Consider the following 922,746-nt stretch of genomic DNA (forward strand, 5'->3'; position numbering starts at 1 on the left):
TTGAGAGTCGTGGAGGTAGAGCACTGATTGGGTGCGGGGCCCGCAAGGGTTACCAAGCTCAGTCAAACTCCGAATGCCATAGACTTATATCCGGGAGTCAGACAGTGAGTGCTAAGATCCATTGTCAAAAGGGAAACAGCCCAGACCATCAGCTAAGGTCCCCAAGTGTGTGTTAAGTGGGAAAGGATGTGGAGTTGCACAGACAACCAGGATGTTGGCTTAGAAGCAGCCACCATTTAAAGAGTGCGTAATAGCTCACTGGTCGAGTGACTCTGCGCCGAAAATGTAACGGGGCTAAACACACCACCGAAGCTATGGCTTGATACATTTGTATCAGGGGTAGGGGAGCGTTGTATGTAGGTTGAAGGTGTACCGTAAGGAGCGCTGGACAGCATACAAGTGAGAATGCCGGTATGAGTAACGAAAAGATCAGTGAGAATCTGATCCGCCGAAAGCCCAAGGTTTCCTGAGGAAGGCTCGTCCGCTCAGGGTAAGTCGGGACCTAAGGTGAGGCCGAAAGGCGTAATCGAAGGACAACAGGTTGAAATTCCTGTACCACCGTAAACCGTTATGAACGATGGGGTGACGCAGGAGGGTAGTGACGCGGACTGATGGATGTCCGTCCAAGCAGTGAGGCTGATGTGTAGGCAAATCCGCACATCGATAAGGCTGGGCTGTGATGGGGAGTGAAAATTATAGTAGCGAAGGTCATGATCTCACACTGCCAAGAAAAGCCTCTAGTCAGGTGAAGGTGCCCGTACCGCAAACCGACACAGGTAGGCGAGAAGAGAATTCTAAGGCGCGCGGAAGAACTCTCGTTAAGGAACTCGGCAAAATGACCCCGTAACTTCGGGAGAAGGGGTGCCTCGGTAGGGTGAATAGCCCGAGGGGGCCGCAGTGAAAAGGCCCAAGCGACTGTTTAGCAAAAACACAGGTCTGTGCGAAGCCGTAAGGCGAAGTATACGGGCTGACGCCTGCCCGGTGCTGGAAGGTTAAGGGGAGCGGTTAGGAGCAATCCGAAGCTGTGAACCGAAGCCCCAGTAAACGGCGGCCGTAACTATAACGGTCCTAAGGTAGCGAAATTCCTTGTCAGGTAAATTCTGACCCGCACGAATGGCGTAACGACTTGGGCGCTGTCTCAACGAGAGATCCGGTGAAATTTTAATACCTGTGAAGATGCAGGTTACCCGCGACAAGACGGAAAGACCCCATGGAGCTTTACTGCAGCTTGATATTGGATTTGGGTACGATCTGTACAGGATAGGTGGGAGCCTTCGAAGCATGAGCGCCAGCTTGTGTGGAGGCGACGTTGGGATACCACCCTGATCGTATCTAGGTTCTAACTTGGTACCGTGATCCGGTGCGAGGACAGTGTCAGGCGGGCAGTTTGACTGGGGCGGTCGCCTCCTAAAGAGTAACGGAGGCGCCCCAAGGTTCCCTCAGAATGGTTGGAAATCATTCGAAGAGTGCAAAGGCATAAGGGAGCTTGACTGCGAGACCTACAAGTCGAGCAGGGACGAAAGTCGGGCTTAGTGATCCGGTGGTACCGCATGGAAGGGCCATCGCTCAACGGATAAAAGCTACCCTGGGGATAACAGGCTTATCTCCCCCAAGAGTCCACATCGACGGGGAGGTTTGGCACCTCGATGTCGGCTCATCGCATCCTGGGGCTGAAGTAGGTCCCAAGGGTTGGGCTGTTCGCCCATTAAAGCGGTACGCGAGCTGGGTTCAGAACGTCGTGAGACAGTTCGGTCCCTATCTGTCGTGGGCGTAGGAAATTTGAGAGGAGCTGTCCTTAGTACGAGAGGACCGGGATGGACGTACCGCTGGTGCACCAGTTGTTCCGCCAGGAGCATGGCTGGGTAGCTACGTACGGAAGGGATAAGCGCTGAAAGCATCTAAGCGTGAAGCCCCCCTCAAGATGAGATTTCCCAACTAGTAAGACCCCTTGAAGACGACGAGGTAGATAGGTTGGAGGTGGAAGTGCAGCAATGCATGGAGCTGACCAATACTAATCGGTCGAGGGCTTATCCAAACATATTTCAATGTGCTGCAACTTCGTTTCGTATCTAGTTTTCAGGTGATTAAGCATCTGAATTGAATATTGTTCCCTGATAGCTCAGTTGGTAGAGCACTCGACTGTTAATCGAGTTGTCACAGGTTCGAGTCCTGTTCGGGGAGCCATACGGAGAGGTGTCCGAGTTGGCCGAAGGAGCACGATTGGAAATCGTGTAGGCGCCAAAAGCGTCTCGAGGGTTCGAATCCCTCTCTCTCCGCCACTATTATTTCAAGCAAGGCCCGTTGGTCAAGGGGTTAAGACACCTCCCTTTCACGGAGGTAACAGGGGTTCGAATCCCCTACGGGTCACCATTATATTCAAAAAAATACTTGCTTCTTGTGCCGAAATTTGGTACGATAAAGGTCGCTTTTGTTACGGAGGCTTAGCTCAGCTGGGAGAGCATCTGCCTTACAAGCAGAGGGTCGGGGGTTCGAACCCCTCAGCCTCCACCATATATACACCTTTTAATGACGCGGGGTGGAGCAGTTCGGTAGCTCGTCGGGCTCATAACCCGAAGGTCACAGGTTCAAATCCTGTCCCCGCAACCAATTTATATCACTTATAGTGATCATACCTTATGGAACTGTGGTGTAGAGGCCTAACATGCCTGCCTGTCACGCAGGAGATCGCGGGTTCGAATCCCGTCAGTTCCGCCATTATTTACAAGCTTCAGGGATAAGATGAGTATCCGATATGGGTTTCGTCGAAGTTCGCGAAGAACTAAGGCTCGGTAGCTCAGTCGGTAGAGCAGAGGACTGAAAATCCTCGTGTCGGCGGTTCGATTCCGTCCCGAGCCACCATGTAATTTTATAATTGTGTATGCCGGTGTAGCTCAATTGGTAGAGCAACTGACTTGTAATCAGTAGGTTGGGGGTTCAAGTCCTCTCGCCGGCACCATTATGGAGGATTAGTGAAGTGGCTAAACACGGCAGACTGTAAATCTGCTCTCTTCGAGTTCGGTGGTTCGAATCCATCATCCTCCACCAGTTTTTAGGGGCATAGTTTAAAGGTAGAACAACGGTCTCCAAAACCGTTGGTGTGGGTTCAATTCCTGCTGCCCCTGCCATTGAATACTTATAATGAACTTGGCGATCGTGGCGAAGGGGTTAACGCACCGGATTGTGGTTCCGGCATTCGTGGGTTCGAGACCCATCGGTCGCCCATTACTTCATTATGATTATTCTCTAGAAAAAACTATTACATTATGGCGATCGTGGCGAAGGGGTTAACGCACCGGATTGTGGTTCCGGCATTCGTGGGTTCGAGACCCATCGGTCGCCCCATAGTTTTTTAAAAAATGTTGGGGATTAGCCAAGCGGTAAGGCAACGGACTTTGACTCCGTCATGCATAGGTTCGAATCCTATATCCCCAGCCATTGATTTTTTAATAAGCGGACGTGGCTCAGCGGTAGAGCATCGCCTTGCCAAGGCGAGGGTCGCGGGTTCGATTCCCGTCGTCCGCTCCATTTTTGTTTCTGGCGCCATAGCCAAGTGGTAAGGCACAGCTCTGCAAAAGCTTTATCCCCAGTTCGAATCTGGGTGGCGCCTCCATTACAAACTTATGTGCCCTTAGCTCAGCTGGATAGAGCGTTTGACTACGAATCAAAAGGTCAGGAGTTCGAATCTCTTAGGGCACGCCATCAGTAAGCCGGTGTGGCGGAATTGGCAGACGCGCGCGACTCAAAATCGTGAGGGAAACCGTGGGGGTTCGAGTCCCTTCACCGGCATCATCAAAAGGAATGCAGACTATAAACGTCTGCATTCCTTTTTTCGTATTGATCTTTTGTTAGGTTAGTTACTCCACGCTAAGCCTCCGTTGCTTTTTATGATAGGGACTGATGTAATGCTCCTCAGTATGTAGGCAGCTCCTGAATTGCACCTAACTGCATGCCTTTAACTGCAAACCTTTAACTGCAAACCTTTAACTGCATACCTTTAACTCCCCCTTTTTAATACACTATCGTATTTCTTTACGTGGTATTAATCCCCTCACTAATCCGGGACACGTTTAATTCCAGTGCTTTCAATCAAATGAATATCTTTGATTTTCTTACAAGGCCTTTGTAAATCAGGACATATTACGCGACCCGCGGTATAGATCCTTTCTAAACCGACACTTTTAGCACTGCTCTAAGGTAATCAGACAGCAGTAGAGCTATGCTCTCGATGGTAATGATACATCCCATGGAATGAGCTTAGAGCAGATCTAGTGTAAGGGTTGGACGCAGGTCTGTAGGTGGCCCCGACTTAGGTCTAGGTTCAAAAACCGTCCGCAGGCCGTTTTAGTTCATCTTGAAATTACCTAGAATAGAGTCATAAGGTTGAACAAAAGAAACAACAATCAAATAACAGAAAGGCGGTGCATAAATGAGGAATTCAAAAGGAAATGGAATAAGTATCCTGTTGATTGGTTTAGGGATATTGGTTCTCCTGGGAATATTCGGTCCTCTGCTCGGATGGTTGTTCAGTCTTCTAATTCCAGTGCTGATGGTCGCTTTGGGATATTACGGGATCCGTAGAGGAAATACCTTAATCGGATGGATTATTCTCGGTATCGGTGTGATCTGGTTGATGGGTAAACTCTCCTGGTTGATCGGTCCGATCTTTGGAATCATCTTAATCATCTACGGGGTGTCCAGATTGAAGAATGGCAGACCACGTTACTGATATAACACAATAATGAATGGCAGGCATAAACAGCCAGATAATGATCGCGATAGAAGAGGAGGACTAAGCCAATATGAGTGTTTTCCGGCGGATAAGAGACATAACCGTTGCAACATTGAATGAAAAGCTTGAACAGAGCCAGGATCCGGTTCGTTTGATCGACCAGTTCCTTCATTCAACCAGACAGGACATTGCAGAAGCAGAGAAACTGCAGCAGCAATGCCAAGTACATTCCAGACAGCTGAAACAGCAGGTGGATCAAGCAGAAACCATGCGCTATAAACGTGAAGAGCAGGCATTGCTCGCACTGAAGGCCGGTGAAGATCATCTTGCCAAACTTGCATTGCAGGAAAAGTTGATCTATGAGGAAAAAATTGAGCAGTACCAAGGCCTGTTATCCTCAAGCCTGGAGTCGCTGAAAGAAATCGATGAACAGCTCGGCGAGCTGCGCATGGAATATCAGACGGTGTACAGCAAACGTCAATATTACGTTGCCCGGGTCGAGACCCTTCGTCTTCAACAAAAAATGAATGAACGTACGGGATCCTACGGCGGCGGTCAAGATGTACCCAAGATGTTCAATCGCCTAGAAGATCGCATCAGTGATTGGGAATTGGAAGCCAGAAGCCTTCGCGATTTACGGCGCATGGGGCAAGAATACATGAATCAGGCTGGTGAATCGGTCTCCACTGTATTGGAAAAGGAACTTGCCCGCTTGAAGCAAAAGCTGAATAACAGCGGAAAGGAGTAAACATGACTAGATTGTACCGTTCCACCCGCGACAAAATGTTCACAGGGTTGATCGGCGGTATATCCGATTATTTCGGAGTCGAATCGACCCTACTCAGAATCATATTTGTAATCAGTATCTTTTTTACAGGCGGTACAACGCTCTTAATATATCTGATTGCATCCCTCGTAGTTCCCAAAGAACCGTATTATCACGATCCGTACGGACCACCACGGGGAAGACAGGGCGGCGGATATCGTTACAACGATAATCCAGGACCAGGTCCAGGCTACAATGGTTACAACGACGGTTATGGACGCCAAGGCTATCCTAATGAACATGGGATCTTTGGTCCGAAATATGACCGCTCTGGGCGTCCGGATGGAGGACATGGCGCAAGAAACAACGCGTCCCCGGATTCCGATCTGGATGCAATGATGAAGGATATCGAGAAGAAGGCAATGCAGAAAGAAATTGAAGAACTTAAGAAAAAACTTTCGGACTATGAGAAGGGAGATAAATAACATGGGAGTATTTAAAAGACTTAAAGATATGACAAAGGCATCGGTGAATGAACTGCTGGATAAAGTAGAGGATCCGATCGTAATGTTGAATCAGTACCTGCGCGATATGGAGGCAGAAATTCATGAAGCAGAGGTAACGGTTGCGAAGCAAATGGCTAACGAGCGCCGCATGAAGCAGCGTGTGGATGAGGCAGTAAAAATGGCTGCACAACGCGAAGCACAAGCTGAATTGGCTCTGAAAAACGGTCAAGAAGAAGTGGCTCGCAAGCTGCTTGAAGAAAAAATTTATTTCGATCAAAAAGAAACCGAGTATGTGGAGCTGCACCTGCAATCCGAGGCTCAAGCGAAAGAGCTTGTCGCTCAGCTGCATGAAATGAAAGACGAGTTCTACAAAATGCGTAACAAGCGCAATGAGCTCGTAGCCCGCGCTCAAATGGCTAAAGCGAAGAAACAGATGTCTCAAGTGAGCAGCCTGCACACGATTGAAAGCGGCAGTGCTTCGATGGGCTTCCACCGTATGGAGGAAAAAATTATGCAGTTGGAAGCAGAAGCTGATGTGCTCCGTGCACCATACCGTCCTAACAATGCTGTATACACCAGCCCGGTGGATGCTGAGAAGCAGTTGAAGGTGGATGAGCAGCTGCAAGCTTTGAAAAACAAAATGGGTAATTCCTCAAAGTCAGAGTAATTGCTTAACAAGTTAGCAAAATAAGTACAAACCATATTCGAAATCCATGTTCATATGATATGCTATACGGTATGATAGTTGTCCGAATAGTACAGGTAAAGCCATACAGTGTGGAGTGTCACACTGATATGGCTTTTCCGAGCTTATATCTTGGTCATCAAGGAGGTGCGACATGGACAGAAACCGCTGGATTGCAGTTGGTTTAATGAGCTTGGGATTCATTATGCTTTTCGGCCGATGGTTTGGTTTCTTCACCATTGTCGCCCTGCTGCTCATGTTTGCAGGTGTCCTTCAGATCAGGGAAAGTCACGTGAAGAAGGGATACATTCTGCTCGGAGTAGGTGCCGTGATGCTGCTGCTGGAGCATCTCATGCTGATTATCGGCATCAGCTTGATTTCGCTAGGTATTTTTTATGGTAAGTCCAAACGGGCTCATACAACAACAGGATACATTCAGAAGCAGAACTTTATGTCCAACTTTGATTGGGACCGTGCACCGTGGGTGATGCGAAGTCTGAGTGTGTGGCATGTGCTTGGAGAGGCGGATGTGGACCTATCGCTTGCGCTTCCTGAGGAACGCCAAACCGTCCTGATGTTCCACGGAATGCTGGGCGATATTGATCTGATGATTCCTGACTATTATGGGGTGGAGATCGAAGCATCGATACTGTTTGGCTCCATTCATATGGACGATCGGAAGGAAACCGGCATCCTCAATCGAGTTCGATATAAATCGCCTAATTATGAGGCCAGTGAGTATAAGGTGAAATTCATTGTTTCTTATTTAGGCGGGGATTTGAATATAAGAATGACCTAATAAATGCAGAAGCATTGTTTTGTTTAAACCATTCAGGAGGGTTGCCCCGTGGAAACAGAAAAGAAAGCAAATATGATTACCCGACATATGCGCGAGGGGACCCTTCTTGGATTGGTTGTCATGCTCGTTGTTCTTTATTTATTATATACATATGGTTATCTTAAGCCGTTTGATTCGTGGAAGAACCGGATCGAAGCCGGCATTACTCTGGTACTGCTGCCGATTGGACTTGGAGCCATTTATGGATTCTTTCAAGGATATCGGGTAAAGCGCCGGGTCGATCTTGTAAGGGAAACACTGGTAAACTGGGAAAAAGGCAGCCTAACGGACGTAATGCCCGATATCGGTGAAGATGAAGTGGGCAGGCTCGGCGAGCAGCTGGTTAAGATCAGCAAACGCTGGGAGGATCAAGTATCTTCCCTGCAGCGACTGTCTACGAACAATGCGCAGCTTGCAGAGCAAGCCAGAGTCACGGCGATTGTAGAAGAGCGGCAGCGTCTGGCACGCGAGCTTCATGATGCGGTTTCTCAGCAGCTGTTTGCGATCTCGATGACCGCAACAGCCGTAGGAAGAACGCTGGATAAGGATTTTGACAAAGCACAGCGTCAGGTCGCGCTGATTGAGGAAATGTCGGCCGTTGCACAGTCGGAGATGAGAGCACTGCTTCTTCATTTGCGGCCGGTCTATCTCGAAGGAAAAGCGCTTGAGCAAGGACTGAAGGATCTGATCAAGGAACTGCGGATCAAAGTACCCATGGAAATTACGTTTGAGATGGACGATGACATACATTTGCTAAAAGGGATTGAGAATCATCTGTTCCGTATCGTTCAGGAGGCGATGTCGAATACACTTCGGCACTCCAAGGCGGAGAAGATGGATATCCGCATTCATCGTAAGCAGAATACCGTTCGGGTGATGCTGCGGGACGACGGGATCGGATTCGAGTTGGATGACAAGAAACAAACTTCCTACGGTCTGTCCACGATGCAGGAACGGGTAACGGAGATCGGGGGCTCGGTACAATTCATAACAGCACCAGGTAAAGGGACGCGAATTGAGATTGTTGTGCCGCTCATAAATGACGAACGTAAACGGGGGGATGGAGATGGAAACACCGATTAAGGTGCTGCTGGTGGATGATCATGAGATGGTTCGGATCGGTTTGGCGGCCGTTCTGGGTACAGAGGATGGCATCGAGGTGGTTGGTGAAGCCGGCAGCGGCGAGGAAGGGATACGCTTAGCCCAGGAATATCATCCAGATGTGGTGCTCATGGACTTGGTGATGGACGGAATGGACGGGATCGAGACGACGCGTCAATTGATGAATCAGTTCCCGAATCTTAAGGTTATTGTACTGACCAGCTATCTGGACGATGAGAAGATGTATCCGGTTATCGAAGCAGGCGCCTTCAGTTACTTGTTAAAGACTTCCCGCGCTTCAGAAGTAGCCGATGCGATACGTGCAGCCGCACGGGGGCAGTCGGTACTCGAGTCGCAGGTGGCCTCCAAGATGATGAATCGCTTCCGGCATCCGCAAAATGAAGCACCGGCCCATAACGACCTCACGGATCGTGAGATGGAAGTGCTGCGATTGGTGGCCCAGGGCAAGTCGAATCAGGATATTGCTGATGATTTGATTATAGGCATCAAAACTGTGAAGTTTCATGTGACTAATATTTTGGGCAAGCTGGGTGTAGAAGATCGTACCCAGGCGGCCATATATGCATATAAGAACGGGTTGGCTGAGTAAGAACGGCCGGCTCTTTTTTTATAGAAATAGAATTTATTAGTTATCAACAGGCTGATGAATTTAATGGCGAGAGGCGGCGAGAGGCGCATTTTTCAAGTTGGGTGTATAAATCCGCTGTGACGAGGCTATCCTTTTAGTAGATTGATAGATTCGTACGGGGAGGCGTGGCTGACGATGCGGAAGATGCAATTACAGATTATTGTGATGATGTTGTTGCTGTGTGGAGCGGCAGGTGTCATGGCGGGTTTTGCAGGAACAACGAAGGACAATATGGGCGTAACGGTTCCGCAAGCAAAAGCAGTCTCAACCTCGGCAGGATGGGAAGCAGCAGGTGTGGCAGCAAAAAGTGATCTGGAGCTCCTTGTCGATCTGGGGGAGGAACACATGGACCCTTCGGCTCTCTTAACGGTAAAAATTCAAGGAGAAATCATAAATACCGTATCTGCGGATCAAGCTAAGATGCTTGCGGATCAGTTAGCGGGAGCTATTGGGCTGTCAGAGGTCACTACGGCTCGACTTCATGGAAACGAAGTATTCCATGCTGAAGCGAAGGTTTCCGGTGTATCTGCGCAGCTGGATTGGGCGCTCAGCGAGGAGGGTAGCAGTTACATCAGAGTGATGCTTATTGGAGAGGCAGCAGAGCAGACCACGGAGATGATGACGATGCAGCAGAACATCCAGGATGAGATGAATCAGGCAGGCATTGCCAACACATGGAATGCGGCCATTCAGGGGTATGCATTGAAAACAAGGGGTGTCGAGGAGACGATGAATCAGGTAGAAGAATCCATATCCGCTGAACTTCCTATTCGCTCGGTTGAAGATTATGCGGATGACACAACTTTGAGTCGTTCATATGAGGCTCCTTCCTTGGATGCTTTCGTGATGAGTGGCAGCACACCCATTCATATGCAGATGGCGGTGCATGAAGATTCGGTGAAGAAAAGTAATAGAATAACGATCGGATTTCCCGTCATTACAATAGAGTACTGAAAATGATTTCTGAAACTCCGATGAAAAAATGTGGAATGAGATAGCATACTTTATATGAATATGCTAAAATGTCATCACATCGTGTTAAGTTCCGATGCATAAAAATACACTATAATTCATAGAAAGAATGAGGAGCCATGGCTGAAAATCAAAATCTAGATACATTGAAGACACCGGGAGCGGTATTTTTCATCTTTGGAGCGACCGGTGATTTGGCAAGACGTAAGTTGTTTCCGGCGATCTACAGTCTTTATCGTGAAGGGAAACTGGATGAGGATTTTGCGGTAATCGGCGTGGCGCGGCGTCCGCGCACCCAGGAAGAGTTCCGCGAGGACGTTTATCGTTCGATTCAGGAATTCTGCCGATACAGTTCGGAACAGGATAGTGAATGGCATGCATTTGCACAGCATTTTGAATATAAATCTTTAGATATTAACAATATTGACGGTTTCCGTGAGCTTCGTGAACAAACAGAGCAGTTGGAGACGAAATTTAATATACCGGGTAATCGCTTGTTCTATCTGGCGCTTGCACCGGAATTGTTCGGCAGCGTATCGTTTAACCTGATGAAGGGCGGTATGCTGGACGGAGAAGGCTGGAACCGTCTGGTGATCGAGAAGCCTTTTGGCTACGATCTGGAGTCGGCTGCCAAGCTGAACGAAGAGATCCGCAAGGTGTTCAAGGAAGAGGAGATTTATCGAATCGACCACTATCTGGGCAAGGAAATGGTACAGAACATCGAAGTTATGCGTTTTGCGAATGCTTTCTTTGAGCCGCTCTGGAACAACAAGCATATTGCGAACATCCAAATTACGCTTGGCGAAACGGTTGGCGTAGAGGAGCGGGGAGGATATTACGACCATGCCGGCGCACTGAGGGATATGGGACAAAACCATATGCTGCAGTTGCTGACCATGATTGCAATGGAGCCGCCTAGCCGTCTGCTCGCAGAGGATATCCGCGACGAGAAGGTGAAGGTACTTCGTTCCCTGCGTCCATATGCCTCACATGAAGAGGTGAAGAACAACGTTGTCCGTGGCCAATATACCCACGGCTCCGCAGGCGGCAAAGATCTGCCGGCTTACCGTGAAGAGGACAAGGTTAATCCGGAATCCAATACAGAAACCTATTTTGCGGCCAGAGTATTCGTGGATAACTTCCGTTGGGCGGGCGTACCGTTCTATATCCGTACAGGCAAACGCCTGCCAGTCAAAACAACCGAGGTTGTTGTCGAGTTCAAACGGATGCCAACAAATGTATATTTGGGACAGAAGCATTCTCTGGAACCTAACTTACTCGTTATCCGCGTCAACCCGATGGAAGGCATTTACGTGAAGATTAACGCCAAGAAGCCAGGTTCGGAGTCGGAGATCGCTCCTGTAGCGATGGACTTCTGTCAAAGCTGCATCGTGGGAATCAATTCGCCTGAAGCTTATGAGCGTCTGCTGCATGATGCAGCCCGCGGTGATTCCACCTACTTTACGCGCTGGGATGAAGTGGCTTCAGCCTGGTCCTTCGTGGATCGAATCGCAAACGCCTGGAGAGAGAACCAAGGGGAGCTGGAATCATATCCTGCAGGTTCTTGGGGACCAAAGAGGGCGGATGAGCTTCTGGAAGAAGACGGATTCCACTGGTGGCCCGTTAATGGTCAACTCGAGGATAACGTTGTGTGGTTGAAAAACTAACCAATTTCTAAAATTTACGTGATAAAAATCATCCTCATGCGCACCGCGTATGGGGATGATTTGCGTATTAATTGTGGTACAATGATATACATGACTTTAGTTACGAAGGGATAAGTGAAATGGCAAAGCTAATAGATGAACTGCAGCAGGAAGTGGATAAGCGACGTACGTTTGCGATTATTTCCCACCCTGACGCCGGTAAAACAACACTGACCGAGAAGCTGCTCTTGTTCGGGGGCGCCATTCGTCTGGCTGGATCGGTTAAGGCTCGTAAAGCGAGCAAGCATGCAACGAGTGACTGGATGGAGATCGAGAAGCAGCGCGGGATCTCGGTTACCTCGTCTGTTATGCAATTTGATTATTTAGGGCATCGAATTAACATATTGGATACGCCAGGTCACCAAGACTTTAGTGAAGACACCTATCGTACGTTGACGGCCGCAGACAGCGCAGTCATGTTGATTGACGTTGCCAAAGGGGTCGAGGCTCAGACCATTAAGCTGTTTCAGGTCTGTGCCAAGCGGGGCATTCCTATCTTTACGTTTATTAACAAGCTCGACCGAGAAGGACGCAGTCCGTTCGATCTCATGGAAGAGCTGGAGCAGGTGCTCGGAATCCGTTCTGTACCCATGAACTGGCCGATCGGATCTGGACGCGATCTGTGCGGTGTATACGACAGGGTTAAGAATCAGGTTGAATTGTTTCAGGGAGACGACCATTCCAAGATTAAAGTACAGAAGGTCGAAGGCTATGAGGACCCGCTGATTCGTGAGATGGCCGGTGATTACCTGCATGATCAATTGTGCCAGGACCTGGAGCTTCTGGATGTCGCTGGCGACCAATTTGATCTGGAGAAAGTTATGCAAGGTCAGCTGACGCCCGTATTTTTTGGAAGCGCGATTAACAATTTCGGTGTTCAGACTTTCCTGGAGAACTTTCTTCAGCTTGCGCCGAAGCCGGAGCCGCGCCGCAGCACGGAGGGTGTGGTGGAACCGACCGACGAGAAGTTCTCCGGGTACGTATTCAAGATCCAAGCCAATATGAATCCGGCTCACCGGGATCGTATCGCTTTTCTGCGAATTGTGTCGGGTAAGTTCGAGCGCGGCATGAGTGTGAAACACGTTCGCGTAGGCAAGGAAATCAAGCTGTCGCAGCCGCAGCAGTTCCTGGCGCAGGATCGAGATATTGTGCAGGAGGCTTATCCTGGCGATATCATCGGTCTGTTTGACCCGGGCATTTTCCGTATCGGAGATTCCCTCAGTCAAGGACGAGAAGTGATATTCGATGAGCTGCCAACGTTCTCCCCAGAGATTTTTGCGAAAGTAACGGTGAAGAACGCGCTCAAGCATAAGCAGTATCAAAAGGGGATTGACCAGCTGACGGAGGAGGGAACCATTCAGGTATTCCGTACCGTTAGCTTCGACGAAACAATCCTCGGGGTTGTAGGTCAGCTCCAGTTCGAGGTATTCGAATACCGGATGAAGGGTGAATATGGTGTCGATGTCCAGCTTCAGCGGATGCCGTATCAGTTCGCACGCTGGATTGTGGATGAGACCATTGATCCGTCCAAGTTCCGGATAAATTCAACGCTCGTGAAAGACAAGAAGGATAATTATGTTGTCCTGTTCGAGAATGAGTACGCAATGAGAACGGCAATCGATAAAAATCCAACCGCGAAGTTTCTAGAAACGGCTCCGTAAGTTGTAGATCGTAATGCGGTACATGAAAACAATCCCCCAGCTATGACGGCTTAGGGGATTGTTTTTTTTGTTGACCTTGGGTTTATCCTTGCAGGTTGCCGGGGGTAACGGTTTTCAAATGGTCGTGAAGGGAAGTGACAAGGCTGTTCTGCTGCGAAGCATCCATGTCTTTCCACATCATTTCAAACATCACACCGAGTCCCGGTAGCGCGGCTTCAGGCCCGTCAACGGAACCCTCGATCATGGAGCGCAGCTCTTCTTCGTCCTGGTTGTGGACTTTATGAATGACGGCCTGCCTTAGATCTAACAATATGGACATGGAAATGTTCCTCCTTGTTATGAAAGGGTCATTGTGTAATGTACCCGTTAAGCGGCCGTTACATTCAAGTATTCGGGACAGTATGATATACTGATATCATTCATATTAGGAAATGGACCTAGGCTCGTGGAGGGGTATATATATGGCTAAGAAGCAGTACGCAGTAATCGGTATGGGGCGTTTTGGCACAAGTGTTGCCAAGGAATTAAGCAGCATGGGATTTGACGTATTAGCCGTCGATGCGAGCGAACAGCGCATACAGGAAATCGCGAATTTGGTCACTCATGCCGTATCGGCAGATTCGACGGATGAAGACGCGCTTCGGGCGCTGGGCATTCGGAATTTTGACGTGGTGGTTGTGGCAATTGGCGAGGATATTCAATCCAGCATTTTGACTACGCTGATTCTGAAGGATCTTGGTGTACCGGCCATTATCGTCAAAGCGAAAAACGAGCTGCATGGTAAAGTCCTTAACAAAATCGGTGCGGACAAGGTGATATTCCCGGAACGGGACATGGGGCTTCGGGTTGCCCATCATTTGGTGTCACCGAACATTTTGGACTATATTGATTTATCGGACGACTACAGTATTATGGAGATGCTCGCTACCGGAGATCTGATCGGTCATAATCTGAGGGAGCTTGATATTCGGGCACGTTTTGGCTGCAATGTCATGGCGATCCGAAGTGACGCGGATATGAACATCTCGCCGAGTCCCGATGACCGGATAGAGGACGGCGATATTCTTGTTATCGTTGGGCATAAGAACGATTTGACAAAGCTGGAGCTTGCTTATCCGAAATGACGTCGGTAATGTGAATTTTTGTGAATGTAGTATCAGGTTGAGTGGAACTCAGCAATGTATATAAGCAAAGAACGGATGGATTAAGAATGGAGATACTATCGCCGCAGAATGCCAGGGTAAAGGGCTGGGCACAGCTGCAGGAGAAGAAACATCGAGATAAGCAAAACAAGTACGTGGTTGAAGGTATCCATCTTGTTCAGGAGGCCTTGTCATCCGGTGCGGATATCGAGTGCATAGCTTATGATATGGATAAGGGTATCCCATTTGAACTCCGTCAAATTCCAGATAGGGGTCAAGGTGCCGAATGGATTGGCGTATCCCATGCGGTGATATCAAAAGTCAGTGATACTCCGTCCCCGCAGCCGGTGTTTGCCGTTGTTCGGAAGGAAGCGCGTCAATGGCAGGACTTGATCATGCGCGAGAACGGATTGGTCATTGTTCTGGACGGTCTTCAGGACCCAGGCAACGTGGGAACTATTATACGGGGGGCGGACGCCGTAGGTGCTGCTGGCGTTATACTAGGACGCGGCTGCGCGGATTTGTATAACCCCAAGACGCTGCGCTCTACCATGGGCTCCCTGTTTCATCTGCCGGTGCTGGAGGGCGAGCTGCTGAGCATTTTGCCGGAGGCTCGAGAGCGAGGAGCCCGATTGGTGACAACCATGTTGGAAGGGAAGCGTTCCTGCTTCGAGTATGATTTCAGAGGGACAAGCTGGATTGTAATTGGAAGCGAAGGCCGTGGTGTCTCGCCTGAGGTTGCGGCTATCGTGGATGACGCGATCCGTATCCCGATGCCGGGTCAAGCGGAATCGCTGAATGCAGCCATGGCGGCGTCTGTGCTCATGTACGAGGCACTGCGGCAAAGACATTACGCAGACACAGGTCAATAGCAGATAGGGTCTTCTTCTGGGCGGGAAAGTGATTAGGTATCGTTGCTGATCATTTTCCGGCCTTTTTAAGTTATTTTTGAGAAAATGGAAAATCTAACGGGAGAGGTAGAAAGGAGTTTATTCCAATGTATGAGCAAAAAACGAAAGAGACAGATAACAGCGTGGTGGAGTTTATCGAGCAGGTGGATTCCCCTAAAAAGCGTGAGGATGCTTATCGCTTACTTGATATTTTCGAGGAAACAAGCGGCTTTCCAGCCAAGATGTGGGGACCCAGCATCATCGGTTATGGCTCATACCATTATCGTTATGCATCCGGTCACGAGGGAGATGCGCCGCTGGTTGGGTTTTCTCCCCGAAAAGCGAAAATCAGCCTGTATTTTGCCCCTGGTGATGATAAACGGGAGGAACTGCTGAAGAATTTCGGCAAGCATACAGCTGGCAAAGGGTGTGTGTACATTAACAAAATCGCGGATATTGACGTTGAGGTGCTGAAGCAGCTCATTCGAGAATCCATTGTCTTTCTGAACGAAACCTACCCGGATCAACATCAGGAGGATAATATTGGTATTTGACGCGAAACCTATTGGTATCATATTATGTTAAAAGGGAAACCAAATGGTTTCATAATTCAAACATAAGTGAGGTATCATTTTGCCATGGACAACCCATCAAACGGCAAGCTGCCGGATATTCGCCATACCCTTGTACTTCAAGCGCCGATCGAAAAGGTGTGGAAGGCTGTATCCACCTCGGAAGGCATTGCGGCTTGGTTTATGCCAAACAACTTTGAACCGGTGGAGGGCTTTGAGTTTGAGCTGAATGCAGGTCCATTCGGGAATTCACCCTGCAAGGTTACAATCATTGATGAGCCCAACCGTCTGTCTTTCAACTGGGGGAAGGATTGGAGCGTTACATTTGAACTGGTACAGCAAGGAGATCATACGGAATTCACGCTCATCCACGGCGGCTGGACAGCGGATCAAGTCACCGAGTTCGGAGAAGCTCACGATATTGTACGTGGCCGTATGGACGGCGGATGGGCAGGAATTGTTCAGAAGCTTGCCAGATACGTGGTTTAATCCATGTCTCAAGCTGCTGCAAAGCATGATGTTTATCAAGCCATTGCAGATCCCACGCGCCGCAAACTGCTTGGTTTGTTAAGCGATAAGGAAATGCCGGTTAAGGAAATCTCGGGGCATTTTCCAATGACGCGTACCGCCGTGTCCAAACATCTACGAATTCTGGGGGAAGCGGGGCTCGTGCAGGAACGCAAGGTTGGACGCGAGACCCGCTATCGCCTGGATGCCGAACCGCTGAAGGAATTAAAGGATTGGCTCGCTTACTTCGATCGTTTCTGGGAAAATAAACTGTCGATGCTGAAGCATTACGTAGAAGAAGAGGAAGTTCGATCCCATAAGGAAGAGTAAGGATAACCTATCCTTGCTCTTCTTTTTTGCCGTTTGTCCGCATACCCTCTATACAGGAGAGCTTGCCATGGTAAACATGCTCCTCGGGGCGTAAATAGGGGGGACCAAGCATGAGACGAAAGAGATGGGGAAGCAGACGTATATCCTTTCCGTCCCTGTCATGGCCCAGACCAAGGAGGGCTTATAAACCACCACGCAGAGGCTTTAGGCCCGTACCTCAGAGCCGGGGCCGTCCTCAGGCTGCCAAACGGCGCAGCATGAAAAAATGGTGGCTGATCGGTGCTCTGCTCCTTGTGTTTGGGATCGTTGAGTTTTTTATGTATATTGAACAGAATCTGCGTCCGCCAATCATGCATCTTGCGCAAATCAGGGTGAAGCAGATTGCCACCGAAGCGATTAACAAAGCGATCACATCACAGGTGACCCAAGGCAAGGATTTTGATAACCTGGTTAACTGGAAAACGGATAGCAACGGCAAAGTGACGGGATTCATGCTGAATTACGCCGAGCATCTGAAGATTACGTCCCATACAACCGAGGTTGTTCAGAAGACACTGGACGACATCCATAAGCGTAAGGAACAGATTCCACTGGGCCAGGTGATGAAGAGTCCAATCATCGCTTCATTCGGTCCGCAAATCCCATTAAAGATCGAACCGCAGGGAGCGGTAAAGGTTCAGTTGGATACTAGGCAGCAGGGAGCCGGTATTAATATGATACTGGTGGAGGTATTTGTTCATATTGTAACCGAAGTGGCGGTAGTTGTTCCTTTTGACATGGAGCCACAGATTGTGGAGGCCGATATTCCCATCTCCTATCTGCTCGTGGTCGGCGATGTGCCGATGTATTATTATGATGGTCAGGGAAAGGCTGTTGGTGAGAATAAAGCTAGCGCGCCAAGCATAGCGATTCCGCCACCAGTGACGAATGAGAACAACCATAACTCGCAGCAGGAAACCCCACCGGCAACAATTCCCGGAAATCCGGTTGAGGGAAGCGATGTGCCCATTATTCCTCCTCCTTCGTCCGGTGGCGTAAGCTCAGGACAACAAGAGGGGACAGGGATCGGGGATTAAGCATTAGGGGTTAGCCTATTATTCGGAATACCTACCTGGGTTTGTACTCGGACCGTGTGATTGAATCAGTTGAGCAGTTGATGTCATTGAACGAAAAAAACGCGCCCTGAGCTAAGCTCAGGAGCGCGTCTTTTTCTTGGTTCGTCTTTCTTCTGCTTCCCAATGCTTCAGCAGCGGGTAAGGATCGAATGCCCACTCGGTGAGTCCGGTATCCCGGTAAATGCCGTAATGGAGATGAGGAGGAAATTTGCCTTGGGTTCCGGGCTTTCCGTACCCTGAGCTGCCGACCCAGCCCAGGGTTTGCCCCGGCGTCACAACATCCCCAAGCGAAATGCCTTTGTCGAAGCCTTGCAGATGGGCGTAATAGTGGTAATGGTTGTTCAGGTCACGGATGCCGATACGCCAGCCGCCGTATTTATTCCAGCCCTTGATTTCAACAACACCGTAACAGGTACTGCGAACGGGGACTCCATAATGGGCGAACAAGTCGGTTCCTTCATGGACTCTTCTGCCGCCCCAGTTGCGTCCCATTCCGAATGTGCTTCGGTAGGAATAGTCGCTTTGGACAGGCAGAGGAAAGGCATGATCGAACAAATCCAGCTTCCCAAAGGTCTCATACAGCTTGGCATACTGCATCACGCGCTGCACGGCCCGAGTGTTCTGATAGTACGACCACAATCCGATGCTGAAATCATCAGCGGCATGCCCATACGGAGATAGTCTTGTCGCAACCGTATAGAGAAGATCGATATTATTATTGGGGTCTGCCTTGCCATCTCCGTCACCATCCAGACCGATCCCTGAAAACACGCTGATCGACATCGGATCAACATCTTCCTGATTGGGATTTAAGGGACCGGTCCATCTTGTGGGAGGGATGAAGATGCCGATTGTCCGCTCTGGATGCTTGCGATCCTTGGGATGGACCCGGGTAAGTGTTCTTTCATACTGGTCGATGGCCGCAAGGCGATACCATGGAATCTGGGTCACGGTAGCAACCTGGTCGTACAACGATTTCCGATCAGCAAAAATGGCTGCGGCATCGATGCTTTCTACGGATTCATCGGCTTTGTTTATCGCGATAGAAGCGGATGCAAACACAGGTCCGCACATGCAGCAGGCAGCGGTCACTGCAGCCACTGCTGCAGTGGTCCAGCGATAATAGATGCCGCTGCGGCTCAATGGTTGTAATATCCTCAATGTGTCCTTCTCCTCCTTCTAGATTGTCATAATTAAGGACGGACAGTCATGCCTACACTGTAGGGTGAATCGAAATAAGGATTTTTATCCATGCCGCAAGTAGATTAATCTCATATCGATGCGAAACAAGTAATATGATGGTTTTCATGATATAATATGGGACAGTAAACGATGGGTTATGTCTTGCGTTATATCATTACAATTCGAAAGAAGGTTTTTTCTTTGTCTAAAACCAAACAGCCAAAACCTGACTGGATTCGAATCAAGCTGACTACTGGCGATAATTATAAAGAAATCAAAAGCATGATGCGATCCAAGACGCTGCATACGGTGTGTGAAGAGGCTCGCTGTCCAAATATTTACGAATGTTGGGCAAACCGCACGGCAACCTTCATGATTTTGGGCGATATCTGCACCCGTGCATGCCGATTCTGTGCCGTGAATACAGGGCTCCCAACAGAGCTGGATCTGCAGGAGCCGGAACGCGTAGCGGAAGCAGCAGAACAGATGAACCTGCGCCACTGCGTAGTAACAAGCGTGGCCCGCGATGATCTGAAGGATGGCGGAGCATACATATTTGCAGAAACCGTGAAAGCCATTCGCAGACGTTTGCCGTTGTGCTCCGTGGAAGTGCTGATTCCCGACTTCATGGGAAGTGAGGAAGCACTGAAGATCGTCATGGATGTGAAGCCGGACATTCTGAACCATAACATTGAAACAGTAGAAAGAATGTCGGATCGGGTTCGTGCAAAAGCCAAGTATGAACGTTCTCTGCAATTGCTGAAGAATGCCAAAGCGATGCAGCCTGATATTCCAACCAAGTCCAGCATCATGCTGGGTGTTGGGGAGCAATGGCATGAGATCCTGGAGGCTATGGACGATCTGCGGTCCGTTGGCTGCGATATTATGACGATTGGACAATACTTGCAGCCTTCACCGAAACATCTGAATGTGGATAAGTACTATACGCCTGAAGAGTTTGCTATCTTGAAGGAAGAAGGAATGAAACGTGGATTCAGTCACGTGGAGTCCGGTCCGCTTGTGCGCAGCTCTTATCACGCCCATGAGCAAGTGAAATCTGCGGAACGCAACAAGGAAGAGACTGTACAGTCTTAACCTTTGGAAAGGCAGGGGAAGCTTTCAATGATCGTTATCGGAAACAAAAGTTATGAAGTGTTAAAGGACCATCGAAACGGCTGGAATCCGGAAGCTTTCCGTGAGCGGTACAGCGAGGTGCTGGAACGCTATGACTATATCGTGGGAGACTGGGGTTACAATCAGCTTCGACTTAAGGGTTTCTACCGGGACAACCATCCCAAGGCTGCCAAGGATTCCACCTTCTCCAGCATGTCCGATTACATTAACGAATACTGCAACTTCGGCTGCGCCCACTTTGTGCTGCAGAAATCCAAGGAGCAGAAGGAAGCGAAAGAACGGGATTCCAAAGAGCCTGCAGAGGGTCCCGCATCACCCAAAGAAATTCGGGTAGATGGGGATCCTAAGGGAAACATGGATAACAAAGAAACCAAGGAAATGAAAGAAACACCGCAGGATGCCAATAAGGCAAGCAAGGATAACAAGAACCAGCGCGAGCGACGTGAAGCGAAGGAAGCGAGACGCGAGCACCGCGATCTTAAGGAATCCAAAGAGAAGGAAGCCAAGCCTTCGAAGGAGCTTAACCCTCCTGCAGAGCAGCACCAATAAAAAAGATCGGTCATCTGCTTAACAGATGACCGATCTTTTTTTAGTTCAATCAGCCAAGAAATGCATCCCTTACACGATTCCAGAACGGGAACGGCCGATAACGGGCAAAGCTGACCTGCTGCTCCGCCACTTGACAGCGCACGGAAACGAGATCATCAATCGAGATGTTGACATGATCGATGGTCAGCAGCAGACGCTGCTCTTTACGCGAGAATATATCACAATGATGATGCTTGGGCAGGAGGAGCGGTGAGCCCAGCGTACGGAATATCCGATTGTTAATCGAGGCGATCTCCGCGATCTGAAGGGCATCGATGGAGGGGTGTACCATGGCGCCGCCGACACTCTTGTTATAGGCCGTGCTGCCGGACGGCGTGGACACGCAAATGCCATCTCCCCTGAACATCTCAAAGGTTACGTCGTTGATGTCAATCTGAGCGACGACAGTGCCGTCAACGCCCTTAAGCGTAAATTCGTTTAAGGCAATGTAAGAGGACGTCCCTGATTTCTTATGGATTTCCAGCTGAACCAGGGGATACTTGACGAGACGCGGCTTCATGCCGCTGTGTTCGCCTTCTCCGCTCATATGATCAATTAGCTCCGTCAGTTCATCCGCCTTCCAGTCTGCATAGAATCCCAAGTGTCCCGTGTGGACACCAACAAAAGCGAGGTCAGGAATCCGGTCAATAAAAGTATGAAAGGCGTGCAGCATCGTACCGTCTCCACCGATGGAGACCACAATCTCCGGAGATTCTGCATCCAGCACAAACCCCCGCTGTTCCGCCAGCTTGTGAAACTGCTGGGTCAGCTCTACAGACAATGGGTCACCGCGGTCCAGAACATAATATCTCAAGTTGATAAGCTCCTTTGTAAAGGTTATATAAAGATGATAATCAATCTTGAAGAAGAACACAATGTTCACCTTGGGAATTTGCGGAATTTCTGCTGCAGTCCTTTTATGAACTGGATCAACAACGTAAATGTTATGAGGAAACCAAGCAGCATGCAAAAAGCCGCCATAATATGGGTATACCCGTTTAGAACGGAATTCGAAACAGCCGGCAGGGCCATGGTCGGAATGGAAGATCCCATCACGCTCTTCCACAACAGCATGACTGCTGTCGCGGCAATCAGGCCATGAACGAGTCTTGCGATGACAAACGGGAAATACCTGAGGTTCGTAGAGTTCAGGATGCTGATAATCTGTGCATGAACGGACAAGCCGCCCCATGACAAGATGAAGGCCGCTGCAGCCGCTTTATACGCCAACGGAATGGCGGCACCCGCTTCCCCGGCGTAACGCGCTCCGAGTGTTACTTCAAAAATCCCTCCTACGATGGCAGTGGAGAGGGACTCGGGCATGCCAACCAGGGACAGCATCAAACCGATAGCCTCGGTAAGCGCCGGGATAACGCCGGCACGGGTCCAAAGCTCGAGAAAGACGGAGAAGAATACAACGAGCCCGCCAACCACGATATTAAGCTGGAGCGATGATTGTATCGCTTGTCTAAGCAAGGTCCCCAAGTCCCGGCCATCCTGCTTCCTCGCAGCATGCATCGCACGAATCGCGGCTTTAACCCGGCTTGTCTTAACCTGAGACAGGTGAAGCGGCGATTCAGATGAGCTTTTAGCGTCATGTTTGCCATGAAACCTCATTAGCAGTCCGACAAGGAATCCACCGCCATAATGGGCTATTGCAAGAATGATACCGATTTTGGGATCGTGAAAGAAGCCGATGGAGACTGCTCCGATTAAAAATATAGGATCAGAGGAAGTGGTAAAGGCCACGAGCCGTTCGCCTTCCTCTCGACTTACCATTTTTTGTTCCCAAAGTTTGGCGGTTAATTTGGCACCGATCGGGTAACCTGATACATATCCCATTGCGGCAACGAATCCCCCTGCTCCCGGAATACGAAACAGGGGCCTCATCATAGGGTCCAGAAGGGTGCCAATCAGGTGCACCACACCAAACCCAAGCAGCACCTCTGAAATGACAAAGAACGGGAACAGGGACGGAAAGAGAACGTCCCACCATATCGCCAGGCCCCGAAGAGCGGATTGAAGAGCGGCATCGGGAAATACAGCCATCAGGATAATTACGCTGAGGAGTGCCGTTACAAGCATGAACCAGCCCATTTTTTTCATGGTCATATAATGAATACGCCCCCTGGCATCGATGTGAACTACTGAAATATAGGTCCATTAATTTAAAATCTATGCAGGATATAGGACAAACAGTATAAAAAAACATGAGAAAGCGGTTACAAATGTGCTTTATTTTCGAGGATATTGTGCTATAATAAAAAACATCAAAGCACATCTTTCGTATTATGTTTGGATGGAGTGATGATCATGAGCATAGTCGCAGGTATCCTAGTATGCGCCTTCGTTTATGTAATACGTGCTTCTCTCGTCCAGAGTGAAGAAGACTGGCGCAGTTATTAATAAGTTTCTAAAAGGTGCTAACCATTGCTTAGCGCCTTTTTTTGTTGTTTTTGCTATAATAAAAAGGTATATCCAATCGAAAGCGAATCATAAACAGATGGGAGAATTAGCGGATATGAATCCGAACTTAAGCATCTATGATAACCTCGGGGGTGCCGAGGGTGTACGTTCGCTCGTCGAAGCTTTTTATCCGAGAGTTCAGCAAAATGAATTGCTCTCGCCCTTGTTTCCGGAGGACATCATGCCGGTGATGGACAAACAATATATGTTCCTGAGTCAGTTCTTTGGAGGGCCTGCCCTATTCTCCGAAGCCTTCGGTCATCCCATGATGCGGGCCAGACATATGAAATTTCCGATTACGGACCGCCACGCTGAAGAATGGCTTGGCTGTATGGCAGGAGCCTTGATCGAAATCGGCGTGGAGGATGATCTGCGTGATTTTGTGCTACAGCGTCTTTCCGGTCCCGCCCACCATTTCGTCAATACACCTTAGTGCCTTGGAACTAGAAGTGGACTGGAATTAGACGCGAATGAAGGGATGGCGAATGGCGTGAAGTTAGAACCCTTGTATTCCATCAAGGTGGTTTGTGCGCACTGTGAGCAAGAATATTTAACATCTAGAGTAAGACCAAGCTTCAAAAAGGCATTCCGAACAGATACGGACTTCTGCGCTTATTATAAATCGGAGAATCCTGATTTCTACGTGGTGCGTGTCTGTCCTGAATGCGGATTTGCCTCAACGGAGAATTCGACTGTGAAATTGAATGAGCGGCAGAAGACGCTGTTCTACGAGCAGGTTGGATGCCGATGGGACAAGAGGGATATGGGGGGTCCACGCAGTCTGGAGGATGCCCTGGAGGCGTATAAGCTGGCTCTCCTCTGTGCGCAAGTGATCGGGGAGCGGGATCGGATTGTGGCCAGCCTGCTGCATCATATTGCTTGGCTGTATCGGTATCAAGGCAATCAGGACCAGGAGAACCGCTTCTTGAAATATAGTCTTGAATCCTATATCCGGGTGTTTGAACACGAAGGAGTAGGAGCAAACGATGCCCGTCTTCTATTCCTGATTGGAGAGATCCACCGCAGGCTGGGACAATTCCAGGAGGCGGTTCAATGGTTCTCCCGAGTGGTCCAGGACGAGAAGATTATGGATGCTGCCATGATCCGGGCTTCCAGAGAGCAGTGGAAGCTTATCTCGGAGCAGATACGGGAACAGAAGAACGCTGCAAAGGCGGAATCTCAATGAATGCAAAATGCAAACAGCCCGCCGAATGAAATGCCAGCAGGCTGATAAGAATGCTCATTCTTACTCGTACTAGGCGAAGTCAGCGAAGTCGCTGATCCGTGAGCAAGTAGTCGATGTCGCTGTCCAGTACGGTTACTTTATTATGGCAGCAGGGGAAGATCAGCAGCTTCTTTTTCCCCTCTCTAACACTCACTAATTCTTTGGGCTTCATTGGCAGTAATACATTGTCAGTTCCACAGAAAGGGCAGCTGTGTACATAAACGTCGTTTCCAACGACATCGTAAGGCCACGTATTAGAAAAAGGGATCATGAGTTCTCCGATGAGTGAGGCTCATCGTCCTTTTTCGAGGATGGCCCTTCATCATTTTTGGCAAGCTCGGCAATTTTCTGCATCAATATATGCTGTGGCATATGCATCAGCTGTTCCAGCGGAACGCCCAGCTGCTTGGACAGTGTAACCGCCGTCTCCGGTGATATTTGTAAAGGTCTCATGGCTTCCAGCTCCTTTTAGTTATAGCAGTAATTTGATTTATATATAGTTATACACTTTTCCCTATGCTCGCACAAATGGTATTACTGCATGGATTCATATTATGATTCGAAAGGTGATGAATGTTCGATGGCACTTCAACAAACTTGGGATTTAGATTCGATATTTCCTGGAGGGTCTTCCTCTCCACAGCTCGTGAGCTTTCTTGAGACCCTTGAGCAGGATGTACAACAGCTCCAACAGGATGTACAGGCACTGTCCGTTCCGGAAACCGTCGAGCGTGCGGCGAGCCTTGAGCGTTTCCTAGAGCAGTTTCAAAGCGCCTATGCCCGTATCCGTGAAGTCTCCGCATTTGTGAGCTGTTTGACCGCACAGAATGTGAATGACAAAAAAGCGGTTCAATTGACCGGCCGGGTAACTTCCTTGTCCGCAACCCTGCAATCGGTTAAGAACCAATTCGATAATGTGCTCCGCGGCATGAACGATGAGCTTTGGACCGCTTGGACAGGTACAGATAAAGTGTCTCAGCTGGACTTTGTATTGAACGAAGCCCGCAACCTTGCCAAGGATAAAATGAGCCCTGAGCTTGAAAGCCTGGCTCTGTCCCTCGGCGTTGACGGTTATCACGGTTGGGGAGAATTCTATGATACCATCGTGAAGAAAATCCAGATTCCATATGAGGAAGATGGCAAGACCGTCATGCTGTCTGCAGGACAGGCATTCAATAGAATGCATGATCCTCGCAGAGAAGTACGCCAATCCATGTTTGAAAAATGGGAGCAGGCTTGGGGAGATTCTGCCGATTACTGCGCGGATACCCTTAACCATCTATCGGGCTACCGCCTGAAGCTGTATGAGAACCGCGGCTGGGACGATGTACTGAAAGAGCCGCTCGCCATTGGCCGAATGAGCCGTGAGACTCTGGATGCCATGTGGGCCGTCATTCAGGACACCAAGTCGGTACTGGTGGAGTATTTAAACCGTAAAGCGAAGCTGCTGGGCTTGGAAGGCTTGTCGTGGACGGATGTGGATGCACCGCTTCGTACTTCGGCTGCCAAAATCTCCTACGATGATGCTGCCGTCAACATTGTCGAGCAGTTCCGTAAATTTAGTCCAAGGCTGGCAGACTTCTCGCAAATGGCCTTCGACAAGAGCTGGATTGAGGTCGAGGATCGTCCAGGGAAAAGACCCGGCGGTTTCTGTACATCCTTTCCGGCAAGCAGCCAGACGCGCATATTCATGACATTTGGCGGAACCGCCTCGAATGTTTCGACGCTGGCTCATGAACTCGGTCATGCTTACCACCAGCATCTGATGGGCGGAATTCCGGTTCTCAACCAGAAGTATGCAATGAACGTTGCTGAGACGGCCTCTACTTTTGCCGAGATGATTGTTTTTGATGCAATGGTGAAGGGTGCCGGCAGCGAAGAAGAGAAGCTGGCTCTGCTGGAAGAGAAAATTCAGAACAGCGTAGCTTTCTTTATGAATATTCATGCACGGTTCCTGTTTGAAACCCGCTTCTATGACAAACGGAAGAGCGGACTGCTCAGCAGCGAGGAGATTTCAGAATTGATGGTTGAGGCACAGAAGGAAGCCTACTGCGATGCTCTGACATCCTACCATCCTCATTTCTGGGCATCCAAGCTTCATTTCTATATCACGGGTACACCATTCTATAATTTCCCATACACCTTCGGTTATATGTTCAGCACAGGCTTATATGTACGGGCATTGGAAGAAGGTCCGACCTTTGCAGATAAATATGACGCGCTTCTTCAGGATACAGGTGTCATGTCCGTTGAGGATTTGGCTAAAAAGCATCTGGATGTGGATTTGACTCAGCGTGATTTCTGGCAAAGTGCAGCGGATTCTTGCGTATCCGATATCAGACAATTCTTGAAAATGACTGAAACTTTGGCATAATTTGTTGATTATCATCGGAAAAACAGATAAAAAGGCCGTTCCTGAAATGGATATTTCCATCCATATTCATGTTTATCCCGTCAAAATAGAGAAGCTCCCAGCGAGCTTCTTTTTTTGTCGTAAAAGAAAGAAAGTTGACGCAAAAAAGGAGTGAAAATCTAAAATATTTGTGCAATTTTAGTAATAAATACCCAATTGTGTTGAATATTGTTGATACATTGATTTCTTTATCCTATAATGAGTCACAAGCCCTAATAATAGGGAAGATTTACTAATAAAGGAGGGGAGAAGAGATGGTAAAACTAGATCAATTATCACTGGCTAGACAATTGGACATTGTTTTTAAAGAGCTGGAAGAAGAGTTGGGAGGTCTAAGTTCAGGGACAGTATTTGTACAAATACGAAACAATGTAATTGGTAAATTTGGCATACGGCATAATCCATTGGCTGGGCGAAACGGGGTCATTGCTCCTTGTGAAGAGGGGCTTAGTGAAGCTCAACAATTCTCTTTTCGTACGATGGCGCTTGAGAGTTTGAAGCATAAACGCCATTGGACACATGGCGAAATTAGTTATGAATTTATGGTACGGCAAGGAATTGTCGTGGTAGATGCTATTCTTGAATCGAACTATAACATGGCCAATCTAATGATTCGGTACCCTCGTAATACATATGCCGAAGCTGCTTCGGAATCCTGAAATCATTTATCATATAAAACATATAACGAAAGAGGCGATCTTTGGGGAGAAGATCGCCTCTTTCTATTTGTGGCTGGAGGGAAGAGATGCGAATTACAGGTTCGAACGACCCGATAATTGCTGCTCAGCCAATTGAACCAGACGTTTTGTAATGTAACCTCCCAATGAACCGGTTTCACGGGAAGTATAGTTTCCATAGTAACCGTCTTGTGGAATCGTTACACCCAGTTCTTGTGCAGCTTCCATCTTCAATTGTTGAAGAGCTGCAGTTGCTTGAGGTACGACAAGATTGTTAGAAGAACGACCTTGAGCCATGTCATGTCACCTCCTTTGATGTTGTATGAGGATATTATGACCTGAATGCTAGGGGTCTCATTCGTTCTGGAGGAAGATTGATCACTGGTAAAATTAGCCGATTCATAAAAATCGTCGTTTATATAGAACAAACCAGAGCAGCACCCTGGTTTCAAAGGTCAACTCTGGTTTGGATAAGTTAAGTATAGATGCTGGTCATCCAGCAGGGATAGAGTGAACTAATCTTGATGCGTTTCCGGTGAAGTTCTCTGGATGCTGATCTTGGTATTCAGATTGACGGTCTGTCCCGGTTCCAAATGAATCAGTCCGGTTTCGTCGTCCGGGAGATTCAGATTGGGAGCGTTAGGAAGCCAGGTATAGGGTTCGATACAGAGGAATTCCTCTGCGACGCCCTTGGTATAGAGCACCCAGTGCTTGAAAAAATCACGATCAGCCGAATAATGGATTTGATAGCCGTCATCCCGTTTAAGCAATGCCTCTGCCGGCTTGCCTTCAGGAATTCTCAGGATCGTATCCAGATCGGCATCCTTCATATTGAGTCCTGTATTCAGTAGTTCCAGATGGCCAAGCGGCGAGAGATCACCGGTTGGGATCAGTTCGTTGTCCAAGGTATAAATACCTTCTACAGGCAGATCAAGCGTCCAGCGATGCGGTTCGCCATCCAACAGGAACCACGTATGATAGCCCATGCCGAATGGTACAGGGCTAGAACCGAGATTGGTTACACGAAGACTCTGCGACAGGCGGGTACCTTGAAGGCGGAAGGTCATCTCCAGCTTCAGCGGTACAGGAAATTGAGCAATCCACTTTGGATCATCCGATGAGATGAACTCTGTCGAAACGGCACAACCGTCATCTTCTTCCTCAATGTCGCTGACACACCAAGCCTGTGAACGGTGGAGTCCGTGGATATGATTGTCGTTCGCGGTATTTTGATCAAATTGATACGTTGTTCCGCCATATTCGAAATGGCCCTTGGAAATTCGACCTGGCGGAATGAGCATCGGGATGCCGAAGTGGTAAGGCTTCTGCAGATAGAATGCAAGCTCGCTTTCATCTGGTCTTCGGAGAATTTCGCGTGTGTTCTCGATGTCTTTGATCCCAATGACGTTGTTACCTAGACGAGGAAGGAGAGTCACTTCAAGACGGCCGCTGTTTAAAATATAGGTGTCGTAACCATTCCACTGGCCTTTGGTCACTTGATTCATATCGATGCTCCTTTACTAACAGAAATCATGGTCTGGACGATTAAACACATCATAACAGATTTTTGTGGAAAGGGTAAAAGAAAAGCTTCAAAACCCAAGACAACCTGATTCCAAATTGGAATTGACAAGGCAGAGCAAGAGTTTTATCATTGCATGTAATAGTGAACCATAATGATGGAAACACGATGACAAGGACAAGTAAGCAGTGCGGTCTATCCTTCAGAAAGCCGGTGGTTGATGTGAACCGGTGGATCCGCTTTGCTGAATGGACCTTCGAGTGCCGAGCTGAACGGGAGAATGCTGTTATTCCTTAATATGCCGGCCGGGTATTCTCCGTTACAAGAATCTAAGGCTGCATCGATTTTTTGATATGCTGTTGCAGCGAATAAGGGTGGCACCACGGTCACACGTCCCTTGCGGATGTGTGGCCTTTTTTGCGTTCATATAGGCACGTAGGCATGCTTCGTATATCGGAGCAGACTCGGGATTGAAAGAATTTTTCGAGATAAATTGGAGGGCTAATCATGAAAACTGTATTATCGGGCATTCAGCCAAGCGGTAACCTGACACTGGGTAACTATATTGGCGCCATCAAAAATTTTGTTAAGCTGCAGGAAGCACATGATTGTTATTTTATGGTGGTCGATCTGCATGCCATTACCGTTCCTCAGGAGCCGAGCTCGCTTAGAGACCGTTCCGAATCGGTTGCCGCACTGTACGTTGCTGCCGGAATTGATCCAAATCGTGCGAATATCTTTTTGCAATCCCATGTGCCGCAGCACGCTGAGCTGGGATGGATCATGACAACCCTCGTCAACATGGGTGAATTGGAACGGATGACGCAGTTCAAGGACAAATCAGAAGGCAAGGATTCCGTAGGAGCCGGGCTATTCGTCTATCCAGCGCTTATGGCTGCAGATATTTTGCTCTACAATGCCAATCTAGTACCGGTGGGGGATGACCAGAAACAGCATCTTGAGATTACGCGTGATTTGGCTGCGCGGTTTAATCACCGGTTCGGTGAGTATTTCAATGTACCGGAGCCTTTCATCCCTGAAGTAGGCGCTCGGATCATGTCGCTTGATGATGCATCTAAGAAAATGAGCAAGAGCAATCCGGTAGAGGGAAGTTATATCGCGATGCTGGATACGCCGGACCAAATTCGCAAAAAAATAAGCCGTGCCACAACCGATTCCGGAACAGAAGTGGTGTATGATCCATCAGCCAAACCGGAAGTCAGCAATCTCATGAGCATTTACTCCGAATGTGCCGGAGTGTCTTTGCAGGAAGTGCAAGCACGCTTTGAAGGAAAGATGTACGGGGCGTTTAAGAAGGAGCTTGGCGAAGTGGTGGTGTCTGCTCTGGAGCCACTACAAAACAGATACTACGAAATTCGCCAAACCGGTGAAATTCATGACATTCTAGCCAAGGGAGCGGAGCAGGCACAAAGAACTGCGACTCAGGTGCTGGATGGCGTGAAAGACAAAATGGGCTTCCTGGCTCCGAGATAACGCTGTCCAACCTGTTTAAGAAGGTCTGCGTTTCGCTTTGATAATGAAGCCCCAGCCGATGTTGAAAATGGATAGGATCCCTAGACCGACAGCAAGAAATCCGTTATAGCTGATGGAGATGGCTGCAGCCGCCAGCAGAACGATGGAAGATACCGCAAACCAAAGAGATAAGCCTTTACTCATATGAAAAAACCTCCAAAGATAAAAAATTTAAAAAATACGTATAACGCTGCAAGAAGGAGCCATAATAAGTTTGCAAGCTTGCACTGGAATTACAGACATTCAGTGAAGGGAGATATTTAATATGGCACGCAGCAGCAACAATTTGGTGGTACCTCAAGCAACAGCAGCATTACAACGTTTGAAACTCGAGGCTGCTCAAGAACTAGGCGTAACGATTCCTCAGGACGGTTACTATGGTAACTATACTTCCCGTGAAACAGGATCCCTGGGCGGATACATTACAAAACGTTTGGTACAGCAAGCTGAACAGGCTCTTTCTGGATCTGGCCGCACACTGTAATATCTTTCTCATAACGTGAGTGGGAAGCCCGGAGCGCAATATTTGCGCTCCGGGCTTTGTATTCATTTCAGAGGCTCAACACGCATTCTAATACATAGACAAATTGTGCCTTAAACAACGGTATAACGTCAAGATTATATCGCTTCCAAATGTCACTGAATTGTCATATAGATGGAACGAATTCCGAAGGATTGCTAAACACTTTTTACTAATGATATGATAAACTTTATAGCGGAGGCAGTACTTCCTCCATAACGACAGATACAAGGAGGAACGTTTACACGTGGATAATCACTTGAGATACCAGGCTCCTTCAGAATCCGCGGCACTGGCCTCGGCAGCGCCTGCACCTCCCGATAAGGCGGGGACTTGGAAAGATTTTATCACGGTGACGAAACCCGGAATCATCCGGTCAAATTTGATAGCGGCTTTTGCCGGATTTTGGCTAGCATCGCGTTGGGATATCCAATTTGGATTGATGATTATGACACTTCTCGGAACCGTGCTTGTCATGGCTTCGTCCTGTGTATTCAATAACTATTTTGACCGTGAACTCGACATGAAGATGGAACGGACCCGGAACCGCTCTCTTCCAACCGGACGGCTGACGCCAAAGGTTGTTCTTTGGTATGCCGTCATTCTTGGGGTGGTCGGACTAGCTATACTATTCTCGTTCTCCGGTGTACTGGCAGGTATATTCGGAGCTATCGGCATGTTTGTTTATGTGGTTGTCTATACACTATGGCTAAAGCGCTCTTCGACATGGAGCACCTCGGTAGGCGCGATTTCTGGAGCAATGCCTCCGGTGATCGGTTATGTGGCAGTGACAGGAAGCGTAGATATGGCAGCATTTCTGCTGTTCGCGCTGTTGTTCCTATGGCAACCGCCCCATTTCTGGGCGCTGGGCATTCGTCGGGTCGAGGAATATCGGGCAGCGGGCTTCCCTCTACTGCCAGTTGTAAAAGGAATCCCGCGCACGAAGATACAGATGATTCCTTATTTGGTGCTTCTCATTCCGATACCGATTCTGATGTACGCGTATGGGTATGCAGGTATATTTTTTCTGGTTATCGGACTCTTTCTGGCTATTTGGTGGCTTTACGCCGCACTGCAGGGTTTCCGTGCCAAGGACGACGAAGCCTGGTCCAAAAAAGTATTTATTATCTCCATTAACTATTTGACCTTGAGCCTGATCGTTCTCATACTTAACACCACTTTTTAATAAGGTGGAGTTGCTATAGGCAGTATATTCCCTGATTAGGAACTGGGTTTGTTTGAGACGAAGGGAGAACGAGGAAGGTCATGAGTGCATTCAAACGGTATAAATGGACTTGGGTATTGCTTGCTGTCTGTGTAGTTGCAGCTGTTTATCTGGTTTACAATTCGCTCGGCTTCGGAAAAGAAAAATTTCCGATTGTTCGTGAGGTTGCCGCCTATTCCATGGAAAATGTGGATGGGAAGACCATCACTTCAGAAGATACCAAAGGCAAGGTGAAACTGATGTACTTCTATTTCACCAGCTGTCCGGATGTATGTCCGATTACAACATTGGTCCTTTCACAGATACAAGAAGACTTGAAAAAAGAAGGTTTGTTTGGAAAAGAAGTTAACTTTGTGTCCATCTCCTTTGACCCGGAAACCGATACGAAAGAGAAGATTAAGGCATTCGGGGACCGATTCTATGCCGATTATAGCGGCTGGTACTTCCTTCGAGGTGATCAGGAGGAAACGCGGAAGCTGATGCAGGAATCCTTCAAGATTCCGCTGCTTGGCAATAACTCGACCAATTTCACTCATGGCAACTCCATTGCGCTGGTTGACCGGAATAACAATATTCGGAAGACCTATAACGCAGCGGATCCGGCGCAAGTGAAGACCGAGGATATTGTGCAGGACATTAAGACCTTAGTTAAGGAATAACATAGTGGTAAAACCAAAAGACGCGCTTCATCGTTAAAGATGGAGGGCGTCTTTTTTATATTCTTCAACTGGCTCATAAAAGGCTTTGGACCAAATCAGGCGTTATTTACCCAGGGTAAATCAGAATTCATCAGGTGGCGGATAAATAATGAATTCTTCCAGCCCGGCTTTCTCCAACTGGGCAATCAAGTATTCATCCGGGGTTCCTTCAACACCGGCATACCCCCGGCGTGTATAGATTTGCCCGGCATCTGGGAAGACATCTCGCAGGGCCCCGCGAATTTTCTTGCCGGAGCTGTCATTATCCATAAACAGATAAACCTCATGGTCTTTCACCTGTTTATGCAGGCTCTCAAGCTTGGCGGTGTTTAATGTTCCGAATGTACACAGGATGGTTATATCTGATGTCAGCAATCTGCGGATTCGGCTGCGATCGTTCTTGCCCTCTACAATGAGGAATATCGGCATCTTTTTTCACCTCTGTCATGATACGGAGATCCTTGGCAGCATTCCCCGGGAAATGTTGATTCGACGTCGAATGATGTATGTATAGTGTAACTTGTTTTTTGTTGATCATGCAAAGCAAACGAAATAAACGGCCATCCGAGTGGAAGGCCGTTTAAGCTAATCCATGTATTCTAGTAGAAGCAGCTCAAAATGATGACAAGCAGAATATACAATACAAGTACCATGCCTACAGAATTTCCATGGCCTCCATGACAGTGCTTATGATGATGAACATGACTCATGTTACTTCACCCCTTGGTTAGATGTCCGTGGTCATTTGCCACACTGTATCTTATGTGGTTTTACCCATACGGATTGTGTGTTGGCCTATCCGCCACTTTTTGGGCGCTTCATCATAACAGGGTACAGGTTCATTAGTCATTTCAGACTATAACGGTGAGATGACCGTTGATGGTGCTTCACGATTGCGTTTCGGAAGCAGGAGCAGGACTGTCATCAGCATGAGGAATGCGATAAAATAAGGAGACACTATCGTCCGGAACTGTCCAGCTGCAATCGGTCCGACAAAGGACCCCAGCGACATCGCAATGGATTGCAAAGAGAATACTTTGCCGAGTCTGCCTCCTCCGCTAAGTTCAATAAACAGGGAGGATAACGCCGGGAACAGCAGGCCCTTGGCAAGACCCAGGGAAAACAGGATAACCATAATCGGCACATGGTCTGCTGCAGCCAGAGCGTAAAAGCAGATCGCCAGTCCCAGCACGCCCAAAGCGACCCTGATATGAGGCGCATAACGGTTCAGGAACAGCATGCTTAACGTGACCAGAGCCCCAAGGCTAATGACGGAGAATAAAATCCCCGTAGACATTATGCTTGCCTTCCCGCTTTCGCGAAGCGGAATTTCGAAGAACAGTATGCCTTGAGAGCAGGCGATAGCAAACGGAATTAAATAAAGGCGCAAGCTAAACGGAAGCCGTGCCGGCTTCTCTTCCTTGGAAGCCAAAGCATTTTCTTTATTGGCGGCCGTGGCTGATAACCGCTTGGGTAGACTGAAGAATGCCATAAACCCGGTAAAGATCAAGAGCCAGCCCAAACTCTGAAATGTACCGGAAAAACCGGCGTTAGCGACAATAAAAGCTCCTGCTGCCGGTGACAAAACAGAGGCAAGGGTGTGTACGACGCCATGACCGGACATGTATTTGCCTTGCGTAACCGGATCACGGGAGAGAGACGCTAACAGCGCCAGGCAGGCTGGTGATAAAAAAGCCAGTACAAAGCCGCTGATCGAGCGAAGCGCGAGCAACTGCCAAGGCAATTGGACATGAGCTTGGAGTAGCAGGATAACTCCAGCCGCAGTTAAACTGAAAATAATGTAGCGTCTGCTGCCGTGTCGGTCGATCAGATTACCTGCAATCAAATTGCCAGGCAGATGCGTCAAAGCATAAATTCCCATCATCCACCCGATAAACGTGGGAGCTGCACCAAGGGAAATCGCAAAAGGTGTCAGCACGGGATACTGAGCATGCAAATCAAAAAACGCCAGAAACAAAAACATATAGAGCCATAAAGCGGTTTTCAATATGGCACCCTCCTATCCGGCAAGAGTTCGGTATTACTACTTGTACGTTCGAAGGGGCAAGCTTATACCTTTTTGTGAAAAGACCCGGTTGGCTGACAGCTTTGCGGGGTATCATGTATAATTAATAAGACGGCAAAAAATACGCCGCCTGAAAGTATGGACGGGAGTGAAATAAATTGGATACACAGGTCTGGATTGAATTTCTTAAACAAAACTGGCTGGTCATTGCGATTGCCTTAATTATCTTGTTTATTGTACTGAATGTGTTAAGAACCGTAATCAAGTGGGTACTTGCGGTCCTTATCATTGGGGGATTGCTGGTGTACAGCGGAATTTCCTTGGATAAGATTGGGGAAGTGGTGTCCACGGTGAAGGAAGAGACGGTGGATACGATAAAAGCGGAAGCGATGAATATGATGATGAAGGAAGCGAAGGAAGCCAAATATACATCGAATGGGGACGGCACCTACTCGATTAAAGCTCCCAACCTGGAGCTAAAGGGCAGTGCTGGTTCAGAAAAGGTTGAGGTCACTTTCCGCGGGGTTTCGGTAGGAAAGTGGGATATCAATGATACGATCCGGAGTTTTATCAACGATGCCAAGTCCAATACAGCCACTAAATAAAGAATACTACCATAATCGGATGCGGATGTAAGGCAGCGTGGGCAAGTTTATCTTATTGCCAGCAAGCCTGCCCTCTTACATCGGTAGACAAGACATCTTAGGGAGAGGAGGGGATACCGTATGATGTCGGCATGGAAGGATAGCGTGCTCGATGGAAACGGAATTACCATCTTGTTGCTGCTGATTGTGGCTTTTTCATTATGGCAGGGGTGGAATCGTGGAGCCTCCCGCTCAGCCGGGAAGCTTGTTTTTTTTCTGGGGGATGCGGTGCTGCGTTTGGTTGGTCTTGCAATTTCCGTTCCGTTTACATTGTGGTTATCACCCAAGGCAGGGGACTGGTTGGGTGCTGCCTCAACGCTGCCGAATCGTGAACTGCAATTCTGGGAGCAGATTTATTATACGGCTCTAAAATCGCTGGCGGATTTTCCGCTGCTGAGGTTTGCCGTGCTGTTTATGCTCAGTTATGCGCTGATTGTATTTATGCTTCGGCTGCTTGTTTCCCTGATCATGGGAAGCAGGATGGGAGTCTTCGGATCGAGAAAAGAAACCCGGGCATCGCTGCCCAGCCGGCTTGCAGGTGCGGGTATCGGAGCCATCATGGGGGCTGCGCGGAGCATTATCGTGATCGCGATTTTGTTCATCTATGTCAGTCTGAATCCGGACCACGGCTTTAGCCGGTATGTTGAAGCTTCACCCGTATATCAGCAGGGTGCACAAGCTGTTATTGAGCCGCTATCCGGTTCGCTTGTCAAGGAAAAGCTGCCCGTATTCACCCAATCCGTTCAGGATGAACTGAATGGAATCATACAGCGCAAGTATGAGGTGATCGACCATAAGATTCCCGAGGGAATCGAACAGACAGCCGCCCATGTCGTGAAGGAGGCAGCCACCGACGAAGAAAAGGCTCGAAAGCTTTATGATTGGGTTGGCAGCCGCATCTCGTATGATCATGACAAGGTAACATTGTACGAAGAGCAGCGGATATGGAAAGAGCAGACGCCCCAGGATACGTATGATACAAGGTTAGGCGTATGTATCGACTATGCCCGGCTGTATGCCATGATGGCACGGTCACAGGACCTCGAAGTCAGGGTGGTGACCGGCAGGGGCTACAATGGACAAGGCGGTTATGGCCCCCATGCCTGGAATGAGGTTTATTTGAGTGAAGAAAAGCGGTGGATTCCGCTGGACCCAACCTGGGCACAGAGCGGCAACTGGTTTAACCCGCCGCGCTTCAATGAGACTCATATTAAAGAGCAAGTGTTTTGATGATGGACAGGGGCGGACTTTCACAAGGGAAGTCTGCCCTTCTCTTGAGGTCGGCCCTCCGCGTGAAGTGGGGGGGCGTTTATGTTAAGATGGGTTTATGTGATTGTGGGTAAAGGGGAGAAGCATACGTGAAAGGGTTTAGGCCGGATAAACGCAAACAAGAAGAAGGGGATGCCGGCAGTCAGTTTAATTTGCGGGTCAATCTGTTCTTTTTCAGCACATTTATCATATTCTGTGTCATTATTATACGTCTTGCGATACTGCAGTTTGTCGAAGGGCCTGAGCTGAAAGAGCTCGAAACCGGCGGGCAGGTTAAGAATTTCCCGCTGCAACCCATCCGGGGGAGCATCATCGACGCTTCCGGAACGCCGCTCGCTTACTCGACACCCTCCCAAGCACTGTATTTAACGCTGTTAAAGGATTACAGTTCCTCTGAGAGAGGGAAGAAGAACCGTCCGGAAATTGAGAAGTTGGCTGAGGAAATGGTTAAGATATTCGATCAGCATGGGGACCCGAAGGCAGAGAAGCTGACGGTGGACGACGTGACCAAAGCGATGGACCTGGAGTTCAATAAGCAGCCGGGTTATGAGCCGAGACGCATCAAGTCCGAGCTTTCAACCAAAGAAGTGGCTTATTTCATGGAGCACAAGAACGAGTATCCTGGGTTGGAGGTCGTTGAAGAAAGTCAGCGACAATACAATCAGGACAGAATCGCCGTTCAGACCATCGGTTATTTGAAAGAGTTCCGCGGAATTAAGACACTGGAGAAATATAAAGAGATTGATGAGCAGAACAAGAAGCAAAAAGATCCGGGACTCATCTACACCGAGCAGGAAAAGGTTGGTGTTGATGGCCTGGAAATGATGTTCCAGGATGAGCTGCGCGGCAAGAACGGATATATCGGCATTCCGATTAATCCGCAGAACATGGCGGACGGGGTCCCAACAATGATCGCTCCGGAGAAGGGGTATAACATTCATACCACCATTCATAAGGATATCCAGAAGGTTACCCAGCAGGCGATCATGGATCAGCTGAAATGGCTTCATGCCAACCCGGTTTCTGGCAAAACGCACCCGAATGCACAAACGGGTTATGCAGTGGCCATGGAAGTGGATACCGGCAACATCGTGGCCATGGCCAGCATGCCTGATTATGATCCGAATGTGTGGGAGTTCGGGACCGAAGATTGGGAGACGGTCATGAAGTATTACGGGAACGGAACCATCTCTCCGTACAGCTCTGGGCGCTCCGGCAACAATCTGGAATCGACTGTGCTGCTCGGCTCTACGATAAAACCACTGAGTGTGTTGATTGGTTTGAACGAGAAATTATTCGGGCCCAACGACTACTACTATGATTCTGGTGCTGCATTCTTTGGTAAGGATAACTCAAGAGTTCAGAACTCCGGTGGTAAATCCTACGGGTCCCTCAACGCAAGAAAAGCGATTGAGCATTCCTCCAACGCCTTTATGGTTGATTGGATTGGGGAAAAGCTATATAACAAATATGGCTCCGAATCCGTTGGAATATGGGATAAATACATGAAGAAGTTCGGTCTGGGTGTATCCACCGAATCCGGTCTGCCGAAGGAGCATAAAGGAATTATCGAGTATACCAACATTGAGCAGGCGGGAAGTTATTTGGCGGCCATGGCATACGCTTCATTTGGCCAGTCGGGTAAATATACGACCCTTCAACTGGCGCAATATGCCAGCACACTTGCCAATCAAGGTGAGCGTATTCGGCCGCAGCTTGCGAGCAAGATCGAGGATCAAGACGGCAATGTGGTCAAGGAATTCAAACGCGAGGTGCTGAATAAAGAGGAATTCCCTCAGCAGTACTGGAATGAAGTTATTGCTGGGATGAATACCCAAGGGCTTCGGGCTTTTGAAGACTTCAAATATGATTTTGCCCGGAAAACAGGAACATCGGAGCAGGATATATATAAAAACGGAAGCCGGATTAGGGTAGAGAACGGGGTATTCATCGCATTTGCACCGCGGCAGAACCCTAAGCTGGCCGTTGCCGTCGTAATTCCGGAGGCCGGCTTTGGTTCCCAAAGTGCGGCGCCGGTGGCCCGTAAAATATTTGATGCATATGATGAAATATACGGTCTGGACGGTACGCCTCATCCTAAAACCAATAATGATGAGAACCAGGACGGCGAAACGGAGTAATAAAAGGTAACGGCAAAACGGCAGCCAACAGCCCGAATGGGTTGGCTGCCGTTTCTTTTATGCCGTCGATACGGGGGAATGTTTTGGCGCACCCTCTTTTGTGGTAAAATGTCGTTATGTTTGCTTGTGATGGATAAGGGGGTTAATTAATACCATGAATTATAAATATCGTTTGTTAGCATTGGATATGGATGGAACACTGCTTCAGGATGATCATGAGGTGTCGGAGGAAACGGTGAAGTGGATCAAGGAAGCCGTCCGTCAAGGCATCCATGTCTGTCTCTCAACAGGTCGGCCGTTTGCGGAGGCTTATCCTTATGCCAAACAGCTTGAATTGACGACACCGATGGTGACAGTGAATGGCGGTGAAGTGTGGCGTGCGCCATATGAACTGTATCGCCGCGCGCTGCTGGACAGCAAGCTGGTGGAACAAATGCATGCGCTGGCTATTGAAACCGGATCCTGGTTCTGGGCGTATTCAGTAGATAGATTATATAACTCTGAGAACTGGACAGATGATGTTGCGAATCAGGAATGGCTGAAATTCGGTTATACTACGAAGGATCATGAGGTGCGTCACCGAATCCTGATGCGGCTGCAGGACATGGGCGGATTGGAGATCACGAACTCCTCTCCCATAAACCTGGAGATCAATCCGCAGGGCGTCAATAAAGCGACGGGAATCGGGCAGGTATGCGAATTGCTCGGCATCAGCATGTCCCAGGTTGTAGCGGTAGGGGACAGCCTGAACGATCTGGCCGTGATTCAGGAGGCGGGCCTTGGCGTGGCTATGGGCAATGCCCAGCAGACCGTTAAGGATGAGGCAGACCTTGTGGTTTCAAGCAACAATGAGGACGGCATCGTGGAGGTCATCAGGGATCATATTTTGATCGAAGGGTGAGATGTAGATGGACGTATTGGGCTGGATTATCGTAATTGCTCTGTTTATCATTGGTATGGCCGGAGCAATTTACCCTATTTTGCCGGGGGTTGTCGCCATTTACCTGGCGCTGTTCGTTTACGGCTGGTTTTTTACATTCGAGCATTACAATACATGGTTCTGGATCATCCAGACGATCATTCTGGTTGTGCTGTTTGTCGCCGATTATGCGGTTAACGCATGGGGAGTCAAGAAGCTGGGCGGATCCAAAGCCTCTATATGGGGCAGTACGATTGGACTCATTGTCGGCCCCTTTGTAATCCCTGCTTTCGGATTGATCATCGGTCCGTTCCTCGGTGCATTTCTGGGTGAAATGTTCGCGGGGTCAGGACCAAGCAAATCCGCGAAGGTGGGGTTCGGCTCGGTCATCGGATTGTTCAGCAGCATTGTGGTCAAGATCGTTTTACAGCTGGCGATGATTATTATTTTCTTCATCTGGATTTTCTAATAGACGTTTGGATCGCTGTGAGAGGCGTTTTGGAGGAGAAAGAAGGGTACGGTTTTGTCAAAGAAAGAATCATTTATTAAAGGCACCATCATCCTGGCCGTTGCTGCGCTGGTGGCCCGTGTACTTGGGCTTGCGCAGCGGGTGCCGCTTGAGCATATGTTGAATGATATAGGGGATGCCTCATTTACGATTGCTAATAACGTATATTTAATGCTGTTAACCGTAGCTACGGCAGGAATTCCCAGCACGCTGAGCAAAATGGTCTCGGAGCGGCATGCACTGAATAAGCCTGCCGAGGCACAGCGCGTCTATCATGCAGCGCTTATCTTTGCCGGAGCGGCCGGCGTCATCATGACGCTCCTGCTGTATTTTGGAGCACCCTTCTATGCAACCAATATAGCTAAGGTGCCGGAATCCGCAGCTGCGATACAAGCATTGGCTCCTGCCCTGCTGCTGTTCCCGGCCATCGCGATGATGCGGGGGTATTTCCAGGGGCGCAACAATATGACGGCAGGCGGCATCTCTCAGATCATCGAACAGATTGCAAGGGTTTTAACTGCTATTGGTCTGGCATATGTGCTTCTGCGTCTGGGTTATGACGATACCTGGATTGCGGCCGGCGCTTCCTTTGGTGGCGTACTCGGCAGCATCGGGGCATTTGCGGTGATGCTGTACTTCACGGTAAAACTTCGCCGAAGTGACCGGGAACTCGAGCTACCGGCAGCCGACCGTTCCATTCCGCTCGGGGGAATATACAGGGATATCTTTACCCTGTCCATTCCGATTGTCTTATCATCGCTGGCAGTTCCAGCCGTCAATTTCATTGATGGTTCCATTGTTAAGCCGCTGCTTATGGGACAGATTGGTCCCGAGCAAGCAACAGCAGTACTTGCGGTGTTAGGAAACCGGGCACAGAGCGTGGCAGGAATTCCGCCGATCTTAGCGATTGCGCTGAGCACCTCACTCATTCCGATCATCTCTGCAGCCTTTGCCCGAAAGGATCAGGAGCATTTGGAACGACAAGTGACGCTTGCTATGCGTGTTGCTATATTGACGGGAATGCCGGTTGTTATCGCACTTTGCGTTGCATCTTATTCTATTAACGGCTTGCTGTTCAGTTCCCTCGGGGGAAGCGGGATTATTGGCTTTCTGACGTTTGGCACCATTTTTCAGATTACGATGATGACCACGAACTCGATTCTGCTCGGTATCGGCAAGGCCAAGCTATCGATGGTTCACGTTATGATCGGCATTGTGGTCAAACTGGCCGCGAGCTTCCTGCTTGCACCGTTGTTTGGCATTTATGGCATCATTGCAAGCACGGCTCTCTGTTTCCTGGTGATCACGATGCTCAATCTGCGATCCATTAAAGCGATTGTTTCTTTCTCCATCCTGGGCAAACGCTGGACAGGCTTTGGATTGACCGTCATTGCAGCCGGCGGAATCGGCTACGGCCTGAATCAGGCCGGTATTCAATTGGTTGACGTCATGCCGGCACGACTGGCATTCCTGCTGACTTGCCTTATGGTGGGCGTAGTTGTTGTTATGGTATATCTGGTGCTGCTGGTGGTGTTTGGCGTACTGCGTCAATCCGAGCTCAGCAGTTACCCGCGCCCGTTGCAGAAGGTGTTCCGTCCGCTGATGAGACTGCAGCCTTCGCGAATGCGGGATCGGGGATAACCCAGAGTTTAAGAGCAGCAGCACAGAATAGAATGGAGACCTTCCCAACCTCATCGGGATGGTCTCTTCCTGTTTTCATGGGAATGGATTCGCTCCGATACGTCATGCACGATGGAGGTCTTCTCAAGCGCGGCGCGATGGGCGTGGGTCATATCCGGCAGCAGTGGGCGTATTGGCTTGCGAATGTGACGGAGCATCACGCGGCCTTGATACCAATCGTACCGGGGAATGGGTTCCTGGGATTCATCCTGCCAGATCTCCTCAATATGGGGGCTGTATAGACGCCCTCCCTCCGGCAGCCACTCAGACTGGATCAGGTTGCGACTCTCGTGAGTATTATTCATAGCGGACTCAAGGGTCGGGGTAAACAATGCAGGCCAATATTCGGCCCGCGATCCCCGATGCTTGGTCGACTGCGCGAATGCCAGCACGGAGTGGAATATTTCCTCATAACCAAACAACAAAGCGTATAACGTTCTGCCCGCCTTGATCCGAATGCTCAGATCAGCAAACTTGGGGATCGTCATTCCGGCTAAAGGCCTAGTTGAGTCAGGAGGCTCTTGGGAAGCCATCATGTCCGCCTCGGGTCCGCTGACTTGTCCAAGTGGAAATACAATCTGATTCAGCCTGGCCAGCTCATGGATCCGAAAGAAAGGTTGCTCCAGAACATGCTCCAGGTAAAAAGGGTGCCTTGCCACACGTCCTTCAATATAGTTCTGCTCGTTAATGATCAGGGCAACCGTCAGCAGCGAACTCCCACGGTCCAGCCAGAACTGCTCCCAAAACGGAGTCATGAAGGCCGAAATATGGAAGTGAGGGAGCAAATGGAATAAAGGAGCTCCTTTTTTCCGACTGTGGATATAGAGAAGCAGCTGTGGATAGGCATCCTGAAAGATCAGAGCATTGCAGCGCTCGAGGAACCGGTACAGATGGTTCTTGAACTGTGAATCCGTGAGATCGGACATTAATCCACCCTTCAGATCACTCATATTCCACCCGGCATTTCGTGATACCATATGGGCCAGCAAAGCCCAGTGCAGCTCAGGATATGACTTATAGCAGTCATAATACGCTTGTGTACGGGTCACATTGCTCCGATTCGCATTCGCTGCAGCCTCCTGAATGAGAAGAATCAGCTCTTGCTCTTCCTGGGTTAGGTTATGAAGTTGATTATGACTTCGAATGCTGCTGTATCCTTCTGTAGAGGACATCAGTGAACCGGGCGGTTGAAGATAGGGATGGGAGGAGAGGATATCCTTAAGTTTCCTACGGATGGTTCTTACTGCTGCGTAATCCCATCGTAATTCATGCTTGTTGGTTGTGAGTTTTAAGGAAATTTGCCATGAGGCGAGCGTACCGGACCAAGATTCTGCAAGGGCATGCGGAATGGCGGCTGTCCACGCCCATACATCCTTTCCCCCCTTTTTATTATCTCTGGTTCCGTGCGAGTGCATTGCAGTTGTCACCTGCACTTTCTGATGAAATTCCAGGGTTTCAACATGGTAATGTCAGTATGCCTCTAAAATTTGACTTCCACTCAACATTTTGATTCACTAAGGGTGAAGGAATTCGACGTAAAGGGGAGATAATCAATGGAAAAAATCACTTCAGAAGCAGAATTTCAGGTTGCAATCCAGTCTCCGCGACTGACCGTTGCCGTATTTAAAGCAGACTGGTGCGGTGATTGCAAGTTTATCGATCCGTTCATGCCGGAGGTAGAGACTAAATTCTCGAATCAACTGACTCTGGTAGAAGTTGACGTCGATGCTGTCGGTGACGTGAGTCAGCAGCAAAATATTTTGGGAATCCCAAGTTTTGTTGCTTATTCAGACGGACGCGAGCTGGTTCGCTATGTTAACAAACTTCGCAAATCGCGAGAAGAGATTGAAGACTTCCTGCAGCGCGCTGTGGATGTATACGATACGATTCACAAGTAAAGCATGGATAATAGCACCGCCGCCTCATAGCTATATCGGGCGGCGGTGCTATTTTACATAACAAAGGGTTTGGTTGAAGAGCCAAGCGTGTCCAAGAATGATTTTCTCATTTTTGAACATTTTGTCACAATCGCTCAAGTGACCGTAGCTCCAGAATCAGGTATAATGAAATGTGGACTGTGTTCGATGCGATCCTGTAAAGGTTCCAGATAGTTAATGATTACGAGCAGCAGGTGAGATGAGTGAATGATAAACAATTAAAATGGTTGAGTTACATAACATGCATCGTTATGTTCTGTGCGACTTTTGGAGGCATGGTTGTAACGAAGACGGGCTCGGGACTCGGTTGTGGCCAAGAGTGGCCGCTGTGCAACGGGAAATTTGTTCCCGCTTACACGGTTTCCTCCATGATCGAATACTCGCACCGGGCAGTTAGCGGAATGGCGGGTTTGGCAGCTCTGGCCTCGCTTATCGCGTTCTGGAGATATAAGCGGGACCGGCGGGATCTGATGGCTTACGTCATTGGCACCTCGGTGTTTGTTGTGGTACAGGCTATTATGGGAGCCTTTGCCGTGGTCAAGCCCCAGTCGGCAGCAATCATGGCGCTGCATTTTGGATTCTCGCTGATTGCGTTTGCCAGCTCGGTTATGCTGGCTCTTGGCATGCGGCGGGTAGAACAGGCCAAGGAATCCGTTGATCGGGAGCGGCTGCCGCGGGTAACCAAAGGGTTCCGTAATTTGGTGTGGGGAACCACGTTGTACAGCTACGTCGTTGTTTATATCGGTGCATTCGTCAGCCATACCGATTCGCGGGAAGGCTGTTCGGGATGGCCGCTGTGTAACGGAGAAGTAATACCCGAGCTGACCGGTGGCGTGGGGATTGCCTTTATGCACCGCGTCGCAGCCCTTCTGCTGCTGATTGTGGTGGCTGTTATGGGGCACTTTGCTTATTGGCGTAACCGGAACAATAGGGAGATACAGATGCTAGGGATTTCGGCAGCAGTGCTCTGTCTGCTGCAGGTGTTCAGCGGTGCCCTCATCATGGCAACGATCCATAATGAGGAGGTTTATGTATTCTCCGCATTGGGGCATACACTGCTGATCTCGGCGCTGTTCGGCGTACTTTGTTATTTAAGCGTGAGAGCATGGCAGCTAGGCAAGCCGCTTGAAGCGAAATTGCAGCGGGACCAAGGTATTCCCCGCGAGAAGATTGTGTAAGTAGTAAAGGCTCATGCCTGAGCCTGATCAGATCGAAATTTTTAATAACATAGATGTACGCAAAGTCCCCGGGCCAGCAATGCAGTTCGAGGGCTTTGTTGTATAGGAAGGAGGGGAGTCGTTGATCGTTCATAATCTTCGCCAGTGGCTCGAAACGCTACGCAAGGAGAATGATCTTGCTGTCATTGATACCCCGGTAGATCCGTATTTGGAGCTGGCCGAGATTCATCGGCGCGTGATTGATGAGGGAGGGCCGGCCTTGCTCTTCACTAATGTGAAAGGCACGCCCTTCCCTGTGGCTACGAATTTGTTCGGCACGCCGCGCAGAGTCGATATGGCCTTTGGGCCCAGGCCCGAGCAAATGATGAAATCGCTGATCGGTGCTGCGGAGACATTGCTTCCACCAACCTTTTCAGCGCTGTGGAATGAACGGGGGCTGCTTAAGGACATTTTAAAGGTAGGCATGAAATCAGTTCCGCAGCATGAAGCGCCTGTGATGGCAATAAAAGTGACGGAGAATCCGCTGAAGGATCTGCCGCGGCTGACCAGCTGGCAGGATGACGGCGGACCTTTTGTTACACTGCCGCTTGTATACACGGAGAGCCCATCCAAACCGAAGGATCATAATCTGGGCATGTACCGGCTTCAGATTTACGATGACAACAAGGCAGGTATACACTGGCAAATCCATAAAGGTGGCGGTTTCCATTATGCTGAAGCAGAGCAGCAGAATCAGGCGCTTCCGGTCTCAGTATTTGTAGGTGGACCCCCAGCTCTGATTGCCTCTGCGATTGCACCGGTTCCGGAGCATTTGCCGGAATTGCTCCTGGCCTCCCTCATTCTTGGCGGGAAATTGCCAATGACCGACAACCCGCTGGGAGGACATCGCATTCCGGCAGAGGCGGAATTTGCGATTAGCGGTGTGGTGCCACCGCATGAACGCCGTCTGGAAGGCCCTTTTGGGGACCACTACGGTTATTATTCCCTTGCCCATGATTTCCCGGTCCTGCATGTGAAGCATATGTGGCATCGCAAGGAGGCGATATATCCGGCTACTATCGTCGGTAAACCGCGGCAGGAGGACTATTACCTGGTTGAATTCCTCCAACGGCTGCTCTCCCCGGCATTCCCGATGGTTATGCCATCGGTACGCTCCTTGTGGACTTATGCGGAAACCGGCTTCCATGCCTTAACCGCAGCTGTCGTACGGGAGAGCTATTCCCGTGAGGCGTTTGTGTCCGCATTCCGAATTTTGGGCGAAGGGCAGTTGTCACTAACCAAAATGCTGCTCCTGACCAACCGTCCGCTCGATCTGTCCGATTTTCGTGAAACATTGGAAGCGGTATTGGAACGGTTTAATCCGGCATCAGATTTGTTTATATTTAATAAAACGTCCCATGATACCCTGGACTATACGGGGAATAAGCTCAATCATGGCAGTAAGGCCGTGCTCATGGGTATCGGTCGGCCAATTCGTGAGCTGCCGCGCAGTTATACCGAAGGTGAAATTCCGGGCATATCTCAAATGGCTCCATACTGTGGGGGTTGTCTGGTCGTTTCGGGGGCATCCTATGAGGACGATCCCGGACTGACCCAGCAAGTGATGGGGTATTTAAAAGCACGGGATACCGCATGGCCGTTGGTGATTGTGGTTGATGATGCCGAAGCGGCAGCGGCCACACAAACCTCATTCCTGTGGACGGTTTTCACCCGCTTCAATCCGGCAACGGATATTCATGCGGCAGCTGATATCCATCATCATCATCTATCCTATAAACTTCCGCTGGTTATTGATGCACGAATGAAACCGGGATATCCGGAGGAGCTGTCCCCGCGAGAAGATATCGTGCAGACGGTGGATGCTCGCTGGAGCGATTATTTTGGCAAATAGCAATTCATGAAAGAAGGTTAATCTGACGACGCGAGGGGGTACCGCCATGCTGCGAATGTTACTCGGGGAACAGCCCCGACACAACAATGGCTTGCTTGAGGAGGCCATCGAATCGATGGTCAAGACAACCCGGCTGCTGCAAAAGGAAATGGAGAAACATCAGGATCCAACGCATGATTTTCGCAAGCTTGAGATTTGGACCCGCGGATTGATTGTATCCCTTGATGAGCTGGAGCAGAGCTGGAATGCGGCCAAGCATTTCAGTCAATCGGTTAAATCGGGTTATATCGATGATATGTCAATTCAGGAGCAGGGCGAGTATCAAAGGTATGTGTATTTTTACAAAAACGGATTTATACGCGTATTCTCCATCCTTGACAAGCTGGGTACGGTGCTTAATGAGCTGTATGATCTCCACACCTCGAAGGTTAAGGCTCATTTCTCCTATTTTACGGCACTGCGGCAGTTCAAGTTTCTAAAGGCACACTGTGAGCTGGCGTCAGAGCTTGAGGCGATCAAGGAACGCTATAAAATACCGCTGAACACACTTCGGAAACGCCGCAACGCTGAGATCCACTATATGAATTCAGAGATGCAAGATGATCTGTGGCAGCGCCATCAGGGACTGTCGGATAAAATCGAGCTGGAGGATATCGACCAGCACCTCGAGGATCTTAAGCAGGGTGTGGATATGGTATGCCGAAGCTTGGCTGCCTCGTATCGATATACTAATCGGATCTGGGCGGAAAAAGGAGTGAAGGTTTAGGCACAAAATCGCCATGAAATTCCTTTTGACAAAAACCTGAAAAGAATCTATACTAACTATTGCATTCATTAAATGTTATTAAATCAGATCAAATTAATTGGAAAAATTTCATATCGATGTTTTCTTATCGAGAGAGGCGGAGGGACAGGCCCGATGAAGCCCGGCAACCGGCTCCAGCGTATATCGCGTAACGCGATGACGGATGGAGTGACATGGTGCTAATTCCTTCAAAGCTGCAGGATCATCCTATGGCTTTGACAGATGAGAAAAGGCGTTGACTTTTACGTAAAGAGAGCCCTTTTTGATTCTACAAAAAGAGGCTCTTTTATTTTGGGTAATAGATATGAGGCTATGGAAAAAGGAGGATTATCGGATTGATTGAGCTCAAGCAATTGACGAAGCAGTACGGAAAAGCCCGAACGCTAACCACAGCCTTGTCCGAATTGGATTTGTCGATTGAAAAAGGAGAAATCTTCGGTGTGATCGGACACTCCGGCGCAGGTAAAAGTACATTGATCCGTTGTATCAATTTGTTGGAACGTCCCACCTCCGGCGAGGTGTGGGTTAACGGTAAGAATTTGACACTGCTCGGCAAGAAGCAGCTTCAAGCAGAGCGTCGCAAAATCGGGATGATCTTTCAGCACTTTAACCTGCTGTCATCCGCAACGGTTTACGATAATATTGCCTTTCCGCTGCGGCTGATCAAGACGCCGAAGGCTGAGATGGAACGCAAAGTATCCGAGCTGTTGGCCTTGGTTGGCTTGGAGGCTCACCGGGACAAGTATCCGTCCCAGCTGTCAGGAGGACAAAAGCAGAGGGTCGGCATAGCCAGAGCGTTGGCAAGCGATCCGGAGGTTCTGCTGTGTGATGAGGCCACTTCAGCGCTGGATCCGCAGACCACGGATTCGATCCTGCGCCTGCTGCTGGATATTAATAAGAAATTTCATCTCACGATTGTGTTGATCACCCATGAGATGCATGTCATCCAGAGCATATGTGATCGGGTGGCCGTTATTCATCAGGGCGGCATTGTGGAGCAGGGGCCGGTGACGGAAGTGTTCCTGAAACCTAAACATGAGGTGACGCAGGAATTCATCCGTCAAGAATTGGACAGCGGAGAAGCGCTCCGGCTGGCCATGCAGGGTCAGGCGAACAGCTCTTCCCAAGCGGTGCAAATTACGTTCCTGGGATCGAAAACGTACGATTCCATTCTATCCCATACCGTTCATGAGACGGGCGTGAATTTTGCGATTCTGCAGGGCACGATCTCCACGATCAAGGAAACGCCGTATGGCCAGCTCATCGTACGCTTCGAAGGGGAAGAAAGAGCCATCGAAGAGACGATTCGGAAGCTGCTTCAACAAGGATTAGACGTGGAGGTGATTCATTAATGTTCGAGCTCGATTTTACCCAGATCGACTGGAAAGAAATCGGTACGGCAACATTGGATACCCTGCGAATGCTGGGGGCTTCGGCTTTGTTCAGCTTCATTATCGGGCTGCCGGTTGGCGTGCTGCTGTATATGGCTGCAAGATCCACATCGGGCTTGGTGCGCTTCGGATATTCGATCCTGTCGTTCATTGTGAACATCCTGCGTTCGGTTCCGTTCATCATCCTGATCGTTGCGATGATCCCGATTACGAAGTCGCTTGTGGGTGTATCGTACGGCGTCCTGGGAACCATTCCGCCGCTCGTTGTGGGGGCAGCACCGTTCTTCGCCAGACTGGTGGAGACGGCCCTGAATGAAGTGGACAAAGGCGTCATTGAAGCCGCTCATGCCATGGGCTCCTCGACAAGCCAAATCGTGTGGAGGGTGCTTCTTCCAGAGGCTCGTCCGGGTTTGCTGGCGGGCATGACCATCACGATTGTGACCCTGGTATCCTATACGGCGATGTCGGGTCAGGTCGGCGGCGGCGGTTTAGGGGATTTGGCCATCAAGTACGGCTATTACCGTTATGAGACGGAGATCATGATTCTGGCCGTTGTGTTAATGATTGTGCTGGTGCAGCTGCTGCAAATGGCAGGGGACCGCCTGGTACGGCATTTTACAAGAAAATAACGGGATTGGTAAAGCATCAAGGCAGACATTATATAGATAATACATTTTCGGAGGGAGAGTTTAAGAATGAAAAAATGGACATTGGCACTCATCAGTTTGACTTTGGTTACGGTGCTGGCTGCATGCGGCAGCAAGCCTGCGGATAACGCTTCGGAGCCAGGGGGAACAACGGGAGGCAGCGGTCAAGAGACCGTAACCTTGAAAGTAGGAGCTTCGCCTGCACCACATGCGAAAATTCTGGAGCATATCAAACCTGCGCTTGAAAAAGAGGGCGTGAACCTGGAAATCGTGGAGTTCACGGATTATGTTCTGCCGAATACGCAAGTAGATTCCAAAGAAATCGATGCAAATTTCTTTCAACACAAGCCTTACCTGGATAATGAAATCAAGGAACGCGGCTTGAGCTTGGAATCGGTGATTGCGGTACACGTTGAACCGCTGGGTGCTTACTCCAGAACGATTAAGTCTGCGGATGAGTTGAAGGATGGAGCCGTTGTAGCAATCCCTAGCGACCCATCGAACGCTGGTCGTGCATTGTCCCTGTTGTCCAAGAACGGCGTAATTAAGCTGCAGGATGAGACGAAGCTTGAAGCTACCGCCAAGGATATCGTGGAAAATCCGAAGAACCTGCAATTCAAGGAAGTTGAAGCCGCCATGCTGCCGCGTATGCTGGATGAGCTGGATCTGGCTGTCATCAACACGAACTATGCGCTTGAAGCGGGACTCGACCCAACGAAGGATGCTCTCTTTATCGAGGACAAAGAGAACCCTTATGCAAACTTGCTGGTAGCCCGTCCGGATAACAAGGATTCCGATGCCATTCAAAAATTGGCGAAGGCACTGACTTCCGAGGACGTGAAGACTTTTATTGAAGAAGAGTACAAAGGTGCCGTCATTCCGGCATTCTAATGGATCATAGCAGGTATCTGCTGTATCCATGAATAGAGGGGCATTATTCGAAAAGACCTGCGGGTCTATCGAGTAGGCCCCTTTTTTTGTTTACCTTAGTCGCTGCCCCCTACAAGTTGTGAGGCTGGATCAAATCTTTTATACTGAAGGAAGGATATCCATCTGAGGAGGGAAAGCCTTGAAGGGAAAAGTGGCGCTGGTTACAGGCAGTGCGACAGGTTTAGGAAAAATGACTGCTCTGTCGTTAGCGCGGCAGGGATGTAATATGGCTATAAATTATGTAAACAGCAAGGATGAGGCAGAAGCCCTTTCTCGTGAAATTGAAGGACTTGGCGTCAAGTCGATAGCGATTAAAGCTGATATCGCCAGCGAGTTGGAGCTGTATTCTCTGGTGGACCAAACGGAAGACCGTCTTGGCAGCGTCGATATCCTGGTGAATAACGCAGGCCCTTTCATTCGGGAGCGCCGCCTGTTCTCGGAGTACACCCGCGACGAAATTGTACATATGGTCAATGGCAACCTAACCGGTGTCATGCTGCTGGACCATCGCGTTCTACCTGCCATGCGTGCGAAAAAATGGGGCCGGATCATCCATTTCGGCTTCGGGCATGCCGGCGAAGCACGAGCGTGGCCTCAACGCGCAGCCTATGCGGCTGCCAAAGTGGGCCTTGTTTCGTTTACCAAGACGCTTGCGGTGGAGGAAGCGCCATATGGAATCACGGTCAATATGATCTGCCCTGGAGATATACGCGGTGCAAACAAGGAGAAGTCCATTGATGAGGTGTCAGGTATTCAGGATGGTCTGACACCGCGCGGACGATCGGGAAGCGGGGAGGACATCGCCAGAGTAATCGAATATTTATGTCTGGATCAATCGGATTTCATTACTGGTAATATCATGGACATTTCCGGCGGACTGGACCCGATCCGGCCGTTAATCAAACCGGAATAGGATCTCATTATATTCTCTCAAAAAAAGAGTCTTGGTTCCGTAAGGAAACCAAGACTCTTTATAGTTAAAGAAGATTTAGAATACTTGAACTACTTCTTGAATGCCTTCTACTTCTTCAACCAGGGCGCGTTCAATCCCTGCCTTCAAAGTAATGGTGGAGCTTGGGCAGCTGCCGCATGCACCCATCAATTTCAGCTTAACGATGCCGTCTTCAACGTCGACCAATTCCACGTCACCGCCGTCGCGCTGCAGGAACGGACGAAGTTTATCAAGCACTTCAGCCACTTCATCATATACAGTGGTTTGCGTGTTTTCACTCATCTTGTTCAACTCCTTTCCTCCCTATATTATAGTACATAAACCGGCAAATTAAAATGCCAATCTTAAGGCGGGTTGAATAACAATGTCCATCATGATTGAGTTTTGTACAAGTAATTCCTATTTCGGAACGGATAAAGTTTTACAACTTGAAGCCAGGTTTGATTGTCAAGTCATTGAATATGGCTGCCTGACAAGCTGCGGCCAGTGTTATTTGACGCCCTTCGTCTATGTTGATGGCGACTGGATGGAAGCCCCCACGGCTGAAGCGCTGCTTGAGGCCGTAGTGCGCAAGCTGGAGAGCCTAGAGCCCAATCAGGAGCAAGGCTGAGCTGCAGTTTTTCCATGAGCGACTCGTCATATTTCAGACTAGTAGTGGCGCTTGGATTTCCAGAGTACACCGCTCTTCAATATTCTTGGCACTCGGCCCATAACCGAAGTGCTGCCCATCAGGCCAAAGCCTGCATGCTTGCCAAGGGAACCCAGCGTTCCCTTCAGCTTCAGCGGAGATACCTTAGGCGTATCCTCACGCCAAACCGCTTTCAAGACATGTCCCACTTGCTCGGCTTGAGCTCCGGCCGCTTGGGCACTCGGGACGAACGGAAGGCTGGCGCAGTCGCCGATGACATACACTTCCGGATGGGAAGGAACCTGGTACCACTCGTTTAGCAGAATGCGCCCGCTGCGGTCTTTTGGCAGATCGAGATCCTGCACGACTTTTACAGGCTGGATGCCAGCCGTCCAAACAGCCAGATCGGTTGCGATGGGCACATCGAGATTGTACACGGCGTCCTTCTCAACCCTGGATACGGAAACGCCGCTGTGGATATCCACGTGATGCTCCTCAAACCAGCGTTGAATATAAGCAGACAAACGGTTAGGAAAAGAAGAAAGAACGCGTTGTCCCCGGTCCAGTATGGCGATATTAAGGTCAGGTCGGCTTTCACGAAGATCGGCAGCGAGTTCGATGCCGCTTAAGCCTCCGCCAATGATATGAACTTGACCGTAAGGTCGCAGGTTGTTCAGGTTCAAATAGGTTTCCCGGGATGCAGAGAAAGATTGCAGGCTGAACGTAAATTCCTCAGCGCCCGGTACTCCATGATAACGGTCCGTACATCCCAGGGCAATGGCGAGCTGATCGTACTCCACAGGATCGTTGTTTGTCAGGTTAACAAGCTTCTTCTCAAGGTCAACGGATGTAACTTCACCGTATAGAATATGGAGCCGATTATACACTGGAAATTTCACACGAACGGCGGTATCGGCCACGGTGCCTGCTGCCAGCGCGTAATATTCGGTTTTGAGTCCTTGATATGGCATGCGGTCGATGAGCACGACCTCCACGTCTGGAGGAAGATAGCCGCTGAATAATTCCTGAATTAAGGCAAGACCACCATAGCCTCCACCGAGAATGACGAGCTTTTTCATAAATTTCTTCCTTTCTCAAGAGATAAGAAGGTGAGTGGATGTTCGCAAGAAAAACGCCGCTAAAAGCGGCTTAGGGTACCCACGCTATATTATCTCTTTAACCTGTTTTCCGTTTTTTGGAACGTCTGCTTGTATTCATCGCTGCTGATAAGGGTTATTCGTAAACCTTGATCTCGTTGTAGAATGTGTCTCTTTCAACCGGAATGCGGCCAGCGCCTTTGATAAGCCACACAAGCTCTTTGCGTGTCAATCCCTCCGGTGTTAAAGCTCCTGCAGCATGGCTGATGCGTTCCTTCAGGATGGTACCATGCACATCGGAAGCGCCAAAGCTGAGCGCCACTTGAGTCAACTGTGCTCCGATATTAATGAAATAGGCCTTGATGTGGTCGATATTATCGAGCATCAAGCGGCTGATGGCAATGGTTTTGAGATCCTCGTAAGCCGAGTTCCGGCGCATAATGCCCGCATTTTTATTCTTAGGCTGCATGGACAGTGGAATAAATACCATGAATCCATTGGTTTCATCCTGCAGATCCCGGATTTGCAGCATATGGCGGATACGGTCCTCATGGCTCTCGATAGATCCGTACAACATGGTTGTATGGGTCTTCATACCAAGCTTGTGTGCAGTACGGTGAACATCGAGATACTGATCCACATTGGCTTTATCCACCTTCATCTTCTGACGGTATTGGTCCGATAAAATCTCGGCACCGCCGCCTGTCAAGGATTGCAGACCGGCCTTCTGCAGTTCCTGCAGCACTTCCTTCGTGCTAAGCCCGCTGATTCGGGTGAAGAACTCGATCTCTGCCGCGGTGTAGGCTTTCAGGGTCACTTCCGGGAAACGTTCGCTCAATGCCTTCAGGGAATCTACGTAGTACTGGAAAGGCACATGATTATTATGTCCGCCAACGATGTGGAATTCTCGAACTCCTGGATGAATATGCTGTTCCACATATTCAATCATCTCAGCACCGGATAGGGTATAGGAGCCTTCCTCGCCTTGATCCTTTCGGAAATTACAAAACGCACAGTGGGATTCGCATACATTCGTGAAATAGAGACTCATGTTCTCGATGAAGTATACTTTTTTCCCGTTCTTGCGCAGGTTTGCCTCATTAGCCAGCTGCCCGAGGGTCAGCAGGTCATCGGTTTGGTACAAATACACACCGTCTTCGAGATTCAGGCGTTCGCCGCTTCGGACTTTGGCAACGATTTCGGCCATTCTCTGATCGGTAAAGGGTGTTACAATCGTGGACATGTTCAATCCTCCTGTTCACACTTGATCTGTCTGAACATTCAGCAGCCAAGTGATCATAAAGTGGATCACTCCCCGTAGGGAACGGTCCGTCTATAATGGTATAACTGCTGCATCCATAATGGGCTGAATAATTAATGGAGTTTGTGAAAAAATATACAACTGTGGACCAGCCATAACCTTTGCCGCATTTAAGCCGGGGGATGTGACAATTATCCAACAGTTGCCGCCCATGTTCCTTCCCTATTATAAACCTGACCCCTCGGGGTAGCAATACAAATAGAGGAATTGAAAACAGGTAATTGTTCATATGGCAAAATGACCATCATAAGAACCTTGAGCGAATCCGCGAAGAGGAGTATACTTAAAGGGTGAACGAAAAGGAGGGTGACCTATGATAACAATCAGCGAAACGGCTGCAGAACGGTTGAAAGAAATGCTTGCTGAACAGGAAACGCCCAATATGTTCCTTCGATTGGGTGTCACTGCCGGCGGTTGCAGTGGTTTTTCATATGCAATGGGCTTTGATGACAGTGAAACGGAAGCAGACGTATATATGGACTTGCAGGATATGAAGGTGGTCGTTGAGAAGGACGACCTGAAATACCTGAACGGTCTTGAGATTGATTTTGAAGAATCCGGCATGACCGGAGGCTTCACCATTCACAACCCGAATGCTACGGTTACTTGCGGCTGCGGTTCGTCGTTCCGCACGCGAGAAGACGCAGGCAAACCGAGCGAGGAGCCTTGTTAAGAAGCGGGTTTTCAGCGTTGACGGTTCCGGATGTGCCTTGCGGAAGCATAGGCGCCATGATTGTGGATCACGGCCTTTATGACGGTAAATAACCGTTATGGAGGTCGTTTTTTATGTCTTTAAAAAAGCGCACGAAACGAATCAATATTGATAAGAGTTATTCGCAATTAACGTTTAAGCAAGCGCTCGACATGGCAATCAGCGAGAAGAAGGCGGAGGGTTTGCGTGATCGTACGATAAAGGATTATGAGAAGCATTACGGATACTTCGTTAAATGGCTACACGATTATATGAATATTCTATCAATAAAGAAAAATAATTTATTAGTATTTATAGACACATTTTATATACATATATTACTATATAAAGGTAATTAAATCTTGAAATGGGAAGGGGTAACAATGAAGAAAAGAAGGGTATTAAGTATTTTGTTTTCTCTGACACTAGTAGCTGGTTTATTTTCTGGAGTAGCGTCTGCAGAAGAAGAAAAAGAAAGTCCAAAGGCTGTTGTTAAGGAGACTATTCTGTCATCGGTAGAAAAGAATGAGAGTTTGAAGGTGACCATTCAACAACTTTCTGATGGAACACAGAGAAGGATTTTTAGTGGCTCAGGTAATGCTGCTGATAACCCAGTTCGATTAGACATTAAAGTGAACTCCGAGAATAATACATATAACGTTATCAGAACTGACCTGTCTAATGACCCCAAATACCAAAAAACGATTGAGCCTTTCGCTCCCTTGTGGAACAAGCAAATTAAGTTGTTAACAAAAGATCCCGCGAATTGGGATATTGTCTATACAAAAGCTCTGCTATACTGGTATTCACAGAATGGGTATCCTGCTTATAGTACTGGCGGATCTGCAACTTGGGCTGTTAAAAATTCTCCACTCAAAACTAATTGGTACGTTGATCTTGAACAATCATGGAGAAATGATAGGCAAGATGGCACTGCAGTAGGACAAGCAGCATATGGGAGTTTTCATAATTATGATTTTGGTGACCATAATAAAGGAACATGGGTTACTCACAATGTCTATGTTTGGGGAGAAAACAATGCTGGGTTTGACTATGATGCGATTCAGGACATAACTGGTGAAGGCGAACTATTGTTATGGAGTACAATCGAAATATATTAAGTGAAAATGACCGACTACCTACTATGGGTAGTCGGTTTCTTAAAGTTCATTAAGATAAAGCTAACAGATAACAACACGATTATAATCCACGTATATCTATATACTCCATTTCCCCCAGAGAAATAAAGAGCCACAGGTATCAACCAAACTATAGAAATTAGCATGAGTCCTCTTCTACGTGCTATGGCTGAAAAAACTGCCAAACAACCAGGGATAAATAACATAAAGAGTAAGATCGTAATAGTACCCCAATTCAACATTTCGGTAGGGTTGAAAAAACAAACGATAATATAAATCACAACGCTACACAATCCTCCGCAAACTCCTAGCAACTTATCAATAAACATTATCTTCCTCCCCTCTTGAGGTATAAGGACCTTCTTCCATTCTAATTGATATTATTTCACAGATCAGTATAAATTTATAATTTTTAATTTTCACTATTGTTCACTATACCTTTGCTTCGGCAAAGAATTACGTGTCCTGTATCTCTCATCCGATCCTTAGTTCGTGTAGTTTTAACGACTTATGATTATTAGGTTTCCCCTCGTTGTATGACTGAATCAACACTCCAATGCACATTTTTCTCCTAGATCGAAACATCGTTCCGTAAGCCGCCGGGATCAAGCAAATTATACTGCCTAACGAAGTATCTTGCTTGTTCTGATCGTTTCTCTTCCGGTTCTTGGATTGAGCACGTTTACGCAGCGTTACAAATAGTCGGAATATTGCGGTCCTAACGACACGGACGACATTAGCAGATTACGGTCGAAAATGAGCGGATCTACGGAAGGGCGATTTATACGTTGTGATTTATTGTGAGTTTGCGCAATTTTCCTGCCGCATGCCTCTGACGCGTGACCCCTCCGAAATCTCATAGTTTGTTTTTTCATGGATTCTCCCCCATTCTTATTGTTTAGGGTAAACATAAGCGTTTACACCATTAATATCATCTGGTTGAGGTTTAACTATTTTATTTCAATCTCTAAGCTGATTCATTAGTACATCGCCTGATCTGAGGTCACCTATATGCAATGCATGGCCCAATTCATGAGCGAATATACTCTGAGCAACATTCCAAAAATCCTTCCCTAGAGTTGTTTGATTAACTACTGCAGTTTGATTGATCCAAATCTGAAATTGAGAAGCTTGACCATGTCTATCTAAAAACTGTGGCGTGTAGCTTCCAAAAATTTGAGTATCGGATAAATTACCCATTATAACAGTATTATCAGCGTTAGCATCTCGGCTAATATACACTTTAGTAGAAGCCGCATTTCAAGAAGCCGCAGCGCTGATGAGGGCCGATTCATACTGTGAAGGTAAACCCTGGGGGGCAAACCTTATACTTGGTGACAAATACCCAGTTTTTAAAGATACGTAAGCGTATACACTTGAGGAGAACAATAATACTAACGAAATAATAGCTGTTAAGATTAATGACGTTTTCTTTTTTAACATTTTATACCTCCTGTGTTTTCAGTGGACTCTTTTTGAGGCAATTGTAATTGAGAAGGGTGATGAAACCATTACGGTAACATCCTATGAGAATAGGACCGCTGCAACGTTTCTCGTCGCAGCGGTCTTTTTTTGTGTAACACCTGCCGCTTCCTACATAATATATAGATGAAGAAGAAACTCAGGCCATAATTCAGAGGCACATAACAAAAAAATGCAGCCCGCCCGACATAGAGGTGGTAAGCTGCATTTTTTTATGTTCTCCTTAACCGATCATACGGGGAAGAAGAAGGTGTCGTTCAGCATCAGCACAATCATACCGGCTGCCACAAGCGAAAAGACGATACAGCCCGCTCCGAGTACCCGGCGCTTGTCTTTGATGAACTTGAAGCCCATGACAAAGATAAGAACGGTGATGGCTGCAAGGGCAACGGACATGCCGACAATGGCAATCCAGTACAATACTTCAAACAACTCTGCCAAGGTGACAAAGCCTCCTTTATCGTTATCCAAGCGTGATGGATTTATTACGGACAAAGCTCTTTTCTTACTATACGATAGATCACATCATTTGGAAAGGGAAGCCATCGCGACAACACCGGGTAGACAAATTATTAGGCATACTCTCACGGACAATCATCCAAGAAAAAGCGCGGATACGGGAATAGAATAACGTATGTCATGAATAAAAGGAGGCGAAAGCAGCATGGCGGGAAGACAGCTGGCCAGCAAGTGGCTAAAGACGGAGGCACTGCTGACCGATCCGCAGGTTGCTCCCTACATTCCGGCTACCGAGTCGTATGGAGGGGATACCCTGGTCTCAATGCTGGCGGAACACGAAATGGTCGTGATCAAGCCGATTGTAGGTACCGGTGGTAACGGAGTCATCCGAATACAGAAAGACGGGACGGGGTACCTGGTAACCCATAAGAGACGTACGGTTCATGCAGATACATTGAATTCCCTGTTGCAGGTACTGGGCAGAATGAAACTTAAACGGCGTTACATGATTCAGCAGGGCATTCATTTGGCTAAAATCCATGGGCGTCCACTGGATTACCGGGTGAAGGTGGTTAAGGAGAGAGGGAGATGGGAGTTCAGAGCAATGCTTGGGCGGCTCGCCAGCCCGGGGCTGTTTGTTACGAATATTTGCAAAGGGGGAACGCTGCTTCGGTGTCGCCACGCGCTTCGGTTGTCGCTGCCCCATATCAATGCAAGGGAAAAGCGAAATGAAATGCGTCGTGTAACCAGGCAGTGTATTTCAATAATGGAATCACGCTTTCCGGGAATCGGGGAACTGGGGTTTGATTATGGTCTGGACAACGAAGGGAAGATTTGGATTTTGGAAGTTAATACAAGACCAAGCTGATTTTTTGTTCGTTATTCCCCCTGATATTCGTTTATATGATTTTTTAATAGGGTAATTAAAAAATAACCACAAGTTTCCGATATAATAATTGATTATTTTTTTTTATAGTAGAGTTGTTCCAAATCCTGTGTATAACATTTATCCCCATAATCCACTTTGATATGACCCTGTTTTTTACACTTACCAACAAATTATACACAGGATTTCCACAGAAGGCTGTGGATAAGCGAACAGTTGTTCCGCTTTAGTATGTCTGATATGATAGATTCAGGAAATTTGAGGAAGGGGTGTGAGAGGGATGGCTATGTTGACGGATGAGATGCTTCTCGATTCCTATCATATGGCTGTTGAATTGAAGTTGGAGCGAGAGTTCATCACTCTACTATTAGCTGAAATTCATAAACGGAACTTGGACACCGATTCCGGCAGCATCCTGCATTAATCAGATTTTTCGTATATAGAGCAGATAACTTACGACATGATACGTATATAATGTGGGAGCTTTCAACCAAGTTCTACATAGGCTTTGACGAAATAGAAAAGGTATCTTCGATTCTGGGCCGGGCTTAAGCCCTTCGGAACGAAGATACCTTTTTTTCTATAATAACGTTCTATATGAAGTCGAAGTCATGTACCTTATAATTTCATGTTACTGCTGTGGCCCGGAGCGAGTCTGGCCTCAGGATCAAAGTATACCTTGGCGTTATTCACAGCGGTAGGCGCTTCACCAAATCCGACGGCGATCAGTTTAACCTTGCCCGGATAGGTGGTGATATCACCGGCCGCAAAAATTCCGGGAATACTGGTTTCCATGCGGGAATCCACAACGATGGAGTTGCTTTCAATCGCAATGCCCCATTCGGAGATTGGACCGAGGGAAGAGACAAATCCGAAGTTGACAATCACATCGTCCACTTCAATCTCCTGCGTTTCCTTGGTCTTGATATGGGAAAGGGTAACCTTGGTGATGGCTTCCTCACCAAACAATTCGGTGATTTCTGTTGGTGTAATGATGTTCACCTTGGATGCCAGCAGCTGCTCGACACTATGCTCGTGAGCACGGAACTTGTCGCGTCTGTGAACCAGGGTGACTTGCTCTGCAATGGGTTCGATCATGAGTGCCCAGTCCACAGCGGAATCGCCACCGCCGCTAATGAGAACCTTCTTGCCCTTGAAGCGGCTGAGATCGTTTACGAAATAATGAAGGTTGCTCTTCTCGTATTTCTCGGCACCTTCAACTTCCAGACGACGGGGTTGGAACGCACCTACACCTGCTGTGATAATCACGGCTTTGGCATGGTGTTCCCCCAGATCGGTTTTCACGACAAAATGACGTTCCTCGAGCTTTTCCACAGCCTGGACCTTTTCTTCAAGACGAATATCCGTTTGAAAGAGCTCCATTTGTGTGGACAGATTGTTCACAAGCTCCTGAGCGGTCACTTTCGGAAAGCCTGCTACGTCATAAATATATTTTTCCGGATACAGCGCAGCCAGTTGACCTCCGAGTTGAGGCATGCTCTCGATAAGTTTTACCGAAGCTTGGCGCATTCCGCCGTAAAAAGCGGCAAACATGCCGGCAGGTCCGCCACCGATAATCAAAAGATCCGTCATGTTGTTGTCTTGTGGCATCGTTGTCATGCGGTAAGCACCTCCATAAAATGAGATTATATTCGAATCAGACAGACGTTCTTGCCTGGATTAAGCTGATTCATGAATTCCTTACCTATTATAATCGCCCCGAACCAGCATGAAAAGACGAGAATTGAGCTAAAATACCTAACATTGGAATGTTTGCGCTTACTTAGTATGTCAGGGTATAAAAGGTGGATAAATTTGCATATTAAATGGCAAAAAAAATCTTGATATTTGCATGGTTTATGCATATGATTAACGTGATAACTTGTGTTCATTACAGGGTTGCAATATATTTTGATAATAGTAGCAACTGTACGGAAACCGCAGAATGACAGCTGTTTTTGAACAAAAATGGATAATCAGGTCAAATGATGAAACGGGCTCTGATAAGGGCTCTTCTCTTTTTTTGGGTGTAATTCACAGAATGTTAACATGTGTACCATACTGTATATATAAAGAGTAAGCTGGAAGGAGCAGTAGAATGAGCAGCATACCGAAGATCGTAATCCTTGGCGCGGGTTACGGGGGCATATTGACAGCGCAGCGGCTGCAAAAAGAGCTGAATTATAATGAGGCCGATGTTACATTGGTGAATCGCCATGATTATCATTATATTACAACGCATTTGCATATGCCGGCAGCAGGAACAGACAGCATTGAGAACACCCGGGTATCCATTTCGAAGCTGATTGACGAGTTTAAAATCGATCTGGTCAAATCCTCGGTGCAGGAGATCCGTCTTCACGACAAGAAGGTGATTCTTGAAGATGGCACTTTATCTTACGACTACCTAGTCATCGGGCTTGGAGGGGAACCGGAAACCTTTGGTATTCCAGGGCTCGCCGAGCATGCGATGACCATCCGAAGCATCAACTCGGTCCGATTGATTCGTGAGCATATTGAGTATCAATTTGCTTTATATAAGAATGAGCGCAGACCGCAAGAGCGCATTAACTTTGTTGTGGGCGGGGCAGGTTTCAGCGGCATCGAGTTTGTAGCCGAGCTGGCGGACCGCATTCCGAGATTGTGCAAGGAATATGATGTCGATCCGACACTGGTGAATATCTATAACGTAGAAGCCGCGCCAGCTGCCCTTCCGGGATTTGCACCGGAGCTGGTGGAGTACGCCATGAACGTTCTTGAGAAGAAGGGCGTAACCTTCAAAATGGGCATTGCCATCAAGGAATGCCTGCCGGGCGGCGTCGTGCTGAACAACGGCGAAGAGATCAGAGCGGCAACGGTGGTATGGACCGGCGGTATCCGCGGCAATCGCTTGGTTGAAGCAGCAGGCTTCGAAACGATGAGAGGCCGCGTGAAGGTCGATGAATATCTGCGTGCTCCCGGGTATGAGAATATTTATATTATCGGCGATAACTCCCTGATTTTTAATGAGGAAGGCCGTCCTTATCCGCCGACCGCCCAGATGGCGATGCAGCAGGGTGTATGCTGCGCCCAGAATATCGTTGCGGCAATTCGGGACAAGTCGATGCGCAAGTTCGAGTTCAGTAATAAAGGCACGGTAGCCTCCCTCGGCCGAGGTGAAGGCATTGCTGTTGTCGGGGATAAGAAATATCAGGGCTGGAAAGCGGCTCAGCTGAAAAAATTGGTTGATCTCCGCTACCTCTTTATTATCGGGGGGATTCCGCTCGTCCTGAAAAAAGGTAGGTTTCTGTAAATGAGACACTGCAGCGTTCAAGTACGGGGGCTGCTCACAAGAGATGAGCTGGATCGTTACAACGCCTTAATGGAGGTTGGCTCCTATCTGGAGTCGCAAGATCAATACGATCTTGCGTATACGATTCAGCAGGAAGTCGACATTCTTATTCTTCCTGCCATCGAGCGGCTAAAGGATAAAGGACGTGCCCGCGACCGGGCGACAGCGGAATATCTTGAAACCTTGCGCAAGCAAGAACAAGATGAGGAAAACGATAATGAATGAAGAAGGGATGCTCTCCTGAATTAGAGAGCATCCCTTTTTTTGTACATGTTATCTATGTGTTAGAAGGAGTTATACCTTCATCAAATCGGTAAATGAAGCCTGGTCAAGCAGGTTGCCGACATAGAAAGGACCGAACTCGCCAAAACGTGCACTCACTTCGTCAAATCTCATTTCATACACGAGTTTTTTGAACTGAAGGGCTTCATCGCTGAACAGCGTTACGCCCCATTCCCAATCGTCGAGTCCAACAGAACCGGTAATGATTTGTTTTACTTTGCCTGCGTAGCCGCGGCCAATCATCCCATGGCTCTTCATCATGGATTTACGGTCATCCATGCTCAGCATGTACCAGTTGTCCGACAAGTCTCGTTTTTTGTTCATCGGATAGAAGCAAATATGCTTCGATTTAGGCAGGGCTGGCTTCAGACGAGCGATAACATGCGGATTCTGCATCGGATCCTCATCGGAAGAGCCGGCCAGATAGTTGCTCAGCTCAACAATGCTTACATAGGAATAAGCCTTGGTGGTGAACTGCGCAAACGTCGTTTTGTTAAAGGCATTCTCTATCGCGTTTAGATCTTCTAGCGTCTCGCGCAAATGCATGAATACAAAATCGGCTTTCTGGCCGACGATCGTATATACAGCGGTGCTGCCTTGCTTAGCGGCTTCGATGGCATCCCATTCCTGAAGGAACGCATTCAGCTCGTCCAGCGCAAAAGCGCGTACTTCTTCATCTGCAGCTTTCCAGGCCGGCCAATTGATGGTACGGAAATCATGCAGCGCATACCAGCCCTCCAGCGTCATTGCAGCTTCGTTCATGTAATCACTCCTAAACGTTATGTTCGTTATCATTGAAGCGGATAACCGCTTGCATTAACTCCCTTCATTGTACTGTAAGCGTGGTCGGAAGGGCAAACGATGACACAATGTATTCACGATTGTTCGTTGATCTGTGACATGATTTTTAGTAAACTAGCTATTAGCTAAAGCTTGGTGTGCTGTTTCTTGCTGCAATATTGTAGAATAGCTGCTATGCGTAGGTGATAAAGAAGAGGTGAAAACAGCGATCATGCTTCAATTTATTCCTGTGCTCGTGCTGATGATTTTGTTTTTTGTCATGATGTTCGGTATCGGTTTTATCCTGAATATGTTGATGAAAACGACTTGGTTTCCATGCTTTTTGTTTGTGATTGTTATCTTGCCAGTCGTTGTATACAGCTTGTGGGATCGGGGCCAAATGTCGTTCTGGACTCACGTCGGATCATTCCAACTGGTTGATTACTTAACGGGGGTTGCAGGTCTGATCGGTGCTTATTTGAGCGGATGGACCATTAAGACATTGCGTATTAAAGGCTTTAGAATGTTTTAGTGCGCTTGGCGCAAATTGAATGTAGTGTTAATGGCGGCTCTTCAATACCCGGGGGCCGTCATTTATTATTTGTGGAACCATGCAAAGCTTGGATACGCGAATTCCATAATTTTTGATGCGAAAGAACCGACTTCTGATCTTCGGATTTATGATAGAATAGAGGAAGTCTATTTTTGGGCGACAGGGGGAGCATAAACGATGCGCATGACTAATTTTTTACATTTTACCGAGAACCACCGTTACTGCGTATACCGTGACTTCTGTTTAAGCGGCCTGGATGACAAAATGCTTGGTTCGATTTATCAACCGATGGTTGGTGCGTTTGCGGTCAGTCTGTACCGTCTTCTCGTTTCCCATGTACCGGTGGAGAAGGTGGGTTATTCGGCCATTGAACAGCAGCGACGATTATTCCTGACTCTGGGACTTGATCCTAGTGAAAAAGGACGCCGTTATCTCATTGAACAAACCTCCAAGCTTGAAGCGGTAGGGTTACTGCAGACAAGCCGGATGTTCGTCCCGGAAACGGATGACCATGTATATGAATATGAGCTGCAGGCGCCGCTCAGTCCGGCGGAGTTCTTCAACACACAGCATCTGACACTGCTGCTTCGGGACAAGGTGGGGAAATTTGCCGTCCTGTCGCTAAGGGAAGAGCTGTGGAGCAAGGAGCCTCTTGAATGGTCCGGTATTTCCTTAAACAAGGAGAACATTTCGGTTCCCTTTTATGATATTTTTGAGTTGAACACGCACGTTATTGATTATGAGCTGGAGCAAGCGCTGGAGGAGGTCGCGGTGTCGCGTAAGTCCATCCTGCCGCCGAATCCGCAAGGGGATGGCCTGAATTATGCCGACATCATTCTTCGCTTCCCGCGTGAATCCCGCAATCGGGTCTTTGTGGAGCGGCTCCGCTATGATCACGAGCAAATGGGCATTGTGAATTACGTTGTGCGCAAATACGATCTGAGCACGCAGGACTTGTGCCGGCTGCTGGATGAGGACGGCATATTTACCGAGCATGGCGAGGTCGTGCTGGATGATCTGCAGCACAAGGCCAGCCTTCACTTCCGTCAAGGAATGAAGATGCAGGAGAAGCGGCAGATTACGGCAGGCAAAGTGATCGCTCTCCATCAGGAGATGACAGCCGATCCGGACGAGCCCGTACAGGAGCATGCGGTACAGACGGAATTTTATGTGGAGGTTCCAGCCCAGTTCCAATCGAAATGTGATATACACCAATATAATATGATGCTTCGCAACGAACCCTATACCCGGCTGCTGCAGACGTTCTTTCCAGGCTCCGTTCCTGCACAGTTCCTGGATATCTTTGAAAAGATTGATCTGAGCTACAAACTGCCGGGTGAAGTCATCAACGTGCTCATTCATTATTTAATGTCGCTTATTGCCGCAGGCGGCGAGCAGCGGATCAACCGCAATTTTGTGGAAGCGATCGCTTCCAACATGCTGCTGAAGCAGGTTAACAGCTACGAGAAAGCTGTTCAATATATACGTGATCAAGCCAAGATGAAAGGCAAACAGAAGGCAACCACGCAACGTACGCGTACATACGCTAAGGGCGGGAAGGTGAAGCCGGAAATCCCGGTGGCGCTGGAGTCCGATCAGGGCGAGGCCGTATCGGATGAGGAGTTCGAAGAAATGATGCGATTTGCAGCAGAAATGCAAGCTGGCAATAAGAAGGGCGGGTAATGAGATACCGCTCATGAGAGGAGGAAAAAGAGATGGAGTCCCTTGGTGAACTGCTAGAGAGTATGAAAAGTCCTGCGCTTCGGCGCAGAACCGAGCAGATTACGGAGGATTTACTCAAGAATCCTCTGATACAAGCATTGCGGAGCGAATTCCCGGAAATCGATGATCGGGTCATACGCTTAAATTTAAGTAAACTGTATCAATATGCGGGGGACCAGGCCCATTGCCAGTCGTGTCCGGGGCTGGACCGCTGTCCAAATGATTTCCAGGGGCATATCAGCAAGCTGGATATTCAGCGGGTGAATGGAACGGTAGAAATTTATGAGCGGAAGGCTCCTTGTTCCTTGCAGATTGCAAAGACCAGCGAGGACCAGATCAAGAAACGGATTCGCAGCTTTTATGTGGATGAGCATGCCTTGAACGAAGGTTATAACAATATGGAGATTATGGCAAAGGACCGTTTGCGGGCACCTGCGGTTCATCAGGTCTTTAAATATATCCGGGATACCAAGGAGAACGGCTTGTCTCCGCGAGGACTGTATCTTACCGGTTCGTTTGGCACCGGGAAGACCTATCTGATGGGGTATTTGATGCATGAGCTCGCGAAGGTGGGCCACTCGGGCGTCATTGTGTACATGCCTGATTTCGTGGAGGATCTGAAAACCATGATGCAGGATGGACAGAAGCTGAAGGAAATGGTGGAGACCATGAAGCATTGCGATCTGCTAATCTTTGACGACATTGGTGCGGAGAACTTGAATCCGTGGGTTCGGGATCATGTCCTTGGTTCCATCCTGAATTTCCGGATGAACCGGCTGCCGACCTTCTATACGTCAAACTATCCGCTCGACGGACTTGAGCAGCATCTCAGCTTCACAAGCAAGGACGGCGAAGAAGCCCATAAGGGGCAGCGGTTGATGAACCGGATTGCGCCTTTTGTGGATGTGGTCCACTTATTCGGCGAGAACCAGCGAGGTAAATTTTAGATCGATTGCGGCGGTCACATCTTTATCATGAACAAACTTCCCGGAAATCGTAAAAAGTCTGATCCCGTTAGCGTACAGAACGCGGCGGGATCAGACTTTTTAATGCTGCACAAGGAATCATCAATTAGCCGACCAGGAACTTGATAATAACGAATCCGAAAAAGATGATGGTCATGAAACCGAACATCCCCACGAAGCCCATCATCAAATCGCCAAAGTCATTGCGTGGTTCTTCATTGATGTGCTCCCGTGGATCGTTAACGCGTACGTTTACATCCATGGTGCTTGCCTCCTCAAAAGGTGAACATGTCGTGTGAACACGAAAACTTGACAGTCACCCGACTTGTTACTAGTAGTATACCCAATGCGCAAATCATTTGTAAAGATTGCATAAAAATCCCGTGAAATCCTCTTTCTTTAGGTGAGTATATTTCACTTTTTCGGGCCGATTGTGGTATACTAAATTCGTCGACCCATTCGACAATTATGATTTGCACTATACCCGATCTTATCCTGTGAGGAGGAGAATACAATGGCTATCGTCAATGTTACCGACCAAACCTTCGTGAATGAAGTTGAAGGCGAAGGAACGGTTGTAGTTGATTTTTGGGCGCCGTGGTGCGGCCCTTGTAAAATGCTTGCTCCGATTCTGGACGAATTGTCTTCAGAACTCGGTGATGATGTGAAAATCGCAAAGGTGAACGTGGATGAGAATCCGGAATCCGCAGCACGCTTTGGCGTGATGAGCATTCCGACCATGATCTTCTTTAAAGACGGCCAGCCTGTCGATAAAGTGGTTGGTTTGAATTCCAAGGAAGCCTTGAAAGGCATTATTGCAAAACATCAATAAGCGTGGTTTGGCATCAGCTGAAATCCGCTTTCATACAGCGCCTTCGGTATAAACCCGAAGGCGCTTTGTGTGGTTATTCATAATGGTTTATATTTATGGTTAATAATATATAATCTCCTTGGAGAGGAGGAAAAGCATGGACGATTTTGCTAAACAGCTGCAGGAGCAGGAGAAGGCGCTTGAGAGTATTCGCCATAAGCTGGCATTACTGCCGGATCTGCCCGGCTGTTACCTGATGAAAAATCAGGATGGAACGATTATCTACGTGGGCAAGGCCAAGGTGCTGAAGAATCGGGTGCGCTCTTATTTTACCGGTAGCCATAACGGAAAAACCCAAATGCTCGTTTCGGAAATTCGCGATTTCGAATACATTGTGACAGGCAGCAACATGGAAGCACTCATTCTGGAGTGCAACCTGATCAAAACACATCAGCCCAGATTCAACGTGCTGCTGAAGGATGATAAAACCTATCCATACCTTAAAATTACGAATGAAGAGCATCCTCGTCTGGAAGTGACCCGAAGGGTGCTTAAAGATAAAGCGAAATATTTTGGCCCCTACCCGAATGCGTATGCGGCACAGCAGACCAAAAAGCTGCTGGACCGGATGTACCCTTTGCGCAAATGCGGTGTCATGCCTAAAGAAGTGTGCTTGTATTATCATATGGGGCAATGCTTGGCTCCATGCGTGAAGGAAGTGCCGAATTCCGCGTATGAGCAGATTACCGGCGAGATTAACTCTTTTCTGAACGGCGGACATGAAGAGATCAAGAAGGAATTGCAGCGCAAAATGCAGGAGGCCGCGGAGGATTTATATTTTGAGCGTGCCAAAGAGCTGCGGGATCAGATCATCCATATCGATACCTTAATGGAGAAGCAGAAGATTACGACCACGGATACACGGGACCGCGACGTATTCGGTTATGCTGTGGATAAAGGCTGGATGTGTGTGCAGATTCTGTACATGCGGCAGGGGAAAATGGTGCAGCGCAACAAATCCGTCTTTCCGTTCTACGGGGATGCGCACAGTGACTTTATGTCTTTTATTGCCCAATATTACAGCGACAATCCTGCACTGCCGCAAGAAATTTTGCTCCCTGGCCCTCTGTTGATAGAGGAAGCTGCTGGTTCAGTAACCGCAACGGGAACCGTTATCGAAGCTGAAAGCGTACAGGGCAAGGAGAATGCCGCGGATTCGGCGAGCCAGCCAACTGCAGGTTCTGCGGAAGAGCTGCAGGAAGCCTTAGTCCAGGCTCAAGAGGAGAAGGCGGAGGCAGAGGGTATCGTGGATGCCGCCGGCGGGGCTGCCGCCTTGCAGGAATGGCTTGGAGTGAAGGTACACGTGCCGCAGCGGGGCTTGAAGAAACAGATGGTGGGCATGGCATCGGATAATGCGAGGGTTTCCCTGGACGAGAAGTTCCGGTTGATCGAGCGCGATGAAGAACGCACCTCGGTTGCGGCGGCTAATCTGGGTGAAGTGATTGGACTCCAGTCGCTCAACCGGATTGAAGCATTTGACAACTCGAACATACAGGGGAGCAATCCGGTATCGGCCATGGTGGTATTCACCAATGGGAAGCCGGATAAAAAGGAATACCGCAAATACAAAATCCGCACCGTCCTGGGACCGGATGATTATGATACGATGCGTGAAGTGATTCGGCGGCGGTACGAGCGCGTCTTGAAGGAGAACTTGCCGCTTCCCGACCTTATCGTGGTTGATGGAGGCAAGGGACAAATCTCTGCGGCCATCGATGTATTGGAGAATGAGCTGGGACTGTTTGTCCCGGTATGCGGGCTTGTGAAGGACGCCAAGCACAAAACGGCGCAGTTAATGATCGGAGATCCACCGGAGCCGGTAACACTGCCACGGGACAGCCAGGAGTTCTATTTACTGCAGCGCATCCAGGATGAGGTTCACCGCTTTGCGATTTCCTTCCACCGCGATCAACGCGGCAAATCGATGGTATCCTCGAAGCTCGATTCCATTCCCGGCATAGGGGAGAAGCGCCGCAAGCTGCTGCTGAAGCATTTTGGCTCGGTCAAAAAAATAAAAGAGGCTTCAGTCGAAGACTTCAAGCCCCTTTCCATAGGTGAAAAATTAGCAACGCAAATTCTTAATGCACTTCGTGAGGAGGAGTCGTAACATACGGCTTCTCTTTTTTTGTCGGATTGAAACGGTATATCAAATAAGCAACAATTCCCGGCAGCACCATGTAGAACACCCCGATCAGCAAGTTAGCGGTATCCTTGAGCATAATGAGGCTGAGGCCCATCAGAATGCTGTTGAAGATGACGTGGGAGAACATGGCCGCGAGATACCCGTATCTCAAGAAGATGTAACTGAACAGCAATCCGATGATGACCAGCTCGATAGGCCTCGAGATCACGGGGTATATCGGATAAAGCGTATGCCCCAGCGCCCAGATGAGCGAGGTGATCAAACTTGCCACAAAGGTATTGCGAACGATTTTCTTCAGCATTTTGATACCAAACAGCCGGTATACGGCTTCCTCCGATATGCCTGCAAACCAGGCCATCAAAGGGAACAGCCATGGATACAGCATATTGTATGGCGATTGCGTGGCATCGGTTGTGGACCATGTATTCAAGGTAAGGCCAAGAACAATAAAGATCACAGATTGAACCCCGAGCAGAATGAACGCCCACATATACCCCAGCTTCATGCTATCCAGCACATAACGTCCATACCCGGCTTCCTTGGCCCGCGGCCATGGGTTGAGGCCGTCTTCTTTTTGCCACAGCCCGTTGCCTCCGACCAAGGAGAAGTAGAGCAGCGCGGAGAAGATAAGCGAATAAACCGCATAGAATATCATCATGCCGAGAATGCCGGTGGAAGACATGCCCTCGGATTTGAACACGGGTACCAGATTGTACGTATTCAGCATTTGAATAACGAATAGCAGCGCCGATAGGAACAAGCCGCGTTTAAACGAGGTGTAGGCTCTGGTCTTCACGCTGTACACAATGGCAAGTATGCCAAGAATCAGGGTAAACAAACCGTAACCCGCCAGCGTTAGCAGTGTTGCATCTTGAGTCTGCTTGTTTACATAAGCGGAATGCGCAGCCGGAATCGAGAAGGATGGCTCATAGGAGCGTAATTTCCCGTGCTCGAAGGTGAAGCGCAGCTCCAGCACGGAATCGCCGATCTTGGTTTCCGGATCCACGTATTTCAGCCGGGGTTCTCCTTCCCGCGTAACCAGCTTCAGATGCGAAATATCGTAGCCTGCACGCTTGAGCCAAGGCTCGGCAAGCTGCTGCTTATCGGCCAAAGTCATGCCGTCCTCTACGACAAGGAGCATTTGTTTCTGCACTTTACCCTTGTTCAGTTCAATCCGGTCATAACTGGAGCGGGCAAAATCATACGAGAACCCGACGATGCCGGAATTCTGCATATGCACGTCCACATTGAGGGCATCGCCTCCCGGCTCGCTGAAGCGAACGCGGTATACGTCATAGGGATATTTGGCCTCAAAGGTTTTGTTGTACTCCGAGAGTTTCTTTTCCCTCGCTAAATATCCGTAAAGCTCCGATTTGGATTGATATGTAATCAATGTCTCCTCAGCTTCCGCAGCGGAGAACTGCAAGTGCTCCTGTGCGAACCTGGAAGCGGCTTGCTGGGCTTGTGCTTTGGATATAATATCCGGAGTGGCCATCTCGGTAGAATCCGTATTGGCTGATGGAAATACCTGAAATAACAGGAACAAAATCAGGCCAACTGCGGCAGGCGCGATGAGCTGCTTCAAGTTGGGCTTCAGCCTCAAAGGCTCTCTTGCACGATTCATGAATTTCCTCCTCTGGAAAGTTGATACTCCACTGGGTATTAGAGCTGCCTGATGAAGAACGCATAGAGCCAATATAACATAGATATGAAAGGGATAAGCAGCTTATCCCAATTTGGTAATAATGAAATAAAACGATGAAAATGAATGAAAGGTTTCGAAAATGTTAGAGAACCATACGCTTGTATTCTTGAATATGCCCAATTCGAGCTCTTTTAAAGACTTTTTGGGTGAAAAACGGCGTTGGGTTACGTACCGGATTGGGTTATAATCACATCATGCTTCAAGGAACCGAATATTCCAGCCGAATTTCGTACTGAAAATGGGGGAACCATGTAATTGGGGTGAATTTCATTATTCTATAGAATAATGAATAGGGCGACCTGTGGAAATGCCCGAATCCGTCAGCTAACCTCGTAGGCTGCAGCACAGGAACCAGACCGTAAGGGGCACTGCGTTTTCCAGTGTCTTTTTTCTTTGACTTTTTTTAAGAAGGTGACGGATTGAACTCCAAATTAAAATGGCTCAGGTTGTCCCCGCCGCAGATTCTGGTGCTTGGTTTTGCGGCCATTATCTTCATCGGGGCTGCATTGTTAATGCTGCCGATTTCCAGTAGAACCGGCGAGCCGCTTGGATTTATTGATGCATTGTTCACTTCGACATCAGCAACGTGCGTAACGGGTCTGGTTGTGGTGGATACAGGGACAACATTCAGTTCTTTCGGTCAGATCGTGATCATGCTGCTGATTCAGATTGGCGGGCTCGGCTTCATGACGATGGCTACTTTGTTTGCCCTGGTCCTCAAACGGCGAATTTCCCTCAAGGATCGTCTTGTCCTGCAGGAGGCGATGAATCAATCCTCGATGGAAGGCATCGTAAGGCTGATTCGCAGAGTATTGTTATACTCACTCGTGATTGAGGCTTGTGGCGCTGTACTGCTGTCTATCCGGTGGGCGTTTGATATGCCGATCGGAAAAGCGATATATTACGGTGTTTTTCATGCGGTGACCATGTTCAACAATGCCGGTTTCGATTTGTTTGGCGATTTTCGAAGCTTGACCGGGTATGTATACGATCCGGTGGTAAACGTGGTCGTGATGTTTTTGATTGTTTCAGGCGGTATTGGCTTCATTGTATTGTCTGATCTGATTGACTTTCGGAAACAGCGGAGACTGTCATTGCATTCCAAGGTGGTGCTCTCTATGACAGGAGCGCTGCTGCTGCTCGGATTTATCGTTATTCTCATATTTGAATTCACCAATCCGCGAACGCTCGGCTCCCTCAATTGGGGCGGGAAGTTCTTAGGAGCGTTGTTCCAATCTGTAACGCCGCGCACAGCGGGTGCGAATACTATAGATATTACGGGCCTAAGGCAGGCCACACAGTTTTTCATCGTGATTCTCATGTTTATCGGCGCATCTCCCGGATCAACCGGGGGCGGTATCAAAACAACGACGTTTACCATAATGGTTGGTGCGGTCATCGCCATGATGCGGGGACGCGACGACATCGTCATGTTCCGTTATCGGCTTGCACAGGAGCGGGTACTGAAGGCGTTAACCATCGCACTTCTCGCCTTGCTGCTCGTTCTTGCGGTCTCCATGATTCTGTCCACGACAGAGGAAGGGGAGTTCCTGGAAATCCTGTTCGAAACAACGTCCGCGTTCGGTACGGTGGGGCTCTCGATGGGCTTAACGCCTGATCTGACCGTGTTCGGCAAAATATTGATCAGTATTACGATGTTTGCAGGACGATTGGGTCCGCTGACACTTGCTTATGCACTAGGGCCGAAAAAGGGTAAAGAATTATATCGTCATCCGGAAGGCAAAATGATTATTGGATAAGGAGTATAGGAGAGACATGAAACCAAAGCAATTTGCAATTATCGGTTTAGGACGATTTGGCTCCAGCCTGGCGCTTGAACTGATGGAACAGGGATATGAGGTGCTCGGCATCGACCGGAACGAAGAGGTTGTCGAGGATATGAGCGAGCTGCTAACACATACGGTGGTCGCGGATGCTACAGATGAAGAGGTGCTTAAATCACTCGGGATCCGCAACTTCGATTGTGGGATTGTTGCAATCGGGAATGATATCCAGATGAGTATTTTATCCGCCATCTTGTTGAAAGAGCTTGGTGTTACCACGGTAGTGGCCAAGGCGATTTCGGTCCTGCATGGCCGGGCTCTGGAGAAGCTGGGCGTGGACCGGGTCATCTTTCCGGAGCGGGATATGGGCATTCGGGTAGCTCACCAGCTCGTTACGCCGAACCTGCTTGATTATATCGAATTATCCAAGGACTATTTGATTGTGGAGATGACGGTTACGGACTGCATGGACGGAAAAACACTGAGCGAGCTGAATACGAGGGTTCGTTATGGCGTAAGCGTGGTAGCCCTGAATAAGCAAACCGGCATTATTGTGGCTCCGACCGCCATGGACGTGGTGAACTCGGGCGATATTATGGTCGTTATCGGATCCAATGATAACGTAGACCGCTTTGAATCTGAAGTCGTGAACATGCTTGAGAAATAAATATAGAAGAAAAACCTGACGGCTATGATCGCTGTCAGGTTTTTTTTGATTTTTCCTCTTCCAGTCTCCGGAACAGAATCTCTGTCTCGTCAATCCACCTGCTGGCCGCTTTGCTGAGCTCCGAGGCCTGGCCGTAAATCAGCGACGTCGTTCGACGGGTTTCGATGAGTGCGGGAATATGAATGTCGACCAGTCCGTTATCGGATAATAACTGTGGACGGAGGTACGACTTGGGCAGAAGTGCTGCCGCCTTGCAGGTAGGAATCAAACGGACGATCGCCTCGAAGGAGTCAATTTCCATTCGAATATCCGGCATAATGCCCCAGCGGTGGAACAGGTCATCCGTCAGCTTGCGGTACCACGTTCCGGTCGAGAAGATAATCATTGGCAGTCCTTGGAGCTGCTCAATTCCGACGTCCTCGATGTCAGCCAGCGGGTGCGATGAGGGAATGACAAGCTCCAAGTGGTCATCAAACAGCGGAATGCAGTTTAGGCCGGGCTGGTTGATTGAGGAGGCAACGATGCCGACATCCACCCGCTTATCTCTTACATACGAAACGATTTCATGGGTTTTGCCGGTAATCAGCTTGATTTCGGCTGCAGGATGGCGCTCCATGAATGCATTGACCAGCGGGGGCAGCGTCGTCTGAAGGGTGGTCAGGCTGGCACCCAGATTGATCGATATTTGGTCGCCCTCCCGGTAATGGGCCAAAGTCTGCATGAATTTGAGCTGCTGCTGCCGCTGCTCCAGGGCAAAGGTGTACACAATCTGACCGATGGAGGTGAGCTCCAGGCGTTTGCCGCGGCGGTTAAAAAGCTGCAGTCCGAGCTGATCCTCAAGCTTCGCTATTTTTCTGGACAGGGCTGGCTGTGACAAATTAAGCAGTTTGGACGCCTGATTAATGCTGGATTGCTCTACAACGACGGCAAACATGTCCAGTTCCTCGAACATGAAATTCCTCCTATATAAAATAGACATACGTGCAAATAATTGCTTATGCGTATAGATTATAACGATTAATAATTATATTGCAATTCCATTATAAGAAAAAAAGGAGTAACATGAGACATGACACAAGTTGTTCACACTATTGCAGAAATAGGCAGCTTTTTGTCGTTGAAACGGTTTGAGTCCGCGTTCAAAGAGGTCGGTTTTCAATACTGAGGCTTGTGCTGCCGGTGTGCGTTTCTTCAAAACGCTTAGATTGGATGAAGCCAGGGACGTCAGGTGCGCAGCTGGAAGTTTGGGTACGCTGCACCGGAAGGTGCGGCTGAATTCAAGATTCGATGCCGAGTGGCTTCTTGATTCACTTCGCGATCCCAAGCGGGCTTTTTGAACAACCTCTTTAGGACAGGGAAAGTGTAATTGTTCTGAAAATAGGAAAGATTGAAAATGAAAACGCTGCACATTGGAAAGGGGAACGTCAACTAATGAAAGGGTATTATTCCAGAAAGCTACATTCCTTACTTGGTGTCATACCGCTGGGAGCATTCTTGATCAGCCATATGATCTCCAACTTTAAGGCTTTCGAGGGCGGAAAGAAGGGCTTTGAGGGGGCCGTGCATTTCCTGAACAGCATGCCGCTCGTTTTTTTCCTCGAGCTGTTCCTGATCTGGCTGCCATTGTTTTATCATGGCATCTACGGTCTGTACATTGCTTATCAGGCCAAAAATAACGTAGGGAACTACAGTTATGAGCGCAATATTCGCTTTACTATCCAGCGTGTCACCGGGGTTATTACGTTTGTATTCGTTATCTGGCATATGTACGATACGCGTTTCCAAATCATCATCGGCAAAATCACGCATGATGATCTGGGCGCCACGATGCACAACATTATGAACAACCCCGTGCTGTTTATTCTGTATGTTATCGGTGTAGTCTCAGCAACCTTCCACTTCGCAAACGGCCTGTGGGCGTTCCTCGTCAGCTGGGGCATCACCGTCGGTCCGCGCGCGCAGAAGGTATCTACTTACATCTGCATGGGCTTGTTCGTGCTGATGAGCGTGCTGTTTATTCTTGCTATGACTGCATTCCGCAGTTCTGAGTTCCAAGCGGCGGCAACAGCAGCGATCGATGTAGTTAAGACAGTCTTAAGTTAAGGGGAGTGAACGAAAAATGGCATCTAATATTATTGTAGTGGGCGGCGGCCTTGCCGGGTTGATGGCAACCATCAAAGCGGCAGAAGCCGGGGCTCACGTTCATCTATTCTCACTTGTACCTGTTAAACGCTCTCACTCCGTGTGTGCGCAAGGCGGAATCAATGGAGCTGTTAATACCAAGGGCGAGGGTGACTCTCCTTGGGAGCACTTTGACGATACGGTATACGGCGGCGACTTCCTGGCGAATCAGCCACCTGTAAAAGCGATGTGTGAAGCGGCTCCTGGCATTATCCACCTCATGGACCGCATGGGCGTTATGTTTAACCGTACCCCGGAAGGGCTGCTCGATTTCCGCCGTTTCGGTGGAACGAAGCGCCACCGTACTGCGTTCGCTGGCGCCACGACAGGTCAGCAGCTGCTGTATGCGCTTGATGAGCAGGTTCGCCGTTGGGAAACCGCCGGTCTCGTTACGAAATACGAGAACTGGGAGTTCCTGAACGCAATCATCGACGACGAAGGCATCTGCCGCGGTATTGCTGCCCAGGATCTGCGCACGATGGAGATCAAGGCGTTTAAAGCGGAAGCCGTCATTCTGGCAAGCGGTGGTCCCGGCATTATTTTCGGTAAAACCACGAACTCCGTCATCAACACCGGTACAGCAGCAAGCGCTGTCTATCAGCAAGGCGTTCATTATGCAAACGGGGAATTCATCCAGATTCACCCGACGGCGATTCCAGGTGATGACAAGCTTCGCTTGATGTCGGAATCGGCACGCGGTGAAGGCGGACGGATCTGGACCTATAAAGACGGTAAGCCTTGGTACTTCCTCGAAGAGAAATACCCGGCTTACGGAAACCTGGTGCCGCGTGACATCGCAACCCGTGAGATTTTCTCTGTGTGCGTAGACATGGGACTCGGCATCAATGGCGAGAACATGGTTTACCTCGATCTCTCCCATAAGGATCCGAAAGAACTCGACGTGAAACTCGGAGGCATTATCGAGATTTATGAGAAGTTCATGGGCGATGATCCGCGTAAAATCCCGATGAAAATCTTCCCGGCAGTCCATTATTCCATGGGCGGCATGTGGGTCGATTACAACCAAATGACAAACATTCCGGGGCTGTTTGCAGCCGGGGAATGCGAGTATCAATATCACGGTGCAAACCGTCTGGGTGCGAACTCCCTTGTCTCCGCGATTTATGGCGGCATGGTGGCCGGACCGAAGGCCATTGAATATATCAAAGGCATGAAGAAGTCGACAGAGGACATTTCCTCGACCGTATTTGATCGCGTAGCGAAAGAGCAAACCAACAAATACGAAGGCCTGCTCAAGATGGAAGGTACCGAGAATGCTTACGTGATCCATAAAGAGCTGGGCGAATGGATGACCAACAATATGACGGTGGTTCGTTATAATGACAAGCTTGAGGCAACCATCGGCAAAATCAAGGAATTGAAGCAGCGCTACCGCAATATCAATATGACGGATACGTCCCGCTGGAACAACCAGGGCGTGGCATTCACCCGTCAGCTGTGGAACATGCTGGAGCTGTCCGAGGCGATGACGCTGGGCGCACTTCTTCGGAACGAAAGCCGCGGCGCTCACTACAAGCCTGATTTCCCTGAACGTAACGATGAAGAGTTCCTGAAAACAACGAAAGCTGCTTGGACGCCTGACGGACCGCAGATTTCATACGAAGAAGTGGATGTTTCCTTAATCCCGCCGCGTATTCGCGACTATTCGAAAGACAAGTAAGAAGGAAGGGGGATTTAATATGTCTCAAACGGCAGCCGCCTCAAAGAGTGTCAAGTTTATCATTACACGCCAGGACAACCCGGAGACGAAATCCTACACTGAGGAATTCGAGCTTCCATACCGTCCAGGTATGAACGTCATTAGTGCGCTGATGGAAATTCAGCGTAATCCCAAAAATGCGCAAGGTCAGACAACCGCGCCGGTATGCTGGGACTCCAACTGCCTTGAGGAAGTTTGCGGAGCTTGCTCCATGGTCATCAACGGCAAGCCGCGCCAAGCATGTGCCGCGCTGATCGACAAGCTGGAGCAGCCGATCCGGATTCAGCCGATGAAGACGTTCCCGGTCGTAAGAGACCTGGTTATCGACCGCAGTCGTATGTTCACGGCGCTCAAGCGTGTTAAGGCGTGGATTCCAATCGACGGCACCTATGACCTGGGACCTGGACCGAAAATGGCTGAGAAGAAGCGCCAGTGGGCTTACGAGCTGTCCAAATGCATGACATGCGGTGTATGTCTTGAAGCTTGCCCGAATGTTAACGAAAAAACGGACTTTATTGGTCCCGCGGCCATTTCCCAAGTCCGCTTGTTCAACGCTCACCCGACAGGAGAGATGAACAAGGAAGAGCGTCTGGAAGCTCTGATGCAGGATGGAGGCATTGAGGGCTGCGGCAACTCGCAGAACTGCGTCCGTTCTTGCCCGAAAGGCATTCCGCTTACAACGTCCATTGCGGAAATGAACAAGGATACAACCAAACATCTGTTTAAGCGCTGGCTTGGCGTTTAATCGGATTTCAGGTTTCACAACCAAGGCGTCTGACCGGGGCATCACTTCGGTACAGGCGCTTTTTTAATGTGTGATATAATTCATGTGTTTTACGGATATTTAAACAGAGGTGAGTTAGGTTGATTATAGAAAGACCGATTACGATACAAGACATAAGCGATGACTTGATGATTCTGGGCGTACAGAAGGGAATGACCTTGCTTGTCCATTCCTCGCTCAAAAGCATTGGGGGGTGGGTTGTTGGCGGTCCAGAGGCAGTCATACTGGCGCTGGAGGAGGTGTTGGGCGAAGAAGGGACACTGGTCATGCCGACACAATCTGCGAACTTGACCAATCCTGAGACGTGGGGAAATCCTCCGGCGGACCCGAAATGGTGGGAGCTGATCCGCGAGGGCATGCCGCCCTATCATCCCGATATGACGGTCACTACGGGCATGGGGATTATACCGGAGGTGTTCCGGAAGCAGGAAGGCGTTATCCGCAGCGCTCATCCTCATGTCTCGTTTGCTGCCCGCGGCAGGAACGCAGAGTCACTCATGCATCCTCATGCGCTTGATTATAGCCTGGGAGAGACCTCGCCTTTAGCGCGTTTATATGAGACAGGAGCCTACGTGCTGATGCTGGGGAGCGGTTATGGCAATAACACATCATTCCACCTTAGCGAATATCGCGCCGATTGGGAAGGAAAGAGGATAGTTACCGCCCATGCCCCGGTACGCAGAGTGCAGGGGAGAACGGAATGGGAAGCATTCCAGGACATCACCTACCATTCCGATGATTTCGAAGCCTTGGGAACAGCATTTGAAGTTGAATGCAGGGAAGCATACAAGCATGGCCGTGTAGGCAAGGCGAAATGCATCTTGGCTGAACAACGGGCCATGGTGGATTATGCGGTGCGCTGGATGGAGGAGAATCGTTAGACTCGTAAAGTGTCTTGAGAACCAGCTGCCATGAACACATCACGCCAATTACGCCGATTACCAACCACCTCCAGGTGTTTCAGTACCGTTTCGAGGGTAATAGGATGATAGTAAGGCCTGCTGGTCAGGCCCCAAGCCGAAGGAGGGGACTGAACATGTCCTGGTGGATGTGGCTGCTCAATTTAACTGGATTGCTGCTGTTGATCTATTTTTTCTACAGCATGGATAAGAAATGGTCCAGCAGGCCTTTGCTGCTAGCCCCGCTGCTCATTTATGCCCTGGTGTCGGTTGAAGATCTGCTCGGGTGGATCGATCTCATGAAGATTGTGCCCGGAGAAGGCGGCATGCGCGCTTTGATCCTGCTGTTTGCGCTATGCTCCGTTATATTTTATGTGCTGTACATATTTGATAAGATCGCTGACTCGGTTCATCAGCACGTCGATATGAAAACAACTCTGGTTCGAATCAGCATGGCGGCGGGCATGTGTATTTTGTTCTTCACGTTGGTGTATATGTCCATCTATAAGCTCTTTGGAGGTGTATCCTTCGAAGGTGTTAATATCGGTCAGGATTTGCTGAGCCAGTTCATTACCTTCCTGTATTTCAGCATGGCGACGTTTGTGACGGTGGGGTATGGTGATGTAGCCGCTGTGGACAACACGTCCCGGCTGGTGGTCGTGCTGGAGATTGCATTCAGCTTCATTACCGTAGCCTACGCGCTGTCGATGCTGGGAACGCTTCGCCGGATCTTTAAACCGGGTGGAGACGGCTCGGAGATGCTGGATGGCGGCGAAGAGAGTAAGAAGGCCAACATGCCGCACCGGAGAAAGCATTCTTCCATGTAATAAAAAAGAGGCGCACCAAGTTGGTGCGTCTCTTTCAGTTCTGCCGGCGTAGAAGGAAACGGACGCCTTGCTTACAGCCGGGCCTACGGCTTCATTAATTTTTTCAGGATGCCCAGACCGTTTTTTGAAGGGTAACGGAATTTAAAATCAAACCGGTTGGTTTGTTTGAGCACACTCTTCATATGGGAAAAGGTATGAAAGCTGTATTCTCCATGGTAAGAGCCCATGCCGCTCTCCCCGACACCCCCGAATGGGAGGAACGGCGTTGCCAAGTGCATCAGCGTATCGTTCACACATCCTCCGCCAAAAGAAACGGAAGAAAGAACGTAATCCTGCACGTCTTCATTCTCGGTGAACAGGTACAACGCCAGCGGTTTAGGGCGGGCATTAATTGCCTGGACAGCTTCATGCAGATGGTCATAGGTCAGGATCGGGCACAGCGGCCCGAAGATCTCTTCCTCCATCACGGGCATATCCCACGTGATATCATCCAGCACGGTGGGTTCAATGAGCAAGCGATCTCTAAGGGTATTTCCACCGTGACGAAGGGTCCCATTGTTCAGAAATCCGGATAATCGGTCAAAATGCTTCTCCGACACAATACGGCCGTAGTCGGGGTTGGCCAGTGGTTCCTTGCCATAGAACGAAGTTATGGCATCCTTCAGATGCGAGATGAACTTTTCCTTCACCTGGCTGTGGACCAGAAGATAATCCGGGGCAACACAGGTTTGGCCGGCATTCGTATATTTGCCAAAAGCGATACGTGAAGCCGCTAAGGCAAGGGGGGCATCCTCATGGACGATGCAGGGACTTTTTCCACCAAGCTCAAGTGTGACCGGGGTCAACTGCTTGGCTGCGGCTTCCATGACAATTTTGCCGACATGGGTGCTGCCGGTAAAGAAGATATAATCCAAAGGCTGCTCCAGCAGGCTTGTGCTGACCTCGGGTCCTCCCTCGACAGATGCTACGTATTCGGGATCGAACGTCTCTTCGATCATTGCAGTAATCAGCCTCGATACGTTAGGTGTTAGCTCGGAAGGCTTCACAATAGCAGTATTCCCGGCCGCCAGTGCTCCGATGAGCGGAGAGATGGCCAGCTGCCAGGGATAGTTCCATGGGGCGATAATCAGCGCGGTGCCGTATGGCTCGGGATAGACCATCCCTTTGCTGCCGACGTGCGTCAGCGCGGTTTTGACACGCTTGGGCTTGGCCCAGCGCTTCAGATTCTTTATGATGAAGGAAAGCTCTTTGTAGACAATTCCAATCTCGGTGGAGAAGGCCTCCTGCTCGCTCTTGTTTAAATCCTTGCGAAGGGCTTCCATGATGTCGTTTTCTCTGGCTATCACAGCTTGTCGCAGTTTCCCCAGCTGCTGGAGACGGAAATCGATTTCCTTGGTGATATCTTTATGAAAAAAATGCTGCTGTGCCGAAACTATTGCTGCTATAGAATCGTTAACAGTCATAATTAAGACCCCTTTCTCTTCGGATCGTTTATGTATATGAGTCATGGGTAAGGCTGCAAAACGGGTATTCTTTCATTTTATTATATAGGAGGATGTCCATATATGAGAAATCCATCCTCAGAACCGCTGCATGGTACCGCTCGCCAAGGAGCAGAACGAGTTAGTCAACGTAAGACGTTGTCGCGCCGCCAGTTTCTTAAGGCAGGTCTATCGACGGTGGTCGGAGCAGGCGCTGCAGCCGGGGCCTACGCCTATCTATGGGAGCCTCATCGGCTGGAGGTTACCCGACTGGAGGTGCGGCTTCCTTCACTGCCCAAGGCTTTTGACGGGATGAAAGTGGCACACTTTAGCGATTTGCACCTGGGTTTTCATACTGGAGCGAAAGATGTGGAACGTGTGGTGCAAGCGATTCATGCAGAGAAGCCGGACATGATCTGTTTTACAGGGGATATGGTGGATGGTCATGCAGAGGATATGACAGAAGCGATTAAGCCGTTTGCCACGCTCAAGGCCCCTCTTGGTTTATTTTCCATACTGGGTAATCATGATTACGGAGACGTGGAGAAGCTGACCCACATGGAGGAGGAGGCCGGGTTTAGAGTGCTTCGGAACTCTTCGGTGAAGCTGCGGCGGGACGGTGCTGTGATCGCGGTGGTGGGATTGGACGATGGAATCTGGGGAAATCCGGATCCGATAGCGGCCACTCGCGACTTGCCTGAGGGCATGTTCAAGCTGCTGCTGATGCATGAGCCGGATTATGGAGACATTGCGGCTGGGTATTCATTCCATGTCCAGCTCTCCGGACACAGCCATGGGGGCCAGGTCCGCCTGCCCTTGGTGGGTGAGGTAATAACGCCTCCCGGAGCAAAACTTTATGTGCAGGGGCTGTACCATATTGGCTCTCAAGGGATGCAGCTCTATGTAAACAGAGGAATCGGCACGACAGGGCTGCCTTTTCGTTTCTTGTGCAAGCCGGAGCTTACCATGCTCACATTACGCTCAATGACATGACAGGATCTTTAGTTATCTATCTAAAAATTTCAATATGAAAGGTTTAACTGGAATTTGTTACACAAATGAAATATACCTGTTATCAAACTCTAACAGCCGCAGGTTAAACTTATCACATGACCCCCTTTTGAGAATATATATTATGTTTTGGACCCGGAAACGGGTCCACTTTTTTTGCCTATTTTGCTTAACTTCATAGGTATATACGAAAAAACAGAAGGGGTACCCCATTAGAGAGGTACAGTCACCTTCTGTTTTTGTTCGAAGTATACCCATTCCTTATATCCGATTTCTTTGAGCACTTTGGCAACTTCATCGAACTCATCCCCGACACGGGAAGGTTTGTGTGCGTCAGAACCGAACGTAATATCGACACCATGGTGGTGGGCAACTTCCAGTATGGCATGGGAAGGGTACCAGCCGCCGGATAACTTGGTTTTACCCGAAGTGTTGACCTCGATAGCCAAGCCGCATTCTGCGATAACGCGTAAGGTTTCATCGATAGCAGCATCGGTCATGATATCGGAAAAAGGCGGGTAATTGCCTTTCATGGCATCCATGTGGGCGATAATCTGGAACATCCCGCTGCGCGCGGATTGACGGATCAGATTGAAGTATTCCTCTTTATCGGCAATCTGCTGCTCCGGGGTCAGGTTGTTCCAGCGCTTCTTGTTAAAGATGCTTACATCTCTGACGTGATGAATAGAACCGATGATGTAGTCAAAAGGGTGAGCAGCTAACGCTTGCTGATAAACCGGGGCATGGTCAGGAAAATAATCGGATTCAATGCCCAGCAGCACCTTGATTTTTCCATCGTATTCCCGCTTTAATTCCAAAACCTCTTGGACATAACCTTCAAAATCCGTTTTCCTCATGGAGATGGCCGGGAAGGGTTGATCTTCGGGGCTTCCAAAATACGGAGTATGGTCAGAGATCCCAATCACCTTAAAATCCGCGGCGATCGCAGCGTCGATATAATCCCGAATGCTGCCTTCTGCGTGACCGCAGCGGAAGTGATGGGTGTGCAGATCAAATTTCATATGGACCTCCTTCATGTTGATAGAATGGTTGTTAAGATCCTCTAGGGATTGTATTTGCGTTATTCACTGCTGATGAATTGCGTTTCCGGCATGCCTTTCAGATCGCTGAGGAATTGACGCATCGCTGAGCTGACGTATCGCCCGCTCTTATAGATTACGCCGACAGGATGGCTGACTTCAAGCTCGCTGAGTGGAACGATCTGCAGGGTGCCGTTGCGGAGCTCGGTAGAGACCGACTGCTTCGAGATGATCGCTGCGCCCAGATTGATCTCGACCATCCGTTTAATTTCCTCGCTGCTGGACAATTCCATGACAACCTGCGGATTGATGCCGTGCTTTTTCATCACGTCATCGGCGAAACGTCGGCCGACGGTGTCACGCGTAAGCAGAATGAGCGGCGTTCCGCCCAGTACGTCCATACTTGCAGTAGACAGTTTAGCCAGCGGATGCTGTGGAGATACAACCAGCTCAAAGGTATCGTAATACAGAATGGATGTGCTTAAGTTGGGATTGCGCTCGATCAGATAGCCGATCCCGATGTCGATGAGACCATTCTCCACGCTGTGATAGATCTGTGAGGAAGCCATGGATTGAATGGTAGTTTTGATATGAGGGAATTGATCCTGAAAGTAGGAAAGCACCCGTGGCAGGATTTGAATCGCAATGGAAGTAGTTGTACCTAACTGGATATGTCCCTGGGGAGTTTGGTCAAGGTCGGATAACCGCTGTTTCAGCTCATCCACAATGCTGAGGATTTGTTCGGCGTGATCCACAAAGACCTGCCCCCGGTCGGTTAACGTCACTGGCTGGCTCCGGTCGACCAGTACCGTCTTGAATTCTTCCTCCAGGCTTTTGATCTGAGCGGATACCGCTGGCTGTGTCAGATTAAGAAGCTCTCCCGCTTTGCGAAAGCTCATCGTTTTGGAGATGGTAATTAGCGTTTCCAATTGGCTGATGTTCATAGCCTTCCTCCTTACTTGATATGTTCTTCCGCTCCTACGATCGCGTGCAACCTGTATTATTTAAATTATAGGTTATTCTCCCCGGTGGAGCAATGAAGAGAGCAAACCTGCCGGTTATCGACTAAAAAAGCTTAAAAACATTTTAATTTCCGCATAATTATTATTAAAAGATGGGGCAACCATCCGATAATAGTAAAGTAGACATAGAAAAAAGGTGAGACCAAAGGCCCGTTTAAGCGAAAGGATTATCTTCGTATTAAAGCGTTTCAGGCGATATCTGACATAGCAAGACAGTTGTTGTCATGGGGGCTGTCGCTATTTTGTGATGATTTATTACAAGGTATCCATTATAATGTTTAAATAAATAGGTGGGACTTTGGGACCCTGACCAACAACCCAGTGAAAGGGGCGTAATGAGGAATGAAAGCTGAAGTCATCAATCCTTTTTTAGAGTCCGCACGACACGTAATCGAACAAGTCATACAGGTTTCACCTTCCACGGGGAATCTTGGGGTCAAAGAGATCGCGTATATCGAGAATCATATCTGGATCCAAATCGGCATGACAGGTCAGATGAATGGTGATATTGTATTTGGAATTCAGGAGCATGTAGCGCTGCAGATGGTATCCGTGATGATGGGCGGTTATGTCATTACCGAGATGGACGAGATGGGCCGGAGTGCGATTTCAGAGCTCGGTAATATGATCAGCGGCAATGCCAGCACCATTTTATCGAATCAGGGTGTGAGTGTAGATATTACGCCGCCAAGAGTGATGAAGTCGGATAGTACGTCAAATCTTATTCAGAAAAAGGCGCTTTGCATTCCGCTCTTCATGGAAGGAATCGGAGAGCTGGATATTCAAGTCATGATTTCATAAAATAAGAGTAGTAAACCCAAACCGTGCACGTAACGGCCCTTCATCTAAATCGGTGAACGGGGAGCTGCTGCCGGTGAAGAAAGGGATAAATGAAATCATGCTGAAAAACAAAGTTGTTGTCGTTACAGGAGCATCGAGCGGAATCGGGGCCTTGATCGCGGAGAAACTTTCTGCGGAGGGCGCCCATGTAGTGCTGTGCGCACGTTCAGCAGACCGACTGCAGGAAGTCGGCGAACGGATATCCGGATCTCATGAATTATCCATAATGGATGTCCGGAATTCCGAGCAGGTTGAGTCCGTCATGAAGGGGATTCAACGTCAGCATGGCAGAATCGATGTGCTGGTCAACAATGCCGGTTATGGCAAGTTTGAAGCCATTATGGACATGCCGGTGGAAGAGTTCCAGGACATGATGGACGTGAATTATATGGGCATTGTGCGGTGCACCCAAGCCGTGCTCCCAGGCATGCTGGAGCGGGGAGACGGCCAAATCGTCAATATCGCGTCCATGGCTGGGAAGATCGGAACGGCCAAATCGACTTCCTATACGGCTACCAAACATGCTGTGCTGGGATTAAGCAATGCCTTGCGACAGGAGCTGCGTCATACCGGAATTACGGTATCTACCGTCAATCCGGGGCCCATCGATACCCCGTTCTTCTCGTTGGCGGATCCAACAGGCGGGTATGTCAAGAATGTGAGCTGGTTTATGATGAAGGCAGACTATGTTGCGGATCAGGTTGTGAAGCTGGTTAGAAAGCGCAAGGAAGAACTCAATCTTCCAAGGCTTGCTTCATTCGGTATAAGGCTGTATCAGCTATTCCCACGGTTTGCGGACCGTGTGTCGTATAAATGGATGAACAAGAAGTAGCGTGCCTGCTGATTCACAATGCTTCTGTTTCGAAGATGATGTCCTGAAGCAGCGACAAGGCCAGTTTTGTTTTTTCTATATCGGATGAGAGCAGTGTAATCACTTGGTCCAATCGATCCTTGTAGTTCGCAGGCTTGAGGAGAAAGGTCTCGATCATGGATACTGCACGCTTCTCGTTGATACAGTATAGCCCGTTTTTGGCGAAGATCACCTGATTCAGGCACGAAATACTGCGGAAGCAGTGACCGGTTACATAAGTGATATCATCGATTAATACTGCTTTTTCCGCAAGCATCAAGGAGAAGGATGCCTCGAAGGTAAAAGAGCCGATCATCGCATCCTTTAATGCTGGTGGATATGGAATCGTTTTGGCTTTCCATGTCTTGATCCGATCATCGGGGTCAGACAGTATCTGGCAGATTGCAACTTCCCCCATATACATAACATTCAGATAAGCGTGTGGATGTCCGGTCTGGTAATGGGCTGATACCATGCCAGCAGAACATTCCTCAATTATGCGTGACACGCGGTGAACATCGCGGAATAAGAAATCCACATGGTAGCCTTCTGACCTTAACCAGCCGCCCCCGTTAACCCAGGCTCCCCATTCTCCCAGGGAAGTGATGATGTTATCACGATGCTCGTCGTCTAATTTCCTGGCTGCCCTGGCTACATCCTCCACCTTGAATCCCTGTGATTCATCATAATAAATGCCAATATCGATGTCGGAGTCCGCTGCGGCGGTGCCTTTGGCCCTTGATCCTCCAAGGACTACACCTGTAATGCCAGGCAGACCCTGCAATTCTGTCGTTATGCGCTGGATTAAATGCTCCAATTCTGAATTCATTACGAGACCATCCCCTTTATCGCCATTCTAAAAAGTCTGCTATCTCTATTGTCCGATGTCTTTTATGTATATCTTCGCTTCATGGCCTCTATTCTCTCTAACGTCCATTGGACCGCTTCAGTCGGTGAGATGATGGTTGCTTCCTCTCCCAGCCGCCAAACATAGTCCGAGTAGAACGCAATGTCTGCGGCCGGAATTTCAATTGCAACCGATCCACTGCCGTCCTTGTTCTTGTGGATAAAGGGACCGAGCCGTGTATCCGTTTCGAGCTGCCAAACCCCTTTGGAAGTTAATTGTACCTTGAACTCTTTCATTTCCCAACCACTGGTTACCGGTTTGTTCTTCAGCGTCTTGACGGCGATATCCTCGCGGATGGCGATGGACTTATTCAGGCTGGCAGCCGTCATCCGATCAACTCTGAATTGCCTGATGTCATCTTGTGTGAAGCAGTATGCCGGACAATACCAGTAGCCCGAGCTTGCATACAGGCCGATCGGTTGTATATCCCGCTGGCTGCTTCCGGTTGATGAGCGGTAGTGGACGGTAACGACTTGCCGAACCATTACAGCTTGCATAAGCGTCTGGAGAATGTTGGCTGACATCGGCCGGAACGAATTGTGAATCATGACGCGGTCTTTAAGGCGATTGATCTGTTCCTTGATGTCTGCGGGCAAGTAATGATAGAACTTGTGGATTGCCGCGGCTGCCCCGTCACCGAACGGTAACGAACTGAAGTCGTTCAGGGATTGGCAGGCAAAAAAGATCGCGATCGCTTCGCTTTCCGTGAAACTGATCGGCGGCAGCATCCGCTCCTGCAGCAATCGGTAACCGCCGCCCCGCCCTTGCACGGAATAGATCGGCACGCCGAGAACGCTCAGCTCATCCAGATCTCTGGACAAGGTTCTGACGGAGAGACCAAATTCGTCGGCCAACTCTTTAACGGTAAACGTTTTTTTTGCGTTGATCATCATCATTAATTGAATCAGACGCTGGGATTTCTGCATGGCACGCCTCGTCTCATCATTTTTTATTTATTTTATCTTATTCCTTAAATAAGACAATATCTGTCTTATTTAGTTGATACGATATCACCAGAAGATGGATTTCATGATAAACCGGGAACATGACAAGTCATTGGAAGGGAGTCATAAAGGATGAAACAAGAAATGTCTCAAGAGCTTGGATTTGTGTTTGTGCATGGTGCAGGGTTGAACGGAGGGGTTTGGAATTCGGTTGTAGATGAGCTGGGCCATCCGTATTTGGAGGTCGATTACCCTATGCGAAGCGGGTCAGCAGCACCGGGACATCATCTAAAGCTTGAGGATTACGTAACTCATATGACGGAACAGGTGAGAGGGTGGAAGACGGACAAGTTTGTAATCGTGGCTCATTCTCTGGGTGGAGTGTTTGCTCTGGAGATGGCTGCTCAATTATCCGATCGTGCTGTAGGATTCGTGGCAATCGGTGCCGCCATTCCTAGGCGCGGCAGGTCGTTTGTTTCGATTCTTCCGTTTCCCCAGAGAGTGATCATGCCATGGGTTCTAAGAATGGCCGGGACGAAGCCGCCGGAATTCGCAATCCGTAAAGGGCTATGCAGTGACCTGCCGGTGGAGCATGCCTCCCGCATAGCAGCAGCGTTTGTTCCAGAGTCACGCCGAGTCTATACGGATCGGATTCAAGTGGCTGTTCCCGATATACCCAAGCTTTATGTGAAGCTTACCCGAGATAAGGAGTTTGGAGGATCCACACAGGATACCATGATAGCCAATCTGTCCCCGGATGGGGTAGAGAGCCTGGACACCGGGCATTTGCCGATGTTGAGTAATCCCGGTGGAGTCCGGCGGATTCTGAAAAGCTTCGCCGCTCAAGTGAATGCACGCCACTCGTCTATGATCTCATCATAATTTGATCCCGTCTTGGACCGACGGATATCGTCTTGATAGGAACTCCAATCGACGATTCAACAAACTGCACATATTGCTGCGCGGCTTCAGGGAGCTCTTCAAAAGATCGGATGTCCGACAGGTCACACTTCCAGCCTTTGAGCGTCCTCAGGACGGGTCTCGCGGATTGCAGATCGGCCGTGACCGGAAAATGATCCAGAATGCTTCCGTCCTCTAATTCGTAACCAACGCATACTGGAATGTCATCCAGGTATCCCAGAACGTCCAGATTGGTCAGTACGGCCTCCGTAGCGCCCTGTACCATACACCCATAGCGTGTGGCTACCGTATCAAACCACCCCATTCGTCTGGGCCGGCCGGTCGTTGCGCCGTATTCCCCGGCATCTCCACCGCGGCGCCGGAGCTCGTCGGCTTCATCTCCGTGGAGTTCGGTCACGAAAGGACCCGCTCCGACACAGCTTGAATAAGCCTTCACCACAGCGATGACATTGCTGATGGCGTACGGCGGGAGCCCGGCACCTACTGGTGCATAACCTGCCAGAGTAGATGAGGAGGTAGAGAACGGATATATCCCGTGATCCGGGTCGCGCAGTGCTCCTAATTGGCCTTCAACCAGGATGGGATCGCCTTTGATATAAGCCTGCTGCAGCATCGTGGTGGTGTCTTTTATATAAGAAGTTAAGTATTGGAAAGGCTCGAGAAGCTGATCGACCATTTCATCCACGCTTAGCGGATCTCTGCCGTAAAGGTGCTGAAGCTGTACATTCTTGATATCCAGCAGCTGCTGGAGTCGCACACGAAGTCGATGGGGATGGAACAGATCAGCGACCTGTATCCCGAGCTTAGCATATTTATCCGCATAGAATGGAGCAATTCCTCGTTTGGTAGAACCGAATCCCCGGGCACCGAGTCGTTCTTCCTCCAGCTCATCCAGCAGCCGATGAATGGGCAGCACGACTTGGGCACGTTCGGATATAAACAGATTGGGCTTTGGAACATTCCTAGCTTCCAACTCTTGCAGCTCCTTCAGTAATACATCCATATCCAGAGCCGTCCCTGGACCGATAATATTCGTTATATTCGGATAGAACACACCGGATGGCAGCATGTGCAGTGAAAACTTCCCGTAATCGTTAATAATGGTGTGGCCGGCATTGCTGCCCCCTTGAAATCGAACGACATACGACGATTGTGCCGCAAGAACATCCGTCATTTTACCCTTGCCTTCGTCTCCCCAATTAGCACCTACAATGGCTGTGACTGTCAAACTGTTCGCCTCCTGCGATCTTTTTCTTTTACTGGCTCATTATAATTGGTTGTTACAATATAAATAAAATTGATATTAATAATGGTAGACATTAGTTTAAATTATGTTATACGATTCTGTGGTGAAGGATACTTCGATGCCGGATGAATTCCGGTCCGGCTGTCATGGATCCGGTTCACGTTATCATTTGACAAAATCGAGGTTATCATTATGGAAATCAATATGGAGTGGTACCGCGTCTTTTACTGGACATCCCGGCTCGGCAGTTTATCCAAGGCAGCGGAGCATCTGCATATCACCCAGCCGGCTGTCAGCCATACGATTAAGCATTTGGAAGGAACGCTCGGAGGACCGTTATTCTTTCGAACGACCAAGGGAGTGAAGCTTACATCGGAGGGGGCTGTGTTGTTCCGCTACATCGAGCAGGCATTCAGTTTCATTGAAATCGGCGAGAAGGCAATTGGGGACATGCATAATTTGCACAGCGGCGAAATCAATATCGGTGCCAGTGATACCTTGTGCAAGTATTACTTGCTGCCGCATTTGGAACATTTCCATGCTGCTTATCCGGATATCCGCATCCGCATTACCAATCGCACAACACCGGAAACCTTAGTCCTTCTAAAAGAAGGGAAGATTGATTTCGGCATCGTTCATTTACCGGCCTCCGACAAACAAATCGACTTTCGGGCCAGCTCACCGATTCAGGATTGTCTGGTTGCCGGCAAGCCGTTTGCGGAGCGGGCTAATATCCATAACCCTTTACCCCTTCCCGGTATTCAGGACTTCCCGCTGCTCATGCTGGAGGGGGGAGGGAGCACGAGAAGATATATCGACCAGTATGCGGCGCAGCAAGGTGTGACATTGAAGCCCGAGTTTGAGCTTGGCAGCATTGAGCTGCTTGTGCAGTTTGCACGGAGCGGCTTCGGACTTGCCTTTATTATTCGTGACTATGCTTCTGAAGAATTTCGAACGGGTCAGTTAGTGGAGGTTCCCCTTCATCCGCCGATTCCTGAGCGGAGCATCGGCATTGCAACGCTTCGCGGAATTCCGCTGTCCGCTGCAGCAAAATCATTTCTCTCCTTACTGCCTTAGCTGTCTATAAGAATAAGACAAATCTTGAGTTATCCATAAATAATGGGATATTCGCACGTATTCCTCATGTTCTATTTGGTGAGGACTCCTGTTTTGGCATATAATGATAAAGAGCGAACAAGGCTTGTGAAGAAATACGCCTGCTGCACCACTTGTAAAGCAACAAAACGGAAATTAACGGAAGTTTTTCTAGCGATATCAGGCAGACGCGCTTTGGAATATATAGACTTCTGATATCTAAAAAAAGGATGGACTAACATATGACTTCGACTACATTTCATACATTAGGAATAACAGAGGATTTGTCCTCCAGACTTGCGGAGTTCGGCATCGTTACGCCTTCTCCCGTTCAGGCTGAAGCTATCCCGCCCATACTGGAAGGCAAGGATGTGCTTGCGACTTCCCAGACAGGCACAGGAAAGACACTGGCATATCTGCTGCCCGTGCTTCAGAGCATCGATCCGGAGATCAAGGGAGCACAGAAGCTGATCCTTGCTCCGACACAGGAACTTGCTGTTCAGATTGTCAGAGAGAGTGAGCGTTACGGGGAGACCCGAGGAATCGGTGTGCTCGGATTAATCGGCGGGGCCGCGGCCAAGCGCCAAATCGAGAAGTTGAAGTCGCATCCGCAGCTGATTGTCGGGACACCGGGGCGAGTACGTGAGCTGATCGAAATCCGGAAACTCAAGATGCACCAAGTGACCACTATTGTGGTTGACGAGGTGGATCAGGTGTTCAATCTCGGCGGTGCCGGCGATGTTGATCGCATTCTGCGCAGTGCGCTTCGCGACCGCCAATTGGTATTCTTATCCGCCACGGTGAGTCCGGAGACAGCGGAGCTTGTCAAGAAGGAGATGGACCAGCCAGTTGAGATCGGGATCGATCCGGAGCAGCGGACACCGTCTGCGCTGGAGCATTATTATTTTGTGACGGAAGAGCGTGACAAGTTGGACATGCTGCGCAGAGTGGTGCGGCATTACAACCCCGATCGGGCTATTGTTTTCGTGAATGCCACCGAGGATTTGGCAGAAGTCGAGGCGAAGCTGAACTATCTGGGATTAAATGCAGCTGCTATATACGGAGATGCGGACAAGATGACAAGAAGCCGCGTGCTGAATGCGTTTAGAGAAGGGCGAACCAAACTTCTTGTAGCTAGTGACGTTGCGGCCAGGGGGCTTGATATTGAAGGGCTCGGGATGGTGATCAACTACGATCCGCCCATTGATGCGGAGCATTATACCCACCGTGCCGGTCGTACAGGGCGTATGGGGCGAAGCGGCATGGCGATTACGCTTGTCACGGACCGTCAGACGTTCATTATGCGCAAGTTCAATCGTGAGCTTGGCATTTCGATTGAAGAGCGCGCACTCTATGGCGGCAAGGTAAGAACACCGCGTTCAGCGCCTCCGGACCGGAGAAGCGGCGCCCGTGGGCCAGCAGGGGGAACCGCCCGTAAAGATAAGCCAGCGGGCAAGCCGGCTTCCATAAGTGTGCAAGGAAAAGCGGGAAGCGGAAAGGCATCCGGTGAACGGCAAAGCGAGCGGGAGCGCGACCGCAAGAACAAGGGTGCTCCGAAATGGCTGAAGAATAAGCCTCCACGGGGCTAACGGTTCGCATTTTCCATCAGCTTAAAGTGTGTATCCTATTCGAATTTGTTGTTTACGGGGTCCGGACGGTTTTCAACCGAGGAAGAAGTAAGCCAGTAGGGACCGGACTCTTTAGAATAAGAGGTGATTGATAATGAGTGAACAGCCGGTATTGTCTGTTCAAGGATTAAGTGGTGGGTATAGCATCAACCGCCCGGTTCTGCATGACGTAACCTTTCAGGTTGAACCAGGCGAGATGGTAGGGTTGATTGGTCTGAACGGTGCGGGCAAGAGTACCACGATGAAGCATATTCTGGGACTGATGAATCCCCAAAAGGGAAATATAGAGGTTCAGGGCAAACGCCGGGCGGAGCATTCAGAGGCCTATCACAGCGCATTGGCGTTTGTTCCCGAATCCCCGCTTCTGTATGAGGAAATGACCGTGCGCGAGCATTTGGAATTTACCGCGCGTTCTTACGGCGTATCCCGCGAAGATTATGAGGCGCGATCGGAGCAGCTGTCGAAGATGTTCCGCATGGAAGAGAAAATGGACAGCTTGTCCACCCATTTATCCAAAGGCATGCGTCAAAAAGTGATGATTATGTGCGCGTTCGTGGCCAGACCGTCCTTGTATATCATTGACGAGCCCTTTCTGGGGCTTGATCCGCTGGGGATACGCTCCCTGCTTGATTTTATGCTGGAGTTGAAGGCATCCGGCGCTTCCGTATTGCTCAGCTCGCACATTCTCTCTACGATCGAGAATTATTGCGACCGGTTCATCGTGCTGCACCGCGGCAGCATTATTGCTCAGGGGACGCTGAAGGAAATCCAGGATCAAACCGGAAGACCGGGAATGTCCCTGGAAGAGCTGTTTAACGTGTTGATTCAGGATGGTAATAACGAATGAATCTGCGTGAGCTGTATGTCAAACGACGCGGACAGTTCTGGGGCGAGATTCTTCCCTATCTGGGTTATGTCATACAGAGCGGCGTGGCAGTGGTATTTCTCTTCCTGCTTATCGCATTCGCAGCCTGGTATACCGCCCTTCTGCAGCAAGTTCCGCCAGAGCTTCCGATACGCTGGATCATGCTGGTCATACTTGTGCCCATCATGATAAACAGCAGCATCCGCACGTATCTTCGTACTGCGGATACGGTGTTCCTCATTCCACAGGAATCTCGGATGAAGGAATACTTCCGGAAGGGCTGGTTCAGCGGAGTCATTTATAAAATCATCGGCTTAGGCTTAGTCATGCTAATCCTGTGGCCATTGTACATACGCAGCGATATTTCGCCTAAACCGCTTTTGGTTACATTTGCGGTCCTGATTGCCTTTAAATTGCTGTCCAGTTATGGAAGCTGGAAAGAGCAGCTTATGGTTTCTAGGAATGCTGCTGCCGCCTATCGGGTGCTTCGCTGGATCGTTCCCGCGCTAGCCGCAGCCGCCTGGCTATGGCATCCAGCAGGCCGGGCGTTCATATTTATGGGGCTGCTCGCTCTAACCTATGCTGCCGCCTTGTCCGTACCTGCGAGGCATCTGGTAGCCTGGGAGCGATTAATTGCGGTGGAGCAGAGGCAGGCAAGCCGGGTGATGATGGTCCTGAGCTGGTTTGTGAATGTGCCTCAGCGTGGACAGCGCGTGCATACGCGAAAATGGCTGTCCGGGTGGGGGAAGGGGCTTGCTTGGAAGAAGGAGAGCGCATATCGCTTTCTTCTTATCAAGAGCCTCTCACGCAGCGATATTCTGGGCATATTGATTCGGGTCGGATTGCTTGCGGCTTTTCTTGTATGGATAACCCGCGATAGTCTGTCATCTGTGCTGGTGTATCTGATTAGCCTTATGATTATCGGACTCCAGCTGTCCGCACTGCGAAAACTTCATCCTGAATCGTTCTGGCTGCATGTATACCCGCTTCCGGAGGGAACGCGCCGCGACAATGAAGGGAAGCTGATCTTCCAGGTGCAAATGTTCTGGGCTGTGCTCCTGTGGCTTCCGCTCATTCCGAGTATCTTCAGCGCTCCAGGCCGGATCCTCGGTACGGCAGCTGCAGGCATCGTGTTGGTATTCCTGTTCCGAAGCGCAGCTGCACGAAAAAATCGCCGCGAGGACGAAGATGACGAATAGAGACGAATAGACATAGAAGAGGCCGAGACGTTGACGTCTCGGCCTTCTATGGGTGAGGATATAGTATAAGTTATTGCTGCAGAAATCGCAGTGCTTTCTCGCGTGAAGACTTGCGATTTCTGTACGCTGTTATCTAGATGTCATTACACCCAGAAAGAGCGAGTGATGATAACGAGCAGGATAAAGAGAACCAGAATTGCTCCGACTCCGTATCCACCGCCGTATCCGCCACATCTTGCTTCTTCTACTACTCCACTCATGTTCATTCCCCTTTCGGTTCGTTGATTTGTAGTACACGGTATTGTATGTAGCAAAGGAGCTATGTGTATGGGCGAGCGCTTATTTACGAATATAGAAATTATAAGTTCTCTGCGAAGCTGAATAAATGCGATAATTCCATGAAAAACATTTCCTTCAGCCGAGGGATGTCTTCTTGGTCATAGTATGTTGATGCATTCTTCTTATGGCTGAAGAACAAATAAAGACCGGGAGGAATCCCGGTCTTATTAGGTATGATGGATTGGCCTTGTGATCTCCAAACGTTTAATTTAAGCCTGCTGCAGGTCCTGAATCCCTCTGTAAACCAGATCAAACAGATCCTCCAAGTACTCTTCATCGATACAGGAGAACGCAATTCGGAGATCATGCTCTCCGAGGGCGATCGTTCCCACGCCGTACTCATGGATCAGATGGGAGCGCAGCGCTTCCGCGGATACCGTGTTCAGCTTGAGGCACATGAAATAGCCGGAATTGAACGGATAATACTCCCATACGTCACCATACTTACCGCTGTCGAGAATGGATTTCACTTTGTTGGCGCGGCCCTTCATAATGACAAATTTCTCTTCCTTCTGCTCGTAGAATTCAGGTGCCTTCAGCGCTTCCAGAACAAAGGTTTGCGAAGGATGCGAGGCGCTGGAAATCGTCGCGCGAATAATGCCGAGGGTCTTCTGTTCCAGTGCGTCCAGCACGTCTTTATCGTCAGCCGCGAACGTTATGAAGCCCACGCGGAATCCCCACACAAATTCTTCCTTGGTTGCACCGTCCACTTTAACGGGGAGCACCCGAGGATGAAGGCCAGCCAGACGGCCGAAGAGTGATTCCTTCAACGAATCCTCAAAGAACAATCCGAAATACGCGTCATCCGTAACAACAACAACGTTAATGCCGGCTTCGGCAGCTTCCTGGATCGCGGAAACAATGGCAGCCCCTTCTTGGGCGCCAGGCGTATACCCTGTCGGGTTGTTCGGGAAGTTGAGCAGAACGACAGCTTTGCCTTTATCCTTCTGGCTCAGCAGAGCCTGCCGAAGTCCTTCGGCGTTGAATTTCATATCTTCAGTGAAGAGAGGATAGGTTACATGAACGCCATGGCGGCGAATGCCAAATGTGAGCTCGTAGTTCTCCCAATTCTTGTCCGGATAAATAACGGCATCCCCTTCATCCACAAACAGATCCGCTACAATGCTAAGTCCGTGCGTCAGGGCATTGGTCACAATCGGATTGCTGAAGTTCTTGCCTTCCAGGGAGGGATTCTCCTGAATCATTTTGCTTCGCCATACGGAGCGCAGCTCCGGCTTGCCTGCCGGCGGGGCATACGGGTACAGATCCTTCGGCTGGTAAGCCGAAAGTTTGTCTTGGATGACGCCAAGATGCATCGGGATTCCACCTTCGGTGGCAATACCGATCGTCGCGTTATATTTTTTCGCATGACTCGTTGCTTCCGCAGATTGGCTCAGGATGCCTTCCTTCGGGAAGTAAATTTCTTTGCCGAGTGTGGAGAGCATGTCGTATACATGCGGATTGCCAGCTTGCATTTTTTCATTCAATTGACCAACCAATGGGTTCATGAACTGATTCCTTCCTTCCGATTGCTTTTGGTTAACGTGAGAGCAGATGACGTGTTACCTTTACGTTTTCATTGCCTAACATTATACCACCTACCCCTGGAACCGTCACGGATAAATGTAATGCTTTAACGCGGTCCAGGATGATACTTGCACATAAGTTCCGCGGTCTCCTCATCCCGGTGTTTTCCTCGGCACTCAAGCTCCTCTACGACCGAGTTCAGCCGTTCCGGCTTCAGGTTCTGACCGAACTTGAATTTGGCACTCATTCGCTGCGGAGCAAGTTTAATGACGGCTACCCCTTTTAGTCTGGGAATATAAGCCCGGTCGCTTGCATCGATGGTGCGGTACCCGCCCTCAGGCTGCAGCTTTTTCATTAAAGCTTCCATCGCAAGTGCTTTCTCCTCCAGATCATCGACGAGGATCACCTCTCCGACAGCCGTTACACTTTTGAAAAAAGCCGTGGCCGGGCATGCCATCTCCGGATCGGAGAAATAAGAAGGGATGAGGGCATATTCGTCGGCAACGGTAAAACAGACCGCTGGCGTTCGGCGCAGATGCTCCATTTTCTCACCCATTCGGCTGCCGTGGAAATAAAACGCACCGTTGACATAGGCGAAGTTCAAGGGGGTGACGCGAGGGATTCCCGCCTCATCCGTCGTTCCAAGGAAACCAAAACTCATGCCATTCAGGAAATCCTCGACCTCATGTGGGTCTTCCATCGCAAATTCGTCTCTTCTCATGATTAAACTCTCCCTCTATCATTTTGAATAACAGCATACGATGAACATTGACAAGGAAAAAGCGCCAATTTAGAGTAATTTATATAGTCCAATCTTACGAAGGTTAGAGGAGTAGGTAACATGGAGCTGGGATTGCCTTTCGAAACGTATGTGGAACAATATCGATATAAATATTTGGCTTTATATCACGCCATTCGTACTGCGATACACAGCGGCAAGCTGCCGGAAGGAACCCGTCTTCCTGCAACCCGGGAGCTGGCGAAGCTGTACGGGGTGTCCAGAGGATCAGCCGCACAAAGTTATGACATGCTCATGGCAGAAGGGTATGTTGTATCCAGACCGGGCAGTGGAACCTATGTGGCTAAGGGGATTGCTATGATAGACCAGCCGCCGGCGGCAGATCGCGCACCCGTTCTCTCGGCTTGGGGTCAGCGATTAATGGAGAAGAGCGGGGAATATGCCTCTGCTCTCATGTCGATTCAAGAGCCTCCCCTAGGTACGATCTCATTCGCGAATGCAAGGATGCCCATTCAAGATTTTCCGTATTCGGAATGGAGGAGTGCCCTGTCCTACGCGGGCGGAAGCGGAGGAACGCAACTCCAGAGCGGAGCGCCGCCCGAGGGAGATACGGAATTGCGTCAGGCGATTGCCGGGCACTTGCGCTTTACAAGAGGGATCCAGGTCGATCCCGAGCATATTGTCATCTTCAGCGGATCGATGCAGGGGCTTGTTCTGTTATTTCAACTGCTTGTGGATCCTGGTGATCATGTGGTCATGGAAGATCCGGGATATCAGGGAATCCACCGGGGTGTAAGCCTTAGCGGCGGAATCCCGCTGCCCTCCCCGGTTGACGAGGCCGGACTGATTCCGTGTGATTGGGATGCCGGGCTGCTGGTCGTAAGCCCCAGTCGTCAGTACCCGACAGGTGCTGTGCTGCCGCTGGAGCGGAGAAGGGCTTTGCTCAATTGGGCGAGAAGCCGTCAAGCCTTTATCATTGAGGATGATTATGACAGTGAATTCCGCTGGGGCGGCAAGCCAATCGAGCCCTTGAAAATGCTGGATCACGAGGGGCGTGTCATCTTTGTCGGTTCCTTCTCCAAAACGATGTTTACCGGGCTTCGCATCGGTTATGCTGTACTGCCCCCAAGCCTGGTAGAGGCGGTCGTGCAGGCCAAGGCTCTGTACGAGCCGATCTCGCCTGCCGTACTGGAGCAGCGTGCGCTTGCGCGTTTTATTGTAAGAGGTGGCTATGGACGGCATCTAAGAAGGATGACGAGGCTGTACGGTGCGCGGTACGAGGCGCTTCACCAAGCGATGGATGCTTATGCCTCTGATCTGTTCTGCCTGCACTCCGGTGATGCAGGTCTGCACGTGTACGCGAACTGGCTGCGATCGGCGGAAGAGTATGCGGCGCTGCGGAATGCAGCCCGTAATCGAGGGGTTATGTTTCGGGATGCTGCGGTCTATCACCTCACGCCTGGACCGCCTGCCGCCTGCTTTGGCTTCTCGCATTTAGATGCTTCTATGATTGAGGAAGGGGTTAGACGAATAGCCTTGGCATGGCTGGACATGCAAAAAACTTAAAAACCGGGTATGATGGAAAAGAGATAATTTTCAAGAAATGAGATGAGGGGGTAATGACGTGATGCTGAATGCATCGCCGTCTTCTTTTATAATCATGCCTGCGCTTGCCAAAATCGTCTGTGAGCCGGGCTGGAAATGGCAGAAACGCGAAAGACCCATGCAGAACTATGATTTGTTCTATGTATGGAGCGGGGAAGGCACAGTCGAGGTGAATGACGAGCCTTTTACCGTGGGAAAAGGAAGCTGCTTCCTGTTCCGACCTGGAGATCATACGAGTGCAACGCATAATCCGCAGAAGCCGCTCGTATTGACATATATCCATTTTGACGTGACCGATCCGGTCCAAGACATCCCTGCGCCGTATCGCCAGCTGACGGAAACGATGGATTTTGAATACTTGCTGGCACGATACGTGCGATTGTATCTGGACAAGCCTTACGGGGCATTGGAGGAGGGTCAGCTGATTCTCAAGCAGCTGATGATTCATCTACTGCGTGTGGACCTGGATGAGCCCGTTGTCAAAAAAGCGAGCAATCAGCTGTCAGAGGCGATCCATGAAATCGCGAATTACGTCCGTCAGCATCCGGGGGTTCCCCATCGGGTAGAGGATTTGGCGGCGAGAGCGGGTTTGTCCCCCCGCTACTTCTCGATCAAGTTCAAGGAACTGATCGGTACGCCGGTGCAATCCTACATCATTCAGATGCGGATCGAGCGGGCACAGCATCTGCTGCTGCATCAAGGGATGAATGTCACGGAAGTAGCCGACGCGCTGGGCTATCGGGACATTTTCTTCTTCAGCCGTCAATTTAAACAGTATACGGGCAAGAGCCCATCCGAAATTCGGTGATTCCCCCACCCTTCCATAACTTACCTGCTTGATGGAAGGGGCTTATGGGTTTCATAGTAAGCGCTTTAGGGTAAATGTGACGTACAGTTTAATTTTATGAAGGGGGGAGAGGGGAATGAGCCCAAGAAGACGGGTGCGCGGTCGTTTCTTCAGCCGCGGTGGCTGCGGTATATTCAGAAATCGCTTGCGCCGCATGAAGACAACGAATCAGGATCATCAGGATGTGTGGTTTTAATGAGCCTTGGCCTTCATACGGGTGATGTTGAATCCCGATTTCATATATGCTTTTCTCAGGATGAACCGCAAAGGGAGCTAACCGGCTCCCTTTTTCTCGTATATTTAGAGTACGCGATAGGTATTTTTTTCTTATGTGTACCTTCGGGTGCCAGACCTATTCATACAACGGAAATTTGGTATATTAAGCATATACATAAAGTTTGTTCGGCTGAGGCCAAAGGGAGTCAGTTTGTTGGTAAGGTACTCTGAAGGAATAGAAAGGTGATGGGAGTGACGTTGTTGGTGGCAAGTACGGAATATGTGGTGAACCGTTGGTGATTGCAGGGACAGGAAAAGTGGCATTGGTGACGGGGGCCTCCAGCGGCTTTGGGCTGCTTATCAGCCTGGAGCTGGCGCAAGCGGGATATGATGTGGCTGCAGGGCATCGCAGACCGGAGGCGGCTCAAGAGCTGATGACCCGCGCGGAACAGGCGGGTGTTGCAGAGCGAATTCATCGGGTTCGATTGGATATATGCGATGAAGAGCAGATACGGGCGGTTGCCCTGCATTTGGAGCAGCGGTTTGGTCGATTGGATGTGCTGGTGAACAATGCCGGTGAAGCGGTAGGCGGAATGGTGGAGGAAGTGCCGCTGAGTGGGTGGAGAAGACAGATGGAGACGAATTTCTTCGGAACGGTATCTGTGACACAGCACATGCTGCCGCTGATGCGCCGGACCGAGAATTCCAAGATTATTCTCATGAGCAGCATCAGCGGCGTGGTCGGCTTCCCGGGTTATGGACCTTATGCTTCCTCCAAATTTGCGATTGAAGGATTCGGGGAGAGCCTGTCGCTGGAGCTTATGCCCTTCGGCATGCACGTTGTGCTGGTTCAGCCAGGTGCTTATGGCACACCGATCTGGAATAAGAGCTTTGGTGAGTTAGAGGTGAAGGAAGGGTCACCCTACAGCGACATGCTGAAGGGTGTACTGGACTATTCCGAGCGGACAGCCAGGGGAAGCGGAAATCCGCTGGAGGTGGCGAAGCTCGTGGCAAGGATTGCCTCCATGTCCAAACCGAGATTCCGATATAAGCTGCCCCAAGGCACGCGTATAACCGCATGGATTAAGGGATTGCTGCCGGACCGGTGGTTTCAGCAGATGATTTATCGGATGCTGGGCAGACGTTAATCATTCATGCTGCTAATGATTGATGGCCTTAACTTGTCATGTGCGCTGGGGCGGCAGGAATTACCCTTTTTTGGCCGTGGAGGGGTGCAGCAAACCGAGTAATTCTCCCATTTTTACTTTGGAGCCGGGCTCCAGGTCGCCACGAGGGCTAAACGTGCCGTTCTCCGTCAAAAGCACAACGGTAGAGCCGAATTCAAAATACGCGAGTTCATCGCCGATCTGCCATTTCTTAACGCTCTCATCGGCGTAACGGATGCTGCTCACGTTCATTGCGCCCACCTTCACGACGGCAACTTCTCCGAATTCATGGGCAATGTAGGTAATGAGACGCTCATTGCGGCTCAGCACAGTTCGGATATGGGTCATCGCAAAGTCATTCACGGGGTAAACCTTCCCCTTCAGATGCTCGCTTTCCGCCTGAACACCGGTTACGGGTGAATGGATGCGGTGATAATCTGTTGGGCTTAAATACAATACGAATGCATAACCGTTTATATAGTTTTCCATTCTCGGGGATTTCGCGAGCAGCTCGCTCAGGGTGTAATCCTGTCCCTTGACACTCAGAATGGTGCCGGCATGAATGGCGCACATTGCTGAAATAGTGGCATCGACAGGGCTTACCATGGCATCGACGGTGTCATCGATGGCACGCAGGCCTATTTTTAACCGGCGGGAAAAGAACTCGTTCAATGAGCGGTATTCGTGGATCTCTTTCTCCGCTTCATGAGCCGGAATTTGATAGATTCGTATAAATGCAGGTATTAGATGACGGCTCAGCCGGCTGTGGGAACAATGCCCCATCATTCGGGACAACCATTTTCGGGAGGAGAGCTCAGTCATCAGACGCAGCAATTGTTTAGCCATGTCATTCTCCTTTGTGCATAGGTGTAAGCAATATAACGATGGTGGAAAAGCCAATCACTCTGATATTGACATAGAATGAGATGGAAATCAATAAATAGCCATATTTGAAAAAAGGTTCTTGCAAATTCTGGAGCGGACCTGTATTTTAAAATTAACATAAAACCGAATAGGGAATACGGGGGCTTGAGTGAATCAGGCTGAGATTGCAGCTATTATCCGCTGTTGACCGTTAATCTGAACTGGGTAATGCCAGCGTAGAGAATATCCGACCCTGCCTACATAGGGCCTATTTTTCCGTCTGCGCGTTTTTCCAGACGGTTTTTTGTTGTGTTTACACAAAAATAGCGGTGGAGAGGGGTACAGGTTGTTATGGGAACATCAATGCAAGAGAAGTTGGGGGTTCAGCCCAGAAGAGGGCTGCGGTTAAGCGATATTTTGGTGACGGTGCTGGTATCGCTTGTGTTTGGCGTGATTTATCACTTCTGGGGGTCGGTCTATAATCTTTTTAAACCGTTGTTTTTTGAAGCGGATGAGCTGCTCTACGGCATGTGGTTTGCGGCAGCTACGCTGGCTTATTTGTTAATTCGCAAGCCGGGCGTGGCCATCATCGCGGAAGTGGCTGCGGCCCACGTGGAGGTGCTGTTTGGCAGCGGCTGGGGATTGACTCTATTGTTATATGGCTTGATTCAAGGACTGGGGGCAGAGTTGGTATTCGCGGCGTTCCGCTATCGGAGTACCTCAGCGTGGACCTTGGTGATTGCCGGGGCCGGAGCGGCCATCGGTTCGATGATGATGGACTTTTATTACAGCTATACGGATGATCTGCAGACATGGATGTTCCTGGCCAAATACGGTATGCGGGTAATCAGCGGTGCAGTTATTGCAGGTCTGTTAATGCTGCTCTTGGCCAAGGCGCTGGATCGCACAGGCGTAACGTCTCTGCTGCGTCCCGCGTCGAAGAAGGATTACGAAGCGCTGGATGATGCGCGCCATGTCTAATGCCACGGTAAGCCTATTTCCGGCTCAGTCCGCTGAGGTTCAACAGGAGCAGGCTGTGCAGGTGGAGGGACTGCGCTTGAAGTATCCCGGGGAAGAGAGGCTGATGTTCAAAGATCTCTCGTTCTCGGCAGCCCGCGGGGAAAAGGTGCTGCTGCTTGGTCCGAGCGGATGCGGCAAATCCACGCTGCTCCAGGTGCTTAGCGGAATGATTCCCCGCGCTACGGAAGTGCCGATGAAGTGTGAGGCACAGATTGTCCCGCGCTCCTGGGGATACGTATTTCAAGACCCGGATACGCAGTTTTGTATGCCGTATGTGGATGAGGAGCTGGCCTTTGTACTGGAGAATCTGAGTATTCCCCGAGACGAGATGAAGGAACGGATGCAAGCGGCGCTGCATGAGGTAGGGCTGAATTTGGAGGAGCTTCATCTGCCGATCGGCCATCTGTCGCAAGGGATGAAGCAGAGGCTGGCGCTGGCTTCCGCCCTGCTGCTGGAGCCGGAGGTGCTGTTCCTTGACGAGCCGTCCGCACTGCTTGACCCGGAAGGACGGGAGCAGATCTGGGATGCGGTGAAATCCGTATCGGAAGGACGTACACTGATCATCGTCGAGCACCGGATCGAAGAGATGGCGAAATACGTGGATCGTGTCGTTCTGTTCAGTCCGGATGGCGTTATTCTGGGCGATGGACCGCCGGCGGCAGTATTTGCTAAGTATGAGTGCGAGCTTAAATCCTATGGAATCTGGTATCCCGGCGTGTGGGAAGATTATGCTCAGACCCGGGCCGGCCGGGAATTGTTTGCTCCGGTTGATGCCTATGGCGAAGATCTGGGGAATCTCCTGCACGAGGCTGCCCTGCCTTACCCTTTAGATGGAGAGCCTGTGATCCGTTTAGAGGATTTCAAGGGACTGAGATGGGATAAACCTGTGATTTCTCTCCCTTCGGCAGAAGTTTATCGGGCAGAATTTATTGCGGTGGTAGGGCCGAACGGAGCGGGGAAAAGCTCGTTTCTTCTCAGTCTGATGGGACTGCTGCGCGCGCAAGGGACCTACGTGCTCTGCGGGGAAGAGGTTGTGCAAGGCAAGGCGAGAAAGGTGCGGAAGAAGAGAGAACAGCAGCTCCGTCAAATCGGATTCGTGTTTCAGAATCCGGAGCTTCAGTTTCTGACGGAGCGTATTGGCGACGAGGTTGTTTACTCCTTACTGGTGGATAACATGCCTGCGGAGGAAGCGAAGGCCCAAGCCGATCGCTGTCTCGAACGCTTCGGACTAAGCGGAATGGAGAACAGGCATCCCTATCAGCTGTCAACCGGTCAGAAGCGGCGCTTAAGCGTTGCCACTGCGATGGCCAGACAGCCGGAAGTTCTGCTCCTGGATGAGCCGACCTTCGGTCAGGACGCGCGGAATACGTTTGCGATTCTGGAGATGTGCGAGCGGCTGCGCCGCACGGGAACCGCCATTCTCATGGTGACCCATGAGATGGAGATTGCGCAGCGGGTCGCCACGCATATATGGGAAATTCGGGAAGGTCAGCTGACCTCGAGCATGGCTTCACCCCGATTGTGTACCGGTGCGGAATCCCGGCAGGAGGATGATGGATTGAACCGGGCCGGAGAATCCTACGATCCCTCCTCCGCAAGCGCAGCTCACCTCACGGGGGTGAATTCATGAATATATGGAACCCTGTACGGATCACTTGGCTGCACCGGGCCAATCCGGTGGTGAAGCTCGGCCTTATTTTTGCCCTCTTTTTCATGACGGTGCTGACCCATGATCTTGATTTCATGATGTATCAGGCACTGGTATTTATGGTCTGTCTGGTGGTGCTGAGTGGGGTTAAACCGTGGAAGATGCTGCTCTTCTTCATTCCGTTTCTGCTTGCCTTTATATCTTCGTCCTCTTCCATGATGCTGTTCGGCAAAGGGGAGACTCTCTGGTGGGAGTGGGGGTTGTTCCGGGTATCGGAAGAAAGCTTCTACCGGGGACTGCATCTGGGGTTTAAGGGGATTGCTTTTGCCTCGGAGGGACTGCTCCTTGTAACGACAACGTCCTCCGTGGATTTATTCTACAGCCTGATGCAGAGGCTGCGGCTTGCGCCCAAGTATGCGTACAGCTTCATGGCTTCGATACGGCTTCTGCCCATGGTGTGGGAGGAGTTTGTGATTCGCCGTCAAGCCTTGAAAGTAAGGGGAGTTCGCCCGATTCGGGGCGTGCGTGACATGGTCAACCGTGCGGGGATGTACGTGGTGCCGCTGCTGGCGCAGAGCATCCGCCGGGCACACCGGGTGGCTGCGGCAATGGAGGCGAAGCAGTTTAACGGGGACCAGGTGAAGGCCCGGACGTATTATTATCCGTCACGTTATTCGCGGTATGATCTGCTGGTGATCGGCTTGCTGGCGGCCGCAGCCTGCTGCGCTTATGTGGCAGCCGGGTATTTTCCGTGGTTCGAGATTGGCGATGTGCGCTTTGATTAAGAAGAATTCATTTTGCAGCAACTAAGCCGGGGATATCCTGAAGGGTCTTTATGGACCTTTTGGGATATCTTTTTTTGGTGGGATTTCAAGGCTATACCTGAGTGTGGAACAGGCCATTCTTCATATTTTTGTAAGGATGTCTGGATTTAATGCCGAGTTTGGCGTTATAATACTATTGGTACTGATATAGTATTTATAGTACCAGAAGCGGGGGAGTATTCACTTGCGTGAGCGAATATTGAATGAAACGATGCGATTGATTCAGCGGCAGGGCTTCACCTTCACCGTTAGTGACCTGGCCCGAGAACTTGCCATCAGCAAACGGACGATTTATGAGCATTTCTCTTCCAAGGAAGAGATTGTTGAACATATCATTGATGGAATGATCCGGCATATCCAGGAACAGGAACGTGACATTGCAGCGGATGAGGAGCTTACCATTCCGGAGAAGCTTCGCCAAATTCTGATCTGTCTGCCTCAGGAGATGGAGAAGATGGATTTGGGGATGCTGCCGGATTTGAAACGGTCGCATTATCCGCAATGGGAGAAGCTGGACACCTTTTTCAGAGAAGAATGGGGTATTGTCAGCGAGCTGATGGAGCAGGGGATGGCGGAAGGAAGTCTAAAGAGAATCCATCTGCCGGTGTTCATTGATCTGTACCTCGGGTCGCTTCATCAGATTTATGACTCGAGAGCGACGGTTAAGCATCAATTGCCGCTGGGAGAACTGCTGGAGTCCATCATGGATATATTACTGTTTGGCATCGCCGCGGATAAACGGGAGGGGTCGTAAGATTATGCATTGGTTGTATTTAGGTTTGGCGATTGTGTTTGAGGTGGCGGGTACCCTGAATATGAAACTGTCGGAAGGGTTCAGCAAACCGCTGCCCAGCGTGCTGCTGGTTGTATTCTACATCTGCAGCCTGAGCTTTCTGACGCTGAGTCTGAAGCAGATTGAAATCTCGGTGGCATATGCGATTTGGTCAGGTCTTGGCATTCTTATTATTACGCTTATCGGATATATGTTTTTTGCGGAGCAGATCAATGGATTGAAGGTCTTCTCCATCCTGCTTATAATTGCGGGTGTAGTGCTGCTGAATTTGTCAGGCAGCGCGCATGCGCAGGAACAGCCAAGGATTCATCAGTCCGGCAACTAAGTGCGTCAACCATATAGGATTCTTAGAGAAGAGCTGTGCCAAGTGCTTGGTGCGGCTCTTGTTCTGCTGCAATAATGTACTATGCCCCGCAGCGCAACCGGCTCTATAATGGCAAAGGAAATTCCTTTGTAAGGAGCTATCATCATGAACCTTTCGTCGTTTTTTATTTACTGTGTCATTGTGGCGTTCTCGCCGGGGCCAGCGAATATCGTCATATTGGCCTCTGTTCAAAATTCTGGCATGAAAAAGACGCTGCGCTACATTGCCGGAGCATCGATTGCCTTTTTCCTATTAATTGTCGCTTCGGTTGTATTAGGTCAATTGCTGACGTCCAGCATGCCTTTCATTCTGCCGGTGCTGCGAATTGCGGGCTGCCTGTTTATGCTGTATCTTGCATATCAAGTGTATACCATGGATGTATCCAAGTCGTCCGGTAACCAAACGACATCCTTCACATCCGGTTTTCTTATGCAGTTTCTCAATCCGAAGGTGGTGCTGTTCACCCTCACGGTTATTCCGAGTTATGTCATGCCATATTATACGGCAGGCCCTGTCATCTCTGCGTTTGTTGTTGCGGTATCACTAATCGGGCTGTCTGCGTACATGACCTGGGCGGTGTGCGGTAGCCTTTTTCAAGGAATTATGCAAAAATATCGGAGAACGACCAACACGATTCTGGCTTTGTTTCTGCTGTATTCGGCAATCGTCGTATCTGGCATACCTGAGCTCATAAAGGGGTGATGGAAAGATGGAGCAGTTTATCTATAAAAAAGCGGTAGGCATTACGGCGCTGTCCGCGAGCCTGACTGATTTTAAATACAAAAAACATTACCACGAGGAGTATGCCCTTGGCGTAACCCTGCGCGGCATTCAGAAATACTCGCTGGATGGCAGTCAGCAGGCTTCCTACCAAAGCGGGGTGATGCTGTTCCATCCAGAGCAGAATCATGATGGCTGGTCGCAGGAACGGACGGGTATCGACTATGTCATGATCTACATTCATCCTGAGCTGTTCCTGGAATTGATCGAGAAGAAGGATATTGTCCGTTTTCAGTCCCCGGTTGTGTATCATGCCGGACTTCGGCAAAGCATCCTGGACGTGACAAAGTCGATTTTCACCGGTCGACCGGAGGCAATGAGCAGCGAGCTGCTGCTGGGTTTGGCGGGACATTTTAACGAGCATATTCTGAACCCGGACGGCAGGAGGGACACCATCTTTACCCGGAAGGCAAAAGAATTGATGCAGGGTCACCTGGACCATGTTCTAAGGCTGGACGAATTAAGCGGGGAGTTCGGGATGTCGAAGTATCAGTTCATCCGTTCCTTTAAAGCGAATACGGGGCTCTCGCCTTATCAGTACTATCTGAACTGCAAAGTGGAGCGCGCCAAACATCTGATTGAGGACAGCAGGGATGTCTATCAGGCTGTTACCCAGTGTGGCTTCACAGACCTTGCCCATCTGAACCGACATTTCAAGAATGTGTACGGCACAACGGCGTTTGACTACATGTCCCACCTGGATAAGTAAGGGACAGCCGCGTATTTCAGGCGATGCGTGGCATTCGTGCATCATCTCCGTTCTAATGTGTATAGAATGTAAGAGGGACCGTGCGCTAACACGATCCCGGGATACAAGGTACCGCTATAAGGGCGGCCTTGCTATGGGAAATCCGATCAGAAATAGACCGCTATCCTGACCAAAGGACGGTCTATTTCTTTTTATGTAAGGAAAGTATGAACACAACCAGCGGTGCAAATGAAATCATTCGCGTCACTTTTTAGGTCTGATTTCAAGTTTGTTTAGAGCTTTGGCATATGGATATACATATTCAGAACGTATGTTCGATTAAAGTCTAAAAAAATATAGCATTTCCTGTGGGATGCCAGCCCGTAGATAGAATTCGTGCAAGGATTCTCCCGGTCCCGGGGCCAGATTGGCCGTCAACAGGGCGATGGCAAAACGGTTGGCCTGCCGCTCCAGTTTGCCGGGGCTGAAATAGGAATGCTCCTCCAGAAAAAAACGGCTGATTCCCTTATGGAGACGATCATGTCCCAGCTCATGGGCGCACACAAAGCGCTGCCAAGGTGGTGGCAGCTGATTATGAATGACGATGAATCTCCGTCTTAATTTACGGAAATACAGCCCTTTGGTCGTCTGGCCTAAATCTGCAAATCGAATATGTATGCCCAGCGAAGCCGCAATTTCAAAAGGGCAGTTGGTATGATGTTTTTTGATCAGCTGGCGGATTACGGGTTGTAATTGATCATCCATGCCGGTTCACCTGCAATATTGGTATTGGTTGAATCGTAGTAATCGGTATATAGCTCCTTATTATGTAGATTTAGTAGATTATTTCTTGCGTTTGTTCATCTGTTTGGCTTCCCAGAACAGTCCGGTCAGCACGTCCTTGATGCGCTGCTTGTCCTCTTCATTCAGAGGGACGCCATCAAACATCAGCTCACCGTCATCCTCAAGCATTTTCTTAAAATCCCGTTTGTCCCTGGAGGTTGCCCAAGCGGGAGCCGATATTTCATCTTGATGTGCGGCATCCGTCGGCAGATAGCCTGCTTTATTCATTAGCTCTTCGTAGGGGATTTCAAGCGCATCGGCAATCTTGCGCAAGGTTTGCGGCTTGGGTATGCCCCGCAGCCCGTTCTCGATACGGGAGATCTGTGATCCGCTGATGTCAGCGGCGTGTGCCAGCTGATTGATGCTCCAGCCTTTGTCCTCCCTGATCTCTTTCAAGTATGTTCCAAATATGTGATCCACGTTCCGGCCACTCCTCACCATAGTCCATCTGAGACATCTACCCCTAGTATAAACACATTCACAATCTTTGCCAACAGGTAAAATAAAAGAGAGGATTATTGCCAAAAGGCAAGAAAACGAGAGTTATGATCCCTATTTTCGTGAAAAGTTCACCCTTTTGATGGTTTACGTCTCTCTCCAAATAGTGGTATATTAATGAAAAAATACGAACAATATACGAACGTAAGAATGAGACCACCTTCTGCCAAATGGCAAATTAAACTTTGAAAATGACATTCAAAAGGGAGTGTTTTAAAATGAATCCATTTTTACCGGAATTAGATCGCAGAAAAACCCAGCATGCCGTTGAGGCGATATTCGAGAAATATCGTATCTATAAAACCATTACATTCGAAGTAAGAGAGGTAAGCGTCACCGCTTCCTACATGGAACGGTTCCATGGGCCAACCAACGTAACCTCGGATCAAACGGCGAAGGTCGCTATATATAATGTAGATGTTCCAGCGGCGAGGAAGCAGTATTGCGAGACCATCGAATCGATTGTGGAACGGCTTGGCGAGCGGGAACAGCTCCTGATCCGGGAACGGTATATGAAGCATGACGACGTATTTGATTACAAGGTGTACAACCATATCCTCGAACCGCCGGTCAGCAAGGATACGTATACGAAGATCCGCACCCGGGCATTCTATAAACTGGCCTTGGCCTTGGCGGACAGGGGATTGCTGAAACTGAACGAGTTGGAAAAAGCCATGAAAAGCACACGGAGCTGAGCTGATACATGTCCAGCTAGAACAGCATATGGAAGTTTGAGCTGATACACGCTCAGCTAATGGATCCAGGCAAACGATAACCGGAGCACCTCTAAGAGGCGCTTCGGTTTTTTTGTTTCAAGATGTGTGCAGTTTACCATGATGTTAGAACTCAAAGGAGGTTGTGGATTATACAATAAATAAGAACAAGTGTTCTTACTTTTTTCCGCCGACAATCCACTTTAAGTTCCGCTTTAACCGTCCAACGATACGTCAGCGTATCCGATTTAGGGGTGTAAGATTGTATTATCGGGAATGAAGCAAAAGAGCATACCGAACACGCATCGTGTAGATGTAGGCCGGCCTTGTAGAGGACCGGTTTTTTGCTTTCGGATGAGTTTCGATTGCTTCATTTTCGATCCCTATATGAACAGAAAGGAGGGGCCGTGTTGCACAATGTGATCGTAGTGACAAGCTGCCTGTCCGATGAACGAGCGGAAGCCGTCCGGCAATCTGCGGAATGAGAGGGGCGGTCAGGCAGGCCGTTGTAGGCATCATTCCGGAGCTTGAAGGCCGCGTGTATGATGTATACCCGCCGGATGGGGCCGTTGAGCCTCTTTTTGCGGCCATCACGCTCGGTGAGGACGTATGGAAATCCTCATGGGCGGGGTACCGGCAGGTGGTTCGCTTGAAGCTGTATGCGAATCCTTCCGAATTGCTGCAGCTGGATCGCTGGGCGAATCAATTAATTCCGGGACTTCACCGCAAGCGGGTTACCGGAGCAGACGGGAACAGCTTCAAGCTGCATTATTTGGGTGTGCCGGAAGCCGACAAGTTCGATCCATCCACAGGCAAAATGATCCGAATCATGCGATTCGGTGTCTATGTGCCGGAGCTTTCAGGAGCTGGTTTCACCGGACAGCCTGACGAATGGCTGAGTGCGCTGGCAGCCTGGACGGGAGATGTGCTGGGCAATTCCTGGAGCATCTACCACACGGCATGGCCGGCAGGGCGGGACGATTGCGCCATGTTATGGCGGATGACGGGTTGTGAGACCCGAATGGCGGGTGCTTCGATGGTTGAGGTCCGCAAAACCTTCACCGGGCACATCGCCGCTCTGGATTCCGGAAGCGAGCAGCTCACCGCTGTAAGGCTTGTGGAGGAGCTGGGCACCCAGGTTCAGCTGCTGCTGGATTCACAGAATCGCCGCTATGCATCGGTGGTTGAGATTGCGAGCGATATGCAAGCCGATCCCATTCTCGACGGACAGCTGAAGCTGACCCTGGCGCAGCGGAAGCTGCGTTCACCGGAAGAAGCAGCCTTGATCAGGCGCGTTAACATTCAACCTATTTTAAAGTGAGGTGGCCACAATGGCTGTGAAAAAAACAAACAAGGCGGAAGCCCAGAGCAGCAGCGCTCCGCGATATGCACTTGCAGAGCTTAAAGCACACGCCAAGGAATTGTTCGAGGTTCGGACGGAAGTGCTCGCAGGCGCCATGTATGGAATTGACGGAGCGTTGTTCACGGTAGCCGAGGTCAAAGAAAAAATCCAACAATTTATGAAAGCGAAGGTGGTCTAATCATGGCGGGTGGAACATGGGAAAGTACAAATAAACCGGTATTGCCGGGGTTGTATATGAATTTCAAGGCGGCGGCCGCTTCGGCGATCTTGGGCGGAGCCCGAGGTACGGTCGTTGTGCCGGTCAAGGCCAATTGGGGACCGGTGCGCGAATTCGTAGAAATCGGAAGCGAGTCTGCGATTGCCGACCTGTATTCTGTGGATAACCAGGACGGGGCAACGGCCTACGAGACGCTTTACCTGGCCTTGCTCGGCGGTCCGAAGAAGCTGCTGGCTTATCGCCTGGCAGATAACACAGCAGCCGCGGCAACTGTTACGCTTCAAAATGCGGAGGCCACGCCATCCGATGTGCTGAAGCTCACGGCTAAATACCCGGGCAGCCGGGGCAACGGCTTCTCGGTCAGCGTTCAGCCGTCGCTGATTGATCCGGCAGCCCGGGAGCTTCGCATCTATGAAGGCGCCAAGCTGCTGGGTTCTTACACAAGTGAAGACGGTTCAGCCGCTTCGATTGCGGCTCAGATCAATGCGGATGACGCGAATCTCTGGGTAACGGCTGCAGCGCTGGATGCTGCCGGTATTCCCGCCGATGTGAGCGGTGCCATGCTGTCCGGAGGCAAGAGCGGCAACGGCAGCCTGACCAACGCGGATTACATCGAGATGCAGGATGCGGTCGAAGGTCAGGAGTTCAACGTGCTGGCACTGGATTATGCGGCCGATATGGCTCTGCTGCAAAGCTTTGCCGCTTGGGTGAAGCGCCTCCGCCAAGAGGGACGCGGCGTGCTGGCGGTGTTCGGAGGGAGCGCTGCGGACGATACCTCCAAGGATGCAGCAAAACTGGCGGCAGATCGTTCGCTTGCATTGAACCACGAAGGGATTATCAATGTCGGTACGGGCGTGCGGCTGTCCGGCGTGAACTACAGTTCCGCCCAAACCGCTGCTTATGTTGCCGGGCTCATTGCCGGCCAACGCTTGAATCAATCTGCTACATACGCGGTAACGCCTTTTGAGGATGTGACCCGGCGCTGGACACGCTCCGAGCAGGAGCTGGCCGTACGCAGCGGTGTGTTCGTGCTCTTCTATGACGGACGCCAGGTAAAAGCGCTGCGCGGAATCAACACACTGGTGAGTCCGGCAGAAGGTCAAAACAATGCCTGGAAAAAAATCCGTTCGATCCGCGTCATGGATGCGATCCATGCGGATTTGCAGCTGGCTGCCGAACAAACCTACATCGGCAAGGTAAACAACACGGAGGAAGGCCGACTCGCATTGATTGGCGCCGTGAAGGAATATCTCGCTTCGTTGTCGCTCAGCAATGTCATTGAGCCTGATGGCTATGACGTCATTCTCGATCCGTCCTATTATGGCGATTCCGCCGTGAACACGCCGGAACCCGATCAGGTCTTCCTGCAGTGGAACGTGAAGCTGACCGACGTGATGGAGCAGCTGTTTGGAACATTCTACGTGCAGTAAATGGGACGTTATTGAACTTGTTTTTCAAGAGGGTATGAACGACCACAGGGTCGTCATCTATCCATTAAAACCTAACCATTCGAGGAGGAACTTAACATGTTGGATGCTTCAAGAGTCATTATGGGGACATATGGCCAGGCGTATATTGACGGGGTATGGCAGACGCATATTAACAAGCTGGAAGCCAGCGTGGAATTGGAGAAGCGCGAGCTGAAGCTGGTCGGGAACGACTGGACGGTGCACAAGAACGGCAGCAAAAAAGGAACGGGCACGATGACCGGCTACAAGGTCACCTCCGATATGATCTCCCGCGGCTTCACCAAATTCGATATCATCTCCAAGCTGGATGATCCCGAATCCTACGGTCATGAGCGCGTTCGCCTGATCCGCTGCATGCCGGACAAAATCCAGCTGGCCAACTGGACAGCGGGTGAGGAAGTGCAGGAAGAAACTTCCTTCACCTTCGAGGGGTATGAGCTGCTGGATCCGATTCAGGGGGATTAAGAGGGATAGACTAAATGTGTGCAAGTTGTAGAGTCGGGGTCTGTTCGTTTTAGGACGCCAATGGCTCCTCAGAGTGCAGCGTGTCCCCTTTACGGGTGTACTTCTATTTGTGTCTTTTGAGTAGCGGACTCTGGTTCCGTTATGTCTTGGGATATTGCCATAATTTTAGATTTAGCGGACATGAGATGCGCTATTGGGTCTATTATTGGCACTTTTATTGTGTTTTCGCGGAAATAGCGGATCGTGGGTCCGTTCAGTTCCTAAAAACAACCCATTTATTCGAAATAGCGTCTGCTGGGTCCGCTTTAAGAGTAGGGTCCAAACGATGGGAGCCGGTGGCTAGCCGCTGGATGATTTTGATGAATGCTATGTTGGTTATGACAACTGAAGTTAAGCATAGAGGGAGTGGGTGCATGTACGGATTCGTTCTGCCCATTTCCTCATGCGTTTGAAGGTAGGGGATTATTAGCAGTTGTACACTACTGTACCCTTCAATCCTTCATCGGAACAGACATTGGCTCGCGCAGCAGCCCCATTGAGGGCACCGATTTGATTTGATTACTTGATTCATAAAGGAGATAGACGCATGAGTTTAAACGAGAACATGAGCGAAGAGCAAATTTTGGATGGTCTGTTTGAGGCGGCGGAGAAGCTGCCGGAGGAAACCGTACGCATTAAGCGGCTGGATATGCAGATGGTACTGCAAGGCTTGACCTCTAGTAAAGTGGACAGCATCCGCGAGCGCTGCACAGTCCGCCGGACGATCAAAGGCGCGGTGGACGAGAAGGTGGATACGGAGACTTTTAATGCATTGCTGATCTCCGAGGCCACCAGCAGCTTGTCCGTAAAGGGTCTGACGCTTAGCGGCTGGGGTGATTCCCGGATTACCAGCCGCTTGAAGCTGTCGGGCGGAGAGCAGGCGGTCCGCCGCATGCTGCTGGCGGGTGAACTGGATGCCGTAGGCGATAAGGTGCTGGAGCTTTCCGGCTTCGGGGTCGAGATTGCTGACCTAAAAAACTGATCGGCTCCGGGGGAATGACAACGATGCTGTACCATCTGTGGGTCCGGCATCACCTTCGTCCCGGAGATTTTTGGCTGCTGCCGCGAGGCGAGCGGCTGCTGCTGCTTGCCTTCTCCCAGGAGGAGATGGAGGGCATGGCCGGTCAGAGCTTGAAGTGAACAGGAGGTGAAATGAAATGGCTGAAGCCATGAACTACCGCATGAATCTGGTCATCGATCCGAAAAACGTGATCAAGGCCAACCGTGAGTTGCGGGCGATGGAGCGTTATTTTGAGCGGATCCAGGGACGCGTCATGCGTATCGGGCGCACCCGCATGGCGCCTGAAATCGTGCTGAAGGACAGCGCCTCGAAAGGGCTGGACAACCTGCTTGCCAAGATGCAGCGGGTGAAGTCGCAGGTGATCCAGGCCTCGGCCAATGTGAAGCTGAACGTGCAGAAGCAGATCGATACCAATCTGAACTTAAGTGTGCAGAAGCAAATCCAGGCGAGTGTTATGGTGGATTTGCGGGCATCGGGGCTTGATTTTACTCCCATGATCGATGCCTTGAAGGCGAATACGGAGGCTGTGATTCAGCTTACGAGTTCGCTTGGGGCGATAAAGCCTGCAGGCGGGAGCGGGAAAAAATCTGGTTGGGATACGGCGATAGGTATATTGGGGAACGTAGCGTTGGTTGGTTCCACTATGCGTGGCACGGGCCAAATGAAAGATAAACACCAGAAGATGCGCGAGGCCTGGAGTAAAGATAAACCTGCTGATAACAAGCCCGCTGAGGTCAACAAAGAACGAAGGGTAGGCTCCAGAAATAGGGGGCGTCAGGCGAATCAAAACACGGCTGCTGTTCCCAAAACTGAACAAGCGGAGAAACCTTTAACGAAGTGGGGCAAGGCTTTTAACAGAGCTGAAAAAACAGGGGACTTTATAGAAAACGTTGGATCAACGGGAAAGGGGGCAGTGGAATTACTTAAGAAGGCCTCAGATTTTGCCAAGGATATGTTCGGCGGCGGTGGTGCCAGCGGCATCGTTTCCGGAGGTTTGGCAGGTGCTAGCAAGACGGGTGCAGGATCAGACGCCGTAAAACAGGCGGCCGATGGCAGCACAGCAAACGCAGTGAAAAATGCCGGCAAAAACGGCCTAGGCTCCGGTTTAATGAAGGGTCTTGGTAAACGGGCCCTTGGTCCGTTAGGATATATAGCCGATGCGGCCGCAATCGCTACCGCTAAACCAGGGAAAGAGCGCAATCAAGCCATGGGCTCTGCCGTTGGCGGCGGCATTGGAAGCACAATTGGCGGAATTGTCGGCTCCGTGATCCCGGTTGCAGGGACCTTGATTGGATCGACGCTCGGCGGCACCGTTGGAAGTTTTGTTGGCGAGAAGGTAGGCGGTGCCATAACGGGCATCAGCGAAAAGTTTAATGAGAGCAAGGAGAAGGTATCGGCATGGTTCTCCAAGACGTTTTCCTTTGGAAAAAAAGACGAGGAAGCAGTCAAGCCGAAGGAGGCTCCAAAGTCGCCGCCTCCTAATTCCAACGTGGCTGCTCTTCCTGCTCCCATCATTCCGAAACCAGCGCCGGCTGATTTCAACAAGCCGCTGCTGCCGAACCCAGCTCTGAATCCGATGTATGGTTCCTATGTGCCGCCTAGTCATGCTGCAAGCATGAGTACTTTTGGGCCGCCTGCAAGTGCTGCCCAGAACCAGGCTTTTGCCGGGAAGCCAACGTCCCCGCAGTCCGTTCAGATTAGTCCGGACCAGATGAGCACCATATCCGGCTTGCTGATGGACTTCAAAACGGAGACAACCGTCAACTACAATCTTCCTCCAGGTGCGGTGCAGGTTACGGTTCATGAGGAACACCCTGTCGATGTCGAAGGCTTGATCCTTCTGATTGGGCAGAGGCTGAGAGCCGAATTCAGCAAGGCGGCGCAGAACCGGAAGCCGACCCCGATGGCCTATTGAGGATAATCGATAATGACAGGCATGAAAGGGGCGGAACGCATCCATACAGAAAGGAGGGGGCCCAAGGTGGAGTTTCTTTTGAAGAATGGAAAGGGCATGACGTTCATATTCCCGGTTAATCCCGAAGAGGTGACCATTTCACGGCAAAAGGGCCTGGAAACGGCCACGATTCTTAACTATGGAGAGTTTGATTTTCCCCAGGGCAATCGGATCAAGGAGATTTCGTTTTCTTCATTTTTCCCGCAAGAGTATGATGCAGCATTCTGCAAGGGGGATAAGAAGGATCATATTAAACCCCAAACCGCGATGAATAAACTTAACGAGTTTCTGGCGTATAAAACGCCGCTGCAGTTCGTCATTACCGAGACGGCGGTGAATGTGCCGGTGTATGTTGCTTCCCATCAGTCCACGTTCCGTGGCGGCGAGGTCGGGGATGTGTATTTTGATATCACGCTTCGGACCTGGAGCGATATGAAGGTAGCCAAAACAGCGGGCAGCAGCGGGGCAGCGGGAGCGAATAAAAAGCCTCGGGCAGACATGAAGGAAAAGAACAAAACCTACATTGTGAAGTCAGGGGACTCACTCTCCAAAATCGCCAAGCTGGAGCTCGGGGACAGCTCAAAATGGAACCAGATCTACAAGCTGAACCAGAAGATGATCGGTAAAGATCCGAACGCCATCAAGCCTGGACAGAAGCTGGTGTTGTCATGAGTTACAAGGTGATTTTGCAGGATCAGTACGATTTATCTCCCTTAGTAGAAGCTATCCATCTGCGGGATTCGCTTGAACAAGTTGCCTATCAGGGGACCGTCAATCTGGTCGTAACGCCGGATATGCCGCCGATCTCGCCGGGAATGGCAATCCGTATCAGCGGAATTCCTTACGGCAAGAAGGATTATGTCCCCCTGCTGCACCCGGCTGTCGTGTGGGAAGTGGAAACTTCGAATAACGGGGTGAAGCGAATGACCCTCACACTGTACGACCGTACGGTCTATCTGGACAAATCAGAGGATGAGTACCTGTTCCCGGCGAAGCAGACGGCCACCCAGCGGTTCAAAAAGTACGCAGCCGACTGGAACCTAAAAATTGCGGTTTTGCCGGATACCGAGAAGCAGCTGGGACGTTCCGTTTACCGCACGCAGTCGATCTACGCAAGTATGTTCGCTGATCTGCGGGAAACGGCCAAAGCCGGCGGCAAGCTGTACCACCCGAGAATGATCTCTTCCGGGCTGGAGCTGTATGAGCTTGGAACGAATCGAGATGTGTATATCCTGGAGGCTTTAGCCGATACCACGCAATCGCGGACGCTGGAGGGTGCGGCGACCAAGGTCAAGGTGCTGGCAACGGCCGCAAGTGAGACGGGACAAGAGGTTCCGTCCAAGGTGATGGCGATTGAGGAAAAAGATATCGCTAAATATGGCCAGCTCCAGGCCATTATTCAAGATGATGAAGTGAAGTCGCCTGCGGCTGCCCGCCAGCTGGCTCGAAATAAATTGAGAGGAATTCGGGAGACCATTTCCCTCAATGCACCCGACATCAATACGATTCGCGCCGGTGATGCGGTGATTCTCGGTTCGATGAGGCTGCTCGTCATTTCCGTCAGTCGAGAGCTGGGCAGCCCCGGTAACATGATGTTGGAGCTGGGGAGTTACGACGATGTAAAAAGGAGGTTTTACCTTGAATAAAGACCCCTATGGACAACTGGCGTCCTCCCTGTATGCCTCATTAAACAAGCAAACTCGTCAAGCTGTGGGCGGCGTGGGGGCCGTGCTTGGCACGATAACCTCGACAGGACTCAAGCTGGATGATTTTAAGCATGAGCTGCAGGACTATATGGTGGCGGAGCTGCCGGGGTTGTTGTCCTTACCCCCTTATACGGCTGCTGGCAGCGCCAATCTGGGGGGCCAGCAGCAGGATATGACGTTCGATGTGGAAGAGCATGAAATGGAAGACACCCTTTTTCAATTGGGAAAAGGCTTGAAGCCGGGGGATCGTGTGCTCGCCGTTCGGGTCAACAGCGGCAATGACGTGGTGGTTGTGTGCAAGGTGGTGAGCAGCGGTGGCTAATTTATTTCCGGAAAGTGATGACATGATCTGGAGTGATGCCACGGATCCGGAGGTGCTGGAGGGAGACGGGGCTGTTTTTGGACGGAGCTGGCGGTATGATTTTGAAGCTGGCGAGTTTATTATGACACCCACCCGGAAGATTCCGGTTGCGGACGAGAAGGAAGCCTGGGTCATCTGGTGTGAAAAAGCGATTCGTACGCCGCGTTACCGTCATCTGATCTATACGCGGGATTACGGCAGCGAGCTGGAGGAGCTGGTCGGCAAAGGCTACGACCGTGCCTTGCTGGAAAGTGAAATTCAGCGCATGGTGACTGAGACGCTGCTGGCAGATGCGCGGACGGAGAGCGTGGACCAGTTTCTTTTTGCCTGGGAAGGAGAAGCTTGCCGTTTCAGCTGCCGTATTACGAGTGTCCGGGATGAAACGGAAATTATAGAAAGCGTGGTGATCTGATGGCAGACTTGCCGTTATATTTGCAGGATCAGACGGAAGAAAATATTATGAACCGCATGCTGAATCAAGTGCCTTCGGACATCGACAAGTCGGAGGGCTCTTTTATCTGGGATGCGCAGGCACCGGTGGCATTTATGCTGTCCGAGGCGGCCTTGTGGGCGCAGGAGCTGCTGCGGCGCGGCTTTGCAAGCACCGTGGCAAGTGATCGTCCGGAGATCAGGTCAGCCGAACTCGATCTGAGGACAGCAGAACATGGGATCACGAGACGAGAAGCGGTCGCTTCGTCTGGTAGTGCTGTGTTTACGGGAAAACCGGGGACAACAGTGCCTGCCGGAACTTATGTAGCCACACCGGCCGATGAAGGTTCCGGGGAGTCCTCGGTGGAATATATGACGATATCCGGCGTTACGCTGGGTGACTTGGGTACCGGCACGGCGGCAATTCGAGCCGTTACACCGGGCAGCAGCGGGAATGTTCCGGCAGGCGTTATTCAGCTTATGATGACGTCGGTCAGCGGCGTAGCATCGGTTACCAACCCGGAACCCACACGGAGCGGGACGGATACCGAAAGCGACCAGTCGCTGCTGGAGCGTTTTTACGCCAAGGTTCGCAGTCAGGGGACCAGCGGCAACAAAGCGCAGTATATGCTGTGGGCCAATGAGATTGCCGGTGTTGGCGGTGTGGAAGTGGCGCCGCTGTGGAAAGGGCCTGGTACGGTCGGGCTGTATCTTCTGGATACGGATAAGCGTGCGGCAAGCCAGGATATCGTAGATGCCGTTCAGCAGCACATTGACCCGTCCCAGGATGGGCAGGGGGAAGGCGTAGCCCCGGCTGGGCCGGTTATCACGGTGATGCCCGCAGCGGAAGTAGCGATAAATATTTCCGTCAAAGTGCAGCGCACGCAGGAGCAGCCCTCGACGATGGATGAAATCCGTAAGCTGATTGAGGACGGTGTTCGTTCATATTTACAGCAGATTGCTTTTAACAGGAAAGATCCGTTGGTTCGTTACACGCGAATTGCCGCTGTACTGCTGGATATTCCGATTATTGTGGACTACTCGGATTTGACAATTAACGGCCATACCGAGCAGCAAAATATTGAAATTGGCTCCGGTCAGGTAGCGGTGCTGGGGACGGTGAGCGTAAGTGAATAATGTCCGAATGAACAGCTTGCGCGGTCGCGAGCTGTTTTCTTATCTCCCGGCCTATTACGAGACCTCGCGCGTCATGTTATCCGATATGGATGCCAAGGGCAGCGAGTTGGACGCGCTATATCAAGCGCTGAATTCAGCGGCGGACCAGTTCTTTGTCCGTACAGCCACCTGGGGACTGGTACGCTGGGAAATGGAGCTCGGCATACCCACCGACCGGAACAAGCCGGTCGAGCAGCGGCGGGCGGTGCTGGAGTCCAAGCTGCGCGGAGCAGGAACCTTCTCCGGTGCGCTTGTGAAAAATGTGGCGGAGGCTTACGACGGCGGCACGGTCGAGGTATCCTTCCAGCCCGAGGAATGGGGCTTCACGGTTAAATTCGTGGATACGCTCGGAATCCCGCCGAATCTGGAGGATTTGAAGTCCGCGATCGAGGAGATCAAGCCGGCGCATCTGGCGGTGGCGTATGCGTTCAACTATTTGCTCATACGCGATATTCATGACGTGATGACTTTGGGCGAGCTGGGGCAGACGCCGTTAAACAAATTTGCAGGAGGTGTTTGAGTTGTCCAGTAACACACCGAATTTAGGACTGTTAAAGAAAGACCCGATGGTGGATGGCAATGAGACCTTTAACATCGAAACGATGCTGAATGAGAACTGGGATAAGGTTGATGAGGCGGTGGGGAATATTAAAGTTCCAGACGCTTCGTTGACGGAGAAGGGTATAGTGCAGCTCTCCAGTGCCACAAATGGTACGAGGGAGAATGTGGCGGCTACGGAGAAAGCGGTGAAGGATGCTGCTCTTCAGGCGAAATCATACACCGACCAACAGATTAGCCTGGTCACGGAAACAGGCATCCCGAAGCTGGTCAGCTACCCGCTATTGGTGACGGCCACAGCCGATAATCAGAAGGTATTCGAGATCCCGCTTGACCTTTTCGACGCTGACACTGACACCTTGCTAGTAGCAATTAATCGGGCTGCTCTGGACCCGACACAATACACCGTGACCAACACAGTCCGAAACGCTGCTGGGGAAGTCAGTCAGAGGGCGAAGATCACTCTTCTTTCCGGCGTGGCCTCAACGTCTGAGGTGACGATGGTAGTCCTGAAAAACGTTCCAATCGGCCCGGAGGGCGCGATCAATGGTGCAGTGCTGGCGATGGATTCTGTCCCGATCAATCGAGTAAATGGGCTGCAAGATCAACTAGACGGGGCTTTTCAAGCTGGCAATGAGCGAAAAGCGGAAGTGGTTGCCGCGCTTGTTGCCATCGGAGTACCGGCATCCACTAGTGAGACATGGGCGCTGCTGATCCCTAAGATATCGGCGGTGATCAGAGCAACGGGGAATGCAACGGCAGCGGATGTATTGGTCGGGAAAAGTGCTTCGAATGCTAGCGGCCCTTTCAATGGCGGTATGCCGAATCGCTCCGCCGAAAACAATTACATGCCTGGACTTGAATCAACGGTATGGGCGGGGGATCGCTTTTTTATCAAACCACCGCACGGTTATTATAACGGGACGACATGGGTAACGGCTGCAGTGCTGGGGTTGACTGCAAATAACCTGCGGGCCGGGGTTAATGTGGCGGGCTTGGTGGGGACGTTGTCGCCAGGCGACAGAAGTTTAGTAACCAATAATCCCATGCCAAAGAATATACCAAACCCTAACGCTTGGGTGTATCACGACTTGTTTACAATCCCACCGAGTGAGAGCTATATAGATGTGTACACAGCCGAAGACAATAATGTCCCTAAATTGCAGGCTCTGACGATGACAAACGAATTCAGCACTACAAAGACGGCTGCGCTAGTTCTTATTGACGATGCTGGAGTAGTATATACACTAAAAACATCGACATCAACTGGAGCACAGGTGATGGCCCAACTTACAGGGTTTGCTCTTGATCGAAAGCAACGCACCGGAACCATGTACGGTAGCGGCGCTGGAGGACCTGTGGGTGTGGCAATGCCTGCGATCCCAGCCAACTTTAAGCTGACGGGGACGTTGCGGTTCTGCAGCGCATCTATGTATCAGGGGAACGATAGCAGATCGACAGCTGAAGGATGGGCTAGATCTTTAGTGGTTCTAACAGCTTAAAATTAGGGAGAGAAATGGAAAATGTACGTCATATACCAAAAGACATCTGAGAAGACGGACAGGTTCAGGAAGAATTTTTTCCTATGCCGTCAGAAAAGAACCGGGAAGGTGTAGAAATTGATGTGCCTATGCTTTATCTCAAGATCATTTCAGATTTGACATCAAGACTGATGGTTGACTTGGAGAAAAATGAACTGTATTACGATTATTACACCCCGGAAACAATTGAAACCAAGGTGTCCGACTTACAACAAGTAAATGTAGAGCTGAACACAACCATGGGAACACTGCTAGTGGAAAGTGCTAACGGCAACGCAACAATTACATCTCTGGAGGATACGATAGGGACGTTATTCTTCGAAGTGGCCGCATTGGAAGGAGTTACAGAGTAGATTTGGTATTCGATAGTCAAGGGTTATTATGATAACTAACATCTGTTATAAAATACTGACAGCCTAATTTTCGTCGTGGCCAAGATGATCACTCCAGAAGAATACGAGCAAATCACAAATGTTGATTATGCAGCATAGTGCGCCGCAAGGTTTTAACGATATTTTATAGAGGGGAGACGAACACATATGGCAAAGGGAATAACAGCGCAGGAGATGGATTCGGTGACGGCATCGGGCCTTGTCCCACATCTTGGCACAACGACCAATAGCGGCAATTCATATAGCGTTACATCCAACACGCCTATCAGCACGAATCAAAAGTTTACGATAAAGTTCAATGTCGCAAGCTCTACAGCTCCGACACTCAAAATCAATAACGATACAGCATTACCTATTAAAAAAGCGAATGGCAATAACGCAAAGTTATACGCTAGTGTCTATACACTGTTCCGGGATGGATCGGCTTTTATTTTACAGGGTGAAGGGGGGAGTGGAAACGTACAACCTGATCAGGTTGAGGCGGGGTTTACATTTACTAATGACAACGGTGAATTTACAGGGACACTTAGTAAGCAGGCTTTTGTTGATGCTATTACATCAAAAGGCGTTACAGCATCTATGGCCGATCCATTTAATACTTTGGCTGCTAAAATTGATCAGATCAGCACCGGGTTAAAACGAGCATCCGGAAATGGCGCTCCAACCGGCGTGGAAATAGTCAATTTAGACTTTGAGCCATTAATAATCATCATTAGGTGTAACGGTAGTTTTTATTATAATGATGGCCATCAGGGGAACGATAACAGATCAGCTCAAATAGGCGGGGCAATGTATTTTGTTAAAGGGGAACATAACTATAATATCTCGGCATCAGTCACTACGGGACGTGACGGATCAACCAATATAGAAATAAACCCAACAGTATCCTGGTATCTGAACGGATTTAAAATAAATGTACAAACACGGACATCATCATCTTCTAATAATATATCCGCATCAATAGGAAATTGGGTTGCAATCGGAATATAACATGATTATTTCAGGGGCAGCGATAGAATGAATGAGCTCGGAAGAAAATTCAACTGCCCAACGCCTTGACTCAGTAAAGGAGAAACACTCACCGATTAAGGGAACTAAACGGGCATTCGTTTGAATAGGGTTAAGGACAAGGAAGACAAAATGGTAAAAATTTGGTTGTCTGAGAATCTGGAGATACAATAACATACGATAAAAAATGCTAAACAACAAAAAAACATGAGTTACACTACTGAAAAGGAGCCCAGCCATGCCTACCCAACAAACACGCGCCGCCCTGGCAACCAAACTTACAAATGGCTTCCCCGACATCCCCCTCATCTCCAAAGAGGATGCCGCCGTACTACCTCCAGTCCCATACTTCCAAACCGAGCTAACCCTAGCCGAGTTCGAGCCGATATCGACCCATCGATATGCGGCTCGTTTTCGTTTCAGGATCCATTACGTTCCGGTTACTGGAAGGCCAGTGTCTACCATCATCGACGAGATGCTGGAGAGCCTGACATCCTTGGATGTCAGCGGCCGTCCATGCCGCGCCTCATCAGTGGCCTGGGAGCGTCCAACGGGGAATGACGGGGCAGGGGGAGAAGGTTGTTTTCGCGCAGAGTATGTCATTCAGATGACGACCGATCAGTTCGAAACGGAAACGAAGATGCAAACATTGAAACAGGGAGGCGAATTGAAATGAGTAAAAAAGAAACGGTACCAACATTCAACAAGTTTCAGCTGGCACAGTCCAATCAATTCAACAATCGCGAGAAGGATGTGCTGAGCGCCATTCTTGAAGAGGGCAAGGCGTACACCGTTCAGCAAGCGAAAGACCAGATGACTACATTTTTGAAAAAGGAGGTCATTTAAATGGCCGGAGGAACATGGACAACACCCAACAAAGTAAGACCAGGCGTATACACCCAAATCTCATCGCAGGAGCAGCCGATCGGGCGCGTTGGTGAGAGGGGGATTGCGGCACTGGGTCTCTCCCTTCCATGGGGGGAGTCGAACAAAATTCTAACCATTCAACCAGGTACCAATCTGGTCGAGGTGCTGGGTTATGATATCACAGCGCCGCAGCTGCTTGCGGTAAAAGAAGTGCTCAAGCGTGCAGGTACTCTTCTGCTATACCGCTTGAACAGCGGTGTCCAGGCAGCGGGTTCCGTTGCCGGACTCAAGGTAACCGCACGTTATGGCGGCGAACGCGGAAATGACATCCAGATTGTCGTTGAGAACGCCGTGGATGATCCCGGCAAGTTTGTGGTCAGTACGCTGCTGAGCGGCAAAGCTGTGGACAAGCAGCTTGTAGCTAGTGCGGCCGAACTGGAACCGAACTTGTACGTAGCCTTCGCACCGGATACCGGTGATCTAACTGCAACGGCTGGGTTTGCTCTCACAGGCGGCGCGAACGGCACCGTAACCAACCAAGACCATGTGGATTTTCTTGCCGCGCTTGAGGTCCAAGACTTCCAGACCGTAGGTCTGTTGTCTGAAGATCCAACGCTCAAGTCCCTGTATACCGCCTTTGTCAAGCGTCTTCGCGAGTCAGAAGGCAAGAAGGTGCAAGCTGTATTGTCTGATTACCCTGCTGCGGATTATGAAGGCATCATTAGCGTGAAAAATGGTGTTGTTCTCACCGACGGGACCGTTGTAGATAAAGTAAAAGCCGTTGCTTGGGTTACTGGTGCTACGGCTGCGGCAGCTGTTAACGAATCGCTCACGTATGCAGCGTACGACGAAGCGGTGGATACCGATGTTCGCCTGAGCCATACGGAGATTGAAGCGGCTCTCACGAAGGGCGAGTTCCTGTTCAGCTACAGCGGCGGCAAAGCCGTGGTCGAGCAGGATATTAACAGCTTTACTTCGATTGAACCGGCGAAACAGCGCCATTTTTCCAAAAACCGAGTGGTCCGCGTGCTGGATGGCATTGCAAATGACCTGAAGCTGATTTTTGAGAAGTCTTATATCGGGAAGGTAGACAACAATGTGGATGGCCGAACGCTGTTCTGGGCGGAATGTGCTGCGTATTTTGCTTCCTTGCAGAACATAGGGGCGATTCAGAATTTCAATGCGAACGAGGATATTGTGGTGACACCGGGTACAGAGGGCGACGTGCTGTTTGTAGATATCAAGGTACAGCCAGTGGATGCAATTGAAAAAGTATACATGAAAGTGAAGGTGGTCTAAGATGGCATTTTTGCGGGCAAACGACACGATTTCCGGGCAAGAGGGCAAGGCATTCGTCAAAATTGGCGAGCGTATGGAGGAAATGTTCTACATTAAAACGCTGGAAGCTACGGTGGAGAAGGAAAAAGCCGAGCTGAAAACGATGGGCCAACGCGCCGTGCAGCACAAAGCCATTGGCTGGAAGGGGAGCGGCACGATGACCATCTATTACGTGACCTCGCTCTTCCGCGAGCTGATGATGGAATACATCCAGACCGGCAAGGACGCCTACTTCATGATTGAAGTGCGCAATGAGGATCCGGGTTCGTCGACCGGGCGTCAGACGGTGATTTTGGAAGGGGTCAACCTGGACAGCGTGATCATGGCTTCCCTAGACACCGAAGCGGAGGCGCTGGAGGAAGAAGTGGCCTTCACGTTTGAGAATGTGCGGATTGAGACCCCGTTTAACCCATTGGCCTAATAGTATTTAACATGAATGAGGAGGAAGGAATATGAGCGATTTTAGTATGTTTTTTGCTGGACAATCGGCTGCGGAGATCACGGAGGAATTCGTGGTCTCTGTTCGTTTTAAGGATGCTGAGGGGAGCCCCGTGCCTTGGAAGCTGCGCAGTATCACCGAGGAAGAGAACCAGGAGTGCCGCAAAGCAGCTACCCGTAAAGTCAAGGGCAAGAATGGCGTATTCACGCCGGAGATCGACCCGAATGACTATATGGCGAAGCTCATGGTATCCAGTGTGATCTACCCGGATTTAAAAAACAGCGAGCTGCAAAAATCCTACAGCGTGCTCGGTGCAGAATCCCTGCTCCGCAAAATGCTGCTGCCAGGCGAATTTGCCGCGCTTGGCGAGCGGGTGCAGGCCCTTAACGGTTTTGACCGGGATATGAACGATCTGGTGGACGACGTAAAAAACTAATCCAAGAGGGCGATGGTGACGCGAACTATGCGTACTACGCCCTCCATGAACTGCACATCCTTCCTCACCAGTTCATGGCGATGACGGTCCGGGAACGGGCCGCCATCTATGCCATGATCTCGATGCGGGTGGAGAAGGAGAAGCGCGAGCGAGTCCGGAAGCGGAGATAGGTTGTAGAAGAAGGGGGTGAAGGAATGGCGAATTCTCAAATACTTGTTCCACCAAAAATCATGAAGGCATTAAGCAACTGGGATAAACTCGTTTTTGAACAGTCGTTTATATTCGGTCTGAGCTTTGAGCACGCTACCAAAAAAATAAAAGAAGCTGAGGCTAAAGTTAATGAAGCGGCAACAGCTCAACAAAATCTGAATACTGAAGTGAAAAAGGGAGAGAAGTTATCGAGTAAATTTAGCGGTGCGCTAGGTGCAATTAAAGCTGCGTATAATGGAATGAAATTCATAGCGGATGTTTCCATTATACCGGCGGCAAAACAACAAAATTTAGAGAATGTTATTCAGAGTAAGATAGGAGATCCAGAAGTTGGCTCGGCTATGTTTGAAAAATTCAAGCAGGATGCATTGAAATCGGGAGCCGATGTCAATAAAACGCTCGGTAATTCAATATCTTTCATGAACATGACGACAAACTCAGATGAGATTTCCACGTTAAATGGTTATGCTGAGCGATTGAGTAAGCTTTCATCTACGGGAAAGAGTTCGGGAGATGCCGCTTCTGCCATAATGAGTGCCATGCAAGGCGACACGAGCTCGCTTGCGAAAGAGTTTAAGTTACCTGAAACCAACATCAAACAATTCTCCAAGGAAGTGACATCATCAAAGGGCAATTTTGGGGCATTTTTAGCATCTATGGATCAACTCTTACAAAAATCGGGGATGACGGAGGAAGCTCTTCAAAAGATGATGGACTCTCCTATGAGTAAGTGGCAAAAGATGTTGGGATATGTGAATAATTCCTTTATTCAAATAGGGAGCGGGGCACTTGAATCTATAATGCCTATTCTAGATATAATTAGCTCTGCATTTGAATCAGGGGCATTTGAACCGTTTTTTAACATATTGAATTCTGGACTAGCCTTATTAGCTCAAGGGTTCTTATGGATTGCTGAAATGATACCTTCAGCCTGGGAATTCATTAAAGCAACCATTGCGGGTGTTGGTAACACTATCTGGAATTTGATCACGATCTTTATGGGATTAATTCCTGTTATTGCTTTAGTAGGTGTTTTTTTTGCAGCGTTAAATGCAGGGTTAATCATGGGGAAAGTATATGCTTACGCGTTTGCAGCAGCTCAAACGACTATGGCTATGATCACGAACGTAGTGACAGGAGCGATGAGAATATTTAACATGGTTATCAAAGCTAATCCTCTTATGCTGTTAATTTCTTTGGTCATCGCTGCTATGGCCGCTTTCGGTGCTTGGAAAGTAGTAACCCTCGGACTTAAGCAAATATTCAGCAACGTATTCGGCTTCATCGTCGATCTTGCACAAAACACCGTCAATACAGTAATTAATCTTATTAACGGCATCATCAAAGGTGTGAACGCGGTAGCGGGCTTTTTTGGCAAGGTTCTTGGCGTGGATACGAAGCAAATTGCAGAGATTGAATATAAGGCGGACTTTACGAATTTTAAGGAAAATGGGAAGGGTTTTATAGAAGATTTTTCGATGGATACGTTTAAGGACAGTTTCATGCCGGATAAGAGTGCGGGCAAGAACAACGAGGATCTTTTGGAGCAGTACAATATAGGCAAAACCGGTTACGATGTTACGATGCCGAAAACAACTCCAACCCCGGCCATGCCCGGGATGTCTTCCATGCCGGCCATGTCAAGCGCCCCAATTCCTGTAGCCCCTGCGGGCGGCAGCATCGATTCCATCGGTCAAGTGGACAATTCGGTCGACGTGGCGAGCGAGGATCTGAAGGTCATGCGCGACCTGGCGGAAGTGAACGCGATCAGCAATATGATCACCCTGACGCCGACTGTACAGATGACAACGGGGGATATTAACTCCGGCGCCGATCTGGATACCATCATGTCAAGAATAAATCGTACGCTGGAAGAACAGTTTGTGTCCAGTGCCGAGGGGGTGTATTTGTAGCATGAGCGACTACGGATTTTTCCTGAGCTTTAATAACCAGGAGGAGGTTTTTCGATTTCCGGTGAACCCTGAGCGGATTGAAGTCAAGGATAGTGGTGAGGGCAAATCCTATACGGTAGCGGGACTTGGCGAAGTGAATGCGATTCTGCATCCGAAGCTGACGGAGATTTCGTTTGAGAGCTTTTTCCCGGGCAGGGTATATCCCTTTGTCCATCTAGGGTCTGATGAGAAGCTGAAACTTCCAATGGAATACGTAAATACCATCAAAGGCTGGATGGAGAGCCGCAGACCGGTACGTTTTGTGATGACGGGGCTTGTTCCCGATCCGCTGAGCGGTACAGACGGCAAGAATGTGGTGCGGGCGATGAAGTCATTTGGCATCAACATGGCGGCATCCATCGAAAGCTTCAACTGGAACACGATGTCCGGATCGCCGGAGGATATTGAATTCTCCATTACCTTAAAGCGCTATGTGTTCTATGGGGCAAGGAAGGTGGTACCGCTCAAGGATAAGAAGGCGGCAGCCGTGAAGAAGGAAGACCGGCCGGATGACCGGAAGAAGCCCGTCTCCTATACGGTTGCCAAAGGCGACACCCTGTGGAGCATTGCCCAAAAGCTGCTCGGGAGCGGCTCGCGCCATACGGACATCCAAAAACTGAACGGAATCAAGGACCATGAGGTTCGGAAGCTGGCGATTGGCCGGGTTCTCAAGATTCCTTAAGGAGGTGGCTGCATGATCGAGCTGATGATTGACCGAAAGAATGGAAGCGTGTGGGATCTGGGGCAGATCGTAACGGATATTACATGGAAAACAAGCCGTCAGGCAAAGCCGGCGAGTCTTGATATCAACTACGTCAACAATGGTCTGGCGCAGAGCAAGGAATTTGACGTGGAGAACGGTGACATTGTGCGTTTCCGCAAGGATAACAAGGACCTATTTTATGGCTATGTTTTTTCAAAAGAATGGGGGTTGGACGCCCAGGTGAAACTGATGGCCTACGACCAGCTGCGCTATTTGTCCAGCAACGACACCTATCGGTTCACCAATGCCAAGGTAGAGGAAATCATTCGCAAGATTGCCAAGGATTTTAATCTGAAAACAGGCACGCTGGCCCAAACCGGCCATACGATTCCCGCGATGCTGGAAGCAGACAAAAAGCTGATTGATATAATCTGCAAGACGCTGGAGTCCACGCTGATTGCGACCAAGCAGTATTATATGTTTTATGACCAGTATGGTGAACTGACACTTCGCAACATCAATGATATGCTGCTCATGCTCGCTGTTGGAGAAGACAGCCTGATGACGGATTTTTCATATAAAAAAAGCATCGACAACGAAACGTACAACCGCGTTAAAGTCGTGCGGGACAACAAGGAGAGCGGGAAGCGGGACGTGTATATGTACCAGCATGGGCAGAACATCGCCCAGTGGGGCTTGCTGCAGCTGTACGAGGTGGCAGACGAGAACATGAACCCGGCCCAATTGAAGCAGCTGGCACAGAATTTGCTCGAACTGAAGAACAGGGAGCAGCAGACGCTGTCGATTGAGGCTATGGGAGACTTGCGGGTCCGTGCGGGAAACACGATTTATGTCAATCTTCCCGAAGAAGGGCTGAAGCCGTACCTCATCGATGAATGTACGCATAAATTCTCGGACGGTACGCACACGATGTCGCTCAATATGAAGGTGGTGTAAGCAGGAATGCTGGATATTATCAAAAAAGCCAGTCTCAGCGCCGTAGGAAGCACGAATCCGATGGCGGTGCTGTACGGCACAGTCACATCTGTACATCCTCTGGAGGTGAACGTGGATCAGCGTTTCAGCCTGACGGAGGATTTTTTGGTTATCGGCGAGTCGATGACCGAGTATAAGCTGAACATCGGCGGTGCAGAGTATTACATTCGCAGAGGGCTGGAGACTGGGGATACGGTGCTGCTCATTCGTTATCAGGGCGGGCAGACATACCTCGTGCTGGATCGGCTGGTGAAGCCGTCATGATCCCGCAGGGAGGAACGATTCTACCGGGTAGTGAGATCGTGGAAACGCTGGAGCAGCCCAGTTTGACGTACCAATTGAACCTGGAGGAAGGCTCGATATCCGGTCACATAGACGGTCTTGAGGCCGTTAAGCAGGCTGTCGTAAAAATCCTTCAGACCCGCCGGTTTGAGCATTTGATCTATAGCAGTAACTACGGGCAGGAGCTGGATTCCGTCATCGGGCGTGACCCGCTGTGGGCTTATGCCGAAATCGAGAGGCACATCAAGGAAGCGCTGCTGCAGGATGACCGGATTGTGTCCGTGGATGATATGAATATCACTTTTGCGGGCGAGCAGGCGATGGCGAAATTTACGGTTCGGAGTCTGTATGGGACTTTCAATATGACGAAGGAGGTGAGGGATGATGGTAGAGGAACAGACGTATGAAGCCATTCTGGAGCGGATGCTGGATCGGATTCCGGACGGCATGGACAAAAGAGAGGGCAGCATCATCTACGATGCGTTGGCACCTTCTGCTGCTGAGCTTGCTCAGATGTACGCGGAATTGGGATATTCCATGAATCTGAAATTTGCCGCTACGGCATCGGGTGAATATTTGGATCGGAGCATTGCGTGGTCGGGATTGACCCGGAAGCAGGCTACTAAAGCGCAGCTTTTGGGACACTTTCCTGGCAGTAATGGTGTCCCGGTGGATGTACCGCTGGGAAGCCGGTTTTCGTTGGATCCGCTGAACTATAAGGTCATTACCCGGCTGGAAGCGGGTCAATATATTGTGGAATGCGAGACGATCGGGAAGGATGGCAACCGCCGCTTCGGTTCGCTGCTGCCACTGGAATACATTGAAGGCTTGGTGAAGGCAGAGCTGATGGAACTGTGGGTACCAGGCGAAGATACCGAGTCGGACGAAGCGTTGTATGACCGTTACCGGGAAAAAATCGCCCGTCCCGTGACCAGCGCGAACCGGAATCAATATGAGCTGTGGGCCAGAGAAAAGGCCGGAGTTGGCAAAGCCAGGGCTTTTCCGTTGTGGAATGGTCCGGGTACCGTGAAGGTCGTGCTGCTCGACAATGAGATGCGATCGCCGACGCCTTCTGTTGTGGAATCGGTGCAGGAGTACATCGATCCGACCATGGATGGGATGGGCGAAGGAGCGGCTCCCGTCGGCTCGGTGGTTACCGTTGTTGGCGCGAATGAAGTGCCCGTTCATATCGAAGTGCAGGTTACGCTTCTGGAAGGAGCCGGCATGGATGGCGTGCAGGAAGCGATTGAGCAGGGGGTTCGCCAGTATCTTAAAGATCTCGCCATGTCCGATCCATTGGTCCGGTTTAACCGGATTGCCAACGTGATTTTGGACATACCCGCGGTAATCGACTATGAGGTACTGACCATTAATGGAGGAACGGACAGCATTCCCATTCACCCGGAAGCGGTAGCCGTCTTGGGGACGGTGACGGTCCAATGAGCAAAGCGGAGGTTTGGCTGAGTTACCTGCCGTCCTTTTATCACGATGTTCGGGAGATGAAAGCCATCGCCGGAGCCGAAGGGACCGAGCTGGACAAGCTGACGCAGGAACTGGAGGATCTGCTGGATCAGTATTATCCAGAGACTGCTACCTGGGCGCTGTCCCGATATGAGCAGGACTTGAACATTCCGGTGAATCTGTCCAAGCCGATAGAGCAGCGGCGCTCGGTTATTATCTCGAAGATGCGGGGGAGCGGGAAAGTGTCGGCCAGCATGCTCAAAAACGTGGCGCAGGCCTACGAGCGGGGCAGCATCGAAGTAACCGTACAGCCGGATGCGTATAAAGTGACAATTCATTTTCGGGATACGCTGGGCATTCCCCCGAATTTAAGCGATCTGAAATCGGCCATTGAGGAGATTAAACCTGCGCATATGACTGTCGATTACGCGCTGCGTTATCTCACGATAACCGAGGTGGAGGGCATGACCTTTGATGAAATATCAGGAACAACACAAGACAGATTGTTGGGAGGAGGAGCTTAAATGACAAATCCGGTTACACCGAATATCGGATTGAACAAAATCGATCGAACCTCACCGTCCACGACGTATTTCGATCTGGATAAGTATATCGATCAGAACGCGGATGCCGTAGATCAGTTCGCAGGTGAAGCCAGTGAAGCGATCGGCGCTTTGGAAAAGCGCCTGGACACGGAAGAACGCAGGGAAGTCGTGCTGCAGCCAGGGCTTCAGATCGTGAACGCAGAGCGGAGCGCGCCTTTTAAGTTGAGCGGGATTAAAGGGCGGACGCTGGTGAATTTGCTTGGGCGGGATGGGGGTTGTGAATCTGTAAACAGATGGTCCGCAGCGTATCAAACATCGGTAATGCTCGATACCGGCATGAAGGAAGGGGGTTCGAGTTCTCTAAAAGTTTCAGCTACGGGAACCGCATCATTCGAGCATTATATTGACCATGAGGGAATACCTGTAAAGGTGGATGCTCATTACATCCTGGTAGGAATGGCTAAACCATCAAATAATAAAAGTAAAGCCTACATGAGGATATACGGGTTAGACTCAAACAATGAACCTAACAATATTTATGCAGCATCAAATACAGTGGAGGATACAGCAAGCTTCAAACCTGTCGTTCTAAAATTTAAGCCAACAGCCGTAATAAAAGTTGTTGCTAGATTGCAGCTAAAAGATTCATTAGGCAATGAAATATATATTCAGGATGGGCAGTCGGGAAACTTTGATTCCATTCGAATATACGAGATATCTGCCACTGAATACACTGCACTTGACAGTATGACACCAGAACAAATCGCCGCCAAGTACCCATACGTCGATAGTGTTCAGCCTGTACGAAACCCGTATGTAATCCGGTATGGGGAGAATTTGTTGCCGCCGTTTTATGAGTGGTTTAGTCGTCTTCCTTACCGTACTGAGGAACCATACACAGTTTTCGGTCCTGCAATTCCAGCACAAGTAATCTATATTGATATACCTGTCCTTCCTGGCATAGTGTACACACTATCGTTTGGATCTTTAAAATGTGATTACGTTGCCATTCATGATATTAGTGGGGTAAACGCCGGAAGTATGGGTTACCTTGTAAAGGTAGATAGGAACCCGGCTGAATATAGTCCTTATAGCGTCCAATTTACTGGACCTAATAGTGGGGTAGTTCGCATACATCTATACGCTTACGATTTGCAATCTGAAATAGATGGGGAAGATAGAAATTCATTACCGGCATACGATATACGTGCTACTAGCCCTATGCTTACGTTCGGTTCCACTCCTAAACCGTTCAAACCACGAGAAGACGCCATGCTCGCGCTGCAAACGGATCTATACGCCGATCCGCTGACGGGTGCGAATGCTGACGAAGTGTCCGAAAAGGACGGGCAGTATTTCAAGCTGGCGAAGTGGCGGAAGGTAGTGCTGGATGGTTCGGTATATTGGGGGATATACAAACGAAATACAGGATTTAAAGATATTCTATCCCCAATAGCAAACATTGGGGGAACTATACCAATCAGCCATACAGGGGTTGTCACTAAGTACGACGGCTCACTCGTACTGAGAACGACGGCGATCTCGACAATAGGTAACGGGAATCATTACTTGGACACGGCTAATGTTGTCATATCTATCGCAAACTCAGACAGCGGATGGGGCGACGACTACCCACCGGATGCCAACGAGATTAAGGCGTATTTTATGGGCTGGACAATGCGTAACATGAGCGCCAGCCCCTACAACGATCCAACAGGAGCGGCCCAAAAAACATGGACGCCGATAGGCTACACGCCTCCTGCTAACTGGAACAGTACTTGGGAACATCTACGAACGTCAGTACCAGTAAACGAGGTTTCTCCTTCTCTTAAAGATAAAACAATAGCGCCGTACCAACTCGTATATCAGCTAGCAACACCAACGATCGAGCCTATCGTTTCCGAAGGTATGCTGACTTTTAATGAGGGCAGTAATCAGATCGAGGTTGGAACAGGACTTGTGGTTCAAGAGAGTGTTAAACCTAAACAACACGCCAATACAAACTGGATAATCAACAATACAGGCGTGGGTACGTCACTCTCTAATAAGGTGTCCGCGATAAAAGTGATATACAGAGATTCCTTCCGTGACTACGGGTGGACCAAAGAGACAGTGGCTGGCGCGTGGGGAACGGAGCAAGCCTACACCCCCAACGCGAAATACGATCCATCCGCTGCCTATTCCGCCACATACCTGACTCTGGACAAATCGCCTATCGTTCCATTCAGCGGATCTTATGCATCCAACGAAAAGGCTATGCTCCAAGAGCTGACCGATGCCGTGCAGCAGCACGCAATCGCTGTATCTGTGCTGATGAATAAGAAGGTGGATAAGGACGCGCCGGGGTGGATTACGCCAACGTTATTAAATGGATGGAGATCGCCGTGGGAATTACGCCCGCCGATGTATAAAAAAATAAACAAGATTGTTTATTTAGCTGGAAGAATAACGGGTGGAGTTGTTGGGATAACAGAAAGAGAATCTGTCTTTATACTTCCTGTAGGATATAGACCTGAACATACGGTTTATACTACAGTTAATGATGCCACATTTAACTCAAGGTATATCTGTATAACTCCTAGTGGTCATGTAAATATTGAAACAGGAAGTAACGAATTTATAAATATAGATGGAGTGTATTTTATAACTGGGTAAAGGAGGTTCCACATGAAAGCCGTACCTAAAGTAAATACAGACGGCCTCTATTTAGAGGACACACTTGTGGACGATGCCTTTTCCGGTGTCGTCCCTTTTTATTCCCACATTGAACCTGACGTTTCTACAACAGTAGACGCTACAGAACCAGAAGATGAGCCGTCAAACGACTCTGACTCCAGTCTCTCGGGTTACATTGTTGGCATCCCGACAACTCCTGGCTTGTACCGCCCGTGTTTTGATCTCGCAGCCTGGAGTGCATACCAGTCTGCCACAAGCGCAGCTCAAGACTCATACCAACGAGTCCTTTCGGAGTGGCAAGCACTGCCGAAGGAAGAACGCGGCGAAATGCCGGTTCTGGAGTCCCCACCTCAGCCGACTCTATGGATTGAAGGCTTAACCTCGGAAGAAATCGAGGAACTAACAAAACCTCAACCGCAGGAAGCCAATGAAGTGGATCGCCTAGGCAGCGAGATGGTGACACGAGAACTGGAGGCCTTGGAACTGCGTCAGCAGAATGAGACGCAGGGCGCTCAAATCGTAGGGCTTGAATTGCGGCTGCTGTCACTTGAAAATAGCTGAACGAAAGGAGCGGGAGACGATGTTTGAGAACGATTTTGAACGATTGAAATACTACTATGAAAAAAAATGGGCGCAGAAGCCTCAATTAAGACAGTATGTTGCGTTTGGCGTAATCACCTCGCATGAATATGAAGTCATCACTGGCGAGGCATACTAGACGCTGCTTTGAATGAGCTTACATTAAAAAAACTTCAACGGAGAAGGCGGAATCAGGCTGGAGAAGCGGAGCGGTCGCCTTTGTCCACGGATTTTAACCCTATCGATAAAGTTACAAGAAAATCTGGGGACAACAGCGATCGGAAGCATGATCCGCATACGAAGTGATGCACATGCTAAAAAGGTGATCTCTATTATGATCAGCTATGAATAACTTCAATTCTAACTTCAATCCAGCCCTCGGCTCACCGAGGGCTTTTTCACACCCTCAAAACCATATAAAGGAGGAGCAATTATGTATGAGCACATCGGTCAGATTTTTAAGATGCTGGTGGCGGGGACGGGGGCCGTGACAGGGTACGTCTGGGGCGGGTGGTCGCTGCCGCTGCATCTGTTGTTATGGTTCGTGGTGATCGATTGGCTGACAGGATGGGGCGCGGCCTGGATGAACGGTGAGCTGCGCAGCCGCATTGGTTATACTGGTATTGCACGAAAAATGACCATTTTTCTCATCATCGCCCTGATGCATCTGGTGGACCGTGTGCTGGGAGAGATGAATTATTTTCAGAATACCGTGATTTTCTTCTATCTTGCGAATGAGCTGCTGTCTATTATTGAGAACGTTGGGCGAATGGGAGTACCGATCCCTCAGTCCCTGCGTAATGTGGTACAGGTGTTCCAGATCAAATCCGAAGAAGGGGACAAGCAAACCGAAGGAAAGGAGGAGAAAAAGAATGAAGCCTCTTGAATTTATTGCCCGACTTGCCCCTGTTGCTGTTCAGGACATGCGTAAATACGGGGTACCGGCTTCACTTACGCTGGCCCAGGCTATTTTGGAGTCGAATTGGGGAACGAGTGGTCTCACGCAAAAAGCAAATAATCTGTTTGGTATCAAGGGAACCGGTCCGGCGGGAAGTGTCACCATGCAGACAACGGAATACCGGGGGCAGACACCTTATACAACCAACGCCCAGTTCCGCAAGTATAACAGCTGGAGCGAATCGGTTGCTGATCATACGCGGCTCATCCTGAATGGAACGAGAGACAAGCCAATGCGTTACCATGGCGTGTTATGGGCTGACTATAAAACGGCAGCAACGGAGATATGGAAGGGAGGCTACGCTACAGATCCCAATTATCCGAAAAAGCTGATCTCCCTTATGGAGCAAAACGCACTTCATCAGTATGATGTACCCAGTCCGGAGGAGGAGGAACGCATGAAAATCGAACAATTAACAGCGGAGCTGCAAAAGACACAAGAGCAGGTACGTCAGCTTAACGAGCAGTATGCTTCCGCAATGAAAATGTTAACAGAACAGAGCAATACCATGAAGCAAATGAACTCCAGGCTCAAGGACGTAGAGAGTGGAAAGTCTGCAAAAGTTCCAAGCTGGGCAGAACCCGCGATACAGGCTGCTCAGCAGGCAGAGGTTTTGAATGACCCGGAAGGCAGCTTCGATTTTTACCGAATCATGACTGTCCTGCACCGGGTAGGGGTCTTTAATAGCGAGAGTAAGTGACAAGCGCTGTTTTACGACATACGAAACGTCGCTAATTTTGCAGCATCTAACAGCCGTATTGGCAGAAAAAAACTTATTGTGAAACACTGGGGTCGCCAATAGGCGGCCTTTTCATTCGGTACGGGTTTTGTGTGATCCTAGAAGCGTCTGGTGCTTTACATAATGTAAGCTTTATTACGCTCCAATCCATCCTTTTTACATAACATGAAATGCTTGGCAGAGGGAGAGTCTGCTCACCGTGTCGGTGTTTGAAGCTTGGTATATGAAGGAAAATCCTCCACAGCGGATAACAGGCGTTACGATAGGGGTATACAATGAGGGAACGGGTACAGAAGGAATAACCTTTTTCTTTCAGAAGCGAGATGGCATATAATCTAAGGAACGAACAATTCAGAATCGACCATAAACAGATAAACAGGAGTGGGGAAAATGAGACTGAGGGAGCTTAGAGAGCATCGCCAATACCCGGAGCAGACGAAGTCCGATGCTTCGCGCGCAGTATACGAGCGGGATTATTCCCGCCTGATCCATTCGCCGACGTTCCGCAGGCTGCAGGGGAAGTCACAGGTATTCGGTGCAGGCACCGGCGATTACTACCGAACGCGCTTAACGCATTCACTGGAGGTTGCGCAGATTGCACGGGAAGCGGCGCGAAGCCTGACCCGTCATTATCCTGAAGTGCTGCCGGAACAAGCCGAGAATGCGGGCCTGATGATTGATCCCGAGGTGGTGGAATGTGCGGCAATCGCCCATGATTTTGGACATCCTCCATTTGGTCATAAAGGCGAAGAGGTGCTCCAGGGCATTCTGGAGAAACTCATCGACCGCAGAACCGAGAAGGAGCTGACGCGTCAGCCGGGTACGCCCACACCGGAGCAGGCTGCTGAAGTACAGCGGGCGATGCGTCGAAAATATGAGCATTTTGAAGGGAACGCGCACAATTTTCGGCTGATCATGTTTTTGGAGAAAAGAGAGAACGTGAACGGGCTCAACCTGTCCGATGCGGTTCTGCTTGGAATTAATAAATATCCGTTCTCCGGTTTGGTGAATCCGAAAGGGATGTACCGGCATGAATGGGAATATATCTCCCACATCCGGGAGGCTTGGCAAATTCCTGCCACGTATCGGACGCTCGAAGCGCAGCTGATGGACCTCTGTGATGACATCGCGTATTCCGCGCATGATCTGGAGGATGGCATTAAAGCCGGAAAGATTGAGGTGCATGAGCATTTTCTGCGGGACAGTCATCTGAACAAGCTGATCGTGGAGAAGATCATGACGCTGGAGGACGAGGTGTGGAAGGGCTGGACCCCAGAGAAGATTCATCCGAAGGTGGATTCGGTGCTGGATGAGTTCCTCAAGATTTGGAATGAGAAGATGCCGACTTGCGAGAATGACTATTCCCGTACCCGGCGCGAGGTAAAGGCCTATTGGGTGAGTCTGTTTGTAGGCAGCCTGGGCGTGATCACGAACGGGGACTGGAAAAAGGTGACGTTTGTCAGAGACGGCGCGGAGGACGAGGATATGCTGCGCACGGTCAGCGTCCTGAAAAGTTTCGCCTGGGTGACCATGATTCGCGACCTGCGGGTCCAGCGTCTGCAAAAACGCAGTGAGTGGATCATTAAGCGCCTGTGGGACGCTTTTCTTGATCCTGTTGCCTCAACGGCCATCATTCCATCGGATTGGCTTCAGCGTTATGAAGCGGATCAGAAGCGGGCGCACCCGATCTGGACATGGGAGCATATGGTGATTGATTATATCGCGGGCATGACGGATGCCTTTGCCGAGAAAATATACAACGAGTTATATGGCCTGAAGGTTGGCTCGATCTACGATCTGGATTAGGGGTCAGGAGAAGGAGGGAGCTTATGAACAACCCATTGAAGTTTAGCGTGCTTGATCTTGTTCCGCGTTTTGGGGAGAGCACCTTCGAGGAGGCCCTTTTGCATGCGGTGGATCTGGCACAGCATGCGGAAGCGTGGGGCTACCGCCGTTACTGGGCGGCGGAGCATCATGATCTGGAGCACTTGTCCTGCGCTTCGCCCGAGATTCTGCTCTCCCATATCGGCGCCCGGACAGAACGTATTCGCCTCGGCTCCGGGGCCGTGCTGCTGCCGCATTACAGTCCACTGAAGGTAGCGGAGAATTTCCGTATGTTGGCGGCGCTGTATCCCGGACGCATCGATCTCGGGATCGGGCGGGCGCCGGGAGGTTCCGCGCATACAAGCATGGCGCTTAGCGGAAATTTCCTGGGCCACGTGGCAGATTTACCTCATCGGATTCGGGCCCTGACCGAACTGCTCGAAGACCGATATCGCTACGAGGATGTGCCGGTGGCAGCGAAACCGGTTCCTGTAACGGAGCCGGTTATGTGGATGCTCGGCACGAATACGAAGAGTGCCGGTTATGCGGCGGAATTCGGCACGGGGTATGTATTCGGCCAGTTCATGAGCGATACGAACGGTGCCGAGGTTCTGCGCTCTTATCGTGAAGGTTTTCAGCCCAGCGCACGTCTGCGAGAACCGCACACGATGGTGGCAGTAAGCATTGTGTGTGCAGAGACGGAGGAACGAGCAGGCGAGCTTGCTGCTCAAGCTTCCGGGTTCGGACAGCGCACGCTGCCCTCGGACCGCTTGGACACGGGGGCAGCTGCTCCCGAACAGAGCTCTGCTTCAACCAGGATTGGACAAGCTGAGTTTTATGGATCGGCCGATCGCGATAAAGGGGGGAGCCGCAGCCGAGATCCGATCTACAACGGAGATCCGGCAGGCAAATCCAAACAAGGAAGTCCGGATACGGCTGCTTCCAGAACGCCAGGCCCTAGTCAACTTATTGTCGGTACGCCTGCAAGTGTGCACCTCAGGCTTCGGAATATGGCAGAGCAGTATGAATGTGACGAGTTCTTGATTGTCACACCGGTGAGTGATTATGCTGCGCGGCTGGCATCTTATCGTCTATTAGTAGAATCCATATAGTTCTCTATATAGAAGAAACTATTCTAAACTGCGCAGCATTTTATTTCCATACAACATTTATCCTGCCATATATGTATTAATGCGTATGTTTAAGCTGATGCAGGATATTCACTTATATAATAGAAGGAAGTAGAAATAAATGACGAATTTCGTTCAAGATGACATTGTATGGGGTCCTTCTTCCATAAGGGATAAGTCATCATATCTGTATACTTACGCCTGTCATGAAACAGAGCGTGAGCTGTGCTTCATGGAGCTGGCCGAGCTGTTCGGACATATGCCGGATGGAGAGGACTGGCTGGAAAGGGAGCAATGGGTGGATCCGGATCGAAGCCCATTCCTGTCCGCTTGCCTGGATGTCAGGGTGACTGGCGATTCGATAGAACAAATGGCAGAGCAAGCAGACGAAATTCAACTTAGGAACGCCACCTTCAAAGTTGTTTCCCTAAAGGCGGGAGATCCTTATACTTATGATCAATTACGCGAGTTTGAGCGGAGGGTAGGCCGCCGAATCGCAGGAACAGCACAGATGAAATCACCCGATATCACGTTTGGGATGATATCCATAGACGGCATCTGGCGCTTGGGCATACTGCAAGAGCCAGCGCGTGCCTGGCTGAAGCATAAGCAGAAGCCGCAAAATTACTCCACAGGTCTTAGCTCTCGGTTAGCAAGGGCATTGGTTAACATCGCTGCACCTGAACCCGATGGGGTCATGCTGCTGGATCCCTGCTGCGGAATGGGAAATGTTCTGATCGAGGCGTTGTCGATGGGAATTTCGGTCGAGGGCTGTGACATTAACCCGCTTGCGGTGCGGGGAGCAAGGGTGAACCTGAAGCATTACGGTTATGATGACAACATAGTTGCCATTCATGATATGAATACATGGCAAGGACATTATGATGCGGCTATTCTGGATCTTCCTTATAATGTGTGTTCCGTTTTCCCAGAGGAAGAGAAGTTGAAGATGCTGCATAGCTTACACAGGTTGGCAGATCGGGCGGTTCTCATTAGCACGGAACCATTAAGGGGACATCTGCAGGAGACGGGGTGGAAGGTGCTTCGTCATAGCACGACCCGCAAGGGGAGTTTTGTAAGAGAAATCTGGCTGTGTGTATCTATTCCGCAGGATCGTAACCAAATTTCTTCAAGTCGATCATGCCCAGGTGGTTAACCGTAACGCCTTCGTCCTGCAGGTATAGCTCCTGCATTAATCTGGACTCATCGTCCTTGATGGCAATTTCGCCTTTGGCATTAACAACCCGATGCCATGGAAGCTTATGAATATGACTTTGGGTGTGAAGTATTCTAACGACTTGGCGTGCGGCCCGCGGACTCCCAGCCAATCGGGCTACTTGTCCATAAGTCGCCACATATCCTTCGGGGATGCTCTGGATCACTTCGATCACGCGTTTCGTAAATGGCTGCATACATGTTCACTCCTGCCGGCATTGGGATTATTATATAAACGAATAGGGTGTCCCGAGGATAAAGATCACGGGACACCTTTCTATTTGCTTCAAGATCGCTTCAAACGAATGTTCAGACTTCTTGCACTCTGATCCTAGTACGACTTGCTGTAATCGATCACATTGCGGGATAGCGGCTCGCCGTTTACATAGTTCTTTAAATTTTCCAGGAAAATAGCCACGGCTCGCTCGCTGTAGCGATCCGTATCGCCCGCCGTATGCGGCGTGATGATAACGTTGTCCATCACCCACAGCGGATGATCCGACGGAAGCGGCTCTTCCTCGAAGACGTCAAGGCCTGCACCCGCCAATGACCCGTCCTGAAGCGCCCGAATCATATCATCGGTTACCACGGTCTGGCCTCGACCCACGTTGATGAAAATAGCGGTGTCCTTCATAGCGGAGAATCGTGCTTGATTGAATAAGCCCTGGGTCTCATCCGTCAGCGGGAGGATGTTCACGACATAGTCGCCCTCCGCCAGCGCTTTATCAAGCTGATCGACCTTATACATCACTTCTATATGGGGATCTGATTTACCGGAATGACGAACCCCGACCGTCCGCATACCGAACGCCTGCGCGACACGTGCGGTGTGGCTGCCAATCTGGCCGACGCCGACAATGACAATCGTTTTGCCTGCCAATTCCGTGAAAGTACCCGAAGTATCCCATTTCTTGTTCGACTGCTGCCGGATGGCAAGATGCAGGTTGCGGGTAAAGCCCAGGATCATGGAAAAAATATGCTCCGTAATCGGAACGCTATGTACACCACTGGCATTGGTGAGGCGGATGTCCTTTTCCTGAAGCTCTGGAAGCGGCATTTTATCCACGCCAGCGGACCATGCTTGTATCCACTTGAGTTTACTGTTCGCAGACAAGACATCCTCCTGGATGGAGCGCGACCAGCCGATCAGTATTTCGGCATCCTGAACTATGCTTGTCGTAAGCTCTTTGGCTTTTGTAACGATCAGCTCATAGCCGGGGGCGATATCCTTGATTTTTTGCTGCTGCTCGGTGGTTAAGTCGTGAATGGCAACGATTTTCGGCATGGTACTACCTCCTGGGGAATGTGATGATAATACAGAATAAAAGCGATACTCTCTTTGGAACATATTATCAGAAATCATGGCTTTGCGCATGGCGGAACCCGTCCGCTTAACAAATTTATACATGTATTATTGTCCGATTTATGGTAAATTGAAGCTTCATCATATTTTTAGGCGAAATGATGTACCCCTCATATTTATTTTCAGGCTCTATTGCTCACACTATAAACGAACTGCGAAAACATGGTGCTTATAGCAGCCGATGGCTGCTTGATGATGATTAGGAAGGAAGTGTCTTAGTTGAGCCATTCGGCTGAGGGAGCTATGGATCGTTTATTTGTTGCCGTTCATCTGCCATCCGAGGTATCTTCCCGGATTCAGGAGTGGGCGGACAAGCTGGCAGAGCATGTGAATTTCAAAAAATGGGTTCATCCGCAGGATTACCACATTACTTTACAGTTTCTAGGTGATACACCGACTCATCGCATTGAGGAATTGACGGAGGGGCTTCAGCAGGTAGCCGGGGAGCACAAGCCTTTCAAACTTGGCATACAGGATGCCGGCGTGTTTGGGACAAGCAGCTCACCCCGGATTTTATGGACAGGGGTCGGCGGAGATTTGAATGCGTTGGCCCATCTTCAGCAATCGGTGGTGTCCAAAATGCAATCCTTCGGATTTGCGCCGGAGGATCGTCCCTATCGTCCACATATTACCATCGCCCGGAAATTTCAAGGAAATCAAAAATTTTCATTGGATGAAATTGGAATAGGACCCGATCCTATCCAGTTGAGCGTGCAGGAGCTTGTTCTTTTCCGTACAAATTTGCAGTCGATTCCGATGTACGAAACTGTAGGTGTGGCGCGGCTTTAAACCTTTTTCTGAAATTGAAAATAAAATGTTCATAAAATTACCATGTTTTCAACGCCTAAAAATGTGGTTACATAGTGTAGGAAATGTGCCGACATCATAGGAGGAAAAATATGGTTATAAAAATTCTTCGGCAAAATCGCTGGGTTGCGCTGCTCATCGGAGCGCTCTTTGTGAGTTTGTCTCTTATAAGTTTGCTTGGAATGCAGGCAGAAACAACTGAAGGGGAAGAACAGCAGCAGGACATGCCGAAGTTTGTGATGGCTGCCCTGGCTCCTGAAGGCGACCCTGATACATTAGCGGTAAAAGCGAGTACAAAGCAGGATAGGGAACCTGTCAACATTTTGTCTTCAATTGTTTTCCATGAGTGGAATAAGCCGGGTGGCAAGAATGACGCTTTTTCAAGTTCAAAGGGCATTGGTTTGGCTGATCCCGGGAACTTATACTCACAAAAAACATTGAAGACTGCAGATGAGAAGAAGGAAGAATCCAAATCTCAGGATGCAGACGGGAAACCGGCAAAACAAAAGGGGACACATGTCGTCAAATCACAGGCTAAAAGCCTAACACCCCCCACAACTTTATTCTTCACAAGAACAAATACGTTAACCCAGGCTCAGAAAGATAAAGCAACCTGGACCTATGATTTGTCAGCTGAAGAGCTGCTTCTGCTCCAGAAGATTGTCATGGCAGAGGCGGAAGGCGAACCGTACGAAGGCAAAGTAGCAGTTGCTAATGTTGTCTTAAACCGGCTGCGGTCAGCCAATTTTCCCGATACTATTACCGATGTAATCTATCAAAAGCACCAATTTAGTCCTGTAGCGAACGGGCGTCTTAAGCGTGTCCAGCCAAACGAGGAGACGATCAAATCTGTGAATGCGGCACTTCACGGCCAAAAGGAAGTAAAGGACGACACGTATTTTTTCCTGTCTCTAAAGCTTGCTCAGGACCTGACGGTTCATCATTCAAGAACGTTCGTGAAAAAAATAGGGAACCACTCTTTTTACAAGTAGTGCCCATATGGGTAAACTAGTATGTAGGAGGTGTGTTTAACCATGAATATTACGTATTACGGCCATTCTAGCATGTTGGTGGAAGAAGGCGGAGTTCGTGTTATCATCGATCCGCTGCTATCAGGCAATCCAGGCTCCGGTATTAAACCAAGCGATGTGAAAGTTGATGCGGTTGTGCTGACGCATGGGCACTCCGACCATTTTGGCGATTGCATCGAGATTGCCAAGCAGAACGATTGTCCGATTATCGCGGTTTATGAACTCGCGGTGTACTGCGGTACCCAGGGCGTCAAATCCCATGGCATGAATATCGGCGGAAGCGCACAGTTTGACGGCTTTAAGGTGAAGTTTACCCCGGCCTTTCACTCTTCATCCATTTCGGTAGGGGACACCTGGATCTATGCAGGGCAGCCTGGTGGCGTCATTCTGACGATGGGCGGCAAAACATTCTACCACGCGGGCGATACGAGTCTGTTTGGGGATATGCGCCTGATCGGGGAGATGAATCACATCGATGCAGCTGCGCTGCCGATCGGTGACATGCTGACCATGGGTCCGGAGGACGCTCTGCTGGCCGCACAGTGGATTCGTGCGAGGCATGTGATTCCAGTGCACTATGACACCTTCCCGGGCATTAAACAGGATGCAGGGGCCTTCTGCGCCGAATTGGCCAAAACCGGTATTCAGGGTCATCCGTTGAAAGCGGGAGAAAGCCTCGAAATATAGATGGGTTAATGCAAAAAAGCTTCCCTGTCCTCCGTGACAGGGAAGCTTTTTGTTTGAATAGGCAATGTAAGAATTAGAATGGATATTAGGGCTGGTCCGCCAATATCTTGATCGTTTCTTCCTGATAGCCGGGTATGCGTCCTTCGTTCAGCAGCCCCATCACCTGGCCTGCGCAGTGATCCGGCTCCAAATGCCGAATGCGCCGCCTGCCTGCATCATTACGGTGTTTCGTTACTTGATCATAGCGATCCGACAGCAGATTCAACCATTTATCGATAACGGAAGCAGAATCCAGAATCTCCGCATAGCCCTCGCTAACAAAGAAGTGGGAATTCACTTCCTCCTGTCCCGGGATCGGCTCGTAGAACAGCATGGGAATCCCTTTGGCGGCTCCTTCCGTACAAGTCATTCCGCCGGGCTTCGTAATGAGCAGGTCCGACACGTCCATGAGTTTATGTATATCCTCACGATAACCAAGGACGTGGATGTTGGGGTGCTGAAAGATCGGATCCTCGCGCATGCTGGCCACCAGCTTCTCGTTCTGTCCCATACAGAAGACAAGCTGGATATCACCGGCCCGGCTTGCCAGCTTACTGAGCAGTTCCTTATTGAATACGAGACCCCATCCGCCGCCCATAATCAGTACTGTAGGCATGTTTTTTAATTGAAGCTCGGCTTGAAGCGCCTTGCGATCGCCCCTTTCCCAGAATTTCGGATGCACGGGAATGCCGGTCACATGTATGTATTCCGGCAGAATGTCCCGGAGCATGAGCATCTTTTTCACATGGGGAGTGGATACGAGATATTCATCCACTTCCGGATTGACCCAGGTGCCATGTGCATCATAGTCGGTGATGAGTGTATAGAGCGGGACTTCAAGTCCTTGACGCTTCAGGCGTGAGACCACGGCGTTAGGAAACGGGTGCGTACATATAATAAGATCCGGCTGCAGCTCCTCAATCACCCGCTGGGCCTGTGCATAGAAAATCCGGTGAAGCGCGAGCCGCGTCAGACGGTTTAACGATTTCTTATATTGCGAACGGTACAGCATGCCGACAAGGCGCGGCCTGGTGCTGACGGTTTTTCGATAAGCGGACAAGATTAACGGCCCTACGGTCGGATTTAAAAAATTGCCAAGCTCAATGACACGGCATTGGATGCCGGGACTCATCCGTTGTATACCTTCAGCCAGCGCATACGCTGCTTGCGTATGTCCTGTGCCGAATCCCTCGGAAAAGAGGAGCACTCTTGTATATCGCATGGTTTCACCTACTTCTTTCTCCCTCTATCTTACAAAACAGGAATCGTTTTTTGAAGAGCGGCGCGAAAAAAAAGAGTATGCACCCTAAGTATACGCGCAAAAGGGAAAAGCATTTCAATTATTTTGCGGCCCCATATTCGTTGATCGACGTTTTTCTTTCATTAGACGTTATAATAAGATTTGAACACTTCACTTGGAATTATTTAAAAATTTAACGAAAGATATTGCAATGGAATCGATAATCTGATAAAGTGATTTTTGACCGAATGACCAGAATTGTATTATGGTCAGTTTCGAGGGTAAGACCAATCTTAAGAAGATCATAGAAGGAGGGGTAAGCATGCCAGCTGTGGACCGTCGGAAGCAGGTGCTAGATGCTGCCTCCAAGTCGTTTGCTTTGTTCGGATATAAAGCGACGACGATGGAACAGGTGGCGAAGATTGCGAATGTTGGGAAAGGTACGATCTACACGTTTTTCACGAATAAGGATGAACTGTTTGACGAAATTCTGCTCTCGGCGATTATGGAGATGAAGCGTCTTGCGGAGCGGGAGATCAAGAAGGACAGGGATTTCTTTGACAATCTGTATCGCGTGCTGGATGCGCTGCTTGAATTCCGGAGCGAGCATGAGCTGTTCATCAAGCTGTCTCAGGAAGTGCGGGATATCGGCACACCGAAGGCTCATGAAGGATTGACGAAAGTGGAGAACGGGATCGTCGGCTATCTCCAGGGGATTGTGGAGCATGCCATATCGATCGGTGAGATCAAACCGCTGGATGCTCAAGTGGTATCCTTCGTGATGCTGAAGCTGTACGTTGCGCTCACGACCGACTTTAATCAGCTTCATGAGCCATTAAGCAAGGAACAGATCAAGGAATATATGATGGTGTTCCTGGCTGACGGGTTGAAGGCCTCTTCATAAGAGGTAAGAATGCAGCCTCCTTCGTGATGAGGAAGGCGGACTCTCTTGGCTTGAGGGATCGTCTTCCTTGCCAGCGATCGCTTTTTTTTTGGTTTAAACTGACCGAATGAGAGAATTGGTCATTAAGTACTGGTTTGGAAATGTTATCTGCCTGTGATGCAGATTCATGTCGGCAAAATAGCTGCTGTATCTAGAGAAAAAAAGGAGAGAGACTGGATGAAGTCATTATCTGTATTTGCAAAGGATCTTGGCGCTGCCGTTCGGAACAAAAAAATCTTGATTCCGATTATCGCAGTGCTGTTCATACCGGTCATGTACAGCGGTATGTTCTTGGGGGCCTTCTGGGACCCCTATGGAAAGATGGAGGATTTGCCTGTAGCGGTCGTCAATAACGACCAGGGCGCTGTTTTTGAAGGGAAGACGCTTCAGGCTGGCGAGGATTTGGTCGCCGAACTGAAGAAGGGAAAAGACTTTAATTGGCAGTTCGTTGACCGGAATGAAGCTGAGCAGGGCATGCAGGATAATAAGTATTACATGACCATCAGCATTCCGGAGAATTTCTCGCAGCAGGCGACAACTTTAATGGATGAACATCCGCAGCCTGCGCAGATCGTATTTGAGCCGAATGAAGGCTACAACTTCCTGGCAGCCCAAATTGGCGGATCTGCCGTGAAGCAGATTCAGTCCAAGGTGTCCGCGAAGGTAACGGAAGCCTACACGGAGACGCTGTTTGATCAAGTAGCCAAAGTATCCGATGGTTTAAGCGAAGCCGGAGACGGCGCGACCAAGCTGTCCAAAGGTGCCGTTAAATTGGACGATGGCGCCGTGAAGCTGAAGGAAAATCTGGCTAAGCTGGTCAGCGGCACGCAAGAGCTGCAGGACGGAATTGCGCCTTTAACCCAAGGGGTGCAGGAACTAAATAACGGTGCTGGCAAGCTGAACACGGGAGCAGGCACCCTCGCCTCCGGCTTGGATCAGCTTAAAGCGGGTCACAGCCAGCTGCAGGTAGGCGCTGAGGAAGCAAGCAAGGGCAGCGCGAAGCTGCAAGCAGGGATTGAATCTGCTGCAGCGGGCAGCACCGGTCTCCATGAAGGGCTGCAAGCCAACCAGGCCGGAGCTTCCCAGCTTGCGGCAGGAGCGAAGAGCGCTCATGAAGGCAGCAGCAGCCTTAAAGCGGGGCTGAATCAATCGCTGGAAGCTACGGCTGCCCTGGAGCAAGGGGCTCAGGCTGTTGCGGATGGATTGAAGAAGCTGGCAGAAGGGAATCCGGAGCTTGCGCAGAGTCCCGAGGTTCAGCAGCTGCTGGCAGCGAGCCAATCCGTGTCATCCGGCACGAGCGAGCTGAATGCGGGCCAGAAGCAGCTGGCACAAGGTGCAGCGGAGCTGAACCAGGGCACGCAGCAGCTGCAGGAAGGCGCAGGCAAGCTGAGCGCAGGAGCGGCTCAGCTGACTGAAGGCGGCAAGCAGCTAGCAGCCGGCGGCCAAGAGCTGCTGGCGGGTGCAAAGCAGCTGAACGCCGGCCAAAGCCAATTGGCTGACGGCATGAAGCTGTTCGGCACGAAGCTGAGCGAAGCGGCAGCCGGTGGCAAGGAGCTTGCCAGCGGTGCGGCCACGCTCTCGCAAGGGACGCAGCAGCTGGCCGGCGGAGCAGGCAAGCTTGGAAGCGGCGTAACTACGCTGGCCGACGGCTCGAAGCAGCTGGATTCCGGCGCCGGAGAACTGGTGAGCGGAATGAATGAATTGAAGGATGGCAGCGGGGAGCTTGCAGGCAAGCTGAACGAGGCTGCCGGCAAGACGGGCGACATTAAGACAACCGACGAAACGGTGACTATGTTTGCCGGACCGGTACAGGTTGAAGAGCACAAAGTGAATGAAGTACCGAACTATGGTACGGGCTTCGCACCTTACTTCCTGTCGCTCGGCTTGTTTGTCGGGGCATTGATTTCTACGATTATCTTGCCGATTCGCGATGCTTCTGTTCCGAATGCATCCGGATGGAACCGGTTTGTCAGCCGTACGTTATCCTTCGCCGGCATGGGATTGATCCAGGCATTACTGGCTGTGGTTGTCATGCTGTACGGATTGAAGCTTGAGGTGCAGAGCGTTCCGCTCTTCTATCTCTTCTCCTTCATTACAAGCTTGTCGTTTATGTTCTTAGTGCAAACGTTCGTAACCTGGCTGGATCAGCCTGGACGCTTTGTTGTCATTGTGATTCTGATCTTCCAGTTGACCACGAGCGCAGGCACGTTCCCGGTGGAGCTCATTCCAGGCTGGATGAAGGCATTAAATCCGCTGCTGCCGATGACATACAGTGTCAAAGGCTACAAGGACGTCATTTCCACAGGAAGCTTCGACGGCATGTGGGCCAGCGCAGGCGTACTGGCCGGATTCGGTTTGGTATTCCTGGTTTTGACCGCCGTATACTTCCTGGCTGCCCGAAATAACAAGAAGGCGGCAGAGAGCGACGCAGCGGTGACTGCTTAAGCAAGATCACATTTATATGTAAGCAAAAAACAAAGGGACTTCCCCAAAGGTCGATCGGATCTGGGGGAAGTCCTTTTTTTAATGACCAGATGAGCTTGGCAATGTATACTTGAGCACGCTCTAAAGACGGATCCATTTGGATGAGGTTTTTGGTCCGAACAGATCCCTGAAGTCTGATTTCGGTAGAATGGGGAATGGCAAAGCTGAACCGAATATATTCATTTTGCAAAAAAAGTCAATACATCGACCTGTTCGGAATGTTTTATTTGCATGTTTTTTTGCACTATTCTACATAAAAATAAGCGATCTATTGTGATTACTCTCACAAAAACAATTCTTATCAAATTCATAAAAACTTTGAATTGCCTGCATTGTATGAGGGTGATAAAATATATAGAACTAATTAATCTACGTGTTAGGTAAATGTCAACCTTTGGCGCTTTTGCACAATACTGCATCACCTCAAGACAGTGTGTCCACTGCAGGTGAGGATTGATGTCCAACCTTTATGTTTTTTCTGTTATTGATCAGCAGTTTTTATTCTATAAAAAGAAAGGTTGCATCTTATGAAACATACTGATTTTCCCCAGAAACAGGGCCTCTATGATCCGCAGTTTGAAAAAGATGCTTGCGGTATGGGTTTCGTTGCCCATATCAAGGGTAAGCCATCCCACGAAATCGTCAGCAGCGCGCTGACTATGCTTGCCAATATGGAGCATCGCGGCGGTCAGGGCAGCGAGCCGAACTCCGGTGACGGCGCTGGGATTATGTTGCAGATTCCTCATTCTTTTTTCTCCGCAGAAGCGGCCAAACTGGGCTTTGAGCTCCCCGAGGCCGGGCACTATGGTGCGGGCATGCTGTTCCTTTCCCACGATCCTGCCGTTCGCACGGCACATGAGGACCAGTTGGCTTCCATTATTGCTGAGGAAGGTCAGACCCTGATCGGGTTTCGCGATGTGCCAACCAGCGATGAAATGCTCGGCAAGTCCGCAAAAGCGGCAAAGCCGTATGTTCGCCAAGTGTTCATTGGACGCAGCGCCGACATTCAGGATGATCTTGCGTTCGAGCGCAAGCTGTATGTCATCCGTCGTCGTGCCGAGCTGGCTATCCGTTACAGCGGCAAGCCCGAGGGCGACAGCTTCTATGTATCCAGTCTTTCCTGCCGCAAAATCGTATACAAAGGCATGCTGACGACGGAACAGGTCGGGGAGTTCTACCTTGACCTCCAGGAAGAAGGACTGGAATCCGCAATCGCGCTGATTCACTCCCGTTTCAGCACGAACACCTTCCCGAGCTGGGAACGGGCGCATCCGTACCGATTCATGATTCACAACGGCGAGATTAACACGCTGCGCGGTAATGTGAACTGGATGCACGCACGCCAGTCGCTGTTCGAGCATGAGCTGTTCGGAAGCGACCTCGAGAAGGTGAAACCTGTAATCAATCCGGACGGTTCCGATACCGGTATGTTTGATAATACATTTGAATTCCTGTATCTCAGTGGTCGTTCCCTGCCGCATGTGGCTATGATGATGGTTCCCGAGCCATGGAGCAATCATGAGAGCATGGATAAAACCAAAAAAGCATTCTACGAATATCACAGTACGCTGATGGAACCATGGGACGGTCCAGCAGCCATGGCGTTCACTGACGGAGTCCAGATCGGGGCTACCCTGGACCGGAACGGACTGCGTCCATCCCGGTATTATGTGACCAAGGATGATCTGATCATCCTGTCCTCCGAAGCGGGCGTGCTCGATGTTCCGCCGGAAAATGTGTTGTACAAGGACCGCTTGCGTCCAGGACGGATGCTGCTTGTTGATACGAAGGAAGGCCGCATCATCTCCGACGAAGAGGTCAAGGCCAGCATTGCAGCCGAGCTTCCTTACTCGGATTGGCTGGATGAGCATCTGGTAGAGCTTCATGATCTTCCTGAAGCGCCGGAACTGCCGGATCCGAAGCACGAGAATGTGCGCCAGCTCCAGCAAGCGTTCGGCTACACTTATGAGGAGCTGCGCAAAGTGCTGGAGCCGATGGCGATCACCGGCGCGGAAGCCATAGCGTCCATGGGTTACGATGCACCGCTTGCGGTGTTGTCCGACCGGCCGCAGCGGCTGTTCAACTACTTCAAGCAGATGTTTGCCCAGGTTACCAACCCGCCGATCGATGCGATTCGCGAAGAACTGGTGACTTCAACCGCAACGACCATCGGTCCGGAGCGCAACCTGCTGAAGCCGGAACCGGAAAGCTGCCGCCACATCCGCCTGGATTCACCGGTGCTGTCCAATGAAGAATTTGCGAAGCTGCGCCATGTTCGCCGTCCCGGCTTCAAGTCCATGACGATTCCGATCTTCTTCCCGCCAGCGGAAGGGGCTGAAGGTCTGCGCAAAGCAATCAATACGCTGTGCGAGGCAGCGGATCGAGTGATTGCCAAGGGCCATAACATTCTGATCCTATCGGACCGGGGTGTGGACAAAGACAATGCTGCGATTCCTTCGCTGCTCGCCGTCTCGTCGCTCCATCACCACCTGATTCGTCAAGGAACTCGGACGAAGGTGGCTATCCTGCTCGAATCCGGTGAGCCACGCGAAGTGCATCATTACGCGCTGCTGCTCGGTTACGGTGTGAGTGCAGTCAATCCGTACCTCGCGTTCGAAACGCTGGACGATATGATTCAGGAAGGCATGCTGCGCGGCATTTCACATGAGAAGGCTGTGAAGAACTACATTAAAGCAGCAAGCAAGAGCGTTGTTAAAGTCCTGTCGAAGATGGGGATTTCTACAATCCAGTCCTACCGTGGCGCTCAGATCTTCGAGGCTGTCGGCCTGAAGGAAGATTTCGTGGAAAGTTATTTCACACGTACACCATCCCGTATTGGCGGCATCGGCCTGGAGGAAGTGGCCAAGGAAGCGCTGGCCCACCACGACCGTGCCTTTACCGATAAAGATGGCAATGATAAAGCGCTGGATTCAGCCGGCGAGTATCAATGGAGAGCAGACGGGGAAGAGCATTTGTTCAACCCGAGAACGATCCATCTGCTGCAGCAGGCTGTTCGGACGAATGATTATGCAACATACAAGAAGTATGCCGAGCTTGTACAGGGTGAGAATGAGCAGCATCTGACACTGCGTTCCCTCTTGAAAATCAAGCCGGTCGGCGAACCGGTTCCGCTGGATGAGGTTGAATCTGCAGCCTCCATTATGCGGCGTTTTAAGACCGGTGCGATGTCCTTCGGCTCCATCAGTAAGGAAGCGCATGAGAGTCTAGCAATCGGGATGAACCGCATCGGCGGCAAGAGTAATACGGGCGAAGGCGGAGAAGATCCGGGACGTTATGTGCCGGATGCTAACGGCGATTCCCGCCGCAGTGCCATCAAGCAGGTTGCTTCGGGAAGATTCGGCGTAACCTCCAACTATCTGGTTAACGCAGACGAAATCCAGATCAAGATGGCGCAGGGGGCGAAGCCGGGTGAAGGCGGACAGCTGCCGGGACGTAAAGTGTATCCTTGGGTAGCTGAGGTTCGGGGATCAACGCCGGGTGTAGGCTTGATCTCGCCACCACCGCATCACGATATCTACTCCATTGAGGATTTGGCAGAGCTCATCTATGATCTGAAGAACTCGAATCCGCGTGCGGATATCAACGTGAAGCTTGTATCCGAGGTCGGTGTAGGTACCATTGCAGCAGGTGTTGCGAAGGGCCGTGCAGATATTATTTTGATTAGCGGTTACGATGGCGGTACAGGCGCTTCACCGCAAGGCTCCATTCGCCATGCCGGTATGCCGTGGGAGCTTGGACTTGCCGAAACGCATCAGACCCTCATCATGAACAATCTGCGTGACCGCGTTGTGCTTGAAACCGATGGCAAAATGCTGAACGGACGCGATTTGGTTGTGGCGGCGCTGCTTGGAGCCGAAGAGTATGGATTCTCGACTGCACCACTGGTTGCCATCGGCTGTATCATGATGCGTGTATGCCAAATGGATACTTGTCCGGTTGGCGTAGCCACGCAAAATCCGGAGCTGCGTAAGAACTTTACGGGCGATCCGGAGCATGTGGTCAACTTTATGCGTTTTGTTGCTGAAGACATGCGGGAACTTATGGCGGAGCTTGGCTTCCGTACCATTGATGATATGATCGGACGCACCGATTGCCTGGACGCCGTTCAAGCCGATTATCACTGGAAGAAGAAAGGCGTGGATATTTCCGCCCTTCTGTATACGCCGGAGCTTCCGGAAGGCAGCACACGCTTCCGCACGCAAAGGCAGAATCATGGCCTGGAAGAAACGCTGGATATGCGCTCTCTGCTGAGCAGCGCTGCACCTGCATTGGAATCGGGAGCAGCTGTTGAAGGCACGTTCCCGATCACGAATGTGGATCGTGCGGTTGGTACTATTCTGGGCAGTGAAGTGACACGTAAATACGGTGCTGCCGGACTGCCGGAAGATACGATTCAATTCAGCTTCACTGGTTCCGCTGGTCAGAGCTTTGGTGCATTTGTGCCGAAAGGGATGACCCTGACGGTAGAAGGGGACGCCAATGACTATATTGGTAAAGGACTTTCCGGTGGCAAGCTGGTCGTGAAGCCTTCACCGAAAGCGACCTTCAAAGCAGAAGAGAACATCATTGCGGGTAATACCGCATTCTACGGTGCTACAGGAGGCGAAGCCTACGTAAGAGGCATCGCGGGCGAGCGCTTTGCCGTTCGTAACTCGGGTGCGAACATCGTGGTTGAAGGTGTCGGTGATCATGGCTGCGAATATATGACGGGCGGCCGGGTGGTTGTTCTCGGGGAAACCGGGCGCAACTTTGCAGCGGGCATGTCCGGCGGCGTTGCATACGTCTATGATCCGGAAGGTACTTTTGTAGATCGCTGCAACCTGGAAATGGTGCTCCTCGAGCGTGTAGAGGAAACATCAGAAGCGGAAGCACTCCTTCGTCTGGTTCAGCAGCATGAGCGGTATACCGGCAGTGCGCCGGCACAGCAAATTCTTGCGGATTGGGATCAGGCGCTAAGCCGCTTTGTTCGTATCATTCCGAAGGATTATAAACGGATGCTGCTGCATATCGAGAAGGTTCAAGACCAAGGCCTGACAGGCGAAGCGGCGCTCCTCGCTGCATTTGAGGCAAATATGAAAGAACTGGCTCGTACAGGGAACTAGAACCGGGCTCAAGTTGCGTCAAACCACATTGTATTCTTAAATGAATCCAATGTGGTTTTTTTATATATAAATAAGATACAATCGAAATCATCAATAATCTAAAATATGTGACATCATCTCCCCATATAAAATTCGACAAAATTAGAACCCGAAGCATAGGACAATGGTTCCACAAGACGACAGTATCGTGTGAATACATTCGCTATAATATTGGTAAGTAAGTTTGGTGAGTAAATTGGTTTAGCGAGTAAGTTTTTGTACGGATGAGAAATAATGACAACGAGTTTGCGGAGTTGGGGATGGAGAGGAAATTATAGATAAGCGAGGTAGTTGTGGAAATGAGTGTGGACAAGGAGAGAGGCTCTGGAAGCACCGAGCAGCAGCTTGACCAGCAGAAGACGAATATAGACATCTATAAGCTCATGACTCAAATGGGAATCCATCCTGATAAATGGCTGCAAATGGAGGAACTTCATAAAGATTAAATCATTTGTCATCACTTATACATGACAATTAGTGAAAATCCCCGATATCACTGAGAACTTCTCATCAGTGATTATCGGGGATTTCCATTATTCGTTGCCATGATTACTTCATAGACCGTTCCATGCGAACAAATGCAATAAACCGTCTGGCTTCCTCTTCCGTTAGCTTGCGACCATCCACCGTGAGATTGAATCGCTCCAGCAGGTCTTGATCCGAGAGTTCAAGTCCGTCCACAAATGATCGAACCTCCGGATCAAGCACCGCTTTCTCCTGTGCCGTTCTCCCGATTAGATAATCTATCGATACGTCAAAGAGGTCTGCCAGGCGGGTCAATGTTTCGAAATCCGGTTTGCGCCGGTTTTTCTCATAATGGGATAGTGCAGCACGAGTAATGCCGACAGAGGTAGCGAGTTCTTCCTGAGTCCACCCGCGCTGTTCACGTAGTTCTGAAATTCGTACTCCGTAGTTCATGCTAGATCCCCCTTTCAATTGCTGGCAATACCTGTTGTGTAAAAAAATAAATTTGTCCAAAATTTATATCAATCAGCCTAAGGTACTTTAACTCAGTCTTATCCTGAGAGGTTGTACCTTTACGAAACATGCTAATTTCACACACAGGAGGTAGAAACTGACGATTTTCCTGTTGACTTGATACAATATGTATCGTAAAATTGGAAAATAAAATGATACATAATGTATCTGGATAATTCAAAAGAAGTAACACTTAGTATCATTTTATCCATGGATAAAATGTCCCATACCAGAATTTATAGAAATAAAGGAGCGAATTAAATTCCTGATGTCAAGTGAAACGAAGCATCTTATAACGCTTGGGATTAGAGTCATGGAAATTGGCGCACTGAGTGTGCACGGCAGAAGCCACAATGTAACTCCGGTTGAGCTTAGCCCGGAGAAGCTTGTTTTCCTGTGTCCCTGGGACATCCCGATAAGTCCTAAGATAAAACTAAGCTACGAAATTGATGACACTTATGATCATATTCAAGTTTTTGGCAGGATCCAGATTCAAGAGCATTTACATGATTATCAGTTATATCAGGTTGAAATATGTACAGACCGCGATCAAAAAGCACGGATAACAGGAATGCTTAACCGAATGATCAGTAGTCATATGGCGCTAAATCACTCCGTTTATAGAAATTACATACATAGTTCGCAAGGCCAATATAATAAAAAGCTAATCATACAGTGATACAGACATTTTACTATATTTGAGTTGCTTGGTCATTAGTTCTTTTACCTTAAATCCGTGCACTCATGCATAGAGAACGGACTATTTTAATAGGCAGGTGAGGTAATATGGCAAGAAAATACAAAAACCCCTTGGTTACCGTCATTAATCCAAAATCTCCGGCAGCAGAATCTTATCGAGGACTGCGGACTAATATTCAATTTTCTGTTCATGACAAGCAAGTAAGGGTCATCATGGTTGCTTCGGCCCAAATGAATGAAGGCAAAACCACAACGGTAAGTAATCTGGCTGTTGCCTATGCTCATGAAGGTAAAAATGTATTATTAATCGAAGCAGATTTACGCAAACCCTCGTTACACCATGTATTCGGCGTTTCCAATGAAACTGGATTAACAAATGTTTTGGCCCAGCAGATGGATGTTGAAGATGTGATACGACAGACTGCTGTTCCTAATCTCTCCGTTATTCCTTCAGGCTCTATTCCATACAACCCCTCCGAAATGTTAGGTTCTCAAAATATGCAAGTGTTAATCCACGATCTCAAGCAGAAGTATGACATGATCTTGTTTGATACGCCTCCGGTATTGGCAGTCAGTGACGCGCTTATTGTCAGCGCTTTGTGTGATGGTGTTGTTTTAGTTGTGCTAGGAGGGAAAGTAAAGAAATCCCAGGTCAAAAAGGCAAAGGCTCAACTCGAGCATGTTAAGGCACGTCTTCTTGGGGTAGTGCTTAACAATATCACCATTCGCGAAAATGAAGCTGAACAGCTTTATTATGGCAGTACATGGCTGAAATGAAGAACCAAGATGTCCTGGTTACGTTTCTTGATGAGTTATATCAGGGACGATTGCCCTCTCTTGATGAGATGCAATATGTCAACCTTATGATGGATATCGATTTATTTGATATCGCCCCACAGGTGTTCGCTGAGCTTCGACAAAAAGGATTGTCTCATCAAGTACCTGAACAGGTCCGGCTCAAGTTAAGCTCTGAAGCAGATATTGTCCTGATACAGAACTTCCTCATTAAAACCGAACTGAAAATGATACTTCAGACCTTCGAAGCGTCCTGTATAGAGGTAATCCCTTTAAAAGGGACACAGCTTGCTGAACGCTATTTCGGCGGTCTTGCAGCTCGTGGAACGACGGATATTGATTTGCTTGTTGGTAAGAAGGACTTACATCAGGCAAGCGATTTGTTGATCAGCCTTGGATTTGATAAAGTGACAGGCGATCCGACCCATTTCCATGAAGAATACGTCAAACCATTGAATAATGCCAGTTTCCCCTCATTAACCGTAGAACTGCATTGGAATATTATCAGGGAAGATTTTACGAATACTGATGTCTCGCGCTTGTGGAGAGATGCTTCCTTAATGAGTGGCTACCATTATGTCTATGAGCTGAGTCCCTTGCACACTTTCTATCATATATGCTTGCATGGTATGAATCATCATATGATGTCGATGAAATATTTTGTAGATATAGCAACCCTTATTCACGTGATGGATAGCAGGCTCGAGTATGCTGAATTACTAGATGTTGCCGCCGCAGATCGAAATCTTTCTAAGGTATGGATTGCTTTGTCTTTAGCTTATGATATGCTTCCACATCTTCAAAGGTTGAAGCCGATGCCCATGCTTCCTTATAAGTTTAAGTATCCTGGATGGAATCTTGAAAAAGCACGCAAGGTAATGCTGGGTCGTAAAGGTTTCAGTTACTCCTGGTTTCGAATTGTGACTGCATTTACGGTTCACGATACATGGGGGCAGCGTTGGTCCCAGCTAGGGTTCCTGATTTGGAATCTTCCATTATTGTGGATCCGAAAACGTGAAATCTTCAGATAGCTTCTTTTTACTATTTACAAGTTACGATGTGTAACAATAATCAGTTGACATGATACATATTGTATCATAAACTAATCCTCAAGAAGGAGGTGTTAAGTATGAAAAAAACGTATGAGGCTCCCAAGATTTTGGCACAAGGCAAAGTGGAGTTCGGCACAACTCGTCCCAGCAACCCGGGTGGAGGCGGGAATCCTATCTGGTAACAGGTATACATTTATTTATTAATGACTCCATGCACAGTTTTCGCTCGAATTGAATTATTATAAGTGGAAGTTGAGGTTGATCATATGTTTGTAGCTACTGCAATAGTCGGAAAGTCCCGGATATCCTTCAAAACACAATCAGAACGAATGGCTGAATTTGTCAAGCGGCGGTTCAGGATATCCAATATTCAACATCAGGAGCCGCAGGCTGACCTGTATGTTCGTATTCAGGATGGGTACGGAAAGCCCTTTGATGAAGGACCTGTCCATATTTCCGCATCCGACCATTCGGTTACTTTCCAGCGCTGCGACTATCATATGGTTTCATCCCGGGATTACAGCTCGGCGGAAATTCATATCTATGATGAGTTTGCCTTGAAGCATGCACTTATTAACTTGTATAGCTCATGGCTAATCCATGGAGCGCGCGGGCTGCTGATCCATTCCTCTTGTGTGATTCATGAAGGCAAAGCATGGATGTTTGCAGGCCAATCCGGTGCAGGGAAGTCTACTGTAGCTGAGTTGTCGCGTCCGCGTCCGATTTTATCTGATGAAGCTACGTTTCTGTACATAGAAGAAAACGGACGTGTGACCGTATACGATTCTCCATTTCGTAGCGAGATGGAGAATCCCTGTGAACTTGAAGAGGCGAAATTATACGGTATTCATTATATTATTCAATCACCTGACGTTGAGCGTATTTCAATCACACCGTTAGATGGATTCGCTCTTATGTTGGATAAGGTATTTTATTGGCGCCACGATGCAGAGGAAACAAGAAACATGATCGCTTTATGCAAGAAAGTGGTACAGCAGGTTCCATCGTACCAGCTCTATTTTCAGAAAAATGATACGTTTTGGGAGAGGATTTCATGAGTCAAACACAAACGAAGCTGCTGAGAAGGAATGAACATGTTGAGAGCGAAATGATTGGCAGTGAATGGATTCTGCTAAATATGAAGGAGCATGTGGCGACCAAGTTGAATGAGCTTGGAGGTTATATATGGAGCATCATCCCTGAATATGGACTCATTGATGAGATCATTGAGAAAATTGCCGAAGAGTATGAGATTGATCGTCATACTGCTGAACAAGATGTGAACTCCTTTATAGAGCAGCTGTTAGGCAGCGGTCTGCTGAAATATGATGGATGAGACCAAAATCGTGACCGAATGGTTGACTAGACGCGGAGGGATCGAGCTTCCCTCCTGGGGACGCAGTATGTTTCCCTTCATGATGGAAGGGGAGCGCAGCTCCTTTGAGGCGTTCAACCATGACGGACTCCGGATCGGTGAAGTATATCTCTTCATTACCACAGAGGGAAAGCTCGTCTGTCATCGTCTTTATGATATTCAAGGGGAAGGCGATTCGAAACAGTACATATTTAAAGGGGATACGAATATTGTCCCTGATGAACCGGTAAATGCCGCTCGGATTCTGGGGTGTTTCACGGGCACGTATAAGAAAAAAGGCTGGATTCCGGCCCATCATTGGAAGTTGTCATTGCTAACCTGGATAACACTTAACATACCGCTGTGGCCAAAGATGGTGAGGCGGTATTTGTCGTTCAGAAGGCTATAAATAGAAAGTTGTGTTGATTATGAGGGGAATAAGAAGACGAGAATCGAGCGCATCTGGTAATTCGGGATTATTTGGCATGGAAGAAGCATGGCTGACATTACAGGGAGACTTGAACCGCAATATGCAGTTTGAACAATTACAGGTTTTGTTTACTGCTTCCAAGCTTCTCGTACTGGATCGTGAAGGGAGACAAATCCTGCACATTCCCAAGCAGAATGTTGAAAACATTAGATTGATTGAGGCTCTGGGCGGTGGCTATCTTGTGGCTTCGACAGCTAAAGGTCCGGTTGAAATTCTTCGGTTCACGGAAATGCATCTCGATTCCTGTCGTAAGGCTCTATCACGGGTTGAACAGTGGGTATCGAAAGATTCATTCACCACGGATAAACGCAACGATTTGAAGGATAGAAATAAAACCTGTGCCCATTGTGGGCGCGTTATGAGATCTGCTAAGGATTCCTGTATGCGTTGTAACCGTAAATGGAGTACCGTGTCTCATCTTCTTCAGCGGAGTAGAGCCTATAGTGCTTCTATGATTGTGATGGGAATTATCGTTATCCTTACGGTTCTTGTATCACTTGCCCCTCCGTATATAATCAAATGGATTATTGACGGGATATCAGCACCTGTCGGTATGGGTGGCGTTTCCTCTCATTTATTATGGATGTCTGGTTTGCTCGCGGGGATTTACATTTTACAAGCCCTGCTGCAAATGATTGAAGGCTATACTGCGATTTCGATCGGTGGGCGTTTTCTGGGTGAACTTCGGAGAGATATGTTTCATGCCCTGATGAAGCAATCCATGCGTTTTTTTGATAACCGTCAGGTTTCTCAATATATTGGACGCATTAACCAGGATACCGATACCATCAAGGATTTTATGTCCCAAGGCATAGTTCATCTGACATCGCAATTGTTATCAGCCCTCTTTATTCTGGGGATGCTGTTCTATTTGGATTGGCGTATGACCTTGATGATTCTAATACCGCTTCCACCGCTTGGACTATTCGTGATGCGTCTGTGGCCCAAGGTGAGAGAAATGTGGTATTCCCAGTGGCAGTCGTCTATTCATGTTCAAAATATGGTTGGAGAAGCCCTTCAGGGAATACGGATCATTAAAGCTTTCTCTAAGGAAAATGATGAGAAAGAGCGTTTTGATAAGGCAAATTCTCGATTTGTAAACCGCATGATATCCATACAGAATTTATGGATGTTCATGACACCCGTACTGACGTTGTTTATTTCATTATTTGTTGCGCTTATCTGGTTTGCCGGAGGACGAAAAGTTCTGGAAGGTGGCATGACTGTCGGAACCTTGAGTGCATATGCAACTTATCTGATCATGTTTTTCGGACCTGTTAAATGGTTGGCGCAGTCCGCAAGCTGGATAAATGAGGTGCTTGGATCCGCAGAACGAATTTTTGAGGTGATCCATACTCCAGCCGAAGTGACGGACGACGAGGAAGCGCAGCCACTTAGCAAAGTCCGGGGAGAGATTAGATACAACCATGTGGGGTTTGGTTATGCGCAAGATAGACGGATTTTGCATGGAATCGATCTCCATATTGCACCTGGTGAAATGATAGGCTTAATCGGTCCCTCCGGGGCGGGCAAGTCGACTTTGATTCATCTGTTATGCCGCTTCTATGATCCGGATGAGGGGGAGATATTACTGGATGGCCGTCGCCTTAGCAGCATCAGACAAGAGGAACTGCGCAAAAATATCGGTGTTGTCTTTCAGGAAACCTTCCTCTTTGATGGTACGATTGCACAGAATATCGCTTACGGAAATCCTGAAGCTGAAGCACAGGATATTATACAGGCAGCAATGACCGCAAATGCACATGATTTTATATGCCGACTCCCTCATGGCTATGAGACAAAGGTAGGAGAGCGTGGACACCGTCTGTCTGGGGGAGAGCGGCAGCGAATAGCGATTGCAAGAGCTGTATTACTCGATCCACCGATCCTCATTCTGGATGAAGCAACATCTTCCGTAGATGTTGAGACCGAAGCGGTCATTCAGGAAGCAATGGATAAGGTGATTCAAGGGAGGACGACCATTGTGATTGCCCATCGCCTGTCAACCCTACAGCGCGCAGACCGGCTTTTGGTTCTTGAAGGAGGAAGACTTGTCGAAAGCGGAAGTCATGAGGAGCTGCTCAATCGCGGAGGGGTATACCATCGTTTGCTTCATGCTGCACAGGGGGCGTCAGGCAGAGAGGTATGGATACCGATGCAGGAGGTTGCGAGATAGTGAGAATAAGCAGGGGAATACGACATAAGGGTTCAGGGCTTCGGTTTTATCGGAATGAGGAAGGGGTACTGGAGGCTGTTATGAATGGAGAGCCGGTCAGTGATATATACCTCGTTCTCACATTTCCAGTTACAGAGCCGGAGAGGTATATTTCTGTGCGAACCGCATCGCATCAAGAGATTCACCTAATTCATTCGTTAAGTGAGTTAGATATATCAAGCCAAGCTGCGGTACGGGAGGATCTTGAGCGCCGCTATATGATTCCTAAAGTTGTTGCAATCAAGATGATCAAACGTCAGGGTAACCATTGGTTATGGGATGTGGAGACCAGTTATGGCAAGGTTGTGTTTCGTACGAACCAACCCCAAGAGAATATAGACATACTATCAAACGAAACATACATCATTCGAGATACCGATGGAAGGCGATTTGCTCTACATGTGTCGCGCCTCGACAAACGCAGCAAGCTATTTTGGAATAAAATCATTTAGTTATATGGACTCACAATTTAAATGAAAAGAGTACCAAATTATGTAAACGCTTGCCGAAAGGAGGCGTTTTTCTTTTTTTATTATCCTGTATTTATATTTGTGTACGCTTTCATGCCTAGAAAATATGCTGAAATATTGTGAGATATCTTCTGATTGTGTAACAAAATGTATCGTTAATAGGTAAATAAGACCAATTCAGTATTGACATGATACGAATTGTATCGTAAATTGAAGATGCTATATGATACGAATTGTATCGGAAAAGAACATTTGCTTATGGACGGAGGAAATTTAGTGGAACTTGAACTTAAGGAGTATGCTACCGTTTTGAAAAAAAGACTATGGCTAATTCTCCTTGTTGTTGCTGTGGTCTGCGTACTCGTTGGATTTTACAGCTATCGAATGGTTGAACCTCAATATGAAGCAAGCAACAAGATGATTGTGACAAACAAAACAGAGGAGAAAAAGTCTGTCCTTAGTTCAGATGACATGGATATGGGGATGCGCTTGGTTTATACATACAAGGAAATTATCGGAACGAGCGTGATTTTGGAGAAGGTCGTTGAGCAGCATCCGGAATTGAAACTCACTGTGAAAGATTTGATGGATATGATGGTGGTTGATTCGGTGCAGGATACACCGGTTATGACGATATCTGTCAGAGATTATAGCTATGAAGGTGCCCTTAAAGTATCAAAGGCCGTTGCTGATGTATTTAAATCCGAAATCTCCTCTATCATTCCGGGTGGAAACATAACGATTCTGTATGAAAATAATGCAGATCCCAAACCAGTCACTCCAAGCCCATTGCTGTATGTGGTGATTGCTTTCGTAGTGTCACTTATGCTGTCGATTGGCTTCTGCTTCTTGCTCGAATATTTGGATGATTCTATCCGTACTGACAAAGAGGTCGAGATGGTTCTTGGACTTCCAACTCTTGCTGTCATACAGCATTTCAAATCAAGTGATTTCAAAGCGAGAGGCGGATCCGTTTCCAGACGCAGCCCGGTAGAACCTCCAGGGTCCGGTAAAGCTATCGTTAACGCGTCTGATTGATAGGATTTTAAGATAGCATACATCAGGTGATGCCTACTGAACCTCTACCACCGTAGGCACTCGATTATGCTGTGGGCATCCGTAATGAAGGATGCCTTAGACGTTCATCGTCAAGGGCATAAAGTGAGGCAGGGTTAGATGCCCTCGCTTAAGCACTCGGCATACACGACAACCAATCTTCCGGTACACACGAAATGATAAGGATAGAGGAGGGAAGTACAATGGCAACCATTAAAAAAGCTATCATACCTGCTGCCGGACTGGGTACTCGATTTTTGCCAGCAACCAAGGCAATGCCCAAAGAGATGCTTCCGATCGTGGATAAACCAACTATCCAGTACATTGTGGAAGAGGCAATAGAGTCAGGTATTGAGGACATTATTATCGTCACAGGTAAAGGCAAGCGGGCAATTGAGGATCATTTTGATCATGCATTTGAGCTAGAGCATAAGTTGAGGCAAACCAAGAAACTTGATTTGCTTCATGAGGTACAGCGTCCTTCACGAATGGCGGACATTCATTATATTCGTCAGAAGGAACCCAAAGGGCTGGGTCATGCTGTATGGTGCGCACGAAAGTTTATAGGCAACGAACCGTTTGCCGTTCTGCTGGGGGACGATATTGTTCGTGCCGATAAGCCGTGCATCAAACAATTGATTGAGCAGTACGAACAGACACAGAGTTCAGTCATCGGCGTGAAATACGTATCTCCCGAAGAGGTGCATCGATACGGAATCATTGATCCGTACCCTGTACCCACCATTGGGGGATTATCCCGAGTACAAGGAATGGTGGAAAAGCCGCAAGCCGATGAAGCTCCATCGAATTTGGCTATCATGGGACGCTATATCCTAACTCCAGCCATATTTTCATACCTTGAACAAATGAAAGAAGGAATCGGTGGGGAAATCCAACTGACGGATGCCATACAGAAGTTGACTGACATTGAAGAAGTGTACGCCTACCAGTATGAAGGCACCCGCTATGACGTTGGAGAGAAGCTCGGGTTTATTCTTACATCGGTTGAGTTCGCATTGATGAAAGATGAGCTGCGTCTTCCATTACTGCATGGACTTGAGCAAATGATACATAAGAATCGAACGTTGGCTAGATAGGAGACCAGGTCAAGCCATGAATGTAGAGACGACGATAGAAACGAGAACGCTGGAGAGTGTTGTAGCAGAAGAATATCCGATGATGACAGGGGTACACCTTGTTCCAGCGAAGCCCCATATCGGGTATTCCCGACTGAAAAGGGTAGGGGACGCCATTCTGTCTGCAGTTGGTCTTATTCTGCTCTTGCCTCTATTTATGATCATATTCCTGTGTATGAAGTTCGAAAATCCCCATGGCCCCATGTTTTTCTCTCAGACCCGCGTAGGAAAAAACGGGAGAATCTTTAAAATGTACAAAATCCGTTCCATGGTTGTAAACGCGGAGGAGCTGCAACAAAAACTGATTCATCTAAATGAGATTGAGGGTGCTATGTTCAAGATGAAGAACGACCCTCGGATCACGAAGGTCGGACGTATTCTTCGGAGAACGAGTCTTGATGAGCTTCCACAGCTGTGGAATGTACTCCGGGGCGAAATGAGCCTTGTTGGCCCGAGACCGCCGCTGCCTACAGAGGTAGAGTCCTATACACCATATGATATGCAGCGGTTAAGTGTAGTACCTGGCTGTACCGGCTTGTGGCAGGTAAGCGGGAGAAACGCGCTTGGATTCCATGAAATGGTGGAGTTGGATTTGCAGTACATCCGCGAACAATCTACGACCCAGGATATCCGGATTATGCTAAAGACAGTCCGAGTGTTTCTAGGGTCCAAAGATGCTTTTTAATGAAGGAGATGGCAGATATGAATTTGGATTCCCGGATATATGTGGCCGGTCATCGCGGTCTTGTGGGATCTGCTATTGTAAGAGCTCTTGAACAACAGGGATACCATAATCTGGTTACCCGTACCAGTCAAGAGCTGGATCTGCGAGAACATGATCGCGTAGAGCAATTCTTTTGCAGTGAAGGAATCGAATACGTGTTTCTCGCTGCAGCGAAAGTCGGTGGCATCGTTGCTAATCGCGATTATCCTGCCGATTTCATACGCGATAATCTTCAAATCCAGAATAATGTTATTGATCTTTCTTACCGCTACGGAGTGAAGAAGCTGCTATTTCTTGGCTCTACGTGTATTTACCCCAAATTGGCGCCACAGCCGATGAAAGAAGAATATTTCATGACAGGCACTTTAGAACCTACCAATGAGGCATATGCCATTGCCAAAATAGCCGGGATCACGATGTGTCAATCATATAACAGGCAATATGGAACTCGCTTTATATCGGCCATGCCTACGAATTTATACGGTCCGAATGATAATTATGATTTGGAAACCTCTCATGTTCTTCCGGCTTTACTGCGGAAAATACATGAAGCTAAAGAGAATGGCCGACAAGAAGTAGAAATATGGGGAAGTGGTCAGCCAAAACGGGAATTTCTCCATGCTGACGATCTTGCCGATGCTTGTGTATTCCTGATGAATCAATATGAGGGGAATGACATTGTCAATATCGGATGCGGTAAGGATGTGTCGATCCGTGAGCTTGCCGAAAGTATTGCCTCCATTATTGGTTACGAAGGACAGTTTGTTTATAACACTTCGAAGCCTGACGGAACACCAAGGAAGCTGGTTGATGTTAGCAGACTGACTGAGCTTGGCTGGAGGGCTTCGATTACTTTGGAGCATGGCTTAGCCCGAACGTACGATCATTTTTTGGAATCTCATCAGATCTTCAGTAAACCTGTTGGAGGATAAATATGAAAAGAGCATTGATTACCGGTGTTACCGGCCAGGATGGTTCATATCTTGCTGAATTTCTTCTCAGCAAAGGCTACACGGTCTATGGACTGAGACGTCGGACCAGCACGCCCAATTATGAGAATGTGCAGCATATCAAGGAGCAAATTCACTGGATATCTGGCGATCTTACCGATCTTGCATCACTAATCGAGGCTGTCCGTATTGCGGATCCTCATGAAGTATATAACCTGGCAGCCCAGTCTTATGTAGCGGCTTCCTGGCCTCAGCCTCTGGCGACAGGTCAAATGACAGCCATCAGCGTTACCAATATGCTGGAGGCGGTCCGACTCGTTAAACCGGATACGCGTTTCTATCAAGCATCGAGTAGCGAGATGTTTGGCAAGGTGATTGAAACTCCGCAGAAGGAGACCACTCCATTTTATCCGCGAAGTCCTTATGGTGTAGCTAAGGTATATGGTCATTGGATCACGGTGAATTATCGAGAAAGCTTTGGGATGTTTGCTTGCTCCGGCATTTTATTCAATCATGAATCCCCTCGGCGGGGGTTGGAGTTTGTTACCAGGAAAGTGACAGATGCTGTGGCCAGGATCAAACATGGTTTGCAGCAAGAGCTGCGTATGGGGAATCTTGATGCGTTGAGGGATTGGGGATATGCAGGGGATTATATTAAGGCCATGTGGTTAATGCTCCAGCAGGAGCAACCGGACGATTTCGTCATATCGACGGGTGAAATGCATACAGTCAGAGAGCTGCTTGAAGTAGCCTTCTCGTATGTGGACTTAAATTATGAGGATTATGTAGTCATGGACCCAGAATTCGTACGACCTGCGGAGGTTGATTTGCTTCTCGGGGATTGTACGAAAGCTAAACAGCAGCTGGGGTGGGAACTTGAAGTCAGTTTTCAGCAGTTAATTAAAATGATGGTGGATGAGGACATGAAGCGGGTGCGAGCAGAGATTAAATACCAAGAAGCGCTGTCTGCGGCATTGGTGTGAGAAGCAAACGCTCATCAAGAAAACAGAGCGGAAAGCATGGACTCCATCATCTTCGTGAATTAACTCGTAATCAAACTGTGAATGGTGGTTTGTGGATATTTGTAGGGCGGGCATTCTTTGCGGGGTCCGCCTTACTTATTAACATTTTACTATCAAGGGTCCTGGATACGGCAGCTTTCGGTGCATATTTGATGGCTTTTAACATCGCTTTTTTCGGTGGTGTGTTCGGTACGCTCGGATTGAATCAGAGTATTATTCGTTTTATGGCTGAGCACAGGGAAAATGGAACGTGGAGGAGGGCCAAGAATACCGCGCTGCTGTCTTTAAAGTTAGCGTCTATTGGAGCGGCGGGTACGGGACTGTTGTATATATTTTTGCAGCTCACGCTCCTTAAAGGCGTATTAGGCTCGGAACTTATGGCTTCCGCTGCACTATGGACAGGGCTATGGATTATGCTGACGGTGCTGCAGAATTTAATAGCTGAAACCTTTCGGGGTCATGGTGATGTCAAACAGGCAACATTATTTAGCGGCGTATTGTCCAATTTCTGCATGCTTGTGGGTTTGGGTTTGATGATGTGGCTGGGCCGTTCGTCTTGGTCGCTTCAGGAAGCGCTCCTGCTCGTGACAGTCTGTATGGGGGCAAGCTGCTTCATAGCCGGTTGGCGATTGTTAAAGCTCCTCCAGGTAAGAAACCGGCAGCAAACGAATGAAGCGGCAATGAGCAATGAGCCAAGGGCACGGCAACTGCTGGCTGTCTCATTGCCAATGATGGCATCCAATGTAGCTCTGTTTATGCTGACCTCAAGCGACATCTGGATTTTAGGTGTATTTTACAGCGAGAGTGAAGTGGCGATTTACGGGGCAGCAGTTCGCTTATTGGCGGTGCTTAATTTTTTTGTGGTGTTGATGAATACATTGATGACGAGTATCATCTCCAAATATTTCGGCAGTGCTCAGTTCCCCAAAATACAGAATTATGGACGAGTTATAGTGGGGATCTCCACATTGCCTGCAATTGTTATTGGAGCTGTTTTTATTGTAATGGGCGAGCAAGTACTCAATCTGGCTTTTGGAACTACATATGGTTCGGGTCAAACGATACTGGCGGTATTGTCGGTGGGGCAGTTAATTAATTTGTTTGCAGGTCCATCAGGCCTGCTTCTGACCTTAACCGGTAATGAGCGTACCATGTTGAAGATTACACTGATTACGAGTGTTGTCACGGTAATAGCAGCTGTAACAGTTGTTTATCTATGGGGACCTTTTGCGCTTGCGATAGTGATGGTATGCGGTTTGTTTGCACAGAACGGGTGGATGTGGGTAGAAGTGAGAAGAAAACTTGGTATTTCGGTTCACTTCAATCCCGTTGATCTGGTTCGTCAGTTGATACGTCTTGCAGGCAGAAACAAAAACTTAGAACAGCAAGTTCGAATCCAAGGGAGCCAGTTACAAATGATACGGACTCAGTGGGTAGAAGACAGATCTGAAGTATTTCTGTCCGTAGTCACGGTTTGCAGGAATAATTTGCAGGGTCTGATCAAAACTTGGCAGAGCGTAAGGTCCCAATCTATCTCGTTGGAGTGGATCGTAGTGGATGGACAATCAGACGACGGTACGCTGGTTTTTCTTCAGAGTATTGAAGATGAACGGTTGTCTTTTATCAGTGAACCAGATCAAGGCATCTACGATGCCATGAATAAAGGGCTGGAACATTGTAAAGGTCGTTACGTTGTCTTCATGAATTCCGGGGATCAGTTTCATGATCATTTGACTGGAGACTTGCTTCAAGTGCAGGCCTTACGAAATCACCTACCCGATTTGCTGTATGGCGATGCACTTGAGGAAACAACTTTCGGTGAACTGTTATACAAAGCAGCCCGCAGTCATAAGCGAATGTGGTACGGCATGTTTACGCATCATCAGTCCATGGCTTTCAGGCTGGGAAGCCTGCACAGCATCAGGTATCGCCTTGAATATCCCATTGGAGCCGATTACGCTTTGACGGCAGAACTGTTGGTAAGAGGTGGAACTGCAGCATACATTCCGGAGCCCTTATGTATTTTTGAACAGGGTGGAGTCTCACAAATACAGCATAGGCAAGGTCAGAGGGATCAATGGTTTATCCGCAAGACTATTCTTAGGATGCCGATCATCCTTCGTGTTGCCGTTGCATTGCTGCATTGGGGTGTTCGTTTGGTTAAACATAGCTTTCCTAAATTCTATAAGAAGGTGCGCTTTTCTTATGAAAAATAAAATTCCGGTGTCCGTCATTATCATGACAAAGAACGAAGAAAAAAATATCGCGAAATGTCTGGCTTCGGTATCTGCTTTTGATGAAATATTCGTCGTTGATTCCAACAGCACGGATCGAACCTGTACTATAGCAAGGGAAATGGGTGCTCATGTAATCAATTTCACTTGGAATGGTCAGTACCCCAAGAAGAAGCAATGGTGCCTTGAGGAATTGCCATTCCGAAACGACTATGTGTTTTATGTTGATGCTGATGAAGAAGCTACTCCAAAGCTGGTTGCCGAAGTGATGGATATGTTTCAGAGTAATCAGATATTGGCCGCAGGTTACTTCGTAGCATACGACTATGTTTTCATGAACAAAGTGCTCAAGCATGGGCACAGGATGTATAAGCTTGTACTGTTTCACCGTAGCCAAGGCAGGTTTTTGGATCATAACGATCTGTCTGCGTCGAATATGTGGGAAGTGGAAGGGCATTATCAGCCTCAAATCGATGGAGGTACCGGGGTGCTGGGCAACTGCATGGTGCACTATGATCATGATTCCCTGTTTGACTATTTTGCGAAGCATAATCGCTACTCGGATTGGGAGGCTGTTGTCCGCTCTAATGGTGGTTTCCGTAATCTGAACGAATCCCAAATCTTTATCCGCAGTCTTCAGAAAAAGCTTTTTGATCGAATGCCGCTGAAATGGGTCGTTGCATTTATACACTCATACATTGTTAAACTCGGCTTTCTTGATGGATCCGCCGGTTTCCACTATGCCTTTGCTCGTTCCGTTTATTATTGGCAGATTGGAATCAAGATGTCGGAACTTCGGAAAGTAAGTCAGGGCACATGAACAGCCGTAGTGCTATCGGTAATCCGTTGTCCTCAGTCCCAACTCCGAACGGAGGAGGGATTTTGGGAGGGCTGGCATTTATCCTGGCTCTCTTGATTTACGCTATATTCAGCGCTCCATTTCCAGCCAATCCAGGCATGACAGAAGTTCTGATTGCTGTATTGCTCATATTGTTTGTATCACTTCCTACAGGAATTTTTGTCATAAGCGGCGGTTTCACGCTATATCGCAGATATGACACAGTTCCCATGCCGCTGCATTTGGGTTTTTTTGTGCTGCTGTGGCTGGGCCTACTAAATGGAGGCGTAATATACCGATGGGATTCTACGGATATATTGCGTGATCTCATCCCATGTGTGTATTTATTCGTCCCCTTGCTCCTTCTTCCAGCGATGAACCGTTCCAAATTAAAGTGGTTGTCTATTCTTCCTTGGTTAGTCGCAGTAATGGGTGTTATTTTATCCATCAGATTTTATATGGAAGTTCGTATTTCACCGCTGGATATAGGGAAAATGTATTATTTTGATAATTTTCTATACCTTCCGTATGATCCGAGTGTCTCTTTTGCAGGGGTTTTCCTTCCAATCATGGCTGTACACACGTGGAAAAGCTCAAACCCACTCCGTTGGCTAAGCAGTCTTGCTATGTTAATCGGAGGGTTTTTGGCGTTAGGGTCCCTAATGGCAGTGGCACAGCGGGCGCCTCTTGGGCTGGCTGTCCTATGCTTTGCGGTATATTTTGGTTTAAGTTCTGGAAGGTCCGTACGCAAGTTGCTCGTTATCCTTGTGATCATGATTGGAGCTGGAATGCTGGCACAGGAACAGATATCGAGTTCGTTTGATTTGCTGTTATCCAAGCAAGTGAACTATGGAGCGAACGGTAAGACAGATGAACTGGCAGCTGTTCTTCAGGAAACATCCAAATCGGTGTACACCTTGCTGCTCGGCATCGGGTGGGGGGGATTATTCTTTGATCCTACTTATATGTCGGAAGTCTCGTTTACGCACTCGGCATTTACCTTTCTGCTTTTAAAAGGGGGGGTTATCGGCCTGACTGTCTTCTTGGCTTATCTTAGCTGGATCTCACTGAAGTGCCTAAGACGGGTAAACATGAACAATCTGCCTTATATGCTTGCAGCTGGAGTTCCGATTATGATCGGATTGTTTTTTCAGCCCAGTTTTAAGACTCTTTCCTATGGAATGCTCCTCACTGTTCTGATCTTAAAAGATAAGGAGTCAATCTCATGAATCACAATCTGAGTTTACCTGCTGATACATTGCATAATCGAGGCAGAAGCTCAGTGGCCAACTGGGGAGGATTCGGTTTTATAGCGGCGCTGCTGTTATATGCGCTGTTTAGTTCCCCTTTTCCAGCGGACCCAGGTATTCCAGAAGCTTTGATTGCCGTTCTTTTGATTTTATTTGTATCCGTTCCAACGGGAATCATCGTCTTGGGTGGAGGTTTCTCGTTGTATCGGCATTACGGAACCGTCCCTGTCATTATTCACGCGGGTTTTTTCTTCTTATTGTGGATTGGACTCCTGAATGGCGGGGTTGTTTATGGCTGGGATATGACGGATATTATCCGCGATCTGATCCCATGTGTGTATCTGTTCGTTCCGTTATTGCTTCTGCCTGCGATGAAACGCTCAACGCTTAACTGGCTTGCCATATTGCCCTGGATCATATCCGTAATGGGCGTCATTCTATCTATTCGATTTTACCTCGTTGTACAGATTTCCCCGCTTGAAGTGGGCAGAATGTACTATTTTGACAACTTTTTATATCTACCTTATGATCCGAGCGTTTCTTTTGCGGGAGTCTTTCTTCCTATCATGGCGGTCCATACGTGGAAAAGTGCAAGCCCATTTCGATGGTTGGGCAGCATTGCGATGCTGACTGGAGGCTTTCTGGCGCTTGGCTCGCTCATGGCCGTTGCCCAGCGTGCACCTCTTGCACTTGCCGTGCTGTGCTTTGCTGTGTATTTCCTGGTAAGTTCACGCAAATCAATGAATAAGCTGATCATCGGGCTGATCGTTCTTGTTGCAGCAGGAATTTTTGCCCAAGAACAAATCTCCAATTCATTTGAACTGTTGGTATCTAAGCAGGAGGATTTTGGCGCCAACGGAAAAACGGATGAGCTCGCTGCCGTATTGGCTGAAACCTCAGCGTCTCCCTACTCCATGTTGTTTGGAGTGGGCTGGGGAGGGTTGTTTCATGATCCGGCGGTGAACAACATTCTTGTCTCCTATACCCATTCAGCTGTCAGCTTTTTCTTGCTGAAGGGTGGATTGATTGGCATCGCTGTGTTGATGTCTTATCTTGGCTGGATCATGTACAGGGCTTTACAGCGGTTTACGATGGTCATGCTTCCTTATATGCTGGCAGCGTTTGTACCTGTAGTCATCGGCCTGTTGTTTCAGGTCAGTTACAAAACCTTGTCGTACGGAATGATCCTTACCCTGATTTGCCTGATACATAAGGATGTCGGTAAGGTTCATACAAATGACCAGAAGAACATTCCAAGACAGTAAGGGGTCATGAAATGAAAAAAGAAATTGTGTTTGTAGCTAATTATTTTCATCCGGATTATGCTTCCTCAGGGCAATTATTGACTGAGCTTTGTCTTGAACTTCAGCATGATTTTGATGTGACAGTTATCGCTGTTCAGCCGGAAAATGTAGATCTAGGCAAGAGAAATAAGCTGTTCGAATACGATCAGCTCGAACAAATACGCGTTATCCGTCTGCGTACACCCAAAGTGGATAAACGAAGCAAATTCAGCCGTGTCATGTTTATCCTGTCATATTTTATATTGGCTGTTATTGCTCTGCTGCGTATTAAGAAGGTGGATGTGATTTATACAATATCTTCGCCTCCAATTATCGGGGGATTGGTCGGAGCAATCGGTAAGGTTCTGAAACGGGGCAAACTCGTGTATAACATTATGGATTTTAATCCAGAGCAGGCTGAAGCTATCAGTTATACGAATCGTAAATGGCTGTTTAGTCTGGCGAAGAAAATTGATAACTTGAGCTGTAGCGTATCCGATCATATCATCACAGTTGGACAGGACATGCAAGAAACGCTGAACCACCGTTTTCGCGGGCGCAGGGTGCCCAGCAACAGTGTCATCAACAATTGGACTGACGAGCAGGATATCATCCCCTTGCCTCGCAGTCATGCTCAAGTATCGAAGTTTGTGAGAGAGCATGATTTACAAGGGAAATTTATCGTGATGTATTCGGGCAATCTGGGTTTGTATTACGATTTGGAGAATATTATTCGAGTGGCTTCGGATTTTAAGGATCATCCGGAAATCCTGTTTGTTTTTATCGGGGATGGCGCAGTGAAGCCCGAAATGCAGCGGTATGTGAAGGATAAGGGATTACAGAATGTGCGTTTCCTTCCTTTTCAGCCTAAGGAACATATCAAATACTCCCTGTGCGCAGCAGATGTTCATCTGGTAGTCAATCAAAAGGGAATCAAGGGTGTCTCTGTTCCGAGCAAAATATACGGCGTTATGGCAGCTGGAAAGCCAATTCTCGGTGTCCTGGAACAAGGCAGCGAGGCTGCTGTTCTAATTAAGGAGAGCGGATGCGGAGTTGTGATAGAGCCGCAACAATACCATGAAATCTCCGAGCATATAGCGAATATGTACGCCTGCGGTCAGGAGACGTTGGAATTGACAGGGCGAGGCGGCAGGTTATATTTGGAACGTTATCTTGCCAAATCTCAGTCCATCGATAAATACCGAACGCTTCTGCAATCCATATAATTTCTGTGTGAAGGATGGAGGGAAGTAGTAAGATGAAAATTATTTTATTGTCCGGTGGTTCAGGTAAGCGTCTATGGCCTCTCTCCAACGAACTTCGTTCCAAACAGTTCCTCAAAGTGCTCCCAGGAGATAAGGGACAGTCTGAATCTATGGTCCAACGGGTTTGGAAACAGCTGCAGAAGACCAATTTGGCTGATTCATCCTTTATTGCCGCAGGCATATCGCAGATTGAAATTATTCGAAATCAGCTCCCTGGCAGAGTGCCCATTATCGTGGAACCCCAGCGGCGGGATACCTTCCCGGCTATTGCGCTCGCTGCCGTATACTTGTATTCGATTGCCAATGTGGATTTGAAGGAAACAATAACAGTATTGCCTGTAGACCCTTTTGTGGAAGAACCTTTTTTTCAGACCTTGTCTTCCTTAGATCGAGTTTTAGCCGATTCAGGAGCAGATATCGCTCTGATGGGAGTCAAACCAACCTATCCTTCGGAGAAATACGGTTATATTCTGCCAGAGCGAGCCAAAGCCGGACCGGTCGCCTTCCATAAAGTAAAAAGCTTTAAAGAAAAACCAAGCGAAGAGCAGGCCCTGGAATACATGGAACAGTCTGCTTATTGGAACTGCGGTGTGTTTTCTTTCAAGCTCGATTATCTAATTCAGCTGTTGATTGATAAGGGACTGCCGATTCAATATGAGGAGATGTCGAAACAATATTCGCGATTGTCCAAGATCAGCTTTGATTATGAGGTAATAGAGCAGGCTCAGCGCGTAGTGGTTGTTCCGTATGAAGGCAGCTGGAAGGACCTTGGGACATGGAACACGCTAACAGAAGAGATTCCCTCGCCCATAAACGGAAAGGGAATGATCAGCGATGATTGCCAGAACACGCATTTAATTAATGAATTGGATATTCCGGTAGCCGTGTTGGGGCTCTCTAATGTAGTAGTTGCTACAGGTGCTGATGGTATTTTGGTTACGGAGAAATCATCCAGTCCGCGATTGAAAGAATTCATTTCACATATCGAACAGCGGCCAATGTACGAGGAACGGCGATGGGGGTGGTATCGGGTGCTGGACCTGCAAAAGCACAAGAATGGGCAGGAGGTTCTGACAAAGCGAATTCGGATAGATGCAGGGAAGAACTCCAGTTATCATTATCATCTTCACCGTGAAGAATATTGGACCATTACGAGCGGTACTGGAGAAGTGTGCATTCAAGATAAGGTGCAACCCGTTAAAGCCGGAGATGTGCTCAAAATTCCAGCGGGAACCCTGCATGGTATTCGTGCCCTGGAGGATCTTGAATTTATAGAGGTTCAATCCGGTACTGAGGTATCAGAGGAAGATACGATAAGGCTAACGTTTCAATGGGAAGAAATGACTCAGTTCGTCTAAGGGTATAGGCGATAATGTAACGGGGAGGATATCGTGAGCAGAAAGAGAAGCAGCTACAGGAGCAAGAAGCGCCTGTTGATCATCATCATCGTAATCATGTGGATGAGCATCATTTTTTTCTTCTCCTCCCAGTCGTATCAGCAGCAGGATCTAAGACCGTGGCTGCAGAGGCACTTGCCTGAAACAACGATTGAACATTGGTTTTCCTGGGTTTCATTCACTTATGCCGGGGAGATTGTCAGTATCGATGCAAAGGGTATGCCTGGATTTGTTGAATTCTTCATTCGAAAGGCTGCTCACATCGGAGAATATCTAGTTCTTGGCGGCCTGTTGTTTCTACTGCTGGCGACCTTGTTGCGAATCAGGGCCAGGGTCGCCATGCCAATTGCGTGGTGCTTATGCGTGCTGTATGCCATCAGCGACGAGCTGCATCAAAGTACATCAGGTTACCGCGTCTTTAAAGCACAGGATGTTGTTTTGGATTCAATCGCCGCTTTGTTCGGTATTACGCTGGTTAGTGCATATACATATTGGAGGTCTGCAAGAACGAGACCGAGGGAAGTGTTAGATCGGAGAGGATGACAAGGTATGAGAAAGTGGCTTAAGATTACGGGGACTGCACTTGTAAGTCTTACAGTGTTGGCAGGCGGTTACGGTATATATGTGTATCAGTCTGTTAAAGCGACAGCTGAACAAATTTACGAGCAGCGAGAACCGTCATCGCTTCCCGCTTTTATATCAGCCGATCCGGTCCTGGAGGAAATACATTCCGCAGATATTGATCAGCGCGAGCCCTTCACAGTTCTGGTGCTGGGCATCGATGAGCGCCCCAATGATCGAGGGCGTTCGGATGCGATGATTATGCTATCGGTCAATCCGTCTAAACAATCCATACTCATGTTCAACATACCAAGGGATACCCGAACATTAATTGTAGGCCATGGTACCGAGGACAAAATCAATCATGCCTATGCCTTTGGAGGAATTCAGATGTCCGTCCGGACGGTGGAAGAACTGCTGCATTTTCCTGTTAATTATTATATTAAAGTTAATATGGAAGGATTTGCGAACATTATTGATGCTCTTGGCGGAGTAGATGTAGATAATACAATAACGTTTAATTATGAGGGACATCATTTTAAAGAAGGCAGTTTACATTTGAACGGACAAGAAGCATTGGCTTATTCTCGTATGCGTTATGAGGATCCGCGCGGCGATTTGGGCCGAAACTCACGTCAGCGTCAAATTGTGAAAGAGGTATTGAAGAATGCGCTTGATGTTTCAACCGCTTTTAAGCTTGAAACCTTACTTAAGGAGGTAGGCACAAGCGTAAAGACAGATATACGATTTGATGAGATGAAGACTTTTGTAACGGAATATCGGCAGGATATGAAGAAGATCGAGCAGGTCGAGATTCAGGGCAGCGGCCAGAATATCGGCGGTATCTGGTATTATAATGTGGCTGATAAGGAGCGTGAGCGAATCCATGAGCTGCTCAAAGAGCATATGGATCGAGAGGGTTCTTGATCTGAAACGAAGCGGGTGAAGACGTGCGTCTTCGCCCGCTTCTTTATTAAAATGTTCAAAGCTCAGGTCGTTTGAACTATCCCAGCTTGATCCAGGTATGAACACCTTTTGAACGCTGCTTGCAGATATATAGGGAATCCACGCCGCTGCTGTCCTCAACCATGATGATTCGGCCCCGGTGGGCGGCAGATGCTGCAGGGATTGCGGGCAGCGGACTGATGACCATACTGCTGGAACGGATCAGTTCAGTAAAGACTGCTGAGCTTGATATCGTCTCCTCACCATAAGGGATTTGATTAACGATATTCGGTATAACGTAAATAGAATGGATTTGAAGGTTCAGCGGTTCATATACAACGAGGTCGACGATATCGGAATAGAATTTCTTAAACGTTTTGGTGATGGTGAAGCGTTCAGAGCCAGAAGGAAGTATGAGTGTCAGATCGTTGGTGTCCCCCCCGATGTCAACAAATAATGGAGTGGATATACCGGAAAGATTAGTGCCTGAGATAACAAAAGTGTAGTATTCATGCTTATGCAATCGCTCTATGGTTCTCATTCGGAGCTTGATCTTGGTGCTGCTCGTACTCTGCGAGACAATACAACCTGATGGAGCAGCCTGTTTGAAGGTAAAGCCAGGGTCGGGTTCTACCGAGTAAGGGACATCATTTGCAAACATGGCATATAATGACGGATTTCGAAGCAGGTTATGCCCTGCAGAGCCTATATAGGGTACAGTGCGTCGTTCCGTTAAATAGAAGGAATCCCGAAATGATGTTCGATCCGCAATGTTCTCGACGATTACACAGCCGACCGGATCTTTGACCAGTGTCCCGTGTGTTGTATTGGGATGATTAGCCTGAATTCGGTAATTGCGAGGGCCGAGAATGATATCTTGTGATGCTGTAGAACCTGGATCAACGGTAACGATGTAACCTTTATTGGGATTATAATCCGTGATAGCATAGTGATCCAGACGGCATCCGTCAATCCATACGCCGGAAGTATGCCCGTAGATACCGACAAAGCTTTCATAGGTGGCTTCTGCATGACATTCTTCAATAGATATGGCTCGGGAGTTATTCAATTTGATTAGAGGGGCTGTCATTACTTTATTTGCAGCAATTGCATCTCGCATGACATCTTCCTCGGTGCGTCCTTCAGAGGGAGAAGCAGGGGGAACGGCCTGTTCGCTCCTTTCAAAAGCGGTTGACGTAATATGAATACTGTCTGAGTTCACAATTTCAAGGTGGGGGTAATTCCGTACTGATCTTGAAAAAAAGCAATTATCAATGGTTGTACACAATACGATATCCTCCAATTTCAAACCTGTTCCCAGATACCCCGTCTCCTGCCAGAATCGGCAATTGCGAAACGAGATCATGTAGCCCCCATAACCTGAAGTGGAGTTCGTACCGCTTCGCATCCCCTGAATATATACCCCGATTTTGCCTTCGCCGCATGCACTTGAAAAGAAACGCTCGAACATTTGGTGTGCACCTTGGGGCAAATAAATCCCCCCGCCTTGGGCGTGGTTTATATAAAAGTCTCTAAATAAGATGGTTTCAGCCATGTCTTTATCACTGTAAAGGGCGTAGTCGGTACCCGTATAGATAATACCGCTGTCATACATTCCATCCCCATAGATCGTAAGCCCGATCCCCTGTGTGGCGTTGGTATTAGGCCTTTCCTGTTTCGGTAATACCAAGGTTTGCGTAATACGGTATCGGCCTTTAGGCATATAGATGACCGAGTATGAACCTGATGCACACGCATTTATTGCGCTTTGGAAGGCTAACGTATCGTCTGCAACACCATCGCCTTTTGCTCCGAAATTTTTAACATTGGCTAGATTATTCAGGACAGGCATGTTTGTTTCCTCCCAGCTGATTTGTTTATTCTTATTTACAAAATATGATCAAGGATCGTATGAAGTGATGCCTGTTCACCTAATTGTCCTTAAGTATTGAAGATATTTGTTTGACAAAAGGGTACAAATTTATTAGGATACATTCTGTATCGAAAACCATTATATCAAGCCATTTCTCATTGGGAGTGGATCATGTGTGAAGAATGAAATGAAAATGTATTGTATCAGCTGCCGTCGGATCGTGCTGATGATAGAGGGTGTTAGTGTGTTTAAAACCGGTTTCTACAGATATGATATGCCGATGGGAATATGTAGAGAGTGTAACACTGTCACATCCAATACATCATTTCTTATAGTGCAAGATAGTTGAATGATTAGTCGTATAAGACACATCAAGTGAGGGTACGAATAGACTCATATTATGTAATGTGTATAATTAGGGATAATTGAACGTGCGTCATTTGGCAAAGGAGAATCGATTTCATGAAGCAGGAACCGCTGGTAAGATTGCTCGGGGTTACGAAGAAAATATCGTCCAAGGTTCTGGTTGATGATGTGACCTTAGATATCCTGCCTGGACAGATCTTCGGATTTCTTGGGCCGAATGGAGCAGGCAAGACAACGACCATTCGGATGATGGTGGGGCTGATGTCCATTACCAAAGGGGATATTACCGTCGGGGGTTACAGCATTCGGAACCATTATGAGCAGGCAGCCGCCCAGATTGGAGCGATTGTCGAGAATCCCGAGATGTATAAATTTCTGTCCGGTTATAACAATTTGAAGCATTTTGCGCGTATGATGCAGGGCATCACCAAAGAACGCATCGACGAAGTGGTGGAGCTCGTTGGGCTGGGCAACCGAATTCATGAGAAGGTGCAGACCTATTCGCTGGGGATGCGCCAGCGTCTGGGCGTGGCGCAAGCACTGCTGCATAGGCCGAAGCTCTTGATTCTGGACGAGCCGACAAACGGCTTGGACCCGCAGGGGATCCGTGAGCTGCGCGATTACTTGCGCAGATTGACGCAGGAGGAAGGGACGACGGTATTCGTATCCAGTCACCTGCTGTCTGAGATGGAGCTTATGTGTGATACCGTTGGTATTATTCGCCATGGCAAGCTGATTGACATCCGGAAACTTCGGACGGCTGAAGGGGAGCGGATGTTCGAGGAAACGGCATTTACTGTGAGTGATGCGGACGCTGCCGAAGGACTGCTCCAGGATTTTCAAGCGAGAGCCCAGGAACATCGAATTATCGTCCGTGGGGACCGGAACATGATTGCCGATATCAATGCGGTTTTGGTCGGAGCCGGCATTCAGGTGTATGCCATACAGCCGGTAACGCGGTCGCTGGAGGATCAATTTTTGGAAATGACGGGAGGGGGATCCGCCGTTGAGTAACTTTACCCGTCTTGTCGCCAATGAGAATATGAAGATTTACTACCGTGTACGGACATGGGTTATGATGTCAATCCTGGTGTTGTTTAATGTGGCGATGCCTGCCATGCTGTACTTTACCAACGCACCGATGGATGTCTGGACCGTGTTTACCTGGACCGAAAGCTTCACCATTTATTTGAGTGCCATATTCTCGGTAATCATCGCTGCGGATCTTGTTGCCGGCGAATTTGCAGGAGGCACAATCAAATTGCTGCTGATTCGCCCGTGGAGCCGAGGCAAAATCCTGATGTCCAAATTCACGTCCCTGGTTCTATTTAATCTGCTCTGTGCGGGAATTACGGCTGTGGTGGGTATCGCTATCTCCATGCTGTTGTTCTCGGGCAACACGGGATTCTCTAGCGGATTTGAGGGATCGTCCATGAACAACTCCCTGCTGCTCCTGCTGACGGATACGATCCAGGTGTTTGTGATCTCGCTGATAGCCTTTATGCTATCTACCGTATTCCGTTCAGGCGGACTGGCGATTGGATTATCGCTGCTGGTTCTGTTCACCAAAGATATATTTGGTTTTATTTTCAATCCGGAACGGTTTCAATGGGCCAAATACTTGCTCTTTCTCCATACCGATCTGAGCGGGTATATCCAGTCTCCTATCGGACCGGGAGGAGTGGGTATCGGCTTCTCCGTTTCCGTTCTGGCTGCCTATTGCCTAGTGTTTATGCTCATCTCTTGGTTAGTCTTTACCAAGAGAGATGTAGCCGCATAGCGGGAACGACAGGATAAGAAAAGAGCTCCTTCTGCCGTGTGATCACATGGTTTTAGAAGGGGCTCTTTGATTGTGCCGGCTGAATGCAGCAGCCGGTCTATATAAAACTGCCGGGTTCGGGCATTCGTCCATATGCGGGGTTAACCTGCTTCCGGACGCTGAAGCGGCAGTGGGGTTTCGGTTGATTCTGAAGGAGCGGTGTTTGCGGCTTGATGTTCCATTACACTCGCGCCATGAAGGAGTCCGCCTTCCATAATGACGAGGGAATTGGCACACACATCTCCATACATTTGTCCGGTAGGCGTAATGGTCAGCTTATTCTCCGCTGTTACATCCCCGTAGATCTTGCCAGCCACAATGACCTCCCGGGCTGAGATGCTGGAGCGCGCAACAGCGTTCTCCCCGATGGTAACGCAGCCCTGACTCTCGATGGAGCCGTTAAAGCGTCCGTCGATCCGTAAATTATCCTCGCATTGCAGAACACCCTCAACTTCGCTCCCTGGTCCAATCAGCGTATCAGTCCGGTGGGATGGTCGCTTGTTCTTCTTCTTCATATTACATTCCTCCTATTAATGAATAATAAATGGATGGGACTTATTGCAGGTAAGGTATCGGGTCAACCGTCTGATTGTTTTTGACAACCTGAAAATGAAGATGAGGCCCTGTGCTTCTTCCCGAGGAACCCAGCTTGCCAATGGTTTCTCCTTGATTAACATGATCGCCTACCGATACATCCAGACTGTCCAGGTGCATGTACCAGGTTTCCAGGCCATTGGGATGTTTCACAATGATATAAAGGCCACGGGCTCCGCTGCGTTCGGCAGTAGTTACTTCACCGGCGCCTGCGGCATAAACCGGATCACCGATTTTGCCGGCAATATCGATGCCTGCGTGATAGGCCGAGCGCCCGGTGAAAGGATCGCTACGATAACCGAAGTTTGATGTCAGACGCTTGGACGTTGTCGGCCACAGTGAAGGCGTCCCTTCCCGTTTTTCCTGGGTTTCTTGCGCCTGGTCCAGCGTGCGTGGAATATGACGTTCCATACTGGATATCAATTGCTGAATTTCCACAAAATCATCTTGGGTCTCTTGGGCGAGGCTCAGCATTTCATTCTCATGAACGGCAATGAATTCCCCGCCGACATGTTGGTCGTTTTCATCCGGAATGGAGGAGGTCTGTCCGGACAAGCTGCCGTGCTTCTGAATGAACTGCTGAAGCTCCTGTTCCAGCTGCTGCACGCGTTCCATCTGGACCTTCGTTTGCTCTGCTTCGCCCGATAGCTGAATGATGGCTTTATTGAGGCGTTCGATGGCTTCATCCTTGTCTGTGACCGTTACTTCCATCTTGATGGCTTCCAGGCTTTTCAGGGTTAACTGCTTCTCCAGCCCCATGATCGTTTGGGCTGATTGGATCTGCAAGGAAACAATCAATCCGGCGATTGACAAAATAGCGGCCGCAGGCACCGCTATCATCAGAGGTCTGGACAGCTGGATCTGTCTGACTGAATGCTGGGCATCCCGAAGCACCAGCAGGGTTAAGCGTTGTTTACGGTGTGCGGTTTTCATGGCATCTCCCTTCCCTACATAATGAATGGATCTTAATGGCTATCCGCTAGACTTGGCCAGCCCCTTATCTAGTATGTATTCTATTCTTTCGAAAACTATGTCAAAAATGATGAGATAAGAGAACTTATTCACTATGGTGCCAGATTGGGTAATTGAATAAATACATAAGGAATTGGTCAATGATGTAGTGTAGTTATTTTGCAGGTCTCGCATTCCAGTGCATTGTCATTTCTATTCAATAACCACTATTATTCATCGTGAGGAGGCTGCCGATATGGTGTGGCTTCTGCTTGCACTAATCACCTTTATTTTGCAGATGGCCGCGGTGCTGCTGCTTGAGTTCCGAAACCCGTCCAAGGCTGTGGCATGGCTGTTTATTTTATTTTGCCTCCCCTTGATCGGCTTCGTACTCTATTTCTTTGTGGCGCAGGATTATCAGAAGCGGTTGAAGATTCGTAAGCGGGGCTCCAGGCTATTCCAGGAAATCAGAGGGCATCTGTGGGATCGAGCCGCCGTTGTTAAGCGTAAAGAGGATATGAATAATCCCGGATTTCATCACAATGACCGTTTGTTTAATCTGCTCAATCATCTGTCGGAGAGTCCCATCACAGGCTGTAATCAGAGCCGGGTGCTGACGGATGGGGAAGAGACATACGATGCGATGCTGAATGCCATGGAACAGGCCAAGGAACACATTCATGTGGAGTTCTATATCTTTCGCCACGACCGGATCGGTACCCGGTTTCAGGATGTAATGATTCGCAAGGCAAAAGAAGGCGTTAAGGTACGTCTGGTTTGCGACGGATTGGGAAGTTATAAGCTTAAGAGAACGTTCATTCAACGGTTCAAAGAATCGGGGGTGGAGTTCTATTTCTTTCTGCCTGCCATGGTTTCGATGTTCAGCCGCAGAATCAATTACCGGAATCACCGCAAAATCGTTGTTGTGGATGGAACGGTCGGGTTTCTTGGCGGGATCAACGTCGGGGATGACTATCTGGGCGAGTACCCGAAAATGGGTTTTTGGCGGGATACGCATCTGGAGGTCAAAGGGGACGCGGTCTATTTTCTGCAAAATGTATTTCTGCACGATTGGAAGCTTGCCTCCGGCGAGCGCATTTCTGATTTTGGCCTGTATCCGGAGCATGAATGCACCGGAAATGAGCAAGTCCAGATCCTGAGCAGTGGACCGGATATGAACTGGAATGCCATCCAGGAGATGTGTTTTGGGGCGATTTCTGTAGCCAAAGAACGGATATGGATCACAACCCCGTATTTCATTCCCGATGAGGGGATATATGAAGCGCTTAAGACGGCTGCGGTGAGCGGCGTTGATGTACGGATCATTATTCCGGATCGTGCCGATTCCCGTCTGGTCAAGATGGCAAGCTTGTCTTACGTGGAAGAGCTGCTGGCAGCGGGAGTTACCTTCTATGAGTATGAAAAAGGCTTTATTCATGCCAAGGTATTGATCGTAGACGAGCTTCTGGGCTCGGTAGGTACGGCAAATATGGATATGCGGAGTTTCTTCTGTAATTTTGAGCTGACTGCCGTGCTGTTTGATCAGCAGCCCATAGAGCGCTTGGTATCGGACTTCAGGGAGGACCTGAGACAGAGCCGCCCTATTGATGCGGAGGCATTTCGGCAGCGGGGAAGATGGCAGAAAGCAGCGGAAATATTATGCCGCATGCTGTCGCCACTTCTATAACTGTAATATATTACATCGAATGTCATATTTAATAGAAAGCAAGTAAAAAGGAGGAAGAACTTTGAAATTTGGATGTCCAGCTTTTATTTATATGATAGAATATTTATATAAGTTCCACTTATAAATATATATTAACTTAGTTTCCATAAGTTGAACGGGGGAGATTTATGTCAAGTGATGTGAAGATTCTTGCACAAGTGAAAGCGGAGCAGCAGAAGCCGGAGAATCCCAAAGCAGGCTCAGCAACTTTGAAGATTCTCCGCCGTCTGGTGTTCTTAACTTTCGGTGCGGTATTGATGGCAATAGGGCTCGAAATATTTCTGGTGCCGAACAAGATTATTGACGGAGGAATTACCGGGGTATCCATTATGGTTTCTCATATCACAGAAATTCCGCTGGGGATATTCTTGACCTTGTTCAACCTTCCGTTTTTGTTTATAGGATATAAACAGATCGGAAAAACGTTTGCTCTATCCACGCTATACGCCGTATTGGTCATGTCCATTGGCACTTATTTCCTTCATCCAGTCGACCCGCTTACGATCGATCCGCTGCTTGCGGCCGTGTTCGGCGGCGTTCTCCTCGGTATTGGGGTTGGCTTAGTTATCCGATCCGGAGGCTCCCTGGATGGAACGGAAATCGTGGCTATCCTGATCAACAAGAAGTCACCGTTCTCTGTCGGTGAAATCGTGATGTTCATCAACGTGTTTATTCTGGGCAGTGCAGGTTTTGTTTTCGGATGGGATCATGCCATGTATTCACTCATTGCTTATTACCTGGCGTTTAAACTGATTGATATTACGATTGAAGGTATTGATCAATCCAAATCGGTTTGGATTATCAGTGACAAGCATAAGGAGATTGGTGATGCATTGACCCAGCGATTGGGACGTGGCGTTACCTATCTGGATGGAGAGGGTGCTTACTCGGGCGATAGCAAGAAGGTCATTTTTGTTGTCATTACCCGCCTGGAGGAAGCGAAGCTGAAATCCATTGTGGAAGACTGGGACTCCCAAGCCTTTGTTGCTATCGGCAACATCCATGATGTGAAGGGCGGTCGCTTTAAGAAGAAGGCAATCCATTAATATGGTACCGATATATAGGTTTCACCCGTGTTGTTTAACAGCGGGTGGAACTTTTTTTATTTAGCGAGTATGAGAATTCAGTTAACGTTTTTTTATTGACGATGTGAACTGGAGTTTTATTTGTAAATCCAGTAAGTTTCACTTATAATAGGAACATATGTTTGATAAAATTAAGGATATACCCAACCTTTATCATGGCAGTATCCGAGGGGAGGAAGAGGAATGGCTCATACGCAATACGAACGCATAACCACTAAACAAACATTAAACAGGGTGAAAGAAGAGAGGATGCCCTTCGATTGGTCCATTAATCCGTATCGTGGTTGCGGACATGGGTGCAGTTTTTGTTATGCCCGTGCTTTTCAATCGTTTATCGGCATGGGGGCAGAGGACGAATTCCAGCATCATATCTTTATGAAGGCAAATGCGGCCGAAGCACTGGAGAAGCAGCTATTGAGCGCGGCGAGGAAGTTTGATCATGATATTGAAGCGATGCGCATATCCATTGGACAGGTTACGATCGGTACGGCAACGGACCCGTATCAGCCGATCGAGGGCAAAGAGGGAATCACGCGGGAATGCTTGAAGCTGCTCGCCAAATACCGTATCTCTACCAGCATTACAACGCGCTCTCCACTCGTGCTGAGGGACATGGACATTTTGACCCGGATGGAGAATGTGTCAGTCAACATCAGTTTGAATACGCTGAACGGGGACATCATCCGGAAGCTGGAGCCTGCATCACCGCACCCAGGGGGCAGGCTTGAAGCGATGCGCGCTTTATCGGCAGCCGGCATAACGACAGGACTGTTTGTTGCACCCGTGCTGCCTTTTCTGACGGATGATGAATCAGAGTTGAAGGAGCTTTTGTCCCAGTCGAAGGAGAGGGGCATTTCTTTTGCCATGATCTCATTGCTGAGGCTGTCTCGCGATGTGAAGAAATGGTATATCGAGACGCTTAAAAACCAGTTCCCCGATGTGGTTCAGTCTTATCGCGAATTATATAGGCAAGGCGCCTATGCAGAAGAACACTACGTTCATGCTTTTAAGTCGATGGCGGCCCGACTGCTCAGCGAATATGATCTGAGCGGTCAGAGCAAGCGGGAGCCTGCTGCCATCACGGGTGCGAATGGGACGAATTCCGGCTTTTCTCAACCATTCGAAATATCGGACGAAGGGGGTCATAATCTTCATCTGCCACAGCCAGACATGGCTAGATCTCCAAAGCCGAAAAAGCTGCCCCAACCGGCTGTGCCAGTTTCCCGGGAGGAACTGATGCCGGATATTGAGCAGCTAGCCTTTCCTTTTTGACGCGTTCTTTCCTTGGGATGTCAGGTGACGGATGACATTTTCGATCGGTTGCGGAGGCAATGCTTGCAGCAGATCCCCCTTTTCTTGCAGACGCTCTACAATGTTCAGCAGGTGGAATTCTGTAGGCGAAACATCCCGATGGACCTCTTCCCAGGTCAGCGGGGTAGAGACGGTCGCAAGCTTGCGCGCCCGAGGTGTATAAGGGGCAGCAAGGGTTCTTCCGCTATAGTGCTGTAGATAATCGAAATAGATTTTATCCCCGCGATTTTTCTTAAGCCGCTCGATGGTGAACAGCTTAGGGAATTTCTCCGTCACATATTGGCCTACGAATTGACCGACTGCGCGAAGCTCATCAAAAGTTACGCCTGCCGGAATCGGGACGATGATCTGAACCCCGGTTGCGCCGGAGGTTTTTGGCACAGAGTTCAGCCCCAAGGAGTTCAGCACATTGCCAACGATTGCAGTTGCCTCCATGATCCGGGGTTCCTCTGGCAGGGTCGGATCCAGATCAATCATCCATTCGCAGGGCTGATCGCTGCCTGCCAAATGCAGCGACGGATGAAACTCAAGTGCAGCCAGATTCCCGAGCCAGAGCAGCTCGGGCAATCCATTCAGCAGCACATAATTAATGTTCTCATGCACATAGGTGTGCACAAAAGGAGGCAGCGGCTCCGGCGCATTTTTCTGATAGAACGATTCGCCTTGCACCCCATGCGGGTATCGGATGGTAGTCAGCAGCCTTCCCTGGCAATATCGAAGCAGGAAAGGCGATATCGCTGCGAGTTTTTGCAGATACATGGCCTTGGTAATGCCGACCTCCGGCCACAGCGGTTTGTCCGGATTGGTAATTTGAATCTCCTGACCTTCAATGTTCAAGGTTCCTTTGACGGTACGGGCCATGCTGCTTACACCCCCTCAATCGAGACAAGTTTGGGATGGCGCATCATGCCGTCCTGACTCCACTCGAGAAATGTAACCTGCACCGTCAGCGGCTGACTGAGCCAGGCAAGCAGTTCTTTTTTTAGGTCATTATGGAGTGCGTGCCAAGCGGCCCCAGCCTGGTGGCTTTCCGCATACTGCAGCAGCTTTTTTTTGGTCTGTTCATTAAGCCCGAGGGATGCTCTGCCGATATAGCTGCCCTCGTCATCGGCAATAACCAGGCTGGCTACGCGGCCCTCCCTCATGATGAGTCCAACAGCCGTGGCTGTCATGTTAACGGCAATTTTCTTTTTGTACCAATCCCGATGCTTCTTGCCTTCGCGATATGGAGAGCTGAGGCGCTTCATTACAATGCCTTCCCAGCCTCGTTCCTCGGCCCAATTCCATAAATGCTCGCCCTCAAGAAACAAATCTGCGATCAGCAGACCCGGCGTGGCGGAAACGGCTTCCTTCAGCCGATGATGGCGTTCAAGATAAGGAAGCTTGCGCAGGTCCTGATCGCCGTCCACCAGAATGTCGAACAAGACATACGTGAACAGAGGAGCGTGCGTGCTGATGGCACGCGATCGCTCCCGCTGGAGAACCTTCTGGAACACGGGTCGACCTAATTCCGGATGAAAGTAGACAACCTCACCATCCAGGAGAAGACGCCGTTCATTCAGCCCGGATAATGCCTGAACGACTTCGGGATACAGGGAGGTTTTATCCAACAGCTTACGGGAGTACAGGGATACGCCGCTAGGGTCTACTCCGGCCAGAATTCGCACGCCGTCCCATTTCAATTGGTATCCCCACTCCTCACCCGTGGTGATCTGTTCCGTCGAGATTGGGGCCATTGGCTCCTTAGGCAGCATATTCTGCAGCTGTCCCATGCCGATCAGGAATCAGAATCGGATTTCTTGGATTTAGTGCTCCGGCGCTTCGGCTTCGGTGCATCCGTATCCGCTTCACCGCCGCTGACCTTGGCGGCAGGCTCCTTGGCCGCGGTTTTCCGGGTGGACTTACGCGGTTTCGGTTTCGTGCCGGGGTCCGTTCCGATCGGCTTCACAGCTTCGATGCTGGCCTGAAGGGCAGCCATCAGATCGACGACATTGGTCTCCTGACGGGCAGGAGCTATCTTGATCTCTTCGCCGGATACTTTGCTGTTGATAAGATCCAGCAGACGCTCTCGATAATCATCGGTATATTTCTCAGGATCGAAGGGAGTCGATAGCTGATCAATCAGCAGTTTGGCCATATCCAGCTCCTTGGAATTGACCTCGGTTTTCTCAGGCAAGTTCGGTACTTGGGATATCGGGCGGATTTCATCGGGATAGAATATGGTCTCAATCGAAAGACATTCGTCCAGCACCCGAATCGCGGCAAGGCTGCTCTTCGAGCGGATGGCGATTTTGGCGATGCCGATCTTGCCAGACTGCTTCATCGCTTCCAGCAGCAGCCGATAGGCATTGGCGCCGGCTTGGTCCGGCGAGAGGTAGTAGGTTTTTTGAAAGTAAATCGGGTCGATTTCGGTCAAATCCACAAAGTCCAGAATGGTAATGTTTTTACTGTTCTGTTCCGCGAGCTGATCCAGCTCCTCTTTTTCAAAGAGCACGAACTTGCCCTTCTCATACTCGTACCCCTTCGTAATCTCCTCCCAGGCCACTTCCTCTTCACATACAGGGCATTTACGAATGTAAGAGAGCGGGCTGCCGCATTCCTTGTGAATGTAACGCATAGAAATATCCTTGTCTTCTGTAGCCGAGAACATCTTGACAGGCACATGCACCAGACCAAAGCTGATAGCGCCCTTCCATACCGTATGCATTCTATGAAACCTCCTATCAAATTCTAATATGTTTGAGTATGACGGTGTAGTAAACGCTATTTACGCCGACTATAAATGGTGTGTTTCAAAAAGTCAGGTTTTCAGCACCGAGAAGGTTGGATGAAGGTAGGGACTGAGGAGCGGAGCGTAGGCAAAACCTACGTGAGCACCAGAAGGCCCGCCTGAATTCAATATTCGATGTCGATTAAGCTTCATGTGCTGCTTCGTGATCAAAAGATGACTTTTTGAATTACCTCTATTGGTGTGTTTCAAAAAGTCAGGTTTTCAGCACCGAGAAGGTTGGATGAAGGTAGGCCCGTCTGAATTCAATATTCGATGTCGATTAAGCTTCATGTGCTGCTTCGTGATCAAAAGATGACTTTTTGAATTACCTCTATTAGTGTGCCCAAAAAAAGACTCTAGTATGAGTTATAGCCCCGGATTGCATAATTAGAACTGTTTTGAGGCATATTGACGATGAACTCTGCCCGCATAAGGAGGTAATCTTCATCATGATGGAGCCTAATGAAACCAATACGTCAGAAGAGATACAGAAGGACCGGGCTTCTGATCATTCCGCTGCGCAGCCGGTCAACGGTGAAATGGTGGATTGGAACAGCCTGACCTCGGAGGAGAGCGAGCTATCTCGGGAATCTACAATGTTCGATATTGACCGGATGATCAATGAAGGTCTTGGCGGAGGCAATGTCACGCTGGACAACGGGCTGATTGGTCCTTCGACGACCGATACGATGGAGGTCGTGGACGAGTCGCCAAGAGAGACGGAGAAGGGGGATTAACGAATGGATGTACAACGCGCAGTGGAAATTTTTAACTCGAAGGATACGCATAAGGTCAACCTGGAAGGGGAGTCGGTGTGGATCGAGCATGTGGATCAGCAGAACGGGATGGCTACGGTTCAGGTGGGTTCCCGACCAACCAATACGATGACGGTCAACGTTGACCGGTTGAAAGAAGGGGAATAGTTTCCCGCAGGGTATCTGCTTCCGAGAAGCAGTATGAATACAACATGAGCATGAACACCAACCAAAACAACACACCTTGGTCGAGATTCCATGACGCCGGAACCCGGATAAGGTGTGTTTGTGCTGGATTCGTCCGTTAAGTAATCCCCCCTGAGAAATAATCGGATATCGCCAGTCAGCAGATCAGGGGGTTACGGTGTCATTATTCATAGTGTATCTTTGTTCCGGTATAACTATAATGTTTGATCTGTGACTACATAGTATTAGTCTTCCAAACCTAGTTAACGCTTACCTTTTTTCACCTCTGTGAATCGGGAATACTCATTTTCTTGCAGCGGATTGGGAGGACCGATATAATGAAGATCAAGTATTTTTAGATATGGGCAAAATAAATAAAGGGTGGGTTATCTGTGAACAATGGCCGTACGGAAGGCCAGTTTCGAATGACTTCAAGCAGTCTGGAGGAGACGGAGCAGCTGGCTGCATGGCTGGCCATGCGGGCCGAAGCAGGGACGGTCATCGGTCTGGATGGAGATCTTGGAGCAGGAAAAACGGCATTTTCCAAACAATTTGCACAGCATCTTGGTGTGAACGGGGTTGTGAATAGCCCGACATTTACAATTATCAAAGAATATGAGGGGCGTCTGCCGCTCTACCATATGGATGTGTACCGGTTATCGGTGGATGAAGCGGATGAGCTTGGACTGGACGAATACTTTTTTGGCGAAGGGGTTTGCCTCGTGGAGTGGAGCAGCCTGATCACCGAGCTGATGCCTGAGCGGTATCTGCATATCCATCTAGAAACGACAGGGGAAGCTCACCGGAACATCACACTCACAAGCCAGGGCGAGCCCTATGGTGAGTGGTGCCGGGATTTGAATGAAAAATGGGGTAGCATGAATGAACAACAATGACACGAAGCCGCAGCAGCGGTTTTTGGCGCTGGATACGTCTACGGCATCGCTTGCGGTATCCGTGATGGAGAAGGACAAGCTGCTGTCAGAAGTGAATACGAATGCGGACCGCAACCACTCGGTGCATCTGCACCCGGTGATGGCACAAGCGCTTGCAGAAGCTGGAGTTGGTATGGACCATATCGAGGGCATTGCTGTCGGGATTGGCCCGGGTTCATACACGGGTATCCGAATTGCGGTAACTGCGGCAAAAACGTTGGCATGGGCCAACCACATTCCGGTCGTTGGAATATCCAGTCTGCATGCCTTGGCATGGGGAGGCCTGGAATCCGGGTGGGATTCAGCTTCGGCTGAGAAGGGAACCCACTGGGTTATTCCGCTGCTGGATGCCAGGCGGGGACAAGTGTACACGGCATTATTCGCCGCAAGTGCAGAGCGCCAGGAAGAAGCCCCGGTACGTATAGAAGCAGACGGCATTCGTCTGATGCAGACCTGGGTGAATACCATTGCGGAACGAATATCCCGCCTTCCCGAAGAAGAGCGACCCGTCTGCATATGGTTTGTGGGAGAAGTCGATCTCCATGCCGAGACAGCCCGTCAGCTCGAACCGGGGTTTGAAAACAGGGTGCACATCCACCCGTATTCTCTTGAAGGGCGCTGGATGGGGTACCTGGGAGCAGCCCGGCTGTTATTCGGGGAAGCGGACGATTTGCATACACTGATACCCAATTATACACAGCTTTCCGAAGCGGAAGCGAACCTGCTGCGTAAGCGGTGAAGGGAGCGTAGGATTCGTCATGGATCAGCAGAATATGCCGGCAGAAGGTGAAGACGGTTTGTCCTTTCGGTTGATGACCCTAGAGGATATACCGGAGGTTCTCGTGGTGGAGCGCGAAGCATTCACTGTACCCTGGACCGAGGAAGCCTTTCACAATGAGCTGAAACTGAATCATTTTGCACGTTATATGATTATGGAATATGAAGGCCACACCGTTGGATATGCGGGCATGTGGACGATTGTGGATGAAGCACACGTTACGAATATTGCGCTGCTGGAGCAGTACCGCGGCCGCAAGTGGGGCGATCGTCTGCTTACGGAACTGATGAAGACCGCTGCGTATATGGGAATGGAAAAAATGACGCTGGAAGTTCGGGTATCCAACCATGTTGCCCAGCGCTTATATATTAAAAAAGGATTTAAACCAGCCGGTGTCCGGAAGGGCTATTATTCCGACAACCAGGAAGATGCACTTATCATGTGGGCAGATCTGCCCCCTTACCGGGAGGACGATGGCGAGGAAGGAAGTCATGGGCTACTATGAAGGATGAAATGACAGATCGGCAGCATAGCTGCATATTAGCGATAGAAACGAGCTGTGACGAGACTTCGGTTGCCGTTGTGAAGGACGGACACGAGGTATTGTCCAGCGTCATTGCGAGTCAGATTGAAACGCATAAAGCATTTGGCGGGGTGGTGCCTGAGGTGGCTTCCCGCAAGCACGTGGAGAGCATCACGTTAATTATAGAGGAAGCCGTGGCAAAAGCCGGAATTGACATGAAGGACTTGTCGGCGATAGCCGTCACACAGGGCCCTGGTCTGGTTGGGGCGCTTCTGGTCGGTGTTATGGCTGCAAAAAGCCTGGCGTTTGCGCTTAACAAACCCCTGATCGGCACGCATCATATTGCCGGCCATATTTATGCCAACCGATTTGTGGGAGATATCGAGTATCCTTGTATGGCGCTGGTTGTTTCCGGAGGCCATACCGAGCTGGTCTACATGAAAGACGAGGGCAGTTTCGAACTGATTGGCAGAACGCGGGATGATGCGGTTGGCGAAGCGTATGATAAGGTGGCGAGGGCGCTTGGGTTTCCCTATCCTGGAGGTCCGCATGTGGATCGTATGGCACTCGAAGCCGAGGGGGTTGTGGACCTGCCGCGCGTGTGGCTGGAGCCGGATTCGTATGATTTTAGCTTCAGCGGCCTGAAATCGGCTGTATTAAATGTTGTGAATCAGAGCAAAATGCGTGGAGAGGAAGTCCGGACAGAGGCCATAGCCCGCGGCTTTCAGGAATCTGTTGTAGAAGTGCTGGTGGAGAAGGCCGTACGCGCGGTCAGAGCTTACGATGCCAAGCAGCTGCTGCTGTGCGGTGGCGTAGCGGCCAACCGCGGGCTTCGCAAAGAACTATCTGAGCGATGCGAACGGGAAGGAATTTCACTGACCATTCCACCATTTCAGTATTGCACCGATAACGGGGCGATGATTGCTGCCGCAGCGCATTTGAAATGGAAGCAGGGCAGCTTTACGCCGCTGGATATGAAGGCCGATCCGCAAATGCCGCTCGAAATTTGGGCAGCGCTATGAAGCTAAAAGCTTCTTGACACCTCACTGCATAGCACGTATAATCATGATCAAATTCCAGATTGTTGAAACGCGATGAACAGGATTAGTATGGTTACCCTTGGATGAAGAGAACTGCGGGACGGTGCAACGCAGTCGATAGGGACCTGAACTCACCTGGGAGCGGAGCAGGGGAACCTTACGCAATGAAATGGCCTATGGTTAAGGCTTGAATGAGATTGCGGAGTTTGACTTTGCTACGGAATGGCCTCCGTGAGAATGGCTGCGCACAAATAACTTGTTATTTGGCGGCTGAGGGGGCTTCAAGGACCGGGCATGTATAGCCTGGGAGCTTAAAGTCAACAAGAGTGGTACCGCGATAGGATAGCCTGTCGTCTCTTGCATAAAGAGACGGCAGGCTTTTTTGCATGCCGGGATATCTCTAAGCAGGCTGTGGGGAACCATTGACAGATTAATGAAATCGCGCAGCGGGGGCAGGTGTCCGGAGAAGCGGTCCGCAGATAGTAAGGATTCGGCATAACAGCATATCGAATAAACGTGATGAACGGGAGCAGTAGAAGGAAGCTGTCTTACAGAGAGCTGCGGGTAGGTGTAACGCAGCGGCAGCAGCCTTTGAATCTCGCCCGGGAGCGGAAGAGGGGAACAACGCATTCGCTGATGGTTCGACAGGAACCAATGGCTCACCATGCTAAAGTACTCTCTTACGGAGAATCCTCCGTAATCAGGAGGTTCATCTTAACTCATAACCGGCCGGTATGAGGAGCAGATGGACAGTGAGTGGACGCTAACATGTCACAGCGATAGCTGTTTGTGAACAGGCGTCAATTAGAGTGGTACCACGGAGGGTCTAAGCCCGTCGTCTCTTATGTTTAAGAGATGACGGGCTTTTTTTGCTGCCGGCAGTAGCTGGGTGGGATGCGAACGCAAGTCGACGTGCGGACGTAAAGCGAACATAACTAGAATGGGATGACTGAGATTGACCCGGAATATCTATCCGGGATATACCATAACTAGGGAGGAACAAGGAAGATGACGGAGTCCATGAGAACGATCCAAATTTTTGATACCACTTTACGGGACGGGGAACAGGCACCGGGGGCAAGCCTTCAGCCTGAGCAAAAGATTGTGCTGGCCGGCAAACTGGCTGAGCTGGGGGTTGATGTAATGGAGCCTGGCTTCCCAGTGTCCAGTCCAGGTGAGTTTGCCGCCGTTCAGGCCATCTCAAGACAGCTGCAGCAGGTGGAGATTTGCGGATTTGCACGCGCAGTGAAAGGGGATATTGATGCTGCTGTTCAGGCAACCCGGGACGCAGCCAGAAGACGGATCCATCTGTTCATTTCCTCTTCCGATATCCATCTTCGCCATCAACTGCGCATGAGCCGTCCCGATGTTGTAGCAAGGGCACGAGAGATGACAGCTTATGCGAAGCAGTTCAGCGATGTGGTGGAGTTCACAGCGATGGATGCCTCGCGCACAGGAATCGATGACCTGATTGAAATGGTGGAAGCCGTCATTGAAGAGGGAGCCACGATTATCAACCTGCCGGACACGGTCGGTTATGCGCTTCCGAATGAGTATGGCGAGATGTTCCGCCGTGTACGGGAAGGTGCGCGAGGCGGAAAGACGGTAGCGTACAGCGCCCATTGCCATAATGATCTGGGATTGGCTGTTGCAAACAGTTTGGCCGCCATTCAGAATGGTGCCAGCCAGATTGAGGTTACCGTAAACGGGGTAGGCGAACGCACAGGCAACTGCGCATTGGAGGAGCTAGTGATGGCTCTTTCTACACGGGGTGACATGCTGCGTGCGGAGACGGGGATTACAGCGGAAAAGCTATACGAAGTCTCCCGCCTCGTTAGCGGAGCCATGCATTTTCCCATTGCCTTCAACAAGCCGGTGGTCGGTCGAAATGCCTTCCAGCATGAGTCTGGCATTCATCAGGATGGTCTTCTGAAGGATCGAAGCACCTACGAGATTATGGACCCGGACAAATTGGGCATTCCGCGCAGCATGATCGTGCTGGGCAAGCATTCCGGCCGTCATGCCTTGAAGGATCGTCTGGCCCGTTACGGGGTTCAGCTTGATGGGGCCGAGATGGAAACCTTGTATGGCACATTCAAGGAGACGGCTGACCTCCAGAAGGTGGTCAGTGATGATCAGCTGCTGCAGATGGTCAGCAGCACGCTGGGTAAACCGGCGCAGGTATATGAGCTGACAGAGGCGCAGGTGATCTCGGGTACGGGAAGAAGCCGTGTTGCAGCCGTAACGCTTCGTCATCTGAGCGAGGAAACGGAAGCCACCTATTCCAGTGTCGCAGAGGGACCCGTGCAAGCCGTCATATCGGCGATTAGCCAAGGCATTAGCAGCGACATCACCTTTGGCGATCTGGAGCTCCATTCTTTGAGCAGCGGGGAAGATGCGCATGCGGAGGCCGCAGTTACCGTCGAGAAGGCCGGCAAGATTTTCCGCGGAACGGCTGTACACCAGGATATCGTCATGGCAGCGGGTATGGCCTATGTCGCTGCATGCAACTCGGCATTGATGTCGGTGTAGGTGGAACAGCAGAGTTCCGGATACAACCTCAATCGAAAGTTTGATTACGCAGAGTTCTCGTCGCGTTGTTGATTCACATGAGAGCGGTCGTTGTCATATACACCTGCCTTGATTCAGAAATGGAAGCTAAGCTCATGACATTATAGATGGGGACGGAATCGGTGGAGTCCATTACGGTGTGGATGCTGGCAAGCGTGCAGATGGAGGATTACAGCAGATGTTGCTGCTGACGAGAATTACTTTGTAAGAAGCGGGATGTGAATCCCCGTGTAATGAGCTGTTCCCACAGCTAGTGACCTTCCGACTCTCAGAATGAGGAAGGTCGCTTTTTTTATAAAAACTCAATATAACTTGGATTGAAATAGAAGTAATTCTATATAGCAGCTCATTATATAGGAAATATAAATCTGTCAAGTTGTGAACAACGTTATCCACATATTCGCCCGGAAATGTGCATAAGCAAAAAAAATGTCGATAAATCAGTGTTTTGCAAAGCTTTGAAAAAAGGGGACAGGATTTTCAGATTTTATGGTCAAAACTGTGGATAGTGTGCATAACTTGGTGGATAAAGTTGGATATAGGACCGGAAATGCGTGTTTAACAATAAAAAAATGGCCATTTCGGCCATTTTCAAGTTGAACTTATGCACCATTGTTGGGGATAAGTTTGTGTATAAATGCAAAACCTCATTTGAAACACTTTTGTGAAATTTTTTTACGATTCCAGCAATGACTCCCATTCGGCAAAAATCTGCTCAAGCTGACGTTTTTTCTCCTCTAACGATTGCTGCCGTTCCTGGAGGGCCATATAATCCTGATAGATCTCAGGCAGTGTCATTTCGGTCTCCAGTTCGGAAATTTCCGATTCCAAAGTATGAATCTGCTCCTCAAGACTTACGAGCTTGCGCTGACGGTTGCGTTCCTCCCGTTTCGCTTGCTTCTCAGCTTCAAAGGAGACGGCCCCTTGTTTCTCGGCTGAAACCTCTGCTTTCCCCTCCTGTTTCAGGGTGTGGCGGGCAAACGGCTCGGAAGGCTCATCGTTCATATCCAGAATTTCCTGCTTTTTCTCCGTATAGTCGTCATAATTACCCAGGAAATGTTGAATGCCGTCCGGATGAAGTTCGAGAATGCGCTCCGCCATTTTATTAAGGAAATAACGGTCATGGGATATGAATAATAAAGTGCCTTCGTAATCCATCAGCGCCGATTCCAGAACCTCTTTTGCAAATAAGTCAAGATGGTTCGTGGGCTCGTCCAGTATAAGCATGTTGGCTTCCAGCAGCATGAGTTTGGCAAGTGAGACACGTGCTTTTTCACCGCCGCTTAAGGAGCTGACCTTCTTGAGCACATCCTCGCCGCTGAAGAGAAAGTTGCCGAGAACGGTACGAATACGAGCTTCTTCCATATGAGGATAGGTCCCCCACAGCTCTTCCAGAACCGTGTTGCTCGGGTTAAGCTCTGACTGCTCTTGATCATAGTAGCCGATTTTCACTTTTGTGCCCCATTGCAGCGATCCGGCTGAGGGCTTCATCGTACCGATCAGACATTTAAGCAGCGTTGATTTTCCGACCCCGTTAGGACCGATCAAAGCTACGGTTTCTCCACGACTGAGGTCAAAGGAAGCTTGTCTGAACAAGGGCTTGCCTTCCTCAAACGAGAGCGACAGGTCACGTACATGAAGCACATCTTTACCCGACATATACTCGGCTTCAAAAGAGAAGTGTGCCTTCTTAAGATCACCCAGCGGTTTGTCCAGCCTATCCATCTTGTCGAGCGCTTTGCGCCGACTCTGCGCGCGCTTGGTTGTTGAAGCTCGAACCAGATTGCGCTGAATAAAGGTCTCCATACGGGATATTTCATCCTGCTGCTTCTCATATTGTTTAAGCTGGGATTCGTATTCGGCGGCTTTCAGCTCAATGTAACGGCTGTAGTTGCCCGTATATTTTTTGGAATGACGGCGTTCAATTTCAACGATGGTTGTAACAAGCCGATCCAGGAAATAACGGTCATGGGAAACGACGAGTAATGAGCCGGAATATCCGCGCAGATAATCCTCCAGCCAGGTGAGAGTCGCTATATCCAGATGATTCGTCGGCTCATCGAGCATGAGCAGATCGGGTGCCTGAAGCAATATTTTTGCAAGAGCAAGCCTGGTCTTCTGCCCGCCGCTTAATGTAGCAATGGAGGTGTCCGGCGAAAAGCTGCCAAAGCCCATGCCGTGCAGCACGCTGCGAATCCGTGTTTCGATCTCATACCCGCCTTGATCCTTGAACCAGTCGGAGCGGATTGCGTAACGATCCAGGAGCTCCTGATATTTTTTGGGGTCCTCGCTCGATTTGGGGTCGGCAATTTGCTCCTCCATCTGACGAAGCTCACGCTCCATCTCCAGCAGAGGGGTGAAGACATCCAGCATCTCATTCCATATCGACGAATCAGACTGAAGTCCGCTGTTCTGGGCAAGATAACCGACGGTGGTTTCCTTAGCCTTGAATATCTGTCCGCCATCGTAAGACATTTCGCCAGCCAAAATTTTAAGGAGCGTCGATTTGCCGGCTCCATTCACACCAACGAGTCCAATTCTTTCGCGTTCAAGCACTTGTAAATTGATCCCGTCCAGTACGGGCGTAACACCATATAATTTGGTAATGCCATTGGCTTGCAGCAGCATGTTATGTGAAACCTCCATCATTCTATATGATTCATTCTTCATTATAAGAAAAACGTCTACCGACGTACATTCTAAGAAGATAGACCGCGTTTAGAAATTGTTTCTGTTGCGATATCAGGATGGTCATGCTGTTGAGGTTCATGCGCTTCTGATATCTTAAAATAAGTGTACATGAAAATGGCCGAACAATCGACCATGATTGGCGACTTCCGGCATTCTTGGCTAAAGGAAGGAACAGTGGTAAACTAAACTTAATTATGAGCGTGAGAGGAACGATCACGTTGTTGAACCCTGAAGAAGAAATTAAGCGGGTATCCGCAAAGCATGCCCTGCGCAGGAGCATGACCTTACGCAGGGATGAGTTATCCGATGAAGAACGGACCAAGCGGTCGAAGCAGGCTTGCGAGATGGCTTCGGAGGTTATGAAAGAGTGCCATGTTCAGAGCATGATGATTTATGTTCCATTCCGTTCCGAGCTGGATTCGCGGCCGCTTGTCGAGTGGGCATGGGAGCATGGGTTGCAAGTTATCGTTCCCCGCAGCCTACCCCAAGATCGATCGATGGAACTGTATGAGCTTCAGAAATGGGATGAGCTGATCCCGGGAGCATACGGTATCCAGGAGCCCGATCCGCAGAGGTCTAAGATGTTTATGAATGACGTACCTGATATCATCTGGGTACCAGGGCTTGCGTTTGACAGGAACGGCGGAAGACTAGGGTACGGCGGCGGTTATTATGACCGGCTGGCGGACAGGCTTTGTCATGAAGTGCATGATGCGGCTCGCCTGAAGGAGCCCTTGTGGGTGGGAATAGGCTACGAGGTTCAGGTGCTGGAGCATGTTCCAATGGAAGAACACGACAGAGTCTTGGACGGTTTGGTTACCGACCTGGGATATTCAGGGAAGGCCGGACCTGGTTTACGGAGGGATAACGAATGGAATTGAGTCACTTTAATAATCAAGGAAGAGCACGAATGGTAGACGTCAGTGAGAAGGATGTGACGGCACGGACAGCGGTAGCGAAGACCACGGTCCGAATGCAGCCGGACACGCTGATCCGCATTCAAGAAGGAAAGATAGGCAAGGGAGATGTACTCGCGGTAGCACAGGTTGCAGCCATAATGGCAGCCAAGAACACGTCGAACTGGATTCCGATGTGTCATCCTCTTCCGCTGACCGGTGTTAACGTGGAATTCAGTGATAATGCAAGAGATGAATTATATATAGAAACAACTGTGAAAACGACAGGCAAAACCGGTGTTGAAATGGAAGCTTTAACGGCTGCTTCGGCAGCTGCCCTCACGGTCTATGACATGTGCAAGGCATTGCAGAAAGACATGATCATCGGTCCGACCCAACTGGTGAGCAAAACCGGCGGCAAGAGTGGGGATTACATACAAGAAACAACTTAGGCATGCATAGATACAGGAGATATTCGGACGAGTGGGAAGGAGAGAGAGCAGATGGTGTGGAAAACGGCGATCCTGACGGCGAGCGACAAAGGTTCGCGGGGGGAACGCGAGGATACGAGCGCTCAGGTTATTCGGGAATTGGTGGAGGAAGAGCTGAGCGGTGAAATTATCGAATACCGGATCGTACCGGATGAGCAGGACGAGATTATTGCTGCACTGATTGAGCTTACGGACTATTACCAAGTGGATCTCGTGCTGACGACAGGGGGAACGGAACTGGCGGTTCGTGATGTTACCCCCGAAGCAACAAGACGGGTCATTGAGCGTGAGGTGCCTGGCATTGCGGAAGCCATGCGAGCTACGGTTATGCAGAAGAATCGAAGTGCAATGCTGTTTCGAGGCGTATGCGGCGTTCGCGGCCGTACCCTGATTGTCAATCTGCCGGGCTCCCCAAAAGGCGTGCATGAGAATCTGGCTGCCGTCATGGACCAGCTTCCGGAAGCATTGTTAATGGTAACGGGGCAGTATCGGGAGCAGCTCTGAGGGGAACCCTATTAGATAATTATGTAAATAAACTGTCACGATTCTAGACTGTTTATGTGATTTACATTATGGTATGATGGCGATATATGAGCTTGTCAATTGCTGTCGTGCGATAATTTCTTTGAAGTTAAAACCTGTTGTAGTGCAAGGCATGATGGATTTAGGTCATCCTGAAGTCCTTTTGAAGGCATAGAGCAGGACGAGGAGGAGAATAGATATGAGTCAAATCGGAGTGCCGGGTATTATTTTGCTCGTCATTTTGGCGCTGCTCTTGTTCGGACCGAACAAGCTTCCTGAGCTTGGACGTGCGGTCGGAAGAACTTTCCGTGAGTTTAAGGATGGTGCGCGCGAGATTATTGCTGACGATGCACCAGCGAAGAAGAAGGAAGAGGCTCCCCAGCAAGCCGTTGCCGCTGAACCGGCCAAGGTTGAAGACAAGCGTCTTCCGGAATAATACTAGAATGCAAGGCGTGAAGTCCCTTCCTTCGGGAGGGATTTTGTTTTGCCAGCGTCACATACAGGGTGGTGTCTAACATGTCAGAGCAAGTGAAAGATATGGCGCTTGTCGAGCATTTGGGCGAGCTTCGCAAACGAATCATTATCGTTCTCGTGGTATTCATAGCAGGACTGATTGCAGGGCTTTTTGTTGCGGAGCCGATCTATCATTATTTGACGGCAGCGGAAGAAGCGAAGAACTTTGAACTGCATGCTTTTTCCTTCTGGGATGGCATCGGGATTTATATGAAAATCGCTGCGATTTTCTCATTGGTTATCTCGGTTCCGCTGATCTTCTATCAGTTATGGGCGTTCGTAAAGCCTGGACTTCGCAAAGAAGAGCAGAAAGCGGCCATTCGCTACGTACCCTACGCGTTCCTTCTGTTCATCGTGGGCATTTCGTTCGGATATTACATCGTGTTTCCAATGACGCTGTCATTTACTACAGCGATTACACAGAGTATGGGGCTGCAGGAAACCTACGGGATTGCCAATTATTTAAATTTTATGTTCAATCTCGTTTTACCCTTGGCCCTGCTGTTTGAGCTGCCGCTTGTGGTAATGTTCTTAACGAAAATCCGCATTTTGAACCCGCTGCGGCTTCGGAAAATGCGCAAAGTGTCTTATTTTGCACTCGTATTCATAGCGGTTGTTATTACGCCGCCGGACTTCATATCGGATTTCCTGGTCACGATTCCACTGCTGCTACTGTATGAATTCAGTGTGTTCCTGTCCTCTGTGATCTATCGCAAGCAATTAGAGGCGGACATGGAACGAGACAGCCGGTATATACGGGCGGATGAAGAGGATGAAGATTAATATTTACTCAAGCATGAAGAGCACCTTCGAGATCGGCAGAAGGCGCTCTTTCTTTGTATAGATGTTTGTATAGGCATCCTTAGGACTCAGGCATATTTTGGCTGGTCATGGATACAATGGAGAAGGGGGTTGAGAGACAACCCCAACCGGAGTCCAATTTACAAAAAAATGATCAAAAAATCATGCAAAGGACTTGAAATTTTGAGACAACTTGAGTATCATAAAATTGGTTGTTAGCACTGAGGCTTGTCGAGTGCTAATACATAAAGCTTTGAAAAAAGCATCACAACATATTTAAAGGAGGCTATTTTTTCATGATCAGACCTTTAGGTGAACGCGTATTGGTAGAACCGATCGAACAAGAAGAAACTACGGCATTCGGGATTGTACTTCCTGACTCCGCTAAAGAAAAGCCGCAAGAAGGTAAAGTTATTGCTGTAGGCAGTGGCTCCCTGAAAGACGGCGCTCGTGTACCTTTGGAAGTTAAAGAAGGCGACCGCGTTATTTTCTCCAAATACGCTGGAACAGAAATCAAATACGAAGGTAAAGAATATTTGATTATGAAAGAAAGCGACATCCACGCGATCTTAGGCTAATGAACGCCTGAATATATCATGTTCCAATATTCATTAATCCACTAGGGAGGTATGTAATACCATGGCAAAAGACATTAAGTTCAGTGAAGACGCCCGTCGCGCAATGCTTCGAGGTGTAGACGCTTTGGCAAATGCAGTTAAAGTAACACTCGGACCGAAAGGCCGTAACGTGGTGCTTGAGAAGAAATTCGGAAGCCCGCTCATCACGAATGACGGTGTAACCATCGCTAAAGAAATCGAGCTGGAAGATGCATTCGAGAACATGGGTGCTCAGCTCGTTAAAGAAGTAGCTACCAAAACAAACGATGTTGCTGGTGACGGTACAACGACTGCAACGGTTCTGGCGCAAGCCATGATCCGCGAAGGTCTGAAGAACGTAACAGCTGGTGCAAACCCAATGATTATCCGCAAGGGTATCGATAAAGCGGTTAAAGCAGCGGTTATTGAGCTTCAAAACATCGCAAAAGAAGTGAAAAACCATCAGGAGATCGCTCAAGTCGCTTCCGTATCCGCAGCTGACGATGAAGTAGGTCAACTGATTGCAGAAGCTATGGACAAAGTGGGTAAAGACGGTGTTATCACTGTTGAAGAATCCCGCGGCTTCTTGACGGAGCTTGAGGTTGTAGAAGGTATGCAATTCGACCGCGGCTACATCTCTCCATACATGATTACGGATACGGATAAAATGGAAGCTGTTCTTGAAAATCCATACATCCTGATCACGGATAAAAAAGTAACCAACACGCAAGAGATCCTGCCGATCCTTGAAAAAATCGTACAACAAGGCAAACCGCTTGTTCTGATTGCAGAAGACATCGAAGGCGAAGCGCAAGCGATGCTGATCGTGAACAAACTGCGTGGAACATTCAACGCGGTTGCTGTTAAAGCTCCTGGCTTTGGCGATCGTCGCAAAGCCATGCTGCAGGATATCGCTGCATTGACTGGCGGCCAAGTGATTACCGAAGAGCTCGGTCTTGACTTGAAAACAGCTTCCATCGATCAATTGGGTACAGCTCGTCAAGTGCGCGTAACCAAAGAGAACACAATCATCGTGGATGGCGCTGGCAACAAAGAAGACATCGATGCTCGCGTGAAGCAAATCCGCAACCAATTGGAAGAAACCACTTCCGATTTCGACAAAGAGAAACTGCAAGAGCGTCTGGCTAAATTGGCTGGCGGCGTAGCAGTTATCAAAGTTGGTGCGGCTACTGAAACGGAATTGAAAGAACGCAAACTGCGCATCGAAGATGCCCTGAACGCAACTCGCGCTGCGGTTGAAGAAGGTATGGTGTCCGGTGGTGGTACAGCGCTCGTGAACGTATACAACGCTGTTTCTGCTGTGGAAGTACAAGGCGATGAGAAAACAGGCGTAAACATCGTTCTGCGCGCTCTGGAAGAGCCAATCCGTACGATTGCAGCCAATGCTGGTAAAGAAGGCTCTGTCATCGTAGAGCGTCTGAAAAAAGAAGAGATCGGTATCGGCTACAACGCTGCTACAGACGAGTGGGTGAACATGTTCGAAGCAGGTATCGTTGACCCTGCGAAAGTAACGCGTTCCGCTCTTCAAAACGCAGCTTCCGTTGCGGCTATGTTCCTGACAACCGAAGCGGTTATCGCTGACAAGCCAGAACCAGAAAAACCAGCTATGCCTGATATGGGCGGCATGGGCGGTATGGGCGGCATGATGTAATAAGGGCCTCAAAAGCCTGCCATATCAATGAAAAAGAGACCTCTCGGGGTCTCTTTTCTTGTATAAGGTCACAACAAGGTCACATTCCTTGCGAGGAGAGGCCAGCTAGGATGTCTGAAAATTGAATGTTCATCTTGCTCATCGTGACCGACGCGTTCTTCGGCTTGTTTTTTCGTATCTCCTCAACGTTTGATTTGATATTGCGTTTTCCGGTGACAATCCTTTATACATCCCCACTTAAATCCTTGTTTATTTTTTGCTGGTACCTTGAAAAAAGCTAGCCACTATTCCATCGACCTCCTAAAATAATATTAATTGCTCAAGTATCGTCTCTTAATAATGGGAAAATAACAATTTACGGGATCCCAAAGCCGTCTGTCTTATTGGAAAACTGCAATCATATCCCATCGGTAGACGAGTCCATGGAAATGCGTAGAGGATATCTGGACCAGCTCAACAGGGATGCTATGGAAAGGATACCTCAGCTTTACTGGATATCTTAAGGATGAGATCCCTGGGAAGTATTTCATGATGAACGATGGATCGGGAACAGTCGTGTTCCTCAGTGTTCAGTGGAACTAAAACAGAAGCTGGCACGTGAGTGGGTAGAATCAAGGTACGGCCCTGATGAAGCCTTGATATATGTCGGCAATTGATTGGATGGAAATACATCGTATGGAGGCCATACAGCGCGGTTGGCCTTATGAAGTAAAAGCAATGATGACGGAAGTCCCATATTGGGACAAACACGAAATGCTTAAGGCTCTAAAACAGGATGGGATACGCAAGCCACGACTTTATGATATGGGATTCGCTCATAACAACTGCGGTGGATTCTGTGTACGAGCTGGACAGGGACATTTTATAAATCTGCTGCAAAAAAAACGGGATTTATATCTATTCCACGAACAGAAAGAGCTTGACATGCAAGAATATCTCGGGCGTACTGATGTTTCCAGGTAAAGGGCGATGAGGAAAAATTAACCCTTCGTCAGTTACGCGAGGAATGGGAGTCTGGACTAGGAAACCAAATTGACTTGAACGACTTAGGTGGATGCGGTTGTTTCGCATCCGATGCTTAACCCTTGGGGAGAGTAATCCTCCCAAACTATATACGAAATAGGTTTACCAATTAAACGCAATCCAAAGAAAACCATAGATAAATGCAAAGCAACCCAATATACCAAGTGCTGAGGCAAGTAAAATTATTAGAACCACCTTTTTACCGCTCAAAAAAACACCTCCAGAAAAGTGAAAAGCCCCCCTAATCCTTGGCTGGGGCGGGGGTCAATCGATAATATATTCCTCTCAACGATTATATCACAAAGGGGATTGAGGGGACTGGCGATGTCATGGGGGCAAGGGGAACTCTTTCCAACAGCGAATGAAGCGGAGATCCAGCGCACAAAATTCCTGCTCGGAAAATATAAAGAGATGATAATGCTCATGCAAGATTTTGAAAAATTCGAAAAAGAATTAAGGCAAGTGGCTATTGATGGTGAAGCAGCTCGCCGCATCGACCAGGAGGATCTGCATGCTGATTAGACGGCCAATGCTACGATTCTGATCGAAAAGTAGCGTTGGGTGTATCAGCGGTACCAGTTTTATACTCATCAGCTTCGCAGGGCTTTCAGTTTGATCCAGGACGATGAGGCAAAGAGAGCTGTCGATTACATGTTCATGCAAGGTTACTCTCCTACAAGGAGACGCTGCTGTTTTTCCGGCATGGTCTAAGTGACAGCACCATTCGGCGGAAGATATCTGAAGGCACTGAAAGCATGGCAAACAGTATGAAACTCATGGGGTTCTTTGAGCAGGATGACGCGGAGTTTTAGTGAGCATGAAAAAAATGAGTAATTTCCATTGATTTCTTAGTCCAATTCAATTTTAGCCACCTTCATATAATGTATTAACTCTTTTATGGGAGGAGGAATATCTCATGAGACATCATCATAAAAAAGTTATTGTTGTTATCCTTAAACCTGGGCAAATAGCAGTAGTTAAGTGCGAAAAGCACAGAAAACATCGTCGCTTATAATTTTTTTTGTCGGTGGACCTTATCTTAAGATAAGGTCCACTACCACTTTTCAAAGGGTTCATATTTCTTAATTAATGGTTTGGTTTGTTCCCTTTTTTGACTCTAAAATGAACACAACCTGAACGTAATTTTGACCGTATGTTGAGCACCACATGACGGTTTTTCCGTGATAGTATGTAAGCATAGAAAAAGGCGAGAATGACACACACCGCTGCATGAATGCGGCATATGACCGGGGCGTAACTCTTCTCGCTTTTTCTATTCAGTATTTTATTACTGGAACTAATTGCTGGATGAGATCGGGCCGCTGTATGAAGACATAAAAGTAACGAAGCCCATTTTCTTAGATATCAAACTCAATGACCACTTTCATTTCTTTGTTCAGAATAAATCATTAAATGTGTAATAGCAAAATAACAAGAAACTGGAAGGTTATCTAATACATCTGAGGTAATGGAGTTCCTGGAGGTCTCCACCAAGATTCAACAGTTCTCCAAGCAGTATCATAATCGTAGCCTTTTCCCATTAAATATCCAATGGCAACTGCTTCTGTTAATGCATGTTGATACCCAAGGTAGTGGGCTTCTCGTAATCCATGTCTAACAGCCGGGCTTATGGTTGCAAGAGTTTGATGTTGAAGATGTTGTTGATTAGTCATATTCATTTTGTTACTCCTCACTTTTAATAAATGATTTGTAATAATTTATGAGGGTATAGGTAGAGGCGGAACATGTCCTTTAAATATTTCAAGTGAGATTGTGAGGCTGCTCGTTCAACTAATGGAACACGATAACTCAATAAATCAGATTAGCAATTACAAATTCAAATTTGGCTACCGAGGACTAATTGGATAGTAAAGATATTTGAACTGACTCGGAAACCTTTATTGTTTAGAGGTAAACGTCTAATTTGGGCGGTTTTTCTTATGTTAAGGCAAATTAAAAGGAGGACGCTGTAACGTCCTCCCCATAGACCAGGGTATCCCCCGGCTGAGATAGCGGCCCGCCGCGCGCGGCATTTATCGACTCCGCCGCTATCTCGCATTCCATCATAACGGAAAGCCGAGGGAACGACAATGGGAACACCTGAGAATAAGGATTTGCTTATGCAGCATGAGCTCGCAGTCATGGAAGGTATCCTCGAGAGCAAGGGCAATACCGGAAGATCGTCAAGGCAGGCATAGCCAAGTGGGTAAAGGACTTTCAAGATGGCCGGATTGAGATCAAGACGGTGGATGACCTGAAGAAGCTGATTGAAATAGATATTGAGATACAGAAAGACACATTCTAAGCTGTCAGAAAAGAGGCCCTGAAAAGCCATTTAGTCGGGCAATTACTCCGATTTGTCCCACATGATAAGTCTAGTGATCGAACACATGATGAAATATCCAGCGTAGAGTTGGAGGAGAGGGCGGTTGCCAACCATCGGAATATGTAGGTAGCGGGATAGCCGGATCATTCTCAAGATAATGGATTGAATTGAGTTTGAGATCAGTCTGTTTCCGAATGTCTATGTAGGCTTGTAAAAGCTGCTGGGGGCTTTCAATTTTTCGAGGTAATTGTAGCTCTGTCTTCGAAGCAACAACATTGATCCATTCATCTTCGCTACGAGCGATATGTTCAACGATCCAAGCTATTGAGTTAGGGTGATCGGGGTGTGCTCCATACCACTGTTCTACGGTCAGTTCTTTTAAGTACGGAATTAATGTCTTTCTTACATCATTTCGATAGGGGAAAAAAGTTGCAAGGTTCATATGATTCCTCCTGATAGATTTGTTCATTCTGGTTAAGTCTATCAAAACCTATAGTGGCGTCAAGGAGCATTGAGCAATTGATATATCGGGGGTGGTGATGGTGTAGCATGGCTGGAGAGAGAAGTCCCGAACGGGACAAGGCAAAACTGATGTGGCTGGGGAACGGCGGGACGATGAAGCTAAAGGACATCGCTGCTGCTCTTTCTATTGGGGAGACTCAAGTTCGTAAATGGAAGTTCCAGGACAAGTGGACTGCCCGATTTGAATAGTAACGTTACCAATGAATCGAAAGGTAACGTTACTAAACGTGGCGCTCCCAAAGGGAACAAGAACGCTGTCGGTAATCGCAGCGGAGCACCCCCGTGCAATAAAAGAGCAGTTGGTAAAATAAGGGCGGGTCTGGAGGACCGCCAAGAAACAAGAAGGCCGTTACAACGGGGGAGTATGAAACGATTTGGCTTGATGCTTTGGGCGAAGATGAGCGGGATCTGGTGATCAAGTAGATACTGATCCAATTCAACAGGCGGATGAAGCGATAAAACTGCTGTCTATCCGTGAGCGCCGGATGCTTCAAGCCCTGAAGGAGATTACAGAGCGGCATAGAGCGAAGCAAACGGAGCGTTAGCCGATGAGTAAGCCGTATAACGTTGTTACTGATTTGCTTGATCTATATTGGGATGACCCGGTTGCTTTTGCTGAAGATATGATGGGCTTTGATCCAGACGATTGGCAGTGTGACGTCATGATGGATGTCACTCAGTTCCCGAGGACCAGTGTCCGCTCTGGTCAGGGTGTAGGGAAGACGGGCCTTGAGGCTGCATTGGTCATTTGGTTTCTGTGTTGCCGTCCGAATCCCAAAGTGGTATGTACGGCGCCAACCAAACAGCAGCTGCATGAAGTTCTTTGGGCCGAGGTGTCCAAGTGGCTGGAGAACTCCATGGTGAAGAATCTCCTGAAGTGGACCAAGACCAAGGTCTATATGATAGGCCATGAACAGCGGTGGTTTGCAACGGCCAGGACGGCCAACAAACCCGAGAACATGCAGGGTTTCCACGAGGATTACATGCTTTTCATTGTTGATGAAGCATCGGGTGTGTCCGATCCCATCATGGAAGCCATCCTTGGTACGTTGTCCGGTGCTGAAAATAAACTGTTGATGTGTGGAAACCCGACTCGAACGAGTGGGTTTTTTTTTATGATTCGCACAACCGGGACCGTAGTCGTTTCCGTTCTCATAAAGTGGATATTGGTGGCGGCGGTGCTGCTTATTGTATCGGCAGCTGGAAATGTGTTCGGGTTTGAAATTTCCGAGGAATTAAGCACAAATATTACCGGGTTAGCGATGCAATCCTCGGCCTCCTGGTGATCCTCGGGATCATCTCCAATCCCAAAGAGGGAACAGGATACACCGATAAGGAAGACAAACCGAAAACGAACAAGTTTCTGTAAAAAGCGGGACCCTACCGGCTACGTGCTGGTAGGATCATTTTGCGTTCATTTGTTTTATTTACCGCTTCGCCTTTACCAAGCCGCGATTAATTCATAAGCTATGATGTACTCTAAATTAAAGGAGGAAATACTCGTGAGTGAATTTGTAGGCGGAGTTGGCGCAGGTCCCTGTGCAGGTGGTTACGGTTTTGGTGGTGGAGGTATAGGAGCAATTTTGGTTCTTTTTATCTTGTTAGTGATAATTTCTAGTGCCTTCTGTGGTTGGATATAATAATAATCTATCACGGCTTTTATGCTCGGTTATACTCGCCTTAACATTAACGGTAGAACAGTGGTGTAATCCGATGGCATCGGTAAAAGAAGCCTGCTGGCATAGGCTGGCGGGGTTCTTTTATTTTCTTCTCATCCTAGTTCCGTTAATACTGGCGTCCGCAACAGCCCCGATTTGAACCAGTTTCTAAATTTAACCCGCCAAAGGCTATTCTTCCGCTTACCGACCATCCCTTCAAGTTTTCGTTTCACTATCTGATCAAACAATCCTTCTCCCGCACCTTCCACGAAGGGTATGACGCAGAAGTGCTGATTCGGCATACGTATGCCGGCAAGGATCTCTTTACGCTGCAGCAGCGGCATCTTCCGTAGGTCCTGATTTTTATACTGCAGGATATCGAACACCACATATGTTACTGGGGACGTCGCTACCAGATGCTTGATGCGTTGATCCTTACTAGCCTTAAACCGGGTCATGACTTCTTCAAAGTCCACGCCCTCTGGCCCTGTGCATGCTACCTCACCATCCAGGAGAATGTCATCATCAAACGGAACCAATAATTCGGGGTATTGTTGGGTACATTCCGTCTCATGACGTGTATAAAGCCGGATCCGGCCGGACTGTTGGGAGAACAGGAGCCTATGCTCGTCAATCTTTGGTTCGAATATATAGTGCGAATCTGAAAAAGGAGCTGGTGCGGTTGCGAGTAACATCGGATCAATAAACATAAACAACACCTCTTTACCGAATTATAGTGCTTGGCAATGTGATAGAGAGGTGGTAAGTAATGGTGGTAGCCTTGATGTCATCTAGCTTAGTTGCTCGAACAAATGGAAGATTCGACAAAACATTTAACATGATTATACCAAATTAAGGTTCTTTAAAACTATATACTCCAATAATATCCAAATATTACAATTGAAAACAAAGTTAATGTGAATTAACTTTATAAATATCGGGAGGTGTTAGTATGGTTAAGATGGGAAAAAAATTAGTAATATTCTCTTCGATCATTGCAGCTTTTATGACTGTAGCAGCACCAGTATCTGCAAGTTCTATCTCACAGACAGAATCTGAGATAACGCCTCAATATTGTAACCCATGTAAAGTAAAAGCAGGTTATATGTACCCGAAAAGCCAGTATAGCAGAGACTATTTTACGCCATTACATTACATTACTGTTGATGGAGTGGAGTACTTTTTTTGGTACATAGATGATGATAAATCTACAGCCACACATTGGTATACTGTTTGGAAAGAAGAATAACAAAAAAAACGTTGGGGTTTTGAATGCATAACCTTAAGGATTTTTTTGGAGTACACAATAAGGAAGAAAGCGTAAGTGTTTAGAATTACGAGAAGTCTCAAGAGTTCAAACCCTATCGGTTATACTGGTAGGGTTTTTTATTGATATTAGCCAACTTACACGCTGTATATCTGTGAGAGCTATGTATTTCTTTATTCAGAATTTTACAAATTAAAACGAACGGTGTGGTTCGATAGAATACCCTCCCAGTCCCCACCCCAAAGCCTAACATTAACCAACTTCAGTTTTTGATCGCCAAATCTAATTCTTTACCACACATATTTACTATTCGCCTTCTGTCCAAGAATTAATTTGCCAGTTACGTGCCTTTTCCTCCATTTTACATTGATAAAGGAACTAATGTTCGCATATAGTACAAACAAATGTTCTCGTAACAAGAGGTGGAATTAATAAGCATTGGTCTGAAGCCAGATGAATCAAAATTAGTGAAGGATTTTATCTTGTTACCTCTCTTGCTCGATGTGATGGAAAAAGATCAAGGTATCCTGTCCGCTGCAGCCTTAAAGATGCCTGTAATAACAAACACCATAATTAAACGACTGCAGAAAGCGGCACTAGCTGACTTGTCACAGGTACGTCAAGACATGCGTCGGCGAGGAATGAAGGTGTACGAGGAGCGAAAGACCCGTCTTGGGCGTGGAAGTTGAATTTTTATGTAGAGGATATCACCAAAAATTGTCCGTGCTTTGGGGGCTGGTTGAAGCAGAGATTGAGGAGAGGTCGTACACGTATTTGAGGTTCGATATCTCAGACAAGAGGGGAATATCAATTGACAACGCGCAAAAAGCTGGAGGGTAACAGGCTATGGGAATCAAGTCGGATGATGCTGCCAAAGCATAAGGAAACAATAATCCGCCGGCAGCTGGAGGAGGGCAGGAAAGATCGAACGACATTGGATCCACAGGAAATGGAATTAATCGAACAAGCGCTGGCTGAATCTTTTCATGAACACCGTGCCCTTACTGTAAGGCTGTTTGATGAGTATGAAGATACAGAGTTAACAGGTATTGTCGTACTGATCCACACGTTCAGACGGGAATCAAATTGTCCATAGCTGAAGGAGGTTGGCAATGGATCAAGATCGATGAGAATTGTTTCTGCTCACTGAACCTATTTTCAAAGAGGACGATGTGGCCTTATTAAAGGTCACAAAAAAAGTCACAAAAATTCCGGTCGAATATGAATACTGGCGATTGATTAATTTCGAGTGAGTCAAATTCGACTTTGATTTATACCTAAAATTTCAAAGGTGAACCGAAGCGAATTATAGTCAAATATGGGCGGCATGATGTAAGTAAGGCCTTAAAAACCTTATAATACCGCTATTTAAAAGGCTCCCGAAAGGGAGCCTTTTATTATAAATCACAAAAAAATCACATTCTCTGCAAAAATCAGAAATCAAGAATATCAGCGAAATGGCTTTTGATCTTCTCATCAGCATTTTTTCATCTTTTCAGTCGGAACCTCTGAATGAAAAAGGCATGGATTGATGCAGGACATGGTGGTAAAGATCCGAGGGCAGTCGGTAACTGGGCTGAAGGACAAGGATATTGTTTAGGTATCCTTGGGTAAACAGCGTCTTGCTGCCGAGTATGACGGTGTGCAGGTGTTGTTATCCAGATCAAGACCAAAGCGGTAAATAAAGCCGGAGCTGAGTAGTGCAATTTCATCCAAAGGATATATTGTTTTCAACCAGATTCCTTCTTTGACTTGGTCCCTCATCCCATGTTTATTGGTTATCGCCAAACCAGATGTTTTCAGTCCCTGTACGGGTGTCAGTCCAAGCTGTTACGAGCCGACCTGTTTGAGGAACTATCGCATTTCCGATGTAGTCCCCTATTACTTGTAACCCCGCGACACTAAACGAAGTTGTCGTAATACGGGTGTTGATGAACGTAGTTCCACCGTCCCTGGACGTGGCAAGAAATACGTCAAGATTCAGCGGACTTACCCGATTGGTGTAATAGGATACGAATACCGCTCCATCTGTTGGCGAGACGGTGATGGCCGGGAAAAAATTTTGGGATCCCACCGGACTGTTTGCGATGGGTTTAGGCGCTCCCCAGGTCTGGCCAAAGTCTGTGGAAATTGAGAGAAAGATATCGGAATAACCTTCACGATAATCTTGCCACACGGCATAGACGTTCCCTCGTGATGCTGGTGCATTAGAGATGTCCGCTGCAAGTGAAGGATACGTCAGGCAACGGAATTGATAACCAGGAAGCGGCGAGGGTACTACAACGACAGATGTTATTATAGTCTGAGCCGCAAATGTTGATCCCCCATCTTGTGAGATGCGAACGATAAATTCAGATGTTCCTGGAGGTTGCGTAATCCATCCTACAATGAGTATTCCATTTAACGTGATTGCGATACCAGGAAATTCTTCAAATACATTTACTGAAGATAGGAGCAATGGCCTTTCATACGAGTTTCCGCCATCTTGCGATCGATTGAAGAATATCGTATTCCCCGGGATGAATTGCGTGTTGTAATCATGCGTATAACCAGTATAAATGTTTCCAAAGAATGGGCTGGACCCAGCTTTATCGCTGATAACCACCACCTGATCGTCATTAACGAACTGTCCGAATCCTTGGTTCACGATGACAGGTGCTCCAAAAGATGAAGCGTTATCGTTAGAAATATAACTTACGATCGAACCGCTAAGTCCATCAGCATCAAAGGCGTGTGCTGCCACGACAAACGTATTAGGGAAAATATAATCAATATGAGGCGCTTCTATTCCAGCGAACCCAACTGGTAAGGGTAGCAACACCGTGCTCCACGTTGCGCCGGCATCGATAGACTTGTATAATCCAATATTTGGCGGACCTGCTCGAAAATCTACAGCCACCACCACCATAACAGAGGGGTTAAGCCAATTTACGGCGATGGTTGGCTCAAACTGGCTACTCGCACTTGGCGAGATTTGGATATTTACCATGGTCACCACCCTTGTTAACATGAAACTGATCATTCTTATTTTTTCAGATTACGGGTTGAGCTGCCCAATTTGAGTGAGTTCTTGCTGTAACACCTTTTGGTAATGAATAACATTGCCGGATGAATCAGTTCCGAATACGTTGATAACAGTGTCTGTCGGAACCGTCCCTGTCACAAGAAATTGGACCTCATATGAAGAGTTGCCAGCGATATTGAAATTAAGAATTTGGCTGGTATTTGCATTGATATTTAGCATATTGGAATAAATCAGCGCCTTACTCACCAAAGTATTCCACACGTAAATGTGATAAACCACATTAGATGAGAAACTGAGATTATCATTAGCAATGTTAATTACAATGTTCGAAGCATTAGGAGAACCAGTATTCGTAATCATGCCTGTTGTTAACGCCATATAACCACTGCCCTTCAATTAGTTTTTACTAGTATACGTATTTAGATCTCCGGGTTGTGTGGACAAAGCTATATAGCTATTAGCCTTTTTGTTATCTCAGTCTGTTTCTGTTAACTCGACGACCTTGGTCAAGATGATTCAACATGGTGCTAAACCGATTAGCATATACGCTACTGGAAAAATGCCTTTTGATATGAGCTTCTGCGTTAACGATCAGTTGCTCTCTCTCATTCTTGTTAGTCAACAGTGATATTGCCTCCAGAGTGGCTTCCTCTATTCTACCTTGAGTATAAAACTTACCCGTCTTGTTATGAGTGATAAATCGCCTAACCCCTCCTGAATCAGTAGACAGAACCGGGCAGCGGCACAACATAGCTTCAGCAACAGCATATCCAAATCCTTCAGAAATCGAGGTCGAAAGAAGGAATCCCCCTGAATCGCCAATGATGCTTAGATAGTCCGCCATAAGATCATGAGGTACGTTTGAGTAACGGATAAGACGAGCCTTGAGAGTTGGGTTATTCGCAAGTATCTCGTTAAAATCCTCAAGTTCTGCAGGATCGGCCATCGTTTCGTCTTCAAAGAGCCACAAATATAGATCTGGATACAAACCGATGAGCGTCTGTCCTAACAATAAAAAATCACGCCAATTTTTATTAGACTGTAAACGCCCCACCCAGCCTAAAATCGGGAAGGATTTTCTGGGATAGGCTGTATATCCGAAGTATTCCCAATCCAGAGGATCATCAAAACTGTATTGAGGGATTTCGGGATAGTTCGAACTCATGAGTTCTCTCAGTTGTTGATTATAAGGATAAAGTATTGCATCCGCGTGCTCATAAATTTGATCTTTGAAGGACTGCGTTAGAAGGAGCCGCTCTTCATGTCTTCCCAAACCCTGCAATTCAAAAATGAGTCGGCCGCTGTACCCAAAGCTTCTTAACTGTGCGAGCATGTTAATGTCAGAGCATACCGTTATTGCATCATAACCTTCGCGCTTAATGATTTCCCGGATGGTTTCCTTTTCACAAGTAACAAATGTCGTGATGTTCTTGATGTTGTTTCTGCCCTCCCCATCGAATTTATAGAGAAGATGGGATTCAACTCCGTGCGCTATCAACGCTTTGCTTCGAATCCGGTTTAGGGTCTCCATCCCTCCGCTCGGGTTGTAAAACATAAACAACACTTTCATGATGGATCACCAACGTGTTTAACCCTTTCTTCAAGTAAATGAACTAGATTATTGGTTCGGAACAATTCATTGGAAAGCACGGGCTTAATCAAATCCACGGTACGGTAACCAATGACCGCGTGATTATCCGTATAATACGTGGACCATATGTTATGGCCTGATTTATGAAGCTGGTTGATCAGAATTTGTAAATCCATTACATTCTGAAAACCTTTTAAATCGAGCAACATGGTAAAAGGAGTATGAAGACTTCGAACAGTAGCCAGAACAGCCACATCCTTCTCCCAATTCGGGTACGTTGCATAGACTGAACATGGATGCGGGATCTGTTTCAGGGCAGCACTCACATGTTGATCTGAAGAGAGGTCCAACACATAACATATATAGTTACTGAAAACTTGCTCATAGAGATTTTCAATTCGATCTATCGTTTCTTCCGAAACTTCACGCAGTGGAAGCAGAATACTAATTTCCGGGGCAATTCCCCTCCGCCTTCTTGCATCATGTCTGGCCAGATGATAAGCATATCGCCATTTCCGATGAGCATCCGTGGTCTTAAGTTGTGCTGAAACGCTGAAGGTCGAGTCCACCCGATATTCCATTAGCTCAACTGGAATATATTTGATGTCACAGTAGTCCGTGAGCTTTAGCCAATAATCATAATCCTCAACCGGAGCCAAACTGTAACCTCCTGGTACTTTCTTAGCGTAGCATGATTTATACATAAATGAGACACCAACGATGGAGGAGTCAAGCAGCGCCTCTTTGGGTTTCCCTTGATACTTACGCAATGCACTGAGTGCAACCTCATCGTTCAAAGGTTTATTGTCGTTATCAATTGATTGGAAAGAACTATACACCAGTCCCAGCTCCTCAGGGCCTTTCAGTAAGGCAGCACGGAGCACCTCCAAAAAATGCGGACCATAGATATTATCGCTCGATACCCAAGTCAAGAATTGGATTCTTCTATCCTTAAACAACTCTGCAAACCCCGTATTAAGTGCATGTGGAACTCCTTGGTTGATGGCGTAAGAGACCGTGTTCACTCGGGAATCGTTACCTACGAGAGACTGGACCAACGGTTCCATTTCGGGAGCCCCATCGATGACAATGACCATTTTAAACTGCTGGATTGTTTGGTTCAGCACGGAATGAAGTGCCGCTTTCAGGAATTCAGGCTTTTGCTTATAAAGAGGCATGACAATCCCCAAATCCACCAAGGCTTTCACCACTTCCCTTAAGGATTTATTAACAGTGTATTGAGGCCTTTAGTCCTTGCTTGTGCGAATAACCATCTATGTATCACTAAAATGCTCTTAGTTTAGAAAACGATAGGTTTCATTGTTCTTGAATCGATGAATAAGTGGCCGAGCAGCTTATTTTTACATTGATAAAAGAATGAGTGTTCGTATATAATACAAACAAACGTTCTCATAACAAGAGGGGGAATATCAATTGACAACGCGCAAAAAGCTGAAGGGTAACGGGCTATGGGAACCAAGTTGGATGATGTATAAGGAAACAATAATCCGCCGGCAGCTGAGAAGAGGGGAGGAAAAGATCGACCAACGTTGGATCCTCAAGAAATGGAGTTGATCTAACAAGCACTGGCATGAGAACTCCTTGAGTGCTAGTAGGGGTCAGATTATCAAGCAACTATAGGCGTGGCGACATCACCACGACAAGCAAACAAAATCTTCGAACTTCTCTCGCTGCCTGAATTATGGGATAGGGCTTTTGCTAAAAACATTAGCGATGAAATCAAAAAAGAGATCCATTATCATCAATATAAGTGGCACATATTTAGCTACAAAAAGAAAGAGTGTTTAGAAGGAGAAGCAGCGAGGGATGCATTTGATATTCTTACTAAAAATGAATTATATGTTATGTATCAAAACTCCCCCGATATCTTATTTGAGTATAAAAAAGCTAAGGATGTAGTATCGGCCAATTTTGATTCTGAGCAAGATATCTATATATTCGACAAGAGTTTCAAATGGACTTACGTACATACCCATGAATCAATGTGTGGACCATATTTTTATAACAATGAACTTATATAGAAGTAATGGCAGTTAAGTTCGGTTGTGGTTATATGCAAAAAAAGTGATAGACCAAGTTTTAGTTATCCACTTTTTTATGAACGTTCTATTTCGCGTAACAAGGGCCCTTGCATTAATCAACTATGATGGAGGGTCTCTTTTAAAGCAAAGTCAACAGCACTTTTAGCATGGAGTGTTGCTGTATCATATACGGGTATATTGCAATCATCCTGTGAGATGAGCAGTGTTATTTCTGTACATCCCAGAATAATACCTTCTGCGCCTTGTTGTATAAGATGATTTATGATCTTTAAGTAGGTTTGCTTAGACTCTTCACTAATGATGCCAAGACAAAGCTCTTGATAGATTATGTCATGTATAACCAATCGATCGTCTTCATTTGGCACAATAACCTCGAGCTCAAACTTTTCTGTAAGTCTGCCCTTGTAAAAATCTTGTTCCATGGTAAATGCAGTACCCAATAACGCGACCTTCTTAATTCCATCTGTAACGATTCTCGCTGCTGTCGAATCCGCAATATGGATTAACGGAATCGATACCGATTCTTCAACTTCTTTTGCCATCTTATGCATGGTATTCGTACAGATGACAAGTAAATCCGCTCCAGCCGTTTCAAGTTTTTGTGCTATATCAATCATAATTCTCGCAGCCTCATCCCAGTTCCCTTGATGCTGCAAATTCTTAATTTCTTGGAAATCCACCGAATACATGAGGCTTCTTGCAGAATGATGCTCGCCTAGACTTTCCTTTACATATTGATTAATGATTTGGTAGTAGAGCTGTGATGACTCCCAACTCATGCCGCCAATAAGACCTATAGTTTTCATCCTAAACACCCCGTTTTATGTAAAAATTATCGATAAAATAACTCTTCCGCATAATTGCAAGCATGGTTTATTTTTTTTGCACTGTTGAATGATTGCTTTTTTCCTCTTTCGTTTTCAAATTCATATAGAGCAGTATGCTTCCAAAGAATGATATTTCAATTGCCCCCGTAATGATCCGCATGGGGCGTGTTTCTTTAAAATCAAATAAAATATGTCCCAGACAGTACAATGCCGAGAGAGCAATGATCCACCGAAGTATTACTTTTTTCACTAGCAGTCACTCCCTTACCTAGAAACAATAATACTACAAGTGAGGGGGAAAACCACCTTTTTCGGATGTTTGCAGATTTAGTTCAATATTATATATTCATTCGTTTGGCTGTTGAAGTGAAGCCTGTAATGAATGGAATGGGAACAGCTTGCTGCTTTTCGCAGGAGCTGTTTTTGGTTTGGAGTAAATTTACATTGATAAAAGAACGAATGTTCGCATATAATACAAACGAATGTTCCCATTGCGAGGTGGATATAAATATGTTGAGCATTGGACTTAAGCCAGATGAAAGCAAGTTAGTAAAGGACTACACATTATTGCCTTTATTGCTTGATGTACTGGAAAATGATCGCAGTGTTCTTTGCCAATCTGATTTAAAGACATCCGAAGTGACCCGTGTTATGATCGACCGTTTACAGACTGCAGCCTTAGCCGATTTAACGGCAGCGCGAAGGAGCATGCGTGAGAATGACTTAAAAGTGTACCAGCATCGAAAGACCAATCTAGGCATTGAAGTTGAATTTGTGTGCAGAGGATACCACCATAAACTGTCCATGCTTTGGGGACTGATTGAAGCGGAAATTGAGCAGAGGTCCTATACCTATTTAGGGCTGAACATTGCAGACAAGGGGGGGCCGCATTGAAATCAAACAACCGGGTAGTCATGCTGGCGGATTGCCAGTCCTTTTATGCTTCTGTTGAAAAAGCCGATCATCCAGAGTATAAAAATCGCCCCCTGGTAGTTGCTGGTGATCCGGAAAGGCGTTCAGGAATCGTGTTGGCTGCATGCCCACTTGCAAAGGAAAAAGGAATAACGACAGCCGAGAGGCTGGGCGAGGCGCTTGCCAAATGTCCAGACCTCGTTGTCATCAAACCACGTATGCAAAAGTATATAGACGTCTCGATGCAGATTACTGAGATATATAAAAGCTACACGGATTTGGTCGAGCCCTACAGCATTGATGAACAGTTTCTCGATGTCACGGGTTCCTTACACCTCTATGGAACGCCAGTGGAGCTGGCCCAGATCATTCAGCGGCACGTCATGGAGGCGACAGGTGTTCGTGCTCGGTTTGGAATTGCCGAAACCAAAATACTTGCCAAGACGGCATGTGATAACTTTGCGAAAAAGAATCCGTCGGGACTCTACATTTTGTCAAAGGATACGCTTGCAGATACCTTATGGAAACTGCCGGTGAGCAGCATGTTTATGGCCGGCAGCAAGATGACGCGCCATTTTAACGTAATGGGTTTGCCTACGATCGGCAGCGTTGCTCAGACTCCCCTCTCTAAGCTAAAACAAATGATGCGTCGTAAGTTTGGCAAAAACTCCGATATCTCCGCTGAAATGTATTGGCGCATCGCTAATGGAATCGACGATAGCCCCGTGCGTCCGGGAACGCACCAGGTAGACCCCAAGTCAGTCGGTCATATGATGACCTTGCCTCGTGATTATGCAAAGCTGGAGGAGATCAAGGTCGTGCTGCTTGAGCTCACGGAGCTGGTTTGCCAGCGATGCCGTGGTCTTGGTTTTATGGGGCATGTAGTATCAGTCGGTTGTATGGGGGCTGACTTTGACCGTCCCACAGGATTTAGCCGACAAATGAAGATGGATGATCCCTCGAATATAACGAACCAGGTTTATCGCTGGGCATGTCGGCTGCTTGAGTCCTATTGGGACGGCTTGCCGATCCGGAGGGTGGGTATTAGTTTGTCGCAGTTTTCCCCGGATACGGAATATCAAATGTCTTTGTTTGATACAGGACGGGAGCGGTCGATGGCTCTTGAGCGCGTGACGGATGCCCTTAAGAATAAATATGGGAATTCGATTGTTATTAGAGCGGTATCCAAGACAGATGCAGGCCAAGCGCTGGACCGATCAGCTAAGATAGGAGGACACTATAAATGAAAACACGAAAAAAGCTGGAGGGTAACGGGTTATGGGAATCAAGTCGGATGATGCTTCCAGAGCATAAAGAAACCATTATTCGAAGACAACTGGAAGAGGGAAGAAAAGAACGACCGACATTGGATCCACAGGAAATGGAATTGATCGAAAGCGCGTTGGCCGAGTCTTTTCACGAGCATACTGCAATTAAAGTTCGATTATTCGATGAGTACGAGGATAAGGAGCTGACAGGCATTGTCGTTCTTATTCATACGGTTAGACGAGAGATCAAGCTGTCCATGGCTGACCGTGAATGGCATTGGATTAAGATCGATGAGATTATTTCCGTTCGATAAAAAACAAGTCGCATGAACAACAGGATAGCCATTTGCTCCATTCCAGGCAGGGAAAACCCGACTGATGTCGAAGTTTGTAGTGGGGGGGTGCTTACATGCTAAAAACATTGAAAGTTGAACTCTTTAGCGATTCTGATTTGGATCAGCTGCAGGATCAGGTTAATGAGTTCCTCTATAAACTTCATCCTGATGATGTCAAGGATGTTAAGCTTTCATCTGCCGATGGAACATATGATATTTTAATCATTTATAAACAATAAAGAAAAAAAGCACCTGCGCGGTGCTTTTTCTTCTGAATCCATATCATTATTCTGGAACAGGGCATGTCCAGGAACACTAATCGTTTATTCAACCTTATCAATAGTCGAAACGCCCAGAAGAATTGAAATGGTGGTTCCACCACTAATATTATCAAATGAATAATATGTTGCCGGCACTCCTCGCAAAGTTACATAGTCGTCTTCCAGAATATCGCCCGTAGAGTTGGCATAAAAACCAACGATGGAGTTATCGTTATCATCGATGATGTGTATTTCTGCAATGGTAATGCCCCCGTCGAGTTCTTCTTCTGTGATATCAATAACGTAGCCACTTACCTCCATCATTTTATCAAGATAAGGATTTAAATTTTTGAGGAGGTGACGTGAAGTAATTGTTGGATCGACTTCAGCCTTTGCACTCTTTTGATCCTCAGGTGTTACCGCTGGGAATAACTGATGATGTTGAATAATATAGTTATACGTTTTTTCATCAAGAGCTCCGTCTTCAATTTCCGTAGGGATAATGTAAGCCATCATTTCGGCAAATATATTTTCTTCCGTAAAGCCCTCAAGACTACTGTCGGCGTTTGCACTGGTATCAATGCTATTCATAGCACTTTCTGTAATCTTGAATGAGTCCAATATGTTTTGGATCGTCGCTTTTCCACCGTTATCGTAGGACGTTTTGGAGTAGGAAATCGAAAGAGTATAAAGCGCATTGCCATTGGAAACAAAATATTGAGTCAATACTACCTGTTGGTTTAACTCTCCGTGAGTGTATTCAGCCTCTAAAATTCCCGCTGCTTTCTCTGGAACGTCGACGTAATTCAACTTCTTGTAATTTTGAATTAATTCCCCGCCATCTCCATTCGATAAACCTTGCGCCGATAAATTAGCCGCTTCCTCAGGGGTGGCAGATGATTCCTCGATAATCAAATTTAAATTATCAACAAAACCTCCCTTGGGATTAGGATTTACAAATGCAGCAACAACTTGAGGTATGTTAAGGTCTGCGTCTTTCCAGGATGATGGGTAAGAAAACGAGAAACTCTCACCCGTAAAGAGTTGGGTTTCTTCTTTTGCTTCTGTACTTGCAGAAACTGTATTGTTCACCACTTCGTTTTCTGCTGGTGCAGGAACGGATGAAGTTCCGGTTGTATCTTCCTCAGCACCGCACGCAGTAAGAAGGGCCAATAGGAATAGAATGAATATCGTTGATTTTACTGTGCTTTTCATTTGTTCTTCTCATTTCTTAAGTCCCCATCGGTTAGGGTATTTGCTCCACCGGAAATGATTCCGCTTGTTGTCAATCTGGTGCATCTTTGTTTCCGTTATACTTATAAGAGAAAAATAAGGATATTACAAAGTAGTCTATCAGAACCAGGTATATTTTTCTATAATTAATCTGAAAAAAGAAGAAAATGTAGAAAAATAGAATTCGGTAGGATTAAAGAACTATTTCTGATGAATACCGGACGTTCTCGATGCTTGGCACAGTGTCGATGACCCACCCACACTTTTTATGTCCCCCTAATGAAGCTTTAAGGTTCCATTAAGCTACATCTCTTATGATGGAATCACCTCTTAACATATAGATCAGGAGCCCCTCTAATTCCGTGGTTAGAGGGGCTTCTCTTGTCTGCATATGGTTGTACAGACCATAAACGCATGCAAAAACCCGCCTCCGGTAGATCGCTGAACCGGAGGCGGGTTTATTTTTATTTTACGAGGTCGTTCAACTGTTCTTTAAAGGCTTCCACGATCTCGCCATTCCGCTCTTTGCGGGCGGATTGGTGGGAGACGGACGCCTCCTGGATGTCACCAAAAGCCCAGAAGCTCTTAGGTACATCCGGCCAGGTAGGATCGATGTCCACCAGCGGTCCGCGGTACAGCATGCGGTTAATTAAGGCTACTGCTTCGGAACGGACGATGGCTTGGTTCGGTCGGAAGGTTCCGTCCGAATAGCCTTGAAGCATACCGTGACGAGCCAGTGTTTCAATGGCGGAGGTAGACCAGCTGCCTGCCGTTACGTCGTTGAAGTGAAGCTCCAGCGACGTCGCTTGGTCCAGCTTCAAATAACGTGCCATGACAGAGGCGAGCTCGCCCCGGCTGACAGGCTGGTCCGGATGGAAGGAGCCATCCTGGTAGCCTTCAAATATTTGATGCTTGGTGACGGTACGGATGTATGAATAGGCCCAGTGGCCTTCCGGTACATCCTTATAGCTGTCGGCTGCACTCTCGTAATCCCCAAGCAATCTTGCGATAATAGCGGCAAGCTCGGCGCGGGTCAATGATTTATGCGGCTTGAAGTCGCCGTCCGGGAAGCCAAGAATGTAACGCTCATGCTTCAAAACTCCCGCATTTGCACCATACACGAGCAGCTGAAGCCGATCGTTATTGGCTTTGCCCGATACATGGTCTCCAGATGCTGTATATTGAGCGGACAGCGTAAATGCTTGTTCATCTACGCCTTGAGCCAGTTGTGGCCATTTAAGTTTAATATGATAACTCTTCAATTGGCCGGCATCCAGCTTGTCTACGTCCCATACGATCTTGCCGTCGATCACTTTACCGCCGGCGGCATCGATGACTTCAACGCCTTTTGGCAGGATAAGTTCAATTTGTCCACCATGAACGGTGGAGCCGGAAAGATTCTTGTAGCTTAATTTTACAGAGGCCTGGCCTCCATCCGGATGGATAGAGCGGCTGATCTCCAGGTTCACATTTACGGCTGATAGATCAATGGGCACCGGTTTTGGTGCCTCAGGGTCAGGCTTTGGCTGAGGTTGGATAGGTATTCCAATGCCGCCGGAAGAGCCTGAATCGTCGGAACCTCCGGAGTTGGCCGACCGGATGGTGAACGTACGGATCGACACCGTACTCAGATTGCCAGCCATGTCCATGGCAAGAGCCTCTACACGGTACGTACCGACAGAGGAGATCGGACGATCCGGCGTGAATGTCCATTGATCCCCGGGACCCGGAATAGCCAGGCCTTGTGCAACAACGCGATTGTTCCGGTCGTAGACCGAAACGGTTACGCTGGTGGCGGGTTCATTAGGACTCACAACGATTTTATCCACCGGGGCGTTTGGACTTCCAATGTAGCCGTCTGCCGGTGAATCAATGGTAACTACAGGTGCAACCGTATCGATGGTAAAAGGATAGGCTTCGCTGGAAAACTCATCACCATTCGTGTCTCTTCCTTTGGAGATAACGGTATAGGTTCCGTCAGCAGCTATCGGCTCATCCGGTATGAAGGTCCAGCGCTCCGGATCGTTTGACAGCTTAAGGGCTTGCCCCGGAATCAATTGGCCCAGTCCATCTCTGACTTCAACTTCAATCAGATCGGCAGAAGACTCGATCATACCGGTAATTACGGTTACGGGACCTTGAATGTGTTGACCATACTGCATAGGGCCAGTAACCGAGATGCGAGGTCCGACAACGGTGAAGGTCATGGTGTCATCCACGATTTTGCCGAGTACGTCCTTCGCGGTGGCTGTCACCGTATAGATATCGTCTCTCCAGTACGAGTCTGGCGTAAATGTCCATTCTCCATTAGGAAGAACGGTTACGGTTCCATTTACAGGACCATAGGTTGCGCCAGTCACAGTCACCACAACATGATCATGAACCGGAGTGCCAGCATCCCTGTAAGTCCCCTGAACAGGCAGTGTAATGTGCTGAATCGTGGAGCCGTTTGCCGGAGCGGTTATGGCAATCCCCACATTGCTTACCGGAAAGTCTCCGTTCACCCCGGAAACCGGTCCAAGCGGCCGCAGAACACGAGACGGGTCAAGATGATCGATAATGCGATCCCCTGCCTTGGGAGTATACGTTAGTTGTACATTGGCGTTCTCCGGTATTTCGATACCGTTCGGGAGAGCCAGAACCAGGGTATCTTGATCCGTTGTCCCATTTCCGATCATATCAACCGGATATACCGTGGCACCGTTATCCCATGTGAGAGATAGTTCGGGCTGACCGATCACATCCACGGTCCGTTCAAATTTGACGGTCACGGTATTGCGGTCTGTACCCACAGCAGCAGCGGCCGGTTCAAAAGCCGAGGTCTGGTTCTTGACATCAAAATGTTCGAGCCATCCCAGACTGCGCTGAAGGGGGAGGAGTTCCTTGATATCTGCACCGGCAATGCCTGTGCTGTAATTCATGGTGATATTGGTTGGCGCGCTGTCATCTGCTTTGAAAGGAATGCCTGTTGCAGGCAGATTGGCAGCATCCAACGTGAAGATCAGCGTTTGGCCTGTCGGATCGGCCGGATCCATCTCCACATTTATTGCACTCACCGGAGCAGCGATCCCATCAAGCTTGAAGCTAAATGCCGGGGCGCTTCCAGGGAGACTCGCCGCGTTCAGCGGCTCCGCAAATTCCACCTTGACCTTGTTGCGTGACTCATCATTGATCACTTCAGCCGCTGTCGGCTGCATCTGGTTGCGCACCGGGTCGTTCAGGAACAGATCCAGCTGCTCGTTCGAACCGTCGGCCTTCTTAATGAGGTCAGCAGCATTCAGCTTACCGGGCTCATACGAAATGCTCACTTCAGCAGCCAGTGGGATCTTCCCGTTCCAAGCTGGCGGTACGCCAGGAGCGCTGTTCAGATCCAGCTTAAGCGTTAAATGCTTGTCCGTATCCTGCGTGAATGAAGTTCCCGCTGGCGTCAACGCCAGTTTCACCGGCGGCAGAACACCGTCGTTAATCGTCACTGTGAACGCGGTCATAGCATTAGCTGCCACAGGTTCGATAGAATCAGGGAACGTGATGCGGATCGAGTCGCGATCCTGAGTATTCACGACCTCATGATTTACGGGAGCAAAGCGGTTCTCAACAGGCACGGTAACGCCTCCATTGACCGGGAAGCTCTCTAATGGGAGGCCGCCTGTACCGGTTCCGGTGACAGAGCCCTTATCCTTGTCATAGTTCAAGGGCGTTTGCACATTGGGAGGTATCACATAATCCACCGGCAGGCTTGGAGGATAGTCGGGAGAATCGGCATCGATCTCCAGTACAAGCCGGAAAGGATCGTCTTCATCCTGAGAGTCCTTGGCATGCCCCTTTACAACAAGCGGAATCTTCACCGTTGCTGAGGGATCCGCCGGGTCAGGAACTTCAATGTAAAAGCCGCCGGTATCATGAGGATCGTAAGTTACCGGCATATCAAGTGTGGTGACAATCGTTTTACGGTCGTCACCGACCTTGGCATTTGTGACGACAGGAGCGCTTCCTGACTCGAAGTAGACAGGCGTCGTATCGAAGTTGCCGCCGCCATACACTTTGCCGTTCAGCTCGCCGCCGATCCGTGCCTTGGCATAGCTCAGGTGCGGGTAGTCGCCAAGGTTCCAGAGGTTGACGCTGGCAACACCGTTGGCATCACTCGGAACGGTGATTTCCCGGACCAGAACCTCTTGTCCATTCCGATCATAACGTTGTGTTCGAACCTCGTACCCGTCTGCGGTCAGATACATATCGGAATCGTCGGCAAGCGTTTCGGACCATACCTTGCGTCCGCTGCCGATGTCGACCTGAGTATTTGCCAATACATAATACATGGAGAAGGTAACCGGATAACCGGCGATAAGGTCTCCATCGATAGTTCGGACCTCCGCTTGGATCTCTGCAGTAGATCCCCCGGCTTTTATGCCGTCCATTGGAGTATCTCCGGCTGCACCGGTCACAGGCTTAACGCCCAGTACGCCGTTACTGCCATTAGTATCCTTCTGGAAGAAAACAGGTAGGCCGCTTGCATTTCTTAAAGGCACCGTATTTACAATTTGGATATGGGTCGGGGCCTGCTCTACTTCCTGTTGTCCTTGATTCGTGCCAGGCACAATCAGTCCGCTGTAGTTGTTAAACTGCCAGGAATAGATGTCATGGTCCTGATAGGAACCGCCCGTGGCTGCCGTAAATCCGATGTAGGCATCATCCTGAAGCAGCATGGACGAAAGGTCCTGCGTGTCAGACATGATGGGTTTCACGGGAATGACAGATCCGCCCGAAGTACGGGATACGAGCTGTCCATTTTCCAAATACGGGAATTGGGTAACCTCCTGGGTTGCAACTTCGTTCCCGGCGATAACCAGTTTGCCGTCGGTTCCGACTTGAGGCACAAGATAGGTGCCGTTATTGTTCTCGCGGATCAGATAGACATTAAACTTCTTTGTCAGTCCGTCATAGTCGATCCAGGTATGGAACAGCTTGTACGGATCCGATGCCGCCTCGCTGGGAGTTTGGGCAAGGGACAGCTTTTTGATATCCATATTGGCGATGTTCTTGCCGTCGACCGCACCTTTCGGTTGAGCATCATGATCCACGTTGCCGTCCAGGACGAGGGCTACGTGGGAGGCGCGGTTGCCGCTTGAAGTTCCAATAGCTCGGGGATCATTCCGCGGTGTGCCGTTGTCCAGACCCTTGTTGTACCAGGTATCGTATTCCACACCGATGCTCTTGGCTACGCCGGAATAACCGAGCCCGCCGCCGCTGGCACCTGCTTCGTTGGACGCAGTTTGTACCACGAACACGATGCCGTCCGCTTGGGTTCCCCCATGCATTTTAAAACTGAAATACGTACTGAATGAGCGGTTGTTGGATAAGGTTACGCGCTCTTTGTTAAACATGCTTCCAAACGATTCCGGCTTGTTGGTAGCCAGACGCATCGGAAACAGGCCGTTTCCGGCATCCTTGAAGCCCACAATATTGTTTGGGCTCTTGATTTGAGAATCGCTGTATGGAGCGGTGCTGGTTCTCACACCGTAGTTATACTGCAGGTCTTTAGCGATGACTTTACCCAATTGGGTTAGGCCGGTTGGAGGTGTTTCGGTTTGGTACGCAAAATTCGCATAATTTCCGACCCTCGGATTGTTTGACGAAAAATCCGTATTCTTGAGTGATATGTAGTTTTTCGTCTCATCCACTGCTACATTCGCGGCCGCTGAAGCTGTACCGGTCGACCATAGCGGAAAAACAGCAGTGAAACAAAACACAAATGCCAGGCAGGAGCTGATCCAGCTCTTGGCGCTGCGCCTTGGTCCTGATTCAAATCTTTTCAAAACTTTACCCCTTTCTACTCTCATATTGTTGTATCCCCTGCGGAAATGAAACAGGGACGCCTCCTCCAAAAACCGCAAGAAATCACTAAAGCAGTATATAAAATCGATCTCTACAAAAACTCGACAAAATCTGTCGTTTCTCTACAATATATCAACATACACATAGGCGAGGTTTGATTGTTGCTATTTTTTTGGGCTATGATAGACTAGTGTTTTTTATAAGAAACACAAATGTTTCAAAGAGAGTAGGAGAGTTATGGAAGATTTGATCTTGTGGTTGAAGTACTTGCTGCTGGGCATCGTGCAGGGGGTTACGGAGCCGATTCCGGTATCCTCCAGCGGTCATCTGATTGTAGCCCAACGATTAATGGGCATGGAGCAGAACGGGCTGTCATTTGAAATTTTGACCAATACGGCGTCGCTGATTGCGATTGTGTTTATTTTTCGCAAGGATCTGCAGAGATTGATTGTGAATGGCCTGAATTATTTGCGCACACGAAAACCGGAGTATAAATCCGATTTCATGTTCATTTTGTATATTGTTGTGGGTACGATCCCCGCTGTGCTTATTGGCTTGCTGTTTAAGGATCAGATCGAGTCGATATTCTCCTCCGTACGTACGGTAGGAATCGCGCTGCTGTTCACGGGAGTTGCCCTCTGGCTGATTCGGAATCTTCGCGGCCGCAAGCAGGATAATGACCTGTCCTTCAAGGACGCGCTTATCGTAGGGCTGGCCCAAGCTGTTGCGCTGATACCAGGCATTAGCAGATCTGGCTCAACCGTAATCACTTCGATTGCTGTGGGCATGAAGCAGGAGACAGCGCTGCGGTTTTCTTTTATGCTCTATATTCCAATCAGCCTTGGAGGCATGGTGCTGGGCATTTCGGATATTGCGTCCGATCCTGACATTTCCAAGCTGATGATGCCTTATCTGCTCGCGTTTATAGCTACACTGATCTGTACTTATTTTGCAATGAAATGGTTCATGAACATTATGGCGCGTGGGAATTTGAAGTATTTTGCATATTATTGCTTTGTTGTCGGTATTCTGCTGCTGGTGTTCTTATAAGAATGAAGAAGGGCTTCGCATAGGTTCCGTGAACTTGTGGGGAGCTTCTTTTATACCGTATCTACCGTACCAGCAGCCGAGGATGAGAAACAGATAAGGTACTTTTTGAAGTTAGGTATCTAATGGGAGAGTGATTCTGATGATAAAAGGACCTTTTCAATCCGTGATGACATCGGAGGAGGAGCTTCGCGGTTTGTTCGGGGAATCCAGTCATGTGGTCAAGCATAAAACGTTGGATCGAATGGATCATCACTGTAAAGACTTCATAGCAAAGAGTCCGCTGCTGTTTATGGCAACCTCCGATGCATCGGGTTATTGTGATGTCTCACCGAGGGGAGATGCGGCGGGGTTTGTTCACATCATGGATGAATCCTGGTTGGTCATTCCGGAAAGGCCGGGTAATCGACGGTTTGATTCGCTGCGAAATATACTGTCCAACCCGAGGGTCGGCCTCGTGTTTGTCATTCCCGGTTTGAAGGAGACTTTGCGGATCAATGGCAGCGCCGTCTTAATCAGAGATGAGGACCTGCTTGACCTGCTGAGCGTACAGGGAAAAAGGCCATGGCTTGGGATTGGGGTACGAGTGGAGGAATGTTTCATTCACTGCGCAAAAGCTTTTATGCGTTCACAGGTTTGGGATTCTGGTTCCTGGTTATCCAGAGAACAGCTGCCGAATCCGTCCAGGATTATAGCGGATCATGTGAATCAAGACCATGTGACGGAAGAGTCCGTTGCCCAGGCGCTTCAGGACAGTTATAAGAAACGTCTCTATTAAAGTTGGTTTATAATAGGTTTGCGGCATTAGGAAACGATACATATAAGCCCGGTCACATTGAAGATAAGGGGACCAGTAGCTTTGATAACGACCAGAGAACAGATTTTAGATACATTACATAAAGGAATCCAGACCCAGGAACGAATCATCGGCGTTGCAGTCGGAGCCGGGATCTCGGCCAAATATGCGGTAAAGGGCGGTGCGGATCTTATACTGGCCCTGAATTCAGGGCGTTTCCGGCAGATGGGGCTCGGCTCCCTTGCGGGGCTGATGCCTTACGCGAACTGCAATGATATGGTGATGGAGTTCGGTTCACGGGAGATCCTGTCGGTGGTCCGGGATGCGCCGGTTATATTCGGTTTGTGCGGAACGGATCCGACCATTCATCTGCCGGGTTACCTGGATTTAATTCGGAGCAGCGGTTTTTCCGGCATTATCAACTACCCTACGCTGGGATTGATCGACGGGCAATTCCGCGAAGCCCTGGAGGAAGAGGGAATCACTTACCGGCAAGAGGTAGAAGCCATCCGGCTCGCCCATGAGCATGGAATGTTTACGATGGCTTTTGTGTTTAACCCGGAGCATGCCTTGTGGATGCTGGACGCGGGAGCTGATATCATCTGCGCACACCTGGGCGTCACGGCGGGCGGTTTGATGGGAACCAAAAAAGCATGGTCGCTGGAGAAGGGAGCCGAGATCGCCAGAGAAATTTTTGACGTATGTGACGCTTCGGGCAAGAAGCCGATCAAGCTGGTGTATGGCGGTCCGGTCCACACGCCGGTGGATGTCCAGTATATGTATGACAACACATCGGCTATGGGCTACGTGGGCGGCTCCAGCTTTGAACGGACACCGACGGAGGAAGCCATCGTGGATGCAACACATCGCTTCAAGGCGACCGGCCATCTGGAGCAGGACCAGCAGCTGATGGATAAGCTTGCACACCTCGCGGAGCCGATGGATTATGTAACTTACGTAAAAGAGTATATTGCTGACCATTATGCGGACAATATTTCATTGACGGAGCTGGCAGAACAGATTCATGTTTCCAGAACGCATCTGAGCGCGCTGTTCAACAGAGAAGTGGGGTGCAGCTTTCCTGAATATATAGCCAAATACCGCATCCACAAAGCCCAGGAGATCATGAAGCAGAGCAAGCTGGCGCTCGCTCGAATTGCGGAGCTGGTCGGCTATCCCGACTATGTCCATTTCAGCAAAACCTTCAAAAAGTACGCGGGAACCTCTCCCCAAACCTATCGTCAGCACATCGAAGACAAATATACATAAAGATCGTACACGGATACGATCTTTTTTATTTGAAAGCGCTGTATTATTTATGTATAGGGATCACATGCCGGGCCTCTTTAGGACTGGTGCAAACGATCTTGATAAGCGACATTGAGGAGGTCTGTACGGTGAAGACAATAGCCATAGCGGGAACATTGGATTCCAAGGGTGCCGAGTTTTTATACGTGAAATCCGTTATCGAGAGCCTGGGGCTAAAAACGTTTACGATCCACAGCGGTGTGTTCGAGCCGATGTTTGCGCCGGATGTATCCAACATCGAAGTTGCAGAGGCGGCTGGGGCGGATATACGCGAGATCGCTGCCCGGAAGGACCGGTCGGCCGGGACCGAGGTTTTGGCTCAAGGGATGGAAAAAATCGTGCCGAAGCTGTATGCCGAGGGGAAATTCGACGCCATTATGTCTTTCGGCGGTACAGGGGGAACGTCGATTGTAACGGCAGGCATGAGAGCCTTGCCGATCGGAGTTCCGAAACTGATGGTATCTACCGTTGCATCCGGGAATACGGCACCTTACGTAGGGACGAGTGACATTATCATGTTTCCCTCCATTGTGGATGTATCCGGTCTGAACTCGTTCTCCACGAAGATTTTTACCAATGCAGCTCATGCGGTAGCAGGTATGGTGTCGTTCGAATCGGCACCACCGATGGATAAAAAGCCGTTGATTGCAGCAACGATGTTTGGTGTAACGACACCCTGCATTGATTATGCCAGGGAGCATTTGGAGCGGCATGGGTACGAGGTGCTTGTGTTTCACGCAACAGGTACAGGCGGGCAAACGATGGAAAGTCTGATTGATGCCGGGTTTATAGACGGTGTACTGGATTTGACAACAACGGAATGGTGCGATGAGCTGTTCGGCGGCGTTTTGGCAGCAGGACCTCATCGGCTCGAAGCCGCTGGACGCTGCCAGGTACCGCAGGTCGTATCAACTGGAGCATTGGATATGGTCAACTTCGGTCCTTATGATACTGTGCCTGAGGCATACCGGGGTCGGAACCTGTACAAGCATAACCCCTCGGTTACACTGATGCGGACGACGGTGGAGGAGAACCGGCAGCTTGGCGAGATCATTGCGGACAAACTGAATCTTTCGGAGGGTCCTACGGTGTTGATGCTTCCCCTGCAAGGCGTATCCATGCTGGATGTGGAGGGCGAGGCATTCCGGGGGGCACAAGAGGATGAGATGCTGTTCAATACGCTGAGACAACGCATCAATCGTGAGAAGGTGGAACTGGTGGAGATGGAGACCGACATTAACGATCAAGCTTTTGCAGTGGCAGCCGCCGATAAATTGATGGAACTGATGAAGCGTAAGTAAGATTGGAGCAATAGCTCACCAATACACCAAGTATTCATATCTGAAGGAGGAACATATCATGGCAATGAGCACGAGAGCGGACGTATTAGCCAAGTTAAAGGCAGAGGTAGCAGAGGGCAAGGTATTACTGGGAGCGGGAGCAGGTACGGGCATATCGGCCAAGAGTGCCGAAGCCGGTGGCGTGGACCTCATCATCATTTATAATTCTGGCCGTTACCGGATGGCTGGACGCGGCTCCCTGGCCGGACTTATGGCATACGGAGATGCGAACCAGATCGTGGTGGACATGGGAAACGAGGTGCTGCCGGTTGTGAAGAATACGCCTGTATTGGCAGGTGTTTGCGGCACGGATCCGTTCCGGATCATGGATATTTTTCTAAAGCAGCTTAAGGAGCAGGGCTTTGCGGGAGTTCAGAACTTCCCGACGGTAGGCCTGATCGATGGTGTATTCCGTGCCAATCTGGAGGAGACCGGCATGGGGTATGATCTTGAAGTTGAGATGATCCGGAAGGCGCATGAGCTGGATATGCTGACTACCCCCTATGTGTTTGACGTTGATCAAGCGAAGAAGATGGCGGAAGCCGGAGCCGATGTACTGGTTGCCCATATGGGCCTGACTACCAAGGGAACGATTGGTGCCAAGACGGCCTTGACGCTGGATGATTGCGTGGACAAGATTCAAGCGATCTGCGATGTCGGAAAAGCGGTTAACCCGGACATTATGATTCTGTGCCATGGCGGACCCATCGCGGAGCCAGAGGATGCAGCGTATGTATTATCCCGAACCAAGGGTGTCGAAGGATTCTTCGGAGCATCCAGCATTGAGCGTTTTGCCACAGAGGTTGGTATCAAGCAGCAAACAGAGGCATTTAAGAATATCTCGAAGTAAGATATGACCAGAATACAGCAGCGTGTCTTGGTTAGGTCATTAATTAAAAAAGACTCCCTGGCAGGAGTCTTTTTTGTCTTTATATAGATTTAAATATAGAATCTTACAGCAAATTACTCGTCTTTCATGGAATATATTTATTTTCTAGTGATAGATACCCGGCCCGTCTATACCAATCCTTGTAATCCAACATACTCTATAATATCTCAAAGGTTGGGAGGTTTTGATAAAATGGCGAATTTTCTAGTGGATAGCCAAGTTTCCCTGAATGCTGCTACAAGCGGATCGATTGCAATCCCGGTATCGACCACGCCTGAGTTGTTCGGTACACTCGGTTTGAATACGTCAGGAGCAGGAGCAGATTTAAGAGTTGTATTTGATTTTACCGTGGCAGTGAGCAGTTTGTTATCGGTGTTGACTCCTCTTACAGTGACGGTTAATCGTATTGTAAGCGGGGTAACAACAACTGTCTATACTGCCACCGAGACACTGCCTTTACTGGCAGGAGTCACGGAGATTACTCTCCTGTCGGGAAGCGGAGTCGACTACCATCCGCCAAATCCCGGATTTATTATTTATCAGGCTCTGATCAGCGTGCCTGGTGGTATTACTTTATTTCCTACCCGCGTCGGTCCGGAAAGCTTTACGGCCGAAGCCTATTCAGATTTTGCATAAAGAAAAAGGGACTCCGGCGGGGTCCCTCTTCTTTTTACATAGGATATGAGTCTGTATTCAAAATACTACCTGTGTCAAGGGTTCTTTAGGCGAACCTCCAAGCCAGAGTCTAATCATCATCCCTCCGCTTGCTCTTGGATGCAGCCACAGCAAAGGCAATAATGACAAGCGGAATGAAGATGAACCAAGGGATTGTAATAGTGCTCCCGATCAGTATGGCCAGCAGCAGCACCACAACCATACCAATAATAATGTACAAACAGCCTCTGCCGAATGTCTCCATCATCCATCAACTCCTTTTGACAAGGATAACGTGACGGACAAGATGTAAGTTTCAGTCTTTCGATAAAAAGGCAGAAGCCTTGCTCTTGCCATCACGCCCTTTGGGTCACGCTGACAATGAATGAAGGTTTCCACCCAGATTCAGTGTAAAGTATGAAAAGCATACCAGAGCAAGCACTCTTTTATGGTGTCTTAATCTTTTGCGTTCATCTTATAATCCTTCAACGCGCTAAGATTGGCTCTGGAATTTCCAAGGGGAGGCTTCTTATCGCCAGGCTGCTGTGGAAGACGGTGAAGCACCTCCCGGAGCAGGGCATTATTCTCCCATACGATTTCATGGATTTCGCCCACCGTATAGAACAATGCGCCCATGATCGCACCGCTGATAAGCCAAGTAATCCCTGTTAACCAATTGCCCTCCATGATGATGAATACGATGACCCCTCCAATAAAACCGCCGATAAGCCATATGGCACCAAGGGTCTTGAACAGGTTAGACATACCGATCCCTCCATAGAGCTGAAGTCATTCGTCACTCATTCATAGTACCAAAAAAAGTAATTAGTGGATATGATCTTTATGCTGGTTCAGTGGCTTTAACCCGCTCGTTGCCTCCCTTTGAATAGGAGAGGCAATCATGATAGTATCAGGAAGGAACCAGTGGATAAAAGGAGGCATGACGGAATATGGCAAATATCAAAGAGATCGCTAAGCTGGCAGGCGTATCAGTATCAACGGTATCCAGGGTCCTGAATAATCATCCCTATGTCAGTGAAGATAAGCGGACACGTGTGCTGGAGACGATGAAACAGCTGAAATACGCCCGAAATATGAATGCGGTTCATCTGATTACAGGTAAAACGATGAATATTGCCATTATGCTGCCGTTTATTAATCATGCCTACTTCTCCTTACTGATGGAGGGAGCCGGCCAAGAAGCGCTTGCCGCCAGTTATCGCCTAATCCTGTGCCAGACCGGATATGCGCCGGATAAGGAGCTGGAAGTGCTGGAGATGCTGCGCAACCGCGAGATTGACGGCATCATTATTTTATCGTCGTCGGTTACTCCTAAACAGATCGAAGCCTACTGCACGTATGGACCGATTGTATGCTGCCGGGATGCAGGGGAACGATTATTTTCTTCTATATATATTAACCATGCGGAGGCATTTCGCAGCGCTATGCATTATTTAATGGAGCGGGGACATCGGCGCATCGGATTCACGGTAGGCAGACTGGACAGCCCGAGCACGAGAGCACGTCAAAAGGCATACGGAGCAGTGCTTCAGGAGATCGGGGAGCCTTACCGCGAGGAGTGGATCCTGGATGGCTGTATAGATCTTGAGGACGGCGCTGCCATTATGGATCGGCTGTCGGACATGAAGGAACGCCCCAGTGCCTTGTTGGTCACGGGCGACCATGTGGCAGCCGGGTTGATCTATGAAGCGGAGAAGAGAGGACTGAACGTACCGCAAGAGCTTGCTGTTATCGGGTTCGACAATCAGCCGATCGGCAAAATGCTGGGGCTGACCACGATTGATAACCGATTGTTCGATATGGGGTCGGAGGCCTTCAGGATTGTTTATGCACATATTCAAGGAGAGCTGAAGGAACCGGTTCGCAAGGATCTTGCCTTCGAGCTCATCGAACGGTCATCGGTATAATGGCTGGGCAGCCAAGTTCTAACAAACGGATTACAAAGTTCGACAATTATGATATTCTTATTTATGCAAGTTCTATGTTTCACAACGCTAAACGTCTGCAAGCTACTTGCAGGCGTTCTATTCTGTATTAATAGAAGAGAAAGGAGCATATCAACGTGGATGCCCTTACACAGTTTAAAAAAGCTTCCCGAATCAAAGTCATTCCCGTCATGCTGATTCCGGTTGCTTTGGGAGCACTCGGGGCTTATGTATGGACAGGCCAATTTCATATAGGCCTCTTTTTGTTGACTTTGATCGGAAGCGGGGCTGCGCATCTGTTCTCCAACATGGTGAACGATCTGTGGGACTATAAGAACGGAACCGATACGGAAGCGCAGGAGCATGTCGATGCCATCTCCACGAATTCGGGCTTCCTTACGAAAGGCGTCTGGTCGCTTCGCAAATTCGAGCTCATCACCTGGTCTCTGTTCGGATTAGCTGCACTGAGCGGCATTATTCTAAGTTTAATCAGTGGCTGGTGGGCATTCGTCTTCGGTGCACTTGGCGGATTGATTGCGTATTTCTATGTCGCACCGCCCATCCAATTCGGATATCGGGGCAAGGGCTTCAGTGAAATTGCTATTTTGCTGTCCTTCGGTATTTTGCCTGTGATGGGTGCATACTACGTTCAAACCTCACATCTGGATATACGGGCGCTGCTGCTGTCACTGCCTATCGGGCTGCTGACAACGCTTATTTTGTTCAATCATCACTTCTTGCATTGGCAGGCGGACCGTCAGGCCGGGAAGAAGACCCTGGTCGTGGTATGGGGTGAAAAAAGAGCGCTGAACTTCTCGCGTGTTCTGCTGCTGCTGGCCTGCCTGTCTTTGATAGTCTGCGTATTAGCCGGAGCGCTTCCGCCTTACGCACTGATAGCACTGCTTACGATTATTCCGTTGTATCTTGTATATGGAAGACTGAAGGACAGTAACCGTTCCGAAGCGTATTTACCGCTAATGGGCGCGTCAACCATGACCACCATGCGCTGCGGCGGCGTGCTGATCCTGTCGTTGATCATCCAGGGAATTATTCAGACTTTGTAAGAAAGAAGGGGAATTAGATGGAACAACAACGCGTTTTTGGTGATTTTCACTCCATCCTGTCCGAGAGCGAGGTATGGAAGATCGGCGGTTTCCCGCTGCCGGACGGTTCGTTCTGGGAGTATCGGGAGCCGAATGCTGTCGTTATCGTACGCAACGGAATCCTGTACGTTCGCGCGCCGCTGAGCCGCCAGAATAACCAGATCCAAATTCTCGATAATGCCAAGCATATGTATTATTCCAACGAGGAAGTGGAAGTGCCGGAATCCGGTGAGGTCACCTTCGAGCTGCAGATCCGGGCGCGCACCCAGGGCACGGTGCCTGGCGACCTGTATGACGGCTATGTATCCCTGAACCTGCTTGATTTTAGCACCGGCGGAGCCTTGGATTTCTTTGCTTCGAACGACAAGTATGCCAGCGTATATGCTGTTCTGCCGTTCCCGGGCGTTCAGGTGCCGGAATCGGACAAGACCCGCTACTTCTGTATTTTTAAAGAGGAAGACACACACTTTACACCACTGGAGTTCAATACTTACAAAATTACGTATAACCGTGCCGAGGACGAAGCGGTGTTCTACGTAAATGGAGAAGAAATTCGCCGGGAGAACAACATCCCGATCAAATTCAATAAATTCACCATTGCCCTTGGCATCATGACTGAAAAAGACCTCACGCCGCAAGGCAGCGTATCGGTGCACGGTCAAACCGTGATCGCCGAATACTCGCCAGTAACGGTAACGATAAAAGATTAGCCGCGTGCGCGCCAGCAAAAGCTGCAAGTCTCTTAAAGGGACTTACAGCCCGCAAGAAGCGCCAGCAAAAGCTGCAAGTCCCCCAAAGGGACTTACAGCCCGCAAGAAGCGGCCGGCAAGCCTGTGAGTCCCAATGGGTACCTCACAGCTTGCCTGGCAATAACTCAGGCTAGCTGACCGTGTAGAATACGGGTCAGCCAAGTCCCGCCACCGCAAAGAGCCATCCCAAGATGAATGGGATGGCTCTTTTTACGTGGAAAGATTGGAGGCCGAAGTCAAGAAAAGAGGATGTATCCGTGGAGGAGACCTGGCGTTCGCCTTTGAAACCGGGAAAATGCCGCAAGAGTATCATCCTGTTTTCCTGGTTTCAACAGCGACCGGAACGGATACATCCTCTCTCCAACACAGGCCGACAATCTTGACTCATTCTTTAGAAGAAAAGCCACCCCATATTCCATGGGATGGCTTCACAAGTATTTATTTTAAATCCTCAATCGAATTAGCTTCCACGTAGGATGGAACCACCAGGCCGGTTTTTACACCTTCCATGTTAGCGCCAAGGTCTTCGACCTTGTCCTTGAATTTATCCCAGTAGTCGGCATGTGTCAATGGCAGCCAAGCTGCTACGGTTGCATCAACGTCGCCGTTGGCAACGCCGGTCCACATCGGGCCTGCTTCGACCTGAAGCGCCTCTACTTTATAGCCCAGTTTGTCTTCCATGATGACCTTCAGCAGGTTGGTGCTGGCAATCTCGGAATCCCATGCGACATAACTGAATTTGAAAGTTTTGCCTTCAACCGGCTGCACGCCTTCAAGCCAGGCATCCACTTTCTCTGTGTTGCTGTCAGCCCATTCCTTAGCAGCAGCTTCCGGATCTTGCCCTTCTTGAATAGCAGTCATAATTTGACCCATATCGTCAGAGGTCCATTTGAAATTGCTTAGGAATTTGTAAGCTTCCGGATGATCTTCCTTCAGTCCGAGACGGGCAATCGTGTGAATTTCTTCAGCTTCGCCGAATACTTTTTTCGGATCTTCCAGATACTTCAGATCATATTTGGCGAACATCCAGTGAGGCGTCCAACCGGTAATGATGATAGGATCCTCGTTCTTGATAGCTTTATTCAGTGTTGCCGTCATGGCTGCACCGGAACCCTCGATCAGTTTCCAGTCTGTCAATCCATATTCCTCGATAGCAGCAGCCGTTGCTTTCATAATACCTGCACCTGGATCAATACCGATGATTTCATGCTTTACTTGTTCGCCGAGGGAAGCGGTGGAGCCGCTGTTTGCTCCATTATCCGTAGTTCCATCCGTACCGCCGTTTCCGCCGCATGCGGACAGGATTAAAATAGCGACCAAGCTTAGCGACAACCAAAACTTTTGATTTTTCAAAATTAAGCACCCCTTTTTTTCGATTTAAATATATTTTGTGTAAAGCGGTCGAGGACAATCGCCAAAATAACGACGGCCAAGCCAGCTTCAAACCCTTTCCCGATTTGCAGCTGAGTCACTGCACGATAAACTTCGGCACCAATGCCTTGAGCACCGATCATCGAAGCGATAACGACCATCGACAAGGACAGCATGATGGTCTGATTAATACCGGCCATCAGGGTTGGCATGGCCAGCGGAAGCTGAACCTTGAACAATTTCTGTCCGGAAGTCGAACCGAATGCATCCGCAGCCTCCGTTAATTCACCGGATACCTGCATAATCCCGAGACGAGTCAGACGAATCGTTGGCGGAATCGCGAAGATAACCGAAGCAATAACCCCTGGAACAACACCCAGACTGAAGAATGTGACGGCAGGGAGTAAGTATACAAACGCCGGCATCGTCTGCATAAAATCGAGAACCGGTATAATAATCCGGGATGCGGACCTGCTGTAAGCCGCCCATATCCCAAGCGGAACACCCAGTAGAACCGATATTAAAGCTGCCGTGATGACCAGACTCAGCGTGCTCATCGTTTGCGACCAGTAGCCGAGGTTATCAATGAGCAGAAAACCGATCGCCGTGAATAAAGTCAGTGGCAGGCGGCCCAAGAAATAGGCGATGACAGCCAGAATGACAATGAACAGATACGGATGAGGAAGCATGAACAGATCCGTAAACAGCTGCACGATTTTCTCGATGATCAAAGAGATCGCGTCAAAGAAGCCGGAGAACACGTCTCCCATCCATTCGACCAGTGAATCAACCCAGCTTGCGAGAGGAATCTTAGGCATCTTGCGTCACCTCCCCACTCTTGCTTTCTCCAGCCAGAGCACCGAGCACAGCACCGCGGACGATGACGCCCATCAACCTGCCGTTATCATCCACAACGGCTAATGGCACTTTGGACATACTTGTAATTTCAAACAATTCATTCAGCAGTGTATCGGGTCCGACGCTCGGGCCGTCCGTGATAAGAATGTCCTCAAGCTTGCGGTTATTCTTCATCGCATCGGATGCATCTTCGGCCGTTATGACGCCAAGCAGCTTCTTGGAACGGTCAATGACAAACAGGTTCGAGATTCCACGTTCGCGCATAAGCTCAAGTGCAACGCGTGGTCCGCGATCCATCGTAATGGTCTCGGGACGGCGCATAACCCGGGAAGCCGTGAGCACCTTGGACAGATCCACATCTTCCACGAAACGCTCCACGTAGTCGTTGGCAGGCTGAGTCAGGATCTCTTCCGGTGTTCCGATTTGAACGATGGAGCCGTCCTTCATCAGGGCAATGCGATCGCCGATTCGCAGGGCTTCGTCCAGGTCATGTGTGATGAACACAATCGTTTTCTTCATTTTGTCCTGAAGCTCAATCAATTCGTCCTGCATATCTCGGCGGATGAGGGGATCGAGTGCGCTGAATGCTTCATCCATAAGCAGAATCTCTGGATCATTGGCCAGTGCGCGGGCAAGCCCGACGCGCTGCTGCATCCCGCCACTAAGCTGGTCGGGCATTTTTTCTTCCCAGCCCTTCAAACCTACGAGCTCAAGTGACTTCATGGCGGCTTCGCGCCTCTTGCTCTTGTCTACCTTTTGAATCTCTAATCCGTACTCCACATTTTCTACAACCGAGCGATGGGGAAACAAAGCGAACTTTTGGAACACCATGCTGATTTTCTTGCGTCGAACCTCCCGCAGCTGTTCCTTGTTCATTTTTCGAAGATCTTTGCCATGAATCAATATTTCACCCGATGTTGGTTCAATCAACCGATTTAGCAAACGGACCAATGTAGACTTGCCGCTGCCGGACAGCCCCATGATGACAAAGATTTCGCCTTCATGAATGTCGAAGCTGACACGGTTAACGCCAACCGTTATATTTTTCTCTTTCGCAATTCGCGTTTTACCCCAGCCCTGCTCAAGCAGTTGAATCCCTTGTTCCGGATTCGTGCCGAACAATTTGCTGACCTTGTTAACTTGCAGAATAGCCAAAAGTACTCCTCCTTTTAGAATGTATAGAGACGCGTCCAATTGACCGAGTCTGTACCGATGTCGTCTCGTAAACCCATGTCACCCATTGTAACAACCGATACGTAAAGTATCAAACGTTATATCCGTACATAAAGTACGTACAGTAAAAACTGTACAAAGTTATCCTTTCATATGCTCCCATATGCTCCTATATCCTCTGGAGCGATCTTCTTTACTTTTAAAATAGCTTTCCCTACAATAGATCAGAGAATGTGTATTGAATTGGGATTGATTAGATTTCTTTGAGATCGTTCACACTACAATTCGAGTCCACCTGGTTTGGTTAGGTTGATATGACTTCTTGGATGGCTACAGATAGAGGAGGCTGCAAGCATGGGCTTGTACCATTTAGATGATGAACGGCAGGCAGCCGTGCATAAGATTCGTAAGCGTGTCATTGAGAATATTGGACGAAATATGGATTTGTACGGCATTCCACTCTCAACGGGGCATTTATACGGACTGCTTTATTTTGCGGATAAACCGATGAACCTGGATGAAATGGGACAGGAAATGAAGATGAGCAAGACCAGCATGAGTACAGGCGTGCGGACACTGCTCGATTATAAAATGGTAAACAAAGTGTGGGAGAAGGGTTCCCGCAAGGATCTGTATGAAGTCGAGTACGATTGGTATCAGAGCTTCGTGGACTTCTTTGATATTAAGTGGCGAAAATCGGTGGAGAGCAACATTATGGTTCTGCGCAAAGCGCTGGATGAAACCGAGAAGCTCCATAAGGAGCATGAGCATGATGAAGTATTGGCAGCGGTGCTGCAAGAGGATCAGGCTAAAATGCGTGAGGCCGTCGCCTATTATAAATGGCTGGAGCGTTTGATCGATACTTTTGTGGATGGCGATATCTTTAATTATGTGCCCAAAGAGCCGCCCGAGGGTAAATCCTGATATTGAAATTGGGGAAATTCCCCAGTATAATGACGGGTAAGGCAATGCTTACCTCAGAGGTACAACCTGATTTACCGGGTTGTGCCTTTTTTGTTGTTCAGGTAACGTTTTTTTCCAGTGTAAGCAGCATTTAGTGGTCCTTGTGGTGCAAAAATAGGCAGGAGGGGTTAGAATGGTCAGTATGTCCTCAAGAATGGTGGAAATCGCGGATTTTCCATCGGTTAACCTTGGTAATACCCGAAGTTTGTATGTATATCTTCCGCCCAGCTATCATGTGAATACGGAGAAGCGTTATGCTGTACTCTATATGCATGATGGGCAGCATGTTTTTTCTGCAGACGTGACCGGGGAGTCCTGGGAGATGCATGAGACAGCAGATCGACTTGTTTCCGAAGGACGGATGGAGGAGATTATTATCGTTGGTATCGCAACGGTTCCCCATCAAAGACTGAACGAATACTTCCATGACAATCCAAGGATGCATGAGGTGACCGACCCCCCGTTTGCGGGTGAACAATATGAAGCCTTTATCATTGAAGAAGTGATGCCCTACATGAATGCAACCTTTCGAACGCTGCAAGGGCCGGAATACACGGCTATGATGGGTTCCTCGGCAGGCGGCATTGTCACCTATAACATAGGATTTCGCCGTCCGGAGATTTTTGGAAGCATCGCCGTGATGTCACCCTTTTTCGTGAAGACTGAGTTTGACACTGAGGGCCAACTGCAGGAATATCCATTTTACCAAAGATACGGTACGCATCCGAACCTGCGAATATGGCTGGATATGGGCGGAGCAGAAGGGATCTTCATGGAAAAATACGCCCGAGTGGAAGCAGAGCGACTCATTCATGACGGCTTTGTACCGGGAGAGGATCTTATGCTGTTCCTCGATCCGGGCGCAGGCCACAGTCAGAGAGACTGGGCAGGCAGAGCTCAAGCGCCGTTGTTATATTTTTTTGGCCATATCGGAGAACCAGCTTCTATTCAACTCCATGGGGATAGCGTTGTGGGCATAAACGGACCTCTCAAACAGCTGAATCCGGTTATTACATATACCAGTGGATTTGTTCAAACGCTCATGAACGGGACATTCCATGTCGAGGATCCGGATGTGCTTCGTGTATGGCCTGACGGAAGCATCATACCCAGAGCTCTTGGCAGCACCCGTATGTTTCTTCAATATGGGGGTTTGACCGCGGATAAAGAAATGAGGGTCGTGGATGAGATGCCCGAGTTTGTGAAGGTCACCGTCCAGGTGAAAGTGCCATTATCCACACCGCCCTATCCATCCATTTATGCCGGATTTGAGCTTCCATACTGCGGAGAGGGTTTGTATAGAGGAAGTGCAATGATACCTCATGGTTTAACTTTTGCTTTCAAGGTATCCAGAGGTTTTGGACTGCATGAGAAGATCGGAACCAGCGGATTAAACCGTCGATCCTTTACAGCTTCATCCGAGATGGATTTATTTTATGAGGTTGAGGACTGGGATGTTTGAATTATTGAATGTAATCGGAGGCTTAACTGACATGACAATCAGATCAGCAAGACAACAAGATGCTCCTGCAGCGGTAAGGCTATTGTATGATGCGCTGCACGATGTAGCGCACCAATTGACAGGGGAAGAAAGCGAAGAGAAGGCGATTGAAGTGCTGGAGCAATATTTTCGTGCGGATGAAGGCAGGCTCAGTCACCGGCAGGCTGCCGTAAAAGAGGTAGACGGCGAAGTAGCGGGCATTATCGTGGCATACGGGGGCGATAAGGTGGCGGAACTGGATCGTCCGATCCTGGAGCGTTTGCGGAAGCTGAAGAATGACAAGGCCATCGCCCTGGATAAAGAATCCGATGAGGATGAGTATTATATCGATACCTTATCCGTTTCCCCGCAGTTTGGCGGAAAGGGAATAGGTTCGGCACTTATCAGCCATGCGGAGAAAAAGGCGAAGGAACTTCAGTATGATAAAATCGCGCTCGCTGTTGTGACGGACAATCATCGCGCTCATTCTTTATATGAAAGAAGAGGGTACAGCACGGATAAGGAAATTATGATTAACGGGCACGTTTATTACCACATGGTCAAACCTCTTTAGAAAAAAACATAAAAAAATAAACCGCCTATTTACAAATGGTAATAGGTGGTTTATTATTGTGACATACCGATCTAGAAAATTAGAATGATAAATTAAAGTGGAATGAACGGAAATAACAAATCAAATTATAGAATTGGAATGAACAATTCAGTTAGAATGGAGTGCTGGCAAACATGGATCAAGATCATAATCAGAGCATTGAGATATCGGTGGAACAAGCCAAGCTGCTCGGCAGTGCACAACGCGTGAAGATTCTCGGAACCATGCTGGATACGGCCAAAACCGCCAAGCAAGTAGCGGACGAATTGGGAGAATCGCCAGGGAGCATTCACTATCATATTCAGAAGTTATACGACGGCGGATTAATAGATTTGGTGGAGACCCGGACTGTCGGCGGCATTGTAGAGAAATATTATAAATCCAAAGCCAAGTGGTTTAACACCAAGGGAACGCAAATGATGGACCCCGTCCTTGCCGACGATTATGCGGCGGCGACCCGAACCAGGATAAGCCTGAGGCTGCAGCTGAACGGCGATCAATATCAAGAGATGACTACGGAATTCAAGGAACTGCTCGAGAAATGGGTGAACAAAACCATCGCGACGAAATCAAGCGACAGTCAGGAATTTGCAATCGGAATCAATGTGATTTCAACGGAGCTCGAAGATAAATAGAGGCCAACACGGCCTCTACCAGGCTTAACTATTAAACTTCGAAATGGAGAGAAGCTGAATGGAAATTTTCAAGAACCGAAATTTTGTGCTGCTGTTTATCGGCCGGATTTTAACGAATATTGGTGACAGTTTATATGCGGTTGCAGCGATGTGGCTGGTCTATGACCTCGGCGGTTCAACCTTGTATACCGGAATTGCCGGCTTCCTGTCCATCCTGCCGCGAATCATTCAGATTCTGTCCGGTCCGATGATTGATCGTGTTCCCTTACGTGGACTGCTGGTAAACACCCAGCTGGTTCAGGCCGTAATGTTATTGATCATACCGCTTGCGTTCTATTTTGACTTCTTGACGGTTGGTCTGGTCCTGACCATCACCCCGATTTTATCGACACTGAATATGTGGGTCTATCCGGCGCAAATGACGGCGCTGCCCCGTATTCTTGAGAAAAGACAGCTGACACAGGGCAATTCGTTGTTCTCGATTGCAAATCAGGGCATCGATGTTGCATGTAACGCCATCTCCGGCGTACTGATTGTGGTTTTAGGTGCAGTTTCACTCTACTTATGGAATTCGGCCGGATTTTTCATCGGTGCGCTGTTGTTCGCGCAATTGAAGATCAAGAAATCCACAAAAACTTCTGATAACAACGATAATAATATATCAGAGGCGAGTTCATCAAAATCTAAAAGTATTCGGAACACGATGGGAAGTTATTGGAGTGACATGAAGGAAGGGCTTCGCTACATGCTGGCAACGCCTCTTGCACGGATCCAAATCGGGATTATCGTCATTAATGCAGCAGGCGGGGCAACATTTACGGTCATGCCAGCATTTGCTGACAGTCTTGGTGGGGCCAGCATCTATGGAATGCTGCTTATGGCTTCGGCTTGCGGAAGCCTCCTGGGTGCCATATTGACGCCTTATATGAAGCTTGAGCGCTTACCGCTCGGCTATCTGTTTGCCGGTGCATTCTGTTTGTCCGGAGCTGCCTGGGGATTAAGCGTATTTACCCCATGGACCTGGCTTGTCGTTTTGGTGTACGGCTTGGCCTGGTTTCCTGGAGGCGTTACGAACGTCATCATTATTTCGGTCATCCAGAAGGCAATTCCCGAGAAGAGACTGGGAACCGTATTGGCGGCAGCCAGCGGAATCAGCGGGATTGCGATGCCGCTGGGAAGTTTGATCGGAGGAACCCTGGGTGTTGTGTTTGCTGGTTCAACTGTGATCGCCGGGTGTGGGGCTGCTGTCCTCGCTGTAGGTATATTCTGGATTTTTGATCCGATGACACGAGGCCTTCCATCTCCAGACCATGTGGATGAGGAATGGTTCGCGCCCTATACGAATGCTGTCCCTGATAAGTCTGTTGCTCTTCACTCAGCTCCTTAAGAGGGGATGCTCTGGATGACTTATGAGAGCAATCAAGATGTTTTAAGAAAATATGCCCTTATGGAATCAACGATCCGCTGAATCCGCCAGGGCTTTTTTTCTTGTCCCAGCCAATGAACCCCTTGCGAGGCCTGCCGTAACGGTGCTTGTCAGGCTAGTCTGCATAATGTGACCAAGTCCCTCATAGACATGTATCAATCAAGTCAAAACAAGTGTTGAAGGGGATGATGACATGCGCCGGATTTCATGGGTGCTGCTCGCGGTAGTATTATGCTTAACAACAATACTGGCGGGATGCGGGAAGAAAAATGCGGACAGCGTTGTGAAGGATCTGGGCAAGGTGGCTGATAAGCTGGAAAGTGCCAAGGGTGCTTACCAGGGAGCGGGCGTTATGACCATACATACCGGTTCGGCGCCGCAGGAGTACCAGGTGGAGGTATGGTATCAGTCACCATCTTACTACCGGATCAGCTTAACGAATGGGCAAAAGGATATTACGCAAATCGTGCTTCGTAATGATGATGGTGTGTTCGTCCTGACGCCAAGCCTGAACAAGAGCTTCCGCTTCAAGAGCGACTGGCCGGATAATCAGGGACAGGTATATCTGTATCAGACGCTGCTGGGCAGCATTCTGAGCGACAATACCCGTCAGTTTGCCGAGGATAAGGATAGCTACGTGTTCGATGTGGCGGCGAACTACCACAGCCATTCCCTGATTCGTCAGAAGATATGGCTCGCCAAGGACAATTACACTCCGAAACAGGTACAAGTATCGGATTCGGAAGCTAATGTCGTGGTTGAGGTTAAATTCAATACCTTTACATTTGACACCAATCTGACGAAGGAATCGTTTGATACCAACAAGAATCTGAGCGCAATGAGTGATGCGAAGGGAACGCTTGCGGAAGTGGACGAGAATGGAGTGCCGGTGGCTTCCGGAGCAGATGGCGATGGGGCCCAGGGAACAGATGGTTTGACGCCAACGGCCTCCGGCGGCGACATGGGATCGTTCGGCATTATTTATCCGGAGTATCTTCCTGCCGGGGTTACCAATAAGGACACCATGGAGGTTGCAGAGAGCAAGGATCATGCGGTCATCCTGAAGTATGACGGCGTGTACCAATACACGATTATGGAATCCAGACCGGTGGATCGTGCGGTTTCCCTCGTACCGGGCGAAGCGATTTACATCGACTTCACAACGGTAGGGCTGCTCACTGGCGATCAGCAAAGAACGCTGACCTGGAATACAGAAGGAGTCGAATACCGAATCACCAGCGCAAATCTTCCTGTGAGTGAAATGGTGAAAGTCGCTGCTTCCATGCAGGGAGAATCGGGTAAATAATACAAAGTAGGCGGATACCAAGCATTGAAGGAGGGCAAAATTCCGACAATGGGGCCATTCGCCTATTTTCCAAATAAAGGCAATCCGTCAGGGGTTCTGCCTGCATTTCTTGCAGATATTCCGATGTTTCACCAAGTTTCGTCACTACAAGGGTACCGCGAGCTTCAGAAATAAGCAGTTTGGCTCAATTGACAGTTGCTCGCGGGAACATTACCATTAATCTAATGTAAACCTAATGCTTTTTTCAAAATGGTAAGAAGGTGACTGGAATTGCAAGCGATATATCGACCTACCCTGGCGGAAATCAACCTGGACCATCTGCGCGCTAACTATAACGCTTTTCGTGAGGCGCTGCCCAAGCACATGGAGTTGCTTGCGTGTGTGAAGGCTAACGCGTATGGTCACGGAGCTGTAGAAGTGGGACGCGAACTTCAGCAACTGGGAGCGGCTTACTTAAGCGTAGCTTTCCTTGATGAGGCGCTCGAGCTTCGGCAAGGAGGCATTTCTATTCCGATCCTGGTGCTCGGTTATACACCACCGGAGGCGGTAGAGACCGCTTATGAGTATGATGTAACCATAACCCTGTTCAGTTCGGAAGTGCTCAAAGCGATAAAGGCACTGCCGGTCAAGCCGGAGAAGCCACTTAAGGTACACATCAAGATTGACAGCGGAATGGGTCGTTTGGGCCTGCTTCCTGGTGAAGATGCTCTTACTTTTATAGAAGAAGCATGTTCACTGCCGCAGGTTGTTGTCGAAGGAATGTTTACCCATTTTGCAAGAGCGGATGAACACAACAAAGACTATACATTGGAACAGTACCGCCGTTTTCAGGGCGTAGCGGACGCTCTTCGGGATAAGGGCTACCATATCCCGATCATACATACGGGTAACAGCGCTGCTGCCATCGATACACCCGAATTATCTTATAATATGGTTCGTATTGGCATTAGCCTGTATGGATTGTATCCTTCGGATGAGGTGAATCGGAAGGCAGTGAGCCTCCGCCCTGTCATGACGTTAAAGACCAAGCTTGTCTACGTCAAAAATCTGCCTCCGCATTCCGGCATCAGTTACGGGTCGAAATATGTAACAGAGCAGGAAGAGAGAATTGGAACCCTTCCTATCGGTTACGCCGACGGTTTCTCACGTATGCTGAGCGGTAAAGCGGAAGTGCTGATACGCGGCCGCCGCGCCCCTGTAATCGGAAATATCTGTATGGACCAATGTATGGTATCGCTCAAACCTTTCGCCGAGGAGGCGGAACAAATTAAAGCTGGTGAAGAGGTTGTACTCATCGGCCAGCAATCTGGCGAATGCATCACGGCAGATGAGCTGGCAGCCAAGCTGGGAACGATCCACTACGAGGTCGTCTGCATGATTGCCCACCGGGTACCACGTCAGTATATACGCGACGATATACCCGTTAAGACGGTAAATGCACTCTGGAATCACCTTTAAAGGCCTTTCGTGTCCCAAGTAATTTATTCAGGAAAGAAGGAATACGTACAGACACCCTCGAAATAGGAATATGTCGCTAAAGTCTGTACGAAAGTGTCGATTGTAGTTTATAATGATATGCAGCATACTTGATATACCTTCGGCATATATATTCTTTTGTATAAATTTCCTTGAATAATGTAATACTGGTGCACAGGGCGAGAAGGTTGTGGGGGTGTGATAGAAGGTGGCCAATATGCAGAACACCAAACGAATCATGATCAGTTTGCCGGATCATCTTTTGCAGGAAGTGGACGGGATCGCTCAGCTGGAAAATTCCAACCGCAGTGAGCTTATTAGGCAGGCCATGAAGTTGTACCTGAATGAACGGAAGAAACGTTACATTCGTGAATCCATGCAGCGAGGTTATATGGAAATGGCCAAAATTAACCTGACCATGGCTTCTGAGGCGTTTCACGCGGAGGAAGATGCAGACAACACTCTAGACCGCTTAGTAAGCGGGGTGTAGACAGTGATCGTTAAACGGGGCGACGTATTTTTTGCGGATTTATCACCCGTTGTCGGTTCGGAGCAGGGCGGCGTAAGGCCGGTTCTTGTGATCCAGAACGATATCGGCAACCGGTTTAGTCCGACTGTGATTGTTGCAGCCATTACGGCACAGATTCAAAAAGCCAAGCTGCCGACTCACGTCGAAATCGACGCGGCGTCGCATGGATTTGATCGGGATTCCGTCATTTTGCTAGAGCAGATCCGGACGATTGATAAGCAGCGGCTAACTGACAAAATCACCCATCTTGATGATGAAATGATGAGCAAGGTGGATGATTCCCTGCAAATAAGTCTGGGCTTGATTGATTTTTAATTCAATCCAAGCGTTGCATGTTCCACATAGAACGATGGCCATAAAAACCCTCAAGGACGAACTCCTTGAGGGTTTTTACGTAGATGGCCGCACTGCCATCTGCCTGCGATGCGCATGAGAAGCTGGGAGCACGCTTCTTATTGAAGATTCGTATTTAGGTGTTAGTTGGGATGAGAATGTAGGCCGTGGTGACCGCGACTGCAATAAACAGGAGGCAGGCAACGGACCAGGCAATGGCTTGTTTGTCATTCATCTAAGGTGACCCCCTGATCATCATGAAGGTGTGGATATCCGGCAGCAGCATTTTCTTACTATTAAGAATATAAAGCGAATCTTAAAATGAGATGAAATCGACATTAAAAACAGCTTAAACCCTTATGATGTAAGCTATGAGGTGGAAATGAGCGCTTAAGTTTGGGATAATAGGTAATATAGTTTCATTGAAGAAAGAGGGATATCATTGTCTGAATTAGAAGCTGTTGTGGAAGTAAATGAAGAACAGATTCGCAAGGAAGAATTAAAACGGATCGTCAAGCAAATGGCGAAAGAGCTTCAATTGTCCGAGAAACAGGTGCGTACGACCGTTGAGCTTCTGGATGAGGGCAATACCATACCGTTTATTGCACGTTATCGTAAGGAAATGACAGGCGAGCTGGATGAGAATCAATTACGTGACATTGAAGAGCGGACAAACTATTTGCGCAATTTGGAAGTCCGTAAGCGGGAAGTCATCCGCATCATAGAGGAGCAGGGCAAGCTGACGGAAGAGCTGAGGAAGTCGATCACGGCTGCTGTCAAGCTTCAGGAAGTAGAAGATTTATACCGTCCGTATAAGCAGAAGCGCAAGACACGGGCAAGCGTCGCGAAGGAAAAGGGGCTCGAGCCGCTGTCCGAGTGGATTTGGTCGCAGCCGAAGCAAGCCGATGTGATGCTTGAGGCCGTCAAGTATGTTGATGAAGAGAAGGGTGTGGCTTCGGCCGAAGAGGCAGTGCAAGGCGCGATGGATATTTTGGCTGAAAATATAGCCGACGATGCAACCGTTCGTTCCTGGGTGCGCAGATTCAGTATGGACCATGGCATATTGACTTCAGAGGCGAAGGATACCGAGGCAGAATCCGTGTATGAGAACTATTACAACTACCGGGAACTGGCGAAGAAAATGCCACCACACCGGATTTTGGCCATTAACCGCGGGGAGCGCGAGAACATTCTGAAGGTGGGGCTTGAGGTTCCTTCCGAATCCATTCATGGGTACATCGGCAAACAGGTGCTTAAGGGCCCGTCATCCGTATCGGATATTCTTACCGCGGTGATCGAGGATTCGTACAAGCGACTCATCGCACCATCCATTGAACGGGAGGTTCGGGGCGAGCTTACGGAAAAAGGGGAGAATCAGGCGATCTCTATTTTTGCAGGGAACCTGCGCAGCTTGCTGCTGCAGCCACCGGTGAAGGGACGCTGTGTATTGGGTGTCGATCCGGCCTATCGCACCGGCTGCAAGCTTGCTGTGGTTGATGACACGGGCAAGCTGCTTGAAGTAGCGGTAACGTACCCGACGCCGCCAGCGAACAAGAGGCAGGAGGCTGCTGCGAAATTCAAACAGCTGATTGCGAAATACGGGATCAAGCTCATTGTCATTGGCAACGGGACGGCGTCCCGTGAGACGGAGCAATTTGTAGCAGAAGAGATTATTGCGGAAATCGCTGACCCTGAGCTTGCTTACCTCATCGTTAATGAAGCCGGAGCAAGTGTGTACTCTGCCTCCAAGCTGGCACAGGAAGAATTCCCGGATCTGGATGTAGCCGAGCGCAGCGCGGCTTCAATTGCGCGCAGGGTACAAGATCCGCTTGCCGAGCTGGTGAAGATCGATCCGAAATCGATCGGCGTGGGTCAATATCAGCATGATGTAACCCAGAAGCATCTGGAGGAAAGCCTGAAAGCTGTCGTGGAGTCTGCGGTTAACCATGTCGGAGTTGACGTGAATACCGCATCGCCATCCCTGCTTTCGTACGTGGCAGGGATCAACGCAACCATTGCCAAGAATATCGTGAAATATCGGGAGGAGAACGGGAAGTTTGTAAGCCGCAAGCAGCTGCAAAAGGTTCCGCGGCTAGGCGCCAAGACGTTTGAGCAGTGCGTGGGCTTTATGCGGATTTCGGAAGGGGAGAACGTTCTGGACCGTACGCCGATTCACCCGGAATCATATGCGGTCGTTGACCGTTTGTTCCAGGAGCTTCAGGTAGGGCTGGACAAGCTCGGAAGCAAGGAGCTGGCTGAGCTGCTGGATGCGCAGCAGCCGGAGAACCTCGCGGTGAAGCTGGAGGTTGGCGTGCCAACGCTGCGTGATATTCTGGACAGCTTGCAGCGTCCGGGACGCGATCCGCGTGAGGAACTGCCGCTGCCAATCTTCCGTCAGGACGTACTGAAGATCGAAGATCTTCTGCCGGGAATGGAGCTTCAGGGAACGGTGCGCAATGTTATCGACTTTGGTGCTTTTGTTGATATCGGCATCAAGAGCGACGGTCTAGTGCATATTTCCCAGCTGAGTGATGGATTTGTGAAACATCCGATGGATGTTGTCTCCGTCGGAGATAACGTTACAGTATGGGTGCTGAACGTGGATTTGAAGAAAGGCCGCGTCGGTTTGACGATGCGTAAGCCAAAGGACCAGTAACAGGATCCCATATTAGTTCAACACCTGGCCGACAGCAATCCAAGCAATCCCCGGATCGAACGAACCTTACGCAATGGCGTATAAAATGATGAAAGAGCCGTATCTCCCATTGGGAGTTACGGCTCTTATTCGTTCTACTGCTTGTGAAGCTCAGACAGCGGCATACCGCTGCTTTTTATTACCCAGAGCTTACCCGTCATGGGTCAGCTTTAGAAGCAGGACGTTTTTATCGTATGTTTTGAGGCACCAGTGATATTTTTCTAAAATCCGGGGATTGGCATTGGAGGCAGGGGCATCGAATGCATGAAAGCCGAATTTCTCATAGAAATGCTGCAACTCTTCAAACGGAATGCAATACACCGTCTTGAGGTTCTGTCTTTTCGATTCTTCTACCAGGTATGAAACGAGCTCTTGTGCAAGGAATTGTCCTCGAAATGCATCCAGTATATAAATGCCGCCCATCTCAGCCTCATGCGCATTCAACATAACCAGTCTGCCAACACCGGCATAGTGGCCTTGAGACATAACGATGGCAATGATTTCATTCTGTAGCTTGCTTGGCATAAATCCGATTTGTTCATACTGCCGGTTAACCCAAGCTAATTCTGCTTCAGTAACCCTCTTTATAATCATGATTTTTACCTCCAACCCATTTAAATATAAGAAACGATCTACTGAGCGCCCTAACCCTAGCTTAGTTCTCGATATCGGCTTGCTGCTTTTTCTTCGCCCGAAACCGTCTCACTTTCATGAGGTTGCCACAGGCCTTGTCATCACAGTATCGCTTGGAGCGGTTGCGCGTATCGTCGTAATACACCCACAGACAATCCGGGTTGGTGCAGATGCGGAATCGAGCCAGCTCGCCTTGTTCCAAGGTTTGCGCAAAAGAACCCGCTATCTCCGCGGAAAACGTCTGAAGATCCGGAGTTACAGGGGTGTAGGTCAGCACGAATTTCTGGTCCCCCTGCATCCCAAGCTGGCGCACGACTGGCCCTGCGGCCATCCAGCGGTTCAATTCCTCCAATTGCTGGCGGGAAGGGGGTTCTCCCGCAACGATGTGCTGCACGCATTTTCGGAGGAAGGAGCGAAGCTGTTTTAACAGATCCAGTTCATCCGTTTTTAATGGCAGGGTCATTTGAAGATGATATTCGTCTATAAAATCGGTGAGCCAATCCTCACGATAAAGTCTGTCCTCTGACCGGCCGCTACCTCTCCAGTCATGCCATTCACTGTTCAGAAAATCATCCCACAACATGAAACTCATCCTTTCTCATTCCATTATTGTAACAAGTAAAAATTTATGTTGCTAGTTACTTGTAATGGAGGTGGCAGTATGTTAGTTTATGTGTAACGATCTATTTTATTTAAGGTGGTTACATATTAAAATGGAGGCGATCGAATATGAACATGCGAGAATTGTTGTTACTTTACTGGGATAACGTTATGGAGCAGGAGGACTGGTATCCGCCGATTCTTCCTGCGCTGAAGGATGTGACGGCTGAGCAGGCTCTTTGGAAACCGGAGGGGGAGGCCGCGAATTCCATTTGGGAGAACGTGCAGCATTTGCTGTATTATAAGCAGCGGCTGCTCGCAAGATTGGAAGGGACACCCCTTAGTAACGAAGGAATCGGCAATGACGAGACCTTTCTCATACACGATCCAAGCCAGCAGGCGTGGGAAACAGCTCAGGAGCAGCTGAAGGAAGTTCATACTGTGCTAAGACAAAAAATAGAGCAGATGCCGGAAGAAGAGATCACCGAATCTCCACAGCGGATAGCCAGCTTAATTACGCATGATGCATACCATACGGGACAAATTATTTTTCTGCGGAAGCTGCAAGGCTCCTGGCCGGCTAAGCGCAGCTTTCTGTAAGTTGCAGTAGATCGTGCTCCCCTTCAGCTATCATGATAAAATACACACAAAAATAAGCCGGACAGCAGTCCGGCTTATTGTCATACTTATGGATCGGTTGCAGCGCCCTATCGGGCATTCGAATTCTCTTCGCCCGGTGAATTCCGGTAAAAGTACCAGCACTCGTTCAGCAGCTTGATCTGACGTCTGTCCTTTTTACGGAAAGCACGTATTAATTGATTGCAGAGCCATTGCGGCAAGGGTATCTCCTCCTCTTGCTAATTCCATCTGTATGGATAGCATATGGGGAAAAAGCCCAAAGCGTGCAGGTCTACCTCGATTATTACGCCTCTTCCTCGTACCACTGCTCAAGCTGGGCTTGAAGAGCCCGAATCTCGGTTAGCAGCGAGATGAGTGGATACTCTGTTTCGTTAAGGGAAGCAAAAGCCTGCTCAAGCTCATTTATGTAGTCCAGACCACCTTGAATGCTCAGCGATTCCTGCAGCAGATCAAGATTGTCGCATTCAGCTACAGCAAGAGGCAGCTGAGGTTTGCCTGGAGCGGTGAGTTTATCGATTTCCTTGTTAAGGCGTAAATTCAGAGCACTGAGCTGGTAAGCGTGGTCACCAGGCATTTCGACGAACTGCAGCCCCTCGTGTCCCTTTAATATAACGTAACGCATGTTCGGCATGATTGCAGGTTCTCCCTCCATACTTTCTACTTGACAGTGTAGCCCAGAGAGAAGTTAAAATTCAAGTAGCATTTATAAGGTAAAGGAAGGATCAGATATTGTTATGATGAACGAGATGAGCAATGAAGAACTGCAGGCTTGGGTTGAGAAAATTTCGCTGGAGAGCTTCCGGGTTCCGTTCAGGCATCAGGCGACCTTTAACCCGCGTTTGTCCTCAACGGGCGGCCGGTATTTTATGAAGAGCCATCATATCGAGATCAATCCGCATCAGCTTGCTACGCACGGCAGGGAAGAGGTCGAGAAGATTATTAAGCATGAGCTGTGCCATTACCATTTGCATATTGCAGGGAGGGGGTATCAGCATCGGGATGCCGATTTCAAAAAATTGCTGCAAGCCGTTGGAGGAAGCCGATTCTGCAAATCTTTGCCGAAGGGCAGGGCAACGGGCCGCCAGCCGGAACCTTACCGCTATATGCTGCGCTGCAGCGCCTGCGGGACCGAGTATTTGCGGAAACGGAAGATGAACCCGGCCCGGTACAGGTGCGGAAAGTGCAGCGGACGTCTTACGCTTCTATCGCTTGACTCCCCTAAGAAGTCATGATAAATTATTAGTATTCTATTTAATGTTCCCTGATAGCTCAGTTGGTAGAGCACTCGACTGTTAATCGAGTTGTCACAGGTTCGAGTCCTGTTCGGGGAGCCATATGGAGAGATACCCAAGTGGCTATAAGGGGACCCTCTGCTAAGGGGTTAGACTGCGTAAGTGGTGCGAGGGTTCGAATCCCTCTCTCTCCGTTTAGCGTTACACCGAAGAAAGCTCCCATCACAAAGTGATTGGGGGCTTTTTTTTGCAAAGGGATGAGAACCCTGGATAGGGTTCGTCGGAGCATAAGCAGCGTTAGGCATACTTCGCAGTCTCGGTGTTTTATTAACGGGGTTAAGCGCTGGCTCCATATGCTGGTTTGAAGAAGGGATTACAGATCCGCTGAACGCACCCTTGTACAAGCTTGAGGGGTTGGGTATGCTGAGGGGAAGCCATTGCCCTCACTATGATGGCGAGAGTAAGAGAAGGCCGTCGTACCATAATCTTGTACTTAATGGTGAGGCGCAATCCGGATATGCTGCCGATGATGGGGCTGCTTTGCATTTTATAGATGAACAGCTGCATAAGATCGTAAGCTCGAGAGTGGACGCTCATGCATACCATGTGCAGGGTGTGGGAAATATCGTCACAGAAACGCAGCTAGCGGCTGGTTTCTTGGGCTGATTATGGGCCGAAAAAACACTGAAAATAAATATTAAAATTTACGAAAAAAAAAGCTTGCCAGCATTTTTAAATTTATGCTATACTCAATCTTGTCGTCACGGCGACGTGGTTAAAGTGGCCCGTTGGTCAAGGGGTTAAGACACCTCCCTTTCACGGAGGTAACAGGGGTTCGAATCCCCTACGGGTCACCACTTTCTTATATAACCTCAGGGATGAGAACCCCGTCGATTCGTCGGAGCAAGATCTTCGTTAGGATAAGCATCGCAGTCTCGAACGAAGAGAGGTTATTCCCTACAGGTCACCATTTTTCTTATATGGCAGCTGCAAGATTGTCATCGAGAGCCATTAGCTCAGTTGGTAGAGCACCTGACTTTTAATCAGGGTGTCGAAGGTTCGAGTCCTTCATGGCTCACCATTTTTTATTTAGTAACGAATGGATGTACCCTTATATTATGCGGTAGTGGTGGAATGGCAGACACGCTATCTTGAGGGGGTAGTGGGTGTATACCCGTGGAGGTTCGAGTCCTCTCTACCGCATACAGATTTTGATAAAAAGTCCCGCACTTTGTGCGGGGCTTTTTTTTCGTGTATATCAATACTTTGTGCAGGATGACCTTGATGCAAACTTGCGCATTTATGCAAAATTTATGTTTCATCGCCGTTCACAAGGTTAATATGATACCGTGGACGAGCAACAACTTCCAATAACCTATAAGGAGTGATTCAGAATGGCTAAGAACAACAACAATGGAAAGATGAGCCGTGAAGAAGCAGGACGTTTAGGTGGAGAAGCTACTGCGAACAACCATAACAAAGAATTTTATCAAGAGATTGGACGAAAGGGCGGGGAGGCAACCTCTCGTGCTCATGATAGAGATTTCTACCAGGAAATCGGCAGGAAAGGCGGAGAATCTACGTCTAATTCGCATAATCAGGAGTTTTATCAGGAGATCGGTCAGAAGGGCGGAGAAGCTACTTCGGATACCCATGGCAAGGACTTCTATAAGGATATCGGACGCAAAGGCGGAGAGTCAACCTCAAGCTCACATGGACGCGAGTTCTATCAAGAAATCGGCCAGATGGGTGGAGAATCGAGAAATCAGAACCATACCGAAGATGCCAAGATGAGCCGCGAAGAGGCAGGCCGCAAGGGCGGCGAGGCCCGGGCTCGCAACCGGCAGCGCCTTCGGCGGAATTAACCCTGAATATGCGGGCCTAGGAAGAGGCTCCTCGTGGAGGGGAAGGAAAATATCGCATTCTAAAGACCCACCTGTATGTACCTTCATTAGATATATCCCATTTGAAGAAGCAGTCATGACTCCCTGTGGAGGCAAGGCTGCTTTTTTATGTTGGGTCTATACTTGTGACAATTCTGAAAAGAGGATGGTCCCACTGGACATTTGACACGGTGTGTGATAATTATATGATAATGATAACCATTCTCATTAATTAAGGTTGGGATCTAGTATATATGTTAAATCTGATGAGCAATAGCAGTGATAAGAATGATCCGAAAGAATACGGCGGGCTGATGGCCCGTTTATGGAATATCGATATCGTTCATGGACACAGCTTGTCCCTTGACCAACAGCTGACCGTACAGTCGGCCCTGATCGTCCCCCTTAGCGGGGAGGCCTCTTTGCAGCAGGCAGAACAAATCACCCGCATGAATAAGGGGTGTGTTTATTTTTGTGCGGCGGGATCCACGTTTGGTATTATGAGCGACGATCATCGAAGTGTGGAGGAACAAGAGTTGACGGCGGTTGCGATCCTTCATTTTGGTTTTTATGAAGGCGAGTTGGGCTGTGGTCGATTCCATGAGGTGGACGACGCAGCTTTCATGCCCTATGACGGCATATTCGTTGTCAGCTCCCCTGACCGCTTGAATCTTGTCTGCCGCACGATGCACAAGGAATTTCACAGCAAGGACCCCCTAAAACAGTGGAGGGTACAGATTGATTTTCAAGAGCTGTTATATACAATGGTCGCTGGATGCGGTCCATACGCCAAGAACGACAAGAGACAAGCGCTGGAGCGGGTGAAGGAGTATATTGAAGAACATTATAATGAAGATTTAACGATCGAAGAACTAGCCGGCCTGTCCGAGCTGAGTCCTAAATATTTTGTAGAGGTGTATAAGAAGACGTATGGTCATAGCGCGATGGACTATTTGGCGAATGTGCGCTTAAACAAGGCGAAGCAGCTGATGCTGGGTTCGGATTCTTTGCTGCGGGAAGTTGCGCATATGGTGGGATACAAGGATGAGTTTTATTTTAGCCGCAAGTTTAAGAAGGCATTTGGAATCTCTCCCTCGGTGTATATGAAGACAAGGAAAAACAAAATGGCCCTGTATGGTTCAACTACCCTATTGGGCTATGTCATGCCGCTGGATTTCACGCCATATGCAGCTCCGCTTCATCCCAAGTGGTCGCAACACTATTATAATGTTCTCGGTCCGGATATTCCGGTGCATCTCGATGCGTACCGTCAGAATCATAATAAATATGCGAATCTGGAGAAGCTTGCTTCGGCGCGTCCGGAGCTTATTGTTTGTGCATACGGAATAGAAGAATGGGAGAAGGACCAGCTTCGGCTGATCGCCCCTCTCTACGAGATGCCGGGAGAGCATGAGGGATGGCAGAGCAATCTGCTTGGGTTGGCGGAAGTGCTGGACAAGCTGCCGGAGGCGGAGCAGTGGATTGAAGGGTTTCATCGGAAAATATCGTCCTACCGCGAGAAGCTCCCCCCTGGCAGGATGGGACAGCGGACCCTTTTGACCGCACGCCTGCATCAGGATGAGCTGATGAGTTACAGTCATCCGGGCATGAAGGAATTATTATATGATGATTTTAATTTCCAGCCCGCGCTGTCTTTGGATTTCGAGAACGGCAGGGGGCTGACGATGGAGCAGATCAAAGAGAGCTGCGCAGGGCATATTCTGCTTCTGATTCGTCAGGATTCCGAGACACTGGCCCATTGGAGAAGATTGCAGGCTACGCCGGAATGGATGACGCTCCCAGCAGTGAGAGAGGGATCATTCCATCAATTATCCTCTTATCCTTGGCGCGAGTACTCGCCCATCGCGATGGAGCATATGGCTGAGGAGGCCTTCCGGTTGTTTTCCGGAAAATGTCCATGATGAATCCGGTTATTTGTCCATGGTGAAAAAAGGGCAAATCCTATACCATAATCAATAATGATAATCATTATCAATTATTGAGTGATCATTGATCATGGAAGGGGTAAATGGAGAGAGATGAAGAGAATGAAATGGGTCTTAGGGCTGTTGGTGGTATTCACTTTGGTGTTATCCGCTTGTGGAGAGGGCAACGAAGTTAAGGATACGGACGCAGCAAGCACGAACGGTGCGGCAGAAACGAGCAAACCCGCGGAGGAGAGCACTTCGAATGAAGAAGCGAAAACCGCTGAGTCAGATACAAAGGTTGTGAAATACCTCGATCAGGAATACACACTTCCGGCAAAAACGGATCGTATTGTCATCACCGGTGCGGTTGAAGCGATGGAGGACGCCATTGTACTGGATGTAAATCCGGTTGGAGCCATCACCTTCTCAGGCAAATTCCCGCCGATGTTTGAGTCGATTACGAAGGAAGCCACGTCGGTCGGTGAGAAAATGGAGCCGAATTTTGAATCGATTCTGTCTCTGAAGCCTGATGTCATTTTGGGATCGTCCAAAGCCAAACCTGAAGTTATTGAACAGTTGAACAAAATTGCGCCTACGATTCCATACTCCCATGTGTCAACCAACTGGGAAAGCAACTTGAAACTGCTTGGCGAGTTAAGCGGTAAGCAGGAGCAGGCTGAGCAGGAAATAGCCAAATATAAAGAAGATTTGGAAGAAGTCAAAACTACCCTTGGAGATAGCCTGAAGGACAAGAAGGTTCTGGCGATTCGTATTCGTGCAGGCGAGATGTACATATACCCAGCCGGCGTATTCTTTAACCCGGTGTTGTATGAGGATTTGGGGATTGCAGTACCAGCAGAAGTAGCGGCAGCCAAGGCACAGGAATTGATCTCAAAAGAGAAAATTGCGGAGATGAATCCGGATTATGTATTCGTACAGTTCTCACCAGATGAGAACAAGGATACACCCAATGCACTGGAAGAGCTGCAGAATGATCCAATCATGAAGAACCTGAACGCATTCAAGAACGGCACCGCATTTGTCAATGTGGTCGATCCGCTTGCTCAAGGCGGAACAGCATACAGCAAAATTATGTTCCTGAAAGCTGCAGTCGAGAATCTGACTAAGTAAATAAAAGTTCCAGTATAAACGTATAAGGCGTGTTGTTCATGGGGTTCAAAAAATCACTGCCGGCTGTCATCCTTGTGATGGCCCCGGCAGTCTGTTTATTACTCATAGCGGCCTCCATCCTGTATGGGGCCAAGAATATTACGATGGATACCGTCTGGGATTCCATCTTTGCTTTTGACTCGGAGAGTGTTGATCATCAGATTATTATGAGCTCCCGAATGCCAAGGGTAGTAGGCGCGATGCTCATCGGTGCCTTCCTCGCGGTTTCAGGAGCTTTAATGCAGGGCATGACGCGGAACTATCTGGCTTCACCATCCATTATGGGGGTGTCTGACGGTTCTGTGTTTGCCGTCACGCTGTTTATGGTATTTATCCCGAATGCCAGCTCCAATATGTACATCGTCAGTTCATTGATCGGTTCGGCCATCGGGGCTGCCGTTGTGTTCGGATTGGCGTGGCTCATACCGAATGGGCTCAGTCCGGTTCGGCTGGCTATACTCGGTACCGTGATCGGTACGTTTCTTAGCGGGACTGCAGAGGCGATAGCCGCCTATTTTCAAATCTCGCAAAATATCAGCTTCTGGTACAATGCCCGGCTGCATGCAATGGACCCTGAGCTGATCAAGCTGAGCATTCCTTTTGCTATCGTTGGTCTATGCCTTGCCATCGTATTGTCCAAATCGATCACACTCCTGTCGCTTGGAGATGAGACGGCCAAGGGGCTTGGTGTGAATACATGGCTGATCAAAGCCCTCGCGATGCTGGCGGTTGTTATTCTGACAGGCGTGTCGGTGGCGCTGGCGGGCAAGGTTGCCTTTGTGGGCTTGATTATCCCTCATATAGCCCGGTTCCTGTCAGGTTCCGATTATCGATGGATTGTACCCGTCTCGGGAGTATTAGGCGGCATGTTTCTTGCGTTATGTGATATTCTTGCGCGCTTTGTGAATTTCCCGTTTGAAACGCCGGTCGGTGTCATTACATCATTAATCGGGGTTCCTTTCTTCCTGTATCTGATCAAGACGAGGGGAGGGGCGCAGCGTGCGTAACACATATTATCGATTCCCACTTGTGGTTGCTGGAGGAATTGCTATTGTCTTGACGGCGATATACTTCAGTTTGACGAACGGAACCTTTGACATGTCGATTAAGGAAGTATTCCAGACGCTGCTCCGGTTGAATCCCAATTCGGACTTCGATCTCGTTGTGTTTGAATTCCGTCTTCCGCGCATTGTACTTGGTGCACTCGTAGGATTTGCGCTGGGCATGGCCGGGGCCGTTATTCAGGGCGTAACGCGTAATGGACTTGCAGACCCGGGCATTCTCGGCATCAATGCCGGCGCAGGCATGGCGGTTGTTCTGTTCATGTTCTTACTGCAGGGGCAGATCACGATGTCAGGCTGGCTTGGGGTTATGATGATGCCCATGTTTGGCGTTGCAGGCGGGTTAGCAGCGACAACGGCCATATTCATGTTTGCCAGAGAAGGCGGGAAGCTGGACCCGCAGCGGCTTATCCTGGTGGGTATTGCGATTGCTTCCGGTTTTGGGGCCATAACGATGTTCTTCTCTCTCAAAATGAACCCGTCGGATTACGAGATGGCCGTAGCTTGGCTGGCCGGCAGCCTTCACAGTGCCAATTGGAAGTTCGTGGTCACTATGCTGCCTTGGCTCATTATTTTGCCGCCTGTTATATGGTTCCGCTCACAGGTACTCGACTTGTTCCAGCTTAGTGAAGAAAGCGTGAAGAGTGTAGGGGTATCTGTCGAACGTGAGAAAAATATTTTGCTGCTGTGCAGCATCGGCTTGATCAGCGCGAGTGTTGCCGTGTCCGGCAGCATTGGATTTGTCGGTCTGATCGCTCCGCATCTGGCCAGACAGCTGGTGGGACTGCGGCACAGGCATATCATACCTGTCAGCGGCATAGCCGGGATGGCGATTGTTGTCATCGGCGATTTCATCGGCCGAACGATATTTGCTCCGGCCGAATTGGCTGCAGGGATTGTGGTGTCTGTGATCGGAGTGCCTTATTTCATCTATCTATTGATTCGCATGAGAAAATAAAAGAAGCTTTCGGGAGGATTACATGAATCGTTATCAGCAGCTGGTGGTTGAGAACAGGGAACTCAAACTGTATTTGCCTCCTTCTTATCAGGATGATTCGAAACGCTTTTATCCTGTTGCCTATGTGCAGGATCATGGAGATTTGTTCATGGACTGCCTGAATTATGTGGAGCATTTGTTTTCAACCGGGCAATTGGATGAAGTTATTCTGGTCGGAATATCACCTGTAAACCGCAATGATGAGTATACGCCATGGCCGGCAGATTCTCTGCTGGATGGGAATCCCCCCTTCGGAGGGCAGGGCAGAGCCTACGTAGACGAAGTGGCTGACGTCATTAAAGTCCACATTGACGGACAATACCGGACACTACCTGAGCCTGGACATACGGCGATTATCGGCGGCTCCTTTGGCGGGCTGATCTCGATGTTTGCGGGATATTGGCGTCCCGAGAGTTTTGGAAGAATCGGGATGCTGTCGGCTTCGCTGTGGTATGAGGGGGTTATGGATTTCATCAGGCAGCAGGGGAGCCTGCCAGCCAGCCTGAGGGTATTTATGTCTGTGGGGCGTCAAGAGGGTGTATATAAGAAAAATGCACAGAAGAATATGTTCCCTAATAACCTTGAGGCCCATCGGTTTTGGGGTGAAAATGGGATGAGCAAGCAGCGACTGCAGCTGAAGGTAGATCCGGATGGAACCCATGACGCCATCTTTATGGCCAGAAGATTTCCCGATGCACTGCAATGGTTGTTCATGAAGGAGGCCCAAGGGGAGGAGCTGAAGGCGAAGCAAGCTCAGGGTGAGGGGCCAAGCGCCCAGCCTAACGACAGCTTGTTTCACATACCCGGGACGGTGACCTGGTCTATGCAGTCCGACCTTACGGGCCGTGAATACCGTATCTTCATCGCCGAGCCGATGGGACCTCCGCCCGAGGGCGGGTATCCTGTGTTGTATTCACTGGATGCCAATGCTACCTTCGGATCGCTTGCAGAGGCGATTCGCATTCAGTCTCGTACGCCCCGCGGCATCCCTGCGGCTCTTATTGTGGGCATCGGCTTTGACAGCGACAGTCCTATCGTGAGTAATGAGCGTTTCTATAACTTTACGGAATATGCCGATACCGATGAGCTGCCGGTCCGTCCCAATGGATTTCAATGGCCGGAGACAGGCGGTGTCGAGGCATTCCATGCGTTCATCGAGGATCAGCTGAAGCCAGCAGTAGAACGGCAGTATCCGGTAAACCTTGCGAAGCAGGCGTTATTTGGGCACTCGCTGGGGGGTTATTTTACCTTGCATACACTGTTTACCAGGCCGCAGGCCTTTCAGCGGTACATAGCGGCATGTCCCTCCGTATGGTGGAAGAACTACATGCTGTACAAGCAATGGGAAGAAGGGAAAGCGCGTATACTGCAAACTGGACAGCGCAAAGAGCTGCACATATATGTCGGAGCTCAGGAGAAACCGTCCATGGTTCAAGACGCCAGAGAGCTGTATGCGTTTCTCAAGGGGCAAGAAGACGTGCTGGAGACCGCTTTTACCGAAATTGAGGGGGAAGGGCATGTATCGGTGCTGCCGGCTCTCATAAGCCCTCTGCTTCGTTTTGTGAACGCGTAATATACGAAAGATCCCGAATGATGAATAAGCAGATTCGCCTTCCGTATTATTCGGATGACGAAGCTGCTTATTTGTGCTGTACTATGTATTCATCTAATCAGGTATCTGGGGATCATCCAGGATGGAGGAATATTTGGGGTATAATCTGCGGATGCAATCAGGACAAATATCATGTGTGAATTCAATCGGGAGACGACTCTCCAAATAGCTCTCGACCGGCTCCCATTCTTCGGCATGGCGCACGTATTTGCATACGGCACAGATCGGAATGTGTCCCGGCAAGGGATAGCTGTGGGCCAGTGCTTGCTCCAGCAGCAGCTCCTTGTGCTTAAACTTCGTAATGTCAGTGAAGGAGAGCATGGCTCCATGGATAAGGTTGTCATCACTCATAAGCAGCGGCATGACCTCGCATAGCACCCAGATATCTTGACCGTTCCCATTCACTGCATATTCAAAGGAATATTCAGGCAGCTTTCCTGCTATAACATCCTTGATGGCAGGGAAGTCCACCACATCAAAAAAATGATCGAATGAGGCCTGTCCCAACTGCTGGGAAGTGATATCAAAAAAGGATGTCCCCTGCCACTTGAACTCAGGGGAAACACCGTATTGTTCGGCCATGGCAATGAGCGGATCGTTCATTTTGTCGATGATGCCGTCGGGGGTAATGATCATCAGTCCCTTGTTCAAGGAGTGAACCGCATTGTTCCAAGATGTGATTATGGTATCGTAGGGCAAAATTACTCGCTCCTCGTACTAAATAGACTCATGAGTAAAAGATACAACGATCTATGAGTACTATGGTATAATTTAGGCAATATATATTGATTATACACTTAATTAAGTCATTGTGCAAGAAAAAATTACGTACATAAGATATTTTCTTTTTAGAGAGAATAGGAAGGCGGTTGTTTAATGCAGTCTATTTACCAACGAATCGAACATCTCATAGAAAGCCGGGGTATGACCAAGAAGGCGTTTTGCGAAACCCTCGGGATCAGCACAGGAAATTTTGGTGACTGGAAGAGGGGGAAAACAACGCCGAGCACAAATAAATTGATTGAGATCGCTGCATTCTTCTCCGTGAGTTTGGATTGGCTGATCATTGGCAAGGGCAGTCCCAATACTCGGGTCAGGGAATCCCGCGGAGAATATGAAGTGGACCCGGAAGCGGCTGATCTTGCCATGTCGGGACTTGCAGAGAATGAGAAGGAGTTCATCCGCGAATATATCGAATTTTCTGCTTACCGCAAGGATAAGAGAAATGACAAGACATAGCTATGCAGGTGCCGAATTTGGAGCTCAATAATTAACTCTTTACTTTTGTATTGCAGAACAGTATAATAGGGAATGTTCGCTACAGAACTTCCCTTATACTATGCGGTAGTGGTGGAATGGCAGACACGCTATCTTGAGGGGGTAGTGGGTGTATACCCGTGGAGGTTCGAGTCCTCTCTACCGCATACTTTAGAAAAAGCTGTGATTGAAGTGGAATCATCCATTTGAATCACAGCTTTTTTTGCTGTTTTTTATGATTGGTAAATAAGGTGTTTCCTGAGAACTGCCCTATTTGTCGTTTCAATCTGTGCCATAAGTTTAAAGAGTACATGTAGAGATCATAATAGGGTATGAAGGAGATGAACGAGCATGAAACCATTATACACAGCAGATGTAAAAGTCATTGGAGGACGTGAAGGTTCCGTTGAATCTACGGATGGAGTTCTTCATCACAAATTAAGCATGCCGAAGGAACTGGGAGGACCCGGCGGGGATGGAACCAACCCGGAGCAGCTGTTTGCGGCTGGATACGGGGCTTGTTACGAAAGCGCCTTGGCTAATATAGCCCGTAAAGAAGGCGTGCAGCTTAAGGATGTTGTGATCCACTCCCAGGTGATGATCGGAAAAGACGAAGGTGCTGACGGCTTCAAGCTTGCGGTGAAGCTGAAGATTGAAATGCCGGGTATCGAACGAAGCCAGGCCGAGGACCTCGCCAAAAAAGCGCATGCGTTCTGCCCCTATTCCAAGGCAACCCGAGGCAACATCGACGTGGAGTTAAGCGTAAGCTAACCATAAGAACAAGAATAAGAAATGGGGATGACTCTCTTATATGAGGGTCATCTTTTTTTGTCAGCTCAGCTTGCATATATGAAACTTTTTACATGAAACTCCGTATTTCTCCTTATGATTAAGTATTGAGAAAGGGGCACCTGGGATGCGTATTGAACAAATGATCGAGGAACGGTTTGTGTGCAGTAAATGCGGAGGCAATCACTGCCAGACGAAGGAGGTCTCCATGTCGGGAGCAGGACTAAGCAAGATGTTTGATATTCAGCACAACCATTTCCTGTTTGTTTCCTGCACAAACTGCGGATATGTGGAAGTGTTCAACCCGGATATATTGGAAGGGAAAAAGCGAGGCCAGCTTGGCTCGATCCTGGATGTGTTCTTCGGTTGACATCACCTCTAAAATTCTTTAATATGACTAAGTACCAGAAAGTACAAACCAGTCATAAGGAATTTAAATAAAATAAACGGGTGATGACATGCCATACAGACCGCATATTGCAAGTGTGACCACAGCTGGAAGCAATGACAAAGAAGGGCTATACGAATTCATTATCCACACGGCTGACGGAACGGATATTCGCGTATTCTACAACCGCTTCCCGGAATGGAAACTGACTGCGCTCAGCCGACTTGGGAAAGTACCTTGCCCGGTTTGTCGTAAAGATTTCATATGCAAATGCATGGAGAAATTCTCGAACGAATTCGACCAGCAGATGAAAGACGGCGAGTGGCTGAGTAAAGCTGCTGAGTAGTAAAACCAAAAATAGCGTACTTGATCAAGCGTAGGAGAGGGCTCCTGCGTTTTTTCTTTAAGGAAGAAAGTGTAAACTATTCGATTAGCGGCTTGCTAATCTTAACTTGCAAGAATGAGTTTTGCTGTATGCAATCTGTTGTCTGAGAAAGTACGTCGAGAGACGTGTTTTTTTATATAATACGAGGGGGCTGCGAACTATGGAGGATCAACGCATCGTAAATAATGAGGACTATGCCGTTGTGCTGATCGATGGCGTGTGCCATTTGTGCCAGGGGTTGACCCAATTCATTATTCGGAGAGATCCTGCGGGGGCGTTCCGCTTTGCTTCGCTGCAATCGGAGATAGGACAGGAGCTGCTGCGCCAAGGGGGATTTGATGGAGAGTCAACCGAAACGATGATATTGATTGAAAATGGGAAGTATTATACAAGGTCGACAGGTGCTCTTCGCATTGCACGGCGTCTTCGCTTTCCATGGTCGCTGTCGTATGCGCTCATCCTGATTCCGCCTGTCTTACGGAACCTGGTGTACCGCTGGGTAGCAAAGAACCGTTACCGCTGGTTTGGACGCTCCAACGAATGCATGGTTCCGACGCCGGAGATTCGGCGCCGGTTTTTATCCTAGATGAAGTCTTATTTTTAATGCTGATGTTCAGCTGTGCCTTCTTGAAATGTCGGGGTTTCCGCTTGGAGATAGGCAAGCTCTGCCTCGGACAATGCTCCGACCGCGAACGGTTTTTGGGGAATGATGATGGAGCCGTTATTGCCGCAATGAAGTTTAAAGAAATAAAGCCCCTCTTTATCGAAGGTTTTGGTTACTGTATACACACCTTCTCCTACCTCTACCGCATCCGTCATAGGCTCACGCAGGGAGCCGTCATGGCTCCACAGCTCGTAATGGACAAAGTCCGCATCCGGCACTCTTTGGCCGCCCTGGGTAAGGATGATCTCGATGGTCTCCGGTTGACTCACGGATAGTGTGTCGGGGATATTAACCTCGGCGATCAGCGGAATTTCCTTTTCATACCGATTGGCTGCGTCAGGTTTGGCCGAACAAGCACTCAGCAATAGGACCGACAGCAGAATGGACATTATAAAACGGCTTTTTACGATCATGAAACCGCCACCCCTTGTTATGGTTTGAATATGTTGTTCAGGCATTCAGAAATGTCTTGACAGCCGATATTCTCCGAACGATAAACCGATCGATGAGCCAGACGATGATGAGCGATAATCCCACCAGCGGGAACAGAATCCCCAGAGCGATGAAGAGCAGAAGGAATACTCTCCTATGCTTGGCATCCACCTCGGGTGCCTTCGGTGCTCCCAGCCCATGTTCCGGTTTTCTCTTCCACCACAAGTACAGACCGCTTACCGCGATTAGAACGATTCCCACGCATATAAGCAAACTGAAGATCTGGTTTACGATGCCGAATTGGGTTCCTTTATGCAGCGTAATCCCAAGGGCGACGGCTTTGCCGACCGATCCGTAATGATCATAGCGATAATCTGCCAAAACCGCTCCGCTGTACTGGTCGATATGCATCGTGGCCTCATCCTGGGCTTTAGGCGGATAGGCGGACAGCGTATAGACACCATCCGCTTGCTGCGGGATGCTGATCGTATAGCTCGGATGAATGCCCTCGCTTCTCGCGACATACATTACATCTTCGATCGGAAGCGGAGTGAAGTCGGAGATGCTGGAGTTCGGCACCTCCAGATTCTCTGCAGCCCAGGGTACTTCTGCCACGTCCTTGGTCTGCACCACATGGGAGGATGGCGCGCTGCCAGACCAGATGGACGGAGGGTAGCCGGCACCGGTATTGGTTGCCACGGTCTGAAAGTTGCTGCCCCACAGGCCTGACCATGGCAATCCGGTCATGATGAGAAATAACATGCCTGCTGCAACCCAGAAGGCGGGAACGGCATGCAGATCCCTGCGGAGAATTTGCTTGCCCTTGCCGAGCCTTGGATACAGGACGCCGGCAAGGCTTCTCTTCTTCTTGGTTTTGCTTTTGTTTTTATTTTTCGGAAGCCATAAATACAGGCCGGTCAGGATGAGCACAATCGCCCAGCAGGCGGCTAGTTCGACGATTCGGTCTCCGATCGTCCCGACCATCAGCTCACCGTGGAATTCCTCGATCTTGTCCATTATGCGGTCTTTGTCTTTCAGCTCGCCAATTTTCTCTCCCGTATAAGGATTCATGAAGACGGTCATGGATTCATTGCCAGAGGTCATGCTGATTTCCGTGGAGCGGGAGTCCGACTCGCCGGGGCGATACTTGGTAATGGTAGCATCAGGGTAGAGCTCTTTAACTTGTCCGACCAGCTTGCTTGGAGTTACCCGTTCAACCTGAGGGGTTACCGTGTAGTAGTCCCGATATAGCGCTTGTTCAATCTGGGGCTTAAATAAGTAAACGGAGCCGGTTATAGCCAGGATGATCAGAAAAGGAGCAAATAGGATGCCGGCATAGAAGTGCCATCTCCAGACGGTTTTGTACAGTGCGGCAGAGCTTGGATTAAGCGGCTGGCTTTCATTGGGCTGGGCTGCTGGTGTTTTCTTTTTCCCCATGACTCGTGGCTCCTTTTCACATACGGCTAAAATGTATATAAGATGAACATGAATGTTCATTTCATATCCTGAAATTCAATTCTAATTGCGAGGCGCCCGGAAGCCGGCCTGGACGGCTTCTTCCTCCGTGCAGAACCACTGCTCCTGCTTCGTGCGATCATAATAGGGAGATTGGGGAGTATGGTAGATTTTTTCGCCTTTGGAATTGATATTCCCTTTAATGTCGCAGCCTTGCTTGGGCTTCTCGCGGTTCTCAATCGGCGTTTTGGTTGTTGGGGCGCTATTGTTATTATTGTTGTTTTTATTCGCGTCCTGTTCTTCCGGATGGAATCCGTCTTCCTGGGCGTAGTTCTCTACGCTCCATATGCCGAGAGCCTGCTCCCGGCTGATTCGCTGCAAATCGTCGAATTTGTCAACGTACCGGGTGTTGGGCGGATAGATGTAGGCGACACGTGCGAGTCCTTCCTGAAGCAGCGCTTCCTGAACCATGGTTCCATCGGCATAAACGTAGGCGAGCAGCCTGGAGTATTTATCGCGGTTCGGACCGATGTCAAATTCCAGTTCCAGCCGATCGGCTTGTTCCACCAGTTCCTTTGTAAAGGCTTTGGCCTCGGGCCCGAATGGCTGTACGCCCAATTTCGGATGACTGGTTTCGGGCGTATCGATCAGCAGCAGCCGAACATTTTCCTTTTTTCCTTCAAACATAACGCTGATGGTGTCTCCGTCTATGGCTTTGACCAGCTCTACCGCAACCCTCGGGAGATTGAGGTCATCGGTTGGGTAGGCCGCTGTATTGGAGCTGGCCGTGTCCGTGCCGGACTTGGCTTGGGTTGAAGTCTGCTCGCTGGATGTTGCTGGAGACATTATTGGCTGGCTGCAGCCTGATAATAGAAGCAAGGCAGCTAGTATAGCGGTTAACATTCGTTGTTTCACTTGTTGTCACTCTCCTGGCTTGTATGTATTCGTCCAGATAGTATAGGAGTTTATATAGGTTTTTCTATATAAGTAGTTACTATTTAGAGAACATTAGTTCTAATCCTATATAGTAGTGCATATATCCACGTTTTGACAATAGTGATTAAGGGCTATCTATGTAATAAAAATAAATCTTGCCGTTCTGCAGCAACTGTGATATTCTAATGTCAAATTATAGCAGACAACGGAAGCACCGTTCATTGACCGCGATTACGCGGCATGAACGGTGCTTTTTTGCGTTGTTGCAGAAGAGAGGGATTGGCTTTATGATACCGGCCCGAATTGTGCTGGCAGTGCAGGATTCCCGGTATGTCGAACCGCTGCTGAACTATGCGTATGGCAGTTCCTACGGATCAGCTCTGCAAGTGACGGCATTTACCCGCATGGATTCATTTCTTCATTATATGAGCTCGGGGGAAGTACCGAATCTGGTCGTGGGGGATGCTGAAATGTTGGAGAGCTGGCTCAGCCGGGGGGATGCCCCCGTGCCTTGGCTGCTTCTTAGCGAAGGTGATTCACCACTCTCACGGATGGAAGACGGCAGCAGTACGCCCAAGTATCAGCCCCTGCCTCAGCTGCTGGAGGTCATGATAGCCTGCTGTAAGAGAAACGGCGGCTCTTTAGAGAAACAGAATGCCGAAACGACACCGGTTATCGGCATTGTATCTCCTCTTGGAGGGAGCGGCAAGTCGACGATCGCAATGAATATGGCGAAGCAGCTGGGCGTGTTGGGGCTGAGAGTGTTCTATCTTAACTTGGAGACGGTGAACAGCAGCGCATTGTTTCCTTCCGGCTCGGTAGGCATGGAGGGAAGCTTCTCCAGATTGCTGTACGACATGAAGGCCTCGCAAGAGTTGGCTCCAAGGACAGAGGTGTCGATAACCCCTTACATTGTCAGGCATCATAGCCTGAAGTGTGATTCCTTTGAGCCGAGTTTCAATGTGAAGGAAATGACGGAGATGACCCTGGAGGATACGTCTTTGCTGTTGACCTCTCTAGTTTCTTGTCATCACTACGATGCCATTGTGGTGGATACGGAAGGGTACATGGGGGAACGAATTCAGGCCGTTCTCGAACAAGCCGAGCTGCTGATCTGGGTTCTATTGGATGATCTTATTAGTATGCATAAGTGCTGTGTATGGATGGATCAGTTGGAATTAAAGAACACTGCACTCTTCGGAAGTATGAAGAAGCGCAGTCGATTCATTGTCAATCGGTTTACTGGCCAACTGGTGAACAGTCTCCCCCGCAAGGATATTGGTATTGACGATGTACTGCCTTATATTCCTTCATGGAAGCAGCTCCATCAAGAGGAGCTGCTGTTGTCCTCACCCATATACCAGAGGGAAGTATTGAAGCTCTGTCAGCAGCTGTTGGATAACTCGGGTATTAGGCCAGCTCTTGCAGGCGGAGGGTAGCGAATATGATGGAAGATCAATTCAAGTCCGTCCGTGATCAGGTTCGGTCTGAGCTGGACATGAGCTCCAGCGTGAACAACTCGGAGTTAATGGCACGCATCGAGGAGATGGCGTGGAGAAGGCGCGAGCTTTTGGAGCTGACGGCCGCAGAGAAGCGCAGGCTGGTGCGGAGAGTGTATGATTCCTTTCGCGGGTTGGATGTGCTTCAGCCCTTAGTGGATAACCCCAGAATAACGGAGATTATGATCAACAGCCATCAGGATATTTTCATTGAGCAGGATGGTGAGGTGAAGAAGCTGCCGCTCCAATTCGAGTCGCAGAGCCGCCTCGAAGATATCATTCAGAGCATTGTCGGTACGGTAAACCGTGTAGTAAACGAGTCAACACCTATTGTAGACGCGAGATTGAAGGATGGCTCGCGGGTTAACATTGTGCTTCCCCCCATAGCACTGAAAGGCCCGACCATGACGATTCGCAAATTTCCGGAATCGCCGATGACGATGCATGATCTGGTCGAAAGGGGGGCGTTATCGGAGGAAGCGGCAGAACTGCTCCGGGTATTGGTCAAGGGCAAGTACAACATTTTTATAGGCGGTGGAACGGGCTCGGGAAAGACAACCTTCCTGAATGCCCTATCGCAGTATATTCCGCCTGATGAAAGGGTCATAACGATTGAGGATTCGGCAGAATTGAAGATCGTAACCGTTCCAAACCTGGTGTCACTTGAGACACGGAATGCCAACACAGAAGGCCGGGGGGAAATCGCCATGCGCGATCTGATCCGTTCATCGCTGCGGATGCGTCCCAATCGGATCGTGGTGGGTGAGGTTCGTGGAAGCGAGGCGCTGGATATGCTGCAGGCGATGAATACTGGGCATGACGGAAGTCTGTCGACAGGTCATGCCAACAGCACGCAGGATATGATCAGCCGCCTGGAGACAATGGTGCTGAGCAGTGCGGATCTCCCAATCAGTGTGGTCCGTCAGCAAATCAGCTCGGCTATTGATGTATTCGTTCATTTATCGCGGCTAAGAGATCGTTCGCGGCGCGTAACGGAGATTAGCGAAGTGATCGGGATGAACGGCGGGGAAGTGCTCTTGAACCCGCTGTATCGATTCCGTGAGAGCGGGGAAGCGTCCGGCCGGGTTATTGGGGGCCTTGAACCTTGCGGTAACCCACTTCGATGCTCGGACAAGCTTCAAATGGCCGGGATTACGGATTGGCCGCTGAGGAAGATCGTGGGGGTGGCGGAATGAACCGACCTCACAGCTCAGTCCCGATTTCCGAGAAGGAACAAGGCGAGCAGGCGATGAAACGGCGTAAGGCTGGCGGGAAGGCCGAGCGAATTACCGCTCAACGAACGAACACCCTTCCGGATTACAGTGTATATCACCTCTCGATAAGACAAAGAGCGGCATGTGTCATCCTTGGCGGAGTTCTGTTTTCTTTCATCGGTTATCTGTTTTATCACCATTTGATTTTGTCATTGTTGCTTGGCGCCGGCGGCTTGATGATTCCTAAGTTTTGGCGCCGGTTTATGTTGGATCGCAGACGCAAGACGTTGAATCTCCACTTTAAGCAGGCTCTGTACTCTTTGTCCTCATCGCTGTCGGCTGGCCGTTCCGTAGAGAACGGGTTCAGGGATGCGGTACAGGATTTACTGCTGCTCGATCCCGGAGCTAGCAGTGATCTGATCTTTGAGCTTAAAGTCATTGTGTCCCGATTAGAATACGGTGAACCGATTGAAGTGGCGCTGCAGGATTTTGCCCGGAGAGCAGGGATGGAGGATATTACGAATTTCGCAGATGTTTTCTCAACGTGCAAACGAACAGGCGGCGATCTGGTTGAAGTCGTTCGCAGAACCTCTTCCGTCATCGGAGAAAAGCTGGACATACAGCAGGAGATATCCGTGATGATTGCCCAGAAGCGGTTTGAATCCAAGGCGCTGCTGGCTGCGCCGTTCCTGCTGCTGCTGTTCATGAATATGACGTCTCCCGATTACATGGAGCCTATGTACAGCGGAGCCGGGATTTTGATTTCAACCTTTGCATTGGCTGCTTTAGGAGGCTGTTTCCTGTGGATCAGCAAAATGATGAACATCAAGGTGTAAGGAGGTGAAGCGGGCATGTTGACATGGATATCCGGTGCGCTGATGGTTCTGCTTGTGGGTGGTTGGGTGGTGCTGAATCAAATGTGCGGCGAACGATACCATCGTCTTAGCAAGTTGTCCATGGCGGGACTGAGACTGCAAAGGCTGGCTCCGCCTCTGCTGTTCATGCTGGAGCGGGGGAAGGTTCCGATGCGCATTCCGATTGTCTTCTATCGGATGCAGGGCTCCGTCCAGAAAATATACGGCTTGCGCCACAGTGCAGAATTGACGCTGCTGTTTATGGCCGAGGCACTTGCGTATACATGGTTAATTTGGATCGGTGGATGTATATGGGCATTGTTATCGGGAGAGGTTATGGGGCTTATAGCGGGATTGGGGTTAGGCGCATTGCTGCCCGTTGCTTTGGTTAAGGATCTGCATAAAAAAGTGATGCTGCGCGAGCAAGAAATCATTATGGAGCTGCCGGAGCTTCTAAACAAGATTGTGCTGCTTGTTGGGGCAGGAGAAACGGTGCAGCGGGCAGTGATTCACTGTGTAGAACGGAACAAGGATATGAATCATCCCCTGTATGCCGAGCTTAAGAGAATGGTGCTGGAATGGGAGGGAGGCCATCCGTTCCAGCAAGCCTTCGAGCAGTTTAACAAACGATGCGGCGTTCAGGAAGTGTCGATATTTACAACTACGGTTCTGCTTAATTTTCGTCGAGGCGGAAATGACTTTGTACTGGCGCTTCGGGATCTGTCGCGTGTGCTGTGGGAGAAGCGCAAGGCCATCGGAAGAACAAGGGGGGAGCAGGCCTCCTCGAAGCTGGTGCTGCCGATGGTCGTAATTTTTATGATTGTAATTGTTTTGCTTGGAGCACCTGCATTTATGATGATGAACATGTAGAAGGGATCGGTGTATGAATATGATGCTAACCGTGATGAAGAATGGAATGAAGGCTTTTTGGAAGGATGAGAAAGGGATTGGAACGCTCGAGATGATCCTAATCCTCGTTGTTATTTTAATTATTGCGCTCATATTCAAGGATCAGATTACGTCGCTGGTTAATAATCTGTTTGATTCTGTGAATAACAAGAGCGAGGAGTTCCTTGAATAAGATGCTTGCGAGGAAATGGAAGGACGAAAGAGGAAGCTTCACGGTTGAAGCTTCCCTGGTTCTTCCCATTGTGTTGATGGTGACGGCTTTGCTTCTGTTTCTATGCTTATATATCTATCAACAGTCTATGCTGGTCCAAGCTTCAGCTGCAGCTTCCGAACGGACTGCGTATGCCTGGGACAACAGCCATAAGGTTTCAGCCTCGGGATCGGTGGAGCTGGGGCAGCATGATTCACTATATTGGCGGTTGACGGATGATCATGTGTTAGGAACTCTATTTGGTTTGGCCGGGGGAGACGAGACGAGGTCAATCTCATTGCCGCAAGGCGAGTCTGCTGGCGGAAAGCTGCCTGAGCTTAAGATGTACAAGGGAGGTATGGCTGTGCCGTCAAGTATGGCGGGAGAGATGCGGTATACCAATCAACTGCTCATTCGAAAAGTAACAACGTCATTAAACGAGCAAGTATCGCTTACGCCGCTCAGCCGGATGTTAGATGATGGCGGTCAGATCAAGGTAAGCGGACAATCAATTGTGGTTGATCCTGTCGAGTTTATTCGGACGGTAGCTTTGATGCGCTATTACGGATCGAAGTTTCAAGGCGGAGGCAATGGAACGGATAAGGCTGCTGCAGGAGAAGTTCTACAAAAGTTCGGAGGTCCGCGATAGTCATGGGGAAACAAGGGGAAACAAAGTCGAGCCGGAGAAGAAAACAGGGAGTCCGATCGTCTGATGGATCTGTATCTGTTTTTTTGATTATCGCATTGGCTGCTGTATTCATGTTTGTTGCCATATTTATTGATTATTCGCGTATAGCCGCCATGAAGGTGCAGAGCGAACGCCTGACAAGAGCAGCCGTACGTTCTGTGATGTCATCTTATGATCCGCAGCTGCAGAAGGAATATGGATTATATGCCTTTGGCGACAGCAGCGGGGATTTGATCATGGGCAATGTGTTGAATGATAGCCTCAATCCAGGAGATCGAAGCGATGCATTTCGGTTAATGGCAATGGAGCTCGACAGTTCAGGACTTGAACTGCAGCGTCCGCTGGGTACCTATGACATATTCAACCGGCAGATTATCGAGGATATGAAGTATAAAGCGCCGATTGATTTCACGCTGGAGCTTGTCAACAAGTTTAAACCGTTGTCGCAGTCCATGAAGGAAGCTTCTAATACGGTAGATGTGCTTAAGCAGCTTCGCAAATTGTATGACAGGCGGGAAGAGGCCCTCGATGAAATGCTGGTCAAGCAGCGCAGGGCAGGCGAATATGCAATCAAACTTTCGAAGCTGGTTATGGATCCGCCCGGACGATCCATCTACGATGCTTCGCTTGGAGGAAGTATTTCTACTGCTGCCGATGGGGCATCACAGTACCCCGATTATAAGGCTAAACAGCAGGAGGATGCGGACAGGCCTCCTAAGGAGAAGCTGTACACGCTGCAGCTTATGGCTTATCAGAACGGAATTTCTTCCATTGGTTCAGAAATTTCGAGTGAGGCCAGCAGGTTTCAGAAGGAGAAAGACAAACTTCTCGAAGATGCATATAAGCTGTGGGAGGAAGCAAGGAATCTGAACGATGAGATGAAGCAGGTTATCAAGGATTCGGAGAATCGTTCATCCAATAAAGGGTATGATCAGGTCACGAATGATGTAACACCGGGATCAACCGATTCATCCGGGTCAGAAGCGGAGATGATTCAATCTATCCGGAAACAGGCGGACAAATTAGTTCACAGCGATGAATTGATGAACAGTTTCCGGCAAGAGATTGAGGGGCAGGAGAGCCTATACCAGCAGGTTGTTCATGCGGTCTCTTCACTTCAATCTTCACTGGGCGGAGAGGGTATGAAAGGGGCTGTGCTTGAAGCTAGCCATGCCCTGCAGATTTATATCTCCAATTACGGAACTTCAGGCGGCAGCAACATAATAGACCGGCAGCAGGCAGCATTGGAGCAATTCCGGACATCAGATAAGGAACGCAAGGCGATGGAGAGACAAGCTAATCAGAAGCTGAAGCAGGCCACGAAAGTCATTGAGGTGATCAACGGACTGAACGGGCAGCATCAGGCTATGTTGGATGAGTTCCGGGAACTGCAGCAGTACTATGACGAAAGTCTTCAATTTAATGCCGAAGCAGACAGTATGAGCAAGGGAAAACCACTTCATGATGATCCTTATGAAGCAGGCAAAGATGCAATGGATAATATGGACGGTATGTTCGGATTCATGGGGAATGTGCTTGGTGGTGTTAGGGACGAATTGTTTCAAAACGAGTACGCTGTTCATTATTATCAGCATTTTGATATAGGGAATTTATCCGGTATTGTGGATGGTTCTAATGCAAGCGGAGATATTGCTCAAGAATTTGCCATCGGGAATCAGGAAGTGGAGTATATTCTGTATGGATTCCATAACCCTGCCGGGAATATATCGGCTGCTTATGCAGAGATATTTGCCTCCAGGATTGCTGTTCGGACAATGGAAGGATTTATCGTCAATAGCAAATTAGGAAATCCATTGGCTATTTTGGCTGCTGCCATACTGTATGGCATTGAAAAGGCTATAGAGGATATGATCCAGTTGTGTCAGACGGGGAGTATTCAGTTATCCAAGTATGTCCCCGTTGTGCTGACATACCGGGATCATTTACGGATATTTCTGTTTATTCACAGCGATAACGAGAGGAAGCTGTCGCGAATGCTGGCATTGATTCGCCTGAACACCGGAATCAATCCTGCGGAACGATCGACCTACGCATCAGGTGAGGTCAGGACGGCCATGCGGCTATGGTTTCTTCCCGGGGTGACGAAGTCGCTTGGCGTTGTATTTGGAAGCGGCGGTGATGAGGTTCAGGGAAATCGTTACATTGTAAATCGCAGGGCGGATTTTTCTTATTAGGATTAGGGGTATTCGAATGAAACGATTAGCGGTGTTACAGAAGCCTCCCCGTAAGGATCAAGCGTCATCGGATCAAGGAAGTATGGTTGTTGAAGCAGCGCTTGTGCTGCCAATGTTCATGTTTTTTATTATTTTCCTCATATATATCGTGCAAATGACGCTGATATCGACAGCGCTGCAGAGCACGGTTTCGGACACCGTCAAAACCGTAGCAGCTCATATGTACCCTGTTTCCCTATCCGTCCAAGGCAACTCGGTTGGTGGTGGGGCAGGAGAAAGCGGATCCCCCAGTACATCCCATTGGGAAATCCCAAAGTTGTCGCTTGCTGATTGGGTTTCTAATTACAGCGACTCCCTTCCGTCACCTGTTAATGAGTGGATTGTCCAAGCTGTAGCTTCAGGCGAGGAGCCGCTGCAGCAGCTCAAGAATCAGACCGTGGAAGCCGTACTGGATCCTGTGGTCAAACCGATGTTGAAGCCGTTTATGCCAGATCGTCTTTTGGACTATGACCGAATTCATGTATCCAATGTTCATATTCCGAATTTAAGAAGTGGAGAGAGTCCTTATTTCGGTATTGAGGTCAACTACGCCCTGCCCATTCGGGTCCCCTTCTTGAACAAACGCATTGTGCTGCAGGCGAAGGCTCAGGAGAGGCTGTGGATCGGGGATACCGGCGAAGGAGGGGGAGATTCGGGTAACGGCGACGGCTCGGAGACAAGCGGGGGGATCGAACTGCTTGAGAAGCCCAATCCGGCTGTGGCGAGCAAGCAGGCAAAAGTGAAAGTAAAAGTGGAACCGGGAACCAGCGCGCAATTGTCCGTTTATTATAAGAGCGGTCAGAGTACGGCTAAATATTTGGGATGGGAGACCGCGGACGAGAATGGCTATATCGAATGGGAATGGAATGTGGGATTTAATACAACGCCGGGTACGTGGCTGTTTGTTGTTGAGACAGCAGACGGGCAGCGGATGGAGGTGCCGTTTACGGTGGTTGCAAGGTCGGGTTAGACAAGATTTCGATAAGTTGGGTTCCAAAGAATGAGTGCATGTAGAAATGGCTTAAAGAAGCGTACTAGAGATGTGGCCTTAGAAGTGAAGAGAGATGTGATCAGAGATGTGACCCAAAAGGATCATTCTGAAGAAGCGTTCGTGCATCAGAAGTGAAATTCTATTAAGGCTATTCCAGCGAATAGTGACGACAGAGGAGGTTGATACTTATGGCCGTTGCCTATGGACTTTGTGCCGTTTATCTGATTGCGGCTTTCCTGACAGACCTTCGTTCCATGAAAATCCCCAATGCATTGACTGTTCCAGCTATGCTGCTGGGTCCTGTCTATCATGGCATTCTGGACGGATGGGAAGGCATGTTCTTTTCACTGAAGGGTCTCGGAGCAGGGTTCCTAATCTTGTTGATCATGTATTTTATAGGGGCCGTTGGAGCAGGTGACGTCAAGCTGTTTGGAGGCATAGGTGCCTGGACCGGTCTATGGTTTACGCTTCATGCAATTATGTATTCTGTCCTTTGTGCCGGTGTAGTCGGCCTGATCATACTTCTCTGGCGGAGGGAAACGATGAAACGAATTCGTAAAGTTGTTGGCAGTATTGCCGGAGTCTTTATTTTAAAGAGTGGGTTGCCGTGGCGTAATAATCAGGAGGAGCACTTGCGGTTTCCTTTCATGATCGCGGTCCTTCCTGGTGTAATCAGCACGTATATAGTACTGCACATGTAGGAGGCGGTCCTTATGTTCGGATTAAAGAGGGATTTTGTGCAAAACGGCGGAACGAGCATGGTTCTGGACCGGGCCGAGGGAATCCAATCATCAGAACTTAATCATGTGCAGCTGGGCATGATTCGATCTTCAAGAATTCCGCATTTTCTGAAGCTGCATGTGAAAGAAGTCGATTACAAGGTGACGCTGGAATATGATATTACCGGCAAAAAGATGCTCTCTCAATCATTAAAAAGTGAGCGAATGACACTCACCGAATATTATGGGTTGCTGCTTCAAATCGCGACCGCTCTGGATGATAGCAAGCTATATATGCTTCAACCGGAGAACTACATCCTTCATGAGGATTATCTATTTATTGAGGGTTCCATTCATCTAGGCACGCTATATTTAACTTATGTTCCACTTGCAGCTAATGAGACCGGGAGCAAGCAACTCCCTGTATCGCTCAAGGAGCTAATGACAAGGCTGCTCGCATCCGTGTCAGAGCTGAAAGGGGGAGGAATACAGGCACTGATGTCCTACTGCGGTGAACAAAGCTTTAATTTGCCGGGACTTAAGAGGCTTATTGTTGAATTGCTTGCAGGGGAAGACGGTGAAGACCATCGACCAGTAGCGCAGATGAAAGGGGGAGTGCCTGCAAGAGTGGAGGGAGTATCCTCATACTATAACGATATCCAACCAAACGGTATCTCCAAGTCTGACTCCGCCTTTACGGAATCGACACGTTTCCGGACAGCAGCGCCACATACGGAGAGTGACGTCAAGACGGATAAACAGAGTTTAATTCGAAGTCTGACTGAGCGTACAAATTTGAAGTTTGGGAGAATGGGCAGAGGCGAAGAGAAGAACACCCCTCATTCGGATTATTTCGACTCGGGTTCCAACGCTGCTTGGGCATCTGATACGGATTATGGAACGGACCCTGGGGCTTCGGGGCAAGACAAGTCCTCCCCGGTTCGTACCTATATTCTGTTAGGATGTTTACTGGCTGCAGCGGGAGTTTGGAGATTGTTGTATATGAGTCAACCGGGTGTGCTGATGCTGGCGTTGTCAGTCGTGATTACGCTTCTCCTTGCTGTTGTTGCCTGGCTTGGCTGGAGTGGAAAACTCCAGCTGCTCTCCCGGAGATCAGATGATTGGTCCGAATCGTTACCGATGTTTGAATCAACTGAGCTTAGCCCCCCGGGCCACTCCAAGTGGAAGTCCGTTCCTCGTTTCGAGGCAGATCCCTTATCAGGTCTTCTGACGGGAAATTCCAGCTCCACAACAGGAACAGGAACAGCAGATATGGAGCTTAGGGAGAGCAAGGAGAACTGGAGATGGAAGGTTCCCAAATCTCCAACCCATCCAGAGGACCATCAGAAACAAGCAGGCTATCCTCCGCAGGGGCAGGACTATCCCTATTCGCATTCACAAGAGGCTGAACCTGCAGTCTCTTATGGCGAGGAAGGTGATTATTATGCTCAGTTGTCCCAGCGCACGGAGGTGCTTACATCACATGGAGGCGGAGGGGCTACTGTACTGCTAAGTCCGGAAACGAAGCCTCCCGCTCATCCACATTCAGCAAGAACCTATCTGGAGCTGAACGAACCGAATGCAGCCGCCACGCAGCGGATTGAATTGACGCAACCCCATTTTATCATCGGCAGATCCCCTGATGTCGCGCAATTTGTTGCTCAGGGTGTGGGAACTTCGCGGGCACATGTCGAGCTCTCGCGTGAAGGTGGAGAATACGTATTAAAGGACCTGGGTTCAAGAAACGGTACGATTTTAAAGGGAGAGTCCATGGTGCCGTATAAAGAATACCCCCTGAAGGAGGGGGATGCTTTTGTTATTGCAGGCTGGTCGTTTACCTTGCGTAGCGGGTTATATTGATAGGGGATAAAATAGTAGACAGAGATTTAAATACTTCCGAAGCCCATATTTAATGATGCATGCTTATGTTAACTTCATTAGTTTTATGAGAAGTGTTTTTAATTTAAATCACTTACACATAAAAGGTCTCCAGATGGTGGAGACCTTTAAGTGAAATTTCATTGAGTATTTAAAGGAATCAGGGCTTAGAATCGATGATTGCTTATGTATTAGTAATATTCCGATATTTCTCGGAAAAGTCTTTCTCAACCAGCATCAAAAAAGCTACCCCTCTAATTTTTTTTCGGTCTACTCCTTCAAAATATGACGACATCGTCGCATTTGCCAACCGGAAAAACATTCCACTACCTGGGGGTCACTTCATAAACATCAGGCTTGTTTTTGTTTTTACTAGTCTTCAAATAATTCATTCATTAGATCATCAAATCTCTTCTTTACGTTTCAAGGTTTCTGTTTTATCAACTGTAATTTTATTATCGCTAATGGTAAGCACATCACCCACACTGCAATCATTAGGAAGCAGTTCTTTTGGAATGTCCTCTGAACTACCTTCAATTTCTACAACAGCAAAGCTTCCTTCAAATCGATCTATTATTCCCTTTCTCATTTCGCACCCTTTGTTGTAGTAAAAGTTATTGTAGATCCGTTACTGATAGCCGTAATTGTTCCTTTTTGGTCAGTTCGCATTACAGCAGCGCCAGCATCTTTGAGGCGAGACAGGATACCTGCATTCGGATGACCGTAACTATTCTTTCCTACACTGATGATTGCATACCTCGGCTTTACTGCGTCTATAAATTTCTTACTTGAAGATGAGATAGATCCATGACTCCCCACTTTAAGAACGTCTGCTTTTAATATGGACTTGTTTATAAGCATGTCTGTTTCGGATTTGATATCGGCGTCGCCAGTAAAGAGGAAGGAGTTATTCTTATACCCTAATCTTAGGACAGCACTCCACTTATTTAAATCGCTGCCATATTCATTAACGGGAGCTAAGAAGGTAGCGGTAACACCCATGAGCGGGATTGTAACATCTTTTTTAGCCTGTTTTATGGTAAGTCCTTTGTTCTTTACAGCCAGCAAGAAATCTTTATAGGTGTCTGTTGTGTGTGAAACCTTTGGAGCATAAACAGATTTAACATTAATCGATTTAATAACATCATCTAAACCGCCGATATGATCAGCGTCTGGATGTGTAGCAACTACAGCATCTAGTGTATTCACACCAAGGTGATTCAGATACTTAACAACATTATTGCCTTGATTATTATTCCCAGCATCAATAAGTATGTACTGATTTTCAGGCGTTCTAATTAACGTTGAATCGCCTTGCCCTACATCGAAGTAATAGACCTGAAGTGTTCCACTAGCTTGATTCTTAGGTAAATCTATTCGTCCCGGATGAGCGAATGCTCCAGAGGAAGATAAAACTGTTATAATCAAGAAAAAAATTAAAGATAAAATAGATTTGTTTTTCATAAGACTCCTTCGATTAACCTATTGTTTTGCTAACTCATAATTTTATTGAGCCAATATTTCTGTTTCTCTAATAGGGCGTTTTCTTTTTCTAAGCTTGCTAACATCGCTTTGGAGCCTGGTTTTAACTTTGACTCTGTAATTTTTCTACCTCGGATTTTAACTTATCAATTTGTTTTTGATAGTACTTGAGCTTATCTGCTTTACTTTGACTTTTTTTGCAACTGCTGATGGTGCGGTTTTCTGTGCGTCAATTTGTTGGTGCTACTAGGACTGATGTGAGTCCTAACACAAAAGTGACTGCAACAATAAGTTTTTTCATTATTTATGCCTCCTAATTATAGAATTTACTCTCTTATAGTAACAAATAAACTGGAAAAAATATATATATTCAGGTGAATGGAAGTGCGACTATAGTCTCGGTAGTTAATTGCAGAAAGCTTCCAAATTAAGACCATATTCATGGCTCGATTGGAACGAACTCAAAATGTTTCTTGGGATTAAATCGGATGGAGTGCAACTTCGGATACAGGAATCACAAAAAAGAAAAAGCGTTAATACCTTGGCAGAGGTAATAACGCAAAGTCCAATAATACACATATTATACCTTAACCTTTTTTGGAAGACCAACATTAGCTTTCATTTAGGAGTTGGGATTGATTGAAAAGATCCCTGAAGACAAACAGATAAAAATAGATGATGAGTCCCTGCGAATAATAACAGATGAAACTTTTAAATCTGCGCAAATAGAAAGAGAAGCCAGGCCAAAAGTTAAGAATATGGTGAAGGGTGTGGATTCAAGATTCTCCACAGCTCACCATTTTAGCAATCTATTGAAGTGTCAATGTGGAGGTAGATTAAGAAAAAAAGTACAAAAGACAAGTCGCCAGACACATCATTATTATTACTGTCGCAATCATGAGTTATACGGTAACGAAGTTTGTAAGTATCGAAATCTTCAGAGAGAAGAAGAATTATTAGATTGGGTGAGTGAAGAATTAAGAGAATTTGTAGATTATATAAGTAATTATTAGGGAGAGGACAAAACCTCTCTTTTTCTTTTGCTCGCAAAATAGCCTCTTAATATATTTCTTACAGGCGATGTTTATAAAATAGGACTAACTGTTCTATTTCTTCGTTCAAATGAGCACCATAGGGTGTGGTCCTTTTTCTTTCACTTAGTTTTTGAAACTCCTGTTGTAAAATAGACTCTTCAGTCGTATCCATGAACTTCCAATATATTCTATGAGAATGCTAACTTTCTAAATGAAAAAAAAGAGATTTATAAAAAAGACTAAAAGGTAATACAAGCGACCAGTACCGCCAATCATTGGTACGGATTATTTACCGTATACGGGACAGTCAGTGGTGAGATTTGTTTGTGACACGATTTTATGATAGCTCAATTTCATAACAGTTATTCTGATTCAATTACAATTTTAGTTGCTTTACCTTGAGCCGGATAAGAAGTATCGATCTTCCCAGTAGTCCATACATCAACTTGATTACCGACCGAGTAGTCGTCTAACTTTTGACCTTCAGGTATAATTAACCAAGTCGCGTCTGGTGAAGCTTTTGTCAATATTTCATTAATGCTTAGTTTATTCAGATCCTCTTCAACTATTTCTCCACCTACTACTAGGATTCTATTATCTGAAATATCAACGATATATCCACTAATGTCAGAAGTAACCTTCACTTCATCCCCCTCTATAACTTTAGAGTTATTTTCAGGGTTGCTTGTTTGCTCAATATTTCCACAACCTGCACTACAAATTATAATAAGAAAGGTGATTATAATTTTTTTAAAATTCATAACAATTGTTCCTCCCCACTTAGTTAAATATTATGTTCTTAATACTTTAGACGGCTGGGTGTGGGGATATGTTGCGAGAAAAATCATATTTTACCAAGTAATGGGAGTTAGTCCTAATCGATTTGTTACATTTCCTACATGGCTGTAAACAGAATATACAAAGCCATTGGCGGGAAGGGTACCTTTGTTAATGCCTTTTAAAGTGTTCCCTCGAAAAATTGTACAACCACTGTCCCCTCCAGTAGTAGAATATGTTGCAGCCCTTAAGTTATCAAACCATAGTTTTGTTAAGACTCCGCTATAGTCTTCAAATAAATCATGCATTCATTCATTAGATCATTAATTTCTTTTTTGCGTTTCAAGGTCTCTTCCTTATCAATTGTAAATTGGTTGGTTATCGCTAAAGGAAAGCATGAAATTAAAAAACGAATCCCCCAGATCCTCTGGATGAGGACTAGGGGGAATTATCTTCTGGACTATACGGTGCTTGTCCCACAGTGAGGACAAGCACCGTTGTTCCATTTAAGGCTGTATCATTACTTATTAATCAAATGCTGATAAGGCTTGTAGTCAATTTCCTTCTTCTGGAGGAAATTCATCAAGAATTTGTAATCCCGCTTTGGCGTAGCCACGATATAACCTTTGATGCAGTGGTCTTTTGTCACTGCTTTGGCATGGTCCTCAATAGCAATCTTGCCAATCTCCGCTGCAATGGAGTGTTTGGCAATATCCCGGAATGGTCCCGGAACGGGCTGCACCAGCTCGTCCAGAAAGGCTTTGGCTTCATCAGTCCACAGCGGGCGGCTTCGCTCGACCCAGTAGTTCTGCCAATCCAGCTTGGATTTGCCGTCTGCTTTGGGAAGCACTTTCAGAAACTTGCGGAACATGAAAAATCCGCCGATGCCCATCAGTCCAAGCATAACCCATCCCCAGAAGGCAATGGAGTTCATGAACCATGACGGTGGCGCACTGGAGGACAAATATCCCAAGACGGCTCCTGTGCTCTTCATCTGTATATCACCTCAATGATTATTATCACATGTCACTTTCATGAGAATTATAACGCATTTCTAGATTTATTTCGATAGCCCAGACATAATTAAATCATGCACGGTACTATAGGGATTTCGGAAGTTATGGTGAGGATATGCCCACGTGTTACCCAAACAGCTATGAATTCATCACCTGTTCGAAACGGTCAGGAACAAGTTTTCGTTGTTGCTCGGTAATGTGTAGATATATTGTTTTTGTGATTTCGTCGTTCTTATGACCGAGCCTTTCTTGGATTACCGCTAATTCTTCTTTGGCTTCAGCAAGGAGTGAAACATGGGTATGTCTAAGACTATGGGGAGTAAGGTTGTCAGGAAGTCCACAGTCTTTCAGGATCTTTTCAAATCGTTTCTGATAGCGACTATAACAAGCTGGATATCCGGGAAACTTCAAGCTCCAAAATATAAAATCTGCATCATGTTGTAGTTCACCGTTATTGATTTTGTTTTCTCTCCAAGCCGGCTGTCCCTTGATGGCTTTAATTACAATTTCACCAATGGTGACCGCCCGGACTGAGCTTTTATTTTTCGGGGGACCGAGTACATAGTTTTTACAGACCCATCGACATAGAGATTTTTTTACAGAAATAGTTTTTTCCTCTTCATCGAAGTCAGATACTTTAAGCGCGAGTAGTTCGCCGATCCTCAAGCCAGTAAGCGAGAGATAAAAAGACGGCATACTCTTGCGGTTTAGCGCGGAATCTGATGTATTGAAGTAAGTGCTGCAACTGCTTCTTTTCGAGAAACCTCGGAAGATTGACAACTCCTGATTCTATTCTTCAAGGGTTGATTTAAAAACAGGGAGTGACCAAAGATAAAAGAGGCGTTCAGGATTCATTCTGAACGCCACAATGCTAACCAGTCATTTTTTTAGAATATCTAACGCTGATCTTAATTTTCTAGCAAACACAATAGGATTTTCAATGGATTCAATATGAAGATACATCAATCTTGGTTTATCGAATAACCAATGGTTGTGTATTGCAGATACTTTAAAATTGCGTTTTCGAGCCGCATCAATAAAACGTTGTACTTCGGATTGTAAAAGAGTTATTTCGCCCGTATTTAACGTTGTTCCGTTTTGCGGGGATTGAATCGTGATTTCATGTTCGGTTTCATATTTTCTACCAAGGACTCTAGCATTTAATTTTCTTTCAACCATGATAGAGCAGCTTTTCCCGTCAGACATACCTGTACCACCTAAGATGGTGGCTAGACGTTTACAAAGTGCCTCGGATATTTTCATATTATCTACTCCTTTCGTGATGTTACAAAATATGAAAATTAAAAAAAAATGTAACGAGCAAATGACTATTTTAAAGAAATGTGCTAGAAAGCGATTGATTATTACGGAAATGCCTCTATTGTGATGAGAACGGGAACATTTATGACAATCGAAACGTGCTAGGGAAGCCCTTTAAGGAGGGATAAGACGGAATGAGTTTAGAGGGGTACATCAAAAACGAAATCAAGAAGTATGAGTTATGGGCATTCTTCCTTGAAAACCATGGCGGCAGTATAGGTTACCCCAGTGGCTATCTCCAATCTCTTAGGGAAATGGGACTTGGTAACGCCCATTTGATTTGCGTATTCTGTCTGCGATAGAAGATCAGCCAGGGTCATACCCTTGAATTATCTCCAATTTCTTATCCTTAGTAAATTTAGTCATAAAAAAAACTGCACCTCGAACTGTTAGAGTGTGTCTAACAATTGGGGTGCAGTCCATAACTCGGCGGCTTTTTTCTTTTTGGTTTTGCAGAAGGCCCCCGAAGCGACCGAATAACCCAGCGGAGCGGAGGCCGTATAACAAGGTTTTAAAGTCTCCTTATAGAGGAGTACATCTTCATTTCATATGAAGGGTGATAGTGATGTATGAGGAAGTGGTATTTAACCGCGATGCCTTAAACAGTGCAATGGGTGCATTGGATAGGTTAGGCAAGCAGCATTACATCGAGAAGTTCAATAAAAATGTAGAATCGAAAAGAGGATAGCGGACCGAATGGAAGTTAAGGGCATGAAGTATTCTCCGGTGTGTGGGCCCAATAAAGGCTGCTTTCATGTTTTCTCCACAATCCACCAACAAATGGGTATTCCAACCTATTACTTTGCATCACCTCGTATTTCAACACCAAACTAAGAAAACCCGCACCATTACTGATTTCATTCCAGCAACGTCCCTTACATTCCATCCCTTCTAGATTTATTTCGATATACAAGCTAAAATAGGTGTAATTGTGTGTTAAAAAAGGGGGATGCAGCATGTTGAAAATTGGTTCCCACGTGTCGTTTTCGGACAAGGGATTGCTGACTGCAACGGCTGAGGCCACATCATATGGCTCAAGCTCGTTCATGATATATACCGGCGCACCGCAAAATACGCGCCGCAAGCCGATCGATTCCATGTTTATTGAAGAAGGCAAGGCCGCTATGCAAGCAAGCGGGATTGATGAGATTGTGGTCCATGCGCCATACATTATCAACCTCGGATCGTACAAGCCCAATACGTTTGAGCTTGCCGTGAGTTTCCTGCAGGAGGAGATTCGCCGGACACATGCGGTTGGCGTGAAGAATATCGTTCTCCATCCTGGTGCATATACAGATAAGGATGCCGAATACGGCATTGACCGTATTGCGGAAGGACTCAATGAAGTTCTGGGCGGTACGGATGAGACCGAAGTGAAGATCGCTCTGGAGACGATGGCCGGCAAAGGCACCGAAATGGGACGCAGCTTTGAAGAAATTGCTTCCATTATTGATAAGGTGAAGTACAATGACCGATTGGCGATTTGCCTCGACACTTGCCATATTCATGATGCGGGTTATGACATCGTGAATGATCTGGACAACGTACTAGAGCAGTTCGATAAGCTGATCGGACTCGACCGGTTAACGGTCGTTCACGTAAACGACAGCAAGAACCCGCGTGGAGCGGGTAAAGACCGCCATACGCCGATCGGAACCGGTTGGATCGGGTATGAAGCCATTCAGAGCGTGGTTCATCACGAGAAGCTTCAAGGCAGACCGTTCATTCTGGAGACGCCGTGGATCGGTAAAGATCCGAAGACGCAGCGTCCGATGTACGAAATTGAAATCGCGCTTTTGCGTGGAGATGTGGAAGGACGTTTCGGGCAATCCTTTGTTCAGCAAGTGGAAGAGCTGCGAGCCTTCTTTGCTAAGGAAGGAATCGACTCCCGTTCGTTCGTGCTGGATACGTGGTCACTTCTGAAGAATGATGCCAAAGCCAAAAAAGCAGATCCACGCGAACCGATGGAGCGTCTGTATGATATGGTCATGGCAGCTGGATTATTGCCTGAACTTGCGGAAGAGCAGATCAATCAGCGCATCATCGCCTGGTTATCCGGGACTTCTCTGACTTCATAAGCTTCAATAGAAGAGGCATTCATTAAAGTAAAGATGACTAAGGCATTCTCAAGAAAACTTCCGCTTGCTGCGGTTGGTTTTCTTGGGAGGCCAATTCACGCTAATTGTAGATGTAGAGGAGGATCACCGAGTCTTATGGAAATTCACATCAAGAAGGATCTGCCGTCTGTGGCAGGCCAGTACCCTAATCGTGCCCGCATGCTCATCTCCTGTCCGGATGGACCAGGAATCGTGGCAGCGGTCTCCCAGTTTCTGTATCAGCATGGTGCGAACATCGTTCAGTCTGACCAGTATACGATGGATCCTGCAGGCGGTATGTTTTTTATGCGGGTTGAATTTGATCTGGAGGATCTGAACACCAAGCTTCCTCAACTGGAGGAATCGTTCCTGGAAGTTGCGGACCAATTCCGTATGGAATGGAATATCTACCATGCAGCCCGTAAGAAACGGCTGGCGATTTTTGTATCCAAAGAGGATCACTGCCTTGTAGAGTTGTTGTGGCAATGGCAGGCAGGCGACCTGGATGCAGATATTGCGCTGGTGGTAAGCAATCACCTGGATATGAAAGAATATGTGGAATCATTCGGTATCCCGTATCACCATATTCCGGTTACGGCAGATACAAAGCCCGAAGCGGAGAAACGTCAACTGGATGTAATCGGCGATGATATCGACGTTATCATTCTGGCGCGGTACATGCAGATTATTTCGCCAACCTTTATCGAACATTACCGGAACCGGATTATCAATATTCACCATTCCTTCCTGCCGGCTTTTGTCGGTGGCAAGCCTTATGCACAGGCCTATAATCGCGGCGTGAAAATCATCGGAGCAACCGCCCACTATGTAACCGAGGAGCTTGATGGCGGACCGATTATTGAGCAGGACGTGCAGCGTGTAAGTCACCGGGATGATGTCAACGAGCTGAAGCGCATTGGCCGTACCATTGAACGCGTGGTGCTTGCAAGAGCCGTCAAATGGCATGTCGAGGATCGGATTCTGGTGCATAACAATAAAACGGTTGTATTCAATTAAAGTGTATCAACCTGGCGTGTAAGTATCGATAGGTGAATAAGAGAGTTTACACCCTAAATTGCATCAGCAGCAACTACAATCCCGACGATTCATCATAGAAAGTACAATGGAGCAGCCTGACACTTTAACGCTGCAATGGATTAGCTCTTGATCCCGCTCCTTCTTCTTGGAGCGGGATTTTTATTTAATTTTTATTTTGGAAAATAAGCCCAAGCTCCAGCCGAAGCCCGCAAAAATCGGCCCTGAGTATCCTTTTATGGAGAGAAACGTCAAACTTTTTATAATTTCGACTCGTCAATATAGTTGAACTGCCAAGAGAACCATTACATAAGTCTTCTGATTTATAGGTGTAATTTATCATGAGAAAGCAATTTATATGTGGAGAGGGGAATCATCAGTTGTCGTTTTATACAAAAAAAACGTGGATTCTGCTGCCGATAGTGGCACTGCTGATTATGGCAACGTTATCCTTGTCAATTCCGGCAGGAAAGGTCTACGCCGACGGAGCGAAGATTGGAATTCAATCCGAAATGGGTTACCAAGGCAAGATCAAAAATCAAAAATGGAGTCCTGTCAAGCTGACCTTAACAAGTGACCGGGATATTTCCGGTGACTTGGTTGTGCAAATTCAGGACAATAATGGCAATAGGTATCAAACTTCCTATGTGCAGCAGGTGGATCTGCCAAAGGATACGCCGAAGGAAGTAGTCATTGGCATTCCGGGGACGATGCTTAATAAAGATAATAATCAGATCCTGTTCTATGAAGGATCTTATTCCAAGGGAAAGCCGACGACATTTGCAACAGGGAAAAGTTATCTCCAGGCCTCCCCGTATCAAGGTGCACTCATTGCTGTATTATCCGATGATCCGGATACAATGAATTTCATGAACGTTCTTAATGGTAAAGGCAACAGCTTGAACGTATTTCCGCTTAAGGCGGCCAGCATACCAACGGATCCGATGCTGCTTAGCGGGCTGGACGTGATCGTTATTAACAATTTTGCATCCGATACGTTATCAGAACCTCAGCGCAAAGCGATAACGGGTTGGGTTAACGGCGGCGGCACGCTGGTCCTGGCAGGAGGAGCGGGTTACGCCAAAACAGCAGCACCGTTTGCCGATATCGCACCGGTTGTTGCGAATGGAACGGCCTCTGTTCAGTCACTATCCGAACTCGAGAAGCTTGGAGGGAAGCCGCTGAAGCTGGATGGGGACTTTACCATCTCCACAGCGAAGGTGGTGGAAGGCGCCAAAATCGGGATTGAAGCAGACGGCCAGCCTTTGTTTGCCTCGCATGCCTACGGCCAAGGAAGTGTTCAATACGCTGCCTATGATCTGGCTATGGAGCCGGTAAGTTCTTGGGCAGGCCATCCGGATGCCTGGGCATCGGTATTGCGGAGCAATCTTCCGATGACAGGTTCGCAAAATGGTATGATCTACAACTCGCTTATGGATAATCTGAATTATGTGCTGGAATATTTCCCTTCCCTGAAGATGCCGTCCTTCACGCTGTTGTTGTGGATGCTCATTATTTATGCGGTTGTGGTGGCACCGATTCTCTACTTTATTTTGAAGAAGGCGGATAAACGGGAATGGGCGTGGTTCCTGATTCCGATCATCGCCGTCATTGCAAGCGTTTCGGTTTATGTCGCTGGCTCATCCGACAAGACGAGGGAACTCGCACATACCATAAACTTGATTGAGCTGAACGGTCAGGGAGATGCGGTTAAATCCACAGCCTCGGCTTTTTTCACACCTCGAAGCGGGAATTATGCGTTGGAGTTTCCAGCGAATACGTATTTGAAGACGGGAGGTGCCCGGAATACATTCGGGGGAATGGGCGAGAGCAAGAGCTTTGTCCGGGTGGAACAGGAATCCACAACGCTTGAGCTTCGCGATATGTCTCAGTGGTCGCTAGCCAAGGTATGGGCCGACCGCCAGGGAACGGAGGAGATGGGGCGTCTGGCCATGGATCTAAAGCTCGATGCCAAAGGAGCATTAAACGGGAAGGTCACCAATGAAACCATCAACGATTTGACCGAGGTGGTGCTTGTTGTTGGAGGCAATGCCTATAAGCTTGGAGATATCAAGAAGGGTGAAGCGGTGGCAATTCCTCAGGACCCACAACAAATCATCAAGTTTGTGAGTGGAGATTTATCCGGCATGCTGTTCCCTTATTCTCCGAATGATCCGAAACAGCGGGAGCGCGATATTTTATCCAACTACGGGTATTCGATGGGAATGGTCAACAAGGATGCTTACATTCTGGGATGGAGCAAGGACCATCTGACGAATTATACGCTGAAAGGGGCAGAGGTGGACAGTGATCAGCTTAATTTCTGGATTCAGCCCGTGACTATGGAATGGGGCCTGAGCGGAGAGATTAACATTCCTTACGGTTTCCTGTCTCCTGAAGTATCCCAGGTGAACACGCCGATGTTCGGGACGTTCCCTCATGGCGTTGAGATGGGACAAGGCACGGTAATCGCTGAATTTCCGTTAATATCGGAAGGCAACATCCAATATTCGGAGCTGTCCATCAAAGGCACCAAATTAAACAACAACGTAACGATGGAGATCTGGAACGCGAAGAAGAATGAATGGGAGCCCGTAAGCGATACGAACAATGTGCATACCATTACGGGAAATCCGGAGGACTACATCGTGGCTAACCGGATCAGGTTCATGCTAACCGCTAAGGATCAGACCAACTTTATGATGCCGGAGCTGTCTGTGAAGGGGGAAGCCATTCAATGATCGAAATTACAAACCTGAGCAAAAAATACGGGACATTCCATGCTTTAAAAGACATCAGCCTCCATATCGAGAAGGGGACTGTGTTCGGGTTCGTCGGTCCTAACGGAGCAGGAAAATCAACAACGATGTCGATATTAGCCACTCTGATGCTGCCAACCTCGGGCGTTGCCAAAGTCGGTGGATACGACGTTACGCAGCACCCGAAAGAGGTTCGCAAGCGGATCGGTTATATGCCGGATTTCTTTGGCGTATATGACCAGTTGAAGTCAACCGAATACCTTCATTTTTACGGGGCAAGTTACGGCATCCCGCGTGTTGAGCGGGAGCAGCTGATTCCGCAGCTGCTGGAGCTTGTGAATTTAAGCGACAAGACGGATACGTACGTAGACAGTCTCTCGCGCGGCATGAAGCAGCGGTTATGCCTTGCCCGGTGTCTGGTGCATGATCCCGATGTATTGATTCTGGATGAACCGGCTTCGGGGCTTGATCCGCGGGCTCGGATCGAGATGCGTGAAATATTGAAGGAACTGAAACTCATGGGCAAGACCATTATCATTTCATCACATATTTTGCCCGAGCTTGCCGAGATGGTAGACGAGATCGGTGTTATCGAGCACGGGGAGATGGTGGCCCAAGGCAAGGTTGCCGATATTCAGAGCCGGCTTCGCGTGAAAAAAGTCATCCATATCCGCACCCTTGAGCGTGAAGAGGAGCTTGCCGAGAAGCTGAGGGATGAGCCGTTTGTCACGTCTGTATTAACAGACAACACCGGGGTTCATGTTCATTATAGCGGGGATGATGCACAGCAAAGCGCACTGCTTCGGCAGGTGGTCTCCTGGGAAATTCCGATTGTCTCGTTTCAGGAAGCGCAGAGCAACCTGGAGGATGTATTCCTCGAAATTACCAAAGGAGGACCCCGCGAATGAATTGGAGCAGAAAATTAATTAACCCGGTCATTGATAAGGAATTTCGGCTGCGGATGCGTTCCACGCGTTCCATGCTGTCGGTGTTGTTGTACGTTTTGGCGCTTGGGGCTATTGCAATGGGTTTCATTTATCTCTTTTTATACTTGGGCCAGCGGGGACCGCAGCGGTTCGATCCGCAAACGAGCCAGATGATGTTCTATGTGCTGAGTTTTGCCCAGCTTGTCCTCATTGCGTTCATGGCGCCGGCACTAACCGCCGGAGTTATCAGCAGCGAACGTGAAAAGCAAACGCTGAGCATGCTGCTAACGACGCAGCAAAGCTCGGCGACGATTGTCCTGAGCAAGCTGGTGTCGGCACTTAGTTTCATGACACTGATTGTGCTTGCAACACTGCCGGTATATAGCATCGTGTTCCTGTATGGGGGAATTTCACCGAAACAGCTCATTTCGGTATTTGTATTCTACTTATTCGTGATGCTGCTGCTCGGTTCGCTTGGCGTGATGTTCTCCACCTTATTCAAGAGAACCATCGTAGCGATTATTGTCACCTATGGCACAGGACTTATTATATTTCTCGTGACGGGCCTGTTGTATCTGTTCTTTATGGGAATTGAACAGCGGAATATGTATGTTAACGGACAGTCGCCAGTTCCAGGATCGTATTCCTGGGTAGGATATCTGCTTGGATTGAATCCGGGGGGAGCGATGATGAGTTTGTTTAATCCATCGTTCTCAAAAGACGTGTTCCTGCTGTACGGCGGAAGCCTGAATAGTAAGGCTCCTGTTGAATTATGGCTGGAGTTTCTGCTTGTGTATTCGGTCGTGATCGTGTTTGCCCTGTGGATTGCGATACGGAATATACGCCCCATCGCAAGACGCAAGCGAAAGGATAAAGCCAAAGACGCACTTCCGCCTGAACAAGAGCCGACCGTAAGCGGAGCTTAAGTACCAAGGATTGTACAGAGTAAGGAGGAATTACCATGGACAACATCATGCGTTTTGTTGAAGCAGCGAGACGGCGGCTTCAGCGCTTTCGTGTAGTCGCATATGCATTATACGGGCTCATTGCGGGTTTCGCCGCTCTGCTGCTGCTGCTCGTGATTGGGAGATTCGTGCCTATAGCCTGGCTTCCCTTCGCATCCGTTGTCATTCCGATTGCGGCGGGTCTTGGTGGCCTGCTGTGGGGGTGGCTGCACCGGGTTCCGATCGAGGAGGCCGCATCGGTCATGGATCAGGTTCCAGACGGAGCGGAGCGAAGCGACATGATGGTGACAGCCCTGTCATTTAAGGAAGAGGAGTCGCAGGCCGCAAAGTGGCAGCGTGAGCAGGCGGAGCGTTACGGCGCGCGGTTTGCGGAGCAGTTGCCGGAGCGTCTGCCTTCCCCAAGTCGAAAAAGACAGCTTTGGATATGTAGCGCGTCGCTTGCTGCTGTGATCGTCCTTGTGTTTGTTCCGAATCCGATGGACAAGAAAGTGGAGGCAGCCAAAGAGCAGCAGAGCTGGATGAAAGAGCAGGTAGCAAAAACCGAAAAGCTTGCAGAGCAGCTCCAGAAGGAAACGCTTGACCCTGCTGACAGGAAGAAGCTGCAGGAGAAGCTGGATGCCTTGAAGAAAGCGCTGGACCATGAGAAGCAGCCCGAGCAAGCGCTGGATAAGCTGGAGGAAGCGATGAAGGAGCTGGAGAAGCTGGCGAAGCAGCAGGAGGAAAAAGTGAAGGCGTTGTCTGAACTGGCGAAGAAAATGCAGCAGGAGAAGGCATTGTCTCAAGTAGGTAAACGGCTTGCTGAGGGTATGGCCGAAGAGCTGAAGCAGGAAATGAAAAAACTCACCGAGCAGGTGAAGAAGATGTCCCAGGAAGAGAAGAACGAGCTGTCCGACGCATTAAAAAAACTGGCGGAGGAAGCTTCCAAGCAGATGGAAAACGGTGACCTTGAGAAAGAGCTCAAGAAGGCAGCGGATGCTCTGAAGGACGGCAAGCTACCGAAGGAGCTGGAAGAAGCGCTGCAGCAATTGGCTGAGGAGTTGGCGAAAGCGGCGCAAGCGAAAGCCGCATCGGACAGTCAGTCGCAGTCGGCCGCCTCTCTTGCGTCTTCACTTGCTTCACAAGGATTGAGTTTAGCCGATCAGATGGCGGCTGCAGGGATGTCAGTATCCGACGCCTGGAGTAATGGAGGCAGCGCGGAGGCATTGGCACAGGCAGGTCTTGGGGAAGGTTCGGGAGAGCAAGGCGAAGCCTCGGAGGGATCAGGGGGAGCCGGTTCGGGTCAAGGCGCTGGTAGCGGGCAAGGAAGCGGATCTGGATCTGGATCTGGATCTGGATCTGGATCTGGTTCTGGTTCTGGTTCAGGTGGCAGCGGAGGAGCAGGAACTGGCAGCGGAGCGGGGCTTGGCACTGGCGGCCGCGAGCTTGTGACGATCCCTAGGGATTACAAGGGCAGCGGTAATGTACAGAGTGACTCCGGTGCGATCAAGGGCGGCGGAGGCGACATTCAGAAGGGCGGCGTTTCGCCGACCGTTCCGGGGATGTCGAGACCGTATGAGGAAGTGTACCGTGACTATGAGACCGAGGCTCGCAAGACCTTAGACCGCAATCAGCTGCCTGACCAGATGCAGGGGCTGGTCGAGGAATATTTCATACAAATCAATCCGAACCCGTAAGGCACAAGGTAGCCCATAACGGACAGCAATAATGAGAACTTGAACTTTACCAAGAAGATGGAGGTTTCGTCCATGTCGGATATTGCAGTGAGACCACAGGAATGGATGGAGAAAATATCAGGCCTGCGGGAACATATCGGCAAGGTTATTGTCGGACAGCAGGAAGTTGTGGAGCAGATGCTCTGGTGTATCTTTGCAGGAGGCCACGCCCTCCTGGAGGGGATTCCGGGACTCGGCAAAACGATGCTGGTCCGCACGGTGTCGGAAGCGTTGGAATTGTCATTTTCCCGTATTCAGTTCACACCGGATTTGATGCCAAGCGATATAACAGGCACCAATATCTTGTCGTTCGGACAGCATGGCGACACAGGGATGACGTTTCAGAGGGGGCCGCTGTTCAGCAGTATCGTGCTTGCCGACGAGATCAATCGGGCCACGCCCAAAACCCAGAGTGCGCTGCTGGAAGCCATGCAGGAGAAAACCGTTACGGTCGGAGGGGTTACCCATCAGCTGCCAAGGCCTTTCTTTGTACTGGCTACACAGAATCCGCTGGAAAACGAGGGGACCTATCCGCTGCCGGAAGCGCAGCTTGACCGCTTTCTGCTGAAGATTGAGGTGTCGTATCCCAGCGCGGATGAATTGAAGGAAATCGTGAAACGAACGACGTCCTCGCACGAGTTCCAGGTGGAAAGGCAAATGACCGGGGAAGAGCTGCTGGAAATCCAGCGCGGGGCCAAGGAGGTCCTTGTTGCCGAGGAGATTCTGGATTATGCGGTTCGTCTGCTGATGATGACACATCCGGAAGAAGCTTCAGCGCCGGAGGCAGTCCGTAAATATGTCCAGTTTGGTTCCGGACCAAGGGGGATCCAGTCCATCATTTCGGTCAGCAAAGTCCGTGCTTTATGCAGCGGGCGGATGCATGTTTCGACGGGTGATATCCGCGCCGTGGCCTTAGCGGCGCTGCGTCACCGCTTGTTTCTGAATTTCGAGGGTCAGGCGCTGGGCGTTACGACCGACCGTGTGATTCAGGAGGTTCTGCAGGCGCTGGAGGCATCCGCGTGACCGGGGACGGGCACCTGCTGCCTCCGGAATGGCTCCCGCGTCTGGAGCGTCTGAGCCTGGACGCCAAGAGACGGGTTGCCGGAACGCTGCAGGGAAAGAGACGATCCCGCCGGCTCGGCTCATCGCTCGAGTTTGCCGATTACCGTGTATACTCACCGGGAGATGATGTCCGCAGATTCGACTGGGGCGTATATTCTCGTACAGGAAAAGCGTTCGTGCGTCAATTCATAGACGAGCAGGAGCTGACAGTCAGCATATTTGTGGATTGCTCCGCATCGATGGGAACCGTTATGTCATCGGCAGCAGATTCACCAGCGACGACAGTCCCGTCGGGGATGAAGGGAAGCCCGAAATGGACGCTTGCGCGTCAGTTGGCTGCAAGCATCGGTTACATGGCGTTGTCCTCTTACGACAGGCTGCAGATTGCTTGTTACAGCCGTACGATCAACAACCGTCTTCCGATCATGAGAGGAAAAGGCTCGGCTCATCGACTGTTTTCATTCCTGCAAGGGGCAGAAACAGGAGGCGAGGGCAGCTTGAGCGCGGCACTTGCGGTGCCGGGTGCGCTGCCCAGACAGCCTGGAATGACCTGGGTCTTCTCGGACTTCTGGCTGGAGGGCGGCGAAGAGGAGCTGTTCAGGGCACTGTCCCTGTTGTCCGGTACCGGGCAGGAAGTGGTGCTGGTGCACGTCTTGTCGAGGGAAGAGCTGGAGCCCAAGCTGGCTGGTGACTTGCGATTGGTCGACAGCGAAACGATGAGTGGAAAAGAAGTGGCGCTTACGGGTAAAGTGCTTGATGCCTACAAGGAAGAGCTGGAGCGATATCGAATGATGCTGTCCAGTGTGTGCGCGGAGAGGGGAATGTCATACGTGCTGATTCCCGCGGATATGCCGCTTACGGAAGCGATGTTCGGGGTGCTTGCGGGGGCAGGCTTGGTCACTGGATAGGGGATAGGGCCAGCAAGTTATTGCGTGGTTCAATATCCATATTCAGGAGGGACATGTGGCTCAGGGAGCCTGGAAAGTCTGGGAAGCTCGTCTAATGTTGACCACTGAACAATAGTACTTATGAATACGGGTCTCTAAGAAAGGCTCCTATTAGCCAACAGATGGTGCAGGAAGAGATAAGAAGGTCAGGCACATATTCGAATGTGAGAGCGGCAAGTTGCAAGTCAGGGTCCACGGGAGTAAGGAGGGGACACTTTGGGGGTTCAATCATGGCTGAGTTTATGGTTCGGTTTAACACTGCCGGCCATCGTGCTCATGTATATGTTCAAGCGAAAATATGTAGACACAACCGTTCCCAGCCACTTGCTGTGGGATCGGGTACTGCGGAACCTGGAGGCCAACAGGCCATGGCAGAAGCTGCAAAACCGGCTCCTGCTGTGGCTCCAGCTGCTTGCAGCGGCATTGATGGTCTTCGCACTGATGCAGCCCTTTATGCAGGTGTCCGGAGGAGGCAGCGCCCATGTCGTCATTGTTGCCGATACCTCGGGCAGCATGAGCGCGCAGATTTCTTCAGCTGAAGGCGAAGCAACAAGGCTGGCATTGATGCAGGAGCGGATTAAGGAATATGTGAAGGGGCAAGGGAGACGGAGCGAGATTACACTTTTATCCGTGGGAGCGAGTCCCGTGACGCTGGCCGCCCATGAAAGTGACCGGGCTGCAATCGACAAGGCCGTTGACGGCTTGCGTACCTATTATGGACCGGCCGCCTATCGGGAAACCTTGTCGCTCGCTTCAGCCCTGACACGGGAGGAGACGGATGCAGAGGTTGTTATCTTTACGGATAGCTACTGGAAGCCGGATACGGCTCCCATTGCTTTTCAGGTTCCGGTATCGGTGGAGAAGGTGCAGGGGGAGCTCCCGCATAACGTATCCATTGACCAATTCGGCATCTCACCGAAGAGTGATGCAGATTCATCCTATGCGGCGGTCGCTGTCATCAGCACGAATGCCAAGAAATCTGTCTCGGCTGAAGTGAACCTATACGGGGATGAGCAGTTATTGACCAGCAAAGTGCTGGAGCTGGAGCCAGGAAAGAAATTAACGGAGTCCTTTGCAAATCTGCCGTTTGCGGAAGTGTACCGGCTCGAGTTATCCCAGGAGGACGGATATGCGGCAGACAACGCATCCTTTGCTTTTGGCCTGGGCCACGGGTCTTCCCGCGTGCTGCTGCTGACTTCAGGCAATCTGTTCCTCGAGAAGGCGCTGCAGTTGAGCGGAGCCGAAGTGACCCGGGTTGCTATGGACGGATCGGATGGCAAGAAGGATGAGAATACGAGCAAGGACAAGGATGTAGACAAAGATAGCGTCAATTCGGATGTGCCGCCCGTACCTGAGGGTGAATTTGATCTGCTCGTTATCGACGGAAGTATACCGGATGGCTTCAGGCAAGGAAAATGGGCTGATCTGACGGCCAAAACCCCGTTGTGGACGATTGGCGGAGAAGGAACCAAGGTAGGCAGTCAGGGAGGGCGCCCCGTCCTTGCCAAGCATCCGGTGACCGCTTATGTCACTTTGTCGGGTGTCTATTTCGGTACATTGGTGGATCAAGCACCTGCGTGGGGCGAACCCGTAATTAAGCTGGGTGATCAGCCTATTGTATATGCCGGAACCGAAAGCGGCAGACCGCGGTTGTCGTTTAATTTCCTGCTTCAGGACAGCGACCTTCCGTTATCGCCGGAATTCCCGGTTATGGTCAGCAATGCGCTTGAGTGGATGACCTCGGGCAAGGGAAGCGGTCTTGGCCGGTATATGGCCGGTGCGCAAGCGGATATTCCGATTGCGGCAGATACGGTAAAGGCGGCATGGATTCCCAAGAGCGGCCTCGCACTTGCTGATAGCTTCCCTGCTGAAGATGCCCTGCGCAATGAGCAGGGGATATCCCCGGTGCAGATTGTGCCGGAATATCCGGGTCTGTACGCTTTTGAACAGCAGAATGAAGCGGGCGAGAAGCTGAAGTTTTGGCTGGCCGTGACGGCCGATCCGTACGAAGCGGATTGGAGTAACGATCAGGGGCCGACGGTGAGTCAATCGGCACCGACTTCGGATGAGAGCAAGGCTGGTGATCGTGATCAGGCATCGGAGCGCAGCGGAGCGGGAAACCGCGCCAGTTCGTTAATGCCATGGCTCGCGGCCTTGGCACTGGCTGTTATCGCAGCGGAATGGGGGGTGTACCAGCGTGGGCGTTCAATTTAGCCAACCGTGGTTTTTGCTGCTGCTGATTCCGGCGGGAGCGTTTCTCTATTACGCATATAAATCGGATTTTCGACTAAGTGGTTTTCGCAAGAAGCTGGCCTTATTTTTTCGAACCTGCGTCATTCTATTATTAATTCTGATGATATCGGGTCTTCATGGCTTTACCGTACTACACGATAAACAGGTTGTGTATTTGGCTGACCGTTCGGACAGTATGGGGGACTCTGCACGGATTACGGGCTGGATTAACGAATCCCTTGCAGCAAAAGGAGAGAAGGATGGCAGCGCTGTTGTATCTACAGGCCTTGAGGGAGCTGTGGAACGGCGATTATCCTCTGCGGATAACGCGGGCGCCTCTTTAAATGCGCTGCTGGAGCAGCGATTTACCGGACTGGAGTCAGGGCTTCAGCTCGCGGGGAGCCTGTTCGAGGGCAGCAGCGATTCACGAATCGTGCTGATCTCGGACGGGGAAGAGAACGTAGGCAGTATGGCCGCAGCGGGCAGGCTGCTGAAAGATCGGGGAATCGCGGTTGATGTGCTTCCGACCCCGAAGCAGGTTATCCAGGATGTGGCTGTCGAGGAGCTGAAGGTTCCGGATAAGCTGTATCAGGCAGAGTCGTTCTATGTGGAGGTTATGATTCGCAGCACCTTCAAGACATCCGGCGAACTGCGCATATATGAGGATAATCGCGAGATCGGCCGGGAGCGTGTGGATGTAACGCCTGGTGAGAACCGGTATGCCGTGAAGGGTTTGGCCAAGAGCCCGGGTCTGCACCGATATCGTGCTGAAATCTTCATGGACGAAGACGAAGCAGCCGCCAATAATGCGGCTTTCGATTTTACCCGGGTAGAAGGTCCCCCGAAAGTGCTGATCGTTGAAGGGACGCCGGGAACGTCAGGGAATATAACGGCTGCACTGGAATCGGGAATGATTGGCACCGAAGTGATTCCGCCGGAGCTGCTTCCGCTGGAAGCGGCAAAGTACGCCGTGTATGACAGCATTATTTTTAATAATGTCTCCGGCAGCGATGTAGGCGGCAAGCAGATGGAATTGATTGAGCAGGCGGTCCGGAGCTTTGGCATCGGGTTCATGATGGCGGGCGGCGAGGACAGCTTTGGGATGGGCGGATATTTTAAAACCCCGATTGAAAAAGCGCTGCCGGTCTCCATGGAGCTGGAAGGCAAACGGGAAATTCCCTCGCTTGGCCTTATTCTTGTCATTGACCGTTCGGGCAGCATGGACGGTACCAAGATCGAGTTGGCCAAAGAATCGGCCATGCGTACGGTTGAATTGCTGAGATCCAAGGATACGGTCGGCGTTGTTGCTTTTGACGATCAGCCTTGGTGGGTGGTACCGCCGCAGAAACTGGGCAATAAGGAAGAGGTGCTCAGCAGCATCCAGTCGATTCCGAGTGCTGGCGGGACCAATATTTATCCGGCCGTTTCCTCGGCACTGGAAGAAATGCTGAAGATCAAATCACAGCGCAGACATATCATTCTGATGACCGATGGACAGTCCGCCATGAATTCCGGTTATCAGGATCTGACTGACACGATGGTGGAGAACAAAATCACGATGTCCTCCGTTGCGGTAGGTACGGATGCCGATACCCATCTGCTTCAATCCTTGGCGGAGGCAGCCAAAGGCCGTTATTACTTCGTTGAGGATGAAACTACGCTTCCGGCGGTATTTAGCCGGGAGGCGGTGATGCTGGCCAAATCCTATATCGTGGATAAACCATTTGTTCCTGCCGTTCAGAACGCGGGCGATTGGGGAAGTCTATTTCAGCAGGGCGTACCGGGACTGTATGGTTATGTAGCAACAACACCGAAGTCCTCGGCCCAGACGGTTCTGTCCAGTCCGGAACCGGACCCGATCCTGGCGCGCTGGCAGTACGGATCCGGCCGCACGGTGGCATGGACGAGTGATTTAAGCGGGAAGTGGTCGAAGGAGTGGGTATCGTGGCCCGGCTTCGCCAGCACGCTGACCGAAATCGTGAAGTGGACGTTTCCGCAGTTTACGTCTTCGCCTTATGAAGTCACGACCGAGACTGCAGGAAACCAGGTGAAGCTGCAGGTGATCGCCGAGGGTGAGAACCCGCCGGAGAAGCTGAATGCGGTAATTGGGGATGACGAGGCCGATGAGCAGACGGTGGAGCTCATTCAGGAGGCGCCCGGACGTTATACCGGACTTGTCCATGTGTCCAAACCGGGAGCGTATCTCATGTCCCTTGAGGATGCCAGCGGGGAAGAGGCGCTGCAGGCTGCCCCCGGCACAGGTTTTGTTGTGCCGTATTCTCCGGAATACCGGTTGTCTTCCGGCAGCGGCGAGGAAGCCATGAAGCGCCTGGCCGAGGTTACCGGCGGCCGCGTGTTATCCTGGGACGATCCGGCCGAAGTGTTCGACCGGCAGGCGACCTCGCGGATGAACCTCCATGATTGGAGTTATCCGCTGCTGGTGGCGGCCCTGCTGCTGTGGGTCGCCGACATCGCCGTGCGGCGTCTGGCTCTGCCATGGGGCGCCATCGGCGTACGGCTGGCCGCCCTGCTGCGCAGGCGGCCGGCTCCTGCCGAGGCCGCGCGTGACGCCGGCCTCGAGCGGCTGGCGGCGCGCAAAGCCCGCGCCGCCAGCTTCTACGGCGGCAGCTCCGCTGAGCCGCCGCAGGCCCCGCCCGCGCGCGAGCGCAGCGGCGCGGGCAGCAGTGCCCGGGGCGGGAGCCCTGCCCCGGCACCTGGCGCAGCTCCGGCAGGGGGCCGCAAGGCCCCGCCGGAGGCGCGCGATGGCGCGCGCAAGGGAAGCGCGCCTACACCGCCTCCCCCGCCGCCGAAGGCGCAGGGGGAGGGCAAAGACCGGCCCGAGGATACCGGGCCGGCACCGGAAGGAGGCTCCTCAATGGATCGCCTCCTGAAAGCCAAAAAACGCGGCACTCGATAAAGTGCCGACACAACCAAGCTTCGGTCCAGCATGTCGATTACGCTGGACCGAAGCTTTTTTATATATCCATGACGTAACTTTTTCCATGGGATCAGCTTGATTTATCTCGTTTAACATTGGTTGAATTCGGTTATAACCGGACTATTAAGGGAAATAATGCTGGGGGGATGTAATTGCCACAGGGTGACTTTTACACAACAATGACAATTACGTTATGGAAATGAAGCACGTCTGGTGATACAATAAGAGTCAAAATGATATTCTCAACATTCCTAACTGCTCTGTTTCCTTGATAATTGGGGCTGGAGGAACGGAAGAAGCCTCATTTTTGAAGCTTACTATGGAAAAGATTTGAGGAGGACGAATCATGACAACTGAACATAACCAAACGATCGACAACCTGTCTATCGCAACCATCCGGACACTGGCGATCGACGCGATCGAGAAAGCCAATTCCGGTCATCCGGGCATGCCGATGGGCTCTGCGCCTATGGGATACCAGCTGTTCGCGAAGACGATGAACCATAACCCGGACCAGCCGGCGTGGATTAACCGCGACCGTTTTGTCTTGTCTGCAGGCCATGGCTCCATGCTGCTCTATAGTCTGCTCCACCTGAGCGGTTATGACTTGTCCATTGAAGATCTGAAGCAGTTCCGTCAATGGGGAAGCAAAACTCCGGGACATCCGGAATTTGGCCACACGGCCGGTGTCGATGCAACGACGGGTCCTTTGGGACAAGGCGTGGCGATGGCTGTAGGTATGGCAATGGCTGAGGCCCACTTGGGTGCGACTTACAATAAAGACGATTTCAACGTAGTTGATCATTATACCTATGCGATTTGCGGCGACGGCGACATGATGGAGGGCGTTGCTTCCGAGGCAGCTTCTCTGGCAGGTCATTTGAAGCTTGGCAAATTGATCATGCTGTACGATTCCAACGATATCTCCCTTGATGGCGAGCTGAACTTGGCATTCTCCGAGAACGTAGCGAAGCGTTTTGATGCTTATGGCTGGCAAGTACTGCGCGTTGAAGACGGCAATGATCTCCCTGCGATCCAAAAAGCGATTGAGGAAGCACAAGCTGATACAAACCGCCCAACGTTGATCGAAGTGAAAACGGTGATCGGTTACGGCAGCCCGAACAAACAAGGCAAAGGCGGTCACGGCGGTACGCACGGTTCCCCGCTTGGAGCAGATGAGGCGAAGCTGACCAAGGAATTTTATGAATGGGTTTATGAAGAGGATTTCTACGTACCTGATGAAGTGCGCGAGCACTTTGGCAAAGTGAAAGAACGCGGCATTGCTGCATATCAAGCTTGGGTTGATCAATTCGCGAAATACAAAGAGGCTTACCCGGAACTGGCAGCGCAATTCGAGCGCGGTGAATCCGGTGAACTGGCTTCAGGATGGGACAAAAACCTTCCGAAATACAGCGCAGACGACAAAGCGGTTTCCACACGTGTAGCTTCCGGTAAAGCGCTGAACGGTTTGACGGCAGGTGTACCGCAGCTGCTTGGCGGATCGGCTGACCTGGAAAGCTCCACCATGACTCACCTGAATGATCTGGCATCTTTCACAGCAAACAGCTATGAAGGCCGTAATGTATACTATGGCGTTCGTGAATTTGCAATGGCTGGCGCTATGAACGGGATTGCGCTTCATGGCGGACTGAAAATTTTCGGAGGTACGTTCTTCGTATTTACCGATTACCTGCGTCCGGCTGTTCGTCTGGCTGCAATTATGAAACTGCCGGTTACGTATGTACTGACTCATGACAGTATCGCTGTTGGTGAAGACGGTCCTACGCATGAACCGATCGAACAATTGGCTTCCCTGCGCATTATCCCGGGTCTGACCGTGATTCGTCCTGCGGATGCCAATGAAACTTCTGCGGCATGGGCTTATGCGGTTGAGAACACAGACCGTCCGGTTGCGCTGGTGCTGACTCGTCAGAACCTGCCGATCCTTGCAGGCGCAGTAGACAATGCACGTGAAGGCATCAAACGCGGGGCTTATGTTGTTGCTGACGCAAAAGATGGCAACGTACAGGCTCAAATCATTGCAACGGGTTCCGAGGTTCAGCTTGCTGTTAAAGCGCAAGCGGCATTGGCTGAAGAAGGCATCGCCGTTCGTGTCATCAGCATGCCAAGCTGGGATCTGTTCGACAGCCAGGATCAGGCATACAAAGATTCCGTGCTGCTTCCTGACGTAAAAGCCCGTCTTGCCATTGAAATGGCTCATCCGTTCGGCTGGGAGCGTTATGTTGGCGATAAAGGCGATATTCTCGGCATCAACACGTTTGGCGCTTCCGCTCCTGGCGACCGCGTCATTGCCGAATACGGCTTTACCGTTGAGAACGTAGTCAGCCGCGTAAAAGCTTTGCTGTAAAACATCCAAAACACCCGTGATGTAACTCCATATTGATTTTCCGGCACCCGTATCATACGGGTGCCGTCCATATATCAAGACATGCCTATTTTGGAGGAGGAGAGTTTGTCGATGTCACAATTTAAGAATGCTACCGTCACGAAAGCAGCCAATGTTTACTATGAGGGGAAGGTAACCAGCCGTACGGTGCTGCTGGAGAATGGCGAGAAGGTAACACTGGGGATCATGCTTCCGGGGAGCTATGAATTCGGCACAGATGGTCCTGAAATTATGGAAATCCTGTCCGGCGATTTGCGTGTCCTGCTGCCTGGAGAGCAGGAGTGGTTAGAGATTCAAGGGTCTGCGACCTTTAACGTTCCGGGCAATTCAAGCTTTAAGCTGGAAATCCGCACCGTCACCGATTATTGCTGCTCTTATCCGACCATGTAGCAGGACAAGCGGCGACGGAGCATTCATATTCGCGAATATGCCAAAAAGGCTCAAGCCGATGGCTCTGAGCCTTTACTGTCAATGCCGGATGTCAACGCAGGCCTTTATCGGCGGTTGATATAATGGACTTATTCCTCCGGGATTGTCACGATCTCGCCTTTATATCCGGGAGCCCGGTTGTCAAGCTCTACGTATCCTTCGCCCCATTCCTGGCCGCGATCCAGCAGGCGATAGCTGGTAACGCCGGAAGGGTAGCGGAATACAAATTTGGCGATCGTCCAATTTTGGGTGTTCGGCTGATTACCGATCTCAGCTTTCAGTGCAGGCAGGAAGAACAGGTTTTGGTTTGCCGATGCTTTAGCGCCATAGTCCAGCTTGCCTTGCCATTTTAAGTATTTGACGCCGCCATGGATATCGAAATAGCTGGCGATATCGTTGTCTACCAGGAAGAATGAATTGGATTTGCCTTTAGGAAAATAATAATTCACGCCCTGCATTTCCACGGGGAGCATCTCCAGTTCAGGCTTCTTCAGTTCGGATGAATAGGGAAGCTTGGCTGCAGCATTCCGGGCGGTGGCCAGATCGGTGCTTTTTAAGTCGGCGATGATACCCGGATCTGCCTTATTGATATAAGCTGTTTTTAAAGCGTCATTCCAGTAGACGTTGGCATCAAATGCTTGGGCAACAGCCCTTAAGGGAATCATGGTCTTGCCGTTATGCAGCAGTGGGGCTGAAGGCAGCGCCTTTTTAACTCCATCCACTTCCATGCTGGTATTTCCTGCTGTTAGGATCACCTTTCGGTTATCGCCTTGGATGGTCACCTGCTTTTTGCTGTTGTCGTATCTCAAGATGTAGTTACCCAGAGGTTTAAGATCGGTGAGGGTAACATAGGTGGAGCCCTGCCTGATCAGCACTTCACCGCTGGCGGTTACGTTGTTGATGGCAGCGGCCGGTTTGGCTGCTGCAGAAGCTGGTGAACTGGCTAATGCAGGAGACAGAACAGTGGTTAGTATGGCAGCGGCTGTCATCGCTTTTAATGTTATGGTCCATTTCATGTTGCAATTCCTCCCTTTGCATTGTAAACGGAGGAAATAACAGAAAAGTTTCTTTCGGAGAGGGAAATGGTGGAAAAGCTCAAAAAAAGGCCCCTTCCTCCTGGTCCGGATGACCCGGAACCAGCATGAAGGAGCCAGTAATGACAAGGCATAATCTGTCTGGTTATTGCGGCTGTCCGCCGATTTTTTGGCCGATCCAGGCTTCATAGCATTTCACGACAGCGGATAGATCCTCTTCGCCATAGCCTTCGCTGGCACCGGCTTGAAACAGGCTCTTGGCCAGATTCAGCATAGGGGAAGGCATGCCGATGCCATCGGTTAGTGAGGAGGCCAGCTTCAGGTCTTTGAGCATGAGTGCAAGCGAGAACTGGTTGCTGAAATCGCCGTCGATAATTTTGCGTCCCTTCAGCTCGGCCGCTTTGCTGCCAGCAGATCCGAGCTGTACGAGTTCCAGAAAGTTGTCGGCGGGAATGCCTGATTTTGCAGCGATGGCAAAACCTTCGGCCAGCGCCAGGTTGTTAATGCCCACAATGGTATTGTGCGCAAGCTTGGCGACGGCACCGCTTCCGTTTGGTCCCATGTGAATGACCTTTTTGCCCAGGGTGTCAAACACGTCGGCATGGGCCTCGATCACAGCTGCTTCGCCGCCGACCATGAAGACCAGGGTTCCATCAATGGCCGCAGGCTTGCTGCCGGTTACCGGGGCATCCAGGAAGGATGCGCCAAGCCCAGTTACGGCAGATGCGATTTCCTTGACAAGGCTCTCGGAGATCGTGCTGCAGTCGATGACGGTCATCCCGCCGGTCAGGGAGCCGAGCAGACCGTTCTCTCCATAGAACACTTCCCGGATGGAATGGTCGTTGCTCACCATCGTAATGACAAGATCCTGTCCTTCGGCAGCCTCGCGAGGCGTGTCCGCGATGGAAGCTCCCTGTTCGGCCAGCGGACGGCATTTTTCATGGGTGCGGTTATACACGGTCACGTCGTAATCCTGCTTAAGCAGATTGGAGGCCATAGGAGCGCCCATGGTGCCCAGTCCGATAAATCCGATTTTTTTCATAGCTATATCACCTTCGATTATGGATTCCTGATCCACTCTATCTTAGCATGGGTTCTGGAAACGAAGCCAGCGTTTGTGGGGGATTGGAGGTTGAAGGGTGTCCAGCATGAAGAATACATGACGGTTAGCCCGTGCAACTTGCGGTCTTTATTAAATTAAAGTATCCTATTTCTAAATTCACAGGAGGTTTAAGGCATGTCTAAAAAAATCAAGTTTGATTACAGTAAAGCACTGACTTTTGTCAATCAGCACGAAGTTGACTATTTTGCAGAGCCGATCCGTACAGCCCATGAACAGCTACATAACGGTACAGGTGCCGGTTCTGATTATCTGGGCTGGATCGACCTGCCAACGCAGTACGATAAAGAAGAATTCTCACGCATCCAGAAAGCGGCTGCCAAAATTCAGAGTGACTCTGACGTTCTGATTGTTATCGGTATCGGAGGTTCCTACCTGGGAGCGCGTGCCGCGATCGAAATGCTGTCGCATTCGTTCTATAACGAGCTGTCGAAGGACCAGCGCAAGACGCCGGAAATTTATTTTGCAGGAAACAACATCAGCTCCACCTATGTAACGCATCTGCTTCAATTGGTAGAAGGCAAGGATTTCTCGGTGAATGTCATTTCCAAATCCGGTACAACCACGGAGCCGGCTATCGCATTCCGTATTTTCCGTGCGGAGCTGGAGAAGAAATACGGCAAGGAAGAAGCTCGCAAACGCATTTACGCTACGACCGATCAGGAGAAGGGCGCACTCAAGAAGCTGGCAACCGAAGAAGGCTACGAGTCCTTTATCATTCCTGACGATGTCGGTGGACGTTATTCCGTGCTGACGGCAGTCGGTCTTCTTCCGATTGCAACGGCTGGAATCAACATTGAAGAGATGATGCAAGGCGCCGCTGACGCATCCAAGGAATACAGCAGCCCGAACGTAGCCGAGAACGAAGCATACCAATACGCGGCGGTTCGCAACGCTCTTTACCGTAAAGGCAAGGGCATCGAGATCCTTGTAAACTACGAGCCTTCTCTGCATTTTGTATCGGAATGGTGGAAGCAGCTGTACGGCGAGAGCGAAGGCAAGGATTACAAAGGCATCTATCCTGCTTCCGTAGACTTCTCTACTGATCTGCACTCCATGGGTCAATTTATCCAGGAAGGCAGCCGCAACATCTTCGAAACGGTCATTCAGGTTGAGAATGTATCCGAGCATATTACGATTGAATCGGATCCGGACGATCTGGACGGATTGAACTTCCTGACCGGGAAAACATTGGATTTTGTCAACAAAAAGGCCTTCCAAGGCACGATGCTGGCCCATACCGACGGACAAGTTCCGAATTTGATTGTGACAATTCCAGATTTCACTCCCTATTCGTTCGGATATCTGGTATACTTTTTCGAAAAGGCCTGCGGTATCAGCGGCTATCTGTTGGGTGTCAACCCGTTTGACCAACCGGGCGTAGAGGCGTACAAGAAAAATATGTTCGCGCTGCTCGGCAAACCAGGGTATGAGAAAGAGAAGGCCGAACTGGAAGCTAGACTTTCCGAATAAACCTGACACTTTTATTGGATTAGACGTAAGACGCTGAAGGAAGCAGTCCGCTGGCAGATTATTGCCGTGGACTGCTTTCTTGGCAATATAGGGGTGGTTGTTGTTTCATGCTGGATCGTTACAAAACGGTACGTCAGGCGGGCTCCAAGGAGATTGTCATTAAGAAATCGCGATTCATCGGCCATGTGATGCCGGTCGAATCCGAAGAGGAAGCCGTCGCTTTTATTGAAGAAATCAAGAAGAAGCATTGGAATGCTACGCACAATTGTTCCGCTTATATGATTGGCGAGCGGGATGAGATTCAGAAGCAATCGGATGATGGGGAACCGAGCGGAACGGCCGGCAAGCCGATTCTCGAAGTGATCCGAAATCAGGGGCGGAAGAATGTAGCCATTGTTGTCACACGTTATTTTGGCGGTATCATGCTTGGCGCAGGCGGACTGATCCGGGCTTACACCGACGGAGCTGTGGCTGCTATAGAATCAGGCGAACCGATTACAAGGGTTCTTCACCGGCAGATTTTAGTGGAGCTGGATTATACCTGGCTGGGTAAGGTGGAGAACGAGCTTCGAAATCGGGGCGTACGTATGGGAGAGACCAACTTTGCCGACACGGTGACCTTGACCTGCTTGCCGCTCGATGGTGATGCGGAGAGCTTTATGACTTGGATGGTAGATTTGACACAGGGGCAGTCTTTGATCACGGAGGGAGAGCGGCTTTATTTTATTGAAGGGGAATAAAATAATATGGCAAGAAGAGCAGTAGAACGCGAGTTGTCGAGAGAGCGGATACTGGAAGCAGCGAGGCATTTGTTTATAACCAAAGGATACCGAGCCATTTCGATGCGAAGCATCGGGCAGCATTTGGGTTATAGCCACGGCTCCTTGTATTATCATTTTAAGGAAAAGGCGGAGCTTTTCTACGCCATTGTCATGAAGGACTTTAATGATCTAAATGATTTGCTGTTGGAAGTATCGGGAAAGCCTCCCTGTGACGGGGTATCGAAGCTGGAGCAGCTGATGCTGGAATTTGTTCGTTTCGGACTGGATAATCCTTACCAGTACGAGATCATGTTCATGATTCGGGACGAAGAACTGCTGTCCTACTGTCGCTCTGAGCAGGGACGCTGTTTTGAAATGTTTGCTATGCTTGTCCGTCAGTATTTGCTTGATGAGAATTACAGTGAGGAAGAGCGGCGAACCGTTCCGCTGACCTTGTTTTTGTCGCTGCATGGATTTATATCCTATTATATTCAGGACCGAATTGGCTTTGATGAGATCAAACCAGCCGCTCTTACCCATGTCAAAGTGTTATGCCGGAGTTTGTACAGCAGGGTCTAACTTCTGATTATTGCCACGACGTGTGACTTGATACTTCAACCCATTACAACGACCTAGCGTTGAAACGTCAATCATCTAATGAAATAAAACAGACAGGTCCACGCCCCCTAGCATGTGCCTGTCTGCTTTTTGTGCTTTTTAACTGTCTTTCCCGTGCCTGTATCCCTTTTTGGCATCAGCCCTCCATGATTTTCACGTGATACTGACGCTGCCTCGGTCCATCGAATTCGCAAAAATAAATGCCCTGCCACCTTCCAAGGAGCAGATGACCGTTCTGTATAATGACGGTCTGCGAAGGACCGCAGGTGATCGATTTAAGGTGGGAAGCGGTATTTCCCTCCGCATGACGATATTTGGGATGATTCCATGGAAATACTTCATCCAAAGACATCAGGACGTCCCGTTTCACATCGGGGTCCGCGTTCTCATTAATGGCAATTCCGGCGGTGGTATGCGGACAATAGATCAGCACGGTGCCTTGCTGAACCCCGCTTTGCTTCACGTGAGCAGCGATCTCCCTCGTGATATCCCTCATCTCGTCACGCCCTTGCGTGTTTAGTTCACCGGTATACAGCATGCAAATACCCTCCTCTATTTTTTCATTTCTATTATTTTACCCGATAAAGTGCAAAAGATGGATTGACGATCGGATTCAGCATTTGGTAAAGTATGTGTAAAGTAAAACCAAGTATACAAATAGGAAATATAAAGATGGTTGGTGGAGAAGTTGACCGGAATACCATCCGGAGGCAGGAGGGATACGATATGACCACATGGATTCGTCATAAAGGTTGGACTTGGGGATTTCGAAGTACCGTGCTGCTTTATTTTCTTGCCTTGATCGTGCTGCCGATCTTTGGGGTGTACGTGCAGTCATTCTCTGCAGGATGGAGCCATTTTACAGAGAGCATATTGGATCCGATTGCCTGGAAGGCCGTGCTGCTTACAATCAAACTGGGCATAATCTCTACGTTCATCAACGTGCTTGTCGGAACGATGATTGCTTGGGTGCTCGTCAGGTATCGTTTTCCGGGAAGGACGCTGCTGAACAGTTTGGTGGATCTGCCCTTTGCGCTGCCGACGGCGGTAGGGGGACTGATGATATTGCTGCTGCTGGGACCGGGGAGTTTACTTGGCGGCCTGGCGGAGAAGCTTGGTTTCGAAATCGTGTTTCACCAGCCTGCTATCGTTATAGCCATGCTGTTTGTCACGTTTCCGTTCGTGATCCGGGCGGTGCAGCCGCTGCTGGAAGAGCTGGATCCGCTGGAGGAAGAGGCGGCTTATACGATGGGCGCTTCGAGGACGAGAGCTTTCTTCAAGGTCATTCTTCCCTCGATGCTGCCGGGTATCATCAGCGGGGGAATGCTCGCTTTCTCAAGAGCGCTGGCTGAATTTGGTGCCGTTGTGCTGGTTGCGGGCAATATTCCCGGAAGGACGCTGATTGCTTCGGTCTTTATTTTTGGCGAGGTTGAGAGCGACAACCCGGCTGGTGCAGCGGCGGTATCCGTTCTGCTCCTTACCCTCTCCTTCCTCATCCTCTGGGTGATTAATGCCGTACAGCAGAGGGGGAGACGAGCTTGAGACGATTGTGGATCGGGTTAACGTATGCCGTATTTATCATTCTGCTAATCATCCCCTTATCCCGGATTGCAATCGGAGCGTTTGATAAAGGGCTGGATGGGTTTGCGGAGGGCCTGCTCAGACCTGAAGCCCTGCATGCTCTTATGATGACGGGTCTTATCGTTGTATTCGTTACGGTGTTAAATGCGCTGTTTGGCATCATGATGGCGTTGTATCTGGTTCGGGCGAATTGGCTTAGCCGGAAGATCAAAGGCATTCTGAACAGCATTGTCGATTTGCCGTACGCGGTTTCGCCGGTCATTGGCGGCCTGATGATTGTACTGCTGCTTGGACCGGACAGCATCATTGGCGGTTTTTTTGAAGGGATCGGGTTTAAGGTCGTATATGCGTTTCCAGGCATGGTGATTGCTACGCTCTTCGTCACGTTTCCGCTGATGGTCCGTGAGGTCATGCCCGTCCTGCAGGAGATCGGGAATGATCAGGAGCAAGCGGCAGCAACGCTGGGAGCTTATGGCTGGACAACGTTCCGAAAAGTAACATGGCCCTCCATTCGGTGGGCTGTGGTGTACGGTCTGGTGCTAACTGTCGCCCGCTCGCTGGGGGAATTCGGCGCCGTACTGGTGGTGTCCGGTAACATCATGAACAAGACGCAGACAGCAACGACGCTTGTGTATCAGGATGTAGAGAATTTTAATGTGGCTGCTGCCAATGGTGTCGCATTGGTGCTGGCTGCCTTCTCCGTTGGTCTCCTACTGCTGATGGAATGGGCCAAAAAAAGAAAGGATGTGCATTGATATGCATGTGGAAGTTCGCGATCTGAACAAGCACTTCGGTACGTTTCATGCCGTAAAGAATGTCAGCTTTGAGATTGAGAAGGGACATCTGATTGGACTGCTGGGACCCAGCGGCGGTGGTAAAACGTCCATTCTGCGCATGCTGGCCGGGCTTGAGAATCCCGACTCCGGGCAAATTTCCTTTCATGGTCAGGTGGTCAATGATCTGCCGCCCCAAGAGCGTGGAATAGGCTTTGTATTTCAGAACTATGCCTTGTTTAAGCATATGACCGTATTTGACAACATCGCGTTTGGCTTGAAGGTGAAGAAGGCATCCAAGGCCCAAATTAAAGACAGGGTAACGGAATTGGTGGAGCTGACCGGGCTAAAAGGTTTCGAGAGCCGCTATCCGCACCAGTTATCAGGCGGTCAGCGCCAGCGTGTGGCCTTTGCCAGAGCGCTTGCACCGGAGCCGCAGCTGCTATTATTGGATGAACCGTTTGCCGCGATTGATGCAAAAATCCGTCAAGAGCTGCGTTCCTGGCTTCGCGAGCTGATCGAGCGGGTCGGCATTACGTCGATTTTTGTGACCCATGACCAGGATGAGGCGATTGAAGTAGCGGATGAGATTATGATTATTAATCAGGGGAGAGTTGAGCAGAAGGGTACGCCCTGGGATATTTATAAGGAACCGAAAACTCCGTTTGTCGCTTCATTCATTGGCGAATCTACGGTCATATCGAGTGCTGCCGAGCTGAAGGGATTTGAGGCAGCAGCTAATAAGAATGCAACGCGCGCACTTATTCGTCCGGAATATATCGAGATTGGGAGCGAGCATGACTTCAGCGTGCTGTCGGCAACCGAGACGGGCGTTGTCCGTCATCTGCATTTTCGCGGCAGTGAATGGCTGGTGGAGGTGGAGGTTAAAGGACATAAGCTGATCACCTACCGTTCCCTGGAGAAGGAGACGCTGCAGCCGGGCCAGGAGGTTCGTGTCCTCGTTCACCGAGCTTATCTTTTCAATGACGACCACAGCTGGATTGAGGAGAACCGTCTGAAGGTTGATCCGATGCCGATTATGATCTGATTGTTCAATACTCCGAAGGGAAGTGGATTCATGCGGATCTTGAATATAAAACGCACCTCATTCCTGCTGGCTGGCATGGCGCTTCTCTTCAGTCTTCTCGTAGCAGGATGCGCCAGTGACGATCCGGCTGGTGAAGAAGTGACATCACCGTCAGGTGAGAGAACGCTGGTGCTTGGTGCTTACAGCGTCGTTAGAGATGCCATGTCCGAGATCATTCCCGCTTTTCAGGCGGAATGGAAGGAACAGACGGGCGAAATCATTAACTTTCAGGAATCTTACGAAGCCTCCGGGACGCAGGCTCGTGCCATCACAGGCGGATTTGAAGCAGACGTTACGCTGCTCGCCATGGAAGGGGATGTAGACAAGCTGGTCAGGTCAGGGCTTGTGGACCCGGAATGGAAGTCTCAGCCTTACAGCGGAATGGTGACACGCTCCATTGTTGTTCTGGGCACCCGTGAGGGGAATCCAAAAGGGATACAGGATTTTGACGACCTGACGAGATCAGACGTGAAGGTGCTGTATCCGAATCCGAAAACCTCCGGTGGCGCACAGTGGGACATTAACGCAATCTATGGCGCAGGCTTGAAGCAATCGGAAGAGAAGGGGAAGCGCGATCCTGCTCAAGCGAAGGCTTTTCTTGAAGCGGTGCACCGCAATGTGGAATCGCTGGATAAAAGCGGGCGCGCGTCCATGGCGGCGTTTGAATATGGGGTTGGGGATGTTATCGTTACGTATGAGAACGAGCTGCTTGCCCGAATCGCCCAAGGCGTCCAGTACGATATCGTTGTGCCGGAGCATACGATGCTGATTGAGAATCCCGCTGCAGTTGTGGAGCGATTCGCTGATAAGCACGGCAACCAGGATGTGGCGGCTGCCTTCGTGGATTACCTGCGTACTCCGGAGGCCCAGAACATATTCGTCAAATATGGCTTCCGCCCGGTTGAGGAGTCGGTGCTTGCACAGACCAAGCATCAGTTTGCTAACCCGCCGGGGTTATTCGACATTGAGTACCTGGGTGGATGGGATCAGGTACGAGAGACGCTTTATTCGAGGCGGGGCGTCTGGTATCAGGTGCTGGCGGGATTGTAATGCCAGTTGACATGGAATTCATGGGATACGTTGAATAAACAGATCCGCCATGATCATGTTTGAGTTTGCAGCGCCTATGAACATACCTTTATAAAAAAACGAGCTGTCCCGGGAGACCCTGGGACAGCTCGTTTCATTTGTATGCTGATCCAAGGTGCGGATAATCGTCTGGCTGTGTCCCTATTCAGCATGTACTCCCGAAGTTTTTGTAGATGGGTCATTCGATGCGGTTACACAAGCTGCCTTTTGTGCTTCCCATTCCTCTCGCAGAATGCCCATACGAATGGAATCGTAGTAGACGCCTGCGTAATATCGGCACTTCCGCATGCGGCCTTCAAGCTGCATGCCAACCTTCTCTGCGCAGCGCATCATTCTCGGATTGCCGGACCACGTCGTAATACCGACCCGGGCAATGTTGAGATGCTGGAATAAACATTCAATCCACAGCGACAGTGCCTCCGTACCATATCCACCACTCCAATGGCTCGGATCGTAGATCAGGATGCCTGCTTCCAGCCAGCGCGAGGCTTCATGCTCCCAATAGAAGGTGACAATGCCAATCGTTTGTCCATTAGCTTCAATGAGCAGATCACCCGGGAATTGATCTGTCTCGAAATCCGCGTTCCATTGGGTTTCAAAAATCTCGTAGGAAATCTTCTTTAATGGAAAGTAGGGAGCGTCGAATTTTTTCCATTCCGGATTTTCCGTGCCATAGATCAGATTATATAGAACCGGTGTATCATCGGGCTTTCTGGATCGGAGCGTAACTTTATTGCCTTCAAGACGAATTTTTTGCATATGTAGAAGCTCCTTTCGTTCTGGCTGTCTTGGTTAATGATGGAGGATCCCATCTCTTTATTGTATCGGTGATGAAGTGGATTGCAACTAAATTTGGATAAATGAACCTTTATATGAAACATTAGGTGTATGGGTCCCGTCAATAGCAGATAGATAAAGAATATAATATTGAAGGGGGACAAGGATATGCGAAAAAGGCAGGTATTAATAGGTCTATGCTTGCTTCTCGGACTTACGGCTTGCGCTCAGGATGGTGGGTTACAGCAAGGGGAACCCCAAGGGAGCGCGCCACAGCAGCCCAAAGCGAAGGAATTGTCGGTCAATGAACGCAAAGAGGTATTAGGCAGGGTAGATACCGGCATGGTGAACGCGCAAAATGCTTTTGGTTTACGATTGCACCAGGCGTTATCGGATAATCCTGAGTATACGAGTGATAATCTAATTATCTCTCCATACAGCATTACGCAAGCCTTGGCACTTGCCTATAATGGCACAGCCGGTGATACAGCAGCCGAGATGTCTGACATGCTTGGCTGGAAGGGCATGAAGACGGCTGATATCAACGAAGGGAACCGCCAGCTGCGGTCATTGCTGGAGAACGGGGGCGGCGTCGAGCTGAACGTGGCCAACTCCGTCTGGCACCGGCCAGGCCTCAAGTTGAAGGATGCCTATTTGAAAGCCGTAAAGGACGGTTATGGTGCGGAGGTTGTGGAGACGGATCTGAAAAGCGGTGATGCGCTGAAGGCGATAAACAAGTGGGTATATGATAAAACCGGCGGTATGATTCCTGCCATCTATGAGGATCCACCAGGCGGTGTTGCGGTCCTGATCAATGCCATTTATTTTAACGGTGGATGGATGGATGAATTTGACCCTGCGCATACGGTGGATGAAGCATTCACGCTTGCTGACGGCAGCACTCGAAAAGTTCCGATGATGAAGCGGGAAGGACAGTATAGTTACAAAGAAGGAGAGTCTTGGCAGGCTGTTCGCATTCCTTACGGAGACGGCCGTATGCATATGCTGGTCATCCTTCCGAAGGTGTCCTCCTCCATGGATGAGCTGCATCAGCTGCTGTGGAAGGATACGTCCGTCTGGAAGGACGATTACTCGTTTGAGACCGTTCGACTTGACCTGCCCAAATTCAAGCTGGAACAGAGCTTCGAACTTCCGGATGCACTAAGAGGACTGGGAATGGTCAAGGCATTTGATGCAGGCGAAGCTGATTTTAGCAATATGGCTGAAGAAGGTGATGGATTTTGGATCGATCATGTCCAGCACAAAATCATTGTGGATGTAAGTGAAAAAGGGACAAAGGCCGCAGCGGTTACGGCGGTGGGAATAACGGAAAGTGCCGAGCCGCCTGCCCAGCCGGTCGTGATGAAGATCAACCGCCCTTTTTTCTTTGCCATTGAAGATCGGGACACAGGCACATGGTTATTTATGGGGTCTGTTTTGCGACCTTAGCATATAATGTACCAACATGCGCCTGCCATTATTTTCACCCAAATATAGGCAACTTTGTTATAATGGTCGAATAAGACTAAAATGTATAACAAAGGGAGAATAGGATGTGCCTATGACCATACCGAAGCCGAATTTATTCATAGGTTCTTCCAGAGAGGCCATCAAGTATGCAAGGGCGATCCACGAACAGATCAAGCGATCCGCGCAAGTGACACCTTGGTACGGCGGTACGTTCGGGGCGAATATGTATACGATGGAAGCTTTGGAGAAGCAGCTTGCGTCCAGTGATTTTGGTGTGTTCGTCTTTTCTCCGGATGATGTGGCACTCATTCGAGGCAAACATGTATTTGTGACCCGTGACAACACGTTGTTCGAGATGGGACTGTACTGGGGAAGGCTCGGGCGACGAAGGGTGTACTGCATCATTCCGGATCAGGTGGAGCCAGACAGCATGTCTGTTCAGGATGTTATTGTTAAGGATTATCATCTTCTTTCCGACCTCCAGGGTATTACGCTGCTTGAGTATGAATTGCGAAGCGATGACGATTACAAATCAGCCGTTGACGTTGCATGCGGACATATTCTAAATGCCATAGAAACCGAAGGATTCTACAACAACCCGAGCACCGTGATTGAGCAGAAGGATGCAGAGCTTCGGCGCAAGCAAAGCGTGCTGCATTTTTTCTGGGAATATAATCGAAATGTGCATGTGATCGATGAAGCTGAAAAATATCATGCACTGAGTGAAGCCGTCCGAAACTCCTTACTCCCGCCGGCTGCAGGGGACTTTAGGGTGACCGGTGCCGCTTTTTGGGGACGCAGAGATGAAGGCATTGCCCAAATTGGGGGTAATGTAGGTAGAGGAAGGTATTTCCCGTTCGACGGGAAAGAGGAACGCTCGCCAAGTAACCAGTCTATTTACGTGATTGATGTCTATAATAGTGGAAAATGGGCATTTTATCACGAAGAGGAAGTTGCGCAGGTGTATGTGTTCTGCTATCCTTTAGGAGTAAATCATGTATTGTCCGTTCATTTCACGGGACATGAGATTCTTTCGGATGAAGATCTCGCGGAGGTTGTCGAACAGAATCGTGAGCTGCTTCGTACCATCAGGCATTTAGTTGGAGGGGATTCGTCGTGAGCAGGAATGAGAAGAAGAGAACGTCAGGTCATCCGCAGGGGTCCACCAATGGCAGCTGGGTGGTTCGGGGACCGGTACCGATGATGAGTACGCTGAAATCAAGGAAGCGCTCGGTAAGGCGCCAGAGCAAGAACAGTGTATATGTGGGTCCTTCTGTGGAAGGTGTAGATAAGAAATACGTCAAGGTCATCAGCGGAGCTGTTGACGATAATAAGCCCTCATTTGCTTAATGAATTGCTATTCTTAGCGACATTATAGGATTGGGAATGACAAGTGACCGCTCGGATATGATCCGGGCGGTCTTTGTTTTTTCTCCTTGCACTTATACAATAAGGGGACCGGGTTTCTTAACAAGATGCCTCTAGCTTGTTTAAGGAATCTAACGAGGAATCAGGCTGTAAAATGCAGGTCGAGGAGAATCCTAATGCGGGTTCCTACTGCTAGAATCGGACTGGTCCCCTAGCGCTTTTTCAATCATGCTGATTTCAATCGAACTGGTTCGTCCTGCTGCTTCAGCATGCGTAGTTAATCTAATATGCTGCTTATCGTGATGAACGAGTGCCAGCCAGTCATACTGAAGAATGACCAGGTTTGATACCGATATGGGATTTCAATAAAAGAAAGTGGGGAATGCGTGTGAGCGGGGATACGTTAACTTTTTTGGGAACCGGGGATGCAATGGGCGTTCCACGGGTATATTGCGACTGCGAGGTATGCACGGAAGCACGGAATACGGGTGTGAATCGGCGTCTTCGCTCCTCGGTGATGGTGGAGTGTGGCGAAGCGTCTTTTATGATTGATTGCGGTCCGGACTGGCGCTTTATGATGGAAGGGCTCGGCAAGCGGAAGATGAGGGATATGCTGATTACCCACGCTCACTTTGATCACATCGGCGGTCTGCCGGAATGGAGCGATGCCTGCAGATGGCTGGGGGAGAAAGGTCGGTTATATGCTCCTGCAGAGGTACTTGAACAGATTGTTCGGCAGTATCCATGGCTTCCGCGACAGATGGAGATGACGGCTGTGGATGACGGCATCACATTGGGCGGTTGGGAGATTTCCTGCTGGAAGGTGAATCATGGCAAGAATGGATACTCCTACGCTTACCGGCTCCAGAAAGGCGAGTATACATGGGTGTACAATTCGGATTCGATTAATCTGAGCCCGGCGGAAAAGGAGCCTTTAAAAGGCCTTGACCTGCTTGTCCTCGGGACAAGTTTTGTTCATGAAACCGCGATATTCGAGTCGCGCTCCGTTTATGATATGAAGGAAGCGGCACAGCTGCTGTCCGAGGTGAACCCGCGCCAAACGATATATACGCATATGTCGCATGATGTGGATGTCCGGAAAGAGCTGCCTCTGCCTGAAGGGGTAAGCGTGGCGATGACGGGGATGACTGTAGACTTGAGTAAATGAAAAAATGCTGGTGATGACTCCGGGATGGAGTAAAATATATTCTTTGCTCTTTGGAGACTCTTGAGTTATGTGTACGTTCATCATGATCATCCTCCCGTTGTGTTCGAATAGAGTCAATTCATCTCTGTACCCACCAATATACAACATTGATGCAAGTGAGAAGATGTTAAGCACACCAAACCCAAGCGATCCCGAGGAGTTCAATTCATAACCTTTCCGAAGTACTTCAACCTTTTAATTAAAGGTTTGCCAATGGCTTGCGATTCTGGTAAAGTAGGTTCTCAATCCCAATCGAGGAGGGAACGCCATGCATTACCTCAAGCCAAAAGATATTGCGAAGGAGCTGCAAATCAGTACCAGTGCTTTACGGCATTATGAATCTTGGGGAGTGGTGCCCTCTCCTGAACGTAGCGAGAACGGATATCGTTTATATACGCAGACTCATCTGGCCTACTTTCGGTGTCTGCGTGCCATGTTCCCCGGTTTCGGTTTTGCGGTGACTTATGAGGTGCTTCGCCACATCCAGAAACAAGAGATGGATGAAGCCTTCTGGCTTGCAAACGGGGAGCAGGTCAGGCTGCAGCAGGAGAAGAATATTACCGATGAAACGCTTGCTCTGCTTGAGAATCCCGACCTTAATCTCATCCAGGAGAAAAAGCTCAAAGCCCACATGACGATCGGCGAAGTTGCCGAACTGACCAATGTGGAATCGTCTGCCATACGGCATTGGGAGAGAGAAGGGCTGTTAACCCCGGATCGAAATCCCGAGAATGGCTACCGGCTCTATACTCCATCGCATGTCCGGCAGATTTTGCTGATTCGTTCGCTTCGGAGAACCGTGTACTATCTGGAGCGAATTAAAGAAATTATCCAAGCCGTAGAACATCAGAGTATCGATCAGGCCAGGAAATTGGTGCGTGAAGCGCTGTCCATCATTCATCAGCGGAATCGCCAGCAATTCAACGGAATTCATAAGTTGATGGAGCTGTGTATCGAGGTGGGGCTGCTGAAATACAACGAAGCATCACTCCTGAAGCCGATTCTTACATTTGATACGGACCGAAAATGATACAGCGGAACGTCTGCAAGCTTGCTATGCTCCAAGCGAATGTAATTGACCGCGTACAAAGGACTAAATATGAACAAGTACAAGCCCCCATGGATCACCATGGAGGCTTGTTACCGTTTGTTTATTTTTTTCGTATGTTAACCGTTATTCAGCACGAATTTATCAATGACATGTTTCACGCCGTCCTCGTTGTTGCCAAGCGTAACGTAATCCGCAATCGCCTTAAGCGGCTCGATGGCATTGCCCATCGCGACGCCAAGTCCGGCTGCTTCCAGCATTTCGTGATCATTCCAGGAATCGCCGACAGCGATGGTTTCCTTCAGATCACAGCCAAAATGATCGGCAAGGAAGGTGAGGGCGTGTCCTTTGGTTCCTTCCTTATGCATGAACTCCAGAAAGTGCGGCTTGGATTTGGTAATATGCATTTCATCGCCAAGCAGCTCGCGGAACACAGGAATCAGCTCATCCAGATAGTCAGGATCGTCGATGATGAGCATTTTTGGAGTTGGCTTCTGAACCATGGTCATAAAATCAGGCTCAATATAATATGGCGTACGATTCAGGGCACAGTAATCGATAAGCTTCTGATTCTCTTCACGGGCATAGAGCTTGTCATCAATGTAGGTTTGCAGATGAAGATTGTGTTCCACACAGTATTCAAACAGCTTCACGGCAGCATCAATGGGAACGAAGCGTTCGTAGAGAACCTTCTCATCGAGCAGATTTTTAATCAAGGCACCTTGGTAGGTGATAATGGGAACGTTGAGTCCGGTCTGACGGGCAATGGCCTGGGCTGACGCATAGGCACGTCCGGTAGCCAGTGTCACAACGACACCGTGGGCGACCGCTTGCTCAAGCGCCTGCTGGACACCGGGGGTTACTTCCTTATCGTCATTGATCAGGGTATCGTCAATGTCGATGGCCATCAATTTGTAAGTTGTCATGGTTATCTCTCCTTTGAATCTATCTCTGTCTTATCTCTATTGTACCTTCTGTGGCGCAGACTTCAATTCCGCAATCATCATTCCTGCCAAAATACATAAACAACCGATGCCTCCGATGAGTGTAAGCCGCTCCCCGGCAAACAGGATTCCGGTTAGCGCAGCGAATACGGGCTCTGTTGCGTAGATGATGGCTACACGGGAAGGCGTCGTGTATTTTTGACAGACGGTTTGAATCCAGAAGGCGAAGGCGCTGGTGGGTCCGATGGATACAGCCAGTGCCCACAGGACGTTCGGCTGGGTCAACTTCTCCACGAGGTCGGACGTATTCCCGACATGTTCAGTCACCACGGAAGCGATCAAGCTGCATATTCCGACAACAGCCATCTGAAGCGCAGCCAGGAGCAAAGAAGGATAACGCCCGGCATAAATGCCCGTGTAGCCGATATGAAGCGCAAAACCAATGGCACATACCAGCACCAGCAAGTCCCCTTGATTCAGACGTATTCCCGATCCGGTGAAGGTCAGCAGATACAGGCCTGCTGCCGCAAGCAAGGCGCTGATCCAAGTGAATTTGGAGATGGCATGCTTTAATAAGGCGTAGGATATGAAGGGTACCAGCACAACGGACAAACCTGTGATAAATCCTGTATTGGATGTGGTCGTGTACAGCAGGCCGGCGGTTTGAAACGCATAGCCTATAAATAAAAAAAGACCCAGCAGACAAGCATGAACAAGCATTTTTCCGGAAATTTGCTTCCACTGGCTCCGATAAAACACCGTAATGATGAATGCCAGAAGCAAGGCCGCTCCCAGAAAACGGACAGAATTAAAAGCCATCGGCGGGAGCACGCGTACCGCATGCTGGACGATGAGAAAGGTAGATCCCCACATCATAGCCACCACGAGCAGGCTGAGATCGGCGATTCGTGCGCGTTTCACTTATGTAGTCATCCTTTCCGAAAATGAGAAACTCCAACTCCTGATGAGAGTCCGTACAGTTGTCCCCGGCAGAAATCCGGGGCAAGTGATCAAATTGTATCCCATATCAGAGGATAGGACAACCATTTTTAACCCTAGCAAAAGTGGAAGGGCTAGACAAAAAGAGGATGATTTTGCTATACTTATGAACCGAACGTATATTCTCATGACCCTGGGCTTATCGGACGAAAGACCGGCATCTATCCCATAGTCAACACAGAGCTTTAGAAAGGAAGATTGTCATCATGATGGGGAGAGCTCATTTGATTATTAGCACAGGGGTTACTTTATCCGTAATGGGCATGAGCGGGGTGCCTGTCACATTGCCTGCTGCGGCTGTGGCCCTGGTTAGCGCTCTGCTTCCCGACATTGACGAACCCAACTCCCTGCTGGTCCGCAAAGCCATTCCTTCAGGCATGCTGAGGATACTTCAGCTCGCCATGATTGGCGCCGCTATATTCGTTGCATTCTATGGCAAGGAGTATGCGCCATGGAACATCGCCCTGGCCGGACTGATCGGGGTCGTGTCATACCTGCCAAGCCGGACGCTGCGTCATATCGTGATGTTTCTGATCGGTCTTGGACTGATATCCTTCGGGCAAAGCTTCAGCCCATGGAACACGATTGCAGGCAGCGTGCTGATTGCAGGTTCATTGGTGACCCATCGCGGGTTAACCCATACCGTCTATGCTGCCGTTGGATGGACAGGTCTGCTCTATTTTGCATCGCAGGGCAAGATCGGCGGGGAAAGTCTATGGTTTGCCGGAGGTCTGTCCTATTCCATTCATTTGCTTGCAGATGCCTTGACCAACCGCGGCATCCGGCCGCTGCCGCCGTTCAAATGGAGAATTAAATTTAAAATTATGAGCACGGGAAGCAAGTGGGGGCGTACAGTAGAGAATGTATGCATACTGTTGACGCTTATCCTGGTGTGGTATGTGTTTATGGCCTCGTGATGAATAGCTGTTATCGACGAAAAAAGCCTCGCACCCTTCTGTGTTTTTTACCACATGGGGTGGGAGGCTTATTTAAATTTGGGCCGGAATCCAGTAACAGGATGCCTCAGACCTTCTATTCCTCAAGAAAGATGAGGCTGATCAGATCATCAAACTCCAGGTTGCCAAAATAGTGTTTGACGTTGATGTCTGAGAGTGCGGTGCGAACGGCATGCTCTTCGTAACGTTTGCCGCGGAGCAGGTTTTCGATGTCAGCGACATCGCCTACACCGAAGAAGTCGCCGTAAATTTTAATCTCTCCAATATGTCCTTCACGGATATCCATGCGGATATCGATAATGCCCACCGGGAATTTCTTGGCATGCTTCACGTTGCTCTCAGGGGACAGTCCGTAGTTCCAATCCCAGTTCCGATAACGCTCCTTCGAGATTTGGTTGATGATTTCCCAGTCCTTCTCCTGAAGCACATACTGCGGCACTTGGTCAGGCTCCATGCCAAAAATCGAGCGGAGCAGTTCAGCGCGGAACTGTTCAATGGTCATGTCGGTGCCGAGCAGCTCCTTGATGTTTGCAACGCGGCTGCGGACGGACTTGGTGCTCTTGGATTTGAATTTTTCCGGATTGGCATTCAGCGATGCCTGTACGTCATCCAGGTTCAGATCAAACATGAGTGTGCCGTGGCTGAACATGCGTCCCCGCGTCGAGAACTGAGCGTTCCCTGAAATTTTCTTCTCGCCGACCTGGAGGTCATTTCGGCCGCTGAGCTCAGCGGGCACGCCCATCTTTTGCAGGAAGTCGATGACCGGCTGGGTGAACTTCAGGAAGTTGTGGAAGGACTGCCCGTCATCCTTTGTAATAAAGCTGAAATTCAGGTTTCCGAGATCATGGTATACTGCGCCGCCGCCGGACAGCCGGCGTACAATCTGAATGTTGTTGTCACGAACGTATTCCTGGTTGATCTCTTCAATCGTATTCTGATGCTTTCCGATGATGATGGAAGGCTTATTAATATAAAAGAGAAGGTAGCTCTCGTCCATCGACAAGTGCTTCAAGACATATTCTTCAATCGCTAGGTTAATGGATGGATCATGGATCCCCTGATTATCGATAAATAGCATAGTATCCTCCGTCGTCACAATTCAAAATGTGGTGCCACAAAGACTATTGTAAACCAATTTTAAGGCAGAGACAAAGCATTCCATGTTGACGAGTCAAGGAATGTAGCGACATAATGGTGGCATTACATAACGGCAGGGCTTGCAAGCGCTGTGGAATGGAACTGGAGGAGCCCGTATGAGTGATAAAAGACAACCCTTGATCGAGGTATACGGACATGGCGGGGATGTGGAGACAGCTGCTTCGACGTTTGGACAGCCGATTTCCGCTTTTCTGGATTACAGCGCCAACATTAACCCGCTTGGACCGCCTCAAGGGGTCATAACAGCATTGCAAGAAGGACTGGGCGCAGTTATTCGTTACCCGGATCCCGGGCATCGCAGCTTCAAGGGAATGCTCGCTGAGGAATTGCGCACCGATGCCCAGCGAATTCTTGTCGGCAATGGGGCGGCAGAATGCATGGCATTGCTGCTGATGGGCCTTCAGCCGCGAACGGTTGGAGTGGTCGATCCCTGTTTTTCCGAATATCGGGAGCTGTCTGTCAAGTTCGGATCGGATATCCGATCCGTTTGCGGTCGCCCGGAACGGGACTGGCGTGCGGACAAGGCGGATATTGTGGCGCTGCTTGCCCGCACGGATTTAGTATTCTTGGGGCAGCCCAACAATCCGAACGGGGTTCAATACAGCCTCGAGGATATCCGCGATATGGCGTCTGCTGCAGAGCAAGAAGGGAGTTGGCTGGTGCTGGATGAGGCCTTTATTGATTTCATTCCGCTGGAAGACAGGCAGACCTTGATGCCAGAGCTCCATCAATATCCTCGGACGGTAATCGTAAGATCGATGACCAAGTTCTATGCGATTCCGGGTCTGCGGCTCGGGTATACTATTGCGCATCCCGATGTCATACAGGCGATGGCTGGCAAGCAGGTCACATGGAGTGTCAATGGGCTGGCATTGCTTGCAGGAGAAGTGTGTTTAGGGAGCGGAAGGGATTATGAACAGAATACGCTGCAGCTGATTCACGAAGAGCGTGTCAAGCTGATGCAGGGACTGCAAGCGCTGGGGCTCGATGTTACGCCAGGGGAAGCCAATTTTCTGCTGATGGAGCTTCCGCAGCATATGGACGCAGAAAGTTTTCAACGGGAAATGGGCAGACGCGGCGTGCTTGTCCGCAGCTGCGCCATGTACCCGGGTCTGGGTGAGCGCCATATCCGGCTAGCCGTTAAAGATGCCCAGTCCAACGACAGGATGCTTGCCATGGCGGCGGAGGTTCTTTTGAAATCTTCTGGATGACGTGCCTTAGGGATTGTCAGAACGGCAGTTACATGGGCAGCGCACTTGGTGGGGAGTTAACAAGATCATGGAGCAGGGAGAGAGAAACGTGGCCGTACCTTTTCTAACAAGCAAGAGTCACCTTTACCGTTCGGAAGCGTGGCCGGGAACGACAGTGTTCCTGGAAGCGGAGCAGGATTACCCGCATATTCGGATATCGCTGCCGGATCAGGCCGTTTCCTTAAGCAGTGCCATATATGGCGGCGGATTTGGGCGTGTGGATCATCTGGTGAACCGCTATGTGGACAGGCATTACGATTGCAGTGATCCCGTAAACGATATGTTTAGCTTTATCGAGGAACACGGGTATCCGGCTGGCTCTACGGCGGGATTGATGACAGCGGTAAAACTGAAATATGCATCCATATGGGAAGAGCGTGGGGAACAAGCCTCCATTCTATGCTGCGCCACCGCTGGTGTGGGCAATGCTGCGCGTGCAGGATCAAGCCGTACGACCTTTGCCGCTTATCAGCCGGGCACGATTAATATCATGCTGTTGATCGACGGGATGATGACGCCTGCTTGTATGGTGAATGCCGTCCTGACGGCAACGGAAGCAAAGGCCGCAGCACTTCATGATCTGGGCGTGAAGGATCATGAAACGGGAGCCATCGCGACCGGAACGACAACCGATGCCATCGTCTTGGGGGTTAGCGGAAATCCCGCTTACGGCGTGAATCATCATTATGCCGGAACTGCAACCGATATGGGCGGTATGATTGGCCAACTCGTTTACCGCAGTGTTACGGAGAGTATTGTCTCTGAGAGAGCGGACCGGATATGACAGCCATATGGGTCATCTGGGCAGCCGTGCTGCTGGACTTACTGATCGGGGATCCGAGATGGCTGCCCCATCCTGTCATCGGCATGGGGAAGGTCATTCGCCGGGTGGAAGGATGGATACGCCATCGTGCGACTACGGCTCAAGGCCTGAAGCGTGCGGGCATTCTGCTGCCGGTGATTGTGGCCGGCGGCTCCTTTGTGCTGACTTGGCTTCTGCTGCTGTTGTGTGCGGCGATTCATCCTTGGCTTGCCTGGGGAGCGGAGATCGTGCTCATAGCCACTACGATTGCTGTAAAAGGGCTGCGTGATGCCGGACTGGAAGTATACAGCCATCTTAATTCCGGGAATCTCGCCAAAGCGAGATACTCCCTTAGCATGGTGGTCGGCAGAGACACCGACCATCTGGATGAGCCGGAGGTTGTACGCGGAACGGTGGAGACGGTGGCGGAAAATATCGTGGATGCGGTGATCGCCCCGCTGTTGTTTGCCCTGATCGGCGGAGCGCCGCTTGCAATGGCCTACCGTGCGGTGAATACACTCGATTCCATGGTCGGTTATAAAAACGAGAAATACGAGTCCCTAGGCTGGGCTTCCGCCCGTTTGGACGATATCGCCAATTGGATACCAGCGCGCCTGACCGCAGGCCTGTTAACCGTGGTGGCTGCGATGTTCTCATTGCAGTGGAAGCAAGCGATTGCGATGGTCAAAAGAGATGCACGGAAGCATCCAAGCCCGAACAGCGGCTTCCCGGAATCCGCGGTTGCCGGTGCCTTGGGCATTCGCCTGGGAGGTGAGAATTCCTATCAAGGCGTGATCTCGTTCCGGGCTTACATGGGCGATCCCGAACGTGCGCTTCATGCAGAGCATATTCGGGTGACAACCCGGCTTCTGCTGGGCGTATCCATTCTGTTCACGGTACTCGGCACAGCGGTGCTGGGGCTGATTACAGCAGCCGGAGGTGCGTTATGGCTGTAAGACTGAACCTGCATCTTGTTCGTCATGGCCGTACGCAGTGGAATGAGGAACGCCGTTACCTGGGTCACGAGGATCAGGGGGCTCTGATGGAAGGGCTGGAACAGCTGCTTCCGCTGCGGGAGGAGTTTCGCTCCAGGCATTTTGCCAAGGTCTATTGCAGTGATCTCCTTCGTTGTAGACAAACACTGAACTGCATCCTGTCGGATTTACATATGCCCGGCATTACAAATGAGGTCGAGCTTGGCAGCGTTATTCCCGGTGTCTGTTATGACAGGAAGCTGCGGGAGTTTGATTTTGGCGATTGGGAAGGAAAAACCTACGAGGATTTGAAGGAAAATGCGGCTTATCGGCGCTGGATCGACAACCCGGGAACGGTTACGCCGCCGAGCGGGGAGAGTTGGCCATCTTTTTGTTCCCGAATTGAGGTTTTTCTGGCCGAAATGTATCAGGATATGAAGGGGTTATTGTCGATGCAGGAAGGCCCCGCTATTCTCTTGGAGTCAGAGTCAGAGTCAGAGTCAGAGTCAGAGTCAGAGTCAGAGTCAGAGTCAGAGTCAGAAGCAGCGGGCCACGATACTGAGACTCAGCCGGGGGTGCTCGATATGGACGTGCTTGTAGTCACCCACGGGGGCGTCATCCGGCAGATTGCAGCGGCAACCCTCCCGGATACAGAATTCTGGGCTACGTCGGTATCGCCGGGCGAGGTGCTCCAGCTGCAGCTGGCCTGGGACGGAGCACGCTGGCGAGGCGTACGGGTAAACGAATAAATGAAATCGTACGATTTTGGCGAGGAATGAACGATAACGGGAAAAACCAATATCGTTAAACCCTTGAAACGAGCGAAACTTCCAGTTGTAAGGCGATGGTTTATCGCCTATAATCTTGTGCAGAGAAACCATGCTTGGCCTATCATAAATAAATTCATATTGTTTGCGAGGGTCCCGGACAGAAGAGGTTATTCATGTCTTCTGCCGGGTTAATAGGGAAGCCGGTGCAAGTCCGGCACGGTCCCGCCACTGTGAAGCAGGGACTTCTCCACATGCCACTGAGCGTCAGCGCTTGGGAAGGCGGGGAAGTCGTTACAGCCTGTAAGTCAGGAGACCTGCCCTTAGCGAATGAATGACGGTCCTTCGAGGAGAGGATTACGTTTTGCAGTCCCGTGCGGACGGCAGTTTAAGGCGCTATCTGTGAACGGTTATCCAGGTGTCCTTACGTTAAAACGTAATCCCTGAGTCCTTATTTACGAGGAATCAGGGATTTTTGCTTCTTTGGAGTATGACGATTGACGTTTTTCTTCCTGCTCAGGGGATCGGTTGAAGGAATTTAGACGTACAGCGCCAGGTTCTCAATTATGTTTAGGGGGATTTGAAGAGATGAAAGCAATAAACAAAACATGGTCCGTATTTCTGGTAGCCATACTGATGGCTCTGGCCTTGATCGGCTGTGGCGGGGAAGAAGCGGCACCGAAAGAAACCACGCCGCAAGCTGCACAGGAGCAAGGACAGACCAACGAAGCGCCAGCCGACTCCAGTGAGGAGCTTAAGACCACGTATCCATTAACGGTTAAGGATTCAACCGGGGTTGAAATGACGTTTGATAAAGCGCCGGCTAAGATTGCATCCTTGACTCCGTCCGAGACGGAAAAGCTGTTTGCTCTGGGTCTGGATGAGGAAATCGTAGGCGTATCGGATAATGACGATTATCCGGAAGCCGCGAAATCCAAGCCCAAATTGGGCGGATTCCAAGTGAATGAAGAGGCTATTATTGCAGCTGATGCCGATGTGGTGTTTACCGCTTCGATGAATGCACAGAATGCCGAGAAACTGCGTGAGCTTGGCGTAACCCTGTTTGTCAATGATCCGAAAACCATCGATGCCGTGATGGAGAACATTGAGCTGATCGGACAAATTACCGATCGTCAAGCTGATGCCAAAGCGGTCGTAGATCAGATGAAGCAGGAACTGGCATCCGTTACGGAAGCTGTGAAATCCGTGAAGGATGAAGACAAGAAGAAGGTGTACGTCGAGTTCTCCCCGGGATGGACTGTAGGCAAAGGCGAATTTATGGATGAGATCATCACTGCAGCCGGCGGTGTTAATGCAGCTGGCGATACGGAAGGCTGGTTCGAAATCAGCGAAGAAAAGATTATCGCTGCGAACCCGGATGTCATTCTGTACACGGACGATGTGGTTGATGAAGCGACCAAAAAAACACTGGATCAACTCATTAAAGAGCGCGGAGGCTGGGATCAGATCGAAGCCATCAAGAACGATCAGGTCATTGCCGTAGATGCCAACCTGCTGAGCCGTCCGGGTCCCCGCGTTACGCAAGGACTGATTGAAGTGGCGAAGGCCGTTTACCCGGAACTGATGAATCCATGAATAAAAAACTTGCAGGATTCGGTGCGGCCGGCGTTATCCTATTGCTGCTAACCTTGGTTGTCAGTCTCGGAATCGGATCCGTTCACCTGCCTGTGAGAGAGATTGGGGCGATGCTGCTGCACCGGCTGCCGGGGATCGGCGATTCCATCCTCCCGAGCTGGGAAGCTTCATCCGAACAAATTCTGATGAAGGTGAGGTTACCGCGGATTTTGCTGGGGATGCTTGTTGGAGCTTCCCTGGCGGTAGCCGGGGCTGCCTTTCAGGGCGTATTGCGTAATCCGCTGGCGGATCCGTTCACGCTCGGTGTATCCTCGGGTGCTGCGCTTGGCGCAGCATCCCTGATTTTTTTCGGGATGGAATACTCCTTTGCTGGAGGTTACACCCTGCCGCTTGTAGCATTTCTGACCGGAGCAGGCACATTGTGGGTTGTGCTGCTGTTGGCAAGGGATCAAGGAAAGCTGCCGATTCACGGACTGATCCTGTCCGGGGTGGTCATGCAGTCGTTTCTGGGCGCTGTGGTTTCGTTTCTGACGGTGATGTCCAAAGATACGGTAAACCAAATCCTGTACTGGACGATGGGGAGCCTGAGCATGCGCGGATGGTCGTATACGGCCATCCTTTTCCCGTATTTTATCGTGGGATTCGCGTATTTATGGAGCCGGTCGCGAGCGCTTAATATTTTGTCGCTTGGGGAACGGCAGGCCGCTCATATGGGATTGAATGTGGATCGCCTGAAGACAAGCGTACTGATCGTAGCTACCCTCCTTGCCGCCGCTGCCGTATCGGTCTCCGGCGTCATTGGCTTCGTGGGGCTTGTGGTTCCGCATATGATACGCCTTATCACAGGCTCCGATTACCGTATCATTGTCCCTTTGTCGGCTCTGGGCGGTGCGATTTTTATGGTCTGGTGCGATACGGCTGCACGATCCGTGCTGGCTCCAACGGAAATACCGCTCGGGGTGGTCACTGCATTCATAGGCGCTCCTTTCTTTGCGTACCTGCTGTACCGGAACAAAAAACGGCGTAGGGAGGGGTTAGCATGATTAGAGCCCAGGGTCTTGGCAAGGCATATGGCCAGGTGCCGATACTTGCAGGTGTAGATCTGCACATAACGGAAGGTGAATGGTGGGGAATCATCGGTCCGAATGGAAGCGGCAAATCCACCCTGATGCAGCTGTTATCCGGTGTGGAGAGTCCTACGGCAGGGAGCGTCTCGCTCCGGGGCAGGGAGCTTTCGAGTTATAACAGAAAAGCGCTGGCACAAATCGTAGCCGTCCTTCAGCAGGAAGGTCTCGATCCGACGGATTTTACCGTGCGGGAAGTGCTGGAAATGGGACGCTTCCCGTTTCTGAATTGGCTTGGTCGAGAAGATAAAGATGCGACCCCGCTCATTGATGCCATTATTCGGAAGCTGGATCTTGGCGGTTTCGAGGAACGTCGGCTTACCGAGTTAAGCGGGGGTCAGCGTCAACGAGTTGCCCTTGGCAAGGTGATGGTCCAGGAGCCGTCCTTGCTGATGCTGGATGAACCGACAACCTATCTGGATATTCGCTATCAGCTTCAATTCATGGATATGGTGGCAGAATGGCGGAACTCATCCGGCATTACGGTGATCAGCGTACTGCATGATCTGAACCTGGCGGCTCAATTTTGCGATAAGCTGCTGGTTCTGGATCAGGGAAAGGTCGCAGGGGTCGGGAAGCCGGAGGAAGTGCTGACAGCAGAATATATTCGCCAAATATTCAGGGTAGAGCCCTCCATTGTCACCCATCCCGAGAACGGAGCTCCACAGGTGCTGTTAACGGCGAACAGCACATGGTCCTGACAGCTCTTGCTCCGGCTTCTGCTGGCGATGTAAGATTTAGGTGCAAGAAAGAAGGAGGAAGTTTGAATTGAGTAAATCCTTGACGGATCATTTGAACGATATAACGGCTAACATCAAACCTCTGAATGCCGAAGTGCAGGCCGCGACCGCAGCCTATTTGGACACCTTGACGAAACCTCCGGGGAGCCTTGGCAAGCTCGAGTCGCTTGCAATTCAATTAGCCGGGATCACAGGCAACATCAAGCCGTCGTTTACAAAAAAATCTGTCGTTGTCATGGCCGGGGACCATGGAGTGTGTGAGGAAGGCATCAGCGCATTTCCGGCAGAGGTGACGCCTCAGATGGTCATGAACTTCCTGAATGGAGGCGCAGCTGTTAACGTGCTGGCTCGCCAGGCGGGAGCCGACGTTCATTGTGTTGACATCGGTGTCGGGACAGAGCTGAACCATGAGAAGCTCCTCTCCAGGAACATTGGCAGAGGAACCGCCAATATGGCTAAAGGACCGGCCATGACCAGAGAGGAAGCGCTGCAAGCCATCATAACCGGAGCAGAGATAGCGGCAGAGCTGGCTTCCCAGGGGACGCAGATGTTCGTGACCGGTGAGATGGGCATTGGGAACACAACGCCAAGCGCCGCGATCTTCTCGGTTCTGTCAGGCAAACAACCCTCTGAGGTTGTGGGACGAGGAACTGGCGTAACCGATGAGCGGCTGATACATAAGATTAACGTTGTGGAGCAGGCTATACAAGTCAATCAACCGCATGCGCATGATCCTCTGGATGTGCTCTCCAAAGTCGGGGGTTATGAAATCGGCGGATTGACGGGGCTGATCCTCGGTGCAGCTGCACACGGATGCCCTGTTATCATCGACGGTTTTATTTCCAGTGCGGCGGCTTTGATTGCAAAATCGATTTGTCCGGAAGCCCTCGCTTATATGATTGCCTCTCATGCTTCGCATGAGCAGGCGCATGTTCTTCTGCTCGAAGAACTGGGACTTCACCCGATGCTGCAAATGGACATGCGTCTTGGAGAAGGAACCGGCGGCGTGCTGTGCCTGCATCTGGTGGAAGCGGCTTGCAGGATCATGCAGGAGATGGCGACGTTTGAAAGCGCCGGAATCAGCGGGGGATCGGTATGAGCCAACAAGGAAGCGTGCTGGTCACGGGAGGGGCAAGAAGCGGGAAGAGTTCATTCGCGGAGAAGCTGTGCATGAAGCGGGCTGAATCCGGAATGTATGTGGCGACTGCGCAGGCTTATGACGATGAGATGCAAGCACGCATCCGCATCCATCAAGACCGGCGGCATGATTCCGCTTATGGGTGGCAGACGGTGGAGGAGCCAATTGCCTTGCCAGAGCTGCTGGACACGCTTGGCGAAACGGTTTCAGATGCTCCGGCCGTAGTGGTGGACTGCCTTACGCTGTGGCTTACGAATGTACTGCTCCAGGCTGAGCCTGAAGGAACAGCCGTGATGTAAGAGCGTCTGGGCCTTTCGATCGGCAGGCTGGCAAGAGCGGTTCAGGTCTATCCGGGCCTGGTCATTTTGGTGACAAACGAAGTGGGGTCGGGCATTGTGCCCGAATATCCGCTGGGCAGGATATACCGCGACTGGGCCGGGATTATGAATCAGAGGCTGGCCCGGGTCTGTGACGAAGTATTTCTGGTGACCGCGGGAATTCCGGTGGAAATCAAGAGCAAGGAGTACCTCATATGAGCAAGATGATACAGGCGGCTGCGGCCGCTTTTCAATTTTTATCGAGGCTTCCAATTCGGCGCGAGATTCCCTTTACGCCAGAGGTTCAGCAGCGGAGCGTTGTTTTTTATCCATGGGTAGGCGCTGTTATCGGTCTGATTGTGGTCGGTTTGGGAATCGGCTTGAGCTTTGTGCTGCCTTCATTTCCTGCTGCTGTCATCCTGCTGATCGTATGGGTAGCGCTGACGGGCGGGCTTCATCTGGACGGCTGGATGGATAGTGCGGACGCCCTGCTAAGTCATCGGTCACGCGAACGGATGCTGGAGATTATGAAGGACAGCCGCGTAGGTGCGATGGGGGTCATGGCGTGTATGCTGCTTCTCCTGCTGAAGGCTGCCTTGATTATGTCCGTATGGGATTTATCGGAGGGGTCCTGGAAGCAGGAAGCTTGGCTGCTGGTGCTTGCTCCGGTCTGGAGCCGATGGTTCATGGTTCATGCCATGTATCGCTGGCCGATGGCGCGGGGGAGTGAGGGGCTTGCGGCTTTGTTTCACGGACTGACCGCTGGAAGAAGAAGGCTGGCGGGCTTCATGGCTGCGTTGTTAACAGTTGTCATCATAGGTCTCCAATGGGTCATGGCAGATACCGCTGATTATTGGCTGCTGGGCATCGGGGGATTCTTTTTCATACCGTTCATTTCATGGGCAATCGGAACGGTAACGGCGGAAAGGATGAGCCAAAGACTTGGCGGACTGACGGGAGATACTTACGGGGCGCTGAATGAACTGATCGAAGCGGTTGTGTTAATATTTGTGGTTCTGCTCTTGAAACTTACATGATAAGATAGAAGAGGCATAGCAGTGGTAATCCGATCAACATAATCAACATCAGCTGAAAAACAACGATTTCGATAGGAAATCTACGGGAATGGGTAATGTTATGTTTAGAGTGGGCCGTGAGATGGAAATGAATACATACTAGCGCACTTATGACATGAGGATGATACAACATATCCTTATACAAGAATGGGAGGAATGATTAGGATGGAAACGCTTTGGGTTATCATCAATGTCCTTGTTCTGATTCTGCTGGTCGGCATTTTGTACTGGATGCAGAAAAAGCATTACTCGTTTACCAAACGAGTGTTTGCAGGACTTGGCTTGGGTGTGTTGTTCGGAGTGGCACTGCAGCTCATCTACACTTCGACTTCCGATGTGGTGGTGAAATCCACCGACTGGTTTAATCTGATTGGATACGGGTATGTTCGGCTGCTGCAAATGATGGTTATTCCGCTTATCATGGTATCGATCATATCGGCTATCATGAAGCTGAAGGGAGGCCGGAATGTTGGCAAAATGAGCGGCCTCATCATTACGGTGCTCCTGCTAACGACGGCGGTTGCTGCAGCAGTTGGAATTACAACCGCTCTGGCATTTGATTTGTCTGCCGTGAATATTCAAGGCGGTGCTGCCGAAGAGCAGCAAGGCGCACTTCTGCAAGAGCGGCTCGGAGATGTTGAGGGCCGGACTCTGCCCCAGCAGATCCTTGATTTCATTCCGAGCAATCCGTTTGCCGACATGACCGGAGCGCGAAGAACCTCGACGATTGCGGTCGTCATTTTCTCCGCATTCATCGGGATAGCGGTTCTCGGTTTGGACAGGAAAAACAAGGAGCAGGCGGAAACCTTCCGCAATATGATCTCGGCAGTCTATGGCGTCGTCATGCGTATCGTGACCCTTGTGCTTCGTCTGACGCCTTACGGGATTCTTGCATTGATGGCCAAAACGATTGCCACAACGGATCTGCAGGTCATCATGAATCTGATCGATTTCGTGCTGGCTTCTTATGTGGCCTTGATTGTTATGTTCATTATCCATCTGGTGCTGCTTGCGATATTCGGGTTCAATCCGCTCAAATATGTGAAGAAGGTGTTCCCTACCCTGACCTTCGCCTTTACGTCACGCTCCAGCGCGGCTACCATCCCGCTGAACGTACAGACGCAGAACAAAAAGCTAGGTGTCTCCGAAGGCATTGCGAACCTGTCGGCATCGTTTGGTGCCACGATTGGGCAGAACGGCTGCGCAGGCATTTATCCTGCCATGCTGGCCGTTATGATCGCGCCGACAGCCGGTGTGGACCCAACCTCCTGGTCGTTTATCCTTACCTTGATCGTGGTTGTTATGATCAGTTCCTTCGGCGTGGCGGGTGTTGGAGGCGGAGCAACCTTCGCTTCACTCATCGTGCTGTCGACGATGAACCTCCCGGTAGCCCTGGCGGGTCTGTTAATATCCGTAGAGCCGCTCATTGATATGGGCCGTACAGCTCTGAATGTGAATGATTCCATGACAGCCGGCGTAATTACAGGGAAAGTTATGAATGAAGTGGATAAAGACGTGTTTAATGATGACAACATTGAACTGGACTTGGTTCAGGGATAAGCGAAATAAGCGAATTGAATGGAGGGCCATCTTGACGGCGAATGTTGTGCCGGCAGGATGGCTTTTTCGCCTCGGGTGCGTACAAGGATAACATGGATCAGAGACAGCAAATAGGCCGTTGTAAACAGAGAAAGCCCGAATACCGTTGCAATAACGGCATTCGGGCTTACTGCTATGATGAAAACAACGTTAACCGATGATGGTCAGCTCTTTCGGGAAAGAGGTTAGCACTTCTACGCCATTCTCGGTTACGATGACATCATCCTCAATCCGTACGCCGCCTACTCCTTGCAGGTAAACGCCAGGCTCGATTGTAAATACTGCACCGGGCCGCAAGAGTTCTTGGTTCATGCCGTGGATCGATGGATATTCGTGAACATCCATGCCAAGCCCGTGTCCTAAACGGTGTACAAAAGCATGGCCGTATCCTGCATCGTCAATCACCTTACGAGCCGCCCGGTCAATCGAACCATAGGTTACGCCTGGCTTGACGGCTTTAATACCGGCCAGGTTCGCAGCGAGGACCGTCTCATAGACGTGTACGGCTTCAGGCTTCGGTTCGCCTACGGCAAAGGTACGGGTAATATCCGACGCATAACCTCCGGCATATACGCCCAGATCAAACATGAGCAGATCCCCGGCTTGAATACGGCGTGTTCCGGGGACCCCATGCGGCAGCGCTGTGTTGGGACCTGATAGTACCATCGTGGCGAAGGAGGGGGCATCCGCGCCCAGCTTCTTCATCAAGTATTCCAGCTCTGCTACAAGCTCAATCTCGCTGACGCCGATTTTTACCTGGGCCAGTCCTTGAGTAAGAACCTCTTCAACCAGCCGGACTGCATGCTTGATGATCTTCACCTCATCTGCGGACTTCCGGATTCGCAGTTCCCGGAGAACAACACCGACATCATCGATGCGGTCAGCGTTCACATGCTGCTGGAGCTGCTCATAACGGGAGACGGTAAGCTGTTCCTTCTCCACGGCCCATGTCCCGGCTGCCCCATGAATTTGCCGTTTAAGCAAAAGATACGGGTTCTCGGTATCCTGATGAGTGACAATATTCTTAACCGTTGAAGCAGCCCCGGCCGCATCGGCATCCAGAGCCGGCACGATAAGCACCGGCTCATTCGCAAGGGAGAGGAGCAGGCCGAGAAAGCGTTCATGAGGATCGCTCGCAAAGCCTGTCAAATAATAGACATGCTTGGGGTCTGTCACCAGCACATGATCCCAGCCGTGTGTATTCATGGATTGCTGCAAACTTTGCAGTCGTTCGTTCATTTGCATTCATTCCTTTCTTATTCGAAAAACGGTCGTTATGCCTTTAATGTTAGGGTATCGTGTTCCTTAGTGTAAGTAAAGTTTTCCTTGGGCAATACATTCGTGAATAATCTCCCCCTAAGAAAATAGAAGCGTTTTTCCGCTGCCTCTTGTACAATAGATCTCATATGGAGCAAGGCATCTTACACTCATTATGAGACTTTATTACGCATCTATTCGGAGGTAGAACATGATGACGCATCAATACCGTATCGATTACGCCGTCAAAGAGGATTTGCCGGCCATTGTGGACATCTACAATTCAACGATTTCAGGCAGAAAAGTAACCGCCGACCTGGAGCCTGTTACGGTGGAGAGCCGTATTCGCTGGTTCGAAGAGCACAGCAGCGATTTTCGGCCGCTGTGGGTCATGCACTCTGATGATGGAATGGTTGCATGGATGAGCTTTCAATCCTTTTACGGGCGACCAGCCTATAATGGAACTGCTGAGATCAGCATATATGTAAACGAGAAATATCGCGGTACTGGTGCCGGCAGTATACTGATTGAGAAGGCAATTGAGGAGAGTCCGCGCCTTAAGGTCAGCAATTTGGTAGGGTTTGTATTTGGTCATAACGAACCGAGCCTGAAGCTGCTGAAGAAGTATGGTTTTGACCAGTGGGGGCTGCTCCCCGGGGTTGCGGAGCTTGACGGGATCAAGCGGGATCTGGTCATCGTAGGCCGTTCTGTGTAACCACCGCCGCGAGAAGAATACAATATCTGCCGGCGTTACCGACGCATTGCAGACCAAATGAACAGAAGGCTGTCCCCTGCTTCAATCTAAGGGGGCAGCCTTTTGTTGTGAAAATATACAGCGTTCCGCAAGCAGTATGGCCTGCCTGCCGATGCCAAAATGCTCCCTAGATACGCAGGTCGCCTAGCCAGCAGTCAGCCAGCAGCTTAATGCCTGCTTCAATCTCATCTTCCCTCAGTCCGCCAAAACCGAGAATGAACTCTCGATGCTCCGGTTCCTTGGGATGATCAGGGTTAGTCATTCGCGTATAGGAAGCGGAGTTTACGCGGATTCCCCGATCCTCGGCTATCGTCTGCAGCTCCTCCTCGGACAGGGGATGCCTCAGGCCGAGCATGAGGTGAAACCCGGAGCCGGTACCTGATATATGAGCGCGATCTCCAAAGTGATACCTAATGGCGTTGATCAGGCGATCATGCTTTCTGCGGAGTTTCATTCTCATTTTGCGCAGATGCCGTTCGACATGGCCTTCCCGCATAAAGCGCTCCAGTGTGATCTGATTCAGCTTAGAGGCCGTACAATCCAGAAACAGCTGGAACTTTAATTGATGATAATCCGGCAGCAGTATGTTCGGCAAAATCATATATTGGATGCCTAGCGCGGGGGACAGCACCTGCGAGAACCCTCCCAGGTAGATGACACGGCTGTCGGGCAGCAGCCCCTGAAGGCTCGGGATCGGTCTTCCCTCATATCTGAACTCACCATCAGAATCTTCCTCGATAATGAAACCACCGGTCTCATCTGCCCATTGCAGAAGCGACAGCCTGCGGGAGATGGGCATGATGACCCCCGTCGGGAACTGGTGGGAAGGGGAGACGGATACGAAGGATGCTCCGCTGCTTTGCAGTTCCTGCTGATGGATCCCATCCTGAAGCACGGGGATGGGAATGACATCGTAGCCCTTCTGCCGGAAAACCTCCGGGTGCTGCGGGTAACAGGGGTCTTCTACCGCGATAGTCTGTCCGTAAGGAAGCAGCAATCGGCTGACCAGATCCAGAAGAGGGAACGGGTCCGAGCCGATAATCACCTGCTCAGGTGTACAGGATACCCCGCGAAAACTCCTGGCGTAGTTTGCAATCTGGTAACGGAGCCCTTCCTCGCCTTGAGGGTCACCGTAGAACAGCATGTCAGTGGTGGCATTTTCCTGCAAACAACGGTTATAGGTTTTTCTCCATTCCGTCAGCGGGAAATATTGATATTCATTCTTCGACATGTGGAAGTCGTATGGGAAGTAGCGGTGGCGCTTAAGCATCGGCACTTTTGGTAAAGACGTTTGTATAGGAGGCGAAAAGGGAGGATCGGCTGCCATCTGAACATAGTATCCGCTGCGGGGTTTGCTGGCAATGAACCCTTCCGCCAGCAGCTGCTGATACGCCATTTCAATCGGCGTGGTGCTGACATTAAGCAGCTCCGCAAGCTTGCGCACGGAAGGAAGACGGGCTGAATGAGGCCACTGACCGCCTGAAATCTCCTGTTTGATATATTGATATAATCCCACATACAGAGGGATAGAGGAATCATCAAGCGCTGATGTAATCTCTGTTTGATTAAGGGGAACCTGTTTCATAGAATCTGTCCTTTATAATTATTGGAATCTGCATATATGGATATGGTCAATGTATTGATATAGTATAAGGGATTTCAAGTTCCAGAGGAAACAGGAGGTTACAACGGCAATGAGTTCAACCATATGGAATCCGAAACCGGTACGGTTTCTGGAAGGCGAGCGGATCTACTTGAGACCCGTCGGACAAGAAGACACAGAAGGATATTTCCAGATGCTGTTCAATCCGGAAATGCGGAGGCTGACGGGGACAAGACAGGCTTTTACGATGGAAGGCGTTCGTCGATATATTGAGGCTAAATCTGTTGGCGGCGATACCGTGCTGCTCCTGATTGCTTTATCGGATAACGATCAGGTCATTGGTGACGTAGCTCTGCAGGACATCGATCATATAAACCGGAATGCTAATATTCGCATTGCTATCGATTCCGCTGAGCATCTAGGTAAGGGATATGGACCGGAAGCGATCAGGCTTTTGTTGGAATATGCCTTTGGACTTCTTAATCTTCACCGGATCGAGCTGCAGGTGTTTGATTATAACGAACGGGCGATTAAGGCATACGAGAAGGTAGGGTTTAAACGGGAAGGGGTCCAGCGTGATGCGCTGTACTACAATCACCGTTACCATGACTCCATTATGATGAGTATCCTGGAGGATGAATACAGGGCGTTATATCATCAAGCGTAATAGCGGATATCGGGATGGTTAAATAGGGTTATCCATGCAAACAATTCATTGAAATCTGCATTCTAAACACCTGCATGTCCCCAGTACACTAGAATTAACGATGGACAAAAAGGATGTGGGATGTTTGAAGGCGGAGATTTATGTATATCGAGCAGAATTGCAGGATCTGGGCAAGGCAGCCGGTTTATTCAATCAGTATCGGCAATTTTACAAGCGGGATGATGACTTGTCCGGGGCAGAGCAATATATCCGGGAGAGACTCACTCAAGGGGATTCAGTTATTTATTTAGCAGTCTCTAAGACGGCAGATACTCTGGTTCCGGCAGGTTATGTACAGCTATATCCATCCTTATCATCGCTCTCGATGTCCCGCATATGGATTCTGAATGATCTGTTTGTGGATTCGGATTACCGGGGGCATGGCATCGGCAGAAAATTGCTTGATCAAGCGAAAATGCATGCTGTTCAAACCGGTGCCAAGGGGCTGACTTTGTCCACGCAGCTGCATAACCTGAAAGCGCAGCGGTTGTATGAATCCGCGGGGTACGCGAGGGATGATGAGTTTGTGTATTATAACCTGAATGTATAATTATAGAGAGCGGTATCCTCATCTATAAAACAAAGACGATTCTTCCAGCTGAAGAATCGTCTTTGTTTTATAGATATATCGAGCGTATTTTTCGGAACACCTCAACCCGCGCAATTTTAAGCCTCCACATCTGATCCAGCAGCTCGCGCTGCATGTCTTCATCATCCGTTGCCTTCAGATCATTGTACAGGACAAGCATGCGGTCATTGATTTGATCCACGCATTGCCACAGCTCCTGCTCGGTGCACTCGTCCTTTTTCATGTGCGGTTTGGACTGCGGCTCCTGCATTTGCTGGAGCGTGGCCATAATATCTGCCTGCCACTTCGTATCTCCCAAGCGAATGGCCAGATTCAGAAGATCGAGATAATCATCAAGGGACAAAGATGCCGGTTCTTTATCGTGATACTCCAAGTTGAAGGCCCCCTTAGCAAACTCTTTCTCAGTTTTATACCAAGTATTATACTTGGAATTATAAGTTTTTCAAGAGAAAAAATAATGAGTATATTGTCATAATTGCGATATCGATTGTTGCAACAATGCGCAGGAATCAATATAGTTAAATATGACCGTATTTTTCCAATCCAAGGAGTAATATGAATGAAGGTAATTCTCGTAGATGACGAACCGTTGGCCTTGAAGTATTTAGAACGGCAGCTGTTAAAACTGGATACCATTTCTATAGATGTAATAGGCGCGTACACGAATCCCTTTGAAGGGAGAAAAGAAATTCTATCACGGGATGTGGATATCGTTTTTTTGGATATCAGCTTACCCGAATTAAACGGAATTGAGCTGGCCGAGCAGCTTCTGGAACAAAAGCCCCATCTGTGCATTGTTTTTGTGACGGGTTATCACGAGTATGCCGTTACTGCATTTGAATTGAATGCGGTCGATTACATTGTGAAACCCGTGCAGATCGACAGAGTGGCCAAAACGATGGAGCGCTTGCGAAGCCGCATTGCTGCAAGGCCGGAAGAGGTTATGGAGCCCAACCGCAAAATTCGGATGACAATGTTTCGTCAAGTGATGGTCGAGCAGCCGAATGATCCAGGGCAATTTGCCATGCTCCATTGGCGGACAACCCGGGCCCAGGAGATATTCATCTATATGCTGCAGCATAGGGGGCAGCTTGTTCGAAAGTCGGCATTGATCGATATGCTGTGGCCGGAGTTCGATATGGACAAGGCATATCCGCAGCTGTATACCGCCATTTATCACATCCGAAAGACCCTGGAGCCTTACGACACTAGGTTTCAGATTACCAACACGACGGAAGGCTACGTGCTGAATATAGAGGACGTACAGCTGGACATCGAGGAATGGGAGAACTGGTTCTCGTCAAACCCTTCCGTGTCGGCCGCTTCGATTGATCGGCATATTGAAATGATGAAGCTGTACACAGGCGATTACCTGCAGGAATATGATTATTGGTGGGCAGAGGGAGAACGGCAGCGCTTGAAGGAGTTATGGCTTACTTCTTCTTTATGCATGGCGGACTGGTATGTGGAACAGGAGCGTATGGATGAGGCCATATTGTGTTATTCCTCGATCCAGAGGCAGCATCCCATGGAGGAGAAGGCCTATTTTTCACTCATGAAATTATATGTGATGCAGGATAATCCGGCACAAGTGCACCGACAATTCGCTCTTCTGTCTCAATTATTAAGGGATGAGATGGGTGAGGAGCCGAGTCCTTACATAAAAAAGTGGTACGACGAATGGAACCACGGAGCTCATACTGAGAGCCTGAACTAGAATAACACTTATATTGCGCGTAATCACCGGATATGCATTCGGTGATTTTTTTTATATTGTTCGAAGAAGGAAGACCTGCATTCTGGTGCCCTGTTCAGAAATTGTAGAGGATGGCCGCCTATACTCTGGAGAGAATCATAAGAATCAGGAGGTACATCATTCGGTTATGAAATTTATTCGGAGATTTAAGGATTCTTCGCTGCATAAGGCTGTGGGGCTGGAGCTTGGATCGTTTCGGGAGCTTGAGCTGGATGCGGGGAAGGATGTCCAGTATTGCAGAGGCTTCTATGTTCATTTCAACACAAAGCTGATCGGCATCGTAGCGACAGACGAGGGGCCTGTATTCATATGTGACCAGGAGAAGTTTTTGCTAGATGAGCAAACACTTCATTTTTTATTGCAAAAAAATGCGGAGGTCAACACGTTTATTTTCATGTGGGAGGGCAAAGTGAAACTCCAAATCCCTTATCTGCGGTCGCTCGTTGAATACAACGGAAAATGGGTGGATGATTCGATATTCGATTTTTTCTCGTGGCTGTATGAGGCGTCGGGAAGGAAAAGATTTTATTCTTATTATAGGTTAAAACATGTTTCTGCCGCAGAATTATTTCCATACCGGCCGCTGCAGCGTGAAGGGAAGGCGGTTGTGTAAGGGGTGTGCCTGACAGTAGGTTAAGCTGAAACTTTGTCGAAATTAAAGACAGCGGTCCTGTAACGATGTAAAATAATGGACATGATGTAGGGTTCATTATTATAAGGTAAAGGACTGTTATGGTTGTCGACCCATTCCAACACTGAATCCAAACCGATCTCCGGCAGAAGATTGCTGGGGATTACTTTATTATTTATCGTGATATTACTCTTCATACGATTCGTATGGTTTAAGTTCATCATGGTACCCGAACAAGTCTCGTTCCAGCAGCAGGGGGTGTTAGATCTGCGGGGGTGGCAGGCGGATGACCGAAATATGGTTGCTCTTAATGGGGAATGGATCTTTTATCCGAATCAATGGAGGGGCCCTGAACGGCTGCATCATCAAGGAGCACAGACGGCCTCCGATTCATGCTGCCTGCAGGTTCCCGGCCCTTGGAAGAGTTTGAACGAGAACGGAAGCGAGATCGGATACGGAACCTATCGTCTCAAGGTGCTCGTACCGAAACAGAGCGCAATTTATGGCATCTGGATCACGGATATCCGTACGGCCTATCGTTTGTACGTCAATGGCGATTTAGTGCACGAATTAGGCCATCCGTCTGATACGCCAGACACTCATGTCGCCAGGAATGTGCCTCATGTCGCAATCTTTCCACCGGGCATTGGAAATGAGCTGGATATCACCCTGGAAGTGAGCAATTATCAATATCCGGATTCCGGCGGAATCCGGCTGCCCATCAAATTTGGAACGGCTGAAGCGGTCATGAAGGGGAAAGCATTCTCGGAAAACATGCAGCTGCTGGTGTGCATCGTGTTACTGCTTCATGTCTTGTATGTGTTTATTTTGTATCTGATCGGCTATCGGAGCAAAGGCCTATACTATTTTGCCGGTCTCATTCTTGTCACTCTCCTTGCCACGCTGGTTGACGATGATAAGCTGCTTCTTGCCTGGCTTCCTGTCATTAATTTTGAATGGACGGTGAAGCTCAGGGTTATCAGTTATGTGGCGATTTCTCTATGCTTGATTCTGTGCACCAAGCATCTGCTTCAGCCCAGAATCAAGGAGGTCTTTTATCGGGTCTACGTGATTCTGGCAGTTTCCTATGCAGTGGTTTATTTGATTCTGCCGTTTCATCTTATGGTGTATCTCACTAAATTTTTGTCCGTGGTATTAATAGGTGCCGTGTTGTTTCTGCCCTCAATGGCCAGAAAGGCGGTCAATGAGCGGACGGAGGCCGCGATATTCATATTGCTGTCGGCCGTTGCCGTGTCCTGCAATATTATGCTAAGCGGAATTCTTAGATTTTGGTATTTCAAAGAGCTTCCGTATTATCCGGTTGATCTGATCATCGCATTTCTCGGTTTCGCCTCCTTCTGGTTCATCCGCTTTACGAGAAACGCTGTCGTTCTGAAGGAACAGGCTGAGCGGCTGAAGCGTGCAGACAAGATGAAGGATGAATTTCTCGCGAATACGTCTCATGAACTGCGGAACCCGCTGCACGGCATGATTAATATCGCACAAACGCTGCTGGATCGGGATAAGAAACAAGAAGCACCAGCGAAAGAGGATCAAAGACAGCTTGAGCTGATAACCGGAATTGGCCGGCGGATGTCGCTGCTGCTGGATGATTTGCTGGATGTTTCATTGCTGAAGGACAACCGAATGCGGCTTAACATTCAGCCTGTTCATCTTCAGGGTGCAGCCCAGGGTGTGCTGGATATGCTCCGGCCGATGGCGGAAGGCAGACCCATCGAGTTGGTATGTAAGATCGCAGATGACTTTCCTAAGGTACGCGCTGACGAAAGCCGTTTGGTCCAGATTTTGTTTAATTTGATCCATAATGCGTTGAAGTACACCGAGCATGGCCGAATTGAGCTAGCTGCGGATGCGGATCAGGCAACCGCTCGCGTCCATGTTCGTGATACGGGGATCGGCATGGAGAAAGAGACGCTGGGACGTATATTCCACCCTTATGAGCAGGGTGATTCCCGTTTGACTGCTGCAAGAGGCGGCTTGGGGCTTGGGCTGAGCATCTGTAAACAGCTGGTCGAGCTGCATGGAGGGAATCTTTCCGTGTCATCTGTTCCCGGACAGGGAACTTACTTTACGTTCACCTTGAAACTGGACGAGATTACGGCACAGGAGAAGCTGCAGACTCAGGAGTTGATCGCAGCGGCCGCTTCATCCTCAACCCCATTACAAGAGACGGGGGCCGCATTTGATAAGATGGATGTGTCCGATAAGGAAAGGACCGAAGCGGTGGAGGTTAAGCCGTATTCGGATCAAGACGTCTTCAGATTGCTCGTCGTAGATGATGATCCGGTTAACCTGAAGGTTATCCGTGGATTGCTCTCTGGCGAAGGGTATTGGATTACTGTCGTGACCCAGGCAGAGGAGGCCCTCCGATTACTGGAGCAGGCCGAGTGGGATCTGATCATTTCGGATGTGATGATGCCCCAGATGTCAGGATATGAGCTGTCCAGACGTATTCGGCAGAGATATATGCTCGCCGAGCTTCCGATCCTGCTGCTGACCGCCCGAAGCCAGCCCGAGGATATCCATATGGGGTTCATGTCCGGAGCCAACGATTATCTGATTAAGCCGGTGGATCATCTGGAACTAAAAACGAGGGTACGCGCACTGCTGGAACTGAAGCGGTCCATTCAGGAACGGCTGCATATGGAAGCGGCCTGGCTCCAGGCACAAATCCAGCCGCATTTTCTGCACAATACATTAAATTCGATCGCTTCATTAGGCGAGCTCGACCCTTCCCGGATGATTATGCTGATTGAGGAATTCAGCCATTATCTGAGAACAAGCTATGATGTCAGCAACTTGCAGCGACTTATACCGCTGGAGCAGGAACTGGGCCTGGTTCGTTCATATCTGTATATTGAGGGTGAACGGTATGGTAACCGGCTCCGCGTCCATTGGAATATTGCGGACGAAATTCCTGTTCAGGAATTGGAGCTGCCTCCATTGGCCATGCAGACGATTGTGGAGAATGCAGTTGTTCATGGAATACTGGTACGGGCTGAGGGGGGAACCGTGAGCATCAGCATTGCAAGTGAAGCGGAAATCTTGAAGATTATTATCGCGGATGATGGTGTCGGGATGGATGAGAAGCACCTCAGCCGCATGCTGGAGCAAGATCAGCGAAACCACAAACACCTCAAGGGAGTCGGCATGATCAACACAGACCGCCGCTTGAAGCAAATATACGGGCAAGGCTTGGAGATCAACAGCTCGCGGGGCAATGGAACCGTCGTTTCCTTTGTGATCAGGAGGCTTACATAATGAATACCTATTAGACCTATAGTCTTTGAATCTTGGACGAATGCTTTAGGGATGGGGTAGGATGTAGAGAACGTGATATTTTAATTTGTTTAAGGGTGAACTCCATGATCTCTTCTTTCTTAGCTACGATTTATAGCGTATTCCTGCCCATATCTCTGCCTGTCATCGGTGGAGCGCTGCTCAAACGCTTTAAGGGAATCGAAACCAAGGCGCTCTCGGCCTTGTCTTTGTATGTGTTAAGCCCGGCCCTCATCTTCGAGACGCTGGAGAAGGCTTCTATAACCTCGAACGAGGTCACGGTCACGGTTGCGTTTTGTCTTCTGAACGTGATGGTCCTGTGGGCACTCAGTGCCTTCGCCGGGAAAATGCTGGGTCTGTCCCAAACGGAAAAATCCGGGCTTGCCTTGACCACCATCTTCACCAACAGCGTGAATTATGGACTTCCGCTCGTGCTGCTGGCTTTCGGGCAGGCAGGGCTGGATAAAGCCTCCGTCTATGTCATTGTACAAATTATCATTATGAATACATTAGGCGTGTATCTGGCAGCAAGATCACATTTTTCGGCAGCCAAAGCGATCCGATCGGTATTCACGCTTCCCTCGGTCTACGCAGCGGCGCTCGCCGTGCTCTTCCGCGTGACGGATTTCCAGCTCCCGCAAGGGTTGGAAACCGGCGTATCCATGCTGTCCGCAGCTTATGCGCCACTGGCCCTTGTGATTCTGGGCGCTCAGATGGTAGGCGTACGGGAAGCTGGAACGTCTTTATCCGTCACAAGGCGCGGATTCTGGTCGGGGATGGCGATGCGAATGCTGATCGGCCCGTTAGTGGCTTGGGGCTTGCTCGCGATACTATCCATTAAGGGAACATTATTCTCGGTTATTCTGATTCTGTCCGCCATGCCTGCGGCGGTAAACGCCGTGATCCTTGCGGAAGAGTATGACGCCGCACCGAAGCTTGTATCCAGGTGCATCCTGTGGACCACACTGGCTTCCTTCATCGTGCTGCCTGCCATGATTGGCTTTCTTTAAATAACAAGGCCTGCTAAGGTACTATCAATTACTCCAGTCTCCCTTGCAGAATGGTTCAATCTCTTGACGAGTGTGTAAAGAGTAGTAAGCTTCAAGAGATTACCATCATCTGCACTACAGAATCGGATGGAGGTGGAGACTATGAGCAGGCAGCGCCAGGACCATGACGTGGAGATTGAGACTCGGAACATCGAGGAGCGCAGCGACTCCAGCAGGGTGGCTTCTACTTTAATCAAGTACGTTGCATATCTGATCATCTTTTTTGGTTTCTTGTATTTCCTTATCAAATACGTATTCCCGATGTTCTAAATCCAGCGGATCCTAAACGTGAAAAGCCTCTCTCAGCCATATGGGACTGACCCATAGCGTGAAAGAGGCTTTTTTTCATGAAGGGATGAGCTTTATTTCGCAGGCGGGATCATCAGATTCTCCAGTGTGGTCTTTTCATCAGACCAGTTGGCGAGCAGCTCCTGAATATATCGGATATCCGAATCGTTAAAATTACATAGGAGGGACCGTGTTCCTTGGATTGATATAGCGCACTTCGTGCTCTTGGCGGGGCTTGATCGTTGACTTTGCGGTGTAATGTAACTATGATGGTTACATGCTAGTTATTTGAAGATTGGGACCGTCAGGAGGGATCACATGAATATAAGCAGCCGATTTGCAGTGGCTATCCATATTCTTTCCGTGCTGGAGATGAATAAGGCTGGGATCAGCACCTCAGATTATATTGCAGAGAGTGTGAATACGAATCCGGTGGTCATACGGCGTATTGTCGGCATGCTGAGTAAAGCGGGCCTTGTTGAGGTTAAACCTGGAGTTGCAGGCGCGAAGCTGGCGAAGCATCCAGCCGAGATTACGCTTCTGGATATTTATCATGCTGTTCACGTCGTGCAGGAGGATTCCCTGTTCAGCATTCACGAGAATTCGGACGCGAAATGTCCTGTGGGCAAACATATACAAACGGCCATTGTACCGGTCTTCTCTGCCGCTCAGAAGGCGATGGAGAATACGCTGCATGAGGTGAGTTTGGAAGAGATCATCAGGAATATCTACGCTTCAGCTAATGGAACATTAAACGAAAATTAGTGATGATCAACGCTCTGTCCTAGTGTGGGAAGGGCGTTTTCTTTTTGTTAGCGGTAGTAGTGCAAATAGTTGAAATGTTAATTACTGTATTTGACAAAAGTCACGTCCTGTAACTATAATGATTACAAGTTAGATGTAACTGATTTGATTACAAGTTGTCCTTATAGAACAGATGAATATATTTTCTGGAATACAAACAACATTTAAGGAGTGAGAACATGACAGCCATACTACATCCATCCACAAATCTCGGACCGGTTTCTCTGCGCATCAGCAATCTGGCACAATCCGTACGCTTTTATACGGAGGTCGTTGGTTTGAAAATGCTTCGCCAACACGGCAGAGTGGCCGAGCTGACGGCGGACGGCAAGCAGCCGCTGCTGATTGTAGAGGAGGTTCAGGATCTGGTCAGACCCCAGACCCGAACGGCGGGTCTATACCATTTTGCAATTCTCGTTCCGGACCGGGAATCATTGGGGCTCGCACTTGCGAATTTAATTGCTCATAATATTCCGGTTGGTCAAGGCGACCATCTGGTCAGCGAAGCATTGTATATTAATGATCCCGATGGAAATGGCATCGAGATTTATGCCGACCGCCCGCAGGATACCTGGAAGCGGGATGCCAAGGGTGAATACGTGATGACCACCGATCCTGTCGATGTGGAGGGTCTGCTCGCTTTATCCAAGGATAAGGAATGGTATGGACTTCCGGAAGGCACCGTGATCGGGCATGTGCATTTCCATGTGTCCAGCCTGCAGGATGCACGGGCGTTTTATTGCGACGTGCTGGGTTTTGAGGTGACGGCCCATTACGGAGATGCTGCGCTGTTTATATCTGCTGGTGGATATCATCACCATATCGGACTGAATGTATGGGCTGGACGCGGTATTCCGAACACCCCGCGGAGCGCTGCGGGAATCGAGGATTATAGCATTGTGCTTCCAAGCCATGAGGAGCTTGAGGCCGTCACCGGGCGTATCCGTGAGGCCGGCTTGCAGCTGGAGCAGCGGGATGGCGTCTGGGCAGTCCAGGATCCATCGGATATCTGGATCCGATTGGTGGTTGCATAAGAATATAGCAGAAGAGCCCGACCTCTATTTAATGATAGGGTGGGCTCTTTCTTTTTATGAGATAGCTGCCTATGGAGTAACTCAGCATGATGATACCGGCAAGTCCTAGTATAAAATGTGCAATTAGAAAGGTATCGTCTTTCACCAAGCGGATCAACCAATTTATGCCGAAAATCATCGTTAATCCGATCCCAGCAGACAGAATGAACCGTTTCACTAGAACTCACTCCTCTCTAATTCTTGTACACTATAGAGCCCCTTGCTAGTTACATCCGGTTTAATTCCCCCAGCGTACGAAGCATAAACTCGATCATGTTCTGGATATCCCCCATCTGTTCTTCGTTAATTTTGCGGGGAAAGCGAAGCTCAATGGTGTTGTGTAATTGAGGCGAATCGTTGCCGTAGGTGTAACTTATCGTTTGCACCGGACGAAGTTCGGGCTTCCATATCTCCTCCACGATCTGCGAAATGACCGGACATTCCCTGGAAACATCTGCGATATGTTTATAGAAGCGGAGCTTCAGCTCACAGCCAGGCTGTCCCTCCGAAATTTCCAAAATCTCAGTGGCAAGATCACGCAGTCCCGTCTCCAGAATAATCTCAGCCGAAGTCATGGGCTGCTGAACTAACTCGAATCGAAGGCTGAAGCTTCTGGACATAACGGCCATATCCAGCAGGTCTGCCCTGCCGATTACATGAATAACTTCATCCAGATTGTCAAGGTCATAGACGACATTCTCAATGCCAACCTTTAAATTATCAAATATATTGGGGTCAAACATAAGGCACATCCTTCGAAAATCATAATGACATAAATACGATGAGGCTACTATATCACAATTCGGTCATAGAAGGGGAACATGCCGACTATAGGATAACAGGATTGACTGTGGATAATTGACATGTTAGGATGATACACGACCAACAGTAAAATTAATTTTACCGGTAAAGTATAGAGAGGTGTTAAATTGGAAATTACGGGTGTCTATAAAATTAAAACCCATGAGCAGCTGAAGGCGATTGCTGATCCGCTCCGCACGAAAATACTGATGAAACTCGTAAAGGATGCCCATACGGGACAGCAATTGGCAGAGATGCTGGATATAACGCGAAACAATATTTATTTTCACTTGAAAGAGCTGGAGAAACACGGGGTTATTCAGATCGTCCGCAAGGAAGAGAAGAACGGGATCGTTCAGAAATATTATCGCGCTGTCGCGAGCCGTTTTATTCCGGAAGATTACTTGCTCCCCAGCCTCGATTTGGTGGAAACCTCGCGGCAGGTCTTTATGGAGACGCTGGATATTACCCGGACGAAGATTGAGCATGCACCGGCAGCTTCTTTTGCCTTGAGCAGCGCGAATGAGCATCACCGGAAAAATCTGGCCTCGACCTATCGTTTCCATGCTACACAGGAGAGCTTTCATGCTTTTATAGAGGAGTTCAAATTGCTTATGGACAAGCACTTCAGGATGGAGCCGACCCCAGCAGGTGGGACATCTCTGACCGCAGAAGAGAAAAGTTATTATATGTCTTTGATTGCATTTCAGGATAATCGTAAGGACATAAACGGCTAAATAAAGCTGAATGAGGGGGACATACATATGGAGCATAAACCATATCAAGTCGTGATCGATGATGTCTGGTTTACCGTATCCAAGCTTGACGACACTACGTTTGCGATCAGTGAATACGGTCATTGGGAGAAGGTGCACTCGTTTTTGTTAATTGGCGACGAGCGGGCGGCATTGATTGATACGGGACTCGGCATCGACAACATGAAGCGGATGACGGATCAGCTGACGGATTTACCCATCATGGTACTGACCACGCATGTTCACGCGGACCATATCGGCAGTCACGGGCAATATGAAGATATTTATGTGCATGAGGCTGAGGAGGACTGGCTTGTCAGTGGTATTAAGAAGCTCTCTGTTGAACAGATTCGCAAGGATATATCACGCGATATCACAAGACCCGTACCGGCCTCCTTTGATCCCGCAGCGTACACGCCTTACCAAGGGCAGCCGACCGGTCTCCTCCGGGATGGAGATATCATCGAGCTTGGCGGGCGAAATCTAGTCATCTACCACACACCGGGTCATTCTCCCGGTCATATCGCATTGTTTGATCCGAGCCGGGGATATTTGTTCACGGGAGATTTGCTGTATGACGAGACACCGGTCTACGCATTTTACCCTACGACAAGCCCGGAGGATCTGGTGAACTCGCTGGAGCGGATAGCGGATATCGACGGGGTGAAGCGGATTTACGGAGCCCATAATACGATCGGGCTGGACCCGGTCCTGCTGGACGAGGTTCGAGCAGCGGTGCAAGCACTGCGGAAGCAGGATCTGGTCCGATTTGGGACGGGAATTCACCGGTTTGACGGATTTTCGGTTCAATTCTAATACACGGTTTATAGGTTAAAGCCGTTAAAGCCGCCTGCACTGCCAATATAGAAATTGGAGTGGGGCGGCTTTATTAGGGAGTGATACTACTGAGGGATCATGCTACTTCCACAAGCCCATGAGGGCATGGGCTTGGTAAGACAGATTCAACCGTGCTTTATTCGATATCGTTCCCGGTTTCTTCATCTCCTCAAGCTGAGCAATAAATGTATTCATGAATTTGAGCGCTTGCCCCCTGGAGCCTTTGCTCATGTGAAACTTCGCCTGCTTCAGGGAATGGGTAAGCCGGGAGTGCAGCGGATTTGTCAGTTCGCCCGAGAGGGCATATTCGCTCACCCGATTTTCCAGCAAATCCAGCATGCCCGGTGATTGATAGTAAGGAACGGGAACAGCTGAAAAGTCCGTATCGGATGCAAAATAAAAGCTGGTGTAAGAAGGCTGGTTATACGTTGTATTCTGCCGGGCAACCTCTACCCGGTACTGCGGATCATGCATTAACGTATAGAGTTTTCGGTCGGTGACCTCGGTACTCAGATAGATCCGAAGTGCGGAGCTGTCCGTAGTGCGCACCACCAGCTCTTCTCTCCAGTCTCCGAAGATATCGGCAACGAGCGCCGGATTTCCCTTCGTACCGTTATTGGTGCGTGTGCCTTCTGCGGTGAGCAGTGTTCCATGGCGCCAGCGCTCAATGGAAGGCGTCAGATCTGAATTTCCGTTAATGATCTGGGTTGTCATGTCGGCGGACCATTTGATGTTCATGTTTGTGCCCGGCATGGCGGTGGAAAGCTGCTTCCCGTCTGCAGTCCACGTCCCGACAGCCCAGGTTTCAAGTCCCCGCTGATCGGGATCGATATCCCCAATCATGCCGCGGCCGGTGTCTTTTCCGGTATAACCACCGTACAGCAGCTCGCCTGTTGCAGCGTCACGGAGGGAATAACCGTAAGGGGCATAAGTGCCGCCTTCATGAACCATGAAGATTTCGAGACCCGGTCGATCCGGATCGATATCGGTCACATGCATCGCATCCCCGTGCCCAAGGCGAGCCACCGTACCGGGATCTGCGCTCTGGGGCGGAAGCACGTCCATGGAGCTGTACAGCAGCGTGCCGTCATGGTCAATCGTTGCGGAGCCGTATACGATTTCCTGTTTGCCGTCTCCATCGACGTCGGCCGCACTCAGAGAGTGTGCCCCTTGCGTTGTCAACGTACCGAAGACGGCATCGGTTCCGTCCCGGCCATGCGGGCTGTCGTTGAACGGATTGGTCATGGGCGTCCAGCCGCTGTCCACGTACCAATGCTCCTTTAAATGCTTCCCGTCCCATTGATAAGAGACCAGCGTGGATCGGGTGTAATATCCCCTAGCGAATACGGCATAGGGCTGTACTCCATCAAGATAAGCGACAGCAGCAAGGAAGCGGTCCACGCGATTCCCTGGCTCAATTCGGGCCATCGCATAATCGCCCCACATCAGACCGTCGTCATGTCTGCCGGGTTTGTAACGGATGGTTTCCAGCTCTTTGCCGGTTGCGCCTTCGAATACACTGAGATATTCCGGACCCTCCACGATAAACCCTTCGAAGGCCCGGAGATTATTGCGGGCGCTTCGCTGCGGAGCATAACGATCCATGAAATCATCGACCAGACTTTCGGCATCAGTGCGGGAGAGCGGATAGCTGTATTGTTTCTCCATCCCGAAGCTTTCTTCCAGTGTAGCCGGCCAATGGCCGCTTGCGACCTCTTCATGCTGATGCCAATTCATGAACAAACTCACCATATGCTCGTAATAGCCGTCTTTACTCAGCCGGTAATCGTCCTGATTGGAGTAACCAGCCTTCACATCCTCGGGCAGCAGCGTAATGTATCTCTGGGAGGTCATGTTGCCCGCAGGGTCATAGCGCAGAATTTTAGTGCCGGGTGCTGTCTTGAGCATCATTTCCGCTTTGCCGTCACCGTCAAAGTCGTAGACCATGAACTGCGTATAGTGTGCGCCTGAACGAATGTTTACACCGAGGTCGATCCGATACAGCAGGGTACCCTCCAGTGTGTAACAGTCAATGTAAGTGTTGCCGGTGTATCCTATCTGGGAAACGTCTTTGGAGTTGGAGGGGTCCCATTTGACAAAAAACTCATATTGCCCGTCGCCGTCGACATCCCCGATGCTGGCGTCATTCGCGGAATACGTATACGGCTCTCCGGCAGGCGTCATGCCAGCCGCCGGTTTCTGGAGCTTCAAGTCGTAGTAAGGGGAGGACCAGGGGGCAGAGTCTGCACTTTGATCCACTTCCTTGCCGTCGATAACGGCGGATACGTAATAGGTCGATGAACTTGTACCTGATGGGTCCAGATAGTTGGTGCTGTTCTCCACAACGGCAATTTTGGCGCCGTCCCGGTATACATGGAAGATCGGACCGGTCAGTCCTTTGCTGCTATAGCCGGTCACTTCATCAGCAAGCAAACGCCAGCTCAGGAAGATACCTTCCGATGTGGGGGCCGATACGATCCCCCTGTCCAAATATTCCAGCTGGATGCGGCTGGCTTTCGCATTTGCTTCCTGAGGACTGCCCTCCAGGTCATGTGATTCCGCCGCAAACAATGGGCTGCTACCGCCAATCATAAGTGGAATGATAAGGGCTGCTGCCAGCAGCTTGCGGTAAAAGCCGATGATTATTCCTTTCTTCATGTTCAGCCACCTTTCCATGGTTGGTGTGGATGCTGATATACAGCCATCCGTATGCGCTTTCATTTACGGGGTGTGGAAATCCTCCTTCCCTTATGGAATGGCAAGTTATTGGAAAATCACTTTCATTGTATGGAACATTGGGGATTGGCAACATACAAAAAACAGGCCATTTGATTTAAAAAACAGAGTTTATTTCCTTGTTGGATATAAAGGGGAATATCAATAAGTCCTGCAGCGAGGGGTGCAGAACTTATTGATCCATGATTTATTTCAAGGCTATCGGGAGGGCGTAGTAGTTAAAAGCCTTGTCCAGCAGCGCACAGGCTTCTTGACGAAGGAGCAGCTGCTTGGAACGAAAGTGGACCGAGCCGTCTTGTTGGACGCGGGTGTCCGGGTCCACGACACCATTTCCGACAAGCGCTTGAACGGCTTCTACCGCCCAGGCATCTGTCGAACCGGATAAGGTAACCTTGGTATCCACGTTCAGCTGTCTTAGATTCTGGATCATGACAGCGGCAACTTGCCTTGTAATAGGCTTCGAGCGATGATAACCGGGAATGCCTTGGATCATTTGCTGTTGATTGGCTTTGGCCGCGACCGGGAATATATTCCAGCCATGGGCCGGGATCAGCAGGTCTGCGAATTGTCCCTGCGTCATCGTTCCTTTGGGATCAAAGCGATTTCCCCCTATGCCCTGAATTAAGCCCAAAGTCTGCAAATGATCGATGTGGGTTCTAAACTTGCTGTTTGACGGCACATCTGCAAAAGGAGGTTTAGACTCCATTTTTTGAGATTCCGCTACGACACCCAGACCGACTGGGCTGGTGTAGTAAAAATATTGGATCTGTCCGGCTGCTCCTTTTTTGAAGCTGACTTTGTTTCCCAGCTCATCCTGGAACAGCAGGGCATTGATTTTCTGAAGCGTATGTTTACCCGTTGTGGAATCTTGCATGGTAAGATGGCCGTTCTCGTAAGCGAATTGAGTCCGAATGCTGAAAGCCCGGGTGTTTTGATAAATTCCGGTATATGGCTTGGCTTCCTCTTTGCTTAATTCTACGAATGCAGGCTACGGACTTGCTTCCGTTTCCGGGAAGTAGTGATCCATGAACGCCTCGTAGATCTCCAAGCTCATGTTGGTGTCGTTATTATAGGACATGTAAAAGCCCGTATTATGCTCCGGAATCAATACCATTAAGGAGGAATGTCCCGGTATATTGCCGCCTTTCAGGACGACATGGTGTCCATTCATTAGTTCTTTGTAGTAGCCTTCGAAGCCAACGGTGGCGATGGGGATCGAGGCTTCTGCGAAGGTTTGGTAAGTGTGCATCTGCTTCAAGCTTTGCGGGCTTACCAGCTGTTTATCGCCAGCTCTGCCATTTTGCAGCTGCATCAGAAGATATTGCGCCATGTCTTCCCCCGTGGATAAGATGCTTCCCTGAGGTCCATCAGTTGGAGCGTGACCAGACAGCGGCTGGAACTCTCCGGCCGGGCTGTAGTGGGAGGCCAGCCGCGCAAGCAGCTCCGGTGTGAATCGCACACTTGTGGATTTCATTCCCAAAGGCTCGAAAATATTCTTCTTCATATATTGGTCATAACGCATGCCGCTCATATTCTCCACTGCGTAACCGGCGAGCAGAAAGGCAATGTTGTCGTATGTATAAGCTTCTCCTGGCGGACGGACCACGGTAGGCATATGCTTCTCCAAAAATTCTCTGGTCGGAATGTCCTGCTTCACGTATTCCGGTGAGACGTAGGTGGTAATGTCAGGCTTATCCACGCCGCTGGTGTACGTCAGCAAGTCGAACATGGTGATCGGCTTCCCTGTCTTGTTCGGAATCTTCAATCCGGCCAAATATTCTTCTATGTTATGGTCCAATTGGATTTTGCCCTGATCCACGAGCTGCATCGCTGCCAAGGCCGTGAACGTCTTGCTAATGGAAGCAATCTGAAATACGGTCTGAGAATCTACGGGAATTTGCTTCTTTTTATCGGCATACCCATAACCCTTGCTGACAAGCACTTTGCCATCTTTGACAACCACAAAATTGGATCCGGCGACATTGAATTTTTTCATTTTGTCGGCAAACAGCGGATCAGCGAATGTTAACAACTCCTGTACATCCTCAGGTCCGTTACGGACCGGGGCGGATAATACCGCCGGAGAGGTAATCGTATTCGTTGTCGTATTCGAGGCTACGGTTATAAGAGGTCCATTCCCCAATAGTGCAACCGCTGCAAGAGCTCCGGTCGTTACAAATAAACATGCCTTTTTCAGTTTCGGGTTGTTCCATTTCATTGATATCATACTCCTTCAGTTATGAGATTGGATAAGGCTGGTCCGATGGCTCCTTGATCCTGCATTTCATCATCTTGGGGCTTGGACGGCTTGATCTCCCACAGTATGGCAAACGGGTTGTCATATCGGCCAGTAACAAGCTGTCATCTCTTTGATGCAGCAGTGTCATATGACAATTTGACACTGTCCGATATGACAATGGGTGAAGTAGGATACAGGAAATCGAGGTCGCCAAGACCTGAAGGGAGCTCTGATAAGTATGAAGAAATGGCTGAGGGAATATCTGTTGAACTTTTGTTTTTTGATGTTGACTTTCGGAACCGGGGTATTTTATTTTTGCTATTATCTCGTGGGCCTGGTGTTTGGCTTGAGTATGTGTTTTACCATCGTGGGAATACCGATCCTTACGTATCTTCTGCGAACGACCCGGACCTTCATGAATTATGACCGGATCCAGACAAAGTTCTATACGGATATTACGATTGAGCCTGTTATGAAGAGGAAGGCGCACTCTGGGTCTTCCTGGACTCAGGCCAAGGAAGAGCTTGCGAACGTACGAAATTGGAAAGCGGTGTCGATGTTAATGCTGAAGTTTATCGTTGGCATCATTAGTTTATTCTGTGGCGTTATATTTTGTATTGTCCCTGTCTTGTGGATATTGGCACCATGGACCAGTTCGGTTGTGGATGTGAATTTAGGGAACCTTCGCATTGATACGTTGCCGAAATCCCTGCTTGTGATGGTGGCTGGCATTCTTTTTGCTTACGTCGGGTCGTGGGCAGCTAAGGGGGCAGCCAGACTGACAGGCCGCTACACGCAATGGATGTTCTCCGTTTGGCAGTAGACACATGCTGGGCGCCATGTCATATTAGTGAGGTATCGTGAGAGGAAATACAAGGAGTGGTAGCTTTGTTTGACATCGTGAAGCAATGGAAGTGGTACGAATGGGCGATGCTCCTGCTCCGCATGGTGGCCTGCATCTCTCTGATCTTAACGTTCATTGAGCTTCGAGATCAGTTTACTCTGGCGTTATGGGTTGTCGTCTTGTGGGAATTGGCGGCTTTCTCGGTACCATGGCTGTGCCTGCTGTTGAATCATAAAGCATATTGGGTTACGGAAACCGTCATTTCGGGCGGTATCTCTATATATTTGACCTCCATTTTTCCGGCAGCCTATCTGTCATTTATTGTACCGGCTTTTCTGATGGCTGCGAATAGCTCGGGCATTGCGTATCGATGGACGGGGCCAGTTACTATAGTGCTGATACCGCTGCTGATCAAGCTGTATGCGCCATCAACGAATTTGATCCTGATGATGGTTCATGTCGCGCTTGCGTTTGCATTTGGATTTGCTTTTCATCTGTTAATGGTCAATCATCGCCAGAATGAAATCATTCGAACGCAAAATACGGTGTTGGAGCAGTATTTGTCTCAGGTTGAGCGGGTCACGCTGCTCGAAGAGCGCGAACGCTTGTCCAAGGAGCTGCATGATACGATGGGTCATACGTATACCGCTGTCATTATGGGGCTGGAAAGCCTTCGCTCTACGGCAGCTGATGCAGCTGCACAGCATAAGCTGTCTGATCTGCTGGAATTGACGCGGACAAGTCTGGATGAGATCAGAGGGTATTTGCATGAGATGGATTCTCCACAGGAGCAGCTTCCGTTGGTACAGTCACTCCAACAGGCAGCAGAGGAGTTTGGGCGGAACGCCGGGGTTAAGGTAGGGCTCAGAGTACTTGGGGATGAGTATCAGATATCACGGCAGGCGAAAATGACCTTCTACCGCTGTTTGCAAGAATCTTTGACCAACAGCGTGCGGCACGGCCATGCTACGAGGATGGATGTTCTGCTTCAATTTGAGCTGCAGCAGACCCGGCTTGAGATACAAGATAACGGCAGAGGAACTGCCCGAATCCAGGAAGGCTTCGGCTTAAGCGCCATGAAAGAAAGAGCCAGCCGCCTTCAAGGGCAGGTATCGATCCACTCGGATTCCGAAGAAGGCACGGTTGTGACCTGCAGCCTGCCCAGGGCGCTGAAGCCGGCAGACGATGTCATAAAGCTAATGCTGGTGGATAATGAACCCTTTGTCAGGGATAGTCTCGGAATGATTCTGGAATCGGAGAGGGATTTCGAGGTGGTTGGGCGTGCAGAACATGGTCTGGATGCCGTGAACATGTGCGAGGAACTCCAACCTCACCTCATTCTGATGGATCTGGAAATGCCCGTGATGGATGGCATTACAGCGACTCAGAGTATCAAACAGCGCTGGCCCTTCATCAAGGTGGTCATCCTGACCACGTTTGAGCAGAAGGACAAGGCCGTCCAGGCTATGCGAAGCGGGGCTGACGGTTATTTACTGAAGACGATGGAGCCCCGTGAACTTGCCGAACATATCCGAATCGTGATTCGAGGCGGAACGCTGATGGATCCTTCCATTTCCGCGAAGCTGTTCGAAGGGGACGCGAGTGATTTTCTTGAGGAGAAGACGGCCATTGCTCCCCTGGATACTAGTGCTCCGGAGTCATCTCCGCTCAGGGTTTTATATGATCTGACGCCGAGGGAGATGGAGATTCTGCAGCATCTCTCCAAAGGCATGCGGTACAAATCGATTGCGATGAAATTGTATCTGTCTGTTGGCACCGTAAGGAATTACGCTTCAGCCCTGTATGCCAAAATGGGCGTCCGTAACCGGGAAGAAGCCATAGAAGCGGCAAACAAGGCCGGGCTCATATGAGAGCCCAGCCTTGTTTAATATATCCGAATCGTCAATAACTGCGGTCCATGTTCTTACCGTAATAGATCTCATCCATCTCCAGCTTGATACGCTCTGTTATCTCCTGCTGCTCGCCTTCTGCCAGCTTGTCCTTGGTGTAACCGAACAGATAGTTGTCCAGGTCAAACTGCTTCAGCTTGCACTTGGTGTGGAAGATGTTTTCCTTGTAAACATTGACGTCAATCATATCGAACAAATCCTTGGCTTCGTCGGGAATGTAGTTCTGAATGGAACTGATTTCATGGTCGATGAACAGCTTGTGACCGTGAATATCCCGGGTAAATCCACGGATTCTATAGTCTATTGTCATAATATCCGTATCAAACGAGTGGATCAGGTAGTTCAGGGCTTTGAGCGGCGAGATTTCCCCGCAGGTTGACACATCGATATCTGCACGGAAGGTGCTGATGCCTTCGTCCGGATGGAATTCCGGATACGTGTGGACGGTGATATGGCTCTTGTCGAGCTGCAGCACAACGTTGCCTGGCAGTGGTCCCGGCGACTCGTCATAGGATTCCTCCGAAACCTCAACGACAGGCCCTTCGGATACGAGCACCGTAACGCTGGCTCCTTGAGGGATATAGTCCTGCTTAGCAATATTCAGCACATGGGCTCCGATAATTTCGGCCACGTGGCTTAATATGTTGGTAAGCCGATCCGCATTGTACTGCTCGTCAATATACTCAAGATAGGCTTCCCGTTCTTCCCGGGTCTTGGTGTAGCAGACATCGTACATATTAAAACTGAGCGATTTCGTCAGGTTGTTGAACCCATGCAGGGTGACACGTTGTTCCGGTGTAATATCCATATGAATTTCCCCTTGTGTAGTTAGTGTATCAGTTCGAGTACCTATTATTTCCGAAACCGGTAATTCCTAATCTATCGATGCTTCTGACTCCAGAGGTTTGCAACAATATGTTCTTACCCGTATCAGGTTAAACCTTAACAGAGGGTTCTAAGGAAAGCACAGAGTCAAGCATTCGCTGCATAAAAAAAGGATACCCTGCTACACGCAGCGTATCCTTTGGGTTTCGTACGTTTACTCCGTAAACTCAAGCAGTTCTATTACGTTGCCAAACGGGTCCCGAATCGCACTGTACAGACCGGGAGGGCAAGGCTGCGGCGTATCAAAGATCACCTCAACGCCCTGCGATTTGTACTTCGATATGGCAGCGCTCACATCAGCAGTTTCGATTCCGATAATCACCTGCGCCTCATGCGGGTAATCCGTTTTTGTAATGCGGTCGCATTTCTGCAGAACAAGAGAGAGGCCCTCGTTTTCCAAACTGATGATCTCTTCACTGTATGCCTTGGAAATTTGAAATCCCAGAATGTCGCAATAAAATTGCTTGGCTTGATCCATGTTACTTACATTAATCGACAGAACGCATAGATTGGGCATAGTTATTCACTCCTCTAGTTTAATTGGTTTACTCGCAGCATAGAATGCCATCTCCTGATTCGAAGCTCGATTTCAGGCTGGCTAACATGTCTTCCCAGGCATTCACATCCCATTCTCTGGCTTGCAGCCATTCTTGCGAATCCTTCCAGCCTGTATGCTCCAAGGTAACTCGGGTGCCGCTTCGATCCGGGTTTCTTGAATTATGGTCATGTCTTTTGCCTCCATCATCTAACGATCAAGCGTTCAGATTGCTTATTCTATAAATTCAGTATAGAGGGACAGGCTATTCCAAAATTCTTCTACTTTGCGCTGTTGCCCCGATCCTTCTCGAACAATAGCAGAGGCAGGTTGACCACGATCGGAGGGTCATAGGGCAGCGGCTCCCGCAGGGTAATCTTGACCGACAGATCGGTAGTCTCGTCAATATGAACGGGATTATCGAGCTTGCCGCGCAAGGAGTTGTTCAGCAGATAGTAATCCCGAGGATTCAGGCTCCAGGGGATGCCAGCAGCCAGCACATAGTACGTGCCGGCTGGAATGTGGGTCAATATACAGGACCGGTTTCTAAGATTGACAGCTGTACCGCTTATAGGCTTCTGGTCGGGAACGGGCCTCGGGAACACCCCGACATAGATCATGCCGCGGAAATTCTCCGGAGCTTCAATCTGGCAATGGATCCGGGGTAAGTCATTGAGTTCTTCCTCAGCCCAACTTAACGGTTTGTTCTCATACTGATTCACATACTGATGCAGGGATTCGGATGTGGACCGGAATCGCTTCGGGGACAGACCGACAAACTGCTTAAAACGGGTATTGAAGGTGCCCGGACTGGATAAACCGATAGTCATCCCGATTTTAACGAGCAGGGAGGGTCTCTTGAGGAGTTCAGTTTTGCCGGATTCGACTCTTAGCGCAGACAGGTATTGCCTGACCGAGATGCCGGTTACGCGTTTGAATACTCTGGAGAAGTGGAAGGGGCTGTATCCTACGAGATCGGCGAGCTGCTGTGTTGTCATAGGCTCATCGAGATGCTCCTTCATATATTGAATGACTTGCTGTACGGCTCCGGTATGTTCATCATTCACTAGGGATCACCAACTTTGGGTGTTTATATTTTTGACTATGAACGTAAGGCATTTTGTTTCCATGATTATCAAGTTCTCGTTATCAAATGCAATTTCCTTCTTGGATTCGGTTGCCCATTCACGGAAAGGCCGTTAAACTTAAAGGATGAGCGTTTCCAAAACGGAAAACCAAGGTGAAATAAGGAGTTTTTATCCATGAATGTGGAAACAAATGATAGAGAATCAACCAACATGAATACAGCGCGGGATTATCTGCAGAAATATTACGGTTATCCTGATTTTCGGGATGGTCAGAAGAAAATTGTTGCCAGTCTTCTGGAAGGCCAGGACACGCTGGGAATCATGCCGACCGGTGGAGGCAAATCCATCTGTTATCAGATTCCGGCACTGCTGTATCCCGGTCTGACGTTGGTAGTATCCCCCTTGATCTCTTTAATGAAGGATCAGGTGGATGCACTCACGACGGCGGGCGTTGCGGCTGCTTATATCAACAGCACGCTCAGCGGCAAAGAAGTGAACGAGCGCATACGCGCAGCGAAACGGGGAGACCTGAAGCTGTTGTATGTTGCCCCGGAGCGGCTTGAGCTGGATTGGTTCCGGGAGGAGATGGCAGGACTCGATATTTCGATTGTTGCCGTCGATGAAGCTCACTGCGTATCCCAGTGGGGTCATGACTTCCGGACAAGTTATCTCTCGGTGGCGCCTTTCGTTAAAGGATTGCCTAAGCGGCCGATTGTAGCCGCATTTACGGCAACGGCGACACCTGAGGTTATGGAGGACATGCAGCGTCTGCTTCGTCTGGAGCAGCCGCAAGTATTCGTAACGGGACTTGGGCGGGATAATCTGGAGATGTCGGTTCTGCGCGGTGAGAACAAGCGCGAGTTTGTGCTCGACTACGCGGCTTCGCATACCCACCAGCCGGGCATTATCTATGCTGCAACCCGCAAAGAGGTGGATGATCTGTCTCAGAGGCTGCAGGCTCAAGGGCTTCTTGCCGGCCGATATCATGCCGGAATGAGTGATTCGGAGCGAGCAGACAGCCAGGAGGCCTTCCTGTATGACGACATCCGGGTCATTGTGGCAACGAATGCATTTGGGATGGGGATCGATAAATCCAATGTTCGGTATGTCATTCATTACAATATGCCGAAAAACATGGAGTCCTACGTTCAGGAGGCTGGCCGTGCAGGGCGGGACGGCGAGCCGAGCCAGTGCATACTGCTGTTCAGCGCCCAGGACATCATGACGCAGAAATTCTTAATTGAACAGAATCCGCAGGAAGGCGAGCGCAAACAGAATGATTACCGGAAGCTGCAGCAGATGATTGATTACTGTTACACGACCCGCTGTCTGCGAAGCGCGATGCTGGATTATTTCGGGGAAGAGCATGAGGACAAGCCTTGCGGCACGTGCAGCTCCTGCACCGATGACCGTGAGCTTGTGGACATCACGGTGGATGCGCAGAAAATCTTCTCCTGCATTCACCGGATGCGTGAACGTTTTGGTGTGTCCATGATCGCCTCCGTGCTGAAGGGATCACGCGCCAAAAAGGTGCTGGAATACGGTTTTGACCGGCTTCCGACCTATGGTGTGATGTCCAATCGGACGGAGAAGGAGATTTCCGAGACCATCAATGTGCTGATTTCGGAAGGGTTTCTGGCGTTGACCGAAGGCCAGTATCCTGTCGTGAAACTTCAAAGCGAGGCGGCAGACGTGTTAAAAGGGCAGCGCGAAGTCATGCAGCGCGTTCCGCGACCTTCAAAAGCAGCAGGCAGCCAGCGAAGCAGCGGCCGTCGCCTTTACTCGCCGTCCGCTGTGAATGAAACGGTATTCGAACAGCTTCGCCTGATTCGGCGTGAGCTGGCAAGCAAAGAGCATGTGCCTTCTTACATCATTTTTAATGATGCAACGCTGCGTGAGATGAGTGTGGCCTGCCCGCAGAGTGAGGATGAGATGCTGAATGTCAAAGGGGTCGGAGAAGTGAAATTCCGCAAATATGGCCGCCCGTTCCTGGATTTTTTCCTGAACGGACCGGGCGCATCGCCTGACAGTGACAACCTGTACGACTATGAATAACGAGCTGCCGCAGGTCAGAAGCACGGAATATATTATTTAGAAGGAAAGTGGACACTACCATGAAAGTCATACTAACAACCCTGAATGCCAAGTACATCCATACCTCTTTGGCGATTCGCTGCCTGAAGGCATATAGCGAGAAGGATTTCGATATTGAATTGACGGAGTATACGATCAAGGACCCGGTGATGAATATTGTCTCCGACCTGTTCCAGCGCAAGCCGGACGTGATCGGATTCTCGTGTTATATATGGAATATCGAAGAGACGATTAAAGTGATCGACATCGTGAAGAAGATAATGCCGGAAGTCACGATCATACTGGGCGGACCCGAGGTTTCCTACGATACGGACTACTGGATGAAACGGCTGCATAATGTCGACTTTATCGTGATGGGGGAAGGCGAGGAAACGTTCCACCATCTGCTGCAAACGATAGAAGGCGACCGGAAATTTCATTTTGTGTATGGCGTGGCCTACCGTAAACAGGGCGAAGTGATCGTGAATCCGGGAAGACCCAAAAGCATTCTGGCAGAGCTGCCTTCGCCGCATCGTTTTCCGGAGGATATACCGCATCTCGGGAAGCGGGTCGTATATTTTGAGACCAGCCGGGGGTGCCCTTTCAGCTGTCAGTTCTGCTTGTCGAGCATTGAGGTGGGTGTTCGCTACTACGACATCGAACGGACCAAGAAGGATATTCTCTATCTGATTGAGAACGGTGCGAAGCTGATCAAATTCGTGGACCGGACATTTAACATTAAGCGGGATTATGCGCTTGACATGTTCGAGTTTTTGATTGAGAATCATGGCGGCTGCGTATTCCAGTTTGAGATAACGGCGGATATCATGCGTCCCGAGGTTCTGGATTACTTGGCGAAAAATGCCCCTCCCGGCATTTTTCGATTTGAGATCGGGGTACAGTCTACCAACGATCCAACGAATGAGCTGGTGAAAAGGCGCCAGAATTTTACCAAGCTGTCCCGCACGGTGACTATGATCAAGGACAGCCGCAAGATCGACCAGCATTTGGATTTGATTGCAGGGCTTCCTGAAGAGGACTACGATACCTTCCGCAAAACGTTCAATGATGTATTTGCCCTCGGACCGGAGGAACTGCAGTTAGGCTTTCTGAAGATGCTTCGGGGAACTGGACTGCGGATTGATGCGGAGAAGTATAATTACACGTATATGGATCATGCTCCATATGAGATTTTAGGCAGCGACGTGCTTCCATTCTCGGATATCGTTCGATTGAAGAGGCTGGAGGACGTGCTTGAGAAGTATTGGAACGCGCACCGAATGGACCATACCGTGAATTATCTGATGAAGCATGAATTTACATCCCCGTTTGATTTCTTCCAGGAGTTCGGTGACTATTGGGAAGGACAGGGCTGGCAGAAAATCGGCCATCAGCTGGAGGATCTGTTTACGCGCTTGACCGCATTTCTTCAGCATCGAAAAACGCGACATATGGAGGTCATTCTGGGTCTTATGAAATTTGATTATTTCCTGGGCCATAAGTACAAGCCGCGTAAAATTTGGTGGGATCATACACAGGATAAAGCCCAGTGGACCGCCCATGTTCGTCATATTGTTGAGAAGCCTGCGGCACTGTCCGGCGATTTCGCCGATCTGGGAATCACTGAGCGCGACCTGCAGAAACATGCGATGATCGAGCTGCTGCCTTTTGACCTGAATGATGTCATTCAGGGAGGAATCGGCCTGCCGGCGAGCGGCGGCGAAGGTGAGGCGGCAACGATGCTGCTGGTATTGTACCAGCAGAATGAAACCGGGCAACCGCAGTACTACACGGTGCCAGTGTAACAAGGGCAGCTCCCGCTCGGAATAAAACTTCCCGGGTATCGGTATTCTAATCGCATCAACCTATATGAGGAGGCGATGTTTGGTGAACGGGAATCAGAAGGAGCGAGCGCCGCATTCGCATGATGAACCGACGATTGCGCCCGGGATGGAAACCAACGATGATTTGCGTATAGAGGCAGCAGAAGACGAAGTGGAGCGCGGGGATTATACCGAGGTCACACAATTGATCATTGACCGCACACCGAGCGACGAAGAATAATCAGCTTGTTTGTTCAACGCTGACAATTATTGATAAACAGAAAAAGGATGCCCAGGTTTACAACCCTGAGGCATCCTTTTCTATGATTGAGACATTAATAAGCATGTTTACATGATCTGTTCCGGCTTCCGGGTCGTATCACCTGATCCAGCTGTATGCCGCTCCAGCCAATCGAGGACATGGGCTGCTACTTCATCTCGATTGATCTCGTGCAGCATCTCATGACGGCCGCCAGGATACAAACGGTATTCCAGATCTTCAATGCCATACTTCTGGTACAGTTCAATCAACCGCCGCACGCCTTTGCCACGTTGTCCGACGGGATCTTCCTCACCCGAGAAGATATAAATCGGTTTATCCTTGAGCAGGCATTCCATCAATTCCGGCTTATGGATTTCGGACAGCAGCTTGAAGAAATCACGGAAGAACTGTGCACTGCACACCTGACCACAGTAGGGATCGTTCACATATTTATCGACTTCTGCTTCATCCCGGGACAACCAATCAAATGGCGTTCGGATGGTGCCGAAGCCTCTGTTGTATGGGCCGAACACGAGGGCGTTCAGCATCACGCTTCGGTGTGTGTTACCCTGGAAGCGCATCTGCAGTGCGGCCAGCTTGAGGCCAAACAGAAGCATTCCCTGGGGACCGTTTGAGCCGGAAAGGATGAAGCCATCGAATGCTTCCCCGTTCGAACACATGATTTTCTGTGTCAAAAAGGACCCCATGCTGTGTCCCATCAAGTAATGAGGAACAGCGGAATGCCGCTTGCGCAGCTCGGAAGCAAGAAGCAATTGATCCTCGATCATTCCTTCAAACCCGTTCTCCCCGGCATCGCCGAGAAACTCAAGCCCGGCCGTTTGTCCATGACCTCGATGATCATTGCAGTACACGGCATAACCATGTCCTGTAAGCAATTCAGCAAGCTCCTCGTACCGTTTGCCGGTTTCGCACATGCCGTGAGCAATTTGCACGACTGCACGGGTGGGAGTATCCGGGTCAGGAAGCCATTGATATACAAAAACATACATGCCCTGCGTATTCAGTATCGTAAACGTGTCGGTCTGCATTTTTGGGCTTTACACCTCCACAAAAACGAATGGATTACAGCATGTTACATAAGCTTATTAAGGAAGATAAGAACGAAGAACCGTCGACTGCCCATCCAGTGTATAGGCGCCCAGATTAGCGGGCAGCAAGAAGCATTGTCCCGATGTATAGCCGATGGAGCCATTATCCCAGCTTAGCGTTCCTTGACCGTCGCATACCACGATGATGGTGAAGCTCTCCGGGGAAGTGGACTGTGCCCAAGCTCCATTGACAACACCTTTTTCCACTACAAAATACGGAGACTTGGCAAGCTCCAGCCATTCTCCAGGTGCCGTGCCATCCGTGCTCATGGTAGTAGCGCCTGACCCTTCGTAAGCAGTGACATTTAGGGAATCCTCGATGTGCAGCTCACGCGGCTTGCCGTCAAGGCCCGGGCGATTATAATCGAAAATCCGGTACGTGGTATCGGAGTTCTGCTGGATCTCTGCCACAACAACGCCGGCACAAAGTGCATGAACCGTACCAGCAGGTATGTAGAACGTATCTCCGGCTTTTACGGATACTTCCCGAAGCTGCTCCATAACGGTCCCATTTTCCATGGCTTCCTTCAGGGTTTCACGGCTAACCTGATCTTTCAGACCGTAAATGATCTTGGCGTCAGGCTTCGCATCCAGCACATACCACATTTCAGTCTTGCCCAATTCGCCTTTCGGGAGTCCTTCGTAGTCATCGGTCGGGTGGACCTGAACCGAGAGGTTGTCATTACAGTCAAGCAGCTTGATCAGCAATGGAAAACGTCCGTTAACTTCGGAGAATCCTTTGCTTCCGAACCATTCCCGGCCGAATTGCTCCCGAACCTGATCCAGGCCGCGGCCAGCCAGCTCGCCGTTGACAATGCTGGTAGTGCCGTTCGGATGGTCAGCGATCATCCAGCCTTCTCCGATATGTCCTTCCGGAATATCCAGGCCGAATTGCTCGAGGGCGCGGCCTCCCCATACGCGTTCTTTGAATTCAGGTTGAAATAACAGTGGATATGGTTGTGTCATTGTACATCAACTACCTTTCGTCATGTTTGAAATTCTATGGCTGCTTTAACTTTGGGTTGCTTTAAGAACTTATATCATAAGGGCTTCTTGCGTTCCAATGCAATGAGATATGGTGCATCTGCACGCTGAAGGCCTCGATATAATATCGTTTGCACCGCGTGCTGCGGAAGCCGCTCCGCCCATGCCTGCACAGCGGCTGCTTCGGCGTCGCCGCCTTTGTGGCCCGGATAGAGCACGACCGTGATAATGCCTCCCGGCCGGAGAAGCTCGATTGCGGCTTCCAGAGCCGTTAGCGTGCTGGTGGTTTCCGTCATGATCCGTTTATCCGACGAATCAGCCGGTAGGTAGCCGAGATTGAACATAACCGCGCCAACTTGGCCGTGATCGCGATCCGAAACGCAGCTCTTCATGAGCGCATGGCTCTGCTGATGAAGGGAGATTGCGGGAAGCGAATCCGGCGGTTCCTTGGCGAGCCTTTCGCGGGTTAGCTGCAGCGCCTGCTCCTGAATATCAAAAGCATACACCTTGCCTCTTGAGCCTATGCATTTGGCTAGGTAGAGCGTATCGGCCCCGGTGCCTGCTGTGGCATCCAGCGCGATGTCTCCTTGCCGGAGCCTCTCAGCCACCAGTTTGTGGGCAAAACTCAACACCGAGAGGAAGCCCATCAGGATTCCCTCCACAATTTGCCCTGCCATGTATTCCGGCGTTTGAGTTCGGCATCAATGCCATTGAGGACTTCCCATTTTTTCAAACTCCACATCGGTCCGATCAACAGATCCCGGGGGGCGTCTCCGGTGAGACGATGGACAATTATTTCCGGGGGCAGCAGTTCCAGACTGTCCACGATCAGCTTGATGTATTCGTCTTGCTCCAGGAAGCGCAGCAGTCCGGCTTCATACTGCTTCACCATAGGCGTCTTCCGCATCAGGTGCAGCAGGTGGATCTTAATGCCCTGCACATCCATCTTGGCTACGGCTCTGCACGTTTCCAGCATCATTTCATGGTCTTCTTGCGGGAGACCGTATATGATGTGGGTGCAGACACGAATGTTATGCTCGCGCAGCTTCTCGACGGCCTCCAGGTAACATTCCGTGTCATGGGCACGATTGATGAGCTCAGAGGTTGAATCGTGGATCGTCTGCAGACCCATTTCCACCCACAGATAGGTTCGTTCATTCAGCTCCGCCAAGTATTCCACGACATCGTCAGGCAGACAGTCGGGGCGCGTAGCGATCGACAGGCCGACAACACCTGGCTGCTGCAGTATTACTTCGTAGTATTCCCGAAGTTCTTCAACAGGAGCGTAGGTATTGGTATAGGCTTGGAAATACCCGATATATTTGGCGTTTGGCCACTTCAGGTGCTGTCTGTCCCGGATGGTATTGAACTGGGTAACGAGATCATCCCGCCTGCGTCCTGCAAAATCACCGGAGCCGCGTGCGCTGCAGAAGGTGCATCCGCCCTTGGCTATCGTGCCGTCACGGTTCGGACAAGTAAACCCGGCGTCCAGCATGACTTTGAACACCTTGTTCTGGAATTGGTTGTGCATTTCGTAATTCCAGGTATGAAATCGTTTCTCGCCCCATAGCTCTGGAGCGGGTATAAGTGGCGTATTCATGTGTTCTCCCTTTGTAGCTGTATAGGTTGAATTGAGATGTGCATCTTGAAGCTTCTAAGCATGCCGTTATTTGGCATTTGTTTATCAAACAGATACGTCTATTGTAACAAAAAATCCGGCTTTACGTCATATGCAGGTCTTCCTGCCTAATTAAGACGTTGTTACTTGAACGGACTACATATAATTGGTATATTTAAAGTAGAAAAATAAATATATGATTCAAGCAATTTTGGCATGGGTATATATCGGATAGGATTCATATTTGTGTGACGTCATGGATACAATAATACCGTGAGGTGATTACGAATGAATTCATCAACAGTAAAGCATGATCGTAGTGACAAAATCGCTGTGGAGCTTACCCCGAATGAAGCTTTAGCCCTTACAGGAGTAGAGTTTAACTCCAACCAAGATGTGAAGGCTTCAGCACGTCGCAAGATTCGGGCCGCCTTTGAGAAGACATTTGATTTTAAGGCAGATGAAAGGTAGACTATTCACAGTTTAACCATCGCGGAACCCCAATTCCAAATATAAGAAAAAGGAACCTAAAACCTTTGCGTTAAGCAGAGAATAGGTTCCTTTTTCTATGGGACTCTTTACATTTGGGGTTAACTTCGTCACAATAATGCAGTATCGGGATATAATTCTAAATCTTACTTGGACAAGTTTCGGAGGTATGACATGCGTTTACGCGGAAGAAAAGGTATACGGGAAAATCTGGAGCAGCAGGAAGACCTGGTCGTTTTGGACCCCGGTCAATATAGAGGGAAATGGGCTTCATTATTTGGCAATGATCTTCCGATTCATGTCGAATTCGGCATGGGCAAGGGTCAATTTATCAGCCAGATGAGTTATAAGCACCAGCAAGTGAATTTTATCGGGGTGGACATGTACGATGAGTTGATTCGCCGCGCCAGTGAGAAGGGGCGCAACGTGTGGGCCCAGGAAGGTGTGGATACTCCGCCGAATTTGAAACTGGCGTTGTTTAACATCGAGAGTGTCGAACAGGTTTTTGAGCCTGGCGAAATTGAACGGTTGTATTTGAACTTCAGCGATCCGTGGCCAAAATCAAAACATGCACGCCGTCGTTTGACGCATCCTCGTTTTCTGGACAAGTACTCCCAGATACTGAACGATCGCGGGGAGATACATTTCAAGACCGATTCGGTGACACTGTTTGAATTCTCGCTGAATTCCTTTGCTGATTATGGGCTGCAAATGACCAACATTTCACTTGATCTGCATCGTGAAGGATTGAACGAAGAGCATGTAATGACAGAATACGAGACTAAATTCGTTGGTCAAGGCATGCAGATTCATCGCTGCGAGGCCATTGTGGGCAAGGAAGCGCTTGATGCCTATCGCAAGAACCGTCTTGAAAAATACGGAAAATAGTGTGTATGCACGATAATTTCGTCTATGATAACGTTTACAACTATTATAATAGAAGAAAATCTATCAATCGGTGACATATTCACCGAAAAAAGCATAAAAAAGGTGTGCTCCGCTTTTAAAATGTACCCTATAAGATGACCTTTTCCAAAGTGTCTGTCTTATGGGGTACATTTTATTTTAGGAGTACACCTTTTCATTTTCGAGCATATCGATGATGCTGCGCGCGCTTTGCATCGGATGGAAGCGCTCGATATTTCGCAAGTTTTTCGCTCGCTGCAATTGGATCAGATCATAATGCTGGAGCAGTTTATTCATCCATTTACCAATAACCTCCAGCGAAGTGATGGGTTCTCCCAAGCCCTGGGCTGTAAAGTATTGGCAGTTCTCCTCTTCCTGTCCTGGAAGAGGCTGGTGAAACAGCATCGGGATTCCCTTCGCCAGGCCTTCGGTGCATGTCATGCCCCCGGGCTTCGTGACGAGCAGATCCGATACCTCCATCAGTTTGTCAATCTCGCGTGTAAAGCCCAATATCCGGATGTTGGGATGCTGGAACCGCGGATTGCTCTCCATTTCTTCGCGTCCCTTATCGTTATTGCCAAGACAAAATATGATCTGGACTTCGCCCCGCCATCTTGTCAAGAATTCATGGACAACCTCGTCATTCATGATTCCCCAGCCTCCGCCCATGACAAGCACGGTCGGCATATCGGACAACTGAAATCGTTCCCTGATCTCCTCTTTGCCCGGATGAGTCCAGAAGTCAGGATGAATGGGAATGCCGGTAACCTGAATTTTAGCTTGAGACACCCCGCGGTTGAGCAGCTTTCGCTTAACCTCCGGCGTGGATACGAAATAGCGGTCGACTTCAGGGCTAATCCATGTATCATGAGCATCATAATCGGTTATAACGGTACACAGAGGCACATCGGTGCCGAGCCGTTTCAAACGCGAGATCACAGCACTTGGAATGAAATGGGTGCACACGATGATATCGGGTCTGAGTTGTCTGACCACGTTCTTGGTGCTTGTATAGAACATTCGGTGAAGCGCCAATGCGGTGAACCGATTGAAGGATTTTTGATGACGATACATATACCCGACCAATCTCGGGCGAGTTGTGATCGTCTTCCTGTAGGCCGAAATGATCAGTGGAGCGATTTTCGGGTTCAAGAAGCTTCCAAGCTCAAGAACCTTGGTCTGTACGCTAGGCGACAATTGGCGCAGGCTGCTGGAAAGTGCGTGAGCAGCCTGCGTATGGCCTGCACCGAACCCTTCCGATAACAGCAAGACTCTTTTTTTAGCCACTACTTTTCACCCGTTCTGCAGCGTTATTCTTTAACTTTAACATATCGACTTTGGGAATAGAAATCAACCACTTCCAGCCTGTGCTCACGGGACTTTGGTCCCGGGAGAGCAAGCTTTTCTCGGCGAGGTTCTTGCCGGAGCCTTGTTACTAAAGGAGTTAGTCGCCAGCGCGCATTTTGTAGAAAATCAGGGTCCGTGGACTTTTGACTTGAGTATAAGTTGCCGCTACAATGATTCAAACGGGCGTCAAAAAGTTTATTTAGAGAAAGAGTGTTGAAAAACTAAAACTTTTTGGGTGTCTGTTACGTTTATTTATTGGCGGACAAGATTAAAAAATAAAAAATGGGCAGCCAAAGAAATAAAAAGTAAGAAAACAGATGAAAATAAGAACTAAAGCCGTTTGAAACGAAGCTTGCTGGCAAACTGGATCGCAAGCTGCGCTCTTTTACGAAGTTTTTCCGTAAATTAGAGCATTCCACGGTTTTGACAAAAGATTCAAAAGTGTGGAAAATCGTGTATGACGTGCGAAGTTGCCCCGCGGCACCGAGGCTACTATGAAGAAACAGACACAGGTCACAGGGTCATGCAACAACAAAAAAAAGCAAAAAACTTAGAGAGAAAAAATAACAAAACATTCTCGGGTTATAAAAAGGGGGTAACGGAGAATCATGACAGACGCCATCTTTATCGCGCTCCAACTATTTTTGGCCGCGGTGGGTGTGTACCAGTTCGTATTCTCTTTGTTTGGTCTGATCAAGAGAAAAAAGAAGCAGCATTTTGAACCGAATAAATCATTTGCAGTGTTAGTTGCTGCACACAACGAAGAACAGGTTGTCGGAGCTCTGATGGAGAACCTGAAACAGCTTAACTATCCAAAAGATCTGTACGATGTATTTGTCATATGTGACAACTGTACAGACCGTACTGCTGAGATCGTCCGTGCCCACGGGATGAACGCATGCGTGCGTACGAACCAGAATCTGCGAGGCAAAGGCTATGCCATCGAATGGATGCTCAAAGAGCTCTGGGCAATGCCGCGCCAGTATGATGCGGTCGTCATGTTTGATGCAGATAATCTGGCAGATCCGAATTTCCTGATCGAAATGAATAATGATCTTAGCTCTGGAGCGAGAGTTATCCAGGGATACATCGATACCAAGAACCCTGAGGATTCTTGGATCACCGCCTCTTACGGGGTGTCCTATTGGTACATCAACCGTCTGTGGCAGCTTTCCCGCAGCAATCTGAACATGGCCAACTTCCTTGGCGGTACAGGAATGTGCTTCGAGACGAATCTCTTGAAGGAGATGGGTTGGGGCGCAACCAGTCTGGTTGAGGATTTGGAGTTCACCATGCGCAGCGTTATGCGCGGCGTGTACCCGAAATTCAACTATGATGCCAAGGTATTTGACGAAAAGCCGCTTACGTTCAAGGCTTCTGCCAGACAGCGTCTGCGCTGGATGCAGGGTCACTTTACGGTTGCCCGCCGTTATTTTTTCCCGCTGCTGTGGCGTGCCATTAAAGAACGCAGCCTCGTGAAGCTGGACTTGGCTCTGTACGGAGTTAACGTCTACATCGTGCTGCTGACTTTCTTGTTGACGGCCGTCATTTGGATTGACAACTCGTTCTTCGATGGTCCGAATATCGCAAATCTGTATGGATATCTGCCGCTGTGGCTAAGCTTTACCGCGATTGCGGCTAACGTGTTCACGTTCATGATTGCGATGCTGCTTGAGAAGGTCAAATACAAGAAGGTTTACTTGTATCTGGTGCTGTTCCCGATTTACCTGCTGTCGTGGTATCCTATCACGGTGTATGCGTTCTTCACGCAGAACAACAAGCAGTGGAGTCATACGGAGCATACCCGGGTTGTGCGCCTTGAAGAAGTGCAGAGCAAACAAGGGTAATAAAGTTTATGTTATATCTGTGTTGACACAGGCTGGTGGGACCTGTTATACTATCCTAGTCTGTTAAACAGAATATCTGATTGCAAGCAGAAGCGCCGCTTCTCACCTGACTGACATACGTTGGCTGGTTTGATCACGAAATCAATGAATGGATTCAACTTCATTTGTGAGATGAGTATCAAATAGGGATGTCGGTGATTAACCCGTCATCCCTTTATTTTTTTTGCAAACAGGAACAACAAGTAATTTGGAGGTGGAGGACTATCAGTAAGGAACATATGATCAATGACGAGATTCGGGCCAAGGAAGTACGTTTGGTTGGTGCCGAAGGTGAGCAAATCGGGATCAAGCCGATTCGTGAAGCACTGCAAATGGCAATTGATCTCAATCTGGATCTGGTGAACGTGGCCCCTCAGGCGAAACCGCCGGTATGCCGCATCATGGACTACGGTAAATTCCGCTATGAGCAGCAGAAGAAAGAGAAGGAAGCACGTAAGAACCAGAAAATTGTGGATATTAAAGAAGTATGGTTCCGAGCCAACATTGAGGAGCATGATTATCAAACCAAGCTCCGCAATGTCGTTAAGTTTTTGAAAGAAGGCGACAAAGTGAAATGCTCCGTGCGTTTCCGTGGTCGTGAAATCACCCATGCCAACATCGGGCAGAAAATTTTGGAGCGCGTGAAGGTGGAAGTAGCAGATCTCTGCGTCATTGAGCGTCAACCAAAACTGGAAGGCCGCAGCATGATTATGATTTTGGCACCAAAAGCCTAAGAGAAATTAGAGGAGGAAGTACTACAATGCCCAAAATGAAAACACATAGCAGCCTGAAAGGCCGCTTCAAAATTACAGGTACTGGTAAAGTAAAACGTTATAAAGCTTACAAAAACCACTTGCTTTCCCACAAATCCAAGCGTGCGAAGCGCGTATTGTCCAACAGCCCTGTAATGGCGCCTGGAGATGTTAAACGTTTGAAGCAAGGTCTGGCTAACTTGAAATAGTAAACAACAATTATTGGGAGGTCTTTTGATATGGCACGAGTTAAAGGCGGATTTGTCGTTCGTCGTCGACATAAAAAAGTATTGAAGCTTGCGAAAGGTTATTTCGGTTCCAAACACCGCATTTTTAAAACGGCTAACGAGCAGGTAATGAAATCCCTCGTTTATGCATACCGGGATCGTCGCAATACGAAGCGTAATTTCCGCAAATTGTGGATCGTTCGTATCAACGCGGCTGCTCGTCAAAATGGTCTGTCTTACAGCAAATTGATGCATGGTCTGAAACTTGCTGGCGTTGACATTAACCGTAAAATGCTGGCTGATCTGGCTGTTAATGATCTGAACGCGTTCAATTCCTTGGCTACTGTAGCTAAAGAAAAAGTGAACGCTTAATTATACGTGTATGAAAAAACCGCCGTAATATTACGGCGGTTTTTTCGTTTTTGAGGTCTTGTTGCATCCCCCGGATATATAATGCAGCCGAAGCCATGCTTTTTGCAGAATTATGCCTATCTTTTGCCCGATAAGGGCCATTAAACAAGCAAAGGATATCCTTCCTGAATAGATTGAAATGTATATTACCTGAGGAGGGATCTTATGCACAAGCCTGTCAGTAAGGCAAAAGTGAAATCATATGTGGGCAAAGAGATCGTAGCGTATAAGAAAGACGGGACTGTGGTGACAGGCAAGCTGGTACGTGTCTCCGGCAGCCGCCTTTTTGTGGTACCTGCAACAAAGGGCAAAAAAGTAAAGACCAAGGCGATTGTTCCGCTCGCATTGTTTGATCTTCTTGCCATTGGTACGGCTCCATACGCATTCGGCGGCGGTTTTGGCGGCTATCCGGGAGGATACCCTGGAGGATACGGAGGATTTGGACCTGGTTATGGCGGCTACGGCCCAGGTTTCGGACCTGGCTTTGGCGGGGGCTTTTTCTGGTAATTAAGCATACCAGATCTTCTCCAGTTCATAGCATTGGCTTGGTTCAATGATTCTGGTAACCGTATAACCGAGTTTGCGGTAAAAGTTAAGACCAGTTTGGTTGCCGATGTCTACCATGACCTTGGCGCGTTTGCATCCGCGGGATACAGCGAAACGTTCGGCATGTTCCATCAATCGGATACCCCACCGTTTTCGCTGTGCGGTGGGTGCTACGGCCAGCATGTCGATATAGAGCAGTTCGCCGTGCATCATAAAATGGATAAAGGCAATGACTTTTTCGTGATCTGAATTTGAGGCAACGAGAGTCACGCCGCGTCGCAATCGAGAGGGAATATCCTTGCGGATGGTATCCAACTCTTTTTTTGTCATATGGGAAAGCGGGACGAGTTGGGACTCAATCAGCTGTTGAATCATGGGATCATCCTGCCCAGGTTTTCGATAGCGGATCATCGTATTATTCCCTCCCTTCACCGCTATTCAGTTAGCTCCATTTATCATATGTAGCAGGGTTTAATAGGGTGTTTTACATCAGAAAAGCGAAGGATTAACTCGAATTGCGAATGAAAACCTTTCATCGGAAGTAAAATAAATGTGTTGACTTCTGGAATGAATGAATCATATAATGTTTCTAAACATTTTAACGAATATATCCAATCGGCAATGATGAGGACGAAGTTTAAAGGGCTCTTTTGCTCAGAGAGTGGATGGATCAGCTGAAACCACCACCAAAACCCCTTTTATACGAGCTCACCTCGGAGCTGTTTTCCTGAAAGATGTTACGCTATGACTTTATCGCATTAAGTCGTAACAGCGTTTATTAGGGAAAATCGTCTTAGTCCACGTTACGGACTGCAGATATTGAAGATCTGTGTTTCATGTTCTTCATACCTGCTGAGGCTTTACACTGCGAAGTGTAGGGCAAACATGGGTGGTACCACGGAAGCTAAACCTTTCGTCCCTCACACGGAGATACTCCGGGTGTGGCGACGGAAGGTTTTTTTGTTGCTTGGATGATTGAATGAATGAGTGCCAATATTTGAGAGGAGGATGACTGATGAGCGCGCAAACTCCAGAAGTGCGGTCTACAGAACAATTACGAGAGAAATGGTTGAAGCCTGAAGTGATTACCGGATCGGAAATCTTGCTTCGGAGTCTTCTGCTCGAAGGTGTCGAGTGCGTCTTCGGATATCCGGGTGGAGCGGTCCTGTATATCTACGATGCAATGTATGGTTTTGAGGATTTCAACCATGTCTTGACCCGTCACGAACAAGGCGCAATTCATGCGGCTGACGGCTATGCCCGCGCAAGCGGCAAGGTCGGTGTATGTATTGCGACTTCGGGACCGGGGGCCACAAACCTTGTGACCGGTATTGCAACAGCCTACATGGACTCCGTTCCGCTTGTTGTCATTACCGGAAACGTAGCAACAACCCTGATTGGTACAGATGCTTTCCAGGAAGCGGACATTACGGGCATCACGATGCCGATTACGAAACACAGCTATTTGGTAAGAGATGTGAAAGACCTGCCGCGGGTGATTCACGAAGCCTTCCACATTGCTTCAACAGGACGCAAAGGTCCGGTATTGATCGATGTGCCTAAGGATGTATCGGCAGCAACCACGCTGTTCCAGCCGGATGATCGAATTCAGCTGAGAGGATACAATCCTCGGACCGTGCCAAACAAACTTCAACTGGATAAATTGGCCCGGGCGATCGAGGAAGCGGAACGTCCGATGATTCTTGCAGGCGGCGGCGTGATCTACTCGGGTGCTCATGAAGGACTTTACGAATTCGTGAATAAATCCGGTATTCCGATCACAACCACGCTTCTCGGCTTGGGCGCCTTCCCAAGCGGTCATGACCTGTGGACGGGAATGCCGGGTATGCACGGTACCTACACATCGAACCATGGCATTCAGCAATCGGACCTGCTGATCAACATCGGGGCAAGGTTTGACGACAGGGTTACAGGAAAGCTTGACGGTTTCGCTCCGCATGCGAAGATCGTCCATATCGACATTGACCCGGCTGAGATCGGCAAGAATGTGCCAACGGATATTCCGATTGTCGGGGACGTGAAGACCGTGCTTGAAATGCTGAATCCGATCGTTCCTTATGCGGCGAAGGCAGACGCTTGGAGAGATCAGATCAGCAAATGGAAAGCCGAGTATCCATTCCGTTATGTTGATTCCGAGACGGTGCTGAAGCCGCAGTGGGTTATTGAAATGCTGAATGATACAACGAAGGGTGAAGCGATTGTAACGACGGATGTTGGTCAGCATCAAATGTGGGCTGCTCAGTATTACAAGTTCAACCAGCCTCGTTCATGGATCACCTCCGGTGGACTTGGAACGATGGGCTTCGGATTCCCGTCAGCGATCGGCGCTCAAATGGCACATCCGGATCGGCTGGTTATTTCGATCAACGGGGATGGCGGCATGCAGATGTGTTCGCAGGAGCTTGCCATCTGTGCCATCAACAACATTCCGGTAAAAATCGTTGTTATCAACAACCAGGTGCTCGGCATGGTTCGCCAATGGCAAGAACTGATCTACGATAACCGGTACAGCCACATCGACCTGGCAGGAAGCCCTGATTTCGTTAAGCTGGCAGAAGCCTATGGAGTCAAGGGACTTCGTGCCACTACGAAAGAAGAAGCACAGCGTGCATGGGCTGAAGCGCTGGAAACACCGGGACCAGTCCTCGTCGAATTCGTTGTTGAGAAAGGCGAGAACGTGTATCCGATGGTGACGCAAGGGTCGACAATCGATCAAATGCTGATGGGGGATGCGTAAGATGAGTACAAAACATACCATTGCCGTACTAGTGAACGACCAGCCGGGTGTTCTGCAGCGTGTATCGGGATTATTCGGACGCAGAGGTTTTAACATCGAGAGCATTACGGTGGGCCAGTCGGAGGAAGCCGGATTATCCCGGATGGTTATCGTAACCACCGGTGATGAAACGACATTGGAGCAGGTTGAGAAGCAGCTTTACAAGCTGATCGATGTCATCAAAGTTATCAACCTGAGCTCGAAACCGATGGTGGCCAGAGAGCTTGCCCTGATTAAGGTGAAGGCAGAGCCTTCAGCCAGACCGGAGATTATGGGCGTTGTTGAGACCTTCCGTGCATCGGTTGTGGATATCGGCACAGCAAACATGATGGTTCAGGTCGTAGGCGACACAGTCAAAATCGATGCCATGATCGAGCTGCTTAAGCCGTACGGCATTCAGGAGCTTTCCCGTACCGGGGTTACTGCGATGATTCGCGGTAACGCGTAATGATTCTATACGATGATCAATTACCCGAGATTACAAAGTTTACAGCTAATATAAAGCGATAGACGCCCGCATCGCATGAGCGGGTGTCTCAGCGGATCGGTGATTGGGAATAAAGTCGGTCTATTGAGATACCCGCTCATCATGAAGGGTCTTTAAAATCAAAGGAGGACTTATACAAATGGCAATTACTACTTATTATGAACAAGATGCAGAACTCAGCGTGTTGAAAGACAAAACAATCGCGGTTATCGGTTATGGCAGCCAAGGTCATGCCCAGGCACAAAACCTGCGTGACAGCGGATTGCAGGTCGTGATCGGTCTTCGCGAAGGTAAATCTTTTGATAAAGCGAAAAACGATGGCTTTGAAGTGCTTCCTGTAGCAGAGGCTGTTAGCCGTGCTGACGTGGTACAAATCCTGATGCCGGACGAAACGCAAGCATCCGTGTACAAAAACGATATCGAGCCAAACCTGAAAAAAGGCGCTGCCTTGATGTTCTCCCACGGATTTAACGTTCACTTCGGTCAAATCGTAGCTCCTAAAGACAACGATGTCCTTCTGGTTGCACCTAAATCCCCGGGCCACATGGTTCGCCGTACGTATGTTGAAGGCTTTGGCGTACCTGGATTGATCGCAATCGAGAAAGATGCGACTGGACAAGCTAAGGCGATCGGCCTTGCTTACGCAAAAGGCATTGGCTGTACTCGTGCAGGCGTTATCGAGACTTCCTTCCGCGAAGAAACCGAAACCGATTTGTTCGGTGAGCAAGCGGTATTATGCGGCGGTGTATCCGCATTGGTCAAAGCCGGTTTCGAAACATTGACGGAAGCTGGATATGCGCCGGAGATGGCATACTTTGAGTGTCTGCATGAATTGAAGCTTATTGTAGATATGATCTATGAAGGCGGCCTTGCAAGCATGCGCGACTCCATCAGCAACACGGCTGAATATGGCGACTATGTAACAGGACCGCGCGTTGTAACTGAAGATACGAAGAAGGCGATGAAAGAAGTGCTGTCCGATATTCAACAAGGTAAATTCGCACGCGACTTTATCCTTGAGAACCAATCCGGACGTGCATTCCTGACAGCTACTCGCCGCAACGAATCCGAGCATCCGATTGAAGTGGTCGGTGCCGAGCTTCGTGAAATGATGCATTGGATCAAAAAATAAGAATATATAGAATTCATAAGGAATTCTTCAGGAATGGGGCAGTCAAGCATCAGTTCAATGGTGCTGCTGCCCGTACCCTGTAAATCAAGCAGCCGGCGGCAGGGTATAGGATGAACCTGCCGCCGGATGTTTAACGTCATGCGATAAAACTTCAAGGAGGTGCCGACATGCGAAAGATTTATGTCTTTGATACAACGCTGAGGGATGGAGAGCAGTCTCCTGGCGTGAACTTGAACACTCGGGAAAAGGTGGAAATTGCCCTTCAACTCGAAAAGTTGAAAATCGACCGCATGGAAGCAGGTTTTCCGGCTGCGTCACCTGGTGATCTTGCAGCTGTGAATGCAGTGGCACGCGCGGTCAAGGACGTTACGGTCATTGGACTGTCACGCTCCAGAGAGAACGACATCGATGCGGTTAGGGAAGCCCTGCAAGGAGCACAGGATCCGTGCATTCACGTGTTCCTGGCTACATCGCCGATTCACCGCAAGTTCAAGCTGCGGATGGAGAAGCAGCAGGTGCTGGAAACGGCACAAGCTTCGATTCGTTATGCCAAGAAGTATTTCTCCAAAGTGGAATTTTCCCTGGAGGATGCTGGCCGGACAGAGCTGGATTTCATGGCGGAAGTGGTCGGCATGGCCGTGCGGGAAGGCGCGAACGTTGTGAATATTCCGGATACGGTAGGTTATTTGAATCCTTCGGAGTATGGAGCCATATTTAAATACCTGAAGGAAAATGTTCCGGATATCGAGAAGGTTCAACTGAGTGCGCACTGTCATAACGATCTGGGAATGGCTACGGCAAACACGCTTGCTGCCATCCTGAACGGGGCTGATCAGATTGAGGGAACAATTAATGGTATCGGCGAACGCGCAGGAAATACGGCAATCGAAGAGATTGCGATGGCGCTGGCGACCCGCGAGGAATTTTTCGAAGCGAAGACCGGACTTGTGCTGACCGAGATTGCCCGCACAAGCCGCCTTGTGAGCAAGCTTACGGGAATGGTAGTGCCAGGAAACAAAGCTATTGTAGGGGCAAATGCATTCGCTCATGAATCCGGCATTCATCAGGACGGCATGCTGAAGGAAAAAACGACATACGAGATCATGACGCCAGAGTCGATCGGCCTTAAAGAAAGCAAACTCGTACTAGGCAAGCATTCCGGTCGTCATGCCTTCCGCGAGAAATTGCTGGATCTGGGTTATGAGTTAAGCGAAGAGCAGGTGAATGACGCCTTCGCTAAATTCAAGGTGCTGGCTGATAAGAAGAAGGAAGTATCCGATGAGGATCTGCTGGCTTTGCTGGAGGAGAAACTGATCGATACGCCGGAAGTATTCAAGCTGGAAACAATCTTTGTTGCTTATGGCAATGAATCCACGCCGACGGCCAGGGTTCGCATTGCAACAGCAGAACAGACTATTGAGGAAGAAGCCGAGGGCAACGGTTCCGTTGATGCAATCTATAATGCGATCGACAAGGTGACCGGGGAAGAGGTAACACTCGCGGACTATTCCATTAAATCGGTTACCCACGGGAAGGATGCTCAAGGCGAAGTGCATGTAGTCCTGTCACAAAATGATGTGGCTGCACAGGGACGCGGCTTGAGTACCGACATTCTTGAAGCTAGCGCAAGAGCTTACGTGGATGCGGTTAACGTTCTGATTGAGAAACGCAAAACCTTTAGCCGGCGCGAGCGGGCTACACTATAAATACTTAATGCGAAGGGTAACTCTGTTTCCCGAGTGGTAGCAGTGGAGATATCCAATGAAAAAGAGGGGCCGCCTGTTGAAGCGGTCCCTCTTTTTTGGTCACTGCGATATATATAGCTTACCTGCTGTTATCCGTACGATGACGCTCGAATTAATCAGGCTTGAAGCAACCGTCGAGACGCTGCAAGTATTTACCAGGCGTAAGCTTGTGGAGCGGCTCCTCCCGGACCCGGGAAGATTTCATCGAGACGCTTCATCACCGACTCATCGAGCTCAACCTCAAGCGAACGAAGAGAACTTTCGAATTGCTCCAAGGTGCGTGGACCGATAATTGGTCCTGTAACAGCCGGATTCTTGAGCACCCAGGCCAGGGCTACATTATCCTGCGGTTCCCCAAGCTCTTGGCAGAGAGCAGCGAACTGTTCCAGCTGTGGGCGATATTTTTCCACACGCTCCGCATTTCCGCCACTGCGTGAGCCCTCCATTTTCTTGAGCGCATTGCGTCCGAGTAATCCGCCATCCAGCGGGCTCCAGGGAATCACACCGAGTCCAAGCTTCTGCGAAGCAGGAAGCACTTCGAGTTCTGGCAGCCTGCAGGTCAGGCTGTATTTATGCTGCTCGGAGACCAGGCCGAGGAAATGCCGATTCTGCGCAGCAGCTTGAGCAACTGCAATCTGCCAGCCAGCAAAGTTGCTGGATCCAACATATCCGATCTTCCCTTGCTGAACCGCAACTTCAAAAGCTCCCCATAGCTCGTCCCATGTAACGGATAAATCAATATGATGCATTTGATACAGCTCGATATGATCGGTTTGTAAACGCTTTAGCGATGCTTCGAGATGACGGCGAAGTTTATAGCTGGACAATCCGGCTTCATTGTTGGGGCCATCCAGCGGATCACTCATGGAACCGTAGAATTTGGTAGCCAAAACGACTTTCTCACGACGGCCTCCGCCCTGGTTGAACCAGCGTCCAATGATGGTTTCGGTCAGCCCGGAGTTCTCGCCCCAACCGTAGACATTAGCCGTGTCGAAGAAGTTAACGCCTGCATCGAGCGCTGCATCCATAATACGGAAGGCTTCTTTTTCATCCGTAGATGGACCAAAGTTCATAGTTCCGAGACAAAGACGACTTACTTTCATACCCGATTTACCGAGTGTGGTGTACTGCATCATTATTGATCACTCCTTGGTCGTGTAGGATATAAGACAAATTCATCCCTATTGTAGCGTATTGGAGGAAAATTGTAACTAATGGCATTCAGTAACGTTAATATTAATAAAGACAGACTTTATGAGGAGGGATAGGATGAATCGAAGAATCCCTATGAAGAATCTTTTCTTACTAGTGTCATTAATTTCCATGCTGCTGATTAGCGCTTGTAACCAAGCGCAATCTGACACGTTTGGCTACGCTGAGTCCAAGGAATCGATTGATAATCTGCCAAGTCTTCAGTCCGTATCATTGTCGGAGAATAACAAGCAGGTGATTCGAGAAACCTTTGATTCCGTGAAGGAACTTCAAGATAGAATCCGAAGTGGTCCAAATCCGGATTGGGTCGTAAAGGATGAAAAGGTTAATATATCGCTGAGCGATTATGTATTAGCCAAGAAAAACAGGGATTTAATCTATGCCTTGAATCAAGTGGTAGAGATTCCTTCAGACGAAGCACTCCTACAGGATATGGTCACCAAGCAGTTAACCGTGAATTATGCCAAACAGTCAGGTATTGTGGTAACACCCGAAGAAGTCAGCGAGGCAGTCCATTTTCAAAAAGCAGCGCTGGATGAAGCTGATCCGAATGATGAGAACCACCAGTTGATCCGTTATATGATGGAGAACCGCATCCGCATTACCGGTATGACTACAGAAGAGTTTTGGAACAGTGATGAGGTATACGAAGCCTACGAAACTTCGCTATACATCAGTAAATTCCTCCAGAGCATCCTGACAGACGAGAGCATGAAGGGCATGGACAGTTATCAGCAGCTCCAGGAAAAACTCTTCGACGATTTCCAGAAGGCGCATCCCATTAAGGTGCCGGACTTTGACGTGTTGTTCCAAAAAGTCGGCTTGTAATACCTCTGCTCCCTTCCTCGAATTCGCCAAATTTAAAGGCGGAGAAGGGAGTAAGGAGGGAAGTAGCGGCTGAGTAAGAAACAAGAAGCAAGAAGCGAGTATCAAGTAGCAAGACAGCAAGGAGCAAGAAGCGAGAAGAAAGAAGAAAGAAGAAAGAAGCAGAAGCAAGTAGCAAGAAGTAACAGCAAGGAGCACGAAGCAAGTAGCAAGAAGTAGTAGCCAAAAGCCAAACCACTACTAACCAAGTATCCCTTCATGACTTCATGAGATTACCTTCAAGCCGCCGTCCGATGCCTTTTGCAAGGGCGGCTTTTGTCCCCCTTCTCACCCTTGTGATCAGGGAGATTCGCATCCGCTGGGACGCTATTTCGCTCTGCTTCGAAGCGGCGGAGAGGACGAATCGATTCCGGAAAAGCGAAGCGGTCGCCTTTGGAGCCGAATTTTAACCATTAAAACATAATCCAAGAAATTCGGCGACAACAGCGATTGGAGGAACGATACGTACTCGGAGCCCCCCATAAACACTTCGAAGCTCTGGCATAAACTCTTCGGAGCCCCACATAACCCCTTCGAAGCTCTCGCATAAACTCCCCGAAACACTCGCTTAAACTCCTCAAACCCCCAGGCTCATTCACACCCGCCACCATCTCCCTGATCACATCCCCCTCTACTTATAGGCAAAACAAATTAAGTTCATAGTTTCTATATCTTGGTCAATCGAGGGGGAAGTATGTTACAACAGTAACTAGATGATTAAAATGACCAGTGCATTTATAAATAAGGAGTGACGAAGGATGGCTGAAACGAAGAAAATCGCCGTAATTGCCGGAGACGGTATCGGTCCTGAAGTAGTAGCGGAAGCGGAAAAAATTATTAAACGTACCGAAGAGGTGTTTGGATATTCTTTTACAACAGAGCATGCTCTGTTTGGCGGCATTGCTATTGACGAGAAAGGAACGCCTTTGCCTGAAGAAACGTTGAGCGTGTGCAAAAGCGCCGATGCGGTACTGCTTGGTGCGGTAGGCGGACCGAAATGGGATAACAATTCGAAGGAGCTTCGTCCTGAAACCGGTTTGCTTGGCATTCGTAAAGAGCTCGGCTTGTTCTCCAACCTGCGTCCGGCCGTCATTTTTGATTGCTTGAAAGACGCTTCCACATTGAAGCCTGAAGTTCTGGAAGGCACGGACCTGATGGTCGTTCGCGAGCTGACGGGAGGTATTTACTTCGGTGAGAAGTTCAGACGCGAAGGTGCTGGCGGCGAAGAAGCGGTAGATACTTGCGTGTACAACACAGCAGAGATTGAGCGCATTGTGCATCAAGCTTTTGAGATCGCTCAGAAGCGCCGGAAGAAGCTTGCTTCCGTTGATAAAGCAAACGTTCTTGAAACCTCCCGTCTATGGCGCGAAACGGTAAACCGCATCGCTCCTGAATATCCGGATGTGGAGTTGGAGCATGTACTTGTGGACAACTGCGCGATGCAGCTCCTGCGCCGGCCGTCCAGCTTCGATGTTATTGTAACCGAGAATATGTTCGGTGACATTCTGAGCGATGAAGCAGCTATGCTGACAGGTTCCATCGGCATGCTGGCATCAGCATCCATGGGTGAAGGCGCCTTCGGATTGTATGAGCCCGTGCACGGTTCCGCACCTGACATTGCGGGTCAAGGCTTGGCGAATCCAATCGCAACCGTTTTATCCGTAGCTCTGATGTACCGTCTTACCTTCGGTTATGAAGATGCCGCGGACGCGATCGAGCGTGCAGTTGCCGAGGTGCTTGATGCCGGACATCGCACAGCGGACATCGCCGTGGATAAGAGCAAGGCGCTCAGCACGACCGAGATGGGCGATCTGATCGTCGCAGCTATCCGTTAATACAGGAAGCAGCTGTTCAAGAAAACTTCTTATTTATAATAATTATAATAAAGTAACCTTTATAATCTTGACTTTGATTAGCCTCGATGATAACATTTCTATTAAATGTTCATAGGAACATAGAATGTAGGAAGTAATCATTTTTCTTACATATGTTAAGGAGGAATTCAATCATGGCAGAACGTTTGGTTGGTAAAGCGGCTCCTGATTTTACAATGGAAACCGTATCAGGAGACGGTAAAGATTTTGGAAAAGTTAGCCTGTCCGACTACCGCGGCAAATGGCTCGTATTCTTCTTCTATCCGCTTGATTTCACTTTTGTATGCCCGACTGAAATCACGGCATTGAGCGATGCTTACGATCAATTCAAAGCATTGGATACTGAAATTCTGGGTGTGAGTGTTGACTCTATCCACAGCCACAAAGCTTGGATCAACACTTCCAAAGAAGCTAATGGTCTGGGAACATTGAATTTCCCACTGGCTTCCGACATCACCAAAAACGTAGCTAAAGACTACGGCGTTCTGATCGAAGAAGAAGGCGTTGCACTTCGCGGCCTCTACATCATCGATCCTGAAGGCGAATTGAAATATCAAGTTGTTAACCATAACGACGTAGGCCGCAGTGTTGAGGAAACCCTTCGTGTTCTCCAGGCACTTCAATCCGGCGGATTGTGCGCTATGAACTGGAAGCCAGGCGACAACAACCTGTAATTCCATTTCGTTAAAGTTAGGACAACCCTCATTATCTGACATTATGTGCAGGTAGTGGGGGTTTTTTCTCACTGATTTTATTGGATGATTTAGGGGAAGACTCTTGTTTAGAGAACCGCGCTTGCGTTGATATATAATTAAAGATATAGGCTGACAGACTTACGGTTAGGGAATATGGCCCAAATTTTTAATCAAGGTTTTTTTCATGAAGGAATTAGCGTGAGTGAAAGCGAATACAATATTTTGAAACGGTGGAGAATCCATGGAGGAGGGTGAACGATATGAGTTTTTGCTGTGGGGCTAGTATGATGGGTACAAAGGGTACACTGAAGCATTATCGCACTCAAGTACATAATGTTCCCCTGCTGTTTTGTCCGGTCTGCCATCGCGTAGAGGTACATCATCGGGTGGAGAATGAGTATGAAATATTAGCCGAATACGCCCATGGTGACGGAGCATCCCAGGTGGATTTTCAGGATTATGTGATGGAAGATGAGGATGCGATATTTGAGAATGTTGTCAACCGTGAGTCGGAGGATCCCCTTACGGTTGTTCAGAGTCAGATTGATATGTCGTTAGATCTCTTGGTGGTTGCCAAATGGATGGAGGATGAGAAGTGGCAGGGCGAACTGAAAAGACGGCTTGCTGTAATGAGTCAGCGCAGGCTCCGGCTCCAGAAGCAACCTTAATTCAGGAATTAATTAAGCCTCGTTAATACCCGGGGCTTTTTTAATGTTTCAAATCCCAACCCATTGGTTAATGATTTATGTTATTTGTTAGGAATGAGGATCCTATCCTTTACATATACGTAAATGCATAAGCTGAGATTATGGTATTTACAAGTAATTTTCCATTTTTCGACAGGATTTCTGATTGACGTTTCTTTGTCTCGATGACTATCATGGAAGGAAGCAGATTCGGGCTGCTTCTGATTCAAAGGCGGACAAGCTGATTTTTCTTGCATGAATTTTTTGTCGGTTTGGTGAGTTCAACTTTTCAAGAAAAGGGGGAGCCATCTTGTTGAGTCAAATCCGTGAATCTGAGCTGCAGGCTATTCGTTCTTTTCATTCCAGCCAGCTTATAAGGAACAAGTATGAAAACATACTGGAGAATCTCGACAGCGGGATCATCCTGTTTGATAGTGACGGAGTCTTGGCATTTGTGAATGTACAGATGGCTAAACTGCTAGGTGTATCCCGTAAATCGCTAACTGGCTGTACATTGACCCAGCTGGTGCGTCATCCCCAGCTCTCCAGATTCAAGAAGAGAAAAGTACTGCGCATTTTTCGGGAGACGGTGTTTCATCGAAAAAGATTCCATGAACTGGTAGACGAATACGGCAGATCGTGGTTGATCACTATGACCTATGGGGATCAGATGGAAGGCGATTTTCTGATCAGTGTAAAGGATGTATCCGACTTCAAGCGAATAGAGCAAAGCGCTTATCAGAATGACAAGCTGGCCATGCTGGGAAAGATCTCCGCATCCATTGCCCATGAAATACGCAATCCGCTGACATCCATCCGTGGCTTCATACAACTGCTTCGTCCGCATCTTGTAAGTTTAGGGAAGGACGAGTACGCCAGAATTATACTAACGGAGATTGATCGCGCGAATGATATTATATATGAATTTCTTAATTCCTCCAAGCCCTCGGCACCAGAGACCAAGATTGTGTCCGTATCCTCCTTATTGAAGGAAGTAGTTCTTCTAACAGAGAGCGAAGCACTCATGAAGGGATGCCAGATCAATCTGCATACCGATGAGACCCCGCCTGCGTACATTTCCGTGGATGTGAAGCAGATCAAACAGGTAATTCTGAATATTATCAAGAATGCGCTGGATGCCATTAATGAACACCATGACGAGAACATTACAGGCATGATCGATATTTCAGCCCGCGATAACGGAAAGCATATCAAAATCTGTATTTCCGATAACGGGGGCGGCATGGATCAGAACACCTTAAATCATCTGTTCAATCCGTTCTTCACAACGAAGGAGAGTGGAACGGGTCTTGGACTATCCGTGAGTTACAGCATTATTAGAAATCATGGTGGTTCGATCGCAGTGGATAGCCAGGTCGGCGCCGGAACGGAGTTTGTGATTACTTTCCCCAAGCTGGAGGTTTCGGAAGTTTAAAGTTAGTTGCACCTAGAACAATCTTAAATGAATACGAGAGCAGCTGTTCCGATGGAATGGCTTTTTCTTTTTGGGAGGATCCATGATGAAATGGACAATAGAGAGTGGCCTAACCCCTCAACATATTCATTGTGATGCCATATTTGTTCCCGTTACAAAAACACAAACAGTGGAGGGCGGTATTTCTGAATTTTGGGATCCGCTGCTGAAGGACTTGGAGGATAGTCGTTTGTTTGACGGCACTCCTCATCGGACATTCGTATGGCCGGAAAGTTTCCGTGGCAGAACGCGACTGCTCCTGTTTATAGGGTGTCCCGAAGGCATCCTGACAGCTGAACAGCTGCGGTTAGTAGCGGCTCAAGCGGCGAAGATCGGCACTAAATCAGGTATACGCAGTGCTGCGATTCAAATTCCGCGAACGATGGTCAGCAGCATGGCTGAACAGACGCCTCGGGATGCTGCGCAGGCATTAACGGAAGGTTTTATCCTCGGAAGCTATCGAAAGTCTCAGTATAAGCGTGATGCTTCTGAACGAACGGAGATTGATGAAATCGTCTATTATATGAAGGAAAAAATGGACCCAGCATTTGAAGCACATTGGGCAGAAGGTGTGTCTCGAGGCGTAGCGGTTGGGGAAGGAACCTGTCTGGCACGTGATTTAACGAATCTGCCTGGCAATATGCTCGTACCGGATGATCTAGCCGGAAAAGCCCTTCAGCTAGCCGAGAGGTACGGTATGGAAGCTCAGATATTGGACGAGCAGGAACTCGAGGAGAAGGGCATGGGCGGGCTACTGGCCGTAGGTAAGGGCAGCATCCATCCCCCGCGCATGATCGTGATTCGTTATCAGGGGCTGAATACGTGGAATGATGTGATCGGCCTGATTGGCAAGGGGGTCACGTTTGATACGGGTGGTGTGTCCCTGAAGCGGGCGTCCGGGATGGAGGATATGATTAGCGATATGGGCGGAGCAGCTACGGTGCTGGGCGTAATGGAAGCGCTGGGACGGATTCGCCCGAAGGCCAATGTGGTGATGGTGATCCCGTCTGCCGAGAATGTGATGAGCGGCAGCGCTTATAAACCCGGAGATATCATTACTACGCTGAGCGGACGTACTATCGAAGTGCTCAATACGGATGCAGAGGGCCGTATTGTTCTTGCGGATGGAGTAACGTATGCCAAGGAGCTTGGTGCGACGCGCTTGATCGATGTTGCCACATTGACCGGGGCGGTTGTTTCGACGCTTGGAGACGTAGCTACAGGGGCAGTTACCAATGATGAGGCCTTTCTGGAGGAGCTGATTGCCTCTTCCCGGAGGGCAGGTGAGAAAATTTGGCCGCTGCCGTCTTATCCCGAATTCTGGGATAAATTGAAGAGCCAGGTAGCGGATATACGAAATCAAGCCGGTCGCGACGCCGGAACGATAACGGGTGGTCTTTTTGTGGGCACATTCGCTGATGGACTGCCATGGGTGCATTTTGATATTGCAGGAACAGCGTACTTGTCCAAGGAGAGGGGAGTCGATCCCAGAGGGGGGACCGGCGTGCTCGTTCGTACCATCACCGACTGGATATGCAGGCAGTCGTGATTTCCTTTACAAAAACGTGCGCCCTGGAGGACAGTTGTGCTTTACTTTTCAACCGGCATTCAAGTATGATGAAGAGAAAATTGCCGAGAGGAGTTTAGCTTAGAATGATTAAGAGCAGCCAGACAAAAATTGTAGACTGTACCATTCGCGACGGCGGACTGGTGAACAATTGGGATTTTAGTGTGGAATTCGTACAAAATTTATATGCAGGCCTGAATGAGGCTGGCGTGGACTATATGGAAATCGGTTATAAAAATTCTCCTAAGCTCTTGAAGGGTGCGGATCAAGCCGGTCCTTGGCGTTTTCTGGATGATGAGTTCCTGAGAGAAGTCATTCCTCATAAAGGCAAAACCAAACTGTCTGCCCTTGTGGATATCGGCCGCGTGGACGAAGACGATATTTTGCCGCGCGAGGAAAGTCTGCTGGATCTGATCCGCGTAGCTTGTTACATTAAAGATGTGGATAAAGCGCTGGCGCTGGTTCAGACCTTCCACGATCGGGGTTATGAGACTACGCTTAACATTATGGCGCTTTCCAATGTGATGGAGAATGAGCTGCTGGAAGCTTTTGAGATGATCAGGGAAAGCGTCGTGGATGTGGTATACATCGTTGATTCTTACGGAAGCCTTGATCATAAGGACATGGAATACCTGGTTAATAAATTTAAGACACATCTGCCGAATAAGCGCCTTGGCGTTCATACCCATAACAACATGCAGCTGGCATTCTCCAATACTCTGGTTGCTGCCGACCTTGGGGTTGAGCTGCTGGATGCGTCCGTGTACGGAATGGGACGTGCGGCTGGCAACTGTCCGACCGAGCTGCTGGTTACCCATTTGAAAGGGACCAAGTACGAGCTGCGTCCGGTTCTGGATATTATCGAGCGTTACATGATTCCTCTGCGCGAGAAAGAGGAGTGGGGCTACATTATGCCCTACATGATCACAGGTACGCTGGACGAACATCCACGCTCCGCTATGGCTCTTCGCGCTTCGGATGATAAGGATAAAATCGTGGATTTTTATGATAAATTGACGACGCCGGAAGTAACTTTCGACAAGAACAAATAAGGATGCTCCTGGCATCACGTTATGTTCTCACGGTTAAAACAAGGCAGCATCTTTCCCTCGCGGAAGGATGCTGTTTGTTTGCTTTCGTTGTTCATATTAATTTCCATAAAATACATGTTGAAATTATACTTTCAGCGTGGTATATTTATTTTTGTCTTCAAAAGACAACATCATCATCGGGACGTAGCTCAGCTTGGTAGAGCACCTGGTTTGGGACCAGGGGGTCGCATGTTCAAATCGTGTCGTCCCGATTCGCTTACGTTTTAGGACCTCGCAAAAGTAATCAGAATATGCCCCGAAGCATAGCGTCACTTTTGTAGGTTAATATGCGGGTGTAGTTCAATGGTAGAACTCCAGCCTTCCAAGCTGGTAGCGTGGGTTCGATTCCCATCACCCGCTTAGCTTTAAGAAATGCTTGAAACCCTTGTGCCACAAGGGTTTTTTGTTTGCCCTTTTTTCGACATACGACTTTCTATATAAGGGGGCATGATTAGGGGGCAAGTTTGATCCATTTTGGATTCAGCTCCTCTAACTGGTCAGCTACAGACCGATTAATGGCTTCAGATCTATGTATGTAAATGTTGGCCCTCGTGTCCATCTTCGTATGTTGCAATCTCTCCTGTATGGTTTTGAGATCCATGCCGCACTCTCGCAGCAGCATCTTCTTGACGTCACCCTCGATCTTATTTCCTTCTTCGTCCAGCGTGATTTGTTTCACGATCCATATCGCAGACCTCTCATGATCAACGTCAGGCCATTCTACTGCCAACAATTCCCCCGCCTAAAGCCTCCAAGGATTGCCCCGGTAAAAATACAGCCGCCAGTGAGCAGGGAGGGTATAGAGGGCTGTCAGGAGCTTCACTTCCTCTTGTTTTGTATAGGCGTGTTTTCTTGATTGAATCAGTATCCGGATCTAATCTCTGAGATATAGCTCTTTCCTTGAAATTAGGATCAAAAAACTCCAATTGTTTTTTCTTGAGAAATATCAGTAATGTTGGTCTCCGGAGATGAAGTAGAAGGTTGATGAACTCAGTTAAGAATGGGCTCAAGGAAGTAATTCTGATCGGAAAATTGGATTGGGGCGGTTGTGAGTAAGGGCGCTGATTCTTAGAGTCATTTCTTAGGTATAACGAACTGGGATCCCCCTAATAATAACGCCTAATTTTTATCTCGGAATGGTTCCGGTTTGTTTGATACAAGTTATTCGTCCACCCCCAAAATGTGCATTTGACATATAGATATGATCATACACACAGTCATGAAGTCTAAGGGAAGGAGGCGTAAATGAAGGATGGCAGCTAAACGTAAGTACAAATGTTTAAAGGCAAAAAGAAAATACAAATATACCAAAAGAATTAAAAAAACAGTTTTTCGTAAGAAACCCCTTTGTAAGAGGCGGTTATCAATGTGGTGTTTATTAAATAGAAGAAAGCAAAATCTTCAAGCTGCAATTGATCAGCAAGCCTTACAAGCTGCAATACAGGAAGTTAAATCCGAAATGAAGGCTGAGTTAGATAAATGGTGTGAAATGCAGAGATCGCTAAGCCAGCCAGGTATTCAAGGGATTTCAGGTCCGCAAGGGATACAAGGTATTCCGGGAGCTCGAGGAGAACGAGGGATTGATGGATCTGAGGGTCCCCCAGGAATACAAGGCCTTCCGGGATTACAAGGAATACAAGGAGAGATAGGTCCTCAAGGAATACAAGGAGAGATAGGTCCTCGAGGAATACAAGGAGAGATAGGTCCTCAAGGCCCTCCTGGACCTGTAGTAATTCCAGAAGTTACCATCTCGCCTACGACAAACCGTTATTTTTATCAACCGGAAACAGATTTGGATTTAACCATGTCGGTTACAATTCCAGCCAGTTTTTTCACCAACGATTTGGGGGCTCCAGTTGCGGATTTCTCAGCACTCGACCCCAATAGTTTTAACAATCTTTATATAAATGGAATTCTTCAGCCGGGTAATTCGTATGATGTAAACCCTACCAGCTTATTATTTCCGGCACAAAGCACCATAATCTATGCGGGAACCCCTATCGTTTTAGAAGCAGTACAGCTAACGGCGAATGTTACTGTCTAGTAATTTTTAGAAGAATGCCCTCACTTCTCCCGAACCCTCTGCATTTATTGTACAAGAGGATCAGGCATGTTTTCTAAGTTTTTGCTTGAAAATCTGTATGAGTCTCAAGAATGAAGGGAGGCGATGAAAATGCCAATAGTACCACCGTATCAAAACAGTAGAAGATTCACTGCTACAGCGGGTGCTGGAACGGGAACAGGAACAACATTCGCGATTGCAGCAACAGCGTTTATCAATGATGCAGGAACAGCTGCCACGGTATTTCCGAGTACGTTCAACTATTACAACCTTTATGTGAATGGTATAATGCAAACGGCTGACGTTTCTTCTGTTACAACAACGACGATTACCATCCCTGATGGCGACACGTTAGATCCTGGAACTCCACTTATAGTTCAATTCGTTGTCTCTTAATTCATGCTGGTTTTCAAAGAAAGACCTGCTCTGATTTTTAAACGAGTAGGTCTTTTCTCTGATTTCAAACCAAAGGGGAATTTTGATCCTTCCCGGATGCGTTGTCGGTACTACTAAATCAATGGATAACGAACATCGAACCCTGACCATAAGGCTGTTTGATGAATATGAAAATACGGAGTTAACAGGGATTGTCGTTCTGATCCACACGTTTAGACGAGAGATCAAATTGTCCATGGCTGAAGGTGAATGTCATTGGATTAAGATCGATGAAATTGAAAATAAATTACGAAGGCCCCACCTTCATTTTGAAGTGCCCCCCTTTTTGTGGACCGTTTGTCGCCTTTGACAGAAGAACAAGCTTTGAATTATTTGAAAAGCAGCACATAATGAGGTTTGGGCAACCTATCAAAATGATGCTAAAGATCTTGCAATGAGAGCTGGACAAAGTTTCTTTACTGGACCTGAAAGTCATCGTGCAAACGGATATAATGAGACCTACTACTATTACCATTACCATGGAGGAAAAGATACTAGTCGCCAGATTGGTCATATCTTTTACGGAACAGCAGGTAGCTTGGGGCTTCAAAAAAGAAAACAAGTTAATCTACAAAGGATAAGTTCTTACTCTAGTACCTTCTTAATATTATTCAAAACACGGATTCATTAATTCTAAATAATAAGAGGTTTATAAAATGCAAATAGATATCCAAAAACTTTATGATAAGTATATGACTTTAGACATTCCCAACCCTTTTAATTTAGAACAGATCGATAAGATTCTAAAAGATAAATATTTTGCTGTAGAAACGGATCTTGAAAATTTTTCAGGACTAAGATGTGACCCTTACGAGAATTTTGATGAAGCAGTTAAAGCATATAGTTTTAGAGATAAAAGGGGTATTAAGGAACTTTTTAAACTTAATTCGGAAGAATATGATGAATCTTTAGTCCCTAATGGAATTAACTTAACTGTGAATTCAAAAGATAATATGTATATTTCAGGTGGAACCGAGATAGGTGGCTCTAATTTGTTATCTATTGAAACAGCAATTTTTTTTGGAATTGATAAGGAAGAAATGACACTGGGCAATGAGCGATTCGAAGACTATTTGGTTGCTCTATATTTGGCTGGATATATACAATTCGAAAATGATACAATATTAGAAGAGGTTTACAAGCGATATAGGGATAGCTACTTGTTAGAATATTATGGTCCTTCCAGTGGTCGTGGAGGAGAGAAATTGTATTAATGCAATGTTAACCCATGGATATGTACAAAATTGTAGGATAGCCGATTCAAGTCAATTCAGATAATTGATTCGCGTTCATTCTTTTATCGACATAAATGCCTTTAGGTATTTGTATCTTGGTCTTTGATTACTTCTATTTCTGCTTTCATGCATCGAAGATGTCGTAACTCAGCGTTGGTTATCACACCAATAATTATGGTACCCCCGATAATGATTCCAATAAAGGTAAACATTATGCCCTATGAATAAGATCAAACAACTCGATCATTATTCTTCACCGTCTTTACCTTTTTGCCTAAGTAAGTGTACACAAATGGAACGAAGTAACCAATTGCCACTAATGACTTTCGCAGATGCCCCTTTTACATCCTAGGATTATCTGTTATAATGGCGATAATTTCATTCCAAGAATGCGAGGTAACCCAGTCCAATGAAGTAAGACACCCTTTTCTCTAAACAACTGCATGTGGTTTTGCAGGCGTTTCTCTACGGCGGTAGAGGAGAGATTTGGTGTGTCTGAAAAATGTGACCGGGGTACCTCTTTTTGTTGTGTAGAAACGGTGCTCTTATGTAATAAAATCACATATACGGAACGAACTTACAGCTTTCGCTAACGGCCCGTGTTATCGAGTTTATCTCCATAACCGTCAAGGCTGGCTTGGAATGAACAGCCGAACGTTAGTGGCTGCTTGCTGTAGATCGTCCCGTCTTCAGCTCCATCATCCTCTTTAAACATCCGCTGCAGGCTAACGCTTGCGGTTTTTTTATGTTTTCCAAGAGAGAGGATGAGGTTATATGACCATGATTTTAAAAGCAAAAGATATAAGTATGGAACTGCAAGGAAGGCCGCTGTTTGAAGGAATTCAGTTTGAGGTTGCGGAAGGCGAACGGATCGCGCTGTACGGACGGAATGGTACTGGTAAAACGACGCTGTTCTCCATCTTGGCAGGCGAGCTCGAACCGACCTCGGGCGTAGTGGAGACGATTCTGCCGAGGGAGCGCTGGGGCTGGCTCAGGCAGCAGGATGAGCCGGATGAGGGAAGCATGAGTGCAATCGATACGGTGCGAAGCCGCAGTCATGCTTCGCTCTGGGAGTTGAAGCTTGGGCTTGCCGGTGTAGAGCGGCTGATGAATAGCGGGAACAATGAGAGCATGGAACAACTGCTGGAGCAGTACGGAAATCTGCTAGAGCGCTTCGAGTCCCAGAACGGGTTCCAATGGGAAACCGAGGTGGAGAAAGCTATGACGATGCTGGGAATCGGGCCAGAGGTGTGGCCTGTTCCCTACCGCGAACTCAGCGGAGGACAGAAGACGAAGGTTATGCTGTCGGCCCTGCTGGTATCCGCTCCGAAATTTCTCCTGCTCGACGAGCCAACGAACCATTTGGATAATGAAAGCCTGGTCTGGCTGGAGCAGTGGCTGGTATCGTCCTATAAGGGGACCGTGTTATTTGTGTCTCACGACAGGGAGTTTATCGACCGGGTGGCAACCTCCGTATGCGAGTTGACACCAGACGAACTCAGGCGTTACCGGGGAGGTTATACGGATTACCGCCGGGAAAAAGAACGGGAGCTGCGCGAGCAGGAGACGCTTTATCGCAAGCAGGAGCTGGCGCGCAAGGCGCTGGAGGAGTCGATCCGCAGGTACGAGGAGTGGTTCCATAAAGCGCATGATGCGGCCGGGGACGTCAGTGACGTCAAGATAACCGCCAGCTTCTACAAAGCGAAGGCGAAGAAAAACATCTCGCGATATCACGCCAAGGAGAAGGCACTGGAACGGCTTGAAGCCGAACGGGTAGATAAGCCGCGCAGCGGTCCCAAGCTGAACATGGAGCTGGAGGGGGAAGCTTTTGGTGGTCGCACGCTTCTCCAGGTGAAGGATGTAGGTTTTGGATATGGGGAAACCCGTCTTTTTGATAAGCTGACCTTCTATTTAAACCGAGGCGACCGGTTGGCCGTAAGGGGACCTAACGGAAGCGGCAAAACGACGCTGCTCAAGCTGCTGCTGGGAGAGATCGATCCGCAGGAGGGACGGATCACACAGAATCCTTCAATCCGGATCGGCTATTTCTCACAGGAGCTTGAAGGGCTTGAGCCCGAAACCACACTGCTGGACAGCCTGCTTGTCATACCGGGCATGACGGAGAGCCGTGCACGCACGCTGCTCGGTTCGTTCCTTTTCCGAAGGGACGATGTATTTAAGAAGATGGGGCAGCTGAGCATGGGGGAGAAGTGCAGAACGGCTTTTCTCAAGTTATATTTCAGCGGAGCCCATCTGCTTGTTCTGGATGAACCCTCGAATTACTTGGATGTGGATACCCGCGAGGTAATTGAACAGGTGCTCGTGAACTTTCCGGGTGCGATTGCGCTTGTATCCCATGACCGGTATCTGGTGCGCCAAATCGCCAACCGGCTGCTGACACTGAAGCCTGGTGAAGCTCCGGTATGGTTTGAGGGGAGCGTGGACGAGGAGGAAGAGCAGGCCTCTCGCATTGGTGTCATCAAGGGGGACACAGAGAAAGATAACCGCCGTATGGCGCTTGAATACCGGGTTCAGGAATTGCTGGGCCTATCAACCGACGAGATAGAGGCGGGGGAAGAGGCGAACTGGCTTGCTGAAATCAGAGCACTTCGGGCTGAGCTAGCCAATCTTCAAGCGGATAAATAAGCGTTGTTGACTAAAATCGAGCCGATAGGGTTAAAATGGGGGAAATGAAACTTGCCATATCCCGCAAGGTTGCATATAATAAACCCTATATATTTGTATAAGACAAAATGCGTCGATGGAGAAAAGTAGCTAGTGCCTCTTTACAGGGAAGAGATACCATGGATTGAGAGTGTCTCTCAAAGAATCAGGCTGGCGAAGTTCGCTCCGGAGCAGTTCCTTGAACACGGCATGCTGCCGGTCAGTAGGGGATAACGGGTCCGATTCGTTACGTCGGTCAAGTGAGCATGATAAGCCATATCCAATCCAAGGGTACAATGGTCTTGGCAAGGATAGGATGGCATGTTAACAAGGGTGGTACCACGGTCTCTTCGTCCCTTTTCGGGAGGAGAGGCCTTTTTTGTTTTCAGTACAATGATGGAGTTTACAAAGGGGTGTGCGAATAGCCATGAAGGAAAAATTAGAAGCATTGAAGCAGGAAGCATTGGCGCAATTGCAGGATGTCAACGATCCGCAGCAGCTGAACGATTTACGGGTGAAATACCTTGGCAAAAAAGGTGCCCTGACTGAAATACTGCGCGGAATGGGCGCGCTGAGCGCAGAGGAGCGTCCTGTCATTGGCCAGGTGGCCAACGATGTGCGCGGTGCGATTGAGGAAGTCATCTCCAGCAAGCAGGAGGCCTTCCAGCAGCAGGAAACCGAAGAGCGTCTGCGTGCGGAGAAGGTGGATGTAACCCTTCCGGGACGCAAGCTCACCCAAGGCGCGGCTCATCCGCTCAGCAAGGTCATTCAGGATATCGAGGATATTTTCATCGGTATGGGCTACCGCATAGCGGAAGGTCCGGAGGTGGAGACGGACTACTTCAACTTCGAGGCATTGAATCTGCCGAAGAATCATCCGGCGCGCGACATGCAGGATTCCTTCTATTTGACGGAGGATTTGCTGATGCGTACGCAGACATCCCCGGTGCAAGCCCGGACGATGCTGTCAATGCAAGGGAAGGCGCCTGTCAAAATCATCTGCCCGGGACGCGTATTCCGCCGGGACGACGATGACGCGACCCATTCATTCCAGTTCCATCAAATCGAGGGACTGGTGATCGGTGAGAACATTCGCATGAGTGACTTGAAAGGAACGCTGCTGCAATTCGTGCAGGAGATGTTCGGCGATAACACGCAGATTCGACTGCGTCCAAGCTTCTTTCCTTTCACCGAGCCGAGCGCGGAAGTGGATGTATCCTGCGTGAAATGCGGGGGCAGTGGCTGTCGCGTATGCAAGCAAACGGGCTGGCTTGAGATTTTAGGCTGCGGAATGGTTCATCCGAAGGTGCTTGAGATGGGCGGCTATGACTCTGAGAAGTACAGCGGATTTGCATTCGGTATGGGCGTTGAGCGGATTGCCATGCTGAAATACGGTGTGGATGATATCCGTCATTTCTTCAACAACGATGCAGCATTCTTGAATCAATTCACGCGGATCTAATTTAAACGATAAAGGGAAGTGAACAGACAATGAGAGTATCAACCGATTGGTTGTCCGATTATATTTCGCTCGAAGGTGTGACCTCGGAGGATTTAGCGAGCCGTATTACATCAGCCGGTATTGAAATCGATGTGATCGAGAAACGGAATCAGGGCATTAACAAAGTTGTCGTAGGCTACGTCAAGAGTAAGGAGAAGCATCCTGATGCAGATAAGCTGAATGTGTGCATCGTGGATGCCGGTCAGGAGGAAGATATCCAGATCGTTTGCGGAGCAAAAAATGTGGATGCCGGCCAGAAAGTGCCCGTAGCGCTTGTAGGCGCGAAGCTTCCCGGCGGCATGGATATCAAGAAAGCCAAGCTGCGCGGTGTTCTTTCCCAAGGTATGATCTGTTCGGCCAAGGAGCTTGGCATGAACGACAAGCTGCTGCCCAAGGAGCTGCAGGAAGGGATTCTCGTTCTTCCGGCTGAAACCGAGATCGGTAAGCCGATAGTGGACGTGCTGGGTCTGAACGATGAGATTCTGGAGCTGGATCTGACGCCGAACCGTTCCGATTGCCTGAGTATGCTGGGCGCAGCATATGAAGTGAGTGCTATTCTGGGACGTGAACTGAGCCTTCCAAACCCTGAGAAAGAAGTGATGGAAGTTCATGATACAGCTGCGGATCATATCTCGGTTACAATCGGTGCAGCTGAGCAGTGCAGCCATTATGCTGCGCGCTATATTACCGGAGTAAGAATCGCGCCTTCCCCACTGTGGATGCAGAACCGATTGATGGCAGCGGGCGTGCGGCCGATCAACAATATCGTGGATATTACAAACTATGTCATGCTTGAATATGGCCAGCCGCTGCATGCTTTTGATGCGGACCACTTGAAGGACGGCGCGGTTCATGTACGAATGGCTGAAGCCGGTGAAACGATGGTAACGCTGGACGGAGCAGAGCGTCGTCTGGAGCCGCATATGCTGGTTATTACAGCCGGTGGAAAACCTGTAGCTCTGGCAGGCGTTATGGGCGGCCTGGACTCCGAAGTAACGGACGGTACGGTGAATATTCTCCTCGAATCGGCTAAATTCGATGGCGGTACCGTTCGCAAAACATCCCGTCAGCTCGGCTTGCGTTCGGAAGCAAGCTCGCGCTTCGAGAAGGAAGTGGATCCAGCGGCAGTCATACCTGCGCTGAACCGTGCAGCGGCGTTGATGGCGAAATATGCCGACGGTGCCGTACATCAGGGGATTGTCGAGGCAGGCAGCGCTCATGCCGAGCCGACCGTTATCACGTTGTCGCTGGAGAAGCTCAACCGGTATCTGGGCACGGAGCTGTCTCTGCTTGAGGTAAAAACCATTTTCTCGAGATTGCATTTCCCGAGCGGTGATGCAGGCCAAGGATTGGTGGATGTTCAGGTGCCGTCCCGCCGCGGCGATATCGTGCTGGATGTGGACTTGATTGAAGAGGTTGCCCGCTTGTATGGATACGACAACATTCCGACAACGGCGATTGAAGGTCCGACAACACCGGGCTCCTTGACAAAAGCGCAGGCTATTCGCCGCTCGCTTCGCCGGCTGCTGACACATAGCGGCTTCCAGGAGGTTCTGGGGTATTCATTCATTCATCCGCAGCAAGCGGAAATGTTTACTTCTCTTGCGTCAGAAGGCACGGCAGTTAAGCTTGCCATGCCGATGAGTGAGGACCGCAGCGTGCTTCGCACCAGCCTGCTGCCACAGCTGCTGGATATCGCTGTGTATAACCATAACCGCAAACAGCCGGATCTGGCCCTGTTTGAAATAGGGAACTTGTTTCATACGTTAGAGGAGACGCTGACGAAGCAGCCGCTGGAGCGTCCGGTTCTCGGCTTGCTCATGACAGGCCGTAAAGGAAACAAGCAGTGGAATGTGCAGCCTGCCAAAGTGGACTTCTTCGATCTGAAGGGAGCGCTTGAGACGGTACTCGACTATCTTGGAATACGCGTTGAGGACATCACTTACGTGGCAAATAGCCCGGAAGGATTCCATCCTGGACGCTCCGCTTCAGTATATACGGGTCAAGGCGAGAACCAGCAGCTGCTTGGTGTACTGGGACAAATTCATCCGAAGACGCAGCAAGAGCTGGATTTGGAAGATACCTATGCTGCCGAAATCCTGCTTGAGCCGTTGTATGATTTGACCAATGCCCGCGTCGCTTATCGCGATCTGCCTAGATTCCCGGGAATGGAGCGCGATCTTGCCATCGTGGTCGATGAGCAGGTTGAAGCCGGCTCCCTGATTCAAGTCATCAAGGAGAATGCAGGCGAGCTGCTGCAGCAAATTCAGGTGTTTGATGTCTTCACCGGCAGCAAGCTTGGGGAAGGCAAGAAGAGTGTTGCCATCTCCTTGACGTATCGTCATCAGGAACGGACGTTGACGGACGAAGAGGTTGCCGAGGTTACCGAAAAAGCAGTCTCAGCGCTCCAGCAAACTTTTGGCGCAGAATTAAGAAAATAGCAGGAATTGTGAACGCCCGCATCGAATCCATTACATCAGAGATTCGATGCGGGCTTTTTTGCTCTAAATGGAACTGGGATTTGCATCAGGATGCCCGCAGGGTACATAATTATAAGCACAAAACTGTGTTATCATATACCAAACTTCGGTCTGTTTTCTTGAGGTTCGTCTCCAGATGTTATCTCATATATAATGAAGAAAGAGGATAGACCATTTCAGACATCATAGAATCTACACATAATAGAAGGAGGGCACAACTGTGACTACACCGGACCGTAAAAGCGTTACCGTAGACATCTACGGAACTTCCTATAAACTTGTTGGCAATAGCAGTGATTACACTAGACAGGTAGCGAACTATGTGGATGACCGCATGCGCACCATATCCAAGGCACATTCCAGGCTCGATACCCCGCGCATTGCCGTCCTGGCCGCAGTACATATGGCTGAAGAAGCTTTACAGAAGCTGGAGTATCAGAATGAAGCCAAACAGATGACGGCCGAGCGCAATGAACTGCGTACGGAGCTTGCCAAGGTGCAAGGGCTTCAAATCGAGCAGCAGGAAAGACACCGGCAGCAGCTGGAACAACTGGAGCAAAGGCTGGCGGAGCAGTCTTCCTTAGCTGATAAGTACAGAATTTCCACTGAGAATTTAACGAGTGAGTCAGAGCGAACCAAGGAGCTGCTCCAGAAGGAATCGAGCCGGGTGGAAGAGCTGCTGAAGGAGAAGCAGCAGCTTGAAGCACGTCTTAAGGAACAGCGGGAGAAGCTGGAGGGCGGTCATAAGCAGGCGATTGAAGATATGAAACGCCGTTATGAAGGGCAAATTTCGCAGTTGACGGGCACCCACAAGCAAGCGCTGGATAAGTTGGAGCAGACTCATCGGGCAGCAGTGAAACAGGCCGAAGAGAAGCAGGCTGAACAATTGAAGAAGCTGGAGAGCTCCCATAAACAAGAGGCGCTCCAGAAGGAGCAGCAGCACTCGAAGACCGTTCAGGATTGGGAACAGAAGTATACGAAGTCTATGCAGGATCTGAAGCAGGAGCACTCGAAAAGTGCGCAGGAGTTAGAGCAGCGGCACGGAGCAACCGTTCAGGATCTGGAGAAGCAGCTCTCGGAGCAGCGCAATCGCGGAGGGCAGCTGCAGTCGCGATTATCGACCACGGAGAAGGAACTGACTGCCGCTAAAGCGGAGTCCGTGAAACTGAAGGAAGAGCTGCAGCTGTCCAAACAGCAAGGAGATGCCTCTCAGCAGGAATTGCGATCCTTCCGGACGAAGGCGGAAGGACTCGCGAAGGAGCTTGAGGGACTGAAGCAGGAATCCGGCAAATCGGAGGAAGAGCGTCGCCGTCTCCAGAAGTTAGTGGTGGATGCGAATCAGACTTCACGCAAGCAGCAGGAAGAGCTGCAGCGTCTTAGCGGTGAGCTTCAATCCTGGCGTACCCTGGCTGATCAGCGTAAAGAGGAAACAGGCGAGCTGGAGATGAGAATTGTTGAGCTGATGGAAGCGAACGAGAGCCTGGAAGAAGGAATGAAGGGGCTTCAGGATGAAATCCACGTCATGAAGGATGAGGCTGACCGGTCTATTTCCGAGCGCAGAACGGCTCAAGAGGAACTGAAGGAGCTGCAGCTTCGCTATGAAGAGCTGGAGAAACTCAGCGAGGAAGCGGGGATTCGAGAGGAAGAGACAAGCAAACTGTACGCTATGCTGGAAGAAGAATACGATACAGTGTCGAATCAGCTCGAGGAGCTTCGCAAAAAAGCGGCTGCAAGTGAAGAGCATGGACGTGAGCTTGCAGAGCAGTTAAGAGATTCGGAGGAGCGAGCCGCGCACTGGCAGAACCAATACCAGCAATGGATGGAGGAGCGGGAGCAGCTTGCCGCTGACCGTGAGAAGCTGGCTGCAGAGCGGGATGAGTGGAGACGCACGCAGCTCTCTCTTGAAGAAGAGCTCCAGTCCTGGCAGCAGGAAATTGCCTCTGCACGTCAAGCCTGTGAACGTCTGGAAGGCGAGAAGAGTGAAGCCACGCAGCAGTATTCCGATCTTGGTGAGCAGTACGAACTGGTCATGCATCAATACCAGCTGCTGCAGGCAGAACAGGAACTGAAGGCGGAGCAGTCAGCGCTGCTTGAAGAAGAACATCGTAAATTAAAGGAAGAGTATGCTAAGCTCCAAGTTGAATATAACGAGTGGATCGAGTTGATTGAGCAGGATCAGCGTTAGGCCATGGTGAAGATTTGAACCTGAAAAAACCTCCGAATCAGCAGAGGCAACTCTGGCGATCCGGAGGTTTTATTAGGATGCTCTATTCTTCAATGATGATTTTGGAGATCATTTTGCTGTGACCGGCTCCGCACATAATGGAGCAGGAAACTTCAAATTCTCCAGCTTTGTCGGGTGTAACAACTTTGCTGTTATTGTTGCGGTCAAGCTGAAGGCCAAGCGCCGGAATCATGACGCCGTGGTTGCCGTCTTCATTCTCGTAAGAAATTTTCACGGGCACGCCCTTTTTCAGATGATATTCTTCCTGGTCGAATTGGAAGTTGGATCCCTTTATAACGAGCTCTGCTTCAGGCGCCACGCCGGTATCCGAGATTCCGGAATCTCCTTGGGTTGCCTCCTGATCTTGGCCGCAAGCAGCCAATACAAAAAGGAGCATACATGAAACAAGTAGTGCTATGCCTTTTTTCACTATAATCTCTCCTGACTATGAAATAATGGTGAATTTATTTTTTCCAATCTTTATCATAGCGCAGAAAAAGAGATTATGCACAGCGGTGTTATGAAAAATTAGTGAACGTGAAGCGTTTGCAACGAAGGTTATGGATTACGATATAATGTAGGGGAAGCCTGAGTATAGGGAGATAAGGACTTCTGCGGCCATAATGGACAACCCCCTGTTCATATAAGCAACAGGGGGTTGTTGTGGGAGATGTAGTGGAATGAGCCGCAGGAAACGATTCATTCAGGAATAAGGGACTGAGGAACAGACCTCCAACAGAGTCGGATGACTTTGCCTCTTATTCCTTGTGGCTTTTGCCTGCTTCATACGGTGTGGAAATCGGAATGAACAGATCGATGATCCCGATGACCAGTGCTGCAAGCAGCGCACCCAGTATGGAGACGGTGACGCCCCCGACAATGAACTGAGCGAGGTAAATCACAAGCGCACTCACAAGGAAGCCCACGATTCCGCGTCCAAACGGCGTGACTTTTTTGCCGAAGATGCCCTCGATTGCCCAGCCGAAGAGGGCGATGACGAGTGCAAGCAGCAGGGCACTTCCGAATCCGCCGACGGAGAATTGAGGGACAATCCATCCGACAACCATAAGAACGAGCGCGGCAACGATAAATCGAACGACATGCCCGAGAAATTGCATGGTACCTGCCTCCTTAGAATAAGACTGGAATGTTACGCAGAATTTATTTTGTTCAATAGGGCCGCAGGTTATGTGTGGAAGGTTTTTGGATTCCATGGCGAATTCCCTCGGCATTCGATATAATATAGGCATTGATTGAGAGGAGTTGTGAACTTCTTGAACGACAAGATTTTGCAAACTTTAGAATACCGGAAAATTTTAAATACATTAACACAATACACGCAAACATCCATGGGGAATTTGAGAGCCGAGGCGTTAAAGCCTGAAACTGAGCTGGAAGCTGTAAAGGATCTGCTGGCGGCAACCGATCAGGCATATACGGTAGACCGGCTCAAGGGCAATCCATCTTTCCGCGGTATAACGGATATTAACGATGCCTTGAAACGCGCGAGAATTGGAGGCACGTTGAGCCCCCACGAATTGTTAGCCACATCGAACACGATTCACGGGTCACGCCGTATCAAGCGGTTTATCGCAGCCCTTCATGAGGATGAGCAGATTGAAATTCTGTTTAATCTTAGCGATCTTATCTCGGAGCAGAAGCCGCTGGAGGATGCGATTCGGCTCTGCATTGACGATGCGGCTGAGGTTCTGGATTCGGCGAGTGCAGAGCTTTCGCAGATCCGCCGCGAGCTTCGGGGCGGGGAGGTCCGGATTCGGGAGAAGCTCGAATCCATGATTCGTTCGCAATCGGTGGCCAAGATGCTGCAGGACCAGCTGATTACGATTCGCGGGGATCGTTTTGTCATACCCGTTAAAGCGGAATACCGGTCGCATTTCGGCGGAATCGTACATGATCAGTCAGGATCGGGTGCCACGCTGTTTATCGAGCCGGAGTCCATTGTGGCCATGAATAACAAGCTTCGTGAGACCCGGATGCGGGAAGAGCGGGAAATCGAAGTGATTCTGCAGAAGCTGACTGCCCAGGTGGGTGAGCAGGCTGATTTGCTGTTCATGGACTTGGATTTGATCGGACAGCTTGATTTTATATTTGCCAAGGCACGTTTGGCTCATGTGATGAGGGCGTCTCTGCCGCGAATGAATGACAGAGGGTACATTAAGCTGCGCAAGGGCCGACATCCGCTTATTCCGATGGACCAGGTTGTACCGCTTGATGTGGAATTGGGCAATACCTATACGTCCATCATTGTCACGGGTCCGAATACCGGCGGTAAGACGGTCACACTCAAAACAATCGGTTTGCTAAACCTGATGGCGATGTCCGGACTGTTTATTCCTGCCGAGGAAGGCAGCCAGATGTGTGTATTCGATGCGATTTATGCGGATATTGGCGACGAGCAGAGCATTGAGCAGAGCCTTAGTACCTTCTCGAGCCATATGACCAATATTATCCGGATACTGGGTCAGATGACGCAGAAGAGTCTGGTGCTCCTTGATGAAGTAGGAGCAGGTACGGATCCGGCTGAGGGCTCCGCTCTGGCGATTTCCATTCTGGAGCATATCCACCGCATGGGCTGCCGAATGATTGCGACCACGCACTATTCAGAGCTCAAGGCTTATGCCTACGAACGCAAAGGCGTTATTAACGCCAGCATGGAGTTCGATATCAACACCCTAAGTCCGACTTACCGGCTTCTGGTTGGTGTGCCTGGACGCAGTAATGCGTTTGCTATTGCAGAACGTCTCGGTCTGCCAGGATCCATTCTTGAGTTTGCCCGCGGTGAAGTGAAGGAAGAAGATCAACGGGTGGAGCATATGATTGCTTCCCTTGAAGAGAATCGGCACACTGCTGAAATGGAGCGTGAGAAGGCAGAGCAGGTCCGCAAGGAAATGGAGGAACTGCGTGTCCGTCATGAGCACGAGCTTCAGAAGCTGGAAGAGCAGAAGGACAAACTCGTTGATAAAGCTCGCATGGAAGCGAGACAGATCGTGGATAAGGCGCGAAGCGAGGTGGAGGAGATCATTTCGGATCTGCGCAAGATTGCTCTGGAGGAAGGGGCTTCTGTTAAAGAGCATAAGCTGATTGCGGCTAGAAAACGTCTGGATGATGCCGAGCCGCAGCAGGGCAAGAAAACAGGAGGCCAGCGCTCGGCTAAGCAGCAGCGCAGTATCGAACCTGGCGACGAGGTTCGGGTATTCAGCCTGAATCAGAAGGGCCATGTTGTGGAAATGACTGGCTCCAAGGAAGCGGTCGTACAGCTTGGCATTATGAAGATGAAGGTCGCCCTGGATGATCTGGAGTTATTGTCGAATCCGGCGGCGAATGCCAAGCAAGCACCGAAACAGCATGCGACGATCCTGAAGCGGACTCGTGATGCCAACATTCGCAATGAACTGGATCTAAGAGGAGCGAACCTGGAAGAAGCGCTGATCGAGGTTGATCGTTTTATTGATGAGGCTTTTCTCGGTAACCTTGGTCAGATTTCCATCATCCATGGCAAGGGAACCGGTATTTTGCGGACCGGAATCCAGGATTATCTGCGTAAGCATAAACATGTGAAGAGCCATCGTTTGGGCAATTACGGCGAAGGCGGCAATGGCGTAACGATTGCCGAGTTGAAATAAAGGAAGCCAGAAATCAGGAACCGTTTTCTCCTTCAGTTCGTATAACATATCATCTGGGTTTAGAACAACGGGATGCGAAAGGTGCCGCATCCCGTTTATATCGGGGAGGAACATAGGGTAATGACGGAAGCGATTGATCATTTGCTGACCCATCCGCTGGGTGTGCTAATCGGCTATTTCTCGGTTGCGATACTGGCACTTATCGTTTACTTGTATTGCTTTGAACTGGTTACGAAGTACAATTGCTGGGATGAAATACGCAAGGGAAACGTAGCTGCAGCGATGGTGACCGGCGGTAAAGTATTTGGTATATGCAACGTTATGCGGTATAGCATCACGGCCAATACGTCCATTTACGGCATGATTAAATGGTCGTTCTTTGGGTTTATCCTGCTGTTATTGGCTTATCTGCTGCTTGAATTCTTGACGCCGGTTTTCTCGGTTGATGAAGAGATTGGCAAGGATAATCGCGCAGTAGGTTTGATCGTACTTCTTATCACCGTATCTTTATCTTACATTATTGGAGCGAGTATCACTTAAGAGCTTCGGGAGGAAAAGGACGATGAAATATTTACCGCGGATATTGTTTGCGGCCGCTTTGATTTTTTTTGTGTCAGGTATTGTATACTTAATGTCTCAATAAAAACAACTATACAGGGCCTGCAAGGCCGTTTGAATAAGAAAGGAATGAATACCTATGGAACCGACGGTTTGTCCATGGTGCCAAAGTGAGATTGTATGGGATGAGGAGATTGGTCCAGAGGATACCTGTCCTCACTGTGCTAACGAACTGAAGGGCTACCGTACATTGAATATCGCATTGGAAGGCGAGGATGCAGAAGCCGATCAAGAGGAACTGGATGAGGATTATGAAGCAACCGAGGAGGAAGCTGTAGATCTTCAGCGTATATGGGGGTCGGAGAACGAATCGTTGTCATCGCTGCGAACTGTGGATAAATACGGGGAGGATCATGATTTGTTTGCATTCGAGGAGACCGTGGAAGCGATCCTGGATGAACAAGATGAAGTACCGGAGTGTTTGCATTGCAGAGAATACATGCTCCATGCAGGTACCCAGCACGTGAGCGGGGAAGGCTTCCAGCCGGTTAACGCGGCTTTGATCCGTGGACCTATTCTGCAGCCGCCATATGAATTGAACGTATACGTATGCCCAGGATGCTTCCATGTACAGTACAACCTGGCCGAGAACGACCGACTTCGGATGATTAAGAGCTTTATCCATAAAAAGGAATAGAGTCCGCGGATAGGCGCTGTTTGGCGTCTCACGGCAATTCAAGGGAACTGCATGCTGCAGTTTCCTTTTTTTTGTTCATGAAGTGGAGGAGTGAAGGGTAAAATACCCTGGACTTCAAGTGCGAGAGCAAGGGAGGGAACTGTATATGAAGTTGACAAAGGACCCCCAGGCCATGCTTCTGCTATCGGTTCATGGTTTGTTTATTCTATCGAGCGCATTGTCGGGTACATTCCTCAATGTTTACCTCTGGAAGAGCCGTCAGGATTACACCATGCTCGGATGGTTTACTATTGCCCAGCAGGTCGCATTGGGCCTGACATTCTGGGCAGCAGGCAAGTGGGTGAAGGAACATAACAAAATGAACGCACTTCGTCTGGGGATTGCGGTGTCCGGATTATTTTATCTATGCGTGCTGTGGGCAGGCCGGGATGCGGTCCATTATATCTGGCCTCTTGGCCTGCTGTTCGGCGTATCCCTGGGCTTATTCTGGCTGGCCTTCAATGTGGTTTATTTCGAGATATCGAATGCAGAGAATCGGGATTGGTTTAATGGCTGGATCGGACTTCTTGGCTCTGTGACAGGAATCATAGGACCATGGTTGGCAGGCTGGGTGATCACATGGATGCACGGGGACGAGGGCTATCAACTTATTTTTACCGTGTCGTTGGTCATATTCGCGGCGGCTGTAGTGCTTAGCTTTTTTCTGCGAAAAAGGCCTGTACAGAATGACTATAATTGGCTGGAAGGCCTGAGACGCTTGAAGGAGGGCGGTGTGTGGAAATATGCGGTTTGGGGCTTGGCTGTACAGGGAATGCGGGAAGGCGTATTTTCCTTTCTCATCACATTGCTTGTGTTCGTGGCTACGGATCAGGAATCCAAGCTAGGTCAATTCGCATTGATCACTTCTGCGGTCTCGTTGGTGAGTTATTGGGCCTGCGGCAAATGGTTCAAGCCTCAATTCCGCAAAATCGGTATGCTGGTGGGGGCCGTACTCATGCTGCTGGTTATTCTGCCGTTATTGCTGGCCGTTAATTATACTACGCTGCTGGTCCTTGGAATCGGTACCTCCTTGTTTATTCCGCTGTATATGATGCCGGCCATATCGGTTAGCTTTGATCTGATGGGATTGAATCAAGAAAATGTGGAGAAGCGGGTGGAACTGGTTGTACTGCGGGAGCTCAGTCTGACCCTGGGCAGAATTACGGGGCTGCTGGTATTTATTCTGGTGTTGTCGATCAAGCAGGACACCTTAACCATAACACTACTCTTGCTGTTCCTGGGGGCATCCCCGATCGGATCATGGCTGTTCATGCGGAGGTTATTCCCTTCCAAGGAACAAGTAACCTGATCGCTTGATCAGGGATGAGGGTGTGGGAATCAAGAACGGCACACTTCATGAACCACGCCACCACATTACACATGCGAAGAGGGTATCTCCAGGGCACGCTGGCAGGCCCTAAATGGAGTTACTCTCTTTATTCTAAATAATCTTCAGGTCAATCGGACGTGTTAAGGAGAACCATTTCAATTCCTCGGGCTCACGACCGGCAATCGTCTCAGCCAGTAAATCGGCAGCAATCATGCTGTAAACCGTTCCATTGCCTCCGTACACCTCGATAAAGTAACTGTGCGGATATTTGGGGTGCTTGCCAATCAGGGGAATGCCATCCTTGGTTGAGGCGAACACACCAGCCCAGCTGCAGGCAATTCTCAAGTCAGCCAGATGGGGAAAAAGCTGCTGTATCTCGTCCAATAGCCTCCGGCCTCTGACCTCGGCGTACTCTTCAGGCTTACCTGAAGGAGGCAGCGCTTCATCCAAGCCCCCGGCAATGATCCGCTGATCCGGTGTTGTGCGGAAATAGAGATAGGGGCGATTCGTTTCCCACAAGAAAGATCGTTCATACCATGAGGACAGATCGGCGACAGGTTCCGTGAGAATGGCGTAGGTGTTTAGCAGTTCAGCGTTATGATCCGGTTTCCATTCCTGAATAGTATACCCTGTGGCCCAGATTACTTTTTGAGCCAGAACGCTCCCCTGATCTGTAATTACGGTGACGTCGCTGTCCGTGTACCGGGTATCCGTCACTTCACTGTTTTCGTATATCCGAAGTCCATCCTGACTGGCATCCTGCAGAAGATGATGTCCGAGGCGGTAGGGATCTACTTCGGCGTCACCATGCGTATAGATGGCTGCTTCTTTCGAAAATGGAAAATGAGCCTTTATATCATCGCGGTTCCAATACTCCACGTCAAAGCCTCTTCGTTTCAGCAGATCATATTCATGCCGAAGCATGCCCACGTCTTGGGGAGTACTGGCATAATAGAGGCTGCTCCGGGGAATCAGGCCGGAGTCTCTGGAGAGGCTGTTTGCGATATCGGTAAGCCTGCGAACCGCATGGCTGCACATTTTGTAGAAGGAAGTGCCGCGATGGTCATCAAACTGACGAATCAGATCCGTCAGGGTACAATCGTTCGAAAATTGCAATAGCCCCGTATTGGCAGAGGTGCTGCCTCCACAGACGCGTCTTTTTTCCAGCAGAATGGTGTCCACGCCCTGCTTGTTCAGGACGTAGGCCATCAGTGCACCACTAATGCCTCCGCCAATGACGAGAACATCACACTTCATCTGCTCGGTAAGTGGAGGGTATTTCTTTACGGGTTCGGTATTTAAAAACTTCCATGGTGTTGTTCCGCCTGTCAGCAACATGACCCTATACCTCCTCATATCACAACCATTTTAGTTTGGACGTTCATTCTGTATTTCATGACAGCCTACAACATAGATTTCTGTAAAGGTGGCATACTAGTTCCTGTGCAATCTAAATGGAAAGGGGAATTAACCCGTATGACACCGAATCAACAATTACAGCCTCTAACCTCTAAAGAATTGGATTATATTGCGGACTGCATCTCCAACGAGACGATGCTGGCCAAGCATTGCGCTGCAACAGCGGCAGCCAGTCAGAATCCGGCCATTCAGCAAGCGCTCCTTGGATTCGTAAGCCGGCATGAACAGCATTTGGATACTTTGGTGAACTTTCTGCAGAGCCACATCCAAGTCGCACCGACCCAACCTCAATAAGTGATGCCCTTTGTAGCGGAGAAGTTAAATTGTTAAAGGAGGAACTACCTATGGCAACAACAAACGGATCTTCATTCCTGCCGGAACAAGATATGCTGGACCCTATCCTGGGCGAGCTGAAACGGACCGTTCGAGAGTACACGACAGCAACGACAGAGTCCTCTTGTCCTGTTGTCCGTCAGATGTTTACGGATTTAACCGCAGATACGCTGAAGCTTCAGGGTGAGTTTTACACGATGATGAAGCAGCAGAACATGTATACGTCGGGCCCATACGCATTGAAATATGATGTGGACAAGCAGCATAAGCAAGCACAGCAGTCCATACAGAAGGCCCATGATACCATTAATCAGAAGACTGCAGGCATGGGTACTTTCTCACATAGTCCCAATGTTGCCAGCCATGCAACAAACGTACCGCCTACATCTTATATGTAACCCACTATTCCATTGCTAACTCAACTATGAAGCCGATCGCATTCGCAGCACCCGCTGCAGGCATGCATCGGTTTTTTTCTTTTGCACATCCCGTGTAAGTTATTGTAATATAAGTATTAATCTCTGTTCCGAAGAACCTGAGGATGGATTATGAACGGTTATTCGGAATAAGTGCTGGAGGATACGTATATGGAAGAGCTAAGCGAATTGAAACTGAAGGTGCTTGACCTGCTGAAAGAGGACGCGAGAAGATCGCCAGCTCTGCTCTCTACTCTTCTGGGTGTAGATGAGGAAGAAGTAAAGACCTCCATTGCGGAGCTTGAACGAGATCACGTGATCGTTAAGTATGCGACCGTTGTCAATTGGGGCAAGGTTGAGGACGAGAAGGTAACTGCGCTGATCGAGGTTCAAATTACACCTGAGCGCGGCAGAGGCTTTGAAGGAATTGCAGAACGGATTTATTTGTTTCCTCAAGTGAAATCGGTCTATCTTATGTCTGGAGCCTACGATCTGCTGGTCGAGGTGGAAGGCGCGAGTTTGCGTGAAGTGGCTAATTTTGTTTCTGAGAAACTGTCGCCTATTGATTCGGTATTATCGACCAAAACGAATTTCATTTTGAAAAAATATAAACAAGACGGGATTATTTTTGAAGAACGTCAAGAAGACAATCGTCTCCTGATCTCGCCGTAAAGGAAGCGTGTGCTATGATTTTGAACGAACAGCAGCTTGCAGAAAATAACAGGAAATCGATGAGCTCCTATTTGGCGCCAAGTGTCAGGGATATTCAACCATCCGGAATTCGAAAATTTTTCGATCTTGTCAGCGGAAATAAAGATATTATTACGCTTGGAGTTGGCGAGCCTGATTTTGTAACACCGTGGCATGTAAGGGAAGCTTGCGTATACTCTCTGGAGAGAGGCTTTACAGGGTATACATCAAATGCCGGTATGCCCGAGCTGCGGGAGGCCATTGCGGAGTATCTGAATGACAGCTTCCAAGTCACTTACAATCCGGCTAATGAAATCATCGTTACCGTAGGCGGCAGTGAAGCGATCGATCTGGCACTGCGTGCCTTGATTGTTCCCGGAGATGAAATCCTCATTCCCGAGCCTTGCTACATCTCATACTCGCCGATTGCTTCAATCGGCGGCGGGGTGCCGGTTGGCATTGAAACCACGGCCGAACATCAATTTAAGCTGACGGCAGAGGCGCTGGAAGCGCAAATCACACCCAAATCCAAGATCCTGATTCTATGTTATCCGAGCAATCCGACAGGGGCGATCATGACCTATGAGGATTGGCTTCCTATTGCGGAAGTCGTGGAAAAGCACGATTTGATTGTGATCTCCGATGAAATTTATGCTGAGCTTACGTACGAAGGCAAGCATGTCAGCTTTGCTTCTATGCCGGGCATGATGGACCGCACCATATTGGTGAGCGGCTTCTCGAAGGCATTTGCTATGACGGGCTGGCGTATGGGGTATGTGTGCGCTCATACGGATCTCATTGCCGCCATGCTGAAGATTCACCAATATACGGTGATGTGCGCACCAGCCATGGGGCAAGTCGCTGCGCTGGAAGCATTGCGTAATGGCTTGGGGGAGAAGGATCGAATGGTTGAATCGTATAACCAGCGGCGCCGGCTCGTTGTTCAGGGGCTGCGTGAGATTGGTCTCGATTGTCATGAACCCCAAGGAGCATTCTATGCATTCCCAAGCATTAAGGGAACAGGCCTGTCCTCGGATGAGTTCGCTCAGCGATTGTTGACGGATGCAAAAGTGGCTGCTGTGCCCGGTACTGCTTTCGGTCTGGGCGGTGAGGGATTTATTCGCTGTTCCTATGCTACATCCATTGCCCAACTGAATGAAGCCATCGAGAGAATGGGCAATTTTGTGGAAAAAATAAAATAGACAAGGAAATCGTTGAACAATTTCCTTGAATTAACAAAAATTTCACTTTTCATCAGTAGAAAATATGTTATAATTTTATTTTGGGGGCAGAATTTTACTTTCCAAGGAGGGATCACCAGTGTTTTGTGATTATGAATTGTCAAACTACCGTGGTGACTTTACGGCTGAAGACAATAATCACGGTAAATGGTCAATTAAATCAGCCAAATCCACTCCTCAGGAAATTACCTTGGAAGACGAAATTCACATGCTTCGCCGGAAGATGGAACAGATTTTTTTGGAAGAGCAGTCCTTTACCTCGGAGATCGTTATCGAAATCAGCAGTTTGCTGGATTTGAAGATCAATGAATATATGAAAGCTCATCCCAAAAAGAAACTATAAATGAACTATAGTCATCAAATAAAACAAGGCTGTTCCTGAGTGAAGATCCCTCAAGGAGCAGCCTTGTTTGTATATGATTCTTCTCTAAGTGATATGAGAATACTCTCCTGAAATGATGGAGGGACTTGTGCAGACGGTTTACAGTGGGAGCGCTATCCGAATTATGCTATAGTGGAGCATAAATAGGGGAACCAAGTGTTCGTTGAAGTGATAGAATGCTGAATGGAGGAAGATGTGATGAAGGTTTACACAAGAACAGGAGATGCCGGAGAGACCTCGATTATTGGCGGCCGGGTGCCCAAGGATGATCCACGTATCGAAGCTTACGGCACCATAGATGAATTAAACAGTTTTGTTGGCCAGGCCGTCTTTCTGGCGCAGGAGGTGGATTTTGATGAGCTGTATCTTCAGCTTATGCGAATTCAGCACGAACTGTTTGATTGCGGGTCCGACCTGGCGTATGCGAGACCTCGCGAGGATAAGCTTAAGGTAAGTGCAGAGCTTGTCGATAATCTGGAGACCTGGCTTGATGCATTTGAAGAAAAAAATCCACCGCTCGAACGCTTTATATTACCGGGTGGAAGTGCGCTGTCATCTTCGCTTCATGTATGCCGCACGGTATGCCGCCGTGCTGAGCGGCTGACCGTTACGCTGCAGCGAACCACCGAGATCAACCCGGAGGTCCGCCGCTACCTGAACCGGTTATCCGATTATTTCTTTGTCACTGCACGGGCAGCCAACGCGTTTTCAGGAATCAAGGATGTTGAATATGAGCGCAGCGGGAAGGTGTTCCGTTAATCCATGGATTTGTATTATCCGCCAATCAGCTATGTCGTGTCTGAACGTGAAGATGGCATGCTGCTCAAGACTATTATGCAAAAACGAATGGGGGTATCCCGCAAGCTGATTTCTCGTCTCAAGTTGACGGAGCAGGGCATTATGCTGAACGGAACCCGCGTATATATAAGTGCTAAAGTGCAGACCGGCGATATAATTGAGATTCGTATGGAGCAGGAGCGATCAGACGACATGCTGCCTCAGCCGATGGAGCTGGATATTCTGTATGAGGACGGGCATTTGCTCGTGCTGAACAAACCTGCTGGGATCATTGTTCATCCCACAAAGGGACATTACACGGATACATTGGCAAACGGAGTTGTTCACTATTGGCTGGAGCAGGGCTGGAATTATCGGTTCCGGGCTGTTCACAGGCTGGATCAGGAGACTTCAGGCGTGCTGGTTGTTGCCAAGAATCCCTATGTGCACCAGCATGTCTCAGAACAGATGATAGCTGGCACCGTAGACAAGAGGTATATTGCGCTTGTTCATGGCACGCCAGCTTCACGGTCCGGTGATATTGAGGGGCCGATTGATCGGGATCCTCTAGAGCCGCATCGCCGGATCGTCACACCTGGAGGATACCCTTCTCTTACACGGTACAAGGTGTGCGAAACCTTTAAGTCCGCCTCCATGGTTGAGTTGAAGCTGGAGACGGGAAGGACACATCAAATTCGGGTACACATGCTGAGCATAGGATGTCCCTTAATTGGAGACCGGATGTATCGACATCCGGTTTATGACACACGGGTACAGAGAAATGACCAGGTCCAAACGATTGCACCGGAGGCAGCTTTAAATGGGGTCGTCCCCCGCACAGAGCTGGAAGCTGCCTCAATTCAAGAGCTGGACAGCAGCATTGGCAGGCAGGCGCTGCACGCAGCAAGCCTGACGCTGGTTCACCCGATTGAGGGAAGAACCATGGTGTTCAGTGCACCGCTGCCAGAAGATATGAAGTCCCTTAAGGCAGGTCTTGCACAAGAAGAAACCCCGGAGGGCGCTTCAATACATCATAACAACGAAGGAGAACTTAACGTATGAGCCAACTGAAAGTATATCAGTACCCGAAATGCGGAACATGTCGTAACGCTGTGAAATGGCTGCAGAATGAGGGGCACGAGCTGGAGCTTCAGAATATTTTTGAACAACCCCCGGAGAATGAAGAATTAGCTGATCTGATCGCGAAGAGCGGCCTGGAGTTGAAGAAATTTTTCAATACGAGCGGGGAAGTGTATAAGGAAATGAACCTGAAGGACAAGCTGCCGGATCTTTCCGATGAGGAGAAGATCGAACTGTTGTCCGCAAATGGAAGGCTGATTAAGCGTCCAATCGTTACTGACGGGAGAAAGGTTACCGTCGGGTTTAAACCGGAGTTATATCAGGAGGCATGGCAGAAGTAGAGTCGCGTCCGATGGACTGCACCCGGTGCCGGATTCGTCGTCAAAAGAGTGAAAAGCGGAGCGTCCTTGCGGTCATTGGCCCAGGGGACGCTTTTTCATTTATTTTACAAGAGTGGGGCCATAGTTAATCCGCAGTATGGAGGGGTGACTGGGTGCTGTGAAGCTGTGAATGGTCTGTGACAGGAAATTCAAAGAAATCCCTGTGGCAAGCCCAAGTCCTTACATGGATATGGTATAATGGCAGGGTGTATTTTAAAGAAATACCGAGAAGTTAAAGTTAGGAGCGATCATTACCGTGATACCCAATCAACAACCATCCTTACTGCTTGTAGACGGGATGGCTTTATTGTTTCGAGCGTACTATGCAACTGCCTCCAGCGGTTATATCCGCCGTACCAAGGCAGGAATTCCAACCAACGCGATTTATGGCTTCTTGCGGTATATGTGGGATGCTATCGATAAATTTCAGCCAACCCATGTAGCATGCTGCTGGGATATGGGCTCGAAAACGTTCCGTACAGAGCAGTTCGCCTCATACAAAGGGAATCGTCCGGAGGCACCGGATGATCTGATCCCTCAGTTCTCGCTAGTTCGTGATGTGACAGAATGCCTCGGAATTCCGAACCTGGGTGTCGTGGGTTATGAAGCCGATGATTGTATCGGAACGTTGGCCAGACGATACAGTGATCATATGAATGTCATGATCCTGTCGGGTGACCACGATTTGCTGCAGCTCGTAAGCGATTCGACTTCCGTTATTATCATGAAAAAGGGTCATGGCAATTACATGCACTATACACCGGAAACGCTTTATGCTGAAAAAGGTCTTACACCAAGACAGGTCATCGATGTAAAGGGACTTATGGGAGATACCAGCGACAATTACCCTGGTGTACGCGGAATTGGCGAGAAAACAGCCCTCAAGCTGATTCAGGAGTATGAATCTGTTGAAGGGATACTTGAGAATCTGGAATCGCTGGCAAAAGGGGTCCGGACCAAGATTGAAGCCGATTTGGAAATGCTGCATCTGTCCCGGGCTTTGGCCGAAATCCATTGTGAGGTTCCAATGGAATGTGAGCTGGATTTATGCCTTTTGAATGTTGATCACGAACGTGCACTAACCAAGCTGGAAGAGCTTGAGATGAAGAGCCTTGGTCATCTGTTTGGGGTGGCGGTGGTCTCCTAGCCATGAGCGGTAGAACCATAATCGGAGGAAAAGCATGCATAACCTGGGTTCTGCTCGGGGTCATGCTCTTCTTGTCGGCATGCAGCTCGAGTCAGACTCCTTCCAAGGAAGCATCTCCAGAGCCCACAGGGGATGAGAAGAAGGTCGAGGTCATCATCTCTGCAGCAGCAAGTCTCAAAGCTAGCTTGGAAGAGGCAGGACAACGGTTTGAAGCAGAGCATCCGAATGTTACACTGCGTTACAATTTTGGCGGTTCCGGCGCTCTGGGTCAGCAAATGGAGCAGGGGGCGCCTGTCGATTTATTCGTATCCGCAGCGGCAGAGCCCATGGAGCGATTGGTTGAGAAGGGAATTGTGAAATCCGAAGCTGTTCAGTTGATGTTTCGGAATTCGCTTGTACTGGTAGTCCCTGCGGGTAATAAAAACATCAAGCAGCTAACGGATCTGCTCAAACCGGACATTCGTGTTCTGGCTATTGGACAGCCGGACACGGTACCAGCCGGCGAATACGCCAAGGAGACTCTCCAGCATGAAGGTTTATGGGAGGATCTTGAGTCCAAGGCCGTATATGCCAAGGACGTTACAGCGGTGCTGGCTTATGTGGAGTCGGGGAATGCGGATGCCGGTTTTGTATACAAAACCGATCTGAAGAATTCCGCCAAGGCCGTGCTGGCGCTTGAGGTGGATCCGGACATGCACCAACCAATCGAGTATCCGGGGGCGGTTCTAACAGATGCCAAGCATCCGCAGGAGGCCAAAGAGCTCCTAGAATTTATGAAAACTCCCGAGGTTAGGGAGATCTTCACAACGGCTGGATTCGAGGTTGTGGGGGAGTCGCCGTGACCGAAGCGGAAGTGTTCTGGATGCCGGTATGGCTGTCGATAAAAACCTCACTGCTGTCCAGCATCATTGCATTTATACTGGGATCAACGGCAGCACGCTGGATGGCCCGGCGCTCGTTTGTTGGCAAGACAGCGGTGGAAACGGTACTGATGCTTCCGCTTGTGCTCCCACCCACGGTGGTTGGCTTTCTTTTGCTGGTCTTATTGGGGAGAAATAGCTGGATCGGTGCCGCCGCAGAGTGGCTTTTTGCCAAGCCCATTATTTTTAGCTGGGGGGCTGCGGTGATTGCGGCCATTGTGGTTTCATTTCCGCTTGTATATCAGAGCATGCGGGTTGGCTTCGAATCCGTGGATCCGGAGCTTGAGGATTCTGCGCGCTCGGCTGGAGCCGGGGAATGGCAGGTACTTCGCTGGATTACGCTGCCGCTCGTCCGCAGGGCGGCGATTTCAGCGTTCATTCTTGCTTTTGCCAGGGGATTAGGCGAATTTGGCGCAACCTGGATGGTTGCTGGCAATATTCCGGGCGTTACGCAAACGCTGCCCACGGCGATCTACGTGGCGGTAAGCAATGGCGAGAGTCAGCTTGCCTGGGCGTGGACGGCCGTCATCATTTTGTTCTCCTGGCTCTTGCTCGCGGCTTCGGGAATAGGCAGAAGCCGCGAAGGAAGCGGGCGGACTTGACGGGAGCACAATGTTTACATATGCTTCGAATAGAGCTAGTCAACAACTAAAAAGAGACAAGGCACAGCACATCGTGGAGAGGATGGAAGAATGCATGAGTTTACTTGGAGCAATTGAAGCAGGAGGAACCAAGTTCGTTTGCGGCGTGGGCACGGAGGATGGAACGGTAGTAGAGCGTGTGAGCTTTCCGACAACAACCCCTGAAGAAACCATGGCAAACGTCTTTAACTTTTTTGCTGACAAGGATATAGAGGCGATTGGAGTCGGTTCATTCGGACCGATTGACCCGGTGAAGGGCAGCCCGACCTATGGCTGCATTACGACAACACCGAAGCCGCATTGGAGCAATTACAATATCGTGAAGGCGTTGAAGGAACGCTTTGATGTTCCTATAGGATTCGATACAGATGTAAACGGTGCAGCTCTCGGTGAGTATACCTGGGGAGCGGCTCAGGGACTGGACAGCTGTCTTTATATTACGATTGGTACTGGAGTAGGGGCAGGCGCAGTGGTTTCAGGCGAACTGATCCATGGTCTGTCACATCCGGAGATGGGACATATTTATGTGCGCCGCCACCCGGAAGACCAGTATGAAGGAACTTGCCCTTACCATGCAGACTGTTTGGAGGGTCTTGCAGCTGGTCCATCGCTCAGCAAACGCTGGGGAGTTCCAGGGGTAGAATTGACACCGGATCATCCAGCCTGGGAGATGGAAGCCCATTATCTGGCTCAAGCGCTGATGAATTATGTGCTGATCTTGTCCCCGCAGCGAATCGTGATGGGCGGAGGCGTCATGAAGCAGGAGCAGCTGCTCCCGCTGATACGTACGAAGCTCCAGGAGCTGCTGGCGGGATATGTCCAGCATCCAAGCCTTCATGATGCCATTGATCAATTCATCGTACCGCCAATGCTGGGAGATAACGCAGGTCTTTGCGGTGCCTTGGCACTGGCCAAGCTGGCGGTGGATGAAGCGTAGAGCGTTCAAGCGTAACGCTTTATTTCTTGTAAACCATGAGTGAAAAAACCTGTTGGATTACGTTACAAAATATGGTATTATAGTTTCAACAGTATAATCGTTGGAACGGGAAGCACCTTTCTTGACGCTGCGGCGGAGGAGAGGTGCTTTTTTGCGTTGTCCTATCGTTGTGCTGAATGAGTAACGGGAGGCAGTGAGGGATGTTAATTGTGTTCATGAATCAAATGAGCGGAGCGGATGAGTCGGGTCATCTCCGTTCTGCTCAAGTATGGATCGGCGAGGATGAAGGAGTATGGCGGCTCGGTTGGCGGAATATAGAGCCGGACGGTGAGGTACTCGATGACGAATGGTATGAAGGGAACTCATGGAATGAGCTGTTATGTGTGTACCGACACCGATTGGCGATGAAGCTCGGGGAAGGATTTCGGCCGCTGATCGAGGGGATATTTCATGAACCGGGAGAGAGTGCCGGCAAGAATCTGGGCGTGCAGAAGCTGCAGTGTTACAGTGAGCTGTACGGCTCGGAGGAGCTGTATACAGAACTGTGCGCCTGGCGCAGAAGGAAGGCGGCATCCGGGAGAAAAGCACCTTACTTTATTGCTAGTAATCGGGTTTTGAGACTAATCAGTGCTTTTGTTCCCCAAACGGAGGAGGAGCTGCTGCAGCTTCCTGGAATCGGGGTTAGCAAGGCCTCGGAGCACGGAGTAGAATGGTTGGAAATGACGGCAAGAATCCAGCGCACAACAACGTTTCCGCTGAATTGGGTAGACGCGCAGCTGCAGGAAGAGGTGTTCTTATCCTGGCTGTACAAGCAGAAGGAACAGAAATATAAACAGGAGCTGGATCGCTTTCGCATTCGTCGTACCGTGCTGCTTGGCATAGCCGAGGGAGTGTCGCTAACCCAGCTGGAAGAGCGTACATCGTTATCAAGGCGGGATTTGGTCGAGGAATTGGAAGGGCTCGAGAAGGAGGGCTATGACACCGAGCAGCTGCTGCAAGTAGAATTGGATGAGATTACGGATTTGGAGCAGGAGACGGTATGGAAGGCGTTCGAGGAGCTGGGCGATACGTTTCTTAAGCCGGTATTGCAGCGCGTGTATGGACAATCTCCGAATGGTGATGAGGCTGGCGGAACGGAGCGGCTGTATGAGCGGCTTCGCCTGATGCGGATTCGCTTTCGCCGGGAAGAGCCCGGGAAGGCAAAAGTCGGCTAATAGGCATTAACGAAATCAGGACGGAATCTCCTATGAGCAAGGAGGTCCGTCCTGATTATATGAATCCTATATATCATATCCAGTCTTTTTTGCGGAACAAATAGAACATGAGAGCGCCGGCAAATACCATGATGCCGATAACAACATAATACGAATATTTCCAATGAAGTTCAGGCATATAGTCAAAGTTCATACCATAAATGCCCGTAATCAGCGTTAGTGGAATGAAGATGGTTGTAATGGCCGTGAACACACGCATAATTTCATTCGCCCGATTGGCGATACTGGATTGGTAAGCCTCGCGAAGGTTACCCATGAGATCCCGATAGGTCTCAAACGTTTCTGAAATTTTAACGGCATTCTCATAGATGTCACTGAAATATTTCTGCAGTTGGTCATCGATTAGCCGGAGATCCTTTTTGTTCAAGGTGTTGATAACTTCCTTCTGAGGTCCAAGGACTTTTTTTAGCCACAGGATTTCACTGCGCAGGCCGATGATTTCACTGAGATGAGATTTCTTGGTATGCATGAGGATGTCTTCCTCCAGCTTCTCGATCCGTGCTTCAATGCGGTCCCCGACAGAGAAATAATTGTCTGTGACGAGGTCGATCAACAGATAGAGGAAACGGTCAGGCGTGCTAACCTCATCCTCCCAAAGGAGCGGCTTCACCGAACGGAGTTCATGAATCTTCTGCTTGGTTACCGTAATAATAAAATGTCTGCCCAGGAAAACGTTTAATGCCCGAAGAAAAATTTCCTCGTCGTCAAACCGGATGCTGTTCACGACGATAAAATAATGGTTCTCATATATTTCGATTTTGGGACGCTGTTCCTCTTCACTGAGACAGTCCTCAACTGCAAGATCATGCAGGGAGAAGAGGGGCTGCAGCTCGGCTAAATCATCCACGTCTGCATCCAGCCAGTAGAAGCCGCTGGCCGGAGCTGTCAGCGTCATTTCGATGTCTTCAACAGGGGTAAATACACCCGAATCGACCAACCGGATTTTCATCTGATATCACTCCTTTGTCAATTACAAGCTGCTTGGTTAAGCAGTAAAGGCACAGGATATCAGCTAACCGGCGTACAGGCATAATCTAAGGAAGGGATGAATACGATAAAAGCGCATGAAAAATAACGCTGCCCCCTGCCGGTAAGCTGATCTTAATCCTATGCGGTTGTGCGTCTTGTGCATCCACTTTCTGGCTCGGGTCACCGTCCATCTTCCATGTCACCTCTTTCATACTCGGTTTCAAACAGCACTTGTCTAGTATAACGCCGGGTGTGGGACCTTTCAAGTTGAAATCCGGCGTATGCAAGACCCTAGTACAGGGTATGGGAGCCCACGGTGAAGTGTGACGGATTAAACGAAAAGGTTCTTGACGAACAATTGCGGATGATTTAAAGTAAATATCAATTACGAACCATGTTTGAAGACAATTGAATAAAGCGAAATCTTATCAAGAGCAGGTGGAGGGACTAGCCCTATGAAACCCGGCAACCGGCGGCAACATCGCACGGTGCTAATTCTTGCAGGAGATACGACGATTCTTATGAGCCGCGTATAGCCTGACAGATGAGAGAGGCGCATTGTGATACGTATATGATGACCTTTCTCTACTTGAGAAAGGTCATTCTTGCGTTTATACAGTCTAACGCTCTTTCTCACAGCTTAAATGGATGTATCATTTCACAATTTGAAGGAGTGAGCCCTTATGCCAATTAAAATTCCGGATGCCTTGCCGGCAAAGGAAGTTCTGGCTGGAGAAAACATTTTTGTAATGGATGAAAGCCATGCCTTTCACCAGGATATCCGCCCATTGCGGATAGCTATTCTGAATTTGATGCCTACCAAGGAAACCACGGAGACGCAATTGCTACGATTGATCGGTAACTCCCCTCTTCAGGTGGACGTTGTGCTTCTTCATCCCAGCTCCCACGTTTCGAAGAACACGTCGGCAGAGCATCTTGAATCCTTTTACAAAACCTTTGAGGAAGTGAAGAACCGCCGTTTTGACGGCATGATCATTACAGGAGCCCCGGTGGAGCAGTTGGAATTTGAAGAAGTAAATTACTGGAATGAGCTCACCGAGATTTTTGAATGGAGCAAGACGCATGTGACTTCCACGCTGCACATCTGCTGGGCGTCTCAGGCAGGGCTTTATTATCATTACGGTGTGCCCAAGTACAGCCTGGAGGAAAAATGCTTTGGCGTATTCCCTCATACGATTAATGAGGCGTGTACCAAGCTTCTTCGCGGCTTTGACGAATTGTTCTTTGTTCCGCACTCCCGTCATACGGAATTTCGGCGCGAGGACATTACAGGGATTGACGATCTGGTCATCCTGTCCGAGTCGGAGGAAGCAGGAATCTACTTGGTTTCAAGCCGGGACGGAAAACAGATTTTTGCCACAGGACATTCCGAGTATGATGCAGACTCTCTGAAGTGGGAATATGACCGCGATGCTGCCAAAGGATTGGACATTGCCCTGCCGCGCAATTATTACCCGAATGATGATCCAACCAGAACGCCTCCATCCATATGGCGTGCGCATGCAAATTTATTATTTACTAATTGGCTCAATTACTATGTATATCAAGAAACGCCATACGATATTGGTCCGCAAATATAGCAGCGTACAGGAGGAGAGTAAGTGATGGAGAAGAAACCATTAAGTATAGAGAGCCGGCTGGCACAGATCGGATCGGTGCAGGAGCCGGTGACAGGTGCAGTTACATTTCCGATATATCAAGCGACGGCCTACCGTCATCCGAAATTAGGGCAGAGCACGGGTTTTGATTATGCCCGCACGAAAAATCCCACCCGATCGGTATTGGAGGATGCCTGCGCAGAGCTGGAATCCGGTGATGCCGGATTTGCATGCAGCTCAGGCATGGCTGCGCTGCAGACAATATTTTCCCTTTTCGGTCAGGGGGATCATCTGATTGTTTCGCTGGATCTGTATGGAGGAACGTACCGGCTGTTAGAGCGGATTATGTCCAAGTTCGGCGTAACGGCGACCTATGTGGATACGAATGACATGGATGCACTGGAGCGGTCCAGGCAGTCAAACACGAAGGCTGTGTTTATCGAGACACCGACCAATCCGCTTATGATGATTACGGATATCAAAGCTGTCTGTACATGGGCAAGACATCATCAGCTCATCAGCATCGTGGATAATACACTGTTAACTCCATACTTCCAAAGACCGATTGAGCTTGGGGCAGATATCGTCATACATAGTGCCACCAAGTATTTGGGAGGACATAATGATGTGCTGGCCGGCATTATCGTAACGAAAGGCAAAGAGTTATCAGAGGAGATGGCTTTCCTGCACAACTCCATTGGCGCAGTATTAAGCCCGTCTGATTCCTATCAGCTGATGAGGGGAATGAAGACACTTGCGCTTCGGATGGAGCGGCATGAAAGTAATGCAACTGCGCTTGCTACATTCTTGACCACACACCCTGCGATTGGCGAAGTGTTTTATCCTGCACTGCCGGATCATCCGGGGCATGACATACAGAATCGTCAATCCAGCGGCAACACGGGCATCTTCTCGTTTAAGGTGAAAGACGCCCGCTATGTAGAGCCTGTACTAAGACATATTACACTGATTGCGTTTGCCGAAAGTCTGGGCGGTGTGGAATCGTTGATGACGTACCCGGCCGTCCAGACTCATGCGGATATCCCGATTGAGATTCGCGAGGCTATCGGTGTAGATGACCGTTTGCTGAGGTTCTCGGTTGGCATTGAGCATGCGGAGGATTTGATCGCTGATCTGGATGCTGCCCTGAACACAGCCATGGCTGAAGTGGAAGGGAGCACCGGAGAATGAGTATCGATAAAGGTCCATCAGGATTGGAGTCACAAGTCAACGGCAACAGCGTGCCGGGAAAAAAAGGTCGCGAAGGCGATGAACTCCGATTTGAAACCAAATTGCTTCATTTCGGCGGAGAGATCGACCGGGCAACCGGTGCATCGAGTGTTCCGATATATCAAGCCTCCACGTTTCACCATGAGGATATTTTCAACCCGCCGCTGCATGATTACAGCCGTTCCGGCAATCCGACGAGACAGGCTTTGGAGGATTATATCGCCCTCCTGGAGGGAGGCGCGCGCGGCTTTGCCTACGCTTCCGGCATGGCGGCGATTTCCAGCTCATTCATGCTGTTATCTGCCGGCGATCATATGATTGTAACGGAGGATGTCTATGGCGGAACCTACCGCCTGCTGACCAGCATTCTGAGCCGTATGGGCATCGAGAGCACTTTTGTTGACATGACGGATTTGGATCAGGTGAAGGCGGCGCTCAAACCGAACACAAAAGCTGTGTATATGGAAACACCTTCGAACCCGACGCTGAAGATTACCGACATCGGTGCAGTGACGGATTGGGCGAAGGAGCATGGTCTGCTCACCCTGCTGGATAATACGTTCATGACTCCGTTTTACCAGCGTCCGATCGAGTTTGGCGTGGATATTGTCATCCACAGTGCCACCAAATTCCTTGGCGGGCACAGTGATGTGCTGGCAGGTCTCGCTGTTGCGAGAACACAGGAATTGGGAGACCAATTGAAGCAGCTGCAAAATGGTCTGGGCACCGTGCTTGGCGTTCAGGATTCCTGGCTGCTGATGCGAGGAATGAAAACCCTCAGCACGCGCATGGCTCATTCGGAGCAAAGTGCAGCCAAGCTGGCAGCCTGGCTGCAAGGCAGAAGCGACATTAAGCAAGTGTATTATCCCGGCCTGCTGAGCCATCCTGGTCGGGAAGTGCACGAGAAGCAGTCCAGCGGTTATGGCGCGGTGATCTCCTTCGATGTCGGCTCGGGCGAGCGGGCGAAGGAGGTGCTGAACCATGTGAAGCTGCCGCTTGTAGCGGTGAGTCTGGGTGCTGTGGAGAGCATCCTGTCGTACCCGACGATGATGTCCCATGCGGCCATGGGCGAGAAGGTTCGGCATGAACGCGGCATTACGGATGGTCTACTTCGTTTCTCGGTCGGACTTGAGGATGTGGATGACCTGATCGCTGATCTGGATCGTGGTTTTGCCGCCAGTCATGAAGTTCCAAGATGAAGTGATGAACTGAATATACGCTCTGCCAAATCATAGAATTCGGCATCCTGTCACGGACGGGATGTCGTTTTTGCTGGCGGAATGTGGTAGGATGGGATAGATGAAGTTTTACTGGTGCTTTGTAATTTTGTTCTAATAGGGAGGCTGCAAGAATGAGTGCGGTAAACCGTATTTTGGATAAAGCTTTACGCGGTGATCGTTTAGATCTGGAAGATACTGTTACGCTGTTTGAGAGTGATGAGATTGAGAAGATTGGACATGCGGCGAATGTTATGACAAAGCGTCTGCATCCCGATCCCATCACAACATTTGTTATTGGCCGGAATATTAACTACACGAACATTTGTGATGTATTCTGCCGTTTTTGTGCTTTTTACCGCAGACCCGGCTCTTCAGAGGGGTATGTTCTGCCCGATGAGACCATCTTCCAGAAGATTCAGGAAACCGAGGACGTGAACGGTACTGAAATTCTGATGCAAGGCGGAGTTAACCCGGATTTGCCTTTCACTTATTATACGGATCTGCTCCGCAACATTAAGAAGCGGTTTCCTAACATTACGATGCATTCCTTCTCGCCTGCGGAAATCATGAAGATGGTTGAGATCTCCGGGCTGACGCTGGAAGAGGTTATGCGTGAGCTTCATGCGGCTGGTCTCGACTCCTTGCCTGGCGGCGGTGCAGAAATTCTGGATGATCGTATCCGCAAAAAAGTCAGCCGTCTGAAAGGCACATGGCGCCAATGGATGGATGTTATGCAAACGGCTCATAAAGTCGGCATGAATACAACGGCTACGATGGTTATCGGTCTTGGCGAATCGATGGAAGAGCGTGCGCTGCATATGCTTCGTGTACGTGATGCGCAGGATGAATGCATTCAGAACGGTTACGATTCCAAGGGCTTCCTGGCCTTCATTCCGTTTACCTTCCAACCGGACAATACGAACCTTAAGCGTGAACGTGAAACACCGGAAGCGTATTTGAAGACAGTAGCGATCGGTCGTCTGGCCATCGACAACGTACCGAATTTGCAATCGTCCTGGGTAACGATGGGTCCTGAGGTTGGTAAGCTGTCCCTTACTTATGGCTGTAATGACTTTGGCAGCACGATGATGGAGGAGAACGTCGTATCTTCCGCAGGTGCCGTATACAAGGTCAATATTGAATCCATTATTCAATTGATCCGCGAGACCGGAAATATCCCGGCTCAGCGCAACACCCGCTATGATATTCTTCGTGTTTTTGAAGATAACAGCACCGTTGAGCGCGACTTTGTTATGCAGAACTAATCTTATACTTTCTGATTTGTTTAGGGTGGGCCGAAGGATTTCGGCTCGCCTTTTTATTATGCAGACCATTTATTAGATATTCTCCGGACTTGCTTGTTTTTCCAAGCGAGAGTTCCGTATATCCCCGAGCGGGTCCCCATATACTGAAAAGGGAACTCGAAAGGAGTGATTCCATGGAACTGTTCAGCATTTCTGTCGGTACAAGGACGGAAGACGAGAAAAAGACGTTTCACCGTATATTGTCAGACAAGCAGAAAGAGCTACATAAACAATGCAAGCAGCTGAAATTCGCATTCACCGCTTCGAATGACCGCGTTATTTGGACGTGCTCCGGCAAACTTCCGCTATCCTCATGGACCGTATCTGCCGACACGCTGCGGCGGCTCACTTCCGAAGCAGTCACTGCTTATATTATGGAAGAGAAGGAGCAGGAGATTGCTGCACGGTTGATGTTCTCGGAATTCGAGTTTGATGACGAGGAAGAAGCAGGGCGGATTCTGCAGTGGTTCCTCATGCTGCTGCAGAAGGAAGAGGGCCCGTCGGGGGACTTCTGGCAGAGCCGCAGGCGCAGGCTGTCTGAGGGCATCTATCAATGCCTTAACGAGTCACCGGAGCTTAATCTGGATGGGTTCATGACCTTCCGTCTTCAGTCCTATGAACAGGAGCTCCGCGAGATGGCGGAGTATGCAGTGGATGAATTTATGCTGGATCAGCAGTACGAGGAATTTGTGAGCCTGCTGAAATATTTTGTCTATTTCCAAGAGCCGAAAATGCCGCTGGTCCATGTGATTCATAAAGGGGATGAAGATTTTCTGCTGCTGGACGGCAATCTTCGGCCGATTGAGCGTCCTCGCGATGACGGACTTGTGATGGAGAGGCTTGATCAAGAGATGGAGATTGAGGATATGGTCGTCAGTACATTGATAGCCGTGTCACCGGCTCGAATGATTATCCACACGAGACAGCCGGAGCTTCCTGTCATTGTGACACTGGCCCATATTTTTGATAACCGTGCCGAAGTATGCTGCAGCTGTCCGGAATGCAGTGCACTTCTTGGAAGTGGTCGAATGATGACTTGACGTTTCGAAGCAGTCAGGATTATAATTACTGATAAATTCACGTAAAAGCTCTGACAAAGACATGAATCAATTCGGATTAGACCGCTCAGAGAGAGGAAACCTCGGCTGCAAATTTCCTCCGGTTCACCATTGGTTTACCCCTTTGTAGCTGTGTCGTCGAACCCGCACATCAAGATCAATGCGGATGAGTAGGCTTCACCGGTTCATGACCGTTACTTCATGCTGATGAAGGATCTTCTTGATGATGTACCAGGTACATCCATTGATGGAGAGATCGAATTAGGGTGGAACCACGGGTATAACACTCGTCCCTTCGCGGGACGGGTGTTTTTTGCATGTTCCGGCGTCTGACGGAGAGTGCACGGGTTTGTGAATCCGAGCGCTTGCTTGCGGAGGGAACTGGACTAACGCGTCCTTCATATATGGAAGAAACGTGAAAACCTTTTTTGGGAGGAATACAAGGTGGCTATTAACATTAAATTGCCTGACGGCTCTGTACGCGAGTATGAGGCAGGCAGCAGTATCGAAGATGTGGCTGCATCGATCAGCAGCGGGTTAAGAAAGAATGCAGTTGCGGGCAAACTGGACGGGATTGTCGTTGATTTATCAACGCCGCTGCAAGACGGAGCCTTGATTGAGATCGTTACGCAAGATACGCCCGAAGGGCTTGAAGTGATGCGTCACAGTACAGCGCACTTGCTGGCGCAAGCAACCAAGCGGTTGTATGGAGCAAAAGAAGTCAAGCTGGGCGTGGGTCCCGTCATTGAGGATGGCTTCTATTATGACATGGATCTGGAGGAGCCGTTGAATCCGGAGGATCTGCAAAAGATTGAGAAGGAAATGGAACGCATCATCGGCGAGAATCTTCCGATTGTCCGCAAGGAAGTAAGCCGTGCAGAAGCCCTGCGCGTATTCGGCGAGCTCGGGGATCCATACAAGCTGGAGCTTATTAATGCCTTGCCTGAGGATAGTGTCATTACAATTTATGAACAGGGCGAATTCTTTGACCTTTGCCGTGGACCGCATGTTCCTTCAACCGGCAAGATCAAAGTATTTAAATTGATGAATGTGGCGGGTGCATACTGGCGCGGTGACAGCAAGAATAAAATGCTCCAGCGCGTATACGGCACAGCGTTTGTAAAAAAAGCGCAGCTGGATGAGCATCTTCACCTGCTCGAGGAAGCCAAGAAGCGGGATCACAGAAAGCTTGGCAAGGAACTGCAAATGTTTACGTTCTCGCAGCTTGTTGGACAAGGCCTGCCGATCTGGCTGCCAAACGGTGCGAAATTGCGCCGTACCCTGGAGCGTTATATCGTTGACATGGAGGAGCGTCTTGGTTACCAGCACGTATACACGCCTGTTCTCGGAAACGTGGAACTGTACAAAACCTCGGGTCACTGGGAGCACTATCAGGAGGACATGTTCCCGAAAATGGAGATGGACAACGAAGAACTGGTCCTTCGCCCTATGAACTGTCCTCACCATATGATGGTGTATAAGAGCGATATGCACAGCTACCGGGATCTGCCGATCCGCATTGCCGAGCTTGGCATGCAGCATCGTTACGAGATGTCCGGGGCACTGACCGGCCTGCATCGCGTACGTGCGATGACGTTGAACGACTCGCATATCTTCTGTCGTCCGGATCAGATCAAGGAGGAATTTGCGAGAGTCATTCAACTGATCATGACGGTTTATAAAGACTTCGGCATTCATGATTACCGTTTCCGCTTGTCGTATCGGGATCCTCAGGATACCGAGAAGTATTTCCAAAACGATGAGATGTGGGAAATGTCCCAGCGCATGCTGCGTGAAGTTGTGGAAAGCCTCGACATGCCGTTCTATGAAGCGGAAGGTGAAGCGGCCTTCTATGGTCCGAAGCTGGACGTGCAGATTCGTACGGCACTGGGCAAGGAAGAAACGCTGTCCACCGTTCAACTCGACTTCCTGCTTCCGGAGCGCTTTGAACTGGAATACGTTGGGGACGACGGTCAAAAGCACCGTCCGGTTGTTATCCACCGCGGTATTCTGGGCACCATGGAACGCTTTACGGCATTTTTGCTCGAAAATTTTGCAGGCGCACTGCCGCTGTGGCTCTCGCCTGTACAGGTTAAGGTGATTCCGGTCTCCAACGCCTTTGAAGACTACGCCAAGGAAGTGGCGGAGAAGCTTCAATTCGCAGGCATCTCGGTAGAGCCGGATCTTCGCAATGAGAAGCTGGGCTACAAGATTCGCGAAGCACAGCTTGAGAAGATTCCTTACATGTTCATCGTAGGTGAGAATGAGAAAAATGCGGGTGCCGTTTCCGTTCGCAAACGCGGCGAAGGGGATATCGGCGCGCAGTCGCTGGACGATATCATCCTCAAGCTTCGTGAAGAAATCAACACCCATGTCGTTTAAGTTGAAGTAAGAAGAGCAGCATGCAAACCTCTGCCAAGATGTATATTCTATTTGAGAAGTGGGAACCCTCGCTAGTAAGGGGGAGGTACTCACATGATCCAATGGAAAACATGGCAGAGGTTTTTTGCTGGTTTTATTTTATCAGCAGTCTTGTTTAGTGCAGGTTCTTCAACAGTAGATGCCTACAACTTGATTCTAAGCGAATCCTTCGAATCAACAGACACCAGGAATGTTTATGAACCTTACGGGGAAATTCAAGGCTCCGATTACATCGAAATGTCTCGGTTCTATGCGCTCCGAGTAGCAGGGTTCAGTGATATCAATAGATACTTGGAAATTCCCGACACAGCCAAGAGAAGTGAGCCTGACAAGAAGCGTGGATCCGTTCCTGTGCTTGCACCGAAGGATGATCAGGTGCTGCACACCGTGAAGGTAACCGCTACCGGGTACACGGCCGGTTATGAATCCACCGGGAAGAAGCCGGGACATCCGCAGTATGGAATTACCTATTCCGGTGTGAAGGTTAAGCGGGATCGAAATACGCTGTCAACGATTGCCGCAGACCCGGATGTGTTTCCAATCGGGAGCATTCTCTATGTCCCAGGCTATGGGTATGGCATTGTAGCGGATATCGGGTCTGCCATCAAAGGCCAGAAAATCGACCTTTACTTCTCCACAACCAAGCAGGTGTTTAAAGAGTGGGGTAAAAAGGACGTCGAGGTGCAGGTCATTAAGACCGGCAGCGGCAAATGTACGGAAGAAATGCTGAAGACGCTAGATAATGCAATTGAGACCTATCACTTCCTGCCTTCATCGGTGCTTGAAGAAGCAATTTAAGGCTCTTTAAGCACGCGCTCAAGGAATAAAGATTTCGGAATAATGACTGCTTGTTCTTCGCATACTACTTTTCGGGGGCAAAACCCCTGAAGAGGATGATGGTATTGCATAAGAACAGGGAGGTGAATACTGTGGCTAAGAAGAACAAGGTGCAAGAGAACTTTAAAACACCGAATGAAAAGTTTAACGCTGAGTTTGCTGAAGATACCAGCATAGCCAGCAACCCTAAAGGGAATTCCAAAGTTCAAGAGAACTTCAAAACACCGAATGAAAAGTTTAATGCTGAGTTTGCTGAAGATACCAGCATCGCCAGCAACCCAAAAGGAAATTCCAAAGTTCAAGAGAACTTCAAAAAACCGAACGAGAAGTTTGATGCTGAGTTTGGCGAACTGAACACACCAGGGGACCATTCTGCAAACCGTTAAGGTTTAGATGCCAGCGTCCGTTCGTGAAAAATAAGACCTCCGCTTTAGCGGAGGTCTTTTATTATGGTTAAATACCCATTTTTATCCACTCACTCGGTCTCAAGACGGAGATCACTTTCATTCCACCGCCGCTAACCGGTTCATTCCAATATGTTGTACACTGTAGTTAAATAAAAAAATGAATTGGAAGGCAAGGGGATGACCATGAGTAGAAAAGGATGGAGCCAGCTTAGCAGCGGATTGCTGCTCATTGGTATCGGCGTTCTGTTTCTTCTAAATCAGCTTGATCTTATAAATGTGGACCTTGGTTATATATTCTCGACCTTTTGGCCGGTGTTCCTTATCTGGTTCGGGCTGCAGAGTTTGATTTATGCCCGTGGAGGAGCCCTGTGGGGTGCTGTTGTACCCATCATTATCGGGACGTATTTTCTCGGAAGAAACCTGGATTTGGTTGATTTCTCATTTGGCGATCTTATCAAGTATGCGATTCCGATCATTTTGATTGGTTTTGGATTGCAGGTGATCTTTAAACCGAGACATCATACACCGCCACCTTCACCGCCAAGTCCGGATGATTTCAGTTCGCATCGCCGGGAGGACTATGATCTGCCTGAGCCGCCGGAAGCCCGGCCGCTCGATTCTTCCCTCGATGAAGAGTTCGAACGGAGATTCGGCAAGCCAGACAAGGCTGACAAGGCTGACAAGACTGACAAGACCCATTCGGATCCAGAGCCAGCCTTTATGCACGATCGTGAACGAGGTAAAGGATATCGATGGGATGGACAGCAGCATGAACGCCCGCGCCAAGAGCGTGAGGATCGCAGTCGCTTTAGGGTTCATGTTGATTTTGATAATGACGGCAGAAGCTACGGTGATGGCTCCGACAATACAGATCACCATCATGACCAATCCTGGAATGGTCATGATACGGTGAATAAGTCCTCTTTTATCGGGGATGTCCATATGGGTAAGGATTATTTTCAGCTGAAGCCAACGAATATTTCGCAGTTCATTGGAGATACGGTGCTTGATCTGACGAAGGCTCAGATTCCCTATGGGGAAACGAAGATCAATATCTCGGCTTTTATCGGGGATGTCAAGGTGTTTGTTCCGAATGATTCGGATATCGGCATCCATGTCACGACCAACTCTTTCATTGGCGATATGAAGGTGCTGGAGGAAAGCCGAAGCGGGTTTATGAGCAATGCCGGATTGGAAAGCCCGCATTACAGGGAAGCGGGTAAGAAGATTCGAATTATTGTTAGCGTGTTTATCGGTGATGTCAAAGTGAATAGGGTAGGATAACTGTTATGATGGGAATTTTAAAAAATACCAAATGGGTGATTTTGTTTTACTTTTTGCTGATTGGAGCCGGGGTTGCTGTTTTCCTGTATACAGCGAACCAATCCGGCTACATACATATTGAAGATAACCGGCTGTGGGTGTATTACACGGTCGGTGTCCTTCTGTTTACGGGGATTGCGGGATACATTGCAGGACAGCGCATTCAGCGCCCGCTGGATTTGCTTCATCTGAACATGCTGCAGGTTGCCAAGGGAAATCTGAATGTGCGGCTGCCGGCCATGGAAGACGGTTCTTTTGCCAGAGTGTATGATGAATTCAATGGAATGACGGAAGCGCTGGAGAAAAAAATGAAGCTCCTGCAGCGCCTGGGCGAGCAGGATGTCATTGAGAAGGAAATCGCTGCGGAAGCGGCGGTCCTTGAAGAACGGCGCCGAATGGCAAGGGATTTGCATGATACGGTTAGCCAGCAGCTGTTCGCGATTCATATGTCGGCCTCATCCCTTCCGGCGGTTCTCAAGCGAAATCCGGAACAGGGCGATAAGGTGCTGGGGCAGTTAATCGAGATGTCTCATGTTGCACAGAAACAGATGCGGGCACTGATTGCACAGCTTCGTCCCGTGGAATTGGAAGGCAGAACCCTGGAGGAGGCACTCGAACGGTGGTTTCCGGATTACTGCCGCCAAAATGGCCTGAAGGGCATGAAGGATGTTGAAATTTACGGAGGGGTATCGGATGCGATTGAGCATCAGCTGTTCCTGATCATTCAGGAAGCGGTTGCCAACATCGTGAAGCATGCGGGTGCAAGTCTTGTCAGCATGTCCCTCCGGGAGGACCAGAAACGTGTCATTTTAAGCATCAGCGACGACGGTGTTGGATTTGACGAGGTTGCAGGCAAGCAGGGCTCATACGGGCTGTCTACCATGCGTGAGCGCGCCGAGAAGCTCGGCGGGCAGGTGGATATCATAAGCAAGAAGGGGGCAGGCACGACGGTTCGCGTGAATATTCCGCTTTTTGAAGCAGAGGGGAAACAGGGATCGACCACGGAAGAGAGCAAGGAAGATCGAGAAGAGCTGGAAGAACTGGCTGAGCCAGTGGAATAGAGAGGGGACAACATCATTATGGGTACGATTCGGATACTGCTGGCTGATGATCATGATATGGTTCGCATGGGGTTGAAAACGTATTTGTCGCTGGACCCGGGATTTGAAGTCATCGGTGAGGCAGCGAATGGGCAAGAGGTTGTCGATATGTTGCGGAATGGAGATGAGGCATCGAGGCCTGATCTCATTCTTATGGATTTAATGATGCCGGTTATGAACGGGGCCGAGACTACACGTGCCGTCATGTCCGAATTCCCTGATCAGAAGATTGTCATTCTGACAAGCTTCCTTGAGGACGAACTTGTGGTGGAGTGCATTGAAGCGGGTGCTGTCAGTTATGTGCTGAAGACCGTATCGGCCGATGAGCTTATATACGCTCTCCAGGGGGCATTCAGAGGCATGCCGGTGATGACTAAAGACGTATCGGAAGCGCTGACTCGGGGGATTCGCCGACATATGGTGAACGGGGATGAATCCGGACTCACCGAGCGTGAGAAAGAGGTTCTGCTGCTGATTGCCGAGGGGAGAAGCAACAAGGAAATCGGGGAAGAGCTGCATATCAGCATTAAGACCGTGAAGACGCATGTCAGCAATCTGTTGATGAAGTGTGAGCTGGATGATCGCACGCAATTGGCGATTTATGCCCACCGGAAGGGCTGGGTCAAAATGTAGCGAACAACTCATATTCCGGGATGTAGCCCAGCTTTCTTTTTATCTGCCTTTTAATTGTTTTTAAGGTACTATTAAGGTTTATAGTACACAATAAGAACAGTTAATCAATTAAACCACTTGGAAGCAAGTGATTTTAAATAGGAGGTAGACCTATGGACGATCAAAGAAAGCGTTACGGGTACCCGGATGATGAGGCAAACAACAACGAGTCGAATAACAATGAATTACCGAGACGTGAAAATGAATCTTCTTCTGAGAATTCTTCTTCTTACTACTATTCATACGGACCGTTTCAGTCCATACCCAGTGAGCGTGATGACGAGCAGACAGATCACCCATACCGCAGCAGAGAATCGCAGGAAGTGGAGGTTACCGCTCCTCAGCCTGTTAAACCGATACCATCTTCGAGCTTCTCGCATTCCTCCGGAAGCCAGGGCGGAGGAGGTGGCGGCGGACCTGTGGATTCCATGACAAGAAATAAAGACTGGAATTATAATCAGAAGCCTAAAACTTCAGTGAAGACCGTGCTCCTGTCCTTCCTGGCAGGCGTTCTCGTCATCTCAAGTTTGATGTTCGCCGCAGATCGTACGAATTTATTTACTCCGGATGCAGCGTTCTCATCTGAGCCAGCCCAAGAAACTTCGGCTAACGTGAGTGATAACGGCGGAGCAACAACGGCATCGGCGATAATTCCTTCGGGTCAGGGGGATGTATCCGCGGTTGTGGATCAGGCAAGTCCGGCTGTCGTGCTGATTGAGACACTGGTTAACAGCAATAATAGACAAAGCACGAATCCGAACATGAATGATCCGTTCTGGTACTTCTTTGGTGGCGGCCAATCGAGCCAGGAAGGAAACGGCGGGAATAGCGGTAATGGTGGAAACAGTGGAAATGGCAGCAACGGAGGACAGGAATCCCAGCTCCAGCCTTCAGGGATTGGCTCGGGTTTCATCTTTGACAAGTCCGGATATATTTTGACCAATGAGCATGTTATCCATGGTGCCGATGTGATACAGGTCACGGTACAAGGCACTAAAAAGCCTTATGAAGCGAAACTGCTCGGTTCCAGTTATGAGCTGGATTTGGCCGTTCTGAAAATCGAAGGGGCCGATTTTCCGTCGGTGGAGCTAGGTGACTCCAATTCGCTGAAGGTCGGTGAATGGCTTGTGGCCATCGGAAACCCGCATGGTTTTGAGCATACGGTAACCGCAGGCGTACTTAGCTCGAAGGAACGCGAGATCGATATTCAAGGCACGAACGGCGAAAGTGAGCGGAATTACGAGCATCTTCTGCAAACCGATGCCTCGATTAATCCGGGTAACTCAGGCGGACCGCTTCTTAACCTGAAAGGTGAAGTCATCGGGATGAACGTAGCGGTCAGCGCGGAAGCGCAAGGGATCGGGTTCGCGATTCCGTCCAACACGATTAAGGAAGTTGTGGAATACCTGAAGAATAATGAGGAAGTTCCGAAAGATCCGGTTCCGTTTATCGGGGCAAGTTTGGGAACAGTCACTCCACAAATTTCCCAGTCCCTGGGTACCGACGTGACGGAAGGCTCTTATGTTGACAGCGTTGTGTTCCGTTCGCCGGCATATGAAGCAGATTTGCGTCAATATGACATCATCGTTGGTGTGGATGGAACGAAATATCCGACTTCGCAAGATCTGATTGAATTCATTCAATCAAAGAAGGTTGGGGACAAAATTACGCTGAACGTTGTTCGTAACGGCAAGAACATGGAACTGCCGCTGACGATCGGTGATAAGAACGAGTTCGATCTTTCCCAGCAGCAACAGGAGCAACAACCGTAACCCCGGATAGGTGTAAACAACAAGCGGAAGGGATCGTTCCCTTCCGCTTGTCTTGTCCTTGAGACGACCGATATAATGGGATTGTAACGTCGTACTAAATATAACGCTAGAAGATAGAGGAGATGCCGCTATGCGATCCCGGATATTAATTGTAGATGATGATGAGAAGATTATTTCCATGCTGCGCAGAGGACTTGCGTTTGAGGGCTACGATGTCCTGACCGCATCCAACGGAGCAGAAGGATTGAAAGTGATATTGAGTGAGGAGCCGGATGTTGTCGTTCTGGATGTGATGATGCCTCAAGTGGATGGATTTGAAGCGTTGCGTAGACTCCGGGAAGGCGGAAGCACGATACCGGTGCTGATGCTGACGGCGAAGGACGAAGTGGAGAACCGGGTGAAGGGACTCGATACCGGAGCCGATGATTATCTGGTTAAGCCGTTTGCGCTGGAAGAGCTTCTTGCCCGCGTAAGGGCGCTGCTGCGCCGTAAAACCGGCGACGATTCGTCTAACCACCGGCTGACCTACGAGGATCTCATAATGGATACGGATGCGAGGGAAGTCATTCGCAGCGGTCAGAGACTGGAGCTGACGGCGAAGGAGTTTGAGCTGCTGCATCTGTTTATGCAAAATCCGAAGCGGGTCCTGTCGCGCGATTTGATTATGGATAAAATATGGGGCTATGACTACAGCGGAGAGTCCAATGTGCTGGAGGTTTATATCGCCATGCTCCGGCAGAAGACCGAGGAACATGGAGGTAAACGGCTGATCCAGACGATCCGTGGAGCCGGCTATATTTTAAGAGGAGATAACTAGCATGTCCATTCGGTTAAGACTGACAGCGTGGTATACCGGCATCTTATTTGTGACACTGCTGATTTTCAGCTCGGCGGTGTATGGCTTTGTCCATTTGTATACGTATGAGGAGTTAAAGCAGCGTATTGAGCAGCAGGCTGACAAAATTGGTTTCACGCAAGGGGCGGTGGAGGTTCTGCCTAATAGATCCTCGGCTATCAGCTTGGAAGAAGCAGATCTGTATGTACAGACCTATACATTTTATAATGGTAAACTATGGCAATCTCAAAATATGGCTTTTAGCGGCATTCAATTTGACGTCCCTTCTGTAGAGAAGGCTTTAAATTCAAAACAAGCGTTTAAGCGTGTTACCGTGAACGGTAATTCGTTTTTGGTATTTGAAAATCGTGTTGTAGAGACAAATTCAGGGAAATTGTTTGGGTGGATACAAGTCGGTGCTAACACGCGTACCATCGAACAAACCCTGGACCGGCTCCAATCCATCCTGATCATGGGCTCGGCAGCCACACTTGTGATTGCATCAACCTTGGGACTGTTTCTGGCACGCAAATCCATGAAACCGATCGGCAAGGTCACCGAGGCGGCGGAGCAGATCCAGAAGGGCACGGACCTTAGCGTGCGAATCGAATACGACGGGCCGCAGGACGAGATCGGGCAGCTGATTGGTACCTTTAACGGGATGCTTGAGAGGACGGAGGGGTTCTACAAAGAGCTTGAGGATGCCTACGCCGCACAACGCCGTTTTGTATCGGATGCTTCCCATGAGCTTAGAACTCCATTGACAACCATTCGGGGGAATGTGGATCTGCTGCAAAAAATGTGGGAGGTAGCACCCGGCGAAAGAGCGGATATGGACGAAGCCACGATCAAGCAGATCTCATTCGAAGCGGTGGGAGATATATCGGATGAAGCCAAGCGGATGAGCCGGCTGGTGAACGATATGCTGTCTCTGGCAAGAGCCGATACCGGCCAGACCTTCGAGCTGGATCCCGTACCACTCCAGCCGTTGGTTGAAGAGGTCGCAAGGCGGGCTCATTTCCTGGAGAAAACGGCAGAGTGGCATGTGGGCGAACTGTCCGTTCTGAATGGTGTTTACGTGGAAGGCAACAAGGATTATTTACAGCAGATGCTGTTCATATTCATTGAGAATGCATTCAAGTACACGCCGGAGGGCGAGGTGAGCCTGGATGTTGTCCTGTACAAGGGACAGGTCGGGCTTCGAATTTCGGATACGGGAATCGGTATGGATAAGGACGAGGTTCCGTTCATATTCGAACGTTTCTACCGTGCGGATCAATCCAGAGGCATCACGAGCGGGACCGGACTTGGACTCTCCATTGCCAAGTGGATCATTGATGAGCATAAGGGGTCTGTGGAGGTTGTAACCCGAAGAGGGGAAGGCAGTACCTTTATCGTCTGGCTGCCCGTCGTATTTGCTCCTCCTCTGGAATAGGTTATAATAGACTAGATCGTTTACGTATTACAAGGGAAAGCAGGTGAGGATCATCGAAGTCTTGAGAATATCACCGAGAGGTTATTGTTATGGAGTCGTTGATGCCATGGTATTGGCACGTCAGGCGGCCCAGAATTTGGATCTTCCTCGGCCTATTTATATATTGGGCATGATTGTTCACAACAGTCATGTAACGCAATCCTTTGAAGATGAAGGCATCATTACCCTGGACGGTCCGAATCGGATGGAAATCCTGAGTCAGGTGGAGAGCGGCACCGTTATTTTTACCGCGCACGGGGTCTCTCCGGAAGTACGCAAGCTTGCACGGGACAAAGGGTTAACGACACTGGACGCCACTTGTCCGGATGTTACCAAAACCCATGATTTAATCCGGGAAAAGGTAGCCGACGGATATGAAATCATTTATATCGGCAAGAAGGGTCATCCGGAGCCGGAAGGTGCCATTGGCATCGCGCCGGATCATGTGCATCTTATCGAGAACGAGGAAGAGATCGAGCAGCTGCAGGTGAAGTCATCCCGAATCACCATTACGAATCAGACTACGATGAGCCAGTGGGATATCAAGCATATCATGAAGAGTCTGCTGGATAAATTTCCGGGAGCAGAGATTCATAACGAGATCTGTCTTGCCACGCAAGTGCGGCAGGAAGCTGTAGCCGAGCAAGCGGGACAGTCGGATTTGGTTATTGTGGTTGGAGATCCGCGGAGCAATAACTCGAACCGGCTTGCCCAGGTATCTGAAGAGATTGCAGGCGTTCCCGCTTACCGTATCGGGGATGTGACGGAACTGAAACGCGAATGGCTTGAAGGAGTAGGCAAAGTGGCAGTTACATCAGGGGCATCAACACCGACTCCAATTACCAAGGAAGTCATCGCTTATTTGGAACAGTATGAACACGATAAGCCGGATACTTGGGAAATCAAACGCACGGTGAATATGAGCAAGCTGCTTCCCCCGGTTCGGGTGAAGAGTAAGTCATAAGAATTGCCATTTATATGCTCAATTAAGACCCATCGCAGGTACTGTTTGCGATGGGTCTTTTCATGTTTGATTTCAGAAATGTTTATTACAAATCATAGGATTAAAAGGTGGAAACTGTAATTTTTCTAAAAGCCATATCTCTCACTTTACATAAGAAAGCAATATTCCATGTTGTGTAAGCGTTTCACTTTTCGATTGAATAATATCATTTTTCGTTGAATAGGCAAATGTTTATATTTGATAGTTTAAACTACAATGTTAGACATCAGATAAACTTCATGGCATAGAACACACGGGGGGTTGGATATGGCGCAAATATCCGTAGAACAGGAACCTGTTCCAAAACGGAAGAAGGACAGCTTGTTAATTCGCTTTGCTAAACAATGGGATATTCAGTTAATGGTGCTTCCTGCACTCGCACTCATTTTTGTGTTTAGCTATATACCGATGTACGGTATTTTGATGGCTTTTCAGGATTTTAACATTTTTAAAGGCATGGGTGACAGCCCTTGGGCAGGATTCAAACATTTCGAAATGTTCTTTGAATCACCAGAGTTTATGACGGTCATGAGAAATACGATCGTAATCAGTTTGCTCAAGTTTCTCATTGGATTCCCTGCACCGATTCTGCTTGCACTTATGCTGAACGAAGTCCGGCATATGTTCTTCAAAAGACTCGTGCAAACGGTCAGTTATCTGCCGCACTTCCTGTCTTGGGTTATCGTTTCAGGCTTTGCGATTTCTCTCTTGTCAACGGATAACGGCAGCGTAAATATTTTGCTTCAGAAGCTGAATTTGATTGAGGAACCGCTCAACTTCCTGTCCATTCCGGAATACTTCTGGACAATTCTCGTAACGACAGGGGTTTGGAAAGAAATCGGGTTCTCCTCCATCGTATACTTGGCAGCTGTGGCCGGGGTTGACCCGCATATGTACGAAGCTGCTGACATGGATGGTGCAAGCAAGTTCAGACAGATCTTTACGATTACGCTTCCCTCGATTATGCCGGTTGTAAGTATTTTCATGATTCTTGCCATTGGTAACTTGCTTACTGCAGGTTTCGAAGACATCTTGCTCTTGGCTAAGAACCCGGTATTGCGAGAGGTTTCCGACGTTATCGACACGTATGTTTATCGAATAGGTATTGAAAATTCCCGATTCTCATATGCAACGGCTGTAGGCTTGTTTAAAGCGGTAATCAGCGTCATGCTTCTGACGATTGCCAACTTGATCGCACGTAAATCAGGTAACAGCTTATGGTAAGAGAACATTGTGATGAAGGGAGTCGGTAGTTTTGGTACGGTTAGCATTCGGTGACAAAGTGATGATGGTTATTATATATATCTTTCTGGCATTATTGGCCTTTGTAACTTTTTATCCGTTTTGGAACGGACTGGTCATTTCATTTAACTCGGGTTCAGATACAGCAATGGGTGGCGTTACCTTTTGGCCCCGGGACTTTACATTGGAGAATTACGGGATCGTGTTTCAGGATACCAGGCTGCTGAATGGTTTCAAGATTTCGGTGCTTCGTACCGTGATCGGAACCATCTCCTCCATACTCGTAACATCCATCTTTGCTTACGGGATGACCAAGAGCGAATTGATTGGCCGCAAGTACTACATGATTATGTGTATCATTACGATGTATTTTGGCGGCGGCTTGATCCCAACCTTTATGCTCGTTCGTGGTTTGGGTCTGATGGACTCCTTCTGGGTGTTCATTATTCCGGGCTTGGTAAGCGTGTGGAACATGATCATCTTCCGGACTTTCTTCAACGGTCTTCCGAATGGTCTTGAGGAATCCGCCAAGATTGATGGCTGCGGCAACTGGGGTATTTTCTTCAAAATCATTCTCCCGCTGTCCGGTCCGGTTATCGCAACATTATCGTTATTTACGGCAGTTTCCCATTGGAATGAATGGTTCTTGCCAAGTATTTATATCAATAACGAGAACCTGCTGCCCATTCAGACCATGCTTCGCCAAATATTGAATTCTAATATTATGTCTGAACAGATGAGCAACCTGGATTCGGCTTCTCAAGCCGTTCTCTCACGGATGCAGAGTGTAACTTCTAAATCGCTGTCCATGGCAACTATGATGGTGGCAACGCTTCCGATTATTATGGTGTATCCATTTGTCCAGAAGCACTTCGTTAAGGGTGTTCTGGTAGGTTCCCTGAAAGAGTAGGAAGAGATAACAGGTGTTGTTTGAAGCATGAGCTTTGGACATAAATATCAAGTGTAAAGACGAAAGGGGAAATTAGAGAATGAGGTTGAGAAAGAAATCGCTGACCACATCGATGACGGCCTTGCTGACTGCAGCGCTCATGCTTTCGGCATGCGGCGGCGGAGCGAAAACTGCTGACCCAGCTCCTGCGGACAAAGGTGGAACTAGCACGCCTCCAACAGAAGAAGCAGGCAAGTTTGTACTTGGCGAAACTCCACTGGAGTTCAGTTTCTACGGTCATTATAACGAGTATACCATGCCTCCATGGGGGCAAGACGAATCTTCGAAATGGATTAAAGAGAATAAGAAAGTAACCGTAAACGCAATTCATTCGCAAGGTAACGCGCAGCAAAAATTCAACACTATGATTGCTTCCACTCAGCTTCCGGATGTCATGTGGATGGACCGTGGACCGGATGTAGAGAAGCTGCGTCAAGCTGACATGCTTGTGCCTTATGATGAATATCTCGATAAATATCCTAACCTGAAAGAATGGATGGGTGAAGAAGGTCTGAACATGCTTCGTTCCCCTGACGGCAAACTGTATCAGTTCCCGAACTGGTATACAAACCAGCCGAATGGTAATGCAGGGTATGTTGTTAATAAACAAATTTACACAGAGCTGGGTTCTCCTAAACTGGAAACCACAGATGATTTGTATGAATACCTGAAAGCAGTAAAAGCCAAGTATGGCGATAAAGTTGTTCCGTTTGAACCACACGTTCAAGGTCAAGGCATTGAAGTTCTGTATTCCGCTTTTGCTGAAAATGCTCTAACTCGCTGGATCAGCATCCGCGGCGTACCTAATGGCGATAAGCTGACTTCTATCTTTACGGATCCAATCTTCCGTGAGTCGATGCAGTATTCTGCGAAGCTGTTCCGTGAGAAATTGATTTCTCAGGATGCTATGACTCAAACGGTTGACCAGGTTAAAGAGAAAGTGAACACTGGACGCGTTGCAGTATACGCTGCATCAAGCCCGACTGAAAATGCAATGAACGCTCATGCAGAGTTGGCAGCAAAAGATCCAAATGGAGGATACTTCATGATCTGGCCGATTCACAAAGAAGGCCTCGACAAGAACAAAATCTTCCCTGGTACTTATACTCAATTGGGTTGGAACGTAAGCGTAATTACGAAGTCCGCTAAAGATCCAGAAGCTATCTTTGCTTTCCTGGATTGGTACACAGGTCCTGAAGGACAAAGCGTTCTGATGTGGGGCCCTCCAGGAGGATATTGGGATGGCTTTGAAGAAGACGGCGTGACACCTAAATTCACGGAGAAATATGTATCTGATGCAGCCGGTCTTAACAAACTTCAAGCAATCACAACGAATCTGCACTGGAATGGTAACACGGTATTTATTGATACAGCAAAAGCAAAATACGAGAGTACATTGCCAGAAGAGCAGCGCAACTGGTCCACTCGTTGGCAGTATGAAATCACTTGGAAAACCCAAGCGAATGCTACGGAATACATCAACCTCGATCCGGCTCCGGACAGCGAGGAAGGAATTATCCGTCAGCGTGTAGAAGATATCTTTACAGAATCCAGAGCGAAAGCCCTGTATGCGAAGGATGATGCAGAAGTATTGGCTATCCTCGACAAGGCTGAAGCGGATGCACAATCTGCTGGATACGATAAACTTCTTGCATTCAAAACAACGAAATGGCAAGAAAACGTTACAAAAATGAAAGGCCAATAATAATCTTTACTTAAACCAAGAAGGGTATGCTGCTGATGCAGTATACCCTTATCGGAATTTATAGGGGAGATGGTAACCTGTGTATAAAGTGCTGCTGGCAGACGATGAAATACTGGACCTAGAGGGCATGAAGAGCTTTATTCCATGGGAGAATCTCGGAATGAAAGTGATAGACTCGGTCAATAATGGCTTCGCCGCCTATGAGGTTCTCGAGAGGGAGAAGATCGACATCCTCGTTACCGATGTCCGCATGCCCAATATGACCGGGCTGGAGCTTGCACAGCGGGCGCTGAAATTGCAGGAGGAACTTCGGATTATCTTCGTAAGCGGTTACCAGGACTTTGGTTACGTGAAGCAGGCTATCGCTTTGAACGCATGCAGTTATGTTTTGAAGCCGATGGAAGATCAGGAACTGATCGATGCCCTGACAAAAGTGAAACTTGAGCTCGATCGCCTTCATGAACGCAAGGAGACGGAGCAGGCCTATCAGCAGATGATCCCTATCCTCAAAAATCAATACTTGCTGCAAATTCTTCAGAAGCCTTACGATGGCGCGATACTGGATATCATCAAGCGGGAGTACCGTTTTACAGAGCTTCATTGGCCGGTGTGCGTCATTTTGCTGGAACTTGATAATGTGAGTACATGGCGCAACAGCTCGCTCGATTCCGAGGAAAAGCTTAGTGTTGTGGAGAACTACTTTGCAAGATTACATAAACTTCTCGACGCGAACGGCTTTGAGCATATATGCAAGGTGAACGATCAGCGGACAGCCGTGCTGCTTAGCGGTGGCCGAGGCAAAGCGGAGATTCAGTCCCTTCTGGAAGAATTGAAGCAAGAATGCGCCTATACCATGACTGTAGGGGAAGGTAAGGCCGTCCACAAGCTGGAGGATCTCCATACATCCTATCAGGAGGCTTTAGCTGCCCTGGACTATAAGATGTTTCGGGGCAAAGGCAGATGGATTCTGTACAGCGAGGTGCCTACCGAAGATCGTGAAGATGTAAAAAGTCTCGATATCCGCTTCGATGCATTGTTTACAGCCATGACAGAGTATGATATTGTTCGTATCTATGATGAATTGGAAGCGATTCAATTACTTGCTTCCAATATACGTTCCAAGTTCACGATACGCAATTTAGCTGTGTATATCATGGTAAAGCTGGAAGGTCATCTTCAGACGATTAATGAAGAATTGTACCGAATGGCAGGCTTGGAGCTCAAGAATTTTGATATTTTGCTGCACTTTGAAACGATGGATGATATTTTCTCATGGCTGCGAATGAAGGCAATGGAAATATCGGAAATGCTCAAAAACCGAAAATCAACCAAGAATGGACGCTTGGTCGAAGAGATTATTGAGAATATTCAGGCGCGCATGCATGAGAACATTACACTGCGAGATATGGCAAACCGTTTTTCTTTCTCACCGAATTATCTCGGGGTACTCTTCAAAGAAGAAACCGGGCATAACTTCAGCGATTATGTGATTAAACTCCGCATGGAGCGTGCGAGAGACCTGCTCAAGACAACCAAGCTGAAAATATACGAAATTGCGTCACAGACCGGGTATCAATATTTACCTTATTTCAGTCGGCAGTTTAAGGAAATGTACGGAATGACACCCTTGGAATACCGGCGCAAGCACTCTTAACTTGCAAAATACAGATTAGATGTGGGGTCATGCATGTTATGGCGGGGAAATTCGAACGAATACGGGTCAAGATACCATTCGGTTACAAGTTGATGATTTCGTACTGTGTGTTCATCATTATACCGGTATTGCTTGTGGGTCAAATCGCGAATCAAGTCTTCGTTAAGTCAACTCGTGAGCAGACGTACAACAACATCCAGGGAACACTTCATCAAATGAGCGAGAATATTTCTTACAAGATGGAGGATATGATTCGAATATCAGACATGCTGTATTTCGATACGACCTTTAACAGCCGGCTGCGATATACAGAAAGCGCCTGGGTAAGCTACGATACAACGATCAATGTGCTCATTCCGAAGCTGGAGACAGCGGTGAGCACAGCGAACCGGAGGATTTGGCTGTCGATCTATCTGCGCAATGACGATCTTAGGGAGATCTATGACAGTTACGCGTATTCGGATCCGCTCGACTCGAACAAACGTCTATTCGATATTTATCAATATGAGCGGCTTGAGAACAGGACCTGGTATAAATTATATCCCAAGGAAGAGAATTACGGAGTAACACTCCAGTGGAAACAGATCGAGGATGATGCGAGCAACGGCCGTATCTCATTGCTGCGGAGACTGGTCGATATCAGTACGACCATTAAACCGCAGGAGATCGGATTCATGCGGATTAATGTCAGCATGACAGATTTGTTCGAAAGCATGGATTACAACAAGATCGGCGATGGCACAGCGTTGTATTTATCGGATTCCCAAGGACGCGTGGTCCTGTCATCGGGCGGCAAGCAGACCAACGTCTTTAGAGAGAAGGAGCTCCGTAAGAACGGGGATTTGCTTATCCGCAAGCCGATTCCTCAGCTGGGCTGGGATCTCATTGCCGTGGTTCCTGCCCAAATTGTGGAGAAAGATACCGTAAAGATACGTAATCTAACCTATCTGATCTGTCTCATTTGCATTGGTATCTTTTTTGTTGTCAGCATCGTGGTCTCAAGATATTTCAGTCGAAGGGTGTCCAAAATCGTATCGGTGCTTGATTCATTTCAGGAAGGTGAATTCCATAAAAGGGTGTCTTTTAAAGGAAATGATGAGTTCACCCACATCTCCTCTGCTCTGAACGATATGGGCAGCAATATCGGTAAACTGATCAATGAGGTGTATCTTGCCGATCTGCAGAAAAAAGAAGCGGAGCTGGAGTCGCTTCATGCGCAGATTAATCCGCATTTCCTATACAATACGCTATCTTCCATCAGCCGCTTGGCACGGTTCGGGATGCTGGATAAACTTCAGCGCATGGTGATGGATTTGGCGAAGTTTTACCGTCTGTCGCTGAATGATGGCCGTAATATCATCTCGGTGAAGAATGAATTGGAACAGGCTCAGGCGTATGTTGATATTCAAAAGATCAAATACGATGAGCGGATGCAGGTTACCTATGATTATGCGCCTGAGGTGGTACGGTATGAAACGGTGAAATTGATACTGCAGCCGTTTATCGAGAATGTGCTGGAGCATGCATGGACCGGGGAGTATATTCATATCCGAATTACGGCCACAGTGCTGGAAGTGGAAGATGTGCTGGAATTCAAAATCATTGATAACGGCGTGGGCTTCCCTCCCGGCAGAGTTCTTGATAATACAGCTGGTCAGGATCTGACCAATGCCGGATACGGCATTCGGAATGTAGACCAACGGATCAAGCTTCACTACGGTAATGAATATGGGGTCACTTTGTTCAGCCGTGCTGGCATCGGGACAACCGTAAGAATTGTCATACCGCTGGTTAAGCGAAAAGTGGCAGAAGGACGTAATAAAACGTTATTGTAAACGGAAAGACCAGATCTCCCGATCATGAAGGCTTGAAGAATGGGCTTGACGACGGGAGATTTTTTCTGTATATTTACTTTATCAGTTAAAAGCATAAAAGCTTAAAAGCGAACAAGCGCGAAAGTGAGCATTAACTCATTCACAAACAGGAATATATTCAGAAAGAAGGTTATATAATGATCGTTATCACTTCAAATCAAATATTAGAGGAACAAGTACAGCATATCGTAGGGGAAATTGAGAAGGAAGGACTGCAGGCTCATGTATCCCGAGGAGCGGATCGGACGGTAATCGGTCTTATCGGCAGTGTGAATCCGAAACTTGCGGAGCATCTTCGTCAAATGAAAGGTGTAGAGAACGTAGTCAAGATCTCCAAGTCCTACAAGCTGGCGAGCCGTGATTTCCATCCGGATGATACCGTTATCGATATTAAGGGCACCAGGATTGGCGGCGGCAACCTGGTTGTCATGGGGGGACCGTGCGCAGTGGAATCTGCGCAGCAGATTGACGAGATTGCACAGCTGGTCAAGGCAGCAGGTGGGCAAGTGCTCAGAGGAGGCGCATTTAAGCCTCGTACGGGTCCATACAGCTTCCAGGGTGTTGGCGTCGAGGGTTTGATCATGATGGCTGAAGCGGGCCAAAAACATGGCCTGCTGACGATAACAGAGGTTATGACCCCCGAATACGTTGATATTTGCGCCGAGTATGCCGATATTCTTCAAGTAGGTACCCGAAATATGCAGAATTTTGATCTGCTTCGCAAACTGGGCACCTGCGGCAAGCCGGTTTTGCTCAAGAGAGGCTTTAGCGCCACCTATGATGAGTTACTGAATGCAGCGGAATATATTCTTGCCGGCGGCAATCCGAATGTTATGCTCTGTGAACGCGGAATCCGAACATTCGAAACGTATACCCGAAATACATTGGATTTATCTGCCATCCCGGTTCTGCAAGGGTTGAGCCATCTTCCGGTGATCTCGGACCCAAGTCACGGAACGGGCCGGCGCGAGCTCGTAGAACCGATGTCCAAGGCTTCTGTAGCGGCTGGAGCAGACGGTCTTATCATTGAGATGCATACGGATCCTGACAATTCCATGACGGGAGATGGCGTTCAATCGCTGTTCCCGGATCAATTCGCCGCGCTGCTGAAAGACTTGGAGCAACTGGCTCCATTGGTAGGTAAAAGCTTTGCCACTTCAAAAGCACCTGCCTCTGAATTTGTGCGCGTATAATAATCGATATAGGTGAATTTGATAGACTTAAGCATATCGTTCGCTATATGAGGATAGCTGGGCCAGTCCCTTATTTATAGTAGTAGACACTTGCAGCAAGCTCGCAGGTGTCTTTTTGCTTCGTTTACATTAACTGGTTTTCAATGTCAGTATATATAACATCATTTTTAAAAATACCTTACATAGGTATTGACGTCAGGTTATCTCCCGGCATATAATGACGAAAAGAAATCGAAAGATTATGAACATTGTTAAGCTGTTTTAGTCTTAATGTTCGGAAATTGGGAGGAAGAGACATGTCGGTAGAGAAAGTATTGCAAACCATTAAAGAGAACAATATTGAGTGGGTCGATTTTCGTTTTGTGGACTTGTCGGGACGGGCGCATCACATTACCTTGCCGGCTTCAGAGGTAGATGAAGAAACATTCGTGAACGGGGTAGCGTTTGATGGATCTTCTATTCCAGGATTCCGCGGCATTGAAGAATCAGATATGGTAATGATGCCAGATCCGGAATCTTGCTATATCGATCCATTTACAGCACATCCTACACTTAACATTATGAGCAACATCTTTACACCGGAGGGCGATGCTTACGAGCGTGATCCACGCGGTATCGCAGCTCGCGCTGAGCAATATCTTCAAGAGGCGGGAATCGGTACAGCAGCATTCTTCGCACCTGAATCCGAGTTTTTCCTGTTCGATGATGTTCGCTACGAAAGCTCCATGAACAGCTCCAGCTACTTTGTAGACTCCGAGGAAGCAAACTGGAATACCAACCGCAAGGAAGAAGGCGGCAACCTTGGTTTCAAAGTTGGCGTTAAGGGCGGATACGTTCCAGTGGCACCTATTGATACACAGCAGGACATTCGCAGCGAAATGTGCCGTTTGCTTGAGGAGGCAGGACTGCGGGTTGAGCGTCATCACCATGAGGTAGCAACGGCAGGGCAGGCTGAAATCAACTTCCGTTTTGACACATTAAAGAAAACAGCTGACAATTTGTTGATCTATAAATACATCGTGCATAACACGGCTCGCCAATATGGCAAAACGGCTACATTCATGCCGAAGCCACTGTTCGGAGATAACGGAAGCGGCATGCACGTTCACCAATCCATTTTCGATGGCGATACCCCTTTGTTCTACGAAAAAGGAGCTTATGCTAACCTGAGCGAAACGGCTATCCACTACATTGGCGGTATTCTGTACCATGCACCGGCATTGATTGCTTTGACAAATCCGAGCACAAACTCCTTCAAACGTCTGGTTCCAGGCTATGAAGCACCGGTTAACCTCGTGTACTCCAAAGGCAATCGTTCCGCAGCAGTTCGGATTCCGGTTGCAGCTGTAACACCTAAAGGCTGCCGCATTGAGTTCCGTACACCGGACTCCACGGCGAATCCTTACCTTGCATTCTCGGCCATGCTGATGGCTGGCCTGGATGGCATCAAGCGCAAAATCGATCCGACGGCACTGGGCTACGGACCATTCGATAAGAACATCTACGAACTGTCTGATGCTGAGAAGAGAGAAATCCGCAGCGTACCAGGTTCCCTGGATGAGGCTTTGGATGCTCTTCAAGCAGACAGCGAATTCTTGACTGAGGGCGGCGTGTTTACGCAGGAATTCCTCGATAACTTCATTGAGCTCAAGCGCTCTGAAGCTAAAGCGGTTAACATCCGTGTTCATCCGCATGAGTACTCCCTGTACTACGACCTCTAATACTCATATTAAAAAAAGCTTAGGGCCTGTGGCTCTAAGCTTTTTTTAGTATGTAGATGGATGGAAAGTAGATAGTGCTGTCCAAGCGAGCAGAAGGGCGGCCTTCCGGGTGAGGAAGGTGAGGAAGGTGAGGAAGACCGTCGGTCCAATTGGACAAGCAATCAGAAGTAACCGAAGTGATGTGTCTTGCTCCCGCAAGATTCGCGTACGATAAGCTCAGGCTCAACAACAAACGAGCTGACCGGTGATTGCTTATTGATCAGGTCGTAGAGCATAAGTGCGGCCAATCGGCCGATCTTGTCTTTGTTTTGACGAATGGTCGTTAACTTGGGTGTAGTATATTTACATGCTTCAATATCGTCACAGCCAATGATCGAAACATTGTCTGGCACATTCAGGCCTTGCTCCTGAAGCGCCTGGATGGCCCCAATGGCAATCTGATCGGAGGCTGCAAAGATGGCACGGGGCAGCGATCCTGCCTGGATCAACCGTGTCATGGCCTTATATCCGCTTGCTTCGTAAAAGTCATCCCCGTTCAGAAACCACTCCGTACGGGCAGGAAGCCCGAAGCTCTCCATAGCGTTGCGATAACCGGCCTCACGCATGTTGGAGATTTCAGATTCCTTGCTGCCCCCAATGAATCCTAAGTCTCTGAAGCCTTGGAGGTAGAAATGTTCAACGACCTTCGAGGACATTTTATAGTTGTCCGACATAATGTGCCCCGACATTTCGCCGATCAGCTCAATGTCGACCCCAATACACGGAATGTCGCTCTCATCAAGCTCCTTAATGGAGGGCTCGATTTCTTCCCCGGATATAATGACACAGCCGTCCACCTGATAATGACGACATCTTCCGAGATAGTCGGCATCATCACCCTGGAATTTTTCATTCGAAAAAAACAGAAGGTCGTAACCGAGGACACCCATTTGTTTCTTGAACGAATTCAGAACCTCAACGAAAAAAGGATGGGTAAAATCCACATTCAATTTCCCGGCAAAAATAACGCCTATTAAATTGGATTTTTTCGTGGCTAATGTTTTCGCGGAGTTGGAGGGGGTATATCCGGTTTCTTTCATGATTTCCAGCACACGAGCTTTGGTCTCCTCGGATACATCACTATAGTTGTTAATAATCTTGGAGACGGTGGAAACGGATACCCCCGCCATTTTAGCGATTGTTTTAATATTCAACCCCATACTAAACGCCCCTTATTTGTTTATCAAGTCACCCCGAAATTTTCGTGGATTTTCGTTATAATTGTTAAAAAAACCTAAATATCAGCATAAAAAATGCCGCTTTCAACTTGTTTTTACGTTTAAGGTGATTCGTTCGAAACTTTTTATAATTCTCTATTCGAAACTGTTTCGTAAAAATAGTGTATCCGCTTTAGTACTTTAAGTCAATGGAAGGAAGCGGCTATATAGCTGGAGTATCAAGGGGAAATAACGGAATGATAACGAGACGAAAAATTGTATTGAATGAGGTTAAAAAAAGCTTTGACAAACAAAATGTTATGAGTAATAATAGGCCTTACGAAACCGCTTTCGGTATAATTCGCTGAATTACGAAATGGATTACTGAAATTTTCGTAGCATCAAGACTATACTGGACGAAAAGAAGCGGAATAATGAATCCGGTTTCATAAATGAATTGCAAATTAATTTCAGGGGGTAAAGAAATGATTAAGAAATTATCAGCAGTACTTCTGGCGGGTGCTTTGACTTTCTCGCTAACGGCTTGCGGAGGAAGCAGTGATTCGGCCGATAAAGAAACACCGGCTAAAGGCGATAAGAAGGTCATCAAAATTTTACACTGGAAACAGGATAACATCAATAAAGCAGTTGAAGAGATCAACAAGAAATTTGAAGAGAAGTACCCTGAGTATAAGGTGGAATATACCACTACAGGACCGGATGATGAATTTAAGCAGGCGCAGAGAGCGAGAATCACGGCAAACGATGTGGACGTTCTGGCTGATTTGTCCGGGATGAGACTTTCTCCGCAGGAATGGACGCCAGGTGCTAAGGTGCCCGATTGGCAGCAGTGGATTGATACAGGACTGATCGCAGATTTATCGGACCAAGCCTTCATTAAGAATTATAATGCTAACGATATCGAAAAAGCCGGAACTTATAACGATAAAGTCTATGCAGTTCCAACAGGCAAGGTAGCCATGTCCGGCCTTTTCTATAATAAAGAGATTTTCGAGCAAAATGGTCTGAGCGTTCCAAAAACGTGGTCGGAGTTCATTATGCTCAATGATGATCTGAAAGCCAAAGGCATTACCCCGATTGTTGTTGCAGGTAAAGACGTATGGCCTTTGAAACTCCCTGTATTCGCTCTGCAAGCCAAAATTCTGGGTGGCGGAGATCAACAGAAATGGATTGAGGGTGTTTGGAAAGGCGAGACGGCTTATAACGATGAAGAGGCAGTCGAAGTATTGGAAAAAATGAAGACGCTTCAAGACAATTACATGATTGACGGATTCATGGGGATTGATTATGCAACAGCGCCTTCTTATTTTGCAACAGGCAAAGCGGCGATGCTGGCTGATGGATCCTGGGATGCTCCAACCATTGCAGCTGCAAACCCAGAGCTGAAGTTCGGATACTTCCCGCTTCCTGCAACAGAAGATGCAGCGAAGAATGCATCCTTTGTCGGCAAGTATGATGTAACCTGGTATGCTGCCGAGAAAGGACCGAACAAAGAGGGAGCATTGAAATGGCTTGAGTTCTTCTCCGAACCGGAGAACTACACGACATTTGTAAAGGCTGCCGGTTTCATTCCAACACAGGATAACATTCAAACCGAAAGCGATTTTATCGACAACGAACTTACTCCGTATCTGGGGGACTTTGAATTGGCGTACGAAATCATGATGATCAACCGTCAGAATATCGGCGAGCATCTGGCTGCTGAGGGTGTTCATACTGAATTCCTGGCTCCGGGCGGCCTTTACAAAACAGCGAAGGAATTGGCTGACATTCAGCAAAAAGAATGGGAAGCCGCAGCTCCTAAATAAAGATTTCTTCTACTATAAAGAGACCTATATAGAATGAACCATACTGTAATCGGGGTCTGTGCAACAGGCCCCGACATTTATTGAATCGGGATTTGCGAGGTGAGAGAGATGTATCCATTTGGAAAAGGGTTTAATCGCTTCATACCATTATTGCTGCTGCTGATACCCATGGCATTATACATTGTTTTTTATTTTGGACCTTCGATATTGACGGTCATTTACTCCTTTACCGACGTTAAAAACCTCCCCGGCAGCACCTATCAATTTGTGGGGCTTGATAATTACAAGGATTTATTCTTCTCGGGAAATTCAGGCGAACGCTGGCGCTCCATTATAAATACCCTGATCTTCATGTTCGTTGTTACGATTGTACAAAATGGAGTTGCTCTATTTATTGCCGTGATCATCAATCAACGCCTTAAAGGAGATTATTTCTATCGTGCGGTGTTTTTCTTGCCGGTTGTACTAGGCGTAGCTGTGGTTGCCCTAATCTGGGGGATGATGTTTGATCCGTTAAACGGACCGGTTAACCGCCTCTACGATGTTCTTTTCGGATATCAGGATATGTTCTTCGGAAGTTTCACCCATGCGTTCGGCTATATTATATTCGTACAGATTTGGATGTACATGGGATACTCCATGTTGATCTTTCTGGCAGGACTGCAGTCGGTTCCAAAAGATTTATATGAAGCAGGTCATATTGACGGCACTAGCAAATGGCAATCCTTCCGTCATATTACCTTTCCTCTCATTGCACCGTCTTTCACGGTGAATATGCTGCTGTCTATTATTGGGGCTATGTCGACGTTTGATATCATTTTGGCAACAACAGACGGTCGATTTAATACCAGAACGATGGCATATGACGTGTACAAGGAAACATTCCGCGGCAGCTTGGAAATGGGTCTTCCTTCTGCGCTTTCCGTGATACAGTTCTTGATTATTCTCCTCTTTGTTGTTGTTGCCGTCAGACAAACGCGTAAGAGAGAGGTGGAATATTGATGCAGAATTCCAAAACAACTCAAATTCTTTCTTACGGCGTCGTATTTCTGCTTCTGATTCTGTATGTCGTGCCGCTTCTGCTGGTGTTCAACATTTCGCTTAAATCCTTTAATGAATATTTGCTCAATCCCATTGGGATCGTCCAGAACATTGAATGGGGCAACTACACGCAAGCATGGTCTGAGGGCAATTTTGCCGGTTATTTCACCAACAGTCTGATTTACACGGTGGCGGCAACGGGGCTTACCATCATTGTTTCGTTGTTTGCCGCTTTTCCGGTTGCGCGCGGATATGTCATGTGGAGCGGATTCATTTATATGTTCTTCTTGCTGTCCCAGTTCCTTCCGAACCCGATGGTAGCCCAATATAAATTAATGCTGTCCTTTAAAGAGAGTGTTTCATTTTTCGGTTACGATACCAAGCTCGGTTATATTTTACTGAAAACGACGGGCACAGGCGTTGTATTCATGATGTTTGTGGGCTATATCAAATCGATCAGCAGAGATCTGGATGAAGCCGCAGGGATGGACGGTTCCGGATATATTCGTTACTTGTTCCAAATTATTCTGCCCCTTATGAAACCTGTGATAGCAACAGGTGTCATTCTGACCGCGATTGGGGTGTGGAATGACTTTGTAGGTCCGATCATGTATCTTCCAAGTCCGGCTAATTATCCGATCACGTTTGGCCTAAAAGAGTTCAGAGGGCAGTACGGGAATAACTGGCCGCTGCTTGCATGCGGAATAACGATCGTGGCTGCACCATTGATCATTCTGTACACGTTCATACAGAAATACCTTGTGGATGGCGCTCTTGCAGGAGCGGTTAAATCCTAATGGCATAAAGGGGAAGAGAACGATATGAAATCGACAGGATGGAAGTTTCAGGGGAACCAGGGCGTGTTTTCATTGAACATGCCTGAACATAACAGCTATTTATATTTTCCGTTAGTTAATGAAGCCGGCATGATGTCAGCCATAACGCCGAATCTTCATGGAGAAATCACAAGCAGTCACAATACTTTTTTGATGTCACCCGTATCGGTAGAGGATCTGCATAATTCTAAATCTGCACGTAATTTCTGGGTGTATATCGATGGGTACGGGGCATGGTCCGCAACTGGCAATTCCGCCAGGCAGAATGCAAACCGATTCATGCAGCAGGAGGAAGAGAGCAAATTAGAAGCAGGGTTTCTATGGCATAAGCTGAAGCGGATTAACCGGGAAACGGGACTGCAAGCGGAAGTGACGAGTTTCGTTCCTGTAACGGATGACAAAATTGAATTGATGAAAGTGAAACTGACAAACACAAGCGATCAGCCGCTGAAGCTGACGCCTACCGCAGCCATCCCGCTGTACGGACGCTCGGCAGATGATCTGCGGGATCATCGTCATGTGACTTCACTGCTGCATCGGATCTTTGTTCATCGTAAGGGGATCGAGGTGCAGCCTGTTCTGTCGTTTGACGAGCGCGGTCACCGTATCAATCAGGTGTGCTACAGCGTGCTGGGTGCAGAGGCAGATGGTGCGGAACCAGCCGGTTATGATCCGGTACTCGAGGAATTTATCGGGGAAGGCGGCGCACTGGATTGGCCCGAGGCTGTAGTTGCCAACAAGAAAGCGGGTGCAGCGGCTGGTGATACGCTGGAGGGCTACGAAGCGATTGGGGCTCTCCGGTTTCATGAGCTTCAATTGCTGCCAGGCCAATCCAGAGCTTATGTGATCGCAATGGTCATTTCAGAGGATCGCATAGAATCCGGCAGGCTGGACGAAACGTATTTATCGGAGAAGAGTTTTGATGATCTGCTTAAGCAGAACGAAAACTATTGGAATGACAAGCTGGCAACCGTGTCCTTTCATACTGGAGATCAACAGCAGGATATGTGGATGAAATGGGTAACGCTGCAGCCTATATTGCGCCGTTTATACGGGAACTCCTTCCTCCCCTATCATGACTATGGCCGTGGAGGCCGCGGATGGCGTGACCTGTGGCAGGATTGCCTTGCACTGATGATTATGGAGCCATCTGAGGTTCGATACCTTCTGCTCAATAATTACGCAGGTGTGCGAATGGACGGAAGCAATGCAACAATTATCGGAACCAAGCCGGGTGAGTTTATCGCGGACCGGAACAATATTCCTCGCGTATGGATGGATCATGGTGCCTGGCCGTTAATGACCACCCTGCTTTATATCAATCAGAGCGGGGATCTGGATTTCCTGAAGCAGCCTCAAACGTATTTCCGTGATGTGTTTGTGAAACGGTGTCAGGAGAAGGACAGCCACTGGTTGCCGGAGAATGGGAATAAGCTCTTAACCGTGAATGGCAGGGTATATGAGGGAACGATACTTGAGCATATTTTGCTGCAGAATCTGGTTCCGTTCTTTAATGTAGGCGAGCACAATAACATCAAGCTGGAGGGAGCAGACTGGAATGATGGTCTGGACCTAGCGCCAGGCAGAGGCGAGAGTGTAGCATTTACTGCGTTTTATGCGAGCAACTTGATGCAGCTTGCTGATGTATTGCTGGCATGGCAGGAGAACCACGGTGTCGAATTCATTGAAATTGCAGAGGAAATGGCTGTTTTGCTCGATTCGTTAACGACTCCCGCTTCCTATGAGGATGTTAAAGGGAAACTCGAACTGCTGGATAGGTATTACGAATCAGTAAAAGTCTCTGTGACCGGAAACAAACTGAAATTAAGTTTAGCGGATGTTGTACAGGATTTGAAACTGAAAGCGGAATGGATCATCCAGCATTTGCGCCGCAACGAATGGATCACAAACGAAGAAGGGTATGCGTGGTTCAACGGATATTACAATAATGATGGAGAACGCGTGGAAGGCGATTTTCCCCATGGTGTGCGCATCACGCTTACAGGTCAGGTCTTTGCTGTCATGGGCGGAATTGCTGACGATGATCAGGTAAGCCGGATTACGAAGGCTGTGGATCGTTATCTGAAAGACCCTAACATCGGTTACCGCCTCAACTCGAACTTTGGCGAGATTCAGCAAAATCTTGGACGTGCGTTCGGATTTGCGTTCGGGCATAAAGAGAATGGCGCCATGTTTAGCCATATGAGTGTCATGTATGCGAATGCTCTGTATAAAAGAGGTTTTGTCCAAGAAGGATATGAGGTGCTGCAGTCGATTTATGATCTGAGCAATGACTTTGATCGCAGTCGCATGTATCCTGGTATTCCTGAATACATCAATGAGAAGGGAAGAGGCATGTATCCCTATCTCACCGGATCAGCAAGCTGGCTTCTGCTTACGATGCTGACCGAGGTGTTTGGCGTGAAAGGTAATCTGGGACATCTTCGCTTGGAACCTAAATTACGTTCCTCTCAATTTGGAGCTGATGGCAACGCAGTTGTAGATACAAGGTTTGCTGATCAACAGCTTCAGATTGTATACAGCAATCCAAGCGGATTGGATTATGGAAGTTATGGGATTCAATCCATTACACTGAACGGCGAGAAGGTTCAGCTGCGGAGTATCACCCGAGGGGCAGCTGAAGTGGATCGTTATACGTTGTCTGCGTTATCCATGAATGAATCTCATATCATTCTTGTCGAGCTCGCCTAACATAAGAACATGCAAATTGACGGAAGCCCTGGCAGACAAGTGACCGGGGCTTCTTCATCATGAATGGAAAGGGAGCGATTAGCATGAGCCATCTATTAACGAACGGACAACTAGCCTTAGATATAGCGGATATTGATAGTTACCAAGGCACACGTTTTGATCGGACCGGATTCATTACACAGGTCAGGCTCGTGGGGAGCGGTCATACGTTCTGTGTTCATGAGTATGCAGAGGGATTTAACCCTGCCGGCGGATCAGGATTATGCAATGAATTTGGTCTTCACGACGGAATGGGGTACTCGGAAACCAGGGTAGGCGAGTGGTTTCCTAAACTAGGGGTAGGCCTTCTTAAGCGGGTTAATGAAGACGGTTATAACTTTCAGTATACGTATCCGCTGGAACCTTTCGATGTGGATATCACGGCGGACGATTTAAACATCACGTATGTGGTTCATGCAAGGAACACAAAGGGATATGCAGCCAGGCTGGTTAAGAAGATCTCCATCCAAGGTACCTCGTTGACCATGGATTATGAGCTCTGCAACGAAGGTAGCCGAAGGATTGATACGGAGGAATATATCCATAATTTCATAGGTATAAACGATCAGGACTCAGGACCAGAATACAAGCTGCGGCTGCCTGTACCTGTCCGATTTACGGAGGTTGAATCTGACTATACCTCCGGCTTGCTGTCTGTCCAGGGTTGCGAGGTGAACTGGAACGCCAAGCCGAGCAAGCCCTTTTATGGAAAGCTGGAAGGTTTCAACGGCAGTGACCATTCTTATTCATGGGAGCTCACGCATAAAGCCAGCAGGGCGGGAGTAAGGGAGAGCAGTGATTTTCCAGTCGCTTACATGGCGCTATGGGGTACTGGCCACGTGATTTCTCCCGAGGTGTTTATTCGTCTGAGTCTGGCTCCGGGAGAACAGAAATGCTGGAGAAGGCAGTTCCAATTCTTCAGTTGGTAAACAAAAGGGTGTCCCTTTTGGGTCTTCGCAGGTTGGAACTGTAGGATTTATCCGTTTTTGATGGAGAATAAAAAATTGTATAAAATGCACTTGATGGACCTTCGCTTTGTTGCTATGATTAGCTTTAAATCTATAAAGCGATAAAGGGAACAAGGAGAAAGGGTGGAGAGTCTTTTGAGCAAGAGAGCATACAATTTTAATGCAGGGCCTGCTGCGCTGCCGCTTGAAGTGTTGGAGCGCGCTCAGGCTGAATTCGTCAATTACGGGGATACGGGCATGTCGATCATGGAAATGTCGCATCGCGGTGCCGTCTATGAAGCAGTTCATAATGAAGCGCAGGAACGCCTGCTGTCCCTGCTGGGAAATCCGTCCGGGTACAAGGTGTTATTCATTCAGGGTGGTGCCAGCACGCAATTTGCGATGATTCCGATGAACTTTTTGGGACAAGGCCAGGTTGCAAATTATGTGATGACAGGCAGCTGGGCCGAGAAGGCGATTAAGGAAGCCAGGCTGATTGGCGAAACCCATGTTGCCGCCTCATCGGAAGCGAGCAAATACATGGCTTTGCCTGAGCTTCAAGATATCAAGCTATCCGATCATGCAGCTTATCTTCATCTGACTTCCAATGAAACCATTGAAGGCACACAGTTTAAGGAATTCCCGGATACCGGATCCGTACCGCTGATCTGCGATATGTCGAGTGATATCCTGAGCCGTCCTTTTGATCTAAGCCAATTTGCCATGGTATATGCCGGTGCGCAGAAGAACCTTGGACCATCCGGCGTGGCCGTTGTGATTGTCAGAGAGGATATGATTACAGATTCTCCTAAACATCTCCCAAGTATGCTCCGGTATGATACTTATTTGAAAAACAATTCGCTCTACAATACGCCGCCGTCCTTTGGCATATATATGATTAATGAGGTTCTCAAATGGATTCAGGAGAAGGGGGGGCTTGAAGGCGTTCAGGAGCTGAACCGCAAGAAAGCCGCACTCATCTATGATGCCATCGATAGCAGCGGCGGTTTCTATCGCGGCTGCGTGAACGCAGAAGTGCGTTCGGATATGAATATTACGTTCCGTCTGGGCACGGAAGAGCTGGAGAAGGAATTTGTGAAGGCTTCGGAGCAAGAAGGCTTTGTCGGTCTAAAAGGCCATCGCAGCGTCGGCGGTTTGCGCGCTTCGGTGTATAATGCCCTTCCGTACGAGAGCGTTCAGGCGCTTGTACAATTTATGCAGCAGTTCCAGAACAGCCGCAGCTAATACATCATCGAAGATGAACAGAAATAACCTTCCGCCCATCAGCGGAAGGTTATTTCTGGATACCCCGGGAATTCAGGATGGAATCGGTTATAATAGAAGAAAACAGAAGAAAAGGTGGACTTTATCAACATGGCATTACACATCGTACTAGTCGAACCGGAAATCCCCGCCAATACGGGCAATATCGCCAGAACCTGCGCCGCAACAGGCACTCATCTGCATCTGGTCCGTCCGCTCGGCTTTAATACAGATGACAAAACATTGAAGCGGGCAGGGCTGGATTACTGGTATGCCGTACATATTGAATACCACGATTCCTTTGAGGAATTAAAGGCACTGTATCCGGACGGACGTTATTTCTATGCCACGACGAAGGCAACCAAGCGTTACATGGATATCGAGTATCAGGATGGCGATTTTCTGGTTTTTGGCAAAGAGACCAAGGGTCTGCCTCCAGAGCTGCTTGCTGCAAATAGCGAGCATTGCATACGGATGCCAATGACAGATAAGGTCCGCTCGCTGAATTTGTCCAATTCGGCTGCGATTATGGTATACGAGGCATTACGCCAGCTGGATTTCCCGGGTATGGATTAAAAGCTGCAAAACTTCGAGTTTTTAGGGAAAAATCATCCAGTATACCTATTTGATATTGAAAAAAACTAAGAAATTCTTAATATCCAGCAGGATTCGACAACTTTTTATCGAACTATTATACTAGGCCCTTATTATCAGTTCTGTAATTGTGGTGTCAGAAATCACTTGTTGAAAATGAAAGAGGTGTACAATCGTTATGAAACCTGCTGGTGTTGTTCGTAAGGTCGATCAGCTGGGAAGAATCGTTCTGCCTAAGTCTCTGCGGAAGAGATATCAAATGAACGAGGGGGATCCCGTAGAAATTCTTGTACAGGGGGACCATATTATATTAGAGCGCTATCGTCCGAAGTGTGTCTTCTGTGGTTCTATGGATGGTGTAAGCGAGTTTAAAGAGCGCTACATCTGCTCGCAATGCATGTCCGAAATGCAACAGCTTCCGAAACATGCCTAGTTGCCTAATATGAATTACCTTTTGAGCATCGCTAAAGAGCGGTGCCTTTTTTGTTTCGCAATAAAATAAAAACTCCCCCGTATTTCGGGGGAGTTTATGCCTTACAGGCCTTTGGTTTTATCATCATTGTATGACGAGGTCCAAATGCCGACCATGTAAAGGGCAAACACGAGCATGACGATCCAAAAGGTTAATGAGAAAGACATCCTTGCCACCTCCTGCTAAGCTATTCTTATTATAACCACCTTGGGCGAAAAAATAAATGAGAATATGAAGCCGATTCCATTACTCGAAAAATAGGAAGTGTGTTGGCACGGGCCGCAGACTTCCGTCTGATGGCTTGTTCACGACACGACCGTTCAGGACAAGGGAGGCCGAGCCGCCGCCATCCAGATTATAAGCGTCGATGACGCCCAATTTTTTCAGCTTGTTTTGCAGTTCCTGCAGTGTAGCGCCGGATTTACCCTTCTCATCGTATCCTTCGGTTACGAGAATGAGCAGCTGATCATCCTTGTAATTGCCGATGACCGTGCGAGGTGCCCGTCCAGGGGCCGTTCGCCACTTCTCGGGAATGGTGGTTTTGTAGCCGTTTTGGAGCAGCACGGGCACAAAGGTAGCACCGAATACCGGATCCAGGCGATCAAGATCGCTCTGATTGTAGAATTTTCCACCGATCAGCTTGCCGGATTTGCTCATGCCGACAAAGGAAAGATCCTTAAAGCTCGGTTGAAATCCTGAAACGTACTTGCCCTTATAAAAGGTTGTGCTTAGCGGATGCCTGCCCCCGTTGCCATCCGCGTATCCGCCGGCATTAATGCCGGCAACCGCGCCATGCCGACTTACCGCACGCATGGTCGTTTCGACGGACCCGGGTCGGCCGCTTTCACTGCCCAGTGACATACTCATGGCGGAAGGGTCCTTCAGCTTGACCTTCATCGCGTAACCGTGATAGGTACCCGGATTGATCTTATATAACTCGATTCGAATCCGGTCGCTGTTAACCGTCTCGATCGGGACCCCCAGTTTGCTTGTGATCCGGCGGTTATAGATTTGCTCCGGGCGTGCAGCCTGGGATTCCGCGGTTCGCAGAATCGTTCCTACCGAGGCTGTCGTCTGCTGATAGAGCTTGGCTGTTTTTTCAATAGAAGATATCGTTTGCTCCGCAGTGACGGCCGCTTGATCCAATTCTTGCATGATGACGGCGGACTGTTCCGATATGCTGCTGGAAGGTATGTACTCAGCGGTTTCGTGTGATAGGTGCGGCGGCTTGGTTATCAACCACATACACAGCAGCAATCCGATAAAAGGAGCGATGGCTAGCATAAACGTGCGGTTGAGCTGCTTGGGACGAATATATCTCAGCCTGGTCACTTGAGCAGCTCCATCTTGCGTTCCAGCTCCTTCAGCTGTTTCTCTACCTGGCTTAACTGACTATACAGCTTATTGCTGTTGTCCGTCTTGCCGCTAGCCTGATCCTTGGTAAAGGTCAGCAGTTCATTAAAGGACTGAACCTTGCTCTGCATCTCATCCATTTCCTGAACCAGCTCATTAAACCTTTGGTCATACTCCGCTTTGAACGATGCCATCTCCTTGCGCGTATCCTGCTGCAACTGCACAACGACCTGCTCTTTTAAATGATTGCTATATAGGTAGGCTGCGGTCGTCCCCAGCCCGATCAGAACAATCCAAAATACCCAGAACCATTTGGTAGACGGCCCTTTTTGATGCACTTCCTCACGGGATTTATAGGGGGCATTGTTTTCCGGCTCTAACATTGGCATATCATCACCCCTCAAAAACTATCATTTTTTCCAGATATCATTCTATCATGTCAGGATTACTTTCGCAAAGACGAACAAAAAGCGCGCGTTTTTTATGAAAAATAGATTGCCTAGAAAGTTAGAGTGGGATACAATCTGTATAGATTTGATTATCAAATAGGATACATATAAGACATTCGCCATACATATCGTCAAAGGCCCTGCGTCTATAGGATTAATTAACCTTTTTTCTATACGGATAACAGGATGGAATTGTATCAATCCATAGCCGCAAACAACGAGAAATCGCATGCCGGGTATGTAAGGAAATGACGGCGCTTACTTAATAGAGATGATAGAGATTCAAGTTCGTTGAAACAGGAGGTCTATTAGAAAATGAATCAGGTTTGGCGGGTAGTTATAGTTGGCAGTCAACCTACAAGCATGCTGGGAACAAAATTGATTTTGGAAGAGCAGCAGGATCTGCTCGTTGAGGGAATGACATCCTCAGATTCAGAAGGGCTTCGATTGGTCGGGGATTTGCTTCCTGACTTGGTTCTATTGGATTATCACCTGCAGGAGCACACGTCTGAAGCCGTGCTGGAGCAGATGAAGCAGCTGTCTCCGAGGACCCATGTTGTCATCATGACCGATAACGATGGTCTTCCCTTGCTGCAATCCTTGATCAGCCGCGGCGCAAGCGGGCTGTTATCCAAACAGGCATCCACCTTTCAGCTTATACATATGATTACCGGCCTGCGGGAAGGTGTTGCATCACTGCCGCTCGAGTGGGTAAGGCAAGGAATATGGCCCCTAACGGCCTCTGCCATGAATGAAGGTGGACTTCAGCTCTCCGAGACGGAGGCCTTTATTATGGAACGGATTGTCCAAGGCATAACCTACGATAAAATTGCCATGGAAATTCAAGTAAGCCGCCGCTCCATTGATAATTACCTCCGCAAAATATACGTGAAGCTTGGGGTCTCCACCCGTGCGCAAGCGATCGAAAAGTACGCACTGTATACCCGCCAAGGCAGGCAAATATATGCGTGATGTGGTTCATAAGGTATAATATATAAACATCAGGAATACCTTTTAGAGGTTGTTAAGAGGCTCCTGAATACAAAACCGAGGTTTTGATAACGGTTAGAGGAGGGACTTCCATGCAGTATTCCTTTGCTTCCCGTGCACAGACCCTTTTGTCATCCCCGCTGCGCGATATCAGGGAACTTGCGAAGCGGGATTCTTTTATTTCCTTGGCAGAAGAGCTTCCGGCCGAAGAGTTATTCCCTCTGCATTCTCTGGCAGAGGCAGCGACATCGGTCCTGTCTGAGGATCCGCTAGCGCTGCAGTATGGTGAGGCGGAAGGATACGGGCCGCTCCGCGAATGGCTGAGCCAGGATTTTTCCCGGCGAAAGGGGCTTAGCGTTCAGCCCCAGCATATTTTACTGACAACCGGTACGCAGCAGGCCATTGACTTGCTGGTCAGGGTGTATGTGGACCCGGGTGACCCGGTGCTGGTCGAGAATCCAACCTCGCCTGGACTGCTTCAGGTGCTGCGTCTACAGGGCGCCCTCATTGTGCCTGTTGAGGGAGATCAGAACGGGATGCTGCCAGAGCATCTCGAAGCGATGATCCGGCAGCACAAGCCGAAGCTGCTGATGGCTGCGCCCAATTTTACCAATCCGACAGGCGTGATGTGGAGTTTGGAGCGGCGCAAGCAGGTGCTGGAGCTGTGTGTTCAGCATGGGCTTCTCATTGTGGAGGATGATTCTTACGGCGATCTTTATTTTGCGGATGCCAAGAATCAGGGGACAAGAATTCCTTCAATATTCTCACTGGAGGAACCCCAGGGTAAGCATGTTCTATATGTTGGCTCCTTCAGCAAAACGGTTGCACCGGCGCTTCGTACAGGATGGGCCGCAGGAAATCGGCGCGTCATTGAGATGATGACGGCGGTGAAGCAAATGGCCGATTGGCAATCCAGTATGCTGAATCAGCGGATGCTGCACAATCTGCTGGAATCCAAGCATTTTCAGCTGGAGGATCACATCGGCATGCTGAACCGGGAGTACGCAACGAGGCTTAAACTGATGGTAGAGCTGCTGAAGCGCAGCGCATGGAAGGATTCGACGTATGCGGTACCTTCCGGCGGGATGTTTCTCTGGGTGCAGCTGCCACCTGGCTTGAATGGCGATGCGCTGCTGAGAGCTTCTTTACTCAAAGGTGCGGCTTTCCTGCCAGGCTCGATGTGTTCCGCCGAAGATCATACCCGTGAATGCATCCGGCTGAATTTTACGCATCCGGGCCGGGATGAGCTGCTGCTGGGCATGAATCTGATCAGCGAAGCGGTGCTGGAATTTACTGCCCGTAATTAGACATGGAAGGCTGCTTCTTTAAGTATCGTTAATAACATAGGGTAGGCTGCTGATTGGACCTGTTATCAGGTCTGGAGTAGAATCAGCAGCCTTTTTTTGCATCACGGGATTTGCCGGTTTTCGGGCTGATGAATGTACATTTTATGATTTTAACACGGTGGCGTAGTCTGCCAGGGCTTGGATACCGGCAGGCGTCAGCACGTAGCGTCCGCGGCTCACCCGGCGGAACCAGCCATAATAATTGCGCTGCAGGATATCAGCAGCCGATCCTACGCCGCTTCGATCCCGCACAGCCGCGGGGGAAATGCCGGGCAGCGCAGCGGCTGCACGCCCTGCTTGAAGCCCGTGCTCCTGCTCCTGCAGTTCATGCAAGCTGCGCTGCTCCGCTTCCGCGGAATTCATGGCTGCAGCTACACGCAGCGTTTTCTCGCGATATGCGGTAACCAGCTTGGCTCTTGTTATGCCGCCCGTGTTGTAATCGCCGCTGCGCTCCCGAAACTCATACAACAGGCGCTCCTTCCGTCTGATGGCCGTTCGGCCCGTCTGTACGGCCATCTCCGGCTCACAGAGCACTTCCACAAAAGGCGCTTTGGTTTTGTAGAAGGTTACCGTGATAAGTCCCAGACCCAGGCGCCCGCATAACCCTGACAGCTCGTTCCAGCGCTGATTGACCGCTCCTTTTTTCGCACGGCTCTTCTCGACCGCCAGATAAACGTACGGAGTCAGCTTCAGTCTCTCGATGCCCTGGAGCAGCAGCGCAAGATTAAATGTTTTTTTTAACTCCACAATAAGCGGCTCCTCGAGGCCTTCCTTCATACCGACAAGATCACAATGGCGAACCTCACCTTTTACTTCATATCCATTCATTTCAAAAAAGGCTTTTAAGGGAGCGTACAGCTCGGCTTCATGCTTTATCGCCATGGTTACTCTCCTTTTGATCCGAAACATGTTTGATGTCACGTTAATGTAATTTCAGTATAGCATGGGGACTGCTTTCATGCGTATCCGGGTGTAGACTGCTCGGAGAGTTCATCAAAAAAGCACTTGCTTGACTTCGAAAATAAGGTCAACTATTCCAAGTAAGCCGCATAGGTATGTAATACACTTTTTTCGAAAATGGAATGTTTTCTAATGACGCTGTGGAATGGAAGCCAATCCCCATAAACAGACTCATAGGAGGTAGCGATATGGATATTTTCGAACGCATAGCATCGTATCGGGCTGAAGGCGACCGTTTGGCGTGGAGCGGCACATTCAGGGAATACATCGAATTGCTGAAGAAGGACCCCTCTCCAGCCATGACGGCACATGCCCGTGTATATGACATGATCGAATCCTACGGTTTTGAGGAGATCGGGGGCCAGAAAAAATATAAGTTTTTTGAACAGGAAATTTTCGGTCTCGACCGTGCGGTTGAGAAACTCGTAGAGGAATATTTCCATTCCGCGGCCCGCAGGCTCGATGTACGCAAACGCATACTGCTGCTTATGGGGCCGGTCAGCGGCGGTAAATCGACCTTGGTTACGCTGCTGAAGAGGGGCCTGGAGAAGCATTCCCGTACCGACCGGGGAGCGGTGTATGCGATCTCCGGCTGCCCGATGCAGGAGGAACCGCTGCATTTGATTCCTCTTGAGCTCAGACAGGAAATCGAGAAGGAGCTTGGCGTTCGAATTGAGGGGAATTTGTGCCCGGCCTGCCAGTTGAGACTCAAAACCGAATACGGTGGAGATATCGAGCAGGTTGAAGTCCAGCGGGTGCTCATCTCTGAGGAGAGCAGAGTCGGCATCGGGACATTCAGCCCTTCCGACCCTAAATCCCAGGACATTGCGGACTTAACCGGCAGCATCGATTTTTCCACCATTACGGAATATGGCTCAGAATCCGATCCTCGCGCGTACCGTTTTGACGGCGAGTTGAACAAGGCAAACCGCGGTCTGATGGAATTTCAGGAGATGCTGAAATGCGATGAGAAGTTTCTGTGGAATTTATTGTCCCTGACCCAGGAAGGAAACTTTAAAGCAGGCCGGTTTGCGCTGATCAGCGCGGATGAGCTGATTGTGGCCCATACCAACGAATCCGAGTACAAAGCGTTTATAGCAAACAAGAAAAATGAGGCGCTGCAGTCCCGGATGATTGTGATGCCGATTCCCTATAATCTGAGAGTCAGTGATGAGGAGAAAATCTACTCAAAGCTGATTGGCCAAAGTGATATGAAGCATATCCATGTGGCGCCGCATGCCCTTCGTTCAGCCGCCATATTCTCCGTATTGACGCGCCTGAAGGAAACGAAGAAGCAGGGCATGGACTTGATCAAAAAAATGCGCATGTACGACGGTGTGGAAGTAGAGGGCTATAAAGAAGCGGATTTAAAAGAGATGCAGAATGAATACCTGGAAGAGGGGATGTCCGGTATTGACCCGCGTTATGTCATCAACCGGATATCAAGTGCTCTTATTAAGCAAGATCTTCAGTGCATTAACGCGCTGGATGTGCTGCGGGCGATCAAGGACGGTCTGGATCAGCATGCTTCCATCACGAAGGACGAACGGGAGCGTTATCTGAACTTCATCGCCGCCGCACGTAAGGAATATGATGACTTGGCCAAGAAGGAGGTGCAGAAGGCTTTTGTGTATTCCTTCGAAGAGTCCGCCAAGACGCTGTTTGAGAATTATCTGGATAATATCGAGGCGTTCTGCAACTGGACGAAAATCCGCGATCCGCTGACCGATGAGGAGATGGATCCGGATGAAAGACTGATGCGCTCGATCGAGGAGCAGATCGGAGTCTCGGAAAATGCGAAGAAGGCTTTCCGGGAAGAGATTATGATTCGCATCTCAGCCTACTCGCGCAAGGGCAAAAAATTCGAGTACCACAATCATGAGCGCCTGCGCGAAGCGATTGAGAAGAAGCTGTTCACCGATCTCAAGGATATCGTCAAGATTACAACCTCGACCAAAACACCGGATGCCGTGCAGTTGAAACGGATCAATGAGGTCAGCTCCAGATTGATTGAGGAGCATGGATATTGCCCGGTATGTGCCAACGAGCTGCTGCGCTATGTGGGCAGTCTGTTGAACCGGTAATGTCGAAGCTGTATGTTGAAGTTGTAATCTAGAACAAAGTGATTAACGTGAGAGACTACTCTATGGATTCGGGGTGGTTTCTCACGGTTTATAAAGGAGTTATCCTGGTTATGATTGGTGCAAACCTGCGTGTAATTAGGACTTTAGGATTATGTCCAGGTGGTAAATATAGGCTATAATGGACCCTAAGTACTTGAACCTGTGATATGGATCACGCTATTTAGGAGTGGATTTTTCGAAATGATTGATGTTTCCCCAAAAAGACGTCAACAGCTGGAGTTTATCGGATTGGATGAGCACGGGTTGGCGCTGTTAGCCAACCATCGTGATGTGTTTGAGAAGGTCGTGGAAGAGGTCGTTAACCGGTTTTACGCGCAGATCGGCACACAGCCGCAGCTGATGCAGATTATTGATCGTACCTCGACCATGGAGCGGCTGAAGGAGACCCAGCGGGTGTATTGGTTGTCACTCGCAGCTGGCAGAGTGGATGAGTCTTACATTTCCGACCGAATCAAGATCGGACAGGTTCATTCCAGAATTGGCCTGACAACGGACTATTATCTCGGAAGCTACATGGTGTATCTTGATATTGCAGCCGATTTGCTGAAACAAATCGTGCCGGATCAGTGGACTCAAGTGGTGCATGCGCTTAGCAAAATGTTTAATTTGGATTCCCAGCTCGTACTGGAAGCTTACGAAATGAAAGAGAAAGAGAAGATTAACCGATTGGTCACGGATCAGCAAAAAATGTTGGAAGCGATTACAGAAGCAGTCCAGGAATTGACCGCCATGATTGTGGAGCTGGATCAAAGTGCAGCGCTTATGGCCGACAATGCCATGAAGACAGCAGAAGCGCAGGATAAAGCGCATACACTAACTTCGGAGCTTGGCAATGAAATCCTGCACATCGAACAGATGGGGAGTTTGATCCGGGAAATTTCGGATCAGAGCCACTTGCTCGGCCTGAATGCCGCGATTGAAGCAGCTCATGCTGGCGAGTTAGGCCGAGGTTTCGAAGTTGTTGCTGGCGAAGTGCGAAAGCTTGCCACCCATTCCAAGAAGGCGATGGACGAAATTCAGGACAAGGTCAGCGGCATCATCCGCAAGCTGGGGCTCGTTGAACAGGAATCGGAGAAAACGTCAATTAATGCCCGCAATCAGGCGGCAAGCTCGCAGGAACTGGCTGCCTTCGTGAAGATGATGGAGAAGCTGGCTGATGATTTGGAATCGCTTCAACATGAGTATGATGTTCAGAAGCATGATACCCATGTCGAAACCTTGAAGCAAGCTGAGAAGGTGACCGTCTAGGTCAAGCAGCCTACGCATGGATCGTTGAATATCGGTAAACAAAGCACCCGCGATGAGGGATTCACTCACTCGCGGGTGCTGTTGTTGTAAGCAGCTATATCCATGCATCAAGCACTGTTAAATAAATCGCCGATGAAGTTTCTTGCCGTCATAGGAGAACAGAATCGGTTTGCCTTCGATCATGCTGTGCAGATGCACAGGTTTGCCCCAGAGCCGGTAAACATAAGGGATGGTGCGTTCCATGTATTTAAGGTCAAGCTCAATCCCTTCGTATAAATGCTTGATCATCATCTCACCGGAACGGAGATGATCGCCATCGGTAATGACGAGAAACGGGGAACCTCCGTTCACACGGGAAACGACCAGCTGGTCGCGGATATTCTCCCATGCTTTGTCGGTGATTTTCCACTCCGGCCCCTTTTTCTCAAACACGTAGAGATCCAGATCCTCCACTAATTCCTTTGTCAAATAATTGCGCAGGAATGAGATGTCCGAATCATATTCGCGTACATCAAACATCTTCTCCCGGTCCCAGCGGCGTTCGATATCCTCGAAAATCTTAAGCCCGAGGTAATAAGGGTTCAAGCTGTGGCGTGACGGCTGTACGACCGAGGCGTTAAGCTTGGCGAATTCCACGGTTTCCTCGCTGGTCAGATCCATTTCCCGCAGGATGCGCTGATGCCAGTACGAAGCCCAGCCTTCGTTCATGATCTTCGTTTCCATCTGCGGCCAGAAGTACAGCATCTCCTCTCGCAGCATGCTCATGATATCCCGCTGCCAATCCTCCAGAATATCGGAGTGTTCCTGAATAAACCACATGATGTCTTTCTCCGGTTCCGGCGGGAAGCGCTTTGGTGTCGGGGTTGAATTCTCGGCTTTCTCTTGCTTTTCTTCATCGATGTCCCACAAATCGTCGTACCGGCCAGGGGGCTTATGCCGTTTGGCTTCCTCCTTGCGCTCCAGTACCCGGCGAGCATTGTAACGCTGCTTGTCGAGTTTATCCGGTCTAATAATATGAGGATCTACATGCTCCTGAATCGCAAGCACAGCATCGATAAACTGCTCAACCGCTTCGGTCCCGTGCTCAATCTCATAGCGGGAGATACGCTCGGCCGTTGCCGACATGCTCTCGACCATATTGCGGTTGGAGACGGAGAAGCGGGCGTTGTTCTTGAAGAAATCACAGTGTGCCAGCACATGGGCCACAATGAGTTTGTTCTGGATCAGGGAATTGCCGTCCAGGAGAAACGCGTAGCACGGATTGGAGTTGATGACGAGTTCGTATATTTTGCTAAGGCCGAAGTCGTATTGCAACTTCATTTTATTAAAGGTTTTTCCAAAGCTCCAATGGCTGAACCGGGTGGGCATGCCGTAGGCGCCGAAGGTGTATATGATGTCTGCCGGGCAGATCTCATATCGCATAGGGTAAAAATCAAGGCCAAAGCCTGTAGCGATTTCGGTAATCTCCGCAATAGAACGTTCCAGTTCCGCGATCTCGTCTTGGTGCACGAGGATCCCCCCTTCGTCATGAAAAACATGGTTCTTATCATTTATATGGCAACTCGCTGCAGATATGCGGGCTGAAGAGGGGAGGGCGTGAATATGTACAGGCCGCTTCTAGAAACTGGGCTTTCAGCCCAGTCTGAAGATGTAGGAAGCGTCCGGTCTATGTAATGATGTTCTGTATGAAACTTTGCGTTATAATGGGAGTAATCCAGCGGATTGGAAGACTTGCCCATTTATTAACCGATGGACAATAATATGAAGTAGGGAGGCATATGGATGATTGAATTTCCCAAACCCGATGTAGAACAGTTTTTTCAAACGTACAGTATTCGTACTTTTGGAATCAGTGCAGACGAGTCACGGCTTGTGTTCAGCAGCAGTCTGAACGGAAAGTTTAATTTATGGGCGATGGATTTAGCAGGGGATACAGCTTACCCTTACCCGCTTACATACAATGATCAGATCAGCAGCTTTATCAAGCTCGACCCGGAAGGACGACATATTTTAACAGCCTTTGACCGTGATGGGAATGAGAACTATCAATTCCACGCGCTGCGCTGGAACGGCGGGGAGCCGATTCCTCTGTTTGAAGGAGCGTCAGGGGATGACAAGCATTATTTTGTACATCTGTCAGAGGACGGCAGACGCTTATACTATGTAACTTCGAAAGACAATCCATCCTTCCTGAACTCGCGCGTGTTTCATCTGGACACCAAAGAGGATCAACTCCTGCTTGAGGGCAAGGATACGTCAACCGAAATGTGTGCAGTAAGTCCCGATGAGAAGACCATCGCATACACCAAAATGTATGCCAACACCTACTATGTGAGTTATGTGCAGCGTGAAGGCGAAGAGCCGTTGTGCCTGACCCCTTCTCCTGAGCAGGTGCATATTTCGGGCGATGCGCTGTTTATTGACAACGATCAAGTCATTTTTGCTACGGATTATGAATCGGAATTTTCCTACGTTGCCCGCTACGATATTCCTCAGCAGAAGTTTGAGCCCTTGTGCCGTATCGATCGGGAAAGCATCCAGCTCCTGCGCTATCATAAGGATTCGCAGACGCTGTACATCGTTACGGAGAAAGGGGTGGAGGATCGGCTGTATGCCTATTCGCTCGATAGCGGCGAGTTAACGCCCATACCGCTTCCTTCCGACATTGTGGAGCAGCTGAATGTGACAAAGTCGGGCCATCTGTACCTGCTCGCCCGTGGTGCCGTGAAGCCGCTTAACATTTACCGCTATGCGGACGGCAAGTGGAGCATGATAACCAAGAACGTTCTGACAGGATTAACCGATGAGGATTTGGTGGCGCCGGATGTCGTGACCTATAACTCTTTTGACGGCATGGAGATCGAGGCGCTCTTGTTCCGTGCCCAATCCCATGTTGCGAACGGTTATACGGTATTTTGGCCGCATGGAGGTCCGCAAGCCTCGGAGCGCAAGCAGTTCCGCTCCATGTTCCAGTATATTCTAGCCAAGGGATACAACATCTTCTGTCCAAACTTCCGCGGCAGTACGGGTTATGGCAGCTCCTTCGTGAAATTGGTGGAACAGGATTGGGGCGAGGGACCGCGCAAGGACTGTCTGGCAGGGATGGATTGGCTGTTTGAGCAAGGTATTTCAAGCCGGGAGAAACTCTTTGTCATGGGTGGAAGTTATGGCGGTTATATGACCTTGCTGCTGGCAGGGCGCAATCCGGAGTATTTCAAGGCTGCTGTCGATATCGTCGGGGTCAGCAATCTGTTTACCTTCTACAACTCGGTACCGGAGCATTGGAAACCGATTATGGAGCGCTGGATTGGCGATCCGGAGCGGGATAAGGAAAGATTCATTAAGGATTCGCCGATTACGTATCTGGATGACATGGTGAATCCGATGCTGATCATTCAAGGGGCTAACGATCCGCGTGTCGTTAAGGAGGAATCCGACCAAATCGTCGAGGCGCTCCGGGCTAAAGGCCGGGATGTGGAATACCTTGTGTTTGACGATGAGGGCCATGGCATCACCAAAAAGGCCAATGAAAAAATCGCTTACGCGCGCATGGATGAGTTTCTTAAACGCAATCATTAATCATTAGGGCAAAAAAAGAAGAGGCATCCCTCGGGTCCATCAGACCTTGAAGGTTGCCTCTTTCCGTTTATTGATCCAGATCCTCGCGAGGATTCCACAGCTTGATTCCGTCGTCTTCCAGGATACCCAGAGTTACATCCGAGATATTCGGATCCTGTGTCAGTATGGCGTTGATTCTCATTTTGGTATGGCTGGCTTCGGCAAGCGACATCCCTTTTTTCAGTTCGATATACGCCTCCACGTGATAGTTGCGGCCCTCTTGCAGAATACGCAGACGGTTGATATCCCGCACGTCCGGGTCGTTAAGAATGAGATTGGAGATTTTCTCCTCGACATCCTTAGGCGCGGCAACTCCGATCAAGCCCACCATGTTGTCATATCCAACTTTAAAGGCAACGCCGACCATCAGGCAGCCGATCAGAATCGTAGCAATTCCGTCCAGGATGAGGAAATCCATGAAATGCGCAAACACGATGGCAATGAGAGCGAAGAGGGCGCCAAGCGTGGCAACAATGTCTTCATAGAACACCAGCCTTGTTGGCGGAGCAGCGCGACCGGCATTTTTGAATGCGGCAGGCAGCAAGGCAAAACCGGTTGCTTGAACGCGGGTTTCCTTCATAATCTCTTTCATGGCTTTCATCAGAATGGAGCCGTCTATAATGACAGCGATGACCAGTACGATAAAATTGAGCCAGAAATTCGTAGCTTCTTCAGGGTGCTTTAATAACTTGAACCCTTTGAGTATCGTTTCATACGCCATGATGGTCACCACGATAACAGCAACCATGCAGACCAGATTAATAACCCTGCCGAATCCGGTCGGGAACTTCTTGGTCGGCTTTCGCTCTGCCAGTACGCTGCCCACAAATACAAATCCCTGGTTCACGGCGTCAGCCACCGAGTGCATGGCGGATGCAAACATCGTTCCGCTGCCGCTGATGGAGGCGGCAATTGCCTTAATAATAGACAATCCGGTGTTGCCCAAAGCCGCAATCGCTGAAGAGGTGTTTCCTTTCTTAATGAGCTGCCAAGTGTTCTTCAATCCAAACCCTCCGTCTAAAATGTCAATTTCTATTTAATCTGAAGTATATATTATCATACCATTCCAAAATAAGGGTATCCTCATTCTCGGCAAGAATGGTAATTATCACGAAATTTACTTACCATGTTTTTTAATACATTAAACATGATTGACTCATATCTTCATTTCTTACCCAATACATTAAGAATATAGTGGAAAATAAAGGGATGAGTAAGCAGAGGAGAATTGAATTCGGCCCCTTAACGAGCAAGCAACTGCCTTGCAGCAAAGTCAATAAACATAAGGAGGAAATGTTATGAAAGCGTTAACAAGTCCGGAGGCAGTAAAGGGTAATGGGAACGAGGAATGGGGGCTTATTATTTGCTCCAGATGCGATGAAATGGTGGACACGATTCCTACCGACGGCGTAAAGATCATCTACGGATATTGCGGCAAAGGAGAATGCAAAGGCACCGGGCCCAAGGATGGATCATCATAACGATTAGCCAAAATGAAAACGAAAGCATGCTTAAGGGACGTCTGTTCCGAGGGCATGCTTTTTTATTGAATTATAAGCTTTTTTGATGGGAACCAAAAAAAATATTGATACCCAATAAAGCAAATTTAGACGAAAATATGTTGCATATATAATATATATGACGTATTATATCGGCAAGTAGAGGAAATGCATGCAGGAGGGATCACTATCGAACTGACGACAAGGCAGCAGGATATCGTCGATATCGTAAAAAAACACGCACCCATTACAGGAGATCAGATTGCGGAGATGCTGAATGTCAGCCGAGCTACGCTTCGCACCGATTTATCCAAGCTTGTGGTGTTGGATTATATCGATGCCAAACCCAAGGTAGGGTATTTTCTGGGGAAGCGGGGAACTCCTGACCGGGAGGAGAAGTTCCGCCTTCTCAAAATGAAGGTTGGCGACCTGCACGGCGTTCCGGTAATTGTACGCGAGACAACGACGATTCACGAGGCCGTTGTATCCTTGTTTCTGGAGAATGTAGGGAATCTGATCGTTACCGACGCCGATGGTCATCTCGCGGGCATTGTGTCCCGCAAGGATCTGCTCAAGGTGACGCTTGGAAATCCGACGGCGTCCTCCATGCCGGTAAGCCTGATTATGACCCGCCAGGCGAATGTGACAACCGTTCAGCCGGAAGATACGGTACTGGACGCCGCACGTAAAATCATCAATCATCAAATCGACAGCTTGCCGGTTGTTGTGCCATCCACCACGGGGAATCCGGGGGAGCACTGGAAGGTCGTGGGCCGGATCACGAAAACAAATATCATCAAAATGCTGCTCGACATGGTAGCCGAGGAATAGTGGGAGGAATCGGATGAATCAGGCAATAACTCATTTCATAGCAATCTGTTCAGACTCCATCGGGGAGACGGCCGAAGCGGTTGTCCAAGCTACATTGCGCCAGTTCGAGCTCCCGAATACAGAGATTAAGCGATATATGAATGTACGGGAAGAAGATGAATTGACCGAGCTGATGGAGGAGGTGGCACGGCGCGGAGGTTTTGTGGCTTACACGCTCGTGCAGCCGGAGCTTCGCGAGGTCATTCGAGAGGAAGCCGTGCGGCTCAATATTCGTACAGTGGATATTATGGGTCCGATGATGCAGGCGTTCGCCGATACGTTTAACGACTATCCCAAACGGCTGCCGGGGCTGCTGCACCGGCTCGACGACAGCTACTTCCGGCGTGTGGAAGCGATGGAATTTGCTGTTCAGTATGACGATGGCAAAGATGTGAGTGCCATCTTGAAGGCGGATATCATCCTGCTGGGCGTATCCAGAATCTCGAAGACGCCGCTATCGATGTTTCTCGCTCATAAAGGCTACAAGACGGTGAATTTTCCGATTGTGCCGGAGATGTCACCCCCATCCCAGCTTAGAGAAGTAACGAATGGGAACATCATTGGACTTACGATAGAGCCGGAGCATCTTCTCAAAATCCGCAGCGAGCGTTTAAAAGTAATGGGGCTCCCGCATCAGGTACAGTACGCATCCCTTGAGAGGATTCAAGAGGAGCTGGATTATGCCTTGTCGCTGTATACAGAACTGGGATGCCCTGTCATCGATGTCACCGACAAGGCCATAGAGGAATCCGCAGGTCTGATTATGAATTTCTTGAAGTAAGCAGGCAGGAATGGGTATGGAAAAAAGCAGAAGGAGGGGATTCATAATGGAGAGTTCATTAGCATTGGAGCTTGTAAGAGTGACGGAGGAAGCGGCATTGCAATCCGCCCGGTGGACAGGAAGAGGAGACAAGAACAGTGCTGATGAAGCCGCTACGGTCGCCATGCGCAAGCATTTTGATTCCGCAGCGATGGATGGGGTTGTTGTCATTGGGGAAGGCGAGATGGATGAAGCGCCCATGCTGTATATTGGAGAGCGCGTAGGGAACGGCAAAGGTCCGAAGATGGATGTGGCCGTCGATCCTCTCGAAGGAACCGAAACGGTAGCAAACGGGCTGAATAACGCCCTGTCTGTGATTGCAGCCGCTCCTCAGGGAACCCTTCTGCATGCGCCTGATATCTATATGCATAAGCTTGCGGTAGGACCTGAGCTTGCAGGCAAGCTGAGTTTGGACGATCCCATTGCGGTTACGCTTCAAAAGGCATCTGAGCTGTTATCAAAACCGCTGTCGGAGATGACGGTCTCCATTCTGGATCGTGAGCGTCACAGCTCCATGATTCGAGACTTGAGGGAGTCCGGGGTAAGAATCAAGCTGCTGAGTCATGGCGATGTCATGGGTGCGATCGAGACCTGCACCGACAGCGAGGTGGATCTCTATGTGGGTTCCGGAGGAGCACCGGAAGGTGTGCTTGCCGCTGCTGCCCTGAAATGTCTGGGCGGAGAAATCCAGGGGCGGCTTATACCGGAGACACCGGAGGATTATGTAAGATGTCAGGCTATGGGCTTGAAACATCCGGAGCAGCTGCTGTCGATGGAGGATATGGTAGGGCGGGAAGGCGTACTGTTTGTAGCTACCGGCGTTACGGCCGGGGATTTCCTGCGCGGCGTTAAATATATGGGTCAGCGTGCCGAAACGCATTCGGTCATGATGTATTCCGGCACAAGAACCGTTCGTTATATCCGCAGTGTTCATCATCTGTTTCAGAGTAATGAAACCTTAGCAGCGGCAGCGTCTTCATAATCACTCAAGTCTGAATAGACCAAGGGCACTCGAAGGGATGTAACCTTTCGACGTGCCCTTTTCTGTTTGTTTATGAGTGGTACATGCAGATCCGACTCGATTTATCCGTGTCTCTTCCGTCCGAGAATCAGCCAAGTTCCGCCCAGCACAAGCAGCACGGCAATGACAGGCTGAACGAATGACAAGTAATTCAAGATCGGCCCGATGGAGAATACAACGAAGAACAGCAGCGACAAGACAGTGAGAATGTTGATGGGGATTAGCAGCCACTTGTTGCGCGACCCGAACCAGTAGAACTCGAACAGCCCGGCGGCTACGGCGAGGATGAACCCGGGCCACATGGTTTGCCATGAGTCGAACAAGGAAGCGATCTGGCTGACAATGCCGGCTGTGAGGAGGATGCCGCCCGGGATCAGCAGCCCGATGCCCTGTCTTCCTACCAGAGAGAAGTACATCCAGTGAAAAAACAGTCCTAATGGTATGACAAACATGGTGGGCCAGAATGTGGCGAAGATGGAACCGGCGCCTACCGAACCGCCTTGGTTCAAGAGTAAGTAGGCGCCGAGCAGAATTAGCAGCGGTGCCAAGATTGTACGTTTCGTCATACAAACTTCGTTCCTTTCCTATGTAAAATGATTAATCCAAGAATACCATGCGAAGGATCAAGATGTCCTCGGTCCGGGGGGAATGTTTCACCTAGACTTTAGTCTAGGATGTAGGGTTTGGCCGGAGGACATGCAGTTTAATAAGGACATAAGCTGCCGTTAGCCATGGAAAACAAGAAAAGACAGTCCCGCAGCTAAAGCAACACAGCAGAACTGTCTTATGATGAACAAAATGTTATTTAAGAAGGCTTCTTCGTATACATGAGTCCGACGGTTTGAGGACCGCAGTGGCTGCAAATGACACAACCGGCTGTAGAAATGCTGACTTGCCTAGCTCCGGTTTTCTCCTGCAGTTTTTTCTGAATGAAGCGGGCTTCCTCTTCAGCCATGGTATGTACAATAACAATCAGATCGTTGTCCATGTTATCCACTTGAGCGAGGGCATTCTGGATCATCTGGTCCAGCGCCTTCTCTTTCTTGCCGCGAACCTTGTAAGCAGGCGTCATGCTGCCGTCCACGACTTTGATAACCGGACGGATTTTCAGCAGACTGCCAATGATATTTTGCATGCCGGAGCAGCGTCCGCCTTTGTGCAAATATTCCAGTGTATCAACAACGAATTCGCATTCAACTTCGTTCACGGTGCGGTTTAACAGCGCAACGATTTCTGGAATGGACAAGCCTTCACTCGCTGCATGTACAGCTTTCATGACAAGCAGTCCAATGCCGGATGACAGATTGCGTGAATCGAAGACCGTTACCCGGCCTTCCGGCAATTCGTCTGCGGCTATCAACGCATTTTGGTAAGTGGAAGAAAGCTCGGATGAAATGCTAAGGAACAGGATATCTTCGCCTTGCTCTATGGAAGGTGTGAAGGCAGCAATGAAATCGGATGGAGAGGGCGCCGCAGTTTTGGGCAGGCTGCCAATCTGATCTACCCTGGCATATAATTGTTCAGGAGTAATATCCACTCCGTCGCGCAGGGATTCTTCTCCAAACACAACATAGAGCGGGATAATGCCGATATTATATTCTTTTATCCACGAGGGTGGTAAGTCGCAGGTACTGTCAGCAAAAATTCTAATTTTTCCAGGCATGAACATCTCCCTTTATCAACTATTTGAATCTGTACTACTAGAATAACCTGTTTAATGAGAAAAGGGAATGCTCTTGCCATATTGGGCGGGAATTGGACGCGTAAAGACCAATTGTGAATCGATAAAGCCGCAAAAAAAGCTCCCGCTGTTTGGCTCGCAAGGCCAAGCAGCGGGAGCTTCCCTAGTTTATACCTCAGGAATGGGCCAAACCCGATGGTTATTTGGACGACTCCAGATATTGCTTAATGAAGAGCTGGGCGTTTGCATCGCGTTCCGTGCCTTCACGAATCCCGGCAAACATGTCTTTCTTCAGAACAGGGAGCTCCTCGCTCATGGTGCTGCCTAAAATATCGACGGCATACACATGCTCCGAGCCGTCTTCCTCATTCGTACCCTTCACGAGTTGTTCCGGGGTCAACAGATCCTTCCATACGCCTTCCACCTCGGCTTCAAGCGGTCGCACCATTCCTTGATTACCCACCCAATCATAGGCGGTTTGATCCATGATGTACAGGTCCGGCCGCTCGGTGGACAACACAAGCAGAGCCTTCTGCAGCATGGCTGCATCCTGTGGGTTGTTGGAATCCAGAGGAGGGACGTAATTCATGGTAACGGTTACGCGTTTCCATTCGGGAAATTGTGCCAGAATCGCATCTTCAATCGGTGTGAGATCCTGTCCGCCATCCTTGTTCATATAAGAACCGAGGAACATAACTTCCAGGTCAACCGGCGGCAGGCTGGCCAGCCGTTCTTTCTCGGCCTGATGGTTGAAAATACTAATGACGATATAAATGAGTACTCCGATCAGAGCAATGCCGCCGAGTACATGAAATTTATAATAACGGAAGAAATGATCGGTTTTCTCCGCTGTCCCGGCAAATTTCTTATATTTACCATATCGTTTCTGGTTCATCTCTTCCAAAGATTTGCGGGTCTCTTCTTCAAGGATGAACTTGTAGGCTTTGGTGATTTCCGAAAATTCGGCTTCGATCTCCTCCGCTCGGTCGGGCTCCCGCCTTTGATGTGAACGGGTTTGGCGCATGAGCAGGGTATACCGGTCGTCGAGCTGCTCCTTGGTAGCATCCTCAGGCAAACCCATTCGCTCATAGGCTTCTTTCATTTGGTCCATTCATGTCACCTCTTCTATACTGTGAGAGTTTCCTAGTTACCAGTATATAGTGTAAAGGCTATCGGTTACAAACGTTTACGTGATGTTCAAATGATTGCCGGCTTACGATTAAGAACATAATCACCAATAACAAAATAAACGGCCAGGATCTACCATCAGGCAAGGTGAACGATTGAAACTTTTGATGAATGTTTTTGAATGATTTTGAAATGTTGTGATTGTTTTTTGTGCTGATTATGTTACTATAGGTTCTAAAGGGGTGGATTCATTATGCTGACGGAAGAAAGATACCGGATCATATTAGAACGCTTACAAGAGCGCGGTGTTGTGAAACTGCAGGAATTGGTGGAACTTCTTGAAGCTTCTGAATCAACGGTAAGACGGGATCTAATCGATCTGGAAGAACGACAATTATTAAAGCGCATTCATGGGGGAGCTGCTCTGCCAAGTCCCAAAATGCAAGAACCCGGCATCGAGGAGAAAACCTTCAGAAACATTCAACAGAAAAATGCCGTTGCCCGGTTGGCGGCAGCCCAAGTGGTGGATGGAGAAAGCATATATATCGATGCGGGAACGACTACGCTGGCGATGATACCGTTCATTGAAGCGAAGGACGTAACCGTGGTTACGAATGGCTTATCCCATATCGAAGCATTGGTAAGCAAGCGAATCAAGAGCTATCTTCTGGGCGGAATGATGAAAATTCATACCAAGGCCGTCATCGGAAGCATCGCTCTTCAAAACATGGACAACTTTCGCTTTGACCGGTGCTTTCTGGGCACGAACGGCGTGGATGTTGAGATGGGTTACACCACGCCTGATCCGGAGGAAGCCTTGATTAAGCGTCGAGCGCATCAGCTGTCCGCGTCAAGTTATGTCCTGGCGGATTCCAGCAAATTAGGCGAGGTCTCCTTCGCCAAATTGTTGGACCTGAACGAAGCGACGTTGATTACGGAATCCTTGACTCCATCTTGGCGGAAGTCCATTTCACAGAAAACCAACATAATTGAGGGATCATAATGATATATACGGTAACGCTGAATCCTTCCATCGACTACATCGTGGAAGTTGAGTTTATAGAGCTGGGCGGTTTGAACAGAATGACTCGGGATATGAAGTTTCCGGGCGGCAAAGGAATTAATGTATCGCGGGTGCTCAACCAGCTTGGAGCTGAAAATACTGCCATCGGCTTCCTGGGTGGCTTCACCGGACGATATATCGACGAGACGCTGAGTAGGGAAGGGATCCGCACTGATTTTGTAAATATCGCGGATGATACCCGGATCAACGTGAAACTTAAGCACGGTGACGAGACGGAGATCAACGGCCTTGGACCCGTCATCCGTCCAGAAGAAACGGACGCGCTGCTTCATAAACTGTCACAGCTTCAGGCGGGAGATATCGTTGTGTTGTCCGGCAGTGTTCCACCATCGCTGGGACCTGGCTTCTATGAGCGTCTGATCGGAGCGTGCCGCAAGAGCAGTGCCGAATTCGTAATGGATACAACGGGGGAGGCCCTGATGAAGGCGTTGGTCCACAGGCCGCTTCTTGTTAAACCGAATCATCACGAACTTGCGGAATTGTTCGGCGTGGTTATCGACTCGAACGAGCTGCTTGTGACCTACGGCCGGAAGCTGCTTGAGGAAGGCGCCCAGCATGTGCTGATCTCCATGGCCGGAGAAGGTGCACTGTTGATTACAGCTGATCAGGTTTATCACGCCAATGTACCGTCAGGCACAGTCCGAAACTCGGTCGGAGCTGGCGATTCGATGATTGCGGGTTTTGTCGGCACGCTTGCTCTTGGCAAGGATTTATTGGAGGCGTTCCGAACCGGGGTTGCATCCGGCAGCGCAACCGCGTTCTCTGACGACCTGGCTGTTAAGGAAGCCATTGATCGGCTTATTCCGCAAGTTAACATCACGAAGTGGTGAGCCGCTGTATATCTGAAGAAGGCAGCCTGCGGAAACTTGTGCCCCAGCAATAGTCACGATTGAAATCAAGGGAGTGATCCAATATGAGAATTACAGATTTGATGATCCAGGATACAATGATCATGGATCTGAAGGCAGTCACGAAGGAGGCGGCCATCGACGAACTGATCGCCAGTTTGGCCGCTAGCGGGCGAATCAATGACCCGGTCCTGTTCAAAGAGATGATTCTGAAGCGTGAAGCTGAATCGAGTACCGGCATCGGAGGCGGCATTGCGATGCCCCACGCAAAAACGAAAGCGGTTAATGAACCGACCGTTGTGTTTGCCAAGAGCAGCAAGGGCGTGGAGTTCGAAGCGCTGGATGGTGAGGCAGCTTATGTATTCTTCATGATCGCTGCGCCTGAGGGAGCCGGGAATACGCATCTCCGTACGCTTGCTGCGCTTTCACGGCTGCTGATTGATGCCGAATTTATCGGGAAATTGATGGACACGAAGACGCCCGAAGAGGTAACGGAGTTATTTGACACCAAACAGGCTGAAGAGGAAGCGGTTAAGGCAGAGAAGGAAGCAGCCCGGATCCGGGAAGAGGCTAAAAAGGAAACGGAAAAGCACGAGGAATCCGGCAGCCATTCCGAGGCAGCCATTTCGACAGGTGCTGACGGAAACGAGAATGCTTTTGTTGTGGCTGTAACAGCGTGTCCTACCGGTATTGCTCATACCTTTATGGCTGAAGATGCGCTTAAGAAGAAGGCCCAGGAAATGGGCGTTGAAATCCGGGTGGAGACCAATGGCTCGGAAGGTGCGCAAAACGTGTTGATGGAGGAAGAAATCCGAAGAGCGGCCGGTGTCATCATTGCCGCAGACAAAAATGTGGAGATGGCCCGTTTCAACGGAAAGCCTGTGCTGCAGCGGCCTGTAAGCGATGGCATCCGCAAATCGGAGGAGTTGATCCGCAAGGCAGTAAGCGGTGATGCGCCGATCTACCGAAGCGAAGGCGGAGCTGCTGCAACTCAACCGAAGGACGCAGAAAAAGGCGGCATCGGCAAAAAAGTATACAAAGATCTGATGAATGGTATTTCTCATATGCTGCCTTTTGTTGTGGGTGGCGGGATTCTTCTGGCTATCTCCTTCCTCATCGAGCAGCTTGCCGGAGAGGACCATCCGCTATTCCAGCTGCTGCAGACGATTGGCGGCGGAGACGGTGCTTTCCACTTCCTGATACCGGTTCTTGCGGGATTTATTGCGCTCAGCATAGGCGACCGTCCGGCTTTAATGCCCGGCATGGTCGGAGGTCTCATGGCATTGAATTCAAATTCGGGGTTCCTTGGTGGTCTGGCGGCAGGATTCTTGGCGGGTTATGTTGTCATCCTGCTGAGGAAAGCGTTTGCCGGTCTTCCGCGAACGCTGGACGGCTTAAAGCCCATTCTGCTGTATCCGGTTGTGGGCCTTCTTATCACCGGTACGGTCATGTTCTACCTGTTCGATCCGTTCTTCAGCTGGATCAATCTCGGTCTGGTTGATATTCTTAATAATTTGGGTACCGGAAATGCGGTAATTCTAGGTCTTATCTTAGGCGGGATGATGTCCATTGATATGGGCGGTCCCTTCAATAAAGCAGCCTATGCATTTGCGATCGGCGTATTTACGTCCAGCGGCAATACGAACGGAGCCATGATGGCTGCGGTCATGGCCGGAGGAATGGTTCCTCCACTCGCTATTGCACTGGCCACAACATTGTTCAAGCACAAATTCACGGAGCAGGAACGAAAGTCCGGTCTGACCAACTATGTGATGGGTCTTTCCTTCATAACGGAGGGCGCGATTCCGTTTGCTGCCGCTGATCCGCTGCGCGTGCTGACTTCCTGTATTCTCGGTTCGGCGGTTGCTGGTGGATTGACGCAGCTGTGGAGCATTAACGTTCCTGCACCTCACGGAGGGATATTTGTTGCCGCGCTTGCCAATCATGCGCTTCTGTTCCTGCTGGCAGTTGTAATCGGTGCTGTGCTGTCAGGCATGCTGCTGGGAATGTGGAAGAAGCCGCTTGAGCGTAAATAGATTTCAAGTTAAACATGACTATACGGGTTGGGACGGGCATCTTTAGATGCTCGATTCCAGCCCGTTTTGTCCTCGTGGGCTTCCACAGCGGCTGCCGTCGGGATAAACAGTGACACATTCTCAGCTCTGCAGCATGTTATAATCGAATGAAATACGGATAACGGAAGGAGAGATCGAGGGATGAAGGAGCTTGGACAAGGCAAGGATAGGAGCCCGGAACAAATCATAGAGGAAATCAATCAGACTTCCACCTCTTACGGGATGGCGGCGGTTTGGTTTCTGGGACAAGAGAGCGTTGTCATCAAGGGTGGCGAGGTCGTCATTTACATTGATCCTTATATGTCGGATGAACTTGAGCGCAGGGGCGGATTCAAGCGAGCATTTCCCGCGCCGCTGCAGCCGGAGCATATTCGGAACGCGAATATCGTGCTGATTACCCATGAGCATGATGATCATATGGATCTTGCCACCATCTCGGTGATAGCCAGGCAGAACCCGGACACATGGTTTGTTGCACCGGCTCGATGTCATGAAGCGATGCAGGGGGCTGGCGTAGCGCCTGAAAGGCTGGTTGCAGCGGTATGCGATGAGTGGCAGCAGCTCGACGGTGTACGCCTGATGGCGATTCCCGCTGCCCATGAAACCTTGGATGAAGACGAAGTGTACGGACATCGTTTTGTCGGATATTTGATGGATATCCAGGGCGTTCTCATCTACCATGCGGGAGATACCGTGGTATATCCAGGCTTGGTCGAGAGGCTGCAGGCACATTCGATTGATATCGGTATGGTGCCGATCAACGGGGGAGATGCGTTCCGCCGGAAGGACGGAATTGTAGGGAATATGGGCTTCCGGGAGGCAGCCGAGCTTGCAGCAGCGTCGGATTTCGAGCTGACCATTCCGATGCACTACGATATTTTCCCTTGGAATGGGGAGAAACCGGGTTACTTTGTTGATTACTGCTATGAGAATTATCCCTATATGAAAACCAAGGTAATGGCAAGAACAGAACGCATGTTTTATGTAAAAGGTTAGGCATCTTCCAAGCATCAGAAATGTTGGAGTGGAATTTTTTTTCAAATGTGGGACAACGAGTTCGCAATTTTTCGGAATGACAAGCATATGAATTAGACATGCCCTTATAGATGGAGATGTCGGAAATGGTGTCATTTCGAAAACATGTCATAATCGTGATCGGCAGCTTTCTGATTGCGATGGGGACGAACTTTTTTCTTGTCCCGCATAAAGTTCTGGACGGTGGAGTCATCGGCATTGCGTTAATTGCCAACTATGTGTTTGATCTACATATTGGATTTGTCATCATTCTGTGCAGTATCCCCATGTTTATTGCAGCCTGGATACTAAATCGTGAAATATTTTACAATAGTTTGTCAGGCATGCTGATCTCTTCTTTTGTCATTGACCTGCTATCACCACTGCGAGCTGATTTTTTGCAATTATTTGCCCCGAATGTGATCTTTAGTGCAGCCATTGGCGGGGCGCTAATTGGGACTGGCCTTGGATTGATGCTGAGAAACAATGCAAGCACAGGGGGAACGGATCTGCTGGCACATTTCTTGGCAAGGTACCTGCCGCTTAATGTAGGGGTCATTATTCTGCTAATGGATGCCATCATCATTGGGGTGGGCGGACTCCTGCTGTCTGGAAGTACATTCGTTTATTCCGTGCTGACGATTATCTCGGGCGGCTTTACCACAGGGATGTGTACGCAGCGGCGGTGGGCGAGGAGAAAACGAAATAAATAACAGGCCTAACAAGAATTGATTCTTGTTAGGCCTGCTGTCATGATAATGAAATTATGACGGGGAGTGGGCTTTTTTGAAGGCATTAATGTAAGCGCGCGCCTTCTCCGTAATGAGGTTATAATCCCCGCTCTTGAGTGCGTCCTTGGTCAGATCGGATCCGATTCCGACAGCAAATGCTCCGGCCTTAATCCATTCGTGAAGGTTGTCCAGGTTCACGCCGCCGGTCGGCATAATGTTGGCTTGCGGAAGCGGGCCCTTCATGGATGGAATAACCGATGGAGAGTACAGGTTCCCCGGGAAGAGTTTAATGACATCGACACCGAGCTCTAGCGCGGCGATCATATCATGAACGGTGACAGCGCCCGGCATGACCGGTATCCGGTAGCGATTGCACAGCATAATGGTATCCCGGTCGAGGCTTGGGGACACAACGAACTCAGCGCCAGCCAGTATGGTGATTCGGGCCGTTTCGGAATCGAGGACGGTGCCGGCACCGATGATGGCATAATCATCAGCTTGCGGATCCTTGGAAGAGTACATTTTGGATAGCGTTGTAATGGCTTCCGTAGCAAAAGGTACGGTCATCGTGACCTCGATCACTTTAATGCCGCCTTCAATGGCACGCTTGGCGATTTCCACTACTTCTTCTGGAGAATCTCCGCGCAAGACAGCTACAACACCGGCTTGATGAATCTGTTCAATCAGTCTTAGTTTTTTCATGCTACACAGCTCCTTGTCGTATGATGAATGAATTAGGGATTATAGCTTATGAAAAGGTCTAGCGCTCGATATGAGCCGAATGGCCGCGCCGCTGCTGAACCTCATCCCATGTCGGAAGCGCTTCCCAATCACCGGGAGCTTGGATAACCAGCGAGCCGGTTAAGCCACCCAGGGATAAAGCCTCTTCCGGTGTCCAGCCTTTGGCAATACCGGCAAGGAAACCGGCACAGAAACCATCGCCTGCCCCCACGGTATCCACCACTTGCTCTACGTGTTCAAACGGCAGGGAGTAGGTTACATCCTGGTGAACCATTACGTTGTTTCCGTTGAAACTCTTGATAATGGACATTCCAGGCAGCTGCCGCAGACGGTTGATGATGACCTGCTCATCCTCGGTTTCAAATAAAAGCTTGCATTCATCGTAGCCGGGGAGGAAATAATCGCAGGCTCCGGCAAGCTCCAGCAGAACAGGGCGGGCTTTCTCTATATTCCATAACTTGAGCCTTAGGTTGGGATCGAAGCTGATCAGAACGCCATGCTCCTTGCACACAGAAATCACATGCCGAATCGTATCCAGGCAGCTGCTGCTCAGCGCTGCCGTAATGCCGGTGAAATGAAGAATACGGGCATTAGCTATGTATTCGGAATCCACGAGATCCGGCGTCATTTGACTGGCCGCTGAGCCTTTGCGGTAGTAGTACACGGAGGACTGACCGCGTACATTCTGTCTTAGCATAAGGCCGGTCGGCGCGGCATCAGTTTGCCTGGCGCGTGAAACATCGACCCCTTCTCCGCGAAGCGTTTTCAAAATACCGGTTCCGAGCGGATCGCTGCCCAGTTGACCAAACCAGCCGCTGCAGCAGCCTAGCCTGGCCAGGCCAATGGCCAGATTGCTCTCGGCTCCGCCGAAGGATTGCGCCAAACTTCCGCCTTGACCAATTCCCCGTGTGCCTTCCGGATATAACAATCCCATGGACTCGCCGAATGTGATGACATCCATGGACTGCGTACCATTCTTCATAGAATCTACCTCCTTGTAGTCCGCCTTTTGTTATTACCACTTTACCCTGATGTAGAGCATAACTCAATAACAATTCACACAATATAAATAACCTCCTACCAGGGAATGATAGGAGGCGAACTTGGGTTTTACTCGCAGTTAGAACAAAAGTGCAACGAATATTAGAAGCCTTTATACTGAGGCTCTTCCTGTTCAAGCTGCTGGACTCGCTGTGCCACTTGGTCTACGACTTGTTGTGTCTGTTGTGCGGCAGTGGTAAACAGAGTTTTAGCATTTTGGTCTTGTGTAGACAACGCAAATTGCTCAAGGCTGGCCTGAGCGCTTTTCAAGGATGAGAGACATGTTTTTACATCGGATGCTACAGTCATTTTTATCACTCCTTTCATGCATCATAATGTACTCATTTTCTCTCAGATCATGCATGATGGGGGAACAGGAAAATAATGGTGTAATTTCTATGCGTAAATTTGACAATAATCTATAAGGTGATCATTGAACAAAAAGATGGAGGAGGGTCATTTATGCCGCAATGGCTTGAAATTGTACTTCGTACATTATGTGCCGTAATTGTGCTGTTTCTGATGACAAAATTGCTTGGAAAACGTCAGGTCACACAATTATCTTTTTTCGAATATTTGACCGGGATTACCATTGGTAGCTTGGCTGCCTACATATCCATGGATTTAAATACGAACTGGTATTTGGGACTGATTGCGTTGGGGGTATGGGTCTTATGCTCTCTTGCTATCGAGTTTTTGCAGATCAAGAGCAAGAAGGCACGTGATTTCATAGACTTTAAACCAACCGTGCTCATACAGGGTGGAAAGATTCTTGAGGAAAATATGAAAAAAGAGCGCCTGTCCACTGATGAGATCATGCAGCAGCTTCGAAAAAAAGATATTTTTCAACTGGCTGATGTGGAGTTTGCCATTATGGAATCCAGTGGGGAGATCAATATCCTGCAGAAGCGGGAGAATCTCCCGTTAACCCCTAAGCATTTAGGCATTACGGTGGCTCCGGAGAAACCGCCGCAGGTTGTTGTTATGGACGGGAATATCATGGATGAGCCCCTGCGAGTTATGGGTTTTGGCCAGAATTGGCTGCTGGATGAGCTGGATAAAATAGGAGCCAAGTTGAAGGATGTTTATTTTGCCCAGGTTGATACGTACGGCACACTTACCGTGGATTTGTATGACGATCAGATTCAGGTTCCCCAGAATGAGGAGCGCAAGCTGTTGTATGCAAATTTAAAAAAATGCCAAGCAGATTTAGAGCTGTTCAGCCTTAGTACCAAAAGTAAAAAGGCGAAAAAAATGTATGAAGAGAGTTCCAAGCAGATCGAGCAGATTTTAGCTCAAGTGACGCCGATTCTTAATACTTAGTTGCATCCCAGAGTCATATTTGCGTAAAAATCGGAATAGGATATTTTGTGTATCACAAAAGGAGCCGGTTGCCGCCGACTCCTGATACAGCGGACTGTTGCATGCAGGGCGGATGATTGCTTGCTCCAACCAGACGTAAGAAATAGATTCATCTGTACAAGGGACGGGTCTATTTCTTATTATGGAAAGCAAGGATCGAAACGACCAGAGTGGCGAACGAAATCATCAAAGCCAATGCCTCATTCACGCCCATGCCTATCACCTCCTAGATGCCACCCTTGCCAGCTGGTCTACTGTACTATATAATATGCCAATTGCTTACAATAAAAGAACCTTTTGTAGGAAGCGCTTTCACAAAATTTGGTTTTTTGTTGGAAACTTTGATAATAAAGCTGAAAACAGATCTTCTCAGAAAATGGTTGACATGTATTGGATGGGAATATATTATCAAATACACAACAACAAGACGTGAAATTCAGTAGTTCATACGAATAAAGGGTATTCGGGAATCGACTGGGCCTCCGGAGATTCAACGGATTTAGCAAATCAGCTAAACCGTTGGATCTTTTTTTATTCCCTAAATACCTACTATTCACATGAGAATTATAAAATTTGATGAATGGAGTGGATGCTCATACGCGTTCTGGGACAACCGTTCGACTCAGCACTATGCTGTAAATGACTATTATCCGAACCGCAGGGTGGCTGAGCGGGTATCGATTATCGGCGACCGGCCTTATTAAAATCGTGTTTCATGGAATGAAAACTATAAATAAGGAGTGCAGAGTCTATGAGTATTGGGGTTAAACAAGAAACAGATACATTAGAGGTACGGCCGATTGGCGGCCGCGTTGGAGCCGAAGTGAAGGGGATCACACTGGGTGGAGATCTGGATCAGGCTGCGGTCCAGTCTATTCGAGCGGCCCTTCTTAAACACAAGGTGCTGTTCTTCCGAAATCAACAGCATCTGGATGATGAGAGACAAGAAGTCTTCGCGGATCTGCTCGGTGAGCCCTTCGCACATCCTACGGTGAAGACCAAAGAAGGAAGCCGTTATATCTTGGAGATCGATTCACATCATGGCGGACGCGCCAATGCATGGCACACGGATATTACATTTATCGATGCATATCCCAGCATTTCTGTACTTCGTTCAGTCGTAGTGCCTTCTTCCGGTGGAGATACCGTATGGTCCAATACCGCTGCTGCCTATGACAGTCTGCCGAAAGAGCTGAAGGAGCTGGCAGAGAAGCTGTGGGCGGTTCACACGAATCTGTATGATTATGCCGCAAGACGTCCGGAAGCCTCGGAGGACAGCGTGAAGGAGTATCAGCGCACATTTGCATCCACCGTCTATGAGACCGAGCACCCCATCGTTCGCGTTCACCCGGAGACCGGGGAGAAATCGCTTCTACTAGGGAGTTTTGTCAAGCGATTGCTTGGAGTATCCGCAGCGGAATCGTCCCGATTATATGAGCTGTTTCAAGGCCACATCACCAGCCTGGAAAATACGGTGCGTTGGCACTGGGCAGCAGGGGATGTAGCCATCTGGGATAATCGCTCGACCCAGCATATCGCTGTTAATGACTATGGTGAACAGCACCGCATCGTTCGCCGCGTTACGCTTGCCGGAGAAGTGCCGTACAGCGTGGACGGCCGGCAGAGCAAGACCTATCTGAAAACGCCTAACATCCAGGCTCAGTAGAAGCAAACGTCCAGCTGGATATAAACAAGGAGAGAAGCAGCCATGGTCCTGATGAAGTCATCACACTTTAAGTTCATGATAGTCCTCTTATTCATGCTGACACTGCTGATATTTGCAACAGGGTGCAGCAGCAAAGCCTCGGAGGCGGGGGAGGGGGAGAAGGAACCGATCGTTGTCCAGCTGGCGATTAATGGGGGAACCAATTTATTTACGGTCATCAAGGAGAAGGGCTGGCTTGAAGAGAGCTTCAAGGCTCATCACGCAACCGTGAAATGGAGCGAATTCCAGAGCGGTCCGCCGCTGCTGGAGTCACTGGCAGCCGATCGAGTGGATATTTCACTTCTTGGTGACGGAGCAGCTCTGCAAGGCCAATCCGCAGGCCTTCCTTTTGTTAATATTGGATTGATCAGTAATGGAGCGAGACTGAATGCCATACTGGTGCCAGCGAATTCGCCGGTGCAGCGTGTGGAGGATCTGAAGGGCAGAAGAATTGCCCTAGCCAAAGGGACGACCTCCCATGTGTATCTTCTGAAGGTATTAGCCAAGTATGGATTATCCGAGCAGGATCTGGAGATTGTCAATTTACAGTTTACCGACGCACTGCCCGCTTTCACTACGGGGAAAGTAGATGCATGGGTTGCTATTGATCCGTTTACGACTCAGCTGACACGGCAAAAAACAGCTGCTATTGTGGCGGGTCCCGAACAGGGAATTCTCGCGCCGGTCGCGCTGATTGCACGTACCGGTTTTGCGAAGGAGCACCCGGAGCTTGTGACGGAGTTCCTTCGGGTGTATAAGGAGGCGATTGTCTGGCAGAATGAGCATTTGGATGAAATGGCCCAGATGTTTGCCGATGAGAAGAAGATACCGGTCGAAATCCTGAAGGAGGTATTCAGCAACCAAAATGCGGAGCTTACACCGATCACGCGGGATGCTATTGCAACCCAGCAGGCTTCGGTCGAGATTTTGGAGGCAAGCGGATTCCTGAAACAGCCGATTCAATATGAAAAGTATGTTGATAACTCGTATATAGAGAGACTGGGGCCTTGACAGGTCATATTAAGGAAGGAGAGAGCGGCATGATTGCCGCTCTCTTTTATGTTTCATTGCCAAGCAGGGACTACGGATTGTCGAGCAGTAGTTTTAAGCAGGCTTTTGTTTCTGTCTGGGCTTCTGTCTAGCCTTATGTTTATGTCCACGTCTGCGAAACAGGGAGGCTATCCAGTAGAAAATGGGGATGAACTCCATCAAAATAAAGAACACCGCCATCCCGAAGGAATTGAAATCCCCCATAAATCGGATCGGATTCTGCGAATACTGATATGCGATTACGATAGCGGTTCCCCCGATGATGGCAATCAAGGGACCGTCCATATGGTTTAATTGAAACAGCTTGGCAAGACATCTTGCACTGATATGGATTAAAAAAGCGCTGTGCAGGAACATAGAGCTGCTCCACAGACCGATCATCAGCGGATCCGAATTTCCGAGGAATCCACTGGCTGCCCGCATTAATTCAACGAGCGGATACTGAAGCTCACGGCCCAGATAAGGGCCGAAATTCAACAGCGTGGATGCCCATTGGAGCAGCATGCCGATGGTTACCAGCAGCCCGGCTGCCGCCAGGTTTCGAAACGATCTTCGATCAAACTTGAGGTAGGGCGCGAGAAAGAGGAATACGATCCATTCCGCAAAAAAGGAGAGGCAGAACAGGGCATCCTTAATCGTTGATCCGTAATTGTGATGTCTGACCATCGCAATGGCCATATCGAAATGAGCTTCCTTGAAGAAAAACATATTCATAAACACAATGGCAATCACAATCACGATAAACAACCCATCGGATATATAGATCATGGTTTCCAGGCCCCAGCGTGCGGATATGGTTACGACCAGGCCCACGATAAGGAGGACAAACCATTGCGGGGTTTCACGCATGTAATTGGTGTCAAAGAATAACGTGAAACCTTCTATATCCATCCCGATATAATTAATGGCCCAGAACATTACCAGGAAAACAATCGGAAAGTGAATCCACTTGCTAACCAGCTGGCTGCCGAAGTCGAGCCATGGCTTATGCGGATCCCAGAGCCCGACCTTTACGGTAAACCACAGCAGAATCAAACTCAAGGCATAGCCCCCCAGTATGGAAGCCCAACCTAAATAGGCTGAATTCCACAGTATGGGACTGATCAGAAAGCCAGTGGGTATGGCGTTGAGATAAACAAATCCGAATCGGAACAGCTGCCAGGGAGTATTACGCATGAGGATTCTTACACCCTTTCCGTTTTTTCTTATAACTTATCAAGCCAGCCAAATAACCAGATGATCAGATGGTTTGGGGTTAGCCATTCGTGAAAATAGAGGGCGATTACGTTCCAGGTCGTAAAGGCCGCAATAAGAACAAGCATCGTCCATTTTTCACGGGGGGCTTTTACTTTATTCTTCGCAATGAACCATTCAACTAGGGCATAAGCTAAGAATAAGAGTGCCAGCATTCGGACGTGCCTCCTTATTTCGGTTTCATTTTGAGCGTTGTACCGAAGTTGCGGACCCGAATGTCCGTGACGACCTGGATCTCAACCTCGTTCTTGTAGTAATTCGCCCATTCGGAGCGAACCTTTTCCCAATGGTCAGGATAGTTCCAGTCTACCAGCATGCCTAACTGCAGAATATCGGAGCCCACCCTTTGCGAAGTCCTGAGCGCTTTTTGCAATTCGCTTTTGACCATGTCATTGAGCTCTCGCTCGATAATTCGTTTGGCTTCCAACGTGTCCAACTGCTTCTGGTTCCGCTTGTAGATGACATCTCCGATTCCCAGCAGCTTAATCGTGAATACCGGATGACCAGAGACCATGCGGACGGATTTCTTGGAGTTTGTCGAGATGAGAAATACGCTGGCTCTTCCGGCTCCTTCATCCCAGGAAACGGTATACAGCGGCCCTTTCACTTCGTTTACGGCCCAACTGACAGCCAAGGACTCCTGCATGGGGAGTGTGGTGAGAAGCTTGTGGTTATGAAAAATGGCTGTGCCTTGAATCCCGGTCCAGGGCTCCAGCTTTTCCTGGTCGGCCACCATCGGTTTTTTTTGCGCTGCCAAATAGGTCAAGGCATATCCCTGGTTAGCGGATTCAGCATACAGGCAATCCTTCAAGGTTGTATTGATCATGTTATGTTGAGTAGCAAACCGGATGAGCACTTCGGAAGGCATTTGCTCAAACACCGGTGTCAGCTCCGCGACTTTTTTAGCATCGCCGGGTGCAACCATTAAGTATGTACGCAGGTTTGTTGTTGGTTCCCGCTGAAGCCAGTCCATCAGATCCTCAAGTCCCGCCTCGGCATAACTTTTGCCAACGACAACCACTTTGGTGTGACTGAAGTCAAACCGGCGGGAGAGATCCCGTTGAATAAGATGCAGGGTATCCTGCACGGTGGTGGACGTTTTGGTTACCATGGCATAAGGATCTCCACCGCCATGTCCTCCCGCTTGTCGACCGGATGTGAGACGGTTCGGCAGGGGGGCGCTGATGGTCACCTCAACGGTTCCCTTTTGCTTGCCCTCATTGATGTACATGGCAAATACGAAGGTTTGTTCATTGATTTCAACCTTGGACAGGCTGAAGCCGCAGCCTGTCAGCAGAATGAGGGGAAGCAGAATTTTGAACAATTTGAGTAGAGGCATGCTCACTTTCGTCTCCTTAAATTGTTGGATGATGCATAGGCCTTTGGCCTGTTCTTCATCAGCATGGATGGTGCCCGCAAGAAGGTATCCTTCCATTCGGATATTACGAGTGGCGCCACTGGCTGCAGATACGGCGTGTTAAACGACTTCAGCGAAGCCATGTGTCCATACACGAGAAAGGCGGCGGCAAATACACCGATGAGGCCGAGGGTTCCCCCAAGAATCAGTATCGGAAAGCGCAGCAAGCGAAATGCTAGCCCAAGCTCGAAGTGCGGGATAATATAAGAAGCGATGCCCGTTATCGATACCACGATGACCATCGGATTGGATACGATACCTGCTTCAACCGCAGCTTGTCCAATGACGATGGCGCCGATAATGGATATGGTCTGTCCAACAGGCTTGGGAATCCGTGTTCCGGCTTCTCGCAGCGCTTCAAACGTCAGTTCCATGATCAGCGCTTCGGCCAGCGCGGAGAACGGGATATTCTCACGGGATGCCGCAATGGTAATCAGCAGATCGGTTGGTATGATGGATGGCTGAAACGTTGTGATCGCGACATACAGAGAGGGCATTAGCAATGATATAACGGCGAACATGAACCGGATAATCCGTATCCAGCTGGAAGAGAAGAAGCTGTGGTAGTAGTCCTCAGACGACTGCAGCAGCGAAAACAGCGTCACGGGCACGATGAGTGCCGAGGGTGTCCCGTCCTGCATGATGCCAACTCTTCCTTCAAGCAGGGAGGCAGCTACGGAATCCGGTCGTTCCGTATATTGAAACTGCGGGAAGGGGGATTTTACGCCTTCTTTCATCTGCTCCGACAAGGTGCTGATCCCGAAAGTCCCGTCAATGGATAAGCTTTTCAACTGACGATCTACCTGGGATACGATTTCGGGTTTGCATAAACCGTCCACGTATACCATATATACGGCTGTCTTTGAGTAATCGCCGATTTGATAACGGATGGTTTTTAAATCGGTATGCTTGATTTTGTGCCGCAGCAGCGATAAGTTCGTGCCGATATCTTCAATAAAAGCTTCCTGCGGGCCATTCACCACCAGTTCGTTCTGCGATTCCGAAACCGCTCGTTTCTGATACAAAACAATATCAAACAAATAGCTCTCGGTCAGCCTCTCGACAATCAGTACGGCTCTGCCTTCTACAATCATGTTGGCAATGTACTCGGCCGAGGCTGAGCGCTCAAACGGAACCGAAAGTGTATCTCCGCGATCCATACAGTCAATGAAGTTATCGAAATTATGCTGTACCTGCGCGGCTTCCTTGATAAGGGGTTTAACAATATGTTCGTGCAAGGTGCTGATGTCCACAATCGATTCAATATAGATGATGGTGCATGTCGATCCATGGATGCGTAAGGATTGATAGATGACATCTTCGCAATTCTCAAGACGGTTCTTGACGTTAAGAAGGAGTTCGTCCTGTACTTTCGATTTCATCCGTGCTTTCCTCCCTTGCTGGTAAGTAGTGAAGGCTCATCCTCTTTAGAATGCCGTACTCTTAGCAACTTATACCGAAATTTCCAGAGAATTTGTCAAGGGGGCTGGATTTGGTCAAGGCACAAACAAGGGGATTTCTATATAAAAAAGCGCCGGAGTGGAGTTCCGGGCGCTTATACATGAAGGGTTCATCTTATAATTTTGGATTTACCTTTTCGAATGGATTGCTTGATTTTCTGAAGCAGGGGTTTGCGGTAAACCGAGAGCATGATGCGCAGCAGAATATAGAGGATCAACGTAGACAGGACGCTGTTGATGAGGGCACCTACAAGGAAGTTAACACCCATATGCCCTAATCTGCCAAAATGATCGGTCTCGATAATATAATCCGTTTCAGGTACCGGAACCGTAAGGGCATCTTCAATTTCAAATGTTTTGGGAAATGTGGTGAACAGATGCACCAAGACCCCGACTCTGTAGTTTAAATAGAACAGGATGGGCCATAGAACGGACCCGGCCGTGGCTGCAAGGAAGGCCGAGGGGATATTACCCCGTACCAGACGAGCGAGCAGCGGGGCCAGCAGCAGATCAATGCCAAAAGTTGGATACCAGCAAGGAAAGAAGCCAACGGCAAAGCCGAGGGCAATCCGATGATCGCTATTTTGCATGCGGAGGGTTCGGAGTATATAGTATTTCAGTCGTCGAATGTATTTAAGAAGCACAACCGTCTCCTCCTGCAGATACTGATACGATAAAGAAGTGTTTCGATATCATATATAGCATGGAATGGATTCTATTTATAATAGGAAGAACTTTCATGAATTATATAGCAGGTGCTTGTAAATCGTCAATCTGTAGAGCATTCATTCCGTCTATATACATGTGTGGAATATTACTTTGACACGCATAGTAATATGCGTTATACTATACCTATTCCGCCAGTGGGAGGTTCAGGAGCTTGATGGAGTCATTACATAACAGTGATTTGATACGAGGAAATATTGATACATTTATTCTGTGCGTGTTGTTGGACGGAGATAATTACGGCTATCAGATCATCAAGGAAATCTTATTGCGAAGCGGGAACCGGTTTGAGCTCAAGGAACCCACCTTGTATTCCAGTCTGAGAAGGCTGGAGAAGCAGGGCTTGATACGTTCCTATTGGGGGGAAGAAACCCAGGGGGGAAGGCGTAAATATTACAATCTTAGTCAGGATGGACAGGAGCGTTTAACACAAAATCAGGAAGAGTGGAAGGCTGCACGGGAAGTAATCGATGTTCTGATCGGTAACGGAAGGGAGCTGAGACAGCAATGACAAACCGGCATGATCTTGAGATCTTTGTCGACCGCCTATTTGCGAATCAACGTAGAACCAAAGAGGTTGTAGAGCTGAAGAATGAGGTTCTCAGCAATTTAGAGGCACGGGTGACAGATTACATGGAGAATGGTATGAATTATCAATCAGCTATCAGCCTGGCTATTGACAACATTGAGGATATTGAGTTCTTAATTGACGATAATCAGAAGATATACAGCTACCGCTACCGTTACGATTTGGTTCAGAGCGCCTTGATTTATTCCTTGCTGGCCTGGATTGCAAGCATCCCTGCCCGGATTCTGCCGAGTGGTATAGCGGTGAATGGATTACTGCTTTGTCTTGTTGTGCTGAGTGGGGTGGTTTATCTCTCCATGTCACGACATTTGAAAGTATATGAGAAGCAGACGGCGGTCATTAACGCAGGCAAGCTGTTCAAATGGAGCAAGGCAGCGTGGGGACTGTGGGGGATTTTTGTCATCGTGGTTTCGGCTTATTCCTTTGCGATGCAATTCGGAAGTGATGTATGGTTTGGAAGGGAATTGCGGATAGACGGCCCGTATTCTTTTTACGTTACTGTTCTGCAATATGCGATTCCATTAACGTCGATTTTCATTCCACTGCTGATCCATAAAGCCTGTAAGCTGACGATTAAACATGAGGTGAATGTGCAATGAGTAGAAAGAATATGCTGATCATTGTATTGCTGCTTATTGGCATAGGGGGCATGATTGCGCTGGAAGGATATATCAAGCCTCGGGCGCATGCCCAGGCCATCCAGTACGAAGCAGAACAGAATGATCCGATGACGCATGATATTCGTAATTCATTAAGTTTTGCCAGTCCCTATATGGGGAATGCAGGGAATTTCATAAATCTGAATGCTTCGCTTCCGTTGCGCGAGATTGGGCGCACCTTCCAGCTGTACCCGGAGGAACGGACGGCAGAGCTGCGTTTTCAAGCAGGTGCCAGAGCTCTGAAGGAGGAGAAGCTGAAGGAGTTTCTCCTGTATAACTCCACTGCAAATTTTGTGATGATTGATAATCTGGAGAAGCTGATTTTCGCATTCGAGGACCAAGTCTTCAGCATTTCCAGGGATAAAGTAGAGACATGGTATGGCAGCACGGGAAGTCTTGCTTCATTAAGGGATGCTAAGACGTGGGAGACGGAGGTGCAATCTCGTCTGCAGGATGCAGAGTATGTCAGCGATTACGTAGAGAAGCTGGTCGAGCAGCAGGAAGCATTGTAAGAGATCGGATGAGTGAGTTGAGGGGCAGAGGAGCTTATGATGGATTCAACATTATGGCTCCTTTGCGTTTGAGGCGGACCTTAGCCGTTTATGGAGCGTGTTGTACCGCTTCTCCAGCAGCGCTGGTGTTTGCGGGAATTGTCTTTGGAGCGGACGGTAAGGAGACATCCCAGATTGATCTGGCCGAGAATCCAACATGAAAAATAATTGACGACAAAAATAGACGATGCTATAATCCTACTTAACATATCGGAAATAATATAATTAAGGAATTCTTCATCTACCGGACAACCGGAGATGCATCCTTGGATCATCATGATCCAAGGTGTGTCTCCGGTTGTTTTTGTATACCAGACAATACAAGGAGGCTGTAACTATGCAGTACAGGACGTTTGGCAGAACGGGAGTGAAAGTGTCGGAGGTTAGTCTCGGGACCATGGCGTTCGGCCGACGGATCGATGAAAGGGCCTCGGCTGCCGTTTTGGATCAGGTACTCGGGATCATAAACCGAGGTTTGTCGACCAGATCACTGGAGGCACGGCAGGTGGCGCTGTGCCTCTTTGTTGTTTTTCCATAGATGAAGGCCATGGAGTCTTGCCAGGGCTCCGCATCATAGGAAACATTTTTTGTGACGGGAGGGATATCAGGTGAAGGAAATGGCCTTTGAGTATGTCGACATGAAGTACTGCATTCCTTCAGATATGGAGAGAAAGAGCGGAATATGGATCCTCCGCACGGGTCGGAGCATTGCCAAATCCCATTATTATGTTGGTCCCAAGGTATCGGAGAACTATTCGCTGCATTTTGTTCTAAATGGAAAGGTCTCACTGGTCTATGGGGAGGAGGAGGTTACCTTGTCAGAAGGGGACGCCTTTTGTTTGTTCCCTCATATCAGGTACAGCTACTGGGAATCGAATCATCATCCGGAATTTCCGCTCCGTACACATTCGGTCACACTCAACGGAGAGTTTGCCGTCAGCGCTTTGAACCGAATTGGTCTGCATCCGCATAAGCCCTTTATTCGCAACGCGATGAAGGCAGAGCTGCCGGGGGTGTTGAATCAAATCTACGAATGTGTGGATGACGATACGCTTGGCAGCGAGTTTGCACGCCAGAAATGGGTGTATCTTCTGTTTGAACTGCTGTCTGGCGCCCCGGCCAAAAAGGGGACCAGATCGAACTGGCTTGAGCAGAGTCTGCATTATATGGATTCCCATTACATGGAAGGCATTACGGTTACGGATGTTGTCGAGCATGCGGGTGTACACCGAACGCATCTCTATTGTGAATTCATCCGGGTACACGGCATCAGTCCAAGTCATTATCTAATGAAGCTGCGGATGGAGCGGGCGGCGGCGCTGCTGACCGAAACGGATGTATCCGTCACCGAGGCGGCTTTTTCGCTGGGATACTCCAATCTGCATACGTTCTCGAGAGCGTTCGCTAAATACCATCACACGTCACCAACGGCTTATCGGCAGCAATATGTTCTGGTGCCAACCTAGATATGCTTCTTGAGGTGGCTGTATAAGGCTGTGACAGGGGGGATCAAGCGACCTGTGGCAGCCTTTTTTCGCATGTCTGACTGAGAATAACCGTTAAATAGTGCAGTATTATCATTGAAATGGCTAGGATTCACTAAATATTTACATGTAGGATGAAGATGAACAACCAATAAGTTACACCCATATCAACTATTTTAACGAAAGGGGGCCTGTTTTCCTTCAAGATTCCCGGAAGCATAGAAGCATCGTACTTGTATTCTATTCATTACATTCCAAGGAAGAGGTGTTGTTCATGAACATGCTAATGAATTTCAGAAGGAACATGACGGCCGTGCTTACGGCAGGTACCCTGTTATGCGGATTGCTGTTACCTATTCAAGCGTCAGCTGCAGATGTGGCTTTTAACGAACCGCTGAATGGAGCGAACCCTAACCTGTTCTATACCTCCGATGGATGGGGAAATGGCCCGGATTTCGGTGTCGGCTGGAAAGCGGCTAACCAGGAATTCTCGAATGGCATTATGGCTCTGCGACTCGACAAGGCAGGCTGTCCTGCCAGCTGCTCAGGGAAAAATTATGCTTCCGCCGAGTACGCAACAAACGTCAAGTATGGCTATGGCCGGGTTGAAGCGCGGCTGAAAGCAGCCAAGGGAACGGGACTCGTCACGAGCCTCTTCACGTATTCCGGACCAGGGACCGGCACGTCTAACGACGAAATCGACATTGAAATCCTGGGGAAAGACACCACGAAGATGGAAACCAATTATTTTACGAATGGCGTAGGTCAGCATAGCACCATTATCAACCTGGGATTTGATGCCTCCCTCGATTTTCATAACTATGCGTTCGAATGGTCGCCAACGTCCATTAAGTGGTACGTAGACGGCCAATTGGTACACACGGAGAACGGCTCGCGCGGTGCGCTGCCGACAAGCCCGGGCCATATTATGGTCAACTTATGGTCAGGCGCGGGGCCAGCTGAAATATGGACGGGGAAATTTAATTACCCGGGCACTCCGGTACGCGCCTACTATGATTGGATTAAATTCACCCCGGCAAACTAACGTTCCGCAGATGGGGGACTATAAACGCTAACTCAGAAGTTTTTGGTGTCAATAAGCTGTTCCATGTCAGGGATGACATTCGGGACAGCTTTTTTTTATTTACAACTATGGAATGTGGATGATAGAGTCTTTGACAAACAATGTATGTGTGCAGCGCTTACATGAATAAACGATTGCGGAGGGGTTTAGGATGCCGTCTATCATGCGGGAAGAAGCGATTCCAAAAGAAAAAGTAAAATTGGCTAAGAATTATCCGATTTTTGTCGTCGATACGATTGGCGTGACGAGCCCCTATCAGAAGCTTCATTGGCATAATGTTCTGGAGATTAATTATATTAAAGCCGGGACAGGCTACTACATCATCAACGGGCAGAAGTTCGAATTTCAGCAGGGCGACGTGCTGCTTATCAACTCCAATGACCTTCACTGCGCCTATGAGACCCAGGATCTTGTCATGACGGTCATTACGTTCGATTCGACCTGGTTTATCCATAACCTCCGGTTCGATCCGGAGCTGTTCAGTCCGTTCCGCGAGATGGGCAAGCATTACACGAATCTGATCCACCGCGACCATCCGGCCATGGACAAGCTGCGTGCGCTTCTGTTTCAGCTCCAGGAGGAGCACGAGAGGGAGCGGCGTTCCTATGCTACGGTTGTTTACGCGCTTCTGCTGCAATTTCTGGCTACCGTAAACCGGGAGTGCCGGCAGGAGGGGGACAACGGAAGCGAGCCCAGCATCAGCGAGCGCCAGCTTGAGAAGATGCGCCAGGTCATCATGGTCATGGAACAAAATTTCGCGCATCCCTGGACACTGGAGGAGCTGGCATCACTCGTCTATCTCAGCCCTTCCAGGTTCAGCGAAATATTCAAACGCGCGGTTGGCATGCCGCCGCTGCTGTACCTCATCCATATTCGGCTGGAGCAAGCCGTCATGATGCTGGAGGCAGGTCATATGAAAGTAATGGATGTTGCCCTGGAATGCGGCTTCCGCACGCTGACCAATTTTAATCGACTGTTCAAAAAGCACATCGGCATGACGCCGAAGGCTTCACAAAAGCAAAATTCCTAAAAACCAGTGATATAGTGCTGGTTTTTACTTGTTTTAGCAGAGAAATGAGCCTGGTGCAGGCGATACAATGAAGTGGCAAGCATCTCAGAGTTATGTCAATAAATCTAACATAAAGTCAAAAAGGGGGAGATGCCCATGCCGCAAGCCGAGATCCATCGCAAGGCAGAGCCGCACAGGAAGAAGGGCCGCCTGCACCGCTTCCTGAAGCAATGGGATATTCAGCTCATGGTGCTTCCGGCTATGATGTTCATTCTTGTCTTCAGTTATATTCCGATGTATGGCGTGCTCATGGCATTTCAGGATTACAGTTTGTTCAAGGGATTTTTGAATAGTCCCTGGGTGGGTTTCAAGCATTTTGACATGTTTTTCGGAGCGCCGGAGTTTTGGAACATTATGCGGAATACCCTCGTTATTAGTGTGCTCAAGCTGTGCATCGGGTTTCCGGCGCCGATTCTGCTCGCGCTGATGCTGAACGAAGTCGGGAGACGGTCCTTCAAAAGAATCGTCCAGACCATCAGCTATCTGCCTCACTTCCTGTCGTGGGTCATCGTATCGGGCTTTGCGATCTCCATCCTGTCTACGGATAACGGCAGCCTGAACATCCTGCTGCAGAGTCTGAATCTGATCGACGACCCGATTAACTTTCTGTCGGAGCCGAAATATTTCTGGAGCATCTTAACCGTGACCAACGTGTGGAAGGAGATCGGTTTCTCATCCATCGTGTATTTAGCGGCTATTGCGGGCATCAATCCCCAACTGTATGAGGCAGCCTCGATTGACGGTGCAAGCCGATTGAAGCAGATCTTCTCCATTACGATTCCGTCCATTATGCCGATCATCGTTGTGTTCTCGATTCTGGCCATTGGCAATTTCCTGAATGCAGGCTTTGAGGATATTTTGCTGCTGGCGGGCAATCCGGTATTGCGAGATGTCAGCGATGTGCTGGACACGTATGTGTACCGGATTGGCATTCAGAACAGCCGATTCTCCTACGCGACCGCGGCAGGCTTGTTCAAGGCCATCATCAGCGTAGTGTTACTGGCCGGGGCCAATTACTGGGCCCGCCGATCGGGGAACAGCCTATGGTAGGGAAGAAGGGGGAGAGATTCATATGAGGCTGTCGAACGGAGATCGGTTGTTCGTTGGCATCGTCTACGGCTCGCTGGCTTTGCTTGCATTTATTGCGCTGTATCCATTCTGGAACGCCGCCGTCATCTCGTTTAACTCGGGGACCGATACGATGCAGGGCGGGATTACATTCTGGCCGCGCGAATTCACGCTTGAGAATTATCGTGTGGTGTTTAAGGATGAGCGGCTGATTGACGGGTTCATCATCTCGGTGTTTCGCACGGTAACGGGCACCCTGCTCTCCATTGTGGCAACCGCCATATTTGCCTACGGCATTTCGAAGCGTGAATTAATGGGACGCAGCTTCTATATGGTAACGTGCATCGTGACTATGTATTTCAGCGGCGGTCTCATTCCGAACTACCTGCTCATTCGGGAGCTGGGTCTGATGAACTCGTTCTGGGTTATGGTCATACCCGGCATCATCAGCGTATGGAATATGATCATCTTCCGGACGTTCTTTAAGGGCATCCCGCCCGGACTCGAGGAGTCGGCTCATATCGACGGTTCATCGAACTGGGGGGTATTCTTCCGAATTGTGCTGCCGCTCTCAGGTCCGGTCATTGCAACGCTGTCGCTGTTCACGGCTGTATACCACTGGAATGACTGGTTCGCTCCCAGCATTTATATATCCAATGCGGATCTGCTGCCAATCCAGACGAAGCTTCAGCAGATACTCAATGCCAATATCATGATGGAGCAGATGCAGAATATGGACGCTGCTGCGCAAGGCCGAATGAGCGCAATGAAGGCCGTGACCACCAAGTCGTTGTCCATGGCTACCATGATGGTGGCAACCGTTCCGATCCTGTGCGTATACCCGTTCGTTCAGAAGTATTTTGTTAAGGGCGTATTGATCGGTTCTTTGAAGGAGTAGTTCAAGCCAGCCAACAGGAGGGTTTAAAGCGACAGCTTTGACCATAGATGAATCGTGAAGGGAGCACTGGGAATGAAAAAAGGGGAAAAGAAGCTTCTGTCTGCCTTGTCAGTCACACTTGTCATCGTCATGGCTCTAATGGGATGTTCGGGTTCAGGTGGCAATACCGCAAGCCCGGATAGTGATAACCCAAGCTCGCAAAACAATGAAACACCCGGCACGGGGGATGCCTTTGTGCTGGGGGAGAAGCCGCTGGAGTTCTCGTTCTACGGCCATTATGACTGGTATACGATGCCGGATTGGGGTGCAGATCTTGCCACGAAGTGGATCCAGGAGAATAAAAAGGTCAACGTCGTGCCTGTCAGCTCCGGTGGCGTTGCCAAGAACAAACTCAGCACCATGATTGTGTCCGGGGAATTGCCGGATGTCATCTGGATGGAACCGGGAGCGGAGGTCGAGAAGTTGCGTTCCGAGGGAATGCTGGTGCCGTTCGATGATTATTTGGATAAATACCCAAACTTAAAAAAATGGGCCGGAGAGTCCACCCTCGAATTGCTTCGTTCTCCGGACGGGAAGCTGTATCAGTTCCCGAACTGGTATACAACGCAGCCCAACGGCAACGCCGGTTATCTCGTCAATAAGAAGATTTACGAGGAGCTGGGCTCGCCAAGCCTGGAAACGCCGGATGATCTGTATGCTTATCTGAAGCAAGTGAAGGCAAAATATCCGGATGTTGTGCCGCTGGAGGTGGGCCAAGCGGCCGCGGGTGTGGACATCATGGTTTCCGCATTCGCAGAGAATCGTCCTTATACGTTCAACAGCATGATTGCCGTACCGCAAGGGGATCAACTCGTATCCTTGTTCACGGACCCGGTCTATAGGGAGCTGCTGCAGTATATGGGCCGTCTGTACCGTGAGAAGCTGGTCACTCAGGACGCCTTCACACAGAAGCTGGAGCAGGTTGAGCAGAAGATTCTGAACGGAAAAGCAGCGGTTTATGTGGCATCCAGCCCGACGGAGTTCGGCTCCAAGGGCAATAATCTGCTGAAAGCGCAGGACCCGGATGCAGGTTACATTATGGTATGGCCTGTACACAAAGCGGAACTGGATCGCAATAAAATTTACCCGGGCGATTACAAGCAGCTTGGCTGGAATGTCAGCGTCATTACGAAAGCAGCCAAAGATCCTGAGGCGATCTTCGCGTTCCTGGATTGGTTCACAGGTCCGGAAGGCCAGCGTACGATCATGTGGGGGCCTGAAGGGCTGTACTGGGATGGAACGGATGAAGAGGATATGCCGCTGTTCACCGATAAATTTACCAGCGATGCGAAAGGCCGCGATGAGCTGATGAACGCCACCGTTAACTTCCAATGGAGCGGCAACACGGTGTACGTGGACAACTCCAAGATGAAATTCGAGTCCACACTGCCGCCGGAAAAACGGAACTTTGAGACGTATTGGCAATCCGAGATTACCTGGAAGACGCAGATGAATACAACGGAATACGTCAACCTTGATCCTGCAGGCGATTCGGAGGAAGGCATCATTGCGCAGCGTGTGTTTGAAATCTATGAGCAGGCCAGAGCAAAAGCGATTAGCTCAACGTCCTCCGATCAGGAAGTGCTCTCGCTTCTGGACAAGGCAGAGGCGGATGCACAGAAGGCGGGTTACGACAAGCTGTTGAAGTACAAAACAGCGAAATGGCAAGAGAACAAAGAGAAGATGGCAGTATCGAAATAAACGTCATGGCAGGAAGCCGCCTGATTTGAAGGATCCCAGGTTGACGGCCGGGCGGCTTGGCGGGGCGGCTTCTTCAGCCTGGCAGCATAGGAGAGATCATACTTGAACTATTACTTGGGAGTCGACGGCGGAGGGAGCAAGACCCTGGCTGTCGTGGCGGACGAAACGGGACGAATTGCAGGGAGGGGCATCAGCGGCTGCGGCAATCATCAGCTTGGCGCAGCCCTCGCGGAGCGAAGTATAAGACAAGCCGTGGATGAAGCACTCGCACAGGCGGAGCTGGAAAGAGAGAGCATTACCTGTGCCTCATTCGGGCTGGCAGGAGCCGACCGCGAGGCGGATTTCCGCATCCTGCGGCCCATGATCAGCGGCATGGGTTTCAAGAAACATCAGATCGTATGCGATACCGTCATTGCCATGAGAGCCGGCACGAGACAGACGGACGGGGTCGTTCTTATATGCGGAAGCGGGACGAACGGTTATGGTGTGAATGCGGCGGGAGAGGAGATACAGATTGGAGGATTCGGTTATGCATTCGGCGATTTCGGAGGGGGCGGTGATCTGGCCGTCGAGGTGTTTCGAACGGTCGTTCGTTCATGGGAAGGCCGGGAGAAGCCGACTTCATTGACTTCGCTCACGCTGGATGAACTTAGCTTCGGAAGCGTGGAGGAGATGTTCCACCGCTTTTTGGACGAGGGCAGAAGGGCGCCGCACACGCTGGCAAAGCTGTTGTTTCAGGCGGCGCCGGCAGATGAAGCCGCCAGAAAGATACTGGCGAGGCAAGGGCTGGAGCTGGGTAAGGTCGCAAGTGCAGTTATTCACAAGCTGGGCATGGGCCATGATGCCTTCGACGTTGTGCTGGCAGGCAGTGTGCTGACCCGCGGCGAAGGGGATTATGTCGTTCCGTATATCGAGGCCCAGGTGGGTGCAGCCGCACCGAAGAGCCGATTGCGCATATTGACCCTTGAGCCCGTTGCGGGTGCCGTTCTGCTCGCAATGGATGAGAACGGCGTCGTACCGGACGCCGCCGTGTATGAGCGATTGCATCACGAACTTGCTGTAAAGGGGAGGAATATGGAATGGGCACTGGATTGAAAGTGGCTGTTATTGGGGGAGGCTCGTCCTATACACCTGAGCTGATCGAAGGTTTCATTCAGCATTACGAGTCGTTTCCGGTGACGGATATCGTGTTGGTGGATATACCGGTGGGTCATCATAAACTCGCCATTGTTGGCGGGCTGGCCCAGCGGATGGTTGAGCGAAGCGGACTGCCGATTAACGTTTCCTTAACCCTGGATCGCAAGGAAGCGCTCAAGGATGCGCATTACGTGTCGACCCAGATGCGTGTAGGGCTGCTCGAGGCAAGAGGCTGGGATGAGAAAATCCCGTTAAAATACGGAATGCTCGGGCAGGAAACGACCGGAGCCGGCGGCATGATGAAGGCTCTGCGTACGATCCCGGTGCTCCTGGATATATGCAGGGACATGGAGGCATTGTGTCCAGACGCTTGGCTGCTTAATTTTACGAATCCGGCCGGCATGGTTACGGAAGCAATCATGAAGCATTCGAGCATCCGCTCCATCGGATTATGCAATTCCCCGATCGCCGCTTACAAATGGCTGTCTGGACTGTATCAGGTGCCTGCCGAACGCATCTACTGTGAGTTTGCCGGATTAAATCATCTGCACTGGATCAGCCGGATCGAGATTGATGGAGAGTCGAAGCTGGAGGAGCTGTTGGAGGCAGGAGGAAGCTATTCAGCGAGCAATGTACCGCAGCTTGCCTGGAATGATACACTCATTCGGGCAATCGGCGCGATTCCGTCCTATTATCTGAAATATTATTATCTCCACCGTGAGATGCTCGGGGAGCAGCAGGCTGCCGCGGCCAGAGGTGAGACAAGAGCCGAGACGGTCAAGCGTCTTGAGGATGAGCTGTTCGAGATTTACAAGCGTCCGGAGCTTGCGGAGAAGCCGAAGCAGCTGGAGCAGCGCGGCGGTGCTTACTACTCTGAGGCCGCTGTCAATCTGATGAAGGCTATTCATACGGACAGCGGCGAAATTCAGACGCTGAACGTTATGAACGGCGATACGCTGGAATTTTTGCCTGCGGATGCCAGCATTGAAGTGAACTGTGTTGTCACGAAGAGCGGTGCCGTTCCGGTCCCGATTAAGCGAGTGCCCGCTGCTGCCGTCGGCCTGATTCAAGCGGTGAAGACCTACGAAAGCCTGGCCATTGAAGCGGCAGTGACGGGAAGCAGGGAGAAGGCGCTGCTTGCGCTAAGCAGTCATCCCCTTATCGATTCCGTTAGTGAAGCGGAATGGATGCTGAATGAAATGCTGGAGCGGAACCGTTTGTATTTGCCGCAGTTTTTCAAGGTATAGAAGGCGAGTGCGCAGTAAATTGTGGATTCTTAATGTGACTCCGAAGTAAATATTCGCAAGAAAAGAGCCTGGAACTTCGCATCCAGGCTTTGTTTATTGTCCGGCAACCCTAGTCGGTTGTCGCGTTTCGAATGACGGAAATGCTGGATTCCCTCACGATGAGCCGCGGTTCGAATTGCACACGCTCGTATTGGCCGGACTTTTGCTCGCGAAGGCGCTTGAGGAGCAGTTCCGTAGCCAGACGCGCAACTTCGTCCCCCATGATGGAAACCGAACTGATCTGCGGATTGGTAACGGTTGTCCAAGCATTGTTATCGATGCCTACGACCGCCACATCTTCGGGAATCCGTATATGCAGCTCCTTAAAGCGATTGACAATGCCGATGGCGACCATGTCGTTAACCGCATAGATGGCGTCCGGCATATGCTTCAGTCCATAAAAATAGTCTGCTGCACGAACCCCCGTTTCAAATGAGAAATCCTCCCCGAAATAAACGAGGGACGGATCGACCTGCTTCAGCGACTGCTCATATGCCCAATACCGCTCTTCGATTTTATCTTTGGGGGCTCCGGCATAGGCGATTCGGGTTCGTCCGATTTTCAGCAGATGCTCCATGACAAGTCTGCCCTCCTGGCGGGCAAGTCCGACAATATCGGCCTTATACTCCTCGCCTAACTGCTTCCCGTAATTAATGATGGAGACGGGCAGGCTGGATTTATTGATTTGCTCGCCCAGTGTTTTGGGATAGGCCAGCGGCATAATAATCAGACCATCCACGTGCAGCTTCTTGATATCCCTCACAATTTCAAGCTCGTTGCGGGCGTTGCCAGCTGTATTGATCTGAACGACACGATATCCATGCTGCTTGGCGGTCTGTTCGACCGACCAGGCGATTTCTGGGATAATGGCATTCCGGATGTCCGGCACGGCCAAGGCAATTTGATTCGTCTGGCGAACCTTCAGGCTTTGAGCTGATGTATCCGGACTAAATCCGATTTCCTCGATCACTTGCAGGATCCGTGCTTTTGTTGCGGGACTGATTCCCTTGCTGTTGTTGATCGCTCTGGACACAGTGGCAATACCGACGCCCGCTTTTTTAGCGACATCTTCAATTGTCACTTTTTTGGGGTTCACCATATTCGAAAAAGTCCTCTCTATATCGGAAACGTTTCCTGTTCTGAATGTAATTTGGAGAATAAATCGAGCCATATCTATATTATAACATTAAGAATGTACTTAAATCATGGTACTCATGTAAGACGAAGAATACCGAGATTGTTTCATCGGAACAGTTAGCTTTATCGCCTTGTAAAATAAAGAGTAAGCACAATCGTAAGTTGTCCATGACTTTTCATACATTTGGGGCTGCGGGGTTTGACAGAATGTCAAAACTGTGACATATTTGATTTCGGAAACGTTTCCTATTTCATTCTTATTTTTTCGAACTCATAAGGAGATGAAGACAATGCAAGCATTGCGCTGGCATGGCGTGAAGGATCTGCGTTTGGAGACGATAGCGGAGCCTCAAGCAACGAATGGAAAAGTGAAAATCAAGGTTGAATGGTGCGGCATTTGTGGCAGTGATCTCCATGAATACGTGGCCGGGCCTATATTTATACCTGAGAATACACCTCATACGCTTACAGGAGAACAGGCTCCCGTCGTTATGGGCCATGAATTTTCCGGCCAGGTGGTAGAGGTTGGCGAAGGCGTTACGAAATTCAAGGCTGGTGACCGAGTGGTCGTTGAGCCTGTATTTTCATGCGGAACATGCGACGCTTGCCGACAAGGGAAATATAATCTATGCGAAGAAATGGGCTTTCTTGGGCTTGCCGGCGGTGGCGGCGGATTCTCCGAATATGTGGCAGCCGATGAGCATATGGTTCATAAAATTCCAGACGGTGTCTCTTATGAACAGGGAGCCTTGGTAGAACCTGCGGCGGTCGCGCTGTATGCCGTGCGCCAAAGTCAGCTGAAAGCCGGGGATCGAGCTGTGGTCTTCGGAGCCGGGCCTATCGGTCTGCTTGTGATCGAAGCATTGAAGGCAGCAGGCGCTTCTGAAATCTACGCGGTGGAGCTGTCCCCGGAGCGGAAACAGAAAGCCGAGGAGTTGGGTGCCATTGTGTTGGATCCGAAAGCCCACGCTGTGGTGGATGAGCTTCATCGCCGCACCGGTGGTGGAGTCGATGTGGCATTCGAGGTTACGGGTGTCCCTCCTGTTCTGAGCCAAGCGATCAACTCCACGAAGATCGGCGGACAGATTATGATTGTCAGCATATTCGAAACCTCCGCGCCCATCGTGCCGAATGATGTCGTGATGAAGGAGCGGAATATTACCGGAATCATCGGTTATCGCGACGTATTCCCGGCTGTCATTAGCTTGATGGAAAAAGGATTCTTCCCTGCGGATAAGCTGGTAACCCAGCGGATCAAACTGGACGAGGTGATTGACCAGGGCTTTGAGGCCCTGCTCAAAGAGAAGAACCAGGTGAAAATCCTGGTAAGTGCTCACTAATGATGTAGCTGTGCTGTGCAGCAGCAAGGACTGTTAGAGACCGCGTAACGCGGTCTCTTTTTTGTTTTTGGTGAATAGGATCGACAGGTCAACTTCCCGTGTTCCACAGATTCCATTAGATTACATATATAACCAAATCTGATATACTCATAGAGTGTTTTAGGAGGAACCAGACAAATAAATCTAGTGGAGGGATCGGATGAATCAGAAGAGTTTGTTATCTGTTCGCAATATCCACAAAACCTATGATGGAGACGGGTTTAAGGTTGATGCATTAAAGGATGTGTCTTTTGCGCTTGAGGAGGGTGAACTGGTTGCTGTCATGGGGACTAGCGGCTCTGGAAAAAGCACCCTGCTTAACATTATCAGCTCCCTTGATAAGCCAACCTCGGGGACAATTGAGTTAAAAGGTAAGGTCATGGACAACATCTTTGTGGAGCCTCATGCAACCCACTACCGGCGTGAAAATATCGGTTTTGTGTTTCAATCCTTTCATCTATTGAATGATTTAAGCGTAGAAGAGAATATAGCGATTCCTTTAATTTTACAAGGTGATTCAGAGGCGGATATACAGCAAAAAGTCCAGAATATGCTCCAGCTGCTTGGGCTGGCAAACTGGAGGAAGAAACGTCCTACACAGCTGTCGGGGGGACAGCAGCAGCGTGTAGCTATCGGCCGTGCGTTGATTACGAAACCGCCGCTGCTGCTGGCAGACGAGCCGACTGGCAATCTGGATTATAATACGTCGAAGGAAATCCTGGAAGCCTTGGTAGAGATGAGAAGCAGCTTGAAACAAAGCATGATTATGGTAACTCATGATCCGAACGTGGCCGTTTACGCGGACCGGGTGTTGTTTTTCCATGATGGGCAAATTGTGGATCAGTACGTGAGCAGAGGGAAGAGGGATATCGATCCGATATTGTCTATATTCAAGAACATGATGGAGCGATCCGCATGATCCATTCATTACGAGGCATAGCCCTTCGTATACTTGCCCGTAATAAGACGATTTTGTCCTTCTCCGTGATCAGCATATGTTTAGCCGTGTTTTTGATGATCACGGTGTCTTCCTTCATGGCGAATGCCAATCGTTCGATAGACCATGAAATGAAGCAGCAGTACGGCGACATGGATATGCTGGTGGGGTACGCGACCGAGCTGGACAATGAGACATTAGATCAGTATATGGCAGATTTGATGCAATCGACCGGTGGGGTACAGCGGGTGTCTCCGGTCATTCTGTCACATATGCGCGTTAAGGGACAGGCGCTGCCTATATCCACTGCTGGCGTTGAGAACGATGCATTGTCGAAGAGCCGATATCATTTCACGGCCTACCCGGGACAGGAGGAGCTGATTCTGAATCAGTCGCTGGCGGATGAACTGCAGCTGCAGGCGGGCAGTCAAATGACAGTGGAAGGAAAGGTCTACACCGTTAAGGAGATCATTGGTGATCCTGTTGGTGGTGCGGAATCTGTTTCGAATATTCTGCTTATGAACCGGGAGGAAGTCAAGCAGATTGAAGCTGCCAGAGCCCGGCATGAAATGTTGTCAAGTTATATGATGGTGCAGGCAGCGGACCATACCGATCTTCTGATTCTGAGTGAGTACTTACAAGAGCTGGATCCCGGGTTCACGGTAGAGATTGCTGAGCAAAGTTCGGCGTTAAAAGCAGGCTTGTCCCTCTTGAGCAATTACATCTTGGTCATTTCGGTTCTAATTGTGATGGTCATCGCCCTGCTGATCATTTCTAATTTTGAGGGTATGCTGCATAAATACCGGTTTCAATTCGCCGTTCTAAGGTCCATGGGCGCTCAAACGGAGCAGCTGTTTAAAATGGTCTTCATTCAGTGCTCGGTTACGAATGGACTCGGTGTTGTGTGCGGACTGCTGGTATCGCTGCTAAGCTATTCCTACATCATTCCATGGATATCCGGACTGTTTGCGGTTCCGATATCGGAACCCCGTTTTGATGTTGGAGTTGCAGCTATGGTTGCGGTGGCAAGCTTTATCATCCTTGAGTTATTTATGTTGATCCCTGCTTATCGAAGTACCAAGATTCTTCCGCTGAAAATGCTGGAGATGAACCAGAATCATAATTTTAAAGGGCAAAAAGGACGGGGAACTTTAGGGAAAGTGCTGATGGCAGCCAGTCTGTTTTGCATCCTTTTCGGGGTTGCCTTTTCAGGTACGCCGTCTGCTAACGCGGAGTTAGGTTATCTTCTGGGCTTTCTATTGTTTATATGGTCCGTGTTTACGATGGTTCCCGTGTACCTTTCCGTTGTTTTAACTAAAATCCTGCCTGTACTAAAGCTGTTTGCGGGCCGAATCTCCTATGTTGCTGTCAAAAATATCGTGCCGCAGGTCAAGAGAAATACCTTCCTTATCCTGACGATAAGCATTGCCATGATGATTGCTGTCATCGGCTCGTCCCTGCTGAATACGATACAATATAATGAACGGAATTATGTCAAGAAGCAGTACGCTACGGATATCAAGATTGTAGATCGGCTGGAGGGCTCGTCTACCATTGACCCGGAGCAATTAAAGCAGCAAATCATGCAATTTGAAGGGATAGAAGCAGTAAGCACGGTCAGCCGATTAAGCCCCGCCAAGCAGGGGCAGGACGACAAGGTTATCGACTATGCGCTGGCTGACCTGGATGCATTGGCAGCGCAGCGGCTGCTGCCGGATATAGTGAATGTGGCGAACGGAGTTATCGTGTCCAAGCAATACGCCAAGGCACATGCGATAGGCATCGGCGACTCGATTGCTTTATCGGTTTATCAAGACGAGGATCCAAAGAACTTCAAGCATGCCGGAACATTGACAGTAGCAGCTATCGTGGAGCCATTTCATCACGCGGATATGTACATCGATTGGTCGAATGCGGATGTTCATACGAAATTTACGGTTTTTGATACGGCTTATGTAACGCCCATAAATGAGAATGCTGCATTGAAGCAGCTGGAAGGAATCGTGGGGAAGTTTCCTACAGTGGACATCAGCAGTTATTCACAAGCTCTGGAGAATTCAAGCAGCATGTACACGCGGGTGTGGTCCTTTTTCCTGAGCGCGATCATTGTGATTATGCTGAGCGTTACCATTGGGGTATTTAATTCCCTGATGAACAACATCCACAGCAAGCGCAAAGAATTCGCCGTGTTACGGGCCATTTCTGTGGACAAAAAAGGGCTTGTTCGGATCATACTAACACAGGTGCTGTTGTATCTCTGTATTGGAATGGCGGTGGGGATTATGCTTGGGATAATCCTGTTATATGCTTTTAGATTGATAGACCCGTCACCTATCCATATTCATGTTAGGTTCGTAACCACAATCGTAGGAATCATGCTGTTCTTGGCGCTTATCGTGTTTATTCCGTATGCAAGCAGTCTCGGGAATAAAAAGGTTGCCTCTGAGCTGAATCAGAGCCATGCCTAGCGGTTGTTGTTATACCTGAACTCGTGCTTGGTGGGGCGGGGGCAAACAGGCAATGTAATAAACAAGTGAGCCCGTATTTTAAATAAACAACGGCGATCTCCCCCGTGTCCACTCGGGAGCGATCGCCGTCTTTTTATATTTCAACTTCGTTAATCCTTGATCAACAAATAAATAAAATAAGGCGCTCCTAGACACGAAACGACCAGCCCCACAGGAATTTCGGAGGGGGCCATCAGGTTTTTGCCGATCATATCAGCCACAAGCAGAACAAGGGCGCCGATAAGTGCAGAGACAGGCAGCATTCCCTGATGACGGGGACCAACCCATTTACGCGCCAGATGCGGAGCGACAAGTCCCAGGAACGCAATCCCTCCGCCAACAGCGACGCAAGCGCCAGCCAAAGCAACGGAGATGAACAGCAGCGTTCTTCGCTCGCGTTCAACCTTGACGCCAAGTCCCGTTGCCGTATGGTCCCCCAAATTTAGCACATTTAAATTTTGCGATTTATACAGCGCCAAAGGAATCAGCAGAAGAATCCACGGCAGGATGGCATAGACATATTCCCAGCTCGCTCCCCAGATGCTTCCCGACAGCCAGATGGTAGCCTGCATAAAATTGTTAGGGTCCATCATGAGCTGGAATACAATAATAAGTGCTGCAAATGCGGCATTGATACCGATCCCTACCAGGACAAGCCGAATCGGCGTTACCCCCTGCTTCCAGGCAAGCGTATAAATCAGGAATGTGGCAAGAAAGGCGCCGAGTAACGCGGCAAAAGGCATTATGTAGACGGACAGTACACCTGAACTGAATGAGCTCCCTTGAAAATAAAAAATGTACAGTACGACGGCCAGTCCGGCCCCGGAGTTAATGCCGAGTATGCCCGGGTCCGCCAGCGCGTTTCGTGAAACGCTCTGCAGGATGGCGCCTGACACGGCGATTCCGGCACCAATCAGGATGGCGATGACCATACGGGGCAAGCGAAAGTGCACGAGCACGGTATAGTTCTGCTCCGATCCGGTCCCGTTGAAAGCTTTGATGACCTCTGCGAGCGGGATTTTGAGGGTGCCCATATTCAAGCTGATTAAAAACACGGTGATAATCGCCAGCAGCAGGATCATGGAGACCGACATGACTTTTCTTGTCTTATTCGTCATTACAGCCCCCTCCCTTCCCGGCGTGCGAGATAGAGGAAGAAGGGAACGCCGATAATCGCCGTAATCGCGCCGACAGGCGTCTCAAACGGAGGATTGATCATGCGAGCTGCCACATCGGCGAACACCAGAAGAAGCGCCCCCATGACAGCAGAGCAGGGAATGATCAGACGATAGTCAGGGCCTACAATGAACCGAACGATATGCGGGATGACGAGGCCTACAAAGCCTATCGTTCCGCCTACCGCCACCGCCGCCCCTGTTAGCAGCAGGACAAGTAGTGTGCCCAGAAATTTAACAATGCCCGTTTTTTGACCAAGTCCGGTGGCCACCTCTTCACCCAAACTCATGACGGTAATTGACCTGCTTAGCCCCAGCGCAAGCAATAATCCGACGATGGATACAGGAATCAGAAGCTGCACATTCACCCATTGCACACCGGATACGCCTCCGGCGTACCAGAAGCTGATGTCCTTGGCAACGTTAAAGTGAATGGCAATGGCCGAGGATATCGAGCTCAGGAGTGCGGTAACGGCGGAACCGGCCAGTGCCAGCTTGACAGGTGTTAGTCCCCGCTTTGATAACGAACCGATCAGGAGCACCAGTCCGGCACCGAGGCCAGCGCCTGCAAAAGACAGCAGCATCAGTGTGGTGTTGGAAGCCGACTCCATAAAAGCAAGGCCGATTGACATCACGAAGGTAGCTCCGGCCGTGACTCCCATAATAGAAGGGGAGGCCAGCGCGTTCCTTGTCATGCCCTGCATAACGGCTCCGGACACGGCCAGGGAACCGCCGATTAACGCTGCCGCCACAGCTCTTGGCATACGCAGTCTCTGGATAATCTGGTGAGCGGTAGAACTGGAATCGAAGTGGACAAAAGCTTCCCATATCGTCGAGAGTTTGATGTTCGCTGCTCCATAGATGATGGAGAATGCCATGGCGAGGACAAGAAGGCATAACCCCGACACAATCACAGCCACGGCTGTTTTAGGGTGGTATGTTTTTGTTTTTGTTATGGAATGATTTGCTTGCATAGTCACCTAAACCTTTATGTTGATAAAAAAATAAAAATAACGTATTGTAAATGAGAATGAATTTCATTATCATGGTTATGGCTATTATATCACTTGCCAAATAGAATGCTAGTGAATTGTATCAAAAAATAGACATTGGGGGAAATGAAAATCATGAATCATTTCAAGAAAAAAATATGGATTATCGCAAGTTTATTGGTTGCCTTGACACTTCTGGCAGCCTGTGGAAATAACAAGGACTCGGCTGAGAATGGCCAGTTTGAAGCACAGACGCCAAGCGAGCAGAACAGCGGCACTGAGGCCAAGCCTGATGCCGAAGCCACAACAGAACGTACGCTGACAGATGCCATGGGACATGAGGTTAAGATTCCGGCTGAGCCGAAGCGAGTCATAGCTTCCTACCTGGAGGATAACTTGGTGGCACTCGGCATCACACCAGCTGCCCAGTGGTCGGTCAATGGCGGAAGCGTTCAGGACTACCTTCAGGAGTATCTGAAAGATGTGCCGACTATTGAACATGATCTTCCCTTTGAAGCGGTAGCCAGTTTCCAGCCGGATCTATTGATTATGGATTCCGCTTCCATGGTCGAAGGCAATAAGTACAGTCAATATGACAAGATCGCTCCTACTTATGTAGTTGGTACTGAAGTCAATAACGATTGGCGCGAAGAGCTTATGCAGGTTGGCGAAATCTTCGATATGAAAGAGGAAGCTCAGGCGGCACTCGACAAGTACGAGCAGAAGGCGAAGGATGCCAAGGAGCAAATCCAGCAGGGCATCGGCGGTGAATCGGCGGCTGCCATTTGGCTTGTCGGCGGTAAACTGTTTGTCGTTAGCGAAACGTTGTCCAGCGGTGCTGTCATGTATGGTGACCTGGGTCTCGCGGTACCGAATGTGGTGAAGGAAATTTCCGCATCGGCAACTGGCAACTGGTCCTCCATTTCCCTGGAGAAGCTGGCTGAGCTTGATGCCGACCATTTGTTCTTCATTAACAGTGACGGAGAAGGTGCCGAAGTGCTCCAAGATCCGCTCTGGGCGAATATTCCTGCTGTTAAGAACGGAAACATTTATGAGTATGGGAAAGAAACAAGCTGGTTGTATACCGGCACAATTGCCAATACCCAGATCATTGATGATGTACTGGAGAGTTTGGTGAAGTAAGTTTTAAATGATTGCATGTGCAGCCGTCTTCCGATGTTTATCGGGAGGCGGCTGTTTTGTGTGTAACCTTGAACATTCAGCTAATCCTGATCCCGGCAGTTCTCCTCGGCAGCCGAGGTAAACTCTTCTTCATTCTCGGAAGCAAGTTTGTCGCCGTATTGGTCCAGACGATCCGGACTGCTGGAAGGGCCGTCGTTTTTGGGTTTGTTGTTTCTGCCAGTCATGCTGTGCACCTCCATAAGATAGGATCTTCATCTGTTATTGTGTGCGTGCTCCGTGCCGCACTTCATGTACCCTTATGTTGTTCCTGATTGTGCTCCCGATTATGCATGCAAACTCTCGATTCTATGTATGAAGTTATGATGAAACAGTGAAGTTCCCTTGTTCGTTCCGGCCGGCGCATGATACCATAATAGAATTTAGAAGATTCATAGATTCTGCTTACCGCACGATATGGATATCATGGAGGTTTCGATATGAAGTTAGTGTCTTGGAATGTCAACGGCCTGCGCGCCTGCGTAACAAAGGGTTTTAACGATTATTTTCAACAGGCGGGTGCCGATATATTTTGCGTGCAAGAAACGAAGCTGCAAGCCGGACAGATTGAACTGGATCTGGGGCCTGAATATCAGCAGTATTGGAACTATGCCGAGAAGAAAGGCTACTCGGGAACAGCGGTATTTACGAGAATTGCCCCTTTGTCTGTACGATATGGCTTGGAGGAGGACAGCGAACCGGAGGGGAGAGTGATCACGCTGGAGTTTGAGGGCTTCTATCTGGTGAACGTGTATACACCGAATGCCAAGCGGGACCTGAGCAGGCTTCCTTATCGATTGGAATGGGAAGAGCGGTTCCGCCATTATCTGCTTCAGCTTGATGAACGCAAACCCGTCATCGTATGCGGAGATTTGAATGTGGCCCATCAGGAGATCGACCTGAAAAATGCCAAATCCAATCACGGCAACTCCGGCTTCACGCTGGAAGAACGCGGCAAAATGACCGATCTGTTGGCAGCGGGCTTCATCGATTCCTTTCGATTCTTCTATCCGGACCGGACAGATGTATACAGCTGGTGGTCATATATGGCGAAGGTCAGAGAGCGGAATATCGGCTGGCGCATCGACTATTTTCTGGTGTCTGCCCGTTTGTCCGAAAAGCTCAAGGATGCCGAGATTGACTGCCATGTGATGGGAAGTGACCATTGTCCGGTGAGTTTGACACTTAGCGAGTCATTACGTTAATACAGATTTTTCTGAAAAAGCCAACCGGAAGCAGGGGACTGGATAACGGTCACGACCCTACTTGTCGGTTGGCTTTTATATTTGGGAGCAAAGGCTGCGTTCATCCTATCTGATGCTTCAGCTTGTCCAGAAAGATCGAGGCTGGCTTTGACAGATGGTGGGTTCCGGGCTGTACCCATCCGAATGAAGAAGCAGCATGGCCGGGGGGCATCTCCAGCTCCAGCGTGACGATGTTTCCCGAAGGTATGGGAGTGAAGCTGGAGAAGGACAAATCAACCCCCACCGTAACCGCTACATTCTCTTCGACGACCTTCTGTATGACCCTCGTCTGGTTGGTTGAGAAGAGCAGATCCATTTGCCCGTATTGTTCCTGGAACTGATCCATAAGCTTCAAGAGCTGATCATCCTTATAGAGGACGAGCGGATATTTGCACAGCTCCTCAGGCGTAATGGACTGCCTCATTGCAAGCGGGGATTGACGGCTGACCCCCACGACGAATTTACTTAACAGCAGCTTGCCGAAATGCAGTCCGCGGTGCTGATGGATGATAGCGTCATCGACAAAAATCAAGCCGATATCGGCCTGGTTGTGTTTGATATCCTCAATAATATCAAGTGTCGCTTTCTCCGTGATTTCGAGTTGGATCTGGGGAAAGTCTTTTTTGAACTGAATAATCGCATCAATGGATAGTGTTAACGGTACGGGTACGGTGGCAATCCGAAGAGATCCGCTCAGCAGGTTGGAATATCCTTCCGCTTCTGATTTCAGATCCTGAAATTGTTCCAAAATGGCATAGGCTTTCTGGAGGATTCGCTGGCCCTCGGCTGTAGGTACGGCGCCAAGCCGTGAGCGGGTGAACAAGGAGAATCCGAACTCGGATTCCAGACTGGACACCGCTTGACTGACGGCTGACAGGGTAACGTTGCAGTTTTGGGCCGCCTTCGTTAATGATCCTGTCTTGGCGGTTTCCACGATATATTCCAATTGCTCCAGATTCATGTGATCGCATCCTTAATTTAAATTTAAGTAATATTAATTATGTTTAAATTTACTTAAATATAACGCAGCGTTACAATGAACACAAGGACATGGACACACAATGTTCAAATAATAACGCTATTTTACCCTAGGAGGTCATTGATAATGTCAGAACAACGCGTAGCGGTAATTACCGGTGGAGCGAGCGGCATCGGCCGTCAGGTTTCTCTTAAATTTGCTAGAAAGGGCGACCGTGTTGTTGTTGCCGATTTTAACGAGGCTGCCGGACAAGAGACGGTGGATATGATCCAACAAGAAGGCGGCGAAGCGTCTTTTGTACAGGTTGATGTTTCCAAACCGGAAAGCGTTGAAGCGCTTGTTGATAGAGCGGTTGAGTTATATGGCCGTATTGATGTCATGCACAACAATGCAGGCATTGGCGGAGCTGGACCGGTCCTTGAGCAGAACATGGATCTCTATCACCGTACCATTAACGTGAATCAACACGGAGTAGCTTACGGCATTATCGCAGCAGGCAGAAAAATGAAGGAGCTTGGCATTAAAGGGGTTATCATCAATACGGCATCCGTATTCGGATTCCTGGCTTCGCCGGGTACGTTTGCCTATCATGCCACAAAAGGTGCGGTCATCATGATGAGTAAATCTGCCGCGCTTGAACTTGCACCATACGGCATTCGCGTCGTTGCCGTTGCTCCTGGAGCAGTTGATACACCGATTATCCAAGGCTATAAAGATTCTGGGATGCTGGATTCCATGAGAGCCAAAGTCATGGGCGGGGAATTAACCCAGCCTGAAGTTGTCGCAGATACGGTTTACCTGGTATCCCTAGACGAAGCAGCCGCCATTACAGGCAGTGTGGTCATGGCTGACCAAGGCTATGCTTCATTTAAATAATGCGGCGGCTATAGAATCGAATCCGAATAGATGACAAGAAGAACCTCTCTTTTAATTGGATGGAAGGCGATGCCCTCCGTTATTTAGAAGGGAGGTTTTATTGGTTCTTCAGTCAAAAGATTTCCTCTCTCCACAAAAAACAGTTAAAATAGAAAGGAATTCAAAAGACCATACATATGGTGTCAGACGACGAATACTGGAAGAGAGGTATATAAATATGATTATTAAACCTAGAACCCGAGGATTTATTTGTACCACATCCCATCCTGTAGGATGCGAAGCACAAGTACAGGAGCAGATCGATTATGTATTGAAGCAGCCTGGATTCGAAGGTCCGCGTAATGTGCTGGTCATCGGCGCCTCGACAGGGTATGGTTTGTCGGCAAGAATTGCTGCGGCATTTGGCTCCCGGGCGAATACCGTGGGAGTTTACCGTCCCAGCCAGGCCACCGAGAAGCGGACGGCTTCCGCGGGCTGGTATAATTCAGCTGCATTTGAGAAGGCGGCAGACGCGGCAGGCTTGAAATCGTTCAGCGTGACAGGGGATGCTTATACACAAGAGACAAAAGCCAAGACGGTTGAGCTTATCCGCAAGGAACTGGGCCAAGTTGACCTTGTGGTGTACAGTGTTGCCTCGGCGCGCCGCACCCTGCCTGAAACCGGCGAAACGGTCAATTCCGTATTGAAGCCGATCGGACCTGCCTACACCAACAAAACGGTGAATTTCCATACCGGTGAAGTAACGGAGGTTACGATCGAGCCCGCTACGGAAGAGGAAGTGAAGAACACCGTTGAGGTGATGGGCGGCGATGATTGGGAGCTGTGGATGAATGAGCTGGCTGAAGGCGGCGTACTGGCTGAAAAAGTCACAACGATTGCGTTCTCCTACATCGGTTCCGAGATCACCAAGGCCATTTATCGGGATGGATCCATCGGACAAGCCAAGGATCATCTGGAGGCAACTGCGCTGAAGCTGAACGAAAGGCTTGCAGATGGAGGCGGACGTGCTTACGTGACGGTCAGCAAAGCGTTGGTTACCCAGTCCAGCTCGGCGATCCCGGTTGTTCCGCTGTACGTATCGGCGCTGTACAAAGTTATGAAGGAAAAAGGACTCCACGAGGGCTGCATTGAGCAGATTTACCGTCTCTTCGCGGATCGTCTCTATAACGGACAAGAAACGCCCGTGGATGAGAAGGGCCGTATCCGGATTGACGATTGGGAGCTTCGCGAGGATGTGCAGTCTGAAGTTGCGGAATTATGGAGCAAGGTTACAAGCGAGAACATCGAAGAATTGACCGACCTTGCAGGGTATCGCCGCGAGTTCTTCCAGCTGTTCGGCTTTGAAACCGACGGCGTGGATTATGATGCGGATGTAAACCCTGTGGTAGACAATCCGAAAGCCATTTAATAATGGAGCCCCGGCCAACGTGAGCCGGGGCTTGTTTTTTAACTTCGGAAGGAGCTTTGACGTTTCGCTTCTCCTCTGTATCGATCGGGAGTCGGCGGACCGTATAGCCACTATTTGTGCATGAAACCGTGTTTTGGAGCAAGAAGCGGACTCAGGAGACGTTATCTGCTTAAAAACATCCGTTTTTTGCAAGGATTCCTGTACTTAGCGTCTCCTGAGTCCGTTAACTTCCTAAATAGCCGGATATATCAAAAATAAGGCCTGTGGAGTCCGCTGCTCGTATACACTGTCGATTAGTTCGCTTGAACGCAGTGTAAGTGGGCAAGCATTGAATGAAGTACTGATTCTGGCTGTAAGCCTATTTTATACGGTTAGAGGAACGTAAATTTGAGCCAAAGAAGCATGAACGGAGGCTCTCAGCTCCAGGCAGTAGCGTGTCGGGTTCGGCGTAAGACCGCGTTGTTTCAGCTGCTGGAGAACATAAGCATAGGATTGATCAGTATCCTCCCTGTTGGAATGCCCTTCATGCGTATACATTGCATACTCCTGCGTTGGCAGGGTTAGACTCACCATCCGTTCTGGCATATCACGGATCGTTGTTACCTCCATCCCGGCCACATAATGATAGATCTGCTGCCGGTTTAATACAGCGGCGACATATTGGGGTTTTGATGTTCTCCGCAAATATGGAATTTCAGCCATACGCTGCTCAAGCTCTTGCCACAGCTTGGGTTTGAGGGCATGCGACATGTAATAAGCCGTGAAAGGGATTTTCATTTCCAGGCCAACTATCAGGGTCTGCGGCTTGATAATCCGCTGAATGGACTCCCCCGTTTGCTCCGTGCGCGCTCGCTGCTGGCGTGTGTTCAGGATCGAATAACCACCGTTCTTTCCCTCATGGGCATACAGGGGAACACCCAGATGGGACAGCTCATGAAGGTAGCGGAGCATTGTCCGATACGAAACCGAGAATTCCTCAGCTAACTCGCCTACCGTGAAGTTTTGCCGTTCATATACCCGCTGCATGACCTTAAGGATTCGTTCGGTTTTTGGCATGACCCTGCTCCTTTGATTATTTTTTATACTGTGACAGTTTTTGACATAGTTCAAGTATATAATGAATTTAAAAAATATGAAAAAGGAGCATATCCCCATGACAATCAATCAACGAAACGAAGCAAAAATCATGAGCAAGGAAGCCTTCCAAGCAGTTGGACTGAAGTGGGCAGGGACGTTTGCCGAGGCCGGTGCCGGGGGGATTCGCGCGATTCATCGGATGCTGCAAGAGAGGCTGCCGGAGATCCCTTATGCGATACATACCGATACGCTGTTGGGGCTGTCGTATCATGCGTTTCCTGATGGAGAAGGATTTATCCATTATGGGGTCGTCGAAGTGGAACGGATCGAGGAAATTCCGGCAGGAATGGTTTCATTGTCCGTACCTGCACTTACCTATGCAGCCTGTGAGCACAGCAGGCAGCACAGCATAGAGCAATCCTATAATAATATTTACAGCTGGATTCACGAGCAAGGCTATACGGAATATAATCCGGATCATTTAACCCACTTCGAAAAATATCCGATGAGTCAGGATCCGTATGCGGATAACCCTGAATTTATCATTATGATTCCCGTCCAAACCGATCAGGGGAAATAACAAGTATACTGGAGCCGCTCTGATAGTGAGCGGTTTTTTTCTTGGACAGATGAACTTTGTCTACTTGATTGACCGGTTGACGAAATTGAAGCTTTATAGCTCAGATTATGGAATGGTAGAATAGTACAGAAATGATGGATTAACACGTCTGGGCCATGCCATCAGGTTAAGTCCCAACGTCAAATTCGAGGTGATACGGAGGCGTATGATGATAAATGGGACTGAACTCGGTGCACAAGAGCCGCTGCTGCACTCGAAATTAACCGTTCCAAGAACGGTATCCACCTTGATTCCCCGGCCGCGTCTAAGTGAACGGCTGATGGATGCCATGTCGGGCAATGTGACACTGATCTGCGCTCCGGCGGGATTCGGGAAAACGACGCTTGTCAGCGAGTGGCTGCTGCAGCATGGGAAACAGGCCGCCTGGGTGTCGCTGGATTCCGGAGATAATCAAGGCTCCCGCTTTTGGAGGTACATATCGGCTGCGATAGCAGAAGTGTTTCCCGCTTACTGGGAAGAGGTCAAACCTGTGCTGCCGCTGCTGCATACGGAAGGTTATGAGCAGGGGCTCATCGTGTGCTTGAATACGCTAGGCAGGCTGAACGAGGAGCTAATCCTCGTGCTGGACGATTTCCATGTGATTCAGAACGAAATACTATCAGCTTCATTTTCGTATTTTGTCGACCATTTGCCAAGGGGCATCCATGTTTGCATGATCAGTCGTACAGAACCTGGTTTCTCTGTAGCCCGTATGGAAGCAAGACAGCTCGCCAGCAGACTCCATACCGAGGACATGCGGTTTACAGAGAAGGAGGGTGCGCAGTTCTTCCAGAGCACCGAGCTATTGCTGAACGAAGAGCTGTCCTCCGCACTCGTCAGAAAAACAGAGGGCTGGATTACCGGCCTCAAACTTGCATCTATTGCCATGCGGCGGCAGGAGAATAAAGAACCGTTTATCCGCCATTTTGCAGGGGACAGCCGTGAGGTGAAGCAATATTTGTTCGAAGAGGTGTTCTCGGTTCAGAACGATCGGATGAAGCAGTTTCTGCTAACCAACTCGATCCTGAAGCGGTGGAATGTATCCCTGTGTATGGCTGTGTCTGGGTTTGAGGATAGCCGGGAGCTAGTCGAATCGATAGAGCGTTCCCACCTATTCGTAGTGGCGCTGGATGATAAGGGAGAGTGGTTCCGATTTCATCATTTATTCTCGGAATTTTTGCAGAGACGACTGGAACAGGAGAAGGATATTCATAAGGAATTGCTATACAAGGCAGCCGGTGATTGGTGCAGTGAACAACGCCTTGCGGAGGAAGCCGTTGAGTATTACTTGCAAGGTCAATATTATGAGCAGGCCGTGTTGCTGCTGCGCGAGATGACTTCCCGCGTCGTGGATTGGGAATGGTCGAATCTGCAAAAATGGTTATCCGTGATTCCCAGCGATATTTTGCTTCAGCACCCGGTTCTCTTTTTCTCCTATGCCAACTCGCTCATTGCCGAGGAGTCGGGGGATATTACGGAGGGAGAGGAGCTGCTGCATCAAGCGGATGCCTGGTATGCCGAATCCTCTGGAGCATTGAGCGAGGTGCTGCGACATGAATATTTGGCAATGCTTCACTATGTGCGCGGGACGTTAATGGTGTTTGGGCGGAATGATCTGAAGCTCGCCAAGGAGGAATACGAGCAGGTTGTGCGATATGCCCCGAATGGGATCAAAATGTTGTTTGGTCAACCGGAGAAACCGCTGCAGCCGATCACGGTAAAAACTTATAAAATCGGCCGCGGTCATGCCTCAAAGGCCATTGCAGCACCGTACACCATGCAGATGGCAGAGGTGTACCAGGCCGTGAATCCGATTTTTCTGGGAAAATTATTCCTTAATCACGCGGAAGTGCTCTACTACTGGAATGATCTATCGGCGGCAGCCGATTATGTTTCCAAGGCGATGACGTGGATCGGACAAAATCCAAACCGGCCCGAGCATGACCTTGTGGCGAGCTGGATTCTGCAAGCGAAACTCAAGGCCGCCGAGGGTCATATGCTCGAAGCTCTGGAACTGCTTGAAGGCGGGCAGCGGCGGATGAAGTGGATGGATATTCCCCGGGGGATGGAAATTTTACACCTGGAGGGCATACGTCTCCAATTGCAATACGGCGATCCGGCGGCTGCACTGGCTTGGGGCGAACAGTGCCAATTATCGAGCCGGGACAGGGTGTCTGTCTTCGAATTATTTGATTATCAGCTGTTTGCCCGCGTTCTTGTTCTGCAGGGCAGATGGGATGAAGCCGAAGAGCTGTTGGATCGGCTGCTGTACCTTGCGGAGAGTGAGATGAGACCGATCGATGCTGCTGAAATATTATGCATTACAGCCGTCATGTTACAGTCCAGGGAGGAGCATCGCAAGGCGCTGATCCAGCTTGAAGAGGCGCTGCAGGTATCGGAGGCCAATGATTTTACCCGGATTTTTCTCGATGAAGGAGCTCCGGTTATAGAGCTCCTGCACGAACTGATCCGCGCGAAGCAGCAGGGGCGATATCGGGGGAAGGATTCCGCATCTCTTTCTTTTATCAGATCGATCCTTGCCGCAGTGGACGGAATGGCCGAATCGGTGAATTCCCCGCTGGAGGCTCTGCTCACGTCAAGGGAGATGGATGTTTTTCAGGGATTGTTGGACCATCTGAGCGGAAGGGAAATTGCGGAGAAACTGAATGTTACCTACGAAACGGTGAAGACGCACAGGAAACGGATCTATAGCAAACTGAATGCAGCCAATCTCAGTGAGGCGATTGCGCAGGCCGAGAGGCTGAGCGATCCCAAGAAAACGAATAGACCCTGAACTTGATACGATTCATCATTTTATCACCCCTCATCTATCCCCCTTCAGGGGGATTTTTTGTGCTACGTGTTGTCTTACAATGAATTCGGAGCGCACAAATAAAAAGGCAGGTCTATTTAGTGAATGGGAGGTTAGAAGTTGAAGTCGATGTTCAGGAGAAATTTTATGAGTATTCCAAACGGCTATAAATTCATGATGATACTGCTATGCAGTCTTTTGCTGCTGCCGCCGAGTGCCTATGCGGCTGTACCGGACTATGAGAATAAATCCGAGATCGCCCAGCTTAGCGGTAAGGTGGTAGATTTAAAATCGGGTGATTTCAACCAAGACGGTCATTTGGATTTTGCGGCCATAACGGATGATGGGAGTGTCCATGTATTCTATGGCCAGGGGGATGGAACATTTGATCCTCTCCCACAAAGCCTGCAGGTTCTGGGGGTGCCGCATACACTAGAAATCGATGATTACGATCAGGACGATCACTTGGACTTACTGATCGGAACGCAAATCGGAACGTTTTTATGGTACGGGGAAGGTGACGGTACCTTTCGTGATACGAGGCTGCTTTCATTGCTGCCTTCTCAGGATATCGTAGCTGCGGACTTTGATTTGGATGGTAAGAGAGACATTATGATTATTAATTTCAATCAGGTTACCATTGTTCACGTTGCCGCAGATAGAACTTTTACAATGCTCCCCATCACTTTGACACCAGGCGGCAATAGAGCGACAACCATCACGAATGGAGCCATAGGCACGGTAGATTTGGTTGTGGCCAGTCCGATGCTGGGTCTGCAGCGGTATAAGGGAAATGATTATACGCGGAGCGAGATCTTCCATATGGTACTAGGCAATACCGTGGATCTCATATCCAGGGATATTGATGGTGACGGACATATCGATATTATGGCGCTGAATGACATGTTAGGTGTCTTCTTTTATATGAATCATGGGGACAATACGTACAATCTTCAGCAGCAGCCCCTGGTCACGGTTCCTCAAAAAGTATATGCAGAGGATGTAAACGGGGATGGCCAATCGGAAATAATCGTTGCGACGGGAAAAGGCGTTGATTTGTATTCCAAGGAGTATGCGTCAGGCCAACTGAATTTACTGTGGCAAACGGAATTGGTCACTCAGGGAAATGGAACGCACCGGGCGCTTGTCGGGGACTATGCCGAGGACGGAACGCCGGACCTTATTGTATCTTCTAATCAAGCCCTGTATATCTACAAGGCTATTGTTGTGCAACCCGAACCGGGAACGATAAGGCTGGAGGCGGCTGATTACGCGGTTTCGGAAGACGGGGCCGAGGTACGGGTGAAGGTGATGCGTGAAGGAGGCAGCCACGGTGCTGTCGCTGTCACTTATCATACTGCGGATGGAAGCGCTAAGGCTGACAAGCATTATAAGCCAACTTCAGGGACGCTCTCTTTTGCCGATGGAGAGCTTGAGAAATGGATTGAGATCGAAATTCTAAATGATGATATCCATGAAGATGACCGTGAGTTTTATTTGAATATTGCTGCAGTGCCAGGTACAGTCGTTGGCAGCCCAATCCAGGCGGTTATCACGATAACAGAGGATGACCCGCAGCCAGACACGGAAGGGCCGTTATGGCCTGCGGCTGCGGAGCTGCTTGCATCCGACATATCCACCGACTCCCTCAAGCTGTCTTGGCCTGAAGCCACGGACAATGACGAGGTTGCGGAATATCGCATTTTTAATGGGAATGATGCCACGCCGGCAGCAACGGTGACGGGTGCCACCTATTCCTACGAGATGAACGGTTTGGCGGCCGACACATCGTATACGCTTAGCGTCCGTGCCTATGATCGGGCCGGCAATGCGAGCGTTCCGCTCCAGACGACGGTTCAGACGCTGGAAGATCCGAATTCAGGCCCTGATCCGGATCAGGAAGCTCCGGTATGGCCTGATCTCGGACAACTGACGATATCTGACATCCGCACAACCTCGATGAGATTATCCTGGCCGCAAGCCTCGGATGATGAAGAGGTTACAGGATATCGGGTATACCGCGTAGATACCGCAGATACGCCGGTAGCAACGGTAACCGGCAGCACGTATTCCTACACGGTGGACGGTTTATCCCCGAATACGTCCTACACGTTTCGGGTAAAGGCATATGACCCTGCCGGAAACGGTAGCACACCGCTCGAGGCAACAGCGAAGACACTTCAGCTCCCTGCGCCTCCAGCTCCAAATCCGGGAGGCAATCCAGATCCGGGACCGGCGAACCCGATCCCGTCTACACCCACGATTCCTTCGGATAATGCCTTGCTTCATACATTCTCTATTGGAGCTGGGGAAGCCGGGAATGCGTTGAAGCTGAGTCCCGACTTCTCGCCGAACGTGTTCGCGTATCGTGCCGAGACCGAGGCATCAGAGATCCAATTCGATCTCACTGCCGCCCATAACAAAGCAAGCATTACGGGACCCTGGGACAAAGACGGAAGGATCACATTAAAACCTGGGGAGAATGTCATAGAGATTAAGGTAAGCGCTGAAAGCGGCAAGGTGAATACGTATACCCTAACCATTGTCCGCACTGTGCCAAATCCTGAGCCGCCGATGAGACCTGAGCCACCTCAGGCTGCGGAAGTTTTTCGTGATACGGAAGGACACTGGGCGCAGGCAGCGATTGACGAACTGGCAAGCCGAGGGATCGTCAAGGGTTATGCTAACGGATCGTTTAAACCGGATTCCTTAATTAGACGGGATGAATTCACGGTTTTGCTGGTTAGAGCGCTGGGGCTGCAAGGTGAAGGCCAATATCCATTTAAAGACGAATCCGACATCCCGGAATGGTCAAGGGAAGCGGTAGGGCTTGCAGTAGAGGCCGGGATGATTCAGGGATATCAGGATGGGCGATTCCAGCCTGCAGGTGTGATCACAAGAGCGGAGTTAACTGTCATGCTGGCCAAAGCGTTAGGTTTAGAACCGCTTCAAGGTGACCCTGCCAAGTTTGCAGACTTGGCGAGTTTTCCAGCCTGGGCAAAAGGTTATATCGCCGCCGCATATGCAGAAGGACTGGTAAGCGGTCGGAGCGGCGGGAAGTTCGAGCCGGATGCCCCGGCCACCCGGGCAGAGGCTGTGGTTATGCTGCTGCGATTGCTGAACAAGTAACATCCACGACCTGGTCGGTTAAGGTTAAAGACATGAATTTCGATATAAAAGCCGCAAGCTTGTGATATCACAGAGCTTGCGGCTTTTATCGGCTGGATCATGATGTTGACGGAATGGCTGGAATGTCCGCTGAACCATCGGCATGGATATACTGCTCATTGGTTTTGCATTATGGGTCGGTAGAGGGGGGAGCCCTGGTTAAGCCTTTCTAATGACAGGAATCCATAACTCATTCTTATTCTCATCCGGTGGAAGGTAGCATTCAATAGCAGGTATCGGTGCGAGATCATACGCATGGGATGGAACCCATTCGGTATATAGACGCTTCCACATATTCGCTATCCCGCTCGGGTCGCCCTCCATTTCGAAGACGGCCCAAGTGGCCGGGGGAACATGCCGCTGCACCATCGAATCCGGAGGCGTGTGCTGGGAGACCACGGACATGATGTAATCAAAATCTTCGTTTTTCCCATAGTCGCCGTCCGCGCAAACCCCTAGTATCCCCCGAATCGGATGGTCATCCTGACGATAGTTCCACAGCTTATCGAATATTCCTTCCACATGGGCGTCTTTCCAGAGGAGGGGGACGTCTTCATAAGCTTGCTGTGTTCGAATTTGCTTCTGGAAGCCAACAATGGAGAAACCCTTCATTTCCTCAATTCTATAATTCATTTCTGCAGCTCCTCGCATGGAAAATTGAAAGAAGATGCGGGGATAGGCCTTCAGCTTTGTACCGGCTTGGCGAGCCGCCGTTGGCGTTGTGCGATGCATATTCTGGAACGCGCGCGCGAACGCCTCCGGCGATTCATAGCCATATTTGAGTGCAAGGCTGATGACTTTGATATCGCTGTTCTGCAGCTCGTAAGCAGCCAAGGTCAGCCGTCGTCTCCGTATGTATTCGGATAGCGAAACATCCGTAATGTAAGGGAACATGCGCTGAAAATGGTACACGGAGCAGCATGCAATCCGTGCAGCTTCCGCGTAATCAATCTCCTCGGTCAGGTGCGCTTCCATATAGCCTATGGCCTCATTCATTCGCTGAATCCAATCCATCCGGTCATCATCCTTTCTAAAATCAATATAAAGAAGCTGTGATCGATAAGCCTAGCCGTTGCTGCACGGATCCGGCTAGCCTGGTTATTTCCAGGTGAACGATCAACCGATCAACTGTACTGGGGCAGGAATGCGGCCTAGCGGCTTGAAATATTCGGATTCGGATATCCATACTTTACGAGCACGTGCCACAGCTGTTTGAGATGCTGAAAGGTTTCATCATAGGTTCCCCAATCGCTCCAATGGTCTGGTTGATGATACAGCTGTGCTGCTGCTTTGCCGATAACAGCGGCGTCCAGCACGCCTTGCGAATCCGCAAATTGCCGGTCGATCCTCTGGGCCAGCGGCGGCATGGCGGGTCCCCGAAAGTCATCGGGTACATCCTGTACAGCAAGGCAGAACCCGGGATGCCAGGATAGGGTAAGGTTATATCGTTCACACAATTCTTGAAACAGCTGACCGGTTCGGGTATTCCGGTAAGATGGATCGGCAACAAGCGCTTCCACATCGCTGGACAAATCGATAACGTCATGAATCTGCGCTTCAATATAATTATCCAGGCTGCGACCAACAGGTCCGGAGTGACTGGTATAGGATGAAGGCAGGTGAACAAGCTGCTCCACCATAGATGGAATATTCATGTGGGGGGTGCCCAGGGCTGACCCCGTGGACTCGATTTCAAGCAGAAGGGCTGCAAGAACGGAATCCCATTGCTTTATGGTACCTGTAAATTCAGGTCCTGCATGACTGTCCCCGAAAGTAAACGTGCAGCGGCTCAATATGGCCGGAGACAATACAAAAAAACAAGAGCCAAACCGGGGAGTGGCGCCGTCCGCATAGTTCATGAGATTAAGGGCCCCGTATTTGGGCCGCTCCTCATTATGAACGCCAGGCTCTTGGTAGGCTCCGCCAAACAGAAGCTGTTCCCAGCGGTCACGCTCACCGCCCGGATAGGCGGTACGGCTTCCATTCGTTACGCTTGTGATGAACTGGTTATGGTAACGGCCCTCTGTCAGAAGGCTTTCTATTACAGCGCGGTTGGTGGTGGGCAGTACCCGGTCAGGATGGAAATTCAACGTGACTCGGGCATTCTTTCGGATACAGGTTAATAGCGAGTGGATTGTCACAGCGCCTAAGCCGTTACGTTCTAAAATGCGCTCTATGATGTCTATGGCATGCTGTTGTGCTCGTTTCGCCGATGAGCCGACATGAAGAATCGCCTGCTGTTGTGCTTCGGATAACCATTCACTCATATCGTAACTCCTTCCTCATACTTCCTTCATGCTTCGATAACGATGCTGCTCTTACATCATTTCTAGCCGAGAGGCCATGACTCCTCCATTGCTTTTCGGTAAATTTCCTTTCCGGTTCTAGGGTTCCAGCCTCCTGCCGGACTTCAAATGATCTGGTAAAGATTGCCTCGGCCTTACCGCCATGATTTAATGTAACTACATATACGAATAAAAATCATGGAGGTTTAACATATGCAGCCTAATTTCAGTATTGAGGGTAAGGTCGCCATTGTAACCGGCGCAAGCAAAGGAATCGGGTATGGTTTGGCCCAATCGCTTGCAGCGGCAGGGGCTAAGGTGGCGGTCATGGCACGGAGCAAGGAGGTGCTGGATCAATTAGTTGAGGACATATCCCAAGCAGGAGGTCAGGCCAAGGCCTATGAACTGGACGTCCGGAACGTGGAACAGATCCGTGCTGCTTTTGCTCAGGTTGCCAAGGATTATGGCAGACTGGATATCGTGGTCAATAACGCTGGCTTGGGAGAGGGGATGCTGGCCGAAGACATCACAGAGGACTACTGGGATGAAATGATGGATGTTAATTTGAAGGGCGTATTTTTCTGCTGTCAGGCCGCCGGCCGCATCATGCTGGAGCAGGGTTATGGCAAAATCATCAACGTCAGCTCACAGGTCAGTGTCGTTGGCATTACCGAAGGTGCAGCTTATTGCGCCTCCAAGGGAGGCGTGAATCAGTTGACGAAGGTGCTGGCGCTGGAGTGGTCCAGTCGCGGTGTAAATATCAATGCGGTGGGCCCGACATTCATTCATACGCCTGGAACGGCCGAGCGTCTGGACTCGCCGGATTTTCGAGATGGCGTATTGGCGCGTATTCCGGCAGGAAGGATCGGCACCATTGGAGACGTGGCGGGAGCCGTCATTTATTTGGCCTCACCGGCCTCCGATCTTGTTACAGGTACTTTGCTGCTTGTGGATGGCGGCTGGACAGCACAGTAGTGCTGCATTCATTAGAAGATTCTATCGCTTATATACTAGGAGGCTTTCAAAGGTCCTCTCTGTAACTCCTTAAATCTAGCAATGCATAAGAAAGATAGCATGAGGCCTTTTGCTAAACTGGATTGTGATTGATGAGGTGAAGCCAATCAGGACTGCACCTTGATAAAGGAGGAGAAAACGATGATTACGTCTGCTATTCAAATTACTATTTTCGTGAGAGATCTTGACGAAGCCAAAGCCTACTATACGGAGAAGCTGGGGTTTCATGTTGTAGCAGAGGAGGAGTTTGCACCGGGTTGGCGCTACCTGACCGTTGCACCCCAGAAGCACAATGAGTTGGTTCTGGAGTTAACTGAAGCGGATACGCCAGAACGAGAGGAACTTATAGGTAAACAAGCAGCCGATCAAGTTCTTATCATGTTTGCATCGAATGATATCGACCAAGATTATCAGGATTTGAAAGCAAGAGGCGTCGTATTCCACGGAGAACCGAAGCCTGTTCCAGGTGGCAGAGGCGTAGGTTTTGAGGATTTATACGGTAATCAGTTCGACTTATATCAAGTTCTCCGATAATGCTTGGGGCACCTGCCGATTCCTAAATTTCTTGGGTTAAATACTTCAGTTACACTTCAGTTTATATGGAAATTGTTCGATATAAATCATAGAAAGCACTTGCAAGAAAATTATTTCTCAGATGTAAAATATATGATACTATTGAGAAATCGTCGTCTAAAAACGACATAAACCGAAGCGAAATGTGAAGTCAGGAAGTCGGAGGTGCCTGTTCAGGCATGTTGTTTAATTCTTATCCTTTTATTTTTGTGTTTCTGCCGATTACGGTGCTTGTTTATTTTATGCTGAACCGGCTTCGTTATGGATTGGCCGCTAAATGCTGGCTGGCATTATCCTCGCTATTCTTCTACAGCTGGTGGAATATCAGTTATTTACCTCTTCTTCTCGGCTCCATTGCCTTCAATTATGCCGTGGGACGGCTGCTCCAGGCACGTCAAGCTCATTCCCTAGATCAAACCGCTTCCCGGCGCGGTGCAAAAGGCATATTAATCGCCGGCATATCAGGGAATGTATTGCTGTTAATCTATTACAAATACGCTGATTTCTTCATCGTTAATATTGGAGCAGCGACAGGGTGGGAAGTGCCCCTTCTCAATCTGGTGCTGCCGCTCGGAATCAGCTTTTTTACCTTCACCCAAATCGCCTATCTGGTGGATGCGTACAAGGGGAAGGCTCGCGAATACAATCTGGTCAATTATGTGCTGTTCGTGACTTTCTATCCGCATCTGATCGCGGGTCCGATCCTGCATCATGGCGAGATGATGCCGCAGTTTGATCGGGTTCGGGGCAAGCTGTGGGATTGGGGGAACGCCGCAAACGGCATTTTTATATTCTGCATCGGTTTGTTTAAGAAGGTAGTCATCGCGGATACGCTGGCGGTTTATGCCAATACAGGTTTTGATACTGCTTCGGGCTTTGTTGATTCCTGGGTAGCTGCGCTATCTTATACGTTCCAGCTTTATTTTGACTTCAGCGGTTATACCGACATGGCTATCGGTGCTGCGCTTCTGTTCAATATCCGGCTGCCGCAGAATTTCAACTCACCTTATAAGGCGGTGAATATTCAAGACTTCTGGCGGCGCTGGCATATGACACTGAGCCGATTTTTACGGGACTACATTTATATTCCGCTGGGAGGCAACCGCCGTGGTGAAGCGATCATGCTGCGGAATCTGGTGCTGACCTTCCTGATCGGCGGACTGTGGCATGGCGCAGGCTGGACGTTTCTGTTCTGGGGCCTCCTGCACGGTGTCGGACAGGTCATTCAACGGTTATGGGGGAAGCTGGGCATTACGATGCCCCGTGTGCTCGCTTGGGCGATCACCTTCGTTTTTATAACGGTGACCTGGGTCTTTTTCCGAGCGGAAAGCTGGGCTGATGCCATGCGGCTGATGAAGGGAATGAGCGGTCTATCGGGTATTCATCTGAATTTGGACACTGCCCTGTTAGAGCCGGTCGCGATCATGATCCTCATCGCCCCGATCGTGTTCTTCTGTCGGAATTCCTCGGAGCTGTCCATATCCTTCCGGCCAAACTTCAGACAGGCAGTAGTATGTGCGGTACTGTTTGTGATCTCTTTGATGTACATTACTCGCATTAGCGAATTTTTGTATTTTAATTTTTAGGAAGGGCGGCTAATGAACATGCCATCCACATCAACAGCCGCGAAGTCGGCGCCATCCAAGAGGCATGCTGTGGCAGGTCCCCAACCTGCGCGAGCTTCTCGGAGAGCCGGAAAAAGGATGCTGATTCAGTTTGCTCTCGTTTCCATCGCAGCTGCGCTGCTGATCAGTTGTATGACATTTGTGCTGGACCCTTTTCAGTTCTACCGCAAGGCAACCTGGTATTCTCCTGTATTCACCGGCGAGCAGCGATACCAGAACCCTGGTTTGGCCCGCAATTATCCCTATGATACGATTATTCTGGGTACATCCATGACGGAGAATTTCCTGCCGTCTGAAGTGGGGGAGGCTCTGGGAGGTCAAGCTCTCAAGCTGTCCATGCGAGGATCAACAGCGGATGAGCAGTTTAAGATTGCATCGCTGGCGCTTGAGACTGGGAAGGTGAAGAGAGTCCTGTGGGGACTGGACTATTTTGCACTCAAGAATCCGGATGAGGGCACAGATGCTAATTTTCCTGATTACCTTTATGATGACATCTGGTGGAACGATTACAAGTATTGGTTCAATTACTCCGCTTATGAAAACTTTGCAAGAGGGATTGCCAAGTCGCTCCTGGGTGGAACACCCCAAAATATCGAGTATCTGTATAACTGGAACGATGAAGCGTCCTATGGAAGTGATCAGGTGATGAATGCCTACGATCGCGCAAGAAACACGGAACATTATTTTGGCGTGAATGAAGAGCCGCTCGAAGAGGTGCAGCATCATTTCAATACGTATGTCTTGTCTTTGGTCGATGCATATCCCGAAGTTGAATTTATCGTTTATTCTCCGCCATACAGCATTCTGCGGCAGAAGCTTTGGCAGGATTCAAACCCGGCCCGTTACAGCAACCAGTTGGAAATGAAGACCTGGATGTTCCAGCAGTTCAACCGCTATCGCAACACGCAGGTATATGACTTCCAGGCTGAAGCGGACTGGACCTACGATTTCTCGTTATTCAAGGATCTGTCGCATCATTCACAGGACATAAACTCCCGTATAACTTGGGCAATCAGTGAAGGGGATGTCCGCTATAAGGTGACGCCGGATAATGTTGAGGCATTCACGGAACGGCTATCCAGACAGGTCGACACCGTGCTTATTACGGGGAAGGAAGCCAGAAATGTCGAGGTCTTGATAGACGGAAATGGGGAGCCCATCTCTTTTACAAGCCGGAAGATGCCCGACGAGACGGAATTGATGGTGCCTGTGAAGGAAGCGGTTGAAGCACTGGGGATATCGGCTGCGTATGATGCGGGGATCGTGATATTATCAGGCCGAGGTCCCGCAGTCGAGCTGAAGGTGGATTCAACACAGGCATGGGAGTCCAGAAGCAAAGAGGACAGGAAGAATGGAGTGGCCAAAAGCGAGGTTACACTTCGACATGCTCCTTATGTTGCGGGCGGGAAGACCATGGTTCCCCTTCTGCAAACCGCCGAGTTATTGGGCTATAACGTAGTCATTGAGAAGCCGGATTACTATACGCTTCGTTATGTACTCGATCGGCCTGCTTCATAACATCGACGGAGTTCAATGAAAGAACCCGCCAAACATTCAAAAGAACCCCGACTCTTGTTTTTTGCAAGATGGGGGTTCTTTTTTGGGTTTGTTTGAATCCGGGTTATTTTAACGGGACCTGATTGGACAATGCCTCAAATTGCAACAGATGAGGATTTATTTTGTTTTGTATGCTCTTTAAATATTTTTTTGCGGCATCATTTTGACGTTGTTCTGCAGCCGTGTTGGCCGGAAAGATCGAATAGGATTTGTTGACGGAGCCGTTTTTGTATTGGACATTGAACATGGAGGCAGCTGCCCAGGCTTTTTTCATGTTTTGGTTGCTTCCCATAATCGTCAGCAATTCCTTGCCATTCTTGTAAGTGAAGCTGTAATCCGGGTCCGCTATGGCATGAATGACATCGTAGCCGCTTTGGAATACACCTGCCTTGAATGTCCCCTTCCGGAGCTGGTTCCATCTGACGGTCCCGTCGGGGAGCGTGACTTTGTGCGTCTGGAGGCCTTCGCCATCCATCTTATCGTCCGTCCAGGAGCCGTTGTACACCACTTTATGTTCTTCATCATCTGCTTGGTATTGGTTCATGTATTTACCGGTGCCCGTGCGTTTTCCGTTTACGAAATCGCCGGAATACTGTTTGTCTTCACCCCATTTGATAGTGCCTCGCCCGTGGGGCTGGCCATGGGCTGTCTCACCGTAATAAGATGTCCGTGCGGATATTTGGATCCATTCCTTGGCGGAGGCGGCATTGGCATCTGCTGATGCTGGTGCTGGAACGAGAGAAGATGCAAAGAGCGATAAAGAACAAGCAAGAGTTATGGATAACGCCTTTATTTTTTGCATGATAACATGTCTCCTTTTCTCGGGTGATCTTAATATTCACTTCTCTTAAGCTTCCATAAATCCTCTTATGGCTGCAAAATTATGGGTGCTTCGTGTTGAAATAGCAAGAACGAAGTCAGAATACCGGGGCAACGTTTCACAAGACGACAGGCAAGATTATTGTGGATAAAATATGAACGAAACAGATAGAAAGGATTTCCTCTCAACATAAAATAGTTTACATTTGTTGTGATGTCTATATACTTATACTTTAAAGCAGTACATAAACATCATGCCAATGGAAGTATGGTCTGGCAAAGGGAGGATAAACATTGAACGCATCTATTAAAGTAGGAATCGTAGGTTATGGTAACTTGGGTAAAGGGGTACAGAAAGCGATCGGACAGAATCCGGATCTGGAGCTGGTGGCTATCTTCACGCGCAGAGACCCGCAGCAAATGCCGGCAAATTCCGGTGCACGCTTCGAGCATATATCAGCGGCAGAGCAATATATCGGCAAGATTGATGTCATGATCCTCTGTGGCGGTTCGGCTACGGATTTGCCTGAGCAAACTCCACAGCTTGCCAGTATGTTCAATACGGTAGACAGCTTTGACACACACGCGAAAATCCCTGAGTTTTTCCAGGAAGTTAACAAAGCAGCGATGGGCGGAGGTCATGTGAGCGTGATCTCGACAGGCTGGGATCCGGGGCTGTTCTCCATGAACCGTCTCCTCGCCGAAGCGATTCTGCCTGAAGGAAAAGACTACACGTTCTGGGGCAAGGGCGTAAGCCAAGGCCACTCGGATGCGATCCGTCGAGTACCCGGGGTGAAAGCGGGCGTTCAATACACGGTTCCGGTAGAAGAGGTTATCGACCAGATCCGTTCCGGAGAAACGCCGGAGCTATCTACTCGCGAGAAGCATCGGAGAGATTGCTTTGTTGTAGCGGAAGAAGGAGCGGACCAAGAACAAATCCGCCAAACCATTGTGTCGATGCCTAACTATTTTGCGGATTACGATACAACCGTTACCTTTATTACGCAAGAAGAGCTTGAGGCTCAGCATGCCGGGATGCCTCACGGCGGATTTGTCATCCGCAGCGGGATCACCGGAAACGGAAGCAAGCAAATTGTTGAATTCGGGCTGAAACTCGACAGCAACCCTGAATTTACGGCGAGCGTGCTCGTGTCTTATGCAAGAGCGGCCATTCGCTTGAGCAGAGAGGGACAGCAAGGCGCCAAGACGGTATTTGATATCCCGCTCGGATACCTGTCGCCAAAATCAGCCGAAGAGCTCCGCAGCGAGCTGCTGTAAGCTGTAAGAAGCCCTGCCGCATATGCGGCAGGGCTTCTTTTTTTCTGTATATTATACGATACCTTGGGCGATCATGGCATCGGCCACTTTGATGAAACCTGCGATGTTGGCGCCAGCCACAAGATTGCCGGCCACACCATACTCTACAGCAGCATCTACGGCACTGCTGTAGATGTTTTTCATAATCTGATGGAGCTTCGCATCCACCTCTTCAAAGGTCCATGACATTCTCATGCTGTTTTGGCTCATCTCCAGAGCGGATACGGCAACTCCGCCTGCATTGGCGGCTTTAGCCGGTCCAAACAACACGCCGCTGCTAATGAACAGCTCCATGGCCTCCAATGTTGAAGGCATATTGGCTCCCTCGCCGATAGCCTTCACTCCGTTTGCGATGAGTGTTTTGGCAGCGTCGGCGTCGAGCTCATTCTGCGTGGCACAAGGAAGTGCGATATCGCATGGAAGGTTCCAGATTCCCGAGCAGCCTTCGGTATACTCGGCATGCGGGTGGATCTTGACGTATTCGCTGATCCGCAGGCGATCCCGCTCCTTCAGCAGCTTGACGGTTTCAAGGTTGATTCCGTCCGGATCATGCAGGTATCCGTTGGAATCACTGCAAGCAATGACATGCGCGCCGAGCTGCTGCGCTTTCTCGATGGCGTAAATGGAGACGTTGCCCGAGCCGGAAACCACGACGCGGCGGTCTTTGAAATCAAGGCCTTGCGCAGCCAGCATTTCCTGTACGAAGTAAACGCAGCCATAACCGGTTGCTTCCGTCCGAGCCAGGCTTCCGCCATATATGACGCCTTTGCCTGTCAGCACTCCGGCTTCATGTCCTCCGCGGATACGCTTGTATTGACCGAACATATAACCGATCTCGCGAGCACCGACACCGATATCCCCAGCAGGCACATCGGAATCAGGTCCGATATGGCGGTACAGCTCGGTCATGAAGCTCTGGGTAAAACGCATCACTTCCTGATCGGACTTGCCTTTCGGATCGAAATCCGACCCACCCTTGCCGCCGCCGATCGGCTGGCCCGTGAGCGAGTTTTTAAAGATTTGCTCAAAACCAAGGAATTTGACAATGCCGGCATAAACCGACGGATGGAACCGGATGCCGCCTTTGTACGGACCCAGTGCGCTGTTAAACTGGACGCGGAAGCCGCGGTTCACTTGAGTTCTGCCTTGGTCGTCCATCCAAGGAACGCGGAAGGTGATCATACGCTCCGGCTCGACAAGGCGCTCCAAGATACCAAGCTCACGATACTTCGGATGCTGGGCTAACACAGGGACGAGGGAATCCACAAATTCCCGGACGGCTTGATGAAATTCGGACTCATGCGGATCTCGCGCTACAACCTGGTTATAGATGGATTCCACATAATCTTGCGCGGCAGTAAGGGGTGAGGATACAGAAATATTCGTATTCACTTTTGCGATGCACTCCTTCAAATCGTTAAAGTAGTATTGCGTGAAAAATCGTCTGTTCTGCAGAAAGAGGGGCCTGTCTTGGACAATTTGTACTAAAACATTAAAAGTTTGCACTCTGCATTTTTAAGTTAAAAAGAATTTTATAGAATCTTGGCTCGCATTACCAATAAAATGTTTTTTACGAACTCATTAAATATTTCTATAAACCTGTCATTAGGTGTTAATTCGCTGGCAGTTTCGCCGTGTTTCGTGTAGTTAAAATGCAAAAAATAAGCTGAATTTGTCATGGAAATACACAACGAAACCGGTCGCGCAGTTAAATTTTTTGGGTGTGTTTTACGTTTAGGGTAATGGAAGTAATGGAATATTATTGAAGGAGCTGAAGGAGCCATCTTCCGGCGGAGACGCTTCTGGTCATCCAGCCAGCAGATCCGAAGCAGGCCGGGGCGGAAGGAGAGAATGTACCTCTGCTGTCCGTGTCGAATGATGCGATAACGAATCTCGGATTGGAGTACGGAAGATATATGTCTCCGATATAAGCTGTTTAATATAGCCGAAGATGTACACAAAAAAAAGATCGAACCCAGTCCGCGTGCTGAGTTTCGATCTATTTTGTTATTACAATAAGAATAAGTGCGTTTTATTTGGATATATCAATGAATCCCTCGCCAAACACATCGCGTACATCGTGGATCGTGACAAAGGCATTTTTGTCCTCTGCGCGCACGATTTTTTTGAGCATGGATACTTCTTGTTTGCTAATGACGATGTAGAGCACATCTTTCGTTTGACCGGTGTAGTATCCGTAACCCCGCAATACGGTTACCCCGCGATCCATGATCTCCGTCACCCGTATGGCGATGCGATCATGATGGGTTGAGATGATGGTAACAGCTTTTTTGGGATTCAGCCCCTCGATAATAAACTCCATGGCTTTTGTCCCGATATAGAGGATCACCACCGTGAACATCACCTTCTCGATACCGATAACAAAGACGGACAGTCCAGCCACGATCAGGTCGAAGAACAGCAGGGCGTAGCTGATATTCCAATCCCAATATTTGTTGGCCAGACGTGCGAGTATGACTGTGCCTGCCGTTGTGCCGCCCACCCGGACGATGAGTCCGATTCCGACGCCGGCAAACAGTCCGGCGAAGATGGCGTTGATCACCGGCTCATTCGAAGCGATACGCCAGTTCTCTGTCAGATGCAGGAAGATGGAGTTAAAGGCAACCGCAATAATGGTATACACCGTTGTTCTTCTATCCAGCAGCCTGTAGCCGATAATGAGTAAAATCCCGTTAATAACGATGCCGACCAGTGCCGGGGACCATTGCAGCACGTAATACAGAATGATGGATACCCCGGTAACGCCGCCTTCGCCAAAATCGTTGGGAATCACAAATAAATTGACGGCCAGCGCAAAAATAAATGCCCCGATGAGCAGCATGATCATATCAAATGCTCTTTTTTTCATACGTACCTACCTCCATGACTTTCAACAAGCTCACAAAAAAAGCGATTAAAGGAAAAAATCATCCTTTAATCGCTTTATGCAAACATAGGTTGCGCAGCTCTTTTGATATTCTCATTATAAAGAGCATTACATGGAATGTAAATGATTTTTAATTTTCAGAAAAGGAATGTCCGAATAGTGTCCGAATAGGTGAGCAACATTTCGAAACGGACCCTGTGATAAAACTGAAAGTGAAAGAAGAAGAGGAGATGATGAGATCATGACTGCATTGAATGGGAAGATAGCCCTGGTTACGGGTTCCAGTCGAGGAATTGGGCGCGCCGTAGCCATGCGTCTAGCAAAGGAAGGGGCCTTGGTAGCTGTTCACTATGGCAAGAACCGCGATACGGCGGAAGAGGTCGTACGGGAGATAACACAGGGCGGAGGCGATGCTTTTCTGATTGGGGCAGATCTTGGCGACAGGGATGGAGTAAGCAAGCTGTACAAAACGCTGGATGAGATGTTGAGAGCACGGACCGATGATACGCGTTTCGATATTCTGGTCAATAACGCAGGAGTCGGCTTGATGGCAACAATCGAGGAGACAAGAGAAGAGAGCTTTGACGATATCATGCGAGTCAATGTGAAGGCACCGTTCTTCCTGATTCAGCAAGCCCTTCCACGCCTTCGGGACGACGGGCGCATTATTAATCTATCGTCTGCCGTAACCCGGATTTCCTTGCCCAATATTCCGGCGTACACCATGACGAAGGGGGCCATCAATGCGTTGACGCTCTCCTTGTCAAGCCAGCTTGGCTCCCGTGGGATTACGGTCAATGCGATTCAACCCGGATTCATTAACACGGACATGAATGCCCCGATGCTTCAGGATCCTGCTTCGTTTCAATTCGGCGCCGACTATTCGGTCTTCGGAAGGTGGGGAGAGCCTGGCGATATCGCAGATATCGCAGCATTTCTGGCTTCTTCGGAGAGCCGCTGGATCACGGGTCAGAGCATCGATGCAAGCGGAGGCTCTCACTTGTAAGAGCTTGCTTCTTGAAGCAAGAGAAGAACACGTATTCATGAGAAGAACCGTGCCATGCACGGTTTTTTGCATGTTCTGTAACAGGCCGACATACCATAAAGTCCGCGCGCAGTGCGCAGGCTTCTTATGGTAGGAAGCTAACCCAGCCGTTACCTCATGCGGCATGATAGTTATGCAAGTACTTCTACTGTAAAGCCTCCTGGAGCCTTGACATAGAAAGTCCAGCCGTGGGCCCTTTGGGGAGGAGGGACATCATACCCATCCTCCCTCAGACGTTGATGGATTTCATTTACCTTCTCTTCGCTTTCCTGTATAAAACCGATATGAAAAGTCTTGGGATAGTTCACCTCGGTCCCCCGCATTAAGGTCAGCACCATCCCTTCATCGTCAAACAACGCTGCAAATGACTGACCGCGCTCACCGCCGATTTTGAGTCCGAAATAAGTTTGCAGAAATTCCTTGGCTGCGGTTACATCAGTTACCGTGAGATTAAGATGATTCAGTATCATTGTGTGCACACTTCCTTTTTAGTGGAATGAGTGATTCTTAATTCAAGCGTAGCACATATATGCAAGTACCAGGCTTATGGTCGTTTTAGACTGTAGTTGATGATGAAAGCCGTCATTTAAGTTGAAGGTTTTTGAACGGACTTTGCTTTGTCAGTTCATAAAAATGCATAGCTGCTGAGAATGGATTTATCCTAACAGATGAGACAGCGCATCTGTTATACTTAATTGATAATGATTATCATAATCAAGGGGGGATTCTATGTTAACTCCAAAGGCCACCTTTTCCATGTACTCTTTTCATATCCCCATTCGTTTAATCGGATTGGAGAAAGGGATTCCAAGCACCATCGGGGACAGTCGGGAGGCGGATTACATAGTACTGATTATTCAGGACGGAGCCGGTATGCTGCACCAGGATGATCGTTCATTCCCGGTTTCCAGGGGAAGCGTATTTGTCTCTGGCAGCACCATTCCGGATTTAAGGCTGGAATCGAACAGAGTTACCCCGTTGCGGGGGATTTATATAGAATACCGGTGTTTATCTATAGCTGGCAGCACATCTTATGGTCTTGATTCCTCTGCGCCGTTTCATGCCATCTCGCCCGAGACTCTGCGATTGGCCGGAGAGTTTGAGAGCTTGTGGAGAGGTCAGAACTCAGATGAGCCCTTTCACATGCAGCTTCTGTTTATTAAACTGCTGCAGGAGATCCATGCGGAGATGGAAATCAGGGCTTCTTCATCAACAAAACAATCTTGGGTGGAGCAAGCTCTTGAGTATATAGAAAAGAACTACCATCAAGATGTAACACGTGAGCATATGACTGCTCTGTCGGGTGTCAGTCCTGAGCATTTCTCACGCATGTTCCGTAAGCATACCGGACGTACCTTTAATGCTTACCTGACGCTGCTTCGAATTCGCAAAGCGCAGGAACGAGTATTGACCGGATCGCAGGATCTGAATGCTCTGGCGCAGGAGGTAGGGTATAAGGAGGGCTTGTACTTAAGCCGTAAATTCAAAGAATCCGTCGGTGTATCGCCTACGGTATACAAACGCAAGACTAAACGTATCACGGCGTTGAATCTTAACCATACCGCATCGTTGTTGGCACTTGGCATTATTCCAGAGCTTGGTGTGTATACTCCCTGGCTGCTGCAGACTCAATATAACAAGAACTTGAGTACAGGACGTTATTTCGATCCCTATACGCTTGCCACTGATGGATACTATGAAGCAGTGGCTTCATCCAGTCCCGATTTGATTATTAGCTACAATTCTGCGGCTGAGAATAAGAGGATGCTCTCTTTGGCCCCTGTTCTGGAGCTGCCATTCAAGACGATGAGCTGGCGTGAACAGTTTCGTTTCATTGCTTGCACGATGAACAAACAAACGGCAGCAGAGGATTGGCTGTCCCGTTATGACGAACTTGCCGATCGTGTGAATGGTGAGCTGAACCATGTGCTTGGTGAGCGGGGCACCGCCGTTGTCTGGGAAATATGCTCGGACAAGGCCTATTGCATTAGCGGCAGCTTCGGCAGAGGCAGTCAGATTTTATATGATGATATCGGATTCCGTCCACCTGAACGGCTGATAGAGGAGGGTTTGTTTCGTGATGGGTTTGTCGAAGTCGATATTGGAGAGATCGCTTCTTATGCAGCAGATCATATTTTTATCACGTCACTCCCAAGTGATCCATCTGGTCAGGAACGTGTCAATGTATTGTTTCGTTCGGAGGAATGGATGAATTTGGATGCAGTCCGGCGCAATCAAGTCTATGTGCTGAATCAGCCGGAATTATTCTTCGGGTATGATCCCATCTCTTCGGAAGCACAGCTGCACGAATTGATGAAGGTGCTGAGACGACATCACAAATTTGCATGAATGGACATCATTATAAGGCATAGCCATTTGAAGGGACAGGGGGTAAAGTTATTTGAGAATGATTATCGTTATCGATAAATAAGGGGGATTCAAATTGCTTTTTTCAGATTATTTGAGCAGACGAAGGCTTACATTGATTGTCATGGTCCTTATAACGGCACTTATGATCAGTGCGTGTGGAGCAGCAGATACGGGTAACGGCAATAGCAACACGGAGACAGTACAGACTGCAGCATCGGATCCGTCGAAAGCGGTTGAGACGAATTCGGAGGGAGATTCCAAAGTGAAAACGATCTCCACTGTCCATGGAGACATTGAAGTTCCGGTGCATCCGCAGCGAATTGTTGCTGAAGAATACTTGGGAAGTCTCATTGCGCTTGATGTGATTCCGGTCGGAGCGCCAGGATTAACCATCAAGAACTACTACTTTAAAGAATCTTTGGAAGGAATCGAGGATATTGGGGATTACGGAAAGCCGTCAGTCGAGAAAATCGTGGCATTGAATCCGGATCTCATCATCACCGGCAATGCTGAAAAAACGTATGAACAGCTCAGTAAAATTGCACCTACTATCGTCATTCCGTACGGGGATTTAAAAAACGCCCACGAAGAGTTGACTTATTTCGGCGAACTGTTTGGTAAGGAAGAAGAAGCTAAAACCTGGCTGGAGGAATATGACCGGCGCATTGCGGCCGCCAAGGCTAAAGTCGATGCAGCAATTCCCACTGACGCCACCTTCAGTATTATGGAGGACGGCGAGAAGTCAACCTGGGTATACGGTGATAATTTTGGGCGTGGCGGTCAGGCTGTCTATCAGGCTTTGGGAAGGAAACCTCCGAGCGGGGTGGCCGAGGAAATATTAGAGAAGCAGTGGGCTGAGTTAACGGCTGAAATGGTGAGCAAATATGCGGGTGATTATATTATTATGACTTCCAATTCGCGTACGATGGAGGATTATAAAGCAGATCCGATCTGGGGCAGCCTCCCGGCAGTGAATAAGGGACAGATGTACGTCTGGCCTGAAGAACGCTCCTGGTATTATGATCCGATTGCTGTTCTTGCTCAAACAGAAGAATTGGCGGATTGGCTCTCCAAACAGGATAGATAGTTGATGCGGTGCTTTCCGTCGTCGACGATGAGCACGCTCGCGAATGATATGACATGTTGGCTTACTGGAAAAATAGATAAAGAGTGTGCAATTTCTGCACACTCTTTTTTGTTGTATTGAATTCAATCTATGAGGAACCAGCCTAATACTTGAGAGGTTATGGTGTAATGGAGGGAGCAGGATTATACAACAGGCATCGTAGTGTTTTTTCAGGATAACGAAGCTCTGCATCATAAGTGCTGCCATCTTCCAATGTAATTAGAATGTTAACCATTCCACGTTTATCGTTAACTGGATTCTTCACATATTTTGCGCTCTTGATTGCTCGGGTTTCGCCAAGCTTTTTAGTCACAATCTGCCTAGCTGCTACTACCCAGCTTGCATCCTTGCTTATTTTTAGACTTGCTGAGGAACTAATAGGTGTTCTTTTGTATGATAAATCAGTAACCGTTGTATCTATCACCGTACCTGTTGTTGAATCCAGGATGACAATATAAGTTAAATAGGCTTGTCCATTGGCTCGTAAAGTATCTGCTTTATAAGGCTGAAAGAGAATACTCCATGTTTTCTGTTGTTCGGAATATAAGGTATGCAAAGAGGCAGAAACCTCCAGTTTGGAAACATCGACGTCAAATATTTTCTTTACACTTGCTGCTGCAAATTTGACAGCTTCTGACTCTTTGATGTCGGTGATTTCCTGTTGTTCGGGATCAACTCGTTTGGATAATACATAGTTGATCCGGTAGTACCAGTCGATATGTTGCAGCAGCTCTTGATCTGTCATAGGTCTCTTGGGGTAGAAGAAGATGTCTTTGTCCATATCGAGATAAAAATCATAAGGTCCTGGCTCTAAGGGTAGTGGGCTCGTTGGTCGCAGTCCATCATATACATATTGATCGCCCAGCTTTAGAAGACGGTTACTTTCCTCTTCTGTAAGCTCTCTGCTTAGCTCGGTGGTTTCTTTTTTATTTTCATCGAAATAGTTATTAATTAATTGTATTTCTTCATCTGTTATGGTCTGCTCTAGATAGCTCTCAACTGTTGATACAGGAGCTGTGGCTTCAATTTTCATAACAGGCACCGTGCTGCTAACAGAGCTTACGGTTGATATGTTCTGTTGCAAGGACGCCTTTTGTGCTACAACTGTTTGATTTACGACACTTGGAACCATGACTGCATTTAATGCTAGAAGTCCCCCCGAAATAACAAATACTGTTGCTGCCATCGTAAATAATTTCTTCCTGTTTTTCATTGTTATACCCTCCATTTAATAAGCTTTTGTCTTGGTTTACTTTAATATAGCGTTATTATGGAGTCGTACTGGAGTTGTTATGGAGTTGTAAAATAAGATGGACACTCGTTCCTGAATGCTGCTTAGACTGCAGTGATAGACGAGCATCGTGTGCTTCGGCAATTTGACGGCACAAGGATAAGCCGAGCCCTGCCCCTCCATGTTCTCTGGAACGGGCACTGTCAGCTCGGTAAAAGGGTTCAAAAGCCCGTGCCACCTGCTGTGCAGTCATTCCAATACCGAAATCGCGTACTTCCAGAACGGCTTCTTCGTCAAGTTCATAAGCCATTAGCCTAATTTCGCCTCCTTCAACGGAAGCATGAATTGAATTCTCAAGGCAGTTTACTAGGAAAGTGGCGAGTAAATCAAAGTCCCCATATACATAATCGATATCCCGATGGACAATAAGCTTGATTCGAGAATCCCTCATGTTTTTCATTTCAGTCTGTTGGACAGAATTGAATAACTCTTCAACAGGGATTCGTTGCAGTTCCAGCGGTTTACGACCGACAACCGAAAGGTCTAGCAGCTTAAAGGCCAGGCTTTTTAATCGCATGGTTTCGGTCCATATATAGTGGGTGGCGGTGCCGCGTTCTTCTTCCCCAATGTTAGCGGATCTCAAGTATTCTGCGAAGCCTTGCATACTTGTAAGTGGTGTTCGCAATTCGTGTGCAAGATTATCAACGATTCGTTGTTTTTCTTCTGCCATTTCTGACAACTCATGCATACGCTGTTCTATCGCTTCAGCCATGCGGTTGAAATTCTGCGACAATTCGCCGAACTCATCCTTGTTGTATAACAGGACCCGTTCTGAATAATCGCCTTCGGCAATATGTTTGGTTGTCTTCGATAATAACCTAAGTGGTTTAGTCAACTGCCTGATGAATAGAAACAGGAGAATCATAAGCGCAGGGCTGATCGTAAAGTTGATAGTTACAAAAAAACGATTCAGCTCTCGCTGATTGTCATACAATTCCTCAATATCTCGTGTGTAAACAAGCAGTAGATGATCATAAGGGGGAGGAAGTTTATGAGAGAATTGTATATAATGAATTCCTTGTTCTTCAATTTGTTCGAATGGAATGTCGGGTTTTATTAGATGGTTCATATCTTTTGGATATAATAGCTGTTCTTGATTCCAGAGCTGTAAGGTAACACCCTGTTGTAAATAATTTTTGGCATAAGAATAGGTGACATTGTGCAGGATTTCATCGTCTACACTCGATCCTCGTGACATGATCGACGTTAAATTCTCATAGATGTTATTAGCAATGAGCGCTTGTTCACTTGAGGCTCTTTGGATTTCTCGCTCTGTATTAAGAGACCAGCTTTTATTCATAATCATGACAACACTGATATCAAGTGCCACAACGAAAAGAACTAATACCACGAGTAGTGTCTTCAGCCAGAATTTCAATGGGTTCTATACCTCCGCATTCAGCCTATAGCCCAGCTTAAAGATAGTGACAATCCGTTCTTCCCATCCTAGCTTTTTACGCAGCTGTCTAATATGGACGTCTACCGTGCGGGTTTCACCGAGGAAATCATAACCCCAGACAAGTTCCAGCAGTTTCTCTCTGGATAACGCAATATTGCGATTACGGATTAATACCTCAAGTAGATCGAATTCTCGTGCAGTCAGTTCTACAGGTTGGTCGTCTTTTAATACTTGCCGTTCCAACAATTTGACTTCTGCTTCACCTAAGACAAAGAGGTCATCGGATGGCTTCGCACGGCGAAGCACGACATTTATGCGAGCAAGAAGCTCTAAAATTTCAAATGGTTTGATGATATAATCCTCAGCTCCAAGTTCAAATCCGGTGATGCGGTCGGACAAGGATTCCTTTGCTGTAAGAAAAATAACCGGTATGTTATATGCTCGTATATGTTGCATTAGTTCAAAACCATCCATACCAGGCAGCATTATGTCTAGGAGAATCAGATCAAATTTCTCCTGTTTAAGAAATTGAATGACGTCTGTTCCGTTGTAAGATTTACAGAAATGATGTCCTACCAGTTTTAAATTCATTGTAATTAAATCGTTTATCGATTTTTCATCTTCAACGACTAATATATTGGCCACAATCGAGTCCTCCGTTTGCTAAAATCCGTTATTCACTGCGATAAGCAGGGCGTTTTTTAAGTCAAAGCCCATGTTTTACGATAGTTTCTCTTTGAATGTACTTTAGCACGAGTTGTCGTTTCAGCGATACATAGATTCATGAAAGATAGTTAACAAGAGCGATCATATAAAAAAAGAACCCGCCGACTAACGGGTTCTTGCACTTTACTCGTCTCCCGTCGCAACCGGGTTGTCCTCGTAACTGATCCAGTCGCTCCAGCTGCCGGCATACAGCTTCACATGGCCGTAACCGGCTTCCTCCAGAGCAAGCACGTTGGGGCAGGCAGTTACGCCGGAGCCGCAGTATACAATGATCTCGGCATCTTGCGGAATGTCCGAGAAGTGCTCACGAAGTGCTCCTGGAGCCTTCCAATGTCCGGAAGGCTCCAGAACACCCTTCCAGAAGTAGTTCTTTGCACCCGGAATATGTCCGGCCTTGGCATCCAAGGGCTCCTCCAATCCGGCATATCTGCGCGGCTCGCGGGAATCCAGAAGCATGCTGATACCCTGTTGAGAAGCCTCGCGTACGTCATGTACGCTGACGAGTTTATGGGGCTGCAGCTTCATTTCGTATGTAACGGGAATGACAATCGGCTGTTCATCCGTAACCGGATAAGAAGCACTCTTCCAGGCTGAATAGCCTTCGGCCATTACATAGGCTTGTTCGTGCCCCGTATATTTCAGCAGCCACCATAAACGGCTGGCCATGGCCCCGCCCTGGTCATCATAGATGACGACACGGCTGCCTTGATGAATACCGGATTGGCCAAGACGCTTTGCCAATGTATCCAAGTCTGGCAGCGGATGGCGTCCGCCATGTTCCGTAATGGGGGAGGAGAGGTCCTTCTCCAGATCGAGATAAACCGCACGCGGGATATGCGACTCCTCGTAACTGGCCTGGCCGCTTTCCGGCTTGCCAAGAGCAAAACGGCAGTCTACGATGACCAGATCCGATTCGTAGAGTCTGGCCAGCAGCCATTTCATCGTCACGATATTGTTCATATATCAGGACACCGCCTTCTATGGGAAATAATGATATAAGGTAATCGAATTATATCATATTGCTGCTTGCCATTACGTATATAAGTAAAAAGTCGACCTGTCTCATAAAATTATGAGAGCAGGTCGACATTAGTAAGAATGGAATATGGCAAGAATCGGATAATGCTTATTTCTTGATAGATTGAAGCAGCATCGAGGTGTAGGCAGCGGCACCTTCCGGTTCCAGGTGAACGCTGTCGGATCGGAAATATTCAGGATGATCCTTGCTCGCCGAGTACCAATCCACGAGTGTAACCTTCGGGTTCTCGGCAGCCGCTTTTGCCAGCATGTCGTTTACGTTCTGTTCCCAATCACGAGGAACCCGTGTATTGACAAGTACAATTTGCTTAGCGGAATCCAGCGGGCGCAGAAGCGAATCGAGGTCTTTTTTCGAGAAAGCTCCGTTGGTTCCCAGTCCGATAATGATGATGCCGCCATCGATACGGTTTTGAGCTTTCAATGCTGGGACAAGATCATCAGCCTGGCGCATTTGGCGTCCAATCACGGCATCGATATGAATGCCGGGCAGTGATTTCTCCAGATAAGGGGAGACACCGAGCATGACCGAATCTCCGATGGCCGTGATTGTGGATTTAGACGATGGACGAGCTTGCGGATCCTTATTCACCGGCTTGGTATGGTTAGGGTCCTTGCCATCAGCAGAACCGTCTGAAGAATCCTTGGATTGAGGAGGATTTTCAGACTTTATTTCCTTACCAGTCTTATCATTGTTGCCGGAATCCGTTGTCTCTGAGCTCCCATCCACTTTGTTTGTCTGATGGCTCGCGGTGCCATCTCCGGCTGGAAGTGCATTGCCCGAATCTTCATTCACGATTGAATCGTTATTCCCTGGAACGGCTTCTGTATCCGGGAGGGAATCCTTCTTCGTGTCATCCCCGGAGCTTGGCTCCCTCGTCGCTTCAGGCTGCATCGAAGACACGTCCGCAGGCGGAGTAATGTTTCCACTCGTTCCTACCGGATTTCGCTGCTGTCCTTGCGGAGGAACGTCTGGGGAGGGCTCCTCTGTTTGAGACGGCTCGGGTTCTTCCAGAACCGGGTTCTCGATGTTCAGCATTGCGGCGATATCGCCAACTGTTCTTGCATCGGATACGCTGCTCATCATGCCGGTACAGAAAATACCAATTAAGATAAGCGAGCTTAGCGACACGATCCAGCCTCTTAACGATATCGAAGCCGGACGGCGGCGAACGGAACGGACCTTAAGCCATAACTTCTTCAAACCGCCGTGTCGTATCGGCTCTTCTACATACTTCCAGGATAGTGCTGCCAGTATGACACTTGCCGTAATCTGCAATACAACCTGTGGCAGGCTCAGATCTCCTGAACCGGAAGCAGGCGAGGTGAGTATCATCACAGGGTAATGCCACAAATAGGTGCCATAGGAACGTACGCCTACCCATAACAGCGGTTTCCAGCTTAACAAGCGACTGATTGATGCCGCGGGATGGGCGAGTACCGCAACGAGTACGGCAGCAGCCATAGAGAAGAGGAACATGCCTCCGCGATACAGGAACGGATCGTACCGGTCCACCTGCCACATCATGAAGAGGATGATGAGCAATGCTGCAGCACCTGTCAGGTTAAGTCTGCGCCGGACGGCAGTGGATACTTGAAGGGATAACTTCCAGCTGGGCCATACGATGGCCAGCCCTGCTCCGATCAGCAGACCGAACGCCCGGGTATCCGTTCCATAGTAGACTCGGCTGGGATCTTCTCCCGGCTGGTAGATGAGCGCCATGACCAGAGCCGAGGCTGCTGCTCCGGCGGCGATAAAGCTGAACAGCTGTCCTCTGCGGGGGAACAGCTTGAGTCCCGCCAGCATGATGAGCGGCCACAGCAAGTAGAACTGCTCTTCCACGGCCAGCGACCAGAAATGCCCTAGTGGAGACGGCGGGCCAAATGATTCGAAATAGGATTGCTGCTGATAAATAAACTGCCAGTTGCTTATGTACGTAACGGCTCCCAGTACTTCGCCCCGAAGAGTGAGCAGCCGGGATCGGTCGAACAGTGTAACCCATACGACCAGGATGAACAGCATGAGCAGCATGGCCGGCAGAAGGCGCCGGAACCTTCGTATCCAGAAATCCTTCAGGTCGATCCGCCGTTGATGATGCCATTGGGATGCTAGAATATCGGTTATGAGATAACCGGATAGTACAAAGAATAAACTGACCCCGAGAAAACCACCGCCTGCAAAACCAAAATTCCAGTGGTATCCCATAACCCCGATCAAGGCGAGGGCTCTTAGTCCATCCAGACCAGGCATGTAACGCGAATGTGGTTTATCCGATATCGGCACTGGAGATCACTCCTTTCGAAGGATCTGCACTGATGCCGCCCTGCAACAGCCGCTGCGATAATATGTAGGACATATTCTCAAACGTCTGGGTGCTGAATAGTCGATGTGTCATTTGGAACATGGTAAACCTTCCCTTTCCTTTATAGGAGGATATTTCATATTAAGGAGACCTGTATCGAAACCTGTAATATCCTGCAACTTGATGTCATAGTTAAATACTAGCATCCCCAGAAAAACAGAAGGTGACAAAAAAATGAACCTACGGCTACATTGTGATGTCAATAATAAGACAGATTTTTCATTTGAAATTACAAGCTATTGTGCTTGGTATGTGCACTCTTCGATAACAGCCTGTTAGCCGTATCGCTTCAGACCATAAGAAAGAGGAGGTCCCTGCCTCCCCTGACGTCAAGATGATGAATCAGCTCACATCTTCCTTCATTCTTTTTTGCGTACGGATTATATAGCGGCTCCTTCACGTTTGCGAAAAAAGGTTTTCAGTGCGTCGTACACTTCCCCTTTGTCTTTGATCACATGGTACATGAATTGGTCCAGCTTGATATTCTTATAGGCCGACATCAGCGTGCTGCTGCGATTGTATTGATTGACCTCGCCGTAACCGAACATATTGCTTACCTTCAGCAGCTCGCCGATGAGTTTGACGCAGCGTTCATTGTCGGAAGTGAGATTATCGCCGTCCGAGAAATGGAATGGATAAATGTTGTATTGGGAAGGGGGATAACGGTGATTGATAATATCCAGCGCTTTCTGATAAGCGGATGAACATATGGTTCCGCCGCTTTCACCGCGTGTGAAGAATTCCTCCTCGGTTACTTCCTTCGCTTCGGTATGGTGGGCGATAAACACAATTTCAACCTTTTCGTACTGTTTGCGAAGGAAACGGGTCATCCAGAAGAAAAAGCTGCGTGCGCAGTATTTTTCAAAAGAGCCCATGGACCCTGAAGTATCCATCATCGCAATAATGACTGCGCTCGATTCCGGAATGACGGTATCGTCCCAGGTCTTGTAACGAAGATCGTCCGGGCTGATGCCGTGGATGCCGGGATTGCCGTCTCTGGCATTGCGTCGCAAATTCTCCAGAATGGTGCGTTTCTTGTCAATGTTGGACATGATGCCTTTTTTGCGGATGTCGTTGAACACGATGGACTGCGTCTCGATCTGCTCTTTATCCTTGGGCTGAAGCAGCGGAAGTTCCAGCTCCTCAAACAGCATGTTCTCCAATTCCTCCAGACTGACCTCGGTCTCCACGATGTCCTGGCCTGCCTGATCGCCCGCGGATTCTCCCTTTCCGGGCTGGGCCGACGAAGGGTCTCGACCGAGTACGTCTCCAACCTGGCTGTCGCCATCGCCTTGGCCGACATGCTTTTGCTTCTGATAGTTATAGATGAAACGGTATTCGTCAAGGCTTCGGATCGGAACCTTAATGATCTGTTTCCCGTCGGAGAGGATAATGTTTTCTTCGGTAATAAGGTCAGGCAGGTTGCGCTTGATCACTTCGCGAATTTTATGCTGATGACGTACCTGATCCTGATAGCCTTTGCGGTGCAGCGACCAGTCTTCACGGGATACGACAAACGAAAGGGCATCTTCATTTTGCACGGACAGTCACCTCCCAAGTGTAGCCTTGACACTGTTGCCGTCGTTTTGGCTGTAGTATTTCATTATATTCGGGAGAAAGAGCGATATGTGAGTGTGAATCCGTGTTTGCCGTGAAAAAGGACACTTCACCTGAAAATGATCAGGCAAGTGTCCCACCATGATAATGCTTAGCCGTTTAGTACAAATAGGAACAGGGCGCCGATGGTGACGATAACCACGCTGTTGACGATGGTTGCAATGACGGCAACCGCACGCTTGCGCGTTTTGGAGAAGCAGCCTACAACGCCGAGCACCAGTCCGACGATATTTACGATCATCACAAGGATGAACACAGCGGCAAGCGTCGTCATCGCTTCCATCGTTTCCTGCGTCGGCTCCAGGATCGGGCCATTTTCCGTCATATAAGGTTCAATCATCGTTGTGCCGAGTGCGCCGAGCAAAATATAACCGAGCAGCGTAACGATAGACAGTATGAAGGATGCTATGCCGAATCGGGAGTGCTTTCTGTCCTCAGGGGGGATAAATGTGGTTTTAGGTTTCTGGGGTGAAGCTTGGTCCTCGGATGGGGAGGAAGGTGTTTGCTGATCCATGTACTTAATCGCTCCTAACTTGGGATACATTCTTTAATAGTCCATGCGGGTTATTCATAAAAAAAGACATCCTTATTAATCTTTCACAAAATGGCCCTGAAATCAAGTCCAGAGCGCTTTCATGCAGGTGGAAAAGCTGTGGCGAATCCGTTAAACTTAACATGATTACATAAGGACACGGTGTGTCCGTTGACAAAAGGGGTTGAAACGGCTTGAGTCGAACATTCATCGCATGGGGCTCGATCCTGATGGCGCTGTCTGTGGCCATCGGTGCTTTCGGTGCCCATATGTTAGAAGGCATGATTACGGCAGACGAGCTTGCCATTTATGAGACGGGAGTCCAATATCATATGATGCATGGACTTGCGGTCCTGATTACAGGTATTCTGGCAAAGGTTCTGGGCGAATCCCGCAAGCTGTTCTGGGCGGGAGCTTTATTCATTGCAGGCACCATCATCTTCTCCGGCAGTCTCTATGTGTTAAGTATATCAGGTATAAAGTGGCTTGGGGCCATCACGCCGATTGGCGGCGTATCCTTCATCGTGGGCTGGCTGATGCTGATGTCCTCGGCGCTGTCTCGAAGAAACGCCTGATTCTCCTGAAAAACGGCTTCGCCGATCCCTTGTTGCAGGGGCGGCGAAGCCGTTTTTTAGTGGAATCCGGTTAAATGTATACCCTGTTAACTGACACTGAATTCGTCTATTTCATTAAGCTTGAAGGTATAAACCTGTTTCTCATCCACATGATAGACGTTGACCAGAAAATTGCTTTCATCATAGTTGAGAATCCGGCAGGGAAGACTTGTCTGCTTGCCGTGGCGGTTGGTTGTCAAGCGAACAAGGCGATTCTCCTTACTATATACTTTAATCCATTCAAAGGGATCGTTTCCGGTGAGTGGAGTTTGAACAGAAGGCACGCTGGCAGCGACCTTCTTTTTTTCCGGCGAGGATGTCGCAGGGGGCGGAGCGGGCTTTTCCTTATTCTGAGAAGTTGCAGAAGCCATCTTCTGAGAGGCCTTGCTGATAACGGATTTTTTCTTGGCTTGAACCAAAGTGTTGATAATCTCTCCAAGCTCCATCCCGGATTTAACCCGGAAATCGACGACCTCAGCCTTGTCGTTCAGCATTTCCAGCAAATATTGCAAAGCCAGTGCGTTGGAGGGACTCTTGACCAGAATATCAACGTTGAATAAAAAGCCGTTATCATCGGTGACAGGAATTGTGTTCATAGCTTTTATTATTCACCAGCTTTCACATTGTTTCTACTGAATCAAATATACCATAATTTTCAGATTTTCATAGTCCTAATGTCATGCGTATTTCATGATTGTTCTATTGATCTAGAGACATTCGTACCACTTGTATGCAGGAGAAGGCCCAGATATCAGAGACATTCGCACCATGTCGGTTCATGGAGAATAAACATAATTCTAAGCCGATGTGAGGGGAGGTTTGTTTATATTGGTGACTTTACTGCCAATCGAAATTGAAGGACATACCGTTATGGGGGTTGAGGTTAAGCTGCCCAAAACTACGCTGCTGGCCGTATATACTTCCCGCGGCTATATTATGTGTGGTGCGCTGGATGTTGGTCTTCTGAACGAACAGCTTGCGGACCGCAAGATCATTGCCGCAAGAGCCGTTGGGGTACGCACACTCGAGCAGCTGCTGGAAGCACCGCTCGAATCCGTAACCTTGGAAGCGGAGAAATGGGGTATCCATCCAGGCTTGGCTGGCAAGGACGCAATTCTTCGGATGTTATAGGGCCTGTTTCTGGGGCTGAGGAGTGGTCCAAGCGGATCGCTCTTTTTTATATGAAATACGTTAGTAAGCTGCATTGAAGCAGCTTTGACAAGAAAAAAACGGACAATCGGGTTTTTCAACCGGTTGTCCGTTTTAGTTGAAGTGACTTGCATTTGCAGCGACAGGACTATTCAAACAAACTTTTCAAGCTCTCGTGATAAGGAGCCTGTACGACGCCTTTTTCGGTAATAATTGCTGTGACATATTCATTCGGTGTGATGTCGAAGGCCGGGTTATATACTTTTACGCCTTGCGGAGCCGTGCGTTTGCCAAAACCTTCTGTGATTTCCTCGGCAGGACGCTCCTCAATCGGAATATCCGCGCCTGTCTTCGTGTTCAGATCAATCGTAGACAGCGGACAAGCCACGTAAAAAGGAATGCCGTGGGCTTTCGCCAGAACGGCTACCCCATACGTTCCGATTTTGTTGGCGACATCGCCATTTGCGGCTACACGGTCTGTACCGACGATGACTGCCTGGATCCAGCCTTTGGACATAACCATGGCGGCCATATTGTCTGCCAGCAGCGTAACGTCGATACCGGCCTGCTGAAGCTCAAAAGCGGTTAGTCGGGCGCCTTGCAGTACAGGTCTTGTCTCATCTGCGAACACCTTGATGTTCAAGCCTTGCTCATGAGCCAGATACATCGGTGCCAGGGCTGTGCCGTATTTGGCAGTTGCCAATCCGCCCGCATTGCAGTGGGTAAGGACGCCCATGCCATCCTTGAAGAAAGGCAGTGCATTTTCCCCGATCCGGCGGCATACCTCTTCATCCTCGGAACGAATGGCCTCAGCCTCAGCGAGCAATGCTGCATTTAGCGCGGCTGTATCAAGCTTATCTGCTGCGAGTTTCTCCGCAGCCAGCTTCATACGGTCCAGTGCCCAGAACAGATTGACAGCCGTCGGTCTGGAAGTGGCGAGATAAGCGCAGGTCTTTACAACTTGCTGAAGCCACCCCTCGCTGTCGTCAGCTTCGTACAGCATGCCTCCCAGCACGGCGCCGAATGCTGCCGCGATTCCAATGGCCGGTGCGCCGCGGACCTTCATGGAATGAATGCCTTCCCACACCTCCTCCGGTGTTGAAAGCTTGAGATACACAATTTCTTCCGGAAGCAATCTCTGATCAAGCAGGACCAGATGGTCCCCGCCCCAGTATACGGAGCTTAGCGGCTCATAGGTGCTGGAGTTGCCGGTAGTTATACCGCTCATATCGATACCTCATTTCCTTTAGTTGCTTGTTGAATAAAAGTCAGGATATCCTCGAAGGATTTGATGCTGCGGTGATGGCGAACAAGATTCTTGCCGATCGCCAGTGCTTTGCGCTGCGCCGCTTCTCTGGCAGTATCGTCGGCAATGGTATCGATATCCGCAACGTGGGACAGCCCAACAATGCGCCGGATCATCTTGCAGCCGGCAAATCCTGCGGTGTCCTTCAATATCTGCGATACGTAGTAGTCCTGATATCCAGGCGTACGAGACATTTCATCCAACAGGTCATCATTCCACAGCATGCGGAAGTTGCTCTCGAAGTGATTCCACACGTCGCTTGCCATTTCGAGGAGCCTTGCCTCCCGGGTCGCTTGCGTGTACTCGTCCTGGCTCCAGCCCGGCTGAGCGGCATAGTTGAGCAGCAGGTTGCCAATCACGGCGCCGATATCAAAGCCCATCGGCCCGAAATATGCAAATTCCGGGTCAATCACCTTGGTTGATTCCGGCGTGACGAAGATGCTGCCTGTGTGCAGATCCCCGTGCAGCAGGGCTTGGGCGTGAGTCAGGAACTTCTCGCGAAGCAGAGCCACTTCGAAGTGGAGAGGCAGATCCGTACGAAGCGCCTCCGCCTCATCGGCAATATGGTCCGGATAGTTATTATTGGAGGATTCGCGGTATGGATCTTCGAAGATCAGATCTTCGGTGATTTTGCATAAATCCGGATTCACAAAACGGCCGGCAAGTACTTTCTTCTCCTGTTGGTTCATCCCGAGATCCGATGTATAGAACAGCGTTCTGGCCATGAATTCGCCAATGTGCTCGGCAAACTTCGGATAGGCGATGCCCTCAATAAGGCCTTTGCGCATGATGGTATACTCGCTCAAGTCCTCCATCACGGTGTAGGCGAGCTCATCCGAATAGCCGTATACTTTCGGTACGAGGTTCGGGCAGAGGGAGTACTGCGTCTCCAGCGCCACACGTTCAATACGGGCACGGTCGAGCGACAGCGGCCAGGATTCACCTACAACTTTTGCATAAGGAACGGCTTGCTTGATAATGATACTATCAGCCGTATTTTTGGCGGTGACATGAAACACCAGATTCAGATTGCCGTCGCCGATTTCGCGGCATTCGAGTTCGGCATGGTCCGGGAAACGGCCCGGTATACTTTTTGCTAACTGTATAGCTTCTTCCGCGTTCAGCGGATGGTATGCAGACATGGATGGTCACCCCCAAATAGAATAGAAGAAAAACAAAGCCAACTTTTTTGCTTGGTATTACCTAGTATAACGTTTTTTCGCGAATTTTGTATAACTTTTTGGCAACCCTTAAGTTTGGTGAATCTGATTCGCTTCGAAGCCGTAAGGGTAAACTACAAATAGACGCCCAAGCTCAGGATGTACTTATATATTAATGAAGGAATGGCATTAGCAGAAGGTTCCAGTTACAATGGGTATACACCGATCTGCAGCATATTCCTTTGTCGCAGTACAGGGTGCATTTCATATAGAAAAGGAAGGGATTAACCATGGCAAAAACTACATCAGGCAAATCTGCAGGAAAAACAAAAAACTCCAGCTTAGAGCAGCTGTTGAACCAACAGGTCGCGAATTTCAACGTGCTCTATGTCAAACTTCATAATTATCATTGGTATGTAACAGGAGAGCAATTCTTCTCCCTTCATGTCAAGTTCGAGGAACTGTACGATGAAGTTACACTTAAAATGGATGAGGTTGCGGAGCGCCTGCTGTCGATCAAAGGCAAGCCTGCGGCAACCATGAAAGAATATTTGGAACTTGCAACGGTTCAGGAAGCTTCCGGCAACGAGGATACTCGCGGAATGGTACAAGCCCTGATTGAGGACTTTGCTACCGTATCGGAAGAGCTGACAGAAGGTATCGAAATGGCTGAGGAAGCCGGAGATGCGCCTACAGCGGATATGTTTACAGGCTTCAAGGCTGATCTTGAGAAGCATATGTGGATGCTGCGTTCCTTCCTTGGATAATTCGTGAATAATAATGTAGCGATGCCATGTTCATGACTTGTATTTGCAGAGCTTTAGGGTGCTCGTCCAACGTGCGCCTGTACAGCTCAACATGATGATGACTATAACACCGTTTGTCAACGAGCGTTAACGCCGGTGACGGATGCCGTGACGACACTAGAAGCATCAGCAACTACAGGATGAGCAGAGCAGATTAAAACAGGCTTGGCCGGTCTATCGGTCAAGCCTGTTTTTTAAGTGTTTTGGTTGTCCGAATGTTGTCTCTAAAACGCTTGTCCGGTTGAAATACGTCATATTTTATTATAAAATGGCTTGAGAATCATTGATAATCAGTTTAGAATGATTATAAATAAATAATTATTTTTTATTTATGAAATCAGGGCGTCCAAATCCTGTTATCATATAGGACAAAAATACACTACCTATCTAACGGAGGGAATCTAATATGTCAACCAAGTTTGTCATTGAAGGATTGAAAGCAACAATCGAAGGCAAGGAGATCCTTAAGGGAATCAACCTTGAGATGAAGGGCGGAGAAATTCATGCCATCATGGGACCAAACGGCACAGGCAAAAGTACGTTGGCTTCCGCTTTGATGGGTCATCCTAAATATGAAGTTACAGACGGTAAAGTTTTGTTGAATGATGAAGATGTGCTGGATATGGAAGTTGATGAGCGCGCACTCGCCGGTCTGTTCCTGGCTATGCAATATCCTAGCGAAATCGCTGGTGTTACGAACTCCGACTTCCTGCGCAGCTCCATCAACGCGCGCCGCGGCGAAGGTAACGAAATCTCGTTGATCAAATTCATCCGTCAAATGGAAGGCAAAATGAAAGAGCTCGAGATGAACCCTGAGTTTGCCCATCGTTACCTGAACGAAGGCTTCTCCGGCGGTGAGAAGAAGCGTAACGAAATCCTGCAAATGATGATGCTGGATCCGAAAATTGTGATTCTTGACGAAATCGACTCCGGTCTTGATATCGATGCTTTGAGAATTGTAGCGAACGGCGTGAATGCCATGAAATCGGAAGAACGCGGTTTCTTGATTATTACCCACTACCAGCGTTTGCTTAACTATATCACGCCAGATTATGTACATGTTATGATGCAAGGCCGCATCGTGAAATCCGGCGGTCCTGAACTGGCGGAGCGTCTGGAAGCTGAGGGTTACGACTGGATTAAAGAAGAGCTGGGCATTACTGATGAAACTGTAGGTCAAGACGCGTAAATAGACGGGAGGAGGAAACGATATGACTACACAAACCATTCTTCCGGTCAACGCTGAGGCTCTGAAGGCATTGTCCGAAAGTAAACAGGAGCCGACTTGGCTGACAGACAGCCGTCTGGCTTCTCTGGAACTGGCTGGCCAGTTGGAACTGCCCAAGCTGGAGAAACAGCGTATTGAACGCTGGAACATTCAAAGCTACGGTGAATATAAAGAGAGCAAGAAACTTGCTTCCCTTGATGATCTGCCTGAACAAGTTGCTAAACTTGTAGAAGGTTCAAGAGAAGGCGGTCTGGTTATTCAACGCAACTCGGGAACTGTGCATGTAAGCTTGGCACCGGAACTTGCTGCAAAAGGCGTTATCTTTACCGATCTGGAAACAGCGGTTAAAGAGCATGCGGATTTGGTTAAACCTTATCTGCACCAAGCGCTTAAGAACGATGAGCATTCGATGGCTGCTCTGCATGCTGCGGTATGGAACGGCGGGGTGTTCCTCTATGTTCCCAAAAACGTAGAGGTGGATGTTCCGCTTCAGGCCGTTATGCTGAGTGATGATGCCGAAGCGACATTTGCTCCGCATGTTCTGGTCGTAGCGGAAGCGAACAGTCAGATTACGTATGTGGATAACTACGTATCGGATTCCCTGACTGGGCCGGTAACGCACAACGGAGCGGTGGAAGTATTCGTTAAAAATGGCGCGAAGGTTCGGTATGCTTCCGTACACCAATTGACCGGCGAGGTAACGGATGTTACATTCCGCCGCGCGGTGCTGGAGAATGATGCCTCCATCGAATGGATCGTCGGCGAGATGAATGATGGGGATACAGCAAGTGACACCATGAGTATTCTGAAGGGCAATGGCTCAACCTCCGATGCAAAAATCATTGCAGTTGGTTCCGGCTCCCAGAAGATTAACTACACGACGCAAGCGAAGCATTTTGGCAAGAGCTCTGAATCCCAGATGATTACTCGCGCGGTCATGCGTGAAGAAGCCCAGGCCATCATCAACGGAATCACCAAGATCGAGAAGGGTGCAACGAAGGCGGACGGACAACAAACCGAGCGCGTTCTGATGCTCAGCCCGAAAGCCCGCGGCGACGCGAACCCGATCCTGTTGATTGACGAGGACGATGTAACGGCAGGACACGCAGCGTCCGTCGGACAAGTGAACCGGGAGCAAGTCTATTACCTGATGTCCCGCGGTATCTCGCGTACAGTGGCTGAATCCTTGATTATTTATGGCTTCTTGGCTCCGGTTGTAAGTGAAATCCCGCTTGAGGGACTTCGCGATCAGCTGCAGGGGCTTGTTGAAAGGAAGCTGGGACAATGATAGCCTCCGTCCGTGAGCAATTTCCCATCCTTCATCAGGAGATTAACGGACATCCGCTGGTATATCTCGACAATGCCGCGACATCTCAAAAGCCGCAGGTAGTCATAGATGCTGTCAAGCGGTACTACGAGTGGGAGAACTCCAATGTGCACCGCGGGGTTCATACGCTCGGCAGCCGTGCTACCGACGCTTATGAAGGAGCCAGGGAGAAGGTTGCCCGTTTCATTAATGCCGAGAGTTCGGAACAGATTATTTTTACCCGCGGTACAACGACGGCACTGAATCTGGTTGCTTCGTCGTACGCACGCTCTGTATGCGGTCCCGAGGATGAAATTGTCCTGACGGAAATGGAGCATCATAGTAATCTCATTCCGTGGCAGCAAGCGGCCCTGGCCGTTGGCGCTACGCTGAAATATATTCCTCTGCAGCCTGACGGCTCGATCAGGGTCGAGGATGTAGAGGCCATCGTTACCGAACGGACGAAGGTCGTTGCGATTGCTTACGTATCCAATGTCATGGGCATTGTGCATCCTGTAAAACAAATCGCGGAAATCGCCCATCGCCACGGTGCAGTTGTTGTGGTTGACGGCGCTCAAAGCACACCGCACATGAAGGTGGACGTTCAGGACTTGGATTGCGATTTCTACGCCTTGTCCGGCCACAAGATGTGTGCTCCAACAGGCATCGGCGCATTATACGGCAAGAAGGCGCTGCTGGAATCAATGGAGCCGATCGAATTCGGCGGCGAGATGATCAATGATGTTGGATTGTACGAATCGAATTGGAAGGAGCTCCCTTGGAAGTTTGAGGGGGGCACGCCTATCATTGCAGGGGCTGTCGGTCTTGGCGCCGCTATCGATTTCCTGGAGGAAATCGGAATGGACGCGATCGAACAACATGAGACTCAGCTTGCGGCTTACGCTATGAACCGCATGTCCGAGATTGAAGGGATTACGATATACGGTCCACGCGAACGCAAGGTCGGTCTCGTTACATTCAATCTTGGAGACGTTCACCCGCATGATGTAGCCACGGTACTTGATGCACAAGGAATTGCGATTCGAGCAGGACATCATTGTTGTCAGCCGCTTATGCGTTGGTTAAAAGTATCATCTACGGCACGTGCGAGCTTTTATCTGTATAATACAGAGGAGGACGTTGATCGGTTAGTTAGCGCCTTAATCCAGACAAAGGAGTATTTCGGCGATGCAACTTGACGATTTGTATAGACGTGTCATCATGGATCATTATAAGAACCCCCGCAACCGCGGAAAGTTTGATGAAGATGTGGTAACCATCGATTTGAACAATCCGACTTGCGGAGATCGAATTTCCTTGCAGCTGAAGGTGGAGAACGGCGTTGTTGCCGATGCCAAATATACAGGCGAAGGCTGTTCCATCAGCATGTCTTCCGCTTCGATGATGACCGATGCTGTAAAGGGCAAGTCGCTTGATGAAGCAATTAGTCTTGCGAACCGCTTCTCCTCCCTTATGAAAGGTGAGGCCGTGGAATTTGAAGAGTACGAGGACATTGAAGCCCTATCCGGTGTTAATAAATTTCCTGCCCGCATTAAGTGTGCAACACTTGCGTGGAACGCACTCCGAAAAGGAATAGACGCGAAGTAAGCGAACGATAATAGATCGATAGGGAGGTAAGTTAAATGGCTAAAAAAGCACCAGAAATGGAAGAGTATAAATATGGTTTCCGCGACGAGCACAAAGCTATTTTTCAAACCGGTAAAGGTTTGACACGTGAAGTCGTTATGGAAATTTCCAAAATCAAGAACGAGCCGGAATGGATGCTGGAATTTCGCCTGAAATCACTGGAGCAGTTCGAGAAAATGCAAATGCCTCGCTGGGGCGGCGACCTCGACGAGCTCGATTTCAACGATATCCAGTATTATGTAAGACCTTCTGATAAGCAAGGGAAGACTTGGGAGGAAGTACCTACCGAGATCAAAGAAACCTTTGACAAATTAGGAATTCCGGAAGCAGAGCAGAAGTTTCTGGCCGGTGTATCCGCACAGTACGAATCCGAGGTTGTTTATCACAACATGCAGAAGGATCTTGAGGATCAAGGTGTCATCTTCATGGATACCGACACGGCGCTCAGAGAGCATCCGGAAATTTTGAGAGAATACTTTGCAACGGTGGTACCTCCAACGGATAACAAATTTGCTGCACTTAACAGTGCCGTATGGTCCGGCGGAAGCTTTATCTATGTTCCAAAAGGTGTGAAATGCGAAATTCCGCTGCAAGCATATTTCCGCATCAACTCCGAGAACATGGGACAGTTTGAGCGTACCCTGATCATTGCGGACGAAGATAGCTTTGTTCACTACGTAGAGGGCTGTACAGCTCCAATCTACAGCACGAACTCGCTTCACAGCGCGGTAGTTGAGATCATCTGTAAAAAGAACGCTCGCGTTCGTTATACAACGATCCAGAACTGGGCACCTAATATCTACAACCTCGTTACGAAGCGTGCGGTTGCTGAAGAGAATGCAACGATGGAATGGGTTGATGGCAACATCGGCTCCAAACTTACAATGAAATACCCAGCTGTTATTCTGAAAGGCCGCGGCGCTAAAGGGATGGTATTGTCCATCGCTGTAGCAGGTAAAGGCCAGCATCAGGATGCAGGGGCTAAAATGATTCACCTGGCACCGGATACAACGTCTACCATTGTATCCAAATCCATCAGCAAGCACGGCGGTAAAGTAACGTACCGCGGACTTGCCTCCTTCGGCCGCAACGCGGAAGGCGCCAAAGCCAACATCAAGTGTGACACACTCATATTGGATAACGAATCTACATCCGATACGATTCCTTACAATGAAATCAAGAACGATAATATCGTGCTGGAGCATGAAGCGACCGTATCCAAGGTTTCCGAGGATCAATTGTTCTACCTTATGAGCCGTGGTCTCAGTGAAGCTGAAGCTACACAAATGATCGTTATGGGCTTCATCGAACCGTTCACCAAAGAACTCCCAATGGAGTATGCGGTAGAGATGAATCGTCTTATCAAGTTCGAGATGGAAGGTTCCATCGGTTAAATCCTAAACACAGGGGCAAATCACTCACATGCGAGTGGTTTGCCCCTTTTTTTGCTTATTCCCGATTATTAAAGCCCACAGAGAAGGGGAAAGCCTGGTGTCCTTCTCCATTCATTTTGACAGGAACGGTCCCATGATGTATCTAGTGTGACTTTTATGCTTGCGTGCTCAGGTTATCGGGATACGTCTTATATTCTGCCAGAAACCAGGAGGGATCGGATGTGAGAAATATCACACCTTCCCTTGAAAATATGAAAAGGTTCCCCGGTGGTGAATCTCTCATCCAGCCGGGGAACCTTTATTTCAAATGTATATATCGAAATGAATTCGAAAAGGACGTAACCATAGAAAAACGCGGTTTACAGATTACAGGAGGATCTCCAGAATCGCCGTATTGTATTCCTTGGAAAGATCGATGAACCGGTCGTCGGTTTTCACCAACGGACGGAAGTAATCCGAGGGATTGTTCATCACAATAATGCCCGATTCACCGGTTGTCAGCTGAACTTTTTTGCCAATAAAGTTCGGAAGCATTTGCTGGATGAAGGCGTGTGTAGGCTTGCCGTTCAGCTTACCGAAACTGAGGCTGTAGAGCTCCCGAAGAACGGTTAACAGCTGCTGCTTGGACTGATACACCCGGTTCGTTGTCATCGCGCTATATACATCCGCGACAGCACATATTTGGGCATATGGATGGATCTGATCTTCACGGAGTGCTCTGGGATAACCGGAGCCATCGTCTCGCTCATGGTGCTGCAGGGCAACCATTGCGGTAACCTTATCATTCATGGATTCCGAGATCATCTCGTAACCATAGATGGTGTGCAGCTTCACTTCCTCAAACTCTTCAGGGGTGAGCTTGCCAGGCTTGTCCAGTATATCTCTTGAAATCTTGCTCTTGCCAATGTCGTGGAGATAACCGGCTTTGCCAATATCGTAAGCTTCCTTTTGGGAATATCCCATCCAATCCGCTATATAGTACGATAACATTCCTACTTGAATGGAGTGCCGGTAGGTGTAATCATCTTTACCGTTAAAGAGGAGGAGGAGGGATACGACATCCGTATGCTCATCCAGAGAGCCGACCAAAGGTTTGAAGACATCGTCTACAACGGATTCATTGAACTTTCCGGACTGAGATGCTTCCGTGAACAGGGTGGAGCATCCGTTGAATGCGAGATTGAATTGTGGTTTCACCTTGTTGAATGAATCTGAAATTTCAGATAATGGATCGAGGGATACAGTCAATGCCCGTGGCTCTATTTCAATGTAATCGATGCCGTGCTGCAGCAGCTTGGATATATCCTCTATTCGAAGTGTTGCTCCTTTTTGTAGAACATGAACGCCGTTACTGTTGTAAGCATCATGCTGCATTTGATCACCGGGTATCAGGTCCGTGACATGTACTCTCAAATCATTGCACCTCTTGCCCTTATAGTAAGTAAAAAGATCAAAACTATCTTAGCAAGAAAATTATGGTTTTACAATGATATAATCACGACTTATTGCCTAATCATTGGGTCCCAGGGTCCGGTCTGCGGTCCTTTCCACTCCGACCCATCGTCCCATATCTCCTTCTTCCATATCGGGACGGAGCGCTTCAGCTGTTCGATGGCGTAGCGACTGGCATCATAACAGGATGCCCGATGGGGAGAGGACACGGCAATGACCACACTGGTTTCACCTATGCCGACGGTACCGATTCGATGAGAGATCGCGCATTGCGTACCAGGCCATTGTGAGAGAATGTCTGCACAGATTTGCTGCATTTCTTTTAATGCCATCGGAATGTAGGCCTCATATTCCAACGTAACCGTACGCATCTCGCCGGTCAATTCCCTGGTAGTTCCTATAAATGAAAGTGTAGCTCCATGATTTGCATCATGGACTTTGGCTACAGCCTCTTCTACAGACAGCTTGTCGTAAGTGATAAGGCAATTCCCATCCGTGGAGGACTTCGAGTCAGGGGCATCCCCCTCTGTTCCATCACCGCCGGATACAGGCGGAATGAGAGCAACCTCATCGCCAATCTGAATAAGCTGATCCGATAGGGCATATTCTTGATTGACCGCTACAAAAGCGGTGGCAATCTGGGATTTGGCATGAGGATAAGCTTCGCTGAGAAGCGACTTAAATTCGCCGGCTGTAAGCGGGAGGCCCGGTACGTTGAAGGCAAGCGAACCGGTGCCGATTCGATCAGCTAGTCCGGCGAATAGCAGTAAAGGAATGGTTGTCGACATCTTTATCACCTCGTAATTCTTATGGGCTACAATATACCATATTCTTCGCTAAAATGTTATGCTTGTAAGACCGGAAATTATCGTAAAACGAACATAGGGAGGGGGGCCGCCAGATGGGGATACAAGGCAATAAACAGACGCTTACCATACTGTATACCAACGATATACACAGCCATTTTGAAATGATGAGTAAGGTGGCGGCACTTATTTCCCGGGAAAAGACGGCTGCCGGCGATTCTGCTATCGTACTGGATATCGGTGATCATATGGACCGGGCTTCGGTGGAAACGGAAGGCTCCATGGGCCAAGCCAACGTGGATGTCATTAATCTGACAGGATACGACGCGATTACAATTGGCAATAATGAAGGGTTGACCATACCCTATGACATCTTGGAGAGTGTTTACGCCGGACTGCTATGTCCTGTCGTCTGCTGCAACATTCATGAGACGATAAGCGGCGCTCCTCCTTCATGGATGAAACAGCATGTCATCCTTGAGCGGGAAGGCATCCGAATCGGGCTGACAGGCGCAACCGCTGCTTTTGCAGGATTTTATCAATTGTTAGGCTGGGAAGCTGAGGATCCTGTGCAGGCCATTGCTGAACAAGTAGAGGCACTTCAGGACAAGTGCGACATCGTCATTGTCCTATCCCATTTAGGTCTAACGATTGATAAAAGATTGGCAGAGACTATCGAAGGCATTGATGTCATTCTTGGCGGTCATACCCATCATATTTTAGAGGAACCGCTGATGATCGGAAATACCGCCGTATGCGGCGCAGGCAAATTCGGACAATATGTTGGTCGAATCGTTATGCAGCGCAGCCATGTGGAGGAGCGGTTTACTTGTATTGAGGGCAGCCTTCTGCCCGTTGACAAGAGCGTGATGGAGCCGATCGTCGAACAAGCGATCATGAGGCATCATGAGTTGGCAAGGGAGCGATTAACGGAGTCTGTTGCCGTTATAGATCGGAGTCTGCCGATCCATTATGAAGAGGAGTCGCCGTTTGCAAACCTGCTGGCTCAGGCCGTGCTTCAGCACACAGGGGCAGAACTTGCCATCGTTAACTCGGGACAGCTGCTCGGTCCATTGCCGGAGGGCGAGATCAGTACGGGAATGCTCCATGGTTTGTGTCCTTCCCCCATTAACCCCTGTGTAGTGAAGCTGCTTGGGGAACATATCTACAAGGCGCTTGAAGAGAGTCTACTCCAGGAGTTTAGCAGCAAGAAAATACTCGGTTTCGGCTTTCGCGGCTATATATTAGGCGGGCTTGCCGTAGACGGATTAAGCATTCACTACGATAAGCAGGGAGAGCCGTATCACAAGATCACCGATATCTCCATCCAGGGACAGCCGCTGGATCGACAACGTGAATATGAAGTGGGGACGCTGGACATGTTCACTTTCAAAATCGGATACGAGACGCTGGCACTTGGCAAGGATACGGTTTACATGCTGCCGGAGTTTATCCGAGATTTGCTGAGAAAAGAACTTTCGCGCCCCGGCTCGCTTGAAGAGACCTTGATTTCACGCTGGATATCCTGACAACCCCCGACTAACTTCCTTTGGCCGAGCATACATATGAGGACAAAGGTTAGGGAGGGGATGGACATGGATTTTATAACAGCTATTATACTGGGGATTGTGGAAGGATTAACGGAATTCATTCCGGTGTCTTCCACAGGCCACATGATTTTGACAGCCAAGGTGTTAGGGTACGATGATCAAACAGCGATCATGAAGACATTTGAAATTGTTATTCAGCTTGGCGCTATTTTAGCGATTGCGATTGTTTACTGGAATCGTATTCTGAACCTGCTGGGCTGGAGTCGAAGTGAATCTTTGAACAAAAAGGCGCCGCGCAAAAAACTGAATCTGATTCATGTATTTTTGGGTATTGCTCCAGCGCTGCTGGTAGCGTTTTTTGCGAGGGATTTCATCAAGAGCCTGTTTCATGCCCAAACTGTATTATTTGCACTTGTTGCGGGCGGTATTTTCATGATATTTGCAGAATGGTACAACAAAAATAAAGTCCAAGTGACTTCACACGATCTGGACGAATTGACATACAAGCAGGCACTTCTGATTGGTGTCTATCAGATCATATCGGTATTATGGCCGGGCTTTTCCCGTTCGGGCTCGACCATCTCCGGCGGCATGCTCAGTGGAGTGAGTTACAAGGCATCGGCTGATTTCTCTTTTCTTATCGCAATTCCTATTATGTGTGCTGCATCCGGTTATGAATTGCTGGATTCTTATCCATATTTTACTTCAGATACGATTGGTGTATTTCTCGCCGGATTTATCGTTTCGTTTGTTGTCGCTTATTTTGTCGTCTTGGCCTTCATGAAGCTTATACAGAAGATACGTCTCACTCATTTCGCGATCTACCGTTTTGTTCTCGCCGCTGTTTTCTGGCTGTTTATTATGCACTAGAGATCGTAGGCACAAGAGGTGGTCCGGCTTCTTCGTATAGTGATCGACTGAAGACTAGACGCTATATCCCACACAAGTTTGAGAATAGCAGAGGAAGTGACGGATTTGCGTCTTATACCTATCCATGCGTTGAGGCCGGGAATGGTACTTGGTAAAAGAATATACAATAGCGACGGTTTGGTCCTGCTTGCTGAAGGTGTTGAACTGACGACTGGACTGATCCGCCGACTTGGCACATTAGAATTGGGATATGTATATATCGAGGATGCAGTGACAGAGGATATCGTGGTTCCGGAGTTATTGACGGAAGAAACACGGCTTCAGGCGATTCGGTCGATTCGAACCAGCTTCAAGAACCTGGAGAGTCAAGCGAGTCTGAAAGGCAGCTTTCTTCATTTGGGCAAGACATTTTCGGGAATGATGGAATCGATCATGGATGAAATATCGGGACATGATGAGTGCATGGTGCTGCTGACCGATATGAATACGAATGATTACAATCTGTACCGCCATTCCTTAAACGTATGTTTATATTCAACGGTTCTTGGCGTGTCCTACGGATATAACCGGGAGGAGCTTCGAGTTCTCGGTCTGGGGGCTCTGCTCCATGATATTGGAAAAACCAGGATTTCCCAGAAGCTTCTGCAGCATCCCGGGCGGCTTAGCGAGGATGAATTTCGCGAGATCCAGAAGCATACCGAAATCGGGTTCAAAATATTAAAGGACGAGCCCAATATTCCGCTGTTATCAGCTCATTGCGCGCTGTCGCATCATGAGCGTCTGGACGGCAGCGGTTATCCAAGAGCATTGAAAGGCCCTGACATCCATGAATATGCCAAATGGATTGCCATTACGGATTCTTACGATGCGATGACAACGCAGCGGGTGTACAAGCCTGCCTTACTGCCGCATGAAGCGGTAGAAGTCATGTATGCCGGGTCGGGAACGCTGTATGAACAGCAATTTCTGGCCATGTTCCGCGACCGCGTAGCAATATATCCTCCAGGGATAACGGTGAAGCTGCACACGGGTGAAAGCGGGGTTGTATCCAAAATCCACGCGCATGTGCCCCATCGGCCGGTGGTTCGTGTCTTAACGGATGGGGACGGAACGCCGCTCTCGGCTCCGTACGAATTGGATTTATCCGAAACCTTGGCGATCATGATTGCCGGAATCGGACAGAGCACCATAGATCAAACTTGACTATAAGGAGGTTGACTCGTGAAACGTAACGGCCGTACAACATTGCTGCATACATGGGGGCGACAGATATATCGCTACCGTAAAGCCGTTGTTGTAACTTGGCTTATTTTGTTTTGCGGGCTGCTTCCTTTTGCGTTTAAACTTCCCTCCATATTGCAGCATAACGGATTTACACCGGAGGATAGTCCCGCCCAGATCGGGATTGAAAAGCTGGAGGAAGGGCTGGGGCTTTCGGCAGCCTCGCTGGATATTGTCGTGGTCAGCAACAGTGATGAGAACCTGACAACAGGCATGGCGCAGAGGCGTATTCTAACGGAGCTGGAGCCTTTGCGTTCCCGTCCTTACGTGAGAGATATCTATATGAATTTGGCAGCTCATAGAGCCGGTCAGGACCATATCGTATCGGTGACGGTGCTGCTGGACCTGGACTCCTCGGAAGCCCTGTTACAGTTTGATGAGATTAGGGAATCGGTCCCTGCCATTACGGGAGCGGATACTTACATAACCGGAAATACGGCCATATTCGCCGATATGAATGAAGCTGTCAAAAGCGACATAATCCAAGCCGAGATGATTGGCATACCTGCAGCTTTGATCATTTTGGCCGTGGTCTTCGGCACATTGACCGCGGCGATCCTTCCGCTGATCGCAGGCGTGGTCAGCGTGGTTGTTACGATGGGGCTCCTGTATTTTGTTGCCATGGCTGACGGTTCGATCAGTAATTTTCTTCCGAATGTTGTCACGATGCTGGGTCTGGCTGTAGGTATTGATTATGCTCTGATCGTAGTAAGCCGATTCAAAGAAGAGATGCAAGCGCGCAGCGGAGACGTGGAAAGTGCCTTGGCCGTCACTTGTGCAACAGCCGGCAAAGCGGTCATGTTCTCCGGAGCCGCTGTATTGATCGGTTTTGTGGCCATGGGTTTTATCAATCTGCCGATTTTCCGTTCCTTTAGCCTTGGCGGCATTACGGTGGTGCTGTTATCGGTTCTGGCAGGCAACACGCTTCTTCCCGCACTGTTGGGGCTACTGGGACCCCGCATTCATACACTCCCTCTATTCCCGGCCAAATTCCGGCACTTCCGTGCACAGCAGACTTCAGGCATGTGGAGAAAACTATCCAGGTTTGTCATGGCTCATCCTGTGACGATCTCGATAGCTGTGATCGGTGCGCTTCTGCTGGCCATTTATCCGGTACGAAACATGAACATCGAGATCCCGGCTGCCGAGGTTCTGCCTCCAGCCTATGAATCCCGTTATGGTCATGACCTGCTTGCACAGGCTTATGATGAGCGTGAACTAAACTCCATCGTTGTTGCTGTGGAGCTGCCTGCCTCTTATGAGGATTTGCGCAGCATCGAGCAGATGAAGGCATATACGGATGAAATCAGGATCATGCCGGGCGTGAAGCGGGTGGAGAGCTATCTGAGCATCGGGCGGGGGTCCATCGATGAAGTGTCCAAGTATTTGTCTCGTGCAGATATCCGCCAGCAGCTGGAACAGCATCGTTTCGTAAGGGGAGAGATGGCCGCAGTAGCTGTGATTCCGGAATACGGTGAATCTCATGCGTTAACAACGCAGCTTGTCCGGGATTTGAGAACGATGGATGCGTTGGGCCTGACAACCTATGTAACAGGTAGCCCTGCTTATAAACTGGACATCATTGACGTTATTCATCAGAATATTCTGTTTGTCCTTACCTTTGTATTTGTAGTGACTTACGTCATTCTCCTTATAGCGTTCCGATCGATGGTGCTCCCGTTAAAAGCGAGTGTGATGAACCTGCTCAGCCTTGGTGCGGGACTCGGGATCGTTGTGTGGGTATTTCAAGAGGGGATAGGCGCAGAATGGCTGGGCGTGTCCTCAACAGGATCCATTTTTGCACTTTTGCCGATCCTGATATTCTGTGTTGTGTTTGGCATATCCATGGACTATGAAGTCATGATGCTCTCTCGGATTATGGAGAACTATGAGCGGACGGGGGATAATGAATACAGCACAGCCGAAGGTCTGGAGAGCACGGGTGGGCTGATCACAAGTGCTGCCCTGATTCTGGCTGTCGTTGTGGGTGCCTTTGTATTTACGGATAATGAAGTCATGAAAGCAATCGGTTTAGGTTTAACTGCGGCTGTTCTTCTGGATGCTACGGTGATTCGTGTTTTACTTGTTCCTGCATTCATGAAAATGCTGGGCAAAGCCAATTGGTGGAGTCCAAACTGGATGTTTTCTCGATATAAGCCTGCTGCCAGGGATACGCCTGATCGCGGAAGGGAAACCGGCTGATATTCACCAAGAATGAAACACAAGCCTTCTGTACGGGTATGTTATAATCATATAATGGGCATGATCAACAACCGTAAGTACATCCATGTAAGTTGTACTGATAGAATCGGTAATTCAAAGAAGTAAGGTGAGTGAACCATGAGTAATACAGCACAGCCATTTCCATCAGCTTTGAGGCCCATTTCGCCGAGTTATGATCCGTGGGATCCGATAACTTCATTGCGTGAGCATGGCCGCCATGTGCTGACCAGCGTGGAAATGACAGTGACGCATCTTTGTAATATGCGCTGTGAACATTGCGCTGTTGGCGATATGCTTGTCATGAAGGAAGCTCCGATGCTGCCACTTGATACCATGCTGAGGCGGCTCGACGAGGTAGAGCATCTGCAGACGATCAGTTTGACCGGTGGGGAGCCGGCATTTCTCGGCAAGACGGTGGACAACGTGATTGTTCCCCTTCTTAAGTATGCCAGGGATCGGGGAATTCGGACCCAGATCAACTCTAATTTGACGCTCGATATCAGCCGTTACGAGAAGATGCTGCCCTATCTGGATGTTATGCATATCTCCTTTAATTATTTGAACGGGGACGACTTCTATGAAGTCGGATTTGCGAATAGTGCGCGTCCTGTTTCTAAGGAAACAGCATACAAGATGTATGATACGATGCTTCTCAATTCGGAAAAATTGAGTGCGGCGGGAATGTACATCTCCGCTGAATCCATGATTAACTACCGAACGCATACCAAATTGGGAGGCATTCACAGGTTGATTAAGGACATGGGCGCCAAGCGGCATGAAGTCCATCCGATGTATGCATCGAACTTTGCTTCTGCTCTGCCTGTGTTGTCCTTAGCGGATACGAAGGCCGCCATTCAGCATTTGCTGGATGTGCGCGACCCTGAGATCTGGATGCTGTTCGGAACGCTGCCTTTTTATGCGTGCAGCTTCGATGCTAACGATCAGGAGATCATCCGCCGCCTGCGGCAAGAGCCTAATGTAACGGTTCGCAATGATCCGGATGGTCGCAACCGGGTGAATGTGAATTTATTCTCGGGTGACGTGTATGTTACGGATTTTGCTGATATCCCGGCTTTTGGTAATATTAAGGAACAGAAGCTGGACGATATTTTTGACGAATGGTCGACCGGCCACCCGTTAAATCAAACCGTCAACTGTCATTGTGATGCAGTAAGCTGCTGCGGCCCGAATTTGTTGGTAGCTGACATGTACTATCGGGGTGTGGATTTCAAGTCAAGAAAAGCACAGACAAACTAGAACCCTAGAAAGAAGGCGTGTCATCATGGCAGAGGAATTTGAGGTCGGGCAACTGATTTTGAATTTACTCTTGGTTTTCCTGCTCGTTTTGTTGAACGGTGTGTTTGTAGCTGCGGAGTTTTCACTTGTGAAGATGCGTCAATCCCGGTTGACCCAGCTCGTTAGTGAAGGCAACCGGCTTGCAGGTATTGCGCTGAAAGTTAACCAAAAGCTGGATGCGTATTTATCCGCGACTCAGCTTGGAATCACCTTGACTTCACTGGGTTTGGGCTGGATTGGGGAACCTGCAATTTCGGATTTGCTGGTAGCGCCGATTATGCACAGTATTGGCTTTACGGATGAGCGATTGATCAGCACAATCTCCGTTGCAGTCGGCTTCTGTATTATCACCTTCCTGCATATTGTATTAGGGGAGCTTGCCCCTAAATCAATTGCGATTCAGCGAACGGAGGGGACGGCACTGATCCTGTCGGCTCCGCTGCTCTGGTTTTACCGCATTTTTCTGCCGGTGATCTGGATACTCAATGCGTCCGCAAACCGTATCCTCAAGCTGGCCGGTATTCAGCCGGTAAGCGAAGCTGAGGCGGCCCACTCGGAAGAAGAGATTCGAATTCTGATGAACGAGAGTGCAAAGAGCGGGGTCATCGATGAGAATGAGATGAAGCTGATGGACAACCTGTTCGATTTCTCCGACTTGCGAGCCAGGGAAATCATGCTGCCGAGAACCGATATGGACGTTCTGTTCACGAATCTTACGTTGGAAGAGAACTTGCAGATTGTCAGCGAGACGAAGCATTCCCGTTATCCGGTTGCAACGGACAACAAGGACCGCATCATCGGATTTGTTCATATTACGGATCTTTTACTCGCCGATCCTGAGAAACAGCGTGATCTGGCCAGCTTGGTCAGACCGATTATGGACGTATCGGAATCGACGGAGATCAGCAAGGTGCTTCGTCAGATGCAAGCGAAGCATGAGCAGCTTGCTCTTGTGATAGATGAGTATGGGGGAACTGCCGGCATACTCACAGCCGAGAAGATTCTGGAAGAGATCGTCGGTGACTTGTACGATGAATTTGAAGATGAACGTCCGGAAATGGAAGTGTACGATGAGTACTTTTCGGTGGATGGGCGAATGCTCATTGAAGAAGTGAATGATTTAACCGGATTAATGATTGAGGAGCATAATGTTGATTCCATTGGCGGCTGGTTATTCAAGGAACTTGAAGGTAATCCGGCAGTCGGGAAGAAAACAACATTCGATGGAGTGGTCTTCGAGGTGGAGGAGTCAACCCGTTTTCGTGTAAACCGCGTCATGATTCATCAGAAGCTGGATAGCAGCTTCACTTAGAACTAGCAAGACTCTATTTGTTAGGAAGTGGATTATGTCGATTAAGCAGCTGATATTTATCGGCCTGGGGCTCTTCTTGCTGTACGGAATGTTTACGGTGGGAGCTCCCTTCTTGTTGGCCATTGTCATTGCTATTGCACTGGAGCCGTTAAATCGGCTCTTAATGAAAAGGCTGCGGCTCAATCGGATCGCGGCGGCCACCGCTACAAGCACACTGTTCCTTCTCTTGCTGCTGCTGTTAGCCTATTTAATCGGCCTGCAGGTGTTTAACCAGCTGGTTGAGTACTGGAGCCGGGCTCCGCAATATTTTGAAGGGGCTAACGAATTCCTTCAGCATACGATTATACAAGCTCAAGACATGCTGAACGGCATTTCGCCGGGACTTGCAGACAGTCTGACCGAGTTTATGTCGAATATTTCTTCCTATGTGCAGTCGCTTGTCAATTCGGTATCATCGACATTCCTGTCCTTTGCCAAAACATTGCCTAACCTGTTTGTAACCTTCATCGTGTTCTGCGTGGCCGTGTACTTATTTGCCTTCAGTCTGGATACGATGCGAGAAAGAGTGCTCTCCCTGTTTGATGAGACATCGCAGTCGCAGGTGAATGAAGTGCTGCTCAGCCTGAAAAAATCAATTTTCGGATTTTTACGGGCACAGCTGATACTCAGTCTGTTTACATATGTGATCACACTGCTGGGCTTGCTGATATTAGGGATTAACTACCCGCTGGCAATCGCTCTGCTTGTTACGATTGTCGACATTCTTCCGATTCTGGGTGTAGGGTCCGTATTGGTGCCATGGTCGGTGTATCTGCTTGCAACAGGTGATGTTTTCACAGGGCTCGGCTTGATCTTCCTGTTCATTCTGATTACGGTGATCCGCCGTGTATTGGAACCGAAGGTCATCGGTGATGCTGTTGGTATAGGCGCATTACCTGCTCTGGTCAGCATGTATGTCGGATTTAAGCTGGTTGGCGTCATCGGATTTTTTATCGGTCCATTAGTCGTCATTATCTACTCAGCGATGCGCAAAGCAGGCTTGTTCCAAATCAAAATTAAATTTTAAGGACAACTTGAAAAGAACCCTTTTCCCGGAAATATTCCAGGGATGAGGGTTTTTTTGTCAATTTGGAGTTCATTTTCTGGGCGAAGGACATATGTTAATTACGAAGAGTCCTTGATATTACGGATAGTAAAACATAAGGAGGAATACCCTTGAAGGAGAATCCAGAGGTACGTGTCTACCCGGTTTTTCATTCCCCGTTTGATCCTTGCCCTCCCAAACTCTACAGATCGTACGTTGTCCCTGTTAACCAGTATATCGTATTTCAACCGGCTGGACTGCCACAATTCAGCCCTGCCGAAGCGTTGAGATACGGAACGTTGTGGCCATCCTTATATAGTCCGTATACCTCGCGAAAATTTAAAGGAGAGTGAGCGGCGTGAATGAAGCCAAACCCCAGGTTGGTGATCTGAAGTATTACGAATTGCTGGAGCAGCTGCAGGCATTGGATTTTGTCCTGGTGGAGCTGAATCTGTTTTTGGATACTCATCCGGATGACCTGAAGAGTATTGAGCAGTTTAACAAGCTGACACAGGAAAGAACGGTACTTGCGAAGCAATTTCAAGAGCTGTATGGACCCCTGCAAAATTTTGGCCGTGCATTTTCTAAATATCCCTTTGAATGGGCTCAAGGCCCCTGGCCTTGGCAGGTTTAATGGTGCCGTCACTCGGGCTGCAACTTCCTTCACGAACGGCATGCAGCCCTCAAGATTAGGAAAAGCGAGAACAAGGAGGCGGAAGAGCCCATGTGGGTATATGAAAAGAAGCTTCAATATCCGGTCCGTGTAAGTAAATGTGATCCAAGAATGGCGAAGTTCTTGATTGAGCAGTACGGAGGTGCCGATGGCGAGCTGGCGGCAGCGCTCCGCTACCTGAATCAGCGATATACCATTCCTGACAAGGTCATTGGGCTGCTTAATGATATCGGGACTGAAGAATTCGCACATCTTGAGATGATTGCCACCATGGTATTTAAATTAACGAAGGATGCAACGGTGTCGGAGATGGAAGCTGCAGGACTCGGTGCTCACTACGTGAATCACGACCATGCGCTGTATTATGAGAATGCCGGAGGTGTACCATGGACGGCAGCCTATATACAGGCCAAAGGCGATCCTATCGCGGATTTGTATGAGGACATTGCCGCAGAAGAGAAAGCGCGTGCTACATACCAGTGGTTGATCGATATGACGGATGATGTGGATTTGCAGGACGGTCTTAAATTTTTACGGGAACGTGAAATCATTCATGCCATCCGTTTCCGGGAGGCGGTAGAGATTATTAAGGATGATCGGGCGACAAAGAAGGTTTTTTAAATAGGGAATACATAAAGTCCCACCGGCAGCCTGCCGGTGGGACTTTATGTATCTTACTGCATCTGCAGGCTGAACTGAGGTTCCGTTCGGAGGTAGTAGTTGCCCCTAACCTCCGCAGTCCAGTTGGCAAAGACCTCTCTCCACTGCACGCTGCCAAAAAATTCATCCACGGTCTGATTGTCGGAGTCCCATTCCACGAAAATGTTCAGCGGCGTGATGCCGCCTGCCCAGATCCCATTGGTGGTATCGGTCCCCCGTTCCCTGACCAACAAGATCGGAAGGCCAAATTGGAAAGCCATCGACGGTTCGATCTGTGAAAAGGTAGAGCCCTGCCAAAACGGCGTGGTTGTTGGCGGCTGCCCGACGTTAGCTTCCAGGATCTGCACAAAAAATCTTCGGAAGTTGATAGCCAGCATACCGTAGCTGGAGATGACCAGACGACGGATGTTGGTCAGCACCGTCTCGGGATACTGCTCGCTCTGCGGCAGGGTGCGTGGAAATAACAAAGCGTCCTCAATTTCCAAAACCAGCCGATTGAAAAATTGCTGCTGCACGTTGTTCAACGAATTGGCCGTGCTCAAAAAGATTGGAATCCGAAAAGCCCGATCGATGCATTCGTTGTATGCGGCACTCACTTGTTGGGCAGCGGGGGCGTTTGCTTGACTCGTAGAAGAAGATGCGTGATGAATGCGCACAGTGGGAAACTCCTGGATCCGGGCGAGCGGGGGAAGTTTTTTTAAGGGGATGTGCTTGGGTTTGGCTTTCGCTTTTGCATGATTCATGGTTTTCTGGCTCCTTCATCGGCAAAATCAAATATATCCCAGTCTATGTACGTTCGCCTAGTTTAGACACAGGCTGGACTGGCTGACGGAGGAAAATAATCGACAATGACTCTGTCCGATTTGCTTTTTGCTTACGCAATGAACAAATAAGGCCAGGCTAATATCTGCCAGACTGTCCTGTATATGATGGAGCTTCGGCGGTTGCCTTTGCCTAGTGATTCAGTCAGTAAGTACCTGCCGGGATGGCGCCGTCTAACGGTGGCAGTCGGTATTGTGCGCAGCTACGCTGTTCATCTGGCGCACGTGTCCGAAGTAACCAGGTCGAAGATTACCTTTCAACGGCCAGCGATACCCAGACAATCAGAATATAGAATAGCAGAGGGATCGTGATTCCCATCGCCATGAGGAGCCACACCAGCGGCGTTCTGATCATCTCCTTAACAATCACGATGGGGCTGCGGACATACCTCTCTCTTTTTAGACGGCTGACTATTCGCTTAAGAATGGCAGCCTGTTCGTCTGAATTATATCGATTGAGCTCTGTCGCCAGTTCGGCTTCCAGTTGCTCGATTTGCTGCGCAGCGGCGGATTCCTGAGTTCCCGGCACGTCGATCATCCTTTCACATTAACTCACTATCTTTATAACAACGATTAAGCTCCCCTGGTTACGCATACTTTATAGGCTGAAGTCCAAAAGTATATAGGAATTGGGGTTTGCAGTTGTGATATGGTTCCTATATGATGAGGGGAGATTAGACTAAAATCAGATTATACGGAGCGAAGGGAAGGACCAAATTGGAAAACACAGCAACTTTGATCAAGCCGGAAGCAATGATATTTGACATGGATGGAACGCTGTTTCAGACGGAAACCTTGCTGCTGCCTGCCTATCACAAACTGTTCGACATTTTGCGTGAAGAGGGGCATTATCAAGGGGAAACACCGGATGAGGAGCTGATGCTTGGATGTTTGGGAATGCTGCTCGATGACATCTGGAAGAAGGTCATACCGAATGGAACGCCTGCTGCCCATCGCAGGGCAGATGAGCTGCTGCTGCAGCTGGAGCTTGAGGGATTGAACAATAAAACAGGCATATTGTATCCTGAGGTGAAGGAAACGTTAGAGGAGCTTCATCAGCGCGGTGTCCGTTTGTTTGTTGCCAGCAACGGTCTGGAGCATTACGTTAAGGGCATTGCTGATGCGAGAGGAATCATGTCGCTCTTTGACGGAGTCTACAGTGCTGGAGAGCATGGAACGGCTTCGAAGGTAGATCTGGTACGGTTACTGCTGGATCAGCATAATATCCAGAATGCCTGGATGGTAGGTGACCGGTCGTCGGATGTGGAGGCAGGCAAAGAGAATGGACAGACCGTCATTGGATGTCAGTACGCTGGCTTTGGCGGGGAGCAGGAGCTGAAGGGTTCGGACGTTGTCATTCATTCTTTTTCACAGCTGTTGAAGCTTCATGATCAAGCGGAATAGATAGATAGGAGTCACAAAGGCTGTTCCCAAGGGTAGGAACCAACTTGGGAACAGCCTTTGTGTGTTCTTCTGAATTCTGAGATACGGCATTCGTAAGCTTCGATTAAGCATTTTTTGCGGATTTTTTTTGACTGTATACCCACATTGCATACTCTAGAGGCCTTACCATGGATTCCCTGTAAGCCGTCATATCGCCGATTTGCGAGAAGACTTCCCGCGATGGCTTCGGATTAACCTCGATAATGAGGATTCTCCCGGATTTATCAACGGCCAAATCCAGGGCGAGTTCGCACAAGCCCCCGTACTGTTCATCAAGAAACTTAGCGACATCCACGCCGAGAGCGTCGGCTTCCTCGCGGATGCTGGCACGCCTTGCCGGATCCGCAATCCATTTGCTCAGCAGTTCTTCCATCCTTGTTGCACGTCCGCCGCCATGCAGATTGGAGGTGACGCTTTTGGGTGCTCCAACGCGTCCTACGCAGCCCGTCACTTGCCAACGGCCGGTTCCATTTTTCTGTACGAGCATCCGGTAATCATGCACTCTGCCATCCGGCAGTTCCAGCTGTATTCCTTCCTGAACCAGGTATCTATCTTTATTGCCCCAGCCTGAGAGGTATTGGGCCAGATGGCCTGAAGGCATGCGTTTTGGTTTAATAATGTTGCGGTTGGCATTGCGTCCCTGGACTTCATAGGTACCTGCGACACCTTCCACTTTGTTTATCCTCAGAATTCCGCGTCCGCCCGTTCCGTTAATCGGCTTAAAGTAGACGGTGGGATGAACATTCAGCATCCGGTGGATATCGCTGGTGCTCGTCACGATCCGGGTATCCGGCAAATGGGGCCGGAATCGTTTCTTGGTGGATAATATTTGATGAATCGTCCATTTATTGCGCAAGGGTCTGTTCAGAAAGAGTAAATACCGGTAGCGGGAACGAAAGCGCAGCAGTTGTTGAAATCGGGCGCTCTTTTGAATTCGGCAGCGGTCAAAGATCATATGGGGAAACGAACGCCAATTTCGGCTCCATTTGTTGTTGTCAGGATCGTACTCCATGGCGTTGATCAGACCTTGTGAGCTGTTGACATCGGCAGGGGTGAAGACATAAACGTCCATCCCCATCGCTTTACCTTCCCTGATCATATGCTCGTAGATATGCCGTTCTTCCAGCTTTTTTCGATCATCCAAGTAAAGCGTCATGATACCTAAGATGGGCTTTGACACAGAAGGTCACCTTCTTGAATAGAGTCAGCATTAGGCGCTGAAGAACTCTGGTATTGGTTTAAGGGCAGGGTTCCGCTCATAATGAGCGTTGGCTTGCCTGTTGGACCCTGCTCAAGGGCGATAGCTTGTAAGCCTGCATGGAAGCACATTTGCAAACTGGCTGAATGATCGGCAGCTACTTTGCAGCGCAGCCGACCAAGTCTGGACAATTGTGAGCGGATCAGGGAAGAGCCGATATGCCGGTTGCGGTATAGCGGGTGCACCGCAATCATACAGGCACCTTCGCCATAGTCCGCCGCATAGCAAATTCCCACAGGTATGCGGCCGATATCGCTTCGAACTGTAGCCGCTATAATAGAAGTACCGGGCTGCATCAATTCATCGTAGGATAGCGAAGCCAGACGCTGATAACCTTCACGGGTTAGACGCTTGCTGCTATACCGCCGGAGAAAGTCGCTGCACTGCTGTCGTGCATGCGGCCATTCATCCGGACTTGAGAGAGAGAGACATGAGATTTCCACAGGATCCCCTCCTTTCCTATAATCCCTAAGGCTCGGTTTCGAGGCGAGGCAACGTCCTATCGTTGATTGATCAGATAGTCGGAATATTGAAAAATCCGCTCAAGTGACTTTTTACGGATGGCCGGTTCGTCAAATTTCATCGGTCTCGAGTTGGCTTCGAAAAACCAGAGGACGCCTTCGCTGTCAATTCCAAGATCCATCGACATTTCACCATGCGTATGGCCGGAGCTTTTCTCAATCTGCCGGGCCATGTGCACGGCTGCTTTTCTAACTTCACTAAGAATGGCCTCAGAGCGCTCCTGACCGAACACGATTGGAAGCAATTTCTCGGGATCCTCAATGGTTCCTCCGCGGGGAACATGTGTGGTTATGCTCTTGGCACCTGCCATGCGAGCGCCGATGCCAGTGACGGACCACGCACCAAACTCATTCTTTTGCACAAGAATTCGAAGGTCAAAAGCGCGTCCATGGACCTGGGCCAGCTCGATTCCCTGCTGGATCAAGTAAGAGCTCCCTTTGGTTTCCTGATAGACGCGATTCCAGAGCCGTTCCAGAGACGCCGCTTTATAAGTCGTGCTGTTCTTGTTGTTCTGAATTTGAATGCGGTAAGGAAGGGAGTTGTTCCTCTGATACCGCACTCTCATGATGCCTTGCCCGGCTTTTCCATCCTCGGGTTTCAGATAAAGGTAAGGCTTCCGTTTAATCATCTCGTATAAAGTGGGGAAGCCTTTCATACGCTTCGTTAGAGGAGCCCATTTTTTAGTTAAGCGTGATTTGTTCAGCCACGAGAAGAGCTGCCATTTATTGAAGAAGTGCGGATTGTAAATATCGATGTGGGGGTGCTTTTGGCATTCCTTGATTTTGCGGCGGACCCAGGGGAGGGATTCATCCTCCCGGTATGGAATCCGGTTGTATATAACCTGGGGCAGAGGACAGAGCCTCTGCTCCCAGGAATTGTCGCTCTGCAGTGTATAGCCCTTGACCGTACCCGAGTTTAGTTTCAGATCACGCACGGTTACTACATAGACCATAAAGCCCATATCTTTTCCCGTCTTGATGATTTCCTGAAAGTTCTGCCGGTTGCCCCTGAACATGGAATACGAATCATGCATGGTCAGAATAGCTACAACCGGTCTTCCATCACTCTCCACTCGGCTGATCACGAATCATTCCCCCTGTGGAAGCCACTCAGATACATGCTGTGCTCAAAAATATGCTCGACCGATGCTTTTCCTTCCCCTTTGAGCAAAGGATGGCTGAAGATCGATCTGCCGGGCTTCGAATTCGCTTCAAACATCCATATTCTCTCGTTATCATCAATGCCGATATCGAACCCGATTTCTCCCAGCAGATGCGGATGATGATTCTCGATGGCTTCGGACATCGCAATGGCGGCGTCCTTGGCGCGCTCCAGCACATCACGCGACCTGGAGCCGAAGGCACGGGAGAGCGCCTGCTCCGGTGTCATTAAGGAGCCGCCGTTCTTGATATGCGTTGTTACGCTGCCCCGGCCGGCTTTTTTGGCACCGATACCGACCACCGACCAGCGGTTCTTGCTGTTCTTATGCATATGGAATCTGAAGTCGATGGGGCAGCCGTCAATTTCAATAAGCCGAATTCCCTGCTGGATGACATAATTCTTCAGCTTGGAGCCGTGTTTGGCCTGAAGCATCCGCATCATGCTGTTAAAGTTCGGGAATTTCAGCAGTGTGTTACCACCGTTTCCGTGATATCGCGCATAGTATCCTTTTTTGGGGAGGTAGGTCAGCCGGTAGATGCCGAGTCCTAAACTTCCGGCTGAGGGCTTATAGTAGACAAAGCTATGGCGTTCCATCATATCCTTGATCCGCTCGGGACTTGGATTGTTATAGGTTTCTGGTAAATATCTTCCTGCCTGCACGTCGCCGTCCAGCTGTGAATACACATCCGATTTATTGAAGAATGCCCAATTGAAGAATTTGATATTGCGTTTGCCAAACCGGTCTCTGAGCTGATTGGTGAACGGGGAGAAGTCGGTTTTCCGGCTGGGCAGGCGGTTATAGACGACGTCAGGAAGCGGAACGGTTTTGCGCACAAAGCCGCCGTTAGAGCCGAGCATATAGGCCTGCACGGTTTCACGCTGCCAGTTGATATCCCGCGGGGCGAAGGCATATACAAACATCTTCTTATTGCCCTCACGAAGCAGCTGCTTGATATACGAAGTCCTGGCGCCGAACGGGCTGGATGGATTATGTGGTCCATCGGACAGAACGCCAACAACGGGCCCGAGTTCGATTTCTCCGTCACGGGGGGAATGAATATAGACGGGTCCTTGTCTGGGGACATTGATGCTGTTTCGGACGCCGTTGCTTAAATAGATATGTTTCCCCGACCGCTCTATCGGTTTCACAGAAGCGGACACGGCATTGGTGCCGATGCGAAGCTGAATGGATTTCCTGCTTGTTAGTCCCAGGCTCCGAAGCAGCGAACCGGATAAAAAGACGACTTTTTCGGGCTGCTGCGAGAAATGAATATTTCCGAAATTCAAACTCATGTATTTACCCTCCTAAGTTGTCGAAGCAATAAATAACGGGCGTATTGAATCGGATGTTCGACGGACAGCCGGGCTGCGTCACCATCTCCCGTTAGTGTAAATGCGCGTCGGCCAGGTTTGGAATTGACCTCCAGAATCCATACTCGCCCGCTCATATCCACGCCGAAATCGATTCCCAGTTCCCCAAGACGGCCGAACCCTTCTTCCAGCAGTGAAGGAAGCTGGGCGGACAATTCCCGGATGGTCTGAATGATCTTCAAGGCCTTCTCTTCCCCGAAATCGGAGGTTAGATATGGAAGGGCGGGGTAAGCCGTACCGCCTCCATGAAGGTTAGAGGTCAACCCCTGGACAGCTCCTTGCCTTACTGCAATTCCTGTAATGGACCATAAGCCGCGATCATTCTTCTGGACCAGCGACCGGATATCGTACGGCTCCCCGTTACGGTTATGAAGCTTCAGGAAGGGTTGAATGATAAATCGGCGTCTGCCGGTAAATCTCCGCACCCAGTCGTTCATCTTCTCCAAGGGAATGGTCTGCTCGAACATGCGATTGCTCCGATCTCTCCCTTGCAATTTGACATGCAGCTCATCTATCCAGGAGATGCACAGCGTGTGACGACCCTGAGAGCCTCCGCTTGGCTTCATAAAAATGCCGCTGCCAAAAGCCAGCAAAGCCCGGTTCAGTGATTCGTCTCCCGTATAACTTAAGGTTGCAGGAAGATAAGGTCTTAAGGCGGCTGAATGCTTCAATAATTGATGTACTTTTTGTTTGCCTGGCAAACCGCGCGACCATAGTCTGGAACCTCGTTGTAACATGCGGTTTAGAGATTCGCTTGCGGCGGCGGTTTCCTCGCCGTTTCGATGCAGACCTCGGTCATAGATGATATCAGGCAGTGGAAAGCTGCCGGAACTCCACTGTTGATCCGGGCCGTAACAATACCCTTTGATTCTGTCTGAACTGCTTCCTGCATCGTCAGCAGCAAAAGCATCGTCCGGGCAAAAAACAAATACCTGCATTCCGAGCTTCCTGCCCCTCAAGCTTAATTCACGAAGAAATTCCTTCTCGGCAAAGGGAGGGGAACCTGGTCTGCGGCATACCATGACACCCAGGGTGCCTATCATGTTTAAGGACATAAGGTTCTCCTTTTTTTAAAGACCCGTCAAGAATTGACAATATTGAACGAGGCGTACGGCTGAAGGTCTAACTTTGGAGTCGGCATTCAGCGGTGCATTTTCACCTTTGGAAGGCTTGGAATTGACTTCAAGGAGCCATATGCGTCCTGACGTATCAATCGCCAAGTCAATGCCGAGCTCACCGAAATGATATGGAATGGCAGCCTCCAATCCATGAGCGATGTCCAGTGCGATCTGGTTCATTCGAGCAGGCGCTGTTTGTTTGGAGGTTAACGGAATTCCACTCATCGCAAGCGCATCCTTGACGGCAGAGAGCGTACCGCCTCTGGCAAGATTGGACACAAAGTGATTTCCGCCGGCGATTCGGGCTACGACAGAAGTCACCGACCATTTGCCGTTTTTGTTTTTATGAACAAGCACGCGAAAATCGACGTTTCGCCGGTTGATGCGGATCAAATCCAATCCTTGCTGAATTTGATAACGCGTTTTCTTGATTTTTCCTGATAAGCTGCTGAACAGCTTTGGAAGCGAGGAGTAGGTATTTTTCTTGATTCCTTCAAGAGAGGTGGTCATCGTCTGATAATGGCCGTTCTCTTGGCGGGATATCCGGATGATTCCTTTTCCCAGACTTCCACGTACCGGTTTTAGAAACACCGTCCGATAAGCGGCACACATTTTTTTGAGGGTTGGATAACCGCTCAGTAAATAGGATTCAGGCAAATACTTTTGAAGTTTCGCATCAGGTCCGAGTGCTTCAAAAACATCGGATTTATCGAGAAATTTCTCATTGAAGATGTGGGTGCCGAATCGTGATTTTACTTCTCTCATAAAATGCTGTACGCTAGGACTATTCTCCAGTTTGCGGGTAGACAGCCGGTTATTAATGACGTCTGGAGCTGGAACGCTGAGCTTTTTCCACCCCGCGTCATAGGCAATCGCTTCAAGTGTCGACGGGTTCGAACCGATCATGTCAGGGGTAAAGAAGTATACATATGCGCCTTGTTTCCTGGCCGCGTTTACCATTTCCAGGCAGAAGGCTGAAATGGATCCGAAAGGTTTGTCTGGCTCATCCGGGTGATAGCGACTGACCATAACCCCGATAAGCGGACCGAGCTTCAGAGTCCTTTCTAATGGAAAATATTTGACATTCATTACGGTTCGAGGAAGAAGTCCCGAATTGCTGAATACGGAAGGGTTAAGATGCAACGAGTTCGATTTACCTCCTGAAGTGACTTGAATTTCCTGCTTGAAGGAGCCAAAGGCAAGCTGTATCGGCGAATCTGTGGGGATACGGAGCTGTCTTATGAGCCGATCACCAAGCTTGATATCGTTATCCGGAAGCTGGGCTGAACGGACTAATTGAACCGATATCTTGGATTTGGTGTTGGGTTTAATCTTGGATTTGCGCATGATGGATCTCCTTCCGACAACAACTGGATACTTAAGTGAACAGACTAAGAACTTCATCTGATCATTGCATGTAATGCATCATATGAGGACATATATCCCTTGGTGATTGTACTGCTCGGGAAAAAGGAGTGCTTAAAATGCCGAACTGGCTGTTTATTTTGGTGAACGTGTGCGTAGCTGCTTTTGTCGGCGGCATCACCAACCACTTTGCGATAAAAATGCTGTTTCACCCCCGCGAAGAAAAAATTCTGCTTGGTCGTCGCCTGCCATTTACACCAGGCTTGATCCCGAAGCGCAAGGAAGAAATCGCAGAGTCGTTGGGACATGTGGTCTCGGACTATCTGGTGACAAGCAAAGGACTGCAGGAACTCATCCGCAAGCCCGTATTCCGGGCCAAGATGGAGGATACCCTTCATCGGAAGCTGGTGGAATGGAGCCAATCGGAACGGAGCCTGGGAGACTTGGCGTTGAAGGTATGGAGTCCCGAGCAGTGGGAGCAGGTAAAGGTTCGGGCCGAACAATCGGCGCGCTCGCTTACGGCCCAGGGCGCATCTGCAATATGGCATGGGTATGAGCTGGGAGCCAAACCGCTGAAGGTGCTTGTTCCCGGTTGGTCGGAAGAAACGATCGAGGGCTGGAGCAGGGCAGCCACTGATATGGTGCTGAAGGAACTGGGGAGCACGCTGCTGTCAGCCAAAGGCCAGCTAATGCTATCGGATGTGGCTTCCTCGCTCATCGATAAGGCGGGCGGATTTTTGGGCACAATGGCTTCGATTTTTGTGGATGAGGATAAACTGATTCAGAAGCTGACCCCCATGCTGATCCAGCAGCTTGAGGGAGATCAGGTTCGTAAGACGATTACGGACATCATCTCAGGAAAATTGTCATATTACGGCGATATGCCGCTTGGGGAGGTCATCGAGCATGCAACGGGCGAGCCAGGGCTGACGTGGATCGAACGCACATTGGATGATAAGCTTCCTTGGGCCAAGTGGATTCAGCAAATCGAAAATCTTCGCGTTGCCGACGTGATCGGGACGCGGATGCCTGCCATCGAGGCGGCGCTGCCGGGCTTGCTTGACAAAGCCCTGGGCTTCCTGGAGCGAGGCGTTCCTGTGGCCATGAAGGCTGTTAATTTACCACAGCTTGTTCAGGAGCAGGTCCAGAAATTTCCCATTGAGCGGCTGGAAGAGGTCATATTAAGCGTCTCGGGGCGGGAATTCAGGGCCATTACGTGGCTGGGCGTCCTGCTGGGGGGAATGATTGGATTGTTCCAATCGATGTTAACCCTGCTCTGGAGATAGATGGATATTCATCGAGTGCAAAGCAAACAAATACGGCAATGAGGCCGAACATAATTGGAGGAAATTAAAAATGAACATCTATGATAAAGCGCACGATTTGGCAAAAGCGATGAAGGAAAGCCAGGAGGTACAGGAGATTACGGATGCGATGAAACTCGTGGATGCCGATCCGGAGAGCCGACGCATGCTGGATGATTTCCGTCAGCGTCAGATGGAGCTCCAGCAGCGCATGATGTCGGGGGATATGCCGGCACAGGACGAAATGGAGAAAATGGAGAAACAGTTCGATGTGCTTAGCCTGAACCTGAACATTCGCCGTTTGTTTGATGCAGAGCGCCGTCTGAGTGTTATTATTGAAGACGTGAACAAGATCATTTCAGATAGTCTTCAGCATCTGTATGGCCCAGGCCAACAATAAATTCGTCATTGGCATAGCCGAACTGGATAAATTTCGAAAACTTGTCTCATAAATTGTGCAGACTCCTCATAGAGTAGAAATATAGATTTCAGAGAGTAGAGGAGCTGCGTTTACAATGAAAAAGAAGAAGAACAAGTTTAAGCACACGTCTTATTTGTTGGTCGCACTGGGCATGTTGATATACGCCCTTCCTAGCATTTCTTTCACAGGAGGGTTCTCATGGGTTTCTCTGTTCGGTGCAGTCTGGGCTGGATTTGCCCTGCTCGTTATCGGCTCGCATCTCTATTACCTTATCGGTGTTGATGATGCAAAACAGAAAGCACTTGATGAGATTCGTAAGGAAAAAATGCATCAATGGGAACTGAAATGGCCTGAAGAACAGAAGAGCCAGGAAGCGAATTAATAGCAGGGGACGATAAGTACCGCGACAAGAACAAATAAACTCCCTAGGGCGGATTGGATGGCTGCACCCATCCGGTATCCGCAGGGGAGTTTTTTGCGTTGGCCGGGTATGGGAGCTTGTTAGGACGTGATATAATAGATACAGTATGGTACAGATAGTGTTCCGGGGGTGTAACAGATGGACGTTCGAGATGATACGATTACAAAACACGAGCAGTTGGTTCAGCATATCGAAAGTTTGAAGGTTGGGAGCAAGATATCCGTCCGCCGATTAGCCAAAGAGATGGGGGTGAGCGAGGGTACCGCTTATCGTGCCGTGAAGGAAGCGGAAAGCCTGGGCATCGTGGTCACCAAGGAACGGATCGGCACGGTTCGCGTTGAACGCAAGCCGCGGAACATATCGGAGCAGCTTACGTTTGCGGATGTTGTTGAAATTGTGGAGGGGCACGTATTGGGCGGTGCGGAAGGGCTGAACAAGAGCCTGCACAAATATGTGATAGGTGCCATGAAGGTAGAGGCGATGATCCGGTATATTGATGCGGGAAGCCTCATGATTGTTGGCAACCGGGAGGATGCGCATTTCCTGGCATTGGAGCAGGGAGCGGGAGTATTGATTACGGGCGGTTTCGGTACGAGCCGTGAAGTGAAGCAGCTGGCAGACCAGTTGGACCTGCCCATCATATCATCCCGACATGATACGTTTACGGTAGCCTCCATGATTAACCGCGCCATTTTTGACCGTTTAATTAAGAAGAAAATTATGCTGGTCGAGGATATTGCTCATGATAAACCCAAGAATCACCAGTTGAAAAACTCTGTTACCGTTCAGGAATTTAAGCGGATTATCCAGGAGACCGGAGAGATTCGGTATCCGGTAACCGATGAATGGAACCGGGTCATCGGCATCGTCGGGGTTCGGGATGTGGAGGGATTGGCCGAATCCCAGCCGATCGAGAAAGCAATGACCCGCAATCCGGTAACGGCAAGTTTGAAGACGTCCCTCGCTTCAGCGGCACAGATTATGATGTGGGAGGGAATCGATTTTCTCCCGATTGTCGATAGGAACCGCAAGCTGCTCGCAACCGTCACCCGAAAAGAGGTGCTTGGCGCACTTCGCGATGCCCGAAACCAGCCTCAGCTTGGAGAGACGTTTGACCAGCTGATCTGGAATGGCATTGCCGAGGATCGGGATGAGGAAGGGCATTTGTTTTTCCACGGCTTTATTACTCCCCAGATGGCCACGGATCTCGGTACGATTTCTCAAGGCGTGCTCACAACGGTGATGAGTCAGGCGGCTGTCAAGGCTGCCAAGGATATCAGCGGGTGGGATCATGTATTGGATCATCTGTCGACCTATTTCATCCGGCCCGTGCAGATTGAGGATCCCATCGTCATTATTCCGAAATTGCTGGAAATCAGCCGGCGCACCTGCAAGATGGAGATCGAAATCCAGCATCAATCCAGTCTGATTGCCAAAGCGGTCATGACGATGCAGGCCATCGATCATGGATAATACAAACGCTTGAAATATAAAGGGGCATCCCATAGGTCGCTATGACCTGACGGGATGCCCCTTCAGCTTAATTCACTCAGCTTGCAGTCCGGGAATTCTTCAGCCTGTTGTAATAGGTGCGGCTTCGAAGCCCGGCAAATATATTAAATGCGCCAAGCACCATAAACGCGGCCTCTACAATAACGGCCGGCGTGGAGCCGCTGAACAAAAACATACAGATAAGGGATAGGGAAACCAGCATAATGCCCATGCAGATGTTCATCATGGACATATATAGTCCGCGATCAGCTGGATCGGCCACTCGGCGAGCACGAATACTGTACAGCGCAGCGGCAATTACGGACAAGACAAGGATAATGTACAGGACGTAGTGAATGACGGTTATCATGGAAGGCTCCTTTAGTTCGGCTATGTGCTCACGATGCAGCACAGCATATACGATTCGATCATTTACGATAACGGTATTGTATCATGATATGCTTGACTTTGCATCCAGATGGTCAATGCTGATCCAGATTTGCAGCACACCCTCCATGACCAGCATGGTCTTGATTTGGACTTTGTAATCTTTATCGCGAACGGTGTAAATTTTGTCGCTGAGGAGCGAACGGGTCAGCTTGCTGTCCGTATCGATATCAAACACGTTCCGGCCGCGAAGGGCTGCCAGATCTTCCCCCATGAGTTTTATGATATCCTTGCTGATCACGGGATCAAGAGGGGCTTTGGCGTCTTGCTCGCTGCGGATCTTGATTTCCTTGATGACCGTAGATTGTTTATTGTATTTTTTTAACGAATCGATATCTTCTTTATACTGCGTGATTTGGAGCTGCTGGGCTTGATTCGTTTCCCACAGTTTAGTGTAGCTTGCGTGGTAGATCGAGTTGTAGACGATGCTGCCGACGACCATCCCCAGCACGAAGATGGAAGCAACCTGATAGAAGGGGCGAAAGCGGTGGGCTGGGGGCACTCGCATAGGCTAGCTCCGGCTGGAGCAAACCCATTTTACGAGTTCGCTGCCCATATGCGCTCCGAGAAATGCAAAGCCAAGATATAATATTTGCTTGATCGCAGGGGATAAATTGCCGCCAAGCATATTGCTCTCGATGACGCGCATCGGATCGATGGTGCCTCCGATGGCGGCAGCAAGCGCCCATATCTTGATCCGGTCTGCGACCTCCAGCATGGTATGGGTGGGGGGCTGCAGGGACAGCACGGCACCCACGCCTCCCACCATAGCGCCCCCCAGGACGATGCCGAAGGCTATAAAAAAGTCCAGGATCGCTTTTGATAAAAAAATGCTCATCGCCTCATGTCTCCTCTCTTCTTAGGTGGATATCACGGCAGCCGCCTGTCCACATTCTCCCTAGTCTCATTCTATGGGCGGGCCTAGCATGATTATGATAAAATGGAATAAAGACTTTTAAAGATATTCCCGGGTTGACTATAAATATAAATGTACCGGCGAAAGGAAGGCGTTACGATGAGCTCTTTCGTGCATTTGCACGTGCATAGCGAATACAGTTTGCTCGATGGAGCGGCACGTATCGGTGACCTGGTGCGGGAAGCGGCAGCGCTTGGAATGAAATCGCTGGCGCTGACGGATCATGGCGTGATGTATGGGGCCATTCCATTCTATAAAGCCTGCCTGGCGCAGGGCATTAAACCGATTATTGGCTGCGAAGCCTATATTACGGCGGGTTCCCGCAAGGAACGGGGCAGCCGGAAGGATCAGCCGATCTATCACTTGATTCTGCTCGCCAAGAATGAGGTCGGCTATCGCAATTTAATGAAGCTCTGTTCGATCGGGCATCTGGAGGGTTACCATTACAGACCCCGAATCGATATGGAGGCGCTGGCTGCCCATCATGAAGGCATCATATGCCTCAGTGCTTGCCTGGGAGGCGAGGTCCCGCAGCATCTGCTTCATGGACGTGAAGCGGAAGCCAAGGCAGCAGCGCTTCGTTACCAGGCGATATTCGGAGATGACTATTACCTGGAGCTGCAGGATCACGGGATTCCGGAGCAGAAGCGCGTCAATCCGCAGCTCATCGCCCTCAGCCGTGAGACGGGTATTCCACTCGTAGCTACCAATGATGTGCATTACCTCACGGAGGAAGATGCCGAGGTTCAAGACGTTCTGATCTGTATCGGTACGGGCAAAACGGTGGAGGACGAGGACCGGCTGCAGATCCAGACCAACCAGCTGTATCTCAAGAGCGGCAGTGAAATGGAGCGTCTGTACCCCCATGTGCCGGAAGCGATACAGAATACAGCCAAGATTGCGGACCAATGCAATCTGGAGCTCGAATTCGGCAAATCGATTTTGCCGGAGTACAGCTCTCTCCCCGAGGGAAAGAATGCTGCGGAATATCTGCGCGAGCTTTGCCTGAACGGACTGCAGGAACGCTACGGGATTACGGAACGGTGGCAGGATGAGGCACTTCGGAGTGAGCTGGAGCAGCGTCTGAATTATGAGCTCGGCGTCATCGAGAATATGGGCTTCAGCGACTATTTTCTGATCGTATGGGACTTTATTGCTTACGCCCACAGACAGGGCATCGCAGTTGGGCCCGGCAGGGGCTCGTCGGCGGGAAGCTTGGTCGCCTACACCCTTCAGATTACAAATGTTGATCCGATGAAATATAAATTGTTGTTTGAACGCTTCCTGAACCCGGAGCGGATTACGATGCCCGATATTGATATCGACTTCAGTGACGAGCGCCGGGATGAGGTTATCGATTATGTGGTGGATAAGTATGGGAAGGAGCATGTCGCCCAGATCATCACGTTCGGTACGATGGCGGCAAGGGCGGCTGTACGCGATGTCGGCCGTGCGCTGAATGTGCCGTTCGGGGATGTGGACAAAGCGGCCAAGCTGATTCCTAACCATCTTGGCATCAGTATTGCCAAAGCGATGGAGCAAAGCCCGCAGCTGAAGGAGCAGTACGAAACAAGACCGAAGGTGCGCGAGCTGATCGACATGGCGATGAAAGTGGAAGGTATGCCGCGGCATGCTTCGACGCATGCCGCGGGTATCGTTATTTCACGCGATCTGCTGACGGATGCGGTGCCGCTGCAGGAAGGCAGCGAGAAGACAGCGCTGACGCAGTATTCCATGGAGAATTTGGAGAGCGTGGGCCTTCTTAAGATGGATTTTCTGGGTCTGCGGACGCTGTCCATCATCGAGCGGACGCTGAAATGGATTCAAGAATTGACCGGCGGGGCGCTTGATTTCGAACAGATACCGGATAACGATGGCAACACGTACGAAATGCTGGGGCGCGGCGAAACCACGGGCGTATTTCAGCTTGAGTCCGCAGGTGTAAGGCGGGTGCTGAAAGATCTGAAGCCTTCGGCGTTTGAGGATATCGTATCCGTGGTCGCCTTGTATCGACCAGGTCCGATGGAATTTATACCGAGGTTTATCCAGGTTAAGCACGGCCAGATAGATCCTGAGTACCCTCATGAGGATCTAATTCCAATACTTGGCGATACTTATGGGATCATTGTCTATCAAGAGCAGATCATGCAGATTGCCTCGACGATGGCGGGCTTCTCTCTCGGGGAGGCGGATCTGCTTCGCCGAGCGGTATCGAAGAAAAAGCGCGAGGTGCTGGACCGGGAGCGCAGCCACTTCGTTTCGGGCAGCCTCAAGCTTGGCTATAGCGAGGATGAAGCTAACCGCGTGTACGATATGATTGTGCGGTTTGCGAACTATGGATTTCCACGTGCGCATGCTGCCGCCTACGGCGTACTCGCCTTCCAGACGGCTTATCTGAAGGCACATTATCCGGTTCCATTCATGGCTTCCATGCTGACCGCCGTTATGGGGAGTCACCGGAAGGTTGCAGAATACGTGCTGGAGGCTCGCCGCATCGATATTGAAGTGATGCCGCCCGATGTCAATGAAAGCGGGACATATTTTACGCCGGTTGTAAGCCAGTCTGAATCCGGCAGCCTGGATGAAGGGAGCCATCATTTCACCGAAGGCGGCATTCGCTTTGGGCTTGCAGCCATCAAGAACGTGGGCACCCAGGCGGTTGAGAATATCGTGGAGATACGCCGCGAGAAGCCATTTGAAAGTCTGCTCGATTTTTGCCGCCGCGTAGACCTCCGCGTATGCAACAAGCGCGTGATCGAGTCACTCATCCAGGCCGGGGCCTTCGATTCCTTGCCGGGTCACCGCTCCCAACTGGTGGCCATGCTGGATGAGACGGTGGAAGCAGCTGTGAAGTGGCGTAAAGAGCGGGACGACCTGCAAATTCAGCTGTTTGACTTTGTTGAAGCAACCAATTGGGACATTGAATATCCTGACATCCCGCCTTATACGGCAGGTCAGCAGCTCGAATTCGAGCGTGAGCTTCTGGGTATGTATCTGTCCGGCCACCCGCTGGATGGATATGAAGATACACTGACGGAGTCGGGGGCCGACCGGCTAATGGACCTTCATGAAGCGGCAGACGAATCGATGGCTGCCGTGGCCGGTATGGTGGTTACGCTGAAGACGATTACGACCAAACAGGGCAAAGCGATGGCCTTCATGGAATGCGAGGACCAAATCGAGCGCTGCGAGGTTGTGCTCTTTCCTGAAGTATGGAAACGAAGCGCGCATCTGATTGAAAAAGGCGCCCTGCTCGCCATACGGGCCAAGGTACAGCTGCAGGATGAAGGCTTCAAGCTGCTGGCCGAAGAAGTGGCGCCGCTTGAAGCGCAGACGCTGCGTCAACTGGTCCAGCGGAGCAAGGTCCGTGGAGCAGCAGGCGGCGGCAGGGGCAAAGCCGGGGGACCAGGATCAGGCAGCGGCGGGGCTGGAAGATCGGGTCCGGGTCCGTCAGGAGCACAGCCGGTTTCCACTGCAGTGCCATCGGCAGAGCCGGCCGCGGCACCGGTGAGCACCATGAATGGCGGTGAGACGACCCCGTCTGGAAACGAAGCCGTAAACAACCGCCATGCGTCCGAGAAGGATTCTCGTACAGACACAGCGAATCCTAAGGCTGAGCAGCGCGTGTTTGTGAAAATAACAGCCGATGCCGAGCAATCAGAATTGCTGGTGAAGCTGAAAGAGCTGCTGCAGCGGCACCCGGGACCTGTCGCAACGGTGTTATTTTACGAGCGGAGCCAAAAGGTCCTTGCACTTAGCGATGCCTACCGGATTAAGCCCTCGAAGGAGCTTTTTGCTGAAATGGAGGGCATGCTGGGACAAGATACCGTCAAGGTAAAATGATATCAAAATTTAAGAACGTTTCTAATCCCTCCCGCATACAATTAGGACACTACAGGAAACATTGGCCGAGTATCGCCAGCCCAACAGGCTCTCCACGACATTTAATCCAGTGGGGATTCGGCCAGAGACGCGGGGGGGATTTGTGATGTCAATTGATTTGGCAGAGAGCATGCTCAGCCGTAGGGGAGTCAGCGTAAGCTCCATCGCGGATATTGTGTTTCAGCTTCAGAAGCGATATCATCCGAAATTAACGATCGACCAGTGTGAGGAAAGCGTTCGAGCCGTACTTGGCAAGCGGGAAGTGCAGTATACGCTGTTTACGGGCATTGCGCTTGACGAGCTGGCAGAGAAGAAGCTGCTGCCGGAGCCCTTGCAGTCGATTATGGAACAAGATGAACCGCTCTACGGTGTGGATGAGACCATGGCGCTTGGTGTCACAAGCATTTATGGCATGATCGGACTGACCAGTTTCGGTTATTTGGACAAGGAAAAAATGGGTGTGATTGAGACGTTGAATGATAAATCCGACGGGATCCATGTGTTTTTGGACGATCTCGTTGCAGGTATTGCCGCTGCCGCTTCTTCGCGGATCGCGCATCGAAATCCCGATGCGGCCCTCTACTCTGCGGGTTCTGACTGATTATCGCGAGTGCTGTCGAATGATGCATAAGGGTACAAATTTGGCTTTCAGCCCCCTGCTCTCTTTGTTGAGGTAAAAACTGAAGTATGTTATCATTATCCATTATATCGGCTCAGGATATGCCTGTGGGACGAGATTAGGGGGATCTGAAAGGCATGTGGACGGTAATCTATATTGCGCCAACTGCAAAGGTGGCGGAAATGATCAAGACCAGGCTAACGGAAGAAGGTTTTTTGGTTCAAAGCCGTCCTGTGAATCTTTCCAAACAGCAGTTTGAGATTTTGGTACCCTCCGGAGAGCTTGAGGAAGTACAGGAAGTGTTGAATTCGATATTGCACCCCTAGTTTCACCTGGGTTACATAGCGAAGCAAGTGTACGGATCGGCGAAGTGCTATTTGCGGCGGCCATTCAAATTTACGGCTGGAGAGGTGTAGTTGTGTTTAAAGACTTGTTTCAGAAAAAAAGGAAATACGCAACGATCCCATCGGAACGACTTGGGACAGCGGGGCAGCCTCAGGAAGGCGAACGCCCGAAACGGGAAATTCCAGAAGGTCTGATGAATAAGTGTGCCAAATGCGGCACCATTCAATACAGCAAAGAGCTTGAGAAGAATCTGAAGGTCTGTCAGGAATGCGGACATCACATGCGTCTGAATGCGATAGAACGGATTAGCATGACATTGGATGAGACAGGCTTCGAAGAATTTGATGCCGATATGATCTCGGTGGATCCGCTGCAGTTTCCTGGATATGCAGCCAAGCTGGAGCAGCAGAAGATGAAGTCCGGACTTCATGATGCGGTTATTACCGGTCACGGCTCCATCCTGGGCCAGCCCGTTGTTGTGGCTGTGATGAGCTTTGATTTCTTCACGGGAAGCATGGGCTCCGTCGTAGGGGAGAAAATTACGCGCGCCATTGAGTTTGCAACGGACAAGCGTTTGCCGCTTATTATTTTCTCTACCTCCGGCGGTGCCCGGATGCAAGAAAGTATTCTAAGTTTGATGCAGATGGCCAAAACAAGCGCAGCCCTATCCAGATTCAATGAACTGGGCGGGCTGTACATTTCAGTAATTACGGATCCGACGACCGGCGGCGTATCCGCCAGCTTCGCAACCCTCGGCGATATTAACATTGCCGAACCGGGTGCCGTATTCGGTTTTGCGGGCCGTATCGTTATTGAACAGACCATTCGCCAGAAGCTGCCGGACGACTTCCAGACAGCGGAATTTAATCTGGCACATGGTCAGCTTGACATGGTTATTCATCGGAAAGATATGCGCTCCATGCTTGGCAAGCTGCTGGAGATGCATTCCGTGAAAGGGGGATTCTAATGTCAGGCGAATTGCCTTTTGAAATGCCTCTTGCAGAAATGCGCAAGAAGATTGAAGAACTGAAACAATTCGGACAGGAAAAAGGGATCGATTTCACGGATGAAATCGCCCGCCTCGAAGAACGATATAGCCGATTGGAGGAAGAAATTTACACTTCGATTTCACCTTCCCAAAAAATGCATCTGGCCCGTCACCAGCAACGTCCGACATCGCTTGATCTGATTCAATTGGTCTTCACCGATTTTATCGAGCTGCATGGGGATCGACTCTATGGGGACGATCTCGCAATCGTCGGCGGATTGGCCAAACTTGACGGCATTCCCGTTACGGTGGTTGGTCAGCAGCGCGGCAAAGATACGAAGGACAATATCGCCCGTTTCTTCGGAAGTCCGCATCCGGAAGGCTTCCGCAAAGCCCTGCGACTTATGCAGCAGGCAAACAAATTCAAGCGTCCGATCATCACCTTCATTGATACAAAAGGCGCATATCCGGGTAATACAGCTGAAGAAAGAGGTCAGTCCGAGGCGATTGCCCGTAATTTACGGGAAATGTCGTCTCTTGGAGTGCCTGTTGTTTGTGTGGTCATCGGCGAAGGTGGAAGCGGCGGTGCTCTTGCGATGGCCGTAGGCAACCGTGTGCTGATGCTTGAGCACGCGATTTATTCCGCGATATCCCCTAATGGTGCCGCATCCATTCTGTGGAAGGATGCGTCCAAGGCAGATCAGGCTGCGGAAGCGATGAAGATTACCGCGAAGGATCTGCTCGAAATGGAAGTCATTGAGGAGATCATTCCGGAGCCTAAGGGCGGTGCCCACCGGAACTATGAGGAGACGGCTGCCGCGATCCAAAGCGCCCTCATCAGCCAGCTGAAGGAGCTGTCGGTGATGGACGCCTGTGAGCTTAAGGAAGACCGTTACCGCAAATTCCGCAAGATCGGCGAATTTGACTTTGCGAAGGCCGAAAAGACGGAACAGGAAGACATTATACTGTAAAAGTCTGATGAGTATGTGACGATATGACAAAGTTCCTATACAAATGAGACTTTTTGTAGTAGATTTAGTTGTTGGAAAAAGAGATATAGAGAACCCTTTAATAAACGGAGGAAACCCAAAATGCGCAAAACAAAAATTGTATGTACCATCGGTCCTTCCAGTGAATCGTTGGAAAACACCAAGAAGCTCATTATGGCTGGCATGAACGTGGCTCGTCTGAACTTCTCTCACGGCGACTTCGAGGAGCATGGCAACCGGATTAAAAATATCCGCCAAGCTTGCGAAGAGTTGAACAAAACGGTAGCGATCCTGCTTGATACCAAAGGACCGGAAATCCGTACAGGTAAACTTGAAGTGGAACCGATTGAGCTTGTACAAGATGAATATATCACCCTTACTACCGAGGAAATCCTTGGTGATAAGAATCGTTTGTCCATTACTTACAAAGAGTTGCCGCAGGACGTTCAAGTCGGATCGACGATTTTGATCGATGATGGTCTGATCGGTCTGACCGTAGTGGAGATTGAAGGCACGGAAATCAGATGCCGCATCGTTAATGGCGGAACCATCAAGAGCAAAAAAGGTGTTAACGTACCGGGAGTTGCAATTTCCCTCCCAGGAATTACGGAAAAAGACGCCAACGATATCATTTTCGGGATCGAACAGGGCATCGATTTTATTGCTGCTTCCTTCGTTCGTAAAGCAAGTGACGTGCTTGAAATCCGCGAATTGCTGAAAAGACACAACGGAGAGCACATCCAAATTATCTCCAAAATCGAGAATCAACAAGGCGTTGATAACCTTGACGAAATCCTTGAAGTATCCGACGGTTTGATGGTTGCCCGCGGTGATCTGGGCGTTGAGATTCCTGCAGAGGAAGTTCCATTGGTTCAAAAACGCATGATCGAAAAATGTAACCTGGCAGGCAAACCTGTTATCACGGCTACGCAAATGCTGGATTCCATGCAGCGCAACCCTCGTCCTACCCGTGCGGAAGCAAGTGACGTGGCGAATGCGATTTTTGACGGTACAGATGCCATCATGCTGTCCGGCGAAACGGCTGCAGGTAAATACCCGGTGGAGTCCGTGTTGACTATGTCCCGTATTGCGGAAAAAGCGGAGTCTGCACTGAATTATCGTGAAATGTTCTTGAAACAGCGCATCGCGCAGGATACCAGCGTTACAGAAGCGATCAGCCAATCGGTAGCGATCTCCGCACTCGATTTGAATGCAAAAGCGATCATTTCGTCCACGGAGTCCGGTCAAACGGCTCGCATGGTATCCAAATACCGTCCAGAGGCTCCTATCGTCGCTGTAACGACTCAAGACAGAACGATGAGACGTTTGGCACTGACTTGGGGCGTGACGCCGGTTAAAGGCGAACAGGCTTCTTCTACAGACGAGATGTTTGATTATGCTCTGCAAGGCGGCGTGAAGTCCGGACTTGTTAAAGAAGGCGATCTTGTTGTCATTACAGCAGGTGTGCCGCTTGGCCGTTCCGGTTCTACCAACCTGCTGAAAGTGGATCAAATCCCTGCGCAGAAGTAATTTCGATTAACAGGAATCGCGAGATTCTGAATATAGCCGCATACAAGCAATGGACGATGAACTCTATCGACCATTGCTTTTTGCATAGATAAGGGGTGATGACATTGCCTAGCAAAGACGAATGGAGACCCAGCCGCTGGTACTGGACATCCTTTCGGGTGCGTTATCAGGAAAGTGATCAGATGGGCGTGGTATATCATGCTAACTACTTAAACTGGTTTGAGATGGGTCGAACCGAAATGATTCGTGAATTGGGATTTTCTTATCGCGGAATGGAAGAGGAAGGCGTATTGCTCCCGGTGGTTGACCTTGACATCAAGTACCGCCAGCCAGCCCGATATGATGATTTGGTTACGGTATTCACTCGAATGACTGCTTTCTCTCCGCTTCGAATACACTATGAGTATGAGGTTCGTCTACTGAGTGGGCAGGAGCTGGCTGATTTGGATGCCAGTATGATGTTCCCGGAATCCGGACTTCCCGGTGCATTGTTAACCGCAGGGGCTACCCGTCATGTATGGCTGAACCGTGAGTGGAAGCCGGCTCGACTGGATAAATGCGCTCCAAAGCTGTATGATGCATTGAAGGACACCCTCTTGGGGAGGAAGGAGTAGCTTCATGTTCAAATGGTTGCTGGCAGCATTCATCTTCGTGCCTGTCATTGAAATATTTGGTTTCCAATTCGTTGCGGATCGCGTGGGCGGTATGAATACATTTCTTCTGACATTGCTGACCTCTGCCGTCGGCGTTGCCATGATGAGGTTTGAAGGCCGCAAAGCGATGGAAGATGCCAAACAGAGAATGAATTTAGGTATGGTTCCCGGTGTTTCCATGGCGGATGGCTTATGTATATTTGCAGGTGGAGTACTTCTTATTCTGCCGGGCTTTGTCACTGACATTATCGGATTTACGCTGGTATTTCCACTGACCCGTCCGTTGTACCGAATTTTGCTGCTGAAGTGGATGAAGAAAAATATGAAGAACGGCAAGATTACGATTTTTCGCAGATAAATCCAAAAAAGGCTTCCCCCATATATGACCGGCCCATCAGGGGCCGGTCTATTTATATGGAGCACACTGCACTTACTTGGAGCTCAGCGGCCTGTAAATTACATCTCTCCTCCATGGAGAAGTTAGGGTCAGTTACCTCACCCTGCCCCCGATAATGTAATTCCTGAGATCCTTGAATACATGGGCCCGCCGGAAAGCATCCACAATGACAAGCGAAACCGGACCAATGATCAGACCCAGAATGCCGAACAGCTTCAGTCCGACAAACATGCCGAACAAGGCGGCCAGCGGGTCTAATCCCACGCTGCTGGCAAGCACCTTGGGCTCCATGATCTGCCTGACGATCAGGATGATGCTGTACAGCACTGTCAGTCCGATGCCGAGCGTCAGGTCATCGGACATGAAGGCATACAGCGACCAGGGGATCAGGACGATTCCGACGCCAAGATAAGGGAGAAGATCCACCAATCCTATCAGAAGTCCGATGGCAAAGGCGGAATTGACGCCGAGTGCATACAGCGTGATCATGACGATAAAGGCCGTAATGGATATTAGGATCAGCTGGGCTTTGGCGAATCCGAACAACGCTTTTTTGAGGTCCGAGAAGATATAGGTCATGGGTTTATGGATGACGCCCGGAATCATGCGGAACAGCGCCCGATTATGACGCTCCCAGCTATTGCTGAGAAAGAAGGTGGAGAGCAGGACAACGATGAAAATCGTGCCTAAATTCGGCAGGTAATAAATAATTTGCAGAATTCCGTTAAAAATACCAGTAACCAGGTCGGTCACGGCCGTACCGATGGTTTGTGTAGTGCGGGTCACGTTTTGATTGATGGTTTCATGGTAGTTTGGGTTGTTCTGATAGAAGCGGCCGATCTCATTGACAATATTCTGGAAGCTGTCATTTTGCGTCCAAGAGGTAAGCCAGTCCATCCAGGCGTCGATATGCAGGTTGAAGGACTGGGAGAGGGTGATCAGCTCCTTGACCAGCCTCGTAACAGCTGCAGTCAGAATCAGCAGAGCCGCACCGAAATACAGCAGCAGGGACAATGAGACAGCCACCCAGCGCGGCAGCTTCATGCTCTGCTGGAGCAGGTTGACGCACGGATTCATGGCATAGGCGATGACCCAGGCCAGCAGGAAGGGGTAGAGCAGCGGCAGCAGTACATATATCAAATAGGCAGTCACGAAGATGGAAGACATCACCCACACTCCACGGCCGATGCGTTTGAGCATCAATCGTTCCATTGAATCACACTCCTTTTGCGGCTGACTTCAGGGACGAGCAGAATGGGCTCATTCTATACCTATGCGAGGAGTTTCAATATAAGGATAAAGAGTTCGAAAACGTCCATCTTCATGATTCGACAATGAGAAATATCATAGGTATAATGGAATTGTAAGTGATTTCAAAAAAATGTTTATGGTGTCGATAAAACATTTTGATGCGGCGAATGTCGTCGCTTATGTTCACATATCAGACAAAATCCAGTATGATATGAGAAGGTTTTGTGACTAGGACCATAGCAATTTTTTTGCGTGTTTTTCTTTTTCATCCGACTTCATGAAAATGTTTTCATGAATGTCAAAACCGTTCAGTTTATCCCGATCACAAAGGAGAGATGATGCATGACAGCTACCAAGGGTTTGGAAGGCATTGTAGCTACCACCTCCGCGATTAGTTCGATCGTCGATGGCGTTCTGACCTACCGTGGATATGATATTGACGATCTCGCAGAACATGCAAGTTTTGAAGAGGTAGCCTATCTGCTCTGGTTTGGAAAGCTTCCAAACGCAGAGGAGCTCAAGGCGCTCCAGCAGGATTTGAGCGACTACGCTGCAATTCCGGATGAGCTTATTGAGCAGATCAGATTGTATCCGAAGGACGGCAATACGATGGCTGCGCTTCGTTCCGCTGTATCCGCGCTTGCGCTGTACGACGCAGAAGGCGATGATATGAGCCGTGAAGCGAATGAGAAGAAAGCGGTTAAACTGCAAGCTCAGCTTCCGACTATCATTGCTGCTATCGCTCGTGTGCGTCAGGGCAAGGATCCGGTAGCTCCCAAAGCCGGCGTCTCCATTTCGGAGAACTTCCTGTATATGCTGAGAGGCGAGGATCCTGATCAGACTTCCATCAAGGCGCTGGATCAGGCGCTCGTCCTTCACGCGGATCACGAGCTTAATGCATCCACGTTTGCAGCCCGCGTAACCGTAGCAACACTGTCTGACATATATTCCGGTGTTACTTCTGCCATCGGCGCACTCAAAGGTCCTCTGCACGGCGGTGCGAACGAAGCCGTTATGAAGATGCTGAACGAAGTCGGTTCGCTTGATCGGGCACAGGCTTACATTCAGGAGAAGCTGGACAACCGTGAGAAAATTATGGGTTTTGGACATCGTGTTTACAAAAACGGCGATCCCCGCGCGAAGCATCTGCAAAAAATGTCTCGTGAGCTTGGTGAAATGAAAGGGGATACCACGCTGTATGACATGTCGGTTCTGATCGACGAGACGGTTACAAACCAAAAGGGTCTGAAGCCGAACGTTGATTTCTATTCCGCATCGGTTTATACTCAGCTCGGCATCGAGCAGGAGTTGTTCACACCGATTTTTGCCATCAGCCGCGTATCCGGATGGACTGCGCATATCCTTGAGCAGTATGAAGGCAACCGTATTATCCGCCCGCGTGCAGAGTATACAGGTTTGACCGATCAAAAATATGTGCCGATAGAACTTCGCTAAGTGACTGGCAATCATGTACAATAGGCTAGAGAACCGCTTAAACGTGAGCGAATCGCGGCTGGCGGGTTTCTCTGTGCCTATTCACATGGATTTTTCTGAATGGCTAGAAATAAGAACCATATTCGAAGGAGGAACTCATACTTATGAAATTGGAAAAATTCGCACTACCGACTGAAGGCGACAAAATCACGATTGATAACGGCAGCTTGCAGGTACCTAACAACCCGGTCATCCCTTTTATTGAAGGTGACGGGACGGGCCGTGACATCTGGAAAGCTTCCAAGCGCGTGCTTGATGCAGCTGTGGAGAAAGCATATAGCGGTTCCAAGAAAATTGCCTGGTATGAAGTGTTTGCCGGTGAGAAGGCTTACAATACATACGGTGAATGGCTCCCGAATGATACGCTTGAAGCGATTCGCGAGTACATCGTTGCAATTAAAGGACCTCTTACGACGCCAATCGGTGGCGGTATCCGTTCCTTGAACGTTGCTCTTCGCCAAGAGCTGGATCTGTACACTTGCTTGCGTCCTGTTCGTTACTTTACAGGCGTGCCATCCCCGGTAAAACGTCCAGAGCTGGTTGACATGGTTATTTTCCGTGAGAATACAGAGGATATCTATGCAGGTATTGAATATAAAGAAGGTTCCGAAGAAGTGAAGAAAGTGATCAAGTTCCTTCAAGACGAGATGGGAGCGAACAAAATCCGTTTCCCGGAAACGTCCGGTATCGGCATCAAGCCTGTATCCGCTGAAGGTTCCAAGCGTCTTGTTCGTGCAGCTGTGGAATATGCAGTTAAGCATGGACGTAAGTCCGTTACGCTGGTTCACAAAGGCAACATCATGAAATTTACGGAAGGTGCCTTCAAAAACTGGGGTTATGAAGTAGCTGAAGCTGAATTTGGCGATAAAGTATTCACTTGGGCTCAATACGACATCATCAAGGATCAAGAAGGCGTCGATGCGGCTAACGCTGCTCAGAAGGCAGCTGAAGATGCTGGCAAAATCATCGTAAAAGATGCGATTGCTGATATCGCGTTGCAGCAAGTTCTGACACGTCCAACCGACTTTGATGTGATCGCAACGCTGAACCTGAACGGTGACTATCTCTCCGACGCACTGGCTGCACAAGTTGGCGGTATCGGTATCGCTCCAGGTGCTAACATTAACTATGTAACAGGACATGCGATTTTCGAAGCGACTCATGGTACTGCTCCGAAATATGCTGACAAAGACGTGGTGAACCCAGGCTCCGTTATCCTGTCCGGCGTTATGCTGCTTGAGCATTTAGGATGGCAGGAAGCGGCTGACCTGATCTACAAAGGCATGGAAACATCCATCAACAACAAAACCGTGACTTATGACTTCGCTCGCCTCATGGAAGGCGCTACAGAAGTAAAATGCTCCGAGTTCGCAGACGAAATCATTAAAAACCTGTAAGGAGGAGAGACATCGTGGCAATTACTCGTAAAAAGATTACGGTAGTAGGTGCTGGCTTTACTGGTGCGACGACCGCGCTGATGCTTGCTCAAAAGGAACTGGGTGATGTGGTTCTGCTCGATATTCCACAGCTCGAGAACCCAACCAAAGGTAAAGCTCTGGACATGCTGGAAGCAAGCCCGGTTCAAGGATTTGACAGCAACATTGTCGGTACATCCAACTATGAGGATGCAGCAAATTCCGATATCGTTATCATTACAGCTGGTGTAGCTCGTAAGCCGGGCATGAGCCGCGACGATCTCGTTAACACGAATGCAGGAATTGTGAAATCGGTATGTGAGAACGTGAAGACTCACGCTCCGAACTCGACGGTCATCATCTTGAGTAATCCGGTGGATGCCATGACGTATGTGGCATATAACACACTTGGATTTCCCAAGAACCGCGTTATCGGTCAGTCCGGCGTATTGGATACAGCCCGCTACTGCACATTCATCGCACAGGAGCTGAACGTATCCGTTGAGGATGTGCGCGGATTTGTTCTTGGCGGTCATGGCGATGACATGGTCCCTCTCGTTCGCTATTCCAGTGTCGGCGGTATTCCGATCGACACATTGATTCCCGCCGAGCGGATTGAAGCGATTGTACAGCGCACTCGCGTTGGCGGCGGCGAGATCGTTAACCTGCTGGGTAACGGCAGTGCGTACTATGCCCCGGCGGCATCTCTTGTGCAGATGACGGAAGCAATTCTGAAGGACAAGAAGCGGATTATTCCGGTTATTGCTCTCTTGGAAGGCGAGTACGGCTATGACAACCTGTTCATGGGTGTGCCTGCCATCCTCGGGGGAGACGGCATCGAGAAGATATTTGAGCTCGAGCTGACTGCTGAAGAGAAAGCTGCACTGGATAAATCTGCTGAATCTGTACGCAATGTGACGGCGGTTGTGACTCTGTAACTGAATCACGCTTCACAGAATCGTCTAAAAATGCAGTCCCGTCCCGTTTCCAGGGGCGGGATTGCTTTTCTTTGGATGATCTGTCCAGTATAATAAGGACGATGACGTGTATGTAACAATAATCACACTAATGACTTTGGAGGAATTATTTATGTGGAACGTGACATTTTTTCTGCATATGGTCGGTACGGCGGCGCTAGGATTTTACTTGATCCTGCCGTTTGTTGTTGGCGGTATTCAGAAGCTGTCTCTCGGTGCTCAAGAAGGAGCTATTAATACGATTCGGGTAACGAATCGATTTGCTCAGTATGGTTTGGTCATTCAGCTGTTGACTGGCGGATACTTGATGTCTCAAGGGGACTATTCACCTGCCTGGATGATTATTGTAACGATCCTGCTTCTGGCTATGTTTGCGGTAGGGGGCATTATGAGCAAACCGCTGAAGAATGCGCTTGCAGGAATCCGCGAGAAGCGTGAAGTGAAGGAAGAAACAAGCAAGCTGGGTACGCTTAGCGCTCTTCTGGCCTTGCTGCTTTTGGTTATGATTTTCTTCATGGTGTTCAACCATATCATCTAAGAACAGCTACATACGAGAAGAAAACCGCCCGGTGAATCGGGCGGTTTTTTTGTTGAAAGAAAACACTGTACAACGTTTGATCCTGATCAATATGGGTAAAAAACAATAGCGAGAGGCTTTTTAGGAGTATAAAGAGCCGTGTCGTACACATCCTAAGAATGGTTGTTTGAGATACTGACCTGAAAGGAGAAATGTTCATATGCCACAAGATCAACCAAAGCAAACATTGCCGCCCCAGCATCAGGATCACAGGCCAGGAACGGAATCGGAGATGCACCCGAAACCGGAATTCGAGAGTAATGAATACAAAGCTGCCGGTAAATTGCAAGGCAAGGTAGCCTTGATCACCGGTGGTGACAGCGGCATTGGCCGTGCGGTAGCCGTGCATTATGCCAAGGAAGGTGCGGACGTATCCATTGTGTACCTGAGCGAGCACAAGGATGCCGAAGAAACGAAGCGTCAGGTGGAGCAGGAAGGACGTAAGTGCTTGCTGATCTCCGGTGATGTTGGCGATGATGCTTTTTGCCGCGATGCCGTGACCGAAACGGTAGAGAAGCTTGGGAAACTCGATATTCTCGTAAATAATGCAGCGGAACAGCATCCTCAGAAGAAAATTGAGGACATTTCGAAAGAACAATTAGAGCGGACCTTCCGAACAAACATATTCGGGATGTTCTATCTGACACAGGCGGCCATGCCGCATCTGTCCAAGGGAAGCTCGATTATTAATACGACCTCCATCACGGCTTACCGGGGAAGCCCGCAGCTGCTGGATTATGCATCCACCAAGGGAGCCATTGTAGCCTTTACGCGCTCGTTGTCGATGAACATCGTTGAGCAAGGGATTCGGGTAAACGCTGTAGCCCCAGGACCGATCTGGACGCCGCTGATCCCTTCAACTTTCCCAGAGGACCAGGTGAGTGAATTCGGCGCAACCCAGCCGATGAAGCGCCCGGGTCAACCGGAAGAACTGGCTCCGGCTTATGTATATCTGGCATCAACAGACTCCTCCTATGTGAGCGGTCAAGTGATTCACGTCAATGGCGGTGAAGTGATTAACGGATAAGTCACTTGTATCTGTTACGAGAGACTTCGAGCATACATTTCTAGAATAAAACAGCGAACATCCAGGACTTCAGCCTGGATGTTCGCTGTTTTCATGTGATTGATGATTCGGATAATCAGACGCTTCTGAAACCGCTCGGAAGAACGCCGGTATCCCGGATCTCTCTGATTTCGTCCAGGGTCAATATATGCTAGATTCATAGATTGGTATGGTTGATACAACGGGAGAGATCGACACATTTTTATCGGAGCATGGATGATATGGAATCTGGCACTCCGGATAGCGATCTGGTACTTGCTGGCTAAAGGGCCTGCTTACGTAGTCACAATGAATTCGCATGATCTTATTTCGAATTTTCGTTGCGGATCAGAACACTCCGGTTTATGATGAAAGTCAAATACGTCAATTCAGTCATAGGAGGAAACAGGTGAGAAGTTTTGGATTGGCTTTTGCAGCTTGGTTTGAAAAGTACACCTTTCTGCTGATTCCCGGCTCGCTGGTGCTTGGCTGGCTGCTCTCGGATTATTTGCTGGATTTTGTACACTGGATCCCCTATTTGTTTGGTTATATTACATTGATCATGGCTCTTGGCTGCGGCATCCGACATTTGCAAGGTGTTCTAAAAAAGCCCTTTGCCGTCATACTGACGCTGCTGCTCGCCCATGCGGCGGCTCCGGTGCTTGCTTACGGACTGGGTTCTGCCGTATTCGGAGCACAGTCCGACTATACGATAGGTCTGCTGTTATTCGCCATCATTCCACTGGGGATATCCTCGGTGATGTGGGTGGGAAGCTCCGGCGGGAGCGTTCCGTTCATATTAGCTGTTGTAGTGCTGGATACTATACTGAGTCCGCTGGTTGTGCCAGCATTGATGGACATGTTTATCGGGGATGCTCTGGTTACATGGAACTCTTCTGAACTGATTCTGGATTTGTTGACCATGGTGGTACTGCCGACACTGATCGGAGTGATGCTGTACGAAGTATCGAAAGGGCGGATGAAGGACTGGTCAGCTCCGGTGACACAGCCGATATCCAAGCTGTTTTTCATGCTGGTGGTTATGCTCAATGCGGCAGCCATCGCTCCCCATGCAGCTGGCATGAAGGATGAGATGCTGGTGGTTATACCGGTTGTCCTTACGCTGATTGTGATATGTTATCTGCTTGGGTATTTTGGCTCGTATGTGATGCTTGGACCGACCCAGGAAATGCAAATCACATTTACATATGCTTCAGGAATGCGTAATATATCTCTCGGGATGGTGCTTGCGACATCTTATTTCTCACCGCAGGCTTCGATCCCGGTTGTACTGGGCATTATGTTTCAACAGCCGGCCGCAACGGTTATTCATGCGCTGTTTCATAGAAGGCGGACGCGGGCGGTAATATATCCAAAATGATTATGCAGCAGAAAGAGGAGAGACCATGAGGCAGTATCGCAACCGCTTGACCCTGATTATGCTTACTTTAATTGGACTATCCATGCTTGCAGCGGGCCTGGCTATGGTGACCGTGTTCAAACAGTCGCATATTCAGCTGCTCGAGGACAATATGGTTCGGGAAATCAGGCTTCTGCAGACCATGATGGAGTTTCCGGCTACGGACTATCCGGATGCCTTATCGTATTATACCGAACGATCGAAACAACTGGAGGAGTTGTCCGACGCTCGAGTCACTTTTATATTGAAGGATGGGACGGTTATCGGGGATTCGGAGAGCGATCCGCTAACCATGGATAATCATGCCTATCGTGAGGAAATGCTTCAAGCGGTGAAGGAAGGCCGCGGCAGCACCATCCGCCGGAGCAATACCCTTCAGCAGGACATGCTGTACGTTGCACTTCCTGTTCAGGCAGGGGAGAACTTTGACGGGTTCGTCCGATTGTCTGTCAGCCTGAAGGAAGTTGATCAGGGAGTCAGACAAGGCTGGACGGTTATGGGGATCGGCCTGCTGGTGTTGTTTCTGATTGCTGCCTTGGTGAGTTACCGTGTTGCCAAGGGTTTAACCTCACCACTGGAAAAAATAACGCGCGTAGCCAGACGGATATCGCGCCTTGAGTATGATGCGAGGGTGAAGATTCACCGTCAGGATGAGATTGGCCAATTGGCACAAGCCATTAACGCCATGGCTGACAGCCTGCAAACCCAGCTGCGCACCATAAGGGATAATGAGGATTTGCTGCAAAGTGTTCTGAACAATATGACGGGCGGCATCGTTATGGTGAACAGGGCAGGTCAGATCATTCTCGTCAACCGGGCTGCCGAGAAAATGCTGGGTATTGATGCCGAAGTGATTACCGGCAAATCATACCGTGAGCTCAAGCAGCATTATGAGTTGACGAAATTGATGGAGGAAGGACTTGAGAGTAAGGAAGATTTTCATGAGGAGCGCAATCTTTATTATCCGGTCGAAGCCATTATCCGGTTGGATGGGGTGACGATGAGGCAGGAGGAGGAAGAGGACTCCTATCGCGGAATGCTGTTCCTGCTGCAGGATGTAAGTGATATCCGCAGGCTTGAACGCATGCGGAGCGAATTCGTAGCCAACGTGTCCCATGAGCTGAAGACCCCGCTTGCCGCGGTCAAAGGGTTTGCTGAAACACTGCTCGGGGGTGGAGTTACAGATGAGAAGACCTCGCGATCCTTCCTCCAGATTATATACGACGAGTCCGAACGGCTGAACCGGCTGATCGGCGACATCCTGGAGCTGTCCAAAATCGAATCCAAGCGAATCCAGATGGATTACTCGCCGATTCACCTGTCGGTGTTCTTTGATACGATATCGGAAATGATGCGTACAGTGGCTGAGAAGAAGCGGATCACCCTGGAGCTGGATATTCCGGAAGAGTTGTTTATGGAGGGGGATGAGGATAAACTTCGTCAGATTTTCATGAATCTGCTCTCCAATGCAATTAATTATACGCAGGAAGGCGGACGAGTAAAATTAACCGCGCGTGAACAGCATAATAACGGCAGTGCCGATGATATGGTGGAGTTCGTGGTGACGGATTCCGGGATCGGGATTCCCAAAAAAGATCTTCCTCGCATATTTGAACGATTCTACCGGGTGGATAAAGCACGCTCACGCGGATCAGGCGGAACCGGGCTTGGACTATCCATTGTTAAGCATCTTGTGGATCTTCATCACGGCACCATCAAGGTGGAGAGCGAGCTCGGCACCGGAAGTTCCTTCATCATTGATCTTCCGGTATTGCAGGAAACGGACGAAACAGGAAGTTAACACTCCGTTAACATTCTGTTGATATACTTGCATAAGCAGTCCAATTATCTAGATAAGGGCGGGGGTAACATTGAGTCAACGCATGCTTGTTATCGAAGATGAGCCGACACTTTCTCGGCTGTTGTCTTACAATCTCACGCAGGAAGGATTTCAAGTCGAGGTAGAGGAGCACGGCACTGCAGGCTATGAGAAAGCAGCCAATCATGAGTATGATCTGATCCTGCTGGATGTCATGCTGCCTGGAATGAATGGCTTTCAGATTTTAGAGAAGCTGCGCGGCAGCGGAATCACTACGCCGATCATTATTCTGACTGCGAAGAACGCCGAAGAGGAAGTTGTTCAAGGTCTGAAGATGGGAGCGGATGACTATATCACGAAGCCATTTGGGGTATCCGAGCTGCTGGCGCGTGTGTCCGCGGTCATGCGCAGGGTTTCGGGCCATGTGGAAGAGGTAAAGACGCCTGACCAGCAGGGTAATGTCATTTCACTGGGACAGCTGGAAATCTACCCTGAGAAATATGAGGTGCGGCTGGGCGGTCAGAGCATCAATCTCCGACCGAAAGAATTTGAAGTACTGCTCTATCTGGCCAAAAAACCGGGCGTTGTGTTAACAAGAGATGATCTCATGAACGTGGTCTGGGGTTTTGATTATATCGGCGGACAGCGAACCGTGGACGTTCACGTAAGTTCACTTCGCAAGAAGCTTGAGCTTGATCCTGAATCCGTGCACATAGACTCCATACGCGGAGTTGGCTATAAACTGGTTGTTAATCCGAAAAAAGGCTCCCATCATTCGATTTGAAATGATGAGGAGTCTTTTTTAGGTTTTTTGTTTACATTGCCTTAATATTTTGAGTAAATTCTCCTAATACTAGTCCAGTAAGATGCGTCTAAAGGACCAGATTAAAAGGGGTGAGGGCGCATGACATTGCTTCAAACCAAACCGGCACAATCAGCAGTAGTAGAAGTACAAGCGGAAGCGGCATTCGAGAGCCGATTAACAACGGAGCCTGAAGCAGGTGCATCATATCGGCAGTACATAAGAAAGGTCCCTATTATCCGGGAGAGTGAATCTTGCCTGGACGTGCTGAATATGTTCGCGAAGGACCCGTCCATCCCTTGTGTTATTTACTGCAATGAGGAGGACAGGCCGTCAGGTCTGATCATGCGAGATGTTTTTTACCAGCGCATGATGGGCAGGTTCTCCGTAGATTTGTATTATACGAGGCCAGCCTTTCGGTTTGCTGACCATCACCCGATGAAGATCGACATGTCGGAGAGGGTAGGATCCCTGCTTCAAATGGCTTTGGAGCGTCCGGATTCAAAATTCTACGACTGTGTCCTGTTAACGGATGGGGATCGGCTTGCAGGGGTGCTGACTGTCCGGGACCTCATGCGTCTGTCCAGCGGTCTTCAAGCCGAGGCCGAAGAGAAGCGGGAATTGATTTTGCAGGAAAGTTACCGCCATACGCATAATATACAATCCTCGTTAACCGAGGTCAGAGAGGCAGCAGCGAAAACAAGTTCCGAATGCAAACAGATGAGGGAATGGTCCCATACCGGGAAAGAGAAGCTGGAACTTGTCAGAACCTCATACCTTGGGCTTGTCGATGATATGACCAAGCGTGAAGGACAAGCTTCTGAGCTCGTCCAGAATGCAAGCCGCATATCCTCTATCACAGGAATGATTACGGAGCTTGCGAATCAAAGCAGCCTGCTCGCCATGAATGCCTCGATCGAAGCTGCACATGCAGGGGAGCACGGACGGGGATTTCAAGTGGTTGCGGTAGAGGTGCAGTCGCTTGCCAAGCAGACACGAAAGCTCTCAGGCGATATATCCGAGCTGCTGCAGCACATCGAGCGGCTCGCAGCGGATACAGCCGAAGGTGCCGTATCTTCGCTGAGAGAAATCCAATCATGCGAGAGTCATGTGAGTGAAGGCAGTCAGATGTTCCATGAAATGGAGACGACCGTTCATGAGATAGAGATATCCGGCAATCGGGTTTATCAACTGGCAGAGGAAACGGTCCAGCGCGTGGAGCGGGTCAAATTAGAGCTTGCAGGAATGAGCAACAGCGATGTTTCAACAACGTAAGTGTCGAAATCTATGTCTATGATTCTAGTTTTTTTTGAGATTTTACACAGAGTTTACATTTCTCAGAAACTGTTATTACATTACAGGATTATTATCAATATTGTGAGTAGGAAAGTAGAGACAACAACCATTTTGAAGGAGTGGATTCGTTTGTTTAGAAAATGGGGTCGTAAACCAGCAGGTATTCTGGTATTGGTGTTAATGCTGAGCACGCTTCTGGCAGCATGTGGCGGAGGTACTTCCGGCAGTGCTACAGGGGAAAATACAGACAATGGTTCAGCACAGCAAAACGAAGAGAACACAACAGCTTTGACAGGTACAATTGAAATTGACGGCTCAAGCACACTGCATCCTTTGACCGAAGCGATTGCTGAAGAGTTCGGTGCAGCAAACCCGGATGTTCGTATTCCGATTGGAACAGGCGGAACAGGTGCTGGCTTTAAACGCTTTAACAGCAGTGAAATCGCAGTGGCCAATGCTTCCCGTCCAATTAAAGATACCGAAGCAGAAGAAGCAAAAGCCAACGGCATTGAGTATCACGAAGTTCTGGTAGCCTATGACGGATTGTCCGTTGTTGTTAACCCTAGCAATGAATTTGTAGATAAACTCACCGTGGATGAGCTCAAAAAAATCTATGAACCAAACAGCACCGTGAAAACATGGGCTGACGTTCGCGAGGGATGGCCCGCAGAAGAAATTAAAATCTACTCGCCAGGTACGGATCACGGAACATTCGATTACTTCACCGAAGCGATTAATGGTGAAGCACAGTCAAGCAGAAATGATAAGCAAATTACGTTCAGTGCCGATACAAACGCAGTTGTTCAAGGCGTTGCCGGTGACAAGAACTCCATTGGATACTTTGGATTCTCCTTCTATGAAGAGAACCAAGACAAGTTGAAACTGGTTCCGATTGATAACGGAACAGCTACCGTAGCTCCAAGCATCGAAACGATCAAGGATAACAGTTACGCTCCATTGTCCCGTCCGCTGCTGCTCTATGTGAATGACAAAGAGCTTGAGCGTCCAGAAGTGAATGCGTTCATGAACTTCTACCTTGAAAATGCCGCTAGTCTTGCTGGCGAAGTTGGATTCGTACCACTTCAAGATGACCAGTATCAAGAAGAAATAGACAAGTTGGCAAAATAATTAAAGACTAGATGCCCGGAGGGTTCCCTCCGGGCGACCCATAGAAAGGGAAGAGGAGAATGAACAAAACTTCACCCGTGGCGGGAAGCACTAAAAGCATGACATTCCGTCGAAGCAAAACACGCATCTCAGATAAAATCATTCCAGTTCTGCTCGGCTTGTGTGCCATGCTTTCGGTGCTTACCACCATCGGTATTGTATATACGCTTCTACAGGAATCCGTGATCTTCTTTAAGGAAGTGCCGGTATGGTCCTTCTTGACAGGAACGACATGGAGTCCAATTCTCCCTCCAAAAGAATTCGGCGTGCTGCCCTTGCTGGGCGGCACATTGCTGATTACAGGCATTGCGGTCTTATTCGCAGTGCCTATCGGCTTGGCATGCGCTATTTATCTCAATGAATACGCTCCTGCCCGGGTTCGGGGGGTTGTAAAGCCAGTACTTGAAGTATTGGCCGGTGTACCGACGATTGTATATGGATACTTTGCGCTCGAAACGGTAACGCCATTCCTTCAGAAGATTTTTCCCAACATGGGTATATTCAACGCCCTTAGTGCCGGTATTGTGGTCGGGATCATGATCCTGCCGATGATATCGTCACTAAGTGAGGATGCCATGCGAGCTGTACCGAAGAGTTTGCGTCATGGCGCTTATGCGCTGGGAGCTACCCGGTTTGAGGTTGCGCTGAAAATTGTGCTGCCTGCTGCTCTATCGGGCGTAGTGTCATCCTTTGTATTGGCGTTCTCGCGAGCGATTGGCGAGACAATGATCGTAACGGTGGCTGCCGGTGCAACCCCGCAGCTGACACTGAATCCGCTGGAAAGCATTCAGACGATGACTTCTTATATTGTTCAAGTAAGTATGGGTGACGTTCCGCGCGGAACGATCGAATACGGTACGATTTTTGCAGTAGGTCTGACTTTGTTTGTCATCACCTTCTTGCTTAATATACTGGCGCAGTGGGTCGCTCGCCGTTTCAGGGAGGAATACTAGATGGAACAATTAAATCTGGGGGATAGCAAAGGTATCAACCGGAGACGTCGAAGTGACCAGACGCTGCATATTATTTTTCTGGCTTGTACCAGCATTGGTATTCTGGCCTTGATGGCTTTGATTGTTACGATTGTGATGGATGGCGTTCACAGGCTCTCACCGGAGCTGTTCACCAACTTTCCGTCACGAATTGCGGATAAAGCTGGCTTGAAATCGCCGATTGTCGGCACGATTTACCTGCTGCTGCTCATGGCGCCGCTGTCCTTTATACTGGGTGTGGGTGCGGCAATCTTTCTTGAAGAGTATGCGGGACGCAGCCGCTGGGTTCGGCTGATTCAGTTGAATATCAGTACGCTTGCAGGGGTTCCTTCTATTATATACGGTATCCTGGGTCTTGCGATTTTTGTGCGTGGGATGAACCTTGGCCGCAGTCTGCTCTCAGGGGTATTAACGATGACCTTACTCGTGCTTCCGATTATTATCGTTGCGGCTCAGGAGGCGCTTCGTGCCGTACCTAAGAATCGGCGGGACGCTTCGTATGCCCTTGGGGCAACGAAATGGCAAACGGTATCCAGCGCCGTGCTGCCTTCAGCGATTCCAGGAATTATGACCGGGGTTATCCTGGCCTTGTCTCGCGCGATCGGCGAAACCGCGCCGCTGATTATGATTGGTGCTTTAACGTACGTGGCCTTCTTGCCGGAGAATCTGCTTGATTCGTTTACTGTCATGCCGATCCAGATCTTTAACTGGGTATCAAGACCAAGTGAGGCTTTCCACGAGCTGGCAGCTTCGGGTATCATTCTGCTCCTCATCATGCTGTTCATTATGAACATTGCAGCCGTGTGGATCCGGAATAAGTATTCGAAGAACATCTAAGAGAGGCTATAAGCAGATCTAATCGTGAAAAAGGAGACATGAATAAGATATGGAATCCATCATACAAATTGAGAAACTAAACCTTTATTATGACACGTACCACGCCCTGAAAAATGTAGATCTGGACATTCCGGAGAAAACCGTGACGGCATTCATCGGACCGTCCGGCTGCGGTAAATCCACTCTGCTGCGTACGTTGAACCGGATGAACGATATGATTCCCTCCACCCGGATTGAAGGCAGCGTGCAAATTGGCGGGACGGAAATTTACAGCGAAGAGGTTCACGTTGAAGCATTGCGCAAACAGGTAGGCATGGTATTTCAGCAGCCGAATCCGTTTCCTAAATCAATCTATGATAACATCGCGTACGGGCCGCGTCTGCATGGCATCCGCAACAAAGCCCAGCTAGATCAAATCGTGGAACAGAGCCTGAAACAAGCCGTTCTGTGGGATGAGGTCAAAGATTATCTCAAGCGCTCGGCTTTGAGCCTCTCTGGCGGCCAGCAGCAGCGTCTGTGCATTGCCCGGGCGCTTGCCGTGCAACCGGATATTCTGCTGATGGACGAAGCAACATCGGCGCTTGACCCGATCTCAACGCTGAAGATTGAAGAGCTGGTACAAGAGCTGAAGAGCAACTACACCATTGTCATGGTAACGCACAACATGCACCAGGCTGCCCGTGTATCCGGGCAGACGGTATTTTTCCTGAATGGTGAAGTGGTAGAATCCGCAAACACCGATACACTGTTTTCTACACCATCCGATGCGCGTACCGAGGACTATATTTCGGGCCGCTTCGGGTAATGATTCAATATCGAAATGATCTTTCTTAAAAGCAGATAGGAGGAGCGTCACACATGATCCGGAGAATTGAGTTTGATCAGCAGCTTAATGAGCTGAAGACCCTGCTGCAGGATATGGGCAAACATATGGAGGAAGCTCTGGCCAGCAGTGTACAGTCTCTCCAGACCTTGGATACGGAGAAAGCACAGGCCGTTATCAAGAACGATGCGCAGTTAAACACCATGGAAGAGCAGATCATGGAGATTGGCTCCCGCTTAATTGTAACCCAGCAGCCTGTGGCGAAGGATTTGCGCCGGATTTTGGTGGCCTTCCGCATTGCAAGCGATTTGGAGCGTATGGGCGATTTGGCTCGAGACGTTGCCAAGGTTACGATCCGCCTTCAAGGACAGAAGCTGATTAAGCCGCTCGTGGATCTTCCACGGATGTCGGATTTGGTGCGGGCGATGGTTTCAGAATCGATCGAATCCTATCTAACCGAAAACACAGATCTGGCTTATAAAATGGCTCAGGACGATGATCAGGTTGATCATCTATACAGCGTCATTCTGCAGGACCTCTATGCGCATCTGACTTCTGATCCGGATTCGGCCAATCAAGCCATGCTGCTGATCATGGTGGGGCGCTACATCGAACGGATTGCCGACCATGCAACCAATATTGGCGAGAGTACCGTATATCTCGTTACAGGGCATCGTCCTGACCTCAATCAATAAGCGCGATTACAGGGAAACGCTGGCGAAAGCCGGCGTTTTTTTGCGTGAAATCTTGAATTCACCGTTAATCGAACGGATTGTTCGGAATTAGCGGTAACCTATGTTATCATGTGGGAAGGAAGTAATATGGGTGCGAGGTGTTCTATGGACAAGCTGATTCTAATTGATGGAAATAATATCATTTACCGTGCATTCTTTGCAATGCCGCCGCTTACGAATGCAAGCGGGCAGCAGACGAATGCGGTTTACGGTTTTACCACCATGCTGCTTCGGGTGATTGAAGAGCATAAACCGACACATATGATGGTAGCTTTTGATGCTGGCAAGGAAACGTTCCGGCATGCGGATTATCAGGATTACAAGGGTGGACGTCAGAAGACGCCGCCTGAGCTGTCGGGACAATTCCCGCTGCTTAAAGAGCTGCTTAAGGGCTTGGGTGTCCCCCAATTTGAAATCGGCGGTTATGAGGCGGATGACATCATCGGCACCATTACCCGTCAGGCTGATGAAGCTGGCCGTAAAGTGATGGTTGTATCGGGAGATAAGGACATGCTTCAACTGGCTTCCGAGCATACAACGATTGCCATGGTCCGCAAGGGTGTTACAGATATCGAGTATTATGGACCGGAGCAGATCAAGGAGCGTTACGATCTGACCCCTGAACAGATTATCGATTTAAAAGGGCTTATGGGCGATGCTTCCGATAACATACCAGGGGTTCCAGGCGTGGGCGAGAAAACAGCGCTGAAGCTGCTGCATGAATTCGGCTCGGTAGAGGCTGTGATCTCGCGGACCGATGAGCTCAAGGGCAAGATGAAGGAGAAAATTGAAGAGCATGCGGATTCCGCCATTCTCAGTAAGAAGCTGGCTACGATCTTCCGCGAGGTTCCGCTGGAGCAGTCGCTCGATGATATGGCGTTTGCAGGCTTGAATGAGGAAACGGCCGGACCTGCGCTGGCGAAGCTGGAGTTCAAATCCCTGATTGAAAGGCTGAACCTGAGCACGAGCGGGATCAGCGGTGATGCAGCGGAGGCGAAGCCGGAAGCGAAGATTGATGTGGCAATTGTAGGCACGAAGGAGCTAGCCGGCGTTGCTGACATTCTTGAACACGTGACTATGCTGCATGTCGAGACGCACGGAGACAATCCCCATCATGCAGAGGTGATCGGGATTGCGCTGGCAACAGCGGAACGGCAGTACTATATTCCGTTTGACGTTCTGAAGTCGGAGGAGGCGGAGCCTGTCCGTGCTTGGCTTGCTGATAGTGAAATCCAAAAACGGGGTTATGATTTGCATCGGATTGATCTGGCGCTCCACTGGCAGGGCATTGCTTTTGCAGGGGCGGCATTTGATGTCCATCTGGCGGCCTACCTGCTGGATCCGACGGAATCAAATCAGAGCCTCAGCGGGCTGGCTTCCAAATACGGACTCGCGTATCTTCAAGCCGATGAGGATGTGTTTGGTAAAGGGGCAAAATACAAGGTTCCCGAGCTGGAGAAGCTTAGCGAACATATGGCTAGAAAATGTTTGGCCGTCACGGAGCTTGTCCCGGTACAGGAGAAGGAGCTGGCAGCAAATGAAATGCTTCCTCTCTTCCATGATCTGGAGATGCCGCTTTCCCGCATTCTTGCCGATATGGAGAAGCAGGGGATTGCCGTGAATGCGGAAGCTCTGAGGGAGTTGGGGCGTGAGTTCGAGGGGCAGATCGACAAACTCGTTAAAGAGATTTACGAGATTGCCGGAACAGAATTCAACCTGAATTCGCCTAAACAGCTGGGAGAAATACTGTTTGTCAAATTGGAGCTGCCGGTCATCAAGAAGACCAAAACCGGTTATTCCACGGATGCTGAAGTGCTGGAGAAGCTGGCGCCTTATCATGATATCGTTCGCCTGATCCTGCAGTATCGTACCCTGGCTAAACTGCAATCTACTTATGTGGAAGGCCTTCTGAAGGAAATCTCGGCACAGACCGGGAAAGTACACACATATTACCGTCAGACAATAGCTGCGACGGGCCGTCTGAGCAGCCAATATCCAAATTTGCAGAACATTCCGATCCGTCTGGAGGAAGGGCGCAAGCTGCGTAAAGTTTTTGTGCCGTCGGAGCCCGGCTGGAGCATTCTGGCTGCCGACTATTCCCAGATCGAGCTTCGTGTGCTTGCGCATATTTCGGATGATGAGCGGCTGAAGGAAGCCTTTGTTCAAGATATGGACATTCACACCAAGACTGCGATGGATGTGTTTGGAGTCGGCGTGGATGAGGTGGATTCAAATATGCGCCGATCCGCCAAGGCGGTTAACTTCGGGATTGTCTATGGCATTAGCGACTACGGCTTGTCCCAGAACCTGAACATTACCCGGAAGGAAGCTGCGGCGTTTATCGACCAGTATTTCGAGGTGTTTCAGGGCGTACGCCGCTATATGGACGTGATCGTCAAGCAGGCGAAGCAGGACGGTTATGTGAAGACGCTGCTGGAACGCCGACGTTATTTGCCGGAGATCAACGCCAGCAACTTCAACCTGCGCTCTTTCGCGGAGCGTACGGCGATGAATACGCCGATACAGGGAACCGCGGCGGACATTATCAAGCTTGCCATGGTCCATATGGACAAAGCGCTGCATGAACGCCAATTGAAGAGCCGCATGCTGCTTCAGGTACACGATGAATTGGTGTTTGAGGTGCCGGAGGATGAGCTGGAGGTCATGAAGGAATTGGTTCCGGAAGTCATGAGTCATGCATTGAAGCTGTCGGTACCGCTGAAATCGGAAGTCAGCTACGGAGAGAACTGGTACGAAGCGAAGTAGATGTGCTGCAGGCTCTGCCTCGCAGGCAGCTTGCTTACAGATGATGGGGACGTTTCTAAGGGATCATGGCGTGAAGAGGGGGCTGATTATGCACCATACCTTTCCACAAAACCATGGTCCCGCTGTGTCCCAACTTCCGGTATAATGGTACATGAGGTGAAGTCATTATGCCGGAATTGCCGGAAGTAGAAACCGTTAAACGAACACTTAACCAATTGATTAAAGGTAAGCACATAGATCAAGTTTCCGTACATTTGCCGCGGATTATTCAACGTCCCGACGATGCCGAGGCGTTTGCGTTTATGCTGAAGGATCACACCGTGCAAGGGGTGGAGCGCCGAGGCAAATTTTTGCGGATACTGCTGGACGGGCTGGTCCTCGTTTCCCATCTTCGGATGGAAGGCCGATATGGATTATATAGGGCCGAGGAACCTGTAGAGAAGCATACCCATGTCATATTCCATTTCTCGGATGGCACAGAGCTGCGTTATAAGGACGTGCGCCAATTCGGTACGATGCATCTGTTTGCGCCCGGGGAAGAATTCAAGCATGCTCCCCTTGCCAAATTAGGCTACGAGCCGCTTGATGACACATTTACGTTAGGAACCTTCAAGCAGGTCATTGGCAGCAAAAAAACAAAGATCAAGGCTGTGCTGCTGAACCAGGCATATGTGGTCGGAATCGGCAATATATATGTCGATGAGGCTTTGTTCCGGGCCAAGATTCATCCGGAGCGCAGCGCGAACAGCTTGAAGGATGCGGAGCTGAAGCGATTGTACCATGCCATTGTGGATACATTGTCCGAGGCCGTAAACGCTGGGGGCTCCTCTATTAAATCCTACGTCAACGGACAGGGCGAGATGGGCATGTTCCAGCACAGCCATCAGATTTATGGGCGTAAGGACAAGCCGTGCCATGCTTGCGGTGGTCCGGTTCATAAGATGGTTGTTGGTGGACGCGGGACCCATTATTGCCCGAAATGCCAACCGGTCCAGAAGCAATAAAATATAGGCGTGCACCCATTCCCCTTCTCACACATATAATGTGGAACATATGTGGAGCGCATGGAGCTGCTCTCTTTATGAATGAGCAGCTGTCTATGGCGCTTTCGGAGGAGGGAAAAGGGTGCTCAATCATATTTTCTCGTCTGCGCTGCTGGCCATGGCATTAAGTCTGGACGGTTTTGGAGCGGGTGTTACATACGGTCTGCGCAAAACAAGGATACCGCTATTGTCTGTATTAATCATCTCGCTATGCTCCGGACTGGTGCTAGGCGTCTCCATGCAGGCGGGTGCTCTGTTACAGCGGTTCTTATCCCCATCTGTGGCATCCGTTATCGGAGCTGCCATTTTGATTCTGCTGGGTTTGTGGTCCCTCTATCAGCAAGTCCGCAGAAGAAGCGAGTCTGAAGCGCAGCCGGTTTCTGCTTCGGGGATTTCCGAATCCCTTACGGAAGCACAGGCTGCTTTAAATCAAAGGAAGTCCATCCACGGTGGGGCTGGCACAGCTGAACCAGAGGAGCTTCAGAAGGCTGTATTCTCTCTTGAGATTCCGAAGATCGGCGTTGTCATTCAAATTCTGCGCAGTCCGACAAAGGCGGATCTGGATGACTCCGGCAGCATCTCTCCCTGGGAGGCGATGTGGCTCGGGATCGCGTTATCGCTTGATGCGTTCGGAGCTGGACTTGGCGCAGCGATGCTGGGTTTTTCGCCGCTGGGTACGGCGGCTGTGGTTGCATTGTTTAGCGGGATATTCCTCGTTATGGGCATGAGGATCGGTTTACGTTTTGCTTCCAAGGGCGGAATGCGATTTATCTCTTATTTGCCCGCTTTTTTGTTAATCGTCATGGGTATAATGAAGCTGTTATGAGGTGAAGTCATGAATATCGGTTTAACCGGAGGAATTGCAACAGGCAAAAGCACCGTGTCCTCTATGTTGGCCATGAAGGGAGCGCTTCTCGTCGATGCGGATATCATCGCCCGGGAAGTGATGCTCCCGGGTCATCCGGTGCTGGATGAAGTGACCGAACATTTTGGACAAGATATCCTGTTTGAGGACGGTACCTTGAATCGAAAAAAACTCGGAGAAATCATATTTCATAATCCCGAGCAGAGAACGGCGCTGAATGGTATCACACATCCTGCGATCCGGCAGGAAATCCGGGAACGGACGGAAGCGTACGAACGCCAGCATCCGGATCGGCTCGTGGTGGCCGATATTCCGCTGCTGCTGGAGGCGAGGGAGCAATATCCTTTTCTTGAGCAGATAGCGGTTGTCTATGTACCGCGAGAGCTGCAGCTTGAGCGTTTGATGAATCGTGATGCTCTTACCAGAGAAGCGGCAGAGGCACGTTTAAGCAGCCAGATGGATATCGAACAGAAGAAGTCGCTGGCGGATATTCTTATCGACAACAGCGGCTCACTAGTCGAGACACAGCTGCAGGTGGACAACCTGTGGCGCAGGATGGTTCAAATATGAAGTGGCTGCTTAAAAAAAGAGTGCTGCTTCTGCTGTTTGTTTCTTTTGTAGCGCTTCTGTTCCTGAGCTCCAACTGGATGACGCTCCTGTACCCGATCCATTATAAAGATGAGATCCGGAAGCATGCAGATTACTATGAGGTTGATCCATTCCTGGTGGCGTCCATCATTCGGGTGGAAACCAATTTTAAGCCGGGCAAGGAGTCCAAGAAGGGCGCGCTTGGCATTATGCAGCTGATGCCGGATACGGCCAATTGGGCGATGGAAATGGCCAAGCTGCCATCAGTGAACCTCCTGAGCGTAAAGAATGAAGTGGACGCGAATATCCAGCTGGGCACCTGGTATATCCAGAGCCTGCACAAAGAGATGGACGGCAATCCGATTGCCGCGATTGCGGCCTATAATGCCGGCCCCGGGAACGTCAAGAACTGGATCAACAAGGGTATGTGGGATGGAACCTATGAGAATGTGAAGAGTATTCCCATTGGGGAAACAAGGCATTATGTACAGCGAGTAATTTATTATTATAATCAATATACGGACGTATATAAGGGCGGTTTTTAATGAAAAAAGAGCGCTGGACAGGCTCTTACATCGAGCCGCCAACACTCCTTTTTTAAGGAAGAATCAATTATTGACCGGAGTATTGACCAGCCAATTGTTGCTCGGCCAGGGTTACAAGACGTTTTGTGATGTATCCCCCGATCGAACCGTTCTCGTAGGAAGTCATGTTACCTTGGTATCCGTCTTGTGGGATGGAGATACCAAGCTCTTGAGCTACCTCGTACTTCAATTGCTCAAGAGCAGCGTTTGCGCGAGGAACAACCAGGTTGTTGGAGTTGTTGTTGCTTTGTGCCATGTTAAGTTCACCTCCTTGAGTTGGTAAAAGTATTATGTCTCGGGTTTCGCATTTTCATAACATAAAAGACAAAAGTTTTGCTGGTAAATTTTTCTGAATGTAGTTACAGGTTAAATATGCGAAGAACAAAGGAAGTGAAGATGACTTTATGAAATGTCCATATTGCAGTTATGCCGGAACGAAAGTGCTGGATTCCAGGCCGGCCAACGAGAATAAATCCATCCGCCGCCGCAGGGAATGCGAGCAGTGCAGCAAAAGATTCACAACCTTTGAAATGGTGGAGGAAACGCCCCTGATTGTCGTTAAAAAGGATGGTAGCCGTGAAGAGTTTAGCCGGGAGAAGGTGCTTCGTGGCTTGATTCGGGCTTGCGAGAAGCGTCCGGTATCCGTCGACCAGCTGGATATGATTGTGTCGGATGTGGAGAAAGCACTGCGCAATACCGCAGCAGCCGAGGTGGAGAGCCGCCAGATCGGCGAGCTGCTGATGGAACGGTTATATCCCGTGGATGAGGTAGCTTATGTCCGCTTTGCGTCCGTGTATCGGCAGTTCAAGGATATCAATATGTTTATGAAGGAATTGAAAAGCCTGCTGTCCAAGGATACGGACGTACAGGAGCTGTAAGAGCGTCGTGGTTTTTTAGGGAGACGGGTACTATACCGATGTTAGGATGGCTCCGCAGCCTCAACATGATAAGTGACATTATATAGAGAGTAAAAGAAGTACAGCTTGTCTTCATAAAATGCCAAAAAAATGTTGACAGGCCTGCTGATATTTTATATGATATAGAAGTCGCTTACGGGGCCTTAGCTCAGCTGGGAGAGCGCATCGCTGGCAGCGATGAGGTCAGGGGTTCGATCCCCCTAGGCTCCACCAAATCGCCTACAAACCCTTGATATATAAGGGTTTTTTCTGTTTTATGCGGAGCTACTCACCGTTCATTGGTGTGGAATATAGATCAGTGGTTGGGCATTGCGATTGATCCCTATTGGTGGTCAGAGCAGCCGTGGTCACAACCGTGGTCACAAAAGGATTTCAACCTTTTATGTGGTCACAGATTGTCACGCGGCTTATAAAAATCAAAAAGGTCTTGTCCGCATGAATTCCTTCATACGAGCAAAACCTTTTATTGAGCAGTTGCTTTACCGAATATCATATCTCCGTGCCGCCTAGCCGTATCCTTATGAACTGTTGGAAGTACATGGTGATAAGTGCCGAGGGTAATCTTAACATCTGAATGCCCAAGGATTTCCTGGACTACTCTTGGATTTACTCCGTCCATTAGCATGAGTGTTGCTACGGTGTGCCTTAGATCGTGGAATCTAATTTTGGGAACTTCGGCAATCTTAATGATGTTGTAGAAAGTCCGTAGCAGATTCCTAGGTGATACTGGCGTTCCCTTGGCTGTACATACTACTAGATCGTTTTCTTGATACGCGATGCTTGCAGCTTGCTTCTCTTTTGAGATAAGCCGTTCTTGTTTCAGTAGAGCATTCAGCGTCCTAGTATCGATTGAAATGGTTCTGGAACTGCTCTTGGTTTTGGTTTGAGTTAGAAGCTCCTTTCCGTCGTGACTGAGTGTCTGTCTTACATTCAGCACTTCATTATCGAAGTCAACATCCTTCCACCGAAGACCGAGAATTTCACTTTGTCTCATTCCAGTTGCAAGAGCAAGATGGAATGCAACGTAATAGCGGTCGTTCCGAGCGTGTTCGAGGAATCGGCTTACTTCTTCGATTGACCAGACGCCCATTTCCTTGCTTACTACTTTCGGTGTTTCAGCATCCCTTACAGGGTTAGATGAGACATACTTCCTTTTCAACGCAGCCTCGAATGAACTCTTGAGAATTTTGTGAATATCCAAGATGGTTCGGCTAGATAAGCCTTTATCTTCGGATAACACGACATAAAACCTCTCGACCTGGGCAGTAGTTATTTTGGCGATTTCATGAGACCCCAATTGAGGGGCGATATGCCTTTGAACGTGCCCAGTGTACACTTCGTGAGTGATTCGACGCAGCTTAAGCGATTTACTTTGCAACCATTCTGTTAAGAAGTCAGAATAAGTCAGTTTCGTCGGTTTAACGAAGGTCTTCTCATCGACTTGCGACTGAACTTTCCGCATTTCTCGCTTTGCTTCGGATTCGGTGCGGAATCCACGCCTCTTGATTTGTTGTCGTTTGCCCTTATCGTCCTTTCCAGCATCCACTACAAAGTACCATGTGCCGCGCTTCTCATCCTTCTTCACGCTCATACCGTTCACCCTTTCGTAAATATTGTGATTATTTTCACAAGACTATCTCTGTTGGATCGCCGCGAATGCTTACAAGCCGCATTTCGCATCACCTCCTTTCAAGATTCTGTTTTATTGACCGTTCATCCAGTTAAAGAAGACATCGCGTACTACCCGAATGGATTTGCCGATACGAATGACGTGGAATTGACCGCTATTTACTAGCTCGTATGCCTGGCGGCGGCCAATCCCAAGGATTTGCTGAATATCAGAGACTTGCAGAACATCTGGATAGGATTGATTCATATTAATCATACTCCTTCTTTGACTTTAGCAGCACGTTTGCGCTTTAGTTTCGTTATCTTTCACTTCATTGAATTGATTTGCCTCTGTAGAAAGAGATTCCGTAAGGTCTGGATGTTTCTCAATGACAACGCCTTTCCTACCGAGACCAGATGGGCTAGGGGCTTCAATCATACGAATGTAGCCGTGATCGGCCAACACGCTCAATGTGCTGTCCAGATTGTAAGCTGTAGCAAACTTGCCTTTGGTTTTCTTCCATAGTTCCTGTTTCTTGATTACTTCCTCTTTGTCTGCAAGAATAATGCTTAACAGATACTTGGCATCATCCAATCGTGTATCAGATTTCATCACTCCGAATACCGTCCTCGCTTGATTGACAAAGTACTCGCTGTTCTGGATTAGTCTGTTTAAGGTTTCTAGAGATATTTCTGCTGGCAATTGCTCAAGTGAGTCGGCTGTCTGTAGATGCTCAGCTATATGAAGAAGTGATAGGACGCGCAGCAATTGTCCAGGGAATCGCTCAGCCCATGAACGCATGGAATGGTGTGTGAATTCATCCGATCCGTTCAAGCGGTATTCATGCTTCTCGGCAAAAGTAATCCAAGCCTGTTCGGCAGATTCCTCCAAGTAAAGGCAGAAAGGGGCATCGGCTTTGTGGCTCATTAGACTCTGAATCTTGCGACTGTAGAATTCCAACTGTTCCTGATCAATAGGAGTCGGAACAACCTTGCGAATGCCTACAGGTTGCGGAGCTGCATATAGGAATCGTCCAAGGAATCCGCGCTCCACTAGACGCGCAGGTAAGCCCTGTAACAAACCAGGTTGGACGAATAGGCCAATAGTCAGGATTGGATTATACAGCGTCTCAGATGGTCGTCCGACACGGTGCACAGTCATGTAGTCGCCTGTAAAGCTTTTCAAGTAAATATCTAATGAAGGTACGTTGCTATATCGACCGTTGAAGTTGTCGAACAACCCACCTTCCGACGATAACATTGCCATCTGCTCGTTATTGTCTTTCATTAGACCGATAAGCTTCTCAGGTGTAACATCGTCGGTGAGGTAAGTCGGTGGTTTCAACTGTTCCTCTGCAACACCTTCATGTTTCCTGCGATACTCTGCTTGAGCCTCCTGCTGGTACTTGATTAGCGGTTCGGCAAGCAAGTTATATACGGCGCTTTTCCGTTCGCCTGATCGCATTGATACGAGTGTGTAGAGATTAGTCTTTTCGGTGTGTGCACCATTACGGAACGGCTTAATTACGAACTTTTTTGCAGCCGCCGCTGACAAAACGGACAATAGCGTAATTCCAGATGCATCAATCGGCGTTTGCGTTGAATCAGCGATCATTTCAATCAGGTGTCGAAAGCGTTGAGGAAGGATGGATGCAGGAAACGGCTCAAGATTTGGCGAATCAAAGGGTACGATGTCCTTCCATTCTTCTTTTAGAAATTCGCTGATCTTAACGGCAAGATTGTTCAGTTTCGTTGTCATAGGATGATGCCCCCATATTCGTATTGGATTTCGGAATGTTGGCTCACACTCACCGCCACTCCATTGCGTGTTGCTTGCTCTGGAGACGACTATAAAGCAGTTTTTTGACATGTTCAATAGCCCGAAACCCTTGTGTGGTCAGGCTTTTTCTCGACCGCACAAACCAGCTGTTCGGTCTTTATAATCTCAAGACTCTATTATAAAATACAGCAGATAGTGCGGTCGCTTTGAACCCTGACCTCACTATTGGAACAAGCGTGAGGGGTGTGCTTTTATGGTAGATCAATCTGTTAATGGACAAATAGTCTCGCGAAATGAGATACGGGAGTTGCTCTTGAAACCGCCTGGAACTCGCATGAAGGAGATCAGGTTGAAGTTGGAAGGAATGTATCCTGGGGAATTCAATCTAAAGAAAGTGGCTGATGAGGCGAAATTCTCTGAGAACGGTTTAGCGAAGGCAGAAACGGGGCAAACAAACGTCCAACAAGGAACGGTTGATGTGTTTGAAAGGTACTATGCCAAGTTCAATGTGCCTGTGGGATTCTTCGATAAGCAGCCAGTAGATACGATGAAGCCATTCTATCTTGGAAAGCAAGAAGACAGGCTACCGTACTTTGATCGGTTTTATGAAGCGAACGGACAGAAGCATTTCCTGGATGTCAGGGAACTGCCTGAAATAGAGGATGCTGACTATCGTTATTCGGATAACGCAATTGATACCAGTCAAAATGATGTGCTTGAAGACGAAGATGGGGGATATTTACTTTCGGAGATTGGCGTGGAAATCACTCTGAATGCTTATCAGGTCTCTACAGGAGAGCCATTATGGGAGAAGCGCTTAAACCAGATGGCGGTGATCTCCCCGAATGAACTGCCACACTTTGAAAAGGCATTACGCAGGGAAGTCGATGTCTTAGTAAGGCAATATAGCCAGTTGTATTCACTACAGGAACAATTAAAGGATAGCCAGACTAGGCAAGGCCTGCTCGAATTGCAGATAGCATTAAAAGACAAGGATCAAAAATCTGAATATGATTCGGCACTTGAACGGTTAATCGGTACGCTTTTGAAGGGATAAGGCAGATTCGGCGCTCTCTAATGAGGGCGCCTTTCTAACGCCTGGAGAAGTGAAGAAATTTCAGAAATATTATTGACACATTGAATCCGAAAAGGTTGTTCTTCTGAGAAGAGGGATTGCGCGACTAAAGTATTACACAGTTTCTTGTCGCCTCTCCCGTAACTTCAAGGAGGTAATCAACCATGCATGTATCAACGGACACTAAGACCATGTATCTGAAGCTCACAAACGAACTAGAGATAAGGCAACTACATGAGCTTATCTTCAAACGTAACAAGGTAGGACAACATCCTCGCTGGCGGTACTTTACAGAGGATCGATTAAATGGAGTCAAGTTAGGTTTCAGGCCGACATTCCCTACTGCTAAGTTCAATCTATGGCTGAGCTTCAACGGATACTCTAATGACAGTTCTCTATTAAGGGATTTATTCGCGCTCATTCCATTAGAACGATGGATGATTAAGCGCCTGGATATTGCATTCGACAATGGTATGCCATTCCAACAGCAGCATGCTATTCATCCGCCTAAGAAAGCTACGGTCAATCACTACTCGCCTACATCGGTATATATGGGTAAGCGGCGGTCATCCATTCAACTGGCTCATTACGACAAGCAGAGAGAGCGTGGAGAGAAGAGGGGAATGGTAACGGATACTTGGGTTAGAGCCGAACTGCGCTATCGTTTCCCTACAATGAAGAGAGTAGCCGATCTAAAGCTAGATGATTTTGCCGCCGCGAAGGGATATCAGATCATTACCGATATCAGCAGAATGCCCGATGACCTACGTGATATGGTCATACAGCTAAACAGGGGTTCAAAAGCAGGAGGAATGGATTGGGACGAAGTTACCCGAGCTAATCAACGAAAAATAAGAGAGTACGGATCAGCACAGGGGGTTAATCTGCATGAACTCATACTCTCTTCACTTAGAACAACGGATATTGGCGCGTTCATCTACACACCGACGAAGCAGCTTGGCGAGCTGACTTCATAATCATACCGTAACCAATGTACAGTTACCCGTCAAGAGCAGACAAAATGACTAATATGGCTGAATGCTGCGCCGTTGCTGGGATCATTTACCTTCCCCTTACCATACTAGAATAGGACGTGAATGGATGCGCGGCGGCATACTCTCTTCTGTATGATTTTTCGGTATCATTGTAGTCTGACCGCTTGACTAGAATGAAACGTTGCTGGATAAGGAATTCTGCCATTCTAGTATTCATTTCATTGAATTTCTAGTATGTTCGGCTTGCTGTGAAATAGAAGAGGGACGGCTTGCTAACCATCCCCATTTCATTAGTTCAAATCTTGTTGTCGATGTCTTCCAGATCGTCGAGGCAGTCCGCGCCGAACCAATCCACAAGTTTAGCTTTTGCCTTTTGCTTAATATCTTCGTTGATGTAAGCAGCTACAATCCCTAATGCAGCTACTAACGAACCGAGGTCATCCGTGTATCCCGCAACAGGCACAATGTCTGGAATTGCATCCACAGGGCTGATGAAGTACGCTAATGAGCCGACGATTACGGTCTTAGCCCACACTGGCACGTCACCATCCTTCAGGCAGTAGAAGAGAAGCAGTGCAACGTAAACAACCTTAGAACCTGCCTTTTTACCAAACTTCTTAATCTTCTCCCAAAATGAATCCTCTGAATACTGATCGCTTAGATTTGCCAACCCTACCCACTCCTTTTGAACTAGATCGTATGTATCATGTGGGTATATTTCGACAGTAAGCTCCAATATCCTGCAATATAGTTGTATAAGTTTGGATATTGCCTATGGTTACAAGGCAGACTGTTGGGAGCGGTCAAGGGCCGAAGGGGCGAAGCCTTTACCCTTGTACCGAGTATTCTTCTTTACAAGCTGTCCAATGCCTCCCCAACTTGTTTGGAGAGCCTGCTAGCGGCGAGCTGCTTCTAGGTCTTACGGGTCGGCGGCGAAGATCCACCATTATCCTTGTTGCTGCTTTAGGAAGTCGAGATAGTGCTGTACTGCATTACGTAATGATGCCGTACCTGTCCGAATCTTACCATCGATTGGAATTGAATGCCGTTGTTCAGCACCAGACCTTTCATCAGACGCACTGTATTCCAGCCTGTAAAGGAGCGATCTCCCACCATCCTCATTGTAATGATTTAATAGATTCCCTTCATGTAGCTCTACGCGGCGACAGCGAGATATGCAATCGCGTATTACCCTCTCACTGCTTAATACCTTACCAAGATACTTCCTAAATGCATCTTCGTGTACAAGTTCGTTCATCATACCTATATCCCCCAGATCCCATTATATAGCGATCATATCATGGAATCGTGTAGCCTACACTTAGCAAATTTGACGGCTGCAATTGGTGTCTAGCCAGCCATGGTTATGCGTGATTCACTGATTATTGTGCCTACTCCCCCCAAGAGGATGCCCCATACCACTGTTTGAGAATTCAACACTGAATGCCCGAAACCCCAGTCATATCAAGGGTTTTCTAATTATTTTAGTGCTGACTGGTGTAAGATTCTAATATATGGCGGAATTTTCAGAATTATTTTCAGAAACTATTGCATCCCCCCGATCAAAGGGTTATATCTAATACATGAGTGATTCCGCGATCTACGGCGGTTTCTCCTCCTCCTTTTCCTGGCTCCCTTCTACATCGAGGGGAGCTTAACATACTAACGAAGGTGATAATGAATGGATATTAAGCCAAGAAAGCTAACAGATGATGAGATCGAGCTTGTAATGCAATACTTCTATAATGACCGCGAACCAATGATGATTGTCAACGAGGATGTCCGTAGCCTGGGTGAGATTCTACGCATCAAGCGATGTGCAGACAACATGACGCTTTCTCAATTAGGTAAACTTCTCAAGCTATCCCCAGGGGTGCTATCAGAAATCGAACGAGACGTTAGGGAGATTCCACGCGGCAAAGAGAAGGCTATCGAAGAGTACGTGTATAAAACCCTCTATATGAATGGTCGACTGGAGTGCAAGCTGACTGACGATTTTGAGTATGAGATAGGAGCGAAGGATCATGAATAGCACCATTGAATTAATTGAGCAAGAAGAGCAGTATTGGCCTGAATTCGTATTCGGCTTTAATCATGATGAAGGAGAAGATGACATTGTGTAATTATGATGACCTAATTGATGCTTTGAAACGAGAGAGTACGCTGAGTACTTGCTCGGACAGTCAAAAGGCCGCAAATGCCCATATGATTAATCTGTACGAGAACCTAAAGAAGAAGCGAACCAGTGATTCGCCCACCTATACTAATGAGCTTTCAATGGACCTTATGGCTAGACGGTTGGCCGATCCTAGCTACAGGTTCAGTGTACGGTCACTTTTGAACGGGAAGTAACAGGAAAGAGCCAACCAGAACGGCTGGCTCCCTTTGTATCAATTGTTGTCGAATAGATGCATTATATCAGCAACCTTGCTATCCATTGCATCCTTGACTGCTCGGAATACCTCTATCTCTGCTAGGCCTTCTGCAACCAGTAGTGCTTTCAATTTTGCGGCAATTTCGTCCTGCTCATGCTTTGGTAGTTGCGCGATATATATAGCTTTGCTCATAGAGTTCGTTCCTTTCACTTGTGTCATAAATACGATTGTACCATAGATATAATGTTGAACTTAAGAAGAGCCAATCACTAATGGACGGGCTCCTCCACGATTACACTCTTAGTTCTGACGGTAGAATTCCGCAGCTTCATCCTCCGTGTACTCATCAAGCACCGAGCGCATAATTGCTTCCAATTGTTCAAGCTGAGCCTGGGAGCAGCCCATCTCACGAGCTGCCAGTAATGCATATCCAGTTATAATCGCGTTTTCGTTAACCATTGATCGTTCCTCCACTGATTTTGATTTTTGTATGCATAGAACCGTGTATGATGCGAACGTGAGAGCACAAAGGCGTAGCGGAACGAAGTGGAGCGGAGCGCACCCACACAGCCGAAGGCTTTTATATAGAAGGGAGCCAGCATAGTAGGCCGACTCCCCGTAATAAAGTTACATGAGGCCCCTTTCCTTCAAGGAACAGAAACTGTCTTTACTTACGATGACGTGGTCGAGACAAGGAATCCCGATGATCTCCGAAGCTTGAACAAGCCGTTCCGTCAACTGGACATCTTCAGGTGATGGAGTGCAGTCACCTGATGGGTGGTTATGGATAGCAATAATAGAGCTTGCCGAACGCTTTATGGCTGGAATGAAAGTCTCGCGGGGATGAACCAAGCTGCTGTTTAACGTGCCGCGAGATATCATCTCCGTACCGATAATGCCATTCTTCGTTGAGAGCATGATTATGTGGAATTCCTCGACATTCAGAATCCCGATTGTATGGCGGAAGATATCGAATACATCTCTAGGTGAGCGGATGAATTTCGGCGTTTCCTTCGGCATATTCAACAACCGCGCCAACTTCATGGCAGATTGGATTTGCTTGGCACGCATTGGGCCGATCCCCTTGATCGAAGTCAGTTCATGCTCCGTTGCATCCATCAGATCGAAAGGCGTATTAAACCTAGATACCAGTTCTTGAACAACATTGCTGCTTTCCTTGATGCAGAGAGCTTCGGAAATTGCTGTGCGGAATGTATATTGATAATTCATGAGTACATAACCTCCAATGGTTTTGATAGGGATAAACAAAAATAGGGAGCCAGCCGAAGCCGCTCCCTTGAATGTGAATAGATATTGAGTTATCATTAAATCGAATAGGAATTACTGAGGGCGCTGGCAGGCGTCCTTTTTCATATCTTGAAGTTCTTTGAGCTGCATTTCCGTACCGACGAGCATTACCAAACAACGGATATACTGCTTTCCTTCCTCGCTTCTCAGCGATGCCTTTCCATTCAGACTCTTCCTGACGCTCTGTAGAGCCTCTTTACGCTCTTGTAACTGCTTTGTCATCGAAGTTCACCCTTCCTTAACTGGCTCGATTTTGACGCTTCAGATGCTGTTCTAGCTGCTTTGGATAGTACTTAGCGAAGTAGCCGCGCACATATCGATTAGCTAGTTCCTCATCAATCTTCCATACGCGCTGGAAGTATACCCCCAAGACGCGAGCTGCCATTACCAACTGATTCTGCATTACCAACTGACGGAGAAGAGTGGTCATCTCGTCAGCTATTTGCCGTTTCTCCACGTTTGATCGCCTCCTTAAGATCGTTGATCGTTTCTTGCCATTCCAACATTCCATGTACGACTTCCAGCAGACATACGCTGAATGGATAACCTTCAGAGAGAAGATCGGAATGATCGGTCTCTAAACGTTCAAATTCTCTACTTAACAGAATCAATGCAGCCGATGCCTCACTCAGCCTCTTACCAAACTCCTCCATATGCATTCCCCTCCCTCTGGCCTAATCTCACTCGGCCTGTATTGGGTTCTCTGTCAACGAAAAAGGACTCCCACCAATACCCATTCCTAGGTATTAAGCAGAAGCCCTTAGTGAAGCAGTTTTCTTATTTGTTTCCGTAGCTTTTGGTTAGCAACCTTTCCGAACGGATTACCGTACTGGTTCCACGTCCAGCTCTCATGTTCTTTCCATATCACCTCCCGTATTTGGTCAAGATCGTTGAATCCTTGTCTGTGCAGATGGTTGAATAACCAATTAACCTGATATCCCTGAGCGGAGAGGGGGCCGCTGTCATAATAGATTTCCTCTTGTCCGATGAAAAGGATTGCAACGATACCGTATGCACCGATCGTTACGTTCTGCTCGATGATTGTGCCTCTGAAGTCATTGTAGGTAGCAGGATGGAGCATATCGACACGGTAAAGCTGATACTGTGTATTACCAGCGGTCTTTGTAACTAGTAGCTGTTTGCTCATTTGCTTCGTTCCCTTCATGGATTAATGTTAGTGCCGCGGCGCTTCAACTCGCTCTCGATCAATGTGATGAATGCCGCATCCAACTCCAGCTCTTGCGCTGCTCTTAGGACATTCAACAACTGCTGATCAGTCAATTCCTTCAGGCTACCTGTCATCTGCTCACCTCCATACAATGTGGGCATCCTCTCACAGCCCTGGTTATCTCTGTCGTGCCATTGAACGCAAAAAAGGCCCTGCTTACCTATCCCATTTGGGATAAGCAACAGAGCCCAGTGTTGGAGCTATACGATTAGTTGTACAACGCTTTTAATAATTGCAGTGCCTTGCGCTGTTCTTCGATGCTCCTGCCTTCCAACAACTTTACAATCTGAATCAGCACAGTATTGTCGATTCTGTTCTTTGATTCGTCGATGTTTTGGAACAGATCGCTGTATGAAACATCTAATGCATTCAGAATGTTATCCAAGCTTTCTATCGTCCAGTTTGACCTGCCAGATTCCAGCTTGGTTATGTATGAAGGATGGACATCGGCCTCATGCGCCACATCCTCTTGGGTTCTTCCTTGATGATTCCTGAAGCCTTGAAGCCGCTGCCCCACAGCAGTCTTGATCTTCTGAACATCTCGCGATTTCCTAGCCATTCTATCACCTCTTACCAAAAACAGTAGAGGAATAGTGAATCATCGTCGAAACATTATAATGCATGATAATAACTTAACTAACCAATATAATGCATGATATAATCTGAATGTGAAAGGTAGGCAATTTGAACTATGGAAGGAGGACTGCCATGCAGGAGGGACCCCGTGGGCGGTTTCAAAAGTTCAACAACATTCTACTATACATAACTTATCACGGAATTTTTATCAACTTTTCAATCTGCATAAGGAAATTTCTTCGCAAAGGAGAGCGTACATGAGAAAAATGGGATTGGTCGCGGCAATGATGCTCGCACTGCTAATGCTTGCTGGATGCGGAGGTAGTCCAAAGTCCGAGTTCATAAAGTTAATAAAAGCTGATGTGGGCAGGGTACATGGAGCAACGCCAGAAAAGACAGTCGAAATAGAATTCACTCAGTTCGATGAAGTTGATGAGAGCAAATATTACGCCAAGGTTCAACTGACGTATGACTGGGGAGAGAAGCCATATAAGTACACGTACAAGCAACAGGCAACCTTTATAATGAAACATTACGGCGGTGAGTATCACCTGGACGGTGGCGGCACGTACTACAGCAGAAATAAAGTTGAATAGCGGAAATAGGGGGAATCATTTTGTTCAGAAAGAGATATGGATGGATTACGGCAATCTCACTGAGTCTTTTAATTGCTGGATGCGGCAATAACTCGCAATCATCAGGAGCATATCAGGGCAAGGCAATTGAAGGTATTGCAAGTGTAGCTTGGACAAACGAGGAACAGTTTCAATTTCCACTGCTAGAGCCTACAGTGACGGAGAAAGCTATGTATGTCGGTGATCTACGGTATCTTTACTCAATTGATACAAAGACGGGCAAGCAGTTATGGACTCAGGAAGTTGATGGAATGATATCGCGTCCTACCGTATCCAATGGTACGGTTAGCTTCATTGATAATGCAGGGGTTCATGCCCTGAATGCTGATTCAGGAGAGTTGCTGTGGGAGCATCTATCTAAGAAGGAAGTTCCCTACGAAATGCGTCCAAGTAAAGCCGCCGCGTCGTCCAATCACGTATTCATTCCTGAACAGCTTGAGGATGGCCGCATTACCCTCAATGCATTGGATATAAAGACAGGTAAGGAAAGCTGGAGCTACGGGGATATCGTATCACTCAAGATTTCTCCATTTATAGCGGGAGACAAGCTGTATCTTCCCTTTGAAGGCGGCATACACATCATTAATGAGAAGTCAGGCAAAGAATTGGATACCATCGAGCACGGATCACCTGTAAGCAGTGTGGCTGTCGATAAGAAGCTCCTGGTGGTTTCTGATCTAGGCGGTAGGATAACAGCTTATGATTTGAAAAGTAAGAAAGCCAAATGGAGCTATGAGAACGATAGTTTCGAAATGGTGAACAGGCCGCTGATTACTCTGCTCGATAATAAGGCACTTTTAACAGAAGTGAAGAGCGGTACTGTGGTGATGCTGGATGCTTCGAATGGTAAGGAATTATGGAGTAAGGTGCTCGGTGATCCATTATTCACACTCATGCATGGAGGTACTATCACAAATCCGATTGTTGCAGAAGAGACAGTGTACTTGGCCGTATTTGAGGGACAGAGTACTGTAACCAAGGGAGCAGCGGGGTACTCTGCTCTCCTAGCTCTGGACGCAAAGACTGGAAATGAGTTGTGGAGATATCAGGAGAATGACTATATCTACTATGCTCCTGCAATAGTGGACGAACGAATGATTACAGTGAACCACAAGTCCATAAAGGCTTATCAGGGCGGGCCAAACAACCAAGAGCTGAATCAATCGGAGTCCGTTGTCGATGAGGACGCGGCTGAACAACCACCAGTAGTACTGAGTGAAGAAGTAAAGGCATTTGAAGGACAATGGAGTACCCCAGAATCGGACGAACTGGCATTCACGCTCTCCTTTACTGATGATAGCAGAGGCACTATAACCTATCATCAAGAGGGGCGAGATTTTCCAACGGACTTTAGATATGAATTCCATGCAGAAGATGGTCATGTTGCTCTTTATATTGGGAGTGAGGAAAAGCTTGCACTGGTTTGGCTATATGACTCTGGGAAATTAGACTACAGGGACAATCAGAATATATACGTACTCGAAAGATCAGGCATTAGCACATCATTGGATGAAGCGGCAGAGACCAACTTAATTGATGCGTTTAAGGGCAAATGGTGCGATATAAACCAGGAACTATGCTTTGAGGTTGTGATTGACGACAGTGAAGTTAGAGGATATCTCGATTACTACCAAGAACAATATCCGTATCAAGAAGCATTCAAGATACCGTACATGGATGAGTACGAGATCGTGATTGAAATGGAAGCTGGCGCAAGCCAGGTCAGCTTAATTCTAAGTGATGATAAACAAACCATGACGTACGAATCGGACTTCAATACAGCTAAAATGACAAAGCAGGAATAGCGCCCACGCGGCGCTTTTCTTTTACTTAAAGCAGGGTAATCGATCGCTAGTGTCGAATAATAGGGTAATAGCTGTATTGATCGGTGATCGATATTTTGATGGGAGAACTTAGAATGAGTATAGGAAAGTTGGAGCCTGTTCCACTTCGTGATATATGGAAACATGAGGAAAGAGATTTCTCTAGTTGGCTTGAGGGAAATATTGAAATGCTTAGCGAGACACTAAACATAACCTTCACGGCTGTGGAACGTGAGAAAAGGGTTGCTTCATTTGAAGTCGACCTGGTTGCTGAAGATGATGACGGGAATGTTGTAATCATTGAAAATCAGCTTGAATCAACGAATCATGACCACTTGGGCAAGGTTATTACATATCTGACGAATCTTGATGCTAAGACTGCAATCTGGATTGTGAGTCATCCCAGACCTGAACACACAAAGGCGATCACTTGGTTAAATGAGTCTACACCAGCAGATATCTCTTTTTACCTGGTGAAGCTTTCCGCGTATAAGATCGGTAACTCTGAACCAGCTCCACTATTTACGATTGTTGTTGGACCGAGTGCTCAAGCTAAGGAAATCGGTAAAGAGAAGCAAGATATGGCAGAGCGACATGTTCTCAGGTTGAAATTCTGGGGAGGATTGCTGGAACGGGCGAGACAGATAGGGTTTAATCTTCATGCAAACCGATCAGCTACTAAATACATGGCTCTGGGTACAGGGGCAGGTAAGGCAGGACTGTCCTTTAATTACACTGTGTGGAGCGAAGACAAGACAGGGATTGAGCTTTATATTGATACTTCAGACCATACTAGGAATAAGAACATCTTCGATACATTATATAATCAGAAACAATTGGTTGAAGATAAGTTCGGTGAGTCGCTTATCTGGGATCGGCTAGATATAAAAAGGGCATCGCGCATTCAATACCTCTTGAATATGGGCGGTTTGAAAAGCGATGAGTCCAACTGGCCGCAAATACAGACAACAATGATTGAGAAAATGAAGAAGTTCCATGCGGTTCTGCAGCCGCTAATAAAGGACATTCAAGAATAGATTGAGGTGTTGAATTTTGCTTACATGTAAAGAATGCGGAGGCGTTTTATTTGTAATAAGTGTAGAGACTCCACCAGATCACTTATCCAAACAGGAGAAGCTAATATATAATCGAGTTTGTGATGTCCAGTGCATTGATTGTAAGAAGGTATTCTATTCTCAGCCATATGATTACGGCAAGAGATTGAACGCTGTTAAAGATACGGGCAAATAGAAAGACTCCCCTCAGGTGCTTCCTAAAGGGGAGTCTCTTCGCCGATGCTTTCGGACAAATAGATATTACCACTTCATAATAATGAAATCAAGACTTTAGTTAAACAACTTGAAGCTCTTTATTAGATTGTTGCGAGTAGTGCAACTTAAGGTATTCATATATTGGCTTTGATATTGCTTTTGCAAGCAAACAAGGAACTGCATTTCCTATTTGCTTATGAATTGAGCCTAAACTACCTTGCCAGATATAATCAGGTGGGAATGTCTGAATAAGTGCACATTCAATATATGAAAGTCTTCGATGCTCGGATGTGTCGGGTAAGATCCAATGATCAGGACCGACTTTTATCATTGGATCACCACTTGGATGTAAAGGCGCGTGACGACCGCTTGCCTGGATGGTGAAGCTAACTTCATCCCAGCTTCGTTTCCTGTTACGGCTTAAGTAACGGGATGAAAAGGTGCTATCATATATTTCGCCAATTTCTGTTTGCTTAAGATGTCCGATTGCATCCCTTAAAGTTACATAAGGTTTTTGTCCAGGCAAGTTCCCATGAGTTGGAGCAGGCAAATTGTACTCGAAATCTATGTCGTCTCTAACTCCTATAATAAATACTCTCTCTCGGTCTTGTGGGACACCATAATCACATGCGTTAACTAGATGATGGGATACAACGTAGCCCTCATTTCTAAAGTCCTGCATCATTGCTTCAATGATTTGTCCACCAGCCATTGTAAGCAGCCCTTTAACATTTTCAGCAATGAAGAACTTGGGATTTGCTTGCCGTAAGCAACGAACAAATTCTCTATACAGATAGTTACGTTCATCAGTAACCAATCTGTTGCCAGCAAGCGAGAAACCCTGACAAGGGTATCCTCCTACAACGACATCAGCTTTTGGAAAGTTTTTGACGCGACGAATATCCCCGCGTTCAACATAGGTCTCTGGATGGTTGGCAATATAAGTCTCACAAGCGTCCTTATCTATTTCATTTGCCCATATGACATTGAAACCAGCCATCTTCAGCCCAGTATCAAGGCCACCAGCGCCAGCAAATAGTGCGACCACGGAATAAGGGGTAGAATCATTTACCGTGCGACTTATGTATTCACTATACCCAAGTCCAAGAAGATGCATGATTGCATCAGAAAGAGACCTATTCTCTTTAACAGAAAGGTCTTCAATCTTATTGATTAGCTCTCTATGTTCAGATTTAGAGAGGGAAATAAGTTGTGTCGTCTTCATGTGCTCACTCCTATCTGGCTCGTAAATACTATATAACATTAATGTACCAGATGGAGGAGTGAAGGTCAAGCACTAGGGCAACATCGCGTGTCGATATATGAAGAATGTAAACACCTGACCTCTGGTATCTCTTCTATCTATCGATCCATCCAACACAAGGTTGCTGTTAAACTCGATTGCGTTATCGAATTTCGAGATTAACGATATTCCTGGAACTGATCTGAGCGGACTAGGGAACGAATACATCTTCCGATGTCTAACAACACCATCGCCATAATCCCCAAATCCAGTCTCCTGTTCATTGGAATGAGCGAAAGCTTGTTGACGATTGTGATTAAAGAAGTCTCCGTCGCAAATTGTAAAGTCCTCAAGGTAACCATAGTTTCTCTCGGTTGTGTAGCGTGCAACAGCATAGTAACATTCGCCTGAGATGTTTCCATGCTTGAAGCCGCCGCAAGGAATAGTCGAATTGAATTGTATTTGGCTATTAGCTCTAAGTGACTTCAATTCGAATCCAACATTATTAATTATCAGATCTGGATGAGCATTTGCCCCAAGCTTCTGTATTGTATATTCATCCAGCCCATCTTCAAACCAATCACTGAACAATTCCGCATTGGATTTTAGATAAATGTTGGGGCGGCGATGCCTTATTAGCCGCTGACTTTTCTTCTCAAATACCTCACAGGCAATTCTTAGACCTAGTTCTTCACTTGGTGTCACTTTGTAAATCCCCTTCCTTGTAAGATACATAAAGGGATTCGACAAGTTTAGTCCAATTCCTCTATTGACACCAAGGATTCGTGGTAGGATTTGGATAGGTTGTGGTAAGATAGTCTCAAAGTTTGCAATGATATCTAAAGAGAAGCGAGGGGCAAAGGATGGCGCACATTAACCGCAAGATTCATTTCTTTAGAATTAGCATTTCAGAGTTACGACAAGGTTCAAGCTCTTTACACCCACATACTGATCCGTATGGAGTATTTGATTACATAAGTAAGCTTCAGTTCATTGATGATGATCCTTTATCTAGGTATCTTTATCTGCCAAGCGGAGATGTCAATCTTATCGAGTTGGATTCGACAAGTACCGCATTAGAAATCAAAGGTCGATTTGCTGTGTCTCGAAGAACCTCGCTGCCTGAGCTAGAGGACCAGGGAGTGCTAAAAGGGCTAAACATTCCCGCAAATGCAGGTCTTGCAGAGATTACTCATTTTGTATATTATCCGACTGCTGGTGTTATTGGTCTGGAGTTCAATTTTTATGGACCAAGAGCAACTTCTCTAAAGGATTATGTGGTTGAAAAGAGCCGAACATTTTCGAATCCAGCAGCTCACATCGATATTACTCCGATACTTAATCTTGATGTAGATCGACAGGTAAGGTCAATCGGTGATGAGGTTAGCTTAGTACAAATCGAAGTGGCAAAGAACTCAATAGGAATCACTGAACAGTTGGATACGAGCCTTAAAAATGCGTTTGAAGCAGCAGCTTCGGTATCAGAAGCTGAGACTGTAGAAGTCATTCTTCGTAAGAAGAAGTACTCAAAAAGTGGATTCGGCTTCCCGTTCGTTAAGCAGAAACTCATCGACTTTCTCACTCAACAGTCAAACCGCGACCAGATTCATCGCTTTAAGTTGGTCGGACAAGATACTACAACTGAAAAGAATAAAGCTTTTGATCTATTAGAAGATAAGATGATCTCCACGAAAAGCGTTATTACGATTGACGATAAACGGCGAGCGGTAGAGTCAACAAGTATGTATAATGCAATTAATGAAGCGTACCATGAGTTGAGGGATAACTTCGCAAGGGTGGAATGATGTCCTGATGAAGAAGATTATTGATACGTATGATAAGTATTTCCTCTTTATGGAATTTGTCTTCTCAATCGTGTTAACCTTTCTAATCCTTTGGGTCATTAATATATACAGTCTACAGGATGAGGTAATGAATGTATTGAAGGGCTCGCGTTCGGCTTTATATGGAGCAATTGCTGGTGTGGCTGGTTCCCTTCTTGGCTTTGTTATTACTGGATTGTCGATTCTGCTTGTTACTGGCAATAGCGAGGGGATGAATGCCTTGAGATCAAGCAAGTATTATTATCAAATCTTCAAGGTATTCCTTAACACTAGTAAATACCTGGGACTGTTAGTGGTTCTTTCGCTTGTATCCCTGATCATAGACCGAGATGCTGCTCCGTTATTTGAAGTAAATATGGTTGTGCTGTGGGGAGTTATAATTGTAACGTTCAGGATTTTAAGATGCTTATGGGTACTGGAGAATATTATCGGGATTAATAAGCAAAAATAAGGTTGCTTTGTACACATGAAATAATACAGGAGATTGTAATGGCAGATAAGATTTCCAAAGAGGCTAGAAGCAAAATCATGAGCGCGATACGTTCCAAGGGAACCAAGTTAGAGGATCGCGTTTCCAAGGAATTGTGGCGCCGCGGATATCGCTTCAGAAAGAATTTGAATACCTTATTTGGAAAACCTGATATAGCCATTAAGAAGTACAAAGTAGTCATCTTCCTGGATTCATGCTTTTGGCATGGGTGTGATATTCACTACCGAATTCCTAAAAGCAATTATGATTACTGGTTCAATAAGATTGAACGGAATCGTGCCAGGGATAAGGTTGTAAATGAATATTATGAACAGAAAGGTTGGACGTTAATCCGAGTATGGGATCATGAAGTTAAGGAAGATATAGAAGCTGTCATCGACCGAATAGATCGTATCCTTCAAAGTAGACTCGTCACGACACAAATCTGAAAGTAGAATGCGATGCATAATCGTGGTCACATTCATGGTCACAGAACGCTAAAATACACAAGGAAACAGGGGTTAACATCAGATAAAGACAATGCCCGAAAACCCCTATTAGATAAGGGTTCTCGGACATCGCAGGATACAGGGGGAGCCGTGCTCGCCACACTGGCAGCGATGAGGTCAGGGGTTCGATCCCCCTAGGCTCCATAACTAAAAAGAACCCGCTAAACACAGGGATTTTCGAGTGTTTGGCGGGTTCTTGCTATGCTTAGATATGATTTGAGCGCGTGGTCACACGTTTGGTCACACTAAGGATTTTTTTAATGCTATTTCATCTTTTGCGAGGCAAATAGGACTCCGCTCAGACCTTTATTTTATTTTTCTCGATCACAAACAATCGCCCTGTCCTCTTTTGGAGGCAGGGTGATTTACTTTTACTCCGTTCTAAATGCTCCGATGAAAGGCGGTCAGTAAGTTGAGGATGAATTATTGAATCATGTTTAACGATTCAGAATCAAATTCTAACGAGCTACCCGTGTCGGCAGCGATTAAAACCTCCTTTTCTTTGCTCTCAAGTTGCGACCCGAAAATCATGTTGCCATACTGATGTGTGGTTTCCTTATGAATAGATGGTTAAATATGGAAATTAATGTCGAAGGTCACTCGAATGTCTGAATGCCCAGGGATTTCCTTTATTTTAGGGACTTTCGCTTTCTTCGTCAAATCATAGAACGTTCGAAGCAAGTTGCGTGGATTTACAAGAGTGCCTAACTTCGTACACACAATCAAATCATAGACTCTATAGTACGAGCCAGCGGAGCCGCAGCAAAATGCGCGGCTTATTTTAATCTCCTTCTGATAATTCCTTGTAGCGTCCCATTGTTATTTTTGCCTGCGACAGTACGTAATCCCTGACAGCTATCTTCGGAATTCGATAGCCCTTCATCTTTATCGACTTGATTTCGCCACTATTTAGCAATTCATAGGCTTTGTTCCTCGCAATGTTCGATGCTGGCAATGGTCAACTTCATCGCGCAAGGGATGGCAATCGGGATCTATGGCAAGATGACGGACCTCAGCAGATCGGCGATTCCAGCATGGAATCCGCTCTTTGGATCACCCGCAACGCAGGGCTTGATCTTCAGCAATATCTGGCTCGTGCTGGCGGTCTTACAAGTTGCCAGCTTAGGCCTCTTCTATTTCGTATTCGGCAGACGTTGCCGCGCTGAATCGTCCGAGACATGGTTAATAACGGCTTAAGCCTTCGTCAAGCGCACACTTCTACGACATGAGGTATTCTGTAAAATTCTTGGCCTTTCGCGCTTCGGCGCGATTAATGAAAGTGCGGTCAATTTAAATACCAAATATTCCTTGACAGGTATATTCCTTAATAGGTATATTCAAAATGAACAGAAAATAATATGAAAAAGGAGTGATTTGGTCTGAAGAAGTCGGCATTCTTGATTGTTGCCGTCGTCCTGTTGTTGGGAGCATTGGTCAGAAGTCCCGTGTTTGCTTTCGTATAGCGAATCCTTTGTAATCGCGCGTATGAATGGATTGGAGTTTTCACGCGACGTTAATCCAAATGCTGATTTATCCAGACTTCATCCAATCGTATTCCGATGAAGAAGGCAACACGATCCGGGCTCCGTTCAGCGGAACGTGGCCGCTCGAAGTGATCAACCACTTGATGTTAATCGAAAGCGAAGGAAAGACGAAGCTTACGCTAAGAGGCGGTCCGTTTAACGCCACTGAGGAAGAACGCGCCACCTTTGAGAGCATGCGCCCGCATGTACAGCAAGGATTCGTCGGGACATTTGGTCAACTCGATGCGTTCTTGGAACAAAACTTGAACCGTTAACTACTGTGTTGGCGATATTGGAAAAAATGGGATAAAATCTGAGCAGAACCCTATTACCTACCCAAATGAGGAGGAAAAACACGATGAGTCAACAGGCAAATAAAGCAACAACGCGAGTAGAAGGACAAGCATTAATCATTGAGCGTATTTTCGAAGCACCGCGCGAGTTGGTGTGGGATGCTTGGACAAAGCCGGAGCATGTGTCCCGCTGGTGGGGTCACGGCGGAGTACCCCTCCATGCCTGCGAGATCGATTTGCGAGTGGGTGGCACCTACCGATATGTTCAGTTGGGTCCGGATGGGACCGAGTTTCCTATCATCGGTACGTATCGCGAAATTGTGAAGCCCGAGCGACTGAACTATACGATGATTTTTGACGTGGCTCCGTATAACGAGCACGAATCCGTCATTTTCGACTCGTTTGAACAGCTTGAAGGCGGTAAATCAAAATTGACGATGCGCACGGAATACGTCTCTGCTGAAGCCCTTCAAGGCTCACTGGCTTCCGGTGCGGAGCAAGGCGCGATTGCGTCCATGGAACGTTACGCCGAATATTTGGCCAAGTTGCAACAGGAAGTCTAATATCCATTGATAAGAGAGGACGTGTTGAAAATGAACCCAGAAGTATCCACATTTATTGAAAATCTGTCCTCGCCATGGCAAGTTCAATTGTGCGGTCAGCTTCGGCATATGGTCCACGAGACGATTCCCGGAGCGGAAGAGAAGATTCAATACAAGAAACCGCATTTTCTGAAGAACGGGCAGTTTGCTGCCGTCATCTCACCTTCGAAAGATGCAATTGCATTTATGATCATGAATACAGTCGGCATGGCGTTTCCGAAAGGCTTCGAGGGTCCGGCCGAACGGAAGTGGATCAAGCTGCGCGAAGGAGATAAGCCGGATCTGGCCCAATTGTCCGGCTATCTGAAGCAAGCATCCGAGTCGTTGTAATTGGGAAAGTAGCAGTTTTTTAGAGGATATAAGCAAAGAGAGAGAGTGGAGATAAGGTTCCTCACTCTCTTTATTTTTATCGAAAGAGAGGTTAAATCGGTGCAAGTTTCCGATGTGAGTTCCGAAGTCTCGCATCACGCAGTAAACGGCCCATCAAAAGGGCACGATAGTTGAAAATTGAAAATGGGAGAACCCTCATATTCTGATGGCTCTCCTTATTAACTTGCTGGGCTCTATTTCGATAACATCATGGCTCTCACTAATTAACCAAGTGGCTCTGCCGCACCGAAATATTCACAAGGACAGCGATGGTCGCCGTCCTTGTTGTGTTTTTTTATTGCAAACCAAACAAATGAATAATGCTTAAATAATGTAACCCTTCTTCACCAGTATGCCTTCCTACAGATGGCATTTTCCTTATGCATCTATCTTTAATTAGTAGTTCTATACAAGAAATTTTATATATGGTCAATATCGGAATAGATACTATGTATATTAACTGTCCAATTTCACAATCGGAATTCAGCAGATTGAAAGTGCAACTCGAGGAAGCTTTAGGCGAAAAGTTTCATCCAGAAAGAAAGCACAAACAAGATAGCAAGAAACAGACAGAGGAGAAGTATCTTAAAAATACATTTATTACCTATGCCTATGCCAAGCTAGGTTTTCAGAAAATAAGATTACGGAAAATACACCGGGACGGTGTGTTGGAAATTTCTCCGGTCTCGACAGCATGGGATCAAAGAGACGCTACATTTTACGTGAAATAAGTCAGGTGTGAAGGGATTGCCCATCTGTAGCGCAGCTATGAGTTTACCTGCAGCATCACATAGAAATGAAGGCAGCTGATCGTAATGATCAACTGCCTTTTTTTCATTAATATCTCGCTGCGCATGGGCAGCATGGGGATGAAGCGAGGGCCATGCAACGAGCTTTATGTACTGATCGTAGGTTCAACCACGGTTATGGTCTTAAGAATGGAATCGAGATTAACCAAGGCGCCAATCGGCAGAGCTGCTTTATACAAACCATGACCCGTGGCAAGATTTGTGATCAACGGCTTGCCGAGCGGCACAATGAACTCGTTGATGACATCCTCGTAGGATTTGCCGTAAGCAGCCTGGCAGCCTGTACATTCCCCCGTAATAATGCCGATGCAGTCACGGAATTTCCCAGCGAGTTTCAAATCGTTCAAGTACCTGTAGACGGTATTGGTCGGTTCATGCGTTTCTTCAAGAACGATTATTTTGCCCCGTGTATCGATTTCGAAAGGCGTTCCAAGCGTATCTACAAACGAGGTTAAATTACCGCCCACAAGCGGCCCCGTAACGTTGCCCGGAACTCGGCTGATCAGAGGCATCTCGGGGGGGTTCAGGATGGGCCGTGTTAATGAATACAGGGACGTCGCGGCAAAAAACTGGTCGTAATTGTAGGAGGGCGTCTCGGGTTTGAAGTCGATAAGCAAGAGGCTGTGAAACGTAATTAAATCCACGAATTGATGCAATGCGTTTAATAGTACCGTTATATCACTGTAGCCCGTCAAGATTTTCGGATGGTTCCGGATCACATGATAATCAAGGTATGGAAGGATTCCGGCTACTCCGGTGCCGCCTCTTGTGGGCAGTATCATTTTCACCTGATCGTCTTGAAACATCATCATTAAATCGGATGCCCGCTGTTCGTCTGTTCCGGCCAGAAACCCGTTTTGGGCATATACATATTGGCCCAATACGACATTGAACTCCATGGCTCGTAAATACTCGATCCGTGCATTGATGATGTTGGCATCGAGCGGGCTGCCCAAGGTAACGATTCCAACGGTATCGCCTCTCTGCAATATGGGCGGACGTATCGGCATATTCCTGCCTCCTTCCTTGAGTCCCAGGGGCCATCGTATTCCCGTATTGCTTAATTATATTGGGTACGTTGGTTTCACAGTACTCAATGAAGGGGAAATGTCGATTCATCGTCAGTCGGATCTAATCACTGCCCGACATAAGCTTTCATGCTTTCTTTCATCGTTGTTAACGGGCGTCCCAATAAATTCTCCAGATCGCCAGAAGTTGAAGCCGTATCGATTTTTCTTAAAAAGCTGAATATCCAATGCTGTAACTCGTTGGTGGGACATAGGGATATCGCTCTGCCCGTTAGTTCTGAAAGAGTGGAGGCTACATCGCTGAAGGTCCAAACGTCAGGCGCCACAAGCTCATACGTTTTATTAAGATGGCCCTCACCGGATAATGCTGCCGCGATGGCGGCTCCCAGATCGGAGCGCGTAACCGCATTGAATTTCCACGACCCCGGATGGATACGAAGATTTCCTGTCAGAATGGACGCATTCACATCGAGTGCTTCGATAAAGTCCATATATAGGCCATTGCGAAGAAAAGTATACGGAATTCCGGTTGTGCGAATGGCATGTTCCGTTGCCAAATGCAAATGGGTCAGTGAAATGTCGCTATGTTCGGGAAAGGCAAAGCTGGTATAGAATATATGGCCAACGTTCGCTTTTTTTGCAGCTTCTATTACATGGGCATGCTGCCGCATACGAACGGTATCATCGGGATGGGGACTAGAGATGAACAACAGCCGCGAAGCACCCACGAAGGCCTTCTCCAGGGAGGCGGGCTCGTCGTAGTTGCAGAAACGAACAGTTATTCCTTGGTCCTCCCATGATTTTCCGGATTCCATACGCCGAACGCAAGCAACGATTTGATCAGGTGAAACATGGTGAAGAAGCTCTTGGATTATGAGGCTGCCGAGCCGGCCATTGGCTCCTGTAATTACGATTGACATTGCCATCATCCTTTTTGATTTTAATTAAGTGCTTAACCAAATGGGCGTGAAAAGCCGTCACGCCTCCTTTAATTTACGCAGAAGGGCCAGTAGCTGCTTTAATTCTTCGTCATTCAGCACGTTCATCTTAGCGGAAACTTGCTGCCTGTTCGCAGGCAGGTTGTGGATTAATAAATGCTGACCTTCATTTGTAATGCTGATAACCGATTTTCGACCGTCCCGGGGATGGTTATCCCGCCGAATCAAGCCTTCATTTTCCAAGGGGGTGAGCAGCAGGCTGATATTGGGTTTGGTTACTCCGATTTGTTGTGCCAGCTTGGAGGGAAGCATGGTTCCTCCCTCTTTCATAAGTTCAACTAATATACGTATTCTGGCTCCGTTCAGCCCTTGTGCCTTCCAGTAGCTTTCGGATACGTCGACCAGCTTTGCCGTTGTTTCCACCAACGTGAAGAAAGCAAGGGTTGGCAGCGGCAAATCCAGCACGTATTGTTGCAGGTCGTCATTCAACGAGATCACACCCCCTATTTAGTTAAGTGCTTAACTATAAATAATATAATTCTAAATGGGTCAACTGTCAATTACCTGCTTCCTATACGCTCCGGGAGTCATTCCCGTCAACGTTTTGAAATTTCGATGAAAGTGAGTCAGGGTGTCGTACCCGCAGATTTCAGCGATTTGTCCGATAGATTTCTCGTGGTGTAGCAGGAGCTCTTTAGCACGGGCGATTCGTTTGGCATTGATGTAACCCGTAACATGCAAACCGGTATATTTCTTGAACATACGGGAAAAATGGGCCGGGTCTACCGATGCATGGGCCGACAGAGTGGCTAGTCCTATGGGTTGATCCAGATGTTCATGAATCCATTGGATGGAATTCCTCAACCAGGAGGGGCCGATCTGTGAGTGGGCCGGCTGTTCTGCGGACAAGGTACTGATGTAGCGATTGATATGCAGCAGTAAGGAGCGCAGCAAGAGCACAAGCGCCTCGCGGAAACCCAACTGAGCAAGTCGGGTCTCTTCCGAGATCCTTTTTAGCATACCCTCGATATATTGTTGATTCGACTTGGGTAATTCATGACGATAAGATCCTGATTTTTGAGCAACGTCGAAGCAAGAAAGGATTGCATATTGCAGATCGCTTCCATTCGCACCTAAGACGAGCGAAGGCGCAAAGAATAAAGCACTCGAAATAATCGGATCATCCGGGTCAGGGAAAGAGCTGTGAATCGTGTTTCCGGGGATGATGAAAAGGTCGCCTGCTTTTTTCTCCATCAGCTTGTTTTCAATAAAAAAAGTGCCCTTTCCCTGGTACACATATACCAATTCGTAAAGATCATGCAAATGATGAGGCAGCTCCACTTCGGGGCTTTTTGTAGTCCGATAAACCAATTCCATCGGAAACAGGGGGTCCCCTTTAAATGGTTTGCGCAGGGGAGTCATGATCATCGCTCCTTACCTTCTAATAGAAACACAATATCAAAATAAGTTATAAAATTGCAATTCCACGCTATATTTGTACACAGACTTTGATCATACAATGAAAATAGCAAACATTACATCAAAAAGGCAGGGATGTTCATGAGAGTGGATGCCCATCAGCATTATTGGCTGATAGAACGAGGAGATTATGGATGGATCAAGCCGGATATTCCAGAGCTTTATCGAAACTTCCTGCCTTCTGATCTGAAGCCGCATTTGGATTTGCACCGGTTTGACGGCAGTATAACCGTCCAGGCGGCACCGACCATGGAAGAGACGGACTATCTATTGTCGCTCGCGGATCACGATTCTTCCATTCTCGGAGTGGTAGGATGGATCGATCTCTTCGATCCCGAACACCGGCAGCATTACGAGCGATTTCGGAAACATCCGAAATTTATCGGCTTTCGTATTATGATCCAGGATATGCCTGATGCCCAGGTGATCCTGGAGCCGTCATACATCGAAGCATTAAGTGGATATGCCAAGGAGGAGGTTCCAATTGATTTTCTTGTTCTGAGTCACCAGTTGGAACCGCTGCTGAAGCTAATCCAACATGTTCCCAGCATCCGCGGAGTTGTCGATCATCTGGGCAAACCGCCGATCCGGAGCGGACGGATCGAGCCTTGGGAGAGCCTCCTGAAGCAAATTGCCGGTTTTCCGAGTATCTACTGCAAGCTCTCCGGCATGGTAACCGAGGCGGAGCATCGCCGATGGAGTCAGGAGGATTTTAATAAGTATGTACATAAAGTGACAGCGATGTTCGGTCCTGAGCGGGTCATGTTCGGCAGCGATTGGCCCGTATGCCTGCTTTCGGCTGAATATGGCTAAGTGGTTGACGTATTGGCCGAAGCTCTGCCGAAATCATGGGGAGAGGCGGAATATGCCCGATTGTTCGGCCTGAATGCCAAGGCGTTTTACAAGCTTAAGGATGTTCGTGGTGACGGTCTGGAAGAATAGCTGGGATACTGCCGGGCAGCTCATGAATCGATATATCTATGAATAGGGAGGGTGTTTTCATCATGAAATATCGTAAGTTAGGTCGTACCGGGCTCGATGTTTCCGTATTAAGCTTCGGAGCTTCTTCGCTAGGCTCCGTCTTTCGGGAAACGGACGACCGCGAGGGAATCCGAACCGTGCACGCAGCCGTTGATGCGGGCATCAATTTGATCGATGTATCCCCCTATTACGGCTTGACGAAGGCGGAAAGCGTGCTGGGCGAAGCAATCCAACAATTACCCCGGGACAAGTTTATCCTGTCCACGAAAGCAGGCCGGTATGGCGAGCATGATTTTGATTTCACGTCCAAGCGGATTATCGACAGTGCCGAAGAGAGCTTGAAACGACTTAAAACCGATTACGTGGATATTCTTTTTCTGCATGATATAGAGTTCGTTCCCGCATCCGTTATTATCGAGGAGGCTCTTCCTGCACTCCAGCATCTAAAAGAGAAGGGGACAATCCGGTTTGGCGGGATTTGCGGTCTGCCGCTGCAGCTGTTCGAGAAACTGCTGCCCCAAGTGCAAGTGGACGTCATCATTTCTTATTGCCATTATTCTTTGAACGATCAGACACTTACCGGTTTGCTGCCGCTGCTTAACGACAAGGAAGTTGGCCTTATTAATGCATCTCCCTTATCCATGGGATTGCTTGGTCCCAGAGGAGCGCCGTCCTGGCACCCGGCTTCAACGGAGATCAAGGAAGCCTGCAGACGTGCGTCCGAATATTGCGCCAAAGCCGGAGTGGATATTGCGAAACTAGCTGTGCAGTTCTCAACCTCGAATGAACAGATACCGACAACGCTGGTCAGTACGGCTAACCCCGACAATATAAAGCGTAATGCTGCTTGGAGTGAAGAGTCGCTGGATCCTGTTGTCTTAGCCGAAGTGTTGAACATATTGGAGCCCGTACAAGGGCGGACTTGGACAAGCGGCCGTTCGGAATACAATGAAGGCATCCACTGATCAAGAGAAGGAGGCAGTTAGAAGTGAAGGGAATTGTGTGTAATCGGATTGGGGAATTTCAATACCGGGAGGACTTGCCTGAGCCACAATTACTCGACGGAGAAGCCATCATCCGCATCAAGCGAATCGGAATTTGCGGTACGGATCTACATGCCTTCCGCGGTAATCAGCCTTTTTTCACGTACCCGCGAATTCTCGGTCATGAGTTATCCGGTGTGATTGAAAAGGTCGGAGTTAACGATGAGGGATTGAAGGTCGGGGACACCGTCTGTGTCATTCCTTATATACACTGCGGAGAATGCTGGTCTTGCCTGAGAGGCAAAACCAACTGTTGTCGATCCATGAAAGTGATTGGCGTGCATCTCGACGGCGGCATGCGCGAGCGCATCTCCGTTCCGATTTCCCATTTGATGCGGACCGAAGGGCTGTCTTTGGATCAGGCGGCCTTGATAGAGCCGTTAGCCATTGGAACTCATGGCGTTAAGCGGGCGAATGTAACCAGCAAGGATACGGTTTTGGTGATCGGAGCCGGTCCTATTGGACTTGGGATCATGGTTTGTGCCAAAGCGATGGGAGCAACCCTTATCGCCATGGATACAAACGCCGATCGACTGGCCTTTTGCAAAGACTGGGCGAAGGTAGATCATACGATTCAGGTTGGAGAGGAACTATCCGATCTTTCGGCGCTAACAGGAGGAGAATTTCCCTCCATCGTTTTGGACGCAACAGGAAACCAGGAATCCATGACCAACGCTTTTCATATAGTTGCCCACGGGGGGACCTTGGTGTATGTCGGCTTGATTCAAGGAGAAATCTCATTTCGGGATTCTGAATTTCATAAACGGGAATTGACGCTGATGGGCAGCCGTAACGCAACCAAGGATGATTTCAATGAGGTGATGAAGCAGATCTCGGACGGCGGGCTGGATGTAGAACCGTACATAACTCATCGGTGCAGATTTGAAGAATTGATCCGTGAATTTCAGGGCTGGATGCATCCTTCCGCCAAGGTGATCAAAGCGATGGTGGAGCTTTGAACCATCCTTACTCAACGTATTAGCCTGGTTCAGAAGAAGTATATGAGCTTAATTCATTCCACACCGGTTCTTCCATTTACGGATGAGAAAATGTTATATTTTTCGATCATTTTACAGGTCATGACGATGGTTATGCAGAATGAGTTAAAGAAGGAGTCATGTTCATTCCCTCGGTAGGAGAAAAAAAGGAGGTGAAGCAGATGGATGTGAACAAGGACCCAAAGGAATCTGCTTCTGCAGCTGATGAAGATCAGCATCAAGAAAAAGAACGGCGTCCTGTGTCGACCAGCAGCGGGCTTCTGGAATCGGCGGTCGACAAGTTTGCAAGAGAAGGTGGCTTTGACGATTTGCCGTTGAAGGGAAAGCCAATCAAGATCGAAGACGGGGATGTATTAACCGGTATCATGAAAAACGCGAATTACCAGCCGGCATGGATTGAGCTGAGAAAAGAAATCGCCGCCGACATCAAGCGGCTCCTGGGTCGTCCGGAGCCAAATGCAATCCCGGAGGCTGAGCTGGAGGCCATCAACCAAAAAATTATGAAGTACAACCGGATGGTTCCGAATCCGCAGCTGCAAAAAGGACTCCTGTCCGGAATGAATTTGCAGGCAGCCTACGACAAATGGGAGTAAAACTGCAAATAGAGACCTTGAAGCAATCAGCTTCAAGGTCTCTTCTGAATATAGACAATAGGGTTCATTCACCCCGATTCAATTCCGCCTACCTGCCGCTTACTCTCTTTGGCTTCGCCAAGCGTCCAGCTGCTTCTGCACCTCTTGTCGTACTTCGTCCATGCCTGCTTGCTTTAGCTCCTCGTTAAACTTGGGGAGGATGGTATCGACATCGACGGAGCCTGTCATGAGGCTTGGATAATATTTTTGCCAGACCATCTCGATGTTAGCGGTTTGGGCGGTCAGGCTGGATAGATCCGGCGTGAATCCAAGAACAGTGGAGTTGACGACGCCGTCGTTGTATTTACGGAATTGGTCCCATTTGTCGAGGGGTTCCGGGTTATCGCCGCCCATGGTTTTCAGAATAAACCAATTCCCCTGCGTGTACTGCACTCCTGAATAGCTGCTTGCCGGCGTATCCGGGACGGCGTCGTCATTGCTGTTCTTATCCGTAATCAGAACTACTTGGCCCTGTTCATCCAGCGTGTAGTGCACGCTTTCGATCCCGTAATTGAACAAGTTGCGTATTTCCGGGTCCGTATTCAGCAAATTCAGGAATTTTATGCACTCCACGGGATGTTTGGTGTTGGCATTAACGGCCATGATGCCTCCACGGACGGCTTCCGTAGTCACGGTGTTAGGGGTTACGGGATGGGCTACAAGTTTGTAGCCGCGATCCTTGCTCCAAGTTGTCTCCGAGAGCGGTCCGCCGCCCGAGGACTTCCAGAACACCTTGGCCCCTCGCTTAAGCGCTCCAGGCTCTCGCAGCGCGGCATCCTTGTTAATGAAGCCCTCCTTGTAATAACGCCGCAACGTATCCAGCACCTGCCGCGCTTCCTTGGTTTCGAAGATATTCACCACCTGGGCGGCAGGGTCCAGCGATTGCACCATCAAGGGCAATTTATGGTTCAGAATATATTCGTATCCATGGAGCGCGAAGAAATTCTGTGAATCCCGGTCCAATTCCATAGGAATGTATGCCGGCTCTTCCTGGCGAATCATTCGTAGCAAGGGTTCAAGGGATTCCAGCGTATTGTATTGGGTAATGTCGATATTGTGCTTGTTCACGATGGAAGCGGGGTACATCCAATGATCACGTACGGCTAATTCCTTATTGGTGGGCACGCCGTAAATGCTGCCATCGTTCATACGCACCCCTTGCCAGAAGGTTGGGTCGATGGCATCGTACATGTCCTTACCAATGCCGGTAAGGTAATCATCAAGCTTCAGCCAGGCGCCGCGCATCGCGGTAGTTGCATAATCGGGGGCAAAAGCGATATCAAACGGACTTCCGGCGGATATCAGCGTGTTCAGCCGATCCTCGTATTCCAGCCAGCTTACCTTGACATAGGTGATCGTTACGCCGATTTTGCGAGCCATGATTTCATTGATTTTGTCGTTTACGAGCTGGAGATCCTTGTCCGGCTCTCCGATCGTATAATAGATCAGGTTAACCGTGTCGCCATCGTAGGCCTCGTCGTTATGTCCGGGCTGCGGGAAACAGCCGGTTGTATACGATGTGAGCAGCATTATAAGAACAATATGCATGAACCATCTTCGGGGTCTGGCATGCTTCAACATCGATCTCCTCCTTTCTCGCAGCGTGTTGTTATCCTTTTCCCCGCAGTTCAGAAGGAGATTTACCGAAAAAGTTGTGAAATTGCGTATAGAAATAATTGAGATTGTTGTAGCCCACCGAAAGCGCGATGCAGGAAATTTTCTCATCGGTTCCTTGAATTCGTTCTTGAGCAAGAAGCATTCGGTAAGCCATAAGATATTCTGAGAACTTCATAGCGGTTTCTTTGAGAAACAATTGTCCAAGGTAGGTGCTGTTCATCTGAAAACGCTCCGCCACGGATTTTAAGGTGATGTTCTGAGCATACTCTGTCTTGATCATCAGCACAATGCGGTTGACCAGCTTCGATAAGCTGTCATAACTTACACCTAATACCGGATCCCTGTTCAAACTCTCGCTATTTATATCACCAATCGAACCATTCAGATCCTCCACTATAATCTTCTCGATCACTTGCTGCAGTTTGGTGCGTTCCACAGGCTTGAGCAGATAGTCTTTGACACCGCAGCGAATGGCTTCCAGAGCATACTTGAATTCGCTATAACCGCTCATGATAATAAATTTAGTAGGGAGCTGAAATTCGTTGAGTCTGCGAATCGCCTCATATCCAAGCTCCTTGCCGATGCAGACATCAAATATGGCGATGTCCGGCATCAGGTCCACCGCTTTGGACATGGCTTCGTTGATGGATTCGCAGGTTTCGATCCGGCCGAAGCCGTATTGCTTCCAATCCAGAATTCGCTTCATCCCCTCCAAAATCTGAGGTTCGTCATCCACAATCATCAGTTTGTACATGTGCAATCACCTCTTTTGAAATCCGCACGGAAATCTTGACTCCGGCTTCCTCATTATTCTCAATCTCTATCGAAAACCCGTTCCCATAGAAGAAGTGAAGGCGTGTGTATACGTTGCGCAGCCCAATGCTGCCGGAAGACGGATCATCGTGGTTAGACAGCGTGCTTCGGACGTTTTCCAAGCGCTCTGGCGAAATCCCGCTCCCGTTATCCACAAATTCCAGCACGTAACACGCTTCGGACTCAAAACCATTAACTACATACAGATTAAACTCATGATGGGTGTTGAAGCCGTGAATGAAAAAATTCTCAGCCAAAGGCTGCATCCAGAATTTCACGGTAGGGAGCAAGAGCAGCGGCGGCTCCACATTGATTTGGTAATAAAAACGTCCCGGGTATTTAAACTCCATAATCTCCAAGTACTTCTGCAGCAATTCCAGCTCACTTGCAATCGAAATGACAGTTTCCTTCTTCACCATCTCCCGATAGAGCGTCCCTAACGTAGCAATGGCGTCCGCGGTGTCCCTGTCCTGGTTGACAAGGGCCGTGGAGCGGATAACCTCTAACGTATTGTATAAAAAATGAGGGTTGATCTGATGTTGAAGCGCTTTCATTTCAGTTTCCTGCTGTTTGATTTTCAGCAGATATTCATTGCGGATATGCTTATTCAGCTGCTGAATCATATCGTCCAATTCCCGGGCGATCATGCCGTATTCATTGCGACGGTAGCGGGCAGGCCCGCTTGGCGTAAAATTGGCCATCTTCACACGTCCTATCGATTGAATGATGCGGCGGAGGAAGAGGGCATCATCCCGCATATTGTATGCAATGAGAAGAAGCACGCTAATCATGGCTGCCAATACGATCAGAAAAACGGTGACCAGCATGCCGGCATGTTGACGAATCAGCATGGATAAATCAATGAGGGTAATGAATTTGAAATTAAATTTGGTGGATGGGAAGGAGGCAAATAGGATATGCTTCATGAACCCTTTCGAAATAAAACCATGACTGCGTCCATCCGCCTCAGCCAGACGGGATAGCTCCTCCAGGTCCTGGTCCTGTCCATTGCCGATGAGATAGGTATCGCCAGAAGCACTAACGGCAGCAGCATTGCCGAATCGAAAATTTCGTATGGATTTAAAAACCTGATCACTGCTGATCAGGAAGCGCATTTCCCCGAACTCCGGAGCGCCGAGCGCCGGATCCGACAATTTCTTGCGATATACGAAGCCCTTCATAATGGTATCGCGAAAGGCCTCATCTGCATTCGGCAGCCCGAAGCTGAAGCTTGCCGTTCCGGTTTCGTTAAAACGTACGACATTGCCATACCGGGCGGTGTGCAGACTAATCTGCGTAATTTCGCCTTGCGCCCAGCTGTACAGGTAGGTCTTAACGTCCTCCGGAAAGGAAACCAACGGCTGTGAGAATTGGCTGTTGACCAGCCTGTTGGTTAAGTAGCCTTCCGCGCTGCTGCTTAAAAAGCTGCGAGCGTCGTTCATCAGACCGGGATTGGAGTATATCCGCTGCATGTAGGCTTCGATTCGGTCGGCATCATACTGCAGCTCGTTCTCAACGCGCGCGAAGGCATTGGCCGCCTCAATGCGGGCATTGCCAATCCATTGATTCAGCAGCATGGCACTGGTCAGCGTACCGAGGGTGAGTCCGATGGCCACGACGAAGATACAATAGGCAATAAACTTGTGACGATAAATTTTGATTTGTAAAAAAGAGCCCATTACGACACCTCGATTGCAGCAGATCGGCCGAAATAATCGTTGCTATATCCCAATGTAACACGATTAACACCAAGCTTCATAGGTGTAAGGAAAAAGCATCCCTTAACAGCGACTCATTAAGGGATGCGCATGAATTCTAAGCATTACTTGAAGTATTGGTTGATTTGCTCCTGAGCAGCTTGCATAATCGTGTCCATGCCGGCCGACTTTAATTCCGCCGTGATTTTGGGCACCATTTTCTCCGGATCGGATGCACCTGTAATGAGTTCATATTTGTATTTATCCCATACGGCCTGGCAATTCGCCACTTCGGTTTGAAGATCGGTAATGTCAAGCGCGAAGCCCAGAATCGTTGAAGAGGTCGCTGCATCGTTCAGCTTTTTGACCTGTTCCCATTGATCTTCAGGAGCGCCTTTTGTAACCGCTAAATTAAAGAACGTCCCTTGCGTATAGGCAGCCAGCGGCCAAGTATCGGAGGTGCGCTCAATCACCTTCTCGCCATCAACGTTGTTGTAGTCCACGCCTAACTCGCCGAAGGCCAGCATATTGCGGAGCTTGGGATCCGTATTCACTAACTCGAGGTACTTCAGGGCTTCCTGTTTATATTTTGAATTCGCCGAAATTGCGTTTAGCGAGCCTTGGATCGTACTGGTTGTATAAATAGGTCCGTAATGCTGAACCATATCGTACTTCTCCACGGCGTCATTGATTTGCCAGCTGACCTCTGCCCCAGGGAAGGCCTGGGCTGCAAAGAATGCTCTTCCTTTGTCGTTCTCTGTTTTTGTCGGCGCATCCGGGTTGATGATGCCGTCCTGGTACCACCCATGCAAGAGCTTCAGGTTTGCCATGATATCAGGCTGCTCAAGGACAGAGACAACCGTACGCGAAGCATCGTCAGCCTTTACGCCGATGGGCGGGAAGCCTAAGGTCAAATCGTCATACTCGTTGAAGAAGCCGTTCAAGCCTTCGCCTTGCGTCATCGGGAGCGGATAGAAGCTTTTGCCTTCGCCAGCCTTCATGTCATGGAGAGGCTTATCCAGATCCTGCAATGTTTTCATCTGATTGATATCGATATTGTACTTTTGTACATGCTTATCATCGAATACCCAGTACTGCGTCAGTGCCGAATCCTTGTAAGTCGGAACAGAATAATACTTACCGCCGATTTTTGTGCCTTCCCATACCTTCTCGGGAATCAATTTGTACAAGTCGGGCGTTTCACTCTGCACCAGATCCGTGATATCGGCAAATGCGCCCATAGCTACTTGTTTGCTGTATTTACCACTGTTCGTGAACATGATGTCAAATGGCTCGCCGGTATTCACAATGGTATTCATTTTGGTGTCCCATTCCCCCCAGCTGGCAACCTTGATGTCAATCTTCACGCCAATCTTCTCGGCTGTGTATGCATTCATGGCATCAATCGCTTTGCTGAAATTGTTAGGCACTTGACCTCCAATGGTCCACCAAGTCAGCGTTGGGACATCCTTGCTTGCAGCTGCGGATTCTTTAGATGTGTCCGGTGTCGTCGAAGATCCATCAGACGTGGATGCAGGCTTCGAGCCGCCACAGGCCGCCAAAGCAGCCAGCATAAGTGTCATCACGCACAGTGCAGATAAGAACCTTAAAGATTTCTTCATTCCATTTCCCCCTTTTTGAAGTTAACTCACCGTAAAAGTTGTATAAGAGTGATCTATCATAAACCAAGTATGGCTTGGCTTATTTCGCTGTTATCCTTTGACTGCACCGACCGTAAGTCCGGATATAAAGTACTTTTGGAAAAAAGGGTAGGCGAATGCGACAGGCAGAACGATGAGAATGGCTACAGCCATGCGGGCAGATTCCTTCGGCATCGTTGCGACAAGCAGCGCGTAGCTGACGCCCATGCTTGCGGCATTCTTGGCAAGTGCATCCACATTGCTCATTAAGCTGTTAAGCAGTGCTTGCAGAGAATAGAGGTTCTGGTTGTCGATATACAGCATCGATTGGAACCAGTCGTTCCAGTAACTAAAGCAGAGAAACAGTCCGATCGTTGCGATGACCGGTAGCGAGATCGGCATGATGATGGAGAAGAAGATTCGCAGCTGGCTCGCGCCATCAATTTCGGCAGATTCGATCAGCCCATCCGGAATCGTGCTTTTGAAGAAGGTTTTACATATGATGACGTTGAACGATGAAACAGCCAGCGGTAGAATTAGGGCCCAGACGCTATCCTTGAGACCTAACAGATTGGTGTTAATGAAATAACTGGATACCAAGCCGCCATTGAAGACCATGGGGATGAACACGACCCAAGTCAGAAAACCTCTCAGCTTGTAGGTCGGGCGAGAGAGTACATATCCCATCGAAGTGGTCAGCAGTACACCAAGTACGGTACCAGCTACGGTAACAAGTGCGGATACGCCGAGCGCGCGTAGAATCATCGTACCCTGCTTGACGATATAGACGTAGGCGTCAGCTGACAAAGCAACCGGCAGCAGATGATATCCCGTCTCGCGGATGGAGTCTTCACTGGAGAATGAAATCGATAGAACAACAACAACAGGGATGACGCAGAGCAGCGCCAGGATTATAAAAATCAGATTAAACAGAAGGTTCACGGCTTTGTTTGTACGGTTAAACTTCTCCAGGCCCGTCTCATAAGCGGTTTTCGTTGTCATCGTTTTGCCTCCTACATCATCGCGCTGTCCGGATCAATTCGGCGAACAATCCAGTTAGCGATCAGAATGGTAGCACACCCCAGAACAGACTGCACAAATGCGGCAGCAGAGGCCATCCCTACGGTGGCGGTTTTTAATTGTTTGTACACCATCACGTCGATGGTGGTAGACACGTTGAAGAGAGAGTTGGAATCTCGCGTAACCTGATAGAACAAACCGAAATCGGTGTAAAAAATCCGTCCGACGGCCAAAATGAACATCATGACAATCACCAGCTTGAGCATGGGCAATGTAATAAATCTTGTCTGCTGCCAGATGGAGGCGCCATCAATGACAGCTGCTTCATAATAAGTGCTGTCAATGCTCGTGATGGTTGCCAGATAGATGACCATGCCATAACCTAAGCCTTTCCAGATATTCAGGAGAATCAGAAAGTACGGCCAATAACTTGGCTCCATATACCAGTTAATCGGATCGCTGCCCATATTGACGAGCACTTGATTGACAATTCCTTTATCAAAGCTCAGGAAGGCCCAGCCTACGGCAGATACGACAACCCAGGATAGGAAATAGGGCAGGAACATCATCGTCTGATAGACTTTGCTTGCCTTTCGACTGTGGAGCAGACCGATCATAATGGCGAATAGAACGGGCAGTACAATCCCAGTAATGATAAAAATCATATTGTAGCCAATGGTGTTACGGATAATGATCCAGGCGTCATTCGACTTGAACAGGAACTCAAAGTTTTTGATGCCTATCCATGGACTGTTGAACACATTACTCAAGAAGCCGCCGCTAATCCTGAAATTTTTGAAGGCGATAATGATCCCGAACATCGGCAAGAAACTAAACAGGATGTACCAGATCGTCGTTGGCAATGCCAACAGGGTCAGTTCCGTATCCTGTTTGTGCCAGCGCATTCGAAAGCGCTTTCGTTTATCTTTTGGTTCGGCTGTAGAGCTCATGTCCGTCACTCCTTACGGGGATATCTCGCTTGTAGTGGCCTTGTTGAATTCATTGTATAAGAGAAAGTTTCGATGCTTCCAGACAACAAACTTGATACTATAGTCAACAAACGTTAGATTTGAAAGAATTGAATTGTGAAACACAACCTAAAATTGCTATTTATGGAATAAAAATAGCGGATAAGTTAGCAGGAACGGGAGGAGGAACGTGGTTGAAACCAGAGCGTAATCGAGACGGGTATCCTATGGTACAAATACCGGCAGGTGAAATTCAACTAAGGGACGATCGTATCAAGACAACATGGACAGCTCAGGTAAATTCTTTTTTGCTCGCACCGGTTCCAGTTACGGCTGCGTTGTATTGCTCGATTATGCAACAGACAGGTGAACTCGGCGACAAGCCTCAAGCGCCGATTGCGAATGTTTCATGGCATGATGCGATTCTCTTTTGTAATACAATATCGCAGAAGTCAGGTTTAAAGGCATGTTACTCGGTAAGCGATGATAGAGAGCAGGTTATCTGTGACCGGGAGACGGATGGCTATCGTTTACCTACAGAAGCGGAATGGCAGTATGCCTGTAAAGCAGGGACGGGTGGTTATCGGTACGGCGAGCTGGATCAAATTGCATGGTATGGTGAAAACTCGGAGGGTATGGCGCATGAAGTAGGCAAAAAGCTGCCGAATGCGTGGGGGCTCTACGATATGCTGGGAAATGTTTGGGAGTGGTGTTGGGATTTATACGACCCGGAAGTGTACGGTCCCTACAGAGTTTTTCGTGGTGGAAGCTGGGCTGAAGAAGCCAGGGGATGTGGAGCAACGTGCCGCCGCCGAAGTCATCCTACATTTCGAATTGAGGATCTGGGCTTTCGTCTTGCAAGGTCGATTCCCTCAAAGGGAATCACCTCCTGAATTACAAATGCATGAGCTGCTGTAAATCGATAGATTTTTCCACGGGAACCCAAACGCCCATTTATTACAGGTAATCTGTAATAAATGGGCGTTTGTTACGAATAGAGGTTTAGTCGGATAAACGTCTGGGACTGTTGACTCATCCGGTGAATTTTTATTGATAATACTAATAAAACAAGACTTATTCATGTTTTTCTATTCCAACACTTACAATTCCAAAAACATAAAGATTAAAAAATACATCAAATTAATTACATTAATTGTGTTTGAAAGCGTTGACAAAACAATGATATATGCTTATACTTCGATTAAATATACAGGATATTTGTATTAAATGAGGGGAATTTGAGTTTTGTTCTAGTTATTTTTTAGCTGAAAGGGGACTTGTTTTCGGGATGGTAATGAGAGCAGAAGCATGGCTTCCAGCGAGGAGGTGCTGGTCCGCATTTCTATGATCTTGTTGGAGTGAATAACATTCGCTTTCTGAGAAGCAACCAATGCTCCGAGATTTAAGAATGAAGTCAAGCTTTAATCAGGCGCCCTTGAATAACTACAGCTAATAGAACATCTCGACACCATACGGGAACGCTTGCAACTATTCATATCATGGGAGGTTAAGCATGAACAGAACGATGAAGCGCCTTTTCACACTGTTATTCATATCCATATTGATCATTTCGACGGTAACCGCTTGCAGCGGTAAAGGAAACAATGAGCCCGATAATCCCGTAGCCAAAGAAGAAGGCGTTTCTAAAGAGAAGAATCAAGTGATTTTCGAAGACATCAGCGGAGACATTCGCGGGAATACAGCACCGACGCAGGAGCAGATTGACGAGGTGAACAGCACGTTAAACGATACATACCTCGGTGATGTTTACGAGGAAGTGATTCCGAGTGATTATTCTGCATATCCGGTCCAAGGTGACGTGGTACTGGATGTGTGGATGCCCGCGAACTCCAATATCCCGGATATGAATAATCACTTGGTCCAGAAGCAGGTGGAGAAGCTGACCGGAATCAAAGTGAACTTCATTACGCCGCCTGTCGGGCAGGAGGCGGACGCCTTCACCTTGATGATCTCCTCCGGCGAGCTGCCGGATATCATTATCGATCCGGGGCGTTACCCGGGAGGTTTTGAAGCCGGGGTGAACGATGGTGCCTATTTGGACCTCACCGATAGGATGGAAGAGTTTGCCCCCAACTACACGGCATGGCGAAATTCCGATGAAATGAGAAGAAAAACGACCGTAACGGACGATGGCCGATTGCTTGGCTTCTACGGCATCGCGCCGTATTCCGAATGGATCTGGTTCGGAACCTTAATCAAGCAGGAAGCACTGGATAAGACAGGGCTGGAAGTTCCGACAACGATTGATGAATGGTACACGTTCCTCAAGAAATGCCAGGAAGTTGGATATAAGAACCCGCTGAATTACGGATCCACTTACGGCCAAATCTTTACTGGCATCATTAACGGAGCGTATGGCGTGTGGGATTGGACCTTCATCGATGAGAACGGCAAGGTTGCATGGGGACCGGCACAGCCGAAAGCGAAGGAATACCTGACCACGATGCAGCAATGGAACAAGGAAGGCTTACTGAATCGGGACTGGGCGACCGCTGACTTTAATCAACGGATGGCAAGCGCCATTTCCGATGATACGGCTGTCATGATGGACTCGCCGGATACGATGTGGAGTTATTGGAAGGTGCAGAACGATATCGATTTTGTCGGGGCGCTGAATCCTGTGCTGAACAAAGGGGATAAATCCGCATCCACCTATAAGAATTTCAAGAGAGCCGGTACCAATGCGGCCATCACCACGCAGAGCAAGAACGTAGAGGCCGCTATGGCATGGCTGGATTTCAACTTCACGAAAAAAGGCTGGGAGCTCATTAACTTCGGCGAGTACGGCACGGTGCATTTGGTGAATGAGCAGGGGATGCCGTATTACCCGGAGAGCAGCTATATCTACAATGATCCGGATGGTCAGCCGGTTGATGTGACGCTCTGGAAATACCGCATGCACAACTGGCCGAATATTCGTGACGAGCACCATGCGAATCCGTTGATTGCGGCAAAAGGCAGCTATTCGGGCGATATCCGGAAGACCTGGACGGAGAACATGGATACGAGCATGGCGATGCCGCCGATTACGTTCACGAAAGAGGAAGCCTCACGGGAGGCAGAGCTCGGGAACCAATTGTCTACGCTGCGCGGTGAATATTTTGCCAAGATCATGATGGGTGAACTGCCGGTGGATGCGTACGATAAATTTTTGAAGGAAGCGCAAAGCATGGGGCTGGAGGAATTCTTAAGTCTCCATCAAGCAGCCTTGGATCGGTACAACCAACGCTAGTGTCACTTTCGAAGAACAGGTGGTTGAATCATGGAGATATTAAGGAAACCAAGGGAAATGGACCCGGTAGGTTTGAACCCGAAACCGAAGAATACGAAGCGACTGATTCAAAAGGATCTAAAGAAAAACTGGTTTGTCTATCTGATGGCCCTTCCGGTCGTAGCCTGGTTCCTGATCTTCTGCTACGGCCCGATGTGGGGCGTGATGATCGCCTTCAAGGATTTCAAGCCCTTGCTCGGATTTGCCGATAGCGATTGGGTCGGTTTCAAGCATTTCATCGACTTTTTCACAGGGCCTTATTTCTGGAGAGTGGTCAAGAATACGCTGCTTCTGAACGTGTGGGGCATCGCATTCGGATTCACCGCTCCAATCATACTTGCCTTGCTATTGAATGAGGTTCGTTCGTCCAAGTTCAAGCGGACCGTGCAGACCATTACGTACATGCCGCATTTTATCTCATTGGTTGTGGTGTGCGGCATCATACACATATTCACGGCGAACGAAGGGGTCGTAACCCAGCTGCTGTCGTTCATCACAGGCAAAGATTACTCGTCGCTTCTGGGATACTCCAATTTGTTCCGGCCGATCTACACCTTCTCGGGAATATGGCAGAGTATCGGATGGGACAGCATTATCTATCTGGCCGCGATGAGCGGCATTGACCCTTCGTTATATGAAGCAGCCGATATCGACGGCGTGGGTCGGGTGAAAAAAATGTGGTATATCACGCTTCCGCAGATCAGTCCGGTCATCATCATCCTGTTTATTTTTGCGATTGGCGGATTGATGTCGTCCGGTTACGAGAAAATCATTCTGCTGTATAATCCGCTCATCTACGATACGGCGGATGTCATCGCATCGTATGTTTACCGAAGGGGCTTAAGGGAAGCGAGCCTCAGCTACTCCACGGCTGTGGGACTTGTCAGCTCCATCGTCAATTTCGGGCTGTTATGGATGACAAATACGATAGCGAAGCGTAGATCCGAATCCAGCCTATGGTAAGAAAGAGGGACGGTTATGAAAGATATCATGCAACCCAAAGCGAAACGAAGCAGAAAGCACAAGTCCATCGGGGACCGCGTGTTCGATTGGACCAACTATACGGTACTTACCGCATTGACCTTAGTGTGCTTTTATCCGATTCTGCATATCCTGTTCGCCTCCGTCAGTGATCCGGGCGCTTTAATGGCACATAAAGGGGTGCTGTTGAAGCCCTTGGGATTCACGCTGGATGGCTACAAGCTGGTGTTCAAAGATAACAGTCTCTTGAACGGGTACAAGAACACGATCCTTTACGTGGGACTCGGTACGCTGGTCAATATGGTCATGACGATATTAGGCGCATACGTATTGTCCAGGCGGGACTTGTATTTCAAGAATTTCATCATGATTGTCATTACCATTACGATGTTTTTCGGCGGGGGGCTGATTCCATGGTTCCTGTTGATGAAGGATATCGGCCTGTACAACAATCTGTGGGCCATGATCCTGCCAACGGCGTTAAGCACATGGAATATCATCATCCTGCGGACCGGTTTCCAGTCCATCCCGAAGGAACTGGAGGAAGCGGCAGTAATCGATGGCGCCAGCCAGTTCAGCATCCTGGTAACGGTGATTCTCCCGCTATCGAAAGCGACGCTGGCTGTCATATTCCTGTACTATCTGGTTGGCAATTGGAACTCCTGGTTTAATGCCATGGTGCTGCTGAAGGATCGGGAGTTGTTCCCGCTGCAGCTGCTCATGAAGGAAATTCTTGTTGCCAATGACGCTACGGCGACAACGATCGGCAGCGCCGGCGGTGTTGTCATCAATAGCGCTCAGAGCTCCACTGCGTTCCGGGAACTCGTGAAGTATTGCGCAATCGTGGTTTCCACGGTTCCGATCTTGCTGGTGTACCCGTTCCTGCAGAAGTATTTTGTGAAGGGCGTTTATGTAGGCTCGATCAAAGGATAGACGGTGAACTTGTACTTGGATGAACTAGATAGAGATGAATCGAACAGGAGTGAGTCACATCTTGACGACAGCAGTTAGCGAGACACAAACAGGTTTGCGCAGCGAATATCCAAGACCCCAGTTTCAACGCAAGGAATGGCTGAGTCTTAATGGAGAATGGGATTTCGGATTTGATGATCTTGGCATCGGTGAGGATGAGCGATGGTTTCTGGGGAATGCCAAACAATCTTTTACACGAAAAATAACGGTCCCGTTTACGTTTCAAAGCAAGCTGAGCGGCATCGACGATCCGGCTTTTCATGATGTTGTGTGGTACCGTAGAACGTTCGAGATTCCGCCGGATTGGCATGGTAAACGGATCGTGCTTCATTTTGGCGCCGTGGATTATGCGGCCAAAGTATGGGTGAACGGGCATATGGTGGCGGTGCATGAGGGCGGTCATACGCCGTTCCAGGCAGACATTACGGCTGCGCTGGCGGCAGGAAGCAACACCGTCATCGTTCGAGCCGAGGATTTCAGCCGGGATGTCACCTTGCCGCGCGGCAAGCAGTATTGGCTTGAGCATTCCGCAAGCATATTCTACACCCGCACGACCGGCATCTGGCAAAGTGTATGGATCGAGCCGGTATCCCCTGTACATCTGAGCAAGACGATGATGACACCTGATATTGATCGAAATGAAATCCGCATCCGGACGTTTATAGAGGGAGTTAAGTCTGCGGAGGAGGTCAAGCTGCAGATTACCGTAAGGTTTCAGGGAGAGCTTGTTGCGGAGGATCAATATGCGATTCAAAATGCGGAGCAGCTTAGGACCATCGGTCTGAGCGATTTCACAGATCATGGATTGGGGCGGCTGTGGAGCCCGGAGCATCCGAACCTGTATGATATCGAGTTTCGCCTCCTTCAAGCCGAAGCCGTGGTGGATCAGGTATCGAGTTATTTTGGCATGCGCAAGGTATCCATCGAGGATGGCAAGCTGTGCCTGAATAATCGCCCTTACTTTCAGAGGCTGGTGCTGGACCAGGGATATTTTCCAGAGGGCATCCTGACGGCGCCGTCGGATGAGGCGTTAAAACGCGATGTGGAACTGGCGAAGGAAATGGGCTTTAACGGCGTGCGAAAACATCAGAAGAGTGAGGACCCCCGCTTCCTGTACTGGTGTGATCGACTCGGCCTGCTGTTATGGAGTGAGGCAGCTAACGCGTATGAATACTCCGAAGCGTATGTCCGCCGGTTCACGGCAGAGTGGCAGGAGATTATGGAGCGGGATTACAATCATCCGTGCATCATCACGTGGGTTCCGCTGAACGAGAGCTGGGGCATTCCGAATGTCCAGATGGATCGGCGCCAGCAGCAGCACGGACTGGCGATGTACCATTTGACTAAATCGCTGGATGATAGCAGACCCGTCGTTTATAACGACGGATGGGAGCATATGACCACCGATCTGGTCACGATCCATGACTATGAGAGCCGTCAGGAGGTGCTGGAGGAGCGGTATGCAACAGCCGCGTCTGCGGTGCAGGCCATGCCGGCTAACCGGAGGATCTTTGTCGGCGGAGCCAGCTATCAAGGACAGCCGATATTCGTATCGGAGTTCGGCGGCATTGCCTTCAAGAAGAGTGAGTGGGATGGCTGGGGTTATTCCGGCGCAGAGAATGAAGAGGATTTCTTGGCCCGGCTGAAGGCGGTGGTTGATCCAATGTTCTCGTCACCTGTGGTTCAGGGATATTGCTACACACAGCTAACGGATGTTGAGCAGGAGATCAATGGACTGCTGACGTATGACCGCAAGCCGAAAGCACCGCTTGAGACCATCCGTAAGATTATGATGGGAACCTAATCGGGGGAGATGAAGAAGAAATGGACCGAACGAATGCCTATGAGGGTGTATACCATGACGAGAGCGCGGTTTATTTAAGGGCGGGAGCTTATGAAGCAGTCATGCTTCCGGGAATCGGGGGGAATCTGATTTCGTTCCGGGACCTGGAGAAGGGGTGCCGGTTTCTGCATGAACCGGCACCGGAGGAAATGGCGGCATTCAGGGAAAGACCGATGATTCACGGCATACCGGTGCTGTTTCCCCCGAACCGCTATGAGCAAGGCAATTTCCGGTGGAACGGCAAGATCCATCACCTTCCCGTCAACGAGGAGGCAACCGGTCATCATCTTCATGGCTTCTTGTACAATATTCCATGGGAGCTTGATGACTACGGGCACTCCAAGCAGGAGGCTTATGTGACGGTATCTGTCCATGTGGATGAACGGCATCCGGTATACGAAGCCTTTCCGTTCCCGTTTCATATTCAGCTGCGGTACAGCTTAAGCGATCAAGGGTTATCCCAGCGCGTCACGATAACCAATACGGGGACAGCATCCATGCCGTGCCTGCTTGCATTTCATACGTCCATTAATGCGCCTTTCGTGGAGGGAGGCGATGCCCGGGATTACCGGATGAAGCTGACCCTTGGTAAGCGGTGGGAGCTCGGTGAATCCATGCTGCCCACCGGCGCCCATCAGCCATTGTCCGCGAGTGAGGAAGCGATGCAAGGCGACGGCGTCTATCCGTTCTTCGAGCGTATGGACAATCACTATACCGCCGCCGCCCAGAATGGAAGGAACCGAATGGAGCTTACTGATGAGGTTGCCCAATTGACGTTGGTGTACGACGTGGGTACCTCTTACAAGCAGTGGATGATCTGGAATAATGAAGCGACGGAGGGTTTCTTCTGCCCTGAACCGCAGATTAATCTGGTCAATGCGCCCAATATGGACATGCCAGCGGAGGAAGTCGGGTGTTTCAGTCTGGATCCACATGAGATATGGGAGGAGACCAGCAGGCTGTACGTTAGGAAAAGCTGAGGCAGTGCCCACCTTCAGCCCCATGGCAATAGATACTATACAGACAAATTAAACGTTAAAAGGAGTTCAACCATGACCCACACTACAGTTCCGCGTCCCGAATACCCGAGACCCCAATGGGTAAGACCCGATTGGATCAACCTGAACGGTCCATGGCAATTCGAAATCGATCATGGCCGGAGTGGAAAAGAACGCGGTTACCAAGAAATCGGACACGAGCTCTCCGGAACGATCACGGTCCCTTTTTGCCCGGAGAGCAAGCTGTCTGGCGTTGAATATAAGGATTTTATGGCTGGCGTCTGGTATAAACGGGAGTTTACCGTGCCGGAGAGCTGGAAGGGCAGAACACTGCTTCATTTCGGGGCGGTCGATTATGAAACGGAAGTATGGGTGAACGGTGTATCCATAGGTACCCATCGCGGAGGATATACCCCGTTCAGCTTTGATATCAGCCCTCAGATGACACCGGGCGCGAATGTGATTACCGTATATGCGGAGGACGATGTCCGTTCCGGACGTCAGCCGCGAGGCAAGCAGAGCGAGCGCTACGACTCCCATGGCTGTGATTACACGCGCACCACAGGCATCTGGCAGACGGTATGGCTGGAGCATGTGCCGGAAGCCTATTTGTCTGACATGAAAGTGGTGGCAGACCCTGATAATGCTTGCGTACACCTTGAAGTGAAAGTGGTCGGAAAGGCATTGGGGGGCAAGCTCACTGCTGCCGCTCTCTATGACGGTAAGGCTGTAGGGGATGCCAGCGCTTTGGTATCCGGACCGTCCGTCAAGCTCACCCTTCCGTTGGAGGAGGTTCACTTATGGGAGGTTGGTCAGGGCAGATTGTACGATCTGGAGTTATCCCTGCAGGAGCAAGGTAAAACAGGTGATACGGTGCAAGCTTATTTCGGCCTCAGAAGCGTTAGGCTGGACGGCATGGCATTTCGGATCAACGGCAGATCCATATTTCAGCGTCTGGTGCTGGATCAGGGCTTTTACCCGGACGGCATCTATACGGCTCCAAGCGACGAGGCTCTTCGCAACGACATCGAAATATCGATGGGCCTTGGCTTTAACGGCGCGAGGCTGCATGAGAAGATATTCGAACCGCGCTTCTTGTATTGGGCCGACCGGTTAGGTTATCTGGTATGGGGAGAGCATGCAAATTGGGGACTGGACATCACAACAACCGAGGGGCTGTCCCATTTCCTGCCGGAATGGCTCGAAGGGATGGAGCGTGATTTCAATCATCCTGCCCTTATCGGCTGGTGTCCTTTTAACGAAACTTGGGATCGGGACGGTGCCAAACAAAATAACGAAGTGCTGCGCATTGTATACGAGGTATCCAAAAAAATCGATCCGACGCGTCCGGTCATTGATACGAGTGGCAACTTCCATGTCGTGACGGATATATTCGACATTCATGATTATGATCAGAACCCGCAGACATTTAAGGAGAGATATGAGCCGATGAAGGATGGCGGCGAGGTGTACAACAGCTTTCCGAACCGGCAGCAGTATGCGGGGCAGCCTTATTTCATCAGTGAATATGGCGGCATCTGGTGGAATCCGGAGCAGCAAGATGAGAAGTCCTGGGGATACGGGGATCGTCCGACATCTGAAGAAGATTTTCTTACGCGTTATGCGGGTTTGACTAATGTCTTGCTCGATCATCCGCGGATGTTCGGATTTTGTTACACCCAGCTATACGATGTCGAGCAGGAAGTGAACGGGCTGTATACCTACGACAGGAAGCCGAAATTCGATCCTGATCTGATACGAAGCATAAATTTGCGTAAGGCCGCCATTGAAGATTGAAGCCGCTGTCCCATGACTGCTCTGTACAGGCCGGAATCTTGGATGCCCAAGTGCATGTTGTTACATTATCCAAAAAGGACGTGACCGGTAATGAAGGTAGACATTCGGAATAAATGGCTGCTCGCAGTGTGCGCACTTCTTATTTTTCCTATGGGGCAGGTGACCCATGCCGTCTCAAGCCAAAACAACTTCTACAACGTTGTCATGCAGGATGGAGCGGATCCTTGGGTTTATAAACATACCGACGGTTACTACTATTTTACGAAAACGACCGGCGGTGACGTTACGATCTGGAAGTCAGCCCAGCTGACGGCGATGGATGCAGCTCCCGCTACGGTCGTAAACACAGGCTGCTGCGGGATATGGGCTCCCGAGCTGCATTACATCAACGGCGCTTGGTACATCTACTACGCGAAGGACGACGGGGACAATGTCAATCACCGTATGTATGTGATGGAGAATACATCGGCAGATCCGACACAGGGAATCTGGCAGTATAAAGGTCAGATTACGGACCACACCAACAAGTGGGCCATTGACGGCACGGTGCTGCAAGCAGGCGGTCAGCTGTACTTTATCTGGTCCGGCTGGGAAGGGGATACCAATGTGCGGCAGAATCTGTATATCGCACGCATGAGTAATCCGTGGACCATCAGCTCGGATCGGGTGGAGATTGCAAGGCCTACTTATCAGTGGGAGACGAATCACTCCCCGCACGTAAACGAAGGTCCCCAGGTGATTATCCAAAATGGCGTCATTAGCCTGGTGTACTCGGCCAGCGGGAGCTGGACCAATGACTATTGTCTAGGATTGATCACAGCCAGCACGACCAGCGATTTGTTGAACCCGGCATCCTGGAACAAACGCAGCCAACCGATATTCAAGTCGGGTAACGGGCTGTACGGACCGGGCCACCATTCATTCACGAAGTCGCCGGATGGCACGGAGGATTGGATGCTCTACCACGTCGCTAAATATCATAATGCCGGGTGGAATCGTGAGGTTCGAATGCAGAAATTCACATGGCATGCGGACAATACCCCGAATCTTGGTGTTCCGGCGAATCCGAATGCGCCCATAACTTTGCCTTCAGGCGAAGCCGCTCACACCCGTTACGAAGGGGAAGTGGGAGCGTTCGGCGGTGTCGCCTATGCATCCGGAAGCCCCAACGGCTCGGGAGGACTTAAGGCGGGACATATCGACACGCCGGAGAGTTATGTTGAATTTTCCGTTCATGCCGCATCGGCTGGCGAATATATTCTGCTCGCCCGGACAGCGAACGGCACAGCCGGGGGGAACTGGTCCAATCTTCTGTTAAGCGTAAATTCAGGCGTGCCGAGCAGGTTCCACATCACGAATAAAGGCTGGGAGAACTGGGGATTGTCCACGGCGCGAGTTCAGCTTAAGGCCGGCGTGAACCAGATCCGTTTTTCTAAAGGCGAAGGCTACGGAGAAATCGATTTTTTTGACATCAAGCCAGCGAATTAGCACACTGTGCATGACAGATGGAACCGAAAAAAATAGTGGAGTTCGCTTGACCATGGATGGCTTCCGGTTCTCCCGGAGGCCTTTTCTGGCTAAGCAAGGAGGCGTTCTCCCCTACTCCTTCGAAGAGCTAACTAACGGCAAAATGATGATAGATCAACGATGTAAGCCTTTGCAAGTTTGATTGTTTTTCGTCACGTTAAGAAGTAAGATAATTGTAATGAATATGTTTAGTTTAAAGGAGAGCAGATTTGTGCTGGAACTTGGCTTTAACGACCCGGAAAGACTCGTCACGGTATCCCATGCCTTGTCAACGCGTTCACGGGTTGATATTCTAAGGCTCCTGAATTCCAAAAATTTAAATATTATCGAGATTGCCGAGAAGCTTAAACTTCCGGTCTCAACAGTAGCCAGCAACATCAAAGTGCTGGAAGCCGCCGAGTTAATCAATACTGAACTGCTGCCGGCTTCCCGCGGGGCCATGAAGGTCTGCAGCCGGAATTACGACGATATTCACATTGCCCTGAACTTGAAGAATTCGGTGCCCAAGGGAGTAACGCATGTTTATGAAGTCGAGATGCCGATCGGTCATTACAGCGATTGCGAGGTATCTCCCACCTGCGGAATGGCTAATGCGGACGGTTATATCATTAAGGAAGACGAGCCTGCGAGCTTTTACCACCCCAAGCATGTGAACGCCCAGATCATCTGGCTGCGCAAGGGGTATCTGGAGTATTTACTGCCGATGGATATTCCGGCCGGAGCTCGCATTGAATCGCTTGGACTGTCCATGGAAATGTGTTCCGAAGCGCCGAATTATGATCATAATTGGCCGTCCAATATTTCGGTATGGGTAAACGGCGTGGAGATTGGAATGTGGACAAGTCCAGGTGATTTCGGGGACCGCCGCGGCAAACTGAATCCGAATTGGTGGTATGATTGGGCTACGCAATACGGCTTTCTCAAAACATGGCGAGTGGACCACGAAAAGACGACCCTTGATATGGATAAAGTGTCCGATGTTACATTAGATCATCTTAGGATTAACGAGAGCCCCAAAATGCGCCTGCGTATCGGCATCAAACCCGATGCCGTAAATCAAGGCGGACTGAATTTGTTCGGCCGTCAGTTTGGCGATCATGAACAAAATATTATGATGCAGATTAAATATACGATGGATCAGGATGAGGAAGATCCGGTTGTCCCCTAGAGCAGTTCGCTCGCTTGACGAAGACCTCACCTCATCAAAATAACAAAAGAACCGTTTCTTTCGTAAATGGGCAGGACGTGCCTCCATTTAACCAAGAAACGGTTTTTTTGCTTATGTCTGAAGTTTGCCTTTGCACAGCACAGCACAGCATAGCGGCGGGGAGGAACGGTTCGTGTGCGGCGCGTAAAAGAGCCCATTTTATTTTACGGTTTACATTCCGTTTAAATACGGGTGTTACGATCCCCATATCATCAATAATGGATTGGAGGAAATAGAAGTGGAGCATGTATACAGAAAGAGAATGGAACCGAACAATGGAGACCTCGCTGTTGAAGCACATGGACTTGTCAAAACCTTTGGCAGCAATCGTGCAGTAGACGGTGTAAATTTGCAGGTGCGCGCAGGCACGATTTACGGCGTGCTTGGACCGAATGGTGCAGGCAAGACAACCACCATTCGGATGCTGGCGACCCTGCTGCGGCCGGATGCAGGTTCCGCCCGAATCTTCGGGCACGATGTGCTTGCGGAATCCCAGATCGTTCGTCAATTAATCGGGGTGACCGGCCAATACGCATCGGTTGACGAGTCGCTCAGCGCCACCGAGAATCTGATCATCTTCTCACGCTTGCTGGGACTGGGCCGTACAGAGGCACGGCGCAAGTCCGAAGAATTGCTGGAGGAATTCGGATTGACGGAGGCGGCGAAGCGGCCGCTCAAAAATTTCTCCGGCGGCATGCGCCGCAGGCTGGACCTGGCGGCAAGCCTCATTGCCCAGCCGCCGCTCATTTTTCTGGATGAACCGACAACGGGGCTGGACCCGCGCACGCGTTCACAGATGTGGGATACGATCCGCAGGCTGGTGAATACCGGATCAACTGTACTGCTCACGACGCAGTATCTGGAGGAGGCTGATCAGCTGGCTGACCGAATCGCCGTCATCGATTACGGCCGGGTGGTGGCCGAAGGTACGGGAGATGAGCTGAAAATGTCAGTGGGGACTTCGTCGCTGCATCTGACGGTCCAAAACCCGCTGGACATTGACAGGGCTCGTCATACCGTGGAACGGGTGCTGAAAGTCCATGTCAATGTGTCACCGGAAGCTGGAAAGATTACGGCGCCGATGGAGAGTGCGGACCTTGTTGCAGACCTGTTGATCGAGCTTCGCTCGGCGGGAATTGGCTTGTCCGAGATGAGTGTGCAGAAGCCGACCCTGGATGAGGTATTCCTGACGATTACCGGTCATGGAGTGAAAGAGGAGACGTCTCAAGCGTCCCGTGAATCCAATAAAACAGAGGTGACAACCGTATGAGCAGCACAATGATTAAGCCAGCTAAGGAGCGGCAGCTGAAAAACCACACAAGTCTCGGTCAGACGCTGCGAAACTCATTGACGATGGCCTACCGGGGGCTGCTGAAGATTCGGCGCACGCCCGAGCAATTGTTCGACGTAACGCTCCAGCCTATTATTTTCACCTTGATGTTTACCTATATTTTTGGCGGTGCGATCTCTGGCGACGTATTGAGTTATTTGCCTGTCATCATTCCGGGGATCCTCGTTCAGACCGTGATTACGACCTCCGTTGTGACCGGGGTTCAACTGCGCGAGGATATGGATAAAGGGGTGTTCGACCGATTCAAGTCGCTGCCTATTGCGCGGATTGCTCCGCTTGCCGGAGCCCTGCTGGCAGATACCGTCAGGTATACCATAGCAACGGTGCTTACCTTTAGCATGGGATATGTTATGGGGTACCGTCCCGAAGGGGGCCTTGGCTACGTTGCTCTCGCGGCGCTGCTGGTAATTTTGTGTTCATGGGCAATCAGTTGGATATTTGCTTTCTTCGGTGTCATTGCACGTACGGCCTCAAGCGTACAGGGCATATCCATGATTGTGCTGTTCCCGCTCACGTTTCTCTCCAATGCGTTCGTTCCGGTAGATACCATGCCGGGCTGGCTGCAGTGGTTTGTGAACATCAATCCGATCTCGCATCTGGTTACGGCTGTGCGGGATCTGACCAACTCCGGGATTGTCGGATGGGATCTCGCGATATCGTTGATCGGCGCTGCCGTCATTGTAGCTATCTTTGCTCCGATTACGGTACGTGCATATATGCGCCGCACGTAAGAGCAGCAGTTGAACAACCGGACTTTCATTCAGGTTTGCCGCCTGTGTAAGACTACCTATGCGAACGCTGGTTGACATCGATTTATTATTTCACTATACTGTCTGTAATCTTATAAACGACATGCGTTGAAAGAGCCCAGTAGCAGCTTGGTCCCTGTTCTAGAAAGCCGGGGGTTGATGGAACCCGGTACACACCAAGCTGGCGAATTACACTCTGGAGTATCTCGGGTAATGCCGAGCGGAAATGGCGAACGATATCTCGCCTGATGAGCGGCATGAACGGCGCGCAGCAGCAGCTGGCGGTCCAATTGTGCAATCTGGGTGGTAACACGGTTATTAATCGTCCCTATGTCTATAACAGACAAGGGGCGATTTTTTGTTTTTTTCAACGAGGATGGACGTTTCGTAATAAGGATATTAATGAATTGAAGGGGTGTTAATGCTGTGAATATTATCGATGAACTTGAATGGCGCGATGCCATCAACCAACAGACGGATGCCGAAGGCCTCCGGGAGCTTACGAATGAAAAATCAATCTCGCTATACTGCGGCGTAGACCCAACGGGCGACAGCATGCATATCGGCCATCTGATTCCCTTTATTATGCTGAAGCGTTTCCAGCTTGCCGGTCATCGCCCGGTCATTCTGATCGGTGGCGCAACCGGCACTATCGGGGATCCAAGCGGACGTCAAACCGAGCGCTCGCTGCAAACGCTGGAGCAGGTTCAGGCCAACGTGGATGCACTGACCGGGCAAATGAAAAAGCTCTTTGTGACGGAAGGCGACAATCAAATTCGCATGGTCAACAACTACGACTGGACGCATAAGATTAGCATTATCGAATTTTTACGAGATTTCGGCAAAAACTTCAGCATCAACTCCATGCTGGCGAAGGACGTTGTGGCGAGCCGCCTCGACAGCGGCATTTCCTTCACGGAATTCACTTATCAGATTCTGCAGTCCGTGGACTACCTGCATCTGTTCCAGCATGAAGACGTGCAGCTGCAAATCGGCGGCTCGGACCAATGGGGCAACATTACAAGCGGTCTTGATCTGATCCGGAAAAAAGAAGGCTCCGAGGCGAAAGCATTCGGTCTCACGATTCCGCTGATGCTGAAAGCCGATGGCACGAAATTCGGCAAAACCGCCGGTGGCGCGATATGGCTGGATCCGAACAAAACCACGCCATTTGAGTTCTACCAGTTCTGGGCGAACACCGATGACCGTGACGTCGTGAAATACTTGAAGTACTTTACGTTCTTGAGTAAAGAGCAAATCGACGAGCTGGCCGAGAAGGTGCAGAGCGAGCCGCATAAACGCGAAGCACAAAAAATGCTGGCAGAGGAAATGACGAAATTCGTGCACGGCGAGGAAATGCTGGAGCAAGCCAAGCGCATTACCGCAGCCCTGTTTACGGGCGATATCCAATCGCTTACGGCCGAAGAGATCGAGCAGGGCTTCAAGGAGATGCCAACATTTGAAGCGACGCAGGAGCCGAAGAATATCGTTGACTGGCTCGTGGATCTGGGCATCGAGCCTTCCAAGCGGCAAGCTCGCGAGGACATCACGAAAGGCGCAATCTCCATGAACGGCGAGCGCGTCAGCGACCTGGAACATGAGGTTACGGCTGATCAAGCGATCGGCGGGCGTTTCATCATCATCCGCAAAGGAAAGAAAAACTACAGCTTGGTGAAAATGTCCTAAACTTGAAAAAACCGCTCAACACAGATCATTGTGTTGAGCGGTTTTTTTACGATGGAAGTTGTTGTGTCTTCATAGGATAATAGCTTTAACAACGAAGGAGGGAATCATGAATATGCAGCTATACACGGAGTTATGCCAACGGTTCGGAATCCGCTACCCGGTCTTTCTGGCTGGAATGGCCGGAGGGCCGTCAACGGCTGAGCTGGTTGCCGCCGTATCGGATGCAGGCGGGCTTGGAACGCTGGGCGCAGCCTATATGGAGCCGGCCGCCATTCGTCAAAGCATTCAGGATATCCGCAAGCTGACGGATAAGCCCTTTGCCGTGAATCTCTTTGCTTCTACTGCCACTCAGGCTTCGGATAACTTGGATCGAATCGGAGAAGTCCAGCATGAGCTGAACCGGATGCGGGAAACGCTGGGCATTCCTCAAGCGGGTGCGGATCAGGTGGCAGCTCCCGATTGGTTTGAGAAGCAATTCACGGTTCTGCTTGAAGAGAAGGTGCCTGTCATCAGCACTGCATTCGGCATTCTGCCTGAACCTCTCATGCGGCAGGCAAAAGCGGCCAACCTGCTGGTGGTTACGATGGTAACGACGGTAAACGAAGCGTTGATGGCGGAGCAAGCGGGCTGTGATGCCATTGTTGCCCAAGGCAGCGACGCAGGTGGACATCGAGGAACGTTTGATCTGACAGAGCACCCGATGGGTGCGAATATCGGGACATTTTCCCTGGTACCGCAAATTGTGGATCAGGTGAAGATACCGGTAATTGCTGCGGGAGGCGTTATGGATGGACGCGGGCTTGTTGCCTCGCTTGTTCTTGGAGCGCAAGGCGTCCAGATGGGGACGCGATTTTTGACGGCACTGGAATCGGGGGCTCATGAGGTTTACAAGCAGGCTCTGCTGGAGAGCACGGAAGAGAGCACAGTCATTACCCAAGCGTTCTCGGGACGGCCAGCCAGAGGAATACGCAATGCCTTTATCAGGCGTTGGGATGCCACTGGTTTAGAGCCGCTTCCGTTTCCCGTGCAGAATACGGTGACCCGCGATATCAGAAACGCCGCCAACCGCCAAAATAATCCGGACTATATGTCATTATGGGCAGGGCAAGGGACAAGAAGGCTGACCTCCGGACAGAGGGCCAAGGCTATCGTATACGAGACCATTCAGGAAGCGCTCTCCCTATGCGGGTCAAGCGAAATCACCGATCCGCATGAATGAGGATGACCGCTGCCGGGTTGTTAAGCTAGTCTAACGACAGGCCACCTGAGGACGAATTCCCGGGGGGCCTGCCAATTCTTTTTAGAATCCGTAAGTATCTCCGCCTTCACCGTTCCACGTCATCTCAACAAAGGAGGATGGACTGGCAGCAGATGCGGTTTTGGAGCCGGAAGCATATAGACCTCCAGCCACGCCGGACATGGTGTAGTCGGAATATAATGTGTTGGTGGTATGGTTCGTATAAATCATCGCACCCGCGATGTTGGAAGCAGTGACGTTCTTCAGCTCCAGCTTGTTTCCACGCCATGGAATCGCGTTGTGAATTCTCATATCATGCCTCCTGCAAGAATGATTCGTCCATCGTCAACGGCAGGACCATCCAATCTCTTTCATCATCACCCTTTACGAGTTTTTGGTTTTTTAGGTATAATCCTATCTAATATTTTTTCAGATATCAAGGACAAGAGATACATAATATGTAAAAAGTTTATAAAAATGCCAAGTGGGATGATGAAGGGCGTATGAAGAGGAGCGTTGTCATCAAGGCGGAGCATGATAACGGCGGAGGTCGTTAGGTTTAATTACCGTAGGCAGCTTATTAGATTAGAGACAAAGAGGCTAATTCTAGCGATCTGCGTTCACATGGATAAAACGAAGTCGTGTTTAAGGAATAAGAATGAAGAGCTGCTCCAGCAGAGGGTCGGCTTTTCTCTCGGCTGGCAGGGAATGAGTAGGCACATCAACAGTAGATGCAGCATGGGAGATATTTCTGAACCTGTGTTTTTTGTGATTTATAATGGAAGTGAAATGAATGAATCCTGAAGGGGAGGAGTACTGAATACGATGTCTAAGGCTGATAATATGCTGGCGATTCTATGGCTCTTAAAGGCACGAAGAAGAATGACGGCCAAACAGCTGGCGGAGGAACTTGACGTACATATTCGAACGATATACCGGAATATCGATGCCCTCTGTATTTCCGGCATGCCGATCGTTTCCGAAATCGGACGCGATGGGGGTTACTTCATCCCTGATCCTATCAAGCTTGCGCCCCTGTTTTTTGATGCCGATGAACAGAAGGCACTGCTTCACGCCGCTGCATTCGCACGGGAAGCGGGTTATCCTTCCGAAGCTCCACTCAGTCGAGCTCTTTCCAAAATCAAGCGGCATACGAATCCGGAGCAGCTGGAGCGTCTAACGCGCCGTGAAAATAGCATCGAGGTCATCCAACCGCCTACAGCTCCCGTGCTTATGTCCATGCTTGCCGCGATTGAAGCTGGCATCGACCAGCAATGCCGTCTCCAGATCAACTATAAGACAGGGTATGATGGTACCATACATACACGTATCCTGGATCCATATGGGCTTGTCCATTGGAAGAGCAAATGGTATACGGTGGGCTATTGCCACCTGCGGGGTGAAATACGCAGCTTTCGCGTCGATCGTATGAGCGATATCCGTTGTACCGTTGACTCCTTTGTCCGTCCGGAGCCGTTCTCCGCCCGTGAGTTTTTGTTGGAGGGATTGCTGGCAGAGCAGGGTTCTGATAACAACCCGCATGGGGTCTCCGTGCACATACAAGGTGTCCCCCAAGCTATTGACGATTTATGTCAGCATTGGCTGCTCGGTCATGTACTGCAGGAGAGGACAGCAGATCATGCGGTGTTCAGGCTGGACGAGCTTACGCTATACACCCAGGTAGCCTATTATCTCCTATCATTCGGGGGGAGGATTCGAATCATGGAGCCCGAAGAATTGAAATTAGGCATGATCGACATTACGGAATCCTTGTTGAAATATTATCAATCCCAATGATAAAAGACTGACCTTCTATGTCAGTTTTTGCGTTATATAATGAATTCCATAAGGCAGCGTTAGGAGGAGATTAGGGTGGCAGGGGCTATTTTTAGACAAGATGTGTTACAGGCAACGGGACGCTCGTGGGAAGACTGGGTCGCCAAACTTGGGCAGGAAATGGACCAGCTATGGTCTCATGAACAGATCCGAAATCATATCTGCGCGTTGGATCAGGTGTCAGAGGAGTGGGGTGAATGGATCACCGTCATGTACGAACAGCTCATGGGCCGGATTCCTGTTGGATTTTCCAAAGACGCAGGCGTGCAGATCGGCGTTAGAAAAACGATGGCCATGACGAAGGAGCAAGCTTGGGACTTCCTCACATCGCCGGAAGGTCTGGCGCTATGGATAGGGGATGTACCTTCGATAGAGTTTCGGGTAGGGCATGAATATGAGTCGAAGGAAGGCGTGTCCGGCAAGATTACGGTGGTCATCCCCTATCATAAACTGCGTTTGACATGGAAGTGCAAGGCGTGGGATAACCCGTCCCGGCTGCAAATCTACGTACTATCTACGAATAGCGGTAAAACCACCATCGCGATTCATCAGGAAATGCTGGAAGACGTCTATATGCGAGAGGTGATGAGGCGTTACTGGAACGAGGTACTGACAACGATTCAACAACATAGGGAGGTGGCAGGATGAATCGATTCAGTCATATGGACCTGCGAGTGAATTCGTGGGAACAAGTTAGTCTGTTTTATGACAAGCTGCTGCATGAATTGGGTTTCACCATCATCTATCATTCCGAGCAATGGAACGTATTCGCGGCACAAGGGGAGCTTCCAAGTGTTCCTTATTTTGCGATAACGGAGGATCCCGAACATCAACCGAATGACAATCTGATCGGGTTCTGGGGAAAAGATCCGGCTGAAGTTGATCATATCGCAGAAGTTGTGAAGCAGCATGGGGGAACCATTAACAGCGGGCCAGGGTTCTTCCCGATCGGTCCGACCTATTATGCCGTTTATTTTGAAGATCCCTGCGGCAACAAGTATGAAATGGTTCATAGGTTGAATTAATTTGGCTGCGGGCAAGGGCATGAACACAAGCGCGATGATGACAGTGGTAATGGGTTAACGCTAATGCTAACGGGCAAAGACCACAGTTAACAGTAAGCTGCCAACGGCAAAGAGTAAGCAGTAGCAGTGAGCAGTCAGAAGTAAACAGTAGACAGTAAGCAGTAGCAGCGAGCAGTAACAGTAGCAGTAGCAGTAAGCGGTAACAGTAGCAGTAGCAGTAGCAGTAGCAGTAAAGTTGCCTTAACAATAAGTAAAGGCGGAGACAAAGTAAGGATAGCGCAAGGTTGAATGCGATCGGCATGGTCAAGGTGCCGGGACCAATGAGCGCGACGAAGATAACGGTGAACGACTAACAAGCACGCCCAACCGCTAAGGCAAACGAATAAACGCAAACGGCCACAGACAAAGAACACAGACCAAAAAACACAATTGCTAACCATCATCTCTCAACCGCCAATTGCCAAACGCGAGAGCAGTGAGCCATATGAGGACAGAGATTCCGCTATTTCGTCCTATGTAGTTGTATATGGTCGGTTTGAGGACACCAGATCCGTTATTACTTAAAAAAAGGCGATATTTAGTGATGTTTTAAGCAAATAACGGATCCTGAGTCCGGAAATTCTCAAAAATAGGTCAGTTTTCTCACAATAACGGATTCTGTGTCCAGTTTAGCATAGGCTCATCCAGAGTCGTGAGACAACGCAGCGTGTAATGCAAAACGAGACTGCCGCACAAGTGGCATGAAAGAAGCGCTGCTGACGAGGAACAAATCCTAGGAGTGCCAGAAGTGCTTGAAGCACCCAAAGTGCCAAAAATGTCCAGAGTGCTCGAAGCCCCCGAAGTGCTCAAAACCCCCGAAGTGCTCAAAACCCCCAAACCCCCAAACCCCCAAAACCCCCAAAACCCCCAAAACCCCCAAAACCCCCAAAACCCCCAAACCCCCCAAACCCCCAAACCCCTCCCTCAGATACCTGAGGTTCATGATGGCGTCGATTACTGGGTGCAACACACACTCTGCCGTGGCAACCAACCAACAAGTGGCGCTACTGCATGTAGCCAAACGCAAGTACTGTTGCATAACCCTTGATCATAAACGAAGTTTATAGGTGCGAGCTCGTTGTTCCCCGCTTGCAACGTCTAGTATTTGGAGCTCAACCAGCCTATGCAACAGGCGCCTTGTGTGTCTGTCGCTGACCCTAAGGTGATCGGCGAGTTCCAGTGGGGTGATTGGACGCAGAAGCCTTCGCGCAAACCGGACAGCTTCCGCCTCAAGCCAAGTCAAGGTGGCAGGGACATCTGATGCAATAAATCGACCGACAAAAGACAATACGAGCTGCTGACATTGTTTTGGCTCGTCGACGATGGAGGGGTAGGCAATCGGAAGAAAGGTCCAGCCATCCAAGGCCAATAAGCAGTGACGGCGGCATAAATCCTTGAACCTTCTGACGTCAAGATCGCGGGCATGCGGTCCATATCCTTGGATTTCGATTCCTCCTCTCGCGCCGCCAGGCATATAAGCCAAGTCCAAATATCGATAACCATTGCTGAAATCACGGACTTCCCACTCTGGATGCAAATCATTGAAATTACCGATCGCCGGAAACCATATCGAGCGCAGGAATTCGATTGTTCCATGACCTAATCCTTTATGAAGGATTTCGAGTCTGCGCGGATTTTTTTCATTTAGGGTATTTGTTTGCATCCAAGACTCATATTGCTTATCAAAACGTGACATGAATCGGTCTACCCCCTTTGGGTTGTTTAATAAAAACAAACATTAAAAAGCCGCCCCATACCCATGCAGCCCGATCACTTCATTCGGGATACATCGTATGGAAGCGGCGTGTTCTTCACGTCCTCAGTAGGTATAGTATAACTCGCGGTTTTTGGGTTTAGCAACGGGTTCAGATTAAGATTCTCAGATCATGAACTTCTCTGCAAAGGTTCTAATCTTGTCCACGAAAATCCTCTTTAACGGATCCTCATTCTCTTTAGGCGCCGCATAAGCCTTATATCCGCCAAACGACTCCATACAAACGGCTGCTTTCTTGAGATCATTCGGAATATTCTCGTCCAGGATTTCCTCGGTTTTCCTAGGCTTCTCGTTACAAATAAAGTAGCCCATCTTCTTGTTTAGCAGCTCGCTATGATTCTTCTTAATAAAGTCGCGAAGCGGCTTATATATCTTTCCGTCTCTGACGCCCGCCCCCACAATAATGCTGTCGAATTCATCGATTGTCGGCTTCTCCGAGCCAATATCACAAATTGTACAATGGGGAAGCTGCTCCGATAAAAGCCGGGCACACTGCTCGGATGCTCCTGATTTGGTTGCATACACAACGAGTATTGACAAGGTTCATCACTCACTTTGATTTGGAAGATTTATATAACTGGTGATTGGCATATCAAAAAAAGAGATGTTGGAAACAAAGTTCCTTAATCGTCTGATATCTTGATTATCAAGATAAATTTATTGTAAATGTGAGGATAACGTTTGTCAACAAAACGGGATGTTAACAGATTCAAGATATGGATTATCAGCGGCAAAAAATAAAGCCGCACTCATAACGGAGCAATAACCCTACAAGAAATGAAGAAAGCCGATCCTATATCAGGGTCGGCTTTTTTGTGGATACATTTATATGTAGTTAAGGGTGTATAACTATTTATACAGTAAGGTGGAAGAGTGTCCAATTAATTAGAATTCGGTGCATCATCAAAGATTCAGCCGTTTCAGCTTGTTATACAATGTAGCTCTTGAAATGCCAAGTTGTTTAGCCATGCTCAGCTTGTTACCGTTAACGGCTGCTAATGCCTGGGATAACAATTTCCGTTCGTAATCGTCGAGCGCGGCTTGAAACGCCTCTCCGGTGATGGGGGGAGTGTTCATATTGTTGGAATCATGGGCTGGGACGGGCAGCTGTTTGTAGCCAGAGTAAATGTTGTCAGGCAAATATTCGCGCCGGATCTCACCATCGGTGGAGAATATCACCAGTCGCTCTATGGTGTTGCGCAATTCTCTGATATTGCCCGGCCAGTCGTACCGCAGCAGATCTTCTAACACATCGGGAGCAATAGACTGGATGTGCCGGCCGTAAATAAGCGAGAATTCATGTAAAAAGGATTGCGTCAATTCGTAAATATCTTCTTTGCGTTCACGCAAGGAAGGAATCTCGATAGACACTACGTTCAGTCGATAGTACAGGTCCTCACGAAAGCTGCCTTCGGCAATCATCTGTTCCAGATTACGGTTGGTTGCTGCGATGATACGGCAGTCGGTCCGCTTCAGCTGTGTGCCGCCAACGGGAAAATAACTGCGCTCTTGCAGCACACGAAGCAGCTTGACCTGCATTTCCAGCGGCATTTCCCCGATTTCATCGAGGAACAATGTACCGCCGCTCGCGAGTTCTATTTTTCCTTTCTTGCCTTTGGGATCCGCTCCCGAGAACGCTCCCCGCTCATAGCCAAACAACTCACTCTCGAACAAGGCAGCCGGAATGGCTCCGCAGTTGATGGCAATATACGGAGCGTTGCTCCCTTCACGGGAATCGTGGATGGCTTTGGCGAAGAGCTCTTTCCCGGTGCCGCTTTTTCCTTGAATGAGAACCGTCGCTTTGGTTGTACTGATCTTACGGATGGTATCGATGCTATTCTTGATGGTTCGGCTAGTTCCTTTGATATGCTGGAAAGGGTCGCTGGAAGGGCTGAGCATGGCGACTTCCTTCTGTAAATGATGGACTTTGGTTGTCATCTGGAGCAGTTCCTGATGGAGTCTCATTTGTGTAGTCAGATCGGATTCTGCCGCTACAGCGCCAATGATCTGATCATCTAAGGTGATGGGGTTGGAATTAATGAGGACAAACATATCCTGGCGAGGCCGATGCTGCATTTTATGCGCCGATTCGCCGGTTTTGAGCGTTCGGAGCGACTGCAAACGGTCCGCTTGGAAAAAATCCGAAGCAGGCTTCCCGATAATCTCGTCCCTGCGAATGGAGAAGATGTGCTCCGCGCCGGATGTCCAGACAGCCACATGGCCTTCCTCGTTGATGAGTGTAATTGCGACATCGGGATTAAGCGTTTCCAAAGTGGTGGAGAAATAGGCCTCCAGATGGCGAAACGCTTGCAGCGCAGCTTCGATCACATCGCTTGATGAGATGTAGCCAACGGGTGTGCCGTCACGTTCCACAATCGCCAGAGGGGCCGCTCGGAATGCTTGCGCAATACTTTGTATAGACTCATCTATATTTACAGCAGCAACATCCATTACACAGGGCTGATCAAGAATTTTGGCATGGGCTTCGAATTGTAGCAAACCATAACGGCCCTGACCGTCCTCCAAGAAGACAGGAACTCCGGCCGCCTCGTGTTGACCGTTCTCAAGCTCTGACAGGCTGGACAGATGAATCATGCTGTAATCCGTACGGATAAGGCATTCCAGACTAGGCAAAACATGTTTCATTCCGGTGCCCCCTATATATGAATACATTTTATCTTGTTTGTATTAATAGGGCCATTATACCCAGCCTGATTTTCAGTGTAAATATTATTTGAACATATTGCTGAGAACCATCCACAGATTGGCCGGTTTTTCGGCCAGTCGCCGGGTGTAGTAGGGGTACCACATCGTGCCATAAGGCATATAACAGCGGATGCGGTAGCCCTCTTTGGCTAATTCCGCCTGATCCGTCATCCGCAAACCGTAGAGCATTTGGAACTCAAATGCATCGGCGGTGATGCCATTTTCCTTGGCGTAGGCTTTGACCCAATTTATGATTCTATCATCATGTGAGGCAATCGCTGTATATACGCCTCTGTCCAAATGCATCCGGATGATCCGTTTGTAATTGTCGATGACCTCATTCATTTGCTGATAGGCAATCGATGCCGGTTCATTATAGGCTCCCTTTACAAGCCGAAGATTGACTTTAGCATCAATCAATTGATTGACATCTTCCACTGTGCGATGCAGATATGCCTGGATGACGGTGCCCACATTGTTCAGACCCTCTGCATGCAGCCGGAGCACAATATCAATCGTGGCTTGGGTAAAAGGAGAATCTTCCATATCAATTCGGATGAAATTGTTGTGTTGTTTAGCTTGGCGTACGATCGAGCGGATGTTATCGTAACAGACTTGCGGGTCGAGGGCCAATCCCATCTGCGTCGGCTTCAGCGATACATTGGAGCTCACTTTCCGCTCAGCGATGCCCTCCACAAGCCTGATATATTCTTCCCGGTATGCTGCAGCTTCGTTTAGGTGCGATATACCTTCTCCCAAATGATCCAGCGTCACCATGATTCCCTTGCCATTCAGGTGCTCAATTTCGTCCAGTGCCTCAGCGAGTTTGTCGCCTGCAATAAATTTACCTGCCAATTTCCGGCCGTATTTAATGGCAAGTTTCTCGACCAAACGGTTGCCGGATACCGACAACAGTGTTTTGCGATAAAGTTCAATGCGATCCAAAGGTTACTCCTCCTTACAAGAGCTTGATTAGTGTAATAAAAATACGGAATCGACATATTCTTAAGCAAAAAATGTGCCAAATATCATGGAGTTTGAACTTGGCACGATAATTGCTTGTAATCTTTGAATGAGAAAGCGATATCTAAAACAAATGGTGAGAGGATGGTTGTTCGATATGAGAACCGAGTTTAAGAATGAGGCATTTGTGAATTTTAAGGAAGAAAGAAACCACGAATTATATGAGCAGGCACTAAAAAAAGCAGAGGCTGAACTAGGCAAAGAGTACCCGCTCATCATTGGCGGCGAGAGAATTACAACGGACCGTACAGCCCTTTCCATAAATCCGGCCAATCATTCGCAGGTGATTGGCATTGTCTCGCAAGCGGATGCCCAGCTTGCAGAGCAAGCGATCCAAGTCGCGGCAGCGACATTCGAGACATGGAAGCGCACCGATCCGAATGAACGCGCAAGGTATCTGTACCGGGCAGCGGCCATTCTGCGTCGGCGCAAGCATGAATTCTCGGCCATCATGACCTTCGAGGCCGGAAAGACCAGAGTAGAGGCTGATGTGGAAACGGCGGAAGCCATTGATTTCCTGGAATTTTATGCACGGGAGATGCAGCGGCTTAGTCTGCCTCAGCCGTTAACGGCAAGTGCCGAGGAAGAGAATGAGCTGTATTATATCCCGCTTGGAGTTGGTGTCGTCATTCCGCCTTGGAATTTTCCGCTGGCCATTATGGCGGGTATGACTACAGCAGCTCTCGTTACCGGCAATACCGTTGTCCTAAAGCCGGCAAGCACTACGCCGGTGATTGCAGCGAAATTTATGGCCTTGCTGGAAGAGGTGGGTCTTCCACCCGGTGTTGTCAATTACCTCCCGGGTCCCGGCGGTGAAGTAGGGGACTACCTGGTCGACCATCCGCTTACAAGATTCATCAGCTTTACTGGTTCCCGGGATGTCGGTCTCCGAATTAATGAACGAGCTGCCAAGGCTAATCCGGGACAAAAGTGGATCAAGCGGGTCGTGGCCGAGATGGGCGGCAAAGATGCCATCGTTGTGGATTCCGAAGCTGATCTGGATCTGGCAGCGGATATGATAACAATGTCCGCATTCGGGTTCTCCGGGCAAAAGTGCTCTGCTTGTTCACGCGCCATCATCCATGAAGACGTATACGACACGGTACTGGAACGGGTAGTGGAGCGTGCGAGTCAGTTGAAGATGACAAACCCGGCACATGCAGATGCCAATCTGGGGCCGGTTATAGATGAGAAAGCATATAATAAAATCCTGGAATATATTGAAATTGGCAAGGAGGAAGGGCGTTTGGTGCTCGGCGGCAGTACGGGTGACTCGAACGGCTATTTTATCGAGCCTACCATCTTCGCAGATGTGGCTGCGGATGCCCGAATTTCACAGGAAGAGATCTTTGGACCAGTCGTAGCGTTCACAAAAGCGGCGTCGTTTGACGAAGCCATACAAATTGCAAACGGAACCGATTATGGTTTAACAGGGGCTGTTATCTCGCGCAATGGCGCTAACCTGGAGAAAGCCAGACGTGAGTACCACGTCGGGAATTTATATTTCAACCGCAAGTGCACAGGGGCTTTGGTTGGAACTCATCCGTTCGGCGGATTCAATATGTCGGGTACGGATTCCAAGGCAGGGGGCCGGGATTATCTGCTGCTGTTTACTCAAGGCAAGCTGGTTTCCGACCGGTTTTAATGAGACTTTCTGTAACATTCAACTTTCAATATTCAATGTTCATTGCAAACCAAATTAAGTATAGTAGAGGAAAAAGATCGTAGGATGCAGTTTGAGCTGACCCTGGAGGAAGGGGGAGATGAGTTGTTAAACTATTCATTGGTGCAGGATCAACGTACGACTCTGACTGTAACACCTGAATTGAAGCAGTCGATTCATATTTTGTCATTGTCAGGTTATGAGCTTTTGCAATATTTGCAGGAACAGGCGATGGAGAACCCGGTCCTTGAGATTGAAGCTGGACGTGATGGGTATCTATATCGCAAGAAACGCGGAGCAAGCAGCGGCAGCATTGCGTATGATCAAGATCCGTTGTGGAATGTGAAGTCGGCGCAAGAATCCATGGAGACAAGGCTGCAGAATCAGCTCCGTCTCCTCTCCCTTCCAACCGATGTGTACCGGGTTGCTGCCTTTTTGGCGGGGAATCTTAATGATGACGGGTATCTGGATGCGGAGTTGTCAGACCTCGGAGGAGTGTTGAAGGTTTCTGATGATCTTCTGGAGGCAGCGCTTCATCAGCTGCAATCTCTGGAGCCAGCAGGAATAGGCTCCAGGAGTTTGCAGGAATGCCTGCTGCTGCAAATCGCGCGGGACCCGGAACCTGTTCCGTATGCGGAAGAAATCGTGGATGGGTATTTACCGCAGCTGGCCGATGGAAGTTTCGATCAGATCGGCTTTTCTTTACGAATCAGCAAGGAGCAGGTGAGCAGGGCATCACAGTATATCCGCAGCCTGAATCCGCGTCCGGGGTTATCGATGAGCATTCCAGAACGACATTATATTGTTCCTGATGCTGTAGTCCGCTGTGTAGGGGATGGTTGGACGGTTGCAATGCACCCGTATGCCCACCCCAGGCTTTTCGTGAATAAGGAATACCGGGAGTGGATCAAAATCAGGCAAACGGCCGAAGCGGACTCCTATTTAAATCATTGCTTTAATTCGGCGCGTTGGATTGAACGCTGTATCGAGATGCGGAAGCTGACCCTGATGAGGGTAGTAACGGCGATGATGGAGGAACAACAGGAATTTCTGGCGAGAGGTGTGAGAGGTCTTCGGCCGATGAATTTGCTTACCATCTCCAGCATGTTGGATATGCATGAATCCACAGTCAGCCGGGCAATTCACGACAAGTTCGTGCTTACTCCGCAAGGTGTGTTTCCTTTGAAATTTTTTTTCGCACCAAGCATAGCCACAGCGGACGGAAGCGGGGCATCCTCGCGCAGTGTAAAGCTGAGGATCAGGGAACTTGTCGATGCCGAGAACAAGAGTAAGCCGCACTCCGATCAGACCATCGTTGAGCTATTATTTGCAGAAGGAATACAGTTATCGCGCAGAACGGTGACCAAGTACCGTGAAGAATTGAAAATCTTGTCCTCAACCTATCGGAGGCGGAGATGATAAAGGGTGTTTAGCATGTTGGCCCCGAGCCTTTGGAACAGAACTGAAGGGGCTCCCGAAAGGGATGCTGGGCAATGGAGCACGATTTTCTTCCGTGGTTCTAGTCTCTGTTGAACACTGCGCTATGATTCATCTTTTAAAAAAAGCGGCGCAGGGAGTATTCCTGCGCCGCTATTTCATTTCAATTGCCGCTGTAGTTACCCCTATCAGGGGATATTTAGCGGAAGACTGGGCTGGAAGAATTCGAGCTTCCCCTGGCACCCAGCGTGAAGGATTGGATTCCGTTGATAAGCAAGCTCAAGGACTCCATCACATTGTAGATGATAATGGGCGGGATAGCGTTTCGATCCGGCATGCCGATTTCGGCTGCGAGGCTGATGCTGTGGTCGAGTCCCATGACCTGAAAGGCAGATTGGCTTAGGGATACGGCCTTTTCGTGTACGATGCCGTTGGCCGGATGGATATCGATCTGCTCCAACGAAGCACCGAGGCGAATGTCGCTGCATAACTTGGACAGGTTAACAGCCAGGCCTTTTAGTGCGGAAGAGAGCTCAACAACAACATGATAAGATGGTTCTCCGCTCTTGGAAGCAAACAGCTCGATTTGGGTTAGCTCCTGTAAATGGGAGGTGGCTCTCTCGTTAAATCCGGAATGATGATCAGGCTGTCTGCCCATGGCTGCCGAATTCAAGCAGATGGTATTCATCTGCGAGACGGCTTTGTCCAGTCGTGTCATATCGCTTTGAATGCACTGGCCATAATCCTCGAATTGGCGGCTGAGCCATAGCGGAGCACCGGAATGATACATAGAAATTTCTGGCGTTTGGAGCTGGTCGAGGGGTTCCTTTTTATACAATAATTCGGTTATCAAATCCTGCAAGGACTTGATTAAATCCTGTGTGAGCCGATAAGCTGCGATCTGAAGAGAAGCCGACATGACCCCGTTTGACGTCTGACCTAAATTCGCGTGCAGCTCAGGATTGACAACACTATAGTTTCCTTTATCTTCAAGCAGGAATTCCAGGGCGCGGTTGGCCAGTATTTCATTCATATTGGTGTTCAGAATATCCCCGGATGCGCTTTGCGAATAATCGGCGATGAAGTGCTTCGAATGTTTACCCCTCAATATCTCCTCTGCTGCCTGTACAATGAGGTTGCCGATTCGTTGAGGCAGCGCACCGATTTCCAGATTTGCTTTTGCAGCCGCGATTTTAACATTAGCCATGGCTGCGATAAACGCTCGGTGAACGGGCGTTCCGGCAGTCGGATAAACTTCGGCGGCTCGCAGTGTTTGAATCCCATAGTAAGCATAGGCAGGTACCTCTACAGCCCCTAATTCGTCTTGTTCGATTCTTATCATCATGATCATGATCCCTCCGCAAGTTTGGTGATAACCTTGACTTGAACTTATGAAGATTAAACAAGCAATTTCTGTACCAACAATCACGGATGTAATTAAAAAAATTAACTTAAGTCCGGTTAGGTGATGGAATCGTATAACGAAAGCGGATTGCTCGGATCTTGTGTGTGCTCATTGAGGACAAACGGTGTACTATGGGGCGATTTGGCGGCACCAGGCAGTAACCGCCTCTCTGTGAATACAGAGGGTGGCTTTTGTATTATTTTAATATGACGTCATAAATAATAATTTTACAACAAATATGCTATTATATATTGCGCATTATTTATTTATATTGTACATTAATTGCGTAAGAAGGATATATAAAGCACATAATTGGAGGGATGAAATGAATCCGGGAATCGGTATAAGCGGAATGGGGAGAATCGGCCGGTTATTGATCAGGAGGCTGATGGCTGAGCATTCAACTCAACTGAAGGCGATTAACAGCATGCATCCCATTGAGACCATCGCCCATTTGTTGAAATACGATTCGATTCATGGGACGTGGGATGCTGCGATATGGGGAAAGGACGATGCCCTTATCATTAATGGGCATTCCATACAGGTGATATATGAGCCTGATCCATCGCGCATACCATGGCAAGCCCTTGGCGTGGAGATCGTCATTGATGCGACTGGAAAGTTCAACAACCGTGAGAGTGCAGAGCAGCATAAGGCGGGAGGCGCATCAACGGTGATCATCTCCGCACCGGGAGACCGAATGGATCTGACGGTTGTCATGGGGGTCAACGACCATCAGTATCATCCCCGGAAGCACACTCTGCTGTCGGCGGCATCCTGTACAACGAACTGCTTGTCTCCCGTATTGTTTATTTTGGATCAGGCGTACGGTGTGGAGCGGGGATGGATGACCACCATTCATTCCTTCACCTCGGACCAGAGGCATCTCGATAATCCCCACAAGGATTTGCGAAGGGCCAGGGGCTGTACGCAATCCATTGTTCCGACTTCGACAGGTGTTGGCAAATCGCTGATCGATGTGCTTCCCCATCTGTCCGGCTGCGTTGAGGGAACCTCCATCCGAGTTCCAACGCAGGACGTATCCCTCATTGATCTGACCCTGCGGGTCTCAAAAGAGATGACAACGGAGGATGTACAGGGCGTGCTGCGTGAAGCGGCAAGAGGTGCTTTTTCGGCATATGTGGATTACACGGTGGAACCGCTTGTATCTGCCGATTTTATAGGAAACGACAAGTCAGCGGTCATAGATGGCTTAACGGTAAGCGCATCTGATGGATTTATTAAATTAATGGCTTGGTATGACAATGAGTGGGGATATGCAAGCAGAGTTATAGACTTAACCCATCTGGTACAAGAGAGGATGAGTGAAGCATGAACGATTCCGTTAAACAAATGAATATGGGTGTCATCTTATGCAGACATTGCAACGCTCAAGTCGATACAGTGGATACGGATCGGATTGCCACCTTCTATGGTGTATGCGATCAGCCGGAGTGCCGGGAGCTGCACAGCCGTTTGGATGTACCGGGAGTTGTCATGGACGAAGAATAACGATATGAAGAGGCTGAAATGGGAGGAATTACGGTGAACGCAAATCGTAAAATGAACACACGGATGGCCAGCCTGCATGTGGAGACATCTCGAAGAAACCTGCCGGTTGTCAAACTTGTGGAGGCAGCTCTTTCTCAAGGAGAGGGGAAGCTTAGCTCCGCAGGCGCTCTGCAAGTTTTGACTGGAAAGTATACTGGACGTTCACCGAAGGATAAATTTATTGTTAGAGAAAGCGAAACGGAAGACCATATTGCTTGGGGCGGAGTCAACCAGGCACTGACTCCGGAACAATTCGATTCGCTATATGAGAAGATGATGAATTACATGGAGTATCGCAGGTTATTCGTTTTTGACGGATATGCCGGGGCAGACCCCGATTATCGATTGCCGATTCGAATCGTTAACGAGCACGCATGGCAGAGCCTGTTTGTCCGCCAATTATTCATACGGCCCTCGGCGGCAGAATTACAGTCCCACGAACCCGAATTTACTGTTTTGGCGATGCCTGGTTTGAAAGCGGATCCCTTTACGGATGGTACGAATTCCGAGACCTTCATTGCGATATCCTTCGCAAGAAGGACGGTGCTCATCGGGGGAACCCACTATGCAGGTGAGATGAAGAAATCCATCTTCAGTGTGCTGAACTATCTGCTGCCATTCCGCGGCGTCATGCCGATGCACTGCTCGGCCAATATCGGGGAGGCGGGAGACACGGCTTTGTTCTTCGGGTTATCGGGGACAGGCAAAACGACGTTGTCCGCTGATCCGAACCGCAGATTGATCGGAGATGACGAGCATGGCTGGTCCGACAAAGGCGTATTTAATTTTGAAGGCGGATGTTATGCCAAATGCATTGGGCTGACGCAGACGAATGAGCCCCAGATCTGGAATGCGATTCGATTCGGCTCTGTTCTGGAGAACGTGTCCATTGATGCTGTATCAGGCGAAGCCGATTACAACGATAAGGCATTGACGGAGAATACGCGGGCGGCGTATCCGATTGATTATATCCAAGGGGCGGTGATACCGGGAGTGGCCGGTCATCCCAAGGTCATTATCTTTTTAACCGCAGATGCCTCCGGTGTGCTTCCTCCCGTATCGAAGCTTACGAAGGAGCAGGCCATGTATCATTTCTTGTCGGGATACACCTCCAAGCTGGCAGGTACGGAGCGCGGCGTCACGGAGCCTGAAGCCACGTTCTCGGCATGCTTTGGCGCCCCGTTCCTCCCCCTTCAGCCGAATGTGTATGCAGAAATGCTCGGGAACAACATCACGAAGCACGATACCCGCGTCTATCTCGTCAACACAGGGTGGAGCGGCGGTCCGTACGGGATCGGCCAACGGATGAACCTGTCATACACAAGAGCTATGATTACAGCTATTATAAATGGAAGTATCGAGAACACCTCGTTCATTCCCCAGCCAGTGTTTGGCGTATGGATTCCAGCCGCTATTTCCGGAGTCCCGGATGAGCTGCTAGACCCGAGGAACGTATGGACAGATAAGGACGCGTATGACCGTGGAGCGAGAGAGCTTGGGAGGTTATTTGCTCAAAATTTCGAGAAATTTCGTGACATACCAGACGCCATCAAGCTAGCCGGACCGCGGCTATAGCGGTAGCTCGGCAAGTTAAACCCGGAAAACGTCACCACATGAAGTGGTGCGTTTTTTGGTTAAGTGGAACATGCTGCAGACCGCCCATTTCGATCTGAGCGACAAGTCCATGTATAATGAAATGAGGTAGGTACAAGAGCAGCCGAATTCATTATTTTATCAAGGAGACCTAAGAATGAAGAATTATATTATATTTGGCGCAAGCAAAGGGCTGGGAGACGCCTTTGTCAAAGGCCTTCCCCAAGCGGGAGATCGGGTTTGGGTGGTATCCCGAAGCAGACCGGGCAGTTTGGATATGGAGGATGGGGTCCAGCGAAAATGGGTCCAAGCCGATCTCTCACAGCCGAAGGCCGTTCAAGAAGTGGCAAATTCCTTACAGCATGAGAAACTGGATGTGTTGATATATAACGTTGGGATATGGGAAAAAGAAGGTTTCGAGGATCACTATAATTTTGATGAGGATGACCCTGCGGAGATTGCTAACATCATACATGTGAACATCACCTCTACGATAACCTGCATGCAAGCGCTGCTGCCGAATCTGCGCAAATCCGAAGCAGGCAAAATCATTATGATTGGCTCCACTGCCGGCTTGGATCATACGAACAATGCCCAAGTCTCTTTTGTGGCGTCCAAATTCAGTTTGCGCGGCATTACCCATGCTCTGCGGGAGCATGTCCGCAAAGACGGCATAGCGGTTACGTGCATTAATCCGGGCGAGCTTGCAGCCGAGATCCCCTATGAAGATGGGGCGGAGAAGGCCATATCCGAATACGGGGGCACCCGAATCCCGGTTCAAGATATCGTCTCGCTTGTCCGGTGCGTAGTCGGTTTATCGAAGGCGGCATGTGTCAAAGAAATTAATGTGCCGGCGATAACGGATTTAAACGCATAGAATGATTGTAAGGGATTTTACAGAATAATTTTACATGCTACATATTTGAAGCACGCCGAATAGGCGTGTTTTTTCATGTGAAAAGCGATACCGCAAGCGGTCTATTCGATTGTTGAGGGAACCGTCTTCATCGAAAGAATTGGTATTGGTATAGTCCGTTCCATGGAAAGTGGCACTTAATAGGTCTATCCCTATCATGCTAAGATGGAAACTACCCCTACACTGAAGTTCGGTCTGACAACGTTGGGTTCATTCCTATTTGTATTCGATTGGAGGTCGTTAAGTTGAACATATTTGTAGCCGGCTCCACAGGAGTCATTGGGCAATTACTGCTTCCCAAGCTCGTTCAGGCAGGTCACGAGGTTGTAGGAATGACACACAACCCTCAGCGTAAGAAGTTCATTGAATCCTGGGGAGCCAGGGGCGTTGTCGCAGATGCCTTTGATCGGGAAGGGATGATAGCTGTAATCGAGGACATACGCCCGGATGTGGTCATTCATCAGCTCACTTCATTAAGCGAATGGAACCTCGAGGATAATGCGAGGATTCGCATGGAGGGAACACGCCATTTGGTGGAAGCTGCTCAGGCTGCAGGCGTTAAGCGAATGATTGCTCAAAGCATTTCGTGGGCCTATGAGCCCGGGGATTACCCCGCCACCGAAGAGGTATCCCTGGACATTCATGCACCTGCGCCGCGCAAGACTACGATCGACGGCATCGTTTCGTTGGAACATGCTGTCGCACAACTGCCAAATCACGTCATTCTACGGTATGGCATGCTGTATGGCCCTAACACATGGTACGATGCCAAGGGGAGTGTGGCGGAAAAGGTAGTGCATCGAGCGCTCCCGTCAACGGACGGGGTTACGTCATTTCTTCATGTTGAGGATGCGGCGAATGCTGCCCTGCTGGCACTGGATTGGCCGATAGGTCCGGTAAACATTGTTGATGACGAGCCTGCGGCTGGAACGTTGTGGCTGCCGGTGTATGCGGATGCGCTGCAAGCACCTACTCCTGAATATCAAGCGGGGAGCCACCGTGGCGAACGCGGTGCTTCGAATGCCAAAGCTCGGAAGGAGTACGGCTGGGAGCCGCTCTATCCAACGTGGCGATCAGGTTTTGCGCATGCGCTGGAGTGAGGGCTTAGCGCGTCTCGTGCTGGCGTTACGCATATCGACATAGCCAAGGTAACATGGGGTGTTCTGAGAAGAAGTGAGGTACCATGGAATGCTCAGAACGAGATCAACAAGGCACCGTGGGGTGTTCTGAACGAGACCAAACCAGATCTAACGGACAGCACAGCCGTTATTCCTGTTAAAAAGGCTGTAATTCAAATGTAACGGACACCATAAGCGCTATATTGACTATTGAGGGCATTGGAGCAACCCTTTTCCTTGAATAACGACGCCTGAGTCCGTTACCCATTGTAAATTGCAAATTTGCCTCGAATAACGCCTACTCGGTCCGTTATCCATCTCGAAATTCGATTTTTCCCCCTAATAAAATCTACTGACTCCGTAAGTAACGCCTACTCGGTCCGTAAGCGATACCTACGATATCTCTAGCTTCAGACGGGTACAGACATGATCTCCAAATCCACGAGTTTACGAGGGTTTGACTGGCATGTCTTTCCGTATATTGCAGAAGCACCGTCAACATTGCAGAAGCTCCGCTGAGTCTAAAAGAGAGTTCTAAACCAAACCAGATCTAACGGACATCACAGCCGTTATTCCTGCTGAAAAGGCCGCAATTCTAATGTAACGGACAGCAGAAGCGCTATATTGACTATTGAGGGCATTGGAGCTGTCCTTTTCCTTGAATAACGACGCCTGAGTCCGTTACCCATTGCAAATTGCAAATTTGCCTCGAATAACGCTTACTCGGTCCGTTATCCATCTCGAAATGCAATGTTCCCCTAATAAAATCTACTGACTCCGTAAGTAACGCCTACTCGGTCCGTAAGCGATACCTACGATATCTCTAGCTTCCGACGGGTACCTACATGATCTCCAAATCCACGAGTTTACGAGGGTTTGACTGGCATGTCTTTCCGTATATTGCAGAAGCTCCGTCAACACTGCAGAAGCTCCGTCAACATTGCAGAAGCTCCGCTGAGTCTAAAAGAGAGTTCTAAACCAAACCAGATCTAACGGACATCACAGCCGTTATTCCTGCTGAAAAGGCCGCAATTCTAATGTAACGGATAGCAGAAGCGCTATATTGACTATTGAGGGCATTGGAGCAACCCTTTTCCTTGAATAACGACGCCTGAGTCCGTTACCCATTGTAAATTGCAAATTTGCCTCGAATAACGCTTACTCGGTCCGTTATCCATCTCGAAATTCGATTTTTCCCCCTAATAAATCTACTGACTCCGTAAGTAACGCCTACTCGGTCCGTAAGCGATACCTACGATATCTCATATTACCGCTGGACACAGATATGATCTCCAAATCCACGAGTTTACGAGGGTTTGACTGGCATGTCTTTCCGTATATTGCAGAAGCTCCGTCAACATTGCAGAAGCACCGTCAACATTGCAGAAGCTCCGCTGAGTCTAAAAGAGAGTTCTAAACCAAACCAGATCTAACGGACATCACAGCCGTTATTCCTGCTGAAAAGGCCGCAATTCTAATGTAACGGACAGCAGAAGCGCTATATTGACTATTGAGGGCATTGGAGCTGTCCTTTTCCTTGAATAACGACGCCTGAGTCCGTTACCCATTGTAAATTGCAAATTTGCCTCGAATAACGCCTACTCGGTCCGTTATCCATCTCGAAATTCAATGTTCCCCCTAATACAATCTACTGACTCCGTAAGTAACGCCTACTCGGTCCGTAAGCAATACCTACGATATCTCATATTACCGCTGGACACAGATATGATCTCCAAATCCACGAGTTTACGAGGGTTTGACTGGCATGTCTTTCCGTATATTGCAGAAGCTCCGTCAACATTGCAGAAGCTCCGCTGAGTCTAAAAGAGAGTTCTAAACCAAACCAGATCTAACGGACATCACAGCCGTTATTCCTGCTGAAAAGGCCGCAATTCTAATGTAACGGACAGCAGAAGCGCTATATTGACTATTGAGGGCATTGGAGCTGTCCTTTTCCTTGAATAACGACGCCTGAGTCCGTTACCCATTGTAAATTGCAAATTTACCTCGAATAACGCCTACTCGGTCCGTTATCCATCTCGAAATGCAATGTTCCCCTAATAAAGTCTACTGACTCCGTAAGTAACGCCTACTCGGTCCGTAAACGATACCTACGGTACCTCATATTACCGCTAGACACGTACATGATCTCCAAATCCACGAGTTTATGCAGAATTCGACGGGCATGCCTGTCTGTAATGCGCAGATGATCCGCCAACTCTAAAGGCGTGAATGGTCTCAGCAGCCGCCTGGCAAAACGTACCGTCTCGGCTTCAAAAGAAGTTAATGCATGCGGAGTATCAAGAGAAGTGAATTTGCCGATGAAGGATAGAACAAGCTGCTGGCATCGTCGAGGCTCATCTTGAATCGATAGGTAAGGGATGGGGAGGAATATCCAATCATCCAGCGCTAATAAGCAATGCCGCCAGCATAAATCCTTGAATCGTCTTACATCAAGATCTCTGGCGTGAGGGCCGTAGCCTTGAATCTCAATTCCTCCTTTGACACCGCCAGGCATATAAGCCAAATCCACGTAACGAAATCCATTGTTGAAATCGCGTACTTCCCACTCGGGATACAGGTGGTCAAAATGCTGTATCGTTGGGAACCAAATGGTGCGTAAAAATTCGACGGTGCCGTGACCTAGTCCCTTCTCAAGCAATTCGCGCCGCCTGGGGTTTTCCTCCTGCTCAATATTGAGCTGCATCCACTCTTCATATTTTTGAACAAATCTTGACACGCGGATTCTCTCCTCTGTTAAAAGGTAAATGCAAAAAGCCGCCCCGATACAACGTATCGAAGCGGCGTGTACTTCACGACCGAATTTATCTACTAGACAAGTGTATCTTGAAAGTTAGATATCAGCAAGCATGTTTTTGCGATCTTATAGGTACTTGGTTTACGTTAGTGCATGATGCCTTTCCTTTACTGTGGACGATGAACGGGCGAGAGGTTAATTTTTATGAGAAATCTACTATTCCGAAGACAAACTGTACGTGTCATACACATGAGCATCAAAAACACTTGGCGTCACAATGAAGCCAAACGCAAATCTCAAGATAAATTGCATGTGCCTTAAGTGCGGATTACCAAAGGAGGTTCAGTTTAAGTTATCCATAAAGAGTGATGAAGCAGACGGCAGAGTTGATGGAATTGGTGTTCCATTGCGAGTTGAGTTTCAGTAACGTTGCTCTAAGCAAGAAGAGTTTTAGCTGCGGATACCAACCGAGTTGAGTTTCAGCTACGGAGCTCAAGCAAGGAAAGTTTCAGTATCGGTCTTCCGAGCGAGAAAGGTTTTAGCTAGGGTGCTCTAAGCAAGAAGAGTTTCAACTATGGTGCTCTAAGTGAGGTGAGTTTCAACTACAGTGCTCCAAGCGAAGGCTAGTTTCAGCTACCGGTGTTGTTGCAGCCGTCCAATCATAGTAAACTGATCTAAAAACAATAGTAGGTGCAGCGATGAATATTGAAATTCGGACAGGACGCAGTGAGGATATTCAAGAAATCATGGGTTTGATTGCCCGCTGCGTTCAGGTGATGCAGGCTGGAGGCAGCGATCAATGGGATGAGTTCTATCCGAACCGGGATGTGATCGGGAAGGATTTGCGGAACGGAACGCTGTTTGTAGCTGAGGGTGAAGGCCGTATCTTAGGGATTGTTGTCCTTGATGAAACACAGGACGAGCAGTATCAGACGATTAACTGGAAGCAGGCAGAGGGTCCGCATTTAATGATGCACCGCTTTGCCGTCGATCCGAAAGCGCAGGGGAAGGGCATTGCACGCAAGCTTGTTGCCTTCTCCGAAGAATACGGCATACGCGGAGGTTATAGCAGCCTCCGGCTGGATACTTACTCCAAGAATGCGTCAGCGCTCAAGTTGTATCAAGGTTTGGGTTATGATCTGCGAGGTGAAGTGAACTTCCCTGGCAGGGTTGCAAGTTTCCCTGTATTTGAGAAGGTTTTCCAATAAGGAAGCAACTTAAGAAGTCTGCTGAGACCCGTACTGATGCGGGTTGACAGCAGACTTTTTCAGATTATAAGAAGGTCATACCGCAGCTGTCGTGTCGGTGTCGGTGTCGGTGTCGGTGTCGGTTCGCTATCACCCGGTATGGCTCTTGCGTGGTAACACTGGACTATCAATTAACGCGAAAGGCTTTGGCTGTATTTATCTACGAGCAGATAGCGGAGGAACATTTCATCCATAAAACCCGGGCGATCAGCAGTTAGCATGCTGCCGATCGCCACAGAAGATGTGAAGATCAAGCCTTCAGTTATAGACACTGTGCCGCATGAGGATGCAGCTCGTATTTCACTACATGTTTGCCTTGCGATCCGGTGACGGGCAAAAGCAACCCCTTATCGCAGAGGGAATGAAGAAAGCGTTAGAGCCGTTCGATGGTTTAAGCGCAGATGTGTCTTGACATCAATCGGGCGAAGCGGACGGGCAAGCATGCACCCAAAACGGATAATTTCACGCTCCGTAACCGTGGACACACCCACAGAGGAAGTAGCGGCATGATAACCAGATCTCGGGACGGTTAGCCACATCATCGTAAGCAAAAGAAATAACCTGATAACCCATAGCTGATAAAAACGTTTCCCGATTTAACTCGTTGCAAAAGGTTTGCCTGTCCATGCCGCTTGCATAAGTATCCAGCCCTTTAATCTCTATGATGAGTTTCAAGTGTGACGTGATGAAGGCGAAGTTGCAGAAATAAGATACTCCCCGCCAGTCCAGCACCTCGAACTGCGGATGCAAATCGCGGAAATGGCCGCGCAGCCTATCAAAATAAAAAAGAACGCCCTGACATACTCCAGGAAAAGGAGTGAATCAGGACGTTCTTCGTCTCTTCCAGCCCATTATAATCAAAATGAAGCCAATTAACCATATACTCTTATAAGTTATGACCATAACCCGATTGGACGTGCCCCAGAATTATTGGCCTTGCTCAATGACTGCTTTGGCAGTTCTTTTGCTGCTCAAACGAAATGCGATCCCGCGCAGCAGCTTGATGAAATAACCGACCAGAAAAGCCGAAATGACCGTACCCTCGCGTACGCCTTCAATCGAACCGAACGCAAACAGTGATATGACAATCCCGATGGATACCAGTGTCCAGTCAAATAGGATTTTGATATTGCCGAATTCGGCACCAAGCTTCTCGGAAATGACCTTCACGATGCCTTCACCCGGGTTCAGAATGGCATTGGCGATAATTTGAAGATAGATGCCCACCGCCAGGATGATGCAGCCAGTCAGCAAAGCCAGCATGTTCATGAAATACATCGTAAAGTTAATCGAACTTACCATATACGCTCCCAAATCAAGAAAAAGGCCGAACAGCACCCCGACCAACACTTGAAGATATTGAATCTTGGGAAACTGCTTGCCGAGCAGAAGGGCCTGAAGCACCACAAATAGCACACAGATTCCTATAGTCATCACTCCCATGGAGATGGGGAACTTTAAACTAAGCACATAGGGAACACTAGCGATAGGGGATGTACCGATATTGGCTTTGGTTACGAGAGCAGTGCCGACCCCCATCAATAAAAGACCTGCAATCAGGATCATGTATCGTTGGACAAGCTGTTTTGCCATTCACGCATTCCTTCTTTCTTATGATATTTCTAGCTCCGCTACCTCAAAATCTCGAACAAATAATACCGACTATAATGGTATCACTAAACAGCGGTAGAAATGCATGGATAAACATGAAAAAGCTGAGCTCCATATGCCATGGAACCCAGCTGGTCTGATTACTTTATTTACTGTAAGGGTCAATCGTCTGAATGGTGCCATCCGCATTGTATTTCAACTCGGTGAATTTCACGCTGCGTTTGTTATCCGCTCCTCCAGAGAGGGAGCTGTCATGATAGAAGAGATACCATTTATCCTGGAACTGCACGATGGAGTGGTGGGTTGTCCAGCCGATAACCGGCGTGAGAATCGTCCCCTTGAATTCAAATGGACCTGTCGGGCTCTGGCTGGTGCCATACACGATTTGGTGTGTCGAACCGGTGGAGTAAGAGAGGTAGTAGGTGCCGTTGTATTTATGAACCCACGGACCTTCAAAATATCTTCTCTCTTCATCTCCGGCAGTTATCGGACTGCCACTCTCATCAATGATGGATATTTCTTGCGGTGTATCCTTGAACGTGAGCATGTCGTCACTCAGTTCGGCAACCCGCGGTCCGATGGCAGGTGCATCTGCGGCAGGTCCCTCCCCATCCGGAATGTGGGAGCCGGTCTGCCATTGCTCCAGCTGTCCACCCCAGAGGCCGCCGAAATAAATGTACGCCCGGTTATCGTCATCCACGAATACGGCAGGGTCAATGCTGTAACTGCCAGGAATGTAGTCGGGCTCCGGCGTGAAAGGTCCGGAAGGGGACGAACTGGTAGCTACGCCAAGACGGAATATGTCGTTATGATCTCGGGCAGGGAAGTACAAGTAATAGGTGTCGTTTTTATAAGCAGCATCCGGTGCCCACATCTGTTTCTTGGCCCACGGAACATCCTTTACATGCAGGGCTTGACCATGGTCAACGCACGGAGCGTTCACATCTTCCATCGATAAAACGTGGTAGTCTTCCATATCGTACTGATCGCCATTATCATTGGACGTGTTCTCATGATCAAGGTCATGGGATGGATAAATATAAATCTTACCCTCAAATACGTGGGCAGAAGGGTCTGCGGTGTAGATGTGGGTTACGATGGGTTCATTAGGTTGTGCCGGTTTGCTCATGATATATCCTCCTTGGTTTATTGCGTTTGTAAGCGTTATATTTTTCATTCTATCAAACGTCCATCTCGCATTAAACCTAATAAAATTAGGTATTATACCTAAAAATTTTAGATCTTTGCTCCTTTTAGTCTTTTGTTGTGTTTTTTTAACATGAAATAACGCTGAAATGATGGGAGAGGGAGTAAACGGATACGGCGATCATTCAACTCAAAACTTAACCAAGCCCTGGGTACCGTCAGGGTGGTGGGTTATAATCTAAGCATAAGAGGGGGCGCAGCGGATGAAAAAATACATGTCCATTCTGGTTGATATGGAATCGAAGATTCAGGAAGGACGATACCGTCCCGGTCAGAAGCTGCCCTCCGTCCGAAGCGCTGCACAACAATACGGATGCAGCATCAGCACGGTCATTCGCGCCTATGCTGAGCTGGAGGAGCGGCATGCCATATATTCGGTTTCGCAAAGCGGCTATTATGTAGTTCAGAAGGAGAGCGATCCCGATAACAGGGACGAAAGCCTGATTGATTTTGCCTCGGCTTCTCCCGACGTGAACGTGTTCCCTTATCTGGACTTTCAGCACTGTTTGAACAAGGCCATCGATACCTACAAATACCATCTCTTCACGTATGGTGACGGGAAAGGAATGGATAAACTCCGCCATACGCTGGTTTCCCATTTTGCAGACAGCCAGGTGTTTACCCGCCCAGAGCGGATTATGGTGACGTCCGGTGCCCAGCAGGCGATGGAAATACTGGCGAAGATGCCGTTTCCTAACGGAAAATCGGTGATTCTGGTGGAGCAGCCCAGCTACAATAACTTTTTGCATTTTCTGGAGTCGGAGAATGTTCCGGTTGTGGGCATTCCTCGTTCTACAGCGGGGATCGATATCGGGTTGTTGGAGGAGAAGTTCAAGACCGGACATATTAAGTTTTTTTATACGATGCCAAGATACCACAACCCGCTTGGAACCTCGCTTCGAGTCGAGGAGCGGAAAGCGATCGCCGCATTGGCGAGTCAATATGATGTATTTGTGGTGGAAGATGATTACATGGCCGATCTGGGGGATGAGCGAGGATTCGATCCGGTTTATGCTTATAACCAAACTTCACACATCATCTATTTGAAAAGCTTTTCGAAGATTATCTTTCCAGGTTTGCGTCTCGGGGCAGTTGTTCTGCCGGAAAGCCTGCTGGAGGAATTTTACGCCTATAAAAAATACGGGGATGCTTCACTGCTGTCCCAAGCTGCGCTCGAAATTTATATCAGCAACGGCATGTATGAACGGCATAAACAGAAAATCTACAGGCAGTATGAGACCCGAATGGTGGCTTTGGATTCCGCTGTGCAGTTATATGGAGGAACTGGACTTATTGAAGTCGTACCCGGCAACGGTGGAATATATAAAATATTCAAGCTGCCGCATAACGTAAATTTGGAGCGTTTGATCAAGCGGCTGGAGGAGCGGAGCATCTTAGTGGTATCAGGCAAGCCGTTCTATCTGTCCCAGTATCTGGAGCGCGACAAATTCATACGCATCAGTATTTCCAGAGTGAGCCAGGCGCAGATTGAGGCAGGGGTTCAGACGATTGTGGAGGAAGTGAAGCGAGAACTGGGGAACCGGTGGTGATGAACGGAAGGATGGTGTAGTGCAGCCGATCGGCCGATAGGGTTCCACTGAAGAAAAAGACGTGCTGTCTGCAAGCCCCTCAAGGGGACATGCAGACGATTCACGTCAGAAAGAATCGGACCAGACCCAGTACAGCAAAAGCGAATAATACCACCCCGGAACCTATCCCTGTGATTGCGCTGTTTGCTACCCGCAGTTTAGGGGACACAAACAGGGAAATAATCGAAACGGCCACCAGTAGAGCTGCCAGAACGTAAAGACTTGGATCGTCAAATACACGGGAAAGCCCGATGAAATGAATGCCGACAATGAAGGCGATCCATGGCGCTACATAATCTTTGCGTTTTTTTCGGATGAGGACAAAAGCTCCAAGCCCTGCCAGGAAAAATTCAACATAAACGGAGATGAGATAATTCTTGAAGTTCGTTTGATCCGTTAGCGCAGAAGGTGCATCCCAGTTTGTTATACTTAAATAAACCCCCAGCAAACACACCAGGAGCGCAGCACCCGAGGCGATGCCCAGGTATTTGCGCCAGCTTGCCCGCGGATTTTCCTGTGCCCAACCAAACCAGCTCATGCTGAACATACCGAAGATCGATGCGTACATGGCGTAATCCCGTATGTATTCCATTCAACCCCTCCATGATTAAGGAAAAATTTACATGACATTCGCGTTAATACTATATCATGGAACGGAGGGTTCCGTGATAGGTTCCGGGTAAAAAAATTCACACGTCATTATCATCCTGAAGGGTGAGAATGTCCTCAACTGCTCGTCGCATGAATATGAAGAAGAAAATTTGCTGCCCTGGTTCATCAAGGCGGCTTATTGATGTTCTCGAGCAAACATGCTTCTTCACAGATTGAGCTTGGTAGGATACACGTTCCAATCCGCCTAATCATAGTATGGGGAAAATACAATCACGTTACAAAATATGGTGAATGCCATCTATTTAACGGACTGCTGACAGCATCCTTGTCAGGCTTGGATACAGATTGAGCAGTTTGCTGTTGAGGGGGAGATTATCCCCTTATTGGAATGGATACGTAATCGAATGGAGGGAACCGTGTTGGCATTTCATGCTGCAGTCTCTGGGAACATCAGTCGATTGCATCCATTGGCCGCGATTGACATCCCTCCACGGGCAGAGCCCAAAAAGACTTCCGGTTCATCAACCGGAAGTCTTTTTTTGAAAGGATATGTATCCGTCCCAGATAGCGCGAGCTCGGCTAAATGTAAGAAAGAAACAAGGTGGCGATGCCGAAGTAAATGACAAGCGAGAGAATATCGTTGATGGTTGTAATTAACGGCCCGGAAGCCACAGCCGGATCAATCTTGAATTTAAATAGAATGAGAGGAATGATGGTACCCGCCATGGTTCCGACGATGAGGGTTGCAACCAGCGAGCTTCCAACCACAAACCCCAGGTAGAGATTGCCCTGCCAGAAATAGGCGATTAAGGAGATCAGAAAGCCGCATGTCACACCGATCATCAAACCGACCTTCAGCTCTCTTGCTAACAACCGGTATACCAGCGATTTGCTCATCTCCTTTGTTGTCAGACCACGGACAATGACCGCAAGGGACTGTGTACCGGTATTTCCGGTCATACCTGCAATCATGGGCATGAAGAAGGCGAGGGCCACAACCTGTGCCAGCGTTTCTTCAAACCGGGAAATGATTGTTCCCGAGATCAGACCGATGAATAAGAGCAGAATCAGCCAAGGCAATCTTCGGTAGGCCGCTACCGTGGCCTTGGTGTTAAAATCAATGGATTTTCCGCCAGTGGCGTTCATTTTCCGGATGTCCTCATCTGCTTCACTGATGACCACATCGAGAATATCGTCAACGGTAATGATCCCCACCAACCGGTTGTCCTGTTCAACGACCGGAATCGCGACCAAATCATACTTTTGGATAAGCAGCGCGACCTCCTCCTGATCCGCATCCACAGGCACGGACAGAACTCGGCTATGCATGATATCCACGATATATTCATCCGGCTCGGCCAAGATGAGCCCGCGGTAGGAAACCACGCCCATGAGTTTCTTGTCATGATCGATAACGTACAGATAGTTGATCGTTTCCGAAATAGAAACATAGGTTTTCAGCTTCTGCACCACCTCCGACACGGTGTAATGCTGAGGAATCCAGACATAGCGGTTGGTCATGATCCGGCCGGCCGTTTCCGGCGGATATTTCATGATGTTCCGTACAAATTGGGATTCTTCATCCCGCATTCCTCTAATGAGCTCGTCTTTCTGTTCGGGAGACAGCTCGTCCAGCAGAATGGCCAAGTCGTCATTATCCATCAAGTCCAGGATGATGGCGGTTTTTTCTTTACCCAGCCTGGTCAACACTTCAATTTGATTGGGATGCTCCATTTCCTGGATCATATCGGCAATCTGGTCTTCATTCAGAAATTTCAGAAGCTGAGCCTGCTCCGTACTACTTAGATGGCTATGTACTCTTGCCAGATCATAAGGCAGAAATTCATGGATGATGTACTGAAAGTCTGTCGAATTCTTCGCTTGCAGACTCTCCTTAATGTCCGGCATTAATTGCTCGAGTGTTCGAGAATTCACGCTGAAATCCCCCTTTCTTATTCCATAACAGGATAACGGAATGCATTATTATAGGGTTCACCATAACAACTTATTATTAAACAGTCTACATATGGGGGGTGTGTGAAAATAAAATTTTTGAATGGAACAAGAGAAAGCCCTAATGTGCGAGCTGCCATCCGTATATAATCAAGCTGTCAAATTCATTTCGATTGTTGCAAACGGTTGCAATATCACATAAGATATAGGCGCACAAATCTGCGGGAAGAGGTGAGCGTATGAAATACAGACGATTAGGCAAAACCGATCTGAAGGTATCTGTAGTCGGTGTGGGAACATGGCAGTTTGGCGGTGATTGGGGGAAGGATTTCGACCAAAGGGAAGTTGACGAAATCTTGACCCGCGCGAAGGAACTGGGCATTAATTTGTTAGATACAGCCGAGTGTTACGGGCCTCATCATATGTCTGAGAATTTCATCGGGGATTTCTTGTCGCGTGACCGCCGCGAGGATTGGGTTATTGCCTCCAAGTTTGGTCATCAGTGGCATGAGCAATGGGAGAATGCCTGGGACGCGAAGCAGATTCGAATCCAGCTGGAGGAATCTCTTAAAGCGCTGCGTACGGATTATATCGACCTGTATCAATTCCATTCCGGCTCGGATGAAGTGTTCAATAATGATGAGATGTGGACGATGCTGGACAAGCAGGTTCAGGCGGGAACGATCCGCAATCTCGGGATATCGATCGGAAGCAATAGGAATATCTATCAAACCGACAAGGCTGCGGAGCTGAATGCCAAGGCGATTCAGGTTGTATATAACCGTCTGGATCAGGCACCGGAGGAAGAAGTTCTCCCTTCATGCCTGAAGCAGGATCTTGGTGTATTGGCACGGGTTCCACTGGCAAGCGGATACTTGAGCGGGAAATACAAGCCGGGGACGGTGTTCAGCGATAAAGTGCGCAGGAACCGTGACCAGGACGAGATTAATGCCAAGCTGAAGCTTGTGGAAGAGATCAGACAGAAGGAAGTGCCCGAAGGCGTGAATATGGCGGAATGGGCGCTGGCCTGGTGTCTGAAGCATCCAGCGGTGAGCTGTGTCATTCCGGGCTGCAAAAGCGTGGATCAGGTAGAGATGAACGCAAAGGCCGTGGAGCAGGATCTGGTGAACGAAGAACACCCGGGTGCTTGGAAATAATCAAGCAGCGGTCGTAACTGACGCAGGCTGTTACGGGATGAGCGGGTTAGATAGTAGAATGTTTAAGCATCTCCAGGTCTTTCGTAGATCCTTGTGATGCTTTTTTCATGGTGGCTATCCAAGTGAATCTCTTAAATCTTCTGAACGATTAACAGTGACTCATTGCCATAATAGATCGTAATGGAATAGTATAAAGTAGTAATCATCGAGAGCTATAGTATGGGGAGCCTTGGACATGAAGATACGAGATCATAATCGAATGACCTGGACTAGATGGTTTATGAACAAGCCATCGTTTTACCGAAAAATGGTGTGGATCGCTTTATTATCGTCGATTGTTCCGATTATGATCTTGGGCATATCCAGCTACGCCATGACAACCAAAATGGTCAAGCAGGATGCAAGTCAGGACGTCTCGCAGATTTTGAATTATGCTTCACAGACGATTGATACAGGGATGGATCGAATACAGAATAATTTGATTCAGATGTTAATGGGGTCATTTTTCACCTCCGATTTTGCAGAGCAGAAACGTAACAATTATGCCGGGTTTTATTCCAATATGTATCAGAATCTGGCAGCCTTTAAGAATGGAAATCCTCAGATCGAGGATATTTCCTTATATACGTTGGATGAGAATTACTTCATATCGGCTACATATGGCGGGCACAAGGCTGAATCTGAAGACGAAATCAGAGCAGCCCATCAATTGCTGAACGACAAACAGCAGCTTTATTGGAAGGCAGGCTATTCTCTCAATGGCAGAGAGGACGACAATGGCATTTCTATCATAAGCGCACTCCCCCTGCATGCCCAGGACCCGATGGGCTTTATTGGGATCACGATGGATAATCGGATGTTCGAATCGTTAGCCAGGCCCTTCATCAAATATGAGAATGAACGAATGTATGTCCTTGACGATACAGGCCAATTGGTATTCCATCTCAATGGCACCTCGGTTCCTCCGGAATTGTATGAAATGATAACGGTTACAAATAAAATCGGACATGAATTTGTATACCATTGGGATGGCAAGGAATACCTTGTTACCTCCAAGCTTTCGCCTATGTACAATCTGCTGTACATCGACAAGCGCTGTTCACTCGATTGAAATATGGAACGATCCAACCTATTCGCCGAATCCGGTTGCAACGGAGAAAGCGTTGGAATTGTGGAGTGTTTGCTGGAATGCAGGGCATAAGCTGACGGGGATTGGCGGGTCTGACTCTCATATGCTTCCTACGGAACGTTATGAGGACTGCGATATGCCTTCCTTGATCGGTGACCCGGCAACCTATGTCTGGTGTGAGCACCTATCGGCGGAGTCTGTTCTGGAGGGGGTGCGCCGCGGTCACGTATACGTATCACGGGGGCCCGTCCTTGAGGCTGCGATTCGGGCAGGCCGTGATGAATATCGGTTTGGCAGTGACATGTCCGCTGCCTTTGCAGGCAAGGATGCAGCAGAGGATAACCGTATGATTTACTGTACGCTGCGTATAACAAGCGAGGCGAATGTTCAAGTCGCGCTGGTTCATAACGGCAGGATTGATTCTTCCCAAGCAGCTGTGTCAGCTCAAGAGGAAGGTCAGCCTATTATACTGGAATGGGCGATCCCATGGGAATCGGAAGGTTACCATTGGTACCGGTTCGATATCCGTGATGAAGCGGGGCAGCTTCTTGCGTTCACGAACCCGGTCTATCACGGCTCTAAACAGCCACAGCCCATGACCTGGAGTGAACTTATAACACGCGCCGACCTGTCCGAAATCTGAAACCCTTAACAGGGTGATTATAGGTCTAACAATATTATAACTAGAGGGTGTCCCAAAAGATCTTAAATCTTGCGAGATGCCCTCTTTGCACGAATTTGTTCTGAATCGAGTTATACAAAGTGAATTAGAGCTTACTTATGGGACAGCCCCTGTGAAAAAATGTATATATTTCATCAGTTCTGCTATTCCTTTCAATTGCAATAATAGTTGATTGTTCAGATTTTCCAAAGCCAACTGAAAGGAACGTTTGATGTTACCATAGTTTTGTGTGTCTAAATCATTTAATAACTTCTTCATATTTTCTATATAATAAACGGTTTTTCTCAAACTGCTTATGACCAGTATTTTACGCAGTTCAGGGATGGAGAACATTCTGTAACCGTTTTCTTTGTTTCTCTCTGAATGGACTAACCCTTCATATTCCCAATGACGGATAGCTGATGTATTTACTCCCGATATTTTTGCAGCCTCACCAATACTCATCCATTCATTTAATTTTACATTTTTATATTTAGTAAAATCAGTGTTTTGAATCATGCCCAGTATTTCTTCCACTCGCTGTTTCTCCACTTGTATATGGAATTGCTGTTCATTCACTAACCAAAGGGCTTCTTCAAACCTTCCGTGTTTAATCATTCTCATGACTTCGTAAACCATGGGGATGTCATATCCTTTTAACAAGGCCCTAATGGCAGTAAAAGCCTGGAAGTGTATCGATTTATAGTAACGGTGATTACTTTTTGTTCTCGGTACAACAGGAATGAGGTCTTGTTCTTCGTATCTTCTCAGAGTTGTTGTACTAACATTTAAGATATTTGCAATTTGTTTAGGGGTATATGATTCCATTTATTAACTCCCTTTTTAAAGTAGAACCTTCAAGTGCTACAATAACATATTTTTCATAAAGTCCTAATACAGGAAGGGGAAAAACTGAAAAACTGAAAGATTGCATGAATGTTATATGATATTCGTATAACAAATTAAGGAGTGATCGAAATGGAGAAGATCATAAAGCTGATAGATGAATCCGAATTGAAGGTTGGTTTAGTTGGAAATCCCAACTCTGCAACAATCATGCTCCCGGTTGCTAAAGAATCCGTTTATGGACAAGAAGCCGAAAACTTAAAGTTGTGGGGAGTAGACCCTGAATTAGGAAAACATTTTATCGAGGGACTCGCAGACAAGTTTCAGATTTTATATTTTGACTATGAAGGACATCGTATGCAGCATCCGGTTCCAGAGAATCTCACACCTGAAAATATAGTAAAAGATCTGTTGACTATTGTTGATGAAATGAACGTTAAGAGGTTTAGTTATTATGGTTATTCTTGGTTAGCTTTAGTTGGATTACAATTAGCCATTCGGACGGATAGACTAGAAAGCTTAATCATGGGTGGTTTTCCGGCAATAGACGGTCCCTATAAAGAGATGATGGTGGTGACAAATAAAACATACGAACAAGCTTTGAATAATCAAAATTCTCCTGTTATTGATGAACAAGACCAGAGTAGTCCAGAAGAGGTTGATTGGGATCACATCGAGGTAAAGATCAACCCCAATCAAACGAAACAGTTTGTTACAATGTACGAAAATTTGATGGAATTTGATGATCGAGAAATTCAACATAAATTGGTTATTCCGAGAATGGCGTTTGCTGGGGAAAAAGACACCATTGTCTATGGAGAAAACTTTGGCAGTGTTACAGTTGATATTATCGGTATCCTTCAAAAAAATAAAAGTGATGGACGCCTTGCACGGGACTTTGTTATAGTTAACCTAATGGGATTTTTTCGGGAGGGAACAGATGAAGCCTATTAATAAACTTAGCATACAAGACGATTTCGTCGGCTTTTACTTGTTAAAAGAGTTGAATATGAGACAGACCAGCGGCACGCCCCCAAAAGATTATTTTGATATTGTGCTCTCGGATGCCAGTGGTCAAATATCCGCCAAGTACTGGGATGTGACCATTCAGGATAAAGAAACGTTCTTGCCCATGCAATTAGTTAAGATTCAGGGAACCGTTCTGAGCTACCGGGATCAGCCTCAAGTCAAGATCAGCCGAATCCGGAAGGCATCCGAGGAGGATGGTGTTTCGTTGACTGACTTTGTGAGGGCTGCACCGATACGCCCCGTTGATCTGTTACATACGATTAAACTGACGATGAATGAGATTACGGAGCCGCAGATAAGAACAATCGTGCAGTATTGCGTGGCGAAGGTGGAGGAGAAGCTGATGCATTATCCTGCTGCGAAAACCTATCATCATGCCTACTTTGCCGGACTTGCCTATCATATAGTGCGCATGCTGGAGATAGGCGATTTCATCTGCAAGCAGCGGCCATTTCTGAAGCCTGACTTCATCAAGGCGGGCATTATTCTTCATGATATCGCAAAGCCGGAAGAGATGATTGCACAGATGGGCATCGTAACGGATTACAGCAACCAGGGCAAGCTGATCGGACATATCGCCCTCGCCTCCAACTGGATTGTGGAGGCTGCGCTTCAGAACGAGATTCCGCTTGAATCCGAAGTGGTCCTGGGCTTGCAGCATCTGGTGCTGTCTCATCATAATCTGGGAGAGTGGGGGAGTCCGGTTCAGCCGCAAACGGCAGAAGCCGTTGCGCTGCATCACATCGACCTGCTGGACGCCAAGCTGCAGATGGTAGAGGATGCCCTGGATACAACGGTTGAGACGGAGCCGTGGACACCGATGATCCGTGGGCTCGACAATAAGGCGATTTACCGTTTGAAGGCATGATGATGGCTGGAGAACACTAGTAATCTGAGCCATCAGATTGGTCGTAAATGCACTCAACAACTAATGTGAACGCAATTCAGTCAAGTAACATATGGTATATGGTCATTTGACTAATTGAGAACATGTTGCGGAGGGAACAAATTGATGCATTACAACGACCGTCTAGTGATGCCACACCCCATTCTTCTAGAGGCCAGGCAAGTGGCTCCTAATCAGATTGTAATGATGTATGATAAGCGGACTGATTTAGCATCAGCGACTACTATTTCTAATTACTGGATTAGAAGTAATATGGAGAGTCCAACGGGTATAGCAAGCGTAGGAATGGGCGATGCACTTACAACGGCAAATTCAATACGCCCTGAAATGGGAATGATAACACCTGCTGACCATACAGGTATGAGGTTTGTTATGACATTTAGAGGGAATGCAGTGCCAGGTATCCTATACGTAGTGCTTCCTTGTTTTGTTAATTTGGAGGGAATGGCAGGTTATATGGGGGCTAACTGGGGACCCTCTAGCAGAAATGCATTTATCGGAATGTAGGTTCTCGTGCTTGGACAATAACCAACTATTCGCTTCAATCAGATCCCTTGCGGCTTGATTAGGATACGGCTTGCAAATCCTGTGTATCAAGGGCAGAAGGTGAATGTTCGTTCCTGACAGGAGGGACCGGCCATTTAAATCTTTGCTGCATCAAAGCAACTGAGCGTTAAATAAAACTCTTGCATATCCGTACTGACTGTAATACAATGCATCTAAATTAACTAACACGATATGTTAAAACAAGCGATGATGGAAAGAGTAAGCGAAATAACGTTCCTGACAGGAAAGGGCTGCCACCGACTGAGAGCGCCCGGGCGAAGGTTTTTGGCTGAAGTTCATTCCGGAGCTGGTATTCTGATCGTTTGCAATGCAGTGTGTGCAGGCTGTAGGATTACCCGTAACCCTTGCGTTAAGAGGTTCAAGTGAGATGTGTTTGTCTTTTTTTTTTTTCAGCATATCTAATAAGGGTGGTACCACGACTCCTCGTCCCTTTCCGGGCGGGGGGTCTTTTTGTTTTTTATATATCAGATAAATGAGAGGGAGAGATTCTGTATGAGTCAAGGACGTTTGGAACAATTAAGATCGGAGCTCGATTCCGTAAACTTACAACTGCTGGAGCTGCTGTCTGAACGGGCGCGGATTGCCCAGGAGATCGGTCAGGAGAAGGAGAAGCAGGGAGTGCCCGATTTTGATCCGGTACGCGAGAAAAAAATGTTGGATACTCTGGTTGAGTTTAACCAAGGTCCTTTTGATAATGAGACGGTGCGTCATTTGTTCAAACAGATATTCCAGGCATCATTAAAGCTGCAGCAGGTCGATCACAAGAAACATCTGCTGGTCAGCCGGAAGAAGAAACAGGAAGATACACTCATTCAGCTGGGGAACACGATCATCGGCGGCGGCACGCCAGTGATGATTGCAGGGCCATGCTCGGTCGAGAGTTATGAGCAGGTGCGCCAGGTAGCGGCTGCCCTGAAGGAGGCGGGCATTACCGTGATGCGCGGGGGCGCGTTCAAGCCGAGAACATCGCCTTACGATTTTCAGGGATTGGGTGTAGAAGGCTTGAAAATTCTGAAGGAAGTGGCCTCCGAGTTCGGGTTGAAAACGATCAGTGAAATCGTGGATCCTGCTCACATCGAGCTTGCGTGCGAATATATTGATGTCATTCAGATCGGCGCCCGGAACATGCAGAACTTTGAACTGTTAAAAGCAGCCGGAGACGTCCAAACCCCGGTTCTGCTAAAACGCGGTCTTGCAGCTACGATTGACGAGTTCGTGCATGCTGCGGAATACATCGTATCCCGGGGCAATACGCAGGTGATGCTGATTGAACGCGGCATCCGGACGTATGAGAAGGCGACCAGAAACACACTGGACATTTCGGCAGTGCCGATCCTGAAACAAGAGACGCATCTTCCGGTGCTGGTGGATGTGACACATTCCACGGGCCGTAAGGACATCCTGGCTCCATGTGCCAGAGCCGCGCTAGCAGCAGGTGCAGACGGAGTCATGGTTGAGGTTCATCCCGATCCGGCTACGGCATTGTCCGATGCGGCGCAGCAGCTGAATATTCCGGAGTTCCATGATTTCCTGGCTAATGTGAAGAAGTCGGGACTGTTGTAATTAAAGCGCACGCTTGCAGGTCCATGGAAGATTAAGGGTTGAAAGAAACGAAATGAACCTCGTCACTTCTTACAGCGACGAGGTTCATTTCTGTTTCGATGGCGTGTGATTACATTTCAGACATAGGGTGCGGGGACTGCTCAGGGGGAGTATAGCGTGATACGGAAGAATAAATAGGGAATATTGGATGACAGGAGGTGACGATCGTGATTGATTTTGAATGGTATAGAAGCATTTGCAGCATATACAAGATTAATACCCAACAAACTGTACTTGGCATATCAAACCAAACATAAACATCTGCCCCAGCTTCATGCAACGATGTCTCGAATAAGGGATCATATATAAATATTTTTATGTATAATGCGTTATTTCATAATTTGTTTTATATATTGGACTGCCATTAGAATGGGGATAACTTGTTAAGGCTTATTCGTAGGAGGCGTTCATATATGAAGGTATTTGTTACAGGTGCTACAGGATATATCGGCGGATCGGTCGCGAAGGTACTGATCGACGCAGGACATACGGTTTACGGTTTGGTACGCAATCCGGATAAAATAGACGCACTAAAGGAACTGGGCATCGATCCGGTCCTGGGTACCTTGGATGATACGGAAGTTCTCGCCCGTTATGCTGAGCAGAGCGATGCGGTCATTCATACGGCGGATTCGGACCATCGTCTCGCTGTGGAGACCTTTATATCGGCTTTGCGCGGCAGCGGTAAACCCTTTTTGCATACGTCCGGGTCCAGTGTGGTCGGCGATGATGCCAGGGGAGATGCTGTCAGTGAGCAAATTTATGATGAAGAGACACCTTTCACGCCGATGGATACCCGGGAAGATCGCGTAGCAATCAACAACCAGGTGCGCAGAGCCGGAATAGACGATGCGGTCCGAAGTGTCGTGATCGTTCCTTCCATGATATATGGAGAGGCGCTTGGATTGCCGACAGACAGTGACCAGCTGCCTCAAATCATTCGGAAATCCCGTGAGGTAGGGGCAGGCGTTCATGTCGGAAAAGGTGTCAACCGCTGGTCCAACGTCCATATTCGGGATTTGGCGCAGCTATATCTGCTGGTGCTTACGAAAGCTCCCTCTGCGTCTTATTTCTTCGCTGAAAACGGAGAGGAATCCTACGGGGATATCGCCATAGCTGTCAGTAAAGCGCTCGGGTTCGGCGGAAAAACGGTCTCTTGGTCCGCTGAGGATGCGATCGCTGAGCTAGGGGATTGGGCGCGGTTCGCTATCGCTTCCAACAGTCGTGTGCGTGCGGTTCACGCACGGAATTTACTCGGCTGGAAGCCCGCAGAGGAATCATTGCTGGACTGGATAGAGATTCATTTAAAATAAGCTTTTTTAACCCAAACGGCAGAAATGCCGTTTTTTTTGCGTTTTGGCTCAGGTGATGTAACGCTAGCTTAGGAAAACACATGCGATCAGAAGAAGAAAGTACATGTTAATGGACGGGATATAGAGAGTTATAAAAACGCTTTAAAAATTCGGTGGATCCGACCCTGGGGTTAGGGCACTCGATTGTTATGAAGGAGATGGGCAAGCAGCATAAATCCGAGGGATTCATTTAGAAGAGCATCATGGCAAGTATTCTGCGAGAAATAGGGAAGGAAGCGATGTCGATGAGAAAAAAATGGGGTTTGGTAATGAGGAGTGCGCTGATCGCCGTTGCGGCGGTCGGCTGTAATGGGACAAAGGCGGAGATGGCGTGGAATCAGGCGTTGCGGCTGATGGCAAGCTGTAGGGCCGGAACATGTTGGGGCCATCCTGCTGTACTCAATACGATATGGCATCAAGTCGTTCCGAAATAACATTTGACATATCGATGATTCTCGATATAATGATACGTATGAAACCAATAGAAGTTTTTAAAGCGTTGTCGAATGAATCGAGGCTCGAGATATTGCAGTGGCTCAAGGAACCGGAACAATATTTTACGCCCCACGAAGGGATTGATATGAGAGAAATCGGGGTATGTGTAAGCCAGGTGACTGAGAAGCTGAATATGACGCAGTCCACCGCATCGCAATATTTATCCATTCTGCATCGGGCGGGCCTGATCAAGACGGAGCGGTTAGGGAAATTTACGTATTATAAGCGGGACGAAGAAGTCATTCGTGAAATCGGTGAGTATTTGAAGCAGGAAATATAGCACAAGAACTGAATACTTCCTTAAGAAATAAGGAATATTCAGTCTTGTTTTGCATTACATATCTACATATTACGATATGTATTTTTATTAGTTAAAACATCGATAATTTGCGATATATAAATATATTAAAGAGGTGGAATCATGACTGGTGCTTGGAAAGTTTATTTTTTGGCTATCGTCAGCTTTTTAGTAGGAACGTCGGAATATATTATATCTGGAATTTTGGATAAAATCGCGGATTCATTAGGGATTACGATTACCGCCGCAGGCCAGCTGATCACGATATTTTCAATGGTTTACGCCATTCTGACCCCTATTCTTATGGCACTGACAGCCAAGGTGGAGAGAAGAAAGCTGTTGGTTTATTCATTAGGCATCTTTGTGATTGCCAATGTGTTGTCCTATGCACTTCCGGGGTATATTCCGTTTGTTTTTGCGCGCGTTCTTATGGCGATGGGTGCAGGCATGGTCGTTGTCACCGCGCTCGGAATTGCTGCCCAAATCGCGGCTCTTGGCAAACAGGCTAGTGCGATCGCGACGGTAATTATGGGGTTCACAGCTTCACTCATCATCGGCGTCCCTCTGGGACGTGTGGTGGCTGCCGCTTTTGGTTGGAAGTCGGTGTTCGGGTTTATTGCCATCCTGGGTGTGATCTCGATGTTTGTTCTATACAAGGCAATCCCAATAACCAAAGGAGATGCACCGGTCCCGTTACTCAAGCAGTTCGCGCTGCTCAAGAAGCCTAAAGTGGCCCTCGGGTTGGCGATCACGTTCTTTTGGCTGGGGGGATATTCCGTTGCCTATACGTACTTGTCTCCCTATCTGCTTATGGTCAGCGGTTTGAACGAAAGCTGGATTAGTGCAGCGCTATTCGCTTTTGGCTTAGCCAGCCTCATGGGTTCCCAATTCGGGGGATTCAGCACGGACCGGTGGGGAGTTTCTTCCACATTAACCGGAGGTATGATGCTGCATATTCTTGCCTTAATCGCTCTTACTTTTACCCATGCAGCTTCATCAGTCATTCCCGTGTTAGTCATCCTTGTTGTCTGGTCGTTAGCCGCTTGGTCCAGCGGTCCGGCGCAGCAGTTTAACCTGGTCCAGCTGGAGGCGAACTCCTCCGGTGTCATGCTTGGGTTGAACCAATCGATGATGCAGCTGTCCATGGCTGCCGGTGCAGGAATCGGGGGAGTTGCCGTAGAGCAGATCTCCTTATCGTCCATCACCTGGATCGGGGCAGTTGGTGTTGCTGTTGCCATGGCAGCGTCATTTGTATTGTTCCGGTTAGGCAAGGAGAAAAGCCCTGATCATGCTGCGCTTGAGACTTAAATGATATCCCTGTCAGCTTCCCTTCCAGATTACCGATCCTGACATATACAGCAGCGGCATTGACGCTGCTCCGGAATACAGGAATACAGGAATCCGGGAGACGCCGACGCCAACGCCAACGCCAACATTCCTCCTCTTGCCAGTTCAATGATGGAGTGGGGGTCACCATTCCAGAGATGGTCGACAGCCATCCAAGCATGCCCCGGACCACGCACCATGAGTCTAGCTTGTCATCAGTGGAACAGTGTCAATTTGACGCCCCCAACCGGCAAAGTTTATGCTATGATCATGGATGGAGAAAAATTTGGTTCCAAATTTTGTGGAGGAGGAAGTGCGATTGGCTAAGCTTAAAGATATCGCCGAGCGGGTCGGGGTATCCATATCTACGGTATCGCGGGCAATCAGCAATGATGCCAGCCGTCCGGTCAGCGAAGAAACCAAGCAGAAAATCCGGGAAGCGGCACTTGAACTTGGTTACAAACTACATGAACCGTCCAGACACGCTAATGAGAACAACGGCACAGCGGCCAAGCGGATTGCATGTATCGTTCCCCAGCACCTGATGGATGATCACCCTTATTTCTCAACGGTATTAGCCGGTTTTCATAAAAAAATGGAGGAGCTCGGGCAGCCTCCAGCTATCGTTCGCACATGCGAGGAAGTGGGCGATGCGGAAAAAATACGGCTGATGCTGAGGGAGACAGGAGCCGAGGGGATTGTTGCCATCAGCTGGTACGACGAAGAACTGTTTGAACTGATACAGCAGAATGGTGTTGCGATCATGGGCGTAAGCCTGAACGATGAAAGGCTGACCGTGCCTGTTGTTGACTGTGACCGCATTCTATCGGCAAGGGCCGCAGTACGTCACTTGATTGATCAAGGACATACGCGGATTGCTTATATCGGAGGGCCCGCCTATTCCAAACAGATGGAGAGCGAAGAACGGTTTGTTGGATATAAATTTGCCATGCTTGAAGCGAACCTGCAGCTGCAGGGGGAGTGGCTGATGAATACAGGATGGAATGTGGATCGAAGCTTCAGCAAGATGTCCGAGCTTCTGGAACGGCTTCCGAAGGCGGAATGGCCCACTGCTGTTTTTTGTGCCAGTGACATGCTGGCTATACCTGCGATGCGTGCCGTTGTTGAGAATCATGGCAGCATACCGGAGGATATTGCGATTGTGGGGATGGACAATATCGATGTAGCCCAGTACACTACACCGCCGTTAACCTCCGTTTCCGTGCCCAAATACGAAATCGGCAGAGTAGCTGCCAAATCCATCGTGGATTATTTAGACGGACATTTTCCGATGGCGACCAAAATATTGCTGCCGGGTTCTCTAGTCGTTCGAGAATCCTCTCACTTCACCAGAAATTAATTTTCACATTAAAAGTTAGATTCATTAACGTTATAGGATAGTTATATACTCATTAAGCAGCGGCCAATAGGAAAATTGGCTGCTGCTTTTTTACTTTTTCTCACCAAAACGAGAAAAAGTTTGCGCCAAAACAATCCAAAAAATGTTTGACAATACAAAATCTCTATATTATTATGAGTGAAATTGCTGAGATATTTGGAGTGTTTCCTCCATTTGGAATCGAAGTGGAATAATCTTCGTATCGTTATACTGGATTTTTGATTGCGTTTTCATTCCTTTTTATATAAGGATATATAAAAATTGATCCAATTTCCTTCCGTTGATATTACATGTTCTTTATTGCAAGGGAACATGTCTCCTATATGCCAATTTGTCTCCAAATTAATTCCAAAACAAAGAGCTTAATAATCCAAAATTTATACAGTTTATATGTTGCAACATCCGTTTATTCGGATTTTATTTATAGATCTACCCCACGTTAATATATATGACATATATTCGCCCGAATAACCGCAATCCATCCATCGGTGGCTGTTGGCGGTAGCTTCGCAGCATGGCTGATTACAGAAAGATAAGGGGGAATCCATCAACGATTATTACGCTACAAGAAATTGACTAATACATACCCGAGGTGATGCTAAATTGGCTAAAACAACCGTACAGCCTGCAGTACAAGCGGTAACCGAAACGAAACGCAGCCCCTTCAAGTGGAATCGCATCTTGCGGAATTGGCAGCTTTATATTCTGATTTCTCCGGTCATCGCCTATTACATCCTGTTCCAGTACGTTCCGATGTACGGTATCCAAATCGCCTTTAAGGATTTCATAGCAACACAAGGGATTTGGGGCAGTCCATGGGTTGGATTCGAGCACTTTGACCGGTTCTTCAACAGCTATTATTTCTGGCGATTGATCAAAAATACGCTAGGCATCGGTTTATACAGCCTTGCCCTCGGTTTCCCGATCCCTATCATTCTGGCTTTGCTCATGAATGAGGTCCGAGCTGAACGATTCAAGAAATTCGTGCAGACGATTACGTACGCTCCCCATTTTCTGTCTACCGTGGTTGTTGTCGGAATGATGATGATTTTTCTGTCGCCCCGTTACGGTATCATCAATCATTTCATTGAAATGTTTGGCGGCCAGCCGATCAATTTCATGACAGAACCTTCCTGGTTCAAGTCGCTATACGTTCTGTCGGATGTATGGCAGACCATGGGCTGGAGCTCCATCATTTATTTGGCCGCCCTCGCCGGCATTGACAACCAGCTGCATGAAGCTGCGCGGGTTGATGGCGCCACGCGGCTGCAGCGCATATGGCATATTAACATCCCCGGCATCATGCCGACGATTATTATTCTTCTCATCCTGAACATGGGCAGCATCATGGGCATCGGTTTCGAGAAGGTGCTCCTGATGCAAAACAATCTGAATATGGAGAGCTCCGACATTATTGCCACCTATGTTTACCGAATGGGGATCCAGAATGCCGAGTACAGCTTCTCTGCAGCTATCGGTTTGTTCAACTCCATCATCAACTTTGTCTTGCTGGTTGTTGTGAACTTTATTTCGAGGCGTGTGAGCGAAACAAGTCTTTGGTAAAGAGGGGAGCTTAATGACCATGCAAATTGAATCCAGAGGGGACCGAATTTTCAATATCATCAACTATACGATCCTGATCTTGGTTACCATCATCGTCATGTACCCGCTGGTGTTTGTGCTCAGCGCATCGTTCAGCGATCCGCAGACAGTGCTCAGGGGCGAGATGCTGCTGTGGCCAAAGGGAGTCAACCTGAACTCTTACGTAAAAATATTTCAGAACAAGGATATTATCAGCGGTTTTACCAACACGCTGGTGTATACGTCGCTCGGGACGTTCATTAACCTTGCGATGACCATTCTTGCGGCCTATCCGCTGTCCCGGAAGGATTTTGTAGGCCGGAATGCCATTATGGCCTTGCTAGTCTTTACCATGTTTTTCAGCGGTGGTCTGATTCCGACGTACTTGCTGATCAAGAACCTCGGCATGCTGAATACGCTGTGGGTCATGATTATCCCGAATGCGGTGTCCATCTGGAACATTATCATTATGCGGACCTTCTTCCAGCAGTCCATACCGGGCGAGCTGCAGGAGGCCGCGACCATCGATGGATGCTCGAACATCAAAATATTAACCCGGATCATTCTGCCGCTGTCCATGCCGATTATCGCAGTAACCATTCTGTTCTATGCGGTCGGTCACTGGAATGCTTTTTTCAATGCGCTGCTGTATCTGTCGGACAAGGATAAATTTCCGCTGCAGCTCATTCTGCGCGAAATTTTGATTCAGGGGCAAACGAATGACATGGTCAAAATGTCAACCGAATCCGCGATCAAGCAGCAAAGAGAGGTGGAAGGGATCAAATACGCGGTGCTGGTCGTGGCCAATATTCCGGTGCTGGCGCTTTATCCGTTCCTGCAGCGGTATTTTGTCAAAGGCGTTATGATTGGGGCCATCAAAGGATAATTCCTTGAATGGATAATGAGGAAGGAACATGAAAAGGGGAGGATCAGGGATGAAGCTGAAGCAATGGGGAAGTCTTCTGTTAACTTGCATGTTGTCGGTATCGCTGGTGGTGGGCTGCAGCTCGAAGGGTTCGGGGGGAGCGTCAGAATCGGATTCGGCGGAAGGTGGGGCGAAGGTTAATGAGACGGGATTTCCAATTGTCAATGACAAGATCACGGTGACCGGTTTTGCCGGAAAGTTCTTTGCCAACGCCGACTGGAACAGCATCAAGCTCTGGCAGGAATATGAGAAAACGACGAATATCCAGGTAAAGTGGGACACGGTGCAAAAGGATAATTTGGCAGAGAAGCGCAACCTGCTGCTTGCCGGTGGTGATTACCCGGAAATGTTCTACGCCTCTGCCTTCCCAAGGGCTGACTTGCTGAAATACGGCAAGCAGGGTGCTTTTATCCCGCTGAATGATCTGATCGATCAATATGCCCCGAACTTCAAGGCGCTGATGGAGAAGTATCCGGTTATCGAGAAGGGCATCACGATGCCGGACGGCCATATTTATGGGCTGCCGACGCTGTATGATCCGGAATTCCGTTCCGTGCTGTACGGAACGCCATGGGTGAATTCGGAGTGGCTGACCAAGCTTGGGCTGGACGAACCGCAAACGCTGGATGATTTTTACGATATGTTAAAAGCATTCAAAGAGAAGGACCCGAACGGAAACGGCCAGAAGGATGAATATGCCTGGGGTGGAGTCAAGACCACTGGTATTGTGAATTATTTACGCGGGTCGTTCGGTCTCAATTATAACGGAACCTCCAATATTAACGTGGATACCGATCCGGAGAGCGGTAAGGTTCGGTTCATCCCGTCTGATCCGCGTTACAAAGAACTGCTTCAGTATGTGAACAAGCTGTATAAGGATGGCCTGCTGGAGCAGGATATCATGTCCGTTCAAAGCACGGAGGTGGATGCAAAGGGAACGGAGGGGCTGCTGGGCGTAGTCGATAACGTGGATCCGGTCGCCATTTACAACCAGAAGGGCTATGTGGGGCTTCCGGTACTGAAGGGTCCGCACGGCGATCAGATGTTCAGTGCTACAGGCTCACCGCTGGGCAATATCGGAATGTTTGTCCTGACAGACAAAGCGAAGAGTCCGGAGGCGCTGGTCCGTTGGATGGATTATTTCTACAGCGATGAAGGGATCCGCATGTTCTTCATGGGCTGGAAAGACGAGACGTACACGGAGGATGCAGACGGCAATGTGGAATACGTGGACGATATTAAGAATAACCCGGACGGACTTAATCTGGACCAGGCGGTAGGGCAGTATCTGATTTGGCCTGGGGGATACTATCCAGGTTTTGTGGCGCAGAAGTATTTTAAAGGAGCGGAGGGCTTGCCGACATCTGTAGAGAACGCCAAAAAAGCGGAGCCCTATGTCATACCTCAAGACAAGGTTTGGCCGCCGTTTAACTTTACAGCCGATGAACAGTCCGAGCTTACCAGCATTCAGACCGACATTAATACGTACGTGGATGAGATGAGGGATAAATTCATTGCCGGCAATGAGTCTTTTGATAACTGGGACCAATATGTAGCTACCCTGCAAAAAATGGGATTGGACCGCTATCTGGCCATCTACCAGTCCGCGGCGGATCGATACACCGAGTGAACGAGTACCTAACATAAAAGGAGCGACACGATATGACACAAATCAAAGCCATATTGATCGGGGCAGGCGCGCGCGGCGCCGGGGGCTATGCACCCTATGCCCTCGATTACCCGCATGAGCTGACCTTCGTGGCAGTAGCCGAAGCTGATCCGGCACGGAGAACCCGTTTTGCCGAGAACTACGGAATTCCGCCTGAACGTTGTTACGAATCATGGGAGCCGCTGCTCGCCGAGCCGCAGCTTGCCGAAATTGCCGTCATCTGCACGCAGGACCGTATGCATTTTGGCCCGACGATGCAGGCGCTGGATAAACAGTACCATGTACTGTTGGAGAAGCCGATGTCGCCGGAACCGAAGGAATGTCTTATGATGGAGCAGGCGGCCGTTCGGAGCAACAGGCTGCTGACCATATGCCATGTTCTGAGGTATACCCCTTTTTGGAGTGCCATCAAGCGCGTAATTCAGGAGGGAACGATCGGTGAGGTCGCTTCGATCCAGTTGAATGAGAACGTAGGATATTGGCATATTGCGCACAGCTTTGTACGGGGAAACTGGAATAACTCCGATAAGGCCAGCCCGATGATTCTGGCTAAGTCCTGCCATGACATGGACGTGCTGTCCTGGTTGATGGACCGGCCGTGCACACAGGTCACTTCTTTTGGCTCATTAATGCATTTCCGCGAGGAGCAGGCACCCGAAGGATCGGCCGACCGCTGCTTGGATTGCCAGGTGGAATCCACCTGCCCATACTCGGCTCCGAGGTTTTATCTGAGCCAGGAGTATAAGGGCTGGGCGGGGCATTTTACCCAGGAACTGACCAAGCCGAACATTATTCAGGGGCTTCGCGAAACGGACTATGGCCGCTGCGTGTACAGGAGCGACAACAATGTGGTCGACCATCAGGTCGTCAATATGGAATTTGAGGGCGGTGCCACCGCAATGTTCAGCATGTGCGGGTTTACGTATGAACAGGAGCGCAGAATCCAGATCATGGGGACACGAGGCGAGCTTCGGGGAGAGGAAGACAAAATTACGGTCTTTGATTTTCTGACAGGCCAGAAAACGGAGATAACGATCCCTTCGCAGTCCAGCGGCCATGGCGGTGGCGACAGCGGCATCGTGGCCAGTTTCCTGAACGAGGTCCGCAGCTATAACGGGCAGGAGAGTCTAACGTCGGCCAGTGCCTCCGTGAGGAGCCATCTTATTGCGTTTGCTGCCGAGAAATCGAGGCTGAATCATGGTGAGTCCATTAATCTGAATGACTATGCACAGGAATTGATGGCAGAAGGAAATGCGGTGAAATAAGTTCATGTCCGTCATAGGGTCAACCGTCATCCAAGCGTGCCTCCGACTCTGCACGGTACGTTGCGCAATAATTGAAATTATATTAAAAATACATCATATGAAAAATTCATAATAGATGAAATATAAAAGAAGAAGCCTTGATCTGACGATCTATGGCTTCTTCTTTTATTTGACCTGATCAATGGACAGGCTTACTTTATAATTCCCGATCGCGCCATGCAAGTCCCGAAAAGGGACTTGCATGGCGCAATAAAATATATTCAACGCGATAAATCCTGACATACTAGATGTCAGGATTCATAATTTATCATTCAATCCAGAAGTCCAAAAAGTGTGGAAGTGTGAGGAGTGTTATCGATGAAACTTGACCGGTTGCTTGGCATTACGATGGAATTATTGACAAAAAAAAGAGTGACGGCAACCGCGCTTGCTGCCCGGTATGAGGTCTCGGTTCGTACGATCTACCGCGATGTGGACCTCATTAACCAAGCCGGCATTCCGGTTGCTTCCTTTACGGGTGCGGATGGCGGGTTTGAATTAATGAGCGGTTTCTATCTGACGAGACAGCACTTCTCCATTGATGACTTTTTGGCTATCTATAATCTCTTAAAAGGCATTGAAGGAACTGCTAAGGGAAAGTACACCACCATCATGAACAAACTCGGAACCCTGCAGCCTGCCTTGTTGAACGGAGGATGTCATGAACAAATCATATTTGACATGAGCACATCAGAGCGTGAGAGAACGTGGGTTCAACCGATACTGCATGCCATGGACCGATCCAACCTTATTAAATTTACTTACACCAGCGCATCCGGCAGCTGCTCCGAACGGCAGGTAGAGCCGCTCCATCTTTACTGGGAGCAGGGCGTGTGGTATTTGGAGGCTTACTGCTTGTTCAAACAAGCGAAGCGAATCTTCAGAGTATCGCGTATATCCGCTCTTGAAGCATCCAGCGAGAACTTCCTTCCACGTGAGAACCTGGAGGAAGGCCGGGAAGAGAATAAGGCACTGGGGATTCAAGCGCATCTCCGCTTCGATTCATCCATTGGACCTCGTGTGACCGAGCAATTCCCGGAAGCTTTCATCTCCGTTGAGGGATATGTTGAAGTCCAAACTATCTTTTATACCACAGCTTATGCCATCTCGGTCATCTTGAGTTATGGCTCGAAGGTGGAGATCCTATCGCCGCCGGAACTGAAGGAAGACCTTCTGCAAGAGTTAGAGAACATACGAAATCGCTACGAAATCAAATCATGAACAGTAACCTATTTCCAAGGAGGATATTCAAAATGACTATTTTAGTGACAGGCGCTGCGGGGACCGTGGGAAGGCACATTGTGAAACAACTTGTACAGCAGGGGAAGGAAGTTAGAGCGATATCGCGCAATCCACAACAAGCGAAATTACCGGCTGGCGTTCAGGTGCTTGCCGGAGATCTGAACGAGCCGGACAGCCTGGTGCCTGCCCTGCAAGGAGTCACTGCACTTCATGTGATCACATCGAGCGATGAAGCTTATGGAACCCTTCAGACCGATCCGCGGATCATTGAACTGGCAGAGCAGGCAGGCGTTAAACGGGTGACGGTACTGGTGGGTTTTGAAGAAGGGCCTGTTGAAGCAGCGCTTAGAGCGAGCGGAATGGAATGGACTTTGCTGAAGCCGGGCGAGTTTATGGCGAATATCCTGGTGGATTGGAGGGAGTCGATTCGAACGGAGGGGGTTGTCCGGGAGCCGTTCGGTCATGCCTTGAGCGCTAGAATACATGAGGCCGACATCGCACGTGTTGCCGTAACGGCACTGGTTGAAGAAGGACACCATGGGCAGGAGTATTTTCTGACAGGGCCGGAAGCCCTCTCCCGTAGGGAAGCGGTTCGGATCATAAGCGAAGTGACCGGCAAAAATATTCGCTTTGAAGAGCTGACGGAGGAACAAGCGAGAGATCAATGGAGAGTGCAGGGCTACGATGAGGAATCGATAGAGTTTTTTGTGCAAATGGGGAAAAATCCGCCAGAGATCGGTTATACGGTATTGCCAACGGTGGAGCAGGTCACGGGGCGGCCGGCAGCCACGCTTGCAGATTGGGTCTCTGATCATAAGGAGGAGCTGTGAAACTTGCCATATGTCATTGAAGCCAGGAAGCTTCGCAAATCATATAACGGTATCGAGGTCGTTCAAGGCATTGATCTGCGATTGGGGCAAGGAGAGCTGCTGGCCTTGCTGGGCCCGAACGGTGCCGGAAAAACAACCACCATCCATATGCTATCAACGCTCCTGAAGCCGGATGCCGGTTCTGCGCAAGTTGCCGGATTGGATATCGTAAAAGATGCTCGAAACGTCCGGAAGAAGATTAGCCTGACAGGCCAGTTTGCAGCACTGGACGAAGGGTTGTCCGGACTTCAAAATCTAATGCTGATTTCAAGACTTTACGGGTATTCTGCGAAAACCGCCCGTTCCATAAGCGAGGAACTGATGGAATCCTTCGGGCTTGGTGAGGCGAAGGACCGCACAGTGCAGCAATATTCTGGAGGCATGCGGAGACGACTCGACATTGCGGCAAGTATCGTGACCAAGCCGGATGTTATTTTTCTGGATGAGCCGACGACGGGCCTTGACCCACAAAGTCGGATGCAGGTGTGGGACATTGTGAAGACGCTCTTGCAGCAGGGAACCACCGTGCTGTTGACAACACAATACCTGGAGGAGGCGGACCGATTGGCGGACCGGATCGCTGTCATTGATAAAGGCAGGATTATTGCGGAAGGGACTCCACAGCAGTTGAAGGCGTCCATCGGTGGCCGGACGTTGTCGATCACATTAACGGAGCAGGGAGATTGGCATAAGATCAGTGCTTTGCTGAACGATGAGCATGGGCTAAGGGTATGGCAGGGCGATCACCTGCGGTTATACAAGATTCCGGTGTTGGAAGCGAGCCTGGCCAATCAGGCCATTCATACATTGATGGAGAACGGGATTGCGATTGAAGATTTTTCCCTGAGCGAACCGAGTCTGGATGAGGTATTCCTGGCCTTGACCAGGAAAGGGGGGACTCCATGAGTTTAAGCCATCACACAAGTAATCAGGTCGGCAGCATGCTTCCTCCGCCCCACCCAGTCTCCGGCCCTCCCCATGCATTCACGGCTATCCGTATCTTCATGTGGAGAACTTGGCAGCATACGAAGAATAACGGATTTAGTCTTGTGATGGATGCGATTCTGTCACCGATTCTGCTGCTGCTCATATTTAATTATTTGTTTGGCGGAGCCATTGCCGGATCGACCGGGGTCTATATTCAATTCCTCTTGCCTGGCATCCTGATCTTAACGGTCGTTCCCATGACGGTTTACAGCGGAACTACGATCTGTTCGGATATTACCAAAGGGGTATACAACCGTTTTCGAACACTGCCCTTTTGGCAGCCAGCATCCGTCATCGGTTCGATCCTTACGGACGGTCTGCGTTATGCGGTGGGCGTTATCGTTGCCCTTGGAACGGGGCTTGCGCTGGGCTTCCGTCCGGAAGGCAGTTTGATCCAAGTGATGTGCGCTGTTGTCTTCATCCTGTTGTTTGCATTTAGCGTCAGCTGGATTTTTGCGATGATTGGCGTTATAGCTAAACGTCCAGAGACGGTTTCAGGGTCCAGCATGATTGCGATATACCCGCTATTGTTCGCCAGCAACATTCTGGTGGATACGGCGACGATGCCGGGATGGATCGGGATTCTCATTGAATTGAATCCGATCAGCATAGCAGCAGCCACCGTCAGGGGGCTGATGAGCGGCATACCAAGCATGACGGAGATTATGGCCGGTATCGGTGTTAGTGTGCTGTTTATCGCTATTTTTGCCCCGACCACGTTGTATTTATATCAGACGAAAAACCAGCGTTAAGGACGCAAAAAAACCAGGTATGCATGTAATTGCAGCCTGGTTTTTGTCTATGTGATGTTCCATCTCATTACATAGCTTGCAACAGGGCGATGCATAGGCTTTCGTTGACCTATTCGGGTCGGGTGAAGTTGATGCCACCCCTTGGTTGAAATCCACATGATGCATCTAACAACCACCTAACTAATACTGTACGTTTAAGATTGAACTCTTAATCCCGAATGGGATGTGATATGTGTTCTGTTTCATGAAGTGGCATATGAAGGGTTTTATATATGTGGATGTGCGAATGAGGAAGGAGGACTGATTTTTTTCTAGAAACTATTAATATGGGAGTTTCACAGCAACGTACGGAAGGGGGAACGAATGAGGCTTATAAACCAACTATCGGACAGGAAGTGATATGGGACATTGGACTCTCATCGAATACTTGGAGACTTTTTCAGGAAGACGTGGCTTTTCTACGTATTGTCGATTTGCTGCCATCTGGTTGCTAATATCATTCATGTGAATTTCCCTAGAGTGCTGGGCAATTTCACGGATGAATTGAAGGATGGTTTATTGTCAGGTGACGGCATTGTGCAGTATAGCTGGACGCTGCTTGGAATTGGTGTTGGTTTTGCCGTTATTGGAGGTATAGGACAATATTTGGTTATGTATACGGGGCGTTACTTCGAATTTATGAACAGGCGCCGGCTGTTTGTCCACTTTACGGGACTCAGTGAGCAATTCTATTCCAAGAACGGCGTTGGCAAGCTGCTTAGTTATTTTATGAATGACGTGACTACGGTGAGGGAAGCAATCTCCATGGGGGTTAACCAGACAGCGAATGCCTCCATCCTGCTGGTGTCCACGATTGCAATGCTGCTGATTACGAACGTCCCGCTATATCTGGTGGCCGCAAGCATGGTCCCTCTGCTGCTGATACCGGTAATCGTGGTTTGGCTTGGGCCGATGATTCGAAGAAGATCGCTTCAGGTACAGGAAGCGCTTGGCGTGATGACGGAATCGGCTGAGGAGCAGTTCGGCGGGATGCGTGTCACCAAGAAATTCGCGGTAGAAGATACGATGAAGCAGCGGTTTGGGACCACAGTGGACAACATCCGCAATAAACAGCTGAGGCTGGTGCGCGTATCCTCCCTGTTTCAATCGATCATTCCGTTTCTCGGCGCCTCCTCACTCATTATTGCGCTCTCATTCGGCGGGTACTTGACGATTACGGGACGGATTACGGTCGGTAACTTTGTTGCATTGACGCTGTACATCCGCATGCTCATGAACCCGCTGCAGCAGATCGGCAATGTTATTAATGTTGTACAGCGAGCGAGGGCTTCGCTTGACCGGCTGAATGATCTGCTTGGCAAGCAGGCCGACATTAAGGAACTGCCAGGTGCCAAGGAGCTGGATTTGGAACATGCCGGAATCGAAGTGCGGGACTTATCCTTTTCTTACGATAGAGTAAACGGTCATGAAGATGGAGCGAGACAAGTGCTGCGGGGCATTCGATTGGAGGTTCCGCCCGGTGCGACATTAGGCATCATTGGGCGAACCGGCAGCGGGAAGACCACGCTGATGAAGCTGCTGCTGCGTACCTATGACCCGCCTCCTGGCACAGTGCAGATTGGGGGCGAGGATATTCGAAAGCTTACATTAAAGAGCCTGCGCGAAGGAATCGCCTATGTGCCACAGGATGGCTTCCTGTTCAGCTCGACCATTCGGGAGAACATTGCTTTCTATAAACGGGATACCGAGCCGGCCGTTGTTGAGGAAGCAGCACACAAAGCCCGGGTATATGACAATATTGCTGAATTTCCTGACAAGTTCGAGACCCGTCTCGGTGAGCGGGGCATTACGCTTTCCGGGGGACAGCGGCAGCGGACAAGTCTTGCACGGGGGATTATCAAGAATGCGCCCATACTCATTCTGGACGATAGTGTGAGCGCCGTGGATGCGGTGACCGAGACAGAGATCATGGAGACGATTCGTGATATCCGCGAAGGCAAGACCACAATTATTATCGCCCACCGAATCAGTGCACTGAAGTTAGCCGATGAGATCATCGTCCTGGATCAAGGAGAGATCGTTCAGCGCGGTACACATGAAACCTTGCTGTCTGAGGACGGATTGTACCGGACGCTGCACGATATTCAGGAGGAGGGGATGAGACATCATGGCACAGGCCATTAACAATTGGCAGATGGATCAGAAGGCTGATCTGAATGCACCTCAGGCCAAGCCCAAGTATATATCCACATTCCGTGCTTTATCGGGTTATATGAAGGAACACCGGCTAACCTTTGCGGGATTTATCGGCTGCACCTTGATTGCCATATCGGCCGAGCTGCTGCAGCCGTATCTGATGAAAATCGCGATCGATGATAATCTGATGGTCGGAAAAAACGATTATCATGGCCTGATGATCATATGCGGCATTTATTTTTCGTTGTCGCTGCTAAGCATGCTGTTCACCTATCTGCAAAATAATTTGCTGCAAAAGGCAGGGCAGAGTATAGTGGCAAGCATTCGCAAACGGCTGTTTGCGCATATATCCAAGCTGTCGATGTCTTATTTTGATAAGGTGCCTAGCGGAAGTCTGATCACGCATGTATCCAGTGATACGGAAGCGATCAACCAGTTTTTTAACCAGGTGCTGCTCAGCCTGTTTCGGGACGGGTTTACCCTGGTCTTCATTCTGGTGATGATGTTCCAGCTGGATGTTACATTGACCCTGTACTGTCTGATCCTGCTGCCGATCATTGCGGGGATCGCGATAGCATTCCGGCGGTACATGCGCCATACCTATCAGATGGCCAGAACCCGTTTGTCCCGGCTGGTGGCTTTTGTAGCGGAGAACCTGTCGGGCATGAATCTGATTCAAGTGTTTCATCAGCAGAAGGAGCAGGAGAAGCAGTTCGAGGAGCGGAACAACTCGTATTTCAAGGCTAACATCCGGGAAATCCGGACAAATGTGCTGTTCAACCGATCCTATGAGATTTTGAACAATTTGGCGATCGCATTTGTGACATGGCTGGGCGGACAAGCTGTGCTTGGGACAACGCTTGAGTTCGGCGTACTCTATGCATTTATTACGTATATCCGTTTATTCTTTCAGCCGATTAATACGATTACCCAGCAGTGGAATACGCTGCAGTCGGCGACGGTGGCGATCAACCGGGTATGGGGCCTCCTGGCGATTCAACCGGAAGTTACGGATAAACCCAAGCCGGCGAAGATTGACAAGGCCGAGATTCAGGGACGCATCGATTTTAACCGAATTACGTTCGGATACGAAGGCGGGGCTCCAGTCATCCAGGATCTCGATCTTCATGTCAAGCCGGGAGAAATGATCGGAATCGTCGGGACCACCGGAGCGGGCAAAAGCTCGCTGATTAGCCTGCTGTGCCGTTTCTATGACGTAAATGAAGGAAGTATTCTGATTGATGGACTTGACATAAGAGAGCTCGCTCAATCGGATTTGCACCGGATTGTAGGCCTTGTACAGCAGGAGCCTTATCTCTATTCCGGTACGGTGCTGGACAATGTAAGGCTGTTCGATGAGACCATTTCAAGGGAAAGCGTGATCGAGGCCTGCCGCTTTATCGGTGCGGATTCAATCATCATGCGGATGAAGGAAGGCTATGACACCCGGTTGTCTGAGCGTGGCAGCGGACTGTCCGCGGGAGAGCGCCAACTGATCTCCTTCGCCAGAATCATCGTGTTCCAGCCAAAGATTCTCATCCTGGACGAAGCCACGGCTAATTTGGATTCGCACACGGAGCAGCTGATTCAGAACGCGCTGCATCTCGTTGCCGAGGGGCGGACGACCCTTGTGATTGCTCACCGCCTATCCACCATCATGGGGGCGGACCGGATTCTGGTTATGAGCAGGGGCCGGATTGTGGAGCAGGGCACCCATCAGGAGCTGCTCGATGCCCATGGATATTACGAAGAATTATATCTTCATTCCCAAGGCCAGAAGCAGGAGCGGGAGGACGTTGCCGGAACATGGCATCGAACGAGGTAACCGTGATGGAACGAAAGTAGGCTGTTTATCGAAGAGGCTGTCTCAAAAGGAGTTAAATACGAGCAAGGGATAATCAATTCACTCAAAAGCAAAACAGAGGTGAAAACCGTCTGGAGAATGTCTTTCATGCAATCGGAACGAACGATTTCTTTTTGTGTTTTTTATATGAAGACGCACGAAAGCAGCGGAGAGAACGAAGCCATTCCGGACAAGCGGTAGCGATCGCCTTTGTCCCCGATATATCTTCCTTTAAGATGAATTCAGGATAATTGGGGGCAACAGCGATTGGAGGAATGCTTCGTTCCGCAGCGTCCTTATAACAGACAAAGGGGCTGCCCTCAGGTCAAGTGACTTTTGGGCAGCCTCTTTTTTGCTGAAACTTACATATGTCTCGCTTTGGCGGCAGTCAGCAAATCGATAAAGTTCAGGGCCATTCTGGAAATGTGATAATCCTTCAGCCAGATTAGGGCGGTAGAAGCGGTAGCCGGGGTACCTGTGATTCTAAAGGCGTGAATGTGATCTGGCAAGTGCCGTTTAACCAGCGTCTCCGGTACGATCGCAACTCCAAAATCGGAGGCCACTAAACGCAGCAACAGGGAAATATCCGAGCATTCGGCGACAACGTTGGGCTGCAGGTTCTGCTCGGAGAAAGCCATCTGAATCGTATAATACACGCCTAATCCTTCGGTGCTGGGCAGAATAAGGGGATACTGCACGATTTGGGAGAGGGGCATTTCCTGTTCCAGGGATGTCTGCTGATCGGAGGCGAGTAAATAAAAGGGCTCCGTATGCAAATGAAGCACCGAGAAATCATCCAGTTCCAGCGGGAGGCGGACGATGGCTAATTCAAGTGCCCTGTTTCGAACAAGCTCACAGAGTTGATACGACTCATTTTGCTGGATTTTATACGAGACTTGGGGAAACTTTGCTCTGAATTCATGGAGCCAAGCAGGCAATTCTACCGAAGACAGGGTATTAATGCCAAGACGGAGCGTTCCCTTATCTCCGTTACCGACCTCTTGAACCTCGGCTTTGGCCTCCTCCATGAGCTGGGTCATCTGCAGAGCATACTTGTACAGAGCTTTACCGGATTCCGTGATTTCAAGCCGCTTTCCCCGGCGGTATACCAAGATTGATCCGAGTTCTTCCTCCATCGCTTTCAGCTGCTGACTGAGAGGAGGCTGTGAGATATGCAGTCGATTGGCGGCGTGCGAGATGGTTCCTTCTTCCACAATGGCGATAAAATACCGGAGCTGTCGTATATCCATATAAACAAGCAAACCTCCTTGTATATGAAAAACCTTTGGAAAATCAATTTTTTATGTATTTTTCATATGTTTCAGTCTCATGTTAGCATACGAATATACACGATAGAAAGAGGGGCGGTTCAAGTGTTTCGTTTAACTTCGATTTTACTGATACTTTTCCTGTCGGCCTGTCAACCCCATTCCGATAAAAAAGAGGTGCAGAATATGGATCGTCAACTCATCGAATACGCTGAGCAAGGGAATACGGAGCAAGTGAAACGACTGCTTCAATCTGGAGCAAATATCAATGCGACGAACGAGGAAGGAAGAACGGCGGTCCTGGCAGCAACCTACCATAATCAAGTGGAGACGGTAGAAATCCTGATTCAGGCAGGCGCAGATATTAACATTCGCGATCATAATCGTAATAATGTATTCCTGTATGCCGGTGCGGAAGGGCTGCGCGATATTTTGAAGTTAGCAATCGATGCAGGCGCAGACGTGACAATAACCAATCGTTATGGCGGTACGGCTCTCATCCCTGCCGCGGATCGCGGGCATGTGGAGATTGTGCGGGAGCTGCTGACCCGGACGGATGTCGATATCGATCATATCAATAATCTGAACTGGACCGCGCTGCTTGAAGCGATCATTCTCGGTGACGGCGGTGAGAACCATCAGCAAATCGTGCAGCTGTTATTGGATCATGGTGCGGACGTTCATCTTGCCGACGGAGAAGGTGTAACTCCGCTGCAGCATGCGCAGGAGCGTGGATATCTGGAAATCGAACGTATTTTGTTGAATGCCATTAATGGGTAGCATGATCATATAAACAACGAAAGACAGTTACAAAGCAAATGCGGGAAGGGATGATCATGATGAATGAACAGAGTACCTCATATTGGCTGCTCCATGTCCGACTGGAAACGGGTTACCGCTACAAGGATGGGATCGTGACCGGAACGGAGACGGGATTATTTCATATGAAAATAGAGAATGGGGCATTCTCCGAGATTCGTCCTGCGGATGCTGTGCCTGAAACGGCATTGCCTGTGCGGGATGTAAAGGGTGGGCTAATGCTCCCGTCATTTCGAGATATGCATATCCATCTGGACAAAACTTATTATGGAGGCCCCTGGAAGGCACCGACCCGTCCCGCAAACGGCGTCTTTAGCCGGATTGAGGAGGAGCAGAGGCTGCTCCCCGAACTTCTTCCTACGGCCAAGGAAAGGGCGGAGGGGCTGCTGGATCTGTTAATAGGCTACGGATCGACACATATTCGTTCCCATTGCAACGTCGATCCCGTGGTTGGATTGCGAAATCTGGAGGCAACGCTGCAGGCTGTGGATGGCTACCGGGAGAAAGCCTTTGTGGAGATTGTAGCGTTCCCTCAGCATGGCCTGCTCCGCAGCCAGTCCGTATCACTGGTCAGGGAAGCGCTCCGGAATGGGGCAGCCCTCGTAGGCGGACTGGATCCCGCAACGGTGGACGATGATATGGAAAAATCATTGAATGCCATGATGGAACTGGCGGTTGAGGCGAATGCCGGCATTGATATGCATTTGCATGAGCCGTCCCATATCGGGCTGAATACCTTTAAAGTATTGGCCGATCTTGTGGAAGATGCAGGCTGGAACGGGAGGGTCACGCTCAGTCATGCCCTTGCATTGGCAGATGTCTCATCAAGCGAAGTGGATGAAGTGGCGGCTCGGCTGGCGAACCTGGGGATTTCCATCACCTCTTCAGTACCACTCGGCCGAACCATTCCGATTCCTCAGCTGCACCGCCAAGGTGTAGGCGTTTCGCTTGGACAAGACAGTATTATGGATCACTGGTCCCCATTCGGCAAGGGAGACAATCTGGATAAGGCGGGCACGCTGGCCGAACGGTTCCATCTGATGGATGAGCGTTCGCTCGGACAGACACTTGGCTTCATTACGGGAGGGGTTACTCCGTTAGACCGGGACGGGCAGTATGCATGGCCGAAAGTCGGGGATGCTGCCCATGCGGTCATTGTAGAAGCCAGCTGCTCTGCAGAGGCGGTTGCCAGAAGATCGCAACGGCGGGCCGTATTGTATAAGGGAATACCGGTTCACGGAACATTATAAAAAGACAGCCGCTGCACCCCGGAAATCAGAGGGGATGCAGCGGCTGTTTTTAGAGCTTCTTATAAGACGAGAGGATTTTCCCTGACGCTTCGGTAAGGTCCGTTTCTTTATGAATGATCGCTTTTGACAACAAACCGGTCTCCAGCCCTGTTCGGGTTAGAAGGTATGGAGGTAATCTTCAAATCTTGAATCATAATGCCTCCATCCACTGAAATAAGTCGAGGACTTCTGCCGTTGGCCCGGCAGCAGGAGAAGATAACAGGAGATAGTCGTGCCATCTGGGCGAGTTCTCCATTCACTTGCGGAGCCTCAACGATCCATTCGGCAGAAGTCTGCGGACCGGTGTAGCGCTGCGACGTTCGAAAGGTCCAGTTGCGGGTTGAGTTGCGAAGGCAGATCAGCCAGATTGATCCGCTGCGCTTGATGATGGTGGCATGCATGCGGTCCCCCGGCTGGACAGGCAATGGAATGAGCGTAACCGAGGCCGGTAGAATCTCCCACCAAGCATAATAATAAGCCTTGCCGTCTATGAAATCATGACCGGTTCCGGTCTGAATCAGACTGTTGTTGCCATACCCGTCGATGCCGATCCATGCGGAGGAATAAGAAGCCCCCTGGCTTGGACGAAGAAACGGCACATTCCATTTGGCGGATACCCGCTTGAAGGTCCCCTTTTTTCCTGTAATGCTGTACCCGCTCCAATTACTTGACACCCATCCGATGTTACGATGCGGTTTGGCTGAAGTTTCAAGCTTGCATGTATGATTCCACTTATCAACCTTGAGAATCCCCATATCTCCACCGCCTTTACTAGATTGATAGTATATCTAATGAAGATTCGGTAGTGAAGGTATGGGTTTTCCGTTAGAAAGTTTGGACACACCTAGATCAGAGGAAACCACCCATGCCGAGGACAAAGGACAGCAGGCAAAAGTATCTCAGAGCAAACATTTGAATATTAATGCAAACAAATAAACCATGCGAGGGAAATCGGCGCATGGCTTATTGTATGTATTATTAATATTGAAACTAATTGCCGGGCAGTAGGATGCCATGCCAGCTGCTTACATCGCATTGGCCATATTTATTATCCCCCACGGCCACCACCGTGCCATCCGATTTAAGGCCAAGAGTATGCGCGCAGCCCGCTGCTACCGCCACTATATCACGCCAGCCGCTTACATCGCATTGGCCATGCTCATTCTTGCCTGCAGCCGCACACCTTCCGTCCGATTGAAGGCCAACGGTATGATAACTACCGGCCGCTATTGCCACCATACCGCGCCAGCCGCTTACATCGCATGCGTCAAACTTATTCAAGCCCACAGCGACCACCGTGCCGTCCGATTGAAGGCCAACGGTATGAAGGTAACCCGCTGCTATAGCCACGATGTTGCGCCAGTCGCTTACATTGCATTGGCTATATCGATTATTACCCGCAGCCACCACGGTGCCGTTCGATGTAAGCCCGATGGTATGCCAGTCACCTGCCGCAACCGCCACGATGTTGTGCCAGTCGCCTACATTGCATTGTCCTTCATTATTTCGACCTGCAGCGACCACCGTGCCGTCTGATGTAAGCCCGACGGTCCGACGCCAACCCGCTGCAACCGCCACTATATTTCGCCAGTCGTTTACATTGCATTGGTCATGTTTATTCCAACCCACAGCCGTCACTGTACCGTCAGATGTAAGACCAATGGTATGGGCATTACCCGTGTTGGTCGCCATATGAACATTACCAGCCGCAACCGCCACCATATCGCGCCAGCCACTTACATCACATTGGCCATATTTATTATCACCCACAGCAGTCACTGTGCCGTCTGATTGAAGACCAACGGTATGACGAGGGCCCGCCGCTATGGCATGATGTTTGGGAGATGCCCATTCCTTACAGAACCCGAGATTAGCCTGTTCCATTATGTTCTCCCTCCTTGTTTTTTTCTTTCCACTTGGATCATACAACATTAGCTTAAGCTGCGTAACGCCAAAACAAACATGACCAGCGCCCCGAGGGAAGTCACGGTTCTTACATGGTTCCACGGCGTCCAGCTTCGGAGATAGGTGTTCCACACCTCTGTACCGGTGCTGCTTCCGGGGTCAACGGCAGCTAACGCATCATTTAGCGGGACGTTGAATGCTATCGTTACGATAAATCCCGCCAAATACAGCAGGCTGGCCCCAAGCAGGTGCAACGAGCCGGGTTCCCCCCAGTGTATGATTGACACGATGGCAAGCGCAATGCTGGTGAGCGCCGTTCCCATAAATAATGTGCTGAATGTGGGATTTAGAATGGATACATTGATGGATTGCATCGCGTTGATCCCCTGTTCATTGGGAATTCGGGACAACGCGGTCATCATGAAGGAAGAGAACGCGAAGAACAGCCCGGCGATCAGCCCTGAGCCTACTACTGAGAATAAAGTCAGCAGGAAAATAAAACGGTCACTCATAGAATGGAAACCTCCAGTTTTATAAGGGGATTTTTTCGGCATCAATTCGATGACGAAGAATACGGTGAATTTATGATATATATTATATTGTTTGTACATACAAATATAATGGGATTTCCATCCAAAGTAAAGACCCAAATGCGAAATGGCTTATCATAAAGGTCATTAAATTAATATTTTCTATATATGGTAAATATAAGAATATTTATTCGTGAATGCTCATATGATGGATAAGGAAAAAAAACGCATAAAGAACGGTAAAGGCCGCTTGCACCAAGCGGTCTCTTTGTCATGAAAAAAAGTTCAGAATATCCTCACTATTTTGAAAATAGAGATGAATATACGCTTTCGTAAGCGTATACAAAATTTGGATAGTAAATCGATTTTTGCTGCAGCCAAAAGGAGGGATACGTATGAAGTCAGGCAAGAGGGGATTTTGGCTAGTCACGACAGCGGTATTGAGTGTTTCTTTGTTATTCGGTTGCACCGGTGGCAAGGGAACGCCGAGTGAAGCCGGCAATCCGGAGCCAGGAAAGGGTGGAGAGACAGCCAAGAAAACCATTACCGTTACGTTTCGGGATGACGGGATCGGCGAGAACGGAGCGTTCTATAAATGGCTCAAGGAAGTATCGGCAAGTTACCCTGACAAGAGCGTAGAGATCAAGCCGACACCGATTCAGGCATCGGAAGGCGATTATTTTGCCAAGGTAGCGTTGGCACTGAAGTCTAAAGATACGGCGCCGGATATCGTGACAGAGGATACCTTTATCTTGAACTCCGATGCGAGCGCGGGCTATCTGGAACCGCTTGACGAGAAATTGGCGGCATGGGAGGACTGGGGCAACGGTTCTTTTATTGAAGCGATGAAGAAGGGAGTTACCGCCAGCGATGGCAAGGTATACGGAGTGCCGTACAATACGGATTCCAGGGGACTCTGGTATAACAAGGACATTTTTAAACAAGCGGGTCTTCCCGAGGACTGGCAGCCGAAGACTTGGGAGGACGTCTTAAGTGCCGCGCGAACCATCAAGGAGAAAACGCCTGATGTGGTGCCAATTTGGATGAATATGGGCAAGGCAACAGGCGAAGCCACTTCCATGCAAACCTATGAAATGCTCCTCTACGGTACAGGTGAAAGACTGTATGACGATGCTGGCAGCAAATGGATTACCAAAAGCCAGGGCATTCTCGATGCGCTGACCTTTGTGGAGACGGTCAATAAAGAGAAGCTTGGACCGCCACTGTCCAAAGTATTGAATGGTCAGGCAGGCAATACAGCTTCCCGTGAATACTTGCCGCAAGGCAAGCTGGCGATTTCCCTTGACGGCTCATGGATCACAGGCAACTATATGGAATCCGGCGCAGCCCCATGGCCTGAATACAAGGATGTGTTAGGCTTCGCGCCAATGCCGACCAGCCAAGGGCAGGACCCTGGCTCGATCACGCTGGCCGGAGGATGGGCATTATCGATTCCAAGCCATTCGAAGAATATAGACGAGGCTTGGGCCTTCATCCAATATGCACTGAATAAGGAAAACACCCAGAAGCTCGTGATGGCGTCCGGTAATATCACGGTACGTGCCGATGTAGCCAAGGATCCGGAATATACAAAAATGCCATTTAACGAAATTGCGACGGAGTACCTCAAGAACGCAGAGTTCAGACCAGCACAAGAGAAATATCCGGAAGTGTCAACACAGATTCAGACGATGGTGGAGTCGGTGGCAACGGGAACCTCGCCTGCGGACGCAATGAATAAATATGCGCAGGATGTCACCCGCATTGTCGGGGCGGATCATGTGGTGGAGAAATAGTTCGATATAGCCACGCAATGCTTGCTCAAGTCCTCCCTTATTACACGGAGGCTTGGGCAAGCGGTTTTTCAGATGATCAGCATGGAAGGAGAACTATACATGAGCAGTCTGTCCGTGGATGTTTACCCTAAACGAAAAAAATCGTATACCTGGCTCTTCTTTTTGCTTCCTTCAATCGCGATTATGCTCGTGTTTTTTGTATATCCGATCCTGCTAACGTTCTTCTATTCCTTCACGAATTTGGCGTTAACAGGCGAAGCGGCGAGGGAGCTTAAATTTATCGGCTTCGATAACTATGCCCGGATGTTCCAAGATCCTACGGTCAGGATCAGTATCTGGAATACGCTTATTTTCCTTATCGGATCGGCGGTCATCGGGCAGCAGGTGCTGGGATTTCTCATCGCACTCCTGATGAAGCAGAGGAATAAAACCTTTCGGCGGGTGATCGGAACGATTGTGCTGGCCGGCTGGGTAACGCCTGAAATTGTATGTGCCCTGTGCTTGTACAGCTTCTTCGGAGATGAAGGCACGCTGAATGCAATCATTACCTTTTTCGGATTTTCGGAGGTGACCTGGTTATTTACGGTTCCGATGCTAACCATCATTCTTGCGAACATTTGGCATGGCACCGCCTTCTCCATGCTGGTGTTCCAAGCTGCATTGGATGATGTGCCCAACGAGATCGAGGAGGCGGCGGTGGTGGACGGTGCGTCCAAGTGGAAGATCTTCACGCGCATTATTGTCCCTTATATTAAAGGAACCATTACAACCAATATGATGCTGGTTACATTACAGACGCTGGGCGTATTTGGGCTCATCTACGCGATGACCGGCGGCGGTCCGGGGAATTCGACCACAACGCTGCCCATCTTCATGTACAATCAGGCGTTTGTGAACTATCAGTTAGGTTATGGAACCGCGATATCCTTGCTGCTGCTGCTGATCGGAATTGTGTTAAGTCTGCTGTATATCAGGTCGATGAAAGAGTAACCAGAGGTGAGATCATATGAATGCCAAACAACGTAAATTAGTCTATCGAATCCTGCCCTATGCCATTCTTGCGGGGATCGGAATCTGTTTTGTGCTGCCGCTGCTCTGGGTGCTTGTGGCCTCAGTCGACCCCAACGCGATGCAATCCTTGAAGGTACCCAGCAAAATTACCGGTGCCAACTATGTAGAAGTCATTACTAGCAGCGAGAATCAGCGTGCTTATCTCATTGGCCTGGTGATGTCGCTTGGCCAAGCCATCCTTGTTGTCCTGTTGGCCCTGCTCGCAGCCTATCCGTTGTCCCGATATCAGATGAAATACAAGAAACCCTTCATGCTGACCATTCTGTTCATGACATCCCTGCCGATTACGGCCGTTATGGTGCCTGTATACCAATTGTTCCTTGGATTGAAGCTGTATGACAATATCTTTGGCGTTATTCTGTTCTATGTAGCGTCATCGATGCCATACGGGATATGGATGATGAAGAATTTCATGGATTCCGTGCCGAATGATCTGGAGGAAGCCGCCTGGGTGGACGGAGCTTCCGTGTTTACGGGAATGCGTAAGGTGGTTGCACCGCTGATGGTGCCGGGGATTTGCACCGTGGCGATCTTTACCTTCTCCGGCAGCTGGGGCAATTTCTTTGTTCCGTATATCCTGCTGCAATCGCCTGAAAAATTCCCTGCCTCCCTGAAGCTGTATCAGTTCTTCGGGCAGTACGGCATGGTGGATTACGGCAGCTTGGCCGCTTTCTCGGTGCTGTATGCTATTCCGGCGATCATCATGTACATTCTCTCCCAGCAGTTTATGTCCAAGGGCTTCGGGCTGCAGGGCGGAACGAAGGGGTAGGTTGCAGGGCAGGCAGACACTCCTGCTCAACATTCGAAAACGGCAGAAATGCCGTTTTTTTGTGTTTTGTGTTTTGTGTTTTGTGTTTTGTGTTTTGTGTTCTGTATTCCGTGCTCTGTGTTTCGGAGAACCTGTCATCAGGGGCGCGTTTGCCGACTCATCTTGGAGCCCTATGGTATGGGGAGCAAGAATTATGGACAGGTTGGAGGGAAGTCTGTTTTTATTGGAAATATTTGTTATACTTTAGACAGGATATCACGGATGAAGAGGATTCCGTCGTTTCGATGGGGTATCTCAACACTGAGAAATGGGGGGAGAACATGAGAGTCAAACGAATCGTCGCTAATATTGGCACAAAGGAGATCGCAGCCGCAAAGACGTTTTATCAAGATGTGTTAGGTCTGGATATATTAATGGATCACGGCTGGATTGCGACCTATGGCTCGCAGGATGTGATGACCATTCAGCTCAGCTTTGCTTCGGAAGGAGGCGGCGGCACGCCTGTGCCGGATCTGTCAATCGAAGTGGATGATATAGAGACTGTGCTGAAGGACATGAAGGGAGCAGGCTTTCGCATTGAGTATGGTCCTGTTGACGAGCCATGGGGAGTCCGGCGATTTTTCGTCCGGGATCCGTACGGCAAGTTAGTCAATATACTGGCTCATCTATCGCATGATTGAGGATCATTTGTGGCCAGATTCAATCAGGCCCGTGGGCTGCTGAAATAGGGTTTGCGCTACTGACTCGCGGCTGGATGCGGGAGGATGTGGGTATGTAGAACATGAAAAAAGAGCCAGACGTGATGTCGAAACATCACGTCTGGCTTTTCTGGCAAAATATACGGTTCGGATGATGCAATCGTATCGTTACGAACGATCCGGTTCGTCAATCAGCTCCAGTTCAATCACGGTATTGCGTTTGTCCGGAAGCGGATAAGTAAAGTGCTCCGGCCGGGCGAAATTCACAAACGCATCCTCGGTGAATTCCGCTGCGCTCCAGGGGCGGCTGAGGAACAATTCGTATCCGTCTGCCAGCAGGCGGGCTTTCTTCACTTTGTCGGCCATGCCGATGAGATTGATCGGTCCAATGGACTCCTCGAAGACATGGGCGTACAGTTTGTTGCCTTTTTGCGTGTAGCGTCCCCATTCCGGCTTAGGATAATCGGCAGCAGCGCAGCCGTAGATGCTGTCGCTGTTCTTGCTCATCCAGTCACCGATTTCCTCCAGCACGTCGAGGCTTTCCTTGGGAATGACACCTTTGGCGTCAGGTCCAACGTTCAGCAGCATGTTGCCATTCTTGCTTACGCATTCCACCAGCTTGCGGATTATGGTCGTTGAGGACTTATAATTGCGGTCAGCTGCTGCATAACCCCAGTTATTGTTCAGCGTAATGCAGGCTTCCCATGGAATCGGGGCGCCTGTCTCATCTACGACACCATGCGGTGGAATGATCTGTTCGGGCGAAGCAAAATCACCGCTGTAAATGGAAGGATCGCTGGTATAGATGCTGCCGCCGCTCTCGCCGCTGCCCTCCAGCCGATTATCGATGAGAATGTGCGGCTGCAGCTCGCGAATCATTTTCATGAGCTCGGTAGCGCGCCATACCTCGCCGCGCATCGTATCATACGAGAAGTCAAACCACATTATATCGAGCTTGCCATAGCCTGTCAGCAGCTCGTGTACCTGGCCATGCATGTAATCCAGGTAACGGTCGAAGTTTTTCGGATCGCGCTTGAAGGATTCGTTGCCCCGCATCGGATGAATGCGGTCTCCATAAGCAGGATAGTCTTCATGATGCCAGTCGATGAGGGAGAAGTAGAGGCCGACTTTCAGACCTTCCTCGCGGAAAGCTTCCAGAAACTCCTGCACGAGGTCCCGGCCGGCTTTGGTATTCGTTGATTTATAGTCAGTCAGCTTGCTGTCGAACAAACAGAATCCATCATGATGCTTGGCCGTAAGCACCGCGTATTTCATGCCAGCTTTCTTGGCGGCCTTGGCCCATTCCCGGGGGTTATAGTCTACGGGGTCAAATTCATCAAAATACGTCTGATAGTCTTCGATACTCATCTGTTCCGAACTTCGAAGCCATTCGCCTCTTGCCGGAATTGAGTAGAGACCCCAGTGGATAAACATGCCGAAACGGTCGTTCTGGAACCATTGCACACGCTGGTTTCGATCTTGAATGACTTGATTGCTGGGAGTGGTAGTCGTTGTCATGGAATCAAACCTCCGATTCTTGGAATTGTCGAGTTTGATTTTAACAAGAATGTGTTAGTATGAATAGATAATTACTTAACTCTGACGGGTATTATAATAACTTTAGAGGACAATCGAAGATGAAGAATGAACGAAATGAACATGAAGCTATCCAGCAAATGCTCCTGAATATGCAGGTCCAGATCTGGGAGGCAGAGAGAACGCAGTGCTGGCCGGAGTGGAAGGAATTCGACTATACCGTGTCCTACAACAAGCTCTATTTTATTCTGGATGGTGAAGGATGGGTAAAGATCGGTGATGAGGAACTGTATCCTGTCCCGGGTCAATTGATTCTGATGCCGGCAAGGACCAAGCAGTCCTATTCTGTCATCAGCGGCCGTCCCTATCTGAAATATTGGTCGCACTTCTCGGCGACTGTGGGCGATTCGGATGTATTTTCTTGGCTGAACGTTCCCTACAGCTATGACTTAACGGACAATGCGGAGATGCCCCTGTTATTCCAGCAGCTGGTCGATGCGCATCGCACCCGTTCCATCGCCGCTCGCTTGAAGGAGAAGTCGGTGATGCTGGATATTCTCTCCAGGGTGTTCGATCAACAGCAGCCTCAGATTCATGCGGACAAAATGGAGGATATGAGCAGGCTTCACACCGTGCAGCAGTTTATCAAAAACCACCTGCACGAAGAGATCACGCTGGAGCAGATGGCGGGGACATTGCATTTGCATCCGAATTATTTTATTAAGTACTTCAAACGGCATTTCGGAATCACGCCGCAGAAATACTTGAGCCTCAAGCGAATGGAGCAGGCTAAACTTATGCTTAGAACAACGCCTCTGAGCATAAAGGAGATTGCGGACGCTACCGGCTTTGAGTCAGCCAATTATTTCTCGAAAACATTCCGCAAAGAAGTAGGTTACAGTCCTTCGGAATATCGTAACAATATATAACGGAAGAGGCTGTCCCCCAAGTTTCAATCGGGGACAGCCTCTTTGCTTGTATAAACCTAGAATCCTTTACCTCCAAGCGGCTTCAGCTTAAGCGGTTCAGCGCCGGCAATCAGCAGGCGTCCGCGCTTCAGCAGCTCGGAAGTGTCGGCTCCCTCCAGTGATGCTGCATGTGCGTCTTGGCTGCTCCACAATTCCGTGACCCATACAGCATTCGGATCGCTGTCCGAGACATTGACGATATAAAGCTCACAATCTTTGTTATCACGAAGTAACGCTGCTGCTTCGAGCAGGATCTCCGCAAGTTCATCACGCTTGCCCGGATGGGCAATCAGCTTGCCGTACATCGCAAATTTTTCCATCGTTATCACCCTTCATTATTGGTCATCGCCGTTATCATTTGTTCATAATGGTGCGCCATGTCCGTTGTTATCTCTGACAGTTTCAAGACGAGAGAGGCAGGCTCAAGGATGTGTAAAGATTTGCCGTAGGGGAGAAGGAAATAGGGAACGTAGGCTGTCAGTGAGGACGAGCCTAATTGGAAATGGGCTTCTCCAGGCAGACGTTTGACAAGGGCATGTCCGAATAACCAGTGTTGACTTAATTCATTCAGAACATGCTCATGCCCTTGAATGACGACCGTAACGAGAGGTTCATGGTTGCCGGGATCGGGCAGCAGAGCGCCAAGCAATGCATCCCTGGCCGAAAAATCAGCGGGCCGCTCGAAATGTTGGTCCGTCATCTCCAGTCCGATGATTCGATCCACACGGAAATTGCGTATTTCTTGACGCAAGCGGCAGTATCCGGCGGCATACCATTGCCCTTTCCAATGGATGATGCTGTAAGGGTCAAAGTCACGGGAGACGGTGCCGCCCTCACGGCCGTTTGAATAGATCATCTTCAAGGTTTGACCGTGTGCGGAGGAAGTCTCCAACATTTGAAGCAGCGATCGCTGCTCTTCATGTACAGGGGGCTGCAATACCGAGAGGCCGCTGCTGTGCCGCTCCATTTGATGAAGCTGCTTCTCATTCGTATAACGCTTCAACTTGTCGATGGCCCGCTGCAGCACATCGGTGAATGGATAGCCGGTTTCTTTGGCAAAAATCGAAGCGTGAACCAATGCCTTCTGTTCTTCGGCATCAAACAGCAGCGGGGATTCCGCAAAATGACCCAGAATCCGGAATCCGCCGTTCGGTCCTGAATCGGCGATGATCGGCGCACCGCTGGCGCATAAGGAATCGATACAACGGTATACCGTTCGAACATGGATTTCCAGCTCATCAGCGATTTGATGTGCGGTCACCTTTCTACCCGAGCGAAGCATCCACAGGATCGACAGCATATTGTCTGCTTTGGACATCAGGGGGCGCCCCTTTCAGTTGAAGATGGTCTGGAGTATGCGTTCGAATAGATTGTATCCTTTTTACACTAAAGGGTCCATGCCTCTATCGATCCAGGAATCGTAGGTCGGACCGTAAAGTTCGGGAATGCGCAGGCCGGCTTGTCTCATCAGCACCGTCATTTGTCCACGGTGATGGGTTTGATGCATGAGGGTGAAGTGCAGGAATCCCGCGTTAGTCCAAAGCTCTCCATCGAATTCTCGTGTTTCTTGAAGATCTTCCTCACTCCACTGCGACTTAACGGCATCCAGAAGGGCATGTCGGATGCGGCGATAACTAGCCTGAATCTCGGCAGCGGAATCCGGGATTTCTTGCTCGCGAGACGGGCCTTCAAATTGTAGTCCGAGCATGTTCATATACTGAATCGACATCACCAAATGCCAAGCCAGCTGACCAAGGGTGCGGTGCTGATCCGTAATCGCCGTTTTTAGGGAGTCGTCGGTCAAAGCGTCCATGACTTGTTCCGTTATGCGGGCTTCTTTTAACCATTCTGCATTAAAATCCTCGATACTCATGTTCATGTGTAACCCTCGCTTTGCATTAGATTGATTGTGCTGCTGCAAGTCGAGTATATCTAATAATTCCTGACAGTTATGGTCAGTGATGAAGCGTTCAATATAATTCCGGAGTGATTGTGATGACACTTTATATTGCCAGCAATCAGATTTTCTCCATTCACTGGGCGACTCCATTCGGAGAGCAGGAGGTCGAGATTATGCTAAAATCGCGCTCAAGAAGTATTGGATTGGTATGATGGATTTCGGACATATGTGCCAAAGCTTGGTATAAACCTATTTCAGGTTCATGAAATTGTCGAGAGAATTCAGTAATTCAGCAATCCGGAAGAATTTTGCTGCAGTCTGTCTGATACACTGTCTCTAAACAACGAAATGGAGGTTGGTATCATGTCATTAGCGGATATTCGGTTTCTCGGCGGTAATAATATCGCACTCAAAATTCCAAAATTCAAGTATGACGAAACCGTGCATTTTTACAAGGAAATATTGAAGCTGCCGTATTTGGGTTATAAGGATAATGCTCATGCCTTTCAGCATGGCCCTAACACCTTGTGGCTGGATTGCATGATCAATTATGCCCAGCAGGATGTGTGGCTGGAGGTGGGTGCCAACGATTTGGATGAGGCAGCTGAGTATCTGCAGGAGCATGGGGTGAGCCGCAGAGACGAGGTGGAGGTCCATGAGAATTCGAAAGGCTACTGGATATCTGACCCTTGCGGGACAATTATTCGTGTGAATGCGAGAAAAGCAAGTGAATAAGATAGCCGATAGGCGTTATTATTTCAACATATGAAAAATTCACAATAGATAGGTAAGAGGTATCTATTTCTTGCATGCTAGTATTGGTATCTCTGTAAGGATGGTAGGCGTTATTCCGTTTGTATCCAGCGGAAGCCGAGCTTGCTTACATAGAGCGATTTGAATATGGAGACGGCTCAAAAACGAAAAACCAAGCAGAGTTTCACAGCCTATGGCCGTGAGGGACTGCTTGGTTTTGGTTCACTGGAACTCATCGGAAATGAGGGAGCTTAGGGCTTTAAAACCACCTTGGTGCATTCATCTTCGTGCTCATAGAATATCCGGTAGGCTTCACTTGCTTGTTCCAGTGGAATCCGGTGAGATACAATTTCGGTTGGATCGAATTCACCGGCCGTGATTTTCTTGAACAGCTCCGGCATGTAATGGATCACGGGGGCCTGTCCCATGGTCAGGGTAATGTTTCTCTCAAAGATATGCCCCAGCGGGAACATGTTATATAAAGAGCCATATACGCCCGTTATCTGAACGGTACCGAATTTACGGACAGCCTCGATTGCGATATCGATTGCACTCAACGTACCGCCCTGGATCTTCAGCTTCTGACCGATGGCTTCCAAAGGGGATTTCTTGCCGTCCATACCCACGCAATCTATGACGATATCCGATCCACCCTTGGTAATTTCGCGGATGTATGCGCCCATATCATCATAATCTTCAAAATTGTAGATCTCCACGTTGTTCATCTGCTTTGCCTTTTGTAATCGGTAAGGGAGACGGTCAACGGCGATGACCCGTTTAGCCCCTTTCATCCACGCGAATTTCTGCGCCATCAGACCGATGGGCCCGCATCCAAGCACCGTTACGATATCGCCCGGCTTCACACCGGCATTCTCCACACTCCAATATGCTGTGGGCAGGACGTCGGACAAGAAGAGAAGGGCCTCATCCTCCAGCTCGCACGACTCCGGAATGACCAGCGGCATAAAGTTTCCGTACGGAACTCTCAAAAATTCTGCTTGGCCGCCCGGGTAGTTTCCGTAGCGTTCGGTGAAACCCAAATAACCGCCTGTATGGATATCGTGGTTTCCGTTGGAGTTGTCGCATTGGCTCTCCATATCGTGATTGCAATAGTAGCAATGGCCGCATGACACATTGAACGGGAGCACGACGCGATCGCCCTTTTTCACGCGCGTCACGTTTGCCCCGACTTCTTCCACAATCCCCATCGGCTCATGACCGATGACATAATCCTTTGCCGCAGGCAGAGCTCCTTGGTAGATATGAAGATCGGAACCGCAAATGGCCGTCGATGTAATGCGGACGATAATATCGTCCTGGGTCTGAATGGTAGGATCCTCAACTTGTTTGACCTGAATGTCTTTTGCACCTTGATATGTGACTGCTCTCATACGTACCCTCCTTATGCGATGAATCTTCCCTTTTTTCTTACCCATTTTTACATATTTGCGAACATGGATATGGATATTCATGCAAGCATGGATTGTACAGATTGCAAAATCACGTTCACTCTGAACAGTATGAAAAACATAAAAAAGCAAGCAACCCTCGAATGCCTAGCGGCTAAGCAGATGAATGGGGTAACGCACTCGCTTCTTCTACTACATAGTGGATATCATGACCAAGTTCCTTAATGATCATGCAGTCCTGCGCAGGAGGTTAATCCTAAATATGAGATCCTCACGGCATCGTTCGTTCTCATTGATTTTAATGAGTCGATCCCTAATCCTAACGAGGTTGTTTCTATCGTGTGTTTGGTTATGAACAGGGGTTGCGGACGGCTGCTTAGTCTTTGTTACTCGGCGCGTGGCCGATAATTAATCGCGTGTGCTTGCCAAACAATTTTTGACAGTACTCGGGTGAGCTGGGTATGGTCTGTTTGCTGAACATTTCTTGCAGTAACGGACCTGAGAGCCGCTATTTTAGATAAAATAGCCTGATTTTGAAACTAACGGACAGGGAGGCCGTTATTTGTCTGAAAAACGGGTGAAGTTACCTCTAAATCTGGGAATAGCGTTCCTCATGTCAATTAGATTTTTGAATTGGACCTTTCTAAGCTAATAAGGTCCTGTCGGTCCGTTAACCAAGGGAGTGACATTGGCATGGTCTGTTTGCTGAAGATTTCCTGGGAGTAACGGACCTGAGAGCCGCTATTTTAGATAAAATAGCCTGATTTTGAAACTAAGGGACAGGAAGGCCGTTATTTGTCTAAAAAACGGGCGAAGTTACCTCTAAATCTGGGAATAGCGTTCCTCATGTCCCTTAGATTTTTGAAGTGGACCTTTTTAAGCTAATAAGGTCATGTCGGTCCGTTAACCAAGGGAGTGACCTTGGCATGGCCTGCTTTCCCAGTAATTCTTGGCAGTCCTCATGTGAACTCGGTATAGTCTGTTGGCTGGACATTTTTGGAAGTGCTCGCATGAGTTCGATATGGTCTGTTTGCTGGTCATTTCCTGGCAGTAACGGACTTTAGAGCCGCTATTTTAGATAAAACAGCCTGATTTTGAGACTAACGGACCGAGAGGCCGTTATTTGTCTAAAAAACGGGCGAAGTTACCTCTAAATCTGGAAATAGCGTTCCTCAGGTCCATTAGAATTGTGAATTGGACCTTTCTAAGCCAATAAGGTCCTGTCGGTCCGTTAACCAAGCGCGTGACCTCGGCATGGTCTGCTTTCCCAGTAATTCTTGGCACTCCTCATGGGAAATCGGTATAGTCTGTTTTCTGGACATTTCCTGGTGTGCTCATGTGACCTCGGTATAGTCTGTTGGCTGGACATTTTTGGCATGAGTTCGATACGGTCTGTTTGCTGGTCATTTCCTGGGAGTAACGGACCTGAGAGCCGCTATTTTAGTTAAAATAGCCTGATTTTGAGACTAACGGACCGAGAGGCCGTTATATGTCTAAAAAACGGGTGAAGTACCTCTAAATCTGGGAATAGCGTTCCTCAGGTCCATTAGAGTTGTGAAGTGGACCTTTCTAAGCCAATAAGGTCCTGTCGGTCCGTTAACCTAGCGCGTGACTCCGCATGGCCTGCTTTCGCAGTAATTCTTGGCAGTCCTCATTGAAACTCGGTATAGTCTGTTTTCTGGACATTTTTGGAAGTGATCGCATGATTTCGATATGGTCTGTTTGCTGGTCATTTCCTGGAAGTAACGGACCTGAGAGCCGCTATTTTAGTTAAAATAGCCTGATTTTGAGACTAACGGACCGAGAGGCCGTTATATGTCTAAAAAACGGGTGAAGTTACCTCTAAATCTGGGAATAGCGTTCCTCAGGTCCATTAGAATTGTGAATTGGACCTTTCTAAGCCAATAAGGTCCTGTCGGTCCGTTAACCAAATAGAGGAGGAGGGGAGGTAGAGAGTAGAGGTAGAGAGTAGAGGTAGAGAGTAGAGGTAGAGAGTAGAGGTAGAGAGTAGAGGTAGAGAGTAGAGGTAGAGCGTAGAGGTAGAGGTAGAGGTAGAGAGTAGAGGTAGAGAGTAGGTAGAGAGTAGAGTGTAGAGTGTAGAGTGTAGAGTGTAGAGGTAGAGAGTAGAGAGTAGGGAGTAGAGGTAGAGAGTAGAGAGTAGAGAGTAGGGAGCAGGGAGTAGGGAAGCGGGGGCAACGAACGGATGGTTCAACACAAAAAGAGGCTAATAGGCCCACGGCGCACAGCCCATCCCCAAACGTTAGCGAGTGCGCCCCCCCCACAGCCCAGCCCCCCAACGATAGCGTGTGCAGATCCGCAGCACTGCGCACTACCGCCCACGCTGCGAGTGCAGAATCACAGCACTCGCAGCGTTTTCCATGCAAAAACAAAGCAAGAGGGCTGAAGTGTACACCTCAACCCTCTTGTCTGTGCAAACGATGGAGTCTCCCGAAGGGAGACAAAATCTTAGTTGACTCTTTCAGTCATGAACCGCCGACGGGCGGTAACTGTACTGCAGAAGCCTTCTTATACCAGCTTCAAATACTCCACTGCTGTCAGCAGCCCTTTATCGAAATTCTCCAGATTAAAATGCTCATTCGGAGCATGCAGATTCTCATCCGGCAAGCCGTAGCCCATCATGACCGCAGGGGCGTTCAATGTGCTGGACAGCTTCTCCACGATTGGAATGGAGCCGCCGTCCTTCGTGAACAGGGCACGTGTGCCGTACACATTCTCGAAGGCATCCGCCGCTTTTTGCAGCATCGGATGGGATGGATCGATGTTGAAGGCAAACGCTTTTTCCTTCGGTTTGAACGTAAGCTTCGAACCGACCGGAGTGTGAGCATGCAAGTGTGCTTCAATTGCGTCAAGAACTGCTTGCGGATCCTGGTTCGCCACGAGGCGGCACGTGATTTTGGCGTGGGCTTCCTTCGGAATGACGGTCTTGCTGCCCTCGCCCTGGAATCCGCCGTACACCCCGTTCAGCTCTAGCGTAGGACGTGCACCTACCCGTTCCACGAAGGAGAAGCCTTCTTCACCATACAGGGAATCGAGGCCGAGATCCCGCTTCAGCTTCTCCTCGTCAAATTCCTGCTTGGCAAATTCCTCGCGCATTTCCGGGGACAGCTCAAGTACACCGTCATAGAAGCCTTTGACAGCGACACGGCCTTGCTCATCATGGAGCGAGGAGAGCAGGGAGACGAGGGCATGCAGCGCGTTAGGCACCCCGCCGCCATATGTACCGGAATGCAGGTCGGTATTGGCTGTTTCGAGTGACAGCTCCAGGGAGCATAATCCGCGGAGGCCCGTAGAAATAGCCGGTTTACCAGGTGCGAGCAGGGACGTATCCGAGATCACAATGGCATCCGCCGCAAGCTTGTCCTTATGGTTGTCGAGATAGAGCGGCAGGTTTGGACTGGATACCTCTTCCTCGCCTTCGATACAAAACTTGATGTTGACCGGAAGCTCCTTCTCCTGTTTCAAAATAGCTTCGACAGCTTTGACATGCAGGAAGAGCTGTCCTTTGTCGTCCGTAGCGCCGCGCGCGTACAGCTTGCCGTTGCGAATATCCGGCTCAAACGGCGGAGTTTCCCACAGATGCAGCGGGTCTACCGGCTGCACATCGTAATGGCCGTATACGAGTAGGGTCGGCTTGCCTTCCGCATGCAGATGGTCCGCCGTAATAATAGGGTGTCCTGCCGTCTGATGAACCTCGACATGCTCAAGCCCAGCCTCTCTAAGCTTGCCAGCAAGCCATTCTGCTGCCTTGGCAACGTCGCCTTTGTGCTCGGACAGGGCGGAAATGCTCGGAATGGACAACCATTCCTTCAATTCGTTCAGATGGGTTTCGCGGTGTTCAGCGAAATACGCTTTATAATCAACACTCATCATTTAGGATCCTCCTTGGATTAACATTGGCATACCAGAATGCCGCACCTTACTATTCTACCCCTTTTTAGAAGAATACGAAATATAGCGGAATGAAACTTAAAACTGATCGCGAACATGATTCGTCTGTTGAGATGAAAAATTGTCCATGAGATTTCTCCAGAACATTCGCAGTGCCGGACTAATCAGTTTATTGCGGTGCCGAACGGCATAGATCTGGCGTTCAGGCAGCCAGGACGGGATGGGCCGCGAACGAAGTTTGCCCTCTGCGAGGTCCTCCTGGATGGCGGCTTCTGCAATCATGCCATACCCGAGACGGTGCCGCACCGCTGATTTCAGTGCCTCGGTACCCGAGATCTCCATCGAAACCTGAAGCTGCAACCGATGTTTGTCCGCCCAGCGGTCAATAAGCTGCCGGCTAATGGAGCCCGGTTCATGGGATACGAAGGGATGTCCGGCCAGATCCTCCGGAAACAAATCTTCTGAACTCCCGAAGGGATGGTCCGGCGCGAATATAAGCACGAGATCATCATGAATCAGCGGCTGGGCGATGAATTCAGGGTCCTCCACTTGCGTGTTCGAGATGATGCCGACATCGAGCTCATATTTTTTGATTTTTTCGAGGATATAGGCTGCCGGACGGACATCCAGCATGATGGACAGCCCTGGATAATTGAGCTTCAGCTGCTGCAAGAGCGGCGGCAACAGATAGGTGGCTGGCGTATGGGTGCTGCCAATGGCGAGAACCCCCGCGGCCGTTCCCCGGTATATGTCCATTGTCGATTCAGCTTGCTCGGACAGGGAATGGATCTGTGATGCGTAATGATAGAAGGCGTGGCCGGCTTCCGTAAGCTTGATGACATGATAGGACTTGGTATGAAACAGAGCGATGCCAAGCTCTTCCTGCAGCTTGTTCAGATGGAAGGTGACGGTTGGCTGGGTGATGCCAAGCTCTTGAGCTACAAGGTACAGCTTCTTCAGCTCCACGGTGAGCACAAACACTTTTAATTGCTGTAAGTTCATGGATTACATCCTTTCTTCCAGTTTCATCATCGATATTATTAATCTTATCCTTCATTTGATAGATATTATTTAACTCTTTGTTAACGCAGCGATAATTTTTAATTGAATCTGGGGCGTTATGCTGAAATGGAATCAAGAAGGCCAATTCGAAACAGGAGGGTGACATGAAGAAAAAGACAGGTTTCAAATATGGGATGTTGTTTGCATTAACCGCACTCATGTGGCTATTGTCGGCATGCGCGCAATCCGATGGACAGCAAACGGTCCGATCGGGAGAAACCACCGTACCCATCGCCAGCGGAAGTGGGGCTTCGGGGCAATCGGAGGTGTCCTCAGGTAACGACAAGGTTGAAGACACCGGGGAAACGATCTATTTATATGGAAATGATTTTGTGGATTTCATTGCTCCGAAGTTTATGGAAGAGACAGGCTTCAAGATTGAAGCCGTGCATTATGGCGGGGGAGAAGCATTGGCCAAAATAGAGGCCGAGCAGGGGAACCCGCAGTGGGACGTGTTGATGATGGACGGTCACGGATCGGTGCGGAATTTAGCTGACCGCGATTTTCTGATGACAGGCTGGCAGCCCCAGAATCTGGGGAATCTGTCCGAGAACGGGAAGGCTTATGTGCCGGAGGATTTCGCCTATTTCCCGGTCGGCATTCATGCAGCTGGCGTGATTGCTTATAACACGGATCGGGTATCGCCAGAGAAGGCTCCGACCACATGGGAACAATTTTTTGACTATGACGGTCCAGTCGGTCATGCAGATCCTGCTGTAGCAGCGCCTGCCTATCCACTCGTATCTGCGTTTTTTGAACAGTGGGGCGTAGCGGAGGCGGAGCAGAAATATGCGCAGCGTTTTGAGAAGGGACTTCATGTCTATCCCAAGAACGGCCCGGTAGGCAAAGCCTTGTTAAGCGGAGAGATCGAGGTTGCGGCACTTCAGGAGCACAATGCTTATGAACTGAAACTTGCAGGTGAGCCCATTGAGGTGATTTGGCCGGAGGAGGGGGCACCCGGGAGCCTTCGTGTGGTAGCGATCAGCAAACAGGCCAAGAATCCGGCTGCGGCCAAGGCGTTTGTTGAATATATGCTGAAACCCGAGACACAGCAGATGTTAACGGCGCTGGATTCAACGGACAGCTTCTTCACGCCGCTGGTTGAAGGTGTGCCGGCACGAAGTGAACGTGAACCAAACGGTGCCTTTATGCTGCCTTCTGCAAAGTGGGCCTCCGAGCATGAAGTTGAGATCAAAACCTGGTTTGCGGATCAGAACGTAAGGTAGGCAGATTACATGAATACTTCGGAAGCTCGCTATGGAGGCGGGGTAACCCTCCTCCTGTTTGTTTTTATTTTTTTGCCGCTGCTCGCCGTTCTGATCAACGTGATATTTCCCGGACTCTTTTTCGGGCAGATTCAGTCCAGCAGCCTGGGTTTGATCGGAGAAATATTTCATCGTCCGCTGTGGAAACAATCCCTCCTGAATTCAGTCACATTAGCGCTGGGAACGGCCACGTTTGGTACGATCATCGGAGGCGTTCTGGCTACTATACGGGCAAGATGGAATTTTGCCGCAGCGAGGTTGCTGGATATGACAGCTTGGGTGCTGCTGATCGCTCCCTCCTTCATGATTGCACAGGGCTGGGTATTGTTTGCGAGTGCGGATGGACTGGTTCATCAGTGGCTGGGTCTGACGTGGGTTACCTCGTTCATTTTTCAACCGGCCGGACTAGTGTTTGTCATGTCGCTTAGTAAGTTTCCGCTGGCTTATCTGGCTATCATGGCCGCATCGGAATGGAATATCCGGCAGTTTGGTTACGCGGCCAGACTGAACGGCGCCAAGCCGTTCACCGTGTGGAGAACCGTCGAGCTGCCATTGGCGCTGCCTTCATATGCAGCGGGCTGGACCTTGGTTTTTATGGATTCAATCGGCGATTTCGGGCTGCCTGCCGCATTGGCAACGGTGTATAAATTCCCCACGCTGACCTACTCCATTTACTCGGCTATTTACCAGTCGCCTGTACGTTTTGATATGGCGGGAGTGCTGGCCTTTTACCTGGTCTTGATCCTGGCACTGGCGATGACTCTGCTTATGGTGACCCTTCGCAAATCCAGATTTGACTTTCTGAATGCGAGAGCCGTCAAGCTGGAGAAGGTGAAGCCGCGTTTTGCGTGGATTTACAATCTGTCGATTACGGTTTTTCTTGTTGTGAGCCTCGGGATTCCGATTGGGACGAGTGCTGCGGTATCTCTGCTGAAACAGGCAGGCGGCGGCCTGAATGCGGGTAATTTTACGCTCGATCATTATCGTGAATTATTTGCAGGGCAGGCTGGGGACCACCGGCTGCTGGGTTATCTGGAAGGAATGTATCATTCACTTGCCATTGCAGCCGCTGCCGCATTGTTTAGCATGCTGATCGGGTTTGTTGTTGCCTATATGCTGACCTTCACGGAGTCGAGGCTAAAACCGCTGCTTCAGCTGTTCTCTATCGTTTCATTGGCAGTGCCCGGTGTTGTTCTGGGAATTGGCTATATCTTTATATGGAATCAAAAATGGCTGGAACCGCTTGGTTTGCACTTGTACGGAAAGCCTTCGCTGCTCGTGATTGCGGGCATAGCCGGTGCCATCCCCTACGCGGTCAGGGTCCAGCTTGGAGCGTTCGGCAATTTGTCCAGCACGATGCTGAAGGCAGCCGCTATCCAAGGGGCAAGTGTATTCGAGCGGATGCGGGATATCGTACTGCCCATGGTGCGTCAGTCGTTGCTTATTGCAATCCTGGCTTCGTTTGGAACCAGCGTGTTTGATTTGGCCCTGGCCTCGATGCTGAAACCGGCTAATTATTCGTTGATGCCGCTGGTTATCGACAGAGCTTTTGAATTCTCGCGCTATGGCTATGCTACGGCTGCTACCGTGGTAAGCTGCGGTACCGTGGTGCTGATCATCGTATTGCTTCAAGCAGTGGGGCGTCTTGTATTTCGATGGCTGGATGGCAAGAAATCGCGGTAGATGGAATTGGTTGTCGATAGAGTGTGATCAGACTTGGAAGGGATGGGGAGCGGAATGATCTTAAGGGTAAAAGGCGTATCGAAATCATTCGGCTCACAGCAAGTATTGGAGCCGATCACGTTTGAAGTGGGGGAAGGAGAACGCATCTGCATTCTCGGTCCATCGGGCTGCGGGAAATCGACGCTGCTGCAGATGGTTGCCGGACTTCAGCGCATAGATTCAGGCGAGGTGGAGATGGCGGGTGTCACCGTGGAACGGGGAAGGCACTATGTTCCCCCGGAGAATCGGCCTATCAATATGGTGTTTCAGGATTATGCCCTATGGCCGCATATGACGGTGAAACAGAATATGGAGTACGGGATGAAGCGCCGGAAGCTGGACACTAAAGACAGGGCGGATAAATTGGAACGACTCCAGTCGCTTCTGAAGCTGGAGGGCTTATTGGACCGCCTTCCCGCCCAGCTGTCGGGTGGACAGCAGCAGCGCGTCGGCATCGCAAGGGCCCTGGCAACAGAGCCCAAGCTGCTGTTGATGGACGAACCGTTGTCTAATCTGGACGTTAAGCTTAGAACGGACATGCGCGGTGAACTGGCGAGACTGCTGGGGGAGTTATCCATCGCTTCCTTGTATGTGACGCATGATCGTATGGAGGCATTCACGGTGGCGGATCGGATTCTGATTTTGCGGGATGGACGAATTGATCAATTCGGGGAGCCGAGGGTGTTGTTTGAGAGACCGGCAAGCCCTTGGGTTGCGCAGCTCATGGGATATCACAACCGGCTGGAAGCCGAGCTGGCCCGGAATGGGCAGCCTGAAGCCATACTTGCCGGGCGTCCCATTGCCGGACTTCGCTCAGGCGGGGATATGGGAGACGGCAGAGCCGTGATAATGATCCATCCCGAATCCATCCGGATATGCAGCGAAGAAACTTCGGCAGCAGGAAGCCTGCTGAAGGTGACGGTGGTACAGACGGTGTACGAAGGGACAAGATGGAGAGTCATTGTGGAAACGGCAGATCGGCAGCCCATTCATTTATTCCATGATTGCACGGTGGATGCCGGAAGCGAATTGTGGATACGACTGTCTCCGGATCAAACCATGATATATGCAGACAGCAGCATGCTAGCCCCATGAGCCAGGTGTACGCAGTTTCGGATGTTCATGGTTACGGTCATCTGCTGCAAGCTCTTCTGCTGCATGTGCATTATGATCCGAAGGTGGACCGCTTGTTCCTGCTTGGGGATTATGTAAACAAGGGACCGGATTCAGCAGGGACACTGGATTATGTGAAGGAGCTGTGTGATTCCGGTGCCGTTGCGCTTCAGGGAAATAATGAGCGCAAATGGCTGCATCAACGGCCGGAACAAGCTGGGCTTGCGGCTTCCCGTTTCATGAAGTATCAGCAGTTCATTGGAACCATGCCGTTATGGACCGAGTATAAACAATATGTGTTTGTGCATGCAGGGATTCGGCCGGGCATTCCGCTTCATGCACAGAGCCCGGTAGAATTAACGGAGATTCGTGAGCCGTTTCTTCTGTCCCCCCGATGCATGGACAAAGTTATTGTGTTTGGTCATACTTCTACGTTTCGTTTGGGTGTACCGCCAGAGGAGCTCTGGCATGGAGACGGTAAGCTGGGAATCGATACAGGTGCAGGCCACGGATACTATTTAAGCCTGGTGAATCTGACCTCTGGCTTACAGTGGTCCATATCGGTTAAACAACCTGGGAGCATTACGTGCCGGAAGATGAAAATAACGGGAGCATTCGGCCTTCCTGAATATATTACTCCATTTCAAGAAGAAAAACGCAGCATCACGGACGAATAGTGATGCTGCGTTTGACAATGGAGGACCTAGATCACTGCAGCATGGATCAGAATTGATCCCAGCCGTTTCCGATCAGTTGACGCTGCAAGAAGGGCAGCTGCTGCTGCTGTTGGATGAATTGTTGCCGCTCCTGTTCTCGTAATTGCTGCTGCGAGCGAAGCTGCTCTTGCTCTTGAGCCTGCGTTCGCTGTGGATCAGCAGCATACGCTCCATGCTGCGGTTGTTCCTGTGCCTGAAATTGCTGCTGGAACAACTGCTGCTGTTGCTGCTGTTGATATTGCTGCTGCTGTTGCTGCAGCAGCTCATAGTCACGGTTCACAGGGCTTCCTTGATGGTAGTAGTGCTGGTTGTGATGTGACGGGTGCTGCTGCTGATGCATCGTCTGGCCCTGCACCTCCCCTTGGTGCATGCAGTTCTTAGGCGGCCCGATTACAACCGTATCGGTAATAGGAGCGAAAGTCTCTTTCACTTTGGCTTCATCCAGGCAATACGTATGGGCGAAGACATTGGCTGGGGTTAATCTGAAGAGGTCGGAGCCAGGAATGAATTCAGGCACAGGCGCATCAAAGATGGCTATCAGATGGGTATTGTCAGCCGTCGCCATTTCATAATGCCACCAGCCTTGAGGCACAAGCGCGACCTGACCCGGCATGACCGGGAAGTCCAGCAACTCCTTGGTGAACGGATTAATGATGGAGACGATGGCCGCTCCGGAAATGACATACACCAACTCGGATGCATTCTGATGAGTATGCGGTTCGACCACATTTCCGGTGCTGAGATGAATATCCAGCAGAGAAGCGTTGCCGAGCGTGTTCAATTCTTTTACCGAGAGTGAATTAATATAGTTTTGATTGTCTTTTTTGAAAATTTGGTTATTGTTCAGATCATAAGTATAACGAACAGATGGAGAGGTGAAATCCATATAAGAGACTGCCACGGTGATTCCTGCCCTTCATAATGTAATAGGCGTTGACCCATAGGATACGTTATTCGGATGGGCAAACATCCGTGAGCCCATTTTCGACAAGGCGGCAGCAAGCCACCCGTTAGCCGGGTGGCTTGCAATAATGTAATAGGAAGGGGGAAGCACCTTACCTGTCAGGTCGATTGTGGCAGCAGCGCTCTTTTACCGGCAGCGAAACTGATAAGTCCGGCTGCGAGACCAAGAGCGAGCACAACTCCTCCGAGCCATGGATGGTATTGAAGCGTGGATGTCGTGTTTAACATGAAGCCCCCTGCACCCGCTCCTGCAGCTAACCCGAAGTGAACAACAGAGGTGTTCAGGCTGAGAATCAAATTGGAAGAGCCCGGTGCCCGCTGGATAAAATAACTCTGGACAGCGGGACCTGCCGCAAACATGGACAGTACCATGATGCTTATCAGCATGAGTCCAATGAGCGACTTGCCCGAGAGCAGCGGGAGAAGAGCAAATACCCCAATATGAATGAGTGTACTGAGGGTGATCACTCTGGATGGCCCAAACCGGTCGATAGCATACCCACCCAGCTTGGAGCCGATAGCCCCAAAGAGACCGAATACCAGCATCATGAGACTGATGCTTGAAGGCTTGATATGAAAAATATCCTGGATAAACGGGGTAATGTACGTGAACAGCACCGAATTGCCGGATTCCCGGAAGAAGGTGAGAAACAGGGCGCTCAGGATCACTACACTTCCCAGCACTTTGAACTGCTGATGAAAGGGAACGGCCGCGTCTCCTTCGACATCCGGCAGGAGCTTGGCAAGGACAAAGGCAACCAACAGAGTGAGCAGAGCCAGCAGCAGGAAGATGGATTGCCAGTTCAGCATATTGGTTATCGTGATGCCAAGCGGAACTCCAAGCACCATGGCGCTGCTGAACCCGAGAACGATGGTACCGATCGCACGGCCCAATTTATCCGGGGGTACCAATTTGGCTGCGGTTCCCATTGCAGCAACGAGATACACCCCTGAGCTTATCCCCAGGATGATGCGAGAACCCATAAGCAGCCATACATGGCTGCTGGCATAGGATGCGAGACTGCCGACAATGAACAACAGAAGCGAGCCGAGCAGCAACTTTTTACGGTTGATTCGCGATGTGAGCGAAACCAGAAACGGTGTCCCGATGGCGAAGGCAAGTGAATACGCGGTGATTAACTGACCGGCAAGCGCCAGTGAAATATGGAGATCGTCTGCGATTGCATACAGGATACCCGAAACGATCAGTTCAGAGGTGGCGGTAAGAAAGACACCAAGCGCTAATAAATATATCGTGAATGGTTTCATGTAAATTCATCCCTTCGGTTATGGCATCCGGTCTTGCGAATCATGGCTAGCACATGCTGCAGCCGGTTTAGGAAATGCTCGAGATCTCGTTGTGTTTGTATTATAAGCAGAGCACATTTATTATGTAAGAAGGCAAAGCAATTGGACATTATCCAAACATTTTGATTAACTTACTATTCGTAAGCGGTGGGGTGAGGCTGTGGAACCCGTTAGGGAAGAGTTTCAGGAAAAGCCAGCGTTCAATCATATCTGTTCGGTGCTGCAAATTCTTGGTGCCAAATGGGCGTTTCTTGTCATCGCGCAGTTATCCCAAGGACCGAAACGCTTTAACCAGCTTCATCGGGATGCAGCTATCATCAAGACACAATCCTTAACGGATGTGCTTCGACATTTGGAAGGCAGCGGTATCGTAAGGCGCGAGGTTTTCCCTACGGTGCCCGTGTCCGTGGAGTATTCCTTGACGGAGAAGGGGATGGATTTTCTGGACTCTTTGAAGGAAATGGAGAAGTGGGCGGAAAAATGGGGCGTGGAGCAATCCTCATAAGGTTGATAAGTGAAACGATACGGAGTTTAAAAACTCATTTCTTGTTGTTGATGACAGGAAATGAGTTTTCTTTTTTTTGAGAATTTCGTATTCTTATAGATAACATTTTCAGATCTGGAATGAAGTGATGGGGAGGGGGCTGCCGCTTGCGAATCCATAAGATAAACCTGCTGACCAAGCTGTTGATTTCCTATTTGCTTGTCCTGATGTTTCCCGTGATCGTCATCCTGTGTTATTACTATCCCTATTCGGCAGACGTAGTGAAAGAGAAGGAGATGGACTGGAATGCGCATATTACGGAACAGTTCATGACATCAATGGATACCTTTACCCGGTATGTGTACAATCTGCCGTTTGAGCTGGTACAGAATCGGGAGTTCAAGATGTACAAAGCGGAGGAAAGCGACTACCAGCGGGTCATCATCGCCAATGAGATGAAAAAATACAATGCAACCGATGCGTTTATTTACAACACCTTGCTGTATGTGAAGAACATCGGTTATTTGTTTTCCAAAACTGGAAGCGCATACAGTACGGAGGATCTCTCCATTCCTGGGGTCGGCTATTATTATGAAAACTGGGAGCACCAAGATATGATACAGACCCTGAATGATCTCAAAGCCCCTGTCGTCCGGCCGGTAGAGAATGTGGTTGTGCCTGGCAACAATCGTGTCAGAATGCTGACCTTTGTGCAGCCGCTTCCGGTAGGAGGCACCCATTCGCCCGGAGCCGTTATGATTATGGTAAAGGAAGATACGATTGTCCGCATGATGAAGTCTGTTTCAGAGATTTATAGCGGCGATTTCTTTGTATTTGACGGCCAGGGAAGGAGATTGGTCTCTTCCAATGAGACGTCCTACCAGTCTTCCGATGATTTTCGGGCGCTTGTGCAGGGCATAGGGGAGGAACGTTCTCCCACCTCCGGCATCTACGCGATCAGTGGATCGGACTATCTGGTATCCCACTCGGTTTCAGACAAGAACGGCTGGATATATGTCAGTCTGCTGCCTGTATCCGAATCTCTGAAGGGCATTCGAACGATACAGCTGAACACGGTTGTTCTTGTCGGACTGATTCTGCTGCTCGAAGTGTTCATCATCTATGTATCCATCCGTAAAAATTATCAGCCGATTCGGCGTCTGGTTGACCTCGCTGTTCATGTCTTCGAGCCGCAGGAGCGAAGGCCGATGAATGAAATTGATACGATCAAGTACACGCTGGAGGAGCTTTCACAAGCGAATAGCAAGCTGGACGAGCATGTGAAGGGATCCTTGCCGATCATGCGGGACAACCTGCTGTTCGAGCTGGTGAGCGGGCAATATGCAGACTGGGAGGAATGGGAACAGGAAGCCGGAAGGATAGGCATTAGGTTTAAATATGAACACTTCACGGTTGCCGTGGTATGCTGTGAATCGGATGCCGGAGCAACCGAGAAGATCTTGGCGTGCTGCCGCAAATACGAAGAGCTGCTGCCGCACGGGGTGCAGACCTTCTTCTTCAAGAGCATCTATCAGCATGAGCTGATTCTGGCAAGCTCCCATGAGAGTGATTTCCCCCTCGAATCCTGTCTTGAAAGCATGCAAGAGTCATTGTTGAAGCACAATGGACTGCGAACGGTGATTGGCATCGGCAAACCTGTACGAGCACGATCACCGGTGGATATTCATGTGTCGTACCTGCAGGCGCTTCGGACGGCGGAGTTTCTGCGGATACGCAAAACCGGTTCGGTGCTGATATTTGATGACATGGAAATTCCCCAATCTGGCGCCGTATCCTATTTTGCCGAATTTCTGCAGTCGCTTGAGCTCTCGATTCTGAAGAATGATGCCGCGATGCTGGCTTCCTTGTCGGAGCGTATGATCGGGTATTTAAGCAATGACAGTTTACCGCCGCATATGATCCGAAGTGTATACCTGAACACGGTTACCGTTATCTTCAACGGGCTCCAGCGGTTCCGTCATGATGATCAGAGCCTCTTGCGGCTGACCGATGCCGCGTTCAAACATCGCTATACGCTGGAGCAGATGATCGGAATCATCCGGGAAAGCTGTACCAAGCTGTGCGATATGATCAGCGAGACGCTGCCGCTTGCCCGTCCGGCTACCCAAGAGGCGATTCTATCCATCATTGCGGAAAAAGGAATGGATCCGAACTGCTCGCTGCAGATGATGGCCGATTATTTTGATATGTCGGTCTCCAACTTCAGCCATCATTTCAAGAAAACGATGGGGCAAAATTTTAAAGAGTACATTGATCAGCTTCGGATTCAAAAATCCATTCAGCTTCTGCGAGACAGCGAAGAGACGCTTGAAGCTATATCTCAACAGGTGGGGTACACCAGCACCTCGAGTTTTATCCGCTCCTTCAAGAAGATGGTGGGTACAACGCCCGGACAATATCGGAATACACATAAAGCCTGAACGAAAGACCGCTGATGCCGAGATCCACGGCAGCCTCCAAGCGGTCTTTTTGTAAACTTATGCCCTTATATTCCGCCTCGCACGATTTCTTTTCGAAGATGAAAGAGCTTCAATTTTTGAATATATGCAATATTTGAATCCTTCTGGCCGACGGGCAACGGGTGCGGTTGTTGATCCGATAAATATAAGCGCTTTCAAAAAATGAAGATCCTTAAAAAAATGTGCGTTTACGCAGCTCGTCACCTCCAATTAGAGTGAAATGTGTCCGCAGGCAAGGCAAAATTCAAGGCTGCAATCCCTATGGATCAGACCCACAAACCAAACCAGGAGGTAATGAAATGAAGAAAAAGGTAAACGTTTTCATCTCTTTTATCGTCATCACTGCACTGCTGTTAACGGGATGCAGCGGAGCCGGAGACGACCATAACGAATCGGCGGAATCGCCCGGAGACGCATCAGGCAAGAAAGTGAAGTTGACAGCTCTTATTACCAAGCATCCCCTTACGAAACCTCTTGCTGAAATGGAATGGCTGCAGAAGGTTGAGGAAGCGGCAGGCGTGGAGATCGAATGGCAGGAAATCACGGCCGACTGGGGACAGAAAAAAGGAACGATGCTTGCCAGCGGCGATACCCCCGATCTGTTCATCGGGCCGAACGTCATTACAGATGCCGATTTCGCCCAGTTCCAGGGACTGTTCCAGGATCTGTCCAGTATGCTGGATCAGGCACCCAACGTACAGACTATGTTTAATGAAAAACCGGATACCAAAGTGATTGCAACGCAGTCTGACGGCAAAATATACGGTCTCCCGAAATATCAGCGGTTCTGGCCTGCCTCGGCCAGCAGGCAATTCATTAACCAGCAGTGGCTGGATAACCTCGGACTTGGCATGCCGACAACGTGGGATGAATTGTATGAAGTGCTCGTGGCATTCAAAGAGAAGGATGCCAATGGAAATGGCAACCCGAATGACGAGATCCCGATGGATTGGCCGGGAGGCATCGGCGGATACTTTAATCCTGCTGTTCTTCTCGGAAGCATGGGCATCACGCTGACGGACGGCAGCGGGCAGGGCTATTTTGTGGAAGATGGGCAAGTGAAGAATTTTCTGACCGATGATCGGTACAAAACGATGGTTTTGTTCCTGAACAAGCTGTACAAGGCGGGGCTGATTAATCCGGAAGTGTTCACCCATGATTATACAAAATATCAATCTATCGCCCGCGGTGAAGGAGACACGGCCAAGGTCGGCTTCACCTGGGGATGGGTTGCCTCCGACCGTTTCGGTGAGCAGCTGGCACCGCAGTATGCTTCTATGCCGCAGCTCAAAGCATCCGCGGATTACAACGGAAAGCTGTCATGGAGCTATGACTATTACTCCCTGAATTATGGGCCGAACCATATCGTCATGTCCGCCAAGACCAAGAACAAGGAAGCGGCCATGAGATTCATCAATGAGTTATATGCGCCTGAGGTGGGAATGCAGGTGCTGTTTGGCTCCATCGGTCCGAATATTAAAGATAACGGTGACGGTACATATGCCGTTCTGCCTCCAGCTGATGCCAAGATGGACCCGGGTACATGGAAGTGGACCTCGACGATGGCGGATAACGGCGCTTTCTATATACCGGATTCCTTAAAGCTGACACTCGGGACCGATATGCAGGAGGTGCTGGGACAATCGGGGCCACTGGAGCCTGCATTAGAGGTTGACCCTGACAAGGATGTATTCCCCGGCATGTTCATCAAATATTCCACCATCGACAACAACACCATGAGCCTGAACAACACCAACGTGATGAACCTGGCGGAATCCAGCTTTGCGAAATGGGTAACCAAGGGCGGCGTTGAAGCGGAGTGGGATTCGTATATCAAGGAGAGCCAGAAGGCTGGCCTGAAGCAGAATCTTGAGATTATGCAGAAATATTATGATGATTACATGAATCAAAACTAGGAGGGAGGATATGGAATCCCTAAAAAGACGGAACACCTTCAGACGTGATTATCAGCTGTGGATCATGATTTTTCCGGCTATCATCGTCATCCTGCTGTTCAACTATATTCCCATGTACGGAATCCAGCTTGCATTCCGAGATTATGACTTCAGCCAAGGCTTGACCGGAGGCGAGTGGAGGGGGTTTGCCTATTTTCAGCAATTCATCGACAGCTACTTGTTCACGGATCTGATGCGAAATACGTTTCTAATCAGTCTGGCAACGATCGTGCTTGGTTTTCCGGCACCGATCCTGCTGGCCTTGATCCTTAATCAGATTCGCAGAAAAAGAATGAAACAGCTGATGCAGACAACAGTCTATTTGCCCCATTTCATATCCATCATCGTGCTGGTCGGCATGCTGAATGTGCTGTTATCCTCTGAGACCGGGGTTGTCGGCCATTTCATGAAGGCGCTGGGACTCGGTCATATTAATCTGCTGGCCTCCACCTCGACCTTTATCCCGGTGTATGTGCTCTCGGACATATGGCAGCACTGCGGATGGAACAGCATTATCTATCTCGCAGCCCTGTCCACCGTGGACCCCCAGCTGTATGATGCCGCCAAAATCGATGGAGCCAGCCGGTGGCAGACGATCCGGTATGTCGACATACCTGCGCTCATACCAACCATCATCATCCTGTTTATTCTCAGCATGGGGAATATCCTTGGCACCGGCTTCGAGAAAATATTCCTGATGCAGAATCCGCTGAACCTTCCTGTCTCTGAGGTCATTGCAACATACGTTTATAAAATTGGGATCATATCGAATCAATTCAGTTTGGCCTCGGCCATCGGCTTGTTTAATACACTCATCAATTTTGTATTCCTGTATGCGATGAACACCATCTCGAAGAGAATGTCCGAAACGAGCCTATTCTAATGCTTGGGAAAGGAGAAACGGTTGTGGAACATGAATATACCAGAAAGCGCGTCAATGGCAAGGAATTGATGTTCAGAATAACATTGGCATTTCTGTGTGCTTTTATTTTTCTTCTGGTCGCGTACCCGCTCTATTTTATCGTGATTGCTTCCTTCAGCGATTCCACGCTGGTGTCGACGGGGAAGGTCATGTTTATCCCCAAAAACATAAGTTTTTTCGGTTATCAGGAAATCTTCAAGGATATGCGGATCTGGACCGGCTATCGAAATACGTTGTTTTATACGGTCTTCGGCACCCTGATTAATATGCTGTTTACGCTTCCGGCAGCGTACGTGCTGTCCAGAAAAGAGTTTCGTGCAAGGCGGATTATCATGTTGATTTTTGTCATTACGATGTTTTTCAACGGAGGGCTGATCCCCACATACCTGCTGATGAAGGGGCTTGGTCTGACCAATACGATATGGGTGTTTATTCTCCCGTTTTCCGTGAATGTGTTCTATTTGATCATTGCCCGGACGTTTTTTGAGAACTCGCTGCCGCAGGAGCTGCACGAAGCGGCCGTCATGGACGGCTGCTCGCACTTCACCTTTTTTTTCAAAGTGGCGTTGCCGCTGTCCAAAGCCTTGGTATCCGTCATCGGGCTCTATTATTTGGTTGGGCACTGGAATGATTTCTTCACGGCCCTGATCTACATTCGGGATACGAAACTGCAGCCGCTGCAAATTGTTCTGCGGGACATTCTGCTATCGAATCAAGTATTCTCGAGCGGTGCGGGAACAGGGGGAGATGCAGGAGGATACGCTCAAAGATATGCTGACCAGATTAAGTATGGCGTCATTATTGTATCCACGCTTCCGATCCTGCTTATATATCCGTTTATGCAAAAATACTTCGAGAAAGGCGTTATGATCGGCTCTATCAAAGGGTAACTGGTTACGAATACTTGCAGCTGCTGATAAGGACAGAGATCCCCTTCGGGGGATCTTTGTCGTTCATGAGAATCACGGAAATTGCGAACAAGGGACGTACAGGTAACGATTAGCACCCTCGATATAACAAATGTCACCTTCAAAACAGCAGAAACATTTGTTACAATCTATCCAAATTGATGACGCGATAAGGAGTGGGAAGTTTGACCCGCAAAACGATGACGATGGTGCTGATGTTTTTACTCTTTTTTGTAAGCGCTTGCTACAATCAAAAGCAGGACCGTTATGATGTCATCTATCGAATGGAACCGGTAAAAGCGAGCTCATCTTCTTCCATTGAGGATAAAGAGCCCCGTCCCTTTACGATCGGCATCGTTCCCAAGGTGACGGGCATTCCTTACTTTAACGTGGTGGAAGACGGTGCTGTGGAAGCGGCCAAGGATTTGAACGTGAACGTAATCTACGATGGTCCGCTGATTGCCGATGCCGAGCAGCAGATCAAAGTTATCGAAGACATGATCAAGCGAAAGGTCGATCTGCTTGCGATATCGGCTAATGATCCTAAGCGGCTTGTGCCCGTGCTGACCCAGGCCAAGGAACAGGGAATCCGGGTTATCACCTGGGATGCCGATACCCTGCCTGAGGCCAGGGAGCTGTTCGTGAATATGGTGGATCCCGAGACACTCGGCCGCCATCTGCTGGATACGCTCGCCTGGACGATGGGAGAAGAAGGGGAATATGCCATCATGACCGGCGCTCTTTCCGCTTCAAACCTGAACGAATGGATCAAATGGATTCGTTATCAGCAGACGCATTATTATCCTGGCATGGAGCTGGTGGAGATTGCGGCAACGGATGATAATCCGCAACAAGCATACGAGGTCGCCCGGGAGCTGCTTAACAAGCATCCTGATCTAAAGGGGATCATCGGCAATTCCTCGGTAGGACCGCCGGCGGCCGCACAGGTGGTCAGCGAGACGGGCAAGAAGGGCGATATCAAGGTGGTTGGCCTGTCGACACCCAATCTGATGAAATCCTATCTTCAGGACGGCTCCGCCCAGATGGCGACACTATGGAGTCCGAAGAAACTGGGGTATCTGACGGTGGTAATTGCCAAGAATTTGCTGGAAGGCAATCTCCCTGTCCATGGCCAGGAAATCGAGAATGTAGGCAGCATCCGGTTCAACGGGGATGTAGTTATTATGGGCGAGCCGCTTGATTTCACAAGAGAGAACGTGAGCCAATATGACTTCTGAGAGACGGCGGCGGTTAAGGTTTAACCATTACAGGCTGAGCACGAAGCTGATTCTGACCTATATCGTGTTAACCGTGATTCCGATGGCTGTGCTCGGAATCTTCTCCTTTATCCAATATAAGGAATCCATCGAGGAACAGATCGGGGAATACATGCCGCGATTTTTGAGACAGGCGAACGCCAATATCGACAATCATATTGCGGATGTGATGGCGATGCCCAAGCTGCTGCTGAATTCGGAGAATACACTGGCGATCCTGCGCAAGGATTCTTACCAGAGCCAAGCGGATCAGAACAAAGACCAGTATGCGGTGAATAATTATTTGACGCGGACGTACCTGAACGGGAGCAATAGCGACATTCTAGGCGTATTTGTATTATCCAGGAACCGGCTGTTCCACACCTCAAGGATCCCGTTTACCGGTCTGGATTGGGAGAGCATGCTTACGCCGTATGGTCAGGACATGGATTTGAGAGGGAAGGAAAAAATCATTCTTCCCAGCGAGATCAAACTCCGGTTTGACGGGGATATCCCTTATGTCATGATCATGAAGCAGATTCAGGACACGGACAACCGCAAGGACCTGGGTACCATGTTTATAGCGGTGCAGCTCACATTCATCGATCGGATCCTGCTGGACTTTGAGCAGAATGAGGATGCCGAGATTGCCATGGTCAGTCTCAAAGGCGAGGTCATCTACCACACCCGTCATGAGCTTATCGGATCGATGGATATGGCGGTTCATGAGTATCCGATCTGGAACGGGAGCTTCAGGGAAAGCCGGAGCGAGAAGCTGATCAGTGTAACGGAATCGCAGACATTTGACGGAATTCTGGTTCACAGCATTCCCCTTGAGGATCTGACAGCCCGAACGGATTGGACAAGAACACTCAGCATTATGATTTTTAGCGGATTTGTGATCGTGACGACCTGTTTGACGGTTGTGTTTGTGCTGCGTGTGATGAGCCCGATCAAGAAGCTGATTCATCTGATGAAGGAGGTCGAGCGCGGGAAATTCCAGGTTGGCTTGAACATGCAGCGACAGGATGAGGTAGGCATTCTGGTCCGCAGCTTTAATTCGATGATTGCGACCATTCGGGAGCTGATTGAGAAGAACTATGATATCAAAATCCGGCAGAAAGAGGCAGAGCTGTATGCGCTGCAATCGCAGATTGATCCCCACTTTATGTACAACACGCTGGAGACGATCAGCATGGCCGCAGAGGAGGGAGAGAAGGAAGCCGTTGTGGGCATGGTGACACAGCTTGGACGAATGCTGCGGTTCTCGGTAGGCAACAAATCGAGGTTTGTCCCTGTTCGGGAGGAGCTGCAGCATGTCATGGACTATTTGACGATCCAGAAGTTTCGTTTTGAACAGCGGCTGTCGTTTGATATCCTGGAGCCTCACGATTTGGAGTTGTATTATACGCCGAAATTCATCGTGCAGCCGATTGTGGAGAATGCCGTCAAGTATGGACTCGAGTCCCGTGACAAGCTGATTGTCGAAATCCTTGTAAGCAGGGAGCTTGGTCTGCGAAGCGGTATGGAGGATATCGTGATCAAGGTCAGGGATAACGGGCCCGGGATTCCCTCCAGGCGGCTGTTGGAGGTGGAAGAGTCGCTCAGGCAGCAGACCCTCACAGGCAAAGATTCAGAGTTCGGACTGGGGAACGTCAACACCCGGATTGTGATGATGCATGGGCCTCATTATGGCATGCAGCTGCACAGCGTTGAAGGGAAGGGGACCGAGGTCACCCTTCGAATTCCAATGATCCGTTTAGAGGATGTATCTGATCTTGAACAAGATTGAGCAGGGAGGGACAAGGGGATGGAAGCCATACGTACGATCATCGTAGATGATGAGGCACGGATCCGCAGAGGCATTGGACGGTTATTGTCTACTTGCGAAGGAAATTGGGAAGTCGTTGCTGTGCTCTCAAGCGGCTTGGAGGCGCTGGAGTATATGGATCAAAGCCATGGCGACATCGATCTGTTGATTACAGATATCAGAATGCCGGATATGGACGGGCTGACTCTCGTGAAGGAGGCGAAGCGCCGATACACCTTCTACCCGGTTATGATCAGCGGGTACAACGATTTTGAATATATGCAGACCGCCATCCGTGAAGGAGCGGTGGATTATATTATGAAGCCGGTTGACCGGGAGCAGTTCCGGCGACGGATGAAGGAGATCAGTGCGATCATTCTCCAGAATAAGCGAAACCGCCTGCATCTCCATAAGATGGAGCGGGAGTTGAAATTAACGCGGCAAACGCAAATGCTGAGTTACGTCACTTCCGCGGGACTGGATATGGGAAGGCTCGGTTACTGGGTGGAGGATTTTCCGAAGGGCTTGTATGTGCTGTTATATATAAGTCTTGATCCGGTACCGGTCAAGTCCAGAAGCTATACCTCCAAGGATTGGGAGGCCTTTGATTATGCGATGGAAAATATCATCATCGAGGTAGCGGACCGTATGCAGGAGCAATACGAGGGGCGGATGGAAAAATGGTGCTGGAAGGGCGGCGATTCCGACTACTGGGTGATGCTTCACAGTAATGGAAACCCGGAAGCCACTGAAATCGAGCCATCGGCCAGTGATTTATCTGCAAGCATTCGTACAGCCATCGCGCTGCATACGCCATTTAGTGTGTCGGTGTCCTACGGCAATCGAATGGAGGATCTGTATATGCTTCCAGAGGCGCGGCAGCGATCCCTGTCGCTGATGAATTACCGCTTGCTCTACGGCAGTAACCGGACCTTTCACGATGATATGGCCGATTGGGCGGTGGAGCGGATGGACAGTGAGCTTGCCCATTTCGCCCACCGGCTGCGGGCGGTGGCGGAGCAAGCCAATACGGAGGAAGCCGCTGCCTTGTCGCAGCAATTCTTCCAGCGGCTCAGTCAGATCAGCTCCCCGATGACGATTCAATATGCGGTACAGAACGCCTATATTCAAATCCATTCCGTAGGCATTGAATATGTCAGCGGTGATACCGTACCGGTATCGCTCGAGAAGGGGATTCAGTCGTTATCCCGGGCGGCACATTTACATGTGTTGAAAAAGGAGCTGGACACGCTGATTCTTGATGTCATATCCCTGGTGCGCGACTCACGTCAGAGCGGCAGCCTTAAGCCGGTGGAGCAGGCGAAAGCCTGGATCATTGCCCATTTGGGGAGCGATCTTAGCATAAAATCCATTGCCGATCGAGTGTACATGAATCCGTCCTATTTCAGCAGAACCTTCAAGATGCAAACCGGTGTCACGGTGCTGGATTACATTACAAATCTGCGTATGGAGAGGGCCAAAGAGCTGCTGACTGACGCTAAACATAAGGTTTCGGATGTATGCAGTTTAGTCGGATATCAGGATGTGAAGTACTTCAGCCGGCAGTTTAAGCAGCGGTACGGGGAGACGCCTTCGAAGTACAGGGAGCGGCTGGAAGGAGCAGATTAAGAATGAATATCGTGCAGAAGCGAGACGGCCCCTGTCATTTGTGATGGAGGCTGTTGTAGTACCGACATGTGTGGTGCGCTTGTCGATTAAGATATTCATGGAGTGGATACCGGCATAATAGCAATTGATAAGAAATGACGACATGTTGTAATTGGTAGACTAAGGTTAGTCTAATCTCATTCTCATCCATTAAAGGAAACTACTTTATTCACCTAGGAAGGGGAAGCATTATGAACAGGATCAAAGGAGAATTACCGAAAATCGTGACACGAGACGAGTGGCTAGCGGCCCGCAAAGAGCTGCTGACCAAGGAGAAGGAAGCTACCCGCGCGCGGGATGCACTGAACGCCGAACGCCGCCGACTGCCGATGGTCGAGATTGACAAGGAATACGTTTTTGAGGGGCCGGACGGCAAGGCAAGTTTGCGCGACCTGTTTGACGGCCGAAGTCAGCTTATTGTCGGCCATTTCATGTTCGCTCCTGACTGGGAGCAGGGATGCTCGAGCTGCTCGGCCGGAGCTGATGAAATGTCAAGCGGCCACCTCCGGCATCTGCACGCCCGTGATACGTCTTTTGTGTATGTCTCCCTTGCCCCGCTAGCGAAGATTGAACGGTACAAAGAACGCAAGGGATGGACGTTCCCTTGGTATTCCTCGTACGGCAGCGACTTCAACTACGATTTCCATGTCACGCTGGACGAATCCGTCACTCCGCTCGTGTACAATTACCGCAGCAAAATCGAACACGCTCAGGTCGGAGAATCCATATTTGAGGGTAAGCAGCCGATAGAAATGCCCGGTCGCAGCTCCTTCCTGCGGGACGATGACAGAATCTTTCACACCTACTCGGTCTATGCCCGCGGACTCGAGCAAGCTGGCGGCTCGTACTACTTTCTCGATGAGACGGCGCTGGGTCGCCAAGAGTTTTGGGAGGAGCCCAAGGGCCGTACGGTCGCCCCAAGAGGCGCAGTCCCTAACTTCTTGGATTGACTTTGCGGCGTGGTTATTCCCAACTAGCAAGCCTCGGTGCTGAAAACCGACCTTTTTGAACACGCACTGATTTTATTCAATGCTCCAGTTATGTTTGATCCAAAAAAGCTTCCCGTCAATGATGAATTGATGAGGGGCTTTTTTTTATGGGGAGTGAATGCAAACAACGCAAAAGAGAATGAAGAAAACGCAAATGTAGTCAGAAATGACCCCCTTCATAACCGGTTTGTCTACTACAAGGAAAGCGCTTTAATTAGTAACCTAGGATCAGTACAGTAAACTGCGAAACAGCCAACAAAACAGGATTCGGAGGGGTGAGCGATGGCTGGGTACATTCTGGAATTGAAAGGAATCACCAAAATTTTTCCCGGCATCAAGGCGCTGGATAACGTTTATTTCAAGCTCAAGCCAGGCGAGATTCACGCATTGATGGGAGAGAACGGCGCGGGTAAATCCACCTTCATTAAAGTCATTACCGGCGTATATCAGCCTGACGAAGGCGAGGTTTTGTTGAATGGAGAGCATGTAGAGTTTAAGACACCCAATGCTGCCAAGGATCAGGGCATCGCTGCCATATATCAACACGTTACCTGTTATCCGGATCTGTCGGTGACGGAGAATATCTTTATGGGGCATGAAAAAGTAAAGCGGGGAACGAAGCGGATTCTCTGGCAAGAGATGCATGAGGAGGCGCAGCGGCTGCTATCCGAGCTCGGGGCAACCTTCAGTGCCAAGACGCTGATGGGGGCGCTCAGCATTGCAGAACAGCAGATCGTAGAGATTGCCAAGGCGCTGTCCTCCAATGCCAAGATCATCATCATGGATGAGCCGACCGCAGCGCTGACCAACCGCGAAAGCGAGGAGTTGTACCGGATAACCGAACAACTGCGGGATAAGGGAGCTGCCATCATCTTCATTTCCCACCGGTTTGAGGACATGTACCGGCTTGCCAGCAAAGTTACCGTGTTCCGCGACTCCAAATATATCGGAACCTGGAATGTGAATGAGATCTCCAATTCGGATCTGATTGTAGCAATGGTTGGACGGGAGATTACCCAGCTATTCCCCAAAAAAGAAGCAGCTCTAGGGGAAGAATTGCTGCGGGTAGAAGGGCTGTCGAAGACGGGGTATTTTGCGGACATCAGCTTTATGCTCCATCGGGGCGAAATATTAGGCTTGACCGGTCTCGTAGGAGCGGGAAGGACGGAGGTATGCCAGGCGTTGTTTGGAATCGAACCCTATGATGAGGGCAGCGTTTTCTTCAAAGGGCAGCCTGTTCGAATTCGGAGTCCGCTTGATGCGATGCGCAAGGGAATCGGATACCTGCCGGAGGATCGGCAGAAGCAAGGGCTGGTGCTGGACTGGAGCATTGCCCGCAATATTACCTTGTCCTCGCTGGAGCATGTGAGCAAGCGGGGGACGATCGATACGGCCGCGGAAGCGGATATAGCCAAGCGAATTGCCGAGAAGGTCGGTGTGAAAGCCAAGAGTATATTCGATCTGGCAAGCTCGCTCTCCGGCGGCAATCAGCAGAAGGTGGTATTCGCCAAGCTGCTCACCAGTGAGCTGGACGTCATCATTCTGGATGAACCGACCAAGGGGGTCGATGTCGGCGCCAAATCATCTATCTATGAGATGATCAGCGATCTGGCTGCGCAAGGTTACGGCATTATCATGGTTTCTTCTGAAATGCCGGAGATTATTGGCATGTGCGACAGAGTTGCTGTCATGCGCGAGGGACGAATCACGGCATTTCTGGATCGTCCTTCAATTTCGCAAGAGGCGATTTTACAACATGCGATGGCGGATGAAGCTCCCCTGAATAAACGAGCATAGAAGGTGGGAGAGAACCTATGGAAGACAAGGGCACAGGTGCAACAATCGCAGCTTCACAGCCCGCTACGGGAGGGACAGTCAAGACACGATCTTTTGCATCGAATATTTCGAAGTTCAGGGAAGTGGGGTTGCTCGGTTTCATCGTGCTGTTATCGATTGCGGTGCAGATCAGGAACCCGAGCTTTCTGACCCTTGAGAACATCAGCGATATGGCAACCAATACGGCTATATTAAGCATTTTGGCAGTAGGGATGATGCTGGTTATTGTCACTCGGGGCATTGATCTGTCCATTGGTGCCATTTTAGCGCTGTCCGGTATGACTGCAGCACTCACAGTCGGGGCATTCCCGGACCTGCACCCGGCACTGGTCATTATGCTGGGAACGGCGGTAGGTTGGATCAGCGGGTTGGTCGTAGGTTTCCTGGTGGCGAAGGTGGGCATTCTGCCGATTATTGCGACACTCGGGATGATGAATGTGTTCCGAGGGTTGACATATATGATCAGCGGGGGAAAATGGGTCAGCGCCCATCAAATGCCGAGCAGCTTCAAAGGTATTGCCACCGGCAGCTTCCTCGGCGTGAACAACCTGATTCTCATTGCCATTGTTATTTATCTGGTTGCGTATTATTTCATTCAGCATACTCGTACAGGTCGACAAATTTATGCGGTGGGCAGTAACCCCGATTCCGCCCGGATCAGCGGGATCAAGTCGGACCGCATTATCTGGCTGGTCTATGCCATTATGGGCTCCTTGGCCGGTCTGGCAGGGGTGCTGTGGGTATCCAAATTCGCGTCCGCCCAAGGGGACACGGCATCCGGGTACGAACTAAGCGTGATCGCAGCCTGCGTGCTTGGCGGTGTCAGCATCGCTGGCGGCTCGGGCAAAATATCCGGCATTCTCTTAGGCTCCATCCTGTTTGGCATCTTGAATAATGCTCTGCCGCTAATCAACGTATCGCCATTCTGGCAGATGGGCATTCAGGGAGGCGTCATTCTGATTGCCATTTTGGTGAATGCGTTTGTGAAGCGCGGGGTAGACCGAAGTCATTTGATGAGGAGGAGAATTTAAGACGATGGAAACAAGAGTGCTCATCCATAAACAGGATTTTTCCTGGAAACGCTTCTTTCTCCAATGGGAATGGATGCTGGTTCTTCTGTTTATCGCAATCCATGTCATGAACATGAATTTGTCCGAGTATTACTGGGATTCGGCAAATCTGCGTGATGCCACCATGGGGTTTTTGGATAAAGCGTTCATTGTACTCCCGATGGTGTTCATCATGATTCTGGGGGATATCGATATTTCGGTAGCTTCGATCATCGCTCTGTCATCGACGGTGATGGCTGATCTGTATAACCATGGTGTGCCCATGAGTTTTGCCATGCTGATCTGTCTTGGTGTCGGTATCCTCTGCGGCTTCATTAACGGTCTGCTGATCGTGAAGTTTAAAGAGCTGTCAGCGGTCATTGTGACCTTGTCCACCATGATCATTTATCGGGGTATTGCTTACATTATGCTGGAGGATCAGGCTGCAGGCTCGTTCCCGGAATGGTTCAGCTTCCTCGGCTGGGGTTACGTGGGCCCGATTCCCTTCATTCTGATTGTATTTGCTATCTTTGCCGCAGGGTTCGGCTGGCTGCTCCACAAAACGAAGTTCGGGCGCAGCGTGTATGCGATGGGCAGCAATTCGACGGCAAGCCGTTTCTCCGGTATTCAGGTGAATAAGATCAAGATGATGGTGTTTACCTTGACCGGGCTCATGTCGGCAATTGCGGCCTTGTTCCTTGCCTCCAGAATGGGCAGCACCAGACCGAATGTAGCGACAGGCTACGAGTTGGACGTCATTGCCATGGTAGTACTTGGCGGTATCAGTACAGCAGGCGGGAAGGGGCGCATGATCGGTGCGATTTTGGCGATATTCCTGATTGGCTTCCTTCGCTACGGACTCGGACTTGTTAACGTACAGGCCCAGGTGCTGCTCGTCATTATCGGACTGCTGCTTATCGTTGCCGTAGCTGTTCCCAAGCTGAAATTTGGCAAAGGGTTATCACGTAAGGGCTAGTACGGATTTACATGTTGGTAGATGCTGGCGTTTCAAGCGTCGGTGATACGCATAGAACATGATATATAAAAGGGAGGAACGACGGATGAAGAAGTGGGTATCCACCATACTGACAGCGGTTATGGTCATGAGCTTGCTGGCGGCATGCAGCACGAAAGCGCCTGGAGAGAGCAGTGCTTCTGCGGGAGATGGCAACAAGGACGGTAAGAAAAAACACGCCATTATTTTCAAAAACACAGGAAATCCATACGGTGAGAAAATGATGGAGGGTTTCAAGAATGCGGTGGAGGAGCAAGGGAATGAAGCTATTCTGAAGGCTCCGGATCAACCGACAGCTGAAGCGCAGATTCAGATGATCGAAGAGCTGATCTCACAAAAAGTCGACAGCATCTCCGTGGCTGCCAACGACGAGGATGCCTTGCAGCCAGCGCTGAAAAAAGCGATGAACGCGGGAATTCAAGTGCTGTCTCTGGATTCGGCACTGAATCCGGCCAGCCGCAAGGTCCATGTCAACCAAGCCGACCCTGAGCGTATCGGTCGTACCTTGATTCAAGGGGTAGCCGAAATGATTGGCAATGAGGGACAGATTGCCATTCTGAGTGCGACATCCCAAGCATCAAACCAGAACATCTGGATCGAATGGATGAAGAAGGAACTGGAAGATCCGAAATACAGCAGCATCGAGCTTGTCAAAGTGGCTTACGGGGATGACCTGCGTGATAAGAGTGTGTCCGAGACAGAGGCTCTGTTGAAATCGTATCCGGATCTCAAGGGGATCATCGCTCCCACCACTGTCGGTATCGCTGCGGCAGGCAAAGTGCTGACTGATAAAGGCCTGAAAGGCAAGGTGCAGCTGACCGGTCTGGGGCTTCCAAGCGAGATGGCCGAGTACATTCAGAGCGGTGTCAGCCAGTGGATGTATTTATGGAACCCGATTGATGTTGGTTATATGACGGGTTACACGGCGGATGCTTTGGTCAAAGGCGATATTACCGGGGCCGTAGGCAACAAGTTTACGGCCGGCGAATTGGGTGAGAAGGAGATTGTCGCCGACGGTGAGGGTACGCAGATCATGCTGGGCGACCCGTTCAAATTCGACGCCTCGAATATTGCCGAGTGGAAAGACGTGTACTAATAGCACGCCGCGTAAAGCTGATAAGTTAAGGCGCTCTGTGCATTAGGGGCGCAGCTTGAGCATGTTAAGTGATGGGCGAGTAAAGTAGAGAGCAAGTAAAGTAATAAGTAAGTGAAGTAGTGAGCAAGAAAAGTAGAGAGCAAGTAAAGTAATAAGTAAGTGAAGTAGTGAGCAAGTAAAGTAGAGAGCAAGTAAAATGATGAGCATGTAAGTAATGAGCGAGGAAGCCGATCCAGCCGGATCGGCTTTTTAAAGTTGAACAGATCGTCAGGCTGTATGAAGCGCCGATTGATCGGATTTCAGAATGTATTCACCGGCGAGGACATGGAGTGATTTCTAACGGACACAGCAGGCGTATTATCGAAAAGCTCCTATCACAATTGTAACGGACAGTAGGCGTTATTAGAACCTCTCATTCGAAAGCAACGGACACAGTAGGCGTTATAGTCGTGAGAACCTCTTTTGCAAATATAACGGACACAAGAGGCGTTATTTTCGAAAATAAGCATCTTTTCCAAATGTAACGGACACAGCAGGCGTTATGAAGTCGTTTCATCGCTTGTTTGCCCCTTTTTTGTGTAAATAACGCTCTTCAGGTCCGTTATCTTTTTCAAATGGAGCATTTCTTTCGAATAGCGCCTTATCAGTCCGCTAGGGATTCAGATATGAATCATTATATTTGTTTCGACATCCATAGAATATTTTGGTTCTCGATCTCATTAATATGATAATGTCGCTGATCGGTTACGATGGCGAACGAATTCATAAAGGGGATGATGAGATTTATGAAGAAGGCACGCTCACGTTCGCGCAGGCTGAAGAAAACGACCATGACTGTCATGGCACTGCTGCTGTTGCTGGGCACGTTTGTTACATGGGGCATCGCGAGCGCCGAACCGCAAACCTCGCCCGGTGAGGCGTCAGCCGGTGAAGTTGCGGTGCTTGCCGAGTGTGCGGCCGTACCATGGAGTACAGGAAGCGCCTATAGCAGCGGGGCCGAGGTATCACATGCAGGCAAGCTATGGAGGGCCAAGTGGTGGACGACAGGCGAGGAGCCAGGTACAACCGGACAATGGGGAGTATGGGAAGACAAGGGGCCATGCGGACCGGGTGAAGGGGATGGCGGAGGAAGCGCTCCGCCGGAGGTGCCTTCTGATGCGATTGCTTGCTCAACAACTTCATGTCTACAGAGTGCATTGAAGAATGTGGTTCCTGGTAAACGCATCGTTCTGGCGCCGGGTACATACACAGGGAGCTTCTCGTCCACGGTTAAAGGGACTGCACAGCAACCGGTTGTCATTGAGAGCCAGGATCCGGCGAATCCGGCCATTATTTCTGGTTACTCTACGGGCTCGGGGTATAGCTTACGGGTTCAAGGTGACTATTGGATCATCCGAAACTTGAAGTTTACCAATGCACAGAAGGGCATTCTGCTGGATAATTCCAATTACAGCCGCATAACGAGTGTGGAGGTTTACAATATCGGTTATGAAGCTGTGCATTTTCGGGACGGCACCTCGTACAGCACGATTGAGAATTCCCGTATTCATAATACCGGCAAGACAGGCGCGGGCTTCGGAGAAGGCGTATACGTAGGTTCCGCGGAGGGAGCGAGCTACAACCAGAACACCCACTACAATACGATTCGTAATGTCACTTTCGGTCCAAATATTACGGCAGAGCACATCGATATCAAGGAGAGATCCATCGGGACATTGGTGGAGAATTGCACCTTCCATGGCGAGGGAATTAGCGGCGCCAATTATGCCGACAGCTTCATCGATGTGAAGGGGAATAACGCGATTATTCGGAATAATGCGGCTTATCAGAATGGCAACAGTGTCATTGTAGATGCGTTTCAGCTGCATGAGATCGTTCCAGGATGGGGGATCAATAATACCTTTACGGGCAATACCGTTTACTTGAGCGATCCAGCTGTGTACGTAATCGGTGCGTATAATAATACCTCAGCTACGGCCTCTCAGAATACGAGAAGTCCGGCAGGGAACATGTACAAAGGGAACGTAACAGTCCAATAGCCGTGGAGGAAGCACCCGAGTAACGATAACAACGATGGTCTGTATCTGTGTAGCGGCATAGGCATAGTTTAGTAAACTGGGGAAAAAGCACCCGAGGTAACGACAACAATGACAGACCCGTATGCCATGAATCGGCATGCGGGTCTATCGTTGCCGTAACATACTGGTTACCATCGCAGATGAATTTCGTGGGTAATTTAGCAGGCTGAGAGGCAACCAGACCATTCTCACGCATCAGGCGTCAGGACTGATCCCGAATCATATCCACGAAGTTCATGGCTGCGGCGGATAAAGGCTCTTGTTTGCGGGTGCAGACCGCGATGATATTTTGCAGCTGGATTCCTTCGACATACACCCGGCTAAGCTCTCCGCGCTCCACGTATTCGCGCACAACAAGCGAAGATACGAAGTTGGCACCGTATCCGGCAATGACGGCGGTGATCGCTTCATGCAGACCATTGAATTGCAGCGCGATGCGCGGCGAAGGGGCGCTATGGGTACGGCATAAGGCCAGTAACCGTTCACGGGTTGAGCTTCCCTCCTCCCGCATCACAAAAGGCTCCCTCATCATCTCATCAAGCGAGATATGCAGATTGGCAAAACGGTGATCCGGTGATACCACGAACCACAGCTCATCCCGAAACAATTCTTCGGTCTGAATCTCATCTGGAGATTCTTCAGGCAGCCCTCCATAGATGGCAATGTCGACTTCCATATTCAGCAGCTGCTTAAGCGCATCGCTGGAGTTGGTCGTTGTGATACTCATCTCCACGCCTTCATACTGCTGTTTATATCTCGCTAACCAGGCCGGCAGCAGGAAGTGGGAAGGGAGATAAGTGGCGGCCAACCGGATATGTCCTCTCGAACCGCTTCGAAAATCCTGACAGAACTGCTCGATCTGCAACTCAACGGAGAAGAGTCTTTTGGCAAGCGGGACAAGCTCCTTTCCGGCTTCCGTCAGAGCGATGCCTCTACCTTGCGGTTGAAGCAGGGTAAGGGAAAGTTCTCTCTCAAATTTCTTGACTTGGGCGGTAATGGCGGGCTGGCTTATATTTAACAGTTCGGCAGCGCGGGTAACACTACTTGTCGTTGCTATGACATGGAATAATCTTAGCGCGTGTAAGTTCATGTGAAGTGCTCTCCCTCCATTTATATATTTAAGTTATATAAACAAATAAAAGATATATTATATCTATAATAATAAATCACATACAATGAATTTGTAAGAACCATGATTAATGAACAAGAGGAGGAAATCAAAATGAAAACGAATGATGTCACGACGTGGGGAAAAGTGGACGATTACGTTACGGAGCGCTTGATCCCTTACGATGAGGTGCTGGAGCAGGTGCTGCTCGCAAACCGGGAGGCTGGCTTGCCCGAAATCGACGTATCCCCGGCTCAGGGAAAGCTGTTGAATGTCATCGCCCGTATCAAGGGAGCAAAGCGCATTCTGGAGATCGGAACGCTTGGCGGATACAGTACGATCTGGATGGCAAGAGCGATCGGACCGGAGGGAAAACTGATTTCACTGGAGCTCGATCCGTTTCATGCTCAGGTTGCCAAATCCAATGTGGCATTGGCAGGGCTTGAGGATAGAGTCGAAATCCGGGTAGGCGATGCGTTGGTGCAGTTGGAGCAGTTGGCTAAGGAGAAGGCAGAGCCGTTCGATCTGGTCTTCATTGACGCCGATAAACCGAGCAATCCGAATTATATGAAATGGGCGTTACAGTTCTCGCGTCCGGGTACCGTTGTCATAAGCGATAATGTCATTCGGGATGGAGAAGTGATCGACCATCACAGCACGGATCCTCGGGTGCAAGGCATCCGCAAGTTCATGGATATGCTCTCCGGCGAGCCGGCCATTTCCGGGACCGCTATTCAAACCGTGGGAAGCAAAGGGTATGACGGATTCTACATTGGTATTGTACAGTAGGCAGCAATATGAGATCGCACTAAGCCCTTAAACGGAATAAGACATACGCTGAAAAGGCAAACCAGGAGAAGCCATGTATCGGAACGCAGGAAAAAAAGAGCTGCACCCAAGGTAAGTTATACCCTGGTGCAGCCCTTTGTTGTGTTTAACCAGCATGCACGGTCCGTGTGAAGCACCGGATAAGCCTGGAGAAAGAGAAACTGCCGCTCACATGCAAGGCGCTTCTTTTTCATAAAAGAAGGCAGATCAGCATGCATGTTCGTGCGCTTGAATTACATCTTCAGATCATGTCCTTTACTAGAGGATTCGCTCCGCTCTTTGGGAGTGAAGGGCCACCAGTTGGCCCGGCCGAAGATGCGTACCATGACCGGTACGAAGAATGGCAGGAATACCAGTGCATAGAGCACAAGGCCAACCAGAACCACCGTTGCGATCTGCATCATCGACAGTACGCCGGATGGATACATTGCTGCAAATGTACCGCCAAGGATGACCATGGCAGACAGGATCACCGTACCCATATTGCGCATGGCATGAAGAATGGCGTCCTGAACATCCCAGCTCTTATTCTCGTTGAAGCGTGCCATCAGGAAGATGCTGTAGTCCACCCCGAGTGCGATCAGCATGACAAAGCTGAAGAACGGCGTGGCCCAGGTGATGCCGGAATATCCGAAGCCGTGGACAAAGATCATCTCCGTAACACCGACTGCGGTAAAGTACGTAATGACCAATGAAACAATCAGATAGATCGGCATCACGATGGAGCGCAGCAGCACGACCAGAATGATGAAGATCCCGCTCAGCATGAGAATCACGGTCCGCGTGTAGTCTTCATTCGAAATATTCTGCAGGTCGTTGTTGGTGCTGGTGATGCCGCTGATGGCAACTTCGGCGTTCTCCAGCTTCGTATCCTTCACGGCACGATCGACTGCGGTTTGGATCTGCTCGACGCTGCCTAGCGCTTCTTCGCTGTATGGATTGGTAGCCAAGACAACATCCAGCGTCATCACTTTGCGGTTATCGGTCAAGTAGGTATCAAATACGGTCTGAAATTCTTCATTCTCAAGCGCTTCCTGCGGAATGAAGAATCCGCTGAGCTCTTCATCCTGAACATCCTGAATCTGCTGCAGATAATCCTGGGCGGAATGCAGTCCGTCCGAGATTTGTTTCAGCCCGTCGGCACTGGAATTCAGGCCTTCGGTCAGCTCTCCGATCTGCCCGGTCAGATCGCCAAACCCGTCGGCAAGCTGCTTCTGACCGCCCTGAAGCTGATCCAGCCCACCTGTAATGGAAGGGATTTGACCTATGATCTGGCCTTGCCCGCTAGCTGCCTGGGAGAGGCCGGATTGAAGCTCACCGATACCGGACACCAGCTGCTGGAGTCCGTCGGCAAGCGCCTTTTGCCCGGCGGCCGCTTTAGCGTATCCGGTGTTCGCTTCCGATAAGCCGGCGGATGCGCCCTTGAGCTGCTCGGAGATCTGTCCAAGACCCGCAGCCAACTCGGCAGTACCTGCTGCTGTTTGTGTTACGGTTCCCTTAATGGTTTGGTAGTCGGTATCTTGAATTAGCTCCGGATAGTTGCTCTCAAGGCTTGTGAAGGAACCGTCAAGTCCGCCCAGTGCAGCAGCTACGCCACCCAGCTGCTCCTGAAGTCCGGCAACGCCGCCGTCAAGAGCTGTTAATCCGGTATCAAGCTGTTTATAGCCCTGGAGCAGCTGGGCATTTGCGGCAGCTAACTCTTTAGCGCTCTGCGCAGCTTGCGCAAGTCCGGATTTAAGTTCGCCGGCGCCCGCACTTCCGCTCTGAATACCTTTTTGAATGGTGCTGAGACCTTGACCAAGTTCGGTAATGCCGTCCTTAAGATCGGCGGTTCCCTTGGTCAGTTCTTTGGCCCCCGCTGCGGCTTCATTCAGTTTAGGCGTATTTTCGCTGAGCTGTTTGCCCGCTTCGGATAATCCATTCTGAATTTGAGTCAATCCGTCTTTGGACTCTCCCAACCCTTCATTTAACGTTTTGACCTGCGTTGGGATGAGGAAATCATTAATTTGCTCGCCGGTTGGACGGGAGAGACTGCGGACGCTGGATACCCCATCAACCTTTTCCACCTCACGGCTGATTTTCTCCGCGAGTCCCATATATTCCGCCGTATCCATTCGATCATCATTCTTGATTACGATCGTGGAGGGCAGCGATTGCCCTGGACCGAAGCTGTCCGAGATAATGTTAAAGCCCTTGACCGAAGCGTAACTTGGACCGATCTCCTCCAGACTGTTAAACGACAGCTTGCCGCTGTACGTAACAAGGAAAGGGGCTACGATGACAGCCACGACCAGCAGTGCAGCCCAAGGACGCTTGAGAGAGAAGGAGCCTGCTGCTCCCCATAGTTTGTTCTCGCTGTGCTCAAGCTTGCCGCGTGACGGCCAGAACAGTTTCTTGCCAAGCACCGCCATGAAAAACGGTACGACCGTAACCAACGCTAGAAGCATAACCGCGATGCCGATCGCAACCGCAACCGCGGATTTGTAGAGAATGAATTTCGATAAACCGATGGCGGCAAAACCGACAAATACGGCAAGCCCGGAATAAAGCACGGTCCCTCCGGCTTTCCGATAGGTCTCGATGATAGCCGATTGCGTATCTTCTGATGCCGTCAGTTCTTCCTTGAACCGACTGATCAGCAGGATGCAGTAGTCGGTTCCGATCCCGAACATGACGGCGACCATGAAGATCTGGGTGAAGCTCGATATCGGGAAGTTAAACTGGTCCACGAGAAAAGATACAACCGATTGTGACACAATGTAACTGAGTCCTACGGTCAACAGTGGAACGAATGGCGCTACAAAGGAACGGAATACCACGAATAGAATGAGGAGAATAAAGACAACCGTAATATATTCCGTTTTCTTCAGGCCTTCTTCGGAGCTGACGATGGTATCTTCATTAATGAGGCCTTCACTTGTCAGGTAATGATCGGCTTGAACGCCCTCCAGCACCTCATTGACCTTATCGGGAAGTGCCTTTACAGCCTCTTGGCCCCCGCTGACCTGCAGTGCGACCATGATGGTCTTGCCGTCCTTTGCAATCAGGGTGTCTTCCAGCTCCGTCTGCGTGAACGGTTCATTGATGGAATCGATGTGGAGGCTTTCTTTATTGTCGTTTAAGGCTTGAACGCCTTGCCGGATACTATCCTTGTCCGCGGTGCTTAGCCCGTCGGGCTTGTTGAAGACAAGTGCAACCTGATGCAGGGTTTCTCCGCCTTCTCCGCCTGATGCTTCCTTGAGAATTTCTGTGGCCCGCGACGAGCTGTATCCGTCAGGTACGGATAGCTGACCCTTCTCCCGAACCAGGTCTGACATGGAAGGCGCGAGCATAAACAGCACAACAGCTGCTGCCAGCCATAGAACGATGATTGCCCATCTTGCTTTCAGTATGGCTTTCAATTTTTTCTCCCTCCTGATTCAAACATCAACTGCCCCAGCTTCTCGAACATCGAGATGAACATTTCAATATCTTTTTCTTCAAAATGCTGCAAGTAAGGGGAGATGATCTCCCGCACCTGCTCCTGGGCTGACTCAAAAATGGAATTGCCGTATTCCGTTAACGACAAATACACCAGCCTTCGGTCCGCTTCGTCCCGGGTTCGGTCAATAATGCCTGCATCCACCAGACGATTGACGATGGCGGTGATCGAGCTCTTACCAACGGCAAGCGTCTCAGCCAAATGGGATGAAGTACAGTGATCGATGCTGTTGATCAAACGCACAACCTGAAACTGGTCATGGGTCAGATCCTCTCCGAGATGCTCCCGAATCTGGGCGTTGATCCGGCGGGTTACCAGCAGGTAGACGTCCACATACCGGTCGATCCATTGCTTTGCCTTATCGTTCAAGAATAGTTCTCCTTTCGAATAGTTCACGTGTGAAATAGTTTCATTAATGAACTATATGGCAGAAGGAAAGAAAAGTCAAATGTCAGAATGGGAGCAAACAGACCGCCATGAAGGAGTCTCCTTGGCAGGTCTGTATTATGTAACTGTTGAAGAACCGGCCCCGTTCAAACAGGAGTTAGAACTTTACCTTGGGTAATACGAGAATCCCGGATATTTTACAACAGGCCATTTTTCTTTACGTAAAGCATCGGTTACATCGGGTCCGACTCTCAGGTTATCCTGGACTAGGTCCCGAGGAGTCAATGCCATCCATTGATTCAAGGATACATCCTCGAACCGGTCGCTTCTGAACATTTCCAGAAACCATAGCGATTCCGTGCCTGTGTTCTGGATGTAGTGGCCAAAAGCAAATGGAACATATCCCACATCACCGGCTCTGTAATCAAAGGTCCGTGCCGTGCCGTGGCCCGCGAATACGGTCATGCGTCCCTGTCCGGACAGGTAATACTGCCATTCATCCTGATTCGGGTGCCAATGGAGCTCCCGCATGGCGCCTGGTTTAATCTCGACGAGGGCAGCAGCAATGGTTTTGGAGATCGGGAAATTACTGGAGTCCACGATTCTTACACTTCCGCCAGGGGTTACGATCGGTTCTTGCGCCAGCAGGCGGTGCTTGAAGCTGAGCGGCACGTTCCCGTAAGGCGACTGGACCTCCTGGCTTTCAAGCGAGCCCGGAACCTGATCCTGAAAAATGTAGACCTGTTTGTCCGGGATATGGTCAAATGCGTTCTCCGGTACGCCGAAGTTGGCAGACAACACATCCTTGGGGGTATGGGCAAACCAATCGGAAATCGACAAGGTATTGAGATCCGAGAAGTGGCCGTTGTCAAACACAAGCAGGAATTCACAGCCCTCCTCCAGTCCCTGGATGGAGTGGGGGAGACCGGCGGGAAAATACCACAGATCGCCTGGACCCACGTCTGCGATGAAATTTCTTCCGTTTTGATCCACGGACGTAATTCTGGCGCTGCCCCAGATCATGTAGGCCCATTCCGCCTGCTGATGCCAATGCAGCTCCCGCACGCCGCCGGGCGTAAGGCTCATATTGACGCCGGCAAGTGTGGTGGCAATCGGCAGGTCCCGCACCGTAATTTCCCGCGACCAGCCACCATGATTGAGCTGCATATGCGTGTCGGAGAAGGACATTTTCAGATTGGGCATTAATCCCGCATCCGTAGCTGGAGGCACAAGCAAGTCGGGATTCTCGATATCCCTCATCACGTCCCGCGGGCCATAGTCAGGCCCGCCGGCTCCGTCACTGCGTATTGGCTGAGGCACATGATGCTGATTCTTTTGGTTATGGCTCTGATTCCCCATGAATTTTGTTTCTCCCTCCACGTGTTCATTTATCTACGAACATCCGATTAAAACTGCTATCTTTTATGATTATGAGGGGGTGCTTGACTAATATGAGGGTTAAATGCGGCACACGATGAACCCCTATGCCATGATGTTTATCACTTGCAAACGAAAAGATTGTTGACTTTTGAAAGCGCTGCACATACAATAGGTCTCAAATAGATCTATGATAGATCTATCATAGATTCAGGAGGGACAAGCATGAACAACAATGAGCTGCTGCTTGCTTTCTATGGTGATGACTTCACCGGTTCGACGGATGCGATGGAGGCACTGGCCCGAAGCGGTTTCCGCACGGTATTGTTTCTGGAAGCACCTTCGCTTGAGCGGCTGAAGAAGTTTGAAGGCATTCGCTGTGTAGGTGTAGCAGGTACAAGCAGAGCCAAATCTCCAGAGGATATGGAGGCCGAGCTTCGGCCTGTATTCGAGAAGCTGTCCATGAGCGGCGCACCGCTCGTCCACTATAAGACATGTTCAACCTTCGATTCTTCTCCAGAGGTTGGCAGCATAGGCCATGCGATTAGGGTGGCAAGAGACTATTTTCCTGACCAGGTTACGGTTCCGCTGCTGGTCGGCGCGCCCCGTCTCGGACGTTATACGCTGTTTGGCCAGCATTTTGCGAAAATGCATGATACGGTGTACCGTTTGGATCGGCACCCCGTGATGTCGCAGCATCCTTCCACTCCGATGCATGAGGCGGATTTGCGTCTTCACCTTGCCGAGCAGACCTCAGAAGTGATCGCTTTGATGGATATCGTAGAGCTTGACGGAGATCAGGATACGGTTCATCACCGATATCATGATAAACTGGTAGAGAAACCGGGAATTCTGTTATTTGATGCTCTGGATGAAGACAGGCTCAAGCGATGTGGGGAGCTCATTCAGGGTAAGCCGGAAGGGGCGGGAACGTTTGTTGTCGGTTCCTCTGGCGTTGAATATGCTCTTGCTGCTCATTGGGATGAGCTTGGACTTAGCTCGCACTCATCGGAGAACAACGGACCTGATGCCCGTATTCAGCCAACCGATACAATTCTGGTTATGTCAGGGAGTGCATCGCCCGTCACTCAGCTTCAGATTGAGCGGGCGATAGCCGAAGGTTTTCATGGAATACGCATAACGCCGGACCTGATGCAGAATACGGATGAAACGACCCTGTCGGAATGGATCCATCAAGCAGCGGACAAGCTCGCTGAAGGACAGAGCGTGGTGCTGTACACTGCACTTGGTCCTGAGGATGAAGCCATCGGAGAGACACGCAGCAGGTTGAATTCGCTTGGGCTGTCCGGAGCGGAAACCGGTGAGTTTATCGGGAGACGGCTTGGCAAGCTGACCAAACGGATCATGGATCAGAACCCGGGCCTTCGCCGTGTTGTCATTGCTGGAGGAGATACCTCCGGTTTTGTCACCAGTGAAATGGGTGTATACGGGCTGGAGATGATATGGGATGTTTCACCGGGCGCTCCACTGTGCAGGGTATATTCAGACGATGCCAGACTTGCCGGTCTGGAACTGGCGCTTAAGGGTGGGCAGCTGGGATCACCGGATTATTTTATTAACGTGCGGGATGCCGGTTCGCTTGAACCGGATGAATAGCCCAAGATAGGAGAATACACGAATGACGATGGATAAAAGCAAAGGGGCAGCATCTTCTCTTCTGTTAAAGGATGTGGCCTACAATGAAATCAAGGAAAGCATTCTGAATGAGAAATTTGAGCCGGGCCGATTTTTGTCCGAGAGGGAATTGATTGAGCTGCTAGGGATGAGCAAGACGCCGATTAAAGCGGCACTGACACGGCTGGAGACCGAGGGGTTTGTCACCGTTTCCTCGAAGCAGGGCATCATCATTAATGATCTGTCCGTGAACCGGATTGTGGATATATATGATTTGCGGATTGCGCTTGAGACGTTCAACTGCCAGCAGATCGAAACCAGACTCACGCCTGAACAGGAGAAGGAGCTGGAAGGCAATCTGGTAGAAACGGCAGAAATCGTCAGCCGACTTGATGTGAAGAATTTTGCCCAGGCCGACCATGAATTCCACCTGATTATCTGCGAATGCACGGGCAATCAGGAGATTCACCGGGTGCTGCTGAACTACCATGATCATCTGCAGCGGATCACGCGCCGACATTTGCGGAAGGATCCGCATCGGATGGAGAAGTTCATGGAGGATCATTGGAAGATTTACGAAGCGCTGAAGACCGGCAAGGAGAGCAGTGCGGACGTGATGCGCCGTCATTTGCAGGAATCAAAGCAAGCGCTTTTTATATAACAGAGAGATACGAAATCATACCGCGAAGCTTGAATTACAACAAGGGGGAGAGACAATGAAGGCTGTATATGTGGAGGATGCATACAAAGTTGTCGTTAAAGACGTGGATATACCGGAAATCGGGACGGGGGAAGTATTGATACAGGTAAAAGCCGCCGGTATTTGCGGTTCGGATATTCATACTTATAAGGGATTGCATCTGTTTCGGAAGCCGCCGGTCATTATCGGACATGAATTGTCCGGTGAAGTCGTGAAGGTCGGCAAGGACGTCACCTCCTTCAAGCCGGGGGACCGGGTAACCGTTGAGCCGCAGGTGGGCTGCGGCAAATGCGATTACTGCCTTACCGGCAGAACGAATTATTGCGCGGAGCGGGGAGCGCCTGGCCTGAAGGGCTGGTATGGCTCGATGGCTGAATATTTTGCCGCCCCGGAGACGTGTGTGTTCAAACTGCCGGATCATCTGGACCATGAGCTGGGTGTGCTCGTTGAACCGTTTGCGGTAGGGGTTCATGCGGTAAGGAAAGCCGGAATTGAAATTGGAGACAAAGTTGCCATTCTTGGAGCCGGTCCGATCGGGCTGCTCGCCATGACGGCAGCCAAGGCGGCAGGGGCTACAACGCTGATGGTTACCGATGTGATGGATTACGCGCTTGAATCCGCTAAGGAGATGGGAGCGACTCACACCTTAAATATTCATGGCAAGGATCATTGGACAGAGGATGCCAAGGCAGACATTGCAGGCGAATTTGATAAGGTGCTGATTGCGGCCGGCGTTCCGGGAATCGTGGATGATGCCCTTTCCTTGCTTCGCAAAGGCGGCCGCTGCGTAACGATTGCGATGTTCCATGGCACGCAAACCTTCGATATCGTAAATTTGCAGCAAACAGAGAAAGAAATTGTGGGCTGCATGACCTATACGCGTGAAGATACCATTTCGGCCATTGATTTGTTGTCCAGCGGGGCGGTGAATGTCAAATCAGTCATTTCCCATCGTCTGCCTTATGAAGAGGCGGCGGAAGGCTTCCGTCTGGTGGACAAGAAAGAAGATTCATCTCTGAAAGTCATTGTCACCTTTGAATAATCAGCATATTCCCCGCGGCTTCTGCTTCTAGGGACGGAAGCCGCAGGAACTTCATATCAGATTGGGGGAACGGCAAATGTGGAAAAGAATCACAGTTGTCATGGTGGTTGCACTGCTCATTGTAAGCGCTTTATTTATAACCAAGCCCAATACGAGCGATGGTCCGATCAAGCTGAGACTCGGCCATATTACGGGCGAATCCGATCCATGGCATCTCGGTGCGCTTAAATTTGCGGAACTGGTCAAGGAGAAAACGAACGGAGAGATTGAGGTCGAAGTTTATGCCAGCTCCATGCTTGGGAATGACCGAGACCTGATCGAAGGCATGCAGATAGGGTCGGTGGATTTTGCACTGCCGGCCGGCGTATTATCCAATTTCTATAGTCCTTATGCAATTCTGGAGCTGCCATATTTGTTCCGCGACAAGCAGCATCTGGAGAATGTGCTCTATGGCGATGTCGGAGACGAACTGAAGCAGAGCTTGCTTGATAATGCCGAGGTCCGTGGCTTGGAGTTCTGGATGAGAACCCCGCGCGAGTTGACCGCGAACAAGAAAATTGAAACGCCAAGCGATCTGCGCGGTTTGAAAATCCGCGTGCCCGAGATTCCGGCTTCCATTGCAGCTTGGGAAGCGATGGGCGCTACGCCGACGCCAATGGCCTTCGGAGAAGTGTACTCCTCGCTTCAAACCGGAGTCATCGATGCACAGGAGAATCCGGTTGCTTTTACGGCAAGCTCCAAAATTCAGGAAGTCCAGAAATATATGATGATGACGGATCATGTATACGGCTACGTGATGCTTGCTATGAGTGAAGTGACGTACCAACGCTTGAATGAGTTCCAGCGGCAAGCGGTTGAAGAGGCTGCCAAGGAAGCCACCGAATATGAGAATCAGTTGGTGTTTGAACAGGAAGAGCAGATCATCAATCAACTGAAGGAGTTTGGAACCGAGTTCGTTGAGGTTGAAAAAGGTCCATTCGAGGCCGCTGCCAAATCCGTGCATGAACGCTTTGCCAACATGTACGGAAGAGAGCTTTACGACAAAATTATTAATACGCCATAACCATTTTTTCTCAATAGGGGGGATAAGCCATGCGGCAGACATTAAAAGCGATCGACGCGCTCAACAAACTCGTGGGCATCGCAGTGGCCATGATCCTGGGTGTAATGTCCATCCTGATTATCATGCAGATTATTTACCGGATTATCGGTTATCCACTTCACTGGTCCGAGGAACTTGCGAGATATTTGATGGTTTACCTCGTATTCCTGGGTTCCTCGCTTGCACTGCGGCATCACCGTTTGGTTGCGATCGAGCTGCTGCCGGAGCTGGTGAGTGAAGTAAACAAGAAGGTTATCCGCATTACCGTGATGGTGATATGCATTGTGTTCTTTGTTCTTTTGCTGGTCCAGGGCATTGATATTCTGAATCGGGTATCCGTGCAGTCGTCGGCAGCCATGGGACTCAGCATGTCGATCCCTTATGCGGCGATTCCTGTCGGGGCGATGCTGCTCATTATCAATGCGGTAGCGGTCATTCTGGAAACGATTGTTTCCGAGAAACTACCGCCAGCGAAGGAGGAAGGATTATAATGCCTATCATACTATTCGGATGTCTGATCCTTTTCTTCGCTATCAGCGTACCGATAGCCGTCTCAATGGGAATGGCTTCGGCGGTGGCGATCTGGTGGGAAGGCGGCACGCCGCTGCTTGTTCTGGTTCAGCGTTCATTCACGTCAACGGATTCATTCCCCTTAATGGCGATTCCATTCTTCGTATTTGCAGGGACATTAATGGAATTTGGCGGAATTTCAAGAAGGCTCGTGAATCTGGCCAATGCACTGACAGGTCATTTACCCGGCGGACTTGGACTTGTAACGATTGTAACGTCGATGTTCTTTGCTGCGATATCAGGCTCTTCCGCTGCTGCAACGGCAGCACTTGGCAGCATTCTGATTCCTGCGATGATCTCCCGAGGATATCATAAGAACTTTACGGGCGCCCTTCAGGCAACATCGGGTGAGCTGGGGGTTATCATTCCGCCAAGTATTCCATTGATTCTATATGGGGTAGCGGCGGAGACTTCAATCGGTGATCTGTTTATGGCGGGACTTATTCCGGGACTGATGATTGGATTGTCGCTGATGATAGCCGTTTACATGATTGCTAAGCGCAAAGGCTACGCACGGGAAAAAAGAAAGACGCGCGCAGAGGTATGGCAGGCTTTCAAGGAGTCGTTCTGGGCAGTTCTTATGCCAATCATTATCCTTGGCGGAATCTATGGCGGTATCTTCACGCCAACGGAGGCCGCGGGCGTTGCTGTAGCCTATGCCTTCATCGTTGGCGTATTCGTTTACAAAGAGATTAAATTCTCCAAGCTGATTAACATTCTGACGCAATCTACGATTACGACCTCTGTCATTATGTTCATCATTGCAAGCGCCGGATTGTTCAGCTGGATTATGACGCGCGAAGGAATTCCACAGGCAGTTGCTGGCTTCTTCGTGAACATATCCGATAATCCAATCGTATTCCTGCTGTTGGTTAACGTATTCCTGCTCATCGTAGGAATGTTCATGGAGTCCAATGCATCGATTATTATTTTAGCGCCGCTGCTGGCTCCAGTAGCTGCCGAGTTCGGTATTGATCCAACCCATTTTGGGATTATCATGATCGTCAACCTGGCGATTGGGATGTGTACGCCGCCGCTTGGCATCAACCTGTTTATATCCGCGCAGATTGCAAAAATCCGGCTGGATCAGATCAGCAAAGGCATGGTGCCGTTCTATATTGTGCTGATTATAGACTTACTGTTGATTACGTTTCTTCCGCAATTGTCGATGTTCCTGCCAAACTTGTTGGGCGGTAAATAAGGGACTCACGAAGTCAACGTGTAGAAGTCAACGTGTAGAAGTCAACGTGTACTAGTAAGGGAATCTCAAGTGAAAAATATAAACTGATTCAGGAGGTCGATCTCATGGCTAACGTGGAGACGATTAGAAAAGAACTGCAGCATACCGGTAAATATATGATGCAATACGATCTGGCTTGGGGAAATGCAGGCAACATCTCTGCCAGGAGCGAAGGTGATCGTTACGTGGTCACGGCCAGCGGTACCTTCCTCGGAGAACTGGAGGAGGCGGACTTGATCGAATGCGATCTGTCCGGGAATGTGTATGGAGCCGAGGGACGTAAACCGTCCAAAGAAACCCCCATGCATCGAGCGATTTACGAAAGCCGTCCGGAGATCGGAGCCGTGCTCCATGCTTCCCCGTTCTATACGACGCTTATTGCGTGTTCAGATCTGGAAATTCCTTCGAACATGTTCGTTGAGACGATGTATTACCTGGAGCGAATAGAACGAGTGCCGTATTGCCATCCAGGAAGTGATGCGCTGGGTGAAGGCGTCCGGAAAAAGGCCAAGCTTGCCAATGTGCTGCTGCTTGAGAACCATGGCGTGGTTGTTTATGATACCACCATCCGCGAAGCCCGGATGGCACTGCAGACGCTGGAGGTTGCCAGCCGTATGTTGATTACTTCGATGAGCGCGAAGGTGGGCATCCAGGGACTTGGCCCGGAGACGGAGCTGGAATTCCTGGAGAAAGCCGGATACAAGCCTAGACGTAACTGGAGCTAAACACAGAGCTTTGGATACATGATGAATAAGTAATGTAATGCTGCCGGATGATGAGATCCGGCGGCATTTTTTTAAAAAACACCAGTAGGCATCAACTTCGAACGTTTAACAATCTCTGCGAATGGGCGCAATCTGCTTCCGGAAGCGTTAGACCAAACCATACCAAACAAAGTACGACGAGTAAGGAAATCATAGTTCCAATTGGGAGTGCAGCAGGTTCAACGAAATCTTCGTTCAGGAAGCGATAAAGGTGTAAATGCCATATGGGATTTCCAGAAGCGCTGCCGTAATGACACCGGGCGTATACGCTTTAAGCGCGATAGAAGCTCCTACATGCTTTATGCCGTCCAGCAGGAATACCGCAGCGAAAACGATAAACAGGGCATTGAGGCCGCTGCCGGGTTCAAAGTGCAAGGCAGTCACGAAGGTAATGCTGGTGAGTCAGAGCCGATCAGAAGTACAGCCCGTGTAAATTGCAGGGTGATGTTCTTGTCACAACGGAAATTACAATACATGGGTTATATGCATATGTGAATATTCGTTGACAATATTTGAGAGTCGATTGTAATATAGGAGCAGCTACATATGTGATGGAGAACAGGAGAATCACATCATTGCTTGTCTGTTTAGGCATGCAGTTTTGTGACTTTTTTTGTTCTCTTTTTTTGCGGAATTTTGCTTTCCATTTCGGTTTGAGGGGAATATCCCAAAGAAAGGGGAATGGCAATTGCCTAATTATGAAAGCGTTTTAAATGACAGAAAATCTAAGGAGGTAAGAAAAAGAGTTTGGAAAGAGCATGCTTTAGCCTATGGATTTTTGGCACCCTCCGTCATCGTATTTATGATGTTTCTGTTCTATCCGATGTTGAAATCAGTTTATCTTAGCATGACCATTACCGATCCCCGAGGTCAAGTGGTCGAATTTGTGTGGCTGGAGAACTTTATCCGGCTCTTATCGACAGGACAATTTTATAAAAATTTGGGTGTCACCTTGATGTTTATACTGTTCACGGTCCCTACCTCCTTAATCTGGTCGCTATTCCTGGCTGCCATTACCCACAACAAGCTGCGCGGCATGAAGGTGTTTCAGTTTATCTTCTCCTTGCCCATCGTGATTTCGGTCGGAACCGGCTCGATCATTTGGTTTCTGTTGTTCCATCCCACGGCAGGGATGCTGAATTATTTTCTAAGTCTCGTTCATGTCGGGCCGATTCCCTGGTTAACCGATCCTTCGTGGGCGCTTATCTCCATTTCCATCATGACCATCTGGATGAACATGGGATTCCTGTATATTCTGCTGTCAAGCGGATTACAAGGGGTGCCGGAAGAGATTTACGAAAGCGCTAGAATGGACGGCTCCGGGCCGATTCGGACATTTCTGCAAATTGTGCTGCCACTGCTGTCACCGACCATCTTCTTCGCCTTGATCGTTTCGGTTATCAGTGCATTTCAGGCGTTTGGGCAAATTCACATTTTGACGAAGGGCGGCCCGATCAATTCCACCAATGTGATGGTTTACTCCATCTATCAGGATGCCTTCGTTAATTTCCGATTTGGCATTGGCAGCGCGCAGGCTTTGATTCTGTTTGCGATTATTCTGCTCTTGACTCTGCTGCAGTTCAAAGTACTGGAGAAGAAGGTGCATTATCAATGATCCTGCGAAGAGCTGCGTCCGCATTCACGTATCTGCTGCTTTTGCTCTTGTCTTTGGTCGTGTTGTATCCGCTTATCTTTACCGTGTTCTCTTCCTTTATGACGGAGAAGGAGGTAGCTAATTTTCCGCCGCCGTTGTTCCCGTCGAGCTTCTACCTGGGCAATTTCGCGGAAGCCATTTCAGGGTTTCCCATCGTCCGCTTTATTCTGAACAGCTTTATTGTTTCTACCGCTATCATGCTCTGTCAAGTTATTACTTCGAGTCTGGCGGCTTACGCATTCGCATTTTTGAATTTTAAGGGGAAGGCCGTGCTGTTCGGACTCTTCCTGTCCACGATGATGATTCCATGGGAAGTGACGATTATTCCTAACTATCTGACAATTAAGGATTGGGGATGGATGGACAGCTACCAAGGGTTGATCGTACCTTTCATGGCGGGTGCTTTTGGGGTGTTTCTGCTCCGTCAGTTCTTCCTGCAGCTTCCGCGCGAGCTGTTTGACGCGGCCAAGATCGACGGATGCGGTCATATTCGTTGTTATTTCTCCATGGTGCTCCCGTTGTCCCGGTCGTCCATTGCCACGCTGGCAGTGTATACATTCCTTACCCATTGGAATCACTTCCTGTGGCCGCTGCTCATTACGAACAAGGCATCGATGCGCACGGTACAGATCGGGGTCGCCATGCTCCAGCATGCCGAAGTGATGTCATGGAATCTGATTTTGGCGGGCGTGACGATTGTGCTGATCCCGTCGTTTGTGCTGCTCGCTTTTGGCGTAAAACAACTGGTTCGCGGAATTACGGCAGGTGCGTTGAAGGGCTAATGAAGTGGTGCGCTTGCACTTATGCAGGCTTATCATAGGTTGTTATTTTGAATAGAAAAGGGAGGGCATTGGTGTGAGGAAGAGAAGAATCAGGATGATTGGTGTGGTGCTGGCTGCGGTCATGGTGCTGCTGAGTGCATGCAACGTTAATATGGGGGAGGAGCCGGCGAAGGGGACGGATACTGGCAGCAAGACAGAAGCTGGCGTGCAAAAGGTTGTGTTCTGGCATGCGATGGGTGGAGCGACAACCAAGGTGGTTGACCAGCTTGTCGCCAACTTTAACGAGTCCCAGGATAAGGTACAGGTTGAAGCGGTGTATCAGGGGACTTATGATGATTTGTTAAGCAAATTAAAGGCGTCGATGGGTACAAACGAGGGGCCGTCCGTTGTGCAGATGTACGAGATTGGCAGCCGTTTTATGATTGATTCCAAACTGATTACCCCCATGCAGGACTTCATTGATGCGGACCAATGGGATGCGGCTCAACTTGAACCGAATATCAGCGGCTATTATACATTCGAGAACAAACTGTACTCGATGCCGTTCAACTCATCCAATCCTATATTGTATTATAACAAGGACTTGTTCAAGGATGCCGGACTAGACCCGGAGAATCCTCCGAAGACGTTTGAAGAGTTGACGATTGCGGCCGAAACGATATCGAAAAAGGGGAAAGCCGTGGGCGCTAATTTCGCGATTTACGGCTGGTTCATGGAGCAGCTATTCGCGAGCCAAGGTGCTGAATACGTGAATCATGGGAATGGCCGTGATGATCTGGCAACGGAATCACTAGTAAACACGGAACCTGGAGTAAAGGTATTAACCTGGTGGAAGGAATTGATTGATTCGAAGGCTGCCAACAATCTGGGACGCAAGACCGACGATTCCAAAAAGGCTTTCTCGGCAGGCCAAGTTGCCATGATTCTGGATTCGACTGCGGCATTGAAAGGACTGGTTGACAGTGCGGAGGGGAAATTCGAGGTGGGAACGGGGTTCCTTCCCAAGCCTGCAGGCTCGGCTGAAGGAGGAGTAATCGTTGGCGGAGCAAGCTTGTGGATGATGAACAGTCGTCCTGACACAGAGCAAAAGGCCGCATGGGAATTTATTAAATTTCTGACTTCTCCATCACAGCAAGCATACTGGCATATCAATACCGGGTATTTTCCGATCACAACGAAGGCGTATGAGGAGGACAGTGTGAAGGAAAATCTGGAGAAATTCCCGCAGTTCCAAACCGCGATTGATCAGCTGCATCAGACGAAGCTGGTCAAGGCGACACAAGGTGCGGTGATGGGGGTTTTTCCGGAAGCGAGGCAGATCGTGGAAGGCGCAATCGAAGAAGTGCTTAACAACAAAAAGTCTCCGCAGCAGGCACTAGATGATGCCGCCAAAGAAATCACGGCTAAAATTCAGGACTATAATCGAACCGTGAAGTAGCACTTTCAATCATTTGCCCCCGACTAAAGTCCAGGAAGCAACCAGTCCAGGGAAGCGTGTTAAATCCTGCCATCCAGTTATAATGGATTTATACATAAACAGGAATGGACTGGGAGGATCATAACATGAAAAAGCAAAGAACGATGGCGGTTAAAATCGCATCGCTAATGGTTTTTGCCGTGCTGGTCGGGTGTGATGCAGCCAATAACGCAGATGAAGCCGTCATTCAGGAGCTTGATAAATTAGCACAGGTTGGGAACCTTGCAGGAGATTCCGCGGTGGCAATCAGCGATCATGTCAAGCGGGAGGGGAAAGAGTTCGAATTGACGGCGGCCCAGGAAATCGGCACAGCCGAGGGATTAGTTGTTGACCATGCCGTGGGCAATATCGAGCTCATCGCAGCATCCGGCAGCGAGATCAAAGTAAAAACAACCGTGTGGTTTAACGAAGCTTTCTTTAAGAACGATAACATCCGTACCCAGGTTACAGAGCAGGCGGCCAGCTCCTTTACACTCAAGGACGGCATGCTGGAATTAAGAACCCATCCTAAAGAGGACTCAAGCACGAGTCTGTGGGATTGGTCGCAGAAGCAGTTTGGCGACTCCGGGTTCATGATTGATTATGTGATCGAAGTGCCGGAAGCCCTTCAAGAGGTTCGCATGAATAATGATGTCGGAAAGGTCCTTGTGAACGATTTGAAGGGGGCTTTTGATCTTCGATTAGGGACCGGGGAGATTCAGCTCAACAAAACGGAAATTACGGGGAATTCCAAAATCGTAACCGAAGCCGGCAGCGTCAAGATGTTGCTTGAGGAGATCGATAAGGACAGCACCCTGGCGGTTAACACGTCGGCAGGGAGCATCACGACCACGTTTGCGCCGCAGATGAAGTATACGCTGGATACCCAAACCGAGCTTGGGCAGATTACAGGCGCAAGCCGGGGGCAGAGCGACGTGAACGGTGGCGGAGCTGCGATATCCCTATCGACCTCGGTGGGCTCCATTAAGGTTAATCCATAGAAATCGTGTGCATACGGTCACAGGAATCATAAGGTCATAGAATGCAAGAAACAAACCAGCACGGATGTGTTCCATCCGTGCTGGTTTGTTGTATGTGTACACCACAATATGAAAGGGAACTGGAATTACACTAATTTCAATACTCGGCATAACTGGTATAGGTAGTGTACGCCGCGCATTTGGTTGTGGTTGCGGTAATTCAGATACACCAGCGTGTCCTTCAGTACCCGCCTGGCGTTATGGACATGATGGTGCTCGAGTTCTTGCAATACATCCTTGATGACCTCCAGCGGGTAATTGGCCGAGCGGAGAATGCGAATGATCATAATCTGCCGGATCTGAGCATCATCGAATTTCCGGTAACCGTTGTCCTGATCTCGAGGCAGGTTAAGAATGCCTTCCTTCTCCCAGTGGCGGATGGCCGAGGTGGGAACGCCGGTTTCAGCGGCAACATCACCGATCGTCAGCTCTTTTTTCCGGCCACGGGCATCTACAATATCAAGCTGCTCGGTATCCAGAATGCGGATCGTCCGCTCTGCAAGGATTTTATCCTGTTGAAGGCGGGCTTGTACCTCGCTTACGATCCAAAGCGCTTCATCCACTTCTTGTTCCTGCAGTTTGACCATCACTTTCTTAGTAACATCTACACCGAAACCGGGAAACATGGCCCTGATGCATTCAAAATAAGCGGCATGCTCCTCGGTATATACCCGGTATCCGTTCGGGGCACGTTCAGCAGGAGGGACGATTCCCCATTTCTCATAGTGCTTGAGTGCACTTGTGGTAATCCCCAGCTTTTTTGCTATATCAATCGGTCTGATGCCCATAATGGTCCCCCTTGCCTTACGCGAATCTGCCATAATCCTTTTTTCTGGGGGATTGTATCATGAAGTAAGGGTCAAAGAAAAGAAGCCTGATGGGAAAATAACGAAACGAACTATTTATAGCCCATTATCTAGTCCGTGCGATGGTACACGGATAAACCGCCAACAAACATTATACATAAACCTTAAAGTGATGTGACGGATTCCGCCTTTGAAAACGGTGATGGATCAACCTTTTTAATTGTGGAATTTTAGACTTGCATCAATGTTGTAAGATGGGTTTGTAAATCGAAGGAGGTTGGAATTATGAATGGAACGATTAAGATTCGCGGTGCGCGGGAGAACAATCTGAAGAATGTCTCGCTTGAAATCCCGAAGTACAAACTGGTTGTCATGACGGGCCCCTCAGGATCGGGTAAGTCCACACTCGCAATGGACACTCTTCAGCGTGAATGCCAGCGGCAGTATATGGAATCCATGGGCATGGTGTCGGACTCGGTCAGCAAGCCGAAGGTGGATTTGATTGAAGGTCTCTCCCCGTCGATCAGCGTGGGTCAGCACATTACGAACCGGAACCCGAGGTCGACCATCGGAACGGTGACGGATATCTACACGCTGCTGCGGATTTTATTTGCCAAGCTTGGTGAGCGTACCTGTCCTTCCTGCGGGGACACGGTCACGCCGAATGTGGAGGGGGAAACGTATCACAGTCCGTCGGACGCGGAAGAGATCAGCGACTCCCACGAGACGGTTCATTGTAGGCGATGCGGTCACAGTCTTGATAAGTTAACGATGTCGCATTTTTCCTTTAACAAGCCGGAAGGCGCCTGCGAAACCTGCAGCGGACTCGGCCAAACGGTCAGCCTGAATATGGATGCCGTGTTCAATCAGGAACTGAGTATAAGAGACGGTGCGGTCAAGCCATGGTTCAACGCTTTAGTTGAGTATCACACGAGTACGATGAAAGTAGCCGCTCAACATTATGACTTCACGTTCGATGATCATTTGCCGCTGCGGGACTATAACGAAGTTCAGCGTGATCTTCTGTATTACGGCGTTGAGAGTGAGCAGTTCATTCGGCATTTTCCGGAAGTGAAGCCGCCGAAGTCCGTAGGGCAAGGCAAATACGAAGGTGTTGTAACCGGAATATGGAGAAGGTACCGGGAGAAGGGGAGCGAATCCGGTGAGGCGGTTCTGTTTCAGGAGCAGCAATGTCCGGATTGTCATGGAACGAAACTGAAAGAAGGCAGCCGCCGGGTCCTTGTTGCCGGGGCGGCTATCCATGAGGTCAATGCCTGGTCGATTGGGGATGCACTCGCTTGGATGGAAGCATTACTCGGAAAGCTATCCTCGGATCAGTTAATGATCGTGGAACCACTCATCTATGATTCCGTAGTGAGACTGAAACGCATTATGGATGTCGGCCTTGGCTATATGTCCATGGATAGACAAGTAGTGACGATGTCAGGCGGAGAAGCCCAGAGGCTTAGACTGGCATCGATTCTGGGATCGGGGCTTACGGGGGTCCTGTATATTTTGGACGAACCGACGACCGGGCTTCATCCCAAAGATACTCGTGGACTCATTCAGGTTCTGAAACAACTGAGGGATCTGGGCAACACGGTGCTTGTGATCGAACATGACGAAGAAGTCATGCGTGCCGCAGATCATATCATCGACATCGGACCGGGTGCGGGAACGATGGGCGGTACGGTGGTGGGTCAGGGAACACTGGAGGAATTAATCCACAGCTCCGACTCCGTTACCGGATCGTATTTCCGCGAGAATGGAATGCTTGCGGCACCGAGCCGGCGCAGGACAGGGAACGGCAGCCTGCTTACGATCGAGGAGGCGCATTTAAGGAATTTGAAGAACATAACCGCATCGTTCCCACTCGGCTGTCTCATATCGGTGACAGGCGTGTCGGGATCAGGCAAATCCACGCTCTTGTTTGACCTTCTGGCGGAATCCGGAAGCGATCAATCAACTCCAACCGGCTGCAAAGCGATTACGGGCTGGGATTCCGTGGGACAACTCATTACGGTTGACCAATCTCCGGTATCCCGCATGCAGCGCTCCAACATTGCCACTTACACGGATGTGTATACCCATATTAGAAACTGGTATGCCGCTATGCCGGAAGCCAAACAAAGCCAGCTGACAGCGAAGCATTTTTCATTCAATACACCAGGCGGCCGATGTGAGACCTGCCAAGGTCTTGGCGTGGTCTCGGTGCATATGCATTTTCTGCCGGAGCTGGAAGTGCGCTGCCCGGATTGCAGAGGGAGGCGCTTCAAGGAAGAGGTTCTGCGCGTGACTTACAACGGTTATACGATCTCCGATATTCTGGATATGACAATTGAAGAGAGCCTGACGCTGCTGGAGGAGCGGCCGAAAATCATGGAGTTGACCAAGCTGCTCTGCGATGTCGGACTTGGTTATTTGAAGTGGGGTCAATCGGTTCGAACGTTGTCCGGCGGCGAGGGTCAGCGGATTAAGCTGGCGAAGGAACTGAGCAAGAAGACGAGGAACCACACGCTATATTTGCTGGATGAACCTTCAACCGGCTTGCACCCAGGAGATGTGTTGCAATTGCTGCTTCTGTTGAACCGCTTGGTGGATGCGGGGAACACCGTCATTCTGGTTGAACACAATCTGGACCTGATCTGGAACTCCGACTGGATTCTTGATATTGGTCCTGGCGGGGGAGCCTCCGGCGGATCGGTGGTTGCAGCGGGAACGCCTGAGGAAGTGGCGGCAGTGGAAGCATCGTTTACCGGCCGTTTCATCCAAGAAATCTATATGTGATCATAGCGAAAGAGATAGGAGGGATTCGATATGGAGCAAACCGTAGAAGAAGAGAAAGGCAAGGTAACGAAGACCACGATTCGCTATTTTATCCAACTGCTGCGTTCCGCGGGTATTCCGAAGCTGGTGCTCTTTCTTGCCATTCTGCTAAGTATGGTCGGGGCGGTGACCGGACTGGTCGTCCCGCTCATCACCGGCCAATTGATCGATAATTTTGCAGCGGATTCGTTTAATGTCCGCACGGTCGGATTTCTGGCGATTCTGTTCCTGCTGGAAGCCGTAGCAAGCGGACTCTCGTATTATATGCTTGCCTTTGTCGGAAACCAGACGGTGAACAAGATTCGCAAACGGCTCTGGAGCAAAGTGCTGGCGTTGCCGGTTCCGTTCTTTGACAAGCATCGCTCGGCGGATACGATGAGCCGGGTGGCCAACGATACGAATGAAGTGAAGACGCTGATCACGGATCATCTGATCGCTTTTTGTTCGAATCTGCTGACCGTGATCGGTGCCGTTGCGATCCTGTTTTATCTGGATTGGCGGATGACCCTCATTATCCTCATCGCAGTCCCGGTAGGGTTCGGAATCTTAATGCCCATCGGCGGTAAAATGTACAAAATCTCCATCAGCATGTATGGACAGCTTGCCCAGTTGTCGGCCATGCTGACCCAGGTGATCGGCGAGATCCGACTGGTGAAGGCATCCAACGCCGAGCGGAAGGAGGAGAAAAGCGGCTACGACGACATGGACAGCCTGTATCGCTTCGGTATGAAGGAAGCCAAAATCAACTCGGTCCTGATTCCGTTGATGTCCATGGTCATGGTCGTGCTGCTGGTCGTTATTATCGGGTACGGCGGTGTTCGCGTCTCTTCCGGTGCGCTCAGCGCAGGTGAACTGGTGTCGTTTATCCTGCTGCTGTTCCAGATCATGTTTCCGTTCAGCCAATTCGCTACGTTCTATTCCCAGCTGCAGAAGGTAATGGCAGCTACCGAGAGATTGCGGCTTATTCTCGAATTCAAGCCGGAAACCGATGATCGAGCCATACGTCTTGCACCGCAAGGGCATCGGAACATTGAATTTAAAAAGGTTGGGTTTGCCTATCATGAAGGGGAGACGATCCTGTCCGACGTATCGTTCGCGATACCTGCCAAGAAGGTAACCGCCCTGGTTGGGCCGAGCGGCAGCGGAAAAACGACGGTTTTTTCCCTGATTGAACGTTTTTATGCGCCTTCCGGCGGGGAGATTTGGTTTGGTTCGGACGAGATTCGCGATTATACGCTGGACTCCTGGCGGCGAAAGCTCGGGTATGTCTCCCAAGACAGCCCGCTGATGACCGGAACGATTCGGGACAATATCGTTTATGGAAGGGAGGAGCCAGTCTCCGAGGAAGAAATAGCTGAGGCGGCAAGACTGGCTTATGCCGAGGGATTTATCGAAGCTTTGCCAAGAGGGTATGACACGGAGGTTGGCGAGAGAGGCATCCAGTTGTCGGGAGGCCAGCGTCAACGGATTGCAATTGCCAGGGCGCTCTTGCGGAAGCCGGATATTCTGCTTCTGGACGAGGCAACGGCAAGTCTGGATAGTGATTCCGAGCATGAAGTGCAGAAGGCCTTGAATAATCTGATGGTAGAGCGCACGACCGTGGTCATCGCCCACCGGTTATCTACCGTTGTTGAGGCCGATCAGATTATCGTCCTTGAGAAGGGTCATATTACGGGGAGCGGTACGCACGAGGAATTAATCGAGAGCCACCCATCCTATGTGGAATGGGCGAAGAAGCAGTTCCAGACCGGTGAATAGAGGTAGTAATAGAAATCGGGGAACAACCGGATTGGGGAGAATGATCCGTATACCGTATTCAACAAATTCACCGATATAAGAAGGGCTTTCGGACAGCCCGAACGAATAGAAATAATAGGTAACATAGCTTGAGCTTAGATGAGAACAGAGGAGATGAGTTGAGCGTGGCACAGATTAAGATTTATGGCGTCAGGGAGCGCCTGAACCCTGTGAAGGAAGAATTATCGGAAGTGATCCATTCGTGTGTGGTTGAAGCGTTTGGACTTCCCGTTGATAAAAAATTCCATCGCTTTTTCCCCATGAACCGGGAGGATTTCTACTTTCCTGACGGGAGGACGGATCGTTACACCGTGATCGAGATCAGCATATTTGAAGGCCGGTCCGTGGAAGCCAAGAAACAGTTGATTCGACTGTTGTTCGAACGGATTCAGCATGCGCTGCACATCTCTTCCCGGGATGTGGAGATTACGATATTCGAAACGCCGCAGCACAATTGGGGAATCCGTGGCCTTCCCGGCGATGAACTGACATTAGGGTATCAGGTGAATATTTAACAGTGCAGCTATTTCTGATACGCAAGAATGGAAGACGTGTGAGTGTTTTTAAGACACGGAATAGCATGGAATACATGGATTAAACGGAATAAATGGAAGATAGGTAAGACACGTAAGACACATAAGGCATAGAAAACACGGAAGACACGGAAGACACTTAAAGGTCAGTCAATACGGCTGTCCTTTTTTTGTGTACAGTTCCATTTTAAAAGGGAGACCGGAGCAGCTTGAAATTTGAGTAATCTGATCTTGGCTTGTCCCTAATGGGCTTGTATAAGGTGAGCGATTCAGGTAATGAATCAGATTCCTTCATGCTGTAGACTGTATAATAGAGATATAGAAACATGAACGACCAGCTTCATAGAGAAGCGTGAAGTTTTGATGAGGGGGATCACATTGACCTTACAACAATTAAAATACGCCATCGAGGTAGCCAACCGTGGTTCCATGAATGAGGCGGCCAAACGATTATTTATTTCCCAGCCCAGCCTGTCCAATGCGATAAAGGATCTGGAAGAGGAACTGCGCATCACGATCTTCGAGCGAACCAATAAAGGCATCTCACTGTCCAAAGAGGGAGCCGAGTTTCTGGGTTATGCACGGCAAGTAGTAGAACAGGCGGAGCTTCTGGAAGGGCGTTACCTGAACGCCAAGCCGTCCCCGCAGCATTTTTCCGTATCGACCCAGCACTATGCATTCGCGGTGAACGCCTTTGTAAACCTCGTTCAGGAATACGGTCAGGATGAATACGAATTGGCTCTGCGGGAGACGAAGACCTACGAAATCATTCAGGACGTCAAAACGCTGCGCAGTGAAATCGGCATTCTCTATCTCAATGAATTCAACGCGAAGGTAATCAATAAGCTGCTGAAGGACGCGGGCTTGCAGTTCACCAGCTTGTTTACCGCGAAGCCGCATATTTTTATCAGCATCAACAATCCGCTCGCCAAGCAGTCCATCGTCACGATTGATGAGCTGCAGAATTATCCGTATTTGTCCTTCGAGCAGGGGGAGTATAATTCGTTTCATTTCTCCGAGGAGATCCTCAGCACACTGTCGCACAAAAAGAGCATCCGGGTCAATGACCGCGCGACGCTGTTCAATCTGCTGATCGGGCTGAACGGTTATACCATCTCCACCGGGGTGCTAAGTGCAGACCTGAACGGGAATGAGATTATTCCGGTTCCGCTCGATTGTGATGAGACGATCAAGGTGGGCTGGATCAGCCATAGAAATGCATCGCTGTCCAAGCTGGCAACAGCTTATGTGGAGGCGCTCCATCAAGCGATAACAACTTGATTTTGTACGATATAGCTTCTTACTATAACTGGCTATAGTTTATTGGATTTACTATAGAGCAGCATCCATATGGTATACCTATCTTAACAGAGAGATTATTTTCAGGTGAGGTAGAGAAACCATAGAGGCAGAAAAAACTGAGTTTTAATTAAAGAAATAGCAGACCAGATCTGAAAATCGTAATGATTTATTGCCCCTTCAAGTTAATCATAGGCAGATGTTTTCCTATGAATGCTGAAGGGATTTTTTTTACCGAAAAATCTAATATAGCATATTTATGTGCGGGATATTGCATGCGTGTGACTTTTTGCATACAATGGAATGGTAAATGTTATGTACGTTTTAGAACTTCGGATCCACGGGAGGAATTTATATGGCCAGCAACTCGTTAAGCGCTTTCTTACAGGATAATCTAACAGAACTCAAGCAGCAAGGACTTTATAATACCATCCAGCCTCTTGAAAGTCCGAATGGTCCGATTATTACTATTCAGGGCCGTGAATTTGTGAATTTATCTTCCAATAACTATCTTGGTCTAGCAAATGATGAGCGACTGAAGGAAGCTGCAATTCAGGCAACAACCGATTTCGGAACCGGAAGCGGGGCAGTTCGCTCCATCAACGGAACGCTTGCGCTTCATATTGAACTTGAAGAGAAGCTTGCTCAATTCAAAGGAACGGAAGCGGTGCTTACGTATCAATCCGGTTTCAATTGTAATATGGCGGCGATCTCAGCGGTGATGGGAGCAGGAGATGCTATCCTGTCGGATGAATTGAACCATGCCTCCATCATTGACGGCTGTCGCTTGACCAAGGCGAAGGTGATTCGTTTTAACCACTCGGATATGGACGATTTGCGTTCAAAAGCAAAAGAAGCGAGAGAGTCCGGGTTATACAGCAAAATTATGGTTATTACGGATGGTGTATTCTCGATGGATGGCGACATTGCAAAGCTTCCTGAAATCGTGGAAATCGCCGAAAGCTATGATCTGATCACTTATGTGGATGATGCGCACGGCTCGGGCGTTCTTGGCGGCGGTGCAGGTACAGTGAAGCATTTTGGGTTGTCGGATAGAGTGGATTTTCAGATTGGAACCTTGTCCAAGGCAGTTGGTGTTGTCGGAGGGTATGTTGCAGGATCCCGTGATTTGGTGGATTGGCTCAAGGTCCGCAGTCGGCCGTTCCTGTTCTCAACAGCGCTGCCCCCAGGCAACATAGCGGCCTGCATTACGGCCATCGACATCCTGCAGAACAGCAAAGAGCTTCAAATGAAGCTTTGGGAGAATACCCGGTATCTGCAAGAAGGACTCAAGGATCTTGGCTACTCTGTCGGACGGACGGAAACCCCGATTACACCGTGCATCATTGGAGATGAAGCAACGACACAGAAATTCAGCACAAGATTGTACGAAGAAGGCGTGTATGCCAAAGCGATTGTATTCCCGACGGTGCCAAAGGGCACGGGAAGAGTTCGCAACATGCCGACCGCTATCCATACACAGGAGATGCTGGACCGTGCACTTTCGGCATATGAAACCATCGGACGCGAACTGGGTCTGATCTAACTTAAGGGGGCACGAACAATGAAACGAATTATGGTAACGGGTGCACTCGGTCAGATTGGTTCAGACCTGGTAGCAACATTGCGGCAGATTTACGGCGAAGAGGCGGTTCTTGCAACAGACATACGACAGATCCAGCATGAAACGGTACAGTCAGGACCGTTCCGAATACTGGATGTGACCGATCATCATGCATTTCACGAGGCGGCTCAAGCGCATCGGGCTGATACGATCATTCATCTCGCAGCCCTGTTGTCGGCTAAAGCCGAATCCAATCCGGCGCTTGCCTGGAACTTGAACATGGGCGGACTGTTAAGTGCCCTGGAGACGGCTCGCGCATTATCCTGCCAATTCTTTACGCCTAGCTCTATCGCGGCATTCGGGGCAGATACCCCAAAAAGCGCAACACCGCAAGACACCCTGCAGCGTCCGCACACGATGTATGGAGTCAGCAAGGTGTCAGGTGAACTACTGTGTGACTACTATTATCACAAATATGGAGTGGACACCCGGGGGTTGCGTTTTCCGGGACTGATCTCCCACTCCGCGCCTCCGGGAGGAGGTACCACGGATTATGCGGTTGAGATGTTTGGTGCCGCCATCCATAAAGGCAGCTATATCTCCTACATTAATCAAGGGACGTACCTTGATATGATGTATATGCCGGATGCGATTCGGGCTGTCATTGCATTAATGGAGGCCGATCCGGCAAAATTAAAGCACCGCAATGCCTTCAACGTAACGGCGATGAGTGTCGATCCTGAATGTATTGCGGCCAGCATCCGCCGTCATATACCGAATTTTAGCCTTGGCTATGAGGTGGATCCTGTCCGCCAAGCGATTGCAAACGAGTGGCCGGATTCAATCGATGCAACTGCAGCACGCGAAGAATGGGGTTTTGATGTACAATATGATTTGAACCATATGACCGATGATATGGTGTCAAAGCTTATGGAGAAGTCGCAGGCTGATCAGAGCAAGATCAGTTAACGGCTTAGCATCAGAAGGAGGATATTGTTACACTTGGAACCCATTCATAAAAAGGTAGGGAGAAATCTGCAAGCCATTCGTAAATCCCGAGGCCTCAGCCTCGATAACGTAGCCGAGTTGACCGGCGTAAGCAAAGCCATGCTGGGACAGATCGAGCGCGGTGATTCCAACCCAACGATCTCCGTGCTGTGGCGTATCGTTAGCGGTCTTGGCATTTCATTCACCACACTCATTGAAGAGACGGAAACCGAGGTGACCGTGGTATCTCCGGATGACCTGGAGCCTTTTCACGAGGCAGAGGGCGCGTACCGGGTGTACCCGCTGTTCTCTTACAACCTGCGCACTAAATTCGAGTCGTATATGGTTATGATGGATCCGGGCTGCGACCATGGATCTGAAGCACATAATGAAGGCGTGGAGGAGTATATTTTTGTCCACCAGGGAGAGTTGGAACTCTGGCGCGAAGACGAGAGCTATACCGTTCCTGCCGGAAGTTCCGTTCACTTCTCTGCCAACCGGCCGCATCGTTACGTCAATCCAGGCAAAGAGACAACGAAGTTCTACACCATTATTTTCTACGCGGACGCCGCAGCCCGGGGGTGATCACCACGTGCTGCTTGGGGTAGCCGTTCCTTCGGGGGCGGTGAATGACCAAGCGGACCCGAAGGGTGCTGTTCAACCTTTTGGTGGCTCAACTGGTAGGCGAGTATCCGGGCATGTTGCTGGGTCAGGATAGTGGACGAGTGTCCGGGTAGCGGGATGGGTCAGAAGGTAGGCAATTGTCCGAGCAGTGCGCGGGGGCAGAAGGTAATTGAGTGTTGAAGTAGCGTGCTGGGTTCAGAAGGTAATCGAGTGACGAAGCAGCGTGCTGGGTTAGAAGATAGACGAGCGTTCAAGCAGTGTGTGTTGGGTTAGAAGGCAATCGAGTGTCCTAGCAGTGCGTGGGGTCAGAAGGTAATTGAGTGACTCCAGTAGTTTAACGGACCCAGGATACCCTATTTCCTGAAAAAAGGGGTTTTGGCGAATCCAATGGACATGAGAGCCGTTATTCTCTATAACAGGCGACTTTTTGGTCGCTTTCAAGCTGAATAGCGGCTGTGGAGTCCGTTAGAAAGTGTGATGGGCATAAATCGGGTGAATAACGTACCTGAGGTCCGTTAAGCCTCGGTGGTATGTTCATCCACCAGCGTCAAGGTGACTACCGTGGGAGCAACGGTTGCCAACAGTGGCTGGAACCGCCGAATCTTGAGAATTTTCGAGAATTATAAAGGCACCTGTTTGTGCCATATCAAAAATGTACTGAGGTAAGTACAGGAATATGTCCTGAACTTGCCTTTTTGTTTGTTTTAAGCATTCCCATTCAACGCGTTTCCCGCCTTCACCAAGCGAGTGGTCCAAGCAGCGTGCGGGTTCAGAAGGTAATCGAGTGTTGAAGTAGCGTGCTGGGTTAGAAGGCAAGCGAGTGGTCCAAGCAGCGTGCGGGTTCAGAAGGTAATTGAGTGACGAAGCAGCGTGCGGGGTTAGAAGGTAATCGAGTGTTGAAGTAGCGTGCTGGGTTAGAAGATAGACGAGCGTTCAAGCAGTGTGCTGGATCGGATAAGGTAATCGAGTGTCCGAGCAGTGCGCGGGGGCAGCAGGTAATCGGATGACTCCAGCAGTTTAGCGGACTGAGGACACCCTATTTCCTGGAAAAAGGGGTTTCGGCGAATCTATCGGACATGAGAGCCGTTATTCTCTATAACAGACGACTTTTTGGTCGCTTTCAAGCCGAATAGCGGCTGTGGAGTCCGTTAGAAAGTGTGATGGACATAAATCGGGTGAATAACGTACCTCAGGTCCGTTAAGCCCCGGTGGTATGAACATCGACACTTCTGCTGGCACATTAAGCAAATAGCCCCTCTCACTTTACTTTGACAAAATAAATTAACTTATGTTAATTTATTTACATATGTTAATCTAAAAGGTGGTGCGAGCATTGACAACACATTCAGATATCCCATTAAGAGAATTAAAAAAAGCCAAAAACAAAATCACGCTGTATGAAGCGGGATTGTCCCTGATGCAGGGGCGGATGTTCAGCCAAGTCATGCTGGAGGACATCTGCCGGAGGGCAGAGCTATCAAAGGTTACCTTTTTCAAGTTCTACCAGCGCAAAGAGGATATCCTGGTTTATTTCATGCGGATATGGCTGACCGAGCGGATCATTGAGATTGAGACGGAAGGTAAAAAGGGATTTCAGGCATTTCGCCATCTGTTGTCCCAGGTGGCGAAGGAACATCAGGTGAGGCCGGGGATGATGCCGAGCCTGATCTCCTTTCTGGCCGAGCAGAACATGCAGCCCAGCATGCCTGAGCTTAGCCCGGCGGAGGTGACGCTGCTCTTTCCCGGCCAAGAGGAAGCCGGTAGCTTATCGCCCAATATGTACGAATTGTTCCAGCAATTCATGAAGGAAGAAGCCCAGGCCGGTAACCTCAATAAAGCCTTGACCTTGGAGCAGGCCGTGCAGATAGGTTTCACGGTTTTTTACGGCGCATTTCTAACGGCACAGCTGTACAATTCAACAGACATAGAACGTTTTTACGAGACCCATCTGGGCCTGCTGGAAACGAAAAAAGAGGAGTGATACACACGTATGAGCAAGGTAATCCCAGGGCGTTATACCGCACACATAGATGGACCCTTCGTTGTATTTGTGATCGGGATGCGGATTAATAAATGGTGGTCGGTGCATAAATGGCTGCCTGTGGTGAACGCCATGTCCCCCATGATTCAGGAGCTGTACCGGAACAAAGAGGAGCTTGGATTTTTGGATGGCACTTTTCATTTGTCGTGGCGGGGAGTTACCCTCATTCAATATTGGAGAAGTTTCGAACACCTGGAGCATTATGCCCGTCATGGAGCCAAACATCTGACCGCCTGGAGGGACTTCAACCGCAAGGTTGGAACGGGTGGGGACGTTGGTATTTTTCACGAATCCTATCTCATCGATCAAGGTCAATACGAATGTGTATATAACAATATGCCGAGGTTCGGTCTGGCGAAAGCCGGAGCCCATGTTCCAGCAACGGGACGCAGGGAAACGGCAAGCCGGCGGCTGGGCCGCGAGGGAGAACCCGCTGTGCCCACTCCTCCCAATCCTCCCAATCCGTAGTCTCCGAATATCGGCGGTGGGCGGATCCTCTGAATTACCACACAGCTAAGGGTAAGGATAAATACCATAGGATTAAGATCCAGTCCATGCTATGCAAGTAGTGATGCTTTAGATGTGTTTTTCATGACTTGTCCAAAAAAGTGTTGGTAAACCCCGGGCGTTCTTCTATGATGAAATTACTTCCAATCGATGAATCGGATTAGGAATTCTATCACTCAGGGGGATGCCTATGGGAAGAAAAGCGTGGTTTTACCGACAGCTTTTATCGTATATGCCGGTCTTCTTTATCGTGATTTCCTTTGTGTTTTTTGTATTTTTCCAAATGCTCGGCGAACAGTCGCGGCAAGGCGCGATTCGGGCCAATGAGATGATGATTCAGCAGGCGATGCGCTCGGTGGATAATTCGCTGAAAGCGATTGACCAGATGCTGGTGCAGGAACTGTTATTCAACCCGGATATGTCCGAGTTTTTCAATCATGAGGATCAGGATAATGTTTATTTAAACATGCAGGCGCTGAAGGCGATGAAGCAGTTCAAGGTCTCCAACCCGCTCGTGGATTCTATGGTGCTTGTTCGGGCACAGGACGAGTTTGTCTTAAGCACTTCATCCACCTTCAAATTACAGGATTATGCTGATTATAGCTTTCTCAGGCCCTATTTAAGTCAGGCCAACAGCGAAGCCAAGTGGAGTGGCGTCAGGGATTTTCATGAATTCAGCTTTCATAACGCATCGAAGGTGCTGACCCTTGTACGTGAAGCGCCCTTCGTTACGCATGGCAAAGGCATCATAACGATTAATATCAAGGCAGATGCCATACATCAAATGATACGCAGCATGGTTAATCCCGAGGTGAGTTTTATTCATGTGTTGGATGCGGCAGGTCATGCCATGAATGCAAGCACCTCCGCCTCGGAGGATGGAGAAATGGTCTCCCGTGCGGTGTCTCCGTATACCAATTGGGTTTATGAGGGAGGATTAACCCGGGGCAAGATGGCGGATTTGGTCAGCCAACTATACAATGTATGGTTTATGGTCGGCCTACTCATGTGCGCAGCCGGTATCGTCTGGATTATATGGGTGACCCGTAGAAATTATAAACCCATTGAGGCCATCGTGTCCCGGATTCAGAAATATTCGCAGTCCAAGACAAGCTCCTTGCTCCATGGCAGTAAACAGGATGAATTTGCTTTTATCGAATCTGCGCTGGAGAGCATTCTGGAGCAGTCGAACAGCTTCCAACAGCAGCATCGGGAGGATTTGCATCTGCGAAAAGCGTATTTGTTTCAGCAGTTGATGGAAGGGCAGTACCCGTCCAGCCTGGAGCAATGGAACGTGCAGCACGATGTCATGGGATTGCCTGACTTGTCCAAACCGCTAACGGTTCAAGTGATCGAGATCGACAAATACACACTGTTCTGCGATCAATACCTGCAGCAGGACCAATATTTGATGAAGTTTGCCCTGAAAAGCGCAGTCCAGGAAATTGCTGCAGGACAGGGAGCGGTCATATGGACAGAATGGATATCTGCCTCCAAGCTGGGCGTCATAACGGAAGCACGGGAGCAGAACGCTGAACAGCAGATGGTTGCGCTGTTTGAGCATGCCCGCCTGTGGACGGAAGAGTATCTTAAACTGACCATTACAATTGGCATTGGGGAGATAGCGGAGCGGTACACGGACATCACGGAGTCCTACGAGCAGGCACTTACCGCATTGAAGTACAAAATGATCCTCGGCGAGAACCGAATCATTCATTATACACAAGTAACCGGCGAGGAGCGGGGCCATGCCTTTGATTTTCTGAACCTGATCCGGTCCATGGCTCAATCTTTCCGGCTTGTTAACGGGGACTGGCAGGCGAAATACGATACCCTCATCCATAACATTGAACAGAATATGCTGGACCGGGACGGCGTGGTGAGTTTGGCCGATTACATGATGTATTCGCTGGGTCGGGAAATGTCGTGCATGGCCAAAGAGTTTCAGGATTTGTGGATACAGGAGGGACAGCCGGCCTTAAGGAGGGCTCTTCAATCTTCCGAGACGCTGGAGCAGCTGGAGCATAGCTATGGGGAAGCTTTATCCAGCCTGTTCAAGAGGATGTCAGCCCTGATGCAAGGGCGCAATCATGCGGATGCGATTTTGAAAATACGCTTGTTTATGGAGCAGAACTCGAGCAACCCGGACCTATCACTCCATTATTTGAGCGAACGCTTCGATATAAACTGGAAGACGCTGAGCAAGCTGTTTCGCGAGGAGACTGGACAGAAATTTGTGGATTATTTAATCGAGCTGCGGATGAATCATGCCCGGAAACTGCTTCAAGAGACATTGCTTCCCGTGCAGGATATAGCCACCGAAGTCGGATATTCGAATGCCATCTCGTTTGGGCGGATGTTCAAAAAAATGACGGGAATGTCGCCGGGTGACTACCGGGAGCAAGCGGCTTCAGACACTCGGACTACGGGTGCCGACCGTTCGATCTAACCCTTCTAATACATGACCTTGCCATTTAGAAAGTCCTGCGGATTTTGCGGTCCTGCCGGGCTTTTTTGCTATAACGCGAGATTGGTTTAGTGGAGAAAAAGGTTTATCGCTCGACGTTACATGTATGGATTGTGCTGCGTCTCTTTTAGCGGAAATACGTTGATCCGGAGAATCTTGTTTATTGAACGGGGCGAGGTGTTCCCTCTAAACTTGAGGTCATCACGAAGTGAAGGAGGGTGACCTGATGGCTCGTATGAGCAAAGTCATGACATTACCTGCAGGTGCATCTGCACCACCGAACAAGCCCGTAAACCGAACGAAGAAGAAGCTGATGAGGCACTGGCAGTTTTACCTGCTGATATTCTTCCCGCTGCTCTATATCATCCTCTTCAAATACGTTCCGATGTTCGGCGTCTTGATTGCGTTTAAGGAATACAACGTGGTGCAAGGCATATTCGGCAGCCCCTGGATCGGTTTCGATTATTTCAGTCAGCTGTTTGAGGCACCGTTCTTCTGGCAGTATGTCCGCAACACGCTGGAAATCTCCCTGTACGGTCTCCTAGTCGGTTTCCCTGCCCCCATTCTGTTGGCGCTGGCGCTGAATGAGATCAGGAACGGCCGATTCAAGAAAACCGTCCAGATGGTTACGTATGCCCCATACTTCATATCAACAGTTGTGATCGTCTCCATTCTGATTGTGAATCTCTCGCCAAATACCGGGCTGATGAGCAATCTATACCGGGCGTTGGGGCTTGAGACTGTGGATTTCCTAGGCATTCCAGGGCTGTTCAAATCGATTTATGTCTGGTCTGATGTATGGCAGTTCACCGGATATGGCGCCATCATCTATATTGCGGCCTTGGCTGGAGTTAACCCCGATTTGTATGAGGCAGCAAGGGTGGATGGTGCAACCCGCCTCCAAAAAATCATCCATATCGATATTCCCAGCTTGGTTCCCGTCATCGTCATCCTGTTGATTCTGAATCTTGGCAACCTGATGAGCCTCGGCTTTGAGAAAATTTATCTCATGCAAAATCCGCTCAATCAGAATACGTCCGAGGTCATCTCCACTTATGTGTACAAGGTCGGATTGCTTGGAGCAAACTTCAGTTTCTCGGCCGCAATCGGCTTGTTCAACTCGTTGATCAATTTTATTTTGCTGGTTATTGTCAATTACGTATCCCGAAGAGTCTCATCCACAAGTCTATGGTAGGAGGAATCGCATGAGCAGAACCACAGTACGGGAGTCCGCTGCAGACCGGATATTTCTTGGCATCGTATATTTGTTCTTAGCCATCATTCTGATCGTTATTCTGTTTCCGCTGCTGCATATTGTAAGCGCATCCTTCAGTTCTCCTTCGGCAGTATCCTCTGGCAAGGTGTGGCTGTGGCCCGTGGATATTACGCTGATGGGGTATAAAGCTGTATTTCAGAATTCCAACATTCTGATCGGGTTTGGCAACTCCTTGTTCTATGCTGTCGTCGGCACAGTGGTTAATGTTGCGTTCACGGTGATGCTTGCTTATCCGCTGGCCCGAAAGACGTTTTACATTCGAAATATGGTGATGATGCTGCTGGTGTTCACGATGTTTTTCGACGGGGGATTGATTCCTAACTATTTGCTCGTGAAGTCGCTGGGCATGCTCGATACGCGCTGGGCCATGATTATACCGGGTGCGCTGGCCGTATTTCAGGTCATCATTGCCAGAACCTTTTTTCAGACCACCATTCCAGAGGAACTGGCCGAGGCTGCGGAGATGGATGGGAGCAGCGACATTACCTTTTTTATTAAAATCGTCCTGCCGCTTTCCAAGCCGATCCTGGCTGTGCTCGCACTTATGTATGCGGTCGGTCATTGGAATTCTTATTTCAACGCCTTGATTTATCTCAAGGACAGCAGCCTGTTTCCGCTTCAGATATTCCTGAGGGACATTTTGATTCTGAATTCCGTCAGCTCGGAGATGGTGACCAATGTGAATGAGCTTCTGGCTCGTGAGGGACTGAAGGACTTGCTGAAATATTCGCTGATTGTGGTTGCAAGCGCGCCGGTGTTGATCATCTATCCGTTTGTGCAGAAGTATTTTGTCAAGGGTGTCATGATCGGCTCCTTGAAAGGATGAACCTTAGTTAACCGGATGTTATAGAGGGGGTGAGGCCGACATTGCAGAATAGGGTATTTCTGATGTTCAGACAAACTGGGGGTCGTTGCTAAAGCGGTTTCATACAAGATCAATGGGCGGGTATTCCATATTAAGGAGGAATTGATTTGAGAAGGTTCACTGGATTATGTTTAAGTCTGATTCTGGCCGTTGTACTGGTACTATCAGCTTGCGGTAAGGCGAGTGAAACAGGAACTGAAGGTTCGGCAAGTTCCCCGGGGTCAGGCGCACCTGTTGAATTATCGGTGTTTGCTCCTCAGACAGCGGGGATTGAAAGTCTGGATGTCAATCCGTTCTCCAAGCATATTGAAGATAAGCTGGGCATTACATTTAAATGGAATACAACGCCCGACGCGGTATTCAACGATAAGAAACTGTTGATGCTGGCAAGCGGGGATTATCCGGCCCTCATCATGAATGCCGGCATATCCAAGGCGGATCAGATCAAATATGGCATGCAGGGGGCTTTCATTCCGTTAAATGACTTAATTGACCAGCACGCACCCAACATCAAAAAAGCGCTGGAGGAAGTTTCCTATTTAAAACCGGCCATAACTGCGCCGGACGGGAATATTTATGCACTTCCGAAGGTGAATGAGTGCCTGCACTGCACATATGGTCAGCGGATGTGGGTCAATACGACCTGGCTCGATAAGTTGGGGCTGGAGATGCCCACAACAACCGATGAGTTCTATGAAGTGCTGAAAGCCTTCAAGGAGCAGGATCCGAATGGCAATGGCAAAGCGGATGAAATTCCGATGACAACCTCCCTTGATGTGTGGGGTGGAGGTGTAGATGCTTTTTTGATGAATGCCTTCATCTACAATAACGGCACAACCTATTTAAGTGTCAAGGATGGCAGGGTGATCTTGTCCGCGGCTGAGCCCGAATGGAAGGAAGGGCTGAAGTACCTCCGCAAGCTGTACAGCGAAGGACTGATCGACAAGGGAGCCTTTACGCAAAATGGGGATGCCGTGAAGCAGCTCGGGAACAAAACGGACAATGTAGTCGGTACCGTTGGGTACGCACTGATCAGCAGTGTGCTGGAACCGACGGAAGCGAAGCCGCGTCATAAGGAATACGATGTCGTGCCTCCGCTGAAAGGTCCGGGCGGGGTACAGCTTGCAGGGTACAGCGTAGGTGCTGGAGACGGATCGTTTGTCATTACAAACAAAGCGACAGAGGAGCAGCGGGTGGCAGCGATTAAGCTGGCGGATTACCTGTTCTCCGAGGAAGGCACCGTGATGACCTCGTGGGGTTTTGAAGGAGACGGCTGGCGGAAGGCGGAGTCCGGGGCTCTCGATTACAATGGCAAGCCAGCCGTATACGAAGCGCTGAAACGGGATGTGCCCGATGGATCGCTTGACGTGACCTGGTGGCAGCTCGGCACGATGCTGATGGTGAACTCGCTTCGGGAATCCTTTGTGGCACCGGCGGATCCGCTCGGCAACGGAGCCTATGAATATCGCCTATGGCTTGCCGCGAAGAAATACGAGCCATTTGCGAAGCCGGATGCGGTCTACCCGACGGACGTATTTATCGACCCCACCGATGCAACCTTTATCGCTCAGATTCAGAAGACTATTCAAGATTACGTGAAATCGAACCTGGCCCAATTCGTGACCGGTAGTAAGGATATTGAGAAGGATTGGGATGCATATGTTAGCGGGTTTAAAGGACTGCAGCTGGATAAGTATCTGGAAATTCACCAGAAGGCATTAGACAACCAAGGATAGATAGGAATGGGAGGTTTATCGCGTGCACAATTTCATTGAATACGCTGCCAACATTAAGCCCTCGGAGCGCCAACTGGCCGTACAGGAGATGGAGTTTTATGCTTTCTTTCATTTTACAATCAATACGTTCACGGATATGGAATGGGGCACCGGAAAAGAGGATCCCGCATGGTTTAATCCCGAGCAGCTGGATGCTGACCAGTGGGTTGAAGCCTGTATCAGTGCCGGCATGCGCGGCTTGATCCTCACATGCAAGCATCATGACGGGTTCTGTCTCTGGCCAAGCCGCTATACGGAGCATACCGTGAGGAACAGCCCTTGGCGAAGCGGGCTCGGCGATGTGGTGAAGGAGGTTGCCGATGCTTGCAGAAGAGGCGGAATCAAATTCGGGATTTACCTGTCCCCTTGGGATCGGCATGAACCGTCATATGGAGATTCAGCGCGATACAATCAATTCTTCCTGAATCAATTACGAGAGCTGCTGACCGGCTATGGCGATCTATTCTGCGTCTGGTTTGACGGTGCCTGCGGTGAAGGACCGAACGGCAAGCGTCAGGAATACGACTGGGAGGCGTATTACTCGCTGATTCGCGAGCTGCAGCCGAACGCCGCCATCTCGGTATGCGGGCCGGATATCCGCTGGTGCGGGAATGAGGCGGGACACTGCAGAGAATCCGAATGGAGCGTAGTTCCTTCGTCATTGCGCCAGAATGAAGCCATCCAGGAAAAATCGCAGCAAGCCGACGATCGGGAGTTTGCGCGCCGTTATGAGTCGGATGAAGAGGATCTGGGCAGCCGTGATGTCATTCAGGGCGAGCAGGAGCTGGTGTGGTATCCGGCTGAAGTCAACACGTCCATCCGTCCGGGGTGGTTCCACCATGCTTCCGAGGACGGTAAGGTTAGATCTCTGGAGGAACTGCTCCATATCTATTACGGATCGGTTGGCGGCAACGCGACTTTTCTGCTCAATATTCCACCGGATACCCGGGGACTGGTTCATGAGCATGACATGCAGCGGCTGCGGGAGCTTGGAGATGCCATTCGCAATACGTTCAGGACCAATCTCGCAGCGGATGCGCATATAACGGCATCGGAAAGCAAGCAGGGATGGGACGCGCGTCATATGCTGGATGGCAGCAGAGATACGTATTGGAGTCCGGAGGACGGTACCGAGTATGCCGTGATTGAGCTGGACTTCGGACGTGAGATCGATTTCGATCATATTGTACTGGCTGAATATCGGTATGGACAACGAATCGAGAGGTTTGAGCTTGAATATATCGCAAATGGAACCTGGCATCCGATTCAATCCGGCACCGTTGTTGGTCACAAGCGCATCTGTCGATTTTCTGCCGTGCGTTCTCAGTATATTCGGCTGACCATTATGGAATCGAGATGGTGCCCGCGCCTGTCCAGCTTTGAAGTGTACAGGGGCGCTGGGGATTGATAGGCTGATTGCGAAACCGAATCATATTTTTCCAAAAAAAGATTCGTTCACCTTCCGCTCCCTCCAGATTAGTGTAAGATGTATGTGAGACCAGACCTTACTCCACAGTAGAGAGGATGTATCGCGCATGAGCCAATCCGTAACGTTCCAGACCCGGCTTCTGAGCTCCTTGTCCAAAGTGTTTGCCGATGAAGAACTGTTGCAAGGTTCGTATAACAACGGGTCCGCATTTTGTAATGAGACGTTTTCGTTTCAGGTCGCTTACCGTTCCAATCGCTTGTTGAAAAACATCCGTGTCATGCTTCAGTCGGAGATAAGCCCGCACATTATCGTCCGTTCCGTTGGTCTGGTTCCATCGGAGCTGCCAGCGTACCATGATCATGACGAATTTGTCTTAAGATCCACGCCGGGCCTGTATCCGGACCCGCTGCTGCCCTTGACCGCAGAATCTGTTGTGACAGGATGCCCGAACCAGTGGAGAAGTCTATGGATTACGGTGCAGCCTGAGGATGAGGTAAAGGGCGGTACATATGAAATAGGAATCCGCTTTGAAGCCGATTCGGGGGAGTCTCTTGGTGAAGAGGTCTTCACACTGGAAGTCATTCCGGCATTATTACCTGCCCAAACGCTGATTCATACAGAATGGTTTCATGCCGATTGTCTGGCTGCCTATTACGGTGTCGAGATTTTTAGTGAGCGTCACTGGGCCTTGATGGGACAATTTATGGGGACTGCTGCCCGGCATGGGATCAATATGATCCTTACGCCTTTGTTTACGCCTCCGCTGGATACAGAAGTGGGCGGGGAGCGTCCCACGGTACAACTGGTTGATGTGGCTGTTAGCGAAGATGGAACGTATGCGTTTGCATTCGATAAACTCGACCGCTGGGCGGACTTATGCGATGCTCATGGGATTCAATACTTGGAGTTCTCGCATCTCTTCACGCAATGGGGAGCCCGGCATGCGCCGAAGATTATGGGCAACGTGAACGGCAAGAGCGAGAAGCTGTTCGGGTGGGATACGGATGCGATGGGATCTTCGTACCATGCCTTCATCAGACAATTCATTCCGGCGCTGACCGGCTGGATCGAAAGCCGGGGACTGAAACAGCGCTGCTATTTCCATGTATCCGACGAGCCGTCTGTCTCCCATCTGGAGGCATATGGCCATGCGAGCCGATTGATGAATGAACTGCTGCCGGATTATCCAATTATTGATGCCTTATCCGATATTTCGTTCTATGAGCAAGGACTGGTGAAACGACCGATTCCAGGCAGCAACCACATCGAGCCTTTTCTGGACCAACAAGTAACGCCATTGTGGACCTATTATTGCTGTTCCCAGTACAAAGAGGTATCGAACCGCTTCTTCAATCTGCCGTCGGCAAGAAACCGGATTCTCGGCATTCAGCTGTATAAGTACAACATCGAGGGGTTCCTGCACTGGGGATACAACTTTTGGAACTCGCAATACTCGCGCCGTGCCATTGATCCATTCCAGGTGACGGATGCGGACGGCGGTTTTCCTTCCGGGGATGCTTTTGTGGTATACCCTGGCGAAGAAGGGCCTATCGAATCCATTCGGCTGAAGGTATTTCAGGAGGCACTGCAGGATTTGAGAGCGCTTCAGCTGCTCGAGACGCTGATCGGCCGAGAAGCCGTCATGCAGTCGCTGGAGGAAGGGCTGGAGGAGCCGATCACCTTTAAGTGCTACCCCAGGGATATGGAATGGCTGCTGTCGAAGCGGCAGTGGATGAATGAGGAGATCAAGGCGAATATGGTTGTGAAGTAAACGGGAGGGCAAGTGCAGCTCCATCCAAACCCGTGTGAATATATTGAAAATGCCCCGCATTCACCGTTTAACGGTGAACGTGGGGCATTCGTTTTATGTACATAACCTCTGCTTAAAGAATTCGATTGTTTTTTTCCACGAGTCCACACTGGCTTCCGCAAGTTGCTGCTTGGTTCCCGGATCGGGGGAAATCGCACGCAAGTAAGGTATGCCGATGTAATGGCCTGCCCCATCATAGATTAGATGCTTGGATATCGCTGCTGGATCGTTTTGTGTTTTTCTCCGTAATCCTTGCTCCGATAGAGCAGCAGAATCCCAGCTTTCATCGGCTGATCCCGATATCATTAAGACTTCGCCGTTTATTTTTTCTAAAGGGATGGTTGCCCTCTCTAGCCAATCGATGTTAGCGGACAACCCGTCGTGCCATTTACGGAAAGGATTTCCCTTTTGGCTAATCCACATTTCTTTGCATTCATTCGCCAATTGGACTGGATTATCTGGCTGCAGATAGGGGAGCGGCTGGCCTTGGTAGGTCCATGCAGGTGGAAGCGTTGGATCATTACTCCATGGGACAATTCCGCTGAACGATACGGCTGATCCGTTCAAGGAGACAACGGCTGTGATTTCAGGAAACAAGGCGGCTGACCACAGAGCAAGTTCACTGCCCCTTGACGTACCGTGAATTCCGAATCCTCCTGCCTGAACTTCAGATCGCTTCTGCAGCCATTTTATGGCCGATTCAACGTATTCAAGTGGTATATCCCTTAGCTGCTTTTGGAGATTCTCCACGCCGAAATAGGCAAGCGCGAATACCGAGAATCCGTGCGAGGCCAGAAGGGCAGCGGTTTTCTCGTTCATGCCTCCCTCGGATCCGCCCACAACGATAATGCCGGGTCTGGGTTTCAAATCCTTGTTATAAAAAAAGTTCCCAATCAGACCTGCTTCCCGCACGGTTTGCTTCACAGTATCATTGCTTGTCCAATGGCGGGTTACAGCTTGATGTGCCACAATCTCATCATGAGTTTCCAACAGCATTAGCGAGGTTTGTGGCGACAGTTCATCACGAGTGTCGGGTTGATTATATTTTTCGTCCAGAACATGCGTCAGTGCATTCTTTACGGTAGGCTCCATGGACCAAAACAAGGCCATTCCATCCACGCCGCAGTATGTGCCATGGATGGGTGCTTGATGGTCCAGCTCTACTTTACCTTCAGGGTCTGCAACAAAACTCGCCTGTGAGGCTAAATATCGTTCCTCATTTATTTTTTTGATCAGATGGAATGTTACGGTTTCTTGCGGCTGCATCCCAGCGGCAGATATCTTTATAGGAGCATCTACCATGGAATGAGGATCACTGATTATAATTTTAGATCGGTTCACAAGCAACAATCGCCTCCTTATTTGAGTGAAGATGATATAGTTCTGCTTATCAACGTAAAAGTCCTTTTTTAACCCATAGAGGTGGTTGAGGGATTCATGGGCGATTAAGGCCAACCACGCCTTCGGCGAAAGAGGTCTGCTGTGGTTCTAGTGGTGCAGCTGAATTTATGCCATCATAGAGGCAAGGGGGTAATACGATGTATTTGGATTTCAAGTTTGCGGATGACCGTCCGGCATATATTCAAGTCAAGGATTACATGAAGCGCTTGATGACAACCGGTGCGCTGCAAGCGGATCAGAAGCTTCCCTCCACGCGAGAGCTGAGTGTTTTACTTCGGGTTAGCCGTAATACGGTGCTCAGCGCTTACTCGGATTTGGAGGACGAAGGCTATATCTACGCGGTCAAAGGGCAGGGACATTTCGTTGTCCCGTCGGTAAGTGGGGTATCTGTACAGCTAGAAGGTAAGCGGCTGGATTGGGCTCCGCGTCTGAATGATTACGCCCGGCTCGCGGAAGAGAATGATCTGATGAAGCATGGCATCCGCGCCGAGAAGGGCGCCATATCTTTTACAAGCATCGCTCCCGATGAGAAGCTGTTTGATCTGCAAAATGTAAAGCGTGCATTTCTGGACCGGATGTCGCTTGAAGGGGAGGTTCTCCTTAACTACGGTTATGCCAAGGGTTATAAACCGCTCATCGATTATCTTCTCCGTTATATGGAGAACAAGGGCGTGAATATCCAGGGCAAGGATCTGCTTATCACAAGCGGTTTTACAGAAGCGCTGAGCCTGGTCTTATCGACCTTGAACCAGGGGCATGGACGCATTCTGTGTGAGAATCCAACCCACCATACAGCCATAAAAAATTTTAAAATGCACGGGTACGACATCACCGGCGTCGAGATGGAGCCGGACGGCATCAGCCTGACAGGGCTTGCACGCGAGCTGTCGAAGCGCCCTTACGATCTGGCGTACCTTGTGCCTTCCTATCATAATCCTACAGGAATTGTTATGTCTCACCAGAAGAGGCTTGAAGCTCTGCGATTGCTGAATGAGTATCAGATTCCCGTTATTGAAGATGGTTTCAATGAGGAGCTGCGTTATTCGGGCTCGCATATTGCCCCTCTCGTTGCATGTGCAGGGGGGGAGAACAACAGCGTGATCTATTTGGGCAGTTTCTCGAAAATTTTGTTCCCTGGCCTGCGCGTCGGTTGGGTGCTTGCCGACAAGACGCTGATTCATTATCTCGAAAGCGTGAAGCGTGCCCGCAGCATCCATACGTCGACGCTGGATCAATCCCTGCTCTATCAATATCTGTACAACGGCAACTTCGAGAAATATTTAAAAAGGGCCAAGGCGGAGTATAAGCGAAAATATGAGCTTGCGATCCGCTGCTGTGAGGAATGGATTCCGATGGAGCGCTTGTCCGGAGACGGTGGACTTCATCTGTTTGTTGAATTTGGTCCGGATTTCCGGACGCGGGAGCTGCTTGCTGCCTGCTCCGCCCAGGGCGTCGTATTCACGCCGGGTGATATTTTCCATACCGATGGCGGAGGTCATCACACGATGCGCCTCGGCTTCTCACGCGTCTCGGACGAGAACATCGAGAAGGGGATCCGCATTATCGGTGAAACGGCGAGGAAGCTGCTCAACTAGCAGGGCAAAAAAGAGATCGGAAGAATAACAGTTTAGGAGGACAGCATCATGAAGGTTGGTGTCATCATGGGAGGCGTATCATCAGAGAGGGAGGTTTCGCTGGCTACCGGCAGGGAGATGCTCTCCCATCTGGATAAAAACCGCTACGAGGTTTGCCCGATCGAGATTGATGACAAACGCGAGCTGATCAGCAAGACCGAAGGCATCGACATCGCCCTGCTCGCGCTGCACGGCAAATACGGGGAGGACGGCACGGTGCAAGGTACGCTGGACTCTCTCGGGATACCGTACACCGGCAGCGATGTCCTGTCCAGCAGTGTCTGCATGGATAAAGACCTGAGCAAGAAGCTGCTGCGCTGCGAAGGTTTGTTTACCGCAGACTGGGTCGTGGTGGGCAGTATGCAGGAGCTGGCCGCCGCGGATGTGGAAGGGCTGGGCTTCCCCGTTGTTGTGAAGCCGAATGCAGGCGGGTCCAGCATTGGCACCCGGATTGTCCGTATCCAAGATGAGCTGGCATCCGCTGTCGAGGAGGCGCTCCAATGGGATCGCGCCGTGATGATTGAACAATTCATCGATGGAGAGGAGATCACTTGCCCGATCCTGAACGGGGAAATGCTTCCGATTGTGTCGATTAAACCGAACTCCGAATTTTTTGACTACACGTCCAAATATGTGGAAGGCGAAGCGGATGAGCAGGTGATCGAGCTGCCCCCCGAACTTCGGAAGGCAGTGAAAGCGGCGGCGATTCAATGTTACAAGGCACTGAAGTGCAGTGTGTATGCCAGAATCGATATCATCCTGAAGGATAATATTCCTTATATTTTGGAGGTTAACACCCTCCCGGGTTTAACGCGGACCAGTCTGCTGCCAAGAAGCGCGGAAGCAGCGGGATATTCGTTCAGCAGTTTGCTCGATGCCATTATTGAATTCTCATTAACGGAACGAAAAAGCGAAAAACAAGGAGTAGAAGGATATGAATACAACGAGCAGCTTTATATCGCCGACTGTGCAAGATATGCCCCCATCCGGAATTCGACAGTTTTTTAATGCGGCCGAAGCGGACGATGATGTCATTTCTCTGGGCGTAGGTGAGCCGGATTTTGTGACACCTCAGTGTGCGATAGAAGCCTGCAAGCGCGCTTTGGAGCATGGGCGTACGATGTATACGCCAAACGAGGGTCTTCTGGAGTTAAGAGAAGCAATCGCGGAATACCTGCACAAGGGCTTTCAGCTGGAATATGAACCGTCACGAGAGGTTCTGGTCACCGTTGGCGGCAGTGAAGCGATTGATCTTGCTCTGCGGGCGCTCATCTCGCCGGGAGACGAAATCATCATTCCGGTACCCGGGTACATTGCCTATGCTCCGCTTGTTCAGCTGAATGGGGGGAATGTGGTAGAACTGGAGCTATCGGCAGAGGAGGGCTTCAAATTAACCGCGGATGAACTTCAGAAGGTAATTACACCCCGGACCAAAGCGATCGTTGTTAATTTTCCGACCAATCCGACAGGTGCCGTCATGACTTATGAGGATTGGCTCCCGATTGCCCGCCTGGCCGTTTCGCACAATTTGGTGGTCATCTCCGACGAGATGTACGCGGATCTTACCTATGGCCGCACACATACCAGCATCGCTTCACTGCCTGGAATGCGGGAACGCACCATTGTCATCAGCGGCTTCTCCAAAGCGTTTGCGATGACGGGCTGGCGTGTCGGCTACCTCTGCGGAGATCGGGACTTGGTGAGCGCCATGGTCAAGATTCATCAGTACACTGCCCTATGCGCACCCATCATGGGACAGATTGCCGCTATCGAATGTCTGCGGAACGGACTCGGGGATCGGGATGCCATGAAGCTGGCTTATGATGAACGCAGAAGGATGTTTGTACAGGGTCTGAGCGATATCGGCCTGACCTGCCGCGATCCGCAAGGTGCTTTCTATGCCTTTCCCAGCATTGCAGAAACCGGCCTTGGATCGCAGCAGTTCGCAGAGCGGCTGCTTCGGGAAGCGAAAGTCGCTGTTGTACCGGGTCATGTGTTCGGCGCTGGCGGCGAAGGTTTTATCCGCTGCTCGTATGCCGCTTCCTCCGCTCGGCTGACAGAAGCGCTTGATCGAATAGATCTTTGGCTTAGGGCACACTCATCCCGTGCAGTCCAGGACCTGCACATCCTACAGAATTCTTGAGAGTTTACGGTAATCCGTAGCGGTGATCCCCTCTAACCTGCGGAAAATCCGGCTGAAATAATGAATATCCGGGTATCCGACGCCTTCGCCAACCGCCTCGATCGAAATATCGGATTCCCGGAGGAGCCGCCTTGCTTCCCGGTGACGAACGGATTGCACAAATTCACTGGGTGGCATTCCGGCAAATCGTTTGAATAATTTCGCGGTATGATCGGCACTTAACATTAAATGCTCGGCTATTATTTTATTGCTCCAGTCTTTGGCTGGAGTTTTTTCGATTTGGCTCATCAGATCAATCAGTTTGGCATCATGCGGTGACGTTTCCGTCAGGGCCTGGAAAGGATGCGTCCGACACAATTGAACCAGCACGTCCAGCATCAGTCCTTTGCAGGCGAGTTCATATCCGGCAGGACGGTAGGTGAACTCTTCAACGATGCGTTCCATCATCTGAACACAAGGCAATGGAGGCGTGTAGATGGTCCGTGAGGACAGCGGAAGGAAAGCGGATGAAACCGCTTCTTGAGCAAATTTATCCGGAGCCAGCACGGATTCGTTCACAATCATGTCCGCTTCGGTCTGAATGTCCAGTTCATCAAAGAAATCAAAATGAATTCCCAAAAATCGCGCATCAGGCTCAGATATCACCTCATTCTGATGGTAAACACCGGAGGGCAGGAAAATGAGCTGCCCGGCTTCGATGACATACCGATTCCCGTTCATCGTTGTGGCGGCTGCGCCATGGCATACGTAGAGCAGCTCGAAATCGTACAATCTTCGCCTCGGGAGAGCCCCCGTCGCCATGCGTTGGAATTGAGCATAATGAATGCTGGGCGACCATTCCCGGAAGGACGCTTCACGCTTTATCGGGTAATCCGAGTTTGTATCGTTCATAGATAAATCACTCCAGAAAGGGATGAAATAAAATTTTTGAAGAGAACGGAATTGTCCAAATAATCACTTTTCTATCTAAATCATTTGATGGAATATTTATTTATTATATAAGTATTATTACATCCTGATGGTTTATTTACAACTTGACGGAAAAAGTCAAATGTTGCGTTACATGAATCTTTCAATTTATTTTCAAAGACTTCCATGTGAAAGCGGAAGCTGCATCAATCAACCTATTGATTTGAGGAGGGATTCGTCATGAAGAAAGGGATTAACATTTGGTCATTCCAAGGGGATGCGGCCATCTCCGACTGCATCCGATTGGCAAAAGAAGCTGGGTTTGACGGAATCGAATTGTCATTAAACCAAACGGGCGAGCTTGGGCTCCAAGCCGGTGATAAGGAAGTGCAGAACATCGCTGCACAGCTGAAAGACGCGGACCTGGAAATTGCAGGACTGGCAACAGGCCTTTATTGGGATTATCCAATGACAAGCGAAGACCCGGCTGTCCGTGAAAAAGCGATGGATGTTTGCAAGAAGCAGCTGGAACTGGCTGCCGCATTCGGCGTGGACGCCATTTTGGTTATCCCCGGCGCGGTCGGCGTCGATTTCATCCCTGGCTCCGCCGTGATTGATTACGAATATGCATACGATCGCGCTCAAGAATCCATTCGTAAGCTGGTGCCGTTTGCAGAGAGTGCCGGTGTTGCCATCGCGCTTGAGAATGTGTGGAACAAATTTCTGCTGTCGCCGCTGGAATTGCGAAATTTCATTGACGAGATCGGTTCCGATTATGTCGGCTCCTATTTTGACGTAGGGAATGTTGTTCATAACGGTTATCCCGAGCAGTGGATTCGGATTCTGGGTCAGCGGATCAAAAAAGTCCATTTCAAGGACTACCGCAGGCAAGCTGGCGGGCTGCACGGCTTTGTTGATTTGCTGGCAGGAGACGTTGATTACCCGGCCGTGGTGGAAGCGCTGCGTTTAATCGGCTATGACAACTATGTTACGGCAGAGATGATCCCGGCCTACACCCACTATTCGGAGCAGATCATTTTTAATACATCCAATGCAATGGATGCGATTCTCGGACGTACACCGTCATTGCGCCAGCCTGACGCGCGCCAGCGTCAAGGCCAATCATAATAAGGGATACGGAGGGAATATAGGATGCTGAAAATCGGAATATTGGGTTTTGGTTTCATGGGACGCATGCATTTCGACAATTATGTCCGTCTCATGGAAGAAGGTGCCGACATTAAGCTGGTTGCCATCTGCGATCTGCGTATCGATGAGCTGAAAGACAGCAAAGCCAATGGCAATATGGCCACTGAGCGTGATGTATATGATCTGGAGCCCTATCATCTCTACGATCATGTAGACAGTATGCTGGAGAATGAAGAGCTTGATATCGTGGACGTATGTCTGCCGACTTATTTACATGCGGATATGACCTGCATGCTGCTGGAGAAGGGGATTCACGTCATGTGTGAGAAGCCGATGGCAGGCAGTGCAGAAGAAGCCTGGTGCATGGTGAAAACAGCAGAGCGTACAGGCAAAACGTTGATGATCGGACAATGCCTGCGTTTCTGGCCTGCTTATGAATATTTAAAAGCCTGCGTGGAGGACGGACGATACGGAAGCATCGTAGCGGGGGAGTTCTTCCGCGGCTCCGAACCGCCGAAGGGCTGGTTCCTGGAAGGGGACAAAAGCGGTGGCTGCATCACCGACATGCATGTCCATGACGTGGATATGATCCACTGGCTGATGGGCAAGCCGGAACGGGTATCCACATTCGCCAAAACCATCATTGAAGGCAGCCTGTACGATATCGTGTCCACTCATTACAGCTATCCGGATGGTAAGGTGATTAACGCCCATGCGGACTGGACACTGAGCGGTGAACACGGATTCCATATGGGATACCGGGTGAATCTGGAGCAGGCTACGCTTGTGTTCCAGAATAATGAATTGAAGGTTTATCCTGAAGATGCTCCGGGCTTTACGGCTGAGCTGTCCGGTGATTCCGGTTACTATCGCGAACTCCAGTATTTCCTTGAGCATGTTGCACAAGGGACACCCGTAACGGTATGCACACCGGAAAGCGCTGCCGGATCACTGGAAATTATCGAGGCCGAGATCCGTTCCGCGAATGCGAACGGCTCCTTGGAGACATTGCCTGGGAAGCAGACCGTATCTTAACTAAGTTCATCAACATGGCATGAATAAAAAAAGCAGGCAGATCGGGAAATATCCTTGATCTGCCTGCTTTTGCATATGGAGCCCGCTGCGTGAGGCTCTTATTAGGCCCAGACCCGTTGCAGCGAGACTCTGTATGGTAATGAATCGGTTAGGCTCTGAACGTCTTCAGAAAATCTACGGCGAGTTTGATGTCAGCCTCCGGATTTGCTTTCACTTCGCGTTCGATCGTCAGATATCCGGTGTAGCCAATGTCTTTGAGGGCTTGCAGATATGCCGACCAGTTCACGCCGCCTTCGCCGAGCGGAACCTCACGGAACTTCTCGCCGGATTCTGCCATATCGGCGATTAAGTCATGGTCCAGCGGCGGCGCTTCGTATCCGAAATCGCCGTATACATCGCGAGGATCGATATAGTCGGCGAGCTTGATTCCGTCCTTCGCATGCGTATGGACGATATAATCCTTCAGGTTGTACACGCCCTGTACCGGATCATCCCCTGTAACCATGACCATATTTGCCGGGTCGAAGTTAACCGATACGCCGTTGGAACCCAAACCGTCGAGGAATGCCTTCAAGTGGGCGGAAGGCTCGGGGCCCGTCTCGATGGCAAAGAATGCGTTCATGGAATTTGCGAAGGTGCTGAGCTCCACGCAGGCATTGTGCATCGTTTCGTATACGCGGCCGTTGTGGTCCTGCGGAACGATACCGATATGGGTTGTGATAATATTCGTTCCAAGCTCCAAACCAAGCTCCATGATCCGTTTGGATTTTTCGATCTTGGCCGCATTTTCAGCAGGGTCCTGGAAGCCGTGTCCGCCAAGGTCACCCACGAGTGCGGAGATTTCAAGTCCGAGTGATTCGATATAATCCTTCAATTCTTTGCGAGCGGAAGCAGACAGGTTGGCTGGGTCCATTTCGCCATGAACGGCATAAATCTGAACACCATCGGCACCAACATCCCGAGCCTTGATAAGACCTTCTCTTACGCCAACACGAAAGCTGTCCACAATAACGCCAATTTTGTTAGGCATGATAGGCTTCGACATCGTTATATCCTCCTTATATCATCCATCGTCCGTCTGAATTAAACTTCATTCCATGCTTTGCGGACATATTCCAATCCAAATTTGGCTCCCGTACGGCAATCTTCCAATCCTTCGAATTCGATCGAGATGTAGCCGTCATAACCGGATTCTTTCACGATGCGAACGACTTCCGGCATATCGATATCGCCTTGGCCGACAATCGCGCCCCGGAGCCAATTGCCGCTCGAGGTGTTGAACCAGCCGGATCCAGGCACACGCTTGGCCGGGCGATAATAGAAGTCCTTGAAGTGAACCATCGAGGCCAAGCCGATATTGTTGGCTACAGCCACGGTGGATACCTCATCCGCACAGAGGAAATTCCCGATATCCAGGGTTGTTTTGAAGTTTGGATGATTTACGGTTTGGACAAGTGTTTTTACACGGTCGCTCTGCTGTATGAAATATCCGTGGTTCTCCACGCTGGTGGTGATGCCGTGTTCTGCCGCGTAATCGGCAATGATACGGCAAGCATTGGCCAGACGCGGGAGTTCCTCCAGAAAATGAGTAATGGACAAGTCCTTGGAAGAAGCAACGTCATGGCGCATCAGCTTAACGCCAAGGGCCGCCGCTATGTCCACTTCGCCTTTAACTCTTTCAATTTCCGCTTCATAGGCAGCGTCATCCAATTCCGCAAAATTGGCGCCGATGGCATAATTGGAAATCTCAAGCCCTTTGGATGCAGCATGGGATTTGATGGTATCGATCAGCTCCGGCGTTTCCTTCAGGTTAAAGCCGAGCGGAACGATCTCGATATGCTCTCCGCCGATCTCTGCAACGTAGTCGATGACATCGGTAATGGTCATCTCGCCTTTGTTCATGGCCTGATACAGGCTGTATGAGCTCACTCCAAGTTTCATAGCAGAACTTCAGCTCCTTTCTCAGCGGATTCATAGATACCGCACAGAATCTTCATGATCTCAACGCCGTCTTCAACCGGGCTGAGCGGTGTCGTGCCGTTCTCGATACAGGAAATGAAGTGATTGACTTCGCTTTGGAAAGCGGCATCGAAGTCGAATCCTTTGTTGTCTGTTTGCGGCTGGATATTGATGATGGTATCGTGTTTCTCGGTTACGATGGAAACCTCAGGATCAATCTCGAATCCGCCCTTGTCTCCATACAACTTAACGGATTGCAGGTTTTCCTTGGAGTGCAGGGTGAAGCTCACGTCCACCAGCAAAGAGGCACCGTTTTCAAAACGGATCATCGCATTTGCCATATCTTCAACCGTATTTTTCTCCGCGTCGTAATCAGCTGCCTTGTAGAAGGACAGGTTGCGAACATTGGAGCGGTTGCCCAGTTTCCGGTATGTATTTGCGCTGACGGCAACTGGCTTTGGACGTCCCATCATATACCAGCACAGGTCAATGACATGCACGCCGATATCGATGAGGGGGCCGCCGCCGGAACGTTCGATGTCGGAGAACCAGCCGCCCGGATTACCGAGACGACGGATGGAGGACGCCTTCGCGAAGTAAATATCCCCGAATTCCCCCTTGTCTGCAAACTCACGCAGCATCTGGGCGTTAGGGTCGTAACGTCTTACGAATCCGACCTGAAGCAGCTTGCCCGAGGATTTCACGGCTTCCTGTACTTGAAGCGCTTCCTCAACCGTACGGCAGAGAGGTTTCTCAACCAGAACGTGTTTGCCGGCATTCAGTGCCGCGATGCTGATTTCGGCATGGGTATTGTTCCAGGTACAGATGCTGACCGCATCGATATCGGGATCAGCCAGAAGTTCGTTATAGTCTGTATAGACTTTGGTAGCGCCGTATTTTTCAGCTGCACGCTGTGCTCTTTCTTCATTTAAATCACACACGGCGAGCAAATTCGCGTTCGCATGTTTTTGATAGGATTGCAAATGCATAGCAGAGATCGATCCAGTGCCAATGACGCCAACATTAATAGATTTCATGATTTCACTCCTCTGAATTTACTGCATTACACTTTCGTATTATAATCCTTTTAGAGGAAGACACCATGATAAACCGTGCTGTTTGTTTGTACAATTGTGCTGTCTTACGGGAAGGAGATCAGAGCATTGGACAAAACACTGCGAGAACCGATGACGATGCCGGATCCTCAGTTTCCAATCAAGGTTCATCGTTGCGAGTTTGATGGCCGGGGACAGGTTTTATTTAACCATCATTGGCATGAGCATCTTGAAATTCTGTATTTTGTTTCGGGAGAAGCGACGCTGGAATGCGGATCGTCCACCTTCACCGCCAAGGAAGGCGATATGATCGTCATAAACCGGAATGAACTGCATTACGGGCTCAGCCAGTCGGAACATTTGTTTTATTATGCGTTAATCGCTGATTTCTCGCTGCTGCAGAGCCATTCCCTGGATGCGCCCGAGATGAAATTCATCACACCGATCACCCAGAACCGTCTGATCTTCGAGAACCGAATCAACGGGGATGATGCGCTGGCACCCATGCTATCCATTATCAAGGAGCTGGAACGGCAGGAATTCGGCTATGAGCTGGCCATCAAATCGGAGCTGTACCGGCTGCTTACGCTGCTGCTGCGAGGTTATGTCGCCACGGTTCTCACACAGGACGAATACGTGGAGCGAATGAAAAATGTGGAGCGGTTTGCGCCGATATTCAAATACATTGAAGAGCATTACCGGGACGATCTGTCCGTGGAGCTGTTATCCGGCATGGCCGGTCTCAGCCGATTTCATTTCAGCCGATTGTTCAAGGAGATCAGCGGCCGGACCGTGACGGAGTACGTGAATGAAACCAGGCTTAACCGGGCGGATTACCTGCTCCGCGAAAGTCCGCTTACGGTATCGGAAATTGCGGCGGCTACCGGATTCAACGATATTTATTATTTCAGCCGGACCTTCAAGAAATATAAGCGAATGGCTCCATCGGCTTTACGAAAAAAATGACATTAGACCTGCAAAGTTCTAATAACAGGTTCTATGTAGACATAAGCATAAAAGCAACATATAATGAATAATCATATTTATTGCATAAACGGGCAGAGATCATGGAGAACCCTTTTGCTTCAATGCGTACTGTATTTCAGTATGCATTCAGCAGATGCGGTTCTTTTTTAGATTTATACGTTTTTCTTAATAGATTCAGGGAGGGGAATGTCAGGTGGGCACAAGCTTATCCGCTAGGATGCGGACCCAATATTTGCAGGACATGTCGGCTAGCAAGCTGGATGTGCTGGTGATTGGCGGCGGTATCACGGGTGCGGGAATTGCTTGGGACGCCAGCTGCAGGGGGATGGCCGTCGGCTTGGTCGAGATGGGCGATTTGGCTTCGGGAACAAGCAGCAGATCGACGAAGCTGATCCATGCCGGTCTCCGGTATTTGCGGCAGGGAGAGCTTGGCTTGGTACGTGAAGCAGGCTACGAGCGGGCGCTGCTTCACCGGAGCGCTCCGCATCTTGTGGAGCCGATTCCGATGCTAATGCCTATTTATAAGAAAGGCACCTACGGTTATTTGGCCAGAGCCATCGGATTGTATCTGCATGACTGGCTGGCGGGGGTCAAGGGCAGTGAGCGGGTGACCATGTTCCGACGCGAGGGAACCCTAGCGCTGGAGCCGCTCCTTCGTAAGGAGGGGTTACGAGGCTGCGGTTATTATTACGAATATCGCACCGATGATGCACGGCTAACGGTTGAAGTGATGAAGTCTGCACGGGCCAGGGGAGCGCTGATCGCGAATTACGCTAAAGTATGCGCATTTATTTATCGCGGGGGAAGAGTGGTAGGTGCTCACGTGGAGGATCAATGGAGCGGGGAAACCTATGAGGTATTCGCCAAAAAAATCGTGAATGCAACCGGTCTATGGGCAGATCAGGTCAGGCAGAAGGACAATTCGCTGAAAGGCAGGTCATTATTATTCACCAAGGGCGTTCACCTGGTGGTGGATCATGCGAAGCTCCCGATACGACAAGCTGCTTATTTTGATGTGCCCGGTGGCCGAATGATATTCGTTATTCCCAGGGAGGGCAAGACCTACATCGGAACAACCGATACCGTATACGAAGGTGCAACGGAGACGCCGGGCGTTACCGCTGAAGATCGGCGGTATCTCCTTGATGCGGTTCGTCATGCTTTCCCGGATGTCCATTTGAAGATAAGCGATATCGAAGCGGGCTGGTCTGGACTTCGTCCTCTCGTGCGCGAGGAAGGGAAGGGGCCCTCGGAGATATCCGGAAAGGACGAAATGGTTGTATCCGATTCTGGATTGATTACCATTGCAGGCGGAAAGCTGACCGGATTTCGGAAAATGGCCGAGAAGGTTGTGAACCTGGCTGCCAGACAGCTTCAAGAGGCAGATGGCACCATCTATCCTCCTTGTACAACAGACCGGGTACCGATAAGCGGCGGAGAGCTGAATGGTCTTACTTATGAGGAATTGCGAGAAATGCTGGTTAAGCAGGGGAAATCGCTTGGCATCCCGTCGGAGCTCATGCTGGGCTTGATGACCCGATACGGCTCTAATACAAAAGAGCTGCTTCATCGGATTCATGCTGCTTCGCAGGCGTCGGAATCGATGGAAATTAGAGTGCTGCGAGCAGAAATCCAGTACTCCATAGAACATGAGATGACAATAACCGCTGTTGATTTTCTGCTAAGAAGAACGGGCTGGGTGCTGTTTGACCGGCCAAGGGCCGAGAGGTTAATCGCTCCCGTAATCGAGATGATGAGGGATTATTTAGAATGGAGTCAAGAGGAAGTTGACAGACAGCTGGAGCTGCTGCAGGATCAATTGCAGTTGGCATGGGGGCTCCTGCAGGCGACAGGACGGAGCTGTTTCCGTATCCTTTGGGTAGGGAACATGTAGAAATGGTGGACACCCAAGAGAAAGAGGAGGATTCTCCCACCATCTCAGCCATGATTCGATAATTCTGAATTATTATCATCTTGTCAAATGTAAAAGCTGGATGTAGTATAACCATATGAAGTTATAGAGCTGGGCAGAGATGATGAGAAGCCCTTTGCATAACGAACCTTTCATTTGTCATGGATGAAAGCGTTTTTAATGCGAAGTGTTTCTCTTTTTTTTGTATCCGTATGATCGCTTGCCCAAGGACTAAAGGGAATGGTGCTGTCATATGTATACATACGGATGGGGGCTGTGATTGCATAACAGAACTGATCTAACCAGAACATGTCCCATTTACGTCCCATTTACGTTTGCAGGCGGAAGTTACAGATTGAACATGCAGAGGAGAACGACAATGGATCATTTTTCAGGTTATATTTTTGATTTGGATGGTACGATCTATCTGGGGGCCGAGGCGATTGATGGGGCTGTTGAGACCATTCACTATTTGCAGGGGCTGGATAAGAAGCTGTTGTTTTTAACTAACAAAACGATTGATTCCAGAGAAAATTATCTGAAGAAATTAGCGAAGCTTGGCATTGAGGTAGAACTGAAGCATATATTGAACCCTGCACTCGTTACGATCCATTATCTTCAGAAGCATCATCCGGGTGCACAGGTCTACGTGATCGGTGAGGACATATTGAAGAATGAACTGCTGGATAACGGAATTTCATTCGCATCTACGCCGGAGGAAACCGATGTTGTGGTCGTTTCGTGGGATCGGGAGTTTCACTATCGGCATCTGGATTTCGCATATCAGGCAATTAAACACGGCGCCGATGTTATTGCAACCCATCCGGATCGAACATGTCCCATGCCCGGCGGGGATATTCCCGATTGTGGCGGCATGATTGGTGCCATCGAAGGTACAGCGGGCATCCGAATTACGACTGTCATGGGCAAGCCCTCCGTCTTGACGGCATTGACGGCACTTGATATTTTGGGAGTGAAAGCGGAAGCATGCCTGATGTCAGGGGATCGGCTTGAGACGGATATTCGGATGGGAAACGAGGCGGGAATGAGTACGGCATTGGTGCTGACTGGCGTGTCGGGCAGGGATGACCTGATCGGCAGCAGCGTTACGCCTACCTACGTCCTGAATTCGGTCCACGATATTTATCTCGCAGGTCATGCCTTGGAGCAGGCAGATGAAGCAAAGTCATGATGGATATAAAAATATGCCGGGGCAACGGGAGAATTGGAGATGCTGCTGCGGCAACGAGGTGAAGACATGAGAACCAGTGTAGAAGGTGCACAACGAATTTCGTATTGTTTGAAGCGAAGGCCCATTATCACATCATTAATGCATGCCGAAGAACTGCCCGCCGTGCTGGCAACCGAATCGAATATCGTTTTTATTCTCAAGACCGATATCTTTATGATTGAATCGATTGTCGAGCAGATTTCTGAGGCTGGCAAGCTCTCATTTGTTCATTTTGATCTCATTGAAGGAATCGGCAAAGACAAGACGGGAGTCAGGTATTTAGCCGAGAAGGCAGGTATTGACGGAATCGTTACAACAAAAAACACAGCGATCGTGGAAGCAAAAAAATTGGGCTTGTTGACAGTTCAGCGTCTATTTGTATTTGACTCCGTCTCACTGGATAACGGAATCAAGATGATTAAGGCCTCCAATCCGGACGCAATCGAAGTTCTGCCGGGCATGGTATGTCAGCGTATTATGGACCGTATTCGTGCCGAGGTGGACGTGCCTGTCATCGCGGGAGGACTCATGATCGATTTGGAGGATTTTGATACAGCTCTGAAGAGCGGTGTAATCGGCATATCCACCTCCAGCAAAGAGTTATGGCGCTGGCAGGATGAACATATGGCATAACGAAGAGCCGCCTTAAATGACAAGGATGGGTGGAGATTAGAAATGGATGTGTTTCAACTGGATACAGGGACCATGCTGATGCGGCTGTTATTTGCTGCGCTGCTTGGCGGTTTAATCGGTTGGGAGCGCGAACGCAGAAACAAGCAGGCCGGTCTAAAAACGCATCTCTTGGTAGCCGTCGGTTCAACGCTGATTATGCTGACTTCCATTTACGGGTTTGATTCAGCCCTGATCAATCATCCCAATGCGAGGTTTGATCCTGCCCGGCTGGCCGCACAAGTTGTAAGCGGTATCGGTTTTCTTGGAGCCGGGGCTATCCTGCGGCGTTCGAATCATATCATTTCAGGTCTCACCACGGCGGCAACCTTATGGGTAGCGGCGGCTATTGGTTTAAGTGTTGGTTCCGGGTTTTATTGGCCAGCGATCATAACAACGGCGATTGTTCTGGTCAGCACGCTGGTGCTGAATAAACTGGAATCGAGGTTTCTCTTTATTAAGAAATCCGGCAGCCTAAAAATCATGATTGAGACCGGGGACCGTCCGGTTCATGTCAGCACCATTACCGATTTGCTGCAAAGGGCGAACATGACCGTTGAGGGCATGATCGTCAACAACGATACATTGGAAGATGATTCAACCAAGGTGACGATGGAATTTCGGGTCTATTCGTTTAACAGCAAGGGAATTAACGGATTGTTCGAGCAGCTGTGGCAGGTTGAGGGAATTAAGCAGGTACGCATGAATTGGCGGGATTAAAGAGGGGCCGGTACCAGTTAGGTCCTTAATAGGATAAAGCAATGAATGATAACAGGGCTGAGCCCGGGTGCAAGATGGACCCGGGCTCAGCTTGTTTTGTGTTCTATTTAAAAACCGATGTGTTAAGGGCTGCGCTGCTTGCGGATTGCATGTGAGGACTATCGAAGGCTGCAATGCTGCGTGCAATGAGAAATTGGGCGGCGTAATAGGTTGTCATGATCCACACGCCGGAGTAGCGAATATCTGAAACAAACATGTTCCAGGACAGGATCGAATCCGAGATGACAAACAGCAGGCTCCCGAGCATCGCCCACCGGTTCCCGGTCATAATGGCCGACCAGAGCATAAGTGAAATGACCGTGATATAAGCGATAACCGGAATAATCAAGCCGTGATCTCCATTGGCCTTAATCGAAGACACCAATTCGCTGCCCATGAATAACGAGTAGATTGCGATTGGAACGATGCTGAGGAAACGGAGGAGCGAGTAGCGCCATTGTGTGAGGAAGCCGGCCGCATAGAACAGATGTCCAATCAGAAAGGCGGTGAGACCGACCACGAACCAGATCAGTGTTCCATCACCAATCATACAGAAGAACAGCCCTATCACCAGAAGATAATGAACCTTTGATTTATATGGCGGGAATTGCCAATAAGCAAAGAGTATGATGAGCCACATCGGAATCAGCTTGAACAGCAGTTTGACCGCTAATGGCTCAGATGGAATCAAGAAAATGTAAATGACGCTCATGATCAGGATGACCAATGGCAACCCGTAACGCTTCAAAATAGTATCCTCCCTGTGAATATAGTCTTCATGCATAGACAATTCTTCGCTCCGTATCTGAATTCCTCTTTGCTCTCCGCATGAAATAGGAATGTAAAGCAAATAATGGAGATAACTTGAGTTTTGAAGGATGAGGATACCAACATGATAGGCTACCGATCTCGTAACCGCCGTAAAGCTCCAAAGAAGGATTCAGAGGAACTGGAGCTATCCTCGAAGACGAGGCCATCCGTAATTTCGGGCAATATGGAAGAACAACTGGCTCGTATACGAACTGAATCCGGAGACAGCCCGGATATCGTTATCCGCCGTTTGAAACTGGGCGGTCAGCCTGAGGATAATTGCGCCATCGTTTATCTGAACGGGCTTAGCGATCCCCAAATGGTCAACCATTTTGTGATGGAATCCCTGCTGCATGTAAATCCTGACCTATTGAATAAAGAAGACCCTGAAGCCATGCTGAAGCGGATCATGGAGGATGGGCTCGCGATGGGTGAATCCAGGACCATGACCGAGTGGAATGATATTATGCTTGCCATACTGTCTGGCGATACCGCCATCCTGATCGAAGGGTCGGAAAAAGCCATCGTAGCTGGTACGCAGGGTGGCGAGTGGCGGTCTGTGACGGAGCCGACTTCACAGCTTGTTGTCCGGGGCCCGAAAGACAGCTTTGTAGAGTCCATTGCCACGAATATATCCTTGATCCGGCGGCGGATGAAATCTCCTGATCTGTGGCTGGAGACGATGAAGATCGGGTCGGTAACCCATACGCATGTGGCGATTATGTACGTTAAGGGGAAGGCAGATCCTGAGATTGTGAAAGAAATCAAAGAACGGATACACGGAATCAAAATTGAAGGGATTCTGGAGTCCGCATACATTGAAGAATTTATTCAGGACAAAACGGTGACGCCGTTTCCGACGATCTATAATACGGAGCGTCCCGATGACGCAGCTGGCAAATTGCTGGAGGGACGCATTATCGTTTTGGTTGACGGAACGCCATTTGTCCTGGTGCTCCCAACGGTATTCGTTCATTTCTTTCAGTCGCCGGAAGACTATGCACAGCGATTTGATATTGCCATTGTGATGCGGATTGTCCGCTATCTTTGCTTCATTATTTTGATCTTGGGCCCGTCGGTGTACATTGCACTCACTACGTTTCACTATGAGATGGTACCAACCTTATTGCTGATTAGTTTGGTGGCTCAGCGGGAAGGTGTGCCTTTCCCTGCCTTTGTTGAAGCAATGCTCATGGAGATTGTTTTTGAAATACTGCGGGAAGCCGGCGTGAGGATGCCGAGAGCCATCGGGCAAACCGTTTCGGTTGTGGGTGCTTTGATCCTGGGACAGGCAGTGGTAGAGGCTGGACTGATTACGCCTGCGATGGTCATCGTTGTCGCCCTGACCGGTATCGCAAGCTTTGCGATACCGGCGTACAACTTGTCCATTGCAGGCCGATTGATCCGGTTTGGATTTATGGTGCTCTCAGGCATGTTTGGCTTTTATGGGCTCACCTTGGGATTAATCGTGCTTGTTGCGCATATGAACAGTCTCCGTTCCTTCGGTGAACCTTACCTGGCGCCCATAAGCCCGTTTCGGTACAAGAGCCAGAAGGATGCCGTCCTGCGGATGCCCTTTAAAACGCTTCAGTCTGCTACTCTCACCGCTTCGGCTTCCGGATCCGGCAAGCAGGGAAACCGTTCATCGACACAGCAAGGCATCGGGGCCGGTTCGGGCACTGCAGAACAGAACAACGGCAGCGAGAGAGGGGGCGGGGGCAGCAATCAGCATGCCGTCGCTCCCAGTGCCGAGGGGAATCGTAACTCAGGTTAGGAGCGATCATGAGATATGTTGAAACACAGATGGTTTGCCTTCCTTGTGCTTGGCTGCTGCCTTGCCATGATGACCGGCTGCTGGGATGCGGTGGAGTTAAACCGGCGGGCGATCGTATCCGGGATCGGTATCGATTGGATGGTGAGCAAGAGTCAGTACTTGATCTCTTTTCAAACAGTGGTTGCCGATGAGATCTCCGGAAAAGCAGGAAGAGGGGCCACACCGACATCAGTCTACCAAGCATCCGGTAAAACCGTTATTGAAGCGATGCGCAATACATCCCGAAAAGTACCGCGAATTATATCGCTGGCGCATACGGGCTTAATTGTCATATCCGATGATGTCGCGAGGAACGGCATCGTCGATTTATTTGATTATCTGGATCGGGATTCCGATATCAGGTTGACAGCTGAAATTCTGGTTGCCGGGAAGGGGCAGCGGGCCGAGGAGGTTGTCGCTGTATTGACTCCTATCGGGAAGATTACAGCCTTCGCATTGGCACAGAAGATCGATTTGACCTCCAGACAGTTAAGCGAGAACTTTCGGGTTGAAGTGGATGATGTTATCCGGGGGATGCTTACGCCTGGAGGTGGACCGATTATTAATGGTGTTATTATCGAAGGGAGCAAAGAGGGGGCAGCTAAGAAATCGAATTTGGAGAGTGCGAAGAGCGACGGGTTAGCCGTCATCTCCAATCTGGCTGTTTTCAAAGGCGGAAAACTCAAGGGCTGGATGACGAAGGAAGAGAGCCGCGGGACCGTGTGGATCAGGGATAAAATGCAAAAAACGCCATTGCATATCAAACTTGAAAATGGACAAGGTGAAGTCGCTTTCGATGTCATGCGCTCCAAGACCCGAATTGAAGCCGAATTTCAGGATCCGCTGCAGCCAATCATTCGAATTTTTGTTGAGCCGAACCTCTCGATCCGGGAAGTGAACAGCAGTATTGATCTGAGGGACCCTCATACGATGAAGATTCTTGAAGAGGCTGTCAACAAAGAGGTTGTGCGAATTTTGAAAAAAGCAGTAGAAAAAAGCAAGAAATTGGATAGTGACATTTTGGGATTCAGTCACGTAATCGAACGGACCAAACCGGCGGTCTGGCGGGAATTGAAAGACCGCTGGGATGTGATTTATCCGCGAATTCAGGTTGAATACCAAGTGAACTCGGTCGTGCGAAATTCACAGATGAGAGATCGTTCCTTTAAACACGACATCCACATCGAGTAACGAAAAGGAGGAGCCGTATGGAGAAGGTGAGAATTAGTCCGCTCCAATTCTTCTCACTGTTGGTCCTGTTTCAATTTGGAACCACGCTTGTCGTGAATCTTGGATTGCAAGCCGGTAAGGATTCATGGATCGCGATGCTGATCGGCATGATCATGGGTCTGCTGCTTTTCTCAATGAACGCTTTTCTCTACTCCCTGTTTCCCGATAAACTTCCGACTGTATATTACCGAATATTGCTTGGGAAATATTTAGGTGGATTTGTCGGATTGTCGTACGGTGTGTTCTACTTGCATACGGCTTCCAGAGATGTTGTTGACGGAGGACTTCTGGTGATGGCATCGGCAGCGCTGAAGGAAACTCCCCTGCTTATCGTAAATCTTATCATGGTGATGACGGTTGCGTATGTGCTGGGCAAAGGGATTGAGGTGCTCGCCCGTACTGCGCTGATCTTCTTAGCCGTCGTATTGATTATCGGAGGGTTTAGCTTGTTGGTCATCCTGTTTGCCGGGATTGTGGACCTGCAGCGTTTGCTGCCTGTGATGGGAGAAGGCACGGGGCCGATCTTGGAATCCGTAGTGGAGAAAAACATTCACTTTCCATTCGCGGAGCTTATTGTTGCTACAGTCTTAATGCCTGCCTTGAATCAGAAGAAAACAGGGATTAAGGCCGGTTATTTGGCGATATTATTTTGCGGCGTCATGCTGGCGCAGACCTCAGCCATTACCATTTCAGTGCTGGGAACGAATATTACCGAGCGTTCGGTATTTCCGCTGCTTACCATGGTCGGCAAGGCCAATATTTCCGAGTTTATCGAGCGAACAGAAATACTCGTGGTGATGGTATTAATCATTGGCGTGTTTTTCAAAATAAGTTTGTATTATTATGCGGCGCTGATGTGCACATCGGAGCTGTTTAAGATTCCGTACAAAAAACTAATCTATCCCTATGCTGTAATCATACTGGGGAATTCGATGGTTCTGTCGCGCTCCTATAGCGAACATCTTATGAAAGGGAGCAAGTATCTGTATACCGTGCTCCCTGTATTCACGATTGTCATTCCTGCTGTCTTGGTTATTCTGGGGATGATCCGCATCCTGGTACGGAGGATGAAATCCAAATCCAGATCCAAATCCGAACCTAATTCCAATTCAAGTCCCGCTTCGTGAGCCACATCCTATTATAAGAGGATTAGGATTGGCTTGCATGTCGGGACTTTTTCTTTTTGAAGAATTGATATACATCCGGAACGAACAATAAGATCAGCAGCAGGATAACAGTCCATTTTTCTACAATGGAGAACAGCGTGAATTTCCAATTGATGATAAAGTTAGTCCATGGGAAACCGAACAGGATGTCGGTGATTACGGTGAAGGCAAGACAGAGTGAGCCCATCAGGAAGGTGATTCCATATTTCTTCATATACATCGTTATGTCCTCGCGCTTCGTAAAGTATATATTACAGGTTCCAGAGCTTGGTTGTTTTAGTATGAGGGGTTTCTCGAATAAACATACCCTGTGGAGGATGAGTAAACGAGGGTATTCTCCAGAATCATTCTTGACCAATGGACGATCTGGCGTCGGGTTGAAATGTTGAAATTATGCGGAATATCCGGTTTCGACATTTTCTTAAAAAATAATGCTTGCTTTTTAACTTCTGGCGTAATATACTCTTAATTACGGTGATCAACACAACACCGGCTTACATAATACGCGGTCGTGGCGGAATTGGCAGACGCGCACGGTTCAGGTCCGTGTGGGCTAACCCCCGTGGAGGTTCGAGTCCTCTCGACCGCATCCAAGAACTTAAGCTGTTTTTCAAGTGAATTTCTACTTGAAGAGCAGCTTTTTTCGTTCCTATTCAGAGAGAAATCGCGTTATACTAAAGATGAGAGTGTGTTCTTCATTTGGGTGAAATTGATGGAGTTGGATATATAGTATAGAGGACCCGTTAACCGTTGTAGCCGATTAATACTTTGAATGTAAGGGGTGTGATCATATGATAAAACCTCAAATTGGGTTTGGCTTTATTTTACTGCTGCTTATCGTTGTGGGCCTGGTTGCAGGCTGCCAGCCATCGGATGGAGGGGATGGGGCCCAAGCTCCGGTGCCGGAGCAATCCCCGAATGCTCCGAACAGAGCTAACCCTGAGGGAGAATCTCCTGCCAATTCGAATCATGCTGCGGGTGAAGCTGATGACGCCGGAGATCATAGTGCCGATGCAGAACAGAATCATACGAATGACCAGAAAGCTTCGGCCTTACAGCCCGATGTGGATTTAGCGGATGTGACGGCAGTCAGGCTGGTTAATCATAAAACGGGATGGATAGGCGGAGAAGGCTGGATTGCATATAGTGATAACGGTGGTACGGAATGGGAGGTTCAAGCTCAGCTGAAGGGAACCGTGCGTCAAATCTTTGCACTGAACGGCAAGCAGGCTTGGGCCGTTATGGAGAATAACGATCTCTACCGCACAACCAATGGCGGGCAGACATGGGACCGGATTGGAAGCACGCCGAATGGGGATTTTCTCCATTTTATATCACCAGAAAGTGGATTCAGTGGTCAGGCCATAACAGAGGATGGAGGCAAGACCTGGAGCGAAAAGGATATACCGGATACAACCTTGGGCGAGGATTATTTTCATGAGTATTCAACGGGCTATGCAGGGGAGCCGACGGATGATAAATCGCTTTGAATTGTGAAAAACCGCCGATGAGGGTTTTCTCAAAATGAGAAAAAGCAGATGGGGAAGCGAATGGTTTCCTTGTCTGCTTTTTTGCTGCACTGCATCTTGGGCAGGGGGTTGTAGAATGTGGAGCTTGGCAATTGATTTTTACGTTTACGGAAACTCTTTGAATACAATGCGGGAGCCAGCCCACCGCCCGGCTGTAATTCCGAATAAACCGAAGAAGGCAACCAGAACTATCAGATCGTAAGAGTGCCAGCCTATCAGAAATCCGATGCCGCTGCCCATCGTAGTTCCGGCCAATAATCCCAATGCCCCGCCAATTTCCTTATGGCGCAACTTCATGCGTGAGTCACCTCCATTCTGGATGCCGCGATTCTCGATGTTACTTGTATTCCCTGATCTCTTCCAAATATGCCATAACAAAAAATAAGCCCAGCCAAGCCGGATCAAATCCGGCCTGCTGGGCGTTTGGTTCGTCATCTTAAGTATGGTTATTAAAAATCATGATAACTTCATTTAGGAGAATCTTGCTTCAATGCGCAATCTGCGAACAGAACAGATTTAGGGATACGGAAGAACTGTTCCGCTTTTTCCTGAAATGCTCCGGATGGTACGGTGCCTTGATGCAGCCATTTGCGGAACGTGCCGGGATGGACGCCGATCCAGCGGCTGACATCGCTTACCGACAAATCATGAACCATGCACAGGCCTGTCAGAATCCGATTGCTAACCGGAGAACGTGTCAGGGTGCGTTTCATGAAGCGGGAAGGTGCAGGCTGACAGATCAATGGTGATTTCTCCAGCAGTTCTTCTCTGAAGAGGATATGACGGGGATAACCCAAGTAGCTGCAGGCTTTCTCCAGGTTGTTTTTTCCGGGAACGCGTCCCTCATACACCCAGGCACTGACACTACGGGAGGATACTCCCAGTTCTTCGGCCAATTGTGACAGCTTGATGTCGTTGGCCATAAGTATGGCTAGCAGGACGCGGTTACGAATTTGGCAGCGGGTCGGCCGGCGAAAGCGCTTGACTCGCACACCTTTCCCCAAATATTTACGATTGATCAGGGACCACGCCTCTATGGAGTGTTTTTCTTGCTGCAGTTGTGTAGGCATAATTCCTCCGATTTTTTTAACACAATACTACAATATTCGACACTCACTTTTCAATAGCCAATCGTTAAACATTTGTTTCCATTTCGTTGTTACGTGATTTGTAAGGGCAGTGTAATCGTCTGAAAGTCCTGGTTTAACAATTTGTTTACAGATGTTATCGTTCGTCTTTTAGTCATTATATTATTTTATATCAGAATTTATTATTTGTTTATGCTTAAAACACGAACGAAAAATATGATTATGTTTGACATATTCGTAATTTGAGTTTATATTAACTGTGGTTGTTGAAGTTGAATGATGCTTATTCGTATATCCCTGATAATAAGGTTCAGGGGTTTCTACAAGGGACCTTAAATTCCTGACTACGAGTAGGATGCGCAAGCATACCTATTCGTAGCAGGATTTTTTTGTGCCTGGAGTCGGTGTGCAAGAGTACAGTCAAACACACAGGGGGATATGATGAGCAAATATGATGTTATCGTGGTTGGCGCCGGACCGGCGGGAATATTCGCGTGTTATGAACTGACATTGAAATCACCGGGCAGCAAGGTGCTGCTGGTGGACAAGGGGCATGATATTTACCGGAGAAGCTGCCCGATTCTGGAGGAGAAAATCAAGCTCTGTCCGCCAGCCATAGGGCGCAAAGAATTTGCCGGATGTCTGCCGGCTTGCTCGATTACGGCTGGTTTTGGCGGGGCTGGGGCATACAGTGACGGCAAATTCAACATAACGACAGAGTTTGGCGGCTGGATGACTGATTATTTGCCTGGCTCCAAGGTAATGGAACTTATTCAATACGTGGATGCCATTAATCTGGAGCATGGAGCGACACCGGCGATTACGGATCCAACCACGAATGCGATTCGGGATATTGAGCAGCGAGGATATGCGGCCGGACTTAAGCTGCTTCGCGCTCAGGTAAGACATCTTGGAACCGAACAAAATTTGGAGATTCTGAAATCGATCTACGAATATTTGAAGACCAGGGTCGATATGGCCTTCCGGGCAGAGGTAGAGGATCTGGTTACCGTCAAAGAAGACGGAACGTACCGCGTTACCGGCATTGCAATGAAGGGCGGAGAGGTTCATGAGGCGAATTTGGTTATGGTTGCCCCGGGACGAGACGGCTCTGCCTGGTTGACCAGCATATTAAAAAAACGCAGATTGAAAATGCATAACAACCAAGTGGATGTGGGCGTGCGTGTTGAAACCTCCGACGTAGTCATGAGAGAAATTAATGAGCACTTGTATGAAGGCAAATTCATCTTTAATACCTCGGTTGGAACCCGCGTGAGAACGTTCTGCAGCAACCCTTCGGGTCATGTTGTCGTTGAGAACCACAGCGGTGTGATGGCAGCCAACGGCCATTCCTATAAAGATCCGGCATTGGGCTCGGCCAATACGAACTTTGCGCTGCTGGTGTCCCATAAGTTCACGGAGCCGTTTGACAAGCCTAACGAATACGCGCGGGAAATCTGCAAGCGGGCTAACGATTTATCCAGCGGCGGTGTTATTGTACAGAAATACGGAGACGTGCTGCGCGGCCGAAGATCAACCGAAGGCAGAATCCGCGAAGGTTTTCTGGAGCCGACTCTTAAGGAAGCAGTCCCCGGAGATCTGGGCTTGGTTCTGCCCTACAACACGATGAAGAGCCTGATTGAGATGGTTGAAGCGCTGGATAAAGTCACACCGGGCATTGCATCCGAGCACACACTGTTCTACGGGGTAGAGGCGAAGTTCTACTCTGCTCGGCCGAAGCTGACGGAGTCCTTCGAGACGGAGATCAAGGGTCTATTCTGTGGTGGCGATGGAGCCGGAATTACGAGGGGACTTGCTCAAGCCGGGGCGGCGGGCATATGGATTGCCCAGAACATGCTAAACCGTTTAAGTTCATGATATCAATGGCAATTATCAAGAACAGGATGTTCTATCAGGAGCGCGTTCCGGCAGCAGCCGAACGATGCTCCTGTTTTGTTTTCTCGGGCTCCGTATCGGGACGGTTTACCGGCCTGCATGTAAGTGAGAGCGATTTCTTTTTTTGGACGAACGGGTTATGATAGATACGGGAGAATTACATAAACGCGAGAGATGGAGGAACGGGCGATGATTAAACATATTGTGTTTTTTAAATTGAAGGAGCCGACGGCTGAGAATATTGAGAAAACAGTTCAGGTGCTGCGCGACATGGATGGGAAGATCCCGATGCTCAGATCCATAGAAGCGGGGGCTGATCTTATTCGCTCCGAGCGCTCTTATGATTTGGCTTTGATAGTTGAAGTGGATAACCTTGAAGATCTGCAGGCTTATGCCGTTCATCCTGTTCATCAGGAAGTCATCCGTTACATTAATACGGTGAAAGATCATACGCTTAGCGTCGATTTTGAAGTGTAGGCGGTTTACAATAGACATACAACAACAGGCTGGAGGAGATTTGCCGTGTATTATGTGAATCAAGAGCAAATTGAACGGCGGCTGAAAGCGATCCCTGAAATAGCTGAAGGATTGCGAACTGCAGCGCAATCATGGGATGGGGGCCTGGTGCTTGGCTTGGTACAGGAGCGCGGGCTTCATCTGGCGATTGAGGTCGTTACGGATGTCGGAAGTTATCTGATTGATGGGTTTATTATGCGGGATGCCAGCAGCTATGAGGATATTATGGACATCAACCATGAGGAAAAGGTGTTCCCTCAAGAGGTTCATACCGTGCTGCTGGAGCTGGTCAGACTGCGTAAACCGCTCGTTCAGGACTACTATGAATGGGACAGGCATACACTTCATCCTTTAACTGCCGCTCTGCCTGATGTGCTGGAGCAGTTTGCTGAGAACGTACGCCATTATCTGAAAAATGAAATGTATTAACTGCTTGCTGTATCTCTTTAGAAGCAGTTCCCATGTTAGTTAATATAGGCTCGACTCTATAACTATTCGCAGCAGACCGCCAAGAATCCCTTGAGCGGTCTGTTTCTATGTGGGGATCCATCCATAAACACACGTTGTCCGAAGCCCTGCCGATTCCGGTTTTGTTCCTTGCCGGAAATAAAAAAACTTGTGATGTTGTGTCAATACAAGCCCATCCTGCTTATAATGCATCAAGCGACTAGGCATTCGCCCGGTCGGACGAAAGGAGGAGTTCCCTATGACAGAGTGGAGTGCGCTGGTGGCTGGCGTCGGCATCGTTCTGATTGCGGTAGCAGCGATCATCGTGATGCTGTCGATGAAGAAACTGCTGAACCGGACCGAGGCCATGCTGAGCAGGCTTGAGGAAGACAGTACTCAATTAGCACAGGAGGCCTCGCAGGTGCTCCGGCAAACGTCTGTCTCTTTAGAGATGATTCAGCGTCAGCTGGCAGCTGGCGAGGCTTTTGCCGCTTCCATGACTGATGCTGCATCGGCGGTAGCCAAGACGGCAGATGCCGTTCACGCCGTAGGGAAAAAAGCCTCTATCACCGCCATCGAGCATTTGGAACGTGCACGCCTCGATAATGAACGTCAAATCGGGGAGATGTTCCGATGGGTGGATGCCGGGATGACACTCTGGCATTCATGGAGCAGGTACACCTCCAAGTCCGGCGAAGGGCAGGCCAAATAGAAGGAGAGATGGGATATGAAAGAGAAGGGCAAAGGACTCCTCTGGGGAGTATTAATCGGCAGTGTTGCAGGTTCCGTTACAGCGCTTCTTCTGGCTCCGAAATCCGGCAAAGAGCTTCGAGGGGATATTGCTGACGGCGCCCGGGGTATCGGCAGCAAGGTTCAGGAGGTAGCGGAGAAGGTAGGAGAGCAAGGCGTTAATCTGATTGGGATCATGACCGATCGGGCAGAGAACGTAATCTCCGACATTCAGTCATGGCGTAACCGGCAAGAGAGCTGGCTGGCAGAAGAAGAAGTTGCGCAGGTCTCTTCATTTGATGACGAGGATTTTGAAGAAGAGCCGTTTGCGTCCTACACTTCGGATGTGAAGGTCAACGATTAACAAGAGTTTAGCATTCGGTATCTAGCGCAGCATTCATGAGGATAAGCAATATGCCAAAATACATGAAAGCCGGTGTCTCATTTGAGACCCCGGCTTTGCTGTGAATTGGAGATGAGAGATGATATTACTGCCCCTTGTTCCTGTAATGAAAATACGGCGAACGAATTTCGTTATTATAGGATTTATGAAAAATATGTGTTGTCGCTGGTGAGACTGGAGGGATCAACCAGCTCCAATCCCCGGTAAGCTCACGCTTCGCCTGCTCTTCCCGTCGTTCAAACAAGCCGAACTGGGTTGCCGCCGTATGGTGATCTACGATGCTGACGCCTGCTTTTTTGAAGGAATAGAGCACGGCATAATTCAGTTCAACCAGTGCGCGATCCCGCCACAAGGTGGATTCGTTGGACGTATCCTGCCCCATAAGCTCGGCAATAAGCGGAAGTTTGTTGTAACGTTCCTTATCTGCCAAATTGCGGGCTCCAATCTCGGTTCCCATATACCAGCCATTAAACGGGGCGGCCGTATACATAATTCCGCCGATCTCCAGCAGCATATCCGATATGATAGGCACCCCGTACCATTTTAACCCCTGGTCGATAAGGTCCGGCAGTTCCGGATGCTCCAAGGAAACCTCCAGTACAGAGGAGTGTGGAATCGACAGCCATTCCGGCGGTTCGTTGTCCTGCTGAACAACGAGCGGCAGGACATCATGATGGGTCAAATCACCTTGCCACCCAAGCTCCATGCATTCCTTCGTGAAGGATATGGAAGCCGGGTCACCTACTGTACCGTCAGGCGTTTCGTAGCCCGCATATCGTATTAATTGATGGTTTTTGATCGTGAGCGGGGGTTCACCTGGACGGGATGGTCGGAAAATCGTAATGGTCGGTACGATCTTTCCGCCATTGGTGGCATTCTCGATATGCCGGATAAGCTCCGAAAAGATGTCAGAAGTCTTGCTCAAGTGTCTGGCATCGGTTACTTTGAGCCGATCCCAGAATAATCTGCCGATGCAGCGGTTGCTGTTTCGCCAGGCCATTTTGGCTCCGTGCGTCAGCTCCTCTGACGTATGCTCATATGTACCTGTGAGCTCGATCTGTGAGCGGATGTCCATGAGCCGGGATTCCGCTTCTTCCTGAGTCCGGTTTAGTTCTGCATAACAGAGCCCGATAAATTGTTCCGCCGACTTCATAAGTTCGGATGGATGTATGTTGTCCTTCACGTGATATTCTCCTTTACTATGCGCACTCATTATAGTATAAACTACCCACGTTTGACGAATAGCACAAGAGTCCTACAATTGCATGAACAAAGTAAGAGGAGGGCTCTACAGCGGCGTCCTCATTGAAGACAAAGGTAAATTGGGGTAAGATTTAAGGTACATTTCGATCCGAAATGACATATGGTATCACTGTAAACCATGAATATGATAAGAAGGAAGCGGTGGGTTCGTGCAGCAAGCAATCGCAATACTAGACTCGGGTGTGGGCGGGCTGACTGTCGCTAAAGAAGTGATGAGACAGCTCCCGAGAGAGAAGATTATTTATTTCGGAGATACAGCCCGCGCACCCTACGGACCCCGTACGCCGGAAGAAGTCCGATTATTTACGGAGCAAATTGTAGATTATTTAATTCAATATGATCCCAAAATGATTGTTATCGCCTGTAATACAGCAACGGCGGCGGCGCTCGATTATATTTCGTCTAAAGTGTCTGTTCCGGTAATCGGTGTTATTCACCCCGGTGCCAGAGCCGCAATCAGTGCAACCAAGACCGGTAATGTCGGCGTGATAGGCACAACGGGTACCATTGGCAGTGGAGCGTATACAGCGGCTCTGAAACAGCTGTCACCTTATGTCGAGGTGCAGAGCCAAGCCTGCCCTAAGCTGGTGCCGCTCGTCGAACATGGATTATTTCGCTCTAAGGAATCCTTGCAGGTTGTGCAAGAATCCCTGAGAGGCATCAAGGACACGTCCATAGATTGCCTTATCCTGGGCTGCACACATTATCCGTTTCTCAGGAATACCATTCAGACCGTCATGGGTCCGGCTGTCAAGCTGATCAGCTCCGCCGATGAGACAGCACGTGAAGTCAGTACCATTCTGTACGATAAAGGCCAACTCGCAAGCAGTGAGGAAAGCCCGGTGCATCAATTCTTCTGTACAGGAGATCCGGTGATTTTCCAGAGCATCGCTACGGAATGGCTCGGGGATCATATCAAGCGGACGCCGGTTGTTTGGCAAATTACGAAGCTATAATCTATGGTTCATTTCCTTGGGCTTATCAGGAACGATGAAGGTCATCAACATAAGCAGGCCGGACAAGGGATATCACCTTAGCGGTCTGCTTCTTCAATTTCACAGCATACATGTTGGACAACCAGCTGCTCATATACATGGAATGGACGCTAATCGAAGCGGCCTTGCCGCGGAAAGGAATCCATTATGCAGCAATATGTCGTACAGAAAGGCGATACGCTTAGGCGCGTGGCGGCCAGATACAGTCTGGCGTTTGAACAGCTGATTACGGCGAATCCATGGGCGGCGCAGCAGCCGTACCTCCAGCAGGGACAAATGTTATATCTTCCTACTTCATTGCGTCGACGGTATGTTATTCAGGAACATGATACCTTTGATAGTATTGCCGGGACCTTTCGTTTTCGGAAGGAAGCTCTGGAAGAACTGAACCCCGGGTTATCGGCGAACCATCTGCCACAGGGAAAAACGATTGTCCTTCCGGCAACAACGCATAAACATTGGATACGATTATCCGGCGAATATGGACCGCGGGATTTGGAGCGGGATATACAAGAGATGCAGCTGCATTATCCTGCAATCGAGTGGAGTATCATCGGCAGGAGTGTTATGGGCAAACCGATTTATGCAGCTAAAATCGGTAGGGGCCCTAAAAACCTTCACATCAATGCCGCTTTGCATGCCAATGAATGGATGACGAGCCCCTGCCTGATGCGGTTTCTGGAGGAATACGCCCAAGCCTTGACGGAAGGTTCATCGGTCTATTCTTATGAGCCGGATGAGTGGTACCGAAACTATACATTATGGATTGTGCCGATGGCGAATCCGGACGGCGTAGAGCTTGTACAAGAAGGGGTTACGCCTTCTCATCCATATTACGAGCGTCTTATTGAATGGAATAGCGGGCGTGAGGATTTTCGCCGCTGGAAAGCCAATATTAACGGTGTAGATCTGGGAGACCAATTCCCTGCCCACTGGGATGAGGAAGTGGCGCGTAGGGGGAAGGTCAGGCCTTCGCCGCAGGATTATGCGGGAAGCGCACCGTTATGCGAGGCGGAAGCCATCGTGTTGTATCAGCATACCCTGGACATCTCACCGGATCGTGCGATCTCGCTTCATAGTCAGGGGAAAGAGATCTATTGGAATTATCGGGATTACGAGCCGCCGGAAAGCGAGGGTATGGCCAGAACATTGGGTCAGGCAAGCGGTTATCATCCGGTTAAGCTGCAGGGCAGTGATGCGGGTTACAAAGATTGGTTTATTCAGCATTTTCGGAAGCCGGGTTTCACCGTGGAGATTGGTTATGGCATTAATCCGCTGCCGCTCGAAGATTTCGAAGATCTGTGTGTAGAGGTGGGATCCGTCCTGGCTGCGTTCATGTCTTTGAGATAGGCTGTTTTGAAACGAAAAAGGCACTGCAACGTATAGCATATACAGAGAAAGACGGCCGCTGCTATAATGGATCATGGCAGTGGTCTCTTTTCGCCTATACCGAATGTAAGGGTCTCGAATACCGTGATGCTAAGGTTTTCTTAGAGATTCGTGAATTGGGTAATGATATATAGACATGCAGTTGAAATGGAGGGAAACACCATGAAGTGGAGAAGATTATGGTCGCTTCGGCGCTGGTCGCACGTATTCCAGCGGATATTCGGTTACTTGACCTCTTCCCAGGTTGCGCTAGGGGACAAGCTGTTATTCCTGATTCCGGTTGCGCTGTACTGGGTGCTGCCGGACTTGATGCCTCTGCTGCCGATTGATGATATCGGATTTACGATGCTGCTGATGAACTGGTTTGTATCCCGTGTCGAGCGCAAATACCCGAGTCTGCCCAGCTAGACAATAGGGTGCATGCAAGCGTGCCTGATAAGCGGAATTCAGGCTCCGGAATCAGACAGGGCCCTTGCGAAAAAGTCGGCTGGGGTCTACAATAACATATTGAATGAACCATCCGTGAGGAGATGAATATACGTGAAATGTAAAATTACCCGCAATGCGGCCAAGGTTATAAAGCGAGAGCTGGACAAGGAAGAGAACACGGGCAAGAAACTTCGCGTCGTGGTTACCCACGCGCATGGAGATCATGCCCATTACGGGCTCGACATGGATACACCTAAGGAAACGGATGTCGTTGTCTCCACAGATAAAGAGATCGACGTCATCTTGGAGGCTGGACAACCCTTCCTGGACGGTGTCAAAATCGACTATCTTTATTTCCCTGAGGAAGGTTTTGTGATTACAAATCCGACCCAAGGCAATCACGGCGACCACTAGGTCACTTCAGAATGAAGAAGGTAATATTCCATGGCTAACGATATCCGCGTCTGCGAGAAATGCAGACACACAAGGTTGAAAACAATGATCCCGAAGATTCAGAAATTGGTCCCGGATGCCGATATTAAGATCGGCTGTAAATCCTATTGCGGTCCATGCGGCAAACGCGCGTTTATTTATATTAACGGCCGCTATGTCAGCGCACCAACAGAGGATGAGGTGCTGGCGAAGGCGTTAGCGTTTGTCAAATAATGATCCATATGCATTCAAGTTGAAGTATTCACGGAAATTCCCATCCTGCGGGTATAGTTCCTGACTCAGCCATCCATGCTAAGAGGGCAACAGGAACCAACAACTATTGAAGGGAGTTTCCGTCATGAACAGTCACGATTCCAGTCTTCATTCCAACAGTCCCAGCAACAGTGCGCTTGATTCCGTGGAGAAGCTGCACCGTGCCGTATCTTCGGCATTGTCGCATCCGACGGACCAGTTAATTCAGCAAGCGGAGAATTCGTTGTCCCACACAGAACGCGCGGTCGATCAGGTGATCGAACAAGGGAATCCGAACGCCGTTGAATTGGCGGAAGAGTTGTTAGGTGAGGAGCAGGAGCGTCTGTCCAAGCTTCGTTCAGCTAAAAAGTAGTTATAAATCCTGTGCAGCCCGTTTAAGAGCCTGTAAGCTCTTGAACGGGTTTTTTAATATTTTTGAATCAAATATATATCTTAGAAATATATACTTGATTCCGATATATATTTCTGTTAAATTCATGTCATGGATAGAACAAGTCTAATTAAAGGACATTTGGAGATGTGTGTGTTGGCCATTCTGAGCAATGGCAAGAGTTACGGTTACGAGATTATGAAGGAGCTTGAGAAACATCAACTGAAATTGAAGGGAGTAGGCAGCATTTATCCGATCTTGTCGAAGCTGAAAGACCAGAGGTGGGTCACGGATACAAGAGAATTTAGTGATAGTGGTAAGTACAGAGTGTATTATGAAATAACGCCAAATGGAAGGGTATTTCTGGACAACAAGATTCAGGAATGGCAGGAGCTGCAACAGGATATTCGGTCACTGTTATCAGCGAATGTGCAGCTATATGCAAACGGCGAGGAACGGGAGAGCGGGAGATCATGACACTATCCTATGAAGAAGAACAATTTATAACCATAGTCCGTCAAGAATTGAAAAACTACGATATTACGCCTCATCAGATGGAAGAAATGGTAGCCCAAATTCAGGAACACTTGGAGGCATGCAGGGAGCACGGAGAGATGGGACTTCAAGATTTGGACTCTCCCATTATTTATGTCAGAGACTATGCAGAGGTACAAGGCTTTTCAAGAGTAAGTGACCCCAGTCAATCCACCCCTGCTCCGAAAGACTCCGGAGAGCGAACCAGCACAGGAAGGTTGTGGGGATTTCTGAAGTATCCGCTTATTTTTGCTGCGGTATACGTCATTTGCCAGTTGGCATTTTCCTTCTCATTAACAACGGCATGGGTAAATGGGTATGAGATTACGGGCTTCCATTTACTATATCGGATATCTGATCAGACGTGGTGGAATATGCTTCTGATATTATTCAGCCTTTTGATATCTTCTGTTATTACGCTGGTGGCCTATGTTTATGACAAAAGAAAACATCGACGTCCTTTCCCGGAAACGGAAGCTGGGAGCGTAACATGAGAAAGAAGTGGATGTTTACGATCTTGTCCGTACTGGTATTCCTGTTTCCAACATTCGATCATGCAGTTGAAGCGGAAGATGCACGATTTGGAAAGATTGATCTGTATATGAAAGAGATGATGGAGGAATACAAGATTCCTGGTCTTTCTGTTGCAGTCGTGCAGGATGAGGATATTGTGTTTACGAACAGCTATGGTGTAACTGGGGAGGGCAACGCTGTCAGTTCCAAGACCCCGTTCTTACTCGGATCAATTTCTAAATCCATGACGGCTTTGGGGATTGTTCAACTTTTGGAGTCCGGTCAGGTGGATCTGGATGGGTCTGTTGGAGATTATCTTCCGTGGTTTACGGAGGAAACTTCTCCCGAGGTATCATCGATAACGATAAGACAATTGCTGGCACAAACGAGCGGCTACAGTACATTTACGGGCTTGGAGTATTCCGATGTGGCTGCCAAGGAGGCTTCTACCTTGAAAGAGAATGTTCGTAATCTCTCCAGGGAGAAGCTTAGCAAGGCGCCTGGGGAAGAGCATCAATACAGTAATGCCAATTATATGATTCTGGGTGCTATTCTGGAGGAAGTGTCCGGGCAATCCTATGCTGATTACATGGAGAAGCATGTGTTTGGACCGCTGGGTATGAGCATGGCTGCGGCGGATGAGAAGCGGGCTGCCCAGACCGGATTTGAGAAGGGGTTTCAATCCTGGTTTGGTTATCCTAGAGTAAGCAGTATACCGTATGATAACAGCGGTGCTTCATATGGTTACATCACAGCCAGCATTGACGATATGGCGCGTTATCTCCAGTTTCTGCTTCAGGAGAACGAAGGCTTGATCCGCCGTGAATACAAGGAGCTGTTCCTGTCACCACTGGTCCAGTATAGGACTGATCGTGCCTATGGATTAGGCTGGAGAATAAGTGAGACAGACCAAGGGGAGGCCATGTTATGGCATTCAGGATCAACACCTGAGGCTCGCGCGGAGATCTTTTTTATCCCGGATCGGGGTATGGGTGCCGTCATTCTGAGCAACAAGGACCATATTCTTGAGGAAGCCAGACTAATACAGGTATCAAAAGATCTGAGGAGCATAATTGATGGGCAAGACCCGAAGCCGCTTTCCGTGGGGACCCATCCATTGATTTGGCTGTTAGCAGGAATATGGATCATCTTGATGATCATCGTTGTATGGATGCTTATCATAACGAATAAACGTAGCTTTAAGCTACACCTTGCTCTTCCGTTTAGCTTGATTCTCTTTGTTATTTCAGGTGGTATCATTCCACTGTTTACGAGTTTGTCAAGTTCGCCGTGGAACTCCATCCGTCTTTTTGCACCCGACATTGCCTACTTGACGCTGGGGATCGTTGCCTGCGTTGCAATCATGGGACTCTTGCTCTTGTACGGAGCGCTTGTCAGCTGGAGAAGACGTCAGAAGTCAATATCCCATCGGGCTTGAATTGTGAGCTGTATGGAGCAGCTAGAATAAATGACTTTATGCGCGTGATCAGTTGCTGCAGCATATTAAAAATACCGGCAAAAGTAATACAATTCAAATAAACCATAGCGGTGCTCAGGATGTTACTCACGCCGTTATGGTTTATTTTTTATTGTGGACGCTTGATAAAAGATATGGGCGAGCGAAATCGTTCTGGCTTCCGGGCTTTCTTGCGATCAACCAGCAGGAACGATTCGTACATGGAGCGGCTTCAAACGCAAAAAGGGCTTCCCGCAAGATCTAAGATCTTTTGAGAAACCCTCGTTTTTGCAAAGAGAACAAAGGTAAGGATGCCTGGTCTGGCTGCCTTGTTACTTCGTTTCTGCTCCGCCCTGTGTTTTGAATTGCTTCAGCAAATCATACGTTATGACTTGATCCGATATCTTAAGCTGCTTTTGCGTCTCATCATATCCATCACGACATGCCTGGATGTCGGTTGGCTGACGCGTCACCAGATCATAACAGGTTCCACCTTCAAGCCCGGCCGTTTCGGAAGGCAGGTAGAACACCTTTTCATCGGAAAAAGCGCCGCTGCGAAGCGGAATCAGACGCGGCTCCTCATCAAACAAATGACTTCCGATCCAGTAATACGGCTCGCTAGGCACACCCAGCAGATGCAGGATGCTCGGCGTCACGTTCATCATGCCGGCGGCATCTGAATATACTCCCGCATTTTCGCCGTCCGGCAAGCGGATCAGCAGGGGAACCTGGTTCATGATTTGTTCCATGTCGAGCGCGTTCAGCTCCCGTCCGAGGAACTTCTCGTAGTCCGCTTTGTCCTTGATCGAATTGTCGTGGTCGCCGTAGATGATCAGCATGGTGTTATCCCATAATCCTTGCTCTTTCATCTGGTCCACGAACTGGCCGAAAGCTTCGTCAACATAATGGATCGACTGTAAATAATCCCCGAACATCGTGCCTTCAAAAGCACCTGTATCCAGCTTCCGGGCATCCTTCGGCACATAATACGGATGATGGCTCGTTAACGTGATCAGGAAGGAGTAGAAGGGCTGCTTGATGCTGTCCATCTCATTCAGCGATTGCTCCAAAAACGCTTTGTCACTGAGTGACCATCCCAGCACATCGGTCATATCAAAATCTTTTTTGCTGTAAAACCGATCATACTTCATTTCCCGATACATCGTCGTCCGGTTCCAGAAGCTGCTGTCATAGGCGTGGAAAACATTTGCGGCATAGCCCTGTTCCTTCAGAATCTCCGGAAGGGTATCGTATTCACGATCGGCATACCGCGTAAACACGGAACCCGTGGGCAGCGGCAGCAGGGAACTGTGTGTGACAAAGTCCGCATCGGACGTTCTTCCCTGTCCGGTTTGATGATAAAAATTGCTGAAATACATGCTCTCTTTCATCAATCGGTTGAAGTTCGGCGTGATTTCCTGACCCTCGACGGACTGGCCAACGACAAAATTCATGAAGGCTTCCGTCTGAATCGTAATAACATTACTGTTTTTATACTTGCCAAACCAAGCGTCAGAACCGGATGGCTTCATACGTTTGGCATCAAACCAGGCCTTGACCTGATTGACCTCCTCCTCAGCCAGCTTGGGCTGACCAATCAGGTGATCCCGGCCATATCGGTAAATATCATATCCATGGAAGCCGATCAGCCCCGTCACGTTATAAAGCGTGATATTCCACCAATTGCCCTCAAACAAGCCTACCGCCCATGTATCCGAAGCTCTTTTGATAGGAACAAAAGTCATGACAAGACCAAGGGTGAGAACGAGCGTACCTGTTACCAAACGGCGATTGATCCGCTTGTGACGCTGCTGGCGTTGTTCACCAGGGAACAGGTAACCATTCGTGGTCGATCTCCGTTTGCGGAATACCATGACTGCCGTAAACGGAACGATGATCAGCCAATCCAGGAAAAAGAACAGGTCATACCCGTGAATAAGAGAACGGATGCTGTCTCCGAGGGAGCCGACTTGCCCGGCCTGCAGGAGCACCGGTACCGTGATGAAATCATCGAAGTAACGGTAGTAGATCAAATCGGCGTACAGGATGCCTGTCCACAGCAGATTCAGTAAAGTTAGAGATGCGAGCCTGCCTCTTGGCGGAAGCCAAAAGGTCCAGAAGGAGACCAGCAGAAGCGAGCCCACGGCTATGATATAGTCTGCTTGATCAAGCTTCATATTGGAAATATGGAGATGATGATCCAGCAGGATGAGCTTGTACATCATAAGGACAAGGAATAATAAATATCCGGTATACCGGTAATGGAGCCCTTTGGAGGCCCGTCTTCGGATATCAATCCATGAATGGGATGAGAGCAATGGCATATCCTCCTTCACCAGCATTATTCTTTAGATTATAGTTTGGGCCGGCATGAATTCAAACGGAGCCCTCGCAAAAAAAGCCGCCCGTGGGCGGCGATGGAAGTAGGATCATTATATTATTCTGCCGGTTTATTACGCGGCGGCAGGGGACCCAGATATTGATAGTACTGGCATTCAATCCGGCCATTGAACAGCTTGCGGCGCTTGTCTGCCTTGCGGCCGAAGTAATGCTCGAACTGTTTGGTCGGGCTCAGTGCGAAGAAGGACCAGGTCGGAAGCGAGTGCGTCACAGATCCGAGCTGGCGGATCAGACGTTCAACCTCCTCTTTCTCGCTCAATCGTTCCCCATAGGGCGGATTGGTTATGATACATCCGAATTCACCTTCAGGAATGGCCTTGGCTGCAGGAAGAACGTTGAACTCGATTTCTCCGGCGAGACCGGCACTCTTGGCAGACGCCCTGGCGACTTCGATGGCTTTCGGATCGATATCGCTCCCAGCAATCTGCAGCGGAATATCGTCCTTCACAGCGTCAAATGCTTCCTCGCGCGCATCTTCCCAGAGGTCGTTCCCGATGATATCCCAATGCTCGGACGGGAACGAGCGGCGCATGCCGGGAGCGATGTTCCAGGCCAGCATAGCGGCTTCAATCAGAATGGTGCCTGAACCGCAGCACGGGTCATACAGCGGGCGATGCGGTCCCCAGCGGCTCAGCTGCAGCAGAGCGGAAGCCATAGTTTCCTTCAGTGGAGCTTCCGTTACCAGCTTGCGGTAACCGCGTTTATGAAGGGCAGGTCCCGTCGTATCGAGCGTCAGTATGGCGCGATCCTTCAGCAAGGACACTTCAACTACATAACGGGGACCGTCCTCGGGGAACCATTCCGTACGATGCGAGAGCTTCAGCTTCTCCACGATCGCTTTTTTCACGATACCTTGGCAAGCAGGAACGCTGCTAAGCTGCGATTTATGGGATCGGCCTTCCACAGGGAACTCGCCATCCGCCGGAATCCATTCTTCCCATGGAAGGGCCTTCGTTCCTTCAAACAGCTCATCAAAGGTGAAAGCCTTGAACTCACCCATTTTGACGAGGATACGATCTGACGTACGGAGCCACAGATTACAGCGGCAAATATCAATCAGGTCACCCGTAAAGGTAACTCTACCATTCTCTACTTCCATGTCCGTGTACCCGAGCTCTTTCAGCTCGCGGGCAACAACGGCTTCAAGCCCCATCGGGGCTGTCGCGATCAATTGTAATCGAGGCATTAACGATGTCAACTCCATTTAACATGTGTACGGCGATAGTCGCCGCCGGTTCAATCTATATAGTATAGGCGATTGCATTGACTAAGACAATTATCATATGATAGATCTCGTTAGGTTTAACGGGAAATAAGGTATGCTACTAAGAAAAAGGAGGCAGCTTCATTGCTTACGACCCCTGATGATTATGTTAACCAATTATATCCTGAAGATGAAGAGCTTCAGCTTGTGATAGAGGCCATTCGCGAACATGGCATGCCCGAGGTTTCGGTGGCACCGGCTTACGGTCGGCTGCTGACCCTGCTCGTACAGACAGCCGGCGCACGGAATACTCTTGAGATCGGTGCGCTTGGCGGATACAGCGGAATCTGTCTGTGCCGCGGGCTTCCTGCTGACGGTAAACTCACTTCACTGGAATTGAAGGAGGAGTACGCGGCGCTTGCGGGCACTCATCTGGAGAAGGCCGGCTTCAAGGATCGGGTGGAATACCGGATCGGTCCGGCTGCCGATAGCCTGGCAGCTCTGAAGCGGGAAGGGCGGACATTTGATTTTTTCTTTATTGATGCGGATAAGGAGAATTATCCTCTATACTTGGAATATGCGTTGGAGCTTGCAAATCCGGGTGCCCTGATCGCCGGGGATAACTGCTTTTTGCGGGGAAGAACGTTGAATTCGGAGAAAAACGGACCTTCGGTTCAGGCGGTACGCCGCTTTAATGAAATCATTGCTACCGACGAGAGGCTGGTTAGCACGCTGCTGCCTGCCTATGACGGGTTGATCCTTGCACGCGTTAAATGATTAAACACACCATGATGTTGTGTACTGAACGATAAGATGAGCATGGGAAGGAGTGCAGCCATTGGACTGTCGACTGGAAGTCAGATTTGGGCCAGTGTATGAATTCTTTAACAGTATCCACACCTATATGTGTCCGTATGCCGTGGATATATGCAAACAGCAGATCCCTGATTTCAGGGAGGTTTCCACAGGTCATTTTGCTGCTTGCCATCTGATCTGATTCATAACAAAGGGGCTGTCCTCGGGTCGATTGTGACCACGGACAGCCCCTTGCAATTTGGAGCGATATTGGAGCGGTGCCATCAGGAATTGTATATCTAACGGTACTTGGGCGAGGGTTTGTCTGAGAACAGCTTCCGCCTCACCCAGATCATGTTGATGATCAGCAGGCAGCCTGAAGTAATAAACAGCCCCTCAATTCCGATGAATCCGGACAAGAACCCGCCGATCACTGCTCCGAGCATGTTGCCAAGCGCAAGTGAGCTTGTGTTGAAGCCGAAGGAGCGGCTTTCCATGCCGTCGGGGGTATAGGAGCGAATCAGCGCGTTGACACTCGGCAATAATCCGCCCATAAAGACCCCCATCATAAACCGTACGATGATGAGCTGCCATACGGACTGCACAAAAGCCTGCGGGATCAGCGTAAGTCCCGTTCCGATCAAGGCATACGTCAAGATCCGGTGTGCCCCGACCTTGTCGCTGAGCTTGCCGAGAATCGGCGAGGCGATCATGTTCGAGAGCCCTGTCACCGCTACAACGAACCCGGCCCATATGGCGATATCAACCGCCGACCCATGCAGCTTCTGAACATACAGCGGAAGCAGCGCCATTGGACTGATCATGGCGAATTGAAGCAGGAACGTGACCGCGAACAAGGACGGCAGCTGCGGAATGTGGCTCAGCTCCTTCAGTCCGGCGATAACCGAAGTCTGAGGTGCCCGGGCCGCCTGCTCACGGTTGAAATTCTCTTTGACGAGGAACAAAGCGAGCAGCGAAGCTGCAAATATCAGTCCGCCCGTAATATAGAAGATTGGCCGGAACCCGACCCAACTGGCCATGAGTCCGCCAATTAATGGACCGAGTATCGTGCCGGCAACTTGTCCGGACTGCATGATGCCCATGGCAAATCCCATCCGGTTCTTTGGCGTGGTCCCCGATACGAGGGAGATAGCCGCCGGGTTAAATCCCGATATGGTACCGTTCAGAAGACGGAGAACGAGCAAATGCCACGGATGGGTGGCAAAGCCCATACACGCAATGACAAGCGCCATGCCGAATCCGGAACGCAGCAGCATCAGTTTACGACCGTACTTGTCCGCGACTTTTCCCCAGATCGGCTGAAAAATGAATGATGTCAGGAAGTTGGCTGCGAATATCAATCCTGCCCATAGTCCTATTTCCCGGTCCCCTACAACATTCAGGTCCTGCGCCAAATACAATGTCAGGAACGGGGTGATCATCGTCATCCCGGAGTTGACCAAAAACTGTCCGAACCAAAGCACAATGAGATTGATTTTCCAATTGGTCAATGTGCCCGTCACTTCCTTTCTAAGCTGTCGAGCCCGGAATGAACCGGACGAATGGAGTCTTACCCTAAAATTGCCGTTCTTCCAGTATAACATATTTGAAAAATGCCAAAAGCTAACAATGTCATAAGATTGTCATGCGATTTTCATAGGATGTCCATGTAAGACGGTTGTTACTTACTTTTAAAAAGGGCATAATGTTCTATAGGAAACTTTATACACTGATGGGGGCCGTAATCATGACCTATAACGATCAATTTATCCGCGCTTGCCGTAAGCAGGAAGTAAGCCATGTTCCTGTGTGGTACATGCGACAAGCGGGACGCTATGACCCGGAGTATCGAAAGATCAAAGAAAAGTACTCCCTTCTGGAAATATGCAGTCAACCGGAGCTGGCGGCTGAAGTAACCTTGATGCCGGTACGGAAGCTCGGTGTGGACGCAGCTATTTTATATTCCGATATTATGAATCCCGTTGCATCGATCGGGGTAGACTTCGATATTGTGAAAAATATCGGGCCTGTGATCGACAATCCGATCCGATCTGCAGCGGACGTAGAGAAGCTTCGCCCTATTGATGTGGAAGGCGATCTTGGACATGTGCTGGAAACAATCCGCATCTTGCACAAGGAGCTTGAAGTACCGCTGATTACATTTGCCGGTGCTCCGTTTACAATTGCCAGCTATCTGATCGAAGGAAGACCATCCAAGAACTATCTGCGTACGAAAGAGCTCATGTACAGCGAGCCGAAGGTATGGTTCTCCCTGATGGATAAACTCGGAGACATGGTGATTGCTTATTTGCGCGCCCACGTAGCGAACGGAGGGAAAGCGTTTCAATTGTTCGACAGCTGGGTGGGGGCCTTGTCCCCGCAGGATTTCCAAACCTTCGTGCTTCCTACCATCAAGCGTATTTTTGCAGAGCTTCAGGATCTGCACGTTCCGAAAATTTATTTTCCTGGCGTAAGCTCAGGAGAGCTGCTGCCTACGCTAACGGATCTCAGCGTTGATGTGATCGGCTTGGATTGGAGAGTGTCCATTGCAGAAGGACGCCGCCGTTTAGAGCATAAATATGCTGTTCAGGGTAACCTGGACCCGACCGTGCTGACCGGACCGATGCCGGTCATTCAGCAGTATGCGAAGGAGATCATCGATCAAGGGATTCAGGAGCCGGGCTTTGTGTTTAATCTAGGGCACGGTTTATTTCCGGAGGCTTCCCTGGAGAAGCTGCGTGAGCTGACATCCTACATCCATGAGTATTCGGCACAGGCACTACAGGCAGGTGCACAACGTTCTTAAAAGGTGAATATTTTATTAGTCAGAGGTGAGATGGTATGAAGAACAAGATTGGTGTATTGGTTATGTCCTACGGCACACCTGAGAACATGGAAGGAATCGAGAGTTATTATACCCATATCCGTCGCGGAAACAAGCCGACGGAGGAGCAGCTCAAGGAGCTGACCGACCGCTATGAGGCGATTGTTGGAGGTGTGTTTCCGCTCCGTGAGAACACAGATCGTCAGGTTCGGACGCTGCAGGATACATTAAATGTAGATCCGCGCAGTGCCGACCTTGAATTTGTATGCTATCAGGGATTGAAGCACGCTGCCCCGTACATTGAAGACGGTGTTGAGCAAATGGTGCAGGACGGCATTAAGGAAGCTGTCGGCATCGTGCTTGCTCCCCATTATTCCACGATGAGTGTGGGTTCCTATGTGAAGCGTGCTCAAGCCAAAGCGGATGAGCTGGGACTTCAGATTTCGTTCGTGGAGAGTTATCACATGCACCCGAAACTGATCGAGGCTTTTGCAGACCGCGTGTCTGCCAAGCTGAATCAGTTCGAAGAGGCAGGCGCTGATCGGGACAGCGTGAGAGTGCTGTTTAGCGCGCACAGTCTTCCTGAGCGTATCTTGTCCGTAGGAGATCCTTATCAGGAGCAGCTGCTTGAGACTTCTAAAGCCGTAGCCGAAAGAGCTGGCGTGAAGAAATGGCAGTTTACTTGGCAAAGTGCGGGCCGGACAGCCGAGCCTTGGCTTGGCCCGGATATTCTGGACACACTGCAAACTCTGAATAAAGAGGAGCAGGTTGAGGATGTACTGGTTGCACCGGTCGGATTCGTATCAGACCATCTTGAGGTATTGTATGATCTGGATATCGAAGCCAAAAGCATTGCCAAGGAAATGGATATGCGGCTTGAGCGTATCGATTCGCTGAACAGCGATCCGCTCTATATGGAAGCGCTCAGTGATTCCGTGATCACACTGATTGGACTGTAAAGCCGTTATTCGCAAAATTTGAATATGAAACATGGATATAGAACTCCCCGGTGACGGGGGGTTCTATTCTTTGCCGGGAAGCTGGTATAATGGGGGGAGCGACTTATTGCGCTATTGCGCGATCTCATAAGTGAATAAAGGAGTGACCTATGCAACTGTCACGATCAGAGAAGAGCAAGGCCGAGAAGAAGGCCCGTAAGCAGCGAACCGGACAGGTTTGGATCATACTCAACCTATGTCTGATTTTGATGATTGCTGCTTTGCTTGTCTATCATTTTAAATTTAGAGAAGATCCTGTTCAGCAAACGGCACATCTGCCTGGTATGCCGGAATTTGGCGTGGAAGGGAACGATCCGGATCAGCCGGGTTCCGGGCAGCAGTCCGGCGGCGAGGGAACGGATTCAGCCCACCCGAATACGGATGAGCCCGATGAACAATGGGATCCCGATACATCCGAACCTGCAGACAGTGGAGCCGATGAACCAGCCGGCACCAATGACAACCAACGGGTGATCATGCATTTTGCCGGGGATACCTTATTCTCTGGTAAAGTGGAGGATGCGCTGAAGAGACATGGGTATGACTATCCATACAAGCACTTGGGCACCGCATTCCTGGAGGATGATTTGACCGTTCTCAATCTGGAGACCCCGGTCACGACCGGGGGAGTTGGCGCGGCCAATAAGAAATTTGTATTCAAGTCCTCGCCTGAGGTTTTGCCTTCCCTTCGAGAAGCAGGGATAGAAGCTGTTAATCTGGCTAACAATCACATTCTCGACCAAGGTCAGGAAGGACTTCTGGATACCTTGAAACATCTGAAGGACCATGATATCCGCTATGTTGGAGCAGGCCGTAATGAAGAAGAAGCCTTTGCGGCACAGTATTTCGAGCTGCAGGGCATGACGGTTGCACTGCTTGGATTCAGCCGTGTCCTCCCGGAGACGTCCTGGTATGCCCTGGAGAACAGGCCGGGCGTAGCGGGGGCCTATGATCACGTTCTGCCGAAGGCGGTTGAAGCGATTCAGGACGCGCGTTCCAAAGCCGATCTGGTCGTTGTGATCGCCCATTGGGGAGAAGAGCTTCACAAGACGCCAAATTCATACCAGATCAATCTGTCGCGTGCGTTCATTGACGGTGGAGCGGATCTGATTATCGGAGGGCATCCGCATGTGCTGCAGGGCTTGGAGCAGTATAAAGGCAAATGGATCGCGTACAGCACCGGCAATTTTATATTTACCAAATCGGGGAATGCCGATACGTGGGGCACTGCCGTATTCCAAGCCTCGTGCAGCCGTCAAGGAGACTGTGACCTGAAGCTGACGCCATACCGAACGGAGATCGGACAGGTCATTCCGCTGGAAGGCGAAGAAGCTCAAGCTTTGCTACAGGAGGTACAGAACCGATCCATCGGCGGTGTCAAAATAGCACCGGATGGTGAAGTTATAACAGGTAAAACAGTGGAATAATGTTAATTCGTTAACAGTTACACCAAGGAGGTCCCACCATGAACAATTTATGTGTGGCTCACCGGGGATTTTCCGGTATCGCACCTGAAAATACGCGCGCAGCCATTCAGATGGCGATGGATGAGCCTTTTGTGCACTGGATGGAAATCGATGTGCAGCTGACTCAGGATGGAGTCCCTGTAGTCATACATGATTTCAGCGTAGATCGTACGACAACAGGCCGGGGCAAGGTGAAGGATCTAACTTGGCAGGAAATCCGGAGAATGGACGCTGGAGAATGGAAGGGACGTCAATTCAGGGGGGAGCAGGTTCCTTCACTGGATGAAGTCTTGCAGCTTGTCAAAGGACGATTGAAACTTAATATCGAGCTCAAGACGAGCGGAGATATGTATCCAGGTCTGGAAGAGGCTGTGCTGGAGCGGGTCCATGCTCACCGGATGCTCCCGGATGTGGTGCTCACCTCCTTCGAGCCGAAAGCCTTGATTAAAGCGAAGGAACTGGATCCCGAAGTGAATACAGGACTTATTATCGATGCTCATCCCCGTAATTTGTTATCACGCTTGAAGCAAATGAAATGCTCTTTTTTATCCATCGGTTATTCTCATCTGGATGCAGCCTTTGCGTCGGATTTGGTGAAGAATGGCATCACCCCCATGGCGTGGACGGTGGATGATGCGAAAAGTATGAGATCACTGGCAAGAATGAATCCGGCCATCATGATCTGCACGAACCGGCCCGATACTTGGGGTCAGATTTTTATTCATAAAATTGCACCAAAAGTTCCATTCTGGCGAAGAAAATGGAGGTTTTAATGTATGTGTGCCCTAGTCAATAACGTATATTGCGTTGGTCGTAATTATCAATTGCATGCCGCCGAACTCGGCAATGCCGTGCCGGAAGAACCGATGATCTTTCTCAAGCCTTCCCATGCGGTCGTTCCGCTGGACGGAAGCGTGCTGCAGCTGCCCCTGGATCGCGGCAGTCTTCATTTTGAAGGGGAGCTTGTCATTCAACTCGCGGAGGATTACTCTCCAGGGATGACGGTTGATGAGCTTGTAAAAACAATGGCCCTTGGCATTGATTTCACACTGCGTGACGTTCAGACGGTGATTAAGGAGAAGGGGCATCCATGGACCGCGGCGAAAGCCTTCAAATCCTCTGCGCCCCTTACCCCATCCATAACATTCCCGGGAACCGCAAAGCTGGCGGCTACGGATTTCACCGTATTGAAGAATGGCGATGAGGTGCAGCGGGGGAACGTGAAGGATATGATCTTCTCCCTTCAGCGCATTATTGATTATATTGGCGAATTTTATGGTCTTGGCAAAGGGGATTTAATCTTCACGGGAACGCCGGCAGGTGTCGGTCCAACTGAATCGGGGGATGTATTCGAGTTATTCTGGGGAGACATCCGTCTGGGCCGCTGCGAAATCGGGTAATCTGGCAAGCTATCATGGGAGGGATTGCAGATGGATTGGCTGATTGGAGCCGCAGGCGCCATCATTGTTGCGGGAGCGGCCTACCGGAAACGATCGCTATCGGAATCCGGAGCCGCCGCCGCTATTCTGATGGGCACCATATATTATGGAGCAGGGAACGTGTTTTGGTTCGGGACCCTGCTTCTTTTTTTCATTACTTCTACGCTGCTCTCCCGATATGGAAAGAAACGCAAGGCTGATCTGGAGAAATCTTATGCCAAGACCGGCCGGAGGGATGCAGGACAAGTATTCGCCAACGGCGGTATCGGCATGGTGCTGTGTCTGTTAAACGCATGGGCTCCGTCCGAGTTGTGGGTGCTGCTGTTTATAGGGGTCATGGCTACGGTGACGGCAGATACCTGGGCGACGGAGTTAGGAAGCCTCAGCCGGCGGCCGCCGCGTTCTGTCCTTAACGGAAAGGTGCTGACTGCCGGAGAATCGGGAGGCGTATCCTGGGCGGGCTCCATAGCGGCAGCGGCAGGGAGTGTACTGATCGGAGCCGGGGGATGGCTGCTGGCTGAATGGAGCGGTATGAACGCGGAGTTACTCTCATATGTTCTGGCGGCCCTTGCCGGGGGATTGGTCGGTGCATTTGCTGACTCATATCTCGGGGCGGCTGTACAGGTGATGTATCGCTGCCCGGCGTGCGGTAAAACTGTCGAGGTGGCGCAGCACTGCGGACAGGAGACCGAACGTATGCGAGGGTATTCGTGGATGTCCAATGATGCCGTCAATCTGCTCAGCTCACTTCTTGGCGGGGCAGCAGCATATGGGACTGCAGTGCTGGTTGCGTTATAATGTAGTTCATTCATCGATTAACGATTAACGAAATCTATAGATGTAAGTAGGGATCAGACCAATGAATATCTTGACCGTAGAACAGGTAAACAAAAGTTATGGAGATAAAATACTGTTTCAAGATGCATCCTTCGGCATGGAGGATCAGGACAAGATTGGCATCATCGGCGTAAACGGTACAGGAAAATCTACGTTTCTGCGCGTTGTCGCAGGACTTGAGCCGCCTGACTCCGGTAAAATATCGATGGGCAATCGCATCCGGGTGCGCTATCTTGCTCAGAATCCCGAGTTTGATCCGGATAAAACCGTTCTGCAGCAGGTGTTTGAAGGGGATCTCCCCGAGATGAAGGCCGTCCGGGAATATACCGAAACAATGGAGCTGCTGGAGCTCCATCCGGGCCATGAAGAGCTGCAGCAGAAATTGCTGAAGCTCAATCAGACGCTGGATTCGCTGCAGGCATGGCAGCTGGAGAGTGATGCAAAGACTATTCTGTCGAAGCTTGGAATACGCCATTATGAGGCGAGAATGGGGACACTCTCGGGTGGACAGCGCAAGCGGGTGGCTTTAGCCGCTGCCTTGATCCAACCGTCGGATTTACTCATATTGGACGAGCCGACCAACCATATCGACAACGAATCTGTTGCCTGGCTGGAGCAGTACTTGCAGAAGCGCCGGGGCGCCCTGCTTATGATTACGCATGATCGGTATTTTCTGGACCGGGTGGCCAATGTCATGCTGGAGTTGGATCATGGACGGCTGTTCCGATATGAGGCGAATTACAGCCGTTTCCTGGAGCTGAAGGCAGAGCGCGAGGAGCGGGAAGCCGCATCCGAACAAAAGCGCCAGAATCTGCTGCGGAACGAGCTTGCCTGGATTCGCAGAGGAGCAAAGGCCCGTACGACCAAGCAGAAGGCGAGAATCGACCGTTTCGAGAAACTGAAGGATCAGGAGATCATACAGGGCTCCGGTGATCTGGACGTATCGGTTGCTTCCACCCGTCTCGGCCGCAAAATTCTAGAGATTGAAGGTCTCCGTAAGACGGTCGGCGACAACATATTGATTGAGGATCTATCTTACATCGCCGTGCCCGAGGATCGGATCGGTATCGTGGGTCCGAACGGGAGCGGTAAATCCACGCTGCTGAATCTCATTGCCGGAAGGTTTCAACCGGATGCCGGCGAAGTCGTGCTTGGGCCAACGGTTAAACTGGGTTATTTCACCCAAGAGCATCAGGAGATGGATGGCAGTCAGCGCGTGATCGAGTATATCAAGGATGAGGCAGAGGTTGTTCGTACGGCGGACGGCTCTGCCATTACCGCGGCCCAGATGCTGGAACGCTTCCTGTTCCCGCCTGCGCTGCAGTGGACGCCGATAGCGAAATTGTCCGGAGGCGAGAAGCGCCGGTTGTACCTGCTGCGAGTGCTGATGAGTGCGCCGAACGTGCTGCTGCTGGATGAACCGACAAATGATCTGGACATACCGACATTGTCCGTTCTGGAGCAGTATCTGGATGAGTTTCCGGGTGTTGTCATCGTGGTATCCCATGACCGGTTTTTCCTGGATCGAACCATGGATAAAGTCATGGCGTTTGAGGGCATGGGGCAGATTCGTGTCCATGTTGGCTCTTACAGCGAGTACGCAGAGTGGATGCAGCGTCATGGCAGCGAGGCTGCCGGAAGCAAGACGGATGCAGCCGGTGGCAGTGGCGCTAAATCAGCATCGGGAAGCAACACGGTGCCGGGCAGCAGTTCAGGTAAAGATACACCGCGCGAACGTCTGAAATTCAGTTATAAAGAGCAGCGGGAATTTGAGCAGATTGATGGTCTGATCGAAGCTGCCGAGAACAAGCTTGTATCCGTTCAATCGGAGATGGAAACCGCCGGCAGCGACGCAGCCAGGCTTCAGGAGCTGATGCGGGCTCAAGAGGAAACGGAGCGTGAGCTGGAGCATCTGATGGAGCGCTGGACCTATCTGAACGAGCTTGCCGAGAAGATTGAGCAGAGCAAGAAATCCTGATGCGTCAGGCAGGTTCAAAGAGAAAATAAGGGGCGTCCCCAGGCCTTGTGCCTTGGGGACGCCCCTTACCTATAGAACGGTTTATTTAACGTAGGCTGCCAGCAGTTTGACGGTGTTAAGAACCGCCTGTTTGTGCGTTCTTTCCATCGCGTGGGATGCATGGACGCCGGGACCGATCAACGCAGCTTTGATGTTGCTGCCTGCGGAGAGCGCCGCCGAAGCATCGGAGCCGTAATGAGGATAAATATCAACGGCATATGCAATGCCTTCGCTCTCGGCCAGTTCAATCAAACGACTGGTCATGTCGTAGTCATAAGGGCCGGACGAGTCCTTGGCACAGATGGACACGTCGGTTTCCTTGCAGCTTAAATCATCGCCGATACAGCCCATATCCACCGCAATCATTTCATTGATGTCGGCAGGAATGTAGGCTGCGCCGTGTCCAACCTCTTCGTAGTTGGAGATAAGGAGTTTTACATTATATTTGGGCTTCCAGTTATCGCGCTTCATGCTTTCGAGCAAGCCGAAGAGTGCAGCGACGCTGGCTTTGTCATCCAGATGACGTGATTTGATGTAACCGCTGGGAGTAATGACCGCACGGGCATCAAAGGAGACGAAGTCTCCAACGCCGATGCCGAGTTTTTTTACATCATCGGCTGATTCAACTAATTCGTCGATCCGAACCTCCATATTGGCTTCCTGGCGCTTTAAATCACGGGCGTCACTGTATACGTGAACCGAAGGGTGGGTGGAGAGGATGGTTCCGGTATATGTCTTGCCGCTGCGTGTATGGATGATGCAGTATTCATTCTCAATGCTGTTCATCATGTATCCGCCAACGGAGGTAAGCCGGAGCGTACCTTCCGATTTCACGGCACGAACCATCGCGCCAAGGGTGTCGACGTGAGCGCTCAGCCCGATCGTACGGCTGCTGTCTTGTCCAGCGATGGACAGGATGGCGCCGCCTTTTTCGTTCCATGTAAGAGGAACATCAAGGGAAGCGGCTTCCTGTTCAATCTGCTTCATAATGGTGTGGGTATAGCCGGTAGGACTCGGTGTATCGAGCAATGTCTTAAGCAGGTCCAATACGTATGTTTCATTCGGTTGTATAGCAGACATTAGATGTCAGGCCTCCTTGTTTCTTTCATTCATATTGATTCATCATCCGGGGACATCAGGGTTCAGCAGGAGTGTCCTTCGGATCTTTTTTCATTTCCTCGTCCGCAGCTTGCATTTCAGGAGTGTATCCCGTTACTTCACGGATATGTATAAGTTGTTCCGCTAACGAACGGATTTCCTTCTGCATTTGATATTGACGGTAAATGCCGAATGTACCGACAATCAGTACCCCGATCAGAGAGCATCCGATAATGAGCAGAATCAGCGGTACGTTGACAGTACCGAACAACAGGTTTACTGCAACGGGATTGACATTGATCACGGCAAATACGGCTGTAATAAGGGCAAACAATAAAGCTGCGATTAGTGACCATTGAATTTTCATAGGGAACACCTCCTTCCTCAAACAGTATAAAATCCCTTGCCTGTAAAGGGCAAGGGATTTTATTCCACTGGTCAATTGAGAATGATGCATCTCGCTCAAGCGTTGATTATTTTGTCAACTGCTCCATTTGGCTGATGATGTCTTCGAACACACTCATGGCCTCGCGGATAGGCTCCGGAGACGACATATCCACGCCAGCCTTCTTGAGGATGTTAATGGAGTAGTCGCTGCCGCCGCTCTTCAGGAATCCGAGATAGCGGTCCACCGCAGGCTGGCCTTCCTCCAGAATCTGCTTCGAGAAGCTGGTTGCAGCCGAGAAGCCGGTTGCGTATTTGTACACATAGAAGCTGTTGTAGAAATGAGGAATCCGTGCCCATTCCATTCCGATTTCTTTATCCACTTGCATCCCTTTGCCGTGATATTTCACGTTCAATTCATAGTAGATGTCGGAAAGATCCTGAGGTGTCAGGGATTCGCCGCTCTCAGCGCGCTCATGAACGATTTTCTCGAACTCGGCAAACATCGTTTGACGGAAGACCGTTGTACGGAACTGATCGGCATAGTAAGTCAGCAGGTACATTTTTTGTTTGGGATCCTTGGCGTTTTTCAGCAGGTAATCCATCAGCAGGGCTTCGTTGGTGGTTGATGCTACTTCAGCCAGGAAGATGGTGTACTGTGCATCCCGATATTTCAGGGCGTTGTCTGAATAGTAGGAGTGAAGGGCATGCCCCATCTCATGAGCCAGGGTAAACATGCTGTTCAGGTTGTCTTTATGATTCAATAATACGTAAGGATGGGTACCGTATGCACCCCAGCTGTATGCGCCGGTTCGTTTGTTCTCGTTCTCGTATACATCGATCCAGCCGTTGTCATAACCTGCTTGCAGGCTGCTCAGGTAATCCTCGCCAAGCGGCGCAAGGCCTTCCTTGGTCATTTGTTTTGCTTCTTCGTAAGTGATGTCCCATTTGTACTCTTCCACGAGGGGAGCGAACAAATCGTACATGTGAAGCTCATCCACGCCCATCAGCTTCTTACGGAGCTCCATGTAGCGGTGCAGGAGCGGCAGACTCTCATGAATGGTGTCGATCAGGTTTGTGTAAACTTCTTTCTGGATGTTATCGCCATACAGGGCCATTTCCAGTACAGAAGGGTATTTGCGGACTCGAGAATAGAAAATATTTTTGTTTACGTTGGCATTCAGCGTAGCAGCAAGGGTGTTTTTCTGCTTGCCATAGGTGTCGTAAACCGCTTTGAAAGCACGCTCGCGCACTTCGCGGTTCGGGCTTTCCAGGAATTGAATATAGTTGCCGTGTGTGAGTTCAACTTCCTTGCCTTCTTCGTTCTTGATTTTCGGGAATTTCATGTCCGCATTGTTGAGCATGCCAAAAATCGTTTGCGGTGCAGAGGAGAGGTTGCCGACTTGAGCCAGCAGCGCTTCTTCCGTCTTGGAGAGAACATGTGCTTTCTCCCGTTTCATCTCCGTCAGCGTGAACTTGAATTCCTTGAGGGCAGGGTCCTCGATCAATTTGTCCAGCTCCGCTTCAGACAGGGATAGTATCTCAGGCGTGATGAAGGAGAGTGCTTCTCCAGCTTCGACATTCAGTTTTTTGGCTTTGGCGGATAGCGATTGATATGTAGGGTTTGCTGTATCTTCATCATGATGCATGTGAGCATACACGTATAGACGCTCGGCATGATAAGAAATTTCGTCTTCGAGCTCGAAGCATTCTTTGATGGATGCCGCGTTGTTTAATTTGCCTTGATACTCGTCTGTGCGTTTAAGAAGATTCTTCAATTCCGCAAAGCTTGCATCCCATGCTTTCTGGTCGGCGAACATATCCTCGAGTTTCCATTGATGCTCTTTAGGGACATCCGCGCGTTTCAACAATTGTTCCATAGAGATCCTCCTTGAATGATGTGTATTATTTGGAGTCCGGGTTCCTTCAGATAAGGCTTGGGAGCGGGCAGTAGAAACAGCGATCAGGCTGATAGCAAGTGTAATGCACATCACCTTGGCGCCTCTCATGGCATAACCTCCTCGGATTAAGCTATCCGAGCGATAGTATGCCGCATACCCGCTACTTTCATCCTAATAAAATTTACGAGGAACCCAGATTAAAGAAACTGTATACAATAAGGTAAAAGGCAAACAGGATGAAGGCGACCGCAGTCACGGCCATCCCTCTTCTCAGTTTTGTTGGAATCCGATCCCGGTTCATGATCATAATGGCACCCAAACTGAAGGCAAGAATAATGAAGATGACAATATTCGTATAATCCATGTTACACCTGCTTAAAGGCAGCCATCATTTGTCGCCATTCATCTTCCCGGCCTTCAAAATCATCCTTGGGGAAGCGGTTTTGAGCCCAGTGCATCAAAGCTGGCCGGCTCATAAACGTATGTGTCTCCTCACCCCATTGGTCAGAAATTTCTCGGAGAACGATGTATCGGCCCTGTACTTCAACCGTCATCATGTTCCATTTGTCTTTTTTGTATATTTCATGTTTTTTGATCATATTCAGTCTCCGTTTGCTACTTAGGCTTTTGGGTAAATGATAACGCACTCGCGGTCTTAAAAGCAAATAATCTTTACATTAAAATAGCGGCCCAAAAAAGCATTGCAGGGTGATTTGACGGATTGCATTGTCATAAAACATGGGATATAATATGGATATTCGCCATAGATGGCGGTATTTTTAGGAGGTTGTTCATTTGAAAGGTACAGTTAAATGGTTCAATGCAGAAAAAGGTTACGGCTTCATTTCCGTTGAAGGTGGCGAGGATGTATTCGTACACTTCTCCGCAATTCAAGAAGAAGGCTTCAAGAGTTTGGAAGAAGGTCAAGCGGTTGAATTCGACATTACTGAAGGTAACCGTGGTCCTCAAGCAGCCAACGTAACAAAACTGTAAGCTAACTCCTGATACGGAGATCTTATAGAATTACCAAGGCATGAAGTGCAGTTCTCCCCCGAGAACTGTGCTTTTTTGTATTGTAATGGGACAAGCCCATACTTGTGAAAAAAAGGGGAAGCCCGGATTGCCAATCGCCATGGAGTCCGGACTTGCTCTTTTTGAGGTTAAGGCGCAAAGGAATCTGCGCTGCATTATGCGCTTATTCCACTGATATTCATATCCTCCGGTTTGGCAAAAAGGTGCCGGTAGAGAAACCCGACAAAGGCCACGAAGGCTAGAAAGGCGGCAAGCAGGTAAAAGGCCGGTCTTCCCGCAGCTTCAAACAGCAATCCGCCGAAGGCTCCGCTGAGAAGTCCCGAGGCGCTCGACCAGAAGATGATGAAGAGCGCCATGCCTGTCGCCCGGTACTGCCAGGGAATGATCCTTGTAATATAACGGACGGCGGTTACATAGAACACGCCAAAGGTAATGCTGTGAAGCGACTGAACTGCAAGTACGGACAGCGGGTCGGATGCCAGCGACATGAGCAGAAATCGGAGTGCAAACATCAAGCTTGCAAAGCCAAGGAGCGGCAGCTCCTTCATCTTGTCACCATATTTGCTGAGCAGAAAGAAAATGGGGATTTCACTTGCAGCCGAAATCATTAAGGACCAGCCGATGAGACCCTCGCCGGCACCCAATCCGGATAAGGTGAGGGTAAGAAATGCTTCATTCATGCGGTGTGCGATGGCAAGGCAGAACGAGCAGCCGAAGAACCACAATATCTCTTTGGAGCGCAGAATTTTGAGGAGGGCGGACAGCTCCACCGGCTCGGATTTGGTTGCAACTCCGTCGCGGAGAAGAAAGGAACAGAGCAGCGTAAACACACCGATCCCGATGCCGATAGCCAGTGTCGCTGAAGCGCCGGCAGCTCCGACAGCATAGCCAATCGCCAGCGCGAAGAAGGCATACCCGAGAGAGCCGAATACCCTGATGACCGTAAAGCTGCGGCCGTATCGCTGAGCCGTTTGGATGGCCATGGTATCCGCCAAGGGATAAACCGGATAGTAGAAAAAATAAAACAGGCTGATCGTGATCAGCACAACGCCAAAACTGGAAACCTGCCACAAGACGAGCATCGTCACAAGCTGTCCGATAATCAGAATGTTCATGATGCGCTTGATGGTCCGGTACTTGTCGCTTGTGTAGCTCCATATCATATTGGAGAACATGGATATAAGCGGACCGACCGCATACAAATAACCGATTTGCGCGCTGCTGAAGCCGATCTCTTTGTAATATAACGGAAAATAAGATATGACAAGGGCTGTTGTACCAAATATCGTAAACATAAAGGCGCGCAGCCAGTTCTGATCCGGTCTGGACGAAGCGGGAAGTTGCATGATGGGATCTCCGATCTCTAATGAACCCGGCTTGTATAGCGGCATTCACGAGGTAAGTGGTCTGTTATTTAGCTCCGATTAGTATATAACATACCACGAAATGGAGATAGTTGGATTGACAATAAACGACATACAGGCGTCAATGATATGTGTTATTTGTGCAAAATGAACGATCATATTATAATAGGTTTGATTTGGATAGGTATAAAAAGACAACCATGTGGAGGCAGAGTTCATTGAATAATCAAGAGCTAAGCCGTAAAGTTCCGCGCAGTCCGGTTGGGCTGATGAGCCGGGTGTACAAATTTATACTTCCGGAAGTGCGGATCGAGTTGGAGAAGTGGCGCCGGGAGGCTGAGCAAATTCCGGATGAGGAGCTACGAAAGCAGGCACTGGCCAGTTTAGATACCAAAAAATTTCACTGCCAGGGCGGTGCAGTTTATGCCGCAGCCAATCTGCCGGAGAGGCATATTCTCATTCCATTGATTGTAGCTTACCAAACAATTAGCGATTATCTCGATAATTTATGTGACCGCAGTACTTCGCTGGACCCAGCGGACTTCAGACAGCTCCATCAGTCGATGCTGGATGCCGTTACACCTGATACGGAACCTGTTGATTATTACGCTCTTCGGACCGAGAGGGAGGACGGAGGGTATCTTCTTCGTCTTGTGCAGAAATGCCGGAATTGCATCGGCGAATTATCAGGATATGAAGCGGCAAAGCCCTACATAAGGGATTTGGCTGGGCTGTACACCGATCTTCAGGTGTATAAGCACATCCATCCGGATAAGAGAGAAATGGCATTATTGGAGTGGTGGTCCCGGCATGCCCACCGTTCACCGCATCTGCGGTGGAATGAGTTCGCGGCTGCAACGGGATCGACCTTGGGCGTGTTCATGCTATTCTTGGCTGCAACTGATCCGTTTTTGGATGACGAGGATGCTTCGTCCATTCATGCGTCTTATTTTCCGAATGTATGCAGTCTCCACATTATGCTGGATTATCTTATTGATCAAGACGAAGACAGGCTGGGTGGCGATCTGAATTTTTGTAATTATTACGAAGATGCCGATACGATGCTGAACCGTATAGCTGCCATTGTGGAGTGGGCCCGGAAGGATGTCAGAACAATTCCCTCGACCCCTTTTCATCGTATGATCATTGAGGGGTTACTGGCGTTATATTTATCCGATCCAAAAGTCAGCGAGCAGCACTTGGTTCGCAACGTATCCAAACGTTTGATGAAGAAGAGTCCGATGACCCGGATCTTTTTCTACGTCAACAGCCGATGGATTCGCAAGCATAAGCATGAGTGACATTGAAGGAGGAATAAGAAACATGGCAGAGGTTAAAAAGATTGCAGTTCTTACAAGTGGTGGCGATTCCCAAGGGATGAACGCGGCGCTGCGAGCGGTTGTACGCAGCGGTCTGTATTATGGTCTGGAGGTATACGGGATTCAGCGCGGATACCAGGGGCTGCTGGAAAACGACATTACACAAATGGACCTGCGCAGTGTCGGAGACATTATTCAGCGTGGCGGTACCATCCTGCGCTCAGCGCGCTGTGAAGAGTTTAAGACACCCGAAGGGCAGCAGAAGGGTGCCGACATTCTGAATCAGCACGGCATTGACGGTCTGGTCGTTATCGGAGGAGACGGTTCTTACCATGGGGCGAACAAGCTCAGCAAGCTTGGGATCAAAACGATGGGTCTTCCCGGAACGATTGATAACGATATTTCCTTCACCGATTACACCATCGGCTTTGATACGGCTGTAAGCGTCGTTGTGGACGCTGTAAATAAATTGCGCGACACCATGTCCTCCCATGCCCGTTCGTCTGTTGTAGAGGTTATGGGGCGCCACTGCGGCGACATTGCTCTTCATGCCGGCCTTGCTTCGGGTGCAGAGACGATTCTGGTGCCGGAAGTGGAGTACAACCTGGATGAAGTGGCTACCCGTTTGCGTGAGAATTTTGCAAAAGGCAAACGCCACAGTATTATCATCGTAGCTGAGGGCGTTGGACGCGGCGAGGATATCGTATGCGACCTTAAAGAGTGCCACGCATCAATCGATGCGCGTGTAACGGTGCTCGGTCATATCCAGCGCGGGGGAGCTCCAACACCTTTTGACCGCAACCTCGCAAGCCGCCTTGGCGATTTTGCGGTTCGCAGTCTGATTAATGGGGAGTCCGATAAAGGATGCGGCATCATCAAGGGTGAACTGGTTCTCACGGATATTGACAAGGTCGTTAACACAAAGAAGGAATTTGACCGCGACTTGTACGATTTGGCACTGCGTTTGTCTCAATAAGCAGGGTCCGGCGTATAACGGAGCAACCCATAAAAAAAACCGTCTCCAATGGCAGAATGATTTCTGCATGGAGACGGTTTTTTTATGATGGTGCGGATACGGTCGAAGAAGAGGCTGCCTGGCGTGCAAACTTTCCCTGCACCTTGACCAGGCGGAGGAGCATCAGGACTGCACCGACGGCAAGCCCCGTTATTAAACCGATCCAATAACCGAAGGCCTGCCAATCGGTGTAATTGGCGAGCACATATCCGACAGGCAAGCCGATTACCCAAAATGACAGGAAAGCGAGCATGAAGGCCACGTTGACGTCTTTGTAACCCCGCAGCGCGCCTTGGGTCGGTGTGGCGATGGCATCCGAGATCTGGAAGAAAATCGCGAACAGCAGAAAGTGCTGGATCAACGCTACAACGGCAGGTTCATTAGAGTACAGTCCGGCAACCTGGTGACCGGCTACAAACAGAATGACAGCCGTAATCAGCGAGAGGACAACGGCTGTACTTATCCCGAGCTTCGCGTACTTCCAGGCGTCCTTCATTCGTCTCGAGCCGGCTTCATAACCAACAAGAATGGTCAGGCTCATACATATGCTTAACGGCAGCATATACAGTGTCGTAGCAAAATTCAGGGCTGCTTGATGGGCGGCAATGGTCGCCGTATCAAAGTTGCTCATAAGCAGTGTTACCGCTGCAAACACGGCGGTCTCGAGAAAGATGGAGAAGCCGATGGGGACGCCAATCTTCAGCAAACCTTTCCAGGCGCTCAAGGAAACTCCCCGCAGCTGCCTGAAGACAGCAAACGAAGAGAACGGGTGTTGTCTGTGAATCGTAATGATCGCGATCACCAAGACCGTCCAATACGTAATAGCAGAAGCAAGACCAGCACCTACACCTCCCATTCTTGGGAAGCCCCACAAGCCATAAATGAGCAGGGCATTCAAGCCCACATTCACGGGAAGGGAGATCAGCGTGATCACCATGGAAATCCTGGTTTGCCCCAGCGCATCGATAAAGCTGCGGAGCACCGTATAAGCGAACAGCGGGATGATGCCTAACGATATGGCGGCGAGGAACTGCGAGGCGATACGCCGCACCTCAGGCTCCAGGCTCATCGCACCGAGTATGCCGGGTACTGCGGCATACCCGATAGCGAGTACGACAATGGCGAGTAAAATGGACAGCCAGAGTGCCTGATTGACCTGGTAAGCGACCTTGTTTTCCTGGCGTCCGCCAACGAGCTGCGAAACGATGGGGGTAATCCCCATTAAGATACCGCTAAGGCCGGTCTGAACTGGAATCCAGATGCTTGTAGCTATCGCTACGCCTGCCAAATCGACTGAACTGAACTTTCCTGACATATTGGTGTCAAAAAAAGTAATGGCAGATAAAGAAAGTTGTGTAACCAGGATGGGAATCAGAATGATCGCGAATTGCTTCAGTTTTTCCCAGGTTGTTGTTGTCGGCTGCATGTGTGATTTTGCCCTTCTTTTTTCAAGGTGATTTTATGATATTGCTCTCATAATTCTAGGTGGATCCTATGATGTGTACAATAACCTGTTCATTGAGCGGTGAGAAAGAACTCAACCAGCGGTTGAACGGGAAGTATCAACAAGAGTTCTCAGGGATCTTGTAAGGTCCCAACCACCATCATAGCACCTGCTGTCAAGAGGAATGCGGCCTTCAAAGATACGATAATGAACAAAGGGCCAGCCGTTGGATGGCTGACCCTTTGTTCTGATGATCGATGAATTTATTTATGTGTAACACCTTCGGTGTACCGGTTGGAAGCATTCCAGAGCAAATATTCATCGACATTCGTATCCTTGAGGGCACGAATCTGCTCCTCAATTTCTTTTTTACCGTACTTGGCATAATTTCCGCTTCCGAGCCAGCTGGCGGTAAAGTCCTGAATCCAAGGTCTGATGATCGGTTTCTTCTCTCCCAACTCGTCAAGCTTTTTGTGGGTATCCTCCATGGAGCCTTTAATGGTCTGGTAAGGAGCTTTATCCGGAACGGGGGAGCCGAACCAGCCTGCCGTGTAATGGCTCGGGTACACCATCGGACTGATGATATCCACGTTTTTGGAAATCTTGACAAAGTCCTGGCCAATGCCTTCTGCGGCCGGGACCGAAGCTGCATATCCGAAAATATCTACGGATACGCGGATGCCAAGCGGTGCCAGTTGTTCACGGGTATACTGCACGAAGTCGGATACCACGTCTACGCGGGATTGATCCGTCTTGGTATATTTGAGGGAATCGGCGCGTTTCTCGAAGCCCTCTGGAAAACGAACATAATCAAACTGGATTTCCTTGAATCCGAGTTTTGCTGCTTCTTTGGCAATTTCGATGTTGTAATCCCAGACCTCTTTGCTGTACGGGTTGACGAAGCTGTCGCCGCCGCCATTGGTCCATACGCTGCCATCTCCTTTACGGAAGGAGAGCTCCGGGTTTTTCTTGGCGAGAATGGTATCCTTGAACACAACGACCCGGGCAATAGGATAAATATCGTGTTTCTCCAGACGCTTCATCAATTGGTTGATGTCTTTGATAAAAGGCTGGGATTTACCGAGCTCCTTCAGTTTCGGATTATCGGTCTTGTACGTTATGTATCCCTCATCATCCTTGATGTCGATGACCATGGCATTGAGTTCGGTCTTGTCCATCAGATCGACAAGCTGATTCATTCTGGAGCCGCCTGCGCTATAAGCTGTTACATAAATGCCTTTGACTTTAGGCGCATCAACCTGCGGGTCGATCTCGGTGGTGTTTGGCTTGAGGCCGCTCTGGCCTTGAGTTTGATTGTTTTGATGCATGCCTTGAATCATGGCGGTATTTAATGATGCCTGAAGTTTGGCGGTAAGCGTGCTGTCCTGTGGACTGGAACCGCCGAAGCCCGCTGACGCCAAGATGAATAAAGCCAAGATGATATTCATAATTACTCTCTCCCTTGTGTACATTCACATCATGATTATAAAGGAACGTATGCCTTCAAAAAGAACAGGTTTGTTACAATCGACAATAAACTTAGAAGCGGCGGTAAGCATACCTTGTCTACATTAAACGGTTGAAGGGCGTTTTAAACGATAAAAGGGACTTTTGCTGTAGAAGACCGTGAACAACATGTGAACATGGGGGAGTAACCGTTATAGTAACGACGCGAGAGTTGCGGATAAAAAATGCCGTTATTCACCGGTCGATATATCCCCGGAGAAGAACGGCATTCGTCGTGCAATTTTCACGTATTGCTTAAAATTAATGCAGCGGAGTTTGGTTCTGATGCTCGCAAATGCTGAACTGAATGATTTCAAGAGCGTCCTCCTGCTCCAGAATACTCAGCCCGTCCCGCAAAACGATCATGGAGTTCAGTTCGTTCTGTCTAAAGAACGGTATCATTTCCGGGAACCACTTCATGACGATTTGTGACAATTTTACCGTTTCCATTTCCATAAAAATCACCCTTTCCTTCCAAGTTGGTTAGGTAGGACGTCTTCAGTAAAACGGAAAAACAATTAAAATTGGGCCAGGAGAGATGCCCGGGAAACAGATCTCATGAATTATTGTAGGAACCGCGCACAAATATTATACCACAAATTTGCCGTACCCTCACACGCGGCAAATATTTAGTTTTTGCGGAATTGTCCCATTACGGCTGTGGTTTCCACGATATTAACAAAAGCATGCGGGTCCGTTTCTGTAATAATTTGCTTCAGCTCGGCGAGCTCATATCGTGTGGTGACGGTCATAAGCATATCCTTCTCTTTATGACTGAAGGCTCCCTGGGTTTTGATCTTGGTAATACCGCGGGGGCGTTTGAGCAGCTTCTCAAGCAGGGCTTCCGTCTGGTTTGTCACAATGAACACGGTAACCTTGATATGGCTGACATGGAGCATATCCACCATTTTTCCGGCAACATAGATGGATGCCATGGAGGCGAGTGCCAGATTCCAGTCGTTTTCGAGATAAGCAACTGCCATGATGACGATAGCGTTCAAAGTGACAAGCACGCTGCCAACAGGAAAGTCCCGATATTTGGTCACAAGGGAGCCGATGATATCAAAGCCACCTGTCGATCCGCCAACCCGAAAGGAAAGGCCGGTACCGAAGCCGACAAGCACTCCACCGAATACGGAGGACAGCAGCATTTCGGTGGCAACCACCTTAACCGGGATGATCTCGAGGAACAGGGTTGTGACAACAACTGACAGTATACTGAGCCCGACGAATCGTTTTCCCAGCTTGAACCAACCCGTAAGGAGAATGGGAATATTGAGCACAAAATACATGATACTGATATTAAGCGGCGTAAAATAGCCGATAATTAAGGCGAGACCGGAAACACCCCCGCTTAGTAAATGATGGGGAATCAGGAACAGGTTGAATCCGCTCGCAATAATAATGCCGCCGAATACAATCGAGAAATAGGTCCATAGACGCTTCAACATAGGAATCACCTCCCGGTTATTATGACTTCTTTAAGCTTGCTGGTATTCCAGAATTGTTTTGTGATATAATGTATTGGATATTCTTGAGTAGTCCGTTACATTGATAACTTTGCAAGCTTATCAGGATGATTATACATTAACCAGTCCATACACTGGTGATAAGAGAAATATACCGGTTCACCTCGTGCAGAAAATCCTGCTGGCCGGGAAAGCCTATAAACGTTACCACTACTTAAGAATACAGATAAGAAAGTGGATGTCCACAGATAGAAGGAGTATGAACCTATTGAAAAATTTCGCAGATTTTGGCTTGGAGCCGCGCGTGCTGCAAGCAATTACTGAGCTTGGCTTTGAGGAAGCCACACCGATTCAATCCCAATCGATTCCGATTGCTCTTACCGGAAGAGATATGATTGGACAAGCACAAACTGGTACAGGTAAGACAGCAGCATTCGGCCTACCTCTTATCCACAAAATCGCTAAGGAAGAAGAGCGTATCGTCTCTCTCATCATGACGCCTACCCGTGAGCTTGCCATTCAGGTTGCAGAAGAAATTGGCAAGTTGTCCCGCTTCAAAGGAATTCGTTCCTTGGCTATTTACGGCGGACAAGATATCGGGCGCCAGATCCGTGCTTTGAAAAAGAAGCCTCAAATTATTATCGGTACACCGGGTCGATTACTTGACCACATCAACAGAAAAACAATCCGACTTGACGATGTACAAACCGTTGTACTGGATGAAGCGGATGAAATGCTGGACATGGGCTTCATGGAAGACATTCAGTCGATCCTTAAGCTTGTTCCTGAAGAACGTCAAACCTTGCTGTTCTCCGCAACTATGCCGGCTAACATTCAGAAGCTCGCTTCCCAGTTCCTGAAAGATCCTGAGCATGTATCCGTTATTCCTAAGCACGTAAGTGCACCTCTGATTGATCAAGCATATATCGAAGTTCCTGAGCGTCAAAAATTCGAAGCGTTGAGCCGACTTCTGGATATGGAGTCTCCTGAGCTTGCGATTGTATTCGGACGTACCAAGCGCCGCGTAGACGAGCTGGCAGAAGCTCTGCAAAAACGCGGATATTCCGCAGACGGCCTTCATGGCGACCTGTCCCAGCATCAACGTGATACCGTTATGCGTAAATTCCGCGATGGAAGCATCGATGTCCTGGTGGCAACAGATGTGGCAGCACGTGGTCTCGACGTATCGGGCGTTACCCACGTTGTGAACTTTGACTTGCCTCAAGATCCGGAGAGCTATGTACACCGTATCGGTCGTACAGGCCGTGCGGGTAAAGAAGGTACGGCATGGTCTTTCGTAACTCCTCGTGAGATGGATCACCTCTATTTCATCGAGCGCGTTACACGTCATCGTATCCCTCGTAAGCCTTTGCCAACGATTGCTGAAGCGATTGAAGGCAAACAGCGCATCATCGCGGAGCGTGTGCTTGAGATCATCGAGCAAGGCGAATTGACGGAATACAAAGGTCTGGCTATTCAATTGCTGGAGCAGTATGACTCCGTACAATTGCTGGCAGCAGCGATGAAAATCCTGACTGGCGACAAGAAGGAAGCATCAGATATTCATCTGACACCAGAAGATCCGATTCGTGCGAAGCGCCGGAAGCCGGATATCCGCAGTGGCCGCAAACCAAGCGGTGGCTATGGTGGCCGCAACAACAGCGGTGGCGGCGGATATCGCCGTGAAGGTGGCAGCGGCAGTAGCGGCAGCGGCAGCAGCGGTAACCGTGGCGGCTACTCCAAAGGCGGATATAACCGTGATGGCGGCAGCAGCTATGGCGGCAATCGCGACGGTGGTGGTTACAACCGTGACCGCAACAACAGCGGTGACCGTAAGCCGCGCTCTTACAGCGGTGGCGGCGAGCGTCGTCCTAACCGGAGCGGAGACGAATAATGGGTTCTGACGGTTAATTCTTTTGACCGAAATAACTGAATTCAAGACGAAGCAGCTCCCCGTCTAAGATGGAGCTGTGCTTCGTCTTTTTTTCATGGTTAAAGAAGGTACACCACCAAGGGTGTACCTTCTTTTTAACCGCGCAGTTTTACGCATAACAGCGGATCTGATTCATTACATCATTCGGGAGACATTAGATATAGAATGTGCTCAGAATAATTACAAGCAGAATGAACAGAACCAGGACAATACCAACATTATTTCCGTAGCCATAACCGCCTACACCTTCACAAGACATACATAATCCCTCCTCTTAATTTTAAAAATTGAATCTTGTTAAATGGATTACGTGATATCCTATGGAGAAACAGCGGCATTGGATTGGATATACACCTAACGCTCTTCAAATTAGGCTCTGGCAATGCATGTGCAAAATAAGGTATATTAATAGATACATGCATGATTTGAGTGAGGAGGAAACGGATTTGGAAATGAAAGGAGCCATGGGTGGCTTATATAAGCTCACCGAGTGGATTACCCGTATTGCTTTTTCTAACATCTTGTGGGTTATTTGTACATCGCCTTTCCTGTTTATCGTACTAACCAAATTCCTGATGGCCGTTCAGACACCGGATGCGCATAATGAGCAGCTGTTGTCGAACTGGATGCTGGGAATCTTGTCACCGTTTGTGTTGTTCCCGGCTACAGCAGCTTTATTCAACGTTGTACGCAAATGGGTTATGGGTAATTCGGATGTATCCGTATTCAAAACATTCTTCAGGGGTTATAAGGAAAACTACAAACAGAGCATGATCGGCGGCATATTTTATACGCTGCTGTTCGTGATTATGTATGTGGATTACACGGTTTATATGACGCAGCTCGATGGCTTCCAGCTTGTCGGCATTGTCATGCTGGTGCTGCTTATTGTGTTGTTTGTCTCCTTGTTCAATTTCTTTTCCATGACGGTTCATTATGAGATGAAGACCCTGCAATTGCTGAAAAACGCAGTGCTGTTGACCTTGATTCGTCCGTTTCGTGTATTTTCGACGTTGATCGGAAGCGCTGTCTTGGTGTATATCGGTACACAGATGCCGGTGCTCTTCGTGTTCTTCCTGTTCTGCCTGATGGCATTGTTTGCATTCTTCAACTTCTATGCGACCTTTACGAAGATGCAGGAACAGCAGGAGAAGATGAAGAAGGCCGAGGAGGAGTCGGAAACGGAACAGGCGCTTCTGGAAAGCATGGATTCCGTCAAAAAGGAAGAGAACGGGTCGAAGCCTTAAATAACGAGAGGTTTACTTTTCCGGCAAAACCTCCTATAATAAGACTACATCCTGCGATGTTCGTTTCGGTTTTCCGTTGTTTTGAACCAATGACGATGTCTAGGGAGATCAATACGTAATCGTGGCTGGAATGCCCTGTCTATATGACAAGGGGAATTCATAAGCGATTCTGCGGTCACCCACCTGCTAATGCAGGTTCGAAGACAATGTTTACCGGACGGCATAGGCGGGTTTCGTTAAACCAATGAATAGGCATCTCTTCTATTTCGAATTCGAAGTGAAAGAGGTGCCTTTTTGCTGTATATAAAGGTTTGCTGAAAGCATAAACAATGTTAAACTAGAGTATGGAAAGGAACGGTCATTTATAAAGGAGGAACGGTCTTTGTCATTAAAACGAGTTTTAATTGGTATCGTGCGCAGCTATGACGGCACAAGCGACCGTGCTAAAGATCCCAAGCTGAAGACGCGTTATTACAATCTTTCAAAAGAAAAGTGTTTTGAAGAGGTTTCCTCGACACTGAAAAAAATTCCGGGCTACAAAGTTCTGCATGAGGTTAAGTCCGTTGGAGAAATCACACTCGAGAAAAGAACCTCATTCGGACGTACACTGGACATTACCGTATCCGTGCTCGGCATCAGTCCGGTTCGCAGTGCAGTTGATATGTATTCGGCGTCTCGCGGTTCCCTTGGGGATCTGGGGGCGAATTACCGGGTCATCTTGAACCTGTACGCCGTACTTGACAAAAAACTGAGCAAGTATAAAGTGGATGCTTAGTAGAATAAGAAAAAAGCGGGAGAGCTGCTCTCCCGCTTTTTAAAAGTGTACAGTGTATGTAGCCTTTGGCGGTGTTATCTAAGAGATTTAACCGCTTCTACGGCAGCCTCGTAATTCGGGTGCTCTGTCATTTCGCCAAGGTATTCTACATAGGCGATTTTATCGTTGGCATCCACTACGAAGATCGAACGCATGTCGAGTTGGAATTCCTTGATGAGCACGCCATATGCTTCGCCAAAAGAGCGAGATTTATAATCGGACAGCGTGACGACACGGTCAACACCTGCTGCTCCGCACCAACGGGCTTGGGCAAACGGAAGGTCGGCACTGACGGTAAGAACAACAACGTCATCGCCCAGTCCAGCGGCTTCTTCATTGAAACGGCGTGTCTGCGCGTCGCATACCCCGGTGTCGAGGGAAGGGACTACACTGATCAGCTTGATTTTACCTGCAAAATCTTTAAGAGATGCGTCTTCCAGCAGGTTTTTGCTCACTGTAAAATCTGGAGCGTTGTCACCAGCCTTGAGCTCTGGTCCGATGAGTGTAATAGGATTGCCTTTAAAAGTGGCAGCTCCTGAACGTTCTTGAGCCATGAAAAATCTCCTCCTTGGATATCAAAGTTTGGTGATCAGGTTCATGGTACATTATAATCTTTTTAAAAAGGGAATGTCCACTAAGGGCGCCCTTGGCCTGGTTAGGATGAGGAGGATGCTATGATTTTCGTACGTTATGAAAACTGGAAGAGTTATTTGCGTTATTATCCTGTGACATCGCTGCTGCTTGTGATCAACCTTGTAATGTTTGTGATTACAGCGTTTGACGGAGGATCCAGAAATCCGGTTACGCTGCTGAAATACGGCGCTTTGTCGGATTTGCCGGAATTCGTAGATCAGGCATGGAGATATGTCACGGCGATGTTCTTGCATAACGGCTTTGATCATCTATTGTTCAACAGCTTTGCACTGCTGGTATTTGTTCCTCCGCTGGAGAGAATCATGGGGAGCTGGAAGTTTGCTATTCTGTATCTGCTCAGCGGTGTTCTCGGTAATGTAATCGGATTGGCTTATTATGAGCGCATGGAACACTACACATTCCTTGTAGGCGCATCAGGAGCCATCTACGGAGCTTATGGCGCTTATCTGTACATCGCCCTGTTCCAGCGGCATGTCATTGATGAGTCGTCCCGCAAGACGCTGTATACCCTGCTTATTCTGGGGATTCTGTTCTCGTTCACCCCTGGGGTCAGTCTTGTAGCCCATGTCGGCGGATTGGTAGGCGGATTTTTCCTCTACGGCCTCATGATTCGATTATTTAAACGTCGGACATAATCGGACCTTAGAGGGTCTGTTATAATAGAATTGGATGATTTGGATAAAGTCTTCAAGTCTTCTAGGGAATAAGAATGGAGCGATAAAAGGCGTGGAATTACGACAGTTGCAATACTTTGTAAAGGTTGCGCAAAAGGAACACGTTACCCAAGCGGCAGAAGAGCTTCATGTGGCTCAGTCAGCCGTCAGCCGTCAAATTCATCAGCTGGAAGAAGAGCTTGGTGTTAATTTGTTCATGCAAAAAGGCCGGAATCTGCAGTTAACTCCGGTAGGTCAGCTTTTTTGCAAACGGGTGGAGAGCATCATGAAGGATTTGGACCGCGCGGTCGTCGAGATACATGAATTTCTGGATCCGGAGCAGGGAGAGATTCGCATCGGTTTCCCTCACAGCCTGGGCATTCATCTGATTCCGTCCATTGTGGCTGAGTTCCGCAAGAAATATCCGAACGTGAAGTTCCGCTTCAAACAGGGGATGTTCCCGACATTGATCCGGGACGTGGTCGGGGCCGAGGTGGATTTGGCCTTTGTATCCCCTTTTCCGGATCGACATGATCAAGTGGATGGGGATATCGTGCTGACAGAGGAGCTGTTTGCGATCCTGCCGCCGAATCATCCGCTTGCCGGAGAGCAGTCCATTAAGCTGGAACAATTGAAAGAGGAGCGCTTTGTGCTGTTCAGCAAAGGATATTCCCTGCGTCCGATTGTGTGGCACGCATGCCTGGAAGCTGGATTTACGCCGAAGATTGCCTTTGAAGGCGAGGAGACGGATACGATTCGCGGACTGGTTGCTGCCGGCATGGGGGTCAGTCTGCTTCCTGAAATGGCGCTCTTCCAGACGAACCCGCTCCAACCGGCTCGCGTTCGGATTTCCGAGCCGAAGGTAACGCGTTCGATCGGTCTGATTCACCGTGCCGATGAGAAGCTCCCGCCGGTTGCTCAGGCTTTCCGCGCGTTCTTGCTTCAATACTTTGGTATTGACCCGTCACCAAAAAAGGAAGGGAAAGCGGACACCGCTTCAGCTCCCTAGGTTGGCTTCATTAAATTACGAGAAAAACATCATCAAATATAAAAAGAGGGCTTTCCTCTCCACCGATCAATGGTGAGAGGAAAGCCCTCTTTGTTAGTTCTTATACCGATGTTATGTTAATCGCGGTTGCTTGTAAAGATCATAATATAACGAATCAGCTCCAGCAAGGAGATCAATGCAGCAGCGACATAAGTCAATGCAGCAGCGTTCAATACCTTAGCAACTCCACGTTCTTCGTCATTGGCAATGTAACCTTCCTGTACCATGAGCTGGCGAGCACGGTTGCTCGCGTTAAACTCGACCGGCAGGGTGACAAGCTGGAAGGCAACGGCACAAGAGAAGAAGATGATGCCGAGACCGACAAGGTTCATGGCCTGGAACAGGAAACCGGCAATCAAGAGAAACGGCGCGATACCGGATGCAATGTTAACGACCGGGAACATCTTGTGACGGGCAACGAGCATCGGATAATGCTCGGCATGCTGGATGGCATGGCCGACCTCATGACAAGCAACAGAGACAGCTGAGATGGAACGCTCGTAATATACAGGCTCTGACAGACGGACAACACGCTTGGTCGGATCGTAGTGGTCAGACAGCGCGCCTGGCACCGGTTCAATGGGAACATCGTGAAGACCGTTGGCATCCAGCATACGCCGGGCTGCATCGTAGCCGGTCATGCCTGTGCTGTTCTCAACCTTGGCCCACTTATTAAATGTGCCTTTAACACGGAATTGAGCCCATAGTGAGAAAATAAACGCGATTATAATGAGAATAAACATCCAGTCAGAATACATTTATCATACCCCCATACTAAGTTGTAATTTGGCGCGGCATTGTTACATCGAAGTGAACTGATTCAGCAAAATTTGAAGTGACTCGATACAAGCAGCTCCTTTGGGAAGAATATTAGCAAGTACCTCCTTGGCTTGACTGGGCTTTAGTTCGCTCAGGAGTGGATTGAGTTCCTTAACATCCCGTTCCAGCTGTTTCATCTGTATTTCGAGCTTGGTCAGCTTTTCCGTCATTTCGGAATCATCGGCAACTGATTTCCACCGATCCAGTCTTTCCTTAATCTCATCGAGAGTATATTTCTCTTGCTTTAACTGATTAATACGTTCGAGAGTGCTTAAGGTTTCAGAACTGTACAACCGGTAGTTTTTTAACGTCCGTTTTTCAGGGGAGATCAAACCCAGCTTAGTATAGTAGTCAATGGTTCTTTCGCTGATTCCGGCAGCCTTGGCCAGTTCGCCTATCCGGAAAAGGTTTCCGCTCATGATCCCCATAATCATCACCTCACAAGCCTTCATTGAATTGGACATTAATGAATGCATTTATATTTTCATTTTAATAGAAATATGATACATGATCAGGAACCATACAGTCAAACGTCATAGTTGTGACGAAAAAACCTTGCAGTTAAGCCTTTTTTTAACTACATATGATGTAAGGTCATTTGCACTGTATGCGCTTAATGTTATATTACATTACATAAAAGACGTATTTTGGACTTTTTTTTGAAAAAAACCGTTGCGAATTTTCAAGCGTCCCCCTATAATGACAATATGAATTCAAGGATATGTTATATTAGTTAACACAAAGGGGAGTGTAAAACATGAAAAAAAGATGGCTAGGTTTAATGGCGGGAGTAATCGCACTACTCGCATTCCCGGCGAGCGCGTTCGCCGCTGATGGGGGAGCCACAAACGTTGAATTAACGGCTGGTTTGAATTCCGTGTTCGTATTCTTGGCAGCTTTGCTCGTATTCTTCATGCAAGCAGGATTTGCTCTGCTGGAGGCCGGATCGGTTCGTATGAAAAATGCGGGGCACGTTGCAGGTAAAACATTCCTGACTTTCGGTATTTCGATCGTAGCATTCTGGGCGCTAGGATTTGGTCTTGCATTCGGTAACGGGAACAGTTTTTTCGGATTTGAAGGTTTCTTCTTAAGTGGTGACAATGCATCGGGTTCATTCGATTCATTATCGGCTTATGATGTGCCTACCACGATAATGTTCTTGTTCCACTTATCCTTTGCGGCCGTATCCCTGGCTATCGCTTGCGGCGGTATGGCTGAACGTGCAAAACTGAGCGTTTATATCGTGTTCGGCTTACTGTTCACCATCGTGATTTACCCGATTGTTGCTCACTGGGTATGGGGCGGTGGATGGCTTGGGGCTCTGGGCATGCAGGACTTTGCCGGATCGACCGTTGTTCACTTGACTGGTGCTACGGCAGCTTTGGTGGCTACCATTCTTCTGAAACCTCGTCTGGGCAAATATAATAAAGACGGGAAGCCTAACAGCATCCCGGGCCACAACCAGGTCCTATCTGTTCTCGGCGTATTCATCATCTGGATCGGCTGGTTCGGATTTAACCCAGGCAGCACCATCTCCGCACTTACGGACGGATTCTTCGGTTTCGTGGCATTGAATACAAACATCGCCGCTGCGGCAGGTGCACTTGCAGCGCTGCTGATCTCGTGGGCGGTTCTTGGCAAAGCAGACATTCCTAGCATGCTGAACGGTATCCTTGCTGCATTTGTTGCGATTACAGGCGCTTGCGCATTCGTAGAGCCGTGGGCGGCCGTTGTTATCGGTGCGGTTGCGGGTACGATTACTTTCTTTACCGCTCAGTGGTTTGATCGCAAAGGCATTGATGATCCGGTATATGCATTTTCCGTACATGGTATTGCGGGTATGTGGGGCGCAGTGTCCACCGGCTTGTTCGCAGCACCAAGACTTGTTGAAATTACGGGTGTAGGTAAGGCAGGGCTGTTCTACGGCGGCGGCTTCGGACAGCTTGGGGTTCAGCTTCTGGGTCTGATCGGTACGTTTGCATTCGTTCTTGTGATTTCATTCATTATTCTGTACATCATGAAAGTTACGATGGGTATCCGTGTAACGGAAGAAGAAGAATTGATGGGTCTAGATATTAGTGAGCATGGTACTTATGGATATCCGGAGCAAATGAAACTCCTGGTGGAATCGGAAGGCAAATCTCCCGAGTTTCGTTCCGGAAGCAAAACAACTCCTGGAAGCGATGCGTCATTATAAGTCCTAACCATGAATTGCTTATGAAGCATGTAATAAGGAGGCCGCGGCATGAAACCTCTGAAATCCGTAAATCTGTTTCCGGTATTCTCGGAAATTCAGAAAGCAGTATCAGCCCAGCAATTACGAGATGAACGGATCGCTTGTCAGAATCATCTCCTTGAGAAGCGTAGTGACATGGAGCTTAGAGAATGGATCGCTTCTGTGAATCGGATGCACGATATGATTGGGCAGCGTGCCGCGGCTATCTGTGAGCAGGACATGTGGGAGGCTGGCTACGGCCGGCCTCCTGCACGTTATGCGTTTGTTGCTTTTGGCAGCAGCGGAAGGCAGGAAGCTACGTTGTGGAGCGATCAGGATAACGGTCTGATCCTTGGCGATGAGCTGGGCGAGGAAGACCTTCCATTTTTTCGGGAATTTGGACTTCGTCTATCGGATCTGTTGGAGTATACAGGCTACCCTAAATGTTCGGGAAAGGTGATGTGTTCCGAACCGTTGTGGAGTAAACGCCTAGAGGATTGGAAGAATCAGATTAGTGATTGGTGCAGCGACCAGCAGTGGGAGCCGATTCGCAATTTCATCATCGCTGCGGACCTGCGTCACATCTCGGGTGCTGGCGAGCTTACGGAAGCCTGGACGGAGCATTTCCGCAGTTCCGTTGAACAGCATCCGGACATCGGCAATGCCGTGCTTCGGAACACTGTCAAGCACAAAGCAACGCTTAATGTGATGGGAAGGATTGTCACGGAACGGTTTGGTGAGCATGCCGGAGATTTTGATGTGAAGTATGGCGTGTATATCCCTCTTGTAAACAGCATTCGAACGATGGCATTACAGCGAGGCATCATCGAAACCTCCACGCTGAAGCGAATGGAGAGGGTCATGCTGCTGGAAGGAGGCAACCTGCTTCTGGAGAGTGTCCAGCGTGCCTTCCTGACGGCGCTTCGTTTAAGAAACGACACACCGTATCGGATCGAGAATGGACTGATCACAAGCAGCGGTTATATCCCGCAGGAGCAGCTTAAGAGCAAAACCATGCAGTATGAGCTTCGCGATACACTTGGTGTTGTCAGGCGGATACACCGGTCATTGCAGCGCGAGCACCGTTTTGCGGAAAGGAGGAACACATGACGGAACCGGTACAATCAAACGGCGGCTTCTGGAGATCGCTGCGCTCAGGTAACATTAATTCCGCAATCGCCTCCATGCGCGGGGCACAGACAGCGCAGCAGCTCGCCTTCATCCGGTCCCAGATGAAGGATAACCGGAGACCGGAGGTCCTTGGAACTCCACTGGACGAGCTTGAGGTTGTTGTATTCGATCTGGAGACAACAGGGTTCAATCACCAGCATGGCGACGAGATTTTATCATTCGGTGCAGTCCGGGTCATCGGGGAACAGGTTATCGAGCAGGAGTCCTTTCATATGATCGTGAACAGTGGTTCCCCTGTCCCTCCATTTATAACCGAGCTGACAGGCATCACGCAGCATATGGTTGATGCAGCCCCGCCTTTAATGGAGGGACTGCATGATTTCATGGCTTTTGTAGGGGGCAGGGTTCTGGTCGCCCATGCAGCTGCGCATGATCGGGGATTTCTGAATGCAGCTCTGTGGAAAACTTCAAAGGTTCGCTTGACCCACAGGCTGCTCGATACGATGATGCTGGCGCAGAGGCTATATCCGGAACAGACGGATTACAGCCTGGATGAACTGCTGCGAAACTGCAGCATTCCGGTGGAGGGCAGACATCACGCACTCTCGGACGCGCGCATGACCGCCAGGCTGTGGGCGGACTATATAAAAGAGATTCAGGCGCGCGGGGATGCAACTACACTGGGAGATATGTACGTTTATTTAAGCGAGGCATAACAGCGGGGAGCCCGTTATCCTTCATGGATATCAAAAGGAATCGGGGCAAGGGCGTACGACTCCGCATTGTGCTGTGCCAATGTGTTTACTTTACAAGGGGCAGGGGATTCCATGTGTGTTTTTCCTCTGGTGATCTTGTAAGTATGAAGCTGCAGGGAATGGTTGCCAGAGGCAACTGAAACTGTCGGTCTTGCGATGGCATACACCTGAAGCAATCCACCGAAGGATGGAAGCTGAAGCATATCCTCTCGGGATGGCTCGGGCGAAGTGTGCGGGTGGCTGTGAAACAAGCCGACGAGTCCTTTTTCGGTTAAAGCCAGACGGGTCCAATGAACCGGATCCAGATGAAATGAATGCAGCGGAGACTCCGCTGTATTTTTCACGGGAATAAATTGTGTAACGGTCAACGTCCGGCTTGCCGCCCGTGAATGCCCGATAAGGACCCCACAAGCTTCCTGCGGCAGGCAACCGTACATATGCTCCGTTATATGTTCAATAACCTCTGCGTGCAGCAGGAGCTGCTCCAGGGGCGCGTCGCATGGTGTCATCTTTTTTCCTCCAGACAAAATTCAGGTCGTGGTGTGTTTGAAAGATTAGGGTTTCAGGGTACAATAGGGACTATAACTAAGATAAGCAAAGGAACCTATGCCTATGAAACGTAACCTGATCATTATCGCTCTGCTCATCGTCGCAGCAGGTGCGGTTATCTATAATCAAGCCGGTGATCAAATTCAAGCTGTATTCATGCAGGAAAAACCGCTCCCGACAGAGACCGGGGCCCGGGCAGGGCTTCTGGCTCCTGCATTTACCCTGAAGGGGATGGACGACAAGTCTTATGCCGGCGGCGGAGCGCGCGATAAAGCCATGATCATCAACTTCTGGGCATCCTGGTGCGAACCTTGCAAGCAGGAAGCTCCAGAGCTTGACAAGCTGGCAGAGAAATATGCAGATGAGCTTGAAATCTATGGCGTGAACGTGTCCAAGTACGACAATGAGAAGAAAGCTCGTCAATTCGTCAAGGATTTTAAACTTCGATATCCGATCCTGCTTGATCCGAAAGGAGAGGTGTTCGAGAATTTGTATAAAGGGCAAGTGTTCCCGACCAATGTCCTTATCGATCGAAATGGCGTGATCCAAGAAATTATTCTTGGCGCTCCTGCTCCCGAGGATCTTCACAAGAAGGTTGCCAAGCTGGTGAAGTAATCGTCAGATGGAGGTAAGACATCAAAAAGCGCGTTCCCTATGTTCATAGCGGATACGCGCTTTTATTTATATTTCAGAAATCAATGATTAATCAAGCCTTGCCTTACGGCGGATTCATGTGTCTGCTCCGGTGAAATCTGGCCTAGCAGCGCATAGCGCATACTATCCACAAGCGCTTCCCAGCTCGCCTCAATGACGTTGCTGGATACGCCAACCGTGTTCCAGGCATTCTCGAAGTTCTTGGATTCGATCAGAACCCTTACTTTAGCAGCGGTTGCGTCCTTGTCATCCAGCACACGGACCTTATAATCAGCTAGATGCATTTCCTTGAGTGTCGGGAAGTATTGGACCAGTGCTTTACGCAGTGCATTATCGAGCGCGTTGACAGGACCGTTGCCTTCCGCTGCGGTATAGATGCTCTCGCCGGCCACGTTGACTTTGACGAAGGCTTCGGAAACGACCGGCTGCCCGGCTGACTTCTCCACCAGCATTTTGAAGGATTCAAACGTGAACAGCTCCTGAAGCTCTCCGTTTGCTTCCCGAAGAAGCAGCTCCAGCGAAGCATCCGCGCCTTCGAATTGATACCCTTCGTGCTCAAGCTCCTTGATCTTGCCAATAATATGCTTGGATTGCTCGCTGGCCGGATCAAAGGCCAGACCCATGTCCTGCGCTTTGGATACGATATTGCTCTGTCCTGCCAGCTCAGACACCAGCACACGCTGCTTGTTTCCGACTTTCTCCGGCTCGATATGCTCGTACGTTCTGGAATCGCGCAGAATCGCAGAGACATGGATGCCTCCCTTATGGGCAAAGGCAGCGTTGCCAACATACGGCTGATTAACCGGCATATTCACGTTGGCGATTTCGCTGATATAACGTGCGGTATTTGTCAGGGTGCGGAGTTTATCGTCCCCGATGCAATCATAACCCAGCTTCAGCTGGAGATTCGGAATGATGGAGCACAGATTTGCATTGCCGCATCGCTCTCCGTATCCATTCATGGTGCCTTGGACATGCTGGACACCAGCCTGTACAGCGCTCAGGGTATTGGCAACGGCAAGCTCGCAATCATTGTGTGTATGAATGCCGAGTGGAGCGCCAGGGAGCTGCCCGGTTAAAGAAGTGACGATGTCCGAGATTTCATGCGGCAGACTCCCTCCGTTTGTGTCGCACATAACGAGCCAGTCAGCACCTGCATCCCGTGCCTTGGACAAGACGGCAACGGCATATTCCGGATTGTTCTTAAAGCCGTCAAAAAAGTGCTCGGCATCAAAAATCACTTCCAGGCCTCTCTGTTTAAGGAAGGCGATGGAGTCATAGATCATGGCCAGATTCTCTTCAAGTGTCGTCTGAAGTGCGGTGTGAACGTGGAAATCCCAAGACTTCCCGACCAGGGTAGCCGCTGAGACTCCGGATTCCAGTATTCGAAGCAGATTGGCATCCTGATCAGCAATGGAACCTTTGCGGCGGGTGCTGCCAAAAGCGGTTACTTTTGAAGTCAGGCCGAGATCCTGGACTCTTTTGAAAAATTCGATGTCCTTGCTGTTGCTTCCCGGGATACCGCCTTCAATATAATGAACACCAAGTGCATCGAGTTTCTTGGCGATTTTGACCTTGTCGTCCGCTGACAAGCTGATTCCTTCGCCTTGGGTTCCGTCGCGAAGTGTCGTATCAAAGATGGAAATGGACTTAGACATGATGTCCTCCTTTGGGTGTCCGGGATTGGACCGCATTGTTTATAATTTTGTATTATAGCATTTCTTTGCGGGAAAGTAACAGAGTAAAAAACTTTTCACAAAGCGTCTCCATTGTTGACCATCGTCAGGCGTGAGCGTTATGCTGAAGGCATTGGTACCGTATTCTTTGATTCCTGATGAAATATAACATAGACACTCCGATGTCTAAACCAAATATAATGGAATGGAGTTCTTGCCATGATTCAATATTCTGATGATCAGGTGACGGTTTTTCAAAGTGCGTTATTTCAGACCACTTCAACGGTCATCCAGCTTGATGAGAGCATCATTATCATCGATCCGAACTGGCTGCCGCACGAAATCGATGAAATCCGTGAACATGTTAACGGGGTTCGGGGAGGCAGGGATTGTTATCTCATCTTCACGCATGGAGACTATGACCATATAATTGGATATAAAGCTTTTCCGGATGCCAAGACGATTGGAAGTGCCGGACTCCGAGATCACCCGGACAAAGAGCGTAAACTGAAATTAATTCGTGATTTTGATGCTTCCTATTATATTACTCGCAACTATCCCATAGAATTCCCTGTGCTTGATGTCGTTATCGAGGAAGATGGACAGCAGCTCGCACTAGGTTCCACGACACTTACGTTCTATAAAGCGCCGGGACATACGGCTGACGGTCTGTTCACCGTGATTGACTCCGTGGGCGTATGCGTATTTGCATCCGGTGACTATTTATCCGATTTTGAGCTCCCGTTTATCTACCACAGTGCATGGGACTATGAGGAGACGATTCGCCAAGCTGCAAGGATACTGAAAGAGCATCCGGTAACTCTGCTCATCCCGGGGCATGGCCAGCATACGACAAGCCAATCGGAGATGGATCGAAGAGTGGAGATCGCCCGGAGCTATCTGGAGCGGCTGCGTCAGGCTGTGGTTGATGGCGATGATATGGCCCTTGATCAGCTGCAGGAGGAGCACGGATTTGTCTCCGAATTTACGGCGGAGTGTCACAAGGAAAATGTGAGAATTATTCAAAATGAGTTTCAAGCTGAGGGCAGTCATCAGAGTTAAGTAGAACCGAACCGAAAGAAAGAAGGAATCCGTCCGTGGGACATATCGACCATTATTATCCGGCCAGCGGCCGCGTTATTCTTCATGTGGATATGAATGCTTTTTACTGTTCCGTGCATGAGGCGGAGGAGCCGGAGATCTATCGGGGCAAGCCTACGGCTGTTGCAGGCAGCATCGAGCTGCGAAAAGGCGTCATTGTGACATGCTCCTACGCCGCACGGTCACTCGGCATACGCACCGGAATGAATGTGAGACAGGCCCTGCGGATCCACCCTGACTTGATGATTATCCAGCCTGATTTTCATCTCTACCGCAAGTATTCCAATGCGTTTATGAATATAGCTTATGCGTATACCCCGTTATTGGAAGCGACTTCGATTGATGAATGTTATCTGGATATTACGGGCTCGAAGCAGTTCGGCACGCCGCTGGATATCGCCCGGGAAATCCAGGAACGCATTCGCGAGGAGCTGTCACTGCCATGCTCCGTCGGCATTGCTCCCAACAAACTGCTTGCCAAGATGGCCTCGGATATGAAAAAGCCTAACGGGCTGTCCGTCCTGCGGATTCGGGATGTGCCGCAGGTGCTGTGGAACAAGCCATGTGCGGAATTGTTCGGCATCGGCAGCAAGACCGCTGAGAAGCTGCGGAAGCTGAATATTCAGACCATCGGCCAGCTCGCCGCTGCTGAAGAAAGCCTGCTAACCGCCACGTTCGGTGTCATGGGATCGTGGATGAAACGCGCGGCCAGCGGCATAGACCATGCGCCGGTGGTCGCAGAACGGGAGCAGAGCAAATCGATCGGGCATACGACCACGCTCCCGCAGGACGTTACCTCGGCAGATGAGGCGAGAAGGGTGCTGCTCAATCTGAGCGATCAGGTGGCACGCCGGCTTCGCAGGCAGGGGCTGATGACCAGCGGTATACAGATCACGCTCCGTACACCGGATATGAAGACCATTACCAGATCCAGACATCTCGCTATCCCGACGGAAACGACGGAGGATATCTACCGCGAGGCGTGTAAGCTGTATGATCGGCACTGGAAGCAGGACAAGCCGCTCCGTCTTCTCGGCGTAACGCTGCAGCAGCTGATCGCCAAGGAGGAATCTGCGATTCAGCTGGACTTGTTCGATTATGAGAAACAGCCGAAGAAGGAGTCGCTGACCCGGGTCATGGACGAACTGCGCAATAAATTCGGCGAGAGTGCGGTGCTTACCGCGGGAATGCTTGGCGATGATCCATCGTCACTCATCCGCAATCATAAACGGCGAGGGACTTCCTTGCAGATGGATTTTGTAAGGGATCTTGAGCAGGGTAACAAAAAGACCGAGCGACCCTCCTCCGAGGAGGCAGATCGCAAATCATTTGACAACTAGTTAAAGTTGTTGATTTCCTTAGGTGCAGAGCCGATTTTTGTCGGAAAATCTTAGGAAATATATTTGTATTCCTAAAAAAATTGTATTAATATATGTAGATGGTGACGGGTGACCCGTCATATTATACTATGTCTTATAGAGATGTTTATAGATATACAGGAGGAAGAGAGACTATGGCGAAGTTTACTTGGGTAGATAAAGATACCTGCATCGCTTGCGGCGCATGCGGCGCAACGGCACCCGATATTTATGATTACGACGACGAAGGCCTGGCAGAAGTTATTTTCAACGGAGACAACAACCGCGGGGTAACCGAAATTCCGGAAGATATGCATGACGATATGCTGGATGCTTGCGACGGCTGCCCGACGGATTCAATTCGGATTGCAGACGAGCCGTTTGAAGCAGAATAAGAACACCGCTCGATCCCTGATATTCCATCTTAATTGAACTTATACCGACGTCCTCTGCTCCTCAACGGCAGGGGGCGTTTTTTCGTATATAGGCATTCATACATATTTGGTGTCATTATACCGATATACAGGATAATAGAGGTAAAAATGTCATATAGGAGGCTCTCGAATGAACAATTCGCTGTACCTCAAAAGGTATGTGGAGACGCATCCTGATAATAAAATGGCCTGGTATTTGCTGGGCAAGGAATATGAGCAAGCCGGTGAACAGGGGAAGGCCAACTATTGCTACAATAAGGCGGAGGGAGTCTACGAAGCCTTTGAGCTCAGTCAGGTTCCGTCTGATATATGGAAAAATTATGAGCAGCGTTTATTGGAGATGGAAAGGGATAAGGACCTCAAACGGAAACGCATCCGGCGTTTGCTTGCAGCGCTGGTGTTATTGCTATTGGTATTCATTCCGCCAGCCCAGGCGCCAGGCTATTCTTCAGCGGAAGTTGCAGAAGGCAGATTCCCGCCGGATGAGCCGGTTTCAGCTTCTTCCGCCAATAAAGGGAAGAATCATTCCCGTAACGAACCCCTATACATAGCCGTTGCATCCGGTCAGGCGAATAATTCCTCCAGCATGCTGCCCTCACTCCTCCAGCAGCCTCGGCAGCTGCCTGCCTGGTCTGTTGCGCTTGGAATGAAGCGCTCGGGCAAATGGCTGCTATGGAGCAAGGATATGGAGCGATTATACGGATTGCACCGCAATGATCAAGGGGCTATCGCCATTCAGCCTTATGAAGGAGCAGCAGGAGAATGTAATTGTGAACCCGCGAGCAGCTCGGCGCTTAAGCGGGGGGCGGAACGATGGGCGAACTTGCAGGTCGAAACGGCGGTTCTGCAGGAGGCGGCCAACAGGTATAAGGCCAGGCATGACCAGCTGCCGAAGAGCTTGAATGATCTGACACAACCGTATCCTGACAATTGGCTGTCGGGACGCTCCAAGGCGATGGAGGACATGTTCGGGGCTCTGATGAAGCAGCAGTCGCAGGGAGCAGGCGGACAAGGGAATCAACAAGGGCACATGACAGAAGAGCCGGGGTACTGGGGAACTTCACCGAAAGGCGATCCTTTTTTTGAGCAGCCGCTTCAGGTTATCATTGATCGCAAGCATCATCGTCTTGCCGTTGTAAGCGGCTCTGTCCTGCTGCGTAATTATGCTGTCGGGCTAGGCGGAGCGAAGACGCCGCTGGGCGATTTTCATATCAGTGATAAGGTTGTGAATCCGAACGGGACCACGAAGGGTCCCTATGGAACGCGGGGAATGCAGCTTTCCGATACGTTATACGCTATACACGGCACTGAAGATGTGGACAGCATTGGAGCGAATGAATCCGAGGGGTGTATTCGAATGCTCAAGCAAGATGTGGAAGAGCTGTTTGACATGATTCCGATGGGGACAGCCGTGAAAATCCAGGAAGGGGTCCTTCCTGAAGAACTGTGGACGCCGAAAGAGCGCTTTAAGCTCAAGCATTCCCAGGGTCAGACTAACCCCGGCAAGGTGTACCACTGGCTGGATTAAGGCTGGGCAATAACAATCAGAACGATAATCAGGATAATAAGAAGAGCGATGCCGGAGCCGATCCATACGAGGGCCTTCTTATTAACCTCTTCTTTTTTCTGCTGCAAAGTTGGAGGTTTACGTTTGGCTGACATGGTCTTTCCCCTCTTTCTCTTATAATCGCGAAAATATTTATACAACCTTCTATTATTGTATAAGGTTTGTCCTAAAATTACCATATCACTTCCTCATTAGTCGATAGCCTGGTTTATGCTGAAGAACTTTCTTTTTGAGACAGAAACGGATAAACTGAAGGATAGAGAAATAACTGGATGAGAGGAAGAGTGGATGTGCTGTACCGCAACATAGGCAAACCTATATTTTTTAAACTGGATCCCGAAAAGGCTCACCACCTTGTCGTTGGCGGGCTTGGACGTGCCTCCGGCGTGGTCGGCGCAGACGCTGTCATGCGGGGGATGTACGGTGTTAGCGAAACACCGGATTTGGCTGTGGACCTGTTCGGGCTTCATTTCCCGACACCGGTCGGACTTGCCGCCGGGTTGGATAAAAATGCACAGGCCGTCAAAGGATTCTCCTCCATCGGCTTCGGATTTATGGAAGTAGGCACGGTGACCCCGAAGGGACAACCGGGCAATGAACAGCCGCGATTGTTCCGGCTTCCTCCGGATGAGGCGCTCATCAATCGGATGGGCTTCAACAACGAAGGTGCAGAGGCGATGGCAAAGAGGCTGTCAGCACTCAAGGAACGCCGTATTCCGGTTGCCGTGAATATCGGGAAGAACAAAGCGACTCCGAACGAGAAAGCCAACGGTGATTACGAAGCTTGCATCCAAGCTTTATTTCCGTATGGTGACTTTTTTGTTGTCAATATCAGCTCACCCAATACGCCGGACTTGCGCAGCCTTCAGCATGGAAGCGAATTGGCATCTTTGCTGGAAGCCGTTAAGAACGAAATGTCACGGCAAGCCCAAATCCATGGAGGCGATAAGGCCGTTCTGGTGAAGATTGCGCCGGATGTAAGTGATGCCGAACTGGAGTTCATGGTGGATACGATTAGCACAAGCGGCGTTTCGGGTATTATCGCAACAAATACAACGCTTTCCCGGGAGGGTCTGACTCACGGTCATGCCAAGGAAACCGGCGGCCTTAGCGGGAAGCCGCTGCGTGAGCGCTCTACAGAGATTGTATCCCGCATTTATAAGCAGACGGGCGGTTCGCTTCCGATTATCGGGTCTGGCGGGATTTTTACGGCGAGAGATGCATATGACAAAATACGCGCAGGCGCAAGCCTGGTGGAGATTTATACAGCACTTATCTATGAAGGGCCTGAGGTGAACCGCAAGCTGCATTCCGGTCTTCGGGATCTGCTTGCACGGGATGGATTCAACCATATTTCCGAAGCCGTCGGGGCTAATCATCGGTAAAGGGGTTAAAGACAGGAGGCAAGGCGATGGACGTTAGAGACTGGGGGACATTTTTGCTTCCGTATGAGCAGACCGTTGAGGAATTGAAGGTCAAATTCAAGACGATGCGCTCCGAGCTGAAGAAGCGGGAGGAATACGCACCTATCGAATTCGTAACGGGTCGGGTCAAACGGATCTCGAGCATACTGGACAAGGCGAAGCGCCTCAATGTGCCGATGGACGAGTTGGAAACCGGGATTGAGGATATCGCAGGCATTCGAATCATGTGTCAGTTCGTGGAGGATATCCGGCGGGTTGCCGAATACATCCGGGTACGGAAGGACTTGACCGTATTATTTGAGAAAGATTATATTACCAACTTCAAAGAAAGCGGCTATCGTAGCTTTCATATGATTATCGAGTACCCGGTGCAAACTGCCCTGGGACAAAAGAAAGTTCTTGCCGAAATCCAGGTCCGCACATTGGCCATGAACTTCTGGGCGACGATTGAGCATTCGCTCAGCTACAAGTACCGGGAAAGCCTTCCGGATGATATCCGGGCACGGCTGAAGAAGGCCGGAGAAGCAGCCAACACGCTGGATACGGAGATGTCGAGCATCCGCGAGGATATTTTGGAGGCACAGCGCAAGTTCGAGGATGACTCGAATATTACGACGCAGGTGCTGAATGCGATTCACAAGCTGTATTTCTTTCATCTGGTTAATGAGGCGATTGCATTTCAGAGCCGGTTTAACGTGATTTGGCAAAATCACGACATGGATGCGATGAAGGTACTGCTCGACGAGGTCAAAGAGCTGCTCTCCGAAGCGAAGAAGAAAGTAAACGAACATGAGTTATGAACCGTTATACGTAGCTTACCTGGTATATTTCAACCGCGATCAGGATTATTTCGAATGTCATGAGGTGCTTGAGGAGCTGTGGCTTGAGCAGGACCGCGATCCAAGATATAAGGGACTGCTGCAAGTGGCTGTGGGGCTCTTTCATTTTCGGAACAACAATGTAAGAGGAGCGTACAAGATGTTCACCAGCGCCGTATCCTGGCTTGAGGTGTATCCTGAGGATGAACTGGGAATCTCCCTTGGGAAGCTGGTGAGTGAGGTGCGCCGTTATGCCAAGCAGCTGTCATCCTATGACGCTCATCCTTTTCCCTATAGGGATCTGACCATAGAAATTGGGGATACTGAGCTTAGGCAGGCGGTTGAGATGGCTTCGGAGAATATAAAACCCAACATTCCGCAGCGGCGAAAGCCGGAACGGTCACATTCCCATTGAATGGGAAGTGCCAAGGGGAAACAAGGTGAAAAAAAGAGCTGCCCGTCTGTAGAGTGATCTACTCCGGGCAGCTCTTTTATGCGGAAATGCAGCGATCAGGATTCGGTGCCTTTGTATTTGTTATCGATGAACTCTTTGATCTCCTCGACGGATTTTCCTTCATCATGAAGCCGCTTGGCATCCTGCAGCTCGGTCAGACAGATGCCGCATTGGGCGCCATGGTCCGTCCATTTGACTTCGCCGTCCTTGCTCTCGGCGATGAAGCAGCGGTGGAGGGAATCGTGATAGCCGGTTTCCTCATCCATACAGCCGCAATAACATTTGATATCCTTGATGATGTCCTCTAATTCGGCGACCGTGGCATAGGTTGCTTGCGTATTGTCGGTATAACTCGACAGGAATTCCGGCATGACCGTCAGGCTCGCAGTTGTCTCGTATCGTTCAGAATCGGCGCCGTGCTGATGCCCCACAGCGGATTCTTTGCCGCCGCAAGCGGTAAGCAGCATGCCTGAAATGACGAAGGTAAAGAGTATAGCGCGAGTGCGGTTCATGGCGTCACGCTCCCCTTGTATTTATCAAGGAATTGTTTGAAGTCATCCACCGAGTAGCCTTCACTGGAGCCTTCCGGCTTCAATCCGCCAATCATGCGTTCTTTCTCCACACCGTTCTCATAGTAGACAAGCGTTGGGGTGAACTCAATGTTGTATTCCCTCCAGCCTTCCTGGTACTCACGGAGGTTATACTGGTGCATCGTAATGCCGGCATCATCTGCTAAAGGCATCAATTCCGGGGTTGTCGCCCGGCAGTGCGGACAGTCGGAAGCAAAGAAGTATACGAAAAAGTTCTCTTTGTTGTCTACCTTGCTCTTCAGCTGATCCGGCAAAATAATTTGCTGGTAGTTCGGATCATTAAGGAGTTCCTGCGTGGCTGGGTTCAGGCTGGAGACCTTCTTACCGCCATACAATTCGCTTGCTTCTCCTTGACCGTTCAGGAAAAAGAGTGCAGCGACCAATACAATGAAGACTCCGCCAAAGGCGTATAACGCGGTGTATTTATTCTTTTTTTTGCGGTTCATGGATCCACCCCCTAATGATTAATAATAACAAGGACTTGTCCTTTTTAATGTAGTTTATTATACAATATTAAAAGTCGGAGCGGAACATGCGAAAGTCCGCTTCGGTAATGCGAAAATATCATTTAAACCGATACGATACAGAACAGGTAGGTACTTAGTATGGCATTACGTCTGCCTTCGCCGTTTCTGGCGAAGATGAAATCGCTGCTTGGCGAAAACTATGACAATTTTATGAAGTCGTATGAACAGCTTCCGTATGCAGGCATTCGGGTCAATACGCTGAAGATCAGCAGAGAGGAATTCCTGAAGGTATCGCCCTTTGAGCTGGAGCCCATTCCCTGGTGTTCTACCGGTTTTTATATTCGGGATGGGGAACGCCCGGGACGGCACCCTTACTATCATGCAGGGCTTTATTATATACAGGAGCCCAGCGCCATGGCGCCGGTTGAATTGCTGGGCGTTGCCCCTGGGGATATCGTGCTGGATCTGTGCGCAGCCCCTGGCGGCAAATCCACGCAAATTGCGGCCAAGCTGAAGGGGGAGGGAGTACTGGTCAGCAATGATCTTCATCCCGACCGGACGAAGGCGCTGGCCAAAAACCTGGAAATGTACGGCGTCCGGAACGCCGTCGTTCTTAATGAGGACCCGGAGCGGATTGCCGGGGCTTTCCCCCGATTTTTCACGAAAATATTAATTGATGCTCCCTGCTCCGGCGAAGGAATGTTCCGTAAAGACGAATCCATGCTGAAGTATTGGGAAGAATCGTCTCCCCTTAAATTTGCAGAGATGCAGCGGGAAATCTTGACGTCGGCTGCAAAAATGCTTACGCCTGGAGGTCGGCTCGTGTATTCCACCTGCACCTTCTCACCGGAGGAGAATGAGGGGATGATTGCGGAGTTTCTGAACAACCATCAGGATTTTCGCTTAGTCCCAGTGGAGCATTCGGACTATTTCTCCCCGGGTGAAACCAAGTGGCTGACAGGACAAGGGCACGTGGGGGACGACGTACTGATACAGCTGACCGGAACGGCCAGGTTGTGGCCGCATAAGGTGAAGGGTGAAGGGCATTTTATGGCTGTGCTTCAGCGGGAGGGCGAGCTGACTTCAGGGGATGACGAATCGAAACGGGCTGCCTTGATGCTGCAGGACCATTCGAACGACGGGACGCTTGCCGTCTCCTCCCGAACTGATAAACCGCGCGAGCGCAAAGGGAAACTGTCACTCCGGGAAGAAAAGATGGGGCAATCCGGGAAAAACAGTAAAAGCGGTAAAAGTGCTGCTCGTCAGCAGACATCACGCCGGGGCAGTGGGGATCGTCAGGCGGATTACATCTCAATCGATCCGTTTTATGACTTTATCCGCGAGCAGCTGCATGGAAGTCTGTCAGGATACCCTGTGTTGTATGGAAACCACGTGTATATATCTTCGCTGCCGGAAGATCGGCTGAAGCAACTGAAGGTGATCCGTCCTGGATGGTATATGGGACAACTGAAGAATGAACGGTTCGTGCCCGGTCATCCCCTGGCGACGGCGCTTCATCCGGAGGAGGCTGCAAGATATGTGAGTCTGTCCTCCGAGGACGGGGAAGCGGTACGTTATTTGAAAGGCGAAACCCTGTCGATCTCTGAGGAGCGCGTGGTATGCCGTCAGGGTGCTGAAGCTAAGGGTTATGTGTTAGTCTGTATAGACGGGTACTCAGCGGGATGGGGCAAATGGCAGGCAGGCATGCTGAAGAATGAGTATCCGGCAGGTTGGAGGTGGACATCGGTATGAGTACAAAGGGAAGAACAACGCAAAGATTGGACAAGGTGCTCTCTAATCTGGGTTTCGGCTCACGTGCCGAGCTGAAGAAAATGGCCAAACAAGGAAGCATTGTTGTTAATGGCACGGTGATGAAAGATCCCGGCAAACATGTTGATCCTTATACGGACATCATTGAGTTTGAGGGTGAGACCATTCAATACCGGGAATACGTGTATATAATGCTGCACAAACCTCCGGGTGTCGTTTCGGCAACAGAAGACCTTCGGGATCGAACGGTGCTGGATCTTCTGGACAAGGATTATCTTGTCTTCGAGCCGTTCCCGGTGGGCAGACTGGATAAGGATACGGAAGGACTGCTGCTGCTGACAAACGACGGTAAATTGGCCCATGAACTGCTGTCACCGCGAAAGCATATCCCCAAAACCTATGAAGCGATTGTAGAAGGCCGCGTCGGGGAAGAAGATGCCCGGCTGTTTGCTGCCGGGGTCACCCTGGATGACGGGTATGCTACCATGCCAGCGGAGCTGGTGATCCATTCCCATGAGGAACGGGATGACGGAGTCATTCTGTCGCGCATCTCGCTGACGATTCATGAGGGGAAATTTCATCAGGTAAAGCGGATGTTCGAGGCGGTCGGCAAAAAGGTCGTGTATCTCAAAAGAGTCAGCATGGGTGAGCTTCGACTGGATAAAAGTCTCGAGATCGGGACATATCGGGAGCTGACCGAAGAAGAGCTGGCTTTGATTGGAAGAACAGCGTCATTATAGAGAAATAGATATTTAAAAGGATGGATGGAGAATGGCATACAAGTTGGTGGCACTGGATGTTGACGGAACGCTGCTGAACGATGATCATGAAATTACGGAAAAAACCAGAAACACCGTCATGGAAGCTGCAAAACAAGGGGTAGAAATTGTACTGTGCACAGGAAGAGGTCCGCTGAATTCGATTCCTTTTATGAAAAGTATGGGTCTTGGCGGTTATGTTATCAGTCATAACGGCGCGGCAACGGTCGAAGTGGAGACCCAGAAGATTGTGCATCAGTTCGGCATGGATCCCCTTCAGCTCGAGCCCTTCATGAAATACTGCCGTGAGCATGGCGTGCATTTTGACGTGAATACTGCATTTGAGATGTATGTGGACCAAGTGGAGGAGCTTGCTGGCCCTGTTCGGTTTATGTATGAAAACTACTTGATGCTGCCAAGCAACCTCCCGGCATGGGAGGAGCTGTCGGGCCCGGTGGTGAAACTTACGGCTTTCGGCGAGTCGGCCGATATGGACCGGGTTTACGGGGATTGGAGCAAGTGGAACCTCCCACTCAACATGCTGCGAAGCGGGGAGTTCTTTATCGATCTCATGCATCGTGATGCATCCAAAGGAAATGCGCTGAAGCAGCTGGCAGCCAATAGAGGTTATCAACAGGAAGAGGTGCTTGCCATCGGCAATTACTTTAATGATATCACGATGCTGACTTTTGCCGGGATGGGTATTGCGATGGATAATTCTCCTGTGGAAGTAAAGGCTGCTGCCAATGCGGTGACGACTTCAAATAACGAGGATGGCGTACACGAAGCGCTGGTAAAATACTGCTTGTCATAAATCGAATAGGCTAAACAATGAACCCCGCCACAGACACTTGAATCAAGTGCCTGTGGCGGGGTTTTTGTGTGG

861 protein-coding genes, 27 tRNA genes, 1 rRNA gene, 1 other RNA gene, 10 pseudogenes, 6 riboswitches and 4 other annotated features (1 of these 910 only partly in view) are annotated in these 922,746 nt (G+C 49.2%); of the genes and pseudogenes, 650 read left to right on the forward strand and 250 right to left on the reverse strand.

Annotation, left to right across the window (positions count from 1 at the left end):
* The 25 genes from B9D94_RS03655 to B9D94_RS03775 form a co-directional block, all read left to right on the forward strand.
* Positions 1-2,035 (forward strand): 23S ribosomal RNA (locus B9D94_RS03655) (it extends 893 nt beyond the left edge of the window).
* 73 nt (positions 2,036-2,108) lie between these two features.
* A tRNA-Asn gene (locus B9D94_RS03660) sits at positions 2,109-2,184 on the forward strand.
* A gap of 3 nt (positions 2,185-2,187) precedes the next feature.
* A tRNA-Ser gene (locus B9D94_RS03665) sits at positions 2,188-2,279 on the forward strand.
* A gap of 16 nt (positions 2,280-2,295) precedes the next feature.
* Positions 2,296-2,370 (forward strand) — tRNA-Glu (locus B9D94_RS03670).
* Between the two features lie 65 nt (positions 2,371-2,435).
* Positions 2,436-2,511: transfer RNA gene (locus B9D94_RS03675), tRNA-Val, on the forward strand.
* Positions 2,512-2,530: 19 nt separating this feature from the next.
* Positions 2,531-2,607: transfer RNA gene (locus B9D94_RS03680), tRNA-Met, on the forward strand.
* A gap of 31 nt (positions 2,608-2,638) precedes the next feature.
* Positions 2,639-2,715, forward strand: a tRNA-Asp gene (locus B9D94_RS03685).
* 68 nt (positions 2,716-2,783) lie between these two features.
* A tRNA-Phe gene (locus B9D94_RS03690) sits at positions 2,784-2,859 on the forward strand.
* Positions 2,860-2,880: 21 nt separating this feature from the next.
* A tRNA-Thr gene (locus tag B9D94_RS03695) sits at positions 2,881-2,956 on the forward strand.
* A 4-nt stretch (positions 2,957-2,960) separates the two neighbouring features.
* Positions 2,961-3,045 (forward strand) — tRNA-Tyr (locus tag B9D94_RS03700).
* Between the two features lie 6 nt (positions 3,046-3,051).
* Positions 3,052-3,125, forward strand: a tRNA-Trp gene (locus tag B9D94_RS03705).
* 22 nt (positions 3,126-3,147) lie between these two features.
* Positions 3,148-3,220, forward strand: a tRNA-His gene (locus B9D94_RS03710).
* A gap of 46 nt (positions 3,221-3,266) precedes the next feature.
* Positions 3,267-3,342: transfer RNA gene (locus tag B9D94_RS03715), tRNA-His, on the forward strand.
* Between the two features lie 18 nt (positions 3,343-3,360).
* Positions 3,361-3,435, forward strand: a tRNA-Gln gene (locus B9D94_RS03720).
* A 15-nt stretch (positions 3,436-3,450) separates the two neighbouring features.
* Positions 3,451-3,525 (forward strand) — tRNA-Gly (locus B9D94_RS03725).
* An 11-nt stretch (positions 3,526-3,536) separates the two neighbouring features.
* Positions 3,537-3,610, forward strand: a tRNA-Cys gene (locus B9D94_RS03730).
* A gap of 12 nt (positions 3,611-3,622) precedes the next feature.
* Positions 3,623-3,699 (forward strand) — tRNA-Arg (locus B9D94_RS03735).
* A gap of 7 nt (positions 3,700-3,706) precedes the next feature.
* Positions 3,707-3,786, forward strand: a tRNA-Leu gene (locus tag B9D94_RS03740).
* Positions 3,787-4,426: 640 nt separating this feature from the next.
* A complete protein-coding gene (locus tag B9D94_RS03745) occupies positions 4,427-4,726 on the forward strand; it encodes a hypothetical protein (protein ID WP_006212661.1) in 300 nt (99 codons plus the stop codon).
* Between the two features lie 73 nt (positions 4,727-4,799).
* A complete protein-coding gene (locus tag B9D94_RS03750) occupies positions 4,800-5,477 on the forward strand; it encodes a PspA/IM30 family protein (protein ID WP_006212660.1) in 678 nt (225 codons plus the stop codon).
* 2 nt (positions 5,478-5,479) lie between these two features.
* A complete protein-coding gene (locus tag B9D94_RS03755; RefSeq protein ID WP_036644774.1) occupies positions 5,480-5,980 on the forward strand; it encodes a PspC domain-containing protein in 501 nt (166 codons plus the stop codon).
* Between the two features lies 1 nt (position 5,981).
* Positions 5,982-6,668, forward strand: coding sequence for a PspA/IM30 family protein (locus B9D94_RS03760; protein WP_006212658.1), 687 nt, complete (start codon positions 5,982-5,984; stop codon positions 6,666-6,668).
* Positions 6,669-6,840: 172 nt separating this feature from the next.
* On the forward strand, positions 6,841-7,485 hold the full coding sequence (liaF, locus tag B9D94_RS03765; protein WP_036644772.1) for a cell wall-active antibiotics response protein LiaF: 645 nt from the start codon (positions 6,841-6,843) through the stop codon (positions 7,483-7,485).
* A gap of 48 nt (positions 7,486-7,533) precedes the next feature.
* Positions 7,534-8,607 carry a sensor histidine kinase gene (locus tag B9D94_RS03770; RefSeq protein ID WP_006212656.1) on the forward strand — a complete coding sequence of 358 codons (1,074 nt, stop codon included), beginning with the start codon at positions 7,534-7,536 and terminating at the stop codon, positions 8,605-8,607.
* Complete coding sequence (locus B9D94_RS03775) at positions 8,585-9,235, forward strand: response regulator (protein ID WP_036644768.1); 651 nt, start codon at positions 8,585-8,587, stop codon at positions 9,233-9,235. The genes B9D94_RS03770 and B9D94_RS03775 overlap by 23 nt, the downstream gene beginning before the upstream one ends.
* A 303-nt stretch (positions 9,236-9,538) precedes the next feature.
* Here the strand turns inward: B9D94_RS03775 and B9D94_RS31865 are convergent, their stop codons facing one another.
* Positions 9,539-9,619 carry a hypothetical protein gene (locus B9D94_RS31865; protein WP_367613820.1) on the reverse strand — a complete coding sequence of 27 codons (81 nt, stop codon included), beginning with the start codon at positions 9,617-9,619 and terminating at the stop codon, positions 9,539-9,541.
* A gap of 75 nt (positions 9,620-9,694) precedes the next feature.
* On the opposite strand from B9D94_RS31865, the gene B9D94_RS03780 reads away from it, so the two are divergent.
* The 3 genes from B9D94_RS03780 to B9D94_RS03790 all read left to right on the forward strand — a co-directional run bounded on the left by B9D94_RS03780 (position 9,695) and on the right by B9D94_RS03790 (position 13,613).
* On the forward strand, positions 9,695-10,228 hold the full coding sequence (locus B9D94_RS03780) for a YwmB family TATA-box binding protein (protein WP_367613821.1): 534 nt from the start codon (positions 9,695-9,697) through the stop codon (positions 10,226-10,228).
* A gap of 137 nt (positions 10,229-10,365) precedes the next feature.
* Positions 10,366-11,913 carry a glucose-6-phosphate dehydrogenase gene (gene zwf / locus B9D94_RS03785; protein WP_036644762.1) on the forward strand — a complete coding sequence of 516 codons (1,548 nt, stop codon included), beginning with the start codon at positions 10,366-10,368 and terminating at the stop codon, positions 11,911-11,913.
* A 119-nt stretch (positions 11,914-12,032) separates the two neighbouring features.
* Positions 12,033-13,613, forward strand: coding sequence for a peptide chain release factor 3 (locus B9D94_RS03790; RefSeq protein ID WP_148246479.1), 1,581 nt, complete (start codon positions 12,033-12,035; stop codon positions 13,611-13,613).
* A gap of 82 nt (positions 13,614-13,695) precedes the next feature.
* Here B9D94_RS03790 and sspI read toward each other — a convergent pair whose 3' ends face one another.
* Positions 13,696-13,932 carry a small acid-soluble spore protein SspI gene (sspI, locus tag B9D94_RS03795; protein WP_006212651.1) on the reverse strand — a complete coding sequence of 79 codons (237 nt, stop codon included), beginning with the start codon at positions 13,930-13,932 and terminating at the stop codon, positions 13,696-13,698.
* Positions 13,933-14,074: 142 nt separating this feature from the next.
* On the opposite strand from sspI, the gene B9D94_RS03800 reads away from it, so the two are divergent.
* From B9D94_RS03800 to yunB, 6 genes are all read left to right on the forward strand, one after another.
* The gene (locus B9D94_RS03800; protein ID WP_006212650.1) at positions 14,075-14,737 is read left to right on the forward strand and encodes a potassium channel family protein; all 663 of its coding nucleotides are present in this window, start codon (positions 14,075-14,077) and stop codon (positions 14,735-14,737) included.
* An 86-nt stretch (positions 14,738-14,823) separates the two neighbouring features.
* Positions 14,824-15,627 (forward strand): TrmH family RNA methyltransferase, encoded by an 804-nt coding sequence (locus B9D94_RS03805; RefSeq protein ID WP_063477758.1) that lies wholly within the window; start codon positions 14,824-14,826, stop codon positions 15,625-15,627.
* Positions 15,628-15,752: 125 nt separating this feature from the next.
* A complete protein-coding gene (locus tag B9D94_RS03810) occupies positions 15,753-16,199 on the forward strand; it encodes a DUF1801 domain-containing protein (RefSeq protein WP_006212648.1) in 447 nt (148 codons plus the stop codon).
* A gap of 84 nt (positions 16,200-16,283) precedes the next feature.
* On the forward strand, positions 16,284-16,706 hold the full coding sequence (locus B9D94_RS03815; protein ID WP_006212647.1) for an SRPBCC family protein: 423 nt from the start codon (positions 16,284-16,286) through the stop codon (positions 16,704-16,706).
* A 3-nt stretch (positions 16,707-16,709) separates the two neighbouring features.
* Positions 16,710-17,054 carry an ArsR/SmtB family transcription factor gene (locus B9D94_RS03820; RefSeq protein WP_120662344.1) on the forward strand — a complete coding sequence of 115 codons (345 nt, stop codon included), beginning with the start codon at positions 16,710-16,712 and terminating at the stop codon, positions 17,052-17,054.
* 110 nt (positions 17,055-17,164) lie between these two features.
* Positions 17,165-18,130, forward strand: a complete 966-nt coding sequence (yunB, locus tag B9D94_RS03825; protein WP_063477756.1) for a sporulation protein YunB — start codon at positions 17,165-17,167, stop codon at positions 18,128-18,130.
* Positions 18,131-18,247: 117 nt separating this feature from the next.
* On the opposite strand, the gene B9D94_RS03830 is transcribed toward yunB, so the two are convergent.
* Positions 18,248-19,330 (reverse strand): M23 family metallopeptidase, encoded by a 1,083-nt coding sequence (locus B9D94_RS03830; protein ID WP_006212644.1) that lies wholly within the window; start codon positions 19,328-19,330, stop codon positions 18,248-18,250.
* 222 nt (positions 19,331-19,552) lie between these two features.
* On the opposite strand from B9D94_RS03830, the gene lipA reads away from it, so the two are divergent.
* Positions 19,553-20,446 (forward strand): lipoyl synthase, encoded by an 894-nt coding sequence (gene lipA / locus B9D94_RS03835; protein WP_006212643.1) that lies wholly within the window; start codon positions 19,553-19,555, stop codon positions 20,444-20,446.
* A gap of 27 nt (positions 20,447-20,473) precedes the next feature.
* Positions 20,474-21,034, forward strand: coding sequence for a YutD family protein (locus B9D94_RS03840; protein WP_120662342.1), 561 nt, complete (start codon positions 20,474-20,476; stop codon positions 21,032-21,034).
* 49 nt (positions 21,035-21,083) lie between these two features.
* Here B9D94_RS03840 and B9D94_RS03845 read toward each other — a convergent pair whose 3' ends face one another.
* Together B9D94_RS03845 and ylbJ are read right to left on the reverse strand one after the other, a co-directional pair.
* Positions 21,084-21,887, reverse strand: coding sequence for an NAD kinase (locus tag B9D94_RS03845; protein WP_036644790.1), 804 nt, complete (start codon positions 21,885-21,887; stop codon positions 21,084-21,086).
* Positions 21,888-21,952: 65 nt separating this feature from the next.
* Complete coding sequence (gene ylbJ / locus B9D94_RS03850; protein ID WP_148246480.1) at positions 21,953-23,185, reverse strand: sporulation integral membrane protein YlbJ; 1,233 nt, start codon at positions 23,183-23,185, stop codon at positions 21,953-21,955.
* A gap of 409 nt (positions 23,186-23,594) precedes the next feature.
* Between ylbJ and B9D94_RS03855 the strand changes: the two genes are divergently transcribed.
* Complete coding sequence (locus tag B9D94_RS03855) at positions 23,595-23,972, forward strand: globin domain-containing protein (protein ID WP_006212639.1); 378 nt, start codon at positions 23,595-23,597, stop codon at positions 23,970-23,972.
* A 57-nt stretch (positions 23,973-24,029) separates the two neighbouring features.
* Positions 24,030-24,725 carry a DUF2225 domain-containing protein gene (locus tag B9D94_RS03860; RefSeq protein ID WP_172963903.1) on the forward strand — a complete coding sequence of 232 codons (696 nt, stop codon included), beginning with the start codon at positions 24,030-24,032 and terminating at the stop codon, positions 24,723-24,725.
* A gap of 79 nt (positions 24,726-24,804) precedes the next feature.
* Here the strand turns inward: B9D94_RS03860 and B9D94_RS31380 are convergent, their stop codons facing one another.
* Entirely contained in the window at positions 24,805-25,035 is a 231-nt protein-coding gene (locus tag B9D94_RS31380; protein WP_009591425.1) for a hypothetical protein, read from the reverse strand.
* Complete coding sequence (locus tag B9D94_RS03870; RefSeq protein WP_006212637.1) at positions 25,032-25,217, reverse strand: YycC family protein; 186 nt, start codon at positions 25,215-25,217, stop codon at positions 25,032-25,034. Before B9D94_RS03870 ends, B9D94_RS31380 begins: the two co-directional genes overlap by 4 nt.
* A 127-nt stretch (positions 25,218-25,344) precedes the next feature.
* On the opposite strand from B9D94_RS03870, the gene B9D94_RS03875 reads away from it, so the two are divergent.
* Positions 25,345-27,138, forward strand: coding sequence for a M3 family oligoendopeptidase (locus B9D94_RS03875; RefSeq protein WP_120662348.1), 1,794 nt, complete (start codon positions 25,345-25,347; stop codon positions 27,136-27,138).
* Between the two features lie 293 nt (positions 27,139-27,431).
* The gene (locus B9D94_RS03880) at positions 27,432-27,836 is read left to right on the forward strand and encodes a hypothetical protein (RefSeq protein ID WP_006212634.1); all 405 of its coding nucleotides are present in this window, start codon (positions 27,432-27,434) and stop codon (positions 27,834-27,836) included.
* A gap of 93 nt (positions 27,837-27,929) precedes the next feature.
* Here the strand turns inward: B9D94_RS03880 and B9D94_RS03885 are convergent, their stop codons facing one another.
* The gene (locus B9D94_RS03885) at positions 27,930-28,151 is read right to left on the reverse strand and encodes an alpha/beta-type small acid-soluble spore protein (protein ID WP_006212633.1); all 222 of its coding nucleotides are present in this window, start codon (positions 28,149-28,151) and stop codon (positions 27,930-27,932) included.
* A gap of 218 nt (positions 28,152-28,369) precedes the next feature.
* Positions 28,370-29,359, reverse strand: coding sequence for an aldose 1-epimerase (locus B9D94_RS03890; RefSeq protein ID WP_063477753.1), 990 nt, complete (start codon positions 29,357-29,359; stop codon positions 28,370-28,372).
* A gap of 176 nt (positions 29,360-29,535) precedes the next feature.
* Positions 29,536-29,777: a binding site (T-box leader), on the forward strand.
* Positions 29,778-29,883: 106 nt separating this feature from the next.
* Here B9D94_RS03890 and trpS point away from each other — a divergent pair.
* Entirely contained in the window at positions 29,884-30,870 is a 987-nt protein-coding gene (trpS, locus tag B9D94_RS03895; RefSeq protein ID WP_063477752.1) for a tryptophan--tRNA ligase, read from the forward strand.
* Positions 30,871-30,885: 15 nt separating this feature from the next.
* On the opposite strand, the gene B9D94_RS30855 is transcribed toward trpS, so the two are convergent.
* Positions 30,886-31,053: a hypothetical protein gene (locus tag B9D94_RS30855; protein ID WP_006212630.1), complete on the reverse strand. Its 168-nt coding sequence runs from the start codon at positions 31,051-31,053 to the stop codon at positions 30,886-30,888.
* A gap of 121 nt (positions 31,054-31,174) precedes the next feature.
* Here B9D94_RS30855 and B9D94_RS03900 point away from each other — a divergent pair, with 121 nt between their 5' ends.
* From B9D94_RS03900 to B9D94_RS03910, 3 genes are all read left to right on the forward strand, one after another.
* Positions 31,175-31,393, forward strand: coding sequence for an alpha/beta-type small acid-soluble spore protein (locus B9D94_RS03900; protein WP_006212629.1), 219 nt, complete (start codon positions 31,175-31,177; stop codon positions 31,391-31,393).
* A 283-nt stretch (positions 31,394-31,676) separates the two neighbouring features.
* A complete protein-coding gene (gene cyoE / locus B9D94_RS03905) occupies positions 31,677-32,615 on the forward strand; it encodes a heme o synthase (RefSeq protein WP_148246481.1) in 939 nt (312 codons plus the stop codon).
* Positions 32,616-32,695: 80 nt separating this feature from the next.
* Complete coding sequence (locus B9D94_RS03910; RefSeq protein WP_036644742.1) at positions 32,696-33,313, forward strand: SCO family protein; 618 nt, start codon at positions 32,696-32,698, stop codon at positions 33,311-33,313.
* A 120-nt stretch (positions 33,314-33,433) separates the two neighbouring features.
* On the opposite strand, the gene B9D94_RS03915 is transcribed toward B9D94_RS03910, so the two are convergent.
* Together B9D94_RS03915 and B9D94_RS03920 are read right to left on the reverse strand one after the other, a co-directional pair.
* The gene (locus B9D94_RS03915; protein ID WP_148246482.1) at positions 33,434-33,781 is read right to left on the reverse strand and encodes a toprim domain-containing protein; all 348 of its coding nucleotides are present in this window, start codon (positions 33,779-33,781) and stop codon (positions 33,434-33,436) included.
* A 427-nt stretch (positions 33,782-34,208) separates the two neighbouring features.
* Positions 34,209-35,360, reverse strand: coding sequence for an MFS transporter (locus tag B9D94_RS03920; RefSeq protein ID WP_036644738.1), 1,152 nt, complete (start codon positions 35,358-35,360; stop codon positions 34,209-34,211).
* 176 nt (positions 35,361-35,536) lie between these two features.
* Here B9D94_RS03920 and B9D94_RS03925 point away from each other — a divergent pair, with 176 nt between their 5' ends.
* The 6 genes from B9D94_RS03925 to B9D94_RS03950 all read left to right on the forward strand — a co-directional run bounded on the left by B9D94_RS03925 (position 35,537) and on the right by B9D94_RS03950 (position 42,500).
* On the forward strand, positions 35,537-35,983 hold the full coding sequence (locus tag B9D94_RS03925; protein WP_006212624.1) for a hypothetical protein: 447 nt from the start codon (positions 35,537-35,539) through the stop codon (positions 35,981-35,983).
* 120 nt (positions 35,984-36,103) lie between these two features.
* Positions 36,104-37,252 carry a transglutaminase domain-containing protein gene (locus B9D94_RS03930; RefSeq protein ID WP_148246483.1) on the forward strand — a complete coding sequence of 383 codons (1,149 nt, stop codon included), beginning with the start codon at positions 36,104-36,106 and terminating at the stop codon, positions 37,250-37,252.
* 128 nt (positions 37,253-37,380) lie between these two features.
* Positions 37,381-39,432: a peptidoglycan D,D-transpeptidase FtsI family protein gene (locus tag B9D94_RS03935; protein WP_148246484.1), complete on the forward strand. Its 2,052-nt coding sequence runs from the start codon at positions 37,381-37,383 to the stop codon at positions 39,430-39,432.
* A gap of 154 nt (positions 39,433-39,586) precedes the next feature.
* Positions 39,587-40,333, forward strand: a complete 747-nt coding sequence (locus B9D94_RS03940; RefSeq protein WP_063477749.1) for a Cof-type HAD-IIB family hydrolase — start codon at positions 39,587-39,589, stop codon at positions 40,331-40,333.
* A 7-nt stretch (positions 40,334-40,340) separates the two neighbouring features.
* Positions 40,341-40,820 carry a DUF456 domain-containing protein gene (locus B9D94_RS03945; RefSeq protein ID WP_063477748.1) on the forward strand — a complete coding sequence of 160 codons (480 nt, stop codon included), beginning with the start codon at positions 40,341-40,343 and terminating at the stop codon, positions 40,818-40,820.
* 54 nt (positions 40,821-40,874) lie between these two features.
* A complete protein-coding gene (locus B9D94_RS03950; protein WP_148246485.1) occupies positions 40,875-42,500 on the forward strand; it encodes a putative polysaccharide biosynthesis protein in 1,626 nt (541 codons plus the stop codon).
* Between the two features lie 50 nt (positions 42,501-42,550).
* Here B9D94_RS03950 and B9D94_RS03955 read toward each other — a convergent pair whose 3' ends face one another.
* The gene (locus B9D94_RS03955) at positions 42,551-43,954 is read right to left on the reverse strand and encodes a DUF2515 family protein (protein WP_006212618.1); all 1,404 of its coding nucleotides are present in this window, start codon (positions 43,952-43,954) and stop codon (positions 42,551-42,553) included.
* A gap of 138 nt (positions 43,955-44,092) precedes the next feature.
* On the opposite strand from B9D94_RS03955, the gene B9D94_RS03960 reads away from it, so the two are divergent.
* The 8 genes from B9D94_RS03960 (at position 44,093) to B9D94_RS03995 (ending at position 52,231) form a co-directional block, all read left to right on the forward strand.
* Positions 44,093-44,437: a thioredoxin family protein gene (locus B9D94_RS03960; RefSeq protein ID WP_006212617.1), complete on the forward strand. Its 345-nt coding sequence runs from the start codon at positions 44,093-44,095 to the stop codon at positions 44,435-44,437.
* A 242-nt stretch (positions 44,438-44,679) separates the two neighbouring features.
* The gene (locus tag B9D94_RS03965; RefSeq protein WP_040681048.1) at positions 44,680-45,654 is read left to right on the forward strand and encodes a COX15/CtaA family protein; all 975 of its coding nucleotides are present in this window, start codon (positions 44,680-44,682) and stop codon (positions 45,652-45,654) included.
* A gap of 121 nt (positions 45,655-45,775) precedes the next feature.
* Positions 45,776-47,545 (forward strand): UbiD family decarboxylase, encoded by a 1,770-nt coding sequence (locus B9D94_RS03970; protein ID WP_148246486.1) that lies wholly within the window; start codon positions 45,776-45,778, stop codon positions 47,543-47,545.
* Positions 47,546-47,591: 46 nt separating this feature from the next.
* The gene (locus B9D94_RS03975; protein ID WP_148246487.1) at positions 47,592-48,311 is read left to right on the forward strand and encodes a Cthe_2314 family HEPN domain-containing protein; all 720 of its coding nucleotides are present in this window, start codon (positions 47,592-47,594) and stop codon (positions 48,309-48,311) included.
* Between the two features lie 121 nt (positions 48,312-48,432).
* Positions 48,433-48,579: riboswitch (SAM riboswitch) on the forward strand.
* A 106-nt stretch (positions 48,580-48,685) separates the two neighbouring features.
* Positions 48,686-49,702: a methionine ABC transporter ATP-binding protein gene (locus B9D94_RS03980; protein ID WP_006212613.1), complete on the forward strand. Its 1,017-nt coding sequence runs from the start codon at positions 48,686-48,688 to the stop codon at positions 49,700-49,702.
* Positions 49,702-50,370 (forward strand): methionine ABC transporter permease, encoded by a 669-nt coding sequence (locus B9D94_RS03985; protein WP_063477744.1) that lies wholly within the window; start codon positions 49,702-49,704, stop codon positions 50,368-50,370. The genes B9D94_RS03980 and B9D94_RS03985 overlap by 1 nt, the downstream gene beginning before the upstream one ends.
* Before the next feature lie 66 nt (positions 50,371-50,436).
* A complete protein-coding gene (locus B9D94_RS03990) occupies positions 50,437-51,279 on the forward strand; it encodes a MetQ/NlpA family ABC transporter substrate-binding protein (protein ID WP_036644711.1) in 843 nt (280 codons plus the stop codon).
* 178 nt (positions 51,280-51,457) lie between these two features.
* Positions 51,458-52,231 carry an SDR family oxidoreductase gene (locus B9D94_RS03995; protein WP_148246488.1) on the forward strand — a complete coding sequence of 258 codons (774 nt, stop codon included), beginning with the start codon at positions 51,458-51,460 and terminating at the stop codon, positions 52,229-52,231.
* Positions 52,232-52,306: 75 nt separating this feature from the next.
* On the opposite strand, the gene B9D94_RS04000 is transcribed toward B9D94_RS03995, so the two are convergent.
* Positions 52,307-52,552 carry a NifU family protein gene (locus tag B9D94_RS04000; RefSeq protein ID WP_006212609.1) on the reverse strand — a complete coding sequence of 82 codons (246 nt, stop codon included), beginning with the start codon at positions 52,550-52,552 and terminating at the stop codon, positions 52,307-52,309.
* An 82-nt stretch (positions 52,553-52,634) separates the two neighbouring features.
* On the opposite strand from B9D94_RS04000, the gene B9D94_RS04005 reads away from it, so the two are divergent.
* Positions 52,635-52,880, forward strand: a complete 246-nt coding sequence (locus B9D94_RS04005; RefSeq protein WP_148246489.1) for a YuzB family protein — start codon at positions 52,635-52,637, stop codon at positions 52,878-52,880.
* Between the two features lie 38 nt (positions 52,881-52,918).
* Here the strand turns inward: B9D94_RS04005 and B9D94_RS04010 are convergent, their stop codons facing one another.
* Both B9D94_RS04010 and mqnE read right to left on the reverse strand, forming a co-directional pair.
* A complete protein-coding gene (locus B9D94_RS04010; protein WP_006212608.1) occupies positions 52,919-53,977 on the reverse strand; it encodes an NAD(P)/FAD-dependent oxidoreductase in 1,059 nt (352 codons plus the stop codon).
* A gap of 154 nt (positions 53,978-54,131) precedes the next feature.
* Positions 54,132-55,238, reverse strand: a complete 1,107-nt coding sequence (gene mqnE / locus B9D94_RS04015; RefSeq protein WP_006212607.1) for an aminofutalosine synthase MqnE — start codon at positions 55,236-55,238, stop codon at positions 54,132-54,134.
* Between the two features lie 391 nt (positions 55,239-55,629).
* Between mqnE and B9D94_RS04020 the strand changes: the two genes are divergently transcribed.
* Both B9D94_RS04020 and B9D94_RS04030 read left to right on the forward strand, forming a co-directional pair.
* Positions 55,630-55,989, forward strand: coding sequence for a HesB/IscA family protein (locus B9D94_RS04020; protein WP_006212606.1), 360 nt, complete (start codon positions 55,630-55,632; stop codon positions 55,987-55,989).
* A gap of 401 nt (positions 55,990-56,390) precedes the next feature.
* Positions 56,391-57,128 (forward strand): hypothetical protein, encoded by a 738-nt coding sequence (locus B9D94_RS04030; RefSeq protein WP_036644701.1) that lies wholly within the window; start codon positions 56,391-56,393, stop codon positions 57,126-57,128.
* A gap of 1,731 nt (positions 57,129-58,859) precedes the next feature.
* On the opposite strand, the gene B9D94_RS04040 is transcribed toward B9D94_RS04030, so the two are convergent.
* Positions 58,860-59,069: a hypothetical protein gene (locus B9D94_RS04040; protein ID WP_006212602.1), complete on the reverse strand. Its 210-nt coding sequence runs from the start codon at positions 59,067-59,069 to the stop codon at positions 58,860-58,862.
* 223 nt (positions 59,070-59,292) lie between these two features.
* On the opposite strand from B9D94_RS04040, the gene B9D94_RS04045 reads away from it, so the two are divergent.
* Together B9D94_RS04045 and B9D94_RS04050 are read left to right on the forward strand one after the other, a co-directional pair.
* The gene (locus B9D94_RS04045) at positions 59,293-59,955 is read left to right on the forward strand and encodes a YheC/YheD family protein (protein WP_036644697.1); all 663 of its coding nucleotides are present in this window, start codon (positions 59,293-59,295) and stop codon (positions 59,953-59,955) included.
* A gap of 298 nt (positions 59,956-60,253) precedes the next feature.
* Entirely contained in the window at positions 60,254-60,397 is a 144-nt protein-coding gene (locus B9D94_RS04050; RefSeq protein ID WP_006212600.1) for a sporulation histidine kinase inhibitor Sda, read from the forward strand.
* 194 nt (positions 60,398-60,591) lie between these two features.
* Here B9D94_RS04050 and B9D94_RS04055 read toward each other — a convergent pair whose 3' ends face one another.
* Complete coding sequence (locus B9D94_RS04055; RefSeq protein ID WP_148246491.1) at positions 60,592-61,593, reverse strand: NAD(P)/FAD-dependent oxidoreductase; 1,002 nt, start codon at positions 61,591-61,593, stop codon at positions 60,592-60,594.
* 478 nt (positions 61,594-62,071) lie between these two features.
* Between B9D94_RS04055 and B9D94_RS04060 the strand changes: the two genes are divergently transcribed.
* Positions 62,072-63,265: an NAD(P)/FAD-dependent oxidoreductase gene (locus B9D94_RS04060; protein WP_006212599.1), complete on the forward strand. Its 1,194-nt coding sequence runs from the start codon at positions 62,072-62,074 to the stop codon at positions 63,263-63,265.
* Positions 63,266-63,529 (forward strand): hypothetical protein, encoded by a 264-nt coding sequence (locus B9D94_RS04065; protein WP_063477738.1) that lies wholly within the window; start codon positions 63,266-63,268, stop codon positions 63,527-63,529.
* A 69-nt stretch (positions 63,530-63,598) separates the two neighbouring features.
* On the opposite strand, the gene hemQ is transcribed toward B9D94_RS04065, so the two are convergent.
* The gene (hemQ, locus tag B9D94_RS04070; RefSeq protein WP_006212597.1) at positions 63,599-64,348 is read right to left on the reverse strand and encodes a hydrogen peroxide-dependent heme synthase; all 750 of its coding nucleotides are present in this window, start codon (positions 64,346-64,348) and stop codon (positions 63,599-63,601) included.
* A 250-nt stretch (positions 64,349-64,598) separates the two neighbouring features.
* Between hemQ and B9D94_RS04075 the strand changes: the two genes are divergently transcribed.
* From B9D94_RS04075 to dnaI, 3 genes are all read left to right on the forward strand, one after another.
* Positions 64,599-64,898 (forward strand): YuiB family protein, encoded by a 300-nt coding sequence (locus B9D94_RS04075; RefSeq protein ID WP_036644784.1) that lies wholly within the window; start codon positions 64,599-64,601, stop codon positions 64,896-64,898.
* A 198-nt stretch (positions 64,899-65,096) separates the two neighbouring features.
* Positions 65,097-66,602 (forward strand): replication initiation and membrane attachment family protein, encoded by a 1,506-nt coding sequence (locus tag B9D94_RS04080; RefSeq protein WP_036644694.1) that lies wholly within the window; start codon positions 65,097-65,099, stop codon positions 66,600-66,602.
* Positions 66,603-66,634: 32 nt separating this feature from the next.
* Positions 66,635-67,588 (forward strand): primosomal protein DnaI, encoded by a 954-nt coding sequence (dnaI, locus tag B9D94_RS04085; protein WP_006212595.1) that lies wholly within the window; start codon positions 66,635-66,637, stop codon positions 67,586-67,588.
* Positions 67,589-67,712: 124 nt separating this feature from the next.
* On the opposite strand, the gene B9D94_RS04090 is transcribed toward dnaI, so the two are convergent.
* Positions 67,713-67,868 carry a hypothetical protein gene (locus B9D94_RS04090; protein WP_006212594.1) on the reverse strand — a complete coding sequence of 52 codons (156 nt, stop codon included), beginning with the start codon at positions 67,866-67,868 and terminating at the stop codon, positions 67,713-67,715.
* Between the two features lie 252 nt (positions 67,869-68,120).
* Between B9D94_RS04090 and trxA the strand changes: the two genes are divergently transcribed.
* Together trxA and uvrC are read left to right on the forward strand one after the other, a co-directional pair.
* Entirely contained in the window at positions 68,121-68,438 is a 318-nt protein-coding gene (trxA, locus tag B9D94_RS04095) for a thioredoxin (RefSeq protein ID WP_006212593.1), read from the forward strand.
* Positions 68,439-68,574: 136 nt separating this feature from the next.
* Positions 68,575-70,584 carry an excinuclease ABC subunit UvrC gene (uvrC, locus tag B9D94_RS04100; protein WP_148246492.1) on the forward strand — a complete coding sequence of 670 codons (2,010 nt, stop codon included), beginning with the start codon at positions 68,575-68,577 and terminating at the stop codon, positions 70,582-70,584.
* Here uvrC and B9D94_RS04105 read toward each other — a convergent pair.
* Positions 70,556-72,244, reverse strand: a complete 1,689-nt coding sequence (locus B9D94_RS04105; RefSeq protein WP_148246493.1) for a CPBP family intramembrane glutamic endopeptidase — start codon at positions 72,242-72,244, stop codon at positions 70,556-70,558. The genes uvrC and B9D94_RS04105 overlap by 29 nt on opposite strands.
* 289 nt (positions 72,245-72,533) lie before the next feature.
* Positions 72,534-72,679: riboswitch (cyclic di-AMP (ydaO/yuaA leader) on the forward strand.
* Between the two features lie 65 nt (positions 72,680-72,744).
* Between B9D94_RS04105 and B9D94_RS04110 the strand changes: the two genes are divergently transcribed.
* Together B9D94_RS04110 and B9D94_RS04115 are read left to right on the forward strand one after the other, a co-directional pair.
* Positions 72,745-74,085, forward strand: coding sequence for a TrkH family potassium uptake protein (locus tag B9D94_RS04110; RefSeq protein WP_148246494.1), 1,341 nt, complete (start codon positions 72,745-72,747; stop codon positions 74,083-74,085).
* Positions 74,086-74,101: 16 nt separating this feature from the next.
* The gene (locus B9D94_RS04115) at positions 74,102-74,776 is read left to right on the forward strand and encodes a potassium channel family protein (protein WP_006212590.1); all 675 of its coding nucleotides are present in this window, start codon (positions 74,102-74,104) and stop codon (positions 74,774-74,776) included.
* A gap of 34 nt (positions 74,777-74,810) precedes the next feature.
* Here B9D94_RS04115 and B9D94_RS04120 read toward each other — a convergent pair whose 3' ends face one another.
* A complete protein-coding gene (locus B9D94_RS04120; RefSeq protein ID WP_006212589.1) occupies positions 74,811-75,728 on the reverse strand; it encodes a LysR family transcriptional regulator in 918 nt (305 codons plus the stop codon).
* A 479-nt stretch (positions 75,729-76,207) separates the two neighbouring features.
* Between B9D94_RS04120 and B9D94_RS04125 the strand changes: the two genes are divergently transcribed.
* The 5 genes from B9D94_RS04125 to B9D94_RS04145 all read left to right on the forward strand — a co-directional run bounded on the left by B9D94_RS04125 (position 76,208) and on the right by B9D94_RS04145 (position 81,187).
* Positions 76,208-76,879: a succinate dehydrogenase cytochrome b558 subunit gene (locus B9D94_RS04125; RefSeq protein WP_006212587.1), complete on the forward strand. Its 672-nt coding sequence runs from the start codon at positions 76,208-76,210 to the stop codon at positions 76,877-76,879.
* A 16-nt stretch (positions 76,880-76,895) separates the two neighbouring features.
* Positions 76,896-78,638: a succinate dehydrogenase flavoprotein subunit gene (sdhA, locus tag B9D94_RS04130; RefSeq protein WP_006212586.1), complete on the forward strand. Its 1,743-nt coding sequence runs from the start codon at positions 76,896-76,898 to the stop codon at positions 78,636-78,638.
* Positions 78,639-78,657: 19 nt separating this feature from the next.
* Positions 78,658-79,422 carry a succinate dehydrogenase iron-sulfur subunit gene (sdhB, locus tag B9D94_RS04135; protein ID WP_006212585.1) on the forward strand — a complete coding sequence of 255 codons (765 nt, stop codon included), beginning with the start codon at positions 78,658-78,660 and terminating at the stop codon, positions 79,420-79,422.
* A 119-nt stretch (positions 79,423-79,541) separates the two neighbouring features.
* Entirely contained in the window at positions 79,542-80,342 is an 801-nt protein-coding gene (locus tag B9D94_RS04140) for an AAC(3) family N-acetyltransferase (RefSeq protein WP_063477732.1), read from the forward strand.
* A gap of 155 nt (positions 80,343-80,497) precedes the next feature.
* Positions 80,498-81,187 carry a potassium channel family protein gene (locus tag B9D94_RS04145; RefSeq protein WP_006212583.1) on the forward strand — a complete coding sequence of 230 codons (690 nt, stop codon included), beginning with the start codon at positions 80,498-80,500 and terminating at the stop codon, positions 81,185-81,187.
* Between the two features lie 83 nt (positions 81,188-81,270).
* Here the strand turns inward: B9D94_RS04145 and B9D94_RS04150 are convergent, their stop codons facing one another.
* The gene (locus tag B9D94_RS04150; RefSeq protein WP_148246495.1) at positions 81,271-82,650 is read right to left on the reverse strand and encodes an aldehyde dehydrogenase; all 1,380 of its coding nucleotides are present in this window, start codon (positions 82,648-82,650) and stop codon (positions 81,271-81,273) included.
* Positions 82,651-82,752: 102 nt separating this feature from the next.
* On the opposite strand from B9D94_RS04150, the gene B9D94_RS04155 reads away from it, so the two are divergent.
* On the forward strand, positions 82,753-83,661 hold the full coding sequence (locus B9D94_RS04155; RefSeq protein ID WP_063477730.1) for a metallophosphoesterase: 909 nt from the start codon (positions 82,753-82,755) through the stop codon (positions 83,659-83,661).
* Between the two features lie 230 nt (positions 83,662-83,891).
* On the opposite strand, the gene B9D94_RS04160 is transcribed toward B9D94_RS04155, so the two are convergent.
* Complete coding sequence (locus B9D94_RS04160; protein ID WP_148246496.1) at positions 83,892-84,701, reverse strand: histidinol-phosphatase; 810 nt, start codon at positions 84,699-84,701, stop codon at positions 83,892-83,894.
* 59 nt (positions 84,702-84,760) lie between these two features.
* Positions 84,761-85,663: a LysR family transcriptional regulator gene (locus tag B9D94_RS04165; protein ID WP_006212577.1), complete on the reverse strand. Its 903-nt coding sequence runs from the start codon at positions 85,661-85,663 to the stop codon at positions 84,761-84,763.
* 420 nt (positions 85,664-86,083) lie between these two features.
* Between B9D94_RS04165 and B9D94_RS04170 the strand changes: the two genes are divergently transcribed.
* Positions 86,084-86,542: a chemotaxis protein CheX gene (locus B9D94_RS04170; RefSeq protein WP_006212576.1), complete on the forward strand. Its 459-nt coding sequence runs from the start codon at positions 86,084-86,086 to the stop codon at positions 86,540-86,542.
* A 97-nt stretch (positions 86,543-86,639) separates the two neighbouring features.
* Entirely contained in the window at positions 86,640-87,413 is a 774-nt protein-coding gene (locus B9D94_RS04175) for an SDR family NAD(P)-dependent oxidoreductase (protein ID WP_148246497.1), read from the forward strand.
* Positions 87,414-87,426: 13 nt separating this feature from the next.
* Here B9D94_RS04175 and B9D94_RS04180 read toward each other — a convergent pair whose 3' ends face one another.
* On the reverse strand, positions 87,427-88,260 hold the full coding sequence (locus tag B9D94_RS04180; protein WP_076151638.1) for a nucleotidyltransferase domain-containing protein: 834 nt from the start codon (positions 88,258-88,260) through the stop codon (positions 87,427-87,429).
* 62 nt (positions 88,261-88,322) lie between these two features.
* A complete protein-coding gene (locus B9D94_RS04185; RefSeq protein ID WP_148246498.1) occupies positions 88,323-89,264 on the reverse strand; it encodes a helix-turn-helix transcriptional regulator in 942 nt (313 codons plus the stop codon).
* Between the two features lie 150 nt (positions 89,265-89,414).
* Between B9D94_RS04185 and B9D94_RS04190 the strand changes: the two genes are divergently transcribed.
* A complete protein-coding gene (locus B9D94_RS04190; protein ID WP_063477727.1) occupies positions 89,415-90,164 on the forward strand; it encodes an alpha/beta fold hydrolase in 750 nt (249 codons plus the stop codon).
* Here B9D94_RS04190 and B9D94_RS04195 read toward each other — a convergent pair.
* Complete coding sequence (locus B9D94_RS04195) at positions 90,148-91,431, reverse strand: adenylosuccinate synthase (RefSeq protein ID WP_006212571.1); 1,284 nt, start codon at positions 91,429-91,431, stop codon at positions 90,148-90,150. The genes B9D94_RS04190 and B9D94_RS04195 overlap by 17 nt on opposite strands.
* Before the next feature lie 210 nt (positions 91,432-91,641).
* Between B9D94_RS04195 and B9D94_RS04200 the strand changes: the two genes are divergently transcribed.
* From B9D94_RS04200 to B9D94_RS04215, 4 genes are all read left to right on the forward strand, one after another.
* On the forward strand, positions 91,642-92,526 hold the full coding sequence (locus B9D94_RS04200) for a LysR family transcriptional regulator (RefSeq protein WP_063477726.1): 885 nt from the start codon (positions 91,642-91,644) through the stop codon (positions 92,524-92,526).
* Between the two features lie 260 nt (positions 92,527-92,786).
* Positions 92,787-94,133, forward strand: coding sequence for a DEAD/DEAH box helicase (locus tag B9D94_RS04205; RefSeq protein WP_148246499.1), 1,347 nt, complete (start codon positions 92,787-92,789; stop codon positions 94,131-94,133).
* 133 nt (positions 94,134-94,266) lie between these two features.
* On the forward strand, positions 94,267-95,019 hold the full coding sequence (locus tag B9D94_RS04210) for an ABC transporter ATP-binding protein (protein ID WP_036644665.1): 753 nt from the start codon (positions 94,267-94,269) through the stop codon (positions 95,017-95,019).
* Positions 95,016-96,236 carry an ABC transporter permease gene (locus tag B9D94_RS04215; RefSeq protein ID WP_148246500.1) on the forward strand — a complete coding sequence of 407 codons (1,221 nt, stop codon included), beginning with the start codon at positions 95,016-95,018 and terminating at the stop codon, positions 96,234-96,236. The genes B9D94_RS04210 and B9D94_RS04215 overlap by 4 nt, the downstream gene beginning before the upstream one ends.
* A gap of 143 nt (positions 96,237-96,379) precedes the next feature.
* Here the strand turns inward: B9D94_RS04215 and B9D94_RS04220 are convergent, their stop codons facing one another.
* The 3 genes from B9D94_RS04220 to B9D94_RS04230 all read right to left on the reverse strand — a co-directional run bounded on the left by B9D94_RS04220 (position 96,380) and on the right by B9D94_RS04230 (position 98,823).
* The gene (locus tag B9D94_RS04220) at positions 96,380-96,496 is read right to left on the reverse strand and encodes a sporulation protein YjcZ (RefSeq protein ID WP_081742878.1); all 117 of its coding nucleotides are present in this window, start codon (positions 96,494-96,496) and stop codon (positions 96,380-96,382) included.
* A gap of 288 nt (positions 96,497-96,784) precedes the next feature.
* Complete coding sequence (locus tag B9D94_RS04225) at positions 96,785-98,083, reverse strand: aminotransferase class I/II-fold pyridoxal phosphate-dependent enzyme (protein WP_006212565.1); 1,299 nt, start codon at positions 98,081-98,083, stop codon at positions 96,785-96,787.
* 125 nt (positions 98,084-98,208) lie between these two features.
* Positions 98,209-98,823 (reverse strand): pyridoxamine 5'-phosphate oxidase family protein, encoded by a 615-nt coding sequence (locus B9D94_RS04230; RefSeq protein WP_148246501.1) that lies wholly within the window; start codon positions 98,821-98,823, stop codon positions 98,209-98,211.
* Between the two features lie 120 nt (positions 98,824-98,943).
* Between B9D94_RS04230 and B9D94_RS04235 the strand changes: the two genes are divergently transcribed.
* The 3 genes from B9D94_RS04235 (at position 98,944) to B9D94_RS04245 (ending at position 102,657) form a co-directional block, all read left to right on the forward strand.
* Complete coding sequence (locus B9D94_RS04235; protein WP_148246502.1) at positions 98,944-100,407, forward strand: MocR-like pyridoxine biosynthesis transcription factor PdxR; 1,464 nt, start codon at positions 98,944-98,946, stop codon at positions 100,405-100,407.
* Between the two features lie 61 nt (positions 100,408-100,468).
* Positions 100,469-101,254, forward strand: a complete 786-nt coding sequence (locus tag B9D94_RS04240) for a helix-turn-helix domain-containing protein (protein ID WP_006212562.1) — start codon at positions 100,469-100,471, stop codon at positions 101,252-101,254.
* Positions 101,255-101,805: 551 nt separating this feature from the next.
* On the forward strand, positions 101,806-102,657 hold the full coding sequence (locus B9D94_RS04245; RefSeq protein WP_148246503.1) for an SDR family oxidoreductase: 852 nt from the start codon (positions 101,806-101,808) through the stop codon (positions 102,655-102,657).
* Between the two features lie 60 nt (positions 102,658-102,717).
* Here the strand turns inward: B9D94_RS04245 and asd are convergent, their stop codons facing one another.
* Entirely contained in the window at positions 102,718-103,521 is an 804-nt protein-coding gene (gene asd / locus B9D94_RS04250; RefSeq protein ID WP_006212559.1) for an archaetidylserine decarboxylase, read from the reverse strand.
* Between the two features lie 165 nt (positions 103,522-103,686).
* Positions 103,687-103,799, forward strand: a riboswitch (TPP riboswitch).
* Between the two features lie 91 nt (positions 103,800-103,890).
* Between asd and B9D94_RS04255 the strand changes: the two genes are divergently transcribed.
* The 7 genes from B9D94_RS04255 to B9D94_RS04285 all read left to right on the forward strand — a co-directional run bounded on the left by B9D94_RS04255 (position 103,891) and on the right by B9D94_RS04285 (position 109,677).
* The gene (locus B9D94_RS04255) at positions 103,891-104,520 is read left to right on the forward strand and encodes an ECF transporter S component (protein ID WP_036644649.1); all 630 of its coding nucleotides are present in this window, start codon (positions 103,891-103,893) and stop codon (positions 104,518-104,520) included.
* On the forward strand, positions 104,513-106,189 hold the full coding sequence (locus B9D94_RS04260) for an ABC transporter ATP-binding protein (protein ID WP_081742877.1): 1,677 nt from the start codon (positions 104,513-104,515) through the stop codon (positions 106,187-106,189). Before B9D94_RS04255 ends, B9D94_RS04260 begins: the two co-directional genes overlap by 8 nt.
* Positions 106,186-106,992 carry an energy-coupling factor transporter transmembrane component T family protein gene (locus B9D94_RS04265; protein WP_148246504.1) on the forward strand — a complete coding sequence of 269 codons (807 nt, stop codon included), beginning with the start codon at positions 106,186-106,188 and terminating at the stop codon, positions 106,990-106,992. The genes B9D94_RS04260 and B9D94_RS04265 overlap by 4 nt, the downstream gene beginning before the upstream one ends.
* 223 nt (positions 106,993-107,215) lie before the next feature.
* The gene (locus B9D94_RS04270) at positions 107,216-107,785 is read left to right on the forward strand and encodes a TetR/AcrR family transcriptional regulator (protein ID WP_036644645.1); all 570 of its coding nucleotides are present in this window, start codon (positions 107,216-107,218) and stop codon (positions 107,783-107,785) included.
* Between the two features lie 4 nt (positions 107,786-107,789).
* Entirely contained in the window at positions 107,790-108,149 is a 360-nt protein-coding gene (locus B9D94_RS04275; RefSeq protein WP_006212555.1) for a DMT family transporter, read from the forward strand.
* 144 nt (positions 108,150-108,293) lie between these two features.
* Positions 108,294-108,890: a LysE family translocator gene (locus tag B9D94_RS04280; RefSeq protein WP_036644642.1), complete on the forward strand. Its 597-nt coding sequence runs from the start codon at positions 108,294-108,296 to the stop codon at positions 108,888-108,890.
* Positions 108,891-108,897: 7 nt separating this feature from the next.
* Positions 108,898-109,677, forward strand: a complete 780-nt coding sequence (locus B9D94_RS04285; protein WP_148246505.1) for an AraC family transcriptional regulator — start codon at positions 108,898-108,900, stop codon at positions 109,675-109,677.
* Positions 109,678-109,995: 318 nt separating this feature from the next.
* Here the strand turns inward: B9D94_RS04285 and B9D94_RS04290 are convergent, their stop codons facing one another.
* On the reverse strand, positions 109,996-110,421 hold the full coding sequence (locus B9D94_RS04290; RefSeq protein ID WP_006212552.1) for an ImmA/IrrE family metallo-endopeptidase: 426 nt from the start codon (positions 110,419-110,421) through the stop codon (positions 109,996-109,998).
* A gap of 78 nt (positions 110,422-110,499) precedes the next feature.
* Positions 110,500-110,919: a helix-turn-helix domain-containing protein gene (locus B9D94_RS04295; RefSeq protein ID WP_006212551.1), complete on the reverse strand. Its 420-nt coding sequence runs from the start codon at positions 110,917-110,919 to the stop codon at positions 110,500-110,502.
* 296 nt (positions 110,920-111,215) lie between these two features.
* On the opposite strand from B9D94_RS04295, the gene B9D94_RS04300 reads away from it, so the two are divergent.
* The 39 genes from B9D94_RS04300 (at position 111,216) to B9D94_RS04475 (ending at position 143,700) form a co-directional block, all read left to right on the forward strand.
* On the forward strand, positions 111,216-111,692 hold the full coding sequence (locus tag B9D94_RS04300; RefSeq protein ID WP_148246506.1) for an ArpU family phage packaging/lysis transcriptional regulator: 477 nt from the start codon (positions 111,216-111,218) through the stop codon (positions 111,690-111,692).
* Between the two features lie 499 nt (positions 111,693-112,191).
* Complete coding sequence (locus B9D94_RS04305; protein WP_006212549.1) at positions 112,192-113,031, forward strand: hypothetical protein; 840 nt, start codon at positions 112,192-112,194, stop codon at positions 113,029-113,031.
* A gap of 10 nt (positions 113,032-113,041) precedes the next feature.
* Positions 113,042-113,251, forward strand: a complete 210-nt coding sequence (locus tag B9D94_RS04310) for a YqzN/YkzM domain-containing protein (RefSeq protein WP_006212548.1) — start codon at positions 113,042-113,044, stop codon at positions 113,249-113,251.
* A gap of 2 nt (positions 113,252-113,253) precedes the next feature.
* Positions 113,254-114,720, forward strand: coding sequence for a phage tail sheath family protein (locus tag B9D94_RS04315; RefSeq protein ID WP_148246507.1), 1,467 nt, complete (start codon positions 113,254-113,256; stop codon positions 114,718-114,720).
* A 96-nt stretch (positions 114,721-114,816) separates the two neighbouring features.
* Positions 114,817-115,224, forward strand: a complete 408-nt coding sequence (locus tag B9D94_RS04320) for a phage tail tube protein (RefSeq protein WP_006212545.1) — start codon at positions 114,817-114,819, stop codon at positions 115,222-115,224.
* A gap of 586 nt (positions 115,225-115,810) precedes the next feature.
* Complete coding sequence (locus tag B9D94_RS04325) at positions 115,811-116,245, forward strand: phage tail assembly chaperone (RefSeq protein ID WP_006212544.1); 435 nt, start codon at positions 115,811-115,813, stop codon at positions 116,243-116,245.
* 23 nt (positions 116,246-116,268) lie between these two features.
* Entirely contained in the window at positions 116,269-116,403 is a 135-nt protein-coding gene (locus B9D94_RS31740; RefSeq protein WP_006212543.1) for a hypothetical protein, read from the forward strand.
* A 17-nt stretch (positions 116,404-116,420) separates the two neighbouring features.
* Entirely contained in the window at positions 116,421-118,199 is a 1,779-nt protein-coding gene (locus tag B9D94_RS04330) for a hypothetical protein (protein WP_063477716.1), read from the forward strand.
* A gap of 66 nt (positions 118,200-118,265) precedes the next feature.
* On the forward strand, positions 118,266-118,910 hold the full coding sequence (locus B9D94_RS04335; protein WP_006212541.1) for a LysM peptidoglycan-binding domain-containing protein: 645 nt from the start codon (positions 118,266-118,268) through the stop codon (positions 118,908-118,910).
* Positions 118,907-119,884 carry an XkdQ/YqbQ family protein gene (locus B9D94_RS04340; protein WP_148246508.1) on the forward strand — a complete coding sequence of 326 codons (978 nt, stop codon included), beginning with the start codon at positions 118,907-118,909 and terminating at the stop codon, positions 119,882-119,884. The genes B9D94_RS04335 and B9D94_RS04340 overlap by 4 nt, the downstream gene beginning before the upstream one ends.
* A complete protein-coding gene (locus B9D94_RS04345) occupies positions 119,877-120,266 on the forward strand; it encodes a hypothetical protein (RefSeq protein WP_036644632.1) in 390 nt (129 codons plus the stop codon). The genes B9D94_RS04340 and B9D94_RS04345 overlap by 8 nt, the downstream gene beginning before the upstream one ends.
* On the forward strand, positions 120,259-120,717 hold the full coding sequence (locus B9D94_RS04350) for a DUF2634 domain-containing protein (RefSeq protein WP_036644630.1): 459 nt from the start codon (positions 120,259-120,261) through the stop codon (positions 120,715-120,717). Before B9D94_RS04345 ends, B9D94_RS04350 begins: the two co-directional genes overlap by 8 nt.
* Positions 120,717-121,871, forward strand: a complete 1,155-nt coding sequence (locus B9D94_RS04355; RefSeq protein ID WP_148246509.1) for a baseplate J/gp47 family protein — start codon at positions 120,717-120,719, stop codon at positions 121,869-121,871. Before B9D94_RS04350 ends, B9D94_RS04355 begins: the two co-directional genes overlap by 1 nt.
* Entirely contained in the window at positions 121,864-122,430 is a 567-nt protein-coding gene (locus B9D94_RS04360; protein ID WP_006212536.1) for a YmfQ family protein, read from the forward strand. The genes B9D94_RS04355 and B9D94_RS04360 overlap by 8 nt, the downstream gene beginning before the upstream one ends.
* A 1-nt stretch (position 122,431) precedes the next feature.
* Entirely contained in the window at positions 122,432-123,970 is a 1,539-nt protein-coding gene (locus B9D94_RS04365) for a phage tail protein (RefSeq protein WP_006212535.1), read from the forward strand.
* Positions 123,971-124,053: 83 nt separating this feature from the next.
* Entirely contained in the window at positions 124,054-124,362 is a 309-nt protein-coding gene (locus B9D94_RS04370) for a hypothetical protein (RefSeq protein WP_148246510.1), read from the forward strand.
* An 84-nt stretch (positions 124,363-124,446) separates the two neighbouring features.
* On the forward strand, positions 124,447-124,500 hold the full coding sequence (locus B9D94_RS31870) for a hypothetical protein (protein WP_138917815.1): 54 nt from the start codon (positions 124,447-124,449) through the stop codon (positions 124,498-124,500).
* Positions 124,501-124,548: 48 nt separating this feature from the next.
* The gene (locus tag B9D94_RS04380; RefSeq protein ID WP_006212533.1) at positions 124,549-125,391 is read left to right on the forward strand and encodes a hypothetical protein; all 843 of its coding nucleotides are present in this window, start codon (positions 124,549-124,551) and stop codon (positions 125,389-125,391) included.
* A gap of 256 nt (positions 125,392-125,647) precedes the next feature.
* Positions 125,648-126,085 carry a phage tail terminator family protein gene (locus B9D94_RS04385; protein ID WP_148246511.1) on the forward strand — a complete coding sequence of 146 codons (438 nt, stop codon included), beginning with the start codon at positions 125,648-125,650 and terminating at the stop codon, positions 126,083-126,085.
* Positions 126,082-126,255: a hypothetical protein gene (locus B9D94_RS30860; RefSeq protein WP_172963904.1), complete on the forward strand. Its 174-nt coding sequence runs from the start codon at positions 126,082-126,084 to the stop codon at positions 126,253-126,255. Before B9D94_RS04385 ends, B9D94_RS30860 begins: the two co-directional genes overlap by 4 nt.
* Positions 126,256-127,575, forward strand: a complete 1,320-nt coding sequence (locus tag B9D94_RS04390; protein ID WP_148246512.1) for a phage tail sheath family protein — start codon at positions 126,256-126,258, stop codon at positions 127,573-127,575. It abuts the gene before it with no gap.
* A gap of 1 nt (position 127,576) precedes the next feature.
* Positions 127,577-128,035: a phage tail tube protein gene (locus B9D94_RS04395; protein WP_006212529.1), complete on the forward strand. Its 459-nt coding sequence runs from the start codon at positions 127,577-127,579 to the stop codon at positions 128,033-128,035.
* Positions 128,036-128,066: 31 nt separating this feature from the next.
* Complete coding sequence (locus B9D94_RS04400) at positions 128,067-128,489, forward strand: phage tail assembly chaperone (RefSeq protein WP_148246513.1); 423 nt, start codon at positions 128,067-128,069, stop codon at positions 128,487-128,489.
* Positions 128,490-128,683: 194 nt separating this feature from the next.
* Positions 128,684-130,612: a phage tail tape measure protein gene (locus tag B9D94_RS04405; RefSeq protein WP_148246514.1), complete on the forward strand. Its 1,929-nt coding sequence runs from the start codon at positions 128,684-128,686 to the stop codon at positions 130,610-130,612.
* Between the two features lies 1 nt (position 130,613).
* Complete coding sequence (locus B9D94_RS04410; protein WP_148246515.1) at positions 130,614-131,333, forward strand: LysM peptidoglycan-binding domain-containing protein; 720 nt, start codon at positions 130,614-130,616, stop codon at positions 131,331-131,333.
* Positions 131,334-131,345: 12 nt separating this feature from the next.
* Positions 131,346-132,311, forward strand: a complete 966-nt coding sequence (locus tag B9D94_RS04415; protein ID WP_148246516.1) for an XkdQ/YqbQ family protein — start codon at positions 131,346-131,348, stop codon at positions 132,309-132,311.
* Between the two features lie 6 nt (positions 132,312-132,317).
* A complete protein-coding gene (locus B9D94_RS04420; RefSeq protein WP_148246517.1) occupies positions 132,318-132,614 on the forward strand; it encodes a DUF2577 domain-containing protein in 297 nt (98 codons plus the stop codon).
* Positions 132,611-133,039 (forward strand): DUF2634 domain-containing protein, encoded by a 429-nt coding sequence (locus tag B9D94_RS04425; protein ID WP_148246518.1) that lies wholly within the window; start codon positions 132,611-132,613, stop codon positions 133,037-133,039. The genes B9D94_RS04420 and B9D94_RS04425 overlap by 4 nt, the downstream gene beginning before the upstream one ends.
* Entirely contained in the window at positions 133,017-134,075 is a 1,059-nt protein-coding gene (locus B9D94_RS04430; RefSeq protein ID WP_148248722.1) for a baseplate J/gp47 family protein, read from the forward strand. Before B9D94_RS04425 ends, B9D94_RS04430 begins: the two co-directional genes overlap by 23 nt.
* Complete coding sequence (locus tag B9D94_RS04435) at positions 134,072-134,617, forward strand: YmfQ family protein (protein WP_006212522.1); 546 nt, start codon at positions 134,072-134,074, stop codon at positions 134,615-134,617. The genes B9D94_RS04430 and B9D94_RS04435 overlap by 4 nt, the downstream gene beginning before the upstream one ends.
* Positions 134,618-137,293: a hypothetical protein gene (locus B9D94_RS04440; protein ID WP_148246519.1), complete on the forward strand. Its 2,676-nt coding sequence runs from the start codon at positions 134,618-134,620 to the stop codon at positions 137,291-137,293.
* 12 nt (positions 137,294-137,305) lie between these two features.
* On the forward strand, positions 137,306-137,875 hold the full coding sequence (locus B9D94_RS04445; RefSeq protein ID WP_148246520.1) for a hypothetical protein: 570 nt from the start codon (positions 137,306-137,308) through the stop codon (positions 137,873-137,875).
* Positions 137,876-137,894: 19 nt separating this feature from the next.
* Positions 137,895-138,032 (forward strand): XkdX family protein, encoded by a 138-nt coding sequence (locus B9D94_RS04450; RefSeq protein WP_148248723.1) that lies wholly within the window; start codon positions 137,895-137,897, stop codon positions 138,030-138,032.
* A 294-nt stretch (positions 138,033-138,326) separates the two neighbouring features.
* On the forward strand, positions 138,327-138,779 hold the full coding sequence (locus B9D94_RS04455; RefSeq protein WP_006212518.1) for a phage holin family protein: 453 nt from the start codon (positions 138,327-138,329) through the stop codon (positions 138,777-138,779).
* Positions 138,766-139,551, forward strand: coding sequence for a glycoside hydrolase family 73 protein (locus B9D94_RS04460; RefSeq protein WP_006212517.1), 786 nt, complete (start codon positions 138,766-138,768; stop codon positions 139,549-139,551). The genes B9D94_RS04455 and B9D94_RS04460 overlap by 14 nt, the downstream gene beginning before the upstream one ends.
* Before the next feature lie 238 nt (positions 139,552-139,789).
* Complete coding sequence (locus B9D94_RS31745) at positions 139,790-139,924, forward strand: hypothetical protein (protein ID WP_006212516.1); 135 nt, start codon at positions 139,790-139,792, stop codon at positions 139,922-139,924.
* Between the two features lie 56 nt (positions 139,925-139,980).
* A complete protein-coding gene (locus B9D94_RS04465; RefSeq protein ID WP_006212515.1) occupies positions 139,981-141,396 on the forward strand; it encodes a deoxyguanosinetriphosphate triphosphohydrolase family protein in 1,416 nt (471 codons plus the stop codon).
* 23 nt (positions 141,397-141,419) lie between these two features.
* Complete coding sequence (locus tag B9D94_RS04470) at positions 141,420-142,526, forward strand: LLM class flavin-dependent oxidoreductase (RefSeq protein ID WP_148246521.1); 1,107 nt, start codon at positions 141,420-141,422, stop codon at positions 142,524-142,526.
* Positions 142,527-142,665: 139 nt separating this feature from the next.
* A complete protein-coding gene (locus B9D94_RS04475; RefSeq protein ID WP_148246522.1) occupies positions 142,666-143,700 on the forward strand; it encodes a TRM11 family SAM-dependent methyltransferase in 1,035 nt (344 codons plus the stop codon).
* Here the strand turns inward: B9D94_RS04475 and B9D94_RS04480 are convergent.
* Positions 143,645-143,956, reverse strand: a complete 312-nt coding sequence (locus B9D94_RS04480; protein ID WP_036640726.1) for an MGMT family protein — start codon at positions 143,954-143,956, stop codon at positions 143,645-143,647. The two genes, B9D94_RS04475 and B9D94_RS04480, sit on opposite strands and share 56 nt — an antisense overlap.
* 134 nt (positions 143,957-144,090) lie before the next feature.
* Positions 144,091-145,044 (reverse strand): D-2-hydroxyacid dehydrogenase, encoded by a 954-nt coding sequence (locus B9D94_RS04485; protein ID WP_148246523.1) that lies wholly within the window; start codon positions 145,042-145,044, stop codon positions 144,091-144,093.
* Between the two features lie 297 nt (positions 145,045-145,341).
* Between B9D94_RS04485 and thpR the strand changes: the two genes are divergently transcribed.
* From thpR to B9D94_RS04500, 3 genes are all read left to right on the forward strand, one after another.
* Positions 145,342-145,911, forward strand: a complete 570-nt coding sequence (thpR, locus tag B9D94_RS04490) for an RNA 2',3'-cyclic phosphodiesterase (protein ID WP_148246524.1) — start codon at positions 145,342-145,344, stop codon at positions 145,909-145,911.
* A gap of 110 nt (positions 145,912-146,021) precedes the next feature.
* On the forward strand, positions 146,022-146,921 hold the full coding sequence (locus B9D94_RS04495; RefSeq protein WP_063477707.1) for a cell wall hydrolase: 900 nt from the start codon (positions 146,022-146,024) through the stop codon (positions 146,919-146,921).
* Positions 146,922-146,963: 42 nt separating this feature from the next.
* A complete protein-coding gene (locus B9D94_RS04500) occupies positions 146,964-147,647 on the forward strand; it encodes a metal-dependent hydrolase (RefSeq protein WP_063477706.1) in 684 nt (227 codons plus the stop codon).
* 85 nt (positions 147,648-147,732) lie between these two features.
* Here B9D94_RS04500 and B9D94_RS04505 read toward each other — a convergent pair whose 3' ends face one another.
* Complete coding sequence (locus B9D94_RS04505; protein ID WP_036640719.1) at positions 147,733-148,908, reverse strand: UDP-N-acetylglucosamine--LPS N-acetylglucosamine transferase; 1,176 nt, start codon at positions 148,906-148,908, stop codon at positions 147,733-147,735.
* Positions 148,909-149,248: 340 nt separating this feature from the next.
* Here B9D94_RS04505 and B9D94_RS04510 point away from each other — a divergent pair, with 340 nt between their 5' ends.
* From B9D94_RS04510 to B9D94_RS30865, 4 genes are all read left to right on the forward strand, one after another.
* Positions 149,249-149,830, forward strand: coding sequence for a TetR/AcrR family transcriptional regulator (locus B9D94_RS04510; protein WP_006212506.1), 582 nt, complete (start codon positions 149,249-149,251; stop codon positions 149,828-149,830).
* Positions 149,831-150,046: 216 nt separating this feature from the next.
* Positions 150,047-152,314: a YhgE/Pip domain-containing protein gene (locus B9D94_RS04515; protein WP_148246525.1), complete on the forward strand. Its 2,268-nt coding sequence runs from the start codon at positions 150,047-150,049 to the stop codon at positions 152,312-152,314.
* Positions 152,315-152,880: 566 nt separating this feature from the next.
* The gene (gltB, locus tag B9D94_RS04520; protein WP_148246526.1) at positions 152,881-157,476 is read left to right on the forward strand and encodes a glutamate synthase large subunit; all 4,596 of its coding nucleotides are present in this window, start codon (positions 152,881-152,883) and stop codon (positions 157,474-157,476) included.
* Positions 157,477-157,814: 338 nt separating this feature from the next.
* Complete coding sequence (locus tag B9D94_RS30865) at positions 157,815-157,961, forward strand: hypothetical protein (RefSeq protein ID WP_006212503.1); 147 nt, start codon at positions 157,815-157,817, stop codon at positions 157,959-157,961.
* Positions 157,962-158,064: 103 nt separating this feature from the next.
* Here B9D94_RS30865 and B9D94_RS04525 read toward each other — a convergent pair whose 3' ends face one another.
* Complete coding sequence (locus B9D94_RS04525) at positions 158,065-158,433, reverse strand: helix-turn-helix domain-containing protein (protein ID WP_006212502.1); 369 nt, start codon at positions 158,431-158,433, stop codon at positions 158,065-158,067.
* 846 nt (positions 158,434-159,279) lie between these two features.
* On the opposite strand from B9D94_RS04525, the gene B9D94_RS04535 reads away from it, so the two are divergent.
* The 20 genes from B9D94_RS04535 (at position 159,280) to B9D94_RS04635 (ending at position 180,211) form a co-directional block, all read left to right on the forward strand.
* On the forward strand, positions 159,280-159,969 hold the full coding sequence (locus tag B9D94_RS04535) for a CpsD/CapB family tyrosine-protein kinase (RefSeq protein WP_006212500.1): 690 nt from the start codon (positions 159,280-159,282) through the stop codon (positions 159,967-159,969).
* The gene (locus B9D94_RS04540) at positions 159,966-161,018 is read left to right on the forward strand and encodes a nucleotidyltransferase family protein (RefSeq protein ID WP_148248724.1); all 1,053 of its coding nucleotides are present in this window, start codon (positions 159,966-159,968) and stop codon (positions 161,016-161,018) included. The genes B9D94_RS04535 and B9D94_RS04540 overlap by 4 nt, the downstream gene beginning before the upstream one ends.
* Positions 161,019-161,305: 287 nt before the next feature.
* The gene (locus B9D94_RS04545; protein ID WP_063477703.1) at positions 161,306-162,097 is read left to right on the forward strand and encodes a hypothetical protein; all 792 of its coding nucleotides are present in this window, start codon (positions 161,306-161,308) and stop codon (positions 162,095-162,097) included.
* On the forward strand, positions 162,094-162,375 hold the full coding sequence (locus B9D94_RS04550; protein WP_006212496.1) for a PqqD family protein: 282 nt from the start codon (positions 162,094-162,096) through the stop codon (positions 162,373-162,375). The genes B9D94_RS04545 and B9D94_RS04550 overlap by 4 nt, the downstream gene beginning before the upstream one ends.
* Entirely contained in the window at positions 162,365-162,802 is a 438-nt protein-coding gene (locus B9D94_RS04555) for a S24/S26 family peptidase (RefSeq protein WP_063477702.1), read from the forward strand. The genes B9D94_RS04550 and B9D94_RS04555 overlap by 11 nt, the downstream gene beginning before the upstream one ends.
* Positions 162,803-162,878: 76 nt before the next feature.
* A complete protein-coding gene (locus tag B9D94_RS04560) occupies positions 162,879-165,059 on the forward strand; it encodes an ABC transporter ATP-binding protein (RefSeq protein WP_006212494.1) in 2,181 nt (726 codons plus the stop codon).
* Between the two features lie 80 nt (positions 165,060-165,139).
* Positions 165,140-165,550 (forward strand): DUF1854 domain-containing protein, encoded by a 411-nt coding sequence (locus B9D94_RS04565; protein ID WP_253806103.1) that lies wholly within the window; start codon positions 165,140-165,142, stop codon positions 165,548-165,550.
* Positions 165,551-165,877: 327 nt separating this feature from the next.
* Positions 165,878-166,606 carry a YveK family protein gene (locus B9D94_RS04570; protein WP_253806104.1) on the forward strand — a complete coding sequence of 243 codons (729 nt, stop codon included), beginning with the start codon at positions 165,878-165,880 and terminating at the stop codon, positions 166,604-166,606.
* Between the two features lie 221 nt (positions 166,607-166,827).
* Entirely contained in the window at positions 166,828-167,721 is an 894-nt protein-coding gene (gene galU, locus B9D94_RS04575; RefSeq protein ID WP_006212491.1) for a UTP--glucose-1-phosphate uridylyltransferase GalU, read from the forward strand.
* Between the two features lie 16 nt (positions 167,722-167,737).
* On the forward strand, positions 167,738-168,445 hold the full coding sequence (locus B9D94_RS04580; protein ID WP_006212490.1) for a sugar transferase: 708 nt from the start codon (positions 167,738-167,740) through the stop codon (positions 168,443-168,445).
* 17 nt (positions 168,446-168,462) lie between these two features.
* Complete coding sequence (locus B9D94_RS04585; RefSeq protein ID WP_036640757.1) at positions 168,463-169,416, forward strand: GDP-L-fucose synthase family protein; 954 nt, start codon at positions 168,463-168,465, stop codon at positions 169,414-169,416.
* Between the two features lie 2 nt (positions 169,417-169,418).
* Entirely contained in the window at positions 169,419-170,417 is a 999-nt protein-coding gene (gene gmd / locus B9D94_RS04590) for a GDP-mannose 4,6-dehydratase (protein WP_006212488.1), read from the forward strand.
* Positions 170,418-170,494: 77 nt separating this feature from the next.
* Complete coding sequence (locus B9D94_RS31385) at positions 170,495-172,672, forward strand: oligosaccharide flippase family protein (RefSeq protein ID WP_253806175.1); 2,178 nt, start codon at positions 170,495-170,497, stop codon at positions 172,670-172,672.
* Positions 172,662-173,510, forward strand: coding sequence for a glycosyltransferase family 2 protein (locus tag B9D94_RS04605; RefSeq protein WP_148246528.1), 849 nt, complete (start codon positions 172,662-172,664; stop codon positions 173,508-173,510). Before B9D94_RS31385 ends, B9D94_RS04605 begins: the two co-directional genes overlap by 11 nt.
* Before the next feature lie 62 nt (positions 173,511-173,572).
* Complete coding sequence (locus tag B9D94_RS04610) at positions 173,573-174,757, forward strand: hypothetical protein (protein ID WP_006212484.1); 1,185 nt, start codon at positions 173,573-173,575, stop codon at positions 174,755-174,757.
* Entirely contained in the window at positions 174,754-176,043 is a 1,290-nt protein-coding gene (locus B9D94_RS04615) for a membrane protein (RefSeq protein WP_036640705.1), read from the forward strand. The genes B9D94_RS04610 and B9D94_RS04615 overlap by 4 nt, the downstream gene beginning before the upstream one ends.
* Before the next feature lie 11 nt (positions 176,044-176,054).
* Positions 176,055-177,287 (forward strand): glycosyltransferase family 4 protein, encoded by a 1,233-nt coding sequence (locus tag B9D94_RS04620; RefSeq protein WP_063477697.1) that lies wholly within the window; start codon positions 176,055-176,057, stop codon positions 177,285-177,287.
* Between the two features lie 32 nt (positions 177,288-177,319).
* Positions 177,320-178,684 (forward strand): sugar phosphate nucleotidyltransferase, encoded by a 1,365-nt coding sequence (locus B9D94_RS04625; protein WP_006212481.1) that lies wholly within the window; start codon positions 177,320-177,322, stop codon positions 178,682-178,684.
* 33 nt (positions 178,685-178,717) lie between these two features.
* On the forward strand, positions 178,718-179,266 hold the full coding sequence (locus B9D94_RS04630; RefSeq protein WP_006212480.1) for a VanZ family protein: 549 nt from the start codon (positions 178,718-178,720) through the stop codon (positions 179,264-179,266).
* Between the two features lie 6 nt (positions 179,267-179,272).
* Positions 179,273-180,211 carry an LCP family glycopolymer transferase gene (locus tag B9D94_RS04635; protein WP_036640699.1) on the forward strand — a complete coding sequence of 313 codons (939 nt, stop codon included), beginning with the start codon at positions 179,273-179,275 and terminating at the stop codon, positions 180,209-180,211.
* 76 nt (positions 180,212-180,287) lie between these two features.
* Here the strand turns inward: B9D94_RS04635 and B9D94_RS04640 are convergent, their stop codons facing one another.
* Positions 180,288-182,081, reverse strand: a complete 1,794-nt coding sequence (locus B9D94_RS04640) for a glycosyl hydrolase family 28-related protein (protein ID WP_006212478.1) — start codon at positions 182,079-182,081, stop codon at positions 180,288-180,290.
* A 483-nt stretch (positions 182,082-182,564) separates the two neighbouring features.
* Here B9D94_RS04640 and B9D94_RS04645 point away from each other — a divergent pair, with 483 nt between their 5' ends.
* Both B9D94_RS04645 and B9D94_RS04650 read left to right on the forward strand, forming a co-directional pair.
* Entirely contained in the window at positions 182,565-183,482 is a 918-nt protein-coding gene (locus tag B9D94_RS04645) for an ABC transporter ATP-binding protein (RefSeq protein WP_006212477.1), read from the forward strand.
* Positions 183,475-184,248 (forward strand): ABC transporter permease, encoded by a 774-nt coding sequence (locus B9D94_RS04650; RefSeq protein WP_148246529.1) that lies wholly within the window; start codon positions 183,475-183,477, stop codon positions 184,246-184,248. Before B9D94_RS04645 ends, B9D94_RS04650 begins: the two co-directional genes overlap by 8 nt.
* Positions 184,249-184,388: 140 nt before the next feature.
* Here the strand turns inward: B9D94_RS04650 and B9D94_RS04655 are convergent, their stop codons facing one another.
* Together B9D94_RS04655 and B9D94_RS04660 are read right to left on the reverse strand one after the other, a co-directional pair.
* Positions 184,389-184,802: a bactofilin family protein gene (locus B9D94_RS04655; protein WP_148246530.1), complete on the reverse strand. Its 414-nt coding sequence runs from the start codon at positions 184,800-184,802 to the stop codon at positions 184,389-184,391.
* Between the two features lie 40 nt (positions 184,803-184,842).
* Entirely contained in the window at positions 184,843-185,814 is a 972-nt protein-coding gene (locus tag B9D94_RS04660; RefSeq protein ID WP_148246531.1) for a M23 family metallopeptidase, read from the reverse strand.
* 274 nt (positions 185,815-186,088) lie between these two features.
* Here B9D94_RS04660 and cls point away from each other — a divergent pair, with 274 nt between their 5' ends.
* From cls to B9D94_RS04675, 3 genes are all read left to right on the forward strand, one after another.
* Positions 186,089-187,519, forward strand: a complete 1,431-nt coding sequence (cls, locus tag B9D94_RS04665) for a cardiolipin synthase (protein WP_006212473.1) — start codon at positions 186,089-186,091, stop codon at positions 187,517-187,519.
* Between the two features lie 167 nt (positions 187,520-187,686).
* Complete coding sequence (locus B9D94_RS04670; RefSeq protein ID WP_006212472.1) at positions 187,687-188,604, forward strand: YitT family protein; 918 nt, start codon at positions 187,687-187,689, stop codon at positions 188,602-188,604.
* 222 nt (positions 188,605-188,826) lie between these two features.
* Complete coding sequence (locus B9D94_RS04675; RefSeq protein WP_148246532.1) at positions 188,827-189,915, forward strand: SPL family radical SAM protein; 1,089 nt, start codon at positions 188,827-188,829, stop codon at positions 189,913-189,915.
* On the opposite strand, the gene ligD is transcribed toward B9D94_RS04675, so the two are convergent.
* From ligD to B9D94_RS04690, 3 genes are read right to left on the reverse strand one after another with little or no spacing between them, the layout of a single operon-like run.
* Positions 189,898-190,815, reverse strand: coding sequence for a non-homologous end-joining DNA ligase (ligD, locus tag B9D94_RS04680; protein WP_036640689.1), 918 nt, complete (start codon positions 190,813-190,815; stop codon positions 189,898-189,900). The two genes, B9D94_RS04675 and ligD, sit on opposite strands and share 18 nt — an antisense overlap.
* A gap of 5 nt (positions 190,816-190,820) precedes the next feature.
* Positions 190,821-191,690, reverse strand: coding sequence for an ATP-dependent DNA ligase (locus B9D94_RS04685; RefSeq protein WP_253806105.1), 870 nt, complete (start codon positions 191,688-191,690; stop codon positions 190,821-190,823).
* A 41-nt stretch (positions 191,691-191,731) separates the two neighbouring features.
* Entirely contained in the window at positions 191,732-192,661 is a 930-nt protein-coding gene (locus tag B9D94_RS04690) for a non-homologous end joining protein Ku (protein WP_006212468.1), read from the reverse strand.
* A gap of 512 nt (positions 192,662-193,173) precedes the next feature.
* On the opposite strand from B9D94_RS04690, the gene B9D94_RS04695 reads away from it, so the two are divergent.
* From B9D94_RS04695 to B9D94_RS04725, 7 genes are all read left to right on the forward strand, one after another.
* Positions 193,174-193,461 (forward strand): hypothetical protein, encoded by a 288-nt coding sequence (locus B9D94_RS04695; protein ID WP_036640687.1) that lies wholly within the window; start codon positions 193,174-193,176, stop codon positions 193,459-193,461.
* A 3-nt stretch (positions 193,462-193,464) separates the two neighbouring features.
* On the forward strand, positions 193,465-193,647 hold the full coding sequence (locus B9D94_RS04700) for an H-type small acid-soluble spore protein (protein ID WP_006212466.1): 183 nt from the start codon (positions 193,465-193,467) through the stop codon (positions 193,645-193,647).
* A 443-nt stretch (positions 193,648-194,090) separates the two neighbouring features.
* A complete protein-coding gene (gene tsaE / locus B9D94_RS04705; protein ID WP_006212465.1) occupies positions 194,091-194,561 on the forward strand; it encodes a tRNA (adenosine(37)-N6)-threonylcarbamoyltransferase complex ATPase subunit type 1 TsaE in 471 nt (156 codons plus the stop codon).
* The gene (gene tsaB, locus B9D94_RS04710) at positions 194,548-195,339 is read left to right on the forward strand and encodes a tRNA (adenosine(37)-N6)-threonylcarbamoyltransferase complex dimerization subunit type 1 TsaB (protein ID WP_148246534.1); all 792 of its coding nucleotides are present in this window, start codon (positions 194,548-194,550) and stop codon (positions 195,337-195,339) included. The genes tsaE and tsaB overlap by 14 nt, the downstream gene beginning before the upstream one ends.
* Positions 195,340-195,358: 19 nt before the next feature.
* On the forward strand, positions 195,359-195,883 hold the full coding sequence (gene rimI, locus B9D94_RS04715; protein ID WP_006212463.1) for a ribosomal protein S18-alanine N-acetyltransferase: 525 nt from the start codon (positions 195,359-195,361) through the stop codon (positions 195,881-195,883).
* Complete coding sequence (gene tsaD / locus B9D94_RS04720) at positions 195,880-196,923, forward strand: tRNA (adenosine(37)-N6)-threonylcarbamoyltransferase complex transferase subunit TsaD (RefSeq protein WP_006212462.1); 1,044 nt, start codon at positions 195,880-195,882, stop codon at positions 196,921-196,923. Before rimI ends, tsaD begins: the two co-directional genes overlap by 4 nt.
* A gap of 528 nt (positions 196,924-197,451) precedes the next feature.
* Positions 197,452-197,787, forward strand: a binding site (T-box leader).
* Between the two features lie 162 nt (positions 197,788-197,949).
* Positions 197,950-199,473: a 2-isopropylmalate synthase gene (locus B9D94_RS04725; protein ID WP_148246535.1), complete on the forward strand. Its 1,524-nt coding sequence runs from the start codon at positions 197,950-197,952 to the stop codon at positions 199,471-199,473.
* Positions 199,474-200,187: 714 nt separating this feature from the next.
* Here B9D94_RS04725 and B9D94_RS04730 read toward each other — a convergent pair.
* A complete protein-coding gene (locus tag B9D94_RS04730) occupies positions 200,188-202,140 on the reverse strand; it encodes an ABC-F family ATP-binding cassette domain-containing protein (protein WP_006212460.1) in 1,953 nt (650 codons plus the stop codon).
* Between the two features lie 281 nt (positions 202,141-202,421).
* Here B9D94_RS04730 and B9D94_RS04735 point away from each other — a divergent pair, with 281 nt between their 5' ends.
* The 9 genes from B9D94_RS04735 (at position 202,422) to B9D94_RS31390 (ending at position 209,239) form a co-directional block, all read left to right on the forward strand.
* Positions 202,422-203,084, forward strand: coding sequence for a 5-formyltetrahydrofolate cyclo-ligase (locus B9D94_RS04735; RefSeq protein ID WP_006212459.1), 663 nt, complete (start codon positions 202,422-202,424; stop codon positions 203,082-203,084).
* A complete protein-coding gene (moaC, locus tag B9D94_RS04740; RefSeq protein WP_006212458.1) occupies positions 203,075-203,551 on the forward strand; it encodes a cyclic pyranopterin monophosphate synthase MoaC in 477 nt (158 codons plus the stop codon). Before B9D94_RS04735 ends, moaC begins: the two co-directional genes overlap by 10 nt.
* Before the next feature lie 51 nt (positions 203,552-203,602).
* Positions 203,603-204,094: a MogA/MoaB family molybdenum cofactor biosynthesis protein gene (locus tag B9D94_RS04745; protein WP_006212457.1), complete on the forward strand. Its 492-nt coding sequence runs from the start codon at positions 203,603-203,605 to the stop codon at positions 204,092-204,094.
* Between the two features lie 217 nt (positions 204,095-204,311).
* Positions 204,312-204,548, forward strand: a complete 237-nt coding sequence (locus B9D94_RS04750) for a twin-arginine translocase TatA/TatE family subunit (RefSeq protein WP_063477686.1) — start codon at positions 204,312-204,314, stop codon at positions 204,546-204,548.
* A gap of 80 nt (positions 204,549-204,628) precedes the next feature.
* Positions 204,629-205,408 (forward strand): twin-arginine translocase subunit TatC, encoded by a 780-nt coding sequence (gene tatC, locus B9D94_RS04755; protein WP_006212455.1) that lies wholly within the window; start codon positions 204,629-204,631, stop codon positions 205,406-205,408.
* Between the two features lie 314 nt (positions 205,409-205,722).
* Positions 205,723-206,004 carry a co-chaperone GroES gene (gene groES / locus B9D94_RS04760; RefSeq protein WP_006212454.1) on the forward strand — a complete coding sequence of 94 codons (282 nt, stop codon included), beginning with the start codon at positions 205,723-205,725 and terminating at the stop codon, positions 206,002-206,004.
* A gap of 61 nt (positions 206,005-206,065) precedes the next feature.
* On the forward strand, positions 206,066-207,694 hold the full coding sequence (groL, locus tag B9D94_RS04765) for a chaperonin GroEL (protein WP_006212453.1): 1,629 nt from the start codon (positions 206,066-206,068) through the stop codon (positions 207,692-207,694).
* A gap of 642 nt (positions 207,695-208,336) precedes the next feature.
* Positions 208,337-208,657: a hypothetical protein gene (locus B9D94_RS04770; RefSeq protein WP_148246536.1), complete on the forward strand. Its 321-nt coding sequence runs from the start codon at positions 208,337-208,339 to the stop codon at positions 208,655-208,657.
* A 384-nt stretch (positions 208,658-209,041) separates the two neighbouring features.
* Positions 209,042-209,239 (forward strand): hypothetical protein, encoded by a 198-nt coding sequence (locus tag B9D94_RS31390; protein ID WP_231887933.1) that lies wholly within the window; start codon positions 209,042-209,044, stop codon positions 209,237-209,239.
* Between the two features lie 929 nt (positions 209,240-210,168).
* On the opposite strand, the gene B9D94_RS04780 is transcribed toward B9D94_RS31390, so the two are convergent.
* Positions 210,169-210,396, reverse strand: a complete 228-nt coding sequence (locus tag B9D94_RS04780) for a hypothetical protein (protein WP_063477683.1) — start codon at positions 210,394-210,396, stop codon at positions 210,169-210,171.
* A 411-nt stretch (positions 210,397-210,807) separates the two neighbouring features.
* Between B9D94_RS04780 and B9D94_RS31395 the strand changes: the two are divergent.
* Positions 210,808-211,022, forward strand: a pseudogene (locus tag B9D94_RS31395) (hypothetical protein).
* Between the two features lie 70 nt (positions 211,023-211,092).
* On the opposite strand, the gene B9D94_RS04790 reads toward B9D94_RS31395, so the two are convergent.
* Positions 211,093-211,485, reverse strand: coding sequence for a DinB family protein (locus B9D94_RS04790; RefSeq protein ID WP_253806106.1), 393 nt, complete (start codon positions 211,483-211,485; stop codon positions 211,093-211,095).
* A 107-nt stretch (positions 211,486-211,592) separates the two neighbouring features.
* Here B9D94_RS04790 and B9D94_RS04795 point away from each other — a divergent pair, with 107 nt between their 5' ends.
* The 3 genes and pseudogenes from B9D94_RS04795 to B9D94_RS30870 all read left to right on the forward strand — a co-directional run bounded on the left by B9D94_RS04795 (position 211,593) and on the right by B9D94_RS30870 (position 213,205).
* On the forward strand, positions 211,593-211,754 hold the full coding sequence (locus B9D94_RS04795) for a phage terminase small subunit-related protein (RefSeq protein ID WP_006212446.1): 162 nt from the start codon (positions 211,593-211,595) through the stop codon (positions 211,752-211,754).
* Between the two features lie 359 nt (positions 211,755-212,113).
* Positions 212,114-212,727, forward strand: a pseudogene (locus tag B9D94_RS04800) (DEAD/DEAH box helicase family protein); the annotation flags it as partial.
* Positions 212,728-213,067: 340 nt separating this feature from the next.
* A complete protein-coding gene (locus tag B9D94_RS30870; RefSeq protein WP_172963889.1) occupies positions 213,068-213,205 on the forward strand; it encodes a hypothetical protein in 138 nt (45 codons plus the stop codon).
* A 131-nt stretch (positions 213,206-213,336) separates the two neighbouring features.
* On the opposite strand, the gene B9D94_RS04805 is transcribed toward B9D94_RS30870, so the two are convergent.
* Complete coding sequence (locus B9D94_RS04805; RefSeq protein WP_148246537.1) at positions 213,337-213,933, reverse strand: ATP-dependent DNA ligase; 597 nt, start codon at positions 213,931-213,933, stop codon at positions 213,337-213,339.
* A gap of 242 nt (positions 213,934-214,175) precedes the next feature.
* Here B9D94_RS04805 and B9D94_RS04810 point away from each other — a divergent pair, with 242 nt between their 5' ends.
* Positions 214,176-214,472 (forward strand): hypothetical protein, encoded by a 297-nt coding sequence (locus B9D94_RS04810; protein ID WP_006212440.1) that lies wholly within the window; start codon positions 214,176-214,178, stop codon positions 214,470-214,472.
* 829 nt (positions 214,473-215,301) lie between these two features.
* Positions 215,302-215,675, forward strand: a pseudogene (locus tag B9D94_RS04820) (YolD-like family protein).
* 586 nt (positions 215,676-216,261) lie between these two features.
* Here B9D94_RS04820 and B9D94_RS04830 read toward each other — a convergent pair.
* The 4 genes from B9D94_RS04830 to B9D94_RS04845 all read right to left on the reverse strand — a co-directional run bounded on the left by B9D94_RS04830 (position 216,262) and on the right by B9D94_RS04845 (position 220,302).
* Positions 216,262-217,479 carry a sialidase family protein gene (locus B9D94_RS04830; protein ID WP_172963905.1) on the reverse strand — a complete coding sequence of 406 codons (1,218 nt, stop codon included), beginning with the start codon at positions 217,477-217,479 and terminating at the stop codon, positions 216,262-216,264.
* A 48-nt stretch (positions 217,480-217,527) separates the two neighbouring features.
* Positions 217,528-217,893 (reverse strand): hypothetical protein, encoded by a 366-nt coding sequence (locus tag B9D94_RS04835; RefSeq protein WP_006212436.1) that lies wholly within the window; start codon positions 217,891-217,893, stop codon positions 217,528-217,530.
* Positions 217,894-217,984: 91 nt separating this feature from the next.
* Complete coding sequence (locus B9D94_RS04840; protein WP_063477677.1) at positions 217,985-219,085, reverse strand: glycosyltransferase family 4 protein; 1,101 nt, start codon at positions 219,083-219,085, stop codon at positions 217,985-217,987.
* On the reverse strand, positions 219,082-220,302 hold the full coding sequence (locus tag B9D94_RS04845; RefSeq protein ID WP_253806107.1) for a glycosyltransferase family A protein: 1,221 nt from the start codon (positions 220,300-220,302) through the stop codon (positions 219,082-219,084). Before B9D94_RS04845 ends, B9D94_RS04840 begins: the two co-directional genes overlap by 4 nt.
* 447 nt (positions 220,303-220,749) lie before the next feature.
* On the opposite strand from B9D94_RS04845, the gene B9D94_RS04855 reads away from it, so the two are divergent.
* Entirely contained in the window at positions 220,750-221,148 is a 399-nt protein-coding gene (locus B9D94_RS04855) for a DUF4275 family protein (RefSeq protein ID WP_253806108.1), read from the forward strand.
* Positions 221,149-221,264: 116 nt separating this feature from the next.
* Here B9D94_RS04855 and B9D94_RS04860 read toward each other — a convergent pair whose 3' ends face one another.
* Together B9D94_RS04860 and B9D94_RS04865 are read right to left on the reverse strand one after the other, a co-directional pair.
* Positions 221,265-221,975 (reverse strand): aspartate/glutamate racemase family protein, encoded by a 711-nt coding sequence (locus B9D94_RS04860; protein WP_148246539.1) that lies wholly within the window; start codon positions 221,973-221,975, stop codon positions 221,265-221,267.
* A 67-nt stretch (positions 221,976-222,042) separates the two neighbouring features.
* Complete coding sequence (locus B9D94_RS04865) at positions 222,043-222,246, reverse strand: hypothetical protein (RefSeq protein WP_006212431.1); 204 nt, start codon at positions 222,244-222,246, stop codon at positions 222,043-222,045.
* A 65-nt stretch (positions 222,247-222,311) separates the two neighbouring features.
* Here B9D94_RS04865 and B9D94_RS04870 point away from each other — a divergent pair, with 65 nt between their 5' ends.
* From B9D94_RS04870 to B9D94_RS04885, 4 genes are all read left to right on the forward strand, one after another.
* Entirely contained in the window at positions 222,312-222,890 is a 579-nt protein-coding gene (locus B9D94_RS04870) for a YhjD family protein (RefSeq protein WP_228030048.1), read from the forward strand.
* Positions 222,887-224,155 carry a DNA polymerase IV gene (locus B9D94_RS04875; protein ID WP_228030047.1) on the forward strand — a complete coding sequence of 423 codons (1,269 nt, stop codon included), beginning with the start codon at positions 222,887-222,889 and terminating at the stop codon, positions 224,153-224,155. The genes B9D94_RS04870 and B9D94_RS04875 overlap by 4 nt, the downstream gene beginning before the upstream one ends.
* Positions 224,152-224,490: a YolD-like family protein gene (locus B9D94_RS04880; RefSeq protein WP_148246540.1), complete on the forward strand. Its 339-nt coding sequence runs from the start codon at positions 224,152-224,154 to the stop codon at positions 224,488-224,490. Before B9D94_RS04875 ends, B9D94_RS04880 begins: the two co-directional genes overlap by 4 nt.
* Positions 224,491-224,585: 95 nt before the next feature.
* Positions 224,586-224,750: a sporulation protein Cse60 gene (locus tag B9D94_RS04885; RefSeq protein WP_006212415.1), complete on the forward strand. Its 165-nt coding sequence runs from the start codon at positions 224,586-224,588 to the stop codon at positions 224,748-224,750.
* A gap of 84 nt (positions 224,751-224,834) precedes the next feature.
* On the opposite strand, the gene B9D94_RS04890 is transcribed toward B9D94_RS04885, so the two are convergent.
* Together B9D94_RS04890 and B9D94_RS04895 are read right to left on the reverse strand one after the other, a co-directional pair.
* Positions 224,835-225,986 (reverse strand): PsbP-related protein, encoded by a 1,152-nt coding sequence (locus B9D94_RS04890; RefSeq protein ID WP_148246541.1) that lies wholly within the window; start codon positions 225,984-225,986, stop codon positions 224,835-224,837.
* Between the two features lie 482 nt (positions 225,987-226,468).
* Positions 226,469-231,817 (reverse strand): S-layer homology domain-containing protein, encoded by a 5,349-nt coding sequence (locus B9D94_RS04895; protein ID WP_172963906.1) that lies wholly within the window; start codon positions 231,815-231,817, stop codon positions 226,469-226,471.
* 256 nt (positions 231,818-232,073) lie between these two features.
* Here B9D94_RS04895 and B9D94_RS04900 point away from each other — a divergent pair, with 256 nt between their 5' ends.
* The 6 genes from B9D94_RS04900 (at position 232,074) to B9D94_RS04925 (ending at position 237,852) form a co-directional block, all read left to right on the forward strand.
* The gene (locus B9D94_RS04900) at positions 232,074-232,886 is read left to right on the forward strand and encodes an undecaprenyl-diphosphate phosphatase (RefSeq protein WP_036642621.1); all 813 of its coding nucleotides are present in this window, start codon (positions 232,074-232,076) and stop codon (positions 232,884-232,886) included.
* Positions 232,887-233,025: 139 nt separating this feature from the next.
* A complete protein-coding gene (locus B9D94_RS04905) occupies positions 233,026-233,661 on the forward strand; it encodes a pyridoxamine 5'-phosphate oxidase family protein (RefSeq protein WP_006212409.1) in 636 nt (211 codons plus the stop codon).
* An 81-nt stretch (positions 233,662-233,742) separates the two neighbouring features.
* Positions 233,743-234,948 (forward strand): phosphoenolpyruvate hydrolase family protein, encoded by a 1,206-nt coding sequence (locus B9D94_RS04910; RefSeq protein ID WP_194166103.1) that lies wholly within the window; start codon positions 233,743-233,745, stop codon positions 234,946-234,948.
* Positions 234,949-235,076: 128 nt separating this feature from the next.
* Complete coding sequence (locus tag B9D94_RS04915; RefSeq protein WP_076153384.1) at positions 235,077-236,288, forward strand: Tm-1-like ATP-binding domain-containing protein; 1,212 nt, start codon at positions 235,077-235,079, stop codon at positions 236,286-236,288.
* Between the two features lie 58 nt (positions 236,289-236,346).
* Positions 236,347-237,177, forward strand: a complete 831-nt coding sequence (locus tag B9D94_RS04920) for a phosphoenolpyruvate hydrolase family protein (RefSeq protein ID WP_148246543.1) — start codon at positions 236,347-236,349, stop codon at positions 237,175-237,177.
* 231 nt (positions 237,178-237,408) lie between these two features.
* A complete protein-coding gene (locus tag B9D94_RS04925; protein ID WP_006212405.1) occupies positions 237,409-237,852 on the forward strand; it encodes a hypothetical protein in 444 nt (147 codons plus the stop codon).
* A gap of 109 nt (positions 237,853-237,961) precedes the next feature.
* Here the strand turns inward: B9D94_RS04925 and B9D94_RS30875 are convergent, their stop codons facing one another.
* Both B9D94_RS30875 and B9D94_RS04930 read right to left on the reverse strand, forming a co-directional pair.
* Complete coding sequence (locus tag B9D94_RS30875; RefSeq protein WP_155984628.1) at positions 237,962-238,138, reverse strand: hypothetical protein; 177 nt, start codon at positions 238,136-238,138, stop codon at positions 237,962-237,964.
* Positions 238,139-238,326: 188 nt separating this feature from the next.
* Positions 238,327-238,635, reverse strand: a complete 309-nt coding sequence (locus tag B9D94_RS04930) for a hypothetical protein (protein ID WP_148246544.1) — start codon at positions 238,633-238,635, stop codon at positions 238,327-238,329.
* A gap of 185 nt (positions 238,636-238,820) precedes the next feature.
* Here B9D94_RS04930 and B9D94_RS04935 point away from each other — a divergent pair, with 185 nt between their 5' ends.
* From B9D94_RS04935 to B9D94_RS04945, 3 genes are all read left to right on the forward strand, one after another.
* Positions 238,821-239,798: a LacI family DNA-binding transcriptional regulator gene (locus B9D94_RS04935; protein ID WP_148246545.1), complete on the forward strand. Its 978-nt coding sequence runs from the start codon at positions 238,821-238,823 to the stop codon at positions 239,796-239,798.
* A 155-nt stretch (positions 239,799-239,953) separates the two neighbouring features.
* Entirely contained in the window at positions 239,954-240,880 is a 927-nt protein-coding gene (locus B9D94_RS04940; protein WP_148246546.1) for a prenyltransferase, read from the forward strand.
* A gap of 17 nt (positions 240,881-240,897) precedes the next feature.
* Positions 240,898-241,629: a DUF6081 family protein gene (locus tag B9D94_RS04945; protein WP_006212401.1), complete on the forward strand. Its 732-nt coding sequence runs from the start codon at positions 240,898-240,900 to the stop codon at positions 241,627-241,629.
* 477 nt (positions 241,630-242,106) lie between these two features.
* Here B9D94_RS04945 and B9D94_RS04950 read toward each other — a convergent pair whose 3' ends face one another.
* The 3 genes from B9D94_RS04950 to B9D94_RS04960 are packed head-to-tail and all read right to left on the reverse strand — an operon-like array spanning position 242,107 to position 245,052.
* Positions 242,107-243,021, reverse strand: a complete 915-nt coding sequence (locus tag B9D94_RS04950; RefSeq protein WP_006212399.1) for a glycine betaine ABC transporter substrate-binding protein — start codon at positions 243,019-243,021, stop codon at positions 242,107-242,109.
* 2 nt (positions 243,022-243,023) lie between these two features.
* Complete coding sequence (locus tag B9D94_RS04955) at positions 243,024-243,857, reverse strand: ABC transporter permease (protein ID WP_006212398.1); 834 nt, start codon at positions 243,855-243,857, stop codon at positions 243,024-243,026.
* On the reverse strand, positions 243,850-245,052 hold the full coding sequence (locus B9D94_RS04960) for a quaternary amine ABC transporter ATP-binding protein (protein WP_006212397.1): 1,203 nt from the start codon (positions 245,050-245,052) through the stop codon (positions 243,850-243,852). The genes B9D94_RS04955 and B9D94_RS04960 overlap by 8 nt, the downstream gene beginning before the upstream one ends.
* A gap of 372 nt (positions 245,053-245,424) precedes the next feature.
* Here B9D94_RS04960 and B9D94_RS04965 point away from each other — a divergent pair, with 372 nt between their 5' ends.
* From B9D94_RS04965 to B9D94_RS05010, 11 genes are all read left to right on the forward strand, one after another.
* Complete coding sequence (locus tag B9D94_RS04965; RefSeq protein WP_006212396.1) at positions 245,425-245,994, forward strand: GbsR/MarR family transcriptional regulator; 570 nt, start codon at positions 245,425-245,427, stop codon at positions 245,992-245,994.
* A 172-nt stretch (positions 245,995-246,166) separates the two neighbouring features.
* Entirely contained in the window at positions 246,167-247,495 is a 1,329-nt protein-coding gene (locus tag B9D94_RS04970) for an alpha/beta hydrolase (RefSeq protein WP_148246547.1), read from the forward strand.
* 31 nt (positions 247,496-247,526) lie between these two features.
* Positions 247,527-248,087 (forward strand): GNAT family N-acetyltransferase, encoded by a 561-nt coding sequence (locus B9D94_RS04975; RefSeq protein WP_063480548.1) that lies wholly within the window; start codon positions 247,527-247,529, stop codon positions 248,085-248,087.
* A 173-nt stretch (positions 248,088-248,260) separates the two neighbouring features.
* A complete protein-coding gene (locus tag B9D94_RS04980) occupies positions 248,261-248,761 on the forward strand; it encodes a winged helix-turn-helix domain-containing protein (RefSeq protein WP_006212393.1) in 501 nt (166 codons plus the stop codon).
* A 58-nt stretch (positions 248,762-248,819) separates the two neighbouring features.
* Positions 248,820-250,148: an MFS transporter gene (locus B9D94_RS04985; RefSeq protein ID WP_148246548.1), complete on the forward strand. Its 1,329-nt coding sequence runs from the start codon at positions 248,820-248,822 to the stop codon at positions 250,146-250,148.
* Positions 250,149-250,380: 232 nt separating this feature from the next.
* Entirely contained in the window at positions 250,381-251,493 is a 1,113-nt protein-coding gene (locus tag B9D94_RS04990) for a LolA family protein (protein ID WP_148246549.1), read from the forward strand.
* Between the two features lie 24 nt (positions 251,494-251,517).
* Positions 251,518-251,667: a hypothetical protein gene (locus tag B9D94_RS30880; RefSeq protein ID WP_160164035.1), complete on the forward strand. Its 150-nt coding sequence runs from the start codon at positions 251,518-251,520 to the stop codon at positions 251,665-251,667.
* Between the two features lie 96 nt (positions 251,668-251,763).
* Positions 251,764-252,951: an alanine racemase gene (gene alr / locus B9D94_RS04995; protein ID WP_148246550.1), complete on the forward strand. Its 1,188-nt coding sequence runs from the start codon at positions 251,764-251,766 to the stop codon at positions 252,949-252,951.
* A 226-nt stretch (positions 252,952-253,177) separates the two neighbouring features.
* Positions 253,178-253,459, forward strand: coding sequence for a CopG family ribbon-helix-helix protein (locus tag B9D94_RS05000; protein WP_028406492.1), 282 nt, complete (start codon positions 253,178-253,180; stop codon positions 253,457-253,459).
* Between the two features lie 3 nt (positions 253,460-253,462).
* A complete protein-coding gene (locus tag B9D94_RS05005) occupies positions 253,463-253,813 on the forward strand; it encodes a type II toxin-antitoxin system PemK/MazF family toxin (RefSeq protein WP_006212388.1) in 351 nt (116 codons plus the stop codon).
* A gap of 538 nt (positions 253,814-254,351) precedes the next feature.
* On the forward strand, positions 254,352-256,487 hold the full coding sequence (locus B9D94_RS05010) for a Tex family protein (protein ID WP_197477180.1): 2,136 nt from the start codon (positions 254,352-254,354) through the stop codon (positions 256,485-256,487).
* 189 nt (positions 256,488-256,676) lie between these two features.
* On the opposite strand, the gene B9D94_RS05015 is transcribed toward B9D94_RS05010, so the two are convergent.
* A complete protein-coding gene (locus tag B9D94_RS05015) occupies positions 256,677-257,120 on the reverse strand; it encodes a GNAT family N-acetyltransferase (RefSeq protein WP_148246551.1) in 444 nt (147 codons plus the stop codon).
* Between the two features lie 61 nt (positions 257,121-257,181).
* The gene (locus B9D94_RS05020) at positions 257,182-257,742 is read right to left on the reverse strand and encodes a CGNR zinc finger domain-containing protein (RefSeq protein WP_040681006.1); all 561 of its coding nucleotides are present in this window, start codon (positions 257,740-257,742) and stop codon (positions 257,182-257,184) included.
* A 146-nt stretch (positions 257,743-257,888) separates the two neighbouring features.
* On the opposite strand from B9D94_RS05020, the gene B9D94_RS05025 reads away from it, so the two are divergent.
* Positions 257,889-258,359 (forward strand): DinB family protein, encoded by a 471-nt coding sequence (locus B9D94_RS05025; protein ID WP_148246552.1) that lies wholly within the window; start codon positions 257,889-257,891, stop codon positions 258,357-258,359.
* 107 nt (positions 258,360-258,466) lie between these two features.
* Here B9D94_RS05025 and cmpA read toward each other — a convergent pair whose 3' ends face one another.
* Together cmpA and B9D94_RS05035 are read right to left on the reverse strand one after the other, a co-directional pair.
* Positions 258,467-258,598, reverse strand: a complete 132-nt coding sequence (gene cmpA / locus B9D94_RS05030; RefSeq protein WP_006212382.1) for a cortex morphogenetic protein CmpA — start codon at positions 258,596-258,598, stop codon at positions 258,467-258,469.
* An 83-nt stretch (positions 258,599-258,681) separates the two neighbouring features.
* Entirely contained in the window at positions 258,682-259,029 is a 348-nt protein-coding gene (locus B9D94_RS05035; RefSeq protein WP_006212381.1) for a hypothetical protein, read from the reverse strand.
* Positions 259,030-259,132: 103 nt separating this feature from the next.
* On the opposite strand from B9D94_RS05035, the gene B9D94_RS05040 reads away from it, so the two are divergent.
* The 13 genes from B9D94_RS05040 (at position 259,133) to B9D94_RS05100 (ending at position 268,242) form a co-directional block, all read left to right on the forward strand.
* The gene (locus B9D94_RS05040; RefSeq protein WP_148246553.1) at positions 259,133-259,630 is read left to right on the forward strand and encodes a SprT family protein; all 498 of its coding nucleotides are present in this window, start codon (positions 259,133-259,135) and stop codon (positions 259,628-259,630) included.
* A gap of 26 nt (positions 259,631-259,656) precedes the next feature.
* Positions 259,657-259,732, forward strand: a tRNA-Asn gene (locus B9D94_RS05045).
* A gap of 3 nt (positions 259,733-259,735) precedes the next feature.
* Positions 259,736-259,824: transfer RNA gene (locus B9D94_RS05050), tRNA-Ser, on the forward strand.
* Positions 259,825-260,002: 178 nt separating this feature from the next.
* Positions 260,003-260,296, forward strand: a complete 294-nt coding sequence (locus B9D94_RS05055; protein WP_367613822.1) for a Type 1 glutamine amidotransferase-like domain-containing protein — start codon at positions 260,003-260,005, stop codon at positions 260,294-260,296.
* 116 nt (positions 260,297-260,412) lie between these two features.
* Positions 260,413-260,487: transfer RNA gene (locus tag B9D94_RS05060), tRNA-Glu, on the forward strand.
* Positions 260,488-260,635: 148 nt separating this feature from the next.
* Positions 260,636-260,711 (forward strand) — tRNA-Lys (locus tag B9D94_RS05065).
* A 39-nt stretch (positions 260,712-260,750) separates the two neighbouring features.
* Positions 260,751-260,833 (forward strand) — tRNA-Leu (locus tag B9D94_RS05070).
* Between the two features lie 191 nt (positions 260,834-261,024).
* Positions 261,025-261,495 (forward strand): KGG domain-containing protein, encoded by a 471-nt coding sequence (locus B9D94_RS05075; protein ID WP_148246555.1) that lies wholly within the window; start codon positions 261,025-261,027, stop codon positions 261,493-261,495.
* Between the two features lie 272 nt (positions 261,496-261,767).
* Positions 261,768-263,435, forward strand: coding sequence for an AraC family transcriptional regulator (locus B9D94_RS05080; protein WP_148246556.1), 1,668 nt, complete (start codon positions 261,768-261,770; stop codon positions 263,433-263,435).
* A 117-nt stretch (positions 263,436-263,552) separates the two neighbouring features.
* On the forward strand, positions 263,553-264,572 hold the full coding sequence (locus tag B9D94_RS05085; protein WP_148246557.1) for an ABC transporter substrate-binding protein: 1,020 nt from the start codon (positions 263,553-263,555) through the stop codon (positions 264,570-264,572).
* Between the two features lie 38 nt (positions 264,573-264,610).
* The gene (locus B9D94_RS05090) at positions 264,611-265,618 is read left to right on the forward strand and encodes a FecCD family ABC transporter permease (protein WP_036642584.1); all 1,008 of its coding nucleotides are present in this window, start codon (positions 264,611-264,613) and stop codon (positions 265,616-265,618) included.
* Positions 265,611-266,630, forward strand: coding sequence for a FecCD family ABC transporter permease (locus B9D94_RS05095; RefSeq protein WP_006212374.1), 1,020 nt, complete (start codon positions 265,611-265,613; stop codon positions 266,628-266,630). The genes B9D94_RS05090 and B9D94_RS05095 overlap by 8 nt, the downstream gene beginning before the upstream one ends.
* Before the next feature lie 22 nt (positions 266,631-266,652).
* A complete protein-coding gene (locus B9D94_RS05100) occupies positions 266,653-268,242 on the forward strand; it encodes an alpha/beta hydrolase (RefSeq protein WP_148246558.1) in 1,590 nt (529 codons plus the stop codon).
* 93 nt (positions 268,243-268,335) lie between these two features.
* Here the strand turns inward: B9D94_RS05100 and B9D94_RS05105 are convergent, their stop codons facing one another.
* Complete coding sequence (locus tag B9D94_RS05105) at positions 268,336-268,980, reverse strand: hypothetical protein (protein ID WP_006212372.1); 645 nt, start codon at positions 268,978-268,980, stop codon at positions 268,336-268,338.
* 177 nt (positions 268,981-269,157) lie between these two features.
* Here B9D94_RS05105 and B9D94_RS05110 point away from each other — a divergent pair, with 177 nt between their 5' ends.
* From B9D94_RS05110 to B9D94_RS05135, 6 genes are all read left to right on the forward strand, one after another.
* On the forward strand, positions 269,158-269,520 hold the full coding sequence (locus B9D94_RS05110) for a helix-turn-helix domain-containing protein (RefSeq protein WP_006212371.1): 363 nt from the start codon (positions 269,158-269,160) through the stop codon (positions 269,518-269,520).
* A gap of 102 nt (positions 269,521-269,622) precedes the next feature.
* Positions 269,623-269,705, forward strand: a tRNA-Leu gene (locus B9D94_RS05115).
* 184 nt (positions 269,706-269,889) lie between these two features.
* A complete protein-coding gene (locus B9D94_RS05120; protein WP_006212370.1) occupies positions 269,890-270,309 on the forward strand; it encodes an organic hydroperoxide resistance protein in 420 nt (139 codons plus the stop codon).
* A 145-nt stretch (positions 270,310-270,454) separates the two neighbouring features.
* The gene (locus tag B9D94_RS05125; protein ID WP_006212369.1) at positions 270,455-270,697 is read left to right on the forward strand and encodes a zinc ribbon domain-containing protein; all 243 of its coding nucleotides are present in this window, start codon (positions 270,455-270,457) and stop codon (positions 270,695-270,697) included.
* An 88-nt stretch (positions 270,698-270,785) separates the two neighbouring features.
* The gene (locus B9D94_RS05130) at positions 270,786-271,061 is read left to right on the forward strand and encodes a hypothetical protein (RefSeq protein ID WP_006212368.1); all 276 of its coding nucleotides are present in this window, start codon (positions 270,786-270,788) and stop codon (positions 271,059-271,061) included.
* 199 nt (positions 271,062-271,260) lie between these two features.
* Entirely contained in the window at positions 271,261-271,686 is a 426-nt protein-coding gene (locus B9D94_RS05135) for a thiol-disulfide oxidoreductase DCC family protein (RefSeq protein ID WP_006212367.1), read from the forward strand.
* Positions 271,687-271,700: 14 nt separating this feature from the next.
* Here B9D94_RS05135 and B9D94_RS05140 read toward each other — a convergent pair whose 3' ends face one another.
* The 3 genes from B9D94_RS05140 to B9D94_RS05150 form a co-directional block, all read right to left on the reverse strand.
* On the reverse strand, positions 271,701-272,177 hold the full coding sequence (locus B9D94_RS05140) for a FixH family protein (protein WP_006212366.1): 477 nt from the start codon (positions 272,175-272,177) through the stop codon (positions 271,701-271,703).
* Between the two features lie 37 nt (positions 272,178-272,214).
* On the reverse strand, positions 272,215-273,633 hold the full coding sequence (locus tag B9D94_RS05145; protein WP_006212365.1) for a PepSY-associated TM helix domain-containing protein: 1,419 nt from the start codon (positions 273,631-273,633) through the stop codon (positions 272,215-272,217).
* Between the two features lie 81 nt (positions 273,634-273,714).
* A complete protein-coding gene (locus tag B9D94_RS05150; protein WP_040680997.1) occupies positions 273,715-274,566 on the reverse strand; it encodes a thermonuclease family protein in 852 nt (283 codons plus the stop codon).
* A gap of 308 nt (positions 274,567-274,874) precedes the next feature.
* Here B9D94_RS05150 and B9D94_RS05155 point away from each other — a divergent pair, with 308 nt between their 5' ends.
* From B9D94_RS05155 to B9D94_RS05200, 10 genes are all read left to right on the forward strand, one after another.
* A complete protein-coding gene (locus tag B9D94_RS05155) occupies positions 274,875-276,026 on the forward strand; it encodes a P-loop NTPase family protein (protein WP_063480484.1) in 1,152 nt (383 codons plus the stop codon).
* A 5-nt stretch (positions 276,027-276,031) separates the two neighbouring features.
* Positions 276,032-277,282 (forward strand): TadA family conjugal transfer-associated ATPase, encoded by a 1,251-nt coding sequence (locus tag B9D94_RS05160; RefSeq protein WP_148246559.1) that lies wholly within the window; start codon positions 276,032-276,034, stop codon positions 277,280-277,282.
* Positions 277,283-277,335: 53 nt separating this feature from the next.
* Entirely contained in the window at positions 277,336-278,136 is an 801-nt protein-coding gene (locus tag B9D94_RS05165; RefSeq protein WP_172964031.1) for a type II secretion system F family protein, read from the forward strand.
* 15 nt (positions 278,137-278,151) lie between these two features.
* Positions 278,152-279,024, forward strand: a complete 873-nt coding sequence (locus B9D94_RS05170; RefSeq protein WP_148246560.1) for a type II secretion system F family protein — start codon at positions 278,152-278,154, stop codon at positions 279,022-279,024.
* A gap of 13 nt (positions 279,025-279,037) precedes the next feature.
* Complete coding sequence (locus tag B9D94_RS05175) at positions 279,038-279,235, forward strand: Flp1 family type IVb pilin (protein WP_006212359.1); 198 nt, start codon at positions 279,038-279,040, stop codon at positions 279,233-279,235.
* A gap of 1 nt (position 279,236) precedes the next feature.
* Entirely contained in the window at positions 279,237-279,902 is a 666-nt protein-coding gene (locus B9D94_RS05180; RefSeq protein WP_172963907.1) for a TadE/TadG family type IV pilus assembly protein, read from the forward strand.
* Between the two features lie 2 nt (positions 279,903-279,904).
* Positions 279,905-282,136, forward strand: a complete 2,232-nt coding sequence (locus B9D94_RS05185; RefSeq protein WP_148246562.1) for a synaptonemal complex protein 1 — start codon at positions 279,905-279,907, stop codon at positions 282,134-282,136.
* 82 nt (positions 282,137-282,218) lie between these two features.
* Complete coding sequence (locus tag B9D94_RS05190; RefSeq protein ID WP_148248726.1) at positions 282,219-283,145, forward strand: TadE/TadG family type IV pilus assembly protein; 927 nt, start codon at positions 282,219-282,221, stop codon at positions 283,143-283,145.
* 209 nt (positions 283,146-283,354) lie between these two features.
* Entirely contained in the window at positions 283,355-283,867 is a 513-nt protein-coding gene (locus B9D94_RS05195) for an A24 family peptidase (RefSeq protein WP_036642560.1), read from the forward strand.
* A gap of 12 nt (positions 283,868-283,879) precedes the next feature.
* Entirely contained in the window at positions 283,880-285,745 is a 1,866-nt protein-coding gene (locus tag B9D94_RS05200) for a DUF6382 domain-containing protein (RefSeq protein WP_148246563.1), read from the forward strand.
* Positions 285,746-286,135: 390 nt separating this feature from the next.
* Here B9D94_RS05200 and B9D94_RS05205 read toward each other — a convergent pair.
* Both B9D94_RS05205 and B9D94_RS05210 read right to left on the reverse strand, forming a co-directional pair.
* Positions 286,136-286,352 (reverse strand): annotated as a pseudogene (locus B9D94_RS05205) (DUF3006 domain-containing protein).
* Entirely contained in the window at positions 286,349-287,227 is an 879-nt protein-coding gene (locus tag B9D94_RS05210) for a ComEC/Rec2 family competence protein (protein WP_006212354.1), read from the reverse strand. The pseudogene B9D94_RS05205 and the gene B9D94_RS05210 overlap by 4 nt, the downstream one beginning before the upstream one ends.
* A 653-nt stretch (positions 287,228-287,880) precedes the next feature.
* Between B9D94_RS05210 and B9D94_RS05215 the strand changes: the two genes are divergently transcribed.
* Entirely contained in the window at positions 287,881-288,258 is a 378-nt protein-coding gene (locus tag B9D94_RS05215; protein WP_063480479.1) for a recombinase zinc ribbon domain-containing protein, read from the forward strand.
* A 383-nt stretch (positions 288,259-288,641) separates the two neighbouring features.
* Here the strand turns inward: B9D94_RS05215 and B9D94_RS05220 are convergent, their stop codons facing one another.
* The 4 genes from B9D94_RS05220 to B9D94_RS05235 form a co-directional block, all read right to left on the reverse strand.
* Positions 288,642-289,040, reverse strand: coding sequence for a DUF3221 domain-containing protein (locus B9D94_RS05220; RefSeq protein ID WP_063480478.1), 399 nt, complete (start codon positions 289,038-289,040; stop codon positions 288,642-288,644).
* A gap of 536 nt (positions 289,041-289,576) precedes the next feature.
* On the reverse strand, positions 289,577-290,050 hold the full coding sequence (locus B9D94_RS05225) for a DUF2621 domain-containing protein (RefSeq protein WP_006212347.1): 474 nt from the start codon (positions 290,048-290,050) through the stop codon (positions 289,577-289,579).
* A gap of 160 nt (positions 290,051-290,210) precedes the next feature.
* Positions 290,211-290,768, reverse strand: a complete 558-nt coding sequence (locus tag B9D94_RS05230) for a site-specific integrase (protein ID WP_231888256.1) — start codon at positions 290,766-290,768, stop codon at positions 290,211-290,213.
* A 183-nt stretch (positions 290,769-290,951) separates the two neighbouring features.
* Complete coding sequence (locus B9D94_RS05235) at positions 290,952-291,335, reverse strand: DUF1259 domain-containing protein (protein WP_006212345.1); 384 nt, start codon at positions 291,333-291,335, stop codon at positions 290,952-290,954.
* A gap of 1,013 nt (positions 291,336-292,348) precedes the next feature.
* Between B9D94_RS05235 and B9D94_RS05240 the strand changes: the two genes are divergently transcribed.
* From B9D94_RS05240 to B9D94_RS05295, 12 genes are all read left to right on the forward strand, one after another.
* Positions 292,349-293,470: a deoxyribonuclease IV gene (locus B9D94_RS05240; protein WP_063480476.1), complete on the forward strand. Its 1,122-nt coding sequence runs from the start codon at positions 292,349-292,351 to the stop codon at positions 293,468-293,470.
* A gap of 135 nt (positions 293,471-293,605) precedes the next feature.
* Positions 293,606-294,505, forward strand: coding sequence for a formyltetrahydrofolate deformylase (purU, locus tag B9D94_RS05245; protein ID WP_006212341.1), 900 nt, complete (start codon positions 293,606-293,608; stop codon positions 294,503-294,505).
* A 359-nt stretch (positions 294,506-294,864) separates the two neighbouring features.
* On the forward strand, positions 294,865-297,264 hold the full coding sequence (locus B9D94_RS05250; RefSeq protein WP_148246564.1) for a DUF8725 domain-containing protein: 2,400 nt from the start codon (positions 294,865-294,867) through the stop codon (positions 297,262-297,264).
* Positions 297,261-298,190: an ABC transporter ATP-binding protein gene (locus tag B9D94_RS05255; protein ID WP_148246565.1), complete on the forward strand. Its 930-nt coding sequence runs from the start codon at positions 297,261-297,263 to the stop codon at positions 298,188-298,190. Before B9D94_RS05250 ends, B9D94_RS05255 begins: the two co-directional genes overlap by 4 nt.
* Positions 298,187-299,134, forward strand: a complete 948-nt coding sequence (locus tag B9D94_RS05260; RefSeq protein ID WP_063480473.1) for an ABC transporter permease — start codon at positions 298,187-298,189, stop codon at positions 299,132-299,134. Before B9D94_RS05255 ends, B9D94_RS05260 begins: the two co-directional genes overlap by 4 nt.
* A 35-nt stretch (positions 299,135-299,169) precedes the next feature.
* The gene (locus B9D94_RS05265; protein ID WP_148246566.1) at positions 299,170-300,846 is read left to right on the forward strand and encodes a DUF8809 domain-containing protein; all 1,677 of its coding nucleotides are present in this window, start codon (positions 299,170-299,172) and stop codon (positions 300,844-300,846) included.
* A 72-nt stretch (positions 300,847-300,918) separates the two neighbouring features.
* Positions 300,919-301,908, forward strand: a complete 990-nt coding sequence (locus B9D94_RS05270; protein WP_006212335.1) for an AAA family ATPase — start codon at positions 300,919-300,921, stop codon at positions 301,906-301,908.
* Positions 301,905-302,855: a DUF58 domain-containing protein gene (locus tag B9D94_RS05275; RefSeq protein WP_148246567.1), complete on the forward strand. Its 951-nt coding sequence runs from the start codon at positions 301,905-301,907 to the stop codon at positions 302,853-302,855. The genes B9D94_RS05270 and B9D94_RS05275 overlap by 4 nt, the downstream gene beginning before the upstream one ends.
* 255 nt (positions 302,856-303,110) lie before the next feature.
* Positions 303,111-305,108, forward strand: coding sequence for a vWA domain-containing protein (locus B9D94_RS05280; protein WP_148246568.1), 1,998 nt, complete (start codon positions 303,111-303,113; stop codon positions 305,106-305,108).
* On the forward strand, positions 305,092-308,043 hold the full coding sequence (locus B9D94_RS05285; RefSeq protein WP_148246569.1) for a VWA domain-containing protein: 2,952 nt from the start codon (positions 305,092-305,094) through the stop codon (positions 308,041-308,043). The genes B9D94_RS05280 and B9D94_RS05285 overlap by 17 nt, the downstream gene beginning before the upstream one ends.
* A gap of 367 nt (positions 308,044-308,410) precedes the next feature.
* Positions 308,411-310,432, forward strand: a complete 2,022-nt coding sequence (tkt, locus tag B9D94_RS05290) for a transketolase (protein ID WP_006212331.1) — start codon at positions 308,411-308,413, stop codon at positions 310,430-310,432.
* Positions 310,433-310,543: 111 nt separating this feature from the next.
* Positions 310,544-310,861, forward strand: a complete 318-nt coding sequence (locus B9D94_RS05295) for a pyrimidine/purine nucleoside phosphorylase (protein ID WP_006212330.1) — start codon at positions 310,544-310,546, stop codon at positions 310,859-310,861.
* Between the two features lie 128 nt (positions 310,862-310,989).
* Here the strand turns inward: B9D94_RS05295 and B9D94_RS05300 are convergent, their stop codons facing one another.
* A complete protein-coding gene (locus B9D94_RS05300) occupies positions 310,990-311,916 on the reverse strand; it encodes a copper amine oxidase N-terminal domain-containing protein (protein ID WP_036639802.1) in 927 nt (308 codons plus the stop codon).
* Between the two features lie 163 nt (positions 311,917-312,079).
* Positions 312,080-312,976, reverse strand: a complete 897-nt coding sequence (locus B9D94_RS05305) for an NAD(P)-dependent oxidoreductase (RefSeq protein ID WP_063480469.1) — start codon at positions 312,974-312,976, stop codon at positions 312,080-312,082.
* A gap of 195 nt (positions 312,977-313,171) precedes the next feature.
* Here B9D94_RS05305 and B9D94_RS05310 point away from each other — a divergent pair, with 195 nt between their 5' ends.
* The 3 genes from B9D94_RS05310 to B9D94_RS05320 all read left to right on the forward strand — a co-directional run bounded on the left by B9D94_RS05310 (position 313,172) and on the right by B9D94_RS05320 (position 315,867).
* A complete protein-coding gene (locus B9D94_RS05310) occupies positions 313,172-314,527 on the forward strand; it encodes a glucose-6-phosphate isomerase (protein ID WP_076151576.1) in 1,356 nt (451 codons plus the stop codon).
* Positions 314,528-314,634: 107 nt separating this feature from the next.
* Entirely contained in the window at positions 314,635-315,267 is a 633-nt protein-coding gene (locus B9D94_RS05315) for a YigZ family protein (protein WP_063480468.1), read from the forward strand.
* 6 nt (positions 315,268-315,273) lie between these two features.
* Complete coding sequence (locus B9D94_RS05320; protein WP_006212324.1) at positions 315,274-315,867, forward strand: TetR/AcrR family transcriptional regulator; 594 nt, start codon at positions 315,274-315,276, stop codon at positions 315,865-315,867.
* A gap of 175 nt (positions 315,868-316,042) precedes the next feature.
* Here the strand turns inward: B9D94_RS05320 and B9D94_RS05325 are convergent, their stop codons facing one another.
* Positions 316,043-316,444 carry a secondary thiamine-phosphate synthase enzyme YjbQ gene (locus B9D94_RS05325; RefSeq protein WP_006212323.1) on the reverse strand — a complete coding sequence of 134 codons (402 nt, stop codon included), beginning with the start codon at positions 316,442-316,444 and terminating at the stop codon, positions 316,043-316,045.
* Positions 316,445-316,632: 188 nt separating this feature from the next.
* Between B9D94_RS05325 and cysT the strand changes: the two genes are divergently transcribed.
* From cysT to B9D94_RS05345, 4 genes are read left to right on the forward strand one after another with little or no spacing between them, the layout of a single operon-like run.
* Positions 316,633-317,448, forward strand: a complete 816-nt coding sequence (gene cysT, locus B9D94_RS05330) for a sulfate ABC transporter permease subunit CysT (RefSeq protein ID WP_036639796.1) — start codon at positions 316,633-316,635, stop codon at positions 317,446-317,448.
* Entirely contained in the window at positions 317,445-318,242 is a 798-nt protein-coding gene (locus tag B9D94_RS05335) for a sulfate ABC transporter permease subunit (protein ID WP_006212321.1), read from the forward strand. The genes cysT and B9D94_RS05335 overlap by 4 nt, the downstream gene beginning before the upstream one ends.
* 1 nt (position 318,243) lies before the next feature.
* Entirely contained in the window at positions 318,244-319,308 is a 1,065-nt protein-coding gene (locus B9D94_RS05340) for a sulfate/molybdate ABC transporter ATP-binding protein (RefSeq protein WP_036639794.1), read from the forward strand.
* 30 nt (positions 319,309-319,338) lie between these two features.
* The gene (locus B9D94_RS05345; RefSeq protein WP_148246570.1) at positions 319,339-320,397 is read left to right on the forward strand and encodes a sulfate ABC transporter substrate-binding protein; all 1,059 of its coding nucleotides are present in this window, start codon (positions 319,339-319,341) and stop codon (positions 320,395-320,397) included.
* 180 nt (positions 320,398-320,577) lie between these two features.
* Here B9D94_RS05345 and B9D94_RS05350 read toward each other — a convergent pair whose 3' ends face one another.
* Complete coding sequence (locus tag B9D94_RS05350; protein WP_148246571.1) at positions 320,578-321,195, reverse strand: GNAT family N-acetyltransferase; 618 nt, start codon at positions 321,193-321,195, stop codon at positions 320,578-320,580.
* Between the two features lie 186 nt (positions 321,196-321,381).
* Between B9D94_RS05350 and B9D94_RS05355 the strand changes: the two genes are divergently transcribed.
* The 5 genes from B9D94_RS05355 (at position 321,382) to B9D94_RS05375 (ending at position 326,288) form a co-directional block, all read left to right on the forward strand.
* Complete coding sequence (locus B9D94_RS05355; protein ID WP_148246572.1) at positions 321,382-322,662, forward strand: serpin family protein; 1,281 nt, start codon at positions 321,382-321,384, stop codon at positions 322,660-322,662.
* 112 nt (positions 322,663-322,774) lie between these two features.
* Complete coding sequence (locus tag B9D94_RS05360; protein WP_006212317.1) at positions 322,775-323,803, forward strand: TIR domain-containing protein; 1,029 nt, start codon at positions 322,775-322,777, stop codon at positions 323,801-323,803.
* Entirely contained in the window at positions 323,800-324,033 is a 234-nt protein-coding gene (locus B9D94_RS05365) for a hypothetical protein (RefSeq protein WP_006212316.1), read from the forward strand. Before B9D94_RS05360 ends, B9D94_RS05365 begins: the two co-directional genes overlap by 4 nt.
* Positions 324,034-324,433: 400 nt before the next feature.
* Positions 324,434-325,219, forward strand: a complete 786-nt coding sequence (locus B9D94_RS05370) for an MBL fold metallo-hydrolase (protein WP_172964032.1) — start codon at positions 324,434-324,436, stop codon at positions 325,217-325,219.
* 307 nt (positions 325,220-325,526) lie between these two features.
* Positions 325,527-326,288: a TioE family transcriptional regulator gene (locus tag B9D94_RS05375; protein WP_148246573.1), complete on the forward strand. Its 762-nt coding sequence runs from the start codon at positions 325,527-325,529 to the stop codon at positions 326,286-326,288.
* A gap of 137 nt (positions 326,289-326,425) precedes the next feature.
* On the opposite strand, the gene B9D94_RS05380 is transcribed toward B9D94_RS05375, so the two are convergent.
* Positions 326,426-327,232 (reverse strand): Cof-type HAD-IIB family hydrolase, encoded by an 807-nt coding sequence (locus tag B9D94_RS05380; protein ID WP_006212313.1) that lies wholly within the window; start codon positions 327,230-327,232, stop codon positions 326,426-326,428.
* Between the two features lie 36 nt (positions 327,233-327,268).
* A complete protein-coding gene (locus B9D94_RS05385; RefSeq protein ID WP_076151571.1) occupies positions 327,269-328,171 on the reverse strand; it encodes a DMT family transporter in 903 nt (300 codons plus the stop codon).
* Positions 328,172-328,455: 284 nt separating this feature from the next.
* Between B9D94_RS05385 and B9D94_RS05390 the strand changes: the two genes are divergently transcribed.
* A complete protein-coding gene (locus tag B9D94_RS05390) occupies positions 328,456-329,166 on the forward strand; it encodes a metal-dependent hydrolase (RefSeq protein ID WP_006212311.1) in 711 nt (236 codons plus the stop codon).
* A gap of 115 nt (positions 329,167-329,281) precedes the next feature.
* Here the strand turns inward: B9D94_RS05390 and B9D94_RS05395 are convergent, their stop codons facing one another.
* Positions 329,282-330,283 (reverse strand): lipoate--protein ligase, encoded by a 1,002-nt coding sequence (locus tag B9D94_RS05395; protein ID WP_036639785.1) that lies wholly within the window; start codon positions 330,281-330,283, stop codon positions 329,282-329,284.
* 175 nt (positions 330,284-330,458) lie between these two features.
* On the opposite strand from B9D94_RS05395, the gene B9D94_RS05400 reads away from it, so the two are divergent.
* From B9D94_RS05400 to B9D94_RS05450, 11 genes and pseudogenes are all read left to right on the forward strand, one after another.
* Complete coding sequence (locus tag B9D94_RS05400; protein WP_148246574.1) at positions 330,459-331,574, forward strand: pyridoxal phosphate-dependent aminotransferase; 1,116 nt, start codon at positions 330,459-330,461, stop codon at positions 331,572-331,574.
* Between the two features lie 67 nt (positions 331,575-331,641).
* On the forward strand, positions 331,642-332,397 hold the full coding sequence (locus B9D94_RS05405) for an adenosylcobinamide amidohydrolase (protein ID WP_148246575.1): 756 nt from the start codon (positions 331,642-331,644) through the stop codon (positions 332,395-332,397).
* Positions 332,394-333,371 carry an adenosylcobinamide-phosphate synthase CbiB gene (cbiB, locus tag B9D94_RS05410; RefSeq protein WP_148246576.1) on the forward strand — a complete coding sequence of 326 codons (978 nt, stop codon included), beginning with the start codon at positions 332,394-332,396 and terminating at the stop codon, positions 333,369-333,371. The genes B9D94_RS05405 and cbiB overlap by 4 nt, the downstream gene beginning before the upstream one ends.
* Complete coding sequence (locus B9D94_RS05415) at positions 333,362-334,138, forward strand: histidine phosphatase family protein (protein ID WP_148246577.1); 777 nt, start codon at positions 333,362-333,364, stop codon at positions 334,136-334,138. The genes cbiB and B9D94_RS05415 overlap by 10 nt, the downstream gene beginning before the upstream one ends.
* 152 nt (positions 334,139-334,290) lie before the next feature.
* A riboswitch (cobalamin riboswitch) is annotated at positions 334,291-334,496 on the forward strand.
* Between the two features lie 248 nt (positions 334,497-334,744).
* A complete protein-coding gene (locus B9D94_RS05420; protein ID WP_148246578.1) occupies positions 334,745-335,752 on the forward strand; it encodes an ABC transporter substrate-binding protein in 1,008 nt (335 codons plus the stop codon).
* On the forward strand, positions 335,749-336,795 hold the full coding sequence (locus B9D94_RS05425) for a FecCD family ABC transporter permease (RefSeq protein WP_148246579.1): 1,047 nt from the start codon (positions 335,749-335,751) through the stop codon (positions 336,793-336,795). The genes B9D94_RS05420 and B9D94_RS05425 overlap by 4 nt, the downstream gene beginning before the upstream one ends.
* Positions 336,792-337,577 carry an ABC transporter ATP-binding protein gene (locus B9D94_RS05430; protein ID WP_148246580.1) on the forward strand — a complete coding sequence of 262 codons (786 nt, stop codon included), beginning with the start codon at positions 336,792-336,794 and terminating at the stop codon, positions 337,575-337,577. Before B9D94_RS05425 ends, B9D94_RS05430 begins: the two co-directional genes overlap by 4 nt.
* Positions 337,578-337,644: 67 nt before the next feature.
* Positions 337,645-338,715 carry a nicotinate-nucleotide--dimethylbenzimidazole phosphoribosyltransferase gene (cobT, locus tag B9D94_RS05435; RefSeq protein WP_148246581.1) on the forward strand — a complete coding sequence of 357 codons (1,071 nt, stop codon included), beginning with the start codon at positions 337,645-337,647 and terminating at the stop codon, positions 338,713-338,715.
* A pseudogene (cobU, locus tag B9D94_RS05440) lies at positions 338,712-339,290 on the forward strand (bifunctional adenosylcobinamide kinase/adenosylcobinamide-phosphate guanylyltransferase). Before cobT ends, cobU begins: the two are co-directional and overlap by 4 nt.
* Positions 339,287-340,108 carry an adenosylcobinamide-GDP ribazoletransferase gene (cobS, locus tag B9D94_RS05445; RefSeq protein ID WP_148246582.1) on the forward strand — a complete coding sequence of 274 codons (822 nt, stop codon included), beginning with the start codon at positions 339,287-339,289 and terminating at the stop codon, positions 340,106-340,108. Before cobU ends, cobS begins: the two are co-directional and overlap by 4 nt.
* A 204-nt stretch (positions 340,109-340,312) precedes the next feature.
* Positions 340,313-341,707: an L-cystine transporter gene (locus tag B9D94_RS05450; RefSeq protein WP_006212297.1), complete on the forward strand. Its 1,395-nt coding sequence runs from the start codon at positions 340,313-340,315 to the stop codon at positions 341,705-341,707.
* 189 nt (positions 341,708-341,896) lie between these two features.
* Here the strand turns inward: B9D94_RS05450 and B9D94_RS05455 are convergent, their stop codons facing one another.
* Positions 341,897-342,985, reverse strand: coding sequence for a M24 family metallopeptidase (locus B9D94_RS05455; RefSeq protein WP_148246583.1), 1,089 nt, complete (start codon positions 342,983-342,985; stop codon positions 341,897-341,899).
* A gap of 232 nt (positions 342,986-343,217) precedes the next feature.
* Here B9D94_RS05455 and B9D94_RS05460 point away from each other — a divergent pair, with 232 nt between their 5' ends.
* Positions 343,218-343,718: a GNAT family N-acetyltransferase gene (locus B9D94_RS05460; protein WP_063480453.1), complete on the forward strand. Its 501-nt coding sequence runs from the start codon at positions 343,218-343,220 to the stop codon at positions 343,716-343,718.
* Positions 343,719-343,884: 166 nt separating this feature from the next.
* Here the strand turns inward: B9D94_RS05460 and B9D94_RS05465 are convergent, their stop codons facing one another.
* Positions 343,885-345,342 carry a MocR-like pyridoxine biosynthesis transcription factor PdxR gene (locus B9D94_RS05465; RefSeq protein ID WP_148246584.1) on the reverse strand — a complete coding sequence of 486 codons (1,458 nt, stop codon included), beginning with the start codon at positions 345,340-345,342 and terminating at the stop codon, positions 343,885-343,887.
* Between the two features lie 109 nt (positions 345,343-345,451).
* Here B9D94_RS05465 and B9D94_RS05470 point away from each other — a divergent pair, with 109 nt between their 5' ends.
* The gene (locus B9D94_RS05470) at positions 345,452-346,027 is read left to right on the forward strand and encodes a GNAT family N-acetyltransferase (RefSeq protein WP_063480451.1); all 576 of its coding nucleotides are present in this window, start codon (positions 345,452-345,454) and stop codon (positions 346,025-346,027) included.
* A 115-nt stretch (positions 346,028-346,142) separates the two neighbouring features.
* Positions 346,143-346,616 carry a GNAT family N-acetyltransferase gene (locus B9D94_RS05475; RefSeq protein ID WP_306084866.1) on the forward strand — a complete coding sequence of 158 codons (474 nt, stop codon included), beginning with the start codon at positions 346,143-346,145 and terminating at the stop codon, positions 346,614-346,616.
* Between the two features lie 67 nt (positions 346,617-346,683).
* On the opposite strand, the gene B9D94_RS05480 is transcribed toward B9D94_RS05475, so the two are convergent.
* A complete protein-coding gene (locus B9D94_RS05480) occupies positions 346,684-347,028 on the reverse strand; it encodes a hypothetical protein (protein WP_063480450.1) in 345 nt (114 codons plus the stop codon).
* Between the two features lie 186 nt (positions 347,029-347,214).
* Here B9D94_RS05480 and B9D94_RS05485 point away from each other — a divergent pair, with 186 nt between their 5' ends.
* The 7 genes from B9D94_RS05485 to B9D94_RS05510 all read left to right on the forward strand — a co-directional run bounded on the left by B9D94_RS05485 (position 347,215) and on the right by B9D94_RS05510 (position 355,517).
* On the forward strand, positions 347,215-348,372 hold the full coding sequence (locus tag B9D94_RS05485; protein WP_006212290.1) for a response regulator: 1,158 nt from the start codon (positions 347,215-347,217) through the stop codon (positions 348,370-348,372).
* Between the two features lie 166 nt (positions 348,373-348,538).
* A complete protein-coding gene (locus B9D94_RS05490; protein WP_006212289.1) occupies positions 348,539-349,024 on the forward strand; it encodes a hypothetical protein in 486 nt (161 codons plus the stop codon).
* 123 nt (positions 349,025-349,147) lie between these two features.
* Positions 349,148-352,324 (forward strand): ATP-binding protein, encoded by a 3,177-nt coding sequence (locus tag B9D94_RS05495; protein WP_172963908.1) that lies wholly within the window; start codon positions 349,148-349,150, stop codon positions 352,322-352,324.
* Between the two features lie 104 nt (positions 352,325-352,428).
* Positions 352,429-353,352, forward strand: coding sequence for an AEC family transporter (locus B9D94_RS05500; protein ID WP_036639751.1), 924 nt, complete (start codon positions 352,429-352,431; stop codon positions 353,350-353,352).
* Between the two features lie 141 nt (positions 353,353-353,493).
* Positions 353,494-353,661 carry a hypothetical protein gene (locus B9D94_RS30885; protein ID WP_006212284.1) on the forward strand — a complete coding sequence of 56 codons (168 nt, stop codon included), beginning with the start codon at positions 353,494-353,496 and terminating at the stop codon, positions 353,659-353,661.
* A gap of 336 nt (positions 353,662-353,997) precedes the next feature.
* Positions 353,998-354,444 carry an Rrf2 family transcriptional regulator gene (locus B9D94_RS05505; RefSeq protein WP_036639749.1) on the forward strand — a complete coding sequence of 149 codons (447 nt, stop codon included), beginning with the start codon at positions 353,998-354,000 and terminating at the stop codon, positions 354,442-354,444.
* A 218-nt stretch (positions 354,445-354,662) separates the two neighbouring features.
* Positions 354,663-355,517, forward strand: a complete 855-nt coding sequence (locus tag B9D94_RS05510) for a VOC family protein (RefSeq protein WP_006212282.1) — start codon at positions 354,663-354,665, stop codon at positions 355,515-355,517.
* A gap of 28 nt (positions 355,518-355,545) precedes the next feature.
* Here the strand turns inward: B9D94_RS05510 and B9D94_RS05515 are convergent, their stop codons facing one another.
* Entirely contained in the window at positions 355,546-355,734 is a 189-nt protein-coding gene (locus tag B9D94_RS05515; protein WP_076151558.1) for a hypothetical protein, read from the reverse strand.
* A gap of 49 nt (positions 355,735-355,783) precedes the next feature.
* Positions 355,784-356,299: a hypothetical protein gene (locus B9D94_RS05520; protein WP_006212280.1), complete on the reverse strand. Its 516-nt coding sequence runs from the start codon at positions 356,297-356,299 to the stop codon at positions 355,784-355,786.
* Between the two features lie 186 nt (positions 356,300-356,485).
* Here B9D94_RS05520 and B9D94_RS05525 point away from each other — a divergent pair, with 186 nt between their 5' ends.
* Together B9D94_RS05525 and B9D94_RS05530 are read left to right on the forward strand one after the other, a co-directional pair.
* Positions 356,486-357,094: a winged helix-turn-helix domain-containing protein gene (locus B9D94_RS05525; protein WP_172963909.1), complete on the forward strand. Its 609-nt coding sequence runs from the start codon at positions 356,486-356,488 to the stop codon at positions 357,092-357,094.
* A gap of 27 nt (positions 357,095-357,121) precedes the next feature.
* Positions 357,122-357,928: an MBL fold metallo-hydrolase gene (locus B9D94_RS05530; RefSeq protein WP_063480447.1), complete on the forward strand. Its 807-nt coding sequence runs from the start codon at positions 357,122-357,124 to the stop codon at positions 357,926-357,928.
* A gap of 102 nt (positions 357,929-358,030) precedes the next feature.
* Here the strand turns inward: B9D94_RS05530 and B9D94_RS05535 are convergent, their stop codons facing one another.
* Positions 358,031-360,607, reverse strand: coding sequence for a rhamnogalacturonan lyase (locus tag B9D94_RS05535; RefSeq protein WP_148246585.1), 2,577 nt, complete (start codon positions 360,605-360,607; stop codon positions 358,031-358,033).
* A gap of 265 nt (positions 360,608-360,872) precedes the next feature.
* Positions 360,873-362,903, reverse strand: a pseudogene (locus B9D94_RS05540) (serine hydrolase).
* Positions 362,904-363,162: 259 nt separating this feature from the next.
* On the opposite strand from B9D94_RS05540, the gene B9D94_RS05545 reads away from it, so the two are divergent.
* Both B9D94_RS05545 and B9D94_RS05550 read left to right on the forward strand, forming a co-directional pair.
* Positions 363,163-363,747, forward strand: a complete 585-nt coding sequence (locus B9D94_RS05545) for a sensor domain-containing protein (protein WP_063480445.1) — start codon at positions 363,163-363,165, stop codon at positions 363,745-363,747.
* A 74-nt stretch (positions 363,748-363,821) separates the two neighbouring features.
* Complete coding sequence (locus B9D94_RS05550; protein WP_172964033.1) at positions 363,822-365,639, forward strand: helix-turn-helix transcriptional regulator; 1,818 nt, start codon at positions 363,822-363,824, stop codon at positions 365,637-365,639.
* Positions 365,640-365,670: 31 nt separating this feature from the next.
* Here the strand turns inward: B9D94_RS05550 and speD are convergent, their stop codons facing one another.
* The 3 genes from speD to B9D94_RS05565 all read right to left on the reverse strand — a co-directional run bounded on the left by speD (position 365,671) and on the right by B9D94_RS05565 (position 368,165).
* Positions 365,671-366,486, reverse strand: a complete 816-nt coding sequence (gene speD / locus B9D94_RS05555; RefSeq protein ID WP_006212274.1) for an adenosylmethionine decarboxylase — start codon at positions 366,484-366,486, stop codon at positions 365,671-365,673.
* 231 nt (positions 366,487-366,717) lie between these two features.
* Positions 366,718-367,080: a VOC family protein gene (locus B9D94_RS05560; RefSeq protein ID WP_006212273.1), complete on the reverse strand. Its 363-nt coding sequence runs from the start codon at positions 367,078-367,080 to the stop codon at positions 366,718-366,720.
* Positions 367,081-367,379: 299 nt separating this feature from the next.
* Positions 367,380-368,165 (reverse strand): AraC family transcriptional regulator, encoded by a 786-nt coding sequence (locus B9D94_RS05565; protein WP_076151554.1) that lies wholly within the window; start codon positions 368,163-368,165, stop codon positions 367,380-367,382.
* Positions 368,166-368,360: 195 nt separating this feature from the next.
* On the opposite strand from B9D94_RS05565, the gene recQ reads away from it, so the two are divergent.
* The 3 genes from recQ (at position 368,361) to B9D94_RS05580 (ending at position 372,323) form a co-directional block, all read left to right on the forward strand.
* On the forward strand, positions 368,361-370,241 hold the full coding sequence (recQ, locus tag B9D94_RS05570; protein WP_148246587.1) for a DNA helicase RecQ: 1,881 nt from the start codon (positions 368,361-368,363) through the stop codon (positions 370,239-370,241).
* A gap of 59 nt (positions 370,242-370,300) precedes the next feature.
* Positions 370,301-372,064 (forward strand): B12-binding domain-containing radical SAM protein, encoded by a 1,764-nt coding sequence (locus B9D94_RS05575; protein WP_148246588.1) that lies wholly within the window; start codon positions 370,301-370,303, stop codon positions 372,062-372,064.
* Positions 372,065-372,146: 82 nt separating this feature from the next.
* A complete protein-coding gene (locus B9D94_RS05580; RefSeq protein ID WP_006212269.1) occupies positions 372,147-372,323 on the forward strand; it encodes a hypothetical protein in 177 nt (58 codons plus the stop codon).
* Between the two features lie 107 nt (positions 372,324-372,430).
* Here the strand turns inward: B9D94_RS05580 and B9D94_RS05585 are convergent, their stop codons facing one another.
* From B9D94_RS05585 to B9D94_RS05600, 4 genes are all read right to left on the reverse strand, one after another.
* Positions 372,431-373,393, reverse strand: coding sequence for an alpha/beta fold hydrolase (locus B9D94_RS05585; RefSeq protein WP_148246589.1), 963 nt, complete (start codon positions 373,391-373,393; stop codon positions 372,431-372,433).
* Between the two features lie 57 nt (positions 373,394-373,450).
* Positions 373,451-374,419, reverse strand: a complete 969-nt coding sequence (locus B9D94_RS05590; RefSeq protein WP_006212265.1) for a type I phosphomannose isomerase catalytic subunit — start codon at positions 374,417-374,419, stop codon at positions 373,451-373,453.
* A gap of 74 nt (positions 374,420-374,493) precedes the next feature.
* Positions 374,494-375,084: a tRNA 5-(aminomethyl)-2-thiouridylate-methyltransferase MnmM gene (locus B9D94_RS05595; RefSeq protein WP_148248729.1), complete on the reverse strand. Its 591-nt coding sequence runs from the start codon at positions 375,082-375,084 to the stop codon at positions 374,494-374,496.
* Positions 375,084-376,037: a tRNA modification radical SAM protein MnmL/YtqA gene (locus B9D94_RS05600; RefSeq protein ID WP_148246590.1), complete on the reverse strand. Its 954-nt coding sequence runs from the start codon at positions 376,035-376,037 to the stop codon at positions 375,084-375,086. The genes B9D94_RS05595 and B9D94_RS05600 overlap by 1 nt, the downstream gene beginning before the upstream one ends.
* 306 nt (positions 376,038-376,343) lie before the next feature.
* Between B9D94_RS05600 and B9D94_RS05605 the strand changes: the two genes are divergently transcribed.
* Together B9D94_RS05605 and trmB are read left to right on the forward strand one after the other, a co-directional pair.
* The gene (locus tag B9D94_RS05605; protein WP_006212263.1) at positions 376,344-376,526 is read left to right on the forward strand and encodes a hypothetical protein; all 183 of its coding nucleotides are present in this window, start codon (positions 376,344-376,346) and stop codon (positions 376,524-376,526) included.
* 192 nt (positions 376,527-376,718) lie between these two features.
* Positions 376,719-377,432: a tRNA (guanosine(46)-N7)-methyltransferase TrmB gene (gene trmB / locus B9D94_RS05610; RefSeq protein ID WP_006212261.1), complete on the forward strand. Its 714-nt coding sequence runs from the start codon at positions 376,719-376,721 to the stop codon at positions 377,430-377,432.
* 177 nt (positions 377,433-377,609) lie between these two features.
* Here trmB and B9D94_RS05615 read toward each other — a convergent pair whose 3' ends face one another.
* Positions 377,610-378,737, reverse strand: a complete 1,128-nt coding sequence (locus B9D94_RS05615; protein WP_036639723.1) for a UDP-N-acetylglucosamine--LPS N-acetylglucosamine transferase — start codon at positions 378,735-378,737, stop codon at positions 377,610-377,612.
* 668 nt (positions 378,738-379,405) lie between these two features.
* Here B9D94_RS05615 and B9D94_RS05620 point away from each other — a divergent pair.
* From B9D94_RS05620 to B9D94_RS05640, 5 genes are all read left to right on the forward strand, one after another.
* Positions 379,406-380,644, forward strand: a complete 1,239-nt coding sequence (locus tag B9D94_RS05620) for a glycosyltransferase family 2 protein (RefSeq protein WP_006212259.1) — start codon at positions 379,406-379,408, stop codon at positions 380,642-380,644.
* 78 nt (positions 380,645-380,722) lie between these two features.
* Positions 380,723-380,869: a sequence feature (ribosomal protein L20 leader region), on the forward strand.
* Between the two features lie 53 nt (positions 380,870-380,922).
* A complete protein-coding gene (infC, locus tag B9D94_RS05625; protein WP_006212258.1) occupies positions 380,923-381,417 on the forward strand; it encodes a translation initiation factor IF-3 in 495 nt (164 codons plus the stop codon).
* Positions 381,418-381,443: 26 nt separating this feature from the next.
* Complete coding sequence (gene rpmI, locus B9D94_RS05630; protein WP_007127239.1) at positions 381,444-381,644, forward strand: 50S ribosomal protein L35; 201 nt, start codon at positions 381,444-381,446, stop codon at positions 381,642-381,644.
* 30 nt (positions 381,645-381,674) lie between these two features.
* Complete coding sequence (gene rplT, locus B9D94_RS05635; protein ID WP_006212255.1) at positions 381,675-382,034, forward strand: 50S ribosomal protein L20; 360 nt, start codon at positions 381,675-381,677, stop codon at positions 382,032-382,034.
* A gap of 204 nt (positions 382,035-382,238) precedes the next feature.
* On the forward strand, positions 382,239-382,580 hold the full coding sequence (locus B9D94_RS05640) for a hypothetical protein (RefSeq protein WP_036639720.1): 342 nt from the start codon (positions 382,239-382,241) through the stop codon (positions 382,578-382,580).
* Here B9D94_RS05640 and B9D94_RS05645 read toward each other — a convergent pair whose 3' ends face one another.
* Positions 382,581-383,030: a GNAT family N-acetyltransferase gene (locus tag B9D94_RS05645; RefSeq protein WP_006212253.1), complete on the reverse strand. Its 450-nt coding sequence runs from the start codon at positions 383,028-383,030 to the stop codon at positions 382,581-382,583. It lies immediately after the preceding gene.
* A gap of 604 nt (positions 383,031-383,634) precedes the next feature.
* Between B9D94_RS05645 and ilvB the strand changes: the two genes are divergently transcribed.
* From ilvB to B9D94_RS05665, 4 genes are all read left to right on the forward strand, one after another.
* On the forward strand, positions 383,635-385,377 hold the full coding sequence (gene ilvB, locus B9D94_RS05650; protein WP_036639718.1) for a biosynthetic-type acetolactate synthase large subunit: 1,743 nt from the start codon (positions 383,635-383,637) through the stop codon (positions 385,375-385,377).
* 1 nt (position 385,378) lies between these two features.
* Positions 385,379-385,864, forward strand: a complete 486-nt coding sequence (gene ilvN, locus B9D94_RS05655) for an acetolactate synthase small subunit (RefSeq protein ID WP_006212251.1) — start codon at positions 385,379-385,381, stop codon at positions 385,862-385,864.
* Between the two features lie 178 nt (positions 385,865-386,042).
* Complete coding sequence (gene ilvC / locus B9D94_RS05660; protein ID WP_036639716.1) at positions 386,043-387,035, forward strand: ketol-acid reductoisomerase; 993 nt, start codon at positions 386,043-386,045, stop codon at positions 387,033-387,035.
* 167 nt (positions 387,036-387,202) lie between these two features.
* On the forward strand, positions 387,203-388,741 hold the full coding sequence (locus B9D94_RS05665; protein WP_036639713.1) for a 2-isopropylmalate synthase: 1,539 nt from the start codon (positions 387,203-387,205) through the stop codon (positions 388,739-388,741).
* A gap of 191 nt (positions 388,742-388,932) precedes the next feature.
* Here B9D94_RS05665 and B9D94_RS05670 read toward each other — a convergent pair whose 3' ends face one another.
* Complete coding sequence (locus B9D94_RS05670) at positions 388,933-389,913, reverse strand: aldo/keto reductase (RefSeq protein ID WP_036639819.1); 981 nt, start codon at positions 389,911-389,913, stop codon at positions 388,933-388,935.
* 136 nt (positions 389,914-390,049) lie between these two features.
* Between B9D94_RS05670 and B9D94_RS05675 the strand changes: the two genes are divergently transcribed.
* The 9 genes from B9D94_RS05675 (at position 390,050) to B9D94_RS05720 (ending at position 398,603) form a co-directional block, all read left to right on the forward strand.
* Positions 390,050-390,820, forward strand: coding sequence for a hypothetical protein (locus B9D94_RS05675; RefSeq protein WP_148246591.1), 771 nt, complete (start codon positions 390,050-390,052; stop codon positions 390,818-390,820).
* A gap of 794 nt (positions 390,821-391,614) precedes the next feature.
* Positions 391,615-392,691: a 3-isopropylmalate dehydrogenase gene (gene leuB, locus B9D94_RS05685; RefSeq protein ID WP_148246593.1), complete on the forward strand. Its 1,077-nt coding sequence runs from the start codon at positions 391,615-391,617 to the stop codon at positions 392,689-392,691.
* A gap of 173 nt (positions 392,692-392,864) precedes the next feature.
* Positions 392,865-393,404, forward strand: a complete 540-nt coding sequence (locus tag B9D94_RS05690) for a peroxiredoxin (protein WP_006212244.1) — start codon at positions 392,865-392,867, stop codon at positions 393,402-393,404.
* A gap of 281 nt (positions 393,405-393,685) precedes the next feature.
* On the forward strand, positions 393,686-394,093 hold the full coding sequence (locus tag B9D94_RS05695) for a hypothetical protein (RefSeq protein WP_006212243.1): 408 nt from the start codon (positions 393,686-393,688) through the stop codon (positions 394,091-394,093).
* A 328-nt stretch (positions 394,094-394,421) separates the two neighbouring features.
* Positions 394,422-395,546, forward strand: coding sequence for an ATP-binding protein (locus B9D94_RS05700; protein WP_036639707.1), 1,125 nt, complete (start codon positions 394,422-394,424; stop codon positions 395,544-395,546).
* A gap of 82 nt (positions 395,547-395,628) precedes the next feature.
* Entirely contained in the window at positions 395,629-397,134 is a 1,506-nt protein-coding gene (locus tag B9D94_RS05705) for a leucyl aminopeptidase (protein WP_231888249.1), read from the forward strand.
* Between the two features lie 104 nt (positions 397,135-397,238).
* Positions 397,239-398,204, forward strand: coding sequence for an aldolase catalytic domain-containing protein (locus tag B9D94_RS05710; RefSeq protein WP_006212240.1), 966 nt, complete (start codon positions 397,239-397,241; stop codon positions 398,202-398,204).
* Between the two features lie 177 nt (positions 398,205-398,381).
* A tRNA-Pro gene (locus B9D94_RS05715) sits at positions 398,382-398,455 on the forward strand.
* A 77-nt stretch (positions 398,456-398,532) separates the two neighbouring features.
* Positions 398,533-398,603 (forward strand) — tRNA-Gly (locus B9D94_RS05720).
* A gap of 91 nt (positions 398,604-398,694) precedes the next feature.
* Here B9D94_RS05720 and B9D94_RS05725 read toward each other — a convergent pair.
* The gene (locus B9D94_RS05725; protein WP_040680958.1) at positions 398,695-398,973 is read right to left on the reverse strand and encodes a site-specific integrase; all 279 of its coding nucleotides are present in this window, start codon (positions 398,971-398,973) and stop codon (positions 398,695-398,697) included.
* A gap of 522 nt (positions 398,974-399,495) precedes the next feature.
* Here B9D94_RS05725 and B9D94_RS05730 point away from each other — a divergent pair.
* The 8 genes from B9D94_RS05730 (at position 399,496) to B9D94_RS05765 (ending at position 410,805) form a co-directional block, all read left to right on the forward strand.
* A complete protein-coding gene (locus B9D94_RS05730; protein ID WP_148246594.1) occupies positions 399,496-400,287 on the forward strand; it encodes a DUF4183 domain-containing protein in 792 nt (263 codons plus the stop codon).
* A 129-nt stretch (positions 400,288-400,416) separates the two neighbouring features.
* Positions 400,417-400,701, forward strand: a complete 285-nt coding sequence (locus tag B9D94_RS05735; RefSeq protein WP_006212237.1) for a DUF4183 domain-containing protein — start codon at positions 400,417-400,419, stop codon at positions 400,699-400,701.
* 121 nt (positions 400,702-400,822) lie between these two features.
* Positions 400,823-401,050, forward strand: a complete 228-nt coding sequence (locus B9D94_RS05740; protein ID WP_148246595.1) for a YolD-like family protein — start codon at positions 400,823-400,825, stop codon at positions 401,048-401,050.
* Between the two features lie 346 nt (positions 401,051-401,396).
* On the forward strand, positions 401,397-401,954 hold the full coding sequence (locus tag B9D94_RS05745) for a pyruvate kinase (RefSeq protein ID WP_148246596.1): 558 nt from the start codon (positions 401,397-401,399) through the stop codon (positions 401,952-401,954).
* Positions 401,955-402,749: 795 nt separating this feature from the next.
* Positions 402,750-404,621, forward strand: a complete 1,872-nt coding sequence (gene abc-f, locus B9D94_RS05750; protein ID WP_148246597.1) for a ribosomal protection-like ABC-F family protein — start codon at positions 402,750-402,752, stop codon at positions 404,619-404,621.
* Positions 404,622-404,724: 103 nt separating this feature from the next.
* Positions 404,725-405,000, forward strand: a binding site (T-box leader).
* Positions 405,001-405,066: 66 nt separating this feature from the next.
* Positions 405,067-406,101, forward strand: a complete 1,035-nt coding sequence (gene pheS / locus B9D94_RS05755; protein ID WP_148246598.1) for a phenylalanine--tRNA ligase subunit alpha — start codon at positions 405,067-405,069, stop codon at positions 406,099-406,101.
* 29 nt (positions 406,102-406,130) lie between these two features.
* Positions 406,131-408,581: a phenylalanine--tRNA ligase subunit beta gene (pheT, locus tag B9D94_RS05760; RefSeq protein ID WP_006212230.1), complete on the forward strand. Its 2,451-nt coding sequence runs from the start codon at positions 406,131-406,133 to the stop codon at positions 408,579-408,581.
* A 259-nt stretch (positions 408,582-408,840) separates the two neighbouring features.
* Positions 408,841-410,805 carry a cell division protein ZapA gene (locus B9D94_RS05765; protein WP_148246599.1) on the forward strand — a complete coding sequence of 655 codons (1,965 nt, stop codon included), beginning with the start codon at positions 408,841-408,843 and terminating at the stop codon, positions 410,803-410,805.
* A gap of 82 nt (positions 410,806-410,887) precedes the next feature.
* Here the strand turns inward: B9D94_RS05765 and B9D94_RS05770 are convergent, their stop codons facing one another.
* Complete coding sequence (locus B9D94_RS05770; RefSeq protein ID WP_036639690.1) at positions 410,888-411,274, reverse strand: cytochrome c oxidase subunit II; 387 nt, start codon at positions 411,272-411,274, stop codon at positions 410,888-410,890.
* Positions 411,275-411,602: 328 nt separating this feature from the next.
* Positions 411,603-411,962, reverse strand: coding sequence for a phage holin family protein (locus B9D94_RS05775; protein ID WP_006212227.1), 360 nt, complete (start codon positions 411,960-411,962; stop codon positions 411,603-411,605).
* Positions 411,963-412,118: 156 nt separating this feature from the next.
* On the opposite strand from B9D94_RS05775, the gene B9D94_RS05780 reads away from it, so the two are divergent.
* From B9D94_RS05780 to B9D94_RS05795, 4 genes are all read left to right on the forward strand, one after another.
* Entirely contained in the window at positions 412,119-414,488 is a 2,370-nt protein-coding gene (locus tag B9D94_RS05780) for an endonuclease MutS2 (RefSeq protein ID WP_148246600.1), read from the forward strand.
* A 120-nt stretch (positions 414,489-414,608) separates the two neighbouring features.
* A complete protein-coding gene (locus B9D94_RS05785; protein ID WP_006212224.1) occupies positions 414,609-415,028 on the forward strand; it encodes a DUF350 domain-containing protein in 420 nt (139 codons plus the stop codon).
* 157 nt (positions 415,029-415,185) lie between these two features.
* Complete coding sequence (locus tag B9D94_RS05790) at positions 415,186-415,743, forward strand: hypothetical protein (protein ID WP_148246601.1); 558 nt, start codon at positions 415,186-415,188, stop codon at positions 415,741-415,743.
* Positions 415,744-415,888: 145 nt separating this feature from the next.
* On the forward strand, positions 415,889-417,091 hold the full coding sequence (locus tag B9D94_RS05795) for an MFS transporter (RefSeq protein WP_148246602.1): 1,203 nt from the start codon (positions 415,889-415,891) through the stop codon (positions 417,089-417,091).
* Positions 417,092-417,223: 132 nt separating this feature from the next.
* Here the strand turns inward: B9D94_RS05795 and B9D94_RS05800 are convergent, their stop codons facing one another.
* Positions 417,224-418,450 (reverse strand): NAD(P)/FAD-dependent oxidoreductase, encoded by a 1,227-nt coding sequence (locus tag B9D94_RS05800; RefSeq protein ID WP_148246603.1) that lies wholly within the window; start codon positions 418,448-418,450, stop codon positions 417,224-417,226.
* Between the two features lie 138 nt (positions 418,451-418,588).
* Here B9D94_RS05800 and B9D94_RS05805 point away from each other — a divergent pair, with 138 nt between their 5' ends.
* The 13 genes from B9D94_RS05805 (at position 418,589) to B9D94_RS05865 (ending at position 428,689) form a co-directional block, all read left to right on the forward strand.
* Positions 418,589-418,825, forward strand: a complete 237-nt coding sequence (locus B9D94_RS05805; protein ID WP_148246604.1) for a hypothetical protein — start codon at positions 418,589-418,591, stop codon at positions 418,823-418,825.
* Between the two features lie 50 nt (positions 418,826-418,875).
* Positions 418,876-419,262 (forward strand): spore coat protein, encoded by a 387-nt coding sequence (locus tag B9D94_RS05810; protein ID WP_006212219.1) that lies wholly within the window; start codon positions 418,876-418,878, stop codon positions 419,260-419,262.
* A gap of 189 nt (positions 419,263-419,451) precedes the next feature.
* Positions 419,452-419,952, forward strand: coding sequence for an Lrp/AsnC family transcriptional regulator (locus tag B9D94_RS05815; RefSeq protein ID WP_006212218.1), 501 nt, complete (start codon positions 419,452-419,454; stop codon positions 419,950-419,952).
* A gap of 14 nt (positions 419,953-419,966) precedes the next feature.
* The gene (locus B9D94_RS05820; RefSeq protein ID WP_063480428.1) at positions 419,967-421,172 is read left to right on the forward strand and encodes an aminotransferase class I/II-fold pyridoxal phosphate-dependent enzyme; all 1,206 of its coding nucleotides are present in this window, start codon (positions 419,967-419,969) and stop codon (positions 421,170-421,172) included.
* Positions 421,173-421,290: 118 nt separating this feature from the next.
* Positions 421,291-421,554, forward strand: coding sequence for an aspartyl-phosphate phosphatase Spo0E family protein (locus tag B9D94_RS05825; protein WP_006212217.1), 264 nt, complete (start codon positions 421,291-421,293; stop codon positions 421,552-421,554).
* Positions 421,555-421,791: 237 nt separating this feature from the next.
* Entirely contained in the window at positions 421,792-422,352 is a 561-nt protein-coding gene (locus tag B9D94_RS05830; protein ID WP_006212216.1) for a cob(I)yrinic acid a,c-diamide adenosyltransferase, read from the forward strand.
* Between the two features lie 3 nt (positions 422,353-422,355).
* A complete protein-coding gene (locus B9D94_RS05835) occupies positions 422,356-423,432 on the forward strand; it encodes an RluA family pseudouridine synthase (protein WP_006212215.1) in 1,077 nt (358 codons plus the stop codon).
* Positions 423,429-423,791: an arsenate reductase family protein gene (locus tag B9D94_RS05840; RefSeq protein ID WP_063480427.1), complete on the forward strand. Its 363-nt coding sequence runs from the start codon at positions 423,429-423,431 to the stop codon at positions 423,789-423,791. The genes B9D94_RS05835 and B9D94_RS05840 overlap by 4 nt, the downstream gene beginning before the upstream one ends.
* A 337-nt stretch (positions 423,792-424,128) precedes the next feature.
* Complete coding sequence (locus B9D94_RS05845) at positions 424,129-424,977, forward strand: 5'-3' exonuclease (RefSeq protein WP_152826688.1); 849 nt, start codon at positions 424,129-424,131, stop codon at positions 424,975-424,977.
* A 2-nt stretch (positions 424,978-424,979) separates the two neighbouring features.
* Complete coding sequence (modA, locus tag B9D94_RS05850) at positions 424,980-425,819, forward strand: molybdate ABC transporter substrate-binding protein (protein WP_006212213.1); 840 nt, start codon at positions 424,980-424,982, stop codon at positions 425,817-425,819.
* Positions 425,816-426,499, forward strand: coding sequence for a molybdate ABC transporter permease subunit (gene modB / locus B9D94_RS05855; protein ID WP_006212212.1), 684 nt, complete (start codon positions 425,816-425,818; stop codon positions 426,497-426,499). The genes modA and modB overlap by 4 nt, the downstream gene beginning before the upstream one ends.
* A gap of 94 nt (positions 426,500-426,593) precedes the next feature.
* On the forward strand, positions 426,594-427,475 hold the full coding sequence (locus B9D94_RS05860; protein ID WP_148246605.1) for an ROK family protein: 882 nt from the start codon (positions 426,594-426,596) through the stop codon (positions 427,473-427,475).
* A gap of 200 nt (positions 427,476-427,675) precedes the next feature.
* Positions 427,676-428,689: an HRDC domain-containing protein gene (locus B9D94_RS05865; RefSeq protein WP_006212211.1), complete on the forward strand. Its 1,014-nt coding sequence runs from the start codon at positions 427,676-427,678 to the stop codon at positions 428,687-428,689.
* 73 nt (positions 428,690-428,762) lie between these two features.
* Here the strand turns inward: B9D94_RS05865 and corA are convergent, their stop codons facing one another.
* Positions 428,763-429,698 carry a magnesium/cobalt transporter CorA gene (corA, locus tag B9D94_RS05870; protein WP_006212209.1) on the reverse strand — a complete coding sequence of 312 codons (936 nt, stop codon included), beginning with the start codon at positions 429,696-429,698 and terminating at the stop codon, positions 428,763-428,765.
* Between the two features lie 442 nt (positions 429,699-430,140).
* A riboswitch (SAM riboswitch) is annotated at positions 430,141-430,269 on the forward strand.
* A 132-nt stretch (positions 430,270-430,401) separates the two neighbouring features.
* On the opposite strand from corA, the gene metA reads away from it, so the two are divergent.
* From metA to glnA, 22 genes are all read left to right on the forward strand, one after another.
* Positions 430,402-431,319, forward strand: a complete 918-nt coding sequence (gene metA, locus B9D94_RS05875; protein ID WP_006212207.1) for a homoserine O-acetyltransferase MetA — start codon at positions 430,402-430,404, stop codon at positions 431,317-431,319.
* A 24-nt stretch (positions 431,320-431,343) separates the two neighbouring features.
* Positions 431,344-432,528: a PLP-dependent transferase gene (locus tag B9D94_RS05880; RefSeq protein WP_148248730.1), complete on the forward strand. Its 1,185-nt coding sequence runs from the start codon at positions 431,344-431,346 to the stop codon at positions 432,526-432,528.
* Positions 432,525-433,766 (forward strand): aminotransferase class I/II-fold pyridoxal phosphate-dependent enzyme, encoded by a 1,242-nt coding sequence (locus B9D94_RS05885; protein ID WP_253806110.1) that lies wholly within the window; start codon positions 432,525-432,527, stop codon positions 433,764-433,766. The genes B9D94_RS05880 and B9D94_RS05885 overlap by 4 nt, the downstream gene beginning before the upstream one ends.
* A 152-nt stretch (positions 433,767-433,918) precedes the next feature.
* Positions 433,919-435,052, forward strand: a complete 1,134-nt coding sequence (gene mqnC / locus B9D94_RS05890; RefSeq protein ID WP_148246606.1) for a cyclic dehypoxanthinyl futalosine synthase — start codon at positions 433,919-433,921, stop codon at positions 435,050-435,052.
* A gap of 173 nt (positions 435,053-435,225) precedes the next feature.
* Positions 435,226-436,131, forward strand: a complete 906-nt coding sequence (locus B9D94_RS05895; protein ID WP_148246607.1) for a putative sporulation protein YtxC — start codon at positions 435,226-435,228, stop codon at positions 436,129-436,131.
* 462 nt (positions 436,132-436,593) lie between these two features.
* The gene (thrS, locus tag B9D94_RS05900) at positions 436,594-438,531 is read left to right on the forward strand and encodes a threonine--tRNA ligase (RefSeq protein WP_006212202.1); all 1,938 of its coding nucleotides are present in this window, start codon (positions 436,594-436,596) and stop codon (positions 438,529-438,531) included.
* A gap of 93 nt (positions 438,532-438,624) precedes the next feature.
* Positions 438,625-439,368, forward strand: a complete 744-nt coding sequence (locus tag B9D94_RS05905; protein WP_006212201.1) for a 3D domain-containing protein — start codon at positions 438,625-438,627, stop codon at positions 439,366-439,368.
* Positions 439,369-439,499: 131 nt separating this feature from the next.
* Positions 439,500-439,793, forward strand: a complete 294-nt coding sequence (locus B9D94_RS05910) for a hypothetical protein (RefSeq protein WP_006212200.1) — start codon at positions 439,500-439,502, stop codon at positions 439,791-439,793.
* A 198-nt stretch (positions 439,794-439,991) separates the two neighbouring features.
* A complete protein-coding gene (gene liaF / locus B9D94_RS05915) occupies positions 439,992-441,098 on the forward strand; it encodes a cell wall-active antibiotics response protein LiaF (RefSeq protein WP_148246608.1) in 1,107 nt (368 codons plus the stop codon).
* 5 nt (positions 441,099-441,103) lie between these two features.
* The gene (locus tag B9D94_RS05920) at positions 441,104-442,198 is read left to right on the forward strand and encodes a sensor histidine kinase (protein WP_148246609.1); all 1,095 of its coding nucleotides are present in this window, start codon (positions 441,104-441,106) and stop codon (positions 442,196-442,198) included.
* Positions 442,199-442,216: 18 nt separating this feature from the next.
* A complete protein-coding gene (locus B9D94_RS05925; protein WP_006212197.1) occupies positions 442,217-442,870 on the forward strand; it encodes a response regulator in 654 nt (217 codons plus the stop codon).
* Between the two features lie 152 nt (positions 442,871-443,022).
* Positions 443,023-444,681, forward strand: coding sequence for a S1C family serine protease (locus tag B9D94_RS05930; protein ID WP_148246610.1), 1,659 nt, complete (start codon positions 443,023-443,025; stop codon positions 444,679-444,681).
* Positions 444,682-444,811: 130 nt separating this feature from the next.
* Positions 444,812-445,498, forward strand: coding sequence for a response regulator transcription factor (locus tag B9D94_RS05935; RefSeq protein WP_076151530.1), 687 nt, complete (start codon positions 444,812-444,814; stop codon positions 445,496-445,498).
* A gap of 1 nt (position 445,499) precedes the next feature.
* Entirely contained in the window at positions 445,500-446,951 is a 1,452-nt protein-coding gene (locus tag B9D94_RS05940; RefSeq protein WP_006212194.1) for a sensor histidine kinase, read from the forward strand.
* Between the two features lie 52 nt (positions 446,952-447,003).
* Positions 447,004-447,954, forward strand: coding sequence for a 4-hydroxy-3-methylbut-2-enyl diphosphate reductase (locus B9D94_RS05945; protein ID WP_040680968.1), 951 nt, complete (start codon positions 447,004-447,006; stop codon positions 447,952-447,954).
* 306 nt (positions 447,955-448,260) lie between these two features.
* The gene (locus B9D94_RS05950) at positions 448,261-449,217 is read left to right on the forward strand and encodes an ABC transporter permease (protein ID WP_006212192.1); all 957 of its coding nucleotides are present in this window, start codon (positions 448,261-448,263) and stop codon (positions 449,215-449,217) included.
* Between the two features lie 31 nt (positions 449,218-449,248).
* Positions 449,249-450,145 (forward strand): carbohydrate ABC transporter permease, encoded by an 897-nt coding sequence (locus B9D94_RS05955; protein WP_006212191.1) that lies wholly within the window; start codon positions 449,249-449,251, stop codon positions 450,143-450,145.
* 79 nt (positions 450,146-450,224) lie between these two features.
* Positions 450,225-451,889 (forward strand): extracellular solute-binding protein, encoded by a 1,665-nt coding sequence (locus tag B9D94_RS05960; RefSeq protein WP_148246611.1) that lies wholly within the window; start codon positions 450,225-450,227, stop codon positions 451,887-451,889.
* A gap of 79 nt (positions 451,890-451,968) precedes the next feature.
* Positions 451,969-453,543 carry a helix-turn-helix domain-containing protein gene (locus B9D94_RS05965; RefSeq protein WP_006212189.1) on the forward strand — a complete coding sequence of 525 codons (1,575 nt, stop codon included), beginning with the start codon at positions 451,969-451,971 and terminating at the stop codon, positions 453,541-453,543.
* 38 nt (positions 453,544-453,581) lie between these two features.
* Positions 453,582-455,378: a sensor histidine kinase gene (locus tag B9D94_RS05970; protein ID WP_006212188.1), complete on the forward strand. Its 1,797-nt coding sequence runs from the start codon at positions 453,582-453,584 to the stop codon at positions 455,376-455,378.
* Between the two features lie 176 nt (positions 455,379-455,554).
* Positions 455,555-456,610, forward strand: a complete 1,056-nt coding sequence (aroF, locus tag B9D94_RS05975) for a 3-deoxy-7-phosphoheptulonate synthase (protein WP_036639642.1) — start codon at positions 455,555-455,557, stop codon at positions 456,608-456,610.
* A 296-nt stretch (positions 456,611-456,906) separates the two neighbouring features.
* Positions 456,907-458,331 carry a type I glutamate--ammonia ligase gene (gene glnA, locus B9D94_RS05980; RefSeq protein ID WP_006212186.1) on the forward strand — a complete coding sequence of 475 codons (1,425 nt, stop codon included), beginning with the start codon at positions 456,907-456,909 and terminating at the stop codon, positions 458,329-458,331.
* 161 nt (positions 458,332-458,492) lie between these two features.
* On the opposite strand, the gene B9D94_RS05985 is transcribed toward glnA, so the two are convergent.
* Positions 458,493-459,530, reverse strand: a complete 1,038-nt coding sequence (locus tag B9D94_RS05985; RefSeq protein ID WP_172963910.1) for a LacI family DNA-binding transcriptional regulator — start codon at positions 459,528-459,530, stop codon at positions 458,493-458,495.
* Positions 459,531-460,012: 482 nt separating this feature from the next.
* On the opposite strand from B9D94_RS05985, the gene B9D94_RS05990 reads away from it, so the two are divergent.
* The 8 genes from B9D94_RS05990 to B9D94_RS06025 all read left to right on the forward strand — a co-directional run bounded on the left by B9D94_RS05990 (position 460,013) and on the right by B9D94_RS06025 (position 469,221).
* Complete coding sequence (locus B9D94_RS05990) at positions 460,013-461,356, forward strand: ABC transporter substrate-binding protein (RefSeq protein WP_148246612.1); 1,344 nt, start codon at positions 460,013-460,015, stop codon at positions 461,354-461,356.
* Between the two features lie 108 nt (positions 461,357-461,464).
* A complete protein-coding gene (locus tag B9D94_RS05995) occupies positions 461,465-462,358 on the forward strand; it encodes a carbohydrate ABC transporter permease (protein WP_006212185.1) in 894 nt (297 codons plus the stop codon).
* Positions 462,358-463,194, forward strand: a complete 837-nt coding sequence (locus B9D94_RS06000) for a carbohydrate ABC transporter permease (protein WP_006212184.1) — start codon at positions 462,358-462,360, stop codon at positions 463,192-463,194. The genes B9D94_RS05995 and B9D94_RS06000 overlap by 1 nt, the downstream gene beginning before the upstream one ends.
* A 24-nt stretch (positions 463,195-463,218) precedes the next feature.
* Complete coding sequence (locus B9D94_RS06005) at positions 463,219-465,945, forward strand: GH36-type glycosyl hydrolase domain-containing protein (RefSeq protein ID WP_148246613.1); 2,727 nt, start codon at positions 463,219-463,221, stop codon at positions 465,943-465,945.
* 83 nt (positions 465,946-466,028) lie between these two features.
* Positions 466,029-466,913 carry a hypothetical protein gene (locus tag B9D94_RS06010; RefSeq protein ID WP_148246614.1) on the forward strand — a complete coding sequence of 295 codons (885 nt, stop codon included), beginning with the start codon at positions 466,029-466,031 and terminating at the stop codon, positions 466,911-466,913.
* Positions 466,914-467,087: 174 nt separating this feature from the next.
* Entirely contained in the window at positions 467,088-468,176 is a 1,089-nt protein-coding gene (serC, locus tag B9D94_RS06015; RefSeq protein ID WP_148246615.1) for a 3-phosphoserine/phosphohydroxythreonine transaminase, read from the forward strand.
* A gap of 129 nt (positions 468,177-468,305) precedes the next feature.
* Entirely contained in the window at positions 468,306-468,770 is a 465-nt protein-coding gene (trmL, locus tag B9D94_RS06020; protein WP_036639629.1) for a tRNA (uridine(34)/cytosine(34)/5-carboxymethylaminomethyluridine(34)-2'-O)-methyltransferase TrmL, read from the forward strand.
* A 196-nt stretch (positions 468,771-468,966) separates the two neighbouring features.
* On the forward strand, positions 468,967-469,221 hold the full coding sequence (locus tag B9D94_RS06025) for an AbrB/MazE/SpoVT family DNA-binding domain-containing protein (protein ID WP_009595823.1): 255 nt from the start codon (positions 468,967-468,969) through the stop codon (positions 469,219-469,221).
* A gap of 285 nt (positions 469,222-469,506) precedes the next feature.
* Here the strand turns inward: B9D94_RS06025 and B9D94_RS06030 are convergent, their stop codons facing one another.
* Positions 469,507-470,592 carry a phosphodiester glycosidase family protein gene (locus B9D94_RS06030; RefSeq protein WP_148246616.1) on the reverse strand — a complete coding sequence of 362 codons (1,086 nt, stop codon included), beginning with the start codon at positions 470,590-470,592 and terminating at the stop codon, positions 469,507-469,509.
* A complete protein-coding gene (locus B9D94_RS06035) occupies positions 470,589-470,996 on the reverse strand; it encodes a hypothetical protein (RefSeq protein WP_036639662.1) in 408 nt (135 codons plus the stop codon). The genes B9D94_RS06030 and B9D94_RS06035 overlap by 4 nt, the downstream gene beginning before the upstream one ends.
* A 381-nt stretch (positions 470,997-471,377) precedes the next feature.
* Here B9D94_RS06035 and B9D94_RS06040 point away from each other — a divergent pair, with 381 nt between their 5' ends.
* A complete protein-coding gene (locus B9D94_RS06040; protein WP_006212175.1) occupies positions 471,378-472,034 on the forward strand; it encodes a helix-turn-helix transcriptional regulator in 657 nt (218 codons plus the stop codon).
* Between the two features lie 110 nt (positions 472,035-472,144).
* Complete coding sequence (locus B9D94_RS06045) at positions 472,145-473,359, forward strand: aminotransferase-like domain-containing protein (protein ID WP_036639622.1); 1,215 nt, start codon at positions 472,145-472,147, stop codon at positions 473,357-473,359.
* 141 nt (positions 473,360-473,500) lie between these two features.
* On the opposite strand, the gene B9D94_RS06050 is transcribed toward B9D94_RS06045, so the two are convergent.
* Positions 473,501-474,280: a DUF2161 family putative PD-(D/E)XK-type phosphodiesterase gene (locus tag B9D94_RS06050; protein ID WP_036639619.1), complete on the reverse strand. Its 780-nt coding sequence runs from the start codon at positions 474,278-474,280 to the stop codon at positions 473,501-473,503.
* 266 nt (positions 474,281-474,546) lie between these two features.
* Between B9D94_RS06050 and B9D94_RS06055 the strand changes: the two genes are divergently transcribed.
* Both B9D94_RS06055 and B9D94_RS06060 read left to right on the forward strand, forming a co-directional pair.
* Positions 474,547-476,442 carry a PrkA family serine protein kinase gene (locus tag B9D94_RS06055; protein ID WP_148246617.1) on the forward strand — a complete coding sequence of 632 codons (1,896 nt, stop codon included), beginning with the start codon at positions 474,547-474,549 and terminating at the stop codon, positions 476,440-476,442.
* Between the two features lie 240 nt (positions 476,443-476,682).
* Entirely contained in the window at positions 476,683-477,750 is a 1,068-nt protein-coding gene (locus B9D94_RS06060; protein ID WP_036639614.1) for a globin-coupled sensor protein, read from the forward strand.
* A 117-nt stretch (positions 477,751-477,867) separates the two neighbouring features.
* On the opposite strand, the gene B9D94_RS06065 is transcribed toward B9D94_RS06060, so the two are convergent.
* Positions 477,868-479,259 carry a SpoVR family protein gene (locus tag B9D94_RS06065; protein WP_006212170.1) on the reverse strand — a complete coding sequence of 464 codons (1,392 nt, stop codon included), beginning with the start codon at positions 479,257-479,259 and terminating at the stop codon, positions 477,868-477,870.
* A gap of 273 nt (positions 479,260-479,532) precedes the next feature.
* Here B9D94_RS06065 and B9D94_RS06070 point away from each other — a divergent pair, with 273 nt between their 5' ends.
* Complete coding sequence (locus B9D94_RS06070; protein WP_006212169.1) at positions 479,533-481,329, forward strand: S9 family peptidase; 1,797 nt, start codon at positions 479,533-479,535, stop codon at positions 481,327-481,329.
* Positions 481,330-481,396: 67 nt separating this feature from the next.
* On the opposite strand, the gene B9D94_RS06075 is transcribed toward B9D94_RS06070, so the two are convergent.
* Positions 481,397-482,371 carry a cation diffusion facilitator family transporter gene (locus B9D94_RS06075; protein ID WP_006212168.1) on the reverse strand — a complete coding sequence of 325 codons (975 nt, stop codon included), beginning with the start codon at positions 482,369-482,371 and terminating at the stop codon, positions 481,397-481,399.
* A gap of 295 nt (positions 482,372-482,666) precedes the next feature.
* Here B9D94_RS06075 and B9D94_RS06080 point away from each other — a divergent pair, with 295 nt between their 5' ends.
* The 4 genes from B9D94_RS06080 (at position 482,667) to glpX (ending at position 485,539) form a co-directional block, all read left to right on the forward strand.
* Positions 482,667-482,849: a GapA-binding peptide SR1P gene (locus B9D94_RS06080; protein ID WP_006212167.1), complete on the forward strand. Its 183-nt coding sequence runs from the start codon at positions 482,667-482,669 to the stop codon at positions 482,847-482,849.
* A 186-nt stretch (positions 482,850-483,035) separates the two neighbouring features.
* Positions 483,036-483,698 (forward strand): helix-turn-helix transcriptional regulator, encoded by a 663-nt coding sequence (locus tag B9D94_RS06085; protein WP_006212166.1) that lies wholly within the window; start codon positions 483,036-483,038, stop codon positions 483,696-483,698.
* A gap of 13 nt (positions 483,699-483,711) precedes the next feature.
* The gene (locus tag B9D94_RS06090) at positions 483,712-484,518 is read left to right on the forward strand and encodes a pyruvate, water dikinase regulatory protein (RefSeq protein ID WP_006212165.1); all 807 of its coding nucleotides are present in this window, start codon (positions 483,712-483,714) and stop codon (positions 484,516-484,518) included.
* A gap of 46 nt (positions 484,519-484,564) precedes the next feature.
* A complete protein-coding gene (gene glpX, locus B9D94_RS06095; protein ID WP_006212164.1) occupies positions 484,565-485,539 on the forward strand; it encodes a class II fructose-bisphosphatase in 975 nt (324 codons plus the stop codon).
* 101 nt (positions 485,540-485,640) lie between these two features.
* Here glpX and B9D94_RS06100 read toward each other — a convergent pair whose 3' ends face one another.
* From B9D94_RS06100 to B9D94_RS06110, 3 genes are all read right to left on the reverse strand, one after another.
* On the reverse strand, positions 485,641-486,144 hold the full coding sequence (locus tag B9D94_RS06100; protein ID WP_006212163.1) for a hypothetical protein: 504 nt from the start codon (positions 486,142-486,144) through the stop codon (positions 485,641-485,643).
* 239 nt (positions 486,145-486,383) lie between these two features.
* Positions 486,384-487,241 carry a DegV family protein gene (locus B9D94_RS06105; protein WP_036639606.1) on the reverse strand — a complete coding sequence of 286 codons (858 nt, stop codon included), beginning with the start codon at positions 487,239-487,241 and terminating at the stop codon, positions 486,384-486,386.
* Between the two features lie 217 nt (positions 487,242-487,458).
* Complete coding sequence (locus B9D94_RS06110) at positions 487,459-488,370, reverse strand: J domain-containing protein (protein ID WP_006212161.1); 912 nt, start codon at positions 488,368-488,370, stop codon at positions 487,459-487,461.
* 270 nt (positions 488,371-488,640) lie between these two features.
* Here B9D94_RS06110 and B9D94_RS06115 point away from each other — a divergent pair, with 270 nt between their 5' ends.
* The 5 genes from B9D94_RS06115 to B9D94_RS06135 all read left to right on the forward strand — a co-directional run bounded on the left by B9D94_RS06115 (position 488,641) and on the right by B9D94_RS06135 (position 494,121).
* Positions 488,641-489,390: a DeoR/GlpR family DNA-binding transcription regulator gene (locus B9D94_RS06115; protein WP_063480411.1), complete on the forward strand. Its 750-nt coding sequence runs from the start codon at positions 488,641-488,643 to the stop codon at positions 489,388-489,390.
* Entirely contained in the window at positions 489,390-490,301 is a 912-nt protein-coding gene (pfkB, locus tag B9D94_RS06120) for a 1-phosphofructokinase (protein ID WP_148246618.1), read from the forward strand. The genes B9D94_RS06115 and pfkB overlap by 1 nt, the downstream gene beginning before the upstream one ends.
* Positions 490,302-490,384: 83 nt before the next feature.
* The gene (locus B9D94_RS06125) at positions 490,385-492,355 is read left to right on the forward strand and encodes a PTS fructose transporter subunit IIABC (RefSeq protein ID WP_148246619.1); all 1,971 of its coding nucleotides are present in this window, start codon (positions 490,385-490,387) and stop codon (positions 492,353-492,355) included.
* 180 nt (positions 492,356-492,535) lie between these two features.
* Positions 492,536-493,390: an MBL fold metallo-hydrolase gene (locus tag B9D94_RS06130; protein ID WP_148246620.1), complete on the forward strand. Its 855-nt coding sequence runs from the start codon at positions 492,536-492,538 to the stop codon at positions 493,388-493,390.
* 125 nt (positions 493,391-493,515) lie between these two features.
* Complete coding sequence (locus tag B9D94_RS06135) at positions 493,516-494,121, forward strand: YitT family protein (protein WP_006212155.1); 606 nt, start codon at positions 493,516-493,518, stop codon at positions 494,119-494,121.
* A gap of 51 nt (positions 494,122-494,172) precedes the next feature.
* On the opposite strand, the gene B9D94_RS06140 is transcribed toward B9D94_RS06135, so the two are convergent.
* The 3 genes from B9D94_RS06140 to B9D94_RS06150 all read right to left on the reverse strand — a co-directional run bounded on the left by B9D94_RS06140 (position 494,173) and on the right by B9D94_RS06150 (position 496,230).
* A complete protein-coding gene (locus tag B9D94_RS06140; protein ID WP_148246621.1) occupies positions 494,173-494,841 on the reverse strand; it encodes a bifunctional 2-keto-4-hydroxyglutarate aldolase/2-keto-3-deoxy-6-phosphogluconate aldolase in 669 nt (222 codons plus the stop codon).
* A 58-nt stretch (positions 494,842-494,899) separates the two neighbouring features.
* The gene (locus B9D94_RS06145) at positions 494,900-495,862 is read right to left on the reverse strand and encodes a sugar kinase (RefSeq protein WP_063480407.1); all 963 of its coding nucleotides are present in this window, start codon (positions 495,860-495,862) and stop codon (positions 494,900-494,902) included.
* A 161-nt stretch (positions 495,863-496,023) separates the two neighbouring features.
* Positions 496,024-496,230 carry a DUF1657 domain-containing protein gene (locus tag B9D94_RS06150; protein WP_006212152.1) on the reverse strand — a complete coding sequence of 69 codons (207 nt, stop codon included), beginning with the start codon at positions 496,228-496,230 and terminating at the stop codon, positions 496,024-496,026.
* A 153-nt stretch (positions 496,231-496,383) separates the two neighbouring features.
* Here B9D94_RS06150 and B9D94_RS06155 point away from each other — a divergent pair, with 153 nt between their 5' ends.
* Entirely contained in the window at positions 496,384-497,244 is an 861-nt protein-coding gene (locus tag B9D94_RS06155; RefSeq protein ID WP_006212151.1) for a DUF421 domain-containing protein, read from the forward strand.
* A gap of 169 nt (positions 497,245-497,413) precedes the next feature.
* Here B9D94_RS06155 and B9D94_RS31875 read toward each other — a convergent pair whose 3' ends face one another.
* Positions 497,414-497,497, reverse strand: coding sequence for a putative holin-like toxin (locus B9D94_RS31875; protein ID WP_223260591.1), 84 nt, complete (start codon positions 497,495-497,497; stop codon positions 497,414-497,416).
* Positions 497,498-497,876: 379 nt separating this feature from the next.
* On the opposite strand from B9D94_RS31875, the pseudogene B9D94_RS31400 reads away from it, so the two are divergent.
* The 3 genes and pseudogenes from B9D94_RS31400 to B9D94_RS06170 all read left to right on the forward strand — a co-directional run.
* A pseudogene (locus B9D94_RS31400) lies at positions 497,877-497,987 on the forward strand (taurine dioxygenase); the annotation flags it as partial.
* A 47-nt stretch (positions 497,988-498,034) separates the two neighbouring features.
* Positions 498,035-498,949: a TauD/TfdA dioxygenase family protein gene (locus tag B9D94_RS06165; protein ID WP_148246622.1), complete on the forward strand. Its 915-nt coding sequence runs from the start codon at positions 498,035-498,037 to the stop codon at positions 498,947-498,949.
* 42 nt (positions 498,950-498,991) lie between these two features.
* On the forward strand, positions 498,992-499,999 hold the full coding sequence (locus tag B9D94_RS06170; RefSeq protein ID WP_228029939.1) for an NrtA/SsuA/CpmA family ABC transporter substrate-binding protein: 1,008 nt from the start codon (positions 498,992-498,994) through the stop codon (positions 499,997-499,999).
* A 93-nt stretch (positions 500,000-500,092) separates the two neighbouring features.
* Here the strand turns inward: B9D94_RS06170 and B9D94_RS06175 are convergent, their stop codons facing one another.
* The 5 genes from B9D94_RS06175 to B9D94_RS06195 all read right to left on the reverse strand — a co-directional run bounded on the left by B9D94_RS06175 (position 500,093) and on the right by B9D94_RS06195 (position 504,813).
* Positions 500,093-501,214 carry a GerAB/ArcD/ProY family transporter gene (locus B9D94_RS06175; protein ID WP_006212148.1) on the reverse strand — a complete coding sequence of 374 codons (1,122 nt, stop codon included), beginning with the start codon at positions 501,212-501,214 and terminating at the stop codon, positions 500,093-500,095.
* Between the two features lie 29 nt (positions 501,215-501,243).
* A complete protein-coding gene (locus B9D94_RS06180; protein WP_006212147.1) occupies positions 501,244-501,447 on the reverse strand; it encodes a hypothetical protein in 204 nt (67 codons plus the stop codon).
* A gap of 14 nt (positions 501,448-501,461) precedes the next feature.
* A complete protein-coding gene (locus B9D94_RS06185; RefSeq protein ID WP_006212146.1) occupies positions 501,462-502,631 on the reverse strand; it encodes a Ger(x)C family spore germination protein in 1,170 nt (389 codons plus the stop codon).
* Between the two features lie 2 nt (positions 502,632-502,633).
* Complete coding sequence (locus B9D94_RS06190; protein ID WP_148246623.1) at positions 502,634-504,091, reverse strand: spore germination protein; 1,458 nt, start codon at positions 504,089-504,091, stop codon at positions 502,634-502,636.
* A gap of 188 nt (positions 504,092-504,279) precedes the next feature.
* On the reverse strand, positions 504,280-504,813 hold the full coding sequence (locus B9D94_RS06195) for a DUF2062 domain-containing protein (protein WP_036643416.1): 534 nt from the start codon (positions 504,811-504,813) through the stop codon (positions 504,280-504,282).
* Positions 504,814-505,049: 236 nt separating this feature from the next.
* Between B9D94_RS06195 and B9D94_RS06200 the strand changes: the two genes are divergently transcribed.
* The 13 genes and pseudogenes from B9D94_RS06200 (at position 505,050) to B9D94_RS06260 (ending at position 516,421) form a co-directional block, all read left to right on the forward strand.
* Positions 505,050-505,406 carry a PadR family transcriptional regulator gene (locus B9D94_RS06200; protein WP_040680952.1) on the forward strand — a complete coding sequence of 119 codons (357 nt, stop codon included), beginning with the start codon at positions 505,050-505,052 and terminating at the stop codon, positions 505,404-505,406.
* Complete coding sequence (locus B9D94_RS06205) at positions 505,403-506,083, forward strand: permease prefix domain 1-containing protein (RefSeq protein WP_148246624.1); 681 nt, start codon at positions 505,403-505,405, stop codon at positions 506,081-506,083. The genes B9D94_RS06200 and B9D94_RS06205 overlap by 4 nt, the downstream gene beginning before the upstream one ends.
* Positions 506,080-506,655, forward strand: a complete 576-nt coding sequence (locus B9D94_RS06210; protein ID WP_148246625.1) for a DUF4825 domain-containing protein — start codon at positions 506,080-506,082, stop codon at positions 506,653-506,655. The genes B9D94_RS06205 and B9D94_RS06210 overlap by 4 nt, the downstream gene beginning before the upstream one ends.
* Positions 506,656-506,663: 8 nt before the next feature.
* Entirely contained in the window at positions 506,664-506,855 is a 192-nt protein-coding gene (locus B9D94_RS06215; protein WP_148246626.1) for a hypothetical protein, read from the forward strand.
* A gap of 176 nt (positions 506,856-507,031) precedes the next feature.
* Positions 507,032-507,142, forward strand: a pseudogene (locus B9D94_RS06220) (aldo/keto reductase); the annotation flags it as partial.
* A gap of 169 nt (positions 507,143-507,311) precedes the next feature.
* Positions 507,312-508,160 carry a helix-turn-helix transcriptional regulator gene (locus B9D94_RS06225; RefSeq protein ID WP_234973088.1) on the forward strand — a complete coding sequence of 283 codons (849 nt, stop codon included), beginning with the start codon at positions 507,312-507,314 and terminating at the stop codon, positions 508,158-508,160.
* A 292-nt stretch (positions 508,161-508,452) separates the two neighbouring features.
* Entirely contained in the window at positions 508,453-509,223 is a 771-nt protein-coding gene (locus tag B9D94_RS06230) for a beta-glucanase (RefSeq protein WP_148246627.1), read from the forward strand.
* A 190-nt stretch (positions 509,224-509,413) separates the two neighbouring features.
* Positions 509,414-510,292, forward strand: a complete 879-nt coding sequence (locus tag B9D94_RS06235) for an AraC family transcriptional regulator (protein WP_148246628.1) — start codon at positions 509,414-509,416, stop codon at positions 510,290-510,292.
* Between the two features lie 135 nt (positions 510,293-510,427).
* Positions 510,428-511,381 (forward strand): ABC transporter permease, encoded by a 954-nt coding sequence (locus B9D94_RS06240; protein WP_148246629.1) that lies wholly within the window; start codon positions 510,428-510,430, stop codon positions 511,379-511,381.
* Positions 511,382-511,403: 22 nt separating this feature from the next.
* Entirely contained in the window at positions 511,404-512,297 is an 894-nt protein-coding gene (locus B9D94_RS06245; protein WP_006212133.1) for a carbohydrate ABC transporter permease, read from the forward strand.
* A gap of 72 nt (positions 512,298-512,369) precedes the next feature.
* A complete protein-coding gene (locus B9D94_RS06250; RefSeq protein ID WP_148246630.1) occupies positions 512,370-514,037 on the forward strand; it encodes an extracellular solute-binding protein in 1,668 nt (555 codons plus the stop codon).
* Between the two features lie 102 nt (positions 514,038-514,139).
* The gene (locus B9D94_RS06255; protein ID WP_148246631.1) at positions 514,140-515,132 is read left to right on the forward strand and encodes an N-acetylglucosamine kinase; all 993 of its coding nucleotides are present in this window, start codon (positions 514,140-514,142) and stop codon (positions 515,130-515,132) included.
* Positions 515,117-516,421, forward strand: coding sequence for a 6-phospho-beta-glucosidase (locus B9D94_RS06260; protein ID WP_148246632.1), 1,305 nt, complete (start codon positions 515,117-515,119; stop codon positions 516,419-516,421). Before B9D94_RS06255 ends, B9D94_RS06260 begins: the two co-directional genes overlap by 16 nt.
* A 109-nt stretch (positions 516,422-516,530) precedes the next feature.
* Here B9D94_RS06260 and B9D94_RS06265 read toward each other — a convergent pair whose 3' ends face one another.
* Positions 516,531-517,559 carry a LacI family DNA-binding transcriptional regulator gene (locus B9D94_RS06265; protein WP_148246633.1) on the reverse strand — a complete coding sequence of 343 codons (1,029 nt, stop codon included), beginning with the start codon at positions 517,557-517,559 and terminating at the stop codon, positions 516,531-516,533.
* A 328-nt stretch (positions 517,560-517,887) separates the two neighbouring features.
* Between B9D94_RS06265 and B9D94_RS06270 the strand changes: the two genes are divergently transcribed.
* The 3 genes from B9D94_RS06270 to B9D94_RS06280 all read left to right on the forward strand — a co-directional run bounded on the left by B9D94_RS06270 (position 517,888) and on the right by B9D94_RS06280 (position 522,381).
* A complete protein-coding gene (locus tag B9D94_RS06270; protein WP_148246634.1) occupies positions 517,888-518,937 on the forward strand; it encodes a 2,3-butanediol dehydrogenase in 1,050 nt (349 codons plus the stop codon).
* Between the two features lie 199 nt (positions 518,938-519,136).
* Complete coding sequence (locus B9D94_RS06275) at positions 519,137-519,895, forward strand: ABC transporter ATP-binding protein (protein WP_063480400.1); 759 nt, start codon at positions 519,137-519,139, stop codon at positions 519,893-519,895.
* Positions 519,892-522,381, forward strand: coding sequence for an FtsX-like permease family protein (locus tag B9D94_RS06280; RefSeq protein WP_063480399.1), 2,490 nt, complete (start codon positions 519,892-519,894; stop codon positions 522,379-522,381). Before B9D94_RS06275 ends, B9D94_RS06280 begins: the two co-directional genes overlap by 4 nt.
* Positions 522,382-522,530: 149 nt before the next feature.
* Here B9D94_RS06280 and B9D94_RS06285 read toward each other — a convergent pair whose 3' ends face one another.
* Positions 522,531-523,538, reverse strand: a complete 1,008-nt coding sequence (locus B9D94_RS06285; protein WP_036643407.1) for a FecCD family ABC transporter permease — start codon at positions 523,536-523,538, stop codon at positions 522,531-522,533.
* Positions 523,538-524,569, reverse strand: a complete 1,032-nt coding sequence (locus B9D94_RS06290; RefSeq protein ID WP_036643406.1) for a FecCD family ABC transporter permease — start codon at positions 524,567-524,569, stop codon at positions 523,538-523,540. Before B9D94_RS06290 ends, B9D94_RS06285 begins: the two co-directional genes overlap by 1 nt.
* Before the next feature lie 153 nt (positions 524,570-524,722).
* On the opposite strand from B9D94_RS06290, the gene B9D94_RS06295 reads away from it, so the two are divergent.
* Positions 524,723-525,730 (forward strand): ABC transporter substrate-binding protein, encoded by a 1,008-nt coding sequence (locus tag B9D94_RS06295; protein WP_036643405.1) that lies wholly within the window; start codon positions 524,723-524,725, stop codon positions 525,728-525,730.
* Between the two features lie 80 nt (positions 525,731-525,810).
* On the opposite strand, the gene B9D94_RS30890 is transcribed toward B9D94_RS06295, so the two are convergent.
* Complete coding sequence (locus B9D94_RS30890) at positions 525,811-525,954, reverse strand: hypothetical protein (RefSeq protein WP_164481466.1); 144 nt, start codon at positions 525,952-525,954, stop codon at positions 525,811-525,813.
* A 252-nt stretch (positions 525,955-526,206) separates the two neighbouring features.
* Here B9D94_RS30890 and B9D94_RS06300 point away from each other — a divergent pair, with 252 nt between their 5' ends.
* Positions 526,207-526,971, forward strand: a complete 765-nt coding sequence (locus tag B9D94_RS06300; RefSeq protein ID WP_036643404.1) for an exodeoxyribonuclease III — start codon at positions 526,207-526,209, stop codon at positions 526,969-526,971.
* Positions 526,972-527,071: 100 nt separating this feature from the next.
* Here the strand turns inward: B9D94_RS06300 and B9D94_RS06305 are convergent, their stop codons facing one another.
* Positions 527,072-527,971 (reverse strand): LysR family transcriptional regulator, encoded by a 900-nt coding sequence (locus tag B9D94_RS06305; protein ID WP_148246635.1) that lies wholly within the window; start codon positions 527,969-527,971, stop codon positions 527,072-527,074.
* 144 nt (positions 527,972-528,115) lie between these two features.
* Between B9D94_RS06305 and B9D94_RS06310 the strand changes: the two genes are divergently transcribed.
* Both B9D94_RS06310 and fabV read left to right on the forward strand, forming a co-directional pair.
* Entirely contained in the window at positions 528,116-528,865 is a 750-nt protein-coding gene (locus tag B9D94_RS06310; protein ID WP_148246636.1) for an SDR family NAD(P)-dependent oxidoreductase, read from the forward strand.
* Positions 528,866-529,082: 217 nt separating this feature from the next.
* A complete protein-coding gene (fabV, locus tag B9D94_RS06315) occupies positions 529,083-530,273 on the forward strand; it encodes an enoyl-ACP reductase FabV (RefSeq protein ID WP_006212116.1) in 1,191 nt (396 codons plus the stop codon).
* A 363-nt stretch (positions 530,274-530,636) separates the two neighbouring features.
* Here the strand turns inward: fabV and B9D94_RS06320 are convergent, their stop codons facing one another.
* Positions 530,637-531,329 (reverse strand): GyrI-like domain-containing protein, encoded by a 693-nt coding sequence (locus B9D94_RS06320; RefSeq protein ID WP_036643400.1) that lies wholly within the window; start codon positions 531,327-531,329, stop codon positions 530,637-530,639.
* Between the two features lie 97 nt (positions 531,330-531,426).
* Between B9D94_RS06320 and B9D94_RS06325 the strand changes: the two genes are divergently transcribed.
* The 3 genes from B9D94_RS06325 (at position 531,427) to B9D94_RS06335 (ending at position 537,910) form a co-directional block, all read left to right on the forward strand.
* On the forward strand, positions 531,427-531,930 hold the full coding sequence (locus B9D94_RS06325; RefSeq protein ID WP_006212113.1) for a GyrI-like domain-containing protein: 504 nt from the start codon (positions 531,427-531,429) through the stop codon (positions 531,928-531,930).
* 205 nt (positions 531,931-532,135) lie between these two features.
* Positions 532,136-534,763, forward strand: coding sequence for a winged helix-turn-helix domain-containing protein (locus B9D94_RS06330; protein ID WP_148246637.1), 2,628 nt, complete (start codon positions 532,136-532,138; stop codon positions 534,761-534,763).
* 165 nt (positions 534,764-534,928) lie between these two features.
* Positions 534,929-537,910, forward strand: coding sequence for an S-layer homology domain-containing protein (locus B9D94_RS06335; RefSeq protein ID WP_172963911.1), 2,982 nt, complete (start codon positions 534,929-534,931; stop codon positions 537,908-537,910).
* 198 nt (positions 537,911-538,108) lie between these two features.
* On the opposite strand, the gene B9D94_RS06340 is transcribed toward B9D94_RS06335, so the two are convergent.
* On the reverse strand, positions 538,109-538,963 hold the full coding sequence (locus tag B9D94_RS06340; protein ID WP_148246639.1) for an AraC family transcriptional regulator: 855 nt from the start codon (positions 538,961-538,963) through the stop codon (positions 538,109-538,111).
* Positions 538,964-539,100: 137 nt separating this feature from the next.
* Positions 539,101-540,216 (reverse strand): DUF3626 domain-containing protein, encoded by a 1,116-nt coding sequence (locus tag B9D94_RS06345; RefSeq protein WP_148246640.1) that lies wholly within the window; start codon positions 540,214-540,216, stop codon positions 539,101-539,103.
* A 231-nt stretch (positions 540,217-540,447) separates the two neighbouring features.
* Here B9D94_RS06345 and B9D94_RS06350 point away from each other — a divergent pair, with 231 nt between their 5' ends.
* The 4 genes from B9D94_RS06350 to B9D94_RS06365 all read left to right on the forward strand — a co-directional run bounded on the left by B9D94_RS06350 (position 540,448) and on the right by B9D94_RS06365 (position 544,964).
* Positions 540,448-541,209 carry an SDR family NAD(P)-dependent oxidoreductase gene (locus tag B9D94_RS06350; RefSeq protein WP_148246641.1) on the forward strand — a complete coding sequence of 254 codons (762 nt, stop codon included), beginning with the start codon at positions 540,448-540,450 and terminating at the stop codon, positions 541,207-541,209.
* A 180-nt stretch (positions 541,210-541,389) separates the two neighbouring features.
* Positions 541,390-541,782: a VOC family protein gene (locus tag B9D94_RS06355; RefSeq protein ID WP_148246642.1), complete on the forward strand. Its 393-nt coding sequence runs from the start codon at positions 541,390-541,392 to the stop codon at positions 541,780-541,782.
* 218 nt (positions 541,783-542,000) lie between these two features.
* Positions 542,001-543,407: an MBOAT family O-acyltransferase gene (locus B9D94_RS06360; protein WP_148246643.1), complete on the forward strand. Its 1,407-nt coding sequence runs from the start codon at positions 542,001-542,003 to the stop codon at positions 543,405-543,407.
* A gap of 12 nt (positions 543,408-543,419) precedes the next feature.
* Positions 543,420-544,964 carry a copper amine oxidase N-terminal domain-containing protein gene (locus tag B9D94_RS06365; protein ID WP_148246644.1) on the forward strand — a complete coding sequence of 515 codons (1,545 nt, stop codon included), beginning with the start codon at positions 543,420-543,422 and terminating at the stop codon, positions 544,962-544,964.
* A 103-nt stretch (positions 544,965-545,067) separates the two neighbouring features.
* Here the strand turns inward: B9D94_RS06365 and B9D94_RS06370 are convergent, their stop codons facing one another.
* A complete protein-coding gene (locus tag B9D94_RS06370; RefSeq protein ID WP_148246645.1) occupies positions 545,068-545,805 on the reverse strand; it encodes an MORN repeat-containing protein in 738 nt (245 codons plus the stop codon).
* A gap of 311 nt (positions 545,806-546,116) precedes the next feature.
* On the opposite strand from B9D94_RS06370, the gene B9D94_RS06375 reads away from it, so the two are divergent.
* A complete protein-coding gene (locus tag B9D94_RS06375; RefSeq protein WP_148246646.1) occupies positions 546,117-547,100 on the forward strand; it encodes a diaminopimelate dehydrogenase in 984 nt (327 codons plus the stop codon).
* Between the two features lie 51 nt (positions 547,101-547,151).
* Here B9D94_RS06375 and gdhA read toward each other — a convergent pair whose 3' ends face one another.
* Both gdhA and B9D94_RS06385 read right to left on the reverse strand, forming a co-directional pair.
* Entirely contained in the window at positions 547,152-548,531 is a 1,380-nt protein-coding gene (gdhA, locus tag B9D94_RS06380; RefSeq protein WP_148246647.1) for an NADP-specific glutamate dehydrogenase, read from the reverse strand.
* Positions 548,532-549,171: 640 nt separating this feature from the next.
* A complete protein-coding gene (locus B9D94_RS06385) occupies positions 549,172-550,008 on the reverse strand; it encodes a YitT family protein (RefSeq protein ID WP_036643388.1) in 837 nt (278 codons plus the stop codon).
* A 259-nt stretch (positions 550,009-550,267) separates the two neighbouring features.
* Here B9D94_RS06385 and B9D94_RS06390 point away from each other — a divergent pair, with 259 nt between their 5' ends.
* The gene (locus tag B9D94_RS06390; RefSeq protein ID WP_006212101.1) at positions 550,268-551,032 is read left to right on the forward strand and encodes an SDR family oxidoreductase; all 765 of its coding nucleotides are present in this window, start codon (positions 550,268-550,270) and stop codon (positions 551,030-551,032) included.
* A gap of 170 nt (positions 551,033-551,202) precedes the next feature.
* On the opposite strand, the gene B9D94_RS06395 is transcribed toward B9D94_RS06390, so the two are convergent.
* Entirely contained in the window at positions 551,203-551,541 is a 339-nt protein-coding gene (locus B9D94_RS06395) for a VOC family protein (protein ID WP_006212100.1), read from the reverse strand.
* Between the two features lie 259 nt (positions 551,542-551,800).
* Here B9D94_RS06395 and B9D94_RS06400 point away from each other — a divergent pair, with 259 nt between their 5' ends.
* The gene (locus tag B9D94_RS06400) at positions 551,801-553,420 is read left to right on the forward strand and encodes a helix-turn-helix domain-containing protein (protein ID WP_148246648.1); all 1,620 of its coding nucleotides are present in this window, start codon (positions 551,801-551,803) and stop codon (positions 553,418-553,420) included.
* Between the two features lie 94 nt (positions 553,421-553,514).
* Entirely contained in the window at positions 553,515-554,528 is a 1,014-nt protein-coding gene (locus tag B9D94_RS06405) for an ABC transporter substrate-binding protein (RefSeq protein WP_253806111.1), read from the forward strand.
* Positions 554,529-554,685: 157 nt separating this feature from the next.
* Here B9D94_RS06405 and B9D94_RS06410 read toward each other — a convergent pair whose 3' ends face one another.
* From B9D94_RS06410 to B9D94_RS06440, 8 genes are all read right to left on the reverse strand, one after another.
* Complete coding sequence (locus B9D94_RS06410; RefSeq protein ID WP_148246649.1) at positions 554,686-555,780, reverse strand: hypothetical protein; 1,095 nt, start codon at positions 555,778-555,780, stop codon at positions 554,686-554,688.
* A 55-nt stretch (positions 555,781-555,835) separates the two neighbouring features.
* Entirely contained in the window at positions 555,836-557,236 is a 1,401-nt protein-coding gene (locus tag B9D94_RS06415) for a sensor histidine kinase (protein ID WP_006212094.1), read from the reverse strand.
* Between the two features lie 6 nt (positions 557,237-557,242).
* Complete coding sequence (locus B9D94_RS06420; RefSeq protein WP_036643383.1) at positions 557,243-557,902, reverse strand: response regulator transcription factor; 660 nt, start codon at positions 557,900-557,902, stop codon at positions 557,243-557,245.
* A 204-nt stretch (positions 557,903-558,106) separates the two neighbouring features.
* On the reverse strand, positions 558,107-558,943 hold the full coding sequence (locus tag B9D94_RS06425; RefSeq protein WP_148246650.1) for a sulfurtransferase: 837 nt from the start codon (positions 558,941-558,943) through the stop codon (positions 558,107-558,109).
* A 166-nt stretch (positions 558,944-559,109) separates the two neighbouring features.
* Positions 559,110-561,302, reverse strand: coding sequence for an acyltransferase family protein (locus B9D94_RS06430; protein WP_148246651.1), 2,193 nt, complete (start codon positions 561,300-561,302; stop codon positions 559,110-559,112).
* Positions 561,286-561,423: a hypothetical protein gene (locus B9D94_RS30895; protein ID WP_006212090.1), complete on the reverse strand. Its 138-nt coding sequence runs from the start codon at positions 561,421-561,423 to the stop codon at positions 561,286-561,288. The genes B9D94_RS06430 and B9D94_RS30895 overlap by 17 nt, the downstream gene beginning before the upstream one ends.
* 338 nt (positions 561,424-561,761) lie before the next feature.
* Entirely contained in the window at positions 561,762-562,922 is a 1,161-nt protein-coding gene (gene yhbH, locus B9D94_RS06435; protein WP_006212088.1) for a sporulation protein YhbH, read from the reverse strand.
* A 167-nt stretch (positions 562,923-563,089) separates the two neighbouring features.
* Complete coding sequence (locus tag B9D94_RS06440) at positions 563,090-563,512, reverse strand: hypothetical protein (RefSeq protein WP_006212087.1); 423 nt, start codon at positions 563,510-563,512, stop codon at positions 563,090-563,092.
* A gap of 212 nt (positions 563,513-563,724) precedes the next feature.
* On the opposite strand from B9D94_RS06440, the gene B9D94_RS06445 reads away from it, so the two are divergent.
* A complete protein-coding gene (locus tag B9D94_RS06445) occupies positions 563,725-564,105 on the forward strand; it encodes a DUF423 domain-containing protein (protein ID WP_006212086.1) in 381 nt (126 codons plus the stop codon).
* Between the two features lie 86 nt (positions 564,106-564,191).
* Here the strand turns inward: B9D94_RS06445 and B9D94_RS06450 are convergent, their stop codons facing one another.
* Positions 564,192-564,740 carry a hypothetical protein gene (locus tag B9D94_RS06450; RefSeq protein ID WP_152825399.1) on the reverse strand — a complete coding sequence of 183 codons (549 nt, stop codon included), beginning with the start codon at positions 564,738-564,740 and terminating at the stop codon, positions 564,192-564,194.
* Positions 564,741-564,972: 232 nt separating this feature from the next.
* Between B9D94_RS06450 and B9D94_RS06455 the strand changes: the two genes are divergently transcribed.
* Positions 564,973-565,275, forward strand: coding sequence for a YunC family protein (locus tag B9D94_RS06455; RefSeq protein WP_006212084.1), 303 nt, complete (start codon positions 564,973-564,975; stop codon positions 565,273-565,275).
* A gap of 166 nt (positions 565,276-565,441) precedes the next feature.
* Here B9D94_RS06455 and mtnA read toward each other — a convergent pair whose 3' ends face one another.
* Both mtnA and mtnK read right to left on the reverse strand, forming a co-directional pair.
* Complete coding sequence (gene mtnA, locus B9D94_RS06460) at positions 565,442-566,521, reverse strand: S-methyl-5-thioribose-1-phosphate isomerase (protein WP_148246652.1); 1,080 nt, start codon at positions 566,519-566,521, stop codon at positions 565,442-565,444.
* Positions 566,518-567,741 (reverse strand): S-methyl-5-thioribose kinase, encoded by a 1,224-nt coding sequence (mtnK, locus tag B9D94_RS06465; protein WP_148246653.1) that lies wholly within the window; start codon positions 567,739-567,741, stop codon positions 566,518-566,520. The genes mtnA and mtnK overlap by 4 nt, the downstream gene beginning before the upstream one ends.
* Before the next feature lie 308 nt (positions 567,742-568,049).
* On the opposite strand from mtnK, the gene B9D94_RS06470 reads away from it, so the two are divergent.
* From B9D94_RS06470 to sufB, 6 genes are all read left to right on the forward strand, one after another.
* A complete protein-coding gene (locus B9D94_RS06470) occupies positions 568,050-568,526 on the forward strand; it encodes a Dps family protein (RefSeq protein ID WP_006212081.1) in 477 nt (158 codons plus the stop codon).
* 445 nt (positions 568,527-568,971) lie between these two features.
* Positions 568,972-569,754, forward strand: coding sequence for a Fe-S cluster assembly ATPase SufC (gene sufC / locus B9D94_RS06475; protein ID WP_006212080.1), 783 nt, complete (start codon positions 568,972-568,974; stop codon positions 569,752-569,754).
* Between the two features lie 22 nt (positions 569,755-569,776).
* Complete coding sequence (gene sufD / locus B9D94_RS06480; RefSeq protein ID WP_148246654.1) at positions 569,777-571,081, forward strand: Fe-S cluster assembly protein SufD; 1,305 nt, start codon at positions 569,777-569,779, stop codon at positions 571,079-571,081.
* Positions 571,078-572,298 (forward strand): cysteine desulfurase, encoded by a 1,221-nt coding sequence (locus B9D94_RS06485; RefSeq protein ID WP_148246655.1) that lies wholly within the window; start codon positions 571,078-571,080, stop codon positions 572,296-572,298. Before sufD ends, B9D94_RS06485 begins: the two co-directional genes overlap by 4 nt.
* Positions 572,288-572,707: a Fe-S cluster assembly sulfur transfer protein SufU gene (gene sufU / locus B9D94_RS06490; RefSeq protein ID WP_006212077.1), complete on the forward strand. Its 420-nt coding sequence runs from the start codon at positions 572,288-572,290 to the stop codon at positions 572,705-572,707. The genes B9D94_RS06485 and sufU overlap by 11 nt, the downstream gene beginning before the upstream one ends.
* A gap of 35 nt (positions 572,708-572,742) precedes the next feature.
* Positions 572,743-574,140: a Fe-S cluster assembly protein SufB gene (gene sufB, locus B9D94_RS06495; protein WP_006212076.1), complete on the forward strand. Its 1,398-nt coding sequence runs from the start codon at positions 572,743-572,745 to the stop codon at positions 574,138-574,140.
* A 366-nt stretch (positions 574,141-574,506) separates the two neighbouring features.
* On the opposite strand, the gene B9D94_RS06500 is transcribed toward sufB, so the two are convergent.
* Together B9D94_RS06500 and B9D94_RS06505 are read right to left on the reverse strand one after the other, a co-directional pair.
* Positions 574,507-575,553 carry an HD-GYP domain-containing protein gene (locus B9D94_RS06500; RefSeq protein WP_006212075.1) on the reverse strand — a complete coding sequence of 349 codons (1,047 nt, stop codon included), beginning with the start codon at positions 575,551-575,553 and terminating at the stop codon, positions 574,507-574,509.
* 89 nt (positions 575,554-575,642) lie between these two features.
* Positions 575,643-576,380 (reverse strand): molybdenum cofactor biosynthesis protein MoaE, encoded by a 738-nt coding sequence (locus B9D94_RS06505; protein WP_148246656.1) that lies wholly within the window; start codon positions 576,378-576,380, stop codon positions 575,643-575,645.
* Between the two features lie 113 nt (positions 576,381-576,493).
* Between B9D94_RS06505 and B9D94_RS06510 the strand changes: the two genes are divergently transcribed.
* The 10 genes from B9D94_RS06510 (at position 576,494) to B9D94_RS06555 (ending at position 587,308) form a co-directional block, all read left to right on the forward strand.
* A complete protein-coding gene (locus tag B9D94_RS06510; RefSeq protein ID WP_148246657.1) occupies positions 576,494-577,927 on the forward strand; it encodes a bifunctional metallophosphatase/5'-nucleotidase in 1,434 nt (477 codons plus the stop codon).
* 66 nt (positions 577,928-577,993) lie between these two features.
* Positions 577,994-578,818 (forward strand): undecaprenyl-diphosphate phosphatase, encoded by an 825-nt coding sequence (locus tag B9D94_RS06515; RefSeq protein WP_006212072.1) that lies wholly within the window; start codon positions 577,994-577,996, stop codon positions 578,816-578,818.
* 105 nt (positions 578,819-578,923) lie between these two features.
* On the forward strand, positions 578,924-580,021 hold the full coding sequence (locus B9D94_RS06520) for an HD-GYP domain-containing protein (protein WP_040680931.1): 1,098 nt from the start codon (positions 578,924-578,926) through the stop codon (positions 580,019-580,021).
* 18 nt (positions 580,022-580,039) lie between these two features.
* On the forward strand, positions 580,040-582,301 hold the full coding sequence (locus B9D94_RS06525) for an MMPL family transporter (RefSeq protein ID WP_148246658.1): 2,262 nt from the start codon (positions 580,040-580,042) through the stop codon (positions 582,299-582,301).
* Positions 582,302-582,439: 138 nt separating this feature from the next.
* Entirely contained in the window at positions 582,440-583,579 is a 1,140-nt protein-coding gene (yfkAB, locus tag B9D94_RS06530; protein WP_148246659.1) for a radical SAM/CxCxxxxC motif protein YfkAB, read from the forward strand.
* A 25-nt stretch (positions 583,580-583,604) separates the two neighbouring features.
* Positions 583,605-584,930, forward strand: a complete 1,326-nt coding sequence (locus B9D94_RS06535; RefSeq protein WP_006212069.1) for a hemolysin family protein — start codon at positions 583,605-583,607, stop codon at positions 584,928-584,930.
* A 34-nt stretch (positions 584,931-584,964) separates the two neighbouring features.
* Positions 584,965-585,996 carry a sporulation integral membrane protein YtvI gene (gene ytvI / locus B9D94_RS06540; RefSeq protein ID WP_006212068.1) on the forward strand — a complete coding sequence of 344 codons (1,032 nt, stop codon included), beginning with the start codon at positions 584,965-584,967 and terminating at the stop codon, positions 585,994-585,996.
* Between the two features lie 149 nt (positions 585,997-586,145).
* Positions 586,146-586,367, forward strand: a complete 222-nt coding sequence (locus tag B9D94_RS06545; protein WP_006212067.1) for a spore coat associated protein CotJA — start codon at positions 586,146-586,148, stop codon at positions 586,365-586,367.
* Between the two features lie 5 nt (positions 586,368-586,372).
* The gene (locus tag B9D94_RS06550) at positions 586,373-586,648 is read left to right on the forward strand and encodes a spore coat protein CotJB (protein WP_006212066.1); all 276 of its coding nucleotides are present in this window, start codon (positions 586,373-586,375) and stop codon (positions 586,646-586,648) included.
* Between the two features lie 90 nt (positions 586,649-586,738).
* Positions 586,739-587,308, forward strand: coding sequence for a manganese catalase family protein (locus B9D94_RS06555; RefSeq protein WP_006212065.1), 570 nt, complete (start codon positions 586,739-586,741; stop codon positions 587,306-587,308).
* 53 nt (positions 587,309-587,361) lie between these two features.
* On the opposite strand, the gene B9D94_RS06560 is transcribed toward B9D94_RS06555, so the two are convergent.
* Entirely contained in the window at positions 587,362-588,003 is a 642-nt protein-coding gene (locus B9D94_RS06560; protein WP_231888237.1) for a hypothetical protein, read from the reverse strand.
* Positions 588,004-588,418: 415 nt separating this feature from the next.
* On the reverse strand, positions 588,419-588,706 hold the full coding sequence (locus B9D94_RS06565) for a hypothetical protein (protein WP_172963912.1): 288 nt from the start codon (positions 588,704-588,706) through the stop codon (positions 588,419-588,421).
* A 179-nt stretch (positions 588,707-588,885) separates the two neighbouring features.
* Here B9D94_RS06565 and B9D94_RS06570 point away from each other — a divergent pair, with 179 nt between their 5' ends.
* Complete coding sequence (locus B9D94_RS06570) at positions 588,886-589,572, forward strand: HAD family hydrolase (protein ID WP_006212061.1); 687 nt, start codon at positions 588,886-588,888, stop codon at positions 589,570-589,572.
* Between the two features lie 103 nt (positions 589,573-589,675).
* Here B9D94_RS06570 and B9D94_RS06575 read toward each other — a convergent pair whose 3' ends face one another.
* Genes B9D94_RS06575 through B9D94_RS06600 form a run of 6 tightly spaced genes read right to left on the reverse strand, consistent with a single transcriptional unit; the run spans position 589,676 to position 596,388 of the window.
* Entirely contained in the window at positions 589,676-590,791 is a 1,116-nt protein-coding gene (locus B9D94_RS06575; protein WP_063480368.1) for a YheC/YheD family endospore coat-associated protein, read from the reverse strand.
* Positions 590,773-591,312 (reverse strand): GNAT family N-acetyltransferase, encoded by a 540-nt coding sequence (locus B9D94_RS06580; RefSeq protein ID WP_148246661.1) that lies wholly within the window; start codon positions 591,310-591,312, stop codon positions 590,773-590,775. The genes B9D94_RS06575 and B9D94_RS06580 overlap by 19 nt, the downstream gene beginning before the upstream one ends.
* A gap of 56 nt (positions 591,313-591,368) precedes the next feature.
* Complete coding sequence (locus B9D94_RS06585) at positions 591,369-592,475, reverse strand: YheC/YheD family endospore coat-associated protein (protein ID WP_036643312.1); 1,107 nt, start codon at positions 592,473-592,475, stop codon at positions 591,369-591,371.
* Positions 592,472-593,845 carry a YheC/YheD family endospore coat-associated protein gene (locus tag B9D94_RS06590; RefSeq protein WP_006212057.1) on the reverse strand — a complete coding sequence of 458 codons (1,374 nt, stop codon included), beginning with the start codon at positions 593,843-593,845 and terminating at the stop codon, positions 592,472-592,474. Before B9D94_RS06590 ends, B9D94_RS06585 begins: the two co-directional genes overlap by 4 nt.
* Complete coding sequence (locus B9D94_RS06595; protein ID WP_148246662.1) at positions 593,842-594,978, reverse strand: YheC/YheD family endospore coat-associated protein; 1,137 nt, start codon at positions 594,976-594,978, stop codon at positions 593,842-593,844. Before B9D94_RS06595 ends, B9D94_RS06590 begins: the two co-directional genes overlap by 4 nt.
* 15 nt (positions 594,979-594,993) lie before the next feature.
* The gene (locus tag B9D94_RS06600) at positions 594,994-596,388 is read right to left on the reverse strand and encodes a YheC/YheD family endospore coat-associated protein (RefSeq protein WP_006212055.1); all 1,395 of its coding nucleotides are present in this window, start codon (positions 596,386-596,388) and stop codon (positions 594,994-594,996) included.
* A gap of 137 nt (positions 596,389-596,525) precedes the next feature.
* Here B9D94_RS06600 and B9D94_RS06605 point away from each other — a divergent pair, with 137 nt between their 5' ends.
* The 4 genes from B9D94_RS06605 to B9D94_RS06620 all read left to right on the forward strand — a co-directional run bounded on the left by B9D94_RS06605 (position 596,526) and on the right by B9D94_RS06620 (position 600,025).
* Positions 596,526-597,692 (forward strand): DUF445 domain-containing protein, encoded by a 1,167-nt coding sequence (locus B9D94_RS06605; protein ID WP_148246663.1) that lies wholly within the window; start codon positions 596,526-596,528, stop codon positions 597,690-597,692.
* 70 nt (positions 597,693-597,762) lie between these two features.
* Complete coding sequence (locus B9D94_RS06610; protein ID WP_006212053.1) at positions 597,763-598,110, forward strand: YlbF/YmcA family competence regulator; 348 nt, start codon at positions 597,763-597,765, stop codon at positions 598,108-598,110.
* A gap of 115 nt (positions 598,111-598,225) precedes the next feature.
* Positions 598,226-598,513 carry a hypothetical protein gene (locus B9D94_RS06615; RefSeq protein WP_148246664.1) on the forward strand — a complete coding sequence of 96 codons (288 nt, stop codon included), beginning with the start codon at positions 598,226-598,228 and terminating at the stop codon, positions 598,511-598,513.
* A gap of 177 nt (positions 598,514-598,690) precedes the next feature.
* Positions 598,691-600,025 carry a DRTGG domain-containing protein gene (locus B9D94_RS06620; RefSeq protein ID WP_006212051.1) on the forward strand — a complete coding sequence of 445 codons (1,335 nt, stop codon included), beginning with the start codon at positions 598,691-598,693 and terminating at the stop codon, positions 600,023-600,025.
* A gap of 76 nt (positions 600,026-600,101) precedes the next feature.
* On the opposite strand, the gene B9D94_RS06625 is transcribed toward B9D94_RS06620, so the two are convergent.
* The 3 genes from B9D94_RS06625 to B9D94_RS06635 all read right to left on the reverse strand — a co-directional run bounded on the left by B9D94_RS06625 (position 600,102) and on the right by B9D94_RS06635 (position 601,328).
* Positions 600,102-600,413, reverse strand: a complete 312-nt coding sequence (locus B9D94_RS06625; protein WP_148246665.1) for a YtpI family protein — start codon at positions 600,411-600,413, stop codon at positions 600,102-600,104.
* A gap of 81 nt (positions 600,414-600,494) precedes the next feature.
* Complete coding sequence (locus B9D94_RS06630; RefSeq protein ID WP_036643308.1) at positions 600,495-600,998, reverse strand: sporulation membrane protein YtrI; 504 nt, start codon at positions 600,996-600,998, stop codon at positions 600,495-600,497.
* A 3-nt stretch (positions 600,999-601,001) separates the two neighbouring features.
* Positions 601,002-601,328, reverse strand: coding sequence for a YtrH family sporulation protein (locus B9D94_RS06635; RefSeq protein WP_006212048.1), 327 nt, complete (start codon positions 601,326-601,328; stop codon positions 601,002-601,004).
* Between the two features lie 177 nt (positions 601,329-601,505).
* Between B9D94_RS06635 and B9D94_RS06640 the strand changes: the two genes are divergently transcribed.
* The 8 genes from B9D94_RS06640 to B9D94_RS06675 all read left to right on the forward strand — a co-directional run bounded on the left by B9D94_RS06640 (position 601,506) and on the right by B9D94_RS06675 (position 610,770).
* The gene (locus B9D94_RS06640) at positions 601,506-605,249 is read left to right on the forward strand and encodes a DNA polymerase III subunit alpha (RefSeq protein WP_148246666.1); all 3,744 of its coding nucleotides are present in this window, start codon (positions 601,506-601,508) and stop codon (positions 605,247-605,249) included.
* A gap of 145 nt (positions 605,250-605,394) precedes the next feature.
* The gene (locus B9D94_RS06645; protein ID WP_006212045.1) at positions 605,395-605,889 is read left to right on the forward strand and encodes a phosphatidylglycerophosphatase A family protein; all 495 of its coding nucleotides are present in this window, start codon (positions 605,395-605,397) and stop codon (positions 605,887-605,889) included.
* Between the two features lie 155 nt (positions 605,890-606,044).
* Positions 606,045-606,233 carry a hypothetical protein gene (locus tag B9D94_RS06650; protein WP_006212044.1) on the forward strand — a complete coding sequence of 63 codons (189 nt, stop codon included), beginning with the start codon at positions 606,045-606,047 and terminating at the stop codon, positions 606,231-606,233.
* 92 nt (positions 606,234-606,325) lie between these two features.
* Positions 606,326-607,219 carry an acetyl-CoA carboxylase, carboxyltransferase subunit beta gene (gene accD, locus B9D94_RS06655; protein WP_006212043.1) on the forward strand — a complete coding sequence of 298 codons (894 nt, stop codon included), beginning with the start codon at positions 606,326-606,328 and terminating at the stop codon, positions 607,217-607,219.
* Positions 607,219-608,211: an acetyl-CoA carboxylase carboxyltransferase subunit alpha gene (locus tag B9D94_RS06660; protein WP_036643304.1), complete on the forward strand. Its 993-nt coding sequence runs from the start codon at positions 607,219-607,221 to the stop codon at positions 608,209-608,211. The genes accD and B9D94_RS06660 overlap by 1 nt, the downstream gene beginning before the upstream one ends.
* A 120-nt stretch (positions 608,212-608,331) precedes the next feature.
* Positions 608,332-609,759 carry a pyruvate kinase gene (pyk, locus tag B9D94_RS06665; RefSeq protein ID WP_006212041.1) on the forward strand — a complete coding sequence of 476 codons (1,428 nt, stop codon included), beginning with the start codon at positions 608,332-608,334 and terminating at the stop codon, positions 609,757-609,759.
* Positions 609,760-609,863: 104 nt separating this feature from the next.
* A complete protein-coding gene (locus tag B9D94_RS06670; RefSeq protein WP_006212040.1) occupies positions 609,864-610,373 on the forward strand; it encodes an acyl-CoA thioesterase in 510 nt (169 codons plus the stop codon).
* Positions 610,374-610,377: 4 nt separating this feature from the next.
* Positions 610,378-610,770, forward strand: a complete 393-nt coding sequence (locus B9D94_RS06675; RefSeq protein ID WP_148246667.1) for an FxsA family protein — start codon at positions 610,378-610,380, stop codon at positions 610,768-610,770.
* 132 nt (positions 610,771-610,902) lie between these two features.
* On the opposite strand, the gene ytvI (B9D94_RS06680) is transcribed toward B9D94_RS06675, so the two are convergent.
* The gene (ytvI, locus tag B9D94_RS06680; protein ID WP_006212038.1) at positions 610,903-612,021 is read right to left on the reverse strand and encodes a sporulation integral membrane protein YtvI; all 1,119 of its coding nucleotides are present in this window, start codon (positions 612,019-612,021) and stop codon (positions 610,903-610,905) included.
* A gap of 381 nt (positions 612,022-612,402) precedes the next feature.
* Here ytvI (B9D94_RS06680) and citZ point away from each other — a divergent pair, with 381 nt between their 5' ends.
* The 19 genes from citZ to B9D94_RS06775 all read left to right on the forward strand — a co-directional run bounded on the left by citZ (position 612,403) and on the right by B9D94_RS06775 (position 633,265).
* Complete coding sequence (gene citZ, locus B9D94_RS06685) at positions 612,403-613,515, forward strand: citrate synthase (protein ID WP_006212036.1); 1,113 nt, start codon at positions 612,403-612,405, stop codon at positions 613,513-613,515.
* Between the two features lie 143 nt (positions 613,516-613,658).
* Complete coding sequence (gene icd, locus B9D94_RS06690) at positions 613,659-614,951, forward strand: NADP-dependent isocitrate dehydrogenase (protein ID WP_006212035.1); 1,293 nt, start codon at positions 613,659-613,661, stop codon at positions 614,949-614,951.
* A 14-nt stretch (positions 614,952-614,965) separates the two neighbouring features.
* Positions 614,966-615,907 carry a malate dehydrogenase gene (mdh, locus tag B9D94_RS06695; RefSeq protein ID WP_006212034.1) on the forward strand — a complete coding sequence of 314 codons (942 nt, stop codon included), beginning with the start codon at positions 614,966-614,968 and terminating at the stop codon, positions 615,905-615,907.
* A 151-nt stretch (positions 615,908-616,058) separates the two neighbouring features.
* The gene (locus tag B9D94_RS06700; RefSeq protein WP_063480362.1) at positions 616,059-616,484 is read left to right on the forward strand and encodes a hypothetical protein; all 426 of its coding nucleotides are present in this window, start codon (positions 616,059-616,061) and stop codon (positions 616,482-616,484) included.
* A 199-nt stretch (positions 616,485-616,683) separates the two neighbouring features.
* A complete protein-coding gene (locus B9D94_RS06705; protein WP_006212031.1) occupies positions 616,684-617,550 on the forward strand; it encodes an SDR family oxidoreductase in 867 nt (288 codons plus the stop codon).
* 427 nt (positions 617,551-617,977) lie between these two features.
* Positions 617,978-618,949 (forward strand): bile acid:sodium symporter family protein, encoded by a 972-nt coding sequence (locus B9D94_RS06710; RefSeq protein WP_006212029.1) that lies wholly within the window; start codon positions 617,978-617,980, stop codon positions 618,947-618,949.
* A gap of 25 nt (positions 618,950-618,974) precedes the next feature.
* Entirely contained in the window at positions 618,975-620,789 is a 1,815-nt protein-coding gene (gene pnpS, locus B9D94_RS06715) for a two-component system histidine kinase PnpS (RefSeq protein WP_148246668.1), read from the forward strand.
* A 70-nt stretch (positions 620,790-620,859) separates the two neighbouring features.
* Positions 620,860-621,591 carry a response regulator transcription factor gene (locus tag B9D94_RS06720; RefSeq protein ID WP_040680925.1) on the forward strand — a complete coding sequence of 244 codons (732 nt, stop codon included), beginning with the start codon at positions 620,860-620,862 and terminating at the stop codon, positions 621,589-621,591.
* 120 nt (positions 621,592-621,711) lie between these two features.
* Complete coding sequence (locus B9D94_RS06725; protein WP_063480358.1) at positions 621,712-622,884, forward strand: methyl-accepting chemotaxis protein; 1,173 nt, start codon at positions 621,712-621,714, stop codon at positions 622,882-622,884.
* A gap of 150 nt (positions 622,885-623,034) precedes the next feature.
* Positions 623,035-624,033, forward strand: coding sequence for a PstS family phosphate ABC transporter substrate-binding protein (locus B9D94_RS06730; protein ID WP_006212025.1), 999 nt, complete (start codon positions 623,035-623,037; stop codon positions 624,031-624,033).
* A 98-nt stretch (positions 624,034-624,131) separates the two neighbouring features.
* Positions 624,132-625,025 carry a phosphate ABC transporter permease subunit PstC gene (gene pstC, locus B9D94_RS06735; RefSeq protein WP_228029941.1) on the forward strand — a complete coding sequence of 298 codons (894 nt, stop codon included), beginning with the start codon at positions 624,132-624,134 and terminating at the stop codon, positions 625,023-625,025.
* Positions 625,026-625,901 carry a phosphate ABC transporter permease PstA gene (pstA, locus tag B9D94_RS06740; RefSeq protein WP_006212023.1) on the forward strand — a complete coding sequence of 292 codons (876 nt, stop codon included), beginning with the start codon at positions 625,026-625,028 and terminating at the stop codon, positions 625,899-625,901.
* A gap of 49 nt (positions 625,902-625,950) precedes the next feature.
* Positions 625,951-626,706 (forward strand): phosphate ABC transporter ATP-binding protein PstB, encoded by a 756-nt coding sequence (gene pstB, locus B9D94_RS06745; protein WP_006212022.1) that lies wholly within the window; start codon positions 625,951-625,953, stop codon positions 626,704-626,706.
* A gap of 53 nt (positions 626,707-626,759) precedes the next feature.
* The gene (gene phoU, locus B9D94_RS06750) at positions 626,760-627,419 is read left to right on the forward strand and encodes a phosphate signaling complex protein PhoU (RefSeq protein ID WP_006212021.1); all 660 of its coding nucleotides are present in this window, start codon (positions 626,760-626,762) and stop codon (positions 627,417-627,419) included.
* A 144-nt stretch (positions 627,420-627,563) separates the two neighbouring features.
* Complete coding sequence (gene polA, locus B9D94_RS06755; RefSeq protein ID WP_148246669.1) at positions 627,564-630,224, forward strand: DNA polymerase I; 2,661 nt, start codon at positions 627,564-627,566, stop codon at positions 630,222-630,224.
* A 167-nt stretch (positions 630,225-630,391) separates the two neighbouring features.
* Positions 630,392-631,228 carry a DNA-formamidopyrimidine glycosylase gene (gene mutM / locus B9D94_RS06760; protein ID WP_006212020.1) on the forward strand — a complete coding sequence of 279 codons (837 nt, stop codon included), beginning with the start codon at positions 630,392-630,394 and terminating at the stop codon, positions 631,226-631,228.
* Between the two features lie 121 nt (positions 631,229-631,349).
* The gene (locus tag B9D94_RS06765; protein ID WP_063480356.1) at positions 631,350-632,093 is read left to right on the forward strand and encodes an MntP/YtaF family protein; all 744 of its coding nucleotides are present in this window, start codon (positions 631,350-631,352) and stop codon (positions 632,091-632,093) included.
* A 9-nt stretch (positions 632,094-632,102) separates the two neighbouring features.
* Entirely contained in the window at positions 632,103-632,702 is a 600-nt protein-coding gene (gene coaE, locus B9D94_RS06770; protein ID WP_006212018.1) for a dephospho-CoA kinase, read from the forward strand.
* On the forward strand, positions 632,699-633,265 hold the full coding sequence (locus B9D94_RS06775) for a lytic transglycosylase domain-containing protein (RefSeq protein ID WP_006212017.1): 567 nt from the start codon (positions 632,699-632,701) through the stop codon (positions 633,263-633,265). The genes coaE and B9D94_RS06775 overlap by 4 nt, the downstream gene beginning before the upstream one ends.
* A 67-nt stretch (positions 633,266-633,332) precedes the next feature.
* On the opposite strand, the gene B9D94_RS06780 is transcribed toward B9D94_RS06775, so the two are convergent.
* Complete coding sequence (locus B9D94_RS06780; protein WP_006212016.1) at positions 633,333-633,560, reverse strand: alpha/beta-type small acid-soluble spore protein; 228 nt, start codon at positions 633,558-633,560, stop codon at positions 633,333-633,335.
* 148 nt (positions 633,561-633,708) lie between these two features.
* Between B9D94_RS06780 and nrdR the strand changes: the two genes are divergently transcribed.
* Together nrdR and B9D94_RS06790 are read left to right on the forward strand one after the other, a co-directional pair.
* A complete protein-coding gene (gene nrdR, locus B9D94_RS06785; protein WP_006212015.1) occupies positions 633,709-634,182 on the forward strand; it encodes a transcriptional regulator NrdR in 474 nt (157 codons plus the stop codon).
* 176 nt (positions 634,183-634,358) lie between these two features.
* Positions 634,359-634,434: transfer RNA gene (locus tag B9D94_RS06790), tRNA-Ala, on the forward strand.
* A gap of 250 nt (positions 634,435-634,684) precedes the next feature.
* Here the strand turns inward: B9D94_RS06790 and B9D94_RS06795 are convergent.
* The 3 genes from B9D94_RS06795 to B9D94_RS06805 form a co-directional block, all read right to left on the reverse strand.
* Entirely contained in the window at positions 634,685-635,812 is a 1,128-nt protein-coding gene (locus B9D94_RS06795; protein WP_148246670.1) for a site-specific integrase, read from the reverse strand.
* 111 nt (positions 635,813-635,923) lie between these two features.
* Positions 635,924-636,097 carry a helix-turn-helix domain-containing protein gene (locus B9D94_RS06800; RefSeq protein ID WP_253806112.1) on the reverse strand — a complete coding sequence of 58 codons (174 nt, stop codon included), beginning with the start codon at positions 636,095-636,097 and terminating at the stop codon, positions 635,924-635,926.
* A 24-nt stretch (positions 636,098-636,121) separates the two neighbouring features.
* Positions 636,122-637,588 carry a YfjI family protein gene (locus B9D94_RS06805; protein ID WP_172963913.1) on the reverse strand — a complete coding sequence of 489 codons (1,467 nt, stop codon included), beginning with the start codon at positions 637,586-637,588 and terminating at the stop codon, positions 636,122-636,124.
* Between the two features lie 274 nt (positions 637,589-637,862).
* Between B9D94_RS06805 and B9D94_RS06810 the strand changes: the two genes are divergently transcribed.
* Positions 637,863-638,666: a hypothetical protein gene (locus B9D94_RS06810; RefSeq protein ID WP_148246673.1), complete on the forward strand. Its 804-nt coding sequence runs from the start codon at positions 637,863-637,865 to the stop codon at positions 638,664-638,666.
* Between the two features lie 182 nt (positions 638,667-638,848).
* A complete protein-coding gene (locus B9D94_RS06815; RefSeq protein ID WP_148246674.1) occupies positions 638,849-639,661 on the forward strand; it encodes a replication initiation factor domain-containing protein in 813 nt (270 codons plus the stop codon).
* A gap of 313 nt (positions 639,662-639,974) precedes the next feature.
* Here the strand turns inward: B9D94_RS06815 and B9D94_RS06820 are convergent, their stop codons facing one another.
* Together B9D94_RS06820 and B9D94_RS30900 are read right to left on the reverse strand one after the other, a co-directional pair.
* The gene (locus B9D94_RS06820) at positions 639,975-640,349 is read right to left on the reverse strand and encodes a YkvA family protein (protein WP_148246675.1); all 375 of its coding nucleotides are present in this window, start codon (positions 640,347-640,349) and stop codon (positions 639,975-639,977) included.
* A gap of 293 nt (positions 640,350-640,642) precedes the next feature.
* Complete coding sequence (locus B9D94_RS30900; RefSeq protein ID WP_172963914.1) at positions 640,643-640,795, reverse strand: hypothetical protein; 153 nt, start codon at positions 640,793-640,795, stop codon at positions 640,643-640,645.
* Between the two features lie 565 nt (positions 640,796-641,360).
* Here B9D94_RS30900 and B9D94_RS06825 point away from each other — a divergent pair.
* Positions 641,361-641,711 (forward strand): helix-turn-helix domain-containing protein, encoded by a 351-nt coding sequence (locus tag B9D94_RS06825; protein WP_148246676.1) that lies wholly within the window; start codon positions 641,361-641,363, stop codon positions 641,709-641,711.
* Positions 641,712-642,069: 358 nt separating this feature from the next.
* Here the strand turns inward: B9D94_RS06825 and B9D94_RS30905 are convergent, their stop codons facing one another.
* The 9 genes from B9D94_RS30905 to B9D94_RS06860 form a co-directional block, all read right to left on the reverse strand.
* A complete protein-coding gene (locus tag B9D94_RS30905) occupies positions 642,070-642,246 on the reverse strand; it encodes a hypothetical protein (RefSeq protein ID WP_172963915.1) in 177 nt (58 codons plus the stop codon).
* 108 nt (positions 642,247-642,354) lie between these two features.
* Positions 642,355-642,513 (reverse strand): hypothetical protein, encoded by a 159-nt coding sequence (locus B9D94_RS30910; RefSeq protein WP_172963916.1) that lies wholly within the window; start codon positions 642,511-642,513, stop codon positions 642,355-642,357.
* Between the two features lie 168 nt (positions 642,514-642,681).
* Positions 642,682-643,284: a JAB domain-containing protein gene (locus tag B9D94_RS06830; RefSeq protein ID WP_148246677.1), complete on the reverse strand. Its 603-nt coding sequence runs from the start codon at positions 643,282-643,284 to the stop codon at positions 642,682-642,684.
* Positions 643,285-643,395: 111 nt separating this feature from the next.
* Positions 643,396-643,584 carry a hypothetical protein gene (locus B9D94_RS06835; RefSeq protein WP_148246678.1) on the reverse strand — a complete coding sequence of 63 codons (189 nt, stop codon included), beginning with the start codon at positions 643,582-643,584 and terminating at the stop codon, positions 643,396-643,398.
* Between the two features lie 16 nt (positions 643,585-643,600).
* Positions 643,601-643,819, reverse strand: coding sequence for a hypothetical protein (locus tag B9D94_RS06840; RefSeq protein WP_148246679.1), 219 nt, complete (start codon positions 643,817-643,819; stop codon positions 643,601-643,603).
* Complete coding sequence (locus tag B9D94_RS06845; RefSeq protein WP_148246680.1) at positions 643,797-644,015, reverse strand: hypothetical protein; 219 nt, start codon at positions 644,013-644,015, stop codon at positions 643,797-643,799. The genes B9D94_RS06840 and B9D94_RS06845 overlap by 23 nt, the downstream gene beginning before the upstream one ends.
* A gap of 107 nt (positions 644,016-644,122) precedes the next feature.
* Complete coding sequence (locus tag B9D94_RS06850; RefSeq protein WP_148246681.1) at positions 644,123-644,509, reverse strand: hypothetical protein; 387 nt, start codon at positions 644,507-644,509, stop codon at positions 644,123-644,125.
* Between the two features lie 14 nt (positions 644,510-644,523).
* Positions 644,524-644,664, reverse strand: coding sequence for a sporulation histidine kinase inhibitor Sda (sda, locus tag B9D94_RS06855; protein ID WP_253806113.1), 141 nt, complete (start codon positions 644,662-644,664; stop codon positions 644,524-644,526).
* A 134-nt stretch (positions 644,665-644,798) separates the two neighbouring features.
* Positions 644,799-645,149 (reverse strand): helix-turn-helix domain-containing protein, encoded by a 351-nt coding sequence (locus tag B9D94_RS06860; RefSeq protein WP_148246682.1) that lies wholly within the window; start codon positions 645,147-645,149, stop codon positions 644,799-644,801.
* Positions 645,150-645,423: 274 nt separating this feature from the next.
* On the opposite strand from B9D94_RS06860, the gene B9D94_RS06865 reads away from it, so the two are divergent.
* From B9D94_RS06865 to B9D94_RS06875, 3 genes are all read left to right on the forward strand, one after another.
* Positions 645,424-645,762, forward strand: a complete 339-nt coding sequence (locus B9D94_RS06865) for a hypothetical protein (protein ID WP_148246683.1) — start codon at positions 645,424-645,426, stop codon at positions 645,760-645,762.
* A gap of 20 nt (positions 645,763-645,782) precedes the next feature.
* A complete protein-coding gene (locus tag B9D94_RS06870) occupies positions 645,783-647,606 on the forward strand; it encodes a PQQ-like beta-propeller repeat protein (RefSeq protein ID WP_148246684.1) in 1,824 nt (607 codons plus the stop codon).
* A 113-nt stretch (positions 647,607-647,719) separates the two neighbouring features.
* Entirely contained in the window at positions 647,720-648,661 is a 942-nt protein-coding gene (locus tag B9D94_RS06875; protein WP_148246685.1) for a DUF4268 domain-containing protein, read from the forward strand.
* Positions 648,662-648,974: 313 nt separating this feature from the next.
* Here B9D94_RS06875 and B9D94_RS06885 read toward each other — a convergent pair whose 3' ends face one another.
* Both B9D94_RS06885 and B9D94_RS06890 read right to left on the reverse strand, forming a co-directional pair.
* The gene (locus B9D94_RS06885) at positions 648,975-650,120 is read right to left on the reverse strand and encodes a DNA cytosine methyltransferase (RefSeq protein ID WP_216642865.1); all 1,146 of its coding nucleotides are present in this window, start codon (positions 650,118-650,120) and stop codon (positions 648,975-648,977) included.
* 72 nt (positions 650,121-650,192) lie between these two features.
* The gene (locus B9D94_RS06890; protein ID WP_148246687.1) at positions 650,193-650,843 is read right to left on the reverse strand and encodes a hypothetical protein; all 651 of its coding nucleotides are present in this window, start codon (positions 650,841-650,843) and stop codon (positions 650,193-650,195) included.
* A gap of 158 nt (positions 650,844-651,001) precedes the next feature.
* Here B9D94_RS06890 and B9D94_RS06895 point away from each other — a divergent pair, with 158 nt between their 5' ends.
* The 6 genes from B9D94_RS06895 (at position 651,002) to B9D94_RS06930 (ending at position 655,708) form a co-directional block, all read left to right on the forward strand.
* On the forward strand, positions 651,002-651,943 hold the full coding sequence (locus B9D94_RS06895; protein WP_148246688.1) for a hypothetical protein: 942 nt from the start codon (positions 651,002-651,004) through the stop codon (positions 651,941-651,943).
* A 7-nt stretch (positions 651,944-651,950) separates the two neighbouring features.
* Positions 651,951-652,433, forward strand: a complete 483-nt coding sequence (locus B9D94_RS06900) for a hypothetical protein (protein WP_148246689.1) — start codon at positions 651,951-651,953, stop codon at positions 652,431-652,433.
* A gap of 38 nt (positions 652,434-652,471) precedes the next feature.
* Entirely contained in the window at positions 652,472-652,900 is a 429-nt protein-coding gene (locus B9D94_RS06905) for a very short patch repair endonuclease (protein WP_148246690.1), read from the forward strand.
* Positions 652,901-654,482: 1,582 nt separating this feature from the next.
* Entirely contained in the window at positions 654,483-654,758 is a 276-nt protein-coding gene (locus tag B9D94_RS06920; protein WP_006212012.1) for an SRPBCC family protein, read from the forward strand.
* Between the two features lie 83 nt (positions 654,759-654,841).
* Positions 654,842-655,339, forward strand: coding sequence for an SRPBCC domain-containing protein (locus B9D94_RS06925; RefSeq protein WP_006212011.1), 498 nt, complete (start codon positions 654,842-654,844; stop codon positions 655,337-655,339).
* Positions 655,340-655,369: 30 nt separating this feature from the next.
* Positions 655,370-655,708, forward strand: coding sequence for a DUF1801 domain-containing protein (locus tag B9D94_RS06930; RefSeq protein WP_006212010.1), 339 nt, complete (start codon positions 655,370-655,372; stop codon positions 655,706-655,708).
* 934 nt (positions 655,709-656,642) lie between these two features.
* Here the strand turns inward: B9D94_RS06930 and B9D94_RS06935 are convergent.
* From B9D94_RS06935 to B9D94_RS06950, 4 genes are all read right to left on the reverse strand, one after another.
* Positions 656,643-657,566, reverse strand: a complete 924-nt coding sequence (locus tag B9D94_RS06935; RefSeq protein WP_148246692.1) for a S66 peptidase family protein — start codon at positions 657,564-657,566, stop codon at positions 656,643-656,645.
* A 125-nt stretch (positions 657,567-657,691) separates the two neighbouring features.
* Positions 657,692-658,504 carry an NmrA family NAD(P)-binding protein gene (locus B9D94_RS06940; protein ID WP_148246693.1) on the reverse strand — a complete coding sequence of 271 codons (813 nt, stop codon included), beginning with the start codon at positions 658,502-658,504 and terminating at the stop codon, positions 657,692-657,694.
* A gap of 57 nt (positions 658,505-658,561) precedes the next feature.
* A complete protein-coding gene (locus tag B9D94_RS06945; RefSeq protein ID WP_231888231.1) occupies positions 658,562-659,020 on the reverse strand; it encodes a MarR family winged helix-turn-helix transcriptional regulator in 459 nt (152 codons plus the stop codon).
* A 51-nt stretch (positions 659,021-659,071) separates the two neighbouring features.
* Positions 659,072-659,899, reverse strand: coding sequence for a helix-turn-helix domain-containing protein (locus B9D94_RS06950; RefSeq protein ID WP_367613812.1), 828 nt, complete (start codon positions 659,897-659,899; stop codon positions 659,072-659,074).
* Between the two features lie 183 nt (positions 659,900-660,082).
* Here B9D94_RS06950 and B9D94_RS06955 point away from each other — a divergent pair.
* The 4 genes and pseudogenes from B9D94_RS06955 (at position 660,083) to B9D94_RS06970 (ending at position 663,616) form a co-directional block, all read left to right on the forward strand.
* Positions 660,083-660,943 (forward strand): annotated as a pseudogene (locus B9D94_RS06955) (amidohydrolase).
* A 62-nt stretch (positions 660,944-661,005) separates the two neighbouring features.
* The gene (locus B9D94_RS06960) at positions 661,006-661,947 is read left to right on the forward strand and encodes an aldo/keto reductase (RefSeq protein ID WP_148246694.1); all 942 of its coding nucleotides are present in this window, start codon (positions 661,006-661,008) and stop codon (positions 661,945-661,947) included.
* A gap of 23 nt (positions 661,948-661,970) precedes the next feature.
* Positions 661,971-662,984, forward strand: coding sequence for a zinc-binding alcohol dehydrogenase family protein (locus tag B9D94_RS06965; protein ID WP_148246695.1), 1,014 nt, complete (start codon positions 661,971-661,973; stop codon positions 662,982-662,984).
* 200 nt (positions 662,985-663,184) lie between these two features.
* Entirely contained in the window at positions 663,185-663,616 is a 432-nt protein-coding gene (locus B9D94_RS06970; protein ID WP_040680919.1) for a DnaJ family domain-containing protein, read from the forward strand.
* A 99-nt stretch (positions 663,617-663,715) separates the two neighbouring features.
* Here B9D94_RS06970 and B9D94_RS06975 read toward each other — a convergent pair whose 3' ends face one another.
* The 6 genes from B9D94_RS06975 to B9D94_RS07000 form a co-directional block, all read right to left on the reverse strand.
* The gene (locus tag B9D94_RS06975) at positions 663,716-665,236 is read right to left on the reverse strand and encodes an ABC transporter substrate-binding protein (RefSeq protein WP_148246696.1); all 1,521 of its coding nucleotides are present in this window, start codon (positions 665,234-665,236) and stop codon (positions 663,716-663,718) included.
* Between the two features lie 28 nt (positions 665,237-665,264).
* On the reverse strand, positions 665,265-666,026 hold the full coding sequence (locus B9D94_RS06980; RefSeq protein WP_148246697.1) for a response regulator transcription factor: 762 nt from the start codon (positions 666,024-666,026) through the stop codon (positions 665,265-665,267).
* Positions 666,001-667,764: a sensor histidine kinase gene (locus tag B9D94_RS06985; RefSeq protein WP_148246698.1), complete on the reverse strand. Its 1,764-nt coding sequence runs from the start codon at positions 667,762-667,764 to the stop codon at positions 666,001-666,003. Before B9D94_RS06985 ends, B9D94_RS06980 begins: the two co-directional genes overlap by 26 nt.
* Before the next feature lie 143 nt (positions 667,765-667,907).
* Positions 667,908-669,404: an ABC transporter substrate-binding protein gene (locus B9D94_RS06990; protein ID WP_076152134.1), complete on the reverse strand. Its 1,497-nt coding sequence runs from the start codon at positions 669,402-669,404 to the stop codon at positions 667,908-667,910.
* A 90-nt stretch (positions 669,405-669,494) separates the two neighbouring features.
* Positions 669,495-670,424: a carbohydrate ABC transporter permease gene (locus B9D94_RS06995; protein ID WP_006211997.1), complete on the reverse strand. Its 930-nt coding sequence runs from the start codon at positions 670,422-670,424 to the stop codon at positions 669,495-669,497.
* An 11-nt stretch (positions 670,425-670,435) separates the two neighbouring features.
* On the reverse strand, positions 670,436-671,392 hold the full coding sequence (locus B9D94_RS07000) for an ABC transporter permease (RefSeq protein ID WP_006211996.1): 957 nt from the start codon (positions 671,390-671,392) through the stop codon (positions 670,436-670,438).
* A gap of 245 nt (positions 671,393-671,637) precedes the next feature.
* Between B9D94_RS07000 and B9D94_RS07005 the strand changes: the two genes are divergently transcribed.
* The 13 genes from B9D94_RS07005 (at position 671,638) to B9D94_RS07065 (ending at position 689,032) form a co-directional block, all read left to right on the forward strand.
* Entirely contained in the window at positions 671,638-672,303 is a 666-nt protein-coding gene (locus B9D94_RS07005; RefSeq protein WP_040680938.1) for a formylglycine-generating enzyme family protein, read from the forward strand.
* Between the two features lie 620 nt (positions 672,304-672,923).
* Positions 672,924-674,663, forward strand: coding sequence for an extracellular solute-binding protein (locus tag B9D94_RS07010; RefSeq protein WP_148246699.1), 1,740 nt, complete (start codon positions 672,924-672,926; stop codon positions 674,661-674,663).
* Positions 674,664-674,693: 30 nt separating this feature from the next.
* Positions 674,694-675,665: an ABC transporter permease gene (locus B9D94_RS07015; protein ID WP_006211993.1), complete on the forward strand. Its 972-nt coding sequence runs from the start codon at positions 674,694-674,696 to the stop codon at positions 675,663-675,665.
* 15 nt (positions 675,666-675,680) lie between these two features.
* Positions 675,681-676,616 carry a carbohydrate ABC transporter permease gene (locus tag B9D94_RS07020; RefSeq protein ID WP_063480341.1) on the forward strand — a complete coding sequence of 312 codons (936 nt, stop codon included), beginning with the start codon at positions 675,681-675,683 and terminating at the stop codon, positions 676,614-676,616.
* Positions 676,617-676,677: 61 nt separating this feature from the next.
* The gene (locus B9D94_RS07025; protein WP_253806114.1) at positions 676,678-678,459 is read left to right on the forward strand and encodes a glycoside hydrolase family 2 protein; all 1,782 of its coding nucleotides are present in this window, start codon (positions 676,678-676,680) and stop codon (positions 678,457-678,459) included.
* A 20-nt stretch (positions 678,460-678,479) separates the two neighbouring features.
* Positions 678,480-679,478, forward strand: coding sequence for an aldose 1-epimerase (locus B9D94_RS07030; RefSeq protein WP_148246701.1), 999 nt, complete (start codon positions 678,480-678,482; stop codon positions 679,476-679,478).
* A gap of 72 nt (positions 679,479-679,550) precedes the next feature.
* Complete coding sequence (locus B9D94_RS07035; protein WP_006211989.1) at positions 679,551-681,293, forward strand: glycoside hydrolase family 2 protein; 1,743 nt, start codon at positions 679,551-679,553, stop codon at positions 681,291-681,293.
* 90 nt (positions 681,294-681,383) lie between these two features.
* Positions 681,384-682,781 carry a family 43 glycosylhydrolase gene (locus tag B9D94_RS07040; RefSeq protein WP_148246702.1) on the forward strand — a complete coding sequence of 466 codons (1,398 nt, stop codon included), beginning with the start codon at positions 681,384-681,386 and terminating at the stop codon, positions 682,779-682,781.
* Between the two features lie 250 nt (positions 682,782-683,031).
* Complete coding sequence (locus tag B9D94_RS07045) at positions 683,032-683,988, forward strand: ArsR/SmtB family transcription factor (protein ID WP_006211986.1); 957 nt, start codon at positions 683,032-683,034, stop codon at positions 683,986-683,988.
* 277 nt (positions 683,989-684,265) lie between these two features.
* The gene (locus B9D94_RS07050) at positions 684,266-685,297 is read left to right on the forward strand and encodes a daunorubicin resistance protein DrrA family ABC transporter ATP-binding protein (protein WP_006211985.1); all 1,032 of its coding nucleotides are present in this window, start codon (positions 684,266-684,268) and stop codon (positions 685,295-685,297) included.
* Positions 685,294-686,109, forward strand: coding sequence for a tetracycline efflux ABC transporter Tet(58) subunit B (tetB(58), locus tag B9D94_RS07055; protein ID WP_006211984.1), 816 nt, complete (start codon positions 685,294-685,296; stop codon positions 686,107-686,109). The genes B9D94_RS07050 and tetB(58) overlap by 4 nt, the downstream gene beginning before the upstream one ends.
* A 444-nt stretch (positions 686,110-686,553) precedes the next feature.
* A complete protein-coding gene (gene tyrS / locus B9D94_RS07060) occupies positions 686,554-687,813 on the forward strand; it encodes a tyrosine--tRNA ligase (RefSeq protein WP_036643250.1) in 1,260 nt (419 codons plus the stop codon).
* 106 nt (positions 687,814-687,919) lie between these two features.
* Positions 687,920-689,032: an NAD(P)H-dependent flavin oxidoreductase gene (locus B9D94_RS07065; RefSeq protein ID WP_040680917.1), complete on the forward strand. Its 1,113-nt coding sequence runs from the start codon at positions 687,920-687,922 to the stop codon at positions 689,030-689,032.
* Between the two features lie 81 nt (positions 689,033-689,113).
* Here the strand turns inward: B9D94_RS07065 and B9D94_RS07070 are convergent, their stop codons facing one another.
* Positions 689,114-689,362: a hypothetical protein gene (locus B9D94_RS07070; protein ID WP_006211980.1), complete on the reverse strand. Its 249-nt coding sequence runs from the start codon at positions 689,360-689,362 to the stop codon at positions 689,114-689,116.
* 513 nt (positions 689,363-689,875) lie between these two features.
* On the opposite strand from B9D94_RS07070, the gene B9D94_RS07080 reads away from it, so the two are divergent.
* From B9D94_RS07080 to B9D94_RS07090, 3 genes are all read left to right on the forward strand, one after another.
* Positions 689,876-690,847, forward strand: a complete 972-nt coding sequence (locus B9D94_RS07080) for a helix-turn-helix transcriptional regulator (protein WP_148246704.1) — start codon at positions 689,876-689,878, stop codon at positions 690,845-690,847.
* Between the two features lie 75 nt (positions 690,848-690,922).
* Positions 690,923-691,534, forward strand: a complete 612-nt coding sequence (locus B9D94_RS07085; RefSeq protein WP_006211978.1) for an SRPBCC family protein — start codon at positions 690,923-690,925, stop codon at positions 691,532-691,534.
* Complete coding sequence (locus B9D94_RS07090) at positions 691,531-691,911, forward strand: VOC family protein (RefSeq protein ID WP_148246705.1); 381 nt, start codon at positions 691,531-691,533, stop codon at positions 691,909-691,911. Before B9D94_RS07085 ends, B9D94_RS07090 begins: the two co-directional genes overlap by 4 nt.
* Before the next feature lie 1,087 nt (positions 691,912-692,998).
* On the opposite strand, the gene B9D94_RS07095 is transcribed toward B9D94_RS07090, so the two are convergent.
* The 4 genes from B9D94_RS07095 to B9D94_RS07110 form a co-directional block, all read right to left on the reverse strand.
* Positions 692,999-693,646: a transcriptional regulator gene (locus tag B9D94_RS07095; protein ID WP_148246706.1), complete on the reverse strand. Its 648-nt coding sequence runs from the start codon at positions 693,644-693,646 to the stop codon at positions 692,999-693,001.
* Between the two features lie 183 nt (positions 693,647-693,829).
* Positions 693,830-694,264: a flavodoxin domain-containing protein gene (locus B9D94_RS07100; RefSeq protein WP_148246707.1), complete on the reverse strand. Its 435-nt coding sequence runs from the start codon at positions 694,262-694,264 to the stop codon at positions 693,830-693,832.
* A gap of 363 nt (positions 694,265-694,627) precedes the next feature.
* The gene (locus tag B9D94_RS07105; protein WP_148246708.1) at positions 694,628-696,370 is read right to left on the reverse strand and encodes a sigma 54-interacting transcriptional regulator; all 1,743 of its coding nucleotides are present in this window, start codon (positions 696,368-696,370) and stop codon (positions 694,628-694,630) included.
* Positions 696,371-696,454: 84 nt separating this feature from the next.
* Positions 696,455-697,375: a proline dehydrogenase family protein gene (locus B9D94_RS07110; RefSeq protein ID WP_148246709.1), complete on the reverse strand. Its 921-nt coding sequence runs from the start codon at positions 697,373-697,375 to the stop codon at positions 696,455-696,457.
* Between the two features lie 175 nt (positions 697,376-697,550).
* On the opposite strand from B9D94_RS07110, the gene pruA reads away from it, so the two are divergent.
* A complete protein-coding gene (gene pruA / locus B9D94_RS07115) occupies positions 697,551-699,098 on the forward strand; it encodes an L-glutamate gamma-semialdehyde dehydrogenase (RefSeq protein WP_148246710.1) in 1,548 nt (515 codons plus the stop codon).
* An 84-nt stretch (positions 699,099-699,182) separates the two neighbouring features.
* Positions 699,183-700,535: an RNA polymerase factor sigma-54 gene (rpoN, locus tag B9D94_RS07120; protein WP_148246711.1), complete on the forward strand. Its 1,353-nt coding sequence runs from the start codon at positions 699,183-699,185 to the stop codon at positions 700,533-700,535.
* A 217-nt stretch (positions 700,536-700,752) separates the two neighbouring features.
* Here rpoN and B9D94_RS07125 read toward each other — a convergent pair whose 3' ends face one another.
* Positions 700,753-701,898, reverse strand: a complete 1,146-nt coding sequence (locus tag B9D94_RS07125; RefSeq protein WP_006211968.1) for a lyase family protein — start codon at positions 701,896-701,898, stop codon at positions 700,753-700,755.
* A gap of 385 nt (positions 701,899-702,283) precedes the next feature.
* On the opposite strand from B9D94_RS07125, the gene gap reads away from it, so the two are divergent.
* The 5 genes from gap (at position 702,284) to B9D94_RS07150 (ending at position 707,118) form a co-directional block, all read left to right on the forward strand.
* Positions 702,284-703,294, forward strand: a complete 1,011-nt coding sequence (gene gap / locus B9D94_RS07130) for a type I glyceraldehyde-3-phosphate dehydrogenase (RefSeq protein WP_148246712.1) — start codon at positions 702,284-702,286, stop codon at positions 703,292-703,294.
* The gene (locus B9D94_RS07135) at positions 703,291-703,470 is read left to right on the forward strand and encodes a GapA-binding peptide SR1P (protein ID WP_006211966.1); all 180 of its coding nucleotides are present in this window, start codon (positions 703,291-703,293) and stop codon (positions 703,468-703,470) included. The genes gap and B9D94_RS07135 overlap by 4 nt, the downstream gene beginning before the upstream one ends.
* A 51-nt stretch (positions 703,471-703,521) precedes the next feature.
* Positions 703,522-705,084 carry a phosphoenolpyruvate carboxykinase (ATP) gene (gene pckA / locus B9D94_RS07140; protein ID WP_076152181.1) on the forward strand — a complete coding sequence of 521 codons (1,563 nt, stop codon included), beginning with the start codon at positions 703,522-703,524 and terminating at the stop codon, positions 705,082-705,084.
* 175 nt (positions 705,085-705,259) lie between these two features.
* On the forward strand, positions 705,260-705,979 hold the full coding sequence (locus B9D94_RS07145) for an SDR family oxidoreductase (RefSeq protein WP_006211963.1): 720 nt from the start codon (positions 705,260-705,262) through the stop codon (positions 705,977-705,979).
* Positions 705,980-706,263: 284 nt separating this feature from the next.
* Positions 706,264-707,118, forward strand: a complete 855-nt coding sequence (locus B9D94_RS07150; RefSeq protein WP_148246713.1) for an NAD-dependent epimerase/dehydratase family protein — start codon at positions 706,264-706,266, stop codon at positions 707,116-707,118.
* Positions 707,119-709,225: 2,107 nt separating this feature from the next.
* Here the strand turns inward: B9D94_RS07150 and B9D94_RS07155 are convergent.
* The gene (locus tag B9D94_RS07155; RefSeq protein WP_148246714.1) at positions 709,226-709,876 is read right to left on the reverse strand and encodes a transcriptional regulator; all 651 of its coding nucleotides are present in this window, start codon (positions 709,874-709,876) and stop codon (positions 709,226-709,228) included.
* A gap of 716 nt (positions 709,877-710,592) precedes the next feature.
* Between B9D94_RS07155 and B9D94_RS07160 the strand changes: the two genes are divergently transcribed.
* Complete coding sequence (locus B9D94_RS07160) at positions 710,593-711,102, forward strand: GNAT family N-acetyltransferase (RefSeq protein ID WP_148246715.1); 510 nt, start codon at positions 710,593-710,595, stop codon at positions 711,100-711,102.
* Between the two features lie 501 nt (positions 711,103-711,603).
* On the opposite strand, the gene B9D94_RS31405 is transcribed toward B9D94_RS07160, so the two are convergent.
* The 3 genes from B9D94_RS31405 to B9D94_RS07175 all read right to left on the reverse strand — a co-directional run bounded on the left by B9D94_RS31405 (position 711,604) and on the right by B9D94_RS07175 (position 713,881).
* A complete protein-coding gene (locus B9D94_RS31405) occupies positions 711,604-711,873 on the reverse strand; it encodes a DUF559 domain-containing protein (protein WP_253806176.1) in 270 nt (89 codons plus the stop codon).
* A gap of 195 nt (positions 711,874-712,068) precedes the next feature.
* Positions 712,069-712,734, reverse strand: a complete 666-nt coding sequence (locus tag B9D94_RS07170; RefSeq protein ID WP_148246716.1) for a YczE/YyaS/YitT family protein — start codon at positions 712,732-712,734, stop codon at positions 712,069-712,071.
* 163 nt (positions 712,735-712,897) lie between these two features.
* Positions 712,898-713,881 carry a glycoside hydrolase family 43 protein gene (locus B9D94_RS07175; protein ID WP_148246717.1) on the reverse strand — a complete coding sequence of 328 codons (984 nt, stop codon included), beginning with the start codon at positions 713,879-713,881 and terminating at the stop codon, positions 712,898-712,900.
* 280 nt (positions 713,882-714,161) lie between these two features.
* On the opposite strand from B9D94_RS07175, the gene B9D94_RS07180 reads away from it, so the two are divergent.
* Complete coding sequence (locus B9D94_RS07180) at positions 714,162-715,508, forward strand: aminotransferase-like domain-containing protein (RefSeq protein WP_148246718.1); 1,347 nt, start codon at positions 714,162-714,164, stop codon at positions 715,506-715,508.
* A gap of 100 nt (positions 715,509-715,608) precedes the next feature.
* On the opposite strand, the gene B9D94_RS07185 is transcribed toward B9D94_RS07180, so the two are convergent.
* Both B9D94_RS07185 and mgtE read right to left on the reverse strand, forming a co-directional pair.
* Positions 715,609-716,139, reverse strand: coding sequence for a hypothetical protein (locus B9D94_RS07185; RefSeq protein WP_036643221.1), 531 nt, complete (start codon positions 716,137-716,139; stop codon positions 715,609-715,611).
* A gap of 599 nt (positions 716,140-716,738) precedes the next feature.
* Complete coding sequence (mgtE, locus tag B9D94_RS07190) at positions 716,739-718,094, reverse strand: magnesium transporter (RefSeq protein WP_148246719.1); 1,356 nt, start codon at positions 718,092-718,094, stop codon at positions 716,739-716,741.
* A 257-nt stretch (positions 718,095-718,351) separates the two neighbouring features.
* Between mgtE and B9D94_RS07195 the strand changes: the two genes are divergently transcribed.
* The 3 genes from B9D94_RS07195 to B9D94_RS07205 all read left to right on the forward strand — a co-directional run bounded on the left by B9D94_RS07195 (position 718,352) and on the right by B9D94_RS07205 (position 721,041).
* Positions 718,352-719,269, forward strand: a complete 918-nt coding sequence (locus tag B9D94_RS07195; protein WP_063480313.1) for an aldo/keto reductase — start codon at positions 718,352-718,354, stop codon at positions 719,267-719,269.
* Between the two features lie 235 nt (positions 719,270-719,504).
* A complete protein-coding gene (locus B9D94_RS07200) occupies positions 719,505-720,380 on the forward strand; it encodes a cache domain-containing protein (RefSeq protein ID WP_148246720.1) in 876 nt (291 codons plus the stop codon).
* Entirely contained in the window at positions 720,298-721,041 is a 744-nt protein-coding gene (locus B9D94_RS07205; protein WP_253806115.1) for a CehA/McbA family metallohydrolase, read from the forward strand. Before B9D94_RS07200 ends, B9D94_RS07205 begins: the two co-directional genes overlap by 83 nt.
* 135 nt (positions 721,042-721,176) lie before the next feature.
* On the opposite strand, the gene B9D94_RS07210 is transcribed toward B9D94_RS07205, so the two are convergent.
* Positions 721,177-721,887, reverse strand: coding sequence for a MerR family DNA-binding transcriptional regulator (locus B9D94_RS07210; RefSeq protein ID WP_148246722.1), 711 nt, complete (start codon positions 721,885-721,887; stop codon positions 721,177-721,179).
* 150 nt (positions 721,888-722,037) lie between these two features.
* Between B9D94_RS07210 and B9D94_RS07215 the strand changes: the two genes are divergently transcribed.
* From B9D94_RS07215 to B9D94_RS07300, 19 genes are all read left to right on the forward strand, one after another.
* Positions 722,038-722,859, forward strand: a complete 822-nt coding sequence (locus B9D94_RS07215) for an alpha/beta fold hydrolase (protein ID WP_253806116.1) — start codon at positions 722,038-722,040, stop codon at positions 722,857-722,859.
* On the forward strand, positions 722,846-723,802 hold the full coding sequence (locus B9D94_RS07220; protein WP_006211936.1) for a 3'-5' exoribonuclease YhaM family protein: 957 nt from the start codon (positions 722,846-722,848) through the stop codon (positions 723,800-723,802). Before B9D94_RS07215 ends, B9D94_RS07220 begins: the two co-directional genes overlap by 14 nt.
* Positions 723,803-723,946: 144 nt before the next feature.
* Positions 723,947-724,348, forward strand: a complete 402-nt coding sequence (locus B9D94_RS07225; RefSeq protein ID WP_063480302.1) for a hypothetical protein — start codon at positions 723,947-723,949, stop codon at positions 724,346-724,348.
* Positions 724,349-724,900: 552 nt separating this feature from the next.
* Positions 724,901-725,971: a bifunctional 3-deoxy-7-phosphoheptulonate synthase/chorismate mutase gene (locus B9D94_RS07230; protein WP_006211934.1), complete on the forward strand. Its 1,071-nt coding sequence runs from the start codon at positions 724,901-724,903 to the stop codon at positions 725,969-725,971.
* 452 nt (positions 725,972-726,423) lie between these two features.
* Positions 726,424-727,323 carry an NAD-dependent epimerase/dehydratase family protein gene (locus B9D94_RS07235; RefSeq protein ID WP_148246723.1) on the forward strand — a complete coding sequence of 300 codons (900 nt, stop codon included), beginning with the start codon at positions 726,424-726,426 and terminating at the stop codon, positions 727,321-727,323.
* Positions 727,324-727,565: 242 nt separating this feature from the next.
* Entirely contained in the window at positions 727,566-727,796 is a 231-nt protein-coding gene (locus B9D94_RS30915) for a hypothetical protein (RefSeq protein WP_172963918.1), read from the forward strand.
* A gap of 38 nt (positions 727,797-727,834) precedes the next feature.
* Positions 727,835-728,137, forward strand: coding sequence for an ArsR/SmtB family transcription factor (locus tag B9D94_RS07240; protein ID WP_036643228.1), 303 nt, complete (start codon positions 727,835-727,837; stop codon positions 728,135-728,137).
* A 141-nt stretch (positions 728,138-728,278) separates the two neighbouring features.
* On the forward strand, positions 728,279-729,463 hold the full coding sequence (locus B9D94_RS07245) for an MFS transporter (protein WP_148246724.1): 1,185 nt from the start codon (positions 728,279-728,281) through the stop codon (positions 729,461-729,463).
* A gap of 337 nt (positions 729,464-729,800) precedes the next feature.
* Positions 729,801-730,841, forward strand: a complete 1,041-nt coding sequence (locus tag B9D94_RS07250) for a LacI family DNA-binding transcriptional regulator (RefSeq protein ID WP_006211929.1) — start codon at positions 729,801-729,803, stop codon at positions 730,839-730,841.
* Between the two features lie 642 nt (positions 730,842-731,483).
* Entirely contained in the window at positions 731,484-732,443 is a 960-nt protein-coding gene (locus B9D94_RS07255; protein ID WP_006211928.1) for an ABC transporter permease, read from the forward strand.
* Positions 732,444-732,462: 19 nt separating this feature from the next.
* On the forward strand, positions 732,463-733,347 hold the full coding sequence (locus B9D94_RS07260; RefSeq protein WP_148248736.1) for a carbohydrate ABC transporter permease: 885 nt from the start codon (positions 732,463-732,465) through the stop codon (positions 733,345-733,347).
* A gap of 49 nt (positions 733,348-733,396) precedes the next feature.
* Positions 733,397-735,016: an extracellular solute-binding protein gene (locus B9D94_RS07265; RefSeq protein WP_063480297.1), complete on the forward strand. Its 1,620-nt coding sequence runs from the start codon at positions 733,397-733,399 to the stop codon at positions 735,014-735,016.
* 32 nt (positions 735,017-735,048) lie between these two features.
* A complete protein-coding gene (locus B9D94_RS07270; protein ID WP_148246725.1) occupies positions 735,049-736,320 on the forward strand; it encodes a Gfo/Idh/MocA family protein in 1,272 nt (423 codons plus the stop codon).
* 357 nt (positions 736,321-736,677) lie between these two features.
* Positions 736,678-737,580, forward strand: a complete 903-nt coding sequence (locus tag B9D94_RS07275) for a helix-turn-helix transcriptional regulator (protein WP_006211924.1) — start codon at positions 736,678-736,680, stop codon at positions 737,578-737,580.
* Positions 737,581-737,612: 32 nt separating this feature from the next.
* A complete protein-coding gene (locus tag B9D94_RS07280; RefSeq protein ID WP_076152646.1) occupies positions 737,613-738,431 on the forward strand; it encodes an NAD(P)H-binding protein in 819 nt (272 codons plus the stop codon).
* 3 nt (positions 738,432-738,434) lie between these two features.
* Positions 738,435-739,376 carry an ATP-binding cassette domain-containing protein gene (locus tag B9D94_RS07285; protein ID WP_148246726.1) on the forward strand — a complete coding sequence of 314 codons (942 nt, stop codon included), beginning with the start codon at positions 738,435-738,437 and terminating at the stop codon, positions 739,374-739,376.
* The gene (locus tag B9D94_RS07290) at positions 739,373-740,209 is read left to right on the forward strand and encodes an ABC transporter permease (protein ID WP_148246727.1); all 837 of its coding nucleotides are present in this window, start codon (positions 739,373-739,375) and stop codon (positions 740,207-740,209) included. Before B9D94_RS07285 ends, B9D94_RS07290 begins: the two co-directional genes overlap by 4 nt.
* A 408-nt stretch (positions 740,210-740,617) precedes the next feature.
* A complete protein-coding gene (locus B9D94_RS07295; RefSeq protein WP_148246728.1) occupies positions 740,618-742,393 on the forward strand; it encodes an ABC transporter ATP-binding protein in 1,776 nt (591 codons plus the stop codon).
* Positions 742,377-744,230 (forward strand): ABC transporter ATP-binding protein, encoded by a 1,854-nt coding sequence (locus tag B9D94_RS07300; RefSeq protein ID WP_006211919.1) that lies wholly within the window; start codon positions 742,377-742,379, stop codon positions 744,228-744,230. Before B9D94_RS07295 ends, B9D94_RS07300 begins: the two co-directional genes overlap by 17 nt.
* Positions 744,231-744,610: 380 nt before the next feature.
* Here the strand turns inward: B9D94_RS07300 and B9D94_RS07305 are convergent, their stop codons facing one another.
* Complete coding sequence (locus B9D94_RS07305; protein ID WP_063480291.1) at positions 744,611-745,498, reverse strand: LysR family transcriptional regulator; 888 nt, start codon at positions 745,496-745,498, stop codon at positions 744,611-744,613.
* A 123-nt stretch (positions 745,499-745,621) separates the two neighbouring features.
* Here B9D94_RS07305 and B9D94_RS07310 point away from each other — a divergent pair, with 123 nt between their 5' ends.
* The gene (locus B9D94_RS07310; protein WP_172963919.1) at positions 745,622-746,296 is read left to right on the forward strand and encodes an ankyrin repeat domain-containing protein; all 675 of its coding nucleotides are present in this window, start codon (positions 745,622-745,624) and stop codon (positions 746,294-746,296) included.
* Between the two features lie 59 nt (positions 746,297-746,355).
* On the forward strand, positions 746,356-747,585 hold the full coding sequence (locus tag B9D94_RS07315) for an amidohydrolase family protein (protein ID WP_063480532.1): 1,230 nt from the start codon (positions 746,356-746,358) through the stop codon (positions 747,583-747,585).
* Between the two features lie 107 nt (positions 747,586-747,692).
* Here the strand turns inward: B9D94_RS07315 and B9D94_RS07320 are convergent, their stop codons facing one another.
* The 3 genes from B9D94_RS07320 to B9D94_RS07330 all read right to left on the reverse strand — a co-directional run bounded on the left by B9D94_RS07320 (position 747,693) and on the right by B9D94_RS07330 (position 750,041).
* Complete coding sequence (locus B9D94_RS07320; protein ID WP_036643186.1) at positions 747,693-748,379, reverse strand: G1 family glutamic endopeptidase; 687 nt, start codon at positions 748,377-748,379, stop codon at positions 747,693-747,695.
* Positions 748,380-748,614: 235 nt separating this feature from the next.
* The gene (locus B9D94_RS07325; protein ID WP_063480289.1) at positions 748,615-749,508 is read right to left on the reverse strand and encodes an RCC1 domain-containing protein; all 894 of its coding nucleotides are present in this window, start codon (positions 749,506-749,508) and stop codon (positions 748,615-748,617) included.
* Positions 749,509-749,555: 47 nt separating this feature from the next.
* The gene (locus B9D94_RS07330) at positions 749,556-750,041 is read right to left on the reverse strand and encodes an anthrone oxygenase family protein (protein ID WP_063480288.1); all 486 of its coding nucleotides are present in this window, start codon (positions 750,039-750,041) and stop codon (positions 749,556-749,558) included.
* A 413-nt stretch (positions 750,042-750,454) separates the two neighbouring features.
* On the opposite strand from B9D94_RS07330, the gene B9D94_RS07335 reads away from it, so the two are divergent.
* From B9D94_RS07335 to B9D94_RS07350, 4 genes are all read left to right on the forward strand, one after another.
* Positions 750,455-751,855 (forward strand): ABC transporter substrate-binding protein, encoded by a 1,401-nt coding sequence (locus tag B9D94_RS07335; protein ID WP_036643183.1) that lies wholly within the window; start codon positions 750,455-750,457, stop codon positions 751,853-751,855.
* Positions 751,856-751,954: 99 nt separating this feature from the next.
* Positions 751,955-752,845, forward strand: coding sequence for a carbohydrate ABC transporter permease (locus B9D94_RS07340; RefSeq protein ID WP_006211910.1), 891 nt, complete (start codon positions 751,955-751,957; stop codon positions 752,843-752,845).
* A gap of 16 nt (positions 752,846-752,861) precedes the next feature.
* Entirely contained in the window at positions 752,862-753,695 is an 834-nt protein-coding gene (locus tag B9D94_RS07345) for a carbohydrate ABC transporter permease (protein WP_006211909.1), read from the forward strand.
* 320 nt (positions 753,696-754,015) lie between these two features.
* Entirely contained in the window at positions 754,016-754,375 is a 360-nt protein-coding gene (locus tag B9D94_RS07350) for a VOC family protein (protein ID WP_006211908.1), read from the forward strand.
* A gap of 186 nt (positions 754,376-754,561) precedes the next feature.
* Here the strand turns inward: B9D94_RS07350 and B9D94_RS07355 are convergent, their stop codons facing one another.
* The gene (locus B9D94_RS07355; protein ID WP_148246729.1) at positions 754,562-755,911 is read right to left on the reverse strand and encodes an alpha-L-fucosidase; all 1,350 of its coding nucleotides are present in this window, start codon (positions 755,909-755,911) and stop codon (positions 754,562-754,564) included.
* Positions 755,912-756,030: 119 nt separating this feature from the next.
* On the opposite strand from B9D94_RS07355, the gene B9D94_RS07360 reads away from it, so the two are divergent.
* Positions 756,031-756,858 (forward strand): AraC family transcriptional regulator, encoded by an 828-nt coding sequence (locus B9D94_RS07360; RefSeq protein WP_036643181.1) that lies wholly within the window; start codon positions 756,031-756,033, stop codon positions 756,856-756,858.
* A gap of 56 nt (positions 756,859-756,914) precedes the next feature.
* On the opposite strand, the gene B9D94_RS07365 is transcribed toward B9D94_RS07360, so the two are convergent.
* The 3 genes from B9D94_RS07365 to B9D94_RS07375 all read right to left on the reverse strand — a co-directional run bounded on the left by B9D94_RS07365 (position 756,915) and on the right by B9D94_RS07375 (position 758,776).
* A complete protein-coding gene (locus B9D94_RS07365; protein ID WP_076152634.1) occupies positions 756,915-757,217 on the reverse strand; it encodes a putative quinol monooxygenase in 303 nt (100 codons plus the stop codon).
* Between the two features lie 5 nt (positions 757,218-757,222).
* A complete protein-coding gene (locus B9D94_RS07370; RefSeq protein ID WP_036643179.1) occupies positions 757,223-758,215 on the reverse strand; it encodes a helix-turn-helix transcriptional regulator in 993 nt (330 codons plus the stop codon).
* Positions 758,216-758,278: 63 nt separating this feature from the next.
* Positions 758,279-758,776, reverse strand: coding sequence for a DinB family protein (locus tag B9D94_RS07375; protein ID WP_036643178.1), 498 nt, complete (start codon positions 758,774-758,776; stop codon positions 758,279-758,281).
* A gap of 113 nt (positions 758,777-758,889) precedes the next feature.
* Here B9D94_RS07375 and B9D94_RS31410 point away from each other — a divergent pair.
* Together B9D94_RS31410 and B9D94_RS07385 are read left to right on the forward strand one after the other, a co-directional pair.
* Positions 758,890-759,063, forward strand: a pseudogene (locus tag B9D94_RS31410) (phosphotransferase family protein); the annotation flags it as partial.
* Between the two features lie 97 nt (positions 759,064-759,160).
* The gene (locus tag B9D94_RS07385) at positions 759,161-759,532 is read left to right on the forward strand and encodes a VOC family protein (protein ID WP_006211901.1); all 372 of its coding nucleotides are present in this window, start codon (positions 759,161-759,163) and stop codon (positions 759,530-759,532) included.
* A gap of 269 nt (positions 759,533-759,801) precedes the next feature.
* On the opposite strand, the gene B9D94_RS07390 is transcribed toward B9D94_RS07385, so the two are convergent.
* The 3 genes from B9D94_RS07390 to B9D94_RS07400 form a co-directional block, all read right to left on the reverse strand.
* A complete protein-coding gene (locus B9D94_RS07390; RefSeq protein WP_148246730.1) occupies positions 759,802-760,941 on the reverse strand; it encodes a zinc-dependent alcohol dehydrogenase in 1,140 nt (379 codons plus the stop codon).
* Between the two features lie 2,544 nt (positions 760,942-763,485).
* Positions 763,486-764,847 (reverse strand): dipeptidase, encoded by a 1,362-nt coding sequence (locus B9D94_RS07395; protein ID WP_148248737.1) that lies wholly within the window; start codon positions 764,845-764,847, stop codon positions 763,486-763,488.
* Between the two features lie 99 nt (positions 764,848-764,946).
* On the reverse strand, positions 764,947-765,870 hold the full coding sequence (locus B9D94_RS07400) for a LysR family transcriptional regulator (protein WP_063480280.1): 924 nt from the start codon (positions 765,868-765,870) through the stop codon (positions 764,947-764,949).
* Positions 765,871-766,034: 164 nt separating this feature from the next.
* Here B9D94_RS07400 and B9D94_RS07405 point away from each other — a divergent pair, with 164 nt between their 5' ends.
* Genes B9D94_RS07405 through B9D94_RS07420 form a run of 4 tightly spaced genes read left to right on the forward strand, consistent with a single transcriptional unit; the run spans position 766,035 to position 770,707 of the window.
* Entirely contained in the window at positions 766,035-767,156 is a 1,122-nt protein-coding gene (locus tag B9D94_RS07405; RefSeq protein ID WP_148246731.1) for an extracellular solute-binding protein, read from the forward strand.
* A gap of 9 nt (positions 767,157-767,165) precedes the next feature.
* Positions 767,166-768,878, forward strand: coding sequence for an ABC transporter permease (locus B9D94_RS07410; protein ID WP_063480278.1), 1,713 nt, complete (start codon positions 767,166-767,168; stop codon positions 768,876-768,878).
* Positions 768,879-768,932: 54 nt separating this feature from the next.
* A complete protein-coding gene (locus B9D94_RS07415) occupies positions 768,933-770,012 on the forward strand; it encodes an ABC transporter ATP-binding protein (RefSeq protein ID WP_036641503.1) in 1,080 nt (359 codons plus the stop codon).
* On the forward strand, positions 770,009-770,707 hold the full coding sequence (locus B9D94_RS07420) for a metallophosphoesterase (RefSeq protein ID WP_006211893.1): 699 nt from the start codon (positions 770,009-770,011) through the stop codon (positions 770,705-770,707). Before B9D94_RS07415 ends, B9D94_RS07420 begins: the two co-directional genes overlap by 4 nt.
* Before the next feature lie 46 nt (positions 770,708-770,753).
* On the opposite strand, the gene B9D94_RS07425 is transcribed toward B9D94_RS07420, so the two are convergent.
* Together B9D94_RS07425 and B9D94_RS07430 are read right to left on the reverse strand one after the other, a co-directional pair.
* Positions 770,754-771,647 (reverse strand): cupin domain-containing protein, encoded by an 894-nt coding sequence (locus B9D94_RS07425; protein WP_148246732.1) that lies wholly within the window; start codon positions 771,645-771,647, stop codon positions 770,754-770,756.
* A gap of 161 nt (positions 771,648-771,808) precedes the next feature.
* On the reverse strand, positions 771,809-772,978 hold the full coding sequence (locus B9D94_RS07430; RefSeq protein ID WP_148246733.1) for an MFS transporter: 1,170 nt from the start codon (positions 772,976-772,978) through the stop codon (positions 771,809-771,811).
* Between the two features lie 199 nt (positions 772,979-773,177).
* Between B9D94_RS07430 and B9D94_RS07435 the strand changes: the two genes are divergently transcribed.
* The 14 genes from B9D94_RS07435 to B9D94_RS07505 all read left to right on the forward strand — a co-directional run bounded on the left by B9D94_RS07435 (position 773,178) and on the right by B9D94_RS07505 (position 792,524).
* A complete protein-coding gene (locus B9D94_RS07435) occupies positions 773,178-773,522 on the forward strand; it encodes a winged helix-turn-helix transcriptional regulator (RefSeq protein ID WP_006211889.1) in 345 nt (114 codons plus the stop codon).
* Between the two features lie 146 nt (positions 773,523-773,668).
* Entirely contained in the window at positions 773,669-775,942 is a 2,274-nt protein-coding gene (locus B9D94_RS07440) for a helix-turn-helix domain-containing protein (RefSeq protein WP_148246734.1), read from the forward strand.
* Positions 775,943-776,280: 338 nt separating this feature from the next.
* Positions 776,281-777,897 (forward strand): ABC transporter substrate-binding protein, encoded by a 1,617-nt coding sequence (locus B9D94_RS07445; RefSeq protein ID WP_148246735.1) that lies wholly within the window; start codon positions 776,281-776,283, stop codon positions 777,895-777,897.
* Positions 777,898-777,907: 10 nt separating this feature from the next.
* Complete coding sequence (locus tag B9D94_RS07450) at positions 777,908-778,819, forward strand: ABC transporter permease (RefSeq protein ID WP_148246736.1); 912 nt, start codon at positions 777,908-777,910, stop codon at positions 778,817-778,819.
* Positions 778,819-779,748: a carbohydrate ABC transporter permease gene (locus B9D94_RS07455; RefSeq protein ID WP_036641450.1), complete on the forward strand. Its 930-nt coding sequence runs from the start codon at positions 778,819-778,821 to the stop codon at positions 779,746-779,748. Before B9D94_RS07450 ends, B9D94_RS07455 begins: the two co-directional genes overlap by 1 nt.
* 194 nt (positions 779,749-779,942) lie before the next feature.
* The gene (locus B9D94_RS07460; RefSeq protein WP_235187413.1) at positions 779,943-781,004 is read left to right on the forward strand and encodes an autoinducer 2 ABC transporter substrate-binding protein; all 1,062 of its coding nucleotides are present in this window, start codon (positions 779,943-779,945) and stop codon (positions 781,002-781,004) included.
* A complete protein-coding gene (locus tag B9D94_RS07465) occupies positions 780,994-782,814 on the forward strand; it encodes a cache domain-containing sensor histidine kinase (protein ID WP_006211885.1) in 1,821 nt (606 codons plus the stop codon). The genes B9D94_RS07460 and B9D94_RS07465 overlap by 11 nt, the downstream gene beginning before the upstream one ends.
* Before the next feature lie 18 nt (positions 782,815-782,832).
* Positions 782,833-784,461 (forward strand): response regulator transcription factor, encoded by a 1,629-nt coding sequence (locus tag B9D94_RS07470; protein ID WP_148246737.1) that lies wholly within the window; start codon positions 782,833-782,835, stop codon positions 784,459-784,461.
* A gap of 230 nt (positions 784,462-784,691) precedes the next feature.
* Positions 784,692-785,450, forward strand: a complete 759-nt coding sequence (locus B9D94_RS07475) for a DUF899 domain-containing protein (protein ID WP_148246738.1) — start codon at positions 784,692-784,694, stop codon at positions 785,448-785,450.
* A gap of 321 nt (positions 785,451-785,771) precedes the next feature.
* Positions 785,772-787,286 (forward strand): sugar ABC transporter ATP-binding protein, encoded by a 1,515-nt coding sequence (locus B9D94_RS07485; protein ID WP_063480269.1) that lies wholly within the window; start codon positions 785,772-785,774, stop codon positions 787,284-787,286.
* A 17-nt stretch (positions 787,287-787,303) separates the two neighbouring features.
* Positions 787,304-788,356 (forward strand): ABC transporter permease, encoded by a 1,053-nt coding sequence (locus B9D94_RS07490; RefSeq protein ID WP_172963920.1) that lies wholly within the window; start codon positions 787,304-787,306, stop codon positions 788,354-788,356.
* 4 nt (positions 788,357-788,360) lie between these two features.
* Entirely contained in the window at positions 788,361-789,350 is a 990-nt protein-coding gene (locus B9D94_RS07495) for an ABC transporter permease (RefSeq protein WP_148246740.1), read from the forward strand.
* An 85-nt stretch (positions 789,351-789,435) separates the two neighbouring features.
* Entirely contained in the window at positions 789,436-790,485 is a 1,050-nt protein-coding gene (gene rhaS, locus B9D94_RS07500) for a rhamnose ABC transporter substrate-binding protein (protein WP_006211878.1), read from the forward strand.
* Positions 790,486-791,270: 785 nt separating this feature from the next.
* Positions 791,271-792,524, forward strand: coding sequence for a right-handed parallel beta-helix repeat-containing protein (locus B9D94_RS07505; RefSeq protein ID WP_148246741.1), 1,254 nt, complete (start codon positions 791,271-791,273; stop codon positions 792,522-792,524).
* A gap of 241 nt (positions 792,525-792,765) precedes the next feature.
* On the opposite strand, the gene B9D94_RS07510 is transcribed toward B9D94_RS07505, so the two are convergent.
* Positions 792,766-793,653, reverse strand: coding sequence for a LysR family transcriptional regulator (locus B9D94_RS07510; RefSeq protein ID WP_148246742.1), 888 nt, complete (start codon positions 793,651-793,653; stop codon positions 792,766-792,768).
* A 132-nt stretch (positions 793,654-793,785) separates the two neighbouring features.
* Here B9D94_RS07510 and B9D94_RS07515 point away from each other — a divergent pair, with 132 nt between their 5' ends.
* A complete protein-coding gene (locus B9D94_RS07515) occupies positions 793,786-794,460 on the forward strand; it encodes an O-methyltransferase (protein ID WP_006211875.1) in 675 nt (224 codons plus the stop codon).
* A 272-nt stretch (positions 794,461-794,732) separates the two neighbouring features.
* On the opposite strand, the gene B9D94_RS07520 is transcribed toward B9D94_RS07515, so the two are convergent.
* The 3 genes from B9D94_RS07520 to B9D94_RS07530 all read right to left on the reverse strand — a co-directional run bounded on the left by B9D94_RS07520 (position 794,733) and on the right by B9D94_RS07530 (position 799,726).
* Complete coding sequence (locus B9D94_RS07520; RefSeq protein ID WP_148246743.1) at positions 794,733-797,900, reverse strand: MMPL family transporter; 3,168 nt, start codon at positions 797,898-797,900, stop codon at positions 794,733-794,735.
* Positions 797,897-798,349, reverse strand: coding sequence for a MarR family winged helix-turn-helix transcriptional regulator (locus tag B9D94_RS07525; RefSeq protein ID WP_036641467.1), 453 nt, complete (start codon positions 798,347-798,349; stop codon positions 797,897-797,899). Before B9D94_RS07525 ends, B9D94_RS07520 begins: the two co-directional genes overlap by 4 nt.
* 183 nt (positions 798,350-798,532) lie before the next feature.
* Complete coding sequence (locus B9D94_RS07530) at positions 798,533-799,726, reverse strand: oxalate decarboxylase family bicupin (protein WP_006211871.1); 1,194 nt, start codon at positions 799,724-799,726, stop codon at positions 798,533-798,535.
* A gap of 243 nt (positions 799,727-799,969) precedes the next feature.
* Here B9D94_RS07530 and B9D94_RS07535 point away from each other — a divergent pair, with 243 nt between their 5' ends.
* From B9D94_RS07535 to B9D94_RS07565, 7 genes are all read left to right on the forward strand, one after another.
* Positions 799,970-801,361 (forward strand): four-carbon acid sugar kinase family protein, encoded by a 1,392-nt coding sequence (locus B9D94_RS07535; protein ID WP_148246744.1) that lies wholly within the window; start codon positions 799,970-799,972, stop codon positions 801,359-801,361.
* Positions 801,362-801,383: 22 nt separating this feature from the next.
* Positions 801,384-802,040, forward strand: coding sequence for a GntR family transcriptional regulator (locus B9D94_RS07540; protein WP_148246745.1), 657 nt, complete (start codon positions 801,384-801,386; stop codon positions 802,038-802,040).
* A gap of 55 nt (positions 802,041-802,095) precedes the next feature.
* Entirely contained in the window at positions 802,096-803,121 is a 1,026-nt protein-coding gene (locus B9D94_RS07545; RefSeq protein ID WP_063480263.1) for a zinc-dependent alcohol dehydrogenase, read from the forward strand.
* 76 nt (positions 803,122-803,197) lie between these two features.
* Positions 803,198-804,184 (forward strand): TRAP transporter substrate-binding protein, encoded by a 987-nt coding sequence (locus tag B9D94_RS07550; RefSeq protein ID WP_006211867.1) that lies wholly within the window; start codon positions 803,198-803,200, stop codon positions 804,182-804,184.
* 29 nt (positions 804,185-804,213) lie between these two features.
* On the forward strand, positions 804,214-804,714 hold the full coding sequence (locus tag B9D94_RS07555) for a TRAP transporter small permease (RefSeq protein ID WP_006211866.1): 501 nt from the start codon (positions 804,214-804,216) through the stop codon (positions 804,712-804,714).
* On the forward strand, positions 804,714-805,994 hold the full coding sequence (locus B9D94_RS07560; protein ID WP_006211865.1) for a TRAP transporter large permease: 1,281 nt from the start codon (positions 804,714-804,716) through the stop codon (positions 805,992-805,994). Before B9D94_RS07555 ends, B9D94_RS07560 begins: the two co-directional genes overlap by 1 nt.
* 104 nt (positions 805,995-806,098) lie before the next feature.
* On the forward strand, positions 806,099-806,758 hold the full coding sequence (locus B9D94_RS07565) for a class II aldolase/adducin family protein (RefSeq protein WP_036641482.1): 660 nt from the start codon (positions 806,099-806,101) through the stop codon (positions 806,756-806,758).
* 234 nt (positions 806,759-806,992) lie between these two features.
* Here the strand turns inward: B9D94_RS07565 and B9D94_RS31415 are convergent, their stop codons facing one another.
* Positions 806,993-807,181, reverse strand: coding sequence for an HXXEE domain-containing protein (locus B9D94_RS31415; protein ID WP_253806117.1), 189 nt, complete (start codon positions 807,179-807,181; stop codon positions 806,993-806,995).
* Positions 807,182-807,485: 304 nt separating this feature from the next.
* Between B9D94_RS31415 and B9D94_RS07575 the strand changes: the two genes are divergently transcribed.
* The 4 genes from B9D94_RS07575 (at position 807,486) to B9D94_RS07590 (ending at position 811,690) form a co-directional block, all read left to right on the forward strand.
* Positions 807,486-808,412, forward strand: coding sequence for a carbohydrate ABC transporter permease (locus tag B9D94_RS07575; RefSeq protein ID WP_063480261.1), 927 nt, complete (start codon positions 807,486-807,488; stop codon positions 808,410-808,412).
* Positions 808,409-809,233 carry a carbohydrate ABC transporter permease gene (locus B9D94_RS07580; protein ID WP_006211861.1) on the forward strand — a complete coding sequence of 275 codons (825 nt, stop codon included), beginning with the start codon at positions 808,409-808,411 and terminating at the stop codon, positions 809,231-809,233. The genes B9D94_RS07575 and B9D94_RS07580 overlap by 4 nt, the downstream gene beginning before the upstream one ends.
* Positions 809,234-809,354: 121 nt before the next feature.
* Entirely contained in the window at positions 809,355-810,671 is a 1,317-nt protein-coding gene (locus B9D94_RS07585) for an ABC transporter substrate-binding protein (protein WP_086936527.1), read from the forward strand.
* Positions 810,672-810,796: 125 nt separating this feature from the next.
* The gene (locus B9D94_RS07590) at positions 810,797-811,690 is read left to right on the forward strand and encodes a DUF4097 family beta strand repeat-containing protein (protein ID WP_148246746.1); all 894 of its coding nucleotides are present in this window, start codon (positions 810,797-810,799) and stop codon (positions 811,688-811,690) included.
* A gap of 125 nt (positions 811,691-811,815) precedes the next feature.
* Here the strand turns inward: B9D94_RS07590 and B9D94_RS07595 are convergent, their stop codons facing one another.
* Positions 811,816-812,517, reverse strand: a complete 702-nt coding sequence (locus tag B9D94_RS07595; protein ID WP_006211858.1) for a MerR family transcriptional regulator — start codon at positions 812,515-812,517, stop codon at positions 811,816-811,818.
* Between the two features lie 303 nt (positions 812,518-812,820).
* On the opposite strand from B9D94_RS07595, the gene uvrA reads away from it, so the two are divergent.
* The 15 genes from uvrA to B9D94_RS07670 all read left to right on the forward strand — a co-directional run bounded on the left by uvrA (position 812,821) and on the right by B9D94_RS07670 (position 834,296).
* The gene (gene uvrA, locus B9D94_RS07600) at positions 812,821-815,322 is read left to right on the forward strand and encodes an excinuclease ABC subunit UvrA (RefSeq protein WP_148246747.1); all 2,502 of its coding nucleotides are present in this window, start codon (positions 812,821-812,823) and stop codon (positions 815,320-815,322) included.
* A gap of 30 nt (positions 815,323-815,352) precedes the next feature.
* Positions 815,353-817,119, forward strand: coding sequence for an ABC transporter ATP-binding protein (locus B9D94_RS07605; protein WP_148246748.1), 1,767 nt, complete (start codon positions 815,353-815,355; stop codon positions 817,117-817,119).
* A 164-nt stretch (positions 817,120-817,283) separates the two neighbouring features.
* Positions 817,284-817,673: a tautomerase family protein gene (locus B9D94_RS07610; RefSeq protein WP_148246749.1), complete on the forward strand. Its 390-nt coding sequence runs from the start codon at positions 817,284-817,286 to the stop codon at positions 817,671-817,673.
* Between the two features lie 396 nt (positions 817,674-818,069).
* Positions 818,070-818,972, forward strand: a complete 903-nt coding sequence (locus B9D94_RS07615; protein ID WP_148246750.1) for a LysR family transcriptional regulator — start codon at positions 818,070-818,072, stop codon at positions 818,970-818,972.
* A 373-nt stretch (positions 818,973-819,345) separates the two neighbouring features.
* Positions 819,346-820,536 (forward strand): glycine C-acetyltransferase, encoded by a 1,191-nt coding sequence (locus tag B9D94_RS07620; protein WP_148246751.1) that lies wholly within the window; start codon positions 819,346-819,348, stop codon positions 820,534-820,536.
* Positions 820,537-820,554: 18 nt separating this feature from the next.
* The gene (locus tag B9D94_RS07625; protein ID WP_006211850.1) at positions 820,555-821,523 is read left to right on the forward strand and encodes an NAD-dependent epimerase/dehydratase family protein; all 969 of its coding nucleotides are present in this window, start codon (positions 820,555-820,557) and stop codon (positions 821,521-821,523) included.
* Positions 821,524-821,556: 33 nt separating this feature from the next.
* Positions 821,557-822,126, forward strand: coding sequence for a helix-turn-helix domain-containing protein (locus B9D94_RS07630; protein WP_006211849.1), 570 nt, complete (start codon positions 821,557-821,559; stop codon positions 822,124-822,126).
* Positions 822,127-823,498: 1,372 nt separating this feature from the next.
* The gene (locus B9D94_RS07635; protein WP_006211778.1) at positions 823,499-824,146 is read left to right on the forward strand and encodes a TetR/AcrR family transcriptional regulator; all 648 of its coding nucleotides are present in this window, start codon (positions 823,499-823,501) and stop codon (positions 824,144-824,146) included.
* 9 nt (positions 824,147-824,155) lie between these two features.
* Positions 824,156-824,674, forward strand: a complete 519-nt coding sequence (locus tag B9D94_RS07640; RefSeq protein ID WP_036641513.1) for a DUF4188 domain-containing protein — start codon at positions 824,156-824,158, stop codon at positions 824,672-824,674.
* A 229-nt stretch (positions 824,675-824,903) separates the two neighbouring features.
* The gene (locus B9D94_RS07645) at positions 824,904-827,162 is read left to right on the forward strand and encodes a helix-turn-helix domain-containing protein (protein ID WP_148246752.1); all 2,259 of its coding nucleotides are present in this window, start codon (positions 824,904-824,906) and stop codon (positions 827,160-827,162) included.
* Positions 827,163-827,406: 244 nt separating this feature from the next.
* On the forward strand, positions 827,407-828,375 hold the full coding sequence (locus tag B9D94_RS07650; protein ID WP_006211775.1) for an ABC transporter permease: 969 nt from the start codon (positions 827,407-827,409) through the stop codon (positions 828,373-828,375).
* Positions 828,376-828,385: 10 nt separating this feature from the next.
* Positions 828,386-829,282 (forward strand): carbohydrate ABC transporter permease, encoded by an 897-nt coding sequence (locus tag B9D94_RS07655; protein WP_148246753.1) that lies wholly within the window; start codon positions 828,386-828,388, stop codon positions 829,280-829,282.
* Between the two features lie 146 nt (positions 829,283-829,428).
* Complete coding sequence (locus B9D94_RS07660; protein ID WP_148246754.1) at positions 829,429-831,057, forward strand: ABC transporter substrate-binding protein; 1,629 nt, start codon at positions 829,429-829,431, stop codon at positions 831,055-831,057.
* A 22-nt stretch (positions 831,058-831,079) separates the two neighbouring features.
* Positions 831,080-832,504, forward strand: a complete 1,425-nt coding sequence (locus B9D94_RS07665) for an alpha-L-fucosidase (RefSeq protein ID WP_148246755.1) — start codon at positions 831,080-831,082, stop codon at positions 832,502-832,504.
* Between the two features lie 127 nt (positions 832,505-832,631).
* On the forward strand, positions 832,632-834,296 hold the full coding sequence (locus B9D94_RS07670) for a DUF4091 domain-containing protein (protein WP_148246756.1): 1,665 nt from the start codon (positions 832,632-832,634) through the stop codon (positions 834,294-834,296).
* Positions 834,297-834,389: 93 nt separating this feature from the next.
* Here B9D94_RS07670 and B9D94_RS07675 read toward each other — a convergent pair whose 3' ends face one another.
* On the reverse strand, positions 834,390-835,676 hold the full coding sequence (locus tag B9D94_RS07675) for an acyl-CoA thioesterase/bile acid-CoA:amino acid N-acyltransferase family protein (RefSeq protein ID WP_253806118.1): 1,287 nt from the start codon (positions 835,674-835,676) through the stop codon (positions 834,390-834,392).
* A 197-nt stretch (positions 835,677-835,873) separates the two neighbouring features.
* Between B9D94_RS07675 and B9D94_RS07680 the strand changes: the two genes are divergently transcribed.
* The 3 genes from B9D94_RS07680 to B9D94_RS07690 are packed head-to-tail and all read left to right on the forward strand — an operon-like array spanning position 835,874 to position 839,513.
* Positions 835,874-837,331: an aminotransferase-like domain-containing protein gene (locus B9D94_RS07680; RefSeq protein ID WP_006211769.1), complete on the forward strand. Its 1,458-nt coding sequence runs from the start codon at positions 835,874-835,876 to the stop codon at positions 837,329-837,331.
* A gap of 48 nt (positions 837,332-837,379) precedes the next feature.
* Positions 837,380-838,378, forward strand: coding sequence for a D-alanine--D-alanine ligase (locus B9D94_RS07685; RefSeq protein ID WP_148246757.1), 999 nt, complete (start codon positions 837,380-837,382; stop codon positions 838,376-838,378).
* Positions 838,305-839,513, forward strand: coding sequence for an aminotransferase class I/II-fold pyridoxal phosphate-dependent enzyme (locus tag B9D94_RS07690; RefSeq protein ID WP_148246758.1), 1,209 nt, complete (start codon positions 838,305-838,307; stop codon positions 839,511-839,513). Before B9D94_RS07685 ends, B9D94_RS07690 begins: the two co-directional genes overlap by 74 nt.
* Here B9D94_RS07690 and B9D94_RS07695 read toward each other — a convergent pair.
* A complete protein-coding gene (locus tag B9D94_RS07695; protein ID WP_036641525.1) occupies positions 839,499-840,404 on the reverse strand; it encodes an AraC family transcriptional regulator in 906 nt (301 codons plus the stop codon). The genes B9D94_RS07690 and B9D94_RS07695 overlap by 15 nt on opposite strands.
* Before the next feature lie 258 nt (positions 840,405-840,662).
* On the opposite strand from B9D94_RS07695, the gene B9D94_RS07700 reads away from it, so the two are divergent.
* Positions 840,663-841,550 carry a sugar phosphate isomerase/epimerase family protein gene (locus B9D94_RS07700; protein WP_006211765.1) on the forward strand — a complete coding sequence of 296 codons (888 nt, stop codon included), beginning with the start codon at positions 840,663-840,665 and terminating at the stop codon, positions 841,548-841,550.
* A 24-nt stretch (positions 841,551-841,574) separates the two neighbouring features.
* A complete protein-coding gene (locus B9D94_RS07705) occupies positions 841,575-842,606 on the forward strand; it encodes a Gfo/Idh/MocA family protein (protein WP_148246759.1) in 1,032 nt (343 codons plus the stop codon).
* A 148-nt stretch (positions 842,607-842,754) separates the two neighbouring features.
* Here the strand turns inward: B9D94_RS07705 and B9D94_RS07710 are convergent, their stop codons facing one another.
* The 3 genes from B9D94_RS07710 to B9D94_RS07720 are packed head-to-tail and all read right to left on the reverse strand — an operon-like array spanning position 842,755 to position 845,602.
* The gene (locus tag B9D94_RS07710; protein WP_006211763.1) at positions 842,755-843,651 is read right to left on the reverse strand and encodes a sugar phosphate isomerase/epimerase family protein; all 897 of its coding nucleotides are present in this window, start codon (positions 843,649-843,651) and stop codon (positions 842,755-842,757) included.
* 38 nt (positions 843,652-843,689) lie between these two features.
* On the reverse strand, positions 843,690-844,547 hold the full coding sequence (locus tag B9D94_RS07715) for a sugar phosphate isomerase/epimerase family protein (RefSeq protein WP_036641529.1): 858 nt from the start codon (positions 844,545-844,547) through the stop codon (positions 843,690-843,692).
* Positions 844,544-845,602 (reverse strand): Gfo/Idh/MocA family protein, encoded by a 1,059-nt coding sequence (locus B9D94_RS07720; RefSeq protein ID WP_006211761.1) that lies wholly within the window; start codon positions 845,600-845,602, stop codon positions 844,544-844,546. The genes B9D94_RS07715 and B9D94_RS07720 overlap by 4 nt, the downstream gene beginning before the upstream one ends.
* A gap of 126 nt (positions 845,603-845,728) precedes the next feature.
* Here B9D94_RS07720 and B9D94_RS07725 point away from each other — a divergent pair, with 126 nt between their 5' ends.
* The 5 genes from B9D94_RS07725 (at position 845,729) to B9D94_RS07745 (ending at position 851,139) form a co-directional block, all read left to right on the forward strand.
* A complete protein-coding gene (locus tag B9D94_RS07725; protein WP_036641530.1) occupies positions 845,729-846,586 on the forward strand; it encodes a helix-turn-helix domain-containing protein in 858 nt (285 codons plus the stop codon).
* Positions 846,587-846,800: 214 nt separating this feature from the next.
* On the forward strand, positions 846,801-848,501 hold the full coding sequence (locus tag B9D94_RS07730) for a glycerol-3-phosphate dehydrogenase/oxidase (protein WP_253806119.1): 1,701 nt from the start codon (positions 846,801-846,803) through the stop codon (positions 848,499-848,501).
* A 397-nt stretch (positions 848,502-848,898) separates the two neighbouring features.
* Positions 848,899-849,711 carry an HAD-IIA family hydrolase gene (locus B9D94_RS07735; RefSeq protein WP_063480242.1) on the forward strand — a complete coding sequence of 271 codons (813 nt, stop codon included), beginning with the start codon at positions 848,899-848,901 and terminating at the stop codon, positions 849,709-849,711.
* A gap of 66 nt (positions 849,712-849,777) precedes the next feature.
* Entirely contained in the window at positions 849,778-850,383 is a 606-nt protein-coding gene (locus B9D94_RS07740) for a glycerol-3-phosphate responsive antiterminator (RefSeq protein WP_036641597.1), read from the forward strand.
* Between the two features lie 42 nt (positions 850,384-850,425).
* Positions 850,426-851,139, forward strand: coding sequence for an MgtC/SapB family protein (locus B9D94_RS07745; RefSeq protein ID WP_006211755.1), 714 nt, complete (start codon positions 850,426-850,428; stop codon positions 851,137-851,139).
* Positions 851,140-851,242: 103 nt separating this feature from the next.
* On the opposite strand, the gene B9D94_RS07750 is transcribed toward B9D94_RS07745, so the two are convergent.
* Entirely contained in the window at positions 851,243-851,926 is a 684-nt protein-coding gene (locus B9D94_RS07750) for a lysoplasmalogenase (RefSeq protein WP_063480241.1), read from the reverse strand.
* 123 nt (positions 851,927-852,049) lie between these two features.
* On the opposite strand from B9D94_RS07750, the gene B9D94_RS07755 reads away from it, so the two are divergent.
* Genes B9D94_RS07755 through B9D94_RS07765 form a run of 3 tightly spaced genes read left to right on the forward strand, consistent with a single transcriptional unit; the run spans position 852,050 to position 856,158 of the window.
* Complete coding sequence (locus tag B9D94_RS07755; RefSeq protein WP_082834438.1) at positions 852,050-853,762, forward strand: spore germination protein; 1,713 nt, start codon at positions 852,050-852,052, stop codon at positions 853,760-853,762.
* Between the two features lie 15 nt (positions 853,763-853,777).
* Positions 853,778-854,992 carry a Ger(x)C family spore germination protein gene (locus B9D94_RS07760; RefSeq protein ID WP_148246760.1) on the forward strand — a complete coding sequence of 405 codons (1,215 nt, stop codon included), beginning with the start codon at positions 853,778-853,780 and terminating at the stop codon, positions 854,990-854,992.
* A 17-nt stretch (positions 854,993-855,009) separates the two neighbouring features.
* On the forward strand, positions 855,010-856,158 hold the full coding sequence (locus B9D94_RS07765; protein WP_148246761.1) for a GerAB/ArcD/ProY family transporter: 1,149 nt from the start codon (positions 855,010-855,012) through the stop codon (positions 856,156-856,158).
* 22 nt (positions 856,159-856,180) lie between these two features.
* On the opposite strand, the gene B9D94_RS07770 is transcribed toward B9D94_RS07765, so the two are convergent.
* The gene (locus tag B9D94_RS07770) at positions 856,181-856,417 is read right to left on the reverse strand and encodes a YczF family membrane protein (protein WP_006211749.1); all 237 of its coding nucleotides are present in this window, start codon (positions 856,415-856,417) and stop codon (positions 856,181-856,183) included.
* Between the two features lie 285 nt (positions 856,418-856,702).
* Here B9D94_RS07770 and B9D94_RS07775 point away from each other — a divergent pair.
* Both B9D94_RS07775 and B9D94_RS07780 read left to right on the forward strand, forming a co-directional pair.
* Positions 856,703-856,786 (forward strand) — tRNA-Leu (locus B9D94_RS07775).
* A 202-nt stretch (positions 856,787-856,988) separates the two neighbouring features.
* Positions 856,989-857,687 carry a WD40/YVTN/BNR-like repeat-containing protein gene (locus B9D94_RS07780; protein ID WP_148246762.1) on the forward strand — a complete coding sequence of 233 codons (699 nt, stop codon included), beginning with the start codon at positions 856,989-856,991 and terminating at the stop codon, positions 857,685-857,687.
* Between the two features lie 144 nt (positions 857,688-857,831).
* Here B9D94_RS07780 and B9D94_RS07785 read toward each other — a convergent pair whose 3' ends face one another.
* Complete coding sequence (locus B9D94_RS07785; protein WP_036641604.1) at positions 857,832-858,023, reverse strand: hypothetical protein; 192 nt, start codon at positions 858,021-858,023, stop codon at positions 857,832-857,834.
* Positions 858,024-858,193: 170 nt separating this feature from the next.
* The gene (locus tag B9D94_RS07790) at positions 858,194-858,796 is read right to left on the reverse strand and encodes a helix-turn-helix domain-containing protein (RefSeq protein ID WP_148246763.1); all 603 of its coding nucleotides are present in this window, start codon (positions 858,794-858,796) and stop codon (positions 858,194-858,196) included.
* 285 nt (positions 858,797-859,081) lie between these two features.
* Positions 859,082-859,181: riboswitch (purine riboswitch) on the forward strand.
* 74 nt (positions 859,182-859,255) lie between these two features.
* Between B9D94_RS07790 and B9D94_RS07795 the strand changes: the two genes are divergently transcribed.
* The 5 genes from B9D94_RS07795 to B9D94_RS07815 all read left to right on the forward strand — a co-directional run bounded on the left by B9D94_RS07795 (position 859,256) and on the right by B9D94_RS07815 (position 862,766).
* Positions 859,256-860,692 carry an NAD(P)/FAD-dependent oxidoreductase gene (locus B9D94_RS07795; RefSeq protein ID WP_006211744.1) on the forward strand — a complete coding sequence of 479 codons (1,437 nt, stop codon included), beginning with the start codon at positions 859,256-859,258 and terminating at the stop codon, positions 860,690-860,692.
* A gap of 207 nt (positions 860,693-860,899) precedes the next feature.
* Complete coding sequence (locus B9D94_RS07800; protein ID WP_063480235.1) at positions 860,900-861,187, forward strand: Dabb family protein; 288 nt, start codon at positions 860,900-860,902, stop codon at positions 861,185-861,187.
* Between the two features lie 45 nt (positions 861,188-861,232).
* The gene (locus B9D94_RS07805) at positions 861,233-861,655 is read left to right on the forward strand and encodes a DUF86 domain-containing protein (RefSeq protein WP_076150996.1); all 423 of its coding nucleotides are present in this window, start codon (positions 861,233-861,235) and stop codon (positions 861,653-861,655) included.
* 277 nt (positions 861,656-861,932) lie between these two features.
* Positions 861,933-862,385, forward strand: a complete 453-nt coding sequence (locus B9D94_RS07810) for a DUF948 domain-containing protein (protein WP_148246764.1) — start codon at positions 861,933-861,935, stop codon at positions 862,383-862,385.
* Positions 862,386-862,400: 15 nt separating this feature from the next.
* Positions 862,401-862,766, forward strand: a complete 366-nt coding sequence (locus B9D94_RS07815) for a YtxH domain-containing protein (protein ID WP_006211740.1) — start codon at positions 862,401-862,403, stop codon at positions 862,764-862,766.
* A 124-nt stretch (positions 862,767-862,890) separates the two neighbouring features.
* Here B9D94_RS07815 and B9D94_RS07820 read toward each other — a convergent pair whose 3' ends face one another.
* On the reverse strand, positions 862,891-864,018 hold the full coding sequence (locus B9D94_RS07820; RefSeq protein ID WP_148246765.1) for a nitric oxide synthase oxygenase: 1,128 nt from the start codon (positions 864,016-864,018) through the stop codon (positions 862,891-862,893).
* A 199-nt stretch (positions 864,019-864,217) separates the two neighbouring features.
* On the opposite strand from B9D94_RS07820, the gene racE reads away from it, so the two are divergent.
* The 9 genes from racE to B9D94_RS07865 all read left to right on the forward strand — a co-directional run bounded on the left by racE (position 864,218) and on the right by B9D94_RS07865 (position 870,441).
* Positions 864,218-865,024 (forward strand): glutamate racemase, encoded by an 807-nt coding sequence (gene racE / locus B9D94_RS07825; protein WP_006211738.1) that lies wholly within the window; start codon positions 864,218-864,220, stop codon positions 865,022-865,024.
* 186 nt (positions 865,025-865,210) lie between these two features.
* Complete coding sequence (locus tag B9D94_RS07830) at positions 865,211-866,413, forward strand: M14 family metallopeptidase (RefSeq protein ID WP_148246766.1); 1,203 nt, start codon at positions 865,211-865,213, stop codon at positions 866,411-866,413.
* A 201-nt stretch (positions 866,414-866,614) separates the two neighbouring features.
* The gene (locus B9D94_RS07835) at positions 866,615-866,860 is read left to right on the forward strand and encodes a hypothetical protein (RefSeq protein WP_006211736.1); all 246 of its coding nucleotides are present in this window, start codon (positions 866,615-866,617) and stop codon (positions 866,858-866,860) included.
* 132 nt (positions 866,861-866,992) lie between these two features.
* Complete coding sequence (locus B9D94_RS07840; protein ID WP_006211735.1) at positions 866,993-867,295, forward strand: hypothetical protein; 303 nt, start codon at positions 866,993-866,995, stop codon at positions 867,293-867,295.
* 30 nt (positions 867,296-867,325) lie between these two features.
* Complete coding sequence (locus B9D94_RS07845; protein ID WP_006211734.1) at positions 867,326-867,547, forward strand: YuzB family protein; 222 nt, start codon at positions 867,326-867,328, stop codon at positions 867,545-867,547.
* A gap of 124 nt (positions 867,548-867,671) precedes the next feature.
* Entirely contained in the window at positions 867,672-867,938 is a 267-nt protein-coding gene (locus B9D94_RS07850; RefSeq protein ID WP_006211733.1) for a hypothetical protein, read from the forward strand.
* A 129-nt stretch (positions 867,939-868,067) separates the two neighbouring features.
* A complete protein-coding gene (locus B9D94_RS07855) occupies positions 868,068-868,433 on the forward strand; it encodes a PadR family transcriptional regulator (RefSeq protein WP_148246767.1) in 366 nt (121 codons plus the stop codon).
* On the forward strand, positions 868,430-868,984 hold the full coding sequence (locus B9D94_RS07860) for a hypothetical protein (protein WP_006211731.1): 555 nt from the start codon (positions 868,430-868,432) through the stop codon (positions 868,982-868,984). Before B9D94_RS07855 ends, B9D94_RS07860 begins: the two co-directional genes overlap by 4 nt.
* Positions 868,981-870,441: a serine hydrolase domain-containing protein gene (locus B9D94_RS07865; protein WP_051449254.1), complete on the forward strand. Its 1,461-nt coding sequence runs from the start codon at positions 868,981-868,983 to the stop codon at positions 870,439-870,441. The genes B9D94_RS07860 and B9D94_RS07865 overlap by 4 nt, the downstream gene beginning before the upstream one ends.
* A 350-nt stretch (positions 870,442-870,791) precedes the next feature.
* On the opposite strand, the gene B9D94_RS07870 is transcribed toward B9D94_RS07865, so the two are convergent.
* Together B9D94_RS07870 and B9D94_RS07875 are read right to left on the reverse strand one after the other, a co-directional pair.
* A complete protein-coding gene (locus tag B9D94_RS07870) occupies positions 870,792-872,777 on the reverse strand; it encodes an LTA synthase family protein (protein ID WP_148246768.1) in 1,986 nt (661 codons plus the stop codon).
* Between the two features lie 119 nt (positions 872,778-872,896).
* Positions 872,897-874,045: a THUMP domain-containing class I SAM-dependent RNA methyltransferase gene (locus tag B9D94_RS07875; RefSeq protein ID WP_006211727.1), complete on the reverse strand. Its 1,149-nt coding sequence runs from the start codon at positions 874,043-874,045 to the stop codon at positions 872,897-872,899.
* Between the two features lie 162 nt (positions 874,046-874,207).
* Between B9D94_RS07875 and B9D94_RS07880 the strand changes: the two genes are divergently transcribed.
* Entirely contained in the window at positions 874,208-874,840 is a 633-nt protein-coding gene (locus B9D94_RS07880) for an O-methyltransferase (RefSeq protein ID WP_148246769.1), read from the forward strand.
* A gap of 317 nt (positions 874,841-875,157) precedes the next feature.
* Here the strand turns inward: B9D94_RS07880 and B9D94_RS07885 are convergent, their stop codons facing one another.
* On the reverse strand, positions 875,158-876,369 hold the full coding sequence (locus B9D94_RS07885) for an MFS transporter (protein ID WP_006211725.1): 1,212 nt from the start codon (positions 876,367-876,369) through the stop codon (positions 875,158-875,160).
* A gap of 236 nt (positions 876,370-876,605) precedes the next feature.
* Here B9D94_RS07885 and hemE point away from each other — a divergent pair, with 236 nt between their 5' ends.
* The 7 genes from hemE to B9D94_RS07920 all read left to right on the forward strand — a co-directional run bounded on the left by hemE (position 876,606) and on the right by B9D94_RS07920 (position 884,400).
* A complete protein-coding gene (gene hemE / locus B9D94_RS07890; protein WP_148246770.1) occupies positions 876,606-877,664 on the forward strand; it encodes a uroporphyrinogen decarboxylase in 1,059 nt (352 codons plus the stop codon).
* Positions 877,665-877,699: 35 nt separating this feature from the next.
* A complete protein-coding gene (hemH, locus tag B9D94_RS07895; protein WP_063480229.1) occupies positions 877,700-878,641 on the forward strand; it encodes a ferrochelatase in 942 nt (313 codons plus the stop codon).
* A gap of 149 nt (positions 878,642-878,790) precedes the next feature.
* A complete protein-coding gene (locus B9D94_RS07900; protein ID WP_076150980.1) occupies positions 878,791-880,107 on the forward strand; it encodes a CapA family protein in 1,317 nt (438 codons plus the stop codon).
* Between the two features lie 38 nt (positions 880,108-880,145).
* Entirely contained in the window at positions 880,146-880,919 is a 774-nt protein-coding gene (locus B9D94_RS07905) for a glycerophosphodiester phosphodiesterase (RefSeq protein WP_006211721.1), read from the forward strand.
* Between the two features lie 3 nt (positions 880,920-880,922).
* On the forward strand, positions 880,923-881,546 hold the full coding sequence (locus B9D94_RS07910) for a fumarylacetoacetate hydrolase family protein (RefSeq protein ID WP_006211720.1): 624 nt from the start codon (positions 880,923-880,925) through the stop codon (positions 881,544-881,546).
* Positions 881,547-881,576: 30 nt separating this feature from the next.
* Positions 881,577-882,383, forward strand: coding sequence for a DUF92 domain-containing protein (locus B9D94_RS07915; protein WP_006211719.1), 807 nt, complete (start codon positions 881,577-881,579; stop codon positions 882,381-882,383).
* 61 nt (positions 882,384-882,444) lie between these two features.
* Positions 882,445-884,400, forward strand: coding sequence for an ABC-F family ATP-binding cassette domain-containing protein (locus B9D94_RS07920; protein ID WP_148246771.1), 1,956 nt, complete (start codon positions 882,445-882,447; stop codon positions 884,398-884,400).
* 81 nt (positions 884,401-884,481) lie between these two features.
* On the opposite strand, the gene B9D94_RS07925 is transcribed toward B9D94_RS07920, so the two are convergent.
* From B9D94_RS07925 to B9D94_RS07945, 5 genes are all read right to left on the reverse strand, one after another.
* The gene (locus B9D94_RS07925) at positions 884,482-885,519 is read right to left on the reverse strand and encodes a M42 family metallopeptidase (protein ID WP_148246772.1); all 1,038 of its coding nucleotides are present in this window, start codon (positions 885,517-885,519) and stop codon (positions 884,482-884,484) included.
* Positions 885,520-885,574: 55 nt separating this feature from the next.
* Positions 885,575-885,904 (reverse strand): LapA family protein, encoded by a 330-nt coding sequence (locus B9D94_RS07930; RefSeq protein ID WP_148246773.1) that lies wholly within the window; start codon positions 885,902-885,904, stop codon positions 885,575-885,577.
* A gap of 106 nt (positions 885,905-886,010) precedes the next feature.
* Entirely contained in the window at positions 886,011-887,801 is a 1,791-nt protein-coding gene (gene pepF / locus B9D94_RS07935; protein ID WP_036641567.1) for an oligoendopeptidase F, read from the reverse strand.
* A gap of 202 nt (positions 887,802-888,003) precedes the next feature.
* Positions 888,004-888,186 (reverse strand): hypothetical protein, encoded by a 183-nt coding sequence (locus B9D94_RS07940; RefSeq protein WP_006211713.1) that lies wholly within the window; start codon positions 888,184-888,186, stop codon positions 888,004-888,006.
* Between the two features lies 1 nt (position 888,187).
* The gene (locus B9D94_RS07945; RefSeq protein ID WP_006211712.1) at positions 888,188-888,421 is read right to left on the reverse strand and encodes a hypothetical protein; all 234 of its coding nucleotides are present in this window, start codon (positions 888,419-888,421) and stop codon (positions 888,188-888,190) included.
* A 196-nt stretch (positions 888,422-888,617) separates the two neighbouring features.
* On the opposite strand from B9D94_RS07945, the gene B9D94_RS07950 reads away from it, so the two are divergent.
* Complete coding sequence (locus tag B9D94_RS07950; protein ID WP_006211711.1) at positions 888,618-888,815, forward strand: cold shock domain-containing protein; 198 nt, start codon at positions 888,618-888,620, stop codon at positions 888,813-888,815.
* A 194-nt stretch (positions 888,816-889,009) separates the two neighbouring features.
* Here the strand turns inward: B9D94_RS07950 and B9D94_RS07955 are convergent, their stop codons facing one another.
* A complete protein-coding gene (locus B9D94_RS07955) occupies positions 889,010-890,200 on the reverse strand; it encodes an MFS transporter (RefSeq protein ID WP_036641570.1) in 1,191 nt (396 codons plus the stop codon).
* A gap of 236 nt (positions 890,201-890,436) precedes the next feature.
* Here B9D94_RS07955 and B9D94_RS07960 point away from each other — a divergent pair, with 236 nt between their 5' ends.
* Both B9D94_RS07960 and pfkA read left to right on the forward strand, forming a co-directional pair.
* Entirely contained in the window at positions 890,437-891,519 is a 1,083-nt protein-coding gene (locus tag B9D94_RS07960) for a tetraprenyl-beta-curcumene synthase family protein (RefSeq protein ID WP_148246774.1), read from the forward strand.
* A gap of 22 nt (positions 891,520-891,541) precedes the next feature.
* Positions 891,542-892,513 (forward strand): 6-phosphofructokinase, encoded by a 972-nt coding sequence (gene pfkA, locus B9D94_RS07965; protein WP_148246775.1) that lies wholly within the window; start codon positions 891,542-891,544, stop codon positions 892,511-892,513.
* Positions 892,514-892,595: 82 nt separating this feature from the next.
* Here the strand turns inward: pfkA and B9D94_RS07970 are convergent, their stop codons facing one another.
* The 4 genes from B9D94_RS07970 to B9D94_RS07985 form a co-directional block, all read right to left on the reverse strand.
* Positions 892,596-893,978, reverse strand: coding sequence for an MATE family efflux transporter (locus tag B9D94_RS07970; protein ID WP_148246776.1), 1,383 nt, complete (start codon positions 893,976-893,978; stop codon positions 892,596-892,598).
* A 281-nt stretch (positions 893,979-894,259) separates the two neighbouring features.
* Complete coding sequence (locus B9D94_RS07975; protein ID WP_006211705.1) at positions 894,260-895,444, reverse strand: putative glycoside hydrolase; 1,185 nt, start codon at positions 895,442-895,444, stop codon at positions 894,260-894,262.
* A 319-nt stretch (positions 895,445-895,763) separates the two neighbouring features.
* Entirely contained in the window at positions 895,764-895,958 is a 195-nt protein-coding gene (locus B9D94_RS07980) for a hypothetical protein (RefSeq protein ID WP_006211704.1), read from the reverse strand.
* Positions 895,959-896,131: 173 nt separating this feature from the next.
* A complete protein-coding gene (locus tag B9D94_RS07985; protein ID WP_063480221.1) occupies positions 896,132-896,953 on the reverse strand; it encodes a YitT family protein in 822 nt (273 codons plus the stop codon).
* A 286-nt stretch (positions 896,954-897,239) separates the two neighbouring features.
* On the opposite strand from B9D94_RS07985, the gene B9D94_RS07990 reads away from it, so the two are divergent.
* Positions 897,240-898,865, forward strand: a complete 1,626-nt coding sequence (locus B9D94_RS07990) for a degradosome RNA helicase CshA (protein WP_081742797.1) — start codon at positions 897,240-897,242, stop codon at positions 898,863-898,865.
* A gap of 193 nt (positions 898,866-899,058) precedes the next feature.
* Here the strand turns inward: B9D94_RS07990 and B9D94_RS31245 are convergent, their stop codons facing one another.
* Complete coding sequence (locus tag B9D94_RS31245) at positions 899,059-899,163, reverse strand: hypothetical protein (RefSeq protein WP_006211701.1); 105 nt, start codon at positions 899,161-899,163, stop codon at positions 899,059-899,061.
* Positions 899,164-899,350: 187 nt separating this feature from the next.
* On the opposite strand from B9D94_RS31245, the gene B9D94_RS07995 reads away from it, so the two are divergent.
* From B9D94_RS07995 to B9D94_RS08005, 3 genes are all read left to right on the forward strand, one after another.
* The gene (locus B9D94_RS07995; RefSeq protein ID WP_036641578.1) at positions 899,351-900,151 is read left to right on the forward strand and encodes a YesL family protein; all 801 of its coding nucleotides are present in this window, start codon (positions 899,351-899,353) and stop codon (positions 900,149-900,151) included.
* A 45-nt stretch (positions 900,152-900,196) separates the two neighbouring features.
* A non-coding RNA gene (gene ssrS / locus B9D94_RS08000) (6S RNA) lies at positions 900,197-900,388 on the forward strand.
* A gap of 145 nt (positions 900,389-900,533) precedes the next feature.
* Positions 900,534-900,926, forward strand: a complete 393-nt coding sequence (locus tag B9D94_RS08005; protein WP_006211699.1) for a DUF1499 domain-containing protein — start codon at positions 900,534-900,536, stop codon at positions 900,924-900,926.
* 74 nt (positions 900,927-901,000) lie between these two features.
* On the opposite strand, the gene tpx is transcribed toward B9D94_RS08005, so the two are convergent.
* Entirely contained in the window at positions 901,001-901,519 is a 519-nt protein-coding gene (gene tpx / locus B9D94_RS08010) for a thiol peroxidase (RefSeq protein ID WP_006211698.1), read from the reverse strand.
* A gap of 120 nt (positions 901,520-901,639) precedes the next feature.
* Between tpx and B9D94_RS08015 the strand changes: the two genes are divergently transcribed.
* Together B9D94_RS08015 and B9D94_RS08020 are read left to right on the forward strand one after the other, a co-directional pair.
* Positions 901,640-902,254, forward strand: a complete 615-nt coding sequence (locus B9D94_RS08015) for a rhomboid family intramembrane serine protease (RefSeq protein ID WP_006211696.1) — start codon at positions 901,640-901,642, stop codon at positions 902,252-902,254.
* Between the two features lie 91 nt (positions 902,255-902,345).
* Complete coding sequence (locus tag B9D94_RS08020; protein ID WP_006211695.1) at positions 902,346-903,281, forward strand: glutamate biosynthesis transcriptional regulator GltC; 936 nt, start codon at positions 902,346-902,348, stop codon at positions 903,279-903,281.
* Between the two features lie 116 nt (positions 903,282-903,397).
* Here the strand turns inward: B9D94_RS08020 and B9D94_RS08025 are convergent, their stop codons facing one another.
* On the reverse strand, positions 903,398-904,078 hold the full coding sequence (locus tag B9D94_RS08025; protein WP_006211694.1) for a zinc metallopeptidase: 681 nt from the start codon (positions 904,076-904,078) through the stop codon (positions 903,398-903,400).
* Positions 904,079-904,120: 42 nt separating this feature from the next.
* Positions 904,121-904,567: a MerR family transcriptional regulator gene (locus B9D94_RS08030; protein WP_172963922.1), complete on the reverse strand. Its 447-nt coding sequence runs from the start codon at positions 904,565-904,567 to the stop codon at positions 904,121-904,123.
* A 329-nt stretch (positions 904,568-904,896) separates the two neighbouring features.
* Here B9D94_RS08030 and B9D94_RS08035 point away from each other — a divergent pair, with 329 nt between their 5' ends.
* The 3 genes from B9D94_RS08035 to B9D94_RS08045 are packed head-to-tail and all read left to right on the forward strand — an operon-like array spanning position 904,897 to position 908,201.
* Positions 904,897-906,336, forward strand: a complete 1,440-nt coding sequence (locus B9D94_RS08035; RefSeq protein ID WP_063480219.1) for an ammonium transporter — start codon at positions 904,897-904,899, stop codon at positions 906,334-906,336.
* Between the two features lie 48 nt (positions 906,337-906,384).
* Entirely contained in the window at positions 906,385-907,464 is a 1,080-nt protein-coding gene (locus tag B9D94_RS08040) for a DUF294 nucleotidyltransferase-like domain-containing protein (RefSeq protein ID WP_148246777.1), read from the forward strand.
* On the forward strand, positions 907,461-908,201 hold the full coding sequence (locus B9D94_RS08045) for a 3'-5' exonuclease (RefSeq protein ID WP_006211690.1): 741 nt from the start codon (positions 907,461-907,463) through the stop codon (positions 908,199-908,201). The genes B9D94_RS08040 and B9D94_RS08045 overlap by 4 nt, the downstream gene beginning before the upstream one ends.
* A gap of 14 nt (positions 908,202-908,215) precedes the next feature.
* On the opposite strand, the gene B9D94_RS08050 is transcribed toward B9D94_RS08045, so the two are convergent.
* Complete coding sequence (locus B9D94_RS08050; RefSeq protein WP_063480217.1) at positions 908,216-908,749, reverse strand: M67 family metallopeptidase; 534 nt, start codon at positions 908,747-908,749, stop codon at positions 908,216-908,218.
* Between the two features lie 103 nt (positions 908,750-908,852).
* On the opposite strand from B9D94_RS08050, the gene B9D94_RS08055 reads away from it, so the two are divergent.
* Positions 908,853-909,404 carry a TlpA family protein disulfide reductase gene (locus B9D94_RS08055; protein WP_006211688.1) on the forward strand — a complete coding sequence of 184 codons (552 nt, stop codon included), beginning with the start codon at positions 908,853-908,855 and terminating at the stop codon, positions 909,402-909,404.
* A gap of 80 nt (positions 909,405-909,484) precedes the next feature.
* On the opposite strand, the gene cimA is transcribed toward B9D94_RS08055, so the two are convergent.
* On the reverse strand, positions 909,485-911,101 hold the full coding sequence (cimA, locus tag B9D94_RS08060; RefSeq protein ID WP_063480216.1) for a citramalate synthase: 1,617 nt from the start codon (positions 911,099-911,101) through the stop codon (positions 909,485-909,487).
* Between the two features lie 237 nt (positions 911,102-911,338).
* Here cimA and B9D94_RS08065 point away from each other — a divergent pair, with 237 nt between their 5' ends.
* The 4 genes from B9D94_RS08065 (at position 911,339) to B9D94_RS08080 (ending at position 915,540) form a co-directional block, all read left to right on the forward strand.
* Positions 911,339-912,181: an MBL fold metallo-hydrolase gene (locus B9D94_RS08065; RefSeq protein WP_063480215.1), complete on the forward strand. Its 843-nt coding sequence runs from the start codon at positions 911,339-911,341 to the stop codon at positions 912,179-912,181.
* A gap of 35 nt (positions 912,182-912,216) precedes the next feature.
* Positions 912,217-913,560, forward strand: coding sequence for a DNA polymerase IV (locus tag B9D94_RS08070; protein ID WP_082834437.1), 1,344 nt, complete (start codon positions 912,217-912,219; stop codon positions 913,558-913,560).
* 173 nt (positions 913,561-913,733) lie between these two features.
* Positions 913,734-913,973 (forward strand): ferredoxin, encoded by a 240-nt coding sequence (locus B9D94_RS08075; RefSeq protein ID WP_063480214.1) that lies wholly within the window; start codon positions 913,734-913,736, stop codon positions 913,971-913,973.
* A 169-nt stretch (positions 913,974-914,142) separates the two neighbouring features.
* A complete protein-coding gene (locus B9D94_RS08080) occupies positions 914,143-915,540 on the forward strand; it encodes a L,D-transpeptidase (RefSeq protein WP_063480213.1) in 1,398 nt (465 codons plus the stop codon).
* Here the strand turns inward: B9D94_RS08080 and B9D94_RS30920 are convergent.
* Positions 915,537-915,674 (reverse strand): hypothetical protein, encoded by a 138-nt coding sequence (locus B9D94_RS30920; protein ID WP_006211682.1) that lies wholly within the window; start codon positions 915,672-915,674, stop codon positions 915,537-915,539. The genes B9D94_RS08080 and B9D94_RS30920 overlap by 4 nt on opposite strands.
* Before the next feature lie 195 nt (positions 915,675-915,869).
* On the opposite strand from B9D94_RS30920, the gene B9D94_RS08085 reads away from it, so the two are divergent.
* From B9D94_RS08085 to B9D94_RS08095, 3 genes are read left to right on the forward strand one after another with little or no spacing between them, the layout of a single operon-like run.
* Positions 915,870-916,964 (forward strand): quinone-dependent dihydroorotate dehydrogenase, encoded by a 1,095-nt coding sequence (locus B9D94_RS08085; RefSeq protein ID WP_172964037.1) that lies wholly within the window; start codon positions 915,870-915,872, stop codon positions 916,962-916,964.
* Between the two features lie 26 nt (positions 916,965-916,990).
* Positions 916,991-917,803, forward strand: a complete 813-nt coding sequence (locus B9D94_RS08090; RefSeq protein ID WP_148246778.1) for a GTP diphosphokinase — start codon at positions 916,991-916,993, stop codon at positions 917,801-917,803.
* Positions 917,793-918,236: a DUF309 domain-containing protein gene (locus B9D94_RS08095; RefSeq protein WP_006211679.1), complete on the forward strand. Its 444-nt coding sequence runs from the start codon at positions 917,793-917,795 to the stop codon at positions 918,234-918,236. The genes B9D94_RS08090 and B9D94_RS08095 overlap by 11 nt, the downstream gene beginning before the upstream one ends.
* A 95-nt stretch (positions 918,237-918,331) precedes the next feature.
* Here B9D94_RS08095 and B9D94_RS08100 read toward each other — a convergent pair whose 3' ends face one another.
* Both B9D94_RS08100 and B9D94_RS08105 read right to left on the reverse strand, forming a co-directional pair.
* Positions 918,332-918,787, reverse strand: a complete 456-nt coding sequence (locus B9D94_RS08100; RefSeq protein ID WP_006211678.1) for a PCYCGC motif-containing (lipo)protein — start codon at positions 918,785-918,787, stop codon at positions 918,332-918,334.
* Positions 918,784-919,311, reverse strand: a complete 528-nt coding sequence (locus B9D94_RS08105; protein WP_006211677.1) for a thioredoxin family protein — start codon at positions 919,309-919,311, stop codon at positions 918,784-918,786. Before B9D94_RS08105 ends, B9D94_RS08100 begins: the two co-directional genes overlap by 4 nt.
* A gap of 159 nt (positions 919,312-919,470) precedes the next feature.
* Between B9D94_RS08105 and B9D94_RS08110 the strand changes: the two genes are divergently transcribed.
* From B9D94_RS08110 to B9D94_RS08120, 3 genes are read left to right on the forward strand one after another with little or no spacing between them, the layout of a single operon-like run.
* Complete coding sequence (locus tag B9D94_RS08110) at positions 919,471-921,084, forward strand: RsmB/NOP family class I SAM-dependent RNA methyltransferase (RefSeq protein WP_006211676.1); 1,614 nt, start codon at positions 919,471-919,473, stop codon at positions 921,082-921,084.
* Entirely contained in the window at positions 921,081-921,842 is a 762-nt protein-coding gene (locus B9D94_RS08115; protein WP_148246779.1) for a pseudouridine synthase, read from the forward strand. Before B9D94_RS08110 ends, B9D94_RS08115 begins: the two co-directional genes overlap by 4 nt.
* Before the next feature lie 31 nt (positions 921,843-921,873).
* Positions 921,874-922,674: a Cof-type HAD-IIB family hydrolase gene (locus B9D94_RS08120; RefSeq protein WP_006211674.1), complete on the forward strand. Its 801-nt coding sequence runs from the start codon at positions 921,874-921,876 to the stop codon at positions 922,672-922,674.
* The last annotated feature ends 72 nt before the right edge of the window (positions 922,675-922,746 follow it).

Source organism: Paenibacillus sp. Cedars (assembly GCF_003184205.1).
Lineage (GTDB): Bacteria > Bacillota > Bacilli > Paenibacillales > Paenibacillaceae > Paenibacillus_AQ > Paenibacillus_AQ glucanolyticus.

What these genes read in the sequence shown, in the direction of transcription:
- B9D94_RS03745 (WP_006212661.1), top strand. Translation starts at nt 4,427, where the DNA reads ATGAGGAATTCAAAAGGAAATGGAATAAGTATCCTGTTGATTGGTTTA.
- B9D94_RS03750 (WP_006212660.1), top strand. Translation starts at nt 4,800, where the DNA reads ATGAGTGTTTTCCGGCGGATAAGAGACATAACCGTTGCAACATTGAAT.
- B9D94_RS03755 (WP_036644774.1), top strand. Translation starts at nt 5,480, where the DNA reads ATGACTAGATTGTACCGTTCCACCCGCGACAAAATGTTCACAGGGTTG.
- B9D94_RS03760 (WP_006212658.1), top strand. Translation starts at nt 5,982, where the DNA reads ATGGGAGTATTTAAAAGACTTAAAGATATGACAAAGGCATCGGTGAAT.
- liaF (WP_036644772.1), top strand. Translation starts at nt 6,841, where the DNA reads ATGGACAGAAACCGCTGGATTGCAGTTGGTTTAATGAGCTTGGGATTC.
- B9D94_RS03775 (WP_036644768.1), top strand. Translation starts at nt 8,585, where the DNA reads ATGGAGATGGAAACACCGATTAAGGTGCTGCTGGTGGATGATCATGAG.
- B9D94_RS03780 (WP_367613821.1), top strand. Translation starts at nt 9,695, where the DNA reads ATGCTTGCGGATCAGTTAGCGGGAGCTATTGGGCTGTCAGAGGTCACT.
- zwf (WP_036644762.1), top strand. Translation starts at nt 10,366, where the DNA reads ATGGCTGAAAATCAAAATCTAGATACATTGAAGACACCGGGAGCGGTA.
- B9D94_RS03790 (WP_148246479.1), top strand. Translation starts at nt 12,033, where the DNA reads ATGGCAAAGCTAATAGATGAACTGCAGCAGGAAGTGGATAAGCGACGT.
- sspI (WP_006212651.1), bottom strand. Translation starts at nt 13,932, where the DNA reads ATGTCCATATTGTTAGATCTAAGGCAGGCCGTCATTCATAAAGTCCAC.
- B9D94_RS03800 (WP_006212650.1), top strand. Translation starts at nt 14,075, where the DNA reads ATGGCTAAGAAGCAGTACGCAGTAATCGGTATGGGGCGTTTTGGCACA.
- B9D94_RS03805 (WP_063477758.1), top strand. Translation starts at nt 14,824, where the DNA reads ATGGAGATACTATCGCCGCAGAATGCCAGGGTAAAGGGCTGGGCACAG.
- B9D94_RS03810 (WP_006212648.1), top strand. Translation starts at nt 15,753, where the DNA reads ATGTATGAGCAAAAAACGAAAGAGACAGATAACAGCGTGGTGGAGTTT.
- B9D94_RS03815 (WP_006212647.1), top strand. Translation starts at nt 16,284, where the DNA reads ATGGACAACCCATCAAACGGCAAGCTGCCGGATATTCGCCATACCCTT.
- B9D94_RS03820 (WP_120662344.1), top strand. Translation starts at nt 16,710, where the DNA reads ATGTCTCAAGCTGCTGCAAAGCATGATGTTTATCAAGCCATTGCAGAT.
- yunB (WP_063477756.1), top strand. Translation starts at nt 17,165, where the DNA reads ATGAGACGAAAGAGATGGGGAAGCAGACGTATATCCTTTCCGTCCCTG.
- B9D94_RS03840 (WP_120662342.1), top strand. Translation starts at nt 20,474, where the DNA reads ATGATCGTTATCGGAAACAAAAGTTATGAAGTGTTAAAGGACCATCGA.
- ylbJ (WP_148246480.1), bottom strand. Translation starts at nt 23,185, where the DNA reads ATGACCATGAAAAAAATGGGCTGGTTCATGCTTGTAACGGCACTCCTC.
- B9D94_RS03855 (WP_006212639.1), top strand. Translation starts at nt 23,595, where the DNA reads ATGAATCCGAACTTAAGCATCTATGATAACCTCGGGGGTGCCGAGGGT.
- B9D94_RS31380 (WP_009591425.1), bottom strand. Translation starts at nt 25,035, where the DNA reads ATGATCCCTTTTTCTAATACGTGGCCTTACGATGTCGTTGGAAACGAC.
- B9D94_RS03870 (WP_006212637.1), bottom strand. Translation starts at nt 25,217, where the DNA reads ATGAGACCTTTACAAATATCACCGGAGACGGCGGTTACACTGTCCAAG.
- B9D94_RS03875 (WP_120662348.1), top strand. Translation starts at nt 25,345, where the DNA reads ATGGCACTTCAACAAACTTGGGATTTAGATTCGATATTTCCTGGAGGG.
- B9D94_RS03880 (WP_006212634.1), top strand. Translation starts at nt 27,432, where the DNA reads ATGGTAAAACTAGATCAATTATCACTGGCTAGACAATTGGACATTGTT.
- B9D94_RS03885 (WP_006212633.1), bottom strand. Translation starts at nt 28,151, where the DNA reads ATGGCTCAAGGTCGTTCTTCTAACAATCTTGTCGTACCTCAAGCAACT.
- B9D94_RS03890 (WP_063477753.1), bottom strand. Translation starts at nt 29,359, where the DNA reads ATGAATCAAGTGACCAAAGGCCAGTGGAATGGTTACGACACCTATATT.
- trpS (WP_063477752.1), top strand. Translation starts at nt 29,884, where the DNA reads ATGAAAACTGTATTATCGGGCATTCAGCCAAGCGGTAACCTGACACTG.
- B9D94_RS30855 (WP_006212630.1), bottom strand. Translation starts at nt 31,053, where the DNA reads ATGAGTAAAGGCTTATCTCTTTGGTTTGCGGTATCTTCCATCGTTCTG.
- B9D94_RS03900 (WP_006212629.1), top strand. Translation starts at nt 31,175, where the DNA reads ATGGCACGCAGCAGCAACAATTTGGTGGTACCTCAAGCAACAGCAGCA.
- B9D94_RS03910 (WP_036644742.1), top strand. Translation starts at nt 32,696, where the DNA reads ATGAGTGCATTCAAACGGTATAAATGGACTTGGGTATTGCTTGCTGTC.
- B9D94_RS03915 (WP_148246482.1), bottom strand. Translation starts at nt 33,781, where the DNA reads ATGCCGATATTCCTCATTGTAGAGGGCAAGAACGATCGCAGCCGAATC.
- B9D94_RS03930 (WP_148246483.1), top strand. Translation starts at nt 36,104, where the DNA reads ATGATGTCGGCATGGAAGGATAGCGTGCTCGATGGAAACGGAATTACC.
- B9D94_RS03940 (WP_063477749.1), top strand. Translation starts at nt 39,587, where the DNA reads ATGAATTATAAATATCGTTTGTTAGCATTGGATATGGATGGAACACTG.
- B9D94_RS03945 (WP_063477748.1), top strand. Translation starts at nt 40,341, where the DNA reads ATGGACGTATTGGGCTGGATTATCGTAATTGCTCTGTTTATCATTGGT.
- B9D94_RS03955 (WP_006212618.1), bottom strand. Translation starts at nt 43,954, where the DNA reads ATGCACTCGCACGGAACCAGAGATAATAAAAAGGGGGGAAAGGATGTA.
- B9D94_RS03960 (WP_006212617.1), top strand. Translation starts at nt 44,093, where the DNA reads ATGGAAAAAATCACTTCAGAAGCAGAATTTCAGGTTGCAATCCAGTCT.
- B9D94_RS03975 (WP_148246487.1), top strand. Translation starts at nt 47,592, where the DNA reads ATGCTGCGAATGTTACTCGGGGAACAGCCCCGACACAACAATGGCTTG.
- B9D94_RS03985 (WP_063477744.1), top strand. Translation starts at nt 49,702, where the DNA reads ATGTTCGAGCTCGATTTTACCCAGATCGACTGGAAAGAAATCGGTACG.
- B9D94_RS03990 (WP_036644711.1), top strand. Translation starts at nt 50,437, where the DNA reads ATGAAAAAATGGACATTGGCACTCATCAGTTTGACTTTGGTTACGGTG.
- B9D94_RS04000 (WP_006212609.1), bottom strand. Translation starts at nt 52,552, where the DNA reads ATGAGTGAAAACACGCAAACCACTGTATATGATGAAGTGGCTGAAGTG.
- B9D94_RS04005 (WP_148246489.1), top strand. Translation starts at nt 52,635, where the DNA reads ATGTCCATCATGATTGAGTTTTGTACAAGTAATTCCTATTTCGGAACG.
- B9D94_RS04010 (WP_006212608.1), bottom strand. Translation starts at nt 53,977, where the DNA reads ATGAAAAAGCTCGTCATTCTCGGTGGAGGCTATGGTGGTCTTGCCTTA.
- mqnE (WP_006212607.1), bottom strand. Translation starts at nt 55,238, where the DNA reads ATGTCCACGATTGTAACACCCTTTACCGATCAGAGAATGGCCGAAATC.
- B9D94_RS04020 (WP_006212606.1), top strand. Translation starts at nt 55,630, where the DNA reads ATGATAACAATCAGCGAAACGGCTGCAGAACGGTTGAAAGAAATGCTT.
- B9D94_RS04030 (WP_036644701.1), top strand. Translation starts at nt 56,391, where the DNA reads ATGAAGAAAAGAAGGGTATTAAGTATTTTGTTTTCTCTGACACTAGTA.
- B9D94_RS04045 (WP_036644697.1), top strand. Translation starts at nt 59,293, where the DNA reads ATGGCGGGAAGACAGCTGGCCAGCAAGTGGCTAAAGACGGAGGCACTG.
- B9D94_RS04050 (WP_006212600.1), top strand. Translation starts at nt 60,254, where the DNA reads ATGGCTATGTTGACGGATGAGATGCTTCTCGATTCCTATCATATGGCT.
- B9D94_RS04055 (WP_148246491.1), bottom strand. Translation starts at nt 61,593, where the DNA reads ATGACAACGATGCCACAAGACAACAACATGACGGATCTTTTGATTATC.
- B9D94_RS04060 (WP_006212599.1), top strand. Translation starts at nt 62,072, where the DNA reads ATGAGCAGCATACCGAAGATCGTAATCCTTGGCGCGGGTTACGGGGGC.
- B9D94_RS04065 (WP_063477738.1), top strand. Translation starts at nt 63,266, where the DNA reads ATGAGACACTGCAGCGTTCAAGTACGGGGGCTGCTCACAAGAGATGAG.
- hemQ (WP_006212597.1), bottom strand. Translation starts at nt 64,348, where the DNA reads ATGAACGAAGCTGCAATGACGCTGGAGGGCTGGTATGCGCTGCATGAT.
- B9D94_RS04075 (WP_036644784.1), top strand. Translation starts at nt 64,599, where the DNA reads ATGCTTCAATTTATTCCTGTGCTCGTGCTGATGATTTTGTTTTTTGTC.
- B9D94_RS04080 (WP_036644694.1), top strand. Translation starts at nt 65,097, where the DNA reads ATGCGCATGACTAATTTTTTACATTTTACCGAGAACCACCGTTACTGC.
- dnaI (WP_006212595.1), top strand. Translation starts at nt 66,635, where the DNA reads ATGGAGTCCCTTGGTGAACTGCTAGAGAGTATGAAAAGTCCTGCGCTT.
- B9D94_RS04090 (WP_006212594.1), bottom strand. Translation starts at nt 67,868, where the DNA reads ATGGATGTAAACGTACGCGTTAACGATCCACGGGAGCACATCAATGAA.
- trxA (WP_006212593.1), top strand. Translation starts at nt 68,121, where the DNA reads ATGGCTATCGTCAATGTTACCGACCAAACCTTCGTGAATGAAGTTGAA.
- uvrC (WP_148246492.1), top strand. Translation starts at nt 68,575, where the DNA reads ATGGACGATTTTGCTAAACAGCTGCAGGAGCAGGAGAAGGCGCTTGAG.
- B9D94_RS04105 (WP_148246493.1), bottom strand. Translation starts at nt 72,244, where the DNA reads ATGAATCGTGCAAGAGAGCCTTTGAGGCTGAAGCCCAACTTGAAGCAG.
- B9D94_RS04115 (WP_006212590.1), top strand. Translation starts at nt 74,102, where the DNA reads ATGAAACCAAAGCAATTTGCAATTATCGGTTTAGGACGATTTGGCTCC.
- B9D94_RS04120 (WP_006212589.1), bottom strand. Translation starts at nt 75,728, where the DNA reads ATGTTCGAGGAACTGGACATGTTTGCCGTCGTTGTAGAGCAATCCAGC.
- B9D94_RS04125 (WP_006212587.1), top strand. Translation starts at nt 76,208, where the DNA reads ATGAAAGGGTATTATTCCAGAAAGCTACATTCCTTACTTGGTGTCATA.
- sdhA (WP_006212586.1), top strand. Translation starts at nt 76,896, where the DNA reads ATGGCATCTAATATTATTGTAGTGGGCGGCGGCCTTGCCGGGTTGATG.
- sdhB (WP_006212585.1), top strand. Translation starts at nt 78,658, where the DNA reads ATGTCTCAAACGGCAGCCGCCTCAAAGAGTGTCAAGTTTATCATTACA.
- B9D94_RS04145 (WP_006212583.1), top strand. Translation starts at nt 80,498, where the DNA reads ATGTCCTGGTGGATGTGGCTGCTCAATTTAACTGGATTGCTGCTGTTG.
- B9D94_RS04150 (WP_148246495.1), bottom strand. Translation starts at nt 82,650, where the DNA reads ATGACTGTTAACGATTCTATAGCAGCAATAGTTTCGGCACAGCAGCAT.
- B9D94_RS04155 (WP_063477730.1), top strand. Translation starts at nt 82,753, where the DNA reads ATGAGAAATCCATCCTCAGAACCGCTGCATGGTACCGCTCGCCAAGGA.
- B9D94_RS04160 (WP_148246496.1), bottom strand. Translation starts at nt 84,701, where the DNA reads ATGAAATTTGATCTGCACACCCATCACTTCCGCTGCGGTCACGCAGAA.
- B9D94_RS04165 (WP_006212577.1), bottom strand. Translation starts at nt 85,663, where the DNA reads ATGAACATCAGCCAATTGGAAACGCTAATTACCATCTCCAAAACGATG.
- B9D94_RS04170 (WP_006212576.1), top strand. Translation starts at nt 86,084, where the DNA reads ATGAAAGCTGAAGTCATCAATCCTTTTTTAGAGTCCGCACGACACGTA.
- B9D94_RS04175 (WP_148246497.1), top strand. Translation starts at nt 86,640, where the DNA reads ATGCTGAAAAACAAAGTTGTTGTCGTTACAGGAGCATCGAGCGGAATC.
- B9D94_RS04180 (WP_076151638.1), bottom strand. Translation starts at nt 88,260, where the DNA reads ATGAATTCAGAATTGGAGCATTTAATCCAGCGCATAACGACAGAATTG.
- B9D94_RS04185 (WP_148246498.1), bottom strand. Translation starts at nt 89,264, where the DNA reads ATGCAGAAATCCCAGCGTCTGATTCAATTAATGATGATGATCAACGCA.
- B9D94_RS04190 (WP_063477727.1), top strand. Translation starts at nt 89,415, where the DNA reads ATGAAACAAGAAATGTCTCAAGAGCTTGGATTTGTGTTTGTGCATGGT.
- B9D94_RS04200 (WP_063477726.1), top strand. Translation starts at nt 91,642, where the DNA reads ATGGAAATCAATATGGAGTGGTACCGCGTCTTTTACTGGACATCCCGG.
- B9D94_RS04205 (WP_148246499.1), top strand. Translation starts at nt 92,787, where the DNA reads ATGACTTCGACTACATTTCATACATTAGGAATAACAGAGGATTTGTCC.
- B9D94_RS04210 (WP_036644665.1), top strand. Translation starts at nt 94,267, where the DNA reads ATGAGTGAACAGCCGGTATTGTCTGTTCAAGGATTAAGTGGTGGGTAT.
- B9D94_RS04215 (WP_148246500.1), top strand. Translation starts at nt 95,016, where the DNA reads ATGAATCTGCGTGAGCTGTATGTCAAACGACGCGGACAGTTCTGGGGC.
- B9D94_RS04220 (WP_081742878.1), bottom strand. Translation starts at nt 96,496, where the DNA reads ATGAGTGGAGTAGTAGAAGAAGCAAGATGTGGCGGATACGGCGGTGGA.
- B9D94_RS04225 (WP_006212565.1), bottom strand. Translation starts at nt 98,083, where the DNA reads ATGAACCCATTGGTTGGTCAATTGAATGAAAAAATGCAAGCTGGCAAT.
- B9D94_RS04230 (WP_148246501.1), bottom strand. Translation starts at nt 98,823, where the DNA reads ATGAGAAGAGACGAATTTGCGATGGAAGACCCACATGAGGTCGAGGAT.
- B9D94_RS04235 (WP_148246502.1), top strand. Translation starts at nt 98,944, where the DNA reads ATGGAGCTGGGATTGCCTTTCGAAACGTATGTGGAACAATATCGATAT.
- B9D94_RS04240 (WP_006212562.1), top strand. Translation starts at nt 100,469, where the DNA reads ATGCTGAATGCATCGCCGTCTTCTTTTATAATCATGCCTGCGCTTGCC.
- asd (WP_006212559.1), bottom strand. Translation starts at nt 103,521, where the DNA reads ATGGCTAAACAATTGCTGCGTCTGATGACTGAGCTCTCCTCCCGAAAA.
- B9D94_RS04255 (WP_036644649.1), top strand. Translation starts at nt 103,891, where the DNA reads ATGGGAACATCAATGCAAGAGAAGTTGGGGGTTCAGCCCAGAAGAGGG.
- B9D94_RS04260 (WP_081742877.1), top strand. Translation starts at nt 104,513, where the DNA reads ATGTCTAATGCCACGGTAAGCCTATTTCCGGCTCAGTCCGCTGAGGTT.
- B9D94_RS04265 (WP_148246504.1), top strand. Translation starts at nt 106,186, where the DNA reads ATGAATATATGGAACCCTGTACGGATCACTTGGCTGCACCGGGCCAAT.
- B9D94_RS04275 (WP_006212555.1), top strand. Translation starts at nt 107,790, where the DNA reads ATGCATTGGTTGTATTTAGGTTTGGCGATTGTGTTTGAGGTGGCGGGT.
- B9D94_RS04280 (WP_036644642.1), top strand. Translation starts at nt 108,294, where the DNA reads ATGAACCTTTCGTCGTTTTTTATTTACTGTGTCATTGTGGCGTTCTCG.
- B9D94_RS04285 (WP_148246505.1), top strand. Translation starts at nt 108,898, where the DNA reads ATGGAGCAGTTTATCTATAAAAAAGCGGTAGGCATTACGGCGCTGTCC.
- B9D94_RS04290 (WP_006212552.1), bottom strand. Translation starts at nt 110,421, where the DNA reads ATGGATGATCAATTACAACCCGTAATCCGCCAGCTGATCAAAAAACAT.
- B9D94_RS04300 (WP_148246506.1), top strand. Translation starts at nt 111,216, where the DNA reads ATGAATCCATTTTTACCGGAATTAGATCGCAGAAAAACCCAGCATGCC.
- B9D94_RS04305 (WP_006212549.1), top strand. Translation starts at nt 112,192, where the DNA reads ATGAGAGGGGCGGTCAGGCAGGCCGTTGTAGGCATCATTCCGGAGCTT.
- B9D94_RS04310 (WP_006212548.1), top strand. Translation starts at nt 113,042, where the DNA reads ATGGCTGTGAAAAAAACAAACAAGGCGGAAGCCCAGAGCAGCAGCGCT.
- B9D94_RS04315 (WP_148246507.1), top strand. Translation starts at nt 113,254, where the DNA reads ATGGCGGGTGGAACATGGGAAAGTACAAATAAACCGGTATTGCCGGGG.
- B9D94_RS04320 (WP_006212545.1), top strand. Translation starts at nt 114,817, where the DNA reads ATGTTGGATGCTTCAAGAGTCATTATGGGGACATATGGCCAGGCGTAT.
- B9D94_RS04325 (WP_006212544.1), top strand. Translation starts at nt 115,811, where the DNA reads ATGAGTTTAAACGAGAACATGAGCGAAGAGCAAATTTTGGATGGTCTG.
- B9D94_RS31740 (WP_006212543.1), top strand. Translation starts at nt 116,269, where the DNA reads ATGCTGTACCATCTGTGGGTCCGGCATCACCTTCGTCCCGGAGATTTT.
- B9D94_RS04330 (WP_063477716.1), top strand. Translation starts at nt 116,421, where the DNA reads ATGGCTGAAGCCATGAACTACCGCATGAATCTGGTCATCGATCCGAAA.
- B9D94_RS04340 (WP_148246508.1), top strand. Translation starts at nt 118,907, where the DNA reads ATGAGTTACAAGGTGATTTTGCAGGATCAGTACGATTTATCTCCCTTA.
- B9D94_RS04355 (WP_148246509.1), top strand. Translation starts at nt 120,717, where the DNA reads ATGGCAGACTTGCCGTTATATTTGCAGGATCAGACGGAAGAAAATATT.
- B9D94_RS04370 (WP_148246510.1), top strand. Translation starts at nt 124,054, where the DNA reads ATGCCGTCAGAAAAGAACCGGGAAGGTGTAGAAATTGATGTGCCTATG.
- B9D94_RS04380 (WP_006212533.1), top strand. Translation starts at nt 124,549, where the DNA reads ATGGCAAAGGGAATAACAGCGCAGGAGATGGATTCGGTGACGGCATCG.
- B9D94_RS04385 (WP_148246511.1), top strand. Translation starts at nt 125,648, where the DNA reads ATGCCTACCCAACAAACACGCGCCGCCCTGGCAACCAAACTTACAAAT.
- B9D94_RS30860 (WP_172963904.1), top strand. Translation starts at nt 126,082, where the DNA reads ATGAGTAAAAAAGAAACGGTACCAACATTCAACAAGTTTCAGCTGGCA.
- B9D94_RS04390 (WP_148246512.1), top strand. Translation starts at nt 126,256, where the DNA reads ATGGCCGGAGGAACATGGACAACACCCAACAAAGTAAGACCAGGCGTA.
- B9D94_RS04395 (WP_006212529.1), top strand. Translation starts at nt 127,577, where the DNA reads ATGGCATTTTTGCGGGCAAACGACACGATTTCCGGGCAAGAGGGCAAG.
- B9D94_RS04400 (WP_148246513.1), top strand. Translation starts at nt 128,067, where the DNA reads ATGAGCGATTTTAGTATGTTTTTTGCTGGACAATCGGCTGCGGAGATC.
- B9D94_RS04405 (WP_148246514.1), top strand. Translation starts at nt 128,684, where the DNA reads ATGGCGAATTCTCAAATACTTGTTCCACCAAAAATCATGAAGGCATTA.
- B9D94_RS04410 (WP_148246515.1), top strand. Translation starts at nt 130,614, where the DNA reads ATGAGCGACTACGGATTTTTCCTGAGCTTTAATAACCAGGAGGAGGTT.
- B9D94_RS04415 (WP_148246516.1), top strand. Translation starts at nt 131,346, where the DNA reads ATGATCGAGCTGATGATTGACCGAAAGAATGGAAGCGTGTGGGATCTG.
- B9D94_RS04420 (WP_148246517.1), top strand. Translation starts at nt 132,318, where the DNA reads ATGCTGGATATTATCAAAAAAGCCAGTCTCAGCGCCGTAGGAAGCACG.
- B9D94_RS04425 (WP_148246518.1), top strand. Translation starts at nt 132,611, where the DNA reads ATGATCCCGCAGGGAGGAACGATTCTACCGGGTAGTGAGATCGTGGAA.
- B9D94_RS04430 (WP_148248722.1), top strand. Translation starts at nt 133,017, where the DNA reads ATGGTAGAGGAACAGACGTATGAAGCCATTCTGGAGCGGATGCTGGAT.
- B9D94_RS04435 (WP_006212522.1), top strand. Translation starts at nt 134,072, where the DNA reads ATGAGCAAAGCGGAGGTTTGGCTGAGTTACCTGCCGTCCTTTTATCAC.
- B9D94_RS04440 (WP_148246519.1), top strand. Translation starts at nt 134,618, where the DNA reads ATGACAAATCCGGTTACACCGAATATCGGATTGAACAAAATCGATCGA.
- B9D94_RS04445 (WP_148246520.1), top strand. Translation starts at nt 137,306, where the DNA reads ATGAAAGCCGTACCTAAAGTAAATACAGACGGCCTCTATTTAGAGGAC.
- B9D94_RS04450 (WP_148248723.1), top strand. Translation starts at nt 137,895, where the DNA reads ATGTTTGAGAACGATTTTGAACGATTGAAATACTACTATGAAAAAAAA.
- B9D94_RS04455 (WP_006212518.1), top strand. Translation starts at nt 138,327, where the DNA reads ATGTATGAGCACATCGGTCAGATTTTTAAGATGCTGGTGGCGGGGACG.
- B9D94_RS04460 (WP_006212517.1), top strand. Translation starts at nt 138,766, where the DNA reads ATGAAGCCTCTTGAATTTATTGCCCGACTTGCCCCTGTTGCTGTTCAG.
- B9D94_RS04465 (WP_006212515.1), top strand. Translation starts at nt 139,981, where the DNA reads ATGAGACTGAGGGAGCTTAGAGAGCATCGCCAATACCCGGAGCAGACG.
- B9D94_RS04470 (WP_148246521.1), top strand. Translation starts at nt 141,420, where the DNA reads ATGAACAACCCATTGAAGTTTAGCGTGCTTGATCTTGTTCCGCGTTTT.
- B9D94_RS04475 (WP_148246522.1), top strand. Translation starts at nt 142,666, where the DNA reads ATGACGAATTTCGTTCAAGATGACATTGTATGGGGTCCTTCTTCCATA.
- B9D94_RS04480 (WP_036640726.1), bottom strand. Translation starts at nt 143,956, where the DNA reads ATGCAGCCATTTACGAAACGCGTGATCGAAGTGATCCAGAGCATCCCC.
- B9D94_RS04485 (WP_148246523.1), bottom strand. Translation starts at nt 145,044, where the DNA reads ATGCCGAAAATCGTTGCCATTCACGACTTAACCACCGAGCAGCAGCAA.
- B9D94_RS04495 (WP_063477707.1), top strand. Translation starts at nt 146,022, where the DNA reads ATGGTTATAAAAATTCTTCGGCAAAATCGCTGGGTTGCGCTGCTCATC.
- B9D94_RS04500 (WP_063477706.1), top strand. Translation starts at nt 146,964, where the DNA reads ATGAATATTACGTATTACGGCCATTCTAGCATGTTGGTGGAAGAAGGC.
- B9D94_RS04505 (WP_036640719.1), bottom strand. Translation starts at nt 148,908, where the DNA reads ATGCGATATACAAGAGTGCTCCTCTTTTCCGAGGGATTCGGCACAGGA.
- B9D94_RS04510 (WP_006212506.1), top strand. Translation starts at nt 149,249, where the DNA reads ATGCCAGCTGTGGACCGTCGGAAGCAGGTGCTAGATGCTGCCTCCAAG.
- B9D94_RS04515 (WP_148246525.1), top strand. Translation starts at nt 150,047, where the DNA reads ATGAAGTCATTATCTGTATTTGCAAAGGATCTTGGCGCTGCCGTTCGG.
- gltB (WP_148246526.1), top strand. Translation starts at nt 152,881, where the DNA reads ATGAAACATACTGATTTTCCCCAGAAACAGGGCCTCTATGATCCGCAG.
- B9D94_RS30865 (WP_006212503.1), top strand. Translation starts at nt 157,815, where the DNA reads ATGAGTGTGGACAAGGAGAGAGGCTCTGGAAGCACCGAGCAGCAGCTT.
- B9D94_RS04525 (WP_006212502.1), bottom strand. Translation starts at nt 158,433, where the DNA reads ATGAACTACGGAGTACGAATTTCAGAACTACGTGAACAGCGCGGGTGG.
- B9D94_RS04535 (WP_006212500.1), top strand. Translation starts at nt 159,280, where the DNA reads ATGGCAAGAAAATACAAAAACCCCTTGGTTACCGTCATTAATCCAAAA.
- B9D94_RS04540 (WP_148248724.1), top strand. Translation starts at nt 159,966, where the DNA reads ATGAAGAACCAAGATGTCCTGGTTACGTTTCTTGATGAGTTATATCAG.
- B9D94_RS04545 (WP_063477703.1), top strand. Translation starts at nt 161,306, where the DNA reads ATGTTTGTAGCTACTGCAATAGTCGGAAAGTCCCGGATATCCTTCAAA.
- B9D94_RS04550 (WP_006212496.1), top strand. Translation starts at nt 162,094, where the DNA reads ATGAGTCAAACACAAACGAAGCTGCTGAGAAGGAATGAACATGTTGAG.
- B9D94_RS04555 (WP_063477702.1), top strand. Translation starts at nt 162,365, where the DNA reads ATGATGGATGAGACCAAAATCGTGACCGAATGGTTGACTAGACGCGGA.
- B9D94_RS04560 (WP_006212494.1), top strand. Translation starts at nt 162,879, where the DNA reads ATGGAAGAAGCATGGCTGACATTACAGGGAGACTTGAACCGCAATATG.
- B9D94_RS04565 (WP_253806103.1), top strand. Translation starts at nt 165,140, where the DNA reads ATGAATGGAGAGCCGGTCAGTGATATATACCTCGTTCTCACATTTCCA.
- galU (WP_006212491.1), top strand. Translation starts at nt 166,828, where the DNA reads ATGGCAACCATTAAAAAAGCTATCATACCTGCTGCCGGACTGGGTACT.
- B9D94_RS04580 (WP_006212490.1), top strand. Translation starts at nt 167,738, where the DNA reads ATGAATGTAGAGACGACGATAGAAACGAGAACGCTGGAGAGTGTTGTA.
- B9D94_RS04585 (WP_036640757.1), top strand. Translation starts at nt 168,463, where the DNA reads ATGAATTTGGATTCCCGGATATATGTGGCCGGTCATCGCGGTCTTGTG.
- gmd (WP_006212488.1), top strand. Translation starts at nt 169,419, where the DNA reads ATGAAAAGAGCATTGATTACCGGTGTTACCGGCCAGGATGGTTCATAT.
- B9D94_RS04605 (WP_148246528.1), top strand. Translation starts at nt 172,662, where the DNA reads ATGAAAAATAAAATTCCGGTGTCCGTCATTATCATGACAAAGAACGAA.
- B9D94_RS04615 (WP_036640705.1), top strand. Translation starts at nt 174,754, where the DNA reads ATGAATCACAATCTGAGTTTACCTGCTGATACATTGCATAATCGAGGC.
- B9D94_RS04620 (WP_063477697.1), top strand. Translation starts at nt 176,055, where the DNA reads ATGAAAAAAGAAATTGTGTTTGTAGCTAATTATTTTCATCCGGATTAT.
- B9D94_RS04625 (WP_006212481.1), top strand. Translation starts at nt 177,320, where the DNA reads ATGAAAATTATTTTATTGTCCGGTGGTTCAGGTAAGCGTCTATGGCCT.
- B9D94_RS04635 (WP_036640699.1), top strand. Translation starts at nt 179,273, where the DNA reads ATGAGAAAGTGGCTTAAGATTACGGGGACTGCACTTGTAAGTCTTACA.
- B9D94_RS04640 (WP_006212478.1), bottom strand. Translation starts at nt 182,081, where the DNA reads ATGCCTGTCCTGAATAATCTAGCCAATGTTAAAAATTTCGGAGCAAAA.
- B9D94_RS04645 (WP_006212477.1), top strand. Translation starts at nt 182,565, where the DNA reads ATGAAGCAGGAACCGCTGGTAAGATTGCTCGGGGTTACGAAGAAAATA.
- B9D94_RS04655 (WP_148246530.1), bottom strand. Translation starts at nt 184,802, where the DNA reads ATGAAGAAGAAGAACAAGCGACCATCCCACCGGACTGATACGCTGATT.
- B9D94_RS04660 (WP_148246531.1), bottom strand. Translation starts at nt 185,814, where the DNA reads ATGAAAACCGCACACCGTAAACAACGCTTAACCCTGCTGGTGCTTCGG.
- cls (WP_006212473.1), top strand. Translation starts at nt 186,089, where the DNA reads ATGGTGTGGCTTCTGCTTGCACTAATCACCTTTATTTTGCAGATGGCC.
- B9D94_RS04670 (WP_006212472.1), top strand. Translation starts at nt 187,687, where the DNA reads ATGTCAAGTGATGTGAAGATTCTTGCACAAGTGAAAGCGGAGCAGCAG.
- B9D94_RS04675 (WP_148246532.1), top strand. Translation starts at nt 188,827, where the DNA reads ATGGCTCATACGCAATACGAACGCATAACCACTAAACAAACATTAAAC.
- ligD (WP_036640689.1), bottom strand. Translation starts at nt 190,815, where the DNA reads ATGGCCCGTACCGTCAAAGGAACCTTGAACATTGAAGGTCAGGAGATT.
- B9D94_RS04685 (WP_253806105.1), bottom strand. Translation starts at nt 191,690, where the DNA reads ATGGCCCCAATCTCGACGGAACAGATCACCACGGGTGAGGAGTGGGGA.
- B9D94_RS04690 (WP_006212468.1), bottom strand. Translation starts at nt 192,661, where the DNA reads ATGCATACGGTATGGAAGGGCGCTATCAGCTTTGGTCTGGTGCATGTG.
- B9D94_RS04695 (WP_036640687.1), top strand. Translation starts at nt 193,174, where the DNA reads ATGATGGAGCCTAATGAAACCAATACGTCAGAAGAGATACAGAAGGAC.
- B9D94_RS04700 (WP_006212466.1), top strand. Translation starts at nt 193,465, where the DNA reads ATGGATGTACAACGCGCAGTGGAAATTTTTAACTCGAAGGATACGCAT.
- tsaE (WP_006212465.1), top strand. Translation starts at nt 194,091, where the DNA reads ATGACTTCAAGCAGTCTGGAGGAGACGGAGCAGCTGGCTGCATGGCTG.
- tsaB (WP_148246534.1), top strand. Translation starts at nt 194,548, where the DNA reads ATGAACAACAATGACACGAAGCCGCAGCAGCGGTTTTTGGCGCTGGAT.
- rimI (WP_006212463.1), top strand. Translation starts at nt 195,359, where the DNA reads ATGGATCAGCAGAATATGCCGGCAGAAGGTGAAGACGGTTTGTCCTTT.
- tsaD (WP_006212462.1), top strand. Translation starts at nt 195,880, where the DNA reads ATGAAGGATGAAATGACAGATCGGCAGCATAGCTGCATATTAGCGATA.
- B9D94_RS04725 (WP_148246535.1), top strand. Translation starts at nt 197,950, where the DNA reads ATGACGGAGTCCATGAGAACGATCCAAATTTTTGATACCACTTTACGG.
- B9D94_RS04730 (WP_006212460.1), bottom strand. Translation starts at nt 202,140, where the DNA reads ATGCTGCTGCAAGCCAATGGCATTACCAAATTATATGGTGTTACGCCC.
- moaC (WP_006212458.1), top strand. Translation starts at nt 203,075, where the DNA reads ATGGAATTGAGTCACTTTAATAATCAAGGAAGAGCACGAATGGTAGAC.
- B9D94_RS04745 (WP_006212457.1), top strand. Translation starts at nt 203,603, where the DNA reads ATGGTGTGGAAAACGGCGATCCTGACGGCGAGCGACAAAGGTTCGCGG.
- B9D94_RS04750 (WP_063477686.1), top strand. Translation starts at nt 204,312, where the DNA reads ATGAGTCAAATCGGAGTGCCGGGTATTATTTTGCTCGTCATTTTGGCG.
- tatC (WP_006212455.1), top strand. Translation starts at nt 204,629, where the DNA reads ATGTCAGAGCAAGTGAAAGATATGGCGCTTGTCGAGCATTTGGGCGAG.
- groES (WP_006212454.1), top strand. Translation starts at nt 205,723, where the DNA reads ATGATCAGACCTTTAGGTGAACGCGTATTGGTAGAACCGATCGAACAA.
- groL (WP_006212453.1), top strand. Translation starts at nt 206,066, where the DNA reads ATGGCAAAAGACATTAAGTTCAGTGAAGACGCCCGTCGCGCAATGCTT.
- B9D94_RS04770 (WP_148246536.1), top strand. Translation starts at nt 208,337, where the DNA reads ATGTCGGCAATTGATTGGATGGAAATACATCGTATGGAGGCCATACAG.
- B9D94_RS31390 (WP_231887933.1), top strand. Translation starts at nt 209,042, where the DNA reads ATGTCATGGGGGCAAGGGGAACTCTTTCCAACAGCGAATGAAGCGGAG.
- B9D94_RS04780 (WP_063477683.1), bottom strand. Translation starts at nt 210,396, where the DNA reads ATGAATATGACTAATCAACAACATCTTCAACATCAAACTCTTGCAACC.
- B9D94_RS04790 (WP_253806106.1), bottom strand. Translation starts at nt 211,485, where the DNA reads ATGAACCTTGCAACTTTTTTCCCCTATCGAAATGATGTAAGAAAGACA.
- B9D94_RS04795 (WP_006212446.1), top strand. Translation starts at nt 211,593, where the DNA reads ATGGCTGGAGAGAGAAGTCCCGAACGGGACAAGGCAAAACTGATGTGG.
- B9D94_RS04805 (WP_148246537.1), bottom strand. Translation starts at nt 213,933, where the DNA reads ATGTTTATTGATCCGATGTTACTCGCAACCGCACCAGCTCCTTTTTCA.
- B9D94_RS04810 (WP_006212440.1), top strand. Translation starts at nt 214,176, where the DNA reads ATGGTTAAGATGGGAAAAAAATTAGTAATATTCTCTTCGATCATTGCA.
- B9D94_RS04830 (WP_172963905.1), bottom strand. Translation starts at nt 217,479, where the DNA reads ATGGTAAATATCCAAATCTCGCCAAGTGCGAGTAGCCAGTTTGAGCCA.
- B9D94_RS04835 (WP_006212436.1), bottom strand. Translation starts at nt 217,893, where the DNA reads ATGGCGTTAACAACAGGCATGATTACGAATACTGGTTCTCCTAATGCT.
- B9D94_RS04840 (WP_063477677.1), bottom strand. Translation starts at nt 219,085, where the DNA reads ATGAAAGTGTTGTTTATGTTTTACAACCCGAGCGGAGGGATGGAGACC.
- B9D94_RS04860 (WP_148246539.1), bottom strand. Translation starts at nt 221,975, where the DNA reads ATGAAAACTATAGGTCTTATTGGCGGCATGAGTTGGGAGTCATCACAG.
- B9D94_RS04870 (WP_228030048.1), top strand. Translation starts at nt 222,312, where the DNA reads ATGTTTGCAGATTTAGTTCAATATTATATATTCATTCGTTTGGCTGTT.
- B9D94_RS04880 (WP_148246540.1), top strand. Translation starts at nt 224,152, where the DNA reads ATGAAAACACGAAAAAAGCTGGAGGGTAACGGGTTATGGGAATCAAGT.
- B9D94_RS04885 (WP_006212415.1), top strand. Translation starts at nt 224,586, where the DNA reads ATGCTAAAAACATTGAAAGTTGAACTCTTTAGCGATTCTGATTTGGAT.
- B9D94_RS04890 (WP_148246541.1), bottom strand. Translation starts at nt 225,986, where the DNA reads ATGAAAAGCACAGTAAAATCAACGATATTCATTCTATTCCTATTGGCC.
- B9D94_RS04900 (WP_036642621.1), top strand. Translation starts at nt 232,074, where the DNA reads ATGGAAGATTTGATCTTGTGGTTGAAGTACTTGCTGCTGGGCATCGTG.
- B9D94_RS04905 (WP_006212409.1), top strand. Translation starts at nt 233,026, where the DNA reads ATGATAAAAGGACCTTTTCAATCCGTGATGACATCGGAGGAGGAGCTT.
- B9D94_RS04920 (WP_148246543.1), top strand. Translation starts at nt 236,347, where the DNA reads ATGGCAATGAGCACGAGAGCGGACGTATTAGCCAAGTTAAAGGCAGAG.
- B9D94_RS04925 (WP_006212405.1), top strand. Translation starts at nt 237,409, where the DNA reads ATGGCGAATTTTCTAGTGGATAGCCAAGTTTCCCTGAATGCTGCTACA.
- B9D94_RS30875 (WP_155984628.1), bottom strand. Translation starts at nt 238,138, where the DNA reads ATGATGGAGACATTCGGCAGAGGCTGTTTGTACATTATTATTGGTATG.
- B9D94_RS04930 (WP_148246544.1), bottom strand. Translation starts at nt 238,635, where the DNA reads ATGTCTAACCTGTTCAAGACCCTTGGTGCCATATGGCTTATCGGCGGT.
- B9D94_RS04935 (WP_148246545.1), top strand. Translation starts at nt 238,821, where the DNA reads ATGGCAAATATCAAAGAGATCGCTAAGCTGGCAGGCGTATCAGTATCA.
- B9D94_RS04945 (WP_006212401.1), top strand. Translation starts at nt 240,898, where the DNA reads ATGGAACAACAACGCGTTTTTGGTGATTTTCACTCCATCCTGTCCGAG.
- B9D94_RS04955 (WP_006212398.1), bottom strand. Translation starts at nt 243,857, where the DNA reads ATGCCTAAGATTCCTCTCGCAAGCTGGGTTGATTCACTGGTCGAATGG.
- B9D94_RS04965 (WP_006212396.1), top strand. Translation starts at nt 245,425, where the DNA reads ATGGGCTTGTACCATTTAGATGATGAACGGCAGGCAGCCGTGCATAAG.
- B9D94_RS04970 (WP_148246547.1), top strand. Translation starts at nt 246,167, where the DNA reads ATGGTCAGTATGTCCTCAAGAATGGTGGAAATCGCGGATTTTCCATCG.
- B9D94_RS04975 (WP_063480548.1), top strand. Translation starts at nt 247,527, where the DNA reads ATGACAATCAGATCAGCAAGACAACAAGATGCTCCTGCAGCGGTAAGG.
- B9D94_RS04980 (WP_006212393.1), top strand. Translation starts at nt 248,261, where the DNA reads ATGGATCAAGATCATAATCAGAGCATTGAGATATCGGTGGAACAAGCC.
- B9D94_RS04985 (WP_148246548.1), top strand. Translation starts at nt 248,820, where the DNA reads ATGGAAATTTTCAAGAACCGAAATTTTGTGCTGCTGTTTATCGGCCGG.
- B9D94_RS04990 (WP_148246549.1), top strand. Translation starts at nt 250,381, where the DNA reads ATGCGCCGGATTTCATGGGTGCTGCTCGCGGTAGTATTATGCTTAACA.
- B9D94_RS05010 (WP_197477180.1), top strand. Translation starts at nt 254,352, where the DNA reads ATGGCGAAAGAGCTTCAATTGTCCGAGAAACAGGTGCGTACGACCGTT.
- B9D94_RS05015 (WP_148246551.1), bottom strand. Translation starts at nt 257,120, where the DNA reads ATGATTATAAAGAGGGTTACTGAAGCAGAATTAGCTTGGGTTAACCGG.
- B9D94_RS05020 (WP_040681006.1), bottom strand. Translation starts at nt 257,742, where the DNA reads ATGTTGTGGGATGATTTTCTGAACAGTGAATGGCATGACTGGAGAGGT.
- B9D94_RS05025 (WP_148246552.1), top strand. Translation starts at nt 257,889, where the DNA reads ATGAACATGCGAGAATTGTTGTTACTTTACTGGGATAACGTTATGGAG.
- B9D94_RS05035 (WP_006212381.1), bottom strand. Translation starts at nt 259,029, where the DNA reads ATGCCGAACATGCGTTACGTTATATTAAAGGGACACGAGGGGCTGCAG.
- B9D94_RS05040 (WP_148246553.1), top strand. Translation starts at nt 259,133, where the DNA reads ATGATGAACGAGATGAGCAATGAAGAACTGCAGGCTTGGGTTGAGAAA.
- B9D94_RS05075 (WP_148246555.1), top strand. Translation starts at nt 261,025, where the DNA reads ATGGCTAAGAACAACAACAATGGAAAGATGAGCCGTGAAGAAGCAGGA.
- B9D94_RS05080 (WP_148246556.1), top strand. Translation starts at nt 261,768, where the DNA reads ATGTTAAATCTGATGAGCAATAGCAGTGATAAGAATGATCCGAAAGAA.
- B9D94_RS05085 (WP_148246557.1), top strand. Translation starts at nt 263,553, where the DNA reads ATGAAGAGAATGAAATGGGTCTTAGGGCTGTTGGTGGTATTCACTTTG.
- B9D94_RS05090 (WP_036642584.1), top strand. Translation starts at nt 264,611, where the DNA reads ATGGGGTTCAAAAAATCACTGCCGGCTGTCATCCTTGTGATGGCCCCG.
- B9D94_RS05100 (WP_148246558.1), top strand. Translation starts at nt 266,653, where the DNA reads ATGAATCGTTATCAGCAGCTGGTGGTTGAGAACAGGGAACTCAAACTG.
- B9D94_RS05110 (WP_006212371.1), top strand. Translation starts at nt 269,158, where the DNA reads ATGCAGTCTATTTACCAACGAATCGAACATCTCATAGAAAGCCGGGGT.
- B9D94_RS05120 (WP_006212370.1), top strand. Translation starts at nt 269,890, where the DNA reads ATGAAACCATTATACACAGCAGATGTAAAAGTCATTGGAGGACGTGAA.
- B9D94_RS05125 (WP_006212369.1), top strand. Translation starts at nt 270,455, where the DNA reads ATGCGTATTGAACAAATGATCGAGGAACGGTTTGTGTGCAGTAAATGC.
- B9D94_RS05130 (WP_006212368.1), top strand. Translation starts at nt 270,786, where the DNA reads ATGCCATACAGACCGCATATTGCAAGTGTGACCACAGCTGGAAGCAAT.
- B9D94_RS05135 (WP_006212367.1), top strand. Translation starts at nt 271,261, where the DNA reads ATGGAGGATCAACGCATCGTAAATAATGAGGACTATGCCGTTGTGCTG.
- B9D94_RS05140 (WP_006212366.1), bottom strand. Translation starts at nt 272,177, where the DNA reads ATGATCGTAAAAAGCCGTTTTATAATGTCCATTCTGCTGTCGGTCCTA.
- B9D94_RS05145 (WP_006212365.1), bottom strand. Translation starts at nt 273,633, where the DNA reads ATGGGGAAAAAGAAAACACCAGCAGCCCAGCCCAATGAAAGCCAGCCG.
- B9D94_RS05155 (WP_063480484.1), top strand. Translation starts at nt 274,875, where the DNA reads ATGATACCGGCCCGAATTGTGCTGGCAGTGCAGGATTCCCGGTATGTC.
- B9D94_RS05160 (WP_148246559.1), top strand. Translation starts at nt 276,032, where the DNA reads ATGATGGAAGATCAATTCAAGTCCGTCCGTGATCAGGTTCGGTCTGAG.
- B9D94_RS05165 (WP_172964031.1), top strand. Translation starts at nt 277,336, where the DNA reads ATGAAACGGCGTAAGGCTGGCGGGAAGGCCGAGCGAATTACCGCTCAA.
- B9D94_RS05170 (WP_148246560.1), top strand. Translation starts at nt 278,152, where the DNA reads ATGTTGACATGGATATCCGGTGCGCTGATGGTTCTGCTTGTGGGTGGT.
- B9D94_RS05175 (WP_006212359.1), top strand. Translation starts at nt 279,038, where the DNA reads ATGAATATGATGCTAACCGTGATGAAGAATGGAATGAAGGCTTTTTGG.
- B9D94_RS05180 (WP_172963907.1), top strand. Translation starts at nt 279,237, where the DNA reads ATGCTTGCGAGGAAATGGAAGGACGAAAGAGGAAGCTTCACGGTTGAA.
- B9D94_RS05185 (WP_148246562.1), top strand. Translation starts at nt 279,905, where the DNA reads ATGGGGAAACAAGGGGAAACAAAGTCGAGCCGGAGAAGAAAACAGGGA.
- B9D94_RS05190 (WP_148248726.1), top strand. Translation starts at nt 282,219, where the DNA reads ATGGTTGTTGAAGCAGCGCTTGTGCTGCCAATGTTCATGTTTTTTATT.
- B9D94_RS05195 (WP_036642560.1), top strand. Translation starts at nt 283,355, where the DNA reads ATGGCCGTTGCCTATGGACTTTGTGCCGTTTATCTGATTGCGGCTTTC.
- B9D94_RS05200 (WP_148246563.1), top strand. Translation starts at nt 283,880, where the DNA reads ATGTTCGGATTAAAGAGGGATTTTGTGCAAAACGGCGGAACGAGCATG.
- B9D94_RS05210 (WP_006212354.1), bottom strand. Translation starts at nt 287,227, where the DNA reads ATGAAAAACAAATCTATTTTATCTTTAATTTTTTTCTTGATTATAACA.
- B9D94_RS05220 (WP_063480478.1), bottom strand. Translation starts at nt 289,040, where the DNA reads ATGAATTTTAAAAAAATTATAATCACCTTTCTTATTATAATTTGTAGT.
- B9D94_RS05225 (WP_006212347.1), bottom strand. Translation starts at nt 290,050, where the DNA reads ATGAAGAGCACAGGAGCCGTCTTGGGATATTTGTCCTCCAGTGCGCCA.
- B9D94_RS05230 (WP_231888256.1), bottom strand. Translation starts at nt 290,768, where the DNA reads ATGCCGTCTTTTTATCTCTCGCTTACTGGCTTGAGGATCGGCGAACTA.
- B9D94_RS05235 (WP_006212345.1), bottom strand. Translation starts at nt 291,335, where the DNA reads ATGAAAATATCCGAGGCACTTTGTAAACGTCTAGCCACCATCTTAGGT.
- B9D94_RS05240 (WP_063480476.1), top strand. Translation starts at nt 292,349, where the DNA reads ATGTTGAAAATTGGTTCCCACGTGTCGTTTTCGGACAAGGGATTGCTG.
- purU (WP_006212341.1), top strand. Translation starts at nt 293,606, where the DNA reads ATGGAAATTCACATCAAGAAGGATCTGCCGTCTGTGGCAGGCCAGTAC.
- B9D94_RS05250 (WP_148246564.1), top strand. Translation starts at nt 294,865, where the DNA reads ATGAGAAAGCAATTTATATGTGGAGAGGGGAATCATCAGTTGTCGTTT.
- B9D94_RS05255 (WP_148246565.1), top strand. Translation starts at nt 297,261, where the DNA reads ATGATCGAAATTACAAACCTGAGCAAAAAATACGGGACATTCCATGCT.
- B9D94_RS05260 (WP_063480473.1), top strand. Translation starts at nt 298,187, where the DNA reads ATGAATTGGAGCAGAAAATTAATTAACCCGGTCATTGATAAGGAATTT.
- B9D94_RS05265 (WP_148246566.1), top strand. Translation starts at nt 299,170, where the DNA reads ATGGACAACATCATGCGTTTTGTTGAAGCAGCGAGACGGCGGCTTCAG.
- B9D94_RS05270 (WP_006212335.1), top strand. Translation starts at nt 300,919, where the DNA reads ATGTCGGATATTGCAGTGAGACCACAGGAATGGATGGAGAAAATATCA.
- tkt (WP_006212331.1), top strand. Translation starts at nt 308,411, where the DNA reads ATGACAACTGAACATAACCAAACGATCGACAACCTGTCTATCGCAACC.
- B9D94_RS05295 (WP_006212330.1), top strand. Translation starts at nt 310,544, where the DNA reads ATGTCACAATTTAAGAATGCTACCGTCACGAAAGCAGCCAATGTTTAC.
- B9D94_RS05300 (WP_036639802.1), bottom strand. Translation starts at nt 311,916, where the DNA reads ATGAAATGGACCATAACATTAAAAGCGATGACAGCCGCTGCCATACTA.
- B9D94_RS05305 (WP_063480469.1), bottom strand. Translation starts at nt 312,976, where the DNA reads ATGAAAAAAATCGGATTTATCGGACTGGGCACCATGGGCGCTCCTATG.
- B9D94_RS05310 (WP_076151576.1), top strand. Translation starts at nt 313,172, where the DNA reads ATGTCTAAAAAAATCAAGTTTGATTACAGTAAAGCACTGACTTTTGTC.
- B9D94_RS05315 (WP_063480468.1), top strand. Translation starts at nt 314,635, where the DNA reads ATGCTGGATCGTTACAAAACGGTACGTCAGGCGGGCTCCAAGGAGATT.
- B9D94_RS05320 (WP_006212324.1), top strand. Translation starts at nt 315,274, where the DNA reads ATGGCAAGAAGAGCAGTAGAACGCGAGTTGTCGAGAGAGCGGATACTG.
- B9D94_RS05325 (WP_006212323.1), bottom strand. Translation starts at nt 316,444, where the DNA reads ATGCTGTATACCGGTGAACTAAACACGCAAGGGCGTGACGAGATGAGG.
- cysT (WP_036639796.1), top strand. Translation starts at nt 316,633, where the DNA reads ATGACCACATGGATTCGTCATAAAGGTTGGACTTGGGGATTTCGAAGT.
- B9D94_RS05340 (WP_036639794.1), top strand. Translation starts at nt 318,244, where the DNA reads ATGCATGTGGAAGTTCGCGATCTGAACAAGCACTTCGGTACGTTTCAT.
- B9D94_RS05345 (WP_148246570.1), top strand. Translation starts at nt 319,339, where the DNA reads ATGCGGATCTTGAATATAAAACGCACCTCATTCCTGCTGGCTGGCATG.
- B9D94_RS05350 (WP_148246571.1), bottom strand. Translation starts at nt 321,195, where the DNA reads ATGCAAAAAATTCGTCTTGAAGGCAATAAAGTTACGCTCCGATCCAGA.
- B9D94_RS05355 (WP_148246572.1), top strand. Translation starts at nt 321,382, where the DNA reads ATGCGAAAAAGGCAGGTATTAATAGGTCTATGCTTGCTTCTCGGACTT.
- B9D94_RS05360 (WP_006212317.1), top strand. Translation starts at nt 322,775, where the DNA reads ATGACCATACCGAAGCCGAATTTATTCATAGGTTCTTCCAGAGAGGCC.
- B9D94_RS05370 (WP_172964032.1), top strand. Translation starts at nt 324,434, where the DNA reads ATGCGTGTGAGCGGGGATACGTTAACTTTTTTGGGAACCGGGGATGCA.
- B9D94_RS05375 (WP_148246573.1), top strand. Translation starts at nt 325,527, where the DNA reads ATGCATTACCTCAAGCCAAAAGATATTGCGAAGGAGCTGCAAATCAGT.
- B9D94_RS05380 (WP_006212313.1), bottom strand. Translation starts at nt 327,232, where the DNA reads ATGACAACTTACAAATTGATGGCCATCGACATTGACGATACCCTGATC.
- B9D94_RS05390 (WP_006212311.1), top strand. Translation starts at nt 328,456, where the DNA reads ATGATGGGGAGAGCTCATTTGATTATTAGCACAGGGGTTACTTTATCC.
- B9D94_RS05395 (WP_036639785.1), bottom strand. Translation starts at nt 330,283, where the DNA reads ATGCTATTTATCGATAATCAGGGGATCCATGATCCATCCATTAACCTA.
- B9D94_RS05400 (WP_148246574.1), top strand. Translation starts at nt 330,459, where the DNA reads ATGAGTGATAAAAGACAACCCTTGATCGAGGTATACGGACATGGCGGG.
- B9D94_RS05405 (WP_148246575.1), top strand. Translation starts at nt 331,642, where the DNA reads ATGGAGCAGGGAGAGAGAAACGTGGCCGTACCTTTTCTAACAAGCAAG.
- cbiB (WP_148246576.1), top strand. Translation starts at nt 332,394, where the DNA reads ATGACAGCCATATGGGTCATCTGGGCAGCCGTGCTGCTGGACTTACTG.
- B9D94_RS05415 (WP_148246577.1), top strand. Translation starts at nt 333,362, where the DNA reads ATGGCTGTAAGACTGAACCTGCATCTTGTTCGTCATGGCCGTACGCAG.
- B9D94_RS05420 (WP_148246578.1), top strand. Translation starts at nt 334,745, where the DNA reads ATGAAAGCAATAAACAAAACATGGTCCGTATTTCTGGTAGCCATACTG.
- B9D94_RS05425 (WP_148246579.1), top strand. Translation starts at nt 335,749, where the DNA reads ATGAATAAAAAACTTGCAGGATTCGGTGCGGCCGGCGTTATCCTATTG.
- B9D94_RS05430 (WP_148246580.1), top strand. Translation starts at nt 336,792, where the DNA reads ATGATTAGAGCCCAGGGTCTTGGCAAGGCATATGGCCAGGTGCCGATA.
- cobS (WP_148246582.1), top strand. Translation starts at nt 339,287, where the DNA reads ATGAGCAAGATGATACAGGCGGCTGCGGCCGCTTTTCAATTTTTATCG.
- B9D94_RS05450 (WP_006212297.1), top strand. Translation starts at nt 340,313, where the DNA reads ATGGAAACGCTTTGGGTTATCATCAATGTCCTTGTTCTGATTCTGCTG.
- B9D94_RS05455 (WP_148246583.1), bottom strand. Translation starts at nt 342,985, where the DNA reads ATGAACGAACGACTGCAAAGTTTGCAGCAATCCATGAATACACACGGC.
- B9D94_RS05460 (WP_063480453.1), top strand. Translation starts at nt 343,218, where the DNA reads ATGACGCATCAATACCGTATCGATTACGCCGTCAAAGAGGATTTGCCG.
- B9D94_RS05465 (WP_148246584.1), bottom strand. Translation starts at nt 345,342, where the DNA reads ATGAAACAGGTTCCCCTTAATCAAACAGAGATTACATCAGCGCTTGAT.
- B9D94_RS05470 (WP_063480451.1), top strand. Translation starts at nt 345,452, where the DNA reads ATGAGTTCAACCATATGGAATCCGAAACCGGTACGGTTTCTGGAAGGC.
- B9D94_RS05485 (WP_006212290.1), top strand. Translation starts at nt 347,215, where the DNA reads ATGAAGGTAATTCTCGTAGATGACGAACCGTTGGCCTTGAAGTATTTA.
- B9D94_RS05490 (WP_006212289.1), top strand. Translation starts at nt 348,539, where the DNA reads ATGAAATTTATTCGGAGATTTAAGGATTCTTCGCTGCATAAGGCTGTG.
- B9D94_RS05500 (WP_036639751.1), top strand. Translation starts at nt 352,429, where the DNA reads ATGATCTCTTCTTTCTTAGCTACGATTTATAGCGTATTCCTGCCCATA.
- B9D94_RS30885 (WP_006212284.1), top strand. Translation starts at nt 353,494, where the DNA reads ATGAGCAGGCAGCGCCAGGACCATGACGTGGAGATTGAGACTCGGAAC.
- B9D94_RS05505 (WP_036639749.1), top strand. Translation starts at nt 353,998, where the DNA reads ATGAATATAAGCAGCCGATTTGCAGTGGCTATCCATATTCTTTCCGTG.
- B9D94_RS05510 (WP_006212282.1), top strand. Translation starts at nt 354,663, where the DNA reads ATGACAGCCATACTACATCCATCCACAAATCTCGGACCGGTTTCTCTG.
- B9D94_RS05520 (WP_006212280.1), bottom strand. Translation starts at nt 356,299, where the DNA reads ATGTTTGACCCCAATATATTTGATAATTTAAAGGTTGGCATTGAGAAT.
- B9D94_RS05530 (WP_063480447.1), top strand. Translation starts at nt 357,122, where the DNA reads ATGGAGCATAAACCATATCAAGTCGTGATCGATGATGTCTGGTTTACC.
- B9D94_RS05535 (WP_148246585.1), bottom strand. Translation starts at nt 360,607, where the DNA reads ATGAAGAAAGGAATAATCATCGGCTTTTACCGCAAGCTGCTGGCAGCA.
- B9D94_RS05545 (WP_063480445.1), top strand. Translation starts at nt 363,163, where the DNA reads ATGAAGAAATGGCTGAGGGAATATCTGTTGAACTTTTGTTTTTTGATG.
- speD (WP_006212274.1), bottom strand. Translation starts at nt 366,486, where the DNA reads ATGGATATTACACCGGAACAACGTGTCACCCTGCATGGGTTCAACAAC.
- B9D94_RS05560 (WP_006212273.1), bottom strand. Translation starts at nt 367,080, where the DNA reads ATGCCCAATCTATGCGTTCTGTCGATTAATGTAAGTAACATGGATCAA.
- recQ (WP_148246587.1), top strand. Translation starts at nt 368,361, where the DNA reads ATGAATGTGGAAACAAATGATAGAGAATCAACCAACATGAATACAGCG.
- B9D94_RS05575 (WP_148246588.1), top strand. Translation starts at nt 370,301, where the DNA reads ATGAAAGTCATACTAACAACCCTGAATGCCAAGTACATCCATACCTCT.
- B9D94_RS05585 (WP_148246589.1), bottom strand. Translation starts at nt 373,393, where the DNA reads ATGCAGACCGACACGTTTACGATACTGAATACGCAGGGCATGTATGTT.
- B9D94_RS05590 (WP_006212265.1), bottom strand. Translation starts at nt 374,419, where the DNA reads ATGACACAACCATATCCACTGTTATTTCAACCTGAATTCAAAGAACGC.
- B9D94_RS05595 (WP_148248729.1), bottom strand. Translation starts at nt 375,084, where the DNA reads ATGGGCTTCCTCTCGGTGTTGAGTTTTGCCCACAAACTGGTGGCTGAG.
- B9D94_RS05600 (WP_148246590.1), bottom strand. Translation starts at nt 376,037, where the DNA reads ATGAATACGCCACTTATACCCGCTCCAGAGCTATGGGGCGAGAAACGA.
- B9D94_RS05605 (WP_006212263.1), top strand. Translation starts at nt 376,344, where the DNA reads ATGAATTCATCAACAGTAAAGCATGATCGTAGTGACAAAATCGCTGTG.
- trmB (WP_006212261.1), top strand. Translation starts at nt 376,719, where the DNA reads ATGCGTTTACGCGGAAGAAAAGGTATACGGGAAAATCTGGAGCAGCAG.
- B9D94_RS05620 (WP_006212259.1), top strand. Translation starts at nt 379,406, where the DNA reads ATGACAGACGCCATCTTTATCGCGCTCCAACTATTTTTGGCCGCGGTG.
- infC (WP_006212258.1), top strand. Translation starts at nt 380,923, where the DNA reads ATGATCAATGACGAGATTCGGGCCAAGGAAGTACGTTTGGTTGGTGCC.
- rpmI (WP_007127239.1), top strand. Translation starts at nt 381,444, where the DNA reads ATGCCCAAAATGAAAACACATAGCAGCCTGAAAGGCCGCTTCAAAATT.
- rplT (WP_006212255.1), top strand. Translation starts at nt 381,675, where the DNA reads ATGGCACGAGTTAAAGGCGGATTTGTCGTTCGTCGTCGACATAAAAAA.
- B9D94_RS05640 (WP_036639720.1), top strand. Translation starts at nt 382,239, where the DNA reads ATGCACAAGCCTGTCAGTAAGGCAAAAGTGAAATCATATGTGGGCAAA.
- B9D94_RS05645 (WP_006212253.1), bottom strand. Translation starts at nt 383,030, where the DNA reads ATGATCCGCTATCGAAAACCTGGGCAGGATGATCCCATGATTCAACAG.
- ilvB (WP_036639718.1), top strand. Translation starts at nt 383,635, where the DNA reads ATGAGCGCGCAAACTCCAGAAGTGCGGTCTACAGAACAATTACGAGAG.
- ilvN (WP_006212251.1), top strand. Translation starts at nt 385,379, where the DNA reads ATGAGTACAAAACATACCATTGCCGTACTAGTGAACGACCAGCCGGGT.
- ilvC (WP_036639716.1), top strand. Translation starts at nt 386,043, where the DNA reads ATGGCAATTACTACTTATTATGAACAAGATGCAGAACTCAGCGTGTTG.
- B9D94_RS05665 (WP_036639713.1), top strand. Translation starts at nt 387,203, where the DNA reads ATGCGAAAGATTTATGTCTTTGATACAACGCTGAGGGATGGAGAGCAG.
- B9D94_RS05670 (WP_036639819.1), bottom strand. Translation starts at nt 389,913, where the DNA reads ATGCAGTACACCACACTCGGTAAATCGGGTATGAAAGTAAGTCGTCTT.
- B9D94_RS05675 (WP_148246591.1), top strand. Translation starts at nt 390,050, where the DNA reads ATGAATCGAAGAATCCCTATGAAGAATCTTTTCTTACTAGTGTCATTA.
- leuB (WP_148246593.1), top strand. Translation starts at nt 391,615, where the DNA reads ATGGCTGAAACGAAGAAAATCGCCGTAATTGCCGGAGACGGTATCGGT.
- B9D94_RS05690 (WP_006212244.1), top strand. Translation starts at nt 392,865, where the DNA reads ATGGCAGAACGTTTGGTTGGTAAAGCGGCTCCTGATTTTACAATGGAA.
- B9D94_RS05695 (WP_006212243.1), top strand. Translation starts at nt 393,686, where the DNA reads ATGAGTTTTTGCTGTGGGGCTAGTATGATGGGTACAAAGGGTACACTG.
- B9D94_RS05705 (WP_231888249.1), top strand. Translation starts at nt 395,629, where the DNA reads ATGATGAAATGGACAATAGAGAGTGGCCTAACCCCTCAACATATTCAT.
- B9D94_RS05710 (WP_006212240.1), top strand. Translation starts at nt 397,239, where the DNA reads ATGATTAAGAGCAGCCAGACAAAAATTGTAGACTGTACCATTCGCGAC.
- B9D94_RS05730 (WP_148246594.1), top strand. Translation starts at nt 399,496, where the DNA reads ATGGCAGCTAAACGTAAGTACAAATGTTTAAAGGCAAAAAGAAAATAC.
- B9D94_RS05735 (WP_006212237.1), top strand. Translation starts at nt 400,417, where the DNA reads ATGCCAATAGTACCACCGTATCAAAACAGTAGAAGATTCACTGCTACA.
- B9D94_RS05740 (WP_148246595.1), top strand. Translation starts at nt 400,823, where the DNA reads ATGGATAACGAACATCGAACCCTGACCATAAGGCTGTTTGATGAATAT.
- B9D94_RS05745 (WP_148246596.1), top strand. Translation starts at nt 401,397, where the DNA reads ATGCAAATAGATATCCAAAAACTTTATGATAAGTATATGACTTTAGAC.
- abc-f (WP_148246597.1), top strand. Translation starts at nt 402,750, where the DNA reads ATGACCATGATTTTAAAAGCAAAAGATATAAGTATGGAACTGCAAGGA.
- pheS (WP_148246598.1), top strand. Translation starts at nt 405,067, where the DNA reads ATGAAGGAAAAATTAGAAGCATTGAAGCAGGAAGCATTGGCGCAATTG.
- pheT (WP_006212230.1), top strand. Translation starts at nt 406,131, where the DNA reads ATGAGAGTATCAACCGATTGGTTGTCCGATTATATTTCGCTCGAAGGT.
- B9D94_RS05775 (WP_006212227.1), bottom strand. Translation starts at nt 411,962, where the DNA reads ATGCAATTTCTCGGGCATGTCGTTCGATTTATCGTTGCCGCGCTCGTT.
- B9D94_RS05785 (WP_006212224.1), top strand. Translation starts at nt 414,609, where the DNA reads ATGACGGAAGCGATTGATCATTTGCTGACCCATCCGCTGGGTGTGCTA.
- B9D94_RS05790 (WP_148246601.1), top strand. Translation starts at nt 415,186, where the DNA reads ATGGAACCGACGGTTTGTCCATGGTGCCAAAGTGAGATTGTATGGGAT.
- B9D94_RS05795 (WP_148246602.1), top strand. Translation starts at nt 415,889, where the DNA reads ATGAAGTTGACAAAGGACCCCCAGGCCATGCTTCTGCTATCGGTTCAT.
- B9D94_RS05800 (WP_148246603.1), bottom strand. Translation starts at nt 418,450, where the DNA reads ATGTTGCTGACAGGCGGAACAACACCATGGAAGTTTTTAAATACCGAA.
- B9D94_RS05805 (WP_148246604.1), top strand. Translation starts at nt 418,589, where the DNA reads ATGACACCGAATCAACAATTACAGCCTCTAACCTCTAAAGAATTGGAT.
- B9D94_RS05810 (WP_006212219.1), top strand. Translation starts at nt 418,876, where the DNA reads ATGGCAACAACAAACGGATCTTCATTCCTGCCGGAACAAGATATGCTG.
- B9D94_RS05815 (WP_006212218.1), top strand. Translation starts at nt 419,452, where the DNA reads ATGGAAGAGCTAAGCGAATTGAAACTGAAGGTGCTTGACCTGCTGAAA.
- B9D94_RS05820 (WP_063480428.1), top strand. Translation starts at nt 419,967, where the DNA reads ATGATTTTGAACGAACAGCAGCTTGCAGAAAATAACAGGAAATCGATG.
- B9D94_RS05830 (WP_006212216.1), top strand. Translation starts at nt 421,792, where the DNA reads ATGAAGGTTTACACAAGAACAGGAGATGCCGGAGAGACCTCGATTATT.
- B9D94_RS05835 (WP_006212215.1), top strand. Translation starts at nt 422,356, where the DNA reads ATGGATTTGTATTATCCGCCAATCAGCTATGTCGTGTCTGAACGTGAA.
- B9D94_RS05840 (WP_063480427.1), top strand. Translation starts at nt 423,429, where the DNA reads ATGAGCCAACTGAAAGTATATCAGTACCCGAAATGCGGAACATGTCGT.
- B9D94_RS05845 (WP_152826688.1), top strand. Translation starts at nt 424,129, where the DNA reads ATGGCTTTATTGTTTCGAGCGTACTATGCAACTGCCTCCAGCGGTTAT.
- modA (WP_006212213.1), top strand. Translation starts at nt 424,980, where the DNA reads ATGAGCGGTAGAACCATAATCGGAGGAAAAGCATGCATAACCTGGGTT.
- B9D94_RS05860 (WP_148246605.1), top strand. Translation starts at nt 426,594, where the DNA reads ATGAGTTTACTTGGAGCAATTGAAGCAGGAGGAACCAAGTTCGTTTGC.
- B9D94_RS05865 (WP_006212211.1), top strand. Translation starts at nt 427,676, where the DNA reads ATGTTAATTGTGTTCATGAATCAAATGAGCGGAGCGGATGAGTCGGGT.
- corA (WP_006212209.1), bottom strand. Translation starts at nt 429,698, where the DNA reads ATGAAAATCCGGTTGGTCGATTCGGGTGTATTTACCCCTGTTGAAGAC.
- metA (WP_006212207.1), top strand. Translation starts at nt 430,402, where the DNA reads ATGCCAATTAAAATTCCGGATGCCTTGCCGGCAAAGGAAGTTCTGGCT.
- B9D94_RS05880 (WP_148248730.1), top strand. Translation starts at nt 431,344, where the DNA reads ATGGAGAAGAAACCATTAAGTATAGAGAGCCGGCTGGCACAGATCGGA.
- B9D94_RS05885 (WP_253806110.1), top strand. Translation starts at nt 432,525, where the DNA reads ATGAGTATCGATAAAGGTCCATCAGGATTGGAGTCACAAGTCAACGGC.
- mqnC (WP_148246606.1), top strand. Translation starts at nt 433,919, where the DNA reads ATGAGTGCGGTAAACCGTATTTTGGATAAAGCTTTACGCGGTGATCGT.
- B9D94_RS05895 (WP_148246607.1), top strand. Translation starts at nt 435,226, where the DNA reads ATGGAACTGTTCAGCATTTCTGTCGGTACAAGGACGGAAGACGAGAAA.
- B9D94_RS05905 (WP_006212201.1), top strand. Translation starts at nt 438,625, where the DNA reads ATGATCCAATGGAAAACATGGCAGAGGTTTTTTGCTGGTTTTATTTTA.
- liaF (WP_148246608.1), top strand. Translation starts at nt 439,992, where the DNA reads ATGACCATGAGTAGAAAAGGATGGAGCCAGCTTAGCAGCGGATTGCTG.
- B9D94_RS05920 (WP_148246609.1), top strand. Translation starts at nt 441,104, where the DNA reads ATGATGGGAATTTTAAAAAATACCAAATGGGTGATTTTGTTTTACTTT.
- B9D94_RS05925 (WP_006212197.1), top strand. Translation starts at nt 442,217, where the DNA reads ATGGGTACGATTCGGATACTGCTGGCTGATGATCATGATATGGTTCGC.
- B9D94_RS05930 (WP_148246610.1), top strand. Translation starts at nt 443,023, where the DNA reads ATGGACGATCAAAGAAAGCGTTACGGGTACCCGGATGATGAGGCAAAC.
- B9D94_RS05935 (WP_076151530.1), top strand. Translation starts at nt 444,812, where the DNA reads ATGCGATCCCGGATATTAATTGTAGATGATGATGAGAAGATTATTTCC.
- B9D94_RS05940 (WP_006212194.1), top strand. Translation starts at nt 445,500, where the DNA reads ATGTCCATTCGGTTAAGACTGACAGCGTGGTATACCGGCATCTTATTT.
- B9D94_RS05950 (WP_006212192.1), top strand. Translation starts at nt 448,261, where the DNA reads ATGGCGCAAATATCCGTAGAACAGGAACCTGTTCCAAAACGGAAGAAG.
- B9D94_RS05960 (WP_148246611.1), top strand. Translation starts at nt 450,225, where the DNA reads ATGAGGTTGAGAAAGAAATCGCTGACCACATCGATGACGGCCTTGCTG.
- B9D94_RS05970 (WP_006212188.1), top strand. Translation starts at nt 453,582, where the DNA reads ATGGCGGGGAAATTCGAACGAATACGGGTCAAGATACCATTCGGTTAC.
- aroF (WP_036639642.1), top strand. Translation starts at nt 455,555, where the DNA reads ATGATCGTTATCACTTCAAATCAAATATTAGAGGAACAAGTACAGCAT.
- glnA (WP_006212186.1), top strand. Translation starts at nt 456,907, where the DNA reads ATGTCGGTAGAGAAAGTATTGCAAACCATTAAAGAGAACAATATTGAG.
- B9D94_RS05985 (WP_172963910.1), bottom strand. Translation starts at nt 459,530, where the DNA reads ATGGGGTTGAATATTAAAACAATCGCTAAAATGGCGGGGGTATCCGTT.
- B9D94_RS05990 (WP_148246612.1), top strand. Translation starts at nt 460,013, where the DNA reads ATGATTAAGAAATTATCAGCAGTACTTCTGGCGGGTGCTTTGACTTTC.
- B9D94_RS05995 (WP_006212185.1), top strand. Translation starts at nt 461,465, where the DNA reads ATGTATCCATTTGGAAAAGGGTTTAATCGCTTCATACCATTATTGCTG.
- B9D94_RS06000 (WP_006212184.1), top strand. Translation starts at nt 462,358, where the DNA reads ATGCAGAATTCCAAAACAACTCAAATTCTTTCTTACGGCGTCGTATTT.
- B9D94_RS06005 (WP_148246613.1), top strand. Translation starts at nt 463,219, where the DNA reads ATGAAATCGACAGGATGGAAGTTTCAGGGGAACCAGGGCGTGTTTTCA.
- B9D94_RS06010 (WP_148246614.1), top strand. Translation starts at nt 466,029, where the DNA reads ATGAGCCATCTATTAACGAACGGACAACTAGCCTTAGATATAGCGGAT.
- trmL (WP_036639629.1), top strand. Translation starts at nt 468,306, where the DNA reads ATGGCATTACACATCGTACTAGTCGAACCGGAAATCCCCGCCAATACG.
- B9D94_RS06025 (WP_009595823.1), top strand. Translation starts at nt 468,967, where the DNA reads ATGAAACCTGCTGGTGTTGTTCGTAAGGTCGATCAGCTGGGAAGAATC.
- B9D94_RS06035 (WP_036639662.1), bottom strand. Translation starts at nt 470,996, where the DNA reads ATGTTAGAGCCGGAAAACAATGCCCCCTATAAATCCCGTGAGGAAGTG.
- B9D94_RS06040 (WP_006212175.1), top strand. Translation starts at nt 471,378, where the DNA reads ATGAATCAGGTTTGGCGGGTAGTTATAGTTGGCAGTCAACCTACAAGC.
- B9D94_RS06045 (WP_036639622.1), top strand. Translation starts at nt 472,145, where the DNA reads ATGCAGTATTCCTTTGCTTCCCGTGCACAGACCCTTTTGTCATCCCCG.
- B9D94_RS06050 (WP_036639619.1), bottom strand. Translation starts at nt 474,280, where the DNA reads ATGGCGATAAAGCATGAAGCCGAGCTGTACGCTCCCTTAAAAGCCTTT.
- B9D94_RS06055 (WP_148246617.1), top strand. Translation starts at nt 474,547, where the DNA reads ATGGATATTTTCGAACGCATAGCATCGTATCGGGCTGAAGGCGACCGT.
- B9D94_RS06060 (WP_036639614.1), top strand. Translation starts at nt 476,683, where the DNA reads ATGATTGATGTTTCCCCAAAAAGACGTCAACAGCTGGAGTTTATCGGA.
- B9D94_RS06070 (WP_006212169.1), top strand. Translation starts at nt 479,533, where the DNA reads ATGATTGAATTTCCCAAACCCGATGTAGAACAGTTTTTTCAAACGTAC.
- B9D94_RS06080 (WP_006212167.1), top strand. Translation starts at nt 482,667, where the DNA reads ATGAAAGCGTTAACAAGTCCGGAGGCAGTAAAGGGTAATGGGAACGAG.
- B9D94_RS06085 (WP_006212166.1), top strand. Translation starts at nt 483,036, where the DNA reads ATGCATGCAGGAGGGATCACTATCGAACTGACGACAAGGCAGCAGGAT.
- B9D94_RS06090 (WP_006212165.1), top strand. Translation starts at nt 483,712, where the DNA reads ATGAATCAGGCAATAACTCATTTCATAGCAATCTGTTCAGACTCCATC.
- glpX (WP_006212164.1), top strand. Translation starts at nt 484,565, where the DNA reads ATGGAGAGTTCATTAGCATTGGAGCTTGTAAGAGTGACGGAGGAAGCG.
- B9D94_RS06100 (WP_006212163.1), bottom strand. Translation starts at nt 486,144, where the DNA reads ATGACGAAACGTACAATCTTGGCACCGCTGCTAATTCTGCTCGGCGCC.
- B9D94_RS06105 (WP_036639606.1), bottom strand. Translation starts at nt 487,241, where the DNA reads ATGCCTGGAAAAATTAGAATTTTTGCTGACAGTACCTGCGACTTACCA.
- B9D94_RS06110 (WP_006212161.1), bottom strand. Translation starts at nt 488,370, where the DNA reads ATGGACCAAATGAAAGAAGCCTATGAGCGAATGGGTTTGCCTGAGGAT.
- B9D94_RS06115 (WP_063480411.1), top strand. Translation starts at nt 488,641, where the DNA reads ATGCTGACGGAAGAAAGATACCGGATCATATTAGAACGCTTACAAGAG.
- pfkB (WP_148246618.1), top strand. Translation starts at nt 489,390, where the DNA reads ATGATATATACGGTAACGCTGAATCCTTCCATCGACTACATCGTGGAA.
- B9D94_RS06125 (WP_148246619.1), top strand. Translation starts at nt 490,385, where the DNA reads ATGAGAATTACAGATTTGATGATCCAGGATACAATGATCATGGATCTG.
- B9D94_RS06130 (WP_148246620.1), top strand. Translation starts at nt 492,536, where the DNA reads ATGAAGGAGCTTGGACAAGGCAAGGATAGGAGCCCGGAACAAATCATA.
- B9D94_RS06135 (WP_006212155.1), top strand. Translation starts at nt 493,516, where the DNA reads ATGGTGTCATTTCGAAAACATGTCATAATCGTGATCGGCAGCTTTCTG.
- B9D94_RS06140 (WP_148246621.1), bottom strand. Translation starts at nt 494,841, where the DNA reads ATGAAAAAACTAAGACTGATTGAACAGATTCATCAAGCCGGTGTTGTA.
- B9D94_RS06145 (WP_063480407.1), bottom strand. Translation starts at nt 495,862, where the DNA reads ATGAAGAATGGTACGCAGTCCATGGATGTCATCACATTCGGCGAGTCC.
- B9D94_RS06150 (WP_006212152.1), bottom strand. Translation starts at nt 496,230, where the DNA reads ATGACTGTAGCATCCGATGTAAAAACATGTCTCTCATCCTTGAAAAGC.
- B9D94_RS06155 (WP_006212151.1), top strand. Translation starts at nt 496,384, where the DNA reads ATGCCGCAATGGCTTGAAATTGTACTTCGTACATTATGTGCCGTAATT.
- B9D94_RS31875 (WP_223260591.1), bottom strand. Translation starts at nt 497,497, where the DNA reads ATGGGCGTGAATGAGGCATTGGCTTTGATGATTTCGTTCGCCACTCTG.
- B9D94_RS06165 (WP_148246622.1), top strand. Translation starts at nt 498,035, where the DNA reads ATGAGTATTGGGGTTAAACAAGAAACAGATACATTAGAGGTACGGCCG.
- B9D94_RS06170 (WP_228029939.1), top strand. Translation starts at nt 498,992, where the DNA reads ATGGTCCTGATGAAGTCATCACACTTTAAGTTCATGATAGTCCTCTTA.
- B9D94_RS06175 (WP_006212148.1), bottom strand. Translation starts at nt 501,214, where the DNA reads ATGCGTAATACTCCCTGGCAGCTGTTCCGATTCGGATTTGTTTATCTC.
- B9D94_RS06180 (WP_006212147.1), bottom strand. Translation starts at nt 501,447, where the DNA reads ATGCTGGCACTCTTATTCTTAGCTTATGCCCTAGTTGAATGGTTCATT.
- B9D94_RS06185 (WP_006212146.1), bottom strand. Translation starts at nt 502,631, where the DNA reads ATGCCTCTACTCAAATTGTTCAAAATTCTGCTTCCCCTCATTCTGCTG.
- B9D94_RS06190 (WP_148246623.1), bottom strand. Translation starts at nt 504,091, where the DNA reads ATGAAATCGAAAGTACAGGACGAACTCCTTCTTAACGTCAAGAACCGT.
- B9D94_RS06205 (WP_148246624.1), top strand. Translation starts at nt 505,403, where the DNA reads ATGACAAACCGGCATGATCTTGAGATCTTTGTCGACCGCCTATTTGCG.
- B9D94_RS06210 (WP_148246625.1), top strand. Translation starts at nt 506,080, where the DNA reads ATGAGTAGAAAGAATATGCTGATCATTGTATTGCTGCTTATTGGCATA.
- B9D94_RS06215 (WP_148246626.1), top strand. Translation starts at nt 506,664, where the DNA reads ATGAGTGAGTTGAGGGGCAGAGGAGCTTATGATGGATTCAACATTATG.
- B9D94_RS06225 (WP_234973088.1), top strand. Translation starts at nt 507,312, where the DNA reads ATGGCCTTTGAGTATGTCGACATGAAGTACTGCATTCCTTCAGATATG.
- B9D94_RS06230 (WP_148246627.1), top strand. Translation starts at nt 508,453, where the DNA reads ATGAACATGCTAATGAATTTCAGAAGGAACATGACGGCCGTGCTTACG.
- B9D94_RS06235 (WP_148246628.1), top strand. Translation starts at nt 509,414, where the DNA reads ATGCCGTCTATCATGCGGGAAGAAGCGATTCCAAAAGAAAAAGTAAAA.
- B9D94_RS06240 (WP_148246629.1), top strand. Translation starts at nt 510,428, where the DNA reads ATGCCGCAAGCCGAGATCCATCGCAAGGCAGAGCCGCACAGGAAGAAG.
- B9D94_RS06245 (WP_006212133.1), top strand. Translation starts at nt 511,404, where the DNA reads ATGAGGCTGTCGAACGGAGATCGGTTGTTCGTTGGCATCGTCTACGGC.
- B9D94_RS06250 (WP_148246630.1), top strand. Translation starts at nt 512,370, where the DNA reads ATGAAAAAAGGGGAAAAGAAGCTTCTGTCTGCCTTGTCAGTCACACTT.
- B9D94_RS06260 (WP_148246632.1), top strand. Translation starts at nt 515,117, where the DNA reads ATGGGCACTGGATTGAAAGTGGCTGTTATTGGGGGAGGCTCGTCCTAT.
- B9D94_RS06265 (WP_148246633.1), bottom strand. Translation starts at nt 517,559, where the DNA reads ATGGTGAACCCCAAAAAAGTGACAATTGAAGATGTCGCTAAAAAAGCG.
- B9D94_RS06270 (WP_148246634.1), top strand. Translation starts at nt 517,888, where the DNA reads ATGCAAGCATTGCGCTGGCATGGCGTGAAGGATCTGCGTTTGGAGACG.
- B9D94_RS06275 (WP_063480400.1), top strand. Translation starts at nt 519,137, where the DNA reads ATGAATCAGAAGAGTTTGTTATCTGTTCGCAATATCCACAAAACCTAT.
- B9D94_RS06280 (WP_063480399.1), top strand. Translation starts at nt 519,892, where the DNA reads ATGATCCATTCATTACGAGGCATAGCCCTTCGTATACTTGCCCGTAAT.
- B9D94_RS06285 (WP_036643407.1), bottom strand. Translation starts at nt 523,538, where the DNA reads ATGACGAATAAGACAAGAAAAGTCATGTCGGTCTCCATGATCCTGCTG.
- B9D94_RS06290 (WP_036643406.1), bottom strand. Translation starts at nt 524,569, where the DNA reads ATGCAAGCAAATCATTCCATAACAAAAACAAAAACATACCACCCTAAA.
- B9D94_RS06295 (WP_036643405.1), top strand. Translation starts at nt 524,723, where the DNA reads ATGAATCATTTCAAGAAAAAAATATGGATTATCGCAAGTTTATTGGTT.
- B9D94_RS30890 (WP_164481466.1), bottom strand. Translation starts at nt 525,954, where the DNA reads ATGACTGGCAGAAACAACAAACCCAAAAACGACGGCCCTTCCAGCAGT.
- B9D94_RS06300 (WP_036643404.1), top strand. Translation starts at nt 526,207, where the DNA reads ATGAAGTTAGTGTCTTGGAATGTCAACGGCCTGCGCGCCTGCGTAACA.
- B9D94_RS06305 (WP_148246635.1), bottom strand. Translation starts at nt 527,971, where the DNA reads ATGAATCTGGAGCAATTGGAATATATCGTGGAAACCGCCAAGACAGGA.
- B9D94_RS06310 (WP_148246636.1), top strand. Translation starts at nt 528,116, where the DNA reads ATGTCAGAACAACGCGTAGCGGTAATTACCGGTGGAGCGAGCGGCATC.
- fabV (WP_006212116.1), top strand. Translation starts at nt 529,083, where the DNA reads ATGATTATTAAACCTAGAACCCGAGGATTTATTTGTACCACATCCCAT.
- B9D94_RS06320 (WP_036643400.1), bottom strand. Translation starts at nt 531,329, where the DNA reads ATGCCAAAAACCGAACGAATCCTTAAGGTCATGCAGCGGGTATATGAA.
- B9D94_RS06325 (WP_006212113.1), top strand. Translation starts at nt 531,427, where the DNA reads ATGACAATCAATCAACGAAACGAAGCAAAAATCATGAGCAAGGAAGCC.
- B9D94_RS06330 (WP_148246637.1), top strand. Translation starts at nt 532,136, where the DNA reads ATGATGATAAATGGGACTGAACTCGGTGCACAAGAGCCGCTGCTGCAC.
- B9D94_RS06335 (WP_172963911.1), top strand. Translation starts at nt 534,929, where the DNA reads ATGAGTATTCCAAACGGCTATAAATTCATGATGATACTGCTATGCAGT.
- B9D94_RS06340 (WP_148246639.1), bottom strand. Translation starts at nt 538,963, where the DNA reads ATGGATTGGATTCAGCGAATGAATGAGGCCATAGGCTATATGGAAGCG.
- B9D94_RS06345 (WP_148246640.1), bottom strand. Translation starts at nt 540,216, where the DNA reads ATGAGTGAATGGTTATCCGAAGCACAACAGCAGGCGATTCTTCATGTC.
- B9D94_RS06350 (WP_148246641.1), top strand. Translation starts at nt 540,448, where the DNA reads ATGCAGCCTAATTTCAGTATTGAGGGTAAGGTCGCCATTGTAACCGGC.
- B9D94_RS06355 (WP_148246642.1), top strand. Translation starts at nt 541,390, where the DNA reads ATGATTACGTCTGCTATTCAAATTACTATTTTCGTGAGAGATCTTGAC.
- B9D94_RS06360 (WP_148246643.1), top strand. Translation starts at nt 542,001, where the DNA reads ATGTTGTTTAATTCTTATCCTTTTATTTTTGTGTTTCTGCCGATTACG.
- B9D94_RS06365 (WP_148246644.1), top strand. Translation starts at nt 543,420, where the DNA reads ATGAACATGCCATCCACATCAACAGCCGCGAAGTCGGCGCCATCCAAG.
- B9D94_RS06370 (WP_148246645.1), bottom strand. Translation starts at nt 545,805, where the DNA reads ATGCAAAAAATAAAGGCGTTATCCATAACTCTTGCTTGTTCTTTATCG.
- B9D94_RS06385 (WP_036643388.1), bottom strand. Translation starts at nt 550,008, where the DNA reads ATGAAAAAAAGAGCATTTGATATGATCATGCTGCTCATCGGGGCATTT.
- B9D94_RS06390 (WP_006212101.1), top strand. Translation starts at nt 550,268, where the DNA reads ATGACTGCATTGAATGGGAAGATAGCCCTGGTTACGGGTTCCAGTCGA.
- B9D94_RS06395 (WP_006212100.1), bottom strand. Translation starts at nt 551,541, where the DNA reads ATGATACTGAATCATCTTAATCTCACGGTAACTGATGTAACCGCAGCC.
- B9D94_RS06400 (WP_148246648.1), top strand. Translation starts at nt 551,801, where the DNA reads ATGTTAACTCCAAAGGCCACCTTTTCCATGTACTCTTTTCATATCCCC.
- B9D94_RS06410 (WP_148246649.1), bottom strand. Translation starts at nt 555,780, where the DNA reads ATGAAAAACAGGAAGAAATTATTTACGATGGCAGCAACAGTATTTGTT.
- B9D94_RS06425 (WP_148246650.1), bottom strand. Translation starts at nt 558,943, where the DNA reads ATGAACAATATCGTGACGATGAAATGGCTGCTGGCCAGACTCTACGAA.
- B9D94_RS30895 (WP_006212090.1), bottom strand. Translation starts at nt 561,423, where the DNA reads ATGTTCCAAATGACACATCGACTATTCAGCACCCAGACGTTTGAGAAT.
- B9D94_RS06440 (WP_006212087.1), bottom strand. Translation starts at nt 563,512, where the DNA reads ATGGATCAGCAAACACCTTCCTCCCCATCCGAGGACCAAGCTTCACCC.
- B9D94_RS06450 (WP_152825399.1), bottom strand. Translation starts at nt 564,740, where the DNA reads ATGAACACAATTCCTGTCACCGATGATAACGGCTTTTTATTCAACGTT.
- mtnA (WP_148246652.1), bottom strand. Translation starts at nt 566,521, where the DNA reads ATGAGCGGTATAACTACCGGCAACTCCAGCACCTATGAGCCGCTAAGC.
- mtnK (WP_148246653.1), bottom strand. Translation starts at nt 567,741, where the DNA reads ATGTCTGCATACCATCCGCTGAACGCGGAAGAAGCTATACAGTTAGCA.
- B9D94_RS06470 (WP_006212081.1), top strand. Translation starts at nt 568,050, where the DNA reads ATGGCAAAAACTACATCAGGCAAATCTGCAGGAAAAACAAAAAACTCC.
- sufC (WP_006212080.1), top strand. Translation starts at nt 568,972, where the DNA reads ATGTCAACCAAGTTTGTCATTGAAGGATTGAAAGCAACAATCGAAGGC.
- sufD (WP_148246654.1), top strand. Translation starts at nt 569,777, where the DNA reads ATGACTACACAAACCATTCTTCCGGTCAACGCTGAGGCTCTGAAGGCA.
- B9D94_RS06485 (WP_148246655.1), top strand. Translation starts at nt 571,078, where the DNA reads ATGATAGCCTCCGTCCGTGAGCAATTTCCCATCCTTCATCAGGAGATT.
- sufU (WP_006212077.1), top strand. Translation starts at nt 572,288, where the DNA reads ATGCAACTTGACGATTTGTATAGACGTGTCATCATGGATCATTATAAG.
- sufB (WP_006212076.1), top strand. Translation starts at nt 572,743, where the DNA reads ATGGCTAAAAAAGCACCAGAAATGGAAGAGTATAAATATGGTTTCCGC.
- B9D94_RS06505 (WP_148246656.1), bottom strand. Translation starts at nt 576,380, where the DNA reads ATGTCGACAACCATTCCTTTACTGCTATTCGCCGGACTAGCTGATCGA.
- B9D94_RS06510 (WP_148246657.1), top strand. Translation starts at nt 576,494, where the DNA reads ATGGGGATACAAGGCAATAAACAGACGCTTACCATACTGTATACCAAC.
- B9D94_RS06515 (WP_006212072.1), top strand. Translation starts at nt 577,994, where the DNA reads ATGGATTTTATAACAGCTATTATACTGGGGATTGTGGAAGGATTAACG.
- yfkAB (WP_148246659.1), top strand. Translation starts at nt 582,440, where the DNA reads ATGAGTAATACAGCACAGCCATTTCCATCAGCTTTGAGGCCCATTTCG.
- B9D94_RS06535 (WP_006212069.1), top strand. Translation starts at nt 583,605, where the DNA reads ATGGCAGAGGAATTTGAGGTCGGGCAACTGATTTTGAATTTACTCTTG.
- ytvI (WP_006212068.1), top strand. Translation starts at nt 584,965, where the DNA reads ATGTCGATTAAGCAGCTGATATTTATCGGCCTGGGGCTCTTCTTGCTG.
- B9D94_RS06555 (WP_006212065.1), top strand. Translation starts at nt 586,739, where the DNA reads ATGTGGGTATATGAAAAGAAGCTTCAATATCCGGTCCGTGTAAGTAAA.
- B9D94_RS06565 (WP_172963912.1), bottom strand. Translation starts at nt 588,706, where the DNA reads ATGATCGACGTGCCGGGAACTCAGGAATCCGCCGCTGCGCAGCAAATC.
- B9D94_RS06590 (WP_006212057.1), bottom strand. Translation starts at nt 593,845, where the DNA reads ATGAGTTTGAATTTCGGAAATATTCATTTCTCGCAGCAGCCCGAAAAA.
- B9D94_RS06595 (WP_148246662.1), bottom strand. Translation starts at nt 594,978, where the DNA reads ATGTCCTTAAACATGATAGGCACCCTGGGTGTCATGGTATGCCGCAGA.
- B9D94_RS06600 (WP_006212055.1), bottom strand. Translation starts at nt 596,388, where the DNA reads ATGCGCAAATCCAAGATTAAACCCAACACCAAATCCAAGATATCGGTT.
- B9D94_RS06605 (WP_148246663.1), top strand. Translation starts at nt 596,526, where the DNA reads ATGCCGAACTGGCTGTTTATTTTGGTGAACGTGTGCGTAGCTGCTTTT.
- B9D94_RS06610 (WP_006212053.1), top strand. Translation starts at nt 597,763, where the DNA reads ATGAACATCTATGATAAAGCGCACGATTTGGCAAAAGCGATGAAGGAA.
- B9D94_RS06615 (WP_148246664.1), top strand. Translation starts at nt 598,226, where the DNA reads ATGAAAAAGAAGAAGAACAAGTTTAAGCACACGTCTTATTTGTTGGTC.
- B9D94_RS06620 (WP_006212051.1), top strand. Translation starts at nt 598,691, where the DNA reads ATGGACGTTCGAGATGATACGATTACAAAACACGAGCAGTTGGTTCAG.
- B9D94_RS06625 (WP_148246665.1), bottom strand. Translation starts at nt 600,413, where the DNA reads ATGATAACCGTCATTCACTACGTCCTGTACATTATCCTTGTCTTGTCC.
- B9D94_RS06630 (WP_036643308.1), bottom strand. Translation starts at nt 600,998, where the DNA reads ATGCGAGTGCCCCCAGCCCACCGCTTTCGCCCCTTCTATCAGGTTGCT.
- B9D94_RS06635 (WP_006212048.1), bottom strand. Translation starts at nt 601,328, where the DNA reads ATGAGCATTTTTTTATCAAAAGCGATCCTGGACTTTTTTATAGCCTTC.
- B9D94_RS06640 (WP_148246666.1), top strand. Translation starts at nt 601,506, where the DNA reads ATGAGCTCTTTCGTGCATTTGCACGTGCATAGCGAATACAGTTTGCTC.
- B9D94_RS06645 (WP_006212045.1), top strand. Translation starts at nt 605,395, where the DNA reads ATGTCAATTGATTTGGCAGAGAGCATGCTCAGCCGTAGGGGAGTCAGC.
- B9D94_RS06650 (WP_006212044.1), top strand. Translation starts at nt 606,045, where the DNA reads ATGTGGACGGTAATCTATATTGCGCCAACTGCAAAGGTGGCGGAAATG.
- B9D94_RS06660 (WP_036643304.1), top strand. Translation starts at nt 607,219, where the DNA reads ATGTCAGGCGAATTGCCTTTTGAAATGCCTCTTGCAGAAATGCGCAAG.
- pyk (WP_006212041.1), top strand. Translation starts at nt 608,332, where the DNA reads ATGCGCAAAACAAAAATTGTATGTACCATCGGTCCTTCCAGTGAATCG.
- B9D94_RS06675 (WP_148246667.1), top strand. Translation starts at nt 610,378, where the DNA reads ATGTTCAAATGGTTGCTGGCAGCATTCATCTTCGTGCCTGTCATTGAA.
- ytvI (WP_006212038.1), bottom strand. Translation starts at nt 612,021, where the DNA reads ATGGAACGATTGATGCTCAAACGCATCGGCCGTGGAGTGTGGGTGATG.
- citZ (WP_006212036.1), top strand. Translation starts at nt 612,403, where the DNA reads ATGACAGCTACCAAGGGTTTGGAAGGCATTGTAGCTACCACCTCCGCG.
- icd (WP_006212035.1), top strand. Translation starts at nt 613,659, where the DNA reads ATGAAATTGGAAAAATTCGCACTACCGACTGAAGGCGACAAAATCACG.
- B9D94_RS06700 (WP_063480362.1), top strand. Translation starts at nt 616,059, where the DNA reads ATGTGGAACGTGACATTTTTTCTGCATATGGTCGGTACGGCGGCGCTA.
- B9D94_RS06705 (WP_006212031.1), top strand. Translation starts at nt 616,684, where the DNA reads ATGCCACAAGATCAACCAAAGCAAACATTGCCGCCCCAGCATCAGGAT.
- pnpS (WP_148246668.1), top strand. Translation starts at nt 618,975, where the DNA reads ATGAGGCAGTATCGCAACCGCTTGACCCTGATTATGCTTACTTTAATT.
- B9D94_RS06725 (WP_063480358.1), top strand. Translation starts at nt 621,712, where the DNA reads ATGACATTGCTTCAAACCAAACCGGCACAATCAGCAGTAGTAGAAGTA.
- pstC (WP_228029941.1), top strand. Translation starts at nt 624,132, where the DNA reads ATGACATTCCGTCGAAGCAAAACACGCATCTCAGATAAAATCATTCCA.
- pstA (WP_006212023.1), top strand. Translation starts at nt 625,026, where the DNA reads ATGGAACAATTAAATCTGGGGGATAGCAAAGGTATCAACCGGAGACGT.
- pstB (WP_006212022.1), top strand. Translation starts at nt 625,951, where the DNA reads ATGGAATCCATCATACAAATTGAGAAACTAAACCTTTATTATGACACG.
- phoU (WP_006212021.1), top strand. Translation starts at nt 626,760, where the DNA reads ATGATCCGGAGAATTGAGTTTGATCAGCAGCTTAATGAGCTGAAGACC.
- polA (WP_148246669.1), top strand. Translation starts at nt 627,564, where the DNA reads ATGGACAAGCTGATTCTAATTGATGGAAATAATATCATTTACCGTGCA.
- mutM (WP_006212020.1), top strand. Translation starts at nt 630,392, where the DNA reads ATGCCGGAATTGCCGGAAGTAGAAACCGTTAAACGAACACTTAACCAA.
- coaE (WP_006212018.1), top strand. Translation starts at nt 632,103, where the DNA reads ATGAATATCGGTTTAACCGGAGGAATTGCAACAGGCAAAAGCACCGTG.
- B9D94_RS06775 (WP_006212017.1), top strand. Translation starts at nt 632,699, where the DNA reads ATGAAGTGGCTGCTTAAAAAAAGAGTGCTGCTTCTGCTGTTTGTTTCT.
- B9D94_RS06780 (WP_006212016.1), bottom strand. Translation starts at nt 633,560, where the DNA reads ATGGCACAAAGCAACAACAACTCCAACAACCTGGTTGTTCCTCGCGCA.
- nrdR (WP_006212015.1), top strand. Translation starts at nt 633,709, where the DNA reads ATGAAATGTCCATATTGCAGTTATGCCGGAACGAAAGTGCTGGATTCC.
- B9D94_RS06795 (WP_148246670.1), bottom strand. Translation starts at nt 635,812, where the DNA reads ATGAGCGTGAAGAAGGATGAGAAGCGCGGCACATGGTACTTTGTAGTG.
- B9D94_RS06800 (WP_253806112.1), bottom strand. Translation starts at nt 636,097, where the DNA reads ATGAATCAATCCTATCCAGATGTTCTGCAAGTCTCTGATATTCAGCAA.
- B9D94_RS06805 (WP_172963913.1), bottom strand. Translation starts at nt 637,588, where the DNA reads ATGACAACGAAACTGAACAATCTTGCCGTTAAGATCAGCGAATTTCTA.
- B9D94_RS06810 (WP_148246673.1), top strand. Translation starts at nt 637,863, where the DNA reads ATGGTAGATCAATCTGTTAATGGACAAATAGTCTCGCGAAATGAGATA.
- B9D94_RS06815 (WP_148246674.1), top strand. Translation starts at nt 638,849, where the DNA reads ATGCATGTATCAACGGACACTAAGACCATGTATCTGAAGCTCACAAAC.
- B9D94_RS30900 (WP_172963914.1), bottom strand. Translation starts at nt 640,795, where the DNA reads ATGGTGGGAGATCGCTCCTTTACAGGCTGGAATACAGTGCGTCTGATG.
- B9D94_RS06825 (WP_148246676.1), top strand. Translation starts at nt 641,361, where the DNA reads ATGGATATTAAGCCAAGAAAGCTAACAGATGATGAGATCGAGCTTGTA.
- B9D94_RS30905 (WP_172963915.1), bottom strand. Translation starts at nt 642,246, where the DNA reads ATGAGCAAAGCTATATATATCGCGCAACTACCAAAGCATGAGCAGGAC.
- B9D94_RS30910 (WP_172963916.1), bottom strand. Translation starts at nt 642,513, where the DNA reads ATGGTTAACGAAAACGCGATTATAACTGGATATGCATTACTGGCAGCT.
- B9D94_RS06830 (WP_148246677.1), bottom strand. Translation starts at nt 643,284, where the DNA reads ATGAATTATCAATATACATTCCGCACAGCAATTTCCGAAGCTCTCTGC.
- B9D94_RS06835 (WP_148246678.1), bottom strand. Translation starts at nt 643,584, where the DNA reads ATGACAAAGCAGTTACAAGAGCGTAAAGAGGCTCTACAGAGCGTCAGG.
- B9D94_RS06845 (WP_148246680.1), bottom strand. Translation starts at nt 644,015, where the DNA reads ATGGAGGAGTTTGGTAAGAGGCTGAGTGAGGCATCGGCTGCATTGATT.
- B9D94_RS06850 (WP_148246681.1), bottom strand. Translation starts at nt 644,509, where the DNA reads ATGAGCAAACAGCTACTAGTTACAAAGACCGCTGGTAATACACAGTAT.
- sda (WP_253806113.1), bottom strand. Translation starts at nt 644,664, where the DNA reads ATGACAGGTAGCCTGAAGGAATTGACTGATCAGCAGTTGTTGAATGTC.
- B9D94_RS06860 (WP_148246682.1), bottom strand. Translation starts at nt 645,149, where the DNA reads ATGGCTAGGAAATCGCGAGATGTTCAGAAGATCAAGACTGCTGTGGGG.
- B9D94_RS06865 (WP_148246683.1), top strand. Translation starts at nt 645,424, where the DNA reads ATGAGAAAAATGGGATTGGTCGCGGCAATGATGCTCGCACTGCTAATG.
- B9D94_RS06875 (WP_148246685.1), top strand. Translation starts at nt 647,720, where the DNA reads ATGAGTATAGGAAAGTTGGAGCCTGTTCCACTTCGTGATATATGGAAA.
- B9D94_RS06885 (WP_216642865.1), bottom strand. Translation starts at nt 650,120, where the DNA reads ATGAAGACGACACAACTTATTTCCCTCTCTAAATCTGAACATAGAGAG.
- B9D94_RS06895 (WP_148246688.1), top strand. Translation starts at nt 651,002, where the DNA reads ATGGCGCACATTAACCGCAAGATTCATTTCTTTAGAATTAGCATTTCA.
- B9D94_RS06900 (WP_148246689.1), top strand. Translation starts at nt 651,951, where the DNA reads ATGAAGAAGATTATTGATACGTATGATAAGTATTTCCTCTTTATGGAA.
- B9D94_RS06905 (WP_148246690.1), top strand. Translation starts at nt 652,472, where the DNA reads ATGGCAGATAAGATTTCCAAAGAGGCTAGAAGCAAAATCATGAGCGCG.
- B9D94_RS06920 (WP_006212012.1), top strand. Translation starts at nt 654,483, where the DNA reads ATGCTGATTTATCCAGACTTCATCCAATCGTATTCCGATGAAGAAGGC.
- B9D94_RS06925 (WP_006212011.1), top strand. Translation starts at nt 654,842, where the DNA reads ATGAGTCAACAGGCAAATAAAGCAACAACGCGAGTAGAAGGACAAGCA.
- B9D94_RS06930 (WP_006212010.1), top strand. Translation starts at nt 655,370, where the DNA reads ATGAACCCAGAAGTATCCACATTTATTGAAAATCTGTCCTCGCCATGG.
- B9D94_RS06935 (WP_148246692.1), bottom strand. Translation starts at nt 657,566, where the DNA reads ATGCCGATACGTCCGCCCATATTGCAGAGAGGCGATACCGTTGGAATC.
- B9D94_RS06940 (WP_148246693.1), bottom strand. Translation starts at nt 658,504, where the DNA reads ATGTCAATCGTAATTACAGGAGCCAATGGCCGGCTCGGCAGCCTCATA.
- B9D94_RS06950 (WP_367613812.1), bottom strand. Translation starts at nt 659,899, where the DNA reads ATGGAATTGGTTTATCGGACTACAAAAAGCCCCGAAGTGGAGCTGCCT.
- B9D94_RS06960 (WP_148246694.1), top strand. Translation starts at nt 661,006, where the DNA reads ATGAAATATCGTAAGTTAGGTCGTACCGGGCTCGATGTTTCCGTATTA.
- B9D94_RS06970 (WP_040680919.1), top strand. Translation starts at nt 663,185, where the DNA reads ATGGATGTGAACAAGGACCCAAAGGAATCTGCTTCTGCAGCTGATGAA.
- B9D94_RS06975 (WP_148246696.1), bottom strand. Translation starts at nt 665,236, where the DNA reads ATGTTGAAGCATGCCAGACCCCGAAGATGGTTCATGCATATTGTTCTT.
- B9D94_RS06980 (WP_148246697.1), bottom strand. Translation starts at nt 666,026, where the DNA reads ATGTACAAACTGATGATTGTGGATGACGAACCTCAGATTTTGGAGGGG.
- B9D94_RS06985 (WP_148246698.1), bottom strand. Translation starts at nt 667,764, where the DNA reads ATGGGCTCTTTTTTACAAATCAAAATTTATCGTCACAAGTTTATTGCC.
- B9D94_RS06990 (WP_076152134.1), bottom strand. Translation starts at nt 669,404, where the DNA reads ATGAAGAAATCTTTAAGGTTCTTATCTGCACTGTGCGTGATGACACTT.
- B9D94_RS06995 (WP_006211997.1), bottom strand. Translation starts at nt 670,424, where the DNA reads ATGACAACGAAAACCGCTTATGAGACGGGCCTGGAGAAGTTTAACCGT.
- B9D94_RS07000 (WP_006211996.1), bottom strand. Translation starts at nt 671,392, where the DNA reads ATGAGCTCTACAGCCGAACCAAAAGATAAACGAAAGCGCTTTCGAATG.
- B9D94_RS07005 (WP_040680938.1), top strand. Translation starts at nt 671,638, where the DNA reads ATGGTACAAATACCGGCAGGTGAAATTCAACTAAGGGACGATCGTATC.
- B9D94_RS07010 (WP_148246699.1), top strand. Translation starts at nt 672,924, where the DNA reads ATGAACAGAACGATGAAGCGCCTTTTCACACTGTTATTCATATCCATA.
- B9D94_RS07015 (WP_006211993.1), top strand. Translation starts at nt 674,694, where the DNA reads ATGGAGATATTAAGGAAACCAAGGGAAATGGACCCGGTAGGTTTGAAC.
- B9D94_RS07020 (WP_063480341.1), top strand. Translation starts at nt 675,681, where the DNA reads ATGAAAGATATCATGCAACCCAAAGCGAAACGAAGCAGAAAGCACAAG.
- B9D94_RS07030 (WP_148246701.1), top strand. Translation starts at nt 678,480, where the DNA reads ATGGACCGAACGAATGCCTATGAGGGTGTATACCATGACGAGAGCGCG.
- B9D94_RS07035 (WP_006211989.1), top strand. Translation starts at nt 679,551, where the DNA reads ATGACCCACACTACAGTTCCGCGTCCCGAATACCCGAGACCCCAATGG.
- B9D94_RS07040 (WP_148246702.1), top strand. Translation starts at nt 681,384, where the DNA reads ATGAAGGTAGACATTCGGAATAAATGGCTGCTCGCAGTGTGCGCACTT.
- B9D94_RS07065 (WP_040680917.1), top strand. Translation starts at nt 687,920, where the DNA reads ATGAATATGCAGCTATACACGGAGTTATGCCAACGGTTCGGAATCCGC.
- B9D94_RS07070 (WP_006211980.1), bottom strand. Translation starts at nt 689,362, where the DNA reads ATGAGAATTCACAACGCGATTCCATGGCGTGGAAACAAGCTGGAGCTG.
- B9D94_RS07080 (WP_148246704.1), top strand. Translation starts at nt 689,876, where the DNA reads ATGTCTAAGGCTGATAATATGCTGGCGATTCTATGGCTCTTAAAGGCA.
- B9D94_RS07090 (WP_148246705.1), top strand. Translation starts at nt 691,531, where the DNA reads ATGAATCGATTCAGTCATATGGACCTGCGAGTGAATTCGTGGGAACAA.
- B9D94_RS07095 (WP_148246706.1), bottom strand. Translation starts at nt 693,646, where the DNA reads ATGTCACGTTTTGATAAGCAATATGAGTCTTGGATGCAAACAAATACC.
- B9D94_RS07105 (WP_148246708.1), bottom strand. Translation starts at nt 696,370, where the DNA reads ATGAAACATGTTTTGCCTAGTCTGGAATGCCTTATCCGTACGGATTAC.
- pruA (WP_148246710.1), top strand. Translation starts at nt 697,551, where the DNA reads ATGAGAACCGAGTTTAAGAATGAGGCATTTGTGAATTTTAAGGAAGAA.
- rpoN (WP_148246711.1), top strand. Translation starts at nt 699,183, where the DNA reads ATGCAGTTTGAGCTGACCCTGGAGGAAGGGGGAGATGAGTTGTTAAAC.
- B9D94_RS07125 (WP_006211968.1), bottom strand. Translation starts at nt 701,898, where the DNA reads ATGATGATAAGAATCGAACAAGACGAATTAGGGGCTGTAGAGGTACCT.
- gap (WP_148246712.1), top strand. Translation starts at nt 702,284, where the DNA reads ATGAATCCGGGAATCGGTATAAGCGGAATGGGGAGAATCGGCCGGTTA.
- B9D94_RS07135 (WP_006211966.1), top strand. Translation starts at nt 703,291, where the DNA reads ATGAACGATTCCGTTAAACAAATGAATATGGGTGTCATCTTATGCAGA.
- pckA (WP_076152181.1), top strand. Translation starts at nt 703,522, where the DNA reads ATGAACACACGGATGGCCAGCCTGCATGTGGAGACATCTCGAAGAAAC.
- B9D94_RS07145 (WP_006211963.1), top strand. Translation starts at nt 705,260, where the DNA reads ATGAAGAATTATATTATATTTGGCGCAAGCAAAGGGCTGGGAGACGCC.
- B9D94_RS07160 (WP_148246715.1), top strand. Translation starts at nt 710,593, where the DNA reads ATGAATATTGAAATTCGGACAGGACGCAGTGAGGATATTCAAGAAATC.
- B9D94_RS07170 (WP_148246716.1), bottom strand. Translation starts at nt 712,734, where the DNA reads ATGGCAAAACAGCTTGTCCAACGATACATGATCCTGATTGCAGGTCTT.
- B9D94_RS07175 (WP_148246717.1), bottom strand. Translation starts at nt 713,881, where the DNA reads ATGAGCAAACCGGCACAACCTAATGAACCCATCGTAACCCACATCTAC.
- B9D94_RS07180 (WP_148246718.1), top strand. Translation starts at nt 714,162, where the DNA reads ATGAAAAAATACATGTCCATTCTGGTTGATATGGAATCGAAGATTCAG.
- B9D94_RS07185 (WP_036643221.1), bottom strand. Translation starts at nt 716,139, where the DNA reads ATGGAATACATACGGGATTACGCCATGTACGCATCGATCTTCGGTATG.
- B9D94_RS07195 (WP_063480313.1), top strand. Translation starts at nt 718,352, where the DNA reads ATGAAATACAGACGATTAGGCAAAACCGATCTGAAGGTATCTGTAGTC.
- B9D94_RS07200 (WP_148246720.1), top strand. Translation starts at nt 719,505, where the DNA reads ATGAAGATACGAGATCATAATCGAATGACCTGGACTAGATGGTTTATG.
- B9D94_RS07205 (WP_253806115.1), top strand. Translation starts at nt 720,298, where the DNA reads ATGGCAAGGAATACCTTGTTACCTCCAAGCTTTCGCCTATGTACAATC.
- B9D94_RS07210 (WP_148246722.1), bottom strand. Translation starts at nt 721,887, where the DNA reads ATGGAATCATATACCCCTAAACAAATTGCAAATATCTTAAATGTTAGT.
- B9D94_RS07215 (WP_253806116.1), top strand. Translation starts at nt 722,038, where the DNA reads ATGGAGAAGATCATAAAGCTGATAGATGAATCCGAATTGAAGGTTGGT.
- B9D94_RS07220 (WP_006211936.1), top strand. Translation starts at nt 722,846, where the DNA reads ATGAAGCCTATTAATAAACTTAGCATACAAGACGATTTCGTCGGCTTT.
- B9D94_RS07225 (WP_063480302.1), top strand. Translation starts at nt 723,947, where the DNA reads ATGCATTACAACGACCGTCTAGTGATGCCACACCCCATTCTTCTAGAG.
- B9D94_RS07230 (WP_006211934.1), top strand. Translation starts at nt 724,901, where the DNA reads ATGAGTCAAGGACGTTTGGAACAATTAAGATCGGAGCTCGATTCCGTA.
- B9D94_RS07235 (WP_148246723.1), top strand. Translation starts at nt 726,424, where the DNA reads ATGAAGGTATTTGTTACAGGTGCTACAGGATATATCGGCGGATCGGTC.
- B9D94_RS30915 (WP_172963918.1), top strand. Translation starts at nt 727,566, where the DNA reads ATGGCAAGTATTCTGCGAGAAATAGGGAAGGAAGCGATGTCGATGAGA.
- B9D94_RS07240 (WP_036643228.1), top strand. Translation starts at nt 727,835, where the DNA reads ATGAAACCAATAGAAGTTTTTAAAGCGTTGTCGAATGAATCGAGGCTC.
- B9D94_RS07245 (WP_148246724.1), top strand. Translation starts at nt 728,279, where the DNA reads ATGACTGGTGCTTGGAAAGTTTATTTTTTGGCTATCGTCAGCTTTTTA.
- B9D94_RS07260 (WP_148248736.1), top strand. Translation starts at nt 732,463, where the DNA reads ATGCAAATTGAATCCAGAGGGGACCGAATTTTCAATATCATCAACTAT.
- B9D94_RS07265 (WP_063480297.1), top strand. Translation starts at nt 733,397, where the DNA reads ATGAAGCTGAAGCAATGGGGAAGTCTTCTGTTAACTTGCATGTTGTCG.
- B9D94_RS07270 (WP_148246725.1), top strand. Translation starts at nt 735,049, where the DNA reads ATGACACAAATCAAAGCCATATTGATCGGGGCAGGCGCGCGCGGCGCC.
- B9D94_RS07275 (WP_006211924.1), top strand. Translation starts at nt 736,678, where the DNA reads ATGAAACTTGACCGGTTGCTTGGCATTACGATGGAATTATTGACAAAA.
- B9D94_RS07280 (WP_076152646.1), top strand. Translation starts at nt 737,613, where the DNA reads ATGACTATTTTAGTGACAGGCGCTGCGGGGACCGTGGGAAGGCACATT.
- B9D94_RS07290 (WP_148246727.1), top strand. Translation starts at nt 739,373, where the DNA reads ATGAGTTTAAGCCATCACACAAGTAATCAGGTCGGCAGCATGCTTCCT.
- B9D94_RS07300 (WP_006211919.1), top strand. Translation starts at nt 742,377, where the DNA reads ATGGCACAGGCCATTAACAATTGGCAGATGGATCAGAAGGCTGATCTG.
- B9D94_RS07305 (WP_063480291.1), bottom strand. Translation starts at nt 745,498, where the DNA reads ATGGATATACGACAGCTCCGGTATTTTATCGCCATTGTGGAAGAAGGA.
- B9D94_RS07315 (WP_063480532.1), top strand. Translation starts at nt 746,356, where the DNA reads ATGAATGAACAGAGTACCTCATATTGGCTGCTCCATGTCCGACTGGAA.
- B9D94_RS07320 (WP_036643186.1), bottom strand. Translation starts at nt 748,379, where the DNA reads ATGGGGATTCTCAAGGTTGATAAGTGGAATCATACATGCAAGCTTGAA.
- B9D94_RS07325 (WP_063480289.1), bottom strand. Translation starts at nt 749,508, where the DNA reads ATGGAACAGGCTAATCTCGGGTTCTGTAAGGAATGGGCATCTCCCAAA.
- B9D94_RS07330 (WP_063480288.1), bottom strand. Translation starts at nt 750,041, where the DNA reads ATGAGTGACCGTTTTATTTTCCTGCTGACTTTATTCTCAGTAGTAGGC.
- B9D94_RS07335 (WP_036643183.1), top strand. Translation starts at nt 750,455, where the DNA reads ATGAAGTCAGGCAAGAGGGGATTTTGGCTAGTCACGACAGCGGTATTG.
- B9D94_RS07340 (WP_006211910.1), top strand. Translation starts at nt 751,955, where the DNA reads ATGAGCAGTCTGTCCGTGGATGTTTACCCTAAACGAAAAAAATCGTAT.
- B9D94_RS07345 (WP_006211909.1), top strand. Translation starts at nt 752,862, where the DNA reads ATGAATGCCAAACAACGTAAATTAGTCTATCGAATCCTGCCCTATGCC.
- B9D94_RS07350 (WP_006211908.1), top strand. Translation starts at nt 754,016, where the DNA reads ATGAGAGTCAAACGAATCGTCGCTAATATTGGCACAAAGGAGATCGCA.
- B9D94_RS07355 (WP_148246729.1), bottom strand. Translation starts at nt 755,911, where the DNA reads ATGACAACGACTACCACTCCCAGCAATCAAGTCATTCAAGATCGAAAC.
- B9D94_RS07360 (WP_036643181.1), top strand. Translation starts at nt 756,031, where the DNA reads ATGAAGAATGAACGAAATGAACATGAAGCTATCCAGCAAATGCTCCTG.
- B9D94_RS07365 (WP_076152634.1), bottom strand. Translation starts at nt 757,217, where the DNA reads ATGGAAAAATTTGCGATGTACGGCAAGCTGATTGCCCATCCGGGCAAG.
- B9D94_RS07370 (WP_036643179.1), bottom strand. Translation starts at nt 758,215, where the DNA reads ATGTCCAAAGCAGACAATATGCTGTCGATCCTGTGGATGCTTCGCTCG.
- B9D94_RS07375 (WP_036643178.1), bottom strand. Translation starts at nt 758,776, where the DNA reads ATGAACATGAGTATCGAGGATTTTAATGCAGAATGGTTAAAAGAAGCC.
- B9D94_RS07385 (WP_006211901.1), top strand. Translation starts at nt 759,161, where the DNA reads ATGTCATTAGCGGATATTCGGTTTCTCGGCGGTAATAATATCGCACTC.
- B9D94_RS07390 (WP_148246730.1), bottom strand. Translation starts at nt 760,941, where the DNA reads ATGAGAGCAGTCACATATCAAGGTGCAAAAGACATTCAGGTCAAACAA.
- B9D94_RS07395 (WP_148248737.1), bottom strand. Translation starts at nt 764,847, where the DNA reads ATGAGTGTTGATTATAAAGCGTATTTCGCTGAACACCGCGAAACCCAT.
- B9D94_RS07400 (WP_063480280.1), bottom strand. Translation starts at nt 765,870, where the DNA reads ATGAACTTACAGCAATTAAAAGTGTTTGTGCTCACCGTGGAGCTGAAG.
- B9D94_RS07405 (WP_148246731.1), top strand. Translation starts at nt 766,035, where the DNA reads ATGAAGAAAAAGACAGGTTTCAAATATGGGATGTTGTTTGCATTAACC.
- B9D94_RS07410 (WP_063480278.1), top strand. Translation starts at nt 767,166, where the DNA reads ATGAATACTTCGGAAGCTCGCTATGGAGGCGGGGTAACCCTCCTCCTG.
- B9D94_RS07415 (WP_036641503.1), top strand. Translation starts at nt 768,933, where the DNA reads ATGATCTTAAGGGTAAAAGGCGTATCGAAATCATTCGGCTCACAGCAA.
- B9D94_RS07420 (WP_006211893.1), top strand. Translation starts at nt 770,009, where the DNA reads ATGAGCCAGGTGTACGCAGTTTCGGATGTTCATGGTTACGGTCATCTG.
- B9D94_RS07430 (WP_148246733.1), bottom strand. Translation starts at nt 772,978, where the DNA reads ATGAAACCATTCACGATATATTTATTAGCGCTTGGTGTCTTTCTTACC.
- B9D94_RS07445 (WP_148246735.1), top strand. Translation starts at nt 776,281, where the DNA reads ATGAAGAAAAAGGTAAACGTTTTCATCTCTTTTATCGTCATCACTGCA.
- B9D94_RS07450 (WP_148246736.1), top strand. Translation starts at nt 777,908, where the DNA reads ATGGAATCCCTAAAAAGACGGAACACCTTCAGACGTGATTATCAGCTG.
- B9D94_RS07455 (WP_036641450.1), top strand. Translation starts at nt 778,819, where the DNA reads ATGCTTGGGAAAGGAGAAACGGTTGTGGAACATGAATATACCAGAAAG.
- B9D94_RS07465 (WP_006211885.1), top strand. Translation starts at nt 780,994, where the DNA reads ATGACTTCTGAGAGACGGCGGCGGTTAAGGTTTAACCATTACAGGCTG.
- B9D94_RS07470 (WP_148246737.1), top strand. Translation starts at nt 782,833, where the DNA reads ATGGAAGCCATACGTACGATCATCGTAGATGATGAGGCACGGATCCGC.
- B9D94_RS07475 (WP_148246738.1), top strand. Translation starts at nt 784,692, where the DNA reads ATGAACAGGATCAAAGGAGAATTACCGAAAATCGTGACACGAGACGAG.
- B9D94_RS07485 (WP_063480269.1), top strand. Translation starts at nt 785,772, where the DNA reads ATGGCTGGGTACATTCTGGAATTGAAAGGAATCACCAAAATTTTTCCC.
- B9D94_RS07490 (WP_172963920.1), top strand. Translation starts at nt 787,304, where the DNA reads ATGGAAGACAAGGGCACAGGTGCAACAATCGCAGCTTCACAGCCCGCT.
- B9D94_RS07495 (WP_148246740.1), top strand. Translation starts at nt 788,361, where the DNA reads ATGGAAACAAGAGTGCTCATCCATAAACAGGATTTTTCCTGGAAACGC.
- rhaS (WP_006211878.1), top strand. Translation starts at nt 789,436, where the DNA reads ATGAAGAAGTGGGTATCCACCATACTGACAGCGGTTATGGTCATGAGC.
- B9D94_RS07505 (WP_148246741.1), top strand. Translation starts at nt 791,271, where the DNA reads ATGAAGAAGGCACGCTCACGTTCGCGCAGGCTGAAGAAAACGACCATG.
- B9D94_RS07510 (WP_148246742.1), bottom strand. Translation starts at nt 793,653, where the DNA reads ATGAACTTACACGCGCTAAGATTATTCCATGTCATAGCAACGACAAGT.
- B9D94_RS07515 (WP_006211875.1), top strand. Translation starts at nt 793,786, where the DNA reads ATGAAAACGAATGATGTCACGACGTGGGGAAAAGTGGACGATTACGTT.
- B9D94_RS07530 (WP_006211871.1), bottom strand. Translation starts at nt 799,726, where the DNA reads ATGGGGAATCAGAGCCATAACCAAAAGAATCAGCATCATGTGCCTCAG.
- B9D94_RS07535 (WP_148246744.1), top strand. Translation starts at nt 799,970, where the DNA reads ATGAACAACAATGAGCTGCTGCTTGCTTTCTATGGTGATGACTTCACC.
- B9D94_RS07540 (WP_148246745.1), top strand. Translation starts at nt 801,384, where the DNA reads ATGACGATGGATAAAAGCAAAGGGGCAGCATCTTCTCTTCTGTTAAAG.
- B9D94_RS07545 (WP_063480263.1), top strand. Translation starts at nt 802,096, where the DNA reads ATGAAGGCTGTATATGTGGAGGATGCATACAAAGTTGTCGTTAAAGAC.
- B9D94_RS07550 (WP_006211867.1), top strand. Translation starts at nt 803,198, where the DNA reads ATGTGGAAAAGAATCACAGTTGTCATGGTGGTTGCACTGCTCATTGTA.
- B9D94_RS07555 (WP_006211866.1), top strand. Translation starts at nt 804,214, where the DNA reads ATGCGGCAGACATTAAAAGCGATCGACGCGCTCAACAAACTCGTGGGC.
- B9D94_RS07560 (WP_006211865.1), top strand. Translation starts at nt 804,714, where the DNA reads ATGCCTATCATACTATTCGGATGTCTGATCCTTTTCTTCGCTATCAGC.
- B9D94_RS07565 (WP_036641482.1), top strand. Translation starts at nt 806,099, where the DNA reads ATGGCTAACGTGGAGACGATTAGAAAAGAACTGCAGCATACCGGTAAA.
- B9D94_RS07580 (WP_006211861.1), top strand. Translation starts at nt 808,409, where the DNA reads ATGATCCTGCGAAGAGCTGCGTCCGCATTCACGTATCTGCTGCTTTTG.
- B9D94_RS07585 (WP_086936527.1), top strand. Translation starts at nt 809,355, where the DNA reads ATGGTGCTGCTGAGTGCATGCAACGTTAATATGGGGGAGGAGCCGGCG.
- B9D94_RS07590 (WP_148246746.1), top strand. Translation starts at nt 810,797, where the DNA reads ATGAAAAAGCAAAGAACGATGGCGGTTAAAATCGCATCGCTAATGGTT.
- B9D94_RS07595 (WP_006211858.1), bottom strand. Translation starts at nt 812,517, where the DNA reads ATGGGCATCAGACCGATTGATATAGCAAAAAAGCTGGGGATTACCACA.
- uvrA (WP_148246747.1), top strand. Translation starts at nt 812,821, where the DNA reads ATGAATGGAACGATTAAGATTCGCGGTGCGCGGGAGAACAATCTGAAG.
- B9D94_RS07605 (WP_148246748.1), top strand. Translation starts at nt 815,353, where the DNA reads ATGGAGCAAACCGTAGAAGAAGAGAAAGGCAAGGTAACGAAGACCACG.
- B9D94_RS07620 (WP_148246751.1), top strand. Translation starts at nt 819,346, where the DNA reads ATGGCCAGCAACTCGTTAAGCGCTTTCTTACAGGATAATCTAACAGAA.
- B9D94_RS07625 (WP_006211850.1), top strand. Translation starts at nt 820,555, where the DNA reads ATGAAACGAATTATGGTAACGGGTGCACTCGGTCAGATTGGTTCAGAC.
- B9D94_RS07640 (WP_036641513.1), top strand. Translation starts at nt 824,156, where the DNA reads ATGAGCAAGGTAATCCCAGGGCGTTATACCGCACACATAGATGGACCC.
- B9D94_RS07645 (WP_148246752.1), top strand. Translation starts at nt 824,904, where the DNA reads ATGGGAAGAAAAGCGTGGTTTTACCGACAGCTTTTATCGTATATGCCG.
- B9D94_RS07650 (WP_006211775.1), top strand. Translation starts at nt 827,407, where the DNA reads ATGGCTCGTATGAGCAAAGTCATGACATTACCTGCAGGTGCATCTGCA.
- B9D94_RS07655 (WP_148246753.1), top strand. Translation starts at nt 828,386, where the DNA reads ATGAGCAGAACCACAGTACGGGAGTCCGCTGCAGACCGGATATTTCTT.
- B9D94_RS07670 (WP_148246756.1), top strand. Translation starts at nt 832,632, where the DNA reads ATGAGCCAATCCGTAACGTTCCAGACCCGGCTTCTGAGCTCCTTGTCC.
- B9D94_RS07680 (WP_006211769.1), top strand. Translation starts at nt 835,874, where the DNA reads ATGTATTTGGATTTCAAGTTTGCGGATGACCGTCCGGCATATATTCAA.
- B9D94_RS07685 (WP_148246757.1), top strand. Translation starts at nt 837,380, where the DNA reads ATGAAGGTTGGTGTCATCATGGGAGGCGTATCATCAGAGAGGGAGGTT.
- B9D94_RS07690 (WP_148246758.1), top strand. Translation starts at nt 838,305, where the DNA reads ATGAATACAACGAGCAGCTTTATATCGCCGACTGTGCAAGATATGCCC.
- B9D94_RS07695 (WP_036641525.1), bottom strand. Translation starts at nt 840,404, where the DNA reads ATGAACGATACAAACTCGGATTACCCGATAAAGCGTGAAGCGTCCTTC.
- B9D94_RS07700 (WP_006211765.1), top strand. Translation starts at nt 840,663, where the DNA reads ATGAAGAAAGGGATTAACATTTGGTCATTCCAAGGGGATGCGGCCATC.
- B9D94_RS07705 (WP_148246759.1), top strand. Translation starts at nt 841,575, where the DNA reads ATGCTGAAAATCGGAATATTGGGTTTTGGTTTCATGGGACGCATGCAT.
- B9D94_RS07710 (WP_006211763.1), bottom strand. Translation starts at nt 843,651, where the DNA reads ATGTCGAAGCCTATCATGCCTAACAAAATTGGCGTTATTGTGGACAGC.
- B9D94_RS07715 (WP_036641529.1), bottom strand. Translation starts at nt 844,547, where the DNA reads ATGAAACTTGGAGTGAGCTCATACAGCCTGTATCAGGCCATGAACAAA.
- B9D94_RS07720 (WP_006211761.1), bottom strand. Translation starts at nt 845,602, where the DNA reads ATGAAATCTATTAATGTTGGCGTCATTGGCACTGGATCGATCTCTGCT.
- B9D94_RS07735 (WP_063480242.1), top strand. Translation starts at nt 848,899, where the DNA reads ATGGATCATTTTTCAGGTTATATTTTTGATTTGGATGGTACGATCTAT.
- B9D94_RS07740 (WP_036641597.1), top strand. Translation starts at nt 849,778, where the DNA reads ATGAGAACCAGTGTAGAAGGTGCACAACGAATTTCGTATTGTTTGAAG.
- B9D94_RS07745 (WP_006211755.1), top strand. Translation starts at nt 850,426, where the DNA reads ATGGATGTGTTTCAACTGGATACAGGGACCATGCTGATGCGGCTGTTA.
- B9D94_RS07760 (WP_148246760.1), top strand. Translation starts at nt 853,778, where the DNA reads ATGTTGAAACACAGATGGTTTGCCTTCCTTGTGCTTGGCTGCTGCCTT.
- B9D94_RS07765 (WP_148246761.1), top strand. Translation starts at nt 855,010, where the DNA reads ATGGAGAAGGTGAGAATTAGTCCGCTCCAATTCTTCTCACTGTTGGTC.
- B9D94_RS07770 (WP_006211749.1), bottom strand. Translation starts at nt 856,417, where the DNA reads ATGTATATGAAGAAATATGGAATCACCTTCCTGATGGGCTCACTCTGT.
- B9D94_RS07780 (WP_148246762.1), top strand. Translation starts at nt 856,989, where the DNA reads ATGATAAAACCTCAAATTGGGTTTGGCTTTATTTTACTGCTGCTTATC.
- B9D94_RS07785 (WP_036641604.1), bottom strand. Translation starts at nt 858,023, where the DNA reads ATGAAGTTGCGCCATAAGGAAATTGGCGGGGCATTGGGATTATTGGCC.
- B9D94_RS07790 (WP_148246763.1), bottom strand. Translation starts at nt 858,796, where the DNA reads ATGCCTACACAACTGCAGCAAGAAAAACACTCCATAGAGGCGTGGTCC.
- B9D94_RS07795 (WP_006211744.1), top strand. Translation starts at nt 859,256, where the DNA reads ATGAGCAAATATGATGTTATCGTGGTTGGCGCCGGACCGGCGGGAATA.
- B9D94_RS07800 (WP_063480235.1), top strand. Translation starts at nt 860,900, where the DNA reads ATGATTAAACATATTGTGTTTTTTAAATTGAAGGAGCCGACGGCTGAG.
- B9D94_RS07810 (WP_148246764.1), top strand. Translation starts at nt 861,933, where the DNA reads ATGACAGAGTGGAGTGCGCTGGTGGCTGGCGTCGGCATCGTTCTGATT.
- B9D94_RS07815 (WP_006211740.1), top strand. Translation starts at nt 862,401, where the DNA reads ATGAAAGAGAAGGGCAAAGGACTCCTCTGGGGAGTATTAATCGGCAGT.
- B9D94_RS07820 (WP_148246765.1), bottom strand. Translation starts at nt 864,018, where the DNA reads ATGAGTGCGCATAGTAAAGGAGAATATCACGTGAAGGACAACATACAT.
- B9D94_RS07830 (WP_148246766.1), top strand. Translation starts at nt 865,211, where the DNA reads ATGCAGCAATATGTCGTACAGAAAGGCGATACGCTTAGGCGCGTGGCG.
- B9D94_RS07835 (WP_006211736.1), top strand. Translation starts at nt 866,615, where the DNA reads ATGAAGTGGAGAAGATTATGGTCGCTTCGGCGCTGGTCGCACGTATTC.
- B9D94_RS07845 (WP_006211734.1), top strand. Translation starts at nt 867,326, where the DNA reads ATGGCTAACGATATCCGCGTCTGCGAGAAATGCAGACACACAAGGTTG.
- B9D94_RS07850 (WP_006211733.1), top strand. Translation starts at nt 867,672, where the DNA reads ATGAACAGTCACGATTCCAGTCTTCATTCCAACAGTCCCAGCAACAGT.
- B9D94_RS07855 (WP_148246767.1), top strand. Translation starts at nt 868,068, where the DNA reads ATGGATAGAACAAGTCTAATTAAAGGACATTTGGAGATGTGTGTGTTG.
- B9D94_RS07860 (WP_006211731.1), top strand. Translation starts at nt 868,430, where the DNA reads ATGACACTATCCTATGAAGAAGAACAATTTATAACCATAGTCCGTCAA.
- B9D94_RS07865 (WP_051449254.1), top strand. Translation starts at nt 868,981, where the DNA reads ATGAGAAAGAAGTGGATGTTTACGATCTTGTCCGTACTGGTATTCCTG.
- B9D94_RS07875 (WP_006211727.1), bottom strand. Translation starts at nt 874,045, where the DNA reads ATGCCTCGATTACAATTGATCGCGACAGCCCCGATGGGGCTTGAAGCC.
- hemE (WP_148246770.1), top strand. Translation starts at nt 876,606, where the DNA reads ATGACCTATAACGATCAATTTATCCGCGCTTGCCGTAAGCAGGAAGTA.
- hemH (WP_063480229.1), top strand. Translation starts at nt 877,700, where the DNA reads ATGAAGAACAAGATTGGTGTATTGGTTATGTCCTACGGCACACCTGAG.
- B9D94_RS07900 (WP_076150980.1), top strand. Translation starts at nt 878,791, where the DNA reads ATGCAACTGTCACGATCAGAGAAGAGCAAGGCCGAGAAGAAGGCCCGT.
- B9D94_RS07905 (WP_006211721.1), top strand. Translation starts at nt 880,146, where the DNA reads ATGAACAATTTATGTGTGGCTCACCGGGGATTTTCCGGTATCGCACCT.
- B9D94_RS07910 (WP_006211720.1), top strand. Translation starts at nt 880,923, where the DNA reads ATGTGTGCCCTAGTCAATAACGTATATTGCGTTGGTCGTAATTATCAA.
- B9D94_RS07915 (WP_006211719.1), top strand. Translation starts at nt 881,577, where the DNA reads ATGGATTGGCTGATTGGAGCCGCAGGCGCCATCATTGTTGCGGGAGCG.
- B9D94_RS07920 (WP_148246771.1), top strand. Translation starts at nt 882,445, where the DNA reads ATGAATATCTTGACCGTAGAACAGGTAAACAAAAGTTATGGAGATAAA.
- B9D94_RS07925 (WP_148246772.1), bottom strand. Translation starts at nt 885,519, where the DNA reads ATGTCTGCTATACAACCGAATGAAACATACGTATTGGACCTGCTTAAG.
- B9D94_RS07930 (WP_148246773.1), bottom strand. Translation starts at nt 885,904, where the DNA reads ATGAAAATTCAATGGTCACTAATCGCAGCTTTATTGTTTGCCCTTATT.
- pepF (WP_036641567.1), bottom strand. Translation starts at nt 887,801, where the DNA reads ATGGAACAATTGTTGAAACGCGCGGATGTCCCTAAAGAGCATCAATGG.
- B9D94_RS07940 (WP_006211713.1), bottom strand. Translation starts at nt 888,186, where the DNA reads ATGGATTATACGAATATTGTCATCTTCATTATTCTTGCCTTCAGTTTG.
- B9D94_RS07945 (WP_006211712.1), bottom strand. Translation starts at nt 888,421, where the DNA reads ATGATCAAAAAACATGAAATATACAAAAAAGACAAATGGAACATGATG.
- B9D94_RS07955 (WP_036641570.1), bottom strand. Translation starts at nt 890,200, where the DNA reads ATGCAACTTCCCGCTTCGTCCAGACCGGATCAGAACTGGCTGCGCGCC.
- pfkA (WP_148246775.1), top strand. Translation starts at nt 891,542, where the DNA reads ATGGCAGAGGTTAAAAAGATTGCAGTTCTTACAAGTGGTGGCGATTCC.
- B9D94_RS07970 (WP_148246776.1), bottom strand. Translation starts at nt 893,978, where the DNA reads ATGCAGCCGACAACAACAACCTGGGAAAAACTGAAGCAATTCGCGATC.
- B9D94_RS07975 (WP_006211705.1), bottom strand. Translation starts at nt 895,444, where the DNA reads ATGAATATCATCTTGGCTTTATTCATCTTGGCGTCAGCGGGCTTCGGC.
- B9D94_RS07980 (WP_006211704.1), bottom strand. Translation starts at nt 895,958, where the DNA reads ATGGAAATGGAAACGGTAAAATTGTCACAAATCGTCATGAAGTGGTTC.
- B9D94_RS07985 (WP_063480221.1), bottom strand. Translation starts at nt 896,953, where the DNA reads ATGTTGAAGCGTCTATGGACCTATTTCTCGATTGTATTCGGCGGCATT.
- B9D94_RS31245 (WP_006211701.1), bottom strand. Translation starts at nt 899,163, where the DNA reads ATGTCTTGTGAAGGTGTAGGCGGTTATGGCTACGGAAATAATGTTGGT.
- tpx (WP_006211698.1), bottom strand. Translation starts at nt 901,519, where the DNA reads ATGGCTCAAGAACGTTCAGGAGCTGCCACTTTTAAAGGCAATCCTATT.
- B9D94_RS08015 (WP_006211696.1), top strand. Translation starts at nt 901,640, where the DNA reads ATGATTTTCGTACGTTATGAAAACTGGAAGAGTTATTTGCGTTATTAT.
- B9D94_RS08025 (WP_006211694.1), bottom strand. Translation starts at nt 904,078, where the DNA reads ATGTATTCTGACTGGATGTTTATTCTCATTATAATCGCGTTTATTTTC.
- B9D94_RS08030 (WP_172963922.1), bottom strand. Translation starts at nt 904,567, where the DNA reads ATGGGGATCATGAGCGGAAACCTTTTCCGGATAGGCGAACTGGCCAAG.
- B9D94_RS08035 (WP_063480219.1), top strand. Translation starts at nt 904,897, where the DNA reads ATGAAAAAAAGATGGCTAGGTTTAATGGCGGGAGTAATCGCACTACTC.
- B9D94_RS08040 (WP_148246777.1), top strand. Translation starts at nt 906,385, where the DNA reads ATGAAACCTCTGAAATCCGTAAATCTGTTTCCGGTATTCTCGGAAATT.
- B9D94_RS08045 (WP_006211690.1), top strand. Translation starts at nt 907,461, where the DNA reads ATGACGGAACCGGTACAATCAAACGGCGGCTTCTGGAGATCGCTGCGC.
- B9D94_RS08050 (WP_063480217.1), bottom strand. Translation starts at nt 908,749, where the DNA reads ATGACACCATGCGACGCGCCCCTGGAGCAGCTCCTGCTGCACGCAGAG.
- B9D94_RS08055 (WP_006211688.1), top strand. Translation starts at nt 908,853, where the DNA reads ATGAAACGTAACCTGATCATTATCGCTCTGCTCATCGTCGCAGCAGGT.
- cimA (WP_063480216.1), bottom strand. Translation starts at nt 911,101, where the DNA reads ATGTCTAAGTCCATTTCCATCTTTGATACGACACTTCGCGACGGAACC.
- B9D94_RS08065 (WP_063480215.1), top strand. Translation starts at nt 911,339, where the DNA reads ATGATTCAATATTCTGATGATCAGGTGACGGTTTTTCAAAGTGCGTTA.
- B9D94_RS08075 (WP_063480214.1), top strand. Translation starts at nt 913,734, where the DNA reads ATGGCGAAGTTTACTTGGGTAGATAAAGATACCTGCATCGCTTGCGGC.
- B9D94_RS08080 (WP_063480213.1), top strand. Translation starts at nt 914,143, where the DNA reads ATGAACAATTCGCTGTACCTCAAAAGGTATGTGGAGACGCATCCTGAT.
- B9D94_RS30920 (WP_006211682.1), bottom strand. Translation starts at nt 915,674, where the DNA reads ATGTCAGCCAAACGTAAACCTCCAACTTTGCAGCAGAAAAAAGAAGAG.
- B9D94_RS08090 (WP_148246778.1), top strand. Translation starts at nt 916,991, where the DNA reads ATGGACGTTAGAGACTGGGGGACATTTTTGCTTCCGTATGAGCAGACC.
- B9D94_RS08095 (WP_006211679.1), top strand. Translation starts at nt 917,793, where the DNA reads ATGAGTTATGAACCGTTATACGTAGCTTACCTGGTATATTTCAACCGC.
- B9D94_RS08100 (WP_006211678.1), bottom strand. Translation starts at nt 918,787, where the DNA reads ATGAACCGCACTCGCGCTATACTCTTTACCTTCGTCATTTCAGGCATG.
- B9D94_RS08105 (WP_006211677.1), bottom strand. Translation starts at nt 919,311, where the DNA reads ATGAACCGCAAAAAAAAGAATAAATACACCGCGTTATACGCCTTTGGC.
- B9D94_RS08110 (WP_006211676.1), top strand. Translation starts at nt 919,471, where the DNA reads ATGGCATTACGTCTGCCTTCGCCGTTTCTGGCGAAGATGAAATCGCTG.
- B9D94_RS08115 (WP_148246779.1), top strand. Translation starts at nt 921,081, where the DNA reads ATGAGTACAAAGGGAAGAACAACGCAAAGATTGGACAAGGTGCTCTCT.
- B9D94_RS08120 (WP_006211674.1), top strand. Translation starts at nt 921,874, where the DNA reads ATGGCATACAAGTTGGTGGCACTGGATGTTGACGGAACGCTGCTGAAC.